We start from the raw sequence: 706529 nt of genomic DNA on the forward strand, positions 1-706529 counted from the left end.
ATCCATCGTAAGCCCTAATTTCAGGGCCTTTTTGAAATATTTTTCAGCTTGTGTAAGATTCTTTTGCGAGAGTATTATGCCGTGTAGATAGTTGAAATACCCTTGTTGTTTTGTGATCAGTGCAGCTTCAGGGTTTTTGATTTTATCCAACCATTTTTTGGTTCCTTCCAAATCTTGCTTACGCATTCTTAGAAAAGCAAGTAAAATAATCTCATTCCTGAAATAAAGGAAAATGAAAATAAGAGAAAAAAGTATCAAGGATATGCCGTTTCCGATGTTTCCTTCAATAAATTGATAAATGGCATAGGCAATGATCAAGCCGGCTATAACGAGTTTAATATTCTTGTTGAACATGGTATTTTACTATAGTTTGTGGTAAATTTATCCAAAATCGGACTTTAAAACCCTTGGTGGACAAAAGTAATAAAAACCATCTTGTAGCTTGTTAACCTATTAGAAAAAAATATTTTTTTGATATGGTTTGTCAAAGAGAAAACTCTTTGTATATTTGCGCCCAGATTTTGCAGAGGTGTTTGCGGAATTTATAAGACAATAAAAGTTTAAAATTTAGCCAGATAATGAAAAGAACATATCAGCCATCAAAAAGAAAAAGAAAGAATAAGCATGGCTTTAGAGAGCGCATGGCAACCGTTAATGGTAGAAAGGTTCTTTCTAGAAGAAGAGCAAAAGGAAGAAAAAAGTTATCTGTATCCTCTGAGCCGAGACATAAAAAATAAATGTTTGAAAATTCTTTATAATATTAAGGTGTTACTTTTCTCAAAGTAGCACCTTTTTTTTATCCTTGTAGTATCTAAAACAAAACTGAGAGCATGCCAAAAAGAAAAGATTTAAAATCAATTTTGATAATAGGGTCAGGTCCAATTGTAATCGGACAAGCTTGTGAGTTCGATTATTCGGGGTCTCAAGCACTTAGAAGCCTTCGGGAAGATGGTATAGAAACCATCTTGATCAATAGTAATCCGGCCACGATCATGACCGATCCTACCATGGCCGACCATGTTTATTTAAAACCCCTGACCACAAAATCTATTCTTGAGATATTAAAGGCGCATCCACAGATTGATGCGGTTTTACCTACCATGGGAGGTCAGACCGCTTTGAACTTGTGTATTGAGGCTGATGAAAAAGGAATATGGGAGGATAATAATGTGGAGATCATTGGTGTGGATATCGATGCGATAAATATTACCGAAGATCGTGAGAAATTCAGGGAGTTGATGCTGAAGATCGGGGTGGGCATGGCGCCACAGGCTACGGCAACATCTTTCTTGAAAGGAAAGGAAATAGCCCAGGAATTCGGTTTCCCATTGGTAATCCGAGCTTCTTATACCTTGGGTGGGGCAGGAGCTTCCATTGTATACAAGCCAGAGGATTTTGATGAGTTGTTGAGTAGGGGTCTCGAAATCTCGCCCATTCACGAGGTAATGATCGATAAAGCCCTTATGGGGTGGAAAGAATATGAATTGGAGTTGTTACGCGATAAGAACGATAATGTCGTTATTATATGTACTATTGAGAATATGGATCCCATGGGTATACATACAGGGGACTCCATTACCGTAGCACCGGCTATGACACTATCCGATCGCACTTACCAAAGAATGCGCGATATGGCCATTAAAATGATGCGTAGTATAGGGGATTTCGCCGGTGGATGTAATGTTCAATTCGCTGTGAGTCCTGATGAGAAAGAGGATATCATCGCAATCGAGATCAATCCTAGGGTTTCGCGTTCTTCCGCGCTTGCCTCCAAAGCAACGGGTTATCCAATAGCAAAAATCGCTTCTAAATTGGCCATTGGTTATCATTTAGATGAGTTGGACAATCAGATTACCAAATCAACATCGGCACTTTTTGAGCCTACTTTGGATTATGTAATCGTTAAAATTCCAAGATGGAATTTTGATAAGTTCGAAGGTTCTGATAGGACTTTAGGCCTTCAGATGAAATCGGTAGGTGAGGTAATGGGTATTGGACGTTCTTTCCAAGAGGCATTGCACAAAGCAACCCAGTCCCTGGAAATTAAGAGAAATGGACTTGGAGCTGATGGTAAGGGGTATAAGGATTATGACCAAATTATCAATAAGCTCACTATTCCCGGATGGGATAGGGTTTTTGTGATTTACGATGCCATTCAATTGGGTATTCCCTTGAGTAGGATCCATGAGATTACAAAAATTGACATGTGGTTCTTAAAACAATATGAGGAGCTACATTTTCTAGAAAAGGAAATATCGCAATATACGATTGCCAGCCTTCCAAAAAGTTTGTTGTTAGAGGCCAAGCAAAAAGGTTTTGCCGATAGGCAGATAGCCCATATGCTCGATTGTTATGAAAGTGAGGTTTATAACAAAAGGGAGGAACTTAATATCAATAGGGTATATAAATTGGTAGATACCTGTGCCGCAGAGTTTAAGGCAATGACTCCTTATTACTATTCAACTTTCGAAGCTGAATACGAAACCGCTGATGGGGTAAAAAAGGTAGAGAACGATAGTGTCGTTACAGATCGAAAGAAAATAGTGGTCCTTGGTTCAGGACCAAATCGTATAGGTCAGGGAATTGAGTTCGATTATTGTTGTGTTCATGGCGTTTTGGCAGCTGCGGAATGCGGTTACGAAACCATAATGATCAATTGTAACCCTGAAACGGTTTCTACCGATTTCGATACGGCAGACAAACTATATTTTGAACCTGTATTTTGGGAGCATATATATGATATAATCCGGCATGAAAAGCCAGAAGGTGTTATTGTCCAATTAGGTGGGCAAACAGCTTTGAAGTTGGCTGAAAAGTTGGATAAATACGGGATCAAGATTATTGGGACTAGCTTTAAGGCCTTGGATTTGGCTGAGGATAGGGGAAGTTTCTCCACTTTGTTGGAAGAGAACAATATCCCTTTCCCACAATTTGGAGTGGCCGAAACAGCTGATGAAGCTTTGGAACTGGCAGATAAACTCGATTTTCCTTTGTTGGTAAGACCATCTTATGTTTTGGGTGGACAGGGAATGAAGATTGTGATCAATAAAGAAGAACTTGAGGCGCATGTGGTAGATTTACTTCGAAAAATACCGAACAACAAACTACTTTTAGATCATTATTTAGACGGGGCCATAGAAGCTGAGGCAGATGCCATCTGTGATGGGAAAGATGTTTATATCATCGGGATTATGGAGCATATTGAACCTTGTGGGATACATTCCGGGGATTCTAACGCAACATTGCCGCCATTTAATTTAGGGGAGTTTGTTTTGCAACAGATAAAAGACCATACCAAGAAAATCGCATTGGCCTTGAATACGGTCGGTTTGATCAATATTCAATTTGCGGTGAAAGATGATATGGTCTATATCATCGAAGCAAACCCAAGGGCGTCAAGAACGGTGCCTTTCATAGCAAAAGCCTATAAGGAGCCTTATGTGAATTATGCCACCAAGGTAATGTTGGGTGAAAAGAAGGTGAAGGATTTTAAATTCAATCCTCAATTGGAAGGTTTCGCTATAAAGCAACCGGTTTTCTCTTTCAATAAATTTCCGAATGTAAATAAAAACCTAGGTCCTGAGATGAAGAGTACAGGGGAGAGTATCCTTTTTATCGATAGTTTAAAGGACGATGAGTTTTATAACCTTTATTCAAGAAGAAAGATGTACCTATCCAAATAAAGGGTAATAGGCTTTATAAGATTGAAAATTAAATGATTTACGGAAGTACATAAACCTTTGGTTTAAGTGCTTCCGTATTTTTTTAAGTAATACCATTTCGCTTTTTATACCTCCCAATCCGTATGGAAAATACCTTCTGTATCGGTTCGTTCGTAGGTATGGGAGCCAAAATAGTCACGTTGGGCCTGAATAAGGTTCAAAGGCAAACGGTCGGCGGTGTAACCATCAAAATAGGTCAGTGCATTGCCCAAACCGGCCAATGGTACGGCATTTTTTATGGCGAGTGATACCAAATTACGCACAGTAGGCACGGTGTCGTTTATTTTAGAGGCAAACGCATCATTCAACAATAAGTGTGTTGGAGCATTTGTTTCGTTAAAGGCCTTGGCAATATTTTCCAGTAGACCTGCCCTGATAATGCAACCTGCCCGCCAAATTTTGGCTACGGTTTGCATATTTAAGTCGTACCCATATTCTTTGGAAGCTTCTGTCAATAGATGAAAGCCCTGTGCATAGGTTAGGATATAACCAAAATATAAAGCTTCTTCAGCCCATTTCCCAAGTTCCCCTTTTTCAATCTGGTCAATTTTTTTCTTTGGATATAAGGTTTTGGCTTTAATACGTTCTTGTTTGAAGGCAGAGAGTTCCCGCATACTTACCGCAATATCTATCGTAGGAATGGGAATCCCTAGGTCCATCGCATTTTGGGAGGTCCATTTGCCAGTGCCTTTTTGCTTGGCCTTGTCTAAGATCATATCGACCAAATAGCCATCGGTCTTGTCATCTTTTTGTTTTAGGATGTCCGCTGTAATTTCAACCAAAAAGGATTGTAGTCGTCCTTTGTTCCAAGTATCGAAAAGGTCGTGCAATTCAGGATTGGAATAGTTACCTACTTTTTTAAGTAAATCGTAAATTTCTGAAATCAACTGCATTAATCCGTACTCAATACCATTGTGGACCATTTTAACGTAGTTACCGGCCGATTTAGGGCCTAAATACGCTACACAGGCTTCCCCTTTAAAATCTGCCGCTACAGCTTCAAAAATCGGTTTCACTTCTTGGTAGGCTTCTTTTGATCCCCCGGGCATAATACTCGGGCCTCTTCTGGCACCTTTTGCTCCACCAGAGACACCTGCTCCGAAAAAATGGATTCCTTTTGATTTTAAATAAGATTCCCTATGATCGGTATCCTGATAAAACGAATTTCCGCCATCGATGATAATATCATTCTTATCCAAATAAGGTAAAAGACTTTCTATAACCGCGTCTACAGCTTTGCCGGCAGGTACTAGAAGCATGAGTTTTCGTGGACGGGACAAGGCTTCAATGAAAATAGGGGCAGAGGTAGAGGCATTGATTTTATCTGTATCTCCGCCTTCCTCTAGTAGTGAGGCGACTTTTTCTTCGTCCAAGTCGTGGCCATAGGCCGAGAAGCCATTGTCTGCGACATTTAAAATGAAATTACGACCCATAACACCAAGTCCGACCAATCCAAAATCATACTTTTTCCGTTCCATTATCGTCCTATGAATTTTTTAATTCGATCTGTACGTTCTCGCCTGTTAAATTTTCCAAGTGGTCATCGGCCTTGAACGTTTCCGCCTTATATTTTGAACCTCTCTTTAAGGCCTGTTCTTTACGTCTTAAACTTCTACTGAAACGCCTTACCCCTTGGTGGTCTTTGATTATCAATCCTGGAACCGGAACGTTTTTACCATTCCCATCTTTGGCGACCATGGTGAAATACGATGAATTACAATGTTTTTTCTCTCCTGAGGTAATGTTCTCCGATTCTACACGAACTCCCACGACCATTGAGGTTTTCCCCGTATAATTAATCGAGGCCCGAAGGGTGACCAGTTCCCCTACCTCGATCGGATTCAAAAAATCAACTTTGTTAACCGATGCGGTAACGCAATAGTGCTGAGAATGTTTTGAGGCACAGGCGAATGCAATTTGATCCATTAAATTCAGGATATGCCCACCATGCACCTTGCCACTAAAATTAGAATGGGAGGGAAGCATTAATTCCGTAATGGAAACGTGTGATTCCTCGGCCGATTTGAATTTCTTCATTTGTTATTGTCTAAAGTGTGGGGATTGTTCTTTTTCTACCTTAGTGACGAAATATTTGGTGTCTCCCAACCAGAAAAAGGTGGCATAGCGTTCTACATATACCAGTTTCACGTACTCTCCTTGGTATTCCTTTAATTTTTCAATACTCTCTTTATCCTTGTCCAAAACCGAAAAAGAGAATATTTGAGCCCCTGAAATACCTTGGCTAATTTCGCCTTCCCAAGTTTTTGCAATGACCCCTTTCCTACTTATTTTGATTAATTCACCTGAACGAACCCCTTCACTGTAGGGCACAAAATATATAAAGGCATATATTAAAAGGAAAACAACGATTATTGCCGTAATGGTCAATGCTAGGATTTTCTTCATAATTTTAATTTAGGTTCTTCTTCAAAGTCGTCTTCCTGTGCGCGTTTCAGTATAGGTTCTGGAAGTGATTTTTTTGCCTTGGCACCCATTTTTTTCAATTTTTCGATGCTGGTTACCAAGTTGCCACGACCTTCTACCAATTTGTTCATTGCACCTTTGTATTCGCTTTTCGCTTCGTCCATTTTTTTACCCACTTTGGTCAAATCGGTCACGAAACCTTCGAATTTGTCATATAGGGCACCGGCCTGCCGGGCTATTTCAATAGCGTTTCTTTGGTGTTTCTCATTGTTCCACATACTGTCGATGGTTCGTAATGTGGCCAAAAGGGTAGAAGGGGTAACGATTACGATATTCTGTTCAAATGCTTTGTTGTACAAGGTGTTATCTTGGTTAATGGCTATGGCGAATGCCGGTTCAATAGGGATGAACATCAAAACAAAATCCGGACTTTCCATTTCATAGAGGTCCTCGTATTTTTTGGCAGAAAGTTGATCTACATGTTTTCTTATGGAATTGATGTGGTCTTTCAGGAATTTCTCGCGCAAATCTTCCTCCGCATTGATATATCGCTCATAGTCGGTGAGGGATACTTTGGAATCCACTACCATTTTTTTACCATCGGGAAGGTTGATGATGACATCTGGGAGTACTCGGGAGCCATCCTCCCGTGTAAAACTTTGTTGAACGGAATATTCGCGATCTTTCTCCAACCCTGATTTTTCGAGTACGCGCTCCAAGACCAGTTCCCCCCAGTTCCCTTGCATTTTACTATCACCTTTCAATGCTTTGGTCAGGTTTTCGGCTTCTTGGGTAATTTTCAGGTTTTGGCTTTGTAAGTTCAGTAGTTGTTCCTTAAGTGCGGAGTGCATGCTTATACTTTCCTTTTGGGAAGTCTCTACGCGATCCTCGAACGTTTTGATCTTTTCTTGTAAAGGGGTTAAGAGATTCTTAATGTTCTTTTGGTTCTGTTCCGTGAATTTTGTGCTTTTTTCATCTAGGATTTTATTCGCTAGATTTTCAAATTCCTTGGTGAACTTTTCCTGAAGTTTTTCTACTTCGGCCTTTTGTTCCTTGTTTTTTAATCCAAGATGCTCTAGATCTGCTTGGTAACGAACAATTTCATTTCCTAGGTGTTCTTTCTCCAAACGCAAATCTTCTTTTTCGTTTTCCAATGCCAGAATACGGTTTTCCAAGGTTGATTTAGCAAGTCCTAACTGCCTATTTTCCTCTTCCAAGGTACTTTGGTTCGATTTTGTTTTTAGATTTTGGATGTAATTGCCCAAAAAATATCCAACGGCAAGACATATTAGTCCAATGAGTAGATAGATAAGATATGCGTTCATTAGTGTTTTGGCTTCTTTAGAGTAAAGATAAAGGTTTGACTTTAAAAATATAAACGAACTTTAGGTTACTTTTTTATTTTAAAAGAACCTGTTTTTGCATCAAATGTAACCGTATCCGAAGGAAATAAACGTTCAAAAGCTTGTTTTTGGATTAATTCACAGGGTTCGCCAAAATCATGGCTCTCCTTATTCATGATCAAGATCTTATCACAAAGTTGAATGGTCATTTCAATTTCATGGCTGGTAAACAAAATGGTTTTTTGTGTATGGTGGGCAATGTGTTTCAAAAGCTTCAATATCTGTACTTTGTGATGCAGATCTAAATGCGAGGTAGGCTCATCCAATAAAATAATGGAAGTATCTTGAGATAAAGCCCTGGCTATCATTACCCTTTGTAATTGACCATCACTCAATTCGTAACACTTTTTGTGTTTTAAGTTTTCCAATCCGATCATGGAAATGGCCTCTTTTATTTTGGTTTTGTCCGTTTCAGATAATCTGCCGATCCAATTGGTGTAAGGTTGTCTACCCAATGCAATAAGTTCTAAAACGGTAAGGTTTTTGGAGGCCAAGGGTTCGGTAAGTACAACACTAATGGTCGATGCCAATTCAATAGGCGAGTGTTTTTTTAAATCCTTCCCATCCAATTGCACAGAACCTGAAAGTTTCGATTGTACGTTCCCAAGGGTTCTTAGTAGGGTAGATTTGCCAATACCATTAACCCCGACAATAGCCGCCAATTCACCGTGCTCCAGTTGAAAGTCTAATTCCTTGGCGATGACGGTTATTTCATTTTTGTTGCGGTACCCGATGCTCAGGTCATTGACTTTCAGGGCGGTATGTGTTGTTGTTTTCTTGTTCATACCTTTATTAAAAGATCATTTTCTTTTTTCTTACTAAAAGCCAAATCACCACAGGTGCCCCAACAATCGAAGTAATTGCATTGATCGGTAATACATTGGCTGAACTTGGTAATTGTGCAATGGTATCACAGATCAACATTAAGATTGCTCCGTAAACCAAAACTGCAGGCATCAGAACCTTATGGTCGGTGGTATTGAATATCTGTCTTGTTAAATGGGGTACGGCAAGGCCTATGAACGCTATCGGCCCGGCAAAGGCAGTTATACCACCAGCCAACAAACCAGTGGCAATGATGATTTTGTAGCGAGCCATGTTCATGTTAATACCAAGGCTACGGGCATAATTTTCACCTAAAAGCAGAGCATTTAGGGGTTTTATCGACAAAATACTGAGGATTGCCCCAAGTACGATTATTGTCAAAAGGATCAATAATTGGGACCAAGTTAGGTTGCCGACACTACCGAAGGACCAATAAATGTATTGTTGTAATTTTTCCGCATCGGTAAAATAGGAAAGCACACTCACAATCGCGGCCGTAATACTCCCGAACATCAGACCGATAATCAGTAAGGCCATAGTGTCCTTTATGCGATAAGAAACGACTACAACGACCAAAAGCACCAAAAAACTGCCTATACTTGCCGCAATGGCCAAAGACAAATCGTTTACGATTCCAATAGCAAATACGCCTGAAAACAATGCGGTACCCATAATCAATAATGCCGCTCCCAAACTTGCCCCGGAACTAATCCCCAATACAAATGGGCCGGCCAAAGGGTTTCTAAAAAGGGTTTGCATCAAAAGTCCGCTAAGCGCCAAACCACTACCAACAAATATCGCGGTAAAGGCTTTGGGTATTCTGTAATTCCATATAATGTATTTCCAAGAATCATTGGTCAATTCCCCACCGAAAATCGCATTAAAAGTATCTTTAAAAGGAATGGTCACCGAACCTAGGCTTATGTTTACAATGAAACAAACGACCAAGGCCAGTAGCAATAGTACTAATGAGGTTTTATATTTGGTGGTGTTTTCCAATTAGTTCAACGGCTTAAAGAAAAATAGTTCATGTTGGGGCAATATTTCGGGATGGAAAATATGGATCAAATCCTTCAATATTAAATCGGGCCTATTGGGCCCCAGTTCAAAATAAAGGAGTCCGCCAGTGGCCCCTTTGGTTTTTGCAAAGGTATAAACCTTCTTATTTTGGAAGGCTTTAAAATTCAAGTAATGTTGATTTGCCTCTTTCATCTCCTGATATGAAGTAAACTGTGAAGGGGAAATCCAATATTCCGCATCTATCCCTTTTTCCAAAACACTTTCAATACTCAGGTTAAGACTGCCAGTCTGTTTTGTATTCGACCATGGGTAAGATGTGTTGGCATCTTTTAAGAACATGGCTGCCCAACTATTTCCGCCAGGTAAGTACCAAACATCCTTGTATAAGGCTCCGCTTAGAACCTCAGGTTTGTTTTCTGCATTTTGGGCCAAGGTCTTAACATGGTTGTAAGAATCCGCGATTTCCCTGAAAATTGAATCTGCTAGCTCTTCTTTTTGAAAGAAAGGGGCTATGAATTTAATCCATTCGGCCTTGCCTAAAGGAGTTTCCTCGGTCCAATCGCCATTATAAACAACAGGGATATTGGAACGCTGTAGGGTTTCATAAGCTTTGTTCTGATTATTGATGCTGAAACCTATAATGACTTCAGGATTCAATTCAATGACCATTTCAGTGTTGATCGATTCATTATTACCCAATTCTTTTATTTTACCAGCATCGATTAATTCTCTGGTTTTTTTTGATGATATATATTGGGTGTCGGGAAAACCTTTCAAAGCATCAATTACTCCTAAGGCTTCCAATGTTGGAATATGTGTTGTTGAGGTTGAAACGATATTATGTACGGGTACCCCGATTATAGCGTCGAATTCTTCTTTATTCAGTGTAATTGTAGCTAATTTTTCTTTTGGGACCAATGCATATTTATAACTGGTTTGGGCATTGGGCCATGGTGAAGAAACATTGATGATGGTAATCCCTGAACCTGTTTTCTCTACCGTAAACCCTTTTGCGTATTCAATGGCAATCGTTTTTGTTTCCAATGTTGAAGGAAATGTTTCTTTGGATTTTTCCTTACAAGAAAAGAACAGACAGAAAATAAAAGGAAGAAGTAGAGTGAATCTCATTTTAATGTTGGGTATGTTTTCAATATATTCGCTAAAAATGATCGCAAGGTAACAAATGTCACAATTCTAGAATGGATGGAATTTTACTTTTGTTTAAAATTTAAATATGCGCGATAGCTCAAATACCACTATTTATATAATCGCAGGGATTATAATACTTCACTTTGTGGTGGGCTTTATCTGGTTGGCCATAAAACTTAGCAAAAAAAAGGGCGATAAATAACTATTTAAGTTTAATTTTGCACCGAATTTGGTTTTGTCACTTTCACGGTGACTAAATTAAAAGGGAATCCAGTGTAATTCTGGAACTGTTCCCGCAACTGTAAGTTTATGCCATTTCGCGAGTTTTGGCACCTTCATTAAAATGGAGGGGGTTATTTACTACATAGTCACTGTCCGATTACTTGGGTGGGAAGACAAAATAACTTTAGACAAGTCAGGAGACCTGCCAACTTCACAAACAATGGAATTCGATAGACTTTCGGGTAAAAAGTCATTGGTATGAAGAAAACACTTTTATTTTCCTTACTTGTTTTTATAAGCCTAAACAAGGCTTTTGCACAAGAGAACCCTGTCATCAACCTAAAAGAGGTCGTTGTTTCCGATATTCGCCTAAAGCGGTATGCTGAAGGTCATAAGGTTACTGAATTGCGGGATAGCACTGTGAGACAACAGAATAATTCATTTACCTCCCTGTTGGCTTTTAATTCAAATATTTATTTCAAGGAAAATGGTTTTGGTATGGTTTCATCCCCTGCTTTTAGGGGTACCAATGCCTCACATACTGCGGTAATCTGGAACGGTATCAATATCAATTCCCAATTAAATGGGCAGACGGACTTCAATACCATTGACCCTTTAAGTTATAATTCGATTGGTATTCGAAGTGGGGGAGGAAGTGTACAGTATGGTTCCGGTGCCATTGGTGGGAGTGTTCATTTGAACAACGACCTTCGGTTTGATGATCATTTTGAACATCGGGTTTTATTGGGTTACGGAAGTTTCGAAACTAAAACAATCAATTATAACCAAAGCTATGGGGATTCCCGATGGTCGTCCAATTTTGGAATCAATTATAAAAAATCGGATAACGACTATAAATATTTAAAGACCGATACCAAGAATGTTAATGGGGAATTTGAGCGATTGAACTTTAATTTCAATGCCGGTTACGTACTTTCCGATAAACAGGTCATGCGTCTCTATCATCAGAGTTTTATTGGGGATAGAAACCTATCGGGAACCCTAGTGGCAGAAGGCCGAAGTAAGTATAAAGACAACCAATACCGTACCCAATTGGAGTGGGGGCGTTTTGGGGAAAAAGCAACTTCAAGGGTAAAAGTGGCCTATTTGCAAGAAGAGTTTAGGTATTATGAGAATAAAGACTCTGACAACCATTCCTTTGGCAAAGTGTCAACTTTTTTGGCCCGATATTCTTTGGATATGAAGTTATCCAAAGTATTTAGGTTAAACTCATTTCTGGAATTTGATAACTATAAAGGGAAAGGGGATAGTTTTGGTTCACCTACACGAAATGATTTTTCGGCCACTGCTCTGCTCAAGCATCAGGTATCTCCTAAACTGTCTTATAATATTAGTCTTAGGCAGGATTTCTCTTCGGATTATAGCAGTCCTTTAGTTTTTTCGTTGGATGGGAAATATACCATCAACGAGCATTATGACATACAATTGAACGCTTCCAAAAACTTTAGGACCCCTACATTTAATGACCTTTACTGGCAACCTGGTGGTAATTTGGATTTACTGGCCGAACAATCCTATCAAATTGATTTGGGGCATCGTTTACGGTTCGGTGGCGTAACCTTCAATCTAAATGGCTATTATATTGCTACCGAGGATATGATCAAATGGCTTCCTGGCAGTGACGGAATCTGGTCCCCGATAAATATTGATGATGTGCGTATTTATGGGTTGGAAGGGGAACTTGGTATTGATCATAAAATCGGAAAGAACCAAACAATTGCTTTCAAATCAAATTACGCCTATACCGTTTCCGAAGATCAATCAACAAAAGAACAATTGATATACGTTCCTTTTCACAAGGCCAATGCATCCGTGGCTTATGGTATTTTAGATTTCAATGTGTTTTATCAACATTTATACAATGGTCCTGTCTCGATTATCGGAGGGGAATTGGAAGGTTATGATGTTGCCAATTTAGGAATTAATTATACGGGTACCCTGCAAAAAAAGTTAAAGTACACATTAGGTTTAAGCATCAACAACGTCTTTGATACCTATTATGAAAACATAGCATTGCGTCCAATGCCAAACAGAAATATTCAATCACAATTAATACTAAATTTTTAAGACCAATGAAATTCAAACATTTTTTTATTACAGCAGCACTGGCATCATTCATTTTTGTAGGATGCGATGACGATGATGATGATCAACCGGTAATAGGGGCACTAGAGGTGTCAACTACCATTGAAACAGCTGATGAGGGAGCAGGATCGGTAGATATCACTTTTAGTACCACACCGGCTATTGACACTGATGTAACCATTACCTACGAAGTGTCAGGTTCGGCTACCTCTGGAGAGGATTATGAAGCGCTGACAGGATCGGTAGTTTTACCTGCAGGTAACCTTACCGTTGCCCAAAGCATTACACTTATTGACGATGAAGATGTAGAGTCTTCAGAAGATCTTATTGTTACCATTACGACCATAGCAGGTAGTGAAGACTTGGTTATAGGTGTAAAAGATGAAGCAACATTGTCTATTACCGATAATGACTCTTATCCTTTTGAAAATGGTATCATTGTTACGCATGAAGGTAATTTTTTCCAAGGAAATGCCTCAATTTCTTTTGTTTCCAATGATTATGAAACAGTACAAAATGATGTATATGCTACTGTAAACGATGTTGATTCTTGGGCCGATAATATTCAGAGTATGGCATTCAATGGGGATTTCGGATATATTGTTGTAAATAATTCACAAAAAGTTGAGGTTGTTAACCGTTATACATTTGAGTCTGTAGCCACTATTGACACGGAACTTTTAAACCCAAGATATATGGCCATTGCCAATGGAAAGGGTTATGTAACCAATTGGGGTGACGGTAGTGATACTGAAGATGATTATGTAGCCGTTATCGATCTTGAAGAAAATACCGTAGTATCTAAAATCCCGGTTGCAGAAGGTCCGGAAAGACTTGTGGTAAAAGAAAATACGATTTATGTAGCCATGCAGGGGGGATATAATCAGAACAATATCGTTACGGTCATAGATGCTGCAACTAACACGGTATCTACGACTGTTACTGTTGGTGATCGTCCTAATTCCTTACAATTGGATACCGAAGGCAACCTATGGGTGCTTTCTGGTGGTAATCCTGCCTGGACAGGTAATGAGACCTTAGCGCAATTGGATAAAATAAATACAGCGGATAATACGGTCTCAGCATCTTTTGAATTTGCTGAAACGGAACATCCTGGGGCATTGGTTGCCGAAGGTAGTAATCTCTATTACTATCTGTCAAGCTCTGTATTCAAAATGGAAACTGCTAGCACCGCCCTTCCTGCAACTGCTGAAATAACCGGACTTAGTTTTTACGATATGGCTGTGAACGAAGGTATTCTTTATGGTGTTGATGCCAAGGATTATACGAGTAATGGATCTTTGGAAATATATGACCTAAGTGATTATTCATTATTGGCGTCTAAAGAGGTATCCATTATCCCTGGTGAAATCTATTTCAACGGTACGGCCGAAAGATAATAGCACCTTAAATTCAATATAATAAAAGAAAAAGGGCTCCAGTTATAGAGCCCTTTTTTTATGGATTGTTGTTTTTGGTTTATTCAATGGATTTCTCCAAATTAAGAGGTTTATCCAAAATCATATTATCTTTTAGAACAGAGAACATTTTAGAATTTGTCATAACACTTGCAGGCATACTTACCTCGAAACTGCGTTTGCCTGTTGTTCCTGTAATTTCTTGAATGGCCCTTGCCAATAAAGGCTCATTGGGGTCGCCCCAAGCCCCAAGGTTTTCCAAGTCCTCCTCAAGTTCAATATCGGGAGTCAAACCTGAGGTGTAGTCGGAAAAACCGTCTGCATTTTCGTTTCGGCCCACTAAAGGTTGAATGGCCCATTGATTGTTTGGGTTTATTTCACTCTCCCGTTCTGAATTATAAATATAGCTTCCTTCAAAATCATCGACCATGGTGATTGAAAATTCGTTTTTACCACGTGTGGTTTCACCAATATGAACAACATCAATGTAGGGGGCAAGTCCGTTTATCACCAATTCACTGGCTGAAGCGGAATTGTATGTGGCGATGATATATACTTTGGACAGATTAAGGGTGTTTAAGGCACTTCCATCACTAGTTTCCGACGCAAAATAATCGGTAAGCTGTGAATCGCTTAATTGTGCTTGTATTTTGTCATTCCATCGTTGTCTTAGGAATAGTTCATCGGTATTGGTGCCGTAGATCATACTTGATAATAAGCGTGCGGAATTTACTGATCCACCTGGGTTGTAACGCAAGTCTAAAATCATGCTGGTTACTCCTTCAGCTTTAAGATTTCCAAAAGCATCATTTAAGTCCTCATCAAATTCATTGGTAAAACCGTTATAAACCAAATACCCAATTTTTTCACCACCTATATCGAAGGTTTTTGATAGGAACACAGGATTCTCAACCAAGCCTTCCATCTTTGTTAAGGTTACTTCTTTGTCATTTGGGGTGATTTGGTTGTTGGCAATATCGGCCATATTCAAGGTGTAGGTGTCATTGTCACCGAATAAGAGCTCTATATAATTGTCAACATTCAAGGTTTGGCCATCAACCCCGGTAAAAAGTTCTCCTCGGGAAATATCTTTTGTTGAGGCATCCGAATCGGGAATAATATACCAGACATAACCGAACACATCATCACTATCGCTGAATTTGACCAATCCAAATTCGAGTCCGTTACTTTTAGATATGCCAGCGAAAGATTGCGTTAGTTCGGTATAATCATCAGAATAAAAACTAAAGCGATCTTCCGAATATAACAATTGATCGTCAAAGAAAGTTCCAGGTTCTGATTCTGAAGCCAAAAATTCGGTGTACGCAGCAATACCTTCATCAGTATTAGGGAATTTGTCATCGGCCAAATTGGGTACATCGGCTTGCCAGAAATACCAGAAATTCATGGCTTTCCACATAAAATCCTGTACTTCTACATCGGCAATAGGATCTGGGTCAATGCCATCCGGTGGCGTAAGGTCATCATCACTTTTTTTACAGGCGGTCAATAATACTCCAATGGATAGGAATAGCAATACATACTTTTTCATAAATTTCTTTTTTTTGCAACTAGTAGTGAAGAACCTCAATTATCATTCCAGAAATTGAAAAAATACACGGGGGGACATTCATACTTTTTAATAACTATTTACGTAACTTCTTTTACTTTGGATGCCCAATTTAAAGACAATATCAAGAAATAAAAATTATTTGTAACAAAATCGTTTATACTTCGTCTTCCTTTTGTAGACCCGAAAGTGGTGCTATGAACAACCAAGCAACAGAATGAAACAGTCGGAATTTTTAAATGTGGTAATGCCTTTTAAGGATAAACTCTACAGGTTGGCAAAACGTTTGCTGGTCTCCAGGGAAGAGGCTGAAGATGCCACACAGGAAATTTTAATGAAACTTTGGGCGAAAAATGAAAACATAGGTAAATATAATAATGTAGAGGCCTTTGCGATGACGATGACAAAAAATTTCTGTTTGGATAGGTTAAAGTCGAGACAGGCCGGTAATTTAAAACTTGTGCATAGTAACTATGGGGATGATAACACTTCGTTACAGAAACAGGTAGAAGTTAAAGATAGTTTGGACTGGGTAGGGAAGATCATGGAAGAACTACCGGAACAACAAAAAATGATATTACAATTGCGGGATGTCGAAGAATACGATTTTGATGAAATAGGGGAGTTATTGAATATGAAACCAACCGCAATACGTGTTGCCTTATCAAGGGCACGTAAAACTGTAAGGGAAAAATTAATGCAAAAACATAGTTATGGAATTGGATAGAATTGAAAAATTATTGGAAAAATATCTTGAGGGTTCTACTTCGATTGTCGAGGAGAAAGAGCTAAGAGCATATTTTGCACAGGAAAATGTAGCAGCACATCTAAAGCAGTATGCCCCCATGTTCCAGTACTTTTCCATTGCCAAGGAAGAACGGTATACCAAAGAGTTGCCATTGAAAAAAAGAAATATAAACTATAAGTGGCTTTCCATAGCTGCGATGGCTGTTCTACTGTTTGGCATATACTTTGGTAAGGAGTACCAAGAAAAGAAAGAAGCCGAGTATGCCTATAATGAAACTAAGAAAGCCTTGACCTTATTGGCCGATAATTTTAATAAAGGCACCGAAAAGGTGGCTTATTTGAATGAGTTTGAAAATACAAAACAAAAGATTTACAATAAAAATTAAAAATTAAAATGATGAAGAAAATTATAATCACAATTGCATTGGCAGTTTTACCTGTACTTGGCTTTTCACAGTCCGCCTTCGATAAATATGAAGATTTGGACAATGTAAGCGCCGTAGTGGTCAACCAAAGTATGTTCAGGTTGCTGTCAAATATAGATGTTGAGGTAGATGATCCCGAGGCGAAAGACTTTATGGATATCGCCAAAAGTTTAAAGAACCTAAAGGTGTTCATTACAGAGGATAAGGGTATATCTGCCGATATGCTGAAAACCATGAACCAGTATCTGAAGAGTGCCAAAATGGAAGAGTTGATGCGTGTTAAGGACAAGGATGCCAACGTTAAGTTCTACATTAAAAATGGTAAGGATGAAAACCATGTGAGTGAACTGTTGATGTTCGTTACGGGAATCAACAATGTAGATGTTGAGGTGAATGGCAGAAAGTTCGAAACCGTATTGCTTTCCCTTACCGGTGATATCGATTTAAGGAAAATAGGGTCACTTACAAAAAAGATGAACCTTCCTGAGGAATTGAACGAAGCAGGAAAAAAGAATTAAAATCAAAATTAAGTGGTGGTCCAAGGAATAAACCACTTGAACCATCACTATCATCAATCAATCATAATTAATCAAACTGCCAATTGGCAAAAAAACGACAGTCATGAAAAAAATCACATTAATTTTAGCAATCGCCCTTTTACCGTTAGCCGGATTCTCACAATCTATTTTCGATAAGTTCGAGGATATGGACCATGTAGGTTCCGTAATAGTCAATAAGGGAATGATAGATTTGTTAACCTCTATCGGAAGCTTGGACGATGATAAGGAAGCCAAGGAGTTCGTGGAAATGGCCCGTGGAATCGACGGGATCAAAGTCTTTATTACTGAGGATAAAGCCGTAGCCGCCGATATGTCAGCAACGGTTCGTAAATATCTAAGATCCTCTTCATTGGAAGAATTGATGAGGGTAAAGGACAAGGATGTAAATGTTAAGTTCTATATCAGAAATGGAAAGAAAAAAGACCATGTCACCGAATTACTGATGTTCGTTTCCGGATTAAAAGAAATGGATGTAGATGTACATGGAAGAAAGTTCGAAACGGTATTGGTCTCAATGACCGGGGATATAGATCTGAACCAAATAAGTGCATTGACCAAGAATATGGACCTTCCTGAAGATTTGAACAAGGCGGGGAAGCACAAAAGATAAAACTTAAACCGGTTATTGGCCATAATACCAGTAACCGGTTCGTTGTTATTGGGAACACGTATTAAACTAGAAAAATGAATAAAATTGTTAAAGTACTATCGGTAGTCGTAATCCTTGTTATCAGTAGTTGCTCATCTACCCAAAGCCTTCAAGAATATTTTGTCGATAACTCGGAAAACCCGAATTTCCTTTCCGTGGATCTTCCTGTGAGTCTTTTGAACATGGATAAAGTGGAGTTGAGCGAAGCTGAAAGGGAAGCATTGAATTCCTTGAAAAAAATGAACGTATTGGCTTTTAAAAAGAGCGACACGAATTCAGTTGAATTTGAGGAGGAAAAAACCAACGTAAAGGCCATTTTAAAGAACGAGAAGTTCATCGATTTAATGAAACTCAATACCAGCTATGGCAAAGGGGTCATTAAATATATCGGGAATGAAGAGGAAATAGATGAAGTAATCATTTATGGAGACAATGATGAAAAAGGATTTATGCTGATACGTGTTTTGGGAAACAATATGAAACCGGCCAATTTGGTCCAATTTATGCAAGCCGTTCAAAAATCGGATTATAAGGGAGAAGGTCTTTCCGATATCGCGGATTTCATTAAAGGTTGAATTTCCAATAGCTTTTCAAACTAAAGCTTTAAAGTCCAATCTGTAAGGTTGATAATTTATCGATTTTCTTGAATTCTATTTTTTGGGTTCGTTCACAATCCGGATAAATGGGTCTATGTTTAGCTAGGCCCTTTGTTAATTACTCGTTGTTCTTCCTGTGTTTTATTGATATTTATCCCAAATTAGTTGGTCTATTCCATAAAAGTTTTAATGGTGAATACTTATATTCGCACTACTATTAACTATAACACTTTATTAAAATGGAAAAAGCAACTGAATGGTTTAATTATGGCATTGAATTGGCCAAAGAATTCGGACCAAAATTATTGACGGCAATCCTCATCTACCTCGTTGGTTCTTGGGTTATCAAGAAAATCGTAGGGGCTACCCGAAAGATGATGGCCAAAAGTAAATATGATGAATCACTTCAAGGTTTTTTATTAAACTTGATTTCGTGGGCATTAAAAATATTTTTGATTCTTTTGGTCATATCCCAATTAGGGGTTGACGTAACCACATTTGCCGCGGTAATCGCTGCTGCCGGTTTGGCCGTTGGTTTGGCCTTGCAAGGGTCGTTATCGAACTTTGCGGGTGGAGTATTGATCATGATTTTCAAACCATATAAAGTAGGAGATCTAATTGAGGCTCAAGGAGAGTTGGGTGTTGTTAAGGATATTGAGATTTTCACAACCAAAATGACGACTCCTGAAAATAAATTGGCCATTGTTCCTAACGGCGCTATGGCGAACGGTAACATCGTAAATTATACGGCTGAAGGTGTAATTCGTGTAGATACTACTATCGGAGTAGGTTATGGGGAGGATATTAAGAAGACCAAAGAGGTATTGTTAAATGTATTAACCTCTAATCCTTTGGTATTGCAAGATCCGGCACCATCTGTAAATGTTTCTGAATTGGCCGACAGTTCAGTGAACTTTGCCGTGCGACCATACTGCAAACCGGAACATTATTGGGATGTTTATTTTGGAACATTGGAAAATTGTAAACTGGCCTTGGATAAAGCCGGAATTGAAATTCCTTATCCACACTCTGTGGAAATCCACAAGGAAGGATAGTTCTTCATTGGATATCGATACAAATAAAAAGCCACTCTTATTTTTTATAAAAGTGGCTTTTTTTTTATGAATTTAATCGGTCTTAAATACCTGTATAGTTGGAAGGGTTTATTGCCTTCAGTTCGGTTTTAATACTATCGGAAACTTCCAATGTATCAATAAAACCGGCAATGGTATTTTGGTTTATCTTCTCATTGGTACGTGTTAGGCCCTTTAAGGCTTCATACGGGTTAGGATACCCTTCTCGCCTCAAGATGGTCTGTATGGCCTCGGCAACCACGGCCCAATTGTTCTCAAGGTCCTGTTCTATTTTTTCCTGGTTCAATAAAAGTTTGTTCAGTCCCTTTAATGTAGATTGAAAGGCGATCAATGTATGTCCAAAGGGCACACCTACGTTTCTTAGAACGGTACTATCGGTTAAGTCGCGTTGTAGCCTGGAAACTGGTAATTTGGCCGATAAATGCTCAAAAATGGCATTTGCAATTCCTATGTTTCCTTCCGAATTTTCAAAATCTATGGGGTTGACCTTGTGGGGCATGGCAGAAGAACCTACTTCGCCCTTTTTTATTTTTTGTTTAAAATAATCCATAGAGACATAGGTCCAGAAATCACGGTCCAAATCAAGAATAATCGTATTAATACGTTTTAAGGTGTCGAATAATGCCGCTAAATGATCATAATGCTCTATCTGTGTAGTTGGGAAAGAGTGCGATAATCCTAATTTTTCTTGTACGAATTGCTTACCAAAGGCTTTCCAATCAATATTGGGATAAGCTATTTTATGTGCATTGTAGTTACCTGTTGCACCACCGAATTTTGCGGCACTGGGTATATCGTTCAATAAATTGAATTGTTCTTTGAGTCGTTCTACATACACATCTATTTCTTTGCCTAGACGGGTAGGGGAAGCTGGTTGACCATGCGTTCTGGCCAATAGGGGTACGTTGGCCCATTCTTCCACCAATTCCTTCAATCTATCCAAAACTTCAAAATACATGGGAACGTAAACATCGTTCATTGCTTCTTTGATAGATAATGGTATGGCGGTATTGTTTATATCCTGGGAGGTGAGCCCAAAATGTATGAATTCTTTATAGCTGCCTAAACCTAAAGTGTCAAAAGCTCGTTTAATAAAGTATTCAACGGCCTTTACATCATGGTTGGTGGTCATTTCAATATCCTTGATTTCCTGTGCATCTGCCGTATCGAAGTTCTTATAAATATCCCTCAACGCATCAAATTTGGAAGAATCGAACGATTCTAGTTGAGGTAAGGGAATCTCACAAAGAGCGATAAAATATTCAATTTCAATAAGAACCCTGTATTTGATCAATCCTTCTTCGGAAAAATAAGGGGATAAAGAAACCGTTTTACTTCTGTAACGACCGTCAATCGGCGAAATGGCATTCAATTGGGATAATGACATGGTTGATGTGATGGGTTTTGGTTAAAAGTTGCAAAGATACTTATTCATGAGTGAGTTTAAAAGGTTTGCAAAGCATTGTTTGTATTTCTTTTCAACACGGTTTCAAGGCGTTGAGCTTATCAAGGGTCAATCTTGCCCTTGCTTTGTAGGCTGAGCTTCCTGAGGCATAGTTCTGTTCCAAAACCAGCTTTAATTCGGGATGTATCCAATCAAATGTTTTGCCAAGAAGAAACAAAGAGGTCATTGAGTAGGCTTTGGAAGCTACTTTGTGATCACCGATAAGCCAGTCAAAACAAGCACTTGCCATTCGTTCTAAATGATCTAGGGACAAAACAGTCTGTATGTTGTTCGGTTTCCTGGAGAAGAATGCCTTGCTCAAGATCTCGCATATTTTCGCCATGGGCCGTATAGAGGATTCTGATTTCAAAGTATGTAGACCTTGGGTAAAGTTGTTGATATAAGGTAAAATGAATTCCGGGTTCTGTTTCACCACATATTCCAAAATCCAACATGCTTTATCGCATACAGGATTCTGTCCTTCGAAAGCTATTTGTAATAATGGGGCCAATAGTTTAGGATTGCCCATGACCGAACGGGTCATTTGCATACGTTTTTCCCTTGTAGCATTTACATAGTCCAAAGATTGTATTAATTGCTCTTTAGTCACAATTATTTGTATTTTTGATTAAACGTTCGCCCCAATGAAAATAATAAAAAAAATCGCGTTAGTACTGCTTTTAGTATTAATTGCCATGCAGTTTTACCGACCTGCAAAGAATTTGTCACAAGGAAACCATACGTCTGATTTCATCGCTGAAACCAATCCTTCGACCGAGGTACAGGTGATATTGGAAAATGCCTGTTATGATTGCCATAGCAACAATACCAAATACCCATGGTACAATAATGTGGCCCCCTTGTCTTATTGGCTTTCCGATCATGTGGAAGAAGGTAAAAGTGAACTGAATTTTTCGGCTTGGGGGAGTTATTCCAACAAAAAGAAAAGTCATAAGTTAGAAGAAGTCGCCGAAGTGCTGGAAGAAGGGGAAATGCCTTTAAAATCATACACTTTGATGCATTCTGAAGCCGAATTGACAGCAGCTCAAAAAGATGCAGTAATTGCCTGGGCAAATCAGTCTAGATTGCTTTATGAATTAAATCAGCAACCACAATAGGCACGCCCTTGGTTGCCTTTTCAGGGATAACCTGTAGCATTCTTTTCGGATTACTTTTAATCGAAGGTCTTGGGTCAATAAAGAATATGGGAGTCTGTGTCGGCACAAAGTCAATTAAACTGGCTGCGGGGTATACTTGCATCGATGTACCAATAATAATCAGGAAATCGGCCATAGAGGTAATTTCCTTTGCCTTTCCCATCATGGGCACTTCTTCGCCGAACCAAACGATATGTGGCCGTAATTGATGTCCGTTTTGGCAATAGTTCCCCAGATTTAAATCGTTATACCAAGGAATAGGTTGTCCGCCATTTGTGCTGCGCACTTTTAAAAGTTCCCCGTGCAAGTGAACAACATTTGAACTACCGGCCCGTTCATGAAGGTCATCTACATTCTGGGTAATTATGGTTACCTTAAATCGTTCTTCGAGATTCACTAAAGCCTTGTGAGCGATATTAGGAGAGACTTGCTGTAATTGCCTTCTTCTTTGATTGTAAAATTCAAGGACCAATTCAGGGTTTTTTGAAAAACCTTGGGGAGAAGCTACTTCCATAACATCGTGCCCTTCCCAAAGACCATTGGCATCCCGGAAGGTATTAAGTCCACTTTCGGCACTCATCCCAGCTCCTGTAAGTATTACCACGTTCTTTTTCATTTTATAAAAATAGACCTTTTTCTTATATTCGAATTATGATAGACCAACAACTTTTAGACTACCTTGAGGGGTTTATTTCGGCAGAAAGAAAGGAACGTTTCCTGAACGTATTGGAAGAGCGTTCCAAATTTATTACGGTTGCGATTGAAGATGTTTATCAAATGCACAATACCAGTGCCGTAATACGTAGTTGTGAGGTTTTTGGGTTACAGCAGGCCCATGTTATTGAAAGTAGATTTGGTAAACGATTGGACAAGAACATTGCCATGGGCGCACAGCAATGGGTAGATGTGCAACGGCACGAAACCACGGAATCGTGCATATCCTTATTACGGGAACAAGGGTATCGTATCGTTGCTACGACACCACATAACGATTCTTGCTATCTTGAAGATTTTAAGATCAATGAAAAAACAGCATTGTTTTTCGGAACTGAAAAAGAGGGCTTGAGTGAGGAGGTAATGGGCAAGGCGGATTCGTTTTTGAAAATACCAATGGTCGGTTTTACCGAAAGTCTGAATATCTCTGTTTCTGCGGCCATTATCCTGCAACATCTTACCGTAAAAATGAAATCACAACAATTGCCTTGGAGGTTAAGCGATGAAGAAAAACTTGAGAAGCGATTGGATTGGACTCAAAAGTCAATCAAAAGTATCGATGATATTTTGGAGAGATACTACAGGTGAATTTAATTTTTTACTATATTTAATAACAACCAATTAATTGAAACACATATGTATATGCTACTTTATATTTTAATGGGAATCTTGGTTCTTGTTGTATTTCTGGCTATAATCGCACCAAAAAATTATAATGTATATAGAACGATCGAGGTCGCTAGACCAAAGGCTGAAGTTTTCGAATACCTTAAATACCTAAAGAAACAGAGGGAATGGTCGCCATGGGAAAAGAAAGACCCGGATATGGATCATAAGTTTACGGGTACGGATGGAGAAGTAGGAGCCATTAGTTATTGGAATGGGAACAAAGATGTAGGTGAAGGTGAGCAAGAAATCACCAAAATAATCGAAGGAGAGCGAATAGAAGGTGAACTAAGGTTTTTAAAGCCTTTTAAATCCACTTCGGATTGTTATTTTGACGTGGAGGAAATCAGTGGTGGGAGTACCAAAGTTACTTGGGGTTTTTCGGGTAAGAACAAGTTTCCCATGAGTATAATGATGTTGTTCATGAATATGGACAAAATGGTAGGTAAGGATTTTGAAGAGGGATTAGAATCCCTTAAATCCATTCTTGAGAATTAGTTCTTATGGAATATAATAGTGTTGGTTGGTTTGAGATACCCGTGGTCGATATGGAACGTGCCAAGGTGTTCTATGAAACAGTTTTCGATATAACCATCAGTGTCCATGATTTGGGAGGATTGATTATGGGATGGTTTCCTAGTGCCGAAGGGAAGAAAGGAGCTTCGGGATCGTTGGTACAACATCAGATGTACATACCAAGTGCCACCCATGGGCCTTTATTGTACTTTACCTGTGTGGACCTTGCTATTGAATTAAGTAGGGTTGTAGCGGCCAAAGGCGAAATACTCAAAGAGAAAACAGAAATAGGAGGTGGGCATGGATTTATGGCCTTGGTGAAAGATACCGAGGGCAACCGCATTGCATTACATTCCTTACGATAATATTACATATAAAAAATTGTAGCCTCAGCCCTGGCCCCAAAGCGAATAGGGAAGATTGTGGTTCCTATTCCTTTGGAAACGTACATTTTCGAGATTTCATTAGAATACCATCCTTTTACATAGTCACCACTACCGTATGGTGTCATCAAAGGTCTTCCGAAAAAGGTGATTTGCCCTCCGTGGGTATGACCAGATAGGATAATGGGTTTTATCCCTAAAGAAGCACTTACTTCATCAACGGTTTCCCGATAGATAGGACAATGGTTAAGAACAATGGTTGGCAATGACCTGTCAATATCTATGGATGCCGATTCAAAGTCGGGAGTACCAAAAACCAAATCGTCCAAGCCTAAAATATTGACCTTCGTAAGTTTTGTTTTTAAAACAAAGGATTCGTTGATCAACAGAGTGCAATTACAAGCGTCTAAAGCCTGTCTCAGTTCCTTTATATCAACTCGGCCGGAATATTCTTTATTGCCTAAAATGGCTACCTTTTGAATATTTTGGTCAATAAGGGATAAGAATTCTTTTAAGAGGGGAATTCGTGAATTTTTTGTGATGCTATCCCCCGTCAGGAACAACACATCGGGTAGCTCTTTGTTTATTCGCTTAGCGAGTGATTTGTGTACCCATTTAATTTTTTCCAGGTGAAGATCACTAAGTTGTATGGCTTTTAGTTTTTTCTTGTCATCCTTTGCTAAATCAAAGGTGTTCCATTCCAAAAAATATTGTTCTAGCCAAAAAGCATCCAAGAGTAGCAGTCCCAAAACCCCTGAAAACATTTTGATCATAAAGCTTCTTCTGCTTAATTTCATTTTTTTCCTTGAAAATTGGATTGTTTATGACCGAACCGTTAAAATCCCGAATAAAAAGTATAGAGTGTTGCCCAATTTGTCTATTGGACAAGTTCTAGCAAAGCAATATCGTATTCACTTTCAAAGATGGCCTTTCCATTTTTCACTTCAATTAAAGTATCGGAATAGGCTTCATGGAGTTTTGTTCCGTCACCGAAAAAACCTTTGACCCATAGCGATTTTTTTCCTTTTGGAAGATCTAATCCGACTACAACCTTATCCTTGAAATCATCATCGATATAGGTTCGGCTAAAGACGTATGGTTTTTTAGAAAGTCTATTGTGTTTGCCCGCGCCGATAGCTGGGTGGTTTTTTCTGAATTTGCCCAATTTCTGCCAATGCGCCAAAGTATTTTTTACACCTGGAAGACTGTCTTGATCTTTCCAATTCATAAACGACCTTAAAGTTGCATCCCCAACAGCACCTTCGATGGTAAGGTCCCTGGAAGATTCGTCACCATAGTAAACCTGTGAGGCTCCCGGCGTCAGGAGTAATACATTTGCCGCTCTGATTGGTTTTTTGCGTTCCTTGTCGTATGGTTGTCCATCGTCATGGGATGTTAAATAGTTGAGTACACTTTTTCCTTTAAGCTTGGTATTCAATAACGTATTGTATTTTTTGAAAATGGATTCATAATCCATATCGGCATCCTGCTTCAACTCAAAGTTGATCAAACTTTTAAAGCCATGATTGTAGAAATCTACTTTCTTATCACCAAAATCAAAGGTTCTTCCATTTGAAATATTATAATTGTAAACTTCCCCGACCATGTAGAACGGGTTGTCGTCCAGTACTAATTGGGGATGTTTCTTTTTCCATGATTCAAATGCTATGGAGGCTTCTTTATAAAGTTCTGACCATGCGTTCTCGTTCACATGTTTTACCGTATCTACCCTGAAACCATCAATACCGAGGTCGTTTACATAATCGGTCAACCATTTAATGATATAGAACCTAGGAGCTCTCGGATATCCTGTTCGGTCAAAGAACAATTGCAGTTCGTCGAGCTCAGTACTTATTCTGCCTTCGGTCTTCCATTTTGCTAAAAGGGCATCTGGTAACGTAACGGCCTCATTTGATTCGGTATAAATATCCGGTAGATTATCGACTAAGGTGCAAGCCGTAGTATTCTCATAAGTGCTGAATTGGCATGTTGGCTCTGTTCTTACCCATTCTTCGGGCCATACGGGGTCTTTTGGGGTAACCGGTCCTGTATGGTTCAATACAACGTCCATTAAAATACGAATTCCGTTTTTATGGGCCGTTTTCACTAATTTCTCCAAATCTTTACGCGTTCCGAAATTTGGATCTAAGGAGGTCCAATCCTTTGCCCAATATCCATGGTACCCATAAGTATTTCCCGTAGATTCGTCGGTATCGCCATGAATTTGCTCTACGACAGGGGTAAACCATATGGCATTTATTCCTAAATCGGTAAAATAACCTTCTTCGATTTTTTGGGTTATCCCTTCTAGATCACCTCCCATGAAGCCCCTTAACTCACCGGTTTCATTTGTTCTTTCGAAGTTTACATCATTATCGGGGTTTCCATTATTGAAACGATCGGTAAGTAAAAAATAAATATTCGCCCCTTCCCATACGAAAGGAACCGTTTCTTGGTTTTCCGGTTGTGTCCGGACTGCAGCAACCTCTGGTTGGTTTGTGGTTACTTTTTTGTCTGGTTTACAGGAGTATATAAAAACTAAAACCAGAAACAATACGAACAGTCGATGCATAGTTGTCTATTTTGGTTAAAGCTATAAAATGCAGTGGGAAATAGAAAATTTATTTCTTTCTATTTAGTACTTTGAATTCTTCATAACAGCTACTGATCGCATCTAGGATCTGTAAATCGTTTGCAGTGGAGATAAAAGATTTTGAATAACTACAATTGTTTAGGATGTCCTCAATATCCACTTTTTCTATTTGCAACAGTTCGGTAAGCGTTTCCCTGTCAAATTTAGAGGCAAGAAGGTCCCGAATGGCATCGTCTTCCTTCACCTGTCTTAATTTTCGCATTTGATTGGGTTTTTTGCCAAACAGGTTACGTAACAAATCTGCCGGATTCAGTATGGCCCCAAGTACTTTGGTAGCTGCGCTAGGGTTTTTCTTTCCTGCTTCATAACCAACGTTCAGCCCTGATATACTATACTGGTAGGCGTTGTTTATAGGCATGTTCTTAACATCTATTTCTAGATAGCCCGTTAATTGATATGGTCTAACAATTACCTCCTCGAGGGCATAAGCCAACTCTGTAAGCGATATTTTGGTGTCCTTGAACTTGAACATATCGTTGGTAACCCTGATTTTCTGGGATTTGAACCCGAGATAGGAAAAATATAGGGTATCGTTTACAGAGGCGGTTATTGAAAACTCCCCTTTTTGATTGGTAATCGTTCCTAGTACTTTATTGAGATTTACAACATGGACACTCTCCAAAGTTTTGTCTGTCTGTGCATTGATCACAATGGCACTTAACGTTTGGGACTCTATTTCGGTTTCTTGGGAAAATCCTAAGAAACCCAAAAATAGCAAGGCAATGGTAATATATTTTATCATTGGTCTAAGATCCGAATAAATGGGTATTAATCAAAACAAAAAGGACTAGGAACGACATTTTTAATATACAATTAACTAAAAGAAATCACTTTTACGTTTGCTCCTGCGTTTTCCGGAATAACTAGCATTGCCTCCTGATGATCTTCTATCCCTTCCTTTGTTCGAGGAATTACGATCTCGGCTATTTCCTGATCGACTCCGATCCCGGCCACCGCTTCTTTTTCGGTCTCTTCCTCCACGACCGCCACCGCCACCTGGATTTTTAGAAACTTCCACGTTGACAAAACGGCCATCTACTTTAAATTCAGTGAAGGTGGCCAATATTTTTTCGGTTACTTCAGCATCTGTATTGAAGAAAGAAAAACTTTCTTTTACATCGACTTTGAAAACATCATCTTTATCAAGGTCAACCGTATCTCGGATAAAGTCTTTTAGCGACATCCAATCATAACCATCTTTTTCACCGACATTGATAAAGTAGCGCACTGAACCACTGGTCGGCACTTGCCCACCGTGATCTCTTCTTCCATCACCACGATCATTCGAATCTACACGGTTTAAGTCTTTGGTCTTGTTGTAATAATTGAAGAATCTGGTAAATTCTACCGAAACAATTTTCTTTATAAGTTCTTCACGGTCAACACCTTGTAACACATCATTTATAGCAGGTAAATAACTTTCTACCTCTTCGTTTATTTCGGTATCCTTAATTTTATTGGCTAAATGATATAACTGTATTTCACAGATTTCCATACCTGTAGGAATGGTTTTCTGGATAAATTTTTGCTTGATCTTATTTTCAATCGATTTGATTTTTCGTAACTCACTTCGGGTTACGATGACCATTGAGATACCTGATTTACCTGCACGGCCTGTTCGTCCACTACGGTGCGTATAGGTTTCAATCTCATCCGGTAGTTGGTAGTTGATCACATGGGTAATATCATCAACATCGATACCACGTGCCGCCACATCGGTAGCGACCAACATTTGTATCTGTTTTTTACGGAAGGAGTTCATTACCAAATCCCTTTGGTTTTGACTAAGGTCGCCGTGTAGGGCTCCGGCATTGTAACCGTCTTCTATAAGCTTTTCAGCTACTTTTTGTGTATCCCGTTTTGTTCTACAGAATATTACGGAGAATATATCAGGATTGGTATCTGCCAATCTTTTTAGGGCAGGGTAACGATCTCTTCCTCCAACGATATAATATTCGTGCTGAACCGTCGTAGCACCGGAATTTTTGTCGCCAACCGTAATTTCTTGCGGACTATGCATAAATTTCTTGGCGATGACCGAAACTTCTTTGGGCATAGTGGCCGAAAATAGCCAAGTTGACTTTTCTTTTGGGGTATTCGAAAGAATATCCTTGATATCCTCGAAGAAGCCCATGTTCAACATTTCGTCGGCCTCATCTAGTATACAATAATCTATTTTTGATATATCGACCAATCGGCGACCTATCATATCCTTCATACGTCCAGGTGTGGCAACCACGATTTGGGCACCTCTTTTGACCTGTTTGGCCTGTTCTGTAATACTGGCACCTCCATAGATAGCAACTACATTGATATTTTTCTCGTATTTTGAGTATAATTTCAATTCGTTGGTAATCTGTAAACAGAGCTCCCTGGTAGGGGAAAGGATCAATCCTTGTGTGGTTCTGCTTTCGCTTTGTATTTTTTGAATTAAGGGAAAACCGAAGGCTGCGGTCTTACCTGTTCCGGTTTGTGCCAAGGCAACTAAATCGGTCTCATTTTCCAATAAGATGGGAATTGCTTTTTCCTGTACTTCAGAAGGGTTCTCAAACCCTAAATCAGTGACAGCATCCAATAGGGACTGTTGTAGCCCCAATGCTTCAAATTTTGTCATAATATATGTTACTTAATCGCAAATATGTGTGTTGTATAGAGCGATTATCGTTTGTAACCTATTAGACTCAGAGCAACACCTGCCATACCGGCGGCAATTAATAAAGGCGCAAAGATACAGTTATTTATTTATATGGATAAAAAGGTAATTATGGAGCCAATAAATATCCATAAATCGACATGATCAAGCCTATGATGCCGAAGACCAGCATAAGTGAGATGAAGCCTCTTTGTAATTTGGGATTGTCATATATAATGATACAAATGGCTCCTAGAACAATGCTTATCTGGAAAAATAACATACCGATATCGAATTTTTGGGTGGCAACATCATATTCCGTAGCTTTTGTTTCCCATTCTTTTACCCCGATTATGGCTCCCATTTCACCGTTAAGGTCCTGAACCCACTTTTCTTTGGGTATATTTGATGACCCTAATAATATTTCGGTTTTTTCATCACTATATTTTTGGATCCTGGTCTTTGTCTCAGTTATTATGGAAGAGACGGTTTCTTGTTTTTCTTGGGGTACAATACCTGCACTCATGAGGGTTTCAAGATAATTCAGCTCACTTTCCTTTAGGCTTTCTTTTATACTTTTTGATTGGTACCAGCTAGAGTAGTTGACGACTTTGTTGTGTGCGATCATCATTTCTTCCTCTAATTCGCCGTTAACCATTTGTGCAATTGCCATTAAAGCGGCAAAAATTGCTATTAACACTCCTCCCAGTGCTTCTGCGTTTTCGGAAGCAACCGAAACTTGCATGGTTTTACCTTCTTTAGTATCCGGGATCATTGGTTAGGCTTTTTAAATAGGTTAATAAATGTTGAATGGCCTTTCCGCGATGGCTGATTTTGTTTTTTACCTCTAATGGTAGTTCAGCAAAGGTTTTTTCGTGTGTATCCGGTTTAAATATCGGGTCGTAACCAAACCCTTTTTTTCCTTTTTTGTCGGTTGATATTTCGCCTTCGACAACTCCCTTGAATATATGTTGCTTATTTTCTAGATTTAGGGCTATAATGGTTTCAAATCGGGCTGTTCTGTCTTTTTTTGATTCCAATTCGGTCAGTAACTTATCCATATTGTCATCAGAATTTTTTTGTTCACCGGCATAGCGCGCCGAATAAACCCCGGGAGCCCCGTCCAGTGAATTTACCAATAGGCCCGTATCATCTGCAAAACAAGGGTAGCCATATTTGTTGGTGACAAAATCGGCCTTCAATATGGCGTTTGCTTCAAGTGTTTTGCCGGTTTCGGGTATTTCTTCGTCGCAACCAATATCGGTTAGGGATAATAGTGTTATGGTTGTGGGCAGTAAGGCCTGTACCTCTCTTACTTTATTTTGATTGTGTGTGGCGAAAACCAATTTCATGATGTAGCTATTAGTTTTTTCAATTTTTGATATGATTCTAAATATGTTCGTTTAGAAATGATATTTAGCACAATGGGAAGGGTTTTAAGGGGAGGAAAAATATGGGCATAAGTTTAATTCGTTCAAAAATAGTAATTTTATTTACGATTTAATTATCCCTTATATGAAGTTGAAACTACCGCCTGTTCTTGTTTTTGTTGTTTTTTCAACGCTCATGTACATATTGGCCATGTTTCTGCCTTTTGGAGGTTTCGAGTTTTTTGGCAAGGATTTTCTGATTATTTTTCTTGGAGGGTTTGGGCTATTATTGGGGCTTGTCTCATTAATACAGTTCTTTGTTTCTAAAACGACCGTAGACCCTAGAATACCTTTAAAGACAACTAGTTTGGTGACTAATGGTTTATATAGGTATTCGAGAAATCCTATGTATTTGGCGCTTTTAATGGTTTTGTTGGCGTGGGGACTTTGGTTGGGGAATGCTTTCAATACCTTGTTGGCAGCAGGTTTTGTGGGGTATATGAACAAATTTCAAATAATACCTGAAGAAAAGGCCTTGCTAGCTGTTTTTGGTAAGGATTTTAGGCATTATTGTACTCAGGTCAGAAGATGGTTTTGAATATTCTCTTTTTGTTTTTTATTACATAATTAGCTTATAATTTAAAATATTAGTATATTAGCTTATAATTAAAGTATATTAGCTTTTTAAGTTATTAATATGATAGCAATTATTACAGGTGACATCGTAAATTCCAGAGGTTATGATACAACGGAATGGATGGGGCGGCTTAAAACATGTTTGTCCCAATGGGGAGGTACGCCAAAAACTTGGGAAATATACCGGGGCGATGAAATTCAATTACGTCTGCCGATAGATGAGGCGTTATTCGCGGCCATACGGATCAAAGCCTTGATGAAAACGATAAAAGGGCTCGACATTCGCGTGGGGATAGGAGTGGGGACTGAATCCTTTGTCGGGGCCGGTGTAAGTGAATCCAATGGTACGGCCTACCAGCGGTCAGGGATTACCTTGGAGGCCTTAAAGGAAAATAAAGTGAATTTAATGATTGCCACGGCCGATAGTGAGTACAACAGAACGCTTAACTTAATGTTGAAACTCGCTTCTGATTTTATGGATGATTGGAGTACGGTATCAGCGGAAATGGTATATCTGGTGTTGGGTAACCCCGAAAAATCACAGCAAAATTTGGCCGAGCAATTACATATTAAACAATCGGCGGTAAGCCAAAGAACAAAGAGGGCCCGTTTGGATCTGGTTCAGGAGTTACTGGCATATTATAAATCTACTATTAATTCAATTCAGGAATAATGCTCTTTACGAAACTTTTATTGGCCCATTTAATAGGTGATTTTTTGTTGCAACCGAAGCGTTGGGTCGTTCATAAGGAAGCAAATAAGGTCAAATCAAAATATCTTTACTTACATGTATTTCTTCATGCGGGGTTAATGTTTTTGTTGTTGTGGGATTTTAGTTATTGGAAGACCATATTGGTCATTACAGTATCACATTACTTTTTGGATTTGGGCAAGTTATATGCAAATCCAAAATTCAAGAACAAGACCATTCCGTTTTTTGTAGATCAGTTGTTGCATGTACTGGTCTTATATGCCTGTGTTTATTATGAAAACCTGTATGAACACACCTTAAGTTTGACAAGCTTAATAGATTGGCCTCTGGTGACCGCTGTGGTTTTTGTAAGTTATCCTACCGCAATCATAATGGGGATAGTGTTAGAAGGAATGTCAAATAGGATAGAGGTAGATCATAAGTCTTTGCCCAATGCAGGAAAGTATATAGGTATTATCGAAAGACTGTTCGTGCTTACTTTTATCATTTTGGGACGGTGGGAAGCTATCGGTTTGTTGATTACCGCAAAATCCGTATTCAGGTTCAATGACCTAAAGGAAAGCAACAACCGTAAGCTAACCGAATATATATTGATAGGGACATTGCTCAGCTTCGGAATGGCGATCATTGCAGGTATCATATACGTTGGATTTCATCAATAAAATAGGTTTTTCGGGATAGCTGTTTAAAAAGTAAAGGTATGGTTGCAATACGAATGGTTTTCTTTTTTCTATTGTGCTTGGGCCTTGACCTAAGTGCACAAACCTCTCAATTCAATTCTTTCGATGGTTCCAAGATAGTGTATACTGATGAGGGTGAGGGTAAACCGATCTTGCTGGTCCATGGTTTTATCAATACAAGAAAATCATGGGAAAATACTGCATTGAAGAAAGATCTTTTAGCTAAAGGATATAGGGTCATTATTCCCGATTTACGGGGTAATGGCGATTCTGACAAACCAAAGGGTGAAAGGGCTTATGCGAATGGTGCCGAAATAAAGGATTTGATCTTGCTCATGGATCATTTGAAGATAAAGCGCTATAAAGCGATAGGATACTCAAGAGGGAGTATAGTCCTTGCGAAATTATTGACCATGGACAAACGGATTAAGAAAGCCGTTTTAGGCGGAATGGGTGTTGATTTCACTAACCCAGATTGGGATCGGCGAAGAATGTTCGCCAAAGCTTTCGCAGGGGAAACCAATGAGATAACACAAGGAGCTGTTGATTATGCACGATCAATACATGCCGATTTACTTTCGCTGCACTTACAGCAAAAACACCAACCGGTGACCTCACTACGGGAATTGGGGGCCATACGAAAAAGAATATTGATAATTACAGGTGATCAGGATGCCGACAACGGCAATCCGGAAAAACTACAAAGGGCATTACCTAGGGCAGAACTTCAAATAGTGGAAGGCGACCATAACGGAACGTATAAGACCAAGGGTTTTTCCAAAGCTATAATCGATTTTCTGGATTAAAGGGCCAAAGAGAAAAAAAGGTTTGTCGATATTAACGTATTTATCAAGTTTATTTATCAAAATAAAAGCTTTTGGTTATAGGGATAACTTTTGATAAGATTCCGCTGAACGCTTCAGAATTAATTTTTACTTTTATCGCTTGATTTTAAGAAGAAGATCGGGATAGCTCCATGATTAACGAGACCCAAAAACAGCACACAATAATCTAAAGAAGATAACCAAAGTGGCACGTAACTACGTTTTTGATTTTGACAGTACCTTAACCCGGGTTGAGGCCTTGGATGTTTTGGCGGAGATGACCTTGCAAGGAAAATCCAACAGGGAAGAAATAATAGATGAAATACAGCGAATCACCAATTTGGGGATAGACGGTGATATTTCGTTTACGGAATCTTTGGAACGACGAATTAAACTCCTTGAGGCCCATAAAGACGATTTGGAAGGATTGGTTCAGGAGCTGCGTCAAAAGATTTCAAAGTCCATAGAATCCAACAAGGAATTTTTTGAGAAGTTCTCAGATGATATTTATGTGATTTCCTGCGGTTTCAAAGAATTTATCGATCCCATAGTCAAAGAGTACAACATTCCTTCCGATAGGGTATATGCAAATACTTTCGAATTTGATGAGGAAGGGAATATCATAGGATTTGATGAGAAAAACGTGTTGGCAACCCATAATGGTAAGATAGAATGTCTTAAAAACCTTCATTTAGAGGGGGAAGTACAAGTAATCGGAGACGGGTATAGCGATTATGTAATGCGTGAGGCGGGAATAGCCGATAAGTTTTTTGCTTATACGGAAAACGTGCATAGACAAAAGGCTGCTGAGCATGCGGACCATGTTGCGCCTAATTTAGATGAATTTCTTTTTGTGAATGACTTACCGCGTAATATTTCTTACCCGAAAAACAGGATTAAGATACTTTTGTTGGAGAATGTGCACCCGGCAGCTTTCCATAACCTATCTGAAGATGGTTTTTCGGTAGAGTTGGTAAAAAGTAGTTTGTCAGAAGAGGAGTTGATAGAACGTATTAAAGGGGTGCATGTGTTGGGTATTCGTTCCAAGACACAAGTGACCCAAAAAGTGTTGGATGCCGCGGATAAGTTACTCGTAGTCGGTGCCTTTTGTATAGGTACTACCCAGATCGATCTTGATTATTGTAAATCGAGAGGGGTCGTTGTTTTCAATGCTCCATATAGCAATACGCGCTCAGTAGTTGAATTGGCCATTGGTGAGATCATTATGCTCATGAGGTACGTTTTTCCAAGAAGTACCGAAATACACGGCGGACAATGGAACAAAACGGCCGCTAATTCAAAAGAGGTAAGGGGCAAAAACCTAGGCATTGTTGGTTACGGTAACATAGGAAAGCAATTATCGGTATTGGCTGAGGCTATAGGTATGCGGGTTTATTATTATGATATAGATGACAAACTTGCCATTGGTAATGCCGTTAAATGCGAAACCTTGGAAAATTTATTGAATATTTCTGATGTCGTTTCCTTGCATATCGATGATAATAAGGCAAATAAGAATTTCATTGGGGAGCGCGAGCTGAATCAAATGAAAAACGGAGCAATGTTGGTCAACCTATCCAGAGGTTTTGTTGTTGATATCGAAGCATTGGCAGAAGCATTGAAAAGCGGTAAACTTGGCGGTGCTGCGGTTGACGTTTATCCTAAAGAACCACGGGCCAATGGGGAATTTCATACTGAGTTACAAGGTTTGGATAATGTCATATTAACACCGCATGTTGGTGGTAGTACAGAGGAAGCCCAACGTAATATCGCGGATTTCGTGCCTAATAAGATCATGGAATATATCAATTCCGGGAATACCGTAGATGCAGTGAACTTCCCGAATATTAGATTGCCTAAACAAACCAATGCCCATCGTTTCTTGCATATTCACAAGAATGTTCCGGGTATAATGGCCAAAATCAATAAGGTGTTGGCGAAATATGAATTGAACATCAACGGTCAATATTTGTCTACCGATTCGGAGTTGGGTTATGTAATAACCGATTTGGATAAAGAGTACAATAAAGAGGTTATCAAGGCATTGCGTAAGATAGAGAATACCATTAAATTCAGGGTGCTTTATTAAGCCCTAGGTAAGGGCTTAAGCTTTTCTCAAAGGTATTTTCACAATGTTTCTAGGGTTTTACCTGTGATGGTACGGTTCGTTTTTCAAAATGGTAAATGCGCGATATAATTGTTCTACTATGAACAAGCGCACCATTTGATGCGAAAACGTCATCTTTGAAAGACTTATTTTCCCTTGGGCTTTTGCGTAAACGGTATCACTGAACCCATAGGGTCCGCCAATGGTCAATACCAATTGTTTAATACCTGAATTCATTTTTTTCTGGAGGTAATTGGAGAATGAAACGGAATCATATTGTTTTCCGTTCTCATCCAAAAGTACCAGAACATCTGTATTGTTCAGTTTTTTCAAGATCAGTTCACCTTCCTTTTCTTTCTGTTGTACTTCAGAAAGGTTTTTTACATTTTTAATGTCCGGAATAATTTCCAACTCAAATTTAATGTAATGACCTAGCCTCTTTTCATAATCCGAAATAAGATGCTGTAGTGAAGTATTATCGGTTTTGCCAATGGCAATTAGTTTGATTGTCATATGCCAAATTTAAAACTTTCAAGTTATAGGATTTCCATATTGGATATTGTTTTTAGTAATTTAGCACAAACGATTATTTTCCATGATTTCACAAGCACAGTTTCAACAAGAGATAGATTTGATAATTTCCAATGCCATTCGAGAGGATGTTGGTGATGGGGACCATAGTTCATTGGCATGCATTCCGGCAACTGCTAGGGGTAAAGCCAAACTTTTGGTAAAAGATGAAGGGATAATCGCAGGAATTGAATTTGCCAAGCAGGTATTTGCATATATAGACAAGGATATGCAAGTAGAAACTCTTATCGAAGACGGTTCTAAGGTAAAATATGGGGATATCGCTTTTTACGTATCAGGGGCATCACAAAGTATTTTAAAGGCAGAACGTTTGGTGCTGAATGCTATGCAGCGTATGAGTGCCATTGCGACCAAGACCAATTCCTATGTTGAATTATTGGCGGGCACCGGAACAAAAATCCTGGATACTAGGAAAACCACACCGGGGATTAGGGCACTTGAAAAATGGGCCGTGAAAATAGGTGGGGGGGAAAACCATAGGTTCGCCCTTTATGATATGATCATGCTAAAGGATAACCATATTGATTTTTCCGGAGGAATTACAAAAGCGATTAAAAAAACACAGGAATATTTAAAGGAAACCCAACGCGATTTGAAAATTATCGTCGAGGCTAGAAATTTAGCAGAGATAGAAGAAATTCTGAGAACGAAAGGCGTTCATCGCATACTGATCGATAATTTCAATTATGCAGATACGAGAAAGGCGGTGAAGATGATTGGTGAACAATGCCAAACGGAATCTTCTGGCGGGATCAATGAAAAAACAATCAAGGAATATGCCGAGTGTGGGGTAGATTATATTTCTTCAGGGGCCTTAACGCATTCAGTGTATAATATGGACCTAAGCCTTAAAGCGGTATAAATGTCTGTAGAGATTGAGGAAAAACTTGATAAAATACCTATAATCAATTGGTTCGTCCTGCTTTTGAAAAAGGTGAAACTACCTGCTTTTGAAGGCCTTTCCCTTTATGATCTAATAGAGATGTACGTCTTGGGTATTTTGCAAGGTGCATTATCCTCTAGGGCGAGTTCCATTGCCTTTAGTCTGTTTATGGCTTTGTTTCCCCTGTTGATATTTTTGGTTACCCTGGTGCCTTTCATTATTCCTTATGCGAGCGTTGGCAATGAGAATTTCGATGCCCAGTTTTTGTTGTTCTTGGAATCTTTTTTACCGTCCGCGACCAGTGAATATTTTGGGGATATTTATCAGCAGATAAAAGACCAAAGGAGTGGTGGGGTCTTGTCCTCTGCATTTTTTATTTCCATATTTCTTATGGCAAATGGCGTGAATGCTATTTTCGGGGGATTTGAAAATTCATATCACGTAAAACTGACCCGAAATTTTATCCGACAATATGCCTATGCACTTATGGTCGGACTTATTCTTTCGATCCTCCTTATTTTGGGAGCGGCCATTTATGTGTATTTTGAATTTTATATTTTGGATTATTTGAGTGAATGGGCAGCCAAGACCAGGGGGTATGACCTTAGTGACAATGATATTGTAGGCGCCCAAGTCGGTAAAATCCTCTTTTTTATGATATTGTCGTATTTCACGACTGCCATATTGTATTATTTCGGTACTGCCGAGGGAAAACAGGCCAAATTCTTTTCAGTAGGCGCGTTAATGACCACCATACTTTTTGTGTTGACATCCTATCTTTTTGGGGTGTATGTTGAAAAATTCGCCCGTTATAACGAATTATACGGGGCTTTGGGAGGATTATTGATACTTATGGTGTTCATTTGGTTAAATTCCAATATATTGCTGCTCGGGTTCGAATTGAACGCATCCCTTAACTCATTGCGAAAAAATATCAATAAAGATGACGAAAAGAAGTAGGCTGTTACTATTGGGAATATTGGTCATGTTCTCATTTACCGCTAAATCACAAAGTATATTCGGTAAGTGGAAGACCATTGATGACCGTACGGGAAAGCCTAAGGCCATAATTGATATTTATAAGAAAGACGGCCTCATGTATGGCAAGGTAGTCAAGATTGTGGAAGAAGGTAAAGAAGATGCCGTTTGTTCCAAATGTGAAGGTGAATTAAAAGATCGGCCTATTTTAGGTATGATGATCATTGAGGAAGCTAAAGAACATCATAATGGCGAATGGAAAGGTAAAAAACTCTTCGATCCACAACAAGCCATGACTTTTAGGTGTAAAATATGGTTGAACCCCCATAACGAGAATGAATTAAAGGTCAGGGGATATCTGGCATTTATTTATAGAACGCAGACCTGGTTGCGTGTTGAAAGCTAAAAGTTGTGAAGTATGCAACATTTCATCAATGTAATATTGCCGATTCCGCTCGAAAAACTCTTCACTTACAGTATTTCCGAAACTGAATTTCAGCATATAGAACCTGGAATGAGGGTGGCGGTGCCTTTTGGTAAATCAAAAATATATACGGCATTGGTCTATGAAACCCATACGAATCCTCCAGAGGTGTACGAGGCCAAGGAAATCCATAAGATATTGGACGATGCTCCTGTGGTCAACCCTGTACAATTGGGGCATTGGAGGTGGATCGCCGATTACTATATGTGTACCATTGGCGAGGTGTTCAGAAGTGCAATGCCAAGTGCTTTTTTATTGGAGAGTGAAACTTTAATATTAAGGAATGAAAGGGGAGTAGTTGATGAGAATGGACTAAAAGACGATGAATTCTTGGTTTATGAGGCTTTACAGCATCAATCCATGTTGCGGGTAGATGAGGTCAGTGCCATTATCGACCGGAAAAATGTGCTGCCTATATTGAATAGTTTGATCGAAAAGCAGGTCATTCTTTTAAAAGATGAAATATACGAGCAATATAAACCGAAATTGGTCAGGTATGTAAAATTAGGTTCGGCATACCGGTCGGAAGAAAAGTTAGAGGAATTATTGGAATCTTTGACCAGGGCCCCGAAACAGAGTCAGGTGGTTTTGGCCCTTTTCCAATTGGAAGTAAAGGATAAGAAGCCTATAAAGATCACCGACTTGGAACAGAGCAGTGGTAGCTCAAAAGCGGTAATCAAGGCTTTGGTAGATAAGGGAATTCTAGAGGAATATCTCATAAGGATCGATAGGGTAAACTACGAGGGTGAAAATGAGGATTTTGATCTAAAGACCCTAAACGAGTATCAACAAAAGGCTTTGGTCGATATACAAAAAAGCTTTGATGACAATAAGGTTGCCCTACTGCACGGTGTTACTTCTTCCGGTAAGACCGAGGTATATGTAAAGCTTATCGAAGAATGTATAAATAGTGGTAAGCAGGCTTTGTACCTATTACCGGAAATCGCATTGACCACACAATTGATCTCGCGATTACAAGATTATTTTGGAGAGAAGATATCCGTGTATCATTCCAAATACAGTATACATGAAAGAGTGGAGGTATGGAATAATGTTTTGGCCCAAAAATCGAAGGCCCAAATTGTCATCGGCGCCCGTTCTTCCCTGTTCTTGCCGTATTCAGATTTAGGATTGATTATTATAGATGAGGAGCATGAAGGTTCATTTAAACAATTTGACCCTGCACCAAGGTACCATGCAAGGGATGCGGCCATTGTTTTATCCAAATTGCACAATGCAAATACGGTATTGGGTTCGGCAACTCCAAGTTTGGAAAGTTATTATAATTCCCAAACGGGGAAATATGGGTATGCCAGTATTGATCGTCGTTTTGGCAATGTGGTAATGCCCGACATTGAATTAGTCGATTTAAAGGACCAAACACGAAAAAGGAGAATGAAAGGTCATTTTTCTGAACGGTTATTGGAAGAGATAACAGAAACCTTGGACAATGGTGAACAGGTGATTCTTTTTCAGAATCGAAGGGGTTTCGCCCCTATAGTGGAGTGTACTACCTGTGGGCATTCACCCCAATGTCCTAACTGTGATGTTAGTTTAACCTATCATCAACATAGAAAACAATTGCGTTGTCATTATTGTGGGCATCATATTGCCTTACTAGAGAACTGTGAAGCCTGCGGTAGTCCAACATTGGATACTAAGGGATTTGGGACCGAGCAGGTAGAACAAGAGTTTAAAGATTTATTTCCTAAGGCAAATGTGGGGAGAATGGATCTAGATACGACAAGGGGGAAATATGGGTATGAAAAGATCATAACCGCATTTGAGCAACAAGAGTTGGATGTACTTGTAGGAACGCAGATGTTGACCAAGGGACTTGACTTTAGGAATGTGAATCTTGTAGGTATTATGAATGCGGATTCCTTGTTAAATTTTCCCGATTATAGGGCGCATGAACGTAGTTTTCAGTTATTGACCCAAGTTGCGGGTAGGGCAGGGCGGACCAAAAAACGCGGTAAGGTCATCATTCAAAGTTATAATCCTTACCATCAGATACTAAAACAGGTTTCAACCAATGATTATTTGGGAATGTTCAAAGAACAGTTATATGAGCGGGAGCAATTTTTATATCCGCCTGTAAACAGGATTATCAAGATTACATTCAAGCATAAAAACTATAACACATTGAATGATGCGGCCGAATGGTTTGCAAAAGGCTTAAGGAATGTTTTCAAGTCTGGAATATTAGGTCCGGAATATCCTCCTGTGGCAAGAATACGTAATCAATATATAAAAAATGTGATCATAAAGGTTTCTTTAAAGCAATCTTTACCGCAAACAAAAAACAGCATTAAAAGAATAGAAAATTCCTTTAATGCTGTTTCGCAGTTCAGAAGTGTACGTGTAATCTACAATGTAGACCACATTTAGAAATTACTATGTAAAGTTTAAACGTTACTTAGCGCCTCGGCCAATTCGGCCTTTTTATTTCTACTCAAAGGTATAGACCTTCCGCTTACTTCAACATTCTTGCTATTGAATTTCTCAACTTTTTCAAGGTTCACAATGTATGATTTGTGAATTCTAAGAAATTTTTCTTCAGGCAATTGCTTTTCAAAAGATTTCATTGTTGATAAAATTACGATATTCGCCTCATCCGTAACTAATTTTATGTAGTCGCCCAAGGCTTCTATCCACTTGATATCGTTAAGGATAACTTTTCTTTTCTTAAGGTTACTTTTTACGAAGATATGTTCTTCATCTTCCAGTACCCTGTTCATTTGTTCGTATTTTGCTACGGCTCTTTTAACAGATGCATCAAAACGGGCCATGGTAATGGGTTTGTGCAAATAGTCTGTTACATCGTAGTCAAATGCTTTAAGGGCATAATCCGGTTTTCCGGTGATTAAGATTACCTGAGGACTGTTTTCAAGGGATTCGAGTAGGTCGAATCCATTAATGATAGGCATCTCAACATCAAGAAAAATTAAATCGATCTCATGGTTCTTGATACCATTCTTCGCCTCAATGGCATTGCTATATTCAGCAACCATCGCAAGGTTCGGATGGTTGTTGACCAATTTCGCGACTGCCATACGCTGCATTGATGAATCATCAACAATAATACTTCTTAATTTCATAAATGGGTTGATTTGTGGGGTTAAATCATCGACAAATTACCGAAATTACACGCTGAACTGCAATAAAAGTTGTAAACAATGTATTAAATACTGTGTAATTTGCAATGACCATTTCATTAGATTTGGTTAAGTTCAATTTTTATGATTATCCTTTCTATAACGAAGATTTTTTCGTTTTCTTGTGATAACTTCAAAATATTCTTACTTTTGCGCTCCTTAAAACAAATATATTTATGAACAATTACGAAACTGTTTTCATTTTAAATCCCGTTCTATCAGATGTTCAGATAGAGGAAACAGTTAAGAAATTCGAGGATTTCTTAATTAAGAATGGTGCCAAAATGGTATCAAAAGAAAATTGGGGGCTTAAGAAATTGGCCTATCCGATCCAGAACAAGAAAAGTGGTTTTTACCATTTATTCGAATTCACTGCTCCAGGAGAGGTGATTGCACCTTACGAGCAAGAATTCAGGAGAGATGAGCGTGTAATGCGCTTCTTGACTGTGAAGTTAGACAAACATGCCATTGCATGGGCTGAGAAAAGAAGAACAAGATTAAAATCTAAAGCGTAAGTACTATGGCATCTATAGAACAACAGGCAAAAGGAAAGAAAGATGGGGAAATCAGGTATTTGACCCCATTGAATATTGAAACCAACACAAAAAAGAAGTATTGTCGTTTCAAGAAGTCAGGTATTAAGTACATTGACTATAAAGATGCTGATTTCTTGATGAAATTGGTAAACGAACAAGGAAAGCTTCTTCCAAGAAGATTAACCGGTACTTCTTTGAAATATCAGAGAAAAGTGGCACAGGCAGTAAAAAGAGCGCGTCATTTGGCACTTATGCCCTATGTTGGTGATTTATTAAAATAAAAGAAACGAACCATGGAACTTATATTAAAGGAAGACGTACAAAACTTAGGTTTTAAAGACGATTTGGTAAGTGTTAAGAACGGTTACGGAAGAAATTTTCTAATACCTCAAGGTTTGGCCACATTGGCAACTCCTTCTGCGAAAAAGGTATTGGCAGAGAATTTGAAACAAAGAGCCCATAAAGAAAAGAAAATCGTTGACGCTGCGAACAAAGTGGCTGAGGCTTTAAAATCTTTGGAACTCAAGATAAAAGCAAAGGCTGGTGCCGGAGACAAACTTTTTGGTTCGGTAACTTCTATCGATTTAGCAGCTGCCCTTGAAAAAGAAGGTCATGAGGTTGATAAGAAGTTTATCAATATTCAAGGAGGTACCGTTAAAAGGACTGGAACAGCAAACGCACAAATTAGACTTCACAGGGATGTTATAGTAGATTTCCCATTTGAAGTTGTTGCTGATAAGTAAGACTTTTACGTTAATAACTTTTGAGAGCTATGTCCGCATAGCTCTTTTTTTTTGCCCTATTTTTGCCGCTAACTAACTCAAACCAAGTATATGCGTAAAAAACTACAACTCAGTTTTGTGTTGTTGTTCGCTAGTTTTGCGGCAATGGCACAGGTCACAACCTCTAATATTCGGGGAAAAGTGATCGACGATCAAAACCTACCTTTATTAGGTGCTAATATTGTTGCTGTACATACACCTACAGGTACTACCTACGGTGCTATTACCAACGAAGATGGGCGTTACAACCTATTGAACCTTAGGGTCGGTGGGCCTTATACAGTTTCTGTTTCTTATATCGGCTTCAAGACCCAGGAAAAAAACAATGTGTTTTTAACCTTAGGACAAACTTTTGATTTGGATGCTACGATGGTTACCGATAGTCAGGCGCTAGACGAAGTAATCGTGGTCTCAGATCAGTCGGGAACGTTCGGAGACGGTCGTACCGGAGCAGAAACAAGTGTAGGTAGAAGGGAATTGACCCGTTTACCCACAATTTCACGTTCAGCCCAAGATTTCACAAGATTGGAGCCCACGGCAAGTGGTAACTCTTTTGGCGGTCGTAATGACCAGTTCAACAACTTTTCTTTGGACGGGGCCATTTTCAACAACCCCTTCGGATTGGATTCCCCAACTCCTGGTGGACAAACGGATTCGCAGCCCATTTCATTGGATGCCATTGATCAAATCCAAGTGTCAACAGCACCTTACGATGTTACGCAATCCGGATTTACAGGTGCAACCGTAAATGCGGTAACTAAGAGCGGAACCAACGAATTTCACGGAACCGTTTATGGTTTTACCAGAAATGAAGGTCTTACCGGCGGTAAAATTAAGGGTGAGGACGTTACGAAACCGGATTTGAATCAGAGTCAATATGGTTTTAGTATCGGAGGTCCTATCGTAAAGGATAAATTGTTCTTTTTTGCCAACTTCGAGAAAGAAGAACGTGATGATTTGGGTACAAACGGTTGGATACCCAATACGGGTTCGGGTGCCATAAATGAATCAAGGGTATTGGAAAGTGATTTGATTGCCGTACAATCCGCCTTGGGAGGACTAGGTTATGATACCGGTGCCTATGAAGGGTTTACCTATGGCTCGGAATCTACCAAAGGTATTTTTAAATTGGATTGGAATATCAATGACAAAAACCGATTGGCGGTTATTTATAACTTCCTGAATGCTTCCAAGGAAAAACCTGCGCACCCTACGGCAATAGGGGTTAGAGGCCCTAGTTTTACAACCTTGCAGTTCGAAAAATCAGGTTATGAGATCAACAATAAATTAAACTCCGTACAATTGGAGTTGAACTCCACCTTGTCAGACGAAGTAACCAATAAATTGCAGGTAGGATATTCCCATTTCGATGACTTTAGGGATCCACTTTCAACACCGGCCCCTAGTATCATTATTCAAGATGGTGCAGGTTCTAACTATATTGTTGCAGGTCATGAACCATTTTCCATTCACAATAGATTGGATCAAAAAGTGTTTCAGATTACAAATAATATGAATATTTTCAAAGGTAATCATACGTATACTGTTGGTTTTGCTTTTGAAAAATTCCAATTCGACAATTCATTTAACTTAGGCTTTTATGGAGGAACTTTTGGTTTTGATGTTAATGGTACTCCGAATGATTTTGGCGATGATAGAAATTTTAATTCTGTTTCTGAATTCTTATCATTTGCTCAGCCAGGAGGATTGATCGATGGATTGATTCAAGGTGCTGAAGCAACATATGCCAATAATAATCAATTAGAAGATGGAGCTGATGGTGGATGGACCTTAGCTGAAACCAATGTTGGTCAGCTATCTTTTTACCTTCAGGACGAGTGGACGGCCACTGATGATTTTAAGTTGACCTACGGAATTCGTTTTGATAAGCCCTTGTACTTTGATACTAAGGATAAAATTGCTGAAAATATCGAAAGAAAATCAGCAAATTATCAACCAGATAACGTTTATTATAACCCAAACACAGGAGAAGCTACCACTATCGATTCTGAGCAATTGCCAAGTAATGATTGGATGATATCCCCAAGGGTAGGATTTAATTGGGATGTAAAAGGTGATAATACCTTACAACTTCGAGGGGGTACAGGATTGTTTACAGGAAGATTGCCTTTTGTGTGGTTGGGTAACCAAGTACAAGGTGTTGATTTCTTCTTCTACCAAGCTGTTGATCCTGATTTCAAATGGCCACAAGTTTGGAGGACCAACCTAGGTGCGGATAAAGCTTTTGATAACGGACTTGTCTTAACCGCTGATGTTTCATACACAAAGGATTTAAATGCTCCCCACGTTCAAAACTGGGCGTATAGTGATCCTTCAGGTACTTTGAATGCTCCTGGAGATAACAGACCAATATATTTGGGTAGTGATGTCTCTACCAATGCTTTTGGCGGGCCAACAAGTGCTTATGTGTTTACCAATTCTGATAAAGGGCGTATATGGAACCTATCCCTAAAAGGCCAAAAAACATTCGATAATGGAATTTACACCATGTTGGCTTATAGTTATTTAAATGCCAAGGATGTAAACTCTATTGAAGCTGAAATTACAGGGGATGCTTTTGATTTTAACCCTAATTTAGGTGATGCAAACGCAGATGTGTTAGGGTACTCTAAATATGGGGATACCCATCGTTTTATCGGTGTAGGTTCAAAACAATTCAAGTATGGTACGGATGAAAAATGGTCAACTACCATTTCAACCTTCTTTGAATATGCCCAAGGAGGTAGATTTAATTATACATACGCTGGTAACATAAATAACGATAGTTCTTTCCAAAACAACGACCTTGTATACATTCCTACGGCTTCCGAGGTGCAGCAAATGCAATTTACCGGTGCAGGACAGGCAGCAGCTTTTGAATCGTATATTCAACAAGATGATTATTTAAATGATCATAGAGGGGAATATATGGAACGTTATGGTGCTTTGGCCCCATGGAGGGGAAAATGGGATATTAAGATTCTCCAAGACTATAATTTCAAAGTTTCCAGTGGTAAAACACATACGATTCAGTTGAGTTTTGATATTTTGAATTTCGGAAACTTATTGAATTCTGATTGGGGTGTAATTCAACAGCCCAATAATCTTAATCCTTTGAGTGTTTCAGTAGATCCGAACACAAGTGTTCCTACTTATACCTTTAATCCGGAATTGACAGAGACTTTTGGATATGATGCAAGCCTTTTGTCCAGATGGCAAGGGCAGTTGGGTCTTCGCTACATTTTTTAATTCGACTCGATAATGATATTAAAAGCCCTGATGATTTCGTCAGGGCTTTTTGTTTTACGGAATGATTGTAACCCCTTAGGCCTATAAAACCGGTTTTCCAATAGTTTCAATAATGTGATACGGTAATGGTATGGGTATTTCGATTTTACAGAATTTTACTGTTATGATTTAATTATACAGGCTAAGCCATAGCTATTGTTTACTTTTGTGGTTTTTAGTACAAAAGGCATAAGGGCCATGGCAGTGAAGCGACTTTCTTTCAACTTGAAACAAATTTCTTGGTATCGGTATTATAGAAATCTGTTTTTAAAGAACCCAAATAGGCTATTAGCGTTTAAAGGAACCATCGTTATTGGTTCACTTGTTATTTTGATGATGGTTTTGGGGTTGCCATTTTATGCGGTAACATTGGGCCTTGGTGCACTTGCGGGAGCTCTCTCTGAAACCGAGGACCACCCGAACGGACGATTAAAGTCCATGGCCTTGAAAGTTTTAAGTTTTGCTATATCAAGTTTTTCGGTAGAGTTGTTACAACCTTATCCTATCCTTTTGGGGCTGGGGCTGTCCCTTTCAACGATTGCCTTCATTTTACTGGGCGGTATTAGTGAGCGTTTTCGAGGAGTGACCTTTGGAGCATTGCTCATTGGGGTTTATACGATGATCGGGGCACCAATTAGTCCTAATTGGTATTTGCAACCGATCCTACTTTCATTAGGAGCTTTTATTTATGGCGCTTTTTCATATGTAATTTTACTTTTAAAACCTTACAGCCTCATGAATCAACAGTTGGCAATAGGGTTTTATGCGCTATCGGATTATTTTAATGAAAAATCCAAACTTTTTCCAAGTGACGGACAACGGGATAAAGCGATAAGGGCAAAACTGGCCCTGTTGAACATACAGATCGTTGAGGCTTTGGATACTTGTAAGGAAGTTCTGAACAGCTATGGGGAGTCACTAAAAAATCAGCAACCGTTACAACCTTATTTGCACTATTTCATGGTTTTACAAGAATTGCATGAACGGGCTACTTCAAGTCATGAACGGTACGATCTATTGACTACGAACCCTGCAAATATCGAATTGATCGGGGGTATCGATCAATTACTGCACGAGTTGGCCCTTGCCACTAAAAATTTTGCTGAAAGTTTACTTACCGGTAGTCCTTACGAGCATCCCAAGGCATTAGGCTGGTTGATAGGGACCATTAACGGATTACTGAAAGCCGATAAATCAAAAGGTACGCTTTCTTTGCGTTTATTGATTAAAAACCTGACCCAGTGTAACGAAACATTAAAACATATTCATGAGAATTATGACCAGGATTCCTTGCCTAAATTAGAAAAAGATACCCGTTCCTATTTTAAAAGATTAAAATCACAATTAAATAGTAAGCACCCCAGAATGCGACATGCCTTAAGATTAAGTCTGTCTTTTTTAATTGGGTTCGCTGTCTATCAATATTTTGGTTTGGCCAAAGGGGAATGGATCGTCCTTACTATATTGTTTGTATTGCAACCCAGTTTTAGTGAAACACGAAAACGATTGTTAGAAAGGACTATAGGTACCTTGTTGGGGGTGGTCATTGGTGTTCTGGTCATTCGATTATTCTCTTTTTCCGGGCAAATAGTGCTTTTGGTCACTTCGGCTTATTTATTTTTTATTTGGATGAAACGCCGTTACTCCGTTGGGGTTATTTTCATTACTATTTTCGTGCTGTGTGCCTTCAATATAATGTCGGATAAAGGGGTAGAGGTAATGGCGCCTCGTTTAATCAATACACTTATAGGGGCTTTTATCTCGTTTGTTGTAGTTCGCTTTTTGTGGCCCGAATGGCAGTACAAAAAATTACCCGGCTTACTAAGTGAGGTCGTTCATAAAAACACAGCTTATTTTAAGGCTATTTTAGAAGAATATCAAAATCCGACTACCGACGATTTAAATTACAGAATAGCAAGGAGAGAAGCACATAGGGCCGATAATGCCTTGGTCAAGGTCTGGCAAAACATGCAGTTAGACCCTCAAAAACAGCAACAATTGAACAAAACGGCTTTTAAGCTTACCTATCTGAACCATGCCTTGTTATCTTATTTATCGGCTTTAGGGGCACACAGAACACAACAAAAAACGGAAACCTTACAAATATTGGTATTTGAAAATGAAATTTTAAAAGCACTGGATGACGCCTTTAATTGGTTGACCGCACAAAACATAAAAGAAATAGAACCGATTGAAAATACACTGAGGGATATTAGCGATAAATTGCTAACTACGAACAAGGACATAACCCAAATGCAATATATCTTACTTTACAATATTGTACACGTAACCATGCAAATACTTGAGCAGGCTAAATTGTTCAACCTAACGAAAACCGCTAATTAAAGTTGGAAAATATTGAAAATAAGGAGCTAAGGGTTAAAGGGTTTGTTTTGTAAAGAAGACTACCATCGTTTCCGGAGTTCGAATTATAAAGGAATACAGAAAATAATCATAAAAGCCCTGACAGAATCGTCAGGGCTTTTTATTTTTGCAGCATGAAATATAGGAGATTAACAAAGCAACAATTTGAGGAGTTGCATCAAGAGTTTATAAATTTTTTGGCAACTCAGTCCATTACAGGAGAGGAATGGAAGCAACTAAAGACCGACAAGCCAGAAGTGGCAGAAGAGGAGTTGGATGTTTTCAGTGACCTGATTTGGGAAGGGGTCTTGAACAAGGTTACCTATTTGGAGAATATTTCGGCCCAACAAATGCATTTGTTCGAGTTGACGGACAAGGAAATGAAATTGATTTCCGTTAAGGTGATGAACCCAAAAATAGATCTACAGACAACCGTCGGGTTCAATTGGTTCAAGAAAAATTGGCAATCCGATTTTGTAGATTATCTCACGGCCTCGAAGGCCTACGGGGAGGATAAAAACCTGGATAAATTCAATTTGATCCAACAAGGTGCTGTAATCACAAAAGGTGATCTGTACAAATGGTTCGATAGTATGATCGAGGTCAATTAAAGACATTTCCGCAAAAGCAGGAAACCACAAAACCATATATTTGCATTAGAAAAATACCAAATGGCACAAAAACCTAGTATACCTAAAGGAACCAGAGACTTTTCACCTACCGAGATCGCTAAGCGCGATTATATTTTTGGGGTAGTGAAAAAGCATTTTAAGATTTTTGGATTTCAACCGATTGAAACCCCATCTTTCGAAAATTCGGAAACTTTGATGGGTAAATATGGGGATGAAGGTGACCGTTTGATCTTTAAGATTTTGAATTCGGGGGATTTTTTGAATAAGGTAGATGAGGCCACTTATAGCACAAAAGACTCAAGGTCTTTAACCTCTAAGATTTCAGAAAAGGCTCTGCGTTATGATTTGACCGTACCTTTTGCCCGTTATGTGGTCATGCACCAGAATGAAATAGATTTTCCATTTAAACGGTATCAAATACAACCGGTTTGGCGGGCCGATAGACCTCAAAAAGGACGATTCAGGGAGTTTTACCAATGTGATGCGGACGTGGTCGGTGCAAATTCCCTTTTACAGGAAGTTGAATTGATCCAGTTGTATGATTCCGTTTTTTCAGATTTGAAATTGGAAGGGGTAACCATAAAATTGAACAACCGTAAAATACTTGCTGGTATAGCTGAGGTTATTGGGGCCCATGATAATTTGGTCAATTTCACAGTGGCCTTGGATAAATTGGATAAAATCGGGGTAGAAGGGGTCAAAATAGAAATGTTGGCCAAGGGTATTTCTGAAGAAGCGATTGCAAAGGCGGCACCACTTTTTGAACTTTCTGGGGATAATGCCTCCCAGTTACAGGCCCTGAAAGATTTATTGATCCAATCGGAACAAGGAAGTAAAGGGGTAGAGGAGCTCGGATTTATCATCAATGCCATGGAGCATTTGCAATTGCAATCGGCAAATCTTGAAATCGATGTAACGCTGGCTAGAGGGCTTAACTATTATACAGGGGCAATCTTTGAGGTAGCTGCGCCAAAAGGCGTTAAAATGGGTTCAATTGGCGGCGGAGGGCGTTATGATGACCTTACAGGTATATTCGGACTTAAAGATGTGAGTGGTGTAGGTATTTCATTTGGTTTGGATCGTATTTATTTGGTTCTGGAAGAATTGGGTCTATTTCCCGAGACATTGAACAAATCATTGGATGTACTATGCATCAATTTTGGTGAAAACGAATCAATGGCGGCGTTATCTTTAGTGACCAAGCTTCGAAAGCAAGGGGTTACTGCAGATGTATACCCAAGTAAGGCCAAAATGCAGAAGCAGATGAAATATGCCAATAATCGTAAAGTTCCTTATGTGGTATTGATCGGTGAAAATGAAATGAACACCAATACTTTCGTTGTCAAGGAAATGGCCAGTGGTGAGCAACATACTTATGGTCTTGACCAAATAAATGATTTTATTAAAAGGCTATAACTTTTTTTTAATGGCCTTGATGATTGTTTTGTAATAGTCCACACTGTGTGGAACATATTTCTTTAGGTTGGCCAACCCCCAAGTTTCCTCAGAAAATTTCAGGAGGGGAACAAGTGATAAAGTTTCGACTTCGGAATCCTGTTTTGATAAGAGGGAAAAAGGTACTTTCAACTCACAGATATATGTGTGGTGGAATTCACAATCCGTCAAGTTTTCATTGTGTTTTTGGATGGATTTGAAAACCCCGATTTTTTCTAGTTCACTTACAGGGATATCCAAGCCTATTTCTTCCGAAACTTCCCGCGTTGCAGAGAGTTCATAACTTTCCCCTGCACCTACATGTCCGGCTACCGAAACGTCCCAAAGTAGGGGATGGGTATCCTTGTCTTTTCCTCTTTGCTGTAGTAATATTTTTCCGTTTTTGGTATAAAACCAAACATGGACCGTTGGGTGGAACAGTCCATGTTTATGTGCTTCGGATTTCATGGCCGTTTTTCCGGTGAAGTTGCCTTCAGCATCCAATATATCAACCAATTCATCCATAATAAAAATATCTAATACAGCCTATCAATCAAAATAACTGAAAGTCTCACCGTCTTTAATGTTCAGAACCGTTTCATAGATTAAACGGATTACGTTTTCAACATCGTCTTTATGAACCGTTTCCACTGTAGTGTGCATATAACGCAAGGGTAAGGAGATAAGGGCCGAAGCTACGCCACCGTTGCTATAGGCAAAGGCATCGGTATCGGTTCCCGTAGATCTGGAAGCTGCCATTCGTTGAAAAGGGATTTTATTGGCTTCGGCAGTTTCTATGATACGCTCCCGTAGTTTGTTCTGTACCGCTGGGGCGTAGGAAATAACAGGTCCTGCACCTATTTCGGTATGGCCCTCGGTCTTTTTCTCGATCATTGGGGTGGTCGTATCGTGGCACACATCGGTTATGATCGCGACATTGGGTTTAATGGTTTGGGTAATCATTTCCGCACCTCGCAACCCTATTTCTTCTTGAACGGAATTAGTAATGTACAATCCGAAAGGAAGTTTCTTTTTGTTTTCATGCAGTAGACGTGCAACTTCGGCTACCATAAAGCCACCGGCCCTATTATCAATAGCACGGCAAACGAATTTGTCCTTATTAAGAATTTGGAATTCATCCGGATAGGTGATTACACAACCTACATGAACACCCATTTTCTCTACTTCTTTTTTGTCTTTTGCTCCTATATCAATGAAAATATTATCGAGTTTTGGAGGTTCTTCCTTGGCTTTGTTCCTAGTGTGAATGGCCGGCCAACCAAAGACCCCTTTTACAACACCGTTTTTCGTATGGATGTTCACCCATTTAGACGGGGCAATCTGATGGTCACTGCCTCCATTTCGAATTACATATAAAAGTCCGTTGTCCGTTATGTAGTTCACGTACCAGGAAATTTCGTCAGAATGCCCTTCTATCACTACTTTAAATTCAGCATCCGGATTAATTACACCAACGGCAGAACCATAGGTGTCGGTAATGAAGGTGTCTACATAAGGTTTTAGATAATCCATCCAAATTTTTTGACCTTCCCATTCATAACCCGTAGGTGCTGCGTTATTGAGGTACTTTTCTAAAAAATCCATCGATTTTTTATTGAGAATTTTCTTTGAAGCCATATATAATAATTTTGTACACAAACTTAACAATATTCGATCTTAATAAGTAATAACCGTGGTTAATAATCGTTAATTTTGGCAAGGCTTTTGTATTTGGTCCCATGATGGTAAATAGATTTCTATTTTTTGTTTTCGGTCTTTTTACGCTACTTGTTTCTGCACAAGTGGAAGAACAGCCTTTGGATTCGATTGCGGAGAAAATGATCATTATAGAAGGCGATTCTATTGTCTATAGTTCCATTCCCCTCGAAGAGGTTTACGTATTCAGTAAATTGAATTTTAAATCCTATAAGGCAAAACTCAGGTATTATATTTTAAGAAGAAAGACCATTAAAGTATTCCCATATGCCAAGTTGGCCGCAGAACGATTACAGGAGCTGAACGACAGTCTTTCAAAAATAACAAAAACCCGTAAGCGTAAAAAATACACAAGGAAGGTACAAAAGTACATTGAAGGCGAATTTTCAGATGAGCTTAAGAAAATGACCCGGACCGAGGGACAGATCCTTGTTAAACTTATTTATAGGCAAACCGGTCATACAGCTTTTGGATTAGTAAAGGAATTGAGAAATGGTTGGCGTGCTTTTTGGTACAATACCACGGCAAAAATGTTCGATATTAGTTTAAAAGAGGAATACGACCCGAAAAATGTCGAGGAGGATTATCTAATTGAGGATATTTTACAGCGTGCTTTTGCTGCCGGTAAGTTGGAACGCCAGAAATCCGCTTTGGATTTTGATTATATGGATTTAGAGAACAGGTGGAACTCGGTAAGCTCAAAAAGCAACTAAACGAACTTAATTAAATATTTCGGGGTTATTTCTACTTTTTCGGGGTGTTGAACAAGGCGTTCATAATTATATGAACACTGTAAAAACCCATTGCAATAGCTGCTATGGCTAAAATAATACCAAAAATGAGTACGGGGATATATAGGAAATGCCCTTGGTTTTTAAAGGCCTGCCATAATACCACTGGAGCGGTAAACATTAAAATAAAGGTGTAAATAAAGTGTTTTACCCCTTTGACTAAAAGGTCTCTATCGGTTTTCATGATAATGGAAATCTTGCTGTAAAATTATCAAATCTGACTTAATGTACATGGTTAAAAGGAGTCATATTTATTCTATGGTAACCGTTTCTTTATATTCTTGACATAAAGCAAAATAACCCAGTGCGATATTATCGGCATCCGTCAGGTTAACAATGTTTCCCCTAACCGTAGCAGCTGGTGTAGAAAACGGTCCTTGGTCCCCACCACTTTGAACGATCAATTGGTTCATGTAGTTGTAAAAGGCTTCATCTGTGCCTAAAATACTTATTTCCAATTCCCTACCAGGTTCTAGTCCGTCTTCATAGAAATAAGAAAATTCAAAGGACTGTCCTTGGTAAAAGGTATCTTCGGATACGAGGTATTTATCAAAATCAAAATCAAAAAGGTAGAAATCATCACGAGTTGCTTCATCGGTATATGAAACTACTATTTCGGTTTCATCCTCAGAGAATAAAGAGCCATCTCCTTGTCTTAAATCATCAAATGGTACGGTGGGCACAAAGGAGGTAGTTGCCTCATATTGTTCGTTATTATATGTGATGTTCAATAGATATTCTCCTTGTGTCAGTGCTTCCGTAGGCCAATTAATAACATAAATACCAGAGCCCATTGGCTGTTCTTCAAGTTCTGCTGAAATATTGGTCGTGGTACTCATAAGTTGTATGTCGTCTAACACGGCCGGACCTATTTCCTCAAAGAAAGATGTGGTTTCAGTGGCCTTGACCTCAATTCGGGTAGAAGATAATCCGGTATCGATACGAATCAGTGCATCGATGGACAAGCGGGTGGTATCTGTAGGTACATCTACTTCGATAACATCCTCACAGCTTAACGAAATAAATAATAGGGTCAATATTAATGTATATTTTTTCATGGCCTAAAATTTAAAATTATAGGTTACTGCCGGTACGATTCCGAATATCGAAGTGCGAACCGCTTCATTCACATTGGTATCTTCATTTCTACTAAAAGAAATGGATGCGGCATTTTTTCTGTTGTAAACATTATAAAGGCTAAATACCCATTCTCCCTGTAATTTTCGATTCTTGTTCTTTCTGGGTGTAAGACTTGCCGAAAGGTCAAGGCGATTATAACTGGGCAACCTTTCCTGGTTTCGTTCTCCGTAATAGGGAACGGTCATTCCTTGAAATTCATATTGGCCAATGGGGTAATTCGTGGGTTGTCCCGTTTGAAAAACAAAATTGGCATTAAAACTCCATTTTTCATTCAAGCCATAATTTCCGTAAACCGAGATGTCATGCGTTTTGTCATAGGGGGTATTGTACCATTTACCGTTATTGATCCCTGTTTCAGATGAATTTCTTCCAGGGGTTCTCTGTTCTGATTTTGATAAGGTATATGCAAGCCATCCTTGTAGTTTACCAATATTCTTTCGAAATAGGAATTCCAATCCATAGGCCCTTGCTTCACCATTCAGGATAACTTGTTCAATGGCATCATTCGCAATAAGGTTTGCCCCATCAATATAATCGATACGGTTTTGAATGTCTTTGTAGAACAACTCTGTCTCTACAGAGTAATCGCCTTCTTTAAGGTTTTGAAAATACCCCATGGCATATTGATCCAAGAGTTGGGGTTCTATAAAAGGGCCACTAGGTGTCCAAACATCCAAAGGAGTGGGCGAACTGGTATTCGAAATCAAATGCAGGTATTGTGCTAAACGGGTGTAACTGGCTTTAAGAGAGCTATTATCATTTATTAGGTACGATAAGCTGAACCTTGGTTCAAGATTGGTGAACTTGGCCAAACTTTCACTTCTCTTAGGGGTTAAAACATCTATAGGGTCGGCTTCTTGGTAAATTTGAATCGTGGAATTGAAAAGAACCGGGTTATTATTTTCATAAACATTCAATTCGTCTTGTCCCAAACGGTTGAAATAACTGAGTCTCAAGCCATAACCCAGACTGAGTTTTGGGGTCACCTGGTGTTCCACATCTACATAGGCTGCAAACTCATTGGCGTATTTTTGAATGAGTTGGTCTTCAAGAATTCCCGAACTGGAATTACTGGGTTCTATTTTACCGGGATTAAAGCGATAATAGATATTGTTAAGACCGTAATTAATACGAAGTTGATCATTAAGATAATGCTTCAGGTCGTACTTTACATTAAAATTTTGAATTCCCGAATTCCAATTGAAACCAACAAAATCCAACTTAAGTCCATAATAATAATCGGAATAGATCAAAGAAAGATTGGAAAACAATTTACTGGAGAACAAATGGTTCCAACGGAAATTGCCTACGGCATTTCCATAGGTATTTACAAAACTATCGCTGATACTGAAGACATCCCTACCGAAATAACCCGACAAAAATATGTTGTTGTTCGGGTTTATCTTGAAGTTTATTTTGGTGTTCAGATCATAAAAATATGCTGTATTGTCAACATCGAAAAGGGGTAGGAAAAGGTGGGCATACGACGATCTACCGCCGATTAGGAAGGCGGCCTTGTCTTTTTTCAGAGGGCCTTCAACCAGTAGACGACTGGCAACCAAGCCAATTCCGCCGTTTACCTTGAGTTCCTTGCTATTTCCTTCTTTCTGAAAGATGTCGAGTACCGAAGAAAGCCTACCCCCGTAGCGTGCAGGAATGCCCCCTTTATATAATTTGATATCTTTTATGGCATCGGGATTGAATACCGAGAAAAAACCGAAAAGATGTGAAGAGTTGAAAATAGTGGCCTCATCGAGTAGAATAAGATTCTGGTCCACGGCACCACCCCTAACATTAAACCCAGAAGAACCTTCCCCGGCATTTGTTACACCCGGTAGTAGTAAGATAGATTTGATAACGTCGGCTTCGCCCAAAATAACGGGAATTTTCTTGATGGTGCCAACTGACATGGTGTTTACGCTCATTTGAGGTTTGCGTATATCCAATTTATCACTGGTGTCGGTAACGATGACTTCGTCCAATTGCTCAGCTTCTTCAACCATAAGAAAATTCAATTTACTGTTTTCTGTTAGATTGATGCTTTGTATTTGATCTTGGAACCCTAGATAACCTACTTGTATTTGGTATTCCCCTTTGGGCAATGTAATGGAATAAAAGCCGTATTCATTCGTGGTAACGCCGGTATTAAGTTCTGGGACGGCTATGGTTACCCCGATCATGGTTTCGTTGCTCGAGGCTTCCGAGACCGTGCCACTGAGTGTGAATTTTTGCTGGGAAAAGAGAAGACAGGAAAAAAGGAAATATAAACTGGAAAAACAGAGCAGCCTTTTATTCATTGATACGAATTTTAGTAAAAATAAAAAGAATTAAAAGGATTTTAATGTATTAACGTTTATTTAAAATAAAAAACCCTTGGTGCTGACCAAGGGTTTTACGATTTGAATATTACTACGTTAAATGCCCTTTAATATGGCATTTAGGGTATTACTTGGTCTCATTGCACGGGCAACAAGGTCAGCGTTGGGCAAATAGTACCCCCCGATGTCTTGAGGACTGCCTTGGGCGTCTAATAATTCTTTGACTATCTGGGATTCTTTGCCTTTCATTTCTTCTGAAACTTTAGAAAAAACATTTTTTAGGGCAGCATCCTGATCTTGGTTGGCAAGGGCCTCTGCCCAATACATAGCCAAATAGAAATGACTTCCCCGTGTATCCAATTCCATTACTTTCCGTGAAGGTGATTTATCGTTCAACAAGAATTTTTCAGTGGCCTTGTCAAGGGTGTCACCTAAAATACGTGCTTCAGGATTGTTGTTCTTTTCACCGTAAAAGTCCAAAGAGACACCTAATGCAAGGAATTCCCCCAAGGAATCCCAACGTAGATGGCCTTCTTCCAAAAATTGCTCTACGTGCTTAGGTGCGGAACCTCCCGCACCGGTTTCAAAAAGTCCGCCTCCCTTCATAAGAGGTACTATTGAAAGCATTTTAGCACTTGTGCCTACTTCAAGAATAGGAAAAAGATCCGTTAAGAAATCACGAAGAACGTTACCTGTTACAGAAATCACGTCTTTACCTTCCTTAATCTGTTTTAAGGTAAAATTTGTGGCTTCGATCGGGGAAAGAATTTTTATGTCCAAACCTGATGTATCATGGTCTGGTAAATAAGAATTTACTTTTTTGATCAATTCCCTGTCATGGGCCCTTTCATTGTCTAGCCAAAAAACAGTAGGGATTTCAGAGGCACGGGCTCTGGATACAGCTAATTTTATCCAATCTTGAATTGGGGCATCCTTTACTTGGCACATTCTCCAAATATCCCCTTTTTCAACTGTGTGTTCAATTAAAACTTCTCCGGAGTTAATATCCACGATGGCTACCTTACCGTCATTCGCGATTTCGAAGGTTTTATCGTGGGAGCCATACTCCTCGGCTTTTTGGGCCATAAGTCCAACATTGGGTACAGTACCCATAGTAGTTGGGTCAAAAGCCCCGTTTTCTTTGCAAAAATCAATGGTTGCGGAATAAATACCCGCATAGCTGCTATCGGGAATAACGGCTTTTGTGTCTTGTGCTTTACCTTGCGCATTCCACATTTGACCTGAATTTCGGATCATTGCTGGCATTGAGGCATCAATAATAACATCGCTGGGCACATGAAGGTTGGTTATGCCTTTATCGGAATTGACCATGGCCAGGTCAGGTCCTTGATCTATGGCTTTCTTGATATCATTTTCAATCTCAGTCTTTTTATCCCCGGGCAACTCATCCAATTTATCCAATAAACTTTCCAATCCGTCATTGGCACTAATGCCTATCGCATCAAAGTCAGATTTGTATTTGGAGAATACATCTTTAAAAAAAACCTTTAAGGCATGGCCAAAAATGATAGGGTCGGAAACCTTCATCATTGTGGCTTTCATATGTATGGAGAATAAAACGCCTTTTTTCTTGGCATCTTCAATCTGTTCGGTCAAAAAAGCAACCAATGCTTTTTTGCTCATAACCGTACCATCGATGATTTCACCTGCCAAAAGGGGAATGTTCTCTTTTAGAACGGTAACGGTACCATCATTGGCTTTCAATTCAACCTTTACATTGGTGGCTGAAGGGAGGGTGACCGATTTTTCGTTCGATTTGAAGTCCCCATGATCCATAGTGGCTACATGCGTTGCAGAATCTTTACTCCAGGCACCCATTGAATGTGGATTCTGTTTCGCATAGTTTTTTACTGCCTTAGGGGCCCTACGGTCAGAATTCCCTTCGCGAAGTACGGGGTTTACCGCACTACCTTTTATTTTGTCGTATCTTATTTTGATTTTTTTATCCGCATCGTTTTTTGGGTCATCCGGATAATCGGGTAGGGCATACCCTTTGCTCTGTAGTTCTTCGATTGCCTCGTTCAATTGAGGGATAGAAGCACTGATATTCGGTAATTTGATAATGTTCGCTTCTGGCATTTTTGCCAGTTTCCCTAAGGATTCCAGGTCATCATCTTTGCGCTGGTCCTCCGTTAAGAATTCGGGAAATGCAGCAAGTATTCTAGCTGCTAAAGAGATATCCTTAGTTTCAACGGTAATGCCCGAGGTCTTGGTAAAAGCTTGCACTATAGGTAAGAAAGATTGGGTTGCTAAGGCTGGCGCCTCATCTGTTTTGGTATAAAAAATTTTTGGCATTTAAAAAAGTTTTAATTTTAGTGCTGTAAATATACAATTTTATGGTTGCCACCAGTTTTTGGGTCGCCTATAATTTATAAAGAATAAACATAATTTTGTGAAGTGGAAAATTGTTCTTGGCAGACCTTGAGCATTAAATAAACAAAAGCCATATCACTGTACGAGTACAATTGATATGGCTTTTTAGAAATAGTTTGAAAATATATGTTCTGAATTTACATCAAAACCGCAACCAATGATTGCCATCTCCAAAACCATTTCAACGTTTGTAATACGTGATTGTTCTTAATTTTTCAACCAAGTAACTCCTTTGTATTATTTCTTACTGTTCAAATATCCCATATTTAATATATAACCTAAAGTTTTATACCTATATAAAGATATTAACACTTATACCTTGTGGACTTTACCCCTCGGTTTTATGTTGTTTTAGCTTTCGATAATTTTTAGAACGAATTCTATAACCTCTACTAACTAAGACCGAACAATAATATAAAGAACGTAAACTTTATAATGGTTCAATAATTTACCCCTAAGGGTTTTTCTTAAACCATGAAGTAAATATAAGATGAATATATCGTAATTCAAAGAATTAAAAATCAACACCTTATGAACTTAGGTTATTAACAATTGTTCATAAAAAAACACCTCATGGTAGTGAGGTGTTTTTAAATTATATTGTAGCTCTTTTTTAAGAACGAACTTCCTTGATTCTTGCTTTCTTACCAGTAAGACCTCTGAAGTAGTAAATTCTAGCTCTACGTACTTTACCTTTTTTGTTAACTTCAATTTTCTGCAAAGCAGGCAAATTGATTGGGAATATACGCTCAACGCCAATAGTACCTGACATTTTACGAATAGTAAAGGTTTCTGTCGCTCCAGTGCCTCTTCTTTGGATTACTACCCCTTTGAAGAACTGGGTACGTGTTTTCTCACCTTCTTTAATCTCATAGTATACGGTAATCGTATCACCGGCAGAGAATTCAGGAAATTCTTTTTTAGAAATGAACTCGTTTTGTACGAAGTTGATTAATGATTCCATTGTTTTCTTTTACAATTAGATTAGACTAACATTCACGATTTTCGTCAGAGGTTAATTTAACAGGGTGCAAAAATACGCTATAAATTAAAACCCACAACATTTTGACTTATTTTTTCTTTCCCTGTTCGAGTTTTTATTTTTTTGGAGTCGCCAGCACGTTCATGGCGAACCCTATGGCAAAAACGATAATGAAAATGCTACTTGCTATAGATAAAAGTCCTTGTGTTTTGACTATTTCCATACTACCCATGGTTCCTGCCAGTACGCTTAAAAGTGGTCGTGAAAGAAAAATCATTGTACCCAATAGGCTCCCTATGGTCATTAGGAGTGTTCCTATGGATTTTAGTTTTACGTAATAAGCGATCGAAAAAACCAAGATGGCCGCTTGTGCCAAGAATCCGAATACTCCTCCTATAGTAAAATAAATTTCGTAGCTCTCCATGTTTATTGATCTTTTAGAAGGTCTGGTCGTAATCTTTTTGTTCTATTGTAAGCTTCATTTTCCCGCCATTCCTCGATTTTAGGAAAATTGCCGCTAAGGAGAACTTCGGGGACTTTTAGTCCTTTGTATTCTGATGGTCGTGTGTAAACGGGAGGTGCAAGCAAATTGTCCTGAAAGGTATCGGTGAGTGCGGAAGTCTCATTACTGAGTACGCCGGGAATAAGACGAATAACGCTATCACATACGATGGCAGCTGCCAATTCACCACCGGAAAGCACATAATCCCCAATAGAGATTTCTTTGGTGATAAAGGCATCCCGAACCCTTTGGTCCACTCCTTTGTAATGACCGCATAGAATGATGATATTTTCAACTAAAGACAATGTGTTGGCGGTTTTCTGGTTTAAAGTTTCCCCATCAGGGGTCATATAAATGATTTCATCATAATCCCGCTCTGCTTTTAAGGCAGAGATGCATTTGTCTATGGGTTCAATCATTAATACCATTCCTGCACCGCCACCAAATTGATAATCATCAACCTGGTTGTAACTTTTATCGGTATAGTCACGTAAATTATGCATGTGAACTTCTACCAAGCCTTTCTCAATGGCTCGCTTTAAAATGGAAGCTTCAAACGGACTCTTCAATAATTCTGGTAATACGGTAATGATATCTATACGCATGTGAGATGGTAAATCTGATTTATTCTGGGGTCCAAAAGTAATGAAAACAATCAATGTCTTTCTTCCAGCCCAGTTTTTCATATAATTTCTGTGCGGGGTTATCGATGGCCGTCTCAAGGGCCAGGCCTTTTGCACCTTCTGCCATACAGAATTCCTTGGCTCTGTTCAACAGGGCTTCTCCGATTTGCCTATTTCTAAAGTCATTAAGCACGAATAAATCGTTCAAGACAAAAAAAGGCTGCATTGAGACTGAGGAAAACATGGGATAGAGTTGCGTAAAGGCTACAGGCTTATTTTTATGATATGCAAGAAAAATAACAGACTCATTCTTTCGGAGACGTTTTGTTAAATATTCCTTTGCACCATTTATGTCACTTTCTTGTTTATAGAATATGCGATATTGGTCGAATAAGGGAATTATTTGTTCCATATCCTTTAAAGTTGCTTTTTCAATCCGCATCATACCTCTTGCAAAAAAAAGCTCCGTTAGGAGCTTTGATTATTTTGATTTTTTATACTTATTTATCTCATCTTGCAGTTGTCTACTTATTTTTTGTTCCCTTTCCAAGGCCCTTCGTCTATGATCCTCATATTCGATTTCGAGCTCTGAAAGAGCGGTTTTGGCTTCTTGAGTCAGTATATTGCTTCTTCTGAACTTGTATACAAAAAGAAGGAAGAACAAGAGAAGGCACCCGATAATCGTCCAAAGAATGAAATTGTAAGTGCCTTTGGAAACAAGTATGCCGAAAAACGACATACTGTCCTTTTCCTCAGTTACAGAGGCCAAACTATTGGTTGTTTCCTCCAATTTTTTGTTCAAAGAGGAAATGGTTACTTCATGGCCCGAAATAGTGGCATTGAGTTCTGCGGCCTTTTTACTGGCAGCACTTAGTGAATCCAATACGTTCTTGCGTAATTTATCCAGTGATATGATCCTGACTACCTCATATCGTTTTCCATCAGCCCTATAATTGCCCGATTTCGTATAGATATAATCGAACTGGCTATCTATGGTACCTTTGTCCAGGGATAATTCTTCAGTTGTTGTCGTTTCTTCTTGGGCATTATGTAGGTTAAATGAAAATAAAGCCAATAAAAGAAGTAGTGTTTTTAGTAAACCTTTCATTTTAAAAGAGTTCTAGTTTTAGTAAATGATTTAGAGGGAACTAAAGTACTTCAATATTATCAATTTAGAAAGAAAATTGATCATATGCTACTTATACCTAATGAACGGTACGGTTCCTTTTTAATTGTATCTTTTATACGTAAAGTTTAATAATAGGTAAATCTACGCACCTTGGCAATATACTTGGCCAAACGTATCACTTGATGGGAATAACCATATTCATTGTCATACCAAATATAAAGCACGATATTTTTACCGTTTTCAGAAACAATGGTCGCTTTGCTGTCATAGATAGATGGTGCGGACGTCCCCACAATGTCAGAAGAAACCATTTCCTTACTGAGTGAGAATTTTATTTGTTCTACAAGATCACCTTCAAGGGCATATTTCTTTAAGATGGTGTTCAGCCCTTCCAGTGAGGTACTGTTTTTAATATCCAGATTTAAAATGGCCAATGATCCATTGGGCACGGGAACACGAATGGCATTCGATGTTAATTTTCCATCTAAGGAGGGTAATGCCTTGGCAACAGCTACCCCGGCCCCTGTTTCTGTTATGACCATATTCAAGGCAGCTGCGCGGCCTCTTCTATATTTACCGTGCATGTTGTCTACCAGATTTTGGTCATTCGTATAGGCGTGTATGGTTTCTAAATGTCCTTTTTTTATTCCCAACGAATCTTCGACCACCTTTAGAATCGGGGTAATGGCATTGGTGGTACAGGATGCTGCGGAGAATATATCGTTATTGTCCGGGTCATATTCCAAATGGTTAACGCCATGGACTATATTGGGTACTTCTTTTCCAGGAGCTGTCAGCAATACCTTGGAAATACCTTTGGATTTTAAATGTCGGGATAATTGTTCTTTGTTTCTGAAAGCTCCGGAGTTGTCTATCATAAGTGCGTTGTTAATGCCATATATGCTATAATCAACATCTTCTGGTTGATTGGCACTTATTATATGTACCGTAGTGCCATTGATAATCAAGGCACTATTTTTGGCGTCAATCTCCACAGTTCCTAAAAACCTGCCATGTACTGAATCGGTACGTAGTAAGTTCGCTCTTTTTTCAAGGATATCTTTAGAAATGCTACCGCGGGTAACGATGGCTCTTAGTCGTAATTGGTTGCCCTTTCCGGTTTTGGCCATTAATTCACGGGCCAATAACCTACCAATACGACCAAAACCATATAGAACAACATCCTTGGGTTGTATTTCTTTTGCACTTTGGGCATTTTTTAATTTGCCGAAGACAAAGGCCTTAATATCATTATAGTTATTGTCTTCAGAATGATATTCATAGGTTAATTTACCAATATCCAACTTTGCTGGCGGAAGTTTAATATCCTTTATGGCCCTTAATATTTCAATGGAATCGAAAATGGAAATCGGTTTCTGTACAAATTCACCGGCATATTCATGTAAGTGAATGATATCGCTTACACTTCTGTCAATAATCTGGTTTTTGAACAAAACAACTTCAATAGCTTTGTCGTACCATAAGTCACTGGTGATTTTTATGAATTCGGTGGTTGCTTTTCTACGATCGGCCTGGAAGGCCAGTTCTTTTTCGTATGATTTTGTGTTTGACATAATTTGTTAAGTTGAGTTCTAGTTTTTCCAAAAATATATATTTCAAACGTTATAGTTACTCAACTTCGTATCAAAAAAAACACCCTGACTTTGGTCAGGGTGTCTTGTTTTTTAGAAAAATATTGGGTTTACTGGAAGATAAGCCGTTCTTTTTCCCCTTTTTTGTTGATCATGGTTATACTTGTTTTTCCATATCTGGAAATACGGCCAAAAAGTGTCTTGGCTTCTTGTATATCGTTTATTTCCTCGTTATCCACAGAAAGAAGTACTTTTCCGTCTAGACCGTAACCACGATAGGTTTCAGGTACCCCGACTATTTTAACCCCTTTTTTGGTCTTGAAGGCTTTCTGGTCCTTCTCGGTCAGGTTTTTTACCTCAAGTCCCATTACGGGAACGAATAAGGTTTGTCTTTCCTTGATAGTAACCGGTAGCGTCAATTGTTCCCCTTCACGATCAATGGTTACATTCAATTCGTCACCTGGTCTTTTGGTTGAAAGGTAACCGGTTAAATCGGCAAATTTATGTACTTCGATTTCATCGATGGCTTTGATTATATCCCCTGCCTTTAGATCTGCTTCATCCGCGCCGGATTCTTCTTCAATGTCCTCGATATAAACACCATCAATTTCATTTATTCCTTTTTCAATGGCATAAGGGGTGTTTATCGAAACTGTTTTTATGCCTAAAACGCCTTTTTGAACACTTCCGAATTCCATAATATCATCAATGACTTTCTTTGCAATATTGCTGGGAACCGCAAAAGAATAACCTACGTATGATCCTGTTTGCGAAGAAATAGCAGTATTGATTCCGATTAGGTCGCCGTTGGTGTTTACCAAAGCCCCACCACTGTTTCCTGGATTCACCGCTGCATCGGTCTGTATGAACGATTGGTTATTGTTCATTAGCGCTCGTGCCTTTGCACTCACTATACCAGCTGTTACTGTAGAGGTTAGATTAAAGGGGTTGCCAACGGCCAATACCCATTCACCTACCTTTACATGGTCAGAATCCCCAAAAGCTAAATACGGCAAAGGTCTTTTCGCGTCTATTTTTAATAAAGCGATATCAGAATTTGGATCAGTACCGACCAATTCCGCGTCGTATGTTTTATTGTTATTCAAGGTCACTTGTAATTGACTGGCCCCTTTAATTACATGATTATTGGTCACTATGTGTCCGTCTGGCGATATAATAACACCGGATCCCGTTCCTATCTGTGCTTTTTGGTTGCCTTCGTATCCGTAGAAAAACTCCATTAAACTAGATGGTCCCCTGCTGATCGTTACATTTTTTACGTGTACTACTGCATTTACGGTGGTCTCTGCTGCCGAAGTAAAATCAACTTCATTGATGCCTGCGCCTTTTGCAGAGGTCGGTGAGTAGCTGGAATTGATTATGGATGATGAATTATCATCGGTCACAACTGCATAATTCGTTCTTTCGAAAAATAGTTTGTAAGCGCCTAATGTAATCGCCCCTGCAAAAAGTGCAATAACGAATGAACTCCCTATTTTCTTCATACTTAAATAATATTTTGTTAATACACTATTATATAAATTCATTGTAAAATTAATAGAATTTGATATTCTCCATTTGGAGTTTAACTACTTTTTAACTGCCAATAAACCCTTAAAATTACGCTATATTTGGGGCATGGAAATAAATACAGCACTTACTTTTTATAAATATCAGGGAACAGGAAATGATTTTGTCATGGTTGACAATCGTACGGATAGCTTTCCTAAAAACGACACTGAATTGGTTGCCAAGCTTTGTGACAGAAGGTTCGGAATAGGTGCCGATGGACTCATCCTTTTGGAGAATGATCCTACTTTGGATTTTAAAATGGTTTATTACAATGCAGACGGGAACGAAGGTTCAATGTGTGGTAATGGGGGGCGCTGTTTGGTGGCTTTCGCGAATTTTCTGGGCATTTTTTCCTCAGAAACCAAATTCAATGCTGTAGATGGAGCGCACTCCGCTACCATAGAAGGTGATATCGTGGAACTTAAAATGGGTGATGTAACTGAAATTAAAATAAAACCCAATTATTACTTCCTTAATACGGGCTCTCCCCATCATGTGCAATTAGTCAGCGAAATACAAGACCTTGACGTTTTTAAAGAAGGCTCAAAGTTGAGGTATGGGCTCTATGGTGAAAAAGGTAGTAATATCAATTTCGTAGAACCTTTAGACAATGGTGCTTTTGCTGTGAGAACCTATGAACGAGGGGTTGAGGACGAGACCCTTTCTTGTGGCACTGGAGTAACGGCAGTAGCTATTGCAATGCATAAGTCGGGTAGGGTTTCATCAGACATTGTAAATATCGAGGCCCAAGGCGGTAAGCTGCAGGTTCGGTTCTCTGTTGATGCTAAAGGGTATTCGAACGTACATCTAAAAGGTCCGGCAACACAAGTTTTTAAAGGTGAGGTTAAATGGTAAACTTGCAAGGGGAACATATTCGTTTAAGGGCACTTGAACCTACGGATCTTGACTTTCTTTATGAGTTGGAGAATAATACCGATCTTTGGGAAATCAGCGGAACCACAACACCGTATTCCAAGCATGTCTTGAAACTTTATTTAGATAATGCCCATCGGGATATCTATGATGTAAAGCAGTTGCGATTATGTATTGTTAAAGAAAATAAGGTGGTGGGACTAATTGATTTATTCGATTTTGATCCACAGAATAAAAGAGTAGGAGTAGGGATAGTGGTCTTGGATGATAAAGAAAGAAATAAAGGAATTGGTACTGAAGCTGTCTCCCTTTTGACCGATTACGTTTTTCAGGTTTTGGGGCTTCGACAGTTATATGCCAATGTTTTGGAGGAAAATGCTGCCAGCCTTTATCTGTTCAAGAAACTGGGATTTGTTGAAGTTGGCATAAAAAAAGATTGGATTTTTTCTAACGGTATGTTCAAAAACGAAATATTACTACAAAAGATTAAGGCGTAATGTATATTAAGAGGATTTTATTGTTATTGGTCTTATTGGGATTGGTTATCGGTGGTTTTTTTGCTTATAAGGTGTATGATGCGGTATTTTCACCGAATACCGATTTCAATAATGAAGAAGCCTTCGTTTACATACCTACTGGGGCGAATATTCAGGATGTTAGTCTGTTATTGTCTCCATTACTCAAAGATACGGGGTCGTTTGTCCAGATTGCCGAACGCAAAGGTTATGCCTCAAACATCAAAGGAGGAAAATACAGTATTAAGAAGGGGATGGGTAACAATGATATCGTAAATTCATTAAGGAGTAAGAACATTCCGGTGAAGGTATCGTTCAATAATCAAGAGACATTGGCAGATTTGGCCGGGCGGATATCTTCCCAGATTGAACCGGATAGCCTTGCATTGCTAAAAGTTTTGGGGGATTCGGAATTTTATTCGGCCAACGGTTTCAATGGTGATAATAGGATAGCCATGTTCATTCCCAATAGTTATGAATTTTTCTGGAATACCTCTGCCGAAAAATTCAGGGATCGTATGTTAAAAGAATACAACCGATTTTGGAATGAGGAAAGAAGGGGCAAGGCGAAAGCTTTAGGGCTCACACCGAATGAAGTAGTTTCCCTGGCGTCTATAGTACATAAAGAAACGGCCAAGGTTGATGAACGTCCTAGGGTGGCCGGCGTATATTTAAACAGAATCCGGAAGAATATAAAACTACAGGCGGATCCTACGGTAATATTCGCTTTAAAAAAGCATACAGGAAACTTTGATACGATAATAAAAAGGGTTTTGTACAAAGACCTGGAGATAGATTCCCCGTACAATACCTATAAATATGCAGGTATTCCACCAGGACCGATTACCATGCCCGATATTTCTGCAATAGAGGCTGTTTTGAATCCGGAAAATCACGGTTATTATTATTTTGTCGCCAATGTGGAAAACTTCGGATATCATAAATTCGCAAAAACACTTGCGCAACACAACCGAAATAAAGCGCAGTACGTCCGATGGATTAATAGTCAAAACATTAATAGATAGGTAAATAATCGAAATTTAAGGACTTGTTAACTAATAAATGACATTTTTAACAAAGCCTTCTGATCATACCCTTGTAACCGCCATATCTTTGCAGCGTGAAATTTAAGCAAACCCTTTTTTGGTTGTAAGTCTTAAGAAAATAGAGATATGAGAAGATGTATATTCTTTTTTAGTTCTCTTATCATGCTATTGGTTTTTGTAAGTTTTAGTGGTTTGTCTTTAGATACGACAGTACCGAGAACTTTAAAAGTCGATGAACCTACTGAAGTTTTGTTTCCCAAAAACAAAACTGTTTTGGCACCCGCCATGGTAACACCACCTTTTTTAGGTAGTACGTTTCATGGTTTTAAAGAAGCCTTGGCGTTCAAAGAATCGTCAGGGAATTATTTTGCGACAAATACCTTAGGGTATTTGGGAAAATACCAGTTTGGTATAAACACCTTGGAGTTAATGGGTGTTTACAACTCTTCGGTATTTCTTAATGATCCTAAATTGCAGGAAAAGGCATTTGAAACCAATATTGCACGCAATAAGTGGATCATGCGTAGGGATATTAAGAAATACGTTGGTACAAGTATCAAAGGCGTTGAGATCACCGAATCTGGAATGTTGGCTGCAGCTCACTTAGCAGGACCGGGAAATGTAATGAAATATTTACGTTCATATGGAAAAATCAATTTCAAGGATGCCTACGGTTCTACTATTGTGAATTATTTGAGAAAATTCTCAGGTTACGATATTTCATTGGTAATGCCAAGACGTAACCCGAAAGTGTAAAGTTTTATTTTAATATGAAAATGGTAGGCCCCGACGGAAACGTCGGGGTTTATTTTTTTAGCCTTGAATGATAAAAATAGCAGGCCTCTTATTTAGGTCTACCGAAGAATTCTGCCATTCGGAAATACTTTGCGTTAGAATGAACTCCGTAGCTAAGGTAATATCGCAGGCAATACATAGTTTAGTACTTTTTGCCAAGGTTTTGATTAATTCCTTGAACAATTTGTCGTTTCTATAAGGGGTTTCGATGAAAAGCTGTGATTGCCTACTGTCCATCGATTTCCTTTCTAAGGATTTTATTGCTTTCTTACGTAAGGCCGCATCTATGGGCAAATAACCGTTAAAGGCAAAATTCTGCCCGTTCAGGCCACTTGCCATTAAGGCTAAAACGATAGAGGAAGGCCCTACCAATGGTACAACTTGTATGTTTTTTTGATGGGCTATACGTACAACATCGGCACCGGGATCGGCAATACCTGGGCAACCGGCTTCGGAAATAACCCCAACATCCATTCCCTCAAGGCATGGTTGTAAAAAAGAGGGGAGGGTTTCCGGTTCGGTATATTTGTTCAGTACTTCTATTTTTAGGCTCGGTTGCGATTTTCGTGGATAAATTTTCTTTATGAAATGTCTTGCGGACTTTTCATTCTCAACAATATAATGATCAACAGCTTCTATGACCCTTTTTATTGAAATGGGCAGAACTTCCAATGGCTCATTATCACCCAATGTAGTAGGTATCAAATAGAGTTTTCCTTTGGGTTTGTCGCTACTTTCCATAGGCGGTTACTTATTTTTCAATTTATCTGCTATAATCGTACAGGCTTCATCAATAAGATGAAAAACATGTTCAAAACCGTTATCATCATAATAAGGGTCGGGAACTTCGTTCGGTTGCGCTTTGATTTCATCGAGCAGTAGCTTTACTTTTTGCTTATGTCCTTCATTTTGGGCAAGTGCTATGACATTCCTGTAATTGCTTTTGTCCATCACATAGATCAAATCGAACACTTCAAAATCGTCCGCTGAAAATTGACGACATCTTTGATGGCTAATGTCGATATTGTATTTAAGGCCAACGGAAATACTTCTACTGTCGGGCTTACTGCCGATGTGATAACCCCCCGTACCCGCCGAATCTACCTGAACTTCATCACTGTTTACCTTGTCTTGGAGAATACCTTCGGCCAATGGTGACCTACAGATGTTTCCAAGGCAGACCATTAAAACCTTTGTAGCCATTAAATGTGTTATGAAAGTTTCTTCGTTAAATCTTCTATATACTTACGAAACTGTTTGTCTGTTTCTGCAAGGTTGTCTACTGTTTTACAGGCATGTAAAACCGTTGCGTGATCTCTTTTTCCTATTTGGGAGCCAATACTGGCCAATGAAGCCTTGGTGAACTTTTTGGCGAAGAACATAGCCAATTGTCTTGCTTGCACAATGTGTCTTTTCCTTGTTTTGGATTGAAGGGTGGCAACATCCATCTCAAAATAGTCAGATACCACTTTCTGAATGTAGTCGATAGATACTTCCCGTTTCGTGTTCTTCACAAATTTTTCAACTACTTGTTGGGCCAATTCCAAAGTAACCTCTTTCTTGTTGAACGAAGATTGTGCTATTAAGGAAATAATGGCACCTTCCAGTTCACGAATATTGGTTTTGATATGTTTGGCTACATAGTCGATAATATCTTCCGGCATCTCAACACCATCACGATATAATTTGTTTTTCAAGATAGAAATCCTTGTTTCGTAATCAGGACTTTGTAATTCTGCGGATAACCCCCATTTGAACCTAGACAGCAATCGTTGTTCAATATCCTGCATATCTACAGGTGCCTTGTCCGAAGTAAGGATCACTTGTTTCCCATTTTGGTGTAAATGGTTGAATATATGGAAGAATACATCTTGGGTACCCGATTTTCCTGATAAGAACTGAACATCGTCTATGATCAAAACATCTATCAACTGATAAAAGTGGATAAAATCGTTACGGGTATTCTTTTTTACCGATTCAATATACTGTTGGGTAAATTTTTCGGCAGAGATATACAAAACCGTACGATCAGGATATTTGTCCTTAATCTCTACACCTATGGCATGTGCCAAGTGGGTCTTTCCTAGGCCAACGCCCCCGAAAACCAATAGGGGGTTAAAAGAGGTTCCTCCAGGTTTGTTTGCCACAGCCATCCCCGCAGAACGGGCCAAGCGGTTAGAATCCCCTTCTAGGAAATTATCGAAATTATAATTAGGATTTAATTGTGATTCTATTTTAATATTGCGAATACCTGGAATAACAAAGGGGTTCCTAAGTTCTGGGTTTTTCGATTTAATGGGGACATCCATTTCCTGAGGGCCCATGTTTCCACGATTCGCACTTGGTATTTTCTCTGTAAAGGGTTCACGGTTACCATAGGTGTTCTCCATACGTATAATGTAGACCAACTTTGCGGTTTCGCCCAACTCTTTCGTCAGTGCTACTTTTAAGAGCTTTACATAGTGCTCTTCTAGCCATTCGTAGAAAAATTTACTGGGTACCTGAATGCTCAGTGCATTCTCTGAAAGTTTTACAGGTTTTATGGGTTCAAACCAAGTTTTGAATGCCTGCGGTTGGATATTATCCTTGATAAAAGCCAGACAATTGTTCCAAACGGAATTAGCAGTAACACTCATTATAAAAAAATCTCTTGTTTATGGTTAGTTTTTAAGCATAAATAGCACCGGCTCAATAGGAATGCAAGTGTAATTTAGGTCTCGCAAATATGTGAACAAAAATCCTAAAAAAAAAATCAATTAGGGTTGAATTTACCCTTTTTTTTTCGCATGTTGGGTTCGCAAAACGCAAGCTCATAAATATATAATTTTTAGTTGGATTTTTATGGATTATAATGAAATTTCTTTTAGGGTACGTTACTGTGAAACTGATCAGATGGGAATTGTTCATCACGGCAATTACCCGCAATACTTGGAGATGGGAAGAATCGAATGGCTTCGTTCCTTAGGGGTTTCGTACAAATCCATGGAGGATAGCGGTATTATCCTTCCTGTTGTGTCCATATCTATAAACTATAAAAAATCGGCATACTACGACGACCTTTTGTTCGTACGTACCTTCTTACGGAAAAAGCCTATGGTCAGGATCGAATTCGACTATGAAATCTATAATGGTGAAGGTGAATTATTAGCTGATGCAAAAACGGTACTTGCTTTTATGGATGCCAAAAAAAACAAGCCCATGAGATGCCCTGCCGACATACTTCAGAAGATGGGGTTTTAATCCTCCTTTAGCTGAATTGATACCATATGGTTTTCTTTGAACAACTGCATGACCATTTCGGTATGACTTTTCGGTGAGGTAATCTCTAGATCGCACTCCATTTCCAATTTTTGGGAAACGATATCAAGATTGTTTTGTTTAATTATCCGCATGACCTTGTCCATGGATTCATAACCGAAATGGACTTTAAAATGGGCCTTTTGAATACGTGTTACAATCGGGGATACTTCAAGGGCCATTTGGGCTGCCGTTTTGTAAGCACTGATCAAGCCGCCAACACCTAGTTTAGTACCACCGAATATACGTGCGACGGCCACTAAAACATTGGTTACACCAAAGGACTGAATTTGTCCGTAAATGGGCATTCCGGCCGAATTGTTGGGTTCGCCATCGTCATTTGCCCTGTAATGAGCATTATTTATCCCCAATTGCCATGCATAACATACATGGTTGGCCGTGTGGTGTTGTTTTTTTAATTTTTCTATCAATGGTTTAACCTCGTCTTCAGATTTTATGGGATAAGCATAACCGAAAAATTTGCTCTTTTTTTCCTTAAAGAGTATTTCTTCGGATGGGGCGGACAGGGTTTTGTAACTATCGGTATTTTCCATTAGAATACGGCAACCAAGATTATACTGATTATGGCCAAGGCAATGCCTCCCCAATTTTTAAAGCTGATTTGTTCCTTAAACAGAACAATACCTAGGAGGGTAGATAACATTACAATGGCAACATTATTGATCGTAAAGACAGATGCACTGTTCAATGTTGGGTTCTGCAATGCCCGGAGTAGATAATATATTGAAAAATAGTTGGGAATCCCCAAGGCGATTCCTCCTATTATATTCTTGAAATTCACCTTCAACGGGGCTTTAAAAATTTTATAGATGATAATGAAAATACCTACAATGGTAGCCGCAGCAAAAACCGTTGCTGAAAAAAGAGGGAACTCATTTTCCTGTATATGTGCTTCTTGGACGTATTTTATACTCGTATCGATAATTCCAGAGCCTAGAAAAACCAATAAGGGCAAAATCAATGAGGATCGTTTGAAATTGACCTCTTTCTTTTTTATGGATGCAAAATATACAGCCGCTAAAGCCAGTACAATACCTAGGATTTTTATTGGACCTAGGGTTTCTTTATACACAAGTACCCCGAAAATAACGGGAATCACTAAGGACATTTTAGTGGCTACCGAGGCCACGGAAACACCAACAGCCTGAGATGTTCTTGCCATTAGATTAAAGACAACGATAAAAAGTACACCAAGCACTAGGGTTCCTAGGAACCATGGTTGTTCGGCGATTTCGGTTGGTTTTATTTCACCGGAATAGAAATATAACCCAACTGAGCAGGCAACCACGTAATTTGTGATTATGGCAAACAAAGTTTCTACCTTATATACGTCATAAAGTTTAAAAATCACGAAGATCAGGCTGGAACAAAGGACGCTCAGGGCAAGGTCAAACATCTAAAACTTTGATTTTAATTGGGTAACATCTTCTTTACCGACCAAAAGATTCCATGTTTTTATACCTAATTTGTTGGCCGCTTCGGTATTTTCACTAGTGTCATCTACAAAAAGGGTCTCGATGGCGTTTAGGTCGTTTTCTTTCAGCACAAACTCATAAATATCAGTATTTGGTTTCCTTAAGGCTATTTCGTGTGATAGGTAAAATTGCTCAAAGCACTTCTTAAAGCGATTGTATTTTTGTTCGCCCATACTCTCCATTACGTGAGCTATATGTAATGCATTGGTATTGCTAAGTAAAAAAAGCCGATATGTATTTTCTTTGGTCAATTGTTCCAAAAACTCCAATCGGTGATCTGGGAAGTCCAAGATCATACCGTTCCACACCGAAATAATTTCTTCTGCCGATGCTTTGGGAAACGCAATGTTCAGTTCTTTCACGAAAGCATCTGTTGTAATGGCGCCTATTTCATAGGCATTGCTAACTTCCAAGAGCTTAGGGGTAAGTTCAGGGTTTTCATATTTTTGCATTTCACGAAATACAATTTCCTTATCAAGATTTATGAAAACATCGCCGAAGTCGAAAATGATGTTTTTAATCATTCCTATATATATTTAATAAATCAGAATCAATTTTTAATGTCTCATGTAGCTTGCCATTGCTTTTGGGAGCCTTAAGGCCTTCGCCGAATGTATTTTGACCTGTGAATATCCTGGCTTCGTCCCATAAATTACTGTCAATGAAAGATTGAAGGGTTCGGGTACCACCTTCTATTAGGATACTAATTATATTTTTCTTGTGTAAAGTTCGGCAAATTTGCTCGGGAACGTTTTTAGAAAAATCAATGGTTTCGAAATCAATATCCGCAAATTGTTTTGAAGCATCTTCCACTTCGGTAAAGATGATGGTTTTTACACTTTTATCATAAATGTGGTAGTTGCCCTGTATTTTTAAGTTCCTATCTATGATCAACCGAATAGGGGATTTACCGGTCCAATCCCGAACATTCAGTTTAGGATTATCTTCAAGAACGGTATTGGTACCCACTAAGATGGCCTGCTCTTCACTACGCCATTTATGTACAAGTTGTCTTGAAAATGTGTTCGAAATCCAATAAGGTTTTGGTTCCTCATCTTTCTTAGGGGCTAAGGGAGCAATAAATCCATCCATGGTTTCCGCCCATTTTAAGATGATATATGGTCGTTTTTTTTGTTGAAATGAAATAAAGCGTTTATGGTGTTCCAGGCAGGCTTCCTCAAGAAATCCAATGGTAACATTACAACCTGCATTTTTAAGACGTGCAATACCTTTCCCCTTGACCTTATCGTGGGGGTCCATTGTCCCTATTACCACATTGGGTATGTTGTGCTTTATAATCAAATCGGCACAAGGTGGGGTCTTTCCGTAATGGGAACAGGGTTCCAATGTAACGTATAAGGTGGCTTTTATTAAATCTGATTTGTTTTTAACAGAATTTATAGCGTTGACTTCGGCATGTGGACCTCCGTATGCACTTGTATAACCTTCACCGATGATTCTATTGTTCAGCACTATCACGGCACCTACCATGGGGTTTGGTGCGGTAACCCCTAAACCATTTTTGGCCAATTGAAGGGCGCGCTTCATGAACATTGAGTCGGGCAACATTTATTTAATCGTTATTTCTTGACTGTGGTCAACAGGATAATCATAGGAAAATCCTGCAAGTTTATATGTTATACTTCCCTTAAAGTCGATTTTCATTTTCTTGTTAAGAACTTGGTTTAAGATAGCTCCTAATAAATTCCGGTTGCCTTCTTTGAACAATTTTGACAATGGGAAACTAACTGTCAAAGGTACGATAAAATTATCCTTCGCAGGAACGTCAAAGGCTTCAGAAGATACGCTGGCGATATAGATATTATCTATATAAACCTTGATTTCATCCGTAAGCAAAGTGCCACCCAGGTCATTTTCATTTTTGAAATGGGCATCAGCCTTCAGGGTAATGTTGTTAGAACTGGCTTCTTCGACCCAGACGTTGTCGATTCCCAAATACTCGGGTTTTTTATCGAACGTACAGCTTTGTACAAGAATGGCCAAAACCAATATGAAAAATACGTTTTTCATTCCCTATAAAATTATATTTCATGTATCTTCACTCCGCTAAAATAGAACATTAATATATATTGGGTAAACAATTGGGGGTAACTGTTAAAATTCGGGAAATTGAGCAAAAAGATAATGAAGCGGTAGCTTCTTTGATCAGAAAGGTATTGGTGGAAATGGGAGTTCCAAAAGTAGGTACCGCCTATGAGGATACCGCATTGGACCATATGTTCGAAAATTACGATGTGCCCAAAGCTACTTATTTCGTTGTTGAAGAAGATGGGAGGCTTATTGGCTCAGCGGGTGTTGCCCAATTAGAGAATTTCGAAGGTAACGTTTGTGAGCTGCAAAAGATGTACTTCTTGGAAGAGGCTAGAGGAAGGGGGTTAGGGTCCCAAATGATGAAAATATGTTTGGATAAGGCGAGGCAATATGGTTTTGAAAAATGTTATTTGGAAACTATGCCTTATATGAAGGAAGCCCAAAAGCTATATAAAAAGTCGGGATTTGAATATATTGATGCCCCTATGGGGAATACCGGTCATTATTCGTGTCAGGTTTGGATGTTGAAACAACTTTGAACTATGTTGTTACGCGAAATCAAGAATATTTACCATATAGAATTAGATGCCTTATATCCTAAAGAAGAGGTAGATAGCTTTTTTTATCTTACAATTGGTCATTTTTTAGGGTTAGAACGTTTTGTATTGGCATTGGAGCCCGATATAACAGTGACAAAGGAAGAGGAACAACCTCTCTTTGAGGTTTTGTCCCAATTAAGGAAGGAAAAACCGATTCAATATATTTTAGGTACGGCCCAATTTATGGATATGGATTTTGTGGTCAATGAAGACGTGCTGATACCTAGGCCTGAAACTGAAGAATTGGTTCGTTGGATCATTGATGAACATACGGATCAAAATATGGCATTCAATATCTTGGATATAGGGACAGGTAGCGGGTGTATTGCCATTTCACTGGCAAAAGCCTTTAAAAATGCAAAGGTATTCGCTTTGGATATTTCCAATAAAGCTTTAGAAACAGCTAAATTGAATGCAAGGAACAATAAGGTTGAAATAGAATGTATTCAATCCGATATTCTTACAACGAAATCCCTAAAAGAAAATTTCGATATTATAGTCTCCAATCCTCCTTATGTTAGGATGTTGGAGAAGAAATTGATGAAGCCAAACGTAATAGATAATGAACCTGGGATCGCGTTGTTCGTTTCTGATGATGATCCACTGGTTTTTTATCGAAGAATAACGGACTTTGCAAAATCAAATTTAAACAAAGGTGGTTCTTTGTATTTTGAAATAAACCAATATCTGGGAGAGGAAACAAAAGCTCTTTTGGAAAACGGTTTTTCCAATATTGAACTTAGAAAAGATATATTTGGAAATGATAGGATGGTAAAGGGGAAAATCGAATAGATAACAATGGGTCTTACACAAAAAGATTTATAAAGGTCAATTATAAATGAACACTAAGGAGAAAATTGAGGCGCTACGCCAGGAATTGAGAGAACATAACTACAATTATTATGTCCTTGATAATCCTACGATTACGGATTTTGAGTTTGATATGAAGCTGAAGGAGCTTCAAGAATTGGAGGGCAAGCATCCGGAGTTTTACGATCCTTCGTCGCCAACATTACGTGTTGGGGGAGGAATAACAAAGAATTTCAATACCGTTGTTCATGAACAGCGAATGTATTCCTTGGACAACTCGTACTCCAAGGAAGATCTGGAAGATTGGGAGAAACGAATTCAGCGAATACTAGGAGATGCGGAGGTAGAATTTACCTGTGAGTTGAAATATGACGGTGCTTCCATTAATCTTACCTATGAAGAAGGAAAACTGGTAAAAGCGGTTACTCGGGGTGATGGGTTCCAGGGCGATGATGTGACCACTAATATTAAGACCATTCGTTCTGTTCCTTTACAACTTAAGGGGGATTACCCTCCCAAGTTCGATATCCGTGGTGAGATTATTCTTCCATTGGATGGTTTTGCTAAAATGAACGAGGAGCGCATTGCTGCAGGGGAAGACCCTTATATGAATCCACGTAATACGGCCTCGGGCAGCCTAAAATTGCAAGATAGTGCTATGGTAGCGCAGCGTCCTTTGGATTGTCTACTCTATGGTATCGTAGGGGAAAATACGGGCATAACGTCCCAATATGAAATGTTGAAAAAGGCTAGGGAATGGGGTTTTAAAGTACCTTCTATTGCTCAATTGTGCAAAAGTACCGAAGAGGTAATGGCCTTTATTGATGCTTGGGATGTTAAACGGCACAGCCTACCTTATGAGACCGATGGTGTTGTGGTAAAAGTGAATAGTGTTCAACACCAAGAGGAATTGGGGTATACCGCTAAATCGCCACGCTGGGCCATGGCCTATAAGTTTAAGGCTGAACAGGTTTCAACAATTTTAAAGGAAATTACCTATCAGGTGGGGCGTACTGGGGCCATTACCCCTGTGGCGAATCTTGAGCCTGTATTATTGGCCGGAACGACCGTGAAAAGGGCCTCCTTGCATAATGCCGACCAAATTGAAAAGTTGGATATACGGGAAGGGGATACTGTATTTGTAGAAAAAGGGGGAGAGATCATTCCAAAAATCGTTGGGGTCGATCTATCTTTAAGGCCAGCCGATTCAAAACCCACACATTATATTACCCATTGTCCTGAATGTGGAACCGAATTGGTGCGTACAGAAGGGGATGCCAAGCACTATTGTACCAATTTTTATGGTTGCCCTACCCAAATCACAGGGCGTATACAGCATTTCATTTCCCGTAAGGCCATGGATATTGAAGGTCTTGGAGCTGAAACCGTAGAGTTGCTTTTTAAGGAAGGCCTAATTCGAAATTATGCCGACCTCTATGTTTTAACCAAAGAGCAGGTAATGCCTTTGGAACGTATGGCCGATAAATCTGCAGAGAATTTGGTGAAAGGGGTGGCCGAATCGGTCAATATTCCTTTTGAACGTGTTTTGTTTGCCTTGGGTATTCGATTCGTGGGAGAGACGGTGGCTAAAAAGTTGGCAAAAGCCTTTAAAAATATTGATGCTTTAATGGCCGCTTCGGTTGAAAGTTTAATGGCTGTTGATGAAATTGGCGAGCGTATTGCCCAAAGTGTGGTCGATTTTTTCCAAAACGAGAGAAATTTGGAAATCATTTCACGGTTAAGGAGTTATGGACTACAATTTGAAATATCAGCCGATAAGTTGTTGAACCAGACAGAATTACTAAAAGGAAAAATCTTTGTGGTTTCGGGGGTTTTTGAGACCATTAGTAGAAATGACCTAAAAAAGATGATTGAGGATAATGGGGGCAAGGTAGGTTCCTCCATATCATCTAAAACCTCGTTTTTGGTGGCCGGTGATAAAATGGGGCCAAGTAAAAGAACCAAAGCCGAGAGTTTGGGTGTTCCTATAATATCCGAGCAGGATTTTCTGGGGATGGTAAAATAAGTGAGGTTAAATAATATATACAATCCTAATAAAGTCCTTTTTTCAAATTAAAATACTGACCATGAATTATTTTTTGATTACCACTATACTGGTTTTTCTATCCGCGGCCTTTGGTTTTATCAATGTGCGCTTTTTAAAATTGCCCAATACCATCGGTTTAATGGTGATAACCATATTTTTCACGTTGGGGGTATTTGCGTTAAGTTACTTTGATGACACCTTGTTAAATGCTGAGAAATATATTATTACCCAAATCGACTTTAAGACGTTGCTGTTAGATATTATGCTGAGTTTTTTACTCTTTGCTGGGGCTTTACATACGAATTTTCAACAATTGAAGGTGCAGCGATGGCCTATTTTGGTGTTTTCAACGCTTGGAGTATTGGTGTCTACATTTTTGGTGGGTACGGCGGTCTATTATTTGTTGATGTTATTCAATATGGATGTAGGCTATGTTTATTGTCTATTGTTCGGGGCATTGATTTCCCCAACAGACCCAATTGCTGTTTTGGGTATTTTAAAACAGGCGGGAGCTCCGAAAAAATTAGAAACCAAAATCGTAGGGGAGTCCTTGTTCAATGACGGGGTTGGTGTAGTGGTCTTTTTGACCATTTTCCAGTTCGCTTCTTCCGGTAGTGCTACAGTTTCCGCATTGGATGTGTTAGAACTTTTTGGGGTTGAGGTTATTGGTGGGGTTGTACTTGGGTTACTTTTAGGTTGGATTACCTATCGCTTAATGAAGTCAATAGATGATTATGATATTGAGGTTATTATAACATTGGCTACCGTAATGGTGGGCACGGTAATAGCACAAAATCTTCACCTTTCGGCTCCACTGGCCATGGTGACTGCCGGATTAATGGTAGGGAACGATACGATGCGAGATAGTGCCATGTCCGAGATTACCGAAACTTATGTAGATAAGTTCTGGGAGCTGGTAGATATTCTCTTGAATACCTTATTGTTCGTTTTGATAGGGATGGAGATGTTGGTTTTGGCCTTTGAGCTCGATTATGTTATCGCCGGATTGTTGTCTATTCCCATTATACTTATTTGCAGATACTTGTCCTTGTTGCTCCCCATTAACTTTTTTAAGGAAAAGCTGGATTTTGTCCCCAATACCAATATCATAATGACTTGGGGTGGATTAAGGGGTGGAATTTCAATAGCTCTTGCATTGGGACTTACCCAAGATATGCATCGCGATTTGTTTTTGGTAATAACCTATGTGGTTGTGGTTTTTTCCATTATCGTTCAAGGACTTACCGTTGGCAAGTTGGTTAAAAAACTAACGTAATGGTGCCAAGGGATTATAGTGGTTTTATTGAATCATTAGAGGGTGGATTGCCAGCAGAATATTGGCCGGATGCACTAAAATCTTTGTGGTATGATGCCAAAGGAAATTGGGAAATATCCCATGATTTGGCCCAGGACATCCATGATGACCTAGGTAGTTGGATCCATGCCTATCTGCATCGAAAAGAAGGCGATAATTTCAATGCGGCTTATTGGTATGCAAAGGCTAATAAACCCTTCCCAACGATAACGCTTAAAGATGAGTTTAAAGAAATAGTTGATTGTATCCTTTCGGCTTAGGAACTTTATATAATGATACGGGTACCATCGGCCTTACTATTCTTATCATTATCAAAATAGAAGTCTATTCGGCCTAGATTTATACCAAAACATCCTACTTGATTGACCAAGATGTTATTACCTAAGGCATTTTTGGTCACAGTGGGTTTATCTAGAAAAGTATGGGTATGTCCGCCAATAATAAGATCAGTGTATTTTGATTTTGCTGCAAGTTTTAAATCGTCGGGTTTTTGTTCACTTTTATAATGATAGCCTAAATGCGAAAGACAAATGATCAAATCGCATTTTTCCTCCGTTTTTAACTGGGTTTCTATATCGGTCGCAATTTCAAACGGATCAAGGTATCTGGTTTCCTTATAAAGTTTTTTAGTTACCAGTCCGGCAAGCTCAATGCCGATGCCGTATATTCCAACTTTTAGTCCGTTCACCAAATACGTGTTATAAGGTTTAACATGACCGTTCATGACCGTATTACTAAAGTCGTAGTTGGCCGATAGTAATTCAAAAGTGGCATGGGGCATTTGGGCAAAGAGTCCGTCTATACCATTGTCAAAGTCATGGTTTCCAATAGTTGCCGCATCATATTTGAGTTTGCTCATTAGTTTAAATTCCAGTTCACCTCCATAAAAATTAAAATAGGGAGTGCCTTGAAAAATATCACCGGCGTCAAGTAATAGGGTATTCGGATTTTCTTTTCTGATAGCTTCAACTAACGATGCCCTTCTTGCGACTCCACCTAAGTTAGGAAAGCTTGTGTGGCTTTTAGGGAACGTATCGATATGACTGTGCACATCGTTGGTATGTAGTATGGTAATATGCTTATTGGTCGCCCCCATGCAGGAGTTCAAGGAAAGTCCCCCTAAGCCAACAAATGCCGAACCAGCTGATGTCTTACTAATAAAATTTCTTCTATCCATATTAATTTTCCATATAAAACCGGTCATCGACTTCCGGTGCAAGGGTGTCTACTTTTTTAAAATAATCGATCATGGCATTGCGAATCAAATAATCAGTCTCGGTTACCGATGTATTGTTCTTAAAGAATCCCATGTGGTCACCCCCGGTAATCAAATAATCAGAGGTCGCTACATAATAAATTCTATTTGGATCTATAGGTGCTCCATTAACCAGGGCTTTTTTTAGTTTTCTGTTATTGTCCAGAACTATTTGCATGCCAGATATGGGGTGAGCCCTTCCAGAACGTATTAAGAACTCAACCATATCATTTACATAATTACCCTTAATGCTCGCTACTTTAATGGTATTCTCAAAAGGCATTATCTCGAACGCGTTTCTTGCGCTGACATTACCTTCGGAAATTATGGAGCGTATTCCACCGTGATTAAGTAGAACAAAGTCTATTTCTTTGCCTGTTCGTGCCTTGAAAATGGGATTGGCTTCTTTAAGTACAATGTCAGCCATTAAATTGCCTGCAGTGGTGTTGAATTCCCCGTCTTCTTTTGAAATGGTTTTTGGAGCATAGGTCAAGGTACTGTCCAAAACCTCGTTGATTCTGTTCCTATAGGGAGCAACAAAGTCTTCTATGGCTTGTGATTTGGAGATTGTACTATCTATGGGGATTTGTTTTCCTTCGATTTTACGAAGCGTTTGTTTTTCCTGTTTACACGATACAAATCCCAATAAAGTTATAAATATAACAAAATGTTGTATTTTTAAAATCATTATTGTTTTTATCTTAGCCTCATAAAGATGAGTGTTTATTATTTACATTTGCGTAAATGTAAAAGTACATGTTTTTAAAAGGAATTAAGGATAAATTTAAACACAAATCCGGTAAAAAGTTCTTAAAAGAAGAGTTGGCTAAAACTCCTCCCCAAGTGGGTAGGGCAAACGGAATAACTTCTATCGGTTGTATTATCGATTTGGATATTTTCGAAAAACCTGAACTCTTTTTTGAATTTGTTGATGAGTATAATTTAAGACCTAATGCCGTAAAGATCATAGGTTATAAAAAATATTACGATAAGAACTCACCCTATTCCACTCCTGTGTTTTCCGATAAGGATTTAGGTTGGAAAGGAGAAATAGCAAACAGTTATGCTTTAGAGTTCTTAGGGAGGGAATATGATTTATTGATCAATTACTATGATACGGATAATTTATTGCTTCAATTGATGACCGTTAAGAGCAATGCTCGGATTAAGGTAGGTTTTAAAGAAGTAGATCAACAATTGAATGATTTGATTTTGGGATTGCCCCTAAAAGATTTTAAAACGTTTAAACTAGAACTCAAGAAATATTTAAGGGTTCTGAATGAAATTGAATAATGAATAAATTGATGGGTACGGGAGTTGCTTTAGTCACCCCATTTAAGAATGATCTTTCAGTAGATACGATGGCATTGGCGAATATCGTGGAACATTGTATTGAAGGTGGGGTCGATTATTTGGTGGCTTTGGGAACTACGGCTGAAACGGCTACACTAACAGAGGAGGAGAAACATCTTGTTTTGGATACCATTGTAAGTGCCAATAAAGGTAGGTTGCCTTTGGTTATCGGAATAGGCGGCAATAATACCTATGCGGTTATAGAGGCCATCAAGAAATATGATTTAACAAATTTCGATGCCATACTTTCGGTATCACCTTTTTATAATAAGCCGACCCAAGAAGGTATTTATCAGCATTTCAAAGCGATTTCAGAAAATTCGCCTTTACCGTTGATAGTCTATAACGTACCGGGGAGAACAGGGAGTAACATGCTCCCGACCACCGTTCTTCGATTGGCAAAAGATTTTGAGAATATCATTGCTATTAAGGAGGCTTCTGGAGATATGTCTCAGGTTATGCAGATTATTAAGGATAAACCTAAGGATTTTATGGTGATTTCGGGTGATGATATGACTGCCCTGTCAACTGTATTGGCAGGAGGGGCCGGAGTAATCTCAGTTTTAGGACAAGGGGTTCCCAGCGTATTTTCCAAAATGATCCGTCTGGGATTGAAGACACAGGTTAAAGAAGCTTTCGAATTGCAATACGCGATACAGGATGGGGTGGGGTTGATTTTTGAAGAAGGTAATCCCGCGGGTATCAAATCGGTATTTGATGCTCTGGGTCTTGCTTCGGAAGGGGTCAGGTTACCTTTGGTCCCCGTTTCGGAATCACTTCGTGTAAGAATAAAGCATTTCGTAAAGCCATTCGTTGGTCTGCACGCTTAAATACAAAGGACTTCCTTTGAACGTTAAAACTAAGCCAAACAATGTTGATTTGTGCTTTTGGCTCGTTATTTTAGTGCCATAAAATTTGTTTTTTAATTCCGTTCAGAATCCCTAATTTTGCAAAATGTTTTTTAAAATGAGGAAGTATATCCCTTTACTTGGATTGTTATTGGTCATGTCATCATGTAGTGAGTACCAAAAGGTGCTTAAGAATGAAGACGTTAAGGCAAAGTTAGAGCTTGCCCAAAAATACTATGATGAAGGGGATTTTAGAAGATCCAATCGGTTGTTCGAGCAGGTTGCTCCAAAGTATATAGGAAAGCCACAAGGGGAACGTATTATGTTCTTCTTTGCCAACACCTATTTTGAAAGGGGTGACTTTAATATGGCCGGTTACCAATTTGAGCGGTTCGTTAAATCTTATCCCAAGAGTGAGAAAGTTCCACAAGCATCGTTTTTAGGGGCGAAAAGTTATTATAAGCTCTCTCCTTTGTATTCTTTGGATCAAACTGATACCGATAAAGCCTTGGTTAAATTACAGACCTTTATCAATATGTATCCGGATTCCGAATATTATGATGAGGCCAACAAAATGGCCAAGGAGTTAACTACTAAAAAAGAAAAAAAGGCCTTTGAAATAGCGAAGCAGTTCAACAAATTAGGGCATTTTGATTATTCGTTTTTAACACCTTCCATGGCGGCTTTCGACAATTTCATTTCAGATTTTCCAGGTTCCATATACAGGGAAGAGGCTTTGTACCTTAAATTTGAATCGGCAACACAATATGCTTTGAACAGTTTTGCACGATGGAAGCCAGAGCGTTTAAAAAATGCCAAAACGGCTTACAATGTATTGAAAAAGCAGTATCCTGACACAAAATTTGCTGAGGATGCCAATAAATTATTAAGTAAGATTGATGAGGAATTACAACATCCGACATTCAACGAGGAAAGAGAAACAAGATAAAAAGTAGTTATTATGAATATGAACGATTTGAAGAACTCCAAAGCGCCGGTTTCAACGGTTACCCTTAATAAGAATGAGTTCGATGAAAAAACAGACAATATATATGAGGCAATTTCAATAACTGCTAAAAGAGCTATTCAGATCAATTCTGAAATAAAAAAAGAGCTTTTGGAGAAATTGGAAGAATTCGCCACATATAGCGATAGTCTTGAAGAGGTTTTTGAGAACAAGGAACAGATCGAGGTATCCAAGTTTTATGAAAAACTTCCAAAACCACATGCCATGGCGGTAGAGGAGTGGTTGATGGATAAAATATACCATAGGAATACAGAGAAAGACGCACAGTAACATGCTAGGTGGCAAAAATATCCTTTTAGGTATTACAGGAGGAATTGCTGCTTACAAGACTACCTTTCTTGTACGTTTAATGATTAAAGCTGGCGCTAATGTCAAAGTTGTTTTGACAGAAAGTGCCAGCTATTTTGTTTCTCCACTTACCTTGGCGACCCTTTCTAAGAATCCGGCGGTCACGGATTTTGTAAAAGAGGAAGGGGTAGAAACCGATTGGAATAACCATGTGGATCTAGGACTATGGGCCGATTTAATGATTATTGCGCCCGCCACTGCCAATACCATGTCCAAAATGGCCGATGGTAATACCGATAACCTTTTAACAGCTGTTTATTTATCTGCTAAATGTCCGGTTTTTTTCGCCCCTGCGATGGACTTGGATATGTTTAAACATCCCGCGACCAAAAAATCCATAGATACGTTATTGTCCTTCGGTAATATTATGATTCCTGCCACATCGGGCGAACTGGCAAGTGGTTTACATGGGGAAGGGCGAATGGCAGAACCTGAGGATATAATGGCTTTTGTCAAAGATTATATGTTGAAAGGCCTTCCTTTAAAAGGTAAAAAGGTACTTATAACTGCTGGACCCACATATGAGGCCATAGATCCTGTTCGTTATATAGGTAACCATTCTACGGGAAAAATGGGGTACGAATTGGCCAAAACCGCTGCTGATCTTGGAGCAGATGTTATTCTGGTATCAGGACCTACAAATCTGTCCCTATCACATGATCTAATTACTGTAATTAATGTGGTTTCCGCAGAAGAAATGTATAATGCAGCACATGAGCATTTTGATCCATGTGATATTATGATTTCCGCTGCTGCCGTGGCCGATTATAGGCCGAAAACCGTTGCAAGTCAAAAAATTAAAAAGAAAGAGGCCCATCTTACTTTGGAATTGGTGAAGAACAAGGATATCCTATTATCGCTAGGCGAACGAAAGACCAAACAATTTTTGGTAGGTTTTGCTTTAGAGACTGAAAATGAGTTGGAAAATGCCAAAGGTAAATTGGAAAGAAAACATTTGGATGCCATTGTTTTGAACTCATTGAATGATGACGGTGCCGGATTTGCCGGTAATACCAATAAAATAACCTTTTTGGATAAGAATTCACAGATTAAAGCGTTTCAATTAAAAACCAAGGCCGATGTTGCCAAGGATATTTTAAATGAAATCATAATTCGATTGAATGCGTAATTTCCTAATAGTCTTTATATTTCTCTTTTCCTTTGTTGGGGTATCTGCCCAGGAATTGAACTGTGTGGTCACTGTAAATTCGGACCAGGTGTCGCAAACCAATCAGCAGATATTCAAAACGTTGGAACGTTCATTGAACGACTTTGTCAATAAAACGAAATGGACCAATCGTATTTACAAGGAAAATGAGCGGGTAAATGCCCAGATGTTCATTACCATTACCGAATATGAATCCAATAGGTTTAAGGGAAATATTCAAATCCAATCTTCAAGACCTGTCTTCAATACGTCTTATGAAACTCCTATATTCAATTATAAGGATAATCAATTCAGTTTTGAATATATAGAATTTCAGCCCTTGATTCTCAATGAGAATGTTTTCGAATCCAATTTGGTAAGCGTCGTGGCCTATTATTCATACTTGATTTTAGGATTGGATGCTGATACGTTTACTTTAGAAGGAGGAACGGAAATGTTTAGAAAAGCCCAAAATATAGTAACACAAGCTCAGAGTAGTAGTTCTTTAGGATGGAGTCAGTCAACCGATCGTAGCCGTTTTGAGTTGGTTGATAACCTAATGTCGAATACTTATCGGGAATACCGCGTTGCCATGTATAACTACCATCGTAAGGGAATCGATATTCTTGCAGATAACAATAGTACCGGGAAACAAGTCATCGCTGGGACTTTGAATTTATTCGAGACCATGATCAAAAGAAGGCCTAATGCCTTTTTAATATCTACATTCTTCGATGCTAAATCAGATGAAATCCGTAATATTTTCTCCGACGGCCCTAAAGTGGACATAGTTAAGCTAAAGGAGACCTTGAATCGAATAGCACCTTTGTATTCGAGTACTTGGAACGAGATAAAATATTGATCTCCGTTTTTTTCAACTGAAATAAAAATTATCTTTACGCAATCCAAAATTCAAGGTTTTGCTGAGTAACCTCTCTATTAAAAATTATGCACTTATAGATAAGCTGAATGTATCATTCGGTAACGGTTTTACGTGTATTACAGGTGAAACAGGTGCAGGTAAATCAATTTTGTTGGGCGGACTTTCATTGGTGCTCGGTAAACGTGCCGACCTATCTACATTGCGCAATAAAGAAGAAAAATGCATAATTGAAAGTGAGTTCGAGATTGCGAATTACGGTCTATCGACCTTTTTTTCAGAGAACGACCTGGATTATGAGGACAAGACCATTATTCGACGGGAAATTTTGCCCAGTGGAAAATCCAGGGCCTTTATTAATGATACCCCAGTAACCCTCGATGTGCTTTCCAAGTTGGGAAATCGTTTGATCGATGTTCATTCCCAGCATCAAACGTTGCAATTGGCCGATAATGAATTTCAGTTTAAGGTAATCGATTCCCTCGCAAATATTAAGGATCTGTCTTCTACGTATACTGAACAATTAAAGCAGTACCGGAAAACTACCAAAGAATTGGAAAATTTGGTCAATTTTCAAAGCAATGCGATCAAAGAACATGAGTATAATAGCTTTTTGCTGAAAGAGCTTGAAGAGGCCCGTTTGCAAGAAGGGATGTTAGAGGAGTTAGAGGAACAATATCAGCAATTGAGTAATGTAGAGACCATTGTTGAGCAATTGGCCCAAGGGCATCATTTATTGAACGATGAACAAGTGGGGGTTCTTAACCTGTTGTCCGGGTTGAAACAGGTTTCAAGTAAATTGTCAGGTTATGGTTCGGCCTATAAAGCACTTGATGATAGAATTCAATCCGTTTTTATTGAAATGGACGATATTGCATCGGAACTACAAGAGCTTTCCGATCAGACAGATTTAGATCCTGCCTTGTTGGATGAAGTGAATTCTAAATTGCAGTTACTGTACAATTTACAGAAAAAGCATGGCGTTCAGGAAATATCTGAGCTCATAAGAATCAAGGATGAACTTTTCGAAAAAGTGGATGCTACCGAAAATATCGAGGCTACTATTTCTGAAAAGCAAAAACAATTGGAGGGCCAAGAACAAAAGCTTAATGATCTAGCGGCCAAAATATCGAAAAAACGACTTCAGGTTATACCCGATTTAAAGAAACAGATGGAAAATCGTCTGGATCTATTGGGGATGCCAAGTGCGCGGTTCAAAATAGAGTTGCACACTTCAGCTGATTTTAAACCGAACGGCAAGGATGATCTCTTGTTTTTGTTCGCGGCAAATAAAGGAACTGATTTTGGGGATATTAAAAAAGTGGCCTCCGGTGGCGAACTTTCACGAATTATGTTGACCATAAAGTCAATTATGGCCAAATATGAAAATTTACCGACCATGATGTTCGATGAGATCGATACCGGTGTTTCCGGGGAGATTTCTAACCGTATGGGCGAAATTATGTTCGAAATGAGCAAGAGTATGCAAATTTTTTCCATAACACATTTGCCGCAGGTAGCCTCAAAAGGTGACCATCATTTTAAGGTGTACAAAGAGGATAAAGGTGGCGGTACCTTAACGAACATGAAAGAGTTGTCACAAGACGAAAGAGTGGTTGAGTTGGCCGAAATGTTGGGCGGAAAGGATCTGTCTGAATCGGCAATGGCCCATGCAAGGCAATTATTGAACTAGCTTCTTTTCATCATCGATCAATACAGACTTTTTATATTATATATTTTAAATATCTTTGACGATATTATCAACTAAGAAAAATTGAACATGGCTTATAATTTATTGAAGGGTAAGAAAGGGATTATTTTTGGAGCACTGGATGCAAATTCTATTGCTTGGAAAACTGCGGAAAGGGTACATGAAGAAGGAGGTACTTTTGTATTGACCAATGCCCCGATTGCCATGCGCATGGGCCAAATCAACGAGTTGGCCGAAAAAACCGGTTCGCAGATCGTTCCTGCTGATGCAACGAGTACAGAGGATCTTGATAAATTGGTGAGTGAATCCATGAAAATACTTGGGGGTAAAATCGACTTTGTACTACACTCCATCGGTATGTCCATCAATGTACGGAAGGGAAGACACTATACCGACCAGAATTATGATTTCTCCCACAAAGGATGGGATGTTTCGGCCCTTTCTTTTCATAGGGTGATGCAGAGTTTGTTCAAAGCGGATGCGATGAACGAATGGGGTAGTATCGTTGCACTGACATATATGGCCGCTCAGCGTTCTTTTCCTGATTATAATGATATGGCCGATAACAAGGCTTACTTAGAGTCAGTTGCCCGTAGTTTTGGTTATTTCTTCGGAAAAGAAAAGAAAGTTAGGGTAAATACTATTTCCCAATCACCGACACCGACTACTGCAGGTCAAGGTGTAAAAGGCTTCGATGGTTTTATCAGTTATGCAGAGCAAATGTCTCCTTTAGGTAATGCAACTGCTTTGGAATGTGCTGATTATACTTTAACGTTATTCTCCGATTTGACTAAAAAAGTGACTATGCAAAACCTTTTTCATGACGGTGGTTTCTCCAATACAGGGGTAAGCCAAGAGGTTATGGAGAAGTTTCAATAGTATTTTTTTGATATAGTTTTGGTATTCATATGCCTAAAAATTTGGCACGCGTTGGTCAGGACGTAAGTCGAGAACGTATCTAACTTAGAATGCTTTCTATGGATATTTCCTTTTCATTTATCATACCTGTTTACAATAGGCCCAATGAAATAAGGGAATTGTTGCAAAGCCTAGTACTTCAATCCTATAAAGAACCGTTTGAGGTGATTATAGTTGAGGATGGCTCCACGATTGACTCCAAAGGGGAAGTAGATGCCTTTAAGGACAAATTGGATATTACCTATTTGCCAAAAGGGAATTCCGGCCCGGGGGATTCCAGGAATTACGGAATGGAGCGGGCCAACGGAAATTATTTTGTCATTCTTGATTCCGATTGTATTTTACCTCCGCAATATTTGCAGGAAGCCCGAAAATCTCTAGATGGGTGTTTTGTGCATTGCTATGGTGGTCCGGATGCAGCCCATGATTCTTTTTCCAATGTTCAAAAGGCAATCAATTATGCTATGACTTCTTTTTTTACAACCGGTGGAATACGAGGGGGAAAATCATCTGTGGATAAATTTCAGCCCCGTAGTTTTAATATGGGTATTTCCAAAGAAGCTTTTGACAAAGTAGGGGGTTACGGCAAGATTCATCCCGGTGAGGATCCCGATTTGACCATCCGTATCTGGGAAAAAGGTTATGACACCAAACTTATCCCAAAGGCCTTTGTTTACCATAAACGCCGCATAGATTGGAAAAAGTTCTATAACCAAGTAAATAAGTTTGGTATGGTTAGGCCGATTCTTAATAAATGGCATCCGGGAACGGCAAAGCTGACCTATTGGTTCCCTACGGTTTTTTTCTTGGGATTTATAGCGTCCCTATTGTTGCTCTTAATAGGTGTAACTTGGCCGTTACTTGCTTATATACTGTATTTTACGGTCATTTTTTTCGACTCATTATTTAAAAACGGCAATATCGGGGTTGCTTTTTTATCACTGATAGCGGTAGGTATCCAATTTTTAGGGTATGGTTGGGGTTTTCTTAAATCAACCATTTGGATTAATTTTAGCAAAAAGAACCCTAAAGAATTATTTCCAAAACTATTTTTTAATTAGAATTACTTGAAAGTGATACCAAAAATCAAGAACATACTCAAAAGAAGAAAGGCAAAAATGTTTTTGATGTTCCTGTTCTGCTCAAGTTTAATATGGTTTTTGAACAACTTGTCAGAAACCTATACCAGCAATGCGACTTTTGAACTAAAGTTCGAGAATATTCCGGACAGCCTACTACTTACAAAAGTTTCAAAAAAAAATGTTGATGTAAAAGTTCAGGCAAATGGCTTTCAGTTTTTGGGGTTCAATTTTAAGCACAAAGAGGTAATAGTCGATGTGTCTGCCGTAAGCCATTTAAAAGGCAGGTATTTTATTCCACAGAATGTTTATCGTAAGCAAATTGACAAGCAACTTAGGTCAATGACGTTGCTAGATATAGATAAGGATACGCTGTATTTTGAATTTACCCGCTTGGGAAGCAAGGTTGTGCCAGTAGAATCAAAACTGAACATTACCCTTTTGCAAAACCATATCTTGAATGAAAAACTTATTATAGAACCCAGTGAAATTAAGATTAGCGGACCCTTGAATGTTATAGATACATTGGATATGGTGAATACGGTTACCATGGATTTGTTGGATCTATCATCAGATTTTTCCCAAGAAGTTGCCTTGTACAAAAAACCGGAATGGACAAATATCAGTTTTTCAAAGAATTCAGTATTGGTTAAGGGTAAGGTGGATCGTTTTTCTGAAAAAATCATTGAGGTGCCCATTAAGGTAATCAACCTGCCTGACAGGTATGAAATTAGGACCTTTCCAGATAAGGTGGGGGTACTCTGTAAAGGTACTTTGGATGAATTGAAGCAATTGCATAGTACCGATTTTGAAGTAATAGCCGATTATGATACCATAAAGGACAATGTTTCCAAAATGATCGTTTTGCAACTTCATAAAAAACCGGAAAACCTTCAAAGTGCCGAGTTGAATGAAAATCAGGTTGAATTTATATTGAAAAAACAATGATTATTGTTGCATTGACAGGAGGTATCGGTAGTGGAAAAACTACCGTGGCGAATATGTTCAAAAACCTGGGTGTCCCGGTTTATGATTCGGATAAGGAGGCAAAAGATTTAATGATGTCCTCAAAGAAGCTACGAAAAGAAATAAAAGCATTGTTGGGAGACCTTGCCTATAAAGACAAAACCTTGAATCGGGAGTATATTGCCCAAAAGGTTTTTAAGGACAAAGGGCTGTTGAAACAGTTGAATGAAATTGTACACCCTGCGGTTCGTAAAGACTTTCTTAAATGGGCGAAAAAACAAGGAGCTGCATATGTAATCCAAGAATCCGCTATTGTTTTTGAAAACAAACAGGAAGATTTCTATGATAAGATCATCTTGGTCACGGCTCCTCAGGAAATACGTCTAGAACGTGTTATCGAGAGGGACAATGTATCCAAATCCAAAATAATGGACCGTATGGGTAACCAATTGGATGATGAGGATAAGATTAAAATGTCCGACTATGTCATCGACAACATTACACTGGATGAAACGCGTTCAAAAGTTAAAGAGGTGCATGGCCTTCTACTTAAGGATAGTGGGGTTTGAGCAATTTTAACAATTTTGTTAAGGTTAGGTTAAACGTTAAAATACTAGTTGTTAAATCTTTAATTTTGTATGTAGATGAATAGGAGGTTGTTTGTTCTTTTGGTTATTCTGATGAGCCTTTCATTGATTGGGATAATCTTTGTTCAGGGTTATTGGATCAAGAAATCCGTAGAAGATAAAGAGGAACAGTTTTCGAACAGTGTTTCAGATGTATTGGACAAGGTTGCCGATAATATCACTCGAAGGGAACGCAACGACTATTTCGATAGGTATGTAAATATCAAGGACAGTGTAGGGGATTTAAAGAGTTCACATTTTAAGAATTTCTTTTTTGTTGACCAAGATATTAGTTCCGATGAGATACACTATTATTCCCACGGTATTTTAGAGGAGGAATATAATATAGCTTCAACGTTCTTTGACAATGGTATGGGTGATGACACTACGACCATAAAAAATTATACCAGTAGACGCTTAAAGGCTACTTTTAAGGAAGATATGGGTCTTGATGGCCATCAAAGTAGATTTACTCCAATTGAGAAAATCGAGAAAATCGGTGGGTTGACTTCTATGGAGATTTCTGCCTTTGAGGATATGTTCGGCGAATTTGCCAAGCGTGTACCGATACATAATCGGGTATCGAAACAGGAGATTGAATTGTTGTTGGAGCGTGAGTTGAACAATAGAAACATAAATACCGATTATGAATACGGTATAGCCAGTAAGGGATTGCCGACTTCCGTAAAATCTCGGAAATTCAGTTTTAGGAATCCTTCACCTTATAAAACTTTGATATTCAAAGACTCTGAGGGTAATTCCAATTATGCTTTGTTGATCAATTTCCCTAAAAAGAAACGTTTTTTGATTCGTTCTATTTTGGGTATGGCGGCTTTATCACTTTTGTTCACCCTCGTGATCATCGTTGCCTATTCCAGTGCTATTTATCAACTTATAAGGCAAAAACAGATTTCGGAGATAAAATCCGATTTCATCAATAATATGACCCACGAGTTCAAGACTCCGATTGCGACCATAAATTTGGCAGTAGAGGCAATCAAGAACCCACAGGTTATCGATGATAAGGAAAAAGTAATGCGTTACCTCCAGATGATTCGGGATGAGAATAAAAGAATGCATGCGCAGGTTGAGAACGTACTGCGAATATCGAAATTGGAAAAAAACCAATTGGATATTAGTAAGGATAGGGTAGATGTGCATGATATAATACAAGATGCCATAGCCCATGTTGAACTTATCGTTGCAGACAGGGGAGGTTATATAGAAACGCATTTAAAAGCGAATAGGACGGAAGTCTTAGCGAATGAAATGCATTTTACGAATGTTATAGTGAATATCCTGGACAACGCCATTAAATATTCCCCAATGGCACCAAAAATTGATATTTACACTGAAGTGGTCAAGAGCAATATCGTTATCCAGGTAAAGGATCAGGGTGCAGGAATGAGCAAGGCTGTACTGAAAAAAGTTTTTGAAAAGTTCTACAGGGAACATACGGGGGATATACACAATGTTAAAGGGCATGGTTTGGGCCTAGCCTATGTAAAAAGAATAATAGAAGATCACCAAGGTGAGGTTTATGCAGAAAGCGAAAAAGATAAAGGAAGCTCTTTCTATATTAAACTACCATTAATTTAATGAATTATGGAAACAGTAAACAAGAAAATACTTTTAGTGGAGGATGATCCCAATTTTGGGATCGTATTGAAGGACTATCTGTCAATGAACAATTTTGATGTTACATTGGCCAAGAATGGAATGGAGGGTTTTGAAAAGTTTAAAAAAGACAATTATGATGTCTGCATCTTGGATGTTATGATGCCATATAAAGACGGCTTTACCTTAGCACGTGAGATTCGGGAAAAGAATGAAAACGTGCCTATCATATTCCTTACCGCTAAAACAATGAAGGAAGATGTTCTAAAGGGATATAAGGCAGGAGCTGATGATTACCTGAACAAACCTTTTGATTCGGAAGTGCTTTTGATGAAGCTTAAAGCGATAATTCAAAGAAAAGCATCAAGTACATTGGCAGACAGCAAGAAATTTGAATTCCAGATCGGTGGTTTCCATTTGAATTCCAAATTGAGGTTCTTGAAGTATAAAGATGAAGAGGCGATTAAACTTTCCCCTAAGGAAAATGAATTATTACGTCTTTTGGCATTGCATGAAAATGATTTGATGCCAAGGGAATTGGCTTTGACAAAAATATGGAGGGATGATAATTACTTTACTTCAAGAAGTATGGATGTTTATATCGCTAAATTGCGTAAATACCTTAAGCGCGATGATACCGTCGAAATATTGAACATTCATGGAGAAGGTTTCAGGTTGGTCATTAAGACCGAATCGGAATAAGAGACCATAAACAGATAAATAGTAAATGACCCTGACGATTTCGTCGGGGTTTTTTTATGTTATCTTTTTTAGGATTTCGGTTACGATCCTATCAGGACTATGGGTAATGGAAACCGTAATAGCGTCTTTTGGTTCTTCCAATGTTTCAAATTGTGACTTCAAAAGTTCAATAGGCATATAGTGTCCTTTTCGTTTTTGTAATCTAGCATGTATCTCAGAAAATGAACCTTGTAAATAAACAAAGGCCATTTCTTTTTTCAATTGTTTGCGCAGGAGTGATCTATAGCTTTCCTTTAGGGCTGAGCATGCGATAACTGCACCTTTTTCTTTATGTTCAATTGCTAGTTCATTAAGGGCTTCTAACCAACCTTTACGATCATCGTCATTCAAAGCTAAGCCGCTTTTCATTTTTTTGACGTTCGCTTCAGGGTGGTAATCATCACCATCAAAAAAAGGGATTCCAAGTTTTTCGGCCAATAATAATCCGATGGTAGATTTACCACAACCTGAAACACCCATAACTACATAAATTCCCTTCCTATCCATTCTTTATAGCAGTTATTTGTCCATCAATTTTTTTTGTTATGAGGCTTATATCATCAAGATAATCGAACCAAATGATATCTTCGTTTTTTCTGTACCAGGTCAGTTGTCTTTTTGCGAAGCGTCGCGTATTCTTTTTTATTTCCGAAATGGCAAAATCCAATGTCCATGTACCGTCGAAATAATTAAATAGTTCTTTGTAACCCACTGTTTGCAGTGCGTTCAGTTCTTTATGGGGGTATACTTTCTTAGCTTCTTCTATAAGTCCGTTAGCGATCATTAGATCGACCCTTTGGTTGATCCTATCATAAATGATTTCCCTATCGGCTTTTATGCCAATGGTAATGGTGTGGAAAGGTCTTACGATATCCTTCTTTTTCAAATAGGAAGAATAAGGCTTATTGGTTGCCAAACAAATTTCCAAGGCCCTGATCAATCGTTGTGGATTATCTAGGTCAACGGTGTTATAGTAGGTTTCATCCAAAAGCTTTAGTTGTCGTTGTAACTCGCCAATTCCTTGCTCCTCCAAGGTTTTGTTCAGTTTTTCCCGATAACTTGAAGGTACTGTGGGAAAATCATCCAATCCTTTGGTTACGGCATCGACATATAGTCCGCTACCACCTACTAAAATCACTTTATCATGTGTATTGTATAAATTTCGTAAAAGCACCATGGCTTCTTTCTCAAAATCCCCGACACTATAGCGGTCAAAAATACTTTTGTGTTGAATACAATGATGTTTGGCTGCTAACAGTTCTTCTTGGCTGGGCACTGCAGTCCCAATTTCCATTTCTTTATAAAATTGCCGGGAATCGGCCGAAATGATCTCTGTTTTATAAAAATTGGCAAGTTCAATGCCTAAACGGGTTTTGCCAATTGCAGTAGGGCCGACTACCGTGATGAGAATTTTTGAGTCCACTATTCTTCGGTTAATTTAAAACCACATTTACGACAATAGTCTGCATCGGAACGATGTATTTCTGCACCACAGTTAGGACAAGAACGACCTTCAACATTATCTTTTTGGTCTTTGATAGTGGTTGCATATTCCGCAGAGACAATTCCGGTAGGTACGGCAATAACGCCGTAACCAATGATCATGATTAAGGTGGCAATGAATTGGCCTAAAGGGGTTTGGGGTGAAATATCGCCATATCCAACCGTGGTCAATGTTACAATAGTCCAGTAAATGCTGTGGGGAATACTATTGAATCCGTGTGTAGGACCTTCGACCAAATACATTATGGTGCCCAATAGGACCGAAACCACTAATACGAAAAAGACAAATACGAAGATTTTGGTTTTACTTGCTTTTAACGATCTAATCAAGTTATTGGATTCCCCGACAAACCTTACCAATTTAAGTATCCGGAATACCCGTAGTAATCGAAGGGCCCTAAAGGCAGTAAGATATTGTGATTGTATAAAGAAGAAAGTAAGGTATTTAGGAATGGTGGAAAGTAGATCAACAATGCCAAAAAAACTAAAAATATATTTTCGGGGCTTTTTTATACAAACCAGTCTTAGGATATATTCAATGGAAAAAAGAATGGTAACGACCCATTCCGAAATATTGAAGAATCTATGGTATTGATTGTCGAACCTTGGGACACTTTCGAGCATGACGATGATAATACTGTATAGAATGACAATCAATAGTATAATGTCGAATAACTTGCCAGCTGGTGTATGCGTACCATAAATGATTTCATGTAAGGTGGCACGCCAATCCCGGTTCTTTTTGTTGGTCTTCAAAACTTAATTATTAAAATCGATTATTTTCTTCACTCGTTTTTTTCTAAGATATGAATCAATGATGTGACTAGTTGTAATATCGCCCCTCATGGGTGTTATAATCGATTCCAAGATATGAATATTATTTATTTGATAGTTTAGGTCATAGTATCCCAGACCCATAAAAACCCCATTTTTTATAAATATAGCACTGTATTCACCTATTTCACGACCTTTGTCTACAATAAGAAGGGTTTTGTTTGAAATACTGTACTTGTTAATTGCTTCTTGTACTCTTTGATTATAGTCGAATGGCGATTCTTTTCCCATACAAGCCCCTAAGCATTGGTTATCCGATCCACATGGATTTTTATCCTCTAAACCGTTTATTTTTGGGCACAGCTGGAATTCTTCCGTTATTTTTTCTAAAAAATTCTTTGCAGAAAGAAAACTATTAAAAGTGGTTATATTGGATTTTCCCTTGGTTTGCTGGGCAATTACGAAGGTTTGGTAACCATCTTCATTAATACTTGGGTATAATGCCGTTAAACGCTTTTTTCGGGCTTTATGGTTAAACCTTGGTTTGTTCTTTAATAGTTCTTCATGTTCTTTCAATAGGGCTACCAGCTCACTACCTGTTTTTTCGAAAGTTATGGTTTTCGTTTCTTTTTGAAGCTGTCTTGCTTTTGAACCATTTTTGGTAAAGTGTTGGTTTACCCGTTTTTTGATATTGGTGCTTTTGCCTAAAAATAGGATGTCTCCCTTTTTGTCGTGCATATAATACAAACCGGTTTCTGACGGCATTTGCTCCACAATATCCAATTGGCGCTGTGAAAGTTCGCCATGGGTCTCTTCCCGAACTACTTCTTTGATTATGGTTTTGCCGGTATCTTTAGAAAGTAATAACTTAAAGAGTTTTAACGTGGCAAGGGCATCGCCATTGGCCCTATGGCGGTCACTCATGGGTATGCCCAAGGATCTAACCAATTTGCCCAGACTGTACGATTCAGCGTCTGGCAAAAGGTTTTTTGATAAATCTACGGTACACAAGGTTTTTCGCTCAAAATTATATCCCAATCGCCTGAATTCCGTTCTCAATATCCTATAGTCAAATTGGGCATTGTGGGCGACCAAGACCGTATCTTCGGTAATTTCAACGATTCGTTTGGCGACTTCATGGAATTTGGGAGCGGTTCGGAGCATTTTATTGTTAATGCCCGTTAAGTTGGCCACGAAAGGTTGTATTTCCCTTTCGGGATTTACAAGGCTTATGAATTTGTCTACAACTTTATGTCCGTCGAATTTATGGATTGCAATTTCCGTGATACCCTCTTCGTTGTATTTTCCTCCTGTTGTTTCTATGTCAAGTATCGTGTACATCAATCGCCTTCAAACTTTTTTCTATAACAGGGAATAGTCCCTTGCGCCAAAGATACTACTTCCTATGCGCACCATTGTACTACCTTCTTCTATGGCCAGCATGTAATCACCACTCATTCCCATTGATAATATAGAAATATCAGGTAATTTACCCTTTAAATTATCGTAAATGGCCTTTAAGTACTTAAATTCCTTTTTGATCTGTGATTTATCTGGAGTGTAGGTCGCCATCCCCATTAAGCCAACGATTTTTATGTGGGAAAGTTGTTTGTATTCTTCTGAGGCGACAAGAGCGTTTACTTCATTCTTATCCAAACCGAATTTTGTTTCCTCTTGGGCAATATGCACCTGCAAAAGACAACGAATGGTTCGATCGTGTTTTTCTGCTTGTTTGTTTATTTCCTGTAAAAGTTTAAAACTATCGACCCCATGAACCAATGAAACGAATTCTGCCATATACTTTACCTTGTTTCTTTGTACGTGGCCGATCATATGCCATTCTATATCTTTTGGTAAGGCTTCCCACTTTCGGGCCATTTCTTGGATTTTGTTTTCTCCGAATATACGTTGCCCGGCGGTATACGCTTCCAGAATACTTTCATCGGGTTTGGTCTTTGAAACTGCTACCAAGGTAACATCCTCTGGTAATGTTTGTTTTATGCTTTCAAGATTTGTTTTTATCGACATGATATTTTTTATTAAAACTCATAAATGGCCATGCCACTTCTTAGTTTAGGTTCAATATAAGTGCTTTTTGGGGGCATCACCAACCCTGCATCTGCGATAGATTTGATTTCATCAACTTTTAAGGGAACAAGACTGAAACCTACTTTGAAATTCCCGTGGTCTATTTCGTCTTTCATGCGAATTACATTGTGTTTGCCGTAACCATAATGTATTCGATTGTCACTTCGTAGATCTTTGATGCCTAAAATGGGGTCGAGTATGGTTTTGTATAGAATCTGGGTATCTAATTTACTAAGTTCATCAGTGAACCCATATACTTTTTTCCTTAGGAAGAGTGAGTAGAAATCCCCATCCAGATACATGCTGAAGTGATGTTTTTTAGTGGGTTTGTACAGGACGTTACCTTTCTTTTCAATTCTGAAAAGAGCATCTAATTTTATGAGGAATTCTTCTTTGGTCAATCCGTTCAGATCTTTTACCATTCGGTTGAATTCGTAGATACGTATCTCGGATTCCGGAATTAAGTAACACATAAAATAATTGTACGGTTCATTTCCGGTATGGGTAGGATTTTCCATTTGCGATATATTGGCCAAAACTTCGGAAGATGCACTTCTATGGTGGCCATCTGCGATGTAAAGCGATTCGGTTTTCGCAAATTCACGAACCAATCCCTTGATCGAATGCTCATTGGAAACCATCCACAAAGTATGTTTGATCTTGTCTGGGGTTGTAAAGAGGTATTCCGGTTCTTTTTGTTTTTCTAAATCTAATATTTCCTTTACATTAATATCATCTGCATAGGTCATTAATACAGGTTCTGCGTTGAAACCTACGGTTTTCAGGTACTTCGCAAATAATTGCTCACGTGAGCTTAATGTATCTTCGTGTTTTTTGATGATATCATTACGATAATCGCCTACACTCGCGGCACAGAAAAACCCACAACATTTGAATTTTCCTTTTTCAATCTGATAAATATAGAAACTGTCCTTACTGTCTTTCAAAAAGATATTGCCCTCAAGGAATTCCAAATATCGATTATGTACTAAATTGAAGCGCTTTTCACCAGTTACTTCTTTCGAAAATTTATAGCCGGGGTTTATAATATGTAAAAACGAGAATGGGTTATAATTTAAGGTCGCTTCCAATTCATCCTTTGAATATTCTTGATAAGATCTGGAAGTAACATAGGCTACTTTGTCCTTTGTAGGTCTTACTGCCTTAAAAGGTTTAATTATTGCCATTTGTTTTATTTGAATTGGTCGGAAACCTTTTCGGCCTTTTTTGATATGGTATAGTCATAAAACCCTTCCCCGGACTTAACCCCCAGTTTATTGGCCATAACCATATTCAACAATAAAGGACATGGTGCATATTTTGGGTTCTTGAATCCGTCGTACATAACATTAAGGATAGATAAGCAAACATCCAACCCAATAAAATCGGCCAATTGCAATGGACCCATAGGGTGGGCCATACCCAATTTCATTACAGTATCTATTTCCTCTACACCGGCAACACCATGATATAGGGTTTCAATGGCTTCATTGATCATCGGCATTAAAATCCTATTGGCTACGAACCCAGGATAATCATTGACCTCGGTAGGTGTTTTTCCCAGTTTTAAGGAAAGGTCCATTATCGCTTTTGTAGTTTCTTCCGAAGTATTATAACCTCTGATTATCTCTACAAGTTTCATGATCGGTACGGGATTCATAAAATGCATACCTATTACTTTGTCCGGTTTTCCCGTAACTGCAGCTATCTGCGTAATCGATATAGAAGATGTGTTCGTGGCCAAAATGGTATTTGGGCCAGAAATGGCATCCATTTCCTTGAAAAGGCTTAATTTGATTTCCAGTTTCTCCGTAGCGGCTTCCACTACCAAATCGGTATTTGGAATTCCCTTGGAAAGCTCTGTAAAGGTCGTTATGTTCGTAAGGGTCTTTGTCTTATCCGTTTCTTCTATTTTTCCCTTGGAAAGCATACGGTCTAAATTCTTCGTTATTGTCGCTATACCGCGGTCAAGGGATTCTTGGGAAATGTCTATTAAATTCACCTTATACCCACTTTGGGCAAAAACATGGGCAATTCCGTTGCCCATGGTACCTGCACCGATAACTGCTATATTTTTCATAACTGTTGTTTTTTTAGAACGACTGTATAATTTGTAAGGCTACCCGTAACGCCTGTGTACCTTGCTTAAGGGTTACGACCGGAGTCGTGTTTTGGGTTATGGCATCGGCAAATGTTTCCAATTCATCAAGAATGGCATTGTTGGCTTCAATTTCGGGATTTTCAAAATAAATCTGTTTTTTAACCCCTTCAGCATTCTGTAGGATCATGTCAAAATCACCAGGGGATTCCGGCGCGTCTTTCATTTTCACTACTTCGGCCTTTTTTTCCAAAAAGTCCACTGAGATATAGGCGTCCCGTTGAAAGAATCGCGATTTTCTCATGTTTTTCAGTGATATTCTGCTCGCCGTAAGATTGGCCACACAGCCATTTTCGAACTCGATTCGGGCATTGGCGATATCAGGTGAATTACTGATTACCGAAACTCCACTTGCATTGATTTGTTTCACCTCCGAATTTACTACACTCAGAATGGCATCAATATCATGGATCATTAAATCCAAAACAACCGGGACATCGGTGCCTCGTGGATTAAACTCTGCCAATCTATGGGCCTCAATGAACATTGGGCTTTGAATTTTATCTTTTACGGCTAAGAATGCAGGATTAAAACGTTCTACGTGCCCGACTTGGCCTTTGACCCCGTTTTTTTGCTCTAACTGCAATAATTCCTCAGCCTCTTCAAGAGTATTCGTTATCGGTTTTTCGATAAAGACATGTTTTCCTTTTTCCATGGCCTTTTTGGCACAATCGTAATGGGAAAGAGTAGGGGTAACTATGTCTATAACGTCAACGGCATCAATTAGCTCATTAATGTTTTCAATATAGGTGTATCCGAATTCAGCGGCCACTTTTTGGCCATTGATATCATCCGGATCGTAAAAACCGATTAAATCATATTTTGGGGATTCATTAAGTAGACGAAGGTGTATTTTTCCTAAATGTCCTGCCCCTAAAACTCCGACTTTAAGCATATTTTGTATTTTCTTCAAAAATAACGATAGTTTAGTAGTTAATTTGGTTTGCACTTCAAAAGTTTTGCATTGTACCGGCTATGATCTTTAATTCTTAAAGCAAACTTTGTTAACTTCGCTTTTTTAACCAAACCAATATTTTTACCCTTGAGAGATACGCTTAAACATCGTGGAATGCGGAATAAATTGGCAGATGTGTTGATTGCCAAAGGAATAGTTGATTCGAATGTTCTGGAAGCCATACGTAAAGTACCTCGTCATTTATTTATGGACAGCAGTTTTGAGGGGCATGCTTATCAGGACAAGGCATTTCCGATTGCTGCGGACCAGACTATTTCACAACCATATACCGTTGCTTTTCAATCTGAATTATTACAAGTTGAACCTGGACACAAAGTTTTGGAAATAGGTACGGGGAGTGGGTACCAGACTGCCGTTCTATTGCAATTAAAGGCAAAAGTATATACGATCGAGAGGCAATTGGAGCTCTTTAAAAAGACCAATCTATTTTTCAAGAAAATGGGCTATCGTCCCAAAAAGGTCATTTTCGGTGATGGTTACAAAGGTTTGCCCCAAGCGGCCCCTTTTGATAGCATAATAGTAACTGCAGGTGCACCTGAAGTACCGAAAGCACTATTATCTCAATTGAAGATAGGGGGTAGGCTCGTTATACCTGTGGGTGCCGATGAACAAATCATGACCTTGTTCATTAGAAATTCTGAAAAAGAATTTGAGAAAAAAGAACTCGGGGCCTTTCGATTTGTGCCCTTACTAGAGGATAAGAATTAAGATTGAACCGGACTTGGTTTATTGTTTTATCTATTAAAACTTTTTTTAATGCGGTCAAGATCCCTTTTGTTGTCGCGGTCTTTAATGTTTTCCCGCTTGTCGTAAAGTTTTTTACCCTTGGCAAGGGCAATGTTCATTTTGGCCAATCCACGATCGTTCAAAAATAGGTTTAAGGGTATGATGGTGAGTCCGCTAGAAGAAACTTCCTTTTCCAATTTTTTTAACTCACGTTTGTTCAGTAGCAATTTACGTTCTGCTTTGGGTTTATGGTTAAAATGGGATGCGTGGGAGTATTCATCAATTTGCATGTTAATGATAAAGAGCTCGCCTCGGTCATTGAATTCACAAAAACTTTCACCAATCGAAGCCTTACTTTGGCGAATGGATTTTATTTCGGTCCCGGATAAAACAATACCTGCGGTATACTTGTCCAAGATCTCATATTCAAACCTGGCCTTTTTGTTCTTAATGTTTACGTTGTTCTGCATAACGGTACAAAAGTAGCAACAATAATTCTATCCGCAATTTCATTAAAATGGATTTATATTCAATATTTGTAATGTTCTTGATCTATTTTCGAACCTATTGGCATGGAAAAAACAAAAAGAATTTTAGTGGTTGTAATTTTGGCGGTATTTTTTTCGTGTAAAGAAAAGACCCCTGCCCGGTTAACCGCCCAGCAAATCGTGGATAAAAGTATTGATACTTGTGGTGGGGATAAGTACAGGACAAGCAATGTTTCTTTCAAATTTAGGGGGAAAGAATATATAAAGGAAAATGTTGAGGGGCAAAAAGTATTAAAGCGACTATTTAAGAACGATTCCATTAATATTTTGGATAGTAAAGGCCCTAAGGGGTTTAAACGCTATATTAACGGTGATTTGGTCAATGTGCCGGATTCATTAAGCAACATCTATTCCAACTCCATCAATTCCGTACATTATTTTGCATACTTGCCTTATGGTTTGAATGATCCCGCGGTGAATAAGGAATTTCTTGGTGAAATGGCTATTAAAGGGAAGGATTACTACAAGGTGAAAGTGACTTTTGATCAGGAAAACGGAGGAGACGATTTTGACGATGTTTATATCTATTGGTTTAATAAAGAAACATTTAAACCGGAATATTTAGCCTACGAATTCCATGTGAATGGCGGTGGACTACGCTTTAGGGAAGCCTATAACGAAAGATACGTGAACGGGATTCGCTTTGTGGATTATAATAATTATAAATCCGTATCGGATTCCCAATCCATTTATGAGATAGATAGTTTCTTTAAAAAGGGTGAATTGGAGTTGCTATCCAAAATCGAATTAAAGGATGTAGTTGTTAGTCCGGGCAATTACAATTGAAGTTCAATCGCATGTCCGTTGCAATGCCACCAACGATTTCAACAATGAACAGGCTTCCGTTTTGGTCGTCATCAATTTGATAGTATTTATCCTGACCGATCATTTTGTTTACGAAATCGGGAGTTGAGTCGCTATGGCCGACGACCAGTACTTTCTTGTTTTTGTTTTCTTCCTTAAATTTATCCAAATCGATAATGGCCGGGTCATATATTTGAACGGTAAGGTTCTTTTTGACCGCTATGGGAGCTGCGGTCATTTGGGTTCTTTCATAATCCGTGGTGTACACGGCATCCAATTGCACCTCATCTAATATTTCAGCCCAATGCATGGCCCGTCCCAATCCTTCTTGTGTAAGTTCCGGGTCCATGTTTTCTGGGTCGGATCTATCTTTTTCAGCATGTCTGATGAAATAAAAAGTTGATACGGAATCATCGACCACCACAGGTACTTCTTCTTTACAACCCGTAAAACCGATGATGAAAACAAAAATAAGCAACGCTTTAAAAACCTTCATAATGAGTAATTCGTTAGTTTGGTACTTTTCATTTATTCTAACTAAAAATACCTTAAAATAGTATGTAAACCCCATGGTTTTTTGTTTTTTTGCATATGACAAAAATTAAACTGTCCTTACTTTTCATCATGATTGTGTGCGTGTTACGTGCACAGGACGATGGTTTGCCTGTAGATTTAAGGCAGCATAACCTTACCGATTCTAATTCGGATATATTCAACCCTGCGTTTTCGGTCAATTATGGCAATACACATTCCATTGGGTTATGGAGCCGTTGGCAATGGCAAACTGTCGATGCGGATCCAACTACCTTTTTTTTGAACTATACAGGTAAATTGAATAATTCTTCATCAATCGGGGCAGGTTTTTATCAGCATAATACGGACTTTTACCTACAGACGGGTGGAGTTTTGAATTACGCTTATCAGATTGCCCTGGGTGAGCGCTCTAGCCTTACTTTTGGAGCTAATCTATTTGGTTATCAGAAAGAATTCACCGGAAATACGTTTCAGGGAGATCCACAGATAGGTTTACCACTATTTGGTACCACGGATGATTTTATCCTTCAATTGGCCCCCGGTGTTCAATTTGAATATGACGGTCTTCGTGTAGGCCTTACCTCTGAAAATCTGTTCGACTATAACATGGAGGACAAGGAAGCAAATACCGCTAATGATGAAAAGATATATTTAGGTTCAGCATCCTATGATATTCCTGTTGCTATAGGGGCAATGGATAGTACTTCGGTCATTAGGCCCATGCTATATGTTAAATCCATTCCTGGTTTTGATACCCAAGTAGGGTTGAATGTACTTTTGTCTACCAGTAAGTTCTGGGCTCAGGCAGGTTATAACAGTTTTTATGGTATTGCCGTTGGAGGTGGTGCAAGGATAATGAACCGTCTTGCAATAGGGGCGGTAGTTGAATTCGGTACCGATTCCGATTTAAAAGGCAATGATCCATCTTTTGAATTGTTCACGGCCTTAGATTTTGGCAAGAATGAGCCTAAAAAGAAATTGAAGCCTTACGAAGAGCCAGAAGAAGGGAAAATGCCGGAGGAGATTGTACAGGACAACACCCCAACCGAAACATTAACCAAGGCCGAAGCATTGGCATTGAGAAAAGAAACCAAGGCAAGGGAGAGAGCTTTACGAAAAAGAAGGAAAGACTCGATTGCCATGGCAAAAAAGGAGTCGGCCATTGCGGCAGCTGAGATTCGAAGGGAATTGGATCGCAAAACAGACTCGATCAAAAGGGCTAAAAGACAACTTGCAACCACTTCTGAAGATTCGGAAGTTCAAAAAAGAAAAGACTCGTTAGCTACTGCGAGAGCAGAGCAGGAATTGGTCGAGGCAAAGAAAAAAACCGATTCTATCAATGCTGTTAAAGAAAAAGAAAGATTGTTACAGCTTGCCCAACAAGCTGAGGATGATAAGCCTAAAGCTGGTGAAAAATACGAAGAGGTCGTAAGTGAAGATGGCTTGGAACCCGGTTACTATTTAATAGCCAATGTCTTTGGTACTAAGCGGTATTTAGAAGCTTTTAAGGCCGATATGAACAAAAAAGGACTTCAGGCCAAATCGTTCTTAAGAAGTAAGAATAATTTGAATTACGTTTATTTAGGACGATATGAAACTATGAGTGAGGCCCGAGCTGCCCGGGATTCAGGATTAAATGGATCGTACACCGATAAAACATGGATATATCGTGTAAGGCCTAAATAAAAAATTATTTCTTGATTTCATTTTTAACCAATACCTCCAGATAGGCTACCGTATTCGCGAGATATTTACGATCCCTTGTGATGGTACTCATCGCAACGGCTCCCTGTAGCATGGTATAGAACTGTTTTGCAAATTGCAATGGGGTAACGGGTAAGTGCAGTTCGTTATTGTTTACACCATTTTCCAACACAAGGGCTATTTTACCCTCAATGGTTTTGATTGTTTCCTTTGATGCTGCTGCCAATGGTCTATTGTTGTTCTGGGCATCAACGCCCATATTCAATACAGGGCAACCTCCAAGTTCTGCGGTGAATACATCATATTGGCGATAAAATTTAGTCAAGGAGAACAATTTTTCCATGGAATTACCTTCAATATCCAATCGTTCGTCAATTGCAGTGAGCAATTTGTTTATACTGTATTCGTATACCGCAAGTGCTAGTGCCTCCTTGTTTTCAAAATTACCGTAAAGTGCACCTTTTGTTAATCCCGTGGCCTCGGTTAGGTCGCTCATGCTTGTACCTACATAGCCGTGCTTTATAAATAGAGGGGCAACGGTTTCAATAATAAATGCAGTGGTTCTTTCGGCTTTGGTAGTCATGATATCGCTATTTTATACGAAGATAAAAAAAACTATATACTGCATGGTATATATTATTCATAAAAAAAAGCCCTAACTTTTCTGTTAGGGCCTTTATAGTGTTAATAAAATGTTTATTGCACTAATTCGTTTTGATTTCTGAAGACCAGTTGGTCATCAAAAGAGTCGATCAATACAATACTATCGGCTTTGATACTGCCGCTTAGAAGTTCTTTGGACAAATTGTTCAGCACTTCTTTCTGGATAATCCTTTTTATGGGTCTTGCTCCATATTGTGGGTCATATCCTTTATTTGCAAGGTGTGTTATGGCTTCATTGGTAAAGTCAATTGTGATATTCTGTTTGTCGAGCATTTTTCTCAATTGTTCCAATTGAAGGGATACTATTTTTGTAATATCCTCCTTGTTCAAAGGTGTGAACATGATTATATCATCTATCCTGTTCAGAAATTCCGGGCGTATTGTTTTTCGCAATAAGCCAAGGACTTCAACCCGAGCTGCTTCTGAGGCACTATAAATGTCTTTATTGTTCTCGAATTTTTCTTGGATAATATGGCTACCCATATTACTTGTCATGATAATGATGGTGTTCTTAAAGTCAGCTATACGTCCTTTGTTATCTGTAAGTCTACCTTCATCCAAAACTTGTAAGAGTATATTAAAGGTGTCTGGATGTGCTTTTTCGATCTCATCTAACAATACGACGGAATATGGCCTTCTTCTTACGGCCTCGGTAAGCTGTCCGCCTTCATCATACCCTACATATCCTGGAGGTGCCCCTACCAATCTACTAACCGAGTGCCTTTCCTGATATTCACTCATATCTATTCGTGTCATTGCATTTTCGTCATCGAATAAATATGAAGCCAATGTTTTTGCAAGTTCTGTTTTACCAACCCCTGTGGTTCCCAAGAATAGGAATGAACCAATTGGTTTTTTGGCATCTTGGAGTCCGGCCCTACTTCTTCGTATGGCGTCTGAAACGGCCTGAATGGCTTCTTCCTGACCAACCACACGTTTATGTAAGACATCTTCAAGCTTCAATAATTTTTCACGCTCACTTTGCAACATTTTGGTTACGGGAATACCTGTCCATTTGGCTACGACCTCTGCAATATCCTCATAAGTAACCTCTTCCTTGATCAGGGTTTCCCCTTTTTGTTGTTCTGACATTTCTTGTTGAAGAACACTCAATTTCTCTTGGGCTTCCTTGATTTTACCATAGCGTAATTCGGCAACTTTGCCATAGTCCCCACTACGTTCGGCACGTTCGGCTTCCAATTTAAAATCTTCAATGTCATTTTTCACTTTTTGAATGGAGTCGACAACGGTTTTCTCACTTTCCCATTTGGCATAGATTTCGTTACGTTTTTCCTTTACGTTGGCGAGATCAATGTTCAAAACCTTCAATTTGGCCTGATCATCTTCACGCTTAATGGCTTCGATTTCAATTTCAAGCTGCATGATCTTTCTGTCCAAAACATCCAATTCCTCTGGTTTTGAATTGATTTCCATACGGAGTTTAGCAGCGGCTTCGTCCATTAGGTCAATTGCTTTATCGGGCAAAAACCTATTGGTGATGTAACGTTGTGAAAGTTCAACAGCTCCTATTACGGCTTCATCCTTGATTTGCACCTTGTGGTGTGCCTCATACTTTTCTTTGATACCCCTTAAGATGGAAATGGCACTTTCTGTATCGGGTTCATCGACCATTACTTTTTGGAACCTTCGCTCTAATGCTTTGTCTTTTTCGAAATACTTCTGATATTCATCCAATGTGGTTGCACCGATAGCCCTTAATTCACCTCTTGCCAAAGCAGGTTTAAGAATATTGGCCGCATCCATGGCCCCTTGACCGCCACCGGCACCTACCAGGGTGTGTATCTCGTCTATGAATAGAACAATATTTCCATCAGAAGATGTGACTTCTTTGATAACGGCTTTTAAACGTTCTTCAAATTCCCCTTTGTATTTTGCACCTGCGATCAATGCTCCCATATCCAAAGAATAAATGACTTTATCTTTCAGGTTGTCAGGAACATCACCTTGTATGATCCTATGTGCCAATCCTTCAGCGATTGCGGTCTTACCTACACCTGGTTCACCAACGAGCATTGGGTTGTTCTTTGTTCTTCTGGATAAAATCTGAAGAATTCGACGAATTTCCTCATCACGACCAATAACGGGATCCAATTTGCCACTATCGGCCATTTGATTTAGGTTACGTGCATATTTGTCAAGGGAATTATAGGTCTCCTCAGCACTTTGGGAGGTAACTTTACCGCCTTTTCTAAGCTCTTCAATCGCTTTTTTAAGGTCTTTTTCAGTTACCCCTTGATCTTTTAGAATCTGTGCTATTTTACTTTTTGATTTAAATATGGCCAAAAGGATATGTTCTATTGAAACATATTCATCTTCCATTTTCTTGGCTATGATACCGGCTTCATTCAAGCTTTTGCCTGCTTCCCTGGAAACCATTATTTCCCCACCAGAAACCTTAGGAAAACTTTCAAGTTCTTTTTCAAGTATTTGGTTAAGGAGACTGTTGTTTACATTCAGTTTCTTTAAAATAAAAGGAAGTACATTTTCATCTACTTGTGAAATTGCTTTGAAAATGTGCTCGTTCTCAATTTGTTGATGTCCCATTTCTTGGGCTATCTGCTGTGCAAGCTGAACGGATTCTTGCGACTTTATAGTAAAATTATTAAAGTTCATTAGTGTCGTGTTTTAAAGTTATAGATTACTTTTGATTCATGAATGTCAATAACCTTACCAAGGAAATTAAGCGGACAAAATGTCGCTAAAAGTCGAAAACAGCAAGACATTTCGACAGTTGTAAGGAATTGGACAACGTACGACTTAGAGATAAAAAACTATGGGATTATTTAAGGGTTTATTTGGTAAAAACGACGAAAAGGCTGAAAAAAAGGAAGTTAAGGTGCTTTGGAAACCTTTGGTTTCAGTGCATCAATTAGATGAGATCGTGGAAAAGTCGAAAACTAAGACCCAAGTAATCTTTAAACACTCAACAACCTGTGGTATCAGCAGAATGGTTTTGAATACCTTTAATGCCAATTTTGATATCCCGAAAGAAAAGTTGGATCTATATTATTTGGATCTTCATAGTTTTAGGGAGGTTTCAAATGAAACGGGTTATAGATTTCAGGTACAGCACCAATCTCCCCAACTTTTGGTCATACGCAATGGGGTAGTGGTGGCCCATGATTCACATGGGGGAATAAATTCTATTGATCTAGGAACATATGTATAAAAAAGCCCTGAAGGTTAATTCAGGGCTTGTTGTTTTTTAGTTGAATCGATGTGAGGTTATTACACCTTTTATTCTGTTTTTGAGGTCTTCACCGGCATCATAAACCATTTGTTCGTTTGAAGGAAAAGGAACTGCGGCAAGGTTCAATAAGGAAACCAATTCATTTTCCAAAGCCCTTTTATCACCATCATAATTGGCATAGACATGTTCGAAAACGAACTCACTGGTTAGGGGATAGGAATTCAGCTGTTGTTTTGTTTCCAAATCTTGATAGCTTATTTGCCCTGTAACCTGAGCGGTTTTGAATTGTGTAAACTGATAAAAATTACATTTAACAGTTTTGAACTTGTCCACTTTTATCTTGTTCCCTAAACTGTCCTTAACAACATTGCCTTCATTGTCCAAAAGGTATTTTTGACCATCTTTAATTTGTTTTTCCTTTATAATCTGTTTTTCATTTACTTGTTCCGGGGAAATGTTGATTTCCCTTAACTCTATTTGCATATCATAATCATAGTCGATGTTTGCAAGATGGTTGGTATGGTACTTTGTCCATTTGTCCTCCAATCCAAAAGTATTGAAATTCAGAAGTTCTTCTTCTAGCTTAACCGGTATGATCTTATCTGTATTATTGATCATTTCTACCTTTACATAATCTTGGCCTTTTTGATAGGCTTCTTCCATTTTAAATCTGATATCGCCATATCCGGGATTGATTTCGTTCAAGTATTCAAAATCATCATAGGCGTTTCTATAATCATATTTGTTGGTAGCATTTGTTAAAAGGTTGAGGGCGTTATCGTACAAATAAGATGAAAGCTCATTTTTGGTGGTAATGATCTTGTTGTCATAATTTGTTAATGAGAACTCGGCATTTCTGTTCTCATCGTTAACCCGTAAAGGTAATAGTGGTTTTATGGCTTCCTGAATTCGGTTAAGATTCTCGTATCCTTTATAAATTGTTTCGAGATTTGCAGGATTACCGTCTTTTCTAAGAAACGCAATGTGCTCCAATTCCCTTTCGGTGTTTTTTCGGAAGGCTTCTTCCAATAAAAGCACGTAAGATTGGTTGCTTTTTTTGTCCTTGTTTTCCGCTAACTTTTGAACGGCACTGTTTATGGCGTTCATATAGTTGCCCGTATTTATGGCCTGTTGGGTTTTTTTCACCCCACCACAAGACAACATAAAAAGTAAAATTCCGCTTAATAGTAAAAGTTTCTTCATGACATTTTAATTTACCGTTGTAATCATCAATTTCAACACTCGTGCCAAAACTGTGTTTGTTGATAACGTAAAACGATAAACTATCGTATTGCCTCGTTGAAAAACCTTTTTACTATTTATTTTTTATGGATTTTGGCTCAAAAACAGGTAACAGTTTTGTGGAAACTTCCCCAAAGCCTAATCGTTGACCATTTTTATCACAAAATCCCCTCATAACCACCGTGTCATTGTCTTGGATGAACTTTCGCTCACTACCGTCGTTCAATGTAACGGGCTTGGTGCCTTGCCAAGCAAGTTCTAGCATAGAACCATAAGATTCGGGAGTAGGGCCTGAGATTGTTCCGCTACCCATCATATCACCACTATTCACAATACATCCGTTTACGGTATGGTGCGCCAATTGTTGGGCCATTGACCAGTATAAATATTTGAAATTGGAGTTGGAAACCGTTGTTGCCACCCCTTCCGGTGTTACGATGTCGACTTCTAATTTTATATCAAAACTATGTTCCCCTTCAAGTGATAAATAAGGAAAGGGTTTCGGGTCTTGTTTTGGGCCTTTGCACCTAAAAGGCTCCAAAGCGTCCAGGGTTACGATCCATGGCGAAATCGATGAAGCAAAACTCTTTGCCAAAAAAGGGCCTAACGGAACATATTCCCATTTCTGAATATCACGGGCACTCCAGTCGTTGAACAAAACCATTCCAAAAATATGCTCTTCAGCCTTTTCAATAGGAATTGGTTCTCCAAATTTATTCGCATCTGTGGTTATAAAGGCCATTTCCAATTCAAAATCAATTAATTTGGATGGGCCGAAGATAGGTGTTTCCGAGCCTTTCGGAAAAGTTTGCCCCATAGGTCTGTGTACTGGGATTCCACTTGGGATTATGGTAGAACTTCTTCCATGATAACCTACGGGAATGTGCAGCCAATTGGGCATTAAAGCATTCTCAGGGTCGCGAAACATGGTACCCACGTTCGTAGCATGTTCTTTGCTGGAGTAAAAATCGGTATAATCACCTATCTGAACCGGCAATTGCATTTCAATTTCATCCAAAGAGAATAGGATGATACTTTTATGGTCCTCGTTATTTTTCAAAGTTTCATTCTCGATATCGAAAACCTCACTTATGCGGTTACGCACCAATCTCCATGTTTTTTGTCCGTCAGAAATAAAGTCGTTCAATGTATCTTGAAGGAAAATATCATCGGTAAGCGGAATACCATCAAAATACCCCAATTGGTGCATGGCTCCTAAATCAATAGCCGTATCACCTATTCGGGTACCTATTGTAATAATATCGTCACGTGTCAAAAACACCCCGAAAGGTATGTTATGAATGGGAAAGTCAGTTTTTTCCGGAGTAGGTATCCAGGTTTTTCTATTCGGATTATTTGCTAGTATGGGCATATGTATATTGTTAATTTATGTTTGATAAATTCCTAATCAAATATATTATTTTCCATGAATAACCAATCGGCAATTTGTATTTTTACCGCTCATTTAACAGAAAGGAAAATATGCAACGTGACCAACTTATTTTTGATTTAATAGAAGAAGAGAAGGAAAGACAATTAAACGGGATTGAACTTATCGCTTCTGAAAACTTCACAAGTCCCCAAGTAATGGAGGCTGCTGGATCTGTATTGACGAATAAATATGCCGAAGGATACCCTGGAAAAAGATATTATGGAGGTTGTGAAGTGGTTGATCAGGTTGAACAAATTGCTATTGATAGGGCTAAGGAATTATTCGGTGCTGTTTATGCAAACGTACAGCCCCATTCAGGTTCACAGGCCAACGCAGCCGTTTTTCATGCGTTTTTAAAGCCGGGTGACAAGATTTTAGGATTTGATCTATCCCATGGCGGGCATTTGACCCATGGATCTCCGGTGAATTTTTCCGGAAGATTATATAACCCTGTGTTTTATGGGGTAGATTCTGAAACGGGCATGCTTAATTATGACGCTATTCAGGAGATTGCGTTAAAGGAAAGACCTAATTTAATCATCGCTGGGGCTTCGGCTTATTCCCGTGATATGGATTTTAAACGTTTTCGCGAAATTGCGGATAGCGTAGATGCTATTCTTATGGCAGACATAGCCCACCCAGCTGGCTTAATAGCTAAAGGAATACTGAATGACCCTATTCCACATTGCCATGTGGTTACGACGACTACGCACAAAACTTTGCGTGGACCCAGGGGCGGATTAATACTTATGGGGCAGGATTTTGACAATCCGTTCGGTATAAAATTGAAGAATGGTAACCTTAGAAAAATGTCAGCATTGCTAGATTTAGCTGTTTTTCCTGGTAATCAAGGAGGGCCATTAGAGCATATCATAGCAGCAAAGGCCATCGCCTTCGGAGAAGCTTTGACAGATGATTACCTTAATTATATGTTGCAAGTAAAGAAAAATGCTGCAGCTATGGCAGCTGCTTTTGTTGCAAAAGGCTATAATATTATTTCAGGGGGAACCGATAACCATATGATGTTGATCGATCTTCGGAATAAGGATATTACCGGTAAGGATGCTGAAAAAGTATTAGTAAAAGCAGATATTACGGCTAATAAGAATATGGTGCCATTTGATGATAAATCGCCATTTGTAACTTCCGGAATACGGTTTGGGACAGCAGCCATTACAACTCGAGGGTTAAAAGAGAATGAAATGTCAACTATTGTCGATTTGATCGATCGTGTTCTGACAAATGCGGATGATGAAGATAAAGTAGCTGAGGTTAGGGGTGAAGTCAACGCCCTAATGCACGGTCGGGATTTGTTTAATGGATAATATTCAAGGTCAATAGTTTAGATAGTGTATTTCACCATGAATTAGGGATTGTTTTCTTAGATTGTATATTACGTCGTTATTTTCAGAATCATAATATAATCCCCAATTTTTAAAGTAGGTGGTTTTATCATTCTTGTTCAATATGGCCTTGATATAGCTATTGGTCCTATTTTTTTTATTCATTTCAAATACCGGAATACAAATTTCAAAAGGGACTTCAATATGTTGTTCCGTAAATTTTTTGGAATGAATATCTAAAGCATTTATTAGATTTTTTAATTGATGAAGTATACTGTTTTTATAAATCTTTCTAATAATTATAGAAGTGTCTTTTAGATAAATTGAGAGTTCCTCGATATCTATAGGCACTTCATTGTTATCCTGTAACTTTTTAAATGCAGTTGAGAAAAAGTCGGAAACCCGGTCAATTTTTTTTTCAAATGTATTCCCTGGAATTATATTTTTTAGCGAAAAAAGAATTTCTCTTAATTTATAATTGCAGTCCATTTCTATCACCAAACCCATTGAGCGATCGTTTGCTGAGGAATTTCTAATTGTAATAGCAGAAAGAAAGTGGTTTTCTAAACTTTCTTTAAAGACTTTTAGACCCAATAATTTCGCACTATTTTTATGTTGCTCAATTCTTATAATTTTTTTCTTCATAGGTATATAAATTATTGGACGGTTATATTATTAGGTCATAATAAATTGTTTACGTAAAATGTATCGAATATATTTGTGTTAATATCGAAAATATACAATAAATATATCGAATATATTGGAAATCAAAAAGAGTTGATTAAGAAAAGATTACCTTAATTTTATCAAAATGTTATTAGAAAGAATCAATATTTTTTTAGACTATAGTAATTTGAGTTACAATAAGTTCGAGAAATCGATCAATGCAAGTAGGGGAACTATTTCCAGGGCATTGAAACATAACAAGACCATTGGTTCCAATGTTGTGGAAAGTATTCTTGATGTATATCCAAATTTGAGTGCAGAGTGGTTATTGAGGGGCAAAGGAGAGATGATTATAGCTAATGAACATTCCAAAGAAGTGAATCCAAGTAGGTTGGATTTGGAAAAGGAAAGAGTTGGTCATATGATTGATTTTTATGATATGATGGAGGAAAGTAAATTGGTTGAAGTCATTCAAAAGCTCTATAATAATCATCAGGATAAAATTGAAGAATCCCATTCCCATGATTTTCTTGAGCATTTTGTATTAAGAACTTGGGAGAAAAAATACGGTGCCGAACTAAAGCATATAAACAGAATGCTTGAGATATTTTATCGTGAACGTATGGAAAGGGTGGTAAAAAATGAAGAGCAAGATCAACAAAATAAAGGTAAAAAAAGCCATTAGGATATTTTTCTCAGATTATATACGTAGTCGATCTTGAATTCAAGTAGATCAATAAGAAATTTATGAATTTCCGAACCTGTACCCTTGCTGAACCTATTTAAAAAATCGATGGTTTTCTGTAAATGTATTTTGTAATTCAGGGTATATTCTTCCGCATTGAAATCTTTTAGATAAAGACTGTTAAAACAGATGATCATATCATCAAACCAAACTTTTTCGTGGGTCATTTCCCTCATTCTTTCCAGTTCTTCAGTCAATTTTTCAATACCGATAAAATTGTCGATTCTTTCAACCATTAATTCCTGTAGGCGCATTTTTAAATTATAATATATTGATTATATGGTAAGTTCGTTGTGAAATATATAAAAAATACCACGAAACACCTACTATGATTATATATTTAATATCCACTAAGGAGAATGGTGTCGGTTTAAAATTTAAAGAATAGCGTATATTATGGTGTGTGACAAGGTTTTTATTGATTTATCATGTGTAAATCTTCATAAATGAACCTAGCATTTTTCAGGTCGTAGATAACGGCGTCTTTTTCAGATTCAAAATACAAGGCCCAATAACTAGAGTAGTCCTGTGTTCCTTTGTTTTTAACATTCGAGTTTTTCGTAGCCATGATTTCATCTTCAAACACCGCAACGAAAATTTCATAGGGAACCTCAACATTACCTTTTGTTAGTTGAAGGAAGTGTTTTTCAAGATTGTTCAAAATGCCGTTCAGTTGATCGGCAATACTTTGGTCGTATAATTTATCTATAATTATACTGGTGTCTTTCAGGTTTATGGTAAACTCCTCAACATCAAATGAAATGCCATTATATTCTTCTAATTGAACCAATTCTTCCGAAAGGGAATATTTGGTCTGGTTGAATGTGCCCCAAGTTCCTTTGTATGAATGTATGATCATATCAATAAGGCTTAAGTTACATTCAATTTCAATAATTAACTTGGCCTGATTATCGATAATGGTATTGGTCCAAACCGAAATTTGGGAGAAAAAATGTTTTTCAAGATTATCGATAAACCCCGAAATTCCATTGAAGGTAGCACTTCTGATTGACCTTGAGGGGAGGTTGTTTCCGTAATTTTCTGACTTTAAAGACATAAATAGGGGCAATTATTATGAATAACCTCAAATCTAAATGAATGTCTCAAGAACAGAACCTAGTAAAACCTTATAAAAAATAAGGTTATAATGGATGAAGCATGAAAAGTAATTTAATCACTTGATATTCAGTGTTATAAAGAATGTTAAAAGTTGAGGAATGAAGAATTATATGAATCCGCGTTTTCTGGCTTCTTCAATTAGCTCAATATCATTTCCCTGTTCAATACCAAAAAGCTGTTTCAGTTGTCTTTTCCTGGATTCCACTGTGGTGGGGGCTACGGAGATCAATGGGCCAATATCTTTGGTACGGGTTCCTGTGGAGAGGTAGTGTAATATTTTTTTATCTGTTTCATCTACGAGATCATAATCATTAGCCATTTTTTTTCGAATGGCAGATAAGGCACTAGCCGTATAATATGGGGGTCTTTCCAATACGGTCCTTACCATGGCACATAGCGATTTTTCATCTATTTCGGACTTTACCATATAACCATCTGGATCTACAGATTTAAAAATACTGTTAATACGGTAACTATCGCTAAATGATGACATAAAGACGATTTTAGAAGTTGGTACTTTTTTTCGGGCATAAATACCTAAATCTTCACCACTTCTGGTATCCCCTGAATGTGTAGGAAAAAGAGATATGTCTAATAAAACAATGTCGTAGGGAGTTGAACGGGCTGAAAAATCTATTTTTTCTATGGCTCCTTCAAATGTATTTACCGTATCTACCTTAACTTGAAATCCGTCAAACTCGGAACCTTCCAAAATATATTTATAGCCCATAGCCGTCATGGCATGGTCATCTACCGATAAAAGTCGTACAGTCTTCATAATCATTCCTTTCTATAACTATAAAAAGTAACCTATTATTGTTTCACACTCTCTTTTCATGAATGACTTCATGGGCATTATTCTGACTTTCAAGGGGGATATTCAAGATAATTGTGGTTCCTTTATTAGGCCTGCTATCGATATCCCAAGTACCACCAAGTTTTTCAACTCTTGATTTTATGTTTCGCATACCTATGCCTTTCTTTCCTGGCTTTGAGGCGAAACCTTGTCCATCATCCGTAATGGTAACAATTAATATTTGGTTTCTTCGCACAAAACTAACCAAAATATTCTTACATTTTGAATGTTTTACTGCATTTTGCAAGATCTCTTGAACCATTCGATATAGGTTGATTTTGATTTCACCTTTCATGGCATCCCAGTCATAGGTTTCGTCATAATCAAACGAAAAGTCCAAGTCATTTGTTGAACACGTAGTTTTCAATAATTCTTTTATAGAACTAATGAAGTTGTTGATGTTGTGATATGCGGCGTGGCTCAATTCATGGGAAATGGCGCGTACTTCTCCTTCTACATCTTTTAATGCTGCTATGGCCTTCGCTCTTTCTGAAATGGCCTCCTCGCTGGCCACTTTGTTCAATCCGGTAAGTACCATTCTTGCGCCTAGCATTTTACCTAGGACGCCATCGTGTAATTCTTCGGAAATTCGTTTTTGTTCCGCTTTTTTTGTTTCCGCTATTTTCTGCTTTTGCGACAGCATCAAATCAAATATCTCTTGGTTGCTTGTTTGTTGTTGCTGTTGAAATTGTAAGGCTTGGTTTCTGGAACGTTGGTAGAAAATCACATATAATGATACCCCAAGTAAAAAGATGCTTAAAGCCAAACCTGTCCAGATTTGTTTTTTTCTGACAAGGGATTCGTTTTCAGCAATGAATTCATCGGTCTCAAAGCGAATTCGGGTAAATTTATTACGTTCTTGGCGTTCTACTTGGATAAGACTATCGGTTAACGCAATATATCGTTCCGTATAATTCAGTGAGTTCTTTGGATCAATACGGGCCAATAATCCCAAAGAAGCCAATAATCGCTTATTGTTAGATCCCTCTTCTGCATATTGCTTTGCTTTTTGGCCACTGGCCACTGCGTTTAAGGTGTCGTTTTTAGATAAATAAAATTCAGCAAAGTTATATTCGCTCAGTGAAAGGCCTTCTATGTCATTTAGTTCTTTTTGAATTCGTTTGGCCATTTCCAAATCTTGAAGGATATTCAACGTATCACCCAACTTAAATCGACTAAATGCTAGATTATTGACAATCAAGGCATAGGTAGAGGGCGCAAAGAACCTTAGGCTATCTTCTGTAAACACAGCTTTTTGGTAATATTTTTTGGCCGCATTATAATTACCTTGGTCTTTATAAACATTGCCGATGTTGTTTTGGAGCTGGGGATAATAAAGACGAGGAATTTCTTCACTTTTTGCTTCTGAAAGATATTCATTGGCTAAATTAAAATATTCCAAGGACCGATCATATTCTTTCAATTCTTTAGTAATGGAGCCCAATAAACTATAGCAACGATGTAATCTAAGGTGTTCATTTAAAGGTTTTAACAGTTCTATGGAATTAAAAGCGTTCACTTCAGCACCGGTATAATCCTTAACCTCGGTTTGGATAAGTGCCATATTATAAAACATGCGTCCGGCATAATAATTGTCCTTTAAGGAGGTGAACTTTTTTTGGGCTTCTTGATAATTATAGAAGGCACTGTCCATTACCATATGGGTTTCGAAAAAATCGGCCAAATCCCATAGGGCATATGCTTCCGTAATGGTATCGTTAATCTTGTTGGCGAAAGAGAGGGTTTTTTTGTTGGCGTCGCGAAACTGTACGGTATCATTTAAAGCTAAATAAGCCAATGACAATCTGGAATAATAATATACTTTTAAACTATCCGGGCTAATTTGATTAGCAGCCAAGAATGCTTTTTTCAATATTGAATCTTTATCTTTTTTAGAAAGATCTGTACGGTTCCCTTGACTAATCCAGATTGTAATACTATCATTATCAATTATTTGAGAAGCTTCTGGTTCCTTGTTGGAAGTTGTGCAAGAAGCAATATTGAGGCATAGTAAGACCTGTAGGATAATTTTAATAGCTAATTGTGTTTTTGGTCGTTTTATTTTAGGCATGGCACTACTATGGCAATACTAATGTAAACAAAAAGGTCTTAATCTTTGTAAGATTAAGACCTTTTTGTTTTGGAAGGGTTCCTTTTGAAGAAACCTATTATCTTCTAATTAAATTTATTTACATTGCTCTAAGCATCTTTAGCTTCCCTTCTGTCTTTAGTATGTGCGCAGTCGTCACATTGGGCCACTTTGGCTTCCCTTCTGTCTTTAGTATGTGCGCAGTCGTCACATTGGGCAACTTTAGCTTCCCTTCTGTCTTTAGTATGTGCGCAGTCGTCACATTGGGCCACTTTGGCTTCCCTTCTGTCTTTAGTATGTGCGCAGTCGTCACATTCAGCTACTTTGGCTTCCCTTCTGTCTTTTGTATGTGCGCAGTCGTCACAGGTGATTTTGTCTTGTTCTTGGATTTCATTTTCGGTATTCATGGCCATTGATCCAATCATTAATGCCATAACTGCTAAAATACTAAGTGCTCTTCTCATAATCATTAAAATTTTGTGTTAGGGGTTTCTGTTTATTACGATGTAAAACTAATAATGCCCTATGAGTTCGGATATCTAGATGAAAAAGTATGAGTATTTGACCTAGTTTGAAGAGGATTTAACCTACTTCTGAAAGAATTTACTTAATTCGAAGTAGGAATAGCGGTTTTTGACAAATGTTCCTTTACCTCATCAATGTTCGATTTGTACGATTTTGAAAAGGGTAATTGTAGATTACGCAGTTTTAAAGTACATACCGATTTACCATAGCTGATACCTGAAATAAAAATGGTATTGATGATATAACTTTGGTGGATTCGAATAAAATTCGAAGGTAATTGGTTTTCGAAAGTTTTTAGCGTTTTAAAAGCATTGACAATACTGCCGTCCTTCATGACAAACTCCGTAGTATTATTGTCTGCTTGTAGGTAAAGGATGTCATCGGTGTTCAAATATTGGAAATCCCGGTACGATTTTAAACATATGGTCTGCGTCCGCATTTGCGTTGGGGCAGGTTCCGGTATTTGTTTTTTAAGGCGTAATAATGATTTCCGAATATCAAACTCGTTATATGGTTTTAACCAATAATCAAAAAAACCATTCTTGATGGCATCATAGGCATGATCTTTAGTTTTGGATATGCCTATAATAATCGGGATTTTTTTGACATATTGATGAAGCTCAATTACCATTTGAAAATACTCAGGAGCATTTTCGTTTAAGTTTACAAAAACGACGTCGGGGGAATATTTTAAAATTGCATTTAGACCGTCGTTACTGTTTTTAGCTAAGGAAGAACACGAAAAATCACCATATTCCTCTAAAAAATGCTGTAATTGCAAATTTGAGGTAGCGTCAGAATCGATTATGGAGTAATTGAAATCCAATGATTTAGCTATTAGTTTTTAGCAAAGTTATGACTGTGTGGGAACCATGGACATAGGAAAACCTTATAAAAACCAAGGTTTGTCTTTGTGAATGGATAAAATTTAAATATTAAGCAGAAAATACTTATTAAAAGTGAAGTTTTTATTACTTTTTACTTATTGGCAACATATTCATGGGCACCAATATCGGGTTTATCCCTTCTATCAGTACCTAGAATATCATATGGCAGGCTAATCGAATAATCCGGATTGGCCTTGTCTCTAGCTGAAGATGTTTCGCCGATCCAATATATGTTGTTGGTAACATTCATAAAATCAGTTGGTTGGTTAACATATACTTCGTTGTACCTTTCATTGTCGCTAAAATCGTACAAATAGTTATTCATGATTTGTTCTGCACCAGCCCCTAATTTTATGAGGGAATTGTTGAAAGTAAAACTAAATTCATTTTTTTCATCGTGAATAAACGAGATTTCAGAAAGTGCATTTCCATCAATTATACAATTATTGAATTGGGCCGAAACCAAATCCCCAGAGTCCGAACCATTATGGTCATTCAATTCTATGGCCGTTCCAATTCGTGAGCTATAGGGCCAATAATTGGCAATAGTGCAATGTGTGAATTCGTAATTACCCCCAAGGTTGCATAACAATGAATTTCTACCCGCATTTCCTAAAATGGTGTTTTCACCAACTATATATGCGCTATTGCCCACAAGGTTAGTAGTGGTACAATTATAGATTTGTGTGTTTTTAAGGGTCAGGGTAGGGGATTGCAGTAATTCGTTTCCATTGGCTACTATTCCAAAGGAAGCATTTTTTAGAGTTAAATGTTCAATTGTATTGGAATTACTTCCCTCAGCTATCCAAATACCTGTCCATTGGCCTGGAACATTTTCATACTGTGTTTCTAGGCGGTCACCTTCCAAAATCACCTCATTTTCCAATATTTCTTTATCTAGGCTTAATTTTCCATTTACAATCAAAGAGGCACCTTCACTTATATACAATCCTGAATTTTCATGGAAATGTAAATGACTTCCGGCTTCAATGGTTAAACTTTGGTTTTCTGGCACTACGGCATAACCATATATGATATAAGGTTTTTCATTACTGAAGTTCAATTCACCTTGCTGTAAGTAATAACCTTCCGCGTTAAAGGGTTGGTCATTATGGTCCATTTCCAATTTGAAGGTTTCCTTGGCCCCATTTATTAAGGTTCTTGGGTAAAGGAAAAAGGCATCCTTGATCAATGTTACCAAATGTACTTCTTGGGTTATCGTAGTACTATAAAACTCAATGATGTCTGTGTACAAGAATTCATTTTGTTCACTGGAGTCAAGGTCGTAGGTGGTTTCAATAAATATATAAAGGCTGTCTTGGGCGAGTATGGGGACATTCGTGAACTCTTTTCCGGCAACTCCATCGACATTCAATCTATATGCGCTATTTGCCCCTTGTTTTAAACGTATGGATGGAATCTCGATCCCATCTCTGTTTGGGTTATATACTTTTAAAGTATATGTACTACTGGCTATATTTGAAAAAATGGTATCCAGATAAACGGTATCCTTTGAAAATTCCAAATTGCCGGGGTTGGTCCCATATTCGAAATCCTTTCTGCACGAACTCCATCCTAAAAGTAGTGTAATACTTGAAATCAGGATTATCAGGCGTTGCATGGTTCAGGGGTTATTGCTTTAAAAAGGCTTTTTTTATGGCTTCTGAAATTCGAATAGGCCTTAAAGTTAAGGCATTCAATAGGCACCATTCAGTTTGTGAACGCACCAATAGTTCATTTGTATCGGCATTGAACATTTCTACGCAACGAATGGATAAGGCGCCTTTGGTATTGGCGATAAATGTCCTTGCCAATATTTCATCCCCTAAAACTGCAGAACTGAAATAATCTATTGTGTGTTTTTTAACGACCCAAAGAATCCCTGCCCTCATTTCTTTGGGAGCAGTAGTTTCCCAATGTTCTTTAGATATATCTTGGATCCATTGTACGTAACGAACATTATTTACGTGTTTCAGTTCATCTAGATCATTTTCGGACACACGTATTCTTTTTTCGTAAGATTCCATTACTTTCTTATGATTTTCACCTCGAACATTTTGTCCCAGTTTTTCCCAGTTACGAAAAAGGTCTTGCGTTCGGGGTTATATGCTACGCCATTAAGCACGTCCAATTCTGGGTGTTTGGTGACCTTTTCTTTTAAACCACTAAAGTTTATGACCCCCTCAATAGCTCCGCTTTCGGCATCTATAATCATCATACTGGGTTTTTGGTACACATTGGCATATATTTTACCATCAAGATACTCCAACTCATTGGCCATGTTGAAGACTGATTTATCGGTTGCGGTTTCAATATGCCCTTCTTCTGCTAAGGTTTCCGGATTCAGAAACCAGATTTTTTCAGTGCCGTCACTTTTAAAGATTTTGGTTCCATCATTGCAGAGCCCCCAACCTTCTTTACTTTCGCCGTATTGAAAACTACTTGTTTTTTCAAAGGTATCCAGGTCATAAACAAAACCGATTCCGTTTTGCCAGGTAAGTTGATATATTTTGCCGTTCATAATGGTTATTCCTTCCCCGAACTGGGTATTTTCCAGAGCTATTTGGTTTAAGATCTTTCCTGTCTTAAAATCGACTTTCCTTAAAGAAGATCTACTTTTTTTGCCGGTACTTTCATAAAGGATTCCTTGATGGAATTCCAAGCCCTGGGTATATGCCTTAATGTCGTGCGGAAATTCATTTATAATTTCATATGTATACAAAACTGGAGGTTTGGGGGCCAAAACCTTTATTTTTTTATAGATTTCAGCACTTGTGTCCTCGTAATCAATAATTGCCTTTAAGGTCTTGTTCCCTAAAGTCGCAAGATCGAAAGTTACTTTATTACCGTTAACCTCAAGTTCATTGCCATCAATGGAATAAGTTATTTTATTAATGGATTTCTCTTTTTTATTTTTAATGGCAATACCTGCGGTTTCATTCTGCTTAAAGGCTTTTTTGTTGCCTTCCAATTGAATTTCGAACAAAGAGGATGCTTTTGTGTTTCCGCTGCCACACGCTACAAAGAGCAGCAATAAATTACAAACAGCAAAAAGTTTAAATGTATTCATGAAAATAAAGGTTTATTATAAGGTGCAATTTTCGTCAAAGCGGTTCAAGACCTTACCTAGCGGGTTCTTGGGCTTTGATTAGGGGGCAAGTTACTTGATAATATTTAGAAATTAAAACGATTGATTATGTTTTAAGTACCGTTTTTTCTTTGATCTTATGGTATTCTGGGTATTTAATTCATTGGTAGACAATGACTTTTCGTTTTTGTCGTAGAATCTGCATATTTAAGGTTTATTATTTGATATAAAAGATTGTATATTTGCATTCGGCAAGTCCTACACGACCAGCTCCTGTAGAATCCCCCAGGGTGGGAACGCAGCAAGGGTATATGGTTGTAGCGGTGCGATGTAGGTAGCTTGCCGTTTTTTTATGCCTTAATTTTACCTAAGGTGTTTTTTAAGGTTTTTCATCGCCAATCTTTTAGATGAATATAAATCCATAGAATAAAGGCTTTTTATTATTCGTTAATTTTGCAACTATTATGGAGCAAAAAATAGTTCTTATCACAGGCGGTTCATCAGGAATCGGCAAATCTGTCGGCAATTACCTAAAAAGTAAAGGATATAAAGTTTACGGAACAACAAGGAACCTTGCCAATTATCCTGATTTCAGGGATTTTGATTTATTGGAATTGGATGTTAGGGATGTCGATTCCATTCAAAAAGCAATTTCCGAACTTTTAGAAAAGGAAGGTCGATTGGATGTTTTGATAAATAACGCAGGTGTTGGTATTACGGGCCCTATTGAGGAAACTCCCCATGAGGAGATTCTAAAAACGTTTGAGACCAATTTTCACGGACCACTTCACATGATCAAGGCTGTATTGCCGCAAATGCGTAAACAAGGAAACGGACGTATTATCAATATAACATCAATTGCAGGGTATATGGGGCTACCGTATCGGGCCATATATTCTGCCACAAAAGGGGCTTTGGAACTTACGACTGAAGCGCTTAGGATGGAAACGAAGGATTTCGGAATTCACATCAGTAATTTGGCACCGGGCGATTTTGCCACTAATATTGCCAGCGGGCGATATCATGCCCCCGTAGTGGAAGGTTCCCCGTATAGAATTCCCTATGGGAATACTTTAAGGCTAATCAATGATCATGTTGATTCAGGTAGTGATCCCATTCAAGTAGCCCTAATGGTTTACCGTATCTTGAATGCCAAAAAACCAAAAGTGCATTATAAGGTAGGATCCTTTATGCAAAAGTTCTCTATTGTTTTAAAATATTTATTGCCAGACAAAGCTTATGAGAAGCTATTGCTGAACCATTATAAGTTGTAATTTTGGAAGAATTGGAATAATTATAAAAAACAACTGGAATATTAATCAATTAATATAGAAATTCATGAAATTTTTTATCGATACCGCGAATTTAGATCAAATAAAAGAGGCTCAGGAACTTGGGGTTTTAGATGGGGTAACCACCAACCCTTCATTAATGGCCAAAGAAGGTATTACTGGGCGTAATAATATCCTAAAACATTATGTGGATATCTGTAATATTGTTGAAGGGGATGTTTCTGCCGAAGTAATAGCGACGGAGTTCAAGGAAATGGTCAAAGAAGGGGAAGAACTGGCAGAGTTGCATGAGCAGATCGTAGTTAAGGTACCAATGATAAAGGATGGGGTAAAGGCCTTAAAGTATTTTTCCGATAATGGTATTCGTACCAACTGTACTCTTGTTTTTTCCGTAGGTCAAGCATTATTGGCTGCCAAAGCCGGTGCAACATACGTTTCTCCGTTTATAGGTAGATTGGATGATATTTCAACAGACGGGCTCAATTTGATTGCCGAAATACGTCATATCTATGATAATTATGCTTTCGAAACACAAATATTGGCCGCTTCCGTTAGGCATACCATGCATGTTATAGACTGTGCGAAAATAGGCGCCGATGTAATGACGGGACCACTTTCTTCTATTGAAGGTCTTTTAAGGCACCCTTTGACCGATAGTGGATTGGAAAAGTTCTTGGCAGATTATAAAAAAGGAAACTAAGAACCTTTTAATTGTTTATTAAGATTAGACCCAAAAGCTTTTTGTTTTTGGGTTTTTTATGGGAATGATTTATATATATCACCAAAAGCATCAACTATCTGCTCGTCTTCAGTTATAATGCATTTATTCATTGGATATACGATCAAGGTCTTCGTAAGTTGTTCAAAATCGTCAGAACGAAACTGATAGGAGGGGTCAAAACCAGATGCGTTGACCAGGGATTTCCAATCGTCTTGATCGGTTTTTACATTAATGCCCACGAAGCTGAAATTTGGTTCTATACGGGATAGATACTTTACTCTATTCGAAATATCTTTTAGATGTTTTCTGTTCGTTCCTGACCAAAAATAGAATACGGTCTTCCTGTTTTTGGAAATATTAGGCAAAGAAACCTTTTTCCCTTCAAAATTGGTCAATTCAATTTCAGGGATTCTTTTTTGGGGTTGAATGTTGTTTATTCCCGCATATAAATCATCAATTTCGGCCATATGCCTATTATCTCCCGATAAGGCGTGAAAAACTTCCATAAAGATTTTATTGTTTTCCTGGGTGTCATGCACCTTCAATAAATAATCTACCGCCACATTCCTGAAAAGGTTGTCTTTAAGTTCTTTTTCAATAACTAAACTATCGATAAGTTTCAATTTATGTTTATTGAAATGAAGGTGGTTTTTTGCCATATTGTCCTTAATGTCACATCCGTGGGTGCAGGACATGTAAGATAAGTTGCCAAAATGGTTCACCATGAACTCATAATACGGTCTTAAATATGTTAAGTCCTTGTTGTCGTATGTGAGTTTGTTTCTATAGGCGTAATAATCCTTATTTAATTTGGGTGATTTTTTATCCTTGGATAATTTTTTATTTTTAAATGGATATCGTTCCTTGAATTTTGCATAGCTATATACTATATCGGCCTTGGCGATTTCCAATTCTTTCTCCGTAAAATGAATTTCCACGTCAAGCTCCTTTAGTAGATCTAGTTTTATTTTTTGAAGGGAATCGATTTTCCTGCTGAAGTCCTTTGGTTCTAATCGGTAGTAATTTGTTATGCTTTTCTTTTCACTTTCTTTGGTGAGGTAAACTTCCATCATAAAGTTGTTTATCTCTTCTCCTTTACCAGAGTAAACTAATGACTCATCAAAATCAACGGTGTTTAAACGAATCAAAAGGCTGTCACCTTTCTTAAGGTATACATTCTGGTATTCCGGTGCATGTTTAAAATGGTAAAGACCATCTTCTATCGAATCTAGTTTAAAGGAAAACATATTGTTCTTGTCCAAGGCTGATGAATCGATAATGGCATCACCCTTATAAAGAACGACGTAATCGCTGGTCGGATTTACGATTTCCCCGCTAAAAAAAGCATTGGATAAATTTTCCTGGCTTTCATTGCAGCTTGCCAGTACAATAAGAAAAAGATAAAGTAAACGTCTATTCATATAATATTTTATACGATATGCTAACAAAATTAAGGAACCCAAAGGTGGCTACCTGTTAATTGCGAGTTAAAATACGGTACGGTTTCGTTAAGATATTCCCCATATTTATGCTTAAAGTTTATTGGTCTAGAGCTATTTAATTGTCTATTTTTGCACGGATTTTAAAAAGAGGAATATGTTATCAGTATCGAATTTATCTGTTCAATTTGGCAAACGCGTTTTGTTTGATGAAGTCAACGTGTCATTTACCCAAGGGAACTGTTATGGTGTCATTGGGGCCAATGGGGCAGGTAAAAGTACCTTTCTTAAGATTATATCGGGGCAGATAGATCCTACATCCGGCCATGTTCATTTAGAACCTGGCAAACGTATGTCGATACTGGAGCAAAACCACAATGCCTATGATGAACATACGGTCTTGGAATCTGTTGTTATGGGGAACAAACCCCTATTCTCGATAAAAAATCAGATTGATGCATTATATGCGGATTATACCGATGAGAATGCAGATAAAATAGGGGAGTTACAGGTGCAATTTGAAGAAATGAACGGTTGGAACGCCGATAGTGATGCCGCTGCCTTGCTGTCTAACCTGGGTATTCATGAAGAATTACATTATTCGTTAATGTCGGATATAGATTCAAAACTGAAGGTTAGGGTGCTTTTGGCACAAGCCCTATTTGGAAACCCTGATGTATTGATCATGGATGAGCCCACCAATGATTTGGATTACGAGACTATTGGTTGGTTAGAGAACTTTTTGGCAGATTATGAGAATACGGTAATTGTGGTTTCGCATGACCGTCACTTCTTGGATGCGGTATGTACGCATATTGCAGATATAGATTTTGGCAAGATGAACTTGTTTTCAGGGAATTACACCTTTTGGTATGAAAGTAGTCAGTTGGCCGCACGCCAGCGAGCCCAACAAAATAAGAAAGCAGAAGAGAAAGCCAAAGAACTGCAGGAGTTCATTATGCGTTTTAGTGCGAATGTCGCAAAAAGTAAGCAGGCCACTTCACGAAAAAAAATGCTTTCTAAATTAAAGGTAGAGGATATAAAACCCTCTAGCAGAAGATACCCTGCATTGATTTTTGAACGGGAACGTGAAGCAGGAGATCAAATATTGAATATTGAAGGATTGTCGGCCTCTTCTGAAGACGGAGACCTGTTGTTCCAAAACGTAAATATTAATTTGGCAAAAGGGGACAAGGTCGCCATAATCTCGAGAGACTCCAGGGCTACCAGTGCTTTTTACGAGATACTGAACGGCAACAAGAAACAAGATTCAGGAGAATTTCAATGGGGCGTAACAACTACACAATCATATTTACCCGCAGATAATACTGACTTCTTTACCCAGAACATCAACCTAGTAGATTGGTTAAGGCAGTGGGCGAAGACCGAAGAGGAGAGAGAAGAAGTCTATATCAGGGGGTTTTTGGGTAAAATGCTTTTTAGTGGGGAAGAAGCCTTGAAAAAATGTACCGTTCTTTCCGGAGGGGAAAAAGTTCGTTGCATGTTAAGTAGAATGATGATGCTAAGGGCGAATGTGCTTATGTTGGATGAGCCAACCAATCACTTGGATTTGGAAAGTATTACCGCCTTTAACAACTCGCTTAATAATTTTAAAGGAACGGTTCTTTTTACGACCCATGACCATGCATTTGCAGAAACTGTGGCTGATCGTATTATAGAATTGACACCAAAAGGCAACATTGACAGATATTTGACGTTTGATGAATATATGTCGGATAAGACTATAAAAGAACAGCGTAACAAAATGTACGATGTGAAGGGATAGTTTTATCGGTCCCTAAATATCTTACATTATGAAAACCTACAGCTTGCTTTGTTCACTTGTGGCATTTGTGGCCATGGGTTGCAGTACTTCTGAGGACAACTCCACGATTCCTACAGAAAATGAAGTTGAAGAAACTTCTTACGATGCGGATTATGCATTATTGCAGAAAAGTAACGGTCAATTATCCGTTCAATCACTTAAAGTCACGGATTCAGGTATCGATTTGAGTGAAGCGGACAGTACTTTTGAAAGTACACCATCACCTGAACTGACATTCCGGCAAGGGTCGATTTTTGCATATTATACCAAAGTAACGGATTGTGATGGGCAGGTAACCCTTCATGATTTTGAAGATAATGAATCAAGAACATTAGACGTATTTGAAGATTTATTGGATTGTAGCCTTATGGTTTCTTCAATCGCATTCGATGCGGATAATTTGTACGTTGCATATACCAAAGAGGAGACATCAAAAATTGACAAGTATTATGTCCGTATTTTGGATCTTTCATCGGAAGTTAGCAATGCCATTGATATAGAATTGGATAAAAAGCCGGTTCAAATGGCCATTGCAAATGCCCATTTGTTTGTATTAACGCTAGATTTGGATGTTACCAATGAGTATGAATTATCGATAGTGAATTTAGCTACCAAGGCTGTAATACATGAAAAGGGTCTAGGTTATAACGTAGGGCATATATTTACAGATACCCAAGATCAAATCATTATTTCTTATAAAGAACTGCATACGGTTTTAAATAGTTCAACTTTTGGGGTTAAGTATGTTAATTACGATGCAGCCACAGCTCCAGGATTTTATGGCTCTGAGAATAATTGCTTTGATGAATCGGGAAGAATGTTTTATATCAAAACATCGGATTCAAATCCAATAGGAATCCCTGCTGTTTATGATTTTTCCAACAACCTTGTGTTGTTGTATATCTATAGTAATTTCCTTACTGCTTCAGAATTGGAGTTCGAGTTTAAAATAGGGCAGACCTCTATGGTTAGCTATGATAATGAAAACCATGTTTTAATAGTGGGTTATCAGAAGAGCGATGATGAAAATAAGGGTGGACTCTTGCGAATTCAATTAGAGCCGGAACCCAAGTTTTTGGATAATCTTGATTTAAACGCGGTGCCCTATCAGTTTTTTTATAAGGACTGATAACTTTTAAGATGAAAACCTAGGTGTTTAGAAAACGACTTTTCCATATAGCTTGGTTAAAGTTCTTCCCTTTGGCAAAACCATAAAACAAGACTACGGCAAGTGACCATTTGAACATAAAAAAGAACAATAACCAAAATTCATAACCTGTAGTGGTTTTCGTAAAAAGTTGGATAGGGGTTATCAATGTCGTCAAGAAACTCAATACCAGTACGGTAATAAGTAAGTTCACAACATTCTTAAAAGGCCACATTAAAACTTTTCGAAGAGGATGGAGGTCATTACCCCATTTGTGTATAAAGTAATAGTAATCGTTGCCTAGGGTTACGAACATTAAAGGGTCGTCTTTGTCCTTTAATTTAAAAAGTTTAGACGGAGCAACTATTTTGAATCCGGTTAACTCAGAGTTATGCTGTTTTTCAAGCTGTTTTATTTTAGAAATCGCTTCAGGCGGAATATCTCCCTTAAAATATTTGGAATCTAAAAATCGTAGTCGATAATCAATGCAGATCTGCTTTATGTGCTCTATATGATATATATTTTCAGATTCCAATAAATCAAAATTGAACCAATTGGATGATTCGGTTGTACTTTGTTGGATGTTTTCTTCAATTCTCTTCGTATTGGCCTGGTCAATCTCGAATATCCTTTGAACCGCTTCAAGTATATCAGGGGTTGTGCTATCCTTCGATCTAGCATAATTCAATGCTTTTTTCAGATTTGTTTTTTTCAATTTCATAGCATTATATATCATAAAGCTCTGAAAATAAAACAATTTGCCTTTATCGCAAATTTTAAAATGTTAAACCCTAAATGTTAATATAATGTTAAATATGGTAAAAGGTGTAATTTGTCAGTTTTCTACATAGGTTTATATTGTATATTGTCGATCATTCGATGCAGTTCATCGATTTTTTTAAAATCAAGCCCTAAATTAAACCTAAATGAGATTTTTTGTTCCCCACTTGGCCTTCTTGACTTTTCTTTGGACTTTTTCAATGGTAGGGCAAGGTCCCAATTCCGATGTGGAAAATGAATTGTTGGCTATTGGGTTTGAAGAGTCTATACTTTCGAACACCTTGAACCTAACAGACCATGCCACCTTATATTCGGCTATAAAAGCAGCCGATTTAGATAATATATTGGCTTTCGATGGTCCTTTTACTGTTTTTGCCCCTTCTGATAAGGCGTTCAATATACTTTTCGAAAACACCGGGTCTGACTTATTGAAAACGGAGAATAAAAGTGATTTACAGGCACTTTTAAGATACCATATTATTGCGGGTAAGTTCACGGCTTCCAGTATACTCAAGGCATTGTGTAGGGGTAATGGCACGGCAACGTTCATGACGATACAAGGTGAAGCTCTTACGGCCACTATTCAAGGTATTGATATTGTTTTAACCGATAGCTTTGGGAATTCGGCAAAAATAACCACCGCCGATACCAATCGATGCAATGGGGTAATACATACTATAGATAGTGTGATTCTACCTAAAAAAATGAATTATTTACCTTAATTCCGCTCCCAGTTCCGTTTCGTACTTCTGTTGAAGTTTAGACATTATTTTGTCTATCTGTTTATCGGTAAGGGTCTTGTTCTCATCCAACAAAGTGAAACTTACCGCGTAGGATTTTTTTCCTTCAGGTAATTTGTCCCCTGTAAAGACATCGAAAAGATTTACTTTTTTCAAGAGTTTTCGCTCAGTTTGAAAAGCAATGTCATGTATTTGCTTAAAGGCGACGTTCTCATTTATCAATAAAGCGAAATCCCTTTTTACTTCGGGGTATTTAGGAATTGGCTTAAATATTATTTCCGATTTCGGTACTAGTTCAATAATGTTGTCCCAATTAAAATCAGCATAAAATACTTCTTGTTTTATGTCAAAGTGTTTGATCAGGGATTTGTTGATGACACCAAAATCCACGATTTTCTTTTTCTTGGCAGCTAATGTCAATCCTTCTGAAAACAAAGAGCTTTCGGCCGGGGTTTGTGTTCTTTCCGGAATACCCAATCTATTTAGAATATTTTCAACTACAGATTTAAAAAAGAAAAAATCGGTTGGTTTGGCCGGTGAAGCCCATCCCGTTTCGTTTCTGTTGCCTGTAACCATTAGGCTTAAATGCTTGTTTTCTACATACCTATCGGCATATTTATGATAGGTTTTCCCGAACTCAAAGAACCTGAGATTACGATTTTTACGATTTATATTATATGATACCGTCTCTAAACCATTCAATAGCATGCTTTGACGTAAAGCTGAAAGATCGGCACTTAACGGGTTCAGCATACTAACCGAATCATCTTTATTGAGCTCTTTGATCAAATCAATGTAATCCGGTGAGGTTAGGCTATTGGTCATAATCTCATAAAATCCCCTTGAAGCCAATAAATCCCCAATAATAACTTGTAGGTTGTAATCTTCATATTTGGAAATAGGAGCGATTGAAGCATTCAGTTTATCTCCAAAGGCAATGTTGTTGTAACCATATACCCTAAGGATTTCTTCGATAACATCTACTTCTCGCTGTACATCAACCCTATAAGATGGTATGACCAATCCCATACCGGATTCGGTAACATTCTTTACCTTGATTTCCAATGAGGCCAAAATGGACTTAATAGTATCCCGAGGTATTTTTTGGCCAATAAGGTGGTCGATTTTATCAAAAGTCAGGAATACTTGATAATCATCCTTCTTGTGCGGATACAGATCAACGATATCAGATGTTATGTCGCCCCCGGCAATTTCTTTGATCAACAGTGCGGCACGTTTTAAGCTATACTCAACATTTTCAATATCGATACCTCTTTCAAATCGAAAAGAAGCATCGGTGTTCAGGCCATGTCTCTTAGCGGTTTTTCTTATTGATACCGGATCAAAATAGGCACTTTCTAAAAATATGGATTTTGTATTTTCGGTAACTCCCGTATTTATTCCCCCAAAAACTCCGGCAATACACATTGGTTTTTCGGCATCACAAATCATAAGGTCTTCTTCATGAAGCTCCCTTTCAATACCATCCAACGTCATGAATTTAGTGCCTTTGGGCAATGTTTTAACGACTATTTTTTTACCCAAAATGCGATCCGCATCAAAAGCATGTAAGGGTTGCCCCATTTCATGTAAAACATAATTGGTTGCATCAACCACATTGTTAACAGGGTTCAGGCCAATGGCCTTTAGTCTGTTTTTTAGCCAATTTGGAGAGGGTTGAATGATAAGATTACTAAGGGTTACACCACAATAACGGGGTGCTAAAGTGTTGTCCTCTACCGAAACATCCATTTTCAATGATCGATCAGTAATGTTAAAATGACTGGTCGATGGTGTTATAAGCTCTTTTACTACTTCTTTTTGTTTAAGTCCGGCCTTTAAATCCCTTGCAACACCATAATGGCTCATGGCATCCGCTCTATTTGGGGTTAGCCCTATTTCGAAGACCTCGTCATTTTCAATTTCCACAATTTCGGCAAAAGGAGTTCCAGGAACAAGGGTGTCCTCCAGAACCATAATCCCATCGTGGCTTTCTCCCAACCCAAGTTCATCTTCGGCACATATCATTCCATGACTTTCTTCGCCACGTATTTTTCCTTTTTTAATGGTCCAAGCTTCCCCTTCTTTGGTATAAAGCGTTGTGCCGATGGTAGCAACGGGTACTTTCTGTCCTTTAGCCACATTTGGGGCGCCACAGACTATCTGTACTGGTTTTCCAAGACCAATGTCTACCGTAGTAAGTTTAAGGCGATCAGCATTCGGATGTTGCTCACATGTTAATACGTGACCAACGACAATACCTTTTAATCCGCCTTTAACGGTTTCATAGCTCGATATACCTTCAACCTCCAAACCTAAATCGGTTAAAAGTTCAGCGGTATCATTAGCTTTCCAATCAATATTAAGGAACTGTTTTAACCAGTTGTAAGAAATGTTCATTTTCTATATTTAAAGCTGGTAAAGATAAAACAATGAAATAAGACATTCAATACAGTTTCAATTGAATTGTTTTAATTTTTTATGTAAGTAATTATTTGTTTCTTCGAATAAACTTTTTAAAAATTGATTTATGCGTTATTGGGCGGCTTTCCTATTGGTGGTAATATTTTGTGTTTCATGTACTAATCCTATGCAAAAAGGGCTTTCTGAAGGTTCGTGGCTCGCTCAGTTACAGGTTCAGGATGGTGAAACTTTACCTTTTAATTTTGATTTGAAGAACGATAAAGGGCAATTGAAGGTTGATATTTTTAACGGGGATGAAATTATCAAGGTTGATGAGATAAAATTGATGAAGGATTCTATACGTATTCAATTACCGGTATTTGAGGGTTATGTAAAGGGAAGGTTCAACGACACGGTCATTGATGGCGAATTCATTATTGAGAGTTTAAATCGTGTAGTTCCTTTTAAAGCTAAATTTGGGAAGCAACCACGTTTTAAAACAACTCAAGAACCATTGACCGATATTTCTGGTATATGGGAAACTGAATTCAGTCCGAATTCCTCAAATAGTTACCTAGGGAAAGGTGTTTTTACACAAAATGGTAACAAAGTTACAGGTACGTTTAGAACGACCACTGGTGATTATCGTTTTTTGGATGGGGCGATTGATGGTGATATCATGAAAATTTCAGCATTTGATGGTGCCCATGCCTTTTTGTTTACTGCAAAAGTAACCGATAGTACTCTTAAAGGTACTTTTTATTCGGGTAACCATTATCAGGAACCTTTCATGGCGGTTAGAAATGAAAGTTTTGAATTACCCGATGCGGATTCTTTGACATTTTTAAAGGCTGGGCATGAAAAATTCACTTTTGATTTTCCTGATTCCGATGGTAGACAGATTTCATTGGAAGACGATCAGTTCAAAAATAAAGCTGTAATCGTGCAGATAATGGGTACATGGTGTCCAAATTGTTTAGATGAATCCAAGTTCCTTGTTAATTATATTGAAGAGCACCCAGAACTGGATATTGAAGTAGTTGCTTTGGCTTTTGAATATTCTAAGACTGAGGAAAAGGCGTTTCAGCGCATTGACAGGTTAAAAAAGGCCATTGGTATTGATTATCCCGTTTTATTGGCTCAATATGGGTCATCAAGTAAGATAAAAGCACATGAGAAGTTACCCATGTTGAACCATATCATTTCTTACCCAACAACAATCTACATCGATAAAAAAGGAGAGGTGAAAAGAATACATACGGGATTCAATGGTCCTGCGACAGGCGAAAAATATGAATCATTTAAAAAAGATTTCGATGCCTTCGTCAAAAAGTTGGCATCGGAATAACATTAGCCTTTAAATTATGGTCGATTTACCGAGACCAATATTCTCATCATTTATATTGAGGTTGTCATCGGCATCAACAATGTTTTTCGCAATAAAGTCACCAACACTGGATGTTCCGTATTTTGTACTTCCTAAGATGTCGATGGTCACGATTTTTTTTCTAAATGATTGATGGACGGCTGAGATAATAGCATTGAATTCCTCGTGCAATCCAAAATGTTCCAATAATAATGCCGCACTGAAAATAGCCGCAACCGGATTTGCTATGTTTTTCCCCTTTGCTTGTGGGTATGAACCATGTATGGGTTCGAACATGGCATTTTCCGCGCCTATTGATGCTGAAGGCAATAAGCCCGCAGAACCGATAAGTACATTACACTGGGCAGAAAGAATGTCCCCGATCATATTGCTGGCCAGAATTACGTCGAAAGAGGTGGGGTCCATTGTTATAGCCATTGATGCGTGTTCTAAATACATACAATTCAATTCCACTTCCGGATAGCTTTCCGAGATTTTGGTAACGACCTTTCTCCATAGTCTGGAGGTTTCCAACACATGGGCCTTGTCTACCAAGGTCAATTTACCTTTTCTTTTTTTTGCTGCTTTAAAGGCCATATGGGCAACACGACTTATCTCTTCTTCGGTATACCTGCAAAGGTCGGTGGCAATGGTGCCGTCTTCGCTTAAACTCTTCTCACCAAAGTACATGCCACTGGTGAGTTCACGGTAAATAACCAGATCCGTGCCGGTAACGATATTGCGTTTAAGGGAGGAATTATTTATGAGTGCGGGGAATATTTTTATTGGGCGAATATTCGTAAAAAGGTCCAATTCCTTTCTTAAATATAGGAGTCCGTCCTCAGGCCGAACTTTCGCCATAGGATCATTGTCGTACTCAAGGGTACCAATGGCACCAAATAATGTGGCATCCGATTTTTTACATAATTCTATTGTTTCTTTGGGGATAGGACTACCAGTTTTTTCCATCGCCACGGCACCTACCAATCCTTCGGTAAACGTAAATTCGTGTCCAAAATTCTCTTCAACGGCTTGTAGGCATTTTACGGCTTGGGTTATTACTTCAGGCCCTATACCATCTCCACCTAAAACGGCAATGTTCAATTTCATTTAAGAAATGCTTTCAATTTTTATATTGCTACTCTCAATGATCTCATGAATATCACTATCCACGATTTCTTTTTGCCTATCGGCATATTTCAAAAATTCTTGGTAAACAATATCCAATTGTGTTTTAGTAAGTTCATACCCTACATTTTTAGCCCTGTAGGCCAAAGCGGCCCTGCCACTTCTTGCTGTAAGAACTATAGATGATGCATTTACGCCAACATCGGCAGGGTCCATGATTTCATAGGTTTCCCTGTTTTTAATTACTCCATCTTGGTGTATGCCTGAGCTATGGGCAAAAGCGTTGGCACCAACAATGGCCTTATTGGGTTGAACCAACATTCCCATTTTATCAGATACCATTTGACTGGTATCATAAAGTAATTTACTGTTGATGTTCGTATCTATACCAAGATAAGGATGTTGTCTCAATATCATCACCACTTCTTCCAAAGAAGTATTTCCGGCACGTTCACCAATACCGTTGATCGTACATTCAATCTGGCGGGCACCATTGATGACCCCTGCGATGGAATTGGCCGTAGCCAGTCCTAAATCATTATGGCAATGGCAAGAAAGTGTCGCCTTATGGATTCCTGTAACATTTTCCTTTAAATATTTCATTTTGGCTCCATATTCTTCTGGTAGGCAATAACCGGTCGTGTCAGGTATGTTCAATACCGTAGCACCTGCTTTAATGGCTGCTTCGCATACCCTGGCCAAGAACTCATTATCGGTTCTACCGGCATCTTCTGCATAAAATTCTACATCTTCAACAAAGGTTTTGGCGTAACTCACGGCATTGACCGCCCTTTCTATTATAGCCTCTTTGTTCGAATTGAATTTATGCAATATGTGCGAATCGGATGTTCCTATTCCCGTGTGTATCCTAGGTCTTTTGGCAGGTTTCAAGGCTTCGGCAGCAACTTCGATATCTTTTTTTACGGCACGGGTCAAACCACATACGGTAGCATTTTTTACAATTTTGGCTATTTCAAATACGGCCTTATAGTCGCCAGGGCTAGAAATAGGGAACCCAGCTTCAATGATATCAACACCAAGATCGTCCAGACGCTCTGCAATGATCAACTTCTCCTCTTTGTCCAATTTGCATCCTGGAACTTGTTCCCCATCACGAAGTGTGGTGTCAAAAATCTGTACTATATCTTTACTCATTATATTTACGTAATTTTACTAGCTATTTACGAATATATGGCCATTAAGGCTAATGTCCTAAGCTTACGGATTACATTTACAACGTTAAGCAACTTTTTGCTAGGTTTAAGATATTGAAATACAACGATTTAAACTATATATATTACGATGACAAATGTGCATAAAGATGCATTGTTCGTTCTGGTAAAGTCGCTCTCTAAGTCAGAAAAACGCCAATTTAAACTTTATGTTGGGCGCTTGGGGGTGAATACCGATGCTAAATTTTTGGCATTATTCAATTTATTGGACAAAACAAAGCAATATGATGAAAAAGTGATTTTGGATAGTGGCATTGTTAAAAAGTCGCAACTTTCCAATCTTAAAGCCCATTTGTACAAACAGATTCTTGTAAGTTTAAGGTTAAACCCTGTTAATCAGAACATTAGAGTGCAATTGCGTGAGCAATTGGATTTTGCAACCATACTTTATCAAAAAGGACTTTATAAACAAAGTTTGAAAATCCTTGACAAGGCAAAGCTCATAGCCATAGAAAATGAGGAAAAGAACGTGGCCTATGAAATTGTAGAGTTGGAGAAAATAATCGAGACACAATACATAACACGGAGTATTCCCGATAGGGCCGATGAGCTGGCCGTTCAGGCGAAAGAATTGTCAGAACAAAATGTAATGACCAGTAAATTGTCAAATTTATCCTTGCAATTATATGGGTTGATGCTGAAGTTGGGTTATGTTCGTAGTGATGAGGATCTTAAAACCGTAAAAACTTATTTTAAGAACAAGTTACCCAAATACAACATCGATGAACTTGGTTTTCGTGAGAAATTATGGCTTTATAAAGCTTATCTCTGGTATAGTTTTTTAACACAAGATTTTCTTTCGTGCTATAAATATGCCAATAAGTGGGTGGATCTATTTTATGAAAATGAAAAGATGATCCAATTGAACCCAGTTTTTTTCCTAAAGGGAAACCATTATTTGTTAGAATCCTTGTTTTATGTGAAATACAGTTCCCAGTTTAAGGAAACACTCCATCGTTTAGAAGGTATTGTGGAAGGAAAGAATTTTCCGAAGAATGATAATATTTCCTCATTGGCCTTTCTATATTTAAACGCCAATAGGTTGAACCTTCATTTTATGGAAGGTACATTTAGTAAAGGACTGTACTTGGTCAAAATTATCGAGTACGGCATTACCAAGCATAGAGACCGCTTAGATGCCCACCATATTATGGTCCTATATTACAAAATCGCCAGTCTTTACTTTGGTAACGGGGATAATAAAAATTGTATTCTTTACCTAAAGAAAATAATAGATAATAAAAACCTGAAAATGCGCGAAGACCTTATGTGCTTTGCAAGGGTGTTGAGTTTGGTGGCCCATTATGAGGCAGGAATGGATTATCATATGGAGCTTCAACTTAAATCTACGTATAAGTTTTTGTTGAAAATGAACGATCTTCATGCGGTCCAAAAAGAGATGATCAAGTTTTTACGGAACTTAGGTAGCATTTATCCTAGCGATCTGCGCAATGAATTCCAAAAATTGTATAATGAGCTGAAAAAGTATGAGAACCACCCGTATGAAAAACGGGCTTTCCTCTATTTGGATATACTCTCATGGCTAGAAAGCCATTTGAAAAACAAACCGGTCGGCGAGATTATTCGTGAGAAGGCCATGCAGCAAACCCGTTAATTCAGTTTGAAGAAAAGTAAGCATCTTTCCTATTTACTGGAGATAAATTTAGCAATGCTTTTTATCAGTACCTCAGGGGCTTTGGGTAAGTATGTTGAGTTGCCTGTACCGATTACCATTGCGACGAGGGGTATTCTGGCTTTTATTGTTCTGTATTCGTATTGTAGACTTAAGGGAATTTCCTTACGTGTTCAATCTAGTGATAGGCTAGTGGTGATTCTTAGCGGTGTTCTAATGAGCCTTCATTGGTTAACATATTTTTATGCACTTCAAATGTCGAACGTGGCCATTGGCATGCTCTCTCTTTTTACCTATCCCGTAATCACTGCATTTTTAGAACCTTTGATTCTGAATACCAAATTCCAAAAGATCCATGTGTTATTGGGAATATTGGTTTTATGTGGAATCTATTTTTTAACTCCCGATTTTAACACAGGTAATTCGGTGACCTTAGCTGTTGGTATGGGTATATTATCGGCATTGTTTTACGCTTTAAGGAATATTATCCTGAAATCGAAAACGGCAAATTATCACGGTTCCATACTTATGGTCTATCAAACCGGAATAATAGGGTTGTTATTGTTGCCAGCTTTATTATTTGTTGAATTAGATGCATTATTGGGCCAATGGGAAGGTATTGTTGCTTTGGCTGTCTTGACAACGGCAATTGGCCATACACTTTTCTTGATGACATTTAAGCATTTCTCAATTACATCCATAAGTATTATAAGTAGTATACAGCCGGTTTACGGCATTTTAATCGGAGCCATATTCCTGTCCGAATTTCCCTCCTGGACTACAATTGTTGGGGGAATCTTCATTTTAGGGTCTGTTATTATCGAAAGTATTCGAACCTCTCGATGACCTTAATGTTTACGGTTAGTTTATTCCTGGGGTGTTTGGACTGAATTGTTGGATCAGGCCTTCTCCCATTTTTCCGAATTCATTGTTCTTTGCCATTTCCCGCACCTTGACAGGGTCAAAATCCCCATTAAAATATAGGAAGGAGCCATTGAGGTTGTCATTATTGTAAATCAGGATTTCCCTAACACTATTGCGTTTTTCACGAATAGAAACTACATTCCTTTTTAATTCATCATTTTTTCGATATACCTCGATAAACGAATTTCCGGTAATTCCGTTCATTTGTGAATTCAAAAATTGGGTTTTGGCAGGTGTGGCACTTGGGAATCTCATATATCGTAAATCCTTTGTGTTGCCTACAAGGGCTTGCATTTCAGGTGAGATTCCACTGATCAAGGTTAACATGAACTTAGGAACACGAATGGCCGTGACCTGATTGTCATTCTTGTGGGCATTGTAAAATGTGTCTATGGAGTTATAGCTTCCACAAGAAGTTAAAAGCACAAGACTTAGCAGTAAAATTGTTTTCTTAAACATGGTATAGTGTTTTGAGTCTGAATTAAATGTACGAAAATAGTATCAACAAGCATTCCAAACTGGATCATCCGGTGTTGGGGCTATAATTTCCAAAGCCGTTTTCTTTACTGGATGTATAAACGATAATTTTCTTGCATGTAGATGAATGCTTCCGTCTTTGTTACTGCGGTCAGAACCATATTTAAGGTCCCCTTTTATAGGACAGCCGATTGAGGTTAATTGCGCCCTAATTTGATGATGGCGTCCCGTTTTCAAATCAATTTCCAATAAGAAGTAATTATCCAACTTTTTAACCAAACGATAATCCAAAACAGCTTTTTTACTGTCATTCACTTCTTTGTTGTTGGCGTAGGATTTGTTTTGTTTGGTATTACGGCGTAACCATTGGGTAAGGGTGTCAAAATCTTTTGGTGGACTGTTTTTTACGATGGCCCAATAGGTTTTTTTTGCTTCTTTGTCAGCAAATAGCTTATTGAGTCTCGGTAGGGCCTTTGATGTTTTTGCAAAAACGACAATGCCAGACGTAGGCCTGTCCAATCTATGGGGGACACCCAAATACACATTGCCGGGCTTGTTGTACTTTTCCTTAATGTATTGTTTAACGACCTCGCTAAGGGGTTTGTCCCCGGTTTTATCCCCTTGCACAATGTCTCCAGGGCGTTTGTTTATGACAATGAGATGATTGTCTTCGTAAAGAATCTGAAGGTTTTTGGGATGTGAAATAATCTTTGACATCCTTTTAAATGGATAAATTCCTGTAACGAAGAGTCACAAATAGCAATAGGAATACCCCGATACTTACCGATACATCGGCCATATTGAAGATACCTGTTTTAAAAAAACCGAATTTCACCTGAAAAAAATCGGTCACTGAACCATAAGCGATGCGATCTATTAAATTACCGATACCACCACCGATTACAAAGGCAAACGCAAGTACCATCCACCGATTTAAGTTGGCCTTCTGTAAGGTCCGTGCCATTAATACCAGTAAAACGATTAGCGGCAACCCTTGAAGGAATATCCTTTTGAGAATAGGGGGGAAGTCTTGTCCAAATCCCAACATGGCCCCTGTGTTCTCAACATTGGTCAATATGAAATTATCATTTACCACCTGAATATAATCCATAGGCTCTACATGTTTGCGCACAAGGTCTTTTGACAATTGGTCGCAACCAACGTTCAAAAGTACAATGAGGATGATGCTTATTCGTTTTAACATGTATAGGGAGCGATGGTTTTCAAATTAATTAATACTGCTCGTTGTCATTCGGAAAATCCTTGGTTTTTACATCATCTACATATTGGGAAATGGCATTACCCATTTCTTCATATAAATTCATGTATCTTCTAAGGAACCGTGGATTGAATTCATGGGTCATACCCAAAAGATCATGTATGACCAATACTTGTCCGTCAGTATGTTTTCCGGCACCAATCCCAATAGTAGGAATGGAAATACTTTCGGATACCCTTTTAGCAAGTTCTGCAGGAATTTTTTCAAGTACGATGGCAAAACAACCTAAACGCTCCAATAATTTAGCGTCGGAAATCAATTTTTCGGCTTCTTCTTCTTCTCTGGCCCTAACTGTATAGGTGCCGAATTTGTATATTGCTTGTGGGGTTAAGCCTAAATGTCCCATCACAGGGACTCCGGCATTCAAAATCCTTTTTACCGATTCTTTTATTTCTTCCCCGCCTTCTACTTTCACAGCGTGGGCCCTGCTTTCCTTCATTATGCGAATGGCTGAACGCAAGGCTTCCTTCGGGTCACTTTGGTAACTTCCGAATGGAATGTCAACCACAACTAATGCTCGTTTTATCGCTCTCAAAACCGATGAGGCATGATAAATCATTTGGTCCAAGGTAATGGGGAGGGTAGTTTCGTAACCGGCCATTACGTTACTGGCCGAATCACCTACCAAAATAACATCGACCTTGGCAGCATCAACTATTTTGGCCATTGAATAATCATATGCGGTGAGCATAGAAATTTTTTCCCCGTGTTTTTTCATATCAACAAGGGACTTAACGGTAACCCTTTTGTATTCTTTCTTCGCTGTAGACATTGAAAACTTTTTAGAATCGATAAAAGTAAGGATTTTGTAGCTGTTTTCAGGGAGATATCAGGGATTTTTAGAATGTACCCGAAGTTGCTGGCCATTAAATGAATTTGACTTATTTTTGAAAGAAATAAGGGTACATGAAAAAGTTTGCACCACTAATTTTATTTCTTATTTACTTGAATGTTTCTGCCCAGAATACAGTTCAATCAGAGGTGCAAAAGACCATAGAGGCTTTTTTCTTAGGTTTTCACGCTAAAGATTCTTCTTTGATTAAAAAAAAGGTATCCGAAAACGTGATTATACAGACCATTGGGAGAGCAAAAGGTGGTTCCGATATTCTAATGACCGAGGACTTTGGTAAATTTTTAAGATCAATAGAAAGTATTCCGGATTCGGTCGATTTTAAAGAGCGCTTATTATCTATAAAAATACAGGTTGATGGGTCTATGGCAAATGCTTGGACACCCTATGAATTTTGGTACAATGGGTCATTAAGTCATTGCGGCGTTAACTCCTTTCAATTGTTCAAGGATAAAGGTGAATGGAAGATCATATACCTTATAGATACGAGACGAAAGGAAGGTTGCGATCATTGAAATATACATACTTAGAAATAGAAAATATATAAAATAGAATGAAGATGAATATTAAAAAACTGAAATCAATTGCGTTTGTAACCATCAGTCTACTTTCATTTCAAATGAATGCCCAAGAAGCCAAACCGATTGAAGGAAGATGGAATTTGACCATTACCCAAGATGGGAAAGAGGTGCCTTCTTGGTTAGAAGTTACACACTCAGGCTTTAGTACGTTGGTAGGGCGTTTTGTTTATGCTTTTGGAAGTGCAAGACCCATTGCCGAGGTGAAATTCAAAGACGGGAAATTCAATTTTGAAATACCACCACAATGGGAGCCGGGTAAAAGGTACATGGAGTTTGAAGGGGAAATGAAAGGAGACCGACTAATCGGTAAAATGGTTTATACAGACGGTAAGGAATATGACTGGATAGGAGTCAGGGCCCCTAAATTGGAGTTTAATACAAGCCCTGTTTGGGGAACTCCTATGAGACTATTCAACGGTGAAAATTTAGAAGGATGGCACGCCATGGGTGAAAACCAATGGAAGGTAAAAGATGGAATTTTAATTAGTGAAAAATCTGGTGCTAATTTGGTTTCCGATCAGAAATTCGATGATTTTAAATTACATATTGAATTCCGTTATCCTGAAGGAAGTAATAGTGGGATTTATTTACGGGGAAGATATGAGGTGCAGATTGCTGATAACTTCGGGTTAGAGCCATCTAGTATTTATTTAGGGGGAATTTATGGTTTTCTTACGCCAAACGAAATGGTGGCCAAGGCTCCCGGAGAATGGCAGGTTTACGACATTACATTAGTTGGAAGACGGGTTACTATTGTTGCGAACGGTAAAGAGATCATTACCGATCAGATAATTCCGGGCATGACAGGTGGCGCGTTGGATAATAAAGAGGAAGAAGCCGGCCCGTTTTTGATTCAAGGGGATCACGGACCTGTTGAATTCAGGAATATAATTGTTACTCCGACCCTTAATTAGGAAGAATTCAATCTTTGAAAAGATGACGACAGGTAGGACATATCTCTAAACTTGTGTTAACAGGTGAATTACTTGCCCAATCGGGTACCCAGTCCCACGTACCTGTTTTATCGGCTCGTTTAGTATGTTTGCAATTTGGACAGATAATTATCAGTTCATTGGGTTGAACATACCTTTTTTTAATTGATTTGAATGTTTCAAGGTTCATTCTAGTGTTTTGTAGATTGAACATTTCTGTATTTACGATCAAAACCCCGGATTTATTATTCAAAGGATAAACGGTTTGTAGATAATAACGATATGTATCAGCACTTGAACAGTCGTATTGATAATGCCATGTTTTACCGGTCTTTATGACTTGTTTGTATTTTTTTCTAAAATAGAATTTTAGCCATATTCCTTTTATCGATTTTGTATATGAACTACCGAGGGTTATATTGTAGAGAGCGGTTTGGTCAATATCGTTTTCGATGGCAAAATGGTACCAAGCAGGATTAAAATAAATGAATTTAAGTTCTTTCGATAAGGCATAAATGGAATACCTGCTTTTTTCGAGTACTTCGAGGTCAAAGCCTTTTATCATTTCCAAAAAGTCCGTTCCAAACCTTTTCATGTAGTTACATTTTGTACTTATAATCTACATAAGGGAAAGTTCTTTTAAGATTCCAATTTGGGTGGGTCTTTGATTTAAAGATAAAAGAAAGTTTAGGGTGGGAATATGACTAATGTCATAAAGGGTTCGATAAAATCAAATTAGTTAAGGCGTTGTTCTTAATTAAAAGAATAATTTTTGTGAATAAATCTATAATCGTCATAAATTCAAAGTCCTTTAAATTGGGTTTCCCATTTCACTCTTCAATCAAAATACCCATTTTACCCATTTGATAATCACGCATGGCTTCAAGTATCTGCGTTTCGGAATTCATCACAAATGGGCCGTGTTGAATTGTTTTCTCATTAATGGGCTTACCACTTAAGATAAGAAATGATGCTTCTTCGGATGTTTCAACAGTAATTTGTTCTCCTTCATTTTCAAAAACCACCAAGCATTCTTTTTCCACTTTACCATACCCTTTAAGGTTGATTTCACCTTTAACCGTGTATAGCATTGTATTATGGTCTTTAGGGAGTTCATAGGTCATCGCTCCAGAACCCTTTGCCGTTCCCCAAAGAATAAGTAATTCACTTTCAGGGGTAATTTTACCCTTTTGGGCACCGTACATGCCGACAATGAGTTTACTGATGATTTGATTGTCCTCTGAAAGTATCAATGGAATATCCTCTTCTGAGATAAATTGATATTTTGGTTGCTGCATTTTTTTTGCAGCCGGACTATTGATCCAAAGCTGTACAAATTCATTATACTCATTTTGGTCTACCAACGCTTGAGAAGGACGCTCGCTATGAATAATGCCCGAACCGGCATGCATCCATTGTACTTCGCCCTTTTTTGCGATTTGATTGTTACCACGGCTGTCACGATGGTGTATTTCCCCTTCGATTATAAAAGTAACAGGAGAGAATCCCCTATGCGGGTGGGGTCCTATTCCTTGGTGAATCGCCTTGCCATTTTTTCTATACTTCAATTTACCATGGTGTAAAAGTAGAAATGGATCAACTTGGTTAACTTTAGTGGTAGGTAGGGCCTGTTTAATGGGAATACCGCCCATATCAATATTGAAAACAGGAATTAACGTCTTTACTTTTTTATTCGATTCCATTTTTTAATCTTTTAAAATATAAAGGCTTCAGACAAACCTCAACTACGCCTTTAATGGAGCGTTTTTGGCATGTACAAATTACAATGCTTGTATATGTCGGTAGTACACCTGTCAAACATGTTGGTCAATAAGAATGGTATTGCCGTCAGGATCCATAAAAACGATGCTTCCGGGGCCGGTTGTGTTTCCATCTACTTTCCTAGCCAATTCAACCCCATTTTTCTTTAGTTCATTTTGAATTTCCCGTACATCAACAAATGACGATAGTTTGTTGGCATTTGCGTCCCATCCGGGATTAAAGGTCAATATGTTGTTCTCGAACATGCCTTGAAAAAGTCCGATCAAAGTATCACCATTTTTCATGATGAGATAATTACGCTCCATGTCTCCGGCGAAAACAAAGAAACCTAGGTTTTCATAAAATTCCTTTGATGTTTTAAGGTCTTTCACATTAAGACTTATCGAAAATGCACCTAATTCCATATTAAATAATTTTATCGGATTACTTATTATATTTTAAACTCTAATTCTTGATAAACATAGGGATTCGTGATTTCCTCTAAGTTACCTAAATATTCTTTTCCACGTAATCTACCCACCGTATGTGTTTCAAGTTCGATCTCCTGATTAGGCTGAATCAGTTCCTCAATAGTATGTTGATCCGTATTACTTAACCATTTATCTATTGAAGTTTCATTCAATATCAGAGGCATCCTGGCTTCTTTCAGTTTGGGGTTATTATGGATTTTTGCCATAAAAGAATTTCCTATGGTCGTTACTATGGTGAAGGTTCTCAACATGCCGCCTTGTTCATTTGTCCATTCACTCCATAGTCCAGCCAGAACCATAGGTTCTTTATCTTTTCGGTATATATAAAATGGATATGTTTTATCGTTGACATGGTGATGTTCGTAAAAACCATCGATATAAAGTACACAACGATTGTTATTGGCAGCGGTTCTAAATGATGGTTTTTCAAAAATACTCTCTCCTCTGGCATTCAAGGTGTTGTTCCATATTTTTTTCTGTTGTTCGTCATCTTTCACCCAATGGGGGATTAGTCCCCAAGTTGCCACTTCCGGAAATTCAGGTGAACGGTCGGTGTAAATCAATATCGTGGGATGGCTAAAACCAGAAGCATGATAAAGGGGAAGGTCAGTGAGGGGAATCAATTTTTCCATGATTTCTTCCACAGCCAAATAATCCTGGTCTTTTTTAGCCTTGGCCAATTGTGCTTCCAAACTTGCTTTTATATCGTAACACATAATTCACTATTACATTCTAAAACTACGGTAGAATTCTTTTCGGATAATATGATATTGGTTAAAAGGATGTTACCCTGATATATTATGACCTTTGCAACAAAGGGTCATACTCAATTAAATTTAAGGATTTCTTTAATAAGTTAGATTGGAATGTGATTCAACTAATATAATTCCAGATATTTTTTTGCTTAACGATTTGGGCATAGGTATGCCGAATGGTAAGATTTTCTGGTTTTTCGAGCGGCGGATCTTCTTTTAAGATTTTCATGGCAAAGTGGCGGGCGGTTTTTAGAATGTCATTATCCTTTACGATATCTGCAATCTTCAGGTTGAGGATTCCACTTTGTTGGGTACCCATTAAATCCCCAGGCCCTCGCAGTTTAAGATCTACCTCGGCGATTTCGAAACCGTCATTGGTACGTACCATGGTTTCCAATCGGGTTTTGGCTTCGGAGGATAGTTTATGGCTGGTCATTAAAATACAATAACTCTGGTCTGCACCTCGGCCTACGCGACCCCGTAATTGATGTAATTGGGACAACCCGAAACGTTCCGCACTTTCGATGATCATTACAGATGCATTGGGTACATTTACACCCACCTCGATTACGGTGGTGGCCACCATAATTTGCGTTTCGCCTTTAACAAAGCGTTCCATTTCATAATCCTTATCCACAGGTTTCATTTTTCCATGAACGATTGATATTTGGTATTCAGGTTGGGGGAAATCCCTCACAATACTTTCATAACCATCCATTAAATCTTTATAGTCCAAGGCCTCCGATTCCTGGATCAGCGGGTAGACTACATAAATCTGTCTTCCTTTTTTTATCTCATCCTTTATAAAACCAAATACCTTAAGGCGGTTGGAATCGTACCGATGTACCGTTTTAATGGCTTTCCGTCCAGGAGGAAGCTCATCTATGACCGAAATATCCAAATCCCCGTATAAGCTCATTGCCAAGGTCCTAGGAATAGGTGTGGCGGTCATGACCAGAATGTGTGGAGGGATTTCATTTTTATGCCATAATTTGGAACGTTGTGCCACACCAAAACGATGTTGTTCATCAACAATAGCTAGACCTAAGTTTTTATACTGCACTTTGTCCTCCAATAAGGCATGTGTGCCAATTAATATATTTAATTCCCCACTTTCCAGTTGTTGATGGATGATATTTCGTTCTGATTTTTTTGTAGAACCGGTCAATAGGGCAATCCGTACTCCCATATCTGCCAAAAGTTCTTTGATTCCGTTAAAATGCTGATTGGCCAAAATTTCCGTTGGTGCCATTAAGCAGGCCTGGAAATCATTGTCTATTGCCAAAAGCATGATCATTAGGGCAACAATCGTCTTTCCAGAGCCAACGTCACCTTGTAATAATCGATTCATTTGGGCATTACTACCCAAATCGGCCCTAATCTCTTTGATAACCCTTTTTTGGGCATTGGTCAATTGGAACGGTAAATGGTTATTGTAAAAGTCATTAAAACGTTCGCCTACTTGGTCAAAGTTGAAGCCTTTTATTTTTTGTTTACGCAGCAATTTTTTTGAAATAAGTTGTAATTGAATGTAGAACAACTCTTCAAATTTCAATCTGAATTGGGCTTTGGCCAAAAATTCTTGGCTTTTAGGAAAATGGATATTGAATAGGGCTTCACTTTTTGATATTAATCTAAGTTCATGAAGAAGTGGGTCAGAGAGGGTTTCCCTGAACTGTCCTTTTGTTTCAATAAAAAGTTGTTGTTGTAATTTATTGATAACCCTATTGGTGATGCCACTATTCCCTAACTTTTCAGTGGAGGGGTAAATGGGCTGCATTTTTATTTTAAGGCCTTTTTCATGCTCGGTACGCAATTCCATTTCGGGATGTGGCATAGAGAATTTACCATTATACCAATTACACCGGCCAAAAATCACATAGGGGGTATTCAGTTTTAGGTTTTCCCGAATCCATTTCTGACCCCTGAACCAAACCAATTCCATTTCACCTGTATCATCAATGAAAGAAGCCACTAGACGTTTCCCTTTCTTTTGTTCAACGGTTTTTAGATGAACGATTTTCCCAATTATCTGAACATCGGCATTACTACGTTGCAATTGACCTATTTTATAGTATTTGGTCTTATCGATATAACGATTTGGATATAGATTGATAAGATCTTGGTATGTACCGATCCCTAACTCCGACTGCAGTATTTGGGCCCTATGAGGACCTACGCCTTTAAGGTAAGTAATGGGAGTTTGAAGGAAATTGGCATTCATTCGATAAAAATAAGAGTATTACGAATTAGATGCAATTTTGGGGATTGGTCATTTCAATTCTTTGTATCAGGGGTGAAGACTGTTTTATTGGAAACCCCCAGTTTAATATGCAATGGGCCATATTTGAATTACTGATCTTCCAAGTAGGGTTTCCCGAATATCCAGACTCTCTTAATTGATAATTCATCTTTCCTGAAATTCAATAAAACATCGTAATTTTAATTTATGGTTCAACGGTATTTCGTTATAGTTTTTTTGGGCTTGATGTTTTCAAACCTACATGCCCAACATCAGGATAAGGTGGATTTTATTCATGCAGAAGTGAACATTCGACCATTGGTAGATCAAAAAGCCATTGAAGGATCTGTGGTTTATCGCTTTAAGGTCTTCCAGAATGTTGATTCCGTCTTTTTGGATGCCCAGGATATGAAGTTCAGTGCGGTCTTGGTGAACCATAAGAAAGCGAGCTTCAAGGTCTCTAAAACCAAAATAACGGTTTATAAAAATTTCAAAAAGAACAGAAGCTATTCCCTAACCTTGGAATATTCGGCTAAGCCAAGGCAAACGGTTTATTTTTTAGGGGGGGATGATTTGCTATCTGGTAGACAAATATGGACACAAGGCCAAGGGAAATATACTAGCCATTGGTTACCCAGTTTTGATGATATGACCGAAAAGGTGGAGTTTGATTTGAATATTTCCTTTAATCCAAAGTATGAGGTAATCGCAAACGGGAAACTAAGAAAGTATAAAGAATCCGATAGTCTTAAAACATGGTCCTATGATATGCAAAACCCTATGAGCAGCTATCTTCTGGCATTCGTGATCGGTCAATACGACAAGCAGGAATTGATCTCGGAAAATGGTTTGCCCATTGAGAATTATTTTTACCCGAAAGACAGTCTAAAAGTTGAGCCTACCTATCGGTATACGAAGAAAATATTCGATTTTCTCGAAAATGAAATCGGTAAACCCTATCCCTGGCAGAATTATAAACAGATTCCCGTTAAAGATTTTTTATATGCGGGAATGGAAAATACAGGGACTACGATTTTCTCTGATGCATTTATTATAGATTCCGTCGCATTTATCGATAAGAATTATGTGAATGTAAATGCCCATGAATTGGCACATCAATGGTTTGGGAATCTGGTAACCGAGAAAGATGGTCAACACCATTGGTTGCATGAAGGCTTTGCTACCTATTATGCTTATTTAACTGAAAAGGAAATTTTTGGGGACGATTATTTCTATTGGAAGCTTTTTGATACCGCCCAACAATTGAATGAACGGTCAAAAGCGGACAAAGGGGAGGCTTTAACTGATCCGAAAGCCAGTAGCCTTACTTTTTACGAAAAAGGAGCTTGGTCCTTGGTTATGCTTCGTAACGAAATTGGGGACGTGGCCTTTAAAAAGGGTATAAAGAATTATTTGGAAAAGTATCAGTTCCAAAATGTGACCATTGATGATTTTCTAGGGGAGATGGAATTGGCCGCGAATTTGAATCTTGGTCCATTTAAACAGTTATGGTTGAGTTCTTCTGTATTTCCGATTGAAAAAGTGACAGACTATCTATCTGAAAATTCGTCCTCTGTCGGCGCTTTCATTCAACTTAAATGGGACCTCACCACAAGCTTAAAAAACAAAAAAGATATCATTGATAAATATTGGAAAGAATCTGATAATGAAGAATTTAAGGCTAGATTGGTGTCAAAGTACCATAAGCAGCTTTCCCCGGATATTATTAAATCGGCGTTTGATAGTAAATCAATAAAGGTAAGGCAGGCTTTGGCATTGACCTCAGCTAGAATCCCGACAGACTTTAAAATGGAGTACGAATCCTTATTGGAAGATAAAAGCTATATTACCATGGAAAGTGCTTTATATCGTTTATGGATTTCTTTTCCGCATGACCGACACCGTTATTTGGATAAGACCAAAGGTATAATTGGGCTACCCAATAAAAATGTTCGTTTACTTTGGTTGTTATTGGCAAGTTTGACCAAAGATTATGATAATGATTCCAAAGAGGGGTATTTGGCCGAGCTACACGGTTATACTTCTCCAAGGTATTCCATGGAAATACGGCAAGGTGCTTTTGGTCTTATCACAGATGTGCTGCATTATACCGACCAGAATATTTTGGATCTCATTGATGCCACGACACACCATTCTTGGCAATTTAGGAAATATGCACGGGGTTTATTGGATAATGAACTTAAGGTTGATCAACAAAGAAATCGTATCATAGAACTAACAAAAGGTTTGAATGACGCGAAACTTCGTTATATTAAGACTAAATTGAATAGCGAATGAGAGCGATGGTCATATCGGGTGGTGGTAGCAAAGGAGCCTTTGCCGGTGGTGTTGCGCAATATTTGATGCAAGGACTTGACCATAACTATGACCTTTTTCTTGGAACCTCAACGGGTAGTTTGTTGATTTCCCATTTGGCACTTCAAAAAATAGAAAAGATAAAAGAGGTATATACATCGGTTAACCAAGATAGTATCTTCAGCAACTGTCCCTTTGTTATCCAGAAAAAACATGGGGTTGAAAGTATAGGAATAGATCATTGGAACGTATTGAAGAATTTTTATCGAGGCGGAAAGACATTCGGAGAGAGTAAGAACTTACTCAAATTGATAAAAAACACCCTGACCGAGGAAGAATTCCATATTCTGAAAAATGGACCCAAGGATATTGTGGTCACCGTTTCCAATCTTTCTATGAACCAGGTAGAATACAAGTCGATCAACGATTTTGACTATGAGGAATTCTGTGAGTGGATATGGATTTCCTGCAATTATACTCCCTTTATGAGCTTGGTAAAGAAAAATGGGTGTGAATATGCCGATGGCGGTCTAGGTTCCATGGTACCTATCGAAGAGGCCATAAAAAGAGGTGCAACTGAAATAGATGCGATAATCTTGCAGACAGAAACCACGATGTTCAATCGAATGCCTTCAAAGAATGCCTTTGCTTTGTTGACCTCAATGTTCGCTTTTATGTTGGATCGTATTGAGCATCAGAATATACGTATTGGTAAATTCGTTGCCAATCATCATGATGCGGTCATAAATTTCTATTATACTCCGGCCGTTCTGACGACCAACTCACTGATTTTCAACAAAGAGAAAATGACTGCTTGGTGGCAGAGCGGTTATAATTTTGCCAAATACAAAAATTTGGAAACTTCCCAATTGGAACTTGATGTAGAGTGAGTTCCTAAAGGAATAAGTATTTCAATGGAAAATAATCGATAAAAAGCATTGTGGAATTTGGGTTACCAAAGTTCCCCGATTTCCTTTTTCACGTAAGATAAGGCAGTTGCAGAAGGGGATTGTTTGTCCATCGTTTGGTTAAGAACGTCTTCCCTCAATTTATCGGCCGAGTCGGTTTCACTCAAGGCGGCTTTACGTATCATTTGAATGGTAGCGCTTTTTGCGGCTTTAATGATATTCCAACATTCATCAGATAAGTAAATCTGTTGGGAAAGATTATGTTCAAACTCATTTTCTATGGTTCGTATCAATAGGTTTTCGTAATCGTTTTTATCCGCTGTTTTGGGTGCAACACGAACAACTAAACTTGGTATGGCGATACGTTCCAAAAACAAGGCCATACGCTCATAAGCCTGCAATCTAATGGGTAAGGTGTTGTGTTGGGAGTCTTTATGTAATAGAAAACGTCTTCTGCCTTCTTCATTATTGGTATGCATTCTAAAGAAATAAAAAGCAATGGCCCCGACAACTACAGATGGCAATAGGTAAGCGAATAATTGAAAGATTTGATCTCCTGACATTTTAATTGGTATTTAGTTCGGTTTACGCAAATTAAAACGAAGGTTTTATAGAAAAAGTATATCAAATTTCAATATGCTCCCAATTTAGTTTGAGGCCTTCATATGTTCCTTTACCATATCGTAAAACTCGGCATAATCAGGGTGAAGGACAAGGTTTATCCCTTCCTTGAAATTACCGTCCTTCCCTAAGGTGTTTATTCTATTTGAGGCAATGGCGAACTGTTTTTCAAGAATGGAAGCGATTGCATAGGCTTGGTTGGCCGCTAGGTCCAATTCCCCTGTCATACTTAGTCCTTCAATGGTCAAAGAAACCTTTGGGTTCGCTTTTAAAATATTACCGATCTTTTCTAACCATGCAATACCTTCAGGTGTAACTGTGGCACCGGAAGTAGTTCCAAATAATGATTCCAATTTTGAGGCAATGATTACGGACCCATTGGTTACACCGATTTTGGCATTTTCTCCGAGGGATTGTTTTGCGTTTGTCAAAACCACAACGGCCGTGGAGTCATTGGAGGACAACGCATTGTTAATGGCTTTTAATTGATTCTCTTTTTCTTCAAGCTTTGCCAAGGCCTTGTTTATGTTTTCAGAGTTCTTGTTCGAAACTTGGGCAAAACTGTTCAAATTCTTTAACAAGGTAGCATTGGCATCTTGAAGCTCCTGTACTTGGGATTCGAAAGATTCAGCTCGGGCCAAACCGATTTTTTCATTCTTTTTGGCCTTTATTACAATGGCTTTGGTAGAATCAAGTTCCGTTTTAAGCGAGGCTATCTCTGCTATTAGATCACTTTTTCGTTGTGCGAAAATAGATGTGGAGGCAACAAGAATCAAGGTTAGGCTAAGTAGGGTTTTTTTCATGGGTCTTGAGGAATATTTAAAGAATTAAAAAATAAGTCACAAAAGTATGTTATTTGATTGTTCCGTGAAAATCACGTCCTCCTAAAAATTCACAATCATAAAGTTCTTGCATATTATTAAAGTCAACCTTTGATTTTTCATAACCATAGGTCGATTTTAGATCGCTATGAAGAAAATCGTCATCAACGTTTACTTGAATATCACCCATGGTAAATTGGCAAGGATGTTCATAACCCGCTGCATGGGTGATTTCAATCAGTTCCTTTCTGAAAGTCTTGAAATATTGGGCCAATCGGTCCGATTTCAGCGGCACATGAATACCGTTTTGTAACCATTTACTTTGTGTGGCTACCCCAGCGGGACAGCGATTGGTATGGCATACCTGTGCTTGGATGCATCCAATACTCATCATGGCCTCTCTGGCCACATTAATGCAGTCAACTCCCATAGCGAATGCCATGGCCGCTTTGGCAGGGAACCCCAATTTTCCACTTCCGATAAAGACGATTCTTTCTGTTAGGTTTTTATCCAAGAACAATTTGTACAGACTTGAAAAACCGTATACCCATGGTAATGATACATGATCCGCAAAACTGGGTGGGGCAGCCCCCGTACCGCCTTCACCACCATCTACGGTTATAAAATCGGGTCCTTTCCCTGTTTTGATCATAAGGTCGGCCAGTTCTTCCCATTGGTCCAATTTGCCTATAGCTCCCTTGACACCGACTGGTAATCCGGTTTGTTCCGCAATATCTTCAATAAGTTCTAGAAGCTCAGGAATGGTATCAAAAGCTTTATGGGTAGCAGGGGAGAGGACGTCCTTTCCAACTTCGACCCCTCTGATTTTAGCAATTTCAGGTGTTATTTTCGCTCCGGGCAATACACCGCCCTTTCCGGGTTTGGCACCTTGTGATAATTTAATTTCGATGGCCTTGATACAAGGGTTTTCATTGATTAGGGTTTTCAGTTTTTCCATGGAAAAGTTTCCATCTTCGCTTCGAACGCCAAAATAACCTGTTCCGAAATGAAAAATGATATCCCCTCCTTTTTTATGGTAGGGCGAAAGGCCACCTTCACCCGTGTTATGATAGGCTCCCGCTTTAGCAACGCCAACATTCAATGACTCTATAGCTGCAGCTGAAAGTGACCCGAAACTCATTGCGGATACATTTATGGCCGATGCGGGTCTAAACGGTTTTTTACGTTGGTTATATGCCCCCATGACCTTTGCGCACGGTAAAAATGAATTATCCTTTTTATTTGGATGTTCTGACCCTATTTTATAGGCCATCATTTGGTTTTTAACGAATATATGTTGATGGGCATAAATATCGCGATCTGTACCAAAACCCTCATAATTGTTTTCCTTTTTCGCCGATGCATAGATCCAACTGCGCTCTATACGGTTAAAAGGAAGCTCTTCCCGATTGTTCGCTACAAAATATTGGCGCATTTCGGGACCTATGCTTTCCAACCAATAACGTAAATGCCCAACAATCGGAAAATTATGGGAAATGGTATGGGCATTCTGTATAAAAATGTCCCTTATAGCTACTATCAGTAAGATAACCAACAACCAAATCCACCAAGAAACAGTACTTAAAACTCCTAAAATTGAATCCATGAACCGTAAGATATCTCTTAAAACGAATTATTACTTTATTTCCCTTTTATTGTGGGTTCACTGGAAATATTTGGGTTTAAATAATCCAAACTCATTTCTGTCAGTGTTTTTACCCCAAGGAGTAAACCACTGTCATCTATGAGGAAATCCGGAGTGTGGTGAGGAAAAGATTCGGCAGTGCCCGGAGTCATTCCTCCTAAGAAAAAGAAGAAACCAGGTACTTCGCGCTGAAAATATGAGAAATCCTCGGCTCCCGTAACGGCTTTCTGTGTTTGAATATTACTTTCACCTGCTACACGCTTCATAGTAGGAAGCATTTGTTCCACCAAAGCGGGATTATTATAGGTAATATCCGTCGCATCCTTGATTTCAATGGTTGCTTCAGCTCCATAAGCTTTGGCAATGGCAGGCACCATTTCCATCATTCTTTTGTTGATGTGGTCTTTCATATCATAGTCCAAAGTTCTTATGGTGCCAATCATTTCAGCACTTTCAGGAATAATATTAAAGCGTACCCCACTTTTTATTTTCCCAACGGTAATAACTGCGGCCTCATTCGTTAAATTAACCTCACGGCTGATAATGGTCTGCAAGCCGTCGATAATCTTGGCGCTGATCATAATCGGGTCAATTCCCGACCAAGGCTGGGATCCATGACTCTGTTTTCCTTTTACGTTTATGGTGAAACTTTGGGCAGCGGCCATTGTGCCCCCGGATTTATAACGAATAACACCAACAGGGGTTTGGGAATTGATATGTAAACCGAAAATCGCATCTACATCCGGGTTTTTAAGAACACCTTCCTTAACCATTAATAAAGCACCACCTTCTTCTCCCGGTGGCGGACCTTCCTCTGCAGGTTGAAAAATGAATTTAACGGTCCCTTTGATCTTATCCTTATTCTTGGATAATACTTCTGCAACTCCCATTAAAATAGCAGTGTGGGTATCATGGCCGCAGGCATGCATTACCCCGACTTTTTCCCCTAAGAACTCTGAAGTTACATTCGATTTGTATGGCAGGTCGTTACGTTCGTAAACCGGTAAGGCATCTATATCGGCTCGTAACGCAATTACTTTGCCATCTTGGTCACCTTTTAAAACACCAACTACTCCTGTATGTGCAACCCCAGTTTGTACATCGATTCCCAAAGATATTAAATGCTTGGCAATTTTTTCAGCAGTTTTAAATTCACGGTTTGAAAGTTCAGGATTCTGGTGAATGTCCCTTCGCCATTCAATTACCTTTTTTTCAACGGCTTTATAGTCTTTGTCAAGACCCGGGTTTTGGGCGAATGCCAAACCTCCGATTAAGAGAAGCATTAAGCTTAAGTTTTTTTTCATAAGTATCTGGTTTAAAATTTAATGAGTTGGTAATCTTTATTCTGTAATTGGATCAAGGCGGTCATGGCCGAGAGCGATAATTGTACACCGCTTATCAACTCTTCTTTTGAAATGCCACGGGACATAGATGATTGTCCACAGAAGATAATTTGACCTCCCACGTTCAATAGTGATTTGATTAATTCAATATTAGGATTGTTTGTTCCATATCGTTTTTGGTAGGCCTCATTGTTCATTATGTCTTTCGAAGCTTTACTGTGAACAACCAATGCTATTTTCATTTGTTCTAACGGTACTCCGTTTTGGGCATGCATATTCAAAAAACGGGCAGCCGTTTCAATGGAGGAATTCAATGTTTTATGGTCATCGGGGGAATTCATGATGTCAAAGACCACTTTGAATTCCATCGAAGTATCGACGACAAAATCCATTTCGTTCACAATGAAAACTTCACCGAAATCAGTTATTACAGGTCCTGCTTTCTTGGTTTGGGCGACCATTGTTAAATGAAAAAGTAAACCTAGGAATAATGAAAAGGGGTAAAATCGCTGCATTTTCGGACTTTTATTGCCTAAATATATTCAAATTGAAAGAATAATCAATTTCCATTGTTCATAATTATTGTTAGCAGCTTTTTAGTGTCCGGTGAATTAATGGTAAATTCACGCCTCTAAATCCTAGATTGTATTGAAAAATTTTATAGATGAATTGAATGAGGCCCAAAAGGCCCCTGTGTTGCATAAAGATGGGCCCCTTATGGTCATTGCAGGTGCAGGTTCGGGAAAAACCAGGGTACTTACCTACCGTATCGCACATCTTATGGCGCAAGGGGTAGACTCATTTAATATATTGGCATTGACCTTTACGAATAAGGCGGCTAGGGAAATGAAAAAGCGTATTGCCGATATTGTAGGGGATTCTGAAGCAAAAAATCTTTGGATGGGTACTTTTCACTCCGTTTTCGCCAAGTTGTTACGTTTTGATGGCGATAAACTGGGTTATCCAAGTAATTTCACTATATATGATACGCAGGATTCCCAACGTTTGATCGCATCGATTATCAAGGAAATGGGGTTGGATAAGGATATATATAAGTATAAACAGATTCAGAACAGAATATCATCGTACAAGAATAGCTTGATAACGGTGAAGGCTTATATGCAGAACCCCGAATTGATTGAAGCGGATGCAATGGCCAAACGGCCCAGAACAGGGGAGATTTACGAAGAATATGTGAACCGATGCTTTAAGGCGGGAGCGATGGACTTTGATGACCTTTTATTACGGACCAATGAGCTTTTGACCCGTTTTCCCGAGGTGTTAATGAAGTATCAAGATAGGTTCCGTTATATTTTGGTGGATGAGTACCAAGATACCAATCATTCACAATATTTAATTGTTAAAGCACTCTCCGATCGTTACCAGAATATATGTGTGGTTGGGGATGATGCGCAAAGTATCTATTCTTTTAGAGGTGCCAATATCAGTAATATTCTGAACTTTCAGAGGGATTATGATAATGTAGGAATGTACCGATTGGAACAAAATTACCGATCCACCAAAAATATCGTTAACGCGGCGAATTCAATCATTGCGAACAATAAAAACCAATTGGAAAAGGAGGTGTGGACAGCTAATGACGATGGTCCTCCGATAAAAATTCATCGCAGTATAACCGATGCTGAGGAAGGTAGGTTCGTAGCAGGTTCCATTTTTGAGAACAAAATGCAACAGCAGTTACCAAATGGGGATTTTGCTGTGCTTTATCGTACCAATTCACAATCCAGGGCCATTGAAGATGCACTTCGTAAAAGGGATATTCCGTATCGTATTTATGGTGGACTTTCATTCTATCAGCGTAAAGAGATCAAGGATGTTTTGTCCTATTTACGACTGGTGATAAACCCGAAAGATGAAGAAGCCCTAAAAAGGGTCATTAATTTTCCTGCCCGCGGTATTGGGCAGACAACCTTGGATAAATTGATTGTTGCTGCAAACCACTATGGTAGATCAATATTCGAGGTTATAGAAAACCTGGATCGTATTAATCTGAAAATTAATTCGGGGACCAAACGAAAATTACAGGATTTCGTTACCATGATCAAGAGCTTCCAGATCATGAACGAAGGTGCCGACGCTTTTACATTGTCTGAACATGTAGCAAAGAAAACCGGGATTCTTTTGGAGTTTAAAAAGGATGGAACTCCCGAAGGAATCGCCAGAATGGAAAATGTAGAGGGATTACTTAACGGAATCAAGGATTTTGTTGAAGGCCAAAAGGAAATTGCAGATGCTACCGGTAATATTGGGGAGTTTCTGGAAGATGTGGCCTTGGCAACAGATCTAGACAATGATACTGGTGACGACGATAGGGTAGCTCTTATGACCATTCATTTGGCGAAAGGACTAGAATTCCCTTACGTATATATAGTAGGAATGGAAGAAGATCTTTTCCCTTCGGCCATGAGTATGAACACCCGTAGCGAATTGGAAGAGGAACGCCGCTTGTTTTATGTGGCATTGACACGGGCAGAAAAACAGGCATATCTGACCTATACCCAAAATCGATATCGATGGGGTAAACTCATAGATGCCGAACCCAGTCGTTTTATAGAAGAGATAGATGAGAAATATATAGAGAACCTAACCCCGATAGATAAAGGATATAGATATAAATCACTTATCGATGCTGATATTTTCGGAGAGGTTGATAAAAGTAAACTACGACAGGTTAAACCGCGGACAGGCACGCCTCCTCCTGTGGGTAAACCCAATGAATCCCAATTGCGAAAATTAAGGAAATTAAAACCCGAATTGGCCAAACCTATAGGAAATACCAATGTAATAGACCCTAATCTGACAGAAGGTGCTGTCGTAAACCATACCCGTTTTGGTCGTGGTGTGGTTATTAAATTGGAAGGCGTAGGAAATGATAAAAAGGCCGAGATAAAATTCGATCAGGGAGATATCAAGAAATTATTGTTACGATTCGCTAAATTGGAAGTGATATCTTGAATTGAGATCGTTTTAAAATATAGACCATTATGACAAAGGTGCGTTTCAATTATTTGTTGCTGGTTTTATTTCTTTTTCAGTTGAATTCCTGTAAGCATACTGAAGGGAAAAAGCACGATGTTAATGCCCCGGACTATTGGGATAATGCGGAATTGGTCTGGAACGATGAATTTGAAGGTGATCGGTTATCGACACAAAATTGGCGGTTTGAAACCGGTCAAAACGGTTGGGGCAATAATGAACTGCAGAATTATGTTGCAGATGAAAACGTGAAAGTCAGTAACGGGACTTTGAAAATTATTGCCAAAAAAACCGGTAATGGCCGGGAAATAGGGGATTATACTTCGACTCGTTTAAAGAGTACTGAAGAATTCACCTATGGAAGAATGGAAATACGGGCCAAGCTTCCAGATTATAAGGGAAAGGGTCTTTGGCCAGCAATCTGGATGCTCGGTAATGACATTGGTACCAAAGGTTGGCCCCAATGCGGGGAAATAGATATTATGGAATATGTAAGTTATAGGCCAAATACGGTATATTCGACCATACATAGTACGGCCAACAACCATGTTGATGGTACAGAAGCCTCTTCCGGACCAATTGAGTTGGAAACGGCAGAGGAAGAATTCCATTCTTATGGATTATTATGGTCAGCGGAATACGTGAAGTTTTATTTGGATGACATTGATAACATAAAATATACATTTGAAAGACCCGAGGATTTCAATCAAGATAATTGGCCATTTTCAAAACCGTTCTATTTTCTATTGAATTTAGCGGTCGGTGGAAATTGGGGAGGGCAACAAGGCGTAGACGATGTGGCTTTTCCTGCGGTTATGGAAGTTGATTTTGTTCGGGTATACCAAGTTAAATAATGCAATATGGCGGAATTAATCAGAATTTACGAAGAAAACCCCAATCCCAAAGCGATTGCCAAAGTAGTACAGGTGCTTCGGAAAGGCGGTCTCATTATTTATCCTACCGATACGGTTTACGGACTTGGATGTGACATTACGAATACCCGTGCATTGGAAAAAATTGCAAGGATAAAAGGAATTAAACTGGCAAAGGCAAATTGGTCCTTTATTTGTGCCGATTTAAGTAATCTATCAGACTATGTACGTCAAATAGATAACGCTACTTTCAAAATATTGAAAAGGGCACTTCCAGGGCCTTACACTTTTGTTTTACCGGGCAGTTCCAATTTACCCAAGGATTTTAAACAAAAGAAAACAGTTGGTATACGTGTCCCCGACAATTTAATCGCGAAAACTTTGGTTCAAGAATTGGGAAACCCCATTGTATCCACTTCAATTCACGATGAAGATGAACTTTTGGAGTACACGACCGATCCTGAGCTTATCTATGAAAAGTGGCAAAACCTTGTTGATATTGTAATAGATGGGGGATATGGGGATAATGTCGCATCAACAGTGATTGATTTATCTGGGGAGGAACCCGAAATACTGAGGGAAGGTAAAGGTAGTCTCGATATTTTTTGAATGGACAATATCGCAAAAATAAAATCGCCTAGACAATATGCCTAGGCGATTTTTTTATTTTAACGCAGATTTGCTATCTTATCTAGTTATTGATTGCAGGATCTTTCATTCCTTCTTCGATCATACTATAGAATTGATCGATTTTTGGAAGTACAACGATTCTTGTTCTTCTGTTCTTGGATTTTTCAGTTTGTGAAACCGGTACATATTCGGCTCTACCTGCTGCAGTCATACGCTTAGGATCAACGTTGTAGTCTTTTTGTAAAATCCTTACTACTGCTGTAGCACGTTTAACACTCAAGTCCCAGTTGTCCAATAAAACACCTTTTCTGTAAGGAACGTCATCAGTATGACCTTCAACCATGAATTCGAAATCCGGTTTGTTGTTCACAACCTGTGCAACTTTACCTAAAACTTCTTTGGCCCTACTGGTTACATTGTAGCTACCGCTGCTGAACAACAATTTGTCGGAGATAGAAACAAAGACCACACCTTTTTCAACACTGATTTCGATATCCTCATCATCCAAGTTACCCAAAACACCTTTTAAACTCTGTACCAACGCAAGGTTTACAGAATCCCTTCTTGTAATGGCATTTTGTAGTTTTCTGATGGTAAGATCTTTTTCTTGTAAGCTCTCTAAAGATTTCTCAAGGTTTTCGGCACCTTTGGTTGTCAACGTGGTTAAATTACCCATGTTGTTTATCAACTCTTGGTTATTGGCCTTTAAAAATGCATTTTGATCTTCCAATGTTTGCAATCTAGAGGTTGCCGTTGCTTTATCTTCCAAACAACTGTTCAATTTAACGGTTGCCGAATTCAATAAATCTTGGGTTTCCTTATGTTTAGCTTCCAAATCAGCATATTTCTTCTGGGAAACACATGATGATAACAATAGGGTCACACCCAAACAGCCTAAAATAATTTTCTTCATAATCTATGTTATAACTGGTTTAAATTTAATAATTGATACTCTATTAAAAGAACTAAATTCTACATCAAAATTATGCAATTCGCTTAGCTAATATTAGTCAAATTAGTTAATCTTTTACTAAAATGTTAAATTTCCTTACTCCATTTACGAAATGGGACCATACTATGGATTTTGTGATGTAATAATTATTTATGAAGTTCAATTTTTCACGTTTCCGATTCATGCTTCGAAAATTAGAATAAAAACTTACATGGGCTTTTAAAATGGCAAGACAGTGATTGAATTTTAATTGGAAAACAAAGCGAATGGCCGCTATGCCATCTAGAAGTAACCTTAAAAATATAATAAGAAACGCTTTTCTCCTAGGTAAGTTCTTTGTAATTGAAAAAAGGGAGTTTCGAAAATTGAGATAGGTTTTTTTAGGGTTCATGTTGCTTAAGGTGGATCCCCCTAAATGATAAACTTTAGAAGTGCCTACATAATAAACTCCATAGCCTGCATTTTTTGCCCTCCAACAAAGATCAACTTCTTCTTGGTGGGCAAAATATTCCTCATCAAATCCACCTAATTTCTTAAAGACATCACTTTTTATGAACATACAGGCACCGGTTGCCCAGAAGATTTCCATTATATCGTCGTATTGGCCGGTATCTTTTTCCAATTCCTGAAAAATTCGCCCTCTACAGAACGGGTATCCCAATTGATCTATGAATCCGCCAGCGGCACCGGCATACTCAAAATGGTCTTTTCGCATTAAATCCAAGATCTTTGGCTGTATAATACTGGCATGGGGAATGGTCTCAAAAGCAGTTTTAATTGGGGCCAACCAATTAGGGGTAACCTCCAGGTCGTTGTTCAACAGGCAGAAAATATCGGCATCTACGTTTATAAGGGCATCATTATAACCTTTGGCGAAACCACCGTTGACAGTATTTTGTATTAACTTGATTTCTGGATAATTGGTTCTAAGAAAATCAATCGAATCATCAGTAGAGGCATTATCGGCAACGTAAATATCAGCGCCTTCCGAATACCGTACGACCGATGGAAGGTATCTTTCCAAAAGTACCTCTCCGTTCCAGTTCAATATGACTATCGCAATTCTCAAATCGCTTGCAAATTAACGGCTAAAATCAGGAATATGCTTTAAAAACGTATATTTTTCTTGCGTATAGTCCATTTTACAATAAATATGATCCAGACCGTTGGTGACCATCAAATAGGTCGCGTTCAAATTCATGTTATATCTGGCGATCTGGTCAAAGGTTTTTTGGGTAATGGGTATTTGGGGTGCCTTACATTCAACCAATAATACGATATTGCCTATACTATCGAAAACAACGACGTCATATCTTTTTTTGATTTTATTTACAATGATTTGTTTTTCAACGTTGATGAGGCTTTTTGGGTATTTTTTCTCAATAATCAGATATTGGACTACATTTTGGCGAACCCATTCCTCAGGTTGCAATACCACGAATTTTTTACGAATAGCATCAAATATATAGATGTTATTTTCGCTATTTTTGAAACGAAAGTCATAGTGCGGAAAATTGAGCCGTTGCATGTGGCAAATTTGATGATTTTTTTTGGATGGATGAAGTAAAACAAATAGTTGCCGATATTAGAAAAGGAAATATACGTCCCATTTATTTTTTGTTTGGCGAAGAACCCTATTATATTGATAGGATATCTCAATATATCGAGAAAAATGTCTTGACCGAAGACGAGAGGGGCTTTAATCAAATGGTCTTATATGGTAAGGAGGCAAGTATCGATGATATAGTGGCCAATGCCAAACGCTATCCCATGATGGCAGAACGGCAGGTAGTCATTGTAAAAGAGGCCCAAGAGCTTTCGAGGACCATAGAGCAATTGGTCGATTATGCTGAAAATCCCCAGACCACGACGGTTTTGGTAATTTGTTACAAATATAAGAAGCTAGATAAGCGAAAGAAATTATATAAATCGATTCAAAAACACGGAGTTTTATTCGAGAGTAAGAAGTTGTATGAAAACCAGGTTTCCGATTGGTTGAGAAAGGTGCTTCAGGGCAAGGGCTATTCAATCTCCCATAAAGCGGCTATTTTACTTGTGGAGAATTTAGGTACCGATTTAAGTCGAATAAGTAAGGAGATGGATAAGCTGACTTATATTCTGCCGAAAGAGAGCCAAATTACGCCCGAGCATATCGAAGAGCATATCGGCATTAGTAAAGACTACAATAATTTTGAGTTGAAGAAGGCAATTGGGGAGCGGGATGTGCTAAAGGCATCCAAGATCATCAAATATTTTGCCCAAAACCCGAAAGACAATCCGTTCGTTCTTACGATAACCCTCTTGCATAGTTTTTTCTCGCAATTGTTGCAATATCATGGGTTAAATGACCATTCTCCGAAGAGTGTTGCAAGTGCCCTGAGGATAAATCCCTATTTTGTTGGGGAATACCAAGTTGCAGCCAAGAATTATCCCATGAAAAAAGTAAGTATGATTATTTCAAATTTACGCGAAATGGATCTTAAAGGTAAAGGGGTAGGGGCCAATGCCACACCACAATCCGATTTGTTGAAAGAACTATTGGTAAAGATTTTTTAATTACTTTCTGTCAATACTGAATTTTCCTGGGCCCAAAAGAATAATGGCTATAAAGAAAACCAAATAAACCAATGCTTTTTCTTTGGTGCCGAATGGGTCAGCCCCATGCACGATAAAAGCAGCTACGGCCATGGTAATTGCTACGGGAACAGCCATCCATCGGGTTTTAAAACCTATGATAATTAAAATGGGACAAATAAATTCAGCAAGTACGGTTAAGAATAAGGATGGAGTTGCACCAATTCCAATAGGGTCTCCAAATTCAAAATTTCCACTGATCAATTTTTGAAATTTTGGGAGTCCGTGGGAAATCATCAAGAGAGAAGGCATAATTCTAAGGAAAGCCAAGCCGATTTGGGTAACTAGGTTGTTTTTCATTTGCAGTAAAGTTTCAATAGCATTAAAAGTACCAATTTTTTGATTAATTTAAAAAGGTGGTTCAATATTCTTTTAATTGCTTGTGTTTATATCGTTTAAGGGTAAAATGGGCTATAAAAATGGGTTATTTGCCATCAAACGGGATAACTATTTAAGCGTTTATCTACCAATTGAAGCGAATTTTAAGGTAAATCAGGGGAAATTAAGTGACTGTCCGACTTGTCAATGGAAAGAAACTGGATCAAAAACAGGAAAAATGTATCAAGGCAAGATAATATACCGATAGGTTTAAAAAAAGGGGGTCACCATCAAATCTATAGGCTTATCTTAATTTTGGATAATCCGAAGGGTTCGCCTCATGCATTATATCGTACACTTTTTCAAATATGTCCTCAGCACTTGGTTTGGAAAAATAGTCGCCATCCGTACCATAGGCAGGTCTATGATCTTTACTCGTTAAGGTGTGCGGCTTGCTATCCAAATAATTGTAACCTCCTTGCTTCTCGATTATTTCGTTAAGGAGGTAAGAGGAACATCCTCCGGGAACATCCTCGTCAATAATCAATAGGCGATTCGTTTTTTGGAGACTTTTCACGGTATCGTGGTTGATATCGAAAGGTAAAAGTGTTTGGGCATCTATAACTTCGGCATCAATACCTACAACAGCAAGCTCTTTGGCAACCCTTAAAACAATGCGTACGGTTGAACCGTATGATACCAGGGTAATATCATTTCCTGTTTTCAAGGTTTCTACCATTCCTATTGGAGTGCAAAATTCCCCTAAGTTTTTTGGTTTTCTTTCTTTTAAGCGATAACCATTTAGGCTTTCTATGATCAAGGCGGGTTCATCACTCTTCATTAAGGTATTATAGAAACCGGCAGCTTGGGTCATATTCCTAGGGGCTAATATGTACATTCCCCTCAATAGGTTGATAAGTCCGCCCATGGGAGAGCCGGAATGCCAAATACCTTCTAGTCTATGCCCTCTGGTCCTAACTATGAGCGGCGCTTTTTGTTTACCAAAACTTCGATATAGCATTGTTGCCAAATCATCGGTCAGTTGGGACGTAGCATAGAAAATATAATCTAAATATTGAATTTCGGCAATAGGGCGCAAACCTCTGAGGGCCAATCCTATACCTTGACCAATAATGGTAGCTTCACGAATACCGGTATCTGCGACCCGTATTTTGCCATACTTATTCTGAAGACCTTCCAAGCCTTGGTTTACATCACCGATTTTGCCACTATCCTCACCAAAAATCAATACCTCCGGATACTTTTCGAACAGTTTGTCGAAATTATCCCTTAAAATAATCCTACCATCTACTTCTTCCACATTTGTGTCGTAGATAGGTTCTATCATTGGAATGTTCGTTGCTTTATTGGGATGTTCGCTATAAAGATGTTTACTGAATTTAGGTTGCATCTTATCAAGAAAGTCATTCACCCATTTTATCAATGCATCTTTTTCTTGCGATTCTTCCCCGATTAAATAGCGTAGCGCTTTACGGGAAATGATTCCTAAATCTTTTTTGAGCGGCTCTTCTACAGCTATTAGGTCATTCCTTAATTTTGCAATAAAATTACGATTGGCACTTTTATTGGCGACATTGTTCAGAAGCCCCAATAAAACAGTTTTCATTTGTTTATGTTCACTAAGGAATTCTGCCCAAGCCTCATTTTTGGCGGCCCGTACCTTTTGGCGAATTTCCTTTTCGATCTTTGCAAGTTCATCTTCGGTTGAAATCCCTGATTCCAAAATCCATTCTTTGAATCGCTTATTGCAGTCGTTATCTTTTTCCCATTGAAGGCGTTCAGCATTTTTGTATCGCTCATGGGAACCTGAGGTCGAGTGGCCTTGTGGTTGTGTCAATTCGGTTACATGTATAATAACAGGAACATGTTGTTCCCTGGCAATATCCGATGCATTTTCATAAACATGCATCAATGCAGTGTAGTCCCACCCCTTAACCTTTAATAATTCATATCCGTTATCATTTTCATCCCGCTGAAATCCCGATAGGATTTTTGATATATTTTCTTTGGTCGTGTGGTATTTGGCAGGAACCGAAATCCCATATTCATCATCCCAAATACTAACTACCATAGGTACCTGTAGTACACCTCCGGCATTGATAGTTTCAAAAAACAAGCCTTCACTGGTACTCGCGTTCCCGATTGTTCCCCATGCGACCTCATTACCATTGTTTGAAAATTTGGTAGCATCTATATTAGGTAAATTACGGTAAACCTTAGAAGCTTGGGCCAATCCCAATAATCTTGGCATTTGCCCGGCAGTACATGAAATATCCGGACTACTGTTCTTCTGTTCGGTAAGGTTCTTCCAGGACCCATCGGCATTAAGACTGTGTGTCAAAAAATGTCCGCCCATTTGCCTTCCTCCACTCATGGGGTCTTTATCGATATCTGCCGTAGCGTACAGACCATGAAAAAATTCTTTGGCATTAAGTAGGCCCAAAGCCATCATAAAGGTTTGGTCCCTGTAATAGCCACTGCGGAAATCACCGTTTCTGAAAGATTTGGCCATGGCCAATTGTGGTAATTCCTTGCCATCCCCAAAAATACCGAACTTGGCTTTACCGGTTAGAACTTCCTTTCTTCCTAGAAGACTACAAATTCTGCTGGTAAAGGCTATTTTGTAATCTTGGAGAATCTGGGTTCTAAAGTCATCAAAAGAAATGTCGGAACTCAATTTTGGGGATGTATCCATATACTGTGGTTTGACTTTCTACAAAAGTACCAAACCATAAGGAATTTTGCAATTTAGAAATGGGTTTAAGTATTTAACAATCATTAAAGAAAAGCACGATTATAAATAAAATGCTTATAAATTATAAAAAATATGTGATGAATATTAGGAATATGGCAAGGGATTAGAACCATTTTCGGGTAAATAAGCCTGTTAAGGTCTTTGGGCTTAAGGTTACGATAAATCTGATTTTTTCCTCATAATTGGGCTGTGTAACTTCCCAGCCATTATTTGAGTATAAGGGGAAATAGAGTTCAAAATAATCGGTGACAAGGTTCAGACGAACCCCTGAGTCATAGACCATGCGCTCTTTGATGTTCTTACTTTTCATAAATCCGAAGTCGCTGTAAAACTCAACCCAGCGCCAAATATTGATACTGGTATTCACTGTGGCCATCCAATCATTGGCGAAAGGGTTCTGTAATTTAGATTTGAAACCGCCTTCGGCGATAATGATCTGTTGACTGTATATACCTGTCTCTTCTGATCTTCCTAAATAATTATAATCAAAAAGGTAGTCATTGGGCCGATCCAAGGCAAAATCAAAGAATTTTAAACCGGGTTCTATGGTGTTGTGTAGAAATTTACCTGCGAAAAACCTAAAATTGAACTGTCTATTGTTTTCGAATAGTTTTCGGTATTCAAGTTCAAAAGACAACTTGCTAAAATCTTTACTGTACTGGGCATCTGCAAACCAAGAAAGATAATCTATGATACCGTTGTCCCTATGTGTAAAACGGGCATTCAGAACACTGTAATCGGGATCGGTTTCAATATTTTCCAAATTATCATCCAAACTGCGGAAGACATTTACATATCGTAAACTAAGGAAATCCCTTTTATTGGATCTTAAGTCATCAGGACGCCAACCAAAACCAATCGATGGTGTAATGGTGGTGTACCGTGAATTTGCTTGATAGTGAGATGTTGAGCCCCTAAAACCGTAATTCGCAACGTATAGACCACTTTTGCTCAGGTATTTACGATAATTGAATTTTCCGTACCCAACTAAAGACTTTTCCTTTGTTGCATAGGAAGGGGCAAAGTCGTAAACAAAAGGTTTCTCTAAAAAGGGCTTATTGTAAATTCGCATTCCGGGAGACCATCCGTCATAAATATTGAAGTTGAGGACAGGTACATAAAAAACCTGGTTGTAATACGGGTTTTCGGCATCTTTGAAGAAACGGAACTGTAATTTTTTATTGCTTGATAAAAAGCCTTTTAAGGATTTCCAATTATCCCGTTCATTGAACTCGGGAATCTTATGGTCATAATTCAGTACCAATCGATCTTCTTCCCCTCTAGGAATGGTGAAGGTCTTTTGGGATCCTATATCGGTAAACCAATATTTGGAAACCACTGAATCTTTTTTAATGCCGAAAAGCGAAATGGGTACATTGGTGCCTTCTTTGTTTTTTAAAGTAACCTTCAAGGAATCATCGGTTTTGATGATTTTTTTTATTTTGAAATCGATCTTTTTATCCGTTGAAAGGTAATCCCTGAAGAACCAATCAATATCTATATCGGCAGATCGCTTTAAAATAGATTCAAAATCCAGCACCTTGGCCGAATTTAAGGAATAGTGTTTAAAATAGGTTTTGATACTTGTATCTATTTTATCCTTACCTATATAATCGGCTAAATAGGAAAGGCCCATTCCGGCTTTATATTTGTTCGCGATCTTTTGGTTGAATTTAATCAAGGAATCGTTCGGGGTTGTAAGGGCTTGATCTAGGTTTTTCCTAGCTGTTAACATATACAGGAACGGGTATTGCTCATTAAAATCCATTTTCGCAATGTTGAATCCTCGAATACCCCATATATTGGATAATTTGCCCAACAGTTTTTGATCTGGGTAAAATGTCTCTACATATTCTATGATCAAGTAGTTGGCAATGGCATCCTTGAGCCACTGTTCTTTTCTCGGGTTTAGATAAAGTGTCTCCGTTAAGAATTTATTCAATGCCGTTTTCAAGAATTTCATTTCAAATTGAAACTGCTCTTCATAAGGTCTTATAAAAGAGGGGAGTTGATTAAGGCCGTATAAAGGGCTTTTATTATAATCTTTTTGACTTACCAGTAATTGGGCATGAGGGTATTTGCCAAGGTTGTCAAAAATGAACTTAGATACCTTGTCTATTGAAATACCTTGTGATATATCGTCGTATTTAGGTGATTGTAAATCGGTAACCACCGTCATATATGGGGTAACGTGTGTTTTGAATTTTTGAAACGGACTTAATATTATTTCGCAGTTCTTTTGCTTAATGGATTCTAATTGGGTCTGTTTGCCGTTTGGAAAATTCGAAGTTCCGAGGTTTCTGTAATTCGTGGTTAGGAAAAGATTGCCAGGATACCTGAAATTAACCGTTGTCCTAGTAATATCGGTGTATAGGTCCTCAAGGTTTTTATTGGAGTAAAGGTTCCATTTGCCATCAAATACGGCTGGTGACAGATACCAATCCTTAAGATAATATTCATCCCTGTTATTGTAGCCATATGGGGTGTATTTATCAGGTGGTAATTGCACGGTATACGTCATGAACAATTGAACCTTTTCTCCCGGGAGCAATGGTTGGTTCAGGGTTATCTTTATCAGGTCTTTTTCTGCTGTTCGTTCCCAGCGCAAACCCCTGTACTCATCGTCTACGGCACTGAGAATAGTAGTTCGGCCCCGTTCATTGTCTTTGGCCAAATGAAGGCTTTTTTTGAACTCTTGGGCAAATCTTTTGGCAAGTCCTGTGTTCTTGTTAGAATAGGCGTGGGCCCAATCATTGAAATAGAGTTCCTCCAAAGTGGATTTTGAAGAGTTTACATAAATGAACTCTTGCTGTATGTTCAATTCCTTTGTCTCCCCGTTCAGCCGAACAGAAAGAGTGTTCGTGTGCTGGCTAAGAGCAATTTGCAGGCCTGTAAAAAAGGCAAGAAAACCAAAAATGGAATTAAAAAATACGTTCTTTTTCAAATATTCGATTTAGAAATTCGGGCTTAAAGATCGTCCTTTGTAGAAAGAATCCAAAATTTCTACCACTTCACCCTCTGTATCAACTAATTTTATAAGGTCCATATCTTTTGGACTGATGTTCCCAGCACTGAGCATGGTATTTTTTATCCAATCAATAAGGCCGCCCCAGAATTTGGAGCCCACTAATATAATGGGAAATTTTTCAATTTTATTGGTCTGTATCAGGGTAATGGCTTCGAAGAGTTCATCCAAAGTACCGAATCCGCCCGGCATTACGACAAAACCTTGGGAATATTTAACGAACATTACCTTTCTAACAAAAAAATAGTCAAAATCAAGACTCTTGTCACTATCGATGTAAGGGTTGTCATGTTGTTCAAATGGTAGGTCTATATTCAGCCCTACGGAGGTTCCGCCAGCCAAATATGCTCCGCGGTTTCCAGCTTCCATGATACCGGGGCCTCCGCCTGTGATTACTCCATAACCGGCTTCGGCAATGCTCTTTGCCACGTTGACGGAAAGATTGTAATATTCTGTGTTCTCTTTTGTCCTTGCAGAACCGAAAATAGAGACACAAGGTCCTATTTCACTCATTTTTTCAAAACCACTTACAAATTCTCCCATGATTTTGAATATGGCCCATGAATCGTTGGTTTTTATTTCATTCCAACCTTTAAAATGTTGTTCTTTTCTCATTCTGTTTTATAACTTTTTGGGCAGCATGTTATGACTGCCACTACTTTTTTAATCAATATTATGCTTTCTGCTTATCAAAACCCAATTCGGGTCTTAAAAATTGTGCCGTATAACTCTTTTTGTTTTTACACACCTCTTCAGGAGTACCTTCGGCAACAACCATACCGCCACCTCTACCACCTTCATATCCTATGTCTATAATATGGTCCACTACTTTAATCACATCCAAGTTGTGTTCTATGACCAATACTGTATTGCCCTTTTCGACCAATTTGTTCAAAACGTCTAAAAGTACGCGAATATCTTCAAAGTGAAGACCTGTTGTAGGTTCGTCCAAGATATAAAAAGTATTGCCCGTATCCCGTTTGGAAAGTTCCGTAGCCAATTTTATACGTTGTGCCTCTCCACCTGATAATGTGGTGGACTGTTGCCCTAAAGATATGTATCCTAAGCCAACATCTTGAATTGTTTTTAATTTTCGATGGATTTTTGGAATCATTTCGAAAAACTCCACGGCATCATCTATGGTCATTTCCAATACATCGGAAATTGATTTTCCCTTATACCTGATTTCCAAGGTTTCCCTATTGAAACGCTTACCATTACATGTTTCACATTCTACATATACGTCGGGAAGAAAATTCATTTCTATTACACGTAGTCCACCTCCTTGGCAAGTTTCACATCTTCCGCCTTTTACATTGAAACTGAATCGCCCTGGTTTATACCCCCGAATAGCGGCTTCAGGGGTTTTGGTGAAAAGGGAGCGAATTTCACTGAAAACACCTGTATATGTAGCGGGATTGGATCTAGGGGTGCGTCCGATCGGACTTTGGTTGATGTCGATTACCTTGTCGATATGCTCCAACCCTTTTATTGATTTATAGGGCATGGGTTTACGAACGCCATTAAAATAATGCGCATTCATGATAGGGTAGAGGGTCTCGTTGATCAAGGTTGATTTACCGCTGCCTGAAACTCCGGTTACCCCGATCATTTTCCCTAAGGGGATGCTAATTGATACGTTTTTAAGGTTGTTTCCCGTACAACCGGTAAGGGTTATTTTTTTACCGTTCCCTTTTCTTCGCTTTTTCGGAACTGAAATTTCCTTTGCCCCTGTAATGTAGTCCGCGGTTAACGTATGGTGGTTTTTTAATTCATCAGGTGTACCTTCGGAAATGATTTCGCCCCCATGATAACCGGCTTTTGGGCCAATATCAATGACATGGTCGGCCCTTTCGATCATATCCCGGTCATGTTCGACCACGATAATGGAGTTTCCAATGTCCCGAAGTGCTTCCAAAGAACTGATCAACCGATTATTGTCCCTCTGGTGCAGGCCTATACTGGGTTCGTCCAAAATATAAAGTACGCCTACCAATTGAGTACCGATTTGCGTGGCCAAACGTATACGTTGTGCTTCCCCACCGGAGAGTGATTTGGAACTACGGTTCAATGAAAGGTAATCTAACCCAACATCCAAAAGAAAACGTATCCTAGTTTTTATCTCTTTTATTATTTCTTCGGCAATCTTTAATTGGTTCCCCGTTAGTTTGGCCTCTAAACCTTCAAAGAAAGTGGCAACTTCAGCAATATCCAAATTAGAGATTTCAGCAATGTTCTTCTCGTCGATTTTAAAGTTCAATGATTCTTGCCGAAGCCTTGAGCCGTTGCAAGTGGGACAGGTAATCTTGTCCATGTATTCCTTGGCCCATCTTTTTATCGAAGTACTATCGGATTCTTCGAATTGGTTTTTGATGAAGTTGGATATGCCTTCGTAATCTATTTTGTAGTTACGTTTTACACCAAGGGTCTTTGACTCCACATCGAAACTTTCCTGTCCGCCATTCAGAAGGATATCCATGGCTTCACTTGGAATTTTATGAATAGGGTCTTGCAGCTCAAAACCATATCGTTTTGCTATGGTTTCAATCTGTTTAAAGGCCCAAGATTTTTTATAAGGGCCCAATGGGGCGATTCCACCAGCATGGATGGAAAGTTTTTTGTTCGGAAAGATCTTCGATTCGTTAACTTCATGCACATGTCCCAGTCCATTGCAATTGGGGCACATTCCCTTGGGTGAATTGAAAGAAAACGTATTGGGTTCGGGGGTAGGATAGGAGATTCCAGTGGTCGGACACATAAGGTCACGACTGAAGTATCTTGGTTCTTTTTTGCCTTCCTCCAAAATCATCAATACATTTTTACCACTGTACATTGCGGTATTGATGGTTTCGGTCATTCGTTTATCCAATTCCGAATTTTCGGAAATCTTAAGGCGATCGATGACGATTTCTATATCGTGGGTTTTGTAACGGTCAACCTTCATCCCTTTTACAATATCCTTGATTTCGCCATCTACCCGGACTTTAACAAAGCCCTGTTTCGCTATTTGTTCGAACAATTCCCGGTAATGCCCTTTTCTCGATTTTATGATCGGGGCAAGTACATTTATCTTTTTATCCTTATAATCGGTTATGATGAGCTCTTTGATCTGTTCGTCACTATAACTGACCATCTTTTCACCGGTATTGTAACTATATGCATCCCCGGCCCGAGCAAATAACAGTCTAAGAAAGTCGTAAATTTCGGTGATCGTACCTACCGTTGAACGCGGGGATTTAGATGTGGTTTTCTGTTCAATGGCAATAACAGGTGATAGTCCGTCGATTTTATCAACATCCGGACGTTCAAGGCCGCCCAAAAATTGACGGGCATATGCCGAAAAAGTCTCTATGTACCTACGTTGGCCTTCGGCATAAATCGTATCAAAAGCAAGGGATGACTTGCCACTGCCCGATAGGCCAGTGATTACCACCAATTTTTCCCTTGGTATGGTAACATCAATGTTTTTAAGGTTATGGGCGCGGGCGCCTTTGACCTCAATATTCTCCTCGTAGTTCGTCATTTGTTTCACGGCAAAGTTGCAAAGGTAGGGTTTTGACCCTTAAAAAGGAAGTTGCCCTAGTTTTGATTTATGGATTCTGAAAGTTAATTTTGGTTAAAAATAAAGTATTCGATTTATGAAATTATTAGGAATAGGTTCCCGGATCGATCATCCGGATTTCGGAAAAGGCGTAGTGACCAATCTTACTTCGGAACAATATTGGGTAACTTTTATCGATGGAGGTTTGGAGACCATTGAAATAGATTCGCAATTCGAGGTTATTGAAGCAGTATACGACGAGGTTGATACGGTAAGTTTTTCAGATGTGGAGCTTAGTCTTATATCCATATTAAGAAGGTGGAGTGATACCGGCAATGCAACGGCATTGGCGAGTAAGTGGAAAGGTGGTTCGTTGGTGCTAAGGCCGGGGGAGTCAAATTTGTCCGATAAGGAAATGCCCATAGACACGTTTTTCCATAAAATCGTAATGGTACGTGATAGGGTTCGGGTCATGGAACAGAAAATCAATGCAAGTAAAAATTTAGATGATCAAGAAAAGGTTGATTTACAACAATATATTACCCGGATTTACGGTAGCCTCACGACATTTAATGTGCTCTTTCAGAATAAGAGTGATCATTTCGTCGGAGAAAGGACAAAATAGTCTATAAGTTATTTACATGGCCATTCGATAACTGTTTTCTTGGTAAGGTTTTAATACCTTTTTCACTTTTAGGTAATTGTTTTTGGTATGCTCCGAAACCATTTCAAGGGAAATACCATTATAATATACGCCGTATTTGCGCTTGTTATCATAAATGATCCATGCGTGCTTTGGGTATTTATATCTAAAGTGCCGTGAGATCAATGGTATTATATTGAAACCGGGTTCTAACTCGGTCATGTAGACAGAACTGTCCGTAGTCTTAAAAACCAGGGAATTTTCAATATAGGATTTTTCACGATTTACCTGTAATGACAGTTTCTTTATTTTCGCTTCGATAATAGCGGTTTGTTCCAAGGTTTCAATATCGAGTATTCCATAAAGTTTCTTTATATATTGATATAACATAAATTCAATACCGTTGGTCTCACTCAAAAAGGCAAAGTATATGTTTCTGATTGCTGCGTGACTTTTCTTTTCAATGCTGTACCACATATTTTGGGCTTTTTCCCTTACAGTTGAAATAGTGTGCTGGTCTGAAAAAAGTCCTTCTTGACCAGATTTGGTTTTTTGAAAACTTAGAACGTCAATGTTGTTTTCCAGTGCAAAATGAATTGCGGTCAGGAAACCATTGAAACTCCCATCATAAATCAATACCCTAGAATTCTCCATATTCCTTAAAATAAACTTAGTTGAACGCTCTTACTTATATATCCATTCTTGTCAGCACCTTTTTTGATTTTTTTTCTACGCCTCGTGATTGTTGGTGTTAACTCTGGATTTACCATCTTATTACCGGAAAGGACATCCATTGTGCCTACAAAGGCAAAAAAGCTAAGACTGTCCTGTATTATGTTTTTTTCCATCCCTCAATTAGTATATAATCCAAAAATATGGAATAATACCTAATTATGGAAATAATCCAGAAATATTTTGGATATATTCCAAATTATGTATCTTTGGGTATGGAAAATGAACTTACATTGAAGCGGTTTACCGAAGTTCGTAGGGCTTTGGGCTTTACCCAGGCCGAATTCGCCAAGGTTTTGGGTGTTAGCAATACCACGGCGGATATTGAAAGGGGTAGGACCAAATTATCTGGCAAAGTGGTTGCCGAACTTTTAAGGCAATTTAAAATTAATCCCTTATGGTTATTTGCAGAAAGTGATAAGCAGTATTTAGAGCCGTCTAATACAAGTGTTATTCCTAAAGTGGTGACCGTTAATTCATCCGATAACGAAAATATGGTGCTGGTCAATGCCAAAGCTGCCGCTGGTTACCCACAGAACATTCAAGATACCAGTTGGTATAAACAGTTGCCGGCGTTTGATATACCGCTTCCAGAATTCCGGAATGCCACATATCGCGGTTTTCAAGTTGAAGGTGATAGTATGTTGCCCAACCTTAAACCTGGGGAATGGGTGTTGGCAAAAGCTGTTGAGGATATTTCCGATGTTAGTCCTAATAAAATATATGTGATCGTTTTGCAGGATTCGGTCTTGGTTAAAAAAATTGAAAAAGCCCCCACTTCCACCAATATCATTTTAATATCCTTGAACGAAACCTATCCACCCTACGAGATAGAACCGCATCAGATTCAGGAAATTTGGCAGGTTAACAGTAAAATTACCTTTGGAATAGATGCGACAACGGAAAAAGGACTTTTAAGGCAGTTGCAGGAGTCTATGGAAGAATTGAAAAGTCAATTCAATCAAGGGAATAATTAATTTATAGTTTAAGGGTGTAGAGCCCACTGTTCTTTAAATTAAAACCCAAACTCGTATATAGTGCTATTGCGGGTTTTCTATGGTGACCACTGAAAAGTAGTATTTCGGATAGATGCAGTTTTTGTCCTTCTTTGATGAGTAATTCCATTAATTTTCGGCCAATTCCCTTACCTCGTTGTTCGGGTGAAACCACAACATCTTCAACCATACCTTTATAACCGGAGATGACCTTATATGTGGCCAACGAGGCCATTCCTATCAACTCATCATTCTCCCATGAACATGCAAGGATAAATTCATTGCCTTGTGATAAGACCTGGTCAATATCCCATTGACTGATTTCGGCATTCAATACATTGAACAGCTCACTTATCTGTTTGCTGATTTCAGGGGTTATTTCTTCTTTTTGTAATATACTGAATGTCATTGCGGAATGTTTTATTAGTTTAAAAATAATGATAATTGAGGAGCTTTCTAATTGTGAAATAATAGAATAACCCTTCAAACAGAAAAACTATTCATCAACCGTGTTCAATTCATTTTGGATTAAATCCAAATCCAGCTCATTGAAATTATGGGCTGCCTTAACGAGTAGGGTAGAGCCTATTGTTTGGAACAAATGATTGGTCTTCATAACGAACTCGGCCTGCTTTTCAATTTTATAATCGGGAATGCCGACTAAGGTTAGGTTGGTTTGGCCGGACTCTTCGGCAATGATGTCATAAAATGGCTTTTGTTCCACGGCATTGTTGATGATCTTTATTTGCACATTAACACGTAGGTCTTCCACTAATTTTGCTATTTTATCGTGAATAAGTTCAACGGATACATTGTTGTTGTTAACGAAAAGGACCCGGATATCCGGATTGTCCCATCTTGGGGAGGCTATTATGAACCGGGCAATGTTCAGCATCATTTCAGCATTTTTACTGTCGGTTTCACGCCACCAAAAATCGACCGATTTGTAATCCCCGAATTTCGATTTTCGGTCAAAATCCAAATACAAGAGGTTGTAATCCAGATGTAATAGGGTTTCCGTCATTCTGGAATATTCTTTCGAATTTTCCAATCCTTTGGGCCATCCCATCATTATGGTATTGGGTTCAACCCCTGAAAATCCAAAGGTAGAGGCGATATTGGTTATTCCAGAATAGATATTGTCCACCTTGATCTGTCTTGCAAAAATACCAAGTTCCTTAAAATTTTCATCCCTGACCGTTTGCTCCACTTTTCGTAATGGTGTGTCATTGTTTTTGTCAAGGATCAGTTTAAAGTTGGTTACGATGCCTGTTCTTCCCGATACGGTTTTCCCGAGCTCCAGGAGGTATTTCTGGTGGTCACTTTTACCGCTAAAGAGAATAATGTTGGGGTTCCAGTTCGTGTTTTCATCGTCTTTGTCATCAATCTTTTTTAGTCCTTTATTGACAACGTTCTCCCAAACACTACGCCATACATCATTGGATTGCACTTTCACCTCTTTGCGTTGTAGTGCAAAATATAAGGCAGTGATTACGCCTAGGGCTACCATCATGGCAATCATATCGAGTTTGAACATGACCAAAAAACAAGCAATAAAACCAAGAAGGCCGATCCAACGTTTTATTTTGAAGGAAGGTTGAAAGTCGGGATTTGCCCAACTTTCCAGAAAATAAGATATGTTTATGAATCCGTAAGCCGTGAGGTAGAACATGGAAACCACTCTGGCGATAACATCCAGCTTCCCTATAAGAATGCCAGATTCGGCAATGATGAAAACCAATAAAAGGGCATTTACCGGCTCGTTGTTTTCACCTTTTCCCTTGCCGAATATTTTAGGGGTCACTTTGTCCATTGACATGGCCTGTAAAATGCGTGGACCACCTAATATCCCACCTAAAGCGGAAGATAGCGTAGCGCCCCAAATTCCTGCGACAACTGCAGGTGCGAAAAGTGCAATTTTCATTAGGATATTATAATCAGACTTTAGTAACTCCGGATCAACCGTAAAGGCAATGAAAACGGCCAATAGAATATAAACCGTTAATCCTGTCCCGATAGCGGCCAAGGTGCCTATCGGAATCGATTTTTTGGAATCTTTTAGATCGCCGCTCATGGCAATACCCGCTGTAAACCCTGTAACAGCCGGAAAGAATATTGCAAATACGACTTCTAAAGGAACTGCGTCTTCAGTCGAAAATAAAGGTACAGTCTGAGGGGCGAATTCATTGGTTCCCAAAAAAACGGAAACCAAGGATAGGGCAATGGCGGCCAAAATGAAAAATTGGGCTTTTAAAGCAACTGATGTGCTTATCAAAGCTAAAATGGTCAAGGCTACCAAAGCTATAGTACCGGTAATGCGATAATCGTTTACCGTCATTCCGTATCCGAAATAAGAGTTGAAACTTTCAGAGAATCCAATGAGGTATAATGCAATGGAAAAAGCGGTACCAACATATAGGGCAATACCAATAGAACCACCAATTGGAATGCCCATGCTTCGGGACAATACATAATAAATTCCGCCGGCACCTATCTTCTTATCGGTTGCAACGGAAGAAACACTCAATCCTGTAGTAACCGCTATAACATGGGAAATTATGATAATACCTATTGTGCCCAAGAGTCCGGCATTGCCTACGACCCAGCCAAGACGCATATACATGATCACGCCTAAAATCGTTAAGACCGATGGGGTAAATACCCCAGCAAACGTTCCGAATTTCTTTTTTTCCGGCATTAGCTTTATGGATTGGCTAAAGAGTTATAAAAATAAAGATGTGAATACTCTAAAACTAACAAACCAAGGAATATTAATCCTGATTATAAGCTTTTACATTACCCATATCCAATTTAATTGGGCCTAGACTATGGGTTTTGGGTAAAAATGCACCACTTTCGGACAATTGCCAGTCGTCCCAAGTGGCTTTTAGTCCTCCGATAGGAATGATTTTTACCCATAGTTTGAAACTTATGGGGAAACCATTGGGTTGTAGTTCCCATAAGTAAGAGTCTCCAGGAGTGCTTCCGCCAGATGTGTAAGTAATCAGAAGCGCTTTTGCGCCATCATCCATAGGCACGATACGGCGTTCAACTCCTTTATCAAAGACCTTGAACGGAGCTACCAACCAAAAGGAGTCATTGTTGAATAAATCTATGGCCTTTTTAATAGTTTTGTCCCGTTCTTGCGTTTCTGATATGATTTCACCTTTATCGTATACCCTACTTTTTTCGGTTTGGCTCAGGTTTAGGTCGACCATTATATCGTCCCATGATACTTTGACCTTACCCAAAGCCTTGTCCCATTTATAAGTATGTTCACCGTTACGAAAACCCCATTCCAGATACCGGGTGTTTTTATAAGCTTCATTGTTGATCGCGGTTAACATCTTCTGTGCTAAAGCATCGGCTTCAGGGCCGGCCTGACCCTTTGGTAAGGGTTCGTTATAGATAAGATAGGTAATTATAGATGCTATTGAGAGTAAGGCAACTAGACCGATTAGTATTTTAATTGATTTTCTAAACATTTTTGGGGTTCTTTAATTTAAAGGCATACTATTTAAAAGCCAACTGCTGTGTCGTCACCGCGTTTATCCGCTCCTCCTTCCAATCTTCCGTCAGGTAAGACCCGGATGGCATCTACCTTTCCTAAAATAGGTGTTCTGCCTTCATTTATAATATATCCTTTGGATTTTAATTCTTCTTTGACATTCTTTGAAAATCCTTCAGTTTCAAAAATTATATAATCGGGTAACCATTGATGGTGGAACCTAGGCGCATTGACCGCTTCCTGCATGCTCATTTTAAATTCGTAGGTGTTTAGAATGGTTTGTGCTACTGCTGTTATTATAGTTGAGCCCCCAGGACTGCCTACTACCATCCATAGCTTTCCGTCTTTTTCAACAATGGTCGGGGTCATGGAACTCAACATTCTTTTTTCGGCCGCAATACTGTTTGCTTCCGCTCCTATAAGGCCGAACATATTGGGAACCCCGGGCTTAGAGCTAAAATCATCCATTTCGTTGTTCAGGAAAAAACCCAATTCGTCGCAATACAATTTGGAGCCATATGCGCCATTAAGGGTCGTGGTTACCGAAACGGCATTGCCTTCTTCGTCCACTATGGAATAATGTGTGGTCTCTGAACTCTCATATGTTTGAACTTTACCTCTTTCTATATCAGAAGATAAGGTAGCCTTATCGAAAGTAAAATCTTGCATTCTTTCTTCAAGGTAATTCTTGCTTAAAAGCACATCTAAAGGTATATCTACAAAGTCTGGGTCTCCTAGAAAATAATTGCGATCGGCATAGGCCCTACGACTTGCTTCGGTAAATAATTGGATGGTTTCGGTGGAATTATGGCCGAATTCCGAGATTTGATAAGGTTCTATCATTTTAAAAATCTGGTTCATGGTAACGCCACCACTACTTGGTGGACTCATGGAAATGATAGTCAAATCCTTGTAATTGAACGTGATAGGCTGGCGCCATTCCGCTTTATATTTGGCCAAGTCTGCCATTGTGACATAACCCCCTTTTTCTTGGATAAATGAAGTAAGCTTCTGAGCTGTTTCCCCTTTATAAAATTCATCACGACCATTTTCTGCAATACGTTTAAGGGTGTTTGCCAGTGCTGAATATTTTAAAGTGTCTCCCTTTTTACATGTATTGAAAAACAATGTTTTATCTCCATTTACTTCAAGTATCTGTTCTCTGTATTTTTCTAAGCGTGCTTCTTGTTTTTCGGTTACGACAACTCCCTTTTCGGCCAAGGCTATAACAGGTTCAAGTATGTCTTTTATGGGTAAGCTCCCGAACTTTTCATGAACTTCAAAAATTCCGGCAATCGTACCGGGTACCCCTACTGCAGTTGCCCCAACGGTGCTTTTTCCTGGAATAACATTGCTTAGAGAGTCCAAATACATGTCCTTGTGTGCCGATAAAGGGGCTTTTTCCCTATAATCAATAGCGCCCGAATCCCCATTGCTTTTACGGTAAACCATAAATCCACCACCGCCGAGATTCCCTGCAAACGGATAGGCGACGACCAAGGCCATTTCGGTAGCTACCATAGCATCAAAGGCATTGCCTCCTTTTTTTAGTATTTCTGCGCCAATGGCCGATGCTTCTTCGCGGGCGGTTACTACCATGGCTTTGTTGGTTACCACTCCGGTAGGTTTGGCCGGTTGTTCTTTGCAATTTATTAGGATAATTAGGAAGGGAAGTAAAAGGTAAAATCTAAAGTAAAGCTTCACATTAATCATGGTTGATAACTGAAAATTAGGTTATAGTGATTTATATTTATGTTTTGAAAAGGTGATTAGTTCATTAAAAAAATCTGTGAATTCCCTTTCAAAATCCGTGTAATGTTCTTCAAGGTCCAAAATAGCGAAATTCATTTTTGATTTATTTTTTGTTCTGCGGTTCATGCCGTTCAGAACCCTGTCTATTCCTTCCATTTTAGAATAATTATAGAGCCAATTGTCACTGATCATATAGGGCATCATCCGTTGTACGCCATTAGGTAATATGGTGTAATTGTTTTCTAAAAGGTCGTAAAAATCATTCACGAAAATTTTTAAGGGGGTGTCCGAATAGTTTTTCCAATTCTTTGCTAAAAAATGGTCATAATAAATGTCAACGATGACCCGGCTATAATGACTGTAGTTCTTGTGCAATCGCTTACTACTGATTTTAGGGATACTGTGCGAGTCGGTGTAAGTGTCTATTTCCCGGTGTAGGATAACCCCTTTTTGTATGCGATCTGGTAGGTGGTCTATTTTATTGCCACGAATACTGTCTGCAATGAAGTTGCCTATCGCAATTTCATCATCACCGAAAGAAAGGTATATATGTGCCAGGAAATTCATTGGACTATAAATTTATTCATAAGGTCGAATTTACCAAATTGAAGGTTAGGATTGGTATTAGTCTTTTATATTTGCAAAAAAACTTTTAACAAATTATGACACTAATTAAATCAATATCTGGAATACGAGGTACAATCGGAGGTGAATCAGGGGACAATTTAACCCCGATTGATGCCGTGAAATTTGCGGCTGCTTACGGTATATGGTTAAAAGGGTATTCAAAGAAAGATGATTTAAAAGTTGTTATTGGTCGAGATGCTAGGATATCAGGTGAAATGATCCAGAATCTTGTGGTTTCAACACTGGTGGGCTTAGGTGTAGATGTAATAGATTTGGATCTTTCTACAACACCAACCGTTGAAATCGCCGTTCCTTTGGAAAAAGCGGACGGTGGAATCATATTGACCGCAAGTCATAATCCCAAACAATGGAACGCCCTAAAGTTACTTAATGAAAAAGGGGAATTTTTAGATGCGGCACAAGGGGCTAAAATCCTTGAGATTGCGGAAAGTGAGGATTTTGTATTTGCTGATGTGGATGATCTTGGTGACGTAACCAAAAATGATGCCTATATCGATATTCATATTGATGAAGTTTTGAATCTATCATTGGTGGATGCCGATACGATTCGAAAAGCAAAATTCAAAGTAGTGGTAGATGGAGTGAATTCTACCGGAGGTATTGTTATCCCTAAGTTGTTGGAAACCTTAGGGGTCGAAGTCGTTAAGTTGTATTGTGATCCAAATGGACATTTCCCTCATAATCCCGAGCCGTTAAAAGAGCATCTGGGAGACATTTGTGAACTTGTTGTAAAAGAAAAAGCGGACTTTGGTATTGTGGTGGACCCGGATGTGGATCGTTTGGCATTTATCAGTAACGATGGCGAGATGTTCGGGGAAGAATACACCTTGGTGGCCTGTGCGGATTATGTACTAGGTAAAACGAAAGGGAATACAGTTTCTAATTTATCGTCTTCTAGGGCTTTAAGGGATATTACCGAAAAGCATGGTGGTACTTACGAGGCTGCCGCTGTAGGTGAAGTGAATGTGGTGACCAAAATGAAGGCGAATAAGGCGATTATAGGCGGTGAAGGAAATGGTGGAATCATTTATCCTGAGAGCCATTATGGTCGTGATGCCTTGGTGGGTACGGCGTTGTTTTTGATGTTGATGGCAGAAAAAGGGGGAACGGTCAAGGAATTACGCGATAGCTATCCTAGCTATTTTATGAGTAAGAAGAAAATTCAGTTGACTCCTGAATTGGATGTGGATGGTATCTTAAAAGCTATGGCGGATAAATATAGTGAGGAAGAAATCTCTACTATTGATGGTGTAAAGGTCGATTTTGCTGAAAATTGGGTACACTTACGTAAGTCGAATACCGAACCTATAATCCGGATTTATACAGAAGCAAAAAGTCAAAATGAGGCTGATGGCCTTGCGGATCGTATTATTGGTGAGATCAAGAGTATAGCTGGTATTTAAATCAACCAACCTTGGTAAGGTGTCGAAAAGATTATTTTGGTTCTTTGCCGCGGTGTTTCCAGCGCCGATGCGTCCAGAGGTAGTGTTCCGGTCTTTCTTTGATTTGAAGTTCGGTAAGTTCAATGAACTTATCGGTAATCTCGTTTTTTTCAGTGCTGCTTCCTGCAAGGGTAATGGGTATGAACTCGGCTTGGTAATAGCCACGTTTTACCTTGCTGACTTTTAAAAAGACCACAGCTAGATCAAGTTTCCGGGCCAAGGTTTCGGCCCCGTTGAATATGGGGACCCTTACACCCATGAATTCTTTCCAATAATGGGCTCTCTTTACTTGTGGCGATTGATCGCTGACCATACCGTATATGGCAGTGATATTGTTCTTGTGGTTACGTATCACCGTTTTGGTGGTTTCTTGTTGTGAGATTAAAGAAGTGTTCCATTTTGCCCTGATCTTTCTGACCAGTTTGTCGAAATAAGAATTGCTAATTTTTTGATATACCGCATATCCTTTGGATTCTACGTAATTGTTGATGCTTACATTCCATTCCCAATTAGCATAGTGGGAGCAGAGGATCAGTACGCTTTTTTCTTTTTCGATTTCACGAAGTACTTCGGCATTAAGGACATTGTATTTCTTTCGAAAAGCTTCTTTGGAAAGGTTCATGCCTTTGACCATTTCCAGGAACATATCGCACATGTGGCGATAAAAGCCTTTTTCAATTGCGGTCAATTCTTCTTTTCGTTTGTTGGGGAAAACCAATTCTAGATTATTGCGTACCACATCTTTGCGGTATCCGATTATTCGATACACCAAAAAGTATACGGCATTGGAAAACCCATAAAATATATGATGCGGAAGGATCGAAATCACCCATAATAAAGGGTATATTAAAATAAAGGCAAGTAGTTGCATGTATTACGTAGTAAAGCGCAAATATAGCTATATTTGGCTCGAAATATAACGCCTAAGTACATGTATAATCTAAACATCGCTACCATCGCCATTATAGCGGCTAATGTAATAGCATCTTTAAAAGGTTTTAACGACACTGGATTTTTTGAAAGATATAAATTCAGTATAGGGGGGATAAAGGGCGGACAGAAGGACAGAATGCTTACTTCAGGGTTTTTACACGTGGATATGTCCCACTTGTTCATGAATATGCTTACACTTTACTTTTTCGCCGATGTGGTCATAAATTGGTTTGGTCCCATAAAATTTGTAGGCATATATTTTATAAGTCTTGTAGCGGGGAGTCTATTGGCACTGGTTTTTCATAAGAATGAGCCTTATTATAGTGCGGTAGGCGCGAGTGGGGCTGTTACGGGCATATTGTATACTGCAATTTTGTTGCAACCGGATATGCGTTTGGGGATTATGTTCATTCCTATACCTTTACCAGCCTATGTCCTCGGTATTGGTTATCTATTGTATTCCATATACGGCATGAAAAAACGATTGGGTAACATTGGGCATACCGCTCATTTTGGAGGAGCTATGGGGGGTTATGTGGCAACATTATTCTTTAAACCTGATCTTTTGGTAACCGACACGATGATGGTTATACTTCTTGCCGTCCCAATAGTCATTCTTTTCATTATGGAAAAGCTTGGGAAAATCTAGAATTGATCAACAAAAGGAAGGAAAGGGCGAAGATTCAATGTGATTTTTACCGTTCCTCTTGTTTATTGGCATTTCATTGTAAATATTACATTGGGAATACACGCATTACGTAATTTTGGCGTTAATATAGAAACCTAAATCTAAACCAAAACCAAATTTTAAAATGAAAAAAGTAAACCTACTACTTTGTTCAATTTTCTTATTGATTATGTCTTGTAGTGATGAAACTACGGTCTTCAGTGATTTTCAGGACGATATACAATTAGAAGGCAACGAACAGATTTTAGACAACAGTGTAAGTTTTGATTATGCTGGAGTACTGGAAATTGCAGAGGAAGTTAATATTTCAGGAAAACAAGCCAGTGCTTCCAAAGTCGATGAGGCTGGTGATTACCCGCTTACCTTGATCGCACAAATTGACCCCCCGTCTTATAGTGGCGGTGAGAACTTGACTGCTTCTCACGTACATGTAGATGGAGATTATGCGTACGTTTCCTATAATACTGTTGAAGATGATTATGCCGGAGGTATAGACATTATTGATGTAAGTGATCCCACTGATCCGAAAGTCACTTCTAGATTGTATTATGTAAATGCTGATTTAAACGCTATTGAATATAGTGATGGGTATATTTATGCAGTCGGAGGTGTTGATTCGGAAAAATCCGTTACGGCTACTTCAAATTCTTTTGTTGCAAAAATCCCTGCTTCAGGAGGAAGGATGTATACTAGTGCTGGAATCGATTATGGTTTTCAGGAGGGGTATAATAGTACAGATATTGAAGTAACTTCTAATACCGTGGTAGTTTCAAGCGGTGGCGATGGTACCGTAACCATTTATAACAAAAGTGACTTAAGTATTTTAAATGAAGCCCCATTTCAGGACTTGAGGTCTGTGAAAATGGACAATGGTCTATTCGCTGTTCTTGATGCTGGTAGTGGAGTAAGCATATTGGATGATAATCTAAATGTAATAAAAGAAATACCTATAAATACTGATTTTGGTGCAGCGACAAAGCGAACTTTGGCTTTCAAAGATGGCAAGGTGATTGTTTCCGAGGGTTCAATAGGCGCCGGATTATATAATGTAGCTAGTGGTTCTTTAATCGAATATTTACCTGTGTTGATCGACCCTAGCGCAACTTCGACAGAGGGAAGTGAGACCAATGCAGTTGCTTTGAACGAGGAAATGATACTCATGGCCAATGGTGGTTCCGGACTTTGTCTTTCCGAGGACAATGGGGATGATGCCGATTTATACGGGGTTATTCAGTTAGAAGGCTCAATAAACTATGTAGAATCAAAAGACGATTATATTTTTGCGGCTTCAGGTAAAAGTGGGTTGCAAATTATCAAATTGAATAGGACAAGCGAAAGTTTGTCTACCCGTTGTAGTTCCCTTTCGACTTATTCGGGCAGTTCTGATTTAAATGTGAGGTTAGGTGAAGATAAGGCGTATAGTGGCTCAAAAAGATTCGCTAATATTGAAGTTGCCGGTACCTTGTTGCTTTGTGGTTCGTGGACAGTTAACAATGGAGTGGATGTTTATAGTGATGCTCTTTTCGAAATGTACGGTACTTTGGTTGTTGGAAGAAACAATAAAAGAAAAGATGTGATGGTTGATGAAGGGGCAACGTTTGTAGTCGAGGGGAACCTTACTATTTACGGAGACCTTATTTTGAATGATGGGGCGAAATTGGAATTTATCGGAAATGACTCCGTAGTTAATATTTTTGGTTCGGTCGTAAAAAATGGAACTGTAAATGTATCAGGAAACTACGATGATGTAAGAAACAAATTTTAGCAAACTACTAAATAAAAAAAATCCCTTCCGGTTAAACGGAAGGGATTTTTTTATTTAAAAAGAAGTAATGTGCTTAATTCAGCATTTCCGATATACGGGCCTCTAAAGCAGGACCTCTAAGATTTTTTGCTACGATAACCCCGTTTTCGTCCAATAAAAAAGTAGCAGGAATAGCGTCAACATTATAAAGCTTTGCTATGGCATCGTCAAAATAGGCGATGTTGGAAACATGGTGCCATTCCAATCCGTCATCCTCAATGGCTTTTTTCCATGCTTCAGCTGTTTTGTCCAGTGAAACGCCTATGATACTCAGGCCTTTTTCCTTGTATTTGTCGTAAACTTTTACCACGTTTGGGTTTTCTGCCCGGCAAGGTCTGCACCAAGCTGCCCAGAAATCGATTAACGTTGCTTTTCCTTTAACATCGTTTAAGGCCAAAAGTTTCCCGCTAGGCGAAGGGGCTGAAAAATCAGGAGCCACGGCTCCAACGCTTGTGTTTTTGGAGTTTTCTTCACGCTTCTTTAATTCATCCAGTGTTTTCTTAACTTTTTTTGCAGCTTCGGTCTCTTTGATTTCGGCAGAAAGTCCGTTGAATAGGGTTTGTAGTTCTTCCGTTGTCGATGTCCTTGTGTTTATGGCCCTATCTATAAGTAAAGCGGAAATCAAGGCGTTGGGGTTGTCCTTGATATAGCCCAATTCAAATTCTTCATATTCACCCCTTAGATCGTTCAGCTCTTCTTTCAGTGAGTTTATCAGAACCGTATCCCTGCTGTTTGATGCGGCCTTTAGGTCTTTTTGAATGTTCATTGCTTGCTGGGATACTTCTCTTGAGTTTTTTTGAAAGTCATATAGAAATTCGTTTTGCGGGGTACCAGTAGACTTTGCCAAGCCAAGACTGTCTTTGTGGGCAGTGAATTCTATATCGCCATTTTCAAGTACAGTAGCGGCGTAACCGCCCAGTTGGTCTATAAAAATGTAATGCATTTCAGGTTGGTTTTGCTGTCCTTCGAAAACAAAAGTTCCGCCTTTTACTTCGGCGGTATCCACTTCAACCAGGCGATTGTTCTCTCCACTTTTTTTCAAATAGACGGCGGTACCATCGGCAACATCACCGGTAAGTGTACCATTTATTGAATAGCCTTCCGGTTTAGAATTGCAGCTTGCCATTAATCCTAAGATGATTATGGATAAAAAAATGTTTCTCATTCGATATTTATTTATGTGAATTGCAAATGTAGTTATTAGTGCCCATAAATAAAAAGCACTGAACGAATGTTCAGTGCTTTCTTTCTTTTTGAATATCAGTGTTTTAGAATTGATAGCGTATTCCTAGGGCGATATCAAAGTCAAAATTATCGGAGAAACCGTCATAACCAATTAAACCGATCTCAGGTCTAAAGTCCAACGATATTAATAACGGAATATCAAAATTATATTCAATTCCTATATCGCCCGCTCCAAAAATGAACAACCCGTCGTTGTCGTCATCAAAGTCGATATCAACATTTCCTAATCCTCCACCAACTCCATAGTACCAGTTGAAGTTGCCGTCCAAAGGTAATACCCATTGGTATATACCTGCTAATTTAAAGGCATTGTAGTTTTTGTTATCGCGCCAGCCTAAATCCACTTCGAGGCGATTGTATCTGGATATTGATTTTTGGTAAGATATTTCTGCACCAAAACCATCACTGTCCCCCATTCGAAGACCTATGGCATGCTCTGAGATTTCTTGGCCGAAACCAAAGGAAAATGAAGCGAAAAAAGCAATTAACGTAAGTGTTTTTAAAAATTTCATAAGATTTGATTTTAGAGTTGTAAAAATAACGATTCTTTATTTTGCTGAAAATAATATCTTAATTTTGCAACCAAAATCGTACCAGGCCAATTATGGAGCATATGGATTTATTGAAGGAAGGTTTAGCTGGGGAACTATTGACCGATAATCTAAGTACCACATTATATGCCACCGATGCCTCCGTGTATCGAAAAATACCCTTGGCTGTGGCATTTCCTAAGAATATAGGGGATATTAAGAAATTGATTGCCTACGCTTCGAAAAACAAGGTGGGGCTAATCCCTAGGACGGCAGGTACTTCATTGGCTGGCCAGTGTGTGGGGAACGGGATCGTTGTCGATGTCTCCAAGTACTTTACGAAAATCATAGACCTTGATATAGCCAATAAACGGGTAACCTTGCAGCCTGGTGTCATTCGTGATGAGCTCAATCAATATCTAGAACCGTACGGATTGTTTTTTGGGCCAAACACATCAACATCCAACCGTTGTATGTTAGGGGGTATGGTCGGCAATAATTCTTCTGGAACAACATCAATCCAGTATGGGGTAACCCGTGATAAGGTAATTTCATTAAAGACGATTTTGTCAGATGGTTCAGAAGTGGAGTTCAAACCACTTTCCAAAGAAGAATTTGATAAGAAAATTGCTTTAAATACACTTGAAGGAAAACTTTATAAAAATATTTATAAAGAACTATCAAACAAAGAAGTACAAGAACGTATAAAGGAAGAATTCCCGAAACCGGGAATTCATAGGCGCAATACGGGTTATGCCGTGGATGATTTGTTGAAAAGCGGTATTTTCGGTGGCCCGGAAGAACAATTCAACTACTGTGAATTGCTAACAGGTAGCGAAGGTACGTTGGCTTTTACAACAGAAATCACCGTACAATTAGATGAACTTCCTCCCAAATATTCCGCTATGGTTGTCACGCATTATCGTACGTTGGAAGATTGTCTCAGTGATGTGATTCCCGTAATGAAGCATGGTCTTCATCTTTGTGAGATGATGGATAAGGTCATCTTGGATTGTACCAAGAATAACACGACCCAGCTTCAGAATAGATTTTTCGTTGAGGGTGATCCAGCCGCTTTGTTGATGTTGGAGCTTAAGGCAAATACTGAAAAAGAGCTGCAACAAGAGATAGGAAAATTGATAGCTACCATAACCGCATCTGGGTTGAGCTACGCCAACCCTATTCTCTATGGTGGGGATATAGCAAAAGCAATTGAGCTGCGAAAGGCCGGTCTTGGCCTTTTGGGTAATATCGTTGGTGATAGAAAGGCGGTGGCATGTATTGAAGATACGGCAGTCGCTTTGGAAGATCTGAATGCCTTTATATCCGAATTTACTGCAATCATGAAAGGGTATAAGCAGAATGCCGTTTATTATGCCCATGCAGGGGCGGGAGAACTTCATTTGCGGCCGATCTTAAACCTTAAAAAGTCTGAGGATGTGGCTTTGTTTAGGGCCATTACCACAGATGTAGCCAAGCTCACAAAGAAATATAAAGGCTCTTTCAGTGGGGAGCATGGTGATGGGATCGTTCGTGCGGAATTTATCCCAATAATGGTCGGGGAAGAAAATTATGAACTGCTTAAGCGGATTAAATCTTATTTTGATCCGGAAGGGATATTCAATCCAGGGAAGATTGTAGATGCCTATCCCATGGATGAGTCATTCCGCTATGAAGTGGATAGGGAGGAACCGGAGATTCCTACTTTGATGGATTTTTCAGACAGTGAAGGTATTTTAAAGGCCGCTGAAAAGTGCAACGGTAGTGGGGATTGCCGCAAAACCCATCTTGCCAAAGGGGGAATGTGCCCCAGTTACCATGCAACGAAAAATGAAAAAGATACGACCAGGGGTAGGGCCAATGCCTTTCGAGAGTTTTTGACCACGGGAAGCGCGAGCGATAGGTTCAGTCAAAATGAACTTAAGGAAGTTTTTGATTTCTGCTTAAGCTGTAAGGCCTGTGCGAGTGAATGCCCAAGTAATGTGGATATTGCCAGTTTAAAAGCTGAGTTTTTATATCAATATCAGGAGAAAAACGGCTATTCCCTGCGAAGTAAATTGTTTGCGCATAATACTAAGCTCAATAAAATGAGTAGTAAGGTTGCCGGACTTACAAATGCGGTATATAGTTCCAAGATGCTTAGTGGTTTAATGAAAAAATCGGTAGGTGTGGCCAAGGAACGTACCATGCCCAAAGTTTCAAGTTTTAATTTTGATAAGTATCTCAAAAACGTTTTAAATGAATCTGTTGGCTCAAATTCCAAAGTGGTTCTGTATATAGATGAATTCACCCATTATATGGATACGGGCCTAGGCAAGGATGCAATTGGACTTCTGACAGGTTTAGGATACGAAGTACAGCTTTTTTATGCTGAAAGTGGCCGAACCTACCTATCCAAAGGATTTTTAAAACAAGCCCAAAAGTTGGCAATCGCTAATAGTAAGCAATTAAAGGTATTCGTTGAACAGAACGTGCCGGTACTAGGTTTGGAACCCTCTGCCATATTATCCTTTAGGGATGAATATAAGCGTTTGGTGCCTAACAAAGAGGAAATGGACGCAATTGCGGCAAACGCTTTCTTGGTTGAGGAATTTTTGGCTAAAGAGATAGAAAAAGGGAATTTAACATCGGAAAGGTTTACCAAAGAGGCAAAAACCATAAAAATACACGCCCATTGCCATCAAAAGGCCTTATCTAACCAAAAAGTAACTTTTGATATCCTCAACTTGCCCGAGAATTATACGGTTTCCATTATAAGCTCAGGGTGCTGTGGAATGGCGGGTTCTTTCGGGTATGAGAAAGAACATTACGATGTTAGTATGCAGATCGGGGAGCTTAAACTGTTTCCGGCCATTCGAAAAAGCGATTCATCTACCATTATTTCGGCCAACGGTACCAGTTGTAGGCATCAGATAAAGGATGGCACCGATAGGGATGCATTACATCCTATTACAATCTTAAAAAATGCTTTGGTAAATTGATTTTTGAATCCGTTCATTAACATTTATCTTTGGCGCTCTATGAACTTAATATAATCGCATGGCAGGGAATACATTCGGAAACCTTTTTAAATTATCCACATTTGGTGAATCACATGGTGCGGCAATAGGTGGCGTTTTAGATGGGTGTCCCCCGGGAATAGAGATTGATTTGGAGGAAATACAAAATGAATTGAATCGTCGTAAGCCTGGCCAGTCTGCCATTGTGACCCAGCGGAAGGAACCCGACACGGTAGAATTCTATTCGGGAATTTTCGAGGGTAAGACCACAGGTACCCCCATCGGTTTTGCGATTCATAATACGAATCAAAAATCAGGGGATTATTCCCATATCAAGGATTCATACAGACCTTCCCATGCCGATTATGTTTATGATAAAAAGTATGGTTTCCGTGATTATAGAGGTGGTGGTCGAAGTTCGGCACGTGAAACAGCCAGTAGGGTAGTGGCCGGTGCCATAGCCAAACAGTTTTTATCCTCGATGAAAATAAATGCCTTTGTTTCCCAAGTGGGCGGTTTAAAATTGGAAAAAAATTATCAGGAATTGGATTTTTCCTTAATAGAGTCGAACCCTGTAAGATGTCCCGATACAGAAATGGCGGCCAAGATGGAGGATTATATTAAGGATGTTCGAAAAGAAGGGGATACTATTGGCGGGATTATTACTTGTGTAATCCAAAATGTACCGATTGGTTTAGGAGAGCCTGTTTTTGATAAACTACATGCCGAATTGGGTAAAGCGATGCTGTCTATTAATGCTGTTAAGGGTTTTGAATACGGAAGCGGTTTTGAAGGGGTAATGATGAAAGGTAGTGAACATAATGATGCATTCAATCCAGATGGTACGACTAAAACTAATTTTAGCGGTGGTATCCAAGGAGGGATAAGTAATGGTATGGATATTTATTTCAAAGTAGCCTTCAAGCCCGTTGCTACCGTGATTCAACCGTATCAAACCATTGATAAAGAAGGGAATACGGTAACAACAAAGGGTAAAGGTCGTCACGACCCTTGTGTAGTTCCTAGGGCCGTACCTATTGTTGAGGCTATGACAGCACTGGTATTGGCAGATTATTTTTTACTTGCAAAGGCCATAAATTCATAGTCACTTCTTCCGCCTTTCCTAACAAATTGGTATATTTCCAATTCATTTAAACAAAGGCTTATGAAGAAAATGGAATTGCACTGGCAAATTTTAATCGGAATGATCCTCGGGATCTTATTTGGATTTGCCATGACACAGATTAGTTGGGGAGGTGAATTTGTCTCTGATTGGATAAAACCCTTAGGAACGATTTTTGTAAAACTTCTGAAGCTGATAGCGATTCCATTGATACTTGCTTCTCTAATAAAAGGTATCTCGGATTTAAAGGATATTTCAAAATTCAAGAATATCGGAATACGCACCATTGTTATTTACGTGTGTACCACAATAGTAGCCATAACTATTGGTTTGATTTTGGTCAATATCATGCAACCTGGTGAAGGGATTTCCCAAGAGACTATAGACCGATTGACCGAAACTTATGCCAATGATAGTGGGGTTACCTCAAAAATTGCTGAGGCATCTAGGCAAAAGGAGGCCGGACCTCTGAGTTTTTTGGAGAACATGGTACCTGATAATGCCATTAGGTCTATGAGTGATAACCGTTTAATGCTTCAGGTTATCTTTTTCACGATCTTCATGGGAATATCAATGTTATTGATCGGAGAGGAAAAGGCTAAACCCCTTAAGAAATTCTTCGACGCACTGAATGACGTCGTCCTAAAAATGGTTGATTTGATTATGTTGACCGCCCCGGTTGCCGTTTTTGCCCTTTTGGCAAGTGTAGTGGTGTCTTCGAGTGACCCGGATTTGCTTTTTGCCCTTCTTAAATATGCGGGGGTTGTAGTTCTGGGACTCTGCTTAATGGTCGTTTTTTACATTTTCATTGTTTCTACCTATGCAAAACTAAATCCGTTTTGGTTTCTAAAACAAATCAGTCCGGCCCAATTATTGGCGTTTTCAACGAGTTCAAGTGCCGCAACACTGCCTGTCACTATGGAAAGGGTAGAAGAACATATTGGTGTAGATAAGGAGGTTTCTAGTTTTGTATTGCCTGTGGGGGCTACGATAAACATGGATGGTACAAGTCTGTATCAAGGTGTAGCAGCCGTATTTATAGCCCAAGCATTGGACTTTGAGTTAGGTCTGGCTGCCCAATTGATTATAGTTCTTACGGCTTTATTGGCCTCTATCGGTTCTGCGGCGGTTCCTGGAGCAGGAATGGTTATGTTGGTCATCGTATTGGAATCCGTTGGTTTTCCTGCTGATAAATTGGCTATAGGTTTGGCATTGATATTCGCTGTGGATAGACCATTGGATATGTGCCGAACCATAATAAATATAACGGGTGATGCCACTGTAGCAACAGTTGTGGCCAAGTCTGTCGGTAAATTAGGAAAACCCCATATTCAGAATTGGGATGACCATTTAGATGAAGTTAGGTAATATCCTTTTGCCATATCAAATACCGAATCACCTTCTTTTAGGGACTTGATTATGTAATCTTTCGCCTTAAGGGAATTTATTTGGGGTTATTCATCTTAATAATAAATTCATGCCTTAAAATTGGTGCTACTTGGCAATTCAAAACCTTCAAGTTTAAAATAAGGGAGGGCTGCCAATAAATGATCGAATATGTCGGCCATGATATATTCATAGTTCGCCCATCGTTTATCGCTGCTAAAGGCATAAATCTCAATGGGCAATCCTTGGGAAGAGGGTGGTAATTGGCGTACCATGATGGTCATGTCCTTGTTTATTCCAGAATGGGAATTGATGTATCTATCGATATATTTTCTGAAAACACCGACATTTGTTAGGTTTTTTCCGTTTATCAAGAGCGATTTATCGATTTCTTTTTCAATATTGTATGTATCAATGTCTTTACTTCGATTCGTTAGATATGTACGGATCAATTCAATTTTTTTAAGTGCCTCGATATCATCCTTTGTTAAGAATTTTATACTATCCTGCTTTATGATTAGGGACCTTTTTATACGTCTTCCTCCCGAATCCTCCATTCCCCTCCAGTTCTTAAAGGAGTCTGATATAAGGGCATAGGTCGGGATGGTGGTAATGGTTTTGTCGAAGTTCTGAACCTTTACCGTAGCAAGGTTAATTTCGATCACATCCCCATCGGCTCCGTATTTCTCAAAAGTAATCCAATCCCCAATACGGACCATATCATTGATCGAGACTTGAATACTGGCTACGAAACCTAAGATGGTATCTTTGAAAATAAGGATGATTACAGCTGATGCGGTACCTAATGCCGTAAGGAATTTCCATAATTCAATACCTGAAATAATCGAAAACGCATAGAATAAACCTATAGACCAAGCAAATATCATGAATACTTGAATGTAGCTATCAATTGGTTTGTCCCTAAGACTGGCAAGGGATTTCAGGAAGTCCTTGAACGTATTCAATAAACTGCGAACGACCCATAGAAATAAAACAATGCCAAAGACCTCAATGGTTTTGGAGAAGAAAATTTCTGCGTTATGAAAATCTTGGAATATTTCTGGAATAGCCTTATAAGCCAAAACAACGGGAATAATATGTGCGATGTTCCTTGGTACTTTGTTTTTTACCATCAGGTCATCGAATTTTGATTTGGACAAAAGTGAAAGTCGGTTGAATATACCGACAATCATTTTTCTTAAAAAATAATCCAAAACAAAAAGTACGATCAAAACGACCAAGAGCAAAATGATCATATTTATGGTCCCTGCCCATGATTCTGACAGTCCCTGATCAACCAAAAAATCGAAAATCCAATGTGATATACTTTTCATCCTATACAATTTTAGGGTCCGCTATCAAAAGTCAACGAACCCCAAATGAGTGGTGCAAAATTAGTGGATCATGTTCGATTTCAGGAGCTTTTCACACTTCTTTATGAGTACTGTCCTTAAATTGAAATAGACTTGTATTTCGGGTATTTGACCTTAAAGGAAAAAGATTCCGTTTTGCTCTGTTTCGGTGCCAATTGAAGCTCCCAGGTCAATAAACCTTTTTTAGCATCATGGGTGGCCTTATTAGTTTGTATATCATCTATCTTTATTTCCTTATTTTGGGAAATTGGAATGCGATCCATAAGTTTTAATTGGATGGGGACTGATTTGTTGTTTTTCACCATTAATTCATAGGTCCTGTCCAGAATACGGTTACTTCCTGTAAATGACTTGCTTTTAAAATTCCGGTTTTGAGTACGGGTTACGGTAATGTTCGGGTCTATACCCAACGATAAAGTCATTTTTTTCTTGGTCGTATAGGGGTCGATGGTCGTTTTACCGGCAAATCTACCTTCAAAATAGATATTGGCTTCCCCAGGCAAAAGATTATGTTTTTCCCAATCTTGGAAAGTTGCGGTCATGAATACATTCTCGTTGATAACCGGTGCCGCGAAATGTTCATAATGGGCCTTAAGATTGAAGGAATTTAATTCAATGGCTGTAATATCTCCGTTTGATATGATTGAATAAGTCTTTTTAATTTCAAACCTGATGTTGGTCAACCCATCTATGAAGTTACTTTTTTTAGTGGTTATTAGTACGATACCATTTGCACCCTTGTTCCCATAAAGTGCCTCGGCATTGGAACCCTTGAGTATTTCGATAGACTGAATTTCGCTTTCATCCAAATCACCTTCAATAAAGCCTTCAACAGGTACCCCGTCAATTATATAGAGTGGGGTAGCGGGTTCAGGGGTTTTCGTGTAGTTTGAAGTACTGGATGCACCTCTGACCCTTACCCCGGAAGAAGCTCCCGAAATACCATAACCTACAACAACAACTTCATCCAAATGTTGGGCATCCTCTTCCAAACGGCAGTTGATCAATGAGGAGTAAATAGGAACTTCGTAGGTAACGAATCCGATATAGGAGATGACCAATTCTTGTCCGTTAACCACTTCCAAGGTGTAATTACCATCAAAATCGGTTTGGGTGCCATATGAAGTTCCCTTCACTGTTACATTCGCCCCAGGCAGGGGTAAACCTGAGGCATCTGTGACTTGACCTGTGACTTTTTTGACAGTCGGATTGTAAAAGTATTTCTGTTTTTTGATGGAATGTTGGTTTCGTTTGGCATACCGATTAACAAAGTCGAGATATTTTGTGGATACATTTGGTTTTGCAACATTCAATGCTGGACTACCTGATGATAGGGTAACTTTTACGTTGTTCCAGTCCACCCCTGATTTTTGATACACATGGGCTTTATATGTTAAACGTAAAGGGTCGTTCACTTTTACTGATTTTATGTCATAATTGGGTATCCAACCGGCCTCTTTAATCGTATACGATATTTGAAGGGGTATGGATAATGCTATGGGAGTATCTAGTTTTAAACGTATTACGCCTTGTTCCTTAACCGGAGAATTATTTATTTCGGTCATTTGCTTTTGGTAAGCAATGGAATCAAGTTTAAGGGAATCGATTTCAATGTTGGCATCGAAAATCTCGTTTTTTATAGTGGTTATACGTTCACGATAGTAGGTGCTTATCTGCTTTATCTTATCCAAATCCAGAGTAAGGTTTTCACCACTTACCAATCGGTTGGCATTGATTACTTTTTGTTCTTCTTCCAAACCGGAAATGGTGTTTTTCAATGCTGCTATCTTACGATTTACAACGGTGATCTGTGATTTTAACAAAGCCACTTCAGGGCTGTCCGTGGAAGGTGCCAAAAAATCTACATCAAATGCCATGGAAAGTATTGTGGCCGATTTAAGTCCGGCTATCTGTATACTACTTTCGTCAATTTTAGAAGAAAGCCCTGTAAAAGTGAATTCATTGGTGCCGGGAAATAGTTTTAGGTTTGCATTTCTAGTTATTTGGGCTCCATTTAAATATACAGTGACCTCATTGATTTTTGAAGGGGTGATTACACCGTTTCCATAGAAAATAACCGGAAACAAGAACAGGAAAAGGAATAGTTTTTTCATAATGTTGGTTTTTAAAGTTGAAGCAAGTTCCTTTTTACTTAAGAATTTAAAAACAACGAATGCGTGAATAGGGAAAAGGGTAGAGGCAAAGGTTCTTTTGGGTTAGGGAAAGGGCCAATGGTTTTCTTAAACCGATAGATTGTCGTACCTGTAGGGTGTTATAATCGTATACGATTTGAATGTGTTGGAATTATTGTATATCGCTAAATTATACGTCTATTCTAGATCATTTTTCTTTTGGAACAACGCAAGGTATTGTTCTAATCTAAAAACTTGTCCTTTAATTCCGGGGTAGGAATCATACACGCGTCCTTTTTGCCATACCATTTGTAACGGTTACGGGCAACAAAATCGTATACGATATCACTTAAACTACTGGGAATCAAATCCAGTACGTTTAACAGTTTCCATGCTCCACCGAAAGAAGCCCCTATTTTTAATGCAGCGGTAGATTTGGTGTAATAGGCGATTCCAGGTTCAATTAGAATAATGGAATCAACAGTATCAGTATCGATATGACGTTCTTTGACCAGTTGTTTCCCTATCTCACCTTGAAGTGTAGTAAAACGGAATTCATCTTTTTTGTCGTGTTTGATCACGAACTGCACCGTTCGGTTGCATAGGTTGCAAACGCCATCAAAAAGAATGATTTTTTTATTCATTGCTTATCTGGGTAAGATCATAGGTGGTAAAGATATTGAATACGTTCGGTATGCAATTTTTTTTGGCATTTATTCTAATAATACATGCTAAAACTTAAGGGAAAAAACGAGTGATAATCGTATACGATTAAATATTGTGTATTGAATACAGCATACTTACAGCGAATTTAAGAATTGGGTTAAATCAGTTTCTTTGTTCAAGCCCAATTTCTTTTTTAACCGGTACTTTGATTTTAATATGCTGTCCGGTAAAACGTTCAACGTGGCGGCAATCTCCTTCGTGGTCAGGTTCATGCGTAAAAAGGCCGCCAATCGAATCTCTTTTTCCGAAATATCTTCAGATAAGGTCTTCAGTTTTTGATCAAAGTCATTGTGCACCTCTGAAAAATAGGTCTTAAAGACTTCCCAGTCCTTGTCAGATGCATTTTCTTTCTTTAAAAGCATTACGATACGTCTAAACTCCATTTTAAACTTCTCAGGGGAGTTTTTGATGTTCTGTAGGTTCTCCATCAACTCTTGGATGAAGGTATTCTTTTGCACAAGGTGAAGGGTCTGGCTCGTAAGCTCTTTCTTTTTGTATGCAATCTCTTGCTTGTAAATTTCTTCTTGCTTTTCACGGGCTATACGGTTCCTTTTCATCCGTTGTCTAAAACCAAAGAACAATAAACCGGATACGGCTACAAAAGTGAACATTCCACCTGCATATAGACCTTTGGTGAGTTTATCCACTTTTGCTTTTTCATTAAGGGTGTTGATTTCTTCTTTATGCAGGGCTATTTCTGTTTCTTTTTTTTCAGTTTCATAGATAGCCTTCAACTCTTCAATTTGTTGGGATTTTTTAATATTGAATATGCTGTCGTTTAAAAAATGGTATTCTTGAAGGTCCTTGTAAGCAAGATTGGATTGATTTAGGCCATTTCTAATTTCTGCCCTCGTTTTTAAGGCATCTCGTAAAGTGGGTAGGGCCCCGATTTTTTCTGAAATGGCAATATTCTTATTTATGTGGGTTAAAGCCTGTTCGAACTTACCCTCTTTGACGTCGAGATTCGCTATTTCCTGAAGTGCTTCTGTCTGGTTTAACTTAATATCCTGTAGTTCTGAAAGTGCAAGGGATTCTTTTAGCAAAATTCTGGATTTTAAGTATTCCCCCTTATTGTAATGTAGTCTTGCTAAATCATTTAGAGATTGTGATATCATTGTTTGCACATTCATTTCACGGGCTAAATTAATAGACGCATCGAAGTGTTTGTGAGCCAAATGAGAATCACCCAATTCTTCGGCAGCCAAACCAGCGGTATTATAGGCATAGCTCATATAAATCTTGTCATCGTGTTTCTCATATATAGATATTGCTTTTTCGGCATATTCGATACTGGAATCATAATTTTCAAGTTGATATTCTATATCGGCCAACTGTTTCAAAGCATCAGCAGTTCTTACTTCATCTGACTTATCCTCAAAAAATCTTAAGGCTGTTAGTGTATGTTCAAGTGCAATTTTATAATTCCCTTTTTCAAAGTATATTTCTCCCAATATCTCATATTCTGAACCTCGTAGGTCAAATTTTCCTAAATCAGAATTCTTTCGGTTATCGTCATTGTACATATCCAATATGGATTTGGTCAATACAATGGATTTGTCATAATCACCTTTTTTCATTTCAATTGTAGCCAAGGAGTGCAAGGCAAAAATCTGACCTTTTACAGATTTGATTTCTTCGAATTTCTTTAGGGCAAGGTTGTGGTATATTTCGGAAGAATCATTTTTGGATTGATTGTAATAATAATTGCCAAATTGTAGGTAACCATTGCCAATACCTCTTTCGTAACCAATTTTTTTTGAAAGATCAAATGCTTGTTGTGCATAGTCTTTTGCCCGCTCGGCATCCATAAACATCATTCGCTCATGTATTCTTGACAATACTTTAGCCTTTAGAGTGTCATCGGGTAATGATTGGGCGTGTAATATTAAACTATCTAATTCTTTTTTTCGATCCTGGGCATTCCCAATAAGGATGAAAAACATAAAAGTGGCCATTAAATACTTTGTTGTTACCATAGGGCTAACCTCTTTGATTTAAAAACAAGATACACATAATGTCTTCTTAAAGAAAGAGGTGGTCAATATCAAAATAGGGGCTTGTCCATAGGAAGTCCATGTTTTTTTTAAATCCATTTTCAATAATAATCTTTGTAAAGCCCTGTTTTTATGGGGTTTATGAAATTATTGACTTACTGTTTAATATATAACCGTCCATGGCTGTTTTTTACCAGATATATATATCCCGTCCATACTTTGTCCATGGTCAATTTTAGGCTTGGGCCTTCTTCTCCTCTAATTTGGGAGTGTTGAATCCTAAATAAAACTTAATAATTATGAAAACAACAGTCAAACAAAATGGAATGTGGCCTGCAGTATTAATGGCCTTTATGCTTATTGTTACTTTTTCCTGTAGCAAAGACTCCGACCCTGTAGATGGTGATAAACCAGAACCTATTTCAGGGGAAGAGGCGGAAAAAATCAATTCATATGTCGTGAACTTAAATTATGATCCTGATGAATTATTGAACGTTCAATCAAATACGGGTTCCAGTTCCGAAGTAATAAGTAATCAGAGTAATACATCGAACGGTAAGACTACCACATGTAAGGTCAATGAATATGATATTCGCTCAAATTTTGAGGACGTGGCCATTTTTGATCCGGCATTGGGGGTTGTTTATCCCGGTGCCTTGGTCATCGGAAATCAGGAAATGTTAGATGGCGCACCACAACCCTTACAAATTACCAGGGCCCCAGCGACCTTGAGATTGGATCTTCCAGGCATCGGTGAATCCGGTAATATTGAGGTGGCCAATCCAACTTATCAAAATGTACAGTCAAGCATAGATGGTGGTCTGGAATATTGGAATAATGATATTGCCCCCCAAGGTTACGAAATAGCCTCTAGGGCATACTACGAGTCCACTACTACCTATTCGTCGGAACAAATGAGTCTTGATCTTGGGGTAAGTGCCGAATGGGTAAGTGGGTCTTCGTTTGAATCCCAGTTTAGTTACGATACCTCAACCTCAAAGAGGGTTGCAGCAATACTCTATCGTCAAGTATTTTATGATATAAGTATGGTAACACCTGATCAGCCCTCCGATGTTTTCGGCAGCGATGTGGATTTGGCCAAAGTAGAATCCTTGATGGGATCGTCGACACCACCAGCCTATGTAAGCTCCGTTTCCTATGGAAGGATTATCATGATCCGAATGGAAACCACAAGTACGGAAACCAGCGTGGCCCTAGAGGCAGCCTTGGAATATGCCAGTTTGGGTAAAAATGTAGAAGCTGATATAGAAGGTAAATACAAAAGCATTTTGGAGCAATCGACCATTAATGTAGTGACTATTGGAGGTAATGCAAAGATAGCTTCCCAAGTAATTACCGGAAGTGATGTCGCATCATCTGGCGGACTTAATTATGTCATTACGGAAGGCTCTCTTTACAGTCGCGACAATCCTGGGGCACCAATTGCCTATACCGTAAAATACTTGAAAGACAATAGGGTGGCAAAAATGGGTTATAACACTGATTATCGCTTAGAGAGCTGTGAGACCAGTGATTATGTCCATAAAAACGCTAGTTTAAAGAAAACCATAGGAGTTGATGTTCAGTTTAGGTTTGCTTATAAGAAAGGGAGTAGCCAAACGGTAAAATATACGTCTTACAAAAAAGTGAATGACAAAAACGTATTTTTCTCCTCTTCGCCTCCAGATGGGGCTTATGACGTAAAAATCCAATTTCAATATTGGGATTTAGTTTGGAAAACATTGGGTGAACAAAATCTTAATTATTTATCTAGCGAAAAATGCTATGAAGCATATTGTTCCAAAACCTTTTTAGGCCTTTGCACGGAGTATACCTTTAAAAGCGTTAGTTGTAATTGATCAAAAAAATTATTTGAAAGGCAGTCGGCACCTTAAGTTGTGATTCAACAGCTTGGGGTCGGCTGTTATTTTATATTAGGCGATGTTATAAAATCATATACGATTTTAGGTAACTCGTTGATAATCAAATTTGGTAGGTATCTTAAAAATGGTCGGTGACAACTTTGAAAAGCACCACTTGGGCGGTTTTCTCATAATCGTCGTTCCAGCCAAAATAATTCCCGGTCTTGAAGTAATTTTGGTGGGCATAGCCGTTACCCACATAATCGTACATCAACGTATAGTCGATATTAATATCCTTGGCTTCGCAAACCAAGGCATAGTAACATTTTCCACCCTCCACTTTCAGTTTAAAGGTAAAGATCTCATTGTCTACTTGGGCCACATCCACTTTGGTGTCGAATGCACTGGTCCATGGTTCGCCTGTATCGGGTTTTACATAATGGTCCAGTTGTATGGTCCCACTATTCCATCGAATCTTAACGGTGGCCGGGGATCCTTCCAATCCTTCGGTTTCCTTCCCGTGAATTTGTGCCACGATGGTCCGCCCGTTCCCTTCAACATAATCAACCTTTAGGGTGGTCTCCAAGATATGGGTGCCTTCATCCATAAACCAGTTGTCATCGGTCGTTTGGTTTCCTTGCCAGAATTCACGCAACTCGGTCCTGCAATATTTTCCGTCATCGAGACCGGCCTGACCGGAAGTGGTATAGCCCGTAAACTTGGTGAACATGGTATAGGAACCATCTTCATTTTGATAAAAATATTCTGATACGGCGGCAGTTAAGTTGTTATTTACAATATCCTCGTAGAAAATAGAAGTTGCTTTTCCGCTTCCATTGTTTAAGGGGACGGATAAATACCAATTCTTCCAAACGATATTTTCCGTTTCGGAAGGCTCTTCCATAGGGGTCTCTTCCTCAGGGATCTCTTCTTCGGTAGTTTCTTCTTCGGTAGTTTCTTCTTCAGTAGTCTCTTCCTCCACAGATTCTACAGGTACTTTCGGCGTTTCATTGTTTGAAGGGCTACAACCGGTAAGGTGCATCGCGAAAAATAGGAGTATGGTGAATAAGGGTAATGTTTTCATCTGTACTTTTTATTGACTTTTAAACACCAATCTTCAATGCGAAGGTTGTTTAAGCGTATTTATTATAGAAGGGCTACTTTTTCGCCTCTACCAATTCCAACTGGTCAACACTTACATTGGTGGTAAACAGTCCATAGTTGACAATAGCCTTGTTCTTTTCCAAGTTATCGATACTACCTACGGCTTTTCCGTCTATCATCCGGACCCGGTCCCCGATCTTGAAAACCGGGCGTGGTTTGTTCTTTTCATCAATGACCGCTTTTTTCTTGGCTACTTTCTTTTTTTCACGGATTACCTTAACTTTCTGTTCCACCTCTTGGGCGACTTGGGCTTTTTTGACCCGTGCGGCCTTGACTTCCTTGGGAGGTTTCTTTTTACGCTTACTGTTCTCTGTCTCTACGATCCGCAACAATTCGGAAACCAACACCCGCTTTTTCTTATCCTGGAAATATCGCTCTGCGGCCGTATTGACTTTATTTCCCAAGTAAATCATCCGCTGGTTGTGGTCGTACAATTCCTGATAATTTTCCAGCTTGGTCTTGATCTTGGTGTTCAGGGTTTCCAATTTTTGGGCTTCTTCCCTTGCTTTCAACTCTTCTTCCTGCAGTTTTGAGCCTGTTTCAGCCATTTTGCTGCGTTCTTTCTGTAGTTTGGCTATGGTAGCGTCAAAACGGACTTTTCCGCGCTCTATCTTCTTCTTTGCCTTGTTGATGAGGGAGTAGGGGATGCCGTTCTTTTGTGCCACCTCAAAAGTAAACGAACTACCGGCCTGTCCCAATACCAATTGAAATGTAGGTTCCAAGGTTTTGGAATTAAAGAGCATGTTCGCATTGGTGCAATGGGGCAGTTCATTGGCCAAGGCCTTCAAGTTGGCATAGTGGGTGGTTATGACTCCATAGGCTCCACGTTCATAGAACACTTCTAAAAAGGCTTCGGCCAAAGCCCCGCCAAGCTCAGGGTCACTACCGGTACCGAATTCATCGATTAGGAACAAGGTCTTGCTATTGCATTTACGTAAGAAGTTGTTCATGTTCTTTAATCGGTAGCTGTAGGTACTCAAATGGTTTTCGATGGATTGGTTGTCACCGATGTCAGTCAACACCTTATTGAACAGACACATGGAAGAGCGTTCATGTACCGGTACCAAAAAACCGCTTTGTAGCATTACCTGTAATAAACCAATGGTTTTTAAGGTGATACTCTTTCCCCCGGCATTGGGACCTGAAATAACGATTATGCGGTTGTCCGGCTGCAATTCTATGGTCTGCGGATACGTTTTTGCACGCTTCAATTTATTGCTTAAATACAGTAATGGGTGATAAGCATCCCTTAAGAACATCTTACGGTCTTCACTGATTTTTGGCAATAGGGCATTTATTTCCGAGGCGTACTTGGCCTTTCCCGCCGTAATATCCATATGTGCCAGATAATCCTGGTAATCGGCTAAAAATGGTGAAAACGGTCTAATACGGTCCGTAAGTTCGTTGAGTATTCGCTGAACTTCCTCCCGCTCATCGAATTCAAGATTGTTGAGTTGCCTGCTATAGCGTAAGGAAGCCTCAGGTTCTATATAAACTATACTTCCTGTTTTGGAAGACCCCATAACCGTTCCCTTCACTTTTTTGCGGTACATGGCCTTTACTGCCAAAACACGACGGTTTTCAACGACAGACTCGCGAATATCATCTAGATAATCGGAAGATTTATACGTATTCAGGGCGGCACTGAAACTTTGGTTGATCTTCCCTTTTACCTCGTTTATTTCTTGGCGTATGCTGAATAATTTATCGGAGGCATTGTCCTTGATTTCTCCAAAACGGTCAATTACTGCATCAATATGGGCCGGTATTTCAATATTCAAGGCTATATCTTCGGAAGCCTGTGACAACAAAGGAAAATACTCCTTGAACTTCTTAAAGAATTTTTTGTGGTCGGCAACGGTCTTGCAAATGTTGCCGATACGCCGAAAACCGCTTATTTCAAGGGTGGTGTTCTCTATTTTTAGCAATTTGAGGTCGCCGTCAATACTATCGAATCCGTGATTTGGAATTCGGTTGTCACTGATCAGGGAAGAAAGGTATTCTGAGGTCTGTCCAAGCTCACGATGAATGGTTTCGGCATCCGGTAAAGGGGTGATGTCCATAGCCCTTTGCTTCCCCAACTCGGTAGTACAACGTACCGATAGCTGTTTCAATACCGTATCGAATTCTAAATCTTGAAGTGTTTTTGAATGAATCTTACCCATTTGCCTTTATAAATCGATTGCAAAGGTATGATTTAGGGATGATATTGCGAACTTTTGTAAACCAGACGTCGAAACCATATATGTTCAAGACTTTATTGATTGATCCTGAAAGGAAAAAGCGCCATTTATTATACGACACGCCATCATTTTTACGTTGTATTCAAAATTAAACCCAATGACCAATCGTAACCCCTTAATCGCCTTTACCTTTATAGCCTTTCTTTTTGTTGGTTGTAGTGCAACGAACAATTTGACCATGAGCGCTATTGAACCGGCACCCGTAAACTTATCGAAAGACGTGACCCGAATCGGTATTATCAACCGTAGTTTGCCTGCGGAAGAGCATAAAACTGCCGATCAAGTAGATAAATTGTTATCTGTGGAGGGACTGCATTTGGATGAAGAAGGTTCCAAAGCCGCAATTCTCGCCCTAAAGGAGAAACTACAGCAAAACCCGAATTTTGACCAAGTCGTGATTATTGAAGGGAAAACAGGTTTGCAGAAAGGTTTAGGGGTGTTCCCGTCTACTTTGGACTGGCAAGAAATAGAATCGTTATGTGAGGAGTTTAAGGTTGATGCCATTTATTCCCTGGCATTCTACGATACCGACACTAAGGTAACTTATAAGGCCAGTACGATGGAGTTGCCCAATGAATTGGGTATCAAAGCCATGGTACCTGCACATGAACTAACTTTGAATACCTTGGTGAAGAACGGATGGCGGATCTATGATCCTTATAGCCGTCGTATAGCCGATGAGTTGGTTTATAACAATCCAGTGGTCTCTGTAGGAAAAGGCATAAACCCCATGAAAGCCTATGAGGCGATTATGGGAAGAAAAGAAGCGGTTTTGGATAGGAGTAAATATATGGGAATGGAATATGCCGAGCGTATTTTGCCTTATAAACATCGGGTGAATAGGGACTATTTTGTGCGCGGGACCGATAACTTTAAAATCGCCCAGCGAAGGGCCCAAGCCGGTGATTGGGATGGTGCTGCTGAACTTTGGCAATTGGAAACCCAGAATAGAGACCAGAAAGTCGCAGGACGTGCCTGTTACAATATGGCCATAAGCAATGAGATCAACGGGGATTTGGAATCTGCTATACAATGGGCCTCAAAATCCTATACTGATTACGAAATAAACGATGCTTTACGGTATTTGAAGACATTAAAGTATAGAGCAAACCAAAAAAGACGTTTGGATCAACAAGTTTCGAAATAAGGTAGCCTATTCCGAGATTCATTGTAGCTGTTGTTTTTGTCATGTAATTAGGGTTTCAGGGAGCAACAGCTTTATTATTCTATTTAAATACTGGGTGGTATATTTTTTCTTAAATACTTGTGTGAGTTTGAGATTGGCAGACAATCAATGAGTTGGTAATGGGTTCTTTCTTTCTATTGGATTGGTCATTGCTGCACAGGTTTCCTACAATTTTGTCTAATTTTGGAATTGTTTAAAACCATTATCCGTATCTGGTACGGTATGGACAGAAACCGATTTTTATGACCGTAAGCATAGAGGAAAGTTGGAAAAAACCTTTAGAGCACGAATTTGAAGAGCCTTATTTTAAAGGGTTGGTCAAGTTTGTCAAAGAAGAATATCTGCATTATACCTGCTACCCACCGGGTAAACAGATTTTTGCGGCCTTTGACCATAGTCCGTTCGAAAAGACCAAGGTGGTTATTATCGGGCAAGATCCTTATCATGGACCCAACCAAGCCAACGGACTCTGTTTTTCCGTAACCGATGGTATTCAGCACCCACCTTCATTAATTAATATCTTTAAGGAAATAGAGGCCGATTTAGGGAAACCTTATCCTAAAAGTGGTAATCTGGAACGTTGGGCGGATCAAGGAGTGTTGCTCTTGAATGCAACCTTGACCGTCAGGGCCCATGAAGCGGGTAGCCATCAAAGAAAAGGCTGGGAAACCTTTACGGATAACGTGATCAAGGCAATATCCAAAGAAAGGGAAGATATTGTTTTTCTGCTTTGGGGAGGCTATGCCAAGAAGAAATCAAAATTGATCGATGTAGACAAGCATCACATCCTTACCTCGGGGCATCCTTCCCCTCTAAGTGCAAACCGCGGATATTGGTTCGGCAACAAACATTTCAGTGCCACGAATACGCTATTACGGCAAATGGGTAAATCTCCGATTGACTGGTGAACGCCTTGCTATCCAAATTGAAATGATTGCGGTCAATGAATGACAATGGCATCCTTTAATTCAATTGCTTTTTCAGGTTTAGGAATGGGTTGAATCTCATTTTTGATACGCATGTATTCCTGCCAACGATATGCTTCCAATACATCCGCCATTTCCGAGGTTTCCCTACTGGATAATTGTTTTAATAATTCATATTTGGCCATTGGGGAAAGGGTATCATCTTCCTCAACCGCTTTTTTCTTGACCAGAAAACGTGCTACAGTTGATTGGAATTCCAATGCCTGTTCTGGCCCCATAACCAATCTCGGTTGGTATTTTGCGGTAATGTCAGCTGCCTTGAAGCGAATATTGCGGTCTATTTGTAAGGCATAATAAGTCTGTGAAAATAGGGAGGGGGCAAGTAATAGAAAAAACAATACGGATAAAAACCTAAGTGGTGAAATGTCTTTGTTCTTCATGATAGAAAGAAATTAAATGAATAAACAAACAGTTACAATTCTACCACAAAATTAATAACCCATCAGTGGCCTGTCAAGTCCTTAATTATTAAAAATAGTTTAAAATTTTTGATTTAAATCTTAAATTAAAACTTTATTCAATCACATTAACTATCACAAAATCAATTGATTGTAAAATATATTAAATTCAATTATTTGAGATTTCAATATGGCCATTAATGTAGGTTGCAACACTGGTATTTAAAGATGCCCGTGGCTAAATAATGAGCTAGCTTTTGGTAAATGTAATGTCGTGAAAAGGTTTTTGTTCCTGGATCAATTGTAGTTGAAGCAATGTTTCTTGTACGCCTTTTATGGTTTCTTCGCTGATTTGAGATTGGCTCCAGCGGGTCAGTGATAACCATTCCTGAATATCTTCCAGCTGTTGTTCATATCGGTTGGCCAAAGTGCGGTCAATACTGGGAATGCGTTTAAAATCTGCCGTGTAGATGTTTATGATTTCCAGAATGTGTTTTAAGGTGGAAGTGTTTTCTTCAATGAACCTATCCGTAGCGGCAATGACGAAACAGGGCCAAGGGGTGGGGCAATCGCCCAATCTCCTGAATATTTGCTTATCTACCAAGGGTTTGGTGGTGAAGTGTTCCCACATAAAATAATCGGCCGTACCTTCTGTTAAGGCTTCAATGGCACCATTGAGGTTGTTGATGACCTCAAATTGAAGTTTTTCGGTATCCCAACCTTCGTTTTGTGCATTGACATAGGCCATGAGGTGGCTTCCGCTACCAAATCTACTTATCGCAGCCTTACTGCCTACCAAATCGTCAATGGATGTATAGGAGCTCTTAGCACCCACATGTATGCCCCAGCGTAGGGGCGAGGCAATATATTCCTGAACTATTTTTGAGGGATTCCCCTCGGTAATGCTTTTAACAAGTCCTTCTGTTAAGATAATGGCCAAATCGGTATCTTCATTTTGAAGCATTTGGCACATTTTACCGGTTCCCTCAGGAATATCCGTCCATTCCAGGTCAATTCCCCGTTCTTCAAAGGCCCCTTCTTCGATGGCCAAGTGCCAAGGCATATTGAAATGTTCGGGAACGCCGACGATCTTTACTTTTTTCATTTTAGATGGCTATGAAGTGCAATTATTATAACGAAAGATATCCTTTCTTTTCAAAGATATTATCTTTTTGGAACTTCAGTTGTAGCTTTTAGGTAAATAACCAATGGTTATTTTGTCAACTTGTCCAAAGTGTACTTGATCAAACCGTTAATGGTTTTTCGTGGATTCTCGGAAAATTCGCCCAACACCCTATTGGCAATAATGCAATTTAGGGAAACGGCTTGGTGTCCTAGGAGTTTACTTAGTCCGTATATGGCCGAAGATTCCATTTCCAGATTTGTTATCTTCAAATCCTTGTATTGGAAAGAGGTCATTTTATCATTTAAGGTGTCGTCTTGCAAGTTTAAACGAAGTTTACGACCTTGTGGCCCGTAAAATCCTGAATTTGTTCCGGTTACGCCATATCGTATACGATTGGAAGCTAAGGTTTTACGTAACGCCGTATCACATTGGACGAGGTAGGGCCATGGTTTTTTATCTGACCAGTTGGTGTGTTTTACAAATGCCTTTGAAAATTCGTCGTCACACAGTCCTTCATGCTCATAAAAATGTAAAACCCCATCAAATCCCAAGGCGTAATCACTTAAAACATAGGAATCGACCGGAATGTCTTTTTGAACGGCGCCAGATGTTCCTACACGTATGATTTTCAGTTGTTTGAACTGTTTTTTGATCTTACGGGTCTTAAAATCTATATTGGCAAGGGCATCCAATTCATTCAATACGATATCTATATTGTCCGTTCCTATTCCCGTAGATAAAACGGTCAATCGTTTACCGTTCAGCTTTCCGGTATGGGTAACGAATTCCCTTTTTTCTTTTTTGAGCTCAATGATATCAAAATGTTTGGAAACCTGGGCAACACGATTCTGATCGCCCACGACTATAATGGTATCCGCTATATCTTCTGGCAATAAATTGAGGTGGTAAATGCTGTTATCAGCATTCAGGATGAGCTCGGAAGCTTCTAACATGTTATAATTTTAGAATTCTGTTAGATTCAGTGTTGTAAAGGTAGTTGTATTTCAGTGCACCTCCCAAATACGCATCGTTATCTTGTATACAGGCATAATAACTTGTTTGCGCTTCTAATATTTCCTTTCCTTTTTTAGTTAAACGAACGGGGTTGAAGGTGTGGTACAAGGGTTTTAAGGTAGTTATGATCCTATCGATCTGGGTGTCCCCGAAACCGTATAATCCTTGGTCGGACAGTACGGTGGTAACCAATTCTTTCTTTGATTTTGGCTTTTGGTCGACCGATAGTTGCAAAATATGGTTTTCAAGATCGTTGAGGCCGTTCCTAATGGTCGGGAATCTTTTCAAATGAGCCGTTATGGCCCCGGAAAGATAGTCGAACCTATAGTTGTCAAAATCCGTAAGGTTTTCTAAACGTATTGGGTTGTCGCTACAATATAATTGCCATACATAATCGGCATATTCGATATCGTCTTGTTTTAATTCGGTCCGCTGTTCATAAAGATGCACTAGGTAATCATCTTTCAGTTCCCCGAAATTGTACATTTTATCGGTATTGTCCTCTTTGCCACAACTAACCAATGAAATTTTAGCGTATTTGCGATGGGTTTTCAACCAACTGATGACCGCCAGCATGTTTATTTGGCAGAACAGGTCGTATTCGAACCAAAGTACGATTTCATCTTGTTGTTTATGGTTACAAAGGGAACGGTATTCTTTTAAAGTCTTTTCAATGAACCAGGATTTGGAAACCTTGTAGTTTTTATTCAGGAATTCGAATCGGGTTTTCCAGAAAGTTTCGCTTCCAACATTGGTCAAGGTCTTACCTTCACATAGCATTTCGCGCCACGTTATTATATCTCCTTTCAGGTCTATGGACCTTAACCTATCGGTCAGGCTATCACCATTAGTTATATGTAATAGGGAACTCATCTTTAGGTTTCGTTTTAGGTTTTGGCGAATAAAAGTAATATTAAATTGAAAATTACAAAAAAAATTAACAGTAAAGTACGCAACCCCCCAAAATTAACTTTGGGTGTTACGGGGGTTATCCTCCCACGCGCTTCACATTAAACCCTTTGTTTTTAAGCATTTGCATAATCTTGTCGCGATAATCACCTTGGATTATTATTCGTTCATCCTTGTACGAACCGCCCACGCTTAATTTCGTTTTAAGCTCCTTGGTCAATTTCTTGAAATCACTGTCCGCACCGGAGTAGCCTTCCAGAATGGTAATAGGTTTTCCCTTTCGCTTTTCATACTTGCAAATGATTGGATCTTCTTGCATCCAAATATCCGATTTTGGCTTTTCGGGTTCAATTTCCGATGGTTTATGATCAGGAAAAAGATTCTTGAGTTGATCGCTTAAATCCATATACTATTCTTTTATCAATCCCAATTCTATCAATCTTTGATGGAGGAATTCCCCAGCGGTAATATCCTCGAATTGTTTGGGGTTTTCGTCATCTACACAGTTTTCCAAACAGTTCAAAGGCATTTCACTGATAGGATGCATAAAGAAGGGAATGGAATATCTGGAGGTACCCCATAGTTCTTTCGGAGGGTTGACAACTTGGTGTATGGTTGATTTTAATTTGTTGTTTGTGTGCCGGGATAGCATATCGCCCACATTGATCATCAATTGATCGGGCTTTGCAATGGCATCGATCCATTCCCCTTCATGGTTCTTTACCTGTAATCCACGGCCATGGGCGCCCATTAATAAGGTGATGAGGTTAATATCCCCATGGGCAGCTGCCCTGACGGCATTTTTAGGTTCTGTTGTAATAGGTGGATAGTGGATAGGCCTTAAAATGGAGTTGCCGTTCAATATAAATTCGTCAAAGTAATATTCATCCAAATCTAAATGTAAGGCCAAAGCCCTTAAAACGTATTTAGCCGTTTTCTCGAGCATCTTAAACGTCTCTTTTCCTACGGTATTGAATTTCTCCAGTTCGGTCACCATAATATTATCCGGATATTCGGCTTCCAATTTTGGGTTATCGACCACATATTGGCCAAAATGCCAAAATTCCTTTAAGTCACCTTCTTTTCGGCCTTTGGCATGTTCCTTTCCGAAGGAAGTATAGCCACGTTGCCCGCCAATACCTTCAATCTCATACTTATCCTTTGTTTCTTGGGGTAGGTCAAAGAAGTTCTTTACCTCTTTATATAGGTCATCGACCAAGGCATCGGAAAGAAAGTGTCCACTTAAGGCTACAAAGCCGATTTGCTCAAAGGCATTGCCGATTTCCGTGATGAATTTCTGCTTTCTCTGAGGGTCATCGGAAACAAAATCCTGTAAATCCACACTGGGTATTGCGTTCATAGTTGAGTTTTTTGCTGAAATCAAAATTACAAATTAATGTTGAATTGAAAGGGTTGTCCGTTATGATGGTCCTCCTTTCTTTTTTGTTACATTTATACGGATAATCATCAACCTCTTGTTTTTAAATCTATGGATTACGCTAAATATGATCTAAGTGATGCATTGAAACTGAAGCTATATGTTTCGATGTTGAAACCTCGTATAATCGAGGAGAAAATGTTGATTTTATTACGTCAGGGCAAAATATCAAAGTGGTTCAGCGGTATAGGACAAGAAGCGATCTCAGTTGGCGTCACAGCTGCGATGGACAATGAGGAATATATTTTACCCATGCACCGTAACCTTGGGGTGTTTACGACCCGGAACTTGCCATTGAACCGACTTTTTTCACAATGGCAGGGAAAGGCCAATGGGTTTACCAATGGGCGAGACCGCAGTTTTCACTTTGGCACCCAAGAATATAAGATCGTTGGTATGATATCGCATTTGGGTCCACAATTGGGGGTTGCCGATGGGATTGCCTTAGCCGGTCGTTTACAGGATAAAAAGCAGGTAACCGCTGTGTTTACAGGGGAAGGAGCTACCAGTGAAGGGGATTTTCATGAAGCACTGAACGTTGCAGCGGTTTGGGGGTTACCCGTGTTGTTTTGCATAGAAAACAATGGGTATGGACTCTCAACACCGACTTCCGAGCAATTCAAGTGTGAACATTTGGCCGATAAAGGCAAGGGATACGGAATGGAGTCGCATATTGTGGATGGGAACAATATACTTGAGGTGTATACGAAGATCGATGCATTGTGTAAAAGTATTCGGGAGCATCCACGTCCCGTTTTGGTAGAGTTCAAAACCTTTCGCATGCGTGGCCATGAAGAGGCCAGTGGTACCAAATATGTTCCGCAGGAATTGATGGATCGCTGGGCGGCTAAAGATCCCCTTGAAAATTATTCAGAATATTTGCGGGATGAAAACATACTTAGCGAAGAGCAGGATGTAGTGTATAAAAAAAGGATTATTGCTGAAATAGACGAAAATTTGAAAATGGCTTTTGCGGAAGATGAGGTCGTTTTTGATCAAAGTAAGGAATTAAATGACGTATATAAAAATGTTGATTACAAATCATTTGAACCAAGTCCTGTTATAAAGAACATACGATTGGTCGATGCTATATCGGAAAGCCTAAGGCAATCTATGGAACGCCATGACAATCTGGTTATCATGGGGCAGGACATCGCGGAATATGGTGGTGTTTTCAAAATAACCGAAGGGTTTGTCGAGGCCTTCGGGAAGGAACGGGTCAGAAACACGCCGATTTGCGAGTCGGCCATTGTCTCTGCGGCTATGGGACTTTCAATCCATGGTATGAAAGCCGTTATGGAGATGCAATTTGCCGATTTTGTGAGCTCGGGTTTCAATCCCATTGTCAATTATTTGGCCAAATCGCATTACCGTTGGGGTGAGAATGCCGACGTGGTCATTCGTATGCCTTGTGGCGGAGGTGTGGCAGCTGGCCCTTTCCATTCACAGACGAATGAAGCTTGGTTTACCAATACCCCGGGCTTAAAGGTAGTGTACCCTGCTTTTCCTTATGATGCGAAAGGGTTGTTGGCCACAGCAATCAATGATCCAAATCCGGTATTGTTTTTTGAACATAAGGGATTATACCGTAGTATATATCAAAATGTACCAACCGATTATTATACCCTTCCGCTTGGCAAAGCCAGTTTATTGCAAGAAGGAGACGATATTAGTATTGCGAGTTATGGAGCGGGAGTACATTGGGTCTTGGAAACCTTGCAAAACAATAAAGATATCAAAGCGGATGTCATTGATCTACGTTCATTACAACCTTTGGATATAAACGCGGTGTATGAGTCCGTGAAAAAGACGGGAAAACTCATTATTCTTCAAGAGGATAGTCTCTTTGGTGGAATTGCGAGCGATATTTCAGCCATGGTGATGGAAAATTGTTTTGAACACCTTGATGCACCCGTTAAACGTGTAGCAAGTTTAGAAACCCCGATACCATTTGCCAAAACATTGGAAGACAATTACTTGTCCAAAGGTAGGTTCGAAAGTGTCCTGTTAGAGCTGCTTGCATATTAAAATACGGGCATTGCATTTTATCGATTGCGTTAAAAATTCAATCAAAAATTACATCCAAGACCTTTTTGGGAACGTATATATATGCTGTAACCCAAAAATATAAACATGAAAAAATCAATAGTATTCTTTGGGGTGGTAGCATTGCTTATATCATCCTGTTCCGTTTCAAAAGTAGCACGTGAAAAACGAAATCTATTAAGCGGTACTTGGATATTGGAAGACGTATCCTATGAGAACAACACCGGTAATTTTTCCTCGATTCTTTTTAATGATGCCAAGGATATCTGTTTTGAAGGCAGTAATTGGTTTTTTAGGGACAATAATAGTACCGGTCGGTATACGATTGCCCCGTCGAGTCTGTGTAATGGTGGCGATCGGTATATTCGATGGTCGGTAGTAGATCGGGAAGAGAATTATACCAGTCAATTACAGTTTAAATTCATTGATGAAAAGAATAAGGATATTGATGGTGGTTTGGGATATCGGTTGAATATAGATTATTTGACCGCTACCGATATGACCTTGAAATCGAACAATCAGGTAGATGGTGAACAAGTTACCATCGTATATAAATTCACCAAAAAATAAAACAAATATAATGGACTAACCATTTTCAGGTATTTAAAGAACCTAAAGAGGTAGTCATTAATTAAATCAAAATAGTTTACAGATGAAAAATATTGCAAGAAAAAGCGTTTATGTATTATTGTGTATGGCTTTGATCACATCGGGCTGCAGTGTTACCCGAAATGCGAACAATAAGCAAAAAGGGGCCGTAATCGGCGCCAGTGGAGGAGCTGTAATAGGTGGCGTCCTAGGTAATAATATAGGAAAAGGGAACAATACCGCTTTAGGTGCCATTATCGGGGCTGTAGTCGGTGGTGTTGCCGGAGGTTATATCGGAGATCGTATGGATCGCCAAGCCGAACGAATCGAGGAAGAAATACCAGGCGCGGAAGTGACTCGGGTAGGAGAGGGAATCAATGTAACTTTTACCGAGGATGCAGGGGTTTATTTCGATACGAATAAATCGAATGTAAAAGGAACATCCGCTGCGACATTGGATAAATTGGCCGGAATTTTCAAAGAGTATCCTAAAAGTAACATTTTGGTAGAAGGCCATACAGATAGTGCAGGACCTGAGGATTACAATATGAAACTTTCGCAACAACGTGCAGAATCGGTTACCAATTACTTAATTGCGCAAGGAATAAGTGCAACACGGTTTAGCACAAAATGGTATGGTGAAAACCAACCAAAGGCAGATAATGCCACGGCAGAGGGTAAATCTAAAAACCGTAGGGTAGAATTGGCCATTGTTGCCAGTGAGGAACTTAAGGAAGAGGCCCAACAGAATACCAAAGGGTAAATACGTAAAGGACTTAAATAAAAAAATCCCGACACAAAAGTGTCGGGATTTTTTATTTCTTTTCCTCTGGTATGGCCAATGATGCAATGATACCGGCAACCAATGATACCGAGATAACGGTCAAAGAAACCCATTCGGGCAATTCTATATGGTGTGAGAACAACATCTTAAGTCCCACAAAAGCCAGGATTACAACAAGACTGTAATTGATGTACCTGAATTTTTCCAACATACGGGAAATAAGGAAGTACATAGATCGTAATCCTAAAATGGCCAAGATATTTGAACTGAATACGATAAAGGGGTCTGCCGTAATCGCTAGAATGGCCGGGATACTATCCAAGGCAAACAAAACATCGGTCAACTCAATAATGATCAAGGCCACGAATAGGGGAGTGGCCGCATTGATTCCCATACGTTTCACAAAGAAATCATGGTTGTTGATGGTAGAAGTTATCGGGTAGATTTTTTTTATCTGTCTGAATATCCAAGAATTTTTAGGATCAAAATGTGAATCATCGGATTTCAACATCTTAAACGCCGTATAAAGTAGAAAGACCCCGAAAACGTAGATGATCCAATCGAATTTAGTGATCAATGCAACCCCGAACAGAATCATAAGTCCGCGAAAGACTATGGCCCCAAGAATACCCCAGAACAAGACCCGATGTTGATAGAGGGCCGGAATTTTAAAAGCCTGGAAGATTACGGCAATGACAAAAACGTTATCGATACTCAATGATAATTCTATAAGGTATCCGGTAATGTATTTAAGAACCGCATTGTTCGGTGTTAAACCAGTAGGGTTTTCAACCATTCCCGAGGAAAACAACCAGTAGATCACTCCACTAAAGCCAAGAGCAACGGTAACCCAAACAGCTGTCCACAAACCAGCTTCCTTACTTTTTATAACATGTTCCGTTTTATGGAAAACACCAAGGTCAAGTGCCAGAAACACGATAACCAAGGCAATGAACAATCCCCAAACTAGCATAATATTTCAATTTTTACAAGAGACGAAGTTAAGTAGTATTTTTCAAATTGGATAATAATACCTTTGCAGTTATCAATTTTTGGCGTGAATATTGTACTTGGAATAAAAAATGGTGGAATCGCCACTATCATAACCCGTTTTTTTTATACCTTTTCATCACTATAAAATGACGGATTATTAAACACATACCATAAAAATCAGCAAAATGAAACATGTTATTTTTTTATTTACCGCTTTATTGATGACCCAATTGGGAAGTGCCAACAATCTACCTCAAGATGGGGAAGGCCTTATTAAGGCCAAGGCAAAGGAATTGACTAAAAAGTATACAGCGGAATTGGGACTTGAAGCCGGACAAATGGCCGATTTTGAACAAACCATTGCCGGATATTTATTGAAGAAATCCAAAATCGGAAAGATGAACTTATCCCCAGCGGATAAAACGGTCATGTTAAAGCAATTGAACGGTCAGGAAAATGAAGATATGGCCGCTTTACTGCATAAAGGGCAATATAAAAAATACTTGAAGGCCAAAATGAAGTTGCAGCCATAAGAAGTATTTTAGGTTAGGATAAAGTGCCGATATTAACCGTTTCATTAATGAAGCGATTGTATCGGCTTTTTTATGCAATTTTGATTGTATTCCTAATTGAAAGATCGGTCATATAGACTCTTACTCGGCCTATTTTAAGTAAGTTTATCGATGTATGGCATTAATTTCCGTTGTAAACAATCTAAGGGTTTCAACGGCAGAACATATTTTTGGTAACTTGTTCTGCGAGACACTATGTACATAAAAATGAAAAAAAGAACACTAAATGCAGTGGGTTTCCTGTGCTTTGTATTGGGAACCAATGGAATGTTAGCGCAGAATTACGAACCTACCAAAGAACTGGTAAAAAAACATACGGTCATGGAACAATATGAGCCGGATATGATTTTAAGTGTAGATGAGCGTGAACAGTTAAAGGAAAAACACAAAAATTTAATTGCCAAGAGGAAAAGTGTATTGGACACGCTGGATATTTCCGAGAGGCGTAGACAGCGACTATTGCGAGTCCTTTCCAAAAGTCCGTTTTCAAATGAATTGAACAAGGCTATGGCCGATATTGAGTTTGAGGACGAAACCGACAATCAATAAACCTTTTAACCAAACAGGATGTAAAACCTTCTTTCGAGAAGGTTTTTTTATGCTTTTTTATTAGAGAATATTAAGTGAATACTAAAAAACAGTTAAATATTGATAATCAGTAATTTAAATTCAATGGAATTACTGATTATTTCGTAATTTAAGGGAATTGAAATAGTTTTTGTTTAACCCCAAAAATCAAAGCCTATGAGAACATTATTAAATTCAAGGGGTTCAGCAGGTCTTGAACCTAAAGAAAACACATTGGTACATCGATTGGAACGTAATTTAAGGGATGTTAACCAATTACGAAAGAATTTGAATTCCTACAATTGCGAACCTCAAACTTATAATGAATATACCCGTATAGAGGCTTTAAAAAATGGGTTGGATACTTTTAAGGAGCGTAATAAGCAGATTATCGACTCTATAAAAAAACAAGCGGAACCTTTGAACGGTTTTATAAAAAAAGTAAAGGATCAATATTCGGAATTCAATGCCCTAAAAAGTGGAGTGGAAGAGTATATGGGATTGGCCCGTTCAAAATATACGCAATGAGGAAGGGTAATCAGAAAGAATAAAAAAAGCCTGGATCATATTCCAGGCTTTTTTAATATATAACTATGTTCTCTCTTATGAATTGGCATTGGCACCAATATCCGCTACGGCTACAATGTTATTGTTGGTATCGTGAATGGTTATATGTCCGTTTAAGGCCAATAAACCTTCATAAGTAAGGCTGTTTCCATTGTTCAGCTGGGTAATGGTGGTATTACTTATAGAACATTCACAAACTGCAAGTGTAATAGCAATATCGCCACCTTCAGCAGCACTGTTAAAGCGAATGTAAGCAGGATTGGTGGCAGTAGACGCCCCATCCAATTCGATTAAAACGTGGGTAGAACCGTTGTCTTCTTGGGTAAATGTGGCAGTTCCTGTAACACCGGAACCGGATACATCATAAATTTGGTATTCAACGCTTTGAAGAATAACCGCTTCTGCTACGTTGTCTTTTTTACAACCAGTAAAAACCAATAGGCATAGCAAGCTTAAGACTGCGAGGGAACTTTTAATTTTCATATATAGTAAGTGTTAAATATTTGTATCAAAGATGTAAAATAGGTTTTAATGATATTGTGTTTGAATATGACTTTTCTACCAAAAGGTGGAAAATTCCGACGTAGAACACTTTTTAAATGTTAATTTATTCAAAAAAACAAGAATTGGGAATCATCAAAACCATTGAATCCAAATTATAGGTATATAGTTTGGGTCCAAAACACTTTCCTATAATTCATAAATGTGATGGCAATATCAATGGAATGATACGGCCCATTTTATGTAAAAATCGTTAATTGGCATTGGCACCGATATCGGCGACGGCAACGATAGGGGCAGTGGACCCTTGGCCGTTATGAATGGTAATATGTCCGTCGAGATGGGTTAATCCGTCATAGGAGATATAGCTACCATTATTTAATTGGGTTATGGTGGTGTTGCTAATTGCACATTCACAGGTCATTAAGGTTATAGCAACAGTACCGCCCTCAGCAGCGCTGTTATATCTGATATAGGCCGGGTTTTCTGAGGTATAGGCACCCACAAGCTCAATCAATACATGGGTAGAGCCGTTATCTTCTTGGGTAAAAGTTGCCGTGCCGGATATATTGGAGCCGGAAATATCATAAATGGGATATTCAACACTTTGGAGGATTACGGCTTCGGTAACATCATCATCGTTACAACTTAGTACTAGGAAAACGCAAAGTAATGCGAAGAAGGAAAGGGAACTTACATTTTTCATGATTTAATTATTTAGGAAACAAATTTATTTTGGAATTGGGTGATATGAACTGATAAGAATCAGTCGGAGGGGATGTAAATAGGTTTGAACGGTGGAATACCCGGTTATTCGATAAACGGTATTACACATAAGTTCCAAAATATACTATTTTACATAATATAAATTATAGTACAAATATGTTTATATCGTTAAACGGCGCATACCGCGTATTTGATATAATTATAGATATAGCGACACGCCAGTGTTCTATATCGTCAATAATTATGTCAAAGCCGTTTTACTGGAGTGTTCTTTTACCAACGCGCCATCTCGCCGCCAATTAAAATCATCCATAGGATAATTTCAATTGTCACGTGTAAGCTATAATTCTATTATGTAAAATATCCCTCAAGCTTTGAGAATCGATTAAAACTTACAAGCGGGTCATCAACTTTAATTTACGTAGTTTCAATATTTCTACACAAAAAAAAAATTCGAAAATTTCAAATTTTTAGAAACCCTAGGGAGAAACCGTTCGGCTACTCTATTAAGTTGTATTATTTTAAGAGAACTTTTAGTTGAATTGCCAGCGCTCCGTCTCGCCTAAAAATAAATACTTCGTGGGTCGCATTTATTTTCTCGCGTGTTTTGCCAAAATTCTCTTAGACCGAGTTTAACATCGAGATTCTATTTGAAACAAAGTACTAATCTTTTACCCAATTATTAATTGATGTATGTGCTAACTCCAATTCATTCTCTGCAATCTAACTGCATTCAAAATAGCTAACAATGCTACACCCACATCAGCAAACACAGCTTCCCACATTGTAGCAAGTCCACCAGCACCAAGAATAAGAACTATGATTTTTATTCCGAAAGCCAATGCGATATTTTGCCAAACGATACGTCTTGTAGAGCGTCCTATTTTAATGGCACGAGCAATCCTTGATGGTTGGTCATTTTGAATAATTACATCTGCCGTTTCTATGGCAACATCACTTCCTAGACCTCCCATTGCTATGCCGACATCACTTGCAGCCAATACAGGTGCATCGTTGATACCATCACCTATAAAAGCAACCTTTGTATCTGGTTGTGCTTTGAGTTTTTCTACTTCGTTGAGCTTATATTCCGGGAGTAATCCGCCTTTTGCCCAATCGATACCTAATTCTTTTGCAACTTGTTGCGTAATGGAATCTTTATCGCCCGAAAGCATTATGATTTTAGAAATGCCTGATTTGCGGATTTCCTTGATAGCTTGTTGTGCATCTTCTTTCAACTCATCTGCAATGGTAACATAGCCAGCAAATTTGCCTTCTATTCCTACCATAACTATTGATTCAACAATAATATCTGTCTCCGATGGAACGGCAATAGCATTTGAAGTCATTAAAGCTTTGTTTCCTACAAGCACGGTTTTTCCGTTTACCGTTCCTTTCAGTCCCTTTCCTGCAATTTCAGATACTTCGCTGGCATCATAGTCTGCGCCTTCGGCTTTGTATTCCATAATGGCCTTTGCTATGGGATGTGTAGATTGTTCTTCCATTGCCATTAGGTACTTCATAAAGTCCGCTTTCTCGTAAGCTGAATCATTTACAACCTCTTTTATTTTAAAAACTCCCTTGGTAACCGTTCCGGTCTTATCCATAACCATAGAATTAACTTTGGTCATAGTATCAAGAAAAGAGGCTCCTTTGAATAAAATACCGTTACGGGATGCTGCACCAAGTCCACCGAAATATCCTAAGGGAATTGAAATAACAAGTGCACAGGGACAAGAGATTACAAGAAAGATTAAAGCTCGATAGAGCCAGTCTCTAAAAACGTAATCATCAACAAAGAAATAAGGCAACAACGTGAGTCCTATAGCTAGAAAAACCACAATAGGCGTGTAAATACGTGCAAATTTTCTAATAAATAGTTCTGTTTTGGATTTTCGAGCTGTGGCATTTTGAACCATATCCAGTATTCGAGCAATCGAGCTGTTTTTGAACTCTTTAGTCGTTTCAATTTCTACAACACCATCAAGATTAATACTTCCTGCAAAAACAGACGCTCCTTTCTGGACAGTATCAGGTTTACTTTCCCCCGTAAGGGCAGCAGTATTAAAAGAACCTTTATCTGAAAGTAAAATGCCATCTAATGGCACTTTTTCCCCGACACGCACCTGAATCTTTTCTCCTATTTCTACAGTTTCAGGGTTAACCGAAATAAAGTCATCGTTACGATTCACCAGCGCTTCATTAGGCCGAACATCGAGCAATGCTTTTATATTTCCTTTTGCTCGATTGACTGCTGCATGTTGAAATAATTCGCCCACGGCATAAAACAACATTACAGCCACACCTTCTGGATATTCGCCTATGGCGAAAGCACCCAAGGTTGCTATGGACATTAGAAAAAATTCCGTGAAGAATTCTCCATTTTTAATACTATTCCAACCTTCACTTATTACTGGAAATCCAACGGGTATGTAAGCAATGGTATACCAAATAATTCTCACCCAACCTTCAAAAAATGGTAAAGCATCAAAATAATCAATGGTAATACCTACGATAAGCATTATAAAACTTATGATAGCAGGAATATAGGTTTTTAATCTGGAAACACTCTCAGTGCTATTATGATTATGCCCATCATCGTGACTATGCTCTTTTTCTGAATCTGGTTTTAAATCTCTTAAATTGACTTTCTTTTTTCTCATTTTGTATTGAATAATTCTTTTATATCATCAGGAATAGGCATAGGTCTTAATGGTGGTACATTTGTACCTCCTGTATTGCCTAGCGGTATGTGGTTAATGAACGATTTCCAACCGCCAACAATTAATCTAAGGATTTGTCCAAATACTTCTTTCGTATTCTTGTCCATCACCCCAAACTTTAGCATCAACCAATGTGAATAGGTATGCTCAATTGGGTAAGATTGACCTATGATATGACTACGCTCTAAATGATACCAAGCACTACTATATTGCTTATTTTCTAAACAGGAACTGTATTGTATTAATTCTTCATTATATGCCTGCTTAAGATGTTTAGGTATTTTAGTATTAAACTTCATATCCAATTTATTTTTCGGATAAAATTAGTTTAATAGCTAGTGCAATGGAAGTGCATTTATAGCCCACTACACTTATCGCAAATACCTTTTACAACCAAGTTTACATTTTCCGAAACAAAGCCTTCAGGAACTTTTATTTGAGGTATCTTATGGTCTGTTAAGCAAACGGTTTCATTGCAACTATTACAATGGAAGTGCAAGTGTAAATCGGTTTTTATATCACAGTAACAGCCTTGTTCACATAGTGCATATTTGGTTATTCCCGTGCCATCATCAATCTGATGTACAATATCATTTTCCTCAAAGGTTTTTATAGTTCTGTATAGGGTAGTTCTATCTGCCTTTTCAAAAGCATTTTCAATATTACTTAGTGTTACAGCTGCATTGTTTTCGGAAAGAAACTTATATATTAATAATCGCATGGCTGTAACACGAATATTTTTTGATTCTAAAAATTGTTCAATTGTTTCCATAATTAATCGTGGTCTTCGTTTCCAAATGGTTTAATAATAAGTCCTACACTGAAATATAAAACCATCTGTGGGTGCATAATTTCAGGAAAGACAGGATTATCATGAGGTGGTAATATATTAAATTCTAGATGCAATGGCTGTGCAAAGGCATTTTAATCATTCCATACACATTACTCTTCGCTCCTATCGTCGTCTGGGCGGCAGCGTATTCCATTACCTTTTGCGAAGAACCTTTTTGCCTAGCTCTAATAATACAACCTAAAATCAAGCAATTTGCAGACATTATAATGTCTTTGGTGCAACTCTTCTACAACGTCCAACATATTATCATCTTCCTTGAATAAGTTGAAGAATGCCTTATCAAGATTTGCACTACTTATTCCATTAAATGCATTTCCATAGCCAGAAATACCTTTTGCACCAGTGATATCCAAAAAATATTGTGCTTCCTCCTCGTCTAAATCCAGGATTTTTGCATTCGAAAAATGTAAGATCTTTCCTTTTAACCTTCCTTCAAAAATTTCCGCAATTTCCTGTAAACTATAATAGTAGTCGTTTAGGCAAATGCTATTTGATTCACCGGTTATAACCAAGTAGATGATTTCATAGTCTTTAAAATTATGATCATCCAAAACAAGTGCATTTAGGCTATCTTCCAGTCCCTCAATAGTTTCACAGGTTTTATATATGCTTGCTATGCCATATTTCTTGGCCAATTGTTCCAAGCTTTCTTGTGCTTCGGTAACCTTTTCCGTTTCTATTTCATGAACCGCTTCCAAACAATAAATGAAATTTGCTGCATCTATACATTGTTCTTGGGGTAATTGTTTTCTTTTCTCTAACAAGTTTCTGAAATTATATTAAACACAAAATTAGGGTAACGCTTCTAGTTTTTCAGCGTTTTCAAAGAAAATACCCTTCCACTCATATTTATACATCGCTAGTTATTTTGTGTTATAGTGATATATGCTTCTCCTGTTTCGATGTCACTCCTCTCCTATCCCTTCGACAACGCCAAGGACAGACAGACTTGGATCATATATAAGTGTTCAGGGCCATAGAAAAGTTGCGCCAAATACGCCAACGCCCCGACCCGCCACCAAAATCTATGGACTTTAAAGACACTTAGGCTCATTTCGTCCAATTTAATTCATCATTCTGAAACAATAGGATAGATTTACAGTTCCTAAATCAAAATTTATGAAACTTGACCTGATCATCGTAGATGACCCTTATCTATGGTTATCCTTGGCTGAAAAGCTAGCCAAAACCCACCCTTTAATTGGTCGCACAACATCTTTTCTTGATTCTTATGATGCTTGGGTATATTTACAAACCGCAAAACCACAGGTGGTGTTGTCCGATATTGAAATGCCGGGTATGAATGGATTTTCTTTTCTTGAAATGTTCGGAAACCGCGTGCCTTTTATATCCAGTTCTACCAAACATGGCTTTGAGCCTATAGCTAGGGAACTTGGGTGTGCGGATTTTATCAAAAAACCCTTTACAAAAACTGAATTCCACCATTCAATTGATATGGTTTACAATCAACTCTATGGGCAAACCGCCTGCTTTATCTAACAGTCAGGGCAACGAATCCACGCCACTCCCCTCCTATCCCTTCGACTTTGTTCAGGACAGCCTAGGGTTGCATAAAAGTGTTTAGCTAGGTGCTTAGAAAATGTGGTGTCAAATTCGCCAAAAGCAACCAGCCATTGGCTAATTTCTTTTGTCATGTAGTTAATTTTGGAACAGGCCAGAGCGTCAAAAAAATGTACTCAAAGTACATTTTTAGCGATGGAGCCAGCTGGCGCGTTGGCCCTCAGTCACTATATTTTAGGAAACTAGGAAACATTGTAACTAACCAAAATAACTAAAGAAAATGCCTTAAAACGCAGAAATACCAAGAAAAACAGTTACTAAACCCCTAAAATATTACGTTCTTCTCCCCCCAATTGTTTTAGCAAAAATTTTATGAGGTCATGTAAGGACTAAATTCACCAATTTATCAATCCAGTTTTTAAATCTTAGACATTTTTCCATAATTATTTCTAAACCTATTTCATCTGCAATTAAGTTTCCTTCAGCAACCTTGTCATATTTTTCTCCTCTATTTGCTAAAGTATTTATTAACCGCTTTGATGGTGCAAATTCTGGTCTGGTATTGATATCTTCAGGGTTTTCAAACTCATCAACTATGTCACATAAATCCTTAACAATTCTAGGGTCATCATACATCAATTTAAATCCTTCTTTGCTAGAAAATAATAATGCTTCAAACTCATGCTTTTGAATATAAGGCACAAACCTATGATCATTTATACTTTGGGACATACCCAATTCCAATAAATCTATTTTACTATCAATTGTAGGCTTCGAATTAAGCTCTAAATATTTAGGCATTGAGCTTGGAATTCTAAAAAAGTCAATAAAAGTAGTTACTATAATTTCTCTCTCACTTTTAAGAATATTATCAATATCTGTTTTCAAATGTTGATAATTAGCAAGACCACCTTTATGACCTTTACTTGTTGTAATTTCAACAGCTCGTACATCATAAATACCTTTTGACACAAAATATGGAAGTAAAGTTTTGTTAACAAACTCTCTTTCTGTAAATCCTTCTACTACAAAATATAATCTTTTCAAGGCTGTCCTTTTATTACATTTTTATTCCATAAATCACCTAAACTGTAATCTTCTAACCAGTTTGTTAGATTATTTTCATCTAGCCTAGAAAAAACAGATTGATTTTCTTCTCTGTCTACTGTAACTATATCCTCTGGATTAAAATTATCTACAAGTGTAACAGATTGCGTAGAAATTATTACTTGTGTTTTTGCAGATGTTTTTCTAATTATACCTGCAAGTTTTTTTATTGCAACCGGATGTAATCCTAGTTCTGGTTCATCAATTAATATTGTTTTTGGAAGATTGGGTTGCATCAATAAAGTAGCTAAAGCTATAAACCTTATAGTTCCATCAGAAAAATGAGTTGCATTGAAATAACTATCAGGTTGATTGATTTCTATCCACTCTAATTTAATCCTATCTGGGTTTAACCTATCAGGTTTTAATTCAAATTTCTCAAAAAAAGGAGCTATAGACCTGATAGTTTTTTCAATTCTTTTAAAATTATTTAGATGCCTTTCTTGCAAATAATACAGGAAAGCAGGTAAGTTTGAACCATTTTCCTTTAAAGCAACATTATCGTCTATTGGACATGAACTTCTTAAAGGAGCAGAAGAACTTGTGTCATGAAAATGATAAATTTTGAAAGATTCAAAATAATACCTCAAGTATATATCCCTAAATGAGTTGGAGTCTTTAACATGACTTTCTTTTTGGTCTCTGTTATAAAAATAATTATTAGTGTCATCATCCCAATTTGCTAAATAACCACTTCCCTCTTTTTCAATGAATAATGTATCATTTTCTGTAGGTTTCGCAGTGAAATAATAGCTATTGCTATTAGTGGAATCAGGTGAGTCCTTGAAGAATAACTTTCCATAAATTAATTCAGTTTCCTTTTTGCCAAAATATAACAGATTATTTGCGCCTTGTTGTAAAGAAAAATTCTCCAATCTCTGTTCGTAGATATTGTGCAAAAGTTTAAAAAAGGATATAAAATTAGACTTTCCAACACCATTTGAGCCAATTAGTATATTTAAAGGTCTTAATTCTATCGTAATATCTCTTATAGACTTAAATCCCTTAATTTGAAGTTTTACTATCATTGATTCTTTCAGAAAGTTAGATTACAGCTAAATTAAAGAAATAGAATAACTTATTTAAAAGAATTAAACATTAAACTCATTCAACACACTTTACCCTTCCCTCCTAACATCAGTCAGTTAATAAGTGTTTATCCATTATTTGGTAATGGTTTTACATATAACCTTTGAAGCAACCCACAGGTCGTAATGCTAGTCCTTATCGGTTTTTGAGACAAACCCACTTGCTGTAAGCACTTCTACCTCTACTGTATGGGCCTTAACCTCTTCTTTGGTAAACCAGGCATCGCGCAATTCCTTTTTGGAGAATAATGCCAACTGATCCCCATTATGTGGCGAACTTTTTTGGGTGGCATTACCATACGACAACAACACTTTGGCTTTTACTTCTTCACCAAACTCTATGATACCTACCCAAGAATCACCGCCACCCACAAACATATGGTTTTCATCCTTCCCTCCTGGCCATGCGACACGAAAAACGCCCATAGAACCATCAATGCCATTGGCCGGTAGATTCTTTCCGTTATAGTTAATCCTATAAAAATCTCCCCAAGGGATATCCAATCGACCAAATTTGGTCTTGATCTCTTGGGCTGATTGTTCCAAGAGTTGAACGGCGGTTGTTTGGTCAGCAAAACCATCCGGCGTCGTGTTGGGCTTATCCATACTCCATGGCTCCGCATAATTCGATTTTTTCCGGACATTGAATTTATTGGCCCAATTATAAAACAAGAGCATTCCCTTGCTATCGGCGTCCGCCTCACGGTCCCAATTTTCCAAAACAATCTTGGCCTCTTTTGCTTTTTCGGAACCCGAGGCATCCACCGCGGCAAATAAATCATCCAAGATCCTATCGGCAAATTCAAGGCGTGTAGAGAGCTTGTAGTCCACCAACTCCTCAAAGTTGATCGATTCGTCTTCTATTAACATCCTTGCCGAGCGTTGGGGTCTAAAAGCCATACTTTTTGGGGCCATATAACCCGGATAGTCATCAGGGTTCAAGGTCATGGGTATGGTACTTGTCCATGGTGGGTCGTTGGCGTTTTGAAGCCATCCGTTCGAAGGGTTCTTTACTTTTGGTAAATCTGCATAATCATGTACCTCTGTCCATATATCGGCAGATTTTCCACCGGGAATTATACGGTTCCAATACGCCCAGGAATCTTCTGTCCGTTTGGGTACAAGACCATTGAAGAGATAGAAAATGCTTCCTGCCTTATCGGCATACATGACATTCCAAAATGGGATCTGTGCCATTTTCAAAGCGGTTTCAAACTCATCAAAACTAGAGCTATTGATCATTCTCCACCATTGTAATACCATGTTGGGCCGGTCTAGCCCAACCATGCGCAACGCCAGAACCTTACCTTCTTTACGATTTACAACAGGGCCATGTACGGTTTTTAGCAATGGTATTTCCTGTTCGACCAGGGATCCATCTTCTTGTTTTATTTTAATCGTTTTTTTAGAGCTTTCAAAGGCTTTTACCATCCCGTCTAGCAAGTAGCCATTTTCTTTTAATTCCAATTCATAGGTGTCCGCATTATCTATGGTGTTGTCTGTATGGCTCCAACCTAAATGTTCATTAAACCCAATGGCGATACCGGGGAAACCCACTAAAGTACTTCCGTACATGTTTTTACCATCTAGGTTAAGGTGGGATTCAAAAAATAGAAATTCTCGCCACCAAGGTAAGTGTGGATTCTGCACCAACATAGCATTACCTGAAGAAGATCGTTTTGGGGCGATAGCATAGGTATTGCTTCCCATGTCTGGCCATTGTTGTATACGCCCTAAATCGCTGCCTCCGATAAACCGTGTAAAAACAACATACATAAGGTGCATGTTTATATCCTTTGTCGTTAAGGGCAAAACTATTTTGTTTTTTTCATCCAAGGCCTCCGGATGGGCTTTAGCATAGGCATTTAGGCCTGCAACAAAAGAGCTGAAAATTATTTTGGTTTCTGGGTCTTGTTCCTTTTCCCATTGATCGGCCAACGCTTCGAACCCTAACGTATGGATCAGCATATCGTTCTCAAGTTTTGTACTGCCCCAATATTCAGAACCCTTGCCCCTGGAACTACCATAGAGTTCCAGTATCAAATTGGCATGATTGTGCATCTGTGCCCAACCTTGTGCATAAAACAGATCTTTGATATTGTCCGATGTAATATGCGGAACTCCCCAAGTATCCCATGAGATTTGGGTTTCGGGATTTGTTTTTTGGGCGTAGGAATCAGTAAAGAATAGAAGGACAAGGGAAGCAATAATTAGATGGATTTTCATGATGTAATGTTCGTTTGGTGGTGGTTCGTTCCGTTTAAGGAATAGGAAATCAATGAATTACCCAAACAAGTTACTACATTTCTGTTCTTTCTACAAACGGTAAAGATATACCAGAGTGAAGTTTTGGTAAAGCCCCATACCAAATCCAAATAGGTGGGCTGAAGAAGTAATCACCCCTTTCGCCCACCTATTCCTTTGGTCATAAGGTTCACATGTTAATTGAGCCAACCTCCCCCAAGGGCCCGATAAAGCTGAATCACGGCTTGCAATTCCTGTTGTTTGTCGGTGGCACCTTACAACACCGTACCATTGTCTAACCAACGTTGCAAAAGGGCCTCGTTATGGGAAATAGCCACAAGGTGAAATTTAGTAAAACGCTTAAAAACACGGGATTCTTTGAGTGTTTCCATACAAACGGCAACTGGGGCAAGATAGTTGGAATGGATCAGAAACAGTTCCCCTTCGCGTTTTAAAAGATAGCCCACATGACCTTCGTCAAAACCTATGAAATAGAGTCCTTCTTTCGTTAAGCCATTGATCTCCTCCAATGCTTTTTCCGGGGTATCTTGAACGATCTGGTTTATTTCGGAGCCGCAACTTATCATTTTGGCTTCGTCAAAAGGTGATTTTTGAGCCAATTTATAACGGTTGAGGTTGATGCCCATATCACGCAAAGTGGTCGATATAAAATAACCGCAAGCAATTTTTCCTTGGTTGGGAATCGTGGTATGGCCCCCAAAACTCCAAGGGGTGCCGTACCAGTGAGGTATGATCTTATCTACTAATTGATTGGTGAAAGCTGTTTTGATGTTGTCAAAAGAAATAGTGCCCATACGAAGGCCTTCCTTTAAACGTAAACGAAGTTGATCGGCATCTACCTTGGTACTGGCGTAAGATGCAACGATACTGTCCAAATCGGTTTTATAGATGTAGTTCGGGCTAACATTAATACTATTGATCTCTTTTAAGGGTAAGGGCTTTTCAGTAGCAACCCCATGATTTACCACCTTATCGATTTTAGGTGGAGGATCATTCAGTAACCCTAAAGTAAGTAGTAAAGAAAAAAACAATATGTAACTTTTTAAAGATTTGGGAATCGTACTCTTTGGTTGGAACGTATTAAGTAAGAGGAAATTACATTGAAAATGTTAAATTTTTGTTTTATTTTGATTGTTCCCTTTAGATAGTAAGGTTCACTGCCCACCACACTTCGTAATCCCTAGGTATTAAAGGTCTGTAACTTTGAAAACCTTGATCGGCAATTTTGAGCCCGATAATTTCATTTTTTTCATCGCGGATATAACTTATAAAAATAAAGGAATGTCCGTAAGGATCGAGTTTTTTGACATTTGCACCTTGCACTACTTGTTCGTAGTCCTCTTTATATCGCCAAACTTGGATGAGTGCCCCAGGTCTTAATTCGCCACTCCATATTCCGGCTGTGTCTACCAAATTACCCATTCCGGCATATGCAATGGCACCCGCATTGCCCCTACCCCTATATTTTTCTGGAAGGTTTCGCCATTCCGGGGTTGGACTAGAAGCGGAATCGTAAAGCAAATTGAATACTTGTTTTGGGGTATTTAATTTTGTTGCCATGCTATCCGGTAGGTCCAGATAGGGTAAATGTCCATGGACTTGTTTATACGCTTGCTCAAAACGACCTTTACTTACCGCAAGGCAATGACCTCCGGGCTCTTTATTGTCGCTTGCCAGATAATTGGCTACTATCTTTTCGGCCACTGGGCTTTTAACGTCCATTGTATTGGTATTCGAAATTTCTTCCCCTGAAATAGGCTGGGATACCATTTCATTTTCCTCTTTACCCAAATCAATGAGAGTCAATGAATCGATAGTATGGGCCAATATGGGGGCATTTTGACCTGTTATTTGGCTAATACGTTCATGGTTTTGAATATCTATTTCCTCTTTCGTAGCCCCTGTATTACTATTGCTGCCAATATCTAATGTGGTATTTTGAATAGGGTTCGAAGCGATTATTTCCTCCTTATTCATTTTGGTCGATGAACAACCTAATAAAAAAAGGCCAACGAATGTGGAGTAAGTAAAAGACTTTTTCAGTACCATTTTAAAAGCGATGCCCTTATTATTTAAATGTAACCCAAATTTTTCAGATTTTTTCTCAATGCCTATCCCTTGGTTCAATAGGGTTGACCAACTTTCTAAAGGCCATTGCAAAGGTAACACAATTACCTCCGTTTTTTCATGAGCATAGGCAATGGGAACTTGGGGAAACGCCTGTAAGTTTCGGTTTACTTCAATGAACTCGACTTTCGGACTTTGTACATTTTGAAGCGGATTAAATCAATTAATAAGCTAAATTAGCCGATAGATGAAATCGGTACCGAGACAAATAAGGGAATATTTAAACGAGCCTTATCCCTTTTATTATGAAAACAAAAAAAGGTTGTTCTCTTTGTTGTTAGTGATATCTTTCTTAAGTTTTATTTTCTCTTATTTTTTTGAGCCTTTCGATGTTAATGAGACAGAGCATAAAATCAGTTCTGTTTGGATTTTGCTGATCCACGCATTTACACCTTTTCCCATCGCTTATCTATATTTAACTTTGGTGAACCGAAATAAACAGGATGATGTAAGTTGGACATTGGGAAAAGAAGTTTTTCATCTATCGATTATCCTTTTGATTATCGGTGTGGTCGGTTTTTTGATTCGTGATCTCATTTATACAAATCCGGATAATTGGTCTTTTCGCTATTTCTGGGAAGAAATCCGAAATACTTTCTTAATTGGTTTTCTTTTATTGGTGGTCGTGCTGCCCTTGAATTTGGAAAGGCTTATTTATAAATATAATTTAAGTTCAAAAAAGTTACCGTCTATAAACGAGCACAGAACAAATAGCCTTTTAATCCCTATACAAAGTCCTATATCGGATGAGGGAATACAATTGAAAATCGAAGATTTCCTTTTTGCTAAAGTTGAAGGTAATTATACCGAAATATTCACTTCTTCATCTAATGAAACCAACAAAACCTTGATTCGTATAACCCTAAAAGAATTAGAGGAACAATTAGAACCTGTTTCACATCAAATATTTAAAACACATCGCTCATATTTGGTGAACTTGAACGCTATTGAATCTATTTCAGGAAATGCGCAAGGTTACCGATTGGTGTTCAAAAACTGTTCTACCATTGTTCCCGTTTCCCGTTCTAGAATTGTTGAATTCAATTCGGTTTATTCCCATTTATGAACAGCTTTGTATTTCGTCACTTTTGTCTGTCATCCATCACATAAAAATTAAGGCGCTTTAAATTGTTTTTATGTTTGCCCTTAGACATAAAAACAAACATTTTGATAGAAAAAAAACGAAGGTACGATTTAGACTGGCTACGAGTAATTGCCATATTGGCTGTATATCTACACCATATTGGAATGCCTTTTAATGGTGATGAATTTCATATCATGAACTCGGAAAATAGCAAATTGCTTGATGATATTATGGTGTTTTTTGAGCAATTACGGTTACCACTATTGTTTTTGATATCGGGTACGGGAACCATATTCGCTTTTTCGAAAAGAACATGGGTCCATTTTATTAAAGAGCGCAGTATCCGTTTAATGGTTCCGCTCATTTTTGGCACCCTCCTTATCGTTCCCCCACAAACATATTATGAAAATATAAATGCGTATACCTCTTATATCGATGTTTATAAAAAAGGCTCTTTCGATACCAATCATCTATGGTTTATCGAGAATCTATTTATCATGTCAATACTACTGATTCCTTTAATTTTGGCATTGAAATCATCTAAATTGGATAGATTCGTTCATTTAATCGATACAGTGGCCTCTAGAAAATATGGAATCTTGCTATGGGTTCTACCTTTAATAACAATAACCGTTCTATTGAAGAAAATTTACCCCGATGATTCAAAAGACATAACAAATTTGTCGTCTACTTTTTATTATGGATATTTTTTCGTTTCAGGAATGTTCTTCACCACTTCGAAAAACATCTGGAATTACCTGAAAGGTTATAGAAGTTTTAATTTCAGGGCTTTCATAATAAGTTTCATACTGTTCTATGGGTATTATCTTCTGCCCAATGCGTATGTTGAACCTTATTTTACGATAAGTAATAGATGGGATATTTGGTATTTGGTCTGTGCACTGGTCAGCTGGACCCTCGTTACCACATTACTTGGTTATGGACAGGTTTGGTTCAATAAAAAAAGTACATTGCTTATAAAGAGTAATGAAGCAATATATCCTTTTTATATTCTTCATCAAACTGTCATTATTGTTCTGGGGTATTACATCATTCAGATGGATTGGGGAATTGCATTAAAGATAATGGTCTTGATTTTAACTTCCTTCCCATTGATCATTGCAATTTATAAATTGCTGATACATCCTTTTAAAATCCCAAGAATGTTATTCGGAATGAAAACAAAGAGGGGTTAAAACACCGGGCATTTTAAACTAATACTCCGTTTTATCCTCTTTTTTCTCCCATTCTTTAAAGGGGGTGATCGCTATGTCCGGTAACAATTGTTCAAAGGGTATACTTCTTTCCTTATAGGGTAAAGGAATCTCTTTGTAGATAAAGGCATCATCAAAACCAATATTGGCGGCATCTGCCTGGTTACTGCCAAAGTATACTTTATCTGGTCGGGCCCAATAAATAGCTCCCAAGCACATAGGGCATGGTTCGCAAGACGTATAGATCTCACAACCTTCCAATTGAAAAGAATCAAGGTTTTTGCACGCATCCCTGATAGCTATAACTTCTGCATGGGCCGTAGGGTCGTTGGTAGATGTTACTTTGTTGTTACCTCTTCCGATGATTTTTCCATCTTTGACAATTACACAACCAAATGGTCCTCCTTCGTTGTTTTGCATTCCTTTTAAGGCCGCATTTACAGCCTCTTGCATAAACTTTTCCTTGATCATCTTAAATCTATTTTAATAGGATAAAAAGTACTTTCTCGTTTACATAAAAAAAGCTCATCTAGAGCGATGGGCTTTTTTAAAACTTTTTATAAAATTAAGGTATACATTTAAATCTGCCCTATCTTTTTCTTCTTTTCTTATCACTTAATGTAGATGTACAATATAGGCATCACTCCTCCCCTTTTTTTATTAAATAGAGTGTTGTATCATGATGTAAGAAAGGTACATGGCCTATTATAAGTGGTTATATGCTCTTTGGATGGATATTATTTCTCCTTTCCGAATAGGTAGCCGTAAAACATACCGACAAAAACTACACCTCCTACAATATTACCTAAAGTAGCGGGAATCAGGTTTTTAATGACAAATGTTTCCCAAGTGATTTGGGCACCTTCGAAAATGGCCAATGGAATAAAAAACATATTGGCGATACTGTGTTCAAAACCCATCGCTACAAAGGCCATTACCGGCAACCAGATGGCGAATATTTTCCCTGTCGTATCTTTTGCCGCCATTCCTTGCCATACGGCCAAGCACACTAACCAATTGGCACCGATACCCTTTATGAACGTCACTAAAAAAGTATGACTGGTTTTTCCAATGGCTATACTGAATACCGAATCTATAAATGGGGAGTTGTGAACAATGTGCGTTAAATGTGTAATTACGTAGGCTACGAAAACAGCTCCGATAAAATTACCGAAATATACCAATCCCCAATTTTTCAGTACTGCGCCTACCCCTTGTTTTTTATTGATGACATTGGGAATAAAGTAGGCATTGTTCCCGGTAAAAAGTTCGGCACCTACCACAACAACGAGTATTAGGCCTATGGGGAAGGTAGCTCCGAAAAGAAACTTCGTGATACCTGGGTTTTCTGCAGCAATACCGGGTGATCCACCACCGACTATGATGGCTAAAAGTCCGCCAAAGGCAATATAAGCTCCTGCCAAGAAAGCCAACATTAAGGTTTTATTCGCCTGGTAACTTCCTTTTTTAAGGGCTAGTTTATTTACTATGGTTATGACTTCTTGAGGGTTGTTCATGTGTAATGGCTATGTTGTTTTCTACAACACTTAATTTATTTTTACTTCTTTAAAGTAGTTTTTCAATATTTCCGAAGCGGCATTTATTTCTTCCTCCGTGTTTTCACGGGCATCTTTTAATTGATATTCCCAACCCAAGTTTTCCCATTTGTGAATGCCCAATTTATGATAGGGTTGAATCTCAATCTTTTCAATGGTCTTGTAATCTTTGAAATATTGCCCCATGGCATGCAAAAGCTCCGGTTTATTGGTAATATCGGGAATCAAAACATAGCGCAACCACATGGCTTTTCCTGAAGCTTCCCTGTGTTTTGCGAATGTGAAAGTGGTTTCTTTATTCCGCATTCCTGTCAAAAACTCGTACCCATCTTCTGTCATGTGCTTTATATCCAACATGACCAGATCTGCATATTCATCTAGCAATTCCTTCGTGAAATGATTCAATACCCTGCCATTGGTATCGATATTGGTGTGGATGCCTTCTTCTTTTAAACGTTTAAAGAATGGAACCAATTCTTTGGACTGTAGCAAAGGTTCCCCACCTGAAACGGTAACCCCACCTTTTTTGCCAAAATAAGGTTTCATCTTCAAAGCCATACCTACCAATTCCTCAATCTGGTATTCTGTTCCTCCTGAGGTTTGAATGGTGTCCGGATTATGGCAATACAGGCATTTAAGTTTACATCCCTGTAAGAAAACGACCATGCGAATTCCCGGCCCGTCATGCGTTCCGAACGATTCTATGGAATGTACCCTTAATGTGTTATCTAGATTTTTGATATGGCAGTTATTTATATTGAGCATTTGGGAAAAGAAGCTTTATGCTTCTGATCCCAAATGCGTTCAATGCAAATATTAAAAAAATTACATGGATTCGTGGAAAGAACGTGTAATAACTTCCATTTGCTGCTCTTTGGTCAAACGAACAAAGTTGACAGCATAACCAGATACACGAATGGTCAATTGTGGGTATTCCCCTGGATTTTCCATAGCATCCAACAATGTTTCCTTGTTTAGGACATTCACGTTCAAATGCTGTGCATTTCTAGAGAAATATCCATCAAGGGTCGTTGCTAGGTTGTCTATCCTATCCTGTTCCGATGAACCTAAGGATTTAGGAACAATGGAGAATGTATTCGAAATACCGTCCAAAGAATCTTTATAGTCGATTTTGGATACGGAGTTCAATGAAGCGATGGCTCCGTTCTTATCGCGACCGTGCATTGGGTTGGCTCCTGGTGCAAAAGGTATACCATGTGCCCTGCCATCGGGAGTTGCGCCTGTTTTCTTACCATAAGAAACATTGGATGTGATGGTTAAAACAGACATGGTTGGTTCTGCATTTTTGTAAACCGGTAGTTGTTTTAGTTCGTTGTTGAAATCAGCTACCGCTTGTCTTGCCAATAGATCCACCCTATCGTCATCATTTCCATAACATGGGAATTCACCTTCGATTTTAAAATCGACAGTTAACCCTTCCTCATTCCTAATAGGTTTTACTTTGGCATGTTTTATAGCAGAAAGTGAATCGGCAACAATGGATAAACCTGCTATACCATATGCAAGGTTGATGCTCGGATTGGTATCTATCAAAGCCATTTGGGCCTTTTCATAATAATACTTATCATGCATGTAGTGAATAATGTTCATAGAGTCATTATAAACACGTGCAACTTCTTTCATGGCGATCTTAAAATTGGCCATTACTTTATCGAAATCCAAATACTCATCAGTATACTCAGGAATACCATCAACAACTTGTTGTCCGGTAAACTCACAACGTCCGCCATTAAGTGCCAATAATAACGTTTTGGCAAGGTTGGTACGTGCACCGAAGAACTGGATTGATTTTCCTAATTCTTGGTAAGATACACAACATGCGATCCCATAATCATCAGAACCGCGATTCTCACGCATTAAATTATCATTTTCAAACTGAATGGAAGATGTGTCGATAGAAACCTTGGCACAATAGTCCTTAAAGTTCTGTGGTAAGGATTCTGACCAAAGAATGGTAATGTTAGGTTCAGGTGAAGGGCCTAAATTATATAAGGTGTTCAAGAAACGGAAAGATGTTTTGGTCACTTTACTTCTTCCATCTGCCAACATACCTCCGATTGCTTCGGTAACCCAAGTTGGGTCCCCGGCGAATATCTCGTCATAAGCTCCCATTCTCAAGTGGCGAACCATACGTAATTTCATTACGAATTGGTCAATATATTCCTGGGCTTCCACTTCGGTGATTAAACCTTCCTCTAAATCTTTCTCAATAAAAATATCAAGGAAAGTAGATACATTACCCAATGACATTGCAGCGCCATCTTGAGACTTAACAGCGGCTAAATAAGCCATGTAAGTCCATTGTACGGCTTCTTGCGCATTTTGGGCAGGACGCGCCAAATCCAAATCGTATTTAGCTCCCAACTCGATCATTTCCTTAAGCGCCTTGATCTGCTCAGCTACCTCTTCACGTAAACGGATTACGGCATCGCTCATAGGGCCTGTAATATTTTCCAAGTCCGCTTTTTTGGATTCGATCAAGAAATTGATTCCGTATAACGCTACACGGCGATAATCACCAATGATCCTTCCCCTTGCATAGTTGTCAGGTAATCCTGTTAAGAAACCTAAAGAACGGAATTTTTTGATTTCCGAAGTGTAGGCATCAAAAACACCATCGTTATGCGTTTTAACGTATTTAGAGAATAAATTCGTTAAACTTTTATTGGGTTCAAGCCCTTGTTCAGACAATGCTTTTTGAACCACTTTGAATCCGCCGAACGGTTTCATGGTCCTTTTTAGCAGCTCATCTGTTTGAAGCCCTACGATTACTTCATTTTCTTTATCTATATAACCGGCCTCAAAAGCACTTACGGTAGAGATCGTTTCCGTATCTACAGAACGAACACCATTGTTTTGTCTTTCTTCTTGTGTTGCTTCTTTACAAATTTCCCAAAGTCTTTGGGTTCTTTCACTTGGTCCTACTAAAAAATCGTGGGTTCCATGATAAGGGGTAATGTTGTTGAATACAAAATCCCTTACGTTGACACTCTCTGTCCAAACTCCGCTTTTTAATTGTTTTACTTCCACATCAATCTGTTTAATATTCTGTTTTTGAATGATTGTTTAACAGCTCCAAAATTATGACTTATGAAACCGGATAAAACTGACAAATGTCATTAAATGCCCTTTTATACGGGGGTTTACGGCGGAAGCGTCTAAAATCAAGAGGTGCGGAAATAAAATATTTTCCACTTTTTTTAGAGAGGGATAATATAGAATAGTTTAGCGGTAATTTTGCATATGGAGTTAAAGGGATATGGGATGGAAAACATTGTAAATTTTTCTAAAAACGGCCTATTTTTTCCCTTTACAAAGTGGAAATGTTTTTTTATTGAAAGATATATTTGTCGAATTCATTAAAATGAACCATCAAAAAAGGCGAAAAGTTTTAATTCAGGGTTATAATTTCGGCACCTTTCTATGTTTAGTTCCTTGTTCATAGGAATAAGACAGTCGGATCAAAGTAGGTTCATCGTACATTCTGCCTAAAAATTGCAATCCCGCAGGAAGGTTTTCACTGGTATATCCCATCGGAACGGTAAAAGCGGGTTGACCGGTATGAGGACTTATAACTTGATTGTTATCTCCTTTGTACTCCTCTGAAAACAAATCGATCTTTGCCGGTGGGTGGTTCCATGAAGGGTAAACAATGGCATCCAAGTTTAAGGAATCCATAACTTTTTCGATAGCTTCGCGGTATGCAACACGACGAATATCGGTATACGCATTTAAACAAGGTATTTCAGAATCTTCCCATCTTCCACTATTGGCCGCATTGCGTTTCACCCTTTCTTTAGCGAACTCGGAATTACTGCCGATACGTATAATGTCCTCTATGGTCTTTATAGTGTCGTTTTTTACATATTCGGTTAGGTAATCTTCCAGATCTTCGGTGAATGTGGCACACCATTGATTTTGCCTTAAAGCCTCAAAATCAGGAATGGTTATGGGGTCAATAACCGTTGCACCCAGTGTGTCTAAATCTGAAAGGGCCTGCCCGAACAAAGCTTTTATTTCTGGGTGTGGGGCGTTATCGCTCAAAGTCCTCAATACGCCAATCCTAGCGTTTTTTAATCCATCCTTTCTTAAGTATTGGGTGTAATTCCCGGGTATTTTTCCTTTTGAATAGGTGGTGATGGAATCATTTGGGTCATAACCTGCCATGACTTCCAATAATTTGGTGGCATCTTCTACGGTCCTGCCCATGGGTCCAACCACATCGTTTCTTAAATAAAGGGGTACGATGGCACTTCTGCTTATAAGTCCCAAAGTAGTACGAAAACCCACTAGGGCGCAATGTGAAGAAGGGCCTCTAATAGAATTCCCGGTGTCAGTGCCCAATCCTATGGTACCGAAATTTGCTGCAACGGAAGCTGCCGTACCTCCACTTGAACCCGCAGGCACATGGGCTATATTATATGGGTTTCTGGTCGTACCGAAAGTAGAACTTTCAGTATGCATGGGGCTAAAGGCCCATTCGGCCATATTGGTCTTGGCAATGATGATGGCTCCTGCACCAACAAGTTTTTTAATGATAAAGGCGTCTTCTTGGGGAATAAAATCCTTTAAGGCCAATGCACCTGCCGTGGTCGGGAGTCCTGCTGTATTGATGTTGTCCTTTACTAGAATTGGAATACCGTGCAAAGGTCTTAGTTTTCCTGTTTCCAAAAATTCATCGTCCAATGCTTGCGCAATTTCGATTGCCTTAGGATTTACGGCCGTTATGGAATTTATGACCGTATCCAATAATCGAATTCGGTTTAAATAAGCCTGTACTAATTGTACACTCGTTAAATCGTTTTGTTCATACCCATTATGGATTTTAGAAATGGTCAATTCCGAAATATCAAGAGGATTTGTGGTTTTTGGTTCTTCTTTACATCCTATGCAAGCTAAGAATAGTATAAGGAAGGGATATAGGTTTTTCGGTATACTCATATTCTGAATTTCACTCGTTTAAATCTTAAATTGGCACTCAAGTTGGATTAAGTTAATGATTTCCAATTTTTTTTTCACATTATGATACTGATTTATAGTTGTTATTATAAAATGAGTATTTCAAAGGTTTGGTATTAAGGAATATTTGTTGAATGTATCTTTTTTTTATCAATTTATAATGGAAGGTTTTACCCGAAAGGTGTTAAAGGTTCAGCACCATTATCCTTGATATATGTTTAGATATTTATCTGCTTACCATTGAATCCTATTAAAATGAAAAAAATTCAGGGATACCTTGCTATGGCTCCCTGAATCAATATTGATACCAATGGTTTTACTTTTGTACGATCGGTTCTTGACTTACCGAAACTTGTCTTGTTTTATTGGATTTCTTCTTTTTTAGACCGAAAAACGGCCTTATGAACCAAATCCTACGAATAAGTAACCCGTACAATAAATAGCAACCGGCAAAGGTGAATACCGTAATGGCAAAAAATTGCAAGAAGGGATCGATCTTTAAGGGCAAGATGAGCAAGGCCCCTAAATACAGTACGAACATGTGTATGATGTAAACGGGATATGCGGCCTGACTTAAATAGTTCAGCAATTTACCTGGACGGTTCATGTAATGGTGTACCATGCCAAAGATGCCGAAAATCCAACAATTTGATTCCAAGGCCATTAAATATCCTGGTGCTTCCGTATTGAATTCAAAATATCGAATAATGTACAATATCAGCGCTAGTGTTAGATAACCCCATTTCCATTTTTTTACGGTTCTCCAGAAATTATTGCCACTGTAAACGAATAGGTAACCGAAGAAGAATGCCAAAGCCCCTAAGAAGAAACCATGCCAGGTTTCTGCATAAAGCGAATAAATCTGGGGTTTTACAAGTACCGCTTCCAACATAAAGAAAATAGAGATCAATAGAGGTCCGACAGGATTCGACATCACTTTATCAAGGATATTCTTTAACTTTTTGTTTTCCCGATGTTTTAATATGTAGAAAATCGGTAGAAAAAGCAGCACGTAGACAAAGATATTGCCTAGGAACCATAGGTGGCCTGCATGCGGATAATAACCCAACGGCAGGTTGTAGAATTTTTGGAAAATGAACATATGCAGGGGAGCAATGGCCAAGAATCCAAAAACAAATGGTAATAAGATACGCTGAGTACGTTCACCTATGAGTTGTTTCCAGTTGCGTTTACGCATGGCAAAGAAGAGCCCCATACCCGATACGAAGAATAGGATAGGTATGCGCCAAACGTTAAGCATGGTCATCGGTACCCATAATTCCTCTACCGATTTTTCACTTTTAATAAACCCTACGAACATGGCCCAGGGTTGAAAAACGATGGCGATATGGTAGATCAAGAGCAAGGCTATGGAAATGACCCGTAGCCAATCAATGTCGTGTCGTCGTGCTGATTTCATTGTTTCTTTGTTTTAGTTTGGTTTATTGCAGCATCATGGCAATCACTGGACGGGATTTTTCAAGCTCATCAAAATCGAGTTGTAAACCTATTGGTCCCAATTGTTGTTGCATCATGTCATAAATAGGTTTCATATCCGCAAAGGGAGCTAGAACACTTTCCCTTGCTGTTGCTCCGAAATTGTTTTTTACGGATTTATCCGCCTTGGCATCGATCAACATTTGAACCGCCTCTACCCTACCGAAAAATGCGGCAACATGTAGGGCTGTAGACCCATCGTTGTTCTTTATCGATAGATCGGCATCCGCATCTATAAGTGCTTTGGTGATTTCCGTCTTGTCGAAGGTAATGGCAGACATTAAAGCGGTAGCTCCGCTCATGGCATCTTTTTTATTAAGGTCGGTCCCTGCCTCGATATGTTGTTTTACCGCTTCAAGATTGCCACTGACCACGGCTGCCATCAATTCGATATCGGGAACCTTTACTTCGGTTTGGGCGGTCTCCTTGGTGTTCGATTTCTTTTTTTGTTGCCCACATGCGGAAAGGGTCAATGCTAAAATGAATAAGACGTAAGTGATTTTTTTTACTGATTTTAATTCTAATTTTCTCATGGTTTTAATTATTATTTGTTGAACATTAATTTTGATAGTCCAAAGATCCCACAAACGCTGATGCAGCACCAATAACCTATGCCGCTTTGTATATAAGCATTGCGGATGCGATAAAAATTATGGCGCAACGATATAAATTATGCGGCAAGAACTGCATTTTCACCATGAAGCTTAATCGTTTATCTTTGTTGAACAAGTGTACCTACCAACCTGAAAACCCATGTCGGATAATTTAAAAGGACAGAAATTTACAAGAGAGGCGGAGGCGATTATTCTAGAGCGTCTCGGTGATGAACAATTCGGGGTAGCTGAGTTGGCCGATGCCATGTATATGAGTAGGTCTAATTTGTTGCGCAAATGCAAAAAGTATACGCAGCTTTCGGCAAGTCAGTTCATACGAAAAATTCGACTGGAGCAGGCAATGGAGTTATTAAAGGAATCCGAACTAACGGTATCCGAGGTTTCGTATCGTGTAGGTTTTGGAAGTACTTCCTATTTTATCAAATGCTTTCGGGAACAGTATGGGCATCCACCGGGGGTAGTGGGCGAAGAAGGTTTTAAGGAGATAACGGAAACCGATAAGCTTCCATTTTTTAGGCGGTACCAATGGCCCCTAATGGCTGTAGTAGGTTTTTTACTGGCAGGCTTAGTATATGTACTGATGCCCTCCTCCCCTAAAACGGATATTTCTGATGTTCCGAAAATCGAAAAGTCAATCGCGGTGCTTCCTTTTAAAAATGAGAGTAGCGATTCAACGAATCTGTATTTTGTTAACGGTTTAATGGAAGCATCTCTAGGGAACCTGCAAAAAATCAAGGATTTAAGGGTTATCAGCCGTACATCGGTTGAAAAATACCGGAACTCAGATAAGAACATCCAGGAAATAGCTTCCGACCTTGGGGTTAATTATATTGTGGAAGGTAGTGGACAAAAAGTCGGTGATCAGGTTCTGCTCAATATACAATTGATAGATGCGGTGACCGATTCCCGCATTTGGGGACAGCAATATACCCATGAGGTCGTAGATATTTTTGCTTTGCAAAACGAAGTGGCCAAAAAGATAGCTAGTGCAGTTGAAGCCAATGTCACCCCTTCCGAATTGGAGCAAATAGATAAAAAGCCTACCGACAACCTTGTGGCCTATGATTATTACCTAAAGGCACAGGAACCTTTTTTACAGCGAACCGAAGAAGGATTGTTAGAAGCTATTCCGTTGTTTGAGAAAGCTTTGGAAGAAGATCCCGAATTTGCTTTGGTCTATGCCGATTTGGCCATAGCCTATTACTATTTGGATCTGTATAAGAAAGAAAAGAGATACACGGAAAAAATCAATAATTATGCGGATAATGCCTTGCTTTACGATTCCAAGCTAACGGAAAGCCTTATCGCCAAATCCCTCTACTACCAACATACGGGCGATTATCGCTTGGCATTACCTCACCTTCTAAAAGCGTTGGAGTATAACCCGAATTCGTCGGCGGTAGTACAGATGTTGGCGCTCTTATATTCCAATTTCGTTCCCAATACCGGGAAGTATCTGGAATATGCCCTTAAAGGAGTGCAATTGGATATAGCGGCCAATGATTCAGTAGGAAAAAGTTATATCTATTTAAATTTGGGGAATGCCCTGATCCAGTCCGGATTCACCGATGAGGCACTTAATTATATAGATAGGTCATTGGATTTCAATCCGCAGAATTATTATGCCCCTTATGTCAAGGCCTATATTTTATATGCCAAAAACAAAGACCTGCAACAAACGTTGACACTTATTAAAAAGGAATTGAGAAAAGACACCACCCGGTTGGATATTCTACAGGAAACCGCGAAACTGCATTATTTTAAAAAGGAATACGATAGTGCTTATCATTATTACAAACAGTTTAATGATATTCGAAAATCGAAAGGTTTGGAGATCTATCCCCAAGAGGATATTAAAATCGGCTTCGTGTTCGAAAAAATGGGCTTTGACGAGGAAGCTTCCAGATTGTTTACATCGTATGCGGACTATTGTGAAAAGGACCAATCCATTTATAAACCGGCAAGTATGGCGGTCATGTATACCCATCAAAGGCAATTTGATTTAGCCATAGACCAATTGAAGGAGTTCTCAGCTAAAAACCATTTTCAATACTGGATCTTGTTGTTCATGGAATTGGATCCGGCCATAGCCCCGTTAAAAAAACATCCTGAATTTGAGCAGGTAATGCAAAAAATCGAAGACCGTTTTTGGGAGAATCATGATATTCTTAAAGAAACATTAGAGGAGAAAGCACTGTTATAAATGATTCTTGTTACCCGAGCTTTAAGCTTAAAACGGTGTGGTGGAACCCCATCCTCTCTTTTATACATACCAATGTACCGTACGTTACCCATTTGAAATATAACCTTAGACTAATTCTTGTATAAGGCAATTACTTTAATGCCTTATCTGAATAAGATATGCGATTAAAAAAGTTAAAATTTAGAATGATAAAAAGCTAACTCACTTACAATCCGAAGGGTACAAAATTTGAGCGAAAATTGTGAATATCTATTTTAGGTTTTCACTTTTTCAGCAAAAGCTTACACCTATATTTGGCACCCCTAAAACAAAAAGAAATGAGTGCAACGTGGTATGAGTGTAAAGTAAAATATAGAAAATTGGATGAAGCTTCGGGTATGCTAAAGGTAAAGACCGAACCTTTCTTGGTCGATGCCGTTTCCTATACCGAAGCAGAAAGTAGGATTACCGAAGAAATGTCGGCCTATTTGAGCGATAGTGAGGAAATTAAGATCACGAATATCAAAGTGGCCAATTATGCTGAAATACATCCTTTTGAGAATTCGGATAGATGGTTTAAATCCCGTGTATCCTTAATAGCCTTTGATGAGGAAAGTGGTAAGGAGCGCAAAACGAATATGTATCTATTGGTGCAGGCCAATGATGTTAAGGAAGCCTATGAGAATACCATTGTGGTAATGAAAGATACCATGGGCGATTATACGATCCCTGCAATTTCGGAATCCCCTATAATGGATGTATTCCCCTATTTTTCAGGAGATGAGGATGAGATGGAACGCTTGGAGAAGTTCACGGCATTAAAAGACTCCGTACCTGTAAATAACGACATGGATGAAGCTATGGAAATGGCCGATGTCCTATCAGGTGAAGAAGAGTAGTCTACTGCGCATATACACAAATAAAAAGGCAGCCTTTTTTGGTTTAAAAATTTTACATTCGGTTTAATGCTCTTTTTTTAGGTAGTAAAAAAAAGCCATTCAATCCTTATTCAATAGGGATTGAAAGCAACGGGATATTCAATCCTGACGCCATGACCCTTGTCTTACTTTTATGAACAAGTGATTCCCAAAAACCATATTTTTTGGGCATCATCACCAGCAGTTCGGATTTTGACCTTGTGATTTCCTTTTCCAATGCCTCAATTACTTTATTCGATTCTACGTTCTTATATAAGAGGGTTAGATTTTCTAATCCTTTGTCAATGGAATCATGCGAAATATCATCTAATTCACTTATTTTCTGATCGGCATAAAATACAGTGACCTCCGATTTTAAATCGGCCGCTATACGTCGTAATTTGGCCAAGGTTTTCAAAGGAATGTCCTGCAAAAGGTCACAGGCGAACAAGATGCGTTTAATACCAGTGAATTTGGCATTTACCGGAATGGCCAAAACGGGAAAACGTTTCATACTTATTAAGGTCGTAGTAGGATTTCCCAATAAATTCTGTTCCATGGACTTGGAAGACATCCCGATGACCAAAAATCGACAATCATACCCTTGCATTAATCGGTCTGCCTCTTGATCCAAACCTACAAAACTACATTCCGTTTCTGTCTCAATACCGAATTTTCGTTTAAGTCCTAATGCTATTTCCTTTAATTTATTTTTGTTCTTGTTCATTAAGTTCTCAACAAAGCTTGCCGATAATCTTGCATTGGAGGCATGGATAGGAATCTTAAAGGCATTGAAAAGAATCAGTCTTGTTTTGAATTCTTTAGCTAAACAAGCAGCATATTCCACCGCATTTTCAGATGTTTTGGAAAAATTCGTAGCAACTAAAATACTCATAAGTCAGGTAATTGTATTACATTCTAAGATATAAGATATGTATCGAAAAACGTTAGTCTAAATGAAGCTTATTTTGGTCTAAATCGGCATTTTGAATGCCCTCTTAACAGTATAGGAAATCGGGGTTCCAAATTGGTCCTATGCATGCATAAGCATGAAAATTTAAACATAAACCGAACATTGGTACCCACGAACAAACAGGTTCTTACCAATTAATTCGTATAGACCAGCACTTTCGATTTTCGATACATGATCTATGTTATGCGGTTTTCAAGGTCACTTTTAATTCGATTTCCGTATTCAATAATTTGGAAACCGGACAAACTTCTTTGGCCTTATGTGCTATCTGTTGAAATTTTTCCGCATCGATCTCAGGTACATCACCTTCTAGGTCCAAAGTTATTTTTGTAATGACGCCATCCTCGAAAGTAACTGTGGCGTCCACATCCAAAGTGGTTGCCGTAAAATTCGCTTCGTTCAATAAAAAGCTTAATTGCATGGCAAAACAGCCAGCATGTGCGGCCCCTATCAACTCTTCAGGATTGGTACCTTTTTCCCCATCTTCAAACCTCGTATGAAAAGAATAGGCCGTTTTATCAAGCACTTTACTTGCCGTGGTTAAATTGCCTTGCCCTTTTTTACCACTTCCTTTCCATTCCGCGTTTGCTTTTCTTGTAAATTTCATAATGTTTCTGTTTTATATTAAGTTAATAATCAGTGCGCTGTGGCTTTTGGATAGTCTGTATATCCTTTTATGCCCGATGTGTAAAATGTTTCTTGATCCCATGGAGCCAATGCTAAATCATTCTCAAAACGTTCAACCAGATCCGGATTGGAAATATAGGGCTTACCGAAGGCCACTAAATCGGCATCGCCATCTGTAATCACCTTGTTCCCCTTTTCTTGGTCAAAAGCCGTATTGATTATCAATGTGCCGTTATATAAAGGACGAAAATGCTTTGCAATACTCGTAACAGCGAAAGGAACCTCGGATACATCTGTAAATGGCTCTGATAAATGTAGATAAGCCAAATCGTAATCGTTTAATTTATCAATGATGTATTCAAAGGTGGGAATGGTTTCCTCGTCAATCGTAATCCCCATCATCCCATGTAATGACGGATTAAACCGTACTCCTATTTTTCCCTGTGGAATCACTGTTTTCATAGCTTCTAAAACCTCAAAGAAGAACCTGGCCCTGTTTTCAATACTACCCCCGTAAGCATCGGTTCTCCTATTGGAACATTTACTGAAGAACTGGTGGAATAAATAACCGTTGGAAGAATGGATCTCAACCCCATCAAACCCTGCTTTCATGGCATTGGAAGCAGCCTTTTTAAATTCGTTGACGGTGGTTTTTATTTCTTCGATGGTCATTTGTTTTGGTGTAACGGTATCTTTGAACCCTTCCGGTGTATATGATTTTGCGTTAGGGTTTATAGCTGACGGTGCCCATGGTAATTCACCATTATGGAAATCAGGATGGGATATGCGTCCCACATGCCATAATTGAATAAAGATTTTGCCATCATTGTCATGTACACGTTGGGTAACTTTTTTCCAACCTTCCACTTGCGCATCGGTATGTATTCCTGGGGTATTGATATAGCCTACAGCTTTTTTTGAAACCTGCGAACCTTCGGTAATTATAAGTCCTGCCGAAGAACGCTGGGCATAATATAAGCCTTGTAACCCGTCAGTTGCCACTTTATCTTCATTATTGGCCCTACTTCTTGTCATAGGCGCCATAACGATCCTGTTTTTTAGGTTTAGGTTGTTGTTTTTATAAGGCTGCAATAAATATTTCTTGCTCATAGGGTATAATTGTTTCCAACTATTTCATGAACAAAATTACATTAGGTTTTAATCAATCCTATTGACCTATATCAATTAAGATAGATTTAACCTTTAAAGGTTTTTCTGACCCTACTCAAATTTTCAGGGGTAACCCCTAAATAATTGGCAATATCGTAATTGGCAACCCTAAGTTCAATATTCGGATATGAAGTACAGAATTCGATATAACGGTCTTTCGTATTTTTTTCAAGTGTAGACAAAATACGCTTTTGTTGGGCGATAAAGGCCTTGGTGGTTAAAATCCTGAAATATCTATTGAATATAGGTGCTTCATTATATATTTTCTGAAGGTTATCATACTGTATGGAGAGTAATTCAGCATCCTCAATAGCCTCAATATATAATTTTGAAGGAATTTGATTCAAAAATGCATCGAAATCCCCGATCCACCAATTTTCTATGGCGAATTGGATAATATGCCTATTGCCCTTTGCATCTTGATAATAGGCTTTTAGACAACCCTTAACTACAAAATATTCGTGTTTGACAACCGTACCCGGTTTTAATAAGAATTGACCTTTGGAAACGACAACTTCATTTAAAACGCTACGAAATAGCTGCATATCGTCCTTCGTAGGGTCAATATGGTCATATATGTGTTTGGTTATTGATGTATACACGATGCAAAGATGCTAAAATGATTCGTACGCAGTTTGTTTTACCCAGTGGTTTTAGCAATTCTTTAATATGGGAAATTAAAGGGAATACGAAGTTTATTTCAACTCCTTCATGATTTCAGCAAATAATCGATATGACTTGATCCTGTCCTTTATATCAAAGATGTTGGTGACGGCAATCAATTCGTCCGCTTTGGTTTGTTCCAAAAATTCCTTAACCTGTGCCTTTACCGTGGATTTGCTCCCTATAAATGAATATTTTAGCATTTGGTGTACCTGTGGATTTTGCATAACTTCCATTAAGTCAGGGGTCATATCCGTCGGCGGCTGAACATAATCACGTTTACCTGTAAATATACCAACGATCATACGGATCAAGGATGTTGATAAACGTTTGGCTTCTTTGTCGGTATCCGCAATAATGATATTTACACCGGCCATTACATACGGTTTTTTCAAATGACTTGATGGCTGAAATTCTTTACGGTAAATTTTCAACGCCTCCCACAAATACGTGGTTGCAAAGTGGCTGGCGAATGCATAAGGTAAACCTTTTTTTGCCGCTAAATGGGCGCTATCGGTACTTGAACCCAAAATATATAAAGGAACATCAACACCTTCGGCAACGGTGGCACGTACCTTGGAGTCGGCATTTTTTTTAGAAAAGTACGTTTCCAACTTTTCCAATTCAACTGGAAAAGAGTGGGCGGCTTTCATAAAATCGGATCGTATGGCCAAGGCAGTTTCCTTATCTGTTCCGGGAGCCCTTCCTAACCCTAGATCTATTCGGTCTGGATATAAAGATGCCAAGGTTCCAAACTGCTCTGCAATGATCAATGGGGAATGGTTAGGGAGCATGATTCCGCCTGAACCGATACGAAGTGTTTGGGTGCCTTGGGCAACATAACCGATTAAAACAGAAGTTGCACTACTACCGATATTGGATGCATTATGGTGCTCGGCCAACCAATAGCGCGTGTAACCGAAAATTTCGGCTTGTTGTGCCAATTTCAGGGCGTTATTAAAGGTTTGTTCAAGGGAATGACCTTTTGAAACCAATACAAGATCTAAAATTGAATATGCTGTATTTTGATTTTTCATGAATGATTATAATCTAACCGAACAAAGGTACATAACGCATTACATTATTATAAAATAAGACAAGGCTATTATTGAAAATACTCTTTGGAAAATCCTAATTCCTTCCGGCTAAAAAAGTATTGGAAAAACAAATGAATGTTGATTCTTAGAATTGCGTATGATAAAAGTGGATCTATAGGAGAGGTACCTACAAGCCAACAATGGCAGCTTCGGCACAACGCTCACCGTCCATAGCGGCAGAAACTATGCCCCCAGCATAACCCCCACCTTCACCACAAGGGAAAAGACCTTTTACATCTGGGTGTTCCAAGCTGTCATTACGGGGGATGTTCACTGGCGAAGAAGTTCGTGATTCTACCCCGATAACATTGGCTTCAGAAGTATAAAAACCGTTCATTTTCTTCCCGAAAGCTGCAAAGCCATTACGTAATCTACTTCCGATGATTTTAGGCATTAAGGAATGTAAAGGTACCGATCTTAAACCTGGTCTGTATGAGGTCGGATTCAGGTCTGGTGAAAGTTTACCCTCTACAAAATCGGTTAATCGCTGGGCAGGGGCCACCTGTGATCTTCCGCCAGAGGTAAATGCCAATCGTTCCAAATCTTTTTGGTAGGCCAATCCTTTTAAGGGTCCAAAACGTTCATATTTTGGAATATCCTTTTCTACATTGATTTCTACTACGATTCCCGAATTGGCGAAAAGGTTGTTCCGCTTTGAAGGAGACATGCCGTTAACCACGATCTCTCCAGGGGCCGTTGCGGCAGGTACTATAAATCCGCCGGGACACATACAAAACGAATATACGCCCCGACCTTTTACCTGCTCAACTAAACTGTATGCGGCAGGAGGCAGTAATTCATTACGTTCACCCTTACAATGATATTGAATGGAATCTATTATGTGCTGGGGATGCTCAACCCGAACTCCCATGGCAAAGGATTTGGCTTTGAGCAAGATTTCCTTTTTATGCAGTAGTTCGAAAATGTCACGGGCCGAATGTCCCGTCGCTAAAATAACCCGATTTACTTTGGTTTCGGTTTCATTGTTCAGCACCAAAGCATTCAATTGGTTATTCTCGATAATGAAATCTGTTACTTTCGTATTGAAATGTATTTCACCACCATATTTTAAAATGGTTTCACGTATGTTCTTGACTACCTTGGGTAATTTATTGGTACCTATATGCGGATGGGCATCGATCAAAATCTGTGGCGTAGCCCCGTGATGCACTAAGCTTTTGAAAATGCGTTTTACGTCCCCACGTTTTAAACTTCGGGTATAAAGTTTTCCGTCAGAATATGTTCCGGCACCACCTTCACCAAAACAATAGTTACTTTCGCTATTTACAATGTGGTTAATGTTTATGGCCCGCAGATCACGTCTGCGATCCTTTACATTTTTGCCACGTTCATAAACAATGGGTTTATAACCGAGCTCCAAACACCGCAATGCGGCCCACATACCTGCAGGGCCAAAGCCAATGATATGGATTTCCTTAGCCTGGGAAACATCTTTGTAATCAAAATTATAGGTTTCCCTATTCTCGGGAATTTCATTTATATAAACCGCCAGCTTATAGTTAAAATAGATTTTGGGCTTACGTGCATCAATTGATTTACGTAAAACATGTATGGTCAGTTCCTTCTCCGGTAGGCCAAGATAGGTTGCCACCCTCTTTTGAAGTCCGTTGGGATCACCTTCCTCCTTTAGTGATAATCTAATCTGTACGTTTCTTACCATGCCGTAAAACTAAAAGATCTATTATGAATTTCTGATAAAATGGAATAAGTTGTTTTTGATAGCTTTTATATGGATGGCTTTATCATATCGGGAAACAAAAATTATCCGGTTTTTCATGAATTCAATTCATTTTGAAACGGGCATAAAAAAAGCCCTGACAAATATGCCAGGGCTTTTATGAAACTTGAAGTGTATGTATTAGATAACTTTTACGTTTACTGCATTTAACCCTTTGTTTCCTTCTTGAAGCTCAAACTCAACTTCATCGCCTTCACGAATCTCGTCAACCAATCCTGATACGTGTACAAAGTGGTCTTTTTCAACTCCTTCTTCAGTTATGAATCCAAAACCTTTTGTGTCGTTGAAAAATTTTACTGTTCCTTTACTCATTGTAATGTAATTTAATTTATTATAATTTATTGTTTGCAAAGATGGTGCCAATTTATTGATAAACAATATATTAATTCATTTCTTTTGAAATAATATCGAATAAGGGTAACTGGTGGCCTTTTTTCATTGCATATTAATTACTTCCCAAGGGTGATAGTGTTCGTTCATTTTCAAGATACTTGATCTTATCATGGTCATGGCCATTTTTACATCTAAACGAAAAAACAGGGTATCCCACACTATACAGGTTTGGCAACCGTTTAGAATGAGTAACGGAATTCGTTACCTAAAGGATAATGATCAAAGTATAACCATTTTGATTAAACTAGATAATAGCCCCAATGAAGAAGCCTAATTGTTTCCTGCTGATTCTCGTTCTTGTTTTAATTGTTTCTTGCAGTCAAGATGATTCCGACACTAATGGATCGGAACCTGTTTATGGTGCCGATCAGGAAGATTTGGATGTAGACGGGTTACCTACCCGCCTGTTTAGTGCCCAATTGCCGCAAATACCCACATCCAATGAATATACGATTGAATTGGACCGTTGGGAAATTCCGAATACCAATATCGACGCGGCCAAGACCACGACAAACTTACAGGCGGCGATTGATTGGGCGCATGAGGAAGGATATACACGGGTAGTCTTGCCTACAGGTGAATATTTGGTGGGTGAGGATATCAATGATATATATTTCGGGGGAATAGATATTTATGATAATACGGAATTCGTCTTCAGTGAAGGTGCGGTATTGGCCATCGATACCAATGATAAATGGAACTACTGCGTATTGCGCTTGAACGGCGATAATATTATTGTACGTGACGGTGTGATCAAAGGGGAACGTGATTCACATATCTTTACCCCACGTGAGGACGGTAATACCGCCCATGATGAAGGACACGGTATTTGTGTTTGGGGCAATAACAATATCTTGATCCAAAACATGGAAATGCATAGTTTAACGGGTGATGGCAGTTTAGTACTTGATTCCAACGATGTTACTTTTTTGGACAATAACATCTATAATAATAGACGTCAAGGAATTTCGATTGTCGGTGGCGTACGTATTGAAATAAAGGACAATGAGATACATCATATTAAGGGTACATCCCCTCAATTTGGTATCGATATTGAAGGCCCTGGTCGTGTAGATGAGGATATTTTGATACAGGACAATTATTTTCATCATAATTCCGGTGGTGATATCGTGAATGCCACGGGTACGAATGTCTATATTTTAGAGAATGTGATGGAGCAAGGTGATGATAGTGAATATACAGACGGACCCATTGTTAGTTGGCATAAAACACATAATATTATTGCCCGGAATACGATTACCATGATCAGTGGGTCGGCCAATGGTCGATTAGGCTATATTCAATATTCAAACGGTGGTGATAAAGGGCATAACAGGGCAACGTTCGTACATGACAATGTAATGAACAACTGTGGTATGTATATGTACAAAAGCTCAGATGCCGATGTAAGGCGGAATAAATTCCTGGGTTATTTTTTGGCATTTTCCGATTTTGAGAATGCCATTTTAATAGATAACCTGGTTACCTATTCAGAGGAATTCACGAATTTGAGATACTGTTGGTCGTATCGTTTTAAAAATACCACAGGATTCGCCGGTGGCAATTATTTAGGCGATCAACTAGAGGAATTGCCCTTGTCGGAAACCGAACCATATACTATGCAATGCGTGTTAGACGGTTGGTAGGTCGTATTTTCACCATTCAATTGACAAAAGGGGATAATCCGTAAAAGATATATATAAAAAAGGGGAGGCTTTTGGCCTCCCCTTTTTTATTGAGAATATTTATTTTGGAAACTGATTTATTTTATTTCAACCAATTGTAGGTCAAAAATTAAATCATGACCGGCCAATGGGTGATTGGCATCAATAACAATATCGGCTTCGTTAACCTCAGCAACCCTTAATTGTTGCTCTGTACCATCAGGGCTTTTTGCTACAAGGCCCATACCTACTTCAGGGGTCATACCTTCTGGCAATTCTTCTTTATTTACGCGTTGAAAAAGTTCTTCTTGAACCTCTCCATAAGCCTCTTCTTTGGGTATGTTAATGGTTTTGTTCTCATTGACTTCCATGTCGATAAGGCCTTTTTCAAAACCTGGTATCAAAGCACCTTGGCCCAAGGTTATCTCTAATGGGTCTCTGCCTTCCGAACTATCAAAAACTTGACCGTTGCTTAATTTTCCCGTGTAGTGAACTTTGACCGTATCGTTAGCCTTTACTTTACTCATGTACTTAAATTTCAGTTATTTAACTTATTTTTTTATTGGCCGCAAAGTTAAGGGCTTTAAATCGGCTCAAAGAATAATTAACGGAAAATCTTAAAAAACATAAGGTTTTACAGGTAATTTGAAGATTTAATGGTTTAACAGATCATTTCGACTTTACTATTGGGATTGAATTTTTAAAATCCCATACCTTTACCGTTATGCATGCAGAAAATCCATATTGTAAGAGGTATGATCTTAATAGACTGGCAGCCCACTATGCCGATTTGAAGAACTACTTGGTTTTGAATCCGGCTGGGGAAGCAACCATTGATTTTGGGTCTTCCAAAGCGGTATATGCATTGAATAAAGCGATATTACTTGCAGATTTCAATGTAACGGATTACCATTTGCCCCAAGGCTACCTCATTCCCCCTATTCCCGGACGATTGGATTATCTCTTGTATATACGTGATTTTGTTTCGGAAAAATTAGGAATGGATGTAGATGCCGAATTTCGTGGACTGGATATTGGCACAGGGGCGAACGGAATCTATTGTATTCTGGGAGCCCAATATTTTAAATGGTCCATGATAGGTTCTGAATGTGATGCCAAAGCCATAGGAATCGTAAAGGCGAACATACAAGCCACCAAAACCTTAGAGGACCGTGTTCAGGTACGTCACCAAACGAATAAGAGTTTTCTATTTAAGGGAATTATCCAATCCGGGGAACAATTCGATTTTACGGTTTGCAATCCACCATTCCATAGTACAAAAGAAGAAGCCCAAAGAGGTTCACGCAGAAAACTTAATAATTTGGAAGGAACCAGTAACACCGATGAACTTAAACTTAATTTCGAGGGACAAGCGAATGAACTTTGGTGCAATGGCGGGGAAGCACTTTTCATTAAAAGACTGATTAAGGAGAGTGTTTTGTTCAAAGACCAAGTTAGGGTGTTCACAAGTCTGGTCGCCAAGACTGACAATCTTCCAAAAATTGAAAAGCAACTAAAAAAGGCAAAAGCGGATTACCATATTGTACCTATGGATCAAGGGAATAAGACAAGTCGGATTATTCTGTGGTGGTTTGATTCGGAAACCGAATAAGACATAGGCAGTCCCCAAAAGGTTATATTTTATATGGTTTGAAAAGTGTTTTTGCTACTTACGAAATCCCATTTATTTTTATATTTTTATGAATCTGACGTACGAGTCCCCTTAAAAAATTCCCTGGACCGATCTCTGTGAATTCAGTAGCCCCATCCTCTTCCATATGGAGCATTGTATGCCGCCACATTACCGGATGTGTTAATTGATCGATCAGGTTTTTCTTGATTTTTTCAATTTCGCCACAAGGTCTCCCGGCAATATTCTGATAAATTGGGCAATTGGGTGTTTTGAACCCCGTTTCATTTACCGCCAAACTAAAACCCTCGACTATGGGCTCCATAAATGGGGAGTGAAAAGCCCCACTAACCGGTAAATCTATGATTGCGAGAGCCGCAGGGCGGAGCTTATCACAGGCTTCTTTCAAAGCTTTCTTTTCCCCTGAAATGACTACCTGTTTAAGAGCATTGTAATTGGCAGGTACTACGATACCATCAACATGGTTACAGATATCCTTAACGATTACATCGTAAAGCCCGACCACTACTGCCATACCTGTATTTTCATCATCACACACTTTTTGCATAAGAGCGGCCCGTTTGGATATCAATTTCAGGGCCGATTCAAAATCCAAGGAGCCAACTGCAGCCAAAGCAGTGATCTCGCCTAATGAATGTCCGGCAACCATATCCGGTTTAAAAGCGTTTCCAAGGGTTTTGGTCAGAATATAGGAATGTAAAAAAATGGCGGGTTGTGAAAACTGTGTCTGTTTCAAATCTTCTGCCGAACCTTTGAACATAACATCGGTGATCGAAAAACCTAGAATGTCATTGGCTTTTTCAAAATAGTCTCTCGCTAGATCTGATTTGGCATATAACTCTTTTCCCATACCAGGAAATTGGGTGCCTTGACCAGGGAATAGGTATGCATGCATAGTTATAATGTAGTGTTAAGTTTTTGAACCATTAATTTACGTTAATAATGGTGTTGAAAATCAAGTACTTTCGTAGGTACTTCATTTTTATACTATACTAAAGAATTTTAGTTGATTTTTATTAAGATGTACCATGCGAAGCACTAAAAATAGTTGAAATGCTATTTCCTAAGTTTTTTAAAGGGATTTTATGGCTTGATATTCTGGATATTAACCTTCTTTCCTTTAGTGTTTTTCGAAAAAACCATGTAATCTATCGAACCTAAAGAAATGTATCCTTAAAAAATATTGAAAATTACCAACGCATAGAGGTAGAAACGTACAAAACGTAATAAACCGAATAGTAGGTAATTCCTGAATCTGTAATGTATGAGTCCGGCCGCAATACTTGTCATGGCAAAAGGAATGGGTAGCAGGGCCCCGACAATGATCAAGAATCCACCCCATTTTCGGATCATCTTCATATGTTTGGCCATTTTCACTTCAAAATAGGCCTTCATCGATGGGATTTTCGAAACCGCCTTTCCCATAAAAAAGGAAATTATACCACCTAGATAGGATAAAAATGCCAGTACGGACAAATAGAAAATAGGTGTATCGGTCTTACCTGCCCATGCAATGAAAATTTCAGGGGGTACGAGTCCCAAAAGTGATTCCGTAGCAAGGAAAACACTTAAGATCACTATAGGGCTATAAGTAGTCGTAATCGAAGTAAAAAGATCATGAAAATCGATCACATATAAATGAACAAGCCATAACCCTATGATAAATAATGATATGGGTACAACTACCTTGCCTAAACTGGATTTTACAAATGCGTAAAAACCAGTATAGGAATAGTATTGGTGTAACAACCTTATTCTAGATTTTTTAGCACTTAGTTTAGGACTTTTATCCATAATTACTTTTAATAGTATTCAATTTGAAAAAGATGTATATGATACACGGTTCCCAGTTGTATAATCAATACAATACTTCCTTATAAATTTTCGCAAAAATAAGATTCACAGGATAAAACAATACCAAGGTGTTGTTAAAAGTGATGGTTTTAGAATATTATAACACCGTAACACGCACTTTTTTATTTTTTAATCGGGAATTGTTCAGTTTGTGCACCAATTGATTGGCGATTGGTAAAGGAACAGAGACAAAGGCACAGTCCTGTTTTAATTCAATTACACCCAATTGGTCTTTCTTGATCCCGCCTTGTTTAAAGAAAAGTCCGGCAATATCACCTTTTGAGATTTTATCTTTTCTACCACCTGAAATAAAGAGGGTTTCCCAAGATTGGGAATTGGATAGGGGTTTACGGGGAGCTTTGTTTGAAATATCCATAGTTTCTAAATCCCTAATAAACTCGGGAACAAATTCTTTCTTCCCTTGCAAAACATATGCGGTTCCTTTTTCGTTTACTCGGGCCGTGCGCCCATTACGGTGGGTAAACTCCTCCACTGCCCTAGGAAGCTCATAATGAATAATAAATTTCATTTCCGGAATATCGATTCCCCTAGCCGCCAAATCGGTCGCGACCAACACTTGGCAAGTACCGTTTCTGAACTTGATCAACGAGCGTTCCCTATCGCGCTGTTCCATTCCCCCGGAAAAACAGGTATGGTTGATTCGTTCGTTGTTCAAAAACGTGCTTACACGTTCAATACTATCCTTAAAGTTGCAAAAAATGATTCCCGGTTCATTGCCTATATGGTGTAACAAATCTGCCAAAGTCTGTAATTTATCCTTTTCTTTTGCAATCACTTTTTTTATGGTCAGTCGGGAGGTTTTCTTGTCTTTTAGGTAATTAATGATAGTTGGTGAATCCAATTGCACAAAAGGTGGAATTTCAACACCCTGTGTGGCCGAAGTTAAAATACGTTTCCTAAGATTGGGTAATTGTGGTATTATTTCACTCATTTCTCCTTCAAAACCGGTTTCCAACGATTTGTCGAACTCATCCAAAACCAAGGTTTTGATTTCCGTTTTTGGAAAACGATCACTTCTGAAATGATCTGCGATCCTACCAGGTGTACCGATTAAAATAGCCGGCGTATGTTTCAGTTCTATTTTGTCCTTGGAGATTGATCGGCCTCCATATACGGCATTTACCTTAAAGCCCGACCCCATATCACGGACAACTTGCTCAATCTGAATGGCCAACTCCCGTGAAGGTACGAGTACCAATGCCTGAACTTCGGAACATTCCGGATTTAGTGTCTTGATCAAAGGCAATAGAAAGGCAAGGGTTTTACCAGTTCCCGTGGGGGAAAGTAAAACGATATTGTCTGATTGCTGAATCACATCCAGTGCTTCCTCCTGCATCGGATTCAATGCGGAAATCCTTAACTTATCTAAAATATCCTGTTGATTACGTATTGTATTGGCCATAGATCTTACTTCTTTTGGAAAGCCTCTGTTTTAGCATGGGTGGTACCCTTTATTAAATGATCGGCCAAAACTTTTTCAATCAATTCCTCTTTGGTCAAATGATGGAAAATGGTCTTTATTTTTTCTTTGGTGTCATCGGATACGGTACGGTTGGTTTTTGTCTTGAATATTCTCTTGGCCCAAAGCAACAAATTGATTTCTTCCTTATCCGCTTCACTTTCCTTCTTCATTTCAGTGAAAACCAATCCCAACTCTTTTTCAAACTCGGGAATATCGGCAAGCTCGTCTACTTGTATGATACTTAAGGAGAGTCCCTTCGCCCCTGCCCTTGCCGTTCTGCCACTTCTGTGTACATAGGCTTCATAAGTATCGGGTAAATGGTAATTGACGACATAGGAGACTTCCTTAACATCAATGCCACGGGCAGCTAAATCGGTGGCCACGAGAATATCGATATATCCTTCCCTGAACTGTCCCATGATCCGATCACGGATTCCTTGGGTAAGACTACCGTGGATAGCACCGGACGAGAATTTATTAATGGCCAATTTCTTTGCCAATTTATTCACGGCCGCTTTGGTCTTACAGAAAATAATTCCCCTTTGTCCTTCTTTGCTATTAAGAAAATGAAGTAAAACCTCTAATTTTTCAATAGGCTCTACCACAATATATTCATGGTCTATGCCTTGGTGGCCCATCTGTGCCATATCGGCTTCTAAGTGCACCACGTTTTTGGACATATAGTTTTGTACCAATTGCTTCACGGTTCCCGGCATGGTTGCCGTAAACAATAGTGTTCTTCTGGATTTCGGCATTTCAGGGCCGAGCTTATCCAAATCCGACTTTAAGGCTGTGACCATTTCATCGGCCTCATCCAAAACTAGATACTTTATTTTTTTGATGCTTACTGCTTCTCGCTGTATCAGATCTATCAATCGGCCCGGGGTGGCCACAATAATATGCGTAGCTTCTTTTAGACGATCTATTTGGGGCTTTATGGGTATGCCGCCACAAACTGAAGCTATCGAAATCCCTGGGCAATGAGCTGCATACGAAACTAGATTTGCATATATCTGTTGTCCCAATTCCCGTGTTGGGGACAATATTACTGCCTGTACATCGGCGTTTTCAGGATTTATCAATTGTAACAGAGGTAGGCCGAAAGCTGCCGTTTTACCGGTTCCGGTTTTTGCCAAAGCGACTACATCGTCTTTTTGGTTTAGAAGTATTGGAATGGTCTTTTTTTGAATATCCGTTGGAACGGAAATCTTTAAATCGATCAGACTTTCTAGAAGTTGTTCCTTGATTCCTAAAGCGGAGAATTGTTTTGACATAAAATGGATTTAGGCAAAGATAACGACACCAAATGGGCAAAAGCCTAAACTGGTGCATTAATTCTTTTTATTAGGTTGATGAATACCTAAAGGCTTAGCTTATCAATAAGAATCATTTAAGCTTCTTGAAGAGTACGCTTTGATTTTCTGTACGTGTATTTAGGATAGATTGTACGCTTTGCGAAACGATTCAATTTGTTGGCATTTACCATCTTTATATAAATGGGTTTGGTTACCCCAAAATATTCGTAAGTCGTTCCGTCCAAAAAAGTGATCTCCAACACCAATCCGTTATGAACGAAATCGGCAATTCCTGAATTTGTAATGGTTTCGGTATAGGCATCTAAGTTCGCTGCCAGGGTTTCCGGGGCGATACTCACCAAGAAATGATAACCGTCAATAATAGTACGACTGTTCACTTCGGCCTCTTCCCTTTTGGCATCACCTTCTTGAAACTTATCGGGGTGCCATTCCTTGACCAAATTACGGTATGTGGACTTTAATGTCTTTAGGTCGATATCCTTTTCAACACCGAACAGCTTCTTATATTGGTTTATACGTTTCATAGTTTTTTTACGAGGCGCGAAACTACACCTTTATTCTGAACCACTTAGCGTTATTAACTTGTTTTTTTGGATGGTCAGAATGACCTTGATACAAGAATCGACCATTATGTATAAAAACAACTATTTTATGAACAATGTCCCTTTCCGTTTCTAGGTGGTATATTTGTTCCTTTGAAAATGAATCCTATTATAAACCGTCATCTTCTATAAGCGTATGCCTTTTAAAAAATTACATGCCAATTTACTTGAGAGCTTGGAACGCATGAATATTTCTGAGCCGACCCCTTTTCAGAAAAAAAGTATTCCTGTAATTAAAAGTGGTTCCAATGTCTTTTGCACGGCACCAAAAGATGCGGGCAAGACAACGACCCTTATCCTAACGACCTTGCAAAAATTAAAATGTGAGGCTGTGGGGAAAGCACCCAGAGCAGTAGTTCTTGTTGAGAACAAAGAAAGGGCAATGGAAATATACCAGGCATTTTTGCTATATACCAAATACAATTCGCTACGCGTTTATGTAGGGTACGAAGAACTGCATATCGATATACAGAAATCAGAAATTTTCGAGGGGGTTGATATTCTTATTTCCACACCGAAAACCATGAACAAGCTGTTTTTATTGAATGGGGTGAGCACTTCACAATTAAAGATATTCAGTATTGATGATGCTGATTTCCTGATTCAAAAGTCAGATACAAGTGCGATTATTTCCATTACACAGAGTATTCAAAAATGCCAGTACGTGCTCTATTCGGAAAAACTGCACCCAAAATTGAAACGCTTTGAGTCCTATTTTATGGAGTATTCCAAAATAATACAACTATAGCCGAGTAGGAAACCTCCAGTCAATCTTTTTAAAGTTCGTATCCGGAACAAATTCTAGAATGCAGCAACCTCCTGTTTTATGGCATTAAAAGCAGTGGTCAATTCTTTATAACGGTCTTGTGCATCCTTACCGGGAAGTTGATCGGCTTGCCCTATCATATAATACAAATATGAAATTTGGGAAACCAACATCTGTTGGGGATAAGCACCTTCATCGTTCTTTAATTTTTTAAGGATGCTTTGTAAGCCTTCCAATCGGCTAGTAGCTTTCTTCCCTTTTTTTCCTTCTAAATCCTTGACCTGTTCTTCAAGGTCGGCCTCAAGTTTTCGAGCATCGGAGAGTAAATTGATCACTTGGTTCTGCATGGTCAATTGTTCCTGGATATCGCTTTCGGATATGCCTTGGGCAATGATTCTGGGATCCATCGTAATCTCAAACTCCTGCATAACCGATTTTCCATTAACGGTCAATTGTGCCTTGTAGGTTCCCGGTGCGACCATGGGTCCATTTTTATAGCTTTTTTTGGCATCCTTATCCCACGCTCCCTTTTGTTTTAGGTTCCAAGCAAAACGGTGCAGTCCCGGATTACCATTTAACTTGGTATCTACATAACGCAAGGTACGACTTAGGTTCATGTTCTCTTCCTCCAACTTACTGTCTACCATTGTGCTATCGCTTACAATTGCCGTAACTGGATTCCCTTTGGTATCTTGTATCTCAAGGGTAATACCTCCTTGGCTTCCCTCTGGCACATAATAATCGATATATACCGCTGTTCTGGGATATTTCGGGAACTTAATGTTCCGCATCATCGGAAATCGGTACCTAATCGTGGTATCTGGTTTAAACAAAATAGGTTCATTGGTGAGTTCTTCGATTTTTGGTTGACGTAGGCTGGTGATATTATCCAAAATCCAGAATCCCCTTCCCATGGTGCTCAAAACCAAATCCCCCCGAAATATTTTGATATCCGTAATCGGTGTTACCGGAAGGTTTTGTTGAAAGGATTTCCATGATTTACCATCATCAAGGGAAACGAACATTCCATATTCTGTACCTGCGTAAAGCAAACCCTCACGAACAGGGTCTTCACGTAATACACGACTGGTGTAATCGGCAGGGATACCATTGCCATCTACACTCAGCAGTTCCCAACTTTCACCATAATCAGTGGTTTTGTAAAAATAAGGTTTTGGGTCTCCCAATAAATGCCGGTCTACGGCGATATAAGCTTTTGCAGGGTTAAATTGTGAAGGTGCAACGGATTCTACCCTTCCTCCTTTGGGAAGTTTGTTCGGCGTTACGTTTGTCCAAGTCTTTCCTCCATCCTTGGTCACCGAGATTACTCCGTCATTGGACCCTGTCCAAATCAATCCTTCGACCAATTTCGATTCTTGAATGGAATATAAGGTGCTATAATATTCCTCCCCTGTGATATCACGTGTAATGGGACTTCCCGAGATCACCTGTTTATCCTCTTCAAAGGCGGTAAGGTCAGGGGAAATGGTTTCCCAACTATAACCATCAGAATCGGTCTTGTGCAGGTATTGGGATCCATGGTACACTACATCCGGATTATGGGGGGAAACATGAACTGGGGATACCCGCTGAAAACGATATTTTAAATCTTTGGGGTTATGTCCGTAAATATTCGAAGCTCCTACATAATAGGCTTTTTCGGTACCTGTTAACTTATTGAAAACCCCGAACCTACCTTTGCAATTGGCATAAACGATATTGTGGTTTCCCGGTTTTGGTACTGCCGGACCTGTTTCACAACCCCCGGTGTTGATGATGAAACCACGACCGGCATCCTGTATGGCATAAGGCGGAAAACTAGGAACGGCAATAGTGGTCATGTTGTCTTGTTGTCCTGCATACAACCAATAGGGATATTGGTCATCTACCTCTACCTGATACAATTCCGATGTAGGTTGGTTGAATTGGGTAGACCACGTTTTTCCCCCATTATGGGAAACATTGGCTCCTCCGTCATTGGCTTGTATAAGTAATTCGGGATTATTAGGGTTAAGCCATATATCATGATTGTCACCGTGGGGTACACTCATGCGCTTCCATGTTTTACCACCGTCGACCGATTTTAATAATGGATTGGCATTGGAATAAACGATATCGGGATTTGTTGGGTCCACTTCAATATTGGTATAGTAAAAAGGGCGGTTGACCAAACCCTTATTGTTAGAGGTTTGTACAAAAGTCTTTCCTTGGTCTATGGATTTATACACACCACCTTCTTTATCCGGAGCCTCTATTACCGCATATAAAATGCTGGAATCTGAAGGGGATACGGCCAAGTCTATCTTTCCAATCAAGTCTTCCGGTAATCCTTCCTTCAATTTAAACCAGTCTTTACCCCCATTGACGGATTTGTAAATTCCCCCTTCTTTCGAGGTACCACCGGAAATGATGGTCCATGGTTTACGTTCCGCTTTCCATGCGGCGGCATACACGATATTCGGATTGCCCGGTAATAACTCCAAATCTGCGAAGCCTACCTGTTCGGAAATGAATAAAACCTTTTCCCAGTTTTTGCCCCCGTCCATGGTCTTGTAAATACCCCGTTCCTTATTGGGTTTAAAGGCATTCCCAATTGCGGCTACCCAAACGATATTATGGTTGGTTGGGTCTATTTCTACGGCACCTATTTGCCCAACATTGGGCAAACCTATATGTTTCCATGTTTTTCCGGCATCTATGGATTTGTACATTCCTTTACCACTTATTACATTACTTCGAAGTCCGTCTGAGCCGGTTCCCACATAAACGATATTGGGGTCATTGGCGGCTATTTCTATGGCCCCTATGGATGGTGTATCGAAAAAACCATCGGAGACATTGTTCCAAGTTGTACCATAATCATCGGATTTCCATACGCCACCTCCCGAAGCGCCCAAATAAAACGTACCCGGTAACAAAGGGGTTCCCGTAACGGTCGTTACACGACCTCCCCTTTCCGGACCAACGGTCCTATACTGAAAGGCTGAAAAATCTTGAGCGAATATACTTGTTGTGATGAATAAGGAAAATAAGGTGATAATCGGTAGTAAATGTGTTTTCATTTAGGCTTTATATAGATTGGTCTCGCCTAAAATTACTAAAAGACCAAGTGAAACGCACAAGAGTTGAAGAATTTTTATCATTTCCCCATTTTTTTTGAATATAATTAAGGTTTAGTTGAATCGTTTTGGTGTTGGTTGTACAATTCTTTTGTTGTGGATTTGTTCATACATAAAAAACCCTGTTTTCAAAGCGAAAACAGGGTTTTGAATTTTTACAAATCTTTTGGCTTTTGGGAAATTATTGCCACCAATCCTGGTTTTCGATTTTCTCTTGTTTTAATAAAAAAGCCTCTCCTATTTTTGGTGTTATTATCGGTAAATTCAACTCAGTTGCTCTTTTTGTAACCCGTTCAACAGGGTCTGTCCATGAGTGTAAGGCCAATTTAAATGCCCCCCAATGAATGGGCATAATCTTACTCGCTTTTAAATCCAATCCCGCTTGTGCCGTTTCTTCCGGGAACATATGTATATCTGGCCACATTTTGTTGTATTGTCCACATTCCACCATTGCAAAATCAAAAGGCCCATATTTTTCCCCGATTTCCTTGAAATGGTCGTCATAACCACTGTCACCACTGAAAAATATGTTTTCTGTTTGGGAGCTGATTACCCATGATGACCATAATGTACTCTGCCTGTTCGATAATTTTCGGCCCGAAAAATGTCTCGCTGGTGTACAGACAAACTGCAGATCGTCAAATGTCGTCTCTTGCCACCAGTCGAGCTCAACGATATGTTCTTTAGGAACACCCCAAGCTTCTAAATGCACACCAACACCAAGGGGAGTGTAAAATGTTCCTACCTTATTCTTTAATAAGGAAATGGATTCGTAATCCAAATGGTCATAATGGTCATGGGAAATCAAAACGGCATCGATCTTAGGAAGTTTTTGGATCTCTATGGGTAATTCGGAACTAAAACGCTTACCTCCCAATAAAGGGTGAGGTGCGGGAACGTCACCGAACATTGGATCTAATAAGATGTTTTTATGGTTCATCTGTATTAAAAAAGAGGAATGCCCAAACCATACAAAGCGGGTCGGACTCGCATAATCGGCTATGTTCGAAGAATCTATTTTCTGAACGGTTATGTCGTTCTTGGGTCTTCCGTTTTCAACTTTTTCGAAAAAGAATTTCTTGAGCATGGACATGGTTTGTGTAAACCCCATATCCATATTAACACGGTTGATGTTTACGAATTTCCCATCTTCGAATTGGGTCGAGGAGGCATATTGGGTTTGTCGTTCATTCGATACGTCACCACCAAACGATGGGTAATAGGCGTTGAATAAAAAGTAGGCTCCTATCAAAAAGGCCGCCAGGAGAAATATGGCTAATATCATTCGTTTAATGTATTTTAGGAATCGTTTCAATATTTTTTAGTTGAGGGTTCGGTATTTGGCCGGACTAATACCGGTCTTCTTTTTGAATAACGTACTGAAATGTTGCGGATAATCGAAACCAAGGTCAAAGGCAATTTTGCTGATTGAAGCCGTGCTGCCCATAAGCTTGTTCTTGGCCTTGTTAACAACGAACGTATCGATATGGTCCTTTGCGCTTTTCCCAGTTTCTTTCTTAAGTAGGTCACTCAAATAATTAGAGGACATATGAAGTTGTTCCCCACAATATTTTACGGTTGGAAGACCTAATTCTGAAGGTTTGTCCGATTGAAAATATGTTCTTAGGAAAGCCTCGAATTTGGTTACATGATCTTGGTTTAAATTGGTGCGCACATAAAACTGCCTATCATAATACCGAAGGCAATAATCCAACAATAGTTCAATATTGGAGATGATCAACTTTTGACTATGCTTATCTATTTGCTGCTGGTATTCTTTCTCAATTTTGGATATAAGGTCTGTTAGGGTCATTTTTTCTTCTTCAGAAAGATGAAGCGCTTCAAAAACCTCATAGGAAAAGAATGAATAGTTATCAATGCTCTTACCTAATCCTGACTTACGGATTAGATCTGGGTGAAAAAAAAGCATCCAACCGGTGGGATTTTCGGAAACTGTAGCACTTTGAGGGGTTAAGACTTGCCCTGGTTTCGAGAAAACCATTGTGCCATTGGTAAAATCATAGGAGTTTCTTCCGTAACCGAAATTACATTGTACATCTTCCTTTAAGCTGATAACGAATAAATCCAAAGAAATGCGAGCATTGCCCAAATCGATATGATGTTGCATGTCCTCAACCGAAATAACAGACACCAAAGGGTGCTTAGGTGGTTTTAATCCCAGGAGCTTGTGGACCTTGGTGATTGAATTTATGGTAATGAAAGTTGTCATGCTTTTAAATATAAACCTTTCCTAAATCGAAAAAAATCTTTAGGGGGTAAAAGTACTGCGATGATTTGATGCTGACGTATACATTTCAAGGATTCATGTATACATATTACTGAAAAGGTTAATTTATAGCACTAAAAAAGGGCATATTCAATTGAATATGCCCTTTTTTCAATAATACGGTTTTATTAATTTAACAAGGAAAGTATACCTTCCAATTCGGTAAGGTTAAGACTTGAATTATTGTCCTTGTCCAGAACATTGAAGTTTTCGGCAACTGACCCGATGGCTTCCGATGACTCGATAGCTTCGCTTTTGTTGGTATCCAATAAAGTAAACAGACTGGCCACCTGTTGTACGGTGGAGTTAGAACTTAATGAACTTAATAGTGTCGCTGCGTCTGCAACGTTGGATGTATTCATGTTTTTTACACTATTGCAGCTTGTAAAAGCAGCTACAAAGACCAATGATAAGAGTACTTTTTTCATTCTTTTTATTTAGTAAAATTTCTTTTGCCAAAATTAACTTTATCAAAAAGTACTTTAAAAGAATATATACGAATATAGGGTAGGTCTCGTCGAACACTAATAATTGATCGATAAATAGGATGGTTCTTTACTTTACCATTGATCTTACCTACGCATGTTCTTAAAAAACTAGTCACAAGTTATCGAACTCATGGTATTGTTAGCGGATGTTGCTTCATTCAAGGTCCATGGATCTTTGAAAAGAACGAACTTATCAATGGCGTGTCCAGAAGATCGAGCAGAAACCTCCATAGTATAGGTTTTTGCCGAATTGAATGTCACATAAATCTTGTGGGCATCATTGTCGCTCGTCGAAGTACTCCATTTAAAGTCAAGGTCATTACCGCTTCGGTAGATTTTAAACCAGCCATCTTTCGAGGATCCATTGGGGTTCGGGGTTTTGCCTGTTCCACTTGGGTAGACACGACTTTCGTCTTTCTCCCCATAATAATCATCAGCATCAGCAAAACGCAACCAGGTGTCGTTATGTTCAGTGCCTAAATCACCAATGGTAACCGATGAACGCCATTCAAACCTATACGTTCCAGGGGTCGTTATGTTAATTTTGAAAGTGGCCAAACCATTACCCGGGTTGCCCAAAAATTGGTCACCTGTCCAGACCATATAACCTTCTCCGGTATAATTGTTCCCTTCGGATTTTAGCTCCCAATTATCACCGAATTGGGCACTTTCGAATTCAATGCTAACGATTCCATCAGCTTCATTGTATACACTATTCTCTTTGGAGCAACCTGTTGTGTTGGTCTGCTCATCACCAGAACCCTCAGCTTCTATAATATCCCCATCTTCTTCACTAGAGGTATTTTCTTCCGTTGGGTCCAAAATATCCAAATCATCGGATCCTTCATTGTTTACACATGAAATTACGGTACCGAAAAGGAGCATAAGTAGTATGAGATTGTATTTAGTTCGGTTTTTCATCAGCGAAAATTTAGGTTTTCGATTATCATTTTTATATAATCAATAACCTTTTATTATCCTTGATATTTTATTTCAATATTGTTTTTCGATGAAGCGCAAACTAGGTTTTTAAGTAGGATAAGTCAGGAATGCACAGAGCTATAATTACCATTTTTATGTTTTTAAGAATTTAGAAACAAATTGGTTATACACTGTATTAAGTAATAAAGGACGGAAAATTACAGCAAGATCAATTAGTCTTGGTTTTTCATTAACGTTTGTCTTATAGCTTCGCTATCCCAATGCTTGTCGTACTCAACGATACCCCTTTCAAAATCCTCATTCAGGAACTTTTCTTGTTGCTCCAATTCCTGTCTAGCCTTAAAAATATAGTTTTTGTCGTCTTTTGGCTCCGTAGCCAAGCGCCTTAAGATATCTTCATCGTACTTAATGAATTTTTGTACCTGCCTGTTCAGGGTATATTTTCTAAAGCCCATTTTACTCAAAACATCCTTGGCCAATGTCAGGGAGGTTTCCAATGATTCCCTATAAATGTTCTCTATACCCATGTTCAGTAGTTCATAGGCATCGTAACGGTTTTTGGCCCTTATCATTAATTCTACATGTGGGTATTTTGATTTTACGAGCTTGGTTACCTGTTTGGTCACGTTTGGATTGTCTATGGCACAGATCAGTATTTTTGCATCGGCTATACCCGCCGCTTCCAACAGATCTATACGGGTGGCATCACCATAGTAAACCTCGAAACCCATTTTACGCAAAAAATCGACACGGTTGGAGTCTTGGTCCAAAATCGTGGCCTCTACGCCATGAGATCGTAAAAAACGACCTACGGTGTTTCCAAAATGTCCAAAACCCACGAGGATTATTTTATGGGATTTCGCGATATGGTCCATAGGTCTTTTGATCGATTCTTTGGTGCCAACTTTCGGAAGAATGATACGTTCATTGATTATCCCTATGATTGGGGTTAAGGTCATGGTCAGGGCAGTTATGACCAACATCATATCCATTTGTTCCTGATCAAGGATATTCAGATTAAAGGCGAATGACAGTAATACAAAGGCAAATTCACCGATTTGGGCCAAACTGAAGGTCAACAAAATCTTTTGGTCCAATTTTAATTTGAAAATATGTCCCGTCACAAATAAGACAATAGCTTTGATTATAACGATTGCAATCAATATTCCCCCGATGGTCAAGGGGCTTTCCGCAATGACGAGGAAATTAATAGATGCTCCTACGGCCATAAAGAACAACCCCAAGAGCAAATTTTTAAAGGGTTCCAGTGTACTTTCCAATTCGTGTTTAAATTCACTGTTAGAAAGCACTACTCCACCTAAAAAAGCTCCAAGAGCAGGACTTAACCCAACATATTCCATTAGAAATGAAATACCGAATACAATTAAGAAAGCAGCTGCGATCAATAGCTCACGAACACCCGTATTGGCAACTTTTCTTAACATGGGTACGATCAAATATTTACCAGCGACAATTATAAGTACTACAGATAAGATAATGGCCAATGTTTGCAATCCCAAAGGCAATGTGTCTATTAAACTCGCGTGATCGGTCTGGTTTTCCGAAACTGTTCCGTTCTTATTATTTGATAATAAAGGAATAGCACCTAACATAAAGATTACAATGATATCCTGAAAAAGCAAGATTGAAAAGGAAGAGGTGCCAAATGTAGTATCCATTAAGCCTTTTTCCTTGGTGGTCTGTAATGCAATGGCAGTGGATGATAAAGCAACGGCCATTGAAATGACCAAGGATACCTTCCATTCAAATCCCAAAAAAACAAAGAACACGTACGATAGCAACATGGTACCCGCAACCTGAATACCTCCCATACCAAGAATGGTTTTTCGCATCTTCCAGAAGTTTTTCGGTTCAATTTCGAGTCCTATCAAAAACAACATGACCACAACCCCGAATTCTGCAAAATGCAGGATATCCTGACCATCTTCACCAATATACCCTAGTACAAACGGACCGATCATAACGCCTGCCAACAGGTACCCCAGAACCGAACTTAAACCCAAACGTTTAGCAATGGATACACAAATAATCGCACCCGCTAAAAAAACTATGGCCTGAAAAAGTATACTTCCTGTCATTTGTTATTCGGTTTTTAAATGGGGGATATCGTTTAGAAAAGAACAACCTTTAATCTCACCCAGGTTTATATCCTGTTGTAATAAATCGATCAAGGCACTATATTGCACAGCATGCTTCTTTAAGGAGTCATCTGGTAGTCTGTGGGTTCCCATGACGGCGAATGGAGGATAAAATGTCATGCCGCATAAATTCGCGGTTTGTTCAAAAGGTCTTAAAAATTCATTTACGGAAAAACTATTGGTCCCGTCTGAGCAATATAGATCACGAGTACCACCAGCCGTAATCACGTTAAGGCATATTTTGGAATGCAGGGCCTTCCCCTTGGGGCCATAGGCCCAGTTGAATTCCAAAACCATATCTATCCACTGTTTCATTAAAGGCGGGCAACTATACCAATACAAAGGATGGTGCCATATAATTACATCGTGCTGTTGCAATAATGCTTTTTCTGCCGGTACATCAATATGAAAATCTGGGTATTGTTCATAGAGATCATGAAAGGTTACCCCCTCTTTATCCTTGATATGGTCGATTAGAACGGCATTGGCCCTGGAACTTTCGAACTTAGGATGTGAGAAAAGTATCAGTATTTTTTTCATTTTGCGAACTTAATTGAAAATTGGCTAGCATAAAACCAACATCATGATAATCGTATGGAAGTATACAAAATAAATAAGAATGGATGTTAAATTGTTTGGTCACAATAGCAACCGAGAAAACCACATCATTAATTGTACTAACCTAAGGAATACGAATGTCGACTCTATAGATCCTTGTTTGAATGTCTTTGATTACTTGCCCATGTAATAATGAATCATCAACTTTTACCCTTGTTTTTGAAATACCTGATTCTCGTTGTATGTTCACTTTAAAAGTAGCTCCCCGGAATTCACGAATGGCCTCTGCCCTATTCCATTCCTTGGGTAATCGTGGGTTTATATGGAGTCCGTCAACATCACCTCTAAGACCAAAAAGTCCGTCGATGAGACAACGGTATAACCATGGCGCTGCTCCTGTATTGAACAATTGACTAGATCTACCCGCCGTACGTGGAAATTGTCTATAGGCCCCTCGATAATAATTTGGGACGAATACGGGTAGCTGTCCTCTTTGGATAAGGTCTTTTTCATCGGGGCCAGGAATCATTCTTCGAAGTATTTCAAAGGCTTTTTCTGTATAACCGACTTCATAAAGGCCAAAAATATAAAATGCCGCAGCATGGTTGTAAACCGCGCCATTTTCAGCGGAACCTGGAAATTTTTGGGTAACACGGCCAATATCTTCGCGCATTTTTGTGAATGATGGAGCCAGCATCTCCACGCCATAAGGACTTTCCAATTCATTTTTTACCGTGTCGATGATCTTTTTACTTTTATCAACGTTGGCACTTCCCGATAGTAAGGCCCAACTTTGGGTGTTCAGGAAAATACGTCCTTCCGGATCTTTCTTTACCCCAAAAACCACATTGTCATCGGTAATTCCCCTTGCATACCGATCACCATCCCATAAATGTTCATTGATGGAAGAGTTGAGTTCTTCTGCCTTTATTAAAAAATCCTTGGCGATATCCTCTGTATTGTTATTGATGCATATTTGCGCCCATGTTTTAAAGGCGTAACTACTTGCCATGGTCAACCAGCCCGAAACACCTATTCCTTTTGGCCCGACCATGTTCATGGGGTCGCACCAATCCCCTTGTTCAATATAACTCAGGCCTCTTTTGTCCCTAGTTTTATATAACCATAGCATAGCCAGATTAATGTGTTCCGATACCGTTGCTGATTTTCTATTACCCTTATAAGGAATTATTTCTTGTAATAGTCCATAATCATTGGTTTCATCCAAATAAGCTTTTAAGCAAATGGGCAACCAGACACAATGGTCTGTATGGGGTACTTGGTTAATGTATTTTAGAACGGCGTCTTCATGAATCAATATACCATCGGGCATGGCACCACTTTCCTCTTGTTGACATAAAGCTTTGATATAGGCCTGTCTTGCCACTTCTTTTTGAATGTAACCTGTGCCCATATTATCCTGTAGATAGTTACGGGTTTGGGGATCGGTGCTTAAGCGATTCGTTTCCCCATGGTAATAAATTTGTCGTGGGAGCCAGTTGTTTACGAAATTATCCAAGGCCGCATCCGGGGTTTTGATTTGTAAACATCCCTTTCCCTTTGCTATATAATCATCATATTCCCTTTTGGTTTTTTCAAATCCGGTAACCTTATCTTCAATCCTTTCAATAAAGTATCTATTTTTTATATCCGAAATTTCCGTTTCATCTTTGGCCGGACCAAAAAGGAATCTATACGTCTTTTCCTGACCGGGCTGTAATTCTTCCCGGTATTGAAAAACACATGCCGGGGTTTCATAAAGTGCATCGCCTTTGAGAAGCTCTATCCCTGTGATTCCAGTAGGATAATGCAATCCGCCATCTCCTTCAAAAGTAGCTTGGTTCACTTCCCAAGAAGTAGGGATAGTATCCGCTAGCAGATAAGTTTTGTCCTTTAATGTTTTGATCTTGTCATATTCCCTATACTTTTGATACGGTGTAATCGAAGAACATATTATGGCATTCAAGTTAGCATCGTATTGTCCTGATTGGTTCATCCATGACATGTAACCCACAGGAAAATAGGGATATACACTTATTTTTCGGGTTTTGGGAGAATTGTTTTTAACGGTAAAGCTCCATTGTTCCATAGCTTCATTGGTAGGAAGGCTTAAACACATTTCAATAAAGAGTCCGTCATGCTCTATTTTCCAAAGGATATCACTTTTTCCAGCGGAAAAAACAAAACTATCCAAAGGGGTTTTGGCCGGAGCATAGGGAGCCGAAAACAAACGATCGGTCTCTTCATCCTTAACATAAAAAAACCGCCCGGGATGATGTGCATAATAAGGTTGTTCCGGTTGCATAAAGGTTTTGGCCTCCAGATTGGGCGCATGTGCATATTTTGCAGGTTCGGGCTGCATGAACTGTGCAACTGCATATCCACGGCAATTCATATGTACCATCATTTTCTTGTTCCATAAAAATGCGGATGCATTGGGTATTTTTACAGCGGTATCGAGTTCTAATCGGGCTCCATTTTCAACAGATCGTATCATTGTTTTTCGGCAATCTTTCGTTCTTTTAAATCACTTTGCACTTTTTTGAGCATGGCATTGTCCAAGGTATAATATCGCATAACAAATGCTGCCAATAACGCTACAATTCCGGGCATAACGCTAATCGTAAGTATAATACCCGTTTGTGAGGCATCTGATTGGGCTTCATTGGCCACATAACCCATGGTAGCCAATACGGCTCCGATAGCAAAAGAAGCTAAGGCCCCTCCCAATTTTTGGGAAAATATTGCTGCGGAAAATGTCATCGCAGTGGCCCTTCGTCCGGTTTTCCATTCGGTATAATCGGCCGTATCGGCATACATCGAAAATGCCAAGGGCGATTTTGGGCCTAAGGCAAGACCTATGAGAATATGTACGGTGAACATTAACCAAATGGCATCACTGGGAATGAAATAGAAAAGGATCGATAATATCCCGGTCATTGTCATTAATAGGATAAGTAAGTTCTTCTTGTCAATAAACCTTGTCAATAAGGGGGTTATTGCCGCCCCGGCAGCCAATGCCAGTCCATATGCAGTAAGGAAGTATTTTATCAGGTCAGGCCGGTTCACATAATATTTGATGTAATAAATAGAAGCGCCTGCTCGCATGGTGATGGTAATCATAATGATCAAAGCGATACTGAATAGGACTAACCATGGCCTATTTTTTGTTAAATCCTTTAAGTCGCTAAAGGCATTTGTTCTTTGTTGGGCGGGAGGTGAAATCCTTTCCTTGGTAGTATAAAAAACGATGGCGAACAGCATTGCTGCAAGAATCCCGTAAACTCCCATGGTCAATTGCCATCCTAAGGTTTCGTTTCCGTTTCCTAGGAATTCCACCAAATCCAAAGTAAAGAAGTTGACTAAGGTGGTGCCTGTAAAAGCGGCGATAAATCGAAAACTGATGAGCTCCGTGCGATCTTGGCTCCTACCGGTAATTACTCCTGAAAGAGCGGAATAAGGCACACTTAGAACAGTGTACATCATCATCATTAGCGTATAGGTGCCATAGGCCCAAATGACTTTGCCGCCTTCGGCCAAATCGGGTGTGGTATAAGTGATTACCCCTGCAGCGGCCATGGGAAGTCCACCCCATAATAAGTAGGGTCTAAATTTACCAAAACGTGTTTTTGTGCGATCGGCGATGGCCCCCATAATGGGATCGGTAAAAGCATCCACAATCTTTGTGACCAACATCATGGTACCCGCTGCTGCTGCTGAAATTCCAAAAACATCCGTATAAAAGATCAATAGAAATGCCGAAATATTGGCCCAATAGAAATTGAAACCTAAATCCCCCAGTCCGTATCCTATTTTCTCCTTCAGTTTTATTGGATCCAAAATCCCTTCTTGATCAATTTTCTCGTTTTCTGACATTTGGTCGGTTTGTTTCAAGGGATTAAGATATGAAGTAAAATCTAGTATAGATGTCATGAAAAAATCAAAAACTGATAGAATATAAAAGGAATCATCACTTGGAATAACGATTTATGCGAATTTTTTCAATTCATTATTTAAAGTTTCAATGAATTCTAAGTGTTCGGTTTTTTTGAAACAATAAACAATCATTAAAAGAACACCTTTATTTGAACGTCATTAAAACAAACAGTTTTACATTATAAACAGCTTAATAATAATGTGTTGCATCCAATAGATATTTTCATAAATAAAGAAAAACTTCTTTAAAACCTTGAAAAACAGTTATTTGGAAATATTATTTAAATTCAATCTAAATAAATTTGCTATTTCAAATCCGATATTTAAATTTGTGTTTCTATTTTTAACCAATCTAAATAAAAATTATGTGCAATAAGTTATGTCTGTTTTTTTTATTGGCAATCCAGTTATCATTTGCCCAGTCCCGGATTGAAGGATATGTAAAAAATACGGATAATGAACCAAAAGCCTATGCACAACTGGCCAATACGCATAACGATCAAAGGGGTCCAAGGTTCTTGGTTAATAACTTATTTAATGAAATAGGGCACAATGCCTATAGGACTTCTTATATAAACCAAACGGACCCTAGGAACCTTGAGGCCGTAGTAACCTATATGTTTTAATGTGTTAGTTTAAGTTGAACCACAAAAGTACAACCTTATGGATTGTATGTTTTGTGGTTTTTATATTTATAAATATGAAAAACAAAAAGTTTAGTATCAGAAAATTTGTCAACGATATTCATTTATGGTTGGGCCTTGGAAGCGGAATTATATTGTTTTTGGTCTGTCTTAGCGGCACCATATTGGCCTTTGAACATGAAATAAAAGATTTTTTTGCTGAAGAAGTCCATGTTGAGGTCGGTACGGCAAAACATTCAATAGAGAATTTGTCCAAGTTATTAGAGGAATCCGATCAAGGTTTCGTTACTGGGGTAACCTTGCCTGATATTGAAACGGAACCATATGTCTTTACCGTAAAGAAAGACCCTAAGGAACGCAGGGGCTCGCAAATAATGGTAGATCCATTTACGGCAAGTATGCATACGATTAAAAAGTCCGGTGCCGATGCATTTCTGATGTCTATGTTCAGATTACATCGATGGTTGTTGTTGGATATACCCGTGGGAAGACCTATTGTGGGTGTTGCGACCATAATATTCTTAGTTTTATCGATCTCCGGCATTGTACTTTGGTTTCCCAGAAAATTTAAGTGGAAACAGTTCAAAAGAGGATTTACCATTAAAACCAGTGCTAACTGGAAACGTATTAACCATGATATTCACAATACTTTGGGATTCTATTCATGTATTTTTTTGGTCATTATGTGCATAACGGGACTATGCTGGTCTTTTGATGGGTATAGGGAGGGCTTGGGTAATCTCATGGGCGTTCCTATTTTTGATAGATCCGGACCAAAGATCGAAACAGGGGCATTGTCCAAAAGTGAAAATATAACCATTGATCAAGCCATAGCTTTGGCCAATGAAAAGTTAGAATATGAGGGGGAGTTGTCAGTTTCCTTGCCGAACAAAAAGAACAATTACTACAGTTTTAGAAAATATAACAATAACAATTGGTCGCCGGTAACCGCCGATCGATTATATATGGATACAGGTGGGGAAATATTATTCGTAGATGTTTTCCAAGATAAACCCATGAATGTTAAAATAGCCTCTTTAATACGGCCCATACATACCGGGGAGGTTTTAGGTATGTTTTCAAAAACACTCTACTTTTTGGCTTGTTTGATCGGGACGAGTTTGCCCATTACCGGAACCCTTATATGGTGGAATAAATTGAAGCAAAAAAGAAAAAAAGTTAGTAAACCCTTGGTTTAACTAGGTAAATTTGATGTGGCCCCTACTCTATCGAATATATCTGCCAGCACCGTTAATTTATTTGGCATTATAACAGTTTTTATAGTGATTGAACCTTTGCGATCTTGGGTTAAATGGGCACAAGATTAAAATAGTGTACATTTGATAAAACAAATACCATGAAAATCAAGTCAACCGCCTTATCACTTATATTAATGGCATTCATCGCGATGGTACTTACCTCGTGCAAGGACAAAAAAGCCGAACCTAAGTCAGAAACCCATGAAGAACTTCATGCTTCGACGGCCTATCAATGTCCGATGGATTGTGAGGATGGTAAAACATACGATGAACCAGGAACCTGTCCGGTTTGTAAAATGGACTTACAGGAATTGAAGTAAGGTGACCCTATGACCGGAATAGTTCATAAGAACGGGAATTACTTCTGTGAAGGTGAAAAGTGAATGTGATAATTGATCCTGTATACGTAATGGAAATCATTCATTATATAATTGAAACACCCAAAAAACATACCCATTTTCAGATTTGAAAGTTTTCTAGTTTTCTATCAATTGATTAAAACAAAGGACAGTAATAATTCCGATAGGGTTTAAACCAATTCTAGGAGTTTCTTTTCTTGAAATGCTTGTAGACCCATACCTTTTCTTCTAGTGAGAATTCTTTGTTTTCGAACCAATCATGGGCTGCTATTTTTTCATTTTCCACCTGGGCATTTCGTATTGCTTCAATGGAGACCAAGTGCCAATGCACCCCTTTCTTACGGTTAACTGAATAACCAACATCCTCTGTTATATATGATTCTTTGGGCTGATTAATTAGTTTTACTCCATTTTTTAACACGGCCAAGGTCTTTGTAAGTGCTACAACTTCAGAAAAGGTATAACGGACAAAATCGGAAAATCCGTCCTGTCTGGTATTATATAGTTTGTCACCTATCTTGAGTTTCTCCATGATTATTAAAGGCCGCAAAAGTAATAGGTTTGGTCCTTTTGGTTTAAGCTTTCCGTCATCAATTTATGAACAATGTTCATTGAATTTTTATGGAAAATTTGATAAAGGGTTAATATTCAATTGAGTAAAGAACATATTTACTTTTTTAAAATGTTTTCAATTAGAAGAATTTGTAAATCTTTGTTAAAAAAAAGAATGAACGTTCATTTTTTATACCTTTGTAGGGTAAATCAAAAAGATGGCTAAACTTCAAAAAAGCATAGACAAACGTAATGCCTTGATCAGGGCAACCATTAATTTGGTGAACAACAATGGGTTCCATGCAACGCCCATGTCCAAAATCGCAAAAATGGCGAAGGTCTCCCCTGCTACGATCTATTTATATTTTGAAAACAAACAGGATTTGGTGAACAAAGCCTATTTGGAAGTCAAAAGTGCTTTTACCGATTATGCCTTTGCGACCTATTCGGAAGAAATGTCCGTAAGCACAGGGTTTGAAATGATATGGAAACGTATCGCCGATTTTAAGTTGAAACAATGTGAAGAAGCCCTTTTCTTGGCGCAATGTGATAATACACCAATGATCGATGAACCTAGCCGTAAGGAGGGAATAAAACATTTACAGCCCCTACTTGAATTATGGGATCGTGGAAAAAAAGAGGGCATAATAAAGCCCATTTCGGACTATCTACTCTATGCATACGCCATAAACCCATTGTCATTTTTAATGATCATGCAACAACGTGGTGCTTGTGCCATTGATAAAATGGATTTAGAAGAAGCCTATAGGGCAGCTTGGGACAGTATTAAATTAGACTGATACAGATAACTTATAAAAATAGAATAAACCCGATAAATAAACTAAAGAATGGAATTATTAGATAAATTGAATTGGAGATACGCCGCTAAAGCGATGAACGGTAAAAAAGTACCACAAGAAAAGGTGGACCGCATTCTAGAAGCGGCTCGGTTGGCCCCTACTTCAAGTGGTTTGCAACCTTTTGAGATTTTTGTTGTTACCAATCAAGAAATTAAGGAAAAAATTAAACCCGTCGCTTGGAACCAGTCCGTTATTACCGACTGTTCACACCTTTTGGTGTTTGCGGCTTGGGATACTTACACCGAGGAACGCATTAATTATATGTTCGATTTAACGAATGAAATTCGTGGATTCAAAAATGAGGGATGGGAAAATTATCGTCAGATGCTTTTAAGCTCTTATCCTCAAAAAGATACGGAAGAAAATTTCAACCATGCAGCAAAACAAGCGTATATCGCTTTTTCCCAAGCTATTGCCGCAGCAGCTTTTGAAGGTGTTGATGCCACCCCAATCGAAGGCTTCGACCCCAATGCAGTTGATGAAATCCTAGGACTACGTGAAAAAGGATTACGCAGTGCAGTATTGTTGCCATTAGGGTATAGGGAAGAAGACAAGGATTGGTTGGTAAATCTTGTAAAAGTGAGAAAACCTACCGAAGATTTGGTTACCGTTATTGATTAGTCAATTTGTCGCCAAATATATAATCAGAAAAAAAGAAAAAGAAGATGAATAATTTTGATTTTAAAAACCCTACCAAAATAATTTTTGGCAAGGATACGATTGAAAAACTTAAGGAAGAAATTCCTGCAAATGCCAAAGTTTTAATGCTCTACGGAGGTGGTAGTATTAAGAAAAACGGTATTTACGACCAAGTAAAAACAGCTTTATCTAAAATAGATACCATTGAGTTCGGAGGAATACCGGCGAATCCGGAATATGCCGTTTTAATGCAAGCACTAAAGGTGATTAAAGAGGAGAATATCAATTACCTTTTGGCAGTGGGTGGTGGATCTGTAATTGATGGCACCAAGTTTCTCTCCGCTGCCGCGGTTTATGATGGGGATACTCCTTGGGAAATTTTGACCAAGAATATCAGAACTGCAAAAGGGATGCCTTTTGGAACGGTATTGACCTTGCCCGCAACTGGTTCGGAAATGAATTCAGGAGCGGTGATTACCCGAGCCGAGACTAAAGAGAAATTGGCTATGGGCGGACCAGGATTGTTTCCGGAATTTTCCATTTTAGACCCAAAAGTCATCACTTCCATTCCCGAACGGCAATTGGTAAATGGTATTACCGATGCTTTCACGCACGTGTTGGAGCAATATATGACCTACCCTGTTGGCGCTTTGTTACAGGATCGTTTTGCCGAAAGCATTTTACAAACTTTGATTGAGGTAGCGCCTAAAGTCCTAAAGGATCCCACAGATTATAATGCCGCTGCGAACTTTATGTGGAGTTGTACAATGGCCTTAAACGGATTGATTCAGAAAGGAGTACCCACAGATTGGGCCGTACATGCCATGGGACATGAACTAACCGCTTTGTTCGGTATTGACCATGCTCGTACGTTGGCCGTGATTGCACCAAGCCATTACAAATTCAATTTTGAGGACAAAAAAGAAAAATTGGCACAATACGCCGAGAGGGTATGGAACATATCTGAAGGTAGTATCGATGATAAGGCTTATGCCGCTATTGAAAAAACAGAAGGCTTTTTCAAGGAATTGGGAATTGATACCAAACTTTCTGATTATACCAAGGATTATGAAGGAACTGCCGAAAAAATAGCGGAACGCTTTACAAATCGTGGTTGGTTGGGCCTAGGGGAACATCAATCCTTAAGTCCGGATAAAGTTGAAAAAATCGTAAAAATGGCTTATTGATAGCACACGATCTGCGTGTGGAATTATAGGTGGGAAAAAAATTAAAAAAGAAAAAGAAATGAAAATATTGTTCGTATTAACATCCCATGATAAATTAGGGGATACAGGAAAGAAAACAGGCTTTTGGGTTGAAGAATTCGCAAGTCCATATTACAAACTTTTGGATAAAGGTGCCGATATAACGATTGCTACCCCAAAAGGGGGTGCTGCCCCGATTGACCCAAGTAGCGACGCTCCTGATGCCGCAACTGCTGCTACGGACAGATTCAATAATGACGCTGTTGCCAAAGATAAAATAGCAAATACAAAAGTTTTGGCCGATATGGATCCGGATGATTTTGATGCTGTCTTTTATCCAGGCGGACATGGACCATTGTGGGATTTGACCAAAGATAAAAATTCCATTGCCTTGATTGAGAAATTCAATAGCCAGGAAAAACCGATTGCTTTTGTATGTCATGCCCCAGCGGTACTGAAAGACGTTAAAAACGCAGATGGTACCCGATTGGTAAAAGGGAAAAAAGTAACCGGATTTTCAAATTCAGAAGAATCAGCGGTAGGATTGTCCGAGGTTGTTCCCTTCTTACTTGAAAATATGCTTATTGAAAACGGAGCTTCTTATTCCAATACCGATGATTGGGCACCATATGCCATTCAAGATTGTAACTTGATTACCGGTCAGAATCCGGCTTCATCTGAATTGGTTGCTGAAAAATTATTGGCTTCCTTGAATTAGGAAGTTTTGGTTGTTTATGGGAAGAGAGCTTGCTTGCCTAATTAGGTTTGCAAGCTCTTGTGTTTTTATTTGGATACATATCATTTAAGGTTGAAAAATATTAACATAACATGAATTGGTTGAATTTGCAGTGCGATAAACAGTCGGTTATTTTGAGAAGTAACCACTAGTTCATTATCCCTAATGGACTACAATAGTTTCTGTTGTATCTATCAATTTTTTAATTTCCTCCTTATTGTGGGCATCGGGATGTGCATCTGAATAAAAGCCTTTATCGTTGTCAAAGTACTGACCAGTTTTTACTAAATCTGTCATGCTTAAATTGTACAAAATGTCAATCCCTTTTTCTGCAGGAGACCAATGCTGCCCGTAAGCTTCTTTGGCCATTTTGGTATTTAATAATGAACCCGGATTTACCGCCACTACTATAATTGACGGTTCTTGTTCCGCTAAATAAAAACTCCACATGGTCAATGCCAGTTTACTCTGGGCATAAGCTTCGTTGGCACCCAAAGCTGTTTTACCTTCTAACGCCTGTATATTTATGGTAGATTGCGCTGCAGAACTTAGATTTACAATTCGTGCTATTTCTGATGCTTTAATGTTAGACAACAATCCGTTAGTTAATACATAAGGTGCAAAGTAATTTACTGTAAATCGTATATCTGTAGTACCACTATTGTTGTTTGTAATTAAGACACCTGCATTGTTGACCAAAACATCAATTATCGGCATCTTCCCGGCAACTTCTTTAGCCATTTTTTTCACTGCATTTAAGTCTGAAAAATCCGCTAAAAAGCCTATAACATTTTCATTGTTAGATTGCTCTTTGATTTCTTTTATTGTAGCGGCTAATTTTACATCACTTCTACCGTGAATGGCTATAAAGTGCCCTTCTTTGGCTAAACGCAAGGCCAATAATTTGCCTATGCCGTCCGTGCTTCCTGTTATTAATATATGTTTCATGGTGTTTTTTTATGATGATGAAAACTGGCAACAATGGTATTGCCAGTTTTTCCATTTTTATTGATTCTCTAATATAGTGAACTGCTTATTAAAATTACTTAGTGCACTACTCCTACTCCGTTAAAACGGTGCAACGGTATCTTTAGGACCATCAGGCAAACTCCACCGTTGGCGAGCTGTAACGCTTTCCAGAGCGACATCTTTAATGGTATTACTACTGATGTTTCCATAACTGCTGGTACTTCCTCTAGGAATTTGCATATTATCACCATACAACCAAACTACTAAATTACTGCGTTGCCCACTTTCTATTGGATGTGTTGCGTGTGGTACATTGCCTCTGTGGATAATAGCTTTACCAGGTTGAAACTTAGTTTGTACCGTTTTACCAGAAGCTTTATCATAAAAATCTACTACCGAACCTGTAAATTTTTCATCAGGTAAATTGGTATTGATATTTAAAGTTGCTGATGAAGCATCGGTATGAGCATGTAAATCCTTGTCCTTATCTGGATTGTACTGGATCGAGAAACCAAATGTTTGGTTGTCATAACCATAAGTTCCCAATAACAAACGTGCTATCGGACGCATAAAACGGTCCATCATATCGTTATAAAATGCCTGAAAATTAGGTGCCGCAAAGTGACCTTCAGAACGAGGATCCAACATCATCCCGTAACGATTTAATTGAATACCGTAAGGTGCACGTTTTGGAATTCCTGAAATTACAGCATCCTCTAAATACTTTCTAAAATCTGCCAAACGCTCTAAATCGAAAAATTGCGTTTCATAAACTCCAGGAATAATTTCTTCCCATAAATCGGCTACAGCAGCTTCTTTTTCAGGATTTTCCCAAGCGTCTTTAATTGCTTTACGTAAACGCGGGTCAAGCAAAGTTTCGTCAGGAACTAGTAAATCGTCCTTATTTTCTATTTCCCACTCTGCCCAAGCAGCTTCTAACAATTTACGGTTTTCATTCCAAAATTGAGAAACGGATGGATCTCGTCGTAATGATAATTCTCGTGATGGTACTTCTAGAGCACGAGCTTCTGCAAGTGCATTTGTATGTTCCATTGTTTTCATAATATCTATTTTTAAGAATAGCTACTGCTATTGTTTTTATCTATAACAAAATTAAGCACGAACAGCTGCTTGCCTTTGGTAGTAAAAAGGGTTGTTTTGGTAAAAAATAAGGTTTTGATATCCCTCAAAGAAAAATGCCTCTAAGAAGAGGCATTTAGCACAACCAATCAACCATAAGGATACATTGCAAATCCTTATTTGTTTTAGTTCTCAACTACTATTTTGCCAATAGCTTTGCCGCTTTGTAAATGTGCGTAAGCGTCACCCACTTGTTCTAACGAAAACTTGTTTTCATCTACTATTGGAGTTAAATATCCTTCGTTGGAAATTTCAGCTAAACGCTCTAAAATATTGCCGTGTTCCTCTCTTTTAAAATTGTGCAACATGGGTATTAGCATAAATACCACGTGTAATGATGCTCCTTTAAAGTGCAACGGAGTTAAATCTAACTCACATAATGACACTGTAGTAGAAATATGTCCGTTTAAGGCAACTGCTTCAATAGAATTGTTCAGGTTTGCACCACCCACGGTATCAAAAACCACATCAAAACCACCATCGGTATATTTTGCGGTATAATCAGTTACTTTTTCAGTTTTAAAATCGATGAACGTGGCGCCAAATTTCTCGACGATTTCCTTTTGGTTTTCGCCAGTTCCTGTTGCATAAACTTCTGCTCCAAAATACTTTGCCAACTGTACCGCTAAGTGACCAACACCGCCGGAACCACCGTGTACCAATACTTTTTGTCCTGCTTTTGCGCCAGCCCTAGTCAAACCCTCGTAAGCTGTAATGGCCACCAATGGCAAGGCTGCGGTTTCGCGCATGGTTAGCCCTTTTGGTTTGTGCGCTACAAGCTTACTATCCGCTACAATATATTCGGTTAAGGTTCCTGGTAAATCGGCTAATCCGCCAGCACAACCGTACACTTCATCGCCTACCTTAAAACCTTCTACTCCATCGCCAACAGACTCCACAGTTCCTGAGAAATCCATTCCCAATAAGGCTGGTGTAGCAGGAGATAAGGGCAAATCGGAGCCCATGTTCTTTATCATCGTGTCTATCGTATTTACGCTAGATGCCGCTATCTTTACCAATACGTGGTTGGCCTTTACTTGCGGTTTGTCAATTTCTGAAACCTCGAATTTTGCATTTTCTCCGTAACTGTTCAATAACATTGCTTTCATATCTAATCTTCTTTTATTTTTCGTTATTCGTTATTCGTTAATCGTTAATCGTTAATCGTTGTTCGTTAATTGTTGTTTGTTTTTCGTTGTGCGCTACTCGCTTCCCGTTCTATGTAAAAACTGGAAAGCGTTTGGCGTAAAGCGCATTGCGCAATGCGCTCAGCATTATTAATTTACTTCTTGAATATCCATCACCATTTGTTCCCAGTTCTTTTGATTGTTATGGTCAAACTGAGCGCCATTTTCATCTGCATAGGTGAATCTTTTGATGGCAGGCGTTTTGCTTGTTGCCTGAAATAACTGGTAAGCTTCTTCTTTTAATGCTTCTTTAATTGGCAAGTCTATAGACGCATAAACCGCACGTTTGCTAGCTGCAATAGAATCTGCTGGAAATTTGGAGATACGTTCAGCCAAGGCATCTACATAAGGTCCGATCTCATCTGCATTTAATGCCTTGTTAATAGTTCCGAATTTTTCAGCTTCGTCTGCATCCCAATCTTTTGCACCTAAAATAATTTCCAGTGCTTTTCCTAAACCGGTTTGTCTTGCCATACGTGAAGCGCCTCCACCACAAGGTAAAATGCCCATACCTACTTCCATTTGCATAAACTTTGCTTTTTCCCTCGCCGCAAAACGCATATCCAACGCCAACGCCATTTCGTGTCCGCCACCACGTGCAAAACCTTCAATTTTTGCTATGGTTGCTTGTGGTAAATTGCTCAATCTTTCTAAAACAGACTGTAAGTCCAATAGCTGTACTTCGTTTCTTGGTACGGCCTCTGTAGACATGTCCCTAAGCAAGTTGGTATCATAATGACATACCCAATATCCTGGATTTGAAGATTCAAAAACTACTACTTTTACGCTTCTATCCCGTTCTAATCGCAAACAAAGACTGCTTAAGTCTGCCAGCATTTCTTGCCCTTGTACGTTTACAGGACCAAAGTTGATAGTCACTGTTAAAATTCCTCCTTTTTGTTCTGCCGTAAATGTTTGAAAATTCTTGTATTCCATGATTCTTGAGTTTTAGGTTATTTATTGTTCTGTTATGATTACAGGACAAAGTTACCTGGGTACCCAAGCTTTATTTTGGTAGAAAAACCAGAGGTATTGGTAAAAAATAAGGTTTCTGGTAATGACTTAGGCCAGATTGGCCTTAAATGCACTTAAACTAATGCCTCGGTAGGTTTTAAAGATCTTGTTTAAATGGCTAGAATCGGTAAAACCAAGATCGATAGCAATTTCCGAATCTTGTGCATCGGTGTACTTTAAACGTGTCTCTACCAACTTCAATTTGTAATTGATGATGTATTTTTTGAGCGATACATCCGTATGTTTTTTGAAGTACTCACTAATGTAATTATCGGCCATATGAAACTCATTGGCCAAACTTTTGGTCGTCAACAAATCAGCATTATAAATGTTGGAATGAATGTAATTGATGATTTGCTGAATTTTGGAGGACTTAACTTCCTTTACTTCAGAAGCGTTTAAATACTTAATATTGCGTGCAATTAAATGCAGAATTACAGACAATGAATTTTGAATGATAAAAATATCATGGGATGATTTATTTAAATACTCGGTAGCAACCATATTGGTAAGCGATATAAGATGCGCTCTATCCGAAGCCGTTTCAAACTGCATTTCTCGTAATTGATGGCTTTCGCTGTTCAAGATTTCTTCGATTTTACGAAACCAATCGTTTACAGGAAGTTCTTGGTTTACCGCACTGGTATTTCTAAAAAAACTCTTTAAGAATTTAATGGCAATGGTACTTGTAGCGGTTTTCGGTTCTACGATGTAAATATCATCCGGTATAAATACAAAAACACTGTCGGGAGAATAACTAACGGTTTTTCCATTTATTTTTATACTGCCACTACCCTTCTCGAAATATAGGATTTCAAAAAAACGAATGTTGGTATACTCACAAAACGAAAAGAAAGTTTGGTCTTTGTATTGTTGTATAACGATGTTCTCTAAAATAGTTCTTGCCATTGCTTAAAAATTAAAACAAAAAAGGGGAAATACCTACTTGTCTTCCCCTTCTTTACTTTTCATAATAATTCTTATGGTTTATTTCACTTCAAAATCCCCATTAGAGCGGATGTAAATAACGGTTTCTGTATCTGTACCCAACAAAGGCTCTGCATCTTCCTCGGCACCGAAATAAGAACCTGGTTCTAAGGCATTTTCAGCCTCCTTTTTAGAAAATTGGTGGGTTACCTTGCCAGAAATAACAACTGCTCTAAAATTGGGACTTAAGTTTTTGATACTTCCCTTAAAATCTGCAGGCAATTTTATAAGTGTTGCCCGTAGCTGATTAGCTTCATGGCTTCCCCATAAAAATGCGGTTTTTACATTACTTTTGTCGGACACCCATTGGATATCGTTGGCATTTAGCCAAACCATATTTGTCTTATCGACATTGATGGGTCTTTCTCCATTATCATAAGCTTCGGATGTTGGTTTCACCAAATACGGACCTTCTTGAATGTCTAAAAATGCTAAGTTATCTTCTCCATCAGCAGCAGTAATGTGGGCTTCACCTGCTGGTTGTTGCCAATATGAACCTGCCGGAAGCCATTGTTTTTCGGCATTTTCATCATCGTTGTGCAATAGCCCCTTAATGACTACTCCCCTATACGTTATGTTATGAATATGAGGCGGCGATGAAAATCCTTTTTTGAATTTTACTAAAAATCCCGCTGGACCATTTTTGGTACGGTCTCCCCATAGTTTACCCGCAGCCGGACTCTTATCGCCTCGTAAGGGATTTAGCCATCCCCATTCTACTTGGTCTGCGGTTACAACTTCGTTTTTAGACTTAATATCGTCTGTCGTTGGTGTTTGAGCGTTTGCATATGCCCCAACAAGTAGTGCGAATGCAACTAAAATATTCTTTTTCATTTTTATAATCGATTTTTAAAATCCCTCTAAAACAATCTTTCCTTTTGCCTTTCCCGTTTCCAAAAACACGTGGGCCTTACGAAGGTTTTCGGCATTTATGGTTCCGAAGTTTTCCCCCAAAGTGGTTTTTATAGTGCCGTTGTCAATCAATTCGGAAACTTTATCAAGAATGTGGTGCTGCTCGATCATATCCTCTGTTTGGAACATAGAACGGGTAAACATCAACTCGATATGTGTAGAAACCGCCTTCCCTTTAAAAGGCATCACGTTCAATGATTTTGGGTCGTCTATAAATCCAAATTTACCTTGGGGTTTGATCAGCTTTGCAATTTCGTCGACATGTTGCTCCGTTGCATTTAAGCTTACCACGTATTCCGGGGCGGGAAGTGAGAATTTTTCAAATTCCTCACTTAATTTATTCCTGTGGTTGATTACGGTTTCCGCACCCAATTCTTTTAACCAAGCTGTAGTTTCCTCACGTGAAGCGGTAGCGATAATGTTCAGTTTTGTCAGCTTTTTGGCCAATTGTACCAAAATGGACCCCACACCACCGGCGGCACCTATGACTAAAATGGATTTGTTGGCATCGGTTTTGGCCACTTCCAATCTATCGAACAACATTTCCCAAGCCGTAAGCGAAGTCAGGGGCAGTGCCGCAGCTTCTGCATAAGACAAGCTTAGCGGTTTTTTGCCCACAATGCGCTCATCGACGACTTGAAACTGTGCGTAGCTTCCTTGCCGTGTAAAATCGCCAGCATACCAAACTTCGTCCCCCACCTTGAACAGGCTAACGTCCTCTCCTACTTCCTTTACGGTTCCGGTAGCATCCCAGCCAATAATTTTCCAGTCGTCGCCTTCAACGGGCATTCCGGCACGTACCTTATAATCGGCCGGATTGACCGAAATGGCCTTTATCTCGACCAGTATATCGTGACCCGTGGCCTTTGGCATGGCCAGTTCCACGTCTTGTAACGATTTACTATTTTCTATCGGAAGATTCTCTTTGTATCCTATTGCTTTCATGGTAGTTCTATTTTAGATGGATGTGTTTACTTCCAAGTAACGATATCCTCAAAGTTTCTTCTAGATTTTCCAAATTCAGGATTCGCTTTTCTATAACCGAAAGCTACCATGAACGACAACCCGTACTTATTTGTATCTACACCGAATTTGTCCTTTAAAAGGGCTTCCGCTTTTTCTTGGTGGAAACCTTCGATGGGGCAACTATCTATACCTGTTAAGGCGGCAGCGGTCATCATATTACCCAAGGAGATATAGGTTTGTTTTGAAGCCCAGTCGAATAACTTTTTATCACTGTCGAGATTGAAGTCGCGCTCCTGAAATTCCCTATAAAATTTGGAATACATTTCAATAACATCTTCGGGCAATTGTTTTACGTCTTTCATCATGTGCATGATGTATTTCGAATCATGTTTTACCATTGGGGCTTTCATGCTCAATCCCAATACAAAATGGCTCGCCGTGTCCAATTTTAAAGGGGCTCCCCAAGCCACCGGCTTTAACGATTCACGTAATTCCTTGTCTTGTACCACAATGAAATGCCAAGGTTCAAAACCAAATGAGCTTGGGGATAAATGTGCGGTTTCCAGGATAAACCTCATATCCTCGTCCGAAATGGTTTTGGTAGGGTCAAATTCTTTGGTCGCATGTCTAAATTGAAATGCGTTCAGTATTTCTTCTTTTGAAATGTTTGGAGTATTCATTAAATAAAGTATTTATGCTTATTACTGTTTAATTATAGGGCAAATATAAATAGCACCCTCATCCCATAAATTGTATAAATCGAGGTTACTTATGTACATTAAAAGGTTTGTGATGTGATTTAACAGAACTTTTAGAGATTTTAACCTTAATTTTGGCTATTAAATTGATAGAAATGGAGTTTGTTGAGGCAAAAAAACCTTTTGATATACAAGAAATTGAGTTAAATGACTGGAAACAACGTCCGGTTAAGAATAGTTTTTTCGAATTGGTTTTCATCAAAGAAGGAAAGGGAACCCAATGTATCAACTATAATGAATACACTTATGCAAAGAATGATTTTTTTCTTTTGCCTCCATTAAAGTGTCATTCATTTACAATAGAAAAGCCTACTAAGTTTGTATTTCTAAAGTTTACCGATTCGTTTTTTAAGAATGTTGGTAGATCCACCATAGATAGGGATGAATGGTTTAAAGAAGCTTCCTATATTTTGTCCAACTATAACCAATTGCCCGGTGATATCATAAAAAATGATATGGATAGGCAATATATGGAGAACCTTATCGGGATGATTTTACAGGAGTCGAGGAATTATGGGGATGAATCCATTAATTTAATAACTAGCCTTATGACCAGTATTCTTGAGATATTGATCAGAAACATTAAGAAAAGTACTTATTTTGATTTACCCAAGGCCAATACCGATGATCGAATTACACGAATATTGGCTTATATCAACGAGCATTTGGATAAGCCTGAACTTTTAAAGGTTGAAAACTTGGCCAAGACCTTTCTAATGTCCCCCACTTATGTAAGTGAGTATTTTAGGAAGCAGGTGCATATGTCACTGAGGGAATATATACTCAAAGCAAAATTGAAATTAGTGGAAATCAGATTGCTGAATTCTGATTATACGTTAACCGAAATTGCGGATGACTTGGGGTTTACCGATGTTAGTCACCTGTCCAAGACCTTTAAGCGCTATGTTGGTACTTCAATCAGGGAATTCAAGAAAAATGGGGAATATATGCTCTTGAAAAGAAATTCCTGTGTAGCGTAATTCCTTACGTATCGAATTTAATTGGGTGTTTTTCCTGAAATTAGGGAGTATTGGGCTAATTGTCCAAGGCGATAAGTTTTTCCGAAATTTTCAAAAGGTCCGGTTCATTGATTTCGGGCAAAGGTGCCAGGGGGAACAATTGTTGGCCCGGTCTGGCGATGAAAGCCCCTCTCCAACCAGCCCAAATTGCTCCGGCAATATCCCATCCGTGGGCAGTGATCATTAAACATTCATGGGGTTGTGCCCCAACTTTTTTAGCGGCCCAATCATAAACCGTGCTATCCGGTTTGTATTTCCCAACCGTCTCAACGCTTAACATTTCGTCGAAATAACCGTTTAACCCAGCATTTGCGAATTGTGCCTTTACACCATCATTTGAAGAGTTGGTCAACGAAACCAAAGTATACCCTGCATTCTTAAGGTTTTTCAAAGCTTCCTTTACCTCTGGATGTGCGGGTAAGGACAACATCGGGTTTAAAGCCTCTTTGGATTTTTCTTCCGACAACTGAATGCCGTGGTTCGCGGCTACCATTTTCAAGGTCGCTGCACCAATAGTTCCAAAATCGGTGAATTGACGACTGCTTGTCATTACAAGGGAATACTGTAACATGGTCGTAAACCATAACGGCATTAAATCTTCACGGCCTTCAAGTGCCTTACCAACGCTTTTTTTTAAACCACCTAAATCCAATAGGGATTCGTTTACGTCAAAGAACAGGATTTTGGGGCGTGTAAGTGTAGTCATTTTGTTTAAGTCGGTTTTGTTTTTGGTTTGAGTTGATCTTAAGCTAAAGTATCACAAAAAATATTGAAATATATCACTGCAGGAAGATTTAATACTGCACTAACACACTGCAACAAAGTACGATCACCCGAACTAAAGATTTTCTTCGACCTCGGATGGTTTTAAGGTGCCATCGTACCGTATAGAAGTACGATAAGGACTGTTTACAATTACAGTTGCGCTTTTATCAGGATATAATTGGATAATAACATTATAAGGCTCAATCTTATTCTTGATATCGAACTCTATGTTCAAGGTTTGTTTCTTTTCATTTTCAGTAACTTCATAGGTGGTAGGTAGGCCTTCAAAATTTATTCCACCATCCCTGGGGTTGTATGAATTAACGGTCCTTACCTCCCCAAAATAGGATAATACCCCTTTTATGCTGTCGTTCTTTATTTCTATAAAATTGCCATTGACATTTATTCGCGAAGCTGAATTTCCTGTATTTTGCAATAAGGCATTGGTAACTCGGGTTACCGCATAAGTTTGCATAGGATATGCCGTATTTACTTCAATCGTGTAAGATTTAGCATCCACGACATTTTTAAGGGTCTCAATTTGTTGGGTTCTGAGGCTGATCTTTTCTGCATTTTTAGTGCCACCACAACCGCATAATAAAATTATCACAAAGCCTAATATCACATGAAAACTTCTTCGTTTCATTTTTTACTTATTATCGGATATCTTATCCTATTAAATTACATTATTTTAGGTAAATCGATTCTCAAAAATCTGTTAATTCTTTTATATATAGCGTTTTATGTTCTTTGGAAATATCTATTTTGATAGGTAATCATAAATTAAGCGGGTATTTAATCGTATAATTTGTAAGGTGTATGAAAAAAGCACGACTATTAGAGAGGTAATTTGCTATGAAAAAGAATTTTAATTCTACAGATTACATTAAGTTTAGTGGTTGGTTTATTAAAGTCCTGACGGTAACGTCGGGACTTTTTGATTTAAGGAAGTCTGCGTTACCCCGTATACGACCACTTCTTTTTCCTTTCCCCTTAGCGGTATGCTACCTAAGTCATTGAATTCGAATCCAATAGGATTCAATTGATCCTTTAATTGTTGGGACACCAATAACTCTTGTTGAAGCGCATTGCATTGACCTTGAATACGTGAGGTTGTATTGATGGTGTCCCCGTGATAAGCAATCTCTTTTTTGTATTTACCTACCTCCGTGACCGTAATTTTACCCGAATGCATTCCCGCTTTAAAGAAAGGTAAACAATTATATTTGGTTTGGTAATGGGTCTTCCTTTTGTTGAGTCTGTGTTTGAAATTAAAATAAGCATTAAGGCAGTTTTGATGGCGCAACCCTTTTTTCAATTCCCACGTAAGGATTACTTCATCACCTACATATTGGTAAATTTCCGCTTCATTTTCAACGACCACCCCCAAATCATTAAAGCAATCCTGAATTAATTGACTGTACAAAATATGGCCTAGGGTTTCGGCATGCACTGTTGATGATTGTAGGTCCAAAAACATAAAAATACGATCCTCTTCCCTAGGGGTGTAGAATTTACCCTGCAATAATTTCCAAAGGTTATTCTCCCCTAGCATTAAATTAACCTGTCTTAAAATAAGCATAAAGATATCAATGGTCAGGATGTAGAAGTAAATTGGGATAATACCCGGTTCAAAGGCAAAGGCCATAAATCCTTGTGCTTCACCAAAAAGTTGGGTAACCATGATATAGGCCATAAAGACCAAAAAGAACAGAAACAAAACCGCGTAGAGTAACCGAAAACCTATCAATCTATAAACAGAAACCCGTTGATTGTATCGTTTTTCGGTCATATTTTGGACATATCCTGATATTGCACCGAAAAAAGGGCCGAAAGTAAAGGAAATAATCAATGCTTCCTTTAATTCAAAATTAATGGAACCTAATTCAATCGTACCCACACCCCGAATTATGGCCAGGAAAAGAAAGGCCAAAGTCCAGCTAATCATATAATTTCTAATGATCTTCCACCTTCTTTTGGTTCTTATGTTCATAATTACGTCGAAAAAGAATATCGAAGTTACATATAAGTAATGGTATTCAGCTCATTTATCTACAAACCAAAAACATCAATGCGATCAAAAAATCTTGAGTAATCAAATCGCTATGAAGCTATATTACTTCTTTGTGGCTTCCATTAATTTGAATTACAATAATGCCCGACCAATCTTTTCCGCTCCGAAGCGCACGACATCGGTTACCGGTAAACCCGTGTCTTTCTCTATCTTATCAATAACCTGAAGTGCCTCACTTTCATTGAGTTTACTTGTGTTCACGGCAATTCCGACCGTTTTTGCCTTTGGAAAGGAGCCACAGGCATGTGCTACGGCCTCATTCAATTTTATGACTTCATTAAAGGGAGGGATTTTTATATCGGTTACATCCCGTAAGGTTGACATTTCCCCTCTATGGCATAAAATAAGATGTGTAGGGCAACTTCCCCGCATTAAGGGCAGGGTAGCCGTGCTTCCGGGGTGCAATAATGAACCTTGTCCTTCAATGAAAACAATATCCTTGTCTTGGGCTTCAAGGACCAAATGTTCAACAGCACCACAAGCTTGATCAACTTTGATCGCATCTAAAGGAATACCCTTGCCTGTGACGGTTATACCGATTTGGCCCGTAGCAAGAAAATCAGAGGAAATCCCTTGTTCCCTAATCCATTTATAGACTTCCAGGCCTGCGGTCATTTTACCCACGGCCATATCAGTGCCTACCATAAGTACCCTTTTGTTGGTCAAAGCACTTGCCCTTGCCCTAGCAATGGCGTAGTCGGTCAATGGTTTGCGTACATCCCAAATAACCTGTTCGGGTTTATCGGTATTCAAAAGATGGGCAAAACGCTCACCAAGAAGATCATGAAGTCCATTAACCAATGACATACCCAATGTCAACGCCTTCTCAACATCGTTGACCCAGGTATCGGGTAGCTTGCCACCTGTTGGGGCCAGTCCTAAAACCATGACTTCCGCACCCATCTCTATGGCTTTCTCTACTGAGGCAACAATCGGGATTTGGAAAGGTTGGTCTGTGACCTCATTCACTTTTTTACCTGAATAATCAGAATCGATGACACATACAATCGGGTTTTCCGAATAACGCATAACCCCATACCCCATTTTGGCATAAATGGAGTCTAAATTACCTTCCATATAAATGGCCAATTTCTTTTCTTTTCCTATCATAATCTAAAATTCTTCTTTTAAAATAGCTCCATGACCGTAGCGTTCTGTTGGCATAATCACCCCATCTATCATTTGTGCACCTGAAAAAGGATCGGGGTCCAAATTAAGGTGGGAATCCAAATCCACATGGTCCAAAAGTCCGGTTATGGCCGCTCCTGCCGATATGGATAACGAGGATTCCCCCATACAGCCTATCATGGTCTTAAGACCAAAGGCTTTGGCCGTAGCAATGATTCTCAGGGCCTCTGTTAGACCACCGCATTTCATCAACTTTAAATTTACCCCATCGACCGAATCGGCCCATTGGGGAATGTCGGATGAAAAATAGCAGGACTCATCCACAAAAATAGGTAGCGGTCTGTTTTTGAAAATGAAAGGAAGGTCTTCTTCCCTTCCATGAACCAAAGGTTGTTCCACATAATCGGTGCCTAGATCGGCCAACCACTTCATCATATGAATAGACTGGTCAACATCCCAACCACCATTGGCATCAACGCGTAATCCAACATTATAATCCTTTGTACTTTCTATAACTTGCGAAAACATGGCTTTATCAGCTTCAATACCATCTTTAGATCCCAATTTCACCTTTAAAAAGCGCACTCCCGTTCCTTCAAGTAATAATGGAATGCGTTCTTTTACGACTTCAGGGGGATTTATCCCTATGGTCACCGAAGTGGCCACTTTAGGCAAGGGAATTCCGAATAGTCGGTATAAGGGTAGCTTGGCCGTTTTTGCCAGTTCGTCCCACATCGCAATATCCAAAGCAGCCAACACGCACATTGGTAAACCGAATTCCCTCCCCTTCTCATAAATTTCAGTTATGGATAGTTGATCGATTCCAGTATTGAAAAACTGCTCAAGTAACTGTTGACCTTCTTCGGCGGATTCATTTCCAAGGGTAGAAGATGGTGCCATTTCACCCCAACCGGTAACTCCGTTCTTGGTTACCCCCACAAAGAGGTTGTCCGATCCGGTGACCAATCCACGACTAATTCGTAGCGGAAATCTTTTTTTTAAGTGAATTGTTTTGAATATAAGTTTCATTTCTTCAATTGTGTTGTTTTATTTTGTTCAGCAGCTGCTGGGGAATTCTTACCCTTCTAAATTTTTTAGGACAATGTATTGGCTTTTAATAGATTACTTTCCAAGCAGGGACTTGCCGCTGTTTTTGATGAAATAAAGTTTGAAATTACAATATGAAACCTCAGTTATCCAAATAAATTACCTAAGATTTAACTTATAAAGTTACGATATAACAACCTTTGCTATTTTTGTAATTAGATGCCCATAAAAGAACACCAACATTTTAAACTTTATAAACCATTTGGGATGCTCAGTCAATTATCCTCCAATGAGGCCCGGCAGCATCGAACCAAACGGTTTTTGGGTGAATTATATAATTTTCCTGAAAGAATTATGCCCATTGGAAGATTGGATGAAAAGTCTGAGGGATTATTGCTTATGACCACTGATGGAAAATTGAGCGATACGATCAACCGTTCTGGAACGGAAAAGGAATATTATGCCCTGTTGGATGGTGAAATTACCACAAAAGCCATGGAAACGTTACAAAAAGGTGTCGAAATCGGGTTTGAAGGAAAAAGATATACAACAAAACCATGTAAAGTAAAAACGCTTGAAGCACCCCAATTTTTACCCGTAGCCAGCAAAAAAATTCGAATTGGCAGGCATCGTCCCAACTCCTGGATCGGTATTACCGTAACTGAAGGTAAGTTTCGCCAAATACGTAAGATGACCGCTGCCGTTGGTTTTCCAACGTTACGGCTGGTCCGGGTTCGAATAGGTCCTGTTTATTTGAAAGGACTTAGTGAAGGGGAGGTTGAAGCAATCGACACTTTAACTGCTATGTAGATCAACCTTTCATTCCAAGCAGTTTTCGAAATTGCCTTTTCTCACATTTATAAAATCGACACCATTTCTTTCTAAGATATTCGATATTTGTTTTAAATGTATCCATAAATTCTTTTACTCGTATAAGTAACGATATAGGTTCATTTGTTACTTAAAAAACGAATTATTTTCCTAAATCATCATTTAAGAAATAGTCCATCATGGCGTGTGCGGATACTTCACCTTTTTGTCGAATGAAATCCCTAGGGGTGTCATCGCCTATTTCATAGGTAATGCCGGTTGCCCCGAATTGTCGGTTGAACCATGCACTAGAGGTTGGCCGTGTTCCCTTGCCTGGACTTTCGTTAATATCCTCGATCTGCAGGTCGGTTTTGATCTGTTGCAGCCATGTTTTTGTAAAATCGGGTATTTTACGTTTCACCGATTCATCGGGTGTATAGTACACATCATAAAAAGTACTATGAAAGTCCAGCCCCAATAGCACATTATTTTTATGTGCTTTGGTTTCCCTGACCATGTGGCTGGCGATTTGCGCAATTTCCGGTTGGTTGTATGCACTCCAGTCCCTATTCAGGTCTATTCCACCGGTATTGTGCCTATAATGTCCCAAGTCCACTCCATCAGGATTCATTAAAGGATACACCATAACCCTGTATTTTTCTAAAAATCCGTTGGTTCCACCCTCGGCGATAATGGTTTCAATAAAAGCTTTCATAGCAAAAAAGCCTGTAACCTCAGGTGGATGTTGCCTGCTTATAACGATTATGGTAGGCTTTTTATCATAGCTACCCTTCGTAATGTTCATATGGAACAAAGGTCTGTTTTGGGCACTTTTCCCTACATCATTAGCCGTTACGAAACTGTTTTGTGCGATTGAATCAATCCATTGTCCAACACGTTTGGTGTCCTGTATTTCTTGGGCGGCGACCCAAAGGGTATCCTGATCTATTTTCAGGTTTATTTTTGCCGATGTACTATCGATTCCTAAATGAACAAAGGAGGAATCCAAAATTTTCCAATGTTCACCATCCCTACTGATTTTAGGGGAATAGCGATGTTTGTGATCACCGTATTGTAAATCAACATCGATATGCTTTGTCTTGTTCGACCAAATTTTAAAGGCATACCAAGGGCTTGGATTGATCGGTGAATTTTCCGGATTTATCGTGGCAGCGTACAGACTATCGTTTATCTTCTCGAATTTGTTCAAACGTGCGGATGGAAAATCGTTGGTCACCCCCACTTCCCCATACATGAACGTGCCTCTTTCTTGATAATCGATGGGTCTTGTCTTAGTATCCACCGGATTGATATACGTATGATTTTTCAGTTTTTTGTATTGTCTTGGGGAAGAACATGAAGCGAGGATAACAGCAAATAGGACGATGCTTAAATATTTCATGGAAATAGGGTTATTTATTCTATATTTAGTAAATCATCGGAATTTGTCAGTAAAACCCGTTGATAAAAACAAGATAGCCAACACATTTGGAACCACAAGAGAAAAATACTAAAAAGTTTGGTACGTTCGGAGGGGTTTTTACCCCGACCTTACTGACCATTCTTGGTGTTATTATGTACCTACGCCTTGGATGGGTGGTCGGTAATGCCGGACTTTTGGGCGCTTGGCTTATAATTATAGTTTCATTCCTGATTACCCTCTGTACCGCCTTGTCCATGTCGGCGATAACGACCAATATCAGAATTGGTGCCGGTGGCGCATATGCGATCATCTCACAGGCCCTTGGATTGGAAGTTGGTGGTAGTCTGGGAATTCCGAGGTATGTTTCCCAAGGATTGGCGGTAACCATGTACATTTTTGGTTTTAGGGAAGGATGGTTGAGTATCTTCCCGACGCATGATGCTTTTCTTATAGATATTATCGTTTTCGCTGTATTGCTGACTATTGCGTACATCAGTGCGGATTTGGCTATAAAAACACAGTTTTTCATCATAATCATCATTGTTCTCTCATTGTTCTCAATAGTTTTGGCGGCCTACCATGGATCTATGTACATACCTACGGAAGAAGCAGTTCGTTGGGGAACCTTTAAAGGGTCTATAGAAAATGGATTCAATGGTAGTGACTTTTGGTTGGTTTTTGCCGTATTTTTTCCTGCGGCCACGGGAATCATGGCAGGGGCCAATATGTCGGGAGAGCTCAAGAACCCTAAAAAGAGTATTCCCCAAGGGACACTCTGGGCCATAGGTGTAAGTTTCGTTATTTATATGCTTTTGGCATTTTGGCTGGCACGTACCGCCTCGGAACAAGAATTGATTACCAATTATAATGTAATCGTTGAGAAGTCCTATGTGGGGCCGCTTATTATTGCCGGTATATTGGGTGCGACCTTTTCATCGGCATTGGCATCTTTAGTTGGTTCTTCAAGGATCCTATTTGCTATGGGGGAACATCGCGTGTTACCGTATGGTGAATTTCTCTCAGGTAAAAGTGCGAATGGACAACCGAGAAATGCAATGATCGTTACGGGAATAGTCATTTTCGGTACCATGCTCTTACGTGATCTTAATGCCATAGCCCCTTTGGTTACATTGTTCTTCTTGATTACTTATGCCATGATCAATATAGTGGTGATCATTGAACAACGATTGGGTCTCATAAGTTATAGACCTATTTTCAAGGTTTATAAATGGATTCCCTGGTTGGGGTTATCTTCTTCCGTTTTGGCGATGTTCATTATTAATCCGACCATAAGCCTTTTTTCAATAAGTATCGTTTTTGTTGTTTATTGGTTTTTATCACGACAGAATTTGGAAACTCCTTTTGAAGATGTAAGATCCGGATTGTTCGTATCCTTTGCGGAATGGGCGGCAAAACATACTTGGGGAATGAAAACCATGCAACAAAGGGCATGGAAACCCAATCTGATGGTGCCTATCAGGGATATCAATGGTGCTAAGGGTAATTTTCAATTCCTGCGGAATATTGCGAAGCCTAAAGGATCCATTAAACTTTTGGGGATAGAACCTTTTTCGGAAGACGATGGTTTTCGGAATAAGCTAGCCGCTTTATCCGAATCTTTTCGGAACAAAGGGGTTTTTTCTTCATGGACGGTTATTCATAGCGATGATTTTGCACAAGGGGTCAATTACGGCAATCAGGCGTTGCAAGGAGCTTTCTTTAAACCCAACATTGTGTTTCTTAATCTACAACAACATGATGATTATGAGACCGAATTGCGGCCCGTGATCAAAGAATGTATTCGTTTGGAAATTGGCGTTCTCTTATATTTGGCCCATCCAAAGGCCCAATTGGGCCAACGGAATATGATCAATGTTTGGGTGAGGGACAGAAAGGATAATTGGGATTTGGGTTGGGATATCGGTAATCTGGATTTGTCTATCCTTGTAGCTTATAAGCTCAAGAAAAACTGGAGGGCCAATATTAGATTGATCATCGTTATTGATAATGAGACAGAGCGGGAAAATGCCCAGCAATTCCTTGAAACTTTGATCAACTTGGCCCGCTTGCCCCAAACCCTTACAAATGTGTTTGTTGGGGACTTTAAGGAAATCGTAGAAACGGCACCTTCAGCCGATTTGAATATTTTCGGAATGGAAGCCAATCTGCGATTCGGGTTCGTGCAGGAATTAAGTGAAAAAACAGGAAGTTCCTGTCTTTTTGTAAAGGATTCAGGACACGAAAGTATTTTGGCATAACCAATCCCAAACCATCGCATCCGAATTATTTCAACATCAAGTATTGTATAGCTAGAATACTTAAAGGAACAATCGCCATATTTGAGCTACTAAGAAGGTAACTACAAATCCCATGATTACCGGTAAAATTGATGCGATGACTGTCCACTTGGTACTTTTGGTTTCCTTATAAATGGTATAAATCGTAGTACTGCAGGGATTATGCAACAAACTGAACAACATTAGGTTTACCGCTGTCAATAGCGTCCATCCGCCAGCTCTAAGGATATCGCCGGTTGCACTTGCTGATTCCAATTCGAACATTACCCCTGCTCCTTCCCCGCCTGAAATACCGGTTACCAATACCGTTAGCATCAATATGGTAGGGATTACGATCTCATTGGCGGGTATCGCTACGATATATGCGACCAAAATCACCCCGTTCAATCCAAAAAGGAAAGCAAATCCGTCAAAAGAATCGATCATCCACGCAGCAATGCTCAAATCCCCAATATGTATATTTGAAATCAGCCAGATCACGGCACCGGCAGGTGCGGCAAATACTATGGCCCTCCATAGTACGATCAATGTTCTGTCAATGATCGAGGTGTAAATGGTTTTCCAGAATCTTGGTGGACGATAGGGTGGTAATTCAAGGTTAAAGGTAGAGACCTCTCCCTTTAATACGGTTTTTGACAAGGCCCACGAGGTCAGAAACATAAAACAGATACCAAGCACGGCTACACCGATTACCGCTCCCAAAGAGGCGATGCCGGACATAGAGGATGGTACCACGGCACCTATAAAAATGGTAGCGATCAATATCTGTGTTGGCCAACGACCATTACAGAGTGAAAAATTGTTGGTGATAATGGCAATCAACCGTTCCCGGGGACTGTCGATTATACGGGTAGCAACCACCCCTGCGGCATTACATCCGAAACCCATACTCATGGTAAGGGCCTGTTTACCATGGGCCCCGGATAATTTGAACAAATGATCCAAATTAAAAGCGATTCTGGGCAAATATCCAAAGTCTTCCAAAAGGGTGAATAATGGAAAAAATATGGCCATTGGAGGCAACATTACCGCAATGACCCATGCAACGGCCAAGTAAACACCATCGATCAAGAAATCATCTAACCACCAGGGCATTCCAACAGATGATGCAAAGCTTTTTAAAGCAGGGTGAACAGTGTTCAACAATAATTCGGCTAACATGGCCGATGGGTAATTTGCACCTATGATGGTCAGCCAGAGAACGAAGGCCAAAATAAGGAACATTAAAGGGAACCCCCATACTTTACTTGTAACGATCTTATCTATCTTCGCATCTAATCGGAGTCTTTTATTGCCATTTTCCTTATGAACGGCCCCTTTTACGATTTCTGCGGCATCAGCATAAATACCCTCGGCCAAGTTATCGTGGAATTCATCCCCGATCTGCCATCTTAAATCATTCGACAATGCAATGATATTATCTATATTTTTCTGCTTCATGAGATGTATTCTTCAAATTCACCCGATTTGAGTAGTTCAATTATGTGTTGGTCCCCTTCCAAAAGTCGAAAAGCGATCCATCTGCTGTTTGGGATGTCCGGATATTCCTTTTTTATTTCCTCACTTAATTCCTCAACGGCATTTTCAATATTCTTTGGAATGTTCTTAATACGATGGGGCCTGCAGACGATGGCGCCACTTGCAACCTCACTAATGGTTTGGATCAATTCGGGTATACCTTCATTGAACCTGGCGCTGGTGGGTACCACGGGAATGCCCAAATCCCTTGCCAAGGAACGGGTATCTATCTCTATTTTGTTGCGATTGGCCTCATCCATAAGATTTAGACATAGCACGGCACGATCGGTAATCTCCAATATTTGTAGCACCAAGTTCAGGTTTCTTTCCAATCGGCTTGCATCAACCACGATCACCGTTACGGTAGGCCTGCCGAAAAGAATGAAATTTCGGGCTACTTCTTCATCTTCGGAGGTAGATAATAAAGAGTAGGTGCCTGGTAAATCCACTAATTTGTATTTTTCCTTATTGTACTCAAAGCCACCTTCTGCCCTGGTTACGGTCTTGCCCGGCCAATTACCCGTATGTTGACGTAGACCGGTAAGGGCATTGAATACCGTACTTTTCCCCGTATTCGGATTACCCGCCAAAGCAATAACATGGTCATAAGCGGTAGTGTTTACCCCCAATTTTTTTAAACCGGCCTCATTAAAATGGGCACAGCTTTCACATGCACTTTTTGGTTTTACTTCCATGGCCTATTTTTTTATTAATATTTTCGATGCCTGATTATTTCGCAAAGCGATACTTGTTCCCTTTATCAAATATGCCTTGGGCTCTCCCAAAGGATTCAAGAGGTCAATACTGACCTCGGCACCTTTTACGAACCCCAGATCCAATAATCGTCTTCTACTCTCTCCCCTTAATTCTTTGGAAATACCAATGATTTTGGCCATTTCGTTTTCCTTTAGGATATTAAGGCGTAAAACGTCCTCTTCAAAGGCGACATCCTTCTCTAGGACGGACACCGTTATGTTCCCTGCCATGATCGGAGCTAATTTAAAAGCTTCCCCTTCCGAATGGAAGACGATACGTTCCGATGATTTTTCAACGATGCGAATGATGGATCCTATATGGATGTTTTCTGCTAATATTTGTTTATAAATGATATCCGGTTTATCCTTGATGTGAATGATACGACCTATGGTATTCACCTTTAAATCGGATACCGGAACCCCTTTTAGTTTGGCCATTTTACCTGAGATGGTAGGTATTGGATCGCCATGTGGGTCAAATTGGGGATTTCCCAAGGTGTTGGCCAAGAGATTGGTATCATCCATAGTTAATTCATGCTCCTTACGTTCTGCCCGTTGATGCCATTCAGATTTATTGAATCCGGTCTTTTCTGCAAGATAACGTTCCCATAATCTATGGGCCCGTATGATTCGCAGGGCATAATCACTGCCTGATTTCGTCAATCTGACAATGTCGCCTTCCATTTTTACTAAACCAAGTGTGGTCATTTTATTGATGCTTTCAACTACCATTTGCTCATCTTGCTTTAAGGTTCGGACAACATCGTTGATATTCAGGAAATTGCTAGCATTCTCATTATGGTATAGACGCTTTAGAATATCTTCCGCAATAACTTTATCAGTAGCACGTGAACTATTTTTTATGAGCCAATACCAACCACGGTTAGGTCTAAAAAACAGATAGCCCAAAAGACTCAGACCAAGAAATATCAAAAGAGCGATAAGGGGGTTATAGGTGTTCATTGGTTTTTTATATAAAGGTTTTTGGCCACATTGCCTGAAATAGTGATTTGCTTTGTGTCGCTACTAATAGTGACCGAATTGTCGAAAGGTTCTATATCCAGAATCTTGATATTGTCACCAATGGTAATATTGATTTTGTTCAAGTATTTCAAAAAATTGTCAGAAGCATCCTTTACACCAATCAAAATACCCTCTTCATTAATGTTTAAATCGGCAAGGATAATACTTTCCGATGTGACTATTTTACCGTTGATGTTGGGGATTGGATGCCCATGGGGATCCCGGGTCGGGTATTCTAAAAAAGCATCTAATCTATTGGTTAAGGTCTTGGACTGAATGTGTTCCAGTTGCTCGGCAATGTCATGTACCTCATCCCAATTATAACCGAGTTTTTCAACTAAAAAGGTCTCCCATAGCCGATGTTTCCTAACTATGGTCATAGCAATGGTTTCCCCTTTTCGTGAAAGCCTTGCGCCTTTGTACTTTGTATAGTCGACCAATCCCTTATTTGAGAGTTTTTGGAGCATATCTGTAGCTGAAGATGCCTTTGTTTTCATCTTTTTCGCAATGGAGTTGGTACTCAACAATTCGTGGGTTTCTTCCCCTAGTGCATAGATTTCCTTTAAATAGTTTTCTTCGGCCTGGGATAACATGGCTATAATTTTTGGCAAAAATATAAAATATTTTTAGGCTTATCTAAAAAATGGATTAAAACCATTCAATTTTGCACTAAAAAATATTTAATCTAAACTGTAGAAATTGAGTCCTAGAATTACCCGAACAAATAGTTAATGTCTTTTCTAGGAAGAAAAACAGTCAATAATTAAGGGTTGTTAGGCAGTATACACTGGGAGTCAAGATTCTTGAGTATAAATTGAAAGTTATCCATACTTTCTTGCATCACCTGTGATGTATCCGAATGGCATTGCAAACACGCCCCGACCAAAAGCATCTGTTTCTGTTCCTTAATACTCAGTGGTCTAAAATCTGTACGTGTCGTATTGATTTCATTCTGATTTTTCATATTCAAAAAGCCTACCCAAGCATCTTCAGGTAAACCGTCATTAGGGTTTTCAGCATATTCAGGGGAAAATTTCCATTGACCTGAACCAGTGGATGTGTCATAGGTTAATTTGCCATTGCCATAACCCAATGCCTCCGGGTTTGAGTGGCAAGATTTACAGTCCCTTACCGCTTTTGTAGTGGTATGGGGTGAATTTGGTGCGTACAATCGATGAAAAACAACATCTTCCCCCTTCCGGTTATTTTCAAAACTACCTTTGTCTATGGTCATAATCATTCCGGGAATGGCTGGTTCATACTTTTTACCTTCGCTAGATTCCCGTACACCCAACGATGGATAAGAGGTCAAAAATTCAGCAACATGCTCTACCCATTGGCCGGTAACTTCTTTTTTATCCAATAGGTCAAAACCATTAGGGTCGTTTTTATCAAATACATTATGGCAACCGATGCATTTATTCGTCCATGAGGAATGGCAAGTCGCACAAGCAAGCTCTTTGTGGGCATTGTCCCTGGAGCAGCTATTGGATTGTGGTTTCAATTCATGCAATTGTCCATCCTTTTTACCTATAAGAAAAGCTTGGTCACCTTCTACATAGGTGTTTACTAACGGATGCCTGTCCTTTTCAGCAATAAGAATGCGTTTATCTGCATGGGAATAGTTTCTATGCATATAAACCAAAAGGGACTCATTATCTAAAGAGTCATAAGGAATAGTTAGTGGTTTTTCTTTATAATGACAATCGGAACACTGCAATGTAACGGCCTGTTCTTCATGGGTATATAACTTGCCAGTACCCATAACTTCATGACTGGAGTGGCAATCAACGCATAACATATTGTTGGTATGGTGCACATCGGCCTCCTTTTTGGCATAGACCCTTAAATCTTCCAGAACCCTGTAATTCTCCTTGTTTTTAATCTCCTCCTCATCCAGCAGGGTTTCTTGCCACCCCTCGTAATTTGTGGAAATTCTACTCGATCTACTATGGCAACCGAAGCAATGTTGATCGTTAACGAATATATCGGTTGAAGGGTGTATTTTAGGTAAGTTCTTTTTATTTGTAAACAGGTAATCGTTCAAGTCGCTATGTGCTTCGTCTGAGTAGTTTAAATGACATGCAATGCAGCCACCTCCCCTACTCAAGGATGTAATTTCACCTAACTCTGTTTTTTCCGCACCCAAGTGGCAATTTGCACATAAATCCCTTAAGTGTTTTTCTGAAGGTGTCGATTTTATATCTCGAATATGGTAATGGTCGTTTGGAGTTTCAGCTTCACCAAAAATATACTTGTCAACCGCAACGATACCACTATTCGTTGTCATCAATGAGGCTTTAACCTTGGAAAGTTCACTTGGGTGGCATTTTCCACAGGTTTCCGATGCATTGCTTAAATTACCTGGGATAAGTACCATGCCTTGATGTGATTTGATCTTGTCCGTTTCCGCACCATTTCCAAGGTGACAACTGACACATCCTATAAACTGTGGATTATGATAATCTGAAAATCCTTTTGAGTCGCTATGGCATTGTAAGCAACTCTCTTTGGCCGGTGAAATATCCACATATTCCGTCGTGGTTTCAGTTTCAATTTCGTCAACTCCTTGATATTTAATGTACAACAGTGAGACAAGACTGATTGCAATCACGGATGCAATTGCAATTTTCTTTATGGTACTCAAGGAATTTTGCCTCATAAGACAAGGTTTTCAATCCCAAAAATACAATATTAATTAGTGTTAAATTACATCCTTATGTAACAATTGTTACACTTAACTTACTGTAAACATGACAATTATCATTAATTGGTGGTTTGTTCCCATGTAAATTTACACCAGTACACATGCAATATTGCATCCTGGTAATTGATTTAAGATTTATGGGTACTTCAAGAAGAAAGTTCATTAAAATTTCCGCTTTAGGTTTCGGTGGTGTTGCCGTTGCCGCATCCACGATGGAGTCGTTGGGCGTGAATGCTTATTTAGAAGGTTTAGCCTTGGAAAATTCCTTGGAAAAACTAAAACAGACTGCCACATATTGTGAGGTTTGCTTTTGGAAATGTGCCGGATGGGTACATTCCGATAATGACGGAAACATTCATAAAATAATAGGTAATGATATAGACCCCCACTGTAATGGTAGGTTATGCCCGCGCGGAACTGGTGGTGTTGGTATGTATACGGATACGGATAGATTGAAGAAGCCATTGGTACGTAAGGTTGTTAATGGGGAAGAAACATTCGTGGAAACCAGTTGGGATGAAGCCTTGACCTTGATTGCCACAAAAATGAAGGATATCAAGTCAGCATACGGAGCGGAAAGTTTTGGGTTGTTAAAACATGGATCTCCTGGTTCCCATTTTGAACATTTGTTCAAGGCTTATGGTTCTGATAGTATTGCCGAACCTGCATATGCGCAATGTCGTGGACCTAGGGAAACAGGTTTTGGTCTTACCTTCGGTTCATGGGTAGGTTCTCCCGAACCTACAGATATAAGGGACACTAAATGTTTGGTGTTGATCGGTTCGCATATTGGTGAGAATATGCACAATAGCCAAGTACAGGAAATGTCCGATGCCATTGATAATGGTGCCACGATAATAACCGTTGATCCTCGCTTGTCCACTGCGGCAAGTAAATCACAACATTGGTTGGCGATAAAACCTTCTACCGATATTGCTTTGTTATTGGCTTGGATGAACGTATTGATCAATGAAAACTTATATGATAAGGAGTATGTGGAGAAATATGGATTTGGATTTGATGAATTAAAAGCCCACGTGCAACAATATACCCCAGAATGGGCCTATGGGGTTACAACTATAAAACCGGAAGAAATACGAAAAACAGCCCGTATTATGGCGGCAGCGGCCCCAGCAACGATTATTCACCCCGGACGACATGTTACATGGTATGGTGACGATACCCAACGGGCGAGGGCGATGGCCATTTTAAACGGACTATTGGGTTCTTGGGGTCGTCGTGGCGGATTCTATTTTAAAGAAAAAATCAGTATACCTAAATACCCACATCCACCCTATCCTACTCCAAAATGGGGATGGGAAGAAATCGGGGAAAAATATCCCTTTGCGGAAATGGGTATTACCAATGAATTGATTCAGGCATCCATTCCATCTGAAGAAAATGAATATCCGATAAAGGCTTGGTTGGTAGCCGGCACCAATTTGAACAATTCAATCCCGAACAAAAAGCTACTCGAAGAAGCAATCGAAGCATTGGATTTTATGGTGGTGGTAGATACCATGCCCATGGAAATCACAGGATATGCCGATGTTGTATTACCCGAATGTACCTATCTGGAACGCTATGACGGAATAAGATCGGCAACTAATCGGGAACCATCCATAGCATTGCGTATGCCGGCTGTAGAACCAAAGTACGATTCCAAACCCGCTTGGTGGATCGCCAAACAATTAGGGGAAAGACTAGGGCTGCAAGACTTTTTTAAATACGAAGATTTTAAGGAGGTCATTGCGTGGCAATTAAAACAAATGGGTACCTCTTTAGAGGAAATGGAGAAAATCGGGGTTAAAAAATTCCCGCGGGAATCGGGTCCAATGTATTTGGATGAAGGTCACGATCATGAATTCTATACCGATAGTGGCAAGATTGAGTTTTACTCAACAGCTCTGGAAAGCCAAGGATTTGACCCCATGCCAAAATATACGAGACACCCTGAACCCGAACCAGGTTACTATCGCCTAAATTATGGAAGGTCTCCCATGCATACTTTTAGTAGAACGGTGAACAATCCCAATTTGAACGATTTAAAAAGTGAGAATGATTTATGGATCAATCCCAAAGTAGCCCGCATATTGAACCTGAAAAAAGGACAATATGTTTGGCTAGAGAACCAAGATGGGGTTCAGTCATCATTTCCAATAAGGGTACGTGTTACCGAAAGAATACGGTGGGATTCCGTATACATGGTCCATGGTTTTGGACATAACAACAAAAAGTTAGGACGCGCACATGGCAAAGGAGCCAGCGATACCCAATTAATCAGTCAAGTCGCAATAGATCCCATAATGGGAGGTACAGGTATGCGAGGAAACTTTGTGAAGATATTAACCGAGAACCCTGCTAAAACCGTAGAAGTATGAGATATGCCATGGTCATAGACACTAAAAAGTGTGTAGGTTGTAGTGACTGCGTAGTTGCATGTCAAACAGAAAACAATGTTCCTATCGGTTATTGTAGGGATTGGATAACGGAACGTGTAGAAGGTACGTATCCCAATTTAGAATTGGAATTACGATCTGAAAGGTGTAATCATTGTGAAAATGCCCCTTGTGTACGTTGTTGCCCTACAGGTGCAAGCCATATAATCGATGGTGGAATCGTATTGGTGACCCCAAACGAATGTATCGGTTGTGGCGCATGTATAGAATCATGTCCCTATGATGCAAGGTTCCAACATCCCGATGGTTATGTGGATAAGTGTACATTTTGCCATCACCGATTGGAAAAAGGTCAACTACCGGCGTGTGTATCGGTATGCCCTACAAAATGTATGTATTTTGGGGATTTGGATAATCCGAATAGTGAGGTGTCTCAATTACTTAAGGCTAGAAAACATAAAACACTGGCGCCGGAAGCGGGTACAAAACCCCATGTTTATTATTTAATATAAGCTCTAAAAATGGAAGAAGAACTATTTACTAGTGGTAGAAACATACCGAATATAGACCCGTCTTTACAGATTTGGCACTGGCCCATTTCCGTCTATCTTTTTTTAGGGGGCTTGGCGGCCGGACTCCTGTTTTTCGCAGCGCTATCAACTGTTCTGAAAAAGGAGGACGAAACACCGGCTACGGTCAAATATGCTATCATAGTGGCCCCAATAGCTTTGGTACTTGGCCTTATGGCCCTGTTTTATGACCTAACCCATAAAATATTTTTCTGGCAATTATATACCACTGTAAGAATAGAATCCCCCATGTCATGGGGTGCTTGGGTATTACTTTTTATTACTCCCCTATCCATGCTTTGGGTTTTTAGTTATTGGAAAGATATTTTTCCTAAAATGGATTTAAGGTTGTCATTTCTGGAAAAATTCCGATTGTTCTTGGCCAAGAACCGAATGAAAATGGCCTATGTTTTAATTCCGCTATCGATAATACTGGGAATCTATACAGGGATATTACTTTCGGCGTTTAATGCACGACCACTTTGGAACAACGCCATATTAGGGCCTTTGTTTTTGGTTTCCGGACTATCAACGGCAGCGGCCACCATTATACTCTTTTCCAAATCACATAGTGAACGAAGTCTTTTCAGTAAGATCGATGTAGGACTTATTATTATCGAATTGGCCCTCATCGTTCACATGATCATGGGGTATTGGGCAGGTTCTGAGGTACAGTTGGAAGCCATGGAGCTATTGGTCAATGGTGAGTTTACGGTAATGTTCTTTGTTTTTGTGATCATACTGGGCTTATTGCTACCTGGCCTTTTAGAGATAATGGAATTGAGAGGATATAAAGTTCCTGTAGTGGTGCCGGCTATTTTAATACTTATCGGAGGACTTGTGTTCCGGTTTGTAATGGTCGAGGCAGGACAATTAACAAGATATCTATATTAATATAAATAATATACAATGGATAAAGCAAATAAAGATAATCGACATGTTTATTGGAATCCCTATTTCGGAGGTTTCCTTTTGGGCCTTTTGATCATTTTCACTTTTTATATGACAGGAAGGGGCCTTGGAGCAAGTGGCGCCATGAAAAGTAGTGTCGTTACCCTGGTAGATAAGGTGTCGCATGAGCATACGATCAATAATGGTTATTACAGCAAATTCGTAAAGGATGGGGAGTCTCCCATGAACACCTGGTTGGTTTTTGAAAGTCTTGGGGTTTTGGCAGGAGCCTTTATTTCCGGTTCAATTTCCGGACGAATTGGGTTTAGGGTACAACATTCACCTAAAATCACCTCACGAAGACGGTTGGTCTTCGCCTTGGGTGGTGGAGTCCTTTTTGGGCTCGGCGCCCAGATAGCAAGGGGTTGTACCAGTGGGGCCGCCTTGAGCGGAATGGCAGTATTATCAACAGGAGGATTCATAACAATGCTGGCGATTTTCGGAACGGCCTACCTCTTTGCTTATTTCTTTAGGAAAAATTGGATTTAGATTAACGATAAAATTGGAAACAAATGGGACCCTTGATACCAAATGGAATTTTAACAGATGAATGGAACATTATTATTGCAGTACTGATCGGGTTGGCCTTCGGATTCATATTGGAAGCCTCGGGGTTTTCCTCATCCCGAAAATTGGCCGGAGTTTTTTATGGATATGATTTTGCCGTGTTGAAAGTGTTTTTCACCGCAGCTGTGGTTTCGGTAATCGGATTGTATTATATGGATTATCTGGGATGGATAGATATGGGGATGCTTTACGTGCACCCGACCTATGTTTGGGCCGCGATTGTCGGAGGGGCTATTATGGGTGTTGGTTTCGTAGCAGGAGGATTTTGCCCCGGAACCAGTTTGTGCGCCGTTGCCATTGGTAAACTGGATGCTTGGGTCTATGTATTCGGTATATTGATCGGTGTTTTTATATTCTCAGAGGCTTATACCGTTTTTGAAGACCTTTATAATGGCTCCTTCTTAGGTTACATTACCTTAATGGATAATTTTGATATCCCGGCAAAATGGATCATATTGGGGGTAACCGCGATGGCCCTAATTGCCTTTTTCGTCTCTGATATCGTAAGAAAGCGTATTAAGAAAGTATTTTACTAAATAAGAAAACCATGATCAATAGGAATCTAGCCAAAATCCTTGCTAAAAGGTATATCATATTAGCTTCATTATTGTTTATTGCCGCTTTGGGCTTGGTCTTGTTGCCTGAGTACAAAAAGAATGAACATGTAACGGCGGAAGATCTTTTGGCAAAGGTCGTGAATCCTGAAAGGTACATAACGGTAGATATTTTGGCTGATAAGATCATTTCGAAAGATCCTTCGATTTTGTTGATTGACCTGCGTACGCCATCGGAATATGGGGCATATACCTTACCAGGTGCCATGAACATACCTTTCGATAAGATTTTGGAACCGGATTTTGAAGGTTATTTAAACCAGGATCAATATGATATCGTATTGTTCTCCAATGGCAATTTCAAAGCAGATCAAGCATGGCTTTTATTAACAAGGAAGAACTATAAGAACCTACATGTTTTGAATGGGGGCATCAATGGGTGGTACAACACTATATTAAATCCACCGAAGCCTACTGAGAATATGCCGAATGAGGCTTTTGAACGCTATAATTTCAGGATGGCCGCTGCCTCGTATTTCGGAGTGGGGAACAATACTGGGGAAAGTGCGGTAGCCGATGAGCCCGAAGCGAGGAAAGTTGTAATTCCGGTAATGAAAAAGAAAAAAAGAAAACCAGAAGGTGGTTGTTAAAAATCTATGCATATGAAAGAATTGGAAAAAACCCAACGCATCTCAATTTCTACGGTACTGTTCATTTTGGTCATAATCATAGGTATACTGACTTTTAAAAAACCAACTAACGTCTATGAAAAGTCCGCCAAGGATACTTTAACCATGTTGGGAACCCAGGAATATTTGGTGCCCATATCGGAAGTAGACCTAACCAATACCGTGTTAATAGATGTTAGGGACAAATTCGAATATTCTAAAAGCCATATAGACAATGCCTATAATATACCGACTGCCGATATCTTGAAAGAAACCAGTATTTCAATATTCGAAGAATTGAAGGATGCCGGAAAGGATATCGTTTTTTATGGTAAAAATCCGGATGAAGCGAACAGTGCTTGGATGATTTTATATCAATTGGGATATGAAAACATTAAAATCCTCAATAATCAAACAGAGCTAGTGGACAATGATTTTAAAATAACCCCATACGATGTAGAGCAACCCATTCCTGATTATATGGATGTATTTAAAAAAGGAAATCCAGAAAATTCCAACGGATTAGAACATATGGCTCCCGAAACCACTAAAAAGGTCATCGTTATAAAGAAAAAGAAAAAACGTAAACCAGAAGGAGGTTGTTGATCCTTTGTACGATTCATAAAGTACAATCAAGAACGAAAAAAACGAGGAAAGACCGTGAATTTTCTTTTGGTGTTTATAAAAAAGACCCCGGTAAGCAGTATAACAGCGGCAATAATGGATTGAGAAGTTACATCCTCGTCTAAAAAATGCCAGCCCAAGGCAAGTGCGATTATGGGGTTTACATAGGTTGAGGTAGCCACTTTCTCTGGAGAAACTACTTGTAGTAGATAATTGAATGCAGTAAAAGCCACGATACTTCCAAAAACAATAAGTAAAATAACGGAATATTGTACAGGACTGCTCCAGGTTGTAGGGGATGACCATTCTTCTCCAAAAAGGAAACTGGAAATAACCAACATAATACCCCCGGAAACCATTTGATATCCGGTATTCACAAAATAATTCCTAGGTAAATCGGCTTTACCTACAAATAGGCTCCCGTAACCCCAACTTAGCATACATGCAAAGATCATGGCCATACCAACAACGGAATTCTCTTGGTTGAGAACTTGTTTTTGGCTCACGAGTAAGTAAATTCCGATCAATCCGAAAATTACCCCAACGATCGACATCATTTGTATCTTCTTTCCTTGAAAAATGCGCATAAGTAGAAGTACGACCAATGGTTGTGCCGAAATTTCCAATGCTGCGAAGCCACTATCCACGAATTTAAGCGCCCATACCACTACCCCATTCCCAATGGTCAAAAACAAGAAACCGGCAATGGTAGTGTTTTTTATTTGTCGCCAACTAATTTTTATGTTCTTTCCCATTATTTTGGCAATAATGAATATAAGAACCCCTGCTATGACAAAACGTATGCCTGCCAACATAAAGGGCGGTAGTTCGGTTACGGCAATCTTATTCAATAAATAGGTTGACCCCCAAATGACGTAAATGGAAAAAAAAGCGAGGATAATCAATAATGGATTTTGATCTTTCGTCATCAGCATTCTAAAAAAACCAATTAAGCCCCAATATTAAACATATACTTTGAATTATCTATAATGAAATTTTAATTTTGATGTTTTTTTTGCAACAAAAAATGCTGAATACATTATATCTTCTATCATTTTTAACAAGAGGTATGTTGTTCATAAACATAATATAATTAAAAAAGAGGACCTTGGTCCTCTTTCTTTCACTAATCCAAATTAAACCCCGTTTATTTAGAGTCTAAAATTTTTGTACTTAAATAAGCACTTGAGCTCACTATTTTACCTTCATCATTAAAGTCATGAATGTACAGTGCGGGCAATGTCAACTTTTTCCCGTCAGATTTTCTAGTTAATCTGAACTTCCACCAAGATTGCACAACTTTGGCATCACCGAGGTCGTATTCCAGGTAATCCGGGTAACCGATAACATCGATACTATTGAACTCATAAGCCTGCCACATGCCTTCATTCCTTTCTTTGATCTGTTGAAGATCCATGGTTTCCCCTTCAGGTAATTCCAAGGAAATAAAACGACAATCTTCATCAAAGAAACTGTATGCAGTTTCAAAATCTGAATTTTCAAAGGCCCCCATCATCCTTCTAACGCTGTTAATGTTGTCATGATGGTTGTATATGGTGCCATTTTTCCTGTCTGTTTGACTTTCGCCAATCTCCCAGAACATCCTATTTTCATAATAATTGATCAATGTATTGATCTTGCCATCATCATCTAACTTGTACAGTCTATGAAAAGGCATATCCAGTTTTACACCGGTCTTGTTATGAATGGCCTTCATATGGTCCCATGTCTGTACCCAAGTACCACTTTCTTTATATTCGATGGCATCGGGATAAGCCCCTTCGGTTGGTTTCAATGAAACATAGGACAACATTTCGGGTAGCGATTTTACTTGCTTAAGAAAGGCTTCTTTATCTTGGCCCTTTCGATCTTTATTTACATTTGAACCATAGTAGGATTTAAAATCATTGGATAAAAAGGTGGCCACTTTGGCATCATCGCCTGCCATCCAGGCTTGTTGCATTTGATCGACCATTTCCAATGCTGGATGTTCTAAATAAATGTTCCCGTTTTTTTTCTTCTGCGAATATCCGTAAGCCATGAAAAGGATAAAGGATAAGATTGTTACTTTTTTCATTTTACTACAGTATTGGATTGTTTGGAGTGATTACAGTTTTTGCATCACATTTTCTGTGGTAATTAAGTAACTAAATGATGTTTTTTTTGATTAAAAAGGACGAGATAACAGTATTCCTTTCCCACTCTATGTTTTTTTTTATCCGTGGGAAAGTAGTCCTTTATTAAAACAAAAAGACCGCAACAAGGTTGCGGTCTTTAAATAAATATATTTAAGGAAGAAGTTCTAAACCTTCTTTACCCTTACGGCATTCATGCCTCGTTGTCCTTTTTCCAACTCGAAGGATACTTTGTCATTTTCGGCAATTTCATCGATTAAACCGCTTACGTGGGTAAAGTATTTCTCTTGGTCAACACTGTCTATAATAAAACCGAACCCTTTGGACGAATCATAAAAAGAAACCTTCCCAGTTCTTACAGGGTCGAACTTTTCTTCATCACTTTCCTCTTTTTTGGGAATTCCCAATACAATATCCTCTGCTTCTATTTCAATTTTTTGTGATGGGTCTGGAGGAGTATCGGTAAGATTACCATTGTAATCTACATATGCAAACTGAATACCACCACCACTTTCTTTGGCAGCAGCTTTTCTAGCTAGTTTTTTCTTTTGTTTTTCCTCACGTTTTTTTAAACGCTTCTTTTCTTTTTCACTTTTGTTAAATGTCTGTTGCGACTTCGCCATATTTTAAAACAATAAATTTTTTGTTGCAATTTAAGAAAAAGGGCTTAGATAAATCGTGCTATGAAAAAAACAATCTAGAAGAAAACCTATGATCACGTCATTGAGAAGTAATCCCTTATTCAAAAACTTATGCAAATATAAGATATTGCTTTTAAATGGAATGAGGGTGACGTTGAGATTTACAAAACAAGGTTGACATGCACTTTATGAACATATCAACCTTGAATTCCCTTAACTGAAATTTTTAAGCAGTGGCCTCTTCCTTTTTCCTATTATCGGCAATTTTTCCGATTAAATCCGGGATTTTTTCAAAAATGGCTGCCAGACCATGGGTCTTACCGGCTTCTAAAAATGATATTTGGTCATCTTTGGTAACCAAAAAACCTATCGGTTCTATACCAACACCTGCCCCGGCACCCATTCCTTGGCCTTTTTTAGTTTTTGCTTCGGTGCCTTCACCACCTCCCGATCCAAATCCCATACCTACTTTTATAACAGGTACACATTTAAATTCGCCAAGTTCAAATTGTTGCCCTACAACCGTTTCTGTATTGGCTTCGGTCTTCATAAAGTCTGTAATCTGCCCTAATAATTCTTCAAAATGTAGTTCCATAGTATTGGGTTTTAATTGTTAATAAATGCTTTTAGAATACGTACTGGTCTATTTTCTATTTGGAGTATTAGTTGGTTCTGCCCTTGAAAATTAATATTGAATTGACCTTTACAAAGGTGAGCGATTGAGAGTAAAGGATACAATTTTGCATTTGTAATACAATTACCGGTATCTATATTGAGTACAAATTCCTTTATCTTGAAAGTCCTGACTACTTGAAGGATTTTATGCACGGTCAGTTTTTTTTTGTTTTCTGATTTAGGTCTTGGGGTTGATTTTTTCATTTTGGATTTTCTTTTATGATCTAATGGTAATACATCGAACTTCATGAACCAAGCTTCGATACGAACGCGAATCAATTTATCTACATCGGTTTCCACTGATGCCTTCAAAAGGCCTACAACCCGGATATAAAATTCTTGTGTGACCGTATTTACGTATATAATCACTTTTGTGTAAAGTATATATACTATTACCGTGCATATGAACAAACAAACAATCAGCAATACCATCATTCGTTTTATGGCAAATAAAGTAAAATGAATGTGCTACTACAATGACTTGAATCACTGGTATTAATTTTAACAGTTTATTCAAATAATTTTAAAAATAAAATATAAGTAACTGATATACAATTTAATAGATGCTGTTAGGGCTTACTCTACCCTAAGCTATTTTGTTAAATATTATATAAAATAGTACCTTTTTATACATAGTACTGTAACAAAACTACAACCATCTCGTCTGTTTAGTGTAAGTCAATTAAAAAGTATAAAAATGGAAACATTATATCCACATCAAGTAAGACCTAGAATATATTTTAATATAGGCAGTGGTTGGCATACCGATCGATTATATCATATAAGAATACAAAACAACAACAACTAAAAACAAAAGTCATGAGAGCATCATTCAGAAGAACAGCAACGGAAACCAGGGTCAATTCATTTTTTTCGACCTTAAAGGATTCAAAAAGGGTACAATGGGCAGGTTATAGGAATTATAACCGCTAAAATCATCATCATCAAATCAAAAAACAATCCGACCTGATCATCAGGTCATAAATAAACAAAAGTCATGAAAGCATCATTCAGAAGAACAGCAACGGAAACCAGGGTCAATTCATTTTTTTCGACCTTAAAGGATTCAAAAAGGGTACAATGGGCAGGTTATAGGAATTATAACCGCTAGTACAATCATCATCAAATCAAAAAACAATCGTATCTGATCATCAGGTCATAAAAAACAAAGTCATGAAAGCAACAATGAGTAAATCACCAACAGAAGCAAGAAAGTACGCTTATTTTTCAAATTTCAAGAACAGTAAGCGAGTTCGATGGGCAGAGTACAGAAGTTATAATAGGTAGTCCACGAAAAAAACAAACATCATCAATCATGTCCTGAACTTGTTTCGGGACCCAAAAACAAAACATCATGAGAACAACAATCACCTTAGAAACACCAACAGAATCCCGTACACATACTTACTTTTCAAATTTCAAGAACAGTAAAAGGGTTCGCTGGGCCACTTACCGACATTTCAAATAATTTGCATCGCGTTATGCATAGGTATAAAAAACGAGAGGGCACACTTTTAAAAAGTGCGCCCTCTCTGCGGTTGGTTAGGAATTTATTATTCTGACTGTTTCACCAATTCTTTCTGTACGTTAGTCGGTACGTTTTGAAAGGATGAGAAAACAGCACTGAAGGTTGCCCTACCTTGGGTCATTGACCTTAAATTCGTTGAATAGCCATACAGCTCTGCTGCCGGCACGGTACTTTTTAAAATTTGATATTGATCCTTGGTTTCTATACCTTGGATTATGGCACGTCGGGATTGTAGGTCTGTCATTACGCTACCTACCATTTCTTCCGGTACTTTGACCGTTAGCTCTTGCACAGGTTCCAAAAGACTGGGATTGGCATTTAAAAATGCCTCTTTAAAGGCATGGGCCCCTGCTATTTTAAAAGAAATGTCATTTGAATCTACGGAATGCATTTTACCGTCGTATACCATTACCCTAACATCACGGATATAGGATTTTGTTAGTGGTCCTGACTCCATTACTTCCAATATGCCTTTCATTACAGAAGGCAAATATCGAAGGTCAATAACACCGCCTACGATACAATTATAGAAAACCAGTTTTCCTCCCCAGGGTAAATCAACTTCTTCCTTGCCCCTAATGTTAAAGCCTTCCGGTTCGGGCATTCCTTCATACCATGGTTCGATTTTCAAATGTACTTGGGCAAACTGTCCGGCCCCACCCGATTGTTTTTTATGCCTATAATTCGCATTTGCCGAGCGTTGTATGGTTTCGCGGTATGCAATTTTTGGACGTTCAAAAATTGCTTCTATGCCATAAATATTTTTTAAGGCCCAGTCTATCGTAGCTAAATGTAATTCGCCTTGGCACCCTAAGATCAACTGCTTCAATTCTTTGGAGTAAGACACGACCACCGTTGGATCTTGACTATGTATTTTTTTTAAGGCCTCACTTAATTTTTCCTCTTCCTTCTTATTTGCCGCAGAAATGGATTTTCGTGTTCTGGGTTCAGGAAATTGAATGGGCTTAATGGTGATAGGGTTTCCTGCCACGTGGAGGGTGTCGTTCGTTTCAGTATATTTTAATTTTAAAGTAGCTCCGATATCCCCAACGGTCAATTTAGTTACGGGTTCCCTTTTTTTACCATCCATAATGAACAACTGGTTCAATATTTCCGTTTCCCCATTTCTGGAATTTACCAACTTGTCATTTTGGTGTACTTCTCCGGATTTTACTTTAAAAAAGGTTATCTGGCCTAAATTGGGTTGGTGAATGGTCTTGAAAACGAACAAGGAGGTAGGCGCTTCTTTTATGGGTTCTATCGCATTCCCCTCAACACTTTGTTCAGGTTTTAAATCGGCTGCTGAAGGTGCTACATTGTCAATAAATCCCATTAATCGGCCACTTCCCATATCATTAAGACCAGAGGTGCAGAATACAGGGAAAACTTCTTGGTTGAGCATACCGGCCTTGATCCCTTGGCGCATTTCATCTTCGTTCAATGAGCCCTTATCAAAGTATAGCTCCAATAATTCCTCATCATTTTCCGCTGCTTTTTCAACCAGTTCATTGTGAAGTTGGGCAGCCATTTCTTTTTGGTCATCGGGAATGGGAAGTTTTTCAGGTTTTCCTCCATCAGGGCCAAATTTGTACATTTTCATTTTTAGTACATCGATAATGCATTGGGCTCCATCGACCTTTAATGGATATTGGATTTTAACCAGATTATTCCCGACCAGATTCTTTAGACTATTGTAACTTTCTTCATATTTAAGACCTAAATGGTCTATTTGGTTGATTACGAATAAAGTCGGTTTTTGATATTTATCTATATAGTTCCAAATGATCTCCGTGCCTACTTCAACCCCATATTGCCCGTTTATGACCGTAACAATGGTATCTGCCACACGAATCGAGGAAATGATTTCCCCAATGAAATCATCTAGACCGGGAGTGTCCATGATGTTTATCTTATACTGCCGCCATTCGGTATGCATGGGTGTCGCAAAAACCGAGTTTCCCCTTTCATGTTCAATTTCGTGATAGTCGGATACGGTGTTCAAGTTTTCGATAGTACCTCTTCTGTTAATCAATCCCGCTTCAAAAAGCATTGTCTCGGCCAGTGTTGTTTTACCAGAGTGATGAGCCCCTACAAGAACAACATTTTTTATGTGTTTGTCGTCGTATACCTTCATGGAGTATTGATTTTGAGATGTCTTACAAATCTAATCTTCCAGTAATTGGAATAACATGATTTTTGTTAGCTTTTATATGTAAAAAATATCGTATTCTTTAAATTTCGTTATAGTTTTACGAAATCGTTGATTTTATAGGGGGTTTCTCTAAAATTACAAAAAAAGGAAATAAAACACCCAAAAGAAGATGATAACGTTATATGAGTCAATGGTTTAAGGGTTGAACCAATAATTAAGTTTTACCGTGAGCGACCAAGTTCTGCCCGTGTATGGTGCCAATAAATGATTGTTTGTATAGACGATAAATAAATCCGAAGCAGGTTTATAGCGCCATTGGAATCGGGAATTCAAATCAAAATTCTTTGACTGTTCATTATATTGAAAAAGATTGGAAAAGAACAGTTTATTGGTAAAAGTGATATCAACTTCGGAGCCAATAAGCCAAAATTCATTGGTGTTCCAAGGTGCGGGCATCTTAATTCGATTGTAGTTTAAATTTGCACTTAAACTTACATACGGCTGAAATCGGTATCCTAAAGAGGATGTTAGGCTTGTTCTGTTCCCATCTTGATAATACCCACCTAACCGCCCATCGAAAGTGTATGTAAAGAGACTTTGGGGTTTAGAGGCATACATCCATCCGAAGGCATTCCATTGGTGTTCACTACCAATAGGCAATTCATCCATACCCAATCTCGTTGGGTCAAAAGGGGACAATAATTGAACATAATCATCGGAAATGAAAAAGTCGAGACTACTCCGATTCCTAAAGTCAAAGGAATAAAGTAAATAATTGGTGTTGTCCGTTCTTTCAAAATTTTCATTGAAGTAATAACTGGTATTCAAAATGGGTCCATGACTTAGAATTTTACCTTTTTTAGGGAAAAAAAGGTACCCGAGGTAGGAGTTGATTTTTATATACCCATTTCTGGGTACATAACCTACCTCTGCCCTGTAATTTTCGCCTACGGATTCTTCCTGTATGCGCCAGTTCCATTTTCGGCTAGTATACTCTAAATGGGCAGCTTGGGTAATACCGTTGCCTTCGTTATTGGGCGAAAAAGACTTTAGAAGGAAGGCTTTACCGTTCCACAAGTTATTGGAAGATGCCAAATTATACTCAAGACCTATATTTCGATTGTATTTAGGATATAGTGCGGTCAGGGAATCGTTCTCTTGCGGATAATTGATCGATTCTTTGTTCACCACCATCATACCGATACTCGACCGGCTAAATACTTTACGTTGAATGGATAAAACACCAAAATTCTGACTGGGAAGCCCCGTTTCGTCCACAGCTGCCGTTTGCATGTCCATTAGGCCCAAACGCCATTTCTCATTAATGTTACCACTTACCCTTGCCCCTGCCCTAATGGGAACCCCCAAACCAATTCGTCTGGAAAAGAAAGGTCGGATACTGGAATAACCGAAATTGGCAAAAAGATCCGCGTTTTCGAGAAAAAATTGCCTTTTTTCTGGGAAAAACAGTTCAAATCGGTCTAAATTCGTGACTTGACGATCTACTTCTACCTGTGAAAAATCAGGGTTCACCGTTAAGTCAAGGTTTAAGGAAGAGGTTATTCCTATTTTAACATCACCCCCTACTTTTTTATCGAAAGCTGTCTCCCCTTCAATATCATTATTTACACTTGAAAGCGCATAAGGGATTAACGAAAGGTTAGTACTTTGTGGAGGTGGAGGAACATCCCATACCAAAACCCCGGTATAGGCCAAGGAAGCTGTTGGGAACTGCCGTGGAATGGGGGTCCAGCTAGATTTTTCACTAGCTTTTAAATCCAAACGACTAAAATTTATTCCCCATTCCTTTACTCCTTCTTTGTACCGTATGGATTTGAAGGGAACTGCCATTTCAAAAACCCATTTGTCCTCATCTCTTACTACTTTGGATACCCATTTGGTATCCCAATTAAGATCAATACTGCCACCACTGAACATGGTACCGTCCCATTGTGCGCCTGCAGCATTTGAACCAAAGGAGAATCCAGTGGTCTGGTTGTTGAACGGGTCAAGAAAGAGTAGAAAATTATCATTGTTTCCAAAACTGAAATCGCGGCGTAAGGATTCAACGATATTGTCTCCATTGGTACTATTGAAAAAAGTGGCCACCAGATAAATATATTTGTCGTCATATGCCATTCGAATTTCAGACTTTTCCGTAGCCTTACGCCCATCCATGGGTAAAACCATAAAAAAATCATCTGCAACATCCGTATCTTGCCATGCAGGATCATCGGCAATACCATCTATAACAATGGGTGATGTAGCCCTTTTAATATGTAACTGAAAAGATGCATTCTTTTTTTGTGCATAACTATGCGAACACAGAAATATTAAAAAAATAAGTGTGTACAGGTATTTCATAATCAGTACTAATTTAACCTTTTGCTGAAAGATTATATAGTTGTTTTTAAACTAATAATGGCTCAATATTGTCAAAGTAGGCCATTGGTTTTTAATCTTTTACAAGCGAATAAATACGAAGTTGAACGTTTTTTTCGTTAAATCGTATACGAAATATTATTTTAGCACAATGATTTCAAAACTTATACTTAGAGATCAGGTACGGGAGCACTTATTGAGTGAAATGACCCAGGGTAAATTAGAGCCGGGTAAAACCATAAATTTGGCGGCATTGGCCCGTAAACTCGATGTTAGTGTAACTCCGATACGGGAAGCCCTGACCCAATTACAGCAATCCATGCTGATAAAGGCGATTCCCAATCGGGGTTTTATTATTGCCGAATTAAAATATGCCGAAGCCAAGGATCTTTATGAATTGGTCGCAGATCTTGAAGTGTTGGCCTTGGAGAATTCGTTATTCGATGAGGCATCGATCGAGGACTTGAAACAAGCACAGCATAAATTTAAAAATGCTTCGGATACGTTAACGAGGATCCATGCCAAACTTGAATTTCATAAAATACTGACACAGCATTATAAAAATGCCTTGGCCCAACAAATCTTGACCGATTTAAAGACCCGGATCATATTTTATGAAAGGGCGTTTTTATCAGACGATTCCATCTATGCAAAATCCGACAACCAACATGATGGTATTATTTCGGCCATTGAAGACGATAATGTGCCGACCGCCGCACTTGTACTAAAAATGAATTGGATGCTTATTTTGGATTATATTAAAAAACAGCTCACCAAAGTTTAAACTGAAATTGTTTTATTAAGAATCCCTTCATTTTATCTATCTATCCATGAGCATTAATGGTTTAATCCACTAAATGTATTAACGGAATATGGCTTCAAATATCAGACGTTCGTTAATTTAAAAATCCATTTTTGTTAAATAAATCTTATATCCGCTTAAGAATGTATATTAAAATCACATTTCTTACGTTCTTTGTATAAACACTAAAAGTTATACCATGAACTATTTATCTCCACAGATTGAAGCTTTATCTAAAAAGAAGATAAAGAAAAAAGCTCCCTTGGTCAAAAAAGTTTATTCTTGCGGTATTTTCCAGGAATATGAAGAACAGACCGAAGTGGAGACACTCCAGAAAGAATCTTAAGTAGATTAAACGATCTTCTTATTCCATGAACAATTCAGTATCCAATCCTGGAATAAGTTTCAGTGCATTTTTATAATATACCTTCTTTAAGACTTCATCCGGTAGGTTCAAACCATACATGGCCCAAAATGCATGATATTTCTTGTAGTAGGGGAAATATTCATCGTTGGTTTCCAAAACCCTGAAATAGGTAGGGAATTCCTCTGGTTTCCAGCTATCCTTCCCAAATAGTATCCGATCTTGATATTCAAGAAAAAACGCATGTGCATTTTGGGGTTGTCTTCCTAATTCGGCAATAACCGCGCTAATACCCACATACATGTTCGGCATGGCATCCAATAGCTTAGCAAGTGTAGTTAAGTCATTGGCGTGCCAACCCATATGCGCATTTATAAAATTGGTGTTTGGGTGTTTTTTGAACACGTTATGTTGTTCTTTAATAATCTGCTCCCAGGGAGCAGGATCGGTATTCGACCTTTTTCTGCGAGGGTGGGTCTTTAATTCCAGCCAGCGTTCATTATCAGCATCCATAGGATCCCAGAATGATTTGGGATCGGCAGCATGGATCAAAACAGGCACACCCATTTCGGCACATTTGGCCCATATGGGGTCTAATCTAGGGTCATCTATGGCTAAACGCTTTCCGTTTATATCGTTGTATCGTAAACCGAGACTTTTGAATATTTTAAGTCCTTTAGCGCCATTTTTTATATCCGTTTCAAGTTGTTTCGCTGCTTTTTCGGACCAATTCTCGCTCCCCACCCCACTAAAATCCACATTGGCAAAAACAGCGAAACGATTGGGATAGTTGGTCTTGATGCTTTGTAACATGCCCAATAGTCGTTCCCCTGAACCACCACTTAAATTCACCATTACCCCTTCGTTCATAGCATCCATATCCTTGACTAATGATTGCAATGCTTCTTTAGACATATCCCTCTGGTGGCTATGGACATCGATAAATGGGAATTTGGCTTTTTTTACCTCATGTTTCGGTACTACCAAGGTTGATTTGGGGTTATACTCCTCAAATTGCATTTCTTGGGCAAAAAGGATGTGGAATGATGTAAAGGTTAAAGCCATAAAAATATAAAAGCACTGTTTTCTCATAAACTAAACGGATTTTTTAGATTGTTTTAAGTAATATAGATATTCTTCATAGGTGTCAAGATCAATTTCTTTTCCTTTTGGCTTTAGGTTGGTGGTACTTTGGGTATTTTTCAACAATATTTCCTTGGCACCTACAATACCATCAAGTTTTTCCAGATCTGGAATAAACCTTTGATCATATAGCACAGGCACCCCGTTCCCATTTTCATAGGCCGTTGCTACAATATCATTGTATTCATCAATGAAAGTACTGATCATCGTATTAAGATAGGCCGTATCGATAAATGGTTGATCGCAAAGCATAAAGAGCAAACCGTCAAATTGTTTTTTACTTTGAATAAGTTCTTTTACAGCACATGAAATCGAAGAACCCATACCCTTTTTCCAATTATCGTTCAGAACAATATTTATTTGCGTTCGGTCGATTTGCCGCAAGATCATTTCCGAATTGGCTCCCAAAACCACGAATACTTCATGTGCACTGCTGGTTTTGGCCGTTTCTATGGCTTGGCCCAAGAGTGTGGTCTCTCCCCATGGTAACAATTGCTTGGGTTGTTGCATACGGGAAGATTCCCCTGCCGCTAAGATAACTATGGCTATGTTCGTTGATTTTCCCACTAGCAATGTATGGCACTTAACTTATCTTTGAGCATTATAGGTTCTTGCTTGCGGGTTACGGATAATATTTCAGCCATAATTGCAATACATATTTCCTGTGCGGTTTCTGCGCCGATGTTAAGACCTGACGGACCGTAAATAGAGTCAAAAAAGGCATCATCGATTTCCGGGTACCTCTCGATCAATTCCCCCATTAACTTCTCCCGGCGTTTCATAGGTCCTAAAATACCGATATAAGCAGGTTTGGATTCCTTGATTCGTATTAGGAATTTAAGGTCCTTTACATAATTATGGGTCATTACAAGAACGGCGGTTTGGTTATCTATTTGGTCAATATCCAAATCGTCGGCATCTACACATAACATTTCCTGTGCCCCAGGAAAATCCTTTAATTTTTTTTGTTCTGAAGGAGGTGCCACAATGGTCACTTCCCATCCTGTCAATGAGGCATAACCACTTAGTTGTACCGCGTCATGTTCGGCACCAATGATCAAAAGCTTAAAACATGGTTTCATTTTTTGGGAAAATACCTCCAATCCTTTTACAGGGCGTAAAATGGCAGCAAATGGAAAGTCGTTATTATCCGTACGCATTATTGATCCATAGGAGAAATTCGTGCCTTCTGTCTTGGTGTAATAGGATTGTAAGGTGAATACATTCCTATTGTGGCCGAGTCGATCAAAAGCCGACAAAAAGGCTTCATTTGGTTCAAAGGGTTCAATGAGAATGTATAGGAGGCCTTCACAACCCAATCGATAGCGACCATCATATGTCATCATTTTTGGAATACCGTTTTCCAGCACACTTTGGGCTTGGCGAATTACTTCTTTTTCAACACATCCGCCACTTACTGCACCAACGGCCCTCCCATCTTCTAAAATGAGCATTCGAACGCCGGGTCTTCGGTAAGATGAACCATCAAGGGCCACAACTGTTGCCAAAACGGTTTTAAGTTGTTTTTCCTTCGCGGAAATATAGGTTTTTACGATATTTTTGAATTCATGGGTCATGCCGTAAATTTAAAACAACTGTAATTTAAGGTTTAAAATCGATAGTACCTGATTTTCTGCAAAAGGCATCGAAAAACAGATGATTTATACATGTTGATGAGGATTTTAAATCCCTTCTAATTTAACGGATTTGCGTGACATGGTTTTCTTTAACAAGATTTAACAAAGTTTTATTTTTGTGGCATAATTTATGATCCAAATGAGCGTTCTGTGTGTTGAACCTCAAAATGACGAAAATGAAATCACTTTTTAAATATTCTAGTATTTTTGCCTTTCTTTTATTGGCCTTTGCATGTGGTAATGCAGATGATGATGTTAATCTGGATATAAATTTCGGTGATGGCCTAGGCAAAGGAGAACCGGTAGATGATTGTTTAAATTTTGAAGAAAGCGATTTAATATTAAGCATTCAAGAGCAATACACTACCCTACCGGGAAAAGTTTCGATATTGTTCAAAGTTTCGGATACCAATGGGAGTCCTGTCGCAGGCTTAACGGCAAATCAATTCACTATATATGAACAAGGTCGTAATGATGAATGTTTCAATACCATTTCATCCTCGGAGTCATACGCCCGTATCTCGCCGAATTCACAGATATTCAATGCGAACACAATTCTTGTTTTGGATTTGAGCAATAGTGTCCTGAGCAGTAGCTTAGACGAATTGAAAACGGCTTCGGTAAGTTTTGTGAATAATGTGATGCCGGCAACAACTGAGGAATCTTATAAAATGGCCATCTATTGGTTTGATGGGGAAGATGGATTACATCTATTGAATGATTTGACAAGTTCTAAACAGGAATTGGTCGCTGCTATAGATTCCATTACAGATGATATCAGCAATGATCCATCAACGGATCTTTATGGAGCGGTAATTGAATCGACCGATATTGCGGAGGACCTATTGAAAGAGAGTATAAAAAATGAGGTTATCGGGGCGGCCTCGGTGGTTGTATTCACTGATGGTACCGATCAAGCTTCCCGATATACCAAAGAGGCGGCTTTAAAGAAAGTAAACGATGCTAGTGCCAATATATCGTTCTTTACCATTGGTCTTGGTGCCGAGATAGATACGCAAATTTTATCCGATATCGGCAAGACGTATAGCGTTTTTGCAGGTAATGCGGAAGAATTGGAAAATACGTTCAACGATATTTCCTTGAAAATTTCGGAACGGGCCAATAGCTTTTATCTTTTTGAGTATTGCAGCCCAAAAAGGGATGGTAGTGGAGATAACAATTTAGTAATACAATTGACCGATGGCAATCGACAAGGTGCAGTACAAACCAAATTCAGTGCCGACGGTTTCACTGGAGGTTGTGAATAAATGCATTTATATAATCTAGATACAAAGCGTCCTTTTCAGGACGCTTTTTTATTTACATTAATTTTCAAACGAATTAAGGTAGGGTTTTTTCAAAGTTGATTGTTCTAAAACCAACAACCCCATTTTAATTGAATACCTACATCCTAAAGACTATGATGATGCTGTTAACTATTAAGATTGAAAATCATGGATGTAATCAAAGAAATTATTCAAGAGAGTCCGGCAGGACATTTATCAAAAGGGTATAAAAGCCTTGTTCTTCTATTGTTCGCCACAATTGTTTCAACATTACTCACAATGTTGGTGATCTTATTGACTTATGGCCCTTATATGACCATACGTTATGGATATTGATGGTACACAAACCCTATTTAGAGATGATGCAGAAATCACTAAAAGCCCAATTAGGAGCTTTATGGATTATCTATAGATCATCGCGTTATTAAAAACTCCCTCCCCCGTATTCAAGTCGAGGAGAAAACCATTGATAACGGCATATTCAGGTTTTCCGTTTTTCTCTAACAGAAATGTAGGGTTAATACCGATCTGCAATTGCAACTCCGGTACTTTATAGGTACTTCCTATAATGTTCATGGGAATAGGTGATTCCAGTTTTTCCAAAGGAAGCCTGGCCACGCGCAAATAGGTGTATCCCTGCTTTAAGAGATCGATTGCATTGATTTGGTTGATGTCATCCAAGGTATGTAACTCGTTGGGATAAACTTTACCTTGTTTTATGGTATAATCGGTCGCATCCAAGGTTTTATAGCCATAATAGGTCGATAAGTCGCCCAGTTCAAGGATTCGACTGCTGTACCAAAAATCTGTATTCCCTTTTTTATCAACCTCAAGTCGATTGATCCCGATATCTAATTTATAGGCCTTATCCAACAAGTGATATGTGGCATTGGTTATTTTTAAATCGAAAAGTTTGCGATCATTTTCAGGAATTTTACTGTATTCATCAATAGGTATTTCTTTGTAGTTTTCTTCAGCGATCGTATAAATGGCGGAAAGGATCGACACATAATTAAGCTTCCTTATCTCTTGTTTTTCCACATCATTGGAATATCCGCCCGACTCAATTAAAATAGTACTGGTACCCCATTTTTGAATGTTATCACCAAAAGCCCTTGGTTCAAAATCATCATTATACCGCCCTACTTGGCCGGGGGCATATTTTTGTATGACATTGTTCATGAATACAATGATTTTCATGGCATTTGCACGGGTTTCGTTTATGTCTTTTTCATAATTGAACGCTGGTGCCAAATAGGAAATGGTCGCGGGCTTTTCAGTGCGTTCCGCATTGTAGTATGTACTTTGATCATGCAGGTTAAATCCGAAATCGGCTTCCAAACTATCCCTCACTCTTTTTAATGTTTTGCTTTCAGGAGATTGTAGCCGTAAGGCATCCCTATTGATATCTACCCCCAAAAGGTTTCTTCGTTGATACCGTTCTGCCCCATCGGGATTCAACATAGGCAAGAAATGAAGGGTGAGATTACTTAGGATTTCCTGTTTTTCAGACTTAAACCCATTGCTTGCCAAAAAATTGAAAATATCAAAAATAGCTTGTGTCGCGGTAGGTTCATCCCCATGCATTTGGGACCAAAGAAATACATTGGTATCCCCGGTACCGATACTGATCAGTTTCAAATCGCGACCTTCTATAGATTCGCCCACCTTCGTTACGGTAAATAAGGGATTGGCGGCATGTTTAGCGATCAGAGGTTGTATCTCATGATGTTTTATTCGGCGCTTATCCAGTTTCTCTTCCTTGTATTTTTCATAGGTGCCATAGAGTTTTGATGTAATATCATAATCTTGTGAAAATCCGGTATTGATGAAAAAGAGAAAAAGGAAAAAAGTGTTTAACTTCATATTCATTTTAATTACTGTTTTTAGGTAGCGGTTTAAATTTATACTCTTTTGTTGCGTTTCTAACCTTGGTCATAAATTCTTCACCCGGATCGGTTTTCTTTGTTCGGTATCCTTTGTCTTTCTCCAACCATAGTTCGTGACCTTCGAACAAAGTATATTCGTGATGGCCAATAACATATGCAATATCATACTTTTCTGCCAAATATTTTACCAACCAAATATTCGATTTCAATTGTTCCTTGGTCAGTGGGGTTTCTGACGTTCCGCCCACATTCTCAACCCCGATAGCACAATGGTTCAATCCTATTACGTGTCTGCCCATAGTGGTTTCCGGTAAAAGCTGATAAATAGTCCCATCACGATCAACCAAAAAATGGGCTGAAACATTGAGGCCGCTCACGTTCTCTATATCAGGGCGCCAATTCGGTAATTTTGAATTACGGAACGCATCGAATGATTTTTCGAATGTAGGAATGGCCGTCCAATGCAAAACGATCATTTTCGGAACAATCGTTGGCTCTTTTTGATCCAATCCATACCTCTCCTTTAAATAATTTAAAGTTAGTTCAGTACGTTCATCATTGAAAATGACGGGCTTATCCACTATTTTCTTAGTGGTTGAACATGCTGAAAGAACTAATAGAAATAAAATAGGGATGATCTTTTTCATTATTCTCGGTTTTAATCGTTCAAGGGTAAAGAATCCAGTTTTTCTTTTAAAATGGCATATTCGATAATGACCTTTCTTCTACCCCAATCTTTGGCCTTATCAATGTTGTTTCCCATATAAATATCAATTCTGTTTTTCCATTTCGAATGCATTTTATCGTTGATGTAAAAAGTATCAGGAAAGGTATCGATGCGTACCATTGTTCCATAATCCAGCCCCTTTGCAATCAAATCCCTCGAAACGGCCAATGATTTTAAGCCCGGGACCAAAGTATCTCCCCAAGCAGTAACTGTGGGCATTTCATTGGTTTGTGACTGAACCGAGTTATAGGCGGTGGCGGTAACCTCAATAGGCATCCAAATGTAAGGGTCTTCTTTTTTTTCTTCTTCACACCCCCATATAAAAGAAACTAGAAGCAAACCAATGAGACTATTGTTGGCCATATTACGGATTTGTTTTGTTTTCAAGTATCAATACATCAACACCTTTTTCTTCCCAAAATTTTAATTTTTCAGAAGGAACGGGAGTAAAGGAATAGGAAAACGAACTGAGTATTATATCCTCATCCCCATCTTCGTCAACATCCCCTGCATCTATTAGTAACCAACGGGCAAAGTTGGCTTCTTCAAGAGTGGCATCCTCAAAAATGAATGTTGGGGAATTCTTGTTTTCCAAATATACAAATGATGATTCTTTTGGATTGTCATAGTTCGGAAAGGTTGACAATAACGCAAAATCTATATCCCCGTCCTTATCAAAATCCCTTGACACCACGCGGGTCGCACCATTCATTGGATAAAAATATTGTTCTTTAAAATTATTGTTACCATCATTAATGTAAATTCGCATTCCGTGGTAAGGTTTAGGAATATAAGTTAGGTCCGCATTATCGCCATTTACGGTAATGATATCATCATCCCCATCATTATCATAATCCAATAATTCAAACCAACTACTCCCGTAAATAGGACTAAAACGAATCACTTTGTCCATTTTGAATTTTAAATCATCTTCTTGGTAGAAAATGGTAATATTCTCATCCCCTTGGGAAAATAACGCCACAATATCTTTTTTGCCATCGCCATTCATGTCTTTGACTACCGAGCGGATGACTCCGGGAAGCCTTGAAAGTACTTGTTTTTCGAATGCCAAGGAATCGTTCTGTTTCAATAAACTCAGCATACCGGTAAGATATCCGAATTCGCTAACTACAAGCTCGTCCTTGCCGTTTCCGTTTAGGTCGCTTATCGCGGTATGTACTGGCCTATGCAGAATTTTCGGTATTTTGAATGATTCCCCCTTTTTTTCGATAAGTATACTGCCCGATGGAATCTCAGAAGGGTCCAGTTTACCTACCAGTGTGGCATAGGACACATCTTCGGATGTAAAATAGCTTGTAATTGGCCGCTTATAATGATTTATAAAAGACACTTTTCCTTCCTTATAATCAAAATTCAAAAGCCTTCCCGACATGTCAGCAAGCTCTATCTTGCCAATATTTTTTCTGTAATTAAGGTAAGTGAACATTAAACCGGGTAAGGTATCAAAGGTTATGGGGCGTGGGGTAAAACCCTTTAACGCCTGATTTGTAATCCCTTTTTTGGGCATTATGAGAGAATCAGGTGCTTGCCGAATAATATATTCTTGCAGTAATTGCCAATCTTCATTGCTGATCATTGGGGGTAAGGTGTATATTCCCGATTTCATGATTGCCTCTTGTTCTTTGAACGGCCGTCCGTTGTACGGGCTATAGCCACTGTTTCGAATACCCATCCTTGCCCCCATATCGGGTAGAACACTTTTTTCCCAGACTGTTTTTGGTAGGGATTGTATGGAAGGGGCAATATGGCAAACGGCACAACGGGTCTCGTAAAGGGCAAGTCCCTTTTCTTCTTTGGTTTGACCGCAAGATTGAATTAATAAAGCACAAAAAATAATAAGTCCTGAATATGATGGAATACCCTTGTAATTCGAAAACTCAAAGACTTTGGACAAGTTGATCATAGCGCTTCTTTAATGGTTTCAAGAATATTCAGTCAGTATGGACTATCCTTGGTCTTTATTCAAGTCCAATGTTTTTTGTAGGATATAACAAGCAATTTAAAAAATATGTTTTAGCTAAAGCTATATTGTTCGGACAAAAGAGAAAAGAAACATTAAATTTGTTTTATAACTAATTTAAGCAATGAAAATAGTTAAACGCTTACTTACAATAGTCCTTTTAATTCTGGTCGTAGTCGCCTGGTTAAATTATCCAAAACTTAATATTATTTCCGGTTTTGCCGCTAAGAGCATGGCTTCAAACCAATTTGTTGCCCATCGCAGTTCGGAATCTGTAACTATGAACGATCATAATGTACCCATGATAAAATTGGCGAAGACAGGAACGATCAAAGACGGGGCCGTAGCTACGGTATTTGGGTTAATGGAGCGGAAGGCCATATGCAATGACGGAATAGGCTGTATACTTGTTGATGACGATCACGAAATGGAATCGTTTGATTTTCATCCTAATCGTGACATAAAAAAAACCTTTTTACCTTTCCCTTATGGGGATTTGGAACCTAAGGATACGATTTTTGAAAATGTGGATTATAAGCAACTTAAAAAAGCTGTGGATGGTGCCTTTGGGAATGCTGAAACACAAAAAACCAGAACCGTCCTGGTTGCTTATAAAAACCATATCATTGCAGAGGAATATATAAAAGGTTTTACCAAGGAAACCCCTATTCTGGGTTGGTCTATGACCAAAAGTGTTTTGGCTACCTTGTATGGAATCTTAGAGTACAAGGGAGAACTGGATGTTCAACAACCGGCACCTATCCCCTCTTGGCAAAATGATGAAAGAAAGAATATTACCCTGAACCATCTATTGCGCATGCAAAGTGGACTTGCCTGGGAAGAGGACTATACCAAAATATCCGATGTGACAAGAATGCTGTTTTTGGATGAAGATATGACAGTTGCACAAGAAGATAAAGAAGCCATTGCCCAACCTACAGAGATCTGGAACTATTCCTCTGGCACAACGAACCTACTGTCAGGTATTTTAAGAGATCGATTCAAAACCCAACAGGAGTACTTGGATTTTCCCTATACGGCCTTGGTAGATAAGTTAGGAATGCACTCCATGATCATTGAAACCGATATGAAAGGTAATTATATAGGTTCTTCTTATGGATGGGCCACTACGAGGGATTGGGCCAAATTCGGTCTATTGTACTTGAACAAGGGAAATTGGAATGGGGAACAACTTTTTGATGCTTCTTGGGTAGATTATATTACAACACCTACAAAACTATCCGAAGGCACCTATGGTGCACACTTTTGGCTAAATGCCCAGGGAAATTACCCCGATGTTCCCATAGATCTTTACTCGGCCAATGGTTATCAAGGTCAGTATGTATTCATAATACCCTCCAAAGATTTGGTGGTGGTGCGTACAGGTTTGGCAGAATATCCTGAGTTTGATGTCAATACTTTCTTGAGTGAAGTCATCAAGGCTATAGAATAGATGACTTACTGTTTTTTGAAAAGTTGTAAAAGCTAAATACTCTTTTTGGGAAGGTTCACTACATTTCTGGCTTGGTACACAACAATAATTCGAATTTTCTGTAAAGCTGTTCTATATTTACCCTGTAATAATCAAGTAAATAATTTTTTTCATTTTCATATAGTGTTCTCGTAAAAGGGTCTTGTCGGTAAACGGTGGGACTCTTTTTAGTTTACAACAGTTTTATTGAATCCCGCAGCCATTCTTACTCAGTTCGTTCTAATCAAGGAATCCAGCTATTCTTGTCAAAATTTGGCTTCCGTTTCTCCAAAAAGGCATTTCGACCTTCTTTCGCTTCTTCTGTCATATAGGCCAATCGGGTTGCTTCCCCGGCAAATACCTGCTGCCCAACCATACCATCATCGGTTAAGTTCATGGCGAACTTCAACATTTTTATAGAGGTGGGTGATTTCTCCAGGATTTCCTGAGCCCATTCATAAGCGGTATCTTCCAATTCTTCGTGAGGGATCACAGCATTTACCATTCCCATTTCATAAGCATCCTGTGCGGTATAGTTTCGACCTAAAAAGAAAATCTCACGTGCTTTTTTCTGTCCGACCATTTTGGCCAAATAAGCAGAACCATACCCGCCATCAAAACTGGTAACATCGGCATCGGTCTGTTTAAAAAGGGCATGCTCCTTACTGGCTAAAGTCAGGTCACAAACTACATGTAGACTATGCCCGCCACCAACGGCCCAACCAGGGACAACGGCTATTACCACTTTGGGCATAAAACGTATCAAACGTTGTACTTCCAAGATATTCAATCTGTGCATACCGTCCTCACCTACATAACCCTTATGGCCACGTGCCTTTTGGTCGCCACCACTGCAAAAAGAATAAACCCCGTCTTTGGTTGAAGGGCCTTCCGCCGAAAGCAGAACAACCCCTATAGATGTGTCTTCCTGAGCGTCATAAAATGCCTTGTAGAGTTCACTCGTTGTCTTTGGCCGAAAGGCATTGCGCACATTAGGCCTGTTGAAGGCGATGCGGGCAACCCCATTACTTTTTTTATAGGTGATGTCCTCAAATTCTATAGCGGTTTTCCAACTGGCTTTTTGCATGGTATCGGTTTTTGATGTGCAACAAAATTAACAATTGCAAAGTAACACAATTTGATAAAATTATGGGTAACGGTTGTCTTCGTCTTTTTCCAAAAAATGCTCACCATCAGTCTTTCTGACAAAGAGACCAAATTTCGGAAATCGATATATGAATGTTAAAAGTGTGACTAAATTATTTATATTTGAGTACTCCCCCATTTTTTATTAGCTATTGCAGTAGTAGAACACAGCTTGGAAAAGGAAGCGAACTTGGTTCACTTACCTCCTATCTCTAATTTTAAAAAAAATGCATTTTTATGAAAACGAAAATTTTAGGTTTATTAATGGTAATGTTATTGGTTTCTTGCAAAGAAGAACCTCAGATGGTCCAAAGGGAAATCAAACAATACACTATTGATCAGTTCATGGACAATGAGTCTGTAGGTGGAGGAAGCTTTTCTTATGACAACAACAATTTATTGGTTTCCAGTAATCGGTCAGGGATTTATAATATCTATACGATTCCTGTTAAAGGGGGCGAAATGACAGCGATTACCGCATCGGATAGTACATCCGTTTTTGCGGAATCATACTTTCCAAATGATAATAGGATGCTTTACAGCGCAGATGGCAATGGAGATGAAATAGATCATCTTTATGTAAGGGAGTTAGATGGTTCAATCAAGGACATAACCCCTGCGGAAGGTGCCAAAGCAGGTTTTTATGGATGGTCAAAGGATAAAAATCATTTGTATTACGGATCAAATAAAAGAGACCCTCGGTTTTTTGATGTATATAAATTATCGATTGATGGCTATACATCCGAAATGATCTACCAAAATAATGACGGGTTGGATTATAGTGAAATGTCAGATGATGAGAATTATATCGCCTTGTCAAAGGTGATGAACACCAATGACAGTGATTTATTTATCTATAATGTAAAAACCAAGGAAACAACCAAAATCAATGAAAATCTAAGTGCAAATTCCGCCCAGGATTTTTCGGTGGATAATTCAACTTTTTACTACACCACTGATGATGGTGGTGAATTTTCGTATTTGATGTCCTATGATCTGGAGTCAAAGGAAAAGAAAAAGGTCGTTGAGAAGTCTTGGGACATTATGGGAAGTGGTTTTACCTCGCAAGGAAATTACATGGTAGTTTATACCAATGAAGACGGAAAGAATGCCATTGATATATTGGATGCCAAAACAATGCAGCCTATTGATATGCCGGATTTTGATAACAAGAGTATTACGAGTGTCAATTTTAGTGATAACGAAGAATGGATGCGGATGTATGTAGGTGGTTCTAATACACCTTCAGATTTGTATACCTACAACCTAAATACCAAAGAACAATACAAATTGACCCATGTATTGAATGATGAAATTGATGTTGAAGATTTGGTAAATGCAGAAGTTATTCGATTTAAATCGTTTGATGGCACGGAAATTCCTGCCATTTATTATTTACCACATCAGGCTTCCGAAACCAATAAAGTACCGGCCTTGGTATGGGTACACGGTGGCCCAGGTGGTCAAACGCGTCAAAATTTCAATTCTTTGATGCAGTATATGGTCAATCATGGTTATGCCGTTTTGGCCGTGAACAATCGAGGCAGTAGTGGCTATGGAAAGACCTTTTTTAAAATGGATGATAGGAACCATGGGGAAAAAGATCTCCAGGATTGTGTGGAGGGTAAAAACTGGTTAGCCGAACAGCCTGAAATCGACGGTGAAAAAATTGGTATTTTAGGAGGGTCATATGGCGGATACATGACGATGGCGGCATTAACATACACTCCAGAGGAGTTTGATGTGGGTGTTAATTTATTCGGTGTTACCAATTGGTTGCGAACCATGAAAAGTATCCCTCCGTATTGGGAATCGTTTAGGGAAGCCCTATACCTGGAATTGGGTGATCCCTATTCGGCCGATTCTGTTCGTTTAAAACGTATTTCACCTTTGTTCCATACAGACAAAGTAACAAAACCATTGATCGTATTGCAAGGTTCCCAAGACCCAAGGGTTTTACAAGTAGAATCCGATGAGATCGTGGCAGGGGTCCGGAAAAACAATGTTCCTGTGGAATATGTTTTATTCGAGGATGAAGGTCACGGCTTTGTAAAAAAGAAAAATCAAATAGAAGCATATAGCCGAATATTGAAGTTTTTGGACCGATACCTTAAAGAAGAAAACCTACCTGTTGAGGGGGAAGTCCCCAAAATTGAAATTGAAGGGGAAGAGTGATGCTTTTCCCTTTACCGATAACAGCAGTTTCGACGAACATAATTTTATAGATCATCCAACCCTAAACACCCTTGTATCCCTATGAGAGAAACTTTTATGAAAATCATACAACGTTCATCATTTTAGTACCAATGAACAACCATATATGAAACCAACCAAACATAACCAACAACAGGTAACCGAAGTCTATGACAAATGGCTTTACAGTTACTTAAATGGGGATATTGAAACCTATGATTCTTATTTTGACAATGCCTTTCATTTTATAGGTTCTACAAATAATGAAGAGTTTTTGAACAGAAAGGACACCACTGATTTTTTTAGGAATACCGCTGAACAATTTTCAGGAAAGACCCAGTTACGCAATGAAACCAAAATTATTGAACAATTTGGGGAACTGGTAATTTTAACCCACATCTTCGATGCATGGTTCTCGAATGGGGAAATTTGGAATTTTTATGATCGATTTCGATTCAGTAATGTTTTAGAGAAGAATAATGAAGGTTGGCATTTTGTGTACCAACACTACTCCACACCCGATGGCAAGGCCCAAGAAGGGGAAACGCTGGGCTTGGATAAGATAAGCAAGGAGAACTTAGAGTTAAGGGAAGCCATAAAACGACGGACTATTGAACTCGAAGAAAAAAACAGGGAGCTTGAAATTGAAGGGGCCTTAGAGCGTATTCGTGCAAAGGCTTTGGCTATGATCGCCCCTGAGGACCTTTTGGATGTGGTGGTAACCTTACGTACTGAATTTCTCAAATTGGGTTACGAGGCACAGTATTTCTGGCATATGTTGTGGTTGCCAGAAACCTATGAGAAAGCCATGACCTCGAGTGATGGTACCCGAATTGGTATGGTAATGGAACTCCCTAGACATTTACACGGGGATATTCCGTTATTGGCCCAATGGGAAAAAAGTACCGATCCCATAGTTATTTATGCCATGGACGCTGAAGCTGCCATTGACTATGTGGATAAAATGATCACATTGGGCAATTTTCAACAGATCGATCCCCAAGCCCCTACCCATGATGATATTCGGCATATAGGGGGACTCACTTTTGTCATGGCGCGCACCACCCATGGGGAAATTGGATATAGCCTACCCGGTGTAGTTGAAAACCCTCCAAAGGAGGACCAAAAAATCTTAGTGAAATTTGCGGAAGCCTTTGATTTGGTACACCAAAGATTTCTTGATCTTCAAAAATCTGAAAAACAAGCGCGTGAAGTCCAGATCGAGTTGGCATTGGAAAAAGTACGAAGTAGAACCATGGCCATGCATCATAGTGATGAATTGCAGGAAACATCATTTCTATTGGATCAACAAGTAAGAGATTTGGGTATAAAGACTTGGGGTTGCGCTTTCAATATTTATGGGGAAAACGAATCTACCGAATGGTTTGGTAATGAAGCAGGGATTTTACACACCTACACAGTTCCAAGGGCCGGGATATTCAAGAAGTATTACGATAGAGGTCAAAACGGGGAAACACTATATATTCAAGAATTTTCAGGTGATGAATGTGTGGCCCATTATGAATTTATGAGCTCCCTTCCTGTAATTGGCGACGTTTTAAAACAATTAAAGAAAACCAATAACGGTTTCCCTACCTATCAAATAGACCATGTCGTCTATTTTAAATATGGGTATTTGTTATTTATCACCAGGGAACCGGTACCGGATGCCTATGATATTTTCAAACGATTTGCAAAGGTTTTTGAGCAAACCTATACACGTTTCATAGACCTTCAAAAAGCCGAAGCGCAAGCACGGGAATCACAGATAGAAACCGCTTTAGAGCGAGTACGTACACGTACAATGGCCATGCAACACAGCAACGAACTTCCTGAGGCCGCCAACGACCTGTTTTTACAAGTTCAGGAACTGGGCATTCCAGCTTGGAGTGCGGGCTATTGTATTTGGACAGATGATAAAAAAGGGGCTACAGCATTTATGAGTAGTGAGGGCGTTATTCAAAAGCCGTTCGTATTGCCCAACGTTGGTGTGGGTTATGATTTTGATACACCTTTAAAAAACGGGGAAAATTTTCATATTGGTGAACTAGGCGGTGAACTCATTAAAGAACATTATGCGTTTATGCGTACGCTTCCCGTTTTTGGGGAAGTAATCGAGGGTGTCCTAAAAGCAGGACATCTACTTCCCTCCTTTCAAATATTCCATATATGTTATTTCAAATATGGTTATGTAATGTTCATTACCTATGAAAGAGTACCAAAATCCCATGACATATTCAAGCGTTTTGCCACGGTATTCGAACAGACCTATACTAGATTTCTTGATCTACAGGTAAAAGAAGAACAGGCCACTGCCCTACATACCGAAAAAAAGAGATTGGAAGATACACTTTACAATCTTCAAACTACACAAAAGCAATTGATCCAAGCAGAAAAGATGGCAAGTTTGGGAGAACTAACCGCTGGCATTGCTCATGAAATACAGAATCCGTTAAACTTCGTCAACAACTTTAGTGAAGTCAGTAATGAACTTATTGATGAAATGAACGAGGAACTGGATAAAGGTGATTTGGAGGAAGCAAGGTTCATTGCGTCGGACATCAAACAAAACCTTGAAAAAATAAACCATCACGGTAAACGTGCAGACAATATTGTAAAGGGTATGCTGCAACATTCAAGAAGTAGTAGTGGCAAAAAGGAACCAACTGATATCAATGCCCTTGCAGATGAGTATTTACGTCTGGCCTATCATGGTTTGCGGGCAAAGGATAAATCATTTAATGCCGAACTGATAACTGATTTTGACGAGCATATTGGAAAAGTAAACATGATACCGCAAGACATGGGGCGGGTTATTCTCAATTTAATTACGAATGCCTTTTATGCCGTTAACGAGAAAAAGCAAAAAGACACAGATTTTAAACCTATAGTCTCTGTAAGTACCAAAAGCCTAGGAAACCATATTAGCATTAGTGTTTCTGACAATGGTGATGGTATTCCTGAAAAGGTCAAAGAGAAAATATTTCAACCCTTTTTTACTACCAAACCAACAGGTCAAGGTACTGGTCTGGGGTTAAGCATGAGCTATGATATTGTGACCAAGGGGCACGGAGGCGAATTGCAAGTGGAAACTGAAGAAAGTGAAGGCACTACTTTCAAAATTAACTTAAGAATACATGATTAAACAATCCCTCCTATTCATCACGCTATTTTTCTGTATACTATTTACGGCAAGTGGGCAAGAAAACCCTATAGATAAAAATGGATTGGCACTAGATACAATCGTGCATTTTACGAAAGCAGATTTAGATTCAATTTTTGGTTTAAGGTTGACAAATAAAGAAGGTTGGATATTTAAATCAGGAAATAAGCAAGATGCGTCATCTATAGACATTGATTTAGCTGGTTGGGAACGATTAAACCCCTCTCAGATAACCAATGATATGGCAGATAGTTCTGGCAAATTTGAAGGATGGTTCAGATTGCAATTTACCATTGATAGTGCTTTCGCAAAGCTTCCACTCTATTTAGATAAAGAGGATCATGCTGCAGAGGATATTTATTTAAATGGAAAGTTATTCCGTCAATTTGGAGAAAAAGGGAACGATAGAGCCTCATTTAAAGAACACATTCAAGATTTTGACATTCGCAACCCAATCTTTTTAGAACCTGATACCATACATACTTTGGTCATTCATTATGTAGATTATAGTACCTATGGCAACATATTCAAAGTAGTTCCAGTGGGTTCAACCAGAATAGTTACCAATGACTATTTTGATTATATGAACTTTTTGGGATATAAAGTTTTGTTCGACTTAATTGGATCTTTCATATTTTTTATACTTTTTTGGCTTCTATATCTTCTGATCAGGGAGGACAGTGAACTGTTAATGATAGCAATTTTTTCCTCTTTGATGTTACTATTGAATATTTGTATCGCTTTCAACGGTGCAGACAGCTTGTTCTTTACGTTGCCCTCTAAGTATATGATTATACTTTTATACATACGGGACATTTTGTATATTTATTTTTTCTTGTTCTGCTTTTTATTTGGATACAGAATTTTCTACGGTAAACATTCAAAGTGGTTCATTCTGGCTAGTATAATATTGATCTTTATTCCATACTATGCTGCTTTTGCTCTTTACTTTTTCATTGCTATTTTCTTAGTCTTTTTGTCAATCAAATCTAAAAAAAGAGAATTATCTGTAAGAATACTGCTATACAGTCTAACATTATCTTATATCATAACTGCTACTGGCTTGATTTATAGGTATTCGAATTTAACCGATGATTTTAGTCTAAGGTTAATAATGGTTTATAGTGATACGATCGGTAAAGCCATTCTCTTTTTAGGCATGTTGGCATTTGTTGCTTATCGCATGAGAGAGAAAAATGAGGATATGCGGCAAAATGCAATGGAACTTGTAAAGGTAGAAGCTGAAAAGAGTGCGCTTATTACTTCACAAAATGAAAAGTTAGAATTAAAAGTAAAAGAAAGAACATCAGAGTTAAATCAATCTTTAGAAGAATTAAAAGCCACACAATCACAACTCATCCAATCCGAGAAAATGGCCAGCCTTGGAGAGTTAACTGCTGGTATTGCCCATGAAATTCAAAATCCGTTAAATTTCGTCAATAATTTCTCTGAGGTAAGCAACGAACTTGTTGATGAAATGAATGAGGAATTGGATAAAGGAGATCTTGAAGAAGTGAAAGCTATTTCATTGGATATCAAACAAAATCTAGAAAAAATAAACCATCACGGCAAACGTGCGGACAATATTGTAAAAGGTATGCTTCAACATTCTAGAAGCAGCAGCGGCACAAAAGAACCAACTGATATCAATGCCCTTGCAGATGAGTATTTGCGCTTGGCTTATCATGGTCTGCGGGCAAAGGATAAGTCATTTAATGTAGAACTCATTACAAATTTTGACGAGAGCATTGGAAAAGTAAATATTGTACCACAAGACATGGGGCGGGTAATTCTCAATTTAATTACCAATGCCTTTTATGCCGTAAACGAGAAAAAACAAAGAGATGTTAATTTTAAGCCCATAGTTTCTGTCAGCACTAAAAAAACGGATGAACATATCACCATTAGTGTTTCTGACAATGGTGATGGCATTCCTGAAAAAGTTAAAGAGAAAATATTCCAACCCTTTTTCACCACTAAACCTACTGGGCAAGGTACCGGCTTAGGCTTAAGTATGAGTTATGATATTGTGACAAAGGGACATGATGGAAATCTAAAAGTGGAAACAGCAGAAAAAAAGGGAACCACATTCATTATAGAATTACCAAACTAAACCAACAACCAAACCAGTATGAAAAATATAGAATTAAGTAAACTTGTACTTTTAATCGGCTTTTTCTGCTGCTTGTTTTTGGTTTCTTGCCACAAACAAAGTAAGTCTGAAACGGAAACTACTGTAGGTGATTTTAAGGTTCCAGAAACTATTCCTTTACAATTTACGGAACCAGAACCTTTTGAATGGGAAACCATAACCAACGACACGCTAACAACCCCCGTCACATATGATTTAAACGTAGATGCCTTGCCCAGCAAACCATTTGAACTAAACACGTTTAAACCGCTGAAGTCCCCAATGAAGGAATACGATTTGGACTGGGACAGTTATCGTACGGGGGAATTAAAGTTTGATTCCGTACCCTTTACAGTGACCAAAGCGCCCATAAAAAAACCGACCATCACTAAAATGAAACCTCCAGGGATTATGGACGGTACCCATGTAAACTTACTACAACTTTCTACCAATGAAGGATTACCCACTAATGATATTACTTCCTTTTTGGAAACCGAAGATGGGGCCATTTGGATGGGATCATCCATGAACTCAACACCCCTAACCTACTATGATGGTGAGAACGCCTTTGTATATGATTACCCCGGGGTGTATAAAATGACCTTTGACCAACAAGGTAAGCTTTGGTTGGTAAGTCCGGGGCCTAATTTTTTAACGGTATTGGATTTTAAGAACGATACGGCATATACGATTACCAAGACAGACATTTTTACACCTTTCGATATTCTTTGCGACCATACAGGAACGATCTACATGAACTCCCTTACTGAAGGATTCTACGTAATGGATGCGGAAATGAAAAGTTTACGAAAGATTATAAATGAAGGCTCCAATAAACCTTGGAAGATATTTGAGGACAGCAAAAATAATTTATGGCTCAGTTATCAAGATGGTTTGAGCGTGTTGGACCCCTCCAGAAAAGAATTTAGAACAATTTCCAATATTGCCGAAATTGAACTTAACTCTATAGTTTGGGATATTAAAGAAGATGCCTATAACAATATTTGGCTGAGTTATCCTTACCCAACGCCCAATGGTAGTTCCAATGCTTCTTCCAGTGTTCTAAGATTAGCAATAGATAAGCAAAAAGTTAGCGTTTTAGGTTCTGAAAACGGGTATACCATTACAGGTGATAAAATAGAAGAAGATGCCCAAGGCAACTTATGGATATTCGGGGCGACAGAGGCCTTTCTACTAAGTGAAAATAGGGATGCTTCCAAAACAATTGCCCTAAACGCTGCTCTGCAAGGCTCTCTTAGGATACCAACCCCTTTAAAACGTAAGGATGGGTCTCTTTGGATTGCCACCACAGATAAAGGGGTGCTCATCGCCAATGAGTTTACCTTAAAAATGGAATACTTTGATACCTCTCGAGGTTTGATCAACGATGCAGTGTGGGAAATTGAAGAAGACTCTAGAGGTGACATATGGCTAGGAACGGCTGCGGGGATCAATATTATTGACTTAAATAAACATACGGTCAAATCCCTCAGTTTTTCCCAACTGCATAGTGTACCCAATACAATCAATTTTATCAAAGAAATATCACCGGACATGTATTATTTAAGTACAAGGCCCGGCTTTTCCATCCTTGATAAAAAGAAAAATAAACTTTCCGTATATGCCAATTCTTCCAACATTTTTGGTGCAGGTGTTTTTATTTTAAACGAACATACTTTTGCCAACTACTCTAGTTCAGGACTGTACATATTTAATATTGAAAACAACACCGTTAAAAAAGCAGTCTCTAAAAATGGCCAAGAAATTCTAAAGGCAGGAAGCGGGTCCGTCATAGCTTATGACAAAGAAATTCTTTGGATTCCTACTACGAAGGGACTAGCCAAAGTAAATATAAAATCGAACACTGTTAGTTATCTTAGTAAAGAACAAGGTCTTAGCGATGAAAATGTATCTACAGCAAAATTTTCTAATGAAGGTGAATTATGGATAGCTACCTTGAACGGTGTTAACGTACTTGATTTAAAACAAAATACACTTACCACAATAACAAAAGAAAACGGACTATACCCTACAGATTTTTATGATCTGGCCGAAAAAGGAGGAATGATGTACGCTGGCAGTAGTAATGGTTTGGTTGCTATGGAGAAGGCCACCGTAAAAGAAACAAATAAAGGTTTCTATAATTTTAATGGTGGACTCGGTTTTAAATATAACGACTATTTACAAGGTTCCCCTAGATTTCTAAAAAATGGACAGTTTTGGACAGGTGTTATTAATTCATCTAGTGAATTTAGGCTAATGGTGTTGAATACGGAACTTAAAATTGATACTACCATAAGTACGGTTCAGATCAATAATATTTTCGTAAAAGATGAAACCCCTGGGTTTGGCTCTCAACATATTTCAGATTCTACAAATAACAAAAAGGCATCCTATGCCATTGATAATAGTATTAAATGGGATTCTGTTACACGTCCTTATAATATTCCCGCAGGGCTTGCCCTACCCTATGACCAGAACAGCCTTAGTTTTAGCTATGGTAGTGATGCTATATTCAACAAGGATAAATTAACCTATCGTTTTATTCTAGATGGTGAAGATGAAGATTGGAGCTATGCTGCAAATGCAACCAAAACCAAGAACTATTATAATTTAAAACCCGGTAATTACACCTTTAAAGTTGCCGTTAGAAATACCATTGGCGATTGGTCCGATCCCGATAGCCTATCTTTCAAAATAAATCCGCCATGGTGGCAAACTTGGTGGGCATACTTAATATTCGGTTTAATTGCAGCTAGTATTTTAAGGGCATATATTGTTTTTAGGGCCAGAAAATTAACTAAAGAGAATAGAATCTTAGAAGAGCGTGTTAGTCATAGAACGGTTCAGCTTAAAACAAAAATCGATGAGTTAAAGTCCACCCAATCCAAATTGATCCAATCGGAGAAAATGGCCAGTTTGGGTGAACTCACCGCAGGTATTGCCCACGAAATTCAAAATCCGTTAAACTTCGTCAACAACTTCTCTGAAGTGAACAAAGAACTTCTGGAAGAAATGGAAGAAGAAATTGAGAAAGGCAACTATGACGAAGTAAAAGCGTTGGCCAAAGATGTTTCTGATAACGAGGATAAAATCATTTTTCATGGCAAGCGCGCCGATGGTATCGTAAAAGGAATGCTGCAACATAGCCGTAGTAGTACCGGTCAAAAAGAATTGACCAATATCAATACTTTATCAGATGAGTACCTACGCCTAGCCTACCATGGTTTACGTGCAAAGGATAAATCCTTTAATGCCACTTTAAATACCGATTTTGATGATGCTATCGGTAAAATAAATATAGTTGGGCAAGATATAGGGAGGGTTATTCTCAACCTAATTACCAATGCCTTTTATGTGGTAAAAAAGAAAAAAGAAGAAAACCCTAAAGGTTACGAACCTACCGTTTCGGTAAGTACGGAAAAGAAAGGGAATATGATACTCATAAAAGTATCGGATAATGGCAATGGAGTGCCTAAAGAGGTATTGGATAAAATATTTCAACCCTTTTTCACTACAAAACCTTCTGGGGAAGGAACCGGATTAGGACTATCACTAAGCTATGATATTGTAAAAGTACATGGCGGTGAATTAACAGTTGATACCAAACAGGGAGAAGGCACCACCTTCACCATATCATTACCAATAAATTAAACTACAAAAAACCACCTTATGAAAATATTAGTTGTAGATGACGAACAAGATGTAAAAGTACTTTTTCAACAGCGTTTTAGAAAAGAAATACGAAAAGAAGAATTAGAGTTTGTTTTTGCCTTCTCGGGGGAAGAAGCCTTAAAATTGATGAAAGCAATGGAACATGAAGCTGTACTTATTTTATCTGACATTAATATGCCGGGCATGAGCGGACTGGAATTGTTAGATACCATCAAAAAAAATTATGTGAAACCGCCTCCAATGGTTATGATGATTACCGCCTATGGAGATGATGAAAATAGAACAATGGCAAAAAATCTAGGTGCAGATGACTTTCTTACAAAACCTTTAGATTTTTCACTTCTAAAAGACAAGCTGATAACCTTAACATAAGACTATGGCAAAAATAATGGTAGTAGATGATGAGACGGACTTGGAGATACTCATCAAACAAAAATTTAGAAAGCAAATACGGCAAAACGAGTATGAGTTTGTCTTTGCCGTAAATGGGAAGGATGCTTTGGATAAGCTTGCTGAACATCCAGGGGTGGATATTGTTTTGAGCGATATCAACATGCCAGAGATGGACGGTCTTACCCTACTCTCAGAGCTGCATGAATCCAGTCCGCTTATCAAAGCGGTCATTGTATCTGCCTATGGTGATATGGAAAATATTCGTGTGGCCATGAACCGCGGTGCTTTTGACTTCATCACCAAGCCCATCAATTTTGAGGACCTTACAGTGACTATGGAGAAAACCTTAAAACATGCCAAAGAAATTCAAAAAACGTTGCAGGCAATTAAGGAGAATAATATCCTTAAAATGTATGTGGATGAGAACGTACTCAATTTTATGGGGGGACAGGAGTACGAGTCCAAGATCATGGCCAACGAAAGCATTGAAGGTACGGTCATGTTCGTTGATGTATGTGGATTCACAAAAATCAGTGAAACCACAAGTCCAGATGTAGTCGTCACCATGCTCAATACCTATTTTGATGCCATGGTAAAAGAAATTATGGAACAGAATGGCATTATAGATAAATTTATAGGCGATGCCGTAATGGCCGTTTTTAGAGGGGAATATCATTTGGATCGTGCCATTGATGCCGCATTGGCCATTAGAAATCAAGTGAACAGCTTACCTAAAGGGGAAGGCAAAGAAACATACCAGCCAAAGGTTTCTATCGGTATTAAAAGTGGGGAAATGATTTCGGGCAATATTGGCTCCGCTACTCTTAAACGTCTAGATTACACCGTTATTGGGGATACAGTAAATACTGCAGCTAGATTACAAGATGCTGCTAAAGAAAATCAAATTATCATCTGTGAAAGTTGTTACGAACAGGTAAAAGAGGCTTTTAAATGTGAGAACCTAGGTAGTATTAACATGAAGAACAAAGCACAACCTCTTACGGTGTACAATGTGATAGAATAGCCATTGAAATTAAACTAAAAGCCATCAACAAACCAACATACAAAAAGAAACAGCGAGAGAGTAAGCTGTCCGATACATCAAATATGTAACAGCCATAATAATGAAATACAACAAGAAAACGTAAACCAGAACCAAACCATCCAAAAATAAAAAAGAATGAAAAATATTTTACAACTACTAATATTCGCACTTTTATTTACAAGCTGTGCCGATGAACAACGAGCAACAAAGAAAACAACCTTACCCCCTATTTCAGAAGTTTATGAAAGTTATTATGAGGGTAGTTTGGCGTTAAATCCTGTCTATGGAAATTTTTATGGTATTAATAGGTATTTTGACACACTACCCAATAACCTAACAGATGAATATAGAGCTAAAGAAGTAGCCCATTATCAAACACACCTTGATAAAATTCAGAAGTATAACAGGACAGAACTAAACCAATCGGACCAATTGAATTACGATATTTTGGTTTGGTATGCTACAAACAAACTGGGTTACGATCACAATTTCACAAAGTATTTGCCCATAGACCAACTAAAATCTATTAACCTATATGCAGCGCAACTGGCTTCGGGTAGCAGTATACAACCCTTTGCTACCGTAACAGATTATGAAAACTGGATAAAAAGACTAGAAGATTACAATGTGTGGTTAGACACTGCGCTTATGAACATGAAGGAAGGCATTACATTAGGATATGTGCAGCCAGAAGCCATTGTAAAAAAAATAATTCCGCAATTTGAGGCAATGGCAAAAGGACCGGCCGAAGACCATTTATTTTACAGGCCCGTAAAAAATATACCTGAGGGGTTTACAGAATCTGAAAAATCAGCCATTGAAGCCACATATCAAAAAATGATTATAGAAGAGATTATACCCAGGTATCAAAAATTAGCAGAATTTTTTAAAACGGATTATTTAAAAGCTGCCCGGTCCACTTCTGGTATTGGTCCATTACCCGGAAGTTCGGAATACTATAAAAATCAAATTGAATACATGACCTCTACAAACCTTTCTGCAGATTCCATATTTGATTTAGGAAAATCTGAAGTAGCACGGATTAGAACAGAAATGGAATTGGTTAAAAAAGAGGTGGGCTTCCAAGGTAGCCTAGATGATTTTTTTATTCACGTTCGTACCAATAAAGACTTAATGCCTTATACAGACCCACAACAATTGTTAAGCAGTTTTGATTCCATTCAACAGCGTATGGCACCGCAATTAGCCAAGTTGTTCGATAAAAAACCAAAAACACCCTTTATGGTTAAACGCACTGAGGCTTTTCGTGAAAAATCGGCAAGTGCACAATACAACCCTGGTAATCCTGATGGTTCAAGACCTGGCATATTTTATGTACCTATTCCTGATGTTACTTCCTACAATGTATATTCTGACGAGTCCTTGTTTTTGCACGAAGCAATCCCCGGTCATCACTATCAAATAATGCTTGCCGCAGAAAACGATAGCATTCCTGCTTTTAGGCTATTTACAGAATCCGGTGCTTATATAGAAGGCTGGGGTCTGTATGCTGAATCCTTAGGAAAAGAATTAGGATTATACGATGACCCATATCAATATTTTGGAATGTTAAGTGCTGAAATGCACAGAGCTATACGCTTGGTCGTAGATACCGGGCTACATCATAAAGGGTGGACACGTGAAGAAGCCATTGCGTATTCGATGGAAAATGAAGCATTTCCAGAAGCACAAATTGTATCAGAGGTTGAGCGATACATGGTGATGCCGGCACAAGCATTATCCTATAAATTAGGACAGCTAACTATTTTGAATCTTAGAAAAGAAGCCGAAAAAGCATTAGCTGATGACTTTGATATAAAGGCGTTTCACAATACCATTCTTGATGCTGGTAATATGCCGCTAGCCGTATTAGAACAGAAAGTTCGAGCTTGGATTGAAAAAGAAAGAAAATAGTGAGCGAAAATAAAAATATACAGGTTTGATATTGAACTACTAAAGAAAGAAATTATGAAAAAATCAAAAATTTTCAACATAATACTTATGATAGCCTTAATGATTCCTTTTTTTGGGTATCAGCAAGAGAATGTAAAGCAAAGGACAATTCAGTCGGTTGAAGAGGAACTGGTCTTTATTAAAAACAAATCTAATTTTGAAGATGAAGGTGAACGATTAAAAGCTTTTTTTGAAGCTTATGCGAAAAATCAAATAGCGGCATCCCCAGCAATGGCAACATTCTTAGGCAAGCCAGGATATGATGATGTATGGGATGACCTTTCCACTGAGGGTGTTAAAATTAAATTAGCTAATTTAAAATTGTTCAATGAAGCTCAAAAGTGGTTTGATGTCAACGAATTGACGGAAGAAGAGGTCGAAAACTTAGGTATTTTCAACAGAGCTGTAGGTATTCAATATTCTCTTGAAAGTCAGTTTCCTGAAAAGTATGTAATCATTGATCAAATAGATGGGTTTCACATATATCTTCCTGCAATTATACAAATGATGCCTACCAATTCTTCAACTGGAGTGAAAAATATTTTGTCCAGATTAGAAGGACTACCTAAATTATTGCAACAGGCTCAAAATACCTTGACCGAGGGAATTGAAAAAGGCATCGTGATGCCCCGAAATACGGTCATTCAAGTACCCGAACAATTAAAACAAATCATCTCGAATACTCCCGAAGAAAGTGTTTTCTATGCTCCCTTCGCCAACCTTAAAGAAGGAATTATAATAGAAGGAAGAACGTCCATAACCGATGATGCATTAAAGATTATAGCTAATAAAGTAAATCCTGCTTTCATAAAGTTTACTGATTTTATGGAGAAAGAATACCTGCCCAATGCACGTGAAAGTTATGGTCTTAACCAGTTACCCAATGGCGAAGCTTGGTACAATGAACTTATTACATACCACACATCCACCAATATAACAGCCAAAGAAGTGCACACATTGGGACTATCTGAGGTAGCAAGAATTAAAAAAGAAATGGAAAAATTGAAGTCGGATATTGGCTTCGAAGGAGACCTTACCGCATTTAATAATTTCTTAAGAGAAGACCCTCAATTTTTCTTTGAAACTCCAGAAGAGCTGCTTATAGCCTACCGTGACATTTGTAAGCGCATAGATCCTGTTTTACCTAAACTCTTTGGCAAGCTACCTAGATTACCTTATGGTGTAAAGCAAGTACCCGCCTACTCAGAAAAGGCTTCTACAACTGCTTATTACTACCCAGGTTCTTTACAATCTGGGGTACCTGGTTATTTTTATGCAAACACCTATAACTTAAATGCCAGACCTAAATGGGAAATGGAAGCATTGAGTATTCATGAAGCCGTTCCCGGTCATCACCTACAAATAGCGCTAGCTTCAGAGCTTGAAGACGTTCCTGAATTTAGATCTATGCTGAATTTCACCGCATTTATTGAAGGTTGGGGGCTTTATTCGGAAAGTTTAGGTCCAGAATTGGGTTTCTATAAAGACCCTTATTCCAAATATGGGCAACTAACGTATGAGATGTGGCGTGCCATTCGCTTAGTCGTAGATACGGGAATCCACGCTTACGGTTGGTCTAGGCAAGAAGCTATAGACTATTTTAAAATGAATTCGGGTAAAAGCATAGGTGATATTACTGTAGAAATAGACAGGTACATTGCAATGCCAGGACAGGCGTTGGCTTATAAAATCGGGGAATTAAAAATAAAAGAATTAAGAAAAAAGGCTGAGACTGCTCTTACTGATCAATTTGATATTAGGGCATTTCATGATGTGGTATTGGGAAGTGGGACCATTCCATTAGATGTTTTGGAAGTAAATGTGAATAATTGGATTATAAAGCAAACAACAAAACAATAAAATCAAAACTAAACATACATGAGAATAGAGGTAAAAGAAGCTTTTAAATGTGAAAACTTTGAGAGTATTAAAATGAGGAATATAGCACAACCGCCTACAGTAAATAATGTTTTAGAATAATTTTTTTGGAGTCTTTAAATTACAAACTATGACCAAACCTTTAAAATCCGGAAACCAGAAAAACACCAACTCCAAGGAAGGACAAAATCCGTTATCCTCTTTCGAAAAAGGGCTCCTTAGCGAACTTAAATCTAAAGGACATGCTGAAGAATTGGTGGATCACTATTGGGGTACCATCAACTATGTTTCCAATCTTATTAAGGCTTCCGAGCTAAAGGCAGGACTTATTTTATCCTTTTATGGTATTATACTGAACTTCATTTATCAAAGTGCCGAAACCGTATTGCGTTCAGATGCCAACCCTACCCCATTATACATCCTTACAACCCTATGGTTCATAGCAACCGTAATTTCGGTTTTTTATAGCGTTCGCTGTTTTATTCCAAAATTAGAGGGTAATTATGATGATAATGTATTCTATTTTGGGGATGTAATCAACAAGTTTGGAAACATTAAAGAATTTTCCAAGAAATTTTATGATGTCAGTATGAATGAAAAAGAGGTTTTTGAGCAATTGGGGGAACAGATTTATATCAATTCCAAAATAGCGGCCTGGAAATTTAGGAACGTACAACGATCCATTCGGTTTTTGGTAATCAGCCTAGTCTTATTGTTTGTAACAGCAGTGTATTTTGGATTGCATAGGATTGTATAACCATGATTTTAACAGCCATTAACCTTTAAACAGGGGATGTAAAGAATTGTTCGCTTCCTTTTTTAAATTGGGAATGGTTTCTGGGCTTATTGGAAAACTTGGCTAAATATCCCACAATATGAAATTTAGGGAAGTTCGGTATAACAAAATCAGGATAATGAACTACCAACGGGACATAATTTCTTAAGCCATTTTGGCTTTGTTCCTTTTTGTCGTAAAAGAAAGGGCTTTTTTTACCCTAGAGTTTTTGAATTTGTATAAACGGGCAACTTCAGTAGTAGTTTCGGTCTTAACCTCGTTTTTGGTTTCCGTGGTTGTAACGATTGTCATTTCAATAGTTTCTACTTGTACCTCTTTTATATTGTTTTGGGCTTGTGCGGTTATTCCGAAGAAGATGATGAAGATGATGGTTACTATTGCTTTCATGACTTGTTTTGTTATATAATGATAACCGTAACAAGTGCATTTTAAAGGGTTGCAATTCGCTGAACGTCCCTATTTATCGTTATTTGACAAGAATCGGGATGAAGTGTAAAATTACCTCGGTAAACGGGAAGCCCCTCTAAAACAGCTTACCGAAAAAAAGGGTATTTAAACGGTGTTTCGAGGTTTGAATCAAGTCCTGTTTTCTCTTATTATTGATTTATTTTATGTTTTATATGGAATATATCGAAGTTATGTGAAACAATATCAGATTAAAAATCCATCAAAATAGGTAGGGAGTTCCTTAAGCCATTTTGGCTTTGTTCCTTTTTGTGGTAAAAGAAAGGGCTTTTTTTACCCTAGAGTTTTTGAATTTGTATAAACGGGCAACTTCAGTAGTAGTTTCGGTCTTAACCTCGTTTTTGGTTTCCGTGGTTGTAACGATTGTCATTTCAATAGTTTCTACTTGTACCTCTTTTGTGTTGTTTTGGGCTTGTGCGGTTATTCCGAAGAAGATGATGAAGATGATGGTTACTATTGCTTTCATGACTTGTTTTGTTATATAATGATAACCGTAACAAGTGCATTTTGAAGGGTTGCAATTCGCTGAACGTCCCTATTTATCGTTATTTGACACGAATTGGGATGAAGTGTAAAATTACCTCGGTAAACGGGAAGTACCTCTAAAACAGCTTACCGTAAAAAAGGGTATTTAAACGGTATTTTAGCCGCCAAAAAGATGTTATTTATTCTTTTCTTGGATCCATTTGGATAAAAACTTGGTGCTTGCCATAGATTGATGCCTTAACATGGCACCGATAAAATTGTAGGTTCTATGCTGTTCCAATTTGGTTTGAAGTGCTTCTATAGTTTCCTCGAAAGATTTATCGAGGGTTGCTTTATTGTAGAACGTATCAATAATCGTGAATCCATTTTGTTGGGCACACGACCATTCAGGCTCATTCCTGTACAATGTAATGGCATAATCGGCTATTTCTTTTGCACTTTCTGCAATATGCCCGTTCCAAGGTAAACTACCATGCATTCCTTCAGCTCCAATAGATGTGGTAACACTGGGTGTCCCTGATTGCATGGCATCGATTAATTTACCTTTGATTCCCGCACCAAAGCGTATCGGGGCCAAGTTAACCCGGTGTGTTTTCATTACCGTATGCGCACATTTGGCCCAACCTTCAATCAGAAACCCCGTTTTTGGGTCATGCATTTCTTTTACCTGTTGGGGCATATAATTCCCATAGATATGTAAATTGGCCGATGGTATTTGTTTTCTTATCAATGGCCAAATTTCCTTTTTCAGCCATAAAACGGCATCTACATTGGGAGCATGTTTACCATTGCCTATACATATGAAATCCTTACGGTCGCAAAAAGACGGCCATTTAGTTGTTTGTTCACGATTTGTTTTCTCTAACTGAAAAGGAAGATGCAGCAGCATTTGCTTATCTATCTTTATGAAAGTCGATAGTAACTCCATTTCATAGCTAGATATGATCAGGGAAAGATCACAGCGATAAATCGAGGCTATTTCCCGTTTGGTAATATCACTTACCAACCATTTTTCCGGCGCAAATACAACTTGTTTCCTAAACAGCTCCTGTCGTACAACCCGTAGGGAGTGTAAATCTTCGGTGTCCAATATTCGAAGGGCATTCGGAGCGAATTCCGCAACACGCCATCCGAATTGCTCTTCAGTCAGAAAACGGTCAAAAAGTACGATTGTCGGATTTAAATTTTTTACGAAATCATCAAAACCCGAATCGTTTAAAAGAATGTTTTCTTCAGGGATTTTAAGTTCGTGCAACGGTGAACTGTGTTCGCCTTTGGTGGCCGTACTGGCGAATGTGATTGTATAATCCCTTTCTTTAAAAAAATGAATTAATTGCATCATCCGGTTTCCGGCAGCTGTCGTTGCAGGCTCCGGCCAATTGTAACCAATGATCAAGAGGGATTTCTTATGCATCGTTCAATCCAAAAATAAGGTATTTATGTAATGTTACCCCAGTATTTTCGCTATTTGAAAATATTTCTGATTGAATATGAAGCCATTATGCTCTAACATGGTCATTCCATATAAAATCCCATTAAAGATCTGCAATAACAAATCAATCAGAATATAATTCAGCGTTTAATAGCGCTACATTTTCTCAGCGAACATCTTTGAGATTTTTGAACGTAATTTTCGTTCATAATCTTCTTCTAACCACTCCTTGTAATTCTTGGTGTTGTTCATGATGCAGTACGAATAAAGGCGCACACGATAGGCAATCTCCTCTTTCAACGATTTTGCCAATATACGGGCATCAAAAACATCCTCTGAATTTTCAACACAGATCTGGGCATGTTGCTCTATACTGTTTTCCAAAACAACCTTGGATTTTAAGCCTTGGGCGAAAACCCTTTTATATTCGGCCTTTACATCGAAACTGATATTTTCCGAATTTGCAAATTGGGCACGAAGATCAGGAGGCATTTCATAAACGAATTCCCTTTCGATCTCCTCGTCGTTCTTAATGTTCTCCAAATAAAAATCAGGAAAATGGAAGATCTCTTGCCAATCTATCGGGGCATTCCATAAACCAAAACGGGCGACATTGTTCCCAAGGTCAACAACCGTAAATTCTTCTTTATTGGGGAGTACACGTGAGCCACGCCCGATCATTTGAAAATATAGGGTCAAAGATCGCGTAGCCCTATTGAGCATTATGGTCTCTACCGTAGGTTCGTCAAAACCAGTGGTTAAAATACTAACCGAAGTTAGAATAGCATCTGGCGTTTCTGAAAACCATTGCAAAATCTCACGCCTTTCAGAAGCCGTATTCTTATTGTCCAAATGACGAATTGGGAGTCCGGCTTTTTTAAAGGTCTCATATACATATATTGATGTATTGATCCCATTATTGAAAATAAGGGTCTTTTTACCTTTGGAAATCTCATTGTATGCATTCAATAACTTACCCAACATACTTTGGTTCCCATAGAGCTCATCAGAAGATTTTACCGTGTAATCACCGTTTATTCCGAGTTTAAGTCCCTGAAGGCTAACGTCGTAATTGTACATATTGGCTTTGGCCAAGAACTTCTTTTTGATCAATGAGGAAATAGATTCCCCTACGATCAACTTCTGATAATTATCCTTCATCGGAAGTTTAATATTTGAACTCAAAGGAGTTGCCGTTACCCCAAGGATCACGGCATGTTCAAAATATTTGAATAATTTCCTGAAGGAATTGTAATGTGCCTCATCAATAATTACAAGACCAATGTTATTGATCTCGATTTTCTCATCCTGTAGTCGATTGTTCAAGGTCTCGACCATTGCAACGAAGCACATATAATCATCTTGGTCTTGCAATTCTTTGACCTCGCTGTTGATGATTTTGTTCTTAACCCCAAAACCTCCGAGCATGCGGGAAGTTTGCTGACTAAGTTCAATTCGGTGCGTTAATACAACGACCTTCTTTTTGTTCTGTGAAATATATCGTTTTGCGATTTCGGAAAAAACCACGGTCTTTCCTCCTCCTGTGGGCAATTGATAAAGGAGGTTTACATTATCAGGTGATTCTTCGAGATACGTGAATATCTTGTTGAGATCATCTAATTGATAATCGTAAAGTGTTTTTTCTTTTAAGTTTTTTTGTCCTTCCAAACGGTCGTTTTCTGGTATTTTACAATTCTTTTCTATTGGACGTTAGTGCAAATCCGAATTTTGCAAAATTAGCAGAAATAAAAACCTGTACGAAATTTAAAAGCAGAAATCCTTTGAAAATCTAAATGATGACTTGTAAATACGTAGTAGTTAAGGGGTTGTGGTTCAACTTATTTTTACGCTTATTTCCACTACCCTATCTTTAGTCAGTATTATTTTTTCCGGTGGAAGGTAATCTTCATTTCGATGGTGTTAATCGGAAGTAAAAAACATGGTATGGATAAATCAATACTTTTTATCTTCGGACACCAAATTCAGGAGTTCTTCCCCACTGGCCAACCTTCTATAATTCTCTACAATCTGTGGTACAACCGAAGCAGTATCTGAAACACTCGCATAATGTGGGGTCATATGAATTTTAGGATGCTCCCAAAAAGGATGGTCCAACTGTAAAGGCTCTTCGTGGTAAACATCTAAGGAAGCCCCGGAAAGATGACCTTTATCCAACATTATCAAAAGGTCATTGTCTACCAAATGGCCACCACGGGCTACATTGATGATATGTGCTCCTTTGGGTAATTGTTCAAACAATTCGGCATTTAAGATTCCCCTGGTTTCATTGGTCAAGGGTAATAGACAAACCAAAATCTGTGTAGAATTCAAAAAAGCAGATATCTTGGAAGAAGCTGTAAATGTTTTTACTCCTTTGATCTGCTTTTCGGAACCGGACCAACCCTGTACTTTAAATCCAAGACGGACTAAATCTTTGGCAAGGACTGTTCCCAATGCCCCAAGTCCCATAATCCCGATTGTTACATCAGCTATGCGTTTGTAGGGAATGGGTTTCCATATTTTTCTAAATTGATCCACTTTGTAGTGGTATAGGTTTTTTAGTTGACTGAATATTAAGGCAGTAACGTGTTCGGACATATCCTTGGCAAGGAATTCATCGACCACACGGGTTATGGGGATATGCAGTGGAAGTTGGTTGTCTTCGAACAAAAAATCTACCCCGGCACCACTGGAAGCAATACATTCCAAGTTTGGATAATCCTTGAGGGATCCGATAGGATGCTTCCATACCAATGCCATTTTTATATCCTCCTTAGGATGTTTCTCCAAATAACCGTAAACCGGAATTTGTGGGGCATAAAGGTTTAAAGCCTCTTTCCAGCTATTTATCTTGTCGTCTTTCCTTATGATTACGATGGCCATATCAATCCAGTATATCCAAACCTCTGGAAAAACCCTCTTGGTAACTCCAATGGTTTTCCTGGGTAAAATTATAAACCTTTACAATACGTTCCTTAAAATTGGGCAATAATCCATTTAAGGAAATGAATTGGGCCATTTCATTGAACGAATTGAGCATACTTTTGTAAAATGCCTCGGGAACGTTACGATCCATTGAGAATGTTTGGGCAACTTCTAAATTATACAGCATTAGATCCGCTATTAAATGCGGTTCAACGCCAAGGGTCAAAAAATGCTTTATATATTTTTGGGCAACGGAACGCCTGGCTTTGGGCCTCTTTCTTTTTAAAGGGAAATACTCGTTTGAAATCCTTGCCTTGGCCTCTTGTACCATCTTGTCCTCTTTTGGGTTAAAGATGAAGTCGTAGTATTCTTTTACCATCGGGAACCTGGAATAGAGATCCATTAGCTGTTCTTCGAGTTCTTTCTTTTTCAGTTCGGCCAAATATTTTTTAAGGGCTCTTTTACTCATGTTTATCTGTTGGGTTTCAAAAATACATTATGCGACGGTAAAATGTTCTAGACTTTAGGGTAAAATCAAGAACTTGTCATAAATAATGTATAACATTCTTGATATCCTTTGGAAAAGACAGATTATTAATGTATTATGAATGTTTACGGAATGTTCAATTTAAAACAGGATTTACACATATGAGGCAACTTAAGATTATCAAGCAGGTAACCAATAGAGAATCGAAATCACTGGATAAATACTTGCAAGATATCAGTAAAATTGAATTGATAAATGCACAAGAAGAGGTAGAATTGGCGCAACGTATACGTACGGGGGACCAAGTTGCCCTTGAAAAATTGACGACGGCCAATTTACGATTCGTAGTTTCAGTAGCAAAGCAATATCAAAATCAAGGCTTAAAGTTGCCCGATTTGATTAATGAGGGCAATTTAGGTCTCGTTAAGGCCGCTAAGCGTTTTGATGAAACCCGAGGGTTCAAGTTCATCTCGTACGCGGTTTGGTGGATCAGACAATCAATTCTACAGGCCTTGGCCGAGCAGTCACGTGTGGTAAGACTCCCATTGAACAAAATCGGTTCGATCAATAAAATCAAAAAGACATTTTCTTATTTGGAACAAGCGCATGAACGTCCACCATCCCCAGAGGAAATTGCCAAAGAGTTGGAAATGACCGTAACCGAGGTTAAACAGTCATTGAAGAATACCGGTAGGCATGTTTCTATGGATGCTCCCCTACGTGAGGGAGAGGATTCTAACCTTTATGATGTACTGCGTTCCGGTGAATCGCCACGGCCCGATAAAATATTGTTGCAACAGTCGCTGAATACGGAAATCAACAGGGCACTGGAAACCTTATCCCCGAGAGAAGCCGATGTGGTAAAACTTTATTATGGTATAGGTGACCAGCAATCGATGACCTTGGCAGAAATTGGACAAACCTTTGATCTTACTCGGGAACGCGTACGCCAGATAAGGGAAAAGGCAATTCGAAAATTAAGACACAATTCCAGAAGTAAATTGCTAAAGACGTATTTGGGATAGGGAATTACTTTTCAAAGCACAAAAAAAGAGCCATGATAATTAAATCATGGCTCTTTTTAGTTTTTTATCAGCTTTCTTACGAAAAGCTTAGCTTATTGATATTCACGTCTATTAAGATTTCGTTCAAATTCTCAATAAAATTCAAGTAAGCTGTGTTGTCTGCATTTTGATGTGCCATAATGTGTGGGATTTTTAAGGTTTTTGAAAGGGACTACATATAATCCAATTCAACTAATTCGTTTAAACTTAAAATTTCGTTTAGATCTTGTAGGAAGGCCAAATACTCTTCCCCGTAGGTATCGTATAGCATATGGTTTAGGTTAAACTCGCATCATACGAGTGATTTGGTTTATAATTTATACTGTAAACATATTCATAACGAGCACTTGTTACAATAAATTGTGGTGAAACAAATTATTCCTGTTGTCAAAATTACTTTTTTGATGGAATACCAATTTTGCTGAAAAAGATACCCTGCCGTTTATCGATGATTTTGGTAAATCCTTTAAAATTTCATGTAGTAAGTAAAACCGGCAGAAACAGCCCAATAGAAATTTCCAGCATCATAGGCCAACTCTTGACGGGTCAATCCTAAATTAGCTTTATATAAATGAGGTTGTTTTTTACCTGAAAATTGATATTCTAGATTAAGCTGTTGGGATTCTACATAAAGAATGGTCTCTGCCAATAGTTCATCACCATCCCTCAATTGTCTTAAATCCGCAGAGTAACCATAACCTGCCATTACACCGAAGTAGTTCTCACCGTCTTTTAAATATTTACGCCCTAGGATCGTTCCCGAAACCCCTACTGGTTTATCTTTATTAAGAGATATGTAGGGCCTTGCAGAAATATAATAATTGCCCCGGTACATACCTAGGCTTCCGGTGATAATGTTCGCTTGCGTAGTTTTAAAATCTAGATAACGAACACCTGCCGATATTTCAATGGATTTGGGCAAATTAGCATATAATTCAGCCCCTACCCTATGATTTGGAAAAGTCGGGGCATCTGAGAATGCATAATTGGTATAGGCATATATTTTTTTAGAGAATTTTGGATACGCATCCAATTCATATTGGATTCCATTGGTTTGAAAACGATTGCTGAAATTAATACGGGGTATGATGCTCCCTATTTTTGTCGCTCTTTTATATTCTAGACTAGAATAGATCATTGGATCATAGGCCTTGTCAAAAACATCGTAACTATTTGATATGGCTATACTGTTCTTATATACTTTTTCTTCTAAAATGGATTTCCCGGTATTTTCATCAGGTTTTTCTGAAAGGGTTTCAATAGATCCAGGTGTATGTTTTAATATTTCAGTCCTGAGTGCTGTCAACTGATCATCATCCTTTATATAACGTATCGCCTTATTGGCCAACCCTAAGGCTATGTAATACTCTTTGGCATAAATTTCATTTTTGATGGCGGCAATCCAGGTTTCTTTGTTCTTCTTATCTATAGATGTTATTTTGTTGAATTGTTTTCTTGCTTCATCATAATCACCATCCCAACTGTAAGTACTTGCCAATAAGTTCCTGACATCATTGTAATTCGGATATTTGGTTAAAACAAGGTTCAAAGTGTCTTGGGCAATGGCATGTTTACCATTAAATGCCAATTCCCGAGCTGTGAGCAAAGATTCGTCGGGGTTACCCTTATATTCCCTTTCTTGTGCCAAACCCAGGAAACCAAAGAAACAGCCCAATAAAATTAGATATGTTCGTTTAATTCTCATTTGATATCTACGGCTACGATATTAGTTTCCTTTTTAACATGTTCGGTTGCTTTTTTCAAAGCATTTTTTCTTATTTGTTCTTTGGCCCTAGTTATCTTTTCATTAATTTCTCGGGATGAAATACCTTTTTGTTCAATTGTTTTGAATAGCTGATCGGCCTGTTCACTTTTATCCGCCCAATAATAGGTGTCCAGCAAAGCGGAATATGCGTCGGTATATGTAGGGTATTTTCTAATTACTTCTGATAATAGAACTATTGAAGTTTTATAGTCTTTCTTCCATGAATGTATTCTCCCGATCAAAACCTCGGTATCTGCATGCCTGGGGATTTTACTTAAAATATAATTTGCCAACAATAAAGCTCTGTCCCAATCATTATCAATTGCCAAATTTCTAGCGGTCTTATAGGCCTTGTCGAAATCATTGCCATTAAAGACACTTTGAACCCAAACCATTTCTGCCTTGGTAAATTCTTTCGACCCTTTAGCATACAAAGCTTCTGAACGAGGAAGGATTTTATTATTGGCCGTTACATATTTGTTTACCGCCTTAAAATACCTGAAATTGTCCTTTGCTTGGGTAACAGGGGCATTATCTCCTGGTTTATCCAATACTAGATCATTATTGATGTGGTACACTCTTGAACCTGAAACAAATAGGTTTTCGTGAATATAATCATGTACGTTTTTCTTATTCCTAAACAATGGGATTTGTTTGGTTTTTTTGAAAATCCCTTCATGAATAAGATCATCACCCAACCAGGCTACTTTATTTGGGACTTTCATTTTATAATTTCCATCTAACATAGAAATGAGGGATGGGGCTATGTCGGCATGGGACACTAAGGCATCTATTTTTTTTGGATATTTCAATAATGGCCCAAAAGCCATTAGGGGAACTTTGTATCTTCCCAGATTATCATCCTGTGGTAAATCTTTCAAATTATGACTTCCTGTAATGATAAAAACGGTGTTGTTGTAATTGGCTTGCCTTCTATAGCCTTTTAAAAAATCCTCTATGGCCTGATCGGCATACAATAAACTGGCAAACACTTCCTTGTTCCTGTTCACCAGTTTCTTTGTTCTTTTATCCATTTTAGAGGCCATGAGTATCCGGTCAACTTTTTCCTCATACTCTTTCTGGTCAGGAATAAGAAATGGATTCTTTGTGCTTAAGGTCATGAAGACATCCAACCTTGGCATACTTGTAAACTTATCCAATGATTGCCATTTTCTAAAAAGCTCTTTATCCGGATATCCCAATGATATACCCGCAGCATCCTCGTCTTGCAATCGATACCCATCTCCAAATCCTTTTTTGTCCAATATTTCATCAACTCGTTCTTCATCCAAAAATCTATCCAAGCCGTTCAATGCGCTGTTGCCCCCATAACTAAATGAGGTTCTATATCCATTTTCTTTAAGAACGCTGAACATTGTTTGGCGGTTTACCTTACTCTCAAGATTTGTAAATCCGTTTTTACCAAAGGGTAAGGACCCCATAATTGAAGGTAAAGCCGCAAAACCCTCACCCGTATTACTGACATGGTTTTTCCAGTAGAGTGATTGGTTCGAAAGAGATTCTAAAAATGGAGTGAAACCTTTGTATTTTGCGTTTTTTCCAATGAAGTCAGAACCAAGTCCGTCAACGATCAATACCACTATATTCGGTTTCGTTTCAGCAAGATTAAAATAGTTGTCCAATCTTCCTTTGCCCCCCCTTTTCTTAATTAACGGATATTCAGCGTCACCTTCATATTTGTTGAAATCGAAAATATTGTTAACGGCACTTTCGATATAATGTTGAGTTTTATTCTCATTGATCGGTTTCTTTTCAGAATTCAGGGTGGCCAAGAACATACTGAACAAAATAATCGTTAGTGGGAACGTTCTGCTCACCACATTGTACAATGACTCGGTAACTTTACCAAACCAAAGAAATAATAATATGGTTGCCACTAAGACGATTACTATGGGTAAAACAGAATAGCCTTCCCTGACGATTTCCACAAATCTGAACATATTATAGTCCAGAACTTCATAATTCTGAATATAATGCTCGATCAATGCCCCTTCGATAACAATTAGAATCCCCAAAACTATTTTGGAGACATTGTAACCCAAGTTGGCTTTTTTATTTTCTAAATAATTGAACAAAAATGCCAATATGAACGCCATCAGGGCTCCAAAACCAGTATGGTGCATTATCAACAACAAGAAACTTTTATTCAAGAAACTATCCAATACACCGTCAAAATACAACCTTAAATTTTGATATAATGACAGCAATACCATACAACCAAAGAAGGCAATCACCAAGGGAATGAAATCCTTTAGCTTTTTACGCTTTAAATTGGATGATATGTTGTTGTTTCCTTGCATTCTATGAAGCTTTGGCAAATCCTTTTCGTACTTGGGATCCCCAACCTGATTTAATTTTGAACAGTTTTTTGTAATTACCCCTGATTGCGGCCCAAACGACTATCGGGTGAAAGAAGAAGGGTTCTATTACAGCGCAGAGCATTAGGGTCAGAATATCCTTTGTTTTTCGGTATTCATTATAGGAATAGACATCCCATAAAATGGCAAAAAAGGAGAACATGACCGAAAACATGTAAACCGTCGCTGTTATGGCAATGAAAAAATCCAAGTTTAAAATTCCTAAATAGATAAATAGAATTATTGAGAAAAAACCGAAGAATTCCAATAAAGGGGATAACCACTCGTAAAAGAACCAATAGGGAAAACTTACCATTCCCAACCTACCATATCTAGGATTAAAGAACATTTCGCGATGTTTATACAAGGTCTCTAAGTTTCCTCGGCTCCACCTATCCCTTTGATTCACCAAGATCTTTAAATCCTCTGGAACCTCTGTCCAACATAACGGATCTGGAATATATTCGACGGTGTATGGAACTTTGCGTTCGTGCATGTATTTACGCATTTTGAATACAATCTCCATATCCTCGCCAACGGTATTCGTGTCGTATCCGCCTACTTCCATTGCGATTTTCCTATCAAAAAAACCAAATGCCCCGGAAATAATCAAAAGTCCATCAATACGGCCCCATGCCATTCGACCAAGAATGAAAGACCTTGTGTATTCCAATAATTGAAATTTGGCGAGCCAATTTTTCGGTAATCTAATCTCTTCTAATTGCCCACCGGTAATCGTACAAGAATTTGCCACCCTGATTACACCACCCACCGCAACCACCTTCTTTTTTGACCGTTGGTAAAATGATTTGGCCACGTGTAATAATGCATCTGGTAATAAAAGACAGTCCACATCAATGCAGCCAACATAAGTGTTGGTTGACAGTGCCATACCCGTGTTCAGGGCATCGGATTTACCGCCATTTTCCTTATCGACTACGGTTAATTTTGAAAAGGAGCTTTGTTTTGATTTATAAATTCCCCTTACGGGTTTTGATTTCCAATCAGGATTGATTGGTTGATGTATTTTTTCTAGATTATAAGCATCTATCATCTTTTGCAAGGTTTCATCCTTACTGCCATCATTTACAACCATGACCTCATAGTTTGAATAGCGCAAGGATAAAAGTGACCTAACGTTTTCAACAATCGTCAATCCCTCATTATATGCAGGAGCAATTATTGTAATTGCCGGCTCTAAAGGTGACCCTGCAATTTTACTAAGATCATCAAAGCTATTTTTATGCTTATAGTGTAAAGAGTTTCTGGACGCTAAATATCCCATGGCGGTAAACAATGTGAACAACACTACCGTGTATGTTAAAAACACAATGTTTATATAATCCAGGATTATATTTAAGAGATCGTTATCCATTTAGTTTCTCTAGTAATCTATTAGGTATTGACCTTAGTTGAAATAGTAACCCGAAGTTTTGATTCTTATTCAAAAAGGATTGGGACATATTCTTTATGGCATTCCCTCCAGGGCCAATTAAAGCGAATTCATCAGTGAAAATCAATAGATCATCATCTTCATTGACCAAAGAATTTTCATGGGAATCAGAAAGAACATTTGTTTCAACATCCATTTCTTTAAGTGTCTTTTCAGAAAGCCGTTCTTTAAGCTGGGCCAAAGTTGATTCTGCTTTTGCACTTATTTCAATATTGGGGTCCTTTAATAATCCAGTGAGGAATGAGATTTCCTTATTATCACCAACGGCAACTATTTCATCCAAAAGGATCAACTTTGATTCTGTATCACAGGAGTGGAACAACTCTTCAAAAATGCTATGCCTTACCGATTTGACTTTAGGGTCTATTCTTCTTTCTATGGTATAAACAACGTTTTGGATTCGCTCTTGAATCAGTGGTCTTGATTCTTCCAATAATAAATCGAGTAAGAAGGGAATCTCCCGATGATCACCCAATTCTTCAATATCGGACAACAATCTAATCAATACTGCCGTTTCATTATCGAATTCATAAGGTTTAGGTATCAAAGACAAAATTGATTCGATATCTTCCTTTGGAGCCTGGTTAACATTATCTTGTTGAAATTCTTGTGATATAGGCCAATCAATGAATACATTGTCTTCTTCGTCAATTAACTCCTTATTCATTGACTGTTCATTGGCCAAGTTATTTTCCAATATCTCCTCAATAACGGTTTTTCCCTCCTCTATTATTGTTTCGTTGAAATCATTTTCAACTTCCTCTTCGGGTTTTGGAAATTTGACTTCATCATTGTCAATTATGTTCTTAAGTTCTTCCTCAACAACGATAGGCAAAAAAGTTAGGTCTTGAACGGTAAATTCAAATTCTGGGTTATCAGATTCTTTTTCTTCCCTATCCATTATTGTAGTGTTTATCTCATTATTAACAATATCAAAGTCAGTATTGTCTTCCTGCTTTTCCTCTTTCGGTTCATTGGACACCACTATAGGTAAGAAGTCCAAGGCGGTTTCTGATAGGTCAAACATAGAACTTTCAAATCCCTCGATTTCTTCTTTATTTTTAAGTTCTATTTCATCCTTAAATGCATCTGACCCAATAGCATTGTATAAAATATTTTCTTCTGATGCTGACACTACAATCGGTAAAAAATCCAGATTTTCTTGCCCCACTTCTATATGCACTTCCTTTTCACTTGGAATTTTAGATTCTGATTCATAACCTGAATCTGGAATATTCAATTCTTCTTGAAAGATTTCTTTTGACGTTTCTTCCCTATGTTCAATTGGACTCTCATCGTTGAATTCTTCAATTTCCTTTTTTTCGATTATATCATCCGGCATTTCATTGTTGGTCACATTCTCAATACCTTCAGTAGGCATTATAGTTTCTGGAACTATAGTGTTGATTGCGCTCAGCGCTTTGCTTTTTACGGTAAAATCGAGTTTTTTTCTTTCAATTTTTCTTAAAAACACAATATCTCCCTGATCACCTAATAAGCTAATGGCACCAAGAATAGATATTTTGACTTCAGTTGAACATCGCCAAAAAACCTTCTTTAACATGTCTTTTGCTTCTACGACATTAAAGATTTTTAAACATTCTATAGCCTCTAATTTGATTTGATCGTTTCTATGTTTCAATAATTCTATCAGAGAGGCCCTTGCATCATTTTGGTTATAATGTTTGATTAGTCTAAGAGCGAAAAGAACAACATGTTTGTTTTTAGAGGTGAGCCATGTTTTGAATTGAGGTGGTTTGAAGTCTTTATTGTTACGTAAGATCTCTAAAAGACTAAGTTGTTGCCACTCTGATATCTTATACTTTGTGGTGTCCATGAAGTATGAAATCCCTTCATTCTTAAGGGTAATTGTTGCAATTTCCGCCTGCTTTCTTATCACACTTCTTTTGTCATTGATAAAGCGCACAATATATTGATATGATTCGGTCACCTGCATATGGGAAAGCTCCAAAATCCCTTTGGAAACCATCTCCCAACGCCAACTTTCGAGTTTTTTGTAGGCATCTAGATGTAATCCTAAATTTTTATAGAGATCAATTAACTGTTTTAGGGCCTGACCGGAAACATCCCTTCTGAGTTCCATAAGCGTACTCGCCAGCACCTCACGGTTAAAATTATCGTTCAATAACTCCCTGATATGGATCTTGTGCTCTATATAAGTGTTTTTTTCTTCCTTGGAACCATTTTCGGAATAAAAAATAAACTCACTTATCATAGGGGAAAGCTCTCTCTTTTTTTCTAAAATTTTACGTGAACGAGCTGAGATCTTATTTCTGTAAAAGAAAATGCAGACAAAGAAAATAAAACCGATTCCAACAAACAGCATTGTTAGATCCCACAAAAGATCCGTATGGATCTTTGGGGCACTTAACAGTAAATTTATGCTATATGTTAGGCTATACGTCAATTACTAAACTTTCCTTAATTCCCTGTTTATTCTCATTATCAATTCCGCTGGACTCACTGGTTTGGAAATAAAATCATTTGCCCCCAAATCAAATGCTTTCAATACATTCTCTTCATTACCTGCAGATGAAATTATTATTATGGGAATTTTGAAGTTAAGCTCATTACGAACATAATCCACAAGCTCTAGTCCAGAAAAATATGGCATCATAATGTCACTAATGATTAAATCTGGGACCTCCTTTTCCAAATGTTCCTTTACTTCTTTACCATTGCTACTTATATTAACTTGAAACCCCTCTTTTTGAAGGCGGAATTTAAGTAATGAAGCCAATAATTCATCATCCTCTGCCAGTAGTAGTTTATATGTATCCATTTGGGTTTACTTCTCGTTCTTAAGTTTCTTCAGTTCATTGTCAATGTCCCTTTCAACTAAATCATATTCCTGTGTAAAGGAAACTAAAAGGCCTTTCAATTCGTCCAGATTCTTTTTTTCCTTGCTTAGCGTTTGCACCCTCAGAACTATATTCAATAATGTGGTTGCTTGAACCATTTTTAATCCAGATTTAATTTTGTGTGAGGCAAAAGCCAAGCTGTCATAATCTTCATTTTTTAAGTGAACTGAATAAGCGCCAATAAACTCGAGTATGTTGAGTTTAAAAAGTCCTACGAGCTCTTCTAGAAAATCATGTTCACCGAAACTATCATCCTGTAAAGTTTTGAGGTTTATTCTTTTGGGGCACGGTAATGCTGTTTGATGCATTTCTTCTTCGTTTAATGTACCTTTACGGGAAATCTGTCCTCTACCGCAATTATCAATCAGTTTCATAAGGAGTTCTTCAGGGTTAAATGGTTTTAAAATCAAATCATCTATGCCATATGCGCTACAATCCTCTTTTTCATGGGCAGTAATATCGGCTGTAACTACAATAATTGGAATATTCTTTATTTGGGGAGATTTGCTTTCTCGTATCTGTTTGGTAATCTCAACACCACTCATACCTGGCATTCTTAGATCCATTAGAATAAGATCAATATTATGCTCTTCAAGAAATTTTAGTCCAGCTGGTCCGTCATCAGTTACATATGACTTACATCCCCATGCCTTTAATCGCTGCTTAAATAAGCGTTGGTTCATACTATTGTCCTCAAAAACCAGGATTTTTTTGCCTTTTAAAGGATTATCGACTGAAATTTGATCATTGATTTCAGGATTCTTTTGAGGTATAGAGGATTCATTGCCTTTTTTAAAGGGTAAATTGAATTTAAAGACGGTTCCTCTGCCTAACTTACTTTGAACTTCAATGTTTCCGTTCAAGAGTTCTATTATTTGTTTAACAATATTCAAACCTAGGCCAGAACCCCCATAATTGACCGCGGTATAATTATCTGCCTGTCTAAAGTAGCCGAATATGTGTTTAATGTTTTCCTCGGATATTCCTATACCTGTATCAGATACGACAAACTCCAGGTTAATAGTATCATTGCGGTGGTTTTTCAAGGATATCTCCAGTAAAATCTCCCCTTCTTCAACAAATTTAATGGCATTCCCAATGAGGTTTAATAAAACTTGTGAAAGTTTGGCGGCATCACCTTTCAACACTTTGGGTATACTTGGGTCAATTTTTGATCTCAGTACTACTTTGTCGTTAGTAATCAAAGTGTTGCATAGATACAATATATTGTCGATGACACCATCAAAATTAAAATCATCTTGGTTTATTGTTTCAAGACCTTCTGAAAGTTTGGTAAATTCCAATAACTCATTGATTATCTCAAGAAGTGAATTTGAAGCAACTTGAATAGCCTCGACCTTTTCTAATTGATTTTGGCTCAATTTCTCCTCTTTAAGTAAATCCGTAAATCCAATAATTCCGTTTAAAGGCGTACGAATTTCATGGCTAACATTGGCAATAAGCTTGGTCGCATTGCTTTTACCACCAACAGGCAATGGATTTTCCTCTAAAATATCTTGCTCATTGGAATTGGGCGTCCACTGTTGTGAAACAGCAGGGACCCCTTGGAAAACCATTTGCTCCAAGCGTCCTTTGAATTCATCGAAGCTTTTTTTAAGAAGAGCACTGTTCTTTGTATTTAGTTCCTCAAAAGAATATTCGTTGAGTGTAGATTCAATATTATCTAGTTGGTTAAGTAATTTTCTTGCCTTCAAAAGGTAGGTTTATTTGGGTTAATGATATGTGCTAAGTTGATAAACTCTTACGTTATTGTCTTTAACATAGATCTTAGACGTTTTAAAGCTCTTCATAATCAGAAGTATCTGCAATAATTTGTTCTCGAATAACCCTTATTTGTTGTCAAATTCCTTTATTTGTAGGTATAAATAATTTGCCATATGAAAAAACTACTTTACCTCTCTTCTTTTTTTCTATTATTCAATTGCGCTGAGACAGTGAAAAAAGCAGAGATAAGCGGAATTGACAAGGTCAAGGAAATACATGAAAAGGTGATTACAATTGATACCCATGACGATATCAATGTCAACAATTTTACCGATTCGGTTAATTATACACAAAGGCTAACGACCCAGATCAACATTCCCAAGATGATCGAAGGCGGTTTGGATGTTTCTTGGCTTATCGTTTATACAGGTCAAGATTCATTGAATGCCGAAGGTTATGCCAAGGCCAAAGCAAATGCCATGGCCAAGTTCGATGCCATACACAGACTTTGCGAGGAAATTGCCCCGGATGAGATCGAGTTGGCCCTTACTTCGGATGATGTACGCAGAATCGTCGCTTCAGGAAAAAAAGTAGCCATGATCGGGGTAGAAAATGCATATCCCATTGGGGAAGATCTTTCAGGTTTTGAAGAATATTATAACCTTGGGGCCAGATATATCTCCTTGTCGCATAATGGGCATAGCCAATTCTGTGATTCTAACACCGGGGAAGAGGACGATATTTGGCTTTATAATGGGCTAAGTGACTTGGGCAAGGAAGCTGTAAAAGAAATGAACCGTTTGGGCATTATGATAGATGTTTCCCATCCTTCAAAAGAATCCATGGTACAAATGATCAATTTATCAAAGGCACCGATTATTGCTTCCCACTCTTCAGCAAGGGCGCTTTGTGGTCATAGTCGTAATTTAGATGACGAACAACTGTTGATGATGAAAGAAAATGGAGGGGTTGTACAAACCGTTGCCTTCAGATCTTATTTGAATACGGAAAAGAACGATAAGCGTACGGCTTACATGAAGAACATATATACCCAAGTTGCAGATTCATTAGGGATAGCTTGGTATGAAAGGTCCCAGATCAAAGATCTGACCGAGAGCCAGAAAGAAGATTTTTTCAATAATTACCGAAAGGTAATGGATATCGGTACCGAAATAGCCAAAACAAAAACCGATGTTCCGGAAGATGTGAGTGTGGTCGATTTTGTGGATCATATTGATTATATGGTAGATTTAATAGGCATTGACCATGTGGGTATCAGCTCCGATTTTGATGGTGGTGGCGGAATTGAAGGATGGTCAGATGCCTCAGAAACCATGAACGTGACCGCTGAACTTGTAAAAAGAGGATATACCGAAGAAGAGATTGAAAAACTTTGGGGAGGTAACTTACTTCGGGTTCTTGATGAAGTACAGGCCGTTGCTGATGAACTTAGTAAAAAAACAACGTAAGCGATTCAATAATTTTATATTTAAATAAAAGGGATAGACTTCAAATAAGTTCTATCCTTTTTTTTATGCCATTATTTATAATTCAGGGGTACTTTCTTATCCGAAATTGACAATAAGAAATTTTTTTAAGATTAAATGGAGATAATTCTTACGATTTAATGTTTTTGTAATAAAATAATGTAACATTCCATTTATATTTGATACTAATCAGAAAATTAATTCAATAAACTCAGAACATGAAAACACTAAAACTATGTATTGCAATTTTGGCCATGACCTTTGTTGCACCTTTAAGCGCACAGACCGCGGATGAAATCCTGGACACCTATTTTGAAAATATCGGAGGGCTTGAAAAGCTCAAAAGTGTAGAGGGAATGAAAATGGTAGCGAAAATAAATCAACAGGGAATGGAGATTCCTCTGGAAGTATTGCAATTGAGCGATGGTCGACAGATGACCACTATTAATTTTCAAGGAAAAGAAATAAAGCAAGGTGTTTTCGATGGTGAAACCTTATGGAGCCATAATTTCATGACCATGAAGGCTGAAAAAAGTGATGCGGAGGCCACTGCAAACTTTAAATTGAATTCAAATGATTTCCCTGATTCATTTATAGATTATAAAGAGAAGGGATATACCGTAGAATTATTGGGGAAAGAAACCATAAGTGGAACGGAGACTTTCAAGATAAAATTGGTCAAAGAGCCTATTACCGTAGATGGTAAAGAAGAAGAAGATGTATCTTTCTATTTTTTCGATACGGATAATTTTGTCCCTATTGCCGTTCAATCCGAAATTAAATCGGGGCAAGGAAAAGGTATGGTTCAAGAAATGACATTCAGCGACTATGAGGAGGTTGATGGTATATATTTTGCTTTTTCAATGACCCAAGGGGTAAAAGGCCAGCCAGGAAATCCTTTGACTATAGAAAGTATTGAGCTGAATCCCACCGTTGAAGATGGAATATTTGCTTTTCCAGAGGAAATAGCAGTAGACGAAAAATAACAACAACATTTTTAAAGGCCCTTTCTTCTCAAAGGGCCTTTTTATTTAATATCTTTTATCATGAAAAAAATATATATCCTTATAGCCCTATTGGGGCTTGTAAGCTCGTATACAATAGTTGCACAAGATAAGAATAACGATGGTAAGGCTTTGTTTGGAGATATGACCGCTAGGCATATTGGCCCTGCCCTTATGAGTGGTCGTATCAACGATATGGAGGTGCACCCTACCAATAGTAGAATCATTTATGCAGGTACGGCTGGTGGCGGAGTTTGGAAATCGAATGATGCCGGTACTACCTTCAACCCTATTTTTGATGATTATTGCCAATCGATCGGAGCAGTTGCTTTAGATCCCAATGATCCGGACAATACCATATATGTTGGTACGGGAGAGACTTGGACCAGAAATAGTGTTTCTGTAGGTGACGGTCTATATAAATCAACAGATGGTGGTGCCAACTGGAGAAAGCTCGGTTTTGATAAATCAGAACGTATTGCCAATATCATTGTGAATCCAAAGAACCCAAAAGAAGTTTATGTAGCCGTTTTAGGTGCACTTTGGGGAGATAGCGAGGAAAGGGGTGTCTACAAATCAACAGATGCCGGTGAAACATGGAACAAACTCCTTTATATAAACCCAAAAACGGGATGTGCTGATTTGGCCATGGATCCTAATGACCCCAATGTGCTTTATGCTTCTATGTGGGAATTTAGACGTACGGGCTGGAGTTTTGAATCCGGCGGGGAAAATAGTGCATTGTATAAATCAACTGACGGGGGTGCAAATTGGTCCAAAATCCATAATGGGTTTCCTTCCGGTAAACTAGGGCGATTGGGAATAGCGGTGGCCCCATCGAACCCTAATGTTCTTTATACGGTCATTGAGGCTGAAAAAGATGAGCGTAAAGGGTTGTATCGAAGTGATGATGCAGGAAAATCTTGGAAGCAATTGAACAATGATTTCGGAATTACGGTTAGGCCTTTTTATTTTTCCCGTATCGTAGTGGACCCCCTTGATGAAAATGTTATCGTAAAAGGCGGACTAAGCGGTTCTATTTCCAGGGACGGCGGTAAAACGTTCAAGAACCTAGGAAATATGCACAGTGATATACATGATATTGCCTTTAGTATCAAAGATTCGGATATTATGTACGTAGGTACAGATGGTGGGGTTTATCGTTCATGGGATGGTGGTACCAATATGGAGATAGTGGAAAACCTTCCCCTTTCGCAGTTTTACCATATTAGTGTTGATGATGCCAGTCCGTATAATGTATATGGCGGATTGCAGGATAATGGTTCATGGTACGGACCTTCCTCCTCTCCTGGTGGTGTTGAGGCCAGGGATTGGAATTCTGTGGGTTATGGCGATGGGTTCCGTGTATTAAAACATCCGACGAAAAATATTATTTATTCAGAAATGCAGGGTGCGGAGAATGTTTGGCGCTTTGATGTAGACCGTAACCTTTCTAAAACCATACAGCCTCTACCCTCAAAAGGTGTTGCCAAATTGAGATTTAATTGGAACGCTCCTATGGCGGTTAGTACCCATCAACCTGACCGGTTTTACATGGGGAGTCAATTTTTGCACAAGTCTGATGATATGGGGGATACATGGGAAATCATCTCCCCCGATTTAACCACGAATGATCCAACAAAACAGGCTCAGGAAAACTCAGGCGGATTGTCGAAGGATAACTCAGGAGCTGAAAACCATACGACGATCTTTACCATAGCGGAATCCCCTCTCGATGAAAATGTGATTTGGGTGGGTACCGATGACGGTAATGTACAAGTTACCCAAGATGGTGGTAAAACTTGGACGAATACCATTGGTAATATTTCCGGATTGCCAAAAAATACATGGACCTATCATATCGAGGCCAGTGTTTTCAATAAGGGTACGGCCTATGCTGTGTTTGAGGGCCACACACAAAATGATATGAATCCTTATACTTACAAAACAACTGATTTTGGCAAGACTTGGACGAATATCATTACCGATGATGTGGTTGGTTTTGTTCGAAATATCCAGGAAGATTATGTAAATCCCGATTTATTGTTCCTAGGTACTGAATTTGGACTTTACATAACCTTGGACGGTGGTAAAAACTGGAAAAAGTTCACTAATAATATGCCATCGGTGGCCGTACACTTCATTGATCTACAAAAAGAAACCAATGATTTGGTCATGGGAACCCATGGTCGCGGGGTTATCATCATCGATGATATTTCACCTTTAAGGGAACTGACACCTGAAGTGCTTAACAAGAACGTTCATTTCTTTGCTAGCAAGCCAACCGTTATCAATGAAAAAAGTAATTTTTCGGGCAGTTTCGGTGCTGAAACGCAATTTGTAGGCCGAAACAAGAGTAAAAATGCCCAAATAAAATACTATTTAAAGAAAAGGCATACGTTTGGAAAGATGAAAATGGAAGTTCAGGATATGGAAGGGAATACCATTTTTGAATTGGGTCCTGGAAAATCAAAAGGAATCAATATCGTTAATTGGACCGGTAAAATAAGACAACCTAAAGTCGCCAAAGGAAAAACATTCTCTTTCGGTGGGTTTACTTCCCCATATGTAGCCGCTGGTACGTATAAAGCCGTTATGACCAAAGGTAAAGAAACGTATGAGCAGACCTTTGAATTGGTTTATGACGAAAAATCATCATTAACAGCAGAGGAAAGGGGTTTTAAGAACAAGACCACAATGAAAATGTACAACATGACCCAAGAACTTGCCTATTTGGTATATGAATTGGACGAAATGATTGTAAAGGCAGAAAGTGATAAGAATACCAAGATGGTTTCTAAATTAAATGGCCTTAAAGAAACTTTGGTCATTACCACAGGTGATAATTATGTGGGCTCTGCAGAACCCCAATTACGGGAAAAAATGGCCGATCTTTATAGTAAATTGGCCAACAATTATGATAAGCCTACCAAATCTGAATTGGAGAGTTTGAGTATAATCTCAGAACGGTTCGATACGGCAAAAGCGGATTTTATGAAATTGAAGAAAAAGTTTAAGACCAAGGATGATTTTTCTGTAAAGACATTTCAAGAGTTTTTAGAGAGCAAGTAAAGAGTTTGGATTGTATTAAAAAGGCCATTGGCGATTACGCCAATGGCCTTTTCTGTTCATAACCTCGTTAAAAACTTAAACCAAAGTGGTAAAACGAGGTAATATAAACGGGTATCTTTAGTAAAACTTTGTAAAATGAGTGATAGATCCCAAAATCTCTTACATATACGTCCTCAAATAGGTTCGGCCAAGGTTAATGATTCTATGAGTTCCGATGAGTATTTTCAGAACAAAACCATTAGACCGGTCTTAAAATTACAGAACGATCTTTTGTTGGCGGCTTTCCAGAATTACATCAACAAACACAAGAAAAGATATTATGATTTGAGTTTGGAAAACAAGTTAATGTATATCGAAAATGCCATCCAAAAGGATATCAAATTCCGAAATTCATTAAAGGGCATGGTCATTGGGCAATTTACAGTTGAAGAATATAATGATTATATAAAAAATTCTTCCGCCTTGAACAAGCGTATGATGAATATGGTTGTAGAACGTTTAAAAGGGCAAATACAGGTTTTTGAAGTTCCTGAATTAGTCCAATAGTGATTCACCGTTGAGATTTGTCGTAAGAATATCGCTCATTAGGTCAAAATAGGGCCTGATAGCTTTAAAGGAGTCATTTATTTTCATTGCAAAATCTGGTGAAAGAACCTCCTTGTCCGTAAATTTTCGGATAAAAATGTATTGTTTCTTTCTGATAAGATCAATATCGGGATGGCCTTTATCAAATCCTTTTGGTGCTGTTTTCAGCTCCTCGCCTATCAAATTGCCCCAGACATCAACAAATTTTTTATTATTGATGATCGTTTTGAATTCCTCTGCATCCAACTCCAATTCTTTACGAATGCGCAACAGATCTTCTTTCTCCGGATTCCAAAATCCTGTTGCAATAAAACTGTCCCCTGGTTTTATCTGTACATAATATCCTCCTCGCAACTTAGCCCCTGCCCTGGCGTATGAACCCGCAAAATGGGTCTTATAAGGTGTTTTGTCCTTTGAAAATCGGACATCCCTATAAATACGGAACATCTTCATTTTTTCGATGTCATCATGCTGTTTCATTCTCTCCATGACCGTACTGAAAAAAGTTTTGACACTGGCCTCCAGTGCTTTAAATCGGTCTTTGTTTGCGGTAAACCATTCTCTGGTATTATTTTGTTCCAATTCCTTTAAAAATAAAAAGACTTCTTTAGTAATTACGGCACTTTGCATACGACTTAACTGAGGTTATTTTAAGCTAAAGTTAACCAAATGGGAGGAACTCCTTTTAAAATATTCATTAATTTCGTTTTTACAATCAGCAAGTAATGGATCAGCAAGCAATAATCGATAAAATAAAGCAGCACAAGAAACAACCTAATCTAAGGTTTGCTTTAAAAGAAAGGGTTGAGGCGTTCACCAATAAACTTTTTTATACACTTTTTGATATAGACACTCCTGTTGAAGGCAACTTGGATATTTTGAAAACCGATTTTGAGGAATTGGCCAAATTGGCTTGTTGGGAATGCGAAAACCCATGTAGTAAGGTTTGGAAAGGCTATTTGGAATCACTTCCGATCGTACTTGAAAGTCTAAACCTTGATGCGGAAGCAATTGTTGATTGTGACCCTGCTTCCTTGTCCATTGAGGAAGTTTATATGGCATATCCCGGATTCTATGCGATTGCCATTTATCGATTGGCCCATGAATTATATAAGGTAGGTTTCCCTTTGGTGCCTAGACTTATGACCGAGTACGCGCATAGTAAGACCGGTGTGGATATTAATCCAGGGGCAAAAATTGGTAAATCGTTCTTTATTGATCATGCCACAGGAGTCGTTATTGGGGAATCTGCCGAAATAAAGGACCATGTAAAAGTTTATCAAGGGGTTACCCTAGGAGCCCTATATGTGGCCAAAGATTTAAAGGAAACCAAAAGGCATCCGACCATAGAAAATAATGTGACCATATACGCGAATGCAACTATACTAGGTGGTGAAACCGTTATTGGGGCCAACAGTATTATCGGTGGTAATGCGTGGGTGACCGAGTCGGTTCCTCCCAACTCTACCGTTTTCCATACACCAGAAATTAAAATAAAAACAGCAACCAATGTCTAGGACAATATTCGACATTATAGGGAACACCCCTTTAATAGCCTCACAAGTACTAAATACCAATCCCAACGTTAAACTCCTTTTTAAGATGGAAGGCCATAATCCGGGAGGAAGCGTTAAAGATCGTGCAGCTTTCAATATGATCAAATCCGGATTGGAAAAAGGTGCGATTTCAAAAAATTCGAGATTAATTGAAGCGACAAGTGGTAATACAGGAATTGCACTTGCTATGATAGCTGGTATTTATGGATTGGATATAGAGCTTGTAATGCCCGAAAACTCTACAAAAGAAAGGGTGCAGACCATGCGGGCATATGGAGCAAAGGTTACTTTGACGCCTTCCGATGTCGGAATTGAAGGGGCAAGGGATTACGCCGAGAATAAAGTAAAGCAGGAAGGATTCATTATGCTCGATCAATTTGCAAATGAAGATAATTGGAAAGCACATTATAAAACAACAGGGCCCGAAATTTGGCGCGATACCGAAGGAGCGGTAACTCATTTCGTTTCGGCAATGGGCACTACGGGAACCATAATGGGCACCTCAACATTTTTAAAGGAACAAGATCCTAATATTCAGATTGTAGGGGTTCAGCCTACTGATGGTTCCAGTATTCCCGGAATTAGAAAATGGCCTGAAGCTTATTTACCTAAGATATTCGATGCCAAAAAAGTTGACCACGTGATTGAAGTGGATACTGAAGAAGCGAGGGAAATGGCTAAAAGATTGGCCAAAGAAGAGGGTATTTTTTCAGGTATGAGTAGCGGTGGTGCAACGGTGGCGGCTTTAAAATTAGCCAAGACCATAGATAAAGGAACTATAGTATCCATTATTTGTGACCGTGGGGACCGTTATCTTTCATCAGATTTGTTCGATTAGGTTCTAGTATTGAATGGCCATTAAATCCAGTCTTTCTTTTTAAAAAAGATCAAAAGGCCAATAAAAATAACGACCATTAGGCCCCAAACCATAAAGTAACCGTTTTCCCATTGTAGTTCGGGCATATGAACGAAATTCATACCATAGATTCCGGCTATAAAAGTCAAGGGAATAAATATGGAAGACATAATGGTGAGCACCTTCATTACCTCGTTCATTTTGTTGCTCATATTGCTCATGTACATTTCCATTAAACTCATGGCCATTTCCCGATAGATTTGGAGGCTTTCGTTTATTTCGTAAGAATGGTCAAGGGCATCTCGTAAAAAGAATTTAGTATCCTTGCTCATTAGTGGACTTTCAGAATCAATCAATCGGTTCACGAGCTCTTTTACCGGGTAGATCCATTGCCTAATTTTAAGGACTTCCTTTTTCAATTGCTGAATCTGTTTGGCAACTTCAGGAGTAGGGTTTTCATATAGTTCCTCTTCCAAGGATTCTATTTTATGGCCGACATTCTCCAACACTATAAAGTAATTGTCAATGATGGAGTCCAATAAGGCAAAAAACAAATAGTCTGAATTTTTAGTTCTTATGCGTCCTGATTTGGCATTGATCCTATCTCGTACCCCATTGAAAACATCGTAATCCAATTCTTGGAATACCAAAACACAATTTTGCATTACGACCAAGGCCACATGTTCCCCGATCAATTCATTGTCATCATTTATATACAGCATTCTGAAAGTGCCAAAAATATAGTCTTCATATTCATCTATTTTTGGCCGTTGCTGGGTATTCACGATATCTTCCAATATCAATGCATTTAAGCCAAAGTGCTTACCCACTTTCTCTATAAAGGATTCATCACTTAAACCAACGATATTCACCCATGATGTGGTTGGTGTATCTTTATGGGCAACGATTTGCTCAATTTCACCAGGATAATGGATTTTATGAAGGTCCTCGGTATATTCAATGATCGTTACCTTGGTTTCCGTCGCTTCCCGATGCCCCATATAGGTAATGGTCCCGGGAGCTTTACCCACTTTTTTGTGCTTTTTGAACTGTCTTTTTAAAATGTCCTTTTTCTTGGCCATAGCGGGATGTTTATATAAATATACTAAAAGAAATGAAGGTCCTTGGTATTAACTGAAATCCAAGTGTTTTAGCATAAGTCCCGATCCAGGGGCAACGCTTGTAAGTAATTTGGCACCTGGTGACGACAGCGAATTTTCAATATCGGCTAAGGTTAATTCACCTTTTCCCAATTGTATCAATGCACCCATGATCATGCGAATTTGATATCGCATGAACCCTTTTCCTTTTATATGGAGGGCATAGGATTTTTCAGGAAAAAAGTTAGCTTCGAGAATGGTGTTTTTCCGTATCTCACACAGTTCAATGGTTCTCAACTTATGGGCGTTCTTTTGGGATTTAACGGTGAAAGATGTATAATCATGGGTGCCAACAAAATATGAAGTTGCCTTTTTCATTGAATCCAAGTCTAGCTGTTCCAAGATATTGGTAATAAACGGAGCGCTATAAGGATGGTTTTTTGAACCGAATGAAAACAGATAAACATATTCTTTCATTTTTGGGTCTTTGATGATGTTAAACTCTGCATTGACCGGTTTAATTGCCGTAGCCCTAATGTCCGATGGTAGGTTTTTATTGAACAAAGCCAAGAAAGCATCTAGATCCTCTATGGGCCCATCATCCAAAAAAAGTTCAAAAGCAGCATCCAAGGCCGATACTTTGGCATCTGTACGGCCTGCTCCCAAGATTTTAAATTGTACATGTGGCATAATGAACTTCAACGTTTTATGAATCATGCCTTCAATGGTTTTTTGTTGTGGTTGTTTTTGCCAACCACTGAATCTAAACCCCAGATATTGGATGTTTACCAAATAATAAAAACGCTTGTCGTTCATAGATAGCAAATTTCAGCTAAAATTTGCGTAAAATACAATATTGCTGAATTTTGTATATTAAAAAACTAAAACAACCTAAACATTCTAGATATGAAGAACAAAGTTAAAGTACCCGTATGGTATTGGATTGTTAGTATTTTGGCCTTAATATGGAATCTTATAGGGGCAATGGCCTATTTGGGACAAGCCTTTATTACCGATGAAATTAAGGCAACAATGCCTGTTGAACAGGTAACTTTATTGGAAAATACCCCAGCTTGGGTAACAGCGGCCTTTGCGTTTGCCGTATGGGGAGGGGTCTTGGGCTGCATAGCTTTACTCTTACGTAAGAAATGGGCAAAACCTGTATTGGTAATTTCCTTGGTCGGCTTATTGGTTCAATTGGGATATTCCTTTTTTATGACCAATGCTTTAGAGGTTTATGGGCCGGCACAAGGTATGGTAATGCCCATTGTTTTGCTCCTTATCGGTGTGGGATTGGTTCTTTTCGCAAATTCTGCCCGAAAAAAGGCTTGGATCAATTGAAGTTGACTTGATTCCTATTGAGTGTGGCAAAGCGATTTATATGCTTTGGCCACACTTTTTTTATGGTTGTCAACATTAAATGTCGTTCATCGATTAATTTGAATAATAAATAATTCAATACGTTTTATTTGTTAATGAATTAGGGTTCCCCCGAATCCCGGAAATAAAAGTAGGTATGAAGTTATTATCGCGATTTTTGTCGTGGGAAAAGACTATTGTATTTTCTATAATAGTACTTTTAATATTGAATGTTTTCAGTTTTTATGGTTTATACACCAATAAGTTTTATTTTTTTAAAATAGATAATTACATTTTTCCCGTATTGACCCTCATACATTTTACATTTCTATATGCTTTACGGTTTAAAATAATGGAGGATGAGATAGCGGATCCACAAATGCGTAATTTGGAGTACACGCTTTATGTAATCGTTATTTTATATCTATATAAATTGGTGGATACGGTCATGATATTGATGAGTTATGGTGATTTTGAGAGTCACGTAATTCCCGCAACCTTCATACCTATAGGAATTTTGATCGTTGTACTCTATGTTATACTCTTGTTTCTTACGGTGACATCATTTTCCCATAGAAAAACTATCGTAGGTGCATACAATTTCAATAGGATCAATGATGAGATAGATTCTTGGGACTAGTCAGTTCTTAATAGCAATTAAAAAAAGCTCCTTGGTTTATTTCAAGGAGCTTTTTTTATTGAACCGGTAGGTTTTATCTCGTTACCGTGCCTGTTGGGTAACTACCTGAAACGTTACTACCTATTTCTTGTACGCCCATGGCATCTGCTGGAATCATACCTGCCAAAGGTTTTAGAACAAATGGTGCGGTACTATTGTCCGGATAGGGTTCAATACTTATTACTGCTACCTTGCCCCTAATATCGGTTGGGAACATAAGTCCATCCGGAGCATCGACCAAAAAGTCCTCTCCTGGGAACGGTGGACCTGGGTTTGTACCACTGAACGGACTTGCATCATCACTCCCTGTAACAGAAGTGAATGTACCTGTTGTTACGGGAATGCCGTCCATAACGACCCACCCTTCGTATTTCCATCCAGGTTCCAAAGCAGGTAATTCCAGACCATTCACCGCACTTCCACTACTATTGTCCAAAAACCATATACCACTGTATTTTTCGTCCTCTGCCCCTGTACCTGTTGGTGCGGCAATAATGAATTTACCTTCAATCATATCAAATGAAGGAGCTACGGTGCCAGTACCCAATGTTGCCGAATTACCATTGAAATCGCCTACGAACAACTTAGTGTCGGCCGGGTCGGTCGAAGGATCTGGGTTTGGTTCAATGGAAAGCACGAATTTTGTGGCACTCGCCAAAGTCGTTGCATCCAATTCAAAAGAAGTTTGGGAAAGGTCACCGTTGGAGTTTACGGAAAAGGTTCCTGTACTTACTGGGGCACCATCTACGATTATCCAACCTTCATATAGAAAATCAGGGCCTAAATCCTCCAATCCATCTATATTCAATGAAATGGAGGAGTTTTGTGGTTCATCGCCATCATCATCATTTACACTACATGATGAAATCAGCACAGCCGATAACAGCATCAACGCATACTTAAGGTTTAATTTTTTCATTTCTTATGTTTTTTAGTTATGCAACAAACTAACACAGAACATGTTACAGTTGGGTCACAGAAGAGTAAACTTTTTATATAGGATTATCACGAATTGATCACGGTTCAGAGTAATATCATGAAAAATTAGACACGTTTCTACTTGTTTATTGTAAGGAACGTCTGTGGAATTCAACTATTTCAGGGTTAAAGGTTTCGATTAATCACCATATTTCAACGACAAACAATTGTTTTCGGATTAAATTGGTTTGCTGTGATATTTATGTGATAACTTTTGGTTTTATTCGTAAATGCAATTATGAAAAATATTTTAATAATAGAAGATGATCCCGAGATAATTAAATTATTGGAGATTCATCTAACCGATTTAATTTATAAGACATCCAAAGCGATGGATGGGGAACTAGGACTTCAAATGGCCCTTGAGAATGATTACGATATGATTCTATTGGACCTCACCTTGCCTACGATGGATGGTGTCGAAATCTGTAAAAAACTTAGGGCGGTTAAAAATACCCCCATAATTATGCTAACTGCCAAATCAGAGGAGATAGACAGGGTACTTGGGTTGGAAATAGGTGCGGATGATTACATTACCAAACCATTCAGTATTCGTGAACTACTTGCAAGGGTAAAGGCGGTTCTGCGTAGGGCCGATATAAAGGAAATCAAGGAAAAGGATACATCCTCAATCATAGCAGAAGGCTTAAAAATAGACGTTGACAAACGAAAGGTCGGCTTAAACGGACAAAAAATTGAGCTTAGCCCAAAGGAATTTGAACTTTTGGTGCTTATGGCTTCCAATCCCGGCCGTAATTATACCCGTTCTGAATTATTGAATATGATATGGGGTTATAATTTTGAAGGTTACGAACATACCGTTAATTCACATATAAATAGGTTACGGGCAAAAATCGAATCCGATATGGCAAATCCTACTTTTATTTTGACCACTTGGGGTGTTGGATATAAATTTAATGAAGAGATTATAGAATGAATACCGATAAAACCTTAACACCAAGATTGGTCAAGAAATTATGGCTGGCATTTATTGTATTAATCGCGATAATAGGAACTTCGTACATTTTTATAACCGGTTATTTCAGTAATAAGCATAGTGAGGCTACCATTCAAAAGATCAATGCCAGTTTAGCGGAACATCTTATTGAGGAGAAGTTTCAGAATGCCTCCCCATTCTTGGAGGACGGTAGCGTGAACAAAGCATTGTTCGGAGATTTAATGCACGACATGATGGCGGTAAACCGAAGTATAGAGGTTTATTTGTTGGATAAAAAAGGGAGTATCCTTTATTCCGTTGTTTTGGACCATGGAGATGGCTCCGGGACCAAACAAGTATCACTAGATCCCATAAAGTCCTTTATTGACTCAAATGGACAGGAACATATTCTTGGGGACGATCCCAGAAACCCTAATGAGAAAAATATATTTTCGGCGGCACCCTATAATGTGAATGGGAAAGAAGGCTATGTATATATCGTATTGGCCGGCCAAAAACTACAACAGGTAAGTGAAACCTTGCTAGGTCGTTATTATTCCAATCTGGGCATTGGGGGATTTTTACTCGCCATTCTTTTTGCCGGAATAATAGGCTATTTAAGCATATGGTTTCTTACCAAGAACCTTAGACTTATGACAGGTACGGTCAAAAGATTCCAAGAAGGCGATCTTGAGGCTAGGATTGAAAACCCAAAAGGTTCTGATATAGAGGTGTTTGCAAATTCATTCAACCAAATGGCCGATTCCATTGTTGAGAATATGGACAAGATGAAGTCGGTGGATTTATTAAGGAGAGAACTTATCGCCAATGTTTCCCATGATCTTAGGACGCCTTTGGCCATTTTGAAGGGATATATTGAAACCATGCAAATGAAGAAGGATTCCCTGACGGAAGAGGAAAAACAAGAATATCTTCAAATCACCTATGATAATGCGGATAAACTTTCCAAACTGATCAATCAATTATTTGAGTACTCCAAGTTGGAAGCCGAACAGATCACTCCCATTAAAGAACCATTTTCCATTACCGAATTATCACATGATCTTATTGCTAAGTTCAAGGTTTTGGCCCAACGGAAACAAATCGACCTTCAATTGAACAATGCACAAAATAACTCTATCGTATTTGCCGATGTAGGTCTTGTTGAGCGTGCCTTACAGAATCTTTTGGAAAATGCCATAAAGTATACACCATCAGGTGGCAAGGTTACACTTTCCCTTAATCCTAAAAATGATCAAGTTGAAATCAGTATTCAAGATACGGGAACTGGGATTCCTTTGAGTGAACAGCCTTTTATATTCGATCGCTACAAGCAAGTGGTCACAAGCTCCAAAAAACAAGGTCATGGTTTAGGATTGGCCATTGTGAAGAAAATTATGGATCTTCATGATACCACCATTACGGTATTGAGCAAACCTACTGAAGGAAGTTCATTTATATTTCAATTGCCGGCTTACCAAGTATAAAAGATTATGCAGCGTAATGAATATAAAAAGCCTTCTATCATAGAAGGCTTTTTATATTAGGAAATCTTTATGTAATTAAAGGCCACTGATATAACTACCATATAAATCCTTGAATTGAAATCCTTCAGAAAACCTATGTTTGCTCAATTTTCTATGGGCAACCAACCCCCAAAGCAGTATCTCTTTCAAAAAATAAGCATCTTCTTTTGAAACTTCTGGGTTGTATTCCTTGATCAATTGGTTCAGTGGAGGAACATCATCCAACGCTCTTTTGTATTCCGTATCCGTATAATCATCCAACAACTCAAATCCTTCCCCTTGGAAAAACCAACTTAAAAGTTCATCATACGGACTCTCTTCATCCTTACGTTCCAATTTCTTTATTTCGGGGAAATATGAAGTGAACAACGTTTTTACGGCATCATCGATTAAAATTGCCGCGACACCATCGGCCCCCTCCTGTTCACCTTCATAGACCAGCTCTATTTTCCCGGTTATGGATGGAATAACCCCCATAAAATCGCTCAATCTTATGGCTGTTCTTTCAGCTCCGGTCAATAGTGCCCTACGTTCCGCAGTACTCAATAGATTTTCAAATGCAGTTATGCTGGTCCTCGCACTAACCCCACTCTTGGCATCTACATATTCACTGTTTCTCGCCTCGAAACTGATTTGCTCCAATAAATCCCTGGCAATTTCAGGAACATAAACGGTATCAGTCTGTCTTTTGTCCAAGTTCGATTCTTGTTCGGTGATTTTCCTTGCCGTGGGAATGTCATCGGGATAATGGGTCAATATCTGTGAGCCGATCCTATCTTTTAAAGGGGTTACAATACTGCCCCGATTGGTGTAATCCTCAGGATTGGCAGTAAACACAAATTGAAGGTCTAGAGGCATTCTTATTTTAAAGCCCCGAATTTGAATGTCTCCTTCTTCCAAAATATTGAACAAAGACACCTGGATTCTGGATTGCAGGTCGGGCAGTTCGTTGATTACGAATATGCATCGATTTGCCCTCGGGATCATGCCAAAATGTATAACCCTGTCGTCAGCATAGGATAACTTAAGGTTTGCCGCTTTTATAGGATCCACATCCCCTATTAAATCGGCAACGGTAACATCTGGTGTGGCCAGTTTTTCATAAAAACGGTCACTCCTGTGAAGCCATGTTATCGGGGTATTGTCTCCTTGCTCTTTAATCAGTTCAATGGCATAGCGTGATATTGGATTCAAGGGGTCATCGTTTATTTCCGAACCTTTGACTATGGGAATGTATTCATCGAGAAGATTTACCATTAATCTGGCCAACCTGGTCTTGGCTTGCCCCCGTAATCCCAATAAATTGATGTTATGACGGGATAAAATGGCACGTTCCAATTCGGGAATTACCGAATTTTCATAACCCCATACACCTTGAAAGGACTCTTCCCCGCTTTTTATTTTATCACGTAGATTGTCCCGCAGTTCATCCTTGATGCTTTTGGTTTCATAGCCCGCTTTTTTCAGCTCGCCTAGTGTTGTTATTTTTTCCTTTTTCAAGTTTTGATGTTTTTATTGCATTCCCAATTGAATAGGAATTCAAATTAATTTTTAACCTCTTAATTTTTTTCTTCTATTGCTTTCATAATCCTCAAAGATCATTTCTCCCAAACCAGTAAGCCCTGTAAAGAACGCCTTCCCTTTGTTTGCTTCGGTAAAGTGTCTAATAAATTGCTTTAAATAAGGGTCTTGGGCAATCATGAACGTTGTTATGGGAATATGTAGTTTTCTAGCCTGACTGGCCATATTGTAGCATTTTTCCACAATATAATCATCAAGGCCTACGCTGTTCTTATAATATGTGCCATCCTGTAAACGAAGACAACTTGGCTTACCATCGGTAATCATGAAAATCTGTTTATTGGTGTTCCGTTTTCTTCTGAGCATATCCATGGCCAATTGTAGGCCGGCTACGGTATTGGTATGGTAAGGCCCCACCTTTAAGTACGGAAGGTCTTTTATGGGTATGGGCCATGCGTCATTTCCAAAAACAAGAATGTCCAATGTATCTTTAGGGTATCTCGTGGTAATCAATTCGGCCAATGCCATGGCTACTTTCTTTGCAGGTGTAATCCGGTCCTCACCATAGAGAATCATACTATGGCTAATGTCGATCATTAGAACCGTACTCATTTGTGCCTTGAAATGGGTGTCCTCAACAACGAGGTCATCTTCGGTCAACGAAAAATCACCCACACCATTATTGATTTGGGCATTTTTTAAACTTTCGGTCATAGAAATGTGTTCTAAACCATCACCATACCTGTACTCCCTAAAATCCCCAGTATGTTCGTCTCCCTGGCCTGCCTTATTGGTTCTATGGTTACCGGCACCTTTACGTTTCAACTTACCGAAGATCTGGTCCAAGGCACGTTGTCGTATTATACGCTCCATTTTTGCCGTAATCGAAAGGTTCCCCTTGGGGCCTTCCTCTTCTTCACCTTCACCCCCACCATCTTTAAATTCTTCCTTCAGGAATCCTTTTGCCTTTAGGTCCTCTATAAAATCATCAATGGTGTAGTTTTCATCTGTAAGCTCATATTCCTTATCCAACTCCCGTAACCAATCCAAGGCCTCATCCACATCACCGGATGTATGTGTGATCAACTCTTGAAAAATTTCGAAGAGTTTTTCAAACGGGGTTTGCTCTGGAGCTTCGTAGGTTGTAAAACGAAATCCTTTTCTTAAATTCATAGCCATATCATAAAATTAAGGTATTAAAAATGAAGGTAATTCGTTTTTAGAAAAACTTAACGATAGTACGAATTTCCAAAAACTTCGTTCCAGACTTTTTTTAGAAGGATTATGGATAAGGTTAGATAGCTTAAATTATAAGTTATTTCTTACAATATTGATTTGTTTATATCGTTAAACATGAAATCGATCCCAATCTATATAACCTATGAACAAGTTGATTTTACTTTTCCTATTTATAGTATCAATGGTTCCTGGAACCAACGATGATGATTGCTCTGCTGTTTATAATAGGGCAACGTATGCCTTGTCCCATTCCAAGAAGGCCTTAAAAGCCCATAATTTTGACCATCAGGTTTATTATTCCGGTAAAACCTTGGAAGCTTATAAAAAAATAGCTGATGGCATGAAAGCGTGTGACTGTAAAAACGCAGTCGAGCTTATACTAGACATTACCATGGATGCCAAAAAAGCCGCTGATCCTGTAGATTGGGCACGTGGACGTTATTATAGTAAAAAGGTATATTTAAATACTCAAGAGTTGATTACTATTTTGGACCTTTGGGCCGAATCCCATGAATAAATAGACCGCTTACCTTAAAAAACAGTTAGGGGCGTAATCTCAGTGTCTTCCTTTTAAGACCTCTACAATGTCATTAAGGGCATACCCTTTCGCTTGTAAAAGAATTAAATAGTGGAATAGAAGATCGGCACTCTCGTTCAAGAACAGATCATCATTATCGTCTTTGGCCTCGATCACTACTTCAACGGCTTCCTCCCCGACCTTTTGGGCTATTTTATTTATGCCTTTGTCGAATAATGAGGCTACATAGGATTTACTGCCATCGGCAGCTTTTCTTCGTTGCTCTATAACACTCTCTAATTCGGTTAAAAAACCGAAGTCCTGATTGTTATCTTCGTCCCAACAAGTATCGGGACCCTTGTGACAGGTGGGCCCTACAGGATTTACCCGAATCAAAAGGGTATCTTGGTCACAGTCATTCTTAACATCGACAAGGTTCAAAAAATTACCACTTTCCTCACCTTTTGTCCATAAACGTTCTTTGGTTCTACTATAAAAGGTAACCTTTTTGGTATCCATGGTTTTTTCATAGGCTTCTTTGTTCATATACCCCAACATCAATACTGTTTTTGTAGTTGCATCTTGAATGATGGCAGGTACGAGTCCGTCGTTATTCTTATTGAAATCAATATCCATTTTAAATGTTTTAAATGCCTTGGATAACTTTATTATGCAAGGACTTGTTTTTTATAATCGTACAGGAATCCCTTTTGATCGGAGTTCCTTTTTTAAATCGTTTATTTCTATTTCCTTAAAATGAAAAACACTTGCGGCTAGGGCCGCATCGGCTTTTCCATCGATAAATGTATCAGCGAAATGCTGAATGTTTCCGGCACCTCCAGAAGCTATAATGGGAATGTTCAATTCTGTTGACAATCTGGCCAAAGCTTCATTGGCAAAACCATTTTTGGTACCGTCATGGTTCATCGAAGTGAATAAAATTTCACCTGCACCACGTTCCTCTACTTCCTTGGCCCAATCGAACAGTTTAATTTCCGTAGGGACCTTACCTCCAACCAAATGCACGATCCATTCCCCATCTATAACCTTGGCATCTATGGCAACAACAACACATTGGGATCCGAATTTTGCCACCAAGTCATTGATCAATTGTGGATTTTTTACGGCTGATGAGTTAATGGACACCTTATCGGCCCCATTATGAAGTAATACATCAACATCTGCCACAGATGAAATACCACCACCTACGGTAAACGGAATATTCACCTTTTCAGCCACGTGATACACTAGTTCAGCAAGGGTTCTGCGTTTCTCTTCTGTAGCCGAAATATCTAAAAAGACCAATTCATCAGCACCTTCCCGGGCGTAAATTTCAGCTAGCTCTACTGGATCTCCCGCATCGCGAAGATCAACAAAGTTGATACCTTTTACCGTACGGCCATCTTTTATATCCAAACAAGGAATGATTCTTTTTGTCAGCACTTTGTCCTATTTCTTGATTAATATTATGTTTTTGGCCTTATACTATTTGCCTTTATATGGCAAAGTAATCGTTCCAAAACCTTTATTCATTTTTTATGTTCAAATCCATTCCGTCATAAAATCCCAAATCTGTATTTTTCAACTGTTTGGTCCAAAACGCGATTTGTCCGGTATGGTACGAATAGTGTTCAACGGCGTGCAATACAACCCCTATTCCTGAAAAATAGAATCCTTGTACATCACGTTTTCTAACAAATTGTTCAATACTGGCATCATTGATAACTCTTTTAGCCGTTTCTACCGTTTCTTTTAATTTTTCCAGAAGTTCTGTTTTTGTATGGCCTGATCGAGTTTCAAATTCCAAATCACGTTCACGGGTATCTTCTTGTTGACCCAATGAGGAAATAACGTATTGGTTTATGTTACCACATATATGTAATATTAAATTACCGATACTGTTCAGGGATTCGTTGGGCCGTTTCCATACATCAGCCTCTGACAGTTTTTCCAAGGAAATAGTATTCATTCTCGTGTTCTCGTCTAAACGGTACAATGAATTCTGCACAAACTCCTCTTTTATGATTTCTTCCATGCTCAGGTGGTTAAAATATACTCTTCCAATTGTTTTAAGCTGATTCTGTTCTCATATATCGCTTTACCGATAATAGTACCTTCACAACCGATTTCAGCCAATTTGGGAAGCTCATCAAACGTTGAGATTCCGCCAGAGGCAATTAAATTAAGATCCGGCACCTCTTTTAATATTTTTTGGTATAAATTGAAAGAAGGCCCTTCTAACATACCGTCTTTGCTTATGTCTGTACAAATAACATAAGAAATTCCTTCTTTTTGGTACGATTGTATAAAAGGTACCAGGTTTTCTTCAGACTCCTCTAACCAGCCTGAAACCGCTACTTTCTCGTTCATGGCATCTGCGCCTAAGATTATTTTATCGGCTCCATATTTTTCAAACCAACTTAAAAAAGTTGCCTTATCCTTAACTGCAATACTACCACCTGTTACCTGATTGGCCCCACTTTCAAAAGCAATTTTCAAATCCTCATCCCGTTTTAATCCACCACCGAAATCTATTTTCAAATGGGTTTTGGTCGCTAGTTGCTCCAAGACCTTGTGGTTTACGATTTGGTGTGATTTTGCCCCATCTAGATCTACCAAATGTAGGTATTCGATTCCATGGGCCTCGAACTCCTTGGCAATCTCCAACGGATTTTCATTGTATATCTTTTTAGTACTGTAATCCCCTTTGGAGAGTCTAACACATTTTCCTTCGATAATATCGATGGCAGGTATTATTCGCATATTATAATTGTAAAAAGTTCTTTAATATTTGTTCCCCCACGATACTACTTTTCTCGGGATGGAACTGTACCCCATAAAAATTGTCCTTCGCCAATGCCGCACTGTAGGGAATTCCATAATCGGCAATAGCGATGGTTTCTTCGCAACTAGGGGCATAATAACTGTGAACCATATAAATGTACTCTGTCTTCACTATATCCTTAAACAAACCTGTTTTCAAATCAGTGATGGCATTCCAACCTATTTGCGGAACTTTAACGTCATTCGTAAAGCGGACCACATCACAATCAAAAATTCCCAACCCCTTCGTATTTCCTTCTTCCGAATAATTGCACATTAACTGCATTCCCAGACAAATTCCCAAAACGGGTTGCTTCAGATTGGGAATCAAGGTATCCAAACCACTTTCCCTAAGCATTTTCATAGCACTACTTGCCTCGCCTACCCCTGGGAAAATAACCTTATCGGCATTTTTGATTTCTTCCACATTGTTGGTCAATATGGCATCATATCCCAATCGTTTAAAAGCGAATTTTATGCTTTGAATATTCCCTGCTCCATAATTTATGATTACTATTTTCATAACATACCCTTTGTTGAAGGTAAAACCATTTTTTCCACATCGCGCTTCACCGCCATTTTAATCGCTTTGGCAAAAGCCTTGAAAATGGCTTCGATCTTATGGTGTTCATTTTTACCCTCGGCTTTTATATTCAGATTGGCTTTGGCACCATCGGTAAACGATTTAAAAAAGTGATAAAACATTTCCGTAGGCATTTTGCCGATCATTTCACGTTGAAAATCGGTTTCCCAAACCAACCAGTTACGGCCTCCGAAATCAATGGCAACTTGAGCCAAACAATCATCCATGGGAAGACAGAAACCATAGCGCTCAATACCCAATTTGTTGCCTAAGGCTTTATTGAAAACTTCACCCAGTGCGATGGCGGTATCCTCTATGGTATGGTGCTCATCTACTTCAAGATCACCATTGACCTTGATTTCCAAATCCATTTGCCCATGTCTTGCCAATTGATCCAACATATGATCAAAGAAAGATAGACCTGTATCAATATTTCCAATTCCGGTCCCATCAAGATTTAACTTGATGAAAATATCGGTTTCATTGGTTTTACGCGTGATTTCAGAGATGCGGTCATTCAATTTCAGAAACTCATATATCTTTTCCCAGTCATTGTTCTCCAATGCTATCACGCTATTCAATTCATCCCTTTTTACCGAAATTTCATCAGTTCCCAAATTGGTGTTGTCATTGATGAATATACCTTTTGAACCTAGGTTCTTGGCTAGTTCCATATCGGTTAAACGGTCTCCGATTACAAAAGAATTGGCCAAATCATATTCCTTGGAGAAATATTCGGTCAACAGCCCTGTTCCCGGTTTTCGGGTATCTGCATTTTCATGGGGAAATGTTCGGTCAAGGAATACCTTGTCGAATACCACTCCCTCATTCTCAAAAGATTTTAGGATGAAATTGTGTACGGGCCAAAATGTTTCCTCAGGAAAAACATCGGTACCAAGACCGTCTTGATTCGTGATCATCACCAGTTCGTAATCCAGTTCCTTTGCAATTTTGCCTAAATAGGTAAAGGCTTTTGGATAAAAAACCATTTTCTCGAACGCATCAATCTGCTCATCAGCCGTTTCTTTGATGATGGTACCGTCCCGATCTATAAATAATACTTTTTTCATGTTATGCTATTTCCTTTAACGCGGTAATCAATTTTTCATTTTCTTCTATGGTACCTATGGTAAAACGTAAGGTGTTTTCACAAAGGGGCTGTGTAGTCCTATTTCTGACTACAACTCCTTTTTTCAATAATAGATCATACATCTCATTGGCATTATTCACTTTTACCAATATAAAATTCGCATCTGATGGATATACCTTCTCAATAATATCCACTTTTGCCAATACTTTCAACAGTCGATCTTTCTCTTTAAGAATCTGGGTCACTTCATGTTTTAAAACCTCTGGTTTCAGTACTTGCTCCAATGCCCGTCTTTGGGTTAATCCGTTTACATTGTATGGTGGTTTTATCGTATTCAATACCGTAATGATATTAGAGGAGGCAAAACAGAGTCCTAGACGAATACCCGCCAACCCATAAGCTTTAGACAAGGTTTGGGTAACAATCAGATTCGGAAATTCATCCAAACGTTTCAACCAACTTTCTTTATCCGAAAAATCGATATATGCCTCATCGATAACTACCAAACCGTTGAATTTCTTTAGAAGCTTTAGGATGGCCTTTTCTTCAATACTGTTTCCTGTGGGATTGTTCGGGGAACAGATAAAAATAAGTTTACTATTTTCATCAACAGAAGCAAAAATAGCATCGGTATCCAATTGAAAATCTTTCGTCAAAAGTACTTCCCTATTCCCAATATCATTGATGCCTGATAAGACCTTGTACATTCCGTATGTAGGTGGCAGGGTAATGATGTTATCAACTTTGGGTTCACAAAAAGTCCTGAAAATCAAATCCAAAACCTCATCGCTACCATTTCCCAATAGGATATTATCAACTTTTACTCCCTTTTGTTCTGCCAAAACCGACTTAAGACTGCGCTGATGTGGGTCTGGATACCTATTTACCCCATTCTCAAATGGATTCTCATTGGCATCAAGGAATACCATTTCAGTACCATCTGATACATATTCATCCCTAGCAGAGGAATACGGTTGTAAACCTTTGATATTCTCCCTGATTATATTGTTTATATTAAATCCCGACATTTTTATAATTATCTACCATTAAGGAATTTTACCAATCTCCTATTTATTTGGGTCAATCTTTTAAACTTTTCAATCGAAGTGTTACAGCATTTTTATGGGCTTGTAGACCCTCTGCATCTGCCATTACCTCAATTGCATTACCTATCTCTTTAATTCCCTCTTCAGATATTTTTTGAAAGGTCATACTCTTTTTAAAACTATCAAGATTTACACCGCTATATTGTTTGGCATACCCATTTGTGGGTAAGGTGTGATTTGTACCCGATGCGTAATCACCTGCACTTTCAGGAGTGTAATTGCCAATGAATACCGAACCAGCATTCATGATTTGGTTTAAGTATCCTTCTTCTTTTTCGACGCAAAGGATATAATGCTCAGGACCATATTCATTGATCAAATCAATGGCAATCTGCTCCTGATCAACAAATATTAATTTACTGTTTTCTATGGCTTGGGTCGCAATGTCTTTTCTTGGCAATTGTTCAAGTTGATTTTCCACCTCTTTTTCTACATCATCAATCATTTTCTTTGAAGTAGACACTAAAATGACTTGACTATCGGCACCGTGTTCAGCTTGACTCAAAAGGTCTGATGCTACAAATGCAGCATTGGCAGTGTCATCAGCCATTACCAGAAGTTCACTGGGACCCGCTGGCATATCAATGGCTACACCATGTTTGGTTGCTATCTGTTTTGCCACTGTTACATATTGGTTGCCTGGCCCGAAAATCTTATACACTTTGGAAATGCTTTCAGTACCAAAGGTCATTCCTGCTATTGCCTGAATTCCTCCAACTTTATAAATTTGGGTTACACCACATAAGCTTGCTGTATATAAAATGGCCGGGTGTACTTTTCCTTCTTTATTCGGTGGTGTACATAAAACTATCTCTGAACATCCTGAAATATTTGCGGGTACAGCCAACATTAAAATTGTGGAAAACAAAGGAGCAGAACCTCCTGGAATATATAATCCAACCTTTTGAATAGGTCTTTTTTCCTGCCAACACAAAACACCATTAGTAGTCTCGACCTCTACTCTATCTGTTTCCTGTGCTTTGTGGAACGCCTCAATATTTCTTTTGGCCAAGGCAATAGCCGTTTTTAATTCTTGACCAACTAAGTCCGCAGCTTCAGCTATTTCTGATTCAGAAACCTGCAAACTTTTCAAGGTAACCCCATCAAACTTTTGGGTGTACTCCATTAAGACTGAATCGCCTTCCATTTCGACCTTGGCAAACACTTCATTAACTACATCTTCAATATCTGATACAGTTTGCGTAGGCCTTTTTAAAATGCTTTGCCAATCTTTGCGCTCAGGATTGTATATTTTATTCATTACAACACCATTTTTTCTATAGGACAAACTAAAATGCCTTCAGCTCCGGCCAATTTCAATTCATCTATGACTTCCCAGAATTTATCCTTATTGATAACGGTATGAACCGAACTCCACCCTTCTTCGGCAAGCGGTAAGACCGTTGGACTTCTCATTCCGGGTAATAATTTTATTACGGCATCCAATCGATCATTCGGAGCGTTCAATAAAACATATTTTGATTGTCTGGCCTGTAGAACCGATTTGATCCTGAATTGTAATTTGGAAAGAATGGCTTTTCTCTCCTCCGTTATTTTTTGTGAAACCGCTAATACTGCTTCACTTTTCAACATAACCTCAACTTCTTTCAGATTGTTTTTGAAAAGGGTACTGCCACTAGAGACAATATCACAAATGCCATCTGCTAGACCAATGTTAGGAGCAATTTCAACAGATCCATTAATAATATGCAAATCTGCTTTCACCCCTTTTTCCTCTAAATAATTCTTAACGGTATTCGGATATGAAGTAGCTATTCGCTTACCTTCAAAATCTTGAACCGAGTTGTACTTTACTGATTTTGGCACAGCCAAGGACACCCTACATTTAGAGAATCCCAATTTTACGGCTATATCTATATCATGGCCTTTTTCAATTAATACGTTCTCTCCGATAATGGCAATGTCTACCACTCCGTCTCTAAGATATTGAGGAATATCCCCATTACGCAAGTAAAAAACTTCCATAGGGAAATTACGCGAAGAGGCCTTTAATTGGTCTTTTCCATTGTCTATTGATATGCCACAATTTTTTAGGATTTCAAGGGAATCCTCATTTAATCGGCCCGATTTCTGGATAGCAATTCTAATTTTTGTCATTTTTGTTTATTGGTTTGGTCCGAGCAATCAAATAGGCTCTAAAAATAAAACCCGTTTGATTGCTCAAACGGGTTCTAAATATGTTGTAATACTACAATACATTTTTACCTCGCTTGAGAGCAAGTATAAAAATGATGATGACGTGTATTAATGTTCTTCATTACAGTTGTAAAATTATAACTTATTTTCAATTCACAAAAAGAATTGTTGAAAATAGAACAATTCTTTATTTAGAACGTATCATATTCAACAGGTTAGTTGTTACCCAGTATTAAAGGTAGTCCAGATTCACCTCCACCAACAACTATGATTTTGGCGTTTGGTGATTTTGAAAGTTCCAAAGTAGCATCGATACCTTTGTCCTGTAAGATCTTATCGGTCAACGAAGCACTAAGAATTCTGTTCGCATCAGCCTTACCTTGAGCTTCAATAGTTACTTTTTGAGCTTCCTTTTGGGCCGTAACCAATCTGAATTCATACTCCAAAGATTCTTGCTCCTGTTTTAATTTACGTTCAATCGCCTCTTTAATAGTGGCTGGTAATGTTACATCACGAACCAATACCTCGTTCAATTGAATATATTGACCGTCGACGATTTTTTTAGTTTCTTCAAAAATCTCAGCCTGTATGGCATCTCTCTTACTGGAATACAATTGTTCAGGTGTATAACGCCCTACAACACTTCTTGCTGCTGATCGTATTGTTGGTAATAATACCCTTTGAACGTAGGCTTCACCTTTTTCCTGATGTAGTTTACCAAGTACTTCTCTTTTAGGCTCAAACCAAGCAGAGGCATCTAATTTGATTTCCAATCCGTTCGATGACAATACCTGCATTTTCTCAAACACTTCTTGTTGACGTACTTCATAGATATACACCTTGTTCCAAGGTGCAACGATATGAAAGCCTTCCCCTAATGGTGGTTCATCTGTAACGACACCGCCACCAAAAGTTTTGTAAAGTACCCCGGCTTCTCCAGAGCCAATGGTAATGGCCGATTTTGAAAATAATATGACCAGTACGATCAATATAAAAACTGCTGGCAGTGCTATTTTTGGTAATTTATCCATTTGTATTTTTATTTAAGTTAATCCGTTATATTTTCTTATAATCCATTCAATTGCCAATGCAGCAATTATAATTCCCAATAAGAATCGGAAATCAACCAAAGATACGACATTTTGATTGCTTTTCTGAACAGGTTTGAATTTAGCATTATCCTTCAAATTGCCAATCAAACCAACTATTTCCGAAGGATAAAAAAGTGAGCCGCCTGTTTCATCGGCCAGTCTTTTCAATTTATGTTGATCACTCGTTGTAAATTGCTGTTCCACATTATAATCCATAATGCTGAACCGACCTGATTTCATCAAGTTTCCGTCAATGACCTTGACCGTAAAATCATATTCCCCTGGAGACAAGTTGTTTAAATCGGCCTCATAAGAACGTCCTTTCAACAACATGGGAAATTCCTGTGTAGTACCATCATCCCGTCGCTTAAGTTCTAATGTAATCTGGGCATTGGGGTCGAAGGTAAAAGATTCGTCAAAATAAGTGACGGAAATCTTCGCTTCTTTACCTTGATCATAAAATGATTCATAATTCAATACCAGTCTATTCTTTGGTTCACTGATTGAGAGATAAAAAATAATTTTGCCGATCAACTCATCAAAATCTTCAAAATTTTGTCGTTCCCTATAGTTCTGTACCCTCCATTTCCAGATATTTTCCCCAAAAAGCACGGCTTCCCTCCTTTTATCCATATCAAGTAATGCAAGCAAAGGTTCTCCAATATCGTTTCCTTTTATAATTTGGGATAACAGTACTTCATGACTTTTGATGATCATGGTCTCTCCCAAATTGGTTTCCAGTGGAGGATAATTTTCGAATGGAATTTCCGGTAAGATGAATTTGCCAAAACTGTTGTTTAGTGATGGGATTACTTCCTCGGATTGACCGAAACTATTTTTAGTAAACGAATTTTGGACCTTATTGAGAAAACTCCAATTAGTTTTTGGTCCCGTGATAGTGAATGTCGGAAAGTTCGACTTTGCTATTAAATCATATATCCCCTGAAAAGAAGGAGTTGGTTGATAAAGAATCATCAAATCAATATCCTTTAGGTCATTATCTTTACTTTTTGGATTAATAATCGTGACCGACCGTTGTTCATTACTTTCTATGGATTTCTTAAGCACACCAATATCTGGGTGAATAATATCGGAAACAATAGCAACATTGGTCTTCTCATCTATAACTTCGATGGCAATATTCTTAGTGTTATTTACTGTGTTCTTTTCATTTTCCAAGGGTTCCAAACTTACGCGAAGGGTCTTTAGACCCACTGTAGCAGCGTTCAAGAGCACCGTAACGGATTTAGAATTTTGTTTATTTGAAAGATCCATTCGTTGGGAATGCACATTTTTCCCGTTCATGGTAACATTTAAAAGTGATTTAACATCATTATTACCTTCATAGGAAACAAAAATCTCTACAGGAAACTTATTTTTCAGAAAAGCATACTTATTGCTGTTGATTTGAACGATCTTCAAATCTTCATAATGGGTCGTATCACCCAATACAATCGGGAAGATAGGCAACTTCTGTTTTCTGCCATAAAACTCATAATCCTCCCCTAATGTCGCATTACCATCGCTTAATAAAACTACGCCACTTTCAGAATGGCCGAAAATCGTATTTAGGGTTTTTAGACTTTTACTTATATCGGTAACCTTTTCGTTAAAGTCAAGGCTGTCTAATAGTTTTGTCTCTTTGCCGAATTTGTAGTAATGCAAATTGAATTTTTCGGCTAATTCGGTAGACCCCTTAATATTTTCCAAAGAAGAATTGACCTGGCCCTCCCCAATGGTATTATTTATCGAGGACGAGTTGTCTGCCAAAACTATCAAGTTTGATTTTTCAAGAAAAAAATCCTTTTTAATGAATTTTGGATTGACCAATAATAACAATGTACCGAAAATAGCTATAAAACGTAAAAGGGAAAGCCAAAAACGTAGCTTTCCCTTTAATTCGGATTTGTAATAATATTGAAAAAATACAAGTAACAAAGCAGCTATTGCAGCTAATGTAATGGCGAGTACCGTTGTTGTTTGCATTTATCGTTATACTATAATTTTCAGTGCTTTATTTCCTGTTTCGATGTTAAACAAGAAGTAAATGAACGAGTGGTTTGCCCAATTATCAGGTTAACATTCCTCCGTTTACATGCAATACCTCTCCTGTGATATAAGAAGATAGGTCCGATGCCAAGAATAGACATGCATTCGCAATATCCTCTGGGGTACCTCCTCTTTTCAAAGGGATTTCATCGCGCCATGATTGTACAACCTTATCATCCAATTTATCTGTCATTTCTGTCTCGATAAAACCAGGTGCTATTGCATTGCAACGAATGTTCCTAGAGCCTAGTTCTAAAGCAATGGATTTGGTGAAACCGATCATCCCGGCTTTGGAAGCAGCATAATTTGATTGTCCGGCATTTCCTTTAACACCCACTACACTACTCATATTTATTATGGAACCGTTTCTTTGTTTTAAAAAGGTGCGTTGTACGGCCTTGGTCATATTAAATACCGACTTTAGGTTGGTTTCGATTACTTGGTCAAAATCGTTCTCACCCATCCTCATAAGAAGGTTGTCCTTGGTGATACCTGCATTGTTTATCAATACGTCTATACCGCCGAAATCCTTTAATACATCAGCCACCAATTGCTCAGAAGCCTCAAAACTGGCCGCATCACTTTTATAAGCTTTTGCCTTTACACCTTTTGCGGTCAATTCCTTTTCCAATTCCAATGCCGGACCTTCACTTGAACTAAAAGTAAAAGCAACATTGGCCCCATGATCGGCAAAAATTTGAGCTATGCCTTTTCCAATTCCTCTACTGGCCCCGGTAATTATTACGTTTTTCCCTTCTAATAATTTCATTGGTCAATTCTTTATTATGTTGTTTATCAAAGATAGTCTATGTTTATCCAAAGATGAAAAAAATCCCGAAAATCCTGAATTATCTTCAGAATAATCGGGAGTATTCCATTTGACTTTTATAAGTTTTGAAACGGGTTACCCCATTACTTCCTTAACTTTTATTCCGATTTCGGCGGGAGAATCCACCACATGTATTCCACATTCCCGCATTATACGTTTTTTGGCTTGTGCGGTATCGTCACTTCCTCCAACAATAGCCCCGGCATGTCCCATTGTTCTTCCCGCTGGTGCGGTTTCACCGGCGATAAAACCGACAATAGGTTTCTTACTACCACTTTCTTTGTACCATTTGGCTGCATCTGGCTCTAATTGCCCACCAATTTCACCGATCATCACGACGCAGTCCGTTTCAGGATCATTGATCAATAGTTCTACTGCATCCTTTGTTGTTGTTCCGATAATCGGGTCACCACCGATTCCAATAGCAGTGGTAATACCTAACCCTTGGCGAACCACTTGATCAGCAGCTTCATAAGTTAAAGTTCCTGATTTGGAAACAATGCCTATATTTCCCTTTTTGAAAACAAAACCGGGCATTATACCCACTTTGGCCTCACCCGGGGTTATTACTCCAGGGCAATTTGGACCTACTAAACGGCAGTCTTTATCTTTAATATAATCCGCAGCTTTTACCATATCGGCCACAGGTATACCTTCAGTAATGGTAATGATTACCTTGATACCGGCATTAGCCGCCTCCATTATGGCATCAGCAGCAAAAGCTGGCGGCACAAAAATTATAGTGGTATCCGCACCTACTTTTTCAACAGCCTCTTCAACAGTATTGAAAACGGGCTTTCCCAAGTGTTCTTGCCCCCCTTTTCCTGGAGTTACACCACCAACAATATTGGTACCGTAATCTATCATTTGCTCTGCGTGGAAGGTACCTTCACTGCCGGTAAATCCTTGAACTATTATTTTGGAGTTTTTGTTGACTAGAACACTCATGTAAGTTTTTTTTAATTATATGGAAACAAAAATATGTTTTTGATTATTATTTCAAAAACTAAAGTTGTTATTCTTTTAATTTCTCAATTATTTCTGGAATTTTCTTCACATAAGCCAATTGCTTTAGCTTTTCCCTGGATTCTTCAATAGGGGTCCCAAAATAGCTTTTTCCTCCCGGTACGGATTTTGTCACTCCCGTTTGCCCCATAATAACGGCTTTTGAACCAATGGTTATTCCACTGTTAGTACCAACTTGACCCCAAATCGTAACTTCATCCTCGATAATTACACAACCGGCAATTCCTGTTTGGGAAGCTATAAGGCATTTTTTGCCAATTACCGTATCATGCCCTACATGAACTTGGTTATCCAACTTAGATCCTTTTCCTATAGTCGTGTCACCGGTAACCCCTTTATCAATTGTACAGAGGGCGCCCAAATCAACATTGTCTTCGAGGACAACACGACCACAAGATATCAATTTATCAAATCCTTCAGGTCTGTTTTTATAATAAAATGCATCTGCTCCCAATACGGTTCCTGCGTGAATACTGACATTGTCTCCAATGAAACAATTATCATAAATACTTACATTCGAATGAATACGGCAGTTTTTTCCGATGATAACATTATTGCCTATGAATACGTTAGGTTGTATTACCGTTCCTTCACCGATTTTTGCCGATTCGGATATGGAAGATGTAGATTTAATAAAGGGTTTGAAATATGTAGATAATTTATTGAAATCCCTAAATGGATCATCCGAAATCAATAATGCTTTTCCTTCAGGGCACTCCACCTCTTTGTTGATAAGAACAACAGAGGCCCTGGAGTTTAGAGCTTTATCATAATATTTGGGGTGATCAACAAAAACTATTTCACCTTGTTGTATCACGTGAATCTCGTTCATTCCCAATACTTGAAAGTCGGCGGGACCAACAAATTTGGTATTGATAATGGTAGCGATCTGTTCTAAGGTATGCGGGTTTGGAAATCTCATTTGGTAAGAAATATTATATAAATTATTCCTTTACCCTTTCCATGTAATTGCCCTTTTCGGTATCGATCTTGATCTTATCACCTTCGTTAATAAAAAGAGGAACATTGACCCTAGCTCCTGTTTCTACCGTTGCAGGTTTGGTTGCATTGGTAGCAGTATTACCTTTTACTCCCGGTTCTGCATGGGTTACCTCCAATATTACACTGGCCGGCATATCTACGGATAAAGGCATATTGTCTTCCGTATTGAACAATATTGTTACAACCTCTCCTTCTTTCAACAAATCCGGAGCATCTAAAGAGCTTTTTTCAAGAGTAATCTGATTATAGTCCGTAGTATTCATAAAATGAAAGGTGTCCCCTTCCGCATATAAATATTGAAAAGATTGGGTTTCAACACGTACATCCTCAATCTTGTGACCTGCAGAAAATGTATTGTCAACTACTTTTCCGGTAGTAACACTTTTAAGTTTGGTTCTTACGAATGCAGGGCCTTTTCCCGGTTTTACGTGTAAGAACTCTATAACCTTATAAATATCATTACTATATCTAATGCAAAGTCCTTTTCTAATATCTGATGTTGATGCCATATTTTATTTTAATTAGTACTGAAATATCCTTTCATAATACCTCGTTGTGAATCCCTGATAAATTGAAGGATTTCATCCCGTTCAGGAGTTGCTTCCATTTCTGCTTCGATAATCTGGACAGCTTGGGTATTATTATAATGTTTTTGATACAGTATTCTATATATGTTCTGTATCTCGTGTATTTTTTCTGAAGTGTAACCTCTTCTTCGTAAACCTACTGAATTTATACCCACATAGGATAATGGTTCACGTGCCGCTTTTACGTAGGGAGGAACGTCTTTTCGTACCAAGGATCCCCCAGTAACGAAAGCGTGACCACCTATGGATACAAATTGATGCACAGCCACAAGACCTGCCAAAATAACATTATCTCCAATGGTCACGTGACCGGCCAGTGTAGAATTGTTTGAGAAAATACAATTATCCCCAACAAGACAGTCGTGTGCAATATGGCAATAGGCCATAATAAGACAATTATTGCCAATTACTGTTTTCATCCTGTCAGAAGTGCCTTTATGAATAGTCGCACATTCCCTAATTGTAGTATTATCCCCAATAATCACCACGGTTTCTTCCCCTTCATATTTTAAATCTTGGGGTGAAGCAGAGATTACTGCACCTGGAAAAATATTACAATTTTTCCCGATACGCGCCCCCTCCATTATGGTTACGTTAGATCCGATCCAAGTACCATCACCTATAGTAACATTATTATGTATGGTGGTAAATGGTTCAACGACAACGTTTTTTGCAATCTTAGCGCCCGGATGAATATAGGCAAGCGGTTGGTTCATATTAATTCTTTTTTATGATTTGGGCCATCATTTCGGCCTCACATACCAATTTATCATTGGCATAAGCATACGCTTGCATATGACAAATTCCCCTACGTATAGGAGTAATTAAGCTACAATGGAAAATAAGTGTATCTCCGGGTAGTACTTTTTGTTTGAATTTTACATTGTCTATTTTCATAAACAAGGTAAGGTAATTTTCTGGATCCGGAACCGTACTTAAGACGAGTATTCCTCCGGTTTGAGCCATTGCCTCTACTTGCAACACACCTGGCATTACGGGAGCCCCAGGAAAATGCCCTACAAAGAAGGGTTCGTTCATGGTGACGTTCTTCATGCCCACAACATGGGTTTCTGAAAGTTCCAAGATCCTATCGATCAATAAAAATGGGGGCCTGTGTGGCAGCATGGCCATGATCTGATGAATATCCATCAATGGCGGCTGACTCAGGTCATATTTAGGAATGTTATTCCTTTTTTCCATTTTAATGATTTTCGATAATTTCTTGGCAAATTGTGTATTTACAAAATGTCCAGGCTTGTTCGCAATGACCTTACCCCTAATCCTAATCCCGGCCAATGCCAAATCACCGATTACATCCAGTAATTTATGACGGGCTGCCTCATTGGGTTGATGAAGTGTCAAATTATCTAAGATCCCATTTGGTTTTACGGAAAGTTTCTTCTTATTGAAGGCTTTCTCCAGTTTGCTCATGGTTTCTGGTGAAATCTCCTTATCCACATAAACGATGGCATTGTTGAGATCCCCTCCTTTTATCAAACCGTTTTCCAAAAGTGTTTCCAATTCATGAAGGAAACTAAAGGTTCGTGCATTGGAGATTTCCGTCTTGAAATCGGATAATTTTTGCAAGTTCGCATTTTGGGTTCCCAACACCTTCGTACCAAAATCTACCATTGCGGTTATTTGATAAGTGTCTGAAGGTATAATGGTTATCTCACTCCCAGTGGCTTCGTCCTTATAAGATATGACATCTTTGACGACGTACTCTTCTCTTTCAGCTTCTTGCTCAACAATTCCTGCATTTTCCAAAGCTTCAACGAAAAATTTGGAAGATCCGTCCATTATCGGGGGTTCTGGTGAATTTAGCTCAATAATAACGTTATCGATTTCCAAACCGACCAAAGCGGCCAAAACATGTTCTGAAGTTTGGATCTTTACCCCTCTTTTCTCTAAGTTGGTGCCTCTTTGGGTGTTGACCACATAATTGGCATCTGCTTCTATAATAGGTTCACCCTCTAAATCTACTCTTTTAAAGGCATAACCATGGTTTTCGGGAGCAGGTGTGAATTTCAAAGTAACATTACCCCCTGTATGTAGCCCTACACCTGTTAGTGTAACCTCCTTTGCAATGGTTCTTTGTTTATTCGTTGTTGTGATCACCGTTAATCTTTTTTTCAAGTTTTTCAATTTGCTTTATAATCTTTGGTAAGTTCTTAAAATGAACATAGGATTTATTGAAATCTCCATAGGCCAACGAAGGTGATCCTTGCAAAACCTCATTGTCCTTTATATTTCTACCAATACCGGATTGAGCCTGAATTTTAACATTGTCACCTATTGTAATATGGCCAACTATGCCTACTTGCCCACCGATCATGCAATTTTTGCCGATTTTGGCAGAGCCCGCAATTCCCGTTTGGGCAGCAATGACCGTGTTTTCCCCGATTTCGACATTATGTGCTATCTGTATTTGGTTATCTAATTTAACCCCTTTTTTTATAAGGGTGGAGCCCAGAGTGGCCCGATCAATAGTAGTACCCGCTCCCACATCTACATTATCTTCTAAAACAACATTTCCTGTTTGGGGTATCCTAATGAATTCACCGTCTTTATTAGGGGAATATCCAAAGCCATCGGCGCCTATGATGGCACCACTATGAATCATGCAATTTTTACCTATGACAGTTTCAGAATAAATCCTGGCTCCTGCAAATATGGTTACGTTGTCATCGATTTTGACATTGTCGCCTATAAATGCATTCGGATAGATTTTCACGTTATTGCCAATAGTTACCTTATTACCGATATATGCGAACGCACCGAGATAAAAATTGTCTCCATAGACTGCGTCCTCGGCTTTGAAAACAGGTGATTCTATACCTGTTTTATTGTTCTTTACTTCATTGTAATATTGCAATAATTTTGAAAAGGATTCATAAGCATCATCCACCTTTATCATAGTGGTTTCAATCTGCTGTTCGGGAATAAAATCCTTATTTACAATAGTTACCGAAGCTTTCGTAGTGTAAATATGAGAAGTGTACTTGGGGTTGGCCAAAAATGTCAACGAACCTGTCTCGCCCTCTTCTATCTTAGCGAGTTTATGGACTGAAATCTCGGGGTTACCCTCGACTTCGCCCTCTAAAATGCCCGCAATCTGACCTGCTGTAAATACCATGGCCACAAAAGTAAGAAAAATAGTTAAACAGTTTCTTTAGGGTAACAGATATAATATTTCGTTACTTCTTTTGAGAGGGTTTTTAAATTCAAATGATCGGAGGCCTTTGCTACATCTTTAAGTTTGCCATCCTTTCGTAAGATGTTAATATTCTGTTTGTCAATATTATAAGCCCTATTGGTGATCTCCCCGGTAAACACGAAATATGAGGTTTCATCATCGGAAAGTCCCCATTTATTTTTGGTTTTGTCGAACTGTTCGCGCACCTTTCTAGATGACATAGCTTTGTTTTTCAACTTAATCGTAAGCAACTTTCTATTGATGATCATTCCACTTAATTTGGAAAGAATAAAATCATCATGATATTGCCATTGCTTTAAAGCTGAAATTATATCGGTATCATCTAATTGGGAGAATTGATATAAATTTTTGGAGGAGAAGTTATTCACATCAACCTTATTCTCCATGAAGAACAATAAAGATTCACTGCAATTCAGTTGTACTCCTTTTACCAAGAGTTCTTTGGCCCTTTTTAAAATCCGAATTAAAAGTTGTTCGGCCGCTAGACCGGTTTTGTGTAAGTATACCTGCCAATACATAAATCTCCTTGCCATCAAGAATTTTTCGACAGAATACACCCCTTTTTCCTCGACCACAAGTTCATTGTCCACAACATTGAGCATGCTAATGAGTCTTTCGGCATTTATGCTTCCTTCAGCAACCCCTGTATAGAAACTATCACGTTTTAAATAATCCATTCTGTCCATATCCAATTGACTGGACATTAATTGATGGAAGAAATTTTTATGGTAAACCCCTTGAAAGATATCAATGGCAAGCGTTAAACTTCCGTTAAACTTCTTATTAAGTTCCTTCATGAACAACAAGGAGATTTCTTCGTGGGAAATACCCTCTACGATACTGTTCTCCATCGCATGTGAGAAAGGGCCGTGACCAATATCGTGCAATAAAATAGCTATCAATAAACCTTCTTCCTCTTCTTTTGTTATTTCAATGTCCTTAAAACGAAGCACTTGTACGGCATGTTGCATTAAATGCATGCAGCCCAAGGCGTGGTGAAAACGTGTGTGATGGGCCCCAGGGTATACCAAATAGGACAATCCCATTTGTGAAATTCTGCGTAAACGCTGAAAATAAGGTTCTTCAATGAGGTTAAATATCAGTGTGCTGGGAATTCTAATAAATCCGTAAATTGGATCATTGAATATTTTAAGCTTGTTTGAATTTGTCAAAATGGCTTTTTTTAAATAAAGATCAAAGTTATACATTTGAAACGATAACCCTAGCATTTAACCGGGTTGCCCTAGTATTTGGATTTGAATAGTCTGTATTTCTGATTATTTTAAACCTTTCGAGCCATAAATAATACATTTATCATACTATGAACAAGATAACAATCCTTTGGGTCGATGATGAAATCGATCTTTTAAAACCACATATTCTGTTTTTGGAAAAGAAGAATTATGAGGTTGTTACTTGCCAAAGTGGACAGGAAGCGTTGGAAGAGATCCAGAAAACACCTGTCAATATTATTTTTTTGGATGAGAATATGCCCGGTCTTTCAGGACTGGAAACCTTGAGTGAGATCAAATTGATAAACTCCTCAATCCCCGTAGTCATGATTACCAAAAGTGAGGAAGAGCTAATCATGGAAGAGGCCATTGGTTCAAAAATAGCGGATTATCTAATTAAGCCTGTTAACCCTAATCAGATATTATTGTCCCTAAAAAAGAATTTGGACCATTCTCGACTGGTATCGGAACGCACTACAGCTGATTACCAACAAGAATTCAGAAAAATAGCAATGGATCTTTCGATGGTCAATTCTTATGATGAATGGGTCGAGTTGTATCGAAAATTGATACACTGGGAGTTGCGTCTTGAGAATATCGAAGATACCGGGTTAATTGAAATATTGGAGTCACAAAAAACCGAAGCCAACAATCAGTTCGGTAAATTCGTGGAGCGTAATTATGAGGAATGGCTAAATGATAATGACGGCCCGGTAATGTCCCATACCCTATTCAAAAAATGGATTAAACCAGAAATAATCGATACTCCGACCTTACTAGTCGTTATCGACAATTTAAGATATGATCAATGGCTGGCTTTTGAAAGTACGGTTAGTCCGTTCTACAAAAAAACAAAAGAAAAGTCCTATACCAGTATTTTGCCAACGGCCACGCAATACGCACGTAACGCAATTTTTTCAGGGCTAACCCCTTTGGCCATGGAAAAAAGGTTCCCCGAATGGTGGAAAAATGACACGGAAGAAGGGGGGAAAAACCTATTTGAAGATAGGTTTTTAGAAGAGCAGCTTAAGCGTTTGAACTTACCTCTTAAATGGGAATACCATAAAATAAGTAGTTTAAAGCAGGGAAAACAGTTGTCCCAAAACTTCAAATCACAAAAAGACAATGACTTAACGGTAATCGTCTATAATTTTGTGGATATGCTATCCCACTCAAAAACAGAAATGGAAGTTATCAAGGAACTGGCATCGAACGATAAGGCGTATCGTTCCTTGACCCAGAGTTGGTTCAAGAACTCCCCGTTATTGGAAATTATTCAGCAAGCCCAACATATGGGGCTTAAATTGATTATTACCACAGATCACGGTACCATTAACGTAAAACAGCCATCTAAGGTGATTGGGGATAAAGAAACCAGTTTAAACCTTCGGTACAAAACAGGACGTAGTTTAAGTTATGAAGATAAGGATGTTTTAGAGGCAAAGAACCCTGCTGATATACAATTACCCAGTATTAACATGAGCAGCTCGTTCATTTTTGCCAAAAACGACCTCTTTTTCGCTTATCCCAATAATTACAACCATTACGTGGGTTATTATCGAAACACCTACCAACATGGTGGGGTTTCCCTTGAGGAAATGATTATACCTTTTATTGTTTTTGAATCTAAATAAGTCTTTTAAAAGATGAAAATAACCTATACCGAGGACCAAATAATTGATGTTGCCAAAAAATTGATTGCTGCCTTTCCTTCCAAAATCGTATGTTTTCATGGTCCAATGGGTGCTGGTAAAACGACCCTTATAAAGGCTATCGTTAAGGAATTGGGAGTTGTGGGTGATGCAAGTAGTCCTACTTTTGGTATTGTTAATGAATATCAAGATGAAAACGAGCATATTTTGGCTTATCATTTTGATTTTTATCGATTAAACGATGAAAATGAGGCCTACGATTTGGGTATTGAGGATTATTTTAATTCCGATGCTTGGATTTTTATGGAATGGGCAGAAAAAGTATCGAATATCTTACCGGAGGATACAACAGAAATCACTATTAGTATAGTTGATAAAATGACCAGAGCCTTGGTTTTACCTGGTTAGGATGGGGGAAGATGCAACGGAACCCGCCAATTTTTAGTATAATTATTCGATGAAACGCGGGTTATTCGACAAAAAGTACATTTTTTAAGTTGAAATGTAAGTTTTTTTCGACGAAATACTTCATGTTTGGTTTTTTTTTCCTACATTCGAGACATCAAACGAGAATAATTACCTAAAAAACCCTCTAAAATGAAAATGAAAAATCTAATTTTTGGAATTTTGGCTTTTGTTGCATTAGCAGCAGTTACTTATGACACCGGCTCTAGTGCTGATGAAGGACAATCAATTGAGCAAGGAATTCATAAAGATAAACTTGATAGAAGAATTTAATCGGTTATATTGACCGTTTATCGAGGGACAATGTAAGTTGTCCCTTTTTTTATACTATTTACAGAATTCTTACGTTAGCGCCTTATATAATTTAATAAGGAGATGAACGATTCGAAGGCTAGATTAAGGGTGAAACGGAAGATTATCATTGAGTCCGTGTTCGTGTTTTTTATTGCAATTTCCCCTTTTTTGTATAAAATTTATGATTTTATGCCAAAGGAACCTGAAGAAACAATCTCAATATTTGGTTTTGTAATTGACAATCATGGATTTTCAGATGTTGCCACCTATTTTTGGTTCTTAATGAGCAAGATCATCCCCCTTTATTTAATGGTTTTCTGGTTTATGACCGCAAAGAATTGGTGGTATCACATTATTTTAATACCAATAGCCATGTACGCATTTCAAGTTTTTGAGGTGGTATTCGATTCTGATGATTATGTAGATACGGAAAATATCTGGTGGTTGTTGCCGATTTTAATGGTCATTATACCCATCGTATATTTTATCAGGATCAAGCTATATGATAAATATGTACATGGAATTGATTTGGAAGCTATGGAAGCCGAATTGAAAGGTCTGAAAGATAAACAACAAGCAATGAAAGAAAAAGAAGATCTAAAGAATTCCAAAAAATCAATTAGTTCGGAAAATCAGAGGGAGTTGAAAAATGTTGATACAAGTCGGGCATAAGAACAAGATTCCCATAATCCCACTTTGAACAATCCCAATTCATTATTATTTTCAATTTAAAGTTGTAAATTTACTTTTATCGTCATTTTTTTGCGATAAGAAGTATATTTTATGAAGCAACCCACCTCACCGTTTAGCAAACAACAATTGTTGCCCCAAGAAGAGACCTTAGAAGTCCTTAAACAAAAGGGGGAACTTTTTATAGGTCTTCCCAAAGAAAATCAATACCAGGAAAAACGTATCTGTTTAACCCCAGATGCGGTCAATGCCATTACGGCACACGGCCATCGAGTATTGATCGAGGCAGGAGCCGGAGAAGGAGCCGATTACTCAGATATAGAATATACAAATGCTGGAGCAGAGGTAACCAATGACGTAAAAAAAGTTTTTGGATGCCCTATTATTCTAAAGGTTGAGCCCCCTACCCTTTCTGAGATTGAAATGTTGAATCCGCAAACAACCGTTATTTCAGCACTTCAGATAAAAACACAACAAAAAGCGTATTTTGAACAAATGGCGAAAAAGCGCCTAACCGCTATAGCTTTTGAGTTTATCAGGGATGAGGACGGGAAGTATCCCGCTGTGCGTTCCTTGAGTGAGATTGCGGGGATTTCTTCTGTTCTGATTGCCTCTGAGTTAATGGCGGCAACTAATAAGGGTAACGGATTAATGTTCGGGAATATCAGTGGTGTGCCTCCCGTGGAAGTAGTTATTATCGGCGCTGGTACGGTAGGTGAATTTGCTGCCCGTTCAGCAATCGGTCTAGGGGCTAATGTGAAGGTATTCGATAATTCAATCACGAAGCTTCGGAATATACAGACCAATCTTCGACAGACGGTTTACACCTCCACCATTCAACCTAAAAACCTATTGAAATCATTGAAAAGGTGTGATGTTGCCATAGGAGCTGTAAGAGGAAAAGAAAGGGCCCCGATCGTGGTAACGAACACCATGGTAGAACATATGAAAAAAGGAGCGGTTATCATAGATGTTAGTATAGACATGGGTGGTTGTTTCGAATCAAGTGAAGTTACCGATCACATTAAGCCCATTGTAGAAAAATACGGGGTCATACATTATGGTGTCCCCAATATTCCGTCTCGTTATCCAAAAACGGCATCCATATCAATTAGCAATATTTTTACACCCTACCTTTTAAAATTGGGTGAAGATGGTGGATTGGAAAACTCCCTTCGATTTGACAAAGGTTTGAGGAACGGACTCTATATTTACCATGGGATACTTACCAGTAAGGCTGTAGGAGAATGGTTCGACCTGCAATACAGCGATATTAATTTCTTGATTTTTTAAGGAAGACCTCACCTTAATACCAAGACTTTTGTGAACAAAACCCTATCTTGCGGGCTTATTAAAAACCATTTTAAATTCACATGGCATTTTTAAAACGTTTGGGATTTTATCTTTTCGGGCTTTCTATCGGGCTTGTTTTTCTAACTATTTTTCTTAAGAACAAATCAGAGGAAACCGGTGTTGAGTTTTGTTATTTCCCAAATTGCCGAACCCTGAAGGATATTCGATCTAAAAAAATATCCTATTCTAACGAAATAGACCAAATGATTCGGGACAAACAACTCGATTCCCTTACGATAATGGGATTCCTGAATGATGGCGAGGTCGATTTTAAAAATAGTGATACCAAGTCAACGCCTTGTAAAACCTATTTGATCGAGTCAGAGGTTAATGATGTACTTGCCAAAATGACCGTTCAAAATTGCCCGGACAGTGCGGTTGTTCAAAACGTAAGGTTTTAAACAAACCAGAAATTATATTTTTCTGCGTTTTCTTTCTTGTTTCAGCAAGTTTAGTTCACGACTGGTTTGCCCGGCCACCGAAGTATTCTCTTCAGCCCTACGTATCAAATATGGCATAACATCACGTACAGGTCCAAACGGAAGATATTTGGCCACATTGTAACCATGTGCGGCCAGATTAAACGAAATATGGTCGCTCATACCGTATAATTGCCCAAACCATATGCGCTCATCATTAGGTTTCAATCCCTTTTCTGCCATTAAATCCATTAAATAATAACTGCTTTCTTCATTATGGGTGCCTGCAAACAAGGAAATGGTATCCATTCGATCCAAAATATACTTGGTGCAAGTATCATAATTCCCATCCGTTTCTTTTTTGGTGGCACAAATAGGCGTTTTATACCCCTTTTCTTCAGCTCGTTCATTTTCTTTTTCCATATAAGCCCCTCTAACGGTTTTTACCCCGATTTTAAAGCCTTCTTTCTGTGCTTGGGCATATAAATTTTCTAGATATTCCATTCGGTCCCATCGGTACATCTGTAAAGTGTTGAATACAATGGTTTTCTCTTTATTGTATTTGCGCATCATATCCTCAACCAATTCGTCAGCAGCGCTTTGCATCCAACTTTCCTCGGCATCGATCAATAACGAAACCCCTAGGTCATGTGCCTTTTTACAGGTTATGTCAAATCGATTGATTACCCTCTCCCACTCTGCTTGTTCTTTGTCGGATAACGGCTTACCTTCTGTAACCTTAGTGAACAAAGCCAATCGACCATATCCTGTCGGCTTAAAAACAGCAAAAGGTATTCCATCTTTCAGTTTCACGAAATCCAGGATTTCCAATATTTTGGCAAGTGCATGATCTAATGGGTCTTCGTCATCTTGGCCTTCTACGGAATAATCAAGTACGGAAGAAACCCCTTTTTCATACATTTTGTCCACGACCGGCATACAGTCTTTTTCACTAACACCTCCGCAAAAATGATCAAAAACCGTGGCACGTATCAATCCGTCAACGGGGAGATGTGCTTTTAGGGCAAAATTGGTCATTGCCGTACCAATGCGAACGAGTGGTTCATTGGCTATCATTTTAAACAGAAAATAGGCTCTCTCTAATTCGGAATCTGATTTTAAAGCAAATGCCGTTGTGGTATCCTCAAAAATTCGCTTCATTTTATGACATAATTTAACATATCAAATATAATCACAGATTTTATATTCTAATGATTAAAAATAACGTTTATTTTGTGCTTTAGATATAATGAAACATGGAATCGATAACGACAACTTCTTACGCTGTTCATTTTAGTGATAAAGCGTTTTTCGAATTAAAAAAATACCTGACATTGAATTCTTATTCCAAGGTATTCGTTTTAGTGGATGAAAACACCAAAGTGCACTGTTTGCCGGTGTTTGAAGAATTAATGGCGGATGCATTGTCATTCGAATTGATTACTATACAAGCTGGGGAGGAAAATAAGAATATCGAGGCATGTAACAAGGTATGGTTGGCCTTATCGGAAATGGATGCTGACCGTAAAAGCCTCATGATCAATTTAGGTGGTGGCGTTGTGACCGATTTAGGAGGGTTTGTCGCTTCTACCTATAAACGGGGCATCGATTTCATAAATATCCCCACAACCTTGTTGTCAATGGTAGATGCATCGGTCGGTGGTAAAACTGGTGTTGACCTTGGGTCATTGAAAAACCAGATCGGCGTAATCAACCAACCTAAAATGGTTCTGGTAGCCAGTATGTTTTTAAATACCCTTGAGGATCGCCAAATGCACAGTGGTTTCGCCGAAATGTTGAAACACGGACTTATAAAAGATGCATCTTATTGGAAAGAATTAAAGGCGATGGATTCTTTCGAAGATATCGATGATCATATTTTAACATCGGTATCGATAAAGAATGAAGTTGTTCTTCAGGACCCAACGGAACAACATTTAAGAAAAATATTGAATTTTGGACATACTTTGGGGCATGCTGTGGAGTCTTATTTTCTTGAAAACAATGAGAAAGAAACCTTGTTGCATGGTGAGGCGATAGCTATTGGGATGGTTCTGGAAGGGTATCTTTCCCATCAACTGACAGGGTTGTCCTTAAGTGAACTAGAAGATATTAAATCCACTTTTTTGAGCCGATATCCAAAAGTAGCCTTCACGGACGAAGACATAAAGACTATTTTATCGATGTTGAAGTTTGATAAGAAAAATTCACATGGTAATATCAATTTTGTCTTATTGAAAACGATTGGTGAACCCGTTATAGATGTCAAAATCCCCAATGATTTATATACGGCGGCTTTTGCTTACTACAAAGATTAAACCCTTCGTATACTAAAATCATTGATTTACAACTCTTTGATATTTTACGTTGTATTATTGGTTAGTTTGGATGTATAAATGAATTACAACCAATAAACCAAGCTATCATGATCCGTAAACTTGTCGATTACAAAAAGTTAGATCACAATTTAGTGGCAAAACTCATTGAAACCTATTCCGATGGATATGGCGATGAAGACATTATTACTTTCAAGAATGTCCGAGGTGAGATCATTGAAACGGTCGAATTAAGAACCGATGATACCATCTACTTAGTGAAAATCAGTAAAAGTCTTTCGAATTTCATTTCTAACTTTGAAGAAAATATTGAAAAAGGCCTTGAGACTAGGGAAGAACCTATTTTCGAAGAAGAAGTATCTGCCAATGAAATGGGAATGCAATCAGAGGAAGAACTCAGCGACGGGGTCTAAGTTTTCCCGTTTAAATATCTTTCCCTGATTATATTTCTATGGTGCTTTTGGTGACCGCAAATAATAAAACCCAATGCCGCTACGCTCATAGGGTTGTTACTTGCCGTTCCAACATTTCCAAGCGCTTTTTTATCCATATTGGTAAAGAGTGCGATTGTTGATTGCCTTATAATCTTGTATTCTTCAATAATATCTTCTTTGGTTCTTAGGGCCGAATTGGAATTAGGCACATAAATATCCTGATCAAATCCTGGCAAGGGTGTCAGGTCTCCCCTCATAAACCGCAACGCCCTATATTGCATAACCCTTTCCGTATCCATGATGTGAACCAAAACTTCACTAACGGTCCATTTGCCCTCTGCATATGCATAGTTCAATTTGTCGTCGGGGATACTATCAAGAAATTGTGGGAAGTTTAAAAGTTGGTTGGTAAGAATGTTGAATAATTCAGCATCTCCCAATGCATCCAGGTAGGTTTTGTAAAAAGAACCATATTCTTCAGTCTTCAGTTCAGTGACTCTCATAAAGTGAAAATGAAAAATCCCAAAGACTTTCGTTTTTGGGATTTGTATTGTAGAGTAAAAATCTTGTTATAGTTCGTTAAAAATCATATGCATTAAACGTTTTTTATCGTTAATGCTTTCTTCAAGTGAAATCATGGTCTCGGTTCTACTGATGCCATCGATGTCATCTATCTTGAAAATAATATTTTTAGCGTGATTGGTATCTTTCGCCCTGATTTTACAGAATATGTTGAATTTACCAGTAGTTATATGGGCTACGGTAACATTCGGTATCTGTTCTAAGCGCTCCAAAACAAATTTTGTCTGATGGGTTTTTTCCAAGAATACACCAACATAAGCTATAAAAGCATATCCTAGTTTAACGTAATCCAATGTCAAAGAAGAACCACGTATGATTCCTGCTTCTTCCATTTTTTTAACACGTACATGAACTGTGCCGGCAGAGATTAATAGTTTTTTGGCTATATCAGTGAAAGGGGTTCTGGTGTTATCAATCAGCATGTCCAGAATCTGGTGGTCAATTTCGTCTAATTTAACTTTTGTCATTGTTACTTAATATTTGGTACAAAAATAAGTAATTAAGAAATTAAACTTAATAAAAGTTGTTATTTTTTAACAAAAATGTAATTAAACATTCTTTTTTGAGTTTAATGCTCAAAAAATATTTTAAATAAGTTTAGCGAAAGTTGCTGATTTTAAGTAAGAAAAATCATTTTCCGAAGTGCAATCATATGTTTTATGTCCAAAATAACCTTCTAGGTTTCCTGATTTTTCTAATGAAGCCTCAAAAGTAATTTGCTCATTTTTAAGAACTTCCTTGTAAAGAATGCCTAATGAATCACCCTCTTTATATTTAATCGGATCAATAATGTGTACATTTTTTATAAGGATATCGTAAAATAATTTATTGTTGTCCGGTATCTCAAAATAAGCGGATTGATCATACTCTTCCAGGGTGTCGCTAGAAATGACATCTAAAGCTTTAAACATGGCAATGAATATGAATTTTCGTGTTTCCTCGCGGTCATAATCATTTGGATAGTGACCGGCTTCGAACAAAATAGTCGGAATATTCAACATTTGAAAGGTATCACCAACGCAATTGGCATTGAAACCATCATCGTAACGACCTATTTGTCCGGGAATCGATTCTTGAAGCTCTTGGTTCATAGCAACGATCAATCGCATACTCTGTGCCCTTGTAAATGAAATATTTCTCTCCTTATCAAAAGCAGGGGCCAAAAATGACACTGTTGCCGGTTTTGATGAGTTTCCTACATTGAATATGGTTCGTTGTCCATGAAGGTTAAAACAAAAATCAGGTTTAAAATGTTCATAGCAATTTCGAAGAACTTTGCTTTCTGGCTGACTTCTTTCTTGTGCATCACGATTCAGATCAACAATGTTCGCATTCATTCGGGTATATGCCATTGCACCATCCGGATTAAGAATAGGTATGATCCTGATCGTACAGGTACTTAATATGGTTGAGCTGATTTTAGAAGAACCGACGATAAAATTTAAAAGGTCGAAAATGGCTTTTGTGGTTGTAGATTCATTTCCGTGCATTTGGGACCACATTAAAATTTTCTTAGGGCCATTTCCGAATGTCACGGTATAAATAGGAAGGTCTTTTACTGATCGACCAATTTCTTCCACCTTAAAAACAGCTGGAAGATCTTTAAGAATCGGGGTAATGTGGTTATGTGTAATATACCTTCCTTTTAAGGCTTTCTCTTTTATCGAATTGTAATCTATATGGGATAATCTCATTTAAATGTTTTTCAAGCGGATACAAATGTAACACCTCTTTAAGTTACAAATGTAAAACGTAAAATTACATTTGTAAACTTCAAAAATTAGGTTTTCATCCCGTTTGAATAAACAATTGTAAACAAAAACCCCTAAAAAGTATTAAACAGTATAAAAAGATTTATAATTAACATTATACTAGTTATATAAAGTATTTTAAGTAAAGTGATAGTATATATAATTGGACCGTTTATATTGTTTAATTTTAAAGATTGAAGTTACTTTTTGCTTACCTTTACGCACTACTTAATTACAATGGTAAACATAGAGGATTTTATAAAACGTCTGGAGGAAATTCTACGCTATTACGACCTATCGGCGTCGGTTTTCGCTGATCGCATAAAAGTACAGCGCTCCAGTATTTCCCATTTGTTATCAGGTAGAAACAAGCCTAGTTTAGAGTTCGTGATGAAGGTTGTGGATACTTTTCCCGAAGTTGATTTGTATTGGCTCTTGAAAGGGGAAGGTGATTTTCCTGTGTCTAAAACCAAGATCAAGTCTGTAAAACCTTTACCCGCTCCGACCCCGGTAGACCAAGAAATGAAAAAACCTCCCAAAACAAAGGAGGGGAAAAGTATTGACCGGATAGTCATCTTCTTTTCTGACGGGAGTTTTAAATCTTATCGGGAATGAAACTATGCTTGTAAAGTAATTTTATTTGGAATGCGGTTGTGCTATTTGCTGGTAAATCCTTTAATTTGTGATTATGCAAATAAGATTCATTCTAATATTTATCGCATTTTCGCTTCTTGTTTCCTGCTATCAACCACAAAGGGATTGCAAGGCTTTTAAGGATGGTAAATTTACTTTTACCTCTATAATCAATAATAAGGAAGTGAGTACTGTTTTTGAGCGAAATGGAGACCTTGAAATCGATTATTTTGATGGTAAGATAGACAGTTCTTCAGTGCGCTGGATCAATGACTGTGAATATATCATGAAAAAAATGCATCCGAAGAACAAAGCCGAGGAAAAGTCGGTTCATGTGAAAATATTGACAACTACAGGGAATTCATATACCTTTGAATACAATATTGTGGGTGATAACAATAAATCTAGAGGAACGGCTATAAAAACCAACTAACCATGTTCGACATTTTAACAAGTCCTGATGCCTGGGTGGCATTACTTACCCTAACTTTCCTTGAAATAGTCTTAGGTATCGATAATATCATATTTATATCGATAGCTGCGGGCAAATTGGAAAAAAAGCAACGTAAAAAAGCAACGAATCTTGGTTTGGTGCTCGCTATGGTCATGCGTATTTTGTTGTTGTTCGGTATTTCTTTGTTGACCAGTATGAAAAAGCCTTTTTGGGTTCTGGATGGTGAATGGGTGTCTGGAGGGATTAGCGGGCAAGGATTGATATTGTTCGCTGGTGGATTGTTCCTATTATATAAGAGTACGAGTGAAATTCATGAGAAAATCGAGGATAAAGGGCATGATGAGCGAGAGGTTAAAAGTCATAGGTCTACATCTTTGACGAATGCCATTGTCCAGATTACCGTAATCAATATCGTGTTTTCGTTCGACTCCATTTTAACCGCTATAGGTATGACCAATGGTATCTCCCCTAACCCCAATGATGCATTGATTTTAATGGTCATTGCGGTTGTTGTCTCTGTTATAATTATGATGTTGTTCGCTAATCCTGTTGGGGAATTTGTGAATAAACACCCTTCAATCCAAGTATTAGGCCTGTCTTTCCTTATATTGATCGGATTTATGTTGATTGCTGAATCGGCGCATTTATCACATCTAGTAGTATTCGGTAATGAAGTAGGGACCATACCCAAAGGGTATCTTTATTTTTCCATTGCTTTTTCACTTATGGTGGAATTCTTCAATATGCGAATGAAGAAAAACAAAAATCCGAAACAAACGATTTCTGATGACATCAACTAAGCTAAAAGGCTTAGTGTCCTAAATGATATGATGATTCCTTTGAAGAAGCAATAACCGCTACAAGATGGCTTTATGTCTTTGTCTGGTTTAAGTTTAGTTTAAACAAACTTATATCTGGAATAGTTAGCTATGCCCTTGTGAACAGAGTGTTTTTTCGGATAAAAGATTTAGCTAGGTCCAAAATCCGGATAATCTTATTAATTAGGTCTGGAATAAGCTATTTTAGGATTCTTCTTTTTCTGTTGCTTAAAGAGTCGCTGTTGTTGTTTTACGGTCAAGGTACTACCGTCATGACTCCATCCGGGAGGGCCGAAAATATACATTAATGCATGGGAGAGTTTTTTGGACTTTTTTACATCGTTCCAAATATCCTTGAATTCATGTGTCAGAATTACGATCGGGTTGTAAGAGTCCGGTGCATGAATTACACCATATTTAACATCTATATTTTCGTCATACTCTTTCCAAGTGCCGAATATCTTATCGAAGATATTCAGAAATCCGCCATGGTTTTTATCCAAATACTCCACATTTTGGGCATGATGCACTTGATGCATAGTGTGGGTATTGAAGATTTTTTCCAAAAATCCCAATTTAGGTACGTAAACCGTATGTAGTTGAAATTGCCATAAGGCTTCTATACCGAGGCACACTACGACCATTTCAGGAGGGAAACCCAGTGCTGGCATCCACATATAAAATAAAGGCTTGTACAATATCGTAAACCAGCCATTTCTAACAGCTGTACCCAGGTTAAAATTGTCCGATGAGTGGTGTACGATGTGCGCGGCCCATAATATCCTCACTTCATGATTAGCCCTATGGAACCAGTAGTATGTAAAATCATCGGCCAATTGGCACAGGAGCCAAATATACCAAGCGTAGCCAAAAGATTCGTAACCCATGATATTGGTTCTTACCCCGTCTACAAGGGGATTGAACAATTCATAAGTAAACTCAAAAATTACAATTGCGGAAATAACTTTGATCAAGGGGGCGATTATCGCGGATCCAACTCCCATAAAACCACTGGCAAAAAGATCTTTCCATTCGTATAGGTCGTCATCTCCGTGGGTTTTACTGTAGGTTAATTCCAGTAATATAAATGCAATAAAACAAGGTACTCCGTATACCAGGGGGTTGGTAAAATCCATATATCTTTTTAAATTATATCAAAGGTATCGTTTTATGTGCGACCTTTATGAAACGCACGTTTATTCTTTGTTTTTTCTTAGAATATTGTTTTGTTCTTGCATTAGTTTTTCCAAATTGGCCAATAGCTCAATATTCTTTGGGGTTTTTTCTTCCTTGTCGCTCGGGTCCTCGGCTTTGCTTCTAAATCGGTTCATGAATTTAATGACAACGAAAATCGTAAGTGCAATAATACCGAAATCAATTACAACCTCTATAAGTTCCCCGTAGCCAATGGCAATTTCCGAAACATTTTCCGCTGCAGCGCGTAAGATATACTTTTTTTCGGATAAATGAACATCTTCTGTCATTAGTGATAATGGCGGCATGATCACTTTCTTGACCAGAACATCGACCACTTTATTGAATGCTGTACCGATAATGATTCCAATGGCCATGTCCATCATGTTTCCCTTTATCGCAAAATCCTTGAATTCTTGAAAGAAACTCTTCATGGCAAAAATTGTCTAAAATAAAGCGGTTTGGCCTTCATCATCGGTATCAGGGTCTTTTTTGTCATTCCCCTTACTACCCTCTTTGCTTTTTGGTGCTTTGTCAGTGGAACTTACATCTTCCTCGTCAATCACCTCCATTTCATTGGTCTCCTTGGATTCAGGTTCTACGTAAGGCAAAGGGTCGAGCAAATTAATGTTCTTAACTTTTTCAGATGTTAATTGATTACCTAAAGCTTTTATTCCTTTAATTGATATAAATTCCTCTAAATCAATCGTTAAGTTTGGTTTAGCATCTTTCCCCCTTGGTTTGGAAAATTCTATTTCCGCGACGGGACGCCAATCGGTAGAAACCAGTTCCAAATAGGATTTAGGGTGCTCGGAAATAAATTGGTCTTCCTTATTTTCGTGTTCTATTAAAAAACGTTTTACGTAAAACCGTTCTTTTTCCCCTTCCCAATAAATTGCGGACAAGGGTTTGTTTGGATTCCATTTCTCAAGAATGATCATATCGTCGTCAAAACGGCAAGTCATGGTAGGTAAAATAGTTTTGGCTATCCCTTTTTGATTGACGACCAACAGAAGGTCGTCACCTTTAAATTCTCCCAATAACTCTCCCCTGCCATCTACATTTAGACGTCTCACGACATCATCGAACCAAATCTTCCTTGGTTTAAGGGTCGATACACCTTTTTCCTTTAACTCAATTCGTTTTACAGTGTATTTTGTTACGATATTCCCTTTAGAGCCCCTTCCTTTAATCAATACATCTGCAAAATCGATGTCCCATTTTAATTTTTTAATACTACCAACCTGTCTTAAATTCACGGTTACTACTTCTGCTTCCCCATTGGGGTTGGCTGAAAAATAATAAACCAATGAATTTGGTTTTCCGGCGGTTAGGTCGTAAGGCCTGTCACGTGTTACACTGGTGATATTGAACCTCTTTATATAAGTAGGGCCGCCTTTTCCGTCCCTGTATATCATATTGTAGGTGGTGCGTTTGTCTTTTTTCTTGAATACGGCGACATGTATAATGTTCTTGCCAATGAATGTTTTGCTGTCCACTTTGGTCACCATGGCTTTGCCATCTGCGGTAAAAACGATAATATCATCAATATCACTACAGTCGGTAACATATTCATCGCGTCTTAAGGAGGTTCCCACGAATCCTTCTTCGCGATTTACGTACAATTTAGTGTTACGGATGACTACTTTGGTGGCTTCGATGTCATCAAATATCCTAATTTCTGATTTACGCTCACGTCCTTTGCCATATTTGGTCTTAAGGTTTTTGAAATAGTCGATAGCGAATTCTATCAGGTTATCCAAATGATGTTTAACTTCGGCTATGCTTTCTTCCAGACTATCGAGATGTTGTTGGGCTTTGTCGATATCGAATTTGGAAATTCTTTTAATCCGTATTTCCGTCAACCGTACGATATCTTCCTCGGTAACTGCTCGTTTCAGGTGTTTGGTGTGCGGCTTTAGGCCTTTGTCAATAGCGGCAATAACACCTTCCCATGTCTCTTCTTCTTCAATATCCCTATAGATACGGTTCTCGATAAATATGCGCTCCAAGGATGCAAAATGCCATTGTTCCTCAAGTTCCGATAACTTTATTTCCAGTTCGGCTTTCAATAATTCAACCGTTAGATCGGTAGATTGTCGTAACATGTCCGAGACACCTGTGAAAAGTGGTTTATTGTCCTCGATGATACAACCCAAGGGTGATATAGACGATTCGCAAGCCGTAAAGGCATACAAGGCATCTATGGTTTTATCCGGGGAAATACCACTTGGTAAGTGTACCAGGATTTCAACGTCGGCAGCTGTGTTGTCCTCTATTTTTTTAATTTTAATCTTCCCTTTTTCGTTAGCTTTAAGGATCGAATCAATTAAAGAAGAAGTGTTGGTTCCGTATGGTATTTCATTGATTACCAGCGTGTTTTTATCTTTTTGGGATATTTTAGCACGAACACGTATCTTGCCACCTCGCATACCATCATTATACGAACTTACATCTATGATTCCCGCGGTAGGGAAATCTGGAAATAGGGTGAAACGTTGTCCTTTTAAATGTTTTATGGAAGCATCAATAAGTTCAATGAAATTATGGGGCAACACCTTGGTCGATAATCCAACAGCGATACCTTCCGCACCTTGGGCCAATAACAGCGGAAATTTAACTGGAAGGTTAACGGGTTCTTTTTTACGTCCGTCATAGGAAAGTTGCCATTCGGTAATCTTTGGACTGAAAACCACTTCCAAAGCAAATTTGGATAATCGTGCTTCAATATAACGAGAAGCCGCTGCCCTATCCCCTGTAAGAATGTTTCCCCAGTTTCCCTGGGTATCGATCAAAAGGTCTTTTTGACCGATCTGCACCATGGCATCGGCAATACTCGCATCACCATGGGGGTGATATTGCATGGTGTGACCCACGACATTGGCGACTTTGTTATAACGGCCATCATCGAGCTCCTTCAGTGCATGCAAGATTCTTCGTTGTACCGGTTTAAATCCGTCTTCGATGGCAGGTACCGCACGCTCTAGGATTACGTATGAGGCATAATCCAAAAACCAATCTTTGTACATGCCCGTGACTTTGGTCAGTGCATGTCCGGTATTATCATTTTCTGTAGTATCGTCAGTTGGCAAATTTTCGTTTGGTGCTTCGTTCAGCTCTTCATTCTCTTCCATAAAGAAAGATTCGTATTATCTTGATTTATAATTGATTTTCCTCTATAAGGTCTATTTCTACTTTAAGGTTGTTTATAATGAATTCCTGTCGGTCCGGGGTATTTTTCCCCATGTAGAATTGTAATAGATTCTCGATAGACATTGCTTTATCCAACATCACAGGTTCCAATCGAATATCCTCTCCGATAAAATATTGGAACTCATCAGGGGAAATCTCACCTAGCCCTTTAAATCGGGTTATTTCCGGTTTCCCTGTTAATTTGGATATGGCATTTCTTCGTTCATCCTCGCTATAGCAGTAAATAGTCTCTTTTTTGTTCCTAACCCTGAACAAGGGTGTCTGTAAAATATATAAATGGTTCTCCTTGATCAATTCAGGGAAAAATTGAAGGAAAAACGTGATCAACAGCAGGCGAATGTGCATACCGTCAACATCGGCATCCGTAGCTATTACAATATTATTATATCGAAGATCTTCCATAGATTCCTCAATATTCAAAGCTGCCTGTAGTAAATTGAATTCCTCGTTTTCGTATACGATCTTTTTGGACATACCGTAAGAATTCAAAGGTTTACCACGTAAGCTAAAAACGGCTTGGGTATTTACATCCCTAGATTTGGTAATGGAACCGGATGCTGAATCCCCTTCGGTAATAAAGAGGGTGCTGTCTAATCGGCGATCGTTTTTCATATCGCCCAAATGCACCCTGCAATCCCTCAATTTTTTGTTATGAAGGCTTGCTTTCTTTGCCCTGTCACGAGCCAATTTCCGTATGCCGGAAAGATCTTTTCGCTCCTTTTCGGCCATCATGATCTTTCGCTGTAATTTTTCAGCGGTTTCCGGATTTTTATGTAGATAATTGTCTAGGTATTTACCAACGAAATCATTGATATAGGTGCGAACCGTCGGGAATTTACCTCCCATATCGGTCGAGCCTAGTTTTGTCTTGGTCTGACTTTCGAAAACGGGCTCCATAACCTTTATGGAAATAGCCGATATGATGGATTTACGAATATCGCTGGCATCATAGTTTTTTCCATAGAAATCCCTAATGGTTTTTACCAAAGCTTCCCTGAAGGCCGCTTGGTGTGTTCCCCCTTGAGTGGTATGCTGACCGTTCACAAAAGAATGGTACTCTTCGCTATATTGTGTTTTGCTATGCGTTATGGCGACCTCAATGTCATCCCCCTTTAGGTGGATAATAGGATATAATAAATCCTCGGCATTGTTGTTGTCTTCCAAAAGATCTTTCAATCCGTTTTCTGAATGGAACTTTTCCCCATTGAATACAATGGTCAATCCAGGGTTCAGGTAAACGTAGTTTTTAAGCATGCGTTCCACATACTCGTTCCTGAATTTATAATTTTTAAAGATGGATTCGTCCGGAATGAAAGAAACCCTAGTTCCTTTTCTCTTTGATGTTTCAGCCGGGCCTTCTTCCAATGTAAGGTTCCCCTGTTCAAATTGGGCGGTCTTAATCTGGTTCTCCCGTGAAGATTGAACTTCAAAAAAACTTGAAAGGGCATTTACCGCTTTTGTACCAACACCGTTTAAACCTACCGATTTTTTAAAAGCCCTACTGTCGTACTTGCCCCCCGTGTTCATTTTGGAAACCACATCAACGACTTTTCCTAGGGGTATACCACGGCCATAATCCCTTACGCGCACCATTTTATCTTTAATCGTGATTTCAATGGTCTTGCCTGCTCCCATGACGAATTCATCGATGCAGTTGTCTATGGTTTCCTTTAAAAGAATGTATATGCCATCATCAGCGGAAGAACCATCACCTAATTTACCGATATACATACCGGGTCGTAAACGAATATGTTCTTTCCAATCGAGGGAACGAATGTTATCTTCAGTATATTGGGACTCTGCCATAGTTAATCAGGGTTTATCCCCGCTAATATAAAATTTCAAAGCAATTTTCAAAGCTTTTGGCTTGGAAAGTAATCAACAACGAAAATACCAATTTTGTTCGTATTAATCAATGTGAATGATGCCAAATGTTCTGTGCTATGGTTTATCCTATTGGGGTTAAGTCCCAAAATGTAAAGGTTTATGCTGTCACTTATCAAGTCTTCTTCCTCGAAACCAAGGTTACCCCACTGATAACCACCATCATCCCAAAAACCTGTAAAGTTGAAATACGTTCGTCTAAAAAGAAAAAGGCCAAGATTATGGTTGATATAGGTCCTAAACTTCCGAAAATTGCAAAAGTGGAAGCGCCAAGCCGGTTAATTGCGGCAGAAACCAAGAATGATGGAATCAAGGTAGAAAGAATGGCCATTGCACCCCCTAGGGCATAGACCTCAATCGGATAATCGGCAATATAAATACCCTTTTTAATCAAGTAATATATGATTATTGCAACTGTTGAAACGATCATGGCGTAAGAAGTAAATTGTGCTACCCCGAATTTTGGAATCAACCAGCCACTACCTACCAAATAACCCGCATAGGTAAGTGCACTCAAGAATATTAAAAAGGAACCCAGGGCCAATGATTCATCCTTAAGGGCTATTTCATCCCAAAAAGTAATCAATACGCCAACATAAGTGATTAAAATGGCTAGACTTTGAAGTTTGGTGATTCTTTTCTTGAAGAAAATCCATGAAAGTAGAACCACAATTGTTGGGTAAATGAATAGGATGATTCGCTCTAAACCGGCTTTTAAATATTGCAGTCCCATAAAATCGAAGAGACTGGCCAAATAATAGCCGATGAATCCAAAGAATACCAACCATAGGTAATCATTGGTTTTTATGGTTTGGGGATGCGATGGTTTTTTCCAGAAAGCGATAACAAAATAAAATGGTAGTGCGAACACCATTCTAAACAATAAGAGTGTTAAGTGATCAACATTATAGGTGTAAGCCAATTTTACCATGACCGCCTTGGCGGAAAACAAAACCACACCCAATATGGCGAACAAAATGCCACTGCCTGTGGCTGATATATTCTTTAACATGCCGACAAGCTATATCATTCGATACAAAATCATAAGGATATAAGAAGTGCGAATACAATGCCCAAAAAGGACAAGTATTACTTTTAGGGCTTCTATGATTTAATTTGTGGGAATATTTTGGTTATACGTTAAACCTAAAATGCATAACGTCGCCATCTTTAACTATATAATCCTTTCCTTCAACCCGCATTTTACCTGCTTCCTTTACCTTGGCTTCACTCCCATATTCTATGTAGTCATTGTAGGAGATGACCTCTGCCCTAATGAAACCTTTTTCAAAATCGGTATGTATTACTCCTGCTGCTTGTGGTGCGGTAGCTCCAACCGGAATGGTCCATGCGCGTACCTCTTTCACACCAGCCGTAAAATAAGTTTCAAGATCCAATAATTTATATGCCCCACGTATCAATTTGGCAGAACCCGGTTCTGAAAGTCCCAAGTCTTCCAAAAACATCTGGCGTTCCTCATAGGTTTCAAGTTCGGTTATATCGGCTTCGGTACCCACTGCGAGAAATATTACCTCTGCGTTTTCATTGGCAACTGCCTTTTTTACGGTCTCTACATAATCATTACCTGTAGTGGCCGCTTCTTCATCAACATTGCACACGTACATTACCGGTTTATCGGTAATGAACTGTAAGGGTTTTATATATTCTTTCTTCTCATCATCTGAAAACTCAATGGCACGGACAGAAATCCCGGCCTCAAGGCCTTCTTTTACTTTTATAAGTGCCGCTTCTTCTTTTTGGGCTTCTTTGTTTCCTGTTTTCGCGGCCCTTTTAACTTTATCCAATTTCTTTTCTACGGTTTCCAAATCTTTTAACTGTAGCTCCATGTCAATGGTTTCCTTGTCCCTAATAGGATTTACAGAACCGTCGACATGTACGATATTATCATTGTCAAAACAACGAAGTACGTGCAGAATGGCATCCGTTTCACGAATATTCCCTAAAAACTGGTTTCCAAGTCCTTCTCCCTTGCTTGCGCCCTTTACCAATCCGGCGATATCAACTATTTCAACGGTCGCAGGCAAAACCCTCTCCGGGTTTACCAATTCTTCCAATTTCTCCAATCTGGAATCGGGAACATTGACCACACCTATATTGGGTTCGATTGTACAGAACGGAAAGTTTGCACTTTGCGCCTTAGCATTGGATAAACAATTGAATAAGGTGGACTTTCCCACATTTGGTAATCCTACAATACCTGCTTTCATTATAAATTCATTTCAGGGTTCGAAAAAAACTATTTTCAAAATTGGGTGCAAAGATAGTTTTTCATTTGTATTTACACCTTTTACTAACAAACAAAAAGCCCGAACCAATGGTCCTGGGCTTTATTTGTTCATTAAATACTAAATGTGTTATGTTTTCCAGAATGGGAAACCCTAATCCTCTGGGTGCATAAACCGTTGTTTCGCCAATAATTCATCTTCCGTTTCTTTATGGTCTTCATCGGGAACACAACAGTCTACCGGACAAACGGCGGCACATTGGGGTTCATCATGAAAACCTTTACATTCGGTACATTTATCAGGTACTATGTAGTACACTTCATCGCTGACAGGTTCCTGAACTTCATCGGCATTTACCGCCGTACCGTTAGGCAAGACAACACTACCTTTTAAAGAAGTACCATCACTGTATCTCCAATCATCCGCTGCTTCGTAAATTGCTGTATTAGGGCACTCGGGTTCGCAAGCCCCACAATTTATACATTCATCTGTAATAATAATTGCCATAATTTCTTTCTCTTTTAAACTGAAATAGCTCCAGCATGCTTATTTTTGCCAAAGGTAAACCCAAAATCATTTCTTTACAAATATTATGGCTGGGCAAGCAGAAAGATTAAACGCTTTTATAGAACTTGGAAAATTCTTTCGGGATTATTCCGAATACCATAATAAAGAAGTCTCGGAAACTTTTGAAGATGTTTGGCATCTTAAATTGGAAGAGGCCATTGGGATAGCCGGACATAAAAATGGATGGTTTACAAAAGAGAACATTGTTTTTTCCCTGAAAACTTGGGGTGCGATCTTAACTCCTAAGGATCTAGAGGGTTGGTTGTCACTTTACGAAATAGATAAAAACAAACATAAGACCGTTGCCTTGATCATGGCAGGTAATATTCCTTTGGTCGGGTTTCATGATTTTCTTTCGGTACTCTTGTCCAATAATAAGGCACTTGTTAAGTTATCTTCAAACGATGCGATTTTATTGCCTTTGGTTGCCCAATTTTTAATCGAAAAATGTCCATCCCTAGAAAATGAAATTGAATTCACCGAAGGTAAACTTGAACATTTCGATGCGGTAATAGCAACAGGTAGTGATAATACCGCCCGTTATTTTGAACATTATTTTGGTCACAAACCCCATATAATACGCAAAAACAGGAATTCTGTCGCCGTTCTTACAGGTAACGAATCCAAAGAAGTACTAAAGGCATTTGGTGAGGATATTTTTCGATATTATGGATTGGGATGCCGGAGTGTCTCAAAAATATTCGTTCCCGAAGGTTATGTTTTTGATGGGTTCTTTGAAGCGATTTTTGATTATAATCCAATAATCAATCAAGCCAAATACGCCAATAATTACGATTATAACAAAGCCGTTTATTTAATGAGTGAATTCAAAATTCTTGAAAACGGATTTTTAATGCTCAAAAGGGACGATGGCTACTCCTCGCCCATTGCAACCCTTTTTTATGAGGAATACCGTTTACTGGATGAGCTTAAAGTACGAATAGCTGAGGACCGGGAGAAAATACAATGTGTAGTCGCCAGTGGTCTGTTTCAGGACGAGGTGACCTTTGGCCATACCCAAAACCCTAGTTTAACAGACTATGCCGATGGTATTGATACTGTTGAATTCCTGTTAAAAACATAGTCTAACAATTATATAAATAATACTGGTTGTTCCCTTATTATTTATGATCTTTGAACCTTAAATTTCTAAAAATAATGAAAAAACATAATTTTAGTGCCGGTCCTTGTGTATTGCCAAAGGAAGTCTTTTTAAAAGCCTCAGAGGCTATAATGGATTTTAATGGTTCAGGACTATCCCTAATCGAAATTTCGCATAGGAGTAAGGATTTTGTTGAAGTGATGGATAGAGCACGTGCCCTGGCCCTAGAACTTTTGGGATTGGAAGGCAAAGGTTACCAGGCTTTATTTCTCCAGGGAGGAGCGAGTATGGAGTTCTTAATGGTGGCATATAACCTTCTTGAAACCAAAGCAGGGTATTTGAACACGGGAACATGGAGTGGAAAGGCCTTAAAAGAGGCCCGTCTTTTTGGGGAGGTCGTTGAAGTAGGGTCCTCCAAAGATGAAAACTTTAATTATATCCCTAAAGGTTATTCCATTCCGGAAGGATTGGATTACTTGCATTTAACCTCGAATAATACCATTTTCGGAACCCAATTGAAGAAATTCCCTATAGTTGATGTGCCTTTGGTCTGTGACATGAGTTCTGATATATTCTCACGCCAATTGGATTTTTCACAATTCGATTTGATTTATGCAGGTGCACAGAAAAACATGGGTCCTGCAGGCACGACTTTAGTGGTGGTCAAAGAAGACATTTTGGGTAAGGTATCCCGTCAAATCCCTTCGATGTTGGATTATAAAGTGCATATAAGCAAGGAGAGCATGTTCAATACCCCTCCGGTTTTTGCGGTCTATACCTCAATGCTTACATTGGAATGGTTAAAGAATCTAGGTGGTATTGCTGCCATTGAGGAAATTAATGAGAAAAAAGCACGGTTATTATATTCTGAAATCGATTTGAACCCATTGTTCAATGGTTTTGCTAAAAAAGAAGATCGTTCAAATATGAACGCCACCTTTAATTTAACCGATGCCAAATTGAAAGATACTTTTGATGCCATGTGGAAAGAAGCAGGTATCAACGGACTAAACGGGCACCGTTCCGTCGGAGGATACAGGGCATCAATGTACAATGCATTGTCTTTGGAAAGTGTTGGCGCCTTGGTCGATGTTATGAGTGAAATGGAAAGAAAAGGTTAATCTGTATTTAAATGAAAGTTTTAGCAAACGATGGTATCTCCGAAACCGGGGTATCCGAACTAGAGGCAGCCGGTTTTGAGGTCAATACCACGAGAGTGGCACAAGAACAACTGATCAATTTTATAAATGAACAGGGTATTACCGTACTATTGGTTCGTAGTGCCACACAAGTAGGAAAAGATGTAATAGATAATTGTCCGACCCTAAAACTTATCGGCCGAGGCGGAGTTGGTATGGACAATATTCAGGTGGCTTATGCCAGAGAGAAAGGATTACATGTAATCAATACCCCTGCAGCATCTTCCGAATCCGTAGCCGAATTGGTGTTTGCCCATTTATTGGGTGGAGTACGTTTTTTATATGATGCCAATAGGAATATGCCACTGGAAGGGGACAGCAAATTTAAACAGCTGAAAAAGTCGTATGCTAAAGGCTCAGAACTTAGGGGGAAAACCTTGGGTATTATAGGGTTTGGAAGAATCGGCCGGGCAACTGCAAAGATTGCTTTAGGACTTGGGATGAAAGTAATATATTTTGACCCATACATCGAGAAAGGAAATGTACAGGTCGACTTTTTTGATGGACAATCGGTCTCTTTCAATTTTGAAAGCATGGGTAAATCCGAACTTTTACAACAAGCTGATTTTATTACGGTGCACGTTCCGGCTCAAAAAGAATACATTATCGGAAGCAAAGAATTCGATTCTATGAAAGACGGTGTCGGTATAGTTAATGCTGCCCGTGGCGGTGTTATAGACGAAGTGGCCTTGTTGGAATATATCGAAAAAGGGAAGGTTTCTTTCGCTGGTCTGGATGTTTTCGAATCGGAACCTAAACCAGAGATACAAATACTTATGCATCCCAAAATATCCTTGACACCCCATATAGGTGCTGCCACAGGGGAAGCCCAAGACCGTATAGGAAGTGAGTTGGCCACACAGATCATTTCCCTATTAAAATGATGCTTGTAGACCAATTTAAGGAACTTAAATCCTTTTTTTGTACATTACGGCACCAAATATTAAATTAACTATAACATGTCTGGATTATTAGATTTACTAAACAGCCCAATGGGCAAACAATTAATTAGTGGTGTAGCTGGCCAAACTGGTCAACCAGAAAGTAAGACCGCTGATGTAATGAGTATGGCCATGCCCTTGATTTTGGGTGCCATGAAAAAAAATGTATCCTCTTCTCCACAAGGAGCAGAAGGTTTAATGAGTGCCCTTTCTTCAAAACATGATGGAAGTATCTTGGATAATCTTGGCGGATTGTTCGGCGGAGGTGTAGATGAATCGGTTATGAATGATGGTGCCGGGATTTTAGGCCACGTCTTTGGAAATAAACAACCACAAGTAGAAAGTGCCTTGAGTCAAAAATCAGGATTGGATGCCAGTTCTGTCGCTAGTATCTTAAAAATAGCAGCTCCTATCGTCATGGGATTCCTAGGAAAACAAACAGCCCAAAGCAATGTTAACGATGCAAGCGGTATGAATAGCCTTTTGGGAGGTATGTTAGGTGGTCAGCCCCAGGAAAACCAAAGCCTTATCACAACGTTGTTAGACGCTGACGGTGATGGTAGTATCCTAGATGACGTTGCCGGAATGGTAATGGGTGGCGGACAGAAGAAAAGTGGACTGGGTGGATTGCTCGGAGGTCTTTTCGGAAAATAAAACCCAATAAACGATTATAAATTAAATCGCCTTGACCAATATTGTCAAGGCGATTTTTTTTGTATCTTATGGTAATCTATCTGTTCACATAATAGATTGATAATGAATAATTAAAGAAACAATTAATCCCATAGCTATGAAACATACATTCCTTAAGATTTTCGGAATACTCATAATGGTCTTTATGATGGTAAGTAGTTGTGGTGGTGCAAAAGAATCCTTGAGCATATCCGACGATGAAAAAAAGGCCTTTACCCAAAAAGTCGGTGATACCATAAACATTGCGGATACGAAAACGGAATATGAAATAATCATTATTGAACCAGGCTTTAATTTTTGGCTTAATAGCATAGCAAAACCGGAAGGTTATTATTCCCAATCGTATTTGGAAAATAGAAACAATGTATATGTAATTGAGTGGAACCAGCGTGTAATGCAGCCGCAAGTATATGACCCCGATTTATATGAACTTCAGATAGATTATTCGCCGAATATTGATTACGGGTATGAGGTAAACTATAAACTATATAATTACTTTATTTATTTTCAACGTAAGTACAACCAACGTTTGGGGCCTTTTATACCTCGGATTTAAAAGGTATATTTGGCACTTTGTTAAATAAATACATGGAAAAACTAAAGCAGCGTTGGGGCATAGAATCCAATTTACAAATTGTGGTTATATTAATAGTATTCGCAGTAACGGGTTCAACAGCGGTTAAATTCGCGGCACCATTAACTGAATTAATCGGCCTTCATAAAGAAAGCGTAAACCCTTGGATTTATTGGACCGTTAGAATACTGATAATATTTCCGATTTACCAGGTTTTACTTGTTGCTTATGGTTGGCTTTTCGGTCAATTTAAATTTTTCTGGAATATGGAAAAGAAAATGTTGAAAAGAATAGGCATGGGTTTTCTTTTTAATTAAGTGTTTTTTAACTTTTATAATCTAGCTGATTGTTTAGTTTTGCGATAAGTATGGGTAAGTGGAAAAAAATTTTGAGTTTTTTCTTTCTAGCGATTTTGATTTTCGTTAAGGCATCTGCATTCCATGTATTTGCACATGAGGATGAAGATGGTACCCATATAGAGAATTGTTTGGTTTGTACCATGGCCATGGAGATGCAGCAAACAGTTCATGATCAACCCGATACTTTAGTCTTTGACCCCGAAGTTATCTTAGTTGATATTATACGATCTTTTGGGATTGATAATAACGAGATTATTTCAACCCAACCTGTTTTTTCCTATTTTTCTAGGCCTCCCCCTTCTTTGCTTTCCTAAAAAAGCATTCTTTTTCCTCATTTTTCATTTGAGGTATATCATTCATTTAATACATATCAATTTATGAGAGCATGGTTTATCATGTTTGCAATGTTGTTTGTTCAGTTCACTGTTCAATCTCAACAGTGCAAAAGTGTCATTACAGGCGTAGTTACCGATTTTCACGATAAGACTCCTTTGGTTAGGGCCTCTATTTCTTTAATTGGTAAAAGTGATTCTGTATTCTACACAGACGAAAACGGATTTTTTAAGATACCCAATCTATGTAATGGTATCTATGAATTGGAAATTTACCATGCCGAATGCCAAACAGCCTTTATGAAAGTTGACTTGGATACAAATTTGGATTTAAATATTTCTTTAGAACATCATCTAGAGGAATTGGAAGAGGTAAAGGTTACTGGTAATAAGATAACGAAGACCAACTCGGCAATGGAGGAGACATTAGAGTTGAAAACCATTGAACAATATGGGAGTGCAAGTTTAGGAGATGCTTTAAAAGAAATCAATGGTGTTTCTTCATTAAATACTGGTGCAAACATTGTAAAACCGACTATTCACGGACTTTCAGGAAGCCGGGTTCTGGTGCTTAACAACGGTGTACGTATGCAAGATATGGAATGGGGGGCCGAGCATGCCCCAAACGTTGATGTTAATGCGGCAGGTTCTATTTCAGTTATAAAAGGGGCTTCTGCACTGCAATATGGTGGTGACGCCATAGGCGGTGTTATTTTAATTGAGCAGAATAGATTTCTAAAAAAGGATTCAATTTTTGGTAAAACCATTGTTACTGGAATCTTAAACGGTCGCGGTGGAAAAATCAACACTGATTTAATAAAAACCTATAAAAACGGGTGGTTTATTAAAGGGCAGGCTTCATATAAGAAATTAGGAGATCAAGAAGCGCCTGAGTATGTGCTGTCCAATACAGGGGTGAATGAGATTGGAGCTTCGCTTCATTTCGGAAAAGAGAATTTTACCTCGGGCTGGCGAGGTAGTTATTCCTATTTCAATACGGAAATCGGTATACTTTCCGCTTCACATATAGGTAGTGTAGATGATTTAATCAGGGCCATCAACGATGACGAACCCACGGTTATCGATCCGTTTACCTATGACATTGCTAGTCCTAGGCAGGAAGTTACGCACCATTTGGGAAAATTCAAGTACTATAATAGATTCGAAGGTCTGGGTAAATTAAATGTGCAATATGATTTTCAAAACAATAGAAGATTTGAATATGATGTTAGGACGGGAGATGATAAATTCAAACCATCCATTGATCTTGAATTAACCACTCATACCCTTACATCTGATTTTAAATGGGATGCCAAATCGGGTTTTGATCTTACCGTTGGTGTCATGGGCAGATACCAGAATAATTTCGCAAATCCGGATACCGGGGTTAGAAGGCTTATCCCCGATTATGATAAATATGATGCCGGTATTTTTTCTGTGATGAAGCTTAGCTTGGATGAAGATTGGAAATTGGATGCCGGCCTACGATATGACTACAGTAAAATCGATGCAAAAAAGTTTTACAGGACTTCTAGATGGGAAGAACGCGGTTATGATGAGGATTTCAGTGATATAATCATAAGGGAAACCGAAAGTTCACAATATTTGACCCAACCGATTTTTGATTACCATAATTTTTCTGCCACCATGGGGGTAAATTATAGTACGGACAACCAACATTCAATGAGTTTCAACTATGCCTTGGCCAATAGGGCCCCTAATCCTTCTGAATTATTCAGTGATGGTTTACATCATTCAGCTGCCAGAATCGAATTAGGGGATCTAAGGATTACCAGTGAAACTTCACATAAAGCTTCCCTATCCTTGATTAAGAATGGTGATTGGGGGTATACTTTGGAGCCTTATGTAAATTTTATTAATGATTTCATTTATTTGGAACCTACGGATGTTGAATATACGGTGAGGGGTGCATTCCCGGTTTGGGAATACCATCAAACCAATGCTAGGATTTTAGGCTTGGATTTATCTCTTTATGCGAATTGGACAGATCATTGGAAAACTGATCATAAATTTTCTTTGACCAAAGGAAAGGATACTAGTGAAGATGAACCGCTTATTAATATTCCTTCGGCCCATATCAGAAACAAAATTTCATATAACACACCTTGGAAGAACTTAGAAGTAGGTCTGGAGAGTAAATATGTGTTCAAGCAAAATGAAACACCTGCCGATATCTATGTGTATTCGCCCGAACAAGGGGAAGATGTACTTTTAGAAATAAACACTGCCCCTGCTGCTTATCATGTATTGTCCTTGAACAGCGGTATGGATTTTAAATTTGATAAAAGTACGTTAACGGTCAATCTTATTGCAACCAATATTCTAGATGTTTCCTACCGGGACTATTTAAACAGACTCCGATATTTTGCCGATGACCTGGGAAGAAATATCATATTACAATTTAAACTCAATTATTAATTTTAATTTTTTATTTTATGAAAACAACCATTAAACTATTATCAATGTTAGCTTTTGCAGGAATCGTTCTAGCCTCATGTTCTGATGATGATGATCCAGAAGAAGTGAATGAAGAAGAAACAATCACAACAATGACGGTTTCCCTAACACCAGATGCAGGTGGAACAGCGATTATCCTAAAATCCGAAGATTCTGATGGGGATGGCCCCAATAATCCGGAAATAACTGTTTCTGGAAATTTAGTAGCAAACTCTACTTATAGTGGAAGTGTAACTTTTTCAAATGTAACAGAAGATCCGGTAGAAGACATTACAGAAGAGGTTGAAGAGGAAAACACAGAACATCAGTTGGTGTATGTACATACTGGAGCTATTTCAGAGGTTTATAATTTTGACACTGATGATGATGGTAACGATTTAGGCCTTTCTTTTGATTTGGACACTGGTGATGCCGGAGAGGCAGCATTACAAGTTGTATTGAGACATGAACCTACAAAACCGAACGATGGTTCTTTAAGTGGTGTAGGTGGTTCAACGGATTTTAGTGCCAGTTTCGCTATTACCGTGGAATAAGAATTGGACAAAAGCCGATTAAAAATTAAAAAAGGGGTTGATCTATCAACCCCTTTTTATATGCTTACTCTTTAATGTTTACTTCTATTGTTTTCTTTTTACGATCACTGATGATGTAGGTGTAGATCCACATTATGGTAAATGTAGGTATCACGTCCAATCCAGGTATGATTTCCTCGATAAAAGTGACCAATCCTGCTGCCTGCCCAATTTTCCCTTTATACAGTCTGGTCATTAACCAACCTGCCATGGGCGCCCAAATAACATCGGAAAAATCACCGATGAACGGTACGGCAAAGGACAACATACCTATACCATCGAACAACAATCCCAATAAAAGGGTCTTATATTTATTATCTTTCGTTTTTGACATTTTTTTGATTTAGTATCCAATCAATAAAATAGCAATAAGAATGCCAATTTTGAAGCCTTTGGATCTTAAGGTCTAGGACAAACTTGAACTGATCAATTTCAGGAACTCGTTCCTGGTCTCTTCTTTAACAAAACTTCCCCGAAAACCGGAAGTTGTAGTTACCGAGTTTTGTTTCTGTACGCCCCTCATCATCATACACATATGGGAAGCTTCAATTACAACAGCTACTCCCTGGGGTTTTAGGGTATCGTTTATACAATCCAAAATCTGCTCTGTCAATCTTTCCTGAACCTGTAATCTACGGGCGAACACATCCACGATACGTGGTAATTTACTTAGGCCTACTATTTGTCCGTCTGGAATATAAGCGATATGCGCTTTCCCGAAAAAAGGCAGCATATGATGTTCACATAAGGAATACAATTCAATATCCTTAACAATGACCATTTCATTATATGATTCCTTGAACATGGCACTTTTTAGAATCTGTGCCGCATCTTGATCGTAACCTTGGGTAAGGAAAAGCATGGCCTTGGAGGCCCTTTCAGGTGTTTTCATTAGACCCTCTCGGGACACGTCCTCCCCTATTTCCTCAATGATTTTGGAGTATCGTTCTTGAATTTCTTTTGTTGTTTCCAAATTATACTCCTCAAAACTTCTATATGGTTTCATTTAATACGGAATTACTTATGTTTTTCATCCTATGCGGATGTTCCTTTATCTATTCTAGACCGTGATAATTTTACAGCACGACAATTTAACGCTAAATTCATTAATATAAAACAAGAATACCGTATTGTTATCTACTGTGTTGTTTTGGTATGTCTGTGCTATTGTTTAATTTTCGAACTGTAAAAAAACTTCAATGATCCAAGCCACAAATATCCAAAAATATTACGGGAATCTACAAGTTCTAAAGGGGGTAGATATTCATATAAAATCAGGGGAAATCGTTTCTATTGTGGGGCCTTCCGGAGCTGGGAAGACCACACTCCTACAAATTTTGGGTACATTGGACGTTCAAAGTAATAAAGTGGACAGCAGACTTTTAATAAAGGATGTTGAAGTCACGGATTTATCCGATAACGCAATAGCGCGGTTCAGGAATGAGAATATTGGGTTTATTTTTCAATTTCATCAATTATTACCCGAATTCACGGCCCTAGAGAACGTTTGTATACCTGCCTTTATCAAGAAAACACCTCGTAACCAAGCGGAAAAACGTGCTAAGGAATTGTTGGAATTTTTAGGTCTCTCCCATCGCCTGCACCATAAACCCAATGAATTGTCGGGAGGTGAACAGCAACGTGTGGCCGTGGCAAGGGCTTTGATCAATAACCCCTCGGTGATTTTTGCCGACGAACCCAGTGGAAACCTTGATTCTGAAAGTGCCGATAATTTACATAAATTGTTTTTTGAACTACGTGATAAATTTGGTCAGACCTTCGTTATAGTTACCCATAATAAGGAATTGGCGGATCTAGCCGACCGTAAGTTGACCATGGTCGATGGGCGTATTACCGATTCAACGGGTATTGAATGGGCCGATTTCACCAATAGGCCCCTATTATGACCCAAAAGGAATTAAAGGAGTTTTTGGATATTAAGGTCGAGGAATACAACCAGATACAATTTTTGGACAGTGATCCCATTCAAATTCCACACCAATTCACCCTAAAAGAGGATATTGAGATCAGTGGGTTCTTAACGGCAACCATTGCTTGGGGCAATCGAAAAAGCATTATAAAAAATGCCAACAAGATGATGGACCTACTCGATCATTCTCCCTATGACTTTATAATGAACCATACTCCAGATGATCTAGAAAGGTTTGATGGTTTTGTACACCGAACCTTTAACAATATCGATTTGGCATATTTTATCCAAAGTTTACGAAATATTTACTGTAATCTTGGAGGAATGGAGGCTGTTTTTGCTTCAAATGCTGATGACGATTCTGTACAAAAAGCGATTTCTTCATTTAAAAAGGTTTTTTTTGAATTACCTCACCAACAGCGAACCACCAAACATATATCCGACCCAATGAAAGGGTCGGCCGCCAAGCGCATTAATATGTTTTTACGTTGGATGGTCAGGGATGCATCAACGAGCGTTGATTTTGGGTTGTGGAGTACATTGAATCCCAAACAGCTATCATGTCCGTTAGATGTGCATTCTGGTAATGTTGCCAGAAAATTAGGGTTGTTAAAAAGAAAACAGAATGATGCCAAGGCCTTATCGGAGTTGGATACGGCCCTTCGTAAACTAGACCCCAATGATCCTGTAAAATATGATTTTGCATTGTTCGGGCTTGGGGTTTTTGAAAAATTCTAACACTACTCGTAATCTTTGTCCGTCAAGGTTTTCATAAAAGCGATTATGGCTTTTGTCTCATTATCACTTAGTAGTAAGGAATCGGGAGATAATGTCTGGTATGGCACATCAAGGCCTAGACCTTGTCCCCCACCCGCATTGTAAAATTCCAATACATCTTCCAAGGTTTCAAAAGCACCATTATGCATGTAAGGGGCGGTCTTGTCTATATTACGTACCGTTGAAGTTTTGAAAAAATTGCGCTTTTCATCAACTTCATAGGGATAATATAAACCAGGGTCATTATCCAAAACCGGATGTGCAAAATCGGTATTTTGTGTCACCCCAAGGTTTTCAAACTCCGTTTCATCATATTTTGGTGGTACCGTACCGTAAAATGCAGGAGGAAAATGACAAGTAGCACAGGCGGCCTTTCCCATAAATAGATTAAAACCTTCTATTTCTTCCGTGGTGAGGGTGTTTTCAAGGTTTTGCATGTTGCGATCAAATTTGGAATCGAACGGGGTTAGACTTCGTATATAAGTAGCTATGGCATTACGTACATTCAAGTTGTTGATCTTTCCTCCGTATAATACATTGAACTGTTCAATATATTTAGGGTTTCCCTTTATTTTATCATCCATGGTATTCAAATCCAAATGAAACTCATTCTCATTATTGACTACGCCTACGATTTGTCCCTCCAAACCATCTCCCCTTCCGTCATAAAAGAAAGTCCTTTGATAAACGGCATAAGGTAAGGTTGGTGTATTTCTTTGAAGCTCAGCTCCATTTTTTCCTATTCCTTTAGGCTTGCCATCGGTAAAAGCTTTTTCCTTGATATGGCAAGTTGCACAACTCATGGTTCCCGTACTGGAAAATGACGGATCGTTGAACAACTGTTTCCCCAGGGCTATCCGTTCTTCGGAAATTGGCGGTGAGCCTTGTAGGGCGAACATTTTCTTGTTGAAGAATGTTTTTGAAAATACGTTGGTAGCTGCAGGATCCAGAGCCCGTGAGGTGTTTAATTGAACTCCCCAGTCCTTGGCCGTACTATTTACCAATTGTAATTGTTTATTGGTGTGGTCTTTTATGAAGGTGTATCTATCAATGGTGTCAAAATCCCCGTCTTTGAGCATTTTTATGGAACTTGTTATCTCTTTTAACCAAGATTCGTATAGGTTGTTATCCTTAAAGGTATTTTTATACATCCCTATAACCGTACTGATTGTCTCGTAATTATAAACAGCCTCTTTTAATGAATTTGCCAAAATTGGTGAATCAAATCCCGTTATTCCCTTTGTTGCAATATTGACAATCGCATCTCGCAGCATTTTTAGGTGGTGCCTATCCCTTTGTTTATAGATAATGTGGTTTTTTCGCATGTACGGAATCCTCGCTTTCAAATAGTCCAATACACTCTGAAGTTCATTGTTCAATGGCTTTTCTTCCGCAAACAAAAGTTCTTCGATTACTTGGTAACTTTTAGGTTTTTGTTTTTTGATATCGGTAAAATCCTCCATTTCCACTTTCAAAAGGTTTGGTGCGTTCATAGAGAGGTAATTTTCATAATCGTAGGCTATCATAATCGGTTCGGCCCGTTTGTACCATTCGCGGCTTTTAAGGAAGTTAGCTTTATTATCGGATAAAGAAGAAATAGTATCGATTTTCGCCATATAGAAAGCAGCACTGTCCAATACTTTAAAATAATACTGTCTGATATCCTCGTTGAAAAGGGAGTCCTTGTCCGTGGTTATCGATTTTATAGGCTCGTTTTTACAGGAAAACAACAGTAATAAAAAGGAACTTAAGACTAAAACCAGGTTTAAAAATTTCATTTATAATAGGTGCTATTTGAGTATGGAAAAAGGTTCCCGTAGAGGGAACCTTTTAATTTGATTGTCAAAAAAAACTTATCTAGGAAGGCCGGTGATCTTAAATAAGAAAGAACCTTCTTTGGTTGCAACATCTTCATCAATAGCTGTAGGATCAACAAATAGTTGCCCATCAGCTCTAACAGCAGTTTCAGGATTTGCATCTGGTCTCCAACCGTGAACTTGTGCCCCACCGACGAATGTAGGTTCTGAAGCTCCTATAATGTCAGTAACATCGATTAAACCGGTAATTTCCCACATGCTATTCGTATTACCTATATTCATGCCTGAAGCAGTGGTTTGGTTACATTCCATTATTTCAGTAAAAGCACCTGTATTTAAATCAAGTTGCCATAATTTGGCATAACCAGTGATTTCCGGGTTTAGATCTGCATAGCCATTGGGATCTTCTTGAATGTATGCGTAGTTCTCCGTTACCAAGATATTATCCGGAGAGTGCAATCCATCACCTTTACCACCTTCCAGATCACCATCAACAACTACAGTTAATTTGGCATCGGCAGTGGGATCTTCGGCATCTAGAACTAGCTTATATACTCGACCAAAAGCAGTTCCCCTATTATTTAAATCAGGGTTGTCTCCGCGAATTCTCCCCGTTGCATTAAAGTAAACCTCACGATTTGCTTCTGCAGAACCTCTTCTCCAATCAATATCCTCTATTCTTTGGAAACCAATTGCCAGTGAATCTATTCCCTCTTGGTTCAATTCATTTAATGTTCTTTCAGTTACTTTTACCCATTCTACATCATATTCCATATCTTCAGCCATACCCATTTCAAATAATTGGCCACCTTCTCCAATGGCGGATTCAGTTGGGTTCTTGCCTCTTAGAACATATAGATCCCCTCCATTAAGATCACCAAGACCACCAACATACATTGCAAAATGTGCTTCTGGATATTCGTTGTTACTATCATCATCACCAATAAAAACAACTGTTTTACCAGGGAATGCATCTTTACCAATGGCAACTGCATTTTCAGTAACCCACTCACCAAGTGCAGGTAATCTATCTGCTTCTACCCTATCATCAGTAGAACGGAAAGGATTTACCTTGTAAACACCAACGGCGCTTCCACCCCATTCGCCCCCAGAAAGGTAAAGAGGTCCAAATCCGTGTTCTTCAGGTGTAATGGAAGAACCGGAACACATGGCTGTAAATGCAGTAGCAGTTGAATTAACGATATACTCACCTTCCAAAGGTTGTAAATCGGCATTCATTCTAATTCTTGCTATGGAATAATCAGCTTCCAGGTTGTTTATAAATGCAAAAGTACCGTCACCATAGGGATAAAGAGCGGCCCCATCCATATAAGAGCCATATACGAAGGTGGAATCTGAGGGAAGTATATCCGCTGAGGATAAAATCATTTCGAGATTTGCAGAACTGGCAAAGCTGCCTTTTAATTCAAAAACATCATTGGATATTACTGAACTCGTCAAAGGGGTCAATTCGGTAAGGGTCAAATCCTCTCCGTCTTCTCCATCTTCCCCATCAACACCGTCTTGGCCGTCAACACCGTCGATACCATTGACTCCGTCGATTCCATCTTCTGGGTCACAGCTATAAATGGTCAAACCTATCAAGGAAAGAACCAAGGTTTTTAAAATTAATTTTTTTGAGTTTTTCATTGTCATTCAGTTTATTGATTATTGTTGACCCAAAAGTATAGGGACACATAAAGGATAATGTTAACTGAAAATGGTTTTTATGAATACGGGATATTATGATATCGTTACTAAGTAACTTTTTTGTTAACTTAAGTTTTCGTAAACATGAAACTGGTATTTACGGTACATGTACCACAGAAGTGACATGATAATTATTCTTGTTTCCCTCTACTATTTTCCGTATCCCGAAGTAATCTAATTTTAGATATTTTGATTGAATATATCATATTTACTTTCTTTTTAAAGGCTTAAGAACCAAATCGATGATATATTCAATCAAAATCCCTAATTTTAAACCAGACCAATCCCATTGATATTATGAAAATTCGACTGCTTGTTTTAAGTCTGGCAATAGGCTTGACCATAATGAATGCCCAAGAGCGAAAACTACCTGTAGATACCGTTGTCACAACCCAGCATAGTGTTACGATAAACGGTAATCCCATTAATTATACGGCAAAAACGGGTACGCAACCTGTTTGGGATGAATCTGGCAAACCCATTGCATCGTTACATTATACGTATTACACTAAAAACAATGTAAAAGATAGGGCTTCCAGACCTTTGCTGATATCTTTTAATGGAGGTCCCGGTTCCGCTTCGGTTTGGATGCATTTAGCTTATACCGGTCCTCGGATACTCAAAATAGATGATGAAGGTTATCCTGTGCAACCTTATGGTGTTAATCAAAACCCATACTCAGTCTTGGACGTTACCGACATAGTTTATGTTAATCCTGCAAATACAGGTTATTCACGAACGATACCCGAAACGGGTAAGGAAGTGGATCGGGAAACATTCTTTGGAATAAATGCCGATATCAAATATTTGGCCGAATGGTTGAACACTTTCGTAACCCGTAACAATAGATGGCGTTCCCCGAAATATATCATTGGGGAGAGTTATGGGGGCACAAGGGTTATGGGACTTTCATTGGCTTTGCAAAACCAACAATGGATGTATCTGAATGGGGTTATCATGGTTTCTCCTGCAGATTATAAGGTAATACGCAGAGGCGGGCCTGTGTCGGATGCCATGAACCTTCCATATTATACGGCTACGGCTTGGCACCACAAACAGTTACCTTCTGAATTGCAACAAAAAGACCTTCTGGATATTTTACCGGAAGCTGAAGAGTTTACCCTCAACAGTTTGATCCCTGCCCTTAGTAAAGGCGGATTTATAGATGGTGCTGAAAAGAACGCCGTCGCCAAAAAAATGGCTTATTATTCGGGATTGTCGGAAAAAGAGATCCTTGATCAAAATTTAGTTGTGCCAACGGGATATTTTTGGAAGCACATCTTAAAGGATAAAGGATATACCACAGGTCGGTTAGACTCCCGTTATTTAGGGATAGACCGTCAATCCTTTGGTGAACGTCCCGATTATAATGCTGAATTAACTTCTTGGTTGCATAGCTTCACCCCGGCGATCAATTATTACCTACAGGAAGAATTGAATTTCAAGACAGATATTAAATACAATATGTTCGGACCTGTTCATCCTTGGAACAACGAAAAAGACAATACCCGCGACGATCTTCGACAGGCCATGGCACAAAATCCATATTTGAACGTACTGGTTCAATCTGGTTATTACGATGGCGCAACTACTTATTTCAATGCAAAATATACCATGTGGCAGGTAGATCCGAGTGGCCGTATGAAAGATCGCTTTGAATTCAAAGGGTACAGAAGCGGTCACATGATGTACTTGAGAAAAGAGGATCTAAAGAAGGCCAATGACGATATTCGGACCTTTATCCAACGAACTTTATCTAATGGAAAAAGTGCAAAATATTGAATGAAAACAATCGAATTCAGTAACCCGCATCGAAAAAAACATTTTGATTTCTTTAGGGAAATGAACCATCCTCATTTCAATGTAACCGCAAATGTGGATATCAGCAAACTACTCTCCATTTTAAAGGACAATAAATTGCCGGTCAATATAGGAATGGTCTATTTCCTGTCATACACGGCCAATAAGATTCCTGAGTTTAGATGGCGTATTAGAGGGGATGAAGTGGTTGAACATACTTTAGTACATCCTTCATTTACAGTTTCTACAGATGTCGCGGATGTATTTAGTTTTTGTACGGTTGATTTTTCATTGGATTCAAAAACGTTTTTTGCAAAAGCCAAAGCCGTTATGGAAAAGATGAAAACGAACCCATCATTGGAAGATGAAGAAGGACGTGATGATTTTTTATTCATGTCTACTTTCCCCTGGGTAAGTTTTACTAGTTTACAGCATGCCATGCATTATCATCCTTCGGACAGTGTACCGAGAATCGTTTGGGGTAAGTTTTTTGAACAGGACGGAAAGACCTTGATGCCTTTATCGGTACAAGCACATCATGCTATAGTTGATGGTAGGCATATTGGACAATTTTTTCAGGATTTTGAAACTATGGCTTCCGATCCATCCAATATTATCTTTAAAAAATAGTCTGCTTACGTTTAATTTAAGGCCTACTTATCTAATAGGTTGATTTACAATTTTAAGGCTGAAAATCCGTTTTCATAATTGTAACATAAAAATATTCCTAAACGTTATGAAGACTAAACTGATACATGCCTTGTGGGCATTTGTTCTTATTTTGAATTTCTCCTGTGATAATTCGGATGAAGATAATGATGTAAATGCCGATGCGTTGGTGTTACCTCCATATGAATCAATGGCGGTTGATTTCGATGATTTTCTTGATGATTCCTCAACCGCTGACAAACAAACTGCTTCGACAGCCAAAATAGGTGAAAACTGGTTGTATCCAAGATTGGTCGTTGGATTTTGGAACACGGCATTGTTCACCAATTTAGCCGTACCAATCGCCTCATTTAAAAGTGCATTTTCCCACGAGTCAGAATTTATTGGAGACAATACATGGCAATGGATGTATACTGTTGATGGGTTTGCCAGTGAATATACGGCTAGACTTACAGGAGAATTGACCAGTGATGGGGTAATATGGGAGATGTACGTATCCAAGGCAGGTACAGCGCCTTTCAATGAATTCCTTTGGTTCTCAGGTGTTTCGGCTTTAGACGGTAATAGTGGGGAATGGACACTTAATCAAAATGTGGAAACCCCTACTCCTATTATCAATATACAATGGAGTCGTGAAAATGATGAAATCGGCAGTATCAAATACACATGGGTACGTGAGTTGGATGAAGATGGCGGTGATGACCTTTTTTATGGCAGTTACCTGGAATATGGCTTGCAAGAAGGTGATTATAATGTGTTTTATGATGTTCATATTTATGATTCTGAATATGAAGATTTCATAGATGTTGATATTGAATGGAGCAGATCGGAATTTTATGGTCGGGTAATGGCCCCTTCATATTTTGAAAATGATGCTTGGTATTGCTGGGATAGTACAGGTGCCGATGTTGTTTGTGAGTAAATAGAAATATTTAAGATATAATTGACCTTGGTAAAGAGATTTGCCAAGGTTTTTTTATTTATCAAACTACGCATATCCCTTAATGCCGTATCTTTATTATCCAAATAAAAAATAGAGAGCAATGAGATCTATAGTAGTCTTGATAACCTTTTTAATGATAACTTCTTCACAAGCCCAAGATTGGGCTAATCTTCAACAATTCAGAGCTGATAATGATAAAATCGGTTTGCCGGAAGAAGGGGAAGACCGCGTAGTGTTTATGGGAAATTCAATTACTATTGGTTGGATCAATACCGTACCCGAATTTTTTGAAGGTAAACCATATATCAACAGGGGAATTAGTGGGCAAACCACTCCGCAAATGCTTCTACGATTTAGACAAGATGTTATTGCCTTGCAGCCCAAGGTGGTTGTAATTCTTGCAGGTACCAATGATATAGCAGGCAATACGGGTCCGTCTACCTTGGAAATGATTGCGGATAATATTAAATCGATGGCCGAATTGGCGGAGGCCAACGGGATAAAAGTGGTAATTTCCTCGGTACTCCCCGCATATGATTATCCATGGAAACCCGGATTGGAACCGTCAAAAAAAATAATCGATTTGAATACTATGTTGAAAGAATATGCTGAAAATAAAGGCCATATTTATCTTGATTATTTTTCAGTCATGGTCGATGAACGTAACGGATTACCCAAAAAATATGCCTTAGATGAAGTACACCCAACAAAATTGGGTTACGAGGTAATGGCTCCTTTGGCAGAAGCAGCTATAGCGAAGGCCATGGAAAAATAACAATGTAATGTCGATTCTTATAGTAAGGGTGCTTTTTATATTTTGGGGTAATCCCTAATTATAAGACCCATTCAATAGAAGTTTATATTTAATTAGGGGCTGATCAATACCCTATATGCGTTAAATTCTTAACGGTTCCAGATTTATTTTTTCTGAACCATACCCCTATTTGGCAGTTTTATGATAAGGCCAAGGATTAAGGTTGTTACATTTTAAGCTATTATTTATGTCTGGCCAACCTATATCATGGCACAATGGATGATCTTTCCGTAAATTTGTTTTTAATGTGCTTAACTACTGATTATCAATATATAAAAACAATAGTTATATAAGCTTTGTCGATATGTTGTTGTCTTAAAATTTGAAATAATAGCTATCTTTGTTTTACATATGTCTAAATATTTATCCATATCGTTGTCAATATTGATACTCATCCAAAGTTTTGGTATGGATTTTCGTGACTTGGCACATATAGACGATTTAATTGAGCATGCCCAGTTTCATTCTGATAAATACGGGGATAATTTTTTGGTCTTTTTGTCCAAACATTACGGTGCCTTGGAAGAGGAACATTCACAAGACCATCAAGAAGAAAAACAGGATCACGAACAACTTCCCTTTAACAATCATTGTTGTTCGCACAGTATTGTGGTCTATATGGTCAATAAATTACAGGTTCCGGTAGTAAATACAGTTCCTGTTTTTAATTATACGACCAATTTCTATTATCTGGACAATTATTCCTTTTTAGAAAAATCCGACATTTTCCAACCTCCAAAACAAGCATAATCCTTAATTGATTTCGTTCATCCCTGTTGTATTGACTTGGATGGTTTGTATCACTTATTACCATGGATTATGTTAACAAAAATCATACGATTCAGCATAAAGAATAAACTATTCGTTCTTCTGCTTACCCTTTTTATTATTTGTTTCGGTCTGTTTTCCATTACGCAGATCCCTATTGGGGCCGTACCCGATGTAACCAATAACCAAGTACAGGTTATTACCACATCGCAAAACCTTTCGACACAGGATATAGAACAATTCATCACCTACCCTGTAGAGTTGGAAATGGCAAACTTACCCGGAGTTGTGGAAATTCGTTCCATATCCAAATTCGGACTTTCAGTGGTGACCATTGTTTTTGAGGATAATATGGGCACCTATTTACCCAGGCAGCTAATTGCCGAAAAAATAAAATCGGCTTCAGAAAAAATACCAGACGGATTCGGTACTCCTGAAATGGGCCCAATAACCACGGGTTTGGGTGAAATTTACCAATATGTCTTGGATACGAAACCTGGCTATAAAGATCAATATTCCGCCATGGATCTACGCACTATACAAGATTGGATCGTAAAACGCCAGTTGTCGGGAATACCCGGGGTTGTTGAAGTCAATACCTGGGGCGGTTATCTAAAACAATATGAAGTTGCTATCAATACCGAGAAATTACATGCAATGAATATCTCTGTGGGTGAAATCTTCAATGCATTGGAAAATAATAATAGTGTTGCTGGTGGTGGATATATTGAAAAAAACAACCAAGCCTATTTTATACGGGGAGAAGGACTAGTAACTTCTCTTGAGGATATTAAGAATATCGTAGTGAAAAATGAAGATGGGGTTCCCATCTTAATCAAAGATATTGCAAAGGTAGGCTTTGGTAGCGCTACTCGATTCGGGGCTATTACCGGTAATGGTGAAGGGGAAAAAGTATTGGGCCAAGTCATGATGCTCAAGGATGCCAATTCAAAAAAAGTCATCGATGCCGTTAAAGATAGGGTAGCCTCAATTTCCAAAACGTTGCCCGAGGGTGTTTACATCAATCCATTTTTAGAGCGAAGTGCATTGATAGGCAAGACAACCTTCACTGTGGCAGAGAACCTTATACTAGGCTGTCTTATCGTCATCTTTGTTGTGGTACTGCTCTTAGGAAATTTAAGATCGGGATTAGTTGTGGCCTCTGTGATTCCGATATGCCTGTTGTTTGCCCTTTCACTCATGTATATTTTTGGGGTCGATGCCAATTTAATGAGTTTGGGGGCAATTGATTTTGGTATCATCATCGATGGGGCTGTGATCATAGTGGAGTTTATTGCCTTTCAAATTACCTCTAATCGAACGGAATTAATGCAAATGTCCGAAAAAGACGTACAAGAGGCCAAGGACAGGATTACCCTTCAAAGTGCTTCTAAAATGATGAATTCCGCAATTTTTGGCCAGTTGATTATTTTTATTGTCTTTATTCCCATCCTATCACTAAGTGGTGTAGAAGGTAAGATGTTCAAACCTATGGCATTGACCTTCAGTTTTGCATTGATCGGGGCCATGCTCCTTTGTTTTACCTATGTTCCGGTAATCTCATCCATAATATTGAAACCTTCACGGATTACCGATAAGAATGTATCGGTACGCCTAATGCGTTTTCTAAATCTACTTTATGCCCCTACCATAAAATGGGCTTTGGCAAGTAGAAAATTGGTTTTGTCGATCGCTGGACTTTTACTTGTATCCGCCATATATCTTTTCACTACCATGGGCGGTGAGTTCGTTCCCACTTTGGACGAAGGTGATTTTGTAATCCAACCTATACTTAAGACAGGTACATCATTGAGCAAGACCATTGAGACTACTACCCAAATTGAAAGAATCTTATTGGAAAAATTTCCTGAGGTAGATCAAGTGGTTACCAGGATCGGTGCTGCAGAAGTACCAACAGACCCGATGTCTATGGAAGAAACCGATGTTATCATTACCCTGAAACCAAAAAAGGAATGGGTATCTGCCGATTCCAAGGATGAACTTGCCGATAAATTCAAGGAAGCCCTCGGTATTATCCCAGGTATGGAAGTAGAATTTACCCAGCCAATAGAAATGCGGTTCAATGAGCTTATTACGGGTGTACGAGCCGATATCGCCATTAAGATTTTTGGGGATGATCTGGGTATACTCAACAAAAAGGGAAATGAAATCAAAAGGTTGATTCAGGATGTTAAGGGAGCAGCCGATATCAGTGTGGAGAAAATAGCAGGCCTTCCACAAATGAACATAAAATTCAAAAGGGATAAAATTGCCAGATACGGATTGAATATCAGCGACTTGAACAAAGTGATTTCCATGGGCTTTGGAGGAAGTACGATGGGTAGCATCTTTGAAGGGGAAAAACGTTTTGATCTTGCCCTTCGGTTAGACGATGAGAGCAGAAGGAATATTGATGATATCAAAAACTTTTATGTAGACTTGCCTTCCGAAGCAAAAATACCATTGAATGAAGTTGCGGATATCTCCTATACCAAAGGAGCTGCCAAAATCTCACGGGATGATACAAAAAGGAGAATCGTGGTGGGTATCAATGTGCGTAATCGGGACTTACAATCCGTGGTTACCGATGTTCAAAATAAGCTCGAATCGCAACTAAAGCTTCCCGTTGGGTATACCATTACGTATGGCGGGCAGTTTGAAAACCTACAAAGTGCCAAAAATCGGTTGAAAATAGCCGTGCCGGTAGCATTGGTCCTCATTTTTATCTTGCTCTACTTTGCTTTTAATTCAATCAAGGAAGCGTTGATGATCTTATCCGCGATTCCCCTTGCAGCTGTTGGGGGTGTGTTTTTACTCTGGTTGCGCGGTATGCCTTTCAGTATATCTGCAGGTGTGGGATTTATAGCGCTATTTGGTATTGCAGTATTGAACGGAATTGTACTTATAGAACATTTTAAGGAATTAAAGGAACAGGGTATGGAAGATATTGAAGCCCTAATAAAACAAGGGACTAAAGATCGTTTAAGGGCTGTTTTACTAACAGCGGCCGCGGCGGCATTGGGATTTTTGCCCATGGCAGTCTCAACCAACGCAGGGGCCGAAGTTCAAAGACCATTGGCTACCGTTGTCATTGGAGGCCTTGTTACCGCAACGCTTCTTACTTTGGTCGTATTGCCCGTACTATATGCCATTTTCGACACAAAAATCAAATCAAAGCGTATTTTGAAAAAGAAAAAGAATAAAAACTTAGGGATTTTTCTATTGCTTATTGGGTTGAGCGTGCAGATCAATGGCCAGGACAAAGGATTGCATTTTGATGAAATTAGGGCATTGGCATTGCAAAATAATGCCGGTCTTAAGGCTGCTGAACTTAAAACCCAATCCTCCAAGGCTTTGGTAGGTAGTGCCTTTGATTTTGATAAAACAGAGGTCTATTATTCCTACGATCAAAACAATCTGGCCTTTAACGATAAACCGTTGAACGTATATGGGGTACAACAAAGCATCCTGTTTCCGACGGTTTATTTTGCAGGTAAGCGAATCAACAAGGCAAACTTGCGTATGGAGGAAAGCAATTTTGAAATACAGAAACAACTACTTGAGCGTGAAATTGCCTCTGCCTATTACCAATTATTGTACGAGCGGGAGAAAACCCAGGTATACCGGTATTTAGACAGTATTTATCAGAAATTCGCACATGCCTCGCAGCGAAGATTCGAATTGGGCGAGACCAACTATTTGGAGAAGATTACGGCGCAAGCCAAACAAAAAGAACTCAAAGCCCTGTATGAACAGGCTAAGGAAGATGTGGTCTTGGCCCAAGACCAACTAGAGAAAACGATTCAGATTGATGAACCCGTTAATGTGGCCCATATGCCATTAAATAAATTGGAATTGCAATCCGCAGGGATTTCCGAGAATATCGGTTTAGCCCTTTATGAACATAGAAATGATTGGTTTAAGGCGAAAAGCGGTTATGAAAAACAATCCCTCTTGCCCGATATCAATTTTGATTATTTCCAAGGCACCAACTCCGGATTAGGGGAACATCTTTATGGTTATCAGGTAGGATTGAAAATACCTTTACTCTTCAATGGCAAGGCCGCGAAAATCAGGGCCGCGAAAATCGCAAAGGATATGGCTATTGAGGAGTCGGTGGAGTATAAGAACCAATTGTACCTAAAACATGGGAAATTGATGGGGCAACTGCGTAAATATGAAGAGACATTAAGCTATTATGAGCACGACGGACAACACCTTTCCGAAGAAATATTGAAAACCGCTTCGGTTGGATTTCAAAATGGGGAAATCGATTTTTTCCAATATATACAAAGCTTGGAAAATGCCTATCGTATTACCCTATCTTATTTAGAGAATCTCAACAATTACAACCAAACCGTAATTGCCTTAAATCATTTGACCTTATGATCGGCAAATTTTATACCGAGAACATAAAAACGAATCGTACGAAACACAAAATAAACGTTATGAAATCATTTCAAAATATAGCATTCTTAATATCGGCCTTTATGATTCTAGCCTGCGGGGAATCAAAAAGCAATGGTGAAAATACGGTAACTACCGAGGACACCATCCAAAAAAATGAAATTGAATTGACTAAGGCCCAGTTCGATAGCAATAAAATGCAATTGGGGCAATTATCGGAACAGCCCTTTCCTACTCTAATCAACACAACGGGAATGATAGATGTGCCACCTCAAAACCGGGCCATTATCAGTTCTTTTATCGGAGGTTATGTCAAGATAACGCCCTTATTGATCGGGGATAAAATCTCAAAGGGACAAGTCTTGGTCACATTGGAAAATCCGGAATTTGTTGAAATGCAGCAAACCTATCTTGAAACTGCCCAGCAACTTACCTTCCTTAAATCGGAATACGAACGTCAAAAAACACTTGTTGAGGAAAAGATCAGCTCACAGAAAAATTTTCTGAAAGCGGAAAGTGAATATAAGAGTGCATTGGCAAATTACAACGGCTTAAAGAAAAAACTTCAAATGTTGAACATCAATATCGCTTCGGTGGAGGCCGGGAATATTACTTCGACCATTACCCTTTACGCCCCTATCCATGGTAGTGTAACCAAATTGAACGTAAGTAAGGGTACTTATGTTTCCCCTTCGGATGAGATTATGGAAATCATTAATACAGACCATGTACATCTTGAACTTTCGGTGTTTGAAAAGGATGTTCTTAAGATAAAAGAAGGACAAAAAATCCTTTTTAAGATTCCTGAAGCCGATAATGAATTCTATGAAGCTGAAGTGCATTTGGTAGGGACGTCAATAGATTTGAAGAATAGGACGGTCAAGGTTCATGGCCATTTATTGGATGATGAAAACCACAATTTTGCAGTGGGTATGTTCGTCGATGCCCAAATTATCACAGATTCAACCAAGGAGTCCGCTTTGCCTGAAAGTGCCATCATATCAATGGACGATTCCCATTATGTTCTTTTGAATGAAACAGTGGGTGATTCCTATAGTTTTACCCGTAAGGAAGTAATGACCGGTGATAGTTTCAATGGATTCACTATGATTAAAAATAGTAGCGATTTTGAAGCTAATGACAAGTTCTTGGTTCAGGGAGCCTTTAATCTTATCGGTGAAACGGAATAAAGTAAACAATTGATGATTTAATGGTTATTCCTTAATATCAGGGCCTTTAATGAATTGATTACAAACTATTCTTTGTCTGCTCGTTATTGACCAACCTTGAAATTTTCAACGGATTGGAATTTTTCAGGGCATCGGGCAATAGACTATCTGGCCAATCCTGGTAACTGATTGGTCGTACCCATCTTTTAATGGAATGGATACCTACGGCAGTAAAACGACTATCGGTTGAAGCAGGGTAAGGTCCACCATGTTGCATTGAAGGGCATACCTCCACTCCTGTCGGTACACCATTGTAAATCAATCTTCCTACCCTATTCTGCAAGGCAATGGTTATATCCTGATGTGCCTCCAATTCATTTTCTTCGGCAATTATGGTGCCGGTCAACTGTCCTTCAAGGTTCTTGATGATTTCTTTCAGCTGTGCAATATCCTCACATTGTACCACTATGGAATAAGGTCCGAAAACCTCTTGGTGCAGCGTGGTGTTCTGTAAAAATGTTTTGCCCTCTACAGTGGTTACGGTTTGTCGGGCATAATTTGTTTGTACATTCAGTTGTATTTCCGCAGCCACTTGCAATCCGTTCTGAGACAAGGCTTTTTCTTTTTTAGTTTCATAGGCCCCGATAATATTCGGATGCAACATACAACTAGGTTCTATTTTGATTATTTCTTCAGAAAGTCTAGTTATGAAACCAGTAAGTGCATCACTTTTTATACCGAGCAATAATCCTGGGTTGGTACAAAATTGGCCGGTACCTAGAGTGATTGACCCAGCATATGTCTTGGCCAAGTCTTCGCCCCTTTTACTTACGGCTTCGGGCAGTATTACAACGGGATTCACGCTTCCCATTTCGGCAAAAACAGGAATAGGTTCTTCGCGTTGTGCGGCTAAATTGAACAAAGCCCTACCGCCTCCGATACTCCCTGTAAAACCAACGGCCTTTATTCCGGGATGTTTTACCAAGGCAGAACCTACTTCAATTCCGCTGCTATTCAAATTTGAAAAAACACCATTGGGCATATTTGTTTTTTTAGCGGCATTAATGATTGCCGAAGCTACCAATTCGCCTGTACCGGCATGCATGGGATGGGATTTTACGATTACCGGGCAACCAGCAGCAAAAGCAGCCGCGGTATCGCCACCTGCTGTTGAATAGGCTAAAGGAAAATTACTTGCTCCGAAAACTACTACGGGACCTAAGGGAATGAGCATTTTTCGTAAATCGGGTTTAGGTACAGGTGTTCTATCAGGAATGGCAGTATCTATAGAGGCTACTACCCAAGAACCTTCCTTGACCAATGCTGCAAAGGCCCGCAATTGACCTATGGTCCTACCCCTTTCACCAATAGCCCTTCCTTCAGGTAAACCAGTCTCGGAACAATAGGTTTTGATCAATAGTTCATCCAATGCTAAAATTTCATCGGCTATGGCATTTAAAAAATCGGCCTTTTTTACCCCTGACATGGCCCCAAACCCAATAGAGGCCGTTGTAGCCAAACCTACTGCCTCATCGATTTCTTCGGAAGTGGCTTCAACAAAAGAAAAACCATTTTCGATATTTAACTGAGGGTTATAAGTTGTATACGTTTTATTCCCTTTTGAGGATAGGGTATTGCCAATATAGTTCTTTCCAGTAATCATAATGGTACTCATTTAAATATCCTTTATTAATCAAAGGACCAAATTATAGAATATTATCTTAAACTTAGTCCCAATCGCTGAAAAATAGGTTCTTTAAAAATCATTAATAGACCTCGGTTAATTAAATTATGGATTGGCATTTTAAGCGTTTTAATCCCTTTTCAATGATATTTTTCCTTTTTGATTATTTAAACATATCATTGTTTAGTATCAAAGTAGATATAACTCATTGCATTAGAAATATTAAATAGGCCCATAAAACCAAGTAGATTTCAAATAGAAGCACTTAAACTTGGGTTTTCATTATTTTTGATACCATTAAAAATAATTCCTAATGAATAAATTGGTTTTGATCGCTGTTGGTTTGGCAATGGCCTGTAACTCTTCCCAAAAAACAGTTCCGGAAAATAATGCAAATACATCCCCATCAGCTGAGTCCGTTTATGCTGCAACCATAACCTCGGAAGAACTTAAAGAACATTTGTTCGTTTATGCGTCGGATGAATTTGAAGGTCGTGAAACGGGAACACGTGGGGAAAAGAAAGCCGCAGCCTATATTAAAGAACAATATAAAGCTATGGGAATTCCCGCAGCAAAGGAAGATGGTGACTACTATCAGCAAGTCCCTTTAATGAGGGATGTAATGCCCACAGGTGAATTGCAAATAAATGGTAAGGAATATAAATTGGGGGAAGATGTGCTCGCCTTTGAGGCTGCCCAAGGCCAATTTAGCAATATGGTATATGCAGGATATGGTATTGATGATGAGAATTACAGTGATTTTGAGGGTATTGATATAAAAGGGAAATTAGTGTTGGTGAAGTTCGGTGAACCCATGAATGCCGATGGTACATACAAGGTTACGGGTACTACGTATAATTCAAAATGGAGTAAGGTTTCCGATGCCTATGGTAAACGTTCAAAGGCTATACAGGAGCATGGCGGACTTGGCATGTTATATTTTGACGATACAAATTTTTCGAGATATCAGAATTATTTCAATCGAAGAAAAAAACGTTCCTCAGGTAAACTATCCTTAAAAACAACTGACGGTCCTACTTTCATCAATGTTGTTTTGAATAAAAATGTTGCAACGGCACTATATCCGGACATAATGAACACTTCCATTAGTAAGGATTTAAATACGGATTTGAATCTAAAATTAAATGCCGATGGAGGAATAGTTGAGTCAGAAAACGTCGTGGCCTTTATAAAAGGATCCACCAAACCCAATGAATATGTGGTCATTTCCGCCCATTTAGACCATATTGGTATAACAGATAAAGGGGAAATAAACAATGGTGCCGATGATGATGGTTCGGGTACGGTAGGCCTCCTGGAAATTGCGGAAGCTTTCAAAAAAGCCGCCGATGCGGGAAAAGGACCAAAACGGTCCGTGGTTTTTCTTCATGTAACAGGTGAAGAAAAAGGACTGTTCGGTTCGCAATTTTATACAGATATGCAACCAATATTCCCTTTGAAAGAGACAGTAACCAATTTAAATATTGATATGATAGGCCGAATAGACCCCAAGCGGGATGGCAATCGAAACTATATTTATCTTATCGGATCCAACAAGTTGAGTTCGGAATTACATAACCTCTCAGAAGAAGTAAACAAAAAATACATGGACATAGAGCTTGATTATAAGTATAATGACGACCATGACCCCAATCGTTTCTATTATAGGAGCGATCACTACAACTTTGCCAAAAACAATATTCCGGTAATTTTTTATTTTAACGGTACCCACGATGATTATCACAGACCTTCGGATACCCCAGATAAAATAAATTACGACCTCTTGGAAAACCGTACTAGATTAATATTCCATACCGCTTGGGAAATAGCGAATCGCGATACTAGAATAAAGGTGGATAAAGACCTAAAATAATTTATATCATCATGCATAACAAAAAAAGCCCTGACATTTCTGTCGGGGCTTTGTCTTTTGGGTGGAAGACCGGGTTCGAACCGGCGACCTCTGGAACCACAATCCAGCGCTCTAACCAGCTGAGCTACAACCACCATTTAAAGCGGGTGCAAAGTTAATTTTTTTTCATTGATCTTACCAACTAATTCAAGGTATATTTTTAAAAGAATCATCATTTTTAAAATTATGGTTCGTATAAATTATGAAGGGTATATTAGAGCTCTAATCTCATTTCATCGATGAAATACACTTTTACTACGATAAAACACACAAAAATCGCAGTTTCACAACATTTATTGTCCCTCAGGGCAAATAGGGATTAATTTTATTCGAATTAAGAATATCTATTTTCAAAACCCTAAGTTTGAAACCGAAAATTAACCAAATGTCCCCGATTAAAAAGTTAGCCTTGATTTTCATTGCTATGATTTTGGGATATACACAATTATATTCCCAAGTACCTAGAAGGGATAGTCTTCAGTACCAAATAAAACAGCTACGTTTAAAAAAGGATTTCAACCCCCATGATAGTCATTACATTAATATGCTAATGAAGTTGGGTGATGAAATTCGCTATTATAATTCCGATAGCCTTCATCTAATTTCCAACGAAGTTTTAAAATTGGCCTCTGAATCGGGAAACAAATTCAGTCAATGCAATTCTTTGACCGGAATCGGAAACTTCTATGAAGACCAGGGTAATTATGATAAAGCAATCTACTACTATCAAAAAGCATATGAAGTTGCAAAAAGAATCAAGGACGATGAACTCTTACTTGGTAATAAACTTTTACTTGGAATAGAAAATAGTATTGCCAATGTTTATTATTATAAGGGTGATTATGCAGAATCATTGAGTAGGTATTTAAAAAGTATAGAATTAGCAAGTCTTATCGGTGACAATAAGATGCTAGCCATACTCAACGAGAACATTGCCAGTTTATATGCCGATCAAAATGATTACGATCAAGCTATAGGTTTTTTCAAAATCGTAAAGAAACTCAATGAAAAAATCGGGGATGAGATCAATACGGCAAAAACAATGAGCAATTTAGCTTCAGTATATGCAGATATGGGTAAATTGGAGTATGCTATGTACAATATCAATAGTAGTATAGGTGTTTTTGAAAAGCATAAAATAATGGACTGGTTGGCCTATGCTTACGAAGTTAAGGGTAAGGCCTATCTTGAATCCAAAGATTATAAATGGGCTCTTTTTTGGTACAAACAAGGTGAAATGATGCATCATAACGTTGATGATGATCGCGGAGAAACCTCATTACTGAATGGTATTGCCGAAGCCTATTTAGGGCAACATAAAGACAGCTTGTCAGAAGTATATGCCCAAAAAGCTTTTGAATTATCCAAAAGATTGAAATTTCATGAAGAAATACAAAAAAGTGCCAATACCTTATATAGGATAAATAAAAACAAAGGCGATCTAAAATCTGCATTAACGTTTCATGAACTCTACCAAACACTACATGATACGATTATTTCAAACAAGAATGAGAAAAGTTTGACTATGCTAGTCACCAAGCTTGATTTTGAGGAGCAAAAGGAAAAGCTCATTCTTGAAAATGAAAAGGCTCTAGCGAGTCAAAAAAGGTACATTTATATCGCTTTACTTATTTTGGTCATATTCTTGGTCATTACCCTAATCGTCAGAAGAAATGAAAAGGTTCAAAAGAGATTGAACGTTGAACTTTATAATAAAACGGCGAAATTGGTCGAAAATGAAAAAAAACTACGTGCTACCAATGAAACCAAGGACAAATTGTTCTCAATAATAGGTCATGACTTACGTGGTCCCATTGCAGCTTTCCAAGGTTTATTACAATTGTATAGAAACGGTGAGATAGGTTCTAATGATTTTTTACAGTTTATACCTAAATTGGGTAAAGATCTCGACAATATTTCTTTTACCCTGAACAATTTACTTTCTTGGGGGCAAACCCAAATGAACGGATCTACGACCAAACCAAGTATTATATGCTTGGAAAACCTTGTTAATGATAATATAAACTTATTGGAAGAAACCGCAACGGCAAAATCTATTCGTATTGTGAATAAAATAAAATCGAATGTACTCTCATGGGCCGATAATGACCATATAGACATTGTTTTTCGTAACCTTTTGAGTAACGCTATAAAATTTACCCCTGAAAATGGGAAAATAACCATTGATGTTAGTGAACGAAGTACTTCTTGGGAGATATCGGTCAAGGATACCGGTGTGGGCATTAATCTTGAAACCCAGAAAAAACTTTTCAAAAAGAACTCGAGTATAACCACTTATGGCACCAATGATGAAAAAGGAACTGGATTGGGTCTTTCCTTATGTAAAGAAATGGTAGAGAAGAACAATGGCGAAATATGGGTAGAAAGCACAATACCCAATGGATCGTGCTTTTATTTTACCTTGCCTAAAATGAGAAACAAGTTTCAGAAAGCCGGTTAAATTAAATCGTATAAACTTTTAACTCCGGGAAAGCGTTCAACGGTAAAACCTTCAGCATGATCTACCCCTATCAATCGGCCTAAATCCCTCGCTCTAAAATCTACACTGTCCAAAAACGTCTTACTACTTATCGGTGTTTCGGGTTCATCGCTATTTGGGTCATGAAATTGTGATGAATAAGCCAAAATAGCCTGTCTTTTAACATCAATATGGCAAGAAACATCAACAACAAAATCCGGATCCAAATTTTTCCACTGAATATAATGGTATACTTGTTTAGGGCGCCATGGTTCTTGCCATTGGTCATCACCTTCTATTTTTGTGTCTATTTTTATCAATCCACTTAAGAAGCAAGCGTCACTGACCAGTTTACTACCTTTTCCATGATCAATATGTCGGTCATCGATAGCGTTACACAATACAATATCAGGCCTATATTTTCTTAGCATCCGTATAATTGCCATTTGATGCTTTTTGTCGTTCACAAAGAACCCGTCGGCAAATTCCAGGTTTTCCCTAACCGTAACCCCTAAAATCTTGGCTGCCTTTGCAGCTTCCATATCCCGGATCTCGGCAGAACCCCTTGTTCCCAATTCACCTCGTGTTAAATCCACGATACCTACTTTTTTTCCGTTGGCAACTTCTTTGGCGATAGTTGCCCCTGCTCCCAATTCGGCATCATCTGGGTGCGCGCCGAAAACCAATATATCTAATTTCATTTATGTTTTTTATTTATGTACTCTGCGATTGCAGGGTAAAACCAATATTATCTTGTTGTCACAATGGCTTAAACGATTTACTATACTTTTAGCCCAATCTTTCCATCCCTGACTTTCGTTAATGCCTGTTCTATATCGGCAATTAAATCCTCTGGTTCTTCTATTCCCACTGAAAAACGAATCAATCCATCAGATATTCCTTGGTTTATCCTTTCTTCGGGCCCGATAAGCGCATGTGACGTCTGTGCAGGCGAAAGTACCGTACTTTCGACCCCTGCCAAACTCATTGAAGGTTTTATCAATTGTAGGGCTTTTTGAAAGAGGGAAGCATCGTATTTTGGATTCAATTCAAAAGAAAGCATTCCACCAAAGCCATGCATTTGCGATTTGGCCAGTTCATGTCCCGGATGGTTGGGCAAACCTGGATAATATACTTTGTCAATTTCGGAATGTGCCTCAAGATATTCTGCCATATGTTGGGCATTGTTATTCTGGGCCTTTACGCGAATACCCATGGTTTTTATACTTCGCTCTAAGAGCCAAACGGTATAATCGCTTAAACTCCCCCCTAGGTTTTTTGCCAATTGAAAAATACGATCCATATGTTCTTCGGTAGAAGCAACGGCACCAGCGCATATATCTGAATGTCCGCCCATATATTTTGTTGCGCTATGTATAATGACATCAATGCCGAAATCGGCAGGATTCTGGTTTACCGGACTTGCAAATGTATTGTCGATCATAGAAACCAATCCATGCTTTTTCGCAATTTTGGCCACGGCTTCCAAATCAGTAATCGTAAGTAATGGGTTAGATGGTGTTTCTACGAAAATGACTTTGGTATTCTCCTTTATTTTAGATTCAAAATCTTCAGGCTCAAGTCCATTGGTAAAGGAATAAGCTATACCATATTTCGAGAATTCCTCGTTCACGAAATTATAAGTACCACCGTACAAAGTCTTTTGTAGAACAACATGGTCACCGGCCTTTAAAAAAGCCAATAATGCAGTGCTGACCGCGGCCATTCCGCTTCCAAAAATCATTGCGGCCTGGGTATGTTCCAAGGCGGCGATTTTTTGAGATAAGGCCACTTGGTTCGGTGTATTGAAATATCTCGGATAACGTTTTACTTCAACATCTTCAAAAGCATAGGAAGTACTCATGTACAAAGGGGAAACCGCTCCTTTGAACTGTTCATCGTTTAATTCACCCTCATGCGTGCATATGGTATTCAACCCTTTTTTCATAACGTTCTTTTTCATTTTTAATGAAGAGTTAAAGTTATGAATTTCTTTTGTTAGACCAATACGAATCAAGAAATGTATACGCCATTGTATAATGAACAACCAGCTTTAGGATTTTTAGTAAGTAATCCGATCGAAATAAGCGCTGATTTCAACATGATTTACATCATATGGTTTTTGATACCCGGACTCTAATTTTGGTGGATTGAATATGAACAACAAAAGTGTAGCACCAATAGTAAAACCCTTTTAGCACATTACTTCAAAGTAGTATAAATAATTAATAAACATCAGAAATGAAGACACCCACCAAAAATTACTTAGTGGATATTATAGCTTTTATTTGTTTTGTCTTACTTGTATCCACAGGAGTTATCCTTTATTATAATCTTCCAAAGGGAAGTGGACACTATAATACGATTTGGACACTGGATCGACACCAATGGGGTGATATCCATTTTTGGATAGCGGTAATATTTCTAGTGGTTTTGGCCTTTCATGTATTTCTCCACTGGCGATGGATCGTGAGCTTGACCAAGGGAAAAAAACAACCTAAATCAGGACAAAGGATAGCCTTGGGATTAGTTGGGTTCTTAGCGCTCATAGCACTTGCCATAGCACCTATCATTACCCCGGTCGAAAGTTCCATTAAGGGTAACAACAGTAAATCGGATATGGTTGTTCCTGTTATATCACGGAGTGAGGCCATACGGGGGTCAATGACCTTTAGGGATATTGAAACACAAACCAATGTACCCCTCTCCTATTTTTTAAAGGAATTGGGTTTACCTGAAAACATTTCAAAAGACACACCATTAAAAGACCTCAAAAACGAGTATAATTTTAAAATGGAAGATCTAAGAAAAGCATTGGATGATTACAGGCCTTGACCCAAACGTTTTGAAGGTTTTGGCCTATTTAATTTCACTTCTTTTCATAATTTACGTAGTACCTCCAGTAACTCAAAGCCCCTAAAACGAGAACACCAAAAACAGTATACCAAATGAATACCGGGGTAATTACTTGGGCTCCGCTAGCATAACTGTGTAGGCCAACAAGATAGAAATTAACCCCAAAATAGGTCATCATTATGCTTCCGAAAGCCACAACGCTTAAGAAATTGAAAAGCCATCTACCTCGCATACCCGGCACCAATCGGGCATGTATGACAAAGGCATAGACCATTATCGAAATCAATGCCCATGTCTCTTTGGGGTCCCATCCCCAATATCTACCCCAACTTTCATTGGCCCACTGGCCACCAAGGAAGTTACCGATCGTCAGCATGACCAAACCTACCATTAATGCCAGTTCGTTAATAATCGTCAATTCCTTTAAACTCAGCTGCATCCGTTTTTTGTTCTTTTTATTGGTAAGGATGATCAAAATGAGGGAAACGACCCCCAATATCATACCAACGGTCAAAGGACCATAGCTACCCACGATTACGGCAACATGGATCATAAGCCAATAACTATCAAGTACAGGGACCAAATTTGCAATTGAAGGGTCTACCCAACTTTGGTGCGCTATCCATAATAACATCGAGGTTACAAAAGCTGATGCAGCAATGGTCATATCACTTTTTCGTCCTAGGAGCAATCCCATACCCATAGTGGCCCATGAAACATAAAGAATACTTTCATAGGCATCACTCCACGGTGCATGTCCCGAAATATACCATCGCAATACCAAACCTGCTGTATGCCACAAGAATAGGATAATAATCGTTCCTTTAAAGAAATAGGTTCCTATTCTCCAAATTTCCCTATCCTTGAAAATCTGAAAAATCAAGATAAAGAACATTAAAACACCTACCAGGACATAAACTTTATACAGGTGGTTGAAAATATTGAGTTTATTATATACGACTTCGGTATTTATCTTGTTCTCGGTAGGTAAAACCTCCCCACCATGGTTGGTTTGGTTTTGTTTGAAGGCCGCCAATAACTTATCGGCCTCTGTATAATCCCCTGATTCCCTGGCCTTGTTCAAAGACATGAAATAATAAGGTAGAGCGTTCTTTATGAAATTGGCATAAAGTGAATCGGCAACCTGATATTGTCCGCCACGATATTCAATTGCTGACACCCATTTATTGTTTTCATCGTTCAGGAGGGGGAATATTTTTAAAATCTGTCCACTTAAAGCCTGATCCAATAGACTTAAGCGAATATTGGCATCCTTAAAATCCTGTTCAAACTTGTTCGGGTTGCTCTTCGTGGTAGCTTCCCTTAAATAGGGTTCTAATTTGTACTGTCCCTTTTCATTGAAGAAATCTAAGGCTTTTACGTATTTTTTCCCTTTTGGTACGCCTATGATCTTTCGAATACTATCGTTTTGGGTTTTCTTATCAAGTGCCATGAACTCTACGTTGTACCATAACGCAGGATTCATCATCATGGAAAGAAAAACCTGATCGGAATTCATGCCTTGATACTTATCCTTTAAGCTCAATTTCCGCAGTAATTCGGATGAAAAGGTATTGATGGGTTTCATTCGGCCACCTTCATCCTGTACCACCAACTTTCCAAAACGTTCTGCATGGTCGGCATCAATAATGCTAGCCATAAGTATCGAATCTATTTGATGTGGTGTAGGTGCCGCTGAATGGTCATGTCCGTCATGTTCGTTATGTTCTTGGGCAAATGATCCTAGCGTGAATCCAAAAACCAAAAGTATGGTCAAGGCTGCTTTTTTTGCTTTTAATTTATCCAATGATTCGGCCAAATCCTTAAAACGGGTTTTCCCAAAGAACATAATGCCCATTAATCCTGCATATAAGAGGAAATATCCAATGTAGGTTATCCAAGTACCCCAAAAATCATGATTTACCGAAAGCGTGGTTCCACGTTCATCGGGATCAAAACCAGATTGGAAAAAACGATACCCCTTGTGGTCCAAAATATGGTTCATATAAATATCATAATCGAAAGGACGTTCGTCCTCTACGGTCACCTTACTCATAAAAGATGCATATCCTCTTTCCGTGCCTGGGTATTTTTCCGCGATAAAGTCATTTAATTTTATACTAAAAGGAAGTTCATGCACCTTTGATCCATAGGCCATTGAAAAAACCAAACCACCGACATTTATTTTATCCGAAAAATTAGATGAGCCCCTACCCCCCAATAATTTTTGCTGCACGGTTTCCCCATTGGTACTGACTTCAACCACCAATGCGTCTTGACTCATCGGTGTCACTTCCTCTTCCGGAATCTTGACGATATCATAAGTTCCTCGGATTATGGGTTCAGGTATTACGAATTGCATTCCGGCCGTAGTGTACAGTGAACGTAACATTAGTGTTTGCAAACTATCCTTGATCAAGACTCCTTGCATTTGGTCTGCCATGCGCATATAATTCCCCTCGAAAGGCGATTTGATTTGATAGTTGCCATCATTTTCAAAAATATTAATAGCACCTTCTGTCTCTTTGTTCAAGGATATCAAAATATTATGGATATTGGCTACCTGTCCATTTTCAAGAAAATGTTCATGTCGTTGACCTTCACCGGCTTCCACGATTTTAAGGTATTCCTTTCCATTTTCATCATGAACCAGACCTTTTTCGGCACCTTTAATAAAACCGACATAAGAAATAGTTAAGGGTTGCCCATTGAAATCATTGTTCCAAGGCAGGTTGGATTTTAAGGCTTCCGGAGTTACTATAAGATCATCTTCCAACGTTTTTCTGCGAGGTTCCCCATTTATTTCCCCATCGATATTCACGGTTAAGTACGTTTTGTCCGAATAGAAAACCTTTTCAGAATTTCCTTCCCGTATAGGCATCATCCCCTCAAAACTGATATATCGTGTAACAAAAGCACCAAGTATGATCAGGATCCAAGAAAGGTGCAACATCAATACTGCCCATTTTTCTTTTCGCAAAAGTCTGTATTTGGCAATGTTTCCTATGAAATTGATAACAAAGAAAACCATGATCAACTCGAACCAGGTAGTATTATATATCCAAATTCTGGCTGTTTCCGTGCTGTACCAACTTTCTATAAAGGTACCAAAGGCCATCGCCGTAGCAAAAACGATGAACAATACCGCCATTAAACGGGTTGAGAAGAATATTTTCTTGAACAGATCTTTCATAAGCGCATCATACCTAATTATCCACAGTGGGCAAAAATAAGGTATTTTATATTCAATGAAAGGCTTTTAACAAAGCCCTGAATCTTTTACGTGCCATGATAATGAAAAACAGTTACAAAGAAGTATGCATCGTAACGATTTACCGGTAATTTGCACCGGATTTAGCACTGCGATACTTATTAAAATGCTTTAACAAGATTGATTATATCACTATTTTCGCATTATGATCAGAATCGTAATCCTAGGAACGGGGAATGTTGCCAAACATTTATTGGGGGCTTTTAAAAAAGCCGAGGATGTAGAGGTTGTGCAGGTTTATGGTCGAAACAATAGTGTTTTAGAAAGCTTAGGTTCGGATTATCAAACAACCACGGAAGTTTCATCCTTAAAACAGGCAGATATTTATATCCTGGCCATAAGTGACGATGCGATTTCCGAAGTTTCCAAACAGTTGGATTTAAAGGCGGGACTTGTCGTTCACACTTCTGGGAGTGTGCCGTTAGCGGCCTTATCAAAGAAAACGAAACGAGGTGTTTTTTATCCGTTGCAAACCTTTAGTGATGACAGAAAGGTTGATTTCGCCGAAATCCCCATTTGTATAGAATCGGAGAATGAAGCTGACACCGATGTTTTAAAGCAATTGGCCTCAGCTATATCCAAAAAGGTCGAATACATGGATTCTGACCAGAGAAAAGCCTTGCATCTGGCAGCGGTAATGGCCAATAATTTTACGAACCACATGTACTATTTATCGTGCGAGTTTTGTTCGCAAAACAATGTACCGTTCAGCTTACTGCATCCATTGATCCAGGAAACCGCCAAAAAAATAGAGGATCTATCCCCATATGATGCACAAACCGGTCCCGCAAGGCGAAACGACCGTGGAACCTTAAAAAAGCAGAAGGCACAATTAAACAGTAAAAGGCATAAAAAAATATATTCACTTTTGAGTAAATCAATTCGAAAAACCTATGGAAAAAAGTTATAAGCAATATTTAAAGGATATCACCACTTTTGTTTTTGATGTAGATGGTGTTTTTACCGATGGTACCGTTCAGGTGACCTCTCAAGGTGAATTATTGCGTAGGATGAGTGTTAAAGATGGTTTTGCACTTAAGACAGCTGTTAAGAAGGGCTATAATGTTTGTATTATAACCGGGGGAACCAATGAAGGGGTTAAATCACGATTGAAAGGATTGGGAGTAACTACATTTTATATGGGTGCACATAATAAGGCCGAACCCTTGGGTGAATACTTGGATGTTTATGGTATAAACCCTGAGAACGTATTGTATATGGGTGATGATCTTCCAGATATAGCTCCTATGAAAATGATAGCCCTACCAACCTGTCCGCAAAATGCCGTTCAGGAAGTAAAATCGGTCTGTAAATATGTTTCCCATAAAAATGGTGGTGAGGGATGTGTTCGAGATGTCCTGGAACAAGTATTGAAAGTGCGTGGCGACTGGTTCGAAGATTTTAACGAAGCCAAAGCCTAGTATATGTGGAAGGATAAGTTCTTAGGATATACGATTATTTTAGCATCAGGTTCTCCAAGAAGAAAGCAGTTTTTCGAGGATATGGGGCTTCAATTCGAAATACGATTGAAAGAGGTTGATGAAGTATATCCACAGGAATTAAAAGCAAGTGAAATATCCGATTATCTGGCCGAATTAAAAGCGAATGCCCTAAAAGACAGCCTTACCGCCAATGAAATACTGATCACTTCGGATACCGTCGTATGGCATAAGGGTGTTTCCTTGGCCAAACCAGCAGATAGTAAAGAAGCTTTTGAAATGCTGAAAGCATTGTCCAACGGTTGGCACCAAGTAATTACCTCAGTTTCTTTTACCACGAACAGTTCACAAAAGACGGTAAACCATACCACCAAAGTAAAGTTTAAGGAATTGACCGATGATGAGATCCAATATTACGTAAGGAATTTTAGGCCTTATGATAAAGCGGGAGGTTATGGAATACAAGAATGGATCGGACTTATAGGAATCGAGGAAATTCAAGGTTCTTACACTAATGTGGTAGGCTTACCCACCCAATTGGTTTACAAAACGTTAATGGATATGGTAGGTTAATCGATTTTAAGTAGTTTTATCCAAAACAAAGTGATGAAGCATTGGATAAAACTTGAATTGACCGTATTACTTTTGGCCATGTGTTGTGGTTTATTTGAATCCTGTAAAGACAAAAAATCGGAGCGGGATGCGGATATCGCCATGATAGAAACTTCAAAAAATTCAGTTTCAAACAAACCTCTTTCCAAAGAATTCAAGGACTACTGGTATGCGGGCAATGCAGAGATAACCTCTTATGATCTGGAACAAGCCAGATATGGTGAATTACGAAATGGAAAGGCAGTTTTAATTTACGTTACTGAGCCTTTTGTTGCCGATAAACAGGTAAAAGCGGATAGTAAAGACCCAAACAATATTCCTGTCCTGAAACTGAACAGTACTAAAAAATATCTTACGGGAATCTACCCCTATGCTATAATGAGCAGTAGTTTTTATCCAGTACATGACGATCAACACGCATTAAAAGTCACGTTTTCAGCACAAGAATGGTGCGGACAGGTTTTTACGCAATTGAACAATCGTGAGCAATACGATGTACGCTCATTTTCTTATTTCGAGTCGGAGGGGGACAATGAACAAAAATTAGAAAAAGAAGTCCTTGAAAACGAACTTTGGAATAAAATCAGAATCAATCCGTCTGCCTTGCCAACAGGTGAATTCAATATGATTCCTTCTTTTGAATACCTGAGAATGGCACATAAGGATTTAAGGTCTTATAAGGCCAATGCATCTTTGGACATTATAGACGGCATACAAACCTATACCATATCCTATCCTGAACTGAATAGGGTTCTGGAAATCAAATTCGGAGAGAAGTTTCCGTATACAATTGAAAGTTGGTCAGACTCCTTTAAAGGTGGGTATGGCGATTATGCCAAAACCATGGTTTCAAAAGGGACCAAGATCAAAACGATAAAGACCCCGTATTGGCAACAAAATAGAAATAAGGATTTATATTTGCGCGATACATTAGGACTATAATATGGAAGAGTTTATTGCCACCAACCAACAAGAGATTTTTGCATCGGCCATTACCCTCGTAATACTTTTGATCTTGAAATTCCTAAGTTCAAAAGCGATACGTAGAATTGGTAAGATCAGTGATCTGAACCAAGCCCGAACCCGTTTGATCATCAAATATGTATCCATAGGCCTATTTATCCTGGGCACTGGTATCATGATTTTTATTTGGGGGGTCAATTTCAAGGAAATCGGGTTGTTGTTTTCCTCTATATTCGCTGTAATCGGGGTTGCCATGTTCGCTTCTTGGTCCATTTTGAGCAATGTTACGGCAGGTATAATACTATTTTTGTCCTTTCCTTTTAAAATCGGTGATCGCATTCGTATCCTAGATGGGGATTTTCCCGAAGAAGCTGATATTATGGACATCAAGGCGTTTCATTTATACTTAAGAAAAGACAATGGGGAATTGGTTACTTACCCCAATAGCCTTATGTTACAAAAAGGGGTTGCTTTAATCGCCAAAAATACGGTTTCCGATGATGACACCCTTTAGGGTAAAGGCTGTTAAAGAAATGTAAATTTTCCCGGTTGCCTGTGTTTCTTTATATCTTTATGATCCAACTAAATTTTTATTATGCGAAATTACTTGGCCTCCTTCATAGGAATCCTTCTATTTATAAACACCTCTTATTCCCAAGTTCCCACAAAGAATTCTTCTTCAGATATCTATCATGCCATTCAAAAATTGAATTTTTTGGGTTCCGCATTATATATAGCCGCACATCCCGATGATGAAAACACAAGGCTGATTTCGTATCTATCAAATGAAGTTAAAGCACGAACCGCTTATTTATCATTGACCCGTGGAGACGGGGGTCAAAATCTAATCGGTCCTGAACTTCGAGAGCTTTTAGGGGTTTTACGAACGCAGGAACTTTTGGCAGCACGCCGCGTTGATGGCGGACAACAGTTTTTTTCCCGTGCGGTTGATTTCGGATATTCCAAACACCCGAACGAAACCCTTAAAATATGGAATAAGGATAGTGTACTTAGTGACGTAGTTCGGATGATCCGAAAATTTAAACCCGATGTGATCATTAATAGGTTCGATCACAGGTCACCGGGAACTACCCATGGTCATCATACATCTTCGGCCATGTTGAGTTTTGAAGCTTTTGATTTGGCCTCTGATCCTACATCCTATCCCAGTCAATTGAATGATTTAAAAACTTGGCAACCCAAAAGGTTGTTTTTCAATACCTCCTGGTGGTTTTATGGTAGTGAAGAGAAATTCAAGGCCGCGGATAAGTCGAACATGCTTAGTTTCGATATTGGCGTTTATTATCCCATGCTTGGCGTTTCGAACAATGAAATTGCCTCCTTGGCGAGTAGCCAACACCGCTGTCAAGGCTTTGGTCGACTAATGACCCGAGGCACCCAAAATGAGTATATTGAATTATTGAAAGGCAATATGCCTGCCGATAAAAACAATGTTTTCGATGGTATAGATACCACATGGTCTCGAGTTGAAGGTGGAGAAGCTATCGGTGCGATTTTATATGAAATTGAAAAAAATTACAATTTCAAAAATCCGTCAGCACATATAAAAGAACTTGTAAAGGCTTATCAATTGTTACAGGAAATTCCTGACACCTATTGGAAAGAGATCAAATCGGAAGAACTGAAAGACATCATAACCACGATTTCAGGTTTATATTTAGAGGCTTCATCCAAAGATGCCATGGCCATTCCAGGGAGTACGGCAGAAATAAATATCGAGGTCGTTAATCGTAGTAGTTCCGATATCAAACTTAAATCCGTTGTAATCAGTGATTTAGTCTCGGCGGATAAGGATATAAACCTTACCGATAATGATAAGCAAGAATTTAAGGTTCAATTAAATATTCCTGATGACATTTCTTATACAAGCCCGTATTGGTTAAATAAAAAAGGAACTTTAGGCATGTACACGGTAGAAGACCCTGATTTAATCGGTAACCCTGAAACACCACCGGCTTTCCATGCGGTTTTCAATTTAGAGATAGAAGGTTACCCGATTGCAATTGACAAACCCGTTATTCATAGGTATTCCAAGCCTGATCATGGCGAATTATACCATCCTTTTGATATTCTACCAGTAGCTACGGCTAGTTTTCAAGACAAGGTTATGATCTTTGCCGACGGTAAACCTAAAAAAGTACCTGTTTCCATTAAGGCCCATAGGGATAATATCAAAGGTGAAATTGAATTATGTTATTCCAAAGGCTGGATAGTGGACAAAGAAAGTAAACCTTTTGAAATCAAAAATAAAGGGGACGAACAAATTGTGGTTTTTGAATTGACCCCTCCGGAAAGTGAGGATGAAAGTTATATTTCGCCCATTATTAAAGTCGACGGAAAAGAATTGTCGAAAGAGTTGGTCACCATAGCCTATGACCATATACCCACCCAATCGGTCTTGTTACCTACAGAAGCAAAAGTAGTTCGTTTGAATATCCAAAAAGTGGGGGAACATATAGGTTATATTGTAGGTGCAGGTGATGACGTTCCTAAGAGTCTTGAGCAAATCGGTTATCAAGTACATACCATTGACCCAAATTCAATAAATGCGGAGACATTAAGCAAGTATGGTGCGATTGTTGTAGGCATACGGGCATATAATGTAGTACCTGAATTAAAGTTCAAACAGAAATATTTATTCGATTATGTTAAGAAGGGTGGTAACTTAATTTTGCAGTACAATACAGCAGGTAGATGGGACAAACAATATGAAGATATTGCCCCTTTTCCGCTAAAATTATCAAGGGAACGGGTTACCGATGAGGAATCAGAAGTTGAAATAATCGGGAAAGATCATGAGTTGGTCAATTATCCCAATAAAATAACGAATGAGGATTTTAAAGGATGGGTACAGGAAAGGGGACTGTACTTCCCTAGTGAATGGGATTCCAAGTTCACCCCTATCCTATCGATGCATGATGAGGGGGAAACAGCAAAAGAAGGAAGCCTCTTAATAGCTCCCTATGGAAAAGGAAACTATATTTATACAGGTTTGAGTTTCTTCAGGGAATTGCCTGCAGGCGTACCCGGAGCTTATAAATTATTTGCCAATATGTTATCTGTTGGAAAGAGTGACGTAAAACAAAAAACACCTATAAAAGGTTGATTATGAACAACAAACTAGAATGGAAAAAGGAATATACCTTGGTTTTGGTATTGAATGCCATCTATATCTTGCTTTTTAGTTATCTTATGACAGCTTTTATGTAATATGGGGACATTAGATTGGATCATTCTTTCAGGAACGCTTTTATTCATTGTTGGCTATGGGGTCTGGAAAACCCGTGGCAGTAAAGACGTTGATGATTATGTAAGGGGTGGGAGCCAATCTAAATGGTGGACGATCGGACTTTCGGTCATGGCGACACAGGCCAGCGCCATTACGTTCTTATCCACTCCAGGCCAAGCCTTTCATGATGGTATGGGGTTTGTTCAGTTCTATTTTGGACTTCCTTTGGCCATGATCATCATATGCCTTGTTTTTGTTCCCATCTATCACAAATTAAAGGTTTATACCGCTTACGAATTTTTAGAAAATAGATTTGATCTTAAAACCCGATCTTTGGCGGCCATTCTGTTTTTGGTGCAACGTGGTTTGGCAGCGGGGATTACCATTTTTGCACCGTCCATTATTTTGTCCGCCGTTCTTGGGTGGGATTTACGAACCTTGAATATTATCATTGGCACATTGGTTATTATTTACACTGTATCCGGAGGTACCAAGGCCGTTAGTGTGACCCAAAAACAACAAATGTTCATTATCATTACTGGTATGTTCATGGCCTTTTTCTTTATCCTAGGCTATTTACCCAATGATATTGGATTTGAAAAAGCACTTAAAATTGCTGGAGCCAGTGATAAACTGAATATTCTTGACTTTAGCTTCAATACTAAAAGTAGATATACGTTTTGGAGCGGTATCACTGGCGGATTATTCTTGGCCTTGGCCTATTTTGGAACGGACCAAAGTCAAGTACAACGCTATTTATCAGGTAAATCGGTACGGGAAAGCCAATTGGGCCTTGTTTTCAACGGGATTTTTAAAATTCCCATGCAGTTCTTCATTTTATTAGTAGGGGTCATGGTCTTTGTTTTTTATCAGTACAATCCCTCTCCCCTTAACTTTAATCCTGCGGCAACCAGTAGTGTTATGAATTCGGATTATGCCGACGATTACAAAGTTTTACAACAACGACAAATTGAATTGGAATCTGAAAAGATTATAGCCCAGAACAAATATGCCATTGCGTTGGATTTAAAAGAATATACGGCGATAGAGGCGGCCAAGATGCAGATTATCGGCATAAACAAAAAAGATAGTACCAATAGGGTCGCAGCCAAGGCGTTGATCAAATTATCCGATGATTCAATTGAAACCAATGACAAGGATTATGTTTTTATCCATTTTATATTGAACAACCTCCCAAGAGGGCTCATAGGATTATTGTTAGCGGTTATTTTATCGGCGGCCATGTCTTCTACGGCTTCGGAACTGAACGCATTGGGAACCATAACGGCCTTGGATCTTTATAAAAGAAGGAAAAACAATAACAATTTCTCTGATAAACACTATGTTCGTGTTTCAAAGGGGTTTACCCTGCTATGGGGAATAGTGGCCATTGTTATCGCCTGTATCGCCCATCTTTTCGATAATCTGATCCAATTGGTGAATATTATTGGTAGTATATTCTATGGCAATGTACTTGGTATCTTCCTATTGGCATTTTTCTTTAAATACGTAAAAGGTAATGCCGTATTTATTTCAGCGATCCTAACGCAGACATTGGTTTGCATTACCTATTACAACTTGATCTATATTTACCCTGAAGGACAGGAAAAATTAGGTTATTTATGGTTGAACTTTATTGGGGCGGCGTTGGTCATTCTTTTCTCCTTCGTATTTGAGGCCTTTGATAGGTTATTGAAAAAACCACCCATACAAACCTAAATGGGTTTTAAAGCCAACACCGGATATTATCTGGGATAAACGATTTAGTTTTTAGAAACTACCTCAGTGGTTTGATGATATAACTGAACGATAAATTTTCAGGTTGGATCTGATATTCATCCAATGCCATTAACCCCCAACTATTATCACCACCAACACCCATTTGCTTATAATCGATATTGATATTGATCAAATCACGTTTTATGATATCTATGGTATGTCTTTGCTTTTTGCTTTCCCCCGCATCAAAATCTGAATTGTATTGATGATGGGCACTGAAATCGAATAAATCAAGGGTGTAAACCTGAATACCTGCCCCGTTAGCATTTTTGAAAGTGACCCAACGTACATCTGACCTATTTCCATTTTCCTGAGGTCTAATATAGGGGTAGTATAGGTCATCTACTTTTGCTCCATATTTTCCGACCAAAGCTGCTGTTTTACGATCTTGATAGTTTTCAAACGGACCCCTACCGTACCAGCTCACATTTTCATATTCCTTCTTTATTATGAAATTATTGCCGAACCTTGGTAAAACCGGTAAATCTTTCGAAATATTCGATAGTTTTGTGGTAACCCTGATTTCTCCTTTGTCATTGATATCATAGGTAAGTCCTACCCCACCCTGAACAATAGGAAGGGTATATTCCGTAGTAATATGAATAGTACCATTATCGATTTTAAAAGGGGTTTCATTCAATTCCAGAACATCCAAAGAACCATTTTCAGAACTTAAGTCCAGCGTGGTTTTCCCTAATTCCTGATTTGCCGTGGCATCTTTCCAAACCTTCAGTTTTTTTGGCATATCATACCCAAAGTCATTATCGGTAGTCGCCCTCCAGAAATTGGCCGAAATACCTTTGAGCAAAATATTGCCATTATCATAATCAATTGACGTTAATTCCCCTTTTTCAGAATTGAACTGCACTTCAAAGCCATTACCCAATATGGTAACAACTTTTTCTTTAGAGTAAATCTCTAGTCCACCATTGCTATTGGTGGTTGTAAAAGTATCCGGAATAAAATCGGATAATTGAAATTGCTCATAGGCGACTATATGATTTTTTGGAACTAAAGGAGTTGTTTCTCGGGTATACGCATAGAGGTTTAAGAAATATTCCCCTTCGCCCGTATTCAATTTAGGTAAATCGATGTTTATCCTTTTTGAATCCCCCGGAAGTATATCCAATGTAGGTAGATCTCCTTTCGCAATTTCAAGGCCGTTTTTGAACAATTTCCAACGGAAGGCAAATTGATTCAGGTTGATGAAATCGTAGCTATTTTTAATGGTAATATCCCCGATTTCGGCATTGGTTGCTTTGAACTTCACATATTGATATACCTTTTTGACCTCATGTAAAGAAGGGTGTGCCGTTCTATCTGGATTTACCAATCCGTTTAAACAAAAATTACCATCGTTCTGAAAATCCTTTCCACCTAAATCACCCCCATAAGCCCAGTATTCTTGTCCGTCTTCTGATTTTGTCAATAAACCTTGATCTACCCAATCCCAAATAAATCCACCTTGTAAAACATCATATTTTTCGATAGCATCCCAATATTCCTGAAGGTTGCCAACACTATTGCCCATGGCATGTGCATATTCACATTGTATCAAAGGCCTTTTGGGATTGTTCTCCGCATAGGCTATCATATTGGGAATTCGCATATACATCGGTGCTTGGATATCGGTGTTTTCATAGGAAGTAGCACCTTCATACTGTACGGGTCGTGTCTTGTCATGGGATTTCAACCAATCATAGGTTGCGAAGAAATTAGCCCCGTTACCGGACTCATTGCCCAATGACCATGTAATGATACTCGGGTGGTTTTTGTCCCTTTCGAACATTCGAATGGTTCGATCTAAATGCATGGCCTTCCATTGGGGAAGATACGCAGGATGTATTTTTTGGACTTCCAAATTTTCATCAAGACCTTGGTTGGTGGCTCCCATTCCGTGTATTTCTATATTGGCCTCATCAATAACATAAAACCCATAGGTATCACACATCCTATAAAAATGGGGGTTCTTTGGATAGTGACTACATCTAATGGCATTGAGGTTGTTCTGTTTCATTAGTTCAAGGTCCTTAAAAGTGAGCTTCTCGCTAACCACATGCCCCGTTTTATCATTATGGTCATGCAGGTTTACCCCTTTTAATAAAACGGCCTTCCCATTGACCAAAAATTGGTTGTTTTTGATTTCAATTTTCCTGAAACCAACTTTTATGGACGTAGTTTCCAAAACAGTACCATCTTCTTTGAGCAGGCTGATTAATAAGGTATAAAGATTTGGGGTTTCTGCATTCCATGTCTTTACATTTGGAATGGCTTTCGTGAAATCCATTGATATATCCCCTTCCCTATCTTCCACTTTTTTTGCCTCATTATATACTTCGATATCGCCATCCAATAATTGTATTTCCGTTAGAAGGGGTACATTTTTCGTAGCATTTTTTAACGCCAATTGTACTTCTAAATGGCCATTGCTGTAATCATCGGTTAAATCCGAAATCACTTTTATATCCTTTAGGGTCGTTTTGTTCGTGGCATATACATAAACATCCCTATCAATTCCACTTAACCGCCAAAAATCCTGATCTTCGAGATAACTGGCATCTGACCAACGTAATACCTGAATGGCAATGGAATTTTTTCCTACCTGTACATATTCAGTGATATTATAGGCAGCGGGAGTCTTACTGCCTTCATTGTAGCCTACTTTTTTACCATTTACCCAAATGTACATGGCGCCGCTAACGCCTTCAAAATGAAGATGGATATCCTTATCGTCCCAAGTTTCCGGTATCGCGAATTCCCGCACATAACTACCTACGGGATTTATTTCATGTGGAATATAGGGGGGATTGGCAGGAAACATATACGTTATGTTCGTGTAAAAAGGGATGCCATGGCCTTGAATTTCCCAATTGGATGGCACTTGAATGGAATCCCAACCCCGTAGGTCAAAATTTTCCTTGAAGAATTCCGTTGGGCGCTTCGTTGGGTTTTCTGCATAATAAAACTTCCATGTGCCGTTCAAGGATTTGTACAATGGGGAGTTTTCCCAGCTGTCGTTTTCAAGGGCATCTTCAATACTCGTATACCGGTAAAAAGATGCGGATGGGGCTTCACGGTTTATTTGGAAGACCTCTGGGTTTTCCCATTCAGGATTTTCCCAAATTTCAGCCGTATATTCTGGCTTTTCAATAGACTGGTTACAAGAAATAGTTGTAAAAAAAATAGCGAGGTAATAGAAACATTTATGCATGGTTTTCTATGGAATGGTGGTTATATAAAAGTACTAGATCCCATCACATTTATATCCATAAAAGCATAAAAAAACCCTGCCGAAAAGGACAGGGTTTCTTAAAATCATATAAAGTGGATTTTACATACCACCCCACTCTTTTAAAGAGTCTTTGTTCATTTTAACGTAATCTGCATTACCGGCTTCTTCTGCTGCTGCCAAAGATTTTTTTGCAGTAGCTATTGCCGCTTTTTTATCACCGGACTTTGCCTGGATCAACGATTGTTGCCTTAATTGCCAGAAAGCAGGTTTTTCGGTCATTGACATGGCTTTATCCATCCATTCCTTGGCCTTGTTTATGTCTTTCCCTTCACTTGAGTAATATACGGCAGCTGCATAGTAATCTCCCGCACTTGGACCACCTAAGGCCCTTTCAATATCTTTTTCAACTGCCACGTCAGTAGGTACCTCAAAAGGAACTGCTACATATACATTTTCCCACATTAAACCAAGATTTGCAGAACTAGAGGTCAAATCATCAATGGTAATCGTAAAGCTTTCTATGGTAGTCCCTTCAGGCATAGGAAATACCTGTGCCGTCGTTTTTGCAACAACTTTGTTATCATCCCAATCCCTTGGTGTGCCACCACCTTGTGTGTCTGTATAAAAGAAAACTTCCCAAGAAGCGGTGCCCGGTTTCGTGAAAATAGAATATGTACCCGCTTTTACATCTTGTCCGGCGATTTTCACATCATCGCTAAAGGTAATCAAGGTGTACCCATTGGCTCCGGTTCTCCATAATTTGTCATAAGGCACCAAATCACCAAAGATGGTTCTACCGCGCATAGAAGGTCTGGAATACTCTACGGTCACATCTGTTAATCCTACGGTCTGTTTCAATGTTGAAGACGGACTCGCTTGTGGCGTCGTAATTTGCGCTTCCATCGAAAAGGAAACCAAAGCCACACATACTAATACTACTAGTTTTTTCATTTTGTCGTTGAATTATAGTTTTTCCAAAACTAATTATAAAGAACTGTCACATTTGTTAACAAACTCTTAAATATAAGTAAACCATACGGTCAATAGGCCAGGAAAGGTTCGGAAAGTACTTTATCACCTAAATAAACGGTGAGATAGTATACACCCGATTTTAATGTATTCAGGTATAGATTGTTGTTTTCAATATCGGCACCTAATTGAAACCTGACCATTTTCCCTGAAGTATCGAAAATTGCTTGGGCCAAAACCGATTTATCGGACAGCAGATCATAACTCAGCACTTCAGAATCATAAGTGCCATAAAGTAGCAGGCGGTCTTCTTCTTGGTCATTATTTGGCGATTCTTCCTCCTCAGGGATTTCTTCCTCATTAACCTCCTCCTCTAAACTAAACTGCAAACTGTATAAAGTTGGATTTAAACTTATGGATAGGTTGCTTCTTTCGAATTGTTCAGAACCGATGAAGTAACGTTGGGCACTGATTGCGGTTATCGCCTCAACTTGTCCAAAATCAATATCCAAGGAAATATGTTCTACTGTACCATCAAAAATACCGGAAGAATCTACATCCTTGACCCTTATAACGAAAGGCTGTAAGGTGTTGGAATAGGCAGAGAACAATAAGTCATTGTTAAGTTCATTGTATGTGGCTCCGGTAACCAATCCGTTTACCTGATACGAATCCATTCTTTTTGCCAAATGGTTCCCCGGTTCCTTAGGTATACTATAACCTACCGTCCCCTGTGTTACCCATTGTTTCGTAAAGATCCACAATTCATTGTTCACAACGGTCAATGCTTCTGCATCCCAGTCACTTTCCCCGTTATCATCAAAGTTTTCCTTGTCTTCATACACAAAAGAAATGATTTCTGCATTTACTTCATCCTGGCCGGTAAAGTCATCCTTCAAGATTTTATATATGACCAGATCCTTACGCGTACCCAAATTATTACCAATATCACCAACATATATATGGTCATCATCCTGGGTAATGTCTTCCCAATCCATATTCTCCGCATTTACTACGTTAACCCTTTTGGTTATCTGCATGGATAAGGTATCCAATACATACAAAATGGGTTCATTGCCGGAATCATTGTGTGCAATCAAATTGCCATCAAAAAAAATATGTCCTGAATATTCGTTCAATTCCATTGGCAATTGCCCAACGGTCTCCGTCGAAACCTGGCCCATCAGCCTAGAAAAGGTGAACATGATCAGAATAAAAAACAAACGATATCGCATAGTATCTTGGAAAACGACAATTTACGAAAATGATAACAGTATCAAATTTCTTTTTTGTTTAATCTTTCATTACATTTGTTAAACATTATTATCCATGCACCATGAAATTACATCAATTGCATTCCGGTCAAGCCCTTCCCATTACCCGTAATAGAGCGTGGGAGTTTTTATCAGATCCCAAGAACCTAGCTACGATTACGCCCGACCACATGGGATTCAATATTCTATCGGGAGCAGATAGGGAAATGTTTCCAGGACAGATCATACAGTATAAAGTAACCCCCTTCCCAGGCTATTCCACACGTTGGGTAACAGAAATAACCCATGTGAAAGAAGGTGAGTATTTTGTTGATGAACAACGATTTGGTCCCTATGCCCTATGGCACCATAAACACTTCTTAAAGCAAATCCCAAATGGTGTACTCATGGAAGACATCATAGATATTAAACTCCCTTATGGCTTACTGGGACGTTTGGCCTACCCGATGATAAAAGGGCAATTGAAAACCATATTCGCTTATAGGGAACAGAAACTTACCGAGCTCTTTGGTAAGATGGAGGGTGAAGCTAATTTTTTGAACATTAAAACGATTTGAAAATGAAAAATATTCTACTAATAGGTGGATCTCATGGCATAGGACTGGCATTGGCAAGGTTACTTCATGAAAACCACAATGTTTATATTGCTTCCCGAACCTGGGAGGTAACCGATTTACCGAACATAAAACACATTCCGTTCGATGCGCTTACCGATGCTTTGGACACTTCAACATTGCCCGAGCAATTGAACGGACTTGTTTACTGTCCGGGCAGTATTAACCTTAAACCCTTTAAAATGCTTTCGGTCGATACTTTTAAGGAAGATATGCAGTTGAACTTTTTTAGCTTGGTAAATGTGGTGAAAGATGTTTTGCCGAAATTGGCCGATGGTTCAAGTATCGTTTTTTTCAGTACGGTGGCCGTACAGACAGGGATGCCTTTTCATACCAGTGTGGCTGCGGCGAAAGGGGCCATAGAAGGTTTTACAAAATCCTTGGCCGCTGAATATGCACCTAGGATACGGGTAAACGCCATTGCACCTTCCCTTGTGGATACCCCCTTGGCCGCTCGATTGTTGAACAATGATAAAAAGAAGGAAATGATGGCACAAAGACACCCTTTGAAAAGAGTTGGGGAAGCAACCGATTTGGCAAAAATAGCCCAGTTTCTTCTTAGTCCGGATAGTTCATGGATGACCGGACAGATTATTGGTGTAGATGGCGGATTATCAACCCTGAACGTAAATTAATATGGAAGAAAAAGTATCGATATTTTGGTTTCGGAGGGATTTACGCCTCGATGATAATGTGGGATTGGCCCAAGCCTTGAAAAATGCCACCCATGTGCTACCCATTTTTATTTTCGATAAGGAAATTTTGCTTCAATTACCTAAAAATGATGCTCGGGTTACTTTTATACACCAAACGCTTACTCGTATTTCTGAGCGGTTAAAAAAGGATTTCAATAGTTCATTGGGCATTTATCATGGGCAACCTTTGGAAGTTTTCGAATCTGTCTCCAAGGATTTCAATATAGAAGCGGTGTATACCAACCACGACTATGAGCCTTATGCCATAAAACGTGATAAACGGGTACAGGAGTTCCTTGAAGGTAAGTCCATTCCTTTCCATACCTACAAGGACCAGGTTATTTTCGAGAAGGAAGAAGTTGTCAAAAACGATGGTGACCCCTATGTGGTCTATACGCCGTACAAGAACAAATGGAAAGAAAAATTCAATTCAAGTACACTATCAAAGCAAATAAAAGACCATAAGTCACCCCATAACTTTATTGCAAATAAAAATCTTCCATTTCTGACCTTAGAGCAAATAGGTTTTGAAACTTCTGATATAAAAGTCCCTGATTTTACCACCTCTGAGGACCTGATAGACAATTATGAAGCTACGAGGAACTTTCCGGGAATAGACAATGGAACCTCAAGGATTGGCCCACATTTACGATTTGGAACGGTCTCCATCAGAAAAATTGTAACGAAAGCCATCGCTTCAAAAAATGAGGTGTTTTGGAACGAACTGATTTGGCGCGAATTCTTTATGCAGATCCTTTGGCACTTTCCCCACACCATAAACAACGCTTTTAAACGCAAATATGACCGTATTCCTTGGCGAAACAATGAGGAAGAGTACGAAAAATGGAAACATGGGCAAACAGGTTATCCATTGGTAGATGCCGGAATGCGCGAATTAAATGCTACGGGATATATGCACAATCGGGTACGTATGCTGGTCGCCAGTTTTCTCTGTAAGCATTTGTTGATCGATTGGCGATGGGGAGAGGCTTATTTCGCTGAAAAGTTGTTGGACTTTGAACTGAGTTCCAATGTGGGCAATTGGCAATGGGCAGCTGGTAGCGGTGTAGATGCTGCGCCTTATTTCCGTATTTTCAATCCCACCACACAGATCGATAAATTCGATAAAAAACATGAGTACATCAACCAATGGGTTCCTGAACTACAGGAACTGACCTACCCTTCTAAAATGGTAGACCATAAAATGGCTAGGGAACGTTGTTTAAAGGTTTACAAAGAGGCACTTGGATAGTACATTTTTAGTATATTTATATCCAAGCCAGGAATAATTCAATGGATATTGAAATCCTTTGAAATATTCTCTCATTTAACCACCATTTACCTTTTAGTATGAAAAAACACCTCTTTGCTATCTTCGTGCTGATTTCCTTTACGGTATCGGCCCAAAAAATGAACAGTAACAAGAAGGCCTTGGTTGCCTCGGTAGAGAACCACAAAACGGAATTGATAAAAATTAGCGATTCCATCTGGGCAGCGGCCGAAACCGCTTTTGAGGAACACAAGTCATCCAAGATCTTGGCCGATTATGCCGAGAAAAACGGAATGAAAGTTGAACGAGGGGTTGCAGGTATACCCACAGCCTTTACCGCTACCTACGGGTCGGGAAAACCGGTGATCAGTATTCTTGGGGAGTTTGATGCCTTGCCGGGAATTTCACAAAAGGCCCAGCCCACAAAAGAACCATTAAAAGAAGGTGCTGCCGGACACGGTTGTGGCCATAATCTCTTTGGAGCGGCAAGTTTAGGGGCTGCCATCGCGACCAAAGAACTCATGGAAAATGGGAAGTTGAAGGGCACCATAAAGTTTTTGGGAACCCCTTCCGAAGAAAAGTATTTTGCCAAGATCTGGATGGTTCGTGAAGGACTTTGGGATGATGTTGATGTGAATTTAAGTTGGCACCCTTCCGCAAAAACCGAAGCGGATGTTCAAAGTTCGTTGGCCTTGGTAGATTTTAAAGTTGAATTCTATGGCCAGGCCGCACATGCCTCCGGTGACCCTTGGAACGGCCGTAGTGCTTCCGATGCCTTGGAATTGTATACGACAGGGATCAATTATTACAGGGAACATATAAAACCAACGGTGCGCATACATTACCATATTCAAGATGGCGGACAAGTGGTAAATGTGGTACCCGATTATTCCAGATTATGGGTCAGGGTTCGCGATACCAAACGAAGTGGGATGATGCCCGTTTATGAGCAGGTTAAGAAAATGGCCGAAGGGGCTGCCATCATGGCCAATGTGGATTATAAGATTTCTTTGATTTCCGGGATTTACGAAGTGCTTGTTAACCGATCGGGAGGTGAGATCATGCAAAAGAACCTCGAATTGCTCGGACCTTTGACCTATACGGCCGAAGAAACCGCTTTTGGGAAGAAAATACAAGAATCGACAGGTAAGCCCCAAGTTGGTATGGATAGTCAAATTCGACCCTTGGAAGAAACCAAGGAACATCCCGGAGGTGGTTCTACCGATGTGGGCGATGTAAGTTGGAACGTACCCAATATAAACCTTGGTGTCACCGTTGCCCCAAAAGATACACCTTGGCATTCATGGGCAGTAGTTGCCTGCGGGGGAATGAGCATTGGTCATAAAGGAATGGTACATGCCGCAAAGGCCTTGGGGATGACCGCCGTTGATCTATTCGAAAATCCGAAATTGGTTCAAAAAGTAAAAGCCGAATACATAGAACGCAAAGGAAGCGAAAAGTACGAGCCTATAATTCCAGATGGGCCACCACCACTAAATGGGATATAGGTTTTCTGATTAAAATTGAATCTAAACAAATAGTATAGCCATGACAACAGTAAAAATTAAACCGAACGGCCCCTTATTGGTAGAAGGCCAAATTACCATCATCGATGCGGATGGCAACGAAGAGGTCAAGGAAAAAACGACTGCCTTTTGCCGTTGTGGTGCCTCTAACAACAAACCATTCTGCGACGGCACCCATAATAAGGTGGGTTGGAAAGACAGCTAAATAATTATGAGTAAGGCCAACCGAAAGCCTACCTATTTCCTGCCCATATTCACCCTCATCGTTTTGATCGATTTGTATGTGGGTAGTATTGGGGATGATGCCATGCGTCATTTAACCAAACCCTTGATCTTATGCTCCCTATTGGTTTATTTTGCCATTAATGGGCGTCAACTAGGGAAACCTACCTATGGGTTAATGCTGATGGCCCTATTTTTTTCTTGGCTGGGTGATGCTTTTTTGATGTATGATGGTATTTCGTCGAAGTATTTCGTGGCCGGACTCGTTTCCTTTCTTCTGGCACATGTGGTATATGCCATCCTTTTCTTTAGAAAGCGGAATATCCCATTCTCGAGAGCCTTTTGGTTGGTTTTAGGTCTGTTGGTCCTTTATGGGTCTTTTCTCTTCTTTCAGATACAAGCGGGACTTGGAGCCCTTAAAATTCCCGTTATCTTTTATGTTGCCATTATTCTCTTGATGGCCTTAGCGGCCTTTGGAAGAAAAGGCAGGGTGCCGCAATACAGTTTTAATCTCGTTTTTTGGGGAGCATTGTTCTTTATTGCCTCCGATAGTATATTGGCGATCAATAAATTCTTGACCGATGTCCCCTACGCCCACCTGTTGATCATGGGTACCTATGCCACGGCACAATATTTGATTACCCAGGGTATACTGGTTCAGGAAAACCCATAATCAGGTATTTAAAAGGGTTGTGACCTTATTGATTCAACAAAAATTAGACGCACTATGTTGCTAGAATGTTGATATTTACTGTTATATATCTTAGTTATACGGGCACGAGCCTGACGCCTGCGCTAGCATGGGCTAATACATGGAAAGTGATATGGTAGAAAATCAAAGTTTAAATCTTTCAGATAGCATAGATTTGGTAGAACAATATTTTGAAGAAAACTTTAAAGAATATGTTTTATTAAAAAAGACTATTTATACAGGTTATTGGTGGATAGAATATTTTAATGGTGTAGATAATAGGATTTGTTTTGATGGAGATATCGGAGGTCATTTTTCAGTAAAGATTTTCATAAGTGACACAGAATATTCTCTGTGGCAGTTTGACCGTTCAGTAAATAATAGAACCCAATCGACAAGTGAAAACATTTTATACCAACTTAATGTATTGAAGAGCTTTTTAAGTGATAATATTTAACCTTGTATTTAATTTACCCCCGCTAGCGCAAGCGTCACGCTCGTGCCGTCAAAAGTAAGAATGACATGGTTAAAAGAAATAAGATTAAATAAAGAAACAATTAGTCGAAAATGAATTACTAATTAACAAAACACAGTAGATAGGTAAATGAAAACTTTAAACTACATACTAACATTTGGTTTCATGATAGGTTTTGTTTATTGTATACTTTTTCTATTTGTGCCCGAATTTTATACCAAAGCTCGAAAACAAGATGTGTTTGTTCTGTTAAAGCCTTTACAAGATTTCAATCTAACTTATTTACAAAATGGCAATTCGTTTGACGAAAGATATCTTAAACTGTCAGTAATGTTTGACAGTACAACAATATACAAAAAGAGATACTATATGCCCGATGGAGAACATGAAAAAATACAAGTCTTTTTACAACAGTTAGGTATTTTAAAAGAAGATAACATAAGAAAAATAATCCCGCTATTTTTTAACAATGAACAACTCAAAAAATATAATAAAATAGAGGTTTCATACAAAAACAAAGGCATTGAGAAAATTAAGATTAATGACCTTTTTTTAAAGGGTAAAAAAATAACATTAATAGAAAGGTTAATTTACTATACACTAACGGCTATTTTCAGTGTCATAGGTTTATTTGGTGTATGGCTTGTTTTCGGCTTAGCAAAACTGCATGTAGAACACTATAAAAAAACAGGTGAAACTATAGAAATCACCAATTTAGTAGTTGCAAAAATTGAAGGGTTTAAATACGTTATTAAAGGTTTTAAATCTAAAAATAAAGAATCAGAAGGATGAACAAAATTACCTATATATCATCCTAATATTTTGGTGCGGCCTTCTTAGCGCCAACGTAACCAATTCCTCCGGCTAACGCGAGTGTCAATAATAGATGTCCCCTACTCCCACCTATTGATCATGGGTACCTATGCCACGGCACAATATTTGATCACCCAAGGTGTGCTGGATCAGGAAAATCCATAATCAGGTTTTTAAAAGGGTTGTGACCTTATTGATTCAACAAAAATTAGATACATTTATTTACAATAGAACATTGATGATTACTGTTATATATCGTAGTTGTTGGGGTACTGCTGTTATGCTGGTGTTAACTGGAGTATTGTTAAGAATGCTTAAAACATATCCTTAATCAACTATATAAACTGGGTGTTTTAATATGGTACTGAACAAAATAAAAAAAATTGAAAATGTATACTCTATTGTAAAAATAGATAACTCTTCTTTACTTGTTTCTTTTGAAAAAGAAAACGCAGTAATTTATCATAGTAATGATTTAGGTGTATTTGGCGAAACTACACAGAAACTAGATATACTTGAAGTATTTAAAAAAAATGATAACGTTTATTTTCTAGATGTTTGGAGTAAATTATTTAAACAGAATAAAGAATATATTATTCCATTTTTAGAAGATTACAAATGCACTGATAGTTCACAGATTAAAAACCATATAGTTTTATATAAAGGAAAAATCTGGAACAGAAAGTTCTGTGTATACTCCTTGTCAAAAAAAGAGATTTTATGGGAGTTGGAAAACATCTCAATTATAGTAATTAGTGACTATTGCTTTAGCAGGAAAAAAACAAAATTTAAAGCCCGTAATATAGAAACAGGAGAGGTTTTATGGAAAAAAACAATTACGGACGATTTTCAAGAGGCTAAAAACTATAAATTTTTTACCGTATACAACAAGGTGTTGGTAATAGCCGTAAATGACTCTATTCTGGCAGGGTACAATGTAGAAACAGGAGAACTGCTGTGGTCGGTTACTAAGACCAATAACAGAAATCTCTTAGTGGATATTGATGGCAAACTAAAAGGCGTTACCTCGACGGGCTATTTTGAAACAGAAATTGAGACCGGCATCCATCGTAGAATAGAGTTCGCACCATACGAAGCAATCAATGAACCTGGATGGTTCGATTCGCAGCGTGATACGTTTGTCATTATCGACAACCATATCATTACTACCGATTTTTTTAGTAACCGTATTGGGGCTTTTAATTTAGAAACGCTACAATATGATTGGTTTTACACTGAAGAAAACGCAAAAGGTTTTCCTGCCTCCAGGCCTATAAAATATTTTGCCCCCTATTTATGTGTTATCGACAATGCAGATACACTTCATATTTATAAAATGAACGATCTAATAGCGTAATGGTAAAAATAAAATACATAGCGTTTTTTATTTTTTATATGGCAGTTGCCCTACTAATGACTTTTCGTTTAGGTCCATTAATGGTCGATGGGGCAAAACAAATGAATACGCAACCTATTAGTATCATAGGATTGGATTCAATCAAAATATCAGCTCATGTAGCCAATAAAAATGACATTAGGGTAAGTCTCCTATTTGAAAACCAAAATATAGATTTGCAATTCTACACCAATGAAGGTAAACACCTGCCACTTACACAATTATTTTATAAACATGGTTTATTCGAAAAAGAGAATGATTTTCCTAAGGACTTACCTATATCGTTCTCTAAAGGGCAGTTACATTTTATTGACACAATAGAAGTTTTATATAAAGAAGCTAGTAATCAGCAATCAGGAGTCGATTACCTAGCCATAAACGGAGTAAAAATCAAGGGAAAAATTCCTGTCTTTCGAAAATACTCGTCAATTGTATTTGGATATCTAATAAGTATAATGGGATTTGCAGGTTGTACCCTGATTTTACTTAGCGCGTACAATTACATGAAATATGGTACGGAACCTAGAATACCGAATCGTTGGGAAGGGTTGAAACATTTTATCTCTCTTTTTAATAAAAACAAATCATAACCTAGTAGTATGAAAAACAACTACCTAATATATCATCCTAATATTTTGGTGCGGCCTTCTTAGCGCCAACCCCCGCTAGCGTGAGCGTCACGCCTGTCTGCCTCATGCAGGCTCGTGCCATGTACATAACACCCCTGTAAAGTAGTGTCCCCACTACTTTACCGTCCCCTCAAAGGGGACAATAAAATCCCCCTTCGAAGGGGGTGCCCGAAGGGCGGGGGATGTGAAAATGCCAAACAAAAGTTGCATGAATAATGTATGGTGCAAAACACCCCCCGCCAACGCCACGACTCGCGAGCAGTTATCACTGCACCGTCCTCAAGGGGACAATTAGTACGAAACAATAATTATGAATATAAAACGCTCGACCCCACCTGTTTTTGAAAAAGAGTGCAAATATTTTGTCCATGAGGATGTTCCAGATGCGAAAAGAAAAAAGAATTCTAATAAAGGTTTTTTTGGCACATGGAAAAGTGCACTGTTACTAGCCATTTTAGCTGGTTATAATATTGTACGGGGCATTGCAAATGAAAGCTATTTCAACATTATAATTGGAATTGTCCTAGTTGTGGGATGGTTATTTTTTGCTCTCGTTAGAAAAAATAAATAATAATAATTAAGTATTATGAAAAACAACTACCTATATATCATTCTAATATTTTGGTGCGGCCTTCTTAGCGCCAACGCAACCAATTCCCTGTTAGCGCGAGCGCAGTCGAAGTGAAGGGGGTGCCCGCAGGACGGGGGATGTAAAAAAGTATTAAGTATAATGTGTGGAGTAAAACACCCCTGTAGTCCCCTCAAGGGGACAATAATTCCCCCTATGCCTGCACTGAGCGCAGCCGAAGTGAAGAGGGTACCTGCACGACGGGGGATGTATTTCACCATTAATAGAGTCAAGCCTTTTTAGATAGAAGGAAAACAGAAGAGAAAAATGATATCCCCTCCCATAATTCTCTCGGGGTTAACTCTTAATGAAGTATTAGAAATAACTACCTATACCCAAAAAAGTTCCTTGGGTGCAGGCTGTTTTGGGTCAATTCATACAAATCCTCAGCTAGTTCAATAATCGAACTCTAGCCATAGACGGAAAATAAAACTCCTGCTTTTTCGAAAAACTACACCCTGGTGATCTTGGCCCCGATAGCCCGTAGTCGGGTATCGATATCCTCATAACCGCGATCGATCTGTTCAATATTATGGATCGTGGAAGTTCCTTTTGCCGATAAGGCAGCAATCAAAAGGGAAACCCCTGCCCTAATATCGGGTGATACCATGGTGGTGGCCTTTAATTTCGATTTAAAATTATGGCCAATTACAGTGGCCCTATGCGGATCGCACAAAATGATCTTAGCTCCCATATCGATCAACTTATCGACAAAGAACAAGCGACTTTCGAACATCTTTTGGTGAATCAGGACCTCCCCTTTTGCTTGGGTGGCCATTACCAAAATTATACTCAATAAATCGGGTGTAAGTCCGGGCCAAGGTGCATCGGCAATCGTAAGAATTGAACCATCAATGAAATTTTGGATTTCATAACCATCCTTATGCTCAGGAATATGGATATCATCCCCTTGCTTTTCAATGGTTATCCCTAATTTCCTGAACACTGAGGGAATCAATCCCAAATCTTTCCAACTTACGTTTTTTATGGTAAGTTCACTTTTGGTCATGGCCGCCAATCCGATCCAACTTCCGATCTCGATCATATCGGGCAACATAGTATGCTCGGTTCCTCCCAACGTATCAACACCTTCAATGGTCAATAGGTTTGAACCGATTCCTGAGATCTTGGCCCCCATTCGGTTCAACATCTTACATAGTTGTTGCAAATAAGGTTCACAGGCCGCATTATAAATGGTAGTTTCACCTTCGGCAAGTACGGCCGCCATTACAATATTCGCGGTCCCTGTTACAGAAGCTTCATCGAGTAACATATAGGTGCCTTTCAACCTTTTGGCTTCCACCCCATAAAAATGTTCTTCTTTATTATATCTGAACTTAGCACCAAGACTGATAAAACCTTCAAAATGGGTATCCAACCTTCTCCTACCTATTTTATCTCCTCCTGGCTTTGGTATATAGCCTTTGCCAAAACGGGCCAATAAAGGCCCAACGAGCATGATCGAACCTCTTAGTCCCCTACCGTCTTCCTTAAATTGATCGGACTGTAGGTAATCGAGATTTACGTCATTGGCCTGGAACGTATAAGACCCTTTGCCCTTCTTTTGGATATTTACACCCAAATCTTCTAACAAAGAAATGAGTTTGTTGACATCAACAATGTCGGGGATATTGTTTACGGTAACTTTTTCAGCAGTTAACAACACGGCACATAAAATCTGCAATGCTTCATTTTTGGCGCCCTGTGGGGTAATTTCCCCGGATAACTGATGGCCACCTTCAATTTTAAATGTTCCCATTTAGGATCAAGACTATTAGTATCGCTTTTTACCGCGATTATTGCTTCTTTGATTTTTCTTCCCTGTGGCACTTCGAGGGTTCTTTGCAACCCTATTTTTGAGGAATTGACCACTATCGGTAAGGTTCTCCCCATCTTTTGCAAGGTCTATTCGACCATCACTAAGTTCATATAGGTGATTAAAAATCACTTTGTCGTCTACCGTGTCCTTGTTCCAATTCAGGTAACATTTTTTCATATGGTTGGCGATGGCATACTCGAGTCCGTCGCGCATATCACCTTTGTCCCATTCAACGGCAACATCGATCATACGTTTTATATTGTTTCCGTAGAAACGGTATTTCGGGAAGTTCTGCGGATAACCAAGAGGTTCCGGTCTTTGTTGTAGAACTTCTTTGGAAGTGATCGGGAAAGGGGAATCAACATCCAATTTAAAATCGGACATAATGAACAATTGATCCCAAAGTTTATGTTGAAAATCGGGTACATCCCTTAAATGGGGCTGTATGTTGCCCATGACACTGATTATGGCCTGGGCCACTTTGTTTCGTTCCTCACGATCTTCGATCGATATGGCATGATCCACCATTTTTTGGAAATGACGACCGTATTCGGGAATAATGAGCTTAGGTCGCTCAGTATTATATTCTAGGTTCTCTACTAAATTCAAATCTTAAGTTTTAATGCTTTTTAAGCGTATAGGAAGTATTTCTATAACGAGTGCAAAATAAGAAAATTATGCTGTATTAGCTATTTTATAAGGATATTACCCCTTCAATCTCGCCTACTTCTTTGTATTTGGCGATTACGGCATCGGGATTTTTGAGATTTACCCGAATGGACAAGCTGGTGTATTTGCCATTTTTCGACTGTTTTGAATCGATTACGGCCCCTATGTTATTGAATATGCCATGTACCTGTTTTATCTTATCGGCATCGGTAAGTACTATAAATTTATAAAGGTATAAAGAGGGCCATTTGGTACTCTCTTCCAATTGGGTTTTCAAACGGCTATAAAACTCCTCCGGATTCTCTTTGTTCATCGTCAAAATTTTATGCAAATATAGCGCTTCAACAACAATTTTTTAATATTCCCGTAATCCGTATTTTTACAGCACCAAAACAAAACATTTGAAGGCGAAGAAAATTGTAATTACTGGAGGCCCCAGTACGGGAAAGACATCGGTCATTGAGCAGCTAGAGAAAGATGGTTTTCATTGTTTGCACGAGGTAATCCGGGATATGACCTTAGAGGAAAAGACCCAAGGACAAGAAATGAAGATGGTCTCTAACCCGATTGTGTCTGTCCCTGATCCGAAGAGTTTTAACCTGAATATCCTGAATGCGCGTATCAACCAATACCATTCCGCATTGAAATCTACCCGGGAAATCGTTTTTTTCGACCGTGGAATCCCGGATGTGCTTGCGTATATGGATTGTTTTGAGCAAACCTACGAATCCGATTTCTCTGAACCTTGCCGCACGTTAAGGTATGACCATATATTTTTAATGCCCCCTTGGAAAGAGATTCATGTAACCGATAATGAACGATTTGAATCGTTTGAGGAATCATTGAAAATACATGATTGTTTGGCCAAGTCCTATGGTAATTTTTCATACGATGTTACGCATGTTCCAAAAGGAAGTGTAAAAGAAAGGGTCCGGTTTATCTTGGATCAAATAAACTCTATCTAATGCATAAAGACCCCAAATCCATTTTGGAGCACTATTGGGGTTATGGATCCTTTAGGGGTTCCCAACAAAAAATCATAGATGCCGTCATCGACAATCGCGATGTACTTGCTCTTTTGCCAACAGGTGGTGGTAAATCTGTCTGTTTCCAGGTTCCCGCATTGGCCAAAGAAGGAATCTGCATTGTTATCTCCCCTTTGATCGCCTTGATACAGAACCAGGTTGAAGTATTGAAAAACAAGGGCATTAAGGCCATTGCGCTAACGGGGGGCATTTCATTTGAGGAAGTGAACAATCTACTCGATAATTGCCTGTACGGGAATTATAAATTCCTGTACCTATCTCCCGAAAGGCTTCAACAGGAATTGGTTCGTGACCGTATTCAGCAAATGAACGTTAACCTCATTGCCATAGACGAGGCCCACTGTATATCGCAATGGGGACATGACTTTAGACCGGCTTATCTTGAATGTGCCTCTTTGAGGGAGCTTATTCCCGATGTACCCATAATCGCGTTGACGGCAACCGCGACCGAAGCCGTTACTACCGATATTGTCGAAAACCTGAGATTGGTAAACCCTCTTATCGTTAAAGATTCTTTCTCGCGAAAAAATATTGGATTTTCCGTACTTTGGGAACAGGACAAAAGGCATCGCCTAAAACAGTTATGTTCAGCGATTGAACATAGCGCCATTGTTTATGTTCGAACACGTAGGGCCGCACAAGATCTTGCGAATTTCCTTCAATTGAACGGGTGCTCCGCTTCCTTTTTTCACGGGGGATTATCCAAGCAGGATAAAAAACAACGTTTGGATCTATGGCTTACGAACAAAGTTAGGACCATGGTGGCCACTAATGCCTTTGGAATGGGGATAGATAAGCCCGATGTGGAATTGGTGGTACATTACCAAATTCCCGATTGTATAGAAAACTACTTTCAGGAAGCAGGTAGGGCCGGTAGAAACGGGGAATCGGCAAAGGCCGTACTGCTTACCAATGCCTTGGATATTGAACAGGTAAAAAACCAGTTTTTAAGTGTTTTACCCGATGTAACATTTCTTAAATTGGTTTATAACAAGCTTAATAATTATTTTCAAATTCCGTACGGAGAAGGACATAATGAAAAATATCAATTGAATTTCAATGCCTTTTGCGAAGCTTATAAACTAAATGCCATAATCACATACAATGCCTTTCGGATACTGGACCAAAATTCGGTCATTGCATTATCAGAATCATTTTCCAAAAAAACGACATTGCGCTTTATTACCACGAAAGAGCAATTATTTGGTTTTCTGGAGCATAACGGAAAATTGGCGCATATTGTACAGACCCTTTTACGAACATATGGGGGTGTTTTTGAGTTCGATACCAAAATTAATACCCATTTGGTGGCAAAAAAGGCGGAAGTGACCGAAAATGAGGTGCTTGAGACGCTAAGAAGATTACACAACTCGGAGATTATCGACTATATTGAGCAGAACAGTGACCTGGACATTACTTTTTTGGTCCCGAGGGAAGATGACATAACCATAAACGCATTCGCCCCTAAGGTAAAGGCCCTAAACTTTATTAAGACGAAGAACATTGAAGCAATTTTAGCTTATATCAATAATAAGAAAGTGTGTCGTAGTAAACAGCTTCTACGATATTTTGGTGAAAATTCGCAAACCGAATGTGGCATATGCGATGTATGTATGGCTAAATTGGCCCTGGATAAGAACCTGACCACTTTTATAAGGGAGGAAATTACGCGTTCGTTAAGAATAGGGAGCAGATCATCGAGGGAATTGATCAAGGACCTACCTTTCGATGAAATTATAATACTCAAGGCCTTACAAGCCATGTTGGAAACTGAAGAAATTAGAATAAACACCAAAAATGAATATGAGCTTACTGAAGAAAGATGATCTACGAATAGTTTTCATGGGAACCCCCGAGTTTGCCGTAACCATTCTTGATACCTTGGTACAGAACGAATTTAATATCGTAGGTGTACTGACGGCTCCTGACAAACAAGCCGGCAGGGGACGAAAAATGCATAAATCGGCCGTTAAAACCTATGCCGAGGAAAAAGGGTTGACCATTTTACAACCAACGAACCTTAAAGATGAATCTTTTACAAAAGAATTGTCTGCCTTAAAGGCCAATTTACAAATCGTTGTAGCCTTTAGGATGTTACCGAAAGTGGTTTGGGAGATGCCTGCTTATGGCACCTTTAATCTACATGCATCCCTTTTACCGAATTACAGGGGAGCAGCCCCGATAAATTGGGCGATTATAAATGGGGAATCGGAAACCGGTGTCACGACCTTTTATATAGATGATAAGATAGATACAGGGGAAATGATCATGCAAGCCAAAATTGATATTGCTGCGGATGATACAGCAGGAACATTGCATGACAAATTAATGCATTTGGGTGCTGAAGTCGTGCATAAAACTGTTTTGGGGATATTAGAAGGTACCATAACCAGAACGCCACAAGACTTCAATAAAAATCTGAAGGGTGCCCCTAAAATACATAAGGATACCTGTAAAATCAATTGGGAGCTACCAATTGTACAGGTTTATGATTTCATTAGGGGGTTGAGTCCGTACCCAGCGGCCTGGACGACTATGGTCAATGACGGAACGGAAATATTCCTTAAAATCTATAAGGCTTCGATGGAAGAAATAAAGCATGAAGATACAATAGGACGTATTCTTTGCACAAAGACCGAAATGAAAGTTGCCGTAAAGGGAGGTTATATACGTCTATTGGAAATTCAATTACCGGGAAAGCGAAAAATGGAAACACGGGATGTCCTAAATGGGTTAAAATTGATGGAAACGGCCACAATGGCGTAAAGCCCCGTTGTCATTGGGCTGCGAGAAACGTCAAAAACTTCCTACTTTATCAACAAACCAGCATAGTTATCAACAAAAACGGCGATTTCCCCCTATTTTACTTGCGTTCACGGTAAATCCGTATAAATTTGTTTAACGTTTAAAATTATTTTAAAACAATTAATTTAATTAAATTATGAACAAAACAGAATTAATCGATGCAATGGCCGCTGACGCTGGCATCACAAAAGCAGCTGCTAAAAAGTCATTGGAATCTTTCTTAGGAAACGTTGAAGGCTCTCTTAAAAAAGGTGACCGTGTATCTTTAGTAGGATTCGGATCTTGGTCAGTATCTAAAAGAAATGCAAGAGAAGGTAGAAACCCATCAACTGGAAAAACTATCAAAATTGCAGCTAAAAATGTTGTTAAGTTTAAAGCAGGTGCTGATTTAGGCAAAGCGGTAAACTAATTTTATACTACCATATTTTAAAAACCTTGGCATCTTGTCAAGGTTTTTTTATTTATACTTATTTGTGGTTTATAAGAATTATCTTATTTTAGAGAATCCAGAAAAGGAAATATGATTGGTATAAAACCAAATAAAGGCAAATTACTTATTGCGGAGCCCTCTCTGACCGGTGATGTTTCTTTTAACAGATCAGTGGTATTATTGGCAGAACATAATGAGGAAGGTTCTGTGGGTTTTATTCTGAACAAACCTTTGGAATACCATATAAATGAATTGGTAACGGAGATTTCCGTGCCACTTAAAGTCTACAATGGCGGGCCTGTTGAACAGGACAATCTTTATTTTATTCACAAGGTTCCGCACCTAATTGATAATAGCATTGAAATATCTGACGGGATATATTGGGGTGGTGATTTTGAGACTACGGTGCAATTGATCAATGAAGAAGTCATTACCGATGAGGATATTCGTTTCTTTTTAGGATATTCAGGATGGTCTTCTTTACAATTGGATGAGGAGCTCACTTCAAAATCATGGATCGTTGTCCCCAATGAATATGAAAGTGCCATTATACAAAAATCCTCCATTGCTTTTTGGAAGGAAAAAATGATGGAATTGGGCGGTAATTACCTAATATGGTCCAATGCCCCTGAAAACCCCAGTTTAAATTAAGGATTGCCTTCCCTACCCTATTTCTAAGATAGTCTAGCTGCCGTGTTCAATTTACCCAATAGGTCTTTGGATACTTTGGTGCCAAATTGTTTTTTCCTGTATTTCGTAATGGGTTGAATCCCGACAATGGCATTCGTTATGAAAAGTTCATCCGCTTTTTGAAGCTCAAATGGGGAAATAGATGTTTCAACCAGATTATAATCATCAAGATTACCGAGTATTCCGATAATCTTTTTACGCACGATACCTTTGAGGCAACCATCGGACAAGGGAGGTGTCTTTACTTCGTTCCCCTTAACCAGGAAAATATTGCCATTGAGGGCTTCTACCACACTTTTTTGGTTATTGAGTAAAAGACAATTGTTCAATCCGTTTTCTTCGGCATAGATACTCCCAACCACATTAAGGACCTTATTATTGGTCTTTAAGGTAGAAAGCATATCGGGATTCACGTAAAAATCCTTGAAAAGATCAACTTCATAAGGTTGGTCTTCAAAACCATAAAATGGATTCTCGAGTTCCTTTACATCGATAATAAAGGAAATATCATTCGATGTCGGGGCATATAAACCACCGTTGTTCCTGAACACCGTTACGCGTGCCCTGGCCGGTTTTTGGCCAAGATCATTACCCTTCAAGGTAGCGATGATCTGTTCTTCCAGAAATTCCATGGTAAAATGCATCGGAATTTCCATTCTTAGAATCCGCATTGAGGACATTAAACGTAAATAGTGCGATTCGAGAAAATAAATCTTCCCGTTTACCACCCTTATACTCTCAAATAGAGAATCACCATAACGCAACGCCCGGTTTTCCTGATTTAGAAAATGCGTGTTTTTTTGTAATAGTTCACCATTGAAATTGATCATAAAAAAAGCCCTGATAGTTTTATCGGGGCCAAAGATACATCTTAATTCCGTGTTGAATCCATTATTTAGATCCCAAAACCTGTTTCAGATCGGTAACTTGATTCTGCCATAACATCTTGGCCTCATCAATTTCATCCTCTTCCGCAAAATCGGTAATAAAAAGGGAAACGTCCTTAGTGATTTCATCTACGATGATCTTCATTTCAAAATAGGACCCGTCTTCATTTTCTTCCCACGCAAATCTCACGAACTCATCGCTCTTACGTTTTAATAATTTAGCTTCCTCTTCTGCCCCGTCCCAAATAAATTTGAACAGTTCGCCGCGAGAATTCACATTATCCGCAAACCACTCGGAAAGCCCGGAAGGGGTAGAAAGATATTGATATAATAATTGTGGTGATGATTGTATTACGAATTCAATTTCATATTTAGTCTTTTCACTCATTCGAATAGGTATTTAGTATGGGCAATATATAGAAAACTAGATGATAAAAAAATAAAACGGTTAGAATATTTTTTTTCAACTTGAATGTTGAAGAACAAAAAATTTAATTTTATATTTGCAGCCGCTTAGAACGACAGGGTTTGAATTCCTTTCTGGTTTTTGATGTAGGTCAAAACAAACAACCAGGAAAATTAAAACAGTAATAGTCGGACTAATTTTTAATGGCGAGGTAGCTCAGCTGGTTAGAGCGTCGGATTCATAACCCGGAGGCCGAGGGTTCAAGTCCCTCTCTCGCTACAAAGGTCAACACCTATAAAATCAACGGTTTGTGTTCGCACAAGCCGTTTTTTTATACCCTCTACACAAATTTGCTCTTGAATAATAATTTTAAGAAACACCATACTTCATTAATATAAGTTTCAGGTATTGCATATAATATTTTAAATATCCAGGATAGTGGTAAATATGTAAGTACTGGTTAAGCCAACACAATAGACTACCTGAATGCTTGGTGTTAAATGGGCGTTACTAAATTATTATTTTCTTTTACAGAATTAAATGTTACACGCAAGCTTATTAAGTCTACCTTCGGTAAAAAACAATGTCGATAGAACAAAGGGTGCAATTAGTGGAAAACCTGTTTCTACAATTGGAGCAAGAAAGCACCAAGTTTCAACAAACATCGGGGATCGGCTGTGTTTCCGGTTGTGGAAAATGTTGTACATATCCCGATGTTGAAGCTTCCCCTCTCGAATTCTTGCCTTGGGCCTTTCATCTATTTTTAAACGGGGAGGCAGAAGAAACACTCCTTTTGTTGAACAATTCAACCGATTTAACATGTATGATCTACAAACCCTTGTCCCTTATTGACCAAGGTCGTTGCAGTAATTATAAATACCGTGGATTGATTTGTAGGTTGTTTGGGTTCGCTGCCAATACTGATAAATATGGGAAATTAAGACTGGCCACTTGTAAGATCATCAAGGAAGGACAGCAAGAGAATTATCACAAAACGGCCGAAGCGATTACAAAAGACTTGAGTATACCCGTCTTTACCGAATATTACATGCAATTGAATCAAATAGATTTCCACTTGGGAAATATCATCTTACCTGTAAATAAGGCCTTAAAAATGGCTTTAGAGGAAGTCTTACAGTATTATGCCTATAGGCCAATGCCCGATATTGGAAAGGAATGTATTTGAAGTATGCCCTTCAAACATAAATTTTTGTCTTAAAGTTTTTTCAATCACTATATGCCATCAAACCCAGGAACAGCTAAATGAATCATTTAAAACACCCCTGACCTTAAATGTCCTCACGTGTTCTTAAATTTGTTTTAAATCAAAAATTCATGAAGTGCGAATAGTTCTTATAAAGTCATTCGATTTTATAAGTATTTCGTTACGAACAATAATGGATTAGCGGTAAATAACCCTACCACTGGGAAAATCGATATTTCATGGAAGTAATATAAGTCTTGAACATGATACAGGAAATCGACAGTTATTATTTAAACAAACAGGAGCCGAACAAAAGCTGTCTTCTTGCTTTACGCCAGCTCATTCTAGATCAAGATGCGCATTTACATGAAACCGTTAAATACGGTATGCCGTGCTTTTGCTACAGAAACAAAATGTTCTGTTATCTATGGATAGATAAAAAAACCGATGAACCTTATATTTTGATGGTAGAAGGGAAACATCTAGCCCATCCTAAACTAGAAGCAGGAAACCGTACTAGAATGAAAATCCTTAGGGTAGACCCGACTACCGATTTACCCATAAAAACCATTATATCTATCTTAAACCAAGCATTGGGATTGTATAAAAATGGTACTGTGAAAATTAAATGATTTTTAAGGCTTCAGTGCGCTACCATTTAACAAATTAGGATTGAAGCATACCTACTGCTTTTACTCCGTCTTTTTCCGAAATTTACGATGCGCAACTTTAAATTTATTGATTCTCACATTGAACCATCTACTTGATCAATTGGCTTGGGGAGTGGCCAAATTGTTTTTTAAAACATCTACTAAAATACAATGGATCATTAAAGCCAACCATATTGGCCACTTCCGATACGTTGTAATTCTTGGTTTTAAGTAGGGTTGCTGATTTTTTTAATCGAATGGTCCTAATGAATTCATTGGGGGACATATCGGTAAGTTGGGTTATTTTACGATATAATTTAGAGGAACTCATTGCCAGTTCCGAGCATAACATGCTCGATGTAAATTCGGGATTTCCGATATTACTTTCAACAATATCCTTTATGTTGGAAATCAATTCAATATCAATTTCGGAATGTGCCAAACTGATTACATCACTCTCCAAATCCCCTGAAAACTTCCTTTTTAAATCAGAATGGATCTTTATGATGTTATCTATACGCGTTTTGAGCAATGCTGGATCAAAAGGTTTTACCAAATAACCATCTACCCCTATCTTATACCCACGTATCCTATTTTCATTTTCTGCCAAAGCGGTTAAAAGAACAACGGCAATATGACTTATATTGTCATCTGATTTTAAGGTTTCAACAAATTCAAAACCATCCATAACGGGCATCATGACATCCGCGACACACAATACCGGTTTTACTTTACTACAGAGCTCCAAGCCTTCTTTCCCGTTTTCAGCCTCGTACACCTTGTAATAATCCGATAAATACTCTGCGATATATTTCCTTAATTCCGGATTATCGTCGATTATCAATATTTTTACTTTGATATTCGTATTCGTTTTAACCTTTTTTACACTATCTGAAGGGCCAAAACCTGTGATAAGCGGTTTCATGGTCTGAACTTTATTCTCTACCTGCTTAACCGGAATTGGATTGAATTTTTCTTCTTTTGTATAAGCCTTATCGTAAATCGGAAGTTTAACGGTAAAGATACTTCCTGAATCAGGTTTGCTTTCCACATTGATCGTTCCTTTATGTATTTCTACCAAGGCCTTGACCAAAGACAATCCAATACCGGTACCTGTTGTATTTTCCTTACTGTTTTTGGCTTGATAGAATCTTGAGAATATTTTCTCCTTACTCTCAACCGGAATACCGATACCATCATCACTGACCTCCAAGATCAAGTTCTTATCATCTCCTTCCGAAACCCCTAAATACAAATCAACATTACCACCAACGTTGGTGAATTTCATCGCATTTGACAACAGGTTGTATAATACTTTACTATACTTATCAACGTCTATCAGGCACTCCTGAGGTACATCTTCTACATTTAAATTAAAACTGATGTTCTTGGACTGTGCCAATTCATGGAAAGAATTGAAAATGTCATTTGTAGTTGTCAATAAATCGGTTTTAGCAACTTTTAGTTTCAGTTCCCCGGTTTCCGCCCTTCTAAAATCCAAGATCTGATTCACCAGTCGCAATAGCCTATTCGCATTTTGATGGATCAAATCGACCCTGCTTTTACTGTACGAATTAATACTTTCTTGCTCCAATAATTGTTTAACAGGCCCTAAAATAAGAGTTAAAGGAGTTCTTAGTTCATGCGATATATTGGTGAAAAAACGAAGTTTTTCATTATTCAGCTTTTCATCTCGCTCTCTTTTTACCTTTTCCAAAAGTAATTCCTGCTTTAATTTTAAGCGCAGTTTCAATTGTCGTCGTAATAGATAAATCAAAATGGACAAAAGGGCCAGGATGATCAATATTCCTTTATAGCTTAACCAAAATGGCCGTTCGATACTAATATTATAGGATACGGCCTCACTCCAATTGCCATCACTGTTACTTGATTTGATCTTAAAATTATAATTTCCCGGAAACAGATTGGTATACTGAACGGTCCTGGAGTTACTAGTGGTCGTTATCCAATTATCATCAAAACCTTCAAGCATGTATTCAAACTTATTACGGCGCTCATTGGTATAGGAAGGTGTCGAGAATTGAAGTGAGAAATTCCTGTTTTTATAACTGAGTGTTAGACTTTTAGTCTCATTGATGTCCTTTTTAAGGGGTATTTCACCATTTATTTCCTTTTCGGGTAGTATAATCTCATTCTCAATTTTTATTTCCGTGATCATGGGACGGGGAGAATTTTGATTTTCGATAATGCCTGAGGGCGAGAAATATATGATACCATTCTTTCCACCCAAATAGATATTGGATTCCCCATAATTAAAAAATCCACGGGAACTGAAAAAATCTAATCTATTCCCACTATTTACATGATAGATATTATAACTATCGGTACTAGGGTTTATCCAAGCTACGCTATTGTTGTTCACGTTCAACCATAAATTCCCATTAGCGTCCAAAAGAAAATCGGTCACCCATTTGCCCGCCAATTCACTGTAATCGTCCAAAGGCATGAAATTATTCTTGTCCACATCAAAATACCCCAGCCCATTTCGGGTTGCCGCCCAAAGTCTTCCGGTGTTATCAAAAATAATATCGCTAACATTATTATGGGGCAAACCTTCTTTCCCATTTAATGGGGATGTATAGGTTATTCTTTCGGTAATACTATACTTTACCACCCCAGCTTCGGTGGCAAACCAAATATTATTAAGGCTGTCGGTAATAATCGCATTTATATCACCGTCATCCAAGATATTGGTTTTATAAGGTAAAATGGTCGAACCATGTATTTTCATCATTTTCGCCCCTTGACCAAAAGACCCCACAACGAGTTTATCGTTCTGTACTTTCTTGATTGCAGAAATGGGCACCGCTTCAAAACCAATATCAACCACTGTCGATTTATTCTTTAAATAATCATATATCAATACCCGACCATTCCACAATCCACAATAAAAAACCTTACCATCATCCGAATATATACTGGCGATATCACTTTGATTATGGTAAAGTGGGACAAACTGCCCATTTTCATTAATGAATAAACCGTTATGTCTGGTCGCCACCACAATATTATTATTGTACGTTTTGGCAAACCCTCTAATTCTAGGGGCTTGACCATCGATGAATTTTGATATATCCTTGTTGAAGTTGAATTGGTTCATATAAGGATCATATTTATCCAAGCCATCCTCGGTGCCGATCCATAAAATACCTGAAGCATCAAAATAAAGGGATGAAACCAGATTATCAACCAACGAGGTTTGATCGGTCAAAATGGAATAATACCGCTTAAAATCACCATTGGGGATATCTTCCAAACGATCACAGACCAAGAGCCCCCCAAGGGTTCCCACCCAGTATTTACCATCGGGCGATTGGGCAACGGAAACAAAATAAGGTCCTAAGGCATCCCTTGTTTCACTGTTCTCGATATAAAGGTTTTCAAATCTATTTTCATCTTTATTCAATTTATACAGCCCCTCTCTAGTACCTATGAAAATATCCTTTTTCCCATCTTCATAAATGAAATTCAAATATGGATTTACCTCAACGGTATTAGGGAAATTCAGGGTGTAGGAAGAAGTTCGTTGTATTTCCCCATTACTTTGGAGTGTTATCTTTGCTACGGAAGCTGTTCCAAAACTACCGATCCAAATATTTCCGGATGAATCTTCAAAGATTTCCTTGATATATTTAAAACCGGGCAGATTTATTTTTTCGAACCTATTTTCCTCCAAATGAAATATATAGAGCCCTTTATCCTTTGTACCCACCCAAACCCGATTGTGCACATCCACAAAAACGGAACGGATTTCATCATCGGGTAAGCTATTGGGGTTCCTTTCTTCATTTAAGAATGTTGTAAATTGATAGGTATCCAGCTTCAAAAGTGTCAATCCCCTACGGGTACCGATCCACAGGTTGTTGGAATCCGCATCCAGTTCCAAGGCGGTGATATCATCGTCATTGATTTTATTTTCCCCTTCCGAATTGCTGACATACGATTTAAACTCATAACCATCAAAACGGTTAAGCCCGGAAAAAGTGCCTATCCATAAAAAACCATGATTGTCCTGAACCAAATGGCGTACGGAATTATGGGACAAACCACTGTTATCATTATAGTGTTCAAATTTGACGCCCTGTGCTTGAGAACATAAAAAGAATAACATCATGGAAAACATGACGAAACGAAATGCCATATAATTTTTTTTAGCGATTAAGGTACTTATTCCAATGGGATGGATGTAGCATCACCCACTTCTTGTTTTTAATGCTTAAACAACAAATTGAAATCAAAATTTAGCGAATACCTTTAGATTCAAATTTCGAATCTATTTTCAATTTTCAATAAAATTAATGATTCTTGATCCTACATACTATTTTTTATCCTTCTTATCAACGTTCTCATCTACAGTTTCCCAATCCCTTATTGATTTCGGAAGTTGAAGTGTTATTCCCCCTCCCTTATGGGTCATGATCGGAAGGTGCACTGAACATTATGAATCGAGGGTAAAGCTTGAATATAATCACAATAAATTCCAGACCTCCTTCCTTGCAAAGGGCACCAATCGTTCAACTTTTTTTATAGTATCCAAATCATCGCCAATGGGGGCACATTCTTCTAAAGACAACCTTTCATGAATCCTAAATTAGCCATTTAAAACTCAGAGAATTCAACATTGGTAACCTTTACCACAATGGCATTGGGCCAAATCTTGTTATTGTATAACCTATGTGCCTTACTTACCGATATTTCCAACCTATCCTTATGTTGGACAAACGTAGTTTTTGGGTCGTTTTCCGGCCAATATTCTACCACTTTATCATTTTGCCCGAGCACAGAAACCTGTGTGTTCTTAGTCGCCTTGATGTTTTTCAGTAAAAAATTCCTCCTGAAACCTTTAAACCAATGTTGTTGGTTGGTAATGAACACATAAGCCGTGTTTTCATTTTTAGCCTTGGTAAACCATATATCGCCGTCTTTAATGAGTCCTGGAACAGTTCTTACGTTTTTAACCCCCTCTTGGTTCACAAACATCCATAGTGCAATTTCACGCAAACGCTCCTCTTGCTCAATGGGTATGGCGCCATCTGGTTTGGGACCCACATTCATTAAAAAATTACCGCCTTTCGCCCTAATTTCGATAAGTTTGTTAATAAGTTCCTTTCCACTTTTATAAACTTCATTGGTTGGTTTGTAGGCCCATTGGGTACCCATGGTCATACAGGTTTCCCAAGGTCCGGGAATGGCGGTGTCAGGTATTTTCTGTTCTGGGGTATTTATTTCCCCTCGCGTCACCATAATGTTTGGGTCTTTCTTATGTACGAACTGAACGATATCTGCTTTTTTAAAGGAATCAAAAAACATGATATCCGGACTGTAGTTTTCAATCAACTCCGCTATTTGTTTCTTATCATAGGCCAATAATTCCGGGTTTTTGTCAACACCGCTCATTTCCCCTTTTCGAGATATAAGATGTCCTTGTTTGTTAATAAAACTAAAATCCTCAGGGGAAAAATACAACCCGACTTTTAGGCCGTATTTTCTTAAAGATTTGACCAACATACCCGTAATATCCTTTCCGTAAGGGGTATTCATGATATTGAAATCGGTGGTTTCGGTATCCCACATACAAAACCCGTTATGGTGTTTGGTGGTAAATACGACATATTCGGCTCCCGTTAATTTAAACAATCTTGCCCATTCATCGGGGTCGAATTTATCAGGATAAAATGTTTTTGGGAGCTCGTTCATATAACGTTGCACATAATCCTCAGAAGCCCCAACCATGGAATGACTGATAACGCTTCCCAGTTGTGAGTCCATGCTCCAATGAATGAATATCCCGAAGCCCATATCCATAAAGTCCTCCACGATGGCAGGCTTATTCCTGAGTTGTGCAAAAGTTGAAAAACTTATGGCAAAAAAAAGTATAACTGTAAATTTTCGATTTGAATTCATTCTTCAGTATTTTTTAATTGAAACAAATTGGTTTAAAACGGTTAGGTCAATCCTGTTTATCAATAAACTCTACATGGGTTAATTTCACTACTATGGCGTTGTGCCAAATTTTGTTGTTATACACCCTTTGGGCCCTGGTTATTGAGATTTCAACGTTGTGGTCTTGTTGCTTAAAACGGGATTCCGGTAAGTTGTTGGGCGAATATTCCACGATCAAATCATTCTGCCCCAAAATGGAAATTTCGGTATCCTTTGTCGTTTTCAAGTTATGGATATAAAACAACCTTCTTTTTCCTTTAAACCATTCAGGTTGATTCGTAATAAAGGCATAGGCCGTATTTTCATCTTTGGCTTTTGTAAACCATATATCCCCATCTTTAATTTGGGTGGGTACTGTCCTTACTTTTTTGACCCCTTCATTATTTACAAACATCCAAAGTGCAATTTCCCTTAATCGCTCTTCTTCTTCTATGGGTATCTCCCCGTTTGGTTTTGGTCCTACGTTCATTAAAAAATTACCCCCTTTCGCCCTTATTTCAATGAGTTTATTTACTAGTTCCTCCCCACTTTTATATACTTCGTTGGTTGGTTTGTAGGCCCATTGCGTACCCATGGTCATACAGGTTTCCCATGGGCCAGGTTGCGCACCACCGGGTATTTTTTGTTCGGGCGTACTCATTTCCCCTCGGGTTACCACAATATTCGGGTCTAACGAATGTACATATTGGGCCATGGGGTGCGTGCTGAAAGCATCAAAAAACATGACATCAATAGGGGCGTATTTAGTGACCAATTCCTTTACTTGCCTTTTATCATATTCGAAAAGCGCTTTGTTCTTGGTGATTTGGGTCATTTCCCCTTTTCTGGAAATGACATGCCCCTGTTTATGGAGAAAACTAAAATCTTCCGGAGAAAAATAGAATCCGACCTTTAAACCGTATTTACGCAAAGACTTCACCAACATGCCGGTAATGTCCTTACCGTAGGGTGTATTCATGATATTGAAATCGGTGGTTTCGGTATCCCACATACAAAAACCGTTATGGTGTTTGGTGGTAAACACCACATATTCCGCACCCGTTAATTTGAAGAGTCTTGCCCATTCATCGGGGTCGAAATCTTTTGGATAGAATGTCTTGGGAAGCTCTTCCATATAACGTTGCACATAATCTTCCGAAGCCCCGACCAGGGAATGGCTAATTACGCTACCCAATTGGGAATCCAAACTCCAATGGATGAATATCCCGAAGCCCATATCCATGAATTGCCCATTAAGCTCGGGTTTATTCTTTAGCTGACTAAAAACAAACGTGCTTATAAAACACAGTAACGTGGCTGTAAGGTATCTTTTGTACGCGATCATGGCTTTATCATTAAATTAAATTTTAAGAACGGTATGGCACAAACAGGTCCGATATTGTCCACTTTTCCTATTTATCCAAATCCATTATGGATTACATTTATATGTCAGGATTGAATTCCTTTTTCCCTCTGTCATAATTTCAATATTCACAAATCCCCTTCAATCAATGACCAGGAATCAAAATCCCGATCGAGCTTATTACCATCTTCCGATATCATTACCCATTGGTCTTTTAGGGCGAAAACATCGTACGTCAACAATGGGCCGTCTGGAAATTGGAATTGTCCCTTCAATACTTCAGGGTCAGGGTTTTCTTTTAAGACTTTTTCGAAAATCGCCGAAGACCCAACACCTTCGAATAATGCCATTAACCCAAAACGGGGCGTGGAATAAACAACGATGGTTACATTTTTGGGACCTGAATAGACGGCCCAACTTCCTTTTTTGATTATGACATCCACATTCTTGGGAATGAATACCGGACCCGCGGCACAGGAAAAGTTCTTATATACCCCCGTGTTGTTCCAATCCATAAAATCATCCCCTGGTCCGGCAAGGTGGAATATTTCCGACAGCTGATCTTCCCGATCGTTGAGGAACAAACAAATAGGTCTGGTCACAATCAACGATCGTTCACCCCTGTTCACCCCTCCTGCACTTAGTAGAAAATTCTTCCCGGTACTGCTAATTTCAGGTGAAGCTTCGGGACCATGACCCTGACGGATAAAATACCCGTCTTTTTTATCGAAAAGCATGGAAACGAACTTATCTGCCGGGCGATAGGGCATACATGCCCCCATAAGAGCGTGTATTGCAGCCTTGCCAAGGTTTTTGTCGTAATTTTCCATATCCGAATAACTGAGCCAAGCTTTTATAAACGCCGCGTGGTAATCGGTAGTGAGTTCCTGAATGCCCGCTTTTTCATATCGCCTTCGCATTGGAGGGAAATGTTTTAAATTAAGGCTATTCAAGGCATAACCCCAATTAATGTAATCGAGTACCTCCCTAGCCGTTTTCCTTACTATTTCCGAAGCAAAAGCTTCTAGGTTCAGTAAAGCAGTAATGGTATATCCCAGATACGGAATGGAGTTGAATTCATACAGTCCGTTGGTTTTCATTTCATCCAAAAACAATAAAAGTTTTTCTTCCATGCCATTTTGGATATTGTTATAATAGCTATCTGTATTTCCATGTAATCTAATCCATCGATTTTTTAGATATCTGGATCCTTCAGTCATCAATATATGGTTTTCGGTTTCCTTTACCTGACCCAAGGTTTTGGGTACCGTATAGCTAAACGTATTGCCCTCTTCCGACAATAACACATTTAAAAGATGATTTTTGGTTTCCGGATATACCAAATCGGGGCGTTCTCCAAATTTCCAAAGAATAGTGGTAAGGATGGTTAGGGGAAAATCATAATCCCCCTTTGGGTTCAGTGGCCAAGACGAACCACAATTGCCCCAAACGGTCATCTTTTGTATGGTTTCATTGACTTCCGAAATATGTTGCCCCAGCATCAATCTGGCTAAAAGAATGCGAGTGGTATTCCCTTTTTTCAATAACATCGCATCGGTAATTGGCATTTTTGCGATGATTTTATAAATACTATCGGCAAAAATCGACTCATTTTTCCATTCCAAAGTCCTTTCATGGGGAACAGTGACATTGCCTTGCTTAATCCCTACATCACGGTAATTTATTGCACCAAAAACCTGTGACTGAAGCTGCTTGTTATTGAATAACATCAATAACGCCAATACCCCGATCGTGACCAATAAAATGTATTTCACCTTCTTTTGAACCATCTTAGGTTTATCTTGGCATTCGAAATTTCCGATCAATTAAAATAGCCGATGGCTTCATAGGAACCCTAAATACCCGGTATTGAAAACATAGTACCAACTTTTTAGTAGTATAAACAATCTAATAGTCGTTTATTTTAAAGTTTATTCATTGACTTTATCTGTCATTTTCAGAACCAAGTTTCCTCCTTTTATAATATCGCTATGACGGATTACATACCCATTGACCGGTTGCCCATTCAGAACTGCTGATGCCACAAATACATTTTCCTTGCTATTATTGACCGTTTCAATGGTAAATGTGGCATTTGAATAATAATCGGGGTTCAATTTAATACTGATCTTATCAAAAATGGGGCTTCCTATTTGATATTCGGGATCCTGATCGGTACCACCATTCATTTGGAACAAGCCTATTTTCATTAAAACCGCCAAACTCCCCATTAATCCCTGGTCTTCATCCCCATTATAGCCTGTTGCTGGCGACAAACCGCTAAAGGCTTTTGCAACCACCTTACGTGACCATTGTTGGGTAAGGTCGTACCTTCCCAATTTATGGAAAACAAAAGCGGTTTGAATGGAAGGTTGGTTACCATAGTTTATAGGAATACGTCGGTATTCAGGATGTAGCTCTTGGGCATGTGAATTACCGGAAGTAAAGTTAAGTTCCTCTGCCTTCATGAATTGATTTTGCAGTTTTTCAACGGCTTTATCGTTACCCCCCATCAATGCCGCCAACCCCTCTAAATCGTGGGGAACAAACCAAGTGGATTGTGCTCCATTCGATTCTATAAAACCTATTTGCACTTGGTAAGGGTCAAATTCCTTTCGCCACTGCCCGCTTATATCTTTTGGACGCATCCATCCCGATTCCGTATCAAAAACGTTTTTATAGTTTTTTGATCGTTGAATGAAATACCCATAGTCTTCTTGATGATTTAGCTTTTTTGCCAATTGGGCCAAGGTCCAATCTTGATAGGCATACTCCATGGTTAAACTGGATCCTTCTTGGTGACCACCGAAATCGCCCTCCGGAATGGGATAAGGTACAAATCCCTTTTCGTAATAATACTTGAATCCCCCGCCTAATTTTGTAAGGTGCTCATAACCCGACTTTTCCATAATACCTCCGGGCATATGGTTTTTCTTTAAGGCTTGGTAAACACCCTCCAAATCTTCATCGATAATTCCCTTTTGGATAGCCGTAACCATAAATGGTGTGGATGAAGCACCTGTCATTACATAGGTATAATTACCTCCCGAGGGGCCACGGGGAACCATTCCCCCGTCTTTGTAGTACTGCATTAACGAATGGGCAAAATCCTCCATAATTTCGGGATAAACCAAGCCCCAAAGGGTATTGAGGGTCCATTGTGCACCCCAAAACGAATCGGAATTATAATGGTTGAATTTTGGCGCACCAGTTTCATCAAGTGGTAATTGCCCTATTCTGAACGTTTCACCCGTATTATCCGGATAAGTCCCACTAACATCGCTAATGATACGACGACCTTGAAGAGCATGCCATAAATCGGTATAAAAACGTGATTGCTCTTCATCAGAACCCCCTTCAACCTCTATCCTACCCAATAACCCATTCCATTCGGCTTTGGATTCCGAAACAATGGTGTCAAAATCCCAGTTCGGCAATTCTACCTCAATATTGTTATCGGCATTTTCAACCGATGTATACGAAATTCCGATTTTCATTAAAACCTTTTTCTCCACACCTTTTAAATTGACCAGGTAATTTCCTGTATCCGAATCTTGTTGGATCGAAGTGATATCGGTATTCAATTCAACTTTAAAATATACGGTAAGTGGCTTGGGCCTCCTACGTGTAGGATCCATGACCACACTGCCGGAAAGTTCATTGTTCTTATTCTGCCATAAATTACCCCCGGAATTTTTACAGGGGCCCAATAAGGTGTTCAAATTAAACAATATTGCAGCTTGTTTTTGCCCTGGAAAGGTATATTGATGGAACCCTACGCGTTTGGTGCCCGTTAATTCTACCCCAATATCGAAACGATCCAAATCTACCGAATGGTACCCTGGATCTATTTGTTCCGTTTCATGGTTGAATTTTGAATAAAAATCTGTGTAAATTGTCTTCCTATCCCCTTCCGAAACCGTTACCGGCATGACCGATACACCGGACATCTGCCATGCATGAATGTGACTAAACCCTTTAATGGTATCGGTTTTATACCTATAACCACTGCCCCAGGCACCTCCAATTTGAGTATCTGGACTTAGATTCACCATTCCGAATGGCCGGCTGGCAGAAGAGAAGAAAAACCATCTGGAATTTTCAGTATCCAATTGTGGGTAAACTTTTGACGTATAATCTTTTGGAGGTACCTTATCCTTCAATTCTGATTTCTCCACCTTATCTTCACAAGAAGAAAAGAAGAGCAATAAAGATAAAATTCCTATATATATGCTTTTAAGGCTTTGGGTCAGCTTCATGGTGTTCTATTTATAAGGTCATTTTATTCAAATTGGCTGCGATGTCATTTAACATTTCCACAGTGGGAAAACCATTGTTTTGTCTTCGTAATTTTATGGAGTACCAATTGTTCCATTTTTTATCCAGATCTCCCGATTCCCTGTGCTCAAAAATCCTAGCCAATTGATCCCTGGCAACAGGAACCAGCGCTATTGATTCTTCTAAAAAACTTGGGTTTTTGGATGTTTCAAACTGCCGTTTTAATACAGCCATTTTATGTAGGGTAGTTTCAAATGCAAGTAAATCCGAGTACAATTGTACGGGAAGCAAAATGTAGGCATGGTAAAAATCACTTTGTTCCAAGGCCCAACCCTTTTTAGCCTCAATCAATGATTTTTGTATGATTTCATTGCTTTGAATCGTGGTTTGATAATCACTTTCCACTCGGTTATAATCGAAAGGAATCGGTGTTTTCCCAGGTCTTTCTATAGGTGCATTTGATAAATAGGATACCGCCTCCCTGATTTCCCATAAATGTTCCACATAACCCCTTCGTCCTTCTTGAGCCTTATGCAGCCATTTCATGGAAGCCACTGCATGTTGAGCAACTTCTTTTGAAAAAAAACGTTCGGTCCAGTTCTTATAAAAATCACCTCCATTAAACGTCTCAGGGTCATTACAGACAGCACTATAGGCTTCCAGATTCAATAAAAAGGGCCTGAAGTTTTGTCCATTTACCAAACAAAAGGCATCCGCATCATAATTTTGAAACATTTCCTTCATAACTGTTTCAACCTTTTCGGGGTAAGGATTGTGTACCGTATGGTTCAACCAATACCCTGCATGCATATAGGTGCCAAAATCGTACCCATCCGTAGTGTTGGGGAGATGTTCAAAATCACCAAAACCATGGTCGGACCACAAAACGATCCAATCTTTGGGAGGCCTAAATCCGCTATTCCACATTTCCATTCCATCGGAATAACACACCAAAACCTTTGTGGCACCCGTCTTATATTCATCGACCAAATTGCCGAAAGCCTTATAAACCTCATTAAAAACATCAATCTTATTTTCGCCACAAGAACTTTCATATTTCCAGTCCCATACTTGATGACGGGGACGGAGAATGAAAATATCGGTTTTTGCCAATGGTGTTTCCTCAAAATAATAACGCCAGGCCTCCAACCAATCATTTTTATAGGTTTTCCAGCAATCCGCTTTTTCAGCCGGCATGGGATGGATTTGATAGCCCAAATTAAAATCTACGGCGATTTTCATGCCCCTTTCATGGGCATAGTCAATCATTTTCCCTACATAGGCAATATCAATTTGATAGTCTGGTTTCAATGTTTTGTACTCAGGTCTTATAAAAAATTCAGGCCTTCCCAACATATCAAATAATTGAATGGCGTTGTAACGCATACGAACCAAAGCATCGATCATTTCGGTGTAAGTTTCCCAATCGTATTCCAACAGTTTCCCCCTGTAATTGGCCAACTCATCCACATCATTTTCAAAATAAGCCAACAATGGGACTTTTGGGGGGGGAATGGTTCTTGGTTGAAAATCATAAAGGTCCAATCCCGATTTTTTACTTGGTAATTTACCTGTCCAATATTCCAAGGGGTCTACACCCAATATTTCCTTGGAATAATCGTAAACGGCATACTGCAATCCCTGAACATCCGAACCACCGATAACTATTACCTCTTGCCCTGAAGAAAGTTTTGCCTTGGACCAGATACCGCCACGGGATCCTGGTATAGCCTCCGATAAATTAATTTTTTGTTGAAATGATAATTCCTTGATCAGCGAATTTGATTTTGTTGTACCTATAACGAAAAAATCACCTTTTTTAGGCAATTCTTCTTTTTCAGAAATTAAGTGCACATCTCCATCAACAACCTTATCTAAATCTGATTTCAAATCAGTTACAGCTCCTAATTCCACTGTAGACAAAGAGTCTCCAACCACCAAGTAGCAAGTATTGGTTTCTAGAGTAGTACAAGAAAAAATAAAAGCAAATCCCACAAAAGAAATTAATACCGTTATTTGTTTTAAATTAAAATATTTCACGATTTTAATGGATTGTTATATAAATAGTTGACGATTAAAATATAGGCAGACATAAATTCGCCTGCCTATACAAACTAACTCAAAAAAACACTATTGAAATCTTACTAATAATTAGGGTTTTGCTCCATGGTACCAGGGGAAAGGGCCAATTCTCTTGTTGGTATGGGACGTAATAAATGAGTTGCCGCATCAAAAGCACCATGGTCGATTACATGAGGGTTATATAATTCTATACGCTCTTCCAATTTACCCATACGTTTTAATACCGCCCATCTATTGGTTTCTCCGGCTAATTCAAGAGCTCTCTCTTCTAAAATAACATCTAAATCTATAGTAGTATAATGGTCTACGACTCCTGTTGCGCGCTCTCTTACCCTGTTTAAGTGAGTTAAAGCAGATTCCGTATTACCTGCTCCGAGAAAGGCTTCTGCAGCCAATAAATGGGTTTCGGCAATTCTAAAAATAAACGTGTCACGAGCACCTCCATTTTCGTCCAAATAAATCTCATCATCAAACTTTTTCATAATTGGGAAGTTTACAAAATATGGATTTGATGAATATGTGTAATTTACTCCCGCAATATCATCTGGCTTACCCCACAGGTATTCATCGGGTTGATATACCCAATACCTGTCTAACTTATCAGTAAGTTCTGCGATCTCAAGTGGTTCTTTAGGAAAATATACCACTGTATCTCCTGGAATAATCACATCGTCCTCCCAAGCAGAATCCTCATCTGCATAAATAACACGGTGTATAGTGGCCGCTTCACGGGTATCATTATCCTCGAATAAAGAGTAGAAGTACGGCGTCATCATCCAGCTAGCTCCCGATGTACCATATTGGTTTGAACGACTTACGCCCGGATAATCGAATAGATTGTACATAAATAAGGAGTGCTTGTTGTTGTTCCTATCTTCATCAAAAGCATTGTTCTCCCACTGTGCCGCAAATAAAATTTCATCATTTACTTGATTGGCATAATCAAAGACTTCCGCGAAAGTCTGGGTTCTAATATCATACCCACCAATAGCCTGTACCGCTAAATCTGCTGCGGTTTGAAAATCAGTACTAGAGCCAAAACTTTTGTAAGCTCTTGTAAGGTATACTTCAGACAACAAGTGCTGAGCCGCCCTTACAGAAAAACGGCCTATTTCTGGGTCATCTTCCAAATCTGGAATAGCTGCTTCTAATTCACTAATTATTAATGAGAAAGTTTCTTCTTCTGAAGAGCGTACATAATCATTACGAATGCTCAGTGGCTCTTCCAGATCTAGATTAACACCACCGTATTGTACAACCAAATTAAAAAATGCCAAAGCTCTTAATGCACGTACTTGTGCTATTCCATACGTTTTATTGTTCAAATTAATATCGCTCCAATCAATTTGGTTTTCAAAACGATTGATTGCTGTGTTGGCTTTGGCAACTACATTATAATTATCACTCCATACACCATTCGTTTCAGGAGCTACAAAATTTGTATAATCATTTGTGCTACTAAACGCAAATAACTCGCTCTTGGTAGTAAATAAATCCGTTCCGGCAAATTTATAGCCATGGTTTCTGTATACGGCCCTAGTTGCTGTATAAACACCAATTATTAACTGATCGGCATTATCTTCATTAATAAAAGTTTCACTTGTAACATCAGAATACGCTTCCTCTTGTATAAACTCATCACAAGCATTAAACAACATTGAAATAACCACCAATGTTATTATAGATTTTATGTTTTTATATATTTTCATCTTTACTATATTTTATAAATTAGTATGATAACTTGAGTCCTAATAACACTGTTTTCATCATATAACCTGCATTATATGTGTTACCTAGTGCGGTTTCCGGGTCTGGGCCTGCATAATCAGTGAAAGTAAATGGATTTTGAAGATCTAATGTTAGCCTAAGGCTTGACATTTTAAGTTTATCCAGTGCATCTTGATTAAAACTGTAACCCAGGCCGATGTTGCTTATTTTAACAAAATCAACATCTACATAATAATCATTTCCTGTTGAAGCATAATGCGCAGCTGGATTTGCAGCACCCTGATTATTTGGAGTCCAATAATCCAGATCAACCTTATTGAACTTAGCCCCATCATTTTGCCAAGGCGCAAAATTGTTATAAAATTCAGAGTGCCCGTAAGTTCCAAACCTGGCGTGCATTTGTACGGTAAAATCTATATTTTTATAAGCAAATGTATTCGTCATACCACCAATCCAGTCTGGCGATATGGAACCTAATACCACATTATCATCTTGGTTTAGAACCCCGTCATTATTCTGGTCTACATATTTCCATTGCCCTGGGAATGCCCCATAGGTATGTGCTTCTGCTGCTTCGTCCATCTGCCAAATTCCGTCAAATTCGTAGCTATAAATAGCATCTACCGGAGCTCCTATCTTACGTACTCCATGGTTTCCATAAGGAATTTCGTCTAAATCTCCTTGAAGTTCTAAAATCTCATTCTTATTTCTTGCATAGTTTAAACTAGTAGTCCATTTAAAATCTTCCGTTCTAATATTAGTTGTATTAAGAGTTATTTCCACACCTTTATTACGAACAGAACCATAATTTCCTATGGCAGTCTCATAACCGGTTATGGATGACAAAGTTCTTCCCAAAATTGCATCCACTGTTTTTTTATTGTAAACTTCCAACCCTAAACGAACCCTGTCTTGAAAAACGGCAAGATTAAAACCTAGGTTGTATTCTTTAGAACGCTCCCATGATAATTCTTGGTTAGCCAATCCTGCCACCTGAACTCCGTTTAAATGATCGCTTCCAAAAACATAATCTGACCCATTCAAAAATGCAAAAGACTGGTAAGGAGAAAGTACATTATCGTTTCCGGATTCTCCATAACTTAAACGTACTTTAAGATTGCTTAACCAATCTACATCTTGCAAGAACAATTCATCGCTTGCTTTCCAGGCGAAAGCTGCAGATGGGAAAAAGGCCCACTCATTACCAACTGCCAATTTTGAAGAACCATCATATCTTCCTGTAAATGTAAACAGGTATTTATCATCGATACCATAGTTTAATCTCCCTGCAAAAGAGGCCAAGGTTTCTTTTTCATAATCTGTTCCATAACTTCTTATATCTAAACCAGCTCCTGTATTATAATATTGATATATATCGGTATCAAAATTTCTAGTTTCGATGTTACTAAACTCATCTTGTCGGTAATATATAGAGGAAATTAAAGTGGTTTTCAAATTATGTCCTTCTGCAACATCAAAATTCATATCAACAATATTGTCCCATGTATACGAAGTATCAAAATAAGAATCATAATATGCACGTGTTCTGGTTTCGTCATTACGGGCAGATTTAGTTAACAATCCAAATTGTTGCCCATGGCGTGTTGTACGTAAATTTGGTGCAAATTGTGTTTTGAAACTTAACCACTCCGTAGGTTTATAGTTTAAAAATACATTGGCTATAACATCCAAAGAACGTGTATTGTTCAACCATGCATCTTCGTAAGCTTCATAATACGGATTTGTAAAACGCCCATCTTGATCGTCAGGGAACAGAATAAGATTTCCATCTGGATCACGAGGATTTACGGTAGGGGCCAAACGCAATGTACTTCTGAATAATTCATTACTTCCCGTTTCACGCTCTGACAGGGATAAATAAGCCTTTAGACCAACCGTAAACTTATCCGATACTTTTTTGGTAATAGCTGTACTTAAGTTGTAACGTTCAAATTTCTCTATACCTATTACTCCCTCATTACTTAAATATCCTATAGAACCACTATAGGTTAATCCGTCATTACCCCCTGACATACCAACTGTGTGACTAGTTTGAATTCCAGATTTCAAATAATCGTTTTGCCAATTTGTGTATCTTCTATTCGCCACATTGTCGGCTTCTTCATTAGAAGATCTGAATTCACCCGAGAAGTCAATAACCGCATTGTTATAATCTTCAACCGTTGGATAGTAAGGTGTGTCATAATCAAATAAACCTTGCCACTCCCTACTTCTTAAAACGTCTTCTACAAAAGCAACATACTCATCTCCTGTAAACATATCTGGCTTATTAGCCACCGAATTTACCCCTAAAGTAGCTTCATAAGTAAACCTCGCTTTCCCTTCTATACCGTTTTTTGTAGAAATTATAACCACACCATTGGCACCTCGAGAACCATATATAGCAGTAGCGGACGCATCTTTTAGAATATCTACTTGCTGTATGTCCGCAGGGTTTAAAATATTGATATCATCAAAAAACACCCCATCTACAACAAATAATGGTTTTGATAAATCACCATCGAAATCTAAACCATCCCTAGTTTCATCGGTATTTTGTATTACGGTATTACCTCTTATATCAAATGAAAGTGGCGCACCTGGCTTATTGTTTGTAGTCCTAACATCAACCCCGGCCACTCGTCCTTGTAGAGCCTGTCCCAAATCGGTTTTTTTCTGCTGTGTTATCTCCTGTGTCCCTAATGATTCTACTGCCCCTGTTAAGTCGCTTCGCTTTACAGAACCATAACCAATCACCACGACCTCATCAAGTTGAGAAGCATCTTGCTGCAATTGTACGGTATAATTAGAAGATCCGTTCAACGCTATTTCCTGGCTTTGAAAACCAATATAGGAAATAATCAATGTACCAGATTCATCTTCAACGGAAATAGTAAAATTTCCATCAAAGTCGGTTACCACTCCATTAGTGGTTCCTTTCTCCATAACATTTGCTCCAGGTAAAGCAATACCTTGATCATCAACAACAACCCCGGAGACAGGTGTCGTTTGCCCAAAAGCGTTTGATGAAATGCCTATGAACAAGACAATTAATAATAGTTTTAGTTTTTCCATTTTAAATTAGTTTAGTTTAAAAAATGTGATTATTTCTAGGATATTAATGTTATGTTAAAATTAGAACAGTTGATCCTTACCAAGATGGATTTTTCATTCAAAAACATGGAAAGACCATTTAAACTTCAATTTGAGACATTTACAAATGTTTAGCTAAATAATATGCCAATAATTAAATATTTAGTCCATAAATTTTATATAATACAAATAGTTGCCATAAAATCATATCAAATTTATCCATGCTTTTGGGTAGTATATCCATTCCCTTAGAACGAACAGATCATATTTTCGTGGATATAGAAATTAATAATTCGTAAAAATCAAAACTTATATCCATCATGGATCAATTCAATATTAAAGATAAAGTAGCGGTAATAACCGGGGGGGCTGGGGTCCTAGGAGGATGTATCGCGGACAATTTAGCCAAAGCAGGAGTTAAAATAGTGATTTTGGATAGGGATGAGAAAATTATAACCTCCAAAGTCAATACCATTATTAATAACGGTGGTGAAGCCATGGGACTTATCACCAATGTCCTTGACAAGGCTATATTGGAAAAAAACAGGGATGAAATACTTTCCCGATTCAGTAAGATCGATATTCTTTTGAATGCAGCAGGTGGCAATATGCCCGGCGCCACTATAGGGCCAGACCAAACCATTTTTGATTTGAACATAAACGATTTTCAAAAAGTTACCGACCTTAATTTAAATGGTACCGTATTACCCTCCATGGTTTTTGGGGAAGTCATGGCCAAACAAAAAGAGGGTTCAATTGTCAATTATTCATCAATGACCGTTGAACGTGCCATTACCAGAGTAGTTGGTTATTCGGCCTCCAAGGCGGCCATGGAAAATTTTACTCGATGGATGGCCGTTGAAATGGCCACCAAATTCGGCGGTAAGATACGTGTGAATGCCATAGCCCCTGGATTTTTTATCGGTAACCAAAATCGGAAACTATTGACCAAAGAAGATGGGTCTTATACCGAACGCGGCCATACCATTATCAAGAACACCCCAATGAACCGTTTTGGTGAGGCCGACGAACTGAACGGTGCCATTCATTTTTTATGTAGTGATGCCGCAAAATTCATAACAGGGGTGGTTATTCCCATTGATGGTGGGTTCAGCGCTTTTAGTGGCGTATAATTAAAAACATCCAAAAATGACAATGCAACAAACCTGGAGATGGTACGGTCCCAATGACCCCGTTTCCCTACAAGATATAAAACAAGCCGGTGCCACGGGAGTGGTCAGCGCCTTACACCATATTCCCAACGGTGATATATGGTCGGTAGAAGAAATCAATAAACGGAAAAAGGAAATAGAAAATGCCGGATTATCATGGTCCGTTGTTGAATCTATTCCTGTACATGAAAACATTAAAACCCAAACAGGGGATTACAAACTTTATATTGAAAACTATAAAAAAAGTATTGAAAACCTGGCTCATTGCGATATACAAATCGTGTGTTATAATTTTATGCCCGTATTGGATTGGACAAGGACTTCCTTGGACTATGAAGTACAGGATGGCTCAAAGGCCCTACGTTTTGATGTAATTGCATTTGCTGGCTTTGAACTGTACCTATTACAACGACCAGGTGCCGAAAACAACTATACCAAAGACCAAAAGACCAAGGCAAAAGCTTATATCAATGGTTTGTCCTCCGAGGAAAAAACCAAATTAATTAATAACATCATCGCGGGATTGCCCGGTGCCGAGGAAGGGTATACCTTAGAACAGTTCCAAGATATCCTTAATACTTATTCAGGAATCGATGGGGCAAAATTAAAAGAACATCTTATATTTTTCCTAAAGGAAATCATTCCGGTTGCAGAGCAAAATAAGGTGCTCATGTGCATTCACCCCGATGACCCCCCTTATCAAATCCTAGGCCTACCCCGTGTAGTCAGCACTGAAACCGATTATGCGTATTTATTTGAGCAAGTGCCCAGTTTATCCAATGGAATTACTTTTTGTACCGGTTCTTTAGGAGTGATTCCTGAAAACAATCTAGTCCATATTTTCAAAAGATTCGCAGACCGGGTTCATTTTATTCACTTGCGCAGTACACAGCGCGATGAGGAAGGTAATTTTTACGAAGCCAATCATTTGGAAGGTGATGTAGACATGTTCGCCATTGTAAAGGAAATTCTTATTGAACAAGCTCGAAGAATGAAGGAAGGACGAGTGGATCACAGTATTCCCATGCGTCCTGATCACGGGCATCAAATGCTCGATGACTTACATAAAAAGACCAATCCAGGGTATTCCGGAATAGGCCGTTTACGCGGTTTGGCCGAAATACGTGGTTTAGAGTTGGGTATTAGAAAATCATTGACACTTTAATTTGAAAAAATCAGGCTTATGAATAATTCGACAGATCATGACAATCCCATGCAAAATTTGGACGATTGGGAAGACAACCTAAAAGAACGCTATCCGGACCCGAGTGATATGACCAAGGATAAGGAAGAGTTCAGAAATTATGTTGATTCAGAGCGAGTAGATACGGTACGGGAATTTTATAGGGTTAACCATCGCTATCAAACCTATGATTTCGTCTGCCAAAAAGAAAAGGAATTTTTAAAATTTGACAAGAAGGAAATGTCACTTTGGGAAGCTGTGGATTTCCTGAACACCTTGGTCGACGATAGTGATCCCGATATTGACCTAGACCAATTACAACACTTATTGCAAACTTCGGAAGCCATTAGGGCCGATGGCCACCCAGACTGGTTTGTTCTTACAGGGTTCTTACACGATATCGGCAAGGTTTTATGTCTTTTCGGTGAACCGCAATGGGCGGTTGTGGGCGATACCTTCCCGGTAGGGTGCAAATTCTCCGAGACCATTGTATATCCTGAATTTTTTGCGCACAACCCCGATTCCACCAATGAGAAATTCAATACAAAATATGGTATTTACGAGCCCAATTGTGGATTGGACCAAGTGAAAATGAGCTGGGGACATGACGAGTACCTATATCAAATCCTAAAGGATCATTTACCGGAACCTGCCTTGTACATCATACGGTACCATTCTTTTTATGCCCAGCATCGTGAAGGGGCATATACCCATTTAATGAATGAAAAGGACCTTGAGATGTTCGAGTGGGTCAAAAAATTCAATCCCTACGACCTATATACCAAAGCTCCTGTAAAACCTGATGTTAAGGCCCTTAAGCCCTACTACGAGGAATTGGTTAAAAAATACTTACCCGATGTCATAAAATTTTAATCAAAACCAACCAAACTACCTTTTCTATGTTATATACTTATTTGGGATTCTTCGGCTTTACGCTACTTGTTATTTTTTACACGAGCTATAAGCTTAGAAAAGATAAGTTTACTACATCGGAAGGTTATTTCCTAGCTGGAAAAAGTCTCTCTGGACCCATTATTGCCGGCTCCATGATACTTACCAACATTTCTACCGAGCATTTGATCGGTATGAATGGTAGTTCCTACGAGAACGGTATCATAGTCATCGCATGGGAGGTAACTTCGGCTATTGCCTTGGTAATTGCCGCCATATTCTTTATTCCCAAGTTCCTGAAAATGGGACTAACGACCATTCCCGAATTTTTGGAGAAACGTTTTGATGGCGCCATTCGTTCCATAGTGGCTTTTTTACTCATGTCTTCCTTCGTGATAACCCTATTACCCATTGTTTTGTATTCTGGTGCCATCAATATTGAAAGTGTCTTTGACTTCTCACACATGTTCGGCATTTCTAATGAAGCATCTTTAGTGTATACCGTACTTACCATTGGCGTCATTGGTGCGTTCTATGCCGTTTTCGGTGGATTAAAGGCTATTGCTTATTCCGATTCACTGAACGGTGTGGGATTGATGTTGGGAGGTTTGCTCATACCTGCCATAGCACTTTATCAAATTGGAAATGGGGATATCTTCAATGGATTGAGTACCGTCTACAATTTTGCCCCGGCCAAATTCGACATTATAGGCAAACCGGACTCTGTATTGCCTTTTTCCGTTTTGTTCACTGGACTAATGATCAATCAATTATATTTCTGGGGTATGAACCAATCCATCATACAACGGGCTTTTGGAGCAAAAAATCTTGTTGAGGCGCAAAAAGGTTTGATCTATACAGGTGTATTGAAGTTATTCGTTCCCATAATCATTGTGCTCCCAGGCCTTATTGCTTTCTATTATTTTCAGGACCAATATTATGAAACCCCCGATTTAATCTATCCACTACTAGTAAAGAAGGTTTTACCAACCTATTTGTATGGTTTTTTTGCTGCCATCATTTTAGGTGCGGTCTTAAGTACCTTCAACAGTGTCTTAAACTCAGCCAGTACTATATTTTGTTTGGACATTTACAAAAAAATAATCGATAAGGATGCCTCCGATGCCAAACTGGTGAAGTACGGGAAATTATCTTCGGTTGTTTTAGCCGCCATCGCCATTATCGTGGCACCTTTTGTGGCCTATGCACCTGACGGTCTGTATATGCTGTTACAGGAATTGAACGGTATTTTCTTTATTCCCATTTCGTCTATCATCATTGCGGGAATCTTTTTTAAACGAATCAATGCCAAAGGGGCAAAAGCCGGATTGTTTTTCGGGTTTACATTTTATATACTTACCACCTTCGTTTTGGACATCAACATCCATTTTGTTCATTTATGGGGCATTGAATTTGTGTTGAACTTTATCATTATGTTCTTGGTTTCAAAATACACCACCAGTAAAAAACGGGAAACTTATAAAGAAAAATCAACCCAAGAAAAACCTTGGTCCGCCGTGAATATGGCAGGAGCGACCCTCGTTTTTTTGACTATTCTTATCTACGTATTACTTTCTTAAGAAAGCATATCAACGCCTAATCAAAATAGTATTCTTCCCGGGCTTCAAATGAAGTATCCCTTGATCCATTTTATTGCCATTAAGCATGATTTTCGCGTTGGTGTTGGTCCCAACATCGAATTCAGCCTTCATATTTCCGGGAATCTCAATGGTATATTTCCTTGTGGTGCCCTGAAGAACAAAATCCGCCTTGATCTGCCCCTTAATGGTTGGCACAACAATCGATGTTTCTGTTAAGAAACCTAATTGTGGTTTTATGGTAGCGATGTCATAACCTGGAACCTTCGGATTAATGCCCCACAATCCTCTGGGAACCATGTTGGCAGGGACAGCTCCCCATGCGTGGTTCCAATCCGAATTGGGTTTGTATTTCATGTCCCAAGCCTCTAGCGTCATCGTAGATCCGATACGGATCATATTATACCAGCTTCTATTTGCTGTTGATGTCATTAAATCCAACGCATATTGCCCCTCACCGGCATTATATAGGGCTTCCAACAAATATTGCGCCCCATATACACTACAGGCCATGCCCCTACTCTTTATAAATTCCCCTACGGATTTCTTTGCCGTTTCGGGCACTAAATGAAACGCCATAGCCATCATATTCGAATGCAAAGAAGCATGGGACGTACCTTCCCCATCAGTATAAACACCTTGGGCCTCATCGAACAATACCGTATTGATCGAGGTCTTTACCTTTTTGGCCAAATCATTATAAAATTTAACATCATCCGGTTTATCCAGAACCCCAGCAAACTCGGCCATGATTTCCAAATTCCTATAGTACATACAATTCACGACCGTATTTATAGGTGTAAATACAAAACCATCGCGCTCCCCTTCCGGGGTGGCCAATTTCCAACCAGTGTCCTTTTGTGCCGGTGGCCAATCCACAATATCCTTCAATTTGGTCTTAGGGTCTTTGAACCCTAATTTCTTCATGAATTCGGGCGATGCATTATTAGAGGAAATGAGTCCGTCTGCCCTTCGCAGTTCTGCCAAGATCTTGTGTTTTAAATCCTCATAATATCGCTCGATAAGTTCGGTATTCCCCGTATACATATAATCGGCATGAAACATAAGCGCTACATGCAACTGCCATTCGGTCGGCCAGGTAGGATGTTCCATAAAATACGCTATGGTTCGCCCTGCCATGGCATACTCATTATCCAACGAATAATGACTCAATTGGTTAAGATAGGCATCGGCTTCATACGGAATACGTTCCCTATCCCCATCTACATATACCCCTGCGAAAGTGGTTGCCTTAATGGTATATTTACATAAGTCCCATACCTGATCAAGAATGGTGTCCGAACTCTGAAAACGGCTCTCATTATCGTCCCAATACCCATGATACGCCAATTGTACAATATCATTTTCTAGTATGGGCTCTTCTGCGTATTCTATTTCCGCATATCTGAAAGGCATTAATACGGGTATTGAATCTGGAAGTGCAATAGCCCCGACCTTTGTATTTCGCTTATCGGGACGAATGGGCAAGATATAAGTATTCTCCTCTGGATTTACCGGTAAGCGTACCTCTTGATAACGGATGGTACCTTGAGGCTCCCTATTGATCACACCATTGGTCAATTGTTCCCCGATATGAACAACCAAAGTATCTTTCTTTTTGGTCCTATATTTAATTTGAAGGGTAGCGAAAGCAGCTTTACCAAAATCGATATGATATGAAGTATTACCCGCAGCCTTTAAAGTAATTGGTCTAATATGATCCAATTGAAGTCTATTGGCACTGATAATCCCTTTTTCAAGCTTACCCATGCTAAAAGACCGTATCCCGGAAAACGCTGATGGCATATCCGTAGCATCCCAAATCTTTACTTTCCAATAATACGTTTGCCCTGCTATCAAAGGAGTGCCCTGATATTCAATACTCGATGACCGTTTATCCGACACCTTGCCTGAATCCCAAACATCACCTACGTCATTTCGTAATTGGCTTGCTGATGAAGCCACCAACAACTGATATGCTTTTTGCGAAATCGCCGATTGGGGAACAATCCAGCTAAATTCAGGATTAACATCTATAATCATTACCCCATTGGTATCACGAATATACTCCACCGTGAGGCCTAGGGGTTCTTCCCCATAAACAATTTCAGGAACCTTTTTCCCTTTACACCCCAATACTAGGAAAGTGAAAACAAAACTCAGAAAATAAAACTTCATTACCGTTAAAAATTTCAAATAACACTCCATTTCAGGACCAAGATTTATTCCACAGGTCCTGAACAACCTTAATTTACCCTTACAATGCTATAACAAATCCTTAAACGGGTTTAATTTCCCAACCTGGCTCATATGTTCTTGACCATAATTTCATGGCTTCGCGATTGAATATACGGCCTGTTGTCTCATCTACTTCAAAGGCATCATCAATACGCGATGCTATGTTCGCATAATGGGTAAGCAATTGACTAACTACCCCTTCATCAATGGGTGAGGTTAAAGCGGCTTTACCACGAATGGCATCAAAAAAGTTTATGGTATGGGCCGTTGAGAGATTTCCTCCGCCACCAAGTGCGTTACCAGATTCAATTCCTGGAGAGATATTTTCCTTGATCAGCTCCCCTTTTAAACTGTACAATTTATAACCATCGCGATCAATATAAGCACATCCTTTGGAACCGTAGATTATGGTTCCCCTGCCGGCACCGTATTTGGAGTACCCGTTTCTACTTTGTCCGTCCCATTTTATGGTCCTATTATTTGAGAATTTAAACGTAGCCTCCATGGTATCGTACATTTCCCAACCATCATCCTTATAATGGAATTTTCCTGAATTAACCTCCACACGTTCCGGATATTCCACTTGTAATGCCCATCTGGCTATATCCAATTCATGTGTAGCATTATTCCCCATTTCTGCGGTACCATAGTCCCAACCGTACCAATGCCAATTATAATTCCATGTATCATCGGTATAAGGTCTTCTTGGTGCGGGCCCTTGGAAAAGTTCCCAATCCAATCCTTCTGGTGGTGCTGTTTCTTTTTGATGTGGTACAGGCCCTCGTTTGCTGGTATAAAATGCCGTAGCATGATACACGTCCCCTATAATTCCCTCATGAATATCCTTGATGATTTCCTGTGATTGGGCAGAGGAACGTTGTTGGTTACCCATTTGTACTACCTTGTTGTATTTCTTTTGATAGGCCACCAGCAACTCCCCTTCCCTAGGATTATGGCTGCATGGTTTTTCTAAAAACACATGTTTTCCAGCCTGCATGGCCATACAAGCCCCCGGGGCATGCCAATGATCCGGGGTAGCCATAAAAATGGCATCTACATGTTTATCATCGATGATCTTACGAATATCATTCTCTAAAATCGGGGTATTCGGAAAGGCCTTGGAAACCACTTCAGCGGCTTTTTCCCTTTGGCTTTTCATAACATCGCATAAATAGCGTAACTCTACATTGCTTTCTTTTTTAACTATTCCCCCTAAATAAGCTTGGTACCTGCGACCCAGACCTTGTATCGCAACATGGATACGGTCATTCGCCCCGATAATCTTGGAATAACTCTGCGCACTCATGGCGTTAAGACTTCCTCCTAATGCCACACCTGCTGTTCCTGTAACTGCTTTTTTTATAAAACTTCTTCTATTCGACATGTTACCCAACTTTTTTAAGATTTAATTTTAATGTTTTTGAAAGACACTCTATCCCCATGATCTTGCAATAAGATCTGACCTTTTTCAAGCTCGCCGAAATTAGGCCACTTTACATACTTGCTTTCAGAAACCAGTTTCTTGAAAGAATCACTGTTTCTCTCATATTCCAAGACTTTCATACCGTTCAACCAATGTTCTACATGGTTACCTTTTGAAATGATATGTGCAGAGTTCCACTCTCCGATCGGATTCATATGTTTGTTAGCATCCGCTTTGATCAAATCATAAAGGGAAGAGACCGTTCTACTACCTTCGTGGTTACCCAATTTGGCATCAGGATGCAAGGCATCGTCCAATATTTGGTATTCAAGTCCGATAGAGGATCCCGGTCCTTTATTGATCTCAGTATCCACATAATATTTTATTCCACTATTTGCAGCTGGAGTCAATTTGAAATCTACCTTCAGTTCAAAATCCCCATACAACTCTTTGGTTACGATATCACCTCCGGCAGTAGACTCCTCCCCGCCAGATGACAATACAGTAAGTTCACCATCTTTTATCTCCCATCCTTTATCGGGGAATTCCTCTAATTTGGCACCACGCCATCCTTCGGTAGTCTTACCGTCCCATAACAATTGCCATCCTTGTTTCTTTTCATCAATGGTCAATTGGTTTTTAGTCATGACAGGGGGCAAGGTAGATTTTTTTGAATATTTGCCAAGACTGTCAGTTAGGATATTGATATTTTTCCACATGATCTCTGTCCCCTCTTTCTGGTGCTCTTTTATACTGTGGACTTGCAAGCCGATAAAACCTGTCGCTGTCTTATCATCTATAAGATGTGCCGCAGGCACCCCATTGATCCATGTTTTAATGGTATCTCCGATAGCTTCAATGCGATAGTGGTTCCAATCATTTTGTTTGAAGGCTTTTTGTCCTTCAGGATTATCTGTCAAGGGACACAACCAACCTCTGCGTGATTCGTCATATATTCCGGCACTCCAAGCCCGTTCGGAAGGATCAATTTCTATTTGATAGCCATGCACCCGGCCATCCCTATAATAAGGAAAGCTATTTGAACGTATCTGAATACCTGAATTCATGGTGGAGTCTACCTTATAATCCAATTCCAAAATAAAATCACCATAAAGTTTATCCGATCTTAAGAAGGTATTCGGTGTATTTCTTACTGTGGACCCAATGATGGTTCCGTTTTCCACTTTATATTTAGCTTCACCACCGATAACGGACCAACCATTTAAGGTTTCTCCGTCGAAAATAGGTGACCATGGCGTACTATCTTTCTCATTTTGTCCACAACTTAAGAAACCTATAAAGGTAAGAAGCAACAATGCTTTCTTTAGACTGCTTTTTTTCATAATAATTAAGGAATGTGATTAATTTAGGTTTAAACTAAGTTATAAAGGTAGATGTAATAGTTAAATAGACCATGGATTTTTCATTCAAAAGCATGGTGATTTTATCTATGTTGGGTGTTGGGTGGTATTTATCAAAATAAAATAAAGGTAAAATTCAGGTTTGTCCTACTTCCTCTAATTTACCCACAATTAAAGGTGTAAATATTAAGCAGTAAGAACTAAAGAATTGATTATCTATCCTCTTGCTTTTATAAGGGATAAATTATCTGATCATTGCAACAAATCAAATACTTTGATTCACCGATAAACATATACAAAAAAGAGGGTTAAGAGCCAATCCCATCATCAAAAGCCTTAATAGGACCGTGTTGAACATCGTAATTTGACCTACTAACAATTTCCTTGAAAGTCTACTTTTAATAGCTTTGTAAGTCAAGAATAAAAAGCATTATGAGTTCAAAAAAGACACTATTTGATAAAGTATGGGATTCCCACGTGGTAGAACATATTGAAAATGGTCCGGATGTATTGTTCATCGACCGACACATGGTTCATGAAGTTACCAGTCCCGTTGCCTTTCTAGGGTTGAAAAACAGGGGCATAAAAGTATTGCATCCTGAAAAAACGTTCGCTACAGCGGATCACAACACCCCTACGATAAACCAGCATTTACCTGTTGAAGATCCACTTTCAGCCAATCAGTTGAAAGCTTTGGAAGAAAATTCAGCGACCTACGGTATCTCCTATTGGGGATTGGGTCATGAAAAAAACGGTATTGTTCATGTTGTAGGTCCGGAATATGGAATTACACAACCAGGGGCTACCATCGTATGTGGTGACTCCCACACCTCTACCCACGGTGCTTTCGGTGCCATTGCCTTTGGTATCGGTACTTCGGAAGTTGAAATGGTTTTGGCCACCCAATGTATTATGCAGGCGAAACCAAAGAGTATGCGAATCAATGTTGAGGGATCATTGAGCAGGGGCGTTACCCCAAAAGATGTTGCCCTTTACATTATCTCACAATTGACAACTTCTGGTGCAACCGGTTATTTTGTTGAGTATGCCGGACAGGTTTTCCGTGATATGACCATGGAAGGCAGAATGACCGTCTGTAATCTTAGTATAGAAATGGGAGCACGTGGTGGAATGATCGCTCCCGATGAAAAAACCTTTGAATATGTAAAAGGACGCGAGTTCTCACCTAAAGGTGCTGCATTGGACAAGGCAATGGCCTATTGGGAAACCTTGTACACCGATGAAGGTGCTCAGTTCGATAAGGAAATCACTTTTGATGCTTCGAACATTGAACCCATGATCACCTACGGAACCAATCCGGGAATGGGTATCGGAATTTCAAATGATATTCCCAATGCCGATGCCGTTGAAGGCGGGGCAGCTACGTATCAAAAATCACTTCAATATATGAATTTCAATGAAGGCGAAAGCATGATGGGCAAACCCATAGATTTTGTTTTCCTTGGAAGTTGTACAAACGGAAGAATTGAAGATTTCAGGGCATTTACCTCATTGGTCAAAGGAAAGAAAAAAGCGGATAATGTTACCGCTTGGTTGGTTCCTGGATCACACCAAGTAGAAGCTGCCATCAAAGCGGAAGGATTGCTGGATATACTAAACGAAGCTGGATTTGAATTGCGCGAACCAGGCTGTTCTGCCTGTTTGGCCATGAACGATGATAAGGTTCCTGCCGGCAAATATGCAGTAAGTACTTCGAACCGAAATTTTGAAGGCCGTCAAGGTCCCGGTTCAAGAACATTGTTGGCTAGTCCGTTAGTGGCCGCTGCCGCTGCCGTTACCGGAAAAGTTACAGATCCTAGAGAGTTGATGGAAACTGTTTAAAGCTAAGCGCAAAACGCAGTACGCTAAGCGCTAATTATAATTGAAATGAGGGATTATCGTAAATATGATGTGTGGAAATTAGGGCATGAAATAACATTGAATATTTATAGTATTACAAAAGCTTTCCCTAAGGATGAAGAATTTGGAATTACAAGTCAAATGAGAAGATCATCTTTTTCAATTCCTTCTAACATTGCAGAAGGTTGTGGTAGGGCGTCAGATGCAGAGTTTAAACGTTTTTTAATTATTTCCAGAGGGTCAGCAGCAGAGCTAGAATATTTTATGCTTCTAGCCAAGGATTTAAAGTATATAGATGATGTATCATACACCACTTTATATGATAAAGTAAATAAAGTTAAACGTAGTATAAGTAATTTAATTCAAAAGATATAGTAGTTATAATCAACGCATCGCGATTGGCGTAATGCGCAAAGCAAAATAAATATGGCATACGATAAATTCAATATATTAACTTCTTCAGCGGTACCACTTCCCATTGAGAACGTGGATACCGATCAAATAATTCCGGCCCGTTTTTTAAAGGCCACCGAACGTAAAGGTTTTGGTGACAATCTATTTAGGGATTGGCGTTATAACCCAGACAATTCACCGAAAAAAGATTTCGTCCTTAATAATCCCATATATAGTGGTAAGATTTTGGTTGGGGGCAAGAATTTCGGTTCTGGTTCCTCTAGGGAACATGCCGCATGGGCAGTTTATGATTATGGGTTCCGTTGTGTAGTATCCAGTTTCTTTGCGGATATCTTCAGGAACAATTGTTTGAACATAGGGGTATTACCCGTTCAAGTGAGTCCGGAATTCCTGCATAAGATCTTTACGGCCATTGAAGCTGACCCCAACGCACAGTTGGAAGTTAATCTTCCCGAACAATCCATTACCATTCTTGCTACAGGTGAAAAGGAAAGCTTCGAGATCAATGATTATAAAAAAGCGAATATGTTGAACGGATTCGATGATATCGATTTCTTATTGAATATCAAGGATAAGATCAGCGAATACGCCCAAGACACCCCTCTTTAATAATTGTTTAAAAGATAAGTTCCCTATATGAGCAAACGGCGGATTGAAATAATGGACACCACTTTACGTGATGGGGAACAGACATCAGGGGTATCCTTTTCGGTTTCAGAAAAACTGACCTTGGCCAAACTACTTTTGAATGAATTAAAGGTAGATCGGATAGAGATCGCATCGGCCCGTGTTTCTGAAGGGGAATTGAAGGCCGTTCAGGAAATCACAAAATGGGCTGCGGAAAAAGAATATCTGGACCGGGTTGAAATTTTGACTTTTGTAGATGGAGGTGTTTCGTTGGCATGGATGGAAAAAGCAGGTGCCCGTGTTCAAAACTTGTTGACCAAAGGTTCTTTGAACCACCTTACCCATCAGCTTAAGAAAACACCGGAAGAACATTTTGAAGACATATCCAAGGCCATAGAACAGGCTTCCAAAAAAGGAATCAAAACCAATGTTTATTTAGAAGATTGGAGTAATGGGATGCGAAATTCCAAAAAATATGTATTTCAATATCTGGACTTTCTGACCCAACAGCCTGTTGAGCGTATATTACTTCCCGATACTTTAGGTGTATTGACCCATACCGAGACTTTTGAATTTATTTCAGAAATCGTAGAACGCTACCCGAATGCCCACTTTGATTTTCATGGGCATAATGATTATGATCTTGGTGTTGCCAACGTAATGGAAGCCTTAAAAGCAGGTTGCCATGGAATACACCTTACCGTTAACGGTATGGGGGAACGGGCAGGCAATGCACCAATGGCGAGTGTTGTGGCGGTCATCAATGATTTTCTACCTGATTTAAAGATTGCGGTTAAAGAGTCCTCTTTGTACAAAGTAAGCAAATTGGTCTCCGCCTTTACAGGTTTCGGCATTCCGGCCAACAAACCAATTGTGGGCGATAATGTATTTACCCAAACCGCAGGCATTCATGCCGATGGTGATAGTAAAAAGAACCTGTATTTTAATGACCTTTTACCTGAAAGGTTTGGTAGAAAACGCAAATATGCATTGGGTAAAACATCCGGTAAAGCGAATATCCAAAAGAATTTACAGGAATTGGGACTTAAGCTCAATGATGATGAACTGAAAAAAGTTACCCAACGAATCATTGAACTGGGAGATAAGAAAGAACGGGTCACCAAAGATGACCTCCCATATATTATTTCCGATGTATTGAACAGTGGTGATTACAATCAAAAGGTTTTTGTGAAATCATATGTCCTCACCCACGCCAAGGGTCTTAAACCATCGACCACCGTTGCGGTTGAAATCGACGGAGAATTGCATGAAGCCAACTCCCACGGAGATGGCCAGTATGATGCATTCATGAACGCCCTAAGGATCATATACAAATCTAAAAAAAGGGATTTTCCAAAACTTACTGACTATGCGGTGCGTATACCTCCCGGAAGTAATTCGGATGCCCTATGCGAAACGATTATCTCTTGGGACAATAACGGTACCGAATTCATAACACGAGGTTTGGATTCCGATCAAACGGTATCGGCCATTAAGGCAACTGAAAAGATGTTGAATATAATTTAGCCGCTTTACGCTTTTGCCGAACACCAATCGCACATTGCTGATAAAATCAAAGTTTTTGAATTAAAAATAGTTTTTTTTGATATTTAATGATAACATTGATAGAATAAGACAAATTTAAATAACCCAATATAAATTAAAGATAAAATTAGGTGATATGCGATTGGCGTACAACCTTTTTTAAAGCGAACAAAAATGAAATTAAACATAGCCCTTTTAGCAGGAGACGGTATAGGTCCTGAAGTAATCGATCAAGCCGTAAAAGTATCAAATGCGATTGCACAGAAATTCAATCACGAAATCAATTGGAAACCTGCGCTTACCGGAGCTGCCGCAATTGATGCCGTTGGTGAGCCTTATCCTGATGAAACCCATGAAGTATGTGCAAATGCCGACGCGGTATTATTCGGCGCCATTGGTCATCCCAGATTCGATAACGACCCTTCGGCTAAAGTTCGTCCGGAACAAGGTTTATTGAAAATGAGACAAAAATTAGGATTGTTCGCAAACGTTCGTCCTACTTTTACCTTCCCTTCCCTAATCGATAAATCGCCATTGAAAAGGGAACGTATCGAAGGCACCGATTTGATTATATTGAGGGAACTGACCGGAGGGATATATTTTGGTGAACGTGGACGAAAAGATAATGGTGACACCGCTTATGACACTATGACCTATCACCGTTTTGAAATACAACGTTTGGCTAAAAAAGGTTTTGAAATGGCCATGAAACGTTCCAAAAAACTTTGTTGTGTTGATAAGGCCAATGTATTGGAATCATCCCGTTTGTGGAGGGAAACCGTACAGGCCATGGAAAAAGACTATCCAGAAGTTGAAGTAACCTATGAATTTATCGATGCAGTAGCCATGCGTCTGGTACAATGGCCAAGTGCTTATGACGTGATGATCACGGCGAACTTGTTCGGTGACATTTTAACGGATGAAGCTTCAGTGATCGCAGGGTCTATGGGATTAATGCCTTCTTCCTCTGTCGGAAGCAAAGTATCTTTATACGAACCTATCCACGGATCGTACCCACAAGCAGCAGGAAAGGATATTGCCAATCCGTTGGCAACGGTATTATCGGCAGCCATGCTTTTCGAAGATATGGATCTTACCGCCGAAGCACAAGCAATCCGTGATGTGGTGAACAAATCATTGGCCGAAGGTGTTGTTACCGAAGATCTAGCGGAAGGTGGTAAAGCCTATAAAACCAGTGAAGTTGGGGATTGGTTAGCGGCCAATCTATAAGTTTACTACGATTCTATTCAAAAATAAAGCCCGATGCTTAGAGTGCATCGGGCTTCTTTGATCTTGGTTACCGAATATTCTCTTTTTCATTTTTTTTTAAAATCTATTAACGGCCATTTTTCTATACTTAAAGGCCTTATAACGTCTATAGAAAATTATCCCAAAAGCCATTAGCACCCCAAGTCCGGCCAAAACGGCCCCTACTATACCAGCATACACCACTCCATAACCTAATGCGATGGGAAGTCCCGCAAAATACGCACCGGAGGCATTCCCCATATTAAAGGCACTCTGGTTCAAGGATGAGCCCAACATCTCATTTCCTTTTGAGGTATTTATTATTGCCATTTGAATAGGTGTCGCTACGGTAAAGGAAGCTATTCCTATTAAAAACGTCATCACCAAAACCAAATACGGATTAAAAGCGAATAGCGAATTGAACAGCAAGAAAGCAACCATGATACCAAGACTTATACTTACAGCCTTAAGGGGAGCGAACCACTCTGCCATTTTAGCCCCGAGAAAATTACCCACGACCATTCCTAGTCCGGCCAAAATCATGGCATGACCAACCATATATTCGGGCCAACCGGCTACATCCGTTATAAAAGGGGCAATATAGCTGTACCAAGCAAAGAATCCACCGGTACCAATAGTTGTCAATACTATCAAAGCCCAAAGTTCCCCATTTTTAATCACCTTTTGATGATTAATGGAAGGCTCCTTTGGTTCGGATACCAATTTAGGCATCCATAGAAAGATACTGGAAACCGCCAACACACCGACTAGACCCACCATATAAAAAGACATGCTCCAATTATATTGATGCCCAATATACGTGCCAATGGGCACTCCGACTACATTGGCAAGGGTCAGTCCGGAAAACATTACCGCAATGGCCTGTGCCGATTTACCTTCTTTGGCCAATTTTCCTGCTACCACGGCACCTATTCCAAAGAAAGCACCATGGGGCAGACCGGATAAGAATCGGGCAACCAAAAGGGTATAATAACTATCTGAAAAACCCGATACGGTATTACTGATGGTAAACCACCCCATTAATAATAACAACATTTTACGTGAATCCATCTTATTGGCAAAAGAGGTCAATAAAGGAGCTCCCACGACAACCCCTAATGCATAGGCGGCTATAAAGTGCCCTGCCTGTGAAATACCTATATGGAGTCCTTTGGCAACATCAGGCAAGATACCCATGATAACGAACTCCGTTAATCCAATTCCGAAACCACCTATAGCTAGGGCGATCAAGGCCTTTTTATTGGTTATATTCTTTTTCATGCTTTTCGTTTTTTTGTTCAACGTAACATTCGTAAAAAAGCTAATCGATTTTCTTTACGAACTATTCAAACTTTATAACGCAAAATTACCTGCGTAAGTCTGTCGATAACTATACGGCCTTATCTAATTTTAACGCTATTTTACCCCAAAACGAGAATTAACATTTATTTTATGTTAATTTTCAATATTTTATGGTGAAAATAGCGCAGTACACGCTTTGTATTAATAGTAATTAGACCGTATATGGAAAACCTATAATGAACGAGGTCTTCTTTTAAAAACAGAACTTTTTGAAAATGCAAAGGATTTAAAAACGATCAGAAATTAAAATATTCATTGAGAGCGATAGGTAAAAATTACTGAAGTTTACAAGCAAAAAAGCCTTCCCTATTTCTGGGAAGGCTTTTTATATATGGTTTGCTATACTATCGAAACAGTTTCAATAGCTTATTGTAAAAACCAAGGTTATTTAAAGAATATAGTCCGTACTAATAAAGTTAGATAGTTTAGCCTCCAACAATTTCTCAACGATCTCGGTATTCAACTCATTATCCTTAAAGGCCACAAAGGTCCTGATCGAGAACGAACGCAAAGCATCATGTACACTCAAGGTCGATTGTGCGGAATCCTTTCTACCCGTAAACGGATATACATCCGGTCCACGCTGGCAAGAACTGTTCAGGTTAACACGGCATACCAGATTCACCAATGTATCTATCAACGGTGCAACGGCATAAACATCTTTACCGAATAAACTCACTTGTTGACCATAATTGCTTTCGGCCATATCGTTCAAAGGTTCATCTATATCACTAAAAGGTACAATCGGAATTATTGGTCCGAACTGCTCTTCTTGATAAACCCGCATATCCTTGGTAACAGGATATAATACAGCAGGCCAAATGTAATTATCGAAACGTTTCCCGCCTTTTTTATTCAATATTTTAGCACCTTTTGCTACGGCATCATCAATCAACTCTTGAATATAGTCCGGTTTACCAGGTTCTGGTAATGGTGTCAATTGAACTCCTGCATCCCACGGGTTTCCGAATTTCATGGCATCAACGCGCTCGGCAAATTGTGTATTGAAACCATCCGCGATATTTTCATGGGCATAAATTACCTTTAAAGCTGTACAACGTTGCCCGTTAAAGGACAAAGTACCGGCCAAACATTCATCTACCGTTAAGGAAAGATCGGCATCCGGTAGTATAATTGCAGGATTTTTCGCTTCCAAGCCCAACACCAATCGCAATCGGTTACTTTTTGGGTGTTGGTTTTGCAGTGCATTGGCAGATTTACTGTTACCGATCAAAGCAAGAACATCTACCTTACCGGTCTGCATAATAGGTGAGGCTACCGCCCTACCCCTACCGAAAAGGATATTCACCACACCTTTAGGGAAACTACTTTTAAAAGCTTCAATTAGTGGTGCAATTAATAAAACACCATGTTTTGCAGGCTTAAATATAGTCGTATTCCCCATTATGATAGCGGGAATCAAAAGGGCAAAAGTCTCATTTAATGGGTAATTATAAGGTCCCAGGCATAAAACCACCCCTAACGGCCCCCTTTTAATATGGGCATAGACGCCATCTTGTTTTTGAAACTTGGCGGCATCACGATCCATTTGTTTATAATCCTCAATAGTATCATAAATATACTCTACCGTACGATCGAATTCCTTTTGGGAATCGGGCAATGATTTTCCAATTTCCCACATTAGTAACTTAACAACCTCTTCACGCTTGGTTTTCATCTTTTCGACGAATACCTCCATACAGGCGATACGGTCCCTGACCAACATGGTAGGCCATGCACCTTGTCCCCTATTATAGGCGCCCGTTGCGGCATCCAAGGCTTCCAAAGCTTCTTTTTCGCCCATATCGGGAATACTTCCCAATAAGGTAGGCTTATATTTATCGGTACTTGATATGGTGGAATATACCTTTGATACGTTTCCTGTCCATTCCTTTAAATCGCCATTCAATAAATATGTTTTCTGGTTTAAAGGCTCGGTAATTTTATATTCAGCTGGTATTGCCATATTATTTTTTTAAAAGATTAAAATTCTATTACAAAATTATGTGTTTAACACTAAAAAACAGTCATAGAAAACCAAAGAAAGTCAAAGAATTGAGATTTGTAATAATTACCTTGATTAATGTGACACCACTATACTAAATACTGGAATAAATCGGGTTTATCATTCAGGTAACCTCCAAAAAAGTTATGGGCTTTCATACGATCGATCAAAGGTTGTAGGTCTGCGGTACTTTTCAACTCTATTCCCACGATGGCCGGTGCATTTTCCTTATTCGACTTTTTAGAATATTCAAAATGGGTAATGTCATCATCTGGGCCCAAAATATCAGCAACAAAATGCTTTAATGCCCCAGGTCGCTGTGGAAAACGAACAATAAAATAATGCTTTAACTTCCCATATAACAAAGCCCGTTCCTTTATTTCGGCCATTCGTGCAATATCATTATTGCTTCCACTTACGATGCAGACCACATTCTTCCCCTTTATTTCTTCGGCATAGTCATCCAAGGCGGCAATGGTCAATGCCCCTGCCGGTTCCACAACTATGGCATCCCTATTGTAAAGATCCAAAATGGTCTGGCAGACTTTGCCCTCTGGTATAGCACAAATATCGTGTAGATACTCCTTACAGATCGCAAAGGTCAGATCCCCGACACGTTGTACCGCGGCTCCATCAATAAATTTATCAATTTTCTCCAATCGTGTATTGGTCCCATTATCTATAGATGTCTTCATGGAAGCCGCCCCAAATGGCTCTACCCCGATAATTTTCGTATGTGGAGACAATGCATTGAAAACCCCGCACAAACCAGAAGCAAGTCCGCCCCCACCTACGGCAACGAATATGTAGTCGATAGGGGTACTTATCTGCTCCAAGAGCTCCAAACCGATCGTACCTTGACCTTCGATTACCTTTTCATCATCGAAAGGATGTACAAATGTCTTGTCATTTTCCCTACAAAAATCCAATGCGGCTTTAGATGAATCATCGAAGGTATCACCTTCCAATACGATTTCAATGGTATCTCCCCCGAACATTTTAGTCTGTTGAACCTTCTGTTTTGGGGTTACCGATGGCATATAAATGGTTCCCTTGATGCCCAAATGGTGACAAGCAAAAGCGACTCCTTGGGCATGGTTACCGGCACTTGCGCAAACCACCCCTTTAGACCTTTCTTCCTGCGTCAAGGAACTCATTTTATTATACGCCCCACGTATCTTATAAGAACGTACCCGATGAAGATCTTCCCGTTTAAGGAGAACATTAGACCGGTACTGTTTAGAAAGACGGATACTCTCGTCCAATGGGGTAACTTTCGCCACTTCACGGATAACCTCCAAGGCGGATTTTATGTCTTTTAATTGTGGAAAATATGCCATGCCCAAAGATAAAAAGTCCTATCGGGATTTGATCTAACAATAACCCCTAAAATAAAAAGACCCGTCAGATTTTGAATACCCGACAGGTCTTGCTATAATGTATTGATTATTAAACGATTGGTTTCATCGCTGTCATTGAAGCCCTTAATCTTGCCCCTACAATTTCTACAGGGTGCTCCCTAAGTGCCTTATTCACCGTAATCAATTTAGCGTTATCAACACCATTGTCTTTACCTGCGCCGTATTGTTTACCTATGACATCGGTATCTATTCCTTTCATAAAATCTGCCAATAAAGGTTTACACGCATGATCGAATAGGTAACAACCGTATTCCGCCGTATCGGAAATTACCCGGTTCATTTCGAACAATTTTTTACGTGCAATGGTATTGGCGATCAATGGGGTTTCATGTAAGGATTCATAATAAGCCGACTCACCGATAATACCGGATTCGGTCATGGATTCATATGCCAACTCTACACCGGCACGTACCATGGCCACCATTAATACGCCATTATCATAAAATTCCTGCTCACTGATTTTTACATCACCGGCCGGCGTTTTCTCAAAGGCAGTTTCCCCTGTTTCGGCCCTCCAGGTTAAAAGGTTCTTATCATCATTGGCCCAATCCTCCATCATGGTTTTGGAAAAATGACCACTCATGATATCATCCATATGCTTATGGAATAAAGGACGCATAATATCCTTTAATTCTTCTGAGAGTTCAAAAGCTTTTATTTTAGCTGGATTTGATAAACGATCCATCATATTGGTTATTCCCCCATATTTTAATCCTTCGGTAACGGTTTCCCAACCATATTGTATTAATTTGGAAGCATAACCGGCATCGATTCCTTTTTCGATCATCTTATCAAAACAAAGGATAGAACCAGTTTGCAATAATCCACAAAGTATGGTCTGCTCACCCATAAGGTCAGATTTCACTTCGGCTACGAAAGAAGATTCCAACACCCCGGCTTTATGTCCGCCAGTACCTGCAGCATAAGCTTTGGCCTGTTCCAAACCTTTACCTTCAGGATCATTGTCCGGATGTACGGCAATTAATGTAGGAACACCGAAACCTCTTTTATATTCTTCACGAACCTCAGAACCTGGACTCTTTGGTGCTACCATAATAACGGTAAGATCCTTACGGACCTGCATACCTTCTTCAACGATATTAAAACCATGGGAATAAGATAATGTGGCCCCTTTTTTCATCAAAGGCATTACCGCACTTACTACATTGGTATGTTGCTTGTCCGGAGTAAGGTTGATCACCAAATCTGCCGAGGGCACCAACTCTTCATAGGTACCAACAGTAAAACCGTTTTCGGTTGCATTGATGTAAGATTGTCTTTTTTCCTTTATGGCCGCTTCACGAAGGGTATAGGAAATATCAAGGCCCGAATCCCTCATGTTCAATCCTTGGTTGAGGCCTTGTGCCCCACAACCTACAATTACTATCTTCTTACCTTTTAAAGCAGTTACACCATCAGAAAATTCGCTGGAATCCATAAATCTACATTTCCCCAACTGGGTCAATTGATCCCTTAGTGATAGTGTATTAAAATAATTTGCCATTTTAAATTCTCGTTTTAAGCCCCGATATTTCTCGGGATTGATTATTAATCTTGATAAAAGTTTTTTAATAGTTTGCTTATCGGCATCTCTGCCTTTGACACGGCTATTCTACCTGATCGAACGAACTGCATGATCCCATAAGGTAATAATGCTTCGTGCATTTCGTCTATCTCATGTCTTCGTCCTGATTTTGCCAACACAAAAAAGTCGCGGGAAACGGTAACGATCTGTGAATTACTCTCTTTAATGATATTCTGTATTTGACGTTCATCAAAAAGAAGGTGGGAAGCCACTTTGAATAATGCCGATTCTTGATAAATGATCTCATCATCATCATGGAAAAAAGCCTTTATGACCTCAATCTGTTTTTCAATTTGTTGTACTATTTTACGTGTCCAATCCTCGGTGGTATTTACAACGATCGTGAATTTGGAAACATTCTCAATCTCCGATTTAGAAACGTTAAGACTCTCTATATTAATGTGACGTTTCAAGAAAATACCTGAAATCCTATTCAGTAATCCCACATTATTTTCAGCATAAACTGAAATCGTAAACCATTCTTTTTTCATAATAAAAGTAACACTAAGTCTGTTCGAACGCAGTCGAGAACAAAATATTCAGTAAACCAAGACCTCCCGACTGCGCTCGAGGGGACATTTTCCATATTGTTTGATCGTATGATCGATCATTATAAATCCGTGGTAACTCAAAAACCTTGGAAATGTATATCTATTTCAATCTAATATCCGATACAGATGCCCCTGAAGGTATCATTGGGAATACGTTATCTTCTTTCTCTACCCTTACTTCCAAGAAGTAAGCATCTCTCGAGGCCAACATTTCGGCAATAGTAGCTTTTAGATCTTTTCTATCTGTTATTTTTTTAGCGGTAATATCATAACCTTCTGCAATCTTCACGAAATTCGGATTGCTCATAACCGTTGAGGCATATCTACTTTCAAAGAACAGTTCTTGCCATTGGCGTACCATTCCCAAATGCTCATTATTCAAAACCACGATTTTCACCGGGGTTTTATTCTGGAATATAGTTCCCAATTCTTGAATGGTCATTTGATACCCACCATCACCGATTATGGCAACGACTTCCCGATCCATTGCGCCCATTTTGGCACCAATGGCAGCCGGCAATGCAAATCCCATGGTTCCTAGTCCACCGGATGTAATATTACTTTTGGATTGTTTGAACTTTGAATATCTACAAGCAATCATTTGATGTTGCCCAACATCGCTCACGATAACGGCCTTATGACCCGAAGCGGTATTTATTTCATTGATTACTTCGGCCATGGTCATCCCTTCTTTGGTAGGGTGTAATTCGTCCTTAATGACCGCATCGAATTCTATTTTATATCTTTTCTTGAACTCATTATGCCAAGCCTCATGCTTGTTTTCTTTTATTTTGGGCAATATCATTCCCAATGTTTCCTTTGAATTACCCAATACCGCCACATCGGCTGTTACATTTTTATTGATTTCTGCAGGGTCTATTTCAAAATGTATGACCTTGGCCTGCTTTGCATAAGTATCCAAATTACCTGTGACCCTATCGTCAAAACGCATACCAATGGCAATAAGCACATCGCATTCATTGGTCAACATATTCGGCGCATAATTACCATGCATCCCTACCATTCCCACATTCAATGGGTGGTCGGAGTCCAAAGCGGAAAGTCCCAAAATGGTCCAAGCTGCGGGAATTCCTGATTTTTCTATCAATTCCTTCAATTCATCTTCAGCCTGACCCAAAATAACACCTTGGCCGAATACGATCATAGGTTTTTTGGCCTCATTAATCAATTTGGCCGCAGCATCTATTGCTTCTGTATTTGGTTTTGGTACGGGATTATAACTTCGGATACCGGTGCAATGCTCATAACTGAAATCCAATTGATCGAACTGGGCATTTTTTGTGATATCGACAAGAACAGGTCCTGGACGACCGGATCTGGCGATATAAAAAGCCTTGGCCAAAATCTCCGGAATTTCCTCCGCTTTGGTAATCTGGTAATTCCATTTGGTCACCGGAGTCGAAATACCGATGATATCGGTTTCCTGAAATGCATCAGAACCCAATAAATGTCTCGTTACCTGCCCTGTTATACATACCATTGGAGTTGAGTCTATCTGGGCATCTGCCAAGCCTGTAACCAAATTCGTTGCTCCCGGTCCTGAAGTTGCCATGGCAACCCCAACCCTACCCGTTACGCGTGCAAAACCTTGGGCCGCATGGGTCGCCCCTTGTTCATGACGGGTAAGAATATGGGTCAATTTATCCTGAAACTTATAAAGTTCGTCATAGACCGGCATAATAGCCCCACCTGGGTATCCATAAAGTATATCTACACCTTCTGCCAATAAACAATGTATAATCGCCTCTGCACCACTTACCTTCATCGCCGTGGTTTTTTTGGCATCTTTATTCTTTTCTTTCAAAGTCTCCATAATTATTTATACTTATTGGGGTATTTAAAAGTATCTCCCCTTTATGCCCCAATGGGGTAAATTTCGATTATAACATCCTAGAATTCATCGGTAACACAACCTTGGGCTGCCGATGAGACCGAACGGGCATATTTATACAATACCCCTTTTTTGAATTTTAATTCTGGCTCAACCCACTCTGATTTACGTTTTGCAAGCTCTTCTTCCGAAACTTCCACATTTATCGAATTGGTTTCCGCATCAATGACGATCGTATCCCCATCTTTAACTAAGGCGATTACACCACCCTCTTGAGCTTCGGGAGAAATATGGCCGACAACGAAGCCATGGGTACCTCCGGAAAAACGACCGTCTGTAATCAAGGCTACGTCTTTACCTAAGCCTGCGCCCATTATGGCCGCTGTAGGTTTTAGCATTTCCGGCATTCCAGGCCCCCCTTTAGGACCTTCATAACGAATCACGACCACGTCCCCTTTTTTAACAAGTCCGTTACGTATACCGTCATTGGCATCGTACTCACTGTTGAAAACTTTGGCCACACCTTTAAAAATGAGTCCTTCTTTACCGGTTATTTTTGCTACGGAACCATTTTTTGCAAGGTTACCATAAAGCATGCGTAAATGCCCTGTAGCTTTAATGGGTTTGTCCAAAGGCATGATAACATCCTGTCCTTCTTCTAAATCCGGTACATTTTCCAAGTTCTCTGCCAATGTTTTACCAGTGACGGTCAAACAATCACCATGTAAAAGTCCGTTCTTCAATAAATATTTCAATACGGCTGGAATTCCGCCAACACGGTGAACATCTTCCATTAAATATTTACCGCTAGGCTTTAGATCTGCAATGAAAGGGGTCGTGTCACTGATATGTTGGAAATCCTGTAAGGTAAAATCGATATCAGCAGCCCTTGCTATGGCCAAGAAATGTAAAACCGCATTGGTTGACCCTCCCATAATAGTAACTAAGCGAATGGCATTTTCCAATGATTTTCTTGTTACAATATCCAATGGTTTAATGTCCTTCTCAATAAGAACCCGCATTTGCTTACCAGCCTCTACACACTCCTTCTCTTTTAGATAATTATCTGCAGGATTGGAAGAATTATAAGGTAATGACATTCCAAGAGCCTCAATGGCAGAAGCCATCGTATTGGCCGTATACATACCTCCACAAGCACCTGCTCCAGGAATCGATTTTTTTATAATGCTTTTGAATTCGTCTTCTTCCATAGTTCCGGCAACCTTCTCTCCCCAAGCCTCAAACGCTGAAACGATATCAAGTTTTCTATCATTATGACATCCTGATGCAATAGTACCGCCATAAACCAAAATAGAAGGTCTATTCAATCTAATCATCGCCATAAGGGCTCCTGGCATGTTCTTGTCGCAACCTACAACCGTTACCAAGGCATCATATGACATTCCCTGAACTACGGTCTCCATAGAATCCGCGATTATATCCCTTGAGGGTAATGAGAAACGCATTCCTGGGGTTCCCATTGAAATACCATCACTTACCCCGATAGTATTGAAGATCAGTCCAACTGTTTCCTTTGAATTAACCCCTTCTTTCACCAATTTGGCAAGGTCGTTCAAATGCATGTTACACGGATTCCCCTCGTAACCCGTACTAGCTATACCGACCAAAGGCTTATTAAAATCCTCATCTTTAAAACCAATACCGTACAACATGGCCTGAGCAGCTGGTTGTGTTGGGTCTTGGGTTACATTCTTACTATATTTATTCAATTCCATCTAGTATACTGTATTGTATATTTATGCTATTATATGTTTTTTAACAATCAAATATAATTCAATAATAAAAGGTAATTTTTTAACTCGGTTTCCTGCTCTAAATCCAATACTTGTATAATTTATATATATACCTGTATATCAATTATTTAAATAGTCTTTTTATACCATATTCAATACTTTTAATATCCTTGGGAAATTACTTGGGAAACATAAAAAAAAGAAAGTTATCAACCTTAGAAAGGATGAATAAGTGACTATTGATGTAAAAATACATCAGTAAACCAAACATGAACACCCCTAGGTTTTTGGAAAACGAAAGGTCATGGTTTTATTTGTTACATTTGGTTTCATTTCGAATTTATGGAAGTACAAAAAACCCAAATCGAGTTCTTTAATTCCCAAGAAACCAAAAGTGTGGCTTTTCGGAAAAAGGCCCTTAAGCGTTTACAGAAAGAAATTGAGGCTAAAGAGGAAGCTATATGTGATGCCTTATATGCCGACTTTAAAAAACCCAGGTTCGAAACCTTGGCCGCTGAGACCCAATTTGTTCTGGCCGAATTGAAATTAGCCATAAAGAACATTGAATTATGGACCCGTCCAGAACGAAAGTCAAGCACCCTTTTGAATTGGCCCTCATCAGACTGGATCTATAAAGAGCCCTATGGTTCGGTGCTGATCATAGCTCCATGGAACTATCCTTTTCAATTGGTATTCGCACCCCTCATCGGAGCTATCGCTGCAGGGAATACCGTCGTGGTAAAACCCTCTGAAGCAACACCGAACACCTCAAAAATAGTTGATGAAATCATAACTGCCGTGTTCCTACCTGAACATGTATCGGTAGTCGAAGGTGGCGTAGAAGTATCCCAGCAGTTATTGGCCCAAAAATGGGATTATATATTCTTTACCGGGAGTACCCGGGTAGGTAAGATAGTTTATGAGAGTGCGGCAAAACACCTAACACCCGTTACGCTGGAGTTAGGTGGAAAAAATCCAACCATAGTAGACCAAACCGCTTCCTTAAGTTTGGCAGCTAAAAGAATCGTTTGGGGTAAATTTTTAAACGCAGGGCAAACCTGTATTGCCCCTGATTATATTTTAGTTCATAATAGTGTCAAGAACAAACTTATAGAAGCCCTAAAGGAAAGCATCATAAAATGTTATGGAAACCCTATTGAAGACTCTCCAGATTATGCTCGTCTTGTCAATGCAAAACACTATGCCGGATTAAAAGACATGCTACAAGGGGAGACCATTCTCTTTGGAGGGGAAACCAATGACAGTGACAACTATCTTTCCCCAACTTTGGTAGACGAACCTAAAATGGACAGTGCACTAATGAAAGGTGAGATCTTTGGACCAATTCTCCCGATTATTGCCTTTGATAATCTAAAAGATATCGACAAGTATATTTCCCATTATGGCAAACCCTTGGCCACGTACTTATTTTCAACGGATAAGAAATTCCAACAAAAAATCATTTCCGAATACAGTTTCGGAGGTGGTGCCATAAACGATACGGTCATACAGATTACCAATAAAAAACTTCCGTTCGGTGGTGTTGGCCCTAGTGGTATCGGTTCTTACCATGGTAAAACATCATTTGACCTATTTTCGCATCAAAAAGCCATCATCAAAAAACCCAATTGGTTGGATGTACCGTTGCGTTATCCCCCATACAACCTTCCTTTAAAATTCATAAAAAAAGTAAAACATCTTTTTTAAGCACCATGGAAAAAACAGTCACAGAGGCGATAGCATATCGCCGATCGGTTCGTATTTATAAAGAGGATATTGAGTTGAATGATGAAATAGTACGCAAATGCCTACTGAATGCTTCCCTTGCCCCAACCAGTAGTAATATGCAATTATGGGAATTCTACCATGTAACGGATAAAACAAAGCTTAAAGCCCTATCAAAAGCATGTTTTGACCAACCTGCCGCAAAGACAGCAAAGCAATTGGTCGTGGTGGTGACCCGAAAAGACCTTTGGCGTAAAAGAAGTAAAGCAAATCTTGATTTTCTTAAAAAGGGATTTGAAAAAACAACGGATAAAAAGGATTCGACTAGGGAAAAATTCGTTTTGAATTATTACAAGAAACTGATTCCTACATTATATACGGAGTTCTTGGGTATTATAGGGGCCTTGCGTTTTATCTTTTTTCAGATTGTAGGACTTTTTAGACCCATATATAGACAGGTTCGTAAATCCGATATGCGTATCGTAGCTCACAAAAGTGCAGCATTGGCTGCTCAGAATTTCATGATCTCAATGTCCGCAGTGGGTTATGATACCTGCCCAATGGAAGGTAGCGACACCTTACGAATAAAAAGGATTTTAGACCTACCTCGGGGAGCAGAGATCAACATGGTCATTGCTTGTGGTGTTCGTGATGACAAAGGAGTGTACGGACCACGATTCAGAATACCATTCGAAGAAGTATACCATAAGGTCTAGGCTAATTCAAAAGTATTGACCTACCCTAACTTAAATGAAATCGCATCACCAAATTTCTTTTGTGCCAATATGGATATGGCCTTGTCTTTCAACTGTAGAATCCTCGGATACCCTCCTGTTGTTTGACCGTCTTTCATTAAGATGATCAATTTTCCCGAGGGGGTTAATTGCACGGTACCCGGCATGGTAGCGGAAGTCAACATAGACCAATCGTGCTCCTTTATCTTTTCGTTGAATTGATACCCCATTCTGTTGTATTCTTTGGCAACAGTAAATGAATTTATAAAAAGTTGCTCTAACTGCATATCATCCAACAACTTGAATTCCGGACCTTTTGAAACCATCAAAACAGTTTCATCTAGAAAGGAATTGGATTTCAATTCGGAAATCTTTGGTTCAAAATCCAAACATTCTTCATAAGGCAATTCGGTATTCTCTTTTATAAAACCTTTTTTGGTTATCGGAAAATATTGTGATCTGCTACCTAAGACGACTTTAGATTGAAAACCACCTTTCAAGGCCAGATATCCTCTAAACCCCTTAAGTAATTTACCATAGGAAAGTATGTCACCCGCTTTTACCTTATGTACTTTGTTGTTCGATAAAGGTTCGTTGTTCAACGTTACTGAAAATTCAGCCCCTGCCATAACGATATATGTGGCCTTCTCAAATAACAAAGTTGGCCCTGTCATTGTAATTTCCAAAACAGCGGCATTGGTTTCATTCTCCAATAAAATATTGGCATTTCTGACAACATCCAGGTCCATTATACCGGAAACCGGTACGCCTTTATCCCTATAGCCAAAACGCCCTTCATCTTGAAGGGTGGTATATAAACCGGATTTCAATACTTTAAGCATCCAACTTTACTTTTTCAAATTGGTAAATTCCTACTTCTCCTTGTATTTTGTGTAAATCGTATTCTGCCCTGGAAATAGGATAAAACTGAATTTTATCGCCTACATTCACAAAACATGGTTCCTCCCTTTCCGCATCAAAAATAGGTACGGAACAATTTCCTATAATATTCCAACCTCCAGGCGATTCTTGGGGATATATACCGGTTTGTTTGCCAGCAAGTCCGACTGAGCCTTTATCCACTTTCTGCCTTGGCTCCGAACGCCTAGGAACCTCTAACTCCTTTGGCAAACCTCCTAAATACATAAATCCGGGTAAAAAGCCGATACCATAAACCGTAAATATACTTGAGGTATGCAATGCTATTACATTTTCTACCGTTATACCCAATTTCTTGGCCACATCCTCAATATCGATGGCAAAATCCGAATCATAACAAACGGGTAACCTCCATAAAAAAACATCCCTTTTTTTAACCGTTTCCCTGTCTTTGTACCAAGTTTTCAATTCTTTTTTGAAACCCTGATAATCGATTATCCTATTTTTATCTATTAGGGTAAGGGAATTGTATGCAGGGACCATTTCCCACTCTTCCTGGTCTAAACGGTTTTTCTTTAAATAAGACTTAAATTGGATGATATCCTCTAAAATGGCCTCATCTACCTCGTTGGGCCATTCTACCAAAACGGCATGCTCACCAAAGGATCGAATGGAAATCTTATAATCTTTCACTTTTTAATATAGATTTGTTGCTTGGGCAATTCGTTCGAAAGATACATTAAAATTTGAAACGCATTGGGGGTGTCACCATGTAAACAATAGGTGTCGGCGTTCATAGCACATTCTACGCCATTCAAAGTAACAACCATTCCCTGCTTTACCATACGGGCCAAATGATTTAAAACTGCCTTGGGTTCGTTAATAACCGCATTGGGCAATTTCCTGGAAACCAAACTCAAATCCTCATTATAATTTCTATCGGCAAAGGCTTCAAATTTTACGGAAAAACCCCTATCCCGCGCTAGTTTGGCAATCACGGAATTTGGGGGAACATACAGGTGAACAGAAGGTTTATAGGCTTTAATTGCAGATAAATAATTCTCGGCAAGTGATTCGTCCTTAGCCAAATCGTTATAAAGGGCCCCATGGGCCTTAATATGATGTAATGTAACTTGCTCATGGTCCAAAATAGATTGTAACCCTTTGATTTGATTTTGGATACTTAAACTTAGTCTGTCCGAATCAATGGCCATAGTTGACCTTCCAAAATTTTCGGTATCGGGATAGGAAGGGTGCGCACCAACGAGGACCTTGTGCTCCTTGGCCAAAATAACCGTTCGGGTCATTGTTTCTTTGTCCCCAGCATGTCCGCCACAGGCAATATTACAGGAGGAAATCAATGGAAGAATGGCTTCTTCATTACCTATACCCTCCCCCACATCACAATTGATATCGATATTGAACTTTTCCATTTATAGAAAACCGAGAACTTTAATTATACTTTTTATTCCCAATACCAAAGAGAGTAGAACAATTATAAAACCCAAAATATTCTGCATTTTGGTATTTCCGTATTCTCCCATGAGCTTGGGTTTATTCACCATCCAAAGAAGAAAAACCGCTATTACGGGAAGTAATACTCCATTTGCCACTTGGGCAAATTTGATGATTTCTATTGGTGTGATTCCAAAAGAAAGGAAAAACACGCCCAATCCTAGAATAAGCATCCATACAACCCTGAATCTTGAATCTTTCAATCCGGCATTCCATCCAAAACAACTATTGGCAACATATGCTGCTGCCAAAGGGGCTGTTATAGAGGAGGTAATCCCAGCTGCGAACAATCCTATTCCCATAAAATACTGGGCACTATCACCATATAAAGGCTCCAGACCTTTAGCCAAATGCATTACATTGGCCAATTCCTCACCGGGAATGGCGGCAGCAGCTATAACAATGGACATGGAGACCAAACCTCCTAAAGCAATAGCGACCACTGTATCTTTTTTTGCCAATGGAAGGTCACTTTTTTTCTTCCATTTCTCACTCACCAAGGAAGCATGTAAAAATAGATTATAGGGAACGACCGTAGTACCTACCAAAGCAATAATGGTCAACAGGCTATCCTTGGGCACCTTGGGAATAAACGCCCCTTTTAGAATTTCTAAAATATCCGGTTTCGTAATTATCGCGGTCAACAAGAAGGAAATACTCATGACCAATACCAAGCCTACGAAAACCTTTTCCAAAGTTTTATAACTACCAAGATATAATAACCCAAAGGCAAGAAGACCAATGATAAAAGGGTAATAGAAATTATATTGTTCTCCGAAGAGTGCATTCATACCCAAAGTAGCCCCACCGATATTACCGGCTTCATAAGCCGCATTGCCAATTACTATGGCAGCCAACACAATACCAATGACCAATATACGGATCCACGGTGTTGTCAATTCACTCTTAATCGCATCAGCCAAACCTTTTTGGGTAATGATGCCTAATCTAGCAGACATTTCCTGTAACACGGCAGTAGCGATAATTGATAACAATAAAGCCCATAAAAGACCAAAACCGAAACTCATCCCTGCCAAGGTACAGGCGGTTACCGTACCTGGCCCGATAAAAGCAGCGGCAATGAGTACTCCTGGACCTATTTTCTTGAACATTTTACTCTGAATGATTTAATGCATATAAAGCAAAAGTCCCCAACCAATGGGTACCTTCATAATTGTCATCTACGATACTGGGTAAGGAATAACTTAGGTGTTTATCGGCAATCGGTATTAAATAGGAATATTCGGGTAGGGTTTTCGCTATACCATATAAACACCATGCCCTACTAAAATTAAGTCCATCTATATGAACGAGTTTACCGTCGGTCCTATCCGATACTTCACCTGTCTCCAATACAAAGGAAGGTTTGGTCAATTGAGGTAAAAAATTCTTTATCCAATGTTTGAATTCTTTTGGTGTCAATACCTTGCGCACTACATCAGCCTCTTGTAGACATGGTGATAAAAAATCGAAACCACTTGGTTCCCATTCGAGCGGACATCCTATATCTTTAATATAAAATCGGGTCACACTTCGTTTAATGACTTCCTGCAGTTGTTCATTATTCACCGTTTTGGCATAATCCCAGGCCAATGACATTCCAAAAGCCGTGTTACTATGTTCCCCTACGCGTATGGGATAATTTAATTTGGGAAGAAAATCTATATATCCTTTTACGATAATATCAACTAAAGGTTGCAGATTCCCAGATAAATCTTTCGCCATTGGATCATCCCAAGTTTGAAGTTCTTCAGCGAGTTTCAACAACCACGCCCAACCATACGTTCTTTCATAATTGGTATTGCCCTTCATACCGAAATAATTTATCTCGGATTCAATATTCTCCTTTGATAGATTTTCCGCAAGTTTGGTACGTATGATCTCGGCTTCGTTTAAATCGGGAAATTGCTTTAATAGAGAAACCAATGACCAATGTCCGTGCACTGAGGAATGCCAATCGAAGCAACCATAGAATGCCGGATGTAAAGTTTTAGGGTTTTTAAGATGGGTCGAATCGTTTAATGTTTGCCCCAGTCTATTGGGATATTCAACCTGCATACATGCCAAAGGCAAACTGGCCAATCTATTGGCTTCGACTAAATTCAATTCTGGTCTAACTGCTTCTTTTGCATTGGAATTTTTGGGTTGTACCCCTTCTTTACAACCAAAGGTCATTAAAACAAAAAACAATATTACACTGACCTTTTTACATAAATACTTCATAATCCGTGGTTTGGTATAACTGCTAAATTACACATTATGGAATAAAAAAAAAGACAATTTTAGATAGAAAGGATCCATGTTGCAAAACCGGCGTTTCACAACACTTTTAACATTTCAAAATGCAGTTCATCTAATATTTTGCCGTTCGTCTAAAACTGGGGTGTTATACATCGAAAATATATAATAATACTTAAAATACACGGTTATTATTATCCCAAATCAAAATCAAAACTAATTAAATGAAGTGCGTAGAATGCAGTAAGAAACTCGGTTACATGGAACACAGAAATTCAATGGACCATTTTGGCGTTGAGCTATGTGAATACCACCAGACCCGACTGGTAAAGTTGATCGAGATGAACAAGACACCTATTGAGGCCATACAATTATATTATGGCTTAAAAGAAGCAGGTGTAAAGGCCATGTTGGAATGGTGGGACGGTAATAAATCAGTTGACATCGCCATATCAAGGGTTAAATTGAATATTGAAATAGATACGGAGTATCATATGTTGACCCATGAACAGGCAATCAATGATCTTGAAAGAGCCATGCACTCCTTTAAAAACGGGTTTACAACCATTCGAATACCTCATGTTTTAATTAAACATTATCTGAAGGAGACCGTAAACAATATCCTAGGAATCATGGAAGGGCTTAAGGCAAATATAAAGGTGATTTAGCCCTATAATCGCTGTAGTATATTTTATAAAACGAAGTTATGGGTACTTATAAGAAGGTATTGACCAAACCGTTATGGATATTAATAGGCGCCATATCTATGGGCCTATTGATGAAAATCCTAGGTTGGCCCATGGCCAATGAGGTAATGCTCATTTCATTCATTGCAATTGGTTCCCTTTATACGTATCGTTTCTGGAAAAAACCATTGAAAAGATTCAATGACTACAACAAATTGGTCTTCATCCTTTTTTGGTCCTTAAACGGTGTATTGAATATCTTGGATGTACCCCATAATCTTTTTATTCACTCCATTATAGCCATATCATTCGTGCTCTGGTTCGTATTTGAAGGCACATCCTATTTTTTACGTGGAAATCAAAAAGTAAAGAATAGATCATTGCATTTACTATGGAATGTTGTTATGGTGCTTGGTACTTTGGCCATTATCGCAGGTAGCCTATTGAAAATATTGAACTGGGAATATTCAACCTTGGTCCTAATTTTAGGTATAGCCATATTATGTGCCTATATATTCAAGGACACATTTTCTACGAACCAAAGAATAACCAAAGAGGAACAGAATAACGAAGAATATCAATTATAGATTTTATTACATAAGGACAGTTAAAGGCGGATATTGAAATTATATAATATCCGCCTTTGTTTTTTTTTGCAAAGAGTTCTAAAAAAATCTCCATTGAGCCGTATCTTTAATGAAAGTGATTCGTTGAACGACCTATATTAAGGGTCTATTGATTTTCACCTTTTTGAATTGATAGATCAAATCTTCCTTTAAACGATGTTAGTCCCCCCACATCGATTTTTATTCCCTTTTCACGAATTTAGAAAAGAATAAGATCAACTCTACTGTTATGTATATATAACAATCAGAGCCATGAAAAAACAATCTATCGCGCAATGTCTTTTATATGCCTTTTGCACCTTTTGCTTTCTCTGGGCCATATATGTGCTTTTTTTCAGGGCATAAATAATTTGAATTATTGGGTACACCACACTGAAAATGGTTAACCTATTAATACGTTATCGCATCAATCGCCCTGTCGTATTACCCCCTAAAATATTGGTAACTTCTTTGAGTGTCGTTAAATTCACATCACCCTCATAAGTATGTTTAAGGGCACAGGCCGCACTTGCAAATTCAATGGCCTTATAATCATCGTACTGTTGTAACCCATAAATGAGTCCTGCTGCAAACGCATCTCCGGTCCCAATACGATCTACGACGTGTGTAATATCAAGATCTTCCGTCTCCTTGAACTCGATTCCGTTCCACATTCTGGCCCTTATTTTATGCCAAGAAGAATTTAATGACGTCCTTATTTTATCAAAAACCTTTTCTATGGATGGGAAAGCCTTCATCAACTGTTTACTCGCTTCAATAAAGTCATCATTGGAATACCCGAACGAAGTGCCCAATACCTCATTGATCTCATTTATACCTCCGATAAATATGGTGGAGTAATTAAGTAGTTCTATCAAGGCCTCTTTGGGGTCTTGGTCATAATTCCATAACCCACTGCGATACGTTGGATCTGCCGAAACCGTCATTCCTTTTTCCCTAGCCAGTTTAAGTCCGGCCTTCAAGGTGTCAAAAGCCCCTTTTGACAATGCGGGGGTTATACCCGTCCAGTGCATCCAAGAGCCACTTTCCAAAGCATTTTCCCAATTGACCTTCTCAGGTACGATTTCCGAAAATGCGGAATGCGATCGATTATAGGAAATGGTACTGGGTCGCATTACGGCACCTACTTCCAAGAAATACACTCCTAAAGGGCGTTTCGACAACGAGATCAAACTCGTATCCACACCGAATTTTCGAATGTAGGAAATAGCCGTTTCTCCAATAAAATCGTCGGAAACCGCACTTATATGCTTTACGTCACCCCCGAAATTAGCAATTGAAATACCCACATTCAATTCGGTACCCCCAAAATAGAACTCTACTACATTGGATTGAATGAACTTTTTGTTACTTGTCGGAGATATCCGCATTAAAACCTCCCCGAATGTTATAATTTGACCCATACTTATATTTTGGCCCTAAATTACCAAAGGAAGATCGATTTATAAACCCTTACCATAAAAAATATTGGCACTTGTATAGTTCTTGGTATAACTTGGTACACAACCCATTAGTTCTGTTTATAGTTGTATCCAAAAAGATTACAGCGTATGATCATTTTAATTTAAGGATGCGTTTTTCCTCCAAATATTCTAAAATAACCTTCTGGATTTTCCCCACAAACAAGTTCAAAAAATAGTTATTCAAGGATTTTAGAACATCTCCAGAATGTCCCGATCCATTGTTATGGTAGGTTCATCAACATATTAAACAGAAGGGTGATTTTCGTTCAGCCAAAGGTGAGACCATCATTACACAAAGGTCTTTAAATACGTCGGATCGAATACCTGCGACACATTAACCAGTGAGGCCTAAACCAGCAGTGCCTAATACAGATTATAGCACTTTTCAGCGAATTCTTCCCAAAATAATAAAATGAACGTACCCCAACAGTCCTACCAGTGGGGGTCCTTTCCTCTGACCAAGTATAAATTCATCTATTCATCACTTTGTGTAACTCTTTAATCCTTTCATAAATTCTTTGAAGTGTGGTAACAGGTTTTTAAATAAAGGAAGCTCTTTTTCTTTTAATATTACTCCCGTGAACAATTTCAATCCGATTCCCAAAGAAGCTACATCCGTATTAGAGAATTCCGGATGTTCTTTCAACTTCTTTACGATCTCAAACAAGTTATCATGACTTATGGTTTCGAATTCCAACTTTTCTTCACCGAAATTACCTTCCTTAGTCAATTCTTCAACTGTTATTTTGTATTTCATTTTTATTTGTTTTCAAGCTGTGACATCAACAATTCAATTTCTTGAATCTTGTCTTTATCCATTGTTTTATTAAACCCAACTACATAAAGTAAAGACATCATTAAAAGCATTCCGATACCAACTACCAACACCTTTCGCATACTTAGATATTTTTTAATTGGTTTAAAATTGAAATAGATATGGAATGCCCCTGAAATGGTCATTAATACTCCAAATATTTTATGTACGGGATGCATTTGCAATTGAAATTCGAGACTGTTCAAAACTATCATCAATATTCCTGAAGATGCCAACGCCATTAAGGAAACCAAGAGTGTTATGGAAACTGTTTTTCTGAACATAATAATTGAGTTTTTTAACTTATTTTACTTATAAGCTTAATGGGTTATTACATTACCCTTCATTTTTTGCATTTCTTTTATTGGTGGATCTAAAACTATCATATGCATAAACATTGTTTGAATATTCTCAACTGCATTTAATCGCACATTTCGCACTTTTCCTGCCCAATTCATTATATATTTTGAAGCTCCAAGTTCTGCCGCGGTCATAATTTTTTCTTTGTACTCGTAGTGAGCTGCGGAACCGTGGTATCTTTGGGTTGTTTCCTCTAATAACTTGTGATATTCAGGAGACATAGCTACCTCAAAAACAATTTTCTTCATATCTTTTATCTGAGCTTCGTATTGTTCCATATGAAATCTGGTTCCTATAATTCTTTCATGACCAATTACTACAAATTCAAAATCGTAATTATCTAAAAGATATCTTGGTAACTGAAAGGCAAAATCAGGATCTGAAGATTCTCCCCAGTGAATCCAAGGAGCAGCATCTGGGTGGAACATATCTATTGCAAACAATATTTTTTGCTGGGGAGCATACATAATAATGTCTTTTTGCGAATGCCAGTTTCTTCCCAGATCTTTGAATTCTAATCGTAACCCCCCTGTTTCCAACACATATTCATCTTTCCAAGTAACATCCGGTAGCGGGCGTTTAGGGTCTTCGGCAGCCTTTAAAAATTCGGTCATGGTCTCATTACCAATTAAAATTGCGGATTTAGGATATAAATAAGCGCCTTGTGCGTGATCTGCGTGATGGTGAGAATAGATTACGTGGGTAATAGGCTTATCCGTAATTTGTGGAATCAACTTTAAAGTATATGGTGAAACTCCAGGAACAGGATCAACCACCACAACTCCGTTGTCCGTTACAAAAAACACCATATGTTCAAAATTATCATGAACAAAGTATGCGTTTTCCGCTATTTTGTAATAATTGAATCCGCTTTCAGGTAATTTCCCATACACATAATCCCGTGATGCGTATTTAGCTTTTGTTTTTTCCATATCGAACTTTTCTTGCGCAAACAAAGAGGTGTTCAAAATAAAGAGGATTAAAAATAGTAATGATACCGTTTCTTTTACTCCTACTTGTTTCCTTACGTTTTTAGTTTTTTTGGTTTCCATTTCTTCAATGATTTAAATTGATAGAATATGAAACAAAGGTATCTGCCAAGTAGTTATTGGGTAATACACTTATTACCGAAAGTATGGTACTTTTCGAGGAACTAATGTGAAGGTTTATAGAGAATCAATTCGCTATTTGGTACTTTTTACGGACTTCCTCCCTGTATTTTGATGGGCTTTGGCCGGTCTCACGCTTAAAATACCTGCTGAAATAGGAAGTATCTTCAAAATTGAGGGTGTAACCAATTTCAGCTGTGGTCAACTCTGTATTGGCCAATCTCCTTTTGGACTCGAAGATAATTTCCTGACGGATAAGTTGTCCTGGAGAATATCCTGTGATTTTTTTAACCGTATCTCTAAGATGCGTTGCACTAATACCTATTAAATCTGCATATTCCTGCACAGAGCGAACGGTTAAATAGTTCTCTGATACAAGTTGCCTGAATTGCCGAACCATGGCATTGGTGGTGTCCAAAATATCCTGCGGCTGATCTTTGGCATGTATGCGTAATAGACTTACAAGTAAAATATGTACATAGGCTCTAAGCATGGAAAGACTGCTCTCCGATTTTCTTAAGTATTCTTCATTGATTTCATTGAATAAAGCATGTATTTTAGGAAGGTTCTCAGCATTTAAACAAACACAGGGTGCTTTACTCAAACTGTTGAAAATTGCCAAATCACCTTCATGATTAAATGCTGTAGCAGGTGGAATTAAAAATTCCCGGGGGAAAAGCAATACTTTACCTGCCAATCCTTTTTCTAATTTCCAAAAATGTATTTGCCCTTGGGAAAGAAAATAAAAGGAGGGCGTTTTAATTTCATATGGTTCATAATCAATGATATGCTGTCCGGCACCTTCCTCCAAAAAGATCAGTTCAAAATAATCATGCCTATGCGGAATTGTAGCTTGCGCCCTGTTACTCATCAAGTCGAATTGGGTAATTACAAATGGGAAATTCGGGTCTATAGACAGTACCGGGTGGCCATCCCTGATATTCACATATTTGTGTGTCTCTGAGTAATGATGGAATGGTATGTCATTTTTAATATGCAAATGAATCTACGTTATCTCTAATAACCGAACCGTTTAATGTCATGGAATAATTGCAACTGAACCAACTATTCCTATACAATGATCACTATTTTCTTAACGGGTATTAAGATAAGGATAATTAGCCTAAAAGCATTCAAAACAAGTACACTTTAGTCCTCTAAACACAGACAGGGACAACAAATTGTTTTCAAAAGTAAACCTTTCCTATATCGACGGATAATAAAGGTAAAAAATAGTAATTTTATCAAACACTTGAAGCGTTCAAATACGGATTGCGGTAACCAAAAATCAATTGATATAATAGCCCTTATGAACAAGACAGACTGGATTGGTTTTATCGGTGTTTTTCTAATACTACTTGCCTATATCCTCAATATAACCGGTAAAATCAAAAGCAAGGATCTATCGTTTATTTTATTGAATTTATTGGGCGCAGGATTGGCCTGCTTAGCTTCGATTCTAATGGAATATATTCCGTTTATCTTACTCGAAGGCGTTTGGGCCACCGTATCGCTCATAGCGCTCTTAACTTATAAACGAAAACATTAATGGCAGGAGAAACCAATTTATCCAGATTAATAAAAAGTATGCAACCAATCCTGAACGATAGGGATTATGTGTTCGCAACTGTAAAAGACCTGACCAAAATCAACCGAAATGATACCATATGTGAATTTGAGGAAAAAGAAGGAACAACGATCATTATTGAAAAAGGGAAAGCGGATGAACTCGATTTAAACTATGACTTTATTGCCTCTTGGATTACCCTTAAAGTCCATTCCTCATTAGATGCAGTTGGTTTAACCGCAGCATTTTCTAACGAATTGACCAAATATGATATAAGTTGTAATGTAATCGCCGGATATTATCACGACCATATTTTCGTTGATAAGAAAGATGCAGAAAAAGCGATTGGAGTCTTAACCCGATTATCTGAAAATCAATAAGTCTACTGAAATATTCAATTTTCAAACTATAAACTATAAACTATATCCTTAAAACTTTAAACTATACAACTATCCCAACCAGCCTTCCCGATCTAAACTTCGGTATTGTATGGCTTCGCTGATATGGTTTCCCTTAACTTGTCCACTCTTTTCCAAATCGGCAATAGTCCGCGCCACCTTTAAAATTCTGTCATAGGCACGGGCAGAAAGGTTCAATCGCTCCATGGCATTCTTTAAAAGTGATTTTGAGGCCTCATCCAACTTACAATACTCCCGAATCTGTTTCGTATTCATTTGCGCATTGTAATGTACATTCTCCAATTCCTTAAACCGTTCGGTCTGTATTTCCCGTGCTGCCGTTACCCGCTTGCGAATATCCACACTGCCCTCCCCTTTCCTGTCTTCTGAAAGTTTTTCGAATGGTACAGGTGTTACTTCGATATGGATATCGATACGGTCCAAAAGCGGCCCTGATATCTTACCCATATACCGCTGCATTTCGGCAGGGGAAGAAGTTACAGGGGCATCAGGATCATTAAAATAACCTCCCGGACTGGGGTTCATACTGGCAACTAACATAAAACTACTTGGGTAGGTTACCGTAAAACGGGCCCTTGAAATAGTCACCTCACGATCTTCCAAAGGTTGTCGCATCACTTCCAACACACCTCTTTTAAATTCTGGAAGTTCATCCAAGAACAGAACCCCGTTATGGGAAAGGGAAATCTCCCCAGGTTGTGGATATGCCCCACCACCGACAAGGGCTACATCCGAAATGGTATGATGGGGACTTCGGAAAGGGCGTTGGCTCATCAATCCCATATTCTTTATCTTCCCGACAACACTATGTATTTTGGTCGTTTCCAAGGCTTCATGCAGTGTCATTGGTGGTAAAATAGAAGGCAATCGTTTGGCAAGCATCGTTTTTCCCGATCCTGGTGGACCTATTAAGATTATATTATGTCCGCCTGCCGCCGCAATTTCCATGCATCTTTTTATACTTTCCTGTCCCTTTACATCTGAAAAGTCAAACTCCGGAAAATCGAGGTTCTTATAAAATTCCGCCCGAGTATCAACAATCGTTTGTTCCAAAGGTTCGTCCTTGTCGAAAAAATCGATGACCTCTTTAATATTCTCCACCCCATATACCTTCAAATCAGAAACGATAGCAGCCTCTTTGGCATTATCTTTGGGTAAAATGAATCCGACATATCCTTCTTCCCGTGCTTTAACGGCAATGGGAAGAGCCCCTTTAATAGGCTGCAAGCTACCATCCAATGATAGTTCGCCCATAATCAAGTATTGGTCCAAATTGTTGGACTGTATCTGGCCCGATGCAGTCAATATTCCCACAGCAAGGGTCAAATCATAAGCAGAGCCTTCTTTTCGCAAATCGGCCGGCGCCATATTGATAGTGATTTTTTTACCTGGAATTTTATAACCATTGTTCAACAAAGCCGCCGCAATGCGGTAATTACTTTCTTTTATGGCATTATCCGGTAAACCAACGAGATGGTAACCTACCCCTTTATCAACATTGACTTCTACTGTAATCGTTGTGGCCTCTACCCCGAATACGGCACTTCCAAAAACTTTTGTAAGCATAAATTGTCTTATTCTGTAGGCTTAAATGTAAGTAAAGATTTTGAAGTCTCCTTAATTTCCTTTTCATTCATCAACATTTTTCGAAATTCACCCTTCACGTACATTTCAGCCTGATCGTCATAATGTTCACTGAACGGATTGCCCGATTGCCCTGTTGGTAATATGCTCATACTGTTCTCTATATCCGAAAAATCAATGACCCTACGAGTCGATGGTCCCGCAGTTACATGGTGCATACCATCACCATCATAATTGAAGGCCATATTGTTTATTACTTCCCTTGTTCCTTCAACGGGAAATGGGCCTACATTAAAAAAAGAGCGTAAGGCCTCTACCTGCCCTATGGGATGAGGATGTTCCAATGTATGTACTTTATCCCATGTCCATGCTCCGTTATCGGCTCCCAAATCGCCCTCTAAAAATTCAAAAGCTTGGACAAACGATTCTGTTACAATCTGTGTTTTGGCTTCAACTACAGATTGCGTTTCTATATTATCCCACCAAATGGATTCATTTTTTGCGGCCATCGGGGCTATCGTCCTTTTTAATAAGTGGGTAGACAAGAATTGATCGAACATTTCTTCACCTAACTCATCGACGAAGGTGTTTTTGAGGAAAAAGTATATCCAACGATGAAAAACAGTCGGCTCAATATTATCAAGGTTGTTTTCCCCTTTCCAAACCAACAATTTGTCCAAGACCGAAATTTGGGCATCTGACAGTTCTTCCCTATTGACAACACCATTTAAATCTGTGATAATCGAAGTGTTCACGGATGAGACCACATCATTGATCATTCCTTTTACATCATCTATGGTCCAATCGTTCTTAGCTTCTAAAAGCCCCACAATTCGTTTGGCCCTATTCTCCGGCAAATAGTATCCCGGATATTGCATACCCGCAATGGAATCGGGTTGGTTGTTCGCTGAATACACATAGTTCCAAGGTGGATTTATCGCCTGAGGATTCTCAGAAAAATCCAAATAACGTTCCGGGTCCTTCAGATCGGAAGTATCCTGTAAAACGAATTTCGTATGAGCACTGTTCGCATCCTTATAAATTTTGGCGGATGCCCACCATGCTACATTACCTTCAGCGTCACCATACATAATATTGAGACCTGGGGCATGTATTTTGGGTAAAGCATCTTGAAATTCCGATTTGTTCCTTGCATGGGTCATTCCGTACAAAGCATCCATCAACTCATTCTTATGCTGGGTGAACATCCACCACATGGCAATGGGCCGCTCCCCTTTGACTTGATCTGCGATTCCGTTCAATATGGGTCCGTGTACCGTTTTCCTATAAGTGAATTCAAAATCAGTGGAATCCTTTATCTTAATTATTTTATTTATCTTTTCATAAGTAGACCATCCTTCTTTAGTTCTATATTTATCTTTTTCCGTTGGATGTGATTCCTCATAAAAAAAATCGATATCATCATTTTCGAACATGGTCATACCATACGCTAAATTACGGTCATGGGCCAATAAAGGAAAAGGCATTCCACCCATGAAATAGCCATATTTCTCAAAGTTAGGCGTGTTGATATGTGCCTCGTACCAAACGGCAGGTTGTGAAAACCCGATATGTGGATCATTCGCAAATATCACCTTACCTTTCTTTGTCTTTTCCGGGGCTATTACCCAACTATTACTACCTTCGAACAAGGGCAAGGAAAGGGCTCCCAACGCTTTGGTCACGGACGATGCAATGGAATTATGTAGCGCTTCTTTCGACTCTTCCTTATGGTTTTTTATCCAAACGGTATTGGGATCTACGTTCAAATCAAGATCTTTCAAGTATTCAACTCCCAATTTGTCCTTTATATTGGTCAATAAGGGATCGGTCTTATGGGCCATCGCAAAACTAAATGCCATATACCCTACCGTGTTATAAATATCCTCTAATTGAAAAGGAGCTTTGTCTATTCCGGTCAAGTAAAATTCAATAGGTGTTGGCCCTTCTTCTATGAATTGGTTAATACCATCTAAATATGCCTGGGATAAACGAACTGTGGGACTGTTTAAATCCAATTCCGAAACGGTTTGTTTAGTTGCTTCATCTATCCCAAGAGATAGGAAGAACTTATCGGTATTCAACATTTTACTGCCAAAAACCTCCGAAAGTCGACCTGTACCGATTCTCCGAAGTAACTCCATTTGCCACAAACGGTCTTGGGCATGTACATAACCCAACGTTCGGAAAGCATCGTCTTCATTATCTGCATAGATATGCGGAATTCCGTAGGAATCATAATATACCTTGGTCTCATGTGACAATTTTGAAAGTTTACTCTCACCTTCGTAAGTTGGTGATAAAGCCTGGACGGACACACCAGCGAAAATGGCAGATACAACCAAAAGCACCAATACCACAACACCTATTACCTTAATGCGTTTCATTATTTTGTTTTGGGTTCAATTTGAAAGATAGGGTTATTTAGTAAATAAAAAAAGCACCTCGAAAGGTGCCTTTAATCTTTTGTAATGTATGTGTTTACATGCTATTCAGATCCTATTTTTTTATAGTTTTCCAATCCTTTCAATAACCAATCCCGGTATTCATCACTCGGTGCACTTTGAATGGCACTGTTCAAAAGTTCCAGATCCGAAGAAATAAGCACATAATATGGTTGGGAGGCCGAATTAAAATTAACTGTTTGGAACGTACCCCATTTCTGCCCTATGGTCTGTATGGTCTTTACCCTTCCACTATCATACTTAAAATCAAATTGTTCTTCTAATGGCAGCTCTTTACGATCATCAATGTAGAGTGAAATCAAAACATACTCATCTTTCAACAAAGGATATACTTCCGGGTCACTCCATACATTTTCTTCCATCTTTCGACAGTTTACGCAGGCCCAACCTGTAAAATCCAATAAAATGGGTTTATTGACCGATTTGGCATGTGCCAACCCCGTTTCAAAATCCTTAAAACAATCGATTCCCATGGGGCAATCACTTTCTTGTTGAAACACACTATAGAAATCAGGTGGGGGAAAACCGCTCAATAATTTTAGATTGGAGATTTTAGTAACACCCAATATCAAATAGACGGTGACAGCAATACTTAATACTCCGGTCATTTTTCTGCCCAATGATAATTTCTGTTTGGGTCCGTCATGCTTAAATCTGATGACACCGAACAAATAGAGTGACAACAATACAAAAAGAAGTATCCAAACCCCTAAGAAAATTTCTCTTTTAAAAATGCCCCAGTTGCCTACCAAATCCGCATTGGAAAGGAATTTAAAGGCCAAGGCCAATTCCAGAAACCCAAGTACGACCTTTACGGTGGTCATCCACCCTCCTGATTTCGGAAGGGAATTCAACCATGCAGGAAACATCGCGAACAACGCGAACGGTAAAGCCAAAGCTACCCCGAAACCTGTCATTCCAGCAGTCAGGTTATTGGCAACTTCCCCCTCTGCGAGTGTGGTACTCCCTAAAAGTCCACCAAGAATGGGCCCAGTACAGGAGAAAGAAACAATAGCCAAAGTAACGGCCATAAAGAATATTCCGATTCCCCCACCCACTTTGTTAGAGGCAGCATCCATCTTATTGGCCCAAGAGCTCGGAAGGGTCAATTCATAATAACCGAAAAATGAAAATGCGAAAAAAACGAATATGATAAAAAAGGCAAGGTTGAGCCAAATGTTCGTCGCAATGGTATTCAATATCTGAGAATCGACCGAATCGAAAATATGGAAAGGCAGACTCAAAAGAAAATATATCAGCACAATGAAAAATCCGTATAAAACAGCATTTACAATACCTTTTGATTTATTCTGCGATTGTTTGGTAAAGAAAGATACGGTCAACGGAATCATCGGAAATACGCATGGCGTCAACAACGCTATTAATCCGCCAAGGAATCCCAATCCAAAGACCACCCACAAACTCGATTGGCCTTCGTCCTGATCATTACCTCCTTTTAGTATATCCTTATTCTTTAGATCTAATTTCAAGGCCTCTCCCATGGCCAGACTTCGTTCATCTACATGCTTTTCAACGGTAACGGCCTCACCACCATCCAACACAAAATTAAAATCCTTATCCACCGCCAAACAGACCTCTTTACACACCTGATAAAAAAGGTTCACATCTATCTGCCGAACATCAGGGTTCAATAACTTTACCCTCTGGGTGAAAACCGCCTGCTTTTTAAAAAATGTTTCATCTACCTCGAAGATATCGCTAAATGCAGTCTCGGTCGGACTTTCTTTGGTTTCACCTACCAATTCATAATCGACCCCTGCTTTTTCATAAGTAAACTCACTCGGTAAAGACCCGCCTTCTGCCGTATGTTGCGAATAAACGTGCCATCCTTTGAAAATATCCCCTTTAATGATCAGATCGAATTCCGTGTCGCTAATCTTGTTTAGCTTATGGGACCAGGATACAGGGTTTTCATCATCCTGTGCATAAAATGCCATACTGGTGAATAGTAAGAATATGAATGCTAAAAATTGTCTCATCAATTCAATATTATTTTTAAAATGTTCTTGGTTTTCGGGGTTATCTTAAATCGCTCATCCGGCCGTTTACCTACGACCCAAACAATCTGGTTGTCAGAACACAACAACCATTGATTTTCCTTGGCGAAAACATCCATCTTTTCATCTTTAAAGAATTTGGACAATTTTTTATGGCCTTTCATCCCTAACGGATAAAAATAGTCGCCATTTTGCCACTTTCTTAACACCAACGGATATTTTAACGTTGATTTATCTACATAAAGTATATTCGGGGCTGTTGCAGAAATCATGACACCCTCTTCCAATACAAGGCCAATAGGGGTATTGATCTGGGTTATACCCTCATTTATTTCATAGTATGCTTCAGTATCTTGTTGTATTGGACTAAGTAGTAAATCGTCCCTATCCTTAAGTAAGCGATGTGTCTTTGATCTAATTTCCTTTCCACTCATTGCCGAAAGCAACTGCACCACATCGTTCCAAGCGGTAAAACCGTAGACATGGAACAACCCGTACATATAAGCCTTAATAGGATTAAGCGCTATTAAAGATGCTGTTGAAATACGAATAACATCATTCTCTTTCCTAAAAAGATCTTTTTTCAAGTTGGATAAATGTGTTTCCGAGATATCAACGATTTGTTGCAGATTATTTTGAGTGGTTTGAAAATTATGTAGAAACGTTGGATGGGTTTCCTTCAAAAGAGGGATAATATCGTGACGGATCTTGTTCCGTAAATATTTTTTCTCCGCATTACTTTGATCCTCGCGCCATTGGATCTTTTCTTGGTCGGCATAAGCTGCTAACTCTGCTCTTGAATAAGGCAGTAGAGGGCGTGAAATCATATCCGTCTTGGCAGGTATGCCACTTAGGCCGTTTATTCCCGTACCACGGGAGAGGTTAATTAGAAAGGTTTCCAGATTATCATCGGCATGATGGGCGGTCACCAAAGTTTTTAGCCCATGTTCAGCCAATAAATCCTTAAACCATGTATAGCGTAATTCCCTTGCGGCCATTTGTACAGAAACCTTATAGTCGTTGACATAGGCCTTGGTATTGAAATGTTCGACCCATAAGGTCTTATTCAATTCTTTGGCCAACTCCCTGACAAATTGCTCATCTTTATCACTTTCCTGACCCCGTAACTTAAAATTACAATGTGCCAATGCAAAATCGAGTTCATTTTGGGCACATAGATGAGCAAGTACCACACTATCCAACCCTCCACTACAGGCCAATAAAAACCTGTTTTGCAACAGTTCTGGAAAATTATCTTGGATATGTATTCTGAATTGGTTCCGCACCGTACAAATTTACTTAAAGTTGTTGCCGTAACCAACTCTGTATGGAATTGAATACTTGTTTAGAACAAAGGTCATGGTGCAATTCATGAAATCCCTCTTCAAATAATTCCAAAGTGGTATACCCTGGGTTGTTTTTATAGAATTCCTCACTTCCCCTAACATCAATAATGGGATCAGCGGTACCATGGATCAACAGCGTTGGTATTTTCAAATTAGATGCATTATTTATGGCCCATTCCCCTGCATCGATAATAGGAAATGAGAACATAGGACTTACCTTATCATGTACCAAGGGATCTGCCTTGTATTTTTCCACCTCCTCGGGTTTTCTCGAAATTCCATCGGCATCCAAGCCTGAGGGCATTGTTATTGATGGCCAAATTTTCAATAGGACCTTCCCTAGAACCAATTTCCATTTGGGCGGTGTAAATGCCAACCTGAGATAAGGACTGGAAGCTACAATACCCTTTAAGGTACTTTCATTACGAAGTGCATAGTTCAATACCAGATTACCGCCCATGCTATGACCGTATAGAAATTTAGGTACATTTGGGAATAATTCCGTACTCTTATCCAGCATTTCCCCCAATAGACCTAAAAGTGCCTCATAACTGGGGCAATGACCACGCTTACCTCCAGATTTACCGTGACCAAAATTATCATAAAACAAAACGGCCAAACCCAAATCGGTCAACATGGGGACCACTCCACTTAAATAACGACCGGAATGCTCTCCAAAACCGTGTACCAACACCACTACCCCCTTGATGGTTTTAGGGCTAACCGTGCCTGCATGGATAGGAATACCGTATGATTCAGTATTGAAATAATGTACATCCATAGTAAAAACCCGGTTATTAGTTCATCTTTATTCGTTTGAATTCTCCAAAACCTCCCGCATGGCCTTGGCTTTCAATAAACACTCTTCATACTCAGCTTCCGGAAGGGCCTTGGCAGTTAAGGCACTGCCAACAGCATAGGAAACATATTTTTCGGTCTCATTATATAAAATGCTGCGTATGACCACATTAAAATCAAAATCGTTCTCTGGCGTAAAATAACCCACTGCACCACTATAAAGCCCTCTTTTAAATCCTTCCAATTCCTCAATAAGTTTCATTGCGGAAATTTTAGGTGCCCCTGTCATACTTCCCATCGGAAAACTATCTTTTATAATATCTACAGGATTCCGGCTTTCCTCAACTTGGGCAACAACTGTAGACACCATTTGATGCACCTGTTCATAACTATATATCTTACACAACTCCTCAACTTCCACAGAACCTTTCAAAGCACTTTTAGAAAGATCGTTCCGGACAAGATCCACGATCATGATGTTCTCTGCACGTTCCTTGGGGTCATTTTCCAACCTATCTTTTAAGAGGTCATCCTCCATTCGGTTTATTGACCTTTTGGCCGTACCTTTTATGGGTTGTGATATGATCTTCGTACCCTCCTTACGCAAATATCTTTCCGGAGAAGCCGACAATAGGTATTTATCGTTCAATTTTAAAAAAGTGGCATATGGTGCCTTGGATATTGAATTTAATCGTTCGTAAGTACCTAATGGGTCAATACACGTATCCTCGGCGTAGAATTCTTGGCAAAAATTAGCTTCATAAATATCGCCACGATGTATATGCCGTAACATTTCCTTTGCACCTTTGAAATATTCATCCTTGAAAATGCGCATTCTTATTCGAATATCCTTCGTAGCTTCAATGGTTTTATAGTCTGATGCTCCTTTTCTGATCAGTTCAAAATCCTCATCTATTTCATCGGCGACCATATTCAAATAGTTGAACACAACCTTTTTCCCTGTGATTTTTATAATCTTCTTGGGCTGAAAAAAGAATAGCTCGGGAAAATAAAGTCCGTCTCGATTCTTTGACGAAAGGTTTTCAACATCGTTCTTGAGGTCATAGGTCAAATAACCAAAAATCCAATCCTTGGTTTCCTGTTGATAGGCCTTTAGATCTTCAAAGGCATTAAAAGCATCTGTTTGGATCAAGGTAAGGGCATCGACTGCCAAGATTGCATCGAAAGAGGAATATGTTTTCAAATGCGCATTACTTTCCAACCAAACGGTTTCATAAAACTGTTGTGACCAGCTGATTAAATTGGACCTGAAAGTTGGTTCGTCAGAAACCTCGAACGATTTTAGCGTGCGCAAAATACTATAGATCTAAAAGAAAGTTGTCCAGGATGCTTTTGTGTTCTTTCTTCAAAGCAGCGTTAACAATTCCTGAGTTTTCCTCAAAGTTCGTATTAAATGATGGCAGGCTATAAGAAGCCGTTACTTCCCCTCCTACCCTAGAAAATGCATACTTTACATATTCATGTGCCCCTATAGCGCCTCTCTGCCCAGGCGAAGTTGACATTAGGAATACCTTAGTTTTGTCCAAGTAATTTCGGTTTGATCTGGACAACCAGTCCAATAAATTCTTAAAATATGCTGAAGGGCCCCCATTATGCTCGTTAACGGAAAGTATAAGTGCATCGGCTTTTTCTATTTTCTTCTGGAATTTCACCAATGCTTCTGGGTAACCCAGTTGTTTTTCACGATCCTCACTGTACATAGGGAAAGTTTCACTGGCCATATTCAAAACTTCAATTTCATGCCCTTCGATTAGGGATGTAGTATAACGTACCAACTGAAAATTGATAGAAGAGGCCGAATTGCTTCCTGCGAAAGCTAATAATGACGCCATAATAAATAATAGTAGTTTGTGTCCAACGAAAATACCGTAAAATCGGACACAATGCGAGTATTTTATCGAATTTGCAGCCTGAAACATCCAAATACCTTGTATTTCAAGTATATAGATTAATTTGATTTTGTAATTTTGCGATCTAATTGCTAATTTTTTGTCCTTGGAGAAGAAAACTACCCGACTATATTTCGTAGATGCCATGCGTGCCTGGGCCATTTTAATGATGTTGCAGGGGCATTTTATTGACGGATTATTGGATAACGCCTTTAGGGACAACACCGATATTACCTATACTATTTGGAAATATTTCAGAGGGATTACCGCTCCTGTTTTTTTCACGGTATCAGGATTCATATTTACATATTTACTTATAAAAGTGCCCCAAAAAGGATGGCAAAATCCTAGGGTCCTAAAAGGAATCAAAAGAGGTTTACAACTTCTTTTTATTGGTTATTTGCTTAGGGCCAATCTTTTTGGATTACTGCAAGGGGAAATATACGATGCCTTTTTTCTAGTGGACGTTCTTCATTGTATAGGACTTTCAATATTGGGAATCGTAGGGATCTACCTTCTGGCCCACCGAACGAACAAGGCCTTACTATCAGTCTTCTTGGTAAGCGTAACCCTCTTATTGTTCTTATTTGAACCCATTTATGATAGTTGGACATTTGGATTTTTACCGCAAGCCTTGGCTAATTTCCTGACCAAGGATAACGGCTCTGTGTTTACCATCATCCCATGGTTTGGTTATACAACCTTCGGAGCGTTCCTATCAGTTATGTTCACAAAATATAAGGATCATAAGTTTTTATATGAATATGCTATCAGTTTGTCGCTATTGGCAGGCTTGACATTGATTTTCCTTTCTTCGGATTTCTTTTTAGGACTTACCGATATAACCGGGATAACCCTATTTACGGATATTGCGAACAATAACTACCTTTTTATTCGCTTGGGCGATGTATTTATGGTCTTCGCCATGTTCATGCTTTTTAGAAGATTAATGACCAACGTTACACTTTTAAAAATAGGGCAAAGTACACTATCCATCTACATTATCCATTTCATAATCCTATATGGAAGTTTCACAGGGTTGGGACTTTATAGGTTCTTTAACCATCAATTGACTCCCGCATTGGCCATTTCAGGTGCCATCACATTCATGGTCGTATGTTCTTTTACCGCGTTATTGTATGAAAGCAAGAAGGCGATCATAAAAGCAGGTCTTAGGCGTATGCTAAAATCTTTATATGGATATCTACTTCCTTGGTATACGTTTACACAAAGACTTATAAAACTTTATCTATTTAAACTGCTTCGATCTTTCAGGGTTCTAAAAGGCTAATGATCTTATTTTACATCAAGAATTGGCATCTATAAGATCCAATTCTTCCTGTGTAAACTGTAATTGCTCCAATGCCCCTACATTTTCTTTAAGTTGATTGGTAGAACTTGCACCTATCAGCACCGAACTTACACTTGGTCTACCCAAAAGCCAAGCAATCGCCATTTGCGACAATTTCTGTCCTCTTTGATCGGCAATTTTAGCAAGGTTCTTGATTTTCGTCAAGTTTTGCTCAACATCCGTAGTATCTAAATATGTAAAGTCCTTCGCAGCCCTGGAATCCTTGGGAATACCATTAACATACTTATTGGTAAGCATTCCTTGCGCCAAAGGGGAAAAGGTAATACAACCTACACCATTATCCTCTAAAGTGTCCAAAAGTCCGTCTTCTACCCATCTATCAAAAATAGAATAGCGAGCTTGGTGTAAAATAAAGGGCACTTTCAATTCTTTCAAAAGCTTACTGGCCTCGGCCGTCTCTTTAGGTTGGTAGTTGGAAATTCCAACATAAAGTGCCTTTCCTTGGCGTACGATATCCGAAAGGGCGATCATAGTTTCTTCCAATGGTGTATCTGGATCTGGCCTATGATGGTAAAAAACATCAACATAGTCCAACCCCATCCGTTTAAGGCTTTGGTCCAAACTTGAGATCAAATATTTTCTGGAACCGAAATTCCCATAAGGACCGGGCCACATATCGTAACCAGCCTTTGAAGCAATGAAAAGCTCATCGCGATAAGGCTTGAAGTCCTTTCTGAAAATCTGTCCGAAATTCTCCTCGGCCGAACCATAAGGTGGCCCGTAGTTATTGGCAAGATCAAAATGTGTAATTCCCAAATCAAAGGCGCACCTTAAAATTTCACGTGCATTTTCAGTGCTATCAACAAAACCAAAATTATGCCACAAACCAAGGGAAAGAGCGGGCAATAGAACACCGCTTTTTCCACATCGATTGTATTTCATGGTTTCATACCTATCCGTTGCAGGACGATATTCCTTTACCCCTGTTTTATCATTGATTTCCATCATCACATTTTGTAATTATCGCCTTCGATGTACAGCCTATGGTACAAATTAGCTATTATAGAATCTAGTAAATAAATTAACGGACCTAATTACACATGCAAGGCCCTATCGTCGGTAGCCGCCAATGCAGCTTCCTTTACCGCCTCTGAATATGTAGGGTGTGCATGGCTCATCCTAGCAATATCCTCGGCAGATGCTCGGAATTCCATAGCGGTTACCGCCTCGCTGATCAAATCGGCACAACGCGCCCCGATCATATGAACCCCAAGTACTTCATCCGTACTGGCATCGGCAAGTATCTTCACGAAACCATCAACATCCATACTGGCACGTGCACGCCCTAAGGCACGCATAGGAAACTGCCCTACTTTATATGCGATACCGGCCTCTTTAAGTTCTTCTTCCGTTTTACCTACAGCGGCAACTTCCGGCCATGTATAGACTACTCCTGGAATCAGATTATAATCGATATGGGGTTTTTGACCCGCAAGAACTTCCGCTACCAAAGTACCCTCTTCTTCAGCCTTATGGGCCAACATAGCACCACGAATTACATCACCGATAGCATAAATATTCGGAACATTGGTCTGTAAGTGATCATTGACCGCAATCTTACCTCGATCATCCATTTGCACACCTGCGGCTTCAACGTTCAACCCATCAGTATAGGGGCGACGACCAACGGATACCAAACAATAATCACCTGTAAAGGTTACTTCCTTGCCTTTTTTGTCATCAGCCTTTACGATCACCTCTTTTCCTTTTCGTTCAACCGATTTTACTTTATGTGAGAGATTGAATTTCACCTTTTGCTTTTTCATCGATTTCATCAACTCTTTCGATAAACCGGCATCCATTGTTGGAATAATTCGATCCATATATTCAATAACCGTAACCTCGGAACCAAGACGTTTATACACCTGTCCCAATTCCAAACCAATAACGCCACCGCCGATGACAATCATGTGTTTGGGAATCTCCTTAAGCTCCAAAGCTTCGGTAGATGTGATAACACGTTCTTTATCTAAAGTGATAAAAGGCAATGTTGAGGGTTTGGACCCCGTTGCGATTATGGTATTTTTGGCAGCAATGGTTTCTTCTTTACCATCATTTTTCAATATATTGACATGGGTGGCATCTTTAAAGCTTCCGACACCCTCAAAAACATCTATCTTATTCTTATCCATCAAAAATTGGATTCCTTTAGTGGTCATATCAACAACTCCCTGTTTACGAGAAATCATTTGTTTTAAATTGACTTTGACCTCGCCAGGAATATCAATTCCGTGTTCCTGAAAATGTTTTACGGCATCCTCGTAATGGTGTGATGAGTCCAGCAATGCTTTTGAAGGAATACACCCAACATTTAGGCAAGTACCACCCAATGTGCTGTATTTTTCAATAATCGCTGTTTTCATTCCAAGTTGGGCGCAACGAATTGCAGCTACATATCCGCCAGGTCCAGAGCCGATTACGGCCACATCATATTCAGTCATAATAGTTTTTGATTTTTTTATGTACTAACAAAATTAGCACTATTTTCCGATTTTATAATGGTATTCTCGTGGTATGCTTAACCTCATTGATCACAAAAGAGCTCTGTGTGCTACCTATATGGTTCAAAGCGGTGAGTTTCGTCACCATAAAATCGCGGTACGCTTCCATATCACGAACATATATCTTTAGGATATAATCATAATCCCCACTAGTATGGTAACATTCCACAACCTCTTGCAATTGCTGCACCTCTTTTTCAAACTGCAAAACATAGGCCTTGGCATGCTGGGTCAATTTAACATGACAAAGTACCACAAAGGCTTTGTTGACCTTTTTCTTATCGATTAAAGCCACATAATTTTTAATGACTCCGGTTTTTTCGAGTCTTTTTATGCGCTCATAAACCGCTGTTACAGAAAGATTTAATTTATTCGCATACTCCTTTGTTGTCTTTTTACTGTTCTCTTGCAGCAAACCAAGCAACTTAATGTCCACTTCATCAAATTTCATTTGGAATGATTTTCTTTAGATGTACAAACTTTTTACAATTTACATTTATTTTATCTACCATAAGTTTAATTTGTAGTTTTTTTATCTAAGTTTTTCAATTGATATTGAATTAAAAACAATTTCAATGTAATTTTAATGTATAAAAATCAATCAAATGGAAAGCAAAACTTCGGATAATTTACAGGACTTACAATATTTTGGAGAATATGGAGGCGTTAATCCGTCTATCTCAGATTCATCAACCTACACCTTTTTATCGGCAAAAAAGATGTTTGATACTTTTGAAGGTAATACCGAAGGTTGTTATCTCTATACCAGACACTCATCCCCGAGCAACCAATATTTAGGCGAGGCCCTGGCAGCTATGGAAGGTACTGAAGCCGCCAATGTAACGGCTAGTGGTATGGGGGCGATTACCGCAGTAATCATGCAGTTGTGCAATACAGACGACCATGTGGTAAGTAGTAGAACCATTTATGGGGGTACTTATGCTTTTATGAAGAATTTTTTGAAAAAATTCAATATCGGAACTTCCTTTGTAGATATAACAAATCTGGAAATGGTTGAAAAAGCCATTACCCCTAAAACAAAAATGATCTATTGCGAAGCGGTAAGTAATCCACTTTTGGAAATAGCGGATATTAAGGCATTGTCCCAACTGGCCAAAAAACATGGGATACCTTTGGTCGTTGACAATACCTTCTCACCCCTTACCATTACCCCGGCTAGATTAGGGGCCGATATCGTCATCCATAGTCTTACGAAATTCATTAATGGCTCAAGTGATTGTGTTGCCGGCGTTATTTGTGGCACAAAGGAATTTTGCCTTTCGTTGAAAGATGTTCACAGCGGTGCGGGCATGCTACTAGGCAGTACATTGGATAGCCTTAGGGCAGCTTCCATTCTCAAAAACATGCGAACACTGCATATTCGTGTGAAAAAACACAGCGAGAACACCCAATATTTGGCCGAGAATTTTGAAAAAGACGGACTCCGAGTAGTATACCCAGGTTTAAAGTCGCACAAAGACCATGAAAAATTGAAAAGTTTCATGAACAAGGAATTTGGTTATGGCGGACTAATGACCATAGATATGGGGTCATTGGAAAAGGCCAACGCCCTAATGGAAATGATGCAGGAACGAAAATTAGGCTACCTGGCCGTGAGTTTAGGGTTCTACAAGACCCTATTCAGTGCCCCGGGGACTTCTACTTCTTCAGAAATTCCATTAGAAGAACAAAAAGAAATGGGATTGTCCAGCGGATTGGTACGTTTTTCCATCGGTTTGGACAATGACATACATAGAACCTATAGGGTAATGAAAGAATGTATGGTTGCATTGGATATCCTTAAATCGGATACCACTATGGTATAAGCTCTTTTGTGCTTCGGTTTGCAGAAAAGTTCACAAAATCGTAATATTACTGTCAAACCAAAAATACACTTATGACCGAAACCAATCCCGATGAGCTTAGACAAGAAGAACATATTGTAGATAACAAAGAACTTAGCATTTGGGAAGCACTGATTCCTGTTGTTGCCTTAGTGGGCATGCTTGCGTACAATGTATTTGTTTTCGGGGATGAGGCCATAGGGGGATCCAATCAGTTTATTCTTTTACTTGGTGGTGCTGTGGCTGCCATTGTAGGTTTTTGGAATAAAATCAGCTACACCCAAATGTTGGCAGAAGTGGCTGAAAATATTAAATCGACCACTGGGGCCATCCTTATATTATTATTGGTCGGTTCATTGGCAGGTACTTGGTTAATTAGCGGTATTATCCCCGCAATGATCTATTATGGTTTGCAAATATTGAATCCCACTATTTTTCTTGCGGCCTGTGTTGTCATCTGTGCCATCATATCCATTGCAACCGGAAGTAGCTGGACAACATCAGCCACCGTAGGTATTGCATTAATAGGTATAGGCGAAGCATTGGGAATCTCATTGGGAATGACCGCAGGGGCCGTACTCTCGGGAGCCTACTTCGGTGACAAGATGTCCCCTTTAAGTGATACCACCAATTTAGCACCCGCAATGGCCGGTGGTGATCTGTTCGACCATATTAAATATATGTTCCTGACCACCGTACCAACGATTATAGTTACGCTGTTGGTTTTTATAATTCTTGGGTTCACTCTGGAAACAACAGGTTCTGCCGATACGGCTGCGATTATGGGTGATATAGATGCAACATTCAACATCAATGGCTGGCTCTTCATTGTTCCCGTTGCGGTTATTTTCTTGATTATAAAAAAAACCCCTCCTTTGGCCGCGCTTTTGATCGGCACTTTATTGGGCGCACTGTTCGCTCTTATTTTTCAACCTGATATTGTTGCCGGACTTACAAATTCCAAACAACTGACTTTTGAATCAGGCTACAAAGGGGTTATGAAAGCGATAACCGTTAAGACCAGTGTTGCGACAGATAATGCCGCATTGAACGATTTATTTACCGGCAAAGGTATGGAAGGCATGCTGGGTACCATTTGGCTAATAATCTGTGCCATGTTCTTTGGAGGAATCATGGATGGTATCGGTGCCTTATCAAGGATTACCAAATCTTTATTACAAATGGCCAAGTCTACCTTTGGATTATTCGCCAGTACCGTAGGTAGCTGCCTTGCCCTTAATATTACAGCTTCTGACCAATACCTGGCCATTGTTGTTCCTGGTAAAATGTTTTCAAAAGCCTATGCGGACAGGGGCCTTTCCCCTGAAAACTTAAGTAGGACCCTGGAGGATTCCGGTACCGTAACTTCTGTATTGATTCCTTGGAATACCTGCGGTGCCTACCACAGTGGTGTTTTAGGGGTTAGTGTAGGCGAATATTTCCTCTATGCCATTTTCAATTGGCTTAGCCCTATAATGACCTTGATTTTCGCCGCTTTTCAAATCAAAATAAAGCAATTGGCCAAGGTGTATTGATTTTATCCAAAAAAACTTAAAATAATCAATTGCCATCTCTTCAATAAAGGGATGGCCATTTTGTTGTTTAGGCAAAATAAGAAGTTCAAATTTTTGTGATTCTTAGAAATTGTCCGTTTTCAACTTTGGTATTTACTATAGTTATATACCCATCGATTTTACTAATTAACATAATTAGAAATAAAGTAACCGTGTGCTAATTTTGCATCAGAATTATTAAACAATTAAAGAAGATTATATATGGCTTTTGTAGGAAAAAAATTTCCAGATTTAGATGTAAACGCAATGAATGAAATGGGCGATACTTTCAAACTGAATGTATTGGAAGAAGCTCAAAAGAACAATAAGAAGGTATTGCTTTTTTGGTACCCAAAAGATTTCACCTTTGTATGTCCGACCGAATTATTGGCGTTCCAAGAATCGTTAAAGAAATTTGAAGATAGGAACACTGTGGTTATTGGTGCATCTTGTGATACGGCCGAAGTACATTTTGCCTGGTTGAATACAGCAAGGGACAATGGTGGTATCGAGGGTGTAACTTACCCCCTATTGGCAGACAGCAACAGAAACCTTGCTTCTACTTTGGGAATCTTGGATATTACCAATGAGCAATACAATGAGGAAACCGGGGTAGTAACTGTTGACGGTGACAATGTTACCTATAGGGCTACTTATTTGATCGATGAGGAAGGAACCGTTTTCCATGAAGGAATCAACCATATGCCATTAGGTAGAAATGTAAATGAGTATTTACGTTTGATCGATGCTTATACGCATGTACAGGAAAAAGGTGAGGTTTGCCCTGCGAACTGGGAAGAAGGGAAAGATGCCATGACCGCTGACAGAAAAGGGGTTTCAGAATATTTGGCTACACATTCAAACTAAATCAACAGCAAAAAAAACAATCACAATGGCCTGTATTAATCAGGCCATTGTCTCAATGAATTTCATATCATAAAACTATAAAGGCATGCTTTTAGAATTGGAAAATGATAATTTGAATGAAATTATCGCAGAAAATAAAAATGTCGTGGTTCAATACTCCGCTACATGGTGTGGCAATTGCAGAATCATGAAGCCAAAGTTTAAAAAAGAATCTACTGTAAACGAAGACATTACTTTTATAATGGCCGATGCGGAAAAATTCCCAGAGTCAAGGAAATTGGCCAAAGTTGATAACCTACCCACTTTTGCGACCTTCGTAAACGGGGAATTGAAAAATCAGGTTCAGACGAATAAGTATGATGTCCTAAAAGATTTGATCAGTGAAGTTACCAGTAATTAAACATCTTACCGGTTTTATAGAAGAGAACGATGAAGATTACATCATCGAGACCCTTGAGACCTTGGAAGCTCTTACCGAAGTACCTTCATTGAAAGATGAGGAACTCGATGTAATAGGCGAGATCATCTCAAATATGTATGGTGCGCTTGAGGTGAACAAGGCGGTGAAGGAAGGTAAAGATAAGAAAGAGGCCTTGAACGAGTTTATGAAACGCGTTGTTGGATCTATAGACAAATAGTCAAATAAAATTGCTTTGAAAAAGAAAAGGAGTCCGGTACCCAATGGGGAACGGACTTTTTTTATTTGATATTCATTCCATATCAGGTATATATTTTTTATTTTCACGGTTCATTTTAAAACACAAAATTATGGCTACCGTAACACTAAAAGGAAACGAAATACATACTATTGGCAATTTACCATCAGTTGGCAGTCCTGCCCCTGATTTTAAATTGACCCTAACCGATCTTTCTACCCGTTCTTTATCCGAATATGAAGGAAGGAAATTGGTTTTAAATATTTTTCCAAGCATCGATACAGGTACATGCGCCGCATCGGTACGTCAGTTTAACCAAGAAGCTGCCGAGTTGGACAACACCATTGTTCTCTGTATCTCTAAAGATTTACCATTTGCCCAAACCCGTTTTTGTGGGGCCGAAGGCATTGAAAATGTGGTAATGTTATCAGATTACAAGGATGGCAACTTTGGAAAAACCTATAGCCTAGAGTTTACCGATGGTCCTTTACAAGGTCTCTTATCGCGATCAGTCGTGGTAATCGATGAAAAAGGCAATGTCGTGTATACCGAACAAGTTGCCGAAACGGTAGATGAGCCTAATTACAAGGCCGCCTTGGAAGCATTGATGGATGCCTAAGGAGTCTTTTCTAAAAAATAGAATCCGCAGTGTGGGTTTTGCCCTAAAGGGAGCTTTTCTTTTGATCAAAACCGAAGCGAGTATTAAAATCCAGGTATTCATTGCCTTGATAGTAACCGCTGGCGGATTCTATTTTGATATTTCCGCAACGGAATGGATACTTCAGATTTTTGCGATTTCATTGGTATTAGGTATAGAAGGGCTCAATACTGCGGTTGAAAAGTTATCTGATTTTGTACATCCTGGGTTCGATGACAAAATCGGTTTCATCAAAGATATTTCAGCCGGCGCAGTGATGTTTGTCTCCATTGGGGCAAGCATCATCGGGTTAATCATCTATCTTCCAAAAATATTTTAAAAAACAATCCTTGCTTTGGCTTAGGTTGTAAATTTGTATTTTTACCCCAAGAATTGATCTGTTAATGGCAAAAAAAGGTAGAAAGTCAAAGCCCAAGACCCCAAAAAAGGGCGTATCTTTAAAATTATCCAAACAAAATAAAATCATATTGGGAAGCCTTTTAATGCTTTTCAGTATCGCCTTGTTCTTTTCGTTCGTCTCGTTTTATTTTACATGGCAAGACGATCAAAGCCTATTGACCGAATTTGCCAATCGCAATGAAGAGGCCAAAAACCTTTTGAACAAATTCGGTGCGAGCGTAAGTCACTGGTTCATGTACAAGGGCTTTGGATTAGCATCCTTGATATTTCCTTTTCTATTGGGCTATACGGGTTTGTATATGTTTCTTAGCCTTACGGGAAAAGCATTGCTCAAAAAATGGATTTGGGGATTGGTATTCGTAATCTGGATATCTATAACACTAGGTTTCTTTGCTGTTGAAAGGCCGCTATTAGGAGGTCTTGTAGGCTATGAAATGAATGATTTTCTTCAAGATTACACGGGCAAAATCGGTGTTTTTCTGCTTTTGCTATTCGGTTTGATTTTCATTTTGGTACGATTGTTCAATTTCACCCCCGAGGACCTTGTAGGTTATTTTAAATCTAAAAAAGAATCCATCAGTTCAGAATTCAAAAGCAAGAAAACGGTTTCCGACGATTCGATTATTCTCGAAAAGGAGGATGACGCTCCCGTAATTATAGACACCTACACCCATAAAAAAGATATTCCACCGTTAGAAAAAGAACCTGTGATCGACGATTTTGAGGTCAACATACCAACGGAAGAAACCGAAGATGAGGAAGTCCTCGCTATGGAAGTGGAAAAAATTGTTGAGGAACAGGAAGAAACCGATATTCTCGCGAATAAATTAGTGGATGATTTCGGGGAATTTGACCCGACTTTGGAATTGGGTAATTATAAATTCCCTACAATAGACTTATTGGAACAGCATGGTGCTGCTGGCGGCATTACCATTAACCAAGAAGAGCTGGAAGAAAACAAAAATAAAATCGTCGAGACCCTTAAAAACTATAAAATAGGAATCGCCCAGATAAAAGCGACCATTGGCCCCACGGTAACACTTTATGAGATTGTACCCGAAGCAGGGGTGCGTATTTCAAAAATAAAAAACCTTGAGGACGATATTGCCTTATCCCTAGCTGCGTTGGGCATTCGGATTATTGCCCCTATCCCAGGCAAGGGAACCATAGGAATAGAAGTTCCGAATAAAAACGCCACGGTAGTTTCCATGCGTTCGGTCATTGCTTCAAGCAAATTCCAAAAAGCGGAAATGCAATTACCCATCGCTTTTGGTAAAACCATTAGCAACGAGACCTTTGTGGTCGATTTGGCAAAAATGCCCCATATGCTCATGGCAGGTGCCACAGGTCAAGGTAAATCAGTAGGATTGAATGCCGTTATTACTTCCCTTCTGTACAAAAAGCATCCGGCAGAGGTCAAATTTATTTTAGTAGATCCCAAAAAAGTTGAGCTTACACTTTACAATAAAATAGAGCGCCATTTTCTGGCCAAGCTCCCTGATTCCGAAGAAGCCATCATTACGGACAACAACAAGGTTATCAACACATTGAATTCCCTTTGTATTGAAATGGACAATAGATATGAACTATTGAAATTGGCCATGGTTCGTAACATTAAGGAATATAACGCGAAGTTCAAGGCACGTAAACTGAATCCCAATGACGGACATAAGTTTTTACCCTATATCGTATTGGTCATTGATGAGTTCGCCGATTTGATCATGACCGCAGGGAAGGAGGTGGAAACCCCTATCGCACGTTTGGCACAATTGGCCAGGGCAATCGGTATCCATTTGATCATTGCCACACAAAGACCTTCAGTGAATGTGATCACAGGTATCATAAAAGCGAATTTCCCGGCGCGTATTGCCTTTAGGGTAACATCAAAAATAGATTCCAGAACCATCTTGGATGCCCAAGGTGCCGATCAATTAATCGGTCGTGGGGATATGTTGTTTACCCAAGGAAATGAAGTTACCAGATTACAATGTGCTTTTGTAGACACTCCGGAAGTTGAAAAAATAACGGCTTATATTGGATCCCAACGTGCATATCCTGAAGCCCATGAGCTACCTGAATATGTTGGAGAAGATTCTGGCACAAGTATTGATTATGAAATAAGCGAAAGGGATGCGATGTTCAGGGAGGCTGCCGAAGTAATTGTTATCGCCCAACAAGGATCGGCCTCATTATTGCAGCGAAAACTGAAGTTGGGATACAACCGAGCAGGGCGAATCATTGACCAGTTAGAATCTGCCGGAATCGTAGGTCCTTTTGAAGGTAGTAAGGCCAGACAGGTTTTGGTGCCCGATATTATTGCATTAGATCAATTATTGAATAACGAGTCAAAATAAATTTTAATGAAAAAGATATTTTTAATTGCAGTTACTTTTTTAACCCTAAGTGTTTCAAATGCCCAAAATTCAGAAAAGGCGAAAGCCTTATTGGATGACGTATACAATAAAGTTCAAGGGTATGACAATATTTTCGTAGACTTTAAATATGTCCTAAATAACAAAGAAGCAGGCATCAATGACGAGACCAGGGGCAATGTTACCATGCAAGGCGATAAATATCTCGCTAATTTCTTTGGTGCACAGCAATTGTTCGATGGTAGCAAGGTCTATACCATAGTTCCTGAAAATGAGGAAGTGACCATTGAGGACAAATCAAACGATGAAGACACCGTGACCCCTTCCAAAATGTTGACATTCTACAGGGAAGGACACACCTATAAATGGGACATATTACAAAACGTACAAGGAAAGAAAATACAGTTCATTAAACTGACCCCGATTGACACAAATACCGAAATAAAATCCATTTTACTAGGTATTGATGCCGAGACCAAACACATATATAAAGTAATAGAAACGGGGAAGAACGGTACAATGACTACCATTACTGTTAATTCTTTTAAAACGAACCAAACTTTGTCGAAAACCTTATTTACTTTTGATGAGAACAAGTACAAAGATGAAGGTTACTACATTATTCGAAACTAATGTTGGTTTAAATCCTGAATGATATTTCAAATAGCTAGCTTATTTTCGATTGCCTTTTAAAACCCATGAAAGACAAAACAAATGATTATTTTTGGGTCATTATTCGGCACAAATCAAAATTGGGGCAATTTGTAGGTTTTATTTAAATTAACATTATCACATTGAGAATACTAGACCGGTATATTTTATCGAGATTCCTATTTAACTTTTTCAGCTCGTTTGTTATATTGATGTTCATCTTCATATTCCAAACGATTTGGCTTTTTATAGATGACTTGGCCGGTAAAGGACTGGATATCATAATAATAGGCAAGTTCTTATTTTATTTGATGCCCAACCTGACCGAGAAGGTTTTACCCCTTACGGTTCTTTTATCCTCTATATTGACTTTTGGCACCCTCGCTGAGAATTATGAATTCGCGGCCATGAAAGCTTCCGGGATTTCATTACAGAGGGCCATGCTCAGCTTAATCGTTTTCATTGTCTTTTTGGGTGGAATCACCTTTTATTTCGCCAATAGTGTTATACCGGCTTCAGAACAAAAGATTTATAACCTTAGAAGGAACATCGCAAAGGTAAAACCTGCCGTTGCTATCGTAGAAGGGGTCTTCAGTGACTTTGAAGGGGCCGATATGAATATAAAGGTTGATAGAAAATATGGTGAGAACGATCGTTTTCTAGAAAATGTAACCATACACTTAAAAACGAAGACCAAGGTAAACTCTACCGTAATCAAGGCTAAAACCGGTGAACTGAAAAGTAGCGAATCTTCCGATATACTTCAACTGGTACTCTACGATGGCCATTATTACCGTGATTTGGAAAAAAGTACGACCAAAGGCAAGAATAAATACCCATTTGCCAACGCGAATTTTGACACCTATACCATGAATATCGACCTGTCTGAATTCAATAATGTTGATATGGAGGAAGAACGGGATGTAAGTACTGAAAAAATGAAAAATGTTTCCCGTCTAACAAAAGATATTGATTCATTAAAAAAGGACAACCTAAGGATCGTGGGGGCCTTTTCCAAAAATATTCAAACAAGGGTCGGGGCATTTGCAGGTTTCCGTAAAGACTCTTTAAAACCTATTACTAAGGAAGAGATTGAAGAAAAATACAGCAAAGTCAAAAAAATAAAGAAAGACACTATTGCCAAAGATAGTATTAGATCAATTGCAGATATAATAAACCTATACCCTGATTGGCAAAAAATTCAGCTGATGTCAGCTGCCAAAACCAATTCCTCCAATTTATTGACCTCTATTCAAGGAAAGAAAAACGAACTCAGTAAACGCTACGAGATCTACAATAGGCATATTCTCTCATTACATAAAAAGTTTGCCTTGGCCTTATCCTGTGTCATTCTATTTTTTGTTGGTGCTCCTTTAGGCGCCATTATACGTAAAGGAGGTATAGGCCTACCCATGGTAATTGCCATTATATTATTTCTTACCTACTATTTCATTGGTGTGTTTGCAGAGAATTATGCCAAGAAAAACGAAATACACCCCATAATCGGGGCATGGTTATCTACAATGATAATGTTACCTTTGAGCATTGTTTTGACAAAACGGGCAACGGCCGATAGAGGATTGATGAATTTAGATGGATTTGTTGAGTTTTTTCAAAAATTATTTAAAAAGAAATAGAAAAAATCAATTGCGACATGATGGTTGAAACGAAGAACAACATACAATTAAATACGATTGAAGAAGCAATCGAATCTATACAAAAAGGAGAGGTCATTATTGTAGTTGACGATGAAAATCGTGAAAATGAAGGGGATTTTATTGCAGCAGCCGAAAAAGTAACTCCGGAAATGATCAACTTTATGGCCCAACATGGTCGTGGTTTGATCTGTGCTCCCTTGACCGAAGATCGTTGTAAGGAATTAGATCTGAATATGATGGTTCAACACAATACCGTATTGCACCAAACCCCATTTACCGTTTCGGTAGATTTGATAGGGCACGGCTGTACTACGGGGATATCTGTGCATGATCGTTCCAAAACCATCTTATCCTTAGTAGATAAATCAACAAAACCCCATGATTTAGGGCGTCCCGGTCACATTTTCCCATTAAAAGCAAGGAATGGTGGTGTACTAAGAAGAACAGGCCATACCGAAGCAGCAATAGACCTAGCACGATTGGCGGGTGCCGAACCAGCAGGTATTTTGGTGGAAATCTTGAACGAAGACGGTACCATGGCCAGATTGCCACAATTGGTGAAGGTGGCCAAAAAGTTCGATTTAAAAATCATATCTATCGAAGACCTCGTTGCTTATCGGATGGAGCACGATAGTTTGATAGAAAAGAAAGAAGATTTTGAAATCAACACCCGTTTTGGCAAATTTAGGCTACGTGCTTACCAACAGACCACGAACAATCAAATACATATAGCATTGACCAAGGGAAGTTGGGACGAAGGCGAACCTATTTTGACCCGTATCAATGCCACATTGGTCAACAATGATATTTTAGGAACCTTGACCACCAATCCGGATACGAAGTTACAGCAGATGTTCGAGGCTATCAGCGATTCCGATAATGCCGCATTTGTCTTCATTAACCAAGAATCACAATCATTGAACCTTTTGAACCGTTTATCCGAGTTGAAAAAACTACAGGAAAACGGTGTCTATGAAGCCCCGAAAATTGAAATGGATTCCAGGGATTTCGGTGTTGGTGCCCAAATATTGCACGACCTTAAAATATCCAAAATCAAATTATTGACCAACACCCAACAAACCAAACGAGTTGGTATCGTAGGTTATGGTCTTGAAATCGTGGAGTACGTTAAATACTAAAATCTCCTATAAATTCTTTAAAACATCTGCCATTTTTTTGGCTCGTTGATGAACTTCTTCCTCTGACCAAGCCAGTTTGATCAAACAGGAAATATTCCGGGATATCCAATGATCGGATTTGGAAAAGTCAGATTGGGAATAATCCGGCAATTGGTTCTTTACATCCTGTGGTAAATTACCCAATGATTTCTTATGGATCAAATGTTCCCATTTGCGGTAGTAATGCCAATTATTATCATACCAATAAAAACAGCCATCAACCCCAGCTTCTTTGAGTGTATTTTGTGCCAATTTGGCCTTTTCACCATCGGGCAGGAAAAAGCTAAGAAAAGAATAGTTCTCCACTCCACCTTCGGGAACGGTTCTAAACGTGATATTATCAATGGGTTCCAAAGCTTTTCTTATGATGCTGTAATTACGTTCCTGAATATCAAGAAATTCATCCAATCGCCTAATTTGTGCAAGTCCGGTAGCTGCATTCAGTTCCGAGATACGATAATTATATCCTAAGAACGGATGCGCCTCCTCCCCCCTATCATTTCCAACATGATCATGTCCGTGATCGGAATAATGATCTGCATTACTGTAATAACTTTCATTATTCGTAATTATGGCTCCTCCTTCCCCACAAGTTATGGTCTTTACATAATCGAAGGAAAAACAACCTAAATCCCCATAACTACCTAGTGGTTTGCCATTATAACTACCGCCGATTGCCTGACAAGCATCTTCCAGCAACAATAAACCATGCTTATCACAAATAGACTTCAAGGCATCCAAATCGGCCATTGAACCGCACATGTGTACGGGCATTACGACTTTCGTATTTTTTGTAATCGCATTTTCTACGGCTAGTGGGTCTAAAGTGAGCGTAGCATCGATATCAACCAAAACCGGAATCGCACCTAAAGCCAAAACAGCTTCAAAACTGGCGACAAATGTAAAAGTGGGCACGATAACCTCGTCCCCTGCCCCAATACCGGCACTCGCTAAAGCAACGGTCAAAGCGGCAGTGCCACTGCTCACCATATGGGCGTATTTAGACTGCATTCGTTGCGTTAGAGCCGATTCCAATTCCTTTGCTTTCCAATGGCCTTGACGCATACCATCAAAACCATATCGCATTAGTACTCCAGAATCCAATACATCCTGTACTTCCTTTTTTTCTTGTTCACCAAAAAGTTCAAAACCTGGCATTCTATTTATTTTTTTAAAATTTATTCAATGATTTCAATAACACTTTCATCAACATGCTTCCTCACTTTTTCCATTTTTGAAAAGGGATCCGTCTTTGACCTATACCCCACAGGTAAAACCAAAACAGAGGTGAGTCCCTTCTCTTGCAATCCCAAAAGTCTATCATATTCCTCAGGCACAAAACCTTCCATGGGACAAGAATCTATTTCCTCCAGCGCACAATACGACAATAGATTGCCTAATGCCAAATAAGCCTGATTTGTAGCCCAAATACGTACTTCTTCGGATTCCTTCTTAGAAAAGCTATCGACTAAGGAATCTTGGAAAGGTTTCAGTATTTCGTCTTTTGTACCCCTAACCTTTCTAACAAGATCAAAATATCGGGTTATAAAGTCGGTATCGATCTTATTCTCTATACAGATAATCAAGATATGGGAGGCGTTACCTACCTGTCCTTGTCCGTATGAAAAATCCACCAATTTTTTCTGCACTTCCTTATTATGTAGAATTACCATTTTTAAGGGCTGTAAACCGTAGGAAGTTGCCGTAAGATTAAAGGCGTGTTTCAATCCATTGACCTTTTCTTTGGGCAATATCTTTTTTGAATCAAATTTTTTAACGGCATATCGCCATTTTAAATGTGCAATGTTCTTCTCCACTTTCAACAATTCTATTTTAATTTAAATCGAAAAACCACAATTTTATGGCCATGATAATGACCATTATCACAATAAAGGTCATTATAAATCCGTCACCCTTTTTTACAGAGACCCTACTAGCCAGCCAGGCCCCCGACCCATTTCCTATTGCCAAGACCAGTCCTACTGCCCAATTCACCTTGTCGTTCAAAATAAAAACGACCAATGCTGAAGCGGTGTAAAGAAACACTACGGCAACTTTGGTAGCATTTGCCCGTACCAAGGTCATTTGACTCACATAGTGCAGGAAGATGATCATGACAAACCCTAGTCCGGCATTAATGAAGCCACCGTAAATACCAAAAAAGAAAAATGCCACAACATTTATCCACAAATACTTGCCTTTGGTACGCTCCAAAAAATCTTCTGAACGGATTTTCGGCTTAAAGATAATGATCAATATTACCAAGCACATTATTATAGCCAATATTTTATTGAAAGTTTCTCCCTTTATATCAACCGCTATGTTCGCCCCTATAATGGATCCGATCAAGGCAGAAATCCCCAGATAGAGACTAAACGGATACGTAGACACCTTTTTACTCTTAAACCCAGCTGTGGCTATGGCCGTTTGTATTACAATGGCAACCCTATTGGTACCATTGGCAACGCTAGGTGGAAGACCCAAGAATATCAAAACCGGCAATATGAGTAGAGATCCACCCCCGGCAACCGTATTTATAAACCCAACTATAAATCCGACGGTAATCAAGAGAACATAATGATACCATTCTTCCATAGGGTAAAAATAACCCCCTTGGAAAGAATAATACCGATCCATTTAAAATAATAATCAACTTTCCCTTTTTGGAATTGAAAAAGGTTATTATATTTGCACCCGCATTCAGGGAATACCTGATGAGGCACTCAGGAGAAATGGCAGAGTGGTCGAATGCGGCAGTCTTGAAAACTGTTGAGGGTCACACCTCCGGGGGTTCGAATCCCTCTTTCTCCGCTAGGAATCAACCAAATTCCGCCAAAAGCCCGTAAACACTATGTTTTCGGGCTTTTTTAATTTTCTATAATATCATATAAAACCATATAATATCAAATAAAAGGTGCGGTATTCGGTGCGTAAATTTTTGAATAAAAACACGCACCGAATACTATGTTAAATACTGTTATTCAATACTTTACATGTTATTTGTGTTTTGAATGTTTTGTATATTCAAAGAATATGGACTATCCTAAAAAATGGGGGATACTAAACAACACAATATCAAACAACACCCACCTTTGATGTTTATCCCAAAATCCCCTCCTAACCTGTGAACATTATTAAGAATAACAAACTACTTAACTTCCAACAATAAAACTTCTTCAGATGCTAAGCTGAACTCAACATCAACAGGGTTTGTTGTCATCAAATTTTTTATTGATACCGGCGCACCGGATTTCAATGACAATTTAATCTTAGCTGTATCATGACCTACATTAAGCAAATTTACCAAGTAAGAACCGTCTACTTGCTTAACAACCCTTGAAATGACAGTTTTAAAATCTTTCCCGTTATCAGATTCTATAATTACATCAGGCATTTGCTTAGCAACTTGAGCTAATGCAGTTTTTTTTATTTCCGAAATATCCGCATCATTTAAAAAAATAAGTTTTCCGTTACTTTCGGTTAGCTTCTTGCTGCGTTTTTTTCCGTATTCATTCATTGATAAGCTCTCTGGAGAATCAATAATTACGCTTCCACCATTATCCAAATAAGACTGTAAGCTGGAAAATTCAGCATCGGTTACATATTTGGTTTTATAAACCACAACGGTATTCCAAATACTATTATCTTGTTTTTCGATTATGTTTTTAGTAACAAAGCCTAAGGGTAACCCTTCAAAAAAAAGAGCATTATATAATTTACCCGTTTGGGTCATATAATCGGGGGTGTTGATAGCGGATGTCTCCGAATAAAAGAAACGTAATGGCCTAGGTTGTTTACGAAGGGTAATAATTTCTTCGGAAAAACTATTTAAATCATACATCACCTGTGTCACTTCGTTGGCAATGTGAGGTTGCATGTTGTTAGAACCTGCATAGGCACCACCTAGACCTGGGTCAAAGAAGTTAAGTTCCCCTTCTAATCTATCCTCTGGCGATCCATCGGGATCCCGCGCCCAAAACCATCCCATATTTGCATCCATACCCATTAAGGTGGCAAGCCAATATACATTACGAACGTAACTAGTTCGCGCTTCTAAATCTCTCCACATTCCTGAAGAAAGAAAATGGGATTCCGAGTTTACATTAATTTTATCTGGACCAATGGACTCTAAGAAGTCATGCAAAATGGCCATTCCATCCCATTTGTAAGCATATTGTTTATACCAGTCTGAATTGATGTGGGATCTAATGCTTGGACTACCTAACGCCTTTGCATCATGACCAATCATTGTCGTTAGTTCGGTTAATGCTTCGAAATCCATCCCGTGAGATCGTGAATCTTCATAAAATGTTCGCGGGAATAGTTTAATATGTGTATCCGCTTCGGGGTTAACTGAGTGCAATTCATCTTGCATAAATTTGAACCATTCTGTACTTCGATGCATATTATAACGATTCCAATCATACCATATTGGTTTACCTGTTAATGCCTTATCAATTGGTATTTCTATTTCAACCGTATCAAAACTTTTAAATTCAGTGTCCCAATTTGAATTCAGGTTTTTAATATTTCCATTGTATTTATCTTTCAGCCAAGATCTGAACTTATTTAGTGTATAAGACGAAATACCGTTCATCTCTTTATAATTAAATGTCCAATGATCTTTCTCGGAATACCAGTGTGGTTCGTTAGCGAAAATATACCCTAACTCAGTAACCTTTTTTCCTTTAGTGAGCTCTCCGGTGTGACGAATAATCTTACCCCACAAATCCCGAGCAGTAGGGTTATCAATATCAAATCCTGTAAATAAGGAACGTCCTTTTCTAATCTCAGGTTCTTTTGCTTCTACCCATTCCGGAATTCCCATTGACCAATATATCAAGAAACCGATATTGGTATCGGGAATGCCCGTAAGCTCTTTCATGAGTTTTTCATCAAATGTACCGTCTTCCTTTAGCAAAAATGAATTAATAGCCCGATCGTGATCAACTGGATACAAGTTTTCACCACCATGGTATATTGCTCCCAAATGGTCATTGTACACAGCTTCATTAGTGAGCGGTTGCCCAACAGTTTTTGAGAAATAATCGTACGGGAAAGAAGGTTTGCCATTGCTTACAAACATATTATCCCCTGCTTTTGTATTATGCCAATCTACTTTAGAAACAGGTCTACGTTTTATCTTCCCGTTAAGCTCTTTCTTTAAATCAGCTATACTTTTGTCTAATATTTGGATTACTTTCTTGCGTTCAAAATCTGGAAGTATTTCTGCTAAAGAATCTTTATTTTGAGCATAATAACGTTCATAACCAAATAGTTTAGCTGTAGCTTCTTTATTGGTTTCGTCCCAATTGGCAAATTTCAAAAATTCATTGGCAAACCAAAGTGTAGTTTCCTCTCTAGTAACATCCAATGATCTTGAACGGGCTTCTTTCATTAAGCCTTCAAGGATTTCAATTTTTTGAAGTGCTTCTTTTTCATATTGTGATTTAACCCCACAAGCATTTAAAAGTGCGAGAACCAAAAAACAGAAAAATAAACTATGTCTTTTCATGAGTGTTAACTTTTAAGAATATTACAATTGTAAAGAAATACATAATCCATTTTGGGCATATACTTGAATTTAACCGTATATAAGATAATATTACCCCCATCGGCATTAACTCCTAACAATTTTAAAATCACTTTCTAGAATAAACTATCCCCATGTTTTGATTTTTTCGCAACTTAACACGCATAAAACAAATTGGTCTAATAAAAAATAAACCATTTTACCCTTACACAACCTGCAGTTTCATCCATAGTTTTTCAGCCATTTAACCAACCCTGCATATTGATAACCACATTCCCGAACCGCCTATTTTGAGCAAAACTATTTTATAGATTCGATATCACTAATCATTTCCTTGTTCTAGGTCAAATGTTCCGTTAAACTTGGCCATATCCTTTTCCTTCCAAATTTCCCGTAATTCCTCAGGATCGAACCATTGGGGTTCGGCATGGGACTTGCTCCATTCCCTGGCACCAGCTACCATTTGAGCAAGTTGTTCAGGATATTGATCGCTTAAATCATTCTCTTCGCCCATATCCTCGTCGATATTGAAGAGCTTCCAAGTATTTTGATTGGTCTTTAACGCTTTCCATTGGTCTTGTCTTACCCCGACATCGCTATACCCTTCACGATGTCTGAGCACAAAGACCATTTCCCCTTTACGAGGGTTTTTACCTGTGCTAAATGCAGGCCAAATATCCTTGCCGTTCAATTCTTTACCTTCGGGTATTTCAGCTTGTGCCAAATTGGCGAAGGTTGGGTAAAAGTCCAATGCGGAAACCGGATATGAAAACTTCTGTCCACTAGCAACCTTACCAGGCCAATGAAAGAACATGGGTACGCGATACCCTCCTTCGCAAGTACTACCTTTTCCTTCCCTAAGAGGAAAGTTCGTGGCACCTTTGGTGACCTTACCCCCGTTATCGCTTAAGAAAACGATAAGGGTATTATCAAATTGACCGTTTTCCTTTAGGGCAGTAACAATTTCTCCAACCCCCCTATCCACGGCATATACCATTGCAGCATAGGTGCGGCGATTTTCATCTTTAATGTCCTTGAATTTTTCCAGATCCTCGGCCTTGGCCTCCAAGGGAACATGGGGTGCATTGTACGCTAAGAAAAGAAAAAACGGATTCTTTCTCTTGCTAGCATTATCAACGAATTCGACAGCTTTATGCGATAGTTCATCGGTTAAATATTCGGTTGGGTTTTTCACTTCTTCCCCATTATAATCCAATGGTTTCAAATAATCGAAAATAACCTTTTTACCCTGTTCCCTTTGTCTATTGTAAGCAGCTGTATATTGTTCAGGGAAATAGTTGTGCCCCCCTCCAAGAAATCCATGATAGTAATCAAAACCCCTTCTATTCGGATGGTAGGCAGGCTCTGGTCCTAAATGCCATTTGCCAATAGCCCCTGTGTAATATCCTGCATCATGTAATACCGTACTAATGAAGGTTTCTTTCAAAGAAACACCCTTACCTACAGTAACCTCACTATTGGCGGGCAAATTGAATTGTGCTCCTAAAGTATGTGGATATTTACCAGTCATCAATCCTGCCCTACTTGGGCCACAGAATGGATGGGACACATAGCCCGAGGTCATGATCGTACCATTGAAAGCCAATTTGTCGATTTCGGGTGTCGTAATATCCTTGGCACCATTGAACCCAACATCCGAATACCCTAAGTCGTCACACATGACCACAAGTATGTTGGGTCTATCAACCTCTACATTAGTACTGGCGATTTCCGTTTTTGTTTTTTCCTTGCAATTACCAAGGGATAAAAAACATATGAATAACAGTAGATTCTTTATTGTTCGAAGCATGGTCTCTAATTTTATTCGGTTTTTGTACTATTAGCAAGGTTTCCTTTCCAACCTTTATTAAACTGGGCTAAAAGTTCAGCCACCAATTCTGGATGGTCATCGGCGATGTTCACTGTTTCATTGGGATCGTTTTTATGGTCATATAATTCGAAAAATAATGGCGCTGCCTTTGAATCGCGGTAATCCCTCCAAAGGATAAAACGATAACGGTCCGTACGCATGGCATATCCCATAAGATAATTTTCAAATAACTCTCTATCCCATTTGTCTTTTTGCTGTTTTTGAATTTTTCCTTCTACTTCTTCAATTAAAGGCCCAAAGTAGGTTTCTCGCATTCCTTTGGACAAGGGGTTTGCCGCCCATTCGCGTAAAGCCGGTGTTGGGAATTGCGTAAATGCTGCTTTTTTCCAATTTGTATTTGGGTCTTTTAATAAAGGAGCAAAACTCTTTCCTTCAAGATGTTCTGGTTTATCTAACCCGGCCAATTCACAAAGTGTAGGATACATGTCTACCAACTCAACTAAGGCTTTGGAGGTTTTTCCCCTGGTTCCCTTGGGCATATCTGGAGTCCAAATCATCAAGGGTACACGGGCTGAAATTTCATAATTGGTCGCCTTACCCCAAATTCCCATTTCACCAAGGTGCCAACCATGATCGCTCCAGACCATGATTATGGTATTGTCCCTTAGACCTGCTTCTTCCAAAGCATTGATCATTTTTCCGATTTGCGCATCTATATAACTCACGGAAGCTAAATACGCATGCTTCAATGTTTTGGCCAGTTCATCATCGATTGCCCCTTTTTTAGGAATACCATATCTGGCACGCAACTCAAAAGATGGATGCAATCCCATAGCGGCTCCATTTTTTGGGGCATGGGTTTGAGTTGTTAATTTAATACTATCACGGTTATAGAGGTCCCAATATTTTTTAGGGGCCAACCAATCTAAATGGGGTTTCTTCATTCCCAGACCTAAAAAGAATGGCTTATCAGGATTTTTTTCAACCATATCTTTCATGGTCACGATAGCCAATTCCGTATTGTAACCATCTTCATAGAAAGTGTCCGGTACATCCGCATATTCATAGGCAGGCCCTTTTCCCAATCCATTTCTTGGGGCTTCGGGTCCATATTTGGCTATCATATCGGCTTGGTTCTTTCTAAACATATCCTGATTTTCAGGAAGTGCGAATCCACCTGGGGTTTTCGATTTTTCAATGGTCATCTTATCATATGCCGGTTTTCTACTCCATGACAACTCGGCATCGGCAAAACCAGGTTTATGATAAATTTTACCTGTATTCGTTGCCTCGTAACCATTGTTTTTAAAATGCTGTGGCAAGGTGATAATATCAGGATTAGCGTCTCTAAAATAGGTGTAATTTTCAATGACATGTATTGTTTCCGGTCGGGCACCCGTCATTAAACTAGCCCTTGAAGGACTACAGATTGCCTGTTGGCAATAGGCGTTTTCAAACAATAAACCATCTTTTGCAATAGCATCCAAATTAGGGGTTATTGCCATTTCCGAACCATAGGCACCCAACTCTGGGCGTAGATCATCAATAGCGATAAAGAGAATATTCGGTTTTTTGCTCGTTTCTTCAACGGGTTTATCATTTTGTGATTTGCAACTGACCATTAATAAGGCCGTAAGGAGAAAAAGGATAACCTCTTTTCTAAATTCAATTTTACCAAATTTCATTAGAGGACTCATGTTGTATTTTGATTTATTATGTTTGAAAATCAGTTTTTACCTATTGTTATTTTCTGTCGTGTTTTATTAATGGTACGTGTTATTGCTTCCCCATTGCTCCAAGTTACGGTCACCTTTATAGGTTTATTACATTGGCCTAAACCAAAATGAACAAGCTTGTTAAAACTTTGGGAATAGGAAGCGCCTGTACTCCCAATATGTTGTGTTTGTACACCTGTACAGCTTTTGATGTTCACTATTGCACCCAAGGAAGTTGCCTGTCCAGAGGAAGATGTACCGACCTCTATGGAGATAAAGGAATTCGTGTTTGCTTCTTTACTAAGGTTCTTGAATAAGTGCCATTTACCACGCTCATTACCGATGACGATATCAACCTTTCCGTCGAGGTCATAATCCAAGACTTCAACGGCCATGCCCATAGAACCCCAGTCGGAAGTGGATATACCACTTACCATTTCTTGTTGGAATTGCGAATTACCTTGATTAAGGTAAACGATCGGTTCATTTTGAAAAACCATATTTCCCCTTCGGATAACCAAAAGGTCTTGAAAACCATTGTTGTCGAGATCGGCAACGGAAGCCGCCACGGTGTGCTCCTCCAAAATAAGTTTTGCCTTTTTCGTTATATCTACGAATTTTCCGTTTTTGTTCTCAAGAAAAATGTCCGGAAGCCCTTCAGGGTGATTGTATTCCGGATAATCCAAAACACCATGCACCACTCCTGTTGTTGGTGACCATGTATTGCCAGCAATACGCCATCTGTCATTGCCGACATAACCTACATGGATTCCTCCTTTTTCATTAAGTTTATCAGGAAATCCCAAGGCATTGCTGTTGACCAAACGGATATCTTTACCGGAATGGGTTTCCCCAGGAAAATCATACAAGTATCCGGTTTCACCAATATAGTATGCATCATTATATGGCCATTGTGATTGGAAATTGCGCATTTGCAATACATCTCCTGTTTGTAGATCTTCAAACTTGAAATTACCACGTTTGGTGTAAAACGCCCAATTTTTTGTTTGTTTATTGTAGAAGGTTTCCCCAATCTCAAAATCTTTCCCACGGGTTAGATAAAGATCAAAATCACCATCATTGTCGTAATCGATTTCTACCACAGAGGTAACATCGGATATAGGATTAGGCAGTACCTTACCAGTAACTTCCTTAAAAGTCAAATCGCCCAATCCTTGGAAAACTTTTATCGTTTCATGGCCATATAGGATAAGATCAATGATATTATCGCTGTTGATATCGGTTAAAAGGGTTTTTTGCCCATCTGCAATGGATGGTGGCAATGTTGATTTTAGGATGAGTTGGCCATTGCCATCATTTTCATAAACATAGTTTTCGCTTTTACCCTTTTTTTCTTTTGTAGGAAAGGCAAAATTGATAAGATCAAGATCACCATCATTATCTCCATCAAAAAATTTAACCGTACGACCACGCATCATTTCCAAAGGAATATCGAAATCCTCCAACGGAATGAATTCCCTTTTTTTGTTTACCCGGAACATTTTGGAGTTACGGGCATTACTCCCAGAACCACCGCCACGGGACATGATGACCTCTAGCTTACCATCGAAATCAATATCACCAACGGCTACGCCATGAAGATCACCCATAATGACATCTATCGGTTTTGCAAAATGACCTTGATTGTTCCAGCAGACACTAATACCTAAACCGTGATCATTCAATAAAAGGTCGGGGTACCCATCTTGGTCAAGATCAGCTACGGAAGGCGCATCCCATTTTCTTAGGTTTTTATCCTTTCGTACGAAATCTTCAAATGTTTCTTTAAAATGAACACTTGCATCCGTCACTGCATGCTGTCCTTGAATATGGTTTGAAATCAGGATAAGGAACAGTGATGTAATGCTAAATGTTTTGATACTATTTTTTTGTATCACGCTCATGGTCTACTATTTTCAATTAATTTTTTATGACCATATCTTCGATAAAGAATTTAACAGCCTTCGTTCTGGGAAGGTCATTTTTTCGCAATTCAATCTTATATGTGTCAATAATACCGGAAAATTCATTTTTTGATAATTTCCTTTCTAAGGCACCCATCTCCAATTTTTAAAATCACACTCAATCGCAATAGTGATATGCTGAGCCATGCAGCTATTAAAAATCTATGCCCAAATGGTAACCAACTGAACAACCTTCATGTTCCGATGCTTTTCAAACCTAAAATTAGATGAAATGCGGCTCATTATTTTTCATAATTATACCCCTTCAAAGCACTATTCTAACCTTACTTTCTTATTGTCAATGTTTATTGGCCTTAAGCCGCATTCTTGATTGAATTTCCTCTATCGTCAAATTCTTGGTCTCGGGTAAGAATTTGACCAATATGACAAGACCGATAAACACCAAACCACCGTAGAACAGAAAGATAGTGCTCGCCCCCATATTTGCCAGTTGCCATGGAAAAAAGAATTGTGTTAATGCACTTATAGTACTAGATATCAACGCAAAAAACGGAATAGCGATACCTCTTAAGGAAATGGGGAAAATCTCAGATAACAATACCCACATGATTGGGCCAACCGAAAAGTGAAATGCCGCTATAAAACTTAAAATACCAATCAATATCAACATTGCATTCAGTACTGCCGACTTTTGCAGAAATACACTGGAGTTATCCCTTGCAGAAATATCACCCATAACCTCTTTTACCGCTTCCTTGAACTCTATATCAGTAGAAAATTGTTTATCTACCAATACCGTTAGTTTATCAACATCAGGAATATCTTTCATTTCTGCAATAGCTTCAGTCGTCATTACATATTTGGCCGTACCAAAACCATAAGCACATATTCCTAAACTTAAAATTACCCAAACCAACCCCATGATCATCATGGGGCGTCGTCCTACTTTATCAATAAGAACCAAGGATAATATTGTAAAAACTACACTGGTCAACCCAATCCATATAGCTTGCTCAAATGCTGCGTTTTCACCTAAACCTAACTGTTCCATAACAGTTGGAGCATACGTTAATACGGCATTTATCCCAGTTGATTGTTGCACAATGGCCATAGTCAAAGCAACAATTGCCACTATGCTCATTTTTTTGCTGAAAATTTCTTTCATTTGAGACCCAACGGACCTGTCTTGGTTACTATCTTCAATACTTTCTTTCATTACATGAATATGATTTTCTATTTCCTCTCCGGGAAATACTTTGGCCAAGGTTTTCCTAGCTTTATCAAACTCACCTTTAAAAATTAACCAAGCTGGACTTCGAGGAACAAAGAAAAGCAAACCAAACCAGATCAATGCCGGTATAATTTCAATACCTAACATCCACCTCCAAGTATACTCACGTATTCCTAGAGTAGATACCCATTCCGCATTTGAATTGGTAATTTGCAATAACCAATAATTAATGAAATATGCGGCCGTTAAACCTAGTACAATATTGATTTGTGTCATCGACACTAATTTACCTCTCCATTGGGCAGGTGAAACCTCACCGATATACATAGCCGCCAATGTTATTGAACTAAAAGCCAGTCCCCCCAAAAAACGGGCAGCGAACAAAGTAGCGAATGATGGGGCAAAAGCCGAACCTAATGCTGATATCAAATACAATGCGGCTATTGTTTTCAAAGTTGTCTTCCGGCCATATTTATTACTAGACCATGCGGCCAGTGGTAAGGCGACCAACACTCCAATTCCTGGCCCAAAACCTAGTGCACCTACCTGCCACTCATTTAGATTGAATTCTGCCGTTATGAACTTAAATGCCCCGGAAATTAAAGCCGCATCAAGACCAAACACAAAACCTCCCAAAGCCACTATGGTAGAATAAGTAAAGGCATTTTTTTTGAATGAATTCATAATGCTTAATGATTTTTGACCAATTACCGGTCTTAAGATTTATATTTACAATTTATACTAATACAGTTTTGGTTTCGCCATTGGTCAAATTTACTTTTTCCACAGCCGTTATAAAACCACTTAAGGCAAATTGAACAAAAATTTTATGACTTACTGAATATAAAATGCCAGTGGTACTTACCTATTATATCTGATGGTTTTCACAAACTCTTATTTACCTATGTATCCATGGCCTGGGGTTTCCGTATCCCCGAACATGACGCTTAATAGATGTTGTTATTAGTCTCGTTACTTTCATTTTTGAAGTTATGCCATTCAAGTTTGTTTCCAGATACATCATATGCCTTTATATCCAGGCTATGATCCAACGATGCAACCTACCATTAGACTACTAGTATACTATATCATTTAAGTAGGGTTGATATGTTTAATTCTTTTAACACCCTTTCCTCCTTAAAAGAATACCATAATTTTGGCCTTTACAAAGGAAAGGGCAAATAAGTAAGCTCGATAAGTATATCTTAACTGATGCATACCATATTTTACCTTAAGTAAATTTCTATACCACCAATATCCCCATAGCCATGTTCACTTGTCTTCATATGTACAATACCAAGTATATCTTGAGTCAAAAGATCTGAATTACAAATAAAAGAACCATTAGGTGAACAACCGTTATAAATCCTATGGCGAACTGTTATGGTTTATATTTAGGACCCAATTTTTCGTTAAATGATTGATTACTATTTTATTTGGAATTCCATACGACCGGTATGAACACCGTCATTTCAGCTTGCCCCCTATTGCTCCAAGCAAAATAAGGAACAAGTTGTGTTTCATATGACTTGAATTCCGGTTTAGAAATGGCCTGATACATTTCGTCATTCCTGTCTTCCCTCAATAACAATTCTGTTTCAACAACGGTAACACCATTTAGAAAACCTGGTTTATGGACTGCTTTAAATTCTGCATTCCCTTTAATGTATGCATTTAAAATAGACGTGTTTTCTGGTAAATCCGGTGTCTCTAAACAATATAAAATAGGCCCTCTTTTTACGGCGATTTGATTCCTGGTTTCTTCAATTCTGTTATGGCCTTCTAACCGCATTACGTTCATTGGCATGTCTAAAGCAATGGTATCTCCAGCTTTCCATTTTCTGTTTACCACGGCGAATGTCCCTGGGACTACTTCAACAGGCGCATCTTCATCGTTAATCTTCAGCGTGCTACCTACGGCCCATTTTGGAATCCTGACCTTAATCTCGAATTCGGAATCCTTACATTCATTAACGGTTATTTTGACCAATCCTTTCCATGGGTAATCCGTGTCTTGAGATAGTTTTAAAGTAGAACCATCTAACATAGTCGTATCTAAATCATTACTTCCGAATAACACGACCGCCACTCCATTTTTCGATAAATTATAAGCCCAACCGGATGATTTACAAATTGTTCTTACCAAGTTCGGCGGACAACAGAAACACTCTAAATAGGGTTGTCTTACCGGACTTTCCGTTACATCTGCATGAGAATCATAATTTCTGGAATTATTTACCATACGTAATGGATTGGAATAGAAATATTCTGTTCCTCCAAGGCTAATTCCTGACAAGCCACTGTTATACAATACCAATTCAATAATGTCCGCATATCTTGATTCATCCTTAATACCCATCATCCGACTACTGAACATTGCATTACATAAGTTGGCGCAGGTTTCATTATAGGCAGTCATGTTTGGCATCATGTAAGCATCTATAAAGCCTTCTTCTATCATATCCAGATTGGTAGACGCCCCATAATGTGCTTGTCCAACAGCCCCCGTTACATACATTTTTTTTCCTGTAACATTTTCCCACAACTTATCTAAGGCATCTATTAGCGCTTTTTCCCCTGTTTCTGCATAAACATCGGCAGCCCCGGCATAATAATACAATGCCAATACTGCATGGCCAACAGCTTCTTCAGATTCGCGTAAGGGTGTACGCTCCTGTACCATATCGCCAATGGGATAACCCTCTGTTGTAGAATCATGTTTTATTTCAAAAGTTCCACGCCTATTAATGAACTTTTCCGCCAGTTTTAAATATTTTCTATCCTTAACCGTTCTGTAAAGCTCAACCAATCCCATAATTTGAGTTTGGTTAAAACCAAATCTTTGATAATGTTTTGTATCTGGCATGAAATAGGTGTATAACAAATCGGCTTGTTTTAAAGCTATATCCAAGAAATTACGATGGCCTGTCATTCTATAATGAATAGAAGCTGCAATAAACAAATGCCCGAAATTGTACATTTCATGATACTTTCGGTTTTCAAATCGGTCTGCATCTTCCGTAATTTGAATGTACGTATGAATGTACCCATCTTCTTCTTGTGCCCTACTTATTAGCGCGATATAGTCATCCAATTCTTTTAAAATATCCTTATCCTTGGTAAGTGCGTAAATATATGTTTTGGCCTCCATGAATTTGTAGAAATCCCCATCATGCCAATAGAACCCTTTGTGTTCTCCTTCTTTTTCCCCTGCTGCGATTTTAAAATTGTTCAAGGCATGGCCTATATCACCGCAAAGAAGATCCCCCATATAAGGTAACATATGCTCTTCTGCTGATTTTACTTTTTCGGCCCAAAATCCTGAATTCCAAATACAATCCCCAAAGTTGATGCTCTTTAGTTTAACGTAAGGACTCTGCGATGTATTAGTTATAGCCTTGTTATGAAAGTTTGCTTCTTTTTTCATAAGTTTTTCTCTTTATATGGTTGAATCAGTCTGAATTGCGTTATGTTGGTGAATTCACCTTTTAATGTTCTTTAGTAACTTTATTCTATTTTTATATATGATAAAGTATAGGGTTTACTATGTTTGGAATTTGTAATTCTTTCTCCAGTCATTAAATCAAAATTAGATATAATGATATTGTTCATATACACGATTATATCTGCAGGTTGGTCTATTTGGCCATTTGCTCCATCATTATCATCATAATCCGCAATTAAAGTTACGTTACTTTTGGGGTCAACCTTTAGAATTTGGTTCTGACAAAAACCTGCAACATAAATATTATCATTTGAATCGGTATTGATACCATCTATCCCCGTTGCTTTTGGAAGATTTGCAAACATTTCCTCTTTTGTAACCTTGCCTTCCTCGTCTAAAATTAATTTTATTAGCTCTCCATCACCAAAATCACCAACAATTAACTCACCTGCTTTATTGAATACCAAACCGTCCAAACCGACTTTTCTGTTTGGGTTAATGGTTTCGGCGATGTAAATTAAATTAGAATCGGATTTATCATTGTTAATCAATATGTTCCTATCCGAAGTTTTAAACCTGTATAAACCGCTCACATGATTTTCGGTTCTTATTTTCGGCATGGCGGGTTGCGTAACGTAAAGAGCACCGTCATGATAACGAATCCCATTTGGTTGTACCATGCCTTCGGCAACAATTTCAATAGTATGATTCCCCTTTTCATCAAAAGTGATGCATAAAACCTGACCTTGGTTCCTGCCTTGGTTGTTACATACAAACAAACTACCATCTGGAGCATAGGCAATACCCATGGGGTTAGAGTTTCTATCTTTTGTAACCCCTGGTATTTCTATAAGTTTGGTGATTTTTTTATCCTTATTGATTTTTACTAAAATACCAGGCAATGTTTTATCGGCAAAGTTAGGACATGAGAGAACTAAACTCCCATCCGGAGCAATATCAAAAGCATCCGGTGTCGGACAAAAACTGGGTAACCCGACAAATAGTTTTGCCGGTTTTAGATTTATCTGTTGTGCTGTAATATGGTTTATCCCTATTACAATTAAAAGGGTAAGGGTAAGAGTAAGCGATTTTATGTGTTTTTGATAAATCATATAGTCGTATTCAATACAATATTAAATCGCTAGTTATTTAAACATTAAACAATTGTTCTAACACCTTTTTCTATTTCACTTATAGATCAAGGTTCCCTAAATCGATGATTCCACAAATTTATAGAAGCGAATGAACAAGTATTTCTCTTATGGCCTTTTCTGTAAACACGAAAATGCTACAATATATAGAACCAAGAGTAGGAATAATTTTTTCAAAGTGTTAAGAAAATCTAAATGAAGATAAAATACCGAGGTTTTTGGCCTCGGTATTTATATATCCTATGAGCAAGGTATCAATAACCATAATTTTGCTCCAAAGAAGCATCCTTATCAATTTCAGTTTGTGGAATTGGTAGGTAGTACCTATAATCGAACCAAGGTCTTGTTACCACTGTATACTCTTCATTATTTAAAGTTCCATCAACAGCTTTTGTCCATTTTAATCCTTTAATATCATATCCTCCGATATGGTCTTGATTCATCCATCTTCTTTCATCAAAAAAGTTATGTCCTTCAAAACATAGTTCTACACGTCTTTCCCTTTTAATTGCTTCCAAAAGTTCATCACCTGTAGCCGTAATTTCCGGTTGAAGTGCTCTCTTAGAAACTTTATTTACATATTCACGTGCAGTAGTTTCATCTCCCAATTCATACATAGCCTCTGCATAGTTCAAATAAACTTCAGCCAATCTATACATGATATAGGGACGGTCTACAGAAAAACTTGTAAGAGTGGATAAACTTTCGTCTTGGAACTTTCTGATATTATAACCGGTTTTTGAAGAATGTAATGTATTTCCTAAACCATTTGGAGAATCCAAACCATCAGGAGTTTCTTCACTGGGGACATCCGCTAATGCATAATCTACCAGACGATCTCTAAACATTGCTCCTTGAAAATTCAAATCTGCATAATACCTCATTTCCCTATTTTCATTTGGTTGTGTTGCATCATAGCTTCCTGCAGAGGTTGTGGTACCATCTGCCATATTAAATTCCAAAGCGAAGTTCAAAGTAGGTGAACATAATCCCCAACCACCATAACCATTTGGTGATTGCGCCTGATCGGGCAAGGTATTTATATCATTTGCCATTTCTGCATATAAGCTTCCATAGGACCTTGCAAATAAAATATCCTGATTTTGGTATAAAAATAGATTTTGATATTCGGTTGCATCCGCAACGGAAATTAAGTCACGAGCACCAACTAAATCTATTACTGCTTTTGCCGCATCTGCTGCATCTTGCCATTTTGTTGTTTTGGAATAATCATAATATAGTCCATTAGGCACTGTATTTGGATCATGTAAATCACTTGCGGCATATAATAAAGTACGTGATTTAACCGCGAGAGCGGACAATTTGGTAGCTCTGCCAAATTCTGAAGCTTCAATAGGCAAAACTGCGGCAGCTTCATCTAAATCCCTCACTATAAAATCTACACAATCTTCAAAACTATCCCTGGACAAACTAAAGTCGTCATCCAATCCAAATGTTGTTTCCAGGATTGGAACACCACCATAATATTTTATTAAATTAAAATAAGTAAAAGCTCTTAAAAACTGCATTTCCGCTTTTAATTGAGCCACTTCCTCTGGGTTTTCTTCCATTGCTTCGCTACCCTCGATCTTTTCTAAAAACTCATTGATCAACTTCACATAATCCCAAGAAGTCTCCCATCTATTGTTAAATGCCAAACCTGCATTACTTGGAGACCATCCACCTCTCATCTTGTAAGGATTATCTAAATCCTTAAAGTTAAATTTAGCTTCCCAAGATGCACCTTCAATACCGATTCTTTGTGTCCACCATTGAGAACGGTTTATGGCCCAACTATCTGTGGTATTATATGAGGTCACTACGACAAGAGCTGCCTGGTTTACATCACCATAAATAGCATCTTCCGTAAAAGAATCACTCGATTCCGTATCCAAAATATCATCATTACAACCCACTATTGTGAAAATAGTCAGAAGAACAACCGCCAATTTTATTTCTATATGTTTCATCTTTTTAAATTTCTTATTGATTAAGGTCCGATTCATTTTTTAATTAAAAATTAAAGTTTAAACCTAACGTAAATGATTTTAAAGAAGGATAGGTACTATTTCTAAAACTATTGTACCCTTCCGCTTCAGGGTCCAATCCTAGATCATATATATCAGAAAACAAGGTTAACATGTTGTAACCCCTAACATATAATTTTGCTTCCCCGAATTTTAATACATCTTTGGATATGGTATACCCTAATTCCACTTCTTTTAACCTAAGGTATGAGGCATCTTGCAAATATATATCCGCACCTTGGAAATCATCCGGGCCATTCAAACTTGAGCTGTATGCATCTCCTGTAGCAAATGCCCTTGGAAATTTGGCATTTGTATTTTCAGGAGTCCATCTTTGATCAAACATAAAATCCGGTAGTGCCCCAATTCCCTCAAAATAAACTTGCATTTTAGCTTCTGCCTGTCCTTGGAACAAAAAGTTGAAATTCCAATTTTTAACATTCAACCCACCATAAATACCATATTGGATTTCGGGTACATTTGACGAATAAGAACGAATTCTATCCCCGGCATCGATTTTTCCGTTACCATCAGTATCAATATAATATGGTTCTCCAGGTACCGTACCGTCTAATTTTACAGGTTCGGCATCTACTTGGGCCTGGTTTTGGAAAATTCCATTTGTCGGATATACCAAGTAAGAATCCATTGGGTGCCCTTCTTGTTTAATGGCATCTGCTACGTTCTCGGCCTCGTCCATATAAACAATTTCATTTTTAGCTTGTGTAAAGTTGAATCCGAAATTATATCCTAAATCCCCAATTTTATCATTCCAGCCTAATTCTAATTCCCAACCATAGTTATCAACTTTCCCTATATTCTCTTGGGGTAATGTTAAACCTGTATAATCCGGGACAGATGCGTTTCTGGTTACCAAGATATCTTCCCTCTTTTGATAAAAATAATTTAGATCTCCTGATAATCTATTATCAAACAATATGAAATTCAAACCAATATTTTTCATATCTGCAGACTCCCAAGTAATAGCTTCATTTGCAGCTTCGACCCCTATGCTAGAATACCCATTGTAATATTCGCCTCCAAAATTGTAGTAATTAGGTTTTGCCCCAACATTACCTGCATAATCATATTGTGTTAAATACTGGAAGCCGGTAATACGGTCATTTCCCATTTTTGCCCATGAACTTCTAAGTTTCAATGAGTTAATCCAAGAAACATCTTTCATAAAAGACTCCCTATTTATAGCCCAAGACAATGCAATTCCAGGAAAAGTACCAAATCTATTTCCAGGGCCAAAATTACTGGATCCATCATGGCGTAAGGTTAAGTCAACATAGTACTTTTTCATGTAATCGTAAGAAAGGGATCCAAAATAATTTACACGGGCCCATTCATAAGAGGTACCATCAGAAGTTTGACCATCTGTGTCACCTGCAAACAATTCAGAATGTTCAGAATCTGGAAAACCTATCTTTTCTACCCAAAAATTTCGTTGATCCGATGTAGTTTGTTCATACCCGACAAATCCACTGAAATTGTGCTTATCATTAATTGATTTTGAGTAATACAAAGTAGCATTCAACATTAATTCATTGTATTTCCAGAAACTTTCAGTTAAGATATTCTCACTACCATCCTGTGAAAAACCAATTTGCGAAACATAGTCGTCTGTACTTTCATTATATGTATAAACCGTCCATGGCGTATACCATGATTTTTGATCATAACTCATTCTTCTCACCCCTGCATAGCCCCTGAACTTAAGTCCATCTACAAGTTTATGCAAGTTATAATCTATGGTAAATTTCCCTCTTAAATCAGTGTCGATCTTCTCATCAAAACCTGACTCCTTACTAGACATAATAATTGGGTTTAAACCGTTCTCCCCTCCCCAAGCAATTAAACCATTTGGGTATACACCAACTTCTGTTGGCGAGTTATTATAGATTTGTTTATAAATAGGGCCAGTACCGATACCAGGTTCTAAAGTTTCTCCAAATCTACCTGAGAGATCAATACCCAATTTCAAATCTTCGGTAATTTTAATATCCAAATTGGATCTTACTTGATCTTGATCAAATTTCAAATCGCCAGATTTATACATTCCTGTTTGGCGAATCATATCCCCACTAACAAAATAATTTACGTTATCATTTCCTCCTGAAATCGACAAAGAAGTTCTTGACTCCGGGGAGCTCTTGGCGAAGGTCTCATCAGCCCAATCCGTATTAGGATAATTAATGGGATCCGAACCATCTGCATACTTGGCGATATCCTCTTGGGAATAGATAGGATCATTCCCATATCTTTCTGCAATTTCATTATTATAGATGGCATATTGCTCAGAAGACATTAAGCTTGGTGTTGCGGAAAAGGAAGAAACTGTGTAAGAAGTGGACAAACTAATCTTAGCTTTCCCACTTTTCCCTCTTTTTGTTGTTACCAAAATAACCCCGTTGGCGGCTCTTGCCCCGTAAATTGCAGCTGCACCATCTTTTAAAACTGTTAAACTTTCTATGTCTTGCGGTGCTAAATTCGCAAAAGACGAAGCTGGAATTCCATCTATCAATATCAAAGGTGAATTGTTTCCTAAAGTAGATTTACCCCTTATCAATAGTGTTGCATCATTGGCACCAGGTGTACCTCCCCTATCGGAAATAATCAAACCAGAAACTTTTCCGGCCAATGACTTTACCAAATCTTTACTCCCGGTCTTTGAAATGTCATCTGCACTTACAGTACTAACAGACCCTGTAACCTCTCCTTTTTTCTTAGTAGTATACCCAAGAACTACAACCTCTTCGAGTTGTGAGGTATCTTCTAACAAAACAACATCAATTGAAGTTTGATTGCCAACGGTAATTTCCTGGGTAGCATAACCTACATAAGAAATAACCAATACTGGATCGTTACTATCTATGGACAAGGTGAAATTACCGTCAAAATCGGTTTGTGTACCATTGGTAGTTCCTTTCACGACAACACTGGCGCCGGGAAGAGGGCCTTGGGAGTCAGAAACCGATCCCGTTATAACCGTTTGTTCCGAAGACTTATTTACAATAAAAATCGAATATTCAGCCTTGGCCATCAGTACATCGCTATACAAGGTTGTTCTTGAGATATAATTTTCAGAGGCATATATCCCCGTTAAGGAAACAATAAGGCAAAATGAAACTACTAATACGTTCCTAATCCCTTTTTTGAAACCCAAACCATCTTTCCCAAGATAGTTGATCCTTGTTCGTGGTTTTCTTTTTGTTTTCATAAAGTTTTCATGTATTGAGTTGATTTTAATTTTATTTGAAATTCGCAATCACTCCTTTAGAATTAACCCTGGCTATTAAACAGGAGCTACTAATTTCTATACAAAAGAACAAGAACATGAGGGTTGTTGACATCAATAAATTACCTACTATTAGCATTATATTAACCTTTTTGTTAATATGACTTTTTTAAAGATAATTTTTTGTGGAATCGCTATATTAAAACAAAGTGTTCTAGTGATTTCATATGCATCATCCCTTTCCAAACAAACCGGACATTGGCAAAATTACCTTAATCGAATCAATAAGACCAACCTAAATTCTTCATCACAGATACGTACATAAAAAGGGCCAACAATTTAATTTTATAAGTATGGAACATTTTATATCTCTACTAAATTTAAGATGTATTGAGTAAAAAAAAACTGTCCGAATAGTACATATAATACTATCGGACAGTTTTCTCAAAATATAAGGACAGAATCCTTTTTATTTTTTTAGCGGACAACCCTTCCTGATCCGGAGCCACCCATTAGGGCTTCGACCTCAGAACGTGTCGAAAAATTAAAGTCCCCTTTTATAGAGTGTTTTAGGCATGAGGCGGCAACAGCATATTTAACCGCTGTTTTGGAATCTTCCAAATCCGGGGTATTCAAGGCAAAAATCAATCCACCTGCAAAGGAGTCACCTCCGCCTACCCTATCCACAATGTTCTTGATTTGATAGGATTGATAATTCCCCTCGGCATCTAATGGTGCGAAAAAAGGTTCGTCCAATTTAGCATCATAGAGCATGGCACCCCAATTATTGTGCGAAGCAGAAAGGCTCTCGCGCAAAGTAATGGCGACCTTACTTACATTTGGAAATTGTTTCACCACTTGTCTGGCAACATCAGGATATCGTGAAGTATCCAATTTTCCTGAATGTACATCGGTATCCCCGGCCCTAATACCTAAAACATCATGGCAGTCCTCTTCATTTCCGATAACCACATCTATAAAAGGTAGAATAGTGCGCATAGTCTCTTGCGCAAGTTCGCGCGCAGTTTTCGTCTTATCCCAATCCCATAATTTACCTCTAAAATTAAGATCGATCGATACAGATGCACCGGCAGCTTTAGCTTTTTGCGCAGCCACTAAAGTAGCCTCTGCAGCATTTTTTGAAAGCGCAGGGGTGATTCCACTTAAATGCAACCATCCGGCGCCATTAAAAATTGCATCCCAATCATATGCGCTAGCTGGGGTAATGGCAACGGCTGAATCTGCTCGATCATAAATGACATTACTAGGGCGTTGATTGGCTCCCGTTTCTAAAAAATAGAGCCCCAAACGTCCTTTGTCTGTTCGCAGTACGTATTGGGTATCGATACCCACAGCACGAACAGCATCCATTGTAGCCTCTGCCAAGGCATGTTTAGGCAATGCGGTAACATAGCGGGCTACCCCCCCAAAATTACAAACAGAGGCAGCAACGCTTGCCTCGGCTCCTGCATAGGTTACCTCAAATTCACGTGTTTGGCGTAATCTTAAATTCGCTGGTGAGGCCATACGCCCCATTATCTCCCCAAAGGTTACAACTTTTTTCATGTTTGTTTATATCTAAAATCCCATTACCTGGGATCATGTTAATTGAGTTATTTTTTATTTGTTCTTATTTGATCGATCAAAGTTCTGATCTCACGGGCATTTTTTGTGATGGTCTCCCAATTCCCGGCTTGGATCAAAGGTCTTTTCGCAACCCATGAACCGCCAATTGCGGTAATTAAATCGGATTGCAGGTAAGTACTCGCATTGGCCAGGTTACAACCTCCTAAAGGAATGAACTTCAACCCTAAATATTGATATGGAGCTACCATATTCATAAGGTGGTTCATGCCACCCGAAGTTTCTGCAGGAAAATATTTCAGAATACGGCAACCTTCTTCCAAGGCCATTTCAATATCTGTTGGGGTCATGATTCCAGGTGCGAAGGAAAGCCCTAACTTTTTGGCTTCCTTAAGTACCCTTGGATTACACCCGGGAGAAACTGCAAAATCAGCATCCACATCAACTACAGCCTTTACTTGATCTACGGTCAGTACCGTTCCAAAACCGAGTGTCATCTCCGGAACGTCTTTTTTGATAGCTTTAGCCGCATCGATTGCAGCCGGGGTTCTCAATGTAAGTTCAATGGCATCGACCCCACCTTCAAGAAGTGCTTTTGCAACGGGTACGGCATGTTTTACTTCATCAATAATCAACACCGCAATAATGCCGGCATTGTCTATTTTTTGTATTAGTGCAGGCGACATGGCCTGTTGTTCAATAGGTTGCATATGTGTTTTGTATAATTTTCGATTAATATTGTCCCAGGTCAGAGGGCCACTGAGATTCTTTTTTTGACCAAATAGTCATCCAAGGCCAAATGCGAACAGTCATGACCGATACCGCTATTCTTTATGCCACCATGAGGAAGGTATATAGAATATTTTACCCCGTTTACTTGAATCTCTCCAAATTGAAGATCCCTGCTAAAGCGTTCTATTCGTTTATGGTCGTTGGTAAAAATATATGAAGCCAATCCGAACTCGGTATCATTGGCCAACTCTAATACCTCATCATCGGTAGTAAAACGCATTATCGATGCAATGGGCCCAAAAGTTTCCTGTTTAAAAACCCTCATTTCGGTGGTCATACCACTAAGAACGGTAGGTTCTAACCAATACCCTTTGTCCATGCCTTTCGGAATATTGCCCCCATATTCCAGTTTTGCACCTTTACTAACAGCATCTTCTATTAGATCGAACATACGGTCACGGTCTTTACGTGTGACCAAAGGCCCCATATCAGGTTCCTCATCAACACCGAAACCTAATTTAAGTTTGGATACCTTTTCTATATATGCAGCAAGGAATTTGTCATAGATTCCATCCTGAACGAATATTCTATTGGCCGCTACACAGACCTGACCTGTATTTCCAAATTTTAGGGCAATAGCCAAATCCAAGGCTTGGTCAAAGTCTGCATCGTTAAAGACCATGAAAGGGGCGTTACCTCCCAATTCCATTCCTAATTTTTTTATCGAAGTAGTACTATCGGCAATTACTTTTTGACCAGTTGCCGTAGACCCTATCATAGTTAGTACTGCGGGTATTTTACTCGTTGTCATAGTGGTGGCCACCTCACTGCTTGGTCCTGTCAAAATATTCACCACCCCAGCTGGGAAATCAATATCATGTAATATTTCGCCTATCAAATAGGCCGATAATGGTGAAAGGGCCGATGGCTTAATAATTATTGAACAACCGGAAGCCAGCGCAGGGCCTAATTTAAACCCAACATTCAAGAGGGGAAAATTCCATGCCAAATAAGCTACCGCAACCCCGGCAGGTTGGTGCACCATTTTATGGGTATGGGTATTTTCATAATCTGGGATTTGTTCGTCCCTAAGATTTTTCATTGCTGCGGGGTACCATTCAAGTCCATTGATTACCCCTTCGATATCTTCCCATGCCCCCGCATAGGTTTTACCCATTTCATGGACCATAGCAGAACGTAGTTCGGATTCTTTATCCAATACAGCACTTCTTAACTTGCTCATCCATTCGGTTCTTTCGGCAAGGGACAATCTAGACCAATATTCAAATCCTTTTTGGGCAGCTTCCAAAGCTTTTAAGGCATCCTTTTTGCCAGCCCAGGCAATTTCCGCCACCTTTTCCTCAGTTGCAGGACATATGACGGCTCTACGTTGACCATCTGCTGCATCTACTAATTTTCCTCCTATATATAATTTGTGGTATCCAAAATCCATTGTTTTCATGATTTAAAACTTAATAAAGGTACTTATTTTGGTATCCTGATATTTCTTCAAGGCATCCATATTTACATCAACACCCAAACCTGGACCTTGTGGTACTTGTATAAGGCCATTTTCTACTTGGACACAACTGTGGGTAACCTCATCACGTAAGGCATTTTCAGTACGATCCAATTCCATGGTCGGTAAATCATCGAATAGTCTTCCGGGGTTTTTGTCCAGATTGGCCACAAAATGTATGGCAGCACTTATAGCTATCCATGTACCCCATGTGTGTGGTACAAGATCCTTGTTGAAGGCCTGGGTCAAGGAAGATATGCGTTTTGCCTCGGTAAGGCCACCTGCTGCACAGATATCTGGCTGGGCAATATCGACACATTCATTTTCCAACAAACGTCGAAAGCCGAATTTGAGGTATTCACATTCACCACCTGATATTGGTATAGAAGTGCTTTCCCTGAGTTTGCGGTAGCCCTCATAGTCTTCTGGGGAAACAGGCTCTTCGAACCAAGAAATATCGTATTGTTCCACTTTTCTGGAAAGTTCAATAGCTTCCCTATAATTATAGGCATGGTTGGCATCGATCATTAATTTCATATCTGGACCAATGGCCTTTCGTATGGCCCGAACAAATTGTTCATCTTTTTTGATTCCTAAGCCCACTTTCATTTTAAGGGCATGGAATCCCTGGGATTTATACAATAGGGCCTCCTGAATCAGACTTTGTTCAAGATCGTCAACATTCGTAAAATAGAGCCCTGTAGCGTATGGCTGTATGACAGGGTTTTTGATACCTCCCAACAATACAGCTACCGGAAGGTTAAGTAATTTTCCTTTGATGTCCCATAACGCAACGTCCAAAGCGCTAATTGCCGCCTGTAACGTACCACTTCGGGCATAGTCCATAGAACGACGGTACATTTCTTCCCAGATTACTTCATGTTGTAAAGCATCTTTCCCCATTATAAAGGAACTAAAGAAATCTATACCCGCTTTAATGACATCGGCCGGGCCGTAACCTTCCCCCCAACCATAAGTACCATCTTCCAAGGTTATTTTAACAATACATATTTTTCTCGTGTCGTACTGCCATTGTGAAAAATAAAAGGGGGTGTCCAGTTTGTGGACAATTATAAAGGGTTCAATTTTCGCTATCTTCATGATATTGGTCTTTTCCTCAAGGTTTTGTATTTGCTGTACTTTTATCGATATTTAACTAAGCAATCGATTATGTAGTTTATATTACAAGGCATTTGTTATTGTCTTTTTCATTAATCAATTTTGGATTTAAAGGCAATTAACCTCTACCCTATCCAAAAAACAATCACTGCCTGAACCACATACATTTTACCCCACAAAAGAACAGCAATATCGCATATGTGCACAAACGCATTCTAACCACCACTTACATTATATTAACAGTTTTTGCACACTCTGAATCAAAAAGTTTAAACAGCAGGCTATTCCCTCTTATTTATACTACTCGCGTTATTGTTCATGGTATATAATAAACTATTGGTCGTGTTGATCATGATTCTTTTTTTACCAAAAAAAAGGCGGCGAGAAAATTTCCCACCACCCTAACTAACGTAACAAACTAACTCAAATGATATTCTAATTTTCAGTTATATCAATCTTTATTTGATACCTCTTCAACTAATAATACTTATTGTGCTCAAGGACGGCCTATGGCCACAATTTGATTCTTATTTGCCGTAAAAATTATGGTTTATTTATTCATTGGCCGTTTTCATCATTTTTTCCATTTCTTTCCTAACCAATTCCGGAGATCGATATCTGTCCATCCTATCCAAGTCATATTTTTCAAATTCCCTTCTTAACATCCACATAGGCCGTTGTAAGGTCAATTCCCATTGAAACAACTTTTTATACATAGCACGCAAACGGTCCGGATATTCTGAAGCCAAGTTATGTTGTTCTGAGATATCTTTGGATAAATCATAAAGTTCAGCCGGTCTATCTGGAAAAGTCAATAGTTTCCAATCACCTTCCCTAAAATCGGCCCGATTTTCTTTTTTCCAAAATAATGTCTCATGTGGTCGGGCTTTGTTACTGCCATTGACATAAGGCAAAAGATCTACACCGTCTATGTCTTTCAAATTTTTCACATCCCCACCTCCGGCAACATAAAATGTAGGTAATAGGTCAAAAGTGCTCACAGGGTAATTATACGTAGTATTTCCTTGTAGATGTTTAGGCCATCGCATTAAGAAGGGAACTCTTAAACCGCCTTCCAAATGATTGGATTTAGTTCCGCTCAAAGGCAAGTTTATTGAGGCATTCTTATCTGTTGGCCCTCCATTGTCATTGGAAAAAACCACAATGGTATTCCCATCAAGACCTAATTCCTTTAATTTATCCAACACCCTCCCACATGCTCGGTCCAAAGCTAAGGTCATTGCAGCCACCTCTTTACGTTTTCCTATCAAATCCGGGAATTTTTCCAAATCCTCAGGAGTGGCTTCCATGGGTGTATGTACAGCATTAAAAGCCAAATAAATAAAGAAAGGCCTATCTTTATTTCTCTCGATAAATGAGACTGCTTTATCTGCAAACACATCTGTGGCATAACTTTCCGGCTCCTCAAAATGACCGAATCCACTTTCCATTCTTTTGTCCAAATGACCCTTAGGTATTTCTGGATAAGCGAAATAACTTCTATCACCTCCCCTAAAACCATAGAACTCATCAAACCCCCTGTTCAAGGGGTGAAAACGGTCTGCGTCACCTAAATGCCATTTACCGAACATAGCATTGGTGTAGCCCAATCCTTTCAAATAATCAGCCATTGTAACTTGATCCAAAGGTAGCCCCATATCATCTCCCAAAAACTTGGAATTCTCACTCATATAACCTGGTACGTTTATTTCTTCATACCCAAATCGCTGTTGGTATTTACCTGTCATCAACCCTGCCCTTGAAGGGGCACATACAGCATCGGTAACATAAGCTTGTGTAAATTTCACACCCGTTTCTGCCAGCTTATCCAGATTTGGGGTCTTCATGACCTTACTGCCTTGAAAACCAAAATCGGCATACCCGGCATCATCGGAAAACAAGAAAACGATATTTGGTTTATTTTGTGCTTCAATAGCTATATGGAATACCATAAAAACTACTAACAATAATGTGTTTTTCATCGTTAATCAGAATTAATTTGAACATTGGTTTTTCAAAATCCCAGTCATAAGTTCTCCTTTTAAACTATTAAATTGATTTGGTGCTAAAGAGGACATGAACAAATTAAACAATCGACCAAATTATATCCTTAACACACAAATTGAATAATAAGATTATCGGGTTTATCTAACAACACCATAAAGTAATCGCAATTTTCATTAAGGAACTAGGCCATATTTAACTAGCACAAACACTATATTATCTATTTTATTAGAAGTAATTGAGTATTATATGTGGAGATAAGGTTCTGTAGATAAAAAGCTGAAAAGACCTTATGGTCATCGTATTACCAAACCTTTTGAAATTATCGCAAGGTATATTCCTATGGTATACAAAATGCAAGATTGGGAAAAATAAAACTCCAATGACATTCACTGAGCTTTAACTAAACAGCTTCGAGTTGTATTTTAGCCTTATACTGCTCCATATACTCTGTAGGGGTCATTTTCATTAATGCCTTGAACTGTCTATTGAAGTTCGTCAATGTATTGAAACCTGAATGGTAGCATATGGTCGTAATCTGTAATTTTCCTTCGATTAGCAGTTTACAGGCGTGTCCTATTCGAATTTCATTCAAATATTGCACAAACGACTTTTGGGTTCTTTTTTTAAAATAACGGCAAAAGGCATTTGGGGCCATGTGGGCAATTGAGGCCACCGATTCGAGTTCTATCTTATTTTCAAAATTTTCGTTGAGATAGGAGATTATCCGTGCCATACGTTCCTTCTCTGTCTTTTTATAGGAATTATCAAAACCGTTAGAACATAAAAATTCATAATTTTCGCTTACCGATAATATGTCCAATATCTTTAAAAGACCTACAATTCTTGAGAGTCCTTCTGCTCGAACAAGACCCATCATTTGGGTATGTACCAAATAGGTTGCCGCTTTCGAAAACTGTAGACCCCTATTGGCATTTTCAAAAAGCATTTGAATTCTTTTCGTTTCTGGAAGATCTTTAAAGGCTTCCCCTAAAAAATCGCTTTTGAATTTAACCACGATAAGATCAACCGCTCCTTCTTCATCATTATCATTATAATACTCCCTATGGTTCCTAAAAAGATGGGGGACATTGCTACCAATCAAATACAGTTCCCCTTCCTCAAAATTACCAATGGAATTTCCAACATAACGCGTGCCAGTACTTTTAAGAAAGTAAATCAACTCCAGTTCAGGGTGAAAATGCCAATCTTGCTCAATGCAGGGCATAGTGTCCTGTCTTGCCAAAAAGGAATTTTCAGGCTTAACATTGGTCTTTTTGTATGTTAACTTCATTTTTTTATAAGTATTATCAACAATTTTAAAACTTTGGGATTAACGAATAAAACAATTAATAACTCTAATATAGTAATATATTTACAATATATTATTATTACGTTAGTTTTAAAGGTAATATATTGCTAATCGCGATAATAGCCTAATGTTATAGGTGCAATTTTTAAGCTGTTTTTAATAAAACACAAATGACATTGTATTTCGAAAAAAAATACTTAAAGTCAATTCCTTTAACAAGGGACTGAATATTGTACACAACAATAAGATTCATGAATACATCCCTCCTAAAACTGCTTGGGAACAAATTATTAGGTCAAAGTGTAAATTGAGATACTTTTTTTAAATGTGTTTGATTAACCCATCTCCAATTATAAAACCTTAAAGCATTGTTATTTAGACAGTTATAAATTCGGTGCGTAAATCGGTGCGTAAAACATCTACTAAATACGATAAATTACTGTATTTCAGCTAGTTAAAAATTTTAGGATAGTTCCTCTTTCTCCGCAAAAAGAAACCCATAACGAAAGTTATGGGTTTTTTGTTTTATAGAAAGTTTAAAATGATGAAGTCCAAAATTACCATGACAATTTGAGGGATTATTTTAGGTGGTATATGATAAGGAATATCATGCGAGACACTTAAAATATAATATTCAGATTTAATAACAGCAATTACACACTGCAACTTATTACTAATTAAAACTTCATATCCCCATTCTAAATTACCCCTCCATCTCAATATCCATTAAACTAAAAACCAATATACTGCATTTCAACAGTACAGTACAGGATGCTAAATACTAAAATCCCACTTATAATTGTAATGGGTTCAGTTCAATATTTAAATAGGAAAAACTAACTTATTTACTGTTTTCCCAAAAAACTCTTGAATATGAAAGATTATCCATTTTTATGATAGAAACCATTTTTAAAGTTTATACTATTTTAAGGATAATAAAGTCATTTATCGGCCCACAAAAAAACCTTTTAGTTTGATTTCAATAAGTTTCTTAATTATATATAAACCAATGCCACTCTAAAACTATGTAGTCCCATTCGCTTCTAAAATAACAAATTGCACTGCAACTAATAACACAATAAATGAATCGTAAAGATTTTATACAAAGATCTACATTGGCAGGAATAGGCCTAACACTCCCTTTGGGCGCATGGCTTTCTTCCTGTACCGAAACACCAAGTAAAGAACATTCCCCTGAATTCAAAAAGTTGACCTATGATTTATTGAAAAATTGGTGCGATGGACTGATAAAAACCCAAATCATGGATACTGAAGACCCTAAAATCCATGGTATGTTCAAATGTCCGGCATGTAATAAGGTTCATGGACGAATGATGGATGCCGTTTATCCTCTCCTTGCTATGGCAAAATACACGGGAGAACAAAAATATCTAGATTCTGGAATAGCAGTAATGGAATGGGCACAAAACGTGACCTTGCCCAGTGGCGCATGGTCCAATGACCTTAACCCAAAATCTTGGAACGGCATTACTGTTTTTGGAGCTATTTCATTGGCGGAAGCTTTACATTATCACGGTGACCTTTTGGATGACCAGCGTCGAAAAAACTGGACAGACAGATTGGCCCGAGCCGCTGATTTTATTTATAAGAAATTCCCAACAATGGATGTGACCAATGTGAATTACGGGGCAACTACCATTTATGCCCTAAACCTTATTGGTAAAATACTCAACAAACCTGAATATCTGACTCGCAGCAAAGAACTGGCCGAATCAATAAAAACATACTTTACGGCACCCAACAATTTTTTATACGGCGAGATAAAACCCAGTGCACATAAGTTAAGTGCTAAAGGATTACCTGGAGTGGACTTAGGCTATAATGTGGAAGAATCTTTAAACAATATTGTGCTATATGCAGTTCATGAGAACGACACAGAACTCCTTGATCTTTTAGACAAATCATTGAGCACCCATTTAGAATTTATGTTACCTGACGGGGGTTGGGACAACGGTTGGGGAACACGAATGTTTAAATGGACCTATTGGGGCAGCCGTACATGTGATGGCAGTCAACCGGCTTTGGTCTTGATGGCCAACCGTAATCCGGCATTGGGTACGGCAGCGGTAAAATATACGGAATTACTGAAAAAATGTACGAACAACGGCTTATTACATGGGGGCATACACTATGTTTCACATGGGATTAAACCCTGTATACACCATACTTTTGCCCATACCAAACCATTGGCTCATTTGTTAGACAATTGGGATAATCTGCCCAAAATAGACACTACTGTACCCCTACCTAGAAGCACCGCTGATGGAATAAAACACTATAAGGAAATAGACACCAGTCTGTTTGCTCGTGGCGATTGGAGAGGAACCGTAACGGCTTATGATGCAATTTATAAAGATGGTCATTATCGTCAAGCAACAGGTGGGGCCATATCTCTTTTATACCATAATAAAGTAGGACTTTTATTGGCTGCAAGTATGGCCAAGTATGAATTGGTTGAATCGTTGAACCAACAACCTAACCCAGGGGAAGATTTCCCCTTTACCCCAAGGGTAGAAACAGTACATAAAGACAAATGGTATTCCAACATTTTTGACCGTGCTGCCAATATTTCTTCAGTGGATACAGATGGAAAAATCCGTATAGATGCCCAATGTCAATTGAAAAATGATGAAAATGAAGCTGTTGAAGAAACTGCTTCTGAATTCAGTTTAACCTATCATTGTTCCGAAAGCGCTTTGCAGATTTTGGCAAACACCAACCAAAAAATCACCTCGGAGACCGCTTTTGTTTTGCCGATTATTTCACCCACTGGAGAGGCCGTAACACAGGTAAACCCAAAAGAGATAACCGTACAAAAACCAAAAGGTTTGGTTAGGATAACTTCAAGTGTACCCCTAAAAATCAAGGAAATCCCGAAGGAACGAATCTTTAATATGGTACCAGGGGCAGAAGCAATTCCGATTATGGCGTTTTTTGAAAATAATGAAAATACAGTATCCATTACGATAGAAGTATCCTAGAAATTTATTTCTAAATCCAGACAAATGAAACAGGTTTCTTTTCTTTACTTTACAAAAAAGCACTTATTACTACTTTTATGTTTAGGCATTTTTTCTTGTAAGCAGGAAAATAAAAACTTGTCCCCATTTGAATTAACGGTCAGTGAGGGTTTTGAAAACCCAAAAGGGTTTTATGATGCTACTCCGACTTTTTCTTGGAAGCTTCCAGAAAACATAAAATCACAAACTGCCTATTCCATTGTTGCTGCAAGTTCCCCCGACCTTTTACCAAACAATCCTGATGTATGGAAAAGCGGAAAAATAATATCTGACCATTCCATATTCATTAAATATGAAGGTCCAAATTTGGTTTCAAGACAGAAAGTATACTGGCAGGTTAAGTATTGGGATTCCCAAGAACAACCATCGGAATGGAGCGAGATAGCAAATTTTGAATTGGGACTTTTAAAGAATAATGATTGGAAAGCCCACTGGATAGGAATCAATACTGCAAAAGACAGCATCAAAGGGGTACGGGAATTTTTAATGCATAGACCTCAATATTTGCGAAAGGTATTTGAATTAACTACTGATATCACCTCAGCCAGATTGTACATTACGGCAAAAGGTGTTTTTGATGTTCATTTAAATGGCAACGATGTGAGTAATGACGTTATGCCACCGGGATGGACCCCCTATGACAAACGCATTGAGACCATCACCTATGATGTTACCGATTTAATAGAATCAGGTCAGAATACCTTAGCCGTAGAATTAGCTTCTGGTTGGCACTCTGGGAGAATCAGCAGAGGAAAGGCTCTTTATGATAATTTGGCTTCGCCTAAAATGTTATGTCAATTAGAGCTAGAATCAATAGATGGCTCAAAGAAAATCATAGTCTCCGATAAAAGTTGGAAAGGTACGACCAACGGCCCCATCCGATTGGCCGGCATCTATGATGGTGAAGTATATGACGCTAATCTTGAAATGCCGGATTGGACAAAGACCTCTTTTAACGACAAAGATTGGAAAAGTGTTGAAACCGAAGCTATCCTGGACTCCGTCAAATTAGAACCTAAACGCCATAATACGGTAAAACAAAAAACGATCATAGATGATGTGACTATTGTATCAGTAGACAATAACTCGGCAATTTTCAATTTAGGGCAGAACATGGTAGGGGTGCCCAAGTTAAAGGTCCCGATGAAAAAAGGGGACACCCTGAAAATCCGTTTTTCTGAAATGTTACTTTCAGATGGTACTTTTTACACTACCAATTATCGTTCTGCACGATCAACCGATTATTATATCGCTGCTAAAGACGGTATTGCAGAATATACACCAAAGTTTACCTTCCACGGATTTCAATTTGTAGAATTAAGGGGATTTGACCAAAATGCCAAACCAAGATCAGATTGGGTACAGGGCCTTGTGCAACATTCAAATTTCAAGGTAAATGGAACGTTTACATCATCACATAAAAAATTAAATCAACTCCAAAGCAATATTACTTGGGGTTTGCGTGACAACTTTTTTGATGTCCCCACAGATTGCCCACAACGCGACGAACGTTTGGGATGGACAGGAGATGCACAAGTTATTTCGCCTACCGCTATGTTCAATTATAATACACATGCTTTCTGGACAGCATGGCTACAAAGTATGCGCGAAACCCAATCTGAACATGAAAATGGTTTAATACCATTCATTGTTCCTGATGTGCTTCAAAATAATAATGCCAGTTCAGGTTGGGGTGATGCCTGTGTTATTATTCCATGGGATATTTATAATATTACGGGAGATGTTACGGTACTTGAAGATAGTTATGAATCTGCAAAAAAATGGGTTGGATACTATGAGTCTAAAGTTAAAAAGAAACCCTATATACCGATAATGCATTCTTTTGGAGATTGGTTGCAACCTTATCCTTCTAAAAGTTTAAAAAAGGGAAATAGAGGTGATACACCAAAGGAATTAATTAATACCGCTTATTTTGCGCATTCGGCGCATTTAATATCTAAAATTGCAGGTGTTTTAGGTAAAACGGATGACGAAAAAGAGTATAAAAATTTGTATAAAGCTGTTGCTAACGCTTTTGAAAATGAATTTTTTGACGAAAACGCTAGGTTTAAACAAGACAAGCAAACTCAAACAAGTTATTTACTAGGTATATATTTCGATTTATTTAAACCAGAATCCAAAATAAAAGCGCAAAACCATTTGCTTGAAGAAATTAAGAAGGCGGATTATCATTTAGGAACAGGGTTTTTAGGAACACCAATTTTACCCAAGGTTTTGGATGATATGGGTGAGATTGATTTAATGTATAAAATTTTGTTCAAAGAAACCTATCCGTCTTGGTTTTATTCTATCAATCAAGGAGCGACCACCATGTGGGAACGCTGGAATAGTTATAATAAGGAAGAAGGTTACAACCCGCAAAGTATGAATAGCCTGAATCATTATGCTTATGGTGCCATAGGCCAATGGATGTATGAAAGAATTGCAGGAATAGCTCCTTTGGAACCTGGCTATAAAAGCATTAGAATTGCCCCAATTCCAGGAGGACCTCTTACATCGGCTGAAGCTAGCTACCACTCCCCTTATGGAAAAATAAGTTCTGCATGGAAAAAAGAAAATGGTTCATTTTATTTGAATGTTACCGTTCCTCCAAATACCACGGCAATAATCAATATTCCTGGGAATACAGAAAAAGAAATAAAAGTCAATGGTGGTAACATTAAAGACTATCAGAACATAAGAATGATGGATTCGCAAGAAGGTTCTTTTGAAGTTTTGGTGCGACCCGGAACCTACAGTTTTAAATCAAATTTAAATTAAATGGGGAAAAAATTTATCTGGTTCATATTAACGATCACACTATTCACCAATTGTAATACACATAACGAAAAGGAATTCATTTCCTTACGTAATATAAAATTCAATACCGATTGGAGTTTTAAGCTGATCGATGAAAAATCGGCCTCACAACCTGATTTCGATGATTCTAGTTGGGACAAGGTTAAAATTCCACATGATTGGAGTATTGAAGGGGAAATCAATCGAGATAACCCTTCTGGACCCCAAGGTGGATTTTATCCCGGTGGCATAGGTTATTACAGAAAAAACTTTGCTTTTGAAAAAACATGGAAAAACAAACGGGTTTTGATAACTTTCGATGGGGTAATGAGTAATAGTGAAGTATGGATCAATGGCAAATCACTAGGGAAACGTCCTAATGGGTATGTTGGTTTCACTTATGACCTAACCCCATATTTAAATGAAAGGAACAATGAATTAACCGTACGCGCAGATAATTCCGCTCAACCGAATAGCCGTTGGTATACAGGCTGTGGAATTTACCGTAATATCTGGTTGAATGTGAAAAACAAAATTGCAGTTGCCGAAAACGGTACATACATTATAGCCCGTAATATTACCGATGATTCCGCAGAAATACATATAGAAACCACTTTAGACAATACATTACCAACAGATGAAAAGGTTCAAATCATTAATGAAATATACAATCCTAAGGGAGAAAAGGTATCGGAAAGCACGGTAGATCAATATGTACTGAAAAACGCCCAAAAGATAATAAATCAAAAAAATGATGTTAAGAACCCAGATTTATGGTCAACGGAATCACCGATTCAATATACTTTAATGACCAAGATCACAAAAGACAATATTGTACTTGACACCTATAAAACCAAATTTGGTATCAGGGATATTAAGTTTGAAGTTGAAACCGGTTTCTGGTTAAACGGAAAAAACATCAAAATTAAAGGCGTTAACAACCATCATGACGCAGGACCGGTCGGCGCGGCCGTACCCGAAGATGTACTTCACCGTAGACTTAAGATCCTGAAAGATATGGGGTGTAATGCCATCCGTACGGCACATAACCCATTTGCTCCAGAGTTTTACAAACTTTGTGATGAAATGGGCTTTTTGGTAATGGATGAGGTTTTTGATGAATGGATTGCCTCCTGGCCATGGGTTGATTATAAAAATGAAGGTAAGGTAAAGCATGGTTATCATGAACATTTTGAACAATGGGCACAACAAGATTTAAAGGATATTATACTTCGCGACAGAAACCACCCAAGTATTATTATGTGGAGTGTCGGTAATGAAATTCCAGATCAATGTTACCCCGAGGGACCAAAACGGTTAAAGCCATTAATGAAAACCGTTCATAAATTGGATAATACAAGACCTGTAACCGCAGGCTGTTGCTTCATACATTTGGCCAACGACTCCGGTTTCGCTTCCATGCTCGATGTTACAGGTTACAACGGTGGTGGTGGGTCCGTTTTTTATGAAAAGGACAAAATAACTTATCCTAATAGAAAGTTCATTGCTACGGAGATTCCCCATTCGTTTCAAACCAGAGGGGTATATAAAACCAAAACGGTGATGAGGTCACCTAAGCAAGGTATTGCAGTACCGGATTTAACACAGGAAGAGGTTTTTCCCGAATTCTCAAATTTTTATAACTCCTCTTATGATAATTCAAGTGTTCGAATAAGTGCCCGGGATTCTTGGAGAAGAACAGATAGTCTAGACTATGTAGCAGGGGAATTTAGATGGACAGGTTATGATTATTTAGGTGAAGCCATAAATGGTTGGCCGGCCCGTTTTCACAATTTCGGAATCATTGATCTATGTGGTTTCCCAAAAGACCATTATTATTTCTACAAAAGCCAGTGGACGAATGAACCGATGGTACATATTTTGCCACATTGGACATGGCCAGGAAAGGAAGGGAAAGTTATCCCTGTATGGACATATTCCAATGCCGAAGAAGTAGAGCTTTTCCTTAATGGTGAATCGTTCGGTACAAAGCGTAATGAAGGGCAAATGAATCTCTCTTGGAATGTACCTTACGAGGCAGGAACAATAAAGGCGATTGCCAGAACAGACGGCAAAGTAGTAAGTGAAAAAATTGTAAATACAGCTTCAAAACCGGCTAAAATTCAAATTCTGGCAGATAAGGAAACTATGAACGCCGACGGCGAAAGTTGTATACACTTAGAAGTCAACATAATCGATAAAGATGGCAATCTTGTACCCAATGCAAACAATTTAATTCATTTTAAGATAACCGGGCCGGCTGAGAATATCGGTGTTGACAATGGAGATCCGTTGGACTTGGCTTCAACCAAGATTAATGAACGAAAGGTATTCAATGGCAAATGTTTACTGATACTACAAAGTAAGTTAGAAGAAGGAAACATTAAGGTCGAAGCCTATTCGGAGGGGCTTACGCCAAAAACGGTTGAATTAAATGCATTGACCGTAAAACAATGAGCATAACCTTATTAACAATCGTCAAAGTAAGATGACCTTTAAAATGGCCAAACAACTATTATATTAATGACTGGGCAATTTACGGCCATACATGGTATCACCGACTGGATAGGAGCTCTATCAAGAGAAGAATGGTGCAAAAAGAACAAATCGGAAATTTGCCCAGACCCAAGCTATGAATACAATCTATTTGGTAAGCCATAACAGTCAAGTTCTGAAAAAAGAAGTGTTGCAAGCCGTTGAACGAATGAAAATACATAATAGCAGTAAATACAACTATATGGTGTATTGAAATTGATTAGGAACTTTTTTAGTGAATCAATTAAAAGTCATCTATGTTAATACAGATGAAAACCCATAAGATCAATCTAGATCACCAAATAACCATGCTGAAGTAAATAATGACTTTTTCAACACCATATAATAATAAAGTAAACAACCGAAATCCTAAATAGGGAGATGAAAACAAAATACTACATAATAATCACACTAAGTATACTCCTACTTGCATGTGCTGAAAAAAAAGAAAAATCAATACCAAAAAAAACAGAACATCCCAATGTACTTGTTTTAGCTGTAGATGACCTGAATACGATGATTGGAGGACTTGACGGACCTGCTAAAACACCGAACATAGACAGATTAATTTCAAATGGGGTGGTGTTTTCCAATGCGCATTGCCAAGCTCCTTTGTGCGGACCTTCAAGAGCTTCTTTAATGACAGGTTTAAGACCTTCTACAACCGGTATCTATGGTATGGTTCACGACAATAATATACGTTCAGGGAATCCGGCAACCAAGGATATTGTCATGCTCCCTGAATACTTTAAACAAAACGGATATCATACCATGGGCATTGGAAAATTGTTCCACAACCATGCTCCAGATGGTGTTTTCGATGAATCGGGCGGCCGGGTAAAAGGTTTTGGACCTTACCCTCCAGAACGTTTTGTTTGGGATGGTTTTGGTACATCTGATAGAAAAAAATACGGAAGAACAAGTACCGATTGGGGTGCTTTTCCTGAAGCTGATTCGTTAATGCCGGATCATCAATCGGTAGATTGGGCGATGGAACGACTGAATAGGAAACAGGATAAACCTTTCTTTATGGGGGTAGGCTTTTTACGGGTACATGTACCCTTATATGTGCCACAAAAATGGTTCGACATGTATCCGTTGGACAGTATTGAAACAATACCTTATAGGGCAGATGACCTCAATGACGTTCCTCCGATTGCGCTAAAGATAAACGACCTTCCCATGATGCCATCTACCGAATGGGCCATTAAAAGCGGGGAATGGCCTAAGATCATTCAAGCCTACTTGGCATGTATCAGTTTTGTTGACAATGAAATAGGCCGATTGTTAAACGCTCTTGAAAATAGTGAATATGCCGATAATACCGTCATTGTCTTATGGTCTGATCATGGCTACCGGTTAGGTGAAAAAGGTACGTTTGCCAAGCATGCCCTTTGGGATCCCGCTACCAAAACACCTCTTATTTTCGATGCACCCAATCTACCAAAAGGGAAGATAGTTGACAAGCCGGCCGAATTATTATCTATTTACCCAACGCTTCTAGAACTTTGTGGTCTCCCCGCTTATGAAAGAAACGAAGGTAAAAGTTTAGTACCGCTCATGATGGGTGAAACTGAAGAAGAACCTTCAGTTGCCATTACGACCTTCGGAATGAAAAACCACACCATTAAGTCCGATCGTTACAGATACATTCGATATGAAGATGGTGGTGAAGAACTATACGATCATAAAACCGACCCAAATGAATTTACGAATCTCGCCAGGAAACCCCAATATAAGGAAGAAATAGCCAGGCTTAAAGAATTTTTGCCAAAGACAAATGCCCACTGGGATCAAAATTCATCCTATACATTTCAACCTTATTATGTAGAACAAAAAGCAAGAACAAATGGAACTATTAATAGGCCTGTCAAGGTAATTGGAGCAGACCACTAGTTCGTTATTATAGTAATTTAAAATATCACATAGTAATGGCATTTTAGTGTTGAAATATACCCAGTTACGATTGCTAAGTGTACAAATGAATTGTTGATTACAATGTAATCAACAATGAGAGCACCCCCTGAACATTCATTTAACAGGATTACGAAACATATAAACAACCCCTTGATCGGAATATATAAACCTGTTTTTACTAAAGGCAATTAAGCTGTAAATATTAAAAATAAACAAGAGGGACTATAAACGAGTCACAACAGCATTACCTCACAATTTACACCTACCAATTACTGCCTTTCAATCTACTTTTTTACATTTAATCAAAGAAGTAATGAATTGTTGAACAAATCAATACTTTTTCTATTTGTACCAATAGAAATCTTAATTATTTTATCAGAATAGATTAGAACATTCATAATTGCAATACGGGCCAACATAGTGCCGACTCTTCAGTCTTACCACGAAATGATTAGAGATCGATTTTTATAAATCACATCTATTTATTATAAAAAATTCTTTCCAATTTGAGGATGTATTGGATATCATTTCCTTATTAAAAACAACTCTCATAACCTAAAATAAATCAAATCTCCATTTGTTGTATATTGTATTTTTTAACCATATAATTGATATAAAAACAATTTAATAGTTATTTTTTTGTGATTTTAATATCATTTGCCAACCCCTATAAACATTAAGCAAATCAGTTTTTTTTTGTCAATTGACACAAAAAAGAACAGGATAGGACAGGATAGTGTTAAAAGATTCACAAAGTATATTCATAAAATCAACTCACAAAACAATCAACTTATGAAAAGAAAAAAAACTAATTCCCGTAATTTCTGGAGTGGGGTTTTAACCCTTCTCTGTGTCTTTAGTTCGGTGGTTGCATGGTCGCAACAAACCGTATCAGGAAACGTATCCGCAGACGACGGCCCATTACCAGGGGCATCCGTAGTTATAAAAGGAACAACTACAGGCGTGAGCACAGATTTTGATGGCAATTTCACGATTCAGGCAGAGCCCCAAAGCGTTCTTGTAATCTCTTATATAGGCTATGCTCCAAAAGAAGTTGTTGTCGGTACCCAAACACAAATCAATGTGCTCTTACAATCAAGCAACGAATTAGATGAAGTCGTTGTTATCGGTTATGGAACCACAACGAAATCTGACTTGACCGGTTCTGTTGCATCAGTAAGTTCTGAAGAAATCACCCAAGTCCCTTCTTCAAGGGTAGACCAAGTATTACAGGGTAGGGCAGCCGGAGTCCAAGTGACACAAGTTAGTGGTGCGCCGGGCGCAGGAACAGCTATTAGAGTTAGGGGTGGTAATTCCATTACCGGAAGTAACGAACCACTTTGGGTCATTGATGGTATTGTTGTCGGAACAAATTTCAACCTGAACAACATTAACGCAAATGATATAAAATCCATAGAAATATTAAAAGATGCCTCTTCTATAGCCATTTATGGTTCAAGAGGTGCAAATGGCGTTGTATTATTAACCACTAAAAATGGCCTAGGTGTAGGAACCGGAAAACCTGAAGTAAGTGTAAATGTATATACAAGTATGCAGATGTTACCTGAACTTCCGGATTTATTATCACAAGCGGAACAAATCGCTTTTACCAACGAAAGTGCCGAGTTTAGATCTGCCGCATTACCATTCCCTAATGACCCCTCTACCTATCCAGATAATGATTGGGTTGATTTGGTAACAGGTCCAGCTCCTATATATAATGCCGATGTATCCATTTCAGGGGCTTCCGAAAACGTTAACTACTACAATTCTATCAATTATTTTAATCAAGAAGGGATTGTAAAGAGCACTGGTATTGAAAAGTTTATTTTCAGATCAAATTTAGATATAAAACTTAGTGATAATTTGAAAGCAGGATTCCGTATCAATTATTCTAGAATAAAACAAGATAATGGTCTTACCTCATTTGGTGGCAACGCTTTTGGAACATTGCGTACACAACCCATATACAATGAAGACGGTACTTATAATGGGTTTAATGATGTTATCGGTTCGCCATTCTCGAACCCGCTTGCAAATTTTGAATTGAACACCAATGAGACCTTCACCAATAACTTGTTGGGAACCGTTTATTTGGAATACAAGCCAGCACCAGCCTGGACTATTCGTTCGACTTTCAGCCCAGAATTCAATAATACAAAACAAAATAGATTCAATTCTAGTCAATTACCTGGCAATCTGGCCATAGGGGTAACCGATGGTGGAACTGCAAGCGTACGGACCGTGGCAAGTACTGGTTGGAATAATGAAAACACTATACAATATCAAACCGATATCAATGAAAACCATAGCCTTACCATACTTGGTGGAGCCTCTTTTCAAAAAGTTACTACAGAAACCACCGAAGCAGAAGCCGCCGGTATTACCAGTGATGCTACCGGATTTAACAATTTAAGTAATTCCGATCCAGCCAGATCAATAGTGAACAGTGGTTATAGCGGATTTCAAATAGCTTCTTTTTTTGGAAGGATAAACTATAGTTATAAGGATAAATATCTATTAACCTTGGTGGGAAGAACAGATGGTAGTTCAGTTTTCGCTGAAGGAAATAAATATGAGTTTTACCCTTCGATTGCAGGTGCATGGAAAATTAGTGAAGAGGCATTTATGCAAGACCAAAACTTATTCAAGGATTTAAAATTAAGAGCTAGTTGGGGACGTTCAGGTAACCAAGCCATCGGAGCATACAGAACACTTGGAGTTTTAACGGAAGCGAACACTACTTTAAATGGATCTGAAGTACCCGGTCTAACATTGGGTAGGCCTTCAAATCCCAATTTAAAATGGGAAACCACCACTTCATTGGACATAGCATTGGAAGCATCACTGTTTAACGGTAGGTTATTTACAGAATTCAATTACTACCAAAAAGAAACCAATGACCTCCTGTTGGATGTTACCATTCCTAGGCAAACCGGATTTACCAGTCAGTTGCAGAACGTTGGGGCCCTTGAAAATAAAGGATGGGAATTATTGGTGAATTCCACCAATATATCAAATGACAATTTTAGTTGGAACTCTACGATAACCTTATCGTCAAACAAGAACAAAATATTAGATCTTGGTGGACAAGAATTTATTGATGTCGTAGTAGACCCCATTATTGGCTCGGGTAATACTCGATTGATCGTAGGTGAATCGGTTCCTGTTTTTACAGGGGTAAATTATCTGGGAACCTGGAAAAGTCAGGAAGAAATAGATGCTTCCGGCCTTTCCTCTCAAGTAGTTGGAGGAGCAAGATTTGAGGATTTGAACGGAGATAATATTATTTCAACAGAAGATAATGTTGTTTTGGGTAGTCCGTTTCCCGATTTGATCTTTGGATTCGAAAATTCATTTTCATACAAAAATTTTGATTTTTCATTTTATTTTCAAGGTACCACGGGCAATGAAGTCTATAATTTAAGAATGCGTAATCATTATTTTAATCGTGGTGAAACGGTGAAATTTGGAGATTTACGTGACCGTTGGACAGTTGAAAACCCAACTTCCGACATTCCAAGGGCAGGTGGTGATTCGGTTACAAACACACCTAGTAATTCGGAATATGTTGAAGACGGCTCTCACATTCGTCTTAAAACTGCAAGGATGGCCTATAATTTCCCAATAGAAAAAATGGGCTTAGACGGTATAAAAAATGCAACCGTATATGTATCGGGAAGTAATCTGTTGTTATTTTCGAAGACTCGTTTGATTGAGCCTGAGGCCAGTAACTTTGGCAGATCTGGATTAGGTAATATAGCACAAGGATATTTAAATGGTGAATATCCCAATCCTCGTGTTATTACACTTGGTCTAAACATAACTTTTTAAAAAATAAAAAATCAGATATGAAAACAAAAAATATATTTATATACACCTTCATATTATTTTCGTTTCTAAGTTGCGAGAAATTTTTAGAAGAAGAACCAAGAGCAATTGTGGCACCAGAAACTTTTTTTGCATCGGAAAACGATGCAAGACAGGCTATTCAGGGTACCTATGCCATTCTGAAAAACAACTCGATATACGGTCAAGTAGGCCTTGATCATTTTTATGACAACGGCGCAGATATAATTGAACCCAATCGTTCAGCAAATTTTGTAGAACCTATTGGCAATTATTCATTGAATGAAGCATTAGCCGATGTGTCAGTACAAAAAATGAGTGTTTCGGATACATGGAAAGACCTTTATAGAGTTATTTTCAATACTAATATTATTATAGATAGGGTTAGCGGCAATGAAGCTTTACTTCAAGAAGCACGGACAGAAATCATTGCTGAAGCTACATTTTTACGAGCATTATGTTATTGGCATATTACCAATCTTTGGGGAGCTGCACCTTATTATAACGAAGTATTGACACTTGAAGAAGTCGGTCAATTAGGAAGAACGGATGAAGCAACCATAATTAACGGTATTTTGTCCGATCTACAATTCGCACAAGCCAATTTACCAGACTCTTATCCAGAGGCACAAAGAGGAAGGGCTTCAAAATGGGCCGCGGCTATCATTGAGGCAAAAATTTATATGAAACAAGAAAGCTGGGAAGCAGGTCTGGCCAAATGTTTGGAAATCATTAATGAATCCCCTCATATGCTTTTACCAACCTATAATGAAGTTTTTGATCCCTTGAATGAGTATAATGCTGAAATTATTTGGTCCTTGGATTTTGCAAAAGATATTGAAGGTATATTTGACCCAGCTTTTCCTGGCGCCGCCTTTGCAGGTAATAATAGCTGGAGACCCAGTATGTTCAATCCACGTTTGAGGGATGAACCCAAAAACACAGATGAAAGAGGTGCATTGAGGGATGCACTTTCTGCAAACGGACAAGCATTTAATGGAACAGGGTTACAGGTGGCATCTAAGGATTTTGCAGAAAAATTTCCTTTGAACGATTTAAGAAGGGAGCTAAACATTGTGGATAACTATTTGGGGTTTGATTTAAATTTCCCCTACATGGCCAAATTTTGGAATTTAGATCTGGAAACTTCTCCTCGTTTTAACCATTCAGATAATCGAATGGTGTTTAGATTGGCCGATGTGCACCTGATGGCTGCCGAATGTGAGAACGAACGCCCTGGAGGGGACCCTACGGTTGCTTATGGGTACATCAAAGAAATTAGGGAACGCGCCTTTGCGACCATAGAGGAGGCTGAAGCAATTAAAGGGTTGAGCCAGCAAGAGTTTAGGGAAGCCATCTACGATGAACGTAAATGGGAACTAGCCGGAGAGGCACATAGAAGGTATGACTTAATAAGGTGGGGTATATTGCTTGATGTGGTTCAAAATCTTGAATATCGCTTCTGGGAACCGAATGTCAATATAAAACCCTACCATGTCTTACTGCCCATTCCTCTGCAAGAACTGGAACAAAATCCTGCTTTATTGGACTCGGACCCTACTAATAATGGATATAGGTAAGATGAAAAATAATATTGCACAAAGCACAATCTTATGGGTAATTTAATTTTGAGTTGTTTGAGTTAGTTTGGAAAATGGGGCAAAAGAAATCTTTTGCCCCATTTTATTACATAACAGATATTCCGATTTCTTATTTACATTCTTTTTCCATATTCGATAACTCCGATAAATATATCAGCCCTATCTGAAAAAGAAAAATTACCGAGAAGATTTCATTACCATGCACTGAAGTTCTTAATAATAGATAAAGTCAGCACAGTGCGGGATAGATATTCGCGAACCAAATAATATATTGCCTACTCATATCTGATTACTCATTATGAAATTTAGAATTGTTCTCTTTGTATCTTTATTCAATGCCTTTATGGCATTTACACAGATTAAACACGGCCTTCGCGATGAAGCTGGGCGCCACATCATACCAAGAGGTTTCGTGGTCAACACCAATGACCATAAAGGTGAGATATTTTTCAACTCTGACGATTATACCAGAATGGTTCGTATGGGAGCCAATACACAAGTCATACGATTGGAGCTAGGAAAGTTAAGCATTTTCCCAGGTGGCAGATTAGAACAGGATTATTTGATGAAACTTGATACTTTGGTCAACCTAGGCAAAAATTCCGGTATGAAAACAGTTTTTAAAATGACCGTTTATGGGGTAGATAAATTTATTTGGGAAGAGTTTTGGTTGAACAAGAACAACGAGTACCAAACCTATATAGAAGCTTGGAAGGTAATCTGGAACAGGTACACAGACGACCCATCAGTCTTGGGATATGACATTGTCAATGAACCTAGGAAGCTAACGATGGATATTTCTTACGACCGCCTCACAAAAAAATATCTGATTCCCCTTTACCAAAGGATTATCGACGAAAGTCAAAAGATAAATGCCGATAAAAAGATTCTTTTACAATCCATATTCATGAACAAAGGAGAAGGTATCGACAATAATCAATATGCGGAAATCACCGCGCCCATTAACCGGGAGAATATTATATTCGCCCCACATATCTATCAAAATAAAATTGATTTTATCAAACCTGTGATGGATCGCTTTGACCAAGAATCACAAATGCTCAATGCACCTATTCTTATCGGGGAATGGGGATTTCCCACTTTTGCCACTACAGACACCTTGATCTCAGGTAATCTTGGCCAACTCAAATACAGGGAACTTTATATCCGAACTGCAGAAGTATTTGATCAAATGGGAGTTGGCAGTATCAAGGCATGGTTTTTAGGGAATAGAACTATGCAGAATTTTCTTCCCGGAGGACCTTCAACTTGGGCGATTTTCAGTGACAAAAAGGCCGTAGGAACGGTCGAAAGAAAATATATTACCGATATTATCGCAAGACCTTATCCCCAAACCATTGCCGGGGACATACAATCATTTATGTACCACCATGCCACGCGAAGTTTGGACCTAAACATAAAACCCGATAACGAAAAAGGGGCTTCTAAGATATTCATAGGAGCCAATAGACATTATCCCGACGGATTTTCAGTACTAATCGACGATGATATCTACCTCTACCACAACCCATTGAAAAATATAGATTTGGAAGTTTATAAAGTTCCCAAGGATGTTGACCCCCATAATTACATTTGGGATGATAGCAGCCAAAAATTAATCATATTAAAATGGCCGGAAGGTAGAAACCGATTAAAGATAAGAATCGTTCCCGGCATCAGGAATTTTGAAACATCTAAAGAATAAATAAAAGCCAATTAAAATGAAAAAAACGATTTCCATAGTATTGTTCATAATGTTCATTGTCGGTTGCAAAACTGAAAACAAAACCTATAAAAGTAAAGAGTACCGCGATATCAATAAAAAAGTAGAACATCTAGTAAGTCAAATGACCTTTGAGGAAAAAATAGCGGAAATGACCCAAGATGCGCCTGCCAACCATCGTTTAGGTATTCCGTATATGAAATATGGAGAAGCCCTACATGGATTATGGCTTGTCCTTGATTATTATGGTAATACAACTGTTTATCCTCAAGCTATTGCTTGTGGCTCAACTTGGGAACCCGAGTTAATTAAAAAAATGGCTTCACAAACAGCAATAGAAGCGCGTACTTTAGGTGTTACCCATTGTTATTCACCTAATTTAGACGTAATTTCTGGTGATCCAAGGTATGGTAGGGTCGAAGAATCTTATGGCGAAGATCCTTATTTGGTTTCGAAAATGGGTGTTGCGTTTATCGAGGGTCTACAAGGTACAGGTGATGAGCAGTTTGATGAGAATCATGTTATTGCAACGGCTAAGCATTTTATAGGATATCCGGAAAACCGTCGCGGCATCAATGGTGGTTTTAGTGATATGTCCGAACGTCGTTTACGAGAGGTTTATCTACCACCCTTTGAGGCTGCAGTTAAGATAGCAAAGGTAGGTTCAGTTATGCCAGGCCATCAAGATTATAATGGAGTTCCAAACCATATGAATACTTGGTTACTAAAGGATATTTTACGAGATGAGCTAGGTTTCGACGGTTTTATAGTTTCTGATAATAATGATATTGCAAGGTTAGGGACCATGCATTTTATTTCGGAAACGAGAGCCAAGTCAGCTATCTTAGGACTAAAAGCTGGTGTTGACATGGACTTAGTCATTGGAAAGAATGTTGACCTCGCATCGTATCACACCAATGTATTGAAGGATACGATAACACAGAATCCTGAATTGATGAAGTACATAGACATTGCAACATCTCGTATTTTAACTGCAAAATATAAATTGGGCTTATTTGATACTGAACCTAAAGAGATTGATACTGAAACTGTTAATGCCGGTACAAAAGAACATCAGGATTATGCTTATGAAATGGCCAAAAAGGCAATTATCCTATTAAAAAATGATAACGACCTCTTACCGTTGGATATGACGAAAATCAAATCCTTGGCCGTTATCGGTCCCAATGCCACCGAAGAAAGACCTGAAAAAGGTTCTTACTCACTCTTGGGCGGGTACTCCGGTTTACCGCCATATTATGTATCTGTTTTAGATGGTATAAAAAACAAGGTGAACAATAATGTAAAAATCAATTACGCCAAAGGTTGTGATTTATTGGATACCTCCAAAGCAGGCTTTCCGGCAGCAATTGCCGCGGCAAAAAATTCGGATGCCGTTGTTTTAGTAGTCGGTGGATCCCGAAGTACAGGTGGTGAAGGTGCTGATCGCTCCGATTTAAACCTTTATGGCGTACAAAACGAACTTGTAGAAGCAATACATAAAACAGGAAAACCAGTAATTGTTGTACTCATCAACGGGCGACCACTAACCATTAACTATATTGCCGAAAATGTACCTTCAATTCTTGAGACTTGGTATTTGGGAATGCGTTCAGGTGACGCAATCGCAGATGCTATTTTTGGCGATGTAAATCCAGGAGGTAAACTTACCGTTTCCTTCCCCCGTTCAGTTGGGCAACTACCTGTCACTTATTTGGAACGTCCCGATTTTATAGGGACCGGCAAAGGGCAGTACAGGTATAGTGATAAGTCTCCCCTGTTTCCCTTTGGTTACGGCCTAAGTTATACTACTTTTAAATACAGTGAACCAATACTTGCAGATGCCACGATTGCCAAGGACGGTTCAACTACTGTTTCCGTGGAAGTTAAAAATACGGGATCCAGAGCTGGTGATGAAGTGGTACAGATGTATGTTCGGGATGATTTTGCTTCAGTGGGCAGGTATCTTAAAATGCTAAAGGGGTTTGAACGCATCCATCTAGAACCAGGGGAAACTAAAACCGTATCCTTTCAATTAGGTTTTGATGAGCTTTCCATTCTGAACCAGGAAATGGAAAAAGTCGTTGAACCCGGTACGTTTACGATTTCCGTAGGATCATCATCAGCTACTAAAGATCTTAAACAAACCACACTTAAGGTTTTTTAATAAAGTAAAATCATTTACACTATGCAGAATACACTTAAAGTTGGTTTTATAATCCTTGGTCTACTCTTGACAACATCATTTACCATTAAAAAAGATCAGATAACAAAACTGGTTACAGAATACAGAACCAATCCCATTGGCATTGATGTGGAAAAACCGCGACTGAGTTGGCAAATAAGTTCAGATGGCCAAAATGTTATGCAAACGGCATACGAAATTCACGTAGCGGACTCCAAGGAAAATCTAGTAAATGGGAAAAGCCTTATTTGGTCTTCGAACCGGGTAGAAAGTGATCAATCGGTAAATGTGGTTTATAACGGACCTGTATTAAAGTCAATGCAACGGGTGTACTGGCGTGTAAGGGTATGGAACAATAAGAACAAAGTTTCTTCATGGAGTTCCCCTGCATTTTGGGAAATGGGCATCTTGGATAAATCATTATGGTCTGCTTCTTACATTGCCATGGACGATATAACCACTGAGAAAAAATCACACCCTTCACAATATTTTAGAACCGAGTTTCAGGCCAAAAAATCGATAAAATCAGCCAAAGTTCAAGTAACCTCCTTAGGTGTCTATGAAATTTACCTGAACGGAGAAAAAGTAGGTGATGATCTTTTTACGCCAGGTTATACCAGTTATGATAAGAGATTGCAGTACCAGACTTATGATGTTACGAATATGTTGAAAAGCAACAACGCGATCGGAGCAATAGTCGGTGATGGTTGGTATCGTGGCAATATAGGATGGCAAGGTGACTATGCCTTTTATGGAAAACAACTTGCTCTATTTATTCAATTGAACATAATTTACAATGATGGCACAACCGAGACTGTCGTTAGCAACGGCGATTGGAAGGCTTCATACGGTCCCATCTTAGAGTCAGACATGTACAACGGTGAAAAATATGATGCTCGATTAGAGCTAGATGGTTGGGCTAATATTGGGTTCAATGATAATAATTGGGATAAGGTCGAAGTCCTAGACCATCCAAAAGATATTCTGGTTGCACCACAAGGTCCGCCAGTAAAAGCCATTCAAGAAATTAAACCCAAAAAACTGATTTCGACTCCCAAAGGAGAAACCGTTTTGGACCTAGGTCAAAATATAGTCGGTTGGGCGCGTATGAAAGTAAGAGGTCCAAAAGGGCACAAAGTCACCTTGAAATTTGCCGAAGTCCTTGATAAAAACGGCAATTTTTATACAACCAACTTAAGAGCTGCCGAAGCGACAGATATTTACACATTAAAAGGTGAAGGCGAAGAAATATTTGAACCTCATTTTACCTTTCACGGATTTCGTTATATTCAAGTAATCGACTATCCTGGTACCTTAAACCTAGATGATATAACGGGTGTGGTCATTCATTCCGAAATCACTCCTACCGGAAGTTTTACAACTTCCGACCCAATGATCAATCAATTACAGAGTAATATCCAATGGGGACAAAAAGATAATTTTTTGGATATTCCTACAGATTGCCCTCAACGGGATGAAAGAGCAGGTTGGACAGGTGACGCCCAGGTTTTCAGTATGACGGCTGCTTATAATTTCGACGTAGCCGCATTTTATACAAAGTGGCTAAAAGATTTGGCCCTAGATCAACATAAAGATGGGGTGGTTACCAATGTAGTGCCAGATATACTTAGCGCAAGTAAAGGTGCAGCTGCGAAAGGTGGTGCAACAGGTTGGGCAGATGCAGCAGTAATCATTCCTTGGACGGTATACCAATCTTACGGTGATAAACGTATTTTGGAAGAACAGTATAGCAGCATGAAAAAATGGGTAGATTTTATGGCCAAAAGTGCCGGAGAAGATTATCTATGGATCGACTATAAACATTGGCATTGGGGCGATTGGCTCGCTTACAATGCAGATAAGCCCGATTACAATGGATCGGTTACTGAGAAGGATTTGATCGCCACGGCTTATGCCTATTACTCCACCACCTTATTAAGTAAAATAGCTTCTATAATAGGTGAGAATGAAGATATGGTTACCTATGGGAGGCTAGCAGAAAATATTAGGGAAGCCTTTATTCAAGAATATATTACACCAAACGGCCGTTTGGTCTCCCATACGCAAACGGCCTATGCGTTAGCACTTTCATTTGATTTGATTCCCGAGAACTTAATTGATAAGTCTGCCGGGTATTTCGCCCAAGACGTAAAAAAATTCGGACATTTAACTACCGGATTTTTGGGTACCCCCCTACTCTGCAGCACGCTTTCAAAAATAGGTCGAGACGACTTGGCCTTTATGTTATTGAACCGAAAGGAGTTTCCTTCTTGGCTTTACCCAATAACCATGGGAGCCACGACCATTTGGGAACGTTGGGACACACAAAAACCAGATGGAACCATTATTGAAGGCATGAACAGTTTTAATCACTATTCATATGGTGCAATTGGAGAATGGCTCTATACACACGTAGGCGGATTAAGGATAGATCCGGAAAACCCTGGGTACAAGCATATATTATTTGACCCACATCCCGGAGGTGGATTAACTTCTGCAAAGGCTGAATTCTTCTCCCTTTATGGAAAGATAAAATCCGATTGGGAAATTAAGGAAGGAAAATTCCATTATGAAGTAATCATACCCGCGAACACTACCGCAACAATTACGCTACCGAAAGCTACTATTGAACATGTTTTACCCAACGGCAATAAGCCCAAGGGAAACATCAAGTTTACGATTAAGCAAACAGATAAAGGTGTTCAAGTTGAACTAGGTTCGGGCACGTATTCGTTCATATACCCGATAGATAAACTATAATCCTGAAAAATCATAAATTTCCGTAAATAAAAACCCCGGCTACTTACCGGGGTTTTTAAGTTTTCAATATTATTTGATATAAGGTGAATGAAAATCACGTAGATCATTATATTAACTACCAATATTAGTATGCTCTACAATACTACTAGGAATAAACCCTATCCGATAGGCTTGTGATAGTAATTTACTACCTTCTGGAGCTTCAAAAGGTTCTTGATAGACGGTCCAAACTTTAGGTATATTCCCATCTTTACCAATAATCTTATATCCCAATGAGGCACCTTCAGTAGCACAGTTAATCAAAATCTTATTATTAATTATTTCAATTTCAGGTTTCGAAGTTACAGGTTGCGTTTCTGCGCCATTCCACAACTGGGCAATCAACCCCCTTTCCGGAAGATTGGGCTCATCCTCAATCTCTTTAAGCCAACGATCCATTTCTGTTCGCAATTCTTCCAATTTTCCTTTAAAGGCAGGATCCTTGGCCAAATTATGTATTTCGTGGGGGTCGGACTTGCAATCATACAATTCTTCAGGGTCTTTTCGATTCCTGAACCAAAGTGATTGTATACTGTCCAAATTTCCTTCATCACGTAAACGCAATAATTCCTGCATTGTAGGTATTTTTTCCCTGTACCCAACGGGTAAATAATAACCTTGATCAGGTCTGTAATTTCGAATGTACTTAAATTGATCATCCCGCACGGCCCTGATTACGTCGGTAATCTCATCAAACCGATCAGCGGCAGCATGAATATATTTGCGTTCCTTACTCGATTTATCGACACCTAAAAAAGCTTGTCCTTGTAAATATGCGGGAGGCTCAATACCCACTAAAGAAAGAAGAGTGGGGGCAAAATCGACAAAACTGATCAATTCACCATCTTTAATCCCTGCATTGACCTTATTAGGGAATCGAATGATCATGGGAGTATTCAATCCTGAATCATAGATCAAGCGTTTCTCTCTAGGCAACGGACCACCATGATCTCCATAGAAAAAGACAATGGTGTTATCCAACAGACCATCTTCCTCCAACTGCTTCAATACCGCCCCGACTTGACGATCCATCTCAGCAATATTATTGTATAATTTCCACATATCGCGGCGCACCACGGGCGTATTGGGTAAATAGGGGGGAATGTTAAACTCTGTATCTTTTGGCAAGTGTACGGGTGTTTCTTCTTCAGTCATTCGTCCTGGACCCCATGTATAGGTTGTATCCCCTTCATGGTAATGCCTGGTTTCTATTTTTCTGAAACCATAAGGTTCAAATAATCCCGACTCATGCGTTTCGGTAAAATTGAATACAGAGAAAAAAGGTTGATTCTTATCGCGATTGCGCCAATGGGCATATGGCCCACTCTCATCCCATGCTGTTTTAGGGGCTTTAAATTGATAATCCTCTTTATAATTGTTTGAACAATAATAACCGTTCATCCGAAGCAATTCACTGACCATACGCACTTCGGGTGGAGGAACCGCGCCATATGCAGGCAAACCTGTTTCATTGGTATTCGAAGTAGTTCTCATATCATTCGCCCCAATACTCGTAGGATACATCCCCGTAGCAATTGCCGCTCTACTTGGAGCGCATACCCCAGAGGTAGAATATAAATTTGGATATACGACTCCTTCTTTTGCTAATCGACTTAAATTCGGTGTTACTATAGTCGAATCACCAAAAGAAGGAATATAAGCACCCATATCTTCGGTCACCATCCATAGAATATTAGGGCGTTGGGGCAACTCGTTCGTAGCAACTGACGAAGAAAAGTTTTTCGTTTCCTTGGTTTTGGATTGGCAGCTTGCCAATAACAAACAGCTAAGTGCAAAAAATGTTAGAATCTTAAACAAGACGAAATAATTTTTCATGTTAATTTAGTTTACGGGAATTTTTATATTCAAGAATATTAAAAAGAAGAAAAAACCAATCAAATCGTCACTAAATATGATTTAACCAAGTTTCAGATATCATTTTGCAAGAATGTGTATTGAACACCGAAACTGGTAATCAGAATATGGCTTTTTGACATCTATAAAGGTAAAAAAAAACCAATACAATCACTGACAAGAGCTTTGATTATTATAATAATCCCATTTAAGAACTTCTGTCCTCTTATTGAATATAAACGACCATAAAAGATAATGCTTTTTATACATCACAGGATTAAATAAATACCCGAGAAAAAATTTATTTCCAATAATTAAAACTTCAATATCCTCTCCCCTATCATTTAAGGTTTAAAGTCAGGGGCAATGTTAAAACGCATAATTTAGAGAAGATTAGTAATTTGCTTTAAACAACAGAATTTAAGTTGTTTTTATTACTCAAAATTTCAGGACAGAACAGGATGGATATTATCCCTTTGAAACATAAGTTTGAAGAACATTATCTTAATAACATATAGCCAGCTTATGTCACGGCTATTCAAGTCAATACTTTAAAATATATTTCGATGAAAATGAGACTATTTACAGTTATCCTTTTTTGTTTTTCCATTATTATGGTAAAAGCACAAAATGAAACAGATGAAACAAAAAAACCCAATATCATTTTCATACTGACAGATGACCAGCGTTTTGACGCATTGGGGTATGCAGGCAACAAATTGATTTCTACTCCTGAAATGGACAAATTGGCCACTGAGGGAACTTATTTCAACAACGCCATGGTTACTACTCCCATTTGTGCAGCGAGTAGAGCCAGTCTTTGGACGGGACTTCATGAGCGCACCCATAATTTCAACTTTCAAACAGGGAACATCAGGGAAAGCTATATGGTAAATTCCTATCCAAGGGTATTGAAAGAAAACGGATACATGACGGGATTCTTCGGTAAATTCGGCGTTCGTTACGAGGGATTGGACAAACAATTTGACATCTATGAATCTTACGATCGAAACAACTCCTATAAAGACAGAAGGGGATACTACTACAAAACCTTAGGTAAGGATACGGTTCACCTAACGCGATATACCGGACAAAAAGCAATAGATTTCATAGCAGGGGCAGACAAGGAAAAACCTTTCTGTCTTTCACTCAGTTTCAGTGCGCCGCACGCTCATGATGGTGCAAAAGAACAATATTTTTGGCAAGAAGAGTCTGATGCATTGCTCCAAAACACCAATATGCCCGGTCCAGAATTGGCAGATGACAAATTCTTCGAGGCCCTACCAAAATCTGTTCGTGATGGTTTCAATAGATTACGATGGACTTGGCGTTACGACACCCCGGAAAAATACCAACATAGCGTAAAAGGGTATTATCGAATGATTTCGGGTGTTGATCGGGAAATCGCAAAAATCAGGGAAGAACTTAAGAGAAAAGGACTGGATAAAAACACCGTTATTATCCTAATGGGGGATAATGGTTACTTTATGGGAGAACGCCAATTGGCAGGTAAATGGCTCATGTATGATAATTCCGTTCGCGTACCATTGATAATTTATGACCCAAGGATAAACAAGCACCAAGATATCAATGACATGGTTCTTAACATTGACGTGACATCTACAATTGCGGATGTGGCTGGGGTTAAAGCTCCGGAATCATGGCAAGGAAAAAGTTTATTGCCAATAGTCGAGCAAGAAACCAACGAAATCAACAGAGACACGGTTTTAATCGAACATTTATGGGATTTTGAAAATATTCCTCCAAGCGAAGGGGTGCGAACGGAAGAATGGAAATATTTTAGGTATGTAAACGACAAATCCATTGAGGAACTTTATAATTTAAAAAAAGACCCACAAGAGATTAAGAACTTGATTGGCAAGAAAAAGTATAAAAACATAGCCGATAAATTAAGAGCAAAACTTGAAATTTTAATACAGAAAAACAGCGACAAATATACTTCCCCACCTGTAGATCTCACCGTTGAACTTATTAGAGAACCTAGCACGAATGTAAAAATTTTTGATTTAAAACCTGAGTTTGGTTGGACAGTGCCATTAGAATCAAATTTCCAGTCGGCCTATCAGATTTTAGTTGCTTCAAGCAAATCGGGTATCGATAACAATAATGGGGACATTTGGGATAGCCAACGAGTTGCCTCGGGAAAATCAACAAATGTGGAATATGAAGGAAAACCTTTAGAAATAGGTAAAACCTATTATTGGAAAGTACGCATTTGGGATGATGAAAATCGTTTGGTCAATTACTCAGAAGCCCAAAAATTCACTACAGGAAAAAGTGATAGTTATATCATATCCACTGAGAATAAATTCATAATGGATAAGATCAAGCCGGAAAAGTTCGAAAATAAAAATGGTTTTTATTTTATGGATTTTGGTAAAGCCGCTTTTGCTACCATGGATTTCACATACCATGCAGAAACCCCGCACACTTTAACCATTAGATTGGGAGAAATGTTGGATGGGCAGGGCAATGTTAACCGGACCCCTCCCGCAAAAAGCAATATTCGTTACCAAGAATTGAAAGTCAACGTAAAACCAGGACAAACCACCTATAGGATTCCTGTTCAAACTGACGAAAGGAATACAAGACCGAATAAGGCTATACCATTACCAGACGGATTTCCTCCATTGGTGCCGTTCAGGTATGCTGAAATTGAAGGCACCCAATCAGAGATTAAATCAAAAGATGTTGAGCAATTGGCATTTCACACCTATTGGGATGATAGTGCCAGTAGTTTTAAGAGTAACAATACGATCTTAAATCAAGTTTGGGATTTGTGTAAATATTCTATCAAAGCAACCACCTTTAATGGGCTATATGTAGATGGTGATAGAGAGCGTATTCCTTATGAAGCCGATGCCTATCTAAATCAATTGAGTCATTATACCACCGATCGGGAGTACGCCATGGCCAGGCGTACCATAGAGTATTTTATGCAGCACCCTACTTGGCCGACCGAATGGCAGCAGCATGTTCCTTTGTTGATATATGCCGATTATATGTACACAGGTAATACAGAGCTCATAGAGCGTTACTATGACGCCTTAAAACATAAGTCATTATATGAACTTTCAAATGAAGACGGCTTAATTACCTCTACTAAGGTAGATGCGGAATTTATGCGAAAATTAGGATTCCCCGATGGTTATAAAAAACCTTTGACAGATATCGTAGATTGGCCGGGAGCTAATTTTAACGGAAGTGAAACCAAAGGGGAACGCGATGGTTTTGTATTCAAACCTTATAGTACGGTAATAAATTCATTCTTCTATGAGAATATGAAAATCATGGCGGAATTTGCCAAAATACTGGGTAAAACACAAGAAGTCCTTGATTTTGAGCTAAGGGCAGCAAAAGCCAAAAAGGCTGTTAATGAGCAAATGTTCGATAAAGAACGTGGAATCTATGTAGACGGAATAGGTACAGACCACGCATCATTACACGCCAATATGATGCCATTGGCCTTTGGTTTGGTCCCAGAGGAACATTATAGCTCGGTAGTGGATTACGTTAAATCCCGAGGTTTGGCATGTAGTGTATATGGCTCCCAATTCTTAATGGATGGTTTGTATAATGCTGGAGAAGAAGATTATGCCCTGGATCTATTAGCAAGTACGGCAGAAAGAAGTTGGTATAACATGATTCGTATAGGTTCTACCATTACACTGGAAGCTTGGGACAATAAATATAAGAATAACTTAGACTGGAACCACGCGTGGGGAGCTGTGCCAGCCAATGTTATACCAAGGGGTTTATGGGGAATAAAACCAAAAACACCCGGGTTTGGGGTGGCCACGATTAAACCTCAAATGAGCAATTTAAAATCAAGTAGCATTGAAGTCCCTACTGTAAGGGGGACCATCAAAGGAAAATATACCCATAACGGACCACGACTTCAAACCTATATAATAGAAGTACCTGGTAATATGGTGGCCGAATTTTCATTGAATGGCCTGGATGGTAAGGACTTGATTCACAACGGACAAAAAGTTCCGTCAGCTTTCGAATCGATTAGATTGTCACCAGGTGAACATACGATCCAATTAAAAATAAATTCATTTTAAATTTATATGAAACACCCCGTTTGGTTTCGTTTGCTATGCATTGTCTTATTTAGTCATTCTTTTTTTTCCTGTACCCAACAAAAAGAAGTAGGAATAGAAGGTGAACTTAAAAAATGGCACAGGATAACCTTAAATATAGAAGGGGTCGAAACCAATGAATTGGCAGCCGAAAATCCTTTTCTCGATTATCGTCTGGATGTTACATTTACCAATGGGGACAAAACATATATTGTTCCCGGTTTTTATGCTGCCGATGGCAATGCGGCCGAAACCAGTGCTACTTCAGGAAATATTTGGCAAGCAAGATTTACCCCGGATGCAACGGGCAAATGGCGGTATAGTATATCTTTCAAAAAAGGCAAAGGAATTGCAGTGGCCGACAGTTTTGAAAATGCGGAATCTGTAGGATCGATTGATGGTGAAAGGGGAAGTTTCAGTATAGTGGAAACAGATAAAACCGGAAGGGACAATAGAGCCAAAGGACGTCTTAATTATGTCGGGGAATCCTATTTAAAATTTGAGGAAACGGGAAAATACTTTATTAAACTAGGGGTCGATGCACCAGAGAACTTACTCGGTTATATAGATTTTGATGCCTCTACCAATGCTTTAAACCTAAGAAAAAATTGGGAACCCCATGCAAAAGATTTCGCTGAAGAAGCACAGCCTTTTGTCTGGCAAGGAAATAAAGGGAAAAATTTATTAGGCGCAATTAATTATTTAGCCTTTGAAGAATTGAACGCATTTTCCTTTTTGACCTTTAACGTAGATGGGGACGACCGAAATATCTTTTTCTATCTTCTGAAAAAACCTATTTCCGATTACGAAAAATATGCCAGTAACAAAAAGAACATAGAAGCATGGGAAACGTTTTTTCACAAGACCCGTTTGGATGTTTCAAAATTGGACCAGTGGGAACGTATATTCGAATATGCCGAAACCTTGGGCATGTTCCTTCATTTTAAAACCAATGAAACCGAAACGGACCACCTTATGGACAAGGGAGTTTTTGGAACGGAGGGAAAATTATACTACCGCGAACTCATTGCCCGCTTTGGGCATCACCTTTCGATGAACTGGAATCTAGGGGAAGAAAACGACCAACCTACCGAAGAAGTATTGAAAGTTGCCCATTATGTAAAACGATTAGACCCATACAACCATCATAGGGTACTGCATACATTCCCCAATAAAGATGGCCGTTACGAAGATTTCATTGGTGATAAGTCCCCATTAACCGGAGCCTCCCTACAATTAAGTGATTCTTTATTTACCGATGTTCATCCAAGGGTTTTGAAGTGGAGGGAGAAATCCAATGCAACAGGGAAAAAGTGGGCCTTGTCAGTTGATGAACCGGGCAAGGCGAATATTGCCTTACTACCCGATGATGAAGACTCAAAACATGATATGGCACGATCAAATGCTCTTTGGGGCACCCTAATGGCCGGCGGTTTTGGTTTGGAATGGTATTTTGGGTATTCAAGTCCAAATTCAGACCTAACCTGTGAGGATTTCAGAAGCCGCGACCTATTCTGGGACCAAAATAGTTATGCCTTACATTTTTTTGAGGAACAACTACCCTTCTGGGAAATGGAACCGGCCGATTACCTTATAAAAGGTGGCAAAGGTTTTTGCTTTGCTAAAAAGGATGAAGTTTACCTTGTGTACCTTCAAATGGGAGCTGAGACCATTTCCTTGGATTTGGGAAATTCAGGAAACACTTTTGAAATTAAATGGTTCGACCCAAGAAATGGAGGTGAAATGATGTATGGCTCCCTACAATCTGTGAAAAGCAATGGTGGCACCCGATTTTTAGGATATCCACCAAAAGAAATAAAGAAGGATTGGATTATTAAAGTAAGTCGAGATAAGAAATTCGGCACATGACTTATCGACCGGTTTTGGTCAACAAAACAAATAATCAAAAATGAGAATGAAATCATTCCTATCACTTATTATTTTTTTGATGGTATCTACCCTACCCCTAGATGCCCAATCACCTGAAGTAAATGTTCCTATTGCCGATAACCAATATATTACCATTGAACAGGACGATCTTATTATTGTCGAAGCAGAAGACTTTTACAAGCAAAGTAAATCTAACAAACGCCAATGGTATAGAACCACCTTGGATTATGCTCCTGTTGTTGGCCAGGATGATGATAAAAACCATAGTCAAAGTGCTAGTGGAAATACATATATCGAACTCTTACCCGATTCTCGGGTAACCCATGGGGATGAACTGATTCGTGGTGAAAACTTTTCTAATAAGGCAGGTGAAATGGCCGTGGTACACTATAAGGTCAAAATAAACACCCCAGGGCGCTATTATGTTTGGGTACGGGCGTTTAGCACTGGAAGTGAGGATAACGGTTTACATGTAGGAATAAATGGTGAATGGCCTGCCCATGGGCAACGTATGCAATGGTGCGAAGGAAAAAACCAATGGACCTGGGCAAGTCGTCAGCGAACTAAAGAGGATCATTGCGGTATTCCCCATGAGATTTATTTGGATATTACTGCAAAAGGAATCCATGACATTCAATTTAGCATGCGCGAAGATGGTTTTGAATTCGATAAGTTTATTTTGACCAAAAACAGGAATTTCTTTCCAACAGAAAACCTCGAAAATGAGTTGCCTTCAACATGGCTAGGTTCTGAGATAGGCCAACCAAAAATCAACCCTCCAATAGGCCGTATTGCTATTGTTGCAGATGGCAATTCCCCTGATCCGGATGACCTAGGTGGAACAGCTGTTTCTATTGCATTACTAAGAGCTACCGGTCTAGAAAAGCGATTGGTACATTATTCCCATAGCTGTGATTTAAAAAGGGTAGAAAGGATTTCTGAAGCAGCAGAAAAAGAACGTCACGCCTTAATGCAAAGCGCATGCGATGTTACGGCAAGGCGTTGGGGTGGTTTTGAAGATTTGACTTTCTTCGATGCTAAATGGCAACAAAAACAAACCATCAATGATTTAAGTAAAGCAATTAACACATCATCTGAAAATGACCCACTCTGGATCATTGAAGCCGGAGAGCCGGATATCATAGGATTTGCATTGGAGGCCTCTGATAATTCAAAACATAAATATGTTAAAGTAATAACACACCATCCTGCAAATGATGATTCCGGTGATTATTATACGTGGCAACAGATTTTGGATTTTGGGATAGAGGAAGTCCGCATCCCCGATCAAAATGTGAATTTAAAGGTGCCAATTGAAAAATGGGATTGGGCAAAAAACCACCCAGACCCAAGAATACAATGGGTCTGGATCCAAGGAAAAATCGCAGAGGTCGATAATATAGTCAAATTTCAAAAAGGAAAATGGGATTGTTCAGATGCCGGAATGGTATTGTACTGGATAACCGGTGCTAAAGACGGGGGGCTTAAGTCAGGGACTGTAAGAGATGTTAAAACGATATTATCAAAATTTATTGATAAAAACTAAAATTAACGGCTATTAGGTTAAAACTTCATATTAAACATGGGAAATTCTATTATCCGCTATATTAAAAGAGGTATTTCAATAAACCAAGCCTTTCTCAAGATCATTAGGTTTGTTCTCTTTTTAACAATGATTACAGTAAATGGACAATCTTTACAGCATCCGGTAATTTATACCACCATGCATGAAAGAGGCCTGGTTTTGGAAAAAATTGAAAAATATGATTGGGCCAAAAGTATTGTAGACCAACTACATGAACACGTAGATAGCATCTTACTTATACATTTAGCGAATCCGTCAGCTATTTTAAATGAAATACCTGCATTAGCAACCAATGACCATGAGAACAAAGAACGCGAAGCTGGCCCATTAGCCACTGCACATAACAAAGTATTGTCTTTGGCCGCTAATGCCGGAGCACTCTATTACCTCACGGAAGATGAAAAATATGCACAGTTTGCAGCCGATATCTTATGGGCATATATAGATGTTTTGGCCCCTAAAACACCCAAAACCACAACAATTTGCGGATACGCTTTTTTTGACCCCAGAACCACCTACGCCCCATTTGCCGTTGCCTATGATTTTATTTATGATTATTTAAAACAGAAAAATGTAAAAGTTTTTAGTAGAACCAAAGGACATCAAGTTGCTTTTGACAATAGCAAGGCTCAAAAAGCAATTGCCAATATGGTTGGCAATGTTTTACAAGAGTATGGAAAGCCAGATGTACACGGCAAGACAATTTCCAATCACCCCATACTTACTGCACCGGGAGCACTGTTCGGAATTTTATGTATTGAAGATGACACGGAACGTGAGCGTTTGTTCCAGGTTTTTTGGGAAAAGGGCACAGCGCACCAGAATTCGTTCAAGCATACCATATTACCTATGTTCTCAGGGCAAGGCATTTGGCCAGAATCACTTAGCTATAGTTTTATGCCCATTATCACTATGGTATTGAACATCGTTGACCGTATAAAACCCGATATGGAGGTAACGGCCGACTATCAACATATTTTTGAGGGAAATTTTTTATTTGATTATTTAAGGCACCCCAATAGAACCTTCGTCCGCTACGGGGACTCAAAACGCTATAATGACGGCACAGGTAATCTGTATCGATATACGTTGAACCTTGCGACAAGAAAAGGATATAAAAAACTACAACGGAAAGCGGAACTTGCTCTTAAGAATTCATATGAGGCCAATGGTGGTTACCATCCGAATATAGCTACGGACAATATCTTCAATAATTACAAACCCTTACAGCTATTTTGGGGACAACCCATACCCAAAACAATTGAAGGTTCTGTTGATTTAAACAAAGCCACTGTAATTGTTGACCACGCAGGTATTGCCGTACAACGTAACTATGTTGAAGAAAACAATGAAGCTTACGGACTGTGTGGTATCATTGGAGGGGCTCATTATGTGCACTCACACCTTACAGGAATAAGTATGGAGTTATACGGCGCAGGCTACATAATGTCTGCCAATGCCGGGCTCCCCCCTACTGTCAGGGAACGTAAAATACCATTGCATGAACATTATTTTAGGTTATATGCAGGCAATAACACCGTAGTCGTTAACGGCACGTCACATGGGCGGGACGAAGGTTCATGGAAGGGCGGGGCTAATGTTTGGCAGAATAAAACGGTAAATATTGCCGCAGAACCCAAGCATTTGGAAGAAAGAATATCCAAAGAGTTCAATTTCGCCACTCAATTCTTGGATGATACCGTAAACAATGTAAAACAAGAACGTACCTTAAGTATTATAAGAACTAGTGCAACTACGGGATATTATTTTGATATGTTTCGCTCTAAATCCAATGATGAAAATAAATTTCATGATTATGTCTATCATAACATTGGCGACAAAACCCAAATCAGTGGTTTTAATGATCGAAAGCTATCATTGAAAAAGACCGATCGCTACCAAAACGATATTGGCGATGTGGTTAAATCTCCTGGTTGGCGTTATTATGAGAATACAAAGTCTACAAAAGCCACTAAGAAAGGTATGAAAATTCGATTTGACATTGAATACGATGATCGATACATGAATCTTTTTATACCTGAAGGAGTGTCCAGGAAATATACCAAAGCCTTGGCACCTCCAACTCGTGAAGCAAAAAATGGGTATATAAATAAAAAGACCCAAGTATTGGCCATTCGACAAAAGGGCGAAGCTTGGGACCGACCCTACATTGGTATTTTTGAACCGTCCACCAAAAAAAATACCAGTGTGCAAAAAGTGGATCCTTTATGGGATCAGGATAAGGTAATCGGTGCTGTAGTAACATCCAAAGTTGAAGATTCGCTTATAACCGACATTATCATTGTACAGGACAGGGACAATGCCATTTATAAAAATGATAAATTGAACCTGTACTTCAAAGGGCGATTCGGGATTGTACGTAAGACCGTCGTTAAAAACACTTCCAAAGTCACCCTTTACATAGGGCAAGGTGAACTACTTAAGTTCAATACACAGGAGCTGAGATCCAACCAAGAACAAAAAGGAATATTAAGAAACCTATAAAACTATTGTATGGCTATACCATATGAACATCATATTTGGAAATCAATCCTTGTTATATCACTTGGCCTATTATTTAATTCTTGCCAATCAGACAACACTGTCCTATCTGCAAATTTTGTACAAGATTTTGAGAATCCACCATCGGCCTATAAACCCATGCCTTTTTGGCATATGAATGGCGAGCTCACCACCCAAGGTATTCAAAAGCAAATGAAAGATGCCAAGGAACTGGCTGGTTTTTCAGGAATAAGTGTTCTGCCTTTAGCCCCAAAAAAAAACGGGAAACCCGGTACCATGCCTAAGTTTCTTACTCCCCAATATATAAACCGTTTTCAGGATGTTCTAAATACTGCTGAAGAATTGGATATGCAAGTTATTTTATACGATGACAACGATTTTCCTAGTGGAATGGCAGGAGGTAAAATGGGCGAACTGTTTCCCCAACATACCATGAAACGTTTAGATAAAGTGGAAAAATTGGCAAATGGACCTTCAAATTTCAAGGATAAGATACCAAATGGCAAATTACTTTCCACAGTTGCAATGAACCCAAAGACCTTGGAGCGAATTGTACTGAACGATTACATCAAGAATGGGATATTAGTATGGAAAGTACCCAAAGGGTCATGGAAAATCATGTACTTTACCTTGGTCAAGGATAGTTATCATAAAGCATTTCCTGTAGTAGATTATATGGACACTACAGCGGTCAGGGAAATGATAAGTATGACCTACGATGTATATAAAGAGAACTTTGGATCCTATTTTGGTAACACCATTAAAATGACCTTCTTCGATGATGTAGGCTTTTGGAAACACCCAAGAACCTGGACAGGTCTTTTCAATGATAAATTCGAGGAATTGAACGGGTATGACCCAAAACCATGGTATCCCGCATTATGGTACAATATAGGTTCGGAAACAGAAGCTGTACGCCATGCCTTTTTCAATACACGTGCAGAATTACTGGCCGAAGGTTTCCCCAAATTAGTTGGGGAATGGACAAAAAAAAACGGACTGAAAGATACAGGGCACCCACCAGGAAATTATGACCCAACACCAATTGATATGAATGCGGATATTTTTAAATTTTATAGGCATACCGCTATTCCCTTGACCGATGCCATCATTGGATATCAATTCGGACAAAACGGACATAAACTTATTAGTTCGGCAGCAGATTATTATGACAAACCGGTAGTAGCCACGGAAATATACGGGGCTTATAAAGAAAAAACATTTGATTCGTTAATGCTTTACAGATCTGCTATGGACCTTTTCTCCCGTGGCGTGAATTTTGTGATTCCTCACGGTATGTGGTATAACCCCGATCAAGTTTACATTTCACCTTTAGTTTCCCCATACAGTGAAAAGTTGGCTCCTGCCCTACCCGATTATTCCAATTTCGTAGGCAGGTCTTGCATGTTATTACAAGGCGGGAAACGGGTAGCGAATATTGGTGTATTGTATCCCTTTGAAGAATTGGCCGGTTGGTACCGTTTTGAAGATCCTAAAAATCCACGACAGGGTTTTTTCATTTCCCCAGAAACAAATTACCAAGAAATCAGTGGTTTGTTGACCAACGACCTGCGACAAGATTTCACCTTTATACATCCTGAGTACTTTTTGGATAGTAAATATGAAATAGCTAATGGTTCTGTGCTCTTGAACAATCATGAAAATAAGCAAAAGTACGATGCACTCATACTTACCGGTTGCAAAATTATCTCATTGAAAACATTGGAGAAAATAAAGAAATTTTACGACAAAGGTGGTTTGGTAATCTCTGCCGGACAGTTGCCTTTTAAATCTTCAGAAATGGGACAGGATGAAAAAGTCAAGGCATTGATCCTTGAAATTTTCAATATAAACCCTGAAGTTAGTGCAATTACCGAAATTCATGTTAGTGACAATACTTCGGGCGGCGAGGCTATTCATATTCCCAACCCGAATGAAAAGAATTTATCCGAAGCCCTAAAAACACATGTGGTTTCCGATGTTGAATTTTCACCAAAACCGGTCCTATCTTCAGAGTTGGGTAAGTTTAATTACATCCATAAAATAAAGGAAGGCAAGGATATTTATTTCTTTTCCAATTCAAGTGACGATCTTATAGAAACCGAGGTAACTCTAAAAGGCAAACTAGACTTATACCAGGCCAACCCACATTCCGGAAAAATAATGCGTTTGGACAACACAAGCCATTTCAAAATAAATAACAACATATTTACCAAAGGTACATTAACCCTAAAACCGGTTAGTACTACTTTTTGGGTCTCAAACCAAAATTCAAAATGAAAATAAGAAAAGAAAAATTCGTTTTAGCTTGGGTGTTTTTTACTCTTTTAAGTTGCAAGGAAGAAGTAAAAAAGGAACCGATCAAAGAATCTGAAAAACCGAACATTGTTTACATCTTAACGGACCAATGGCGCAGTTCTGCCTTCGGTTATGCCGGTAATCCAGATGTTAAAACACCTAATTTGGATGCTTTTGAAAAAACAGCGGTAAACTTTACCAATGCGGTATCGGTTTTACCTGTTTGTACTCCGCACAGAGCATCATTATTGACCGGTAAATTCCCAACAACGACTGGAATGTTCGTAAATGACCTGTATTTACCTTCTGAAGAACTAACCATGGCAGAAATTTACAAAGCCGAAGGTTACAACACGGCTTATTGGGGTAAATGGCATTTAGATGGTCATGGCCGTTCCGCTTATATTCCCAAGGAAAGACGTCAAGGTTTTGAGTATTGGAAAGCATTAGAATGTTCGCACGATTACAATAAGATGCCTTATTATGATAATGATGATACCGAATTAAAGTGTTGGGGCGAATATTCGCCTTTTGCTATTGTTGAAGATGCCAATCAATATTTAGCGAAACATGCGAAAGATGCTGCGCCGTTTTTAGCAGTATTATCTATTGCCACACCTCATTTTCCTCACCACACCGCACCTCAAAAGTATAAGGATATGTATCCACCTGATTCTTTAACCCTAAATCCAAATGTTACTAAAAAATTTGAAAAACGTAGTAGAGAAGAATTGCAAGGTTACTACGCACATGCCACTGCAACTGATGAGGCCATTGGGCTTTTGTTAAAACAAATAGATTCTTTAAATCTTTCTGACAATACCATTATTGTGTTTTCGGCCGACCATGGTGAAATGATGGGTGCCCATGATGTAAGACCTTTTCAAAAACAGTTGGCTTGGGACGAATCAGTACGTGTGCCTTTTTTAATTAAATGTCCAGGAATAAACAAACAAAAAGGATCATTGGTAAATGCTCCTATTAATACACCTGATATTTTACCCTCACTATTAAGTTTATCGAATATTAAAATTCCTGAAGGTATTGAAGGTGAAGATTTATCCGAATTAATGAAAAATCCTGATCCGAATGCCGACCGTGCTGCTTTGGTCATGAATGTTGCACCTTTTGCAGGTAGTTACAAAAATCCTCCATATAGAGCTATTAGAACCAAACAATACACATATTCCAAGACACCAGATGGGCCAAATATGTTCTTTGATAATATTAGCGACCCATACCAGCAAAACAACCTACTTGGTAAGCCTAAGTTTAAAAAACTTCAACAAAAGTTAGATAGTACCTTGAACGCAAAATTAACTCAAATTGGCGATGAAATTAAATCCAGGGATTATTACCTAAATAAGTACAATTACAAATTTGATGTGAAAAAACCCGCCATTCCTTATTGGGAGTTTGATAATGGTAAAGGTGTGGTACAATCTCCAAAGCCTGTGTTAGAATAATAATCCAAATGAAGAAAGCCATTAAAAGTTATCGGTTATGCATATAACAACATCCTTTTTCTATGGTCATCAGAATATACTCAACAACAAGGGATTTTCAAAATTCCCAATGTTCATTTGTACCGCGATTCTAATGTTCGGCTGTAAAACAGGGACCTTGGAAAGAAATAAGAATTATAATAAAAAACCAAACATTGTATTTCTTTTTGCCGACGATTTAGGTTGGGTAGATGTTAGCACTGGTAATACAAATGGCAATAGAGGATCCAAGATTTATGAAACACCCCAAATAGATAAATTAGCATCCCAAGGGATATCTTTTACCAATGCCTACACCAATCAAAACTGCGCCCCCACTAGAGCTTCGCTTATCAGTGGTCAGTATCCTACAGGAATCGATAATCAGGTATATAACGTAGGGTCCTTAAACAGACAAGACCAAAGAACACAAGGGTTCCCTAATTTACCTATAAAACCGTTTAAGCAACAAAAAGTAATTTCGGAAGACGGAATCAATATATTCGATGTCTTTAAATCGCAAGGTTACCAAACCGCCTTTGTTGGTAAAAGCCATGGTACGCCACATCCTTTAAAAGGCGACTACGGTATTGATTTACCTGCAGACATTCATCATATCATTACTGGTTTTGTTCAGGGAGAAAAGACAAAGTCCTACTATTTAGCATTAAATTCCGATAACGTAGGATGGACTTTTGGCTCAGAATATGTTGATAAGTACGCAAAGCCTTATGACCAAGAGTATATAGATGGGGTCCTTAAGCCATGCAATACCCAAAGTGAGTTGTCACTTTTGAAAGCAACCCCTAAACACCTTACAGATGCTATTGGCGATTTTTCAGTAGATTATATTAAAGAAAAAGCGAATGATGAAAGGCCTTTCTTTTTATATGTCCCATTTCATGCCGTACATTCCAATGTCGTAGGACGAAAAGATCTAACTCAAAAATATCTAAAAAGAGGTTTAAGCAAGCGTATTTCGGAATATGCTTCGATGATCGAGCTCTTGGATCAAAACGTTGGAAAAATAAATAGAGCTTTAAAAGATCCTAATGGCGATGGTGATTTTTCCGATGATATTACCAACAATACCCTTTTTATATTTTATTCCGATAATGGGGGCATTTACAGAAACGATCCGCTTACAGGTATAAAGGGCCATTTGAATGAAGGTGGTATTAGAGTTCCCTTAATTGTTTGTTATCCAGATATAATTCCAGAAAATACAATAACCAGCCAAGCGGTACATTCCATAGATTTTCTACCTACACTGGCAGATTTTGCAGGAGCAGATATTTCTGAACTGAAAAAAAAAGATGGTAGTAAACCTCAATATGACGGTGTTTCTTTTACAGGCATTCTTACAGGTGAAGAAACACGTTTGTCAAGAACCAACTTATTTTGGCACCTTCCTGGATACATGGATGAACGTTTTTCCCCTTCAACAGTTATCCAAAAACGTTTTGGAGATGATTATTATAAGCTCTTTTATTTTTATGAAACGGAAGAATTTACAATGTACCACTTGAATAAAGATATATCAGAAAAAACAAATCTTTTAAAGAATCCAACTTCAAAAAATTTGGAAATTGCTTTAAATATGAATACTGAAATGTTAGCGTGGCTAAAAGCTAATAACGCACCTACTGGAACTTGGGTTGAAAATGGTGGGAAAGTACCCTATCCAAAAGGTAATGGAGTTTTAAAATACAACAATTGAAAATAGTAAAATGAAAAAAAGTCATTTAATTTTAATCCCTATAAGCTTTATCGCTATATTGCTTAAAGGGTGTTTGGGCAATAATCGTTCTGATTCAAAAAGGCAGGATATTGTTAAAGTAGAAAATGTTGACATCCAAAGCCATCGGCCAAATATCATTTTCTATCTAGCTGACGATCAAGATGTATATGATTATGGCTGTTATGGCAATGAAAAAGTAAATACGTCTGCGGTAGACCAACTTGCCAAAGAAGGAATGTTGTTTAAAAATGCCTTTACAGCGCAGGCCATTTGTGCTCCCAGTAGATCCCAACTTTTTACGGGTGATTACCCTCTTAAAAATGGATGTTTTGCAAATCATACCTCTACAAAATCAAAAATAGAGAGTGTAACCACACGAATGCAAAAATTAGGTTACGATGTTCTTCTTGCAGGGAAAAGCCATGTAAAACCTTCGAGTGTTTATGATTGGGATAAAGAATGGGAACCAGTGCCCAAAAAGAATGTTCCAAGGTATTATATTCCTTTGGATAGTATAGAAAGTTATTTCAAAACATCAAAAAAACCGTTTTGTATGTTCATCACATCAAAATATCCTCATGGGAAGTATTTTGATGTTGAAAACCCGAATGTCGACGATATTAAATTTTATCCTTTTAATATAAATAAAAAGGATAATCCAGAATATGTAAAATCTAAAGCAGGTTATTACCGAAGTATTGAAGAAGATAATACGCAAATAGAAAATGTGTTAGACTTAGTAGATAGGTACTTAGATGACAATACACTATTTATTTATAGTGCAGATCATGGTGTCTCCGGAAAGTTTACGGTCAAAGACATCGGTTTAAAAGTGCCATTTGTAGCACGTTGGCCAAAAGTAATTAAGCCTGGGACTACATCAAATCAGTTGATTCATTATACAGACGTTTTACCAACATTTATCGAGATCGCAGGTGGTAAGGCCACGGAGGGTATGGATGGTAATAGTTTCTTACGACTTCTACAAGGAAATGATGTTCAAATAAATAAATACGTATATGGAGTAAGAACCAACCAAAATATTTTAAATTCTGAGGTTTTCCCTTCAAGAATGATTCGTGACAATCGATATAAATACATCCGAAACTTTAATTCTTTGGAAGTAGTTGAACAAAATCTAACAGGAAAACCCAATGTAGATTACTTTATTAAAAGAGGGGCTAATGCCTTTAAAGATGAACCTCTTGAGGAATTGTACGATTTGGAGAGTGACCCATTTGAGCAAAATAATTTGACCCAGAACCCAGAATTACAATCTGTCAAAAAAAAATTGAAAAAAGATTTATTTAGTTGGATGGAAGCCCAAGATGATTTCTTGAGTGAGTCCACAGGCAACATGCCAATAATAACCCCAAAAGGAAAAAAAGGGTTTAAACTGGACCAAGACACCCCAAGAAGAAAAATAGCAGACTCCCTTAAAAATACCTTACACGAAGGAGATTATATAATTATTGAACATTGGTAAAATAACATTTTTAAAATGAATAAATCCTTATTATACGCATTGGGCCTATCCATGCTTCTTTTATCTTGTAAAAATCAAAAAGGGATAACCAAGGTCACACAAGAAAAAAAACCTAGGAACATTTTGTTCATTGCTGTTGATGATTTAAGGCCCGAACTCAATTTTTACGGATCCAAACATATCCAATCACCAAACTTGGATAAATTGGCCGATCAAAGTTTGGTATTCAATCGGGCCTATTGCAATGTCCCGGTATGTGGAGCTTCAAGAGCGAGTTTACTTTCCGGAATGCGCCCAACTAGGCATCGTTTTATAGATTATAGTACAAGAGCTGATATTGATGTCCCTGATGCCATTTCTTTACCAAAACTCTTAAAACAAAATGGCTACACCACGATTGCCAACGGAAAAGTTTATCATAATGGAAAAGACAACGTTTCTTCTTGGAATTCCATATGGTTTCCAGAGGGTAATATTCGTAACTATCAATTAGAGGAAAACATTAAAGATAATGGCAACGCTAATCTAGCTGTGGCAGGAGCCACTGCTTTTGAAATGGCAGAAGTGGAAGATACCGCATATTTTGATGGTAAGATCGCCCAAAAAGGGATAGCGGATTTAAAAAAACTGAAAAACAAGAACAAACCTTTCTTTTTAGCCTTAGGTTTCATGAAACCACATTTACCATTCAATGCACCCAAAAAATATTGGGATTTGTATGACAGGTCAAAAATTGAATTGCCCGAAAGTTATTTACAACCGGAATCTACCCCAAAAGAAGCCTTCCATAATTTTGGAGAATTACGTAATTATGGAAACATTCCTAAGCAAGGTGATGTTCCTGATGATCTTGCCAAAGAATTGATTCATGGTTATTATGCCTGTGTAAGTTATGTTGATGCGCAAATTGGTCTGGTCTTGGATGAATTGAAACGCTTGGAGTTAGAAGAAGATACTATAATAATTTTATGGGGAGATCATGGTTGGAATTTGGGAGACCACAAGTTGTGGTGTAAGCATGTCACTTTTGAAACAGCGTTAAAAGCGCCATTGATAATAAAAGTCCCAGGAAAAACCAAAGGTCAGAAAACCGATGCTATTATAGAATATATCGATATTTACCCAAGTTTGGTCGAGCTTATAGGTATAGAAAGCCCAAAAACGCTTGACGGCCAGAGTTTTGTCCCTATTTTAAATGGGGAGACTCCAGAAAAAGACTGGGCCGTCAGTAAATTCAAAGATGCGGTCACCTTAATTAAAGGTGATCTGTTTTATACAGAATGGACAAAAGACGACGGTGTTGCGTACGCCCGTATGCTATTTGACCATACCACCGATCCTTTAGAATTACGCAATTTAGCTAAGAAACCTGAGTATCAAGATACCATAAATCAATTAGCCAAGGATTTAAGAATTAAATGGGGTGAAGATTTTTTAAATCAATGAGTTATAACCAGTATAATATGACCATAACTACCTGTTAAGAAGTTAAAGCTTGTAGTTCAGCAAGAATTATGTGCACTCTTGAATTTTTTTAGAGGATTTAACAAATATATACAAAGCAAAAAATAACATTAATAATGAAAATAATCAGAAAAAAAACATTTATAGGATACCTTCTTTTTGTATGGTTCGGCCTAAACAACCTAATGGGCCAAGAAAAACAAAATGTTGTCGTTTTCCTTGTCGATGATTTAAGGACAGAATTGGGGTGTTATGGAAATGAAATGGTCAAAAGCCCCAATATTGATAAGTTGGCCAGTGAAGGCACATTATTCAATGGTGCATATAGCCAGCAAGGTATATGCGCTCCTTCACGTATAAGTATACTTACTGGTTTACGCCCAGAAACAGTAGGTATTTATGATTTGTTTACACCTTTGAGATCAGTACAAAAAGATATGTTGACATTGCCTCAATATTTTAAAGAGAACGGTTATAAGACCGTAAGTGTTGGTAAAGTTTATCATCATGGTAGGGACGATATGGAAAGTTGGACTAATTTTTTCCAAAAAGAACCGAATTCCTGGGCTGCGCAAAAAAACTTAGATCTTATTGAACAATTCAAAAAAGAAGGTCGTAAAAACACAAGGGGTCCTGCCTTTGAAAAAGCCGAAGTGATGGATGAAGGTTATAAAGACGGACGTGCAACCCAACATGCCTTGGAAACCTTAAAAGAGCTTAAGAACGATAATTTTGTAATGTTTATTGGGCTTACTAAACCGCACCTACCCTTTAATGCTCCCAAAAAATACTGGGATCTTTACGATAAGGAAATGTTCAAGGTTCCATCAAGGAAGAAGCCCAAAAACATGTACGCCAATGCGCTTACGAATTGGAACGAACTACGTGCCTATTATGGTATTCCAAAAGAGGGGCTTTTGGACGATGAACTTACAAGGGATTTAATACATGGCTATTATGCATCTATTAGTTATATGGATGCGCAAGTAGGTAAAATAATGTCCATGCTAGACAGTTTAGACCTAAGAAAGAACACCCTAGTAGTTTTTATGAGCGATCATGGTTATAAAATAGGCGAGTATGGAGCATGGTGCAAGCATACTAACTTTGAGTTGGATGTTCGCGTTCCCTTAATTATAAGCAACAATTTTAGCGGAAGTCCCGAATACGGTCAAATTTCAGAAGCCTTAGTTGAAAATGTTGACTTATTCCCCACCCTAATTGAAGCCTGTGGGCTAAAAATGCCCAAATTGGATGGAAAAAGTTTATTGCCATTGCTTAACAACCCTAAAATGGAATGGAATCATGCGGCTTATAGCTTATACCCAAGAGGTAGAAAAACCATGGGTTGTACGGTAACGGATGGTGAGTGGCGTTATACAGAATGGCGAGATAGTGATACCCAAGAAACCAAGGCTGTTGAATTGTATTGGAACAAAGAAGCCAATCGGGTCGCCACAGAGAATTTTGCAGGTCAGGACAAGTACATTCAAATTGAGGAACGAATGAAACAATTATTGGAAATACGATTTCCAAGAAATCGCAATTCGTTCTACAACTAAAAAACCAATCATAAATTGTATTATACCTAGTATCGATTTAATGAACTAAATCTGTATTTGGCAATTAAATCGATACTATTTTTGCTTTTTTAGATTTTTCGTTAGACTATATAAGCAAGCCTTTCAACTTAAAAGAATTCAAATTCAGAATAAATAATATCCTAGAATCCAAAAGAGGTCTAAAAGACAAATTCTCATCTAAGGATAGCATTTTGGAAATTGATGCTACATTAACCACATTGGACGAAGATTTGTTGAAAATAGACTTTAAATCGTTGAAGACAACCTATCTAACGAACTGTTCGATATTAGTATATTCTGTGAATAGTTGGGTATAAGTCGCGCTACGTTATTCACAAAGACAAAAGCATTGACCAATTTTACCCCGAAAGTATCCATACAGGAAATAAGACTTAAACATGCCTCGAACCTCCTCGAAATAGGTAAGCTAAGCATTACGAAAGTGGATTATAAAGTAGGTTTTAAAAAGGCCGAAATATTTCAGACAATGTATTAATTAAAAGTATGGGTTAACCCTTACGGAATATGCCACTAAGTTTTCATCAAACAATGCAAGCTCATAATAAAAAGGCGGTTTGAAACATTTCAAACCGCCTTTTTATTTCTTATTCCCTAACCTATTACAACGCCTTTCCCATAACGGTATACATTCTACAATCTTTGGGTGCGTCACCATCACTGTTTCCTGCCATTATAATACTTTCCCCTGCTTTTGCAATCCTATGGAAAATAGACATAGTTACCTTACCTACATTTATATTATCTCCATTGTCCTTATAGTCTTTTAATAAAAATGCTGGTACAGGTACCGTATCATCGTGTAATACATAAATGTGCATATCGATTCCTGCTACGAATTGCAGTTGATCCCGTGCCCAATATCGCTTATCCGAATTAGGTGTTCTAATATATTCCGCTCCGTTCAAATATTTGGGAATTACCGTGTAATTATGTTCCATATCAGTATACGCCCTTTTACCCCAATGCATGTTTGTTCTAAGCACTGCTTTGCCATCTCCTGTATAGCTGAACTTCTTAAACAATTTACTTCGGTTCTTTATACCGGGGACATATTCTGGCATTTGAGGTATATGTGCCGGCACAGCTTCCTCTTTATACACATTTGTATACACTTGAGGAAGTTCGGTGGTCAAACCTTCTCTAATATTCAAAGGTTCCGATTTCAGTGTAACACTCGCCGGTTCTAATCCCGACTTATTGGTTGTAATGGTTACCTCACCTGCCTCTAAAAGTGATTTTACGGCTACACGATTGATTCCTGCCTCGATATCCAAATACAGGTTATTAGTTGAATTGGGCTTTCCACTGTTATAACCTCCACGCCATATAGCAGGACCTGAAATCGTAAAATCTACACGTCCTTTTGCCAAAGGGCACCTTCTACCTTGTTCATCGACTACTTCAACATCGATCAGGGCTATATCTGACCCATCTGCTTGCCAACCTTTTGGGCCTAGGATCGGGGTTAACTTGAGGGCAACAGGTTCCCCAACAGTAACTTTGGTTTGGGTAGTACACAATTTATCATCGATATATCCTTCTGCCTTAATCTCCCCTATCTCCCATTCTACATTGGAAAACTTATATTCATATCCATTTTTTGGTGTACTATCGGTGCTTATCAATTTATCGTTCACATATAGTTTTACAGCAGCACAATTAGAAATTACATAGATATCTTTTTGGGTATTCTTTTCATAATTCCAATGCCCAATAATGTGCACTTGGGGTTCTGGTCTCCACATGGCCTTTACCGCATAAAAGGCCTCTTTGGGAAGACGTACAGCGTCTACTTCCCCACTGGCCCTAGTTACTTCAGTAGGGCAACGTCCTCCATGTGGACCATCGGAAAATACCCAATTCGCGCCTCCAACATGATATGCTTTTTTACCCATTTTATTCCACCAATGGTCAACTTCCCTAACGGCAAAATCTTCTGAACTTAATTTATAGGTGTTTTTATCTATGTTAGGATGGCTCCAAAAATTATCATCGGGTGAATACTTGTCCCAAATACGTCTTGGTGATTCATCTCTCATATATTCGCTCTCAACTATCGGTAAATCTTCATATTCACGCTCCCACCCTTCTGTACCAACTTCAATGGACACGTAACCTTCGGAATCATTCATTACATCTGCACGTCTATTCCCCATTAGCCGCTTTCCTTTCGGATCATAAGTTTCAATGACGTTTAGTATCTGCTTATAATGGGCTTCTGTTTCTGCCCAATTACCACCTTCCCATATGAATATTGATGGGTGGTTACGATAATATATGATCATGTCTTTAAAGGCCTTGATTCTAATATCCCAAGTCTCACCTTCATCTTGCGATTCTCCACTGACTCCAGGCATTAAGGTTGCAAAACCATATTTATCACCCATGGAAATTTCTGCAGGGGACCCTGCGCAATGCCCCCAGCGTATAAAATTACCTCCTGCTTCGTCCATTAACCTAAACGTATAATCGCGCAACCAATCTGGCAAAGCTGCTCCCAATCCTGCCCATGAATTCGTTGGCTTTTGCCCCCAACCGTGTAATTTCGTATATTCCCCATTGTTCCAAAACCCGTTATCCTTATTAAAGTCGAAAGTTCTAATACCTAAAGGGGTGTTATAGGAATCAATGGTTTTACCATCTAACTTTAACACCGTTTGCACTGTATACATATAAGGATTTCGTGTATACCAGCGCTTTGGATTTTTTAGGGAGGTAGTAGTTGAAAAGGTTACCTTTTCCCCCACTGCAATTTTTTGTGTCGTATTTGAAGTTGCTACTATTTTCTTTTCGTTATCAATAATTCTAGCTTCAAAAACGACATCCTTTATTTCTTTATATTCATTATGAACTTCTGCCGTAACCGTAACATCGGCATTCGTATCACTAATATTTTCTGCATATACATAAGTACCTACAGTTTCCAGATTATCATATAGCGGTAAGGTAATATGAAGTGGGTCCATAACATGTAGAAATACGTTTCTATAAATTCCACCATGGGTTGGGTGCCAATGTTCATGATTCCACACCAACGGGAAATTATTCCTAAAATGATTCCCTCGATCATTATTTACTTTTACCGCAACAATATTCTCTGAACCAAATTTCAGATAAGGGGTAAGGTCATATCCAAAAGGGATGAAACCCGTTTGATTTTGACCTAAATAGTTACCATTGATATAAACATCGGCTATTTGTCGAACGGACTCAAATTCAATATATACTTTCTTACCCTTATCCGTAGCTGGCAATTCAAAGTGTTTTCGATACCAAACAGTACCCCTCCATTGGTTGTCCTCACCATTATGGTGACCATGGCTTAGATCATCAAAGGTATCTATATCGTTAAACGTATGTGGACAACTAACCGTGTTCCATGAAGCATCATCAAAATTTGGATCTTCCGCACTTTGAGGGTTGTCTTTTATGAATTTCCAGTCTGGATTAAAATTATATTTAATCCTATTTCCTAAAGACGTTTCATCACTTACTTTTATTTGTTCTTCACAGGAAATTGACCCCATAAGGAGTAAAAATATTAGAAATAATACATTTTTAAATTTAGGTTGAAACATTTTGTACATTTAATTTTTTGACAAAAGATCAATAACAATTAAAACCCGAACTATATTATATATGAATAGTACAGGGTTATAAACAGATAAGACCCTTTTAATTATACCGAATAAACTGTAAACTAAATTAGTGACTAAAAAAACAAAAACTGTACTGGGGTATCCTGAACAAGGTAATGTAGTAATCAATGCAAACTTACCATTCCTTGAAAATGGTCAAATCCCCGAAAAAATCGAGACGTAATTAAACCTGTAAATCTACAAGCATGAATCTTTTAGGTATTGTTCCTGAAATTTAGAGGCCACTTTTGGCAAGCGATCTATATTTTCCAGGGGGCAAACCTGTTTTACGTTTAAACAACCTATTGAAATAAAAATCGGATTCAAAGCCAAGTTCATCTGCAATTTCTTTTTGGGTCTTTTGGGTATTTAAAAGAAGTTCTTTAGATTTCTCGATCTTTAGCAATAAATAATATTGTTTTGGAGATGCCCCCGTCTGGGTTTTAAAATCCGATCTGAATTTAGAATAGCTAACACCTAATTTCAATGCTATTTGTGTTAAATCAATAGATGTGTTAATATTCCCATACATTATCCGTTTGGCCTGAGATACCATAGAGTCCAGGTTTTCAATATCATTGCCTCTATTTTTTATATTATGTAGTTCGGCCATGAGCTGAAGGCAAACTCCCGATGCAATGCGTTGATAACCAAATGGTTCTTCATCAAACAGTTTAAAAAGCTTGTTGAAATAATTTAAAACATTACTTCTATTACATTTTGGGATTATGGGCTCATTCGGGCGAAAAAAACCATTACTGAAAAATTGCTCTGCGACGTAACCGGAGAATCCTACCCAGCGCTCTGTCCAACCGGTTTTTCTTAAAGGCTTATACCGATGCCATACCCCCGGAAAAAGCAAAAACAGATCGCCATCGGAAATTTTTGTTTTCCCTACTTCCTTACTTTCAAAAATACCTTCTCCGTTAGTTATCAGAACCAAGTGAAATTCGTTTAGAACACGCCCTTTGTCCCATGTAAAAACGTAATTGTCCGGATGATCATTAGAAGGATAGTCCGTATTCCTTTCAACAACAGTTCGTCCCAAATTATTTATATAGAACCCCCATTTTTTGTCTTGATCAAAGACCATCAGATATTTTCTGTACTTATTTTTCATGTCATTTTGTACAACAAATATATCAGTTTATCAATTGGGATTCTGAAATTGATTCTCGAATTTTATAATATTCATACCAACTATTTTAGATAATGATACTTTTTGGTAAAATTATCTCTGAATAGGCATGAATATGGATTCATAGAGCATTGGAGTCTATGTCAAAGAAAAACCTATGAGAAAATCAAAAAATACATTTTACTTAGAACTATGAAACATCAATTAAGCTATCTCGGTTTATTAAAACTATGTATGTTTCCAACGGCTTTTTTAATTATATTTTTAACAAGTTGTGATTCTTCATCTATTGATATATCATCAGATTTGAAATGCGAGTATCGCACAAACCCTTTAGGAATAGATAATAGGGAGCCCAGATTAAGTTGGAAATTAATTGATGCCAATAATATACGCGGGCAAAAGCAAACCGCTTATCAAATTCTAGTTGCGAGTACCCAAAAAAATTTGAACAACGATATTGGTGATATGTGGGATTCGGGGAAAGTCGAATCCGATAAATCGGTAAATGTTATTTATGGGGGTAAAGCTGTAGAATCTGGTCAACATTATTTCTGGAAAGTAAAAATTTGGGATGCCTTTGGTAATGCAACAGATTGGAGTGATACAGGAAAGTTCTCAATGGGCCTGCTAAATAACGAAGATTGGAAAGCGGAATGGATACATAAAAAGAATCAAAACAAAACGGACCATAATTGGTATAGAAAAACCTTTTCGCTAAATGACAAGGTTAATTCGGCCTTTGTCTACGTGGGTTCTTTCGGTTACCATGAACTTTATGTAAATGGTAAGAAAGTGACCGAAAATGTCATGAATCCGGTATCATCTTATATGAAAAAAAGAATTCCCTATTTAACCTATGATGTTTCTGATTTTCTTGACGAAGGGAATAACGTTATTGCTATTTGGCATGCTGCCGGTTGGGCGCGTTGGGATCGAATAATCGAATACCGAAATCCGCCTTTTATATTTAAGGCACAAGCAAATATCATAACCGAAAATAGTCAAATAGATATGGGAACAGACGAATCATGGAAATGTAAAAAAAGCCATACATCTTATTACGGTGATTGGGACATTCTTGCTTTTGGAGGCGAAACCATTGATGATAGATTAAAAGAAGACGATTGGAACACCGTGGGATACGATGATAGTCATTGGGGTAATGCCACCATTTATAACCACCAAAAACTCAATGAGGAAATGGAAGAAATAAATGATATGTATGAGGTGATGGAGGATAAAATAATAGGAAAAGGAAAGTTTAAAAATAGACTTTACAGTCCAGTAACAGCACAATTGAGTGCCCAAATGGTAGAGCCACAAGTAAAATACAGGGAACTAACCCCTATTAAAATCAAAGAGAATGAAGATGGCTCATACCGTATCGATATGGGAGAAAATTATACTGGTTTTTTTGAAATGAACCTTTATAATGGTGTAGAAGGTGATTCTATTTTGTTTGATATTAGTGATAGAGAAGAAGTACGTTCCAATTGGAACCAAAAGAGTAAATACATCTACGGTAATTCTGGAAAAGGAACGTTTGCCAACAGGTTTAATGTGGCCGGTGGTCGATGGATTACAGTTTACAATTTAAGTTACAAACCTCAAATTAAAGACATTAAGGGTTATGTTGTAACCAACAACCGCAATATTATTAGCAAATTCGAATCTTCTAGCCAACTACTTAATCAAATCTATAAAATAAATTTAGATACCTATATAGCGAATACTATGGACGGCATTTTGGTCGATTGTCCACATCGTGAAAGACGTGGTTGGGGTGAAGTTACCGTTGCGGCTATGTATGGCGATGCCTTGCCAAATTTTGAAAGCGGTGCTTATATGGACCAATATCTACAATATACTCGCGACGCCCAACTTCCAGACGGACAGATACGTGCTATTGTAAACGAAAACGACAGACCATTTTTAATGTGGAAAGCGAATAGCCCTTTAACCGTTTGGGAAACTTATAAAGTGTTAGGCGACAAAAAAGTGCTTCAAGATAATTATGCTTCTATGCAAAAATGGATGGAATGGATGTATGAAAACTCTAATTATGAAACTGGAGGGGGGTTAATTGCAGGGGATCGGGGTAAAAGAGCGTTCCCAGGATTAGGAGATTGGTGTACCCCAAGAGGCAATTTCTGGTCGAGTTTTAATTCACCCGAAGCACTGCATTTCAACAATTGTACGTACGCCTATATGTTAGATAATGCTGTCAAGATAGCTACAGCCCTTGGAAAAGCAGATGATATAAAATTATTTTCCGATAGATTAAACATACAACGAAAAGCCACACATAATTTATCCTATAATAATGAAACTGGAAAGTATGTAAACGGACAACAGGTTGACCAAGCTTTTGCCCTTTTAGCCGGTGTAACACCAAAATCCGAAAAACAAAAAGTATATGATAATTTGGTAGATGATGTACTTTATAAATTTCCTTATTACGATACGGGCAGTTCTGGTCAAGCCTTGTACACACGATATTTTATTGAATCGGGTGAGCGTATGGATTTAATTTACGAACTCCTGCAAGATAAACACCACCCAAGTTATGGTTATTTTATTGAACAGGGGAAAACAGTATGGCCAGAACGTTGGTCTGCAGTGGGTGTAAGTCAAATTCATACTTGCTATACAGGAATTGGTGGTTACTTTATAAAAGGGTTTGGTGGTATAAGACCAAATCCTGAAGGCCTAGGCATGCAAAACATGGTTATAAAACCTGCTACGGTAGGTGATTTAACTTTCGCCAATACGGAATATAAATCTATGTATGGAAATGTGGTAGTAAATTGGACTAAGAAAGATGATGGAGCCACGTTTCATATTGAAATTCCTGTAAACACATCGGCTAAAGTATATATTCCAGCTACTACTAATAAAGCTGTCATCGAAAGTGGTTCAGCTACTGAAGACGTGGACGGCATAAGCTATATGGGTTCAGAGAAAAGTGATGCGGTAGGTAATTATGTAATTTACAAAGTGGAATCTGGGGTATATGATTTCATAGTGAACGAACTTCCCATTACCACATATCCTAGACCCTTACATCAATCAGCTAATTTGGCTTTAATAGGAAGAATGAATGCATCATCTATGGTGATTCAATCTGAAAAACTTCCAGTTTTTGAAGCATTTAGGGCAAATGATGAAAACCATGAAACCCACTGGAAGGCAAATAACACTGAAAACGAATGGCTGGAAGTCGAGTGGGTAAAACCTCAAAGGTTTAACCAAGTTGTGTTAGATGAATTCAATGAGAATATTGCAAGCTATAAAATTCAATACTTTGATAATGGCAAATGGTATGATGTAGCTGAAGGTAAGAGTTGTGGGGTCAATAATAGTCACGATTTTGAAACGATTACAGCTTCAAAATGCAGATTCTTGGTAAATCAATCCAAGAGTAATCCGGCAATTTCAGAATTTAAGATTTACCATAAACAAATGGATTCTATAAATATAGATTAATCGTTATTTAAAATTAAGGGTTAAATAAAAAAATAGAAATATGAACACATGGCCAAAGAAATACGCTAGCATTATTCTAATATACTCATTGCTTTTCAGTTCTTTAATTTATGCTGTAGAAGTAAAAGATTTAAAGTGTAATTCAGAGGTAAACCCTGTGGGTATAACCGATTCAAGACCTCATTTTAGCTGGACATATGTCGGAGACGAAAATAGCCAGAAACAAGGTGGCTACCGTATTATGATGGCTACATCTATTGAAAAACTAAAACACCCGGATCTATGGGATTCTGGGCCAACAAGTACGTCAAAAACAGGCCCTTTCAAATATTCAGGAGAGCCCTTAAAATCGGGTCAGCGTGTGTATTGGAAAGTTACGGTTTGGGGAAACAACCGAGGTGTATCGCATAGTGAACCTTCATGGTTTGAAATGGGAAACATAGAGAACCCAGAAATCACATTTCAACCTAATGTATTTCCTAATTCTAATGGCATTGTTCAAATTACGTTAAACGGAAATGATGATGGGCGTATATTTGAAGGTATTGGTGGAGTAAGTGCAGGGGCTTCAACCGATTTGTTGTACGATTACAAAGACCCAGTTAGAAGTCAGATATTAGATATCTTGTTTAAACCCAAATTTGGTGCTGGTTTTCAGCATTTAAAAGTAGAAATGGGTGGTGGTGAGAACTCAACCTGTGGTTCGGAACCATCACATGCCATTACACGGGAAGAGTTAAAAAATCCAGTGTCTAGGGGCTATGAATTTTGGTTAATGAAAGAAGCACGTAATAGAAATCCAAAAGTTATTTTGGAATATCTACCATGGAGTTTTCCAGGGTACTTAATACCTGATATTTTCACCGAAGAATCTGCAGAGTATTTTGTTTCTTTCCTTGATGTAGCTAAAAAACAATGGGGAATGGATATTGATTGGGTGGCGGCTGCAGAGAATGAAAATTATACAAATCCCGAATGGCTAATAAACCATGTTCGTCCTTTACTGGATGCTAGAGGGTATGAAAATGTAAAAATTCAAGGTCCCGATGATAATAGTGGAGACTGGAAGATTTTTGATGAGTTTGAAAAAGATAAATCTTTAGATAGCATTATGGAAGCGGTAGGTTACCACTATGTTACAGGGCGGGAGTTTAATGAAAATATGGTAGATGGTCGCGGACGCCCTACAACAGAAAAAGCCAAAAAAAGTGGTAAACCTTTATGGGCAAGTGAAGATTGGAGTTGGACAGGAAAAGAATGGGGAGGTGCTGGGGCATTAAATTTGGCTCGTATTTACAACAAATTTTATATTCGTGATAGGATAACTAAAACTTTAATATGGGCACCTATTGGTTCCATTTATGAATCGGTAACTTGGGATAAAGCTGGGGCTATGAAGGCAAATAGTCCATGGAGTGGCTACTATGAAGTATGGCCAACTATTTGGGCAACTGCACATACTACACAGTTTACTGAGCCTCTCAATTGGCAGTACCTAAACAGTGCATGTGGTCTTTTTGAGAGTACAACGTACAAAGGAAGTTGCGTAACTTTAAAAGAAAAGGGGCGCCCTGAATGGAGTATGATTATTTGCACTGAAAAGCAAGAAGAAATTGAGATTAAAATTGGAGAAGGACTTTCTACAGGTACAGTTCATGTTTGGAAATCTAACGAAAAAGAACAGTTTGTACAGATAGAAAGCATAATTCCAAAAGATAGATTGATTCGAATTTTACTCGACCCTCAATCCATATATTCTTTAACTACCACATCCGGGCAGCAAAAAGGAACTTATAAAATCCCAAAAGAGAAGCCGTTTCCTTTTCCATTTAAGGAAGACTATGAAGACAGAAAAGTGGGAGACCTGCCTAAGTACCATTCAGATCAAACAGGAAGTTTTGAAATAGCTTTAAAAGAAGATGGTTCGCAATGTTTAAAACAAATTATTACAGAGCAGGGTTATGATTGGATGCGAGTTTATAGACGTTCAAACATTAAACCCAACACACTAGTGGGTGATGTAAACTGGGAGAATTATACCTGTAGTGTCGATGTATTTATTGAAGGCGGTAATGTAGAACTAGGAGGACATGTTAAAGGAAGTTACTTAAAAGGCTACCGTTTTCAAGTAGCAAAAAATGGTAATTGGAAATTGATGTTTGATAAGGAGGTCCTAAAAGAAGGTGTTATCCCTGATTTTGATGGTAATAAGTGGCATACCCTTAAACTTACTTTTCAAAATAAAGAAATAGAAGCATTTATTGATGCGGTCTCTGTGGTAAACGTATCACATCAAAAGACCACGGGGTATGTTATGTTGGCTAGTTCATATGATGAAAACCTATTTGATGATTTAGAAATCACTCACTAGTAATTAGCATATTCAAATTAGGCTTAAAACACTTATGTGTAACTCAAGTTCAGGAGAAATTCATGGATGGCTCTTGCAGCAGACTCTTTTTTATTTTAGGATAACCTAATTGGTTTAAGTTATGATGAAAACAACATATTTGGGTTTATATGCCGTGGGTATTTATTGTGGATTGATGCTAATTCTTTCTTCTTGCCAAGTAACATCAACATCTGATATTTTAGTAAAACAACCACTCGAAGAAAACTTTAAAACCCCTCCACACGAAGTAAGACCACAGGTTTGGTGGTGGTGGCTGCAAACACCTACGAACAAGGAAGCTATTACAAAGGATTTAGAAGAAATGAAAGCCAAAGGTTTGTCTGGTTGTATGGTTTTAGATGGCGGAGTGGGTCCTTTTGGTCCACATAAATGGAAAAAGAAAACTGTGATTGATACTACAGAAATCAGATACGAAATTACAGATGAATACAAAGGCGGAAGCTTGAGGCAACCCAATGATAAAATGGAAACATGGTCTAAACCTTGGCGAGACATGGTTCGTTTTGCATCTTTAGAAGCAGGAAGATTAGAACTGGATTTTGGCGTTTTTATTGGACCTGCAGGATGTGCTGCACCATGGGTAACTCCCGATTATGGTCAGCAAGAACTGGTTTGGGGCGAGTTATTTATTGAAGGCGGAAATATGATTAACCAGGAATTTCCAAAACCTAAACTTCCTGTTCAAACAAAAAGGCAACGAGAAAATCAAACGGTAAAAGACGCACAAAATGCCTATTACAATGAGATTGCAATTTTGGCTATACCTGAAAAGAAAACGCCTTCAATAAACGAAATAATAAACTTATCGGATAAGATTGATAAAAAAGGTCATTTAAAATGGAATGCTCCTAAAGGAAATTGGCGTGTTATTCGTTTCGGTTACCGCCCAACCGGACGTAATTTAGGTGGTGTTTTTTACATCGACCATTTAAGTAAAGAAGCGTTCGATATTCATTGGCAAAAAACCGTGGGTACTTTACTAAAAGAAATGAGTCTTGAAGAAAGAAAAGCTTTTAAATATGTAGAATGCGATAGCTGGGAAGCAGGTGATCCTAACTGGACGAAACATTTTTCAAAAGAATTTAAAAATCGTCGTGGTTATGATATTATAAAATACATGCCGGCATTGATCGGAGTTAATATTGAATCTGATGAAACAACAGAACATTTCTTAAATGATTTTAAACTAACGATTAGCGATCTAATTTCTGAAAAACATTATGGTAGACAACAAGAAGTTGCACATAAACATAATTTAGAATCTTATGCTGAAGCTACAGGACCTCATCAATACCAAGCCGATTTAAAAAAATGTGTGAGTAAATGCGATGTGGCAATGGGAGAATTTTGGATGCCATCACCTCACAGAGAAAAACCTAGTGGTCGATTTTTAGTACGAGAAGCCGCAACGGCTGCACATACCTATGGCATTAAAAAAGTTTTTGCAGAATCGTTTACGTCTGTGGGGCCGAACTGGGAAGTCTCTCCTTTTCAAATGAAAGCAGCTGCAGATCAGGCATTTTGTGACGGACTTAATTGGATATGCTTTCACACGTATACACATCGTCCTTCTGTTATTGATGTTCCTGGTTTGACACACAGTGCGGGTACTCATTTTGATAGAACGAATACATGGTGGAATCAATCAATGCCTTTTGTTAATTATCTTTCACGTTGCTCTTACATGCTGCAACAAGGTTTGTTTGTTGCCGATGTGCTATTTTATAACGGGCACGGTTTACGCTCAGGAGCTGATGCATTTGAATGGGAAGACGGCATGAAAAATCCTCCCGAAAGTTTAGGTACAGGTTATGATTATGACAAGTGTAATGAAGAAGTATTGCTAAACAGATTACATTTTACTAATGGTAAATTAGCGCTTCCTGATGGCATGACCTATAAAGTTTTGGTTATCGATGAAAACACGCCTGTATCATTAAATGCCTTAAAGAAAATAGTAAAACTTGTGGAACAAGGAGCAACAGTTATTGGTAAAATAGAAACCTCGATGTTGAGTAATTTAGATGATGTTACTGAATATCAAAATTTGATTAAGCGCATTTGGGGTAATCTCGAAAAGGGAGAACATAAAATTGGCAAAGGGAAATTTGTTTGGAATAAAACCATAAGAGAAGTCTTGCTAAATAAAAACATTCTTCCAGATTTTGAATGTACTGGATTAAGTGATACTGGGGTTATCGATTTTATCCACCGAAAAACAGAAGACGCTGATATCTATTATGTTGCCAGTAAATGGCAACCTACTGAAAAAGTATCTTGTAGTTTTAGAGTGATTAACAAACAACCAGAATTATGGAATCCTATTACTGGAGAAACACGTCTTTTGACCAATTTTAAAGTTGAAAATGGACAAACCATTATCCCTATGGAATTTGGTCCCTCTAGTTCTTATTTTGTAGTTTTTAAAGAACCGATATCAACACAAAATTCGGCTTCAAACTGGCCTCAACTTAAAACAGTTCAAAACATTGAAGGGGCGTGGAATTTGAGTTTTGATAAAAATTGGGGAGGGCCTGAAACTATCGTTTTTCCAAATTTAGTAGATTGGTCGAAACACGAAAACTCAGGAATTAAGTATTATTCTGGTACTGCCACATATCGTAAAACTTTCAACATGGTTTCTTTAAATGAAAATCAACAGCTTTACCTAGATTTAGGACAGGTGCATGAGTTGGCTCGTGTTAAACTAAATGGTATTGATTTAGGAATTACTTGGTCAAAACCATACCGCGTAAACATGACATCGCACGTAAGAGCAAAAGGCAACACTTTAGAAATAGATGTTGTAAACCTCTGGCCAAATCGACTAATTGGCGATGCCTTTTTACCAGAAGAAGAACAATTTACTAAAACCAATATCAGGAAGTTCACTAAAGCAACACAGCTTTTGCCTTCTGGATTAATTGGTCCCGTACAAATCTTAACAACAGAAACTAATTAATTTATCTTGATTATGAAACGATATTTTTCAATTCTAATGCTATTTGTTTTGACTATGTCTTCTTGTAAAAAAGACGAAGTAGCATCTATAACGCCTCAAGAATATGCCAATTTAAAAGAGGAGTTTATCAATCCACCTGATTCAACAAAACCAGGAATATATTGGTATTTTTTAAGTGGTCATATATCTAAAGAGGGCATTACTAAAGATTTAGAAGCCATGAATGCCGTTGGTATCGGAGAGGTTTTTATTGGGGATATATTTTACATGCCTCCTTCAACCAATCCACATGGATTAAGTTATGATACACCAATGGGGAACACGCCTTCACTAAGCGATAAATGGTGGGATTGTATGCGTCATGCGATAAGTGAGGGTACGAGATTAGGGATGAATATTAGTTTTTTCAACTCACCGGGGTGGAGTCAGTCTGGTGGCCCATGGGTAAAAGAAGAACAGGCTATGCGCTACTTGACGTATTCTGAAACCGTTGTTTCTGGCGATAAAAGTATTGAGATAGCACTAGAAAAGCCAAAAGAATTCTTTCAGGACGTATCGGTTTTAGGGTACCCAATTCATCAAAAGCAATCGGCCACACCTAAAATCAAGGCTCTAAACTGTAAAGCTTCAGCATTGAAAAACTTGCTAGATCAAAATAAATCCACAGTAACCACTTTCAGTAATAATGGACAAGAACCTTTAATCTTAGAGGTTTCATTTGATAGGCCTATCACAGCAAGAAGTCTAACGGTTAGCCCAACAAAAATGCACTTTACATCGCATATTGAAGTGCAAGTCTTTGAAGATGGGAAATTCAAATCCGTAAAGAAAAGGCTTTTTGATCGTGCTTTTAGTTTGCCTGGGCGTGGTCCTATACCCGATGCAGATATGATTATGACATTGAATCATATTGAAGCTCAAAAATTTAGAATTGTAATGGACAAAGTGCCTGCTGATTTTGAATTGACAGGAATACATATTTCTGAAGATTATAAAATTGAACATGGGAATGAAAAATGGCTCAATAAAATGGCCAATAGAGGGGTTCCTGGATGGGATGTGTTTCAATGGAAAACACCGGAATACAGTGAGCAACAAGACGTATTAAACACTGATAAAATTATAAACTTAACCGAACATTTTGATGGTAAGGTGCTAAAATGGGATAATGCACCTGCAGGGCAATGGAAAATATTGCGCATAGGCATGACACCTACAGAGCAAACTAACCGACCTGCAACCCCTGATGCTCGTGGCCTTGAAGTAGATAAATTAAGTACAAAAGCATTGCGTTCTCACTTTGATGCTTATATGGGGAAAATGATTAAGTCAATGACACCAGAAGAGCGCAAATCTCTAAAACGTGTTATTGCAGATAGTTATGAAACGGGGCCACAAAACTGGACAGATGATATGAAGGAATCCTTTGAACAAACCTATGGCTATGACCCTACACCTTGGTTGGCAACACTTACGGGAAACATAGTCAATTCTGCCGAAGAATCGGACCGTTTTTTGTGGGATATACGTCGGTTAATAGCAGATAAGGTTGCCGATGAATATGTGGGCGGATTAAGAGATATTTGCGAAGAATATGGTGTTTCTATGTGGCTTGAAAATTATGGGCATTTTGGTTTTCCTTCTGAATTTCTAAAATATGGTGGACGTGCCGATGAAATTGGTGGTGAATTCTGGATTCATCGTCAAGGACCCGAATCTAAACTTGCCGCATCTGCGAGTCATATTTATGGTAAAAACCGAGTCTATGCAGAGTCTTATACTTCACGTGAAGTCCCTTTTTCGGTAAGCCCTGTTAGGTTAAAGAAATCAGGAGATTGGAGTTATACACAAGGCGTGAATCAAGGTATTCTACATGTATATATTCATCAGCCTTATGAAGACAAATTCCCTGGTATGAATGCTTGGTTTGGAACGGAATTTAATCGAAACAACACTTGGTTTGCGCAAAGCAAAGAGTGGATTACTTATCAACGTAGAAATTATTTCCTGTTGCAACAAGGTAAACATGTTGCCGATGTTTGCTTTTATATTGGCGAGGAATCTCCTAAAATGAGAGGATGGGTCGATCAAAATCTATCTGCTGGTTATGAATATGATTTTATCAATGCTGAAATCATCACAGAACAGACAAAAGTAGAAAACAGTAGATTGGTTTTGCAAAGTGGCGCAAGTTATGGCGCATTGGTATTGCCTCCTTGGAATACCATGCGCCCTGAAGTGTTGCGAAAGCTTAAAGATTTGGTTGAACAAGGTGCTACCTTAATTGGTCTGCCACCTGAAAAATCTCCTAGTTTTCAAAATTATCCAAATTGTGATATTGAGGTACAGCAACTGGTTAAGGAATTATGGGGAGAGAGACAACCAAAGGCTAAAGACTTTTTCCACCATAAATTTGGCAAAGGAAATGTGTATGCCAACGGAAATATTAATGAGATTTTAAACAAACATCAAGTCTATGAAGATTTGATATTCCCTGATTCATTAAATGTAAAATGGGTACATCGAAAACTAAATGGTGTAGACATTTATTTTATAACCAATCAAGGAGATACCCAAGTGACTTTTGATGCTTCGTTTAGAATTGCTGGTAAAAGTCCAGAACTCTGGTCTGCGCTTGATGCTACATCTCGAAAATTACCCATGTATAGTAATGAAGAAGAACGTACTATTGTTCCTTTAAGTTTTAATGTGAATGATAGCTACTTTATTGTTTTTAGAGAGCAAGGCCATGGAATAAAGAAAAATCTATCCGTAGCACAAAATTTCGAAGCCGAAAAACCATTGAAACAATTAAGTGCATTATGGGATATTCAATTTAAAAATGAATGGTTAGAAACCGATTTTACATTAGAAAAACAGCCGTTATTTGACTGGACTACTTCTTCTGATGAAAAAATTAAATATTTCTCTGGAACTGCAACATACACCACTTCTTTTGAATTAACCGAGGAGGAATCAAAAAAGGCAATCGCTTTAAACTTTGAAAACATTGGTACTATAGCAACCGTCAGACTCAACGGGAAAGAATTAGGAACACTATGGACAACCCCTTATCGCATTTCTATTGAAAACACTGTTGTTCAAGGTACAAATACACTTGAAATTGATGTTACAAATAATTGGATGAACCAAATGTTATGGCAAAATAAAAAACCTCAAGACGAAAGAGATACATGGGTGCTAGCAAACACCCTTGAGAAAATGCCAAATAACGGAATTATGTCCTCTGGGATTTTCGGTAAAGTATGGCTATCAACTAAAAACAATAAATAAAATAATTTTACAATATGAATCGTAGTCAAATGCTCAATAACAAAATCATAAGCTTATCAGGCAAAACCATTTTTGTGGTGTTAATGCTTAGTTTGTTTGTGTCAACCTTACAGGCTCAAAACTCGTCATTAGAACAAAATTTCCATAATCCACCTGCATCAGCAAAACCACAAACTATTTGGTTTTGGATCAACGGAAATGTTACAAAAAAGGGTATAACTGCCGATTTAGAAGCCATGAAAAATGTAGGCATTCAAGGGGCTATTCTTTTTAATGTGAGTTTGGCAAATCCTGAAGGTGTGGCGCCTTATTTAAGTCCAGAGTGGTTAGAACTTTTTAACTATGCTGGATTGGAAGCACAACGCTTGGAGCTCGACCTGGGTTTTCATAATGGGGCTGGTTGGTCGTCATCTGGAGGGCCTTCAATTACGCCAGAATACGCTATGCAAGAACTGGTTTATAAAGAAACGATACACCAGGGTGCTACAAAATTTAATGATAAGTTAGAACAACCTGAAACCAAATTGGGATTCTATAAGGACATTGCTATACTAGCTTTTCCAAAACCCAAGAGTAATGTGCGTATTGATGAATTAGAAATAAAAACCCTTTCTCATAAAGTTCGTAGTCATTTAAACCCTGATGATAAACCTATTTCTGATTTGGCAGTAGTTAAAAAACGCGATATTATTGATTTAACATCGAAGTTGAACAATGATGGTTTTTTAGAATGGGATGCACCTGCAGGAGATTGGGTTATTTTAAGAATTGGACATACACCAACAGGTGAAATGAATCGTTTTCCAAGTGATGGTGGTCGTGGTTTAGAATGTGATAAAATGAATAAACAAGCGGTTGATGTGTTTTGGGATGGTAGCATAAAGCCCATACTAAAAAAGTTAGACACGCTAATTGGTACGACTGTAAAAAGATGTCATATTGATAGTTATGAAGTGGGTACTACAAATTGGACTTCCAATTTCGCTGAAGCATTCAAAACACTTCGTTCTTATGATTGTCGTTCATATTTGCCAACATTGGCAGGTTATTACGTTGAGAGTGGCAATGAAACCGAGCGGTTTCTCTGGGATTTCCGTCGTACCATAGGGGATTTAATTGCTGAAAATTATTACGGACGCTTTGCTGAACTCAGTCATAAAAACAACATGTTGCTTTCTATTGAGCCTTATTGGGGACCGTTTGATAATATGCAAGTTGGAGAAACCGCAGATATGGTTGTGTCTGAGTTCTGGAGCGGAAGCCTTGCCTTTTTTGACTCGCCTAAATTTGTGGCCTCTATTGCCAAATTAAATGGAAACCCGATTGCTGAGGCAGAGTCTTTTACTGGCATGGGAGGTTGGGATCAGCATCCAAGTACACTTAAAGCCATGGGAGATTTAGCCTGGGTACAAGGTATTAATCGTTTTGTTTTTCATAGTTATGTACATCAACCTTGGGATATTGGTCCAGGATTGACCTTGCAAGCTTTTGGGACCGATTTTAATAGGTTAAACACTTGGTGGAACCAAGGCAAACCTTTTGTTGATTATATTAGTAGAGGTCAGTTTTTATTACAGCAAGGCAAATCTGTTGCTGATGTTTTAGTCTTTACGGGCGAAGCATCACCTAATGACGCCTTAATGATGCCGGAAATCAAAGCCTTGGGATATGATTACGATGTAATAGGCTCCAATAAAATAACCTCATTATCTGTATCTGAAGGTTTAATTTGCACATCGACGGGAGATAAATACCAAGCTTTGGCACTTCCCGAAACCCCTTGGATGACACCAGAAACACTTACAAAAATAAAAGAGCTGGTGAACGAAAGGGCACTTGTATTTGGAACAAAACCACTAAAATCACCGAGTCTCACAAAGTATCCTGAGTGTGATAAAAGCGTGGTACGACTTTCAAAAGAATTATGGGACGGGAATTTGATTAAAGAAGGGTCTATTCTTGATTTCTTAAAAAATGGAGTACTTCCACCTGATTTTTCAATTAAAGAAGGAAGTAGTGAATCCGTTGATTATATACACCGTAAAACAAAAGATACTGATATCTATTTCGTGGTTAACTCAAGAAAAGAAAATCGAGAATTAGCGTGCCGCTTTAGAGTAGCGGGAAAACAGCCCGAGCTTTGGAATGCTGAAACAGGAGAAATAACAAATGCTCCTGTATGGCAAAACAATGGAGATGGTACAACAACAGTATCCATTCCTTTTGAACCAGAGGGTTCCATATTTGTGGTTTTTAGGTATCCTGTAACTATGAATAACCACATTGTTAGTGAAACTATGCTGCTAAAAAAGTCAATTGTAAAGCCGCTCTCAAACTTAAAAATTATAAAAGCAGAATACGGTGCATTTTTACCTGATGGTTTAGTAGATGTTACAGAAGTAATTAAAGACGCAGTTGTAAATAATGAATTACATATAGGAGCAACCAGAGAATTATCTAAAGGCGACCCGGCTCCAGGATACAAAAAAGAGTTGCGTATTCAATACAAAATTGGGGATGAGATATTCGAAAAAAATGCTATGGAAAAAGAATGGCTGAAAATTGATGCTACTAATAGCGGGGAGCTTGAAATCTTGAAAGCCGTATTTGGGAAATTTGAAAGAGGAATAGCTGGTATTCCACCTAATAAACCTGCTTTTAATGTGACGGATAAACTAAGATCAATAGTGGATTCTGGAATATATGAAATTCCTGTAAATGATGTTTTTTTTAAGGAAAACAACAACAACAACAATATCAAGAATGCCTTGCGAGTTATTTTCACAAGTAGCGGTGAAGAGAAAATAACTACAGTTTCCAACGGAGGCATTTTAAGATTAACGCAAGATCCCATAGAACCAAAATTGGAATATAATAATGCTAAATTAAACTGGGTAACCCCTTATGCTGGTGAAATTACATATAGTTCTTCTGAGGGAAAAACCAAATCACTAAAGGTGGAATCTGTTCCTGAACCTATGGAGTTGACTGGAGATTGGGAGGTAAACTTCCCCTTAATAAATAAACCTTCGGTCGATACAACTTTCAATGAATTGATATCATGGTCTAACATATTAAAAGAAGATATTCGCTATTTCTCGGGCACTGCTACATATAGAAAACAATTTAATGTTCCTGCTAAACTCCTTAAATCTGGCAACACATTGCAGTTAGATTTAGGAGATGTAAAGGAAATAGCCGAAGTGTATGTAAACGGTAAAAACCTTGGGGTTTTATGGAAAACTCCATTTAGAATTAATATTGATGATGCTATAGTAAAAGGTACAAATACCTTGGAGGTTAAAATAACCAACCTTTGGCCCAATAGACTTATTGGAGACGAACAGTTAGATGCCGATTACACGCATAAGGGTCTGCTTGTAAACGAATGGCCCAAGTGGTTGTTAAATAATACCAAACGACCAACAGAACGTATCACTTTTGCCGCTTTTAAGCATTGGCATAAAGATTCAGGATTACTGTCATCGGGTTTATTGGGACCGGTAAAAATTGTGGTTTATAAGGTAAAAGTGTTAAAATAGTATCATTAAAAGAGATATGAAAACAATAAAAAGTATAAACATAAAAGTTGGTCTCTTCGGAATAGGACTAGAGACTTATTGGCCACAATTTGAAGGTTTGTTGGAGCGTCTGGAAGGCTATCAAAAACAAGTCGCAGAAAAGATAGAGAGTTTCGGAGCCGAAGTGATTAATGTAGGCCTGGTAGATTCTCCAGTAAAGGCAAGAGAAAATGCTCAAATTTTAAAAACAGAAAATGTTGATATTTTGTTTTTATATGTTTCTACTTATGCCTTGTCTTCAACCGTATTACCTGTGGTTCAACAATTAAAATGCCCAATAATTATTTTAAATATTCAACCTGTAGCGGCAATTGATTATGAACGTTTCAATAAGTTAGGAGATCGAGGAAAAATGACCGGGGAATGGTTGGCACATTGTCAAGCCTGTTCAGTGCCAGAACTGGCCAATGTATTCAATCGTTCTGGAATTGAATATGAATTTGTTACAGGCTATTTAGATGAACAAACGGTATGGGATGAGATCCAAGATTGGATAGATGCGGCAAGAGTAGCTTCAGTAATGCAAAACAATCGTTTAGGGGTTTTAGGACATTATTATTGTGGGATGCTTGATGTGTATTCCGATTTAACAAAACAATCGGCTGCTTTTGGAACGCATTTTGAAATTTTAGAAATGTGTGAAGTAAAAAAATATCGTGATGCAGTTTCTAATAAAGAGGTAGAAGAAAAAATAAAAGAGTTCCAAAGTACCTTTGAAGTCGTTGATAATTGTGAGAAATCTGAATTGGTACGTGCAGCAAAAACATCAATTGCCCTAGATAAATTGGTTGAAAAGCACAATCTAGGTTCTATGGCATACTATTATGAAGGCGAAACAGCAAATGAGTATGAAAACATTGTTACCTCTGTTATTGCGGGAAACACATTGCTCACGGGAAGAAATATTCCTGTTGCTGGAGAATATGAAGTAAAAAATGCCCAGGCGATGAAAATCATGGATGCCTTTGGTGTTGGCGGATCATTCTCGGAGTTTTATGCAATGGATTTTAACGATGATATTGTTATTCTTGGGCACGATGGCCCGGCACATTTTGCCATTGCAGAGGGTAATGTACAATTGGTACCATTACCTGTATATCACGGTAAACCAGGAAAAGGTTTATCCATTCAAATGACCGTAAAGCATGGCCCTGTAACATTGTTATCGGTAGTAGAAGGTAAAGATGATGTGTTTTTACTGGTCGCAGAAGGCAAATCTGAGTCAGGTCCTGTACTGCATATAGGCAATACAAATAGCCGTTACCGGTTCTCAATTGGGGCAAGAGCTTTTATGAACGAATGGTCTAAACAAGGGCCATCTCACCATTGTGCTATAGGTGTTGGGTATATTGCCAACAAAATTGAGAAGTTAGGGAAGTTGTTAAATTTAAGGGTCGTCCGTATTTGTTAGTTGAATATTTTTTGGAATCATGATACATCAGGATACGGAAAGGGTAAATCCGACCTACTTTTGATTCTAGTTAATTGATTTTATATTTTAAAAACATTATGAAAAGGCTAATAATTTTAGTTTTAATAGTTTTACTCAATTCTTCATGCAATAGCGAACAAGAATCGATAGTTCCAAACATAATCATCATAAACATAGATGACATGGGCTGGAAAGATGTTGGCTTTATGGGTAGTGAATACTATGAAACCCCCAATATTGATTACCTATCTAGTTTAGGTATGGTCTTTACAAATGGCTACGCATCAGCATCCAATTGTGCACCTAGCAGAGCTTGTTTAATGACGGGCCAATGGACACCAAGACACGGTATTTATACAGTTAGCCCTTCTGACCGGGGGAAATCTGAAAATAGAAAATTAATCCCTACTAAAAACACACATACCTTATCACCTAAACATAAAGTTTTGCCACAGGTTTTGCAAGAGAACGGATACTTAACCTGTCATGCAGGAAAGTGGCATTTAAGTAATGACCCTTTGAAATATGGTTTTAATGTAAATATTGGAGGCGGTCATAACGGTCTTCCCAAAAGTTATTACCCACCCTATAAAAATATAACTATTGATGGTAGTCCAGATAAATATTTAACAGATGCCATAATGGAAAAGGCCATACAGTTTGTTGATACGGTACAAAAACCATTTTACCTTAATTATTCACCTTACGCGGTGCACGTACCCATAATGGCGGTAGACAGTATAGTGCCTAAATATGAACAAAAGGAATCTTGGAAAGGACAAGGCAATGCAAAATATGCTTCCATGGTAGATAATCTCGATAGAAATATTGGTATGCTCATACATAAATTAAAAGAACGAGACCTTTTTGATAATACACTTATTGTATTTACATCAGACAATGGAGGATTGTATGGAATTACCAAACAAAAACCGTTAAGAGCTGGAAAAGGAAGTTATTATGAGGGTGGTATTAGAGAACCATTTTTCTTTGTTCTGAACAATAAAATAAGTTCAAATACCAAAAGTGATATTCCAATAACCAATTTGGACATTTTTCCAACGGTATTGAATTATGCTGGAATTGATACGAATTCACTATCTCTAGATGGGAATAATTTAAGTTCTATTCTTGAAGAAGAAGTGCAAACTATGGAGCGTTCGTTATTTTGGCACTTCCCCATTTATTTGGAAGCTTATAATGTTAATGATAACGAAAATCGAGATTCCTTATTTAGAACACGCCCAGGATCTGTTATAAGAAAAGGAGATTGGAAACTTCATTATTATTTTGAAGATAATGGAGAGGAGTTATATAATTTGGCCAACGACATTGGAGAAAGAAACAACTTAGCAGAAACCTATCCTGAAAAAGTGGAGGAATTAATAAAACTACTTGAGAAATGGTGGGAAGAAACTAATGCGCCCGTTCCAGCAACCAAAAATCCCGAATACATTAATAAGTATAATAAAAGTTGACTATACTGGCAATATTAGGAGTTCTATTTCATTCAATAGGAGGAGTTGCCGCAGGTAGTTTCTAAATGCCTTACAATAAAGTAAAAAGTTGGGCTTGGGAAAGCTATTGGATGGTCGATGGCGCTATGTCATGGTTAATTGTACCGCCAATCGCAGCATGGTTAACGATATTTGGATTTACAGAGATCATATCATCAAGTTCAAATTCAATTTTAAGTTTCACCTTTTAAATGGGTTCGCTATCGGTAGTTAGGGGACTATCCTATGGCCTAGGTTTACGCTATTTGGGTATATAATTGGGAAAATCGGTAGTATTGGGCCTTTGTTGCCTATTTGGAGCCATTGTACTTCTAATACCTGATACCACAGGATAATATATAAGAATCATCCGTCTAAATTTAATTATTAAAAAAATGAATAATGTATAATCAAAACATTCCAATCGTTTTCCTGCTCTTTATACTACTGTATTCAAATGCTAAAGCTCAGAGTAAAGTTTATTTATCAGGTAAAGATGCAGAAACAGCTATTGATTGGGATTTTAAAATAAGTGAAGGTCGAAATAGCGGGTTTTGGACAACCATTCCGGTACCCTCCAATTGGGAAACGGAAGGTTTTGGCTATTATCTTTACGGAATGGATAAAATGGTAGGCGAAAAACCCTCTATTGGGTATTACCGACATTCGTTTGATTTTTCAAAAAACCAGAAAAAAAGATACTTTATTGTTTTCCAAGGTGCAATGACCGATACCAATATTAAACTGAACCAAAATCAGGTTGGATTCCACCAAGGTGGATTTACTGAATTTAAGTTTGAAATAACCGATTATCTAAAAGATGGAAAGAACGAACTCAAGGTAAAGGTGAATAGTTCCTCTAGTAATGAATCGTTAGTAAAAGCAGAGCGCTATGCCGATTTTTGGCTTTTTAGTGGAATTTTTCGGCCCGTATTTATTCAAGAAGTACCTGCTGAGTTTATTGAGCACGTAGCCATTGATGCACAAATGACGGGTGATTTTACCATGGACGTTTTTACTAACGGCATAAAGAATGCCAAAAGTGTAGTGGCGCAAATCTATGATGTAGACCATAATAAAGTAGGCGAGGAATTCAAAGCGAATATAACCGATAATAAAACAACTTTACAATCCAGCTTTAGTAATATTAAACAATGGTCTCACGAGTTCCCTAATCTTTATACTGTAGAAATAAAACTAAAAAATAAGAAAGAAGTATTACATACATATAAACAAAAATTTGGCTTTAGAACCTTTGAAGTACGTGATCACGATGGTTTTTATCTCAATAATAAGCGTCTTCTTTTAAAGAGTGCCAATATGCATAGTTTCCGGCCCGAAACGGGAAGAACACTTTCAAGATCGAACATGGAAGAAAATGTGCGATTAATGCAGGATTTAAATTTCAATTGTGTTCGTCCGTGTCATTACCCTCCAGACTCATATTTCTTTGATCTTTGTGACTCTTTAGGGATACTCTCTTTGGACGAAACAACGGGCTGGGTAAAACCCTTAGACACGAAAACAGGAGCCCAAATCGTCGAAGAGATTGTTACGCGAGACGTAAATCACCCTTCCATTATTCTATGGAGTAATGGAAACCACAATGCCCATAATCCAGAACTCGATTCCGTATTTCACCAATGGGACATCCAAAAAAGACGCCCTTTAAAAAACGCCCCTAAAAATGGAAATATCTTTGAAGGGTATACTCCCGATTGGGATATTGTGAACACCACTTATTACCCTAATTATGAAACCGTAAAACGTGCTCTGTTCAAAGAAGATCATATTTACTTACCTAATGAAACACTTCATGCCCTTTATGATGGCGGAGGTGCCGCCAACCTTAAAACCTATTGGGATTTGTTCGAAAAATCTAAAGTGGGCGGGGGTATTACCATCTGGGCATTATTTGACGAAGGGTTAATGCGAACGGACAATGGGTATGTTGCAGATAACCAAGGAGCCAAGGCCGCCGATGGTATCGTAGGTCCACATGGTGAAAAAGATGGTAGTTTTTATGCCATTCGTGAAATCTGGTCCCCTATTTCCATAAGTGACGAAAATATAGGTGACGACTTTTCCGGCGAACTTAATGTTCACAACAAATTCACATTCACCAATTTGAATCAATGTAATATTGAATGGAAACTTATAAACTTCGCCAATCCAGATGGTACTCCCAATGGTCACCGTACCGTGGCTTCCGGTAAAATAAATACCGATATCAGAGCTGGCGAAAAAGGAAAACTATCGCTGAATCTACCTTCTTCGTTTGTCAATAATGATGCTTTGGCCATTCAGGTCTATGATACCAAAGGGAATTTGGTTTACGATAAACGTTTGCCCATTTCAACATCCAAACGCCCCACCTTTAGAGCTTCTATAAATATTCCATTTAAACAATCAAAGAACGAACCTTTTACTTTCCAAAGACAAAATACACTTTTAAAATTTGATGGCAATAGTGGTGTTTTACTTTCTGTAACCGACAAAGGTAAGCCCACAAGTATTCGAAATTTCCCGTTCCTGACTTTTGAACAAGCCGATACTTCACTAGTAACCTACACGAACAATTCGTCTAAAGCCAATGCGACCCAAATAGGTGGAAATTGGCTTATTGAAACCAAAGACAGTAAAGGTTTTGATTATATTAAGTGGACACTCAAAACCAACGGGGAAATTCTATTGGATTATGCTTACACCCTAGATTCCGGTAAATACAACTACACTGGTATAGGCGTAGAAATAAATGCTGATGAATTGCTTCGTAAACGCTGGTTAGGTGAAGGTCCTGAGCGTATTTGGAAAAACCGAAAAGAGGGAGGGTCATTAGATGTTTACGCTGTTGAGAAACAAGTGAACATTCCTGGATTGGTATACAACCCACCATCTTTCGAAGGTTGCTTTGCCCCTTGGGATTGGGCTGTTTTCTACCTAAAAAACAACCTGAACATTGGCTTCCAGAACAAAACGGATGTCATTTTGGGAGTTCTGAATCCTATCAATGCAAAAGATGCCAAACGTGCCATATGGAGCTACCCTAAAAAAGAAGGTCTCTTCTTCTTTGACCATATCTCCGCCGTGGGATCTAAATGGAAACCTGCCACCGAATTTGGTCCGGATGCACAACCAAACAATATTGATGGGCAGATAAAAGGATCTGTTTCCATGTATATAAATTGGAGCAAAACCGATATAAAAGCCAAAAGGACTGACATAGACTTGGAGTAATTATCATATCAAGAATATTTTAAGACTATGCAGGCAATATTAGGAGTACTATTTCATTCATTAGGAGGAGTTGCGGCAGGTAGTTTCTACATGCCTTACAATAAAGTAAAAGGTTGGGCTTGGGAAAGCTATTGGATGGTCGGTGGTGTTATGTCATGGTTAATTGTACCGCCAATCGCAGCATGGTTAACGGTACCTGGATTTACAGAGATTATATCATCAAGTTCAAATTCAATTTTAAGTTTCACCTTTTTAATGGGTTTGCTATGGGGAGTTGGGGGGTTATCCTATGGTCTAGGTGTACGCTTTTTGGGAATGTCTTTGGGCAATTCGGTAGTATTAGGCTTTTGCGCTGCATTTGGTGCCATTGTGCCTTCAGTTTATTATAACATCGTTCCTACAGAAGGAAAGGTGTCTTTCACCGACATGTTGAAGAATTCAGGAGGACAAATAGTGTTGCTGGGTGTTCTGGTTTGTGTTATTGGTATATCTGTTTGTGGTAAAGCTGGTATCATGAAAGAAAATGAGCTTTCAGAAGATAAAAAAAAGGAAAGTATTCTAGAATTCAATCTAGTGAAAGGGCTGATAGTTGCCGTGCTTTCAGGAATTTTAAGCTCATTTTTTAGTTTTGGTATAGAAGTAGGTAAACCTTTAGCAGATGCTGCCGTAAAAGCAGGATATAATCATTTGTTCGCCAACAATGTTACTTTTATAGTCATTCTTTGGGGAGGTCTAACCACAAATTTCTTTTGGACCACCATATTAAGTTTAAAAAATAAATCATATAAAGATTTCACGAATCCCAATACACCCATAAGTAAAAATTTACTGTTTTCAGCTTTGGCAGGAACTATATGGTTTTTGCAATTTTTCTTTTATGGAATGGGTGAAAGTAAACTGGGTAATGGCGCGAGCTCTTGGATTTTACATATGTCTACCATTATTCTAACTGCAAATCTTTGGGGGATATACCGAAAAGAGTGGCATGGTGTTGCAAAAAAAACAAAACTAACAATAGCTGCTGGAATTATAGTAATTCTATTTTCAATTGTTTTAGTTGGAATAGGGAATTTTTTTTAGTTAATAGGTGCTTCTATATATCTATCAAATAAGTTATATCCCGATTAACACTAAAGGAAATTAGTTATTTTCCACTTTCTTGTACGTAGTATTTGCCCACCTAATTTGTGCTCTACCTCCTTTAACTCGATAAGCGCCATACCTAATTCCTGATTGAATTCCTCTTTCCGGTTCTGGAATGTTCCAATTGAAAGAAGTTCCCCCAATTACAGCATCGGCATAATGATTTTTTTTGGAGGCATCATTTGTATCTTGTCTAAAACCTACTTCTAATTCAATATCGGTTGGAGTATTCTTTTCAATATTTGTAAGATAAACGATATCTCTTCCTCCCGCTCCTGAACCTCCTCTATAATTAATTTGTTCTCGATAAATGTTAAATGACTTCTGTACTTGATTACCATTTTCATCTGCACCATATACAGGTTTTGCCAAATACAAACAAATGGCGGGATCTGCCGAGCCTCCGTCGCCAGTATGCTTTCCTTTAGCTTGCATTATATAAGTGCCATCGCTACCTTCACTATTGGTTTTGCCTACTTCAAGAATTCGCACGGTACCCGTAAATCTGGCATAACTTCCTATACCCGTGGTCTGGGATCTGGCCAAGGAGCGTTCGATCCTAGGTTGTAAGGTGTTTGGTGCATCTATATGATTGGATTCGTGTGTAATATTATACATGCCCCAAACAGTACCATCAATAGTGATCTCTTTGTAGTTCGCGTAACAACTTCGATCATCAATAGTACCAACATTTACAGGTTTTGCTATATCTGTTACTCTATCCGCATTCGTGCCTGCTTGGGTACAAGTGGTATACGTGCCTGTTTCCTCATCTTTTACTTCTGATTCTTCAACAGGATAAGGATCGATTACACCCTCTTCTCCAGAAAGGTCATCTCCCGATTGGCAAGAAGTTACAGACGCAATAATAAATAAAGTGAATATCGATATGAATTTATAATAGAAGTTTAAGTTTTTCATATGAGTTAGCCATAGTTTTGACTAAAATATATTTTTAACCATGCTAAACCGTCCTGTGGTATACTGATTGGGAAGAGTTACATTAATATAGAAATAAAAGATATTGCAACGAATGTCATTTTGAAGGGCCTTGAGTGACAGATATATCATTTTTAACAATTCCGGTGATACCTACAAAAAAGAAAGCATGCAACCAGATCAAATTTAGCCGAACCACTTCTAGAAAGTAACCTGTACCCTCATAACAACAACCATTTGTTCGCACCTATTATATAAAAGCATAAGGTCTTTGTAAAGAAACAAAGACTACCCTCATTTGGGACTGCAGAGAGGAAAATGGAAGCAAAACCGCATAGTACAGGATACTTTAAAAGTGGGAAAAGTCTATTTTAGTGCATTAGGACAAACACTAAATAAAGTGCATTTTTATTGGGTTTCCACTTTTGATCCTGGGCCATTTTTACCTTGTCAAAAAGAAAGGTTTAGCAACCCCGGGACTGACCATGGAATTCAGTGATTTTATTAATAATGTAAAATTCAACCGCCCATGCAATAAGCAATAATAAATGAAAAGAAGGCATTCCCAATTTTATATATATACTAGTTATAATAAGAGTGACAATCCTATACCTGATAGACTAATTTGTCTGGTACAATAAAAATTCTCAAGAACTATAAAAACACAATAAGCACCTTTTAAATGTATACAAATTCCTTCATAAAAATAATAATGAATCAGGTTTCTTCTTTTATAGATAGTAGCATGAACCAACAATTGATTTTAGGTTGCTTACTCTTTTCATTTCTCTATTCATGTAATCCAAATCATGAAAAAAGTACTTTGGCTTTTCAAAAACTCACTTGCAACCATAAAGAAAAGCCTTTAAGCATTGAAACCGAACAACCCCTATTTTCATGGAATGTCAGCAGCAAAGAATTGAACAAATCACAATCGGCATATCAATTATTGGTGGCATCATCTCCAGAAATATTGAATGAGAATGATGCAGATGTATGGAATTCAGGTAAAACAACCAGTTCCAAATCAACCTTTGTAAAGTATAATGGCAAAGCCTTAAAAGCGATGCAAAAGTATTTTTGGAAAGTCAAAATTTGGGACGAAAAAGAACAACCTTCAGAATGGTCCGATATTCAAAAATTTGAAATGGGTCTCATGAACAATGAAAATTGGGGAGATTCCAAATGGATTACACTAAGCAAAGATACCAGAACATCGCCTTACCAATTCAGGGATTACAAAACGGGCAGAATGAAAACACCGCAAAAGGTCAATGGTTTTGCTGCTAGTTACTTTAGGAATGAAGTTGATATTTCCAAAGGAATTAAGAACGCCCAAGCTTACATCTGCGGTTTAGGCTACTATGAGCTGTATTTAAATGGAGAAAAGGTGGGTGACCATGTTCTTGATCCTGCACCATCCAATTACGATAAACAAGCATATTATGTGAATTATGATATTACCAAAGCACTAAAGTCTGGCAAGAATGCCTTTGGAATCATAGTAGGCAATGGTTTTTATGGACAAAATATCTCGTGGAAACGCGATCCGGAATCGGAAAGGGATTTAGCTTACGGACCGCCAACCGTAAAACTATTGGTAAAACTTAAATATGAAGATGGTACAGAAAAAGATATTTATACCGATGACACTTGGAAAGAGGCTACAGGACCCATCGTATTCAATAATGTTTATGGTGGTGACACTTATGATGCACGTTACGAAATAAATGGCTGGAATTCGGTAGGGTATAATGATGAATCTTGGGGTAATGCCAAATTGGCTTCACCAAAAATAGATAAAATAAGTGCGCAGCAAATTCCTGCAATAAAAAAACTAAAAGAGCTAGAACCTGTTAAGGTCTTTAAAGGGTCTGATGGTGAGTGGATCGTTGATTTCGGACAAAACATTGCAGGTTGGGTAAAGTTGAACGTAAAAGAAAAAGAAGGGCAACTCATAGAAGTAATCACTACAGAAGCGCTATTGAACAATGGTAAGGATATTTTTCAAGGTTCTACCGGTGGTGGCGCCAATGGTATGCCACAGATTTATCAGTATATCTGTAAAAGCGATAAACAAGAGTCTTGGGAACCAAAATTCAGCTATCATGGTTTTAAATATGCTAAGATCAAGGGCATCTCGAAAAAACCGGATGCCAATATGATCAAAGCGGTATTGGTTGCTACCGATATTCAAGAAACCGGTAGTTTTGCTTCGTCAGATGAATTACTGAATAAAATGCACAGTATCAGTAAATGGACGATTGTTGATAATGTACATGGTATCCCCGAAGATTGTCCGCACCGCGAAAAATGTGGCTGGCTCGGTGATGCACATGCCTTTTGTGAGTATGCATTATACAATTACGATATGTACGACTTCTATAAAAAATATATGGAAGATATAAGTACACAAATGCGCCCTACCAAAGGACATAATAATCCGGATATTAACTTTCAAGTGCCAACAATGATAGCTCCAGGGAAACGTACATCAACTTACGCGAAAATCGATTGGGGAGTGGCAACCATGTATTTGCCATGGTATAATTATTTATACTATGGCGATGAGACTATTGTTAAGGATTATTACGAGGACATGAAAGATTTAACCAATTACTATTTGTCATATAAAGGTGAAAATGGAATTATGCAAGATGGTATGGGCGATTGGTGCCCACCACGTTGGGATAGAAGAAAAAACCCAAGCGCTATGGAATGTAATCCAATAGTTTCCGCAAATGCCTATTTCTATGATGTGCTCGGAATCATGGAAAACTTTGCGAAGATGAATAAAGATGCGGCTTTTGAAACTGAAATGAAAAATGAAAAAGAAGCTTTGAAAAAAGCCTTTAATACCGCATATTTAATAGAAATACCCAATACCGAACATAAATGGTATGGTAGCCAAACAGCAACCGTTCAAGCTTTACAATTCGGTATGGTCCCAGATACAGCAATAGAAGCGGTAGTAAACGGTTTAGTTTATGATATCGTTGCCGTTAAAGGTGGCCACCATTCAACGGGCATTCATGGCAACCGATATATTTATACGGTTTTGACGAAATATGGAAAAGCGGATTTAGCACATCAAATATTAACGACACCGGAGTTCCCAAGCCAAACCTATGTAATGAATTCCGGTTTCACAACATGGCCAGAACGCCAGTTTGAATGGGAGAAAATGGAAGGACCGACCAACTCCCTGAATCACCCGATGCATAGTGGGTTCGCAGCTTATTTTTTCGAATCGCTTGGAGGTATAAAATCTTCAAAAACCAAACCGGGATACAAAGAGTTCATCGTTCATCCCGAATTTCCCGATACTATAACAAGTACAGATGTTTCTGTACCCACACCATACGGAAACATAAAAAATTCTTGGTCTGTAACCGACGGTGTATTCACAATGAATTTGGAAGTGCCATTCAATACAAAAGCCATTCTTCCATTGAGTGAAATCCAAAAGAAAACCTTAAAAATCAATGGAGAACCTTGGGAAAAGATCAAAGCACTGGAAACTTCCGGAAACGGTATATACATTGGTTCAGGATCATATAGTATAAATTACAAGAAATGAGATTTTTTAACTGCATTATAATAAGTTTTATAATTGGATGTGCCGCTTATGGTCAAAATCCCATTGTGCCAAATAAAGGGTTGAATGATCCACATGTGCATGTTTTCAATGATACGGCTTACGTTTATGCGTCCCATGACAAATCCATAGACAATAAAGGATTCATCATGGAAGATTGGTGGGTATGGTCCTCCCCCGATTTGGTGAACTGGACGTATAGAAATACCCTGAAACCCCAAGACACCTTTATTGGAAAAACTTTTGAAAGTTGCTGGGCTACGGATGTCGGGTATAGAAATGGAAAGTATTACTGGTATTTCTCTGAAGGTAACGAGCAGACCGGTGTCGTGATTGGCGATACTCCGGTAGGACCTTGGGTCGATCCCTTAGGGGCTCCCCTATTGCAGGTAGACCTAACCCCTACCCATGAGTATGATATGGCCATCTTTGAAGAAGATGGTGAACATTATATCATTTTTGGGGTATGGGACTATTATATTGCCAAGTTGAACTATGATATGATCAGTCTTGCGGAAACCCCAAAAAAACTGGAGATCCGTAATCCGCGAGGTCCTTACAACCAAGACGGTAAGAACACTGAAAAACCTACTGATGACAAGCCTTTTCTTCATAAATATAATGGAAAATACTATTTGTCTTGGGGGTGTTTTTATGCTATGTCAGACAACTTATACGGTCCTTATGATTATAAAGCCAGTATCATCAATACGGAAAGTTTTACCGAAGGCCATGAGGCCCCAACTTGGCCAGCTGGAATTTTACAGGGAAGACATGGTTCATTCTTTGAATGGCACAAGCAATGGTATTATGCCTATTGCGATATAAGCCAAACCGGCAACCGTTGGTTCAGGGACACTTTTATAAGTTATATCCACTATAAAGATAATGGGGAAATGGCAACCATACGTGTCGATGGTGTAGGTGTTGGAAATTACTTGGCAAAACAGTCCAAAATCGAGGCAGAAGATTATTTCAAGGCCGAAGGTTTGGTACAAAAGCAATCCGGAAAAAATGGTTTTGTGGTAAAGACCAATGCACAAAAAAGCTATTTGAACTTTCCGAATATTAAAGGAGCAAAGGATTATTCCGGTATCAATTTACTAGTGAATGCCAACGAAAATGGTCAATTCATGATTGAAATAAGACGCGATAGTCTTGATGGAGCACTTCTTGCCTCCAAAGAATTCAGATTAGGAAAAACCCAAAACGGTTTTAAATCCTTATCGTTACCTATTTCATCCTTTCAAGAAATCGAAAACCTATTTATCATGATTTTTGAGCAAAATGGCACATCCCTTGAAATAGATAGTTTTACCTTTTATAAATAAATCGATTATATACCAATAGTAGAATCATATGAAATACCTGTTTTTAACTTATTTATCTGTATTTACCCTTTTATCTGTGCATGCCCAAAAGGAGAAGATGCCTTATCAAAACGAAACGCTCCCCATAAATGAGCGGGTTGAGGATTTATTACCGCGAATGTCCCTTGAGGAAAAAGTGGCCCAAATGCGAATTTTCCATGCCAATATCGGGGTCAAATCTGATGAAAAAGGGCGATTGGAACTATCAGATAGAGTCATAGAAAAATTAAAACTTGGCATTGCCGGCATTAAAAATCCAGGAGAACATATTTCTCCCTTAGCTGCCGCAAAACTGAATAACGAACTGCAAAAGTATATTATCAAAAGTAACCGTTGGGGCATACCGGCCTTGTTCGTTACAGAATCATATAACGGTGTAGATGCAGAAGGCTGTACCAAATTCGGTAGGCCGATCACTTCAGCAGCCTCTTTTAATCCTGAGCTTGTTCACCGAGTATGGGATGTAGTCGGTAAAGAAGCCCGCTTACGGGGAATGCATATGTGCCACTCACCGGAAGCGGATATTGTTCGTGACCCACGTTTTGGAAGAATGTCAGAAGCTTTTGGAGAAGATACTTACCTAACCACTCAAATGGTCGTGAACGCCATAAAAGGTGTACAAGGTGATTATGAGGGTCTAGGTAACGGCACGCACATCGGCGCCGTGGCTAAACATTTTGCCGGTTATGGTCAAGTATTGGGTGGTTCTAACTTTGCCGCAATAGAAATATCACCACGTACATTAATCGATGAGGTCTACCCACCGTTTGAGGCTGCTGTTAAGGAGGCCCGAACTTTGGGTATTATGGCATCACATGGCGATTTAAATGGTGTCGCCAGTCATGGCAACCCTGAATTACTGACCGGCGTTTTAAGGGACCAATGGAGTTTTGATGGCTATGTGGTTTCAGATTCCAATGATATCGCACGACTTTATTATTTCATGAAGGTGGCCGAATCACCGGAAGCCGCTGCATTAATGGGCTTAGTTGCAGGTATAGACATAGACCTTTATGCTGAAGATTCCTATGCCTACTTACCGGAAATGGTCAAAAAAGACCCAAGTATTGAAAAAATGATAGATCGCTCAGTAAAACGGGTACTTCGGACGAAAATGATATTGGGATTATTCGACAACCCTTATATCGATATTAAAAAAGTTGAGAAAGAAGTGCGCTCAAAAGCTTCATTGGCTTTGGCCCAAGAAGCAGACCTGGAATCGATAATTCTATTGAAGAATGAAGGGAATACGCTACCACTTCAAAAATCCAATCAAAAGATAGCCTTAATGGGTCCTTTATTGAATGAAGACACTAAGGCTGCTTTCGAATCCGTTGCCGGAAAAAGCACGACTTTCATCGCCGATAAAGGTTTTGAACTTACCGATCAGAACAAAGGTGTCCCCAACCTTTTACATACAGATGAAGCCACTATAGAAAAAATGGTAGGTTTGGCAAAAGAGTCAGATGTTACCATCTTGTTTTTGGGTGGAGACGAATTTACATCAAAAGAAGCCTTTTTCAACAATGCACTGGGAGATCGTGCAACTATAGATCCAGTTGGTGCTCAGGATGAATTATTAATGAAGGTCAAAGCACTTGGCAAACCCGTTATCGTTGTTTTAAAACACAGGAGAACTCTTTCTATAAATACCATATCAAAGGAGGCCGATGCCATTTTAGATGGATGGGATTTGAGCGAATTGGGAGATTCGTCCCTTGCTAAAATCATTTTTGGCGAAGTTTCGCCATCAGGAAAATCGCCAGTTACCATACCGCGCTCTATTGGACAAATGCCCTTTCATTATAGTATGAAGGAAATCAACTTTAAAAAAGGTTATTTATTCATAGAAAACGGACCTATATATCCTTTTGGTCATGGACTCAGCTATGGCAAATTTGAGTACGACAATATTACATTATCGAACAAAACCATTACGCCAACTTCGGAAATAACAGTAAGTGCAACCTTAACCAATACCGGGAAAATGAAGGCCAAGGAAGTTGTACAAATGTATTTGAAGGATGAGATAGGGTCTGTCACCCGCCCTGACAAAGAATTGAAAGGTTTCCAGAAAATAGAGCTTTCCCCCGGTGAATCAAAAACCGTAAGTTTTACCATAACACCAAAAATGTTGGAATTCACAGGCGTTACTATGGAAAAGATATTGGAAGCAGGTGACTACACGGTAATGATAGGAACTTCTTCAAAAGATGGAATAACAACCAAATTCCGTTTAGAAAAATAAGCATGCTAAACTTCGAAAACAGCGTCTGGGATAAAATACTGTTAACAAGACACCACAAATTGTCACTAGTGTGTTTTTTGTGCTGTTATATCAGTTTGTTCTCCCAGTCTGTTGAACGACCTTCTATTTGGGTGAAACAAGCCGACAAAGCTATTGTTCTTCAAAGAATAGAAGATCATAGTGAAATCAAGGCGTACTACAAGCAGTTTGCCGAAAGGGTGGAAAAAGACCTTTCTGCCTATCAAAAGGATAAGAAAGAATACCTGTACCGACTCCCTTGGAACTTGCGACAGCGACAAGGAACACATTTTCCGCCATTTCAAACATTTACTGATTTTGATGGTCGATCAAGGGAACAACAGATTGTATTGATGCATTACCTACAAACTGCCATTGATTGTGGGGTGCTTTATTTCCTGACCGATGAAAAACCTTATGCCGAGTATGCTGCTTCGGTGCTGCACAATGTGACAAATGGCCTGCTGGCCTTACCATCACCTCAGGAAAAACACAATGCAGGTTGGTTATATACCAAGGATCATCTTAGGGAAGCGCGTGAAATCGGCGCCCAATTACCCATTATTTATGACTTTGTACATCCCTATTTAAAAAATAAGGGCAATGTATATGACTTAGGGCAAAATGCCATGGTTCCCTTTAATTTCAAAGATGGACAAAAAGTATTCAGGACGTACGTAAAATTGGCTCTTGAACGTGGCATTATCGATTGCAACTGGCCTGTTTTGGAGTCTCCCAGCCTTGTAGGTAATATTTTGGCTTTGGATGATGACGAGGAACGCAATAGCCTATTGCCTTATTTTTTGACCCAAAACACAAAGCACCAAGATGCCTTGGCAAAAGTAGCCGCCCACTATCTGGATTATGATGGCGACTGGCCCGAAAGTATAAACTACGCCAATGGGGTCAATACCTTCTTAACCTATTTAATGACCTTATTGACCAAATACGACCCTTCATTACACTTAGGGCAAAAGTACCCACAAATTCTTGAGGCACTTCCTAAACCCTATTACCTTACCTATCCCAACAAAACCGAAACTATACTCTTTGGTGATGGTCATCGAAAATACAATCCTAATTATCAAGCCTATGAAACCGCTTATTATTTAGCGAAACTAGAAAGTCAAGAAAAATATAGAAAAATCTATGGTTCGCTAATAAATAGCGCAATTGCAAGAGGTGACTATATAAGATTTAAATTGGGTTTTCGAAATTATGGGGCAAGGCATTACAATGAACCAACTAAATTACTCTGGTTCGAACCTAGCATTGATGGTAGTATTAAAGATTATCCATTACCTGTTACCGATGAGATACCCTTCGCTGGTATTGTTCTGCAACGCAATCTAAGTGAAACCAATAAACCTGCAGATGCTCTTATGGGTTTTGTTGGCGGAGGTCATTATGTTCATGGCCATGCAACGGGAATGTTCTTGGAATTGTACGGTAAAGGTTTTGTACTGGGAAACAAATCGGGACGTAGCCGATACCGAAGCGAAATACATGAAAATTATTATCGCTTGTTTGCCTCTAACAACACGGTTATAGTCAATGGATCATCAGAAGGTAAAGGAGGCTGGGCCGGACTGCAGATCAACACGGTTCAAAAAATCGTTACCGAGCCTAAACCAAAAACCGAAGCTATTTCTCCAATGAATTCCTTTTCAATGACACGTTTTGTTGATGACAAGGGAGATAATGCCGAGGCCATTCAAGAAAGGACCTTGGGAATAGTTAGGACCTCTCCGAAAACAGGGTATTACATTGATGTTTTCAGGTCTAAATCGTCACTTCCAAATCAATTCCATGATTATATCTACCATAATATTGGGGAATCGTTATCCCTAACATCCCATACCAGACCATTGGTATTAAAACCTGATAATGAGCGGTTCTCCAATTCAAAAAACAAACCGTGGACCAACAATAAAAAAGCAAGACATCCAGGATGGCATTATTTTAAATTCATTGAAACCTCTAATATTCATTCCGAAAACATAACCGCAACATTCTCTGCTACTAAATTAGACCCAAAACCAATTAAAATGAAGGCTTTTGTTTTGGGTGCGAATAAAAGGGAATACACCAAGGTTATGGCTCCCCCAAGTACAGAAGGGCCCATACCCTATCGAGAATCACAGACCCCTACTCTGGTAATTCGTCAAATAGGGGAAGCTTGGAACAATCCTTTTGCGGTAGTATACGAACCCATCAAAGGGAATAAGGGCAGCATTACATCCGTTAATAACCTTGAACAAAATGGCATTTTCAAAGGATTTGAAATTTGCAGCAAGGTTAATAACAAGAATTTGAAGCAATTTGTGATCATCCAAGATTCCAGCAATTCAGAATTTACGGATTTAGATAAAGAAATTTCCTTTATTGGCAGGTATGCCGTCATCACATTGGATAATGAAAATTCCCTACATTCAATTTATATGGGGGACGGTTCCTCGTTAAAATATAAGGATACGAATATTATATCAAATACAGGGGAATCCACAGCAGTTTTTATAGATTATAAGCAAGATATCCCAAAGGTAAAAACAACAAAGAGCATCACTCTGAAAAATGATGCCCTTAAAACTAAAATTTACAAACCTACGCAAGAATAATAACTCTTTTTTAAGTACAAAATGATGAACAACAAAAAGCAAAGAACAAGATTCAAAACAATTGTAGTGTTACTATCAATACTATATGGCATAGGAATCAATGCACAGGAAAATTTTGACAAATCAAAAATAGAAAAGGCCATGGTAAAAGCCATGGAATGGCAAGAAGCCCATCCAATTTTCGCCTTGGCACCAACAGATTGGACCAATGGCGCCTACTACGTTGGTGTTTCCCGAGCCCATCAAGCTACCAAAAATCCCATTTTTTTAGCAGCTTTAAAAACAATGGGATACCGAAATGATTGGAAACCCTTGTACCGCACCTATCACGCTGATGATGTTGCTATTTCATATACATATCTCTATGCCAATTCTACAAGAAGGAATCTTGTTGACCTTGCCCCTACCAAAGAATTTTTGGACATCCACCTTTTTGAAACTAATCCTTGGAAAGACGGGACCGACAAACATGCAGAGAAAAAAATTCTTTGGTGGTGGTGTGATGCCCTTTTCATGGCCCCGCCTGTTATTGTTGAATATGCCAAACAAACTGGAGAACAAAAGTACTTGGATGCGATGCATACCTTTTATAAACAAACTTATGATTTGTTATATGACGAAGAAGAACATCTTTTTGCAAGGGATACCCGTTTCCAATGGGGCGTAAACGAAAAAGACCTGAAAGAAGAAAATGGAAAGAAAATATTTTGGGCCAGAGGTAACGGTTGGGTTTTAGGAGGTCTTGCATTGATTTTATCCGATATACCCGAAGATTATAAAAATCGCGATTTCTATGTAGACCTTTATAAAGAAATGGCTGCTCGCATTAAATCTTTACAACAAGCTGATGGATTATGGAGAACCAGTTTACTATCTCCGGAATCTTTTGATCATGGCGAAGTAAGTGCAAGTGGTTTTTACACCTTTGCATTGGCATGGGGTATCAACAATGGTATTCTTGAAAAGGCTGAATATACCCCTTCGGTCACCAAAGCATGGCAAGCATTAATGTCCTGCCAACATGAAAACGGCATGGTAGGTTGGGTACAGGATATAGGAGCCAGTCCTGAACCTGCTACAAAAGATAGCTGGCAGAATTATGGCACAGGTGCTTTCTTATTGGCCGGTAGTGAGTTGTTGAAACTGCAATAATAATGATATGTTATTTAATACTTTGAAATGGCCCATTTTATACATCGTATTTATGATGAACATAATATGTGGTCAAAAAAGCCAAGTAAATGGTAACACTAAAAACGGCATACACATTAGTGATATTGCCCCTGTAAATGAACCCAGAAAAATAGGAATCAGCAATACGCTTACTATATATAATTTTGAGCAACTTGCCCAAGTTAAAAAAGCTATTCAAAATGGAAATGAATATTATGGATCAGCTTACGACAAGTTACTTAGGGCTGCGGACAAGGCATTTAAAGAAGGACCTTTTTCCGTGATGGAAAAGAAACAAATCGCCCCAAGTGGAGACAAGCACGATTATTTGAGCTTGGCTCCTTACTGGTGGCCAGATCCCGATAAAGATGACGGTTTACCATGGATCCGCAAAGATGGCAAGATAAACCCACTCACAAGGGGTGAAAATGTTGATGACCCAGCAAAGGATAAAATGATCCATAACGTCAAAACACTTTCTTTGGCGTATTTTTTCTCGGGAAATATCATATATGCCGATAAGACTAAAGAGCTGCTCAAGGTTTGGTTCGTGGATGAGGCTACTAAAATGAAACCGAACTTGAATTATGCCCAGGGCGTTCCTGGATCGAGCGTAGGCAGAGGTTTCGGTGTTATAGAATTTGCAGGCATCGAAAACATCATTACCGCTATCGAGGTTTTAGAAATGGAAAATGAATTGGAACCAAAATTGGGCAATGCCCTTAGAAAATGGATGTCCAATTATTTGAAATGGCTTCAAACAAGTGAACTGGGTCTATTTGAAAAGTCAAGAAAAAACAACCACGGTACCCTCTATGATGTACAAGAAGTATCCTTACTATTATTCTTTGACAGAACCGAAGAGGCAAGAGCCGTTTTAGAATCCGTAGTCCAAAATCGTATTGACCCACAAATAGAACCCGATGGCAAGCAACTGCACGAGTTAGAACGTACAAAAGCCCTTACCTATAGTATCCTAAACCTATCCGGACTAACAAAACTTGCATTTTTCGGAAAAAAAGAAGGGGTAAATATTGATTTATGGAACTACAAATCCCCTTCTGGGGATATTCAAAAAGCATACGATTACCTTTTACCTTTTGTTGATAAAGTAAACCAGTGGCCCTATCAACAACTTGGGAATATTGATGATGCCATTGAAAGGTTAAGGCAAATGTTCGTCATCACTGGCAGTATGCACCAAATAGAGGAGTACTGCAAAATGAATATTACCCAAAAGAACAAATATGATATAAATCGGCTATTATATCCTTGCCTACCCTAAATAGAATATAATATATAAGATAAATTTATGAAACGATTGGCCTTTAAAATGAAACTGAAACCCAATACCAGTGAAGAATATACCAAAAGACACAATGCCATCTGGCCCGAGTTAAAAGAGCTTTTAAAACAAGCAGGTGTAAGTGAATATTCTATCTTTCTGGATGCGGAAACAAACACCCTGTTCGCTTTTCAAAAAGTATCGGGAAATGGAGGTTCCCAAGATTTGGCGGATAATCCGATTGTAAAAAAATGGTGGGCCTTTATGGAGGACATTATGGAAACCAACCTAGATAGTTCTCCTATTTCAATTCCCCTAAAAGAAGTTTTTTATATGGAATAGAAGGATGAAATCTTCACCCCATTCAATGTAAGCAAAGCGTAGGGTAACGAATAGGCAAATTCCGTATTACTTCGGAATTGTCAAAATCAGCCTCCAAGGTATTTCATAACCCAATATAGTCCTGGTTTTCTAAAGCCAGGCCACTAAAAATCAGGAAAGGGTGGCGAACAGGCCATTCGTCCCAATACATAACATCTTTGCCATTGGGCCATAGATTTTTATCCTCTACATAAGAATAGAGAAAAGATAACCCTTTCTTTATTCCCTTACCATTATCTGTTGTATATGAAAAAAGACTGTTGTCCTGAGTGGAAAGCACTTGACATAGCGCGGTCATTACATCAAGATTAAAAAGGGAATATCCGTATGGTTTTGTACGTTTTAATTCCAAAGGAAAAGAACCATCTAGGGCCAATTGTTGAGGTAACAATTCGTTTTTGTACATATTCCTCACAAACTTCGATTGCTCTGTGTTCCCCACCAATTCTGAAAAAACGGCAACCTGTAGTGCCCAGCAAACACTATGGTTGTTTCCGTTATCCCTTTCTGATATACCATAAGGATGTGTTGTAATCCAATTTAAATATTCGATAAACCAATCCTTTATTTTTATTAAATCTTCTTGGGGTATATATCCGGAATCCTGCATCGCCATAATAGACTTGGCTACTTCGAATAAGTGTATGGTATCGATTATTCCTATACCCCTTCCAGAAACCCTACCCCATAATCGCCTGCCCGTAAAGTAGATTGGGGTTCCATTGTTTCCCTATCAATGAACCAAGCATTCAGATGGGGCAATAATGCCTCAGCATACTTCTTATCGTGGGTAAAAACATATGCCGACCCCAATGCTCCGGCAATTTGACTAAAACGTATCATAACCTTCCTATGGTCGGCAAAATTCTCGGGATTCGTCAATCCTTACTTACGAATATAAGGTCCGTTAGGATTGTCGGGGGCAGGCCACCAATAGTCACCTTCGGAATAGAAATCGTTTTTATTTCCTGTACTTCTTTCACATGTCCCTGCGGTAACAGTAATGGGTTCTGCATCTACATATGCCTTTGCCTTATCCAAAACCCTATTTTTTCTTTATCAAAATAAGAATATTCAAGATTTGTTTGAGTGGCCTTACACCCCATAAAAAAAACCAGAAAGGAGATTACGAAATACTTCACATTTTAAAATTTTATTAAAATACTATACTTACATACGATGTATTAAAAACATAAATGAAACCTACTTTTTTATTGTCAGATAAGTCCCCTTGAAATTTTGGTTTAAAACCATTATGGTTACATCTTGTGTAGTTTTATCTGGAATAACTTCTATGGATGCTTTGCCATTTGCCATTCCGATAATTTCACTTCCTGTGGGAGTCCCTTGGTTATTAAAGGTCCTACCTCCTTCTAAACATTGAAAATAAACTTTGTCTTCATAATCTAAACAGCGTAATCCGTTTGCATCTTCCGCAATGGAAGTAACCAAGTAGTTGCCATTATCAAGTTTTTTAGATGAAAGTGTCAATCGTTTTGCCGCACCGTTTTTTTGATACCGATAGTTTACTTTTAATGTGTCTTTTACAATGTTTTTCGTATTGTCCCCACTTATGGCTACAAGCTCGTTACCACCTTCCTGGAAAAGCACATCCCATGTTAATCCGGAAGCTGGAAAACTATTGATATCCTTTATTTTTGTGCCCAATTCTATTCCATTGTGATATAGGGTGACCTTATCGCAATTGCTAAACACGCTTATGGTCCTGGCTAAATCTTTAGGCCCTTGTCGCTCGGTCCACGAATGTGATTCTATATAAACAAATGGATCTTCTGCCCAATAGCTTTTAAAAACATAAAAGGCATCTTTAGGTTTTCCTGCCCGATCCATCAATCCTTTTTGGTTCATATAGGGAATGTCGTTTTCTGGCCGGAGTGGAGTTCCGAAATCTTTAAATGCCCATTGCACATTTCCTACAAAGTCCGGATCGGTTTCAGAAATGCGTAAATGCCAATCGAAAAGGTCTACTATATAGTTTTCACTCCAATCACCGATTTGTGCAATATTTGAGACTTGGGTCTGTACAATGGCCTCTTCCCATCCATCCGATTGTATTACTCCTTCCCCGGTAATAGGACTCTCAGAATGTCTTCCGACATGGCTTGAACCGCCATATTCCGCATGTAAGAAATGTTTGTATTGTTGTTTATAGGTGTCGATTGCCTTCTGATAGCTTTTGTAGCTGCCAGAATACCAGCCAGACCAGATGGATGGCGAAAAAACATCCACAATGTCGGCTCCTTCATAATACTTGCGGATAGCCGTTTTACGGGATGGATCTAAATTGTGGGCTATTGTATTCAACTCCGTTAAGAAAGTGTTCATTCTATCAACATCCCCTCCACCTTCAAAATCGGGTAACCAATACATCTCATTACCTAAAGACCAAATGATAATACTTGGATGGTTGTGGTTTTGTGATATGATTTCTTTAAGCATGTTCTTTGTGTTGGTTTGCCAGACTTCGCCACCTAAGCCACCACGACACCACGACACCACGACACCAAGGAAGTTCATCCCAGACTAAAAGTCCCAGTTCATCACACGATTTATAGACTTCAGGATCTTGGGGGTAATGTGCCAGCCTAACAAAATTGGCTCCCATTTGAGGTATTTAAATTCTTGAACCTATAGGGCACGGATTGTCCGTAACCGAAAGTCAATCCGAATAAAAGAAGAAAGATAGTAGTAAAAGACTTCATATTAATTTGTGCCCATTATATAAACAACTTCGTTCGGGAGTCGTCTAACAAGGTTACTAAATTACTAGATTGATCTGTTTTAAACGTTTTTCAATGTGATAATTCTTTTTATGTTATCATCAGTTACTACGAAATTTATTAATCTTTTGTTTCATAATATAATAGCTTATAAGTCCTTTTACAATGATGGTGTGGCTGTATTCCATAGCCAGAGGAGTCTTATCGGGCAATGCAACCCAAATCGGCATGATTGTTATCGAAAATATGTTTAGTATGTTGAATTATAAGTTTTAAAGTATACAATCATTTAGCGATGTTTTCAAACACAATAAAGTATATCATAAGGTCCATACTTTTTATTTAATGTGAAACAAGATATTGCAGGATGGTTAGAATAATGGCATTCGGTACTTTTAAAATTTGAAAAATGAACTCATTTATCCCTTTTATGTGCTATTGTTGACGTGGATAGTTCGTTTGTTTAATTTAAAACAGGGAAATTTGATGGAATACTATAGTTTTTTATAGTCCATCCTTAATTAAGCATTAAAATTTAACGAATCTAGTAATGGATAAAAAAGTAATCGTGTTAACAGGGGCCGGTGGGGTTCTCATTAGTCCAATGGCCAAGGCCTTTGCTAAAGAAGGTCATAAAATTGCGGTTTTGGGCCTAAAAAAAGAGGCTGCTGATAAAGTAGCTGATGAGATCAATGGTCAAGGAGGTACCGCTATAAGTTTGGTTGCCAATGTATTGGAGAAAGAATCCCTCGAATTGGCAAAAAAAGAAGTCAATAGTCAATTGGGACCGTGTGATATTTTAGTCAATGGTGCCGGGGGCAACCATCCTTCGGGAACCACAAGCGAACCTTATTTGGAAGAAAAGGATTTACTCAAAACAACGGAAGGCTTTAAAACTTTTTTTGATTTGGATGTTAACGGTATCCAGTTCACCTTCAATTTAAATTTTATTGGAACGCTATTGCCCACTCAGGTATTTGCCAAGGACATGGTTGGAAGAAAGGATTGTAGTATCCTTAATATTTCCTCCATGAATGCCTTTACACCCTTAACCAAAATTCCGGCCTATAGTGGGGCGAAAGCTGCTGTATCGAACTTTACCCAATGGTTGGCAATGCATTTTTCCAAAGTAGGGATACGTGTAAATGCCTTGGCACCGGGATTTTTCCTAACGGATCAAAACAGGGCTTTATTGTTAGGGGAAGATGGTGAGTTGACCCCAAGGGGGAATAAGATCATAGGTCAAACACCCATGGGACGTTTTGGAGAACCTGAGGATTTAATAAGTACGGCACTATGGCTGAGTGATAAGGGCGCCTCTTTTGTTACAGGTGTTGTAGTACCTATAGATGGAGGTTTCAGTGCTTTTAGTGGGGTTTAATAATATAGAATTATAATACGAATGACTTTAGAACAGACATGGAGATGGTATGGGCCTAACGACCCAGTATCCCTATCAGATATTAGACAGGCGGGTGCAACGGGAGTAGTTACTGCCTTGCATCATGTTCCGAACGGACAGGTATGGACGGTTTCGGAAATCACGAAAAGAAAAAAGGAAGTAGAGGCTGCTGGACTCACCTGGTCGGTCGTTGAAAGCGTTCCCATCCATGAGGCCATAAAGACCCAAGCTGAAGGGTATATGCAATATGTCGATACTTATAAGCAAACCCTTTTGAATTTGGGGGAATGTGGGATAGACATTGTATGCTATAATTTTATGCCCGTATTGGATTGGACAAGGACCGATCTTGACTATGAGGTAAAGGATGGTTCCAGGGCCTTGCGATTTGAAGCTGCCGCTTTTGCAGCTTTTGAACTGTTTTTATTGAAACGGCCAGGAGCGAGAGAAACCTATACGGAACAGGAAGTAGTTGCTGCAAAGGATTATTTTGAAAATTTGTCTGAAGAAGGCAAACAACAATTGACGAATAATATCATAGCAGGGCTTCCAGGTGCCGAGGAAGGATATTCCTTGGAAGAATTCAACTCCATTTTAGCAGCGTATGATGCTATCGATGAGGTAAAGTTGAAAAAGCATTTATTCGAATTTTTGGGGCATATAATCCCGGCCGCCGAAAAAGCAGGGGTTTTAATGTGTATACACCCTGATGACCCTCCGTATCCTATTTTGGGTCTACCAAGGGTAGTGAGCACCGAACAGGATATTGTGGAACTTTATAAGGCTGTCGATAGCCCAAATAACGGACTCACATTCTGCACAGGGTCTTTTGGTGTCCGTAAGGACAATGACCTTCCCGGTATCGTGGAACGTTTAGGCAATCGCATACATTTTATCCATCTTCGCAGTACCCAAAGGGATGCCAATGGAAATTTTCATGAAGCAAACCATTTAGAAGGTGATGTTGATATGTACAATGTTATGAAAGCTTTGATTACGGAACATGAAAAACGTAAATCATCAGGTAGAAAAGATATGCGTATGCCAATGCGTCCCGATCATGGTCACAAAATGCTAGACGATTTACGTAAAAAGACCAATCCAGGATATTCGGGTATAGGCCGGTTAAGGGGATTGGCAGAGCTTCGCGGTCTTGAATGGGGTATACGCAGAGCCTTGTTCAACGAATAATTTTTATCGAACTGTAAGAAAACAAAAAATAATAGTAAAATGACAACATTAGTCGAAACCAGGTATGCTTCAAGTCCAGAAGCCGTAAAAAAGTATGACACAACGGAATTACGTAATGAATTCCTAATTTCCAATTTGATGCAAAAGGGAAAGGTCAATCTGACCTATT

584 protein-coding genes, 3 tRNA genes, 1 other RNA gene, 1 pseudogene and 1 riboswitch (1 of these 590 running past the window's edge) are annotated in these 706529 nt (G+C 38.6%); of the genes and pseudogenes, 269 read left to right on the forward strand and 320 right to left on the reverse strand.

All coding sequences use genetic code 11. From position 1 onward, the window contains the following. Nucleotides 1-354, reverse strand: partial view of a DUF2892 domain-containing protein gene (locus tag R3X28_RS06545; protein ID WP_154369587.1) — the 5' portion only. The gene continues 162 nt to the left of window position 1, outside the view; only the first 354 of its 516 coding nucleotides appear in the window; its start codon is at nt 352-354; the stop codon falls past the left edge of the window. Between the two features lie 224 nt (nt 355-578). Here R3X28_RS06545 and rpmH point away from each other — a divergent pair, with 224 nt between their 5' ends. Both rpmH and carB read left to right on the forward strand, forming a co-directional pair. After that, complete coding sequence (rpmH, locus tag R3X28_RS06550; RefSeq protein WP_089887732.1) at nt 579-737, forward strand: 50S ribosomal protein L34; 159 nt, start codon at nt 579-581, stop codon at nt 735-737. Between the two features lie 93 nt (nt 738-830). Beyond that, a complete protein-coding gene (gene carB / locus R3X28_RS06555; RefSeq protein WP_154369585.1) occupies nt 831-3683 on the forward strand; it encodes a carbamoyl-phosphate synthase large subunit in 2853 nt (950 codons plus the stop codon). 104 nt (nt 3684-3787) lie between these two features. On the opposite strand, the gene gndA is transcribed toward carB, so the two are convergent. The 7 genes from gndA to R3X28_RS06590 form a co-directional block, all read right to left on the reverse strand. After that, nucleotides 3788-5200, reverse strand: coding sequence for an NADP-dependent phosphogluconate dehydrogenase (gene gndA, locus R3X28_RS06560; protein ID WP_154369583.1), 1413 nt, complete (start codon nt 5198-5200; stop codon nt 3788-3790). Nucleotides 5201-5207: 7 nt separating this feature from the next. Continuing rightward, nucleotides 5208-5759 carry an acyl-CoA thioesterase gene (locus tag R3X28_RS06565; RefSeq protein ID WP_154369581.1) on the reverse strand — a complete coding sequence of 184 codons (552 nt, stop codon included), beginning with the start codon at nt 5757-5759 and terminating at the stop codon, nt 5208-5210. Between the two features lie 3 nt (nt 5760-5762). Continuing rightward, on the reverse strand, nt 5763-6128 hold the full coding sequence (locus R3X28_RS06570; protein ID WP_154369579.1) for a 6-phosphogluconate dehydrogenase: 366 nt from the start codon (nt 6126-6128) through the stop codon (nt 5763-5765). Further along, nucleotides 6125-7471 (reverse strand): DNA recombination protein RmuC, encoded by a 1347-nt coding sequence (rmuC, locus tag R3X28_RS06575; RefSeq protein ID WP_154369577.1) that lies wholly within the window; start codon nt 7469-7471, stop codon nt 6125-6127. The genes R3X28_RS06570 and rmuC overlap by 4 nt, the downstream gene beginning before the upstream one ends. Nucleotides 7472-7536: 65 nt before the next feature. Continuing rightward, nucleotides 7537-8334, reverse strand: coding sequence for an ABC transporter ATP-binding protein (locus R3X28_RS06580; RefSeq protein ID WP_154369575.1), 798 nt, complete (start codon nt 8332-8334; stop codon nt 7537-7539). Between the two features lie 7 nt (nt 8335-8341). Further along, on the reverse strand, nt 8342-9373 hold the full coding sequence (locus R3X28_RS06585) for a FecCD family ABC transporter permease (protein ID WP_154369573.1): 1032 nt from the start codon (nt 9371-9373) through the stop codon (nt 8342-8344). After that, nucleotides 9374-10522 carry an ABC transporter substrate-binding protein gene (locus R3X28_RS06590; protein WP_317663466.1) on the reverse strand — a complete coding sequence of 383 codons (1149 nt, stop codon included), beginning with the start codon at nt 10520-10522 and terminating at the stop codon, nt 9374-9376. Between the two features lie 234 nt (nt 10523-10756). Continuing rightward, nucleotides 10757-10990, forward strand: a riboswitch (cobalamin riboswitch). A gap of 33 nt (nt 10991-11023) precedes the next feature. Between R3X28_RS06590 and R3X28_RS06595 the strand changes: the two genes are divergently transcribed. Together R3X28_RS06595 and R3X28_RS06600 are read left to right on the forward strand one after the other, a co-directional pair. Beyond that, a complete protein-coding gene (locus tag R3X28_RS06595; protein ID WP_317663468.1) occupies nt 11024-12853 on the forward strand; it encodes a TonB-dependent receptor plug domain-containing protein in 1830 nt (609 codons plus the stop codon). A 5-nt stretch (nt 12854-12858) separates the two neighbouring features. After that, nucleotides 12859-14271, forward strand: a complete 1413-nt coding sequence (locus R3X28_RS06600; RefSeq protein WP_317663470.1) for a Calx-beta domain-containing protein — start codon at nt 12859-12861, stop codon at nt 14269-14271. A 79-nt stretch (nt 14272-14350) separates the two neighbouring features. On the opposite strand, the gene R3X28_RS06605 is transcribed toward R3X28_RS06600, so the two are convergent. Next, nucleotides 14351-15841 (reverse strand): S41 family peptidase, encoded by a 1491-nt coding sequence (locus tag R3X28_RS06605; RefSeq protein WP_317663472.1) that lies wholly within the window; start codon nt 15839-15841, stop codon nt 14351-14353. 235 nt (nt 15842-16076) lie between these two features. Here R3X28_RS06605 and R3X28_RS06610 point away from each other — a divergent pair, with 235 nt between their 5' ends. The 6 genes from R3X28_RS06610 (at nt 16077) to R3X28_RS06635 (ending at nt 19891) form a co-directional block, all read left to right on the forward strand. Continuing rightward, complete coding sequence (locus R3X28_RS06610) at nt 16077-16586, forward strand: RNA polymerase sigma factor (protein WP_154369562.1); 510 nt, start codon at nt 16077-16079, stop codon at nt 16584-16586. Beyond that, nucleotides 16573-16992, forward strand: coding sequence for a hypothetical protein (locus R3X28_RS06615; RefSeq protein ID WP_154369560.1), 420 nt, complete (start codon nt 16573-16575; stop codon nt 16990-16992). Before R3X28_RS06610 ends, R3X28_RS06615 begins: the two co-directional genes overlap by 14 nt. Nucleotides 16993-17003: 11 nt before the next feature. Then, nucleotides 17004-17549 (forward strand): DUF4252 domain-containing protein, encoded by a 546-nt coding sequence (locus tag R3X28_RS06620; protein WP_154370073.1) that lies wholly within the window; start codon nt 17004-17006, stop codon nt 17547-17549. 103 nt (nt 17550-17652) lie between these two features. Beyond that, complete coding sequence (locus tag R3X28_RS06625) at nt 17653-18201, forward strand: DUF4252 domain-containing protein (RefSeq protein WP_154369558.1); 549 nt, start codon at nt 17653-17655, stop codon at nt 18199-18201. A 74-nt stretch (nt 18202-18275) separates the two neighbouring features. Beyond that, nucleotides 18276-18815 (forward strand): DUF4252 domain-containing protein, encoded by a 540-nt coding sequence (locus R3X28_RS06630; RefSeq protein ID WP_154369555.1) that lies wholly within the window; start codon nt 18276-18278, stop codon nt 18813-18815. Between the two features lie 260 nt (nt 18816-19075). Next, nucleotides 19076-19891, forward strand: coding sequence for a mechanosensitive ion channel family protein (locus R3X28_RS06635; protein ID WP_154369553.1), 816 nt, complete (start codon nt 19076-19078; stop codon nt 19889-19891). Nucleotides 19892-19973: 82 nt separating this feature from the next. Here the strand turns inward: R3X28_RS06635 and purB are convergent, their stop codons facing one another. Beyond that, complete coding sequence (gene purB / locus R3X28_RS06640) at nt 19974-21317, reverse strand: adenylosuccinate lyase (RefSeq protein WP_154369550.1); 1344 nt, start codon at nt 21315-21317, stop codon at nt 19974-19976. Between the two features lie 91 nt (nt 21318-21408). Then, nucleotides 21409-21984 (reverse strand): adenylosuccinate lyase, encoded by a 576-nt coding sequence (locus R3X28_RS06645; RefSeq protein ID WP_179955170.1) that lies wholly within the window; start codon nt 21982-21984, stop codon nt 21409-21411. 34 nt (nt 21985-22018) lie between these two features. Here R3X28_RS06645 and R3X28_RS06650 point away from each other — a divergent pair, with 34 nt between their 5' ends. Further along, a complete protein-coding gene (locus tag R3X28_RS06650; RefSeq protein ID WP_154369548.1) occupies nt 22019-22492 on the forward strand; it encodes a heme-binding domain-containing protein in 474 nt (157 codons plus the stop codon). On the opposite strand, the gene R3X28_RS06655 is transcribed toward R3X28_RS06650, so the two are convergent. Continuing rightward, nucleotides 22455-23147: an SIR2 family NAD-dependent protein deacylase gene (locus R3X28_RS06655; protein ID WP_154369546.1), complete on the reverse strand. Its 693-nt coding sequence runs from the start codon at nt 23145-23147 to the stop codon at nt 22455-22457. The genes R3X28_RS06650 and R3X28_RS06655 overlap by 38 nt on opposite strands. A 35-nt stretch (nt 23148-23182) precedes the next feature. On the opposite strand from R3X28_RS06655, the gene R3X28_RS06660 reads away from it, so the two are divergent. The 3 genes from R3X28_RS06660 to R3X28_RS06670 are packed head-to-tail and all read left to right on the forward strand — an operon-like array spanning nt 23183 to nt 24792. Beyond that, on the forward strand, nt 23183-23833 hold the full coding sequence (locus tag R3X28_RS06660) for a TrmH family RNA methyltransferase (RefSeq protein WP_154369544.1): 651 nt from the start codon (nt 23183-23185) through the stop codon (nt 23831-23833). Between the two features lie 48 nt (nt 23834-23881). Beyond that, the gene (locus R3X28_RS06665) at nt 23882-24409 is read left to right on the forward strand and encodes an SRPBCC family protein (protein WP_154369542.1); all 528 of its coding nucleotides are present in this window, start codon (nt 23882-23884) and stop codon (nt 24407-24409) included. 5 nt (nt 24410-24414) lie between these two features. Continuing rightward, nucleotides 24415-24792, forward strand: coding sequence for a VOC family protein (locus R3X28_RS06670; protein ID WP_154369540.1), 378 nt, complete (start codon nt 24415-24417; stop codon nt 24790-24792). A 2-nt stretch (nt 24793-24794) separates the two neighbouring features. Here R3X28_RS06670 and R3X28_RS06675 read toward each other — a convergent pair whose 3' ends face one another. The 6 genes from R3X28_RS06675 to R3X28_RS06700 all read right to left on the reverse strand — a co-directional run bounded on the left by R3X28_RS06675 (nt 24795) and on the right by R3X28_RS06700 (nt 31447). Next, the gene (locus R3X28_RS06675) at nt 24795-25607 is read right to left on the reverse strand and encodes a metallophosphoesterase (protein WP_154369538.1); all 813 of its coding nucleotides are present in this window, start codon (nt 25605-25607) and stop codon (nt 24795-24797) included. A gap of 80 nt (nt 25608-25687) precedes the next feature. Next, nucleotides 25688-27382, reverse strand: a complete 1695-nt coding sequence (locus tag R3X28_RS06680; protein ID WP_154369536.1) for an alpha-amylase family glycosyl hydrolase — start codon at nt 27380-27382, stop codon at nt 25688-25690. Between the two features lie 49 nt (nt 27383-27431). Further along, nucleotides 27432-28205 (reverse strand): carboxypeptidase-like regulatory domain-containing protein, encoded by a 774-nt coding sequence (locus tag R3X28_RS06685; protein ID WP_154369534.1) that lies wholly within the window; start codon nt 28203-28205, stop codon nt 27432-27434. 75 nt (nt 28206-28280) lie between these two features. Next, a complete protein-coding gene (locus R3X28_RS06690) occupies nt 28281-30077 on the reverse strand; it encodes a DEAD/DEAH box helicase (protein ID WP_154369532.1) in 1797 nt (598 codons plus the stop codon). 148 nt (nt 30078-30225) lie between these two features. Next, a complete protein-coding gene (locus tag R3X28_RS06695; protein ID WP_282055158.1) occupies nt 30226-30870 on the reverse strand; it encodes a DUF4337 domain-containing protein in 645 nt (214 codons plus the stop codon). Next, on the reverse strand, nt 30854-31447 hold the full coding sequence (locus tag R3X28_RS06700; RefSeq protein ID WP_317663486.1) for a non-canonical purine NTP diphosphatase: 594 nt from the start codon (nt 31445-31447) through the stop codon (nt 30854-30856). Before R3X28_RS06700 ends, R3X28_RS06695 begins: the two co-directional genes overlap by 17 nt. Before the next feature lie 163 nt (nt 31448-31610). On the opposite strand from R3X28_RS06700, the gene R3X28_RS06705 reads away from it, so the two are divergent. The 5 genes from R3X28_RS06705 to serA all read left to right on the forward strand — a co-directional run bounded on the left by R3X28_RS06705 (nt 31611) and on the right by serA (nt 36406). Next, nucleotides 31611-32063, forward strand: coding sequence for an isoprenylcysteine carboxylmethyltransferase family protein (locus R3X28_RS06705; RefSeq protein ID WP_317663488.1), 453 nt, complete (start codon nt 31611-31613; stop codon nt 32061-32063). A 99-nt stretch (nt 32064-32162) separates the two neighbouring features. Further along, nucleotides 32163-32774 (forward strand): SatD family protein, encoded by a 612-nt coding sequence (locus R3X28_RS06710; protein ID WP_317663490.1) that lies wholly within the window; start codon nt 32163-32165, stop codon nt 32772-32774. Next, nucleotides 32774-33475, forward strand: a complete 702-nt coding sequence (locus tag R3X28_RS06715) for a DUF3307 domain-containing protein (protein WP_317663492.1) — start codon at nt 32774-32776, stop codon at nt 33473-33475. The genes R3X28_RS06710 and R3X28_RS06715 overlap by 1 nt, the downstream gene beginning before the upstream one ends. Before the next feature lie 38 nt (nt 33476-33513). After that, nucleotides 33514-34299, forward strand: coding sequence for an alpha/beta hydrolase (locus R3X28_RS06720; protein ID WP_317663494.1), 786 nt, complete (start codon nt 33514-33516; stop codon nt 34297-34299). A gap of 223 nt (nt 34300-34522) precedes the next feature. Then, nucleotides 34523-36406: a phosphoglycerate dehydrogenase gene (gene serA / locus R3X28_RS06725; RefSeq protein ID WP_411556597.1), complete on the forward strand. Its 1884-nt coding sequence runs from the start codon at nt 34523-34525 to the stop codon at nt 36404-36406. 57 nt (nt 36407-36463) lie between these two features. On the opposite strand, the gene rlmH is transcribed toward serA, so the two are convergent. Continuing rightward, nucleotides 36464-36937: a 23S rRNA (pseudouridine(1915)-N(3))-methyltransferase RlmH gene (gene rlmH / locus R3X28_RS06730; RefSeq protein WP_317663496.1), complete on the reverse strand. Its 474-nt coding sequence runs from the start codon at nt 36935-36937 to the stop codon at nt 36464-36466. Between the two features lie 82 nt (nt 36938-37019). Between rlmH and nadC the strand changes: the two genes are divergently transcribed. The 4 genes from nadC to priA are packed head-to-tail and all read left to right on the forward strand — an operon-like array spanning nt 37020 to nt 41751. Continuing rightward, the gene (nadC, locus tag R3X28_RS06735; protein ID WP_317663498.1) at nt 37020-37877 is read left to right on the forward strand and encodes a carboxylating nicotinate-nucleotide diphosphorylase; all 858 of its coding nucleotides are present in this window, start codon (nt 37020-37022) and stop codon (nt 37875-37877) included. Continuing rightward, nucleotides 37878-38858 (forward strand): YihY/virulence factor BrkB family protein, encoded by a 981-nt coding sequence (locus R3X28_RS06740; protein WP_282055148.1) that lies wholly within the window; start codon nt 37878-37880, stop codon nt 38856-38858. It begins immediately after the preceding gene. After that, on the forward strand, nt 38842-39282 hold the full coding sequence (locus R3X28_RS06745; RefSeq protein WP_154369500.1) for a DUF2147 domain-containing protein: 441 nt from the start codon (nt 38842-38844) through the stop codon (nt 39280-39282). The genes R3X28_RS06740 and R3X28_RS06745 overlap by 17 nt, the downstream gene beginning before the upstream one ends. 12 nt (nt 39283-39294) lie before the next feature. Then, nucleotides 39295-41751: a primosomal protein N' gene (priA, locus tag R3X28_RS06750; protein WP_317663500.1), complete on the forward strand. Its 2457-nt coding sequence runs from the start codon at nt 39295-39297 to the stop codon at nt 41749-41751. Between the two features lie 17 nt (nt 41752-41768). Here the strand turns inward: priA and R3X28_RS06755 are convergent, their stop codons facing one another. Then, nucleotides 41769-42461, reverse strand: a complete 693-nt coding sequence (locus tag R3X28_RS06755) for a LytR/AlgR family response regulator transcription factor (RefSeq protein ID WP_109650312.1) — start codon at nt 42459-42461, stop codon at nt 41769-41771. A gap of 233 nt (nt 42462-42694) precedes the next feature. Here R3X28_RS06755 and rpsF point away from each other — a divergent pair, with 233 nt between their 5' ends. From rpsF to hisS, 7 genes are all read left to right on the forward strand, one after another. Then, a complete protein-coding gene (rpsF, locus tag R3X28_RS06760) occupies nt 42695-43033 on the forward strand; it encodes a 30S ribosomal protein S6 (protein ID WP_282055146.1) in 339 nt (112 codons plus the stop codon). 5 nt (nt 43034-43038) lie between these two features. Further along, on the forward strand, nt 43039-43335 hold the full coding sequence (gene rpsR / locus R3X28_RS06765) for a 30S ribosomal protein S18 (RefSeq protein ID WP_013307341.1): 297 nt from the start codon (nt 43039-43041) through the stop codon (nt 43333-43335). Between the two features lie 12 nt (nt 43336-43347). Further along, on the forward strand, nt 43348-43797 hold the full coding sequence (gene rplI / locus R3X28_RS06770; protein ID WP_282055145.1) for a 50S ribosomal protein L9: 450 nt from the start codon (nt 43348-43350) through the stop codon (nt 43795-43797). A gap of 90 nt (nt 43798-43887) precedes the next feature. Continuing rightward, nucleotides 43888-47085, forward strand: a complete 3198-nt coding sequence (locus tag R3X28_RS06775; RefSeq protein WP_317663505.1) for a TonB-dependent receptor domain-containing protein — start codon at nt 43888-43890, stop codon at nt 47083-47085. Between the two features lie 237 nt (nt 47086-47322). After that, complete coding sequence (yccS, locus tag R3X28_RS06780; protein WP_317663507.1) at nt 47323-49470, forward strand: YccS family putative transporter; 2148 nt, start codon at nt 47323-47325, stop codon at nt 49468-49470. 152 nt (nt 49471-49622) lie between these two features. After that, on the forward strand, nt 49623-50099 hold the full coding sequence (locus tag R3X28_RS06785; RefSeq protein ID WP_282055142.1) for a DUF6495 family protein: 477 nt from the start codon (nt 49623-49625) through the stop codon (nt 50097-50099). Nucleotides 50100-50159: 60 nt separating this feature from the next. Beyond that, nucleotides 50160-51536: a histidine--tRNA ligase gene (gene hisS / locus R3X28_RS06790; protein WP_317663510.1), complete on the forward strand. Its 1377-nt coding sequence runs from the start codon at nt 50160-50162 to the stop codon at nt 51534-51536. On the opposite strand, the gene R3X28_RS06795 is transcribed toward hisS, so the two are convergent. After that, nucleotides 51531-52079, reverse strand: a complete 549-nt coding sequence (locus tag R3X28_RS06795; RefSeq protein WP_317663512.1) for an NUDIX hydrolase — start codon at nt 52077-52079, stop codon at nt 51531-51533. The genes hisS and R3X28_RS06795 overlap by 6 nt on opposite strands. Nucleotides 52080-52103: 24 nt before the next feature. Further along, a complete protein-coding gene (locus R3X28_RS06800; protein WP_317663514.1) occupies nt 52104-53192 on the reverse strand; it encodes a M42 family metallopeptidase in 1089 nt (362 codons plus the stop codon). Between the two features lie 104 nt (nt 53193-53296). Here R3X28_RS06800 and R3X28_RS06805 point away from each other — a divergent pair, with 104 nt between their 5' ends. Beyond that, on the forward strand, nt 53297-53983 hold the full coding sequence (locus tag R3X28_RS06805) for a DUF4294 domain-containing protein (RefSeq protein WP_154370069.1): 687 nt from the start codon (nt 53297-53299) through the stop codon (nt 53981-53983). 31 nt (nt 53984-54014) lie between these two features. Here the strand turns inward: R3X28_RS06805 and R3X28_RS06810 are convergent, their stop codons facing one another. The 11 genes from R3X28_RS06810 to R3X28_RS06860 form a co-directional block, all read right to left on the reverse strand. Then, complete coding sequence (locus R3X28_RS06810; RefSeq protein WP_317663516.1) at nt 54015-54245, reverse strand: DUF6095 family protein; 231 nt, start codon at nt 54243-54245, stop codon at nt 54015-54017. 67 nt (nt 54246-54312) lie between these two features. Beyond that, nucleotides 54313-55119, reverse strand: a complete 807-nt coding sequence (locus R3X28_RS06815) for a DUF4249 family protein (RefSeq protein ID WP_317663518.1) — start codon at nt 55117-55119, stop codon at nt 54313-54315. Between the two features lie 3 nt (nt 55120-55122). Continuing rightward, a complete protein-coding gene (locus R3X28_RS06820) occupies nt 55123-57498 on the reverse strand; it encodes a TonB-dependent receptor (RefSeq protein WP_317663519.1) in 2376 nt (791 codons plus the stop codon). Nucleotides 57499-57615: 117 nt separating this feature from the next. Beyond that, the gene (locus R3X28_RS06825; RefSeq protein WP_317663521.1) at nt 57616-59835 is read right to left on the reverse strand and encodes an NADP-dependent isocitrate dehydrogenase; all 2220 of its coding nucleotides are present in this window, start codon (nt 59833-59835) and stop codon (nt 57616-57618) included. A 691-nt stretch (nt 59836-60526) separates the two neighbouring features. Further along, nucleotides 60527-60877 (reverse strand): 50S ribosomal protein L19, encoded by a 351-nt coding sequence (gene rplS, locus R3X28_RS06830; RefSeq protein ID WP_154369471.1) that lies wholly within the window; start codon nt 60875-60877, stop codon nt 60527-60529. A gap of 133 nt (nt 60878-61010) precedes the next feature. After that, a complete protein-coding gene (locus R3X28_RS06835) occupies nt 61011-61319 on the reverse strand; it encodes a hypothetical protein (protein WP_154369469.1) in 309 nt (102 codons plus the stop codon). A gap of 2 nt (nt 61320-61321) precedes the next feature. Then, nucleotides 61322-62002, reverse strand: a complete 681-nt coding sequence (trmD, locus tag R3X28_RS06840) for a tRNA (guanosine(37)-N1)-methyltransferase TrmD (RefSeq protein WP_154369468.1) — start codon at nt 62000-62002, stop codon at nt 61322-61324. Nucleotides 62003-62021: 19 nt separating this feature from the next. Beyond that, nucleotides 62022-62432 carry a GNAT family N-acetyltransferase gene (locus tag R3X28_RS06845; RefSeq protein ID WP_246200222.1) on the reverse strand — a complete coding sequence of 137 codons (411 nt, stop codon included), beginning with the start codon at nt 62430-62432 and terminating at the stop codon, nt 62022-62024. Nucleotides 62433-62501: 69 nt separating this feature from the next. Next, nucleotides 62502-63128 (reverse strand): tRNA (guanine-N1)-methyltransferase, encoded by a 627-nt coding sequence (locus R3X28_RS06850; protein ID WP_154369464.1) that lies wholly within the window; start codon nt 63126-63128, stop codon nt 62502-62504. Nucleotides 63129-63274: 146 nt separating this feature from the next. After that, entirely contained in the window at nt 63275-64723 is a 1449-nt protein-coding gene (locus R3X28_RS06855; RefSeq protein WP_154369462.1) for a glyceraldehyde-3-phosphate dehydrogenase, read from the reverse strand. 128 nt (nt 64724-64851) lie between these two features. Next, complete coding sequence (locus R3X28_RS06860) at nt 64852-66246, reverse strand: S1C family serine protease (RefSeq protein ID WP_154369460.1); 1395 nt, start codon at nt 66244-66246, stop codon at nt 64852-64854. A 133-nt stretch (nt 66247-66379) separates the two neighbouring features. Between R3X28_RS06860 and dapF the strand changes: the two genes are divergently transcribed. The 4 genes from dapF (at nt 66380) to R3X28_RS06880 (ending at nt 69503) form a co-directional block, all read left to right on the forward strand. Further along, complete coding sequence (gene dapF, locus R3X28_RS06865) at nt 66380-67168, forward strand: diaminopimelate epimerase (RefSeq protein ID WP_154369458.1); 789 nt, start codon at nt 66380-66382, stop codon at nt 67166-67168. Further along, nucleotides 67162-67683 (forward strand): GNAT family N-acetyltransferase, encoded by a 522-nt coding sequence (locus R3X28_RS06870; RefSeq protein ID WP_154369456.1) that lies wholly within the window; start codon nt 67162-67164, stop codon nt 67681-67683. Before dapF ends, R3X28_RS06870 begins: the two co-directional genes overlap by 7 nt. Next, nucleotides 67683-68726, forward strand: a complete 1044-nt coding sequence (gene mltG / locus R3X28_RS06875) for an endolytic transglycosylase MltG (RefSeq protein ID WP_154369454.1) — start codon at nt 67683-67685, stop codon at nt 68724-68726. Before R3X28_RS06870 ends, mltG begins: the two co-directional genes overlap by 1 nt. A gap of 147 nt (nt 68727-68873) precedes the next feature. Then, the gene (locus R3X28_RS06880; protein WP_317663532.1) at nt 68874-69503 is read left to right on the forward strand and encodes a hypothetical protein; all 630 of its coding nucleotides are present in this window, start codon (nt 68874-68876) and stop codon (nt 69501-69503) included. Nucleotides 69504-69560: 57 nt separating this feature from the next. On the opposite strand, the gene R3X28_RS06885 is transcribed toward R3X28_RS06880, so the two are convergent. Genes R3X28_RS06885 through dnaA form a run of 3 tightly spaced genes read right to left on the reverse strand, consistent with a single transcriptional unit; the run spans nt 69561 to nt 72178 of the window. Then, on the reverse strand, nt 69561-70283 hold the full coding sequence (locus tag R3X28_RS06885) for an SAM-dependent methyltransferase (protein ID WP_317663534.1): 723 nt from the start codon (nt 70281-70283) through the stop codon (nt 69561-69563). A gap of 6 nt (nt 70284-70289) precedes the next feature. Further along, entirely contained in the window at nt 70290-70745 is a 456-nt protein-coding gene (locus tag R3X28_RS06890) for a low molecular weight protein-tyrosine-phosphatase (protein WP_317663536.1), read from the reverse strand. 8 nt (nt 70746-70753) lie between these two features. Then, nucleotides 70754-72178, reverse strand: coding sequence for a chromosomal replication initiator protein DnaA (gene dnaA / locus R3X28_RS06895; protein ID WP_154369448.1), 1425 nt, complete (start codon nt 72176-72178; stop codon nt 70754-70756). Nucleotides 72179-72383: 205 nt separating this feature from the next. Here dnaA and R3X28_RS06900 point away from each other — a divergent pair, with 205 nt between their 5' ends. Then, complete coding sequence (locus tag R3X28_RS06900) at nt 72384-72782, forward strand: acyl-CoA thioesterase (RefSeq protein ID WP_154369446.1); 399 nt, start codon at nt 72384-72386, stop codon at nt 72780-72782. On the opposite strand, the gene R3X28_RS06905 is transcribed toward R3X28_RS06900, so the two are convergent. Genes R3X28_RS06905 through R3X28_RS06925 form a run of 5 tightly spaced genes read right to left on the reverse strand, consistent with a single transcriptional unit; the run spans nt 72779 to nt 76366 of the window. Beyond that, complete coding sequence (locus tag R3X28_RS06905; protein WP_154369444.1) at nt 72779-73393, reverse strand: IMPACT family protein; 615 nt, start codon at nt 73391-73393, stop codon at nt 72779-72781. The genes R3X28_RS06900 and R3X28_RS06905 overlap by 4 nt on opposite strands. Next, a complete protein-coding gene (locus R3X28_RS06910) occupies nt 73393-74256 on the reverse strand; it encodes a GRP family sugar transporter (protein WP_317663541.1) in 864 nt (287 codons plus the stop codon). Before R3X28_RS06910 ends, R3X28_RS06905 begins: the two co-directional genes overlap by 1 nt. Then, entirely contained in the window at nt 74257-74859 is a 603-nt protein-coding gene (locus R3X28_RS06915) for an HAD family phosphatase (RefSeq protein ID WP_317663543.1), read from the reverse strand. Continuing rightward, a complete protein-coding gene (gene ribD / locus R3X28_RS06920) occupies nt 74852-75883 on the reverse strand; it encodes a bifunctional diaminohydroxyphosphoribosylaminopyrimidine deaminase/5-amino-6-(5-phosphoribosylamino)uracil reductase RibD (RefSeq protein ID WP_317663545.1) in 1032 nt (343 codons plus the stop codon). The genes R3X28_RS06915 and ribD overlap by 8 nt, the downstream gene beginning before the upstream one ends. Before the next feature lie 21 nt (nt 75884-75904). After that, nucleotides 75905-76366 (reverse strand): LEA type 2 family protein, encoded by a 462-nt coding sequence (locus R3X28_RS06925; protein WP_317663547.1) that lies wholly within the window; start codon nt 76364-76366, stop codon nt 75905-75907. A 59-nt stretch (nt 76367-76425) separates the two neighbouring features. Between R3X28_RS06925 and R3X28_RS06930 the strand changes: the two genes are divergently transcribed. The 5 genes from R3X28_RS06930 (at nt 76426) to R3X28_RS06950 (ending at nt 81418) form a co-directional block, all read left to right on the forward strand. Further along, nucleotides 76426-76926: a GNAT family N-acetyltransferase gene (locus tag R3X28_RS06930; RefSeq protein WP_317663549.1), complete on the forward strand. Its 501-nt coding sequence runs from the start codon at nt 76426-76428 to the stop codon at nt 76924-76926. A gap of 3 nt (nt 76927-76929) precedes the next feature. Then, nucleotides 76930-77778, forward strand: coding sequence for a peptide chain release factor N(5)-glutamine methyltransferase (gene prmC, locus R3X28_RS06935; protein WP_317663550.1), 849 nt, complete (start codon nt 76930-76932; stop codon nt 77776-77778). Nucleotides 77779-77824: 46 nt separating this feature from the next. After that, entirely contained in the window at nt 77825-79822 is a 1998-nt protein-coding gene (ligA, locus tag R3X28_RS06940; protein WP_282055103.1) for an NAD-dependent DNA ligase LigA, read from the forward strand. 61 nt (nt 79823-79883) lie between these two features. Next, nucleotides 79884-81119: a cation:proton antiporter gene (locus R3X28_RS06945; RefSeq protein WP_154369431.1), complete on the forward strand. Its 1236-nt coding sequence runs from the start codon at nt 79884-79886 to the stop codon at nt 81117-81119. After that, nucleotides 81119-81418: a hypothetical protein gene (locus R3X28_RS06950; protein ID WP_317663555.1), complete on the forward strand. Its 300-nt coding sequence runs from the start codon at nt 81119-81121 to the stop codon at nt 81416-81418. The genes R3X28_RS06945 and R3X28_RS06950 overlap by 1 nt, the downstream gene beginning before the upstream one ends. A gap of 5 nt (nt 81419-81423) precedes the next feature. On the opposite strand, the gene R3X28_RS06955 is transcribed toward R3X28_RS06950, so the two are convergent. Continuing rightward, nucleotides 81424-82335: a metallophosphatase gene (locus R3X28_RS06955; protein WP_317663557.1), complete on the reverse strand. Its 912-nt coding sequence runs from the start codon at nt 82333-82335 to the stop codon at nt 81424-81426. 1 nt (nt 82336) lies between these two features. Beyond that, nucleotides 82337-83101, reverse strand: coding sequence for a 5'-nucleotidase (locus R3X28_RS06960; RefSeq protein ID WP_317663559.1), 765 nt, complete (start codon nt 83099-83101; stop codon nt 82337-82339). A gap of 68 nt (nt 83102-83169) precedes the next feature. Between R3X28_RS06960 and R3X28_RS06965 the strand changes: the two genes are divergently transcribed. From R3X28_RS06965 to R3X28_RS07025, 13 genes are all read left to right on the forward strand, one after another. Beyond that, nucleotides 83170-83706, forward strand: a complete 537-nt coding sequence (locus R3X28_RS06965) for a DUF6913 domain-containing protein (RefSeq protein ID WP_282055095.1) — start codon at nt 83170-83172, stop codon at nt 83704-83706. Further along, nucleotides 83706-84596, forward strand: a complete 891-nt coding sequence (gene dapA / locus R3X28_RS06970) for a 4-hydroxy-tetrahydrodipicolinate synthase (protein WP_317663562.1) — start codon at nt 83706-83708, stop codon at nt 84594-84596. The genes R3X28_RS06965 and dapA overlap by 1 nt, the downstream gene beginning before the upstream one ends. 124 nt (nt 84597-84720) lie before the next feature. Further along, nucleotides 84721-85563 (forward strand): outer membrane protein assembly factor BamD, encoded by an 843-nt coding sequence (locus R3X28_RS06975; protein WP_411556598.1) that lies wholly within the window; start codon nt 84721-84723, stop codon nt 85561-85563. A gap of 12 nt (nt 85564-85575) precedes the next feature. Continuing rightward, on the forward strand, nt 85576-85911 hold the full coding sequence (locus tag R3X28_RS06980) for a DNA-directed RNA polymerase subunit omega (protein WP_179955168.1): 336 nt from the start codon (nt 85576-85578) through the stop codon (nt 85909-85911). A gap of 1 nt (nt 85912) precedes the next feature. Beyond that, nucleotides 85913-87118, forward strand: coding sequence for a bifunctional phosphopantothenoylcysteine decarboxylase/phosphopantothenate--cysteine ligase CoaBC (gene coaBC, locus R3X28_RS06985; RefSeq protein ID WP_154369417.1), 1206 nt, complete (start codon nt 85913-85915; stop codon nt 87116-87118). Further along, nucleotides 87111-87998, forward strand: a complete 888-nt coding sequence (locus tag R3X28_RS06990) for a DUF4835 family protein (protein WP_154369415.1) — start codon at nt 87111-87113, stop codon at nt 87996-87998. Before coaBC ends, R3X28_RS06990 begins: the two co-directional genes overlap by 8 nt. 58 nt (nt 87999-88056) lie before the next feature. Next, a complete protein-coding gene (gene recN, locus R3X28_RS06995; protein ID WP_317663575.1) occupies nt 88057-89709 on the forward strand; it encodes a DNA repair protein RecN in 1653 nt (550 codons plus the stop codon). A gap of 87 nt (nt 89710-89796) precedes the next feature. Further along, the gene (locus tag R3X28_RS07000) at nt 89797-90606 is read left to right on the forward strand and encodes an enoyl-ACP reductase (protein WP_154369412.1); all 810 of its coding nucleotides are present in this window, start codon (nt 89797-89799) and stop codon (nt 90604-90606) included. Nucleotides 90607-90704: 98 nt separating this feature from the next. Continuing rightward, nucleotides 90705-91706 carry a glycosyltransferase gene (locus R3X28_RS07005; protein ID WP_317663578.1) on the forward strand — a complete coding sequence of 334 codons (1002 nt, stop codon included), beginning with the start codon at nt 90705-90707 and terminating at the stop codon, nt 91704-91706. A gap of 12 nt (nt 91707-91718) precedes the next feature. Then, nucleotides 91719-92672: a YbbR-like domain-containing protein gene (locus R3X28_RS07010; protein WP_317664080.1), complete on the forward strand. Its 954-nt coding sequence runs from the start codon at nt 91719-91721 to the stop codon at nt 92670-92672. Continuing rightward, a complete protein-coding gene (coaE, locus tag R3X28_RS07015) occupies nt 92669-93259 on the forward strand; it encodes a dephospho-CoA kinase (protein WP_317663580.1) in 591 nt (196 codons plus the stop codon). Before R3X28_RS07010 ends, coaE begins: the two co-directional genes overlap by 4 nt. Before the next feature lie 75 nt (nt 93260-93334). Continuing rightward, nucleotides 93335-94915: a HAMP domain-containing sensor histidine kinase gene (locus R3X28_RS07020; RefSeq protein WP_317663582.1), complete on the forward strand. Its 1581-nt coding sequence runs from the start codon at nt 93335-93337 to the stop codon at nt 94913-94915. Nucleotides 94916-94921: 6 nt separating this feature from the next. Further along, nucleotides 94922-95635, forward strand: a complete 714-nt coding sequence (locus R3X28_RS07025; protein ID WP_154369402.1) for a response regulator transcription factor — start codon at nt 94922-94924, stop codon at nt 95633-95635. A gap of 54 nt (nt 95636-95689) precedes the next feature. On the opposite strand, the gene R3X28_RS07030 is transcribed toward R3X28_RS07025, so the two are convergent. Genes R3X28_RS07030 through R3X28_RS07065 form a run of 8 tightly spaced genes read right to left on the reverse strand, consistent with a single transcriptional unit; the run spans nt 95690 to nt 103092 of the window. Then, nucleotides 95690-96181 carry a gluconokinase gene (locus tag R3X28_RS07030; protein WP_317663584.1) on the reverse strand — a complete coding sequence of 164 codons (492 nt, stop codon included), beginning with the start codon at nt 96179-96181 and terminating at the stop codon, nt 95690-95692. Further along, on the reverse strand, nt 96174-97097 hold the full coding sequence (gene miaA / locus R3X28_RS07035; RefSeq protein ID WP_282055082.1) for a tRNA (adenosine(37)-N6)-dimethylallyltransferase MiaA: 924 nt from the start codon (nt 97095-97097) through the stop codon (nt 96174-96176). Before miaA ends, R3X28_RS07030 begins: the two co-directional genes overlap by 8 nt. Continuing rightward, nucleotides 97097-97933, reverse strand: a complete 837-nt coding sequence (locus R3X28_RS07040; protein WP_154369398.1) for an ion transporter — start codon at nt 97931-97933, stop codon at nt 97097-97099. The genes miaA and R3X28_RS07040 overlap by 1 nt, the downstream gene beginning before the upstream one ends. A gap of 3 nt (nt 97934-97936) precedes the next feature. Then, nucleotides 97937-99292, reverse strand: a complete 1356-nt coding sequence (locus R3X28_RS07045; protein WP_317663588.1) for an exonuclease domain-containing protein — start codon at nt 99290-99292, stop codon at nt 97937-97939. 21 nt (nt 99293-99313) lie between these two features. Then, nucleotides 99314-99979 carry a YggS family pyridoxal phosphate-dependent enzyme gene (locus R3X28_RS07050; protein ID WP_317663590.1) on the reverse strand — a complete coding sequence of 222 codons (666 nt, stop codon included), beginning with the start codon at nt 99977-99979 and terminating at the stop codon, nt 99314-99316. A gap of 11 nt (nt 99980-99990) precedes the next feature. After that, complete coding sequence (locus tag R3X28_RS07055) at nt 99991-101226, reverse strand: DUF1015 domain-containing protein (protein WP_317663591.1); 1236 nt, start codon at nt 101224-101226, stop codon at nt 99991-99993. A gap of 5 nt (nt 101227-101231) precedes the next feature. Further along, nucleotides 101232-102119 carry a 3-hydroxybutyryl-CoA dehydrogenase gene (locus R3X28_RS07060; RefSeq protein ID WP_317663593.1) on the reverse strand — a complete coding sequence of 296 codons (888 nt, stop codon included), beginning with the start codon at nt 102117-102119 and terminating at the stop codon, nt 101232-101234. 13 nt (nt 102120-102132) lie between these two features. Then, nucleotides 102133-103092, reverse strand: a complete 960-nt coding sequence (locus tag R3X28_RS07065) for a Gfo/Idh/MocA family protein (RefSeq protein ID WP_154370057.1) — start codon at nt 103090-103092, stop codon at nt 102133-102135. 147 nt (nt 103093-103239) lie between these two features. On the opposite strand from R3X28_RS07065, the gene R3X28_RS07070 reads away from it, so the two are divergent. After that, nucleotides 103240-103881 carry a protein-L-isoaspartate(D-aspartate) O-methyltransferase gene (locus R3X28_RS07070; RefSeq protein ID WP_154369388.1) on the forward strand — a complete coding sequence of 214 codons (642 nt, stop codon included), beginning with the start codon at nt 103240-103242 and terminating at the stop codon, nt 103879-103881. Between the two features lie 26 nt (nt 103882-103907). Here the strand turns inward: R3X28_RS07070 and smpB are convergent, their stop codons facing one another. Next, nucleotides 103908-104369 (reverse strand): SsrA-binding protein SmpB, encoded by a 462-nt coding sequence (smpB, locus tag R3X28_RS07075; RefSeq protein ID WP_282055075.1) that lies wholly within the window; start codon nt 104367-104369, stop codon nt 103908-103910. A gap of 102 nt (nt 104370-104471) precedes the next feature. Here smpB and R3X28_RS07080 point away from each other — a divergent pair, with 102 nt between their 5' ends. Beyond that, nucleotides 104472-105233, forward strand: coding sequence for a DUF6503 family protein (locus tag R3X28_RS07080; RefSeq protein ID WP_317663597.1), 762 nt, complete (start codon nt 104472-104474; stop codon nt 105231-105233). Here R3X28_RS07080 and R3X28_RS07085 read toward each other — a convergent pair. Continuing rightward, nucleotides 105211-105747 (reverse strand): SixA phosphatase family protein, encoded by a 537-nt coding sequence (locus R3X28_RS07085; protein WP_317663599.1) that lies wholly within the window; start codon nt 105745-105747, stop codon nt 105211-105213. The genes R3X28_RS07080 and R3X28_RS07085 overlap by 23 nt on opposite strands. A 95-nt stretch (nt 105748-105842) precedes the next feature. On the opposite strand from R3X28_RS07085, the gene R3X28_RS07090 reads away from it, so the two are divergent. After that, nucleotides 105843-107471: a PorP/SprF family type IX secretion system membrane protein gene (locus tag R3X28_RS07090; RefSeq protein WP_317663601.1), complete on the forward strand. Its 1629-nt coding sequence runs from the start codon at nt 105843-105845 to the stop codon at nt 107469-107471. A gap of 4 nt (nt 107472-107475) precedes the next feature. Here R3X28_RS07090 and R3X28_RS07095 read toward each other — a convergent pair whose 3' ends face one another. Next, nucleotides 107476-108072 carry a TetR/AcrR family transcriptional regulator gene (locus R3X28_RS07095; RefSeq protein ID WP_317663603.1) on the reverse strand — a complete coding sequence of 199 codons (597 nt, stop codon included), beginning with the start codon at nt 108070-108072 and terminating at the stop codon, nt 107476-107478. A gap of 113 nt (nt 108073-108185) precedes the next feature. After that, a complete protein-coding gene (clpB, locus tag R3X28_RS07100; protein ID WP_154369376.1) occupies nt 108186-110786 on the reverse strand; it encodes an ATP-dependent chaperone ClpB in 2601 nt (866 codons plus the stop codon). Between the two features lie 160 nt (nt 110787-110946). Here clpB and ytxJ point away from each other — a divergent pair, with 160 nt between their 5' ends. Then, entirely contained in the window at nt 110947-111342 is a 396-nt protein-coding gene (gene ytxJ / locus R3X28_RS07105) for a bacillithiol system redox-active protein YtxJ (protein WP_317663606.1), read from the forward strand. 36 nt (nt 111343-111378) lie between these two features. Here the strand turns inward: ytxJ and R3X28_RS07110 are convergent, their stop codons facing one another. Next, nucleotides 111379-112566 carry a hypothetical protein gene (locus R3X28_RS07110; RefSeq protein WP_317663608.1) on the reverse strand — a complete coding sequence of 396 codons (1188 nt, stop codon included), beginning with the start codon at nt 112564-112566 and terminating at the stop codon, nt 111379-111381. A 112-nt stretch (nt 112567-112678) separates the two neighbouring features. Continuing rightward, on the reverse strand, nt 112679-113977 hold the full coding sequence (fahA, locus tag R3X28_RS07115; protein ID WP_317663610.1) for a fumarylacetoacetase: 1299 nt from the start codon (nt 113975-113977) through the stop codon (nt 112679-112681). A gap of 110 nt (nt 113978-114087) precedes the next feature. Here fahA and glyA point away from each other — a divergent pair, with 110 nt between their 5' ends. Continuing rightward, nucleotides 114088-115362: a serine hydroxymethyltransferase gene (glyA, locus tag R3X28_RS07120; protein WP_282055068.1), complete on the forward strand. Its 1275-nt coding sequence runs from the start codon at nt 114088-114090 to the stop codon at nt 115360-115362. Nucleotides 115363-115371: 9 nt separating this feature from the next. Here the strand turns inward: glyA and R3X28_RS07125 are convergent, their stop codons facing one another. Beyond that, nucleotides 115372-116025 (reverse strand): hypothetical protein, encoded by a 654-nt coding sequence (locus tag R3X28_RS07125; RefSeq protein ID WP_154369366.1) that lies wholly within the window; start codon nt 116023-116025, stop codon nt 115372-115374. Nucleotides 116026-116191: 166 nt separating this feature from the next. Here R3X28_RS07125 and R3X28_RS07130 point away from each other — a divergent pair, with 166 nt between their 5' ends. Next, the gene (locus R3X28_RS07130) at nt 116192-116731 is read left to right on the forward strand and encodes a hypothetical protein (RefSeq protein ID WP_154369364.1); all 540 of its coding nucleotides are present in this window, start codon (nt 116192-116194) and stop codon (nt 116729-116731) included. On the opposite strand, the gene R3X28_RS07135 is transcribed toward R3X28_RS07130, so the two are convergent. The 9 genes from R3X28_RS07135 to R3X28_RS07175 form a co-directional block, all read right to left on the reverse strand. Next, a complete protein-coding gene (locus R3X28_RS07135) occupies nt 116728-117045 on the reverse strand; it encodes a hypothetical protein (RefSeq protein WP_154369362.1) in 318 nt (105 codons plus the stop codon). The two genes, R3X28_RS07130 and R3X28_RS07135, sit on opposite strands and share 4 nt — an antisense overlap. 161 nt (nt 117046-117206) lie before the next feature. Next, on the reverse strand, nt 117207-117848 hold the full coding sequence (locus R3X28_RS07140) for a hypothetical protein (protein WP_154369360.1): 642 nt from the start codon (nt 117846-117848) through the stop codon (nt 117207-117209). Nucleotides 117849-118016: 168 nt separating this feature from the next. Next, nucleotides 118017-118688 carry a response regulator transcription factor gene (locus tag R3X28_RS07145; RefSeq protein WP_154369358.1) on the reverse strand — a complete coding sequence of 224 codons (672 nt, stop codon included), beginning with the start codon at nt 118686-118688 and terminating at the stop codon, nt 118017-118019. Nucleotides 118689-118731: 43 nt separating this feature from the next. Further along, entirely contained in the window at nt 118732-120639 is a 1908-nt protein-coding gene (locus R3X28_RS07150; RefSeq protein ID WP_317663615.1) for an ATP-binding protein, read from the reverse strand. Nucleotides 120640-120965: 326 nt separating this feature from the next. Then, a complete protein-coding gene (locus R3X28_RS07155) occupies nt 120966-121319 on the reverse strand; it encodes a hypothetical protein (protein ID WP_317663617.1) in 354 nt (117 codons plus the stop codon). A 143-nt stretch (nt 121320-121462) separates the two neighbouring features. Beyond that, complete coding sequence (locus R3X28_RS07160; RefSeq protein ID WP_317663619.1) at nt 121463-122206, reverse strand: LytTR family DNA-binding domain-containing protein; 744 nt, start codon at nt 122204-122206, stop codon at nt 121463-121465. Nucleotides 122207-122358: 152 nt separating this feature from the next. Then, nucleotides 122359-123888, reverse strand: a complete 1530-nt coding sequence (locus R3X28_RS07165) for a hypothetical protein (RefSeq protein ID WP_317663621.1) — start codon at nt 123886-123888, stop codon at nt 122359-122361. 10 nt (nt 123889-123898) lie between these two features. Next, nucleotides 123899-124294: an acyl-CoA thioesterase gene (locus tag R3X28_RS07170; RefSeq protein WP_154369347.1), complete on the reverse strand. Its 396-nt coding sequence runs from the start codon at nt 124292-124294 to the stop codon at nt 123899-123901. Continuing rightward, complete coding sequence (locus R3X28_RS07175) at nt 124294-125337, reverse strand: glutaminyl-peptide cyclotransferase (RefSeq protein ID WP_282055059.1); 1044 nt, start codon at nt 125335-125337, stop codon at nt 124294-124296. Before R3X28_RS07175 ends, R3X28_RS07170 begins: the two co-directional genes overlap by 1 nt. A 267-nt stretch (nt 125338-125604) precedes the next feature. On the opposite strand from R3X28_RS07175, the gene ffs reads away from it, so the two are divergent. The 3 genes from ffs (at nt 125605) to fsa (ending at nt 127347) form a co-directional block, all read left to right on the forward strand. Next, nucleotides 125605-125703, forward strand: an RNA gene (gene ffs / locus R3X28_RS07180) — signal recognition particle sRNA small type. A gap of 116 nt (nt 125704-125819) precedes the next feature. Beyond that, nucleotides 125820-126629, forward strand: coding sequence for an SDR family oxidoreductase (locus R3X28_RS07185; protein WP_317663624.1), 810 nt, complete (start codon nt 125820-125822; stop codon nt 126627-126629). A 64-nt stretch (nt 126630-126693) separates the two neighbouring features. Beyond that, the gene (fsa, locus tag R3X28_RS07190; protein ID WP_154369341.1) at nt 126694-127347 is read left to right on the forward strand and encodes a fructose-6-phosphate aldolase; all 654 of its coding nucleotides are present in this window, start codon (nt 126694-126696) and stop codon (nt 127345-127347) included. A gap of 56 nt (nt 127348-127403) precedes the next feature. On the opposite strand, the gene R3X28_RS07195 is transcribed toward fsa, so the two are convergent. After that, complete coding sequence (locus R3X28_RS07195; protein WP_317663625.1) at nt 127404-128789, reverse strand: transaldolase; 1386 nt, start codon at nt 128787-128789, stop codon at nt 127404-127406. A 175-nt stretch (nt 128790-128964) separates the two neighbouring features. Between R3X28_RS07195 and R3X28_RS07200 the strand changes: the two genes are divergently transcribed. Beyond that, nucleotides 128965-130593 carry an ABC-F family ATP-binding cassette domain-containing protein gene (locus tag R3X28_RS07200; RefSeq protein ID WP_317663627.1) on the forward strand — a complete coding sequence of 543 codons (1629 nt, stop codon included), beginning with the start codon at nt 128965-128967 and terminating at the stop codon, nt 130591-130593. 28 nt (nt 130594-130621) lie between these two features. Continuing rightward, nucleotides 130622-131761: a hypothetical protein gene (locus R3X28_RS07205; RefSeq protein WP_317663629.1), complete on the forward strand. Its 1140-nt coding sequence runs from the start codon at nt 130622-130624 to the stop codon at nt 131759-131761. Nucleotides 131762-131780: 19 nt separating this feature from the next. Here the strand turns inward: R3X28_RS07205 and R3X28_RS07210 are convergent, their stop codons facing one another. Then, on the reverse strand, nt 131781-132500 hold the full coding sequence (locus tag R3X28_RS07210; protein WP_317663631.1) for a hypothetical protein: 720 nt from the start codon (nt 132498-132500) through the stop codon (nt 131781-131783). Nucleotides 132501-132705: 205 nt separating this feature from the next. Between R3X28_RS07210 and R3X28_RS07215 the strand changes: the two genes are divergently transcribed. Next, a complete protein-coding gene (locus R3X28_RS07215) occupies nt 132706-133281 on the forward strand; it encodes a fasciclin domain-containing protein (RefSeq protein WP_317663633.1) in 576 nt (191 codons plus the stop codon). On the opposite strand, the gene pheT is transcribed toward R3X28_RS07215, so the two are convergent. Next, nucleotides 133273-135699 (reverse strand): phenylalanine--tRNA ligase subunit beta, encoded by a 2427-nt coding sequence (gene pheT, locus R3X28_RS07220; protein ID WP_317663635.1) that lies wholly within the window; start codon nt 135697-135699, stop codon nt 133273-133275. The two genes, R3X28_RS07215 and pheT, sit on opposite strands and share 9 nt — an antisense overlap. Before the next feature lie 190 nt (nt 135700-135889). Here pheT and R3X28_RS07225 point away from each other — a divergent pair, with 190 nt between their 5' ends. Next, nucleotides 135890-137050: a TlpA disulfide reductase family protein gene (locus tag R3X28_RS07225; protein ID WP_317663637.1), complete on the forward strand. Its 1161-nt coding sequence runs from the start codon at nt 135890-135892 to the stop codon at nt 137048-137050. A 9-nt stretch (nt 137051-137059) separates the two neighbouring features. Here R3X28_RS07225 and leuB (R3X28_RS07230) read toward each other — a convergent pair whose 3' ends face one another. Together leuB (R3X28_RS07230) and R3X28_RS07235 are read right to left on the reverse strand one after the other, a co-directional pair. Next, on the reverse strand, nt 137060-138178 hold the full coding sequence (gene leuB, locus R3X28_RS07230) for a 3-isopropylmalate dehydrogenase (RefSeq protein WP_154369325.1): 1119 nt from the start codon (nt 138176-138178) through the stop codon (nt 137060-137062). Continuing rightward, on the reverse strand, nt 138179-139351 hold the full coding sequence (locus R3X28_RS07235; protein WP_154369323.1) for a 2-isopropylmalate synthase: 1173 nt from the start codon (nt 139349-139351) through the stop codon (nt 138179-138181). A 147-nt stretch (nt 139352-139498) separates the two neighbouring features. Between R3X28_RS07235 and R3X28_RS07240 the strand changes: the two genes are divergently transcribed. Together R3X28_RS07240 and R3X28_RS07245 are read left to right on the forward strand one after the other, a co-directional pair. After that, a complete protein-coding gene (locus R3X28_RS07240; RefSeq protein ID WP_154369320.1) occupies nt 139499-141043 on the forward strand; it encodes a hypothetical protein in 1545 nt (514 codons plus the stop codon). Between the two features lie 6 nt (nt 141044-141049). Continuing rightward, the gene (locus tag R3X28_RS07245; protein ID WP_317663641.1) at nt 141050-141907 is read left to right on the forward strand and encodes a DMT family transporter; all 858 of its coding nucleotides are present in this window, start codon (nt 141050-141052) and stop codon (nt 141905-141907) included. 15 nt (nt 141908-141922) lie between these two features. Here R3X28_RS07245 and R3X28_RS07250 read toward each other — a convergent pair whose 3' ends face one another. The 4 genes from R3X28_RS07250 to panB are packed head-to-tail and all read right to left on the reverse strand — an operon-like array spanning nt 141923 to nt 144513. Further along, nucleotides 141923-142444 (reverse strand): DUF4252 domain-containing protein, encoded by a 522-nt coding sequence (locus tag R3X28_RS07250; protein WP_317663643.1) that lies wholly within the window; start codon nt 142442-142444, stop codon nt 141923-141925. Nucleotides 142445-142486: 42 nt separating this feature from the next. Beyond that, on the reverse strand, nt 142487-143179 hold the full coding sequence (locus tag R3X28_RS07255) for an RluA family pseudouridine synthase (protein ID WP_282055033.1): 693 nt from the start codon (nt 143177-143179) through the stop codon (nt 142487-142489). Nucleotides 143180-143183: 4 nt separating this feature from the next. Next, nucleotides 143184-143666 (reverse strand): signal peptidase II, encoded by a 483-nt coding sequence (gene lspA / locus R3X28_RS07260; protein ID WP_154369311.1) that lies wholly within the window; start codon nt 143664-143666, stop codon nt 143184-143186. 28 nt (nt 143667-143694) lie between these two features. Beyond that, nucleotides 143695-144513 carry a 3-methyl-2-oxobutanoate hydroxymethyltransferase gene (gene panB, locus R3X28_RS07265; RefSeq protein WP_154369310.1) on the reverse strand — a complete coding sequence of 273 codons (819 nt, stop codon included), beginning with the start codon at nt 144511-144513 and terminating at the stop codon, nt 143695-143697. A gap of 134 nt (nt 144514-144647) precedes the next feature. On the opposite strand from panB, the gene R3X28_RS07270 reads away from it, so the two are divergent. Then, entirely contained in the window at nt 144648-145106 is a 459-nt protein-coding gene (locus R3X28_RS07270) for a nuclear transport factor 2 family protein (RefSeq protein ID WP_317663647.1), read from the forward strand. A gap of 44 nt (nt 145107-145150) precedes the next feature. Beyond that, entirely contained in the window at nt 145151-146086 is a 936-nt protein-coding gene (locus R3X28_RS07275; RefSeq protein WP_317663649.1) for a DUF1080 domain-containing protein, read from the forward strand. Nucleotides 146087-146093: 7 nt separating this feature from the next. Here the strand turns inward: R3X28_RS07275 and R3X28_RS07280 are convergent, their stop codons facing one another. The 5 genes from R3X28_RS07280 to recG all read right to left on the reverse strand — a co-directional run bounded on the left by R3X28_RS07280 (nt 146094) and on the right by recG (nt 151335). Next, nucleotides 146094-146699 carry a hypothetical protein gene (locus R3X28_RS07280; RefSeq protein WP_317663651.1) on the reverse strand — a complete coding sequence of 202 codons (606 nt, stop codon included), beginning with the start codon at nt 146697-146699 and terminating at the stop codon, nt 146094-146096. A gap of 235 nt (nt 146700-146934) precedes the next feature. Then, on the reverse strand, nt 146935-147807 hold the full coding sequence (locus R3X28_RS07285) for a pirin family protein (protein WP_317663653.1): 873 nt from the start codon (nt 147805-147807) through the stop codon (nt 146935-146937). A 111-nt stretch (nt 147808-147918) separates the two neighbouring features. After that, nucleotides 147919-148290: a VOC family protein gene (locus R3X28_RS07290; RefSeq protein ID WP_317663655.1), complete on the reverse strand. Its 372-nt coding sequence runs from the start codon at nt 148288-148290 to the stop codon at nt 147919-147921. 26 nt (nt 148291-148316) lie between these two features. Continuing rightward, entirely contained in the window at nt 148317-149072 is a 756-nt protein-coding gene (locus R3X28_RS07295) for an SOS response-associated peptidase (RefSeq protein WP_317663657.1), read from the reverse strand. A 157-nt stretch (nt 149073-149229) separates the two neighbouring features. Further along, nucleotides 149230-151335, reverse strand: a complete 2106-nt coding sequence (gene recG, locus R3X28_RS07300; RefSeq protein WP_317663659.1) for an ATP-dependent DNA helicase RecG — start codon at nt 151333-151335, stop codon at nt 149230-149232. 264 nt (nt 151336-151599) lie between these two features. Here recG and R3X28_RS07305 point away from each other — a divergent pair, with 264 nt between their 5' ends. Both R3X28_RS07305 and R3X28_RS07310 read left to right on the forward strand, forming a co-directional pair. Continuing rightward, nucleotides 151600-153651, forward strand: coding sequence for a M1 family metallopeptidase (locus tag R3X28_RS07305; protein ID WP_317663661.1), 2052 nt, complete (start codon nt 151600-151602; stop codon nt 153649-153651). After that, entirely contained in the window at nt 153648-154559 is a 912-nt protein-coding gene (locus R3X28_RS07310) for a patatin family protein (protein ID WP_154369282.1), read from the forward strand. The genes R3X28_RS07305 and R3X28_RS07310 overlap by 4 nt, the downstream gene beginning before the upstream one ends. Nucleotides 154560-154621: 62 nt before the next feature. On the opposite strand, the gene R3X28_RS07315 is transcribed toward R3X28_RS07310, so the two are convergent. The 5 genes from R3X28_RS07315 to R3X28_RS07335 all read right to left on the reverse strand — a co-directional run bounded on the left by R3X28_RS07315 (nt 154622) and on the right by R3X28_RS07335 (nt 159522). Further along, nucleotides 154622-155140, reverse strand: coding sequence for a hypothetical protein (locus tag R3X28_RS07315; RefSeq protein ID WP_282055016.1), 519 nt, complete (start codon nt 155138-155140; stop codon nt 154622-154624). A gap of 84 nt (nt 155141-155224) precedes the next feature. Continuing rightward, nucleotides 155225-156001, reverse strand: coding sequence for a hypothetical protein (locus R3X28_RS07320; RefSeq protein WP_154369278.1), 777 nt, complete (start codon nt 155999-156001; stop codon nt 155225-155227). 49 nt (nt 156002-156050) lie between these two features. Next, nucleotides 156051-157625 carry an FMN-binding glutamate synthase family protein gene (locus tag R3X28_RS07325; protein ID WP_317663665.1) on the reverse strand — a complete coding sequence of 525 codons (1575 nt, stop codon included), beginning with the start codon at nt 157623-157625 and terminating at the stop codon, nt 156051-156053. 35 nt (nt 157626-157660) lie between these two features. Beyond that, entirely contained in the window at nt 157661-158968 is a 1308-nt protein-coding gene (locus tag R3X28_RS07330) for an amidohydrolase (protein ID WP_317663667.1), read from the reverse strand. An 11-nt stretch (nt 158969-158979) separates the two neighbouring features. Next, entirely contained in the window at nt 158980-159522 is a 543-nt protein-coding gene (locus R3X28_RS07335) for a DsrE family protein (protein WP_317663669.1), read from the reverse strand. 133 nt (nt 159523-159655) lie between these two features. Between R3X28_RS07335 and R3X28_RS07340 the strand changes: the two genes are divergently transcribed. From R3X28_RS07340 to R3X28_RS07350, 3 genes are read left to right on the forward strand one after another with little or no spacing between them, the layout of a single operon-like run. After that, on the forward strand, nt 159656-161983 hold the full coding sequence (locus tag R3X28_RS07340) for an ATP-dependent helicase (RefSeq protein ID WP_154369270.1): 2328 nt from the start codon (nt 159656-159658) through the stop codon (nt 161981-161983). A gap of 29 nt (nt 161984-162012) precedes the next feature. Further along, entirely contained in the window at nt 162013-162858 is an 846-nt protein-coding gene (locus R3X28_RS07345) for a glycoside hydrolase family 16 protein (protein ID WP_317663671.1), read from the forward strand. Nucleotides 162859-162864: 6 nt separating this feature from the next. Beyond that, the gene (locus R3X28_RS07350) at nt 162865-163485 is read left to right on the forward strand and encodes an L-threonylcarbamoyladenylate synthase (protein WP_154369266.1); all 621 of its coding nucleotides are present in this window, start codon (nt 162865-162867) and stop codon (nt 163483-163485) included. Nucleotides 163486-163567: 82 nt separating this feature from the next. On the opposite strand, the gene R3X28_RS07355 is transcribed toward R3X28_RS07350, so the two are convergent. The 3 genes from R3X28_RS07355 to R3X28_RS07365 all read right to left on the reverse strand — a co-directional run bounded on the left by R3X28_RS07355 (nt 163568) and on the right by R3X28_RS07365 (nt 165986). Beyond that, nucleotides 163568-164419: a flagellar motor protein MotB gene (locus tag R3X28_RS07355; RefSeq protein WP_154369264.1), complete on the reverse strand. Its 852-nt coding sequence runs from the start codon at nt 164417-164419 to the stop codon at nt 163568-163570. A 106-nt stretch (nt 164420-164525) separates the two neighbouring features. Then, entirely contained in the window at nt 164526-165527 is a 1002-nt protein-coding gene (locus R3X28_RS07360; RefSeq protein WP_282055008.1) for a glycosyltransferase family 2 protein, read from the reverse strand. 12 nt (nt 165528-165539) lie between these two features. Beyond that, nucleotides 165540-165986 (reverse strand): type I restriction enzyme HsdR N-terminal domain-containing protein, encoded by a 447-nt coding sequence (locus tag R3X28_RS07365; RefSeq protein ID WP_317663675.1) that lies wholly within the window; start codon nt 165984-165986, stop codon nt 165540-165542. Nucleotides 165987-166012: 26 nt separating this feature from the next. Between R3X28_RS07365 and holA the strand changes: the two genes are divergently transcribed. Continuing rightward, a complete protein-coding gene (gene holA / locus R3X28_RS07370) occupies nt 166013-167014 on the forward strand; it encodes a DNA polymerase III subunit delta (protein WP_317663677.1) in 1002 nt (333 codons plus the stop codon). On the opposite strand, the gene R3X28_RS07375 is transcribed toward holA, so the two are convergent. The 5 genes from R3X28_RS07375 to uvrA all read right to left on the reverse strand — a co-directional run bounded on the left by R3X28_RS07375 (nt 167015) and on the right by uvrA (nt 176734). After that, nucleotides 167015-167392 (reverse strand): DoxX family protein, encoded by a 378-nt coding sequence (locus R3X28_RS07375; RefSeq protein ID WP_317663679.1) that lies wholly within the window; start codon nt 167390-167392, stop codon nt 167015-167017. 322 nt (nt 167393-167714) lie between these two features. Continuing rightward, entirely contained in the window at nt 167715-170126 is a 2412-nt protein-coding gene (locus R3X28_RS07380) for a thiamine pyrophosphate-dependent enzyme (RefSeq protein ID WP_154369254.1), read from the reverse strand. A 163-nt stretch (nt 170127-170289) separates the two neighbouring features. Continuing rightward, entirely contained in the window at nt 170290-173130 is a 2841-nt protein-coding gene (locus R3X28_RS07385; protein WP_411556599.1) for a metalloprotease, read from the reverse strand. Nucleotides 173131-173139: 9 nt separating this feature from the next. Continuing rightward, nucleotides 173140-173826 (reverse strand): TIGR00730 family Rossman fold protein, encoded by a 687-nt coding sequence (locus R3X28_RS07390; RefSeq protein ID WP_154369250.1) that lies wholly within the window; start codon nt 173824-173826, stop codon nt 173140-173142. 58 nt (nt 173827-173884) lie between these two features. Beyond that, nucleotides 173885-176734 (reverse strand): excinuclease ABC subunit UvrA, encoded by a 2850-nt coding sequence (gene uvrA, locus R3X28_RS07395; RefSeq protein ID WP_317663682.1) that lies wholly within the window; start codon nt 176732-176734, stop codon nt 173885-173887. Nucleotides 176735-176849: 115 nt separating this feature from the next. Between uvrA and R3X28_RS07400 the strand changes: the two genes are divergently transcribed. Then, a complete protein-coding gene (locus tag R3X28_RS07400; protein ID WP_317663684.1) occupies nt 176850-177377 on the forward strand; it encodes a hypothetical protein in 528 nt (175 codons plus the stop codon). Between the two features lie 12 nt (nt 177378-177389). Here R3X28_RS07400 and R3X28_RS07405 read toward each other — a convergent pair whose 3' ends face one another. Then, complete coding sequence (locus R3X28_RS07405; RefSeq protein ID WP_317663686.1) at nt 177390-178049, reverse strand: TIGR03915 family putative DNA repair protein; 660 nt, start codon at nt 178047-178049, stop codon at nt 177390-177392. 293 nt (nt 178050-178342) lie between these two features. Between R3X28_RS07405 and R3X28_RS07410 the strand changes: the two genes are divergently transcribed. Next, nucleotides 178343-179104: an XRE family transcriptional regulator gene (locus R3X28_RS07410; RefSeq protein WP_154370055.1), complete on the forward strand. Its 762-nt coding sequence runs from the start codon at nt 178343-178345 to the stop codon at nt 179102-179104. Nucleotide 179105: 1 nt separating this feature from the next. Here R3X28_RS07410 and R3X28_RS07415 read toward each other — a convergent pair whose 3' ends face one another. From R3X28_RS07415 to R3X28_RS07435, 5 genes are all read right to left on the reverse strand, one after another. Next, nucleotides 179106-179531 (reverse strand): GNAT family N-acetyltransferase, encoded by a 426-nt coding sequence (locus R3X28_RS07415; protein WP_154369241.1) that lies wholly within the window; start codon nt 179529-179531, stop codon nt 179106-179108. An 87-nt stretch (nt 179532-179618) separates the two neighbouring features. Then, nucleotides 179619-181820: an amino acid permease gene (locus R3X28_RS07420; protein WP_317663689.1), complete on the reverse strand. Its 2202-nt coding sequence runs from the start codon at nt 181818-181820 to the stop codon at nt 179619-179621. A gap of 73 nt (nt 181821-181893) precedes the next feature. Further along, the gene (locus R3X28_RS07425; RefSeq protein ID WP_317663691.1) at nt 181894-182607 is read right to left on the reverse strand and encodes a hypothetical protein; all 714 of its coding nucleotides are present in this window, start codon (nt 182605-182607) and stop codon (nt 181894-181896) included. Between the two features lie 32 nt (nt 182608-182639). Then, complete coding sequence (gene ggt, locus R3X28_RS07430; protein WP_317663693.1) at nt 182640-184343, reverse strand: gamma-glutamyltransferase; 1704 nt, start codon at nt 184341-184343, stop codon at nt 182640-182642. Nucleotides 184344-184364: 21 nt separating this feature from the next. Then, nucleotides 184365-184949 carry an acyl carrier protein phosphodiesterase gene (locus R3X28_RS07435; protein ID WP_317663695.1) on the reverse strand — a complete coding sequence of 195 codons (585 nt, stop codon included), beginning with the start codon at nt 184947-184949 and terminating at the stop codon, nt 184365-184367. A gap of 95 nt (nt 184950-185044) precedes the next feature. Between R3X28_RS07435 and glmM the strand changes: the two genes are divergently transcribed. Next, nucleotides 185045-186433, forward strand: coding sequence for a phosphoglucosamine mutase (gene glmM / locus R3X28_RS07440; RefSeq protein WP_317663697.1), 1389 nt, complete (start codon nt 185045-185047; stop codon nt 186431-186433). Nucleotides 186434-186464: 31 nt separating this feature from the next. On the opposite strand, the gene R3X28_RS07445 is transcribed toward glmM, so the two are convergent. Continuing rightward, nucleotides 186465-187343 (reverse strand): lysophospholipid acyltransferase family protein, encoded by an 879-nt coding sequence (locus R3X28_RS07445; RefSeq protein WP_317663699.1) that lies wholly within the window; start codon nt 187341-187343, stop codon nt 186465-186467. Nucleotides 187344-187403: 60 nt separating this feature from the next. Here R3X28_RS07445 and R3X28_RS07450 point away from each other — a divergent pair, with 60 nt between their 5' ends. Next, a complete protein-coding gene (locus tag R3X28_RS07450) occupies nt 187404-188054 on the forward strand; it encodes a rhomboid family intramembrane serine protease (protein ID WP_317663701.1) in 651 nt (216 codons plus the stop codon). 163 nt (nt 188055-188217) lie between these two features. After that, entirely contained in the window at nt 188218-189858 is a 1641-nt protein-coding gene (locus R3X28_RS07455) for a hypothetical protein (protein WP_317663703.1), read from the forward strand. A 73-nt stretch (nt 189859-189931) separates the two neighbouring features. Here the strand turns inward: R3X28_RS07455 and R3X28_RS07460 are convergent, their stop codons facing one another. Next, entirely contained in the window at nt 189932-191062 is a 1131-nt protein-coding gene (locus R3X28_RS07460) for a redoxin domain-containing protein (RefSeq protein ID WP_317663705.1), read from the reverse strand. A 103-nt stretch (nt 191063-191165) separates the two neighbouring features. Beyond that, nucleotides 191166-191654 carry a hypothetical protein gene (locus R3X28_RS07465; RefSeq protein WP_154369220.1) on the reverse strand — a complete coding sequence of 163 codons (489 nt, stop codon included), beginning with the start codon at nt 191652-191654 and terminating at the stop codon, nt 191166-191168. A 101-nt stretch (nt 191655-191755) separates the two neighbouring features. On the opposite strand from R3X28_RS07465, the gene R3X28_RS07470 reads away from it, so the two are divergent. Genes R3X28_RS07470 through R3X28_RS07480 form a run of 3 tightly spaced genes read left to right on the forward strand, consistent with a single transcriptional unit; the run spans nt 191756 to nt 197162 of the window. Beyond that, the gene (locus R3X28_RS07470) at nt 191756-194653 is read left to right on the forward strand and encodes an FAD-binding and (Fe-S)-binding domain-containing protein (RefSeq protein WP_411556600.1); all 2898 of its coding nucleotides are present in this window, start codon (nt 191756-191758) and stop codon (nt 194651-194653) included. A gap of 58 nt (nt 194654-194711) precedes the next feature. Next, nucleotides 194712-195776, forward strand: coding sequence for a chorismate synthase (gene aroC, locus R3X28_RS07475; protein WP_317663710.1), 1065 nt, complete (start codon nt 194712-194714; stop codon nt 195774-195776). A 60-nt stretch (nt 195777-195836) separates the two neighbouring features. Continuing rightward, a complete protein-coding gene (locus R3X28_RS07480) occupies nt 195837-197162 on the forward strand; it encodes a dicarboxylate/amino acid:cation symporter (protein ID WP_317663712.1) in 1326 nt (441 codons plus the stop codon). Nucleotides 197163-197269: 107 nt separating this feature from the next. Here R3X28_RS07480 and R3X28_RS07485 read toward each other — a convergent pair whose 3' ends face one another. The 4 genes from R3X28_RS07485 to R3X28_RS07500 form a co-directional block, all read right to left on the reverse strand. Next, entirely contained in the window at nt 197270-198514 is a 1245-nt protein-coding gene (locus tag R3X28_RS07485; protein WP_317663714.1) for a mechanosensitive ion channel family protein, read from the reverse strand. Nucleotides 198515-198630: 116 nt separating this feature from the next. After that, a complete protein-coding gene (locus R3X28_RS07490) occupies nt 198631-200667 on the reverse strand; it encodes a mucoidy inhibitor MuiA family protein (protein WP_317663716.1) in 2037 nt (678 codons plus the stop codon). A gap of 260 nt (nt 200668-200927) precedes the next feature. Beyond that, a complete protein-coding gene (locus tag R3X28_RS07495; RefSeq protein ID WP_317663718.1) occupies nt 200928-201329 on the reverse strand; it encodes a thiol-disulfide oxidoreductase DCC family protein in 402 nt (133 codons plus the stop codon). A 156-nt stretch (nt 201330-201485) separates the two neighbouring features. After that, on the reverse strand, nt 201486-203387 hold the full coding sequence (locus R3X28_RS07500; RefSeq protein WP_317663720.1) for a tetratricopeptide repeat protein: 1902 nt from the start codon (nt 203385-203387) through the stop codon (nt 201486-201488). A gap of 317 nt (nt 203388-203704) precedes the next feature. On the opposite strand from R3X28_RS07500, the gene R3X28_RS07505 reads away from it, so the two are divergent. Next, a complete protein-coding gene (locus tag R3X28_RS07505) occupies nt 203705-205264 on the forward strand; it encodes a thiol-activated cytolysin family protein (RefSeq protein ID WP_317663721.1) in 1560 nt (519 codons plus the stop codon). 142 nt (nt 205265-205406) lie between these two features. Here R3X28_RS07505 and R3X28_RS07510 read toward each other — a convergent pair whose 3' ends face one another. Next, nucleotides 205407-206351, reverse strand: a complete 945-nt coding sequence (locus tag R3X28_RS07510) for a polysaccharide lyase family 7 protein (RefSeq protein ID WP_317663723.1) — start codon at nt 206349-206351, stop codon at nt 205407-205409. A 73-nt stretch (nt 206352-206424) separates the two neighbouring features. Continuing rightward, nucleotides 206425-208596: an endonuclease MutS2 gene (locus R3X28_RS07515; RefSeq protein ID WP_317663725.1), complete on the reverse strand. Its 2172-nt coding sequence runs from the start codon at nt 208594-208596 to the stop codon at nt 206425-206427. Nucleotides 208597-208771: 175 nt separating this feature from the next. On the opposite strand from R3X28_RS07515, the gene R3X28_RS07520 reads away from it, so the two are divergent. Both R3X28_RS07520 and R3X28_RS07525 read left to right on the forward strand, forming a co-directional pair. Beyond that, nucleotides 208772-209821, forward strand: coding sequence for a DUF6340 family protein (locus R3X28_RS07520; protein ID WP_317663726.1), 1050 nt, complete (start codon nt 208772-208774; stop codon nt 209819-209821). A gap of 281 nt (nt 209822-210102) precedes the next feature. Further along, complete coding sequence (locus tag R3X28_RS07525) at nt 210103-210768, forward strand: uracil-DNA glycosylase (protein WP_317663727.1); 666 nt, start codon at nt 210103-210105, stop codon at nt 210766-210768. 32 nt (nt 210769-210800) lie between these two features. Here R3X28_RS07525 and R3X28_RS07530 read toward each other — a convergent pair whose 3' ends face one another. The 6 genes from R3X28_RS07530 to R3X28_RS07555 all read right to left on the reverse strand — a co-directional run bounded on the left by R3X28_RS07530 (nt 210801) and on the right by R3X28_RS07555 (nt 215653). Beyond that, nucleotides 210801-211226, reverse strand: a complete 426-nt coding sequence (locus tag R3X28_RS07530; protein WP_317663728.1) for a hypothetical protein — start codon at nt 211224-211226, stop codon at nt 210801-210803. A gap of 268 nt (nt 211227-211494) precedes the next feature. After that, nucleotides 211495-212349: a substrate-binding domain-containing protein gene (locus R3X28_RS07535; protein WP_317663730.1), complete on the reverse strand. Its 855-nt coding sequence runs from the start codon at nt 212347-212349 to the stop codon at nt 211495-211497. Nucleotides 212350-212456: 107 nt separating this feature from the next. Next, the gene (locus tag R3X28_RS07540; RefSeq protein WP_317663731.1) at nt 212457-213323 is read right to left on the reverse strand and encodes a nucleoside phosphorylase; all 867 of its coding nucleotides are present in this window, start codon (nt 213321-213323) and stop codon (nt 212457-212459) included. A 1-nt stretch (nt 213324) separates the two neighbouring features. Continuing rightward, nucleotides 213325-214257 carry a DUF1835 domain-containing protein gene (locus R3X28_RS07545; RefSeq protein WP_154369190.1) on the reverse strand — a complete coding sequence of 311 codons (933 nt, stop codon included), beginning with the start codon at nt 214255-214257 and terminating at the stop codon, nt 213325-213327. Between the two features lie 115 nt (nt 214258-214372). Then, on the reverse strand, nt 214373-214699 hold the full coding sequence (locus R3X28_RS07550; protein WP_154369188.1) for a translation initiation factor: 327 nt from the start codon (nt 214697-214699) through the stop codon (nt 214373-214375). A 3-nt stretch (nt 214700-214702) separates the two neighbouring features. Further along, the gene (locus R3X28_RS07555; protein WP_317663734.1) at nt 214703-215653 is read right to left on the reverse strand and encodes an isopenicillin N synthase family dioxygenase; all 951 of its coding nucleotides are present in this window, start codon (nt 215651-215653) and stop codon (nt 214703-214705) included. A gap of 129 nt (nt 215654-215782) precedes the next feature. Between R3X28_RS07555 and R3X28_RS07560 the strand changes: the two genes are divergently transcribed. The 3 genes from R3X28_RS07560 to R3X28_RS07570 all read left to right on the forward strand — a co-directional run bounded on the left by R3X28_RS07560 (nt 215783) and on the right by R3X28_RS07570 (nt 219128). Next, nucleotides 215783-217759: a dehydrogenase E1 component subunit alpha/beta gene (locus tag R3X28_RS07560; protein ID WP_317663736.1), complete on the forward strand. Its 1977-nt coding sequence runs from the start codon at nt 215783-215785 to the stop codon at nt 217757-217759. A 105-nt stretch (nt 217760-217864) separates the two neighbouring features. Further along, on the forward strand, nt 217865-218347 hold the full coding sequence (locus tag R3X28_RS07565; protein WP_317663738.1) for a lipocalin family protein: 483 nt from the start codon (nt 217865-217867) through the stop codon (nt 218345-218347). Between the two features lie 82 nt (nt 218348-218429). After that, on the forward strand, nt 218430-219128 hold the full coding sequence (locus R3X28_RS07570) for an OmpA family protein (protein ID WP_317663740.1): 699 nt from the start codon (nt 218430-218432) through the stop codon (nt 219126-219128). Between the two features lie 52 nt (nt 219129-219180). On the opposite strand, the gene R3X28_RS07575 is transcribed toward R3X28_RS07570, so the two are convergent. Continuing rightward, complete coding sequence (locus R3X28_RS07575; RefSeq protein WP_154369178.1) at nt 219181-220122, reverse strand: TerC family protein; 942 nt, start codon at nt 220120-220122, stop codon at nt 219181-219183. A gap of 205 nt (nt 220123-220327) precedes the next feature. On the opposite strand from R3X28_RS07575, the gene R3X28_RS07580 reads away from it, so the two are divergent. The 3 genes from R3X28_RS07580 (at nt 220328) to R3X28_RS07590 (ending at nt 221809) form a co-directional block, all read left to right on the forward strand. Then, nucleotides 220328-220675 (forward strand): hypothetical protein, encoded by a 348-nt coding sequence (locus R3X28_RS07580; RefSeq protein WP_154369171.1) that lies wholly within the window; start codon nt 220328-220330, stop codon nt 220673-220675. Between the two features lie 246 nt (nt 220676-220921). Continuing rightward, nucleotides 220922-221263: a hypothetical protein gene (locus tag R3X28_RS07585; protein WP_154369169.1), complete on the forward strand. Its 342-nt coding sequence runs from the start codon at nt 220922-220924 to the stop codon at nt 221261-221263. A 195-nt stretch (nt 221264-221458) separates the two neighbouring features. Then, complete coding sequence (locus R3X28_RS07590) at nt 221459-221809, forward strand: hypothetical protein (protein WP_317663744.1); 351 nt, start codon at nt 221459-221461, stop codon at nt 221807-221809. Between the two features lie 75 nt (nt 221810-221884). Here the strand turns inward: R3X28_RS07590 and R3X28_RS07595 are convergent, their stop codons facing one another. The 6 genes from R3X28_RS07595 to R3X28_RS07620 form a co-directional block, all read right to left on the reverse strand. Then, entirely contained in the window at nt 221885-222331 is a 447-nt protein-coding gene (locus R3X28_RS07595) for a hypothetical protein (RefSeq protein WP_154369165.1), read from the reverse strand. Between the two features lie 271 nt (nt 222332-222602). Beyond that, a complete protein-coding gene (locus R3X28_RS07600; protein ID WP_317663746.1) occupies nt 222603-223055 on the reverse strand; it encodes a hypothetical protein in 453 nt (150 codons plus the stop codon). Nucleotides 223056-223773: 718 nt separating this feature from the next. Then, the gene (locus tag R3X28_RS07605; protein WP_317663748.1) at nt 223774-225738 is read right to left on the reverse strand and encodes a heavy metal translocating P-type ATPase; all 1965 of its coding nucleotides are present in this window, start codon (nt 225736-225738) and stop codon (nt 223774-223776) included. Further along, the gene (locus R3X28_RS07610) at nt 225735-226097 is read right to left on the reverse strand and encodes a DUF3703 domain-containing protein (RefSeq protein ID WP_154369159.1); all 363 of its coding nucleotides are present in this window, start codon (nt 226095-226097) and stop codon (nt 225735-225737) included. Before R3X28_RS07610 ends, R3X28_RS07605 begins: the two co-directional genes overlap by 4 nt. A 56-nt stretch (nt 226098-226153) precedes the next feature. After that, a complete protein-coding gene (locus R3X28_RS07615) occupies nt 226154-226570 on the reverse strand; it encodes a Fur family transcriptional regulator (RefSeq protein WP_154369157.1) in 417 nt (138 codons plus the stop codon). Between the two features lie 245 nt (nt 226571-226815). Then, complete coding sequence (locus R3X28_RS07620; protein WP_317663752.1) at nt 226816-227415, reverse strand: DUF6642 family protein; 600 nt, start codon at nt 227413-227415, stop codon at nt 226816-226818. A 355-nt stretch (nt 227416-227770) separates the two neighbouring features. On the opposite strand from R3X28_RS07620, the gene R3X28_RS07625 reads away from it, so the two are divergent. Further along, the gene (locus tag R3X28_RS07625; protein WP_317663754.1) at nt 227771-228151 is read left to right on the forward strand and encodes a PleD family two-component system response regulator; all 381 of its coding nucleotides are present in this window, start codon (nt 227771-227773) and stop codon (nt 228149-228151) included. Nucleotides 228152-228550: 399 nt separating this feature from the next. On the opposite strand, the gene R3X28_RS07630 is transcribed toward R3X28_RS07625, so the two are convergent. From R3X28_RS07630 to R3X28_RS07650, 5 genes are all read right to left on the reverse strand, one after another. Further along, nucleotides 228551-229219: a DUF4276 family protein gene (locus R3X28_RS07630; RefSeq protein WP_317663756.1), complete on the reverse strand. Its 669-nt coding sequence runs from the start codon at nt 229217-229219 to the stop codon at nt 228551-228553. Further along, complete coding sequence (locus R3X28_RS07635) at nt 229216-230307, reverse strand: AAA family ATPase (RefSeq protein ID WP_317663758.1); 1092 nt, start codon at nt 230305-230307, stop codon at nt 229216-229218. The genes R3X28_RS07630 and R3X28_RS07635 overlap by 4 nt, the downstream gene beginning before the upstream one ends. Before the next feature lie 189 nt (nt 230308-230496). After that, nucleotides 230497-232593 (reverse strand): acylase, encoded by a 2097-nt coding sequence (locus R3X28_RS07640; protein ID WP_317663760.1) that lies wholly within the window; start codon nt 232591-232593, stop codon nt 230497-230499. A gap of 293 nt (nt 232594-232886) precedes the next feature. Beyond that, nucleotides 232887-233663 carry a hypothetical protein gene (locus tag R3X28_RS07645; RefSeq protein WP_317663762.1) on the reverse strand — a complete coding sequence of 259 codons (777 nt, stop codon included), beginning with the start codon at nt 233661-233663 and terminating at the stop codon, nt 232887-232889. A gap of 109 nt (nt 233664-233772) precedes the next feature. Next, nucleotides 233773-234801: a hypothetical protein gene (locus tag R3X28_RS07650; RefSeq protein ID WP_317663764.1), complete on the reverse strand. Its 1029-nt coding sequence runs from the start codon at nt 234799-234801 to the stop codon at nt 233773-233775. A gap of 145 nt (nt 234802-234946) precedes the next feature. Between R3X28_RS07650 and R3X28_RS07655 the strand changes: the two genes are divergently transcribed. Continuing rightward, the gene (locus tag R3X28_RS07655; protein WP_317663766.1) at nt 234947-235825 is read left to right on the forward strand and encodes a LytTR family DNA-binding domain-containing protein; all 879 of its coding nucleotides are present in this window, start codon (nt 234947-234949) and stop codon (nt 235823-235825) included. A 101-nt stretch (nt 235826-235926) separates the two neighbouring features. Next, a complete protein-coding gene (locus tag R3X28_RS07660) occupies nt 235927-237039 on the forward strand; it encodes an acyltransferase (protein ID WP_317663768.1) in 1113 nt (370 codons plus the stop codon). Nucleotides 237040-237057: 18 nt separating this feature from the next. Here the strand turns inward: R3X28_RS07660 and R3X28_RS07665 are convergent, their stop codons facing one another. From R3X28_RS07665 to R3X28_RS07695, 7 genes are all read right to left on the reverse strand, one after another. Next, the gene (locus R3X28_RS07665; protein ID WP_317663770.1) at nt 237058-237528 is read right to left on the reverse strand and encodes a nucleoside deaminase; all 471 of its coding nucleotides are present in this window, start codon (nt 237526-237528) and stop codon (nt 237058-237060) included. Nucleotides 237529-237794: 266 nt separating this feature from the next. After that, on the reverse strand, nt 237795-238574 hold the full coding sequence (locus R3X28_RS07670) for a formate/nitrite transporter family protein (protein WP_317663772.1): 780 nt from the start codon (nt 238572-238574) through the stop codon (nt 237795-237797). Nucleotides 238575-238604: 30 nt separating this feature from the next. Continuing rightward, entirely contained in the window at nt 238605-239378 is a 774-nt protein-coding gene (gene pflA / locus R3X28_RS07675) for a pyruvate formate-lyase-activating protein (protein ID WP_317663774.1), read from the reverse strand. A gap of 60 nt (nt 239379-239438) precedes the next feature. Continuing rightward, nucleotides 239439-241664 (reverse strand): formate C-acetyltransferase, encoded by a 2226-nt coding sequence (pflB, locus tag R3X28_RS07680; protein WP_179955062.1) that lies wholly within the window; start codon nt 241662-241664, stop codon nt 239439-239441. A gap of 372 nt (nt 241665-242036) precedes the next feature. Beyond that, a complete protein-coding gene (locus R3X28_RS07685; RefSeq protein ID WP_317663777.1) occupies nt 242037-243575 on the reverse strand; it encodes an amidase in 1539 nt (512 codons plus the stop codon). A 334-nt stretch (nt 243576-243909) separates the two neighbouring features. Then, nucleotides 243910-245013 (reverse strand): acyltransferase, encoded by a 1104-nt coding sequence (locus R3X28_RS07690; protein WP_317663779.1) that lies wholly within the window; start codon nt 245011-245013, stop codon nt 243910-243912. Between the two features lie 22 nt (nt 245014-245035). Next, entirely contained in the window at nt 245036-245623 is a 588-nt protein-coding gene (locus R3X28_RS07695) for an ankyrin repeat domain-containing protein (protein ID WP_317663781.1), read from the reverse strand. 220 nt (nt 245624-245843) lie between these two features. Here R3X28_RS07695 and R3X28_RS07700 point away from each other — a divergent pair, with 220 nt between their 5' ends. Both R3X28_RS07700 and R3X28_RS07705 read left to right on the forward strand, forming a co-directional pair. Continuing rightward, on the forward strand, nt 245844-247907 hold the full coding sequence (locus R3X28_RS07700) for a helix-turn-helix domain-containing protein (RefSeq protein WP_317663783.1): 2064 nt from the start codon (nt 245844-245846) through the stop codon (nt 247905-247907). A gap of 317 nt (nt 247908-248224) precedes the next feature. Then, nucleotides 248225-248785: a DUF4494 domain-containing protein gene (locus R3X28_RS07705; RefSeq protein ID WP_317663785.1), complete on the forward strand. Its 561-nt coding sequence runs from the start codon at nt 248225-248227 to the stop codon at nt 248783-248785. A gap of 106 nt (nt 248786-248891) precedes the next feature. On the opposite strand, the gene R3X28_RS07710 is transcribed toward R3X28_RS07705, so the two are convergent. From R3X28_RS07710 to R3X28_RS07740, 7 genes are all read right to left on the reverse strand, one after another. Then, nucleotides 248892-249698 carry a universal stress protein gene (locus R3X28_RS07710; RefSeq protein ID WP_317663786.1) on the reverse strand — a complete coding sequence of 269 codons (807 nt, stop codon included), beginning with the start codon at nt 249696-249698 and terminating at the stop codon, nt 248892-248894. A 259-nt stretch (nt 249699-249957) separates the two neighbouring features. After that, on the reverse strand, nt 249958-250383 hold the full coding sequence (locus tag R3X28_RS07715; protein WP_317663788.1) for an OsmC family protein: 426 nt from the start codon (nt 250381-250383) through the stop codon (nt 249958-249960). Nucleotides 250384-250412: 29 nt separating this feature from the next. Further along, nucleotides 250413-251513 (reverse strand): alkene reductase, encoded by a 1101-nt coding sequence (locus R3X28_RS07720; RefSeq protein WP_317663790.1) that lies wholly within the window; start codon nt 251511-251513, stop codon nt 250413-250415. Nucleotides 251514-251599: 86 nt separating this feature from the next. Further along, entirely contained in the window at nt 251600-252175 is a 576-nt protein-coding gene (locus R3X28_RS07725) for a Crp/Fnr family transcriptional regulator (protein ID WP_317663792.1), read from the reverse strand. Nucleotides 252176-252268: 93 nt separating this feature from the next. Then, a complete protein-coding gene (locus R3X28_RS07730) occupies nt 252269-253273 on the reverse strand; it encodes an LLM class flavin-dependent oxidoreductase (protein ID WP_317663794.1) in 1005 nt (334 codons plus the stop codon). Nucleotides 253274-253460: 187 nt separating this feature from the next. Then, a complete protein-coding gene (locus R3X28_RS07735) occupies nt 253461-255014 on the reverse strand; it encodes an NAD(P)/FAD-dependent oxidoreductase (protein WP_317663796.1) in 1554 nt (517 codons plus the stop codon). A gap of 198 nt (nt 255015-255212) precedes the next feature. Continuing rightward, on the reverse strand, nt 255213-255404 hold the full coding sequence (locus tag R3X28_RS07740) for a cold-shock protein (protein WP_154365526.1): 192 nt from the start codon (nt 255402-255404) through the stop codon (nt 255213-255215). A 341-nt stretch (nt 255405-255745) separates the two neighbouring features. On the opposite strand from R3X28_RS07740, the gene R3X28_RS07745 reads away from it, so the two are divergent. Further along, nucleotides 255746-257131 (forward strand): right-handed parallel beta-helix repeat-containing protein, encoded by a 1386-nt coding sequence (locus tag R3X28_RS07745; protein ID WP_317663799.1) that lies wholly within the window; start codon nt 255746-255748, stop codon nt 257129-257131. A 116-nt stretch (nt 257132-257247) separates the two neighbouring features. On the opposite strand, the gene R3X28_RS07750 is transcribed toward R3X28_RS07745, so the two are convergent. Beyond that, nucleotides 257248-257676 carry a peptidylprolyl isomerase gene (locus R3X28_RS07750; RefSeq protein ID WP_154365522.1) on the reverse strand — a complete coding sequence of 143 codons (429 nt, stop codon included), beginning with the start codon at nt 257674-257676 and terminating at the stop codon, nt 257248-257250. A gap of 197 nt (nt 257677-257873) precedes the next feature. Here R3X28_RS07750 and rlmF point away from each other — a divergent pair, with 197 nt between their 5' ends. Further along, nucleotides 257874-258761: a 23S rRNA (adenine(1618)-N(6))-methyltransferase RlmF gene (gene rlmF, locus R3X28_RS07755; protein ID WP_317663801.1), complete on the forward strand. Its 888-nt coding sequence runs from the start codon at nt 257874-257876 to the stop codon at nt 258759-258761. 58 nt (nt 258762-258819) lie between these two features. On the opposite strand, the gene fabD is transcribed toward rlmF, so the two are convergent. The 5 genes from fabD to R3X28_RS07780 form a co-directional block, all read right to left on the reverse strand. After that, nucleotides 258820-259695, reverse strand: coding sequence for an ACP S-malonyltransferase (fabD, locus tag R3X28_RS07760; protein WP_317663802.1), 876 nt, complete (start codon nt 259693-259695; stop codon nt 258820-258822). A gap of 278 nt (nt 259696-259973) precedes the next feature. Beyond that, on the reverse strand, nt 259974-260594 hold the full coding sequence (locus R3X28_RS07765; protein WP_154365516.1) for a YqaA family protein: 621 nt from the start codon (nt 260592-260594) through the stop codon (nt 259974-259976). 157 nt (nt 260595-260751) lie between these two features. Beyond that, nucleotides 260752-262077, reverse strand: a complete 1326-nt coding sequence (locus R3X28_RS07770; RefSeq protein WP_317663804.1) for a DEAD/DEAH box helicase — start codon at nt 262075-262077, stop codon at nt 260752-260754. A 5-nt stretch (nt 262078-262082) separates the two neighbouring features. Next, complete coding sequence (locus tag R3X28_RS07775) at nt 262083-263411, reverse strand: DEAD/DEAH box helicase (protein ID WP_154365512.1); 1329 nt, start codon at nt 263409-263411, stop codon at nt 262083-262085. Nucleotides 263412-263527: 116 nt separating this feature from the next. Next, nucleotides 263528-263977, reverse strand: coding sequence for a KTSC domain-containing protein (locus R3X28_RS07780; protein WP_154365510.1), 450 nt, complete (start codon nt 263975-263977; stop codon nt 263528-263530). A 214-nt stretch (nt 263978-264191) separates the two neighbouring features. Between R3X28_RS07780 and R3X28_RS07785 the strand changes: the two genes are divergently transcribed. Then, nucleotides 264192-264803, forward strand: a complete 612-nt coding sequence (locus R3X28_RS07785; RefSeq protein WP_154365508.1) for a DEAD/DEAH box helicase — start codon at nt 264192-264194, stop codon at nt 264801-264803. A 53-nt stretch (nt 264804-264856) separates the two neighbouring features. Here R3X28_RS07785 and R3X28_RS07790 read toward each other — a convergent pair whose 3' ends face one another. The 9 genes from R3X28_RS07790 to R3X28_RS07830 all read right to left on the reverse strand — a co-directional run bounded on the left by R3X28_RS07790 (nt 264857) and on the right by R3X28_RS07830 (nt 278250). Further along, nucleotides 264857-267883: a VPS10 domain-containing protein gene (locus R3X28_RS07790; RefSeq protein WP_317663808.1), complete on the reverse strand. Its 3027-nt coding sequence runs from the start codon at nt 267881-267883 to the stop codon at nt 264857-264859. Nucleotides 267884-268121: 238 nt separating this feature from the next. Next, a complete protein-coding gene (locus R3X28_RS07795) occupies nt 268122-269225 on the reverse strand; it encodes an MBL fold metallo-hydrolase (protein WP_317663810.1) in 1104 nt (367 codons plus the stop codon). Between the two features lie 36 nt (nt 269226-269261). After that, the gene (locus tag R3X28_RS07800; RefSeq protein WP_317663812.1) at nt 269262-270170 is read right to left on the reverse strand and encodes a helix-turn-helix domain-containing protein; all 909 of its coding nucleotides are present in this window, start codon (nt 270168-270170) and stop codon (nt 269262-269264) included. A gap of 185 nt (nt 270171-270355) precedes the next feature. Continuing rightward, nucleotides 270356-270655, reverse strand: a complete 300-nt coding sequence (locus R3X28_RS07805) for a hypothetical protein (protein ID WP_154365499.1) — start codon at nt 270653-270655, stop codon at nt 270356-270358. Between the two features lie 168 nt (nt 270656-270823). Further along, nucleotides 270824-271636 carry a hypothetical protein gene (locus R3X28_RS07810; RefSeq protein ID WP_317663814.1) on the reverse strand — a complete coding sequence of 271 codons (813 nt, stop codon included), beginning with the start codon at nt 271634-271636 and terminating at the stop codon, nt 270824-270826. Between the two features lie 233 nt (nt 271637-271869). Next, complete coding sequence (locus tag R3X28_RS07815; RefSeq protein ID WP_154365496.1) at nt 271870-273756, reverse strand: monovalent cation:proton antiporter-2 (CPA2) family protein; 1887 nt, start codon at nt 273754-273756, stop codon at nt 271870-271872. Nucleotides 273757-273759: 3 nt separating this feature from the next. Continuing rightward, nucleotides 273760-274356: an NAD(P)H-dependent oxidoreductase gene (locus R3X28_RS07820; protein ID WP_154365494.1), complete on the reverse strand. Its 597-nt coding sequence runs from the start codon at nt 274354-274356 to the stop codon at nt 273760-273762. Nucleotides 274357-274498: 142 nt separating this feature from the next. Beyond that, nucleotides 274499-276871, reverse strand: a complete 2373-nt coding sequence (locus R3X28_RS07825) for a GH36-type glycosyl hydrolase domain-containing protein (RefSeq protein ID WP_317663818.1) — start codon at nt 276869-276871, stop codon at nt 274499-274501. After that, nucleotides 276868-278250: an MFS transporter gene (locus R3X28_RS07830; protein WP_282054927.1), complete on the reverse strand. Its 1383-nt coding sequence runs from the start codon at nt 278248-278250 to the stop codon at nt 276868-276870. The genes R3X28_RS07825 and R3X28_RS07830 overlap by 4 nt, the downstream gene beginning before the upstream one ends. A gap of 425 nt (nt 278251-278675) precedes the next feature. Between R3X28_RS07830 and R3X28_RS07835 the strand changes: the two genes are divergently transcribed. The 3 genes from R3X28_RS07835 (at nt 278676) to R3X28_RS07845 (ending at nt 280533) form a co-directional block, all read left to right on the forward strand. Then, nucleotides 278676-278936 (forward strand): hypothetical protein, encoded by a 261-nt coding sequence (locus tag R3X28_RS07835; protein ID WP_317663821.1) that lies wholly within the window; start codon nt 278676-278678, stop codon nt 278934-278936. 74 nt (nt 278937-279010) lie between these two features. Beyond that, complete coding sequence (locus tag R3X28_RS07840; RefSeq protein ID WP_317663823.1) at nt 279011-280153, forward strand: PepSY-associated TM helix domain-containing protein; 1143 nt, start codon at nt 279011-279013, stop codon at nt 280151-280153. A gap of 158 nt (nt 280154-280311) precedes the next feature. Beyond that, the gene (locus tag R3X28_RS07845; RefSeq protein WP_317663825.1) at nt 280312-280533 is read left to right on the forward strand and encodes a heavy metal-binding domain-containing protein; all 222 of its coding nucleotides are present in this window, start codon (nt 280312-280314) and stop codon (nt 280531-280533) included. A 220-nt stretch (nt 280534-280753) separates the two neighbouring features. On the opposite strand, the gene R3X28_RS07850 is transcribed toward R3X28_RS07845, so the two are convergent. Further along, nucleotides 280754-281104, reverse strand: coding sequence for a pyruvate kinase (locus R3X28_RS07850; protein ID WP_282054923.1), 351 nt, complete (start codon nt 281102-281104; stop codon nt 280754-280756). A gap of 238 nt (nt 281105-281342) precedes the next feature. On the opposite strand from R3X28_RS07850, the gene R3X28_RS07855 reads away from it, so the two are divergent. The 4 genes from R3X28_RS07855 to R3X28_RS07870 are packed head-to-tail and all read left to right on the forward strand — an operon-like array spanning nt 281343 to nt 284546. Then, complete coding sequence (locus R3X28_RS07855) at nt 281343-281924, forward strand: TetR/AcrR family transcriptional regulator (RefSeq protein WP_317663827.1); 582 nt, start codon at nt 281343-281345, stop codon at nt 281922-281924. A 48-nt stretch (nt 281925-281972) separates the two neighbouring features. After that, complete coding sequence (locus tag R3X28_RS07860) at nt 281973-282605, forward strand: NAD(P)H-dependent oxidoreductase (RefSeq protein ID WP_282054921.1); 633 nt, start codon at nt 281973-281975, stop codon at nt 282603-282605. A gap of 44 nt (nt 282606-282649) precedes the next feature. Further along, nucleotides 282650-283810, forward strand: coding sequence for an iron-containing alcohol dehydrogenase (locus R3X28_RS07865; protein WP_317663829.1), 1161 nt, complete (start codon nt 282650-282652; stop codon nt 283808-283810). 58 nt (nt 283811-283868) lie between these two features. After that, complete coding sequence (locus R3X28_RS07870) at nt 283869-284546, forward strand: type 1 glutamine amidotransferase domain-containing protein (protein WP_317663831.1); 678 nt, start codon at nt 283869-283871, stop codon at nt 284544-284546. 180 nt (nt 284547-284726) lie between these two features. Here R3X28_RS07870 and R3X28_RS07875 read toward each other — a convergent pair whose 3' ends face one another. The 8 genes from R3X28_RS07875 to R3X28_RS07910 form a co-directional block, all read right to left on the reverse strand. After that, nucleotides 284727-285512, reverse strand: coding sequence for an SDR family NAD(P)-dependent oxidoreductase (locus tag R3X28_RS07875; RefSeq protein ID WP_317663833.1), 786 nt, complete (start codon nt 285510-285512; stop codon nt 284727-284729). Nucleotides 285513-285632: 120 nt separating this feature from the next. Beyond that, nucleotides 285633-286595: a 2OG-Fe(II) oxygenase gene (locus R3X28_RS07880; RefSeq protein WP_317663835.1), complete on the reverse strand. Its 963-nt coding sequence runs from the start codon at nt 286593-286595 to the stop codon at nt 285633-285635. Between the two features lie 203 nt (nt 286596-286798). Further along, entirely contained in the window at nt 286799-287782 is a 984-nt protein-coding gene (locus R3X28_RS07885) for a zinc-dependent alcohol dehydrogenase family protein (RefSeq protein ID WP_317663837.1), read from the reverse strand. A 168-nt stretch (nt 287783-287950) separates the two neighbouring features. Then, nucleotides 287951-288796: an enoyl-CoA hydratase/isomerase family protein gene (locus tag R3X28_RS07890; protein ID WP_317663839.1), complete on the reverse strand. Its 846-nt coding sequence runs from the start codon at nt 288794-288796 to the stop codon at nt 287951-287953. A gap of 126 nt (nt 288797-288922) precedes the next feature. Next, nucleotides 288923-289783, reverse strand: coding sequence for an AraC family transcriptional regulator (locus R3X28_RS07895; protein ID WP_317663841.1), 861 nt, complete (start codon nt 289781-289783; stop codon nt 288923-288925). Between the two features lie 78 nt (nt 289784-289861). Continuing rightward, nucleotides 289862-290695, reverse strand: coding sequence for a DUF4437 domain-containing protein (locus R3X28_RS07900; protein ID WP_317663842.1), 834 nt, complete (start codon nt 290693-290695; stop codon nt 289862-289864). A 15-nt stretch (nt 290696-290710) separates the two neighbouring features. After that, on the reverse strand, nt 290711-291718 hold the full coding sequence (locus R3X28_RS07905) for a zinc-binding alcohol dehydrogenase family protein (RefSeq protein WP_317663844.1): 1008 nt from the start codon (nt 291716-291718) through the stop codon (nt 290711-290713). Between the two features lie 26 nt (nt 291719-291744). Beyond that, a complete protein-coding gene (locus R3X28_RS07910) occupies nt 291745-292419 on the reverse strand; it encodes an NAD(P)H-dependent oxidoreductase (RefSeq protein ID WP_317663846.1) in 675 nt (224 codons plus the stop codon). Between the two features lie 173 nt (nt 292420-292592). Here R3X28_RS07910 and R3X28_RS07915 point away from each other — a divergent pair, with 173 nt between their 5' ends. Then, on the forward strand, nt 292593-293477 hold the full coding sequence (locus R3X28_RS07915) for an AraC family transcriptional regulator (protein ID WP_154365465.1): 885 nt from the start codon (nt 292593-292595) through the stop codon (nt 293475-293477). A 55-nt stretch (nt 293478-293532) separates the two neighbouring features. Here R3X28_RS07915 and R3X28_RS07920 read toward each other — a convergent pair whose 3' ends face one another. From R3X28_RS07920 to R3X28_RS07940, 5 genes are all read right to left on the reverse strand, one after another. Next, nucleotides 293533-294222: a haloacid dehalogenase type II gene (locus R3X28_RS07920; protein ID WP_317663849.1), complete on the reverse strand. Its 690-nt coding sequence runs from the start codon at nt 294220-294222 to the stop codon at nt 293533-293535. A 132-nt stretch (nt 294223-294354) separates the two neighbouring features. Beyond that, nucleotides 294355-294927 (reverse strand): DUF4251 domain-containing protein, encoded by a 573-nt coding sequence (locus R3X28_RS07925; RefSeq protein ID WP_317663851.1) that lies wholly within the window; start codon nt 294925-294927, stop codon nt 294355-294357. A 261-nt stretch (nt 294928-295188) separates the two neighbouring features. After that, nucleotides 295189-296274 (reverse strand): adenylate/guanylate cyclase domain-containing protein, encoded by a 1086-nt coding sequence (locus tag R3X28_RS07930; protein WP_317663853.1) that lies wholly within the window; start codon nt 296272-296274, stop codon nt 295189-295191. Between the two features lie 153 nt (nt 296275-296427). Next, nucleotides 296428-297465 (reverse strand): DUF1611 domain-containing protein, encoded by a 1038-nt coding sequence (locus R3X28_RS07935; protein WP_317663855.1) that lies wholly within the window; start codon nt 297463-297465, stop codon nt 296428-296430. A gap of 3 nt (nt 297466-297468) precedes the next feature. Next, a complete protein-coding gene (locus R3X28_RS07940; RefSeq protein ID WP_317663857.1) occupies nt 297469-298512 on the reverse strand; it encodes a dipeptide epimerase in 1044 nt (347 codons plus the stop codon). Nucleotides 298513-298749: 237 nt separating this feature from the next. Here R3X28_RS07940 and R3X28_RS07945 point away from each other — a divergent pair, with 237 nt between their 5' ends. Continuing rightward, nucleotides 298750-299340, forward strand: coding sequence for a pseudouridine synthase (locus tag R3X28_RS07945; protein ID WP_282054911.1), 591 nt, complete (start codon nt 298750-298752; stop codon nt 299338-299340). A 163-nt stretch (nt 299341-299503) separates the two neighbouring features. Here R3X28_RS07945 and R3X28_RS07950 read toward each other — a convergent pair whose 3' ends face one another. Further along, nucleotides 299504-300742, reverse strand: a complete 1239-nt coding sequence (locus tag R3X28_RS07950) for a M14 family metallopeptidase (RefSeq protein ID WP_317663859.1) — start codon at nt 300740-300742, stop codon at nt 299504-299506. 86 nt (nt 300743-300828) lie between these two features. Here R3X28_RS07950 and R3X28_RS07955 point away from each other — a divergent pair, with 86 nt between their 5' ends. Then, complete coding sequence (locus R3X28_RS07955) at nt 300829-303021, forward strand: amino acid permease (protein ID WP_317663861.1); 2193 nt, start codon at nt 300829-300831, stop codon at nt 303019-303021. 60 nt (nt 303022-303081) lie between these two features. Here the strand turns inward: R3X28_RS07955 and feoB are convergent. The 4 genes and pseudogenes from feoB to R3X28_RS07975 all read right to left on the reverse strand — a co-directional run bounded on the left by feoB (nt 303082) and on the right by R3X28_RS07975 (nt 309018). Further along, a pseudogene (gene feoB / locus R3X28_RS07960) lies at nt 303082-305273 on the reverse strand (ferrous iron transport protein B). Nucleotides 305274-305276: 3 nt separating this feature from the next. After that, nucleotides 305277-306296, reverse strand: a complete 1020-nt coding sequence (locus tag R3X28_RS07965) for an iron dependent repressor, metal binding and dimerization domain protein (RefSeq protein WP_317663863.1) — start codon at nt 306294-306296, stop codon at nt 305277-305279. Then, the gene (locus R3X28_RS07970) at nt 306293-306949 is read right to left on the reverse strand and encodes a metal-dependent transcriptional regulator (protein WP_317664082.1); all 657 of its coding nucleotides are present in this window, start codon (nt 306947-306949) and stop codon (nt 306293-306295) included. Before R3X28_RS07970 ends, R3X28_RS07965 begins: the two co-directional genes overlap by 4 nt. 170 nt (nt 306950-307119) lie before the next feature. Beyond that, entirely contained in the window at nt 307120-309018 is a 1899-nt protein-coding gene (locus R3X28_RS07975) for a hypothetical protein (RefSeq protein WP_317663865.1), read from the reverse strand. Nucleotides 309019-309164: 146 nt separating this feature from the next. Here R3X28_RS07975 and R3X28_RS07980 point away from each other — a divergent pair, with 146 nt between their 5' ends. The 7 genes from R3X28_RS07980 to R3X28_RS08010 are packed head-to-tail and all read left to right on the forward strand — an operon-like array spanning nt 309165 to nt 315377. Next, the gene (locus tag R3X28_RS07980; protein ID WP_317663867.1) at nt 309165-311444 is read left to right on the forward strand and encodes a molybdopterin-dependent oxidoreductase; all 2280 of its coding nucleotides are present in this window, start codon (nt 309165-309167) and stop codon (nt 311442-311444) included. Next, on the forward strand, nt 311441-311974 hold the full coding sequence (locus R3X28_RS07985; RefSeq protein ID WP_154365443.1) for a 4Fe-4S dicluster domain-containing protein: 534 nt from the start codon (nt 311441-311443) through the stop codon (nt 311972-311974). The genes R3X28_RS07980 and R3X28_RS07985 overlap by 4 nt, the downstream gene beginning before the upstream one ends. A 9-nt stretch (nt 311975-311983) precedes the next feature. Continuing rightward, nucleotides 311984-312925, forward strand: a complete 942-nt coding sequence (gene nrfD, locus R3X28_RS07990; RefSeq protein WP_154365441.1) for an NrfD/PsrC family molybdoenzyme membrane anchor subunit — start codon at nt 311984-311986, stop codon at nt 312923-312925. A 15-nt stretch (nt 312926-312940) separates the two neighbouring features. Further along, nucleotides 312941-313471 carry a YeeE/YedE thiosulfate transporter family protein gene (locus tag R3X28_RS07995; protein WP_154365439.1) on the forward strand — a complete coding sequence of 177 codons (531 nt, stop codon included), beginning with the start codon at nt 312941-312943 and terminating at the stop codon, nt 313469-313471. Nucleotides 313472-313494: 23 nt separating this feature from the next. Beyond that, nucleotides 313495-314085, forward strand: a complete 591-nt coding sequence (locus R3X28_RS08000; protein ID WP_154365437.1) for a YeeE/YedE thiosulfate transporter family protein — start codon at nt 313495-313497, stop codon at nt 314083-314085. A gap of 11 nt (nt 314086-314096) precedes the next feature. After that, a complete protein-coding gene (locus R3X28_RS08005) occupies nt 314097-314753 on the forward strand; it encodes a rhodanese-like domain-containing protein (protein WP_317663872.1) in 657 nt (218 codons plus the stop codon). 12 nt (nt 314754-314765) lie between these two features. Next, nucleotides 314766-315377 (forward strand): rhodanese-like domain-containing protein, encoded by a 612-nt coding sequence (locus tag R3X28_RS08010; RefSeq protein WP_282054902.1) that lies wholly within the window; start codon nt 314766-314768, stop codon nt 315375-315377. A gap of 26 nt (nt 315378-315403) precedes the next feature. Here the strand turns inward: R3X28_RS08010 and R3X28_RS08015 are convergent, their stop codons facing one another. The 7 genes from R3X28_RS08015 to R3X28_RS08045 all read right to left on the reverse strand — a co-directional run bounded on the left by R3X28_RS08015 (nt 315404) and on the right by R3X28_RS08045 (nt 324890). Next, a complete protein-coding gene (locus tag R3X28_RS08015; RefSeq protein WP_282055214.1) occupies nt 315404-316324 on the reverse strand; it encodes an EamA family transporter in 921 nt (306 codons plus the stop codon). Between the two features lie 218 nt (nt 316325-316542). After that, nucleotides 316543-317472, reverse strand: coding sequence for a nuclear transport factor 2 family protein (locus tag R3X28_RS08020; protein WP_317663875.1), 930 nt, complete (start codon nt 317470-317472; stop codon nt 316543-316545). Nucleotides 317473-317697: 225 nt separating this feature from the next. Beyond that, nucleotides 317698-318153 (reverse strand): cold-shock protein, encoded by a 456-nt coding sequence (locus tag R3X28_RS08025; RefSeq protein WP_154365428.1) that lies wholly within the window; start codon nt 318151-318153, stop codon nt 317698-317700. Between the two features lie 244 nt (nt 318154-318397). Further along, nucleotides 318398-318766, reverse strand: a complete 369-nt coding sequence (locus R3X28_RS08030) for a GerW family sporulation protein (protein WP_317663878.1) — start codon at nt 318764-318766, stop codon at nt 318398-318400. An 11-nt stretch (nt 318767-318777) separates the two neighbouring features. After that, entirely contained in the window at nt 318778-319215 is a 438-nt protein-coding gene (locus R3X28_RS08035; RefSeq protein ID WP_317663880.1) for a hypothetical protein, read from the reverse strand. A 1184-nt stretch (nt 319216-320399) separates the two neighbouring features. Next, nucleotides 320400-322508: an elongation factor G gene (locus tag R3X28_RS08040; RefSeq protein WP_317663882.1), complete on the reverse strand. Its 2109-nt coding sequence runs from the start codon at nt 322506-322508 to the stop codon at nt 320400-320402. Between the two features lie 213 nt (nt 322509-322721). Continuing rightward, nucleotides 322722-324890: a DUF5916 domain-containing protein gene (locus R3X28_RS08045; RefSeq protein ID WP_317663884.1), complete on the reverse strand. Its 2169-nt coding sequence runs from the start codon at nt 324888-324890 to the stop codon at nt 322722-322724. A 169-nt stretch (nt 324891-325059) separates the two neighbouring features. Here R3X28_RS08045 and R3X28_RS08050 point away from each other — a divergent pair, with 169 nt between their 5' ends. Together R3X28_RS08050 and R3X28_RS08055 are read left to right on the forward strand one after the other, a co-directional pair. After that, nucleotides 325060-325692, forward strand: coding sequence for a GntR family transcriptional regulator (locus R3X28_RS08050; protein ID WP_317663886.1), 633 nt, complete (start codon nt 325060-325062; stop codon nt 325690-325692). Between the two features lie 217 nt (nt 325693-325909). Further along, nucleotides 325910-326056, forward strand: coding sequence for a hypothetical protein (locus R3X28_RS08055; RefSeq protein WP_179955059.1), 147 nt, complete (start codon nt 325910-325912; stop codon nt 326054-326056). 18 nt (nt 326057-326074) lie between these two features. Here the strand turns inward: R3X28_RS08055 and R3X28_RS08060 are convergent, their stop codons facing one another. Genes R3X28_RS08060 through R3X28_RS08070 form a run of 3 tightly spaced genes read right to left on the reverse strand, consistent with a single transcriptional unit; the run spans nt 326075 to nt 328794 of the window. Continuing rightward, a complete protein-coding gene (locus R3X28_RS08060; RefSeq protein WP_317663887.1) occupies nt 326075-327166 on the reverse strand; it encodes an amidohydrolase family protein in 1092 nt (363 codons plus the stop codon). A gap of 3 nt (nt 327167-327169) precedes the next feature. Further along, a complete protein-coding gene (locus R3X28_RS08065; protein ID WP_317663889.1) occupies nt 327170-327784 on the reverse strand; it encodes a nucleotidyltransferase family protein in 615 nt (204 codons plus the stop codon). Beyond that, a complete protein-coding gene (locus tag R3X28_RS08070; protein WP_317663890.1) occupies nt 327784-328794 on the reverse strand; it encodes an XdhC family protein in 1011 nt (336 codons plus the stop codon). The genes R3X28_RS08065 and R3X28_RS08070 overlap by 1 nt, the downstream gene beginning before the upstream one ends. Before the next feature lie 236 nt (nt 328795-329030). Here R3X28_RS08070 and R3X28_RS08075 point away from each other — a divergent pair, with 236 nt between their 5' ends. Then, a complete protein-coding gene (locus tag R3X28_RS08075; protein WP_317663891.1) occupies nt 329031-330122 on the forward strand; it encodes a vWA domain-containing protein in 1092 nt (363 codons plus the stop codon). Between the two features lie 186 nt (nt 330123-330308). Further along, nucleotides 330309-330476: a hypothetical protein gene (locus R3X28_RS08080; RefSeq protein WP_282054891.1), complete on the forward strand. Its 168-nt coding sequence runs from the start codon at nt 330309-330311 to the stop codon at nt 330474-330476. A 66-nt stretch (nt 330477-330542) separates the two neighbouring features. Here R3X28_RS08080 and R3X28_RS08085 read toward each other — a convergent pair whose 3' ends face one another. Genes R3X28_RS08085 through R3X28_RS08100 form a run of 4 tightly spaced genes read right to left on the reverse strand, consistent with a single transcriptional unit; the run spans nt 330543 to nt 334680 of the window. Further along, the gene (locus R3X28_RS08085) at nt 330543-332012 is read right to left on the reverse strand and encodes a M14 family metallopeptidase (protein WP_317663894.1); all 1470 of its coding nucleotides are present in this window, start codon (nt 332010-332012) and stop codon (nt 330543-330545) included. A gap of 1 nt (nt 332013) precedes the next feature. Continuing rightward, on the reverse strand, nt 332014-332676 hold the full coding sequence (locus R3X28_RS08090; protein ID WP_317663896.1) for a peptidoglycan recognition family protein: 663 nt from the start codon (nt 332674-332676) through the stop codon (nt 332014-332016). 11 nt (nt 332677-332687) lie between these two features. Next, on the reverse strand, nt 332688-333119 hold the full coding sequence (locus R3X28_RS08095; protein WP_282054886.1) for a 3D domain-containing protein: 432 nt from the start codon (nt 333117-333119) through the stop codon (nt 332688-332690). Between the two features lies 1 nt (nt 333120). After that, the gene (locus R3X28_RS08100; protein ID WP_317663898.1) at nt 333121-334680 is read right to left on the reverse strand and encodes a VCBS repeat-containing protein; all 1560 of its coding nucleotides are present in this window, start codon (nt 334678-334680) and stop codon (nt 333121-333123) included. Between the two features lie 181 nt (nt 334681-334861). Here R3X28_RS08100 and R3X28_RS08105 point away from each other — a divergent pair, with 181 nt between their 5' ends. Beyond that, the gene (locus R3X28_RS08105; RefSeq protein ID WP_317663900.1) at nt 334862-336190 is read left to right on the forward strand and encodes a serine hydrolase; all 1329 of its coding nucleotides are present in this window, start codon (nt 334862-334864) and stop codon (nt 336188-336190) included. Nucleotides 336191-336452: 262 nt separating this feature from the next. Here R3X28_RS08105 and R3X28_RS08110 read toward each other — a convergent pair whose 3' ends face one another. After that, complete coding sequence (locus R3X28_RS08110; protein WP_154365397.1) at nt 336453-337295, reverse strand: 1,4-dihydroxy-2-naphthoyl-CoA synthase; 843 nt, start codon at nt 337293-337295, stop codon at nt 336453-336455. 296 nt (nt 337296-337591) lie between these two features. On the opposite strand from R3X28_RS08110, the gene R3X28_RS08115 reads away from it, so the two are divergent. The 9 genes from R3X28_RS08115 (at nt 337592) to R3X28_RS08155 (ending at nt 354542) form a co-directional block, all read left to right on the forward strand. Further along, nucleotides 337592-339529 carry a S9 family peptidase gene (locus R3X28_RS08115; protein WP_317663902.1) on the forward strand — a complete coding sequence of 646 codons (1938 nt, stop codon included), beginning with the start codon at nt 337592-337594 and terminating at the stop codon, nt 339527-339529. Nucleotides 339530-339674: 145 nt separating this feature from the next. Continuing rightward, nucleotides 339675-342692: an ATP-binding protein gene (locus tag R3X28_RS08120; protein ID WP_317663903.1), complete on the forward strand. Its 3018-nt coding sequence runs from the start codon at nt 339675-339677 to the stop codon at nt 342690-342692. Continuing rightward, nucleotides 342685-344823 carry an ATP-binding protein gene (locus R3X28_RS08125; protein ID WP_317663904.1) on the forward strand — a complete coding sequence of 713 codons (2139 nt, stop codon included), beginning with the start codon at nt 342685-342687 and terminating at the stop codon, nt 344821-344823. The genes R3X28_RS08120 and R3X28_RS08125 overlap by 8 nt, the downstream gene beginning before the upstream one ends. 18 nt (nt 344824-344841) lie before the next feature. After that, nucleotides 344842-348495: an ATP-binding protein gene (locus tag R3X28_RS08130; protein ID WP_317663905.1), complete on the forward strand. Its 3654-nt coding sequence runs from the start codon at nt 344842-344844 to the stop codon at nt 348493-348495. A gap of 18 nt (nt 348496-348513) precedes the next feature. Beyond that, nucleotides 348514-348888, forward strand: coding sequence for a response regulator (locus R3X28_RS08135; protein WP_154365389.1), 375 nt, complete (start codon nt 348514-348516; stop codon nt 348886-348888). Between the two features lie 4 nt (nt 348889-348892). Beyond that, the gene (locus R3X28_RS08140) at nt 348893-349933 is read left to right on the forward strand and encodes an adenylate/guanylate cyclase domain-containing protein (RefSeq protein WP_282054879.1); all 1041 of its coding nucleotides are present in this window, start codon (nt 348893-348895) and stop codon (nt 349931-349933) included. 156 nt (nt 349934-350089) lie between these two features. Beyond that, on the forward strand, nt 350090-351868 hold the full coding sequence (locus tag R3X28_RS08145) for a DUF885 domain-containing protein (RefSeq protein ID WP_317663909.1): 1779 nt from the start codon (nt 350090-350092) through the stop codon (nt 351866-351868). Nucleotides 351869-351922: 54 nt separating this feature from the next. Beyond that, on the forward strand, nt 351923-353767 hold the full coding sequence (locus R3X28_RS08150; RefSeq protein WP_317663910.1) for a DUF885 domain-containing protein: 1845 nt from the start codon (nt 351923-351925) through the stop codon (nt 353765-353767). A 148-nt stretch (nt 353768-353915) separates the two neighbouring features. Next, nucleotides 353916-354542 carry a Pycsar system effector family protein gene (locus tag R3X28_RS08155; RefSeq protein ID WP_317663911.1) on the forward strand — a complete coding sequence of 209 codons (627 nt, stop codon included), beginning with the start codon at nt 353916-353918 and terminating at the stop codon, nt 354540-354542. Between the two features lie 183 nt (nt 354543-354725). Here R3X28_RS08155 and R3X28_RS08160 read toward each other — a convergent pair whose 3' ends face one another. The 6 genes from R3X28_RS08160 to R3X28_RS08185 all read right to left on the reverse strand — a co-directional run bounded on the left by R3X28_RS08160 (nt 354726) and on the right by R3X28_RS08185 (nt 360358). Beyond that, on the reverse strand, nt 354726-354968 hold the full coding sequence (locus R3X28_RS08160) for a hypothetical protein (protein ID WP_154365380.1): 243 nt from the start codon (nt 354966-354968) through the stop codon (nt 354726-354728). Between the two features lie 301 nt (nt 354969-355269). Then, nucleotides 355270-355512, reverse strand: a complete 243-nt coding sequence (locus R3X28_RS08165; RefSeq protein ID WP_317663913.1) for a hypothetical protein — start codon at nt 355510-355512, stop codon at nt 355270-355272. A gap of 195 nt (nt 355513-355707) precedes the next feature. Further along, complete coding sequence (locus tag R3X28_RS08170) at nt 355708-356946, reverse strand: glycosyltransferase (protein WP_154365378.1); 1239 nt, start codon at nt 356944-356946, stop codon at nt 355708-355710. Between the two features lie 174 nt (nt 356947-357120). Then, complete coding sequence (locus tag R3X28_RS08175) at nt 357121-358632, reverse strand: DEAD/DEAH box helicase (RefSeq protein ID WP_154365376.1); 1512 nt, start codon at nt 358630-358632, stop codon at nt 357121-357123. A 285-nt stretch (nt 358633-358917) separates the two neighbouring features. Next, entirely contained in the window at nt 358918-359847 is a 930-nt protein-coding gene (locus R3X28_RS08180) for a glyoxylate/hydroxypyruvate reductase A (RefSeq protein WP_317663915.1), read from the reverse strand. A gap of 1 nt (nt 359848) precedes the next feature. Then, complete coding sequence (locus R3X28_RS08185; protein WP_154365372.1) at nt 359849-360358, reverse strand: DUF6155 family protein; 510 nt, start codon at nt 360356-360358, stop codon at nt 359849-359851. A gap of 179 nt (nt 360359-360537) precedes the next feature. Here R3X28_RS08185 and R3X28_RS08190 point away from each other — a divergent pair, with 179 nt between their 5' ends. Beyond that, nucleotides 360538-361401, forward strand: a complete 864-nt coding sequence (locus R3X28_RS08190) for an RNA polymerase sigma factor RpoD/SigA (protein ID WP_154365370.1) — start codon at nt 360538-360540, stop codon at nt 361399-361401. Nucleotides 361402-361906: 505 nt separating this feature from the next. Here the strand turns inward: R3X28_RS08190 and R3X28_RS08195 are convergent. The 6 genes from R3X28_RS08195 to R3X28_RS08220 all read right to left on the reverse strand — a co-directional run bounded on the left by R3X28_RS08195 (nt 361907) and on the right by R3X28_RS08220 (nt 371633). Continuing rightward, on the reverse strand, nt 361907-363145 hold the full coding sequence (locus tag R3X28_RS08195) for a YaiO family outer membrane beta-barrel protein (protein WP_317663918.1): 1239 nt from the start codon (nt 363143-363145) through the stop codon (nt 361907-361909). Then, a complete protein-coding gene (locus R3X28_RS08200; protein WP_317663920.1) occupies nt 363142-365526 on the reverse strand; it encodes an LTA synthase family protein in 2385 nt (794 codons plus the stop codon). The genes R3X28_RS08195 and R3X28_RS08200 overlap by 4 nt, the downstream gene beginning before the upstream one ends. A gap of 1 nt (nt 365527) precedes the next feature. Further along, a complete protein-coding gene (locus R3X28_RS08205) occupies nt 365528-366958 on the reverse strand; it encodes a glycosyltransferase family 2 protein (protein WP_282054860.1) in 1431 nt (476 codons plus the stop codon). After that, complete coding sequence (locus R3X28_RS08210; RefSeq protein WP_317663922.1) at nt 366951-369272, reverse strand: hypothetical protein; 2322 nt, start codon at nt 369270-369272, stop codon at nt 366951-366953. The genes R3X28_RS08205 and R3X28_RS08210 overlap by 8 nt, the downstream gene beginning before the upstream one ends. Before the next feature lie 195 nt (nt 369273-369467). Further along, on the reverse strand, nt 369468-369839 hold the full coding sequence (locus tag R3X28_RS08215) for a response regulator transcription factor (RefSeq protein ID WP_317663924.1): 372 nt from the start codon (nt 369837-369839) through the stop codon (nt 369468-369470). Between the two features lie 6 nt (nt 369840-369845). After that, nucleotides 369846-371633, reverse strand: coding sequence for an ATP-binding protein (locus R3X28_RS08220; protein WP_317663925.1), 1788 nt, complete (start codon nt 371631-371633; stop codon nt 369846-369848). Between the two features lie 183 nt (nt 371634-371816). On the opposite strand from R3X28_RS08220, the gene R3X28_RS08225 reads away from it, so the two are divergent. The 4 genes from R3X28_RS08225 to R3X28_RS08240 all read left to right on the forward strand — a co-directional run bounded on the left by R3X28_RS08225 (nt 371817) and on the right by R3X28_RS08240 (nt 377752). Beyond that, nucleotides 371817-373112 carry a dipeptidase gene (locus tag R3X28_RS08225; protein ID WP_317663927.1) on the forward strand — a complete coding sequence of 432 codons (1296 nt, stop codon included), beginning with the start codon at nt 371817-371819 and terminating at the stop codon, nt 373110-373112. Nucleotides 373113-373348: 236 nt separating this feature from the next. Continuing rightward, nucleotides 373349-374116: an outer membrane lipoprotein-sorting protein gene (locus tag R3X28_RS08230; RefSeq protein WP_154365354.1), complete on the forward strand. Its 768-nt coding sequence runs from the start codon at nt 373349-373351 to the stop codon at nt 374114-374116. A 60-nt stretch (nt 374117-374176) separates the two neighbouring features. After that, nucleotides 374177-377206 carry a WD40/YVTN/BNR-like repeat-containing protein gene (locus R3X28_RS08235; protein ID WP_154365352.1) on the forward strand — a complete coding sequence of 1010 codons (3030 nt, stop codon included), beginning with the start codon at nt 374177-374179 and terminating at the stop codon, nt 377204-377206. 135 nt (nt 377207-377341) lie between these two features. After that, on the forward strand, nt 377342-377752 hold the full coding sequence (locus R3X28_RS08240) for a glyoxalase (protein ID WP_317663930.1): 411 nt from the start codon (nt 377342-377344) through the stop codon (nt 377750-377752). On the opposite strand, the gene R3X28_RS08245 is transcribed toward R3X28_RS08240, so the two are convergent. Continuing rightward, nucleotides 377741-378421: a DUF2461 domain-containing protein gene (locus R3X28_RS08245; protein ID WP_317663932.1), complete on the reverse strand. Its 681-nt coding sequence runs from the start codon at nt 378419-378421 to the stop codon at nt 377741-377743. The two genes, R3X28_RS08240 and R3X28_RS08245, sit on opposite strands and share 12 nt — an antisense overlap. Nucleotides 378422-378516: 95 nt before the next feature. Between R3X28_RS08245 and epsC the strand changes: the two genes are divergently transcribed. Continuing rightward, the gene (epsC, locus tag R3X28_RS08250) at nt 378517-379308 is read left to right on the forward strand and encodes a serine O-acetyltransferase EpsC (RefSeq protein ID WP_317663933.1); all 792 of its coding nucleotides are present in this window, start codon (nt 378517-378519) and stop codon (nt 379306-379308) included. Then, nucleotides 379301-380185 carry a cysteine synthase CysM gene (gene cysM / locus R3X28_RS08255; protein ID WP_317663934.1) on the forward strand — a complete coding sequence of 295 codons (885 nt, stop codon included), beginning with the start codon at nt 379301-379303 and terminating at the stop codon, nt 380183-380185. Before epsC ends, cysM begins: the two co-directional genes overlap by 8 nt. Before the next feature lie 20 nt (nt 380186-380205). Here the strand turns inward: cysM and corA are convergent, their stop codons facing one another. Both corA and truA read right to left on the reverse strand, forming a co-directional pair. Further along, entirely contained in the window at nt 380206-381285 is a 1080-nt protein-coding gene (gene corA / locus R3X28_RS08260) for a magnesium/cobalt transporter CorA (RefSeq protein WP_317663935.1), read from the reverse strand. A 48-nt stretch (nt 381286-381333) separates the two neighbouring features. After that, nucleotides 381334-382119 carry a tRNA pseudouridine(38-40) synthase TruA gene (gene truA / locus R3X28_RS08265; protein WP_317663936.1) on the reverse strand — a complete coding sequence of 262 codons (786 nt, stop codon included), beginning with the start codon at nt 382117-382119 and terminating at the stop codon, nt 381334-381336. 90 nt (nt 382120-382209) lie between these two features. On the opposite strand from truA, the gene R3X28_RS08270 reads away from it, so the two are divergent. Both R3X28_RS08270 and R3X28_RS08275 read left to right on the forward strand, forming a co-directional pair. Then, nucleotides 382210-382644 carry a hypothetical protein gene (locus R3X28_RS08270; protein ID WP_317663937.1) on the forward strand — a complete coding sequence of 145 codons (435 nt, stop codon included), beginning with the start codon at nt 382210-382212 and terminating at the stop codon, nt 382642-382644. Between the two features lie 370 nt (nt 382645-383014). Next, the gene (locus R3X28_RS08275) at nt 383015-383302 is read left to right on the forward strand and encodes a hypothetical protein (RefSeq protein WP_317663938.1); all 288 of its coding nucleotides are present in this window, start codon (nt 383015-383017) and stop codon (nt 383300-383302) included. A gap of 73 nt (nt 383303-383375) precedes the next feature. Here R3X28_RS08275 and R3X28_RS08280 read toward each other — a convergent pair whose 3' ends face one another. Continuing rightward, nucleotides 383376-384260: an anti-sigma factor gene (locus tag R3X28_RS08280; RefSeq protein ID WP_317663939.1), complete on the reverse strand. Its 885-nt coding sequence runs from the start codon at nt 384258-384260 to the stop codon at nt 383376-383378. Nucleotides 384261-384557: 297 nt separating this feature from the next. On the opposite strand from R3X28_RS08280, the gene R3X28_RS08285 reads away from it, so the two are divergent. After that, a complete protein-coding gene (locus tag R3X28_RS08285; RefSeq protein ID WP_282054844.1) occupies nt 384558-385256 on the forward strand; it encodes a response regulator transcription factor in 699 nt (232 codons plus the stop codon). Continuing rightward, complete coding sequence (locus R3X28_RS08290; protein ID WP_317663940.1) at nt 385253-386743, forward strand: HAMP domain-containing sensor histidine kinase; 1491 nt, start codon at nt 385253-385255, stop codon at nt 386741-386743. The genes R3X28_RS08285 and R3X28_RS08290 overlap by 4 nt, the downstream gene beginning before the upstream one ends. A gap of 75 nt (nt 386744-386818) precedes the next feature. Here the strand turns inward: R3X28_RS08290 and R3X28_RS08295 are convergent, their stop codons facing one another. Both R3X28_RS08295 and R3X28_RS08300 read right to left on the reverse strand, forming a co-directional pair. Beyond that, complete coding sequence (locus tag R3X28_RS08295) at nt 386819-388282, reverse strand: AAA family ATPase (RefSeq protein ID WP_317663941.1); 1464 nt, start codon at nt 388280-388282, stop codon at nt 386819-386821. Between the two features lie 51 nt (nt 388283-388333). Continuing rightward, nucleotides 388334-389482, reverse strand: a complete 1149-nt coding sequence (locus tag R3X28_RS08300; RefSeq protein WP_154365326.1) for a vWA domain-containing protein — start codon at nt 389480-389482, stop codon at nt 388334-388336. 202 nt (nt 389483-389684) lie between these two features. Between R3X28_RS08300 and R3X28_RS08305 the strand changes: the two genes are divergently transcribed. Continuing rightward, entirely contained in the window at nt 389685-390059 is a 375-nt protein-coding gene (locus tag R3X28_RS08305) for a hypothetical protein (protein ID WP_317663942.1), read from the forward strand. Nucleotides 390060-390098: 39 nt separating this feature from the next. On the opposite strand, the gene hisIE is transcribed toward R3X28_RS08305, so the two are convergent. From hisIE to R3X28_RS08400, 19 genes are all read right to left on the reverse strand, one after another. Further along, nucleotides 390099-390695, reverse strand: a complete 597-nt coding sequence (gene hisIE / locus R3X28_RS08310; RefSeq protein WP_317663943.1) for a bifunctional phosphoribosyl-AMP cyclohydrolase/phosphoribosyl-ATP diphosphatase HisIE — start codon at nt 390693-390695, stop codon at nt 390099-390101. Between the two features lie 51 nt (nt 390696-390746). Next, nucleotides 390747-391502 (reverse strand): imidazole glycerol phosphate synthase subunit HisF, encoded by a 756-nt coding sequence (hisF, locus tag R3X28_RS08315; RefSeq protein WP_317663944.1) that lies wholly within the window; start codon nt 391500-391502, stop codon nt 390747-390749. An 82-nt stretch (nt 391503-391584) separates the two neighbouring features. Further along, complete coding sequence (locus R3X28_RS08320) at nt 391585-392094, reverse strand: DinB family protein (RefSeq protein ID WP_317663945.1); 510 nt, start codon at nt 392092-392094, stop codon at nt 391585-391587. Nucleotides 392095-392096: 2 nt separating this feature from the next. Beyond that, nucleotides 392097-392822, reverse strand: coding sequence for a 1-(5-phosphoribosyl)-5-[(5-phosphoribosylamino)methylideneamino]imidazole-4-carboxamide isomerase (gene hisA / locus R3X28_RS08325; protein WP_317663946.1), 726 nt, complete (start codon nt 392820-392822; stop codon nt 392097-392099). A 1-nt stretch (nt 392823) separates the two neighbouring features. Next, nucleotides 392824-393405: an imidazole glycerol phosphate synthase subunit HisH gene (gene hisH / locus R3X28_RS08330; protein WP_317663947.1), complete on the reverse strand. Its 582-nt coding sequence runs from the start codon at nt 393403-393405 to the stop codon at nt 392824-392826. Next, nucleotides 393402-394535 carry a bifunctional histidinol-phosphatase/imidazoleglycerol-phosphate dehydratase HisB gene (gene hisB, locus R3X28_RS08335; protein WP_154365313.1) on the reverse strand — a complete coding sequence of 378 codons (1134 nt, stop codon included), beginning with the start codon at nt 394533-394535 and terminating at the stop codon, nt 393402-393404. The genes hisH and hisB overlap by 4 nt, the downstream gene beginning before the upstream one ends. Nucleotide 394536: 1 nt before the next feature. Next, nucleotides 394537-395583 (reverse strand): histidinol-phosphate transaminase, encoded by a 1047-nt coding sequence (hisC, locus tag R3X28_RS08340; RefSeq protein ID WP_317663948.1) that lies wholly within the window; start codon nt 395581-395583, stop codon nt 394537-394539. A gap of 52 nt (nt 395584-395635) precedes the next feature. Then, a complete protein-coding gene (gene hisD, locus R3X28_RS08345) occupies nt 395636-396922 on the reverse strand; it encodes a histidinol dehydrogenase (RefSeq protein ID WP_317663949.1) in 1287 nt (428 codons plus the stop codon). After that, a complete protein-coding gene (gene hisG, locus R3X28_RS08350) occupies nt 396922-397779 on the reverse strand; it encodes an ATP phosphoribosyltransferase (RefSeq protein WP_317663950.1) in 858 nt (285 codons plus the stop codon). Before hisG ends, hisD begins: the two co-directional genes overlap by 1 nt. 254 nt (nt 397780-398033) lie before the next feature. After that, complete coding sequence (locus tag R3X28_RS08355) at nt 398034-398849, reverse strand: prohibitin family protein (RefSeq protein WP_154365305.1); 816 nt, start codon at nt 398847-398849, stop codon at nt 398034-398036. 12 nt (nt 398850-398861) lie between these two features. Beyond that, nucleotides 398862-400895, reverse strand: coding sequence for a VWA domain-containing protein (locus R3X28_RS08360; protein WP_317663951.1), 2034 nt, complete (start codon nt 400893-400895; stop codon nt 398862-398864). An 85-nt stretch (nt 400896-400980) separates the two neighbouring features. After that, nucleotides 400981-401727 (reverse strand): 3-oxoacyl-[acyl-carrier-protein] reductase, encoded by a 747-nt coding sequence (gene fabG / locus R3X28_RS08365; protein WP_154365301.1) that lies wholly within the window; start codon nt 401725-401727, stop codon nt 400981-400983. A 135-nt stretch (nt 401728-401862) separates the two neighbouring features. Next, entirely contained in the window at nt 401863-402735 is an 873-nt protein-coding gene (sucD, locus tag R3X28_RS08370; protein ID WP_154365299.1) for a succinate--CoA ligase subunit alpha, read from the reverse strand. Nucleotides 402736-402802: 67 nt separating this feature from the next. Further along, nucleotides 402803-403735 (reverse strand): UDP-3-O-(3-hydroxymyristoyl)glucosamine N-acyltransferase, encoded by a 933-nt coding sequence (locus tag R3X28_RS08375; RefSeq protein WP_317663952.1) that lies wholly within the window; start codon nt 403733-403735, stop codon nt 402803-402805. Nucleotides 403736-403757: 22 nt separating this feature from the next. Then, entirely contained in the window at nt 403758-404324 is a 567-nt protein-coding gene (efp, locus tag R3X28_RS08380; RefSeq protein ID WP_154365295.1) for an elongation factor P, read from the reverse strand. Between the two features lie 8 nt (nt 404325-404332). Next, nucleotides 404333-405118: an acyl-ACP--UDP-N-acetylglucosamine O-acyltransferase gene (gene lpxA / locus R3X28_RS08385; RefSeq protein WP_154365293.1), complete on the reverse strand. Its 786-nt coding sequence runs from the start codon at nt 405116-405118 to the stop codon at nt 404333-404335. Between the two features lies 1 nt (nt 405119). Next, a complete protein-coding gene (locus R3X28_RS08390; protein WP_154365291.1) occupies nt 405120-406547 on the reverse strand; it encodes a bifunctional UDP-3-O-[3-hydroxymyristoyl] N-acetylglucosamine deacetylase/3-hydroxyacyl-ACP dehydratase in 1428 nt (475 codons plus the stop codon). After that, the gene (gene lpxD / locus R3X28_RS08395; protein ID WP_154365289.1) at nt 406501-407538 is read right to left on the reverse strand and encodes a UDP-3-O-(3-hydroxymyristoyl)glucosamine N-acyltransferase; all 1038 of its coding nucleotides are present in this window, start codon (nt 407536-407538) and stop codon (nt 406501-406503) included. Before lpxD ends, R3X28_RS08390 begins: the two co-directional genes overlap by 47 nt. A 23-nt stretch (nt 407539-407561) precedes the next feature. After that, nucleotides 407562-408791: an HD domain-containing protein gene (locus tag R3X28_RS08400; RefSeq protein WP_317663953.1), complete on the reverse strand. Its 1230-nt coding sequence runs from the start codon at nt 408789-408791 to the stop codon at nt 407562-407564. A gap of 149 nt (nt 408792-408940) precedes the next feature. Between R3X28_RS08400 and R3X28_RS08405 the strand changes: the two genes are divergently transcribed. From R3X28_RS08405 to R3X28_RS08430, 6 genes are all read left to right on the forward strand, one after another. Further along, nucleotides 408941-410485 carry a PglZ domain-containing protein gene (locus R3X28_RS08405; protein ID WP_317663954.1) on the forward strand — a complete coding sequence of 515 codons (1545 nt, stop codon included), beginning with the start codon at nt 408941-408943 and terminating at the stop codon, nt 410483-410485. Nucleotides 410486-410497: 12 nt separating this feature from the next. Further along, on the forward strand, nt 410498-410911 hold the full coding sequence (gene tsaE, locus R3X28_RS08410; RefSeq protein WP_154365283.1) for a tRNA (adenosine(37)-N6)-threonylcarbamoyltransferase complex ATPase subunit type 1 TsaE: 414 nt from the start codon (nt 410498-410500) through the stop codon (nt 410909-410911). A gap of 189 nt (nt 410912-411100) precedes the next feature. Continuing rightward, nucleotides 411101-411241, forward strand: a complete 141-nt coding sequence (locus R3X28_RS08415; RefSeq protein WP_154365281.1) for a hypothetical protein — start codon at nt 411101-411103, stop codon at nt 411239-411241. A 210-nt stretch (nt 411242-411451) separates the two neighbouring features. Continuing rightward, nucleotides 411452-411934 carry a hypothetical protein gene (locus R3X28_RS08420; RefSeq protein ID WP_179955057.1) on the forward strand — a complete coding sequence of 161 codons (483 nt, stop codon included), beginning with the start codon at nt 411452-411454 and terminating at the stop codon, nt 411932-411934. A gap of 111 nt (nt 411935-412045) precedes the next feature. Beyond that, complete coding sequence (locus tag R3X28_RS08425) at nt 412046-413245, forward strand: alanine dehydrogenase (protein WP_154365278.1); 1200 nt, start codon at nt 412046-412048, stop codon at nt 413243-413245. 80 nt (nt 413246-413325) lie between these two features. Next, entirely contained in the window at nt 413326-413706 is a 381-nt protein-coding gene (locus R3X28_RS08430; RefSeq protein ID WP_282054817.1) for a DUF4258 domain-containing protein, read from the forward strand. A gap of 12 nt (nt 413707-413718) precedes the next feature. Here R3X28_RS08430 and R3X28_RS08435 read toward each other — a convergent pair whose 3' ends face one another. Then, nucleotides 413719-414885 (reverse strand): proline dehydrogenase family protein, encoded by a 1167-nt coding sequence (locus tag R3X28_RS08435; RefSeq protein WP_282054816.1) that lies wholly within the window; start codon nt 414883-414885, stop codon nt 413719-413721. A 95-nt stretch (nt 414886-414980) separates the two neighbouring features. Here R3X28_RS08435 and aroB point away from each other — a divergent pair, with 95 nt between their 5' ends. Next, a complete protein-coding gene (gene aroB, locus R3X28_RS08440) occupies nt 414981-416042 on the forward strand; it encodes a 3-dehydroquinate synthase (RefSeq protein WP_282054815.1) in 1062 nt (353 codons plus the stop codon). A gap of 107 nt (nt 416043-416149) precedes the next feature. Beyond that, nucleotides 416150-416473 (forward strand): hypothetical protein, encoded by a 324-nt coding sequence (locus R3X28_RS08445; RefSeq protein ID WP_154365270.1) that lies wholly within the window; start codon nt 416150-416152, stop codon nt 416471-416473. Here the strand turns inward: R3X28_RS08445 and R3X28_RS08450 are convergent. From R3X28_RS08450 to R3X28_RS08460, 3 genes are all read right to left on the reverse strand, one after another. Next, entirely contained in the window at nt 416470-416997 is a 528-nt protein-coding gene (locus R3X28_RS08450; RefSeq protein ID WP_317663955.1) for a DinB family protein, read from the reverse strand. The two genes, R3X28_RS08445 and R3X28_RS08450, sit on opposite strands and share 4 nt — an antisense overlap. 66 nt (nt 416998-417063) lie before the next feature. Then, complete coding sequence (locus R3X28_RS08455; RefSeq protein ID WP_154365266.1) at nt 417064-417543, reverse strand: Lrp/AsnC family transcriptional regulator; 480 nt, start codon at nt 417541-417543, stop codon at nt 417064-417066. A 120-nt stretch (nt 417544-417663) separates the two neighbouring features. Beyond that, on the reverse strand, nt 417664-418770 hold the full coding sequence (locus R3X28_RS08460; RefSeq protein WP_317663956.1) for a M14 family metallopeptidase: 1107 nt from the start codon (nt 418768-418770) through the stop codon (nt 417664-417666). Nucleotides 418771-419064: 294 nt separating this feature from the next. Between R3X28_RS08460 and R3X28_RS08465 the strand changes: the two genes are divergently transcribed. From R3X28_RS08465 to R3X28_RS08475, 3 genes are all read left to right on the forward strand, one after another. Next, a complete protein-coding gene (locus R3X28_RS08465; protein WP_154365262.1) occupies nt 419065-419442 on the forward strand; it encodes a helix-turn-helix domain-containing protein in 378 nt (125 codons plus the stop codon). Nucleotides 419443-419515: 73 nt separating this feature from the next. Then, on the forward strand, nt 419516-419893 hold the full coding sequence (locus R3X28_RS08470) for a DNA topoisomerase IV (RefSeq protein WP_282054808.1): 378 nt from the start codon (nt 419516-419518) through the stop codon (nt 419891-419893). Between the two features lie 2 nt (nt 419894-419895). Further along, a complete protein-coding gene (locus R3X28_RS08475; protein ID WP_154365258.1) occupies nt 419896-420714 on the forward strand; it encodes a TerC family protein in 819 nt (272 codons plus the stop codon). Between the two features lie 197 nt (nt 420715-420911). Here R3X28_RS08475 and R3X28_RS08480 read toward each other — a convergent pair whose 3' ends face one another. From R3X28_RS08480 to R3X28_RS08510, 7 genes are all read right to left on the reverse strand, one after another. Then, entirely contained in the window at nt 420912-421868 is a 957-nt protein-coding gene (locus R3X28_RS08480; protein WP_154365256.1) for a sterol desaturase family protein, read from the reverse strand. A 60-nt stretch (nt 421869-421928) separates the two neighbouring features. Beyond that, a complete protein-coding gene (gene mscL, locus R3X28_RS08485; RefSeq protein ID WP_154365254.1) occupies nt 421929-422360 on the reverse strand; it encodes a large conductance mechanosensitive channel protein MscL in 432 nt (143 codons plus the stop codon). A gap of 12 nt (nt 422361-422372) precedes the next feature. After that, entirely contained in the window at nt 422373-425060 is a 2688-nt protein-coding gene (locus tag R3X28_RS08490) for a DNA gyrase/topoisomerase IV subunit A (protein ID WP_317663957.1), read from the reverse strand. Nucleotides 425061-425085: 25 nt separating this feature from the next. Next, complete coding sequence (locus R3X28_RS08495; protein ID WP_317663958.1) at nt 425086-426945, reverse strand: DNA topoisomerase IV subunit B; 1860 nt, start codon at nt 426943-426945, stop codon at nt 425086-425088. A 193-nt stretch (nt 426946-427138) separates the two neighbouring features. Then, nucleotides 427139-428035, reverse strand: coding sequence for a DMT family transporter (locus R3X28_RS08500; protein WP_317663959.1), 897 nt, complete (start codon nt 428033-428035; stop codon nt 427139-427141). 121 nt (nt 428036-428156) lie between these two features. Next, nucleotides 428157-429251, reverse strand: coding sequence for a redox-regulated ATPase YchF (ychF, locus tag R3X28_RS08505; protein WP_317663960.1), 1095 nt, complete (start codon nt 429249-429251; stop codon nt 428157-428159). 171 nt (nt 429252-429422) lie between these two features. Further along, a complete protein-coding gene (locus tag R3X28_RS08510; protein ID WP_154365243.1) occupies nt 429423-429776 on the reverse strand; it encodes a 4Fe-4S dicluster domain-containing protein in 354 nt (117 codons plus the stop codon). 85 nt (nt 429777-429861) lie between these two features. Between R3X28_RS08510 and R3X28_RS08515 the strand changes: the two genes are divergently transcribed. The 9 genes from R3X28_RS08515 (at nt 429862) to R3X28_RS08555 (ending at nt 438047) form a co-directional block, all read left to right on the forward strand. Then, a complete protein-coding gene (locus R3X28_RS08515) occupies nt 429862-430920 on the forward strand; it encodes an acyl-CoA reductase (RefSeq protein WP_317663961.1) in 1059 nt (352 codons plus the stop codon). Nucleotides 430921-430994: 74 nt separating this feature from the next. Next, nucleotides 430995-432059 carry a 3-phosphoserine/phosphohydroxythreonine transaminase gene (gene serC, locus R3X28_RS08520; protein WP_317663962.1) on the forward strand — a complete coding sequence of 355 codons (1065 nt, stop codon included), beginning with the start codon at nt 430995-430997 and terminating at the stop codon, nt 432057-432059. Between the two features lie 11 nt (nt 432060-432070). Continuing rightward, the gene (locus R3X28_RS08525) at nt 432071-433021 is read left to right on the forward strand and encodes a D-2-hydroxyacid dehydrogenase (RefSeq protein ID WP_317663963.1); all 951 of its coding nucleotides are present in this window, start codon (nt 432071-432073) and stop codon (nt 433019-433021) included. A 75-nt stretch (nt 433022-433096) separates the two neighbouring features. Next, nucleotides 433097-433732, forward strand: coding sequence for a DUF937 domain-containing protein (locus tag R3X28_RS08530; RefSeq protein WP_154365235.1), 636 nt, complete (start codon nt 433097-433099; stop codon nt 433730-433732). 136 nt (nt 433733-433868) lie between these two features. Further along, on the forward strand, nt 433869-434327 hold the full coding sequence (locus R3X28_RS08535; RefSeq protein ID WP_317663964.1) for a DUF6146 family protein: 459 nt from the start codon (nt 433869-433871) through the stop codon (nt 434325-434327). A 32-nt stretch (nt 434328-434359) separates the two neighbouring features. Next, a complete protein-coding gene (locus R3X28_RS08540; RefSeq protein ID WP_317663965.1) occupies nt 434360-434662 on the forward strand; it encodes a DUF6787 family protein in 303 nt (100 codons plus the stop codon). Between the two features lie 71 nt (nt 434663-434733). Continuing rightward, the gene (locus tag R3X28_RS08545; RefSeq protein ID WP_154365229.1) at nt 434734-435018 is read left to right on the forward strand and encodes a hypothetical protein; all 285 of its coding nucleotides are present in this window, start codon (nt 434734-434736) and stop codon (nt 435016-435018) included. 63 nt (nt 435019-435081) lie between these two features. Then, nucleotides 435082-437475: a TonB-dependent receptor gene (locus R3X28_RS08550; protein ID WP_317663966.1), complete on the forward strand. Its 2394-nt coding sequence runs from the start codon at nt 435082-435084 to the stop codon at nt 437473-437475. Between the two features lie 17 nt (nt 437476-437492). Continuing rightward, nucleotides 437493-438047 (forward strand): type 1 periplasmic binding fold superfamily protein, encoded by a 555-nt coding sequence (locus R3X28_RS08555; protein WP_282054793.1) that lies wholly within the window; start codon nt 437493-437495, stop codon nt 438045-438047. Between the two features lie 64 nt (nt 438048-438111). Here the strand turns inward: R3X28_RS08555 and R3X28_RS08560 are convergent, their stop codons facing one another. Together R3X28_RS08560 and folE are read right to left on the reverse strand one after the other, a co-directional pair. Then, a complete protein-coding gene (locus tag R3X28_RS08560; protein ID WP_317663967.1) occupies nt 438112-438420 on the reverse strand; it encodes a hypothetical protein in 309 nt (102 codons plus the stop codon). Between the two features lie 72 nt (nt 438421-438492). Further along, nucleotides 438493-439092, reverse strand: coding sequence for a GTP cyclohydrolase I FolE (folE, locus tag R3X28_RS08565; protein WP_154365221.1), 600 nt, complete (start codon nt 439090-439092; stop codon nt 438493-438495). Nucleotides 439093-439285: 193 nt separating this feature from the next. Between folE and R3X28_RS08570 the strand changes: the two genes are divergently transcribed. Both R3X28_RS08570 and R3X28_RS08575 read left to right on the forward strand, forming a co-directional pair. After that, complete coding sequence (locus R3X28_RS08570; RefSeq protein WP_154365219.1) at nt 439286-439993, forward strand: ABC transporter ATP-binding protein; 708 nt, start codon at nt 439286-439288, stop codon at nt 439991-439993. Beyond that, nucleotides 439990-440754 (forward strand): TIGR02757 family protein, encoded by a 765-nt coding sequence (locus R3X28_RS08575; RefSeq protein ID WP_317663968.1) that lies wholly within the window; start codon nt 439990-439992, stop codon nt 440752-440754. Before R3X28_RS08570 ends, R3X28_RS08575 begins: the two co-directional genes overlap by 4 nt. A 2-nt stretch (nt 440755-440756) precedes the next feature. Here R3X28_RS08575 and R3X28_RS08580 read toward each other — a convergent pair whose 3' ends face one another. Further along, nucleotides 440757-442571 (reverse strand): cytochrome-c peroxidase, encoded by a 1815-nt coding sequence (locus R3X28_RS08580; RefSeq protein WP_317663969.1) that lies wholly within the window; start codon nt 442569-442571, stop codon nt 440757-440759. A gap of 75 nt (nt 442572-442646) precedes the next feature. Further along, nucleotides 442647-444260: a phosphatase gene (locus tag R3X28_RS08585; protein ID WP_317663970.1), complete on the reverse strand. Its 1614-nt coding sequence runs from the start codon at nt 444258-444260 to the stop codon at nt 442647-442649. 357 nt (nt 444261-444617) lie between these two features. On the opposite strand from R3X28_RS08585, the gene R3X28_RS08590 reads away from it, so the two are divergent. From R3X28_RS08590 to R3X28_RS08620, 7 genes are all read left to right on the forward strand, one after another. Next, nucleotides 444618-446102, forward strand: a complete 1485-nt coding sequence (locus tag R3X28_RS08590; RefSeq protein WP_317663971.1) for a S10 family serine carboxypeptidase-like protein — start codon at nt 444618-444620, stop codon at nt 446100-446102. After that, on the forward strand, nt 446103-446750 hold the full coding sequence (locus R3X28_RS08595; RefSeq protein WP_317663972.1) for a chloramphenicol acetyltransferase: 648 nt from the start codon (nt 446103-446105) through the stop codon (nt 446748-446750). A 106-nt stretch (nt 446751-446856) separates the two neighbouring features. Then, nucleotides 446857-447711, forward strand: a complete 855-nt coding sequence (locus R3X28_RS08600; protein ID WP_317663973.1) for a hypothetical protein — start codon at nt 446857-446859, stop codon at nt 447709-447711. Between the two features lie 121 nt (nt 447712-447832). Next, nucleotides 447833-448507 carry an SGNH/GDSL hydrolase family protein gene (locus R3X28_RS08605; protein WP_317663974.1) on the forward strand — a complete coding sequence of 225 codons (675 nt, stop codon included), beginning with the start codon at nt 447833-447835 and terminating at the stop codon, nt 448505-448507. A gap of 447 nt (nt 448508-448954) precedes the next feature. Continuing rightward, a complete protein-coding gene (locus R3X28_RS08610; RefSeq protein WP_246200138.1) occupies nt 448955-449296 on the forward strand; it encodes a hypothetical protein in 342 nt (113 codons plus the stop codon). A 69-nt stretch (nt 449297-449365) separates the two neighbouring features. Beyond that, nucleotides 449366-453703, forward strand: a complete 4338-nt coding sequence (locus tag R3X28_RS08615; RefSeq protein WP_317663975.1) for a CusA/CzcA family heavy metal efflux RND transporter — start codon at nt 449366-449368, stop codon at nt 453701-453703. 59 nt (nt 453704-453762) lie between these two features. Continuing rightward, nucleotides 453763-454911 (forward strand): efflux RND transporter periplasmic adaptor subunit, encoded by a 1149-nt coding sequence (locus R3X28_RS08620; RefSeq protein WP_317663976.1) that lies wholly within the window; start codon nt 453763-453765, stop codon nt 454909-454911. Nucleotides 454912-454969: 58 nt separating this feature from the next. Here the strand turns inward: R3X28_RS08620 and R3X28_RS08625 are convergent, their stop codons facing one another. Further along, nucleotides 454970-456553, reverse strand: coding sequence for an aldehyde dehydrogenase (NADP(+)) (locus R3X28_RS08625; RefSeq protein ID WP_317664083.1), 1584 nt, complete (start codon nt 456551-456553; stop codon nt 454970-454972). Between the two features lie 334 nt (nt 456554-456887). Between R3X28_RS08625 and R3X28_RS08630 the strand changes: the two genes are divergently transcribed. Further along, a complete protein-coding gene (locus R3X28_RS08630; RefSeq protein ID WP_317663977.1) occupies nt 456888-458447 on the forward strand; it encodes a M28 family peptidase in 1560 nt (519 codons plus the stop codon). Nucleotides 458448-458506: 59 nt separating this feature from the next. Here the strand turns inward: R3X28_RS08630 and R3X28_RS08635 are convergent. Further along, nucleotides 458507-458582 (reverse strand) — tRNA-His (locus R3X28_RS08635). 268 nt (nt 458583-458850) lie between these two features. Here R3X28_RS08635 and R3X28_RS08640 point away from each other — a divergent pair. Next, a complete protein-coding gene (locus R3X28_RS08640; protein WP_246200137.1) occupies nt 458851-460947 on the forward strand; it encodes a tetratricopeptide repeat-containing sensor histidine kinase in 2097 nt (698 codons plus the stop codon). Here R3X28_RS08640 and bshB1 read toward each other — a convergent pair. Both bshB1 and R3X28_RS08650 read right to left on the reverse strand, forming a co-directional pair. After that, nucleotides 460944-461666, reverse strand: coding sequence for a bacillithiol biosynthesis deacetylase BshB1 (bshB1, locus tag R3X28_RS08645; RefSeq protein ID WP_154365194.1), 723 nt, complete (start codon nt 461664-461666; stop codon nt 460944-460946). The two genes, R3X28_RS08640 and bshB1, sit on opposite strands and share 4 nt — an antisense overlap. A gap of 80 nt (nt 461667-461746) precedes the next feature. After that, nucleotides 461747-462928: an aminotransferase class I/II-fold pyridoxal phosphate-dependent enzyme gene (locus tag R3X28_RS08650; protein WP_317663978.1), complete on the reverse strand. Its 1182-nt coding sequence runs from the start codon at nt 462926-462928 to the stop codon at nt 461747-461749. A 278-nt stretch (nt 462929-463206) separates the two neighbouring features. Between R3X28_RS08650 and R3X28_RS08655 the strand changes: the two genes are divergently transcribed. Beyond that, entirely contained in the window at nt 463207-463800 is a 594-nt protein-coding gene (locus tag R3X28_RS08655; RefSeq protein ID WP_282054773.1) for a DUF4405 domain-containing protein, read from the forward strand. A 34-nt stretch (nt 463801-463834) separates the two neighbouring features. Here the strand turns inward: R3X28_RS08655 and ccsA are convergent, their stop codons facing one another. Continuing rightward, nucleotides 463835-467014 (reverse strand): cytochrome c biogenesis protein, encoded by a 3180-nt coding sequence (gene ccsA / locus R3X28_RS08660; RefSeq protein WP_317663979.1) that lies wholly within the window; start codon nt 467012-467014, stop codon nt 463835-463837. A 223-nt stretch (nt 467015-467237) separates the two neighbouring features. Between ccsA and R3X28_RS08665 the strand changes: the two genes are divergently transcribed. The 7 genes from R3X28_RS08665 (at nt 467238) to R3X28_RS08695 (ending at nt 475075) form a co-directional block, all read left to right on the forward strand. Beyond that, on the forward strand, nt 467238-468002 hold the full coding sequence (locus R3X28_RS08665; protein WP_317663980.1) for a Rossmann-like and DUF2520 domain-containing protein: 765 nt from the start codon (nt 467238-467240) through the stop codon (nt 468000-468002). Next, nucleotides 467986-468513 (forward strand): KdsC family phosphatase, encoded by a 528-nt coding sequence (locus R3X28_RS08670; RefSeq protein ID WP_154365184.1) that lies wholly within the window; start codon nt 467986-467988, stop codon nt 468511-468513. Before R3X28_RS08665 ends, R3X28_RS08670 begins: the two co-directional genes overlap by 17 nt. Nucleotides 468514-468516: 3 nt before the next feature. Continuing rightward, nucleotides 468517-469104, forward strand: coding sequence for a Maf-like protein (locus R3X28_RS08675; protein ID WP_154365182.1), 588 nt, complete (start codon nt 468517-468519; stop codon nt 469102-469104). Nucleotides 469105-469137: 33 nt separating this feature from the next. Beyond that, on the forward strand, nt 469138-470085 hold the full coding sequence (locus R3X28_RS08680) for a septum formation inhibitor Maf (protein ID WP_154365180.1): 948 nt from the start codon (nt 469138-469140) through the stop codon (nt 470083-470085). A 1-nt stretch (nt 470086) separates the two neighbouring features. Then, the gene (locus tag R3X28_RS08685; protein WP_154365178.1) at nt 470087-470620 is read left to right on the forward strand and encodes a mechanosensitive ion channel family protein; all 534 of its coding nucleotides are present in this window, start codon (nt 470087-470089) and stop codon (nt 470618-470620) included. Between the two features lie 81 nt (nt 470621-470701). Further along, nucleotides 470702-473233, forward strand: coding sequence for a PIG-L family deacetylase (locus tag R3X28_RS08690; RefSeq protein WP_317663981.1), 2532 nt, complete (start codon nt 470702-470704; stop codon nt 473231-473233). A 105-nt stretch (nt 473234-473338) separates the two neighbouring features. Then, nucleotides 473339-475075 carry a sodium:solute symporter gene (locus R3X28_RS08695; protein ID WP_154365174.1) on the forward strand — a complete coding sequence of 579 codons (1737 nt, stop codon included), beginning with the start codon at nt 473339-473341 and terminating at the stop codon, nt 475073-475075. A 58-nt stretch (nt 475076-475133) separates the two neighbouring features. On the opposite strand, the gene R3X28_RS08700 is transcribed toward R3X28_RS08695, so the two are convergent. From R3X28_RS08700 to R3X28_RS08710, 3 genes are all read right to left on the reverse strand, one after another. Continuing rightward, nucleotides 475134-478346 (reverse strand): glycoside hydrolase family 2 TIM barrel-domain containing protein, encoded by a 3213-nt coding sequence (locus R3X28_RS08700; protein WP_317663982.1) that lies wholly within the window; start codon nt 478344-478346, stop codon nt 475134-475136. Nucleotides 478347-478466: 120 nt separating this feature from the next. Beyond that, nucleotides 478467-479318, reverse strand: coding sequence for a DUF2911 domain-containing protein (locus R3X28_RS08705; RefSeq protein ID WP_154365168.1), 852 nt, complete (start codon nt 479316-479318; stop codon nt 478467-478469). Nucleotides 479319-479407: 89 nt separating this feature from the next. Beyond that, nucleotides 479408-480520 (reverse strand): T9SS type A sorting domain-containing protein, encoded by a 1113-nt coding sequence (locus R3X28_RS08710; protein WP_317663983.1) that lies wholly within the window; start codon nt 480518-480520, stop codon nt 479408-479410. 152 nt (nt 480521-480672) lie between these two features. On the opposite strand from R3X28_RS08710, the gene R3X28_RS08715 reads away from it, so the two are divergent. The 11 genes from R3X28_RS08715 to R3X28_RS08765 all read left to right on the forward strand — a co-directional run bounded on the left by R3X28_RS08715 (nt 480673) and on the right by R3X28_RS08765 (nt 489512). Continuing rightward, entirely contained in the window at nt 480673-481167 is a 495-nt protein-coding gene (locus R3X28_RS08715) for an SRPBCC family protein (protein ID WP_317663984.1), read from the forward strand. 2 nt (nt 481168-481169) lie between these two features. Beyond that, complete coding sequence (locus R3X28_RS08720; RefSeq protein WP_317663985.1) at nt 481170-481859, forward strand: SDR family oxidoreductase; 690 nt, start codon at nt 481170-481172, stop codon at nt 481857-481859. 1 nt (nt 481860) lies between these two features. Beyond that, nucleotides 481861-483171, forward strand: a complete 1311-nt coding sequence (locus tag R3X28_RS08725) for a deoxyribodipyrimidine photo-lyase (RefSeq protein ID WP_317663986.1) — start codon at nt 481861-481863, stop codon at nt 483169-483171. A gap of 98 nt (nt 483172-483269) precedes the next feature. Then, nucleotides 483270-484697: an amidohydrolase gene (locus tag R3X28_RS08730; RefSeq protein WP_317663987.1), complete on the forward strand. Its 1428-nt coding sequence runs from the start codon at nt 483270-483272 to the stop codon at nt 484695-484697. A gap of 40 nt (nt 484698-484737) precedes the next feature. Further along, a complete protein-coding gene (locus R3X28_RS08735; protein ID WP_282054756.1) occupies nt 484738-484920 on the forward strand; it encodes a CDGSH iron-sulfur domain-containing protein in 183 nt (60 codons plus the stop codon). 6 nt (nt 484921-484926) lie between these two features. After that, nucleotides 484927-485610: a lysoplasmalogenase gene (locus R3X28_RS08740; protein ID WP_317663988.1), complete on the forward strand. Its 684-nt coding sequence runs from the start codon at nt 484927-484929 to the stop codon at nt 485608-485610. Between the two features lie 139 nt (nt 485611-485749). Continuing rightward, nucleotides 485750-486085: a hypothetical protein gene (locus R3X28_RS08745; protein ID WP_317663989.1), complete on the forward strand. Its 336-nt coding sequence runs from the start codon at nt 485750-485752 to the stop codon at nt 486083-486085. Nucleotides 486086-486472: 387 nt separating this feature from the next. After that, complete coding sequence (locus tag R3X28_RS08750) at nt 486473-486895, forward strand: hypothetical protein (RefSeq protein ID WP_317663990.1); 423 nt, start codon at nt 486473-486475, stop codon at nt 486893-486895. 379 nt (nt 486896-487274) lie between these two features. After that, a complete protein-coding gene (locus R3X28_RS08755; protein ID WP_282054754.1) occupies nt 487275-488273 on the forward strand; it encodes a PQQ-binding-like beta-propeller repeat protein in 999 nt (332 codons plus the stop codon). Further along, the gene (locus tag R3X28_RS08760) at nt 488273-488902 is read left to right on the forward strand and encodes a hypothetical protein (protein WP_282054753.1); all 630 of its coding nucleotides are present in this window, start codon (nt 488273-488275) and stop codon (nt 488900-488902) included. The genes R3X28_RS08755 and R3X28_RS08760 overlap by 1 nt, the downstream gene beginning before the upstream one ends. A gap of 349 nt (nt 488903-489251) precedes the next feature. Then, nucleotides 489252-489512 carry a hypothetical protein gene (locus R3X28_RS08765; protein WP_282054751.1) on the forward strand — a complete coding sequence of 87 codons (261 nt, stop codon included), beginning with the start codon at nt 489252-489254 and terminating at the stop codon, nt 489510-489512. Between the two features lie 508 nt (nt 489513-490020). Here the strand turns inward: R3X28_RS08765 and murA are convergent. The 3 genes from murA to R3X28_RS08780 form a co-directional block, all read right to left on the reverse strand. Beyond that, nucleotides 490021-491328, reverse strand: coding sequence for a UDP-N-acetylglucosamine 1-carboxyvinyltransferase (gene murA, locus R3X28_RS08770; protein WP_154367257.1), 1308 nt, complete (start codon nt 491326-491328; stop codon nt 490021-490023). A gap of 15 nt (nt 491329-491343) precedes the next feature. Next, the gene (locus R3X28_RS08775; protein ID WP_154367255.1) at nt 491344-491997 is read right to left on the reverse strand and encodes a DUF4290 domain-containing protein; all 654 of its coding nucleotides are present in this window, start codon (nt 491995-491997) and stop codon (nt 491344-491346) included. 85 nt (nt 491998-492082) lie between these two features. After that, nucleotides 492083-492370, reverse strand: a complete 288-nt coding sequence (locus tag R3X28_RS08780; protein ID WP_154367253.1) for a DUF493 family protein — start codon at nt 492368-492370, stop codon at nt 492083-492085. Between the two features lie 88 nt (nt 492371-492458). On the opposite strand from R3X28_RS08780, the gene R3X28_RS08785 reads away from it, so the two are divergent. From R3X28_RS08785 to R3X28_RS08805, 5 genes are all read left to right on the forward strand, one after another. Beyond that, nucleotides 492459-493022, forward strand: coding sequence for an AAA family ATPase (locus R3X28_RS08785; protein WP_154367251.1), 564 nt, complete (start codon nt 492459-492461; stop codon nt 493020-493022). Continuing rightward, entirely contained in the window at nt 493022-494929 is a 1908-nt protein-coding gene (locus R3X28_RS08790) for a RecQ family ATP-dependent DNA helicase (protein ID WP_317663991.1), read from the forward strand. The genes R3X28_RS08785 and R3X28_RS08790 overlap by 1 nt, the downstream gene beginning before the upstream one ends. Continuing rightward, on the forward strand, nt 494901-495869 hold the full coding sequence (fmt, locus tag R3X28_RS08795) for a methionyl-tRNA formyltransferase (protein ID WP_317663992.1): 969 nt from the start codon (nt 494901-494903) through the stop codon (nt 495867-495869). The genes R3X28_RS08790 and fmt overlap by 29 nt, the downstream gene beginning before the upstream one ends. A gap of 175 nt (nt 495870-496044) precedes the next feature. Beyond that, nucleotides 496045-496317, forward strand: a complete 273-nt coding sequence (locus R3X28_RS08800; RefSeq protein ID WP_109655149.1) for an HU family DNA-binding protein — start codon at nt 496045-496047, stop codon at nt 496315-496317. A gap of 111 nt (nt 496318-496428) precedes the next feature. Further along, entirely contained in the window at nt 496429-496989 is a 561-nt protein-coding gene (locus R3X28_RS08805) for a YqgE/AlgH family protein (protein WP_154367245.1), read from the forward strand. A gap of 23 nt (nt 496990-497012) precedes the next feature. Here the strand turns inward: R3X28_RS08805 and R3X28_RS08810 are convergent, their stop codons facing one another. Together R3X28_RS08810 and R3X28_RS08815 are read right to left on the reverse strand one after the other, a co-directional pair. Further along, on the reverse strand, nt 497013-497858 hold the full coding sequence (locus tag R3X28_RS08810) for an aminotransferase class IV (protein WP_282054745.1): 846 nt from the start codon (nt 497856-497858) through the stop codon (nt 497013-497015). A gap of 61 nt (nt 497859-497919) precedes the next feature. Next, entirely contained in the window at nt 497920-498303 is a 384-nt protein-coding gene (locus R3X28_RS08815; RefSeq protein WP_154367241.1) for an START-like domain-containing protein, read from the reverse strand. A 223-nt stretch (nt 498304-498526) separates the two neighbouring features. Here R3X28_RS08815 and R3X28_RS08820 point away from each other — a divergent pair. The 3 genes from R3X28_RS08820 to R3X28_RS08830 all read left to right on the forward strand — a co-directional run bounded on the left by R3X28_RS08820 (nt 498527) and on the right by R3X28_RS08830 (nt 500157). Next, nucleotides 498527-498600: transfer RNA gene (locus tag R3X28_RS08820), tRNA-Met, on the forward strand. Nucleotides 498601-498904: 304 nt separating this feature from the next. Continuing rightward, nucleotides 498905-499507, forward strand: a complete 603-nt coding sequence (locus tag R3X28_RS08825) for a YkgJ family cysteine cluster protein (protein ID WP_317663993.1) — start codon at nt 498905-498907, stop codon at nt 499505-499507. Nucleotides 499508-499788: 281 nt separating this feature from the next. After that, entirely contained in the window at nt 499789-500157 is a 369-nt protein-coding gene (locus R3X28_RS08830; RefSeq protein WP_317663994.1) for a DUF1801 domain-containing protein, read from the forward strand. Nucleotides 500158-500284: 127 nt separating this feature from the next. On the opposite strand, the gene R3X28_RS08835 is transcribed toward R3X28_RS08830, so the two are convergent. The 8 genes from R3X28_RS08835 to R3X28_RS08870 all read right to left on the reverse strand — a co-directional run bounded on the left by R3X28_RS08835 (nt 500285) and on the right by R3X28_RS08870 (nt 518644). Then, nucleotides 500285-504337: a two-component regulator propeller domain-containing protein gene (locus tag R3X28_RS08835; RefSeq protein WP_317663995.1), complete on the reverse strand. Its 4053-nt coding sequence runs from the start codon at nt 504335-504337 to the stop codon at nt 500285-500287. A gap of 458 nt (nt 504338-504795) precedes the next feature. Further along, nucleotides 504796-506100: an alpha-L-fucosidase gene (locus R3X28_RS08840; protein ID WP_317663996.1), complete on the reverse strand. Its 1305-nt coding sequence runs from the start codon at nt 506098-506100 to the stop codon at nt 504796-504798. A gap of 46 nt (nt 506101-506146) precedes the next feature. Next, entirely contained in the window at nt 506147-507463 is a 1317-nt protein-coding gene (locus tag R3X28_RS08845) for an alpha-L-fucosidase (protein WP_317663997.1), read from the reverse strand. A 146-nt stretch (nt 507464-507609) separates the two neighbouring features. Further along, a complete protein-coding gene (locus R3X28_RS08850) occupies nt 507610-509271 on the reverse strand; it encodes a hypothetical protein (protein WP_317663998.1) in 1662 nt (553 codons plus the stop codon). A 141-nt stretch (nt 509272-509412) separates the two neighbouring features. Beyond that, complete coding sequence (locus R3X28_RS08855; protein ID WP_317663999.1) at nt 509413-511740, reverse strand: GH92 family glycosyl hydrolase; 2328 nt, start codon at nt 511738-511740, stop codon at nt 509413-509415. A gap of 10 nt (nt 511741-511750) precedes the next feature. Further along, nucleotides 511751-513799 carry a glycosyl hydrolase 115 family protein gene (locus R3X28_RS08860; protein ID WP_317664000.1) on the reverse strand — a complete coding sequence of 683 codons (2049 nt, stop codon included), beginning with the start codon at nt 513797-513799 and terminating at the stop codon, nt 511751-511753. 104 nt (nt 513800-513903) lie between these two features. Next, nucleotides 513904-515550: a RagB/SusD family nutrient uptake outer membrane protein gene (locus R3X28_RS08865; RefSeq protein WP_317664001.1), complete on the reverse strand. Its 1647-nt coding sequence runs from the start codon at nt 515548-515550 to the stop codon at nt 513904-513906. 19 nt (nt 515551-515569) lie between these two features. Next, nucleotides 515570-518644 carry a TonB-dependent receptor gene (locus R3X28_RS08870; protein ID WP_317664002.1) on the reverse strand — a complete coding sequence of 1025 codons (3075 nt, stop codon included), beginning with the start codon at nt 518642-518644 and terminating at the stop codon, nt 515570-515572. 338 nt (nt 518645-518982) lie between these two features. On the opposite strand from R3X28_RS08870, the gene R3X28_RS08875 reads away from it, so the two are divergent. From R3X28_RS08875 to R3X28_RS08890, 4 genes are read left to right on the forward strand one after another with little or no spacing between them, the layout of a single operon-like run. Next, a complete protein-coding gene (locus tag R3X28_RS08875; protein ID WP_317664003.1) occupies nt 518983-519795 on the forward strand; it encodes an SDR family oxidoreductase in 813 nt (270 codons plus the stop codon). A 22-nt stretch (nt 519796-519817) separates the two neighbouring features. Beyond that, nucleotides 519818-520999 carry a mannonate dehydratase gene (gene uxuA, locus R3X28_RS08880; RefSeq protein ID WP_317664084.1) on the forward strand — a complete coding sequence of 394 codons (1182 nt, stop codon included), beginning with the start codon at nt 519818-519820 and terminating at the stop codon, nt 520997-520999. A gap of 18 nt (nt 521000-521017) precedes the next feature. Next, nucleotides 521018-521890, forward strand: coding sequence for an inositol oxygenase family protein (locus R3X28_RS08885; protein WP_317664004.1), 873 nt, complete (start codon nt 521018-521020; stop codon nt 521888-521890). A 26-nt stretch (nt 521891-521916) separates the two neighbouring features. After that, nucleotides 521917-523488 carry a solute:sodium symporter family transporter gene (locus R3X28_RS08890; protein ID WP_317664005.1) on the forward strand — a complete coding sequence of 524 codons (1572 nt, stop codon included), beginning with the start codon at nt 521917-521919 and terminating at the stop codon, nt 523486-523488. Between the two features lie 9 nt (nt 523489-523497). Here the strand turns inward: R3X28_RS08890 and R3X28_RS08895 are convergent, their stop codons facing one another. From R3X28_RS08895 to R3X28_RS08905, 3 genes are all read right to left on the reverse strand, one after another. Beyond that, a complete protein-coding gene (locus R3X28_RS08895) occupies nt 523498-525684 on the reverse strand; it encodes an alpha-L-rhamnosidase C-terminal domain-containing protein (protein ID WP_317664006.1) in 2187 nt (728 codons plus the stop codon). A 100-nt stretch (nt 525685-525784) separates the two neighbouring features. Next, nucleotides 525785-527128 carry a Gfo/Idh/MocA family oxidoreductase gene (locus R3X28_RS08900; protein ID WP_317664007.1) on the reverse strand — a complete coding sequence of 448 codons (1344 nt, stop codon included), beginning with the start codon at nt 527126-527128 and terminating at the stop codon, nt 525785-525787. 14 nt (nt 527129-527142) lie between these two features. Next, nucleotides 527143-528510, reverse strand: a complete 1368-nt coding sequence (locus tag R3X28_RS08905; protein ID WP_317664008.1) for a DUF1080 domain-containing protein — start codon at nt 528508-528510, stop codon at nt 527143-527145. Between the two features lie 450 nt (nt 528511-528960). On the opposite strand from R3X28_RS08905, the gene leuC reads away from it, so the two are divergent. From leuC to leuB (R3X28_RS08930), 5 genes are all read left to right on the forward strand, one after another. Then, nucleotides 528961-530370 (forward strand): 3-isopropylmalate dehydratase large subunit, encoded by a 1410-nt coding sequence (leuC, locus tag R3X28_RS08910; protein WP_154367157.1) that lies wholly within the window; start codon nt 528961-528963, stop codon nt 530368-530370. A gap of 45 nt (nt 530371-530415) precedes the next feature. Then, nucleotides 530416-530763, forward strand: a complete 348-nt coding sequence (locus R3X28_RS08915; protein WP_154367155.1) for a four helix bundle protein — start codon at nt 530416-530418, stop codon at nt 530761-530763. Nucleotides 530764-530814: 51 nt separating this feature from the next. Continuing rightward, nucleotides 530815-531411, forward strand: coding sequence for a 3-isopropylmalate dehydratase small subunit (leuD, locus tag R3X28_RS08920; RefSeq protein ID WP_282055642.1), 597 nt, complete (start codon nt 530815-530817; stop codon nt 531409-531411). 27 nt (nt 531412-531438) lie between these two features. Then, on the forward strand, nt 531439-532956 hold the full coding sequence (locus R3X28_RS08925) for an alpha-isopropylmalate synthase regulatory domain-containing protein (RefSeq protein WP_282055643.1): 1518 nt from the start codon (nt 531439-531441) through the stop codon (nt 532954-532956). Between the two features lie 192 nt (nt 532957-533148). Continuing rightward, a complete protein-coding gene (gene leuB, locus R3X28_RS08930) occupies nt 533149-534204 on the forward strand; it encodes a 3-isopropylmalate dehydrogenase (RefSeq protein ID WP_317664009.1) in 1056 nt (351 codons plus the stop codon). Between the two features lie 96 nt (nt 534205-534300). Here the strand turns inward: leuB (R3X28_RS08930) and R3X28_RS08935 are convergent, their stop codons facing one another. The 7 genes from R3X28_RS08935 to ilvD form a co-directional block, all read right to left on the reverse strand. After that, the gene (locus R3X28_RS08935; protein WP_411556601.1) at nt 534301-535503 is read right to left on the reverse strand and encodes an MFS transporter; all 1203 of its coding nucleotides are present in this window, start codon (nt 535501-535503) and stop codon (nt 534301-534303) included. A gap of 469 nt (nt 535504-535972) precedes the next feature. Beyond that, nucleotides 535973-537550: an NADP-dependent glyceraldehyde-3-phosphate dehydrogenase gene (locus R3X28_RS08940; protein WP_154367146.1), complete on the reverse strand. Its 1578-nt coding sequence runs from the start codon at nt 537548-537550 to the stop codon at nt 535973-535975. A gap of 128 nt (nt 537551-537678) precedes the next feature. Further along, nucleotides 537679-538929, reverse strand: a complete 1251-nt coding sequence (gene ilvA, locus R3X28_RS08945; RefSeq protein ID WP_317664011.1) for a threonine ammonia-lyase IlvA — start codon at nt 538927-538929, stop codon at nt 537679-537681. 109 nt (nt 538930-539038) lie between these two features. Further along, complete coding sequence (gene ilvC, locus R3X28_RS08950) at nt 539039-540514, reverse strand: ketol-acid reductoisomerase (protein WP_154367142.1); 1476 nt, start codon at nt 540512-540514, stop codon at nt 539039-539041. Nucleotides 540515-540558: 44 nt separating this feature from the next. Continuing rightward, complete coding sequence (gene ilvN / locus R3X28_RS08955; protein WP_154367140.1) at nt 540559-541086, reverse strand: acetolactate synthase small subunit; 528 nt, start codon at nt 541084-541086, stop codon at nt 540559-540561. 160 nt (nt 541087-541246) lie between these two features. Then, the gene (gene ilvB / locus R3X28_RS08960; RefSeq protein ID WP_317664012.1) at nt 541247-542980 is read right to left on the reverse strand and encodes a biosynthetic-type acetolactate synthase large subunit; all 1734 of its coding nucleotides are present in this window, start codon (nt 542978-542980) and stop codon (nt 541247-541249) included. 77 nt (nt 542981-543057) lie between these two features. Beyond that, the gene (gene ilvD / locus R3X28_RS08965) at nt 543058-544734 is read right to left on the reverse strand and encodes a dihydroxy-acid dehydratase (protein WP_154367136.1); all 1677 of its coding nucleotides are present in this window, start codon (nt 544732-544734) and stop codon (nt 543058-543060) included. 360 nt (nt 544735-545094) lie between these two features. On the opposite strand from ilvD, the gene R3X28_RS08970 reads away from it, so the two are divergent. Further along, nucleotides 545095-546459: an aldehyde dehydrogenase gene (locus R3X28_RS08970; protein ID WP_317664013.1), complete on the forward strand. Its 1365-nt coding sequence runs from the start codon at nt 545095-545097 to the stop codon at nt 546457-546459. Between the two features lie 5 nt (nt 546460-546464). Further along, the gene (locus R3X28_RS08975) at nt 546465-547193 is read left to right on the forward strand and encodes a nitroreductase family protein (protein WP_317664014.1); all 729 of its coding nucleotides are present in this window, start codon (nt 546465-546467) and stop codon (nt 547191-547193) included. Nucleotides 547194-547213: 20 nt separating this feature from the next. On the opposite strand, the gene R3X28_RS08980 is transcribed toward R3X28_RS08975, so the two are convergent. Genes R3X28_RS08980 through R3X28_RS09000 form a run of 5 tightly spaced genes read right to left on the reverse strand, consistent with a single transcriptional unit; the run spans nt 547214 to nt 551828 of the window. Further along, nucleotides 547214-548053: a biotin-dependent carboxyltransferase family protein gene (locus R3X28_RS08980; protein WP_154367130.1), complete on the reverse strand. Its 840-nt coding sequence runs from the start codon at nt 548051-548053 to the stop codon at nt 547214-547216. Continuing rightward, nucleotides 548046-548783: a 5-oxoprolinase subunit PxpB gene (pxpB, locus tag R3X28_RS08985; protein ID WP_317664015.1), complete on the reverse strand. Its 738-nt coding sequence runs from the start codon at nt 548781-548783 to the stop codon at nt 548046-548048. Before pxpB ends, R3X28_RS08980 begins: the two co-directional genes overlap by 8 nt. Beyond that, entirely contained in the window at nt 548780-549523 is a 744-nt protein-coding gene (gene pxpA / locus R3X28_RS08990) for a 5-oxoprolinase subunit PxpA (RefSeq protein ID WP_317664016.1), read from the reverse strand. Before pxpA ends, pxpB begins: the two co-directional genes overlap by 4 nt. Further along, nucleotides 549524-550717 carry an Nramp family divalent metal transporter gene (locus tag R3X28_RS08995; protein WP_317664017.1) on the reverse strand — a complete coding sequence of 398 codons (1194 nt, stop codon included), beginning with the start codon at nt 550715-550717 and terminating at the stop codon, nt 549524-549526. 1 nt (nt 550718) lies between these two features. Next, on the reverse strand, nt 550719-551828 hold the full coding sequence (locus tag R3X28_RS09000; protein ID WP_282055656.1) for a DUF2891 domain-containing protein: 1110 nt from the start codon (nt 551826-551828) through the stop codon (nt 550719-550721). Nucleotides 551829-552067: 239 nt separating this feature from the next. On the opposite strand from R3X28_RS09000, the gene R3X28_RS09005 reads away from it, so the two are divergent. Continuing rightward, entirely contained in the window at nt 552068-552511 is a 444-nt protein-coding gene (locus tag R3X28_RS09005; RefSeq protein ID WP_154367124.1) for a hypothetical protein, read from the forward strand. A 38-nt stretch (nt 552512-552549) separates the two neighbouring features. Continuing rightward, a complete protein-coding gene (locus R3X28_RS09010; protein WP_282055657.1) occupies nt 552550-553116 on the forward strand; it encodes a hypothetical protein in 567 nt (188 codons plus the stop codon). A 437-nt stretch (nt 553117-553553) separates the two neighbouring features. On the opposite strand, the gene R3X28_RS09015 is transcribed toward R3X28_RS09010, so the two are convergent. The 5 genes from R3X28_RS09015 to R3X28_RS09035 form a co-directional block, all read right to left on the reverse strand. Next, on the reverse strand, nt 553554-554558 hold the full coding sequence (locus tag R3X28_RS09015; protein WP_154367120.1) for a sugar kinase: 1005 nt from the start codon (nt 554556-554558) through the stop codon (nt 553554-553556). Between the two features lie 541 nt (nt 554559-555099). Next, nucleotides 555100-555375 (reverse strand): DUF3861 domain-containing protein, encoded by a 276-nt coding sequence (locus R3X28_RS09020; protein WP_282055658.1) that lies wholly within the window; start codon nt 555373-555375, stop codon nt 555100-555102. A gap of 2 nt (nt 555376-555377) precedes the next feature. Beyond that, nucleotides 555378-555716, reverse strand: a complete 339-nt coding sequence (locus tag R3X28_RS09025; RefSeq protein WP_317664018.1) for a DUF4405 domain-containing protein — start codon at nt 555714-555716, stop codon at nt 555378-555380. Nucleotides 555717-555752: 36 nt separating this feature from the next. Beyond that, on the reverse strand, nt 555753-556844 hold the full coding sequence (locus tag R3X28_RS09030) for an MBL fold metallo-hydrolase (protein WP_317664019.1): 1092 nt from the start codon (nt 556842-556844) through the stop codon (nt 555753-555755). 124 nt (nt 556845-556968) lie between these two features. Further along, a complete protein-coding gene (locus R3X28_RS09035; RefSeq protein ID WP_317664020.1) occupies nt 556969-557901 on the reverse strand; it encodes an AraC family transcriptional regulator in 933 nt (310 codons plus the stop codon). A 309-nt stretch (nt 557902-558210) separates the two neighbouring features. Here R3X28_RS09035 and R3X28_RS09040 point away from each other — a divergent pair, with 309 nt between their 5' ends. Beyond that, nucleotides 558211-558450: a CBU_0592 family membrane protein gene (locus tag R3X28_RS09040; RefSeq protein WP_317664021.1), complete on the forward strand. Its 240-nt coding sequence runs from the start codon at nt 558211-558213 to the stop codon at nt 558448-558450. After that, nucleotides 558450-558848, forward strand: a complete 399-nt coding sequence (locus R3X28_RS09045) for an ACT domain-containing protein (RefSeq protein WP_317664022.1) — start codon at nt 558450-558452, stop codon at nt 558846-558848. The genes R3X28_RS09040 and R3X28_RS09045 overlap by 1 nt, the downstream gene beginning before the upstream one ends. A gap of 69 nt (nt 558849-558917) precedes the next feature. On the opposite strand, the gene R3X28_RS09050 is transcribed toward R3X28_RS09045, so the two are convergent. From R3X28_RS09050 to R3X28_RS09080, 7 genes are all read right to left on the reverse strand, one after another. After that, nucleotides 558918-560453 (reverse strand): YifB family Mg chelatase-like AAA ATPase, encoded by a 1536-nt coding sequence (locus R3X28_RS09050; RefSeq protein WP_317664023.1) that lies wholly within the window; start codon nt 560451-560453, stop codon nt 558918-558920. Nucleotides 560454-560461: 8 nt separating this feature from the next. Then, on the reverse strand, nt 560462-562858 hold the full coding sequence (locus R3X28_RS09055) for a penicillin acylase family protein (RefSeq protein WP_317664024.1): 2397 nt from the start codon (nt 562856-562858) through the stop codon (nt 560462-560464). 101 nt (nt 562859-562959) lie between these two features. Continuing rightward, nucleotides 562960-564936, reverse strand: a complete 1977-nt coding sequence (locus tag R3X28_RS09060; protein ID WP_317664025.1) for a protein-disulfide reductase DsbD family protein — start codon at nt 564934-564936, stop codon at nt 562960-562962. Continuing rightward, a complete protein-coding gene (tilS, locus tag R3X28_RS09065) occupies nt 564936-566240 on the reverse strand; it encodes a tRNA lysidine(34) synthetase TilS (protein ID WP_317664026.1) in 1305 nt (434 codons plus the stop codon). Before tilS ends, R3X28_RS09060 begins: the two co-directional genes overlap by 1 nt. A gap of 13 nt (nt 566241-566253) precedes the next feature. Then, on the reverse strand, nt 566254-567081 hold the full coding sequence (locus R3X28_RS09070) for a lysophospholipase (protein WP_317664027.1): 828 nt from the start codon (nt 567079-567081) through the stop codon (nt 566254-566256). 27 nt (nt 567082-567108) lie between these two features. Beyond that, nucleotides 567109-568413 (reverse strand): anthranilate synthase component I family protein, encoded by a 1305-nt coding sequence (locus R3X28_RS09075; RefSeq protein ID WP_317664028.1) that lies wholly within the window; start codon nt 568411-568413, stop codon nt 567109-567111. A 4-nt stretch (nt 568414-568417) separates the two neighbouring features. After that, nucleotides 568418-568951, reverse strand: a complete 534-nt coding sequence (locus tag R3X28_RS09080) for an NADPH-dependent FMN reductase (RefSeq protein ID WP_154367097.1) — start codon at nt 568949-568951, stop codon at nt 568418-568420. A 163-nt stretch (nt 568952-569114) separates the two neighbouring features. On the opposite strand from R3X28_RS09080, the gene R3X28_RS09085 reads away from it, so the two are divergent. Next, nucleotides 569115-570299 (forward strand): heparan-alpha-glucosaminide N-acetyltransferase domain-containing protein, encoded by a 1185-nt coding sequence (locus tag R3X28_RS09085; RefSeq protein ID WP_317664029.1) that lies wholly within the window; start codon nt 569115-569117, stop codon nt 570297-570299. 15 nt (nt 570300-570314) lie between these two features. Here the strand turns inward: R3X28_RS09085 and mgrA are convergent, their stop codons facing one another. The 3 genes from mgrA to R3X28_RS09100 form a co-directional block, all read right to left on the reverse strand. Continuing rightward, a complete protein-coding gene (gene mgrA, locus R3X28_RS09090; protein ID WP_317664085.1) occupies nt 570315-571325 on the reverse strand; it encodes an L-glyceraldehyde 3-phosphate reductase in 1011 nt (336 codons plus the stop codon). Nucleotides 571326-571414: 89 nt separating this feature from the next. After that, the gene (gene lpdA, locus R3X28_RS09095; RefSeq protein ID WP_317664030.1) at nt 571415-572821 is read right to left on the reverse strand and encodes a dihydrolipoyl dehydrogenase; all 1407 of its coding nucleotides are present in this window, start codon (nt 572819-572821) and stop codon (nt 571415-571417) included. A 52-nt stretch (nt 572822-572873) separates the two neighbouring features. Next, nucleotides 572874-573332 carry an Lrp/AsnC family transcriptional regulator gene (locus R3X28_RS09100; RefSeq protein WP_282055696.1) on the reverse strand — a complete coding sequence of 153 codons (459 nt, stop codon included), beginning with the start codon at nt 573330-573332 and terminating at the stop codon, nt 572874-572876. 154 nt (nt 573333-573486) lie between these two features. Here R3X28_RS09100 and R3X28_RS09105 point away from each other — a divergent pair, with 154 nt between their 5' ends. The 11 genes from R3X28_RS09105 to ribB all read left to right on the forward strand — a co-directional run bounded on the left by R3X28_RS09105 (nt 573487) and on the right by ribB (nt 584678). Next, nucleotides 573487-574707: an aminotransferase class I/II-fold pyridoxal phosphate-dependent enzyme gene (locus tag R3X28_RS09105; protein ID WP_317664031.1), complete on the forward strand. Its 1221-nt coding sequence runs from the start codon at nt 573487-573489 to the stop codon at nt 574705-574707. A gap of 71 nt (nt 574708-574778) precedes the next feature. Beyond that, nucleotides 574779-576260 (forward strand): Na+/H+ antiporter NhaC, encoded by a 1482-nt coding sequence (gene nhaC, locus R3X28_RS09110; protein ID WP_154367087.1) that lies wholly within the window; start codon nt 574779-574781, stop codon nt 576258-576260. A 240-nt stretch (nt 576261-576500) separates the two neighbouring features. Next, the gene (locus tag R3X28_RS09115) at nt 576501-577145 is read left to right on the forward strand and encodes a peroxiredoxin (RefSeq protein WP_154367085.1); all 645 of its coding nucleotides are present in this window, start codon (nt 576501-576503) and stop codon (nt 577143-577145) included. 85 nt (nt 577146-577230) lie between these two features. Further along, a complete protein-coding gene (locus R3X28_RS09120; protein ID WP_154367083.1) occupies nt 577231-577545 on the forward strand; it encodes a thioredoxin family protein in 315 nt (104 codons plus the stop codon). Next, nucleotides 577526-577783 (forward strand): DUF6952 family protein, encoded by a 258-nt coding sequence (locus R3X28_RS09125; RefSeq protein ID WP_179955109.1) that lies wholly within the window; start codon nt 577526-577528, stop codon nt 577781-577783. Before R3X28_RS09120 ends, R3X28_RS09125 begins: the two co-directional genes overlap by 20 nt. A gap of 130 nt (nt 577784-577913) precedes the next feature. Beyond that, complete coding sequence (tpx, locus tag R3X28_RS09130; protein WP_154367081.1) at nt 577914-578420, forward strand: thiol peroxidase; 507 nt, start codon at nt 577914-577916, stop codon at nt 578418-578420. Next, nucleotides 578413-578778: a diacylglycerol kinase family protein gene (locus R3X28_RS09135; protein ID WP_282055702.1), complete on the forward strand. Its 366-nt coding sequence runs from the start codon at nt 578413-578415 to the stop codon at nt 578776-578778. The genes tpx and R3X28_RS09135 overlap by 8 nt, the downstream gene beginning before the upstream one ends. A 64-nt stretch (nt 578779-578842) precedes the next feature. Continuing rightward, a complete protein-coding gene (locus R3X28_RS09140; protein WP_317664032.1) occupies nt 578843-581212 on the forward strand; it encodes an FtsK/SpoIIIE family DNA translocase in 2370 nt (789 codons plus the stop codon). A gap of 6 nt (nt 581213-581218) precedes the next feature. Beyond that, entirely contained in the window at nt 581219-581863 is a 645-nt protein-coding gene (locus R3X28_RS09145) for a LolA family protein (protein ID WP_154367074.1), read from the forward strand. A 182-nt stretch (nt 581864-582045) separates the two neighbouring features. Beyond that, complete coding sequence (locus tag R3X28_RS09150) at nt 582046-583518, forward strand: LptF/LptG family permease (RefSeq protein ID WP_282056101.1); 1473 nt, start codon at nt 582046-582048, stop codon at nt 583516-583518. A gap of 17 nt (nt 583519-583535) precedes the next feature. Further along, on the forward strand, nt 583536-584678 hold the full coding sequence (gene ribB, locus R3X28_RS09155) for a 3,4-dihydroxy-2-butanone-4-phosphate synthase (protein WP_317664033.1): 1143 nt from the start codon (nt 583536-583538) through the stop codon (nt 584676-584678). 6 nt (nt 584679-584684) lie between these two features. Here ribB and R3X28_RS09160 read toward each other — a convergent pair whose 3' ends face one another. Genes R3X28_RS09160 through R3X28_RS09170 form a run of 3 tightly spaced genes read right to left on the reverse strand, consistent with a single transcriptional unit; the run spans nt 584685 to nt 587354 of the window. Then, complete coding sequence (locus R3X28_RS09160; protein WP_317664034.1) at nt 584685-585875, reverse strand: DegT/DnrJ/EryC1/StrS family aminotransferase; 1191 nt, start codon at nt 585873-585875, stop codon at nt 584685-584687. A 20-nt stretch (nt 585876-585895) separates the two neighbouring features. Beyond that, on the reverse strand, nt 585896-586534 hold the full coding sequence (locus R3X28_RS09165; protein WP_411556602.1) for an NAD(P)H-dependent oxidoreductase: 639 nt from the start codon (nt 586532-586534) through the stop codon (nt 585896-585898). 16 nt (nt 586535-586550) lie between these two features. Beyond that, a complete protein-coding gene (locus tag R3X28_RS09170) occupies nt 586551-587354 on the reverse strand; it encodes a sulfite exporter TauE/SafE family protein (protein WP_411556603.1) in 804 nt (267 codons plus the stop codon). 89 nt (nt 587355-587443) lie between these two features. On the opposite strand from R3X28_RS09170, the gene R3X28_RS09175 reads away from it, so the two are divergent. Next, nucleotides 587444-587528, forward strand: a tRNA-Ser gene (locus tag R3X28_RS09175). Between the two features lie 337 nt (nt 587529-587865). On the opposite strand, the gene R3X28_RS09180 is transcribed toward R3X28_RS09175, so the two are convergent. The 15 genes from R3X28_RS09180 to R3X28_RS09250 form a co-directional block, all read right to left on the reverse strand. Further along, entirely contained in the window at nt 587866-590232 is a 2367-nt protein-coding gene (locus R3X28_RS09180) for a hypothetical protein (protein WP_317664035.1), read from the reverse strand. Between the two features lie 340 nt (nt 590233-590572). Beyond that, nucleotides 590573-592060, reverse strand: a complete 1488-nt coding sequence (locus tag R3X28_RS09185) for a sulfatase-like hydrolase/transferase (RefSeq protein ID WP_317664036.1) — start codon at nt 592058-592060, stop codon at nt 590573-590575. A gap of 11 nt (nt 592061-592071) precedes the next feature. Beyond that, the gene (locus R3X28_RS09190) at nt 592072-593778 is read right to left on the reverse strand and encodes a sulfatase (protein ID WP_317664037.1); all 1707 of its coding nucleotides are present in this window, start codon (nt 593776-593778) and stop codon (nt 592072-592074) included. Nucleotides 593779-593807: 29 nt separating this feature from the next. Continuing rightward, nucleotides 593808-595700 carry a CRTAC1 family protein gene (locus R3X28_RS09195; protein WP_317664038.1) on the reverse strand — a complete coding sequence of 631 codons (1893 nt, stop codon included), beginning with the start codon at nt 595698-595700 and terminating at the stop codon, nt 593808-593810. A 358-nt stretch (nt 595701-596058) separates the two neighbouring features. Next, nucleotides 596059-597636 (reverse strand): MFS transporter, encoded by a 1578-nt coding sequence (locus tag R3X28_RS09200; protein WP_317664039.1) that lies wholly within the window; start codon nt 597634-597636, stop codon nt 596059-596061. A gap of 748 nt (nt 597637-598384) precedes the next feature. Continuing rightward, the gene (locus tag R3X28_RS09205) at nt 598385-600379 is read right to left on the reverse strand and encodes a glycoside hydrolase family 127 protein (protein ID WP_317664040.1); all 1995 of its coding nucleotides are present in this window, start codon (nt 600377-600379) and stop codon (nt 598385-598387) included. An 80-nt stretch (nt 600380-600459) separates the two neighbouring features. Continuing rightward, nucleotides 600460-601509, reverse strand: coding sequence for an SMP-30/gluconolactonase/LRE family protein (locus R3X28_RS09210; protein ID WP_317664041.1), 1050 nt, complete (start codon nt 601507-601509; stop codon nt 600460-600462). A gap of 293 nt (nt 601510-601802) precedes the next feature. After that, nucleotides 601803-603518 (reverse strand): RagB/SusD family nutrient uptake outer membrane protein, encoded by a 1716-nt coding sequence (locus tag R3X28_RS09215; protein WP_317664042.1) that lies wholly within the window; start codon nt 603516-603518, stop codon nt 601803-601805. A 43-nt stretch (nt 603519-603561) separates the two neighbouring features. Further along, on the reverse strand, nt 603562-606801 hold the full coding sequence (locus tag R3X28_RS09220) for a TonB-dependent receptor (protein ID WP_317664043.1): 3240 nt from the start codon (nt 606799-606801) through the stop codon (nt 603562-603564). A gap of 495 nt (nt 606802-607296) precedes the next feature. Continuing rightward, on the reverse strand, nt 607297-608385 hold the full coding sequence (locus R3X28_RS09225; protein WP_282055801.1) for a sugar kinase: 1089 nt from the start codon (nt 608383-608385) through the stop codon (nt 607297-607299). 47 nt (nt 608386-608432) lie between these two features. Continuing rightward, complete coding sequence (locus tag R3X28_RS09230; protein ID WP_317664044.1) at nt 608433-609113, reverse strand: bifunctional 4-hydroxy-2-oxoglutarate aldolase/2-dehydro-3-deoxy-phosphogluconate aldolase; 681 nt, start codon at nt 609111-609113, stop codon at nt 608433-608435. Between the two features lie 38 nt (nt 609114-609151). Continuing rightward, nucleotides 609152-610597 (reverse strand): NAD-dependent succinate-semialdehyde dehydrogenase, encoded by a 1446-nt coding sequence (locus R3X28_RS09235; RefSeq protein WP_317664045.1) that lies wholly within the window; start codon nt 610595-610597, stop codon nt 609152-609154. Nucleotides 610598-610600: 3 nt separating this feature from the next. Continuing rightward, complete coding sequence (locus R3X28_RS09240) at nt 610601-611755, reverse strand: mandelate racemase/muconate lactonizing enzyme family protein (protein WP_317664046.1); 1155 nt, start codon at nt 611753-611755, stop codon at nt 610601-610603. A gap of 572 nt (nt 611756-612327) precedes the next feature. Continuing rightward, nucleotides 612328-613755: a sulfatase gene (locus R3X28_RS09245; protein ID WP_317664047.1), complete on the reverse strand. Its 1428-nt coding sequence runs from the start codon at nt 613753-613755 to the stop codon at nt 612328-612330. Nucleotides 613756-614180: 425 nt separating this feature from the next. Beyond that, the gene (locus R3X28_RS09250) at nt 614181-615071 is read right to left on the reverse strand and encodes an AraC family transcriptional regulator (RefSeq protein WP_317664048.1); all 891 of its coding nucleotides are present in this window, start codon (nt 615069-615071) and stop codon (nt 614181-614183) included. Nucleotides 615072-616171: 1100 nt separating this feature from the next. Between R3X28_RS09250 and R3X28_RS09255 the strand changes: the two genes are divergently transcribed. The 9 genes from R3X28_RS09255 (at nt 616172) to R3X28_RS09295 (ending at nt 637499) form a co-directional block, all read left to right on the forward strand. After that, nucleotides 616172-618091, forward strand: coding sequence for a hypothetical protein (locus tag R3X28_RS09255; protein WP_317664049.1), 1920 nt, complete (start codon nt 616172-616174; stop codon nt 618089-618091). A gap of 117 nt (nt 618092-618208) precedes the next feature. Then, the gene (locus R3X28_RS09260; protein WP_317664050.1) at nt 618209-620911 is read left to right on the forward strand and encodes a family 78 glycoside hydrolase catalytic domain; all 2703 of its coding nucleotides are present in this window, start codon (nt 618209-618211) and stop codon (nt 620909-620911) included. Then, nucleotides 620912-623386, forward strand: a complete 2475-nt coding sequence (locus R3X28_RS09265; protein WP_317664051.1) for a glycoside hydrolase family 2 TIM barrel-domain containing protein — start codon at nt 620912-620914, stop codon at nt 623384-623386. It begins immediately after the preceding gene. Nucleotides 623387-623845: 459 nt separating this feature from the next. Beyond that, entirely contained in the window at nt 623846-625360 is a 1515-nt protein-coding gene (locus tag R3X28_RS09270; RefSeq protein WP_317664052.1) for a sulfatase, read from the forward strand. An 813-nt stretch (nt 625361-626173) separates the two neighbouring features. Then, a complete protein-coding gene (locus tag R3X28_RS09275; RefSeq protein ID WP_154367056.1) occupies nt 626174-629215 on the forward strand; it encodes a SusC/RagA family TonB-linked outer membrane protein in 3042 nt (1013 codons plus the stop codon). A 17-nt stretch (nt 629216-629232) separates the two neighbouring features. Further along, on the forward strand, nt 629233-630810 hold the full coding sequence (locus R3X28_RS09280; RefSeq protein ID WP_154367054.1) for a RagB/SusD family nutrient uptake outer membrane protein: 1578 nt from the start codon (nt 629233-629235) through the stop codon (nt 630808-630810). A gap of 319 nt (nt 630811-631129) precedes the next feature. Further along, nucleotides 631130-632536 carry a cellulase family glycosylhydrolase gene (locus tag R3X28_RS09285; RefSeq protein ID WP_282055862.1) on the forward strand — a complete coding sequence of 469 codons (1407 nt, stop codon included), beginning with the start codon at nt 631130-631132 and terminating at the stop codon, nt 632534-632536. 16 nt (nt 632537-632552) lie between these two features. Beyond that, nucleotides 632553-634721: a beta-xylosidase gene (locus tag R3X28_RS09290; RefSeq protein WP_317664053.1), complete on the forward strand. Its 2169-nt coding sequence runs from the start codon at nt 632553-632555 to the stop codon at nt 634719-634721. A 21-nt stretch (nt 634722-634742) separates the two neighbouring features. Continuing rightward, nucleotides 634743-637499 carry a glycoside hydrolase family 78 protein gene (locus R3X28_RS09295; RefSeq protein ID WP_317664054.1) on the forward strand — a complete coding sequence of 919 codons (2757 nt, stop codon included), beginning with the start codon at nt 634743-634745 and terminating at the stop codon, nt 637497-637499. Between the two features lie 111 nt (nt 637500-637610). On the opposite strand, the gene R3X28_RS09300 is transcribed toward R3X28_RS09295, so the two are convergent. Beyond that, a complete protein-coding gene (locus tag R3X28_RS09300; RefSeq protein WP_317664055.1) occupies nt 637611-639374 on the reverse strand; it encodes a sulfatase in 1764 nt (587 codons plus the stop codon). Nucleotides 639375-639958: 584 nt separating this feature from the next. On the opposite strand from R3X28_RS09300, the gene R3X28_RS09305 reads away from it, so the two are divergent. From R3X28_RS09305 to R3X28_RS19365, 11 genes are all read left to right on the forward strand, one after another. Further along, entirely contained in the window at nt 639959-643480 is a 3522-nt protein-coding gene (locus R3X28_RS09305; protein ID WP_317664056.1) for a sulfatase-like hydrolase/transferase, read from the forward strand. A gap of 6 nt (nt 643481-643486) precedes the next feature. Then, nucleotides 643487-645367 carry a DUF5060 domain-containing protein gene (locus R3X28_RS09310; protein ID WP_154367042.1) on the forward strand — a complete coding sequence of 627 codons (1881 nt, stop codon included), beginning with the start codon at nt 643487-643489 and terminating at the stop codon, nt 645365-645367. 40 nt (nt 645368-645407) lie between these two features. Beyond that, nucleotides 645408-646934, forward strand: coding sequence for a hypothetical protein (locus R3X28_RS09315; RefSeq protein WP_317664057.1), 1527 nt, complete (start codon nt 645408-645410; stop codon nt 646932-646934). 36 nt (nt 646935-646970) lie between these two features. Then, a complete protein-coding gene (locus R3X28_RS09320; protein WP_317664058.1) occupies nt 646971-649478 on the forward strand; it encodes a hypothetical protein in 2508 nt (835 codons plus the stop codon). 9 nt (nt 649479-649487) lie between these two features. Beyond that, on the forward strand, nt 649488-651776 hold the full coding sequence (locus R3X28_RS09325; protein ID WP_317664059.1) for a glycosyl hydrolase: 2289 nt from the start codon (nt 649488-649490) through the stop codon (nt 651774-651776). Beyond that, complete coding sequence (locus tag R3X28_RS09330; RefSeq protein ID WP_317664060.1) at nt 651773-653260, forward strand: sulfatase; 1488 nt, start codon at nt 651773-651775, stop codon at nt 653258-653260. The genes R3X28_RS09325 and R3X28_RS09330 overlap by 4 nt, the downstream gene beginning before the upstream one ends. A gap of 37 nt (nt 653261-653297) precedes the next feature. Continuing rightward, nucleotides 653298-654998 carry a sulfatase-like hydrolase/transferase gene (locus R3X28_RS09335; RefSeq protein ID WP_317664061.1) on the forward strand — a complete coding sequence of 567 codons (1701 nt, stop codon included), beginning with the start codon at nt 653298-653300 and terminating at the stop codon, nt 654996-654998. Between the two features lie 10 nt (nt 654999-655008). After that, on the forward strand, nt 655009-656505 hold the full coding sequence (locus R3X28_RS09340) for a sulfatase (RefSeq protein ID WP_317664062.1): 1497 nt from the start codon (nt 655009-655011) through the stop codon (nt 656503-656505). Nucleotides 656506-656520: 15 nt separating this feature from the next. Beyond that, on the forward strand, nt 656521-657951 hold the full coding sequence (locus tag R3X28_RS09345) for a sulfatase (RefSeq protein WP_317664063.1): 1431 nt from the start codon (nt 656521-656523) through the stop codon (nt 657949-657951). Between the two features lie 134 nt (nt 657952-658085). Next, nucleotides 658086-659531: a sulfatase gene (locus R3X28_RS09350; RefSeq protein WP_317664064.1), complete on the forward strand. Its 1446-nt coding sequence runs from the start codon at nt 658086-658088 to the stop codon at nt 659529-659531. Between the two features lie 328 nt (nt 659532-659859). Next, a complete protein-coding gene (locus tag R3X28_RS19365; RefSeq protein WP_154367028.1) occupies nt 659860-660048 on the forward strand; it encodes a helix-turn-helix domain-containing protein in 189 nt (62 codons plus the stop codon). 124 nt (nt 660049-660172) lie between these two features. On the opposite strand, the gene R3X28_RS09355 is transcribed toward R3X28_RS19365, so the two are convergent. Continuing rightward, nucleotides 660173-663100, reverse strand: coding sequence for a glycoside hydrolase family 2 protein (locus R3X28_RS09355; protein WP_317664065.1), 2928 nt, complete (start codon nt 663098-663100; stop codon nt 660173-660175). A 346-nt stretch (nt 663101-663446) separates the two neighbouring features. Further along, nucleotides 663447-664331 (reverse strand): AraC family transcriptional regulator, encoded by an 885-nt coding sequence (locus R3X28_RS09360; protein ID WP_154367024.1) that lies wholly within the window; start codon nt 664329-664331, stop codon nt 663447-663449. Between the two features lie 210 nt (nt 664332-664541). On the opposite strand from R3X28_RS09360, the gene R3X28_RS09365 reads away from it, so the two are divergent. The 9 genes from R3X28_RS09365 to rhaT all read left to right on the forward strand — a co-directional run bounded on the left by R3X28_RS09365 (nt 664542) and on the right by rhaT (nt 687333). Next, nucleotides 664542-667838 carry a family 78 glycoside hydrolase catalytic domain gene (locus R3X28_RS09365; RefSeq protein ID WP_317664066.1) on the forward strand — a complete coding sequence of 1099 codons (3297 nt, stop codon included), beginning with the start codon at nt 664542-664544 and terminating at the stop codon, nt 667836-667838. Between the two features lie 40 nt (nt 667839-667878). Then, nucleotides 667879-670209: a hypothetical protein gene (locus tag R3X28_RS09370; RefSeq protein WP_282055888.1), complete on the forward strand. Its 2331-nt coding sequence runs from the start codon at nt 667879-667881 to the stop codon at nt 670207-670209. A gap of 121 nt (nt 670210-670330) precedes the next feature. Continuing rightward, nucleotides 670331-673213, forward strand: coding sequence for a glycosyl hydrolase (locus R3X28_RS09375; RefSeq protein ID WP_154367018.1), 2883 nt, complete (start codon nt 670331-670333; stop codon nt 673211-673213). Nucleotides 673214-673225: 12 nt separating this feature from the next. After that, nucleotides 673226-676507 (forward strand): glycosyl hydrolase, encoded by a 3282-nt coding sequence (locus tag R3X28_RS09380; protein WP_317664067.1) that lies wholly within the window; start codon nt 673226-673228, stop codon nt 676505-676507. Between the two features lie 14 nt (nt 676508-676521). Beyond that, nucleotides 676522-680049: a glycosyl hydrolase gene (locus tag R3X28_RS09385; protein WP_317664068.1), complete on the forward strand. Its 3528-nt coding sequence runs from the start codon at nt 676522-676524 to the stop codon at nt 680047-680049. A gap of 16 nt (nt 680050-680065) precedes the next feature. Then, a complete protein-coding gene (locus R3X28_RS09390; protein WP_154367014.1) occupies nt 680066-681499 on the forward strand; it encodes an L-fucose/L-arabinose isomerase family protein in 1434 nt (477 codons plus the stop codon). A 98-nt stretch (nt 681500-681597) separates the two neighbouring features. Further along, on the forward strand, nt 681598-682998 hold the full coding sequence (locus tag R3X28_RS09395; protein ID WP_154367268.1) for a sulfatase: 1401 nt from the start codon (nt 681598-681600) through the stop codon (nt 682996-682998). Between the two features lie 420 nt (nt 682999-683418). Then, complete coding sequence (locus R3X28_RS09400) at nt 683419-686253, forward strand: glycoside hydrolase family 2 protein (protein WP_317664069.1); 2835 nt, start codon at nt 683419-683421, stop codon at nt 686251-686253. A 27-nt stretch (nt 686254-686280) separates the two neighbouring features. Next, complete coding sequence (gene rhaT / locus R3X28_RS09405) at nt 686281-687333, forward strand: L-rhamnose/proton symporter RhaT (protein WP_154367010.1); 1053 nt, start codon at nt 686281-686283, stop codon at nt 687331-687333. 60 nt (nt 687334-687393) lie between these two features. Here rhaT and R3X28_RS09410 read toward each other — a convergent pair whose 3' ends face one another. Then, the gene (locus tag R3X28_RS09410) at nt 687394-688317 is read right to left on the reverse strand and encodes a hypothetical protein (RefSeq protein ID WP_154367008.1); all 924 of its coding nucleotides are present in this window, start codon (nt 688315-688317) and stop codon (nt 687394-687396) included. Nucleotides 688318-689047: 730 nt separating this feature from the next. Here R3X28_RS09410 and R3X28_RS09415 point away from each other — a divergent pair. The 7 genes from R3X28_RS09415 to rhaM all read left to right on the forward strand — a co-directional run bounded on the left by R3X28_RS09415 (nt 689048) and on the right by rhaM (nt 700987). Beyond that, entirely contained in the window at nt 689048-691915 is a 2868-nt protein-coding gene (locus R3X28_RS09415) for an alpha-L-rhamnosidase (protein WP_246200163.1), read from the forward strand. Next, nucleotides 691912-693264 (forward strand): family 43 glycosylhydrolase, encoded by a 1353-nt coding sequence (locus tag R3X28_RS09420; protein WP_317664070.1) that lies wholly within the window; start codon nt 691912-691914, stop codon nt 693262-693264. The genes R3X28_RS09415 and R3X28_RS09420 overlap by 4 nt, the downstream gene beginning before the upstream one ends. 28 nt (nt 693265-693292) lie before the next feature. Beyond that, nucleotides 693293-695551, forward strand: a complete 2259-nt coding sequence (locus R3X28_RS09425; protein WP_154367004.1) for a glycoside hydrolase family 3 N-terminal domain-containing protein — start codon at nt 693293-693295, stop codon at nt 695549-695551. A 131-nt stretch (nt 695552-695682) separates the two neighbouring features. Beyond that, the gene (locus R3X28_RS09430) at nt 695683-698187 is read left to right on the forward strand and encodes a hypothetical protein (protein WP_317664071.1); all 2505 of its coding nucleotides are present in this window, start codon (nt 695683-695685) and stop codon (nt 698185-698187) included. Nucleotides 698188-698253: 66 nt separating this feature from the next. Next, nucleotides 698254-699339: a glycoside hydrolase family 88 protein gene (locus R3X28_RS09435; protein WP_317664072.1), complete on the forward strand. Its 1086-nt coding sequence runs from the start codon at nt 698254-698256 to the stop codon at nt 699337-699339. Between the two features lie 52 nt (nt 699340-699391). Further along, complete coding sequence (locus R3X28_RS09440) at nt 699392-700645, forward strand: alginate lyase family protein (protein ID WP_179955106.1); 1254 nt, start codon at nt 699392-699394, stop codon at nt 700643-700645. Nucleotides 700646-700672: 27 nt separating this feature from the next. After that, nucleotides 700673-700987, forward strand: coding sequence for an L-rhamnose mutarotase (rhaM, locus tag R3X28_RS09445; RefSeq protein WP_154366998.1), 315 nt, complete (start codon nt 700673-700675; stop codon nt 700985-700987). A gap of 103 nt (nt 700988-701090) precedes the next feature. Here rhaM and R3X28_RS09450 read toward each other — a convergent pair whose 3' ends face one another. The 5 genes from R3X28_RS09450 to R3X28_RS09470 all read right to left on the reverse strand — a co-directional run bounded on the left by R3X28_RS09450 (nt 701091) and on the right by R3X28_RS09470 (nt 703652). After that, a complete protein-coding gene (locus R3X28_RS09450) occupies nt 701091-701738 on the reverse strand; it encodes an alginate lyase family protein (protein ID WP_317664087.1) in 648 nt (215 codons plus the stop codon). Next, a complete protein-coding gene (locus tag R3X28_RS09455; RefSeq protein ID WP_411556604.1) occupies nt 701687-701869 on the reverse strand; it encodes an alginate lyase family protein in 183 nt (60 codons plus the stop codon). The genes R3X28_RS09450 and R3X28_RS09455 overlap by 52 nt, the downstream gene beginning before the upstream one ends. 42 nt (nt 701870-701911) lie before the next feature. Next, on the reverse strand, nt 701912-702067 hold the full coding sequence (locus R3X28_RS09460; protein WP_218944434.1) for an alginate lyase family protein: 156 nt from the start codon (nt 702065-702067) through the stop codon (nt 701912-701914). 162 nt (nt 702068-702229) lie between these two features. Next, nucleotides 702230-703486, reverse strand: a complete 1257-nt coding sequence (locus R3X28_RS09465; RefSeq protein WP_317664074.1) for a glycoside hydrolase family 2 TIM barrel-domain containing protein — start codon at nt 703484-703486, stop codon at nt 702230-702232. Next, nucleotides 703479-703652, reverse strand: coding sequence for a glycoside hydrolase family 2 TIM barrel-domain containing protein (locus R3X28_RS09470; RefSeq protein ID WP_317664075.1), 174 nt, complete (start codon nt 703650-703652; stop codon nt 703479-703481). Before R3X28_RS09470 ends, R3X28_RS09465 begins: the two co-directional genes overlap by 8 nt. Before the next feature lie 665 nt (nt 703653-704317). On the opposite strand from R3X28_RS09470, the gene R3X28_RS09475 reads away from it, so the two are divergent. Both R3X28_RS09475 and uxuA (R3X28_RS09480) read left to right on the forward strand, forming a co-directional pair. Continuing rightward, nucleotides 704318-705148 carry an SDR family oxidoreductase gene (locus tag R3X28_RS09475; RefSeq protein WP_317664076.1) on the forward strand — a complete coding sequence of 277 codons (831 nt, stop codon included), beginning with the start codon at nt 704318-704320 and terminating at the stop codon, nt 705146-705148. Between the two features lie 21 nt (nt 705149-705169). Beyond that, entirely contained in the window at nt 705170-706360 is a 1191-nt protein-coding gene (uxuA, locus tag R3X28_RS09480) for a mannonate dehydratase (RefSeq protein ID WP_317664077.1), read from the forward strand. Nucleotides 706361-706529 lie beyond the last annotated feature (169 nt).

The organism is Maribacter sp. TH_r10 (assembly GCF_033101095.1).
GTDB classification, from domain to species: domain Bacteria; phylum Bacteroidota; class Bacteroidia; order Flavobacteriales; family Flavobacteriaceae; genus Maribacter_A; species Maribacter_A luteus.

Coding starts and splice junctions, on each gene's coding strand:
- R3X28_RS07850 (WP_282054923.1), bottom strand. CDS start 281,104: ATGGAGAAACTCAAGATAGGTGACAAACTATATAATACCAGACAGGAC.
- R3X28_RS09350 (WP_317664064.1), top strand. CDS start 658,086: ATGAAAATAATCAGAAAAAAAACATTTATAGGATACCTTCTTTTTGTA.
- R3X28_RS08460 (WP_317663956.1), bottom strand. CDS start 418,770: ATGAGATTATCCCATATAGATTACAATTCGATAAAAGAGAAAGCCTTA.
- R3X28_RS08560 (WP_317663967.1), bottom strand. CDS start 438,420: ATGTCAAAAACGAAAGATAATAAATATAAGACCCTTTTATTGGGATTG.
- R3X28_RS07925 (WP_317663851.1), bottom strand. CDS start 294,927: ATGAAACGAAGAAGTTTTCATGTGATATTAGGCTTTGTGATAATTTTA.
- R3X28_RS07405 (WP_317663686.1), bottom strand. CDS start 178,049: ATGGAGAATTCTAGGGTATTGATTTATGATGGGAGTTTCAATGGTTTC.
- R3X28_RS06675 (WP_154369538.1), bottom strand. CDS start 25,607: ATGAAATTAAGCAGAAGAAGCTTTATGATCAAAATGTTTTCAGGGGTT.
- rplI (WP_282055145.1), top strand. CDS start 43,348: ATGGAACTTATATTAAAGGAAGACGTACAAAACTTAGGTTTTAAAGAC.
- R3X28_RS08525 (WP_317663963.1), top strand. CDS start 432,071: ATGAAAGTTTTAGCAAACGATGGTATCTCCGAAACCGGGGTATCCGAA.
- R3X28_RS07875 (WP_317663833.1), bottom strand. CDS start 285,512: ATGAAACATATATTAATAACAGGAAGCACGGACGGCATAGGCAAATTA.
- R3X28_RS09230 (WP_317664044.1), bottom strand. CDS start 609,113: ATGCAACCTATTGAACAACAGGCCATGTCGCCTGCACTAATACAAAAA.
- nrfD (WP_154365441.1), top strand. CDS start 311,984: ATGGAAGAAGAACTATTTACTAGTGGTAGAAACATACCGAATATAGAC.
- ribD (WP_317663545.1), bottom strand. CDS start 75,883: ATGAAGCGCGCCCTTCAATTGGCCAAAAATGGTTTAGGGGTTACCGCA.
- R3X28_RS08875 (WP_317664003.1), top strand. CDS start 518,983: ATGGATCAATTCAATATTAAAGATAAAGTAGCGGTAATAACCGGGGGG.
- pxpA (WP_317664016.1), bottom strand. CDS start 549,523: ATGGAAAAGTTCAATATCGATATCAATTGTGATGTGGGGGAGGGTATA.
- R3X28_RS07380 (WP_154369254.1), bottom strand. CDS start 170,126: ATGGATACATCCCCAAAATTGAGTTCCGACATTTCTTTTGATGACTTT.
- R3X28_RS09345 (WP_317664063.1), top strand. CDS start 656,521: ATGAATAAATCCTTATTATACGCATTGGGCCTATCCATGCTTCTTTTA.
- R3X28_RS08830 (WP_317663994.1), top strand. CDS start 499,789: ATGATACAGGAAATCGACAGTTATTATTTAAACAAACAGGAGCCGAAC.
- R3X28_RS07845 (WP_317663825.1), top strand. CDS start 280,312: ATGAAAATCAAGTCAACCGCCTTATCACTTATATTAATGGCATTCATC.
- R3X28_RS08055 (WP_179955059.1), top strand. CDS start 325,910: ATGAACTATTTATCTCCACAGATTGAAGCTTTATCTAAAAAGAAGATA.
- fmt (WP_317663992.1), top strand. CDS start 494,901: ATGAATATGAGCTTACTGAAGAAAGATGATCTACGAATAGTTTTCATG.
- lpxA (WP_154365293.1), bottom strand. CDS start 405,118: ATGAACCAACCGCTTGCCTATATTCATCCGGGCGCTAAGATTGCAAAA.
- R3X28_RS07355 (WP_154369264.1), bottom strand. CDS start 164,419: ATGAAGAAAATTATTTTAGGCTGTTTGGGTGTGACCCTATTGTTATCA.
- R3X28_RS06990 (WP_154369415.1), top strand. CDS start 87,111: ATGCGTAATTTCCTAATAGTCTTTATATTTCTCTTTTCCTTTGTTGGG.
- dnaA (WP_154369448.1), bottom strand. CDS start 72,178: ATGAGTGTTACTGCTAATTCCGTTTGGAACAATTGTCTGGCTTTTATC.
- R3X28_RS08070 (WP_317663890.1), bottom strand. CDS start 328,794: ATGACCCATGAATTCAAAAATATCGTAAAAACCTATATTTCCGCGAAG.
- R3X28_RS07195 (WP_317663625.1), bottom strand. CDS start 128,789: ATGAATAGACGTTTACTTTATCTTTTTCTTATTGTACTGGCAAGCTGC.
- R3X28_RS07565 (WP_317663738.1), top strand. CDS start 217,865: ATGAAAAAATCAATAGTATTCTTTGGGGTGGTAGCATTGCTTATATCA.
- R3X28_RS09115 (WP_154367085.1), top strand. CDS start 576,501: ATGGCTTTTGTAGGAAAAAAATTTCCAGATTTAGATGTAAACGCAATG.
- uvrA (WP_317663682.1), bottom strand. CDS start 176,734: ATGACGAACTACGAGGAGAATATTGAGGTCAAAGGCGCCCGCGCCCAT.
- R3X28_RS07530 (WP_317663728.1), bottom strand. CDS start 211,226: ATGAAGAACAAAGACATTTCACCACTTAGGTTTTTATCCGTATTGTTT.
- R3X28_RS07110 (WP_317663608.1), bottom strand. CDS start 112,566: ATGAAGAAACTTTTACTATTAAGCGGAATTTTACTTTTTATGTTGTCT.
- R3X28_RS06565 (WP_154369581.1), bottom strand. CDS start 5,759: ATGAAGAAATTCAAATCGGCCGAGGAATCACACGTTTCCATTACGGAA.
- R3X28_RS08470 (WP_282054808.1), top strand. CDS start 419,516: ATGCAAATAAGATTCATTCTAATATTTATCGCATTTTCGCTTCTTGTT.
- R3X28_RS08105 (WP_317663900.1), top strand. CDS start 334,862: ATGAAAATAGTTAAACGCTTACTTACAATAGTCCTTTTAATTCTGGTC.
- ggt (WP_317663693.1), bottom strand. CDS start 184,343: ATGATTAATGTGAAGCTTTACTTTAGATTTTACCTTTTACTTCCCTTC.
- hisH (WP_317663947.1), bottom strand. CDS start 393,405: ATGAAAATAGTAATCATAAATTATGGAGCAGGGAATATTCAAAGCATA.
- R3X28_RS07860 (WP_282054921.1), top strand. CDS start 281,973: ATGGAATTATTAGATAAATTGAATTGGAGATACGCCGCTAAAGCGATG.
- R3X28_RS08970 (WP_317664013.1), top strand. CDS start 545,095: ATGGAAGTACAAAAAACCCAAATCGAGTTCTTTAATTCCCAAGAAACC.
- ilvN (WP_154367140.1), bottom strand. CDS start 541,086: ATGAAAAAAGAATGGTTTACGATTTCAGTTTATGCTGAAAATAATGTG.
- R3X28_RS07830 (WP_282054927.1), bottom strand. CDS start 278,250: ATGTCAGAAAACGAGAAAATTGATCAAGAAGGGATTTTGGATCCAATA.
- R3X28_RS07915 (WP_154365465.1), top strand. CDS start 292,593: ATGGAGTTTGTTGAGGCAAAAAAACCTTTTGATATACAAGAAATTGAG.
- R3X28_RS06650 (WP_154369548.1), top strand. CDS start 22,019: ATGAAAATAATAAAAAAAATCGCGTTAGTACTGCTTTTAGTATTAATT.
- R3X28_RS06670 (WP_154369540.1), top strand. CDS start 24,415: ATGGAATATAATAGTGTTGGTTGGTTTGAGATACCCGTGGTCGATATG.
- R3X28_RS09400 (WP_317664069.1), top strand. CDS start 683,419: ATGTATAATCAAAACATTCCAATCGTTTTCCTGCTCTTTATACTACTG.
- R3X28_RS08130 (WP_317663905.1), top strand. CDS start 344,842: ATGAAAAATATAGAATTAAGTAAACTTGTACTTTTAATCGGCTTTTTC.
- R3X28_RS08135 (WP_154365389.1), top strand. CDS start 348,514: ATGAAAATATTAGTTGTAGATGACGAACAAGATGTAAAAGTACTTTTT.
- ilvC (WP_154367142.1), bottom strand. CDS start 540,514: ATGGCAAATTATTTTAATACACTATCACTAAGGGATCAATTGACCCAG.
- R3X28_RS09300 (WP_317664055.1), bottom strand. CDS start 639,374: ATGAAAAATTATTTCGTCTTGTTTAAGATTCTAACATTTTTTGCACTT.
- R3X28_RS07895 (WP_317663841.1), bottom strand. CDS start 289,783: ATGGCAAGAACTATTTTAGAGAACATCGTTATACAACAATACAAAGAC.
- R3X28_RS08980 (WP_154367130.1), bottom strand. CDS start 548,053: ATGCTTAAAGTATTGAAATCCGGTTTATATACCACCCTTCAAGATGAA.
- aroC (WP_317663710.1), top strand. CDS start 194,712: ATGGCAGGGAATACATTCGGAAACCTTTTTAAATTATCCACATTTGGT.
- R3X28_RS08120 (WP_317663903.1), top strand. CDS start 339,675: ATGAAACCAACCAAACATAACCAACAACAGGTAACCGAAGTCTATGAC.
- R3X28_RS08695 (WP_154365174.1), top strand. CDS start 473,339: ATGGGGACATTAGATTGGATCATTCTTTCAGGAACGCTTTTATTCATT.
- R3X28_RS07840 (WP_317663823.1), top strand. CDS start 279,011: ATGAAAAACAAAAAGTTTAGTATCAGAAAATTTGTCAACGATATTCAT.
- R3X28_RS07450 (WP_317663701.1), top strand. CDS start 187,404: ATGTATAATCTAAACATCGCTACCATCGCCATTATAGCGGCTAATGTA.
- R3X28_RS08005 (WP_317663872.1), top strand. CDS start 314,097: ATGATCAATAGGAATCTAGCCAAAATCCTTGCTAAAAGGTATATCATA.
- rlmH (WP_317663496.1), bottom strand. CDS start 36,937: ATGACAATCAAACTAATTGCCATTGGCAAAACCGATAATACTTCACTA.
- R3X28_RS06570 (WP_154369579.1), bottom strand. CDS start 6,128: ATGAAGAAAATCCTAGCATTGACCATTACGGCAATAATCGTTGTTTTC.
- R3X28_RS08915 (WP_154367155.1), top strand. CDS start 530,416: ATGAGGGATTATCGTAAATATGATGTGTGGAAATTAGGGCATGAAATA.
- R3X28_RS09285 (WP_282055862.1), top strand. CDS start 631,130: ATGAAATTTAGAATTGTTCTCTTTGTATCTTTATTCAATGCCTTTATG.
- R3X28_RS06955 (WP_317663557.1), bottom strand. CDS start 82,335: ATGGATAGAAGAAATTTTATTAGTAAGACATCAGCTGGTTCGGCATTT.
- R3X28_RS07325 (WP_317663665.1), bottom strand. CDS start 157,625: ATGGATTCAATTTTAGGAGTTTTAAGTACTGTTTCTTGGTGGATTTGG.
- R3X28_RS09010 (WP_282055657.1), top strand. CDS start 552,550: ATGGGTACTTATAAGAAGGTATTGACCAAACCGTTATGGATATTAATA.
- R3X28_RS08620 (WP_317663976.1), top strand. CDS start 453,763: ATGAAATCATTTCAAAATATAGCATTCTTAATATCGGCCTTTATGATT.
- R3X28_RS09370 (WP_282055888.1), top strand. CDS start 667,879: ATGAACACATGGCCAAAGAAATACGCTAGCATTATTCTAATATACTCA.
- R3X28_RS09470 (WP_317664075.1), bottom strand. CDS start 703,652: ATGGGAGCCAATTTTGTTAGGCTGGCACATTACCCCCAAGATCCTGAA.
- R3X28_RS08045 (WP_317663884.1), bottom strand. CDS start 324,890: ATGAAATACCTGTACACACTTATTTTTTTAATATTTCTGTGTTCGCAT.
- R3X28_RS08745 (WP_317663989.1), top strand. CDS start 485,750: ATGGAAAGTGATATGGTAGAAAATCAAAGTTTAAATCTTTCAGATAGC.
- R3X28_RS07910 (WP_317663846.1), bottom strand. CDS start 292,419: ATGAATACTCCAAACATTTCAAAAGAAGAAATACTGAACGCATTTCAA.
- R3X28_RS08935 (WP_411556601.1), bottom strand. CDS start 535,503: ATGAAAAAGAATATAACCAATAAAAAGGCCTTGATCGCCCTAGCTATA.
- R3X28_RS08665 (WP_317663980.1), top strand. CDS start 467,238: ATGATCAGAATCGTAATCCTAGGAACGGGGAATGTTGCCAAACATTTA.
- R3X28_RS07555 (WP_317663734.1), bottom strand. CDS start 215,653: ATGAACGCAATACCCAGTGTGGATTTACAGGATTTTGTTTCCGATGAC.
- R3X28_RS06880 (WP_317663532.1), top strand. CDS start 68,874: ATGAGAAGATGTATATTCTTTTTTAGTTCTCTTATCATGCTATTGGTT.
- R3X28_RS07290 (WP_317663655.1), bottom strand. CDS start 148,290: ATGGAATTAGGTGCATTTTCGATAAGTCTTAATGTGAAAGACCTTAAA.
- R3X28_RS08870 (WP_317664002.1), bottom strand. CDS start 518,644: ATGGAAAAACTAAAACTATTATTAATTGTCTTGTTCATAGGCATTTCA.
- R3X28_RS08115 (WP_317663902.1), top strand. CDS start 337,592: ATGAAAACGAAAATTTTAGGTTTATTAATGGTAATGTTATTGGTTTCT.
- R3X28_RS06720 (WP_317663494.1), top strand. CDS start 33,514: ATGGTTGCAATACGAATGGTTTTCTTTTTTCTATTGTGCTTGGGCCTT.
- R3X28_RS09200 (WP_317664039.1), bottom strand. CDS start 597,636: ATGAATTCATTCAAAAAAAATGCCTTTACTTATTCTACCATAGTGGCT.
- R3X28_RS08155 (WP_317663911.1), top strand. CDS start 353,916: ATGACCAAACCTTTAAAATCCGGAAACCAGAAAAACACCAACTCCAAG.
- R3X28_RS06910 (WP_317663541.1), bottom strand. CDS start 74,256: ATGTTTGACCTTGCCCTGAGCGTCCTTTGTTCCAGCCTGATCTTCGTG.
- clpB (WP_154369376.1), bottom strand. CDS start 110,786: ATGAACTTTAATAATTTTACTATAAAGTCGCAAGAATCCGTTCAGCTT.
- R3X28_RS06815 (WP_317663518.1), bottom strand. CDS start 55,119: ATGAAAAAATATACATTAATATTGACCCTATTATTTATTTCGTTAAGC.
- smpB (WP_282055075.1), bottom strand. CDS start 104,369: ATGCAGAACAACGTAAACATTAAGAACAAAAAGGCCAGGTTTGAATAT.
- R3X28_RS07435 (WP_317663695.1), bottom strand. CDS start 184,949: ATGAATTTCCTGGCACATATATACCTTTCTTTCGGTGATGATGAAATT.
- R3X28_RS08305 (WP_317663942.1), top strand. CDS start 389,685: ATGAACAAGTTGATTTTACTTTTCCTATTTATAGTATCAATGGTTCCT.
- R3X28_RS08170 (WP_154365378.1), bottom strand. CDS start 356,946: ATGCATAAGAAATCCCTCTTGATCATTGGTTACAATTGGCCGGAGCCT.
- priA (WP_317663500.1), top strand. CDS start 39,295: ATGCAACATTTCATCAATGTAATATTGCCGATTCCGCTCGAAAAACTC.
- R3X28_RS06595 (WP_317663468.1), top strand. CDS start 11,024: ATGAAGAAAACACTTTTATTTTCCTTACTTGTTTTTATAAGCCTAAAC.
- R3X28_RS07855 (WP_317663827.1), top strand. CDS start 281,343: ATGGCTAAACTTCAAAAAAGCATAGACAAACGTAATGCCTTGATCAGG.
- rlmF (WP_317663801.1), top strand. CDS start 257,874: ATGCATGCAGAAAATCCATATTGTAAGAGGTATGATCTTAATAGACTG.
- R3X28_RS07175 (WP_282055059.1), bottom strand. CDS start 125,337: ATGAATACATTTAAACTTTTTGCTGTTTGTAATTTATTGCTGCTCTTT.
- R3X28_RS07090 (WP_317663601.1), top strand. CDS start 105,843: ATGACAAAAATTAAACTGTCCTTACTTTTCATCATGATTGTGTGCGTG.
- purB (WP_154369550.1), bottom strand. CDS start 21,317: ATGTCATTATCCCAATTGAATGCCATTTCGCCGATTGACGGTCGTTAC.
- R3X28_RS09195 (WP_317664038.1), bottom strand. CDS start 595,700: ATGAGCGTGATACAAAAAAATAGTATCAAAACATTTAGCATTACATCA.
- R3X28_RS08355 (WP_154365305.1), bottom strand. CDS start 398,849: ATGGATAAATTACCAAAAATAGCACTGCCAGCAGTTTTTATATTGATC.
- R3X28_RS07980 (WP_317663867.1), top strand. CDS start 309,165: ATGCAATATTGCATCCTGGTAATTGATTTAAGATTTATGGGTACTTCA.
- R3X28_RS08425 (WP_154365278.1), top strand. CDS start 412,046: ATGAAGCAACCCACCTCACCGTTTAGCAAACAACAATTGTTGCCCCAA.
- R3X28_RS07715 (WP_317663788.1), bottom strand. CDS start 250,383: ATGAAATTTACAAGAAAAGCAAACGCGGAATGGAAAGGAAGTGGTAAA.
- R3X28_RS08630 (WP_317663977.1), top strand. CDS start 456,888: ATGAATAAATTGGTTTTGATCGCTGTTGGTTTGGCAATGGCCTGTAAC.
- R3X28_RS07005 (WP_317663578.1), top strand. CDS start 90,705: ATGGATATTTCCTTTTCATTTATCATACCTGTTTACAATAGGCCCAAT.
- dapF (WP_154369458.1), top strand. CDS start 66,380: ATGGAAATAAATACAGCACTTACTTTTTATAAATATCAGGGAACAGGA.
- leuB (WP_154369325.1), bottom strand. CDS start 138,178: ATGAAATTGAACATTGCCGTTTTAGGTGGAGATGGTATAGGGCCTGAA.
- R3X28_RS07705 (WP_317663785.1), top strand. CDS start 248,225: ATGAGTGCAACGTGGTATGAGTGTAAAGTAAAATATAGAAAATTGGAT.
- mgrA (WP_317664085.1), bottom strand. CDS start 571,325: ATGGAAATCAATGATAAAACAGGGGTAAAGGAATATCGTCCTGCAACG.
- R3X28_RS08320 (WP_317663945.1), bottom strand. CDS start 392,094: ATGGAAGAAATCATAAAAGAGGAGTTTGTGCAGAATTCATTGTACCGT.
- R3X28_RS07285 (WP_317663653.1), bottom strand. CDS start 147,807: ATGGAATCGAATAAAAAAGTAAAGACGTTAATTCCTGTTTTCAATATT.
- R3X28_RS08705 (WP_154365168.1), bottom strand. CDS start 479,318: ATGAAAAAACTAGTAGTATTAGTATGTGTGGCTTTGGTTTCCTTTTCG.
- R3X28_RS07580 (WP_154369171.1), top strand. CDS start 220,328: ATGAAACATGTTATTTTTTTATTTACCGCTTTATTGATGACCCAATTG.
- R3X28_RS07215 (WP_317663633.1), top strand. CDS start 132,706: ATGAGATTTTTTGTTCCCCACTTGGCCTTCTTGACTTTTCTTTGGACT.
- R3X28_RS09055 (WP_317664024.1), bottom strand. CDS start 562,858: ATGAAACGCATTAAGGTAATAGGTGTTGTGGTATTGGTGCTTTTGGTT.
- R3X28_RS08710 (WP_317663983.1), bottom strand. CDS start 480,520: ATGGGCCAGGTTTCGACGGAGACCGTTGGGCAATTGCCAATGGAATTG.
- R3X28_RS07740 (WP_154365526.1), bottom strand. CDS start 255,404: ATGAGTAAAGGAACAGTAAAATTTTTCAACGACACAAAAGGTTTTGGA.
- R3X28_RS06635 (WP_154369553.1), top strand. CDS start 19,076: ATGGAAAAAGCAACTGAATGGTTTAATTATGGCATTGAATTGGCCAAA.
- R3X28_RS08275 (WP_317663938.1), top strand. CDS start 383,015: ATGGAGGATGAGATAGCGGATCCACAAATGCGTAATTTGGAGTACACG.
- efp (WP_154365295.1), bottom strand. CDS start 404,324: ATGGCATCAACATCAGATATTAGAAAAGGACTTTGCATTAGATATAGT.
- R3X28_RS08530 (WP_154365235.1), top strand. CDS start 433,097: ATGTCTGGATTATTAGATTTACTAAACAGCCCAATGGGCAAACAATTA.
- R3X28_RS08720 (WP_317663985.1), top strand. CDS start 481,170: ATGAAAAATATTCTACTAATAGGTGGATCTCATGGCATAGGACTGGCA.
- R3X28_RS08480 (WP_154365256.1), bottom strand. CDS start 421,868: ATGGATTTTACCAACCCCCTGGTATACGGAGTACCTTGTTTTATTGCA.
- R3X28_RS08900 (WP_317664007.1), bottom strand. CDS start 527,128: ATGTCGAATAGAAGAAGTTTTATAAAAAAAGCAGTTACAGGAACAGCA.
- R3X28_RS07870 (WP_317663831.1), top strand. CDS start 283,869: ATGAAAATATTGTTCGTATTAACATCCCATGATAAATTAGGGGATACA.
- R3X28_RS07020 (WP_317663582.1), top strand. CDS start 93,335: ATGAATAGGAGGTTGTTTGTTCTTTTGGTTATTCTGATGAGCCTTTCA.
- R3X28_RS07330 (WP_317663667.1), bottom strand. CDS start 158,968: ATGAAAAAAAACTTAAGCTTAATGCTTCTCTTAATCGGAGGTTTGGCA.
- R3X28_RS08375 (WP_317663952.1), bottom strand. CDS start 403,735: ATGAGATTTCCAAACCCGCATACCTTAGAACAGATCGCTACCATTATC.
- R3X28_RS08445 (WP_154365270.1), top strand. CDS start 416,150: ATGATCCGTAAACTTGTCGATTACAAAAAGTTAGATCACAATTTAGTG.
- R3X28_RS09465 (WP_317664074.1), bottom strand. CDS start 703,486: ATGCTTAAAGAAATCATATCACAAAACCACAACCATCCAAGTATTATC.
- glmM (WP_317663697.1), top strand. CDS start 185,045: ATGACACTAATTAAATCAATATCTGGAATACGAGGTACAATCGGAGGT.
- R3X28_RS07765 (WP_154365516.1), bottom strand. CDS start 260,594: ATGGATAAAAGTCCTAAACTAAGTGCTAAAAAATCTAGAATAAGGTTG.
- R3X28_RS06860 (WP_154369460.1), bottom strand. CDS start 66,246: ATGAAGAAAATAGGGAGTTCATTCGTTATTGCACTTTTTGCAGGGGCG.
- R3X28_RS08000 (WP_154365437.1), top strand. CDS start 313,495: ATGGGACCCTTGATACCAAATGGAATTTTAACAGATGAATGGAACATT.
- R3X28_RS09015 (WP_154367120.1), bottom strand. CDS start 554,558: ATGGGTCAAATTATAACATTCGGGGAGGTTTTAATGCGGATATCTCCG.
- R3X28_RS07880 (WP_317663835.1), bottom strand. CDS start 286,595: ATGAAAACAATGGAACATACAAATGCACTTGCAGAAGCTCGTGCTCTA.
- R3X28_RS06775 (WP_317663505.1), top strand. CDS start 43,888: ATGCGTAAAAAACTACAACTCAGTTTTGTGTTGTTGTTCGCTAGTTTT.
- R3X28_RS07500 (WP_317663720.1), bottom strand. CDS start 203,387: ATGGTAACAACAAAGTATTTAATGGCCACTTTTATGTTTTTCATCCTT.
- R3X28_RS08125 (WP_317663904.1), top strand. CDS start 342,685: ATGATTAAACAATCCCTCCTATTCATCACGCTATTTTTCTGTATACTA.
- R3X28_RS09215 (WP_317664042.1), bottom strand. CDS start 603,518: ATGAAACATATAGAAATAAAATTGGCGGTTGTTCTTCTGACTATTTTC.
- R3X28_RS07185 (WP_317663624.1), top strand. CDS start 125,820: ATGGAGCAAAAAATAGTTCTTATCACAGGCGGTTCATCAGGAATCGGC.
- R3X28_RS08360 (WP_317663951.1), bottom strand. CDS start 400,895: ATGCAAACAACAACGGTACTCGCCATTACATTAGCTGCAATAGCTGCT.
- R3X28_RS07615 (WP_154369157.1), bottom strand. CDS start 226,570: ATGGAAACAATTGAACAATTTTTAGAATCAAAAAATATTCGTGTTACA.
- R3X28_RS08680 (WP_154365180.1), top strand. CDS start 469,138: ATGAAGCATTGGATAAAACTTGAATTGACCGTATTACTTTTGGCCATG.
- carB (WP_154369585.1), top strand. CDS start 831: ATGCCAAAAAGAAAAGATTTAAAATCAATTTTGATAATAGGGTCAGGT.
- R3X28_RS07135 (WP_154369362.1), bottom strand. CDS start 117,045: ATGCGCCTACAGGAATTAATGGTTGAAAGAATCGACAATTTTATCGGT.
- R3X28_RS06855 (WP_154369462.1), bottom strand. CDS start 64,723: ATGTCAAACACAAAATCATACGAAAAAGAACTGGCCTTCCAGGCCGAT.
- R3X28_RS08905 (WP_317664008.1), bottom strand. CDS start 528,510: ATGAAAAAAAGCAGTCTAAAGAAAGCATTGTTGCTTCTTACCTTTATA.
- R3X28_RS06580 (WP_154369575.1), bottom strand. CDS start 8,334: ATGAACAAGAAAACAACAACACATACCGCCCTGAAAGTCAATGACCTG.
- R3X28_RS07965 (WP_317663863.1), bottom strand. CDS start 306,296: ATGAACACCTATAACCCCCTTATCGCTCTTTTGATATTTCTTGGTCTG.
- R3X28_RS06620 (WP_154370073.1), top strand. CDS start 17,004: ATGAAGAAAATTATAATCACAATTGCATTGGCAGTTTTACCTGTACTT.
- R3X28_RS08810 (WP_282054745.1), bottom strand. CDS start 497,858: ATGATCAATTTCAATGGTGAACTATTACAAAAAAACACGCATTTTCTA.
- R3X28_RS07345 (WP_317663671.1), top strand. CDS start 162,013: ATGACAAAGGTGCGTTTCAATTATTTGTTGCTGGTTTTATTTCTTTTT.
- R3X28_RS08805 (WP_154367245.1), top strand. CDS start 496,429: ATGATTGGTATAAAACCAAATAAAGGCAAATTACTTATTGCGGAGCCC.
- coaBC (WP_154369417.1), top strand. CDS start 85,913: ATGCTAGGTGGCAAAAATATCCTTTTAGGTATTACAGGAGGAATTGCT.
- R3X28_RS07470 (WP_411556600.1), top strand. CDS start 191,756: ATGGATTTATTGAAGGAAGGTTTAGCTGGGGAACTATTGACCGATAAT.
- R3X28_RS09040 (WP_317664021.1), top strand. CDS start 558,211: ATGAACAAGACAGACTGGATTGGTTTTATCGGTGTTTTTCTAATACTA.
- R3X28_RS09380 (WP_317664067.1), top strand. CDS start 673,226: ATGAAACGATATTTTTCAATTCTAATGCTATTTGTTTTGACTATGTCT.
- R3X28_RS08555 (WP_282054793.1), top strand. CDS start 437,493: ATGAAAACAACCATTAAACTATTATCAATGTTAGCTTTTGCAGGAATC.
- R3X28_RS09135 (WP_282055702.1), top strand. CDS start 578,413: ATGCCTAAGGAGTCTTTTCTAAAAAATAGAATCCGCAGTGTGGGTTTT.
- ilvB (WP_317664012.1), bottom strand. CDS start 542,980: ATGGAGACTTTGAAAGAAAAGAATAAAGATGCCAAAAAAACCACGGCG.
- R3X28_RS09255 (WP_317664049.1), top strand. CDS start 616,172: ATGAATCGTAAAGATTTTATACAAAGATCTACATTGGCAGGAATAGGC.
- R3X28_RS09335 (WP_317664061.1), top strand. CDS start 653,298: ATGCATATAACAACATCCTTTTTCTATGGTCATCAGAATATACTCAAC.
- coaE (WP_317663580.1), top strand. CDS start 92,669: ATGATTATTGTTGCATTGACAGGAGGTATCGGTAGTGGAAAAACTACC.
- R3X28_RS07540 (WP_317663731.1), bottom strand. CDS start 213,323: ATGTTAGAAGCTTCCGAGCTCATCCTGAATGCTGATAACAGCATTTAC.
- R3X28_RS08610 (WP_246200138.1), top strand. CDS start 448,955: ATGGATTTTCGTGACTTGGCACATATAGACGATTTAATTGAGCATGCC.
- R3X28_RS09190 (WP_317664037.1), bottom strand. CDS start 593,778: ATGAGTCCTCTAATGAAATTTGGTAAAATTGAATTTAGAAAAGAGGTT.
- R3X28_RS07720 (WP_317663790.1), bottom strand. CDS start 251,513: ATGAGCAAGAAATATTTATTGCAGCCTTATAAAAACAACAACCTAAAC.
- R3X28_RS06965 (WP_282055095.1), top strand. CDS start 83,170: ATGTTTTTAAAAGGAATTAAGGATAAATTTAAACACAAATCCGGTAAA.
- R3X28_RS08200 (WP_317663920.1), bottom strand. CDS start 365,526: ATGCAAGGAAACAACAACATATCATCCAATTTAAAGCGTAAAAAGCTA.
- R3X28_RS06625 (WP_154369558.1), top strand. CDS start 17,653: ATGAAAAAAATCACATTAATTTTAGCAATCGCCCTTTTACCGTTAGCC.
- R3X28_RS08465 (WP_154365262.1), top strand. CDS start 419,065: ATGGTAAACATAGAGGATTTTATAAAACGTCTGGAGGAAATTCTACGC.
- R3X28_RS08580 (WP_317663969.1), bottom strand. CDS start 442,571: ATGAAATTTTTAAACCTGGTTTTAGTCTTAAGTTCCTTTTTATTACTG.
- R3X28_RS09205 (WP_317664040.1), bottom strand. CDS start 600,379: ATGAAAAAAGAAGCAAACTTTCATAACAAGGCTATAACTAATACATCG.
- R3X28_RS09410 (WP_154367008.1), bottom strand. CDS start 688,317: ATGAAAAACTTAAACTTCTATTATAAATTCATATCGATATTCACTTTA.
- R3X28_RS09160 (WP_317664034.1), bottom strand. CDS start 585,875: ATGCCAGGTTTTGAACTTTTTGGTGAACAAGAAAAAAAGGAAGTACAG.
- R3X28_RS07900 (WP_317663842.1), bottom strand. CDS start 290,695: ATGAAAAAGAATATTTTAGTTGCATTCGCACTACTTGTTGGGGCATAT.
- R3X28_RS07000 (WP_154369412.1), top strand. CDS start 89,797: ATGGCTTATAATTTATTGAAGGGTAAGAAAGGGATTATTTTTGGAGCA.
- R3X28_RS07805 (WP_154365499.1), bottom strand. CDS start 270,655: ATGAAAAAAGTACTCTTATCATTGGTCTTTGTAGCTGCTTTTACAAGC.
- R3X28_RS07905 (WP_317663844.1), bottom strand. CDS start 291,718: ATGAAAGCAATAGGATACAAAGAGAATCTTCCGATAGAAAATAGTAAA.
- R3X28_RS08285 (WP_282054844.1), top strand. CDS start 384,558: ATGAAAAATATTTTAATAATAGAAGATGATCCCGAGATAATTAAATTA.
- R3X28_RS07735 (WP_317663796.1), bottom strand. CDS start 255,014: ATGGTAAGAAACGTACAGATTAGATTATCACTAAAGGAGGAAGGTGAT.
- R3X28_RS07690 (WP_317663779.1), bottom strand. CDS start 245,013: ATGAAATCAGCACGACGACACGACATTGATTGGCTACGGGTCATTTCC.
- R3X28_RS08085 (WP_317663894.1), bottom strand. CDS start 332,012: ATGAATATGAAGTTAAACACTTTTTTCCTTTTTCTCTTTTTCATCAAT.
- R3X28_RS08090 (WP_317663896.1), bottom strand. CDS start 332,676: ATGAAAAAGATCATCCCTATTTTATTTCTATTAGTTCTTTCAGCATGT.
- R3X28_RS07410 (WP_154370055.1), top strand. CDS start 178,343: ATGGAAAATGAACTTACATTGAAGCGGTTTACCGAAGTTCGTAGGGCT.
- gndA (WP_154369583.1), bottom strand. CDS start 5,200: ATGGAACGGAAAAAGTATGATTTTGGATTGGTCGGACTTGGTGTTATG.
- R3X28_RS09030 (WP_317664019.1), bottom strand. CDS start 556,844: ATGGAAACCAAAAAAACTAAAAACGTAAGGAAACAAGTAGGAGTAAAA.
- R3X28_RS08185 (WP_154365372.1), bottom strand. CDS start 360,358: ATGAGTAAAAGAGCCCTTAAAAAATATTTGGCCGAACTGAAAAAGAAA.
- R3X28_RS07170 (WP_154369347.1), bottom strand. CDS start 124,294: ATGGAATCTTACGAAAAAAGAATACGTGTGTCCGAAAATGATCTAGAT.
- R3X28_RS07785 (WP_154365508.1), top strand. CDS start 264,192: ATGCCTTTTAAAAAATTACATGCCAATTTACTTGAGAGCTTGGAACGC.
- R3X28_RS08730 (WP_317663987.1), top strand. CDS start 483,270: ATGAAAAAACACCTCTTTGCTATCTTCGTGCTGATTTCCTTTACGGTA.
- R3X28_RS07770 (WP_317663804.1), bottom strand. CDS start 262,077: ATGGCCAATACAATACGTAATCAACAGGATATTTTAGATAAGTTAAGG.
- R3X28_RS09235 (WP_317664045.1), bottom strand. CDS start 610,597: ATGAAAACAATGGATTTTGGATACCACAAATTATATATAGGAGGAAAA.
- R3X28_RS08290 (WP_317663940.1), top strand. CDS start 385,253: ATGAATACCGATAAAACCTTAACACCAAGATTGGTCAAGAAATTATGG.
- ychF (WP_317663960.1), bottom strand. CDS start 429,251: ATGAAAGCAGGTATTGTAGGATTACCAAATGTGGGAAAGTCCACCTTA.
- R3X28_RS07670 (WP_317663772.1), bottom strand. CDS start 238,574: ATGAACAACCCTCAAGAAGTCATAACCATAGTAAATAAACTAGCCCTT.
- R3X28_RS08195 (WP_317663918.1), bottom strand. CDS start 363,145: ATGAGAATTAAACGAACATATCTAATTTTATTGGGCTGTTTCTTTGGT.
- R3X28_RS08750 (WP_317663990.1), top strand. CDS start 486,473: ATGCCCGATGGAGAACATGAAAAAATACAAGTCTTTTTACAACAGTTA.
- R3X28_RS09070 (WP_317664027.1), bottom strand. CDS start 567,081: ATGGATGTACATTATTTCAATACTGAATCATACGGTATTCCTATCCAT.
- R3X28_RS07305 (WP_317663661.1), top strand. CDS start 151,600: ATGTTTTCAAACCTACATGCCCAACATCAGGATAAGGTGGATTTTATT.
- R3X28_RS07780 (WP_154365510.1), bottom strand. CDS start 263,977: ATGAAACGTATAAACCAATATAAGAAGCTGTTCGGTGTTGAAAAGGAT.
- R3X28_RS08300 (WP_154365326.1), bottom strand. CDS start 389,482: ATGGCTATGAATTTAAGAAAAGGATTTCGTTTTACAACCTACGAAGCT.
- R3X28_RS06795 (WP_317663512.1), bottom strand. CDS start 52,079: ATGGATGAATTGGTTGATATATTGGATGCTGAAGGCAACTTCACCGGA.
- R3X28_RS09245 (WP_317664047.1), bottom strand. CDS start 613,755: ATGAAAAACACATTATTGTTAGTAGTTTTTATGGTATTCCATATAGCT.
- R3X28_RS06825 (WP_317663521.1), bottom strand. CDS start 59,835: ATGCCAAAAATTTTTTATACCAAAACAGATGAGGCGCCAGCCTTAGCA.
- pheT (WP_317663635.1), bottom strand. CDS start 135,699: ATGAACATTTCTTACAACTGGTTAAAACAGTTCCTTAATATTGATTGG.
- R3X28_RS07280 (WP_317663651.1), bottom strand. CDS start 146,699: ATGAAAAGGTTTGGAACGGACTTTTTGGAAATGATAAAAGGCTTTGAC.
- R3X28_RS07550 (WP_154369188.1), bottom strand. CDS start 214,699: ATGGATTTAAGCGATCAACTCAAGAATCTTTTTCCTGATCATAAACCA.
- R3X28_RS07205 (WP_317663629.1), top strand. CDS start 130,622: ATGAAAACCTACAGCTTGCTTTGTTCACTTGTGGCATTTGTGGCCATG.
- R3X28_RS09220 (WP_317664043.1), bottom strand. CDS start 606,801: ATGAAAACAAAAAGAAAACCACGAACAAGGATCAACTATCTTGGGAAA.
- R3X28_RS09390 (WP_154367014.1), top strand. CDS start 680,066: ATGAAAACAATAAAAAGTATAAACATAAAAGTTGGTCTCTTCGGAATA.
- R3X28_RS07560 (WP_317663736.1), top strand. CDS start 215,783: ATGGATTACGCTAAATATGATCTAAGTGATGCATTGAAACTGAAGCTA.
- R3X28_RS06705 (WP_317663488.1), top strand. CDS start 31,611: ATGAAGTTGAAACTACCGCCTGTTCTTGTTTTTGTTGTTTTTTCAACG.
- R3X28_RS07525 (WP_317663727.1), top strand. CDS start 210,103: ATGACCGTAAGCATAGAGGAAAGTTGGAAAAAACCTTTAGAGCACGAA.
- R3X28_RS07275 (WP_317663649.1), top strand. CDS start 145,151: ATGAATATTAAAAAACTGAAATCAATTGCGTTTGTAACCATCAGTCTA.
- R3X28_RS08700 (WP_317663982.1), bottom strand. CDS start 478,346: ATGCATAAATGTTTCTATTACCTCGCTATTTTTTTTACAACTATTTCT.
- ligA (WP_282055103.1), top strand. CDS start 77,825: ATGAACACTAAGGAGAAAATTGAGGCGCTACGCCAGGAATTGAGAGAA.
- R3X28_RS07505 (WP_317663721.1), top strand. CDS start 203,705: ATGAAAACAACAGTCAAACAAAATGGAATGTGGCCTGCAGTATTAATG.
- R3X28_RS08825 (WP_317663993.1), top strand. CDS start 498,905: ATGTCGATAGAACAAAGGGTGCAATTAGTGGAAAACCTGTTTCTACAA.
- R3X28_RS09145 (WP_154367074.1), top strand. CDS start 581,219: ATGAAAAAGATATTTTTAATTGCAGTTACTTTTTTAACCCTAAGTGTT.
- R3X28_RS08800 (WP_109655149.1), top strand. CDS start 496,045: ATGAACAAAACAGAATTAATCGATGCAATGGCCGCTGACGCTGGCATC.
- R3X28_RS07165 (WP_317663621.1), bottom strand. CDS start 123,888: ATGCAACGCCTGATAATCCTGATTTCAAGTATTACACTACTTTTAGGA.
- R3X28_RS06660 (WP_154369544.1), top strand. CDS start 23,183: ATGATAGACCAACAACTTTTAGACTACCTTGAGGGGTTTATTTCGGCA.
- R3X28_RS07685 (WP_317663777.1), bottom strand. CDS start 243,575: ATGAGTATACCGAAAAACCTATATCCCTTCCTTATACTATTCTTAGCT.
- R3X28_RS08215 (WP_317663924.1), bottom strand. CDS start 369,839: ATGGATACATATAAACTACTACTGGCAGAGGATGATGAATTATTGGCT.
- R3X28_RS07240 (WP_154369320.1), top strand. CDS start 139,499: ATGACAAATGTGCATAAAGATGCATTGTTCGTTCTGGTAAAGTCGCTC.
- R3X28_RS08740 (WP_317663988.1), top strand. CDS start 484,927: ATGAGTAAGGCCAACCGAAAGCCTACCTATTTCCTGCCCATATTCACC.
- R3X28_RS07945 (WP_282054911.1), top strand. CDS start 298,750: ATGCCCATAAAAGAACACCAACATTTTAAACTTTATAAACCATTTGGG.
- R3X28_RS09305 (WP_317664056.1), top strand. CDS start 639,959: ATGAAAATGAGACTATTTACAGTTATCCTTTTTTGTTTTTCCATTATT.
- R3X28_RS07975 (WP_317663865.1), bottom strand. CDS start 309,018: ATGAGGCAAAATTCCTTGAGTACCATAAAGAAAATTGCAATTGCATCC.
- R3X28_RS06700 (WP_317663486.1), bottom strand. CDS start 31,447: ATGAAATTGGTTTTCGCCACACACAATCAAAATAAAGTAAGAGAGGTA.
- R3X28_RS09415 (WP_246200163.1), top strand. CDS start 689,048: ATGAATCAGGTTTCTTCTTTTATAGATAGTAGCATGAACCAACAATTG.
- R3X28_RS08790 (WP_317663991.1), top strand. CDS start 493,022: ATGCATAAAGACCCCAAATCCATTTTGGAGCACTATTGGGGTTATGGA.
- R3X28_RS08080 (WP_282054891.1), top strand. CDS start 330,309: ATGGATGTAATCAAAGAAATTATTCAAGAGAGTCCGGCAGGACATTTA.
- R3X28_RS06945 (WP_154369431.1), top strand. CDS start 79,884: ATGAATTATTTTTTGATTACCACTATACTGGTTTTTCTATCCGCGGCC.
- R3X28_RS09250 (WP_317664048.1), bottom strand. CDS start 615,071: ATGAAGTTAACATACAAAAAGACCAATGTTAAGCCTGAAAATTCCTTT.
- R3X28_RS07485 (WP_317663714.1), bottom strand. CDS start 198,514: ATGAAAAGTATATCACATTGGATTTTCGATTTTTTGGTTGATCAGGGA.
- murA (WP_154367257.1), bottom strand. CDS start 491,328: ATGGGAACATTTAAAATTGAAGGTGGCCATCAGTTATCCGGGGAAATT.
- R3X28_RS07425 (WP_317663691.1), bottom strand. CDS start 182,607: ATGTTTAGAAAATCAATTAAAATACTAATCGGTCTAGTTGCCTTACTC.
- R3X28_RS08050 (WP_317663886.1), top strand. CDS start 325,060: ATGATTTCAAAACTTATACTTAGAGATCAGGTACGGGAGCACTTATTG.
- R3X28_RS06845 (WP_246200222.1), bottom strand. CDS start 62,432: ATGGAACAAATAATTCCCTTATTCGACCAATATCGCATATTCTATAAA.
- R3X28_RS06820 (WP_317663519.1), bottom strand. CDS start 57,498: ATGAATAAAAGGCTGCTCTGTTTTTCCAGTTTATATTTCCTTTTTTCC.
- R3X28_RS08415 (WP_154365281.1), top strand. CDS start 411,101: ATGAAAATGAAAAATCTAATTTTTGGAATTTTGGCTTTTGTTGCATTA.
- R3X28_RS09080 (WP_154367097.1), bottom strand. CDS start 568,951: ATGGCGTCATTATTAGCTTTCGCAGGAAGCAATTCGGCCTCTTCTATC.
- uxuA (WP_317664077.1), top strand. CDS start 705,170: ATGACTTTAGAACAGACATGGAGATGGTATGGGCCTAACGACCCAGTA.
- R3X28_RS08515 (WP_317663961.1), top strand. CDS start 429,862: ATGGCTGGGCAAGCAGAAAGATTAAACGCTTTTATAGAACTTGGAAAA.
- serC (WP_317663962.1), top strand. CDS start 430,995: ATGAAAAAACATAATTTTAGTGCCGGTCCTTGTGTATTGCCAAAGGAA.
- R3X28_RS08940 (WP_154367146.1), bottom strand. CDS start 537,550: ATGGCAATACCAGCTGAATATAAAATTACCGAGCCTTTAAACCAGAAA.
- pflA (WP_317663774.1), bottom strand. CDS start 239,378: ATGCTCAATATAAATAACTGCCATATCAAAAATCTAGATAACACATTA.
- R3X28_RS07465 (WP_154369220.1), bottom strand. CDS start 191,654: ATGAAATTTTTAAAAACACTTACGTTAATTGCTTTTTTCGCTTCATTT.
- R3X28_RS07200 (WP_317663627.1), top strand. CDS start 128,965: ATGTTATCAGTATCGAATTTATCTGTTCAATTTGGCAAACGCGTTTTG.
- panB (WP_154369310.1), bottom strand. CDS start 144,513: ATGTCTACAGCGAAGAAAGAATACAAAAGGGTTACCGTTAAGTCCCTT.
- R3X28_RS08655 (WP_282054773.1), top strand. CDS start 463,207: ATGAAGACACCCACCAAAAATTACTTAGTGGATATTATAGCTTTTATT.
- R3X28_RS08845 (WP_317663997.1), bottom strand. CDS start 507,463: ATGATCGCGTACAAAAGATACCTTACAGCCACGTTACTGTGTTTTATA.
- R3X28_RS07610 (WP_154369159.1), bottom strand. CDS start 226,097: ATGAAGTTTAATACTAAAATACCTAAACATCTTAAGCAGGCATATAAT.
- R3X28_RS08855 (WP_317663999.1), bottom strand. CDS start 511,740: ATGAAGCTGACCCAAAGCCTTAAAAGCATATATATAGGAATTTTATCT.
- R3X28_RS08280 (WP_317663939.1), bottom strand. CDS start 384,260: ATGAAAAAATTAAACCTTAAGTATGCGTTGATGCTGTTATCGGCTGTG.
- R3X28_RS08100 (WP_317663898.1), bottom strand. CDS start 334,680: ATGATCAACTTGTCCAAAGTCTTTGAGTTTTCGAATTACAAGGGTATT.
- R3X28_RS08180 (WP_317663915.1), bottom strand. CDS start 359,847: ATGGCCATCGTAATCATAAGGAAAGACGACAAGATAAATAGCTGGAAA.
- R3X28_RS07655 (WP_317663766.1), top strand. CDS start 234,947: ATGAAATCGGTACCGAGACAAATAAGGGAATATTTAAACGAGCCTTAT.
- R3X28_RS08540 (WP_317663965.1), top strand. CDS start 434,360: ATGGAAAAACTAAAGCAGCGTTGGGGCATAGAATCCAATTTACAAATT.
- R3X28_RS07495 (WP_317663718.1), bottom strand. CDS start 201,329: ATGAATAAAAAAATCATTCTTTTTGATGGCGTTTGCAACCTATGCAAC.
- R3X28_RS09290 (WP_317664053.1), top strand. CDS start 632,553: ATGAAAAAAACGATTTCCATAGTATTGTTCATAATGTTCATTGTCGGT.
- R3X28_RS09395 (WP_154367268.1), top strand. CDS start 681,598: ATGAAAAGGCTAATAATTTTAGTTTTAATAGTTTTACTCAATTCTTCA.
- R3X28_RS07130 (WP_154369364.1), top strand. CDS start 116,192: ATGTTATTAGAAAGAATCAATATTTTTTTAGACTATAGTAATTTGAGT.
- R3X28_RS07065 (WP_154370057.1), bottom strand. CDS start 103,092: ATGCTTAAAGTCGGAGTTTTAGGGGCAGGACATTTAGGAAAAATACAC.
- R3X28_RS09310 (WP_154367042.1), top strand. CDS start 643,487: ATGAAACACCCCGTTTGGTTTCGTTTGCTATGCATTGTCTTATTTAGT.
- R3X28_RS08835 (WP_317663995.1), bottom strand. CDS start 504,337: ATGGCATTTCGTTTCGTCATGTTTTCCATGATGTTATTCTTTTTATGT.
- R3X28_RS07225 (WP_317663637.1), top strand. CDS start 135,890: ATGCAAAAAGGGCTTTCTGAAGGTTCGTGGCTCGCTCAGTTACAGGTT.
- leuB (WP_317664009.1), top strand. CDS start 533,149: ATGAAATTAAACATAGCCCTTTTAGCAGGAGACGGTATAGGTCCTGAA.
- fahA (WP_317663610.1), bottom strand. CDS start 113,977: ATGCCCATACTAGCAAATAATCCGAATAGAAAAACCTGGATACCTACT.
- R3X28_RS08995 (WP_317664017.1), bottom strand. CDS start 550,717: ATGTTCAAGAAAATAGGTCCAGGAGTACTCATTGCCGCTGCTTTTATC.
- fabG (WP_154365301.1), bottom strand. CDS start 401,727: ATGAAATTATTAGAAGGGAAAAACGTAATAATTACCGGGGCCAGTAGA.
- R3X28_RS08755 (WP_282054754.1), top strand. CDS start 487,275: ATGGTACTGAACAAAATAAAAAAAATTGAAAATGTATACTCTATTGTA.
- R3X28_RS07985 (WP_154365443.1), top strand. CDS start 311,441: ATGAGATATGCCATGGTCATAGACACTAAAAAGTGTGTAGGTTGTAGT.
- R3X28_RS08510 (WP_154365243.1), bottom strand. CDS start 429,776: ATGGCAATTATTATTACAGATGAATGTATAAATTGTGGGGCTTGCGAA.
- nhaC (WP_154367087.1), top strand. CDS start 574,779: ATGACCGAAACCAATCCCGATGAGCTTAGACAAGAAGAACATATTGTA.
- R3X28_RS08885 (WP_317664004.1), top strand. CDS start 521,018: ATGAATAATTCGACAGATCATGACAATCCCATGCAAAATTTGGACGAT.
- R3X28_RS08650 (WP_317663978.1), bottom strand. CDS start 462,928: ATGAAAAAGAACGTTATGAAAAAAGGGTTGAATACCATATGCACGCAT.
- R3X28_RS08210 (WP_317663922.1), bottom strand. CDS start 369,272: ATGATAAGTGAGTTTATTTTTTATTCCGAAAATGGTTCCAAGGAAGAA.
- rpsF (WP_282055146.1), top strand. CDS start 42,695: ATGAACAATTACGAAACTGTTTTCATTTTAAATCCCGTTCTATCAGAT.
- ytxJ (WP_317663606.1), top strand. CDS start 110,947: ATGGGATTATTTAAGGGTTTATTTGGTAAAAACGACGAAAAGGCTGAA.
- holA (WP_317663677.1), top strand. CDS start 166,013: ATGGATGAAGTAAAACAAATAGTTGCCGATATTAGAAAAGGAAATATA.
- R3X28_RS07935 (WP_317663855.1), bottom strand. CDS start 297,465: ATGATAGGAAAAGAAAAGAAATTGGCCATTTATATGGAAGGTAATTTA.
- R3X28_RS07775 (WP_154365512.1), bottom strand. CDS start 263,411: ATGTCAAAACAATTCTCCGCTTTAGGAATCAAGGAACAACTTCTAGAA.
- R3X28_RS08685 (WP_154365178.1), top strand. CDS start 470,087: ATGGAAGAGTTTATTGCCACCAACCAACAAGAGATTTTTGCATCGGCC.
- R3X28_RS08735 (WP_282054756.1), top strand. CDS start 484,738: ATGACAACAGTAAAAATTAAACCGAACGGCCCCTTATTGGTAGAAGGC.
- R3X28_RS07600 (WP_317663746.1), bottom strand. CDS start 223,055: ATGAAAAATGTAAGTTCCCTTTCCTTCTTCGCATTACTTTGCGTTTTC.
- R3X28_RS07145 (WP_154369358.1), bottom strand. CDS start 118,688: ATGAAGACTGTACGACTTTTATCGGTAGATGACCATGCCATGACGGCT.
- bshB1 (WP_154365194.1), bottom strand. CDS start 461,666: ATGAAATTAGATATATTGGTTTTCGGCGCGCACCCAGATGATGCCGAA.
- corA (WP_317663935.1), bottom strand. CDS start 381,285: ATGGCCAAGAAAAAGGACATTTTAAAAAGACAGTTCAAAAAGCACAAA.
- R3X28_RS06605 (WP_317663472.1), bottom strand. CDS start 15,841: ATGAAAAAGTATGTATTGCTATTCCTATCCATTGGAGTATTATTGACC.
- hisIE (WP_317663943.1), bottom strand. CDS start 390,695: ATGGATATTGATTTCAATAAGAATAACGACGGACTCGTACCTGCCATC.
- ilvD (WP_154367136.1), bottom strand. CDS start 544,734: ATGGAATTGAATAAATATAGTAAGAATGTAACCCAAGACCCAACACAA.
- R3X28_RS09025 (WP_317664018.1), bottom strand. CDS start 555,716: ATGTTCAGAAAAACAGTTTCCATAACACTCTTGGTTTCCTTAATGGCG.
- R3X28_RS07250 (WP_317663643.1), bottom strand. CDS start 142,444: ATGTTTAAGAAAACAATTTTACTGCTAAGTCTTGTGCTTTTAACTTCT.
- R3X28_RS07515 (WP_317663725.1), bottom strand. CDS start 208,596: ATGGGTAAGATTCATTCAAAAACACTTCAAGATTTAGAATTCGATACG.
- rhaM (WP_154366998.1), top strand. CDS start 700,673: ATGAAACGATTGGCCTTTAAAATGAAACTGAAACCCAATACCAGTGAA.
- R3X28_RS07970 (WP_317664082.1), bottom strand. CDS start 306,949: ATGTTATCCCAGGCCGAAGAAAACTATTTAAAGGAAATCTATGCACTA.
- R3X28_RS08495 (WP_317663958.1), bottom strand. CDS start 426,945: ATGGCAGAGTCCCAATATACTGAAGATAACATTCGTTCCCTCGATTGG.
- R3X28_RS07060 (WP_317663593.1), bottom strand. CDS start 102,119: ATGAAAAATATAGCAGTTATCGGTGCAGGTACCATGGGCAACGGAATT.
- R3X28_RS08550 (WP_317663966.1), top strand. CDS start 435,082: ATGAGAGCATGGTTTATCATGTTTGCAATGTTGTTTGTTCAGTTCACT.
- R3X28_RS09275 (WP_154367056.1), top strand. CDS start 626,174: ATGAAAAGAAAAAAAACTAATTCCCGTAATTTCTGGAGTGGGGTTTTA.
- R3X28_RS08840 (WP_317663996.1), bottom strand. CDS start 506,100: ATGAATTCAAATCGAAAATTTACAGTTATACTTTTTTTTGCCATAAGT.
- mscL (WP_154365254.1), bottom strand. CDS start 422,360: ATGAAGAGTTTCTTTCAAGAATTCAAGGATTTTGCGATAAAGGGAAAC.
- R3X28_RS08500 (WP_317663959.1), bottom strand. CDS start 428,035: ATGTTAAAGAATATATCAGCCACAGGCAGTGGCATTTTGTTCGCCATA.
- R3X28_RS07535 (WP_317663730.1), bottom strand. CDS start 212,349: ATGAAAAAAGTAAAGATCGTCGGCGTTCCCGAACATTTCAATATGCCT.
- R3X28_RS07320 (WP_154369278.1), bottom strand. CDS start 156,001: ATGAAAAAAACCCTACTTAGCCTAACCTTGATTCTTGTTGCCTCCACA.
- R3X28_RS08590 (WP_317663971.1), top strand. CDS start 444,618: ATGAAAATTCGACTGCTTGTTTTAAGTCTGGCAATAGGCTTGACCATA.
- R3X28_RS08150 (WP_317663910.1), top strand. CDS start 351,923: ATGAAAAAATCAAAAATTTTCAACATAATACTTATGATAGCCTTAATG.
- R3X28_RS06960 (WP_317663559.1), bottom strand. CDS start 83,101: ATGATTTTAAAAATACAACATTTTGTTATATTTATAACTTTATTGGGA.
- R3X28_RS08405 (WP_317663954.1), top strand. CDS start 408,941: ATGAACAAGATAACAATCCTTTGGGTCGATGATGAAATCGATCTTTTA.
- R3X28_RS09050 (WP_317664023.1), bottom strand. CDS start 560,453: ATGCTTACAAAAGTTTTTGGAAGTGCCGTATTCGGGGTAGAGGCCACA.
- leuD (WP_282055642.1), top strand. CDS start 530,815: ATGGCATACGATAAATTCAATATATTAACTTCTTCAGCGGTACCACTT.
- R3X28_RS07570 (WP_317663740.1), top strand. CDS start 218,430: ATGAAAAATATTGCAAGAAAAAGCGTTTATGTATTATTGTGTATGGCT.
- R3X28_RS06900 (WP_154369446.1), top strand. CDS start 72,384: ATGGATTATAATGAAATTTCTTTTAGGGTACGTTACTGTGAAACTGAT.
- rpmH (WP_089887732.1), top strand. CDS start 579: ATGAAAAGAACATATCAGCCATCAAAAAGAAAAAGAAAGAATAAGCAT.
- R3X28_RS06715 (WP_317663492.1), top strand. CDS start 32,774: ATGCTCTTTACGAAACTTTTATTGGCCCATTTAATAGGTGATTTTTTG.
- R3X28_RS09210 (WP_317664041.1), bottom strand. CDS start 601,509: ATGATTTATCAAAAACACATAAAATCGCTTACTCTTACCCTTACCCTT.
- R3X28_RS06980 (WP_179955168.1), top strand. CDS start 85,576: ATGAATATGAACGATTTGAAGAACTCCAAAGCGCCGGTTTCAACGGTT.
- R3X28_RS08015 (WP_282055214.1), bottom strand. CDS start 316,324: ATGACGAAAGATCAAAATCCATTATTGATTATCCTCGCTTTTTTTTCC.
- R3X28_RS08145 (WP_317663909.1), top strand. CDS start 350,090: ATGAAAAATATTTTACAACTACTAATATTCGCACTTTTATTTACAAGC.
- R3X28_RS06710 (WP_317663490.1), top strand. CDS start 32,163: ATGATAGCAATTATTACAGGTGACATCGTAAATTCCAGAGGTTATGAT.
- R3X28_RS07810 (WP_317663814.1), bottom strand. CDS start 271,636: ATGAAAAACCGAACTAAATACAATCTCATACTACTTATGCTCCTTTTC.
- R3X28_RS07510 (WP_317663723.1), bottom strand. CDS start 206,351: ATGAAAACATTACCCTTATTCACCATACTCCTATTTTTCGCGATGCAC.
- R3X28_RS09240 (WP_317664046.1), bottom strand. CDS start 611,755: ATGAAGATAGCGAAAATTGAACCCTTTATAATTGTCCACAAACTGGAC.
- R3X28_RS08450 (WP_317663955.1), bottom strand. CDS start 416,997: ATGAGAGTCACTGAACTGAAGACTGAAGAATATGGTTCTTTTTACAAA.
- fabD (WP_317663802.1), bottom strand. CDS start 259,695: ATGCATGCATACCTATTCCCTGGTCAAGGCACCCAATTTCCTGGTATG.
- R3X28_RS06685 (WP_154369534.1), bottom strand. CDS start 28,205: ATGATAAAATATATTACCATTGCCTTGCTATTTTTGGGTTTCTTAGGA.
- leuC (WP_154367157.1), top strand. CDS start 528,961: ATGAGTTCAAAAAAGACACTATTTGATAAAGTATGGGATTCCCACGTG.
- R3X28_RS08765 (WP_282054751.1), top strand. CDS start 489,252: ATGAATATAAAACGCTCGACCCCACCTGTTTTTGAAAAAGAGTGCAAA.
- R3X28_RS08865 (WP_317664001.1), bottom strand. CDS start 515,550: ATGAAAATATATAAAAACATAAAATCTATAATAACATTGGTGGTTATT.
- R3X28_RS07055 (WP_317663591.1), bottom strand. CDS start 101,226: ATGGCAATAATTAAACCTTTTAAGGCAGTAAGACCTACAAAGGACAAA.
- R3X28_RS07045 (WP_317663588.1), bottom strand. CDS start 99,292: ATGTACACGATACTTGACATAGAAACAACAGGAGGAAAATACAACGAA.
- R3X28_RS07315 (WP_282055016.1), bottom strand. CDS start 155,140: ATGTCAGGAGATCAAATCTTTCAATTATTCGCTTACCTATTGCCATCT.
- R3X28_RS09375 (WP_154367018.1), top strand. CDS start 670,331: ATGATGAAAACAACATATTTGGGTTTATATGCCGTGGGTATTTATTGT.
- R3X28_RS07695 (WP_317663781.1), bottom strand. CDS start 245,623: ATGAGAAAATTAGAATTAAAATCAGTAAAAAAAATCACTTACGTCTTA.
- R3X28_RS08010 (WP_282054902.1), top strand. CDS start 314,766: ATGAAAGAATTGGAAAAAACCCAACGCATCTCAATTTCTACGGTACTG.
- R3X28_RS06950 (WP_317663555.1), top strand. CDS start 81,119: ATGGTGCCAAGGGATTATAGTGGTTTTATTGAATCATTAGAGGGTGGA.
- R3X28_RS08075 (WP_317663891.1), top strand. CDS start 329,031: ATGAAATCACTTTTTAAATATTCTAGTATTTTTGCCTTTCTTTTATTG.
- R3X28_RS07940 (WP_317663857.1), bottom strand. CDS start 298,512: ATGAAACTTATATTCAAAACAATTCACTTAAAAAAAAGATTTCCGCTA.
- R3X28_RS08190 (WP_154365370.1), top strand. CDS start 360,538: ATGAGGCAACTTAAGATTATCAAGCAGGTAACCAATAGAGAATCGAAA.
- R3X28_RS08690 (WP_317663981.1), top strand. CDS start 470,702: ATGCGAAATTACTTGGCCTCCTTCATAGGAATCCTTCTATTTATAAAC.
- R3X28_RS08205 (WP_282054860.1), bottom strand. CDS start 366,958: ATGGATAACGATCTCTTAAATATAATCCTGGATTATATAAACATTGTG.
- R3X28_RS06745 (WP_154369500.1), top strand. CDS start 38,842: ATGACGAAAAGAAGTAGGCTGTTACTATTGGGAATATTGGTCATGTTC.
- epsC (WP_317663933.1), top strand. CDS start 378,517: ATGGATCAGCAAGCAATAATCGATAAAATAAAGCAGCACAAGAAACAA.
- cysM (WP_317663934.1), top strand. CDS start 379,301: ATGTCTAGGACAATATTCGACATTATAGGGAACACCCCTTTAATAGCC.
- R3X28_RS06905 (WP_154369444.1), bottom strand. CDS start 73,393: ATGGAAAATACCGATAGTTACAAAACCCTGTCCGCCCCATCCGAAGAA.
- R3X28_RS08535 (WP_317663964.1), top strand. CDS start 433,869: ATGAAACATACATTCCTTAAGATTTTCGGAATACTCATAATGGTCTTT.
- R3X28_RS07460 (WP_317663705.1), bottom strand. CDS start 191,062: ATGAGAAACATTTTTTTATCCATAATCATCTTAGGATTAATGGCAAGC.
- R3X28_RS09420 (WP_317664070.1), top strand. CDS start 691,912: ATGAGATTTTTTAACTGCATTATAATAAGTTTTATAATTGGATGTGCC.
- R3X28_RS06600 (WP_317663470.1), top strand. CDS start 12,859: ATGAAATTCAAACATTTTTTTATTACAGCAGCACTGGCATCATTCATT.
- R3X28_RS07575 (WP_154369178.1), bottom strand. CDS start 220,122: ATGCTAGTTTGGGGATTGTTCATTGCCTTGGTTATCGTGTTTCTGGCA.
- R3X28_RS07795 (WP_317663810.1), bottom strand. CDS start 269,225: ATGATATTAGCCATATTTCTCCTGGCGGCCTTTTTGATAGGAGCCTAC.
- R3X28_RS07865 (WP_317663829.1), top strand. CDS start 282,650: ATGAATAATTTTGATTTTAAAAACCCTACCAAAATAATTTTTGGCAAG.
- R3X28_RS07365 (WP_317663675.1), bottom strand. CDS start 165,986: ATGCAACGGCTCAATTTTCCGCACTATGACTTTCGTTTCAAAAATAGC.
- sucD (WP_154365299.1), bottom strand. CDS start 402,735: ATGAGTGTTCTAGTCAACAAAAACTCCAAAATAATAGTTCAAGGATTT.
- R3X28_RS06890 (WP_317663536.1), bottom strand. CDS start 70,745: ATGGCTACAAAGGTTTTAATGGTCTGCCTTGGAAACATCTGTAGGTCA.
- R3X28_RS09120 (WP_154367083.1), top strand. CDS start 577,231: ATGCTTTTAGAATTGGAAAATGATAATTTGAATGAAATTATCGCAGAA.
- R3X28_RS09170 (WP_411556603.1), bottom strand. CDS start 587,354: ATGGATCGGTATTATTCTTTCCAAGGGGGTTATTTTTACCCTATGGAA.
- R3X28_RS08160 (WP_154365380.1), bottom strand. CDS start 354,968: ATGAAAGCAATAGTAACCATCATCTTCATCATCTTCTTCGGAATAACC.
- recG (WP_317663659.1), bottom strand. CDS start 151,335: ATGAATGCCAATTTCCTTCAAACTCCCATTACTTACCTTAAAGGCGTA.
- aroB (WP_282054815.1), top strand. CDS start 414,981: ATGGAATCGATAACGACAACTTCTTACGCTGTTCATTTTAGTGATAAA.
- R3X28_RS08240 (WP_317663930.1), top strand. CDS start 377,342: ATGAGTGATAGATCCCAAAATCTCTTACATATACGTCCTCAAATAGGT.
- R3X28_RS06805 (WP_154370069.1), top strand. CDS start 53,297: ATGGTAAATAGATTTCTATTTTTTGTTTTCGGTCTTTTTACGCTACTT.
- R3X28_RS08095 (WP_282054886.1), bottom strand. CDS start 333,119: ATGGCCAACAATAGTCTCATTGGTTTGCTTCTAGTTTCTTTTATATGG.
- R3X28_RS07885 (WP_317663837.1), bottom strand. CDS start 287,782: ATGAAAGCAATGTTATTGAACAGTTACGGAGAAAATGCAAAATTCGAG.
- R3X28_RS06615 (WP_154369560.1), top strand. CDS start 16,573: ATGGAATTGGATAGAATTGAAAAATTATTGGAAAAATATCTTGAGGGT.
- R3X28_RS09340 (WP_317664062.1), top strand. CDS start 655,009: ATGAAAAAAAGTCATTTAATTTTAATCCCTATAAGCTTTATCGCTATA.
- R3X28_RS08575 (WP_317663968.1), top strand. CDS start 439,990: ATGACCCAAAAGGAATTAAAGGAGTTTTTGGATATTAAGGTCGAGGAA.
- rpsR (WP_013307341.1), top strand. CDS start 43,039: ATGGCATCTATAGAACAACAGGCAAAAGGAAAGAAAGATGGGGAAATC.
- R3X28_RS09330 (WP_317664060.1), top strand. CDS start 651,773: ATGAAAATAAGAAAAGAAAAATTCGTTTTAGCTTGGGTGTTTTTTACT.
- yccS (WP_317663507.1), top strand. CDS start 47,323: ATGGCAGTGAAGCGACTTTCTTTCAACTTGAAACAAATTTCTTGGTAT.
- R3X28_RS07415 (WP_154369241.1), bottom strand. CDS start 179,531: ATGACATTCAGTATATTACAAAAAGAAGAAATAACCCCTGAAATCAGC.
- ilvA (WP_317664011.1), bottom strand. CDS start 538,929: ATGGCATATTTTCCACAATTAAAAGACATAAAATCCGCCTTGGAGGTT.
- R3X28_RS06630 (WP_154369555.1), top strand. CDS start 18,276: ATGAATAAAATTGTTAAAGTACTATCGGTAGTCGTAATCCTTGTTATC.
- R3X28_RS08725 (WP_317663986.1), top strand. CDS start 481,861: ATGGAAGAAAAAGTATCGATATTTTGGTTTCGGAGGGATTTACGCCTC.
- R3X28_RS06665 (WP_154369542.1), top strand. CDS start 23,882: ATGTATATGCTACTTTATATTTTAATGGGAATCTTGGTTCTTGTTGTA.
- R3X28_RS08605 (WP_317663974.1), top strand. CDS start 447,833: ATGAGATCTATAGTAGTCTTGATAACCTTTTTAATGATAACTTCTTCA.
- R3X28_RS09320 (WP_317664058.1), top strand. CDS start 646,971: ATGGGAAATTCTATTATCCGCTATATTAAAAGAGGTATTTCAATAAAC.
- R3X28_RS06870 (WP_154369456.1), top strand. CDS start 67,162: ATGGTAAACTTGCAAGGGGAACATATTCGTTTAAGGGCACTTGAACCT.
- R3X28_RS09455 (WP_411556604.1), bottom strand. CDS start 701,869: ATGATACGTTTTAGTCAAATTGCCGGAGCATTGGGGTCGGCATATGTT.
- R3X28_RS08475 (WP_154365258.1), top strand. CDS start 419,896: ATGTTCGACATTTTAACAAGTCCTGATGCCTGGGTGGCATTACTTACC.
- R3X28_RS09000 (WP_282055656.1), bottom strand. CDS start 551,828: ATGAAGTATTTATGTAAAAAGGTCAGTGTAATATTGTTTTTTGTTTTA.
- R3X28_RS09425 (WP_154367004.1), top strand. CDS start 693,293: ATGAAATACCTGTTTTTAACTTATTTATCTGTATTTACCCTTTTATCT.
- R3X28_RS08245 (WP_317663932.1), bottom strand. CDS start 378,421: ATGCAAAGTGCCGTAATTACTAAAGAAGTCTTTTTATTTTTAAAGGAA.
- R3X28_RS08165 (WP_317663913.1), bottom strand. CDS start 355,512: ATGAAAGCAATAGTAACCATCATCTTCATCATCTTCTTCGGAATAACC.
- truA (WP_317663936.1), bottom strand. CDS start 382,119: ATGAACGACAAGCGTTTTTATTATTTGGTAAACATCCAATATCTGGGG.
- R3X28_RS07605 (WP_317663748.1), bottom strand. CDS start 225,738: ATGAGAAAAAAGAAAGTCAATTTAAGAGATTTAAAACCAGATTCAGAA.
- R3X28_RS07085 (WP_317663599.1), bottom strand. CDS start 105,747: ATGAAGGTTTTTAAAGCGTTGCTTATTTTTGTTTTCATCATCGGTTTT.
- R3X28_RS08780 (WP_154367253.1), bottom strand. CDS start 492,370: ATGAACAAAGAGAATCCGGAGGAGTTTTATAGCCGTTTGAAAACCCAA.
- R3X28_RS07310 (WP_154369282.1), top strand. CDS start 153,648: ATGAGAGCGATGGTCATATCGGGTGGTGGTAGCAAAGGAGCCTTTGCC.
- R3X28_RS07210 (WP_317663631.1), bottom strand. CDS start 132,500: ATGAAATTGAAAAAAACAAATCTGAAAAAAGCATTGAATTATGCTAGA.
- lpxD (WP_154365289.1), bottom strand. CDS start 407,538: ATGGTATTTACAGCAGGTCAGATTGCGGGCATTTTAGAGGGCGAAGTC.
- lspA (WP_154369311.1), bottom strand. CDS start 143,666: ATGTTAAAACGAATAAGCATCATCCTCATTGTACTTTTGAACGTTGGT.
- tsaE (WP_154365283.1), top strand. CDS start 410,498: ATGAAAATAACCTATACCGAGGACCAAATAATTGATGTTGCCAAAAAA.
- lpdA (WP_317664030.1), bottom strand. CDS start 572,821: ATGACTGAATATGATGTGGCCGTAATCGGCTCTGGACCTGGCGGATAT.
- R3X28_RS07420 (WP_317663689.1), bottom strand. CDS start 181,820: ATGCCGGAAAAAAAGAAATTCGGAACGTTTGCTGGGGTATTTACCCCA.
- R3X28_RS07750 (WP_154365522.1), bottom strand. CDS start 257,676: ATGAGTAAAGTAAAGGCTAACGATACGGTCAAAGTTCACTACACGGGA.
- R3X28_RS06655 (WP_154369546.1), bottom strand. CDS start 23,147: ATGAAAAAGAACGTGGTAATACTTACAGGAGCTGGGATGAGTGCCGAA.
- R3X28_RS07455 (WP_317663703.1), top strand. CDS start 188,218: ATGAAAAAAGTAAACCTACTACTTTGTTCAATTTTCTTATTGATTATG.
- R3X28_RS09295 (WP_317664054.1), top strand. CDS start 634,743: ATGCAGAATACACTTAAAGTTGGTTTTATAATCCTTGGTCTACTCTTG.
- R3X28_RS08490 (WP_317663957.1), bottom strand. CDS start 425,060: ATGGAAGAGAATGAAGAGCTGAACGAAGCACCAAACGAAAATTTGCCA.
- hisC (WP_317663948.1), bottom strand. CDS start 395,583: ATGTCGGGATTTAATATAAACAATATAATCAGGGAGAATATCAAAGGT.
- R3X28_RS09180 (WP_317664035.1), bottom strand. CDS start 590,232: ATGAAAAGACATAGTTTATTTTTCTGTTTTTTGGTTCTCGCACTTTTA.
- R3X28_RS08850 (WP_317663998.1), bottom strand. CDS start 509,271: ATGGTTCAAAAGAAGGTGAAATACATTTTATTGGTCACGATCGGGGTA.
- prmC (WP_317663550.1), top strand. CDS start 76,930: ATGTTGTTACGCGAAATCAAGAATATTTACCATATAGAATTAGATGCC.
- tpx (WP_154367081.1), top strand. CDS start 577,914: ATGGCTACCGTAACACTAAAAGGAAACGAAATACATACTATTGGCAAT.
- R3X28_RS06740 (WP_282055148.1), top strand. CDS start 37,878: ATGTCTGTAGAGATTGAGGAAAAACTTGATAAAATACCTATAATCAAT.
- R3X28_RS07545 (WP_154369190.1), bottom strand. CDS start 214,257: ATGAGTTCCCTATTACATATAACTAATGGTGATAGCCTGACCGATAGG.
- R3X28_RS08815 (WP_154367241.1), bottom strand. CDS start 498,303: ATGAGTGAAAAGACTAAATATGAAATTGAATTCGTAATACAATCATCA.
- R3X28_RS07640 (WP_317663760.1), bottom strand. CDS start 232,593: ATGAAAATCCATCTAATTATTGCTTCCCTTGTCCTTCTATTCTTTACT.
- R3X28_RS09325 (WP_317664059.1), top strand. CDS start 649,488: ATGGCTATACCATATGAACATCATATTTGGAAATCAATCCTTGTTATA.
- R3X28_RS07730 (WP_317663794.1), bottom strand. CDS start 253,273: ATGAAAAATCAAAATACAGCATATTCAATTTTAGATCTTGTATTGGTT.
- R3X28_RS09440 (WP_179955106.1), top strand. CDS start 699,392: ATGATGAACATAATATGTGGTCAAAAAAGCCAAGTAAATGGTAACACT.
- R3X28_RS07490 (WP_317663716.1), bottom strand. CDS start 200,667: ATGAAAAAACTATTCCTTTTCCTGTTCTTGTTTCCGGTTATTTTCTAT.
- R3X28_RS08030 (WP_317663878.1), bottom strand. CDS start 318,766: ATGGAACTACATTTTGAAGAATTATTAGGGCAGATTACAGACTTTATG.
- R3X28_RS07335 (WP_317663669.1), bottom strand. CDS start 159,522: ATGCAGCGATTTTACCCCTTTTCATTATTCCTAGGTTTACTTTTTCAT.
- R3X28_RS09225 (WP_282055801.1), bottom strand. CDS start 608,385: ATGAAAAAAGTTGTAACCTTTGGGGAGATAATGGGGCGTATGGCCTCA.
- R3X28_RS07390 (WP_154369250.1), bottom strand. CDS start 173,826: ATGAGAAAAGAACAACATTTTAAAGGTTGGAATGAAATAAAAACCAAC.
- R3X28_RS08615 (WP_317663975.1), top strand. CDS start 449,366: ATGTTAACAAAAATCATACGATTCAGCATAAAGAATAAACTATTCGTT.
- hisG (WP_317663950.1), bottom strand. CDS start 397,779: ATGACAAAAATTAGAATTGCTATCCAGAAATCGGGCCGATTAAATGAG.
- R3X28_RS07585 (WP_154369169.1), top strand. CDS start 220,922: ATGAAAAAAAGAACACTAAATGCAGTGGGTTTCCTGTGCTTTGTATTG.
- glyA (WP_282055068.1), top strand. CDS start 114,088: ATGCAACGTGACCAACTTATTTTTGATTTAATAGAAGAAGAGAAGGAA.
- rplS (WP_154369471.1), bottom strand. CDS start 60,877: ATGGAATCATTAATCAACTTCGTACAAAACGAGTTCATTTCTAAAAAA.
- R3X28_RS08975 (WP_317664014.1), top strand. CDS start 546,465: ATGGAAAAAACAGTCACAGAGGCGATAGCATATCGCCGATCGGTTCGT.
- R3X28_RS06610 (WP_154369562.1), top strand. CDS start 16,077: ATGAAACAGTCGGAATTTTTAAATGTGGTAATGCCTTTTAAGGATAAA.
- R3X28_RS09265 (WP_317664051.1), top strand. CDS start 620,912: ATGGGGAAAAAATTTATCTGGTTCATATTAACGATCACACTATTCACC.
- R3X28_RS07595 (WP_154369165.1), bottom strand. CDS start 222,331: ATGAAAATTAAAAGTTCCCTCGCAGTCTTAAGCTTGCTATGCCTATTG.
- R3X28_RS06800 (WP_317663514.1), bottom strand. CDS start 53,192: ATGGCTTCAAAGAAAATTCTCAATAAAAAATCGATGGATTTTTTAGAA.
- R3X28_RS08570 (WP_154365219.1), top strand. CDS start 439,286: ATGATCCAAGCCACAAATATCCAAAAATATTACGGGAATCTACAAGTT.
- R3X28_RS09475 (WP_317664076.1), top strand. CDS start 704,318: ATGGATAAAAAAGTAATCGTGTTAACAGGGGCCGGTGGGGTTCTCATT.
- dapA (WP_317663562.1), top strand. CDS start 83,706: ATGAATAAATTGATGGGTACGGGAGTTGCTTTAGTCACCCCATTTAAG.
- R3X28_RS07710 (WP_317663786.1), bottom strand. CDS start 249,698: ATGAGTATTTTAGTTGCTACGAATTTTTCCAAAACATCTGAAAATGCG.
- R3X28_RS07255 (WP_282055033.1), bottom strand. CDS start 143,179: ATGTCAAAGATTATTTCACATCCCAAAAACCTTCAGATTCTTTACGAA.
- R3X28_RS08430 (WP_282054817.1), top strand. CDS start 413,326: ATGGCATTTTTAAAACGTTTGGGATTTTATCTTTTCGGGCTTTCTATC.
- R3X28_RS06690 (WP_154369532.1), bottom strand. CDS start 30,077: ATGACAAAATTTGAAGCATTGGGGCTACAACAGTCCCTATTGGATGCT.
- R3X28_RS09185 (WP_317664036.1), bottom strand. CDS start 592,060: ATGCTTCGAACAATAAAGAATCTACTGTTATTCATATGTTTTTTATCC.
- R3X28_RS07635 (WP_317663758.1), bottom strand. CDS start 230,307: ATGATAGTAAAACTTCAAATTAAGGGATTTAAGTCTATAAGAGATATT.
- R3X28_RS08435 (WP_282054816.1), bottom strand. CDS start 414,885: ATGAAGCGAATTTTTGAGGATACCACAACGGCATTTGCTTTAAAATCA.
- R3X28_RS07800 (WP_317663812.1), bottom strand. CDS start 270,170: ATGACAACTTTCATTACCATAAATTCAATCACCAAGGTCCACAAGCTC.
- R3X28_RS06835 (WP_154369469.1), bottom strand. CDS start 61,319: ATGGAGAGCTACGAAATTTATTTTACTATAGGAGGAGTATTCGGATTC.
- R3X28_RS09270 (WP_317664052.1), top strand. CDS start 623,846: ATGAAAACAAAATACTACATAATAATCACACTAAGTATACTCCTACTT.
- R3X28_RS09280 (WP_154367054.1), top strand. CDS start 629,233: ATGAAAACAAAAAATATATTTATATACACCTTCATATTATTTTCGTTT.
- R3X28_RS08890 (WP_317664005.1), top strand. CDS start 521,917: ATGTTATATACTTATTTGGGATTCTTCGGCTTTACGCTACTTGTTATT.
- R3X28_RS08420 (WP_179955057.1), top strand. CDS start 411,452: ATGCCAAAGGAACCTGAAGAAACAATCTCAATATTTGGTTTTGTAATT.
- mltG (WP_154369454.1), top strand. CDS start 67,683: ATGTATATTAAGAGGATTTTATTGTTATTGGTCTTATTGGGATTGGTT.
- R3X28_RS09105 (WP_317664031.1), top strand. CDS start 573,487: ATGGAAAGCAAAACTTCGGATAATTTACAGGACTTACAATATTTTGGA.
- R3X28_RS07625 (WP_317663754.1), top strand. CDS start 227,771: ATGAAACTTGACCTGATCATCGTAGATGACCCTTATCTATGGTTATCC.
- R3X28_RS07815 (WP_154365496.1), bottom strand. CDS start 273,756: ATGACAGGAAGTATACTTTTTCAGGCCATAGTTTTTTTAGCGGGTGCG.
- R3X28_RS07095 (WP_317663603.1), bottom strand. CDS start 108,072: ATGACTACCAAAGCCGAAAGAACCACTGCATTTATTATTGAAACCGTT.
- R3X28_RS08595 (WP_317663972.1), top strand. CDS start 446,103: ATGAAAACAATCGAATTCAGTAACCCGCATCGAAAAAAACATTTTGAT.
- nadC (WP_317663498.1), top strand. CDS start 37,020: ATGATTTCACAAGCACAGTTTCAACAAGAGATAGATTTGATAATTTCC.
- R3X28_RS09060 (WP_317664025.1), bottom strand. CDS start 564,936: ATGAGACAATTTTTAGCATTCATATTCTTACTATTCACCAGTATGGCA.
- R3X28_RS07270 (WP_317663647.1), top strand. CDS start 144,648: ATGAAAAAGTTTGCACCACTAATTTTATTTCTTATTTACTTGAATGTT.
- R3X28_RS09045 (WP_317664022.1), top strand. CDS start 558,450: ATGGCAGGAGAAACCAATTTATCCAGATTAATAAAAAGTATGCAACCA.
- fsa (WP_154369341.1), top strand. CDS start 126,694: ATGAAATTTTTTATCGATACCGCGAATTTAGATCAAATAAAAGAGGCT.
- R3X28_RS09005 (WP_154367124.1), top strand. CDS start 552,068: ATGAAGTGCGTAGAATGCAGTAAGAAACTCGGTTACATGGAACACAGA.
- R3X28_RS07590 (WP_317663744.1), top strand. CDS start 221,459: ATGAGAACATTATTAAATTCAAGGGGTTCAGCAGGTCTTGAACCTAAA.
- R3X28_RS06850 (WP_154369464.1), bottom strand. CDS start 63,128: ATGAAAGGTTTACTAAAAACACTACTTCTTTTATTGGCTTTATTTTCA.
- R3X28_RS08925 (WP_282055643.1), top strand. CDS start 531,439: ATGAGCAAACGGCGGATTGAAATAATGGACACCACTTTACGTGATGGG.
- R3X28_RS06915 (WP_317663543.1), bottom strand. CDS start 74,859: ATGATTAAAAACATCATTTTCGACTTCGGCGATGTTTTCATAAATCTT.
- R3X28_RS08895 (WP_317664006.1), bottom strand. CDS start 525,684: ATGAAGTTTTATTTTCTGAGTTTTGTTTTCACTTTCCTAGTATTGGGG.
- R3X28_RS07235 (WP_154369323.1), bottom strand. CDS start 139,351: ATGAGTAAAGATATAGTACAGATTTTTGACACCACACTTCGTGATGGG.
- R3X28_RS08225 (WP_317663927.1), top strand. CDS start 371,817: ATGAAAAAACTACTTTACCTCTCTTCTTTTTTTCTATTATTCAATTGC.
- R3X28_RS07295 (WP_317663657.1), bottom strand. CDS start 149,072: ATGTGTTACGATATAAAAGCAAGTTTGGAAGCACAATTGGCCAAGGCT.
- R3X28_RS07665 (WP_317663770.1), bottom strand. CDS start 237,528: ATGATCAAGGAAAAGTTTATGCAAGAGGCTGTAAATGCGGCCTTAAAA.
- R3X28_RS07025 (WP_154369402.1), top strand. CDS start 94,922: ATGGAAACAGTAAACAAGAAAATACTTTTAGTGGAGGATGATCCCAAT.
- R3X28_RS08230 (WP_154365354.1), top strand. CDS start 373,349: ATGAAAACACTAAAACTATGTATTGCAATTTTGGCCATGACCTTTGTT.
- R3X28_RS08235 (WP_154365352.1), top strand. CDS start 374,177: ATGAAAAAAATATATATCCTTATAGCCCTATTGGGGCTTGTAAGCTCG.
- R3X28_RS07820 (WP_154365494.1), bottom strand. CDS start 274,356: ATGAAAAAAATACTGATACTTTTCTCACATCCTAAGTTCGAAAGTTCC.
- R3X28_RS06590 (WP_317663466.1), bottom strand. CDS start 10,522: ATGAGATTCACTCTACTTCTTCCTTTTATTTTCTGTCTGTTCTTTTCT.
- R3X28_RS06810 (WP_317663516.1), bottom strand. CDS start 54,245: ATGAAAACCGATAGAGACCTTTTAGTCAAAGGGGTAAAACACTTTATT.
- trmD (WP_154369468.1), bottom strand. CDS start 62,002: ATGCGTATAGATATCATTACCGTATTACCAGAATTATTGAAGAGTCCG.
- hisD (WP_317663949.1), bottom strand. CDS start 396,922: ATGAATAAAATATACAATCCTGAGCGCAAAGATTGGCAAAGCATTTTA.
- R3X28_RS06785 (WP_282055142.1), top strand. CDS start 49,623: ATGAAATATAGGAGATTAACAAAGCAACAATTTGAGGAGTTGCATCAA.
- R3X28_RS07920 (WP_317663849.1), bottom strand. CDS start 294,222: ATGACTACACTTACACGCCCCAAAATCCTGTTCTTTGACGTAAACGAA.
- R3X28_RS09020 (WP_282055658.1), bottom strand. CDS start 555,375: ATGAAATACAAAATAACAGTTGAAGAATTGACTAAGGAAGGTAATTTC.
- R3X28_RS08020 (WP_317663875.1), bottom strand. CDS start 317,472: ATGAAAAAAGTAACAATCTTATCCTTTATCCTTTTCATGGCTTACGGA.
- R3X28_RS08715 (WP_317663984.1), top strand. CDS start 480,673: ATGAAATTACATCAATTGCATTCCGGTCAAGCCCTTCCCATTACCCGT.
- R3X28_RS06925 (WP_317663547.1), bottom strand. CDS start 76,366: ATGAAAAACGTATTTTTCATATTGGTTTTGGCCATTCTTGTACAAAGC.
- R3X28_RS07825 (WP_317663818.1), bottom strand. CDS start 276,871: ATGATACGATCTGTTGAAAATGGAGCCCGATTAGAACTCGATACCGCT.
- R3X28_RS07745 (WP_317663799.1), top strand. CDS start 255,746: ATGAAGAAGCCTAATTGTTTCCTGCTGATTCTCGTTCTTGTTTTAATT.
- R3X28_RS07445 (WP_317663699.1), bottom strand. CDS start 187,343: ATGCAACTACTTGCCTTTATTTTAATATACCCTTTATTATGGGTGATT.
- R3X28_RS08670 (WP_154365184.1), top strand. CDS start 467,986: ATGGAAAAAAGTTATAAGCAATATTTAAAGGATATCACCACTTTTGTT.
- hisB (WP_154365313.1), bottom strand. CDS start 394,535: ATGAAAAAAGTATTATTTATAGATCGGGACGGTACCATCATCAAAGAA.
- R3X28_RS06975 (WP_411556598.1), top strand. CDS start 84,721: ATGTTTTTTAAAATGAGGAAGTATATCCCTTTACTTGGATTGTTATTG.
- R3X28_RS08585 (WP_317663970.1), bottom strand. CDS start 444,260: ATGAAAAACTCAAAAAAATTAATTTTAAAAACCTTGGTTCTTTCCTTG.
- R3X28_RS06755 (WP_109650312.1), bottom strand. CDS start 42,461: ATGAAATTAAGAAGTATTATTGTTGATGATTCATCAATGCAGCGTATG.
- rhaT (WP_154367010.1), top strand. CDS start 686,281: ATGCAGGCAATATTAGGAGTACTATTTCATTCATTAGGAGGAGTTGCG.
- R3X28_RS08600 (WP_317663973.1), top strand. CDS start 446,857: ATGAAGACTAAACTGATACATGCCTTGTGGGCATTTGTTCTTATTTTG.
- R3X28_RS07950 (WP_317663859.1), bottom strand. CDS start 300,742: ATGAAATATTTAAGCATCGTCCTATTTGCTGTTATCCTCGCTTCATGT.
- R3X28_RS07520 (WP_317663726.1), top strand. CDS start 208,772: ATGACCAATCGTAACCCCTTAATCGCCTTTACCTTTATAGCCTTTCTT.
- R3X28_RS07140 (WP_154369360.1), bottom strand. CDS start 117,848: ATGTCTTTAAAGTCAGAAAATTACGGAAACAACCTCCCCTCAAGGTCA.
- hisA (WP_317663946.1), bottom strand. CDS start 392,822: ATGCGAATAATACCTGCCATCGATATTATCGAAGGAAAATGTGTTAGA.
- R3X28_RS08025 (WP_154365428.1), bottom strand. CDS start 318,153: ATGGCGAAGTCGCAACAGACATTTAACAAAAGTGAAAAAGAAAAGAAG.
- R3X28_RS07835 (WP_317663821.1), top strand. CDS start 278,676: ATGTGCAATAAGTTATGTCTGTTTTTTTTATTGGCAATCCAGTTATCA.
- ribB (WP_317664033.1), top strand. CDS start 583,536: ATGATGGTTGAAACGAAGAACAACATACAATTAAATACGATTGAAGAA.
- R3X28_RS07155 (WP_317663617.1), bottom strand. CDS start 121,319: ATGAGAAGAGCACTTAGTATTTTAGCAGTTATGGCATTAATGATTGGA.
- R3X28_RS07080 (WP_317663597.1), top strand. CDS start 104,472: ATGGAAAAAACAAAAAGAATTTTAGTGGTTGTAATTTTGGCGGTATTT.
- R3X28_RS07125 (WP_154369366.1), bottom strand. CDS start 116,025: ATGAAGAAAAAAATTATAAGAATTGAGCAACATAAAAATAGTGCGAAA.
- R3X28_RS07480 (WP_317663712.1), top strand. CDS start 195,837: ATGAAGAAAATGGAATTGCACTGGCAAATTTTAATCGGAATGATCCTC.
- folE (WP_154365221.1), bottom strand. CDS start 439,092: ATGAAACCATATAGAAGTTTTGAGGAGTATAATTTGGAAACAACAAAA.
- hisS (WP_317663510.1), top strand. CDS start 50,160: ATGGCACAAAAACCTAGTATACCTAAAGGAACCAGAGACTTTTCACCT.
- R3X28_RS08625 (WP_317664083.1), bottom strand. CDS start 456,553: ATGATTACTGGAAAGAACTATATTGGCAATACCCTATCCTCAAAAGGG.
- R3X28_RS09365 (WP_317664066.1), top strand. CDS start 664,542: ATGAAACATCAATTAAGCTATCTCGGTTTATTAAAACTATGTATGTTT.
- R3X28_RS06695 (WP_282055158.1), bottom strand. CDS start 30,870: ATGATCCCGGATACTAAAGAAGGTAAAACCATGCAAGTTTCGGTTGCT.
- R3X28_RS07790 (WP_317663808.1), bottom strand. CDS start 267,883: ATGAAAACACATTTACTACCGATTATCACCTTATTTTCCTTATTCATC.
- R3X28_RS08760 (WP_282054753.1), top strand. CDS start 488,273: ATGGTAAAAATAAAATACATAGCGTTTTTTATTTTTTATATGGCAGTT.
- R3X28_RS07350 (WP_154369266.1), top strand. CDS start 162,865: ATGGCGGAATTAATCAGAATTTACGAAGAAAACCCCAATCCCAAAGCG.
- R3X28_RS06680 (WP_154369536.1), bottom strand. CDS start 27,382: ATGCATCGACTGTTCGTATTGTTTCTGGTTTTAGTTTTTATATACTCC.
- uxuA (WP_317664084.1), top strand. CDS start 519,818: ATGCAACAAACCTGGAGATGGTACGGTCCCAATGACCCCGTTTCCCTA.
- ccsA (WP_317663979.1), bottom strand. CDS start 467,014: ATGAAAGATCTGTTCAAGAAAATATTCTTCTCAACCCGTTTAATGGCG.
- R3X28_RS08060 (WP_317663887.1), bottom strand. CDS start 327,166: ATGAGAAAACAGTGCTTTTATATTTTTATGGCTTTAACCTTTACATCA.
- R3X28_RS08675 (WP_154365182.1), top strand. CDS start 468,517: ATGTGGAAGGATAAGTTCTTAGGATATACGATTATTTTAGCATCAGGT.
- R3X28_RS09385 (WP_317664068.1), top strand. CDS start 676,522: ATGAATCGTAGTCAAATGCTCAATAACAAAATCATAAGCTTATCAGGC.
- R3X28_RS08040 (WP_317663882.1), bottom strand. CDS start 322,508: ATGAAGGTATACGACGACAAACACATAAAAAATGTTGTTCTTGTAGGG.
- R3X28_RS09140 (WP_317664032.1), top strand. CDS start 578,843: ATGGCAAAAAAAGGTAGAAAGTCAAAGCCCAAGACCCCAAAAAAGGGC.
- R3X28_RS07890 (WP_317663839.1), bottom strand. CDS start 288,796: ATGGAATACAAGAATTTTCAAACATTTACGGCAGAACAAAAAGGAGGA.
- R3X28_RS07050 (WP_317663590.1), bottom strand. CDS start 99,979: ATGTCGATAAAAACAAATCTTGAAAGCATAAAACAAACATTACCAGAG.
- R3X28_RS08110 (WP_154365397.1), bottom strand. CDS start 337,295: ATGCAAAAAGCCAGTTGGAAAACCGCTATAGAATTTGAGGACATCACC.
- R3X28_RS08455 (WP_154365266.1), bottom strand. CDS start 417,543: ATGACAAAAGTTAAATTAGACGAAATTGACCACCAGATTCTGGACATG.
- R3X28_RS07700 (WP_317663783.1), top strand. CDS start 245,844: ATGTCGGATAATTTAAAAGGACAGAAATTTACAAGAGAGGCGGAGGCG.
- R3X28_RS06885 (WP_317663534.1), bottom strand. CDS start 70,283: ATGGAAAGTAGCGACAAACCCAAAGGAAAACTCTATTTGATACCTACT.
- rmuC (WP_154369577.1), bottom strand. CDS start 7,471: ATGAACGCATATCTTATCTATCTACTCATTGGACTAATATGTCTTGCC.
- R3X28_RS09100 (WP_282055696.1), bottom strand. CDS start 573,332: ATGAAATTTGATGAAGTGGACATTAAGTTGCTTGGTTTGCTGCAAGAG.
- R3X28_RS09360 (WP_154367024.1), bottom strand. CDS start 664,331: ATGAAAAATAAGTACAGAAAATATCTGATGGTCTTTGATCAAGACAAA.
- R3X28_RS07400 (WP_317663684.1), top strand. CDS start 176,850: ATGAAATTATTAGGAATAGGTTCCCGGATCGATCATCCGGATTTCGGA.
- R3X28_RS09315 (WP_317664057.1), top strand. CDS start 645,408: ATGAGAATGAAATCATTCCTATCACTTATTATTTTTTTGATGGTATCT.
- R3X28_RS08140 (WP_282054879.1), top strand. CDS start 348,893: ATGGCAAAAATAATGGTAGTAGATGATGAGACGGACTTGGAGATACTC.
- R3X28_RS09355 (WP_317664065.1), bottom strand. CDS start 663,100: ATGGGGTCAATTTCCTGTGAAGAACAAATAAAAGTAAGTGATGAAACG.
- R3X28_RS07995 (WP_154365439.1), top strand. CDS start 312,941: ATGGATAAAGCAAATAAAGATAATCGACATGTTTATTGGAATCCCTAT.
- R3X28_RS07030 (WP_317663584.1), bottom strand. CDS start 96,181: ATGGATAGGAAGGGAATTTATGTAGTTATGGGTGTTTCAGGTTGTGGT.
- R3X28_RS07930 (WP_317663853.1), bottom strand. CDS start 296,274: ATGAACATAAGAACCAAAAGAAGGTGGAAGATCATTAGAAATTATATG.
- R3X28_RS07375 (WP_317663679.1), bottom strand. CDS start 167,392: ATGAAAAACAACCTAGTTACCCAAATCGGCTTGGCTTTCCTTAGAATT.
- R3X28_RS08270 (WP_317663937.1), top strand. CDS start 382,210: ATGAAGAACAAAGTTAAAGTACCCGTATGGTATTGGATTGTTAGTATT.